Source organism: Paenibacillus sp. LBL (genome assembly GCF_029893715.1).
GTDB lineage: Bacteria > Bacillota > Bacilli > Paenibacillales > Paenibacillaceae > Paenibacillus_AQ > Paenibacillus_AQ glucanolyticus.
The window spans coordinates 57,672-750,522 of sequence record NZ_JARXYU010000002.1; the positions used below are offsets into that span (position 1 = coordinate 57,672).

The window sequence follows — 692,851 nt, forward strand, 5'->3', positions numbered from 1 at the left end:
ATACCCAAGGCTTTGTATGTATAAATTGTAGAGCACGCTGAACATGCCAGTACCGATCTGATACAGCACGTTAGCTAGAAAAAACAGCTTAATATTGCGCGGCCAAGATCGCATTTCTTTTGCCGACTGGTGTATTAACCCCATGATGATACCCCCTAAATTTTACAGCAGCAACCTCTCTATTCTAGCAGGTTCGAATCATGGGAGGAAGATTTATTATAGAGGGATTCCCTTTCTTATGAAGGGAGGATCCCTGCTGTTTATCCCCCCGTTTGGGATCGGATTTAGGAAATGGATGAATTATTTATCATTTATCTATTTACATAAAATTACAACTGAGCTATTATATACATGCTTGTTATAAAAAAAGGAAAGAGGTGTTGTGTTACAAATGAAATTTAAAAAAATCGCATGCAGTATCCTGCTGGTGTTTCTGGTCAGCTCTTTTTCCACCGTTTTTGCGAGTGAAGAAACGGATTCCCCGACGTCATCTCCGGCTTCGATTTCTTTGGTTTCGGTTTCCGAATTGGCATCAATACCTGGGCAATGGGATTATATTGGTTCCTCTACGTTTACTTCCTCGAGCGCCATTGCTTACTCCACGGGTGGAGATTTTGCGTTTTGCCTATACTCCGGTCCAACGGCAGTGTACGAATTATGGGAGGATGATCCGGGGAGCAATAATAATGATTATGTAGGAAAAGCTGAATTATCTAAAGATGAATGCGGAATTGTTCGAGGAATCGGCAGCTTTGTAGACGGGGATAACAAAAGAGCGGAATTTTACGTGAAGAAGACAGGTGCCGGTGGATCGGCAAGGATTGATTTCTGGGATTGATTTTGATAAAAGCATGGTTAGCCTGGTTTTAGTATGATCCAGCTATCATCTATCGTATTTTGTGCAGTTTATCCTACTTATAAAAGACAGGTCACATTCTGGTATTCCTATACCAGAATGTGACCTGTTTGTTTATGCTGATTGGATGAATGGTTAATTAGGTTGGCATTGACAAATAATAGACAAAACAATAATATGTCTATATAAATAATTTTAGGAAAGTGGTGTCCCTATTGGATCTCAGTGAACGTTTCTGGAATGCTTCCATAGATGAACTCAAGGAAGGCTATGTGGAGGAGGGACCGGTATGGGTATGTCTCTTGTGCGGCAAGACGTTGGAAAAAGGGATCATCTACCCGGATCATGACGTGTTGTACGAAGCCAGGCGTTACATGACTGTTCATATTCAGCGCGAGCATGGGTCGGTGTTTCAATATCTGTCGGGCCTCGATAAGAAACTGACAGGACTGACGGAGCATCAGAACCGACTGCTGCAGCTGTTCTATGAAGGAATGAATGATAAAGAAGTTCAGCAGGCGCTGGGCATAGGCAGTGCATCGACCATACGAAATCATCGGTTTGCCTTGAAGGAGAAGGAACGGCAGTCCAAGGTTCTGCTGACATTAATGGAACTGCTGAAGGAGAAGGATCGTCATGCGCCTTCCATGGTGGAAATACCCAAGCAAGCCAAGATGGTGGATGAGCGTTACAACGTTACGGAAGAGGAGCGTCAATCCATTCTGGCCAAGGTGTTTCCCGAAGGGACCGAGGCTCCGCTGAAGACGTTTAAGCTCAAAGAGAAGCAGAAGTACGTTGTATTGCGGGAAATAGCTGCCCGTTTCAAACCCGGGGTCATGTACTCCGAAAATGAAATCAACGATATGATCGGACGGGACAATCCGGATTACGTGACGATCCGCCGATATCTGATTGAATACGGTTTTTTGGATCGCAGGGATGATGGAAGCCAGTATTGGTTAACGACCTAGACGGCAGTAAAGAAGGAGGATGTAACGACAATGAGCCGCAGACAGGAATTAAATCAAATCTACAAGGAAATCAAGATTGAAGCAGGTGTGTATCAGATTCGAAATACAAAGAACGGCAAAATATGGGTTGCCGGAACGAATAATCTGAAGACCATCAACGGCAAGCGTTTTGAGCTGCAGATGGGGACGAGTTACAACAAGCAGCTTCAGCAGGAATGGAAAGAGTATGGGGATGACGCTTTTGTCTTTGAGATTCTGGAGACGATTGAACCGAAGCAGGACCCGTTCTATGATCTGAAGGATGCGGTCAGCAAACGGGAGGCCTATTGGATCGAAAGACTGGAACCTTTTGGCGAAAAGGGATATAACGTGGTAAAAAAATAAGGCTTTTCTGTGGCAGTTTTCTGAGTGGGAAAGATATCATATGCCTTCCATTTGCATATCGTAGCAAGGGTGGGATATGATTAATTCAGCGGCTTAAATCGCTTCCTTTCCTACTTTTTACTACATGAAAGCGAGACGTGAACACTATAATGAGATCCATAGCATGGGTGACCGACAGCACGAGCACAATCGATCCTGCATTCGCCAAAGACAATCATATTTATATTGTGCCTTTGAGGTTGATTCTTGGACAGGATGCATACCGTGAAGGTATAGACATTTCGGCTGATGCCTTTTATGAGAAGATGAAGGATGAACCGAAAGTCAGCAGCTCGCAACCTCCTATCGGAGAATTCATAGAATTATATGAAGCTCTGAAAGTAAAGTACGATGATATTATTGCAATTCACTGTTCATCCGAGCTCAGCGGAACGTTGAATTCATCGATGCAGGCGGCAGAGATTGCTGAGGTCCCCGTGATTGGCATTGATTCTCAAGCGGGAGCGTATCCGGTACGTGAAATGATTATATCCGGGATTCACTGGCATCGTCAGGGTGATACCGTGCAAGTCATAAAAGAGAAAATCCAGTCCATGGTGCAGAACATGTCCTTCTACCTCATTCCCGCAAGCCTGCATCGGCTTCATAGCAGTGGTCGGGTGTCCGGGACACAGCTGCTTCTGAGCAATCTGCTCCGCATTCATCTGCTGCTGCGTTTTGATGAGGGCAAAGTCATTGTGGAAGAGAAGATTCGGACCTTCAAGAAAGCCAAGCAGAGAATGCTGGACCTCATGAAATTGGATATCGAGAAAATTAAGAAGGTGTGCATCATGCACGCAAACAACGTTACGGAGGCTGAAGAGATCCAAAATGAAATCAGCGGGGCGCATCCTGCCCTGAAGACCGAAATCATGACCTTTATTCCTGTTGCGGGTATCCACGCAGGTGAAGGCACGATTGCGATGGCGTGGATTAAACATCACCCCGCCTATTCATAAGTTACGCTAAAGATCCTGCCTGCAGATTTCGGTCTGCAGGCTTTTGTATCCGATTCTAATCGATGGTTGATGGTTGTATATGTATTAGGGAATCATAACACCGGAAAGGAATGAGGAGCAATGAAGGTGATCATCACGCAAGCTGAGGCCATGCAAAAGAATATATGGGATGAAATTATGCTGATGTTCGGGCGAACGGATGAGGATGAAGTGTGGGAGTCGGAGCAATTTATATTAACGGAAGAGCAAGCCCGCAAGCTGGGACTGCTCCGATAGGCAGTACGGGCCGCAGCCGATGCGGCTCTTTTCTTCTTCATGAGGCTAAACGCCTGTCTGTGATTCAGGCTAAGAGGAAATCATGTTAAGATGGAAGGACTCTGCTTATCGGAGCACGAATATAGTTAGTGAGCATAAGGAAGGTGAAGATGTTGAAGCGTATCACAAAATGGATGTATTTCGGGATGCTGATGGTCATCTTGATGGTAGCTCTGGCAGGTTGTCAAGGCGGATCAGAGACGGGAGGCCCTGCGAACAACGGGCAAGGAGCTTCACCATCGGAGCAGGGACAGGAATCTCAGAACCTACCACCGGATGAAGGGGATCCGTCATCTTCTCCAGAAGAAGACGAGGGAGGGAAGCTCCCCGCGAACGCTCCTCAGAATGCGGTAGACAAGCTGATGTCTACGATGACAGTGAAGGAGAAGATAGGCCAGCTGGTTCTTGTCGGGATCGAGGGGACCACCCCGGACGATACTTCACGTAAATTGCTGAAGGAATATCATGTGGGCGGGTTTATTTTTTTCAAGGATAATATCGAGAGCACCGAGCAGTCGGTACAGCTGTTGAATGATTTGAAAAAAGCGAATGCAGCCAATCCAGTGCCATTATGGCTCAGCATAGATGAAGAGGGCGGACGGGTTACCCGTTTCCCGGATGAATACGTGAAGCTGCCGTCGAGCGGCGAAGTGGGAAGCCGTCAAGATCTGGAATTAACCAAGAATGTGGGCGGTCTTATCGCGCGGAAGGTATCGGGACTTGGACTTAATATGGTATTTGCTCCGGTACTGGATATTGACAGCAATCCGAACAATCCGGTGATCGGCGATCGCTCTTTTGGAACAACAGCTGAGGAAGTTAGCTCGCAAGGGATAGCTTCCATGAAGGGTATTCAGGAGAAGGAAGTTGTGCCCGTTGTGAAGCATTTCCCTGGACACGGTGATACATCGGTTGATTCTCATCTCGGTTTGCCTGTCGTTGAGCATAATCTGAAACGTCTGCATGAGCTGGAGCTGGTTCCGTTTCAACAAGCGATTGATGATGGAGCTGATGTTGTGATGGTTGCCCATCTGCTGATGAAGAGCATTGATCCTGATACGCCGTCCTCTTACTCCAAGCCGGTCATAACCGATTTGCTGAGAGAAGAGATGGGGTTTGATGGCGTGGTCATAACGGACGATATGACGATGGGGGCCGTTTCCGGTAATACGGACGTAGGAGAGGCTTCCGTACAGTCCATTCTTGCGGGAAGCAACATCGTTCTGATCGGTCATGAGTATGCGCAGGAGGAAGCCGTCATCCAAGCACTGACCGAAGCGGTTGACAGCGGTGTGATATCTGAGGAACTGCTGAACGACCGGGTAAGGACAACGCTCGAATTGAAGGATAAGTATCGGTTAAGTGACGAGCCGGTCAAGGTTCCGGATGTAAAACAGCTGAATGCAGATACGAAAGCAGTAATAGATCAGATGAAGTAAACGTAGCATATGTAAAGAATAAGGAGTTACCCTTCTTAAGGGACGGAACACCCTTGGCAGCCATCATCTGCTGCAGGAAATAAACAAACCCGATCTCGTAATGAGATCGGGTGATCTGGACTAGAATATATTAGAAGTTGATATAGTGTGAGAAATATGCTAGAATGAAGGATAAATAACTATTGGCTTAATGTCATAATGATCTAATGCTAGATTAGCATGAAAATATGGGATTGTCAACAGGGGGGCATAAAATGGAGAACCGTCAGAATGCGGATTTTGCATTGGAACGTGAGGTTACGGATACAGAGAAAACGGCAAATTCTCCGGCAGAGGATTTTTCGGTTCACGACGATCTCTCACTTCCGCCAGGCATCAAGATTAGTGATCCGGTTCGCATGTACCTGAAAGAAATCGGTCGTGTTCCCCTCCTCTCAGCCGATGAAGAAGTGGAGCTGTCCAAACGAATAGAGGAGGGAGATGAAGAAGCAAAGCGCCGTCTGGCCGAAGCGAATCTTCGTCTCGTTGTAAGTATAGCAAGACGCTATGCTGGTCGGGGAATGCAGTTCCTTGATCTGATTCAAGAAGGTAATATGGGCCTGATCAAAGCCGTGGAGAAGTTTGACTATTCGAAGGGCTTTAAGTTCAGCACGTATGCCACTTGGTGGATACGTCAGGCGATTACCCGCTCCATCGCTGACCAAGCGAGAACCATCCGGATCCCTGTTCACATGGTTGAGACCATCAATAAGCTTGTTCGTGTGTCCAGGCAGCTCCTTCAGGAGCTTGGCCGTGAGCCAACACCGGAAGAAATCGGGAAAGAGATGGATATCACACCGGAAAAGGTACGCGAGATCCAGAAGGTATCACAAGAACCTGTATCGCTGGAAACGCCGGTCGGCGAGGAAAGCGACTCCAACCTGGGTGATTTCATTGAAGATCAGGATGCCTTGGCACCGGCAGATGCCGCAGCGTTTGAACTGCTGAAGGAGCAGCTGGAGGAAGTGCTGGATACCCTCACAGAACGTGAAGAGAATGTGCTTCGGCTGCGCTTTGGACTTGAGGATGGACGGACTCGCACGCTGGAGGAAGTCGGTCAGGTCTTCGGTGTTACGCGTGAACGCATTCGGCAGATCGAAGCGAAGGCGCTGCGCAAGCTTCGTCATCCAAGCCGCAGCAAACGGCTTAAGGATTTCCTTGAATAAATCCTAGGAATTGTAAAAGCTTATAATGAATCCCTTGGTTATGGTCTATAGGCTGTAATCAAGGGATTTTTTGCTATTTATTCCATGTGTCCCTTCAGATTGACACCACCCGAGCAGTTGCATCATAATGATGTAACATCCCCACATTTAGTAAGGATTATGGTGTTGAATGTGAACGAATAGGGAGTGACATGTCTACGATGACTTTACATACATCTGCAATTGACCGATTGTGCAAACGCAATGTGGAGCTGTCTGCTTTTTCAACGTACGGGATCGGCGGCTCAGCCCATTATTTAGCTATGCCTGAAACCGCCAATGACCTGGCGGAACTGCTGCAGGAATGCAACAAACGCGGGATGCCATGGTACATTTTCGGGATGGGCTCGAATATTCTGTTTCCAGATGAACCGAAGCACGACCTGGTGTTTATATCGCTTAAAAACCTGGTGGATCTGAGGGTATCCGAAGGAAAATGGCACGTTTCATCCGGAACGCCGATGTCTTTGCTCTCTCTGATGGGATTGTTGGGCGGGACGGACCTTCTCGACTTTACCTTTTTGCTGCCAGGCTGCGTCGGGGCCGGCATCTATATGAATGCCAAATATAACGCACGCCAAATCTGTGATATTCTGGATACCGTTTATTATATCGATACAACGGATCCAAGCTTGAGCGTACAGTCCATTCCCGTATCGGAATGTTTGTTTGCCTACAAACAATCCATATTCCAGCAGCGTCCCTGGATTGTTGTAGGGGCCGATCTTAACATTCCGGTCAGCTCGGAAGAGCAGATCAACACGACTTCCGTGCTGCTCACGGATTGGAAGACTCGCGGGAGTCACCCATCCTCATTGCCATCTTTCTTCTCGTTCTTCCTGGGCGAGGTTCATGCGCTGGCAGGCAAGGGGATTCAGACGCCGCAGTCGATGCTCGACATCATCAAGTACCGGACGAGTAAACGCCATTTCGACTACCCATCCTGCGGTTCTGTGTTTAAGAATAATTATGATTACGGGGTTGCGGTAGGCTCGCTCGTAGACCAGCTGAACTTGAAGGGGACGGAGTATGGCGGTGCCATCATCTCTCCGCACCACGGAAACATGATTCTGAACCAGAAGCATGCCAAAGCTACGGACATTCTGTATTTGATGAATCTGATATCAGAGTCTATCAACAATCAATTTGGATTCGTTCCGGAACCGGAGATTGTGCTGGTATAAACCCCGCGCAAAAATAATCTCTGTAAAGGAATTGGAATAAGTAGAATTTAACGCTATAATCAGATAGGTGATCATCTGTTTATTGGTATAAACGATGAAATTTCATGTTGCGAGAGGGGCATTCTATATGGCTAAAACATTAATTTTTGGACACAAAAATCCGGATACGGACACCATCTGCTCTGCTATTGCTTATGCTGATTTGAAAAACCAGCTGGGTCTTTCCGCTGAGCCTGTACGGCTTGGAGACGTAAATGGGGAAACGCAATACGCGCTCGATTACTTCAAGGTTGAAGCACCTCGTTTCGTTGAGACTGTCGCGAATGAAGCAGACGAGGTTATTCTTGTTGACCATAATGAGCGTCAGCAAAGCGCCAGCGATATAGATCAGGTTCGCGTTGTTGAGGTCATTGACCACCACCGTATCGCGAATTTTGAGACAAGCCATCCGCTGTACTATCGTGCCGAGCCTGTAGGCTGCACAGCTACCATCCTGAACAAGATTTACAAGGAAAAGGGTGTAACGGTTCGTAAGGAGATTGCTGGCCTGATGCTCTCTGCCATCATCTCGGACTCCTTATTGTTCAAATCCCCTACTTGCACGGATGAAGATATCGCTGCTGCCCGCGAGCTTGCTGAGATCGCTGGCGTGGATGCAGACAGCTACGGTCTGGACATGCTGAAGGCAGGCGCAGATCTGAGCGACAAAACGATCGCTCAATTGATTTCACTCGACGCCAAGGAATTCCAAATGGGCGGAGCTAAAGTTGAAATCGCACAGGTTAATGCGGTTGACACCAATGATGTATTGTCCCGTCAAGCCGAGCTCGAAGATGCCATTCAGGGCATTATCGCAGATAAAAATCTGGATCTGTTTGTGTTCGTAGTGACGGATATTTTGAACAACGATTCGATCGCTCTTGCCCTTGGCAAAGAGTCCAAAGCTGTTGAGAAAGCGTACAATGTGTCTCTGTCGGAGAACAAGGCGCTTCTTAAAGGCGTGGTGTCACGCAAATCGCAGATCGTTCCTGTTCTGACTGAGGCGTTTAATCAATAATTCAGATGATGTAAGCACAAGCCTGACCATCGCTGATTCATTCAGCGGGTCAGGCTTGTTTTGTCATTTTTTAGTGTTTACCGTTCAGGGCATTGTAGATTTAATCGCTGTTGTTGTGATAAGCGCTTACGAAGATTGAAATATTGTAATGAAATTACATCGAATTGACATCCTTTTTAGAGGTCGGATTCGTATAATGAAGATACAACCGAGAAGTACATAGTAAAGAGTTTCAAGTCCCAGCATTTGGTTTAAAAATAAATTAGAATGCTGTGAACGTTGTGAATATGCCGGGATAGACCCGATGGATTCAGTCCTATTCGATAGAAGCACGAGAGGGAGCGATGAGAAGATGAAGAAGTCGGCTTGGAGTTTGGGAGCGATGATGCTGCTTGTACTCATCATGATGACAACCGTTGGCGTAGCCTCGAGCAACAATTATGAGCCGGTTCCGAAAGCTTCGAATCAGGAAACTGCCTATATAAACGGGCTTGAGCTTAGAGACGGCAAGGTTTACCTGACGGTCGATCCGATCAAATGGTACGAGGGCGAGGAAGCGAATCAGATATTCCGCGAGCGTGAGCAGGATCCCGAGATGACAGAAGCTCCGGATGGATACTATATCGTAAACGATACGGAAGAGCAGATTGAGCTTGCGGTAGCCGATGATGCAGAAGTGCTGCTTCAGCTGTACGATCATACCGGGCGATATGAGGATGCGCAGATTTCCTGGAATCAGATGGTGAGTTTGAACAAGTTCACGGACATCTACCACAAGGACGACATCGTTGACATGAAATGGTTCCCGTTTCATATTACCGTTGAAGATGGTGTCGTTGTGAAGATCATACAACAATACGTGCCTTAAAACATATGGAACATATTAAGAAACAATGATAGAAGCTAACGAATAAAAGCCGCTCCACTGGTTAGGGATAACCGATGGAGCGGCTTTTGCGTTGCCCATTTTATAGGTGCCAGGCGTGAGCTTGTGAATCTTAGCGGGTATGTTTCATCGGTTGGAGTTTCCCGTTCACCACATCACTGACAAACGGAGCAATTTTGGATTTGCGCTCCTCATATTCTTCCTTTGTCATTTTGCCTTCCGACAGCTTCTGATCCAGGCGCTTTGTGATGGCTTGGACTTGTTGATCAATGACGGACTGGACAGGCACGTCCCTTTCCTTCGCAATCTGAGCCAGCGATTTTCCGGATTGGAGCGACTGCTTGAGTTCCTCCGGTGTTGTCTTCAGAAGCTTGGCAAGCTCCTCGCTATCCGAGATCAGTCTGCCATGACGTTGATGCATCCGCTGCTTCTGCCATCCGCCCTTGGCATCCAGCAGCTTATCTGCAGCCGCAGCGTAATCGACGGATTTGCCAAGCTGTTTCGGATGGGAGGCGATTTTTTCTTTTAGCAGCTCGATTACCTTGGCTTTGATCGCCTCCCGGGAAATACCTTGATCCTTGGCTATTTCCGCGAGCGAGGAGGTCTTGAGTTTATCGCGGAGAACCTGAGGCTCCAGCTTCAGAAACTCCGAGAGTGCCTTAAACATATGACCGGGTTTATGTTGCCCGTTCTCGTCCCTGGAAGAGGGAACAGCTGGTGATTCGGTCTGCTGTCCGGCCAGTTCATCCGCAGAAACGGAGACAGGAAGATAAGCGAGGCCCATGACTACAGCGATAGTGAGAAACACCATTCGCTTCATAAACTTCAAGTGGGTTGTCATTGTTGTTTACCGCCTTTCTTGGTGTGGGGTCTTACAGCCATCATTCTTTCCCGCTAAACTGAAATCATCCTTAAAATAACCTTAAAATGGGATGAAAATACATAAATTGAATTTTCACGCATCAAATTGACCATTCTATGAAACTATCGACTCTTCTCTGCTAATATGCTATCATGGAGTCTTGATAACGTGTTAAAGTGAAAAAGCAGTTTACATATGATGTGGATTTATATACATCCTGAATATGACTGCGTTTCATGCCAACGAGGAGGATTTTTTTGATGAAAAAGATAGCATCCGTATTAGCAGGATTTATGCTTCTATTAACCGTGGTTGGCTGCTCAAGCTCGTCAGGCGGGGGTAATGAGCTGGTTGTCGGGATTGACGACAAATTCGCGCCGATGGGATTCCGCGATGAGAGCAATGAAATTGTCGGCTTTGATATTGATTATGCCCGTGCTGCCGCCGAGAAAATGGGCAAGGAAGTGAAATTCCAGCCCATTGACTGGAAAGCCAAGGAATCCGAGTTGAGCAGCGGCCGCATTGATTTGATATGGAATGGCTACACCATCACCGATGAGCGTAAGGAGAAAGTGCTGTTTACGAAGCCATATCTGGAGAACAGTCAGGTTGTAGCAGTATTGTCCGATTCGGCTATTAGCTCAATCCAAGACTTAGCTGGCAAGCAGGTTGGCTTGCAGTCGTTGTCTTCGGCAGCGGATGCATTAAGTGCCAATGAAATTCATGCCCAGGTGGAGAAAATCTCTGAATTCCCGGACAATGTGCTGGCTCTGAGCGACTTGAAGAATGGGCGCGTAGATGCCGTAGTCATTGACGAAGTGGTCATGAAATATTACATGTCCAAGGAAGAGGGAACATACAAGATCCTGGAGGAGTCCCTTGCCCCGGAACAATATGGGATCGGGGTTAAGAAAGGCAACGAAGAGCTGCTGGAAAGCCTGCAGAAAGCATTGGATGAGATGAACTCTGATGGCACGGCAGCTAAGATTTCCGAGAAATGGTTTGGCGAAGACAAGGTGCTGAAGTAAGTCAACCCATGAGGATGCGACCCATCCTTCCATAGGAATTCCATGAAACCGGACTTTGATCAAAGGCTCCGGTTTTGTGTTCCAATCAATCAGTTAACGATATCTTTGAAGAACTTCAAGGGTGAAGGAAGTTTTTCCAATAGGAGTTAGGGATATATGAGTATGGATTACATCGTTCAAATCAGCAAACCGATGCTGGAGGGTGCTCAGACTACGATAATATTGTTCTTTATTGCAATCATTGCATCCATCCCGCTGGGGTTTGTATTCACGTTAATGGTCAGAAGTGCCATCAAGCCGCTGGCTTGGCTTGCCAATACGTACATCTATGTGTTTCGGGGAACGCCGCTGCTGCTCCAGATGCTGTTTTTCTGTTTTGGGCTGCCGGTGCTGCCGGTCATTGGAGAATATCTCGTGCTGGACCGCTTTGTTGCGGCATGCCTGGCATTTGTATTAAACTATGCTGCGTATTTTGCGGAAATCTTCAGAGGGGGCCTTCTGGCGATCGACAAAGGACAGTATGAAGCGTCCAAGGTGCTGGGATTGAACAAATGGCAGACAACCACGAAGGTCATTCTGCCCCAGATGTTTCGCGTGGCACTTCCGGCAGTCTCCAACGAATCGATTACGCTGGTAAAGGATACGGCGCTGCTGTATGCGGTCGCTGTCCCGGAACTTTTACATTTTGCCTATACTGCTGTCAATCGTGATTTTACGATTATGCCGTTTTTTATTGCGGGTGTCATTTATCTGCTGATGACGCTGGTGCTGACGTTGTTCTTTAAATTTCTGGAACGACGATTTAAATACGAATAGAAGGACTGTCGTGTTATGGCCATTATTGAAGTATCCCATATGAAAAAATCCTTCGGCCATCTGGATGTGCTGAAGGACGTCAGCTTTGAAATTCAAAAGAATGAAGTGATTGCCGTCATCGGTCCGTCCGGTTCAGGAAAGAGCACCATGCTCCGCAGCCTGGTGCATCTGGAGGAGATCAACGGGGGATCCATCAAGGTACAGGATCAATACCTTGTGAAGGATGGCGTGTATTCCAATCACTCGCAGATCAAAGCCATCACTTCCCGCATGGGGATGGTATTCCAGCATTTCAACCTGTTTCCTCATCTTACCGTACAGGAGAACCTGGGACTTGCACCTAAACATGTCAAGAAGTTAACCAAGGAAGAAGTCAGGTCCAATAGCGCTGTGCTTCTGCAAAAGGTCGGTTTATCCGAAAAAGCAGAGGTATATCCCGGGAATCTGTCGGGGGGACAGAAGCAGCGTGTTGCGATTGCGAGAGCCCTGATGATGAATCCGGACATTATGCTGTTTGATGAACCGACGTCAGCACTGGACCCGGAATTGACGGGTGAGGTCCTTGCGGTCATTAAGCAATTGGCCGAGGAACATATGACGATGGTGATTGTGACCCATGAGATGAGTTTCGCCAAGGAAGTAGCCGACCGGATCATCTTTATGGACAACGGACAGGTCATGGAGTCCGGAAGCCCGGATCAACTATTTCATCAACCGAAGATGGACCGTACCCGGGAATTCTTAAACCGGGCGATGCGCTAATGATAGACTGGCTTGAAGCTGAATCGGAAGATCGGCTTACTGCCGGTCTTTTTTTTCTGCGAAAAAGTTAAATTTTTTAGTGAAAGCGTTTAATTTATTGGTTGACGGAATCGGATTTGATCGATATCATTGTTTTAGAGATTGTTAAATTGTTTCATATAAATATCTATAAAACAACAGCGAGGAGCGGGTTAATCCATGAGTCATGTCATTACCATTCATTCAGATTTGTCAAAAGGTAAGATCAATCGCAATATTTATGGTCATTTTTCCGAGCATTTGGGTCGCTGCATCTATGAAGGGATATGGGTTGGGGAAGATTCACCGATTCCAAATACGGAAGGGATCCGCAATGATGTCCTGGAGGCGCTGAAACAGTTGAATATTCCGGTGCTGCGCTGGCCGGGCGGTTGTTTTGCGGACGAATATCACTGGAAGGATGGCGTTGGTCCGAGCGAGAACCGCAAGCAAATGGTTAACACGCACTGGGGCGGCGTTGTGGAGAACAATCACTTCGGCACGCACGAATTCCTGCGTCTCTGCGAGCTTTTGGATTGCGAGCCATACATATCGGGCAATGTCGGAAGCGGTACGGTACAGGAGATGTCGGAATGGGTGGAATATATGACTTTCGACGGCGTGTCGCCCATGGCGGCATGGCGTCAGGAGAATGGCCGTGAGAAGCCTTGGAACGTGAAGTATTTTGGCGTGGGGAACGAGAATTGGGGCTGTGGCGGCAATATGCGGCCGGAATATTATGCGGATCTGTATAGACGCTATCAGACCTATGTACGGAACTATGGCGATAACAAAATCTATAAGATTGCTTGTGGTCCGAATGTAGACGATTATCGCTGGATGGAAACCGTGATGAGGGAAGCCCATCCATTCATGGATGCCATCAGCCTTCATTATTACACCGTTCCGGGCGAATTCTGGACAAGTAAAGGCGCTGCTACCGGGTTCAGCGAACAGGAATGGTTCACTACCATGAAGAAGGCGCTTCACATGGATGAGCTGATCACAAGACACTCCGCCATTATGGACCAGTATGATCCGAACAAGCGCATTGGCCTGATCGTGGATGAGTGGGGGACCTGGTTTGATGTTGAACCGGGCACCAATCCGGGGTTTCTGTATCAACAGAATACCATTCGCGATGCTTTGGTGGCCGGTCTAACGCTGAATATCTTCCATGAGCATAATGACCGGGTCGTGATGGCGAACATTGCGCAGATCGTTAATGTGCTTCAGTCCGTCATCCTGACGGAAGGTGAGAAGATGCTCCTTACTCCGACCTATCATGTGTTTGATATGTATAAAGTGCATCAGGATGCCGAACGCCTTGCCACCCACTACAGCGGAGCCGATTATGAGATGGACGGCGAGAAGATTCCGCAAGTATCGGTGACAGCCTCTAGAGATCAAGCTGGTAAAATTCATGTAAGCTTGTGCAATGTGAGCCATGTGGAGCAGAGTGATGTGAGCATTCAACTTCGGGATTTAAGCGGAGCGGTGTCCGGAATCACAGGACAGCAGCTTGCTTCCGGCTCGCTGGACGCTCATAACACCTTTGAATCACCGGATGTACTCAAGCCGACACCATTCGAAACATTTGAACTGCAAGGGGACGTGTTATATGCGAAGCTCCCGCCGATGTCCGTCACCGTTCTTGAGATTACGGCGGAATAAGCGAAGTTATGACAGATCATCGGTGTAAAGGTTGTCATGACGATTACCGGATCAGCGATAAACAAATCGCACGCGTTCTATCCTCCCCGATGTTTGCATCGGACCGGTGCGTGCCGGATGAGGAGTATGAAACCCGTCTTCGTGCGTGCTTCTCTTGTCCAAAGCTGCAAGGGGACACGACGTGCACGCTGTGCGGCTGCATCGTACAGATCGCAGCAAAGCTGAAAGACAAGAGATGCCCATATCCGGGGCAAGACCGTTGGTCGGTTGCCAGTAGCGCTTCATAGAAGATTATAGTCAAGCCTGCCTCTCATGTATGGGTCATGGGAGCAGGCTTTTTTAGTATGGGACAACTTCAATCATCTTTACATAAACTTACAACCTATGTTATGACTAATAGAGAAAAGATCAGAACCATAGGGATAGGGTGTGAACATGAAAAGAGGGGGCTTTCTATACTACTGGACCGCGCATTCGAGCATTTCGCTGGCAGGCGTTGTCTATATCATGGTACTGACCACCTTTATGTATCAGGAATCCGGCTCGGCCTTTATTGCCGCGTTGTTCCCGCTGTTTAACGCAGTGGCACGGTTTGTCGCCGGCTTTACGGCTCCACTTGTCATGGAGAAATTCGGCTTCTCCAAGCTTCTGGTAAGGTTTCAAGTCATGAAAGCTCTGTTGTTAACTGGATTGGTCATTGCATTCCCATACATATCATCTCAGGTTTCCATATTGTGTATGTTCATCTTGTTCATTGCTTTTACCGAAGGATGGGGAAACCCGCTCATCCAGTCCATGGTTCCGAGATTAGTTGCACCTGACCGATTGGTTAAGGCCAACAGCTCACTATCCGTGACCAGCCAATCCTTGCAGATTGCAGGGTATACCTTTACGGGCTTTCTAGTTGTACGGTTTGGACATATGCCGACTTTAATCATGAGCTGCGTACTCATCTGGGTATCCGTCTTGTCCCTTTGGATCGCAGCGCGCTCCATGAAGGCGAAGGAAACGGCTGCGGCTGGACGAGCAAAACCAAGCTGGGAAGTGATTCGTGAAGGCTGGTTCTACCTGTGGAGAAATCCTACATTAAGAATCGTCACGATCATGGATATGATTGAAGGGATTGCCGGAACCATATGGGTGGGAGCGATCACGCTGGTATATGTCAAGGAAGTGCTGCATCAAGGCGAAGCTTGGTGGGGATTTATTAACGCCAGTTATTATGTGGGCGCCATTGTGGGTGGGTTACTGCTGCTGCTGCTGTCTTCCTTTATCCAGAAAAATCTGATTCCATGCATGGCTGTAGGTTCAGCGGTGTTCAGTTTGCTTACCCTGTGGTATGGTCTGAACAGTATCCCGATTGTGGCTTTGATCCTGTGCATTGCGATGGGACCAGCCTATCAGCTGAGGGATGTGGCGCAGCAAACGGCTTTCCAATCCAGTGTAGATCATGAGATGCTGCCGAAAGTATACGCTTCACGTTATATCCTGCTCTCTACGATCACGAGTTTATCAATTGCTGTTATTGGTCTAATAGCCGATACACTCGGCATTCGTATGGTGTATATTGTGGGTTCGATCTGTATTGCGATATCCGCAGGGTTGTCGTTCACGCTTCTGAGGTTGCAGAGGAATTCGGCTTTAGCGACAGAATCGAGCGGAAGCAACTTTTCATAAAATGTTATAAAAAGAGCCGTATCTGGATAAGGCCACTGAAAAAGTCGTAGTTTGACGGGGCAGTTAAATTCATGAAACAAAAGGCGACCTTCATTTCCCAGTAGTAGGGAATGAAGGTCGCCTTTTTGCTTCCCTGGTATATTTCGGTTGATGCAAGCTTGGTTTCTATACTTTTTACATAAATCATAAGCAATTTTACACGGGCATAACCCTTGCAACTTGGCATCAAGTTAGGATGACAACGAACCAGTTAACTCAGGGGAGGGAACACAGGATGAAAGTAGATTTGCATTGCCATACGAATATATCGGATGGCTCCTTATCTTTCGGCGAGATCGTCGCTTTAGCCAAGCAGGAAGGTGTCGGCTATTTGGCAATTACGAATCATGATACGACCAAGGGTTTGGGGGAAATGGTAGAAGCCGGCGTTAAAAGCGGAGTGGAGATCATTCCCGGAATGGAAATTTCGGCTTACGACTTTGAGAGAAATCGTAGAGTCCATATTCTGGGATACTATATCGAAGAGGGGCATCCTGCGCTGGAGGAGATCTGCGAGCCATTGCGGGAAATGCGCCATCAAGCCTCTCTTGTGATGACCAATCGGCTGATCGAAGCAGGCTACAAGATTACATGGGAGCAAATCGAGACTTATGCGAAAGACGGAACGGGTGTTTACAAACAGCATATTATGCATGCTCTGATCGACAATGGTTACACCGACAGCATCTATGGGGATTTGTACAAGGAGCTGTTCGCCCGCGGCGAGAACGGAAAGGCTCCAGGGATTGCCTTTGTCCCGATGAAATATGTTGATGCACGGACGGCGATCCGGGCAGTATTGGAGGCGGGCGGAATTCCGGTTCTTGCTCATCCCGGACAGTACCGCAATTTTGAATTTGTGCCCGAACTGGTAGAGAGCGGACTTGCAGGCATCGAGGTGTGGCATCCACTGCACGGGCCTAAAGATGTGGCGAGAGCGAAAGACTATGCAGCTGAATACGGGCTGATTATGACTGGCGGAACGGATTTTCACGGCTACTATGGCGAGAAGGAAATTGCGCTCGGCAGCATGAATCCGGTTATCAACAGCCTCAATGCCTTAAAAGCTAAAAAAGGAGTTGGCCTGTGATGCATCATATCCATTGTCCCCATGCCGGAACGAAGCTATCGACTGGGCTTCATATTCATGAGACAAGCGATGTCGTTAACAGTCATTTTGGAGAATGGACGTCTGTCGGGCCTTCCAATAAGATTTTCGAATCCCGTTTCGGGGATTACACATACACGATGGATGATGTTACGGTGAATTACGCCGAGATTGGCAAGTTCGGCAATATCGCGTCCCATGCCTGCATCAATCCGGTCCAGCACCCGATGGATCGGGTCACACAGCATCATATGACCTATCGTCGGAAAATGTATGATTTCTCGGATACCGATGATGAGGCTTTCTTCGATTGGCGGCGTACGAACCAGGTCACGATTGGACATGACGTATGGATCGGGCACGGTGCAATCATTATGAAGGGGGTTCACATCGGAACGGGGGCGGTTGTCGGCTCCGGCTCCGTAGTTACGAAGGATGTACCTCCGTTTGCCATCGTGGTTGGCATTCCGGCCCGTATGATCCGAATGAGATTTGAGCCTGAGATTGTGGATCAATTATTACAGATTGCATGGTGGGATTGGCCGCGCAATGTTCTGGAGGAACGGTTCGCAGAATTCAACGATATTCAATCGTTTATCGTCAAGTATGGAGTGTAATACAAATTCAGAATATTAGTAATCAGGGAGGGTTCATCGATGTCGGAAGATCAGGAAATCGTCGATAAATTCATATTCGATATTCGTGCCGGTATTTATGAGCCTGATGACAAGCTTCCATCCGAGAATGAGGTGGCGGATTTGTTTAAAATCCCGCGGATGACTGTCCGCAAAGCGTATACGACCTTGCATGAGCTTGGCTACATCTATTCGAAGCAAGGCAAAGGAAGTTATGTCCGAAACAGACAGCAGCAAATTCCGCTTGTTCTCTCGAATGTCAGTTTCAGCAAGAAAATGATAGAGCTTGGCTTCAGCTACCAATCAAGCAATATTTTTTGCGAACAGATTTCGCACAACAAGAAAATTTATCAGTTCCTTCAGGTCGGCGAGGAAATTCGGGTATTCCGTATCGGAAGACTTCGGCTGATTGATGGGCGGCCTATTGCATTTCATATTTCATATGTAGCGGAAAGCGTGTTCGATGATATCGCGGCCGAAGGCAGACAGATTACGTCGATGTTCGATTATTACAACAGCAAGGGCTATACCGATTACACATCGACAACTACTGAAATAAGCATCGCCTTTCCTTCGAAAAGCGAGCGCGAGTTGCTGGAATGCTCCAGCCTGATTCCTCTGTTGGTGCTGGAATCAGGCTGCGTGGATGAGCGAACCGGCAAAGTGCTGGAGCATACGCGAGTTTTGTATAGAAGCGACTATTTTACTTATATCATAAAACCGTCCCATGAGGAGGAATGATGAATGCAGCGGAGACAACGGACCGAAATTTTGATCAATGGCTCAAGAGAGATTCCAGCCCGATTGGCGCAGCAAATTATAGACCATTATGAAGTAAATACGCTTGAACAGCCCAATAACGGGTTGGTTATGATGAAGGTAAGAGAAACATCGCAAAAAAGCTTGTTCTATCTGGGCGAAGTGTTCGTAACAGAAAGCAAGGTGCAAATTGGCCAAGCGATGGGACTGGGACTCGTTAAAGGGCATGAGTCTGAGCTTGCTTACCAGCTTGCCGTCATTGACGCGGCGTATCAGGCCGGAATTGAAGAAACAAAGCATTGGACGGAAGTATTGCTGGCCGAAGAAGAAGTCATCAACCATAAGAAAAAGGCATTCCAGCACAAAGTTCTGCAAACGAAAGTAAACTTTGAAACGATGGACGACGGAAACTAGGGGAGAGCGGCAGATGAAACTAGATCTCGTGCATGATACGCAGCTTGCGTACAGAAAACTGATGGATTCGATGTCCAGACCCGGACTGATCAGCGAGCTTGGTGAGCTTGCAGGGAAAGTTGGACTGAAATTGAACTGTTTTGATGCGACAGTGCTGCTGGCGGCAGTGCTGCTCGATACGGAAGTGACCTTCAAGATTATTTCGGAAAAGGAAGAAGAGATTGTCAGGCTGTTCAACCAGTTGACGTATGCGAAGGCAGCAGAAACGGCAGCAGCTGATTTCATTTTTGTGCTTAACGATGCGAATTCATTCCAGTTAGAAGAGGCGATACGTAAAGCCAAAGCGGGCGATTTGATCCATCCTCATGCATCGGCGACATTTATCGTAGAGGCGGAGCAGATTACGAATGACAATGGACTGGTTCTGTCCGGACCGGGTATTGAAGACACACATCACGTGCAGGTTTCCACCTGTGGAAGCGAAAGCCGGGGAAGCTGGCTGGATGAGCGTGATTTGAGAAACATCGAGTATCCATTGGGCATTGATATGATCTTTGTCGACCGTGACTCCCGGACGTTATGTTTGCCGCGGACCACTCAAATCAGTAAGAAGGTGAACAATTAATGGGTTATGTAGCAGTCAAAGGCGGAACGATGGCGATCGAGGAATCGATCCGGCGCTTGAAATACGAGCGGGTAAAAAAGGGCATGGTGCTGGAGGTCGATTCTATTGAGTCTGGCATGAGGGGGCTGATTGATCAGGTTATGTCGGAGAGCAGCCTCTACAGCGAAATACTGGCGGCGATCTCTATTAAGCAGGCGGAAGGCAATCCGGAGGAAGCTGTATTTCTGATGAGGGCTTATCGCTCCACATTGCCCCGCAAACATTATTCCAGAACGGTTCATTCCGATGACATGCAGGTGGAACGCAGGATTTCGGCAAGCTTTAAAGATATTCCCGGAGGTCAAATTTTAGGTGCTACGACGGATTTTATCCATAGATTAATCGATTTCGATCTTATGAATGAAACCGAAGAAGAAGTTATGGGCTGGCTGGCGGATTTCGAAAATCAGGATACGTCTGCAGAGGATATGGACAAAACGGATTTGCAACGTTTGCCGAAGGTGCTGGATTATTTGCGGAAAGAGGGCTTGATTGCGGATTGCGAGAATGATGATCGGGAACCGGATGACGTGACGCGCAAGAGCCTGAAGTTTCCGGCCAGCCGCAGCGAAAGGTTACAGGTACTGACGAGGGGGCAGACAGGAACCGTTACTTCTTTCGCTTACGCCTCTCTGCGGGGCTACGGTCAATTGCACCCGACGGTCGGAGAGCTCCGTGTCGGAGATTTGCCCGTCTATGTAGATAATCCGGTAGGCAGCCTTGACCCGGACGACGCTTATTTTATCGGCAATGTCAAAGTCACTGAGGTGGAAATGCTCATTCCGGTTACGGTCAAGAAAGAGCATGGCAAGAAGGAGATTGAACTGGAGATCGGATACGGCATTTGCTATGGACAGAACGAGACCAAAGCGATAGCCATGGGGATATTGGATAACACCCTTGGCAGCAAGAATCCCGACTTTCCTACCGAAAATCAAGAGTTTGTGCTCTATCATATTGATTCCGTTGAGGCAACAGGATTTGTGTCCCACCTCAAAATGCCGCATTACGTCACCTTTCAATCGAAGCTGGACAGTGCGCGGAAGACGAAAAAGGCAGACAAATCTGGTGCTGAGGAGGAGAAGAGCGAATGAATATCGCTTACAATTTTGCTTTTTTTGACGAGGGCTCCAAAAGGGAAATTAGACGGTCGACACTAAAGGCAATCGCGATTCCGGGATATCAGGTGCCGTTTGCCTCACGGGAAATGCCGATTGGCCGGGGCTGGGGTACCGGCGGCTTGCAGCTCACCCTGTCCCTGATCGGTAAGAAGGATATGCTGAAGGTCATTGACCAAGGGGCGGACGAATCGGTGAACGCAGTCAATATCAAGAAACTGGTTACCAAGACAACAGGGGTGCGAACCGTAGATGACACGGAGGACGCAACTGTCGTTCAATCCCGGCACCGTATTCCGGAAGTTCCCCTGAAGGAGCATCAGATTTTGATCCTGCAGGTTCCGCTGCCTGAGCCGCTTCGTTATTATGAGCCAAGCGAGTTCGTAACACAGCGGCTGCATGCGGAGCAGGAATACAGCGGCGCATGGCTGATGCTGTTCGAGCAAATTATGAAGTACGGCCATATGTCCACAGGCGCGGACCATCCCGTCATGGTGCAGGACCGCTACGTGATGGCCCCTAGCCCGATTCCGCGCTTTGATAATCCGAAAATGAATTATTCGAAAGCTTTGATTTTGCTTGGCGCAGGCCGGGAGAAGAAGATTTACGCCGTTCCTCCATTCACCAAGGTCGTATCTTTGGCATTTGACGATTATCCGTTCGAGGCCGAAAGCTTTGAGGGAGCCAGCTGCTGGCAGTGCGGAGCTACAGGAGTGTTTCTGGATGAACTGATCGATGAGGGAACAGGGGAGACGTATCATCAATGCAATGATACCAGCTATTGTATCTCCCGATTAAACGCTCGACCGGCGAATCATTAATTTTCCGGCAAACCTAAAAACGCAGCAAAATGTATAGGAGGTAATACAACATGGATGATTTTGACCGGCCGATATTATCTGTTAACCACTTAAGCAAGCAATTCGGACCCGGCTGTATTCATTGTAGCTCGGGACAATCGGATTCATTAATTAAAAACTACTGTCCGACATGCGGCACCGTATACGCATGCCGTGACATTTCGTTCGATCTGTATCCCGGGGAAGTATTCGGTATCGTCGGGGAAAGCGGGAGCGGGAAATCTACTCTGATGCAATGCTTGTATTTCGATCAGGAGGTTACCGAAGGTGAGGCCCTTATTGCCAGCTACAAGAACGGCGAGGCCAACATATTCGAGGAGTCCTCACAACAAAAGCGTTATATTCGCAATCATCAGATGGGGAAGGTGTATCAAAATCCGATGCTTGGCCTGCGGATGGGCTTCTCGTCAATCGGCAATATTGCGGAGAAGCTGATCGCAGCCGGTGGCAGAAATGTCGGAGCGATGGAAGCGAGAGGCCGCGATCTGCTGGAGCATGTGAATATTCCAATCCGCCGGATGAAGGAACCGCCTAAAAATTTCTCGGGAGGCATGCAGCAGCGCGTGCAAATCGCAAAGGCGCTATCGAACAACCCGCCGATTCTGCTATTGGATGAGGTTACAACCGGACTTGACCTTTCGGTGCAGGCAAACGTGCTTGACTTGATTAAAAAGCTGCAAAGAGAGCTGAACATCAGCATGATTATCGTTTCGCATGATCTTGGCGTCATCCGGATGCTGGCCGACCGGACGATGGTCATGCTGGATGGCAAGGTCATAGAGTATGGTCTGACGGATCAGATTTTGGAGGACCCGCAGCATCGGTATACGCAGCAATTGGTTCACTCGCTGTTATAATCGGCAGACAACAGATGAAAGTAGGGGGAAATATGTATCTCATCACGGGTGGAAAAATCATAACGGAGGAAGCCATACTGGAAGGGTTCGATCTGTTGATCGCCGGCAACCGCATTGAAAAAGTGGTTAAACAAGGAGAATTCAATCCGGATGAAACCATTCAGGTGATTGACGCCGAAGGCGGATATATCTCGCCGGGCTTCATTGACTTGCATTCCGACTACATTGAGCATATGGCAGCTCCCAGACCGACATCCTTAATGGACTTTCATTTAAGCGTTAGGGAGACGGAGAAGGAATTGATTACGCATGGCATCACGACCATGTATCATTCGCTTTCCCTCTTTAAAGACACGGAGTATGCTTATAAGCCGATCCGTGAAACGGAAAACGTAAAGCAGTTAATTGATATTATCGATAAAACCCATCACAGCAAGCATCTGGTTCGCCACCGCTTCCACGCACGGCTTGAAATCGACAACGTTGAAGAGATCGCGAATTTGAAAACTTTTATCGCAGAGAAGAAAGTGCATCTATTATCCTTTATGGATCATACACCGGGTCAGGGACAATACAGAAACTTGGAAATATATCGTGCTACGGTCAAGGGCTACAGCAATAAGAGCGATGAAGAGATCGCACAGATTCTGGAAAGGCATCAGCAGAAAGAGAAGCTTACAATCGACGGCATCCGGGAACTTGCGCAATTTGCCCGGGAGCATCAGATTACGATTGCCTCGCATGATGACGATTCGCTTGAGAAGCTCGAGCTTGTCCAAAGCTTTGGCGCAGTGATCAGTGAGTTCCCGATCACGCTTGAGATTGCATTGAAGGCGAAGGAGAACGGAATGTTTACCATTGCCGGCGCGCCGAACGTGCTGCTGGGCGGCTCGCATAGCGGAAATCTATCTGCGCCGGAGGCGATCCGGGCGGGTAGCATCGATATTCTGTGCAGTGATTATTACCCGGCCGCATTGCTGCACGCCGTATTTGAAATGAACCGCAAGCACGGCATGGATCTGGTCGAGATGTTTAAGCTGGTTACGCTGAATCCTGCCAAAGCGATCAAGCTGGATCATGAGCTTGGTTCGATTCGGGAAGGCAAGACAGCAGACTTGTTAATTATCGAAAAAATTGAACCGAACTTTCCGGTAATTACAGCGGTGTTCGTCGATGGAAGACTTATTCAAAAAACCAATTACCGTTAAACCGGGGGGGAATTTAGTGGAACCTATACTGAGCATTCATAATTTGTCTAAATCCTTTATGCTTCACAATCTGGATAAACATATTAAAGCCATTGATCGTGTTGATTTCGAGCTGCAGGAAGGCGAATTTGTCGGAATAACCGGGAAGAGCGGAAGCGGGAAATCGACAATTTTGAAAAGTATTTATCGCACATATGTCATCAACGAAGGCAGCATCTGGTACATCTCGAAGAGATTCGGCCGGATGAATTTAGCAGAGGCATCGGAACGGGAAATGGTTTATTTGCGGAAACATGAAATTGGATATGTGTCTCAATTTTTAAATGCAATGCCCCGCACAACCGCAAGAGAGCTGGTAGAGCAGGCCATTGTCGAGATGGGAAACGAGGAAGACTTTGCGAAGCAGGAGGCAGAACATATGCTGGCCCACTTCGAACTGGATGAATATTTGTGGGACAGCTACCCTGCAACATTCTCCGGGGGAGAGAAGCTGAGGCTTAACATAGCCAGAGCGATGGTGAAGCATCCGAGGCTGCTGCTGCTGGATGAGCCGACGGCAAGCCTCGATAATGCTTCCAAGATCAAGGTCAGAGAATTGCTGGAACAGCTGATGCGCGAAGGGACAACGATGCTGGGGATTTTCCATGATCTTGAGTTCATGAAAAATTTGTGTCATCGCGAATACAACATGCAGAACGGAATTTTTAGCGCTATTTAATAAATGGGAATTATTACTCCTCTTAATAAAAGTAAACATATAAGTTAATTCCTATATAACATGTAATCTATATTGTATTAATTGCGAGGCATTGCTAATTAGGCTAACTTAATCAGTTTAAATTAGAAGAGGTGACTATTGTGAAAAAATTGTTGTCTATTATCCTGGCTTTAGTTATAGTAACGATTTTTGCTGGTTGTTCGTCCAATTCGGCTGGCAGCGACACGCTTACCATTGCATGGCTACCGAATGAATCCGGCGCCGATCTTGGAGAAGCTCGCGATGAAATCGGTAAGGTGATCGAAGAAGCGACCGGCAAGCAAGTAAAGCATCAGACGACAACCGATTATATTATTACGATTGAAGCGATTGCAAACGGCAACGCCGATCTCGCGTTCTTTGGTCCTCAAGGTTATATCGAAGCTCACGATAAAAACGAAAAAGTTTTGCCGCTTGTCGTACCGAGCGGATCATCAGGAACATTGGACGATGCTGTTTACTACAGCTGGCTGGCTGTTAAGAAAGGCAACGAAGACGAATACAAGGATGGTGACGGATTTAAAATCGATCCGATTGCCGGCAAGAAAATGTCCTTCGTGTCCACAAGCTCCACTTCCGGCTTTAAAGTACCATCGTCCGGTATCGTAGGGTACTTCAGCAAAATGGATCCGTATAAAGAACTGAAAGCCGATGACCTGCTGGAAGGCGGCAATGGAAAATTTTTCAGTGAAGTGCTTTACGGCAACTCCCATCAAGGTTCCGCAGTTAACTTGCTGAACGGCAAAGCAGATGTAGCGGCGTTTTGCGATTCATGCGTAAATAACTATGTTGAACGGGTAGACGGCGAGGAGAACAGAGCGGGAGCCGTTTACAAAGTGAAGGACGATGCTGAAGAACCGTTCAATGCATTCAAGGGAGAAGAGTTTGAACTGATTTCGGTTACTCCGGTGTTGAACTCTCCATTCGTAGTGAATACAGACAACGTGGATCAAGCTACGGTGGACAAACTGCTCGCGGCTTTGACTTCTGACGAAGTTACAAATAATCCGAAAGTATTCGTTCCGAAGGATTCCGGGTTTTCAGGCATTTTCGCGAAATCCGGAGACGAGAAACTGCTTCCGGTTGATGACGCATGGTTTAACCCGATCAGAGAATTGTCCAACTAATCGCATCAAAGGGGAAAACAAATGAAAGCATTATTGGAAGTGCGACGGGTATCGAAGAAATATGGCAATGGGAGCACAGCTTTGTCCGACGTCAGCTTCAGCATTCAAGAAGGCGAATTTGTTTCCATCATCGGACCATCGGGAGCGGGGAAATCCACTCTCCTTCGATGCATCAATCGGATGATAGAGGTAAGCAGCGGAGAAGTTGTGTTCCAGAATGTGAACGTTACAAAGTTGGGTAAAAAGCAGTTGAAGCAAGTCAGAAGAACGATCGGCATGATCTTTCAGCATTATAATTTGGTAAACAGACTCAGCGTTATCGAGAATGTGCTGCACGGCAGGCTTGGCTATAAGTCGACACTGGCCGGTATGCTGGGTTTGTACAACGAAGAGGAAAAGAAGAAAGCTGTAGAAATATTGGCCATGCTCGGATTGCAGGACCAAATCTACAAGAGAGCCGATCAGCTAAGCGGCGGTCAGAAGCAGCGCGTAGGTATTGCCCGGGCACTGGTGCAAGAGCCTAAGCTCTTGCTTTGCGATGAACCAATTGCTTCTTTGGACCCGAACGCGTCCAAAACCATTATGGATTATCTTAAAACAATATCGACTACACTGGGGATTACCGTACTCGTGAATCTTCACCAGGTGGATGTTGCATTAAAATATTCCGATCGAATCATCGGGGTAAACAAGGGAAGAATCATCTATGACGGAGTGCCGAGAGAAATGACTTCAGATATGATCCACAATATCTACGGCTCCGAAACGGGAGATCTTCTGTTTGACCTCGGAGGTGAAAATGCTGGGTAACTTTTTTCTAAGAAAAAGGATGAATTTTCTTGCATACTTCGGACTCTTGATTATTATTGCTTTCGTGGCTGGCGTCATTACAGAATATGATCCGGTTAAGGGTTTCACCTCTATTCCGAAGGCGATTGTCTGGGGCTTTACGAATTTCTACCCGAATGTAGAATCATTCGAGAAGCTCCCTGACATTTTGCAGAAAATAAGGGAGACGCTGCTCGTATCCGTCGCCGCAACTGTGACAGGAGGAGCTTTTGCTTTCCTGTTCGCTATCTTCGGCGCTCACACGACCCGATTCAATGTGTTTCTCGGAGTGATTAGCAGAGGGATTGCAATCGTTTTCCGTAACATTGATTTTTCAGCGTGGGCAATGATTCTGCTTTTCTCTTTCGGACAGAATGTGATGACTGGATATTTCGCGTTGTTTTTCGGATCATTTGGCTTTTTGACCCGGGCCTTTATGGAAACCATTGATGAAGTAAGCGGCGGTCCAGTTGAGGCCCTTAAAGCTACTGGTGCAGGATATTTCTCAATCGTATTTAAATCGGTCGTTCCATCTACCATGCCTCAGATGATTAGTTGGGTGTTGTTTGCGATTGAAACCAACATACGTCAGGCTACGCTTGTAGGCATCCTCACCGGAACGGGCATAGGCTTCGCATTTGATTTGTACTACAAAAGTTTGAATTACCATGCGGCCAGTCTCGTCGTAGTTGTCATTGTCATCGCGATACTTTTGATAGAATGGTTATCAAATTACGTCAGGAGGGTGATCCTGTAATGATTACCCGATCCGAAACGAAAATCAAGGTGAAATCATTCAACAAGGCAACGCTGGTTATCCGAATGACGCTGCTTGTATTGGTGTTGGTGACCCTACTGGGCTTTTTTACTTTTGATTATAAAGGAATACATGTATTTGATGGCATTGTCTTGACAGGGCAGACGTTTCTAACGATGTTTTTGGAGCCGCATTTTAGTCACTTTACTTTTGTTGAATTAATTTCCAAGCTATTCATAACGATTGGGCTGGCCATCCTGACAACAATGTTAGGAGCCGCGATTTCACTTTTTCTGGCCCTGGTTGCCGCCCGGAATTTGGCGTCAAAAACAACTTCTAATATCATTAGAGGTATTATTGCCGTCATCCGAGCGGTTCCGACGGTGCTATGGGTATTGATTTTTGCCGTAGCCGCCGGACTCGGGAGCGTAGCAGCAGTTATCGGTATGAGCTTCCATTCTATCGGATATTTGGTCAAAGCTTACTCCGAATCGTTCGAGGAGATGGATGACGGAGTGATCGAAGCATTGAAGGCGAGCGGAGCCACTTGGTGGCAGATCGTATTTCAGGCAGTGCTCCCTTCATCGATGACTTACCTGCTTTCTTGGACGTTTTTAAGATTTGAAATTAATTTTACCGTAGCGGTTGCGATGGGTGCTGCAGCGGGTGCAGGCGGAATCGGATATGATATGTTTATGGCGAGCGTATTCTATTACGATCTGAGAGAAGTCGGTATTATTACTTATTTTATGCTGTTATTTGCAATATTATTGGAAGTATTCGCAACCCGTTTGAAGCGCAAGCTTCGGCTTAATGCGTAAAATTGATCAAAAGGAATCCAGAGAGACAAGCCCTAATACCGTAAGACCCTGACTGGCTTCATGCCCTTTCAGGGTTTCTTTTTTTTGAATGAGTGAAAAAAACTTCTTATTACCGAGGTCATCACAACATTGTTGTTTTATGCCATTTTGACTTAAGTGACTAAGTTTAATGTTGCGGTTTCAACTCCTGGCGCCTTCTCTTTTAACACTCCTTTTATGCTTCTAATACAAAACCTGCTTCTTTTACCGGCAATTAATAAATGTAATCACTTTAGTTAATCCCGCGGAAACAGTCAATTTCTATACTTTAAGAGGGTTAAAAACAACGTAAATATATGATAAACCCACATTAATTCACAGGGAGTGCGAAAAAACATGAAATATTGGTTGAAGAAAGAGTTAGCATTGGGTCTTGTTCTAAGCTTATTTGTTTTGATGCTGGCTGCTTGTGGAGGTTCAGACAGCAAAGAAGCAACTACAAGCGGAGATACGAGCGCTAATCCTGCTGCGGAAGAAATTTCAGTAGCCGATCTGGAAGCCAAGGCGAAGGAAGAAGGCTCTGTTGTAAGCGTCGGCATGCCGGATTCTTGGGCGAACTGGAAGGATACATGGGAGGATCTGAAGAGCAAATATTCTCTTACACACACAGATACGGACATGTCGAGTGCAGAGGAAATCGCGAAATTTGAGGCGGAGAAGGACAAGCCTACTGCCGACATCGGTGACGTAGGTATTGCCTTCGGACCGGTTGCGGTTGATAAGGGGGTTACGCAGGCCTATAAAACCTCCTATTGGGATGAAATTCCGGACTGGGCTAAGGATAATGAAGGCCACTGGATCGTTGGCTACCAGGGCTCTATCTCGATCTTTACGAACACACAGCTTGTTCAATCGGCACCGCAAAGCTGGGAGGATCTCAAGAACGGCGACTATAAAATTATTGTTGGCGATGTAACGAAGGCAGCACAAGCGCAAATGGCCGTATTGGCGGCAGCAATGGCTTATGGCGGCGATGAATCGAACATCGAGCCGGGAATAGCTTACTTCGAAGAGCTTGCGAAGAAGGGTCGTCTGTCCAATGCAGAAGCTTCACTGGCCAACATTGAGAAGGGCGAGGTTCAAGTCACGCTGTTATGGGACTTTAACGCTCTCAACTATAGGGATCAATTGGGTGCGGATAAATTCAGCGTAGCTATTCCTAAAGAGGGCAGTGTTGTCAGCGGTTATGCAACGATTATCAACAAATATGCTCCCCACCCGAATGCCGCCAAGCTTGCCCGTGAACATATTTTGAGCGACGAAGGCCAGATTAACCTGGCTAAAGGTTATGCGAGACCGATCCGTGACAGCGTACAGCTTCCTGAAGAGGTAGCCGCCAAGCTTTTGCCTGCGGAAGCTTATACCAACGTGAAGCCGGTTAACGATTACAAGGTATGGGAAGAAACCGCGAAGACTCTTCCGCAGCTTTGGCAGGAACGCGTGCTTGTTCATATGAACTAATGAGCAGGCCTAAAGGTGGAGCGTCTTCGTCTTCAGACGAACGACGCCCCTTTTTATAAGAAGGAGAGTGAGGGCATGAGTCGTAGGAATCGATGGTTTTTACTGGGGCTAGTCCCTTTTGTAGTGATGATCGTCCTGTTTCAGTTAGCTCCAATCCTGTCGATGGTGACGGGAAGCATTAGTCAAGGGAACGGTTCGGGCTTTACGCTTGATTATTATTCGAGGATTATCCATAGCGAATTTTATTTGAAAGCGATTAAGAACAGTTTGCTGATTTCCATTTTTTCTAGCGTGATTGGCATTGCAGCCGGACTGATTTGCGCTTATTCGATTACGCGATTCTCGCCAAAGATGCGGGATCGGTTGTTGATGCTGTCTAATATGACATCGAATTTTGCTGGTGTTCCGCTTGCGTTCGCTTATATTATTCTGCTTGGCAGCAATGGGGTGTTTACGTTGCTCTTTAAGCAGTGGGGCTGGAGCGTGTTCGCCGATTTCAATTTATATAGCTGGACAGGACTTGTTCTGGTTTATGTGTACTTTCAGATACCTCTTGCTTTATTGCTGCTGTACCCTTCCTTTTACGGGATCCGGGAACAGTGGAAGGAAGCGGCTTCCCTGTTAGGCGCAAGCAAATGGCAGTTTTGGAGAACGATCGGGCTGCCTATTTTGACGCCTGCTGTTTTCGGTACGTTGGGAATTTTGTTCGCTAACGGGATGGGGGCATACGCAACAGCCTATGCCTTGGTTGGAGGCAATTACAATTTACTTGCAGTTCGGATAGGATCATTGGTCGCGGGGGATGTGGTCAATGAGCCGCAGCTCGGCAATGCACTCGCGGTTATACTGGCTTTATCGACGCTGCTGGCAGTGTATCTTAATCATAAAATGACACAGCGTTCAAAGATGCTTCAATCCGGATTTACAACAAAGAACACCAGGAGCCTGCGGATATTTCCCAAGCTTAAGTCCTCGGCAGTGAAGGAGGAACTGTAATGGAAACCCATAGAAAGAAGGCAAGCTGGGGCCATCGATCACTAATGCTCCTCTTGATGGTTTATTTGCTGCTTCCCTTGCTTGCTACGTTGATTTATGCGTTCGCGAAGGAATGGCAGGCAACGATCCTGCCGGAGAGCTGGACGCTGTCCTGGTTCAAGGAGATGCTTCAGGATGTTAGGTTTATGGAAGCCCTATGGACCTCGCTATATCTCTGCATCATTAGTGTGGCGCTGAGCCTCGCCGTTATGCTGCCAGCCGTGTTTATTATTACCGTTTATCTGCCCAAGCTGGAGTCGTTCATGAAGGGAGTTGTTGTCCTACCTTATGCCGTGCCCGGCGTCGTTGCAGCGGTAGGGTTGATTCGGGCCTATTCCTCGGGGCCGATCCCTATTGCAGGCACAGCGTATATTTTGATCGGTGCGTATTTCATTATTATTTTGCCTTACATGTATCAAGGGATTCGTAACAGTCTATTAACTGTGTCTGCGGTTGAACTGGTTAACTCGGCTGAGATGCTAGGCGCCAGTCGATTGAAAGCTTTCATAACCGTAATTATGCCCAATATTTGGCCAGGGATCGTTACTTCTACATTGTTATCGTTCTCCGTATTATTTGGTGAATTCGTTCTAACGAACATGTTGGTTGGCGGGCATATTCAGACCATCCAGGTTTATCTGTATCAAAGGGTCAACGAAAACGGGCATTTGGCCAGTGCCATTGCGATTTCCTACTTTTTGTTTATTCTGGTGCTGTCTATGATCCTAATGAAGCTGGGCAAAAAAGTGAACAAGGGGATATCAGGATGAAACCATATTTGAGGCTTGAAAGCATCCGCAAACAATTCGGGGATACTCCGGTGCTTAATAATGTGAATTTGGATATTCGTGAGGGAGAACTCGTTACGCTGCTCGGTCCATCCGGCTGTGGAAAAAGTACGCTGCTGCGCTGCATTGCCGGCCTGACGGACCTCGATGGCGGACATATTTTCCTTGATAGTAAGGACATCGTGAACCTGCCGCCCCGGAGCCGTGAGATCGGCATGGTATTCCAATCCTATGCTCTGTTTCCGAATTTGTCGGTCAGCGAAAATATAGAGTACGGGATGAAAATGAGAGGAGCTTCCAAGGAAGCCAGACGAAAAAGATCTGCTGAATTGTTGGAGCTTATTGATCTTGGAGAAAAACGGGATGCTTATCCCCAGCAGCTGTCGGGAGGTCAACAGCAGCGCGTCGCGCTTGCCCGTTCACTTGCAGTTAAGCCTAAGGTTCTCCTGTTGGATGAGCCCCTTAGTGCTCTGGATGCGAAAATCCGAAAAAACCTGCGGTCGGAAATTCGTGAGATTCAGAAGAAATTCAATATAACAACGATCTTCGTGACTCATGATCAGGAGGAGGCGTTAACTTTATCCGATCGGGTATGCCTGATGAATAAGGGAAGCATCGTTCAACAGGGTACTCCGGAAGAACTGTATACAACTCCACGCACAGAGTTTGTCGCGCAGTTCATGGGAAGCTATAACGTGTTGACTCGTCCCGAGGTACTGCAATTATTCGGTAAGGCGAATGGTGATGGGGATAGCTTCGCCATTCGGCCTGAGGCGTTACTATTGGTGGGTGCGGACACATTGAGTGAAGCATCGCGTGAAGATAAGCAAATCGTTGAGGGTACTGTCCATTCGATATCCACTCTGGGCAATATTATTCGTTATACCATTGATGCCGCCGGCGTAAGGTTAATCGTAGATGCGCTTAATGATGGCCGATCCTTGAGAATTCGAGAGCAGAGCCTTGTGAATCTTGCCTTGGATCGTTCTCAACTGTTGCAGCTAGAGAAGGAAGGAGTATAAAATAATTGTCCATTTCATCTGAACAACGTAAGAGAGTGATTATCGAGCAATTGAAGCAGCAGGGTCAGGTAAAGGTTCCTGATTTGTCGGCCTATTTTACGGTTTCAGAGGAGACGGTTCGGCGTGACCTTGTGCTGCTGGAAAAGGAAGGCTTAGCCAAGCGGGTATACGGGGGAGCGGTTTTGACGAAAATGACCAGCTTCGAGCCTCCCTATTTACAACGCCAAATGGTGAATGCGGAAGAGAAGGAGCGGATTGGGCGCATGGCTGCGGAATTGATTGAATCCGGTGATACCATTGCGGTCGACGTAGGGACGACGACGCTTGAGCTGGCTAAGGCGATACATGGACGAGAGCGTCTGACGATTCTGACCAATTCGCTTGCCGTCGCTTATCATTTAATGGAATCTTTGAACAGCGGGAGATTCTCAGGGAAGATTTTTGTAGTCGGAGGTGAATTGAATCCGGAGCAGCAATCCATGTCCGGTACGCTTGGAGAGCACGTCCTCTCCCAATTCCGTGTAGATAAGGCGTTTATCTCTGTTGGAGGCATGTCCTTGGAACGGGGCATCAGCGACTATGATCCGAACGAGACCGGGATGTCGCGCAGGATGATAGATGCAGCTTCCCAGACCATCGTATTGGCCGACGGCTCCAAGCTGGATAAAGAAGGATTCATCGAAATTGTGCCGATGCACAGGGTTCATACCATTGTTAGCGATACTGCTCCGCCTAAGGAATGGTTGCAAGGGCTTAGAAGCCACCGTATCCATTGGATTGAAGCCACGAAAAGAGGGGATTAAGGATGTTGCAAGGAGAAGCCAAGCTTATCGTAGTTGTACTGGATGGATTAAGATACGATGCCGCCCGCAAGTATTTGGGATATATGGAGCATCTTGTTGAGCAGGGCGAGGCGAACTGCTACCGGGTACAATCCCAGCTGCCGAGTCTCTCGCGTCCGCTGTACGAAGTGCTGCTGACCGGCACGCACGTGGCGAGAAACGGGATCACGGCGAACCATATTGCGAGGTTGAGTCATGAACAGAGCGTGTTCCATCTCGCACGCGAGGCCGGACTAAGGACTGCTGCGGCCGCGTATCATTGGGTAAGCGAGCTTTATAACAGCGCTCCATTTAACCCTGTCGCAGACCGCCATCAGCATGATGTCAGCAGGCTGATCCAGCATGGGCTGTTCTATTTCGAGGATTACTATCCTGACAGCCATCTGTTTATAGATGCCGAGCATTTGAGATCGACGTACGATCCGCATTTTTTATATATTCATTCTATGAATATCGACGACATGGGCCATAAGCATGGGGGTGAAAGCAAGGAATATGCCGGTTCTGTACGTGTTGTAGACGGCATATTGGCGACCTTGGTTCCTGCGTGGAGATTACAGGGATATCATGTGGTGGTCACGTCCGATCACGGGATGAATGCGATGGGTCATCATGGAGGAACCGAGCCTGAAGAACGGAATGTTCCGCTCTATGTGTTTGGCGAGTTGCCTTCACCTTCCTTGATGCCGGATCAGACAGGGGCAATATCGCAGCTGCATTTGGCACCGTTGATGTGCCATTATTTAGGAATCAAACCTTCGGAAGCGATGCTGGCGTGGGATTAGATCAAGGGGGATACGACTTATGAAGGTAGATATGCATTTTCATCTGGAGGAAGGCCCTTATTCGCTGCGCTGGTTATCCCGTACTTTGCAGGCGCTTGCCTCTACAGAGCCTGAACGGGAGGCATCATTAGGCCATCATACACTGCAGTATGGGGAGGAAATGGCAAAGCTCCTGTCACGCAGAATACAGCAGGGCTGCTATAGTGAGGAATGGCTGGACCGCTATTTGAATACAGGGCGCAAAAGAGGGATCGGACAGTTTGGCGTGGTAGATCATTTATACCGTTTTCGGGAATGTCGGCCGTATTATGAGAGGCATATGCTGCTGGACGATACCCCTGTCGGGAGAATGCAGCAAGCGTGGCTGGATCAGGTATGCGTGGCTTCGCTTTCCGATTTTGTCCGCTTCGTAACAGAGGCAAAGGCCTCCAGACCGGATCTTGCCCTGGGAATCGAAGCCGATTTTTTTCCAGGTGGAGAACAGGAGCTGAGGGAAATTCTCGCAGGGTCCGAGTGGGATTACGTCATTGGGTCCGTTCATTTTTTGGACGGGTGGGGATTTGACAATCCTGAGACGAAGAGCAAATTTGAGGGGAGAGATCCGGTTCAGACTTATAAGCACTATTACGAGCTGTTAAGGCAGGCCTGCGTGTCGGGGCTGTTTCATATTATCGCCCATCCGGACAACCTCAAGGTATTCGGATTCCGGCCAGTTGACGAGAAGGAGTTGCTTCCTTATTACCGAATGCTGGCGAAGGAAATGGTACAGAGCGGGGTCATTACCGAGATCAATACGGGACTTGCTTACCGTTACCCGATCGGGGAGAGCTGCCCGAGTCCGTTATTTCTCTCCGTGCTCGCTGAATATAAGGTTCCGCTTACTTTGTCCTCGGACGCGCATTTTCCGGATGATATCGGGATGCTGTTGGATCAGGCCAAAGCGGATGTTGAACGTATGGGTTATAAGGAGCTTGTGGCATTCAGAAATGGGAAGCGGATGTTGGTGCCGATAAATGGAGTCATATACTAGCAGGGGGGCTGTAAGTTGAACTGCACCCCGTCAAGCAAACTGCATAAATAACTAGTAGGAGATAGAGGGGTTCAGTCGCGGTACCATTCGAATACGCGTTAATGACGCTGCTTTCGGAGGTACCGCCGCTGTTTTACTTCATCCCGACACCAATGTCGTAAATGTTAAAAACATTTAGAAAAGACAATAATGTCTGCGCGGTGTTTCCACTGAATATAACGGAGGCAAATACCGTTAAATTGGCGAGCATATTAATAAATATAACTTCCTCCGTCCCCAGCCGCGGTATTATTTATGATTTCAGCGCCGGCAATCGAAACGAGCGAGCCATTGGCGATGATAGCGCCGCCGTCCATGAATGCGATGTTATTAGCAATTATGCCGCCGCCATTGTTGTCCGCCGTATTGTTGCTTATTTCACTGTTTTGAATTGTAACGATGGTGTCAAACGCGTTTGTACCTCCTGCGTCACCGAAAGCCAACACGGTAGAATTAGCGATGATTTTCCCTCCGTTAATGGTAAGGGTGCAACCGAGCCTGGTACCTCCCGCTATTGTGGTAATACCGCCACCGCTGTTGTTCGCACGGATGCCTGTTATTTCCCCACCGTTCATCTCGATGTCACAGCCCGCGGCAAAGACGCCATCACCACTACCGGCTTGGCAGTTTTCTATGAGCGCGGCGTTCATGATCAGACTGCTTCTACTGATATTCCCTGAACCAGGAGGCCGCCACCGTTGCCACTGTTCCTGCAATTGGTAATTATGCAGCCGTCAAGCGTTAGGGAACAACCGGAGCCGAAAATTAAAATGCCGCCGCCTGTTCCTCCGCCATCAAGGATGATACCAACACCTATGGTCATCGACACTCCGGTTAAACTGCCGTTTGTTAACGTTGAAAAGTGACGAAAACTTCCTCCATTTGTAATCGCAAGTGTAACACTATTATTGCCGCTGCTATTTATCAGGTTAATTGTGATATTTTGTTGTATCATAACACCGCTGCTGAAATTGATGTCGTTTTATATAAAAAAAATTGAATATATCTCCGTCTTGCGCGCTCAGTAATGCCGCTATAATATCATTAAAGTTAAAACATTAACATTTACAATCATTTTTAAATGTCACCCCTTTATAGAAAATTAATGTAGAATGTGAACCGGTCAATTTTGGACTAGACATAACAAAGCATCCTTTTAAATTAACCTAAATAAAATTATATACCAGAGGGGTGCTACCTGTTCACTGGACTATCGCTTGTCGCATTGTCAGTGAAGGAGGGGCAAGCTAACGCAAGTGAAGCGATAGAGACTCATTAGAATGCACGGGGGCCGACAAGGTGAAAAATTGGAAGGCTACAGTAGATTTTCAGCAAGCGGATCTGGATCAGGGTCATGGGAGACTGATCGTCAGGTACGGCTCTTTCTTAGATATCAGAAAGTATAAACTTCGGAGGATCTGCTGCCTGATATCACAAGTAAAACTACCGCTAAATGCGGTCTGTCTTCTTTGAGAGTACGTCGATAGACGTTTTTCTTTCATGAGGTCGTCGCCTCGGATCACCGGCAAATCTTTGCGTTTACTTTAGGCTTTGTTCTTCTTGCTAAACAATGAATCAACTGAGAGCAGGCTGCTGCCGCTAAGGGCAAGATGGACAGCCATTGCGAGCAGGGCTATATCCAGTTCATAGCCACCCAGGAAGCCCATGCCCAGCTTGGCCTGAAAAATAGCGACGATTAGTACGACACCCAGAACTAGGGAGGCAATTCTCGTTCCCAAACCGATAATCAGTGCAATGCCACCAACAATTTCGATAATGGCGACAACGGTAGCCATAAATGCAGGGATACCCAAACTTGCGAAGAATCCTTCGATATTTCCGATGCCGCTCTGGAACTTATCCAAACCGTGAGCCAAAAAGATGACCCCCAGTATAACCCGAATAATGAATGTGCCCGTAGAAGAATAACTACGCATGAAATGTAACAACTCCTTATCTTTGTTTTGAAATGTTATCAACTAACTTTTATATAGTTGAAACTCAAGTTGTATCATACTCAATAATGCTATTTAATGTCAAGTAACTAACTAAAAATAATCGGATTTTACAATTTAGTGTCTGGGCCGGTATTCAGTCGGCGACTGTCCGGTCCAGCGGCGGAATTGCCTTGAAAAGTGGCTGGCGGAGCGAAACCCGAGTTTGTCGGCGATCGCGGTCATCGGCAGATGGGTCGTGATAAGCAGCTCCTTGGCCAAGCTGAGCTTTTGACGGCTGATATATTGTCTTGGCGATATTCCATAGACTTGGCGAAACAATTTGCTGCATTGGCTGCGGCTTAAATTAAGCTCTTTGGACACCGCCGCGACAGATATATCCTCGGTGAGCCCCGAGGATAGTTTCTCTTCAATGGCATGAGCCGCATCGGCTGCAAGCAAGGAAGACGGTTTGTGAGTGCCCGCTGCCGCCGGTAAGGAATGTCGTGGCTTGAGTGTTTCCTGCATCTTCAGGAGAGAGAGCACATCATGAATGATAAGCAGGGTATAGGATTGGAGCAGCAGCCTGTCTTCAAAGGTGAGATTGTATTCGGCTCTCGGGTTCTCCGGATGAAGTGAATGAGCTGGCGGCTGACTGCGCCGAACGATTCCCTCAAGCTCTTGAACATAAGCGCGCAGTTTACTGTGTTCGCTTTCTTGCTGGCGAATATGGCGGTAAGGGGCAGCGGCTAGTGAGCGCCGAATTTCCGTATCATCGAGATCAAAATGAACATTGAAGTATCCGTACTGCTTATTGGACAGATTAGAGGTTTGATGGGGTACCCCGGATTTGATCAGAAGCCATTCCCCTTGCCGAAGCGTAATGGATTCCCGGTGAATTTCCTGCAAGACCTCGCCTTCCAGACAGTACAGCAGCTCGAACAGGTGATGATGATGCCTCGGATAACTCCAGCCAGGTGGCTGGATATCAAAATGGCATCCGGTTACCTGAAGCGTGTGAATGATATTGGGAAAGCGGAATGTAATATCCATAGCAGCGGGCTCCTTTTTTAGCATCTTTCACTCTAATATGTATGCCCTCTATTTTATCATATTAAGTTCATGACATCGTGAGAATTTGACACAAAAGGTATAGAGAATGATCCATTTGGAGATTGAGCAGAAAGCGCTTTTGATAGATGATAGCAGTGTGTGGTGAAATTGAAATGATATGAATCATGGAGGGAATATAAGATGCAGCCTCAATTGAAAGCGATTAATCAACAGTTCGTGTTAGGGGATGAACCGATTCAGATTCTGTCAGGTGCTGTTCACTATTTTCGTATCGTTCCGGAATATTGGGAAGACCGGTTGATGAAGCTTAAAGCGTGTGGGTTCAACACCGTGGAGACCTATATTCCGTGGAATTTGCATGAGCCCAAGGAAGGGCAATTTACGTTTGATGGCATAGCTAACTTGGAAGGGTTTGTCCAAATAGCCGGTCATCTGGGGCTGCACGTGATCCTTCGGCCAAGTCCTTATATATGTGCAGAGTGGGAATTCGGCGGGCTTCCTGCCTGGCTGCTGCAGTATCCGGATATTCATCTGCGATGTATGGACCCCGTCTATTTGGAGAAGGTTGACCACTATTACGATGAACTGATTCCACGAATAGTTCCGCTGCTGACCTCCAAGGGAGGTCCGGTGATTGCGATTCAGATTGAGAATGAGTACGGCAGTTATGGAAATGATACGGCCTATCTGGAATATTTAAAAGACGGCTTGTCCGCGCGTGGCGTGGATGTATTGCTGTTCACTTCAGATGGTCCAACGGATGGCATGCTGCAGGGGGGAACCGTACCGGACGTGCTTGCAACCGTCAATTTCGGATCCAGACCCGGGGAAGCCTTCGCTAAACTGCGAGAGTACCGGACAGAAGATCCTCTTATGTGCATGGAATACTGGAACGGATGGTTTGATCATTGGCTGAAACCGCATCATACGCGGAGCTCCGAGGAGGTTGCCCAGGTATTCGAGGAGATGCTTCGTCTGAATGCATCCGTGAATTTTTACATGTTTCATGGCGGAACGAATTTCGGATTCTACAACGGAGCGAATGATCAAGAAAAGTATGAACCGACAGTCACCAGCTATGATTATGATGCTCCTCTCTCGGAATGCGGGGATGCAACCGCTAAATATGAGGCCGTTCGCAGTGCGATTGTTAAGCATCAGGGGCTTGAGATTGCGGATCTGCCCAATCTGCCTCAGCCTTCGGTGAAGAAAAGTTATGGCTCTGTTCGCATGACGCATTATGCCGACTTACTGGAGCAGTTGCCGGTACTGTCGGAGCAGGTGAAACGCACAACGCCTGTTCCTATGGAGTTGTTGGGTCAAAGTTATGGGTTCATTGTGTATTCAACGGTGGTTTCGGGTCCACGTCAGGGTGAATTCTTGCATCTGCAAGAGGTGCATGACCGGGCTCAGGTATTCTTGAATGGTATTTATCAGGGTACCGTTGAGCGCTGGAATCCTCAAGCCTTGCAGCTCGATATTCCGTCAGCCGGGGCGAAGCTGGAGATTGTTGTCGAGAATATGGGGCGGGTTAACTATGGTCCGAAACTGAAGGACTATAAGGGCATCACGGAGGGAGCTCGGATGAACAACCAGTTCCTGTTCGACTGGAGCATCTATCCGCTGCCGTTAGAGAATCCGAATGCGGCATCGTTCCAAGCGCTGGAAGGTGCATTGGATCAGCAGGATCGGCCTACCTTCTATACCGGCGAATTCACGGTTGATGAAATCGGTGATACATTCATTCGTCTGGATGGATGGGGAAAAGGCGTAGTATGGATCAATGGCTTCAATCTGGGACGCTATTGGAAGGAAGGGCCGCAGGCAACACTTTATGTGCCTGGACCGCTGCTGAAGCAGGGTCGCAATGCAATCACGGTATTTGAACTGCATCATTCCGGCGATGCGTGCGTCCATCTTGTTGATAAGCCCGATCTGGGCTGAGAAAAGGAAAAGGGAGCCACCCGAATCGATTTTCGGGCTGGCTCCCTTTTTTCTTCTAAAGCTGCGTAATTAGATCAATTGCTTGCGAACCCTTAAATAGCGATACAAGACGATGCCGAACAGCGAGCACAGCACCGCGCATAATCCGATGAAGCCATAGCCGGCTTGGAGTCCTCTCAGCAGACCCAGCTCCGTTTCGCTGCCATACATCTGTTTGAAGCCGTTCGTAATGGCACCGATTGCGTAATTGCCAATGACGCTGCCAATCCCCATCATGGTGACGATAAACGTGATGGCGGTATCGCTTTCTCTTGGATATCTTTTGGCAATCAAAGCCATAACTGTCGGATAAATCGGAGCGATTCCGATACCGGCTGCCGCGAACAGGAAGGCGTAGGATTCCCCGCCAAAGATCGCGATAAAGGTACATACTCCGGTCAGAGCAGACAGAATGATAATCGATAGAGTGAAACCGATCCGGTCCGTGATCGGGCCCAGCAGCAGACGAGCAGCCGAGAAACAGAGAAAGAACGCGGATAACATTCCAGCCGCTGCGGTTGGCTCCCAATTGTACGATTTTTCAAGAAAGTTGACGAGCCACCCGCCGACGGCCATCTCCGAGACAACACCGAAGGAAAGGATCATGACAACAAGCCACAGGGCAGGATCTCTGACCAATTGTTTCAGTGGAACGCGTTCCGTCTCGGACAGGTCATCCCCGGGAAATTTGCTCATCAATGCCGGGATCATCGGCAGTAGGGATAACATAAGCATAGCCAGGTACATTCCCCGCCAGTCCAGCGTGTGATTCCATACGGTTACGGTCATTAAGCCGGATGCAATCATCGGTGCCACCGTTGAACTAATCCCGTAGAAGAAATGGGACAGGTTCATCATCGTACCGGTATTTCGCACAAAAATCCGGGCTGCCAAGATCGCAAGTCCAATCTCGAGCATGCCGTTTCCTATGTACATTAAGAAGTAGGATGCGGTAAACATCGGGTAGCTGTGTGACAGAAAAATAAACACGCCGGAAATCGCCATTGATCCAAAGGCAGCCATGCTGACCCATTTGATCCCGATCTTGCGGGTTAACAGGGCAGTGAAGGAGCAAGCGATCAAATATCCGAGTGCATTCAGCGACAGCAATGTGCCGATCTGCATTTCGTCCAGACGAAAATCGAATTGAATTCTGGGTATGGCGGGTCCTTTAATATTTTCCGATATCCCGAAAATGATAAAGCCGAGAAATATGGTTGCCAAATGGAGGGTGTAATCCTTGCTGAATTTCGGTTTTGCTTTCGTTTGAAGGTCAGTATTCACGGTTATTCCCCAATCATCATCGTTGAATTTTACACTGCACGAGTATCGGATATCATCATATCCAGAGCAAGCCGCTGTAAGCCGGCTATATAGTCTTGTTCCCAGTCGCGAAGTTGCATCTCGGGCAAATGCGGTTTCGGTACGTAAGTGGAAGCCCGTTCTTTAATCGAGATCAGGGTGGAGGGGAGGAGATCATGCTCACACCACATGATGGCATCGGGATTGATTATCGCGGTAAAGGTTGCGCTCAGGCGGCCTACCACGACAGGAATGGAGTACAGGGTCTCCAGATACGACTTGAGGTCATAGTCCTGAAAGGCTCCATACGTTGGGATATGAAAAATGACGCCATCACGAACGGCGGCCGGCAAGCCAGCGGCAATCGAACGGATTTTCGGGTAGCTCCGGATCCAGTTTCCCAGCTGGGATGCAAGAGCCTCCGGTTCGCAATGGAGTACGGCGTCTTCGACTGTCCGCTCTATAAGGTCGCCGTTCCAGTTGAAAAGGGTATATACGCTCTGCTCCTTCTCGTAATAAACAGCGAGACCCAGCATGTAATCCTGATTAAAAGCATAACGATTCGCACGCCTGCCGCCACTCGATTCATCCAGTCCAAGCAGGGTGACTTCCCCTTCTTGCTTCATCTGTTCCAGCACTTTGCCAACCGTCGGGAAACTGATGCCGAGTTTGTCGCTAAGCTCTGCCTTGGTTCCACTGCTCAGTTCCAGCAGCGAGGAGCGCAGTGCGCGCCGAACAGTGTGTCTCATGGATTGCGGCGTCGACAAAGCTTTTTCTCGCGTAATGATCACGCCTCTCCTGACTTTTTAAACTGATTTAATAAATTTCTGCTGAAGATTATTGCATATCTGTAAAAGGGGCGCAAGAACAATCTTGATTCAGGGAGTCTGGACGATTAGCGAAGCAGCATGATGATCCCTCCCAGTATCGGCATGAGAATCATGGAGAATCGCAGCAGCGTTCTGGGTGCCTTGCTTGTATACTTTGCTCCGATGTACGATCCGATCATCGTACCTGCAACCACTTGCAGCAACAGCTGCCAATCGATGTACCCTGCTTGAAAATAACCGATGCCCCCGAAGAGCGCAATCGGCATAATAACCATCATGGTTGTACCTACAGCCAGCGTTATTGGCATATTGAACAGAACCATAAGCGCAAGCTGGATGAACGGAGTTGAACCGATACCGAACACACCCGACATGCCTCCAGTTATCAAACCGGAGATCAGTGCCATCATCCAAAATCTCGAGGAGCGAATGGAGGTCAGCATGGGCTTCGGCGTAAACTGCATGCGCGTTCGCAGCATAATCAGCAGGCCGGATAGAAACAGCATGATGGCTGTACATAAGACAAGCCGGTCCTCCGGAATCAGGCGAGCGGCAAAGCTGCCTGCATATGCACCCGCGGCGCCGAACAATCCGACGGCAAGTCCTGTTGATAGTATCGCATTTTTCTCTCTTAGGTGGCTGACGGAACCCGATATCATGGTGAATACCATGGCAGCAATGGAAGTGCCCAGCGCCGTATGTACAGGAATATGAAATACAGTGACCAGAAGTGCAATGAGGAATCCGGATCCACCAGCACCTACAAATCCGAGAAGACCTCCCAGGAATAACATCGTGATGAAAATACTCATATGTGTCTCTTCTTTCGTTGTAAGTTTAATATCAATTTTCCTATTATACATCAAATTGTGAATGATTCGAGGTGCTTGATGAGGCTGGTCCGAGCGGCAGAGGGATTGTCCTGAAGGAAACCGCTAGACCATGGACCAATTGTCGTGAAGCAGTTGACAACCATGCAGCTCCATGAGAAAATGTACGCGCGTACATAAATTGCGGGAGGCATGATTATTATTGCTAGTCGTAAAGAGGTAGCACAGCTTGCAGGCGTGTCGGAAGCCACGGTATCCCGGGTTCTGAACGGGGTCGGACCGATCAAGGAGGAGACCCGGCTGCGTGTGCTGGAAGCTGCGGATCGGCTCGGTTATACCCCGAGTGCGCTTGCCAGAAGTTTTGCCCGCCGCCGGAGCGGCAACCTTGGGGTTGTGATGCCCTATTTGCCGAAAGCCCGCATATTCTCCGCTTATTATTTCTCCGAAATATTAAGCGGTATTGGCAGCAAGGCGCTGGAGAGCAAATATGATCTGTTGATGCTGTTCCGTGAGCCGGGCGGTTCGATGGATTACATGAATCTGTTCCGCACCCAGAAGGTGGATGCCTGCATCATTCTTGGTGCCAGGGATGATGGGGGAGAGCGGCAAGCCATTCAACAGCTGAGCGAGGGAAATCATCCATATTGCCTGATTAATCAATACTTTGAAGGCGAGGCATTTCATGTCATGGATGCCGATCATGTGGATGGCAGCTATCAAGCCGTTCGCCACTTGACCGAGCAGGGATTTCGGAAGATTGCGTTTCTCAACGGACCGTCCCAGTATTCGAACAGTCGCGACCGGTTGAAGGGGTATGCTCAAGCGCTGAATGAAGCGGGGATCGCGCTGGATGAGTCGCTGCTGTTCGAAGGCAATTTCAGCCGCAAGAGCGGTTATGCCGCAGCTGAGCTGATTGCAAGGCAGCTGGACCGAATCGAAGCGGTTTTTGCTGCCAATGATCGAATGGCGATTGGTCTTCAGCAGGGCTTGCGCGCGCTCGGAATTTCTGAAGAACGAATGCCTGCCTTTGTCGGTTACGATGACTCGGAAGCTGCGGAACTCTGTACCCCGCCGCTTACCAGCGTCAGAGTTCCCTTCTACGAACTGGGATGTCTTGCAGCGGAACATGTTCTTCATAGGCTGGACGCCTCCGAGTCCGAGGATGAGAGCGAGATGAACACGGTACTTCATCGGCAGCTGTCCACCCGTCTTGTCATTCGTGCATCTTCGCTTCATCGAAATTAATGAACCCTTATTCAAGGAGGAATGAAAGATGAAACAATTACGTGTCGGCATGATCGGATATAAATTTATGGGCAAAGCCCACAGTAATGCATACCGGAGCCTCCCGATGTTCTTCCCGGAGGCGTTGAAGCCAGAGATGGTAGCGATCTGCGGGCGCAATGTATCGGCAGTGCAAGAAGCGGCGGATCAGCTGGGCTGGCGTGAAAGCGTTACCGATTGGAAGGAGCTTGTGAACCGGGATGATATTGATCTGATCGATATCAATGCTCCAAGCGATGCTCATAAGGAGATTGCCATTGCTGCCGCCAAGGCAGGCAAGCATATATTCTGCGAGAAGCCGCTTGCGTTGACGCTGGCGGATGCCAGAGAGATGCTGCAGGCAGCGGAAGATGCAGGCGTGACCCACATGGTCGGGTTTAACTACAGGTTCTCGCCGGCGGTAAGGCTGGCCAAGAAGCTGGTGGACAGCGGGAGATTGGGCCAGATCTATCATTTCCGCGCTTGGTTTCTTCAGGATTGGATTATGGATCCGCAGTTTCCGCTTGTATGGCGGCTGCAGAAGGAAGTCGCCGGATCGGGTTCACACGGGGATCTCGGCGCCCACCTGATTGACCTTGCACATTATCTGGTTGGCGATATGCAGGAAGTGATCGGGATGAGCGAGACCTTTATCAAGGAGCGTCCGATTGCCAGTGAAATGACAGGGCTAAGTGCAAAAGGAAGTGATGGAGGACCCAAAGGAAAGGTGACGGTGGACGATGCGACGCTGTTCATGACCCGCTTTGAGAACGGGGCGCTGGGCAGCTTTGAGGCGACGCGCTTTGCGGCAGGACATCGAAGCACCAATTCTTTTGAGATCAATGGCAGCCTTGGCAGCGTCAAATTTGATTTTGAACGGATGAATGAGCTGGAGGTTTATTTCACCTCTGACGATGAGGATGTGCAGGGCTTCCGCCGCGTGCTGGCAACCGATCCTGTACATGATTATATGGAAGCGTGGTGGCCGCCCGGACATACGATTGGTTTCGAGCACACGTTTACGCATGAAATTCTGGAGCTGTCCAGCGCCATATCGGAAGGCAGACAGCCCGTGCCGAGTTTCTACGACGGGGTGAAGTGTCAGGCCGTGCTGGAAGCCGTGGATAAATCCATTGAGGAGCGTCGCTGGGTTCAACTGTCAGAAATGTAATTAACTCATTCGACCGACCTGGTCGGACACATAAAAGGGAGTGCTACGCATGAAAAAGGCTTTAATCGTATGGGGCGGCTGGGACGGACATGAACCCGAGCAGGTGGCCGGTATTTTCGCTGAATTGCTGCGTCAGGAACAATATGAGGTTGAGGTATCGGACACGCTTGATGCATTGAATGATGCAAATAAGCTGCAGGCACTGGATCTGATCGTGCCGGTATGGACGATGGGCGAAATATCGAAGGAGCAGGTGGAGAACGTATCGCTTGCCGTGCAGCAGGGAACCGGTTTGGCGGGCTGTCATGGGGGGATGTGCGATTCATTCCGCAGCAACGTGGATTGGCAGTTCATGACCGGGGGCAATTGGGTTGCGCATCCGGGAAATGATGGTGTGAACTACCGGGTAGAGATTAAATCCAGCTCCAGTCCGCTGGTGGAAGGGATGGAGGATTTCACCGTGGCGTCCGAGCAGTATTATCTGCATGTGGACCCGGCAGTCGAGGTACTGGCAACCACCCGTTTTCCGGTTGCGGCAGGACCGCATCTCCTGAACAAAGCGGTTGACATGCCGGTGGCGTGGACCAAACGCTGGGGATACGGACGCGTATATTATAATTCGCTCGGTCATCATGCGGATATCGTCGACATGCCTCAGGTGAAGGAAATGATGCGCAGAGGTTTGCTGTGGGCTGCAGAGGGCAAATCGTTGTACTCTGGCTCGGATATGAGTTTGTTTACGGAAGGTCAAGGATACACAGGCATGGGAGACAGCCAATAAGCGGCAGGAGGAGACTTGGATCATGAAGAAAGTAAAGGTTGGCATTATTGGCTGCGGAAAAATCAGCGGCATTTATATGGAAAATTGCCATAAGTTTGACATTCTGGAGCTGACAGCTTGCGCGGATATCGATCGTGCCCGTGCCGAGGAGCAGGCAGCCAAGTACAACATCCCGAATGTGTACACCACCGAAGAATTGCTTGCCGATCCGGAGATTGAGCTGGTCATAAACCTGACGATTCCTGCACTCCATGCGAAGATTATGCTGGATGCGCTTCAAGCCGGCAAGCATGTGTACGTTGAGAAGCCGCTGGGTGTTACCCGTGAAGAGGGCAAGGCGGTTCTGGACCTTGCCGAGGCCAAGGGGCTCCGGGTAGGATGCGCACCCGAGACATTTCTTGGATCCGGCATCCAGACGGCTTTGAAGCTGATTCAGAATGGCCGGATTGGCACCCCGATTGCAGCGACCGCGTTCATGATGAGCCGCGGGCATGAGCACTGGCATCCCGATCCTGAATTTTACTACGCTGCCGGTGGCGGTCCGATGTTTGATATGGGACCCTACTACCTGACAGCGTTGGTCCAACTGCTGGGACCTATCCGCAGCATTAGCGGCATGACCGGAGCGGCGCTTACAGAGCGGACCATTACGAGCGAGAAGAAGCACGGACAGAAGATTCCGGTGGATGTTCCTACCCACGTGGCTGGACTCATGGAGTTTCATAACGGCGCCATTGGCACGCTGATTACGAGTTTCGATGCATTTGGCGGCAGCACGCTTCCGAATATTGAGATTTACGGTACGGAGGGCACGATCCTGGTGCCGGATCCGAACGGGTTTGGCGGATCCGTGAAATATCGATTGACCGGTGAAAGCGATTGGACGGAAGAACCGCTGCTTCCTGGATATCACGAGAATACGAGAGGCATCGGTCCGGCCGATATGGCTTATGCTATTCGGAGCGGAAGACCTCATCGTGCCAGCGGAGAGTTGGCCTATCATGTGCTTGAAGCCATGTGGGGATTCCATGATGCATCCGATGAAGGCAAACGGTATGAGATGGCCAGCTCCTGCGACGTCCCGGCACCGCTGCCGCTGGATTTGCAGAAGTACACACTGGATTGAGAATAGAGTGACATTCAAAAAGCGGCTTGCTCCGAAAGGTCATAAGACCTCCGGGGCAAGCCGCTTTATCGTCCGGACGGCTGCCTATTTAAAACGATGCGTGGACCGGGACATGCTTGATCCGTTGTTAAGTATAAAGAGCTCTCGCGGATTTCCCCGGCAGTCCCCATCGGAATCAAAACAAACTGTTCCTCCAAGTTAGGCACCTTGGTGCAGCATTTTCCTTCTGGTCATCCCGATCGCTGCGGGCGGGCAGCAGGGCTGACAATCTACATCCCGCCTGCGAGCATAACGCGCTGTTATTCCTTTACGACAAGACCGAATATTTTGGTTAAAGGAATGGCCTGATGCGGCGAAATGATGCATCCCTGCAGATCCTCCAGCGTAACGCCTATGTTATGGAAGTCCGTACGGCTTAAATCAATCCCTGCCAGCTTCGTGCCGGAGAATTGCGATTGATCGATCTGACAATCCAGAAACTCCACTTTGCTTAATTCAGAATGGTAAAAGTCCGATTTTACAAGGGAGGTGGATTGAAAGGAAACCTGCTTCATGTTAGCAAAGCGAAGCGTGGCGTAATCCCCTGTGCAGTGATTAAACAGCACATTACGGATGGTGGCTGCCGTTAGGTCTAGCCCTAGAATTTTGCAATGATTGAATTGCACGCGGTACATGATAGCCTCGCTGAGATCCACGTTGGATAAGTCGCAATGATTGAACACGATATCTGTAAGTTCGGCGTGGTGGAGGGAGACGTGCTGGAATGTAACGTTATTGAATATCATTTGATCAAACAGAACCTTGTTGGCTGCAACATATGATAAGGTTTCGTCCTGACAGGTGGATTGCTCAAATGAAGCTTCATCGTCGACACCTGCATCGGACAGGATCAAAGGTTCAAGCTGCTTGGGGAGTTTGGGCTTCACGATTTTGACGGGTGCTGAATGGTTGGATGGCATGATCTTTCCTCCAAAATGGGAATAAGGATGATGAACTTCCGGCTAATCGCAGGCTTTATTGTATAGAAGTATATCATGTCCTTAATCCATTGTCCGGTCCTTGATGTTGATCGCAGCATCCAAAGTTCCGCCAAGAAGCTGGGGCGACCATGCCAGCAGACTGACTCGGCCTTTACCGGTCAGATCGCCAACAAATGGGATCATCTGTTCTCCAGATATCCATGGGCCAAATAGAGCTTCGCGTGGACCGAAGGCGGCTCCCGAGCTGTAGTAAACAGACCAGCTGCCCGTTTTATGATCAACAAGCACCAAATCCTCATACCCGTCGCCATCTACATCACCAAGCCTCACCGACAGCTGCGAGTCGCTCAGGTTATGGGCCGAATACCATATACCGGCATCCAGGAGGTCTCTGCAACTGCTTAGCCAGACCCGACAGGTTCCAGTGGCGGGATTCCAAACGACGAGGTCATCCAGGCCGTCCCCATTCACATCCCCTATGCAGGGAATTTCTCCTTCACGTACAGCAACCTTGTTCTGAATAACAGGAGTAGCAAAGCCGCTCCCGAAACTGTAGGCAATGGCGGCTTTTCCGCTGCGAGGATTCCATAAACATAAGTCATGCCTGCCATCCCCGTCAAAATCACCGGTCAAACACTCCCAGTTCATGACTTCAGCTTCTGACAGCCATGCACCCGCAGGGCATAAGGTGGTGCCTGTGCCAAGGGCAACCTCGCACAATCCAGGCTCCCCATACCACACGGCCGTATCCATCCTTCCGTCCCCATCATAATCCCCTGTCATAGCCGTGCCGCCCGGATGGAGCGGCCAACCCGTCAATAACGGGCGTATGGACAACACGCCGTTATGGAGCCGAAGGGGAGCATCGAATCGAATAGTCGCTATGCACCATAGGTTGTCGGTTTCACTTCGAATAAATAACTGATCTGGCTGCCGATTTCTTTTGGCAAGCAGCAATGTCGGGTGCTTGATTGTGAGTTTATTCAGCAAACCGCTCTCCCTGAAATCCGGTATGAACGGGGTCAGCGACGTTAGGGGGACAAAGGATTTATGCTCCTGTTTGAAGTACCGAATGATTCTTCTGAGGGGCGAGTTCGGATCATAATGGACAGTACCGTTAGCACGAAGGTGAATATATGAGAATTCGAGATACGGGTGGTAGAAAAATGACGCCAGATCCTTCCCGCCCGTATAGTCCTTTATGGTTTGCCCGATACGAGCTACATCTTCTTCGATGTTGTCACCTGCAACGTAATAGAGCGGGGTAGGTACATAGAGGGTTCCGTTCGAGAATGGATCGTCAGGGTCGAGTTTGAGTACAGGCGTCCTCGCATCCGGTGCGGATGGCGGGGATTCATATAGAATGCCGTTACAGATCTCGATGATATGCCGTTGGACGGGGGAAGCAGTATAGTGGGGAGTTTCGAACCAGCCGGCGGTCAGATCGGCCGCCTGGAAGGCATTCTCGGCAAGCTGAACCCGCTGATACGCATAGGATTGCTGAAGCTGCAGGAGAGACGTGAGAGCGTCGGACCGATCATCGGGGGGACAATTGGCGCTGCAATCGGGATAGGCAAACTCGAACCCGTCTCCGCTGACCGAGTCCTCGTATTGATGCGTATATCCGTGCATGCCGAGCGAGGCGCCAAGAGTGAGCAGCGTTCTGAGCATAAGGACAAAACGAAGGGAAACATCATTTTCCGCATCGGTTATAGACCTGTCAATACTCTGTGCTGGATCGACATAATGCGGGATGACCGCAAGATGGAAGGGGATTCCTTCATTATGTAGGAACTGAGCGATGACAAGTAATTTGGCTTGTTGTTCCTCACTCTCGTAATTTCCTCCTGGCCCGATATCTTCAAGGCGTATTAGTGCTTTATTCATTCAGATGTGCTCCTTTCCCGGATACACTGGATCGTAATGCGGAGTATATCCATATATTTATGCGGGGACGGTGCACCGTGCCATTTCTGAGGAACGGTGTTGCACGAAAAAGAGGATCAAATGACTGTCAAGCGAATACAAAGAGAAGAAAAAACGAGCAGGAGGAAGAACATGCAGATCAGATACGCTAATGAACATGACGCTGAAGGTATTGCCAAGGTGCATGTGGACAGTTGGAAAACAACCTATAAGGGAATTGTGGACGATCGCTTCTTACAAGCGCTGTCTGCCGCCGATCGTGTAGAGGGCTGGCGCTGGAAGCTGGCGAACATGCCGGAGGACGAGCAGCTGCTTGTCGTGGCCGATGAAGACGGAAAGGTGTACGGGTTTATGTCTTACGGCACAGAACGTGAGCAGAAGATGCCTCATGAAGGAGAACTTTACGCCGTCTATCTGTTGGAAGAGATTCAAGGGCAAGGCTATGGAAACCAACTGTTTGCCAGGCTGAAAGAGTATATGAATATGAAGGGATACACCTCCTTATTGGTCTGGGTACTTGAAGGCAATTCGGCAGAACACTTTTATAGACATAAGGGCGGACAGGAACAGAAACGAAAAGAGATTGTCATCGGCGGGAAAACCCATACCGAGATTGCATTGCTGTGGGATTCCATTGACAAGATCACATAATTCAGGCAATCCCCTTAAAGTTTACATCCGTGCGGCAATCTACTATGATTAACATATATACCCCTGTGGGTAATTATTAATCCTTGTCATATCGTAGGAGGTTCGCATTTGAGTATTATTCCCATAGGTCCTTTGATGATCAGGGCAGATATCGTTCTCTTCCTTATCTGTGCTGCGGCCGGGCTTGCAGCACTTCGAATTCGCTTGCGCCAGGAGCCGCAGCGGGAATGGGTCCTTGACACTTTTTTGACTGCGCTGATCCTTGGTTTTATCTCGTGGAAATTCGGCATGCTGCTGTTTGATCCAATCCGAACCCTTCAGCATCCGACGTCCCTTATTTATATGACGGGCGGAACCCGAGGCATCTGGCTGGGGTGCATCCTTGCGCTTCTCTATGTTGGTCTTCGATGGAATAAGAGCAGGGTAAATTCGGGTCTGCTGCTCAAGTCGGCTATGTTGTCGGCATTCGCGAGCGGACTGGCAGGATCGATATTTCAGTGGCTGTGGGCGGATGGAGCGAGTGTAACGATTTCGTTGTTCTACATTGTATTGTTCGGTGTTCTGCTTATCCTGAGCTGGCTTCAATTCCAGAAGCCGCTAACCCATTACCTTACGCTCGGTTTAGGGAGGAACAGGGCAGTGCTGCTTCTCATGTCAGCTCTGTTCATATGGGTAATCTATGACTTTGCCTCCAATTCGGCCAGCGAGCGAGATGCCGGTGCTCCGAGTCAAGGAGAACATGCGGATCATATTATCGAGGGCTTGAAGCCAGGACTTCGCGCACCGGACGTCGCACTCCTGAACCTGGAAGGACAGAAGGTAAAGCTGTCGGATTATCGCGGACAAACGGTTCTTCTTAACTTTTGGGCATCCTGGTGCCCGCCTTGCAAGGTAGAAATGCCATATATGCAGGATTTTTACGATAAGCATCAAGACGAAGACGTTGTGATTCTGGCAGTTAATATGACGCATCTGGAAACTAACATGAGCGAGGTGCAGGCTTTTGTCGAGCAGAACGGTTTAACCTTTCCTGTTCTATATGACCGGAACGGGGAGAACACAAAAAGCTATGAGGTCGTAGCCTATCCGACTACCTATGTGATATCGCCAAACGGTATCATTTCGGAGCGGTTTCAAGGGGCGATAAACGAAGATCTGATGGAACAAGCCTACCGTAAAGCGCGTGAATAAGCAGGGTGAAAAGGCGGAATTTTGGCTTTGTGGACATTTATCTCTGCCGACTTCCCTCCAGCAGGAATATAATACACAAACGCTTGGGAGGGGGAAAAAAAGTGCAACCAATACCAATATCGGCAGACGGATGCAGAAATTACGTCGGCAAATCCATCTGCGCTGTCATGCATGATGGAACTGAAGTCGTGGGGACTATTCGCGGTGTACATGATCGAGGCCTCGAACTCGAATTTGCGAACCCATCCGCATATATATTGTCCACAAAAGGCAAAAAAGGCAAGAAGTCTTCAAAGTCAGCTAAAAATGGTGCGCAAACATCCGCATTTGCACCATATGGCTACGGCGGTGGCTATGGCTATGGCGGTGGATACGGAAGAGGATACGGCTGGGGAGGCAATGTATTTGCTTGGGAAGCCATCGCTCTGTTATTCCTCATTCCATTCTTGTTTATCTAAAATAGAGAAAGAACACGTGATCACCGGCAGATGATGTTTTATATAGAAGAGACAGGGCATGGGATATCCCAGCGCTGTCTCCTTTTTAATTCCGGATTATATATTTCGGGCATGGGAGCTGAGTAGGGCTGAAGCCGAAGCATTGGTTTGTCTCAGGAGCCATATGACAGGAGTAAATGCGATGAGAAAACAGCTTCCGGCCAGAATCGGAAGTAAAGACCATTCGGCAATGGAATAACCGAGAAGCGTTTGCCAGCCGATGGCAACCAATCCAAGGAGATAAGCGATGCCACTCATATGGATGAGTATCGGTTTGGCTGCAGGATTGAAGGATTTTCTCAAGGACAGCCAGGCTACGAATGGGATTGCTTGAAGAGCATGAAAGCCTAACCCATGGAGCCAGATGATGTTACCGCCGATTCCGGTGAAGCGTCCAGCATTGATGGATATCCATATGCCGGCTGCAAACGAAATCAGCACCGCGATCATGGCATAACGAATGCCAAGCACAAGCTCAGGGTGTGCTTTCATCGCCTGTTTCCGGAAGTACTGAAGCCCAAAAATCAGATAGAGTATCAAGAGCAGCAAAGCCACGGCGGAGAAAGAAATCGCTATGACCACATCAAAGGCGGAACCGTTCTGAACGAACCTCGGATTGACACCGCGGAAATTTTGTACCGTCTCGGCAAAATAGGAAAACAAAACGAGAAAAATATAACAGCAGCGGAAGATGGACTTGCTTCTCGGTCTTAAACCGGATACCGGCAAGATCGCTGCGGTTGAAATCGTGAATATTCCCAGCGCCGCAGTAAAGGAAATTGCTTTGGAGACATCGCCATCGGGGGCGACAGGTCCTCCATTCAGCAGGACCCATATCCCGCAAATTCCGGCTAATAAGAAGCCGATCAGCCCTGCAAGCATAAGCCAGGTCTCCTGCTTATACAATTTGACAAATTGGTTGGTTGTTCCGTGTGAAGGTTGATTCATAATGATTAACATCCTCTCCGTAATGATGAATTGCTTATAATTTACAGTAGAAAGGCTGCCTTATTAACGGGCTGGGGATGTAATCAGTTACCGTACCTGGGAATGGTTCCTATCTGGGCTTAAGGAGGGGATAGGAGATAACGGAGGGGATGGTGGTGCAGGAATTAAAGCTTAGCCAGTGCTAAATAACTAATGTGAGCAGCCTAGAAATGAACCCTTCGCTTGATTGTTCCTTTCCTGAATACCTACTAAATTGAAAAATGTGGTTATTCACTTGAAGGATCGATTAGTAGTGTAAGGATTTGAAATTTGTATTTGGACTGCCTAACGAGAACGGGCAGCATGACAGAAGGGGCGTCATTTTTTATGTCCAATCGAATTTTGGTTACACCCGAGCAACTGGAGCAGGTTTCGGCACAATTTGCTCAGTCTGGTCAACTAAGCAGTGACATGGTGGAGCGGGTAAAAGGAGGCAGAGTGCCGATGAACGATAGACAGAGGAAGTTCAAATACATAATGACGGTCATTGGCATAGTAGGCGTGCTCGGCACGGTTGTTCCCAATTTACTGAATGCGGAATATGCGGCCGCGGAAAAGGCAGTGATCTGTATATCCTACCTGGTGGGAGTCCCGCTTGTAGTTTCGTTGGTTTATTGGGCAGGCAAAAACATAATGAAGGGTTGATAATCATGGAACAGCAGCTGCTACCGATAGGCTCGGTGGTCAAATTCAAGGAATGGGATCAGACGCTGATGATATATGGGCGGATGCAGAATGACTCCAAGACGTTGAAGCGTTGGGATTATGTCGCCTGCTTCTACCCTCATGGCAATCTGACGAAGGATTCCAATATCTTTTTTAACCATGAGGATATATCGGAGGTTGTATTTAGGGGATATATTAACGACGATGAAATCGCATTTCGCGATGCGCTGATTGAAGGGATTGAAAAAGCCGATCAAATGGCGCAATCCGCAGGCGCGGATAAATCATAGCTCTATTACACAGCAGCTCGGTATGGAGGCATCTCCAGCGGAGCTGCTTTTTTTGTTTTCAGAGGAACGTGTATAAATAACAAAACAAAAAAAACAGATAAATGATCTTTGTTTATTTTTGAAAAATACACTATTCAAACATAAACGGACATGATAATATAGGAATCAAATGAAAGCAAATTCATATGGTCAATCGGAGGGGAAACTTCATGGTTCAGAGCTTATGGGAACAATCTACAGCGCAGCAGGCACAAAATACATTGGATGAGCTTGTATACCGTTCCAATTTGATTGGGGCGGATCGGCGCGTCTGCAATTGGGGCGGCGGCAACACATCCAGCAAAACCACGATTCAGGATTTCCGAGGCAAAGATGTAGAGGTCATGTATGTGAAGGGCAGCGGCTCCGACCTTGCAACCATGAAATCGGGCAATTTCACAGGCTTGCGACTGGAGGATATTCGGCCATTGTTCGAGAGGGAATCGATGTCCGATGAGGAAATGGTGGCTTATCTGGGCCACTGCATGGTGGATGCCAAGCATCCTCGCGCTTCCATTGAAACGCTACTGCATGCGTTCTTGCCGTTCCGGCATGTGGATCATACGCATCCCGATGCCATCATCAGCTTATGCTGCGCTCATAACGGCAAGGAACTGGCCCAAGAAATCTTTGGCGACCGATTCGTATGGGTTCCGTATGTACGACCCGGGTTCACACTGTCGAAGATGATTGCGGAAGGGGTGCTGGCGAATCCCAAAGCTGAGCTTGTTCTCATGGAGAAGCACGGTCTCGTAACCTGGGGAGATACCTCTGAGGCATGTTATGCGCAAACAATTCGTATCATTAGCGAAGCAGAGGCTTTCATCGAAGCCCGGGTTAACAACGACAAACTGTTTGGCGGGCGCAAATTTGCCCCGTTGACCTCTGAGGTACGCCGCAGCATTGCGGCAGAGGTGATGCCTGCCGTTCGCGGTGCTGTGAGCGACGTCAAGAAGATGATCCTGTCTTTTGACGATCAGGACGATGTGCTGGACTTTGTCGGCGGCAGCGATGCCCCCAAGCTATCCCAGGTGGGAGCGGCATGCCCAGACCATCTGGTCCATACCAAGGTTGTTCCCCTCTTCATCGATTGGACACCGGATGCTGACGATGTGGAAGGCCTTAAGGCGAAGCTGATTGAAGGCATTGCAGACTACAAAGAGCAGTATAAAGCGTACTTTGAACGAAACCGCCATGAAGGTGATGTTATGTTCGAAGCAGCTCCGCGCGTTATTCTTATCCCTGGAATCGGGATGATTAATACCGGCAAGAGCTGGGCGATGTCGCAAGTCAGCGGTGCCCTGTACCATCGGGCGATTGCGGTTATGCGGGGGGCGACGGCACTGGGTGATTTTGTGTCCCTGAGCGAGAATGAGTCTTACAATGTAGAGTACTGGCCGCTTGAGCTGTACAAATTGTCCCTCGCTCCTGCCGAGACGGAGTTCTCCCGTCAGGTTGCCTTCATCACAGGCGGGGCAGGCGGGATCGGCAGTGCAACCGCCCGTCGATTGGTGTCCGGGGGAGCGCATGTTGTGCTGGCCGATTTAAATTTAGAAGGAGCGCAGCAGGTTGCCGAGGAGATTAATGCAAAATACGGAGATCATCGGGCGTTTGCTGTTAAAATGGATGTAACCGATGAAGAGGCGGTTCAACGCGCCTATCGTGAAACGGCAATAACCTATGGCGGTGTTGATATCATTATCAATAACGCGGGCCTTGCAACATCCAGTCCGTTTGATGAGACTAGCCTGAAGGAATGGAACCTGAACATGAACGTTCTGGGGACGGGGTATTTCCTTGTAGCCCGAGAAGCCTTTAAATTAATGAAGGTACAGGGCGTCGGCGGAAGCATGGTGTTTGTTGGCTCGAAAAACTCCGTCTATGCCGGGAAAAACGTGACCGCATACAGCTCCGCGAAAGCACTGGAGGCGCATCTGGCCCGCTGCATTGCTGCTGAAGGCGGGGAATACGGAATCCGAGTCAACACGATTTTGCCTGACGCGATTCTGCAAGGGTCTGCAATATGGAACTCGAACTGGAGAAATGAGCGGGCGGCAGCCTATGGAATTGAACCGGATCAACTGGAAGAGCATTACCGTAAACGCACGACTCTTCTTGTGAATATATATCCGCAAGACATTGCCGAAGGCATTGCTTACTTCGCTTCTTCGAGATCCTCGAAGACAACCGGCTGCATGCTGACCATTGACGGCGGAGTGCCGGCTGCATTTACTCGTTAATTTGGATAGAAGCACATGCACATACGCGATCCACAAGGAATCATGATGATATCATATTTCATATAATCGGGCGCTGGGTCTCTTATGACCCGGCGATCCTCATTCAAGCGGGGGGTTATGAGATGAGGCAGGATGTTGCAAGGAATTATGAAGAAGCGAAAAAGCTCTATGAGCAGCATGGCATCCAGGTAGATGAAATCTTGACGGAGCTTGAACGTATCAAAATCTCCATCCATTGCTGGCAAGGAGACGATGTTCGCGGATTTCTGTTCCGGGATCAGGAGCTGTCTGGCGGGATTTCCGTAACCGGCGAGTATCCCGGCGCAGCAGGAACGCCGGAGCAGCTTCGGGCCGATCTGGAAAAAGCGATGTCGCTTATTCCGGGATCGCATAAGGTGAACCTCCATGCCATATATGCGGACACCGAGGAATCGGTGGATTTGGATCAGCTGGAGCCCAAGCATTTTCAGTCCTGGGTGGATTGGGCCAAAGTACAGGGAATCGGGCTTGATTTTAATCCAACCTGCTTCTCCCACGACAAGTCGAGGGACGGTTTTACGCTAAGCCATGCCGATCCGGCTATTCGCCAATTCTGGATTGACCATTGCAAGGCTTCACGCAGAATCGGGGCTTATTTTGGTGAACAGCTGGGTCAGACCTGCGTGACCAACATCTGGATCCCGGATGGTTATAAAGACATACCGGTTGATCGTTTAGCGCCCAGACAACGGCTGAAGGCATCGCTGGATGAGATTTTTGCCGAGGAGATCAATCCAGACTGGAACCTCGATGCCGTAGAGAGCAAGCTGTTCGGGTTGGGCTCCGAGGCTTACGTTGTCGGCTCCCATGAATTTTATATGGGGTACGGCATTCAGAATAATAAGCTGATTTGCCTTGACGCAGGTCATTTCCACCCAACCGAAGGCATTGCCGGAAAGCTGTCCTCACTCGCGCTCTTTACGGAAGGGCTCCTCCTTCATGTAAGCCGGCCGATGCGGTGGGACAGTGACCATGTTGTCATTATGGATGATGAGTTAATTGAAATTGGACGCGAGCTTGTGCGTAATGACTTGCTTGGTGTCACCCATATCGGGCTGGACTTTTTCGATGCAAGCATTAACCGCATTGCCGCTTGGGTTATCGGTACTCGCAATACGATTAAGGCGCTGCTTCGTGCCAAGCTCGAACCGACCGAGACGCTGAAGCAAGCCGAGCTTGAGGGTGATTACACAACCCGTCTTGCGTTAATGGAAGAGTTTAAATCCTATCCCTTTGGAGCGGTGTGGGATTACTACTGCGAACGCATGGGGGTACCCGTCAGGGAAGAATGGTTATCCGAAGTGAAGCGGTATGAGCAGGACGTATTACTGAAGCGCTTCGGGTCATAAGTAGAGCAGGATCATTTTTTATGCAATCATCGTTGTGTCGGGCAGTGGAAATTGATCTGACAAGGAGGCTAGAGAACGTTGAGCGTTCTTGCATTTGATATTGGAGCAAGCAGCGGAAGAGCTATGCTGGGGCAGTTAAGCAGCCGAACCATTGAAGTGAAGGAAATCCACCGATTTCCGAATGACCCTGTTCGAGTTGGCAACCGCTTACAATGGGACGTTCTCCGGATTTATCATGAGATGAAGCAGGGCTTGCTGCGGGCGAAAGGGCAGCACGGACTGCCGACAAGCATAGGCATCGATACCTGGGCGGTGGATTACGGTCTTGTGGATCGGAATGGCGAGCTCATGACGAATCCGTATCATTATCGCGATACGCACACGGACGGTGTGATGGAACAGGTCATGAAAAGCGTGCCGCCTTCCGAGATTTTTGAACGGACGGGGATTCAGTTCCTCCCGTTTAACACCATTTATCAGCTGGCCTCAATCCGGCAGCAGAAGCCTTATCTGCTTCAAGAAGCGGAGCGGTTCTTGATGATTCCCGATCTGCTGCGCTACTTCTTGACCGGTGAGATGGCTAATGAGTTTACGAATGCTACCACGACGCAGCTGTATAATCCGGTTTCAGGCAGCTGGGATCATTATCTGATGAATTCTTTGCATATACCTCATGGGATGTTTCATCCAGTCGTTCAACCCGGCACCCCCGTTGGATCTTTGAGATCTTCCGTAACAGAGGAGCTGGGGATCGCGTCCGTTCCGGTTTATACGGTTGCCGAGCATGATACGGCATCCGCCGTGGTGGCGGTACCGGCACTGGATCGGTCATTTGCTTACTTAAGCTGCGGTACCTGGTCGTTGATGGGAACAGAGGTGGAGCAGCCTGTCATTCATGAACGGGCCAGAGAGCTGAACTTCACAAATGAGGGAGGGGCATACGGTACTTACCGGCTGCTCAAGAACATCATGGGTCTGTGGATTCTGCAGGAGTGCCAGCGGACCTGGGAGCGGGAAGGGTTATCCTACTCGTACCCCGAATTGGTTAAGATGGCGGATGCAGCACCTGCTTTTGCATGTTTCATTGATCCGGACGATCCCTTATTCCTCCCGGCTGGAGACATGCCGAAGCGGGTAAGGGAGTATGCGGCTCGCACCAACCAGCGCATTCCGCAAGCTGAAGGTGCCATCGTGCGCTGCATCATGGAGAGTTTGGCCATGCAGTACCGTTATGTGCTGGATTTGACCGAGGAATTGTCCGGACAGAAATTTCAAGGGTTGCATATGGTAGGCGGTGGCATTCATAATGAAACATTATGCCAGTGGACGGCGAATGCCATCGGCAAGCCTGTATGGGCTGGACCTGTAGAGGGCAGCGCCATTGGCAATATGGCTGTGCAGTGGATTGCACAGGGCGAGTTGTCCGATATATGGGAGGCTCGTGCCGTTATTAGGGAATCATTCCCGGTCAAGACTTACGAGCCCGAGGATACTCCACTATGGGAGGATGCCTGTGGTGTGTTTGGTCAGCTGACCCGGAAGAGATAGAATATATCGAATAGTAAGGATGGGCGGTAATATGCTGGTTGCAGAACGATATGAGAAAATAGTACAGTTGGTCAACGAAAGAGGGAGCATCCGCGTCTCCGAGCTGAGTCAGCTATGCGGCGTAACGGAGGAAACGATTCGCCGTGACCTTGACAGGCTGGAGCAAGCAGGACGCCTGCGCCGTTCCCATGGAGGGGCGGTTAGTGTGAAGGATCAACCGGAAATTCAGCGCTCGCAGCCGGAGATACCGTATGCTGAACGGGAAATCATGAATGCGCTGGAGAAGCAGCGCATTGCGGAGGAAGCGGTCAAGCGAATCCATCCGAATGACCGTATCTTGCTTGATGCCAGCTCAACGGCCTGGTATATGGCAAAAATCATACCGGATATTCCGATTACGGTATTGACGAATTCAATCAAGGTGGCTGCCGAGCTAAGCACCAAGGAGCGCGTCCAGGTTATATCTACCGGCGGCATTCTGGCACACCGCTCGTTGTCCTTTGTCGGTCCGCTTGCGGAACGCTCTCTTGATGCTTATTACGTGGATAAAGCCTTTCTGTCCTGCAAGGGCGTGCACCTGGACAGGGGACTTAGCGAATCCAACGAGCTTCAGGCCAGAATAAAGCATAAAATGATTGGAATGACGGATGAGACCATTGTGCTTGCCGATGCCAGCAAATTCGGTGCTCAGGCTTTTGCCCAGGTGGCCGACTTGTCTCAAGTGAATCTGATTATTACGGATAGGAGATTAACGGAAGAGGAAGCCGATCCTTATCGAGCTTTAGGCATCACCATTCAATCTGTGTAGAGCAGCGAATGGACATCAACATTGGAATCCCCCCGAGGTCGGGGGGTTCTTGCCAGAGACCGATCAATCGGTCCATATCCTGATGATAGCGGGGTGAAAATCATGAAGATTTCGTTGTTTGTTACTTGCCTCAGTGATGCCTTGTTCCCGCGGGTGGCTGAATCCATGGCAAGGCTGCTGGCCAGGTACGGTGTTCATTTGGAATTCCCGGAAATTCAGACCTGCTGCGGTCAGCCGGCCTATAACAGCGGTTACTGGGAGGATGCACGAATAAGCGCGAGGACGATTCTCGACGCTTTCGAAGATAGTGACTTCGTTGTTTCCCCTTCCGGTTCCTGCACCTATATGATTCATCATTATCCGGATCTGTTCAAGGACGATCCCCTCTACCTGAAAAAAGCGAAAGCGCTTCAATTCAAATCCTATGAGTTTACCCAGTTCCTTGTCGATGTGCTCGGTGTGACCGATGTGGGAGCCGTTTATCCGCAAAAGGTAACCTACCATCCCTCCTGTCACGGCAGCCGTCTGCTGGGCGTTAAGGATGAACCGATGAAGCTGTTGAATCAGGTGAAGGGGTTGGAGCTTGTACCGCTGCCTTTTGCAGAGGATTGCTGCGGGTTCGGAGGCACGTTTGCCGTGAAGATGGCGGATATTTCGGGAGCCATGGTCACCGAGAAAAGCGATCATGTGCTGGAGACGGAAGCGACCGTGCTGGTCGGTCTTGATATGGCCTGCCTGATGAATATTGCCGGCAATTTGCGTCATCGGGGCGAGAAGGTGCAGGTCAAGCACTTGGCCGAACTTCTGTACGAGGGGGTGAGCGTGCATGAACACAGCTGAATCGAAAGCGCATTCGGTTAAGGAACGTGCAGGTTACGCTCTGAACAACGAATTTCTGCGCAATGCGGTGAAGTTTACAACAGAGCGGCTGCGGCTTGGCAAAAAGCTGGCGTCGGAGGAGCATGGCAACTGGGATGAGTGGAGGGAGCGAGGACGTCAAATCCGGCTTCATACCATCGCTCACCTGGATTACTATTTGAATGAGTTTGCTGAACAGGCCAGGGCGAACGGGGCTCATGTCCACTTTGCGGAGACGGCGGAGGAAGCGGTCGCGCTATCCCTGCAGATCGCGGAGCACAAGTCCGCCAAGTCTGTCGTAAAGTCCAAATCGATGGTGTCCGAGGAGCTGCATTTGAACAAAGCACTGGATTCCATCGGCGTGGAGGCCGTGGAAACGGACCTCGGCGAGTACATTATTCAGCTTGCGGATGAAACCCCATCCCATATCATCATCCCTGCGATCCACAAGAACCGTTATCAGATCGCAGAGCTTCTGTCTGAGGAGGCGGGCGAAACGCTGCCGCCCGACACGGCGATCATGGCAGGTTTTGTACGAATGAAGCTGCGCGAGAAGTTTCTCGAAGCGGATATTGGCATGACGGGCTGCAATTTTGCAATTGCCGAGACGGGATCAATGGTATTGTTCGAGAACGAAGGCAATGCCCGGATGGTGACCACCGTGCCCAAGACGCAAATAACGCTTATGGGAATGGAGCGGATCATCCCGTCATGGGCTGACCTGGAAGTGATGGCCACCTTGCTCCCGCGGTCAGCGACCGGCCAGAAGCTGACAGTCTATATGTCTGGAATCAGTGGTCCCAAGAGAGAGCTGGACGCCGATGGACCTGATGAAATGCATATTATCATCATCGATAATGGGCGTTCTCTCCAGCTCGGCGATCCGGAATTCCAGGAGCTGCTCAACTGCATTCGCTGCGGCGCATGCCTGAACGCCTGTCCCGTATATCGCCATATTGGCGGTCACGCATACGGAGGCACCTACAGCGGTCCGATCGGTGCCGTATTGACTCCGGCGTTAAACAAGAATGTCGCGGAATGGGATGATATCGCCAACGCATCGAGTCTGTGCGGAGCATGTTATGAGGCATGTCCTGTGAAGATTCCGCTCCACGATATGCTGGTATCCTTACGGCGAAGAAAGATTGAGGCCGGACGCGGTGACAAGTTGGAAGCCATGGGGATGAAGGGCTTCTCCGCGATAATGGGTAATGCCAAACGTTATCGCAGCGTGGTATCCCTGGGGAAATGGGGGCAGAAGTTTGTCGTTCGAAACGGGGAGATTCGGACACGGATCGGCCCGTTGAAAGGATGGAACTCGTACCGAGTGACCCCGAGTCTGCCTAAGCAGTCCTTCCGGGATCGGTGGCCGGAGATGGAGCGGGATATCCGCCGAACCTCCGGGCAGATGGAGCCTGAAATCGCAAACCGATTGAAGGAACGGCTTCAGCAGCAGAAGTCGCGAAAGGGGGAGGACTCCCATGGGTAACCATGCAGACGGCGGGTGGTTAAGCCAACTGGAAGAACGCTCGCGCAAGAAACAGGAGTTGTTCATGGATGGGATTGCCGCGAAGCTGGGAAGAGACCGCGTTCGGTCAGCTCCGGAGCATCCTTTTCGCGGTGCGCCTGATTTCTGGCATGAATTCCAGTGGCCGCTGGAAGAGAAGATTACGCAATTTACCGCGAACTTTGAAGCGGCCGGAGGCCATGCGGTCAGGGTAAGCAATCGTGAAGAGGTAAGACGGTTTATTCGAGATAAGGCACTGGAGATGAGTGCGGCCACGATTCTTCGTCAACGGGAAGAGGCTCTGGACCTTTTAGAACTTGAAAAGAGTTTGCCGGAGGCCATGATTCTCTCCTGGAACAAAGCTGCCGACACGGACTGGAGAGCTGTCGCCGCGAAGGCCGATTTTGGCGTGGTGATGGCTGATTATGCAGCGGCCTACACGGGTTCGATTACGGTGAAATCTGCCCCGCATAAAGGAAGATCGGTCAGCCTGCTGCCCACGGTACTGATTGCCGTCATTCCTGTCGATCGGATGTATACCCGTTTAGGCGAGATTCTGTTTCAGTTTGATCAAGGCGGACGTGAGCAGCTTCCTGCCGGCATCCATTTCATCTCGGGTCCCAGCCGTTCTGCCGATATCGAGAATGATCTGACGATCGGCGTTCACGGACCCGGCATCGTCTATGCCGTACTAGTAGATTCTTATGAGTAATCATTAGATAAACAATAAGCCCCTTGCCTGGAGTAGGAATGTTTATACTCCAGGCAAGGGGCTGTTTAGCATGTCGGAATTCTATCATTTTCAGGCGAAGGTAAAAATCTCGGTAGCTGCAAGAAGAACATCCCTCCAAGCGGGTTCTGTTTTTCTGCAAGCACGTCGATGGTAGTTTACTCGGTCGCTCGTTGTTTTTTTTGTGAGATTATTTTCCTTTTCGCGTCAGCTCGGCCAGTCGATCCCACTGCTCATGGGTTACTTCTGACAGGTCATTGAACTGGCCTGCACCCCTCAGCCATTCGCCGCCATCAATGGTGATGACGTCCCCATTAATATAGCCGGCATAATCCGAGATGAGAAAGGCGGCCAGGTTGGCCAATTCCTCCGCGTCGCCAACGCGTCGCAGGGGAATGCGGTCGATCATTTTCTGCTCAAGCTCCGGCGTCGGCGATAATCTTGACCATGCGCCTTCAGTTGGGAACGGTCCGGGCGCAATGGCTACTTGACGAATACCGTAAGAGGCCCATTCCACAGCTAAGGATCGGGTAAGTGCGAGCACTCCCGCTTTCGCAGCTGCGGAAGGGACCACGTACCCTGAGCCTGTTGAAGCGTAGGTAGTGACAATGTTGAGCATCGTTCCGTTCTTCCCCTGCTCGATCCAGCGCTTGCCAACCTCAAGGGTCGTGTAGAAAGTTCCATGCAGCACGATATTTAACACAGCATCCACCGCTCGTGGCGAAAGACGTTCAGTCGGGCTGATAAAATTGCCAGCCGCATTGTTCACAAGCACATCAATGCCTCCATAATGCAATTCTGCTGCATCGACTAGTGCTGTGATCTGCGCAGGATCCCGTACATCACAGGTCTGATGCCATACCTCGCATCCCAATTGCCTTAGCTCATCAGCCGTCTGCTGCAGAACCTCCTCCCGGCGTCCGCATATGGCCAGCTTGGCGCCAAGCTGTGCGAACTTCTCGCCCATGGCACGTCCCAGTCCGGTTGCGCCTCCTGTGATCAATACGACTTTGTTTTGAAGTAAATCGTCGGTGAATGGTCCCATCGATTATTCTCCTTTCAAGCAGTGATGAAAATAGCAGAACGAATAAGTGAATCTGATGTTCATATGAGCGGCTGGTATCGATATTCGATATTGGAATTGCAATCGCTTACTTCCAGCGTAACATGGTTATCTCTTCCAGTCATCATATTCTTGTTTCATAACGGGCTGGCTTGGTTAGGTTAATAAGAAACGCTGGTTTAAAACGATACATCGTCGTGAATTCTACGCCTTAATATCACAACGGACCTTGAATGGATTACATCACGAGATGAGGTACCCTACATGAACCTGAAATCACTGACGGAGCGGCTGATTCTTAAGACAATTACAGGCAGCACTGCTGTGGAAATCACGAATCTCGATACGGATTCAAGAGCCATCAGACCTGGCGGATTGTTTGTCTGCGTTCCGGGATTTAATGTAGACGGCCATGATTATATCGAGCATGCGATACAGAACGGTGCTGTTGCCATTATGGCTGAGAAGGAGCTTCCGGAGCTTCCCGGGAACATTACGCGGATTACTGTGCCGGATACAAGAAGGGTGCTTCCCATTTTAGCCAACTCCTTTTTCGGTAATCCTACCGAGCAGCTGAAATTGATCGGGATTACGGGGACGAACGGCAAAACAACAACAACACATATGGTTGATAAGGTGCTGAATGATTCCAACCGCAAAACGGGAATTATCGGTACTCTCTATATGAAAATCGGAGATCATGTAGAGAAAACGTTGAATACCACGCCGGATACGATCCAGCTGCAGCGATATTTTCATGCGATGGTTGCCCATGGCGGCACGTATGGCGTGTTGGAAGTATCCTCGCATGGACTGGATATGGGAAGAGTGCGGGGGTGTGATTTTCAGACCGTTGTTTTTACAAACCTGTCCCATGATCATCTCGATTTCCATCAGAACATGGAGAGTTATCGCAATACGAAGGAACTGCTGTTCACCCAACTAGGCAACAGTGATCGTGACATGCAGAAAAAAGTGGTGCTGAATGCTGATGATGCGGCCTCATCCTATTACGGGAAGCGTACATCCGCACAGATTGTGACATACGGTATTCATAACCCGGCGGATGTTCGTGCTCTGCATATTCAAAATACCGGGGACGGCTGCAACTTTATCGTAGAGACGCCATGGGGAAGTAGCGACTTCAGTATGAAGATTCATGGCATACACAACGTGTACAATGCGCTGGCGGCCATTACTACTTGTCTGCTCGAAGGGATTCCGATCCAAGAAATCAGGAACAGTCTTCAGGATTTTGCAGGTGTTCATGGACGTTTTCAAGAAATAAAGACAGACAGGAGTTTTCGCGTAGTTGTAGATTATGCCCATAATCCGGATGGGCTCAAGGCAACCTTGCTGTCCGCTAAAGAAATTACCTCGGGCAAAATGATATGCGTGATGGGCTGTCGGGGCGAACGGGATCGGCTCAAACGGCCGATCATGGCGGATATTGCAGCATCCTATTCGGATTATGTGTTGTTCACAACGGACAATCCGTTCTCCGAGGACCCGGAGCAGATCATAGCTGAGATGCTCGGAGGTTTGAGCTCTCATCATGTCGTCAACTGGGAGGTAGTGCCGAACCGCAAAGAGGCGATTCAACGAGCGGTCGAGATGGCCGGGGACCAGGACAGGATTATCATTACCGGGCGGGGTCATGAGACCCGTTACGTAGCGGGGAGCCAGGTTGATTCTTTCAGCGATGAGGAGGTTGTGCTGAGTTCCCTTCAGGTCATGGAGCACGGCATCCAGATGATGTCACCCGAACAATAAGCTTAAGCGATCTTGGGAGGTGTAATCTTGAAACGAACAACGATTGGCATCATGTTAGCAGCGATTTTGTTGACTGTGACAGCTTGTACCAGCCCTTCATCCCCGTCAACGGAGGGAGAGCGGCAGGAACAGGAGCAGGAGCAGGAGGTCAGCCGGGAGGAAAAGTCCCCCGATACTCCATACCAAATGCTTGCTGAACAATTGAAGACACCCTGGGCGATTGATTTTGACGGAGAAACGATTTATATCAGCGAACGGGGAGGGAATATCGTTCAGATCCAGGACGGCGCATTAAACAGACAGTCTGTACATACAGAGAAGCCGGTTGCCCAGATAGGAGAAGGCGGGTTCTTGGGCTTTGTATTAGCCCCTGATTTCAAGGAATCCAGAAGAGCCTTCGCCTATCACAGCTATGATCAGGACGGATCGGTTATGAACCGGCTGGTTCTATTGGAGCAGAAGGGGAATGAATGGACAGAAGCGGAATCGTTCATTGAGAAAATCCCGGGCTCCAATGTGCATAATGGCGGAAGAATAGCGATTGGACCCGACAATCATCTCTATGTGACTACCGGTGATTCAGGAGAGGGCGAGCTTGCGCAGAACCAGGAGAATCTTGCGGGGAAAATATTGCGGCTGACGCTGGATGGCAAAATTCCCGAGGATAACCCCACAGCAGGCTCCTATGTGTTTACGTTAGGTCACCGAAATTTGCAAGGCTTGGCTTGGAATTCCGAAGGAGAATTCTACAGCTCAGAACACGGACCATCCGGTACTCCTGGTGGACACGATGAGATTAATGAGATCACCGCAGGCAGCAATTATGGCTGGCCCGAGATTCTTGGGGATGAGCAGCAAGAGGGCATGAAGACCCCGGTGTACCATAGCGGCGATACGGCCATTGCTCCTTCGGGCATCGCTTTTGATGAAGAGGATCAGATGTATGTTGCTACCCTGCGCGGTCAGAAGCTGTACCGGTTCCAGCCGGAGAGTACCTCACTCGATGTTGTGTTGGAGGATGAAGGCAGATTAAGAGACGTGAAAGTATATAACGGCAAAATTTATGTCATTACCAACAACACCGATGGGCGGGGTGTGCCCTCCGATAACGATGACCGGCTGCTTGTACTGGAATAATTCAGAGAATTGTACATGTCTTGTCGTTTGAGAGAATAGGATAGAAGAAGCGTACCGTACCGTTCTAAAAAAGCCCCTTCCTGTATGGAAGAGGCCTTAAGTGGCAATAACAGATATTATGTTTGTCCGCTTTCGACCTGCTTTCGGATACGGTAGACGCATCTCTTGTCGCCCTTGGCGAGGCATTCGGTACGTTCCACATCGGCCTCCAGCAGCGATTGAAACAGGTCAAGCTCACAGCGGCAGGCATGCTGGAACCGGTTGGCTACCTGGGATATCGGGCAGTTCAATTCTTCGAATATATATTCATCTTCCGTTACCTTTTTGTAATCGACCATATATCCGTTGTCATTCTGAATTTGGGCAAGCGCTGCAACACGCTCTTCCAGGGCATCCGCTTTAACAGCAGGCGTATACTTGTTCAACAGTGTACCTTTTCGTTTATCAAACAGCAGCGAAATCATCTCATCACCAGCTTCGTCCTGCAGCTCGCTGAGCAGGTCAAGAGCAAGAGCGTGATAGTTCTTAGGGAAAAAATCCTCCGCAGAATCGGTAAGACTGTATAAGGAAACGGGTCTTCCCATCGGTTGCTTCACGGTTCTGTATGTGATGTAGCCCTCATTTTTCAAGCTTTCCAGATGACGCCTGACGGCCATGCCGGTAATGCCTAATGTCTCGGTAATGGATTTTGTGCTCAGTTCACCATTTATTTTTAACATTTGCATGATATACTCGCGAGTGCTGTATGCGACTTCCTGATCCACTAAAATCACCGCCTTGTTTCTCGATGAATTACTTCTATTACAACTAAAAATCGTTAAAAAGCAATATGTCTCATCTTATGACTTTACCTTCTATAAGTCAACCGGAATAGCAGTTTTATAAGCTTGATGTGACGCCGTTTATTGACAATCCACATGTTTGACCACATAATTATGATATATTTTAGTATAAAAAGTATAAAAAACAAAGTGTCTCAAGGTCACGGAACTTTATTTGGAAATGATAGGCAATGAAAAATTATAACATGGGAAGGTGGAATCACGAATGTATGTTATTGGTTCGGCTTGTATCGAAGAGAAAGCGGGAGAATGCGTAGACGTTTGCCCTGTGGATTGTATAGAAGAAGGAGATGACCAGTTCTACATAGACACGGATATCTGTATTTCATGCGGTGCTTGCGAGGCAGCATGCCCGGTGGCCGCTATTTTCTATTTCGAGGACCTGCCGGAAGAAGAGAAGCATTACTTCGATAAAGCGGTTGAATATTATAAAAACAAGTAGGGCGCTCGGGCGCTCCGGTTTGAGGCTAGCAAGCGCTCCGGTTTGAGGCTATCCGCTCTGTTGTCCGTCCGTTTCTTGGATTGGAATAGGCAGGGGTGAAACGGACTCCCAAAGGATCGGCTATCCTCAAACCTCCGCTGTGGGGGAAGATCTACAGATCAAAAGATTAAGGGATCAAGGGATTGAAAGATCGAATGCGAGAATAGCGTGACCAATCAATGATGTGTGCGAGGCATCACCCTAACGGACCTAGCAGGCGTTATTCTAGCGAAATCGAGCGATTGCAGGGATTAACGGACACCGTAGCTCTTATTCGTCACTGAAAAGCACCTTTGGGGGTGTTTTCGAGTAAATAAGAGCTCTCCAGTCCGTTAAAAAATCAAAAGCTGGTTTTTTAGGTAGATAAGAGTGTTCCAGTCCGTTAGCGTCCTCAGTTACTCAACCACCCAGGAACCACCCATTCAACCACGCTGCAGCCATCCACTCACGCGGACAGCCATCGACGTAAGGGGGTAGCCAGCAAACTCCTCGGGCAGCATCCAAACTGCATGTACATCCCTCGACGGACGTCTATCCAACCACACAGCACCCATCAAATCACGCAAAAGTCATCGTACCTTACGGCGCCACCAACCCTCACGCACAGCCACCGAGTCGTACAGCCATCTACCGAACCCCATGGCCAGCCACCAACCCTCACGCACAGCCACCGAGTCGTACAGCCATCTACCGAACCCCATGGCCAGCCACCAAACCGCACGCACAGCCACCGAGTCGTACAGCCATCTACCGAACCCCATGGCCAGCCACCAAACCTCACGGGCAGCCACCGAGCCGTATAGCCATCTACCGAATCCCATGACCAGCCACCAAACCGCACGCACAGCATCGAACGACCCGGGCAACCATTCGCCCCCGCGCCGATCACGCGCTGCGGGGCGATGGTCAACTCGCTCCATGGGGACCGGGCTGATTTCTAGCGAGCGGGAACAAAAAACAAAGAATCAATGACAACCAGTGATAATACTACAATCACAGATCATCAATTTTAAAGCCATTCGGGAAATAAAATGTACCCCATAAGACAGACACTTTAAAAAAGGTCAACTTATAGGGTGCATTTTAAAATTAGAGAGACCTCTCTAAATTATTTCTCGGGTGGTTTATTTCGCTTGGATGAAGTGTTCGACGTAGGCATGCCTCGAATCAACATCGTTATTACTTTAAACCCCTGTAAAACCACCTATTGAGGCGCTTAGAATGGGAAAATTTCCTGATGCGAGGTTCGGGGCATGCTTGGATGGATGTCGACCAAACAAGGCTGGCAAACATACAATAATTCGTTTCGCGGTTGGCTTTATTATGGAAGTCAAACCGCGGTGTTATCTACATTTCAGGAGATTTCGTGTCATATTAATGTCATGTTGTGCGCGTGAGAGGGGCAACTGTGTCTATGCAAGGGATTGTATCACTTTCGCAAAAAATTGAAATGCTTACATTTCCAAAATAAAAAAATAATAATTTAAATGTGTCATATATATTGACACTTTTACAAAAGACGTTTTATTATTAATATCACTGGAGAATAAAAATAATAAAATTGATAAAAATCACTGTTTTTTGATGATAACAGGTCGTTTTAAATGGAAAAATGATCTAATTAATCTACTGGTGAAATTAAATAGGGGATGTCTTCATGAAAAAGCATGATCAAGACTTTATGAAGCGGCAGAACAGACTCACGGTATTCCAAATCATCAAGAATGAACAGCCGATTTCAAGAGCAGCTATTGCCAAACAAACCGGAATGAGTCCGACAACCGTCAGCCGCATAGTGTCAGAGCTGACGGAAGAGGGATACGTTCATGAGACGGAAGAACAAGCTTCGGCCGGACGAGGAAGAAAGTCTTCCTTAATAAGGCTGCTGGATACTGCCGTGATCTCGATCGGCGTCGAGCTGGATCGTCACCAGGCCAACATCGGATTCATCGATGTACAGGGGAATGTGCTGTGCAGCGGCAATTTTCCCAGATCTTCGGGCGATACGCCAGAAGCAACGGTGGCTCGGATCGCAGACATTATTGAAGAGCTGATTCTTGAATGCGATATCGATCGCAGACGGATTGTGGGAATCGGCGTTGGGCTGCCAGGCATCATCGATGTTGAAGCAGGCATTGTCAATTTTTCCGTTCAGCTGGGTTGGAAGAATGTGCAGCTTGCCGAGAGACTGAAGGAATTAACGGGGCTTCAAGCTGTCGTAGACAATGAGCTGAAAGTGAAAGCATTGGCGGAACAATTAAAAGGCTCAGCGTATGGCTCCAACCGTACGGTTCTGCTGGGATTTGGTAATGGTGTAGGCTCGGCACTGATCCTGGAAGGGGAAATTTACCGGGGGGTGACCAACAGTGCGGGGGAAATCGGACATACCACGGTGGACCCTGAAGGCATGATGTGTGACTGCGGCAAGGCCGGCTGTCTTCAAACCTATATCAACATACCGTCCTTGCTATCAGAAGCCAGCAAAATAAAACCGGTTCGTACTATAGAAGAGTTATTCGCGGAGAGACGTGCAGGAACAAGATGGGCGTGTTACTTAATCGATCGAGCCCTTGCTTATATGGCCATTACAATCAACAACGTGGTTAGCATGTACAATCCTGACAGCGTCATCTTGAGCGGTGAAATTCTGGACAAGTTTCCCGAAGTGTATGAGGAGATTACCAATCTCTGTTATACGCAGTATATCTGGGAACCGCTTCAGGATTCCTTCACCATCGTCCGCTCCAAGCTGCATGAGCATGGCGTCATCATTGGCTCGGGACTTGTGGCACAGGATCGTTATTTTCAATTGAATTAATTCATCTAAAGATCGGGGGAGCATGATTATGGGTTTTGTGCCATTGGTAGAGGAATATCGCGGAAATGTACTGGAGAATGTCCATTACGGAGCGATCAGCGTTGTAGACGAGAACGGAGGGGTCATTTATGCAGCAGGTGATCCGCATCACATGACATTCCTGAGATCGGCGGCTAAACCATTTCAGGCGATACCGGTTATGAAGCGCCGAATTGCCGAAGTCTACGGACTTACGGGGGAAGAGACGGCACTGTTTGCCGCTTCCCACCGGGGCGAACGCTTTCATATCGATGCCCTGGAATCCATTCTGAAAAAAACAGAGATTCAGGAGGAGGCCCTCCACTGCTGTGCAACCTATCCATTGAATGAGGATGCAAAGGCAGAGAGGCACCGCAACCATGAGGAGAAGCGCCGGATATTCCATAACTGCTCAGGCAAGCACAGCGGTTTGATTGCCCTGAGCAAGCATATGGGCTGGGACGAGAGCACGTATTACAAGCCGGAGCATCCGGTTCAGCAGGAAATCCTTAAAACCCTGGCTTACTTTGCTGAAGTTCCGGTTTCCTCGATTCCGCAAGGCATCGACGGCTGTGGGCTTCCCATCTTCGCACTTCCTCTGGATCGCATAGGGTACTCGTTCCTTAAGCTGGCTTGTCCGGATTTGATCCACGATGCGGAGACAGCGGATGCAGCTGCAAGAATGGCACAGCTGATGAACGAGTATCCGGATGTCATCGCAGATACGAGATTTGTGTGCTCGGCTCTGCTCCGGGATCCCAATCTGGCTGCCAAGGGCGGCGCCAAAGGCGTATACGGCATCGGACTTCGGGAGGAGCGCTTGGCCATCTCGCTTAAAGTATCCGATGGCTCCGAACAAGTATGGCCTTGTATCATTGCCTCCATCCTGGAGCGTCTTGGTTATGACAATCAAGCTACGATTGATCGATTGTATGATCTTGTGCCGAATGCGATCTTTAACGATGGCGGTACGCTTGTTGGCGAGCGGCGGGCCGTGTATGACTGGAATGATTAAGCTGTGAGGAACTCAAGTCTTAAGGAAGAGATGTTATTTTCTTAAGCGGCGAGTGAATCTATAGATATTATTACATCAAAGGGGGAGTAAACAATGAGATTCAAAGGTAGAACATGGTCACTGCTTATGCTGCTGCTCGCATTCACGATTGTTGCGGCAGGCTGCGGCGGAAATAGCGGAGGCGGTGAAGGTGCAAGTGAAGGCGGCGGCGAAACCAAGCCGGTGACAAAAGATAATAAAGACGTGGTCATTGCCATCAACGCCAACTTCATCACGCTTGACCCGCACAATGCTGGAGACACGCACTCGATTTCCGGTGCACGCACGATGTATGAAGGCCTGATGGGTTTCAATGAGAAAATGGAACTCGTGCCTATGCTGGCTGAAGACCACACAGTCAGTGAAGATGGTTTGACGTATACGTTCAACCTGCGTAAGAACGTGAAGTTTCATGATGGAACAGATTTCAATGCTGAAGCGGTAAAAGTCAATCTGGAGCGCATTATGAATGAAGAGAACAACCTTCGTATGCGTAAAAGCTTCTCGAAAGTGGCAGATGTTCAAACACCGGACGAACATACCGTTGTTATTACTCTCAGCGAGCCCTACAACGCGTTCTTGAACAAGACGGCCATGGCGCTGATCATCAGTCCGAAAGCGCTTGAAGACGGTATTGATATCACGAAGAACCCCGTGGGTACCGGAGCATACAAATTCAAAGAATGGGTCCAAGGTGATCGTCTCGTTGTGCTGAAGAACGAAGACTACTGGCAGGAGGGTCTGCCCAAAGTCGACAGTATCACGTTCAAGCCTGTACCTGAGAATGGTTCCCGTATTGCCATGCTGAAGACCGGAGAAGCGGACTTCATCTACCCGATGCCGACAGAGCAGGTATCTGAGGTCGAAGGCGATCAGAACATCGTTGTTGACAAGATCGATTCCACCATCGTGCGTTACATCACACTGAACACGATGAAGAAACCTTACGACGATCTGAAAGTCCGTCAAGCGATCAACTATGCAATCGATAAAGAAGCATACATTAAGGTTGTCAAATCCGGTCTTGGCTCCAAGCTGACTTCCTCCATGTCCTCAATGACACAGTATTATTCAGAGCAATCCGGTTATGACTACGATCCGGAGAAAGCCAAAGCACTCCTTGCGGAAGCTGGCTATCCGGAAGGATTCGAAGCAGAAATCTGGGGAGAGAACGACTCCGAAACGATGAAGGGTATGCAGTTCATTCAACAGCAGCTTGCTCTAGTCGGAATCAAAGTCGAAGTGAAATCGATGGAGGGTGCTACGCTGTCCGATCAAATCAATTCGGCAACGCCGGAAGATGCGAAGATTCAAATGTGGTATGTAAGCTGGTCACCATCTTCAGGCGATGCGGATGGAGCCACTAAAGGTCTGTTCAGCAGTGAATTCTTCCCGCCAGCTGGCTCTAATACAGCATATTACAAGAATGATAACGTAGATAAGTGGATCATGGATGCCAATAAGTCTGTAGATCCAGAGGCTGCAAAAAGCATTTATGCCGACATCCAGAAGCAAATCTGGGAAGATGCGCCATGGGCGTTCCTCGGTGTAGATCAGGTCATTACGGGTAAAAGAGCTTATCTTGAAGGCGTGAAGGCATTCCCTGATGGTTCCATCAATGTGCTGAATGCCGAAATAAAGTAATCAGACAGCGAAGAGCTTACTGAACGTATACCTTGTGGTGGGCCGCTTCTTAAGATTATTAAGGATGCGGCCCATCTTATTTTAAAAAGAGCTCAAATGTTGCGGAAGGAGGCTCATCCCTTGGGAAGATATGCAATTCAGAGGCTGCTGGGGGTTATCCCGCTGCTGTTCATTGTATCGATACTCGTATTTATGTTCATTCATCTTATTCCTGGAGATCCGGCGAGACTTGTTGCAGGTAAGGATGCCACCCTTGAGGAGATCAACGGTATTCGTGAGCAGCTGGGATTGAATTTGCCGTTATGGCAGCAATATGTTAATTACATGGGTGATCTGTTGAAGGGTGACTTGGGTGAATCCGTACGTTCCGGAATACCGGTTATGGAGATGCTGGAAAGCCGTTTTCTCCCAACCATTATCCTGACTTTTACCAGTCTTGGCTGGGCACTTATTATTGGACTGCTTATCGGGATTGTAACCGCTGTTAATCGAGGCAAATGGCCGGATTATATCGGTATGCTGGCCGCGATATCCGGTATTTCGCTGCCTGGATTCTGGCTGGGGCTTGTCCTTATACAAGTTTTCTCCGTTCAGTTGGGATGGTTCCCGACAGGGGGCATTGATACATGGCAATCCTATATTCTGCCTTCCTTCACGCTTGGAGCCGGCATTATGTCCATGCTGGCGAGATACTCCCGCTCCTCCATGCTGGAGACGATGCGTGAGGATTATGTCCGAACCGGACGCGCCAAAGGCTTGCGCGAGTTTACCGTTGTCGGAAGACATGCGCTGCGCAATTCCCTGATTCAAGTAGTGACCGTTGCCGGACTGCAGTTCGGGTTCCTGCTTGGCGGCTCGGTTATGGTTGAGACGGTATTCAGCATACCGGGCATGGGTCGTTTGTTGGTAGATTCCATCGCATTTCGTGATTATACCGTGATCCAGGCCTTGCTGTTAATGTTTGCAGCTGAATTTATTTTAATCAACCTGATCGTTGATCTGCTTTATGGCGTACTGAATCCGAAAATCCGGTATGCATCGAAATAGGAGGGGGAACCAATGAGCGACAACTCGACAGCGACTGTCATTTCTGTACCAGAGGAGACGTTTGTGAACAGGCCGGCAACAGGCAAATTCAAAGCGTTTATGTCTAAGTTTATGAAGCAAAAGCTTGCCGTTATATCCAGTGCGTTTATCCTGCTGTTATTCATAGTAGCAATAATCGGTCCGCATATTGTACCTTATCCTCCAAATGAACCGAATTACGACGCTCTGATGGAAGGACCATCGGCAGCGCATTGGGCAGGTACCGACGAGTATGGCCGGGATATTCTCAGCCGCTTGATCGATGGAACAAGGCTCACGATGGCTGTCAGCTTAAGCGCGGTATTCATTTCCGCAATAGCGGGTACCATTCTCGGACTAATCAGCGGTTATTATGGCGGCTGGATCGATCGTCTGATCATGCGGGGCAGCGATGTTATGTTCTCCTTCCCCGATCTGCTGCTTGCCATCGGTATCGTGGCGATTTTGGGGCCAGGCTTATCCAACGTGGTTATAGCAGTAGCCGTATTCGGGACGCCGTCGTTCGCAAGGATCATCCGAAGCGTAACCTTGTCTGCCAAAGAATCGCTGTATGTAGAAGCAGCCCAATCGATGGGCGCCAAGAATAATCGGATTATCTGGAAGCACATTTTTCCTGAAACCGTACCAAGCATCATTGTTAACGTCTCGATGAAAATCGGTGGCGCCATTCTGGCAGCGGCATCCTTGAGCTTCCTTGGACTTGGAGCGAAGCCGACTGAACCGGACTGGGGTGCCATGCTAAGCATGGGGCGTGATTACCTCAGCATTGCTCCGCATATCGTGTATTTTCCAGGTTTCATCATCTTTTTGACGGTGCTTGCTTTTAACCTGATTGGGGATGGCCTCAATGACGCGCTGGATCCGAAGACAAAAAATTAAAAGGGGGGATAAATCGTGGCGCAAACATTGCTTGAAGTGAAAGGTCTCAAAACCGAGTTCAAACGCGAGGGCTCATCGGTGCTCGCTGTGGCGGGAGTGGATTTTCATATTAATAAAGGCGAAGTGCTCGGGCTCGTAGGTGAATCCGGTTGCGGTAAAAGCGTGACCTCCCTGTCCATCATGAGACTTCTTAAAGATACACCCGGCAGAATCTCCGGAGGCTCCGTGAGCTTTGAAGGCAAGGATCTGGTGCAGCTGTCGGAAAAAGAAATGCGTCGTTACCGCGGTAACGAGCTGGCAATGATCTTCCAGGAGCCGATGACCTCGCTCAATCCCGTGCTGCGCATCGGCAAGCAGCTGGAAGAGTCGATTATGCTTCATCTGGGCTACGGCCGCAAGAAGGCGCGTAATCATGCGATTGAGTCTCTTAAACTGGTTGGGATTCCGAGAGCTGATGAAGTCGTGGATGACTATCCGCACCAATTGTCCGGCGGCATGCGGCAGCGCGTCATGATTGCAATGGCCATGTCCTGTAATCCGAAGCTGCTCATAGCCGACGAACCAACGACAGCGCTCGATGTAACGATTCAGGCTCAAATCCTGGATCTGATGAACCGGCTGAAGAGGGAGCAGGAAATGGGAATGCTGCTCATTACACATGACCTTGGCGTCGTCGCGGAAATGTGCGATCGTGTGGTTGTCATGTATGCCGGCCGGGTGGTGGAAGAAGCAACGGTGGAGGAGCTGTTTGAGAATCCGCAGCATCCGTATACCAAAGGGCTCATTCATTCCGTGCCGAAGCTGAGACAGAAGGTTCGCCGCTTGGAATCGATACCCGGGAACGTACCGGATTTGATGAATATGCCTCAAGGCTGCAAGTTTGCACCGCGCTGCCCATTCGTGATGGAGCGTTGTTTGTCACAGGAGCCTGGGCTGCTGCCCGTTGCCAATGAACCGCATCGTCAAAGTCGCTGCTGGCTGACGCAGGAAGGGCATCCGGAAGGAGGGGAAACCGCATGAAAGAAACACCTTTGTTAGAAGTCAGGAATCTGCAGAAATCATTCACCGTGAAAAAAGGATTCTTCGGTAACGCCAAGCAGCTGCGCGCCGTGGACGGAATATCCTTCGCCATTCAGAAGGGCGAAACCTTCAGTCTTGTTGGGGAGAGCGGATGCGGCAAGTCAACGACAGGCCGGCTGGTCACACGGTTGCTGACACCAAACGCAGGCGAAGTGATTTTCAAAGGACAAGACATCAGCGGTTATAACGATAATCAGATGCGTCCGCTGCGTAAAGATATGCAGATGGTCTTCCAGGATCCTTACGCTTCCCTCAATCCCCGGATGAAGGTGAAAGAGCTGGTGGCAGAGCCGTTGCTGATCCATACCAAGATGAGCACGAAAGAGCGGGATAAATTGGCTTGCGAGCTGCTGGAAACGGTGGGTTTGAACAGCTTCCATGCCGAACGCTTTGCCCATGAGTTCAGCGGGGGCCAGCGTCAGCGGATTGGCATTGCCAGAGCACTGTCCGTTCGTCCGAATCTGATCGTAGCAGATGAGCCTGTTTCGGCACTGGATGTATCCATCCAGTCGCAGGTGCTGAACCTGCTGCAAGATCTTCAAGAGGAGTATGGGCTAACTTACCTGTTCATCTCGCATGATCTGAGTGTTGTCGAGCATATCAGCGACCGGATCGGTGTGATGTATTTAGGGACTTTGGTGGAAACGGCGGATAAAGATACGCTGTACGATCGTCCGCTGCATCCGTATACCCAGGCGCTGTTGTCCTCGGTTCCGGTTCCGGATCCGAAACAGAAGAAGGAACGGATTATTCTGAAAGGCGATTTGCCAAGTCCCGTGAATCCGCCAACAGGCTGCCGATTCCACACGCGCTGCCCTTCCTGCATGGAAGTGTGCAAGCAGGTAACGCCCGTATACCGTGAGGTTGAACCAGGGCATCAGGTGGCTTGTCATTTATATGATGAAGAGATCATGAAGCATGTGTAAGCAGCTTTGATATGGATGTTCGGTTGAGGAGGAGGACTCAGATGCAAATCACAATAGACGATATGCAATCGGTAGATACTTCGATTTATGCGGTTTATGAAGGGGAGGGGCCCCCTTTCCGGGTAACGGAATCCCAGAAGCAAAAATATACACTGACCTGGTTCTATGGCCGTTCTCATCATGAGACAGACGATCTCGTAGCCGGAATGGGTCCGCGCTCTGGCCTGACATTGGAGCAAGTGCGCAGAACGGGAGCATCCGCAGCGAGAGCACTGCTTAAGGAGAAAAAAGCAAGTGCGGTGTTGGTGCGCGCCTCATTCCGCGAGGGAGAGGCTTCTGCAGCAATATCGGTGAAGGAGGAGCTTCAAGCATGGATGGAAGGCTGGATGTACGGATTATATCAATTCAATAAACATCGAGGCGTTACAGCCAATCATCAAGACCTCTCCTTGAATCTCCGAGTGAAAGATTGGCAGGGGCTCACCCGTGAAGATATGGAATCCATCCTGAGGGAGGCTTCCATCCGCATAAACGGAACCCGGCTCACGCGAGATTTGGTTAACGAATCACCGGAAACGTTAAATCCGGAAGCGTTCGTTGCGGTCGTGGAGGAACGCTTCAAGAAGGCACCGGTTCAGCTTCACGTGTATCGCGGACAAGAGCTTCATGATCGGCAGATGAACGGGCTTATTGCCGTAGGCGCTGGCAGCCAATACGCCCCTGCCATGATTGAATTATCCTACAACGGAGCTTCTTCATCGGAGAAGAGTCCTCATATCGTGCTCATCGGCAAAGGCGTAACCTTTGATATGGGCGGTATGAACGTCAAGATTGGCCGAGATATCAGCGATGCCCGCATGGACATGGGCGGTGCTGCTGCCGTCGTTGGTGCAATGGATATTCTGGTATCTCGCCAAGCACCGGTGCGAGTCACGGCACTGATCGCCGTGGCTGATAATTTAGCTGGACCGGATGCCATGCTTCCTTCTTCCGTTATCCATTATCCGAACGGGCTGAGTGTTCAGGTAGCCAATACGGATGGGGAAGGGAGATTGATTATTGCGGATGCTCTGCTGCATGCAGCGAATCTCGGTGCCGATAAGGTCATTGATATCGCTACCCTCACAGGCAATGTCGGCGCAGCGCTTGGCCTGGAGATTGCTGGAATCTGGGGAGACCGCGATATTACAGCTGATTTGGTTGATATCGGGGAACGCAACGGGGAGCGTTTGTGGCCCATGCCGCTGATGGATGAGTATGCCTCGGAGCTGAGAAGCGATTATGCGGATTTAAAAAATGTCGGTACGTCTACGCTGGCTGGAGCCATAACGGCTGCGCTGTTCATCCGCCATTTTGTAGCCGAGTCCATGAAATGGGTGCACATCGATATGGCAGGCACCGTGCAGTATAAACGGGAGTTTCCCTATTCCGCTGCGGGAGCCACCGGCTATGGCGCCAGATTGTTGGCAGATTATGTGGAGAAGCAGTTTCTCAAGACATAGAGAACAGAACTTCAGATGAGGAGTGACGATGATGCTTCTAGAAATTATCGCAACTTGCGTGGATGATGCCATCACCGCAGAGCAGAATGGTGCGGACCGTCTGGAATTAATTACGGCCATAACCGAGGGCGGACTTACGCCTGGAATCGGTCTCGTTGAAGAGGTTGTGAAGGCTGTTCAAATTCCTGTCCATGTGATGGTAAGACCACACAGTCGGTCCTTTGTGTACAGCACACACGATATAGCAACCATGACGGCGGAGGTCAAGGCGATCCGCAAGGCCGGGGCAGCCGGCGTAGTGCTGGGCATGTTGACACCGGATGGGAAGATTGACGAGGTTTCCTTGGCCAACATGCTGGAATGGACGGGCAGCATGCAGGTCACCTTCCACCGTGCTTTTGATGAGCTGGAGGATCAGTTCGAAGGTCTGCGTACGCTGCTGAAATACCCGTCCGTTACCCGTGTACTGACATCGGGAGGGCCCCAGCCAGCGCCACAAGCAATTCCGAGAATTCGGGAGCTTGTGGAACAAACCAAAGGCAGCGAGCTTAAGATATTGGCCGGCAATGGCCTGAAATGGGAAATTATTCGTGAATTTATCGATCAGACCGGTGTGAGCGAGGTGCATTTCGGCTCGGCGGTTCGATATGGTCGGTCAGGGCTGAAGCCCATTGATCCGATTGAATTGAGATCGCTGGCAGACAGCATACATCAATAGAAGTAGTAGCAAACCTATCGGAAACAGGTGAACAAAAATTGCAAACCGAATGGAATAAACAGCAAGAATTTGTGGTTGGCGTTGACCTTGGGGGTACAAAGATCGCGGCAGCGCTCTTTGATTCCGAAGGACAGCTGCTGAACCGGGAGCAGATGGAAACCGCCGGCGCACAGACGGCGGAGGAGGTGGTCGGCAGAATTACGGCCATGATCCGCAGTGTGTCGGGCGGCCATCCGCTTCGAGGGGTAGGGATGGCCTCACCAGGCACAGTGAATAGCCGAGAGGGGATTGTCATTCATGGAACGAATTTGCCGGAATGGACCAATGTCCCCCTCAAAGCTTGGATGGAGCGTGAGCTGCATACGGAAGTTCAGGTGCTGAACGACGCCAATGCAGCCGCGTGGGGGGAATATGTAAGAGGAGCCGGCAGAGGTTCAACTAACATGGTGTATGTGACGCTGAGTACAGGCATTGGTTCAGGAATCGTGCTGGACGGCAAGCTGTTTCTGGGCAGTAATTCTTTTGCAGGCGAACTCGGGCATCATATCATCGATCCGAGCGGTCCCAGATGCAATTGCGGAAGTCATGGCTGCTGGGAGGTATTTGCCTCGGGGACAGCGATCGGCCATGCAGCGTCCCAGCGGATGCTCGATCAGCCGAGCGTGATCAGAGAGCTGGCTGCAGCGGATGGGGGAGTGAATGCAAAGCACGTATTTGAAGCTAAGCGTCTTCAGGACCCTGTAGCGGTGGAGGTCATCGACCGTGCTATTTATTACATGGCACTAGGTCTGGTTAATGTCATTCACAGCTTCAACCCGGACCGCCTCGTAATTGGCGGAGGTGTCAGCAGAGCAGGAGAGCTGCTGTTCCCGCAGCTGCGGGAAATGACAGATAAACTGGTCATGCCGTCCTATTTAGGCACGTACGAGATCGTTCCGGCCGGTCTGCGGGATGATGTGGGTCTGGTTGGTGCCGCAGCCTTGTTCCGGTGATGACAAATTTAATGCTTGGGTAGTGGATAGAGCAGTGGATGGAATAAAGCTTAGATAGAGATCATTTGGCAGGGAAATAGAATTGGAATTAGACGGGTCTTATAGCCAGTAGTTATAAAAAAGCCGCCCATAGAAGGGCGGCTTTCATTATGTATCAGGGAAGCGGGAAACGGGGCGATCATTTTTTTGCTATTGGGGAGTCCGTCACATGTAATGAGTGATAAGTGTGAACCGTAAACCGTCATCCGTTTGTGCATAGGATTCGACTTTTTGGTTTTCTTATGGTTTGTTTGTATCCGACAAACAAGCGGTTGCCCGCACTTTCCCGCCCGCCGGCGGTAACCGCCGGCTCCAAACCCGCACGTGAGGAATACCTGTAGGCTTGGAGCCGGCGGCTGCCGTTACCCCATATACTTCGATGCGTCAAACGATATTATTGCGTTATGATTGGCATGTTCTATCAGTGACGAGAGTTTGGTTACCTCGCGTTCCTTCTTGCGCGCTGCCGCCTGATAAGCTTCAGGATCATACAGAGCGACGTTGAACAGCGTCGTGGCGTTGTCTCCGCTTCCCCGGCTGCTTTGACGCTCAAGCTTCTTGCGAGAGCCGAGGTGTGCAAGCTGTCCGATATCACCGCGAATGTGTTTCGCCAGCTCGATTGCTTCCATGATCGTTATGTCGGAACCATTCCAGGAGATCGTCTGCGTTGTGTTGGAGAGGGCCATCAGCAAATCCAGTTTTCTGAAATCCGCCGCCGCCGATTCAATCTCTTCCGTAATGACATCTACACTCCGCGCGGGATACTCAGCCGTTTCTCCTTTTTCAATGATCGTACTGCTGTTATTCAGACGCTCCGACGCCAGCTGGCTCATAAGACGATGAATTGCTGCCCGTACGGCTAAAGCTTCAGCCATTGTGATTTGACTCATTCGTAATGGATCACCTCTATGATTTCTTTTCTGATATAGTTAAACGCAGGATCCTGTAAAAAGTTGCTAAACGTTTTAAGAAAATGGAGTAAGAGGAATACGCTAGAGTTACATAATTGTCATGACTATGTGAGATTGTTAACAGAAATCAGGCTGCGAAATTCGATTATTCCGACAGCGGGTAACATAAAACGATAGATTCTTAGGATATTATTGACAGCATCCTTGCTTGTATACTATATTAAGAGAAGTTACAAAATGTTAATGAATTTTTGCCGAATTTCGTTTGTGAAAACGGGGGAACCGTCTTGGGTGAATTATTCTTGTACTAAAGAGAGTATAGGGAACCTTCAACCGAACCCTTAGCTAACTCCGTAGGCATCGAAGGAGAGAACATATTTTGAAGAAATTTGTCATCACATTGCTTGGGTCTGCAATTATTTTTTCTTCAGGTGCCGTAACAGCATTTGCTGATCAACAACCGAACTTTCAGCATCAAGTGAAACAATTGGTAGGAACTCCATATAAATGGGGCGGAACGACCACCAGTGGATTTGATTGCTCCGGATTTATACTGTACATGTTTAGAAATTTTGATATAGATCTTCCACGCACATCCCAAAGCCAGGCTAAAGCCGGGGTTTATGTGGATCGCGAAGACCTGCGGGTTGGAGATCTGGTGTTCTTCAATACAAGCGGCAGCGGAATTTCGCATGCAGGAGTTTACATTGGCGAAGGTCAATTTGCGCATGCTTCCAGCAGCAAGGGTGTAAGAATCAGCAAGCTTAGCGATTCTTATTATGAGCCGCGTTATGTAACGGCGCGTCGTGTACTGAGTCAAGAAAACTATGCGAAACTGGTAGGCAGTCCAAGCTAATTGAGAAACGCAGTTTTTCGGGAAGTATAATACATATTAAGAAAGCCTGACAAAGATCCATCTTTGTCAGGCTTTCTTTTATTGAGGGATGCTAGACCTGATCACTTTATTCCTTTACAACAGAAGCATTCACAGCGCCTTCCATCTGATTATTATAAGTCCGGAATAGTCCCAGACGCCAGAAGGCGGCTCCCTTTAGATCATAGCGCTTGGCGAGACCCAGCTTATCATCTACGGAAGACGGAGTTTCACTGCTTAAGCTGATGCCGAGCAGGAGCTTTTGTTTAGGAACACCCGCTTGGAGTGCAAGCTGAATCGCCTGATCTACAAGACTGTTAGGCTCGGGTACCTGCGATTTGGTGCCGACCGGGTTATACTGATAAGCCATAATGATGAGATCATCTGCTATGGAGGCAAGAGTCTTGTAATCATAGCCTTTATAGGCACTGTTCAATGGCGGCACGGCCAATGACAGGGAGATGTCCTTCGGTAAAGAAGCCTTCAGCTGTTTGACATAATCGTTAAGCAGCTTCTGCTGCTGCCCTGCATCCAATTTAAAGCCGAGCCCTTCAAAATCGAGAACAACTCCGCCGAAGCCGTTGTCCGTAACGGCTGTCGTTATGCCCTCAATCGATTTCTGCCGAAGGGTGCTGTCACTCAGAACCTTGGTCAGTTCACCATTACCATCCAAAGCATAAACCATAAGATGCGGTTTAATGTTCTGATCCGCTGCATCCGCCACAATGGATTGTGGCGTTACATCACCGGCAGATGCAGGCAAGCGGTACTCTTTACCCTCAAGCGTAAATTGACCTTCGCGGTCGATGCGGCTCCACCCGAAAGCGACTGAGTTCATGGAAGGTATTATATCGCGTTCCTGATAGGATTCTAGAGCATAGAAGGCTCTCAAATGCATCTCCCGCTGCGGAGATGTCAGGGAAACCGTACGCGTAGCCTGGTTCCAGCCCACGTCGACACCGAATTGGCTGCTGAACGAGCTGAGCGGAATCAGCACGCGCCCTTCCCGCTGTACTGGTGGTGCCGCGAGCGTAACTTTTTTCCCGTTCACGGTTGCAGTTTTACTGCCCACCTGCAGCAATACCTCCGTTGCTTGCCCCTTCAGGCTGCCGATCGCTTTCACCGTTTGCGTCTTGCTGTTCCAGGTGATCTCAATTCCGAGCGCTTCGCCAACGGTCCGGAATGGAACATAAGTGACACCGTTGTCTATCCTCGGAGCAGCATCAAATTTCAGTGGAACATCATCCAGCATGACCGCAATAACCGGTGCTGCGGCGGCATTACTGATATTCGTGGCAGTACCCAGCAAGGATAGGGCCAGAACGGTGGCGGCCGCTGTTTTTCCTACATGTTTATGTAACATACTCCGTATTCCTCCAACTCATCATATAATAGTAGATTGGCCTTGCATGGAATGGTAATCTAGCATATGCAATTATAGCAAAATTTTCATAGAGTTCCAATTACATGATGTCATAGAATAGATAAGAGCAGGCATGTTGATTTTTTAAACTTTCAAGTATAATAAATACAGGAATTCATACATAACCTGATGATTACATGCATAGGGGGACAACGGCGTGTTTAAATTCTGGAAGAATAAAAAGGGTAATGAACGCGGAGATACATCGTTGAGTACGGAAGGAGAACCGATTGAGGCTGTACCGGATCTGATTATCGAGCTTACGGGACGAGAGATTCAGCGTAATGTGGCGCCTGTTCTTGGTATGACCGTGCTGGATCTTGCGGAGCGGAATGACGTGGATTGGAACTCCTTTTGCAAAAGAGGGACTTGCGCGCGCTGCCGCTGCATGGTGGCGGAGGGTATTCAATATTTGTCCGAGCCGAACCTTGCGGAAGAGGGGCGCCTTGATCCGGAAGAGATTGAGGAAGGCTACCGTTTGGGATGTCAGAGCCGTATCGAAGCGGTGGGTCCCATCAAAATCAGGCATGCTCCGTACTTTTGAACGATATTATCTGGCGACTATTTTTTGAGTTGCAGATTAGAATAGATTCAATACACTGAGCGAAATTTTCAAAGGCTTATTCCAACTTGAACGATAAGGAGGAACGGGCCTTCTTTGCATGCTTTTTTAATCGTGAAAAAATAAAGGGGGTATATCACGCAAGGGAAATCCATAACGTTACCAGAAAAATGCAAAGAACCTAGTCTAGTTGAGCACCGGACTAAGGTTCTTTAAAGACGGCTTCATATAAATAGTCTGCGCATGTAAATCCTTTATTCCAAGGCCAGCTTGTTCTGTTCCCGGAAGGAACTTGGCGTTTGACCGGTAATTTTCTTGAATAACATCGAGAAGTATTTATCGTTGCCATAGCCTACTTGTGAGGCCACCTCATGCACTGGCATTTCCGAATCGGCAAGCAGGCGCTTGGCTTCCTCAATCCGGCGGGATATCAAGTAATTGAAGGGAGAATCGCCAAGCTCTTTTTTGAACAGATGGGATAAATAATGCTGGCTGACGTACATCGTATCCGCGATGTCCTTCAGACTGATGCTTTGGGTATAGTTGGCGTCGATGAACTGTTTGGTCCGGAGCGCGATTTCATTCTTGCCCTTCAGGGATTGAAATTGATGCTTTACATCCACGATGCGATAGATCACGGTGATCAATGACATGAGCAGGTTCGTGCTCAGCGTTTCGTAACCCAGCACCTGCGAATCACATTCGCGGATGATTTCCGAAAGATAACTTTCGACTTTATAGGCGTATTTCTCACAGGAAATAACCGGCTCGACATACGCCGGCAGCAGCATTCCTTGCGGAACGCCTTCAATGTGGAGCGAATCCACGCCGCAATAGATTACTTTAAAAGGACCGTCCGTAATGGATCGTTCCTCATGGGGGACACCGGGGTTGTAAATCGCAACATCGCCTTTGCGGAGTTCATATACTTTTCCTGCGATGGTGAATTCCCCGCGTCCTTCAACCACATAGAGGATCTCACAGAAATCGTGAATTTGCGGTGGCCCGTAGAAAAAATCCTCGTCCACCACTTGCCCGGCAAACAGCAGCTGCGGATTTTTGATGAAGCGGAATTGATCGCTTTTGCTATGCGAGATTTCGATCTTTGGCACGGTCTCGTCCCTCCTGGAAAGCAGCATCCTGTATCCATTATAATGCATAACGCTCATCATGCGGAAATCGTTTACATGAATAGCCGGAATGGTTCACTGTCTTGCTGAAATTATGGTCCGATACAACAAAATAGTGGGTTATCCTCTGCGCTGAATCAATTTACAATGAGGTCATATTCCTGATTGGGAGGCGTGGCATACATGACAATTGAAAACGATTACAGATGGCGGGACGGATTTCCGAAAATCGGCATTCGCCCTACGATAGATGGAAGACGGAGAGGGGTAAGGGAATCCCTCGAAGAACAGACGATGAACCTCGCCAAGGCCGTTGTCGAGCTGCTGTCCAGCGAGCTTAAATACCCGAATGGCGAACCGATTGAATGCGTTATTGCAGATACTTGCATCGGTGGAGCCGCTGAGGCAGCAGCTGCCGCCAAAAAATTCAAGAATGCGGAGGTCGGTCTAACAATAACCGTTACGCCTTGCTGGTGTTACGGAACCGAAACGATGGATGCGGATCCTTCACGTCCCAAGGCAGTGTGGGGCTTTAATGGAACAGGGCGTCCAGGTGCGGTTTATCTGGCTGCCGTACTGTCTGCCCATGCACAGAAGGGACTGCCGGCATTCGGTATCTACGGGGAGGACGTTCAGGACGAAGGCGATACCCGCATCCCGGACGATGTGGAGGAGAAACTTCTGCGCTTTGCCCGAAGCGGCTTGGCCGCTGCATATATGCGTGGACAATCGTATTTGTCCATGGGCTCCGTATCAATGGGCATCGCCGGCTCGATTGTAGACGACAGCTTTTTCCAGGAATATCTGGGCATGCGGAATGAATATGTGGATATGAGCGAATTCACGCGGCGCCTAGCAGAAGGCATTTACGATCCTGAAGAATATACAAAGGCGCTAGCCTGGGTGAAGGAAAACTGTGCGGAAGGACCGGACAACAATCCGGACCATCTTCAGAACAGCCGGGAGCGGAAGGATCTGGAGTGGGAAACCGTTGTGAAAATGACGCTGATTACCCGCGACTTAATGATTGGCAATCCGCGCCTGGCTGAGCTGGGTTTCGAGGAGGAAGCGCAGGGGCACAGCGCAATCGCTTCCGGTTTTCAAGGACAACGCCAGTGGACGGATCATTCGCCGAATGGTGATTTCCTGGAGACCTTGCTGAACTCCTCCTTCGACTGGAACGGCAAACGCGCTCCTTATGTTGTCGCCACCGAGAATGACAGCTTGAATGGCGTGGGCATGCTCTTCGGGCATCTGTTAACCAACACGGCGCAGATCTTCGCGGATGTTAGAACATACTGGAGTCCGGCATCGGTTGAACGGGTCACGGGTTACAAGCTAGAAGGCAAGGCGGAGAACGGCATCTTGCATTTGATTAACTCGGGCTCGGCAGCGCTGGATGGCACGGGCGAGCAGGAGAAGGACGGCAAACCGGCCATGAAGCCGTTCTGGGAGATTACGGACGAGGAAGTGGACCGCACGCTGAGGGCAACGGAGTGGAGACCGGCTAATTTAGAGTACTTCCGGGGCGGAGGTTATTCGACCGATTATCTGACACGCGGCGGAATGCCGATGACGATGTTCCGTCTGAATTTGGTGAAGGGACTTGGCCCCGTCCTGCAAATTGCCGAGGGTTACTCGGTGGATCTTCCAGCGGAGGTGCACGATACACTCGACAAGCGTACCGACCCGACTTGGCCGACAACCTGGTTCGTGCCGAACCTCACAGGACAGGGAGCGTTCACAAGCGTGTATGAGGTTATGAATCAGTGGGGGGCTAATCACGGCGTCATCAGTTACGGTCATATCGGTGCAGATCTTATAACCCTTGCTTCCGTGCTGCGGATTCCGGTCAACATGCATAATGTGTCCGCCGAAGAGGTGTTCCGTCCGCGTGCATGGGGCATGTTCGGAACGTCTGACCCGGAAAGCTCTGATTTCCGCGCTTGTCAGAACTTCGGACCCCTATATAAATAACGGGTCATTCGAGAGGAGAAGGAATCATGCTGAACCTAGAAACGAGGAACGAGCTCTGCAAGTATGCCAAAAAAATCGTCGACAGCGGACTTGTTGTGGGTCCGGGAGGGAACATCAGCGCAAGAGCCGGGGACAAAATGTACTTGTCCCCGAGCGGCTTTGCGCTGGAGGAGATCGAGCCGGAGCAATGGATTGAGGTTGACATCCCGACGGGAGATATTACCGACATTGGCTTGAGACCCTCTTCCGAAGTATTGATGCACTTGTATGGTTATCGTAGCAACACAGATATCGGGGCCATGGTGCATACACATCCGTCACACTGCATTGCGTTCACGCTGGTTGAGCGGGAGCTCCCGGTGATGTTCCCCGATCAAGCGGCATTGGTCGGCCGAACAGCTTATATTCCGTATATTATCCCGACAACCGACCTGCTGGCAGATGCCGTTGCGGCGAAGGTTACAACGGCCAGTTCCATTCTGCTGGGCAACCACGGCTTGGTCACCACCGGCCGGAATCTTCGGGAAGCCTATTACCGGACCCAGGTTGTGGAAGAGAGTGCCAAAATCTACTTGAGCGCGAAGGCTGCCGGCACGCTGGTGCCGCTGACGGAACAGGAAGTGGACGACATCGCTGCACTCGAAAGTGAAGATTATCGAATCCAGCTGTTGCAGAAGATGAAATAAACGATTGTGGTGTTCAGATCCATGGGTTCAAATTCGGATGGGTACAGTACTGAAGGTGAGAAAGGATGCGGCTTATGAGCAAATCATCGGCGGTGCTTGCTTTTGATATGGGGGCGAGCAGCGGCCGGGCGCTGCTGGGAGAAATCACCTCTTCTGATCATGATTCGCCCGGAATGTTGAAGATTACCGAGATTCACCGTTTTGCCAATATCCCTGTACAGATGGGAGAGCATCTGCATTGGAATTTTCCGATGCTGCTGCAGGAAGTTAAGCATGGCATTCGCAAAGCTTTTCAAGCCGGTCATCAACCGGTTAGCTACGCCATTGATTCATGGGGTGTCGATTATGGGCTGATTGATTGCAACGGAGAGCTGATCGGGGTTCCTTACCATTATCGGGACCTGAGGACCGAGGGAATGGTGAAGGAGACTTGTGAGCAGGTTGGCAAGGAACGCCTGTTTCAAGAAAGCGGACTGCAGTTTATGCCGTTTAACACCATATTTCAATTAAATGCGATGTTGAAGTCACAATCGCCGATGCTGGATATTGCGGATAAACTCCTGCTCACCCCGGATTTGCTGAATTACTATTTGACAGGGGTACAGGCATGCGAGTTTACAATGGCGACAACCACGCAGCTGTATCATGTGACGGATGGCGAATGGAACGAGAAGCTCCTCGAAGAGCTCGGGCTTGCCCGCGCCCTGTTCATAGATCCCATTCAACCGGGGACGGTTATAGGGAAGCTGCAGGATTCGGTAGCACAAGAGCTGGGGGTTCCGGCGATAGAGGCCATTGCGGTTGCCTCGCATGATACGGAATCCGCCGTGGTCGCTGTACCGGCGAATTCGGTGCAGTTTGCTTATCTGGTATGCGGAACCTGGTCGCTTCTTGGAACGGAGCTTCCTGAGCCGCTTGTGCACATGGAGGTGCTGGAAGAGGATTTCTCCAATGAAGGCGGGGCTTATGAGACCTTTCAATTGCTGAAGAACATTATGGGCCTCTGGATTTTGCAGGAATGCAAACGCCAATGGGAGATTCAGGGACTGACGTATTCATACGCAGAGCTGGTTGAACTTGCGCAAGAGGCAGAACCGTTCAGGAGTTTCATCCATCCGGATGACCTGCGCTTTATGAATCCGGCGGATATGACGGTTGAGATCCGGGAGTATTGCAAGAAGACGAGTCAGCCCGTTCCGCAGAGTACTGGCGAGTTTGTGCAGTGTATTTTGCAGAGTTTGGCATTAAGATACCGGGAAGTGCTTGAACGAATGGAGATTCTTACCGGATGCCATTATGATGGGCTGCACATGGTAGGCGGCGGCATTCAAAACGAGCTGTTATGCCGGTATACGGCTAATGCCATGGGCAGAACGGTGTGGGCTGGACCGGTCGAAGCCAGCGCCATCGGCAATATGCTGGTTCAATTTGTGGCGAATGGCACACTGCGCAATCGGGAAGAGGGAGTAGAGCTGGTCAAGCGTTCGTTTCCCCTTGCCTGGTATGAACCAGCGTCTGCAGAGGATTGGAACGCAGCCTTCTCTCATTACAAGTCCATAACCGCACAGCAGCAAGTGAAATAGGCTATTGCACTCTTTTATTCATGTAAGCAACCATACGTCCCAACTGCTTGATTCGTTATTATTCTGTTGTTGCCATAGAAGGGGGTTCGTGCCATGTTAAAAGGAATATCCAATGTGATCTCCCCGGATCTGCTGAAGATCCTCATGGAAATGGGGCACGCGGATGAAATCGTGCTCGGCGACGCCAATTTCCCGGCAGCAAGTCATGCCCGGCGGTTGGTCCGGGCAGACGGACATGGTATCCCTGCGCTGCTGAGCGCCATATTGCCGCTGTTTCCTCTGGATACGTATGTTGAGTCCCCTGTTGCGCTGATGGCTGTCATGCCTGGCGATACGGTGCAGACACCGATCTGGGAGGAATACAGGGGGATCGTGAGGGAGTTTCATGCCGTGCATATGGACTTCGAGGAAATGGAGCGGTTTGCATTCTATGAACGGGCAAAAAATGCTTACGCGGTCGTCTCGACAGGCGAAAAAGCATTATATGCAAACATCATTCTGAAAAAAGGCGTTGTGATTTAATTGAGAATGCCAAACAGGTTAGGGGTTAAATTCCTCTGGGTTCTATACGAAGAAAACCCTTGATGATTCAAGGGTTTTCTTTTGAGTTTAGTCAGTTGAGCACGCGATAGCGTGCGAAATATGAAACCACTGTGCAAGCACCATATTGTGTTCACCCGACGTATAGACGGAAAGAGATCTGTAATCAAGTGAGAAAAGACTTGATCGAAATCTTCAAACGATTATGTAAATACAAGGGAGTAGAAAGGAAATATATTGAGCAGCTTTCCAGTCTTGATCACGCCGTTTTTCAATTGCAGCTCGACTTATAGCATCAATCTTGCGATATGCCGATTACTGGCTGATTTGCGCCGTTCGTCGTCTGTTACAGGACCGGCTATATCACCACTGCTGTTCCGCTGACGGCCACCATCAGCATTCCCTCGCGAATGACTTCATAGTCGATGTCCACTGCTACAATGGCGTTCGCGCCCATCCGCTCAGCTTTATCTTTCATCTCGGCAAACGCTACATCTCTTGCCTCCTGCAGCTTGTTCTCGTATGCACCCGAGCGCCCGCCAACAAAATCGGTAATGGAGGCCAGAAAGTCCCTCACTACATTAGCGCCCATAATGACTTCGCCTGTCACAACGCCGATATACCTTTTAACCGGGTAACCTTCAATGGTAGATGTTGTTGTAATAATCATACGATCTTCCTTCTTTCAAATAGTTTTTTATAGCGATTACGAATAAAAATACCTTTTCCAGCGGGTGTTTTCTTCTATTACGCTGACAGAAGGGGATTGGTTGCATGAATGGGGGCAGGAAGACAATCCTACGATCGGAAATGCTTAATTTAAATTGCAAAGCAGGTGGCCTAAGAGGCCTCTGTTTCCTAATGTTTTTTGTAGGGGTTACGCAAACCAAGTCCGCATTGAAACCTTTTGTCATGTTCTTCTCGCATGGCGAAAGCTGGAATGGAGCATGGAGTATAAACGCCGTAAAAGATATGTAATTTATTGAATAAGGGATAATATTCTATTTATTTACTATAAGATATTATCCTTGTAAGAAATGATAAATATAGTATATTAATCATATCTTGCAAGCTAGTTAGTTAAATCAAGCTCCTCTTAAACAACCTCTGGATTTATTCACTAAACTATGCGCTTTACTAGACTGAACGACTCCCTACATCAAGCGGTTTACACATCTCAACACGGCTGCCAGAGCACCTTTCACATAAATGCACATGTATTTCATGGTTTGAAAGGAGGTGAAGATTAATGTGTATTCTTCGTCACACTTCTTGTAACACAACAGAGCAATGCGGACGTGACAAATTTGGCGTTCTTCTCGAAGTATGGGATTGCGGCAATGGTTCCGAAGCAAGATATAGCTGCGGCTGCTAATTTTTGAAAACGCATGCACTCATCGTATAAACAGCGGAACTTCTTGTTCCGCTGTTTATATTTCATGCGGAATCTACTATTTCATAACACTGTTGGAGAGTGAGGTATCGATTATGATTGCTGGTCCATTGCAGTATGGAAGAGAAGCCGTGAGCAGGCATGATGAGTACAGTCCGATGTCAGCAAGAATTCAATGTCATCAAATGGGTACCTGGTCTCCCTGGCTGTCGGGAAGGAGAATGAACCGTGTCGATGACCGCGCTTGGTCTGCTGTCTCTTACCGTGATATTTGTGTTTTCGGGAGTGTCGAAACTGTTATCGTTACCGGATTTCAGGACAACGATAGAACGATTGCAGATGCCTGCAGGTCGCTCACCCATTGTACCTGTTCTCATATGCGCCGCTGAGATAGCGGCAGGGGCAGGTCTGCTGTTCTCAGGAAGCAGGATGTATGCGCAGATCGCGATTTTCATCATGCTGGCAGGGTTCGGATTCGCCGTTTATCAGGCAAAGGTTGTGCGGAAACAGGAGATTGTCTGCAGCTGCTTCGGCTCGTGGTCCAGTGAAACGCTCGGAATGAGCACGGTCGTCAAGATCGGGTTATTAGGATTGTTAAATGTGCTGCTATCGATCTTCTCTGAGTCTGTGGATTTCTGGAGCCTACCGGCACAAGAAGTGGTTCTCACCGTGCTGTCAGCCATCGGAGTTGCCGTTCTAGCCTTGGTCGTATTGAACTATTATACGCTAGCCCAATTGCACCCGAGGAGGGAGGAATAATCCATGGATTTGATTACTACCGTGCTTGTTATTCAATATGTACTCATATTCAGCTTGGCGTTCTTCGTAATTAAATTGTATCAACATGTTCGGAGTTTGAAGTCTCAGCCAGCGATAACCGATAAGGAGGAGCCGACAATCCCGAAGGAAGGGCTTGAGCTGGGGGTGGCGATTCCCCGTAAAACCTATATGAGTATGGGGGGGGAATCCGTGAATCTGTATGATGGCAAGTCCAAAATCATCTTGTTCACCATGAACAATTGCAATGCCTGCAAGGAAACCTATAGCGCCGTTAAAACATTCATTGCTTCGCATCCTGGGCTTCCCGTCACGTTATTTCTGTACGCACAGGATGCTGACGAGGCTGAAGAGATGGTCAACACCAATGAATTAGCAGATTTTCAGGTGGTATGGGCGGATCGGGCACTTATCGATTCGTATAAAGTGAACCGGTTTCCCTTTGCGTTTTACTTATCCGAGGAGCAGGTTATCCTCAACAAAAGTGTCACCAATTACTTGCATCATTTTGAGCAAATGATGACACAGCTGCCGCAGGCAAAACCTTCAGCCTTTAACAAATCAGCTTAATCGTGAAGGAGGCTCAAGGCCATACACCATGAAATATGCAAACCTGATATTTGAGGTTATGAAGCAGGTGTACCGTGTTTCTCCACGCATGTTCTCAAGGGCCACTGTTATTTATCTGGCTCAGGCCTTCTTGCCTGTAGCACAGATCTATATTACGGCTCAAGTCATTAACGCTGTTACGGGTGTGCTGACCCGTGGTGAAACGCCTCTTAGCGCACTGTATTGGTTGGTTCTTCAGTTGACGGTCATATTGCTTGGAATCGCGCTGAGCTCCTTTCAAAAGTATACGGAACGCAAGATGAACGCGTATGTATCGTTCTGGTTTAATCTTCAAGTATCCGAAAAATTGAGCAAGCTTCCATTCTTGTTCTTTGAATCACCGGAAAGCTATGACAAGCTGCAGAGAGCACTTCGCAATCTGAGCATATGCGGCATTAACATGGTGTTCTACATATTCTCCATCATTCAGAGTGTCATTACGCTTGCGGGATTGCTTGTGCTGCTGTTCAGCTTCCATTACATATTGCCCATCGTGATGCTGCTTCTGATTATTCCGCTGCTGGTCATCCAGAAGAAGGAGGGGGCTTCCCGCTTTATAGTCATTCATCAGCAGACTGCTTCGTCAAGGATGGCGGTGTATATGAACCAGCTGCTGCAAACCAAGGAAGCGGCGAAGGAAATTCGCTTGTTTGATGCCAAGGATTTTTTACTGAGCAGATGGAGGGACATCTATTTCAAGAACACGTATGAAATGCTGGGTGTTGAGCGGAAAAATATGAAAAATCGCCTTGTGGTGGAGTCCGCGGTTACGATATTTTCATTTAGCATTCTGGCTGTATTCATATGGCTGGGCTCCCGCGTCAAATTGACGATTGGCAGTTATGTTGCACTCTATCAAGCGGTGCAGGATACGCGTTATTCCATACAGAATATTAGTCAGAACATGGGACAGATCTACCATGACGGTCTGTTCATTCATGAATTGTTTGAGTTTCTGGATACGCCCGTACCACAGCAAAGCAAAGAACTGCCGATGGCCGGGCAGCTGTTTCAAGGCATTGAAGTGGATCGTGTTTCTTTTCGTTATCCGAGCCAGGAACGGAATATCCTTGACGATCTGTCCATTCGCATAAAGCCTGGTGAAAAGGTAGCCATCGTGGGTGAAAACGGTGCGGGTAAGAGCACCCTTGTCAAGGTTATGCTGGGGTTGTACGAGCCAACCAGCGGTGAGGTGCGTTACAATAACATCCCGATTCATGATTATGATCCCACGAGCTTCCGCAGTAAAGTGACGGCAGTGTTCCAGGATTTCTACCGATATGAATTGACCCTTGGAGCGAACATCACGCTGCAGGAGAGTGAGACGGATGATTGGAAAAGCGAGCGCCAATTGACTCATGCCATCGATAAGGCATCGATGACCTCGCTGGTCAATTCACTCCGTGATGGGGTGTCAACACAGCTGGGCACGCGTTTCTCGGGCGGACGTGAACTGTCGCAGGGACAATGGCAGAAGGTAGCGATTGCCCGCGCATTTTACCGGGATTTCGAGGTGATCTATCTGGACGAGCCTACGGCTGCGGTAGATCCGCTCACGGAGTCTGCTATATTTGAGAACCTGATGTCCATGACGGAAGGGAAAACCGCCATCTTCATATCTCACCGGCTGGGCAGCTGCCGACAAGCGGATCGTATTCTGGTCCTTAAGGATGGAAGGATCGTTGAAGAGGGAAGGCATGAGGAGTTAATCGAGCAGGACGCGCATTATGCCGAGATGTTTAACAAACAGGCACAGTGGTACCGGTAGCACCCGGTTTCCTAACGAAAGCGAGCTGATCAAGGGTTTATTCTTGGTCGGCTTGTTTGTTGTTTGGGAACAACATCATGGGATGTACGATACTATACAAGCATAAAGCATGGATCGAAAGGATTGAAATACTCCGATATTAGAGGGATTTTGCGTCCGAATCTCGAAATTAAAACGGATACGAGCAGTCTGGAGGCTAGAATATGAAAATGTAATCCCCGTTATCTATGGCAAGTTCAAAACGATGAATCAGGGGGAGAGTATAGGATTATGGATAAAAAAACATGGATTGTGGAAGCAACCATTTCGGATATGCAGGATGCATTGAAACAAGGCTGGATCACTTCAGCGGAGCTGGTTCAATTGTACCTGGAGCGGATCGAGCTGTACGACGGACAGCTTCACTCGATTCTGGAGGTGAACCCGGACGCGCTGCAGATCGCCCAGGACCTGGATCAGGAACGCAGCGCCAAGAAAGTCAGGGGAATGCTGCACGGAATTCCAGTTCTGCTGAAAGATAACATAGACACAGGAGACAAGCTGCATACAAGCGCCGGCTCTATCTCGCTTGCGGACTCTTATGCAGCCAAGGACTCCTTCGTTGCAGAGAAGCTGCGCCAGGCTGGTGCCGTCATTCTTGGAAAGACCAACATGACCGAATGGGCCAACTTCATGTCAGCCTCCATGTGGGCTGGGTATAGCTCGAGAAAAGGACTTACCTTAAATCCATATGGTCCGGGTGAATTGTTTATTGGAGGTTCAAGCTCCGGTTCCGGTGCAGCGGTAGCGGCGAATTTGGCCGCGGCGGCTATCGGGACGGAAACCTCGGGATCGATTATCAGCCCATCCAGCCAGAATAGTCTGGTTGGAATTAAACCGACAATGGGTCTGGTTAGCCGCTCGGGTATCATTCCGATCACCTATACGCAGGATACAGCAGGCCCTATGGCCAGAACTGTCGCGGATGCCGCTATTCTGCTTGGTGCCATCACCGGGGCTGATGATCAGGACGAAGTCACGAACATAGATCCTCAGCATCGGATCAAGGATTACACCGAATTTCTGGATGCTGGATATCTGAAGCAGGCCAGAATCGGGATTCCCCGACACTACTATAAGCATCTCGATCGGGATAGACTAGACATTGTAGAATCCGCCATTCAAGTGCTGCGGGAGCAGGGAGCTGTCATAATCGACCCGGTCGATCTGCCATGCCAGAATACGAAATGGGATGCCAATGTCCTCCGCTATGAGTTTAAGAAGTACGTGAATGATTATTTGGCAAATGTGGATTCTTCGCTGCCGGTTCACTCATTGGCCGACGTAATCGCTTATAATGAGGCACATGCCGACAGGGCCCTGAAATATGGTCAGGGCACGCTGATTTGGGCCGAGGAAACCAGCGGTACATTGACTGAGCAAGAGTACCTCGAGAGCAGACAGAAGAACAGGGAGATGGCAGGGACCCGGGGCATTGACCAGGTTTTGCAGGAGTTCCAGCTGGATGCCTTGCTGTTCCTGGGTAATGAATATGGACCGGATCTGGCAGCCAGAGCAGGCTATCCTTCGATTACCGTTCCTGGAGGTTACGCGGAGAATGGCGTCATTGCTCCGGGCGGTTACATGACGAAGGGCCCTCAGGGCATTACCTTCATCGGAACGGCTTATAGTGAGCCCGTGCTAATCAAGCTGGCCTATGGCTTTGAACAGGCGACGCGACATCGCGTAGCGCCAAAGCTTTCATCCCAGTCATCAGAGTAAAGAGAGGTGAAGCTCCATCATGCCGCGCAATTTGGTGCATGTTCCTTACGGCTACGAACCCCCGAAGCCGGCAACCAAGGGAACATTAATATTTTACGACTCCTTCGAACAGGTGCAGGAGGATCTGGAGCAGGCTGTAGCCATTCTGGAAGAACGGGCGTTTTCAAAATTGGTGCTGTATCCGCTGCATGAAGAGACGGTAAGACGGATGTTCAAGGAGCCGGTGAGTCCTTATTACAAACGGGAGAAACGGCTTCAGGAATGGGTCGGGGAGCGTGAAGACTCCTCGGTTGTAATTGAAGCTTTCGAGTCGAAACGAAAAAAGTACACGCCAATCGATACTGCGCTTCGTCATCTGGTCGAGAAATACGGAAGACCGCATTTTCTTGTTTTGACGCCTGAGGTGGCTAATGTGTTTGCGTCTTTTTCTTCATTTGAGGAATGGATTGTGAAGCTAAGGCTGATTCTGTTGTCCGAGCCTCCATACTTGCATCCGAGATTGGAGAAATTCCGCCATCGATGGGATATAGCGGGTGAGCCGCAGGAAGGATAGTTGGACATGAAGATGCCCGGCCGTAGACAATCTACAGCCGGGCATTCTTTTTTCTATGTAGTCGAATCTCGAATTCCGGTATACGGTTCAACACAAGCCAGGCTCCACGCCAGTTTAGCCTGAGTCACATGAAAAGGACTGCACCCCTGGGGAACAGTCCTATGTTAATCCGCATGCAGACCGTTAAGCCTCATCGCTTTAGGTCCCTACGCGGGTAAGTTTGCTTATGATCTTGCGCACGCTTTCTCCTGACAGGAAGTAGGTCCGTTCCAGTTCTTCAATAGACCTTCCTTTGCAGTAAGCGCGATACATTTCTTTGTTGCGACTTTCGATGCGTTGTTTGGAACCGCTTAACTCTCCCCAGCCGGCTCTTTGCTCGCTCTGTTTCGGTATGTAGAGTAATTCTCCATCTATATACTGTTGAATTTGCTGCAGCAGCTCGGGGGGAAGCACTTCTCTTCCGTTCTTGTAATGGCCCATCGATGCCCTCCTCTTTCTGTATACATATTTAAGCTATCGCTGAGTTTCAAAACAATTGCATTGATCATGCTTGCCCTCCTCCTTTCGTGAAATTAGTTTTTTAGGATTTTTTTTGGATTTTAAAATAGATATAGGGAGCCCGCAGCGGGCTCCCATTTAACGGATATTCGCTTTACGCGAATACCACCTCACGGATCTGAATCATTTCAATCAGCCTCCTTTCAGCTCATTTCGTCGGCCCGACTTCTATATTAAGCCATATGTAGGTGGAATTATGCAAGAGATAAAACAATATTAATTGTTTTTTACCAAAATTAATGGGGTGAAATATCGGGCTGGCTGAGGGATTGGATGGTATGTGACTGGATTATATAATATAGTTACTTCAGAATGCAAAAAAAGAAGGAGTTCTCGTGTATGTCCAATCAGGATCCGCATATTCAGGAATTGATTACGCTGAAGACGATCGCAGAAACCTTGAACGAATCCAATGAGCTGACCCCGATGCTGGATGTTGTCATAGGCAAGCTGTTGGAGCTGACAGGACTTACGACCGGCTGGCTGTTCCTTGTGGATGAGCGGGGAACGTATGAATTTGTAGCGAATCGAAATCTGCCGCCTGCACTGAGCCGGGAGGATAACGAGCCTATGAGATGCGGCAGCTGCTGGTGCTTGGAGCGCTACGATGATGGACGCCTGAAGAATGCAGTCAACATTCTAAATTGCAAACGTCTGGATAACGCGGTTCGATATCAGTGGGGTGACACGGAAGGCATTACCCACCATGCAACGGTTCCGCTGCGATCCGGCAGCCGCAGGTTCGGTGTGCTGAATGTGGCTGCGCCCGGGAAGCTGCATTTCTCCAAAGAGGAATTGGCGCTGCTGGAGTCGGTTGCTTATCAGATTGGCAGCGCCATTGAGCGCATGCGGCTGTACGCGGCCGAGCAGCGTCGAGCGGATTTGTTCGTCCGGCTCGGGGAATACAGCAGCGCTCTCGGTGCCTATGCTTCACAAGCCGTTAACCGGGCTGAGTTAACAGAGCAGGTGATGAGTTTAATGGGCCGATATTTTGATTGGCCGGTCGTCGCGCTGCTTGAGCCGCTTGAAAAGGAAATCACACTCCGCGCACTATACAGCGAGGGAAAAACAACGCTGCCCCATGCCAAATTTCCACTCGCCGAGATGGCACGTCCCCACCCTAACGATAGGAAGCGCTCAGGAGGAGATCCGGTCTGCGCAGAAGATGCGCAGCGGCTGGCAGACCAGCTCGTTCAGGAAGGCTGGGTCTCATCCCTGACCCGTGCTGTGGCTACCCCTGTCACTGTCGCCGGAGACTATTCACTCGGCCTGCTTCTGGTGGGTTATGATCAATACGGCGATCAGTACCGGGCGGATATCGAAGTAATCGAGGCTTTGGCTGAACATATTGGCTTGACCCTTCAGCGTGTCCGCCTCGAAGAGAACCGGCGCGAGCTTACCCGGATGGATGAACGAAACCGCCTCGCACGCGACCTGCATGACTCGGTAAGCCAAACCTTATTCTCGCTGGTGATGATGTCCAGGGGAGTGGGCGGTATGCTTGCAGCGGAATCCAATGGTCAAACAAGCTTGCTGCAGGATACGATTCACGACATACAGTCATTATCACAAAGCGCCCTCAAGGAAATGCGGGAGCTGATTATGCAGCTTCGTCCGCCAGGGCTTGAGGAAGGGCTTGTGACAGGTCTTAAGCAATACGGCGAACGGTTGAAGCTTCATGTGCGTTCACATATCAGCGGTATTCACGAGCTGCCGAGGCTAATAGAAGAAGCCTTATGGAGGATCGGCCAAGAGGCGCTCAACAATGTAAGCAAGCATGCGGATACGAAGGAAGTTACGGTAGCTTTAACCCTGCATGATGGTAAAGTGGAACTTCGGATTGAAGATCGCGGGCGAGGCATTACCAAACAACGATTGAGCGAGCTCACAAGACACTCCATTGGACTGTCCAGCATGCGGGAACGAGCCGAATCACTGGGAGGACAATTCCGTCTATATAGTGTGTACAGAGGAGGAACCATCATTGAGGTTACGCTGCCCTTGATGTTGAAATCAACAGAGAATGGAGGTGATATGCGATGATCAGATTGTTAGTTGCTGACGATCACGCCATGGTACGCCGGGGACTGCAGGTTTTTCTGGCTACGCAGCCGGATATCGAAATGGTGGGTGAAGCCGCCAATGGCGAGGAGACCTTGGAACGGGTGGTTCATCTCAAGCCGGATGTTGTTTTAATGGATCTGAACATGCCTGTGCTGAATGGAATCGACACGACCGCACGGCTGAAAAAAGAACAGCCTCACATTAAAGTGATTGTACTGACCTCTTTTGTCGATTACGACCATGTTCTGCCCGCCATTCGGGCAGGCGCACGAGGCTATCTCTTGAAGGATATTGAACCGGAGGAGCTGGTAGCTGCCATCAGACGCGTATTCCAAGGCATGGTCGAGCTGCATCCGGATGCAGCAGGACTGTTAATGACACACGTTACTTTACCCGAAGGAGCGGAGTCGTCCAGCGGGCCAGGCAGGCAGGAAGAAGCTGTGCAGGAGCTGGATAAACTCACCCGCCGGGAGCAGGAAGTGCTGCAGCTGATCGCTTCAGGCATGAACAACAGGGAAATCAGCGAAGCGCTGTATATTACCGAGAAGACGGTCAAGACCCATGTCAGCCATCTGCTTGATAAGCTGGGTGTCGCCGACCGGACACAGGCGGCCATCTATGCGCTCAAGCACGGAATCGTATAAAAGTTTACTTTACATAGTGATCGTATCTAAGACTATAGTTGTAGAGCCCTCAGCCTAAGGTTTGAGGGTTTTTGCACGTGAAATCACTCCTTGTGATGACGAATTCCATGGCTTGCCTCCTATACAATGTACTTAACAAATCACTCGACAATCTAAAAGGGAGGCAGTGCTATGAAAATCGTGATGATCACAGGCAGCAATCGCAAGGAAGCAACCAGTACCGTTTTGGCAAAAGCTTTGGAGGGGCAATTGAGGCGGTTGTTCGTGGAAGTAAACCTGTTCAATCTGTATGAAAGCCCGCTTCCGTTCTATTCGCCGGACGAAATATTCAACCGTCATGAGGGCGTGCGTGAGCTGCAGCGGCTGTTAATGGAGGCAGACGGCATTATTTTGACAACTCCCGAATATCACGGTGGAATGAGCGGGGTGCTTAAGAACGCGCTGGATCATATGGGACAGATGCATTTCTCAGGCAAGCCGGTTCTATCCGTAAGCTCGGCGGGCGGCGCAGTAGGTGTGAGTTCACTGCAGCAAATGCAGGCTACCATTCGCAATCTGCATGGAATTAACAGTCCGGAATGGATCTCCATTGGTGGCTCTCAGCGTGCCATTTATGAAAACGAATCGGCAGAAGGTACAATTGTGCTGGATTACCGTGCCAAGGAAGCCCTTTCCATCTTTATGGAGCTGGTCAAGAAAGTCAGCGGTAAAGAGGAGGCTTTTCCATCGTGATTACACATTTTGCCGGATTGAAATTGAAGACCCTATCCATTCAGGGGGTGAAGCAGTTCTATCATGGACTGCTTCACTTCCCCATCACGCGGGAAAATGAGGTCGAGATCGAATTTCAGCCTACACCTGATTTTTCGCTTGTATTCGAAGAAGTGTTCGAACCCTTATCCCCGGTTCATATCGCGTTTGAAGTCTCCTATTCCCGCTTCAACTCTACGATTCAGCAGCTCGCAGAGCAGCTGCCACTGCTGCAATGGCCCGACGGCGAGGTGGTTGAATGGTTTGATTCCGGTGTGAACGCGTATTTCAAAGACGGCGATGGCAATCTGCTTGAATTTATAGCCCATCACGACTTGAAAGAAGGGGTTCTGACTCCGAATGGTCCTTACGGTGTCCTGTATTTGCGGGAAGTGGGATTGCCTGTAGAGGATCCGGTAGCCGCTAGATTATGGATGAAACGGACGTTGGGACTAACGATTGCCAAGGACTCGGAGCAGTTTGCATTTGTTATTGGGGGAACGGCCCATGCGGTTGTCGTGTCTACCAAGCGCAAATGGATTCCAATCGCGATGTATGCGCTGGCACCGTCGTTAGATTTAACCTATGGGGTTACGGATGATCGCTTTCTGGATCGGGTTCGCTCTTCATTGGATCGCCGGATCATCGTGTCGGATAACGAAAATGGTCTGCAGTTTAGAATGTATGGCTACAATATTCGTTTGAAGAAAACGAGTTTGCCCAAGGATATTGCATCCAGGCTGAATTTGCCGGACACGAGTGAAGGGAAGGGAGACGACATGGACATCAGCGACCAATATTTGGAGGATGGACTCACGGCACTAAGCCGCGGGGGTGAGGTGGGTTGGTTTGAAGGACATGTCGGCGGGGCGTATCTGGCGGCTTATTACATGCAGAAGGAGCATAATCTTCCGCAGGACGTGCGGCAGGGGCTGGCCGCCAATTGCCGGCACTTGCGCAGTCAGCATGAGGATTGGTTTGAGCCCTATCCATCGGAGCTGGCTAAGCCTGAATTAATGGATCAATTGGTAGAAGGATTGCTGCCGAACCTGACAAATCTGAGCACCTCCGGGCATGGGGTGACCCTCGGAGTCCTCGGCCTTAAAGCGCTGCGGGACCGGCCGGATCTGCTGACTCCGTCCATCGTCAGGGGCCTGCTCAAGCTGATGGAAGATGCAGCGCATGAGCATAAGCTTGCCAGGTATTATGGGATTGAGGATTATACCCGGCAAAGTCTGCCGGAACTCTCGTTCTCTGACATACCACCTTACCAGGATGCGTCTGACTTGGCCTCCCGTGCCCTATCGGAGCTGCAGCTGGTGCTGCCGGATCAGCATTATGAGGGCAAGTATTACTTTTTTGCAGGAGAGCTTGAACACGGCATTACGCATGCCCATGCGCTTATTGAACTGGAAAGGCTCGGATACACCCAGCTGGCCAGGCTGGGTCAAGGAAACCACCAGCGGCAGACGATATTGAACCGTCTGAGACCGCGAGAACTCGCGCATCAGGAAATTAAGGTATCGGATGAAGCTTCGATCATGGATTCGTCCTATTGGAGCGGGCTCTATGAAGATCCTCACGCAATCAAAGTGCCCTACGCTGCACTGGCGCTGCTCCAGTATGTGCCGCAAGGTCGAAGAGTGGAGCTGGAACGCGATGTGTGTAAACTGCTCTCCTTGATGAAGTAGGACGAAGGTTATTTTGACAATGGTAAAATATGGTGTTAGGCTGAATAGAGTTGTCTAGAATCTGAAACATTTGTGCTTAAGGCATAAGAATTGGAGGGTATCATGAAGGTTGCAATTGTGGTAGGAAGCATCAGAAAACAGTCGTACAATATGAAGCTTGCAGAATATTTGAAGCTCCGTTATGCGGATCAGATTACATTCGAGATCGTTGGCATTCGCGATTTGCCGCATTACGATCAGGATGTGGAGCTGGATCCGCCTGCGGTGGTCAAAGATTTCAAGGAGCGGATTGCAGCAGCTGATGCTGTGTTATGGATAACGCCGGAGTACAACTACTCCATACCTGGCGTGCTTAAGAATGCACTGGATTGGTTATCCCGCGTCGATAAGGTCATGAACGGGAAGCCGTCCTGGATCATGGGGGCATCGATGGGTCAGCTTGGCACGGTTCGTGCTCAAGAGCATCTTCGGGATATCCTTTTTTCCGTCGGCATTACGTCACCGCTGCTTCCCAATAATGAGGTATATATCGGTGCGGTACATGAGAAGATGGATGAGACCGGTAAGCTGATCCATGAACCGACGATTGGTTTCATCGATATCGTGGTGAACAACTTCATAAACTGGATGAACTCCCGCAAATAATGCTAACGTATGAAGCCCTTTGGCAGTTGCCTGCCGAGGGGCTTTTCCTGTATATTCTCCTCATATCCATGAAATGTGAAAGAAAGGCGAATTTGCTTCGGACGGGGGAGGCTTCGATTGTATACAATCCTTATTGTGGACGATGAACCAATTGTGAGGGAAGGAATTCGAAACCGGATTCCGTGGGCAGAGCACGGCTTTGAATGTATTGGAGATTGCGAGAACGGCCGTGATGCATTGGAAGCTGTGAACCGGCTTCAACCGGACGTCGTGTTGACGGATATTCATATGCCGTATATGGATGGTCTGGAATTATCCCGACATATTACGCAGCAGCACCCCAAGACCAAAATTATCATTTTGACCGGGTTTGACGATTTTGAATACGCCCAGCAGGCCGTGAAGCTGCAGGTGACGGATTTTATTTTGAAACCGGTTACATCCGCGGAGTTAAGAGAACTGCTGGATAAACTGAAGCTGGAAATGGATGAAGAGCGCGGACATGCAGAGCACCTGAAAAAACTCCGGCAGCAGTTGAACGAAAGCCTGGTTCTCCTCAAGGAACGTTTCCTGGAGCGACTGGCAACATCTCCGATGAAAATCACGGAGATTGAGAACAAGCTGACGTATTTTGAAATTCCACTCCATGGCCCGTGTTATATAGCCATGCTGGCGGATATGGATGAACTCCGTTCTGATGAAGGGTGTGTGGATCATGAGCTGCACGCTTTTGCCTTATACAATATCACTCAGGAGATATTAGCGGAGGAGCCGGGAGCAGCGGTCTTTCGGTATAAGGAGAATAAAGTCATGACTATTCTGTCCGGTCTTGGCGAGGAAGAGCTGTACGCAAGGGCACAAGAGCTGGCAGAGGAAATTCGCGTGTCTACGAAACGATTTATGAAATTCACCGTTACCTTAGGAATAGGAACGATCTGCTATCAGCTTCATGCGATACGTTATTCCTGTCGTGCCTCAGAGGCTGCGCTGGAATATCGGCTCCTGATGGGCCATGATCAGGTGGTCAGCATTACGGATCTCGAAAAGCGGGAGACCAGCCCGCTGCATGACGGGAGTGAAAATGAAGCAGCGCTTATAGCCGCAATCCGTGCAGGAACTGCGAATGAAGTGGAGGCGTGCATCAAGCGTTTGATCAGCGAAATTGGAAGCGCTTCAATATCGATTGAGCTATGTTATGTGAGAATTGTACGGGTCATGCTGGCCGTGCTCCAGACCTTAACGGAAATCGGCAGCAACGAGAACGAGTGGGTTGGCATGGAGAAGAGGCTGCTATCCGATTTATACTCATTTCGTTCCCTCGATGAGATTGAACGCTGGCTGCAAGAAGTGTGCGAGCAAGCTTTACGGGACGTAGCCAAGACGAGGAAGGATATTACACGTTCGCAGATGCTGGAAGCGGTGAATTTCATTCACCAACATTATGAGGATGCCCAGCTATCGATTAAGTCGGTATCCAGCCGAATCTTCATGAGCACAAGTTATTTCAGCTCCTTGTTCAAGGCTCATACGGGGAAGACCTTCGTTGAATACGTAACGGAAGTTCGAATGGAGAAAGCCAAAGAGCTGCTGAAGCATTCGCCGATGAGAACCTATGAAATTGCGGCAAGGTCCGGCTACCTGGACCCTCAATATTTTAGCGTGCTGTTTAAGAAGCATACCGGAGTTACCCCCACGGAATACCGGAACAAAATGACGATGGATGGAACAAACTCATGAAATCCTCGCAGCGGATCAAGAGCATTCAGTCCCGCATTGCCAGCTCGTTTGTGATGCTGGTGCTGTTTACGGCACTATTGCTTATTTTTATCTCCTATCGGTTATCCGAATCAGCTGTTCGCGAAACGGCGGAGAGTTATACCTCCGAGCTTATCAATCAAGTGAATGCGAACATCCAAACCTATATTACGGGCATGAAGGACATTTCGCTTGCGACCATGAACAACCCGAACGTGAGGGAATATCTTGCCTCTTCCGAGGAATTGCAGCCGGCTGAATTAGCCCAACTGAAAGCGAAAATATCGGAATATTTCCATTCCATCCGGGTCTCGCGCAAGGATATAGCTTCGATCAACATTTTCGGCGAGGGCGGGACCTTCATTTCCGATCGGACGAATGCAGAGTTAAATCCTTATATTGAGGTTTCCGAGCAGCCCTGGTATCGGCAGGCACAGGAAAACAAGGGGCAGACGGTCATATCGTCGTCGCATGTGCAGCCGGTCATCAAGGGAGAATACCGCTGGGTTGTATCGCTCAGCCGAGAGCTCAGCGGCATTACCCCTACCCAAGGGCTTGGAATCCTGCTGATTGACCTCAATTTCAAGGTCATCAACGACATGCTCAGCAAGCTCGATCTGGGCAACCGGGGTTATGTGTTTGTGATTGACAGCCAGGGGAGGATTGTATACCACCCTCAGCAGCAACTGCTCTACAGCAATCTGAAGACGGAGCGATTGGAACAGGTGCTTCAGGACAAGCAAGGGGGATTTGTTGTGAAGGAGGATGGTGCAAGCCGGATTTATAGCATTAAGGACACGGATTTCGGCTGGAAAATCGTCGGCGTCTTTTACGAGAATGAGCTGGTGGATAATAAGAAGCAGATGCAGCTTTCTTTTGCCGTAGCAGGATTGTTATGCCTCGGGTTAGGCGTGCTGTTCTCTGTTGTCATCTCCCGCAACCTGACCCGGCCTATCAAGAAGCTTCAGGAGAAAATGATGGAGGTGGAGAAAGGGAATTTCGATATTCGCGTTCCTGTAGGGCATTCCAGAGAAATCTCCGGCCTGGCCCGCAGCTTCAACGTCATGGTATCGAAGGTCAAAGAATTGATGAGGCAGATTATGGTTGAACAGGAGTTTAAGAGGAAAAGCGAATTGAATGCCCTTCAGGCCCAAATCAATCCCCATTTTCTGTACAATACACTCGACTCCATCATATGGATGGCCGAGAGCAAGAAGCATGATGAGGTTATTCTGATGACATCGGCTTTAGCTCGTCTGTTCCGGGCGTCACTAAGCAAGGGGAAGGAATTGATACCGATTGCCACGGAAATGGAACACATTACGAATTATTTAAAAATACAGCAGATGCGATATCAGGACAAAATCCGGTATACACTCGATATGGATCCGGAGCTTTATTCTTATCTCACGCTAAAAGTACTGCTGCAGCCGCTTGTGGAAAACGCTATTTATCATGGTATCAAGAACAAGGAAGGCCCGGGAACGATCACCATCACGGGTGCGCATGAAGACCATATGATCGTATTTCAAGTCATGGATGACGGCATCGGAATGGATGAGGCCAAGGTGGAGACCCTCTTAACGTCCAGTGGTGGGAACCAATCGAGGAATAGCGTTGGGATTGCGAATGTCCATCAGCGGATTCAGTTATATTTCGGTGCGGATTATGGCCTGAGTTATACAAGCGAGCCTGGTGCGGGGACGTGCGTAAAGCTGCTCATTCCGGCTATTCATGCGGAGGAACGGCGGGAAAAGGAGGGGGAACTGCCTTGAAGTCCTACTTGAGCATGCGTTATATTGTGATGCTGCTGATTCCTGCCTTGATAGTGGGTTATGCCATTCTTCAATGGTCTAAAGATGAACCCCGGCCCAAGAAGATCATTGTCGGCGTCAAAGCCGTGGAAGAGATCGAATTCTGGAGGGTGCTGATTGAAGGGGTAAACACGGCTTCGCGTGAATTCGGCGTGGACGTTTCGGTGGTAGGACCTCCTCGTGAAATTCAGGTTGACCTGCAAATCCAAATGCTGCAGGAAGCCATTAAGCAGCAGCCGGATGCCATTGTAATGGCCGCAGGCGATTATAACCGCTTGGTCCCCACTGTGGAGTCGATTCGAAAAGCAGGTATTCCGCTAATCATGATTGATTCTGCCGTAAATGGTGATTATGCACAGAGCCTGATCGCTACGGACAATTTCAATGCGGGGCAAAAGGCTGCTGTGGAGCTTGCTGAACGGCTTCCGGTAAATGCCAAGGTCGCTATCGTCAGTTTCGTTCAGGGCACCTCAACGCAGATCGAGCGGGAACAAGGAGTTCGAAGTATACTGGAGCAGCGTGAAGGCACTGAGATTGTCGGCACCTATTACAGTGAGGGCATGGAGGAGAGGGCCTATGAAATCACGATGGAGCTCCTGCGGGAGCGGCCTGATTTGGATGGAATCGTGGGATTGAATGAGCCTTCCACGGTTGGGGCGGGCAGGGCGATTGGAGAACAGGGACTGGTCGGCAAGGTGAAACTCGTTGGTTTCGACAGCTCGATCAAGGAAGTGAAGCTGCTGGAAGAGGGAGTTCTCCAATCTACCATCGTTCAGAAGCCGTTCAGCATTGGCTATTTGGGGATAAAAACAGCCGTATCCCTTATCGAAGGGGATAAGGTGTCTCCTAATGTTTATACGGACTCCGTAATTATCAACAAGGACAATATGTATACCGAGGAAAATCAGAAGCTGCTCTTTCCCTTTGTGGAAGAGTAGCTTTTTTTTTGAGCTTTGGATGGATCGTAGAATATTCAACATGGAACAGAGAATATTCCATTCCCGTGAAACTTACCGGCTTATACAATGATGAATAAATGCATCGATGCTGGAGAGGTGAGAGATTTTGAGTGAAGTGCTGCTGCAGATGGAAGGAATCACGAAGGAATTTCCGGGTGTGCTGGCATTGAACAACTGCCAATTTGAGCTGCGGCGCGGCGAAGTTCATGCGCTGATGGGTGAGAATGGTGCGGGCAAGTCGACCATGATGAAGATTTTGACCGGCGTGTACCAGAAGGATGAAGGTACAGTTACGTACCAGGGGAAACCCGTGGAGTTAACGAATCCGAAAGCGGCTCAAGACGCCGGAATCAGCATGATTCATCAGGAACTGAACCTGGCGCCGGACTTGACGGTTGCTCAGAATATATTCATCGGTCGTGAGCCACGGCGAAGGCTCCGTCTGTTTCTGGATAATCAGGCGCTGCACCGGCAGGTGAAGGCATTGTTCCAGCGAATGGGGCTTGATATGGACCCAGCCGTTCAGGTATCGGAATTAACGGTAGCCAAGCAGCAGATGGTGGAGATCGCCAAGGCCTTGTCCTATAACGCGGATGTACTGGTTATGGATGAGCCGACGGCAGCTTTAAGCGAGACCGAGATCGAAGATTTGTTCCGCATCATTCGTCAGCTTCGCGCCGACGGAGTTGGAATCGTTTACATTTCGCATCGAATGGACGAAATCAAGCGGATTACGGATCGCATTACGGTGATGCGCGACGGGCAGTACATCGATACGGTGTTGACGGCTGAAGTCACCACCCAGGATATTATATCCAAGATGGTTGGCCGGCAGATTTACGAGACCTCGAAGCCGGAAGCCGCGGCAGGCGAGCGCGAGACGGTATTGGAGGTGAAGGGGCTGAATCAAGGCAGAGCCTTGAGAGATATTAGCTTCACCCTGAGAAAAGGAGAGATTCTAGGCATTGCGGGTCTGGTGGGTGCGGGGCGCACCGAGCTTGCGCGAGCGATATTCGGTGCGGACCGTATCCAATCCGGAGAGATATACATCCATGGCTCCAGGGTGAAGATGAGAGGCCCGCATGACGCGGTACGTCTAGGCATCGGGTATTTATCCGAAGACCGCAAGCGATACGGATGCGTTGTTGACCTGGATGTGAAGAGCAATGTGGTCATTGCTTCCTACCCTGAATTTCTCCGTCCCGGCGGATGGATGAATACGGAGAAGATTCGCAAGCAGGCGGAGGATATGGTCGAACGATTGAAGGTCAAAACGCCGCATGTTGACCAAGAGGTAAAGTTCCTCTCCGGCGGCAATCAGCAGAAAGTGGTCATTGGCAAATGGCTGACGCGCGATTGCGATATTCTGATCTTCGATGAACCTACGCGCGGGATTGACGTGGGGGCGAAGAGCGAAATTTACAGATTGCTGAACGAACTTGCGGCGCAGGGCAAATCAATCATCATGATCTCGTCGGAACTGCCTGAGATTCTGCGGATGAGTCATCGGATTCTCGTGATGTGTGAAGGCCGGATTACAGGCGAACTGGATCATGAAGAGGCTACCCAAGAAATCATTATGCATCTGGCAACAGCGAGAATGTAAGCCGTTATCCATACACGTCAGGAGGAATTAGTAGATGAACATTCAAATCAAGTCAGGTGCGCTTCAGCAAGTGCTGGCGCTTGCAAGTTTGGTCGTTCTCATTGTTTTCTTCACGATTTCATCCAGCAATTTTTTTCAGTTCTCCAATATCGTGGGGATTCTTCTCTCCACTGCCGTGATCGGCGTGCTGGCTCTGGGTTCAACCTTTGTCATTATTACGGGAGGCATTGATTTATCGGTTGGTACGGTCATGACACTCAGCGGTGTTATGACAGGGGTATGCATTACGTTCTGGGGTTTGCCGGTTCCTGTTGGTATCCTTGGAGGCATATTGACGGGCGCTTTATGCGGACTTCTGTCCGGAACGGCGGTTGCGAAAATGAAGATCCCGCCTTTTATCGCCACGCTGGCGATGATGATGATAGCCAAAGGGCTGGCGTTAATCATCTCAGGGGCGAAGCCGGTATATTTCAACGACGCCGAGAGTTTTGCAGAGGTCTCCCAAGGCAGCGTGTTGGGCTGGTTGATACCGGGACTCGATATTCCGAATGCAGTGGTCATTTTCTTTGTTGCCGCTATTGTCGGATATCTTATCCTATCGAAGACCATTATCGGCCGATATAACTTTGCGCTTGGCAGCAACGAAGAGGCGACCCGATTGTCGGGCGTTAATGTAGGCTTCTGGAAAATCGTAATCTACACCTTAACCGGCGCCTTTACCGGCCTGGCCGGCGTCATGATGGCATCGAGATTGAATTCGGCCAACCCGGCGCTGGGTGCCGGGTATGAACTGGAAGCTATCGCAGCGGTGGTGATTGGGGGAACTTCACTCAGCGGAGGGAAGGGCACCATTATCGGAACGGTCATCGGTGCTCTGATCATGAGTGTGCTGACGAATGGATTGCGCATTCTGTCTGTGCCTCAGGAGTGGCAGACCGTTGTGGTTGGGTTCGTTATCATTCTTGCGGTGTATGCGGATATTCTTCGCAGACGTAAAGCGTGAAGCGTTTCAAGCGTTTCAATGACGGAATTAAGCTCGATCAGAAGCAGATTGGTTGTGTAGAAACTTCCGGAATGGAGTTCTATAGATGTACATTACTGAAACATAAGGAGAGATTGAGATTATGAAAAAGCTTTTCGTATTGGCTCTGTTTCTCATGCTGACTGCAGGCTTGCTGGCGGCTTGCGGCGGATCAGGCAGTACAGCGACAGGTACCGATAGTCCAAGTGAAGGCGGTTCAAGCTCAGGCACCGGTGCCGAAGGTGAAATCTATATCCCGATCATTTCCAAGGGCTTTCAGCATCAATTCTGGCAGGCGGTGAAAGCTGGAGCTGAGCAGGCTGGGCAGGAGCTGGGCGTACGGATTACCTTTGAAGGACCGGAAACGGAATCCCAGGTGGATAAGCAGATCGAAATGCTGCAGGCTGCACTGGACAAGAAACCAAGCGCGATCGGGTTCGCTGCACTGGATAGTCAGGCTTCGATCCCTTATCTGAAAAAAGCCCAGGAGAACAATATTCCGGTGATCGCCTTTGATTCCGGCGTGGAGAGCGACATTCCGGTAACCACTGCTTCAACAGACAATTTGGCAGCATCTGCTCTTGCAGCGGATAAGATGGCGGAGCTCATCGGGAATGAAGGCAAAATCGCGATGGTGGTCCATGACCAGACAAGTGTCACGGGCGTAAGCCGTCGCGACGGCTTCAAGAAGCAGATCGAAGACAAGTATCCGAATATTGAGATCGTTGATATCCAATATGGGGGCGGAGATCATCTGAAATCCACGGACCTTGCCAAAGCGATGATGCAGGCACACCCGGATTTGAAAGGGATTTTCGGGGCGAATGAAGGATCTGCGGTCGGTGTCATTAATGCGGTAACGGAGATGAAGAAGGAAGGCCAGATCGTGGTGGTCGGCTTCGATTCCGGAAAAGCGCAGATCGATGCCATCAAGAACGGAACGATGGCGGGAGCCATCACGCAAAACCCGGTCGGCATCGGATATGAGACGGTGAAAGCGGCCGTTGCCTCTATCAAAGGGGAGAAGGTAGAACCGCAGATTGATACGGGCTTCTACTGGTATGATAAAAACAACATCGATAGTGACGAAATCAAAGCCGTTATTTATGAATAAAATGAATGAAGGGGAGTCCAAGATGGACTCCCCTTAACGCGACATCCGCTTACGCAGATGCCACCTCCATATTCTGAATCAATTCGTTCAGCCTCCTTTCCGATCATTTAGTCCGGCCGGACAACTATATTAAACCACAGCAGCTGGTGAGACTGAAGCGAATAAATGGCCTTAATTGTTTTTTACCAAGAACCGTATTCATGATGTTGCTATTGGATTGGTCTTCCCAACGGTGCGATCTTTCCTTCATCCCATATACGCTTCCAGATTACATCGACTGTTTCTTCAGCGGAAAGATGGGAGGTATCCAGCCATAAGCCGATTCTCGGCGTTTCTTCCGTTAACCGCCGGTCCAGTTCGTCAATACTCCATATCCCATAACCTGTTTTGTCCCGATGCTGCTCCCGGGTGCAAATGACATCCTGGGAAGGCTTGAGTACGACAACGTATACGGGATGCTCTCCCAGCGATTCGACTATTTCTTGCAGGGCCGGACCCAGAATGACATCCTGAAGAACGACATGAAACCCGGCGTCGACGTACATTCTGGCCGTGTTGGCAGTTATTTTATATCGTAACGCGAGCTGCCGCTCCGCTTCGGCGGAGGCCTCGGGCAGCATTTCTTCTCTGCCCTTGACGATCATCTTTCGAAACATATCACCACGCAGATGGACTCCACGATCGAATCTTTCGGCTAACAGCTGCGCGATGGTAGATTTACCGGCAGCCATAACACCGGTTATAACGATAACGCCGGTTTGACGTAAGCTTGTCAAAAGGAACCCCCCCTTTACATTCAGATGATAAATGAAGGGGAGTCCAAGATGGACTCCCCTTAACGCGACATCCGCTTACGCAGATGCCACCTCCATATTCTGAATCAATTCGTTCAGCCTCCTTTCCGATCATTTAGTCCGGCCGGACAACTATATTAAACCACAGCAGCTGGTGAGACTGAAGCGAATAAATGGACTTAATTGTTTTTTACCTGGGCGCTAGCATGTTATCCAAAATATTTTCGCGGAAAATGAGAGCCTGCAAACCCTTGTCCCACCACATTACTTACTTCGCCGTAAGTATCTCACTTATAAGTACGTACTTCCATAAAGTAAAGTAATGGCTCTACAATGAGCGTGTAACAGCTAACCAATACGCTCATAAGGAGAGATTAACAATATGGAACTTCAATTGGCATTAGACCTGGTGAATATTTCGGAAGCAAAGGAAGTGGTGGCCGAGGTAGCCGAGTTTATCGATATCGTGGAGATTGGAACACCGGTTGTCATTAACGAGGGCCTTCACGCCGTAAAAGCCATCAAGGAGGCATTTCCGCATCTGCGCGTGCTCGCTGACCTTAAAATTATGGATGCTGGCGGTTATGAAGTGATGAAGGCATCCGAGGCTGGTGCGGACATTATCACGGTATTGGGTGTATCCGATGACTCTACCATCAAAGGCGCCGTGGCTGAAGCCCTGAAGCAAGGCAAACAGGTGATGGTGGACATGATTAATGTGAAGGATATCGAGGGAAGAGCACGGGAGATTGATGCATTCGGTGTGGATTACATTTGCGTGCATTCCGGTTATGACCATCAGGCGGAAGGCAAAAACTCCTTCGAAGAATTGGCAGCGATCAAACGTGTAGTCAAAAATGCCAAGACAGCCGTTGCAGGAGGAATCAAGCTGGAGACTCTGCCTGAGGTGATCCAAGCGAACCCCGATCTCGTAATCGTTGGCGGTGGAATCACGGGCCAATCGGATAAGAAAGCCGCTGCTGCCCAAATGCAGCAATGGGTTAAGCAGGCTTAAGGACGATGGATAAACCGATTTTTCAACATGCAGATGTGATTGCCAGGGAGATCTCGGAATCTGTACAGAAGGTCGATGGTACCCAGATTGAGGAATTGATCAAACGAATTATGAGATCCGAGTCTATCTTTGTAGCGGGAGGCGGAAGATCCGGTCTGATGATCCGATCTTTTGCCATGCGGTTGATGCAGATGGGATACAAGGTCCATGTTGTGGGTGATACGGTAACTCCGGCTATTGGAGAGAGGGATCTGATCCTGATCGGTTCAGGCTCCGGCGAGACGCAGAGCTTGGTGGCCATGGCCCAGAAGGCCAAAAGCATCGGTTCTGCCTTAGCGGTTGTAACCATTAAGCCCGAATCCCGATTGGGTAAACTATCAGATACGGTTGTTGTGCTTCCAGGCGCAACCAAAGACCAGAATCAGGATAATCTCGTAACCGTTCAACCGATGGCTTCCTTATTTGAGCAGACCTTGCTGATCGTGCTGGATGCCGTCATACTCAGATTGATGGAACAGAAGAAACTGCAGTCGGACAATATGTTTGGGCTGCACGCCAATCTGGAATAGAAGCTTGATTATGTGAGGTTTTCCATTTTGATGATATGGCCGCGCCCGTTGTATACTATAGGGAGGAAGGGGTGTTAATTATGGCTAGTGAAGTCAAGCAGCGGATTAATCTCAAAGAAATAAACTGCCATAAGGAGTTAACCCTTGCGGTCATCGGCGGCAAATGGAAACTGATCATTCTATGGCATCTTGGCTTGGAAGGCGTCAAACGCTTCGGTGAGCTGAACAGGATGATTCCTCATATCACGCAAAAAATGCTGACCAATCAGCTTCGTGAGCTGGAAGAGGATCAGCTGGTGCATCGAGTGGTTTACCCCGAGGTTCCACCCAGAGTCGAATACTCACTCACGCCTTATGGGGAGAGCTTAATGCCGATCCTGAAACTGATGTACGATTGGGGAAAAGATTACGGCGAGCAGGTTATCTGGAAAGACGGGGATTTGCCTGCTGAGCAAGGTTCAGGACAAGCTACAGTTGAAAAGCTGTAAGCTGTAATACCTCAAAATCGCATATGAATGGCTTCAACATAAATGATAGCAGCAGAGGATTAACTCTAACGATAAGCAGATAAAAGAGCATGTTAAATCATAGAGGGCAGCTCATCATCATGACTCACGCACTCGCTGCAATATGGTATAAACCTCCGGTACATAAGGCGCCGGAGGTTTTTTACTGCTTGAGGCGTGTTTTTTTGTACAGAAGGATTGACATTTGAACGGAGGAGATATAATATCAAAACGTATTAATCGTAATGATTACGATTAATGAATGGAGGGAGTTCAATAAATGAATAATACAAGAATACCGGTTACTGTACTTAGCGGCTATCTCGGATCAGGGAAAACAACGGTTCTTAATCATGTATTGCATAACCGTGAGGGATTGAAGGTAGCTGTCATCGTTAATGACATGAGTGAAGTGAATATTGATGCAGATCTGGTTCGAGGAGAGGGAAGCTTGTCGCGCACAGATGAGAAGCTGGTCGAAATGTCCAACGGCTGTATCTGCTGCACGCTTCGGGAAGATCTGGTGCAGGAAGTACAGAAGCTGGCGGAAGAGAAGCGCTTTGATTACATTCTGATTGAATCAACGGGAATAAGCGAGCCCGTGCCTGTCGCGCAGACCTTTGTCTATCCGGATGAGGTCTCGGGTGTGCAGTTGTCTGACCTCGCCAGGCTGGATTGCATGGTAACGGTAGTGGACGCCAACCGATTCTGGAAAGACTTCTCTTCCGGCCAAAGCCTACTCGATCGGAAGGAAGCGCTGGGTGAAGAGGATACACGGGAAGTGGTCGATCTGTTGATTGATCAGATTGAGATGTGTGATGTGCTGCTGTTGAATAAATGTGATCTGGTAAGCGAAGAGGAATTGACCAAGGTCGAGGGCATACTGCGCAAGCTTCAGCCAAGTGCCAGCATCATTCGTACAGTGAACGGACAGGTTTCCCCTGCGAAAATCCTGAACACCGGGCTTTTTGATTTTGAAAAAGCGAGTCAATCGCCCGGATGGATTCAGGAGCTTCAGAAGGAAGAGCATGTGCCGGAAACGGATGAATACGGCATCAGCTCATTTGTTTACCGGAGAAGAAGACCGTTCCATCCCGAGCGGCTGGCCGAATTCATGGGGGATTGGCCCGAAGAGGTCGTACGCGCCAAAGGAATCGCATGGCTGGCTGTGCGTGAGGATGTGGCTGCAAGCTTAAGTCAGGCGGGTCCCTCCATTCAGTTCGGACCGGCAGGGTACTGGGTCGCTGCATTAACCGAGCAGGAGCAGCAGGAGCTGATTCAGAGCGAACCGGATATCCGGAGAAAATGGGATGGCGTCTGGGGAGATCGGATGACCGAGCTCGTGATGATTGGCATTCAGATGGAGCGGGAGCAAATCGAGCAGGACCTGGATGGATGTCTGTTAACGGACGAGGAAATGCAGCTTGAATGGTCAACATTTAACAATCCGCTGCCATGGATGGTATTAGAAGAGAATGAGTCCCTTATGTAGGACTATATTTTTTGACTGAAATTAATCGTAATGATTACCCATAAAAAAAACAAGCCTTGATTTGATTATCAAGGCTTGTTTTTTTTATGGGTATATTCGACGAATTAAGCATGGGTTCTCATGTTGGTAGCTCGCTGCTTAAGGTCATTCAAAGATATTTCAATTTGGCTATCGAGAGACTCCATTTCTCTTGCGATATCATTAGTATCCATAAGCCCGAATAAATTCCCTTCCAATATTAATGAATTGGAAGAAGTTATTTTTGAACTATTGGTACTAAGATAATTAATTTTAGAATCTATATTGCCCTTGTGACTCCTCATGGAACCGAGCAATCCACTAATATTGCTATCCTTCGTTTCTATGGCTTCAATATTTATGATGTGCGTATTCAGATCTGAACTTAAAGTTTCCAGAGCTGAAATGGTTGCCTTTACATCTTCATATTCTTTCATCAGTATAACAAATGTATTGGCTTGAGATGATAAATTTTCGAGTTCAGGTGCTTGAGTCTTTAGTATATAGTCAACAGAATTCAGTATGGTTAGCTTGCTGTTGAGCTCGCTAGAAGTAAGCTTAGCATGCTCGGTTAGGCTCGGGACTTCTTTTTCAATGATTGCAAGTTCTTTCAGTCCATCAGATAGTTCTGTGCTGGTATTATATGAGCTTACAAGAAACACTTCATTATTTTTAACCGTTTCAAGATAATTATTGGATTTTTCATCGCTTGCTTTTTTTAGCTTCTCATATAATTCATTAAATTCTTGGTACTTCTTGGTGGCAAAAGCATCGTTAGCCGAACTGCTTATTTCCTCAGTGTTTACTGAACAAGCATTCAATAGCATCGCCATTAAAACCACAAATAAATATGTGCAGAATCGTTTTCTTTCTTTCATGATGAACCCCCGAGTTGTTATATTTTGTCATCAGGAATCGACATGAAAATAATATCATATTTACTAGAATGAGTATATAGAATCAAGAATTATAAAAATAAGTAGGTAAAAAGACATAATATTAATGAATGCAACCTCTTGATTTGATCATCAAGGCTTGTTTTTTTGTTCTGCCTATCATCCGTTGAGATAACGGATGGACTGAGCATTCTGGATCGTTTTTGATGTATAATAGGAAGAAGATTCCCAATTCATCGTTTTGATGAAAGAAATCGTTCATTCGAAATTTAATGCTGCAGCATGAACAACATAAATCAGGAGGGCAAGGATATGGCCAAGGCAAAAGTACCAAAGAGACCTACTAGAGATGAGTTTGTACTTGAAGAGCTCGGCAATCAACTTACAGAAGCTTACCAAGAGGAATCTGTGATTGTATTAACGGTATGGGGATGGGAAGAGACGGTTCGCGGACAAATCGATCAAATGGACTCCCGAACAGGGAAGGTACATATGAAACATAATGGTGAGGTTACTAAAGTTTCATTTATGGACATCATGGAAGTGAATTATCCCCGGGAATAAATTATGATTCTATCGGAATTACGCATGTGTTTAAACTACCAGTTACCGCAAGGGGTGTCTCATAAGATCTTAGATCTTGTGAGATGCCCCTGTTCCTGCTGGAAGATGCTCCATGTATGAAACGTTTCTCCCATCGCGGTTGCACTCACATCTCTTGGGATTATTTCCACATGATTTTCACTTTATTGCACCACGCCGCTCAGTAAGTCCTCCCATTCCTGTACGATGCGCGTTTTATCCAGACGATGGCCGATGAGTGTGAGATATCCGCGCTGCAGCCGCAGGGTGCTTGGTTGGCATTCCAGCTGTGAACCCGCCCACTGAACAAGTGTGGGGCCAGTCGAGAGCTGAATATAGCCTTTGGCTCGTATCAGGCTGGACCTGCGCGCGGTCAAAAAGGCTTCGATCACACTTATGCGAAGCGGGATAGGGGTTGGCGCGGATAACGTTAAGGTATCCAGACCCGAGAAGGAGGGATTTGTCTGCTCTGACTCCACTCCATGTTGATGGCGGTGATTCGCGAATATTGGGGCTCCCTGGGGATGAGGCTCATGTTTGAGGGCCTCTTCACTCCATGGTGTGTCTTGAATTTGATCTGTGAGAACATCCGCTGGCAGTGAGAATTCACGAAACACTTCCAGCTCATCTATACGGCTGTAATCGGTCACGGACAGGCTTGCGGCCGTGTTTATTTTTCGTATGGAAGTGATGACCTTGTTGAGATGTTTCTCTTCGCATTCACCCGCTTTGTTAAGGATGATAGTATCCGCGAAGCTGATTTGTCCCCGTAGGGTACGGACCAGTTCGCGGCTGGATGCGAAGAAGCTGTTGTATTCCAGAAATTTGCTGCCGTCGGCCAAAGCGATTTTGCGCTGGATCGATATGCGATCCACAAGGGACGGATCCTGCAGATCCTCAAGAATCTGCTCAGGGTTCGCGACTCCGGTGGTCTCAATAAATATGAGATCAGGTTTCTGATCTAACAGGGTGTTCAGAGCTTGCCCAAGCTCGCTTCGTTTGGTGCAGCAGATGCAGCCGTCAAGCAGCTTCTCGATCGGAAGATCCGGCATTTCGCCGGATACGATAGCCCCATCCACGTCCTGATCGCCCATCTCGTTCATCAATACGGCTGTCTTCCACTGCTGCTTGGCGGCATAATCCAGCAGTCTGAGCAGCAGCGTTGTTTTGCCGCTTCCCAAAAAACCGCTAATCATAATTACAGGCACTTTGCTCATCGGTTCCTTACCTCCCGGTATCTTTAATATTGGAATACAGTTCATCAAACTCCGCCACGGAGTCCGCATTTGTAAAAATGTACGGGGATGCCGGCTGCTCAATCCGTTGAATTTTTTCGGCTTGCACTTGAAGAGTTTTCTCACCATTTAGGGTACTCACCTGGATCGTGCCATCGATCTGAACCCATGTGTCATTGTCAAAAGACGAAGCATTCGCGCCGCGGACAATAATGCCAAACGGGATGGCGTCAGCGGTGCAGCACATGACAAGGAATCGGCTGACGGCAAACGTGTCTATTAACATATGTTTATCCCGATGGACGAAACCTTGGACTGTAATGGATTTTCCTTGAAACTGCTGTTTATACATATCGATGGCACCGACGGTCTCCGAGAAAATGTCAGGTTCAACCGAAATGACGGAAAGCGTATATAAACGCTTGGCGAGCTCTGCGAATTCCACGCTGTAGATGTCCTTGGCAATAAACAGCTCCTGCTGCGAGGCGTCTTGGGTCGCCGATTGATCAGCAGATAGAGAGTGGTTATTTGTCTCAGAGGCTGCAGAGGCGTTCTGGTCCTCGGCCTTACGGCGGACATCCGGGTTCGGATAGGTGTAGATCATGCCTTTTTTGGAAGCCATGTCGCTTCCAAGAGCTTGATTCGGCAGAAGCTGGCCGAACAGCAGCGGTACTGCGAACAACCCGTAGACGGTCATGTTTTTGACAAAGCCGTTAGGCAGGGGATGCTCGCAATCACACACTTCTCCGGTATCACCCCCAAGAGCGTGCCACAGCATACCGAATGCAATGAATAGAAGCGGGACCGGACAGAGCAGCAGCAGGGTCTGCATGTGTGGAGCCAGGTAATAATGAAGAGAATCTGTAGCATTCAGATGCATGATATAGAAGGCAAGAGCTGCAATGAGCAGCGACCGAAGCACATAATGGCCCCGTATAGCCAAGCTGGAAATCATCGTTTACATCAGCCTCCTCCCCAATAAGCTAACCTCGAAACAGAGCATCAACGGCTATAGAGCCGATAAAGACCAGCGTGATAACCAGCAGGCTTAGACCGATTACGAATTTGGTCTTGAACGTAGCGGACAGCATAAGCAAGCTTTTGAAATCCAGCATCGGGCCGAGAACAAGAAAGGAAACCAGCGGACCGACCGAAAAGCTGTGCGTGAACGCAGACGCGACAAAGGCATCCGAAGTCGAGCAGAGCGACAATATAAACGCAAACCCCATCATGAACAGATAAGAGGCGGCAGGACCGTTTCCTAATGCCAACAATTCATCCCTTGGAATGAAGGATTGGATACAGGCGGTCAAGAACGCGCCAAGAACCAGATACTTGGTCATTTCAATTAATTCGTCTCCGGCGTGAACAAACATGCTCCTCCATGTTTTAGGGTGCTCATGCATTTTCCGTCCCCCATTGACGGAGCCCTGTTCGGTAAACTCCTGAAAGGATCGCTTGAGCGGATTATGTTTGGAGAATACATATACGATTAAACCTATCGTCACGGCAACGGCCAATGCTAGTCCCATCCGGCCGATCACCACTTCGGGATGCGAGCGGAAGGCCATGATGGTTGCGGCGAACACGACCGGATTCAGTATGGGGCCGCTGAGGATAAAGGTGACAGCGATGTAGGCAGGCATTCCTTTTAACATCAACCTTCGGACGACCGGTATCATCCCGCATTCACATATGGGAAGCACGATGCCCAGCATGGAAGCAAACAAGACGCCGATGAGCGGATTTTTGGGTATAAGACGGCGCACCCATTGCTCTTTTACAAACATTTGCAGAAGGGACGAGAGCAGCACGCCTAGCAAAACAAAAGGTAGCGCCTCAAGGAAGATGCCAGTAAAAATGGTTTTGACCTGCTGCATGTCAAGGATTTCGACGAGCCTGGAACCAGAACCATTTTGGAGCCATATCGTTAAGACCGGAATCACGAAGACAAGCGGCAGGATGAAGGGCAGCATTTTAAATACAACGGGATGTCTCATCAAGTCCTCCTGAAGCGAAATGTTCTTAGCACATTCTATGCTTGGACAATCGGCAACATACGTGTTTTTAATAATTTAATCAAAAAGATTACGATTTGGAACGGGCGCATCATCCTGGTAGCGTGAAGTCCAAAGTCATGGTATATTAAAAAAAGTTATCTATGTGTTACTGGCGTAACTTGGGTCACCAAGAGGGAGCACATAGGATCATATGCCGTACGCCTGGGCAAGAGGTAAGGAGACAGAGATGTCGCCTTGCCTCTTTATGTTTATTACAATAACAATGGCGAAGGAGCGGATGTGCAATGAGTAAGGAACCTGTGATTTTGGATGGAAAGCTGGTATCCGACGATATCAAGGCCAAGCTGGCCGTGAAGGTGCAGGAGCTTAAGGAGAAAGGGGTAACCCCTTGCCTGGCAACGATATTGGTAGGAGAAGATCCGGCTTCGGCAACCTATGTGCGAATGAAGGGAAATGCCTGTGAGCGGCTTGGAATTATATCTAAAAAAGTGGTGCTAGACGAGTCGACAACAACGGAGGAACTGATGGCAGCCATTCAAGAGCTGAATGAGGATCCCAATGTTCACGGCATTCTGCTGCAGCATCCGGTACCCCATCATATCGATGAACGAGCGGCTTTTGATACCATCCATATTGAAAAAGATGTGGACGGGGTCACCACGCTTGGGTTCTCGCAAAATGCGTTTGGTTTTGCCGAATATCCTTCCTGTACGCCTGCGGCGATACTTGCGATTATGGATTATTACAACCTGCCGATTGAAGGGAAACATGCCGTCATTGTTGGACGCAGTCCGATTCTCGGCAAGCCGGTATCGATGATGCTGCTGAATCGCAATGCTACGGTTACGATCTGTCATTCGAGAACGAAGGATCTCGCCAATATTGTCTCGCAGGCGGATATTGTTGTTGCTGCCGTAGGCAAACCCAATTTTATTCAAGGGAACTGGATCAAGCCGGGGGCCGTTGTATTGGATGCAGGCTATAACAAAGGGAATATCGGTGACTGCGATTATGAAGCTTGCGCGAAGGCTGCTTCCGCGATTACGCCGGTACCTGCCGGCGTGGGTCCTGTTACGATTGCTACGCTGCTGAAGCATACCGTAGAATCGGCTGAGCGAACCGTGCAAGTCTAAGGGGAAAGCCATAGACCATCTACATGTTAAGTTAAGGGGAACCAAGAATAATCCCCTTCGAATCGCTTTATCAACGCCAAAGTTTGGATCTTAGAGAGGTATGGTCTATAAAATGATAGGCCCTAGGCCTGCAATTTCACGGACGCCCGGAGGTCATGGTATAGTTAGAGAAATGCGAAATCGAAGGGGAGAGCTTCATGCATACACGAATCAAAGCCTGTTGTGCGGCTCCGGTGATCAGTGAATGAAGAACACGATCGCCGATATCGCTCACAAAGCCGGAGTTGCCAAAAGCACGGTCTCCCGTTTCTTAAACGGAGGATCCGTAAGCCATGCGACACGCCGAAAGATTGAGCAGGTCATTCAGGAAACCGGCTATATTCCGAATTCTTTTGCACAGAGCTTAAAAGCGAAAAAAACCAGTATGATCGGCACCATTATGCCGCGTCTGGACTCATTTTCCGCATCGCAGACCGTGGCCGGAATGGACGAAGAACTAAGGGAACACGGATATCAGCTTCTCATCATTAATGCAAGCCAGGATTTATCCCGAGAGATTGAGGCGCTGTATGACCTCGCCAGACAAAAAATATCAGGGATCATTCTATTCGCCACACAGGTGACGGAGACGCATCTTGCCGCGATTAAAGAGATCGGCATTCCCGTTCTTCTGCTCGGACAACAGCACAAGGATGTTCACAGCATGATTTATAACGACTATGCCGCAGGCTATGACATGGGGCGTTATGTACTGTCCAAGGGACATCGTAACATAGCTTATATTGGTGTTACGGAAAAAGACGTTGCAGTTGGGGTCAAACGAAAGGAAGGATTTCTGAAAGCGGTGAGCGAGCATGTTGGTGTGGAAGTGAATCTCGATCTCTATGAAAGTGGATTTAAAATGTCAGATGGCGTTCAGACCGCGTTGACGATTTTCCAATCTAATCGAACGCTGCCAACGGCGGTGGTCTGCGCCACGGACAACATCGCGCTTGGCGTGATGAAAGCTGCGCATATGAAGGGCATTCAAATTCCCAGCGAACTCTCCGTTACCGGATTTGGCGGATACGATGTAACCGAGGTGATTCACCCCGGATTGACCACGGTTAAATATGGATATTTTCAAGCGGGGCACCTCGCTGCACAGCATATTATCAAGCTGGTCAACGACGAGCCTGCGGATCTCCTGACGGTCATGAATTGCGAGATGATTCATCGGGAAAGCGTTGACAATCTGAATTAGTTATTTTATACTAAAAACGGAACCGGTTCCAACTCAGGCGTTTGCTGCTTGTAATGGAACTGAGTTCATTATTTTTAAACTTGATTGGAACCGGTTCCACTATGATTGGTTTTGTTCACGTACACCTGCAGCACGTCTGTTTGATTCTTTAGTTAGCCCATTTATAAGGAGAAGAGATATGGACAGAGAACTGAAATACCGCCGCCTGAATCAGGCTTCTCCCGAAGAGATTGCTTCATTAAGGAGGCAGGCGAGACGAAGCGAATGGAGACAGACGTTTCACATACAGCCCGTCATGGGGTTGATGAATGATCCCAACGGATTTTCTTATTATAACGGGGAATATCACTTGTTTTATCAATGGTTTCCTTTGGGGACGTTTCATGGCTTGAAATATTGGTATCATACTTCCTCGAAGGATCTGGTGCATTGGCATAACAAAGGCATCGCCATTGAACCAGGGCAGCTGTTTGATGCTTATGGCGCATATTCAGGCAGCGGGATCGTGAAAGACAACAAACTGTATCTGTTATATACCGGGAATGCCCGGGACGAGGAATGGAACAGGCAATCTTATCAATGCATGGCTGTGATGGACCGCGACGGATCGATCACGAAGCTTGATAAGCCGCTGATCGATCATGTGCCGGACGGATATACCGAACACTTCCGGGATCCGAAAGTATGGAAAGACCAAGACAAATACCGGTTCGTCATCGGCGCCCAAAGGGTTGATCAGACCGGTTCGGCAGTCATCTACGAATCTTCGGATTTGCTGTCTTGGGAATTCAAAGGGGAGATTCAAACCCGTCTTGAGCATTTCGGCTATATGTGGGAATGCCCTGACTATTTTGAACTGGAAGGCCAAGGGGTGCTGCTGTTTTCACCACAAGGGCTGCTTCCGGAGGATGACCATTTTCAAAACATATATCAATCCGGCTATATTTCAGGTAAACCGCTGAAGAGGGATACGCTGGAGTTGGATCACGGCTCCTTTTGCGAGCTGGACAGAGGTTTTGATTTCTACGCGCCGCAGACCATGCTGGATGAGAAAGACCGGCGCATCATGGTGGGCTGGATGGGTTTGCCGGATATCGGGTATCCCACCGACTCGCATGGCTGGGCCCATTGTTTGACGCTTCCTCGTATGCTTACGTTCCGTGAAGGCAGGTTGAATCAACAGCCGGTCCCCGAGCTTCAGGTGCTCCGCAACAAGGTCGCAGAGGCAGCGGATACGCTTCACAGCGAAGTGAAGAGTTACAAGGGGGTGCAAGGGACCGCATTCGAGATGATATGCGAGTTCCAAGCAATCGAAGCGGACGTTGTTGGCATTGAATTTCGGGCTGGCGAAGGGGAACGAACCGTTATTCGATATGAATCCGGCAAACGGAAGGTTACGCTGGATCGCTCTTCTTCGGGAGCATCGATTGTCAGTGATTACGGAACGGTTCGATCCTGTAAGCTGCCAACCGAAAGAAATTCGATCAAATTTCATCTGTTTGTGGACATCTCTTCGGTCGAGCTGTTCATCAACGATGGCGAAGAGGTGTTTACAAGCCGGATTTTTCCGAAGTGGGAGAGCCGAAATATTCGATTTTTTGTACAGAACGGCAGTGCCGGCTTGAAGGTCGCGAAATGGGATCTGACCGAAGCCGTAAAAGATAAAGAAGGGGATGTATGAACATGGCAGCGGATAATCGGGAAATCGCAAGGCAGGTAGTGGAAGCCATTGGCGGCAGGGAGAACATCGCTTCCTTTGCCCATTGTGCAACCAGACTGAGAATCATGGTTTATGATCAGAAGAAGATTGACCAGAAGAAGGTTGAGCAGATCGATAAGGTTAAGGGAGCTTTTTTCAACTCCGGGCAATACCAGGTCATTTTCGGAACAGGAACCGTCAATCAGATTTTTGAAGCGGTCGAATCCCTTGGAATGGAGAGCACAAGCAAGGAAGAATTGAAATCTCAGGCGAAAAAGTCGGGGAATCCGTTTCAGCGGGCGATTCGCACATTCGGTGACGTGTTTGTGCCGATTATCCCTGTACTGGTCGCCACTGGCTTGTTCATGGGATTACGGGGCTTGCTGACCCAGGATACCGTGCTTGCCTGGTTCGGTGCGACACCGGATGATATCTCGGCTAATTTCCTGCTCTTCACCCAGGTACTGACGGATACGGCTTTCGCTTTTTTGCCAGCCTTGGTGGCATGGTCCGCATTCAGAGTGTTCGGAGGAAGCCCCGTGCTCGGTATCGTCCTGGGATTGATGCTGGTTAACCCGGCTCTTCCCAATGCGTACAGCGTCGCCAACGGTTCGGCTGAGGCACTCATGATCTTTGATTTCATTCCGGTCGTCGGGTATCAGGGCTCGGTCCTGCCGGCATTCTTCATTGGACTGCTGGGCGCGAAATTCGAGAGATTTTTGCGAAAACGCATTCCTGACGCCATCGATCTGATCGTTACGCCATTTTTAACCTTGCTTGTTATGATTACGCTTGGCCTGTTCGCGATCGGTCCCGTATTCCATTCCCTGGAAGAGGTCGTGCTGAACGCAACAACCTTCTTGCTGGAGCTGCCATTCGGTATCGCGGGTCTGGTCATCGGTTTCTTCAACCAGATTATTGTGGTTACCGGCGTGCATCATATATTCAACTTCCTGGAAATTCAGCTGCTTGAGAAGACAGGAAGCAATCCGTTTAATGCGATCGTGACCAGTGCGATGGCAGCTCAAGGTGCAGCTTGTCTGGCTGTCGGACTCAAAACGAGAAATAAAAAGCTCAAGGCATTATCCCTGCCATCGGCATTCTCGGCCTTGCTGGGAATCTCCGAACCTGCAATCTTCGGGGTCAACCTCCGTTACGTCAGACCGTTTGTTATCGGCTTGATCGGTGGCGGTGTGGGCGGTTTCATGGCTTCCATCTTTCAGCTTGAGGCCACAGGCATGGCAATTACCGTTATCCCGGGCACGCTGTTATACTTGAACAGCCAGCTTCCACTTTACGTTTTGTGCAATGTAACGGCGATGGCGATTGCATTTGTACTGACCTGGATGTTCGGATTCAATGATAAAATGCTGGAAGAGGTTCGCTCGGAAGCAAATTAAAGCCATAAGGAAAGTCCGCCTTAACACGCGGGCTTTTTTTGTACGCTGCATAAGAAAATCTTGGCTGACGAATGAAACACAAATACCCGGAGGATAAGCTAAAAAAATGCTTGCTCTGAAATGCTTTTCATCATTTACAATGTAGTTACAAGCTTGAGTATACGGAAGAGAGGCGAGCGTAATTGATGAAGAGAATGATTTTTTTTGATATTGATGGAACCCTGCTGGATCATGAGAAGAAGGTACCTGCAACGACACGGGAGTCCATTCACCAACTACAGGAGGCCGGACACATCGTTGCCATTGCAACAGGGCGTGCTCCGTATCATTTTGAAGAACTGCGTGAGGAACTGGGTATCGATTCGTATGTCTGTTTGAATGGCCAGTATGTGGTGCATGAAGGCAAACCGATCTACGGCAATCCATTGGCGCAGGATTCCTTGCAGCAGCTTACGGAACAGGCTGTTCTTCTTGACCATCCGATTATCTATGCCGGCAGCGAAGCGATGAAGATGAACGTAACCGAGCATGTTCATATCGATTCCAGCTGGGGAGAACTCAAACTTACAATCCCGGAATATGATCCGGAATATTATCTGGGCAGAGATATTTATCAGGCCATTGTCTTCTGTACGGAGGAAGAGGAATCGGCTTATGCGAAAAGTTTCGAGGGACAGTTTGATTTTGTGCGTTGGGGGCCTTATGGAATCGATGTTCTTCCTGCGGGAGGTTCAAAAGCCCAAGGAATCAAACCATTGATTGATATGCTTGGTATCCAATTAGAGGATACTATCGCCTTTGGCGATTATCTGAATGATCTGGAGATGCTGTCGTACGTGGGTCACGGTGTAGCAATGGGGAATGCGCCGGAGATTGTAAAACAGGCAGCAAGATACGTGACCCGGGATGTTGCTCAGGACGGGATCAAGCACGGCCTTCAAATGCTGGGACTGTTGGATAAGGAACCGCAGGAGATTGTTTAGTCTCTTTTAGAGAAAAAAGTCCGTTACAGCGTGTCAGTTGAAGCTCTCTCTTGAGGGTTATAGACTGGCATGTTGGTTGTTGGCGGAACGATTTAACGAATGATAGGTTTGACGTCCCAAAGGGGGAGTTGTTATTATTAATAACTAATAGTGAGCCGTTGGATGGTGGCAGAGTGGATCATCTGATGGAAATATACCTAGAACAGGTGGAGACCTTATGTCAACAGAACAAACGCATACTCTTATAACCAGTTGGCTATCTTTAACGCAGGTTCAGGCGATGATTACCCATGAGCTGGAACAAACCTTGCAGCAAAAGCATGATTTAACGTTGAATGAATTTTATGTGCTGTTATTTCTATCGGAGTCGCCTGAGAAAAAACTGCGCCTTCAGCAGCTGCAAACCATGGTGGGCCTTAGTCAAAGTGCGATATCGAGACTCGTCAGCCGTTTTGAAGCCAAAAGCTGCGGTGCGATGCAGAGAGCCATCTGCGAGGATGACAGAAGAGGGATCTATACATCGCTAACTCATATCGGTGAAGAGAAGCTGCAAAAAGCGAAAGCTACTGTCCAAGGGGTATTGGAGCAGCAATTCTCTGCGCCTAAGCTGAAGCATGGACTTCAGGATGTATTAAAACAGGTGCAGGCGTGACCATTTTTCAGTCTCCTTATTGACGGTTGGTTCTTATTTTGTTATTTTAGATGCATGCGCATGCATTAATAAGTTTGCGAATCAATCTTTTTGAATAGAGGGAGCGTGTTACAATGGAACATTTATTCAGCCCATACAAACTGAAATCTTTAGAATTGAAAAATCGGGTGGTCATGCCGCCGATGTGCCAATACTCCGTAACAAACAAGGACGGAATCGCGACGGATTGGCATTACTTGCACTATACCAGCCGTGCGATTGGCGGAGCGGGACTTGTTATCGTTGAAATGACGGACGTCGAACCGGATGGACGGATTTCCGATTATGACCTCGGTTTATGGTCGGATGATCATATCCCGGCTTTGGCTCGCATCGTTGATGCTGTTCACCAGCATGGTGCGAAGGCAGCGATCCAAATTGCACATGCCGGCCGGAAAGCAGAGGATGCGGAGACACCTGTGGCTCCATCGGCTATTCCGTTTGACGAGAATTCCAAAACGCCCAGAGCTCTTTCAACTGAAGAAGTTCAGCAGATGGTGGAGAAGTTCCGTCTGGCTGTACGCCGTGCGGTGAAGGCGGGATTTGATGCAATTGAGCTGCATGGTGCGCATGGTTATCTGATTCATCAGTTCCACTCCCCGTTAACGAACCAAAGAAAAGATGAGTATGGCCAGGATTTAACGAAGTTTGGTAAAGAAGTCATTCAAGCCGCAAAAAGTGAAATGCCGGAAGATATGCCATTAATCATGCGAATCTCTGCAAGAGAATACGTGACAGGCGGTTACGGCATTCAGGAGAGCATCGCTTTCGCCAAAGAATATCAGGCTGCCGGTGTCGACATGTTCCATATCAGCGCAGGCGGCGAAGGACCGATTGCGGCTGAAGGCAGACCGGGCACACATGTGGCATACCAAGTTCCGCTAGCCAGACAAATTAAAGAAGTGCTGCAAGTACCGGTCATAGCTGTTGGCCGTCTGGATGAACCTGCACTGGCGAATGCGGTCGTTGGCAATGAAGAAGCAGATCTCGTTGCCGTTGGAAGAGGAATGCTTCGGAACCCTTACTGGGCATTGGAGGCTGCAGTTGTCCTGCAGAAGGAGACGGCAATTCCGACACAGTATCAGAACGGATTTCCCAGAAAAACGAGATAAGGTAGGCAAGATATGAACATGTAACTGCCAATGAACGATAATGTTGGTATACCAGGTTCCCTGACGTGAACATCCACAGTATCCCTGTAATGGGTTGAGCATAAATAGAGAAGGTTATCTTACGGTCCGTCACGGCTGTAGGATAACCTTTTTTTGCGTACAAGCAATTGGCCGAATTTGGTAAGTCATCAAACTTGGCAGTAGTTAACATAAGGCCATCTAAAATAATTTTAAATAATCATTAATATTTTATTTACATTAGTGTGTGACATACAGTATAATCTTTTCCAGGAGATGATGATATGCCAGAGGATCAGGACATTTTAAACAGTATGGTGCAGGAGCTTCGGCGAGGTACGATCATCCTTGGTGTTCTCAGTCAGTTGTCCGAGCCGCAGTATGGTTATTCATTAGTGACCATATTGCAGGAGAGGGGGATCAACGTGGAAGCGGGTACGCTCTACCCGTTGCTGCGACGGCTGGAGAAACAAGGCTTGCTTAACAGCGAGTGGGATACAAATGAAGCCCGGCCGAGGAAATATTACATCATAAGTCAGACAGGCAAGGATATATATCGGCAGCTCTACCATGAATGGAAAGATATGATGACAAGTCTGGAGGGACTTATAAATGACAAGGGGGACTAAAGTGATGGATCTGATTAACAGGTATATTTATGCGGTGACCCAGAAGCTGCCCGAATCGCAGCGGGCGGATATTGAGAAGGAGCTTCAAGGACTCGTCGAAGACATGCTGGAAGACCGGGGAGCCGACAGGGAGACCGCTAGTTTGGAAGAAGTGGAGCAGGTGCTGCTTGAGCTCGGCCCCCCCGTGGAAATGGCAGCCAGATACAGAGGAAGGGAAAGGTATCTCATTGGTCCTGGTTTGATTGACAGCTATTGGTCCGTCCTAAGGATTGTTCTGTATTCGATAGCCGTTGCTCTTGGGATCGTCTACATCGTTAATTTCTTTATAAGCACGGAACCCACTGCCGAGAAGCTGCTGGAATACCTTGTCTCGCTGCTTAGCGTAGGAATCCACGGATTTGCCTGGGTAACCGTTATTTTTGCCTTTATCGAATACCGCGGGGCTCGCCAAGTCTCCAATGATCCATGGAAACCCTCGGAATTGCCTGCAATTCCAGAACCAGCCACCCGGATTAAACCGAGCGAGCCGGTGCTTGGCATCCTCTTTTCCGTGCTGTTCTTCGTCCTGTTAACGTTTTCCATTAACACGTTTTCCATTAACTTGATCGGTGTTCATCGATTTGCTGAACACTCGATCGCCATTCCGGTGTTTGAACAGGCTGCCTTCGCCAAGTATTTGCCGCTGATATGGCTTCTTACCGCCTTCAGCATATTTAATGAAGCCAGGAAATTAATCACAAGAAAGTGGACGCCGCAGCTTGCCGTCATGCATGTTATATTTAACATTGCTTCCGTTATCGTTGCGGTGATCCTGTTCTCCGATATGACGATTTGGAATCCGATATTCATGGATCAGCTCGTTCAATCAGGACTTGTAACAACGGGAGATGGATCGTATGAGACCGTAAAGTTAATTTGGGATCGATCCAGGGACGGCCTCATTTACATTATTGTGGTCATCGCCCTTATTGATACCGTATCTGTCGTGATGAAACGGTTTCGGAGAAAGGAAGGAAATACGGCGTTAACCAAGTAAAGACAACAGGTTGAAACAAAGGGTATCCCAACAGATTTTGGATCTGGCGGGATGCTCTTTTTTTGTTGTTAAGAGATGCCATAGGAACCAATCGCTCATACCCACTTTTTCCGCATTCACTGGGGACAGGTTCTGATCATCACCGAGTAGTTATGCGGTTGGCTAGACCATGGACGACACTGCGCCATTCGAATAAGCATAGAATATGGAGCGAAGCAAATATTTTTTTGACAGAAATGTGAATTATATGTGTCAAAATTATGTACAATGGTGTTATAATAAGGAAAGAAGCAAATGAAAACCCTTACAGAACGAACGGAGCTGATGATTATGAAATTCGCAATTCACTATTCTACAAGAATGAAAGACATTATTTTATTTGCTCTGGTAATTAGCATCATGATGTTTCAAGTTGCGACACTGACGGAATATTCGTATCCTGTCCTATTCTATATGCAGATGGTTGTGAATGTCGTTATTGTTGCGGCATTAGGAATTGAAGCTTATGCACGTTTGGTAAAGCGTGAAGTCCAGATTGACGGGAATTCCGATACGATTACAATTAATGGTGTTGAAGTTCATGCCGGTCAGATTCGTGAGATTAAGGTTTCCGGATGTCACAAGGCCGCTTTTCAATTCATTCTCAAGGATAAGAGCGTACCCCCTATGTACTGCTGTTTTAAATTTGAAGAGAAGAATTGCGAAGGAATTCGGGAGCTGACACGCTGGGCCGAACAAAATCAGATTTCAATCCGCAAAGTCGGGCCGCAGACCCGTTCCGGCATGATTCTCTCGTCCAATGGATAATATGGCCAAGTCACATCGTGAATAGGAGCACCTGAACCGTCGAAGGATGGTTACAGGTGCTTTTTATATGGAATATGAAATCATTGATCATTGAATTTTCGCTGCAGAAGAAAGTTTAGCTAAAGTTAAGCTTCTGTTTCGATCAAGATAAATCTCATCAGGTATACTTGGGTCGTAGTGGACCCGTATACATATGGAGGAGGACTTGAATATGGTAGATGCTCCGAAACTAATGCTTGATGGGGAACATCGCGTGCTGTATGAGCTTTTTGAGGAGGAATTGCGAGCACTTGTAACGGTGGAACAATTCGAAGCGATGTCCAAGGAATATACGGCTGGGGTGAGTGCGTTCCATCTCGTTCTGGACAACACGATGAACAAACTTCGAATGATTCACTGGATGGATGACAGCGGGACAAAAGGAATCCAAGCCATGATCGATGAAGCGGGCATGATTGTCGGATTCATGTTATCGCCTCTTGAGAGATTTTCGGAATCGGATAGCCGTTATTCGGCAACAACGTTCAAATTGCCGTTTAAGGGGAAATGGTATGTGTTCTGGGGAGGCGAGCATGTGATGGACAATTATCATTACGTGGAGGCGAGCCAGCGGTATGCCATCGATGTTGTGAGAACGGAGGAAGGGATGACCTACCATGGGGATCCCGATTTGAACGAAAGTTACTTCGCGTTTGGAGAAGAAATTCTAGCAGGTGCCAGCGGTAAAGTGATTGCCATTGAGAACAACATCGCGGATAACGTGCCCGTCGGAGTGGTAAACGAAACCGAACCTGCAGGAAATTATGTCATCATCGATCATGGCAGCCATGAATACAGCCTGTATGCGCATCTTAAGCTGGGATCGGTGTGCGTGTTGGAGGGGACGGACGTGGAATCGGGTGATCGGATTGGGTTGTGTGGCAATTCCGGCAATTCCAGTGAGGCACATCTGCATTTTCAAGTGTCGGATCATCCAGATCTGTTTAGAGACGGCACGAAATCTCTTAACATCAACTGGCTGGGAGATGTAAAGGTAAGAAAAGGTGAAATTGTAGACGGCGGGAAATAACGCATCCATAACATAAACAGGGCCTGGAATTATTCCAGGCCCTGTTCTACATATAGTTGATAAACTCTCTGGCACACCTGCTGCGGCCCCGATTCACATTAGCTGCTGCAGCCGCCTCCGCAACTGCTGCCGCAGGACGAACCGCTGCTGCAGGAGGATCCGCTGCCGGAGTCCGAGCCACCGCCGGACCCGCAAGCCGAAGCAGCGGTGCAAGAGGAGCTGCTGCCGCTCTTATAAAGCTCCCGCTCATCAGGGATCATATGATCTGAGAATTGCTCGGGTGCGTTCCAGGCATAATAAACGGCCGCCGCCAGCAGCACATCGCTATTGCGGAAATTAACCAGCTTCCGATTACGCGGCTGCTCCGCCTCGGCTGCTCTAATCCGATCCTGCAAATCATGAATGACGGCATCAATCGCCGTACGTGCCGCAGGCATGCTCTCATAAGTCCAAGCGTTAAAACGCTTCTGACCATGATTCACGGCGAAATGGCCAGAACCGTAGTCCTTCAGCTCTTCGCGTGGCAGCGGGACGCGGAAGAATGCTCCCCATAGCTTGGTGCTGTATTCATGCCAGCCAAATAATTGGACATAGACCGTGTCAAACCATGCCCGTTCATTCGGGATGGGAACATGTTCGCTTCCGGTGTTGGGAGCGTGATGAAGCATACGGCCAAGAAAGCGCTCCGAGAACTGTTGATACTCGTATGTATACATCAGCATTTCATGCCACACTTCGTCCACGTCTTTGCTGAACATCGGGACTCGGTCCAGAACAGCGCACAGGATAAAAAAACGTTTCAGCTCTTGCCATCGCCATTCATATTCCGGTTCTGACATGTCCGGATGCTCACTCATTACTCTCTGCTTCAGCATGTTCTGATAGGTATAAGGCAGGGCGGCCTCCAGTCTGCCGGCAAGCTCACTTGCAGGGCTTCCCGCTTTCACGATGGGCGGCAAATCGGGTGTTTTCCCGCGTCGAGCCTTATTCTCTTTAGGGAGCCGCTGACTATTAATATTACGCAACGAGCGCTTGAAGACAAATAAAGCAATAATCCATAAATCCACCAAAATAAAACAAATGATCAGGATCCAAATGGATGTGTTCATAAGGTATTCCTCCTGTCTATTTGTGTCCGGAGCCAGCTTATCGTTCCTCTCCTTGAGTAAATTATTGCAGGAGTCACGAGTGTTTGGCAATTGAAATTGCCGATTCCGTTATAACTTGAATGTAGGGGCTTCTTTATGATACATTCCCTGTGTCTGGAAATGTACATCTGGACAATCTTAAAGCTATCGATTTAATGAATGGCAATTATGTTTATTATAGGAGCATACATATGTTAACAGGTTGGAAACTTTCAGTATTAGGTATTATTATTGTAGGGATTACCGGCATCGCTGCTTCTTTATATGGCCTGATTGAACCAGGCCGGGCGATCGGGTTATTCGTAGTTTTCGTTCTATTCATTGGAGCCCTGGAGCTGATGGAACGAATCAGGAACCGCAGGAAGAAGAGAGGGGAAGTGCAATCTTCGAAGCGAGGATGACACAGACAGCAAGGAGGGAGCTTATGAAGTGTATAGCGATGCAGCCCTATTACAAAATCAACCGAGTCGTGGATGGCATCGAACAACGAACCGAGGAGCAAGGCCGGGAGATGCTCTTGTATGAGGATCGAATCGTCACGAAATACCGCGAGTTCCCGATTAAGCAGGTGTTTGACCTCTCGTATCGGCCTCTGGGAGGCGGCGGTGGTTTTTTATATTTGCATACCCAGCAAGGCGTGTACTCTTACACGGTGAAGGATGATCCGCAGTCTTTTATTGCAGCTTTTAAAAATCTATAAGAGATCGTGATGGACTGATCCTAGTCTCAGGTCCAGTGCATATCCTCGTCTGCAGCACGTGTGCGAATGCGGCGCTTGCATATAAACTGGTTATATATTTTAAGGGACGGATTAGGGGGCCAAGGCGTGGATACGCTATTAGATTTTATTGAACAGATCGGGCATTATGCGCTATTTCTTGTATTATGCCTTGGATTGGTCGGCCTTCCTGTGCCTAATGAAGTCGTGGCCATGACCGGTGGAGCGTTAGCGGCATCCGAGATTTTATCACCGGTACCGTCTTTTTTTATGACTTTTCTCGGGGTATGCTCAGGCTCGACGGTAGGATTTATGCTCAGTCGGTTTACCGCAAGCAAACTGTTAAACCGCGTTGGGGAAAAATCGAAAATTCGCGAGTTTCTTAATGTATCCGAACGACTGACTCACCAATACGGCAACTATGCGATCTGCATCAGCGCTTTCTTACCGATATTGCGCAACGTAACTCCCTATGCGGTAGGCATGAAGGGGATGCCCTATCGAAGATTTGCGATGTTCTCCTATTCCGCGTCCTTGGTATGGACCATCGGTTATTTTTCTCTGGGGATGTTTGTTGGGGATCAGGTGGTTGATCACATTGGACTGATGATTAACCGTTACGGTTACTATGTGGCAGCTGTAGTTGCTGGTCTCGCCGTCATCATGATCATATCGTGGCTGATCCGGAGAAAAAAGCGAAGCAAAGAAAACAGTGAAATTCAGTTTCACGGATAGACAGCCACAGGACAAGGACTATGGCTGATCCGGTCCGGATTCCGGCGATTTCCGAATGATTTTTATATATTCTCTAGGCGAGAACCATCGGGATTCCTCTTGGAAATCCTGCATTTGATACCTTTGTATATAAGACGTGTTGTCCGGTTGATAGCGTGATCGTGTACGACTATCGGTTAGGATGGCTGCAGCTAAAATAACGACAAAAATGATAGCGCAAACCAATGTTTTTTTGATTATCATGGGAACCACTCCTTTATATACAGTGATTTCCTGATTGATCACATTTCATTCCAACATAACCTTTGACAAAGTTTTGCTCACAAGATATACTGATTTTCAGTGTGATTCGAAAAAATACCATAAGGTTTTACCCGGAGGAGCCTGCCATCAGCGGGCTCTTTTTGTGTTTTTTTGGACTTATTCCTAAATTAATGGGGAAATACTAATGTAAGGAAAATTCGGACTATAGGAGGAGTAGACTTTGTCTTTGCTGCACATCGCCGTTCTGGCACCTTTTATTGTAGCGCTTGTGGTTATGCTGACCTACAAGCTCATAGGCCGTGTTCATACCGGATGGGTGATTCTGCCGGTACCGGTTATCCTGTTTGCCTACTTTTTGGGTCTTATCCCAACCATTCAGGGAGGTGAACAAGTTCAGGCCGTTCTGGAATGGATTCCAAGCCTTGGAATTAACTTTACGGTCTACTTGGACGGGTTAAGTTTGATATTTGCACTCTTAATATCGGGTATTGGCTCGCTTGTGGTATTGTATTCTATCTTCTATATGGACAAAAAGAAGGAAGCCGTGCACAGATTTTATGTGTATCTGCTTCTGTTCATGGGGGCCATGCTGGGCGTGGTGCTCTCCGATAACCTGATGGTGTTGTACGGCTTCTGGGAGCTGACCAGCATTTCGTCATTCTTGCTGATTGCATTCTGGCACCATCGCGACCGTTCCCGGTACGGGGCATTGAAATCCATGCTGATCACCGTATTCGGTGGCCTAGCCATGTTTGCTGGATTCATTATGTTGTATACCATGACAGGCACCTTCAGTGTCCGCGAGATTGTGGCGAATGTGGGAAGCATCAGCGGCGAAGCGCTGTTTATTCCAGCCATGATCCTGATTCTGCTGGGCGCCTTCACCAAATCCGCGCAGTTTCCATTTCATATCTGGCTGCCGGATGCCATGGAAGCGCCGACTCCGGTCAGTGCTTATCTGCACTCGGCCACGATGGTCAAGGCGGGAATCTATCTGGTTGCCCGCTTTAGTCCGGTATTTGCCGGTCAGGCCGCTTGGTTCTGGATCATTGCGATTACAGGCTTGACCACGTTGATCTATGCTTCAATTCGCGCGATCAAGCAGACGGATCTGAAGGCATTGCTTGCATTCTCTACGATCAGCCAACTGGGGCTCATCATGAGTTTGCTCGGACTGGGTTCTGCGGCTGCTTATTATGGAGGAGGCGTGGACACGCTGCTCTATACGAAAGCGACCACAGCAGCCATCTTCCACCTGATCAACCATGCGATATTCAAGGGCGCTTTGTTTATGGTGGTCGGCATCGTGGATCATGAGACGGGCACCAGGGATCTGCGGAAGCTCGGCGGTCTCATGTCACTCATGCCGATTACGTTCACGGTGGCTGTCATTGGAGCTTTTTCCATGGCCGGACTGCCTCCGTTTAACGGATTCCTAAGTAAAGAAATGTTCTTCACCGCCGTGCTGCAGGCATCTCATATGAATTTCTGGAATGCAGATACGTGGGGTGTGCTGATCCCTGTTGTGGCATGGATAGCCAGCGTGTTTACGTTCCTGTACAGCATGATTCTGGTATTCAGAACCTTCACCGGAAAATTCCAGCCTGAGAAGCTGGAGAAGAAGCCGCATGAAGCACCGCTGGGGATGCTGATTCCTCCAGTAATTCTGGCTTCGCTGGCCATCGTCTTCGGTCTGTTTCCGAATTTGTTGTCCTACTCCCTTATTGAACCGGCTATGGCTGCCATTCATCCGGGGCTGCTGGCAGGAGGCGACCGCTTCCACGTGAAGATCGAGATGTGGCACGGCTGGACTGCGGAAATTTATATGACAATCGGCATTATTGTTCTGGGTACCGTTCTGTATAAACTTCATGGCAGCGTGAGCGTGCTGAACCGTCCGTTGAGTAAGCGAATGACATTAAACCGTCTGTATGACGGTGGATTGCGCGTCCTCGAAAGAGGCGGCAAGTCGCTGACCTCGACTTACATGACAGGTTCAATCCGTCATTACGTCATGTATATCTTTGTATTCTTTATTGCCGTTCTTGGCGGAGGGCTGCTGCTGATAGACAATATCGGGTTTGATATGTCTGCATACGCGCCAATGTCTTTTTATGAGGCAGTTGCGATTCTGGGCTTGGTCATTCCGGTCATTGCGCTTCCGTTCGTCCGTACACGACTGATGGCGATCATATTAACCGGTGCTGCCGGCTACATGGTTACCTTGTTCTTTGTCCTGTTCCGTGCGCCGGACCTTGCGCTAACGCAGATGGTTGTAGAGACGGTATCCGTCATGCTGTTCCTGCTCTGTTTCTATCATTTGCCGAAGCTGAAGCGGGAAAAGGTTCCGATGAGCCTGAAGTGGAGAAATCTGCTCATATCGGTCGGCGTCGGGGCCGTGGTTACCTTGATTGCACTCGCTGCCAGCAGCGGCAGGGCCTTTGAATCGATTGCGGACTATTTCATTAAAGAGAGCTACAACTCCGCGGGCGGTAAAAATATCGTCAATGTCATTCTGGTGGACTTCCGCGGTTTCGATACCCTGCTTGAAATTACGGTTCTGGGCATTGCTTCCCTTGGAATCTACGCCTTGATCAAAGTCGATTTGGGTGAAGGCATTCTAGGCGAGCGGGATCGCTACGAAGGTGTTTATCTGCCCAACAGCAACGACGTCATTCTGCGGACTGTTTCCAAAGTTGTCATCTTTATCGTGGTAACCTTCTCATGGTTCCTGTTCAACTCTGGACATCATGAGCCTGGCGGAGGGTTTGTTGGAGGATTGATGACTTCCGCGGCACTGGTTCTGTTGTCGATGGCTTTCGGCATGGACATGACCCGGAAAATCGTGCCCTTCGAGTTCCGGAAGGTTATGGCGACAGGACTTCTCATTGCTCTGCTTACGGGCATCGGTTCATTTGCCTTTGGCGCACCGTTCTTAAGTCATTCCTTCGGATATTTCAACCTGCCACTGCTTGGAGAAACCGAGCTGGCTACTGCCGTTATCTTCGACCTCGGCGTATATTTAGCCGTTGTTGGCGTAACGATGACCATCATCAATTCGATTGGGAGGGATAACTGACCATGGAACTCTATATGTCACTTGCTATCGGGATTATTTTTGCCGTTGGGATATACCAGATTCTGTCCAAAAGCTTGCTGCGGATTATTCTGGGTACATCGCTCCTGACCCATGGTGTCCACCTGCTTCTGCTCACCATGTCGCGGCTGAAGACCGGAGCGGCACCGCTGCTTGGCGAAAAGGCATCCGCTTACGTCGATCCGGTTCCGCAAGCTTTAATTCTAACTTCCATTGTCATCAGCTTCGGTGTCACATCGTTCTTCTTCGTATTGGCATATAAAGCGTATCAACGCCTCGGCACTGATAACATGGAAGAGTTAAGGGGGACGGAGGATGAATAATGTAATCGTTCTTCCGCTTCTCATTCCGCTGGTTACAGCCGTAATTCTCATCTTCTGCTCCAAATACGTCCGCGCGCAGCGCTTGATTAGCGCCATCAGCGTTGTGATGAACGTACTGGTCGCTCTGTTCATCGTAAATCAAGTGAACCATGAAGGCATTCAGACGCTTCATATGGGCGGATGGCTGCCACCATACGGGATTGTGTTTGTTGCGGATATGCTCGCGGCACTGCTGGTTCTTACAACGCTGATTGTGGCTGCAGGCTGTCTGTTCTACGCGTTTCGAAGTATTGGGGAAGAGAGAGAGAAGCACTACTTCTATCCCTTTTTTCAATTTTTGCTTGCTGGCGTAATCGGATCATTCCTGACGGGGGATCTGTTCAACCTGTTTGTCTGTTTCGAAGTGATGCTGATCGCTTCCTATGCACTGATTGTGCTGGGCGGAACGAAGCGTCAGCTGAGAGAAACCCTAAAGTACATGCTGATTAATATTATTTCATCCACCCTGTTTGTTGCAGCCGTTGCCTACTTGTATGGTACGGTGGGTACGTTGAATATGGCGCATCTGTCCCAACGCGTGGCCGAAGTGCACCAGGATGGCGTATTGTCGGTCATCGGCATTTTGTTCCTGATCGTATTTGCCCTGAAGGCCGGCTTGTTCCTGTTCTTCTGGCTGCCGGGCTCCTACAGTGCGCCTCCAGCGGCAGTGACCGCTTTGTTCGGCGCGCTGCTCACAAAGGTCGGGTTATATGCGATTATCCGTACTTTTACCTTGATCTTCTATCATGATATTGGCGGCATTCATGCCATCATCGGATGGATGGCCGCAGCCACGATGATTCTAGGTAGCTTGGGCGCGGTTGCCTACAAGGATCTTGGACGAATCCTGAATTATAACATCATTATCAGTGTGGGTTTCATTGCCTTTGGGGTTGCAGTCGCGTCTTCCGATTCCTTGAATGGAGCCGTATTCTACTTGATGCACGATATGATTGCGAAGGCACTGCTCTTCATTCTGGGCGGCATCATCATAGCATCGGCTGGCACGAATAAACTGAGTGAGATGGGCGGTCTGATGAAGCGTCATCCGTTGGTAGGATGGATGTTCTTCATTGCTGCACTTGCACTGGTTGGCATCCCGCCGCTCAGCGGTTTTCTTGGAAAAGTCCTTATTATCCGCGGCGGGCTGAGCGAGGGACATTATTGGCTGTCTGGACTGGCCCTGGCATCAAGTCTAGCTGTATTGTATTCCCTGATAAAGGTGTTCATGGGAGCTTTCTGGGGAGATGTCCCTGGACCGCGTGATACGCAGCAGCCGGTCAGAATCCATCGGACAGCTTATGCGGCCGTTATCGGGTTATCGGTTATGGTGATTGTCCTTGGAGTCGGCTCGGAGTGGATTTATTCCTATACCTCTCAAGCCGGCGCCGTATTATCCGATCCATCACTATATATTAATGCCGTATTAAAGGAGTAGTGGATATGGGCCATCAAATCCTGTTAAATATCATCATTGCCGTTGTCTGGATGTTTCTGAACAATAACTGGTCCCCTCAGCAGTTTATTGTCGGATATCTGATCGGAATCTTGCTGATTTACTTGTTGAGACGCTTCTGGCCGAATGATTTCTATCTGCGCAAGCTGTGGTCGGTCATCTTGCTGCTGCTCTTGTTTCTAAGCGAGCTGTTTAAATCGAGCATCACCGTCATCGGTCAGATTATTCGGCCGAAGCTGAACGTACGTCCAGGCATCTTCGCCTATACAACCGAGCTGAAATCGGACTGGGAGATCACGGTGCTGTCCTGCCTGATCTGCCTGACGCCGGGAACACTGACACTGGAGGTGTCGCGTGAAGGACAGACGCTGTACATTCATGCGATGGACATCGAGGATGTTGAAGAGCTGTCGAACCAGATCCGTGGTACCTTTGAAAGGGCGATCAAGGAGGTGACCCGCACATGATCAACAGTATGCTGATTGCTTCGCTGGTCATACTGTCTCTTGCGATACTGGGCTGCTTGTACCGTTTGATTAAGGGGCCATCGATGAACGACCGGATTATGTCGCTGGATACGATCGGTATTATTCTGTTATCCATGATTGCTGTCCTGTGCATGCTCTTTCGGACAACCGTCTATTTCGACATTATCCTGTTAATTGGAATTTTGACTTTCATCGGAACAACTGCACTAGCGAGATATATTGAGAGGGGTGATGTCATTGAACGCACAAATGATGAGTCAGATCGGTGAGTTTATCATTGCACTCATAGTGCTGCTCGGTGCATTGCTCGGTGCATTGAGTGCGTTCGGCCTGATTCGCCTGCCGGATGTTTACATGCGTTCCCATGCAGCTACGAAAAGCGCTACCTTGGGCGTCCTCTTGATCCTTGCAGGTGCATTCCTGTATTTCACGTTCTACCTGGAGCATGTCAGCGCCAAGCTGCTGCTGGGTATCGTATTCGTGTTCATTACGGGACCGGTGGCAGGTCACCTGAACGGAAGGGCCGCTTATCGATCGGGTGTATCCATGTGGGACAAAAGTGTCCACGACGACCTGAAGCCTGCACTTAAACGCGAACGGGAGCGGATGCGCGAGTCTCAGGCGGTGGATTCCTCCAAAGCAGGGGTAAATGAAGAAAGCTGAAGTTTATGAGTGGACGATTTACTGATAGAATGCGGGCCTTTTCAAATATGGCAGCCCTGCTTCTGTTGCAGGCAGACAGGTTCATTCAGGAGATCCCGAATTCAAGGAGGGAAGCAACGGAGTGTAATCAGATAACGGGATGAACGCTTGCTTCTTCACGACAAGACCCGCCTGTCCTTGTTATGGGATGGGCGGGTCCTTGTCATGAGTCCACTATGGCTTCGTATTCTTATTGCTTGACGCGCCGTCAGGCTGGTCTTCATGGTGGTAGCGGTTCTCCATCTTCTTGCCGGCCAGCCACAGCAGCCACAGTACCAAAGCGGCGATGAGAATGCGCCAGGGCTGCTCAACGAACGCTCTCCAGTCATGTCCGATGAAAGCGACCATAAAGATCATAACGGACTTTCCCGCCATTACGGCTATCGTGAACGTTGTTGCCGATACCGTGCTGATGCCAGAGGCGATGTTAATCAGCGAGGACGGGGTGAAGGGAAAGCAGTACAGCATGAAGATGGGGGTAAATCCCTTCTCCTCAATCCAGTGGAAAAAACGCTGAGATCCCGGCATTCTTTTTTGGATAAGCAGGCCCAGCTTGCCTCCCAGCTTGCGAACAATCCAAAACACCGTAATGGATCCAAGGCAGACGCCAATCCATGACAGGAAGAATCCCCACCATAAGCCATAAGCAGCGGAATTCCCCATCACCAGCACGATAAGCGGCAGGATGGGAAGAAACGCCTCTATAAATGGAAGCAATATGCCCGGGATGGGTCCCAGCTGGGAGTACTGCTGAAGCCATCCCTGCACTTGATCCATATCAATATCTTTCATATGGGTCCATACATTCTGAAGCCATTCCAACATGATGAGTGAATCCTCTCCCTGCCTAGGGTAAAATTATGTAATTTCTGGTCGATTACAGATGAATTACATTATAGCATAACCGGAAGCTATATTATAAATCGCAGTTGTCCTGCTACAAAAGAAGCTCAAACTCTTCCGATTTCGGTTGAGTTTGAGCTTATCTGCTTCATGTCTGATTAATCCGGTTCTATTCGGCTCCAGTCGACTCTGTGCCTGCCCCGCAGGGAGCAAATAATCAGTACAATGATCCCGATGATGACGGAACCTATCGTTACCATATAATTGCCCCAGATGGATACGTATTCGATCTCGACGATGGCATATTCGGAAGGCACGACAACGTATCGGACCATCTCAAGCCAAGTCAGGTGAAAGCCGATATTTATCCACAGATTGTTGGATACGATACGGAGCAGCTGCAGTACCGTGCCAAAAGCGATTAAATTAACGATATACTGTACCGTAATCAGATCCCAAGTACCCAGTCCTGCCGCCACCATGAATCCAGTTACGGCGATGGGTGCAAGAACGAATAAGAAGACCTGGAGAATTAGCGCAAGCCAGCGCGGATAACGGGTGTTTAAATTACGGAACAAATACCCCCGAAAGGTGAGTTCTTCAGGAAAGGCTTCATAGAAAAAGGCAATGGGAATGTTGATGAGCATGACGAGCAGAGTAACTGCCGGTAAATGGAGAGCGACAACCCGGAGCCATCCGAAGGCGCTTCCCAGCAGCAGGGCCACTGCCGTAACAAGTGCCAGAAAGCCAATGCCGAGAAGGAAATAACGAAGCCCCGATGGCGGTGAGCTTAGACCAAGCCCGCTCCATGGACGCCGGTCCGCATAACGCCTAAGCAGATAAATCAGCGGCACTGTAACGCTAGTCGTTACAACGGCAAGGAGGATTTGCAGACCGAGCGTGGGAATGCCGTAAGTGCCTGCGGCCGTGGCAATGACTACGGCAAGTCCGAGCCCTATTACAAATGCCAGCCAGCCGAAGGCGATACGCCAGAACAAATTCAATCGGCCTTCTTGATCACGGAATATCCGGGATATTCCATGATGAGTACTCGATTCAGTTGATGTACGAATGACCAGATCTCTCCTCTCCTGGAACACGATGCGGTGTTCGTTTCTCTTGTACCATTAATATGTATAGTATTTTTTCTATCAAGGTGTTCCACAGAGGAAACCCATTTTTAGGAGTATCTGGCTCCAGCTGAAGAGAGATTAATGCTTGATTATAGTACGCTGTATTAAAAAAAGTTGGAGGTGTATAATGGAGGTATGCCAAAAATAGTAGATCATGATAAACAAAGAGAATGGGTTGCCGAAGCGGCTCTGCGGGTTATTCAGAAGGGTGGACTGGAAAAAGCGACGGTACGTAATATTGCGGAAGAGGCCGGCTTGTCCGTAGGCTCCATGCGGCATTATTTCTCAAGTCAGGCTGAGCTGCTGGCCTTTTGCATGAACCTCATTATTGAACGGATTGAGAAACGCTTAACGTCCTTATCATTGAAGGGGCCAGTGTTCTCGGATATGAAGCTGGTGCTGATGCAATTTCTTCCGATGGATGAGGATAGAACGATGGAAATGGAGGTATGGATGTCGTTTGTTGCCAAAGCGCTCATCTATCCCGAATTACGGAAGATAAACGATGAGATGTATGATGGTTTAACGAAAGCATGTCATTTCGTCATCGATTCCCTGGTCACCCATAAGCTTGCTAAACCGGAGCTGGATCTTGAATATGAGAAGGAGCGAATATACGCATTGGTTGATGGATTGGCGATTCACCATATCATGAGACCGCAGCAGCTTACGCAGGATAAGATCGAGAAGATCATCGATCAGCATCTGCAATCCTTGTGTATCGATGAGCTGATAATGCCCTAAAGTTCCGTGTGTATTACTGTGTCAATATTGACATGCCGATCAATTTTTTAATACAATGGTTCTTCGACAGGTATTATCGTGTGAAAAAAGATACAAAAGGAGAATGGCATGGTCAAACATCACAAAAAAATGACAGTCGGCGAGATTCTAAAAAGGTTCATCTTTATTACGATCGGGGCTATCCTGATGGCCGTGGCGCTTGAGATATTCCTCGTGCCAAACGAAATTATCGACGGTGGTATTACCGGTATTTCTATCGTATTATCATCGATTACACCTATCAAACTCGGTGTGTTCCTCTTCATCATCAACTTGCCGTTTCTGTTTATCGGTTACAAGCAGATAGGCAAAACGTTTGCGTTCTCGACCTTGTACGGGATCGTAGTGCTGTCGCTCGCGACAACATTCCTTCATCATGTAGAACCGTTTACGAACGAGAAAATTCTGGCGGTACTGTTCGGTGGGCTGATTCTGGGTCTTGGAGTAGGCCTTGTTATCCGTTATGGGGGGGCTCTTGACGGGACGGAGATCGTGGCCATTCTGCTGTCCAAAAAGCTGCGAATGCCAGTCGGACAGATCATCATGATCATCAACGTCTTTATTTTCATCACGGCAGGGTTTGTGTTCGGTGCAGATTCAGCCATGTATTCAATCTTCTCTTACTATATAGCGGCAAAAGTGATGGATATTGTGGTAGAGGGCTTGGACGAGTCCAAATCCGTTACGATTATATCCAATGAATACGAAGAAATCTCAAGTGCGATCGTGCAGCGTCTGGGCCGCAGCACCACCATGATATATGCAAAGGGCGGGTACTCTCAAGAGGACACGCAAATGATATATTGCGTTGTGACAAGGCTTGAGATTGCGAAGCTGAAGACCGTAGTGCAGGAGATTGACAAGAATGCGTTTATTTCGATTCAGAATGTAGCGGACGTGCTTGGTGGAAGTATGGCGAAGGCCGATATTCACTAGAAGACGTTACAGCAGTTATGGATGGATGATCAGCGGTTTTTTGCAGATTTTTTCTGCAGAAGACCGTTTTTTTATTGGGGAGGGGGAGGAGATTTGATTGCCTGAAGCTATGGGAGAGACTTAAGATCAAGGTCTGCTCGGACAATCGCTCAGGCAATCGCTCCATTACTTCCGTACTTCGAAAAATTCGCATGCATCCCGTTTATGATAACCGAGCGAACTGACACTGGACTGCGTAATGATGGTGTCGTCGGTAAACCGAATAACGAGACTCCCGGAATCGATCAGATGATTGTCCTTGAATATGCGGATACGGATCTGCTGCTCCATTACTTCCTGAAAATCCTGATCGGTCAATAATGGTCTGACAATAGGCATGGATCATCCTGCTCCTTAAGTTTGAATGATGGATTGAATACAACGTCCTATGATAATGGGGGATTGGTATGGCATTTCCGGCAGACAGGGAAGTAGGTGTCGTTCCCGCCAATCAGAATCTGCTCGCCGTCATATACGGGCTTCCCATCAATGACCCGAAGGTTCATGATAGCTTTCCGCTCACAGAACCAGCAGATCGTTTTCATTTCCTCGATTTTATCGGCGTAAATCAGCATCCAGCGGCTGCCTTCAAACAGCTCGTTGCGGAAATCATTCTTCAGCCCGAAGCCCATCACAGGCACGTCAAGCTCATCTACAATCCGAACGAGCTGAAGGATGCTATCCTTGGTAAGGAATTGGCATTCATCCACCAGAACGCAGTATGGCTTAGGCTGATGATCCTTCACGATGCCGTAGATATCGGTGCTTTCCGTAACGGGTATCGCTTCCCGGCGCAGACCGATGCGTGAGGATACATAACCGACGGCATCCCTGTCATCAATGGCGGATGTGAAGAGAAGCACAGGTTTGTTCTGTTCTTCGTAATTGTGAGCAACTTTTAGAATCTCGATCGATTTACCACTGTTCATAGAACCGTGTTTGAAAAATAATTGAGCCATGCTTTCGTTCCTTTCCTGATAAATGCGACTTGAAGCATAAGCGTGCAGGTGTTGCGTAGAAACACTTTTTTTACATTATATATCGTATGACATGCAGAGTATATTGTCGCATTATTGGGCGCCGGTGTCCATTGGCAGGTATGAACATATTCTGACATGCAGGGGAGTGAGTCCGGAACGAAAAAAGGTTTGACAACCTTTATCAGCAGTTGTAATATAACGGCATACCAAATGAATACCAAGATAATCGACCAGATAACTGGAGATATCGCGCCTGTGAACAAGTACGAGCTATTGGAAGTACTTAGACAAGCGTAATATCTCCTTTTTTATTGAGATAAGCATATGCATGTATTTGAAGAGGCTTGTCGCCTTATTTCATAAGAAAGCTTTCGCTATTATCCGGTCTGTCTTCTGGGAAATTACGTCGCTAGACGTTTTTCTTGCACTCTTTTAACCAAGTAATCAGGTAAGAATAATTAATGTATGGGATGGTGAGCGGAATGTCTGCGGATACATTGATCATTGAGCAGGTAAACAAGATTTTCCAAGCCCCAACAGGAAATGTCATGGCATTGAAAGGGATTGATCTTCGGGTTCGAAAAGGGGAATTCATCACATTGATCGGACCGAGTGGATGCGGAAAGAGCACCTTGCTCAAAATCGTGGCGGGCCTCGATACCTCGTATGAGGGGAATGTCCTGCTGAATGATAAACCTGTATCGGGTCCAAGCATTGAGAAGGGGTTCATTTTTCAAGAGCCGCGACTGTTTCCTTGGCTGACCGTGGAGAAGAATATCGCCGGAAATTTGTCGTTGAAGCAGGCAGCTGTACGCAAAAAAGTGGATGAATTCATCGAGCTTGTTCGGCTTCAAGGCTTTGAAAAGGCATATCCCCGAGAACTGTCCGGAGGAATGGCCCAGCGGGTAGCAATTGCCCGAGCGCTGCTGCGGAATCCGGATGTGCTGCTGCTGGATGAGCCGTTCGGTGCGCTTGATGCCTTCACACGTTCCCATATGCAAGAGGTCCTGCTGGATATATGGCAAAACAACCGCACGACCATGCTCTTTGTTACCCATGATCTGGATGAGGCGGTATTCCTCGGCGAGCGCGTGGTCATTATGAACCCCAGACCTGGCCATATTCGTTCCATCCTGCCAATCGATTTGCCTTTTCCACGCAAGCGGACGGGTTCATCTTTTCAAGAGCTGCGGACCAAAGTACTGCGTGAATTCGAGAAAGTAGAAGAGCCGGAGTTCGATACAGGTGCGGGCATTTAATATCCATGACGATTCGATATTGAACGGGCAGAACGATAGATAACAGGGGAGAGAGCTAATCATGAGACCAATGAACAAGAAAGTCGTGTTTATTCTACTATTCTTCATTTCTGTACTGGCTTCCGGATGTGCAAGCACAGATAGTCAATCCAAGACTCGTGCCGTGGAGAAGGGAGCGGACGGCCAGTATGAAGATCTGACTGTCAGGCTCGGCGTACAGGGAAGCGGAGGTTTGTTTGGCAAGGCCCGGGAGGAAGGGTGGTTTGAGGAGGAGTTTGGCAAGCTGGGTGTCAAGGTGGAGTGGGCAGAGTTTCAGAGCGGACCGCCGATGACGGAAGCGATGGCGTCGAATCGTCTCGATTTTGCGGGTTTAGGGAATATGCCGATTATCGCGGCCCAGGCGGCAGATATTCCATTTAAGGTGATTTCCCAGAGCTTGCATGGTCAGAAGAATGTGGCCATTATTGTGCCGCCTGACAGTACGGCGCAGTCTCTGAGTGATCTGAAAGGCAAGAAGGTAGCCGTAACGAAGGGAAGCAACGCGTTTAACTTTCTTTACCGGGGATTGGCAGACGCGGGGGTCAAGGTGTCTGACATTGAGATTATTCAGCTCCAGCCTGATGAAGCTCAGCCTGCGTTTGAATCGGGCGGGGTAGAAGCATGGGCCACTTGGGACCCTTATATAACCTTGAATACATTGACAGGGAAAGGCAAAGTGCTGGCCGATGGTGAGCAGCTTGGCGTTCTGTCCCCATCTTTCAATATTGTCCGGAAGGATTTTGCCGAGCAATACCCGGATCTCGTCACGCTCTATCTTAAAGTGCTGAACCAGACGCTGGCTTGGGAGAAGGAGAATGAAGCAGAGGCACTTAAGCGATATGCTGACGAGCGGGGCGTTCCCCAGGAAGTGATCCAGGGGACCTTTGACCGCTCCAGATCCATCAACATACCGGTAACAGACGAAATTATAGCTGAGCAGCAGAAAACGGCTGATTTTCAATTCGAACAGAAAACCATTCGCAAGAAAATCCAGGTTAAGGAGGTTTTTGATAATCAATATATAGAGGCCGCATCCAAATAGTACAAACAAACAATACGAAGGTGAGAGGAGGCGTGTTACATGCTCCAAGAAGGGATCAGCAAAGGGGCGGTTGCCATACCCGCCGAACCGATGAGGCGCCAGAAACGAATAGATCGACGATTTCTGATCAAGTTCACAAATGCATTGATAGGCTGGATGGTCCCCCTTGTTATCGTCATGGTATGGCAGGCTGCGGGAGCATTGGGCTGGCTCAATCCGATCCTGCTACCGACTCCGCTTGCGATCTGGAATGAGCTCGTTCATTTAACGAGCACAGGCGAATTGATTCAACATCTTGGCATATCGTCCTGGCGCGCGCTGCTCGGATTTCTACTCGGCGGCAGCTTGGGTTTGGCAGCTGGCATATGGGTGGGATTCTCGTATAAGGCGGAACGGCTTGTCGATCCATCGCTGCAAATGCTGAGGACGCTTCCTCATCTAGCGATCGCGCCGCTGTTCATCCTATGGTTTGGTTTCGGCGAAACATCGAAAATACTGTTAATCGCCAAAGGCTCGTTCTTCCCGTTATACGTGAATACTTTCCTTGGCATACGATCAGTGGACAACAGGCTGTTTGATGTTGCGCGTGTGCTGCAGTTCAGTCGGTGGGATCTGATCCGCAGGTTGATCGTTCCGGCCTCGCTGCCTAACATATTTCTCGGAATCCGTCTCTCGATTGGCGTAGCATGGCTTGGACTGGTGGTGGCTGAGCTGATGGGTTCCAGCTCCGGCATCGGCTACATCATTAATGATGCGCGTTCTTTCTCATGGACGACTGTCGTATTCGTTGGAATCATAGTGTTCGCACTCGTCGGAAAGCTTTCGGATTCTCTCGTAAAATGGCTTGAGGGCAGGCTGCTGCGCTGGCAGGATAGCTACAAGGGTGGTGACAAGTCATGAAAAGTGAAATAGCCGCCCGCAAAGCTGCGGGGCAGGATTGGCTGAGGGCGGTACCGGGACCGCTTCATGCCTGGCTTGTACCGATAGCCATTGTAGCGTTATGGCAAATAGCCGGTGGACTGGGGTGGATATCGGCAACGCTGCTCCCGACACCGTTAACGATTGCCAAGCAATTCGTGAGTTTGGGTTTAAGCGGTGAGCTGTGGGAGCATTTTCAGATCAGCATCCTTCGGGCGCTCTCCGGCTTTGTGCTGGGGGGATTGACGGGGCTGGCACTTGGATTGTCAACAGGGCTTGGCAAAATGGCAGAGCGCACGCTTGATCCTTCCTTGCAGATGCTTCGTACAGTGCCGCTGCTATCGCTGATTCCACTGTTCATTCTCTGGTTTGGCATCGGGGAATTCTCGAAGATTCTCATGATTTCGCTTGGGGCGTTTTTTCCGATGTATGTGAACACCTTCCTTGGCATCCGCAGTGTGGATGTGAAGCTGTATGATGTATCAAGAATTTTTCAATATTCGAAGCTGCAGCTGGTAACCCGCCTGATCATACCGGCTGCGCTGCCAAACATTCTGCTGGGCATCCGCTTGTCGCTCGGGGTATCCTGGCTCGTCCTGGTTGTTGCGGAGATGATGGGCACCAGTGCTGGAATCGGGTACATGATTCAAGACGCGAGAGCGTATTCGCAGACTGATATCGTGTTTGTGGGCATTATTATTTTTGCCATCGTGGGCAAGCTGTCGGATTCGGTTGTGCGTCTGCTGGAATCCAAGCTTCTGAGGTGGAGAGAGACATATAAAGGCTGATCAGCGATCGTTCGCTGGGCCATATGGAAAAAAGGGGTGTTACACAGATGGGAACAACGAGCCGCAGAGATCATCAAATGCATCTGGGTGCGTTTATCTATTATGCCGGTCATCATCATGCCGGATGGCGTCATGCCGATTCCGATGTGGAGGGGATGTTTGGAATCGAGCTGTACAAGAAACTCGCCGCCACCGCGGAGCGGGGAAAGTTCGATATGATGTTTTTTGCCGATTTGCTGTATGTGACCCAGGTCGAAAATTCCGCTTCCGGCATGCTGGACCCGCTGACGTTATTATCGGCCCTCTCTACCGTTACGGACAGACTGGGGCTTACCGCAACCGTCTCCACCACGTACAACGAGCCATACAATGTAGCCCGGAAGTTTGCCTCCCTGGACTTTATAAGCGGAGGAAGAGCAGGCTGGAATATCGTCACGTCCCAGCTTGATATTGAAGCCCATAATTATGGCAAGCCGAAACATCCCGAACATGGTCTTCGTTATGAGATGGCGCGTGAGTTTGTGGAGGTGGTCACCCGTTTATGGGACAGCTGGGAAGATGATGCGCTTGTTCTTGATCGTGAGTCGGGGAGGTTTGCCGATGGAGCCAAAGTGCAGCCTGTGGATTACACCGGACAGTGGTATTCCACGAAGGGTCCTCTGAATGTGCCGAGGCCGCCGCAAGGTTATCCTGTGCTGATTCAGGCTGGCTCTTCGGGACCAGGGCAGGATTTTGCCGCCCAATATGGTGAGGTTATATTCACGGCACAGCAGTCCAAGAAGGCAGCACAGGATTTCTATGCCAGTGTCAATTCCAAGCTGTCGCAGTATGGGAGAGCAAGCGGAAGCCTGAAAATCATGCCGGGTCTTTCACCTGTTATTGGAGCTACCGAGGAGGAAGCGTGGCGCAAGTTTCATAAGCTGCAGGCGTTGATACCGCCATCTTCCGCGATTACCGTTCTATCGGGTTTCCTTAATTATGACCTGAGCGGTTATCCGCTGGATCAACCCTTGCCAAGAGACATTCCGGATCCTGTAGCGGCTTCCAACGGCATGAAGAGTAGAGTCCAGTTATATATGGATATGGCCTATCAAGACAATCTGTCGATTCTGGAACTGGGCAGAAAGATACTAACCTCCAGGGGACATATGCAGTTTGTCGGAACCCCCGAGCAATTGGCTGACATGATGCAGGATTGGTTTGAAGGTTACGCCTGTGACGGGTTTAATATTATGCCTCCGGTTCTGCCGGGCGATCTGGACGATTTCGTGAATACCGTCATCCCTGTGCTGCAAGAACGGGGATTGTTCCGTACCGAATACAGCGGACGAACATTGAGAGAGCATCTCGGTCTTCAGCGCCCGGATGTGGGGCACTTCCGCCAAGAGGTCCAGCGCGCAGCAGTGGATGTTAGATAAACCTATGGGGATTAAAAGGACGTTTCAAGTGACAGAAGTACAGGTCATCTTGGGACGTTTTTTTGTCATGAAAGGAAAATAAAAAAAAGGTATAATGTTTTTCAATCACATTGTCAGAAATGGCGAACTTCTTCGGTCATATAAGTAGTCAACGATACGAAAGAGAGGGTTTAAGCAATTGGAAATGACAGCAGACAGCAAGGTCCAATGGGATGAGATGGAAGATCGCGAGTTGGTGAAATATGCGCAGGCAGGAGAGCGGGAAGCATTCGGGGAACTCGTCCGGCGTCATCGGTCGAAGGTGTATGGCTATGCCAGAGCTATAACCCGGGAGTCCTATCTGGCAGAAGACGTTGTGCAGGATGCGCTCATCCGCGCTTTCATGCATCTTGGCAAGCTGGTTGATGTAGAGCGGTTCCTGCCATGGGTGCACCGGATCGTCCGGAACCAGGCCTATACCCGACTCAGAGGGAGCTCTGCTGTTAAAGAGCAGACATTTACCGAGCTTGAGGGCGTGGGAAGAGCAGATGGCACTGGAGGCTCGGACAATTGGGGCAATCTGGACAGCATTCTAGGACGGCTCCACCGTTCCGCAAATGAAGCAAGCGCAGGCTCCAGCGTGCCGGAGGAGCGAATCCTCCAGCAGGAAACGCTGCGTGTTTTGACAGGCATCATTCAATGCCTCAAGCCTCGCGAACGGCTTATTTTCGAATCCCATTTCTTCGATCAGCTGTCGCCGCAAGAAATTGCCAACCTGTTTCAGCTCTCTTCGGCCAATGTGTATCAGATAATATCCAGGTCACGCAAGAAAGTGATTCAGGAAAAAATCCGTATCACCGTTGACTCTTATATTAAGACGAGAAGGGATTTGGGAATCATGAAAAAGAAAATTTTGCCGTATGAAGGATCGCTGAAAGAAACAAAAACCTGGACGAGTGCTGCAGATGTCACCTATAAAATGCTGCAATTCACTGACCGGAAACTCTCGCTGCCTATGGTCATGGGGCTTACAGGGCATGCTTTCCGGATCAACATCATACCGAATAATGTTCATATTGCCGGTCCGACCGCTTATTTCTTTGGCGAAGCGTTATCCCGTGGACTTCATAACATCGGTTTCCATTCCAAATTCGTTGACGGGATGTCGGACGGAATCGGACCTAACACCAACCTGCTGGATCCTGCCCTCATGGAAAAAGGAGCGATGAGCAAACGCAGCATTCACCAAGAGCTGCCAAGAGCCCTCGATCTCATTCACAGCTCGCTGGACCGGGGATACCCTGTGCTGGCATGGGATATTTTCTTCCCGGAGTTCGGTACGCTGTATGGGTACGATGATGAGACCAGAACCCTGTACGCGGAGGAGTGCGGCAGAGTGGATACGCTGCCTTACGAAAATCTGGGCAGGAGTGTCATGGAAGATCTATTCGTTCTGGTCATCGAGGGCTCCGTTGATATAACGCTCCGTCAGCAGCTTCGACTTGCCCTTGAGACTGCCGTTGAGCAATATGAAGGAAAAGAAAGCGTCGTACCCACAGCCGTCAAAGGAATCGCGGCATATGATGCCTGGCTTGAATCGTTGCAGGGGCGGCAGATCGAGCCCAATGGTCACGCCTACAACATTGAAGTGCTGAGAGATGCCCGTTATTACGCGGCAGAGTTCTTCAAGGAATTGATTACAGCTTGGCCGCAAGAGAACGGTGAAGAGCCGGAGCTTACGGGGCTGTTCGAGGAGGCAAACATGTTGTATGCAGGGATGTGTGAACGGTTCTATGTTCTGCATCAGATGTTCCCTTTCCCGGTAGGGGGCGAGCCCAATCTCGAAGATCAATCTACCAAGGCGATAACGTTGGTAGAGGATATCAAAGCTCTGGAGATTAAGGCTGTCGCTAAATTGAAAGAGATTTATGCAAAATTGACTAAATAAGCTATGGGATAACAGAAGTCACCGATTACCCGAAGCTTGTACACCTCGACGGGTGGCTACTCTGCGGGCTGGAGAGGGGGCGTTTGTCGTTACCGCGCTTCCGTTTGTGAATGAGGGGCTGCTTGCAGCCCCTTTTTTGTGTAAGTAAACTTCGATGGATTATTCAATGATCTCAATTCCAACGTCGACCAACTGTTCTTTCCCCATAATATTCATAAGCACTTTCGCTCGCTTTTTATGTTTATCGACTTTTTTTATGTGGCTCTCCAAACCTTTCAAGGGACCCGATTGGACGATCACCTTAGAATCTTGGAAATAGACCTGGGAATACTCGATAACCTCATTCTCGTTAATCAGCTGCAGCACGACAAGCATCTCCTCGCTGGGAATTTCTTTGAAAAAATGCGATTCTGCTGCTGGTCTTTCAGAAGCAACGCTAGCCATTTGCACATCAGGGAGGGTTGATCTTTTATCCTTGTTATTGAGATAGTTCAGTGTGTTGTAAATGAAAGGATTTTCTTTTAATGTATAATAAATGGAAAAGCTCATTTTGGTTTCGATGAACACATATCCGGGAAAAAGTGTTTTTATTACGTGCTGGACGGTACGGTCCTTTTTCTCCGGCACTTTTCTTTTAGGAATCACACTATGCAGCAAGTTGTTATCGAACCTTGTATCAAGCCATCGTTTGATGGAAGATTCGTAACCGGTTTTAACAAATAAAGCGTACCATGACATATGTGATCCTCCCTTCTTATTGGATGATGAAGATCATATCAAACAATCTGAGAAAAAAATGTCGAAATAAGGAATTTAAACAAAAAATAAACTACTAATCATATAAGATTAATAGTTTACAAATAAATAATTATATAATAATATATTGGTAATGAATGACTTTAATTAACAGAAACTTAAATCAACTTAATCGACGTTTCGGCGCGTTAAGAGCATTTAAGGGCCATAACATACACGTGACTAGTGTTAATGCTTACGAATCCTCCCGCAATTTAGGGGAGGACCTCGTAGGCATTTTTATGTTCATTTTTAAAAAGAATGATGCGCATGAATCGACCTTATTCTGTATCGAGGAGGCCTCCTGAAGGGAATGACAAGTCCATCCTGGGAAATGACGGTTGAGCATTTAATGTCTGGAGAAGGAACGGGTTCGAACGTGGCAAGTCTATGTTTTTTCTCTTGTTCAGAAGAGGAACAGCTGATGAAGACGACAGAATTTCTTCATGTTGAAGAATGGCAGTATTATCGCTCACTCCATTTTGAACGAAGGATCAGAAGTTATCTGGCAGGCAGGTACGCAGCCAAAAAAGCGATTGCTCTGTACACAAACGAGGATGATTTGAGGCAAATTCTCATTGCACGGGGTATTTTTAACCAGCCCCTCGTGGTGCATTCACAGAATGCGCAAGTTAGTATAACGCATTCTGGCCATCTCGCCGCCGCCGTTGCTTTTTCGGAGAAGTTCCTTATGGGAATCGATATCGAACAAATCTGTGAGGGCAATCGGGAGGTTCTGCAAGATCAAGCAACCGCGAGAGAATTAAGCTTGATACAATCGCTGCCTTATTCTGCGGACAGCATGCTGACGTTGGTCTGGACGGCTAAAGAGGCGCTATCCAAGGTGCTGAAAACGGGATTATCCACCCCGTTCGCTATCTTTGAATTGAAGCAAATCAACCTCAAGGATGATGTTTTTGTAAGTTATTATGAAAACTTTTATCAATATGAAACGACTTCTTTCATGCTGGATTCCTTTGTCTGTTCCATCACTTATCCGAAGGGGATGCGGCTGAACATGAAGGCGATCAAAAAAGGATTAAACATACCTATACAAATCTAATTGGGAGGATGGTAGAAACTTATGCTGGCTTACGTATTTCCAGGGCAGGGTGCCCAGAAAAAAGGAATGGGCGAAGGGTTGTTTGACGAATTCAAGGATTTGACTGCGCAAGCGGATCGTATTCTGGGATATTCGATTAAGAGACTATGTCTGGAAGATCCGGATTCTGAACTTAATAAGACGCAATTCACCCAACCCGCATTATACACCGTTAGTGCATTAAGTTACTTCAAGAAGGTCATGGATTCCGGGAGCAGGGTCGATTTTGTTGCCGGACATAGTTTGGGGGAATATAACGCCCTGCTGGCAGCAGGAGCTTACGACTTTGCAACAGGACTGAAGCTTGTGCAAAAAAGGGGCGAATTGATGAGCCGGGCTGCCGGCGGGGGCATGGCAGCAGTCATCGGCCTAAGTGAAAATAAGCTTGCAGAGGTGCTGCAGGAGTATAAACTGGACCGCATTGACATTGCCAATCTGAACAGCCCCCATCAGATCGTGATTTCCGGGGCGAAAGCAGACATGGATCATGCAATGAAGGTTCTTGAGTCCCACAAGGACGTGACGATGTGCATTCCCTTGCGAACGAGCGGTGCCTTTCATTCCCGGCATATGGAGGATGCAGCGAGAGAATTTGAAGCTTTCCTGGAAAACTTTACGTTCCAGTCATTGCGGATTCCGGTCATCTCCAATGTGCATGCCAGACGTTATCGACCAACCGAAATTAAACATAATCTTGTTCAACAGATTACAAGTTCCGTTAAATGGACGGAAAGCATTCGCTATTTAATGGGGCTTGGCGTACAGGAATATGAAGAGGTTGGGCCCGGGAGGGTTCTGACGGATCTAATAGCGAGAATCAGGACAGAGGCAAGTCCGCTGATCGTGGATGAACCGGAAGTGGTTGAGGAGTCCGTTGCAGAAAGCGTGAATGAAGAACTAATCGAGAGTGCCGCACAGATACCGTCAGTATTGGAATCGACGACTATGGAAGTATCGGGGACGGAACCGCCCGCTCCGGTACCATCGGCAGAATATCATATTCTCCCTTCTTCCCTGGGAAGCATTGAATTCCGCAGAGACTATAATCTTAAATACGCTTATATGACCGGAGCCATGTACCGCGGCATTGCTTCAAAGGAAATGGTTGTAAGAATGGGTCAAGCAGGAATGATGGGTTTCTTCGGGGCTGGCGGCTTGAAATTACCGCAGATCGCGGATGCAATTCAATACATACAACGAGAGCTTTCTCAAGGCCAATCCTACGGCATGAACCTGGTTCACAATCCGACCGAGCCGGAGATCGAAGAACAAACCGTGGATCTGTTCCTGCAAAGCGGCGTGAGGGTTATGGAGGCGGCGGCTTTCATGAACATTACGCCTGCACTGGTTAAATACCGGGCCAAAGGCTTGACACGTGACGTACATGGAAGGATTGTTTCTTCTAAGAAAATTATTGCCAAGGTATCGCGGCCGGAAGTTGCGGAAGCATTCCTCAGTCCGGCGCCTGAGCGGATCATTACAAAGCTGCGGGAGGAAAACAAAATCACGCCGGAAGAGGCCCTGATGCTTAGGGAAATGCCGGTTGCCGATGATATTTGCGCCGAGGCGGATTCCGGTGGTCATACGGACGGGGCAGTGGCTTATGCATTAATGCCGGCCATGATTAAATTACGGGATGAAATGATGGATAAGTATCGATATCACAAAAAAATAAGAATAGGCGCCGCAGGTGGGATCGGTACACCGGATGCGATATCGGCAGCCCTTACACTGGGTGCCGACTTTATTGTTACCGGTTCAATCAATCAATGCACCGTGGAGGCCGGAACGAGCGACGAAGCAAAGGACCTGCTGCAGCAAATGAACGTCCAGGACACGGAATACGCGCCTGCGGGAGATATGTTTGAGATGGGGGCGAGGGTGCAGGTGCTGAAAAAGGGGCTTTTTTTCCCGGCGCGCTCCAATAAGTTATACGATTTGTACCGTCAGTACAACTCCATTGATGAAATCGACGAGAAGACCAAGGCACAGATACAGGACAAGTATTTCAAGCGCAGTTTTGAGAGCGTATATGACATGGTCAGAACGCGCTATCCACAAATCGTCGAGAAGGCGGAGCGGAACCCGAAATACAAAATGGCCATGATATTCCGGTGGTATTTCAGTTACAGCACACGGTTGGCTTTGCAGGGCGACCCTGAAAATAAAGTGGATTATCAAATTCATTGCGGACCGGCCTTAGGTGCTTTTAATCAATGGGTTAAAGGAACCGAGCTTGAGCAGTGGCGGAACAGGCGCGTTGATGAGATTGCGGAGAAACTGATGGTGGAGACGGCAGCACTGCTCAATCGAAGATATAAGAGCTTCTCCAAGCTTTCGGAGACGGATGACATCGCAATGGAGAACAGCCGAAGCACACAAGAGGTTTATTAAAAGTGAGGTGTACCGTATAAATGAAGAACGAGATCGCGATTATTGGCATAGCTTGCCGATTCCCTGGAGCGCAGAATTATGAAGAATTCTGGGATAATCTGAAGGAAGGTCGTTCAAGCATTCAGGAGATACCGAAGGAGCGCTGGGACTGGAAGGAATATTGGGGCGATCCCCAAGGGAAGAACAAGAGCAACAGCAAGTGGGGCGGTTTTATACAAGACGCAGATGCCTTTGATCCGGGCTTTTTTGGTCTCTCGGCAAGGGAAGTGGAGGCGACCGACCCTCAGCAGCGGATTATGCTGGAATTATCGTGGTCCTGCCTGGAGGATGCCGGGATTCGTCCTTCACAACTGTCTGGGGACAAGGTCGGCGTTTACATGGGGGTCTTTAATTTTGATTACAAAGGATTGCAGGAGCAGAGCAATCAGACTATTGAAACCTATCATTCCATAGGGACGGCTTCGGCCGTAATTGCGAATCGGATCTCGCATTATTTCAACCTGAAGGGCCCGAGTTTTCCTATCGACACCGCTTGCTCAAGTTCATTCAACGCAATCCATTCCGCAGCCCAGTCCATACTTCTTGGAGAGAGCAACATGGCGCTTGTAGGCGGGATCAGCCTTATACTTACCCCTTCCCGCCATATTTCCTTTTCCAAAGCGGGCATGCTGTCCCCAACCGGATCATGCAAAACATTCGACGACAGCGCTGACGGTTACGTGCGCAGTGAAGGCGCAGGCGTCGTGCTGCTTAAGCCGCTGGAGAAGGCCCTGGAAGACGGGGACTCCATTTATGGCGTCCTGAAGGGAACGGCCGTTAATCATAGCGGAAAAACGCATACGCTCACCTATCCCAATCCGGAAGCTCAGGCTGATGTTATAGCCGAAGCCCATCGGAAAGCCGGTGTACCCGTGGAAAGCATCAGTTATATCGAAGCTCATGGGACCGGTACGCCCAAGGGAGATCCCATGGAGTTTCAAGGGCTTGTGAAAGCTTTTCAATTACTCCATCCGGAAGAGCCTCAAAAGCTGAACACCAATTACTGTGGCCTGGGCTCGGTGAAAACGAATATCGGGCATCTGGAATCAGCGGCAGGCATTGCCGGGGTTATCAAAGTCCTGATGTCCATGAAATATAAGCAGCTGCCCGGATTGCAAAATTTCAAAAAGCTGAACCACCGTATTTCAATCGATGAGAGCCCGTTTTACATGGTGGACAAGCTCAGGGAATGGAAGCTGCTTGAGAGCGAAGATGGACAGACCTATCCGAGGCGTGCTGGGATCAGTTCCTTTGGGTTCGGTGGAACGAATGCGCATGTCGTGCTTGAAGAAGCCCCCGCAGCCAAGAAAAAATCGAGCAAAAAGCTTCCTCAGTACGTAATCTGTTTATCCGCCAAAACAGAAGGATCGCTTCGCCAACGGGAACAGGATCTGGCACGCTGGCTCGACCAACAAGAGCAGGACATCGCGCTTACGGAGGTTAGCGCAACCCTCCTCCTTCACCGGGAGCATTTCGGAGTAAGGTCTGCTTACGTTGTTAGGGATATACGTGAGCTTCGGGAGAAGCTGCAGCAGGTAGTTGCTAAAAATGAGCCTGAGGGGTATTTCCACGATCGAATCCCTTTAACAGGGAAGCAGGAGGAGCCGCTCTTTGAACATCTGGGCAAGGTGCTTGTCACCGAGCTTCAATCCATCAAGAAGAGCAGTGTGCAGGAATACGGCAGTAAATTGATGGCATTGGCAGAATTATACGTAAAAGGGTATGAGGTGGACTGGAAGCCCATTTTCCCGGCCGAGAAGATACAGCATGTCCATCTTCCTACCTATCCTTTTGCCAGGGAGCGGTATTGGATATCCGAACCTGAAGAAGGTACCACGGATGTCAGCTCGGTATCCGAGGGTGCAGCAGCTTCCTGTATACACCCGCTTCTGCACCACAACACGTCTGATTTCTCAGAACAGCGATACAGCTCAACCTTTTCGGGCGAAGAGTTTTTTCTGAGGGATCATATCGTGAACAATCAGCGTGTCTTGCCCGGCGTCGCTTATCTTGAAATGGCCAGGGAAGCTGCTTCGAGGGCCTCAGGACAATCAGCTGATGCATACTCGCCGATTCGGCTGGAACATGTGGTCTGGGCCAGGCCGATCACGGTTGGAGATCATCATGCTCATGTGAACATTGCGCTTTATCCAGATGAACAGGGCGATGTTTCCTACGAAATTTATAGCGAGCCGGAAGATGGCGGTGAAGAGTCTATTGTTCATAGCCAGGGCCATATCGTGTTGGATGCCGACTTGATTGGCGGGACGCCACAGGTGAACATCGATGGATTAAAAAAACAGTTTGTCAGAGCCGATACTGCAATAGCGCAGTACTATGAGGTTTTCCGGCTTATGGGAATTCATTACGGACCTGCACATCAAGGGATTGAAGAAGTATATACGGGAGCAAGCGGAGTCCTGGCTAAGCTGTCGATTCCTTCCTCCATTCGGGGCACCGAAGATCCGTTTATCCTGCATCCCAGCTTGATGGATTCGGCCCTCCAGGCGGCCATGATTCTGATGCTTGGTTCAGACATGTTGGGCGTGTTGGAGGGCAAGGCTGCATCAAGGCTGTTCCTGCCTTTTGCACTGCAGGAGCTCGATATTGTACACGAATGCTCGTCAGTCATGTGGGCGCAGGTTCAGTATAGTCTGCAGGACAGGACATCAGGAAAATCTGAGAAAGTCGATATTGAACTCTATGACGGACAAGGAATGTTATGCGTCAGGATGAAGGGGTTATCCTGGAGGATACTCAGTAAAGAGGAGGCCTTGCTCAAATCCGGGGCAGGCACGGGCACGATCATGCTGCATCCCACATGGCAGGAACAGGACGTTGCGGCTCATGAGGTGTTATCCGGTTATGATGACCACTGTGTCGTGCTGTGTGAAATGGACGAAACGGCGAAGAAGAGTCTTGAAACGCAAATGGAGGGTGTCCGCATCCTGTCCTTGCAATCGAAACGAAAAAACATGAAGGACCTTTTTCAAGCATACTCGGGCAATCTGCTTGATGAAATTCAGAGTATTCTTAAAGACGGCTCCAAAAAGAACGTGTTCATTCAAATTGTCATTCCTGCGCAGGGGGAACATCGTCTGTTATCCGGTTTATCGGGACTTCTGAAGACGGCCAGGCTGGAGAATCCCAAATTCGTAGGACAGATGATCGAGATGGAGCCGCATGTATCGGCGGAGCGGTTGGTTGGCGTATTGAGGGAGAACCATTGCAGCCCGGAGGAATTTCATATTCGATACCAGGAAGGGAAGCGCTTCGTTAAAGGCTGGGACGTCATGGAGACACCGGCATTCGAAGAGAGCCCTCCTTGGAAAGAGAACGGAACGTACTTGATTACGGGAGGGCTGGGAGGTCTCGGGTTTATTTTTGCGAATGAGATCGCCCGGCACACGAAGGATGTGACGTTAATTCTTACCGGCCGATCTGCGCCAGGTAGCGACTCAGCGCTTCAACTGGAGCAATTAAGAACTCAAGGGGCTAGGGTGGAATACAGGCAGGTCGATGTGTCGAACTTCAAAGAGGTGGAGAAACTCGTTCGTAACATTGCCACCGAGTTTGGCGGGCTGAATGGAATCCTTCACAGCGCTGGCGTGATTAAGGATCGTCTTATTCTCAATAAAACAGCGGAAGAAATGCAGGCGGTGATGGCGCCAAAAGTGGCAGGACTTGTCCATTTGGATCAAGCAACCAAGGATTTGAAGCTTGATCTTTTTGTCGTTTTTTCATCGATATATGGGGTTTTGGGCAATCCAGGACAGGCAGATTATTGTTCGGCCAATGCTTTTATGGACGCTTACGCTTCATACCGAAATGAACTTGTACGCGCGAACGAGCGAAGTGGGCATACGCTGTCCGTCAATTGGCCTTTATGGAAAGATGGCGGCATGCAGGTTGATGAAAAGTCCGCACAGATGATGAAACAGCGGCTGGGAATGGCCGCAATAGAGACACCTTCAGCTATGATTGCTTTCCATCGTGCATGGACGTCCGGTAAAGACCAGGTTCTTGTCATGGCAGGTAATCCTGAGCTGTTCTATGCCAAATTGACAGAGAAGCAAGTCGTGAAGCCTGCAGTTCGGTTACAGGCGTCGCTGCCAGCTTCGGACAATGACCATTCCCTTCAAAAGAGCGAAGAGGTGTTCGCGGAAATAGCGGTACATTTCATAAAGAGACAGATATCAGCCGTCTTGAAGCTGCCCGTTCAGCGAATAGAAACGGATGCTCCGATGGAGCAGTATGGCATCGATTCCATCATGACCACGCAATTGACCAACGAATTGGAGAAAACCTTCGGCTCATTGTCCAAAACGCTATTTTTTGAATATCAAAATATACGGGAATTAACGGGGTATTTCATTACAGCCTACCGGGATCAATTGAAGGAGGTTCTGGGAGAGAGGGAAGATGCAGAGCCCATAGAACCTGCTGCTGTTCAGCAAGCGGAGCCCCCCCTTTCAATACAGGGAGAGGCCTTTCGGAATGTTGCCAGTCTCAGGCGTTCAAGGTTCTTGTCGCCAACCAGGAGCGAGCGGAACGAACGGACAACCGAAGCGATGGATATTGCCATCATCGGTGTGTCCGGACGTTATCCCGGCGCCGAGAATATCGGTCAGTTCTGGGAGGTGTTGAAGAATGGCAAGGATTGCATTACGGAAATACCGAAAGACCGCTGGGATTCCCAGTTGTATTTTGATGAGGATCGTAACAAACCGGGAAAAGCCTACAGCAAGTGGGGCGGATTTCTTCAAGGCGTAGACCGCTTCGATCCATTGTTTTTTAATATATCGCCGCGGGAAGCGGAAATGATGGATCCGCAAGAGCGCCTCTTTTTGCAATGCGTTTATGAAACGCTTGAGGATGCGGGATATACCCGGGAGAATTTGGGCCTATACCATGATTATAGTCTGGAGGGAAATGTCGGCGTTTATGTCGGATCCATGTATCAGGAATACCAGCTGTATGGGGCTCAGGAACAAATACAGGGGAATCCTCTCGCGCTGCCCGGACTTCCGGCATCCATCGCTAATCGCGTTTCTTACTTTTGCAATTTCCATGGTCCGAGCATGACCGTAGATACGATGTGCTCATCTTCCATCACAGCGATCCATCTGGCTTGTCAAAGCTTGCAGAGAGGGGAATGCCAGGCTGCCATTGCAGGCGGGGTCAACGTCTCGATTCATCCCAATAAATATCTCTACCTGTCTCAAGGGAAGTTCATATCCAGCAGGGGCAGATGCGAGAGTTTTGGCGAGGGAGGAGAGGGATACGTACCCGGTGAAGGCGTAGGCGCGGTTCTTCTTAAACCGCTGGCCCAAGCCATTGAGGATCGGGACCAGATCTATGGAATTATAAAAGCGACCGCAATCAATCACGGGGGGAAAACGAACGGATATACGGTTCCTAATCCCAAGGCTCAAGCGAGCGTAATTGGCCGGGCTATTAAGAAGGCAGGGATTGAGCCGCGGACGATCAGTTACATGGAGGCGCACGGCACCGGAACATCGCTCGGAGATCCCATTGAGATTGCCGGCTTGAACAGCATATTCCGGGAGTACACGGGCGACAAGCAGTTCTGTGCGCTCGGTTCGGCTAAATCAAATATCGGGCATTGCGAGAGTGCTGCGGGAATTGCAGGTTTGACCAAAGTGCTGCTTCAGCTTAAGTACAAGCAGTTAGTTCCTTCGCTTCATTCCCGCGTGCTGAATCCCAACATCGATTTTGCCGATACTCCATTTGTTGTTCAGCAGGATCTTGCCGATTGGAAAAGACCCGTGTTAGAGATAGACGGAGAACGGAAGGAATACCCGAGAATAGCGGGCGTTTCGTCCTTCGGAGCGGGCGGGTCTAATGCCCATATCGTGATAGAAGAATATATCCCAAGATACGAGAAACCTTCGCCAGTGATAGCAGATAGCCATTATCCGGCCATCATTGTATTGTCCGCGAAGAATCAGGAGCAGCTGAAGTTGCAGGCTCAGCGCCTTCTGGCGGATATCGCGGTCCAGCAGTATGAAGAACACAGCCTCATTGATATGGCTTACACCCTTCAAATCGGACGGGAAGCCATGGAGGAACGATTGGCCGTGATTGCATCCACGATGAGAGAACTGGTGGATAAACTAACGGATTACATCGAAGGCCGTGAGCATGGGGACGGCGTGCATTATGGCCAGGTTAAGCGTAATAAAGATACGTTATCTGTATTTGCGAGGGATGAAGAACTGCAGGAGGCCATTGTTAAATGGATACAGCGCAGAAAGTACAACAAACTCGTCAGTCTCTGGGTGAAAGGGTTGAATGTGGAATGGAGCTTGCTATATGGCGAGAATCTCCCGCACCGGATCAGCCTGCCGGTCTATCCGTTTTCTCAAGAGCGTTACTGGTATCCCCAAGGGAGTCATGATCGCCGTGATCGGTTGGACAGAAGTTCGGGAACGAAACAGGATGCAGCTCCTCCTGTCATCCCAAATCATCCAGTCGAGCGTAACATGTGCTTTTTGAACAAGACGTGGATACCTGCAAGCATAGAAACATCCCTTGATATGAGCAGGTTCGAGAATCAAACGATTGCCATATTGACGACCCGGGAAACGATGGAATTAGCTGCGCATGTGTCGAGACATTTCACACGCAGCCGGATCATTGATGTTCAGGATATGGCACAGGAGTTTCATCAGACCGAGCGGGATTGGAAGCAATATGGCGGCTGTATCGACGTTGTTGGCTGCGGCAGGAATGGGACGGGGTTGACCGGGTGGATTCCCTGGCTTCAAAAAGTAATTGAGCATGCGGACGCAGGTGGTCTGGCACTCCTTGGTGTTACGCAAGGGCTGGAGTCATTCCTCAGTAACGAAGTGAATTTGTCGGGCGCTGATCGGGCGGGGCTGTATCGAATGCTGCAGAGTGAGTACAGCCGCTTGAGGTCGCGTCATATGGATGTGGATGCAGCATATGATGTTCTTGCCCTAGCTGAGCAAATCGTCAGCGAATTCGCAGCTGAAAGTGAGGATGCGGAAGTTGGTTACCGGAGCGGTACGCGATATCGGGCAGCGCTGGATGAGTTACAGGGCTTCGGCCCCGGTAAGGAACCGTTCGCTTTTCCAGAGGACCATGTACTATGGATCACAGGCGGGACGCGGGGAATTGGATATGTATGCGCCGCGCATTTTGTAAGGAAATACGGAGTTAGAAAGCTGGTTCTAACTGGACTGGAAGAGCTGCCTCCCCGAGAGGAATGGGGATTTTACAAGGGTCAGAATACGGCTGTGGCCCACAAAATTCAAGCGATCCAGGCTTTGGAAGCACAACAGGTAGAAGTGAGGGTCCTCTCCGTATCCCTAACGGATGAACGTAAGATGCGGCATAGCCTGGAAGCGGTTAAAAGCACGATGGGGCCAATTGGAGGCGTTTTACATTGTGCCGGCGTAATTGATTCGCATAATCCTGCCTTTGTAAGGAAGCCGGTTGAAGGAATCGAGCGGGTTTTTGACCCGAAGGTGGCGGGACTTCAAGTACTCTATGATTGCTTTAGACATGAAGCCTTATCGTTTTTTATGCTTTTCTCGTCCGTTTCGTCAACGATTCCTGTTTTAGGTTCCGGACAAAGCGATTATGCCATGGCAAATGCTTATATGGACTATTTTGCGGCGAAGGAGAAGCATGCGAATCCCGTAATCAGTATCCAGTGGCCAAGCTGGAAAGAGGCTGGTATGGGCGAGGTAAGGAGCAAGGCTTATGCGCAGACAGGCTTACTGAGCGTGACAAATGAAGAGGGGCTGCAGCTGTTGGATCAGATTCTCTCCAGCAGAACAGAATCGGTGATTCTGCCGGCTGTTGTTAATCCGGAGATATGGAATCCTGGCATGCTTATGCAAAATGCGATTCAGGAGCGCCCGGAAGGATACACCGGATCGCAGCACGGCGGGCAAAAGGCAGTGCTGGTATCTCCCAAGCCTGGCGGCGATAGCCTATTAAATAAAACGCAAGTCTGGCTCGCCGAATTGCTGGCAGAAGAATTGAAAATCCCTTTCTCCCGGCTGGAGCTTGATACAGCATTTCAGGATTACGGCGTAGATTCGATTATGATCGCTCAATTACTGCGCCGAATGAATCAATTAGCCATGCTGGATCTGGAGCCAACTCTGCTATTTGAATATCCAACCATAGAATCATTGGCCGCGTGGCTTGTCAGTGCCCATCCCGCTGCCGTATCTCAGTTGCTTGGGTCTATGAATATGGAAGGTTATGAACACGAAGGGAAAGAATCTCCACCACAGGTACCAGCGGCTTCAGAAGATAGAAGAAGACCATCCAATAAAGGCATTCATGGAGTTATTTCTTCAGATATTGCCGTGGTAGGTTTGTCATGCCGATTCCCGGGTGCCGAGTCGCTTGAAGAATATTGGAGGATTCTATCGGAGGGAAGATCAGCGATTCGTCAGGTCCCATATGAAAGATGGGGTTACTCCAGCGGCTTCTATGCGGGCACGCTGAATGACATTACAAGCTTTGATCACTCCTTCTTCCTGATTCCTAAAGCCGATGCCCAAGCCATGGATCCTCAGGCGTTAATGGTACTGGAAGAAAGTCTGAAGCTGTTATCTCATGCGGGATATACGATGCAAGAAATGAAGGGAAAGCCGACCGGGGTTTACCTCGGTGCGCGAACACAGCATCAGCCGGAAGAATCAAGCCTACATCAAGCACGTAATCCCATTGTGGCCGTGGGACAGAACTATCTGGCTGCCAATATCTCGCAATTTCTTGACCTCCGTGGTCCAAGCGTTGTGATGGATACCGCCTGTTCTTCAGCTCTGGTAGCGATGAACATGGCCATCCAAGCGCTCCTTGCAGGAGATATCGATTCAGCGATTGTCGGCGGCGCAAGTCTGCTGACAACGGATCGTGCTCACAGAATATTCGCGCAGCGGGGAATTTTAAGTCCGGTGCAGGACTTCCATATGTTTGACAAGCGAGCGGATGGCGTGGTGCTGGGAGAAGGTGCGGGTATGGTTCTGTTGAAGACCGTGGAGCAGGCGCTTGCAGATGGCGATCGAATCTACGCTGTCATCAAGGGAGTGGCCGTTAACAATGACGGACGGACAGCAGGTCCATCAACTCCGAATATCCAGGCGCAGAGAGAAGTTTTACAATCCGCGTTGCGCAAGAGTGGCAGGAAACCTGAGGAGATCAGTTATGTTGAAACCAACGGTTCCGGTACGACGGTGACCGATCTGCTGGAACTTAAGGCGATCCATACGATTTATCGGGAGTCGAGCACGATTCCGCTGGGGCTCGGGTCGATGAAACCCAATATCGGGCATCCGCTCTGTGCCGAAGGCATCGCGAGTTTTATTAAAGTGGTATTGATGCTGCAGCATGGACGATTTGTTCCTTTCTTATCTGGCCGAGAAGCTATGGCACATTATGACATAGAATCATCTCCGCTGTATTTTGGCAGAGAAAATACCGAGTGGACTCATGCTCATACATCAAGAATCGCAGCGATTAACTGTTTTGCCGATGGGGGAACCAACGCCCACGTGATTTTGGAGGAGGCTGCGGATTTGGCTCTCCAACGCAATACAAGGCAGCCTGTCCCACTTCCGGCATTAAACAAGCAGCGGCTGTGGCACACGCATGCCATGACGATACCCGGCAGCAGAGCAGCAGCCGACGTTCCGCAGAATATTTTTTGGGAGAAATTCGACTAGGGAGGAGCCAGTGAGATGTACGAACAATTTAACCTGTCTGCAAAGAATCCGATTATCAGCAATCATAAAGTGTATGGACAAGAATTATTGCCTGGACTGGCTTATATTGATCTTATATATCAAGCTTACAAAAAAAATCACTATTCTTTCGACAGGCTCGAACTTCGTAATTTGAGTATTTTCAAGCCGCTTGCAACCGTCCCAGGCTGCTCTGTCAGACTTGGCGTTCATTGCAATGAAACCTCTGCCGGCTCGTGGAAGATTCGTCTCGAAGGACGGAATCAGCGTGATGGCATACTGGAACCGGAGACAACCCTGTACGCTACTGCCGAAATGTCTCTTATAGAACCGGTGTCGTATGATGAGACGTTGGACGTGAGCTCCGTGAAGCGCTCGGCAATCAGAGAGCTGGGCATATATGATTTATATGAAGAATACCAAAGCCAGGAGCTGGTTCATACCGGATTTATGAAGGCAGAAGGTCAGGTCTATGAACTGGAGGCCGCCGTGATTCTGGATCTTTCTATCGGACCGGACGCTCAGTCCAGCTCGCAAGAGTTCTTATTCCACCCTGCGCTGATTGACGGCAGCGGTGTTGGGGCCGGGAGAATGTTTGCGCCTGCCACTGAGCAGGAACAGCGATTATTCTTGCCTCTTAGTTATGCAGCGTTTCATGCGTCAGAACCTCTTCAGCAGCGATGTATTACACGAGTGCAGAAATCCTCGGTGATCCATAAGAACGAATTGATGTTTTGGACGATGGAGTTTTTTAATCGGGATGGAAAAAAAGTCGGAGAATTAAGAAATTTCGCGGGCAAACTGGTCCGTGAAGCGGGACTGATCAATCCGGAACGGAAGTTGTCGTCTCCATCATCTCCGTGGCAGGAGCCTATAAGCGGAGCTCCGGCCACCTCCGATAAGATCACTCTCGATACGGGTGCCGCAGGTGATGCGGCACCCGTTATTTCTATCGAAAGGTTCCTGCGGCAGCTCATGGCAGATGTTTTGAATAGTTCCACGGAAGATATCCACCCGGAGTCCGGTTACTATGAGATGGGATTGGATTCCCCGGGCTTGTTGGGGATCGTGAGATCGATTGAGTCCAGAATCAAGACCTCTTTATCGCCCACCTTGTTGTTTGAATACACAACCATTGCCGAGCTTTCTGCTTACCTGGAAGAGCATTATGCATCACAATTTAAGCAAATCGAAGCAGCATCAGAGCAATCCGTATCCAGATCGCCTTCCCATCCTGGATTCGATGACTTGCCTAAACCTTTAGCCCCTACTGCTTTGGGTTCCACTCCCAAGGAAAGGACAGCCGCCGATGACGATATTGCCATCATCGGTATGTCCGGCCGATATCCGCAAGCCAGAAACCTCCAGGAATTCTGGACGAACTTGCAGGAGGGAAAAGATTGCATAAGTGAGATACCAGAATCTCGGTGGGATCGGAAGCGGCTGGCCGGAATTAAATCGCCTGGCGGTAAAGAAATGTCCAAATGGGGTGGATTTATTGAAGATCCGGATTGCTTTGACCCCAAATTCTTTCGAATCTCTCCTCGTGAAGCGGAAACGATGGATCCGCAGGAACGACTGTTTCTGGAAACGTGCTGGGAGGCCATTGAGGATGCCGGATATACACCTAAATCATTGGTGACGCCTCGCGGGAAAAACAAGAGACGGAACGTAGGTGTTTTTGCCGGGGTGATGCACAAGGATTATTCCCTGGTGGGGGCAGAGGCGTTGTCCCAAGGGGAGGCGTTTCCACTCTCATTGAATGCAGGTCCTATCGCGAACCGGGTTTCGTATTTTTGTAATTTTCATGGTCCGAGCATGACCGTAGATACACTCTGTTCTTCTTCCCTTACGGCTGTCCATCTGGCTATGGAAAGCATAAAACGCGGTGAAAGCGAAGTGGCTTTGGCGGGTGGTGTGAATTTATCCCTGCATCCGGCCAAGTATATGACCTATGGAATGTGGGGGATGCATTCAAGTGATGGTTACTGCCATACCTTCGGTGAAGGAGGCGATGGTTATGTGTCTGCAGAAGGCGTTGCTTCGGTTCTCTTGAAGCCTTTAAATAAAGCCATTGAAGACAATGACAGAATCTACGCGACTATAAAAGGCAGCGCCATTAACCATGTTGGAACTGTGAGTGGAATCATGGTGCCTGGTCCAGTGGCACAAGGGGAGGCGATTGCCGATTGCTTGAAGCAATCCGGCATTAACCCGCGGACGATTCGTTATGTGGAGGCGCATGGTACGGGAACCTCCCTCGGTGATCCCATTGAGATTGAAGGATTGATGAAAGCTTTTGGAAGTTATACCCAAGACCGGCAGTTTTGTTCGATCGGCTCTGTAAAATCAAATATAGGGCACGCGGAATCGGCAGCCGGGGTGATCGGTCTTCAGAAAGCAGCGCTCCAAATTTATCACAAAACCCTTGTTCCTTCGCTTCACGCTGAGGAATTGAACCCTTATATCGATTTTGAGCAATCGCCGTTCTATGTGCAGCGTGTCACCGAAGAATGGCAGCCATCCGTGATGATGGAAGATGGGCGGCAGGTTCGTTATCCGCGGCGGGCAGCATTAAGTTCGTTCGGAGCCACTGGTTCAAATGCGCATGTGATTCTAGAAGAATACATAGATACCCAAATTCGAGGAGTTGCACGGACGAAGCGTGAGCAAGACCGGCCCGTGCTTGTTCCTCTTTCGGCTAAAAACAATGAGAGGCTTAAATCCTATGCCGTAGAGCTGCTCAAACACCTGCAAGGGCTGCCTATCCGTGAGAAAGTGCTGGATATCGAGCATACAGAGTCGCAACTTGCGGGCTTCTTGGAAGAGCGAATCAGGGGGATCTTAGCCGCGATCATTCATGTTGACGGAGAACTTATTGAAGCCAGTGTTCCATGGAGTGAATACGGAGTCGAACCCGTTCACATCCGACAGCTGAAGGACAAAATTCTGGAAGAATTCGCCGTTGAGATGGACGATAGGGAATGGGTTCAGAGTTGCACGATCGCTTCGGTTGCGGCACATCTTCTGGACGAGCATCCAGAACGATTGCGAGCCCAGAGTGAGGTTGCGGCTCATGACGAAACGATTGCCCAGGAAGAATGGGATCGGGAGCAGGACCACAATGTAACCTCCATAGAGGATGTGGCCTTTACGCTGCAGGTAGGGCGTGAAGCTATGGAAGTACGGGTGGCTTTTGTTGTTCGGGAGATTTCGGAGTTGATTGAGGGGCTTCAGGCTTTCCTGCAAAATAAAGATGTACTTGAACACGGTTATAAAGGGACGATCAAGCCGGATAAGGACACAGTTTCATTATCCTCTGCGAGAGAAGCAAATGAAGAATCCCTCAGCCAATGGATTCATGAGGGACGTATGGAGCATTTGGCTGAGTGGTGGGTTAAGGGAATCGAGATCGATTGGAATTTGCTCTATGGTGACAACAACAGAGCTTCCCGGATCAGCCTGCCAACCTATCCATTTGCACGGGAGCGCTACTGGATTCCTGCTACCGGTAAGTCGATCGCGCCTGCAGCGGAAGTGGGCATACACCCGCTGCTTCACAAAAACACGTCCGATTTCATGGAGCAGCGATTCAGCAGCAGGTTTACCGGACATGAATTTTTCTTGTCCGATCATGTTGTGAAGAAGCAGAAGATATTGCCGGGGGTGGCCTATCTTGAGATGGCTCGGATGGCGATGTTGCAATCGCTTGGCAAACTACCGGATCATCAGACAGTAATTCGCTTGAAGAATGTAGTCTGGATTCGGCCAATCTCCGTAGAGGGGACGCCAGCAATCGTGAATATCCGGCTGCTTCCCGAGGAACACGGAGGGATAGGCTACGAAATATATAGCACGCCTCAAGGGGTTACCGGCACTGAATTTACTGTACACAGCAAAGGCTATGCGGAGCTGGTACGGCCTGGCACGCAGGTTGTCCTGAATATCGATGAGTTGAAGAAGCAGTTTGGCGAACAATCCATTCCCGCTTCTCGTTTTTATGAGGTTTTTAATGCGATGGGCATGGACTATGGACCGGCGCACAGGGGAATAGAAGAAGCTTATAAGGATGAGGGCTCAGGGCAAATACTGGCGAAGCTGTCCATCCCTTCAATTGTAACCAGTACCCTGAACGAGTATGTTCTTCATCCGAGCCTGATGGATTCAGCCTTACAGGCTACCATCGGTTTTCTCATGAGCTCAGAAGGCGAAGGCAGGATCCCGGATTTGGTTAAACCCGTGATGCCCTTTGCCCTGCAGGAGCTAGACATACTGGGCGATTGCACTCCGAATATGTGGGCATGGATACGAAGCAGTGATCAGCATGCGGCTGCGACGATAGGCAAAACTCAAAAGCTGGACATCGATTTATGCGACGAAGAGGGCCGTATCCGTGTCCGTATGAGAGGGTTCTCAACAAGGGTGCTGGAGGGGGAATCTCAAGCAAGCAGCCAGTCGAATGCCATTCGGCAAGAGTCCTATGCACAGCCTCCTGTCGGGAATATTCATCTCGTCCCGGTATGGGATGCGGTGCTGCCAGATAAAGGAGAGAGGCTGCCCCAAGCGTTGGCTCGTGTTCTGGTTGTCGGCGGGAAGGAAAACAGAAGTACGTTCCAGCAGATATACCCTCAGATGCAATTCATCGACATCACGTCCCAAGATCCAATTACAGGCATTGCAGCCCAAATGGAAGCTCGCGGTTTGATAGATCATGTGATATGGATGGCTCCTTCTGAACATTCACTTGAATCCACCGCGGGAAATGAATGGATCGCAGGACAGGAGTCAGGCGTTAAACCGTTGTTCCGAACGATTAAATCGCTTATCCGTCTGGGGTATTCAACTCGCAGCTTGGAATGGACCGTGATTACATTTAATACGCAATCCGTTCATGGATCAGATACGACTAATCCTGCTCATGCCAGTATTCACGGACTGGTAGGTTCGATGGCAAAAGAATATCCCAACTGGAACATTAGGATCGTCGATCTGGAAGCTGGTTGTGATTGGCCCGTAACCGATCTATTGGCCTTGCCTGCCGATCGGCGCGGACACCCCTGGGCTTACCGGAATCAGGAGTGGTACAGGCAGCATCTCGTACCTATGAACCCGCCTCCAATGGTGGAATCAAGCTTTAGGGTCGGGGGCGTTTATGTCGTAATTGGTGGTGCCGGAGGAATCGGTAAAGCATGGAGCGAATACATGGTCCGGACGTATAAGGCTAACGTGGTATGGATTGGCCGCAGACCTATGGATGATCAGATCCAGTCGGATTTGGATCAAATCTCACAATTTGGCCCGAAACCTGTTTATATCGCAGCAGATGCAACCCATTTAGAAGAACTCAGAGGAGCCTACACAGCAATTAAGACAAAATTCCCGGGAATTAACGGCATCGTTCACTCAGCGATGGTGCTGTCGGAATGCAGCCTTGCGGATATGGAGGAGGAGCAATTCCAGGCGGGCCTCTCGGCTAAGATTGACGTGAGCGTACGCATGGCTCAGGTGTTTCGTGAGGAACCTTTGGATTTTGTTTTGTTTTTCTCTTCTCTGATCGCTCTCATCAAAAACCCAAGGCAAAGCTCTTACGCCTCCGGGTGTACATTCAAGGATGCGTTCGCCCATCGGCTCGCGAGTGAGTGGCCGTGTAAGGTGAAGGTGATGAACTGGGGGTATTGGAGCAGCGCTGACGCTGCTGCTTCCGAGGATGTACAGCAGCTGTCCCGAATCGGATTGGGACTCATAACTCCGGAGGATGGAATGAAGGCTGTGGAACAGCTGGTATCGAACCCCATCCATCAGATGGCCATGATTACAACAAACAAACCCCTCCTGGTGGAAGGGATGAATCCTAAGGAGCGTTTCGATATCCGGCCGGACAACGTACCGCCAACCATCCACAGTTTTAACCTCAAGGGGGATAGCGCTGCGACAGGTTACCAGGCTCCGAGCTTGAACGAGGGTCAGGGCCTGAATAAGGAAATGATTGACCTCTTATCCAGAATGCTCTTGAGCGAGCTTACGGCTATGGGGCTATTGAAGTCGGGCATAAAGGCGGCGAGTGATGGTAACGCCCGCAAGGGATTGGCTCCCATGTACGAAAGATGGCTTGAGGAAAGCCACCGTGTTCTTGTACAGAATCAATTCCTTTATCAGGATGGCGAGACGTACCAAACCATGAAATCGGTAACCGTTGACAGGGATTCAATGTGGAAGGAATGGGAGCTGAGAAAGAAGGAATGGCTGGCAGATCCAAGCTTAAAAGCATGGATGACACTGACGGAGGCGGTGCTGCGCGCATTACCTGACATTCTAACGGGTCAGCGCCTCGCGACCGATATCCTGTTTCCTAATTCCTCGATGAGCATGGTGGAAGGCATTTATAAAAATAATCCGGTTGCAGACTATTTCAATGAAGCTCTTGCAGATGCCTTAATCGCGTATGTGGAGGACAGGATCAAGGCAGATCCTTCGGCAAAGCTGCGGCTTATTGAAATCGGGGCTGGTACCGGAGGGACTAGCAGCATGCTTTTCCACAAACTGAAGCCTTACCGTGACCATATTGAGGAGTATTGCTATACCGATATTTCCAAAGCATTTTTATTGTTTGCTGAAAAAGAATATGGTCCGGAGCATGCCTATTTGACTTATAGAATCTTCAATGTAGACGCACCGGCATCCGGTCCGAATGCGCCTGCGGGAGCATTCGATATTGCGATCGCAACCAATGTGCTTCATGCGACGCGCAATATCCGCCACACGTTACGAAATGCCAAAGCCGTGTTAAAAAAGAACGGCATCATTCTGATCAACGAGCTCAGCGATAATCGGCTGTTCACTCATTTAACTTTCGGACTTCTGGAAGGGTGGTGGCTGTATGAAGATGCAGCTCTACGCATTCCCGGCAGCCCCGGCCTGTATCCCGCAACCTGGAAAGCCGTGTTGGAATCCGAAGGCTATGAGGGCGTCTTCTTTCCGGCACAAGAAGCTCACGATTGGGGACAGCAGATCATTGCGGCGGGAAGCAACGGGGTTGTACGACAGAAGATAGCACTCCAGGATGCTTCCCCGAAAGCCGAGGTCAGAAGCATGTCCAAGCTAAACCGAATCGACACGACGACCACGCTGCAGCCCACGATTATAGCAGAAAAAAGACATGAGAAGAACATCGCGGCTGCGCAAACAACCAGGGCTGTGACCGAACAGATGCTGGAGGATCATGTGAAGGAGACCATCATTGAGAAGCTCTCGGAGGCATTGAAGGTAAGCAGGAACGAAATCGAGCTGGAGGATTCTTTTGCCGACTACGGTCTGGATTCTATTATCGGTGTTCATTTGGTACAAGTGCTTAATCAAGCCTTAAACATTGAACTTGATACGACAAGCCTCTTTGATTATAGTTCCGTGAAGCAGCTAACAGCGTATATTTTATCGGATCACAGAGATGCGGTCGCCAGTGAATTCGGACAAAACCTTAAAGACGAAGCTGTCGTTGTTGAGGCTAAGCCGGGTGAATCTGATATAGAGGACGCCTCCGCCCCTAGGTCTTACTTTGGCAGGTTTATGGATGCGGCTCCACTGCCTGACTCTCAAATGGCTAATCTTGAACAGCAGGGGGTCGCCCTTAAGACATCCATGCAAAAAGAGCCGATTGCCATAATTGGAATGAGCGGAAAGTATGCCCAATCGGCCAACGTGGATGAATTATGGACACATCTATCCAATGGAGCGGAGCTTATCGAAGAGTCACCGCGTTGGGATCTCACGGCATACTATCCGGAGGATGCCGAATATTGCAACCGCGGCGGCTTTGTAGAGAACATCGATCAATTTGATCCTTCTTTTTTCAATATTAACGGACTTGAAGCCAATTATATGGATCCCCAGCAGAGATTGTTTATGGAGGAGTGCTGGAAGGCACTGGAGGATTCCGGTTATGCCGGTTCCAGGATTCAGGGACGCCAATGCGGCGTTTATGTCGGTTGCCTTGGAGGAGCGGGGGATTATCACCAGCTGTCGGGTGACGATGCACCCGCGCAGGCCTTCTGGGGCATAGCCGGGTCGGTCATTCCGGCACGGATTGCCTATTACCTTGATCTCAAGGGACCGGCTATTGCTATCGATACCGCTTGCTCCAGTTCGTTGGTTGCGGTTCATATCGCTTGTCAGGGATTGTGGGCAGGAGAGACGGAAATGGCTCTGGCGGGAGGCGTGTTTATCCAGTCTACGCCTTGGTACTACTTGAGCACCAACAAAGCCGGAATGCTCTCTGCAACAGGACACAGCTATACCTTTGATGACCGTGCGGATGGATTTGTTCCCGGTGAAGGGGCCGGCGTGCTTGTATTGAAGCGTCTTAGCGAAGCGATGGATGATGGAGATCATATCTACGGCGTCATCCGCGGATCGGGAATGAATCAGGACGGAACCACCAATGGTATTACGGCGCCAAGCGCCATTTCCCAGGAGAGTTTGGAACGCAGCGTATATGATGCGTTTCATATTGATCCAAGCGGCATCCAGGTAGTTGAAGCCCACGGAACGGGCACGAAGCTGGGAGATCCGATTGAATACCAGGCACTTACCAGAGCATTCAGGAAATATACCGACAATAAGGAATACTGCGCCATCGGTTCAATCAAGACCAACATCGGGCATGCGGCCCATGCGGCTGGCGTCGCGGGAATCATCAAAATTCTGCTGTCCATGAAGCATCAACAAATCCCGCCTACGCTTAATTTCAAGTCGGGCAACTCCAATATTCAATTTAAGGACAGCCCGTTTTATGTCAATACAACGCTCAGGGACTGGGAAACCGGCTCCAATGACAGAAGACGGGCTGCTGTCAGCTCTTTCGGATTCAGTGGCACAAACGCCCATATTGTTATTGAGGAAGCACCGGAACCTGCAGGGAGCCATTCCGTGAAACCAGGGTATCTGTTAGCGTTATCCGCGCGCACTCCAGAGCAGCTGCGGCAGCAGGCTGACCAGCTAATCGAATACTGTGAACGGAATCAGCAAGCGGACTGCGGCAACTTAAGCTACACGTTATTGGCGGGGAGAAAACATTTCAACCATCGTTTAGCCTGCATTGTTCGCAGTGTGGATGAACTTATATCGTATTTAAGCAAATGGCTGGCCAGGAGCAAAGTACCGCAGGTATACGTTTCAGAACGGAATGAAAATGATCGGCGGGAGCAGCCTTCGCTGAAACGGTACGGAAATCAATGCATTGAGGAGTGCTTCGCAGCAGATCCGAATGGGTACGTGGAACGGTTATCTGCGATTGCTGAGTTATACGTTCAAGGATATGCGCTTAACTACGAAGCATTGTTCTCAGGTGAACGTTATAGAATTTTGTCCCTCCCAACATATCCTTTTGCGACAGAACGCTATTGGGTACCGGATAAGAAAAACAAACGTTTATTATCCCATGATACAGCGTCACCAGGACAGGCCATGCTGCACCCCTTGCTTCATCGGAATACCTCGGATCTGTCAGGGGTTCGCTACAGCACGACGTTTAAGGGCAGCGAACCTTATCTGGCTTATGGGAATGTCAATGGAACAAAAACCATACCTGGCATGACCTATCTCGAGATGGCACGAAAAGCGGCGGAAATGTCGGCGGGAGCTTTTATAGGACCTCATGAAGGCATCCAGATCAAGGATATGGTCTGGTCCAGTCCGGTTGAGTTAGGGATGGAAGGCTTGGAGATTCATATCGACGTCTTTCCTGATGAGGAGGGTATTTCGTTTGAAATCTACAGCAGTTCTGACCTGAGCAGCACAGAACCGGTTATACACAATCAAGGGAGCGTATCGTCTTATCCTGTACCAGGAGCTGAAACAATTGATTTGAACCTCATACGGGAACAATGCAACGTGAAATATTTCTCAAAAGAAGACTGGTATAAGGCATACGATCAGGCAGAAGCCGTCTATAGCCCTGAGCATCGAGTGGTAGACGAGCTGTTTGTCGGACAGAATGAAGTGCTTGCCAAACTTTCACTGCATGCAACCTGGACGGATTCGTCTCATCCCTTTATTCTGCACCCATGTATTACAGATGCCGCTTTGCAGGCGGCTATTGGTCTTTTGGCGGATAGGGATCCTCGAATGAGCAGTGATGTTATCCAATCCATGCTGCCGCTCTACTTGCAAGAGATGCAAATGATCGGTGAACCCACACCGCAAGTATGGATCCATGTACGAAAGAGCGAACATCGCGTGCAGGGGAATAAGGATATACAAGTAGATATGGACTTGTATGATCAACACGGTAAGGTATATGCAAGATTGAAGGGACTTACAGCCCGGTTTACGGAGAGCAAAGATAAATATACTGTAGGACACCACATGGTTGGGGGAGGGTTAAAACTATGAGAAATCAACATACTCTTTCAGGTTCTAATAGGTCCGTAGCAGCGTCCACGGTTCATTTGTTTACGCCGCATTTTAGAGAAGCAGGGATGATGGACAGACACATGCCAGCAGAGGAAACCCGGCATATGGTTATCCTGTGCGATATGGAGCACGTATACCAAGAAAGCGTTCAAGTTAGAATGTCGGGTGCAGAAGTTCATATGCTGCAATCCTCTCCATATATGGAGATTCATGAACGATTCCAAACCTATGCACAGCAAATGTTCGATTGGGTAAAAACGATATTAGAGCGTAAAGAGACAGGGAAGACCCTTATTCAACTGGTGGTGTCTGCGCAGGGTGAACAGAAGCTGCTCACCGGGCTCTTTGGATTTTTGAAAACGGCCCACTTGGAGAATCCGCAGTTAAGAGTTCAATTGATCGTAACAGAACTTGATGAGACTATAGACCAACTTGTGCAGCAACTGAACGAAAGCAAGGGACAGCCTGATGATCGCGTGCAGTATGACCAGGGTATAAGAATGGTGGCAGACTGGAATGAAATTGCAGCTTCACCGTTAGAGCCGAGGATTTCATGGAAAGACAACGGGATATATCTAATTACCGGGGGTGCGGGGGGACTCGGACTCCTATTCGCCAACGATATTGTGCGGCAAGTGAAAGACCCTGTGCTGATTCTAACGGGACGTTCTGTGCTGTCAGGGGAAACAGATGCCAGACTCCATGAACTAAGGTCAAGCGGAGCCCAAATCGTATACATGCAAACGGATGTGACCCATAGGGATCAAGTAGAAGGTCTGTTCCGATATATTGTAGAGGAATTCGGGAAGCTGAGCGGGATCATCCATAGTGCGGGCGTCATTTGCGACAATTTCATAATTAAGAAGGACAGACAAGAGGTACAGCAAGTACTGGATCCCAAAGTAGCGGGTCTCGTGAATCTGGATCTTGCCTCCAAGGAGCTTCCTTTGGATTTCTTTGTGTTCTTTTCTTCGATAGCGGGCAGTTTTGGAAATCCGGGACAAGCCGACTATGCTGCGGCGAATGCCTTTATGGATGCTTACGCGATGCATCGCAACGGTCTGGCGGCATCCGGGCTTCGCCAAGGCCGAGCCTTGTCTGTCAGCTGGCCCTTATGGAAGGATGGCGGGATGGGAATTGATCCACAAGCTGAGGACCGGATGATGCATAGCTGGGGCGTGACGGCACTGGAGACGAATGCTGGCATTCAGGCTATGTTTCAAGCACTGGCTTCCGGCCATGATCAAGTGCTTATTCTGCCAGGTGAACTCACTAAGATGAGGGATACTTTGCTCTCAAGTTCCGCCCTTAAGCAAGTGATTTCCGAAACGGCAGATCGATCCCAGGTGGATCGGGAACGTTTAAGAGATAGAACGGCTCAGCAATTCAGATCGCTATTCGGGGAGATTACGCAGCTCGATGCTTCCAAAATAAATATAAACGAACCCCTTGAGCGTTACGGAATCGACTCCATCATGATCAACCAATTGAATATGAACTTGGAAAGGATCTTCGGAGCTCTTTCCAAAACGTTATTTTATGAGTATCAGACGTTGGGAGAAGTCATTGATTATCTGGCTGCTGAATATACGGAGTTGTGCGTGAAGTGGACGGGGATGGGAGAAGAGCAGGTCGTCAGGGAAATACCTGCAAGCAATCCAACAGCTTCGCATCCGGACAATTCCTTTCCGGCACTCGTTTCACGCAGACGAGGTACGAAACGATCTAATAGCTTCCCTGCCCATAAGCCTGCCCGCAACACGCGGGAACCCATTGCCATCATTGGTATAAGCGGACGGTATCCGGGAGCCCGCAATCTGAGCGAGTACTGGGAGAATTTAAAGGCCGGCAAAGACTCGATTTCTGAAATACCTGAAGACCGCTGGACGATGGAAGGCTTCTTCCATCCGGATCCGCAGGAGGCCGCGTCACAGGGCAAGAGTTATAGTAAATGGGGCGGTTTTCTAGACGGATACGCGGATTTTGATCCCCTGTTTTTCAACATTTCTCCCCGGGAAGCCATGCTGATGGACCCTCAAGAACGCCTGTTCATCGAGTCCTGCTGGGAAGCGTTAGAGGACGCGGGATACACTCGGGAGCAGCTGGCGGTTCAGCATAACCGCCGGGTAGGTGTTTTTGCAGGTATTACGAAGACGGGCTACGATCTGTACGGCCCCGAATTATGGGAACAGGGGGAACATCTCAATCCGTACACATCCTTCAGCTCCGTCGCCAACAGGGTTTCGTATTATCTGAATTTGCAAGGTCCCAGCATGCCGATTGATACGATGTGCTCCTCCTCGCTAACCGCGATTCATGAAGCCTGCGAACATCTTCATCTTGGTGATTGCGAAATGGCAATTGCAGGCGGGGTAAATCTGTATTTGCACCCTTCCAATTACCACTGGCTGAGCGTACAGAAGATGCTTTCGAAGGACGGTAAATGCAAAAGCTTTGGTCAAGGAGCCAATGGGTTCGTTCCCGGCGAAGGTGTCGGCATCGTGCTGCTGAAACCTTTGTCACGCGCCATTGCGGATGAGGATCAGATCCATGCCGTCATTAAAAGCACCAGCACGAATCATGGTGGTAAAACCAACGGTTACACCGTGCCCAATCCCGTGGCTCAGGGCGAGCTTGTTCGTGCTGCGCTGGACAAGGCAGGCGTAAATGCGAGAACGGTCAGTTATATTGAAGCACATGGAACCGGCACAGATCTCGGTGACCCTATAGAAATAACCGGGCTTACCCAAGCGTTTTCCAAAGACACAGACGATACAGGGTATTGCGCCATCGGTTCAGCCAAATCCAACATCGGGCATCTGGAAGCTGCGGCTGGCATGGCGGGGTTAACCAAAATCGTCTTGCAAATGAAGCATAAGATGCTGGTGCCCAGCTTGCATGCCCAAGAGCTGAATCCGAATATTCATTTTGCCAAAACACCTTTTGTTGTCCAGCAATCACTGGAAGAATGGCAAAGACCGGTCATTCATTTCGACGGCGAGCTGAGGGAATTCCCCAGAATTGCCGGGGTATCCTCCTTTGGAGCGGGAGGCTCCAATGCCCATGTCATACTCGAAGAATATAGACCCGAGGAAGCATCCCGGAATGATCCAACCCTGATGCAAGTGAAGCAAGTGAAGCAAGTTAAACATGTGAAGGTCATCGTTCCTTTGTCAGCCAAAACCGAAGCGGGACTAAAGGAGAGGGCAGGGCAACTCTTGTCGGTTATCCGCGCCGGGGAATTATCGGACAGCGACCTGCCGGATGTAGCGTACACCCTTCAAATCGGACGAGAAGCCATGGAGGAGCGGATTGCGCTCGTTGTGGATTCTATTCAGGAGCTTCAAACTAAGCTGATGCGTTATTTGGAAGGTCAGGCAGACATTGATGGGCTGAGCAAGGGACAGAACAAGGCTGGCAAAGAGCTGAAGGATATAACAGAAGTGAATGCAAACATGGAGATTTGGTTGCAGCTGGGGGATTATCAGAGTATAGCAAGGTTTTGGGTCGAAGGGCCAAGTTTGGATTGGAACAGCCTGTATAACACAGGGCCTAAACCGCGCCGCAGGAGTCTGCCGACCTATCCATTTGCGAGGGAACGATATTTTATAGCTGATAAGCTGGATGGTGAGCGTATAATATCCACGCCCGCATCCTTCATCGAACCGTTGGGTTCGGATGAGCCTGTAAAATTCGATGCCAATGATAATATGGAACAGTCGGATCGTCAGGCTGATCATCGAAGAACCGAATCAGGTAAAGGCCGAAAAAGAGAAATGAGAGGTTTGAATGAACAGCAGTGCGTAGAGCTGGATTTGAAGGATCAGATAGGTGCTTTACTCCAAATCCAGCGGGATCGATTGGACAGTGAAATCAATCTCGCGGATTTTGGATTTGATTCGATAAGCTTGACCCACTTGGCAGCATCGCTTTCGAAGCTTTACGGGATCGAGCTTACCCCGGCGGTGTTTTTTGGGCATTCCAGCATAAATAAAATAGCGAAATACTTGATGACGGAGCATCAAGAGGTGGTTGCAGCGTTTTATTATGAGGCTGAAGAGAGCAAGCCCGTTGCATCCGTCTCCAGAACGAAACCACGGTCGTCTGAGAGGCCTAAGGTAATATCACGCAGCGCTTCCCCGGATGTCCCCGAGCCTATTGCCATCATTGGCATGAGCGGGCGATTTCCAGATGCGAGGAATGTAGAAGAAATGTGGACCATCCTGACCGAAGGAAGGAGTGCGGTGAAAGAAATTCCTTCGGATCGGTTTGATTGGCGTGATTATTACACAGACTCCGGTAAGGAGTCTCAAACGATAGACAGCAAATGGTGTGGCTGTATTCCGGGTGTCGGTGAATTCGATCCTTTGTTCTTCGAAATTTCACCCAGGGATGCGGAGCTGATGGATCCGAGGCAGCGTTTATTGCTTCAGGAGGCCTGGAATGCCTTGGAGGATGCAGGGTATGGGACCAAGAAAATCGAAGCCGGGAAGATAGGGATGTTTGTTGGGGCAGAGCAAGGAGATTATCAGCAGCTGGTCCGAGGGGCAGCGGGGATTACCTCCAACCACAATGCCATTTTGGCAGCAAGGCTGTCTTACTTCTTGAACCTGAACGGTCCCGTGCTGTCGGTGGATACCGCCTGCTCCTCTGGGCTGGCAGCAGCGCATCAGGCTTGTCTCAGTCTTCGGCACGAGGAGTGTGACACGGCTATTGCGGCAGGTGTCAATCTGATGCTGACCCCGGATCCGTATATCGGGATGAGTCAGGCTGGCATGCTCTCCAAGGATGGACAATGCTTTGCTTTTGATCAGCGGGCAAACGGGCTTGTTCCCGGCGAAGCGGTTGCCGTGGTGATACTCAAGCGTTTATCCAGAGCTGAAGCAGACGGGGATTCGATTCTGGGGATCATCCGCGGGAGCGGCATGAATTATGATGGCAGGACAAACGGTATCACAGCTCCGAGCGGAGTGGCGCAAAGGGATCTTGTAACAGCCGTGTATCAGCAGTCCGGGGTAACACCGGAAGACATTGAATATGTTGTTACACACGGCACCGGAACCAGATTAGGAGACCCGGTTGAAGTCAACGCTTTGCAAGATGCGTTTAAAGCGAATACCGATAAACAAGGCTATTGCGCGATTACTTCCAACAAAACCAACTTCGGCCATACCTTTGCCGCCTCCGGTTTAGTCAATATGATCAACTTGATACAGGCTTTCCGCCATGAAATGATTCCTGCAAGCCTGAATGTTGAAGAGGAGAATGATTATATTCATTGGACGGAAAGTCCTTTTTATGTCAATAAAACGAACAAACCCTGGCCCTCCAACAGCGTCAAAAATCGTCTGGGAGCAGTAAGCGCATTTGGAATGAGCGGGACCAATGTTCATATGGTGCTGGAGAGTTACGCCAGAGAGCCGATTGAAGAGTCTGCTGACCGTTCTCCATATCATTTGCTTACGTTCTCCGCCAAAACGAGCGAAGCTCTGGAGGAGAAGATTCAAGACATGCTCGCTATGTTCAGGAACACGAAGCTGTCACAAGAAGAGATGGGCCATCTGGGTTATACCTTGATGGAAGGACGACAGCATTTTAACCATCGGATTGCCATTGTTGTAAGGGACAAACAGGATGCGGAATATGCATTGTCGACAAGCGCAGACAAGGTACGGCTGCCAAGCCTGTTCAGCGGAAAAGTGCCGCGAGATTTTGAAGGGCAAAGCATGATTCAGCAGTATGTCCAAGACCTTATGAGAACCATGCCTTCTCTGATGGAAGATCCGGACAAATATCGGGAAGCTCTGCATGCATTAGCTGATTTCTACTGTCAGGGCTATGAGCTGAGCGGCGAAAATTTATATGCAGGCACCTCGGCTCGGCTAACCCATCTTCCGACGTATCCATTTGCCAGGGAACGGTATTGGACGTCCCGGAACGACGTCAAAGCGGATGCTGCCGGAACCAAATCACGAAGCATGCGGATCACAAACAGACCGAGCAAGGACAATACGGGAGCTTCAATGAAACAAACACAAACACAAGAATCCTACGAGATGATGACATTTGAAGAGGTATGGGAGGAAGAAGTCTTAACGGGTACCCATAATACAGAAACGAAGACGATGATCTGTTTCCTTTCCCAGCATGGGAGCCAACAGAAATTTTTGGAGACCGCGACAGGCTTGGGTGGGGACACCCAGGTTATTTTTGTTTCGCGAAGTACGGGATTTGCCAAGAACACAACGTATGATTACACCATTTCCGAGACGGATCGGGAGACGTACATGCAGGCATTGAGCAGCATCAAGGAAGATTTCAAAGAAATCGATGCGGTTCTGTATCTGTGGCCTATGGAAGATGCCATTTACGTTAAGGACGTTTCTTGCGTTGTGCACCTGATTCAAGCCATCGCCTCTGCAAGGCTGAAGCCGAAGCGGTTGTTATTGGCAGGTCAATATGAGAACCGGCTTGAACAGTGTTATATGGAATCTTGGACAGGCTTTGAACGTTCACTCGGTCTTGTGCTGCCTAACATTAGCGTGAGCGTCGTATCATTGGAGTCGCAAGCACAGCCGCATGAAATTTCCTGGAGAGAAGTGACTCAAAGGCTGTTGGCGGAAATAAGCAACAATCAAGCCACAAGCGTCTGGTATCAAAAAGGTAAGCGCCATGTTAGGCAGATCAAGCCCACCGTGATGGCGAATGGCTCCAACATGTTAAAGAATGGAGGCACGTACCTTGTTACAGGCGGATGTGGAGGTCTTGGGCTTCTCTTCGCCAGGCATATGGCTGAGCGATATGGCGCAAATTTAATCCTTACAGGCAGATCTCCAATGAACGACGAAATGCGGGTCAGCATGGAGGAGTTGAAGAATAGGGGCGGCCATGTCGTATACGTTCAAGCCGATATTTGCGATGCAGAAGGCATGCGGGAAGGGTTGGCCCCTGCAAAAGATCGTTTTGGGGCTATTCATGGGGTTATTCATGCCGCTGGCATGTCCAGCAGTCAGAATATTCTTGAAAAAGAGATTGAAGATTTCCATAAGATTCTCGCTCCTAAAGTGGAAGGAACACTTGCGCTGGAGGCGTTGCTTCAAGGGGAACAGCAGCTGGACTTTATCTGTTATTTTTCGTCCACTTCGGCAGTGCTCGGAGATTTCGGCTCATGCGATTATGCGGTTGGCAATCGTTTTCAGATGGCTTATGCCCGCTATCGGAACGAACAGAGACGCAGCGGTCGCACCTTCGTAATCAATTGGCCGCTGTGGAAGGACGGCGGGATGGGCTTCCAGGATAAAGCTAATACGGAGCTGTATTTAAAATCGAGCGGTCAGCGCTTTCTGGAGACCGAAGAGGGATTACAGATATTTGAGCGCATTTTATCTAACAGCCACTCGCAGCATTTGATACTGGTTGGGCAGCGAAGCCGCGTACACAGATTTTTGGGGCTCGCTGATCGTGGCGCCGTTATTGAAGCGAAAGAACAGGAGTCGAAGACCGTTCAAGCGTTATCCGCTCCAGGCAGGGGCTGGAGGAGTGAAATGAAGGGCTTGAGCCTTGAGCAGTGTCTGGAGCGGGATTTGAAGGAAATCGTCAGCCAATTGCTAAAAATCCCTCGCGATAAGCTGGACCTGGAAGAGAACCTGGCTGAATTCGGCTTCGATTCCATCAATCTTGCGCAGTTCGCAAACGCATTGACAGAGCATTACGGCTTGGATATAACACCTTCGTTGTTCTTCGGACAATCCACGATTGGGAAATTAATCGGCCATTTCCTGGATGAACATAAGGAATTGGTGGCTGATTTCTACCAGGAAGGTCAGATTGAGCATACGGATTTACAACAACCATTGAATAGGTCGGAATCGGAGCAAACAGCATTTAAGCGGGCACGAGGGTCCGTGAGAAAGGCCATACCGAACCCCTCACCGCCGGCCATGCATGAGCCTATCGCGATTATCGGCATGAGCGGGCGCTTTCCGGAAGCACGGAATATCGATGAGATGTGGACGATTCTGGCTGAAGGCAGAAGTGCAGTGTCGGAAGTTCCCGTCGAGAGGTTCGATTGGCGGAAATATTACGGGGATGGCGAGCAAGAATCAGGGCAGATCCATTGCAAATGGTGTGGCACCATTCCGGGTGTTAGCGAATTCGATCCGATGTTCTTCGAGATTTCGCCGAATGAAGCCAAAACGATGGACCCGAGGCAGCGGCTGCTGCTCCAGGAATCCTGGAAGGCCTTAGAGGATGCCGGGTACGGTGAAGACAAACTCGGTACAGGCAAGATCGGAATGTTTGTTGGGGTTGAGGATGGCGATTATCATCTGCTGGTCAAGGATAAGGGGACTATAACCTCTAATCATAACGCTATCCTGGCAGCTCGATTGTCTTACTTCCTCAATTTGAGCGGACCGAATATGGCTATAAATACGGCATGTTCATCGGGATTGGTTGCTGCTCACCAGGCCTGTATGAGCCTGCGGAATGGAGAATGCGATACCGCTATCGTGGCTGGCGTTAACTTGCTGCTTACTCCCCAAGCCTATGCAGGCATTAGTCAGGCAGGGATATTATCCGCGGACGGCAAATGTTACGCCTTCGACAATCGGGCGAACGGAACCGTTCCGGGAGAAGCCGTTGCCGTCCTGGTTTTTAAGCGTTTGTCGCAAGCGGAAGCGGATGGAGATCCTATTCAGGCGGTTATTCGCGGCAGCGGGGTGAATTACGATGGGAGAACTAATGGGATTACGGCCCCAAGCGGAGTTGCTCAGAGCAAATTGTTGAGAGAAATTTATGCACAATATCAAATAAATCCCGAAGAAATCGAGTATATCGTAACCCATGGCACCGGGACAAAGTTAGGCGATCCTGTAGAAATCAATTCCTTGGGCGAAGCTTTCAAAGCGCATACGGGGAAACAGAGTTATTGTGCACTCACTTCCTCCAAGACCAACTTCGGACATGCCTTTGCAGCTTCCGGTCTGGTCAGTCTGATCAACCTGGTGCTTTCCCTGCGCCATGAAATGATTCCGCCAAGCCTCCATTTTGAACAAGAGAACGATTATATCCATTGGGGTGCGAGCCCGTTCTATGTAAATAGGGAAGCCAAAGTTTGGAGCAGACCGGAAGGAACAGTTCGTACCGGGGCAGTAAGCGCATTTGGTATGAGCGGGACCAATGCGCATATGGTTCTGGAGAGTTATGCAAGAGATAGAAAAGGTGGTGTGTCCAAGGCGCGTCCGCCATACCATCTGCTTGCCTTGTCGGCAAAAACGAAGGAAGCACTCGACGAAAAAATCCGGGATATGATCCAAACGCTTGATCAAGAGACATGGAATGATGAAGATCTTCCGCATATAAGCTATACGCTGTTAAAGGGACGCCGCCACTTCAGTCATCGCTGTGCCGTGGTCATTCAGGATTTAGGTGATGCGAAGTATGTACTGAAGTTGTCCTCCAGCAGCGAGAAAGTGCCAAATCTGTTTACAGGCAGGGTTCCGCGGGACTTTACCGGGCAAAAAGCGATGCAGCTTTATATCCAGGAGCTCCTTACGAAGAGCCTCACCCAGCGTCATCGTAAAAGCGAATTCCAAGAGACGCTGTTCGCGCTGGCGGATTTGTATTGCCAGGGGTACGACATCGAGTGGAATCTGCTGTTTGGCGAAGATCAACCTTATAAGGTAAAGCTTCCAACCTATCCTTTTGAAAAAGGGGAATATTGGGTGGATTCTGCCGAAACAGCCGTGAACGAGCCAGCTGCTGTAGGGATGGAGAAAGAGACGGGCTTCGATTCTGCGGCGGAAGTAGAAGAGTTTCCATTAGCTAGCCAAACAGAAGATTTGGAAGATGACCTTAATGAAGAACAAACTCCTCTTCAGGGCAGCGTGGATACGGAAGCGATGGTATTGGCAGCCACAGCACGATTAAGAATGCTCCTTGGAGAGGTTACCGGGATCCCCCATGATAAATTGGAGGAGGAAGCCTCCTTTGAAGAATTGGGACTTGATTCCCTGATGATTACTGCCCTGAATCGGAAAATGGAGTTATGGATCGGGAAATTGGATACCACCCTCTTCTATACGTACAACAGCGTCAAGACATTAGCCGCTTATTTAATCCGGGAGTATAAAGACGTGGTTTCCGCACTCGCAGCCGATACGGCTGTGGCCGTTGCGGGGAAGCCCCTGAAGAGTCTAAAGCAGGTTGAAACAACAAAAAAGCCAGCTATTTCAGCCTCCATCTCATCCGTTAGTCCGTCTAACAAACAATCAATATCTCTAACGGAACGTCAGCCAAGCCAATCTGCGGATATTGCCATCATTGGAGTGGCTGGCCGTTATCCGAAAGCGGAGACGCTGGAGCAGTTCTGGAACAACTTGTACGAAGGCAAGGACTGCATTGAAGAGATTCCGGCAAATCGCTGGTCTCTGGAGGGCTTCTATGAGCCGGACCGGGCTAAAGCTGTTGCCAAGGGACTGAGTTATAGCAAATGGGGAGGCTTCTTGGACCGTATTGACTATTTCGATCCCTTGTTTTTTAATATTTCGCCAAGAGACGCCATGTACATGGATCCACAGGAACGGCTGTTTCTGGAGGTTGCCTGGGGATGCATGGAGAATGCGGGTTATACGCGCGAATCGTTGAAGCATGACGGTTATGGCAATCAAATCGGAGTTTTTGTAGGCGCTACATTTAACAACTATCAGCTGTTTATGGCCGATGCGGCCAAGCAAGCCAATCAAGATATGTATCTGGCGACGAGCCAGATGTTCTCGATAGCGAACCGGGTGTCTTACATCATGAATTTCACGGGTCCAAGCTTAACGGTGGATACGGCCTGCTCTTCATCGCTTTATGCTGTACACCTGGCTTGCGAGAGCATCCGAAACGGACAGTCCAAGATGGCGATTGCAGGCGGCGTTAATCTATCCCTTCATCCAAGCAAATACATTACGTTATGCCAGGGGCAATTCAGCGCTTCAGACGGAAGATGCCGTGCTTTTGGTGAAGGCGGCACAGGCTATGTACCATCCGAGGCGATAGGCGCCGTCTTTTTGAAACCTTTGCAAGAGGCAATCCAAGATCAGGACTACATTTATGGAGTCATAAAAGGCACGGCAGTCAGTCATGCGGGCAGAACGAACGGTTATACCGTTCCAAGTCCGGTATCCCAATCACAGGCCATTGAGAATGCGCTCATCCAAAGTGGAATTGACCCAAGAAGCATCAGCTCCATCGAAGCTCACGGTACCGGAACGGCGCTTGGTGATCCGATTGAGATTAAAGGTTTGACGGACGTATTTGGTAGATATACCGAAGAAACAGGCTATTGTTCCATCTCCTCGGTCAAATCGAACATCGGACATGCGGAGGCAGCGGCCGGCATCGCGCAGCTTACGAAAGTGCTGCTTCAAATGAAACATCAAACGCTTGTGAAAAATGTCATGCACGGACAAAGACTAAACCCTAACATCGACTTCAATCAGACGCCATTTGTCGTGCAGAGTGAAACGTCGTATTGGAAGCGTCCCATGATTAATGGGGAGGAGGTACCTCGCCGGTCCGGAATTTCGTCCTTCGGGGCAGGAGGAGCTAACGCCCATATCGTGGTTGAGGAGTATATCCCTAAGGACAGCCATAAGGCTCCTATTGCCGTTCATTCACATAGTCCTGCATTAATACTCTTATCTGCCAAAAACGAAGACAGGCTCCGGGAGCAGGCCAGAAGGCTAATGCACGCCATCGGCGAAGAACAGCTGACGGATGCAAGCCTGCGGGATATAGCGTATACACTTCAAGTGGGACGCGAGGCCATGGAGGATCGCTTGGCCATGATCGTTGGCTCCGTGGACGATCTTAAGGCAAAATTACACGAGTTCGCGAATGGCTGCGATTCGATCAAGGATACGTTCAGAGGGCAGGTCAAGCGCAATAAGGAGACGATGTCGCTTCTTGAGGCTGATGAAGAAATCCAGGATGCCATCGTTAGATGGATCCAGCGAGGAAAATACGCCAAACTTCTCAATTTATGGGTGAGGGGGCTGAGCGTTGACTGGGGCCAGATCTATGGCGAGGTTAAACCTTCTCGGATCGGCTTGCCAACTTATCCTTTTGCCGGTGAACCGTACTGGATCCCTGAAGCTGGGGTAGACGCTGAAACAAGCCGGCCTGCTGAAGCATCGGCAGCATCTGTTGTTCATCCTTTGCTTCATCGGAATACCTCTGACCTGTCGGGGCTGCGTTTCACTTCGATGTATACGGGGAACGAGTTTTTCCTGAAGGATCATGTGGTGAAGGGGGCGCCCGTCCTGCCTGGTGTGGCTTATCTTGAAATGGCGCGAGCGGCTGTTGAGCAAACGGCCGGAGAGATACTGATGGAAGAGCGCATGGGAATACGGCTCAAGAACGTGGTGTGGGCTCGGCCTATTGCGGTGCGAGATGAACCCGTTCAAGTCTATATTGATCTTGTTTATGAGGACAATGGTGAAATTGCCTATGAAGTATACAGCAGCGAACCAGAAGCAGATGGAGAAGCTGTACTGCACAGTCAAGGGAGTGCGATATTAGGCAGTATGGAGGATCATATATCGCTGGATATCCAGGCCCTTCAGTCTGAATGTAATCGAGATGTCATTTCATCAAACCAGATCTATGAAACATACAGAGCCATGGGCATTCATTACGGTCCGGCTCACCAGGGAATACAGAAGGTTTATTTGGGAAGTGGTCAGGCATTGGCCAAGCTGTCCATTCCCGCCGTGGTTTCTGAAACAACCCAAATGTATACTCTGCATCCCAGCTTGATGGATTCGGCCCTGCAGGCAACGATTTCCATGATGATGAGCTCAGATCCAGCGTCGTCCGCTGTTCTGAAGCCGGGACTTCCGTTTGCACTTCAGGAGTTTGAGGTATTTGGCCGCTGCCCGTCTGAAATGTGGGCTCTGATCCGGTACAGCGAAGGAAATAAAGCAGATAGCAAAGTGCAGAAGCTGGATATCCATTTATGCGATGCTCAAGGGACTGTATTTGTAATAATGAAAGGTTTTTCAACCAGGGTGCTAGACGGTGAGGTGAAGTCACAGGGTCTTTCAGAGACACCCGGGACTCTTATGCTGGAGCCGATCTGGAGGGAGCAGCCTGTCCCTATCATCACCAGCGCCCAGGGTTATGCCAAACATCTGGTCTTCCTGTGCGAGATCGGTCTGGACCTGCAGCAGGGCATGAACCAACAGATGACTCAAGCACGCTGTATCACGCTGGAATCATCTCAGGAAAGAATGGAAGAACGGTATACAAATTATGCCAGTCGGATTTTTGAGGAAATCCAAGCCGTCCTGCAAGAGAAACCGAAAGATAAAATTCTGATTCAGGTTGTATCCCTTCCGCAGAATGACCGGTTGTTGTTCTCGGGTCTTTCGGGATTAATGAAGGCAGCACAGTCGGAAAGTTCCAAGCTTGTGTGTCAATTTATCGAAATAGAATCAGGCTCTGCTGAAATTGCAAAATTGACAGGTGTATCCATGGAGAACAGCGGCCAGCCGTCGGATCAGCGCATCCGATATCGGGACGGCAAACGATGGGTTGCGGGATGGGGCGAGCTTCATGCTGATGTTAAGGAAGCAGTTCCTCCGTGGAAGGCCCAAGGCATCTATCTGATTACGGGCGGTGCTGGCGGTCTGGGCATTATTTTTGCCAGAGAGATTACGAATACAGCCAAAGAAACCGTGTTGATTCTTACCGGACGTTCTGCGCTGCAAGCAGGGGCGCGGGCGGAGCTGGACGAACTGCGAGCTCGCGGTGCCAAGGTGGATTATAGACAAGTGGACGTGACGGACAGGCAGCAGGTCTTCGCCTTGATCCGAAGTATCCAGGATGAATATGGACGTCTGAACGGGATCATTCATGGAGCGGGCATCATCCGGGACAATCTTATTCTTAGAAAAGATGTGGGGGAACTGCAAGAGGTGATGGCCCCCAAAGTTAACGGGCTCGTAAATTTGGACGAAGCCAGTAAAAATATTCATCTGGATTTGTTTATTGCTTTCTCTTCTGTGGCTGGGGCGACGGGAAATCCGGGTCAGACAGATTATGCTGCCGCCAATGCTTTCATGGATGCCTTCGCAGAGTATAGAAATACGCTTGCCGCATCCGAGCAGCGACATGGTCGAATGTTATCCATCAATTGGCCCTTGTGGAAAGAGGGCGGTATGCGCGTCGGCGATGACGTCGAAAAAATCATGCTGAAGAGTCTGGGCACCGTCCCGATGCAGACTTCTGCGGGAATTCAAGCCCTGTATCAGGGGCTTGCCTCGGGAAGACATCAGGTTCTGGTCATGACAGGCATGATGTCACGAATGAAACCCAGAATGCTCCCTCCAACCAATGCCGTTGCTCCACAGCCGAGCATGATGACAGCTACCGTCAAGCATGATGACGGCACGCAGAGGGTAAGAGTAGAGACCGTGTTGATACAGAACGTGTCCACACTATTAAAGGTCAAGCTGGAAGATATCGATATTCAATCGGAATTCAGTGAGTATGGATTCGACTCGATCTCCCTTACGCAATTTGCCAACATGTTGAATGAAGCCTACAGTCTTGAATTGACTCCGACCGTGTTCTTTGAATATACAACGCTGGATAGTTTTGCCGAATACCTGATCGCGGAACATCCGGCTGCATTTGCCGCTGGGACTCCATCGGACATGCAGTCGGACGCTCCAGAGGTTAACGTAATAGAGATAAACGCAGTAGAGGTAGAGGTTGAGGTTGAGAAGGAAGAGGTGAATCCCGTCAGAAAACCTCGCTCCCGATGGGCGCCGAAAGTTGTCCAGCCTGTCCAGTTAACCCAGGTTGCCCAATACACTCAAGCTGAACCTGAGCCGATGGCTATCGTAGGTATCAGCGGTCTGTTTCCGATGGCACAGGATGTGAATGAATTTTGGAGGAACATCGTGGAGGGCAAGGATTGTATCACGGAAATACCGAAGGAGCGATGGGACTGGAGGGAGTGTCTGGATGATCCTTCCGAGGCTCAAGGGCATTCCAGTCTAAAATGGGGAGGCTTCATTGAAGGCGTGGAAGAATTTGATCCGTTATTCTTCGGTATTTCCCCGAGAGAAGCCGAGATTATGGATCCCCAGCAGCGTCTCCTGCTCACCCAGGTTTGGAAGGCGGTTGAGGATGCCGGTATTGCACCGGGCAAGCTGTCGCAAGATCCTACAGGTGTATTCGTGGCTGCAGGTCCAGGCGATTATATGAACATCACTTCGATCTCGCAGGGGAATCCCCAAGCGATGACAGGGGTCGTTCCATCCTTGATTCCGAACCGTATCTCCTATGCCTTAAACCTGCAAGGGCCGAGCGAATATTACGAAACGGCTTGTTCCTCAACCTTGGTGGCCTTGCATCGTGCCATTCGCTCTATTCGCGATCAAGAATGCGAACAAGCCATCGTTGGCGCCGTAAACCTGCTGATCTCTCCAATAGGCTTCATAGGTTTTGATGCCATGGGCTATCTTAGCCCGGATGGACATGCCAAATCCTTTCAGTCCGACGCGGACGGGTTCGTGCGGAGCGAGGGGGTTGGTGCGATGATCATCAAGCCTTTGTCAAAAGCAATCAAGGACCATAATCTCATTTATGCGGTAATCAAAGGGACAGGCGTTTCGCATGGGGGCAAGGGGATGTCATTGACCTCTCCCAATGCCGGAGGCATGAAAGCCGCGATGTCTCAAGCCTTTAAAGGCTCGGGAGTTCATCCTCGGACGATATCTTATATCGAAGCTCATGGCATTGCGTCCCCGATGGCTGACGGCATTGAAGTGAATGCACTGAGGGCGGGATATCAGGAGATTGCGTCGAACAGCTCGTCTGCAATCGATTCAGTCAAGGACAATGCTTGTTATATCAGCACCTTGAAGCCCGCCATGGGTCATGGGGAAGTGGCTTCCGGCATGGCTTCGTTGATCAAGGCCATACAGGCGATAAGGCATAAACTTATCCCGGGGGTGGTCCGATTTACAAGTCCGAGTGAACATATTTCGCTTGCGGGCAGTCCGCTGCGAATCTCCGCAGAGCATCATGAATGGGAAGCCTTAACCGATGCAGACGGCAAGACGCTTCCGCGGCGCGCAGCGATAAACAGCTACGGGATCGGCGGTGTAAACGCCCATGTCATTCTTGAAGAGTATATCCCTGCAGATGAAGGGTTGCTTCGGGTAGAACCTTCAGGGAAACCTCAGATTATCGTCCTGTCGGCAAAAAAAACAGAGCGGCTTCAAGATTACGCTTCACAGATGCTTGAATATGCAGAACGTCATTCCGAGTTCTCATTAGAGGAATTTGCATATACCTTACAGGTGGGAAGGGAACAGATGGAGTCCCGGTTAGCTATGATTGCCAGCAGCAGGGAGGAACTGATTACTGGTTTCAGGATATTCCTGAATGCATCGCCGGATAACCCCGGTGGGGCCATTACGAATCCGGCCATTTTTACCGGGGATACAACCTTCTCAAGCTCCAAACTGGATTCGGCTGCGCTTCAGTCGCTTTTTGCAGAAAACAATTTGACCAACATAGCGCTGCAATGGACAAAAGGCGGGCAGTTCCCTTGGGAATGGCTTCATATGGAAGAACGAGTCCATAGAATATCTCTTCCCGCGTATCCATTCGAGAAGAGAAGGTGCTGGCCTGAGCTGGACGATGTACAAGAGACCGAACCTGATCCTTATATAAGCAGCCGCGTGATCGATATCGTATCGAGCATACTGGGCATGGCACCGGCTGAGATGAATCCGGGGCTGCCCTTGGATCGATACGGGCTTGACTCCATTCTATTGATGCAGCTGCTGCAGCAGCTGCAGCACCAGCTGGATCCCGCGGTTGATCTCGTCAAGCTGCAGGAATGCAGGACGGTGATGGATATTGCTGCCATGATTGAATTGCCGCCGACAGAAGACAGGCAGCCCAGACTTCATCCTGAGAATGCGTCTATTGCACCCGTCAGTTGGCCGCAATTTCCCGAGCTCATCCTGCTTAACAAAGGATCACAAGGTTCGCCCGTATTCTGGTTTCATGGGGGTTTGGGCGGTGTCGAAATGTACCAGAAGTTGGCGCAAAAGAGTGAGCGTCCCTTTTACGGAATTCAGGCGAGAGGGTGGTTGACTGACCGTACTCCTCTAAAAGGGGTCGGGGCGATGGCCGCTTATTATGCCCACATTATTCAATCGGTTCAGCCCGACGGTCCTTATGATCTGGGAGGGTACTCCTTAGGCGGGGTTCTGGCCTATGAAGTAACGCGTCAATTGCAGGTACTGGGGCATGCGGTGAATTCGGTTGTGATGCTGGACTCCCCATACGGCAAAGAGTTCCAGCAAGGAGCCGTCTCAAGAACAACGGCCGTATTGCAGGCCGTTAACTTGGCGCTTGCCTCGAGGAATTTTCAAGAACCGGACAAGTTTATCCAGACGCTGATTCATAGGGATGAACTGGACTTTAATGTGGAAGAGGGCAAACTGCTGGAGCAGCTTATTAAGCTGGGAAACACACGCGGACTCACCAAGACCGAGGATCAGATTGTGTCCATGATCGAGGCGAATGTCAAGATACAGCATGCTTATCAATTCGATCAATATGCGGCGATGCCGCTTCCCGACCCGGATGCCGTAACCTGCTACTATTTCCGCAATAAGGGCGGCTTGATCTTCGGAGAGCTGGAGCCGTACTTCTCGACAACCGAAGATTCGTCGGTTCTAGACCAAGCGGCATACTGGAAGGAGTGGGAACGCCAGTTCCCGGACCTGCATGTCATGGATATCGATCCTTCGAATCATATGGTGCTGTTGTCGGAAGCTAAATCGTACGAAACGATTTTTGCATTTTGCGAAGCGTTATATTCTGGAGAAGGCATAACCAAGGAGTTCCTCCAGATGTTTAAAGAGCAAACGAAAGAATTACACGGAAGCAAGGTGTGAACGAATCCCGACTAAGCTGCGGTACAAGGCGCTTAGTCGGGATTTTGTCATGCCTATGCGAAAGGGAGGACAATGGTTAATTACGAAGTGTTTGCACTACGAACGGTCTCGCTTCCTTACATTAATTATTGCTATATTGTTTTGGACAAAAGCAGTCGTTCTGCCTTGTTAATCGATCCTTCATGGGAACTCGATGCCATCCTCGGCAAGCTGAACGATTTGAATGCAGACGTGAAGGGGATTATGTTGACTCACTCCCATTATGATCACGTGAATTTGACCTTGGTGCTCACGGAGATTTTTGAATGTGACGTATTCATGTCGAATGTGGAAATTGAAGACTACGGATTCCATTGCAGAAACCTGATAAGTGTCTCGGATCAAGAAGTCATCTCGATTGGGAGAACGAAGGTCACCTGCTTGTGGACACCCGGACATACCTCGGGAAGCATGTGTTTTTTGCTGGAGGACTGCGTATTTACTGGAGACACTTTATTCATAGAGGGCTGTGGGGGATGCCATTATCCAGGCGGTTCGGCTGAGGCGATGTTTGAGAGTATCCAAAAGATCAAGGCTTTGGCTGCCCCGGACTTGCGTGTGTATCCCGGTCATTCCTACGGGGCCGAACCAGGCCAAACCATAAGAAGGTTGTACGATCAGAATATTTACTTTCAATTGGATTCGCGCAAGCATTTTGTCGATTTCAGAATGAGGCCGAATCAGAAAAGCGTATTTAATTTTCGATGATAGGGGAGTGAACAAAGGTGGGGAAATCCATCGTATTTTTATTTTCCGGGCAAGGCTCGCAATACTACCAAATGGGCAGGGAATTATATCGAGATCAACCGGTGTTCCGCCACTGGATGCGGCATCTGGATCAATATTATTACGGAATAACCGGAAATTCGGTCATCGACGAGTTGTACGATAAGGATTATCCAATAAGTCAACCATTTGACTCATTGCCGCTCACACATCCCGCCATATTCATGATCGAATATGCCTTAGCCCAGGTATTTATGGAGCAGCAGATCTACCCTGATTATGTGTTTGGTACTAGTCTGGGGGAATTTGCGTCATGCACCGTTGCCGGAGCGCTGGATTACACTTCAGCATTGGAGAGTTTGGTCGTTCAAGCGGACATCGTACAGAATCATTGCGAACCGGGAGGGATGATCGCTATTCTTGAAAAAGTATCGCTGTTCCATAGCGAACCGGAGCTTTATCGGAACTGTGAGATTGCCTCGGTTAATTTTGACAATCATTTTGTCGTTTCAGGGGGAGCAGCAGGCCTCTCTGAAGTGGAGTCCTATATAAAAGACCGCAAAGTGATGTATCAGCGATTACCTATTCATTATGGTTTTCACTCTAAGTGGATAGATCCTGCCGGAGCGCTATATAAGCGTTATGCAGCCTCATATTCTTTAAAGTCTCCTCAAGCAGGAGTCATATCAGCTCTAGCTGGCGGGGCCTGTGCTTCTTTTGAACCCGAATATTTATGGAACACGGTGCGGGAACCGATCCGCTTTCGCGATGCCTTGATAACTTTGCTGCCCATGGAGGATAAGATTTTTGTGGATTTGGGGCCAGGGGGAACACTTACAACCTTCATAAAGCACAATCATTCGTTATTTGGCCCGGACGGAGTCCAGAGTTTACATTCGGTTCTTAGTCCTTTTCACAAGGATATGAACAGGCTGGAGCAGGTACTGTCCAAAATAAAATGGGAACGGGTAACGACATGATGGCAAAGTGAGATTCGGTTGTCGAAACCAAGATTATTTTGCGATTGCCCGAGAAATAAAACCTGCGCTTCATGATAGTAATAGTAATTTTATTGCGATTGAATGATAACTATATGATTATATATCAACGGTGGATGGAATCTGGCTCAAGATGGTATTGGAGGTTCAGAGAATGGAACGTTTGGAGATCATCTCAGATAAGCTAAAGCTGCTGGGAGATAAGACAAGACTGACGATGCTGATCTTGCTAACAGAGAGGGAATGGTGTGTGTGCGAGTTCGTTCACGTGCTGCATATGTCACAACCAGGTGTCAGCCAACATTTAAGAAAACTGAAATCTCTGGGAATCGTGAATGAAGAAAGGCGCGGACAATGGGTATATTACTCGCTCAATGTTGCAGACAAGCCATACATTCAGGCCGTATTGAATGAGATGCCGTCTCCACAAGATATGCTTAAGCAGCTGAACAAAAGTGATATGAAATATTAATGTGATTAACGATGGTCACATTGTTCAATTGCCAGGCTTTTTTTATTCTAAATATAATCATATAGTTATATTATGATGTGTGTTTCGTTGTAACCTTTTGTTGAAAAGAAGTCTTGAAAGTCCGCGCGAACAGCGGCGTAAAGTAAGTCAAACAGCAGCATATCGGCATAGGATGAAGACGGGGCAACTTGAAATGGTTGCGGCGTCTTTTTTGCGTTATTGCACTAAAGTTGCAGGCACCCCTCCTTTTCAACTAATATTTAGAGAGGGAACGGAACTTCTAGTATGTAATCAGCAAGCGATATTTAATTACGATCGAGTCAAAAACGACTCTGAATCACACAATCGAAAGGAAGTATCCCATGAATTCTTTGCAAATCGAACAGCTCAAAATCATTCGGAATGAAATTACCCGTTTCATGATGAAATACAAATTCGCATTAGATGAGATTGAAACCAAAATGGAAATATTGAAAGAGGAGTTCCAGGCTCTTCATGATTATAGCCCGATTGAACATACGAAATCCCGCCTGAAGTCACCGGAAAGCATCATGAAGAAACTGCTTCGTAAAGGCGGAAACATATCCCTTAGCTCGATTGAGGATAACATTAAGGATATCGCAGGTTTAAGGATCACCTGTTCTTTTATTTCCGACATTTACAAAATCAGCGATATGCTGCAGCAGCAAAGCGACTTAACGGTTCTTAATGTGAAGGATTATATCAAGAATCCGAAGCCGAACGGATACCAAAGCCTGCATCTTCTAGTAGAAGTACCGGTGTACTTCTCCGACAGGGTTGAAAAGGTATGCGTTGAAGTTCAGATTCGAACTATTGCCATGGATTTCTGGGCAAGCCTGGAGCACAAGATCTTCTACAAATATAATAAGTCGGTTCCTCAGCAGCTGCTGGAGGAGCTGAAGAATGCAGCGGATACCGCCAATGCGCTGGACCGTCAAATGGAACAATTGCATCATGAGGTACAAGCAATCAAAGATTCAGAGAGTGAGGATTCATTGCTGGAGGAGCTGAAGAGCATTCAGATTAACAATCGCAAGTATGAGCTTCCAGCGGGCTTGCTAGAGGTATTCACGGAGGAGAAATAAGGTTAAGTCTGTTTCGAAGATATCAAGTGCAACATGTTTCATCGGCAGTGGTACGGGTATATATATCCTAAGTGGGAAGTGGAGTCACATCAACACCAGACGGATAATAAGACTATTAAAGTCGGAATTACCGAAAGGACTTGATACCCATGAAGCATATAACGAGGAATAAGGAAGGCACCGCCTGAATTATTCCGAAGACATCCTAAGTAATGTAATGATGGTTTGAGAACGGTAATAACCGCTTCCCACTTTAAAAAACTCTGCGAGGCATCTCGTGGAGTTTTTTTCGTTCCATCCCGGCTGGATATGCTGATCTTTTGCTGAAAAGACTGTTCACAATATTGAGGGAATGGCGGCATTCGATGGACTGCTTCTATGATATACTTATGAATTGGATACAATGGTAAGTAACATGGATGAGATTGTAAAGAACCTACATAATTGAGGTGTATATAGTGACAACTATAGTAGTGATCGGCGGCGGCATTACCGGACTTTCAACCTTATACTACCTGCAAAAAGAGTTAAAGCTTCGTCATCAGGAGATGAATCTGGTGCTTATTGAGGCAAGCGAAACGCTTGGAGGGAAAATTCGAACCGTTCAGAATGGCGAGTTTATTATGGAAACCGGCGCGGATTCCATCGTGTCCCGAAAAACGAATGTGGCACCGCTCTTGGAGGAGCTTCAGCTAACGGATCAGGTTGTGTATAATGCCACGGGAACCTCTTTTATTTACACAAGCGAGGGACTGAAGAAAATTCCGGACGAGAGTGTGTTTGGCATACCGCTTAGCCTGAGGTCGCTGGCCGAAAGTGAGCTCGTATCCGCGGAGGGGAAGGTAGTGGCGCTCAAAGATTATTACACGCCCAATGAGACATTCACCAGGGATGATTCGCTGGGGGAGTTTCTTGAAGCATTTCTTGGCAAGGAGATTGTGCAGAAGCAGATCGCTCCGGTCATATCAGGGGTGTATTCCGGAGATCTTCATGACTTGACCATTGCCTCCACCTTCCCCTATTTGCTTGATTACAAAAATACATATGGCAGCATCATGGGCGGCCTCGCAGAGAATAAGCAGAAGTATCTGGGTGCGGGAAACAAGAAATTCATCTCCTTCAAAGGCGGCGTCTCGGCTTTGATTGATGCCCTGGAAGATACGGTTTCTCAAGCAGGAGCAGAGATTTACAAAGGAACGGCAGCAGCGAAGCTGAAGAAATTAGCTGATGGCTATGAAATTGCACTCTCCAACGGAGAGAAGCTTGAAGCCGATTATGTTGTGCTGAGCACGCTGGCTCCATCTGCGAAGGAATTGCTGCAAGATCCACACCTTAACGAAGACTTCGATCAGCTGTATACCAAATCCCTCATCAGTGTGTATCTTGCTTTTGATATACAAGATGAAGAACTTCCTTATGATGGCACAGGATTCATTACGGGCAAAGGCACACATTTGAAGTGTGATGCCTGCACCTGGACCAGTCGGAAATGGGAGCATACCTCCGAGAACAAGCGATTATTGATGAGATTGTTCTACAAGAGCTCCAATCCGCATTATGAGGAGTTAATCCGGTTAACGGACGATGAATTGAAGCAGGTCGGGATGGAGGACATCAACCGCAGCTTGGGTATTACGGCAGAGCCGGTCTCCTGTGAAGTTACGAAGTGGCATGACGACATGCCGAATTACCATTTGAAGCACAGACAGGTTGTAGAATCATTGGAGCGCAAACTAAAAGATTCGTATCCTAACGTGATTCTTGCGGGATGTTCTTACTATGGGGTAGGCATCCCGGACTGTATTGCGAATGGTGAGAATACGGCTGGTCAGATTATGGAACGTAATCAGGAGGCAAACACATGACCATCTACATTGCACTGCTTCGAGGGATCAATGTCGGCGGCCACCATAAAATAAAAATGGCCGATTTAAGGAAGATGCTGGAGGGCATGGGGCTAACCCATGTACAAACCTACATTCAGAGCGGAAACGTACTGTTTCAATCCGCGGAATCCAAAGCAGCTCTGCGTGCAAAGATGGAGCAGGGCATACTTGAAGTGTTTGGCTTCCCAGTGCCGGTGCTGCTCAGAACCTCCTCGGAAATCGAAGGGATTATTCGGAATTGTCCTTTCTCAGAAGAACGTATTCGCCTTGCCGAGGAAGCCTCAGAGTTTGAAAGCCTGTATGTTGCCATGCTGCCAGAAGTACCTGCAGTTGAAGAGGTTGAGAAGTTGAAGAACTATGAGAACGACAAGGAAGCCTTTGAAGCGATAGGTGAAGAGGTCTATTTATTATTTAAGGAAAGCGTCCGGAATTCCAAGCTGGCAGGGCAATTATCCAAGCTCAGTCTACCCGTCACGATGCGGAATTGGAAAACGATGAACAAGCTGGCACAGCTGGCCATGGAGATGCAGAATGAGCCGCCTCAATAGTTGAATGGGGCGAACTCGCATCGATGAGTAATCAACGCTCAGACATAATGGTTTTGAAAGAGAGTTGTTTCGTTTATTGAGGATCGGGTAAATATAGAATAAGTGGGAAGTGGTATTGTCAATCGACGGACGGAAGAACTTGATGTCATTCCGAAAGGCAGTTGATTCGCCATGAACACTCGCAAAAGGAGAAGAAGAGCGAGATTTCTTCGATTCTTTTCAGGTAAGGCACCCTAGCAATTGGAAAATTGCTGCATAACGAACTTCAAATCGCTTCCCACTCATAAGGATCCTGCGATATCATTCGCGGGGTCTTTTTTTTGTGCAGTAAATGGAGCCCAAGTCCATATCTAATAGTAAAGAATGCCTGACAAATGGTTCCCTGTGACTAGAGGTGGAAGGGACTACCGGGACTAATATATCATTTATCAAATTTTACATAAAGTGGTTTAAAAACCGGGCAGAATATGCAATTATTGATTTCAGGAGGTGATGGGGTAACGCAACTCCTCGAGGGGACAACCTGAATCGAGCGTTGTGAAGGAGCTTGTGATGAAAACGCTTTAATTTTAAATTTGGAGATCCCATGGAGACCTGGAGAATTGGGAAACTGAATTGATTGCTCAACAAATCATTTCTAGGAGGTTTTCCATGTCTAAGATCGTCCTTAATCGATGTATTTCCTGCTTCTTGATTCTCTGTATCGTCTTATCAGCCTCGTTCACCGTTGGCATCGGACAAGCTTCAGCCGAGCAGCTGGCTACAGGCAATACCGTTCCGGAGCTGTTAATTACTGAACTTGTACCTGATTCTACAAATGTTGGAACTGCAGATGGATACGAATTTATTGAAGTGTATAACAATACCGATCAGGCCATCGATTTCAGCAATTACAAAATACGCTACCGTTATTTGGAGAGTGACACCCTCTGGGCGCACGTCCCTGATGAGGTGACCATTCCAGCCGGCGGTACGCTGGTGTTCTGGATTATTAACGGTCAGAACAATAAATCAACGATTGGCGATTTTAATAATAACTATGGCACCCAGCTGACTGAGAACACCGATGTGGTGAAAATATTCTCAGGCGGTATGTCCAATTCGCGCATGCGGGAGCTCATGGTAGTGACCAACACCGGGCGACCGATCGTGTCTGCATTCTATAATGACGGAGAAGTCCATAACGGTCCTGATCTGGGGATCTTCTATAAATATCCTGAGGACGGCAGCCTGAAGATGCAGCGGATCTCCCAACTGGAGCATCTGGCAACGCCGGGTTCATTACAGCATTCTGAGGTGCCGTCGGAGCCGGTACATATCGATATAACGAAGGAACCGACCGTGACGAACCGCACGACAGCCATGGACGTAGAGCCGGGAGATAATCTGGAGATAATTGCCGAGGCCCATGATGCGCGAATGGTCACTTCTGTGGCATTATCTTATCGTGTCGATGATCAAAATGATTACACGGTCGTTCAGCTCCAGGAAGAAAAGCAAGATTTCCGGCATACGATCTCTTATCTTGAACTGCTGGGACATCGTAAACTGGAGTATTTCTTCACGGTGTCCAATACGTTTAAAGAAGTGGAGAGCCCCAAGTATGAGGTCGATCTGACAGGGAATGGAGCAAGCGCCAGATTGAACCTGGATCATCAACAGACCGTAACCGGCACAACGTACATCCGGGGCGCCGCAAATGGTGCGGAATCCAACGACCTGGAGCTTTTTATAGATGGACAGAGGGTTCAAGGTGTGCCTGTCATGGAGCACTCAGCCTACTTTGTATTTGAAGCGGATGGTATCGATGATGGGATCAACACGGTAACCATCGGCAAGGACGTTCTCTACAAGACCGAGGCTAATATAGATGGCTATCGAACGATCGCTGTCCCGATTGAACCCGAGTGGCTGACAAGCGGCATTAACGAAATAACGCTTCGGGCAGGCGACAATGAGCGAACCTACTTCGAGGATAACAAGCCTGCTGGGAACATGGATGACTTCAATGCCCGAAATGTACGACTTCTGTTAGGAGACGGAACGGAGATATGGGATCCGCGATACAGCGACCCTGCGCTGATTCATGATCTGGGTGATGACGGACGGTTTCTGCCGCTGGTTGAATTTTATTTTGACATTCCGGCGGATAAGGTAAAAGCTTTGTCGTATGCGTGGGATACCTCACAAGTCACGGACGGGCAGCATACGGTCCAACTGAACATTAAGGGCCAGTCTGAAGTATCTGCCACCGTTCAGTCCGATAATCATGGGCCGGAAATCGATGTGAGTGTGGAAGAGGGAAAGTCTTATAAGGGGAACATCCCGATCGAAGTGTCCGCTGTGGATAACGTATCCGGCATGGATCGTATGGAGGTCACACTGGACGGTCGATTAATCGAGGTGCCATACGCGACTTCATCATCGGAGCTTGCACCTGGTGATCATAAGCTGGAGATTCGCGCAGTGGATAAGATCGGCAACAGTTCGGAACGCTCCGTTACGTTTAACACTGCTCAGGAGCATCCGAATGCACCGGTTTTGTTGTCACCAGCGGATAAGGAGACAGGAACAGGGCTTTCGCCAGAGCTGAAGGTTCAAGTCAGTGATCCATCGAATGACGAGCTTGAGGTTTCCTTCCATCAGGCGCATACGTATCACTCGTTAAGCGGTGATCGAGTGAAGTTGTCCAAGAACGCTTCGGATGAAGAACCGCCCAAGGTCAAGCTTCCGGCTGGCGAAACCGTATTGACAGAAGAGGAATTGAAACTCATCTCCGAGTCCAACGATCAATATGTTACCGTGGATTCTACATCCCAGTTCCCTTACATCCGCTTCGAGGTTGACCTGGAGCAAGCCGCCGAACCAGGCGACGTCGTCGAAGTGGGCTGGGAAGGACATACCGTTTCTGGTCGCAAGGTCACGATGTACGCGTGGAATTACAATACAAGCAAGTGGACGGAAATCACGAAACATATCGCCCAGTCCGAAGATGATTTTACGCTTCGTGGAGAATTGGCCGCAGCTGACTACGTGCGGAGCAACCAAGTGGATGTCATCGTACAGGATGAAATTCCCACCCGAGGTGATTATGACTATACCTTTGTCTGGGTATCGGATACCCAGTTCTTGACAGAGCTGTACCCGCACATTCAACAGAAACAATTCGACTGGATCGTCGATTCCATGGATGATATGAATATTAAATATTTGTTCCATACCGGTGACATCGTAAATGATCCGACGGCGCAATATCAGTGGGAACGAGCCGACAGATATATGAACATGCTGGAGAATGCAAACTTGCCTCATGGCGTGCTTGCCGGTAATCATGACGTGGGTAGTTATGATTGGGATTACACGACCTACAGTCAATATTTTGGAGAGGACCGCTATAAGAATCAGCCTTACTACGGTGGCTCCTACAAGGATAATCGCGGTCATTACGACCTCATCTCCGCCGAAGGCAACGACTACATCATGATGTATATGGGATGGGGAGTCGAAGACGAGGACATAAAGTGGATGAATGAGGTTCTGGCTGAGTACCCGGACCGAATCGCGTTTCTGAATTTCCATGATTACATGCTTGCCAATGGAACGCGTTCCGGTGTAGGAAACAAGTTATACAAAGAAGTGGTCGTCCCGAACCCGAATGTAGTTGCTGTTCTGAGCGGGCATTACACGGGAGCCAGTCTGCTCAAGAATGAGCTGGATGATGACGGTGACGGTACGCCGGACAGAACCGTCTATCAGATGCTTGCGGACTACCAGGGACATGCCGATGGTGGCAGCGGCTATCTGCGCTTGCTGCATTTTGATAAGGAAAGCAATCAAATTTACGTGAATACGTATTCTCCATACCTGGATAAGTACAATTATTATACAAATCCAGGAGTGGACGAGTTTACGATGAATCTGGATCTTGAGCCGAAGCTGAAAAGGGTGGCAACGGATTCGATTCAAGTGAATCATCTGAAAGGAGCGGCTTTGGGTGCACCGCAGAAAGTTGCCAGCGGTGCAGTGGTGACGCAGCCATGGACGGGGCTTCAATCGAACGGGACGACGTATTCCTGGTATGTTCTTGCACAGGATGAATTCGGCGGGAGAACCGTATCGGATGTTTGGTCATTCACAACCGAAGGCGGGGAGCTTCCTGCTCCGACGAATCTGAAGGCACTGCGAGTGACATCCTCCTCGGTTCAGTTGGGCTGGGATTCTGTGAACCATCCGGACCAGCAGGTCGCGGGCTACAATATCTATCAGAATGGTCAGCAGACAGCGACTGTAACGGAGAGTGTGTATGAAGCGACAGGGCTGATGGCAGACACGGTATACGAATTCCAGGTAACTACCCTGGATGAACAAGGGAACGAATCGGATCGAAGCGACAGGTTAACGATTACAACGAATGCTGAGGTCATTTCGGGTGCGCCTGTATGGTCATCCGGAGAGTTGAAGGTTACGGACATTACGCCAATAAGTGTAACCTTGGGCTGGCCGGAGGCGAATGCACCTGATGGCGTGGATGGCTATCGCGTCTATCAGAATGGTCGGAGTGAACCGGTGGTTACCGTGACGAACGACGTGTATTCACATACCGTCTCCAGCCTGGAGCCGGATACGTTGTATCACTTTACGGTAAAAGCCTATAATGCGGCTGGAGAGAGCCATGGACTTCATCAATCGGTTACAACTCCGGCGGCAGCTGTAGACAAAAGAGAGCTGAAAAGGTGGATTGCTTTGGCACAGCAAAGGCTCGATGAAACCCAAGAAGGCTCATCGCCGGGCCAGTACCCGGCAGCGGCACGATCCGCTTTACGGACTGCCATTGCGAGTGCCAGTGTCGTAGCGGAACAGGATCAAGCCACAGCCAAGGATGTAGAGGATGCAGTGATAGTATTGCAAGCTGCAATCCGTGCCTATAACGTTTCGGTTGTTCCTTCATCGGAGAATCCTCCATCTTCAGGTTCAGATTCTTCCGGAGGCATCGTACGGTCAGGCAACACAAACCTGAAAGGCCTTGAAGTGATCATTGGCGGCAAAACGGTAGAACTATCTCCTGCGTTCAACCAGAATACAACGGAGTATCGGCTTGAAACGGAAGCCGAATCGGTACAGCTCCGTGTTGGCGCTGCGCACAGCGGAGCCAAGGTGCTTCTGGGTGATGAAGCCGTGAAGCCGGATCAGCTGATCGCCTTAACGGAAGGGGATAACATTCTGAGGTTGGTAGTTCAAGCCGAGAATGGCGCGACAAAGGTCTATCAGTTGAACATTCATCGTAAAGCTAAGCAAGAGACAGAAGCAACGAAGCCCGATCCCATGCCGGCAGGGTTAACGGACATCGGTGAACACTGGGCCGCGTCAGCCATTGAACAAGCCGTTCAGCTTGAGATTATTGGAGGTTACCCGGACCAGACCTTCAGACCGGACCGTCAGGTAACCCGTGCTGAATTTATGGTGATGCTGGCAAAAGCCATGGAGGGCCACGGGAATTCCGCGACGCTGAACTTCAAAGATAGTTCCCTCATCGGACCTTGGGCGCTTGAAGCCGTTCAATGGGCCGTATCCGAAGGTATCGTGAAGGGATACGAAGATCGTTCATTCCGTCCGAATCAAACCGTTAACCGTGCAGAGATGGCGGTCATACTTGTGAGATACCTGGGACTGAGCTTGGGGGATGCGGAATCTTCCTTCCGAGATCATAGCAACATTCCTGCCTGGGCAGAGAAGGAGATATCCGCTGCTGTTGATGCCGGTATCGTGAATGGCCGCTCGGGTAACCGATTTGCTCCACTTGAATCCGCGACTCGCGCGGAAGCGGTTATGATGATTCTTCGCATGCTCGAGAAAGTGGAGAAATAACGAGTTATTCAATGAACAAGAGGCTTTCGCCCAAGCATATTCATGGGTGAAGGCCTCTTTTACATGAGGAGATTCATCGATATTCATTCCACTATCGAAGCCGATAAAGCGATAGGAGAATCGTAACCTGCAAGAGTGGACGCTTGAACAAACGTGCGCTCTTGCAGGTTATTTTTTTATCCAATGATTAAACGCTCTGTCCCTTTACCTTCAATAAGTAGGCCAGCCCTGGGCGTCCCAGTTCAGGTCATTGATGAGCAGCTTCGGCGTACCGTTGTCCGTTGCGTCATAAGCATGTCTAATGATGATGTTGTTATACACATCTTGGTGTCCGGGCCCCTTCCAGACGGCATTGCCGCTGTCCATGATCGTGCCGCCGCCGTTCATCATGCTGGTTCCGTTCTTGTCTACGTAAGGGCCCGTGATATTGGCAGAACGGCCATAAGCGATTTTATAAGTGCTGTTCACGCCCTGACAGCAGGAATCAAAGGAGGCAAACAGATAATAGTAACCGTTTCGGTAGATGATCGTTGGCGCTTCTACGGCACCGCCGTTGTTAGGACGTGAGGCAATGGAATAAAGCGTGCCTGTCGGTTTCATCGTGCTTGCATCCACGCGTGTCAGCTTCAGTCCGCTCCAGAACGAACCGTAGGCGAGCCAAGGGTTACCGTCCTTGTCAATCGTCAGGGTGGGATCGATTGCATTATAGTTGTTAGATGATGTCGTCCGTGTAACCAGACCGTCGTCGCGCCAATTGCCTGAGGTGATGCTGGTTGTCGAAGTCAAGCCGATGGCGGATGTGTTGGACCCGAAGGACGAGATCGAATAATAGAGCCAGTAACGACCGTTGAAATATTCAATATCGGGTGCCCAGAGATCATTCGTGCTCTGATTCGGTACATAGGTCTTCCACCAGGAAAGCGGAGAGGAAAATACCTGATTGGCCCTGGTCCAGTTCGTGCCGTTGCTGGATTTCAGCAGCTGAATGCCCTGTCCTGTTGAGAAGGTGTACCATGTATTCCCTTCCTTGATGATCGTTGGATCGTGAACGACAATATCACCGCTAAGGTTCCAGAAAGCGCCGAATGCCGACTGTGCGCCCGTGACGCACAACCCAGTGGCAAGCACAAGCGAAGTAAGCCATTTTCTCTTCTTGTTCATTCGTTATATCCTTCCTTTCAATCTGAATTAGAGAGAACGAATCCGTGAAACACTTCTAGAATAAATCACCTCCGATTTGTTTGAAATTTATTTCATGTTAGTGTAAATCGATTTATGTTATTATAAATTATAAAAGCGCTTCCAGTATAAGTAAAGTACAAATTCTATGACAAGATCGACCCGCCTGTTCAACTGAATATTGGCTGTGGAATACAGAAGATTCAGGTCTAGTCTTCTATATACAAACAAAGCCCCGCGAACCTCGCAGGGCTTTGTTTCGTGTTTGTATTCCAATCGTAATCAGACCCAGCGTCCGCCGCGGAATACTGGCTCAACCGTGCCGTCCACCAGCTCGCCATCAATGTCGAGCTCAGCAGACCCGATCATGAAATCGACATGCGTCAAGCTGACATTGGCTCCACGAGCCAGCAGTTCCTCCTTGCTCAGCTTGGTACCGCCCTCTATATTGACCGGATAGGCGCTGCCAAGTGCAAAGTGACAGGAGGCATTCTCATCAATCCCGGTGTTATAGAACACCCGATTCAGTTGAGAGATCGGCGAGTCATGCGGAACGAGCGCCATTTCCCCGAGATAGGATGCACCCTCGTCCGTGTCGAGCAGTGTTGTGAGATGCTCCCGTCCGGATTCGGCTTCATACTCGACTACCTTGCCGTCCTTGAAGGTAAGCTTGATGCCTTCAACCAATCGGCCATTCAGATTGAGTGGAAGCGTACTGGTTACGGTACCGTTCACGCCTGTACGGTGCGGCATCGTATAGATCTCTTCTGTTGGCATATTGGCAACAAAATATACGCCGGCTTCGTTCTCATCGCCGCCGCCGAGCCATAGATATCCCTCCGGCATATCAACACGCAAATCGGTTCCCGGTGCGCGGTAGTGAAAGCTCTTGTAGCGCTTTGCGTTCATGTGATTTTGTCGCAGCTTCAGTTGAGCTATATGATCGCGCCAGGCTGCTACCGGATCGTCGTTTCCGACACGGGTCATCTGGAATACGGCCTCCCACATGGCTGGAACCCGCTCTTCTTCAGGGAGGTCTGCAAACACTTTATTAGCCCATGCACGCGTAGGCGCCTTAATGAGCGACCAGCTGATTTTGTTGTTGCGCACATAATCCTGGTATTTCTCGCTGGCTACAGCGGCAGCTTTTACAGCCGTAGATACTTTGGCTGAGTCAATTCCACGGAACAGCTCTGGATCCGGTACCTTAATGCGCAGAATGGCACCTCCGCCTTCGGCAAGCTGCTGCATGGCATCTGCCTGCCACTGTGGATAATACCCGAAGGAATCGTCAGGTGCCTTCTCATAACGAATTCGGGTGATTTTCTCGTCTTCCCAATCGACTTGCACATATTTGGCGCCCGCATCATATGCCTTGGCTACGATGTGGCGGGTCAAATCTACGGTTTCAATGGGCGCATTGACGATTAGAACTTGACCTGGCTGAACGTTTACGCCCACTTTAACGACCAGCTCCGCGTATTTCTCCAGATTTTTCTCGAAATTGTCCATATGTAGATGTCCTCCATTTCAGATGTACACTTTATTCTATCACGTTAACAGTAGACACTAAACAAATGGATGATGGCGATATCGGTAATTGCCTCTTTTTCTTGTCCAGAGTAAGGGAGATTTGTCTCCGAAGCAGATGTTTCAATTCATGCAGTGAGCAATCTGACTGTCCACATTGTTTAACTTTGCCTCGTAGAAGGAGAGCATTTCCTCGCAGTATTCGTAAGCATCGGGCGAAGCCACCTCACCGCGGAGTAATACCCGTATTTGATCTGTGGTCAGACCGAGCTTCAAGTACAATGGAATCATCTTGACCCGTTCGATCGCGGATGCGCGTTAAAATCGCGGTAATCATTGTCCAGTCTGTCGGCTTCCAGCAGTCTTTTTTGCTCATAGTGCCGGATGGAGCGCACGGACATGACTGTGTTGTGATAATTCGCTGATCTTTATTCCATGTGTATCTCCCTACTTAAATTAGATAACCAGATTATCGCTACGAGCTGCCTGTGCTTTAAGGATGGGGGTTCTCTGAACTATTTATATAAATAGAATTCCCGTGCAAAAGTGTGACAATCAGCTGTCATACATTCTGGATTACACTGACTTTAGTAAATAAGGAAACGTACTGAGAAGGAGTGTTTGAGAAACGTGAAAACGAATCAAGTTAACAAACTGCCCATCGTGCTTGCCGGGCTGCTGCTCGCCATCCTGATGGCTTCCATGGACAATACGATTGTAGCGACGGACATGGGAAATATCGTGGGAGAGCTCGGCGGACTCGATCATTTCGTATGGGTGACCTCCGCTTATATGGTCGCTGAGCTGGCAGGAATGCCGATCTTCGGAAAGCTGTCCGATATGTATGGGCGCAAAAAGTTTTTTGTATTCGGGATGATTGTATTTATGCTGGGCTCCGTGCTGTGCGGAACGGCAAGCTCCATTACGGAACTGGCGCTGTATCGTGCGGTGCAAGGAATCGGCGGCGGGGCACTCATTCCGATTGCATTCGCCATTATGTTTGATACGGTTCCGCTTGAGAAGCGCGGCAAGCTTACAGGTTTGTTCGGAGCTGTGTTCGGGTTATCGAGTATATTTGGCCCGCTGGCAGGGGCATACATTACGGATCACATCACCTGGCAGTGGGTGTTCTATATCAATTTGCCCATTGGAATCGTGGCTTTCATGATGGTCACGCTGTTCTACAAGGAGTCGCATGAGCGTTCCAAACAACCAATTGATTGGATGGGAGCAACCACTCTCCTGACAGGCGTTATTTGCTTCATGTTTGCACTGGAGCTTGGCGGCAAGCAATTGGCATGGGATTCCTGGATTTTGATTTCCTTACTCGCTGCTGCTGCCGTTATGCTGGTTGTTTTTGTTCTAGCCGAGAGAAGGGCAAAGGAGCCAATCATATCATTCAGCCTGTTTAAGAATAAACTCTATACGTCCAGTGTGTTATGCGGTTTATTCAGTGGCGGATCGTTTATCGTGGCTTCCGTATATATACCGATCTTTATCCAAGGCGTACTTGGGGGAAGCGCAACCAACTCGGGTCTCGTTCTGCTGCCGATGATGCTGGGCTCCGTCATAACAGCTACGGTGAGCGGTTTTCTGATGAGCAGAATATCTTATCGAAACATCATGATTCCAACACTGGTCCTGTTCACGGGGGGCATGGTGCTCGCCTCGACGCTGACGGCGGAATCAAGCCGGCTGATCGTCACCTTATACATGGTGCTAATTGGGCTTGGCATCGGGGGCTCGTTCTCTGTGCTGGGAACCGCTGTGATGCATGGCTTGTCTTATAAACAGCGCGGCATGGCCACCTCGACCTTCAATTTCACGCGGTCGCTCGGTATGACGATTGGGATAACGGTGTTTGGGTTGATACAGAGCCGCTCTTTTGCGGGTTCCTTAACATCGGGCGGAGCGAACAACGGTCACCTTCCTGAGGGATTTAATCTGCAGGATCCCCACGCGCTGTTGGCACCGGAGACTCGTGCGCTGATTCCGGCGGAGCTGTTAAAACCGATATCGGACTCACTGGCATCCTCCATAGCTGCAACGTTCGCCTGGGCTATTGCTCCTGCCGCGTTAGCGCTTCTTGCCGCAACGTTTATGGGACGCAAGAAGCTGGATGAATCCGCGGAGGTGAAGGAGGCTGTCGTTGATTCGGCAGAGGAAGTCGAAGAATCCCAGGATCGGGAGAAGCTGGTCTTGGTTCCATAACAAGATGGCTTCGCCGTAGTCCATCATATGATAAGAGCTGCCTGCCGGTGTTCAACCGATCAGGCAGCTCTGTTGCTATTAGCTCTTAATGGCGCCTGCCGCAATATCTGAAATGAATTGCTTGCTGATAAACAGGAACATGACGATCAGCGGAATGACGGCGAGAAGGGTGCCGGCAATAACCATCGAGTAGTCGGTGGTGTAGATTCCGTTCAATGAGGAGAGTGCAACCTGTAAAGTGAATTTACTCTCATCGTTCAGAATGATGAGTGGCCAGAGATAATCATTCCACACGCCGATAAACGTGAAGGCGGCCAGGAATGAAAGAGCAGGCCGCAGAATAGGCAGCGATATATTCCAGTACAGGCGGAAGAATCCGCAGCCATCGATTTTACCGGCATCCAGCAGCTCCGATGGAACCGACTCCTGCGCATACTGTCTGATCCAGAAGATCCCGAAAGCGTTTACCATTCCCGGAATAATCAAAGCTTTGTAAGAGCCCACCCATCCAAACTCGGCCATGATAACAAACGATGGCACCAGGGATAGCTGGGCCGGGGCCATCATGGTGGCGAGCAGCAGGACGAACAGCCATTTTTTGCCCGGAAATTGGAATTTAGCAAACGTAAAACCAGCCAGGGAATCAAAGAACAACACCAGAAGTGTGCACGCAGCAGCTACGAACAGGGTGTTCCAGAAGGCCCCGAAAAAGTCGATGCTGCTGAGTACCCTGGACACGTTATCCAACAAGTGGGGACCGAACCATAATTTCGGAGGAAAGCTGTAAATATCCGAAGTGGTGCGTGTCGCCATAACAAGCAGCCAGTAGAAGGGAAAGATTGACAAGAGCAGTCCGGCGGTTAATCCGAGATGCAGCAGAATGGATTTCCATTTGAACATACGATTCACCCCCATTATCAGTCATTGGAAGGATTGCCCTGCACCATTTTCCAGTTCACGATGGAAAAGAGGGCAATGAGCACGAACATACCCCAGCCGACAGCAGCGCCATATCCGAAATAGTTATTGACGAAGGCTTCACGGTATAAATACAGAACGATTGTCAAACCGCCGCCGCTTACGCCACCGTCATTTCCGACAAGCACTTGCGGTTCGGTAAAAATCTGCATGCCGCCGATCGTTGATGTAATAACCGTAAAGAGAATGATCGGTCTTAAATTCGGAATGGTGATTTTGAAAAAGGATTGTATGCCTGAAGCTCCGTCGATCTTGGCTGCCTCGTATAGAACCGTGGGAATACTCTGCAATCCGGCGAGATAGATAATGGCGTTATACCCCGCCCATCTCCAGATGACCATCACCGAAATGGCAAGCTGGATGCCCCATGTTTTGTTCAGCCACTCCACGGAGTTCAGGCCGAACAGAGACAGTATATAGTTGAGCAGACCGTAGTTGTTGGAGAATACCGTGCCGAATACAATGGCAACAGCGACGAGAGACGTGACGTTCGGCAGGAAATACCCGATCCGGAAAAATGTGCGGAACCGCACAAACGATGCATTGAGAAGGAAAGCAACAACTAACGCAATAAATAGCATCGGTATCGTGGAGTAGATCCAGATGAGCAGCGTGTTGCCCACAGCTCTCCAGAATTCAGGATCGGTTAACATGAATTGATAGTTATTGAGGCCGTTAAAGGTCATCTCACCGATGCCATCCCACTTTTGAAAGGACAGAAACATGGAGAAGGCGATCGGGAACAATCCGAAAATGGCAAACAAGATGTAAAAAGGGGAGATCGCCAGATATTCCTTGCGATGTTTCCATATTTGAGCAGATAACCGGTCCTGTGACTTTGATTTCTTCGGAACAGGTTTGTGTTCCACGGGTGTATGATTCAGCATTGGATTATCCATCGTACTGTAACCTCCTGTAGCGGTTGGTATTTAAGTACTCATAGCAATCGAGGGTTGCAATGGGTTGAACACCGGCACGAAGATTCAGCGCAGCAATTCTTTTTTGACCCTTGCCAGCGCATCCTTCCATGCTTTATCGGGATTTTTGCCCTCAAGTGCAACGGAAGAAAGCTCTCGATTGACAATGCCGTTTAAATTTGCGTATTTCCCGCCGAAGTAAGCAGGTTTGACGTTGCGCGCAGATTCCGAGAAAACTTCACCTGTGGCCTGATTTCCGAAAAATTCTTCGGTTTCCTTCATCACAGGGGCGTCCAGTGCTTCCGTGGCGGAAGGAAAGAGATTGATTTTCTTGAAGGATTGAACCTGATTCTCCGGATTCTGAATATACTTCATGACATCAAACGCCTCTTGCGGATATTTACTGGTCTTCATGATGGCCAGGAAGGAACCGCCATTGTTGCCGTCTCCACCCGGTGCGCGTGCTACCTTCCATTTGCCGCTTGTATCCGGTGCCGCCTGCATTAGAATCTCCTTCATCCATACCGCACCGACAAAGGAAGCGATTCGTCCATTGTTCATGGCGGCATTCCATTCAGAGGAGGAGGTGGTGGTATTGGCACTCAGTTTCATCTGTGATGCTGTAACTGCTGTATCCCAAGCCGTCTTCATCGAGGACTCAGGTGACTCACCGATAAATGACCCATCCTCGGCAAAATATATATGGTCAGACTGGGCATTAATCTGAGTGTAGATGTTGGTGATGTTGTCGAGCATTTTTACTTTATTGTCAAAATGCTCTTGCAGTTTCAGCCCTGCCTCGAAATATTGATCCCAGGTGTTTAGCTGTGCATACACGTCATCAGGTTCGGACGGCAGACCGGCTTCCTCGAACAAATCCGCCCGATAATAGAGGGCAGTTGGCCCCGTATCGATCGGAAGCGCTATCATGGAACCTTCCGGGGTAACGCCAAGCTTCCATTTCCAATCGAGGAAATCGGGCTCGATTTCCTTGGCACCAAGCTCATACAGATCATAGAAGCGATCCGAGCTGGTAAACAGCTCTGCCACCCAGTCGTTAAAAGCAACGATGTCCGGTCCTCCGGAACCGGCAGCCAGCGTTGTTTTGAGCTTGGATTTGAAATCGCCTCCGATTTTTTGGGCATTGATACGGATACCCGGAAACTTTTGCTCGACGGATTTGATCAGCTCGTCGTCCAGGCTTCGGTTCCAATACCAGAGTGTAAGCGTTTTCGTTTTTTCGCTTGAAGTTGTTCCCGCGCAACCGCTGATTAACAAGATAAGAATAAGTAACCCTAAGCTAACCATCCTGCGTGTGTTCACTATCGTCAGCCTCCTAACGTGGTGAAATCAGTCATGCTTAAATCTTATTCAGTTACCAAGCTCGCGTGAGTAAAAATATATGATTAAGATAATAAACAATAGACTAAAAATTGAAACATTCCATATAAAGGAATAATTGCATAGCGCGTGGAGACAATATCAAAGATTGACCAAAAATATGGAGTAGGAAGTGAAGAACAAGATGACAACGGCAAGAGATATTATGAGCTCGAATGTAAAAGTATGCACGCCTCAGGATTCTGTATCCACAGCAGCCCAAATTATGCGAGACATCAACTGTGGTTCTGTCCCCGTCTGTGAAGGAAAGAATGTTGTGGGGATGATTACGGACCGGGATATCGTCATTAAATCGGTGGCTGATTCCAAGGATATCAACACCGTGACGTGTCAGCACTGTATGACAACGAATGTTGTGAGTGCCTCTCCGGATACGGATGTGCACGAGCTGTCCCGAACTATGGCAGAACATCAGATCCGCCGGATTCCCATCGTGGACCAAGGGGAATTGGTGGGTATGGTTGCTATTGGCGATTTGGCAAAAGTGAATATCTTTGTAAATGAAGCAGGCGATGCACTCAGCCAAATTTCAGAGCAGACGCATTAAGCCTTGTTAAATCAACGTCATCTCGGAATATAGCAGCCCACGGGCTGCTTTTTTTTGTGGCGAATACAGCGAGCTGCCCTCTAATGTATAATGGCCTCCTTTCCAATGTGCGGATTTGTAATTCTTAGAATAACAATTTACACATGCAGCGGTAACCCCGAGAAGATTGGAAGACGATGCATGGAATGGATATTCCCCCTTTCTTTGACTTTCTTGTATAATGGCTTCAAACCATTCTCATTATAAAATGATAGGGTATGGAAAAGGAGCGTTTTTGATGATCAACAGCTACGATGAGCTTCGGGTGCACGATTTGACCGGAAACCTGAGAGATGATGTGTATCGCTTTCTGCAGGAGCATCATTGTCCAAGAACGGCGGAGCATGTGCTGAAGGTGGGGGATGAAGCCCGCAGAATTGCCGTTCTTTATGACGCAGATCCGGTCGCTGCTGAATATGCCGGGTATCTGCATGATATCAGCGCCATTTTCCCGAACCATGTCCGCATTCTGGTATCCCGCGAGATCGGGCTGGATGTATTGCCTGAAGAACAGCAATTTCCCATGATCATTCATCAGAAAATTTCGTCTTACATGGCCAGGGATCTGTTTGGAATGACCGATCCTGAAATATGGAGTGCTGTCGGCTGTCATACTACCTTGAAAGCTGAGGCTTCACTGCTAGACAAGGTGCTGTTTGTCGCTGATAAGATTGAATGGGACCAGACGGGGAGTCCTCCGTACTTAAGGGATATAACCGAGCAATTACATATTTCGCTTGATCATGCAGCATTTCAATATATTCAGCACTTATGGAATCAGCGTGAATCGCTTGCGGTAGTCCATCCGTGGCTGCAAGACGCATATTATGATTTAAGGGATGCTATTCGTTTAAAGTAATCGGAAATAAATGAAGTTTGGAGGCGGGTTCATGACGCAGATTGCATTGATCTCCGACATTCATGGCAACATTCCTGCACTGGAGGCCGTTCTGGAGGATATTCAGCAGCGTAGAGTAGATGCCATCTATTGCTTGGGTGACTTGATTGGTAAAGGCCCGGACGGAGATACCGCAGTTGATATGATAAGAACCCATTGCCAGCAGGTGATCAAGGGCAACTGGGATGATTTTATTGGCAAGGAAACCGATGATCCGGCCCTGCAATGGCAGCAGCATAAACTTGGAACAGAGAGGCTGCAGTATCTTTCCAGTCTGCCTTATACTATCGAGTTCATGATGAGCGGCAAATGGATCCGATTATTTCATGCGTCTCCCCGCAGTGTGTATGAGCGGATACAGCCATGGCACGAACAGGAGAAGCGGGCCACCTTGTTTCACAGCTCCGCGTTATGTGGGAGCGCTAGAATAGCAGATGTCGCCGGTTACGGGGATATCCACAATGCGTTCCACCAGCATCTGGAAGGCAGAACGCTGTTTAATACCGGCAGCGTAGGCAATCCCCTTGAAATGCCGGAAGCCTCGTATGTTATTCTGGATGGAAGCTATGAGAGTGGTATCCCGGCACCCTTGAACATTCAATTTATACGTGTTCCCTACAATATTGAGCAGGCCGTGCAGGATGCCATTCAATCGGGAATGCCCTCTCCTGAAGATTATATTCTTGAGATTCGAACAGGTCGCTATCAAGTCAAACGGTTATGAATAAGAGGGAATTGATTACTGTTTGAAGAAGTCTACGATAGAAATCCATACGAATAGATTCCAAGGGGATGGAAAATGAAGAAGACGCAGCTGGTACTGGATGTCGCAGGGGTATTAATCACCAATTTCTCACCCGCATTCTGGCATGATACGACCCGTGAGGATGGAATTACGTTTGGCGAATTGAAGTTGTTGTTTGCAACCGAGATACGTAAACCGTTATGGACAGGTCAAATGAGTGAAGAAGCTTTCTGGAATTGGTTAGCTGGGTATTGTCCTGTGGAACCGAAGGAATTGAAGACGATATTATTTAATAATCTGCACACAATGCCGGCATTTGATCTAGTCCCTGAGTGGTCTGTGCAAACCGATATTCATCTCCTCAGCAATCACAGGTCAGAATGGCTCCAGATGCTGCTTGATCCCATTAGGCCTTATCTTGCCAGCGTGACGATTTCTAGCGATGAGGGATGCTGCAAGCCGGATCTTCCGATCTATCATATCGTTGCATCCAAACTGGATGAAGGCAAATCCACTATCTATGTTGATGACCAGGCAAAAAATTTGAGGCCTGCTGAGGAGTTGTCCTGGAGCACGGTTCTGGCAGATCCGGAAGGTCAATGGATCAAGCTTGTTCAAAAAAAGCTTCAGGAAATGGATACATACATCATTTGATCGTTAACGATGGGCGAATATAAAAAAAAGACCTCACACGACCATTGGATCGCCCGTGAGGTCTTCGACATGTATTATTGTTGGTTCTCGGAGTTGTTCTCAGCGTGTGGCTGCTGCTGTTCAAACACTTCTGCAGCTTCTTCAGCAGAAAACTCGGTGTCGAATTCACCTGGAACCGGCATTTTGTTCAATTTCGTGGTTTGCACTTCGGCTTTTGTTGGTTGGTTACCGTTATGGTTGGTTTCGCTCATCTTGGCACCTCCTTTATCGAGAATGACTTCTGTATTCTGCCAACAATGTCCTAATTTTATACAGAAAATAGCATCTTTTCCTGGCGTTTAGCTGCGTTACGTGCTTTTTTATAACCAGCTGCGATTTTATTTATTTCATGTTCAAAGGATGCTCGTTTCTCTGCTATCATAGGAGTAATCATTCGATTCATTTATCTGTATCAGGCAGTATATTCGGAACGGAGAATGTCATGATGAGCAGGTCCTATTCGTTCTTCCCTTTGGGAGATTCGGCAGTCCTTATCCAATTCGAAAGCTGGGTGAGCGAGAACATACATCGGGAGGTCACAGCTGCGGCGAGATGTATCGAAGAGAATCCGTTCCCGGGATTCGTCGAGTGCATTCCATCGTTTACCAGTGTTGCGATTTACTATGAATTCCATAGAATTAACAAACCTGACGAGTTTGATACCGTATATGCGTATATCTGCTCGATGCTGGAGCAAAGGATGGTGGCTGACGAAGCAGAGAAGGCAAGTGCGGTGCCTGACGTTGTTGAAATTCCGGTTTGCTATGGGGGTAAACACGGTCCGGATCTGGAGCTTGTGGCTGATAAGAATCGGCTCACACCCGAGGAGGTTATCCGGATTCATTCCGGCCAGGATTATCTGATCTATGCAATCGGATTTGCGCCAGGCTTCCCCTATGTCGGAGGAATTCCGGACACTATCGCAACGCCGCGCAAAAAGACACCCCGGCTGCGAATTCCGCCTGGATCTGTGGGCATTGCAGGCAATCAAACCGGGATATACCCGATCGAGACGCCCGGTGGATGGCAGCTGATCGGCAGGACACCGCTTGCGTTGTTTCGTCCGGGAGCACAGCCGCCAAGCTTGTTGAAGGCTGGACAATATATCCGGTTTAGGCCCATTGAAACAGAGGAATATGAACGGATAAGGGAAGTGAGCTTATGGGTTTGACGGTAATTAAGTCGGGATTGCTCGTTACGCTTCAGGATGCCGGAAGATACGGTTATGGAAGATACGGCATCAGCGCGGGAGGAGTCATGGATGGCTTCGCCTATCGGGTCGCCAATGTACTCGTTGGTAATGAGGATGGAGCCGCAGTTCTTGAGATTACATGGTCTGGATTTGCGGTAGAATTCCAAAGCGATATGTGGGTTGCAATTACTGGCGGAGATATGTCGCCAGCGATCCAGGATACGAGGGTGCCTATGTGGCGTCCCGTATACATCAAAGCGGGCAGTGTCCTGAGCTTTCAACAGCGATTATCCGGCTGCCGCGCCTATTTGGCCGTTTCTGGCGGGTTCGAGGTTCCAATGATAATGGACAGCTACAGTACATATTTGCGAGCCGAAATCGGCGGCTATGAGGGGAGATCGCTGCAGAAGGGGGATGTACTGAATGCCCATCCCACGCGACCTCAGGTCTCATCAGGGTTTCCTCATGATGAGGCAGGCACCTTTTTCACTGTAAAATGGTCCGTCTCTGCGGACTTGTATTCAATCAACGATCAAGAGACTGTAGTGCGTGTGCTGAGAGGTCGCCAGTATGATGATTTTGACAGCAGCAGCAAGCTGGCTTTGTTCCGGAATTCCTTCCGCATAACTCCGCAATCGGACCGCATGGGCTACCGGTTGTCCGGTCCGCTGCTGCGGTTAAGTCAAGAGAAGGAGTATGTATCCGAACCGGTATCCATAGGCTCGGTACAGGTGCCTGCGGATGGTCAGCCGATTGTCCTGATGGCGGATCGCCAAACGCTTGGAGGCTATCCAAAGATCGCCCAGGTTGCTTCTGTGGATGTTCCGTTAATTGCCCAGCTGCCGCCTGGCGGCATGATCCGCTTTAAGGAAATTACCTTAGCAGAAGCAGAACGGCTCTATACGGATTACATTCGTGAGCTTCGGATGACGGAAGCTATGATTAAGCTTAAATTAAAGGAGCGTGCTAACATTGGTTCGAGTGGATCTGAACTGCGATATGGGAGAGAGCTTCGGCGCTTACCGAATTGGCAATGATTCCGAGCTGCTTGGCAGCATTACTTCGGTTAATATCGCCTGCGGATTTCATGCAGGCGATCCATCCGTGATGCGGGCAACGGTGCGTCAGGCCATCGCGGGCGGTATCGCGATCGGAGCGCATCCAAGCTTGCCTGATCTGGTCGGCTTCGGAAGAAGGAGAATGGAGATTTCTCCTGCCGAAGCCTATGATATGGTGACCTACCAGGTTGGAGCGCTGATGGCTTTTACGATACAGGAGGGCGGTCAACTGAAGCATGTGAAGCCTCACGGCGCTCTCTATAATATGGCAGCGGCCTCAAGACCTCTTGCTGATGCGATAGCATCCGCCATCCACCGGATTGATTCGTCTCTTATCCTGTACGGATTGGCAGGCAGCGAGCTGGTCGCGGCAGGGGCTGCTGCCGGACTTCGCACGGCAAGTGAAGTATTTGCAGATCGGACCTATCAGGATGATGGCACGCTCACGCCGAGAAATTGGCCGGAAGCCATAATTACCGATGCGGAAGCTTCAGTCTCACATGTGATTCGGATGGTCAAAGATAAAGAGGTTATAAGCCAGTCGGGCAAGGTTATCCCGATCTCCGCAGATACGATCTGCATTCACGGAGACGGCGCACATGCATCCCTGTTCGCGAGGACTTTGCGATCACGGCTTGAAGCCGAGGGTATAAGCGTGCAATCCATATGATATACTTCAATCAACTTGTTGGGAAAATGATCAAGCAAGCATACATAAATCAAGCACAGGAGACATGAGATATGATAAAAATATTAATTTCTGGCTTTGAACCATTTGGCGGCAGCTCCATCAATCCGACAGAAAGACTGGTTGAGGAAATCAGGCATGATTCCTTCCAGGGCGCTGAGATCAGAACGATTCTTCTTCCGGTACATTACGATGAATGTGCAGAAATTCTGCTGCAAGAGATGAGGGCGTACGGACCTGATGCCGTAATCGCCTGCGGTGTAGCCGGTGGCCGGACCGCCATTACGCCTGAACGAATTGCCGTTAACATTAAAGACATCCCGCCCGAATCCACGATTTCGGATAATCGGGGAGCGAGGCCGCAGGACGAGCTCATCGATCCTGACGGACCAGACGGATTGTTCTCGTCGCTTCCGATTCGATTGATGGTCAACCGGCTGAAGGAAGCGGGGATCCCTGCCTCGGTGTCCAATACCGCGGGAACGTATATATGCAATAACACAATGTACGCCATTCTGAACGAGATACGGATCCAGCAGCTAACTGCGATTGGCGGGTTTGTGCATTTTCCGGCTTCAACGGAGATGGCGGTGGAGAAGCCGGGTTTGCCGACGTTGTCACATGAAACCATGCTGGATGCCCTGAGGGTTATTGTACAATCGACGATTGATGCATACGGTAATCAGTTTTCACGAACCAGCTAATCAGCTAAACTGACAAACAGCGACTCAGCTGAAAAATCCCGCAAATCCAAACCATGCAATGTTCTCATGGTCGGGTTTGCGGGATTTTTTGTCCAGTTTAATCGAGCTCATCCTCGATAACAGGGATGCATGGGGAGAGGAAGGGATCGCGCTGCTCCTGTAATCGGCCGCGTGCCAGTACCGACACCCGAAACTCGTTATCAAAGCCCTCTGTATTCTCATCATCCCGGGTATACAGAAGACCGTACGATCCGGGAGCGATCTCACCGATTAATTGGTACAGCGATACAACCTCGTCTGCTTCGACGCCCTTGCGGTTGGTAAAACCTCCGACATGAAGGTAATATGAACCGTTTGCTGCATTTAAGGACAGCAGGCCGCTGCCCCAAGCAAACTCGGTAATCTTAAGCTGTATTTTCTGAATGATTGCATCCAGCTGCCCAGCATCTATTTCGGCAGGATTCTCCTGGATGGTAGCCCAGCCGTGAAATTCATACATGAATGATCACTCCTTGTCGTTATAATGGATCGGTATCAATGTGGACCTCTATTCCATATCTTTGGCTGTATTCATGTAATTTGTCAATAACCGATTGGGCAGGCTCTCCTTCAAAATGATAATATACTTTTCTGCCAGTCTGCTCGGCAGCTTCAAAGGTGGCCTTCATTTGGTCACGCACCTTTTTGTTGACCTGCTGCAGCGCGGGCTTTGTCTGGGCAATGTATTCATCGCTGATGGCATCGAATTCGCGGCCGATCGGATCACTATCAAATTTCATTCTGGATTCGCCGCCAAGTCGCTCGGCAAGCGCATCTGCGGCTGCATCCGGCTTGTTAACCTTCTGCAGCCCACCGGAATATCGCGGCACATCTTGTGGAGTGTTGCCGGCTTCGTCCGGTTTTTCATCATCGGATTTGTTTGGTTCCGGTTTCTTCTCAGGCGGGCGCTCGTGGTCAGGGGGGTGATCACGACTTCTTCCAGATGGGGCATCCGGTTCTTGGCGCGGCTTCGACCCGACTTTCTCGGCGAGGTTATCCAGCCACTTTCTCGCACGGGGACCCAGCTTCCTGGACAACCAAGACAAACCTTTACCGAACGGTATTCGGCTGAGAACAACGGCTAATACGGCAGCTGCAGCATTTTGAGGGGATAACAGCTTCTTCGGATCGCGGATGTATCCGGCAATTTCATGTCCTCCACCTGCAATGCCTGCACCGGTTATGGCGATGCCAAGGGCCGGCCAGAAGCTGACAAACAGCATGGAAAGGGCGAAGGCGCCCAGTATAATAGCCGCTTGCTCCCAGCCGCTGAGCCCATCCCACCAATTCTGAAGCGAGTCAAACAGGCATGCAAAACACGAGGACTCACTTGCGAGAGCTGGAATGCCCATATTGGAGAAGATCCCCGCAGCAACAATAATGAGTCCGATTGCTCCCAGTACGGCAGCGTATCTCCGTACATTTTCCTGAACCTGATCCCTTTGGCCAGCTGCTTCATCGTTACCATACAGCAGTGAGAATCCGAGTTCCCGTCGATCACGATAGAATCCGATCAGATAGCCAAGACGTTTCCGGTCTGTAAAAAGAGCCGTCGTCATCTGCCAAAGCTCCGTAAAAGGATTGATGAGGGTTTCACCCTTCAGGACAGGCAGCCGCTCGCGAATTCGGTGCAAATCCAAATAGTCGATGAACAATCCCGCTGCCAGCAGGAGCAGGAAGAAGCCCTCGGTTCGGTAACCCTCCCCGGTCCAATCATGAATGGCAAGAAGCCAGTCAGGCAGCCGATTTTGACCGTTCCAGGCTGCATGATTCAGGATTGTCCAGAGCAGCAGCAGCACAGGAAAAACATAGACCCAGCGCGTCAGTTGTTTGGAGTACCGGATAGCGATTCCGATGCCAAGCGCAGTCATGGCACTTTGTACAGGATGAGTAACATTCATCATGGTAGGAAGAAAGCTTTCCTCGAAGTATCCGGGGAATAGATCGAAGAACTCCCAATGAAGTGTTTTTCCACCGAGCCAAGTGACGCCATAATTGTTCTGGACCAGGCGTCTTGATAACTCCTCCATGAATTGAAACCCAATACCCGGGGCAGCGCCCAAAAGTACGTAATCACTCAGGCTAAGGGAGGTGGCTCTTCTTGAGAAGAACAGGAACAATGCCAGCGGCAGCAGCTTGTAAACTTCTTCAATGACAGGTGTCATTATGGCGAAGGACCATGTGTCGGTTGTCCGTCCTCCAAAAATCAAATGAAGACCCTGCATGGTCCAATTGGTCAAAGGAATGACCAGAAGAACACCTGAAAGAACAAACAAGCTGACCTGTTTCCAGGCCAACGTTTTACTCCGGCATAACAGCCAAAACTGCACCAGCACATAGAATGACCACAAATATTGGACAAGCATGGTACGAGACTCTTCGATCAGAATCAGGCTTATAACGAGCACTAGCAGGGAAAGCCAGGTAAATAAGTGATATACCTTTGCTATCATAGGGTATTTTCTTATCCATTCCCGCCACGCACCCATAACACCCTCGACCATATCCCTAATTCTCGTCCGGATAGTCGCTATAGAAGCTGTAATGGAATTCACCCCCCGCAGTATAATCCTTCAACCATTGAATTCCGGTACTCACACGATAAACATTTTTCTATATATTTACACATCTGGTCTTCATAGTGAAACATTTCTTTGACCAGCATATGCACCTCGAAGCGGAGGTATTGCTGAATAAAAAGAAAACTCCCCCAGGTACCCGGAAGAAGTAATCCGAATAACCAGAGGAGAGAAGTCCCAACCCATTATTTATATTTCACGACAATGGCATTACTGATCTGACGGCCCGGGGTTGTCAAGTAAGAGCCGTTGTAGTACAAGCCGCTTGAGGCGCCACCATCCAAATTCATCGCTTGGTATGCACCTGCCTGCTTCATGATTTCAGCGAGTTGAGGAATGGTTGCTCCGCCTGTCGTAAGCAAAATCAGCTTGTGATCCTTCGTGATACCAAGTGCACTTCGCGCACCGCCGCCCGTAAGAATCTTCGGATCTTTGAATCCTTCCTTCTTCACGTCGAGGGTCACCTTGCCATCCGTCAATAGACGCGGGCCAGCTTGAAGTGCGCCGTCCATATGTCCGGTATCGTATACGGATTTGAAATCAAGCCCGGGAATCATCGAGGCCAGATTGTTGCTGTCATATGTGAAGATGGTCCGATTATCTCCCGAGGCCTTGTGAAAAATATTGCCGTTGCTGACAAGATAGCCATACGGCGCCTTGTAGGCACCTGAAGTATAGGCATCGAAGAACGTCCCGTTAATGGCCGCCACGGCATGGCTTCGTTTGGCTATACTGCGCAGATCCTCGACTTTACCTGCCTTATTGCTTGCAAGAACGACGTCCAGTTCTACCTTCGGATGGAGAAGCGAAACCGTAACAACCTGCGCGCTAAAGGATCTTGAACCAACCTTGAAGCTTTTTCTAGCCGTGGTAACGGGCTTGGACTGGCTGGATATGAGATTTCCTGATAGAACAGGCAGGGTGTTTACCATGTTTCCATCCGTAATTTTAAGAGTCGATCGGTTGTTGCTCCACGATAGATCCAGGCCCAGATGTTGGCTGACGAATTGCAGCGGCACATAGGTGGACCCGTTCTCAGAGAACGGTGCTGCCTTCATTTGAACTTTTTTGCCGTTTACATAGGCATTTCGGCTGCCCAGGTATAGTGTCAGAGCTTTATCACCACGACTGATGTTGAGTTTCTTTTCCGCAGCTGTATACGTCACCTGTATGTCTTCATAGGTCTTGAGTACCCCGACCGGAACATACGACTGGCTGTTCTTGTCCACATAGGCCAAGTTTTTTGGAGTGGATGCGGCATACAGCGGCGTCATTACTGTAAGCATAGCAAGCACTACGATTGCAATTATTCTCTTCATGTTTCCCCTCAAACTCCTTTTTCTCTTTGTCTGTAGTTGGTTCAGGTGACACAAAATTTGTGCCTATACTATATCGGACGACAGGGACTATTTATTTAGGACAAAAGTCCAATTTTTTCTTGATTTTTGTAAATGATCCCCATTCGCCCATTGACAGAATGCTTCTTCTCTTATATGGTTAATTACATGAGTAACTAACTAATGATGCAACCTAGGTCATAAACGAAAGTGGTGAGGGAATGGCATTTCAGATTGATGACAGCAGACCGATATTCATGCAAATCGCAGACAAAATAGAAGACGACATCATAGAAGCACGACTGCCTGAAGAGACACAGGTTCCATCAACGAATCAGTTTGCAGCCTTTTACCAGATCAATCCGGCTACAGCTGCCAAGGGCGTCAATCTGCTGGTGGATCAAGGAATTCTGTACAAGAAACGGGGGATTGGCATGTTTGTAGCTTCGGGAGCTCGTGAACGGCTGATGGAGAAACGCAAGACAGAGTTTTATGAGCAGTATGTTGTTGCCATGGTTAAGGAAGCGGCAAAGCTGGGCATTAGCAAAGATCAATTATCGGAGATGATCCGCAGAGGGGAGAATGACTGATGAGCCAAACGGTGATCGAAGTCAGGAATTTGACGAAGGAATATAAGGATACTACAGCTGTCGACCATGTTAGCTTCCGAATCGAAGAGAACAAGATTTACGGATTGCTGGGAAGAAACGGTGCAGGTAAAACCACTATCATGCAGATGATTACGGCACAGCTATTTTCGACCAGCGGCGAGGTTCGTGTATTTGGGGAACACCCCTATGAAAATAAAAAAGTGATCCAGCAGATTTGCTTCATTAAGGAAGGACAGAAATATCCGGATCTGTTTACGGTTAAGGACGTTATGGTTACCGCAGCAAGTGTATATCCGAATTGGGATGCGGAATATGCCAAAGCCTTGATCGAGGTATTCCGCCTGCCCATGAAACGCCTCATCAAGAGGTTATCCAGAGGGATGCTGTCTTCTGTAGGCATCATAGTCGGGCTTGCCAGCCGCGCGCCGATCACCATCTTCGACGAGCCTTATCTCGGTCTGGACGCGGTGGCAAGAGAGCTGTTCTACGATCATCTGATAGAGGATTACACTGAGAATCCTCGAACGATTATTTTGTCGACTCATCTTATTGACGAGGTCAGCCGCTTGCTTGAACATATCATTGTCATCGACAGCGGAAAAATACTGCTCGACACGGATACGGATGAACTGCGCGGACGCACGCATAACGTCATCGGACATCAATCTGCAGTGGAATCCTTCATTAAGGGCAGGGATGTTATCCATTTGGAATCCTTGGGATCGACGCTGTCAGCCACGGTTATGGGGAGAACGGAAACCGAAGTGAAACAGGCAGCAGAGCAAGCCGGATTGGAAACGGCGCCAGTCTCGCTGCAGCAATTAATTGTTCATTTAACGAAGAACGGAAAGGTGGCGAGCCGCTGATGAATGGAATGAACAGTGTCTTTAAAATGCAGCTAAGACAGAAGCTCACATGGTTTTACCTGCCTTGGGCCATTATGGGATTCAGTTTTCTGGTAAATATACTTGTCAGTGTATTGGTGGGAGGCGATGCCTTTTATACAGGGGGGCTTGCGACGATCTTTGTGTTCATGTTTGTCACCGCTTTAACCACAACGATACAGCTGTTCTCTTTCGCCATGGGCTTTAGCATACGCAGAACGGACTTTTTCTCAGGCTCCTTCTTATTTATCCTATTTATCAGTATCATTACATCTGCGTTGCTTGTTCTTCTCTCGTATCTGGAAGTATGGACGGGATCCTGGGGAAATACGGTGCATTTCTTTCATCTGCCTTACTTGAATGACGGATCCTGGCTGGCCCAGTTCGTTGTGAATTTGGTACTGGTTATTACGTTTTCGATGCTCGGTTATGGAATCGGAGCCTTCTTCCTAAGATTCAGGGGAATTAGAACTTTTGTTATGCTTGCGGCCGTTATGATATTTCTCTCGGGGATGAGTTTGGTCGCTACCCGATACGAGTGGTGGGGGCCGATCATTAAATGGTTTGCCGGGCATACTGCACTCGGTTTGTCACTGTGGTTCATTCCGGTCGTTCTGATCATTGCGCTGTGTTCCCGTCAGTGTCTGCGCAAATCTACTGTGTAATTCCGATCAAATTATAAGACGTCCGACTAATCATCGGACGTCTTTTCGTCTGTTCTTCTGTTTGTATAAAGTTTTGGCCTCCGCAAGCGTTGTTCCCTGCGGAAATGAGAGCAGCGGGTGCTTGGATGTGCCGATCTGCTGCGATGTGTATATGCCGGAGTGACCCGAGAACAGATAGCTGATGACGGAGGCCATAAACATATACACCGCGCCCTCGCCACCGAACAGTTCGATTCCCATAATGAAGCATGCAAGCGGAGTGTTTGTGGCACCGCAAAAAACAGCGATAAAACCTAATGCGGCGAGAAAAGGGGCATGCAATCCGATCCATCCCGATAACGCGTTGCCCAGTGTTGCCCCGATGGCAAACAGCGGAGTTACTTCGCCGCCTTGAAAGCCTGCGCCTAACGTCAGCGAGGTAAAAATCAGTTTGCCGAGAAAAGCGAACGGTGAAACTTCCCCGGCGAATGATTCCTCGATGAGCGGGATGCCCAGCCCCAAGTAATCCCGTGTTCCGAGTAAAAAGACCAGCCCAATGATGATCACGCCGCCGACTGCGCTTCTGACCATCGGATTGTTGAACCCATAACTGTACCACCGCTTCAGCGCATGGGTAAGTTCACTGAAGAACCGGCTTGTCAGTCCAAAGAGTATGGACACCACGATGACTTTAAGGACCACCACGAAGCTCAGAACGGGAATCTCGCCGATCGGATAGTGCAGGTGGCTCACCCCCCATAGGGATGTGACGGTTATATTCCCGATCAAGCTGGCCGCGAATGCAGGCCATAGCGCCTGATGCGAGATGAGTCCGATCGCAAGGACTTCAAGTCCGAACAGCGTCCCCGCCAGCGGCGTGCCGAAAATCGATCCAAAACCGCCGCTTATCCCGCAAATAAGCAGTATTTTTCGATCCAACCGATTCACGTGAAGCAGCTTCCCCAACCACTCGGACAAACTCCCCCCCATCTGCACGGCTGTCCCTTCCCGTCCCGCAGATCCTCCAAACAGGTGTGTGATCAGTGTCCCGATTAAGACCAATGGCGCCATTCGTAAGGGAACGGATTCCGTACCGCCACTACCATGAATTTGTTCAATGATGAGATTATTTCCCTTGGAGCAACTCTTGCCAAACTTATAATAGAGGAAACTGACAGCTGCGCCCCCCAGAGGAAGGAAGTATAACAGCCAAGGACTTTCCATACGCAGCTGGGTTACATAATCCAGACTGTAGAGGAAGAAGGCAGAAGCGCTGCCCGTCATGAATCCCACAATACTACCCAGTACGATCCATTTGATTACATACCCGAACAGCGATGCTAAGGGCCACTTTTGATTTAATTCGATCCATTTCTTAGTCATTCCCGTTCACCCGTTTCTTAATATTCGCCGCTAACCCCTCAATACACAAACAGACTCCTACCAGGGAAGCGACCACTGGTAGGAGTCATTAGCTTTTTGCAAGCGGTTATGGCGAACTCCATCGCCTCATTTAATTAGCATTTATTGTAATGGAATACAGGTTTGCCGTCAATAGCACATTCCCTGCAATAAATTTAACAATCGATTTACATAGATCGTGTAATTCCCTGTATTTTCCTATGGTAATTTGTAGAAGGTGACAGACAAGCCCATAGATGGAGGATGAAGGGGAATGAAATTCAGAGCGAAATTAATGTTGGTACTATGCATGTGCGTACTGTTCGTGGCTGGTTGCGGAACATCGGGGTCAAAGACAGGACAAGGGGATACACAGCAGCCGAAACTGGAGTCGGGGGCTAACACCGAACAGGTGGCTTCCGAGGGTGAGCAGACGGAGCTTTCATTTTATTACCCGATTGCTGTGGGCGGTCCGTTAACGTCCGTTATTGAGAAAATGACGGAGGAGTTCACAAAAGAGAACCCGGATATCAAGGTGAAGCCGATTTATACCGGGAGTTACGCGGATACCACCACCAAAGTGCAGGCTGGTGTGCAGGCTAAACAGCCGCCGGATGTGGCCGTTCTGCTGACAACGGAGCTATACAGCATGATTGACAGCAATGCCGTTATTCCGCTGGATGATTTTATTGCCAAAGAAGATCCGTCTTATATTGAAGATTTCTATCCTGCCTTCATGTCCAATGCGCAGAGCGAAGGCAAAACCTACAGCATTCCGTTCCAGCGCAGCACCATTGTGCTGTACTACAACAAGGACGCCTTCAAGAAGGCGGGGCTGGATCCGGAGAAGCCTCCTGCGAACTGGGATGAGCTGGTTAGTGCCGCGAAGCAGTTGAACCAGAACGGTCAATCCGGGATCGAGATTCCGGGCAGCGGTTTTGCTTATTGGATGTTCCAGCTGTTGTCTCTGCAGAACAGTCCGGACGGCGGAAATTTGATGTCACCGGATGGCAAGAAGGTATTCTTCGATACGCCTGAGAATGTGGAAGCCTTGCAGTACTGGGTAGACCTGACGAAAAAACACAAAGTCATGCCGGAAGGCATACTGGATTGGGCAACGGTACCCTCGGACTTTTTGGCCGAGAAGACAGCGATGATCATACATACGACCGGAAACCTGACCAATATCAAGAATTCGGCTGCATTTGATTTCGGGGTAGCTTTCCTGCCGATGAACAAGCAGTACGGAAGCCCGACAGGCGGCGGCAATTTCTATGTATTCAAAGATATTGAACCGAAGAAACAGGAAGCCGCATGGAAATTCATCAAGTTCATGACAGAGCCCGAGCGCGCTGCGCAATGGAGCATTGATACAGGGTATGTAGCGGTAAGAAAGTCTGCCTATGAAACCGATGTAATGAAGCAGTATACGCAGGATTTCCCACTCGCTGTTGTTGCCCGGGATCAGCTTGAGCATGCGCATGCCGAATTGTCTACACATAACAATGGACGCGTGTCCAAGGCTCTGTCTGATCAGGTTCAGGCTGCGTTAACGGGTACGATCGATCCGGCAGGTGCACTGAAAAAAGCGCAGGAAGAAGCAAACAAAGCATTGGAGCCATTCAATAAGTAACCTTCATGTTCATTCCATATGAAAGGGGCAGGTCGCTTATCGGGCGGTCTGCTTTTCACATGTTACGCGGGTGATAAGTGAAGCGAAAGTTAAAGTGATCGCTGACTAATAGCCTTAACGATAAGTAGGGAGAGATTAGGATGTCTTCATCTGTACGTTCTACTTTAAAGGAGAATGGCTTTGCTTGGCTGCTGCTCTTGCCGTCTCTGGTGTTTCTCGCGCTTTTTACGCTTTATCCCATGTGGAAGACGGGGAAGATCAGCTTCTATCAATCGGATCTGGCCACACCGATTCCGACGTTTACCGGATGGGATAATTATTCCCGCATGCTGGACGATTCCGTATTCCGGCAGGTGATTGGCAACAACCTGTGGTTTGCCTTGGCAACGGTGCCTGCCTCCATACTGCTTGGGATGGTCATGGCTATATTTGCGGATAAGGCTATCCACGCCAAGTCGTGGGTGCGGGTATCTTTTTTCTACCCGAACCTGATACCGATGATAGCGGCGGCGAACGTATGGTTGTTTATTTACACACCGCAATATGGGCTGCTAAGCCGGATTACGGTCTGGTTCAATGCCGAGGGCATGAATTTACTCGGAAATCCGGATACGGTGATGGGTGCGCTGGCCTTCATGATGATTTGGAAGGAAGCAGGGTACTTCATGATCTTTTATCTGGCCGGCCTGCAAAACATTCCGAAGGATCTGTATGAATCGGCGAATGTTGACGGTGTCAGTCGCTTTGTTGTTTTCCGGCGGATTACCTTTCCGCTCCTGATGCCCACGACACTGTTCGTGATGATCATAGCGCTGACGAATTCCTTCAAGCTGGTAGATCATCTGTGGATAATGACCAAGGGCGGGCCCGACAACTCTAGCAGCCTGCTGTTGTTTTATATTTTCGAGACGGCATTTTCTTTCTACGATCAAGGGATGGCCGGCGCGCTGACCGCCGTTATGATAGGCATTCTGCTGATCCTCTCCTGCGCACAGTTCTTTGGCTTGGATAAGCGGATTCATTATCGTTAAAAGAAATGGAGGAACATCGATGAAAGATCAAAGTTTGCCTATCACCGTGGGAGCGGCTGAGTCCTCCGTTTCGTCTCGACAAGGGTTCCGTTTCGCCGGAAGGCTGCGCCGGGAAAGTCCAGCGATGCTGATCGGTTATGGCGTTATGTATCTGCTGGCCGCGCTGTGGGTCATTCCATTGTTATGGATGGTTTGGGCGGCCTTTATGCCCAAAAGCGAAACTTTAAACGGCTGGAGCTGGAATTTTACGCTGGAGAATTTTGCTCATGTGTGGCAGGCCGCGCCGTTTGCCCAATATTATCTCAATACGCTGTTGATTGCTGGAGGTGTGCTGGCTGTACAGCTCGTGACGGTCACCTTGGCTTCGTTTGCTTTTGCCCGGTTGAATTTCTGGGGCAGGGACATCATCTTTGTCCTGTTTCTTGTCCAGCTTATGATTCCAGCCGATGTATTGATTTTCCCCAATTATCATGTGATCAAGGAATTGAATTTGCTCGACACCAAGCTTGGTATCATGGCTCCTTTCTTTGTCTCGGCATTTGGCGTCTTTCTGCTTCGTCAAATGTTTAAGCAGCTTCCAGCTGAACTGGAAGAGGCGGCAGTGATGGAGGGCTGCTCCAAGATTGGTCTGCTAGCGCGCATTTATGTACCCTTGTCGATTCCGGTTTACGTCTCGTTTGCCGTTGTATCCATCAGTCATCAATGGAACAATTTCTTGTGGCCGCTGATCATTACGAACTCAGTGGAGAACCGTCCGCTCACGGTTGGTCTTGCCATCTTCGCTCAATCCTTCGAGACGGGCGCCCAATGGGCTGATGTCAGCGCGGCGACCTTGCTGGTTATTGCTCCGCTGCTTGTTTTGTTCATGATTTTCCAGCGGCGGTTCATCAATAGTTTTATGCATGCGGGAATAAAGTGAGGAACAATCAGGGTTCATGTTTTGAGCGTATGCTTTTAAGCAGCAAGGGAGTTATTGAATAAAGGCGGCGTCGCTGCGCATGCAGATCGTTCTTCCGATCGCTGTTGTCCCCGGATTTCTATGAATGGATATGAATAGGGGTGAAATCCGATGGCAAAGGCGACCGCTGCGCTTCTCCAGAACGATTCTGCTGGAGTACTTACAAGATTGGATGTAAATTGCATAACTCGGCGCAAATCGCGCTGAAACTCATTTAAAAGCCCGCTTTCCGATGATCCGGAAAGCGGGCTTTTTTTGGAAGAAAATGCTTGACTTGGGCATGGACTTTTTTCAGGTGAGAAATTCAAGATGTCCATGGACGAAAGAACAGGCTCTATTTTATAGTTACAGATGATAATGATAATCAATATCAAAATATTGAGGGGTAAACGATGTCAGCAAACACTTCGAATACAAGTCTTACAGATTCCAAGACCAGCGTCAACCTCCAAAGGCGGCCATGGGCAGCAACCTTTATTCTTATTGGTGGTGTGGCAGCACTTGTTCTTGGGATCGCCGTATCCATATCGCTGGGCGCAGCCGAGATAGATTTGAGGAGCGTATGGGAAGCGGTGTTCTTCTTTAATCCGTCTGTGACTGAGCATCAGATTATACAGGAGCTGCGTCTGCCGAGGGTGCTCGGCGGGGCGATGGTTGGTGCCTGTTTCGCGGTATCTGGCGCGATCATGCAGGGGATGACCCGGAATCCGCTCGCCGATTCGGGTTTGCTCGGATTAAATGCGGGAGCGGGCTTTGTCATTGCCATCTGTTTTTCATTTTTCCCGGGCTTACCGTACATGTATCTGATTCTGTTCTCATTCCTTGGCGCTGGGCTCGGGGCAGTACTTGTGTATGGGGTTAGCTCCATGGCAAAAGGGGGTTTGACACCGGTTCGCCTCGTACTGGCAGGTGCTGCGCTAAGCGCTTTGTTAAGTGCGCTCAGTGAAGGCATAGCATTATATTTTCAGGTCGGACAGGATATGGCCTTCTGGTATGCCGGCGGTGCGGCGGGAATTAAGTGGATTCACCTGAAGATTATGCTGCCGTGGATCGGAGCTGCTATTCTGGGCGCGATTGCCTTGTCGCGTTCCATTACAATGCTCAGTCTTGGAGATGACATTGCGAAAGGACTCGGACAACGAACGGGTCTGGTGAAATTAGCGGGGACGGTCATTGTCCTTGTGCTGGCAGGGGCTGCGGTCTCGGTCGTTGGTGCGGTAGGGTTTGTCGGTCTTATTATTCCACACGTAACCCGCAAGCTGGTAGGTGTGGATTATCGTCTGATCATCCCTTGCTCGGCAGTACTGGGAAGTTTGCTTGTTGTCCTTGCGGACCTTGCAGCAAGAATGGTGAATCCTCCTTATGAGACACCTGTGGGCGCGGTTGTTGCGCTGATCGGGGTACCTTTCTTCCTCTACCTGGCGCGTAAAGAAAGGAGGGGACTGTAAATGGAGGCAATAACAAATGACATCCACGAGCGAAAAGACAGGAAGCGCAAGATGGTGGTCCTGTCTGTACTTGGGATATTCATCGTTCTCGTTTTTCTCATCAGTATGAACACGGGAGTTATCCGTCTATCCCCCCTTGAGGTAATAAAAACATTGTTTGGCAGCGGCACAGACAAGCAGAATCTGGTTCTATTCGAATTCCGCTTGCCGCGCATTGTGATTTCTCTGCTCATTGGTGCAGGGTTAGCGATTTCTGGCTGCATTATGCAGGGAATATCCCGAAATGAGCTGGCTGATCCCGGGATCTTAGGCATCAATGCGGGTGCCGGCTTGATGGTGATGCTGTTCATTTCATTCTTCCCAAGCACGACATCGGCCCCGATATATCTGCTGCCGGTTCTGGCGCTGATAGGTGCTGGCTTAACCGCTGCTATAATCTGCGTGCTGGCTTACAAAAAGAATGAGGGTTTCAAGCCAACCGGACTTCTGTTGACGGGAATTGCTGTGGCGGCAGGGATCAGTGCGGCGATGATCGTGTTGACCCTCAAGCTAAGTCCGGAAAAATATCAATTTGTTGCAACTTGGCTTGCCGGAAGCATCTGGGGGTCAAGCTGGAAGTTTGTGTTTGCCCTGCTTCCATGGATTGTTGTGCTTTTGCCTTATGTCATGTACAAAGCACAGGTGATGAATGTTCTTAATCTCGGGGAGTCGATGGCGACCGGACTCGGTGCTTCCGTAACCAGGGAGCAGCTGAAGCTGCTGGCTGCGGCAGTTGGTTTGGCGGCCTCTTGTGTCGCTGTAAGTGGAGGGATCGGATTTGTCGGACTCATAGCACCCCATTTAGCAAGGAAACTGGTGGGTGCAAAACATCAGATGCTGCTGCCGATAACGGCATTGGTGGGGGCATTGCTCGTCATAACGGCGGATACCCTGGGCCGCTGGATCATTCAACCGTCAGAGATTCCGACGGGGATCGTTGTTGCGGTGATCGGAGCTCCCTATTTCCTGTACCTGTTGTCCAGGTCGAAAGGCTAAAAACCGAGGTGTGCTGCAGGACCAAGTGAGTTTTGCTAAAAAATGGACTTGCTCCCAATGAACGGAAATATGGATTAAGGAGGTCCTTATGCTGCGCCAATTTTTTTCTTATTACAAGCCCTACAAGGGCCTGTTTATCCTTGATTTTTGCTGTGCCATTTTTGCAGCATTGTTGGAATTGATATTCCCTCTTGCCGTGAACCGGGTCATCGACGATTTGCTCCCGAGCGGTAATTGGAAGTGGATTCTATATGCTTGCCTGGGTCTTCTGGGCATTTATGTCATCAGCTCTTTCTTGCATTATGTAGTTACCTATTGGGGGCATAAGCTGGGGATCAACATTGAGACGGACATGCGCAAGAAGCTGTTTGACCGCGTTCAGAAGCAATCTTTTCGTTTTTTTGACAACAACAAAACAGGGCATCTGGTTTCGCGAATGACCAATGACCTGATGGATATCGGGGAAATCGCTCACCACGGTCCAGAGGACCTGTTTATTGCCGTTATGACGCTTGCCGGAGCGCTGGGCATCATGCTCAGTATTAACTGGCAGCTGGCGGTGATGACGTTTGTCATTGTGCCATTGATGATTTATTTATCCCTGTATTTCAGCAGCAAAATGTCGGCGGCGTTCAAGCGGATGTTCTCAGATATCGCCGATTATAATGCGCGGGTGGAGAACAATGTCAGTGGCATTCGCGTGGTTCAAGCTTTCTCGAATGAGAATCATGAAATCGCACGTTTCGCTGAAAACAACAACCGCTTCCGTGTGACCAAGCTGATTGCCTATCGCATTATGGCTTGGAACTCTTCGATCAGTTTTATCCTGATGAAATTCATTTCCTTGTTCGTTCTGGTGTGCGGTACCTGGTTCGTGATCCAAGGACGGATGACCAACGGAGAATTTATTGCGTTTGTGATGCTGTCCAACGTATTCTTAGGTCCGGTCAAACAGATCAATGCGGTCATTGAGATGTATCCAAAAGGAATTGCCGGCTTCAAGCGATATTTGGAGCTGCTTGAGACCGAGCCGGATGTTGCGGATTCGCCGGATGCGAAGCCGGTCCAGCATCTGCGGGGAGATATTGCATTCCACGAGGTTTCATTCGGGTATGAGAACAAGGATAAAGTGCTTCAGGATGTGAATCTGTCCATTCGAGCAGGAGAAACGGTTGCCCTTGTGGGTCCGTCTGGAGCAGGCAAAACGACGCTGTGTTCCTTGCTGCCTCGCTTCTATGATACAGAGGCGGGCCGGATTACGATTGACGGGATGGATATACGAAAAATGACGCTGCAATCCCTTCGTTCCCATATCGGCATTGTGCAGCAGGATGTGTTCCTGTTCGATGGCAGCATCCGTGAAAATATTGCCTATGGCAAACTGGGCGCTGCAGATAGCGAAATCATGCAAGCCGTCCGTCGTGCTCAGCTTGAGGATTTGGTCGCGTCGCTTCCGGAGGGGCTTGATACGTTGATAGGCGAGAGAGGCGTTAAACTGTCCGGTGGACAGAAGCAGCGTCTGTCGATTGCGCGGATGTTCTTGAAGAACCCGCCGATTCTGATCCTGGATGAAGCAACGTCCGCCCTGGATGCGGAGACCGAAGCTGCGATTCAGCAATCACTGGCCGAGCTCTCCGAGGGCCGCACAACGCTGGTGATCGCTCACAGGCTGGCAACCATCAAGAATGCAGACCGGATTGTAGTAGTGGCAGATCAGGGGATTGCAGAACAAGGCATGCATGAGGAACTGCTCGAGGCCCGTGGCCTATACAGCCGATTGCATCGTGCACAGTTTGGCGCTTAATAGAACTCATTAACCATTCTGGAGGATTCATATTATGTACAAGACGAAATTCCGAGTGCTTTTATATATGTTCGTACTATGTTCTTTATGGATTACAGCTTGTAGCGGGACAGAGAATACCACGAGCAGTGCCGGATTTGCCGGGGAAACTGCGGTCGGCGCGGAAAATCAGAAGAGCGAAGCTTCAGCACCAGCAACTAGAGTAATAGAGACGATTCATGGAGAAATAGAGATCCCGGCTGAACCTAAGCGAATTGTGGTCGATGCTTACTTGCCTACGTTACTGCTGCTTGGTGAGAAGCCGGTAGGTGCGACCGAAAGAGATCTCGGCAACGTGCATATTCAAGACTTGATTGAAGGAATTGAGAGCACAGGAGAGAGCGCGACGGAGAAGATTCTGGAATTAAGCCCGGATTTAATCATAAGCGCTAACTCGGAACCCGAAATATACGAGCAGTTATCCAAAATTGCGCCAACGGTTATTATTCCATATGAGACCTACCGAAGCGTACATGAGGAAGTCGAGGGCTTTGGGGCCATGCTGGGCAAGGAAGAAGAAGCAACGAAATGGCTCGCCAGCTTTGATGAGAAGATCGGGGAGCTTCGGATCCGCATGAACGCTGTTATGGCAGAGGGAGAAACGGTATCGATTTTCGGTGCCTTCGGAAAAGGGTTTTATCTGTATGGAGACGGCATCTATCGTGGAGGTTTGGCGATTTACAAGGAGCTGAAATTAACCCCGCCCGAACGCATTAAAACGGAATTAATCGACACAGGGGAAACCTTTAAGGAGGTTTCTATGGAAGTCCTTAAAGATTATGCTGGCGATTACATATTCCTGGATGAGTCGAAAGGTGGTACTTTAGACAAGGATGACAAGGTATGGAGCTCCCTTGAGGCTGTCAAGCAAGATCGCGTGTTCTATTTGGACGCCAAACGATTCTGGCCGTATGACCCCATAGCTGTCCTGGCTCAAGCACAAGAAGTGACGGATATGATCGTTGCCAAAAAAGAGAAGGAAAACGCGAAATAAAAAACGTGGCGTATGAATGATTCGCGTGACGAATGAGATGAAATTTGGGATGGGTACATCTGGAGATTAAATGGCAGTAGTGCGGACGAATTCAACATTTGGTGAATGGACAAGATAGACCGTCTTTGACCGCGGTGAACATATAGAGTAACTTAAAAAAGGGCAAAGTCAGTGATATCTGACTTCGCCCTTTTGGCATTGGATCGCGTCCATAGCATCATCTGAATCCTAATCCTGGACTACAGAAGGGAGCAGGTCCGCTTGATATAAGTCTAAAGTACATCTAATGGTGCATCGCCTGTCTTCAGTTTGTCATTCAGTATGCTATCCTCAAGCACACTGAACTTGTCTCCGTATACTTTTGTAATATGCCTTTCCCCCCATGCACAGAGCATGTCCAGAATTCCGCACAGACTCATACCGTACTCACTCAGCTCATATTCCACTTTCGGTGGTACCTGGTTATGGATAATCCGATTGATTACGCCGTCATCTTCAAGCTCCCGCAGCTGTTGAGTGAGCATTTTCTGCGTGATATGAGGCATGAGCCGCTTCAATTCGTTCGTTCGTTTGCGGCCGTGGGTCAGATGACACAGGATCACGCATTTCCACTTACCTCCGATAACCTCCAAGGTTGCCTCTACTGCTATGTTGTATTTCTTTGCTTGCATATACATCCTCCTTAATTTATAGGCACCAATAAGTACCTAGGGTACTCTGTGGTACCTACCTTACTAAAAAGTACGTTCTTCACACAAAAGATGATATCAATCATAATAGCATTTGCCAGCTGGATTACACCATACAGAATATTTTCACAAAATACAAGTTATACACTTGATAGGGGGAACTATTAACATCATGATCGTTAACAAAAAGAGAAGTTTGTTTGCACTGTTAGCCCTTGCGGTCAGTGCTTTTGCTATCGGCACTACAGAGTTTATAAGCGTGGGACTGCTTCCTCTTATTGCAGAGGATATGAATATTTCGGTGACGACCGCCGGTTTAACCGTTTCGATGTACGCGCTGGGCGTTACCTTCGGCGCACCGATTCTTACGTCACTTACATCCAGGATGCCCAGAAAAGCGCTGCTGCTCTGGATTATGATTATTTTTATCATCGGTAATAGCGTGGCTGCCAGTGCAACTTCGATTGGCATTCTACTTGCCGCCCGCGTGCTTTCGGCCTTTTCGCATGGCGTATTTATGTCCATCGGCTCGATCATTGCAGCAAGCGTCGTACCTGAGAATCGCAGAGCCTCCGCCATCTCCATTATGTTTACGGGGCTTACGGTAGCTACGGTTACGGGTGTTCCGCTTGGAACATTTATCGGTCAGCAGTTGGGCTGGAGGCTTGCTTTTGTGGCAATTATTGTAGTTGGTGTTATCGCCTTCATTGCCAACAGCATTCTAGTCCCTGCGGATTTGCCCAAGGGAGAGCGCACTACATTCCGTGATCAGGCTAAATTGTTGACAAACGGCAGACTGCTTCTTATGCTCTTGATCACTGCATTGGGTTATGGGGGTACTTTCGTTGTCTTCACTTATTTGTCTCCATTACTTCAGGATGTAACAGGGTTCAAGGAAAGCACGGTGGCGGTCATCCTGCTTGTATACGGAATTGCCATTGCAATTGGTAATGTTATCGGCGGGAAGGCAGCAAACCGAAACCCGCTTAAAGCCCTGCTCTATATGTTTATCGCTCAAGCGGTGGTGATGTTCATTCTGCTGTTTACTGCACCATTCAAAGTCGCCGGTCTAATCACGATTATTCTCATGGGCTTTCTTGCATTTATGAATGTGCCAGGGCTTCAGGTTTATGTCGTGATGTTGGCTGAGCGGTTTGCTCCCCGGGCTGTCGATATGGCTTCCGCGATGAATATTGCCGCCTTCAATGCTGGTATTGCAATCGGGGCTTTTATGGGCGGCTTGATTACGGATTCACTTGGCATGATTCATACAGCCTGGATCGGCGCATTGATGGTGCTGGGCGCTGTTGTGCTCACCGGTTGGAGTTTGAAGCTGGAACGGAAGGATCAGCAAGGGCATCGAGACCAAGCAGCTTGATCAATTAATTGTAAGTAAGAAGGGAAGCTTTCTAACATTCTCACAAATAATCGGAGGTTTTACCAACATGACAGCAAAAAACTTACAGGATACAACCACTTTATCTAATGGCGTTAATATGCCATGGTTTGGACTTGGTGTCTTTAAAGTAGAAGAAGGACCGGAATTGGTAAATGCGGTTCGCACGGCAATCCAGCACGGCTATCGCAGCGTGGATACGGCAGCCATATACGAAAATGAAGAAGGCGTTGGACAGGGAATACGTGAGGGTCTGGAAGCCGCGGGAATCCAGCGAGAAGATCTGTTTGTTACATCTAAAGTGTGGAATGCTGACCTGGGGTATGAATCGACACTAAAGGCTTGTGAAACAAGTGTCCAGAAGCTGGGACTGGAATATTTGGACCTGTATCTCATACATTGGCCGGTTGAAGGGAAATATGTAGAAGCGTGGAAAGCACTAGAAACGCTGTACAAGCAAGGGCGGGTAAAAGCCATTGGCGTGAGCAATTTCCACATCCATCATCTGGAGCAGTTAATGAAGGAAACTGAAATCAAACCGATGGTGAACCAGGTGGAATATCACCCGCGGTTGACGCAAAAGGAGCTGCAGCAGTACTGCCAAGCGAACGGAATTCAGTTCGAGGCCTGGTCCCCCTTGATGCAGGGCCAGCTGCTGGATCAGGAGGATCTTCAAGGCATTGCCGCGAAGCATCATAAATCCATTGCCCAGATTATTCTGCGTTGGGATCTGCAGAACGGCGTGATTACCATTCCAAAATCAACCAAGGAACATCGGATTATAGAGAATGCGGCTATCTTCGATTTCAAGTTGTCTGATGAGGATATGCAGCGTATCGACAGTTTGAATCAGGACCTCAGAGTTGGTCCCGACCCGGACGATTTTGACTTTTAAGAAATCCGTTTGAGGTAACAATATAAGTGTAATAAATATTACGGCTCTCCTTCATTTCCAGCTGCACTTCGGAAACAAGGAGAGTCCATTTTCTACATAGCCTAAGAAGGAGCGAGAAATGATGAATCTGGATCTACAAGGCAAAATCGCATTGGTAACAGGCTCGACGTCCGGCATTGGCAAAGCTATTGCCATGGCTCTTGCAGCTGAGGGAGCATCGGTCATTATTAATGGCAGACATGAGGATAAGGTGAAACAGACGATCCATGATATTCACTCGAAGCACCCGGATGCCGAGGTGCGTTTTGTCGTTGCGGATCTTGGCACGGAGGAGGGATGCCATCAGGTTAGGGAAGCAGGTCCGGTGCTTGATATTTTGGTTAACAATCTGGGGATCTTTGAGCCTGCTGAATTTTTTGATATTTCGGATGCGGATTGGTTCAGGTTCTTTGAGACGAATATTATGAGTGGTGTTCGGTTAACGCGGCATTATCTGAAAAACATGCTAAGTCGCAATGAAGGCCGAATCATCTTTATCGCAAGTGAAGCTGCCGTCATGCCATCGCAAGAGATGGCACATTACAGTGCAACCAAAACGATGCAGCTGTCCCTCTCCCGGAGTTTGGCCGAGCTGACAACAGGCACACGCGTAACGGTGAATACCGTCATGCCCGGATCCACCCTGACCGAAGGTGTGGAGACGATGCTGAATACTCTGTACCCTGATGAGAAGCTCACCATCGAAGAAGCCGAGCTGCGATTTATGAAGGAAAACCGGCCGACGTCCATTATTCAGCGATTGATTCGACCCGAGGAGATTGCGGATTTTGTTACCTATCTCAGCAGCCCCAAGTCCTCGGCCATCAACGGTTCAGCACTCCGAGTAGATGGGGGCTTGGTCCGTAGTGTGTTCTAGGCCAGGGCAATGGAACGATAAACTCATGGTGAACGGTATTTTTGCCTGAAGGATTTGGGTTTGAGGCCAGTATAACGGGAAAAGCATCGTATAAAATAAGGAAACGAGCCGAACCCGGCTTCTTCGGCAATATGCCCAATGGGATCATTGGTATGAATCAGCATTTGTTTGGCTTGTTCGATTCGATGCCGTGTAAGAAATTCCAGGGGAGTGCAGCCAAACGTCTTTTTCATGCATATGGAAAGGTAGTTCTGGTGAAAGTGCATGGCATCGGATAACCTCCCGTAACTCATGGGTTCGTTGTAGTGTTTCCTGAGATAGTTGGCCGTTCTCTCGGCAATGACATAATGAGGGTTCTGTCTCTTCTGAATTCCTTGTTCTTCAGCTTGAAGCAGCAGTAGAAGCTCCTGCAATACCTGCTGCTGCTTCCAACGCGCTGCGGAAGAAAGGGATTGCTCCAGCAGCTGCAATTGTTCGATGAACAGCTCGGCCTGCTCTCCCGATGATAACTGTCCGTATTTCGGTATATAGAAGGTGAAGTTCTCGATATGTACATATGGCTGCTCCGATTGCGATAAGGCAAATGGGGTTATTTCCTCTACTTCGATCCACTGGCCGAGCGTCTGGAAATGCAGCCAATAAAAATGCGTCTCCTCTTGGCATGGCAAAAAGGTGCGATGCGCGGCATCCGGTCTCAGAATCAGGTAACAGCCTGCGGAAACGCGATACGGAGCGCCAGACTCCTCCAGATATAAAACGCCTCTTGTAACCAGAATCAGATCAAAGACACCGATATTAAACCGATTCGGATGCTGGTGTCCTTCCTGATAGGTATCTTCTCCACAAATAATATAGTGAGGCAGCGGCGGTGCCGTGAATTGGAAGAGCATATGCTTGTTTGACCTCCTGTCATCCAAACTTTTTCTCCATAATAAACTCTTTTCTGATCAGAATTCAATAAGACGCATGATGTTGTAATTGGATAAAAACAGGTTGCTTCTGTGTATAGGGCACCGTCTGATGACATGATATATTTCTATCAGAGTGTACACCTACAAGACAGAAACAAGGAGCGTGGAAGTGAATGCTGCATGAGACTGCGTTTAGCAACCTCCCATTAGGAGCCATAAAGCCGGCTGGCTGGCTTAAGGATCAGCTTGAGATTCAGGCAAACGGGCTTACCGGACATTTGGAGGAACAGTGGAAGGACGTTGGGGCTGATAATGGCTGGCTGGGTGGACAGGGGGAGAGCTGGGAACGGGGACCGTATTATGTGGATGGGTTGCTTCCTTTAGCTTATTTGCTTGAAGACGAGTCGTTAATTGCCAAATCGAACCGCTGGGTCGAGTGGTCGCTTGCCAGCCAGCAGGAGAATGGCATGTTCGGTCCGGCGCGTATTACATCGGTAAATCAGGATATCGACAAGGAGCAGGACTGGTGGCATTACATGATCATGCTGAAAGTGATGATGCAGCATGAAGAAGCAACAGGGGATGAACGAATCATCCCGTTTCTCACGAAATTTTTTGCTTATGTCCATTCGGTTATTAAGGAACAGCCGCTTCGGGGCTGGGCTCAGACAAGAGGCGCGGAAATGCTGCTGTGCATTGTCTGGTTGTATAAACGCACGTCGTTATCCTTCCTGTTAGAGCTTGCCGATATCGTTGCCGGACAAACGACGGACTGGAGCGATATCTTTCATGATTTCCCATTCTGGCGAAAGGTTGAGGAGTGGGATTGGACGACCCATGTTGTCAACGTAGCCATGGGAATCAAAACGCCGGGCGTGCTGTTTGAATTAAACGGCAACGTCAAAGAGCGGGAAAGCGTGCTGCGAGGCATCGACTCGTTGATGAATTATCATGGTCAAGCGCACGGCATGTTCTCGGGAGATGAATGGTTGTCCGGTACCCATCCGAGTCAGGGCGTGGAATTGTGTGCCGTCGTGGAGTATATGTTCTCTATGGAGCAGTTGACGCGTATTTTCGGAGACGGACGCTTTGGGGACATTCTGGAGAAGGTTGCCTTTAATGCGCTGCCTGCCGCAATCTCTCCGGATTGGACATCCCATCAGTATGACCAGCAGGTCAATCAGATGGTGTGCAACGTCGCTCCGCGGCCATGGAGCAATGGTCCGGATGCCAACCTGTTCGGATTGGAGCCGAACTTCGGATGCTGCACGGCCAACATGCACCAGGGCTGGCCCAAGCTGACTTCACATCTCTGGATGAAGGATCGGGAGGAGGGGCTTGCAGCCGTGTCCTACGCGCCATGCACCGTGAGAACAACGGTAGGTCAAGGGGGTGCCGCAGTTGTAGAGGTAAGCGGAGAATATCCGTTTAAGGATCGCGTCCAGATCAAGCTGTCATTGGAACGATCGGAATCATTTCCTCTCTCCTTGCGTATCCCGGCATGGTGCGATCATCCCGTCATTACGCTGAACGGGCACAAATTGGAGTTCCAGGTTACATCCGGTTATGCAAGGCTCGTTCAGAACTGGCAGAGCGGTGACCGCCTGGACATTCACCTGCCGATGGAAGTGAGAACCTCGTCGCGGAGCATGTACGCTGCAAGCATCGAAAGGGGGCCGCTGGTTTATGTGCTGTCTGTGAAGGAGAACTGGCAGATGATCCAGCAGCGGGATATGTTTCACGATTGGGAGGTATATCCTGCATCGCCATGGAAATATGGTTTGATTGCCGATACGACATTCGAGGTGCTGGAGCAGGATATGGCTCGGCAGCCGTTCTTGGCTTCAGAGTCACCGGTCAGGGTGAAGGCGCAGGGACAGTTAATCCGGGATTGGAAAATGGAAGGCAACAACGCAGGAACTCCACCGCTGCATCCGAATACGGATGGACAGCCCATTACGGAATTAGAGTTAGTTCCGTATGGAAGCGCGAGGCTTCGAATTGGCGAATTTCCTCTGATCGGGAAGCGAAAGAAATGATCTTAAGGTAAGGATGACGGGGACTGAAAAGCTAACGCAAGCTGAGCAGGGCAGGAGTATCGTAGCCAGACGGAATTTTCGTTTGTTTCTTAGAACTGCATACCAAGCTGTTCAACGTTACTGGCATGTTTAGGAGCTTTCATATTTCTCTTGTTTTAGATGGAAATCTAAACGGTGAGGAGTGAAAGCTTCTTTTTGCGTTCTAGTATTATGGTATCATTGTTTTATTACAAAAAAACTGGACAAATACGCATGATGTTGTTTATATTATTGTAAGATAAAGAAATATGACGAGAAGGTGACTGTACATTGCTGGAACTGTCCATTAATGATTCTGACCGATTGGTAAAAGTGGCTCATGCACTCAGCACGCAGACCAGAATAGGCATTATTAAGCTGCTGCTGGCCAAAGCTAATCTTAATATCTTGGAAATCGCGGAACAGCTTGATATTCCCGTATCGACAGCGGCAAACAACGTCAAAGTATTGGAAGAAGCCGAATTAATCGTCACAGAGCTTCAGCCTGCGACAAGAGGGGCCATGAAGGTGTGCAGCCGAAATTTTGACGATGTACGCATGATTTTGAACCCCAAGGCCTATGACCAAAATACAAGCAAGGTTGAGGAAATCGAAATGCCCATTGGTCATTTCATTAATTTTGATATCGTTCCTACCTGTGGAATGGCCAATGCGACAGGGATGGTTTTTCAAGAGGACGATCCGGTTAATTTCTATCTTCCAGAGAGCAGAACCGCAGAGATCATATGGTTCCGTAAAGGCTGGATCGAATATCGGTTTCCCCGAAAGCTTCCAGCAGGAGCACAGATCCAGTCACTGGAATTCTCCCTCGAGATATGCTCCGAGGCGCCAAACTTCAATAATGATTGGCCTTCTGAAATTACGGTGTGGATTAACGACATAGAGGTGGGGTCATGGATTTCGCCAGGAGATTTCGGCGATTACCGCGGCAAGCTTAATCCTTCATGGTGGTATGACAACAGCACACAGCACGGTCTGCTGAAAACCTGGTCTACCGATCTGAACCGAAGCATGGTGGATAAAGAGAAATGCTCGGATGTTACCCTTCGGGATCTTCATCTGGAGGACAAGCCGTTTATTACGTTTCGGATCGGGATCAAGCCCGATGCGAAGCATCAGGGCGGTATCAATTTGTTCGGAAAAGGATTTGGCGATTACGCGCAGGGCATTGTGATGAAGCTGCAGTATGATTGATCCATATTAAACGTTAAGGTTTCAGATGTTTTGTAATACAAAACATTCTGAAACTTTTTTTATTGAATAAAACAATAATTTTGAAAGAAAGCGTTGACAAAACATTTAATAAGCATTTATTATTCTGTTTATAAACAAATTAATTGTAATAAAACAAACGAATGAGTATTGAAGAGTTGGAAACATGGGCAGAGAAAACTAGTTCATGGCTCCAGATGTACTCATGGAAGCGCTGTTTTGAGCAGTAGTTTGTTTATCAGCAAATCAATCGAAGGGGGAAGCATCCATTATGGTTTGGAAAGGAAAGTGGGTTCAGCTTTCATTGACAATGGTGTTAAGTTTCATGCTTGTACTATCAGGTTGTGGTTCCAGCAATAATACCGCTGCACCGGAGGACCCGAAATCGGATGGTGGGACGGGAGAAACGAGTGAAAACGCAAAATCCCAGATTGAATTCATGGGATGGGGAGGCGATACCGAGAAAGCCGTATTCCAGAAGCTGATTGACTCCTATATGAAAAAGAATCCGAACAAGAAAGTGAAATATACTGTCGTTCCGCCTGCGGAATATTATCAGAAGCTGGATACATTGATTGCGGCGAACAAGACACCGGATGTTTTTTATGCCGGAGGAGCCCACTTCAATAAGCTGGTCTCCAGTGATGTTCTGTTAAATCTGGAATCCCAGCTTAACTCCAGCAGCGACGTGAACCCCGACAACGTGTGGAAGCAGGGACTCGATCGTTATCGTTACGATGGAAGCAATGTGGGTTCCGGAGATTTGTACGGATTGCCTAAAGACGTAGGTCCGTGGGCATTTGCTTACAATAAAGCGTTGTTTGATAAAGCGGGCCTTCCATACCCTAGCGCCAAGGCTGGCGAATACACATGGGATGACATGGTCGCAGATGCAAAAGCCATCACCGTTGTGAATGAGCGCGGAAAGATCGATACGTTCGGTGTTGCGGGCTACTCCACCGAATCCGCGGTGTGGGCCAACGGAGCCGACTGGCTCGATCCCGCTACCGGCAAGATTACAATTGATACGCCTGAATTCGCAGAAGCGATGCAATTTGTAGCCGATTTGAGCCTGGTACATAAAGTCAGTCCGTCACCGGACGATGAGAAGGCCCAGAACGCCTATGCTCGCTTCGTTGCCGGTAAAGTGGCGATGTTCCCAATGGGTCCGTGGGATCAGCCTGGTTTCTGGGATCTGCCGTTTGAGTGGGACATCGCCGCATGGCCGGCAAGTCCAAATACGGGCAAAACCGCAACGTGGCTGGGTTCGCTTGGATTCGTTGTATCAAAGAAAACGGAATATCCTGAAGATTCATTTGCCCTGGCAGCGTACTTGAGCCTGGATCCGGAATCGCAAAAAGAAAATTACATGCTGGGTCAAGCGGTTCCGAATTTGATGGATATGGCAAAGGGCGAATTCCTGGACATGGAGAAGGCCCCGCAGACTCGTCAGGTATTCCTCGATATCATCGAAGATTATGGACGTCCGCCAGTTGAGGTTACCTCCAAAAACACCAAATGGCTGGATACGTTCTGGCAGGATGCCAGTCAAGTGTGGACAGGCAAGAAATCCGCAGCTGAATTTGTCAAAGAGGAGCAGCCGAAGCTGCAGAAGCTTTACGACGAAAGCAATAAGTAGGCAGGGCAGCACATGCTGCGGTGGAGAGGCGAAGACGACGGGGGAACCCGGCTTGCAGCGTCTTTGCTTTTTCCCGCTGCAGCCAGGGAGGAAAAATTGATGAAGAATACAACCCCGGGATATCGGCGCAAAGAAATCATATGGTCACTGCTGTTTGTCACACCGCCGATATTGGGTTTCTTGATATTCGGCTTGGCACCGCTTCTGACATCGTTTGGATTAAGCTTCATGTCATGGGATATGTTCACGCCCGCCGAGTTCACGGGTACGGACAATTTTCAGTACATGTTTGCGGACGAGAAATTCTACAAGTCGCTTTATAACACGTTCTATCTGCTGCTCGGTATTCCGCTCGGCATGATCATAGCTCTGATCCTGGCGATCATGATGAATCGGCCGCTAAAGGGTATTTCATTCTTTCGTACCATTTATTACATTCCGGTGATATCCCCTATTATTGCCGTTTCATTACTCTGGCAGTGGCTTCTTAATTACGATTACGGCATTATCAATGAGTTTATCTGGAATGTATTCGGGGTGCAGGGTCCGAACTGGCTCGGAGACCCGAACTGGGTAAAACCGTCATTCATCCTGATGGGTTTATGGGGCGGCGTTGGCGGCACTATGGTGCTGTATCTTGCAGGATTGCAAGGGATACCCTCAAGTTATTATGAAGCGGCTCAGGTTGATGGGGCTTCACGCTGGCACCAATTCAAGCATATTACGCTTCCGCTGTTGTCGCCGATTCACTTCTATGTCGTTGTGATGGGCATCATAGGCACCTTCCAATCCTTCAGCCAGATGTACATTCTGGCAGCAGATGGAGGGCCTGAATACAGCGGAGCGACCATCGTGTATTACATCTTCCAAGAAGCCTTTAAATATTTCAATATGGGTTACGCAAGCGCGGTGGCATGGGTGCTGGGTATTCTCATTTTTATCATCACGCTGTTCCAGTTCCGCTTCTCCAAGCGGTGGGTTTACCAAGAATAGACGCATGCCATTTATATAGGAGGAATTAGATATTATGGTTAAACAACGCCGTTTGATCCATTCGATGATCTATATCCTGCTGCTTGCGGGGTCTTTCATCATGCTTGGACCGCTAGTCTGGACGTTGTCAACGTCATTGAAGAGCCAGCAGCATGTTTTTGATATACCGCCGCAGTGGATTCCCGATCCGCTGACATGGCTGAATTACAAGGATGTCTGGGCCAAAGCCCCGCTCCTGTATGGTTTTATGAACAGTGCCATCGTGGTGGTGACGGTACTGACAATAGGTCTGTTTGTGGCAGCCATGGCGGCTTATGCCTTTTCCAAGTTTGATTTTCCCTTCAAAGAAGGGATCTTCATGGCCCTGCTTGGCACGATGATGATTCCATATTCCGTGGTCATGATCCCCCAATATATCGGTTTCTCTGAGCTTGGGTGGGTGGATACGCTGCTTCCGCTCATCGTGCCTGGTCTCTTCGGGAATATTGTGACGATCTTCTTCTTTCGTCAATTTATGCAAGGCTCTATTCCGACGGACCTCATCGATGCGGCGAAAATAGATGGCTGCGGATATTTCCGGACATTTACGACCGTCGCGCTTCCCATCGTGAAACCGGCGATTGCTGCACAGGCCGCCCTTGGATTTATGGGGATATGGAACGATTTTATGGGCCCCTTGATTTATCTGCACACACCGGAAAGGCAGACTATTCAGGTGTTAATCGCAAGTATGCAGTCCAATTACATCTCGACCTCCAATTATCCGTCGCTCATGGCTGCCTCCATCGTGGCATTGCTGCCAGTCGTTATTGTATTCTTCATGGCTCAGCGCTACTTCATTGAATCCTTGGCCATTACGGGCATTAAGGGATAACCGATGACACGATTTCGGAAACCGTGGAGGCTGTTAGGGATTTCGTTGGCATCGGTTGCGGCTGTGGCCGTTACCCTTGCAGTTATACAGGATGCGACCAAGGGTAAGCAGGCACACGGAGGGGAGATAACAATGGAACATACCTATCTGAACCCGATGAAGCTGGATCAGGAATGGGAGGATTATGGAATAGGTGACCCTTATGTACTGCGTTTCAATGGAAGATATTATCTATATTGCAGTACAAAGGACTGGCGTGTCGGCATTAAGGCATGGAGCTCCGAGGATCTTGTGAGCTGGCAATACGAAGGACTTGTTACAGAAGAGCCGCTTACCGAGGGAGCTTATGCACCGGAGGTAGTCTACTGGAACGGATCATTCTACATGTACACCTCGCCTGGTGGCAAGGGACATTATGTTCTGCGAAGCGACAATCCGACGGGTCCATTCCAAATAGAAACCGATAATTTGGGACTGAGCATCGATGGCTCGGTGTTCATAGACGATGATGCCAAGTGGTATTTCACTTATGCCGCATCAGGCGGCATCATGGCAAGCACCATGAAGGACCCGTATTCCATCGACGTTGGCTCTAAACTGAATACGTCTTTAGGCCACTGGACGGAAGGCTCCATGATCATCAAGCGTCAAGACCGGTATTACATGACGTATACAGGCAATCATGTGTTCAGCCGCGGATACCGCGTCAATTATGCGGTTGCCCATGATTCGCCTAACGGAATCTACTCAATTCCGGAGAATAACCCCATCATCATCTCGACTAACGATGAGTTTAACGGGCTGGGGCACAGCGCAACCGTATTAGGACCTGACATGGATTCCTACTACATTGTGTACCACAATCTTGCGGGGCGTTCGGCGGAAGGCCCGCCGGTACGGATGTTAAACATGGACCGATTGATTTTTAATGGAGACAAAATGTCGGTTGCAGGACCTACGCATGGGATACCGGTGCAAGCACCAGCACTTCCGGTCTTTCATGATGTGCTCGGAGGACCGGAGCCGCAAGGCGAGCACTGGGAACATCAGAAGCTTGTAAATGGATCAGCAGCATGGATCAGCAGCCTAAGCACGGACAACAGGTTTACGGCCGAGTTCAATGCTGTGCTCACGGATGAGAACGTCCCTGCCGGTTCGGAAGATGCGGATTTCGAGGCTTTGTTTTCCTATGAGGATGGAGATCATTACCGAGGCATCCGCGTGGATGGCAAGGATATGTCCATGTCAATGTTTGAAAGAGCTGGGGGACAAGAAGTTATAACTCAATCCGTCAGTCTCCCTAACGGAATGGATATGACCAAGCATCACGCGCTGCGCATCGAATCAGGGGACCATGGAACCCGAGTTTATTGGGATGGGATCCTTCTGTTGAGCGATAAGGAAATGAAAGGTACGGCAGGACGGATCGGATATAGCTGGTCACCCGCGCTGAAGCCGGAACTGCGATATACCGCCTTTTCAAACGAAGCGAACGGCAGCAGCGACCAAGATGTGCTGAAGCAGGTGCCTGGTACGATGGAGGCCATACATGGTGTCCAAGATTCAGTTGAGCGTAACGAATACGCAATCAGTGACAAGGAAACACCGGACGGAAGTTATGCGGTAACCGTGCTTCAAGATCACAAGGGACTAACGTTTCCGGTATATGTAAAAGAAGACGGCAGTTATCTGTTATCTGCGATGGTATCGAACGCTTCGGCCGGTGCAAGGCTTGTCCTGGATGCCGGGGGAGAACGAAAGGAAATCCTGCTGGATCCTTCATGGTTCTCCGAAGATTCCGAATGGACGAAGATTCCCCTGGGGTCGGTTCAACTGCGTAAGGGGCCTCAATGGCTATCGTTAACGAGGAAAAAGGGAGATGTCTCGATACGTTATATCGAGTCCAGCTTAATTTCCCCAGTAGCGCCACGTCATGACGTCGAATTCACCGACGTATACGGCAGCTGGAACCTTGCAAACGGTCAGGCCGAGCTTCTGTCGGAAGGCCAAGAGGGCAAGTTGTTCGGCGGGGACCCGCGATGGAGCAATTACGAAGTGAGCTTTCAGTTAACCGCAACTGAAGAAGCGTCAGGGGAGGCGTCCGTGCTGTTAAGAACATCCAACGAATCGGATTTTCCGGACCAGGTCAGGGACTCCTTCATGGGTTATGAGCTGTCTTTTCGTAATGGAAGGGTGATCTTAAAGCGGATCAGTTATGAAGTGAATGAGGAGATGGCTTCGGGCTTCCTTGAGCTGGAGGAACATCAGCCAGCAGAGGTTAAAGTAAGACTTGAAGGAGCCGCTATACATGTGTACGCCAACGGCGGTGAAGATCCGATTGTGAGCTGGCTGGACCCCAACGCCTTCCTGAGCGGCCGTGTCGGTCTGCGTACCTCCTCGAAGGGATGGACCTTCTCGCCGCTAACGGTTGAACCGATCGAAATGCAGTAACTGCATACCAACAACATAAACATAGCACAAGCCAACGTGCGACAAAGGAGCAGGAGACAACATGACAACAAAAATGTATAACAAAGATTATCCGCGACCTCAATTCGTGAGAGAACATTGGGTTAATCTGAACGGGGAGTGGAGTTTCGGGTTTGACGATGACAATACAGGTGAGCGTGATCGGTGGCAGGATGATTTTGGCGGTGAATTGAAGATCACGGTGCCCTTTACTTATGAGACGAAGGCCAGCGGGATCGGCAGAGAGGAGCACCATCCATTCATATGGTATAACCGAACGCTTGATATCCCTCAAGAGGATGAGGGCAAGCGAGTTGTCCTGCATTTTCAAGGAGTAGACTACTTGGCGAAAATCTGGATTAACGGTACCTACGTTGGCAGTCATCAAGGGGGATACTCGGCATTTTCATTTGATATTACCCCGTACATATCCTTTGGTGCTGCCAATCAATTAACGGTGAAAGCGGAGGACAGCATGGATGCAACCCAGCCACGAGGCAAGCAGAGGTGGGTTGAGCATAATTTCGAGTGTTTTTACGTCCAGACAACCGGGATTTGGCAGTCGGTCTGGCTGGAAGTTGTAGAACCGGTCCATGTCGATTCTGTCAAAATAACACCGAATATGGATACGCGCTCCGTGCGTTTCGAATACCAGGTGAAGGGTGATTTCACGACGAAGGAGACCAGACTGGAGACGATTATCAGCTTGAAAGGGAAGCAAGTTAAGAAAGTGAGTTTGACGATTGATCGTCCGTGGCTCCAATTGGACGTCGATCTGGTTCACGAGGCCAACGGTCCGTGGAAGCACTGCCTGTGGTCTCCGGCTCATCCGAATTTATACGATGTTGAATTTATACTGCATCACGGGGAGGAGAAGCTCGACCACGTCTATTCCTATTTCGGCATGAGGAAGATATCGATTGAGAAGGGCAGAGTCCTGCTTAATAACGTTCCGATCTATCAAAGACTCGTGCTGGACCAAGGTTATTGGTCTGACAGTCATCTCACTCCGCCATCCGAGGAAGCCATCATCGAGGATATTGATGCAATTCTGGAAATGGGGTATAACGGTGTCCGCAAACATATGAAAGTAGAGGACGCCCGGTTCTTGTACTGGTGTGATGTTAAGGGACTGCTTGTCTGGTCGGAGATGGCGGCTGCCTTTGAATTCAATGACAATGCCATCCAGAAATTCACCAACGAATGGATGGAAATCGTCCGTCAGCAATATAACCACCCCAGCATTATTACCTGGGTTCCGTTTAATGAATCGTGGGGAATCGCGCAAATTGCCAAGGACCGCAAGCAGCAGAAATTTACCGAATCCATTTATCATTTGACGAAGTCATTTGATCCGAACCGTCCGGTGATCACGAATGACGGCTGGGAGCACACCGTGTCCGATATTTTGACACTTCACGATTATATTGAGTCCGGGGAACAATTCAAGAAGCGTTATGCGGATAAAGATGTGATCGTGAATAACGAACGATCGTTCAACCAGTGGAAGTATGCTTACGCAGAGGGATACCATTACGGAGGACAGCCCATTATCGTTAGCGAATTCGGGGGCATTGCCTTTCAATCGGAATCCGGCTGGGGTTATGGCAAGCAGGAGTCATCAGAGGAGGAATTCCTCTCGAGGTTCCGCAGCATTCACCAAGCGATCAAGGATACGGAATATATTGTAGGATATTGTTACACACAGCTAACGGACGTGCAGCAAGAGATGAACGGTTTATTGACAGAGGAGCGCAAACCAAAGTTTCCGCTGGATATCATTCGCGAGATCAATCTTTCTTAAGTTTGGAAGGAGGAAAACAAATTGACTCAACAAACGTTCAGGAACCCGATACTCCCTAATGGTGCCGACCCTTGGATCATCAAACATACGGATGGATATTATTATTTGACGGTGACGTTAGGTGACCGGATCGCCCTTTGGCGGAGCCATACCATGACCGGGTTAGCTGCGGCAAACCCGACAACGATATGGACCCCCGAACAGGACGGGCCGTATTCCTATCATTTATGGGCACCGGAGCTTCACTACATTGAGGATCGATGGTACATCTATTACACGGCCAACGATGGGGGCGGCGATGATACGCGAAGAATATGCGTTCTGGAGCTCATAGGCGACGATCCGGTGAACGATGAGTGGATATTTCGAGGTGTGATAAACACGGAGCATCCGGGATTGGATGGAACCGTGCTCCAGCACGAGGGAGAGCTGTATTTTTTCTATTCCGGATACGGTTTTTTCCCGGACTACGGTTCGGCCATTTATGCGGTCCGCATGGTTAATCCCTGGACCTTAACGGGGCCGAATGTGCTTCTATCGGCGCCTACGGAAGCATGGGAGAAGCAAGGCGGGATGGCGATTAACGAAGGACCGGTGTTCTTGAAGCGGAATGGGCGCTTGTTCCTCGTATTCTCGGCAAGCGCGACCTGGTCCGATGATTATAGTCTTGGGATGATTACGATTTCGGAGACGGATGATGTGCTTGATGCTTCAGCCTGGACCAAGCATGCGGGGCCAGTGTTTGCGAAGAATCCCGCTCAGGGCGTGTACGCCCCCGGACATAACAGCTTCACCGTCTCACCGGACGGTTCGGAAGATTGGATCGTCTACCATGCGTATTCTTACTCGGAAGCCGAGCAGCAGCGTTCGGCTGGCGGTCCACGCAGTACGCGGATTCAACGCTTCGGCTGGAAAGAGGACGGCTTGCCCGATTTTGGGCTTCCAATATCTGAGCATAGCTTGCTTCCCCTGCCTTCCGGAGAGTAAAACAGCTAAACATGATCCCGGCCAGGCATTGGAGCCTGGCCGGGGTTTTAAAATCTCATGTGTTCATTTAAGTATGTTGAGGAGAGGATGATCTATCGTGAAGGAGCTTCCTTTATACCAGCAAATACAATATAAAATCAGAGAACAGATCCAGCAGGGCAATCTGCGTCCGGGCGACCGCATCCCGTCCGAGAAAGAACTGGCCATGCGGTTTCATGTCAGTGTCATCACGACCAGGAATGCGCTCGCTGGTCTGGCCGAGGAGGGCGTAGTTACCCGCATAAAGGGAAAAGGTACCTTCGTGGCAGGCGTATCTCCGCTTTGGGATTTCTCGCTTGATGGATGACCTTACCCTTAAGCCTTAAGGATTTACCTTAACATTATCAAAACGGGCATTGCTGTTCATTACACGGAGTCCGACTTTGCCGTGGGTAAATGGATTCATACTGGTATCCGTATAGTCGATAACAGGAGATACACCATGATTTACATAAATTTTAATATGGGTTCCGCTAGTGACAACCTTCAGATGATGCCAGCTATCGGCGGGCAGGCTCATGGCTGCAAAGTCGAGCGCTTGGTAACCGTAATTCATTTTGCCAAGATGCACACCCTGGGCAGTGATATGAGCATAGTAACCCTGCAGATAATCCGGGTTGTTAACAAAGGCCTTGCCGCTCGCCGGATTGTTGACACGGACAACAATTCCCGCGTCTCCCATTGATGTCAGCCGCCTGATATCCGCCTCAACCGAATAATCACTCCAGAGGCTGCTGCCGATTACCGTTTTGCCAAAGGAGCCTGCCCCTGTTCCTGCATACTCTCCGTTAACAACCGACCAGTCGCCCTCGTAGCGAGTCCATCCATTGTCGTTGCCGTCATTGAAATCATCTTTGATGGAGGTGACTGCGTCCGCGCGCGAGAAGGTGAGCGAGCTTAAATCGAATTCCCCGCTGACCGTTTCAAGCCGCAATTCATGATTGCCGGCAGTCAAATATATACGCTTGCCGCTGGTTAACCGCCAGTTCTCCCAATCCCCCGTGCTGGGGACAGGAACAGGCCCGGTAAGATCTTCGGCTCCATTCCAGAGACGGAACTGCGCATTGGGGAACGTCGTTGCTGCCCGCAGACTCAGATCATAATACCCGGTCTCCGCAACGTTGACACGATATTTGAGCCATTCGCCCGGCTGGTTCCAGCCGATGACATATTTCCCTTCAGACGCCGAAGATCGAATATCAACATGTTCATTCCGGTAAGCGCCGCCCGTGTTCCCTTGACTGAGATCATGGTATGCTGTTCCTTCGCCGCCCTGCATGTAATGAACGGCTTCGATGGTGCCGGCAACGGGCTTATAGGCATTCCATGCACTGCTGCCACCAACTTTGTTGCTAAAGGCAGCATAGCCGAAATCGGCATGGACATTCGACGTGGCATACCCGATCTTGCCTCCGGCCAGACCGGTGATGTTCCGGGTCTGCTTTTTCATGCCATCAACAAAGATGGAGAAGCTGGAATCCTTTTTCTCCACACGGATTTGATGCCATTTCGTATAATTGAAACCCGAAGGTAAGGAAGCATATTCCCATCCCTGACTCACGCCGCCAATGACAAAGTCGGTTTCGAGCCGGTTTAAGCTTCGGTTCAGGACGGCCGTTCCGTAGTTGGATTCATCCTGATATGAAAATACGACGCCGTACACAGGCGTATTGCCAGAGCCTTGCTTCATCTGTTTGGTATGGAACTCGGCCGTATAATCGGCTTCCGTAGCATTGGCCGTTACTTGACGGTACCAAGAAGCATTGCCGATGGTATCTTGCCACATGAGTTCCTGATTATAGATCCCCCAGGTACCCCCTCCAACATTGATCCATTGGTTTCCGATCGTTGTCCGGTTAAAGCGATCTGCAAACAACGGCAGCTCCGGATTGGTTTGCTCCGATGACGTCGGTCCGAGCACAAGCATTCGGTCCCCGTTCCACACGATTCGATCCAGATTCATCCTTCGTCCCGGATAAACCGAATTTCCTTCATGCGCATGGCTGTGATAAACCATATAGTCCGAATCCAGATCAGGTCCGCGCACAAGGGAGTTGTGCCCCAGGCCGACATGATGGCCTTCCGTTTCAAGGAGAACGGGATTCTGGCCGGACGCGGGCGCGAATGCGTGGGTTGCGTTGTTGCTGACAGCATAATCGACCCGGTATGCCGTACTCCATACATGATTGCCGGTATAGGTCATGAAATACTTGTTATTGCGCTTAAGGACGGTAGGACCCTCAGTCCAGCCGTTCATGCTGAGACCGGTCGACACCGCAGAACCAAAGGAAGTAGGGCTGTTCATTGGCCAGGCCATGATCTGATTGGACCCGGTTGCATAAAAGGTCCACTGTCCGTTGTCGTCAACGAAAACAGAACCGTCAATCCCCATGCCCACATTGCCAGTAACCGGAACGAACGGACCGAGGGGACTGTCGCTTTTCAGCACATAATGCCCTCCTCCTCCCGGTGATGTGTACATATAGAAATTTCCGTCCACATGATAGAATACCTCAGGAGCATAAGCGGCTTTGGTAATCGGATCTGTTGCGCATAGACCGCGGTAGGCCCAATTGACAAGATCGGGGGAAGACCACACTTTGATGCCGGACTGGTGGTCAACCGTACTGACATACAGATAATACGTTCCGTTGAATTTGAGGATGTAAGGGTCGCCCTCACCGTAGAAATCGTTATTGTTCCAACGCCAGGAATCCGTTAAATGAAATGGATTACTGTAGGCAAAAGCCTGTACCGGGAACAGGAACGCAGTTGCGAGCGCAGCCATCCCAAGCAGCAGTTTCACGAATTTCAATGTTTGATCAGCTCCAATCAGAAGAATATATGGCTGAGAACTCGGAAATCAAACGATGGACTGTATGAAGTTCACCTCCGTTCCTTTAATATGGGAAACGTTTACATTGAACGTAGTATAGCAGAACAGATGCAATGCCGTTATACCTAATCAACTATAAAATCAGGAGTCCAAGCCTCGTGCATCTGGTTGGTCAATGGCTTCATCCGTTAGAGCGGTTGGTTTACGGATCAATAACCCCATGACAACACCAACAATGGACACTGCCGTTACAACAAGGAAGGTGAACGAGAACGCATCTGCCCAGATTTCAACTTGCGGTATTGCACGAGATGAAGCTGATACACGAGCTGTCAACAAGGTTGAGAAGGCAGCCACCGCAAACGAGCCCATCACTTGCTGTGAAGCATTGTTCAAGGACGTAACGCGGTTGATCAGCGCTTGCGGTGCAGATTTCATAACAAAGGCATTCAAAGACATGCCATACAATGCATGGCCGGAGCCTGCTAAGGTCATAGCGACAATTAACATTCCCATTCCGCTCCCCGAAGAAACTCTAGAGAGCAGGAAGGCCCCTAGCCCCAGAAGTGCCGTACCGATAATAACCAGCGGCTTTACGCTCATCCGGTCAAAGAGCCTACCGCCAATCTGCATGAGAACGATGCAGGCAATGGCCTGTGGAATCATGAGGAGCCCTGTATCAAATGCATTAAATCCCTTCACCTGCTGGAGGTAAACCGGAATGAGAAAGAAGTTTCCATAAAACGTAACGGCCGTTAGCCAAAGAATCAACATGGCGCTTGTAAAAGACCACGAACGGAATACACGCAGCTCGAGGAGCGGCTCGCTTGAGCGAAGTTCAACCAGAATAAATAGCAGAAGCGCCACTACGCCAACTGCAAGGCCGATGATGGTCTGCATGGAGTCCCATCCGGCATCGCCCCCTTGGTGCACGCCGTAGATGAGGGCTGCAAAAGCAAGGGGGCCGAAAATCATGCCGAGTTTATCCAGCTTGGCTTGAGCCTGACTCTCCAACTTAGGCAGATATCGCAGCCCGAGGCATATTCCTAAGATGCCTACAGGCACATTCACCCAGAATAGATAAGGCCAGCTTACGTAATCCACCAACCACCCGGCAAACACGGGCCCGATGGCTGGCGCAATAAGTATGGGAACGCCCAGGTATGAACCCATCACCGTGCCAATCTTGTCCGGAGGACTGATCCGAAAGACGATGGCATAACCAATCGGCATGACAATGCCTCCACCTAAACCTTGAAGTATGCGAAACAGTATAAATTGCTCAGCGTTAATTGAGAGTGCGCAAAGAATAGAGCAGATCGTAAAGATGGAGATGGCCAGAATGAACATGCGCCTGCCGCCAAAGCGGTCAGCCAGCCAGCCGGCTACCGGAATAATGGCCGCCTCGGCCAGTATATAACCCGTGGTTGCCCATTGCATTAAAGATAGTGGGCTTTGAAAGGTGTTCATTAGTTTCGGAATCGCCACATTCATGGCGGTCATATTCAGTAGGACCATAAACATGCCAATGATGATGGCGAATAAGGGCGCGCGGATTTCTTTAATCGTGGTCGACATTTCATCGTCTCCTCGTACTGTATATTGTTGTGCATAACCACATTTCCGGATATATGGCTATTCGAAGAGAATCGCGCGATTCAGAGTGTCGATTCAAGAATGCACCTTGATCAACAGCTATGTGCCAAATTATAATGACTCTAAACCAACAAGAACAGTAGGCAATATTTATTGATAAGATCATTTATTATAGACCAACTTACTTTAGGTTAGGGCGGGTGATGGTTTGAGCGAGCATTCAGAACATAACGAAGAATATGAAGTATGCACGGAGGTTATTGGCGAGGTTTTGAAAATAGTTGCCGTGAAACGGGCCGTCCACGTGATTGGAGAACTGCATGACGGTCCTCAGCGGTTTAACCGCTTACGCCGGAATTTGGGCAACATCAGTACGCAATCGTTGACGGTGATTCTGAGACATTTGGAACAGAACGGAATCATTCAACGGCAAGTCATGCCAACCATGCCGGTTACCGTAGAGTATTCCTTAACGGAGCAGGGAAGAGGATTTGAAGACGTTCTCAATGTGATACATGATTGGGGAGCATCCAGGAGGGAGCATCGAACTTCATTAGGAAAGGCGAGTTCCTTATCCGAGAAATAGCAAACAGAGATCGCAGAAACCGCGTATATCGCGGTTTTTGTGTTGTACGGATACTTGGCCATAGCGAAGATAAGTATTTACGAAGTGGAGAAATACACATAATATGGAGTTATTGGAAAAGTCGGTGAGTCTTTGCAGGCGGTGAAGCACAAGGGAACTGAAGAAAGCGATCAATACCTACAAGGTCATTAAGGTGCCGGATGTGAAAGCCGAGCCCAAATTGCCATAAGAGATAACCGTTAAGTCTGGTGAGCGAATTTATCCTATATCACCCGAAGGAGCTTTCCATAATGATGAAAAATGCCATGGTCCTATTCTGTATATGTTTGATGTTAATGGTCTGTAAATCTAACGTCGATAGCGTTGATACTCCACCTTATGAGGGTCCACCCTTTGAGGGTAGGAGCCTAGTTATTGGTTTGATTGGAGAAACTCCGAACATAAGGGAAGAGAATATAGATTTTGAGGAAGTCACGTTCAAACAATTAGAGGAGGGGTTATCGTCTGACCTTGACGCTATTTTCATTACGAAAGAGTTTCTAGTGGAGGCTTCCAATCCACAATATGCAAAAGTCTATCACCATTCGGACATCCCTTTTTTCTATATCGAGTCTAAGAAATCACACGTCCCCTTTACAATTGAGGAGTTATCGTATGCCGATGTTCCTGATCTTTCAGCTTACGCTTATGCCACGGGTTACTATGGCGAGGAATCTCATTACTGGGAATATGGGTTATACAACGATGTACGCAATGAGTCCAATATCCAGGATGTCTATTCCCGAATCTTTACAACGATTGAATCGCTGCAGCTATGAAGGTGCGTGAAGAAATGGATGCCGTAAATATGATGGTATACTAACAACGAACAGAAGAGGGTAATTGATTTAGGCTGAGGATCGTGGGAAACACGGAGGATTATAAATTACGGAGGTAATAACGGCTGCATGCATCTACATGGCAAGGCATGGTGAGTAAATTGCCAGAAATAGAAGGGAATATCTGACCAAGTTAGCGATGAAGCGATTAATGATATGGGAAGCTGGTGTGTTAGTGCGTGCAACCATCCCCGCGAAAGGCAGTGAGCAGGATAGATTTCCAAGCGCGTGAAATAAACTGGGTGGAGAAAAGCGACCGAATGGTGTTATTGCTGGAAGATGATACCACACTAAGCGTAACTCCCCTGGATTCCGGGTTGGAGGCTGAGGTCATGAAAATCAGCTCACCCGAGTCTGATTTTGTCTTAAAGGTTTGGAATAAAGAGTCTCAGCCTAATGTGCAATTCCAATATGAAATCTTAAATGCCTTACACACGTATGGAAGTGCGGTTTCGAAACCTGTTGGCTGGGGTTATGGGGTGAATGGCCATCAAGTCCTGCTAACCAGTTACGATGGGACACCCATAGATAAAGTGGATCAGCCCAAACTTAAGAAGCTTGCGAAGAATTTGAATGATGTGCATAAGTTCCCGCTTGATCGTCTGACTGGTTCGGCGTTACCAAGCTACGACTTCATTGATTATTTTTATCCGCAAGTGGATCAGCACCCCGATATCCAGGATTTATTAGTGAAGCTGGTTCAGCGAGCAGACTTGAAGCCAGTGTGCATGATTCATGGGGATTACCATCTGGGCAATATTCTTGAGTCAGAAGGCAAGCTGACCGTGATCGATTGGACTAACGTCCAAATAGGTGACCCTAGATATGACATAGCCTGGTCCATTATCTTGATGTGGATTTATGTAAGTGAGAAGCGGGCCTCTTTCTACCGTGCTGCATTTTGTGCCGAGGGCCGATACGGGGAGGATGAGCTGGAACTATTCGAAGCCATCGCGTGTTTGCGAGGCATTCTGTTGTTTAGGGCGAATAATCTGCCGATTAGGCATGATACAATCTCAAGGCTCAAGTCCATTGTAACAACAAACCAATACTTGCATGGCAAGTTACTCTAAGATGGACCCCTAAATACCTGTGAACGAGAGGTCGCGTGATCGAACGTTTTTTGCACTTTAACGGACACAGGAGACGCTATTTGCTCCAAAAGGAACATTTGAACAAGATAACGGACCTCAGCCGCCTTATTCGGTACAAAATAGGGAAAATGGGCAAATACTTATGGTATAGCGTCTGCTCGGTCCGTTACATTTGCAAACGGCGCGAATTAATGTAAATAACGTCCGTGGAGTCCGTTATGCCATTGGTATGGGCTGATTGGAGTTTTTTGTTGCATGGCTTGCATGCTCGGTTGGATACCTAAAATGACTATAATACGTTAGAGTACAATTAAAGTATATTCATGTGGGGGTTCTGGAGAGTGTGTTCATGTGGGGGTTCTGGAGAGTGAGTTCATGTGGGTATTTCAGTCATATGACCTTAATTGGGTCGCTTGGTTCGTGTGTTCGTATGGGATTCTCTCTACGTGACCCCGAGATTTCAATTACAACATCCTTTCGTACTGGGGCGTGACTATAATTTTGAGAAGACAAAATGTAATGATTGGCTTGGTTTTGGTTATTGGTATTGTTGTTCTATCAGCTTATTATCTTAGTAACGACAAGAAGCTGTATGGAAACGATGAGGGGTCCATCCAAAAAGTAATTCAGTCGATTGAGGGATACGAAAACAGGCAAATCGAGATTCTGGATTTATCCGATTTCCATGACAGCAGGGTGGTAGGATTCTTGTCCGACCAAAGGCCGGGGTATATTGAGTTTGCTCGAAATTCCAAAGGGAACTATGAATGGAAACATATAGAGACAGCGCATGATCCTGTCGGGTTGTTCATGCTGAATAATCCCAAGGAAGAGGTTCAAAAATGGATGGTTGTAACCCATCACGATAATCAAGTCGCCAAAATGCAAGTACGCATTAATGGGGAGTTGTTGGAGCAAACATTCGTCCCTAACCGTGCAGATGTGACTTATATTGAATTACCTCCGTCCGAAGATCAATCGTACACCTTCAGGGACTATAAGTTTTACGATGAACGCGGCATGCTGCTGGATGAATGATACAATGAACTCATAAGACTCATGAATCGATGGAACTATTTTTCAAGGGATCTCAGAATCCATGAATCTTCCTGATCTTCGAATCTGTGAAATTGAAGTTACGAGCCTACAAGGCTCCGAGCAAACCACAGCATAACAAACGGTAATACATGCCGTCTAAGTATAACTGAAGTTCCCACCCGTCCAGTCTATAGGATGGAGGCTGGGGACTTTTTTGTATCCAGATTTGAATGTCGATACCTTGCATCAACTAAACGCACATCTTAACGCGTAATTATAATTACTTCGAAGAGTAAATTTGTATTGACTTTTAGAGTAATATAAAACACTTTATAACGTAACAGGGTATAGCCTGCCTAGGTGCGGCGCTATTCTGATCATGGGTGTGAAGGGAGAAGAACCGATGTCGAACGTTCATAGGCTAAAACCGGATATTCACTCGCTTCATGGATTTTTCAGCAAAGAGCTGGAACCGGCTCTGTATATTCAGTCAGGGGACACTGTCCTCTATCAAACGTTGGATGCTTCCTGGGGGATTGCGAAGCGCTCTGCGCCAAGTGCGCCAAGAACGAAGTTCACTGAGCGTAAGCCGGGGCGGCAGGAGAAACAGTTTGGGCATGCATTGGTGGGGCCGGTACATATTGAAGGTGCAAAAGCTGGTGACACATTGGAGATCCAGATCAACGAGATTATTCCCGGATCATGGGGTTGGACCTCCGCCGGAGGTTTTCCAAGTTATTGGAACGAGAAGCTGGGGATGCGTGATGTTCAAGAAATCATGCTGGATTTTGAATTGGACGCCAAGACTTTGATAGGCCGGAGTCAATTCGGAACCTTCAAGTACAGCGTGGGTCTGAAACCTTTTATGGGTATAATGGGCATGCCGCCCGGAGAAGAAGGCCAGCATACGACTTTTATGCCGCGCCCCTATGGAGGTAACCTGGATTGCAAAGAGTTAACCGCCGGTTCCACCCTGTATTTGCCGATTCCGGTCGATGGCGGATTATTCTCTACAGGGGATGGTCACGCCGTGCAGGGGGACGGCGAAGTCAGCGGGCCTGCCCTGGAATGTCCCATGGAGAAGGTGAGTCTGACCTTTCATATCCGGGACGATATGCCGATTACGATGCCAAGAGCGAAGACGAGCACCGGTTGGCTAACGATGGGTTTTCATGAGGATCTGGACGAAGCGATGTGGATGGCTCTAAGCGGGATGCTTGACCTCATGACGGAACTCTACTCCATTACGCGAACAGAGGCGTACGCTTACGCCACATTGGCAGTAGATCTGCGCGTAACTCAAATCGTGAATACGGCCAAGGGCGTGCACGCATTTTTGCCTTTTGGCGCATTAAGGTAAGGGGGGGGCTAATGATGGATGAAGCCCTCTGCCTTACATGCTCTGTAACAGCGAAAGTAGAACTGTGGAACGATCTGACGCTGTTGTCTTGCCCAGTCCTTATGATCCGTGGCATAAAACCAAGTCCTAGGTTTCATTAGAAGCAGTGGAAACAATACAAACAATCACTGCCTCAGGCCAAAATCGTGGAATTCGAGCAGTTTGATCACAACATTTTTGAACCGGATGAGGGGTTGTTTGTCCGCACAGCAGATTCTTTTATGGAAAAAAGCACAAAATCAATCCACTATTAAAAAGGGTGTACGCACTTGGATAATCTGAAGCTCAATGTATCACTGTTACGACAAAGGGTTCCGAACCTGACTAGCGCCGCCAAATCCGTTGGACTGCGGCCTGCTACGGTCTCCAATCTGTGCACGGGAAAAATCCCCGTGGGACGGGCGGAAGTCCGCACCATTGCCGCACTGGCATCCCTGGCGAAATGCAGTTTAGATGAACTGATCCTGCGCGGGGAAAGGGTGGATATAATCGAAACAGGCATCAAGCCGCTCGATTTATTTGCTCCGCTGGCAAAAGGCGGCACCGTCGGTTTAGTCGCCCGTCCCGGAATGGGTCAGCTTGTGCTGCTGGGGGAATTGTTCCACCACTTCAAGGCGGGAGGTTATGTGACGATTCTGCTGAAGCCGGAAGGTGAATATCCGGAGCTGCAGGACATGCTTAATGATGTGCAGCGGGTGGCCAACTCTATAGAAGAAACTTATTCAATCGTGGCGAATACAAGTAGGGAGAAGGAGATTGTATTTGCAGCAGACCGGGAGCACGTCTTAACCGGGAAGATCTATGATCTTCAGGAACGTCTTCAACAAGAAGGCATTGAGAATGTCACGACTTTTCTTGTGGATCTAAAAGGGGCAGCTGTTGATGAGGATTTGCCTTACGGTCCCCTGGAGACGCTGTGGTATTTTGATGCGGACCTGGCTGCCAGACATATGTTTCCGGCCGTAAATCCGTTATACTCCACATCTTCCGTATTGGAAGGAGTCCATCTGGATCAGCATCACCTGTCGGTTCAGCAGCGTGCCCAGAAACTGCTGAGGCGTTACCGTGAGCTGCGTTCGCTGGTTCAAGTGCGAGGCCTGCAAGCCATTCCGGCATCCGAGACGGAAGTATATGAGCGTGGAGAACGGCTGGAAGCCTATCTTACGCAGCCTTTTTACGTTGCGGAAGCATATACCAGATTACAGGGCGAGCGGGTATCGCTGCTAGAAACACTAGATGACGTTCAGGCTATCCTAAATGGCAGTATGGATCATCGATCGGTGGAGAGTTTATCCTGGATCGGTACGATCAAACGGTAGAATAAGCTCTGTTTCAGCATAAAGTCGATTTTCTGAGTTTTCACATCGGGAATATCGGCTTTTTTGCATGAATCCGCATAATATAATCCGTATGCCCCATAGCTGACAGGTTAAGTCCATTATATAATATGTGCTAGTTTGCACCGTCCGGTTGGCGGCCAGCACAAGAAAGGTAGCCAGCGGTTCATGCGGGGAGAACGAGACCATACATAGAGGAGAAATGAAGATGAAGAGAAAAGGTTGGCTTATTGCATTCGCTGCAGCGTTGTTGTTAACGCTTATCGTGGTGCCGGTTCAGCAGTCTTTCAGTGCAGAGGGAAACCCGACGGCTACTGCCATTACACAAAGTGCCCTGAACGATCAATTCCATCTGGATCATGTGGTGAAAATTTATGTCCCTTCCACCGTGAAAGGGGACATCCCGATTACAGATGCGGCACATCAGAAGTTTGTTGACCAGACCTTGACTAAACTGTCCGGTTGGTTTGGCGGTGCTACCGCGATTCCGGGTGAAGGCGCGTGGGTGGACAACCATAAAACCCTGATCAAGGAAAAAGTTACGATTGTGTACGCTTTTGCCGAAAAACTCGACAAGGATTCGCTCAATCAAGTGGTGGATTATGCAAAAAAGCTGAAGGACGATCTGGCACAATCCGCGATCTCGCTTGAGGTTGACGGCAAATTATATTTCATCGAATAGGTATTCGAGATAGAAATCATCGCTAAGAAAGGGATGTCTCCTTACAGACTGCGCCGCAGTTGTGGGAGATATCCCTTTTTCTATCTGCGATTTAATAGAGAAACCTCCAGAGGTAAAAGGTAGCGTAGGATTCCCAGTTCGCCCATGCTGCCGATAGTGCCAGAATCTCCTTCTTTGTCGGTTTCTTCTCCGAACCCAGCAGATGTTTGATGGCATTGTGCAGCCCGACATCGTCGATGGGGAATGCCGCGGGCATCCGGAGGCAGCGCATCAGCACATAGTTGGCCGTCCACGGACCGATGCCGCGAATGCTTACAAGTTGTTTTTCAGCTTCTACTAAGCTATTCGTATCAAGCAGCTGCTTTTTCGTCAATTCTCCTTCCGCCATAAGATGTGCCACCCCGATGAGGTACTCGCATTTTTTCACGGTTATACGGAGCCCCTCCAGGTCCTGCACGTTTAGATGTGCGATGTCCTCGGACCGGGGAAACAACCAGTAAATCTCTCCTTCACATTCCACGCGGCGGCCAAAAGCCTCGACGAATCGTCTTTTTAACGTATATGCATAAGTCAGGTTAATCTGCTGTCCCAGAATACCCCAACACAGCGCCTCGAACAGGTCGGGGATGCCCATGTTGCGCAGTCCATAGAAGGAATGAAGGGCTCGACTGAGCAGAGGGTCATTCTGTGCCATGGCGTAGAAGGGAACCAGATTGGTGTTCAGATCAAACCAGTCCCGGACATAAATCGCCACTTCCGCACGCTTGCTCCATTCCGTTGGGGCAGTATCACCCAGAAACCGTACAAGGATAGCCCGTTCTTGAGGCAGCTCGCTAACTTCAATGACCGCCGTCTCTGAATCGAGAGAAAGCGCTCTGTAAATCGCATCATGTTGAATATGATAGAGACATTCGTTTGGCGATCTCTGCAAATAATGGACGTTCTCGGTAAAACTGAATTCCTTCGGCACGTGCAGCTTTAACGAATGCTGAAGATCCTCCCAGCTGTCCTGGGGAAGAAAACGGCCATATGTGTCTTGTTCCTGAGCTATGTCCCCGTTATAGTGGGCGGTTTGGCCCGGCGGCAGCTTCTTCAGAAATATGGGGTCTTGCGCAGGGATTGTGCCGCTTGGCATAGGTTTTGAATCTCGCATGTTCACCGGTTCCTTTCCTTCATAAACTTATCTATACTAGTTGTAACATAAATGCGGATCGTATAATTTTGTTATCTTGCTCTTCTATTCCAAAAAGCGTACAGCGAATCCATCCTGTGGTTATAATGTTAGCGGAGGTGAGGAAACGTGGCAAACCGAATTCAGCCAACCGAAGCACAGTGGAAGGCCATCATCAGCAATGATAAAGAGAGTGACGGCAAGTTTTTCTACGCGGTGCAGACAACCGGGATTTTCTGCCGGCCATCCTGTAAATCCAGACCCCCGAAATTTGAAAATGTGCGCGTGTTTCAATCCCCGGATGAAGCGAGGGCCGAACGCTTCCGACCATGCAAACGGTGCAAGCCGACAGGGGAACGTCTACCGGACCATGAATGGATTGAGCTGGTTACGGAGTATATCGACAACCACTACACGGAGCATTTGACACTCGATGTATTGGCCGATGTGAGCCACGGCAGCCCGTATCATCTGCACCGGATATTTAAACGCGTAAAAGGGTTGACCCCGATGGAGTACATCCAGGATTACCGGATGGACAAAGCCAAGGCGCTCCTTAGGGATTCCGGATTAACCATTTCGGATATCGGCCATAAGGTGGGTTTGGACAACACGGCTTATTTTATCACCTTGTTTAAGAAGAAGACGGGGGTTACTCCACTCCGTTATCGCGGGCAATATGTGTTGAATAATACAAGCATGGAGGTGCAGGATCATAATGAAATCCGATAATACAATAATCTACTGGACTCGACTGACTCATGACAACTGGAATGTATATCTGGCGGCTACGAAGGAAGGATTATGTTATGTCGGCTCGCAGGATAAGCCGTTAGAAGAGTTAGCGGACTGGGTGAACGCCAGGTTCCCTGGCAGCGAGCTTATGCGGGATGATGCGAAAATGCAGGTATATTCGGAAGAGTTAGCCGAGTATTTTCAGGGGAACAGAGACCGGTTCGAAATGCCTATGGATTACAAAGGTACCGCCTTTCAATCGGCTGTATGGAATGCGTTATGCCATATTCCGTATGGCGAGACTTATACGTATACGGACATCGCCAACCAGATTGGAAAGCCGGCCGCGGTTCGTGCCGTTGGAGCGGCTATCGGAGCCAATCCATTGCTTATAACCGTGCCGTGCCACCGGGTAATTGGCAAGAGCGGGGCTTTGACCGGTTATCGCGGAGGGCTTGAGATGAAGACCTGGCTGCTTCAGCTGGAGCGCGGGCGTGTCCCGGTGAAGGAGACCGCGGAGTATGTCTAGATCGTTGCAGGAGCGAATCTCGGGACTACATTGGGAAGGGATACAGGGAGCTTTGGATGAGCAGGGATATGCTGTCATTCCAAAGCTTCTGCTGCCTGAGGAATGTACAGAGATCATAAACACTTATTCGGAAGAGGAGCGGTTTCGCAATACCATTGACATGGCTAGACACCGCTTTGGGGTTGGGGAGTACAAGTACTATCAGGCCCCGCTGCCAGGACTCCTGCAACAGCTTCGGGAAGGCTTCTATCCTGAGCTTGCGCTGACAGCCAACCGCTGGCTGACGCAGCTGGGAAGCGAGGAGCGGTACCCTGGGACCTTGGCTGAGTTCCTTGAGATGTGCCATTCGCAAGGGCAGGGGCGCTCTACACCGCTCATTTTGAAATATGAGAAGGGCGGCTACAACTGTCTGCATCAGGATTTGTATGGAGATGAATTCTTCCCGTTCCAAGTGGTATTCGTGCTGAATGAGAAGGAAGTCGATTACGCGGGCGGAGAGTTTCTGTTGGTTGAACAGCGGCCGCGGGCACAGAGCCGGGGGCATGTCATTACTTTGGAACAGGGCGCGGGACTGATTTTTCCGACCAACCATCGGCCCGTTCAGGGGACCCGAGGGTATTACCGAACCACGCTGCGGCACGGCGTTAGCACCATCACGGCAGGGACCAGGTACAGCCTTGGGATTATTTTTCATGATGCGAAGTAAAAGGGTTCATAAGTGGGGTGGATTCCTCGGCCAGGATGCCTGGAGAGACATGGTATAATAGAAGAAAGTGCAGAAACGGGGTGTTTGAGATTAAAAGTGAAGTGCTCTATAAGACCCCCAAGACCCTGTTGAATAAAGGAACGGGATTTCTGAACGGATACAGCCATACTTTAAATCCGTACACAGGCTGTACCTTCGCTTGTTCTTATTGTTATGTCCGGCAAATGCCGGTATCGATCTTTCGTAATGGGGAGTGGGGCAGTTGGGTTGACGTTAAGCTGGAATCAGCCGCCATTCTGCGCAAAGAACTGAAACGTGCCAAAACGAAGGGACCCGTTACGATCTTCATGTCTTCCAGCACCGATCCGTATCAGCCGGTCGAGGCCAAGGAAGAAGTAACTCGCGCGCTGCTTGAGGTCATGGTCGGCGAACCGCCGGATTTCCTGTTCGTGCAGACACGAAGTCCCTTAGTCCGGCGGGATATCGATCTGCTGCAGCAGTTAGGAGATCGGGTGCGGGTCAGCATGACGGTTGAGACCGACCGTGAGGACATCCGCAAGCATTTTACGCCATCTGCACCGCCGGTCCAAGCCAGACTGAAAACACTCGAGCTGCTGAGAGACGCTGGGATTCCCACTCAGGCAGCGATCGCTCCCGTGCTTCCGAGCACTGCGGCTTTTCCCGAGATCCTGCGGCCGCTTGTAAATCGCGTGTGCATCGACGATTATTTCATGGGCGACGGCAGCGGCGGGAAACGGACGAAGAGGCTGCCTGTTCAGGTGCTGTATGAAGAGCTTGGACTTGAGGAATGGTACGATCCAGCTGCTTATCAGATCGTTTATGATCGGTTTAGCCAGGCGTTTCCGAAGGAGCAGTTATTCGTGAGCCAACAGGGGTTTGAGCCTTAAGAGGCCGGGGTTGTCGGGTCTGCGGGTGATGGCTTCGTGGATTCGCTAGTTTGTAAGATCATAGAAATTATCTGTTTGGTCGGGATGAGAAATCCGACCTTTTTTGTCATGTTTAGCCATAGATGATTATGGTATGATAGGCGAAAATAACCAGTATTGGGCCGAGGAGCGAGTGACAATAGAGAGCGACGACCGGGATCCAGGGCAGTTCAATACTTTTTTATGAAAGAGGCGAAGTGAAATGATATATGACGAGATCAATAAAACGATGACGACGGAGAGATTATTGCTTCGCTTATTCAGGGAATCGGATGCTGAAACAGTTGTCAGGCTATGCAATAACTACAATATATATAAAAGCACACTCACGCTGCCATACCCTTATACACTTGATTGTGCTTTGTCATGGATAGAACATCATATACAAAATTTTGATGCGGATAAGTCATATGAATTTGCTGTTTGTGACAGGCACACAGGGACGGTATATGGTGCAATCGCATTAACTAATCATCAGCGCTATGATAATGGAGAAATTGCTTATTGGATTGGTGAGGAGTATTGGGGAAAGGGATATGCAACAGAAGCCTCCAAAGCCATATTGGACTTTGCCTTTCAGGTGAAACATTATCATAAGGTCTATGCGCGGCATTTTGCTTCGAATCCGGCATCCGGGCAAGTCATACAAAAAACAGGCATGAAACAAGAAGGAGTATTGATCGATCATGTGAAGAAAGAAAATCACTATGAGGATCTTGTCTACTACGGCATTGTGAAAAATGAATACCAAGAGATTTGATGGGCAGCTGATATTTGAAGCCTCGGAGACTTCGGAGAAACATAAGTGGGTTTTAAATCTACGAGCGAAATAATATCGCTGTAATCGAGGAAAGTCTATCCGCGTTATCCATCGAAGAAGCGTTGCAGGTACAGAGGAGTCTCAAACAAAATAAAAATTGGTTTGCGAGTCAACGTGCGGATGTTTATGTGACCATCCGTCGGGATATCACGGAACTCCAAGACGAGTCAGGCCAAGTTCTAAATCGATATTCGTATGATCTGTGGGGGAATATTATCTCACAGGAGGAAAGGGTGCATAATCCTTTCAAATATTCAGGTGAATATTGGGACGAAGCGAGCAAGCTACAATATCTAAGAGCTAGATGGTATGATCCAAGTGTTGGACGCTTTATGAATGAGGATACGTATGAAGGGAAGTTAGAGAATCCGTTAAGTCAGAATCTGTATACCTATGTGGAGAATAATCCACTGATTTATGTGGATCCAAGTGGAAACAGCCCGGCTACAGCCAAAACATGCGCGTTTCTTTGTTTTGCTGCCGGTACGATGATTGAAACCATAGATGGTTTGAAAGCTATTGAAGAGATCAAAGTCGGAGACTATGTATTAGCGAAGAGCGATGAGACTGGAGATTTAGCTTATAAACCAGTGGAAGAAACCTTCAATCGGATGACTGAAGAAACTTACCATCTTTATGTAGGTGGGGTCACGATAGTAACGACAGCTGAGCATCCATTCTGGGTAGTAGGAAAAGGGTGGGTAGAGTCAAGAGACTTGTATGAAGGTGATGTTTTCGTTACTGATGAAGGTACTGAATATGTTTTAGATCGCATTGAAATTAGAAAGGAAGAGATTCCGGTATATAATTTCAGTGTGGGTGACTACCATACCTACTTTGTTTCGGATTTAAGAATTTGGACACATAATTGTGTTAGAGGAAGCGGTGGAAGCTTATCTGGTTACAGTGCTAATGCTGCTATTAGAGGCGGAGGAGGTTATAAGTTACCGAGTAGTGTAACAAGTCCAAAACAGCCTCCTGTGGTCATGCCCAATCCTATAAAGCAGCAGCTTGAAAAGGCTATAGCTCAGATTCAAAAGAATATGGGTAAGGGGACGGGAAAAACTGGTGCAGATAATATTGCTACTGCGCCGAAACTAAATAATCAACTTCTAAACGAATCGGCTAGTTCTGCTTTTACAAAAAGTGGTACACTTAAACCGGAGATAATTAAAAACTCGAGTCCAATAATTCCAGGAAGTGAATTGAAAAACCCTGCGGTAGTTAAGGAACTAACGAAGAACGGTAGTTCCATAAATGATTGGGCTAAGATGACAACTCAGACAATTCAAAGTCCTAGTGGGAATTTTCAAGTTCATTTCTATAAAAACCTTAAAACGGGAGAAGTTTCAACTTTTGAAATGAAATCAAAATTTAACAAGTAGACAGGTGATAAAGGTGAGGGTACTTTGTAGGAGTGTACAGAAACCTGTTCAGCAAGGATATTTTTCTAATTTGACTATTGGGAAGGAATACCCCGTATTGTCAATCGAGTTCTATAATAGCGAAGTTTCTAGTTTTAGTAATACAATTGGTGATTTTGTAATTTATAGATTAAGAGGGGATGATGGTGTTATCCTTCCATATCCATCAAAATTATTTGAGGTTGTTTCTAACAAAATGGCTTCACGTTGGATTCCGTATAAGAGAAATGACGATAATTTTGTGTTAGTTCCAATTTCATGGGCTAGAGAATATTTTTGGGATGACTTTTACAACGATGAGAATGATGCACTACTTGATTTGATTAAAGAAGAAAAGATAATAATTCAAGAATCTTAATAAATTTGATGTACTATACAACCTTGGTTGGCTTCATGCCTTTCAAGGTTTCTTTTTTTTGGTGGGGCTACCCTGTGCCGATCGAACTCATCATTCAACCAATAACACATATAACCCAAGTAATACCCGTATAATGATTTTATCATTTTGTTTGTGCGCACAGTAAATGCTTAAATTTTATAACCTAAATAACGCCTTTCCCTTACATCAAACAGGTTGACTATGGTTAGATACCACCATGATTGACCTATTTTTTGTTATTTTTGTTTTCTCCCAGGATTTCGATAATGCTATGCAAATGTAGGATACGCCGCCCCGATAGGGAGGATGACTAGGCAATGCATCTTTTTGTATGGTTGATACGACCATTGATAGTAAGGGCGGCTAAGTCGATTAATTTGATTTTGTCCGCAACAGAACTGAACTCTGTAGCGATTGTTCCTCCGAAGAAGGAAACCTGGTGACGACCAGTTTACATAAAGAGTAGGTCATGTGATAAGGCTAGCCGCCCACTTCCACCTTTCTATAATACAAGCGGCAAATCCCGTCAAAAATTTAGCTCGTGGGGGAACTCATGAAAAACGTACAGCTTTCCATAGACAAAGTTGCTATTGAATATCATGGAGTGACAGTGAATTTCTACAATCAACTCGCACTGTCCTTTCGGGCTTGGTTTGATATAAAGACGGTCATTCGTCATAAGGGGTATGTTTACCACTGGAATTTGAGGGTGAATGAGGCTTATCTGTACTTGCGGCATCAACCTTGGTGGCAGAGGAAATCAATGAAGTACACGCTTCAAATCGAAACTCATGCTGATTATTTGATGAAGTTTTCGCGCGTTGCTTAATGCATTATACGGGCATTCTCAAGAGGTTTATTTCAACCGTTGCGAGTTGGCATATGATTTTCCGTACCCAATAAGAAACGTGTTTCTTGCTTCCAACACGGGGCGGAACATGAATGTTTATGAAAGAACTCGCTATTTCGGCAGGTAAGAAGAAAGCAAAGGTCATGCCTTCTGATGAAATTATGATAAAAAGACCGAACGGCTAAGTAAGGGAGTGGTAGAAGTGGGAGAGAGAACGAGAGTGGAACTTGTGTTCAAACCTGACGAAAAAATACCACTTGAGAGCGTCATCCAGTGTCCACCCAAGTTCAATGACTATTAAACTTGTAGCATTATTGCTGACTAAGCTGTTCGGGCGGAGAAAGAGGCTGTCCAGAAAGTAATCTTTGGCACACCCACACGAATAAAAAATGAGACGATGCACCCTACATCAGAGGAAATACGCTTGAAGCCATTGATTATGCTGATGGCTCAAGAGCTTATGTGTTATCCAATGGTCACGGGGATATCACGGAACTCCAAGACGAGTCAGGCCAAGTTCTTAATCGATATTCGTATGATCTGTGGGGGAATATTATCTCACAGGAAGAAAGGGTATATAATCCTTTCAGATATTCAGGAGAATATTGGGACGAAACGAGCAAGCTGCAATATCTAAGAGCTAGATGGTATGATCCAAGTGTTGGACGCTTTATGAATGAAGATACGTATGAAGGTAAAATTAGAGGATCCGTTAAGTCAGAATCTGTATACGTATGTGGAGAATAATCCACTAATTTACGCGGATCCGAGTGGAAACGCGTCAGCTTTAGTTAAATCATGCGCACTTCTCTGTTTTGCTGCGGGTACGATGATTGAAACTTCAGATGGATTGAAAGCTATTGAAGAGATCGAAGTCGGGGACTACGTGTTAGCAAAAAGCGATGAGACTGGAAATTTAGCTTATAAACCGGTGGAAGAAACTTTCAATCGGATAACCAAAGAGACTTACCATCTTTATGTAGGTAGTGTCACGATAGTAACGACAGCAGAGCATCCATTCTGGGTAGTAGGAAAAGGGTGGGTAGAGTCGAAAGACTTGCATGAAGGTGATGTTTTCGTCACTGATGAAGGCACTGAATATGTGTTAGAACGTATTGAAATTAAAGAGGAAAAGATTAGGGTATATAATTTCAGTGTGGGTGACTACCATACCTACTTTGTTTCAAATTTAAAAATTTGGACACACAATTGTGGTGGCAGTAGAGCAGGCGGTGGAAGCTTATCTGGCTACAGTCTTAATACTGCTATGAGAGGCGGAGGAGGTTATAAGCTACCGAGCAGTGTAACAAGTCCAAAACAGCCTCCTGTGGTCATGCCGAACCCTATAAAGCAGCAGCTTGAAAAGGCTATAGCTCAGATTCAGAAGAATAAGGTGACGGGAAAAGTTGGGAACTCACCAAATTTTGTGGTAACTCCAAAAGGTGATGCAATACCTATTCCGAAAAGTGCTACAGGACCAAATCCTGTTGTTAATCCAAAAGGAAATGTAACAGGGCAGTCATATAATGGAGGACAGGGTGGTGCCAACAAACAGGTAGACTCGGTTAGAATAATGGACCCGACTCCACCTAGAGGGAATTCTCCTGGATATCTAGGGGGGTACATTAAATACGAGAATAAAGCTCAGCAAGGTGTAGACCCTATCACTGGTAGAACGATTCCTAATTCCAAATCTCATATACCACTAACCCACTAAGGATTGATAAAAAATGAATACAATAAAAATTGAACAGGCTGTAATTACAAATGTCGAACAGGTGCATGATTACTTTCAAATAGTTTCAACAAAATTCACACTAAACATTTACAATTCTTTTTATGTAAAGTATAACAACATGACCTCAAATGACTATGAAATGCTCGTGGGTAAGGTGATAAAAACTATTGAACTAACTGAAAAGGAAGCTCTGGTATTGGAGCTGAAAGATAAAATTTACATTTGTATATCTCTAGCGAATGAAGATTATTTAGGACCGGAAGCAGTTCATATTAAATTCAATACAGGTGAAGTTATTATTATTTAATTATGTTATAAAGGAAAACCTTGGTTGGCATAGTGCTAATCAAGGTTTTCTTTTTTTTAGCCACCTAGTGCCGAATGAACCCATCGTTCAACCAATAACACATATAACCTATGTAATACCCATATGAAGATTTCGTCATTTCGGTCTTACGTACGAAGAGCTTGAATATGTTACTGTAAAAGCCTCTACTAAATCACGCTCTGGTGCATAATTAATTTAATTAATAATCCTGGAAACGGGAGAAATATAACACAATTACAGGTATCACTTGGTGGAGGTAGACACGGGGATGATCCTTATATAAAAATTAGAACAAGTGACCGAGGTATAATTAAAATTGTCAATGGAACAAAAAACTTATAAAACGGATGGGACTATTATTTTTACTGGGAGGTAATATATTTGATTGATTTACAGGCACCTATCGTCCCTTGGGAAGGAATTGCGGTATAAAGCTATATAGCCACATTAAAGAGTTTTATTCATTGATAGAACAATTTAGTAAACAACCGAAATTATTAGGAAAATATTTAATAAGATATGAAATAGATACTCATTAGATTTATGGTTTAATTTATTAAAAGGGAAGTTATTTAAAATAACTGCTATAACTATAATGGTACTTTATTTAATAAAATTCGGGTGGGTATGCACATTGATGATGTTTTAAAATTAGAACCAAGTTTTGTATATGATGATTTTGAAGAAGTGTATTGTATTCTACAGGAGTTTACCTTGAAACAGATCCTGTTGAACAAACAGTTTTATGGATATCAGTATATATCAAAGAAATAGATGATCCAGATTTTGAGAGAGGAAATTGGTAGGGACACCTTTGAAACCTTGATTGGCTAATTGCCTTTCAGGTTTTAATTTAATTCATGACGGATTGTCAAGCTAAGCGCCACAGTTCATCCGAATGGAGTCTGTAAAATAAAGTGTGTAAACTCTCAAATCTATTAAAATGAAGAGTAATAGAAAGGTGGGGGAGAACACACATGGAACTCTGGACGAAAGAACAGTTGCGAGCGTTCATCAAAGGAGATAAGTTGGTCACGGTTCAAGATGCGTAAAATGCCTTGAAAGTTCCGAAGCAGCGCAGTAATCTTTCGGCAGCCATAATGGAATTTTATGCCGGGTGCAAAGTTTGACGAATCTCCTCGGTAAGTAGATCTTCTCGTTTTGTGATAAGGGCTGCTTTCCAGCGATAATATGATGAACGAGCAATCCCTAATAGATCACATGCTAGTTTTCACTGACACCTCTCCTCGAACAGATTCCAGCCAGGCTACTACGGCCTCTAGCGACACCTCCTTTCCAACTCCTTGTACTTTTTTGGTAACTCCAGCTGTTGTTTCAGATACCGATTCTCTGCCTTTACTTCCCCATTGAGATACCACGACATCCAAACTTTAAGTTGAGCGACATTCCTGATCCCTAGCCTGTCCATGACCTCCTTGTTTGGGATACCTGCTAATCTCATTTTAATTACCTTCATTTTCACTTCTACGGGGTAGCTAACTCGTGTTGCCAACGCAAAAACACCTCCAAGTTGTCTTCCACATCTTACGACATGGTTTCTTTCACTTGAAGGTGTTTTAATTTGTCTCACATTACGTGGTCAGTCCCCATACCCTTATACACTTGATTGTGCTTTGTCATGGATAGAACATCATATACATAATTTTGATGCGGATAAGTCATATGAATTTGCTGTTTGTGACAGGCACACAGGGACGGTATATGGTGCAATCGCATTAACTAATTATCAGCGCTATGATAATGGTGAAATTGCTTATTGGATTGGTGAAGAGTACTGGGGAAAGGGAAATGCAACAGGCATGGTTTGCCATCAACATAACAAATGGGAGGTGCTCGTATGCTGATCTCACAAATGAAACCAGAGGCATTATCGAGAGAACAGATTACCAAAGTGGTGTTTGGAGTGGAATCCGAAGTTGATGACGGCACACAGTTGGCAGATATCATCTTTGTATTTGGAGGCAAAAATCTGGATCGAGTGTGGAAAGCGGTTGAACTGTACAACGATGGTCGCGCACCCTATATTTTATTTGCTGGCGGAGATCGATTCGGTGAATGGGATCAACCAGAGGCGACCATGATGCGAGATGAAGCCGTGAAGATGGGGGTTCCACCGGAGTCCATCTTCATTGAAACGATGTCTAACCATACCAAAGAGAATGTGATAGCTTCCCTGATCGTACTCGACCGGGCCCTTGGATTACAGCAAATCCAGCGGTTGTTGTTTGTCAGCGCGCCCAGTCATATGCGCCGATGCCAGCTCCTGCTCAAGACCTTCATGCCGCCTTGGTATGAGTTTGTCTGGAGCCCGGACCATCGTGCCAAAGGGAGAAGAGATAATTGGTGGACCGAGCCTGTTGAAGTGAAACGAGCGATGGGTGAACTCCATAAAGTGATCAGTGGCGTAAAGGGCCGATATTTTATGGATGCGGAAATTGATATTTGAAAAATGTCAGGATTTTCGCTGTGTGTATGCGGTTCTTCGATGAAGGTTCGAACTTGTTGGAGAGCAGCTTACCAAATAAAGTTTGTTTATATTTATATTTTACATTGAGTACCCGTAAGTGATTATGCCAAACTATGGATGTGTAAGGGCATTTCAATTCTTGTTTCTTATGAAAGGAGATGTTTTAAATGACTGCTAATATGGTAATGGTGGTTTTCCCTTAACCGAATATCAGGCATAGTAAGTTCCAATCTTGATTATAGCTTGGAATGAGAACCATCGGGAACACCACCGTGTTTTGTTGCTATGCCGTAATCAGTAACCTTTCGTGAATACTGCTGTTAAGCGGGATACGATGACGGTCGTATCCCTTTTTGATTATAAGCCGACTTTTGGCTTTTCGCCGCGAAACAGCAGCTTCTTAGGAGGCTGCGTGTTCGTGGTATTTTTATGCCCGAAAACAACTCTGATTTTGTAGGAGGGGATCGGTTCAATGACTGATTTGAAACCATACGCCTATATCGAAGCGGAACCGCTGCCGATAGGTGTAATACCCGGAAGGGTTACGGAACTTCAGCGAGTTTCGCGCATTGTCAAATTGCTGCCTCGCGTGGCAAAAGGCGATTGCCATGCGACATAAGGGTAAAAGGGAGGCTACAATTAAATGAACAACCATGATGAAAAATTCGTAAATCCCCAAATACTGGTACTTGTTTTGAGTAAAATGCTCGACAAGACGGTAGTACGCGCAGATTATCAACTCAAAGAGTTGCAAGGCGGGACATTAGGGGTTGTTAGGCTTGTTACGGGGATGGCTGAAACCTCCGACGGTGAGAGTCTGCCGTATAAGGTGGTGTGGAAAACACAGAAAAAATGGGAGCGCCACGGTGACCCTGATTCATGGCGCAGGGAATACGACCTCTATATATCGGATTTCGCAAAGTTTTTCACGGATTCTCTCCGCTGGCCAGAATGTTATTACGGGGAAATGAACGGTGATGAGATACAGTTATGGATGGAACATATTGAGGGGGTGTCAGGCTTAAATCTAACCCCCGAAATGTATGAACGTGCAGCCGAGGAATTGGGGCGGTTTCAAGGCAAGCTATATGCTAAGCAATCGGATGTATCACTGAATCTGATCAATGTAAGCGAGGTTGACTTCGTAAAAAGCTCCTATCTGCGGTATCAGTCGTGGAAATTTTTGTATGATTATATACGCTCCGACGACTGCGAAATTCCGAAGCACCTATGTAAAATGCTCATAGACATAGATAACCATGCGGACGAAATATTCAGTCGCATTGAAAAGCTGCCAATTGTGTTTTGCCATAGAGATTTTTGGGTGGCAAACATATTCTACTCGGACAGGAAAATCGCACTCATCGACTGGGATACCGCTGGATGGGGGTACATGGGTGAGGACATCGCGAGTTTAATAGCGGACGAAGCGGACGTCTGTCATATGGTTGAATACTACCAAAAATGCATTCCGGCTTATTACAGGGGCTTTTCGGAATATGTGGATGTGTCCCATATCACCGATCATTGTGTCCATGAACTAATCCTTACTATGTTCGGATACAGGCTTGTGGAATGGTATACTTCCGCGGAGTCGCCCGAGGATAAATCAATACACCTTGATACCTTGCAAAAAATTTATGAAATGAGGAATATATCGATAAAATTTGATTAAAAACCTTATCAACATAGAATATTTCCTGAAAAATACAAAGATTGATTTTAAAAAGGGAATATTAGTGAACAGCCTTGTCAGAAATTATCTATATGCGGATAAAAATCCAATGTTTCATGTGAAGATATTTGTACAAGTTAAGTAGATTTGATAAAGAAACCTCTCTGTAATGGCGGTGATTACAACCTCCATTACCATAGAGAGGTTTCTGTTTGGTTTCCTACTCCAACGAAGAAGGCGGAATCATGCTGGAGAAGCGAAAGCGGTCCCCTTTGTCCCCGGTTTTCAACCATATCATAGGATAATAAGAAATCTGGGGGCAACAGGGATCGGAAGCATGATCCGCATGCGTAGTGATGGATTACACAAAGGATGAATCGGACGAAAAAGTGGATGTGCTGCTGCGTAACATCAACTATGCCCCTATGATGTCACGATGTTCTCATCCACGATACAGAAGTGAATATGCCAAACCGCCCGAGCTTATGCCCGGGCGGTTTTTTGCATCAAGGCCCCCATATCACCGTCGGGTATGGAAGCTGATCGTAGGCGCTGGCCCAATAATAGGAGTCGGCCATGATTCGCCGCGGCAGGAAGCCGATCTGGCCTCGGGATACGGGGACCGATTCGGATTGGGATTGGAACACGCCAGCCGCATTCGCCGCGGCATTCACGTACTTGCCGGCCATATGAGTGAAGCGTCCGCTGATTTTGGCGGTTACCGGCAGTCTTGTTTCCATATCCACCATCTTCACGGTTACTTTGGCCGTACCGGAGGAATAGACGATGGTCATGTGGTCGATGACCATGGGTTTCATCGCGGAGGGAGCCGTCGTTGCGGTGGTCGCTGCGCTGGGGGCTCCTTCATTGCCGCTAATATCCACGGCCGTGATTTTATAATAATAGGTCGTATCCGGCAGGAGCCCCGTATCTGTGTAATTGAGCCCTTTCGAAGTCCCTGCGTAAGTATCCGGCCCAATGTTAAAAGCGGCATCGGTTCCCCTGTAGACACGATACTCATTCACGGCAGAGTTATCCGCTGCCATATCGTAGGATATGTTAATCCGTTGAAAATCAAAAGTAACTGCTTCTGCCCCGCTGACCGTACTCGGCGGTTCTTGATCCGAAGGAGGCTGCCATGTGTAGCCGCCCGGCCCCCACTGGCTTGGAAAATCAACGATGGACGAGTAATGATGGAGGGCGATTCCTCCAAACGCCGGGTCGTTCTGAAAAGCGTTGTACGCCTTGTTTAACTCCTGTTCCATGTAGATGCGTCCTTCTTCATGGAAGCTGATGGTCTCAGGATCTCCGCCATCCGCGATATCTTTTGTCTCAACCCCGATCACAACCGATTTCGGTTTGCCAATCGCATTGGCATAGGCCAGCTCATTCAGCGCTTGCGCAATAATGCCCGCACTGCCCTCCGCCTGATCGCGGTAATCCATAATCGAGATGTAGTCCACCGTGTCCTGAACATGCTCAGAGAGCCATTTGGTTCCTCCGTTCCATGCGATATTGCTGGCATCGGCGGAGGTGTCGTACCATCTTGGAATGGCCGCGCCGACGGACAAGGTGAGTCCAGATGCCTGCTTGCGTTCCATCAGCAGTTTCAGCATATCCAGGTACTGGATTTGGACGGAAGGTTTTGCCGTTTTGAAATCGGGCAGGATATACGGCTCCGTATCCACGTTTACGCCATCAAAGCGGGCCAATTCGGAGGAAGCCAGGTTGTAATTCAAGATTTGCTCGAATTCCTTGACGGCATGAGGGTGATAACGACTATACGCTCCGAAATAAGGTGGAGTGGTGCCGCCGGCGATTAATGCTTGAACATAGAAACCTTCGCCGTGTGCCCATTCTACGAATTGTTGAACCTCGCCTCGGTAATCCTCCAGCATGGCAGCTCCGTTATATTTACCTACAGCTAAATAAAGGGTCGTAATCGGCCGTTGATTAAACGTCGCTGTATCCTTGGCCATAGAAGAGAGCACGCTTCGCGAATTCGGATTCAGCACCAGGGGATAGGAGGCATTCTCCCAGATCCAGATTGCACGGTCCTGATCCGGCAGCGGCTCAGGACCATAGGTGGTGCTTGTTACCGTTTCAGGATACACGGCATCGGTAACAGCAGCAGAATTATCACCTTCGTTAATGGGTAATGGATTACCGGAACTTGCATAAACCGTTAAGCTATAGCCTGTATTGCCATACGTATCGGTGGCGCGGGCTTCCAGGCTGTGAACCTGCTGCGGGGATGGACACGTGTCAAATTCGTATGTGTATCCATTATGTGCGGAAGGAATTTGCATCCATGCACCGCCGTCGATGCGGAGCTCAACCAGGGCTATCGGGTTTTTACCCTCGGCTGATATGCCAACCTCAATGGTGTCGTTCTGCTGCGTAAACTCAGCAGGGCTGGTAATCTGCACGTCCGGAATATGAGCCGCAGGATTATCGATGTTAAGGTGGATCCAAGGAGACCAGATGCCATATCGTGTTACCGCGTCGTTTGCTTTAAGGACAATCTCGACCGAGCCATCCAGCTGACTTGTATCGAGTGAGTAAGACCAGGACCCGCTGTCATCCCCATTGGGATCATCCATCCGAACGTCCGTTACCCATTCACCGTTAACGATGAGCTGGAGATCATATACACCGGAGTAGGTTCCGAATAACTCAGTCACACCCGGCTGCAGCGTTTGCCCGTCCTGATGAGAATCCAACGTAATCAATGCAGCGGCCTGAGCATGGGGGATTGGAACACCAATTGTCGCCATCAGAACTGCCGCCAGAAACAAGAGCCCGCACCTGCGTAAATGTGAAAGCATCATTTTATTCACATCCTTGTCAGTATGATGTAAATCTAATTGACTCAACGGCAGCCGAAATGACGTTACTAACATAAAAATACAAATCTGTGTTATTTTGAAGCGTTTACTTTTTAATATTACAAAAATAAACGATTAGAACCGATGTTGGATTCGTGTTAAGTTATTATTTTTTAAGGCAAGCAGGTACGACTCCATATTCGATAACCCGATGAATGGTACCACGTACGTCAACTCGTTCAAATGTGCCATGATCCAGACTTATATGCATGGGCATGCCGTGAACGGGCCGCATCATCAGATTCGGAGTGATTTTTGCATTACGTACTAATGAAAAATTAAATCGTTGAAGAAGAACAGCGAGGACGATCTTAAGTTCTTGCATGGCGAAGTGCCAACCTATACACATATGAGGTCCTGCACTAAATGGTAAGAATTCAAACGCAGATGGTTTAATGGTCTGCCACCGGTGGGGTTTGAAATAATTTGGGTCCTCGTAAAGCTCAGGGAGACGATGTGTAATGAATTGGCTGAAAAATACATTGGTGCCCTCCGGAAGGGCGTAACCATCCAGCTCACAAGGGGCATTTGTAATGCGGGTACCGATGCTAGCTGGAGGAAGCAAACGTAAACTCTCTTTGACAACATAGTCCAGCAGGGAGAGTCGACTTAGTTTCTCCTGTGTCAGATGGCTTCCACCCATCACGGCGTTTAATTCTTCCATTAAGTTTGCATATATATTCGGGTGCTGTACCAGTAGAAAAAATGCCCAAGTCAAAGCATTTGCAGTGGTTTCATGACCCGCTGTATAGATTGAGAATGCATGTCCGACTAATTCTTCATCCGATAATGCTGAGCCCTCCTCATCATATCCTCTAATAAGTGCTGCTAGTACATCCGTTGCATCAGACTCCTGTCGTTTCTCATGAATCATGGACCGTATTTGAGTATTAAGCTGCTGTGCATTACGTAGTGAGCGACGATATGGAGTGAAAGGAATATTGAGTGGAGCAAGCGTGGCAAGCAGAAAAGACTTCGTAAACCGGTTAATCAGCATCCCCATCGTATCCATCATTTCACTATTTTGAACACCGAATAACGTTTTAAGGGCGATGCGCTGCGTTAACTTTTTCATTTCAGTGTTAACGTCAATCAGGGTACGACCTCTCCATTCGTCTGCCAACTGTTCCGTTATTAACGTCATGTCCTGGCCGTATCTTTCAATTTGACTGTGCAGAAAGGCGGGCTGTATCAGGCGACGATGCTCTTTGTGCTTTTCACCGCTCATCAACAGCAGATTATGGTAGAACAAATCCCCCATAACCGTGTCTTTGGGTATTTTAACAAGAGCCGTGCTCATCTCAAAGAAGTTCGGGTTGGATAGAATTTGACGGTTCAGCTCAGGACCAAACGCAAATACAGCTGAAGGTTTGACGCTTTGCCCCAGGGCCGAAAGTTTACCATACCCTTCTAACAATTTTTGTTGAAATGCGAAAGGGCTGCGAAAAAAGTGAAACATATTGATCCTCCAGCCGAAGGCGGAATGGGGTCCAGGGATTCGGTTCATGATCACACTTCCTTTTTTATATAATTTGTAATGAAATGTTTCATATAATTCATAATAAATTCACGAAGAGAATTAAGCAAGGTATTTTTGAACTATATGAATTGCATTATTACAAAACATTCAGTATAGTTTTATACGAGAGGTGAGAAGATGAACGGCTATCAACTACGCACGGAGAAGAAAAAAGAACAAATTATGAAGACAGCCTTTGATTTGATAAGCAAATATGGAGTGGATAAGACAAGTGTTACAGAAATTTCCAAACACGCTCGCGTGTCTCCCGTCTCCATTTATAATTATTTTGGCAGTAAGGAAGAGCTTATACGTATGACGTTTATCGATTATATGAGTAAAATCATGCACGAGTATGAGAAGCTCCTGGAAGAGCCTATCCCTTTTCAAGAAAAATTAAAATTGTTGTTGGGGTCAAGAATGAACAGCGTGGATCAAATCAATGTGGATCTTATTCAAATCAGCAATGAACCGTCTGTTCGGGAGCATATCGAGGCTTTTTACAAGGAAAGGACGATTCCCTTTTTTGTGAAATTGATTGAGCAAGGCAAGCAGGAAGGAGATATTGATCCCCATATTTCGATAGAAGCGGCTTTGTTCTATATTCAAGTGTTTAAGGATGCGCTAGCGCGTCCGGGATTCATTGCACAAGCAAGCCCAGCTATGCTTCGGGATATTGATCGACTATTCTACTATGGGTTGATTGGGAGAGGGGAGCATTCTGGGGGAGAGAGAACTTAGTGAGATTGTTGACATAGGGATTAGGCAGACAACCTTTGGTGAAGACCAAAGGTTGTTTTGGTTTGTGTACAGCATCAAAAGCAATATGTAATTCCAAGACAGCACGCATTGCGATTCGGGATGTTCGCATCAATCATCGATCGCAACAAGTTATGCCCGCATCTCCGCCTCGAGACCGAGTGCAGCGCTATACCTGAGACGGTATGACCCTGCCGGGATATCCGGTATGATGTGTTTAACGAATGTTGCAGGGGGATTCATGGCAAGGAATATTCAATCAAAAAAGTAAGGTGGTGTTACAGCTGCTGCACAAATTGCTTAAATCCGTCATGCAGAGCACCTGGATGATATGGGAACGCATCTTTGCATTCATATCCCGGTTTCGCAGCTCGCATATCTCACACTTTGGCATATGCACGGTGATGATTAAGAAGCATCAGGGGGAACCCATCGTCTGTGAGGATTCCACAGTCATACATAATGGAGATTTAATCGGTGAGCTTCATCTGGACAACGAAACGATCCTGAGGTTAATTCGGTCGGAAGGACCGGATCGTGCGGCTTTGAAAATCGCGAGGCTCGGAAGAAAATCCATGAAGCAGATAAGCTGTGCCTACGAAAACCAGACCGAGTTCAGCGAGGTCAGCGCCTTGGTCGGAATTACGCTGCTGCACCGCGGCCTGACGCATGGACTCGGATTCGAGCATCAAGAGATGAAACCCGACATTTTTCAGAAGATAACGACTTTGTACCTCCGCATGCTGCTGTCTGTCATGCACCCGGAGGGCAAAAGCCGCATCGAACGAAGAACCGAATTGCTTGTCCCGATGATGCTGATCCATACCCGGTCTTCGCTGAGGAAACGCTTTTCAATGCCGGATAGAAGGCAGGCACATGAAGATGGATATGGGGCAAGTCTGGTATCGGCTACGATTGAAGGTTAAAGGTTGAAGGAGGAGATCCATACATGGAGGATTGGTATAAACTGGACCACGCCGGGAAACTGTTCCCCGCGGTGGCGGGAAGGGAGAATTCTTCGACCTACAGGTTGTCGATGATGCTGACGAGTCTCGTTCACGAAGAGGTTTTACAGACGGCATTGGATGAGGTCATATCGAGATTTCCGCTATTGAATGTCGAACTGAGAAACGGCCTGTTCTGGAAATTCCTGAGGGAGAAGGAGACACGTCTGATGGTGGAGCCGGAATCCACCTATCCCTGTGCACCTGTCACGCTATCGGGAGCTAACGGAAGTCTGGTGAGGGTTCTATATCACGGCAACAAGATCAGTGTGGAGATATTCCATGCACTGACCGACGGTGGAGGGGCGCTTGAGTTTCTCAAAACCCTGGTATTCCAGTATTTATATCGGATCGGTGAGAGTGTGGAGGACAGGGATGGGCTAATTTTGCCGCCCGCCTCCTTTGCCCGTTATGCCGAAGCGCAGGACAGCTTTAAGGCTCACTATACCTCCACGGTTTCGGAAATCAGGACGCCGGAGGCCTTGCAGATTCCAGGTACGCGCTTTTCGCCTTATGGTCACAACGTGATCCACGGAATGATTCACGCCTCCCGGCTGAATGCAGCAGCCAAGCAGCACGGGGCAACCCTTACTGCTTACTTGACGGCACTTCTGATCATGGCGGTTCATGACTCCACGCTTCCCTTGAACAACGAGAACCGACCTATTGTGATCAGCATGCCAGTGAATCTGAGAAAAATCTTTCCTTCCAGCAGCCTGCGTAATTTTTTTGCGGTTATTAACATCGGCGTGCGGATCGAAGCAGGCATGACATTCGAGCAGGTGCTCGAAATTGTACAAGCCCAGATGAAAGAAAAAACAACCAAGCTGTATCTAACTCAAGCGATGGCCAGCAGCATGAAGTACGAGAAGAACCTTCTATCGAGATTTACACCCCTGAAGTTGAAGGATCTCGCGATTCGGTATGGATTCGACCATTACGGTGAGGAAGCCAAAACCCTCACGCTTACCAATCTCGGCCGAATCGATATTCCTGCCAGCATGGGAGCGCATATTGAAGCGATGGAAACAACGATGTATCCCACAGCCAAAAGCCCGATGAATTGTGCCGTATGCTCCATTAACGATCAGCTCACAATCACCTTTGCACGGAATATCGTCGAAAACGATGTGATCCAACACTTCTTCCGCCAGCTCTCCGGCTTAAGCGGTCTGGACGTGAGGATTATCAGCAATGATTGGGGGATGGGGGCATGAGATGCGAGAGCTGTGGCGTTACCGTGGATCCGGTGCATGCAGCGTGTCCCTTGTGCCGTAGGAACTTACATGGCAAGGATGCAGCATTATTAGCTGGTAATCGATGGTATCCCGCCTATACGGTTCGGGAGGAGGAGCGTGCCAGCACTCTTCTCTCCAAGTGGCTCGCCTTTATTGTTGTAGCCGTCATCAGTGTTTCCGTCATAATTAACGCGCTGGGAAATCGCGATGTTTGGTGGAGTCTGTATCTGATGCCCTGTGTGCTGTATGCCTGGCTGTTCATCAGACATACCTTGATGTCCCGATCACATCTTGGCGGCAAGGTCATCGTTCAACTGCTCGGATTGTCCGGCATGCTGCTGTGGATCAATGTGGTGGCGGATACAAATTACTGGTCGACCGGCTACGTCATCCCGTTCCTGATGATGGCGGCAACCTTTTTCATAACGCTGATCTGCAGCACGAAAAAAATGCGTTGGCGGGAGTTCGCAGGATACCTGCTAACCCTGATTCTCCTTGGATTTATCCCCTTGCTGCTGTATGCCGTCGGCATGTCGCACGTGTTATGGACAGCCGTTGCGGCTGCGCTGTACGCGCTGCTCACCTTTGGCGGGATGTGCCTGCTCGCTGACAAGGGATTCCGCCAGGACATCAAGCGCAGATTACATTTTTGACAGGAGGAATGCAGGGTGAATACAATCAGGATTCGAAGAATGGCAGATTATGACCGTGACGTTCGCAGGGAAGTGGCCGAGGTATTTGTTGACGGGTACTATAACGAGCTGTCCTATTTCACGCAGGACAGGAACACGCTGCAAACAGCCTTTCAAGACTTGTTCAGTCCTGAGGTGTTTTATGTGGCTGAGGTGCAGGGCGTGATCATCGGGATTCTGGCTTGTTCCCATAACGGACAGCGGGCGATGCCGGTGGCGTTAACCCCGCTTCAGGATGCTCTTGGAGACAAGACCGGCAAACTGGCTTATGAGGTTATGAAAAACGAATTTAATCTGGCGCTGCCATACGATGACGATACCGGCTATATCGAATGTGTGGCCACAACGGAAAAAGCACGCGGCAAAGGAGTTTCTACTGCGTTGATGAAGCATGTGATGAAGGAGCTGCCCTACAGGCGTTATGTCCTGGAAGTGGCGAACAGCAACGAAGCCGGGCTTCGGCTGTATCCGAAATTAGGATTTCGGGAGATTGAACGCAAGCCCGAAGGGCACTCGGAGGATTCAGGATTCCATGAACGCATTTATATGGAGTGGAGTAAGCCCCTCAACCTAAACCTGAATAGATAATCTTGAAAGAGAACGACCTTCTGACCTTCGGCTTCGATTCCAATTCGAAGCGGGAGGTTTCTTGTTTTTTGAGCTTCAGACATGATACTTTAGTATGTATCGCCAGCTTAACGGCATACTTCATACTGAAGTGAAGATGTTGAGTACCGAATAGATGTGGATTGCGGGGTGACGCCATGTTTGAACTGCTGATCACGATGACCGAGCGGATCGGGATCATTGTGACGATTGCCTTTATTGTTACCCGTCTGAGATTTTTTCGGACGATGATAAGTCAGGACAAGCTGGCGCCTGTGCAGCAGCTGCAAGCCATATTGGTTTTTGGCGTTCTGGGTATCGTCGGAACGTATACGGGCATAACCGTAAATACCGAATCGCTTGAAGTGAACAAATGGATGATGCAGGTTACCGGAGAAGAAGCGATTGCAAACTCCCGGGTTGTCGGCGTAGTCATGGCCGGAATGTTCGGAGGTTGGAGAATCGGGCTCGGCGCAGGCCTGATAGCAGGACTCCATCGTTTTACATTAGGCGGTTTTACGAGTCTGGCCTGTGGCTTGGCCACCATATTAGCAGGACTCTTGGCCAGCTTGTTTCATAAGAAGAATGAGAAGGTTTCTTTTTCAGCGGCACTGTTAATGGGGGCGTTGGCAGAATCTCTTCAGATGCTGATCATCCTGCTCTTGTCGAGGCCATTTGAACAGGCCGTGTCTTTGGTTGGATATATTGGAGTTCCGATGATTGTAGCAAACGGGATCGGATGTGCTTTATTTCTGCTGATTATCCGGTCCGTATTGAATGAAGAGGAGAGGATTGCTGCCCTGCAGGCCCAAACCTCACTTCGTATCGCTCGCAGGACGCTTGCCTACATGCGTCAGGGCATGAATCCACAGTCTGCGGAGGCGGTATGCCGGATCTTATACGAAGAAGTCAAAGCCAGTGCCATAGCCATGACCGATGATCGTGTTATTCTGGCTCATATCGGGACAGGGGATGACCACCACGCAGCAGGCCGACCGCTGCAGACTGAAGTAACACGCCGGGTCATTGAACAAGGGGAGCAATTGATCGCCGATCGGGATCATATTCAATGCCAGAAGACGGAATGTCCGCTTGGGGCGGTGATCATCGGGCCCTTGAAACAAGGGGAACACACCGTGGGTACCCTAAAGTTCTATTTCAGCAGTCCCAAGGATATCTCGCATGTAACGAAGGAACTGATGTCCGGTCTTACCATGTTGTTAAGTTACCAGCTGGAGGCCGCTCAGTTGGCCGAAACCAAGGAGCTTGCCAGAGAAGCTGAGATTAAGACGCTGCAAGCCCAAATCCATCCGCATTTTCTGTTTAATACATTGAATACCATACTATCTTTAACGCGGATTGATGCAGAGAAGGCAAGAAAACTATTGCGGAATCTATCGAATTATATCCGTCAGAATCTGTCGGCAGCAACCTCTGAGAAGGCGACGCTTCAGGATGAGCTGCAGCATATACGTTCATATATGAGCATTGAACAGACTCGATTCGAGGATAAACTGTTTATTCGCTATGAGGTGGAGGATGCCGCGCTCCATGCGCTGGTGCCGCCGCTGACCTTGCAGCCGTTAGTGGAGAACAGCATACGTCACGGCTTCAGGGACAAGACGGACAACTGTGTCATCGATATCCTCGTTGAGGGTGAACCTGCCTCAGGCGTATCCGTCACGATCAGGGATAATGGAGAGGGCATTACGCCGGAACGGCTTCAGTACCTGGGCCGCCAAATGCTCGATTCAACATCGGGAACCGGAATGGCCGTGTACAATGTAAATCGAAGGTTAACCTTGATGTATGGACCCGAGGCATCACTAAACATCAAGAGTGACAAATCGGCAGGAACCGAAATCAATTTCCGAATTCCGCCTGCAGTTAACGTTAAAATCCATTCATGAAGGAAGGGGACCCATCACATGACCGAACGTATTCGAACACTGATCGTGGACGATGAACGTTACAGCCGTGAAGAACTGATCTTTCTATTAAAGCAGCATCCGGCATTGGAAATTGTCGGGGAAGCAGATTCCGGGGAACAGGCGGTGTTAAGGACGATGCAGCTGCAGCCGGAAGCGGTGTTTCTGGACGTAGAAATGCCGCGGATGAACGGACTTGAGACGGCAAGAGCATTAACGAGATTGAAGAATCCCCCCCAAATCGTGTTTGCAACGGCGTATCCTCAATTTGGCGTGGAGGCTTTTCAATTCGAAGCGCTGGACTATCTGTTAAAGCCGATTGACGAGGAACGTCTGGCAGAGACCGTAAGGCGTCTGGAAAAAGCTTTTCATAAAGAAGCTTCCGCCGCACATCTTCCTCTTAAATCCTCCGGCAAGCTGTCGCTGGAAGAGAACGGCGAGATTCTCTTTATCGATCCGGACGAAATTATCTATATCTCACGTGAGGATACATATTCCAAGATCGTCACAGCCCATAAGCATTACCGTGTTAAAACCCCGTTGAAGGAGCTGGAGGCCAAACTGCAGAAGTATCCGTTCTTTCGAATCCACAAAAGCTACATGGTTCACCTGGATTATGTTAACAGGCTGGTTCCCTGGTTTAACGGTGCATTCCAGCTTGAGCTTAAGGACTGCAGCGATAAACTTGCTGTGAGCCGAAACTATGCCAAGGCGTTTCGCGAAGCCATGGAGTTATAGCAAGCGGTGTTTGGGTAGCAATGCAGTAAGGGATGATATAGAAATAGAGCTGGATGTACATGCCATGATATGCGTGTTAATCTTCATTTTGCGCATCTTGATGAGCGGGAACGACATGTTAACTCAAAACCGACCTCTCGTCTTGCTGAATTGTTTATAATCAATGTAAGCGATTCCAATAGAGGAGGGCGAAGGCATGTATACCTTCATTATATCCATCATTCTGCTTGTTGCCGGATATTTTACTTACGGTAAATACATTGAAAAAATGTTCGGGGTTAAAGAAGAGAGGGCCACTCCAGCCTATGTCAATCAGGACGGCGTTGATTACCTCCCCATGAGCTCCAATAAAAACTCTCTTATTCAGCTCCTGAATATAGCCGGTGTAGGGCCGATCTTCGGCCCGATTATGGGAGCACTGTATGGACCGGTTGCTTTTATCTGGATTGTGCTCGGATGTATATTTGCCGGAGCCGTCCATGACTATCTGACAGGCATGATCTCGATCCGTAACCGCGGCGCGCATTTGCCGGAGCTTGCAGGCAAGTTTCTGGGGAAAGTGATGAAGCATGTTGTGAACGCTTTCGCGATCCTGCTGCTGATTCTGGTGGGTACAGTCTTTGTTACTTCACCGGCCAGTTTGCTTCACAACCTGATGAACGGCAAAGTCAGCCTGTTGATCATCACACTGTTTATTTTCGGTTATTATATTTTGGCTACACTGCTGCCGATCGATAAGATCATCGGCCGGTTTTATCCCATTTTCGGTGCACTGCTGCTAGTTGCCTCATTAGGTGTCGGCGGAATGCTGATCATTCAGCAGGTGCCCATACCGGAATTGACTCTAGCCAATCTTCATCCTGATCAAATGCCGATCTTCCCGCTGTTGTTTCTAACTATAACCTGCGGAGCTCTGTCCGGATTCCATGCAACCCAAACACCGATCATTTCCCGGACTACGCAGACCGAGAAGCAGGGACGTAAAATTTTCTACGGTATGATGATTGCCGAGGGCATTATTGCGATGGTGTGGGCGGCCGCTGCCATGAGTTTGTTCCAAGGGGCCAACGGTTTGAATGAGCTGCTTGCTACAGGAGGAACAGGTCTCGTGGTAAGTGAAGTAGCGAAGGTAACGTTAGGAGCCGTAGTAGGCACACTGGCTGTGCTGGGTGTCATCGTATTGCCGATTACGTCAGGTGATACCGCTTTCCGCAGTGCGCGGATGATCATTGCCGATTATATCAAGCTACCTCAGTTCAGCATGAAAAAACGTCTGCTCATTGCGGTTCCGCTCTTTGTGATCTCCATTGCGTTAACGCAAATTGACTTCAATATTCTGTGGAGATATTTCTCTTGGGCCAACCAGGCGACAGCCGCCATTGCTCTGTTTGTCGGTGCGATGTACCTGTTCATTGCCCGTAAGAATTACTGGGTGGCTCTGATTCCGGGTGCGTTTATACTCTATACAACCACGGTGTATATTTTGAACGCCGAAATCGGCTTCAGGCAGTCCTTGAATGTATCGTATGTTGCAGGTGCGGTTATCAGTGTCGTGCTCGTGATCCTATTCTTCAAAGCGGCGCAGAAATCTCGCGCAGCCGAGCTGTCGCTGGAGGTGGATATCTCCGATTACCGCAACATCGCATCATGATCGAGAGTCCGTATCCCGCGATGCCAACAGCTAAGAAATTGTCCCCATAGTAGATAGTCTACAGGGCGTAGCCCCAATTCTCATTCATGAACGGCCAAAAAGGTCGAAGACAGGCTCTATATGAGTTCTTGTCTTCGACCTTTTTTCATGCGCGCCCAAACTCCAACTCTATTTATGACAGGTGTCATATGGATTTCTTTACAGGTGTGAATGTTGCTCCTCACGGTTCGCATTTACAATAAAGCTGCGAGATTAACCTACGAGGGAAGAAGGGAAGGCAACCATGGAACAACGAACGAACCGCATCCGCCTGCTGGATATATTGAGAGGCTTCGCCATCCTGGGAACGCTCGGGACGAATATCTGGATTTTCGCTCATGCGGGAGACCTGAACTATATCACCACCTCTAACTACGAGGGCTGGTGGGAGATGAACGATTTGCTTCGCATGATCGTGCTGTTTCTGGTGAACGGGAAACTGCTCGGCCTACTGACGATCATGTTCGGCGTCGGACTGGAGATGAAGTACCGTCAGGCAAAACGTATAGGAAAGCCATGGCCTGGCGTTTACTTATGGGCCGTCATGTTTCTGTTCGTTGAAGGTTTGGTGCATTTTATCTTGGTCATGGAGTATGACATCTTAATGAGTTATGGCGTGACGGCCGTTATTGCAGCCTTTATCGTGAAGGGCGGCGACCGTCTCATCGCCCGCACGATGAACGTGATCGGCTGCCTCTACGCAGCGATGTTCCTGGCCCTCCTTGCACTGATGCTGACAAGCGGCGGTCTATCGCCGGGCAGCTTCGAAGCCGTCATCACACTATATCAAGAAGGGACGTGGCTTGATCAAGTCAGCTACCGCCTGGCCAACTTCCTTCCCCTCCGGATAGAGGCCATCTTCGTCATCCCGCTGAACATATTCCTGTTCCTGCTGGGCGTTCGTTTCATGCGCGCAGGGGTGTTCTCACCGGATGAGAATGGCAAAAAGCTGAGGGAGAAGCTGTTGAAGATCGGTCTATATGCCGGTTTGCCTCTGAATCTGCTCATTTTTATCCCGGGTGGGGCATTCGACCTGCCGGTCCGATACTTGTTTGCCCCGCTGATGTCGATAGGGTATATAGCAATCATTGCCAAAATGATACAATATACGAAGTGGGATGGGCTGTGGCGTCTTCTGGAGAATGCCGGGAAAATGTCCTTGAGTTGTTATGTGATCCAGAACCTCATCGCATCCGCCGTTTTCTACGGCTGGGGGTTGGGACTGGCCGGCAAGCTGAATTCCGCCGCCATTATCGTTGTTTGGCTGCTGATCTCCGTATCCCTTCTCGGATTTGCATCCTTGTGGCTGCGAAGCTTCCGGCTGGGGCCTATGGAGACATTCCGCAAAACGGCAATAGGATTATTCGATAGAAATTAGCAGGGGGTTAGGGATGCTCGACAAGCTGTATCCGAAAGACCAAATTAAAAATTATTTGCTCATAGATTTCGTGCTGATCGTGTTTTTATTCTACCGCGTGCTCCGTTTGGATGGGGCGCTGGGACTATGGAGCAGTCTTATGCTGCTCCTGCTGTTTCTCGTCTCCTTTTATTTTGCGTTGTGGCGCCGGGACGGCGGGCTGCTGGCGGCCGTATTGTCCGGCCTGTTCGTTCTTGCGGTCCTCGCGGTGTATATCGGTCCGGTCATCCTATGGTTCGGGTTTATTTTTGCCGACCTGCTTGGCAGGTCCAGATCCAAAGGGCACATCGCGATCGGCAGCGCGGGCATTGCCCTTTCCTTTATGTTCGTGTTCTTCATTCGGATGGAACCGCTGCTCCAGATATCTAATGCCGTGTACTTGCCGGTGATGATCATCCAGACGGTGTACCCCATCGTCATTTATATCAAGGAGAAATCCAAAAGCCTTCAAGGAGAGCTTGATGCTGCGAACGAGCAGATTGCGAAATATATTCAGCAGGAAGAACGGCAGCGGATTGCAAGAGATCTGCACGACATCTTGGGACAGACCTTGATGATGATTAAATTGAAGAGCGAGCTGGCCACCAAGTGGGTAGATAAAGATACTGCCCAGGCGAAGCGGGAGCTAGGCGATATTCTGGCTACCTCCAGAACGGCGATCAAGCAGGTGAGGGAACTGGTATCGGAGATGAAGTTCATCTCTCTTCCCGGCGAACTGGAGCATTCGGTAGAACTGCTCCGAACGGCAGGCATCGCACTTTATATTGAATATCATGGCAAGACACCGCTGTTATCCAGCGTGGAAGAGACGATGCTGTCGCTGTGCGTCCGCGAGGCTACTACCAACATTATCAAGCACAGTGGTGCAAAGCGGTGCACGATCACGCTGGAAGTCAAGGAGCAATCCTACGTCATCCATATTACAGATGACGGCAAGGGGGTTGCGCAGCAGGAAGGCGGGAATGGCATTCCGTCAATGGTGGAGCGAATGCAGATCTTAGGAGGCTCCTTCGCGATTTGCCCATCCCCTGCGGGAGGGACGGTTCTGTCCCTGAAACTTCCGATTCACCAGCACGAGAAGGAGGACGATTCATGATTCGGATTATCATTGCCGAAGATCAGAAAATGCTTCGCGGCGCTTTCGCCTCGCTGCTCCGATTCGAAGACGATATCGAGGTGGTGGCGGAAGTGCCGGACGGGGAACAAGCATGGGAAGCAATACGGCATCATCAGCCGGATATATGCCTGCTCGACATCGAGATGCCTGGCATCAACGGCCTTGAGCTGGCCGAGAATATCCGGCATGCCGGCTTACCGTGCAAGATTATGATCGTTACAACCTTCGCGCGCCCCGGCTATTTGCAGAAAGCGATGAATGCGCAGGTGGAGGGTTATCTCTTAAAGGATGAGCCGATCGATTTCTTGATCGAGGCCATTCGGCGGGTCATGAAGGGCGAGCGAGTCGTCAGCACCGATCTGGCGGCGGCACTGTTCATGAAGGGAGAGAATCCGCTGAGCGAGCGGGAAATCGAAATGCTTCGCTTGACCAAGGAAGGGATGACGACAGGCGAAATTAGCAAGGCTCTATTTCTGACTACAGGGACCGTACGCAATTACTTGTCCTCTGCCATTCAGAAGCTGGAGGCTGATTCCAGGCAGCAGGCGGCCGCCATCGCGGAGGATAAAGGGTGGCTCTGATTCGTGTTGTGCATCATGATCCTGAGCACGTATCCAGCAATAGCATAAGCAGAAACCGTCTATGGATATTGTCCATGGACGGTTTATTTTTTTCTAAATCAGATAGCCATGTAAAGAGCATGCCCATGCCCTATGGATTATTTCCGTAATTAATCGACAAGCGTCCCTCATAAGATGAAGTGATGGAGCATTCATTCCGAAAGGAATTGTGGGAGGTGGAATGATTTGTTGTCGATATTGCTATTCATTTTTGCCATCGGTGCCGCCATTGCCAGTGTGGATACAACCTGCGGCTTGAATGTATTGGGCAGCCTGGACAGCACGAAGGTCAGCAAATTCAGATATGCGCTTGTGTATATTGCGTCCTGCACGCTGGGAGGAGCCGTGACGGGACTGGCAATAGGGCTCTTTAATTTTTTGCTCAAATTCACCCCTGTCGGTCTGTATCAGAACTACATCATTATCACGCTGTTTGCCGTATTCCTGGTGTTGGAGTTGATTCATCGAACGGGAATTCTTCCATCAGGCAATTTCATCGTTCCATCGGAGTGGATCAAGCACGCAGGTTATCGCTCTGCTGCATTATGGGGACATATTTTGGGTTTGGGATTCATCACGCTGCAAGTGGGCGTGCTGTTTCACGCCTATATTCTGGTTTCCCTGTTTGCTTCACCGTGGTGGTTGAGTTTGCTGGCTGGCATAACGTTCGGGTTCGTTCGGGGGATGGTATTCAGCCTGCCGCTGATCCGCTCTATTGTATATCGCATGCTTGAAAAAAGAGTACACAGCATCACGCTGCTCACCGCGGTGCGGCAAGCCGTTTCCAAGCTGCTGATTATCGGATCCATCATTTGGATCATCAGCTACTAAAGTTAAGGAGCCTGATAGACCTATGTATGAGCTTGTTGCCATATCGGTTACGCTTCCCATGCTCTTGTCGGTGGTGAGTTTTGTCTGGAGCCGTGTATTCGGTGATCCGGATCATTTTCCCGGAAGTGCCCGTCTGCATGTTCAACTCATCCTCTCACAAGCGGTGTCGATTACCTTGATATACTGCTTTCCATCAGCTGTCAGCTTCCTGATCCTCTCGGTACTTTATTTCACTCAGGGATTGGGTGTGGCTTACTTCATTAGGATAAAGGGGAGGGTGGACTGCGGCTGTCTGGGTCCTCAGATTAATTCCAAGCTGGGCTGGCCGTTGATATTGTTCAATTTAGTTATGGGTTCCATCGGTTTGGCGGCATACAGCAATCCCGACTGGTTTGTGTACGGTTACTCCTTCACCATAACAGGTCTGCTAATGGAGGGCATGCTGCTGCTGCTTGCACTGCTCATCATGGTGGGGGTCCCGGATGCCCTGCATGCGATCCGATTGTACCGCGATATTGCCGCACCTCATTATGCCAAACTCAAAAGATTTTAAGGAGGCTGCCGATGAACACATTCTTCTGGATCTCTTATTCCATTCTATGGCTTCTGGTTGTACCCTTGGTGATTCTGAATCTGGTCCTGTTCCGGCAGTTGGGAATTATGGTGATGGGCACCGCGAGGGGCGTGAATCAATCCGGTATTCCTGTCGGCAAAAAAATTCCCGAAGCCGTGACAACAAAGCTGCAAGGAACTGAGTGGTCCACCAGCGAGCTGATGGGCATGCCGTCTTTAATGCTTTTTGGCTCACCGACGTGTAAGGAATGCGCCGACATTTTGCCGGATTTCAAGCGGATTGCCGAGATGAACAACGTGAAACCGGTCCTGCTGTTATTCTCGTCTGTGGATTTAGCATCGGATTATATCCGAAAAATCGCATATGAGGATGAGGTGCTTATCGTAAGTTCGGAGTTTGCCAACCATCTGGATGTGCAGGTTACACCTTATGCGTATGCGGTGGATACGAACGGTGTCATTCGGCACAAGGGACTGGTTAACAGCCGGGAACAGCTCGAGGCGTATGCGAAGGCAGCAAGAGCTTCTTAAGAAGGGGTGTAGAGCATGTGGCGGAAGCCGGAGAGCAAGGATGAAGAGACACAGGTGCTGATCAGTCAGGTTACCCGGAAAATGAATCGCAAATCGCTTCTGAACCAATTTGCGCAAAAGACGGCAGAGGCGCTGGCCAAGATATTGGTTCGGCCTGACGATGATGAAATCGTCAAAATCTCGTTCGCCGCGGGCCCTTGCAGACCTCCGCACGGACAATATTGCACGGGCTGCGGGGCAGACGCCTCCTGCCCTTCAGATTATATCGTTTGTACACCCAACACGGTAATCACTGATTGCAAAGGGTTATGTCCTTATCCTGCCGGGTGGTGGTATACAAGTGATCCGGTCGGGCAGCGGGCGAAGTGTCAGGATTGCATCTCCCAACAAGCGCATCCTTACATCGGACGGGATTGGTGTTATCAGGGCGCACAGGTCTATGGACGTTATGTCATCTGTGCATGCAGGTCAACGGATATGTATTGAGCTGTTCGCAATCATCAGCGCATTCTCGCAAAAATTCAGCCGAACCTATGCTGATTTCGGACCAATGGACAAATAAACAGGTCCCCCTTTCGTTTTGTACAAGCTGTTAGCCGAACAAACATCCAGGAAATTGGAGATTATGACGGAAATCATTTCAACTTGGTCATAAATCATGCATACTTAATTTCCTAATAGGGTTGGAAGGGGCATGCGGCCATGGCTAAAGTAAAACGAGGGGATATCATTTTGTTCACTATGATCCTGATTATTGGATCTGTAACGGTTCTTCAATGGTGGAGCCATCAGCATGTGGCGTATGAGCAGGGGCAGCTCCAGGCGTTGATCACGGTCAATGGTAAGGAATATGAGACGGTCCCTTTGATCGGAGACGAGCGTGTCATTGATATTAAGACCAAATATGGCCATAACACGCTGAAAGTTTATGATTACGGCATACAGATGATATATTCGGATGCTCCGAAGAGCATTGCACTGGATATGGGGTTTATTTCAAAGCCATACCAGCAGATCATTTGCGTTCCGACAAGAGTCGTGGTTGAAGTGTTGGTTCCGGAGACTGAACAGGGAGAGTCGGATCTGGATGCCGTGGTTGGATAAGCGAATAGAATAGTGGAGGAGCCGGCTGATTAAGTCGGCTTTTTTCGGTTTTTCAAGGCCAATGTTATGGTGAAGCACTCGTAACTTTTTCGCGGAAAGATCGTTATAATTAGAGGATGAGTCGCATAACAACACATTGCCGAGAAATAAAATGGATGGGGGAGTAAAATGCTTTCCATTGTAAAAGGACCGTATCTCCAAAACCCGGCTGAGCATTGTATAACCGTCATGTGGGAAACTTCGTTACCTGCGTCCTCCAGAGTGGACGTCTTGCTGGCTGAGCGAATACACAGCGGATATCAAGGGAACTACAAGTTGCCGGATAAGCCATTCGGCACGTTCACTGTCGGGTCTGAATCCAGGATTCACCAAATTACAGTAGAGGGTCTTGAGCCGGGGACCATCTATTATTACAAGATTCACTCACGCAATGAATCAGGTGTGATTGAATCCAAGCTGTATATGTTCAAGACCGCGGTAGGACGCGGTGTGCCATTCTCCTTTACGGTGACCAGCGAAACCGGAGGATACAGCGGGTTTGATGCTACAGACGGTCTTATCAATCAGAGGATATTCAGCCAGATGAAGCAGTATAGACCCGATATTGCCTTATTTGTCGGGGATGTTGTCAATGACGGGAAGAACGATGAGGATTGGAATACATATTTCTTCGGACCCGGCCGCGATTTTTTTGTGGATACGCCATTTTACAGCTGCCTGGGGAATCATGAGGACAACGCATCCTGGTATTATAACCTTTTTGCTTTTCCTGAACCTCGGAACTATTATTCCTTCAACTATGGGGATGTTCATTTCGTCTGTTTGGACAGCACGGATTTGATAAAAAAGAAAGATTATCCTTACAGCTCCGGGGTGATGGGTCCGGGAAATCCGCAATATGATTTTTTGGTGCGTGATTTGGAATCGTCGTCTGCGCGGTGGAACATCGTGTTTTTTCACTATCCACCGTATGTTTCAGGCGGTTACCAAGTGGAGGCTCTCCGGCAGCTCTGTCCGGTATTTGAAGAGTACGGAGTGGATTTGGTTATGAGCTCGCACACGATTGTATATGAGCGAAGCCATCCGCTCCGAGACGGGATAATTGATTACGATCATGGGATTGTTTACATTGTAGCAGGTGGTGCCGGGGCCATGCCGGACTGGCTGCTTCCCAAGAGAGAGTGGCATACATCGCAGTCCTTGGCCGTACCGCATTTTCTTCAAGTGGTTGTTACAACGGACCGTTTGGAATTGCGTGCCGTCGATGACCAGGGGCGGTTATTTGACCAACTGCAGATACGAAAAAACACTGAGGGCAGAAGAGATTTCATCTAATAAAAAAGTTATTATAATAACTCGAAAGGAAAAGAAATCGAGTCTACCTTGATATGGGATGGAGATCAATTTGTTGCGCAGGGTTCAGGGGAATAGGATGAAGAAGTTCAAAATTACACTATTGATTCTGTTGGTGCTGTTGTATTGTCTCCCATTGTGTACGTACAGGTTAATGAAATGCTCTATGCCAAAAGGGTCAACGCTTACCTTCTTGAAGAAGAGCATTATCGGCAAGAAGAGATACAGTCCGTTCAAGGCATATGGGGAGTGAAGCTGCCTCCATTTTATACGGTTGTGATCTTCAAGGATGAGCCAGAAGTCGAATACATCTATTTTGCGCACAACCATATTATGCAGTTCGAGTACTGATTGACTCCCGAGGGAGAAGCTCGCGGAATTACCCGATCACAACTGAAACATTATAATCCTAGAGATTGATATGATATTATTTACGTATTGGATACGTTTACAAGGGGGAGCATCACATGTCCATTGCATGGCAAACATCACGTCTGCAGTTGAAGATTCTGGATCAGGATCGGGCAGCAGAAGTGGTGGATTTTATCGTCGGGAACGAGCCTTACTTCAAAATTTGGGAGCCTGTAAGGGAACCGGAATACTTTACGATTGGTAAACAAACAGAGCTTCTTGCGGCGGAAAGACGCAGTATAGCTGACGGCACCCTGTTCAAGGTGTGGCTGCATCAGGATGACAAGATCATCGGATCCGTAGCGGTCAGCAACATCGTTCGGGGCGTATTTCAATCGGGGCATGTCGGCTACAAGCTTGCACAGAGTCACACGGGAAAAGGGTATATGACCGAAGCGCTGAGCGCTGTCGTATCCCATTGCTTTGATACACTGGAGATGCACCGGCTGGAAGCCAATATCATGCCGAGGAATGCAGCCTCGTTGAATGTGGTGAGACGCTTAGGCTTCTATGAAGAGGGTATGGCAATCAAATACCTGAAAATTAACGGTGTGTGGGAGGACCATCTTCATATGGTTATCCGAAATGAACGCCTGGAGTAAAGTGCTTGAAGCGTTTTACCGAGACTCGAGGCCTGAGACGGGAGCTTTTGAGGCTGGGTCTTCGTTTTTTTGCGTTATATCAATATCATCAGCGCTGTGGAGGGGGTATCATGCTTCGGCCCCATTGTATTTCGAAATATAGGCTGTTGATTATCGATCGGGAGAGGGTACGTGTATGTCCAAAATGCCTAAGGTTGCCATCGGTTTGATATTGTTAATCATCGTGTCTTTAGCTTCAAATCTGGTATTATTCAACGCCTTACATAAGAATAAGCAAGAGAATGCCCAGAGCATTCAAAGAGTAGAAGAGAACATGAAGCAATTACAGGATGATATGCTGCTGGCCCAGTCCAAAATTACGCAGATGGATCGTGTTAATCCACAATCCGATGCTCATCAGCAACAGGAGGCTGTGGCGGTCAGCAGCATGAGCGACGAGGCCATTTCCGAGGTCCAAGCTGATATGAAGAAACTCAATCAGATCGTAGATCATCTGCCTCAGGTTAAGGAAAAGCTGGGTTTTATTCTAGCTGTTAAGAAGGAAGCTGCCGGCTATTCCCTTGTATTGGATGATGTAGAATGGTTCTCAGCTGAAGCAGCAGAGCAAGCTGCCGCCGAGGATGGCGTTCCTGACACTGCTTCTTTAAGCAATGGATTCTATATTCGCAATCCGGTAACAGACGATACGCATATACACCTCCCAACGGATGCATTGCTGTATGTACTGGACGGGTCAAGAACGGTTGAAGTGAAGCTTCATGAAATGGTCACGATGAATCTCGTAGATCGTTTGTTTCATGTGCGGTATGCGGGAGACTCTGCCATCCTATTAGAAGAACAATACAGACCTTAACCAATTAAACACGAGGTGAATGACATGGGGGAGTTTCATCAGGAAGCTTGGCCCGATTGGGCAACGGAGAAGATTAGTATTGCCGCACCGGATCCTGCCTGGCTTAACAAAGGACTTCATGAGGTTACCGAACTTAAGCAGTTGCTGGCACAATATGGTGTTGTGCAGATCGAACATATCGGAAGCACGTCCATACCTGGGATGCCGGCAAAACCGATTATCGATGTCATGGCGAAGATCCAATCTTTTGAAGAGATTGACTGTATAGCTGAGATGCTGGAGGTGCATCGCTGGAGCTATGTTCCACCAGAGTTGGATGGGAGAACGTACCGAAGATTTTTTGTCAGAGTCAGGAATGATCGGCGAGAGTGTCACTTGCATCTGATGCTGGACAAGGAGCCGAGATGGGAGAAGCAGCTTCAGTTTCGGGATCGGCTTAGGGAGCAGCCTAAGTGGGCTCAGCAATATGCTGAATTGAAAGTGAAGCTGGCACAAGAGAATCAGGATGATCGAGAGGCATACACGGCTGCAAAAACAGAGTTTATCCAGCGTGTACTTGGAAGCTAGAGGAGAGGCATGCGTGTAATCGGCAGCTTCCTATCAATTTGCTCAAATTATTGAATAAATTTTCGATGAAATGTATATTTATTCTCAACAGGTTATAGGGAGTGGTAAATATGCATAAGCGAATTGAAGAACTGACACTGAATGCGTGGCCGGCCATCCAGACGGTGGTCCAGCATGGCTGGTTGCTGCGATTTGCAGACGGTTTTACGAAGAGGTCCAACTCAATCAGCGCGTTATATTCAGAGCATCCGATAGATCTTCACGCGCAGATTCATCAATGTGAGAGAGGTTATGCAGATGCCGGACTTGATGTTATTTTCAAAATCACGCCATTCAACCCGCCCGATCTGGATTCAACATTAGATTCTATGAATTACTCTGTTGTTGATCCATCCAGTGTCAGAATCCTGGAGCATTTGCATGATATCGAGGCCCCTACTCATCATGAAGTGACCGTTCAGGAGCATGTAAGCGATGACTGGCTTCATAATCTGGGAGTGATAACGGGACAGTCAGAGCAGGATCTGGCAACTACGAGAAGGTTGTTATGTCAATCTGTTATTCCATACGGATTCTTTACTCTATATGATCAATCCAAGCCCGTAGCCTGCGGGATTGGAGCTTTGGAGCAGGGGGTTCTCGGGCTTTATGATATTGCCACCTCGCCAGCTGCCAGAAATCGGGGTTTCGGCAAGCAGCTGGTGCTGCACATCCTTCAATGGGCAAAAGCGAAAGGTGCAACTTGCAGTTATCTGCAAGTGATACAAAATAATGTTACAGCTAACCGTTTGTATGATCGGTTACAGTATAAAGAGATTTATACGTATTGGTATAGACGTAAACAGGTAGCGCGTTAGGTGCTTGTAGGGGGTTCGAGCTTCTATGCCTCGCGCGCCGGGGGTTACTCTGTATCAGTAACCGTTGTATAATCATGGAAGAGGCTGCGGAAGACCCGGTTTTAGAGGAAGCAGTCTAAGCCGGATTCGTTAAGGAAATGAATGTAGGAGGACTATTTTGAACAATTATACAATGACCGATCCGCAAGGCAAACCCTTTATGATTGAATGTGAGGATATTGTTCTTAGGGAATATATGCTGGAGGATCTGGATGCCATATACAAGATCACGCATGAACCGGAGATCAGGCAGTACCTGCCAGGTTGGGATGTGCCGAAGGAACAGCGCCTTGATTGGCTGACCAACTATGAGATGGTTGAGAATCGACAGTTCCTGCAAGCCGTTCAGGACGGCGGGGATGTGGGCCAACTGCGTCTGCGATTAGTTATTGTGTTGAAGGATACCGGAGAGACCATTGGCTGGTGCAACACAGGACCCAAGGACGGGCTGCCTTATCCTAACAGGGAAATCATGTATGGAATGTCCAACCGGCATCACAATCAGGGATATACAACCCAGGCTGCTCGGGGATTAATCGAGTTTTTGTTCCAGAATACAGGGGAGCTCGAATTATGTGCTGCTGCTCTGCCCGGCAATGAGGCTTCCAATAAAGTTATCCGAAAATGCGGGTTTACGTACGTCGGCGAGGTCGAGCTCGATCAGGAGCTTCATCATTACTATAGGCTCAGCAAAGAGGGTTAAGGAGGTAATATGAAAACTCTTGCCTTGGGAGCAGGGATATTCATCGTCGTTGAGCTGCTGCTCATTATGCTCTTGGCAGTGGATGAGTGGATCATGATTATGCTGGCTGCAGGTGTTATGATTACATTGTTATCTTTAATACTCCATTATCAGATGAAGCTGGTGAAGAGTGGCAGGGATTATGTGGTCCATCAAAAAAGACAAAAGATTCATGAACTGAATCAAAAGTCCAGAGAACATCTGCCATCCGAATCGGCATCGGAGTAAGCAGCGTAAACAAGAATAAAGCATGCGAGGAGGCACATCGTTGCGATATAAGGTTATATTATTCGATGCAGATGATACGTTGTATGATTATGCCAAGTCGGAGGCTTTTGCATTGTCAGGTTCATTTGGCGAGATCGATCAGGAATGCACGGCCGCTATCGTGGACAGCTACAGGCGTATTAACCAGCAGTTATGGAACGAATTCGAGCAAGGAAGCGTTACGCAGAGTGAACTGCGAACAGCCAGATTCGAAAGGCTGCTGGCCGAACACAGTATTGAATGTGACCTGGATGCCGATGCATTCAGCCATACCTACATTAAGTATCTAGGGCAGGGCTCATACCTGATCGAAGGGGCAAAAGAGCTATGCAGTCAGCTTGCGGAACGCGGGCAGCGAATGGCCATCATTACGAACGGAATCAAGGAAGTACAGTTTAACCGAATTCACGGTTCTGCGTTATGTGATGCCTTTGAATGTATTATCGTCTCGGAGGATGCCGGTTCTCAAAAGCCCCACGAAGGGATTTTTGATTATGCCTTCGATAAATTGAACCACCCCGATAAGAAGGAGGTCCTCATCGTTGGTGATTCTCTAACTTCCGATATACAGGGCGGCATTCGTTACGGGGTTGATACTTGCTGGTATAACCCGCATCGCAAGGCAAACTCCACGTCCATTCAACCCAAATATGAGATCCATACGCTGGAGGAGTTACACGATATTATATCCTTTTAGAGGATCGGTTTCGATGGGCAGGATGAATATGTAGGTATCATGATCATGATCCATTATAGACTTCTTCAGGAACAAGATTGTAAACTTGTGTTGGAGCTAATGGGGCGACATCCACTGCAATTTCCTGGCTTTGTCCAGCGATTGTATCCTGAAAGGTGGAATCTTTATTTAAAACATAAGGATGATGCGAAATACTGGGTGGCTGTTAGGGATACAGAAGATGTTGTGGGTCATGCTGGATACATATGGAATTCTGATCTGAAAAGATATGAAATTGTTGGTGTGGTGGTTTCTCCGTTATATCAACGGCAGGGAATTGGCGCCGGCATACTGGATGCCGTATGTGCAGGCATTCGGGATCGAGGCCATTTCACAGCCGTTTTATTCACCTTGGGTCACCCTGGGAATGAAGGTACTCTCAACTTTTACAAACGCCTCGGATACCAACAAACCCGTTACGAGCTTAATTATTTTGCCGAAGGGTATTCACGAGTAGGGTTTGAGAGAACGTTGTTGTCTACATGATTGGGAGGAAGGTGCTGGTGTGGTTCAATGCCCATGGTGTGCGAGCGATGTAGCTTTGATTGACCAGACGTGTCCGGTATGTAAACACGAGGTATTGCCTGAGCATCTGATATCTGGGCCGGACGAAGAGACAAGCGTCCAGAGTGATCCATTAACTGAAGCGGGCTGCCTCAGCATGGAGGAATTGATGATCAGCAAATTCAATTGCCGACGCTGTGGTCATCGGGATTGCATCTCGCAGGAAGTTAGCATGAGCGGTACCGGTGTTAGCAAAATTTTCGATATCGATTATCACCATTATTTGTTCGTATCCTGCACCCGGTGCGGATTCGTAGAGGTATTCAATCCCGATGTCCTGCGGGGCCATAAATCCGGGGCGCTGGGAACGGTGCTGGATATCATATGGGGTTAAGCAAGAAACAATACAACAAAGGGGTATGAACATGATACAAGCTTTTATTTTCGACATGGATGGCGTCATTATTGATAGCGAGCCCATGCACTTTGAAGTGGATATTCAGGTTATGAACTATTACGGGTCGGCTATAACCCATGAACAGCTGGAGCAGTACGCGGGGATGACCAATCCGGAGATGTGGGCAGCCGTGAAAGAACAGCATAATCTGACTCCATCCGTTTCAGAAATTATTGAATACCAGTTGTCCAACAAAATCGAAATGCTGACTTCAAGTGAGATGGAGCCTATCGATGGCATACGGGAACTCCTGGCAGAGCTCAAAGCACGGAATATTCCGGCGGCTATTGCGTCATCATCGCCACCTGTATTCATTAAGGCCGTTCTCCGCAAGTTTGATCTGCTAGATCATTTTGAATGCGTTGTGAGTGGAGAAGAAGTGGAGAGAGGGAAGCCAGCACCGGATGTATATCTCAAGGCTGCCGAATTGTTGGGGGTGAAGCCACAAGATTGCATGGTGCTTGAAGATGCCCGCCATGGTGTTGCCGCAGCGAAAGCGGCAGGGATGAAATGCATCGGCTTCGTGAATCCGAATTCGGGAAATCAGGATTTATCCCAAGCCGATTATGTGGTGCATGCCGTTTCGGAAGTTGCGCAGATCTGCCAATTCGAATAGAATATTACCTAGAGCTTGGCCGCGAATTGCGGCTGGGCTTTTTTTTGTTTTACACCAAATGGACATAAACCCAACTTATTGATCATAAAACTCGTTTATACTATATCTACTATATTATATCTACTATTAGTATCTAGACCTAAGTCTAGGATGAATATCGTCTGAAGACGGAAGATAACCCTCTCCGATCATGATATCCTTGCATTAACAAGACACGGGAGAGGAATGTGAACGGATGCTTACTGATTTGATTCTAAACAACGATATCGCACAATATACGGGTTGCGTAGGTGGTAACCAAGCAGAGGAGATAAGGCCTGATGGATTTTTTACGTAATTTAGGCGATATCGGATTATTTATTCATGCCATGATCGATGCGATTATTTTTCCGATTCCGGCACTGTTCTCGCAGCTGTCCCTGAGCGCTCTGAGCCCGGACCGGGCGATCTGGCTCGCGACGATCGGATTTGCAGGGTGTTTGATTGGAACGCCTATCGGTTATGGAATTGGAAAAGTTTCCGGCAGTTTAGTCTTAAACAAGATCATGAAGAAAAAATGGTATGATTCAGCAACCGCATTGTTCACCAAGCATGGCGAAGCTGCCATACTTGTTGGAGCTTTCACGCCGATTCCCTTTAAAATATTTACCATTCTATCTGGCTGCATGAACTATCCTTTATGGAAACTTCTCAGTTATGCGGCTATCGGCCGCGCAGTGAAGTTCTATACCGTGGGCGTGCTGTTCTATGTTTACGGCCGCGCAGCTGAGAATATGGTGGATAGTGTACTCACGATTATTCTGTTGTCTGTTGGGATTCTGATCGGGGGCGTTTGGTTCACAGTACGGATGATTAAGAACCGCAAGAAAAAACGCTCTGAGACCTCAGTGGTGCAGCCTCCAAAAGATTCGATTGATGTGACGGCAGGTGAAGAATGATTGATGGTTCGATGATGAAGTTTTGATTAACGAATAAGCAACACATAACGTTAGATAAGGAGTAATATCAATGAGATCCATAAATGAGCAAAAAATATTAATATTAACCGGAAGCCTGGGAGAGGGTCACAACCAGGCGTCGAAGGCCATTGTGGAGTCAGCTAAAAAAAACTACCCTCATCTGCGCGTTAAAGTAATGGATTATATGGAGCTAACCCATCCACGGCTGCATGTGGCAGGCCAGTATTTCTTTGTGCAGTGGATGAAGCATTTCCCATCCGTCTACGGTTATCTATTTCAAAAAACACGTGAGGAAAACACCCTGATTCAGATGCTGAAGCGCTTCAGTACTTTCAGCCTGCATAAACTCAGCACAATGCTGGAGACGGAGAAGCCGGCAATTGTAGTCAGTACGTTCCCCCCGGCAGCAGCAGGCATGTCCTTATTGAAAGCAATGGGCTTTACCGATGTGCCAACGGCTACCGTCATGACGGATCACACGGATCACAGCTACTGGATACATTCTCACACGGATTATTATATGGTGGGTTCTGATGTCGTACAGCTTGCACTGGAGCGCAAAGGCGTGCCAAGTAAAAAAATCTCAGTCACCGGAATTCCCGTCAATCCTCTCTACAGCCAACCGGTGGATCAGGGCCGGCTGCGAGACCATTACGGCGTACATGCATCTGAGCAGGTTGTGCTGATCATGGGCGGAGGAGAAGGCATGATCGATAAAGAGGTTATCGAATGGATGAAATCACGGGAATACCCGCAGAATGTGCGATTTATGATCGTGTGCGGCCGTAACGCGAAGTTGTATCAATCGCTGCAGGAGGATTTTTCGGATCATTCCCAAATAACGGTCATGGGTTATGTAGATCGTATGCATGAATTGATGGCGATGGCTGATTTGATGGTGACAAAACCAGGAGGACTCACCATATCCGAAGCGTTGACGATGGAGCGTCCTATGTTATTAGTTAAACCGCTGCCGGGTCAAGAGCAGGATAATGCGGATTATCTGGTGGGAATCGGCGTGGCTCAGCAAGCCATGGCTGGTGAACTGAAACAGCAATTGCTGAAGTTGATTACGACTCCGGCACTTCTGCAGGAGATGAAGCACAAAGCCGCAATCAATACCCATAAAGATTCCGCACTATCGGTTCTGACCAGATTGCTCCATATTCAACAGAGCTATCGGCTTCGCGAATGGTCAGACGACATAACAGCTGTACCGTACGGGGTGCTGAACAGAGAGGTCTTTGAGAACGAGGCCCTACACCATTACTATGACAGTTATCGGTAAGATGAAGGAGTTTATCCATGAATTTGTTGGAATTGGTTGAGCAGTTATTTGAACAATATGGTTATTTGGTGTTATTGATTGGGCTGCCCCTTGATTTTATTGCTCTTCCAATTCCTCCTGGAAACAGCACCTTAACCTACACCGGGTTCCTGACCTATAAGGGGATCGTTGAGATGGTCCCTGCATTTGGATCAGCTTTTATAGGGGCAGCCATAGGGTTAACCATTACCTATATCCTTGGATATAAGCTGGGGATGCCGCTCATAGAACGCTATGGAAAATGGCTCTTCATTAAGCCATCCCTTGTGGAGAAAACACAGGTGTATTACAACAAGTATGGAAATAAGCTGCTCATTATTTGTTTTTTCATCCCCGGGGTGAGGCAATTCATCGGGTACTTTATCGGCATGATTCGAGTACCTTACCGGACGGTATGGATCTATGGATACACGGGGGTCGCAGCGTGGGTAATATCCTTCTTCAGCATAGGTTATATCTTTGGCGAGCAGTGGCAGTATATTCTGAATGTGGTCGAACATTATCTGAAGGTAATCTTTATCTGTCTGGCTTGTTCCTTTCTTATCCTGCTTGTGTGGAATCGCGTTAAACGTGAGAAAGCCAAAAAGCTCTCCAATGCCACCAGAAATGAATGAATGGCATGATTTGCATTTTAAAATAAAAGGTCTGCAGATTTGAATGCCCTTGCAACCGCTGCTTACAGCGTAGCTGCACACATACATAATGCGTTTAAAGAGATTTAGGTAAGTGATTGAATAGAATAAACAGGACATGGGAGGGAGAGTTATGAGCGAAATCATACCTTTATTCAGAGTATTCGATGAAACGAAGGCGAAAGAATTTTATATCCAATATCTTGGATTCACCTTGGATTGGGAACATCGCTTTGATGATTCCGCACCGCTGTACATGCAGATATCCAGGGATTCGTTAAAAATCCATTTGACGGAGCATTATGGAGACTGCTCACCCGGCGCAGCCATTCGGGTGGACATGGTAGGGATTGAGCATTTTCATGAACAACTGATCCAGAAAAATTATCCATACTCCAGACCTGGCATCGAGATCGCGCCTTGGAACAGTAAAGAGCTGTGTGTCATTGACCCATTCGGTAATAAAATCATTTTTTATGAAGAGTCGTAATCGATAGAGAAGCTAGGTTTAATCCTGAATGCGTTTCGGACGCTGCGTAACTGATCGGATCGAGGACATTGAAGTGCAGCAAGTAGAAGAACATAGAAGTATTCCAATGAAACGGCTCGGCTCGCAATAAGCGGACAGGCCGTTTTGTTTGGTTGTAGAAGTATTCATTCACGAGGTATCCCTGCCTGAGAAGCATACTGATAAATTCTGCTCAGTCCTTCCTCAATCTCTTCTGTTGTGAGGTTCCCGTACCCTAATACAATACCGGTTGGAGTGGAGGGGCTCGGCTTGGCGATCCTGTATTTCGAAATCGTTTCAGCTTGGAAGCCGTATGCAGCCGTATCATTCCAAGGAAGAAGAGCGTACGCTTTCGGATGAAAAGAGATCTGAAGATGCATGCCTGCCTCATCGCCCAGAATGGAAATATCATTACCGAATAAGTGCTGAAGCCGTTCCGTCATGAAATTCCTGCGTTTCTTATATACTTTCTTCATCTTATGGATATGTCGTTCCAGTTGGCCATCCAGAATGTACTGACTTAATGCCTTTTGAATGATAAAGGGTGTGTGCAAATTCAGTTTATCTTTCACTTCGGCAATGGTATTGATTAGACTCGGCGGAACAATTATAAATCCGATCCGAAGACTGGGCGACAAGGTTTTGCTAAACGTTCCCACATAGATGACTCTGGAAGGGGAGAGGGTCTGTAGAGGGGGTACAGGAATTCCCCGAAGACGGAACTCGCTATCATAATCATCTTCAATCACGAATGAGTCCGCTTCTTCAACCATCCGGATAATCTGATGTCTGCGTTGAATGGACAGCAGGCTCCCAGTAGGAAACTGGTGTGACGGTGTTAATAAAACAAGATGACCCGGAGTGATACTCGTAAGGAAGTCGATACGCATTCCGTTGAGATCGACTTCAACAGGGACAAGACGATAGTCCATCAGCTTAAAAATCTCTTGTGTAAAATCGATTGTTGGATCTTCTATGTACAAGGAATGAAATTTTGGAGCGAATGATTTGGCCAGGAGAAAAAAACCTTCGGAAGCGCCCGAAACAATCATGATTTGTTCGGCTGTGCATTGAATGCCCTTGGAGCGGTATACATATTCGCATATTGCGGACCGAAGCGATAAATCGCCTTGGACATGGCCGTAATTATGTTCTTCAGACAACGTGCCTTCTGCTGCTTCTTTCAAGTATTTCGCCCAGATTTGCCTAGGGAACCATTTTTGGTCAGGAACCCCTGTCGCAAAATCAATGATTTGTTCACGCTCAGGTTCAGGCTGTGGCTGGACTGCCGCTCCGCTGGAAATTGTGGGAATACGCGAATCGGAAATGTGGAAGATTCCTTCGGCCACATAGGTGCCAGATCCTGCCCGACCATCCAGATATCCTTCGGCTATCAGCTGCTCATATACCTCGATGACAACATTGCGCGCAATTCCCCATTCCTTAGCCAAAACGCGAGTGGGAAGCAGTCTGGTTCCAGCCGACAGCTGCCCCGATTCGATGATCATTCGCAACTGCTGGCATATCTGACGCGTCACCGGTACCTTAGATTCACGGTCCACATAAATGCCGTACACGATTTTCCTCCTCTAATTGGTTCCTGTGTAACAGCGAATATTGGATCTAATCATAAACCATTGTCCTTATTATAATGATGTTGAAGTGATCCGAAAAGGGAGGAAATGACATGAACAGGATGTTAGGCAGATCGGAAATATCCGTAAGTCCGCTTGGGTTGGGATGTTGGGCAATCGGTGGGGAATTTACGTTAGATGGCTTGCCGGACGGATGGGGGGAGGTCGATGAGTCTGAATCGATTGCAGGGATTCATGCAGCGTTAGAAAGGGGTGTAAACTTTTTTGATACTGCGGATGTATATGGAACAGGGCATAGCGAAGCGGTGCTTGGTCGTGCGTTGAGGGGAAGACGACACGAAGCGGTCATTGCTACCAAATTCGGATATACCTATGATGAGTCAACCAAGGAAGCATTCACTCGTCACGATGTAACACCAGAATATGTTCGTCATGCGTGTGAGAGGTCCCTGAGACGTCTTCAAACGGATTATGTTGACATGTACCAAATTCATGTAGGTGGTTTAAGTTTAGAGGAAATCGATACAGTGATCGATAGTTTGAATGAACTTCGTCAAGAAGGGCTGATCCGTACATATGGCTGGAGCACATGGGATGTAGCCAATGCCCAAATCTTCGCTCAAAAATCGGAAGCAGCTGCCATACAGCACGTATTGAATGTGCTTAGTGATGATAAGGAAATGCTCTCTCTATGTGAACGTTATGGTCTAGCCAGCATTAATAATACTCCTCTGGCTATGGGCCTCTTGAGCGGAAAATTCAATCATGATTCCAGATTCAGTGATCAGGATGTAAGGGGAAGCCGTCATGAATGGGTTACCTATTTTAAGAATGGTAAGGCGGTACCTTCGTACCTCCAAAAGCTTGAGGCAGTCAGAGAGGTCTTAACGAGCGGAAATCGAACTTTAGTTCAAGGGGCGCTTGCATGGATTTGGGGGAGAAGTCATGTGACGATTCCGATCCCAGGTTTTAAAACCAGGAAGCAGGTGGAGGAATTGATCGGGGCAGCTGCTTTTGGACCTTTGTCGGAGGCGCAGATAAATGAAGTCGAAGGAATACTAGGTTCGTCATGAATGGCGTTGGGTGTTGAAGAATAGGTCCGCCGGGAAACATCCGGGGGACTTTTTTGCTTGATGATCACGCTAAATATTTTTAATCATTCAAGGGTAGGCGTTATTTCTCATATACTTATGCAACCGAGTCGAAAACGAGGAGGTGAAATTAGCTGAGAAGAAAATGGGTTCTTCGGAAATCGCTCAGAAATAAGCCTAAACAGCGTGTACTTCAACGAAAAAAAATAATGAAAAAGATCAGTCGCCAAAAATCGCTTCGGAAAAATCGCTTGGTCATTTCAAGACAATCTCGGTCACATCATAGAAAGCAACGACATCATCATCACCATAAAAGAAAACGTGGGAAATGTATACGAAAAGTAGTTCTCGCTAAAAGAGGACCCAGAGGTATAACGGGAGCTCCGGGGGTCAGGGGACCTCAAGGACCCATTGGCTATAGCGGAGCAGATGGTGGTGCAGGAGCAACAGGAGCTACAGGAGCTACAGGTGAAGGATTAAATGGAATTGTCAGTTTTGATCCAGGATCAAGTTTATTCTATATGCAAGGGCAGGTCGTTACTTATAACGGCAGCACCTACCTTGCAAATGTCACTTCGCCTCAAGGCGTTCCGGGCATGTCGCCGGATTATACATTGCTTGCTGCTGCAGGCGCAGGCTTAAACGGGGTTATACCATTTGATCCAGCTCAAGGTCAGTCTTATCCGTTGGATCAAGTCGTGACATACAATGGTAGTACGTATTTGGTCAATGTCGCCAATCCCACGGGGATCCCCGGAGCATCGGCAGATTATACCTTGCTGGCGGCAGCCGGCATGAGCGGTGAGGTAGGAATAACAGGAGCGACGGGCCCGACCGGCGAAACAGGTGCTACAGGGATGACGGGTACCAGAGGAGATACGGGAGCAACGGGTCCAGCAGGAGCAACGGGTGTAACAGGGGTTGCTGGAGCTACCGGGGCAACGGGAGCAACCGGCCCAACGGGAGGAACTGGTAATACAGGAGCAACTGGCTCGACAGGTCCAACTGGAGCTACAGGCTCGACTGGAGTAACAGGTAACACGGGAGCAATTGGTCCGGCTGGTGTAACAGGGTCAACGGGAGTCACCGGAGCAACCGGCGCAACAGGGGCAACAGGTTCAGCAGGAGCAACTGGTGCCACTGGGGTTACGGGGTTAACCGGATTAACAGGTCCGACTGGCGTTACAGGAGTCACAGGGGCAATCGGACCAACTGGCTTGACAGGAGCCACCGGGGCAACAGGTTCAGCAGGAGTCACCGGAGCTACGGGATTAACGGGTCCAACGGGAGTAACAGGTGCTACGGGAACCACTGGTGCAATCGGGGCAACAGGCGTTACAGGAGCAATCGGAGGCACGGGTTCAACGGGGGTAACCGGAGTTACGGGATTAACTGGTCCAACAGGCGTTACAGGTATAACAGGAAGCACAGGTGTCACAGGATCCACCGGTCCGACCGGAGCCATAGGAATTACGGGATTAACCGGACCAACTGGCGTCACAGGAACAACAGGTGCAACTGGATTAACAGGTCCAACAGGAGCAACCGGGCCGATCGGTGTAACTGGTAACACGGGTTCAACCGGAGTAACAGGCCCAACCGGCGCGACAGGATCCACAGGCTTGACTGGTGCAACAGGTTCAACGGGTGCAACCGGCGTTACAGGAGCAATCGGAACCACGGGTTCAACAGGATCTACTGGCGCAACCGGAGTAACCGGCTCGACTGGAGTCACCGGAGCAACCGGCGCAACAGGTCCAACAGGAAGCGCTGGTGTCACAGGAGCAACTGGGATAACCGGAGCAACAGGCCACACCGGTGTAACAGGCTCATCGGGAGTGACAGGTCCGACAGGCTCAACCGGGCCGATCGGTGTAACTGGTAACACAGGTTCAGCAGGAGTAACAGGCCCAACCGGCGCGACAGGAGCTGCCGGAGCCACCGGTCCAACAGGAGTTACAGGAACAACAGGAAGCGCTGGTATCACAGGAGCAACCGGTCCAACTGGGTTAACAGGAGTAACCGGAAGCACGGGTCCAACCGGAGCAATAGGAGCTACTGGTGTCACAGGACCAACCGGGATAACCGGTCCAACAGGAGTAACAGGGATAACTGGGGTTACAGGTTCTACAGGCCCAACCGGCGTTACAGGAGCAGCAGGCCCAACCGGCGTTACAGGAGCAGCAGGAGCCACCGGAGTAACAGGCTCGACTGGAGCCACCGGAGTAACAGGCTCGACTGGAGCTACCGGAATAACCGGGCCAACAGGAATCATGGGTTTAACGGGATCTACGGGAGCGACAGGTGCCACCGGTCCAACGGGAGCCACCGGTCCGACTGGTGCCACCGGAGTTATGGGGTTAACCGGCCCAACGGGGTTAACAGGAGGAACCGGAGCGACGGGAGCTACAGGAGCGATTGGTGCAACAGGGGCAATTGGGCCAACCGGAGCTACAGGAGCAATCGGAGCTACGGGTTCAACGGGGGTAACCGGCGTTACAGGTTTTACAGGCCCGACCGGAGCCACCGGCGTAACAGGTATAACAGGAAGTACTGGTGTCACAGGACCAACAGGAGTCACAGGTCCGACCGGAGCAACCGGTCCAACGGGGCCGATCGGTGTAACTGGTAACACGGGTTCAACCGGAGCAATCGGAGCTACTGGAGTCACCGGAGCCACAGGATTTACGGGATTAACTGGTCCAACAGGAACCACCGGTTCCACAGGGGCAACGGGAGTAACTGGCCCAACCGGTGTTACAGGAGCAATAGGAGCAACGGGTTCAACAGGATCTACTGGCGCAACGGGCGCGATAGGAGTCACCGGAGCCACAGGCTTAATTGGTGCAACAGGTTTAACGGGTGTAACAGGTGTAACAGGTGTAACAGGCTCGACTGGAGTCACCGGAGTAACCGGCGCAACAGGAGCAACAGGGGCAACAGGTTCGGCAGGAGTAACAGGCTTGACTGGTCCTACGGGAGTAACCGGTCCAACAGGAGTAACAGGGATAACTGGTGTTACAGGTTCTACAGGCCCAACCGGCGTTACAGGAGCAGCAGGAGCCACCGGAGTAACAGGCTCGACTGGAGCAACTGGAACAACTGGAGCTACCGGAATAACCGGGCCAACAGGAATCATGGGTTTAACGGGATCTACGGGAGCGGCAGGTACTACAGGTTCAACGGGCCCAACAGGAGCAACCGGCTTTACAGGTCCAACAGGAAGCACAGGTGTCATAGGATCCACCGGTCCAACGGGTCCGATCGGTGTAACTGGTAACACGGGTTCAACCGGCCTTACAGGATCTACGGGCGCCATGGGTTCGACAGGACCAACAGGAGCAACAGGAGCAACGGGAACTACGGGTCCAACTGGTGCAACCGGAGCTATTGGCGCCACGGGTTCGACAGGATCCACAGGTCCTACTGGCGTTACAGGTGTAACTGGAGTCACCGGTCCGACCGGTGTAACCGGAGCAGCAGGAGTAACAGGCTCAACGGGAGTGACAGGTTCAACAGGAGCAACCGGGCCGATTGGTGTAACTGGTAACACGGGTTCAACCGGAGTAACAGGCCCAACCGGAGCGACAGGAGCCATTGGGGTAACAGGTGTTACAGGATCCACAGGTCCAACTGGTGTTACAGGCTCGATTGGTGGAACAGGGGCAACAGGCGTTACAGGAGCAATCGGAGCCACGGGTAATACAGGAAGCACTGGAGTTACAGGTTCTACAGGCCCAACCGGAGTTACGGGAGCAACAGGATCAACGGGTGTAACGGGCGCGACAGGAGCCATTGGTGCAACCGGCGTTACAGGTTCAACTGGCCTGACAGGTGCTACTGGAGTTACAGGTCCAACAGGAGGAATCGGGGTAACAGGAGCAACCGGCCCGACTGGGGTAACCGGAGGAACGGGAGCAACTGGTGTCACCGGAGTCACGGGATTAGCAGGTCCAACTGGCGTAGCAGGAACAACAGGCCCAACTGGATTAACAGGGGTAACGGGATCTACTGGCCCAACTGGTGCAACAGGTTCAACGGGTGTAACCGGTGTTACAGGAACAACAGGCATTACAGGTCCAACAGGAAGCACAGGTGTCACAGGAGCAACTGGGATAACCGGAGTAACAGGCTCAACGGGAGTAACAGGTCCGACTGGTGCCACAGGTTCAACAGGTGTAACAGGCGTCACGGGTTCAACGGGCCCAACAGGATCGACCGGTTCAACGGGGGTAACCGGCATCACAGGCTCAACTGGTGCAACGGGCGCTACGGGAGTTACAGGTCCAACAGGAGGAAGTGGGGTAACAGGTGTAACAGGCCCGACTGGGGTAACCGGAGGAACAGGGGCAACTGGTGCAACAGGCTCAACGGGAGTAACAGGCCCGATTGGAGTAACAGGTGCAACCGGCGTTACAGGAGCAATAGGGGCCACGGGCTCAACAGGAGCCATCGGGGCAACCGGTGTTGCAGGAATAACAGGAAGCACTGGTGTCACAGGAGCCACCGGAGTAACAGGTCCAACGGGACCAATCGGTGCAACCGGAGCCACAGGTCCGACTGGAGGAACCGGAGTAACAGGCATCACGGGTTTGACGGGACCAACAGGTTCAGCAGGAGTAACGGGTGCTACAGGTGCAACCGGCGTAACAGGCCCAACTGGTGCAACAGGGTCAACGGGTGTTACAGGCCCGATTGGGGTAACCGGAGGAACGGGGGCAACTGGTGTCACTGGTGCCACCGGAGTTACGGGATTAGTAGGTCCAACTGGTATCACAGGAGTAACCGGGATAACCGGTCCAACCGGAGCAACTGGAGCTGTTGGCGCCACGGGTTCGACAGGAGTTACGGGAATAACTGGTCCAACTGGCGTAACAGGAACAACAGGCCCAGTTGGATTTACAGGGGTAACGGGATCCACTGGCCCAACTGGTGCAACTGGCTCAGCAGGAGTTACAGGTGTAACTGGAGTCACCGGTCCGACCGGTGTAACCGGAGCTACAGGAGCAGCAGGCTCAACAGGAGTGACAGGTTCAACAGGAGCAACCGGTCCGATTGGTGTAACTGGTAACACGGGTTCAACCGGAGCGACAGGAGCCATTGGGGTAACCGGTGTTACAGGATCCATAGGAGTCACCGGTCCGACAGGAGGAACAGGGGCAACTGGTGCAACAGGCTCAACGGGAGTTACAGGTCCAACAGGTCCAACTGGGTTAATAGGAGCGACCGGCCCGACTGGTGTAACTGGTAACACCGGGGCAACCGGAGTAACGGGCGCAACCGGCGCTACAGGATCCCCAGGCTTGACTGGTCCAACGGGAGTCACCGGTCCAACTGGAGTTACAGGAACAACAGGAAGCACTGGCGTCACAGGAGCAACCGGGTTAACTGGAGTAACAGGCCCGACCGGCGTTACAGGGGCAATAGGGGCAACAGGGGCAACAGGGGCAACAGGGGCAACAGGTGCCACCGGAGTTACCGGATTAACCGGTCCAACTGGCATTACAGGAGTTACGGGAGCAACAGGAGCAGCGGGAGTAACGGGCCCGACTGGAGCCATTGGTGCAACCGGCGTTACAGGTTCAACAGGTGCGACAGGAACTGCCGGAGTCACCGGTCCAACTGGTTTAACAGGAGGAACCGGAAGTACGGGTCCAACCGGAGCAATCGGAGCTACTGGTGTCACAGGAGCAACCGGAGTTACAGGATTAGCAGGGCCAACTGGTATTACAGGAGCAACCGGCATAACCGGTCCAACTGGAGTTACGGGAGCAATCGGTCTAACTGGTAACACAGGAACAACAGGCCCAACAGGCCCAACTGGTGCAACGGGAGTAACAGGAGGAACAGGAGCCACCGGCCCTACGGGTTTAATTGGTGTAACTGGTAACACGGGAGTCACCGGTCCAACAGGCCCAACCGGAGTTACGGGTTCAACAGGAGCAACGGGCCCGACAGGAGCCATTGGTGCAACCGGAGCCACGGGTTCAACGGGGGTAACAGGCGTTACAGGTTCAACTGGCCTGACAGGTGCTACGGGAGTTACCGGTCCAACAGGAGGAATCGGGGTAACCGGTGTAACCGGTCCAACTGGCGTCACAGGCCCAACAGGCCCAACTGGTGCAACAGGCCCAACTGGTGCAACTGGCTCAACGGGAGTTACAGGTCCGACTGGAGCGACAGGTTCAACAGGTGTAACAGGCGTTACAGGTTCAACTGGCCCGACCGGCCCGACCGGAGCCACCGGAGTTACGGGAGCAACCGGTCCAACTGGTTTAACAGGAGCGACAGGCCCGATTGGTGTAACTGGTAACACGGGTTCAACCGGTGTAACAGGCCCAACCGGCTCGACTGGAGCCATTGGAGTAACCGGTGCTACAGGATCCACAGGTTCGTCTGGTCCAACAGGAGCAACGGGTGTAACCGGTCCTACGGGAGGAACAGGGGGGGCAGGAGCAACTGGAAGAACTGGTTCAACCGGTCCAACCGGCTCGACTGGTCCAACGGGTGCAACAGGTTCAGCAGGAGTAACAGGCATAACAGGAAGCACTGGTGTCACAGGAGCTACTGGCCCAACAGGGGCAACAGGTGTAATTGGACCAACAGGACCAACGGGGTCTACGGGCGCAACGGGATCCACAGGCGCGATTGGTGCAACAGGCTCAACGGGATTAACTGGCCCAACCGGTGTAACCGGTCTGACTGGAGCAGCGGGTTCAACAGGAGCAACGGGTGTAACCGGTCCTACGGGAGGAACAGGGGGGGCAGGAGCAACTGGAAGAACTGGTTCAACCGGTCCAACAGGTCCGACGGGAGTAACCGGACCAACTGGCGTCACCGGACCAACAGGAGCAACAGGAGCAACTGGTCCAACGGGCCCGACGGGAACTATTGCTCTAGGTTATGGTTCCATTTATGGTTCCCCTACTACGTTAATCACGGTTGTTGACAATACATCTGTAGCTTTTACAACAGCAGGGCCTACCCTAAATACGACAACGAGCGTGGCATCAGGTACGATTACGGTTAATGCGTCCGGAGTATATATGGTGGACTTTGTAATAACCGTTCATCTAACCACAACTCCTACACTGTTGGCTTCGGCGAGTCGCCTTGTCAGCTTCTATGTGCAAATCAATGGCACTACACAAGAACCGAGAAGTGTTTCCAGTTTTTCCATTGAAAATATCTCTGGTATTGGGGCAACGTTAGTAACCAATGGGGAAGCTTCAAAATCTTATTTAACTACTTTGAATAATGGCGATGTTCTGCGTATTATCATGGATACTTCGGGGGCAAACAGCTCTGCCACATATTCGGGGCAAGTGTTTAATGTCATTCGCATTTCGTAGTCAAAAATAGAATGATGGGGGGCGGCACATTCACTAAATGCTGCCTGTCTCCCTTTTTTCTCAAAAAGACTGCAAGCCATATCCATTATAATTCGAGAATTGAATCATTAAAAATTATTGAGGATGGGCATAGCAAATGCTCTTGGAAAATTATATTATGTAAATATATTTTTCTGCTCAGTAGGCTGATTTAGCAGTTTATGAAGAAGTTCTTATCAATTCATACGATAAGGGATGATACCATGCAGATCGGAGTGAGGAACATGGATATGAGATACCCCATAGGGCAATTTGAATGGGAGGGACAGTCGTCACCGGAACATAGGAATCACTGGATTCAAGAGATTGAGGGGATGCCTGGGAAACTGCGGACAGCCGTTCAAGGTTTGTCTGAGGAACAGCTTAACTTGGCCTATCGTGAGGGTGGGTGGACCATACGTCAGGTCGTTCATCATCTTGCAGACAGTCATATGAACTCCTATATGAGGTTTAAACTCGCTCTAACAGAAGACAATCCAACCATCAAACCGTATGACGAGCGGCTGTGGGCAGCGCTTCCGGATTCCGTGACGGTGGCTGCTGAAGTATCTTTGGCCATGATTGAAGGCATACATACCAGATGGGTCGCTTTATTAAACAGTATGGACCATGAAGACTTTCTAAGAACGTTCTATCATCCCGAGAACCAGCGAACGACTCATCTTGAATACGCCACGGCCATGTATGCATGGCATGGGAATCATCACATAGCACATATTACTTCTGCAAGAGAACGGTTCAAAATATAGCGTGACAATACATATTACTCCGTCTTATGGCGGAGTTTTTGTATGCAATGATGTCGCAATATCAAAATCAACTGTCGCAATTTTACACTGTGAATCGGCTAATTCATGTGTTAGATTAATGGCATGATGTCTTAATATTAGATACTGAGGTGACCATAATGATTAGAATCGGAAAAATTAGTTATTGGCATGTGCACGCATGGGATTACACAAAACAGGCGCAGGAGCATCCGGATGCACAAATCGTAGCCGTATGGGATGAGAATCCGGAACGCGGTAAAAAAGCTGCGGAGCAGCAAGGAGTACCGTTCTTTGAATCCTTGGATGAAATGCTGCAAAGCGATATCGATGCTGTCATCGTGGATGCACCAACATCCATGCACAGAGAAGTGATGCTGAAAGCTGCGGCAGCCGGCAAGCACATTTTTACGGAGAAAGTAGTGGCCGCTACCCTTCAAGAGGTCAATGATATTATGAACGCGGTAAATGAGAATCAAGTCAAATTAACGGTATCACTCCCCCGCTTGAATGATGGTTACACCTTGGCGATCCGTGAACTGTTGCAAGAGGGACTACTGGGTACCGTAACACTCGTTCGTGTCCGCTTGTCTCATAACGGCGCAACGGCAGGCTGGCTGCCTGAGCATTTCTATGGTCTGGAGGAAACTCGTGGAGGAGCCCTCATTGATCTGGGTTGCCATCCTATGTATTTGACACGCCTGTTCCTGGGAGAAGAAGCGGTTGATGTTCATGCGAATTTTGGCTACATAACGGGTAAAGAGGTCGAAGATAACGCCGTTGCTACATTATCTACAGCTACGGGTGCTGTTGGTATTGTGGAGGCTGGTTTTGTTAATAACTTCTCGCCGTTTACGATTGAGATTCACGGTACAGACGGAACGATTCTCTATGGTACGCCAGACAGTAAACTTCTTATCCGCTCAACGAAGAAAGAAGAATACAAGGAAGCGTGGGTTGAACTGCCAGTACCAGCAAATCGTGCAAGTGCTTTTGAACAGTGGATCTCTCATATTCAGGAAAATACCGTTGCAGAGGAAAATATCGCATATGCGGTTGAATTAACGAAATTGATGGAGGCTTCCAACCGTTCGGCCAAGGAACATCGTGCGATTCGTTTGGATGAACTGCAAGCTTAAGTTACAAGGGTGATGTATCAGCATGAATAATCATTTTCCATATGAGTTTATGAAAGATCGGCAGGATGCCTTGGAGAGACTTGATCTGAGGGTCTATTGGGGGCGTTATGAGATCCGGGTTCTTCGATTTCATCTCACCACCTTCCCTCCGGGGAAGATTGTGTCCTTCCATAAACATGCTGAATATGAGTTTCATTTCATACCGCGTGGCAAAGGGACCGTTATTATGGAAGAGAATCCCTATGCCTTGAGGGAAGGAATGTTTTATTTAACGGGTCCGAATGTTCTCCATTATCAGGAAGCGGACGCAGCAGAGCCCATGGACGAATTATGTCTGCATGTGGACATTATTCCGCATGACGTAACACCCGATGATTCGGATCGTCTGTTATGGCCGGCTGCGGATCCTTGGGAGATGGCGGAGGCTGACGACTGCATGGAAAAGCTCAGGGGGCTGCCGCTGAAGCCGTCGATGGATATCCATCGGGCGATGCCTTATTTTCTGGAGGCTTACCAAGCTTCTCAGGAAAAATATCCGGGTCTGTACACAACGATCAAGCAGTGCATTATTCAGATATTGCTGCGTGCCGTACGCGCGTATGAATCCGAGCCATCCGAAGCGGAGTTGCCTTCACGAGACATGAAGGCTTACCGCTATCAATTGGCACTGGAGTATATCCATGCGAATTCCTCGGGTGAGGTCGTTCTGGATGATGTCGCGGAGAAATTGCATATCAGTTCCAGGCAGCTGCAGCGGATATTCAAGGAGCAAGCGGCTGGGCAATCCTTCAGTGAAATTCTTGAGCACGTCCGTTTAGAAGCGGTGTGCCGGAAATTAATCGATACCAATTGGTCTATTGATAAAATCGCGATTCACGAAGGCTTCTCGAGCGGCAGTTATTTGCATACCGTGTTTCGAAAGAGATACGGCTATACGCCAACAACATATCGGGCAATGAATGTGAAATTGTAGGGGGAGTATCACATATGGGCAAAAGCATTCGAATTGGAATTATTGGAAGCGGTGGCATTGCAGGAGAGCATGCAAAGTACTACAAACAAATCGAAGACGTCCAGATTGTCGCTGTAGCGGATATTTTACCAGGAAGAGCAGATCAGTTCATTGAGCGTTGGGGACTGCAGGGGGCAATCGGATTTGACGATCACCGCAGGCTCCTTGATCTGGATTTGGATGGTGTGAGTATCTGTACGCCAAATGTTGCTCATCACAGAACAACGATCGATGCGCTCTCAGCCGGCAAACATGTCATGCTCGAGAAGCCGATGTCGGTCACCTTGGATGAAGCTATCGAGATGGTTCAAATCTCGAAGAAGACCGGGAATATACTCAATGTGGGCTTTCAACCGCGCTATGACCCGAACATGGGAATCATTAAGAATCTGATCCAGAATGGTGAGCTCGGCAAGGTGTATTATGTGGAAACGGGAGGCGGCCGCCGCCGTGGGATGCCGGGTGGAACCTTTATCCGTCAGGAAATTGCCGGAGCAGGTGCCATGGCGGACATCGGTTGCTATTCCTTGGATATGGCATTGAATGCGCTTGGATATCCAAAGCCGTTAACGGTATCGGCCTATACCTCTAATCACTTCGGAACGAATCCGAAATACCACTCGGAATCCGGTGCGTTTAACGTGGAGGACTTCGGCGTTGCCATCATTCGGTTCGAAGGCGACATCGTATTGAACTTTAAGACGTCCTGGGCTATGCATATGGATACCTTGGGAGCAACCATGTTCCTTGGAACGGATGCGGGCATGAAGATTACGCCGGCTGGATCAGGACCCTGGAGTGGCGTATGGGATGGGAAAGTAGGCTCAATCTCCTTATTCCATGACATTCAAGGGCATCATACCGAAAGCGCAATTCCGTTGATCAGCCACCAGCTTAACGTATTCGAAGAGAAAATCAAAGATTTCGTAAGCGCCGTGCGCGAAGGCAAGCCAGCACCGATACCCGGAGAGCAGGTGCTTCGGAATCAAGCAATCCTGGACGGCATTCTGCGCTCTTCCCAGAGCAAAAAAGAAGTGGATATCCACATCCCGGAATTGGATTAGTGGCAGTTCAGCCGCGTATACTGCGCGGCTTTTTTGTTGTCATCATAACGGTAAATTTCCAGATCTACGCTTCCAATTTCCATATGGATATGATAGTATGGAACAGAACATTTGTTCTTTATTTGAGGATAATTACAATTTTAATTTTACAATATCCATGACATGAAGGATGGTGCAGGGCATGATGACTGAGCGATATTCAGAAATCGACGAGGTAATCGCTTATATTCACAAGAATATTTACGAACCGCTTCCCTTGTCATTACTGGCGGGTTACATTGGATACAGTCCTTATCATTTCTCTCGTATATTCAAGGATCGGATCGGACTGCCGCCCCTGTATTATGTCTCATCACTTCGTCTGGAGAAAGCCAAGGATTTACTGCTGCACACTCACCTCAGCATCCGGGATATCGCCTTGGAGATTGGGCAGCAAAGCCTGGGTACATTTACGACCCGCTTCTCCGAGAGAGTGGGTGTAACCCCCTCCCAGTTTCGGAACTCCATGGAGGAGGCGGACAAGCATTTGTTATCTTTGCAGAGTCTGAACGACTGGCGAGAATCCATGCCGATTCAGAATCCCAACTTGACGGTTGAGGGAACGATAGAAGCAACAGCCCCATTTCAGGGAGTTATTTTGATAGGCTTATTTGCCAAGCCCATTCCAGAAGGATTTCCTCTATATGGAACACTGCTTCCGTCTGTTGGCTCATTTCGATTTACCGACGTAAGCCCGGGCACATATTATCTGATGGCTACTTCTGTGCCATGGGGTATGCAGGCAGTTGACTTCTTGCTTCCGCAATCCACCACCTTGCGTACCCGTTCAAGGGAACCGATCATCGTTACATCCAACTCGAAGACCCGGCATCTCCAAGTGACTCTGCATGTTCCCCGGTTAGATGACCCACCGATTCTGATTTCCTTGCCATTATTAATGAACCATTTCCTTAAGCGGGTTGCTCCCATGTTACGATAATTATGATGATCTTCAGCTTTGACTCAGGATTCTCAGAGGGAAGCTGGAGTGATGGCAGCAGCCATCCATCATGCGTATTGCGTTGACAATTGCGTTCTGATTCATGATACTTAAGTCAGACCGAACCGCTTTAGCCATATATTAAGCAAAGCACGAAGATTTGAGGTGGCATCTGTGATTATCGTAAGCTCTTGTTTAGCCGGTTTGAAGGTTCGTTATAACGCTACGGACAGCTTGGATACCCATATTCAACTGTTAGTGGAAGCGAAGAAAGCGGTAACCGTATGCCCGGAACTTCTTGGCGGATTCTCAACTCCGCGTGAGCCAGCAGAGATCATCGGCGGTAACGGTGATGACGTCCTGTCAGGAAGTGCCAGAGTAATAGAATGGTCCGGCAGAGATGTGACGGAGATGTATATAAAGGGTGCATATCAGGCTCTTCGAACGGCACAAAAGCTCGGAGCACTGCTTATCGTTCTGAAGGAGAACAGCCCCTCCTGCGGCAGCGCAATGATCTATAATGGAGAATTTGCCAATGTGAAGCAAGCCGGTTATGGCGTAACAACAGCTCTTCTGCGCAGGGAAGGATATACCGTTATTTCTGAGTACGAGCTCAGCGTGTATGCAGCACAGCCGGAATACTCCGCTCTGTTTGCTGAAAGATAAATACAAGGTATTTCGTCATGGTCATACAATTATGTTAGAATCATCATACCGACTGTGATCATTGTCGTGATTCTTTATATTGGAGGGAACTATGGAACTCATAAATCAAGCAGAAGTCCAACAAATGATTGATAAATTGAAGGATCAGGATTTATATATTCATCTTGAGATGACAACAGGCGCCTATGCTGCCCATCACGATAGCACAAAGCACCCTGCTGCCAATTTTATTACAAATGCAAGTATTCGTTATACCGCTGGTTCGATATCCGGCAACGGTCCTTACCGGGTTGGTTTAAAAATGAATCAAGGCTGGATATATACCGAAGGACTTACCCATTTTGAACAGGCTGATACCGATAGACTTATCATGGCGGGCCATGATAGTCAGGGGAAACTGGTTGTTGCTTTGCAGCTGAGCCGGGAGCCTTTTTAATAGAGAGAGGAGATGAGGAACGATGGAGCAAAACATACTGGTCGTATTGCCGCATCCGGATGACGAAGCCTTTGGTTTATCCGGTACGTTGGCTAAATATATTATAGAAGGTGCTCATGTCACCTATGCTTGCCTGACACTCGGAGAGATGGGCCGCAACATGGGGATACCTCCGTTTGCTAACCGGATCACGCTTCCGACTATTCGTAGAGCAGAGTTGGAGGAATCGTGCAAAGCCATAGGCATACAAGACCTGCGATTGCTGGGTTTCCATGATAAAACGATTGAATTCGAGGACCAGCCTAAGCTGGATGGTGTGATTGCAGCGCTGATTCAGGAGATACAACCTTCACTTGTATTCACATTCTATCCTGGCTATAGTGTTCATCCCGATCATGATGCCACGGGTGCAGCTGTAGTTCGCACGATTCAGCGGATGCCTGCTGGGGAAAGACCTGTGGTTCAGTGTCTGGCATTCTCCAAAAATTGTGAGCAGGAGCTTGGCAAACCCGATGTTTATCAGGACGTATCTATGTTTATGGTCCAGAAGCTGAATTCCATTCAAGCTCATCGTTCCCAATTCCAGGCTGCAGAGCTGCTGGGTAAAAAGCAGCTGAAGGCAAAAGAAGTCGAGGACCGCTTCGGGACTGAACGTTTCTGGACGTATACCTTTGAATAAGAATCCTATGAATAGATGGATATCAATAGAAGAGCCACCGCGGTGGCTCTTTTTTCTATGCCAATACGAGCGAAGGTTCACTTTATTATTGGTGTGCTGTAAAGAGAGGTTATGTAGCCAAGAGTGTTGATGAATTAAGGACTGGTAATCGATAAGGGGTAGAGAGTTCCTTTCATGCAGAAGGAGGTTCTTCCTGTTTCTTCAGATACGACGAGAACCAAAGCATCGCTAATCTCGGATAAACCTATAGCCGCACGATGCCTAGTGCCAAGCTTTCGATCACCATAAGTTTTTGCAGTTAATGGAAGCACATTCGCAGCAGAGATAATCATTTCTTTGCGAACGAGAACGGCCCCGTCATGCAGCGGACTACCCGGAACGAATATGGATTCCAGCAGCGGGCTCGTGATTTCCGCAGATAAGGGGATGCCGGGTGTTATTAGAGAATCGAGAGGATCTTCCCGCTGAATCACAATCAGCGCTCCCAGATTTTTTTGACTGAGATGATATATGGATTTGGCGATTTCCTGGTACTTGCTTGTGAAGGGGAAGAGAAAACAATTGAGATAATACGTGGATGAAATTGCCTCGGATTCCAAAAATTTAGTGCGTACAAGATCCAATTCATTGAGCAGACAGGAGCTGTTCTGGTCCAGATTGGCAATGACATTCTCTATATGCTTTTTGATGTCAATAAGCTGGTTTTTCAGCTTGCGCTTAAGCGGCGTGAAATTGCAGTCATGAATTTGCATCCTCTATCTTCCTCCTTATCCTTCGTATCATTACCAATCCGACACAGCGATATTCTGCCTGCTTCGCGAAGTTCTTAAATCGCAAAAAGTCCTTTATCATCGATTTATCAGGAAAACTGATAAATGCTATAAGAACATTGTAATTGACCGGTCCCGTAAGCTGTGATAGGTTCAGAGGAGTAATAAAATTAATTGTATCGTAATAGTAGGAATTAATAATGTGCGCTTTTGAGAGGTGGATATGGTTGGAACTTCAAGTAACGAACAGTCCTTTTAATCAGGAACAGGTAGAATTACTGAACCGGCTGTTGCCGACACTGACGGATTCCCAGCGGTCCTGGCTCAGCGGATATATTGCCGCTATCCAGGGAACGGCAGCCGCTTCAGTTGCAACAGCACCACAAGCAAACACAGCAGCAATACCGGTTCCCGCAGCGCTGGCACCTAAAGAAGTAACCGTATTATACGGATCTCAGACTGGCAATGGTCATGGATTATCGAAGAAGTTATCGAAGAAGCTTGAAGAGGTTGGTCTAGTGGTTACAATGTCCTCAATGAGCGACTTCAAGCCGAACAATCTGAAGAAGCTGCAGAATCTCCTTATTATTGTGAGTACGCATGGCGAAGGTGAACCGCCGGATAACGCCATTCCTTTCTATGAGTTCCTGCACAGCAAACGGGCACCTCAAGTAGAGAGTCTTCAATATTCCGTACTCGCGCTGGGGGATACCTCGTATGAATTTTTCTGCCAAACGGGTAAAGATTTCGACAAGCGGCTCGAAGAATTGGGCGGCAAGCGGCTGACGCCTAGAGTGGATTGCGACGTGGATTTTGATGAATCGGCCGCTGAATGGATGAACCAGGTTCTTCAATCGCTGAATGAGGCTGGAGCAGGATCGTCCGTTGTTGAAAGCGTGAGTGCGGTAGCCCTGAGCGATAGCACGGAATCGGAATTTTCAAGAAGCAATCCATTTCAAGCGGAAATCCTCGAGAATTTGAATTTGAACGGAAGAGGATCCGACCGTGAAACTCGTCATATCGAAATTTCTCTTGAAGGTTCAAATTTGCAGTATGAGCCGGGCGATAGCTTAGGAATCTATCCGGAAAATCATCCGCAGCTTGTCGATGATCTTATCGCTGCTATGGGATGGAATGCTGATGAAGTGGTCGTCATTAATAAACATGGTGAAGCGCGAGCACTTCGGGATGCCTTGCTCCGTCACTACGAAATTACCGTTCTCACGAAACCTCTGATTGAGCAAGTGGTTAAGATCTCAGGGAATGAAGGGCTTCGGAAGCTTCTGGAACCAGGGCATGAGCAGGAATTGCGCACCTATATCGAGGAACGGGATTTGCTCGACCTGGTACAGGATTATGGTCTGCAGCAAGTGGCAGCAAGTGATTTTGTATCGATATTACGAAAAATCCCTGCTCGTCTGTACTCAATTGCCAGCAGCTCCAAGGCCTTCCCCGATGAAGTCCATGTAACCGTTCGTACGGTTCGGTACGAGGCACATGGCCGAGATCGTTACGGTGTATGTTCCGTACAATTGGCGGAACGGCTGGAAGCTGGAGACACACTTCCGGTGTATGTTCAACACAATCCGAACTTTAAGCTGCCCAAGAATCCGGACACCCCGATCATCATGATCGGTCCTGGTACAGGGGTTGCTCCATTCAGAGCTTTCCTCGGTGAGCGCGAAGAGACAGGTGCAGGAGGGAAATCCTGGTTGTTCTACGGTGACCAGCATTTCTCAACAGACTTTCTCTATCAGATCGAATGGCAGCGCTGGTTAAAGGATGGGGTGTTGACACAGATGGATGTTGCCTTCTCGCGAGATACGGACAAGAAAGTATATGTACAGCACCGTATGCTGGAGAGGAGCAAGGAATTGTATCAATGGCTTCAGAACGGCGCGTGTGTATACGTCTGCGGTGACGAGAAGAAGATGGCGCATGATGTGCATTCCGCACTGGGGGCAATTCTTGAGCAAGAAGGCGGGATGAGTCCAGAGGAAGCTGCGGAATACTTGGGCCTCATGCAGCAAGAGAAACGTTACCAGCGGGATGTATATTAAGACAATTCCCATGGTTGCGAGAGGAGAAAAGGAATATGTCTGATAATAACTTATTATCATCTAATAGCGCACCTCATAGTGATGTGGAGGACATCAAGCGTCGAAGCAACTATCTGCGCGGCAGTCTTGTAGAAACGCTGGAAGATCGTATAACCGGATCGATTCCGGAAGATGATAACCGGCTGATGAAATTCCATGGCAGCTACATGCAGGATGACCGGGATTTACGCAATGAGAGACATAAGCAGAAGCTGGAGCCTGCATACCAGTTCATGCTGCGTGTTCGCGCTGCCGGCGGTGTGGTGACTCCTGAGCAATGGCTTATGATGGATCGCGTTGCGCAGAAGTACGCAAACGGGTCAATTCGGTTGACAACACGCCAGTCGTTTCAGCTTCATGGTGTGCTCAAATGGAACATGAAGACTACCATTCAAGAGGTTAATGAAGCACTCCTTAGTACATTAGCAGCCTGCGGCGACGTCAACCGTAACGTTATGTGTAACCCTAACCCGTACCAATCCGAGATTCATTCGGAGGTGTACGAGTGGGCACGCAAAGTGAGTGATCATCTGGATCCGCGCTCTCGTGCCTATCATGAGATCTGGCTTGATGGTGAGAAGATCGTGGATAGTCTGCAGGATGCCGAGGAACAGGAGCCGATCTACGGCCCGGTGTATCTCCCTCGGAAATTCAAAATTGGGATGGCTGTGCCACCTTCCAATGATGTGGATGTATACTCCCAGGATCTTGGTTTCATTGCGATTGTTGAGAACGGAGAGTTGAAGGGCTTCAACATATCTGTTGGCGGTGGGATGGGGATGACACACGGTGATCCGCTGACCTACCCTCAAGTGGCAAAAGTCATTGGTTTCTGCAAACCGGAGCAAATCATTGACTTGGCGGAGAAGACCGTTATGATCCAGCGTGATTACGGGGACCGGGCGGTTCGTAAACATGCTAGATTCAAATATACGATCGATGACCGAGGGATCGATTGGTTCGTAAGCGAACTTAGCGAGCGGCTTGGCTGGAAGCTGGAAGAGGAAAGACCTTTTCATTTTGACCATAACGGTGATCGCTACGGATGGGTAAAAGGCAGTAACGGAAAATGGCATTTTACACTTTTCATCCAAAGCGGACGCGTTAAAGACGAGGCGGATTATCTGCTGATGACAGGCCTTCGTGAAATTGCCCAAATCCATAATGGCGATTTCCGTCTGACGGCCAATCAGAATCTGATCATTGCCAATGTCAGCAGCCATAAGAAGAAAAAGATCGAGGAGCTTATCAAGCGTTACGGACTCACAGACGGAAACCATTACTCCGCTCTGCGAAGAAACTCCATGGCATGCGTATCTTTGCCAACATGTGGTCTGGCTATGGCTGAATCCGAGCGCTATCTTCCAACGCTATTGGATAAGATTGATCCGATTCTGGAAGAGAATGGGCTGCGCGAAGAGGATATCGTCATTCGTATGACAGGATGCCCGAACGGATGTGCCAGACCGATGCTGGCTGAGATCGCCTTTATCGGCAAGGCACCGGGCAAATACAATATGTACTTGGGTGGAGGTTTCTCCGGGCACCGCTTAAACAAGCTCTTCAAGGAAAACATCGGTGAAACCGAGATTTTGGATTCGCTTCGCCCGATGATCACACAGTATGCACAAGAGCGAGAGAAAGGCGAGCACTTTGGTGACTTTGTCATTCGCGCAGGCTATGTGAAGGAAGTACTGGATGGACAGCAGTTTCACGCATAACATGATATGTAACGAGACATATAGGGATTCAGAGGATAACAGTGAATAAACACGACAGACCGGAGCTCTCCGAGAGGAGGGACTTCGGTTTTTTATTTTTGCTCAAGCGTGGAGATGCTGGATTAAGCCGATTCACGCCAAGAGCCACCTCAGCGTGAGGTGGCTCTGATCATCATTGTACGAGACTATTTGTGGCGTTCCTGCTTTTTTTAAACAAAGGGATCAGCAGAGCGGAGCCTATCAGAAACAGGAGGGCACTTGCTGAGAATACGGTGAATAAGGAAAACTGATTTTTCAGTAATCCGCCAAGCGACATGCCAATGACCATCATGCCCATGAAGATCGGTGTCAGAGCGCCGCCTACGCGTCCGATGTATGCATTCTCGGTATTCGTCAGAATGAGCGTGTTGATGCCGATGTGAATGGTGGGATAGAAGAAACCATTGACTACCTGCAACAGCAGAGTGAAGAGAATGCTCGTAGACCAGCCGATGCCGAGGTTGCCCAGTGCGCTGATGGTAAGGCCAAGCGCCAGCAAGGATTGCGGCGATATTCTTTTGGCTAACACCATAACGAAGCCCCCGCCAAGCAGCATCGCAGCACCGTTCGCGGTTAGCAGCCATTGCAGGAAAGATTTATCCTGCCCGAGATTCTCAATCGTGACAAACAGCATCATGGGCTGAATAAGTCCGGCAGCGAGACCGGCGGCAGCGAAGGTTGTAGCCAGCGTCCGCAAGGCGCGGTTATTCCACACATAGCGCAGACCTTCAATAGCTTCCTGCAAGAGGCTCCGTTGTTCAGACTTTGATTCTTTCTCTTGATCTCTCGGCAGCCACACCAGGATCAGAGCGGAACCCAGGAATAATACACCTGTTGCGATAAGGGATGCTTCAATTCCAAACTTCTGATACACGAATGCTCCTGCAATGGGGCCGATCACCATAAAGAAGGCCATTAAGGATTGGAATATAGCCATGACGGATTGGAGCTGATGTTCCGGCACATGCTGTTTGAACAATTTCATAGCCGAGGGTTGGGAGAACTGTGACATGATGGCTGAGAATAACGTAACGACTAGCAGCGCCTGCCATGAGTTATTGTGGACAGCAATCAGTACGAGAAAAACGGAAACGGCTGACAACACATCGGCACCGATCATGGTTCGTTTAGGTCGCCACCGGTCTGCAAATGTACCACCAATGAAAGCGAACAGGAAGATGGGGGCAAATTCGGCTACCGATATGAGGGATACAAACCAAGGATCGTTGTTGGTTATGTCGGTGACATATAACAGAATCGCAAAGTTACGAACCCAAATGCCAAGATTTAAAAGAACGCGTGACAAAATAATCGTTCGGACATACGGGTTGTTAAGAAGCATAATGAGGATTCTCCTTTCGTGACTCGTGTGAAACGGAGTCATAATTGATTATTTAATAAACGAATGCGCATTTAGTTTATTAAATACATAGACATATTAACATTCAATCTATAAATGTTCAATACAAATGTATTTTTTGTCTACAGTATGCAATTAAAAACAGGCACATTCTGCTTGTATTTATGAGCCGATTATATCCTTGAATAGACGAGATTGTTTTTTGTTTGGGATTTACTCTAAATGTGCTCTTAACCTTGTTCATGCTACTTAATAGAGATATAATGGACAAGGGTATTTATTGAATACCGGCTACAGATTCAATAATGAAAGCGAGCGGAAATATATGGGCCGTAAATGGAATAATATTAAAGAAAAAAAAGCATCCAAGGATGCGAATACGAGTCGCGTCTACGCTAAGTTTGGTGTTGAGATTTATGTGGCAGCCAAGAAGGGTGAACCGGATCCGGAGTCGAACCGTGCGCTCAAGGTCGTGCTTGAGCGCGCGAAAACATACAATGTGCCTAAAGCCATTATCGACCGTGCTCTGGAAAAAGCGAAGGGCAGCGGAGACGAGAATTATGTGGAGCTTCGTTACGAAGGATTTGGTCCGAACGGTTCGATGATCATTGTTGACGCGTTGACCAATAACGTCAATCGTACGGCACCGGAAGTGCGTTCTGCCTTTAACAAGAACGGCGGTAACATGGGCGTCAGCGGCTCTGTATCTTATATGTTCGATCCAACGGCCGTGTTCGGCGTTGAAGGTAAGACATCGGAAGAGGTCATGGATCTGCTGCTTGAAGCAGATGTGGATGTACGTGACATCCTTGAAGAGGAAGATGCTGTAATCGTGTATGCTGAGCCGGACCAGTTCCATGCGGTACAGGAGGCTTTTAAGGCTGCAGGGGTTACGGAGTTTACGGTGTCAGAGCTGACCATGCTGGCACAGAACTTTGTTACACTGCCAGGTGATGCTGAGGCGCAATTCGAGAAGCTGATTGATGCGCTGGAAGATCTGGAAGATGTGCAACAGGTCTATCATAACGTAGAGTTTGAAGAATAGAAGAACTCGATCCATGTATGTACACAAAAAACCATCGTATTCAGCACTTCTGAACACGATGGTTTTTGCGTTATAGCGCAGATTATCCTTTTATAGGTGATTCGAACGGCAGCGTAATGTCAGGTTGAACAACAATGACTTCCGCTGAAGTGATAGCAGGGATTGATTTGGTCATGATAAGGGAGTGGTAAGCTACAATCTTTGTGCCGGGCTTCAGTTTCTCATCAGGGCTGAGACCGATTATTTGGGTGTCCTTGGATATGTTGAGAATGATATCGTTATCCGTGGATTGATCTGAACCCACATTAATGTACAGGTGATCCTGGGTAGTGCGTTCAGATGCAGTTATTGTGCCTTCAACTCTTGGTGCTGAAGCATCAGATACAACGATTTTATCGGCATGCGGCAGCGCAGGGTAAATGACGGGCACGTATTGTGCTTCGATCCGCCGACCCTCGTTCAGCACATCAGATGTTAAAGGCTTACCTTGTGCATCCACGATCTGCGTGTCCCCATCGATGGCGAGCACCACGTATTCATATCCGTCAGGATTCGATGGTTGGCCGCTAATCGAAATTCTGCCATCTGTTTTCTCCGTAAGGATACCGTTAATGCCGGCCTCGGTTTCCTGCTCGTCATTGGCGGAATCCGTGTTCACCAGAATATAGTTTGTAGAGGATTGAGGAGGGAAACTTAACGCAACATACGGACCGTAGAAGGAACGAACGGTCATGCCGGCTTTCAGGTCACTTGCTTTCAGTGTCTTTCCATTTTGATCGATAATGGTCGTTTTGGGATCCGGATGAAGCCAAATGGTCTCTGCGTTGTCACCGTACACGTTGCTTCCTTCTACAAGAAAACCTCGTTCGTTTATTTCGGAGATGGTCCCGTCTATAGCGGCAAAGTCATGGTCCGAGACAATGATGGTAAGTGCAGCTCCTTGAGCCGGGAGGCTTTTGGTGATATTCGGGCTATAGAAAGCTTTAATGGCTTTGTTTTTATCTACGATGGTCTGAAGCTGGACTTTATTTCCCTGTGCATCCACGATTTTAGTATCTTTGGAGATGGAAAGCTTGATTTCACGTTGATCGGTAGCAGCCAAGCCGCGGCCGGTAACCGTAATCGATTTGCCTGTTTTGTCATTTACATAATCCGTAATGTAACCCAGGGTTCCAGGCACACGCTTCACCTGATTCACATTGCTGCCTTGTTCCGAATGGATGGAAGCAGGAGGAGCGCCCTGTGCACTTGCTGCGATCGGCAGTGCGGTCATGGCGAGTATCGTAGTGGTTGTTAGTACTTTGTAGATTTTGTTCATTGTTGGTATCCTCCAAATAAAAGATTATCCTAACGAGCCAGGATACAGCCAAGCGATATTTCAATTGGTAAATTGTACTTGCTGCACCACTATAGACGGGAGAAGGTCTCAAAGGTTGCACAGCTGCTGAAAAATCGTTCTGTAATTCCAACGGTCAAGTCCAGATAGACATAAAAAACCGCCCGAAGATAAGGCTTCGGGCGGTCTAATGGCTTATTAAGCTGCAGTCTTAGTTTCTTCTTGTTTAGGAGTGCGAATCAGCATTGCCAGCACCGTAATGATAGCTGTAAATACGAAAATCAAATTAAATCCATGCTGAATGCCAAAAGCATCCGATATTTCACCGATCAAGAGTCCGACTACCGCGCCTCCGAGACCGGATGCAACATAGATAACGCCTTGCAGTGATCCGGCTTGCTTCGTCAGCTTGGAGGCGATGCCTTGAGCCGTCGGGAACAACACGGACAGGGCAAGTCCGAACAGCATCATTAAATAACTGGCATTCACAACCAGCAGACGGCCGAGGATCAAGGCGAGAAGGGCGAATACGGAGAAGCCGATCAAGGTGCGTCTCTCACCAAGCTTGTAGATGATGAACCCGCCTACAAAACGTCCAATGGTAAAGAGAAATGCAAAGCTGGCGATGATATAGGCTGCGGTTGAAGCTTTTTGCGCTGCATCCATCCCGGCAATGTCCAGCGACGTATAGAAAATCGGGAAGAAATTCAGGAAGCCGGCTTCCGCTGCAACATAGAACAGAATGAACAGAATGACATATAAGATTTGCCGGTCTTTAAACAACCTCGCGACAGACATTAAGCTGACTTTATCTTGCCCTTCAGTTGCAGCTCTCTGTTCGGGTTTAAACATCATGAGTGCAGCCAGAATGATGGCAATCACGACGGCTACACCAATGTAGAAGGCGCGCCAGCTGATGTTATGAGAGAAAATCGCGTTCAGAACGAGCGGAGTAACAATCATACCAACTCCGAACAGTGCATTGGCGAGGTTAAACACCACGCCGGACCGTTCCTTGAAATAGGTCGGAATCAACGTCGCAACCGAAACGGTCATGGACCCGATACCGACACCCACGATCAGATAAAATCCGAGAAAGAAGGCAACGGTATAAGCGGAGCCGGTACCAATTAAACCAATGATCATCAGAATGGTTCCGAGGGTCATAACCGCCTTGATTCCCTTGCGGTCGGCAAATATGCCGGCGACCAGACTGGCTAACAAAAATCCCACCTGAAAGACGGATACCATGATACCGACTTGACTGAGATCCAGATTGATATCCGTCTGAACTTTCTCAAGGATGAGACCCTTGGTGTTCTGAATTCCGCCGAGGACAAACATGGTGGCAAAGATGAGAAAGTAAATGATCGGACGCTGTATTTTTTGCATGTTAGTTCATTCCTTTCTCTCGATAGGTCTGTAAAGCCTCAAACAACTCGTCAGCCGCCCAGCCGTAACAGTAATACAACAGCTCATCTGCTGCGCTGTTCTCACCGGCTTGTACCGCTTCAATCAGATTCTGCGGCGAAATGTTCCACATCTGGATTCCGCTATAGATACGTGTATTGGGGTCGGACAGGCTGCGAACCTTGTTATTCTGATCCGCGACGAATTGAATGGGGAACCCTTCCTGCTTGAACATCTCATACGTCAGATCATAGGGAAGCGCAAAGAATCTTTTGAAGGCCTGGAATGCTTGTTCCTGCTCATCGGCGGTATGCGCCAAGTAATGGATCAAACCCTGTACATCGGCCCCGCCGCCCAGCTTATGGTAAGGAAAATGTTTCAATGCAGGTGAGCATTTGGTGATGCTCGCATAATCCTGGCCAAGCATCCAACTGTAAGCGGGTGGCCAGAGGTCCAGCCACAGCGTAAAGTCCTCGTTTACAGTTCTTACGCGTTCGATGAGACGTTCCACAAAGCCGGTTACACTCTGTTGTCGAAATGCGATCCATTCTTGAATCAGCGCATTGTTTTCCGCAAACGTGACGGCGTCATCGAATTTCTTCTCTGCGAAGAGCGTGATCCATTGACGCAGGTTATTCTTGAGCGCGCTTACATCAATGTGCTGTTCCTTCATTTTTCTCTCACAATGCGGACAGAAGCAGGTTAACAATCCTCTTGGATTCACTTCCTCTCCGCCCCAATCGGGATACCGGATCCGGTCGATCATGTAGGTGGTATAACCGTAACGTTGGCGGAGGTCAATCAGTGCTTGTTCCCAGAAGTCGATGACATCCGGCGCATTGGGACAGAGCCAGTGCGGAATGACTTGTCCATCCAGATCCGTAACCAGATTATGAGCAAGCAGAGGGCCTTCGAAATGACCATTCAGAATATTGAGCCATGGGATGATCTCGTAATGTTCCTCCTGAAGCGATTCCTTAATGATCATCAGGGGATCCTGTTCATCGCTAAGGCCGGGTTCTCTTCGCTGATCAAGCCCTTGATAGGAGGGGAGGATAGCATGCATGGTTCCTGTACCGAACACGACTTCATGTACGGCATTCCTTGGCAGGTTGCCAACAGGGTTCGGATTTCGTTCGAAGATGGTATTCACCTCCGGGAAGATATAGCATACATCCTTCAGCTTGCGGATATACGACATGATCTGCGGCATACCTTCATCTAAAATATCATGCGGGTGCAGTTGAATTCCTGACATTGCTGATCACGCTCCTGTTAGTAGAGTTGTTTGTCTTTCATATATTGAAGTGAGGGATAAGCTTGCTTCAGCCCTAGAATGGCTATACCCTGGAGAGCCGACTGATGCTGCAAGGTCGAAATCCCGATGGCTACATTGGTTACATTCGAAGTATGAAGACCCACTTTAGCAGTCAGACTCTGGAGTGAGAGCGACTCGGTTACCCCGCCCATGAGCAGGATTTTCTCCGGATTCAGCAGGGATATAATATTCAGGATGCCCATCGCGAGATGCTCCTCAAATCGGGATACAAGATGTCGTGCCTGAATATCTCCTTGCAGAGCCATTTCGAATACTTCTTGTGCTGTGAGGTCCTTATGAAACATACCGTGTGCTGCAGCCTCCAAACCAGAACCGGAACATATGATTTCAAAATGTCCCTTGCCTGAAGGAGCATACAATTGGTGCTGCTGGAACAGCATGTAACCAATCTCGCCGGCTGCGTTCCGCGCACCGCGTATCACTTTGCCATCTATCAGAATGGCGGACCCGAGTCCGGTTCCAATTCCAATCAGTACGGCAGAGTTCAGATCCTGAAGCGCCCCGGCATACATCTCGCCAATAAGTGCGGCACGGACATCATTCTCAACTGTGACGGGAACATGAAATACGTTATGAAAGTACCGGCCAAGATCGATGTTCTTCCATTCCGGCAAGTTAGGCGAGCCTTCGAGAACCATGCCGCTGGAAGGATCAACGATTCCTGGAGTGGCTATACTGATGAAGGCAAGGCGGGTTTCCGGCTGCCCGGATTGTTTAATGAATTCTTTGATATCGGCCGCCATATGCTCCAAAAATTCTTGACTTGTCTGGTGTTGATACGTAGCTACCGTATGCTTCGCAGTGCATTCGCCTGCCAGATTGAATAGTCCAAAATGGAGTGTGGTCCCGCCGAGATCAACGGCGATGCCGAAGGCAGCATGTTTGGCAAAATGAAGTCTCGTGCCGCGTTTGCTTAAATCAGCGTCATCCTTCTCGTCGTATATCAATTTCTCTTCAATAAGTGTCTTGACGATATCCGATACGGTGGCTTTGGTAATTCCGGTCTGTTTGGCAATTTCGGTCCGGGCGATAGGCCCCATATCTTTAATGGTATTAAGCACAATCTCTTTGTTCATTCTGCGGATCGTGCTGGGCAGATGTACTTCCATTGGACGTGATCACTTCCTTTTTAGTATCAAAGTTTGTTGTTCTATTAAGTTTACTATATAAACTTAAATGGTGTGAAAAAGTACTTGTAAACAAATTATTTATAGATTCTGATATTGTTAACCTCTTTATAAGTTTATATTAAATCCTTAATGAAAACGATGTCAATGGAAATTAGTAAACAATAATTGGATGAAGATATGCTGAAGGATGCATAATCCCTAATTGATAGTTATTCTGATAACATATAATTATGGAATGAAGCAATGAATGAAGTAGATGGGAGTGGCAGCATGAAGAGAATGAAGCTGGAGCAATGGATGGATATCTGCAAGCTTATGAACGATAATTTGGGGCTGCCTATGCATTATTGTAATCCACATCGGAGAATTGAATACTCCTTAATGCCTGCCGGAATATCATCACAGGGCCAGAAGGAGCTTCAGGAGCGAATGATACAGCTGATCTCGAGTTCCCATCGTGGCGAAGTTCAGGGTCCATACATGCTGGGCACATCCCTGTTGGAAAATTTTATCGAAACACGAATCGAAGAAAATGGCGTTTATATGGGAAGTTTGATAGCCGGTCCGAGCATTTATTCACGCATCCGGAAGGATATGCTGGTTGGCTTGGCGCGTGATCATCGGATCACGGATAGAGATGCGCTTGAGCGTTATTACGATAGGCTTGTAATCATGGATAAGAAGAAGCTTCTTCATGCCGCAGCCATGCTGCACTACCTGGTCTATCACACCCGGATCGATATTACGGACGTCATGCAGCATAATCACGGGGGATCGCGATATCAGGGTCTGGGCGAAAATATAGATATTCAGGTCTCGGAGCAGCGGATCAATGTCTCCTTTCACCATGATCCGATCTATGAGAAGGAGCTGATGCAGCTTGTTACCGATGGACGTCCGGAGGAACTTGTGAACAAGTTGGAGCTCATTCAGACGACGGAGGGGATAGGAACGCTGTCCAGGACAAGCCATGTTCGGCATCAGAAGAATCTAAGCATCGTGGGGATAGCGCTGATGACACGTGCAGCGGTGGAAGGTGGCTTGCATCCAGAGATTGCGTATACGATGAGTGACCTGTATATTCAGCAAATGGAGGAGATGACGGATGCAAACGAAGTGAATACGGCACTTCAGCAGGCGACTTACGATTTTGCAAACCGGGTGAAGGAATGTAAAGAGGGTGATTTCTCGAAAGCCGTCGTGAAGTGCAAACAGTATATTTTTAACCATCTATATGAGGATGTCTCCCTACAGCAGCTGTCTCGCTCAGTGCATATGAATTCCAGTTATCTGTCCAGACGGTTCAAACAGGAAACCGGGGTGTCTATTAGTGAATATATACAAGGGCAGCGCATTGAGGAGGCAAAAAAATTGCTGGTCCTGACTGATCTGCCTATATCGGTGATTTATGCCCGGCTGAACTATCATGATCAAAGCTACTTTACGAAGGTATTCAGGAAGCTGACAGGCGTAACCCCTAAACAGTACCGTGAAGGCCGCAGGTTAAAGAGTACGCATTCAGGCGAGGATGACCCAATATAGTCTGCAATTATCATGATTGCGCTTTATAAAGAAAAGAAAATACCAAGATTCCAATGAAATTACAATAAAATTAGGAGCAACCTTCATATAATAGGGTCAGCATTGAAAACTGTTTAATGTGGAGGCTGACGATATGAGTGAACAACGTGATATAGAGAAGATCATCAATCAGATGACATTGGAAGAAAAAGCGGGAATGTGCAGCGGGCTTGACTTCTGGAACCTAAAAGGGGTGGAGCGTCTGGGCATTCCATCGATTATGGTGACGGATGGACCGCATGGACTGCGCAAACAACGGCAGGGTGCTGATCATCTCGGCATATTCGACAGCGTTCCTTCCACGTGTTTTCCTTCCGCCGCCGGACTTGCCAGCTCGTGGGACAGAGAATTGATCCGGCAAGTGGGTGTAGCGCTGGGAGAAGAATGTCAGGCAGAGGACGTTGCTGTATTGCTTGGACCTGGTGCGAACATTAAACGCTCCCCTGTGTGCGGAAGAAACTTTGAGTACTTCTCGGAAGATCCTTATCTTTCGTCGGAGCTCGCTGCGAGCCATATCCAGGGGGTTCAAAGCCAGGGCGTGGGTACGTCGCTCAAGCATTTTGCCGCTAATAACCAGGAGCATCGGCGGATGACAACGGATGCAGTCATTGATGAGCGTACGCTGCGGGAGATTTATCTGGCCAGCTTCGAAGGAGCCGTCAAGAAAGCGAAGCCATGGACGGTGATGTGTTCCTACAATCAGGTGAATGGTACTTATGCTTCGGAGAATCCAAGATTATTAACGGAAATTTTGAAGGATGAATGGGGCCATGAAGGGTTTGTGGTATCGGACTGGGGCGCTGTCAATCAGCGGGACGATGCGCTTGCAGCGGGGATGGAGCTCGAAATGCCTTCCAGCAATGGACTTGGAGAACGTAAAGTGATCGATGCCGTGCAGAGCGGGAAGCTGACAGAAGAAGCGCTGGATCGTGCCGTTGCCCGTATCTTGCGAATTATTTTCATGGCGATTGATCATAAAAAAGAAAAGGCAGTCTATGACCAAAAAGAGCATCACGCCTTAGCGAGAAAAGTTGCTGGCGAGAGTATGGTGCTCCTCCAGAACGAGGACCAGCTGCTGCCTCTTGGGCAAGACAGCAAGATTGCCGTCATTGGCGCGTTTGCTAAAACACCGCGATTCCAGGGAGGCGGCAGCTCCCATATCAATCCGACTCAGCTTGACACGCCTTATGAGGAAATCGTTGCACTGTCCGGACACGTGTCGAACGTGACCTATGCGCAGGGCTATCAGCTGGAGAATGACGCCGTGGATGAGACTCTCATCCATGAAGCGTTGCAGGCTGCACGCCAGGGGCAAGTGGCCGTGGTCATAGCCGGTCTGCCGGATCGTTATGAATCTGAGGGCTATGACCGCACACATCTTTCCCTTCCGGCGAATCAGACTCAACTGATTGATGCGATTGCGGAAGTGCAGAATAATGTCGTGGTGGTGCTGCTCAACGGCTCGCCCGTAGAAATGCCCTGGCTTCATCGAGTGAAAGCTGTAATTGAAGGCTATCTCGGTGGGCAGGCTGTCGGCGGAGCGATCGCTGATGTGCTGTTCGGGAAGAAGAACCCGTCCGGCAAGCTCGCAGAGACCTTCCCCGTTAAACTGAGTGACAACCCCTCGTTTCTGAACTTTCCTGGCGAAGGGGACCGAGTAGAATATAAAGAAGGGATTTTTGTTGGATATCGTTATTACGACAAAAAAGAAATGAAGACACTGTTCCCTTTCGGCCATGGGTTAAGTTATACCACCTTTGAGTATAGCAATTTAAAGTTCAGTCGAACGGAGCTGACGGATAACGAAACGGTGGAAGTGAGCGTAAAGGTCACCAATACCGGTCATCTCGCGGGCAAAGAAATCGTGCAGCTCTATGTTCGGGATGTCGAGAGCTTAGTGATCCGTCCTGAGAAGGAACTGAAGGGGTTCGCCAAGGTCGACCTTGAGCCAGGCGAGCATAAGACGGTTAGTATTACACTGGATAAACGATCCTTTGCCTATTACAATGTTGAACTGAAGGATTGGCATGTGGAATCGGGAGATTTCGAAGTACTCATAGGCAAATCTTCGCAGGAGATTGTGCTGAAGGATACACTGCAGGTGCAGTCTACAGTGAGATTGGAACAGCAATATACACTGAATTCGACCATCGGAGAACTGTTAAGTGATCCTGTGACCGCGGAAACCACGGGCCAATTGCTGAAGAAATTCCAAGAAGCCAGTCCCATGTCGGGCATGGCGGAAGACGATTCCCATTCCGAATTGTTTGCAGCCATGATGAAGGATATGCCGCTTCGTAATCTCCTGGCCTTTGGGGGCGGGGCAGTGAAAGAGGAAACACTGCTTCAGCTGCTGGATGGATTGAATCGACGATGAAACTTCATGTCATTTTAATGTAAAAATCTCCTTTTTGAATCAATATGAAGGAATTTGATTCTTCTTAACGAACATACACAGAGTAATCTGTACACATAAGAAAGAGGGTGACCTGGCGTTATCAAGTTATACTTGTATACACGGCGACTCGCATTTGCCACTGTATTGAAGTGCCAAGGTAAGTTATAACACTTAAATACAACTGGAAGAGGAGTATGGCAAATGCATATCGTTACAGAAAGATTGGTTATTCGCGAGTTTGATCCGGGCGACTGGCAAGATGTTCTTCTATATACATCAGACCCCGTTGTGATGAAGTATATGCCGGAAGCGGTGTTTACGCAGGAGACAGTGAAGTTATTTTTGTCCGAAAACAGGGGAGATCAAGCTAGAAAATACGCGGTTATGTTGAAGATGGAACAGCAGGTGATCGGTCACATCGTGTTCCATCCCTGGTTCGGGGAGCTTACGTATGAAATCGGCTGGATCTTCAACTCATCCTATCAGAATAAGGGCTATGCCACGGAAGCAGCCAGAGCAGTGCTCCAGTATGGCTTCGAGGTACTGAACATACACCGGATTATTGCGACGTGCCAGCCAGAGAACACCCCCTCCTACCGCGTGATGGAGAAGCTGGGTATGAGAAGAGAAGGACATTTTAAGCAGTGCATTCCCCAAGGCGATGTGTGGTGGGATGAGTATTATTATGCGATGTTAAGGTCTGAATGGGAAACCATGTCATAGTTTTTTTGCGATAATATAATATGTGCCCAATATATCTCATGATTGACAATGAGATATATTGGGCTGTTTGATTTGTATCGAAAGGTTTGCCCTGGATATGAGAATGAGTATATGACATCGTTGAAAAGCGCCATGATCATGGCAGAAGACGTGGAGATGAAGGCCAGCCCTTCGCCAGCCTCCCGGAGCGACGTATCAGAGCAGGCGCAGGATAATCCCTTTTTTTAAATTACGGGAGATCTTCTATTATATTGGCTACAATCCGTTTCGCCATTCCGATGATCGATTCTGCGAAGAGAAGGACAAAAGTTATGACAGGCTGTCCAGATCAAGGGCCAGCATGTTTCGGCTCTCTTGTTCAGTGACCTTATCCAGATAGGATCCTGCCGATTCTTTGGATGCCAGAGCGCGCTCCTTATCCCCTAAGACCAGATAAGCACGGGCTTCCGCTTCATACCCGTATCCGATGTAGAACGGTTCGAGACTTGCGGATGAGCCAACGGTGATGCAGCGCTTGGCATAACGCAGCGCTTGATCGCCTTGCCCCACTACCGCATACACTCTGGAGAGCTGCCAATATCCAATCGAAAGGTTGCGCTGTGTATGATCCTCGACCCGGGTCCAATGCCAGAAAGAACTGTGACACATATGAATCATGTCCTCTTCCTCTTGGGGTGTACGCTGTTTGTTCTCTAAGATATCCCACACCTGATTGAAGCAGTCCATTGCAAATTGTTTATGGGTATTTGGATTCTGATTATCCATACCGTATTCCTCCAATATTGGGTGATTTCATAAGGCGGGTAATTGAATCGTAAAGGTTGTCCCATGATCAGGCACGCTCTCCACGTTCATCGTTCCGCCGTGATTGTGAATAATGTTCTTGGTTATCATGAGACCGAGTCCCGTTCCTGTATCTTTGGTTGTGAAAAAAGGCTGTCCCAAGGATTGGATCTGCTCAGGAGTCATCCCAATCCCTTCGTCCTGCACTACAATTTGAACATTGTGGCCGCTGCGCAGCATGTCTACGGTGATGGTTCCCCCTTGATTCATCGCTTCCATCGCATTTTTCAGCAGATTGATAAAGACTTGCTTAAGCTGATTGACCTCACCCTGAACGGATATCGGGACATCCGGGTAATGAGGAATGATTTCGATATTTTTGAGTGCGGCTTGAACCTTCATCAGTGTAATAATCTGCTCCAGAATCGGCAGTACTTCGATTGGACCGCTGACATGAACCCCTTGCGGCTTGGAGAGCACCAGCAGTTCGTTGACAATCAGCTCAATGCGTTTAAGCTCCGATTCAATAATTTCAAAATATAGCTCGTTGCTGCTTTCCGAAGATCGCAGCAGCTTCACGAATCCGTTAATGGATGTTAACGGATTCCTGATTTCATGGGCGATTCCTGCGGCCAGCTGTCCAGCGGTCGTTAGCTTCTCAGACTGCATTACGCGGTCCTCTTCCATCCGCTGCTCGGTGATGTCTTTGAAGATGCCCAAGGCGGCTGTATCACCTTCATAATGGACCATTATCGTGCAGCCGCTGACAATCTTCTCTTGCCCGTCCAGGCAGCGGATCAGATAGTTGACGCTTCCAATAACCCCATCTTTCTCATATCGCATACGGCGCTTGATCAGGTCATTATGAGACGATACATCGACCACTACATCTGTTGAAATGCCAAGAACATCACGGGGATGCGTGGCTTTTACCATTCTGAGCGCTGCGGGATTAACGTACTGGACAATACCCTTCTTGGTGATGAGTACTGAGAGGGGGAGAATCTCCAGCAGCTGCAGGAATGTATGTTCTTTCTCGAAGAGTTTCTGTTCCTTCTGTTCGAGCCGCTCCATAAGCTGACGGTGCAGGGTTCGATCCTCAAGCTGTACCCAGTACGACTTGGGATTCTTCTCCGTATCCAGCTCAATCCCGGTATGTATGTTGAGGTAGAGCATGTGCTTCTCTGGATGATGATAGGTATGTTCAAAAGGGTTTATGGATTGCTGATGATCTTGAGACGCCTTTACGTTCTGAACGATACAATTCAATAGCATGCGTATGCTTTCCGCTTGCTGCGCCCCGGCAGTTAACGCTTGCTGCGTGTAACCCAATAGATCACTTAGTGCCGTATTGGCCTTAAGTAGAGTTCCATCAAGTGAAACAATTGCCATTCCAATTACAGCTTGTTCAAAAGCAAAATCAGGATTTTGGTTGGGATAGGGCAGCACTGCAAGTCTCCTCTCAAATATCTGCAAGGATCGAAGTTACCCATATTATATGTTGGTCCCTATCTTTCATCAATCCTATTCTATTGATCTTTGGCTTTGGCTGCCCGCCATACAGAAAAGGCAAGGCAACAAATCCTCCTTGCCTTTTTCTTAGAGCAACTTACTGCTCAACGCGTGTGAAAGAACAGATTTCGCAGGACCTTTTCAAAGGATAGCTTTAGCTCCTCCGAAATGGGTGCCATCGGCAGACGAAGAGTGTCATTAGAGATGAGCCCTTGCTTGGCGAGCAGCCATTTGAGTGGAACGGGATTAGATTCTGCGAACAGCTTCTGAATACACGGAATCAGCACTTCAAATTCCAGTTCAGACCGAAAATAGTCCCCTTGGGCAGCTAATTGATACATGCGAATGTAGGCCTCGGTATTCAAGTTGGCAGACGCCAGAATCCCGCCGGAAGCGCCATGATACAGCATTTCCTGGAAGTGAATATCATCCCCGCATAGAACAGGCTTCGTACGATTCTGTGATAATTCCTTCATTAACTCCGTACTTGAGGTGCTATCCTTCATGCCAATCACACCAGGCAGATCCATGATTCTTCTTATGGCATCGACCGGCAGCCGGATACCTGTACGCGAAGGAACTTCATACAAGATAACCGGTATACCGACCTCGGACACTTGACGGAAGTGTTCCATGATCCCTTCTATTGAAGGACGGCTGTAGTAAGGTGTGACTACCAATACGGCATTGGCACCGATAAGCGCTGCCTGTTCCGTCCGTTTCACGCTGGAGACCGTATCGTTCGTTCCTGTACCGATGACCAGCGGCAATTGCCGCTTGCCCAGAATTCTCCGGGTTTCCCCTGTAAGCCGAACAACCTCCTCCCACGTAACCGTTGGCGCCTCGCCGGTCGTACCGTTGATGACCAAACCCTGAATGTCATGGGTTAACAAGTTCTCTACATAACGTTGATACGAAATAAGGTCCAGCTCATAATCCTGTGAAAAGGGTGTAATGACAGGCACATAAATTCCATGCAGCTGCTGCTCATTCAACATGGCCCTTCCTCCATTTCATTGGTTGTGGTTATACTGTATCATGGCAATCAGGATCAGTGTTATCTATAATAATAGATAATTATTATCAATATTATTGATAAGGAGAGCGAGATGGAACTCATCTACCTGCAAACATTCAAGGAAGTGGCGGATCGTCAAAGTTTCACGAAAGCTGCGGAGGAGTTAGGATATGCTCAATCCAGCGTAACCACTCAGATTCAGAAGCTGGAGAAGGAATATGGCGTCAAGCTGTTTGAGCGATACGGCAAAGGTCTGCGGTTGACGAAGTCCGGAGAGGAGCTTCTGAAGTATGCAGTTCAGATGCTGGACCTGTTCCAGCAGTCGAAGGAAAAGCTGACCAAACAAGGCGGGGGCACCTTATCGATAGGGACCATCGACTCGTTAGCCGCTTATTTTCTTCCGCCGGTCGTACATCGGCTGAGACATCAATATGAGGATCTTTCCATTCGTTTGCAGCCAGATCGTGAAGACCGCATTGTGAGTAAAGTGAGGGAAGGCGAGTACGATATGGGTCTCATGCTGGAACATAACCCGTCTGATGCATCCTTAACATGGATTCGAATCAGGGAGGAACCTCTATTACTGGTCGCTCACCCGAATCATCCTCTGCATGTTCATCCCGTCATTAAGCTTGAACATCTGGCTGATGTAGAATGGATTATGACCGAGGATAGCTGCAATTATCGTATCATGCTGGAAAAGGTCCTTCGTGCCCGCGGCGTTCCCTTACGTATAGGATTGGAATTAGGCAATCCCGAAGCGATTAAGCGCTATGTCATGTCCGGTTCGGGGATTTCGCTGTTGCCCCGCATGGTAGCCGAAGCGGAAATCAAGCGGGGAGAGCTGGCTGTTCTTCCCTTTATCCATCCGGATATCCGACTGGACATACAGATGGTGATACATCCTAAGAAATGGATCTCGCATGCGCAGAGAGATTTCATCGATATGATGATATCCAAACCCTAGAAAAAGCTCTGTCCGATGATATTGCATTTAAGGGAAAGATTAAGTATGATTTAGCTAACAATGTATAGGTTTATGTGTGACTGGCGTAGCATGGGGGACCATGAGGGAGCACATGGATGACAACGGCCGTACGCCTGGGCAGAGGTAAGGGAAGCTTATTTCCCTTACCTCTTTTATTATTCTAATGACTTCTATCATCTCTGAAACTATGAAAGAAAGGGGATATCACAACGATGTTGAAAACGAAGAAAATACTGCTGCTAGGATCAGGAGAACTGGGAAAAGAGGTTGTCATCGAGGCACAGAGACTGGGCGTTGAAACCATCGCCGTTGATCGTTATGCCGATGCTCCCGCCATGCATGTCGCCCATCGCAGTTATGTCATTGATATGCTGGATGGGGATAAGCTGCGCGAGATCATAGAGCAGGAGAAGCCGGATTTGATCGTTCCCGAGATTGAAGCACTGGCAACGTCGGAGCTTGTGAAGCTGGAGGAAGAGGGATACCGCGTTATTCCTACCGCGAGAGCCGCGAAACTGACGATGGATCGGGAAGGCATCCGCCGACTGGCGTCGGAGAAGCTGGGGCTGCCGACTGCGGGTTATCGGTTTGCCGATACGTATGAGGAGTTTGTTCAGGCTGTGCGGGAGATGGGATTTCCGTGTGTCATTAAACCGCTTATGAGCTCATCCGGCAAAGGCCAGAGTGTCTGCCGCTCAGTAGATGAGATCGCGTCCTGCTGGAATATTGCCATGGAAGGCGGCCGGGTGCAGAACGGGAGAGTGATCATTGAGGAATTTATTACGTTTCAATCCGAGATAACACTTCTGACGGTTCGCTCTGTGAGTGGGACAAACTACTGCGCGCCAATCGGGCATATCCAGGAGAGTGGAGACTACATCGAATCCTGGCAGCCGCATAACATGTCGGAAGAGCAGATTGAGGAAGCCAAAGGTATAGCAAAGGCGATTACCGACGAGCTTGGCGGGTTCGGATTGTTTGGGGTAGAGCTGTTCTTGACCGAGAACAAAGTGTACTTCAGTGAAGTATCTCCAAGGCCGCATGATACCGGCTTGGTTACGCTTGTCACACAAAACCTGTCCGAATTTGCGCTTCATGTACGTGCCATTCTCGGGTATCCGATACCCGAGATCGAATGGATCACGCCTGGAGCCAGCCGGCCGTTGAAAGCACCGAAAGAGCTGGAACATTATACGGTTACCGGTGCTGAGCGGGCACTTGCCGTTCCGAACACTCAGCTGCGCATTTTTGGCAAGCCTGTAACCAAGGTCGGAAGACGCGTCGCGGTTGCGCTGTCCACGGCCAGCCATGTAGAAGAGGCACGTTCACGTGCAAAAAAAGCATGGGAGATGCTTGCTGTAGAAAAAGTTTAATCGCTTAAAGTGTAACCTTTCTTGCTTGTCCCTCTTGATCATGTTCTAAGGTCAACCGGCACTTCCCGGTTGGCCTATTTCTATAGGAAGCAGCCGCGAGCATCCGTTTCGCTATTGCCGTGCCGTGGTGCCGAGACGAGTATATGTAATTTAAAAATTAATAATAAATATGCAGAAATTTACGATCGTTCATGATAAGATACACAGGAATACGATGGTCCACATCCCGATAATCCCATCATTTGGGGCCTTATCACGGGATTCATTTCAACATATAAATAGAACGCTCTACAGGCATAGGAGAAATAACATGAGAGATATGACACAGGGAAGTCCGATCAAGCTGATCGTGATGTTTACGATTCCGCTCTTAATCGGTAATGTTTTTCAGCAGTTTTACAATATGGCAGATACACTCATCGTGGGACGGACAATTGGGGTGGACGCACTTGCAGCCGTAGGTTCGACAGGCAGCATTTTGTTCTTTGTCATCGGTTTTGCCCAAGGCTTGACCGCAGGATTGTCCATCATAACGGCTCAGCGCTTCGGTGCAAAAGATATCGCAGGTATCCGTAAAAGTGTCGGCACGAGCATCTGGATCAGCCTTGTCTTCACCATTTTTCTAACCGTTGTCAGTGTGATGTTTACGAGACCGGTGCTTGAGATGATGAATACGCCGGCTGAAATATTGGATGATGCCTACTCCTATTTGATTGTTATCAACTGGGGTGTTGGCGCAGCCGTTCTGTTCAACTTGTTGGCCAATCTGCTCAGAGCGCTAGGGGACAGCCGAACGCCGCTGCTCTTCTTAGTGGTTGCAAGCATTCTGAATATTGTACTGGATCTGCTGTTTATTCTTGTATTCAAGATGGGCGTAGCAGGAGCAGGACTTGCGACGGTTGTATCACAGCTGTTCTCCTGCTTGCTGTGTCTGATCTATATTCACAAAAAAGTACCGCTGCTGCAGTTCAAGAACGCGGATTGGTCCATAGACTGGACATTTATCCGCCAGCATATGTGGATCGGCTTTCCCATGGGCTTCCAAGCCTCCATCATTGCGATCGGAGCCATCATTCTTCAGATTACGCTGAATGGACTCGGTGCAACCGCCGTAGCTGCATACACCGCAGCTCAGAAAATTGATATGCTCGCGACCCAGCCTATGAGCTCCTTTGGCATTACGATGGCAACGTTTGCGGCTCAGAATTATGGGGCAAACCGAATAGATCGAATCAGGCTGGGGGTTAAACAGTGCATTTGGCTCTCGGGATCGTTCAGCATCGCCGTGGGATTGCTGGTCATATTCGCGGGTCCTGCCGCGGTCAGTCTGTTTGTCGGTCAGGGTCAGGAGGAATTGCTATCGCTCAGCAGGCTGTACTTCTTATCGAACGGAAGCACCTATTTACTCCTGTCGCTGTTGTTTATATACCGCTTCACCCTCCAAGGCTTGGGACAGAGCTTTATTCCAACGGTGGCAGGCATTATGGAGCTGATCATGCGCGTTCTGGCTGCCATCTTCCTGACCGCACAGATCGGTTTCCTCGGTGCAAGCCTGGCTAATCCGCTGGCATGGTTAGGTGCAGTCATCCCGCTCGGCATCGCCTATTATATGAGTATCAAGAGGTTGAGCAAGCCCGCTGCATCTACATCGATAGCGGTTCATGCTTAAGGAACAAGATTCAATGGATAACGGAGAACGAATGATGACTCTAAGAACAGGAATCCACCTGTTTGATCAGAGGCACATTCGTTCTTTTTTTGTAACTTTGTAACGGCTTGAAAAAAACGTAAAAGTCAGACATTCCAAATTGCAGGACGGCGATGTAAGATCTTTTTAGATCCATTAAGCTATTAACGGACGAAAACAGGAGGGGTCGCATTGTATAAAGTGCTGTTAGTGGATGATGAAGCCGATGTGCGGGAAGGGCTCGTACAGGAAATACACTGGGGAGCATGCGGATTCACCATCGAGGGTACGGCGGAGAACGGAAGAGAGGCTGTGGAACTTGCAGAGCGACTCGAGCCGGATGTTGTCATTACTGATATCAGTATGCCATTTCAGGACGGACTTCAGTTAGCCGCATGGCTTCGGGAGCATCAGCCGCTATGCAAAATTGTCATACTGACAGGCTACGATGAATTTGATTATGCCCGCCAAGCGATTACGCTCCGTGTGGATGAATATTTGCTTAAACCATTCTCTGCGGACAGCTTCATGGAGCTATTGCATAAGATCAAAGACAAAATCGATAGGGAGGTTGCCGAACGCGAGGATGTAAGACAGCTGAAGGAGCATTACCGCACAAGTCTGCCCTTGCTTCGGGAATCGTTCCTAGCATCGCTGCTCACCCGTAAATTACCCCGTACGATTATCGAGGAGAAGACTCGAAACTATGGGCTCCCATCGAATGGAGCCTGCTATTTGGCGTCGGTATTGGCCTTGTATCCGGCGGCTGAGGATAAGGAGAAGACTTCTTCAAGCTCGCTGCGCCATTCAGGCGATCTGGATTTAATGCTGCACGCCATGTTGAACATAGCCAAAGAACTCATGGATCCTCTTTCTTATGGAAGCGCATTCATCTATCAGGATAGCATTGTGTTATTGACTGCGAATGACGGGCGTGAGGATGAGGCATGGTTTAACGATCTGCAGGTCACTCTGGACCGTCTATTAAAAAGCGTCCTTCACTACTTGAAGCTGTCGGTTACGATAGGCGTTGGCTCCAAGGTTCGGCATCTGTCCGATCTCAAGCATTCCTATCAAGATGCTCTGCTGGCACTGGATTACAGACTGATTCTCGGTGCCGAGAAAGTCATCTTCATTGATGATGTGGAGAGCCCGAGGCAGGAGGGAGTTCGTCTGGATGAGCTGAAGGAGCAAGCTCTGATTCGTAATCTGAAGCTGGGTACTGCGGAAGAGTTGAGTGAAGCGATTTCGCACATATTTGATGAGCTGATTGGTGCCTCCTGCACCATTCATGAGGTTCAGGTCTACCTGCTGGAAGTAGTCACTTCCATATTGCGAACAGCCAAGGAATCGGGAATTGAAATGGAGGAGTTGTTCGGGGCAGGGTTTCAGCTGCACGCTGAAATTTTTAAATTTTCCGGACTGGAGGAAGCCAAAGCGTGGCTTCTTGACATCAGTTTGACCATCCGCAAGCATATTTCCAGCTCCAGACAGCACTCCTATAAAGACATCGTGGAGAAGGCGCTTCAATATACCCGGGAGCATTACGTGGATCCCGAGCTTTCTCTGCAGAAGCTGTGCATGCAGCTGCACATCAGTACAGGCTATTTTAGCGGCGTGTTCAAAAAAGAGATCAAAATGACGTATGTTCAGTATTTAATGCAGCTGCGCATGGAAACGGCGAAGGAGCTTCTGCGTTCTTCGGATCTGAAGGCTTTTGAGATTGCAGAGCGCGTCGGTTATGCCGATCCGAATTATTTCAGCTTCTGCTTCAAGAAGCAGGTTGGTATATCACCCAAGGAATACCGTGCGCAAGCGAGGGGGTAGGACACAGGTGAAAATCACGTATTCCAAGCGATATTCGGCAAAGACGGCCATGCAGCGCTGGGTTAGGCGATTTCGCACATACAGCATACAATCCATCATCATGTGGTCGTTCTCCGCATTTATTCTGCTCATTGTGGTTGTCGTAGCCGTGCTGCTCTTCAACAAATTCTCGCGCTCGGCAGAGCAAAGCGTATTTCTGAATGCCCAGCAGATTGTCGATCAGGTTAGCTATAATCTGGAGGATTATGTGGATGGAATGGCGCAGCTGTACCGGGCTATCGAGGATAATATGCTCGTGGACGGGCAATGGGACGATGAAGAGGTGACCCAACAGCTGGATACGATCATGCGAAGCCGGGATGATATCGTCTCCATCGCATTATTCAATGAGCAGGGCGAAATGCTGCGGAACCATCCGGCCGTGCCGGTCAAACCAAGCGCCCGGGTGACGGAGCAGAGCTGGTTTCACTCGGCCATGAGGGTGTCGAATCATTTGAGCTTCTCGCTGCCCCATGTGCAGAATCTGTACGACAATACGTTTCAATGGGTCGTCACAATGAGCAAAGGCATTACGGTCGTTCATAATGGGGAGCCCATGTACGTCATCCTGCTCGTGGATATCAATTTCAAGAAAATTGATGAGCTTAGCAGCCGTATCAGTTTAGGGAAGCGGGGGTATGCGTACATCATCGATGAAGGCGCCGGGAATATCGTGTACCATCCCCAGCAGCAGTTAATCTATATGGGGCTTCGGAATGAGAGCGTGGAGAGGGCGCTCACATCCTCCGACAGCTACATTGACGAATCGGACGGGATCAAGCGGCTGAACACCGTGAAGTCGGTGGTTAACATTGGCTGGAAAATCGTTGGTGTGTCTTATCTGGACGAGATCATGACCACCAGAGAAGAGGTCAACCGCTATCTGGTTCAGGTTGTCGCAATCGTTCTGGTGCTTGCCATCGTCGTGTCGCTGATTCTCTCCGCAATGCTTACACGCCCTATCCGCCGGATGGGCAGAACCATGAAAGCGGTGGAACGGGGAGATTTCAATGTAGAGCTTCCGATGCAGGGGCCGCTCGAAGTCATGCAGCTGTCCAGCCGATTCAATCTGATGCTGGACAAGATCAGACAGCTGATGCAACAGATTGTGAAGGAGCAGGAATCCAAGCGAAAGTATGAACTGGAAGCATTACAGGCGCAGATCAACCCGCATTTTTTATATAACACCTTGAATTCGGTTGTCCGCATGGTGGGCATGAGCAAGAAGGAGGAGGTCATTACGATGATTACCTCCTTGTCGAAGCTGTTTCGCTTGAGCCTGAGCAAAGGAAAAACATCCATCAGCGTACAGGAAGAGCTGGAGCATGCAAGGCATTATTTGACCATTCAACAGATGAGATATAAACAGAAGTTTGATTTTACAATCGAGGCCGATGAAGCGTCACAGTCTTGTTATACCCTCAAGCTGGTGCTTCAGCCTTTAATTGAGAACGCTATCGTGCATGGCATCGAGTATTTGGTGGATCAGGGACATATTTCCGTAACGGCAGCCGTACGGGGAGACGTGTTGGAACTGACGGTTGCGGATAACGGGGTGGGGATGGCTCCCGAGGTCGTTGAAGGAATTTTGGACGATGAATGGCCTGAGCAGAATCCCGCCAAATTTGTCAATACGGCCGGCTCCGGTGTAGCCGTTCGAAATGTTCACGATCGTATCCGGTTGTATTATGGGCATCGGTATGGTCTGGAGTTTCAGAGTGAGCTGGAAGCGGGCACGACCGTTCGCATTCAGATTCCTGTCATTCACGATAATATCGAGGAGGTGCGCGAGGATGATTAAGAGAATTACTTCAATTCGGTTACCGCATGTCCCGATCGTCTGTTTCATTGCGGTTTTCTTATCACTAATGTTCTTAACCTCATGTTCTTCAGAGCCACCCTTGGATGAGGAGAGCGAACTGCGGCATATTGCGCTCGTAGCACCCGTACACGCCGAAGAACAGGGCGATGCCATCCGTTTGGGTGCCGAAGCGGCTGCCAAGGAATACAGGTTTGAGCTGGATTATATCGCCCTTGAGCCAAGTGACGATGAAGCGGAGCAGCTTCAAGTCTCGCTACAGGCATTGGAGAGAGGCACTTCTGCCATATTGGTTGACCCGGCATCCGAAGCTGTGCTGAAGGACCTCGGCGTGAAGGCTTCAGCAGCGGGGATCCCGGTGATTGCATTAAATGATGCCCGCATGAATACAGGTGTGATGGCCGCCATTGCAATCAACAACGAAGCGGCAGGACGCCAGGCGGGGCAGCAGCTCGCAGACCTGCTTGGAGGAGCAGGCATAGTGGCCATCCTTCGATCGGACAGGGAAGATCCGGACTTAATTGCTCGCGAAGAAGGCGCCAAGCAAGTACTGTCGAATATCAGCGGCATTCAAATTGCGGATGGCGCCGCATGCGGCAAGCGTGAGGATGCTTGCTGGCAGGCAGCCAAGCAGCTGCTTGACCGGGATGCCATCGACGGGATTCTGGCACTGGATATTCAGGCATCCCTAGGTGCTGCCAAAGAAGTTGCTCGGCGCAAAGAGCAGGGGAGGATCAAGATTGTCACATTTGGCAGCGATCTGGAGCAGCTGCAGCTTCTTCAGGATGGCGTCATTCACAAGCTGGTGGTACAGAATGGCTTCAGCACAGGTTATTTGGGAGTAGAACAGGCGGTGAGAGTATTGGACGGCTCCAGATATGACAAGCCGATCGTGCTTGAAACCAAGGTCATTGATGCGGATAACATGTTCTGGATGGATAATCAGAAGGTGTTGTTTCCATTTGTGAAGTAATTCCACAACTGTAAAAAGTGATGAGGATTTTGATAGAAAACATGAGGATTTTGAATTCGAATGTGCCATCCGTTACGGCATAATGGCGATAGACAGTGAAATGCGGCAATGGATGGCCGTACACATCGCTGATCATCGAATGAATCAGGGAGGTCAACCCAGGTGAAGAAAAAATGGTTGTTTGTCCTTATGGCGGGCATGATGCTGACCACGGCGGCATGCAATAACGGCGGAAGCAGTTCAACCGGCGGTGAAAGCAAGGGAAGTGAAGCAGCGAGCGGAAGCACGCCCCAAGTGGGGGTGGCGATTTACAAATTTGACGATACGTTCATGACGGGTGTGCGTAATGCAATGTCCGACGCGGCTGATGGCGTGGCTAAGCTGGATATCGTGGATAGTCAAAATGCACAGCCTACCCAGAATGAGAAAATCGACCTGTTTATTTCAAAAAAATACAGCTCCATGATCATCAACCCGGTGGATCGGACAGCTGCCGGCGTCATTATTGATAAGGCCAAGACGGCTAATACACCGGTTGTTTTCTTGAACCGGGAACCGATCGCAGAGGATATGAACAAATGGGATAAGGTGTATTACGTAGGGGCGAAGGCGGAGGAATCCGGCACAATCTCCGGTCAGCTCATCGTGGATTATTGGAAGGCGAATCCGAAGGCAGACAAGAACGGGGATGGCAAACTCCAGTATGTGCTGCTGCAGGGCGAACCGGGCCATCAGGATGCGGAGCTGCGAACCAAATTCTCCGTGCAGGCGATTCAAGATGCAGGCATCGAAGTGGAAGCGCTTGCGGTAGATACCGCGATGTGGGACCGCGTAAAGGGCCAGGAAAAGATGCAGGCATTCCTCGCATCCCATGGCGACAAGATTGAAGCGGTTCTCGCGAACAATGACGATATGGCGCTGGGAGCCATTGAAGCATTGAAGGCAGCGGGATATTTCAGCGGCGACAAATACATGCCTGTTGTCGGCGTAGATGCAACGGCCCCTGCAATCCAGGCGCTTGAAGACGGCACACTTCTCGGTACGGTGCTTAACGATGCAAAGAGCCAGGGAAAAGCTTCAGTAGCGATTGCTGCGGCACTCTCCAAGGGAGAAACGCCGAACAAGGATAACACCGGCTTTGACATTACCGATGGCAAATATGTCTGGATCGCTTACAAAAAAATAACGAAGGACAATATCGCCGACGCGAAATAATGGCAGGGTTATATGAAAGGGGCAGCGGCTATTCGTAGCGTTGTCCCTTTATATTCGGCTTTTTTTGGCCCGGCAGGCGAAGGAGGTATCCAGGGATGACAGAATCGTACGTACTGGAGATGCGGAATATATCGAAGGCTTTCCCAGGAGTTCAGGCGTTGAATGATGTGACATTCAAGGTAAAGCCTGGCACCGTGCATGCTCTCATGGGTGAGAACGGGGCAGGCAAATCAACGCTGATGAAGTGTTTGTTCGGCATTTACAAGCCGGATGCCGGCGATATTTATTTGAATGGCAGCAAGGTAACCATTAACAGCTCCAAGGACGCGTTAAATTATGGAGTATCCATGATCCATCAGGAGCTCCATCCGGTGCCGCACCGCAATGTGATGGAGAATATATGGCTGGGCCGATTTCCGATGATGGGTTTCTGGCCTTTCAAATTTGTGAATGAGAAACAGATGGCTATCGATACGCTCCGGCTGTTCCGTGAGCTTGATATCGATGTTGATCCCAAGGCAAGGACGGGTGCGCTCTCTGTATCCAAGATCCAGTCGCTTGAAATCGTCAAGGCCGTGTCCTACCACTCCAAGGTGATTGTGATGGACGAACCGACCTCATCTCTGACGGGTAATGAGGTGGAGCATCTGTTCAGCATTATGAACAGGCTTCGGTCGCAGGGCGTGTCGATTGTGTATATATCGCACAAGATGGAAGAAATCCTGCGGATATCCGATGATGTGACCATCATGCGTGATGGCAAATATGTCGGTACCTGGCAGGCAGGTGAACTGACAACCGATTTGATTATTACCCGCATGGTGGGGCGGGATTTGACGGAGCGTTATCCTGAACGCACGAATGTTCCCGGAGATACCCGGATGAAGATTCACAATTTGAGTTCCCCGAATCCGAAATCGTTCCAGAATGTGTCCTTTGAGCTCCGAAAAGGCGAGATTCTGGGCATTGGCGGCCTGGTTGGTGCGCAGCGGACGGAGCTGATTGAAGCCATGTTCGGGCTTCGTCCGATCGCCTCCGGAACGATATCGATTCACGGCAAGCAGGTGAAGATCAAGTCACCTTCCGATGCCAAGAGAAACAATATGGCACTCTTGACGGAAGAGCGGAGAGCAACCGGCATTTTCCCGGTTCTCTCGGTTTACGAGAATACGGTCATTGCCAATCTTCGAAGGTATCAGAATTGGGCATTTCTGTTGAATGAACGTAAAGGAATGGAAGATGCCCGAAGGAATGTGGAGAAGCTGAGAACCAAAACGCCGTCGGTGAATACCCAGATTCGGAATCTGTCCGGCGGCAATCAGCAGAAGGTGCTGTTGGCAAGATGGCTGCTCACGGAGCCTGAGATTCTGCTTCTGGATGAGCCTACCCGTGGAATCGATGTCGGTGCGAAGTTCGAGATTTATTCCATCATTACGCAGCTGGCCAAGCAAGGGAAGAGCATCATCATGATTTCCTCTGAAATGCCCGAGCTGCTGGGGATGTCCGACCGGATCATGGTGATGAGTGAAGGGCGGATGACGGGAATTCTTGAGGGGCATGAGGCTAGCGAAGAGGAAATCATGCGGCTTGCCGCACAGCAGCGGTCAGCTGATCCAGGAGGGGAAGATCGATGAATACGCAAGTCATCGTTAAAGTTAAAGATTATTTGGCGCAGCGCGCCATATTCGTTGTATTGATATTGCTCGTGATCGGGATTGCCGTAGCAGATCCTAACTTTCTGGCCTTCTCCACATTGAGGGATATTCTGCAGCAATCCTCTACCAGGTTAATTATCGCGCTTGGCGCGGCATTCATTCTGATTACTGGCGGGGTGGATCTCTCGGCTGGACGGGTCGTAGGTTTAAGTGCCGTTGTATCGGCATCGATGCTCCAAACGGATGTCTATGCCAACCGTTTCTTTCCGGATCTCCCTCAAGTTTGGGTCTTCATGCCGATTCTTATCGGCATCTTGGCGGGGCTTATCGTTGGTTTAATTAACGGTTTCATCGTAGCCAAGCTGCATGTGCCGCCATTTATTGCGACACTCGGCACGATGGTCGGCATTTATGGCATCAATTCCATCTATTTTGATATGGAGCCGAACCAATCCCAGCCGATTGGCGGTTTAAGGCCCGATTTTACCGTGTGGGGAAGTGGATATATCGATTTCGGTGGCGGATACTCTCTTCCGTACATCGTTATTATTGCCGTGTTTGTGGCTTTTGTCTGCTGGGTTATATTCAATAAAACCCGGCTCGGCAAAAATATGTATGCCATTGGCGGCAACGTTCAGGCTGCGCATGTATCCGGCATTAACGTAGCCCGAAATCTCATAGCGATCTACGCCATCTCCGGGGCGCTGTATGGAATTGCCGGCGTGCTGGAGGCTGCCAGAACCGGGGGTGCGACCAACAACTATGGCAATATGTATGAGCTGGATGCCATTGCCGCGTGTGTGGTAGGCGGCGTATCCACTGCCGGGGGTATCGGCACGGTTCCGGGCGTGATGGCTGGCGTGCTTATCTTCGGTGTCATCAATTACGGCTTGACCTTTATCGGTGTGAGTCCTTATTGGCAATTGATTATCAAAGGACTTATTATTGTAGCAGCGGTTGCCTTTGACATTCGAAAGTATATGGCAAAAAAATAAAGGAAAATGCAGCCGCTGGAGTATATCCCGCGGCTTTTTTAATAATCATCAACTACAGGAGGTGCTGTCATGATTACGGATCAGAAGCGACTGAATATCGGTGTGCTGGGCTGCGGTCCCATATCGCAGTACGGGCATTTTGAAGCTTGCAGAAGAGCGCGCAACGCAAGGCTGTACGCCATATGTGATGTGGCTGAGGATTTGCTCAGGAGGATGGCCGAAATCCATCAGCCTGCGCAGACCTTCAACGACTATGACAAGATGCTGGCCGATCCGGATGTAGACGCGGTCATCATTGGCATCGCAGACCAGTTTCATGTTGAAGCTGCACTTAAAGCCATCGAAGCAGGCAAGCATGTTTTGGTTGAGAAGCCTCTCGGTGTCACCGTAGAGGAGTGTGAGGAATTGCTGCGTAGAGCCGAGCATTCCGGGTCTGTGGTACAAGTCGGCAACATGAAACGATTTGATCCGGGAATCGCTTACGCCAAGCAGTTCATGGATCAAGAGATGGGTGAACTGCTGGCTGTGAAAGCATGGTATTGCGATTCCACCTACCGTTACACGGTCACGGAGAACGTGCAGCCGATGGTGCAGCTGAGTCCGAACGCATTGAGACCGGAAGGCAATCCGAAGCTCGATAAACTGCGATACTTCATGCTCACCCATGGCAGCCATCTGGTTGATACGGCGCGCTTTTTAGGAGGAGAGATGGCCAGTGTTACGGCTTGGAACACGCAGAAATTCGATGCATATAACTGGTTTGTCACGGTTCAGTATGCCTCGGGTGCTATCGGACATCTGGATTTAACGGTTGCCGTGCGGATGGACTGGCATGAAGGCTTTCAAATATACGGCGAACACGGAAGCATTCTCGGCAAAACCTACAATCCGTGGCTCTTTAAGTCAAGCGATGTTGAGGTGTTCTCGGCACGTGACGGCTGTTATCACAGACCGCTTGGCGAAGACGCGCATTTTTTCAAGCTTCAGGTTGAGGGCTTTGCAGATACGATTCTGGACCAAGCACCCATGAAGGGGGCCAATCTGGAGGATGGCGTTGCCGCCATGCGGGCGATGGCGGCGATTGCAAGATCTGTGGAGAGCAAGGAGACGGTGAGGCTGGCTGATGTAACGGGAGGTGTATGAGGCATGAGGCTTGGCATCTTCTCCAAGACGTATGACCGTCCGACATTGGATGGGAATTTGGATGCAGTCATGGCAAGTGGACTCGATATCATACAGTTCAATCTGTCATGCGCTGGTCTCCCGTCTCTGCCGGATGCAGTGGATATGGAGTTGGCGGTCCATATAAGGGAAGCGTGTGAGAAGCGGCATCTTCATATGGCTGCAGTCTCCGGTACCTTTAACATGATTCACCCGGATCGGCAGAAACTGCGGAACGGTGTTCGCCGGTTTCGTCATTTGGCCGTGATGTGCCATGCCATGGGAACATCGGTCATCACCTTGTGCACAGGCACAAGGGACCCGGTCAATATGTGGAGAACGCATCCGGATAACGACACGCCGGAAGCATGGAATGATCTGCTCCTGACGATGCGGGAGGTTGTGAATATCGCGGAGGAATTCCAGCTTGACCTCGCTATTGAACCTGAGCGGGCCAATGTGGTTAGCGATGCCGTCAGATGCAGGCAGCTGCTGGATACCATCGCTTCAGCCCGATTAAAGGTCGTGCTGGATGCGGCGAATTTGTTCAGGCCGGAGGAGGAGAAGCCTTTGGCCGATGTTCTGGAACAAGCATTGTCGCTGCTCGGCGAACAGGTCATTATCGCGCACGCGAAGGATTATTCGACCGCTGACGGGCTGAAATATGTGGCTGCCGGAACCGGTGATCTGGACTACGGAGCTTACTTGAGGCTGCTGCAAGATTATCATTTCAAGGGACCGCTTATTCTTCATGGATTGTCAGAGAATGAGGTGCCGAAGAGTGCTCACTACCTGAGGACCCGAATGGCTGCAGTTCAAAGAAACGGATGAGGGGATTGTTACAGTAGCCAGGCCCATGGTATTCATGGTCTTTTTTGGCGTGTCCTCACTAGATCTTCACAAGTTTCAGTTATCATGAATTTTTATGTTAAAGTGGACGTGTACTGAGAAAGCACTCGATAAGGAGAAACAACCATGAAGACCATATTAGTCGTGGACGATGAGCCGAATATTAGAGAAGTTCTTGCTTCTTATCTGCTTAAAGAACATTATCTGACACTGGAAGCGGCAAACGGTTCCGAAGCATTGGGATACATGCGTGAGCAGGCTGTGGATCTTGTTATATTGGATCTGATGCTGCCGGATATGGAGGGTGAGCGGGTATGCCAGGAAATTCGAACGTTCAGCTCAGTGCCGATTATGATGTTGACGGCAAAAGTGGCCCAAAGCAGCAGGATTGGCGGGTTTGCGGCCGGTGCGGATGACTATATTGTAAAACCTTTTGACCCCCGCGAGGTGATGGCAAGAATCAAAGCCGTCTTAAGACGGGGGGATGACAGCAAGCTGCTTGCAGATGTAATTGTATATCACCAGGGGCGGCTTGTGATCAATTCGTTGAAGCACGAGGTAACCTGTGATGGACAGGTCATAAATTTGACGCCCAGCGAATATAAACTGCTGCTCTTGCTGGCCAAGTATCCACAGCGGAATTTCTCGCGCGAAGAGCTGGTCGATCGGGTATTAGGCTGCGATTTTATTGGGGATATCCGCATTATTGATCAGCATATCAAGAATTTGCGGCAGAAGATTGAGCCCGATTCAAGACAGCCCCAATATATCATCACCGTCTACGGATTCGGCTACCGCTTTGGAGGTGAGGTGTCTTGAAGCAGCGCCTGGATCTAAGGCTTGCCGCCATTATCATCAGCATCACCGCAGGGATTCTGATCGTGTTTACCGTCACCAATATTGTGACCAACCATTATCATATAGCCATGTACCAGCAGCAGTCGAATGGGCATCACGGAATGGACGAGCTGAACGAACATCTGGAGCAGGCGCAGATGCAATCCATTATTTTGACATGCTTGCTGTCGATAGCCGTGGCCTCCATCATAGGTATTTATGTGGCTAGAAGGATATCGGCTCCCCTAATCCAGATGAAGCAAGCAGCTGAGATGATGACGCAAGGGAAATTGGATATCAGGGTGGATACCCGAGGAGACGATGAAATCGCGGGACTCGGTTCTTCGCTGAATGAGCTGGCTGTACAGCTGCAAAAGCAGGAGCAGCTTCGGAGAAACATGACGCAGGATATTGCCCATGAGCTGCGAACGCCGTTAACTACCTTGAAGAGTCATACCCGTGCGCTGGAGGACGGCATATGGGAGCCGACAGCCGATCGCTTTCGAACCTGCCTGGAAGAGATTGACCGATTGATTGATCTGGTTACTGAGCTTGAAGATCTGCATGATATGGAATCACCCGAGTTTCAGTTATCCCGATCGGAACAGGATCTGGCCAAGATTATAGAGAGAGCTGTGACCGTGGTAAGGGCCGCGTACAATGAAAAACAAGTGGATCTGCGATACGTGCATCAACCCGGCGATTCGCCGATAATCGCTAAAGTAGATACGGACCGGATGCTCCAAACCTTAATCAACGTGCTCAGTAACGCACTGCACCACACACCGGCAAGCGGGAGGGTCCAGGCTGATCTCGTGGACGAAGGGAATACGGTTCAGATTCGTATTGAGGATTCAGGCCAAGGCATTCCAGCTTCCGATCTGCCGTATATATTCGAAAGGCTGTATCGGGGAGATAAATCAAGGAACCGGTTAAACGGTGGAAGCGGAATGGGACTTGCCATCGTCAAGCAGCTTGTTGCAGCTCACGGCGGAGATGTATGGGCTGAAAGCGGGAAAGAGCAAGCAGGTGGAAGCTGCTTCTATATTCGGATACCCAAGGAAATTCCCGTCGATTCCAGAAGACAACAACAGGAAGTACAGAGGCAGGAGTCATCTATATAAAAAAAACAGCAAGCGCTCTGCTTTAAGCAAGAGCGCTTGCCTGTTTTCTTACTTCAACCCTTTAAGATTGATTAACGGACAATACCTCTCGATATTGGGAAGCTGCTGCAACCATGTTGCGCAGGGCAGCTACGGTTTCATCGCGCCCGCGCGTTTTCAATCCGCAGTCGGGGTTGATCCAGAACAGTTCGGGATCCAGTACGGACAACGCACGCTTAATCATCTGGGTCATCTCATCGACTTCCGGAACGCGCGGGCTGTGAATATCGTAAACGCCAAGGCCGATGCCATGATCATACGTATGCTCCTCGAAGCTCCCGATCAGCTCGCCGTGACTTCGTGAAGTCTCGATGGATATCACGTCGGCATCCAGGGCGCGAATGGAATCGATAATGTCATGGAATTCGCAATAGCACATATGGGTATGAATTTGGGTTGTATCCTTCACGGATGAGGTGGACAGACGGAATGCCTTCACCGACCAATCCAGATATGCCTGCCAATCTTCACGCTTAAGCGGCAATCCTTCACGAAGAGCCGGCTCGTCAACCTGGATCATCTCGATGCCTGCTTGCTCCAGTGCGTTAACCTCAAGTCGGAGAGCCAGGGCGATCTGATAAGCGACCAATTCTCTTGATATGTCGTCGCGAACGAAGGACCAGTTCAGGATCGTGATCGGTCCGGTTAACATCCCCTTGACGGGTTTCGAGGTCAGGCTCTGTGCATATACGGTTTCCTTCACGGTCATCGGGTTCACGAACTCAACGTCTCCATAGATGACGGGAGGTTTGACGCAGCGCGATCCGTAGGACTGAACCCAGCCGTTAGCTGTAAAGGAAAACCCATCCAATTTTTCTCCGAAAAATTCCACCATATCAGTCCGTTCAAACTCCCCGTGAACGAGAACATCCAGGCCGATGTCTTCTTGAATCTCAATCCAGGCGCGAGTTTGCTCGGCGAGGAAGGTTTCATACTGCTCGGCAGACCATTCGCCACTTCTCCAGTTCTTCCGGGCCTGCCGAACTTCGGTCGACTGAGGGAAACTTCCGATGGTTGTGGTAGGGAGGAGCGGGAGATTCCATTTCTTCTGCTGGGCTTTGCGCCGCTCTTCAAACGACAGCGCTCGAGTCGGATTCAATCCGACAACCTTGGACGTTTCTTTCTGTACCTGTTCGTTATTCCGCAGCGATGATTGATTCATGGCGGCTACGGCCTGGTTATGCTCTTTCAGCTGCTCGGAAACGGATTCAATCCCATTATTATTGAGCGCGCTAGTGAGCAGCGTCAATTCGTCCAGCTTCTCATTGGCAAAAGATAACGCCTGGCGAAGTACGGGGTCCAGCTTATCCTCATAAGCTGTGGATACGGGAACATGGAGCAGGCTGCAGCTCGGCTGTATCACATATTGAGAAGGCTTCACCTTTTGGGAGAGGGTGTCCAGCAATTCCAGCTTGGCATCGAGATCTGAACGCCAGATGTTACGCCCGTCGATAAGACCAACCCCCAGTACCTTATCCTCAGGAAATCCGTGCTTGAGCAGCTGTTCGGTATTACCATCCAGGCCGTGTACGAAATCAAGCCCGATGCCTTGCACTGGCAAGGAGATGATCTCTACATAATGGCTGACCGAATCGAAGTAGGTTTGGAGCATGATCCGGATCGCCGGAGCCGCTGCATGAAGTTTTTTGTATACGGATGATACAAGCGCCAATTCATCTTTGGTTAATGAAGTAACCAGAATCGGTTCGTCGAACTGCACCCACTGAACACCTTCCTGCTCCAGCTCCTTCAGGATTACCGCATACAGATCCGTGAACTGGTCCAGCAAGGACTCGAATTGATCCGGGGTGTAGCCTTTAGACAGCTTAAGGAAGGTATAGGGACCGACAAGAACAGGTTTACCTTCGATACCTAGCGAGGATTTGGCTTCACGGTAAGCTTTTAGCGGCTTGTTGACCGTAAGATGTGGTTTGGCATCCTGAAGTTCCGGTACAATGTAGTGATAGTTCGTGTTAAACCATTTGGTCATCTCGCACGCGGCAGCACCATGACTGCCGCGAGCCATGGCAAAATAGACACTCAGCGGTACAGGACCACCATCGTACTTGAAACGCTGTGGCACCAAGCCAAACATCACCGACATGTCGAGCATATGGTCGTACATTGTAAAATCATGAACCGGAATAAGGTCGATGCCTTTCTCCTGTTGAATGCGTAAACGGTCCAACCGAATGTCGTCCAACTTGGATAGAAGTTCGTGTTCCTCAAGCTTGCCGCTCCAGAAGGATTCCAATGCTTTTTTCCATTCGCGATTTGCTCCGATTCTCGGATAGCCGAGATTGCTGCTTTGAACATTTGCCATCAATATCTTCGCCTCCACCAACATATTTAAATGACTGAATAAAAAAAGACGCCTTTACCCCGATCAAAATATCAAGGGTAAAGACGCCTCCGTTGTGTACATACGGATGCTGCGATCTTTAACACCTCCCTATCTCCCGTAGGTAAGCAGTGTTGTCAGAATAGGCAGGTCTCCTGGCTCCAGAATCAAGGTCTGCCATGGCCTTCCCGATCAAAAGCTGATCAGTGGCATCATCCGATGGCAAACTCCTCTGTTACAGTGGCGGGACCGCGTTGGTGTTGCACCAAACTTCCCTTTTAAGCTGAAATTGAAGAGGCTTCAACATCAGCACCTATTCCCATTAATTAAATTTGATTGCTGAGTATCAAGGTACAATAAATTCCATAATTATGCAACCTATTTAAATGGAGGTTGTCTTACGCAAAAAAACCGGATCAGAAGATCCGGTTTTTCCATCCCATTAACTTGGCAGCGGCCTCAACATAATAGTAATCGCCATAGATCAGGGAGACGTTGATATTTTGGTCACCAGGCCGATGGCCTGTTGCCTCTTTCAGTATGCCTTCATAATTCGGATCATCCCATTCAGCGTAACGAGTCGTCAAGGAGTCGATGATGCGCAAGGCACTTCTGCGGTACACCGCGCTTTCGGTTTGCGGTACCTGATCTGCGAGTTCAAACAAACCCGAAGCAGCGCAGGATGCTGCTGACGAATCTCGGGGTTCTGCCGCAATGAAGAGAGATTCAGCTGATTGATGGGTTGCTGCTGTTGCGGGTGTTTCCAGCTTCTCGGGTTCCGCACGAAAATCCCAGAGCGGTATGGAATCCTCCTCAAGGGACGCGACAAAGAAATGCGCCACGCGTTTCGCGGCGTCCAGATATCGGATATCACCGGTATACCGGTACGTGTTGGCCATGCCATGCAAGGCCCAGGCAGCACCCCGGCTCCAGGCGGATTCGGGTCCCAGTCCTTGTCCTCCGAGCGCTTCCATGAATTCCCCGGTGAACGGATCAAACCGACAAATGTGCCGAACGGAGCCGTCCGGTCTTATAAAATGCTCCACTACCGTATTGGCCTGCTCTCTGGCAATATGCGCATATCTCGGATCACCTGTCTCCTCGGAGGCCCAGAACAGGAGGGAGAGGTTCATGGTGGAGTCAATGATGGACCAGCCTTCATTCCCGTGATTCCAGGAGGTAGGTTTCACCTGATTCCAGGCACGTATAAACCGTCCCGCAGGATTGTATCTTCCAGCCAGCAGGGTAGCGGCCAGCACCCCTCTGCGCCTGGCATCCTGATCCCCGGTCAGCTTATATTTGATTACGGCCGTCGGCAGAAACTGAAAGCCTACATCATGATGAAAGTTGCTCTCTGCAATAATGGCCTGCTCAAGTCTCATGTCCCATTCCCAAGCCCATTCCTTATACTGCGGCTGTTTGGTCATATCATACATAATCCACAGCATCCCCGGCCAAAAACCGGAGGTCCACCAATCGATCCGGGTGGAATCATAGATCCCGTTCTTGGTTGCATGGGGAACCTTGTCTGCCAGCTGCTCCGCCATGCGTGATAGTTTGGCCTCGAGTCGTTCCCATAATAACGCATAGGATGCGATCGCTTCCTGCTGTTGTCCGTTCATCGTAACCCTCCCAGAACTTATGGTATAGATCGGCTGATTTTTCGTTTCTGCTGAGACCTATTGTTCCATAGAAAGGCGATAAATTCTATACGCGGAGCAGAAGAACTATTGAAATAACAAGCCGATGCTAAAAAAACACAAGCAGCCTTCTGCACCTAGAAAAAACACAAGGGAAGCGATCAACTTCCATTGCTGCCCGTACCTGAAAACTTATAGGATAAGGATATTCATCACATCCATTTCATAAGGAGGCGAAAGCCGTTGCCGCAAATTACGATTAAAATGTATGAGGGACGCTCGGATGAGCAGAAGAGCGAAATCATTGATGTTTTTACAAGAGAGTTATCCCGTATTATTGATCGTGAACCCGAATTCATCAGCATCCAGTTTGACGAAATTCCGATAGATGATCATGCACCGGCCAATTTGAGAAACAAGAGGTGAGCACAGATGGCCGAACCAACAAAAGCAGTAAGCAAGGCGCTGCCGGGAAAACATACCAAGCGCAAAAACATATTAGGCTTCATGTGGAAATACAGGGCACTGTATTTCATATCCCTACCAGGTCTTCTGTTCTTCGGATTGTTCAAGTATGTTCCGCTTATGGGCTCTGTCATCGCATTTCAGAATTATAATCTGTTTGCCGGCGTGACCCAAAGTCCATGGGTGGGTCTCGAGCACTTTGAACGGATGTTCCAGCATTACGATTTCTTGAAAATTTTACGCAATACACTTCTACTGGGCACGTACGACATTTTGTTTGCTTTTACAGCGCCTATTGTTCTGGCATTACTCCTTAATGAGGTTCGCCAAGTCGTTTACAAGAAGATTGTGCAGACCATTTTCTATGCGCCGCACTTTTTATCATGGGTCATTGTAAGCGGTATCTTTGTTGGCATTCTGTCTCCATCATCCGGGATCGTAAATGTGATGCTGGGCTGGTTCGGCATGGAGCCGATCTATTTTCTTGGAGAGGATTCCTATATTCGTTCTGTGCTGGTGGGCTCCGGATTATGGAGGGACGTCGGATGGGGGACCATCATCTATCTCGCGGCACTTGCAGGTATCAACCCGGATCTCTACGAAGCCTCCGATATTGACGGAGCGGGCAGATGGCGTCAGACCCTCAGCATTACGCTGCCGGCATTGCTTCCTGTTATTACGATCCTGTTCCTGCTCAAGATTGGGGATTTCATGGATTATGGATTTGAACGCGTCTTTGTGTTTCAGAACCCGCTTAACATTCAATCCAGCGAGATTCTGGATACGTACATTTATAAGGCTGGCCTGCAGCAGCTTCAGTACAGCTATGCAACAGCCATCGGGGTGTTCAAATCCGTTGTCGGCTTGTTCCTGATCTCGATAGCAAACACCATCAGCAAGAAAGCGACCGGCGAGTCGCTGTATTAGAGGGGAGTGACATCCAACGTGAAATATGACAGTGCAGGCAGAAAAATGTTTCTTGTATGCAACTATATTATCCTTACCTTTCTTGCACTCACCATGCTGTTCCCTTTTCTCAACGTGATCGCTCAGTCGTTCAGCAGCCCAGGCGCTATTGACCGGGGAGAGGTCATGTTCTGGCCGGTGGAGTTTACGTTTGCTTACTACCAGCATGTATTCAATGACGTCTCCATTTGGAGAGCTTTTGGAATCAGTGTTTATATTACAGTGTTCGGTACCTTCATTAATCTGGCAGCTACTGCCTCACTGGCGTATCCACTGTCCAGACCCGAGTATGTAGGCAGAAAAACGATCATGATCATCATCCTGATGACGATGATTTTCACGGCGCCGCTGATTCCGCAATTTATTCTGATGCGTGAGCTGAATCTGGTGAACACACTGTGGTCGTTGATGCTGCCAACAGCAATCAGTGCATTCAATCTGTTTGTGCTTCGAACCTTCTTCACCCAGATTCCGAATGAACTGATCGACTCGTCCCGTATTGACGGATGCAGCGAGGTCCGCACATTATGGAGCATCGTGCTTCCGCTGTCGAAGCCGGCATTGGCGACGGTAGGCATATTCTACTCGGTGACCAACTGGAACAAATACATGGATGCACTCTACTATATCAACGATCGAGCCAAATATCCCCTTCAGGTGAAGTTAAGAGAGCTGCTCGTGAACGAAGGATTGACCGATACAGGCAACCTTGCGTTTGAAGCAAGCTCCCAGTCCGTGCAAGGCATCCAGATGGCGGTTATTCTGGTAGCCACGGTGCCCATCATTCTCCTGTATCCGTTTCTGCAGCGGTTCTTCATTCATGGGATGATGATCGGGTCGATCAAAGAATAATTCAGTGGAGTAGTCCAAAGCGTGATCCTAAAAAAACGACAAACCGAGCCAAAGACATTCCTTGTTCCCGCCCTGACGGCTCTCTATACTGATATTAAGTTTGAAAGCGCTATTATGAGCGACTATATTAGCTTGAAAAGAGGGGTAATCATGAGAAAAAGGTGGACGCGCGCGCTCACGGCAGGTCTTGTTCTGACCATGCTTGCTGGCTGTGCGGGCAACAATGGAGGCGACGCCGGGACCCATGCCGGTGGCGGTAAAACAGAAGGCGGGGAAGCAGCGGGAGCAACAAAATTCTCCATCTCGATGCGGACGCTCAACGTATCCTACGTGGAGAAGAATGCGGATATCAACAAGGATAAATATGTGCTGGAGCTGGAGAAAAAGACGAATACGGACCTTGATATCCGTCTCATTCCACATAATGAGTACCAGGATAAAATGGTGCAGATGTTTGCAACGAACGACATTCCGGATGTGGTGCAGGGAACTGGCGGAATCAGCGGCCCTGAGCTGGCTGGCGCTGTCGAGAACGGAGTGTTTCTGCCGCTGAACGATCTTCTGCAAGAGCACGGGCAGGATCTGCTCAAGTTTATCCCGGAGGAAGCCTGGAAGCGGATGACGGACTCGAAGACAGGCAACATTTACGGGATTCCCGAAATTCTCTCCAATCCATCCAGACGGGCAACATGGATTCGTACCGACCTGCTGGAGAAGGTGGGCAAGGAAATTCCGACAACGGTTGAGGAGACGATGGACGTACTCCGCGCGTTCAAAGAAGCCGGGGTGGAGCAGCCTTATGCCGGTCGCCAGAACTTCAAATATGCCGATACCTTCTTCGGCGCTTATGACGTACTGGGCTATCTGAACCAGTTCAAAGTGTTCCCGGACGGGAAGGTGAAGCCTACCTTCTTCGACGAGGAGAATATGAAGCAAGCGATTGGAATCTATAAGACAATGCATGAAGAAGGACTGATCAGCAAGGAATTTGCCACGATCGAGAGCGCTGATTTCAAGTCCATCGTAACGAGCGGCAAAGCTGGCATGTGGTCCATGAATGCGAATGAGCTTCCGATCTGGGGAACCCAGCTCACCGAGAATGTACCGGATGCCAAAGTAGCTCTGATTCCATCTCCGGTAGGACCTGATGGCAAGGGGGGCTATGCCCATTATAATCCGGTCACCCGTTCTTTCTTCATTAACGCCAAAGCGAAGGATAAGGCGGAGGATATCGTGAAATTCTTCAACTGGATGGTCAGTGAAGATGCGGAATTGTTCTTCAGCTTCGGGATTGAAGGCGAGGATTATCAAGTGACCGATGGCAAGCCGGTCTTTGAGGTTCCGACGGATGCCGCCGGCGCGGATAAAATGCGGTATTTGAACTACTGGCTGTGGCTGGTGCAGGATACAACGTACAACAAGCGCGTATCCGAGCTGTCCGATTCCGGCAAGGAACTGATCAGTGCCTTTGATAACATGCTATCGAAGGAAGGTCGCCGCGGGATCGAGTTCGATCCGAGACTGGAAGCGATGGTTAAGTACCCCGAGCTGAATCCGAAATCGGATGAACTTCCGCCTCTGATCCTGGAACATGTCCTGCGCATGGTATACGGCAGGGAGCCGATCGAAGATTACGGCAAGGTGCTGGAAGAATACCTGTCCAAAGGCGGCAACGAGATTATTGAAGAAGCAACGAAACGATTTAACGAAAAAGAAAACGCTTTCGAATAAGCAGAGCATGTTTTAGTATAGTGTTGAAGAATGACTCCTCTGCTTGAATCAAGCAGAGGAGTATCTTGCTAAAGCTAAACTACTCTCGCTGCTTTCGAAAGGGGAACGGGTAATGTACCGCATTCTGGTCGTTGATGACGAACCTATGATAAGAATGGGCTTGGCGAAACTGATCACCCAGGCGGATCCTTCGATGATTCAAGCGGATACGGCCGAGAACGGCATTGAAGCATTGGAATCGATCCAGACGACACGACCGGATTTCATTTTCACGGATATCAAAATGCCAAAGATGGACGGCCTGGAGCTGAGCAAGCAGCTTTATGAGAAATATGGCGACATTACGGTGGTGGTTATCTCCGGTTACGGAGATTTCGAATACGCTCAGAAATGTATGTCGTATGGGGTTAAGGAGTATTTGCTTAAGCCTGTGACCAAATCGGTGGTACATCACACGATGAATAAACTGATGTCGGACCGGAAATCGATGCAGGAGAAACAACGAATGTATTTCCCTCTGTCCAAGCTGGAGAATTGGCTGGAGCAGCTGGAGCTCGCCGTATGGCATTTGCAAATGAATGACATCCAGGCCAAACTGCAGGAAATTGAGGATTATTGCAATGAGCGCAGGCTTGAAGCCATTCAGCTTCAGGAATTGCTGGATGAGCTCTACGCGAAGCTGATCAAGCAGCTAAACGGCAGGGATGTGTATTCGTTTGAGTCTTTGGCAGGAATGCCCGAATCGGAAGCTGGCGTGAAACGCAATACCTTTGAGGATTTCCGCCAGGCAGTGGATCAGACGGTGAAGCTCATTCGGGAGAAGCGAAAAGGCAATGCCAAGGAGCCTGTTGAAGAGGCAAAAGCTTACATTGAACGCAATCTGTCCCGGGATCTCTCGCTTGACGAGGTTGCCGATATGCTCGGACTCAACCCGTCTTACTTCAGTCAGCTGTTCAAACAGATGACGGATGAGACCTTTGTCCACTACCGGATCAAAAAAAGAATGGAGAAGGCGAAGAAACTTCTCGCCATCCCGCACTATAAAATAACGGATATATCGTTCGAGGTGGGATATGCGGATCATCCCCATTTCACGAAAACCTTCAAGAAGGTAACCGGGTATACCCCCTCTGAATATCGAGAGCTGCTGGGGATCGAATGATGCGGAGGAGTTTGTCCCGTCAAATTTTTCTGTATTTTTTTATCGTTGTATTGTTCTCGCTTACCACGGTCGGCGTTTTCTTCTACATGAAATCATCTGAAGCGATTGATGAGCAGGTAGAGAAGTATATGACCACCGTGATCACGAACGCCGCAAGACAAACGGACAATCATCTGCAAATGTTTGAGCGGATCAGCAATACAATTCTGCTGCAGGATTCCGTCAAGAAATTTCTGGATATGGACCCTAGCGACAGCTACGAGCATTACAGGTTCACGAATCTCATCCGCAAGGATGTCTTTCAGAAAATTTTCATTCAATATCCGACCCAAACGCACATGATGTATATTTTGGGATTTCACGGCAGGTCGATTTTTGACCAGAATCAGAATTTCTCCGCGATGTCGATTGATCCCACCGATCGCCTCCGGGAATTGATGAAGAAGACCCCGGAAAACGGGGAATTTGTCATCCTGAAGACCAGCTTGCTGGAGCAGGATCGGGATAGCGTGATTACCGTTGCGCGCAAAATCCGGGGGATGAATTCGTACGAGGTAAAGGGCGTGCTTGCGGTTGAGTTCAATGAAGATCAACTGTCCAGCTTATGGAACGGCGTTGATCTGGGAGAGCAGGGCTTCTTCTTCATCCTGGATCGCGAAGGTGAAGTCGTTTATGCGCCCGAGCATGTGGATATGGACGGAATTACGGCAACGGATCTGCCGGAGCGCATTATTGCGAAGGGCGACAATCGCTTCATTGAACCGGTGCTTGGAGACAAAACGATGATCATCTCGCGCCAGTCTGAATATTCGGGCTGGAGTCTTGTCATTATGATGCCGCTGGAAGAGCTGCGGGCTCCCATTTCAGGGATTCGTTCTACCACCATTATTGTAGGTTTGGTCACGTTGATTATTGCGCTCATCCTGGCCTACAGATTTGGCAAATCGATCGTGAATCCTATCCGCAATCTGAAGAATGGCATGAGGCAGACAGAGAAGGGGAATTGGACGCACATCTCTGACGCGAAACCGCGGGAGGATGAAATCGGCGGCTTGATTCATAGCTACAATCTCATGGTCAGCCGGTTGTCCGACATGATCGAGCAGGTGTACGATACGGAGCTTCACAATCAAAAAACGCAGCTGGAGCTGCAGGATATACAGCTTGAGCGTCAGCGGGCAGAGTTTCAGGCGCTGCAGCTGCAGATCAATCCGCATTTCCTGTACAACACACTGGAGACGATCAATTGTTACGCCATCGTCCAGGATTCGGATGAGATCTCGGACATGGTGGAGGCCATGGCCTTCATGCTCCGTTATTCCATTCAGACCAATCTGGAGGAGATCACGATTGCGAACGAGCTTAACCATGTGCGGCATTACATGATGATATTAAAGCATCGCATCGGGCGCGACTTTGAAATCGAGGTAGCCACGCCGCCAGAGCTCTTGCTGGAGAAAATGGTCAGGCTCTCCCTGCAGCCCATCGTCGAGAACATATTCCAGCATGCCTTTCCGGAAGGAATAGAAGCATGGCATTATATCCGCATTGACACGCGGATTGAGCAGGGTAATCTGCTGGTCATGGTGGAGGACAATGGGGAGGGCATTGCAGACAAGAAGCTTCATAATTTGCGCAAGAGGCTGGAGGAGAACCGTCTGGTCGATGATGATGACGGGATGCACGTCCGCCGCAGGGGCGGCATCGGCATCGTCAATGTTCATCGGCGCATCCAGATGGTCTATGGCGAAGAATACGGGATCACGGTTCACAGTTCGCCGGATCAAGGCACAAGAATTGTCATGACTATGCCGCGTATGGAAAGAGTGCGCGAACAAGACAGCAGGCTGAAACAGCTGCAAACCTAATCAGGAGGGATCGACATGCATATTAACTTATCGGGAAGTATTGCTCTGGTCACAGGTTCGAGTGGAGGGATTGGCCGCGCGGTCGCGTTGATGCTGGCAAGAAGTGGAGCCAAGGTGGCGCTGAACTATCTGAACAGCAAGGAAGCCGCAGAAGAAGCTGTTGCCGAGATCAGAGGTTTTGGCGGTGAGGCTCATGCATTTCGCGCAGATGTTACGCATGTGGAGCAGGCAGAGGCACTTGTAAGCGAAGTCGAGAAGGCTTTTGGCGGACCGGTTACGATTCTGGTTAACAATGCAGGGCATTTGGTTCAGCGCCTGTCGAATGCGGAAATGACCGAGGAGCTGTACAACAAGGTAATGGATGTGAATATGAAGAGTACGGTATTCGTCAGCAAAGCGGTCATCCAAGGGATGAAAGCGGCGGGCACCGGCCGTATTATAAACATGACATCGGTAGCCGCTCACAATGGCGGCGGGCCGGGAGCGAGTATTTATGCAGCCAGCAAGGCGGCTGTCCTCAATTACACCAAAGGGCTGGCGAAGGAGCTTGCTTCCAGCGGAATCCATGTGAATGCCGTATCGCCAGGCTTTATCGGACAAACGGCGTTTCATGCTACTTTTACCCCGGATAATGCACGAAAGGCAACGATTCAGGGCATTCCCCTCGGCCGTGAAGGAACTCCGGATGATGTCGCAGGCACCGTGCTGTTCCTTGTATCGGAACTCTCTTCTTATATAACGGGGGAGACGATCGAGATCAACGGCGGCATGTTCATGCGATGAGGGAAGGGATGAAGGTGGCGGCGAAGTTGGGCTCCTATGGGTGGGGCGAACGCACAGTAGATATTCTTAAGGCTGAGCTTGATCAAGTTATCGAACGTGCGCTTGATATTCCCGTTGATCCCGGCGGATGGTGGCACCAGTATGTGTGCCCACGCCATCATACGGAGCTGGTGTTTGATCCGCTTGAAGCCGACGGGAGAACATTCCTCTGCCCTTACGGATGTGAATGGGAAGGGGAGCCCTATCGGGGAGCGTGGCTTGTGTTCAAGCATCAGGCCATGGCCCGATATGTTCTGCAAGCTGCCGCGGTTTATGCCGCCACGGGAGAGAGGGCATATGCTGAGCTTGGAAAAAGACTGATCATACGGTATGCAGAGCAGTTTCCGCTGTATCCTGTACATCCGGAGGCGCAGCCCTGGATGCTGAAGGGGAGGGCGTTCCATCAGGCTTTAACCGAAGCCATATGGGCCACAACACTGCTTCGCGGTTACCTGCTTTTGCGTGATGAGGGTGTTCTGCTTGATGGAGCAGATCAGCAGAAGATGGACTCATTCCTCCAGATGCTGGAGAGCAGCATGACGGAATACCATCACATTTTGACCCAAGAGCGGGGGGATCCCGAGAACAATTACACAGCGTGGTTGATTGCCGCCCTGTTTTGTATTTATGCGGTGCGCGGCGAATCCGATAAACTCAAACATCTGTTGGAGAAGAAGGGCGGCCTGCGGCATCATCTCACTATAGCCGTCCGACCGGATCAGCTCGAATTCGAAGGCAGCATTTACTATCACGTATTTGTCCTCCGCGCTTATCTGATTGCTGCCGAGATGGGAGACAGGATGGGGGAAGGGCTGTATTCCCTGAGAGGGGAGCAAGGTCAATCCATGCAGGGCATGCTGACGGTATTGGTTCGGTTGGCAGACCAGAACGGAAAGCTGCCTGCTCTTCACGATGGTCCCTACCGAAGGGTTCCCTATGCGCGTGAAATTGCCGAGATTGTGGAGATCGGTTTATCGGTATATGGAGATCAGGGCTATCGTGGACTGTTAACCCATGTATATAGGGAAATGAACGGTGACAATGGCAGGATCGGCATGCTGGAAGCCCTGCTGTACGGTACGGGCAGGTGGGATGGAAGAATCGGAACGGCCGCTCCGGGCGTGAAGGATGTTCATGATGGGAGACGAGGAGAGGGAAGGGGGGTACAAGGAGTATGGGAAGCATTCGAGGCCCCGGAAGCCTCGAAAGCATCCAGGGCGCTCGAAGAGCCCGATGAGCCCGAAGCGTTTGAAGCATCAGAAGTTCCCGAAACATCTGAAGCGCCCGAAACAGAAGAAACATCTGAGGTGTCAGAAGCATCCGAAGGCCGAGGCGTGGCAACGATGGATCCGACCGCTGGTGCAGTGCCTTCTCTGGTATTCCCGGACAGCGGGTTCGCACGGTTAAGGACTAACGATACGAGTGGAATCCAAGCGCTTGTTGATTTTGGCCCTCATGGAGGCGCGCATGGTCACTTTGATAAGCTTAATCTAATGCTTCATGTGGGGCATCACCCTCTTTCCCCGGACCGTGGTACGGTCCCTTATGGATCGGTACTGAAAAAAGAGTGGTATCCCCATACCGCCAGCCACAATACCGTGACAGTGGGTGGGCGCTCCCAGCTTCCGTCGCAAGGCAAGTACATGGCGTACCAAGCGGCTTCGGACTGGTCGTATATTTGGGTCAGGGCTGATCAGGCCTACGATCAAGGCGTTCTGGACCGGCATCTCCTATTGACGGAAGACTGGCTGTTGGATTGGTTCGAAGTTGAATTGGAAGAGCCTCAGGCCATCGATTGGTGGTTTCATTATATAGGCAGCGGGAAGGTGAGTGGGGGGGCGGATGCGGTCAGAGACCCTGGAACTACCAATTTCGGAAGCCTGGATGGATATGCGTATATAAAGGAACACCGCAGGCTCCTTATGTCTAAAGACAGCCCGCAGTTGGATCTTCATATCGCCCGAGCGTCGGGTCCTTTAGCGGCAGTATCTTTTGTACCCTTCGAGGGTACGGTGTGCTCCCAGGTGGAGTCACCTGGAATTGCGGATGATCCCACCCGCAGGATGGAAGGCATACGGCTTCATCGGACGGGTTCCAGCGCCCGCTTCATTGCCGTTTACCGAAGAGGCGGCAAGCCGGTCACACTGACATGGAAGCCATCAGGGGATGGGGAATCGCTCAACTTATCCGATGGAACAACCACAAGGAATTTTGGTATGACAAAGAGCGGGTTGAAGGAGAGGATACTCGATGAAAACCTTGTTTGAACCGAAAAGCGGACTGCTGTCCGTACCGTATCAACCAGACGAAGAGACGAAACTGTTAGAGAATCCTCCCCGCTTCACCTGGATGCCAGGACAGCTTGAGAATGATCGGTACATGCTGCAAATCTCGTCTTCGCCTTCATTTGAAACGGAAGTTACAACGACGATAGCACCGATCCCCTACAATTTGTATACGCCGGATCATGCTTTGGAGCCCGGTACCTATTATTGGCGCTATGCATTGCTGATTGGCGAGCAAGCCGATTATACAGCCGAGGATGGCAATAGCTGTTCTTCATGGAGTCAATCCCGCATGTTTCATGTACCGGAGGGGCTTCCAAAAACTCCTTTGCCTGGCCGGGCGGCGCGGTATGAGGGCACGAATACCGGACATCCGAGGCTGTGGCTGGATGCGAGGGGGGTGGAGGAATTTCGCGAACGACTGCGCAACGATGATGACTACTGCGGCTGGCGGACATTCTACGAGAAATCGGTGGTGCCATGGCTTGATAAGCCGTTAATTCCAGAACCCGAGCGCTACCCGGGCAACAAACGCGTCGCGAAGCTGTGGAGAAAAATGTACATGGACTGCCAGGAAGCGCTTTATGCCATCCGGCATTTAAGCGTGGCAGGGGTTATTTTGCAGGATAAAACCATGATTTCCAAAGCGAAGGCTTGGCTGCTTCATGCCGCGAGCTGGGATACGGAAGGTACAACGTCAAGAGATTACAACGATGAAGCCGCCTTCCGCATGGTCGGTGCTATCGCGTGGGGGTATGACTGGCTCCATGATGTTCTGAGCGCTGATGAGATTGATCTAGTCAGAGGGGTCTTGCTGCGGCGTACGGAGCAGGTAGCCTTTCATATTATGGAGCGATCGAAGATTCATCATGTGCCTTATGACAGTCATGCGGTTCGATCGTTGTCTTCCGTGCTTGCGCCCGCCTGTATCGCCATGCTTCATGAAGAGGTCCGGGCACAGGCATGGCTGGATTACACATTGGAATACTATGCTTGTCTCTATTCACCTTGGGGTGGAGAAGATGGAGGGTGGGCCGAGGGGCCGCTTTATTGGACGACCGGCATGGCTTTTGTGATTGATGCGCTGAACCTCATTCGTAATTATGTGTCGATTGATTTCTATGAACGTCCGTTCTTCCGGCGAACGGGGGATTTTCCGCTTTACTGCAGCAGCCCGGATACGATTCGCGCCAGCTTCGGGGACCAGTCCTATCTCGGTGAGCCGGTCAGTCTGAAGACCGCCTTCAATATTCGCCAGTTTGCAGGTATTACCGGAAACGGGCATTACCAGTGGTATTTTGAACAAGTTGCCAGGGCGGATACGGATCCCGATACTAAATTCTACAATTACGGCTGGTGGGATTTCCGGTTTGACGATATGCTGTATCGGCATAATTATCCACAGGTAGAAGCCGTTCCTCCTTCCGTTGCGGTTCCCTCTGTCTTAGACCACACTTCGGAATCGAAGGACGGATCACTTCAAGCCGTCAAGTGGTTCCGGGATATCGACTGGGTGGCGATGCATCACCGGATGGATGATCCGGATGAGCATATCATGTTATTGGCCAAGAGCAGCCGCTATGGCTCGATGAGTCACAGCCATGGTGATCAGAATGGCTTTCTCCTGCATGCCTACGGCGAACCTCTAGCTATTGAGAGCGGTTACTATATCGCCTTTGGAAGCACGATGCATATGAACTGGCGGAGACAGACGCGCTCCACGAACAATATTCTCATTGATGGCCATGGACAGTATGCGGGAAAAGACAAGGTGCTCTGCATGGAAGCGGGCGGGAAGGTTGAACGCGTGGACGCTTCCCCGGGTTATGGTTATACCCGAATGAACGCAACGCAGGCTTATCGGGAGAATGTTCCTTACCTGGAGCGGTATGTTCGCGAAATCTACTTCTTTGATGAGGACTATTTTGTTATTGTGGATACGGTAGACCTTGTTAAACCAGCCAGCATCGAGTGGTTATTCCATACCCTGAACCGGATGAAGCTCTCAGGGCAGACCTTCCGGGTGATGGGCGACAAAGCAGAGATGGAAGGGCGCTTTGTATACAGCTCATCCGGCGATTTATCACTGCATCAGCATAATCAATTCACGGATGTCGAGCCTGAAGAGATCGAGGGGCTTGATAACCAGTGGCATCTGCACGCCAAGACGAAGTCGGCCCAAAGCCATCGGATTGCAACTCTCCTGGTTCCCATGAAGAAGGATGAGAGCAAGTACGTTTCGTATTTCCTGGATGATCAGGACCACGGCGTGCATATTTATTTTACGAATGGAGACGGGAAGACGAGGAAGGTCGAGGTTCCTAAGGCGTACTGAGCTTTAAAGCTGATGTTGTATTGAAAATTCAAAGAGACTTAAACTCCAGCCAATTTTGCTGGGGGTTGAGTCTTTTTTTGCATGCTTGATTGGTGCATATTCGCTATGTTCCGAGTTCGGAGAGAGGCTTGCGAACTTAGGACTACTATGGCTCTCAGGAGTATATTGACTTAATTCAGTCTTGCCTGGGAGGGTGTCATGCCCTTGTACTGTTTGTACAGCTTGGTAAAATAATTCGGATTGCTGCAGCCGACGATACCGGCAATTTCCGTGATGGTCCATGTCCGTTCACGAAGCAGCTTCTCCGCTTCATTCATTCGGGTCAGGTTGACGAAATCAACGAAGGTGCGTCCCGTTAAACGTTTGAACATTTTGCAAAAATGAAAGGGGTTCAAGCCGAGCTGGGCTGCGGCATCCTCCACCGATAATTTCTCGCCGATGCTGGACTCGATCCGATGGATCAGTTGTTTATACCGGTCCCGATTCACAAAATACGGCTCCACTGTCTTCTCAGCCAACTGAACTGGAGAAAAGATGCGCGAGAGCAGGACGAAGAGGGTGTACAGCTTGGACTTGACAATGAGCTGGTAGGCTGGGCGGCGTGAGTCCAGTTCATCGATAATTTCATCCAGCATTGGATAGCAATCTGCACATGCAGGCTGGCTCTCGGCTGGCTTCACCGGGAAGCGCAATCGCCCTTCCATAAAGGGGGCGACATAGCGGGCATGGATCGGGTCATGAAGGAACTCATTGAAGAGGGACGCATTCACCACCAAACAATCAAATGATACGTCGCCGTCCTCAAGGGCATATCCCACATGCAGGCTGCCGCCAGGAATGATGATCACATCACCGGCTTGTACAGGATAAGGAGTTGTATCGATATGGAAGACGGCATGTCCCTGGCGCATGTATATGATCTCAAAGTGCTCATGCCAGTGGAGATACAGGACACAGTCTTTCGCGGATGCATTCGAACAGACGTTGTGGAATACCTGGATTGGATAGGATTTATAGTCGAGTCTGGTATTCTCGTGAAGCTCTTTGGGATTGGACATAGGAATTCACCTCAGACCGCAAGATAAGAGTGGTATTGCACAAGGTTATATAGAGATATTGTTAAGTTTCACTATTATAATGAAGTAACTTCATTTACATTAAGCCAATATCGGAGTGATTTCAACCGTAAATACGATGAATTGAAAACGGTTTATAACACGATAACTTGGATCAGGGGGAGTTTTGCTAACATGACCACAGCGTTTAAAGTTGTTATTGCAGGATGCGGCAGCATGGCGAATACATGGGCCGATTATGCGAAGGGACGAGGGAATGTCGAGATTGTGGGGCTTGTCGATATCCAGGAGGATTTTGCAAAGGCATTTGCAGATCGGCATGAACTCTCTTGTCCTACGTTTACGAATATTACGGAGGCCCTTAATTCGACTGAAGCCAATGTGGTATTCGACGTCACCATTCCTGCCAGCCATTACGGGATCAGCACCGCAGCGCTTCAGCATGGGTGTCATGTCTTCAGTGAAAAACCTTTAGCGGAATCAATGACAGAATGTCTGGACATCGTCAGGCTTGCCGAGATGTCAGGCCTTACGCATGCCGTGATGCAGAACCGCCGTTTCGACCCGCGAATACGGGCCTATAAGGACTTGATTGACAGCGGAGCGATCGGGAAGCCGGGCTTTATCGGGGCGGATTTTTTCCTCGGTGCCCATTTTGGCGGATTCCGGGATCTGATGGACAGTCCGCTGCTGCTTGACATGGCGATTCATACCTTCGATCAGGCTCGAATGATCAGCGGAGCCGATCCGGTGTCTGTGTACTGTCAGGAGTTTAACCCGCCCGGCTCCTGGTATGCCGGGAATGCGATGGCCCTATGCATATATGAAATGTCGGACGGCTCCGTGTTCAATTATCGGGGGTCCTGGTGTGCCGAAGGCGCTCAGACTTCCTGGGAGTCGGCATGGCGGGTAACCGGAGAGAAGGGGACCGCCATCTGGGACGGTCATGATGAGATTTATGCGGAGATTGTGGCGAGCGGGGATCAAACGGGCCATTTTATTCGAAAATATGAGCGGGTAGAAGGGACTCAGCCCGTTATGGAAAAGACCGGTCATCACGGCTGTCTAGACAATATGTTCAACGCGCTCGAAGCGGGTATCAAGCCGGAGACCGACTGCAGCGACAACGTTTACAGCATGGCGATGGTGCTCGCTGCCTTGGAGAGTGCGAAGTTAGGGCGGAAAGTGATGATTGCCGAGTTTATGAATGGGCAGCGTTAGGGTATACCTATTTCATAACCCGAAATAAATATGATCAAAGAAGAACGTTAAAGCCATCGCGGAAGCGCGGTGGCTTTTGCTTTTTCGGTGAAACTTTAAACAAGAATTTATGCGCTCGGAGTGGAGCTAATGGTTATTGTCGGGTGGGCAACAAATCATATCCACGAGAGGATAAATGATTCACTTTCGTACATTGATATCGACTGTACTGGCTTCGGTCTAGCTTAAGTTTGAAGGAAGTTGCTGAAAAAAACGCTTTAGTGTTTGTTTCGTTCGATATATAATGTTTCTATAGGTTCATTTAATTTCATTTAGGTTCATTTAATATCATGAACAAGGAGAGAATATCATGCCAAGAATCAAGATCGAATGGCTGAATTGTGATGATGCTGTCAGGGTGGAGAAGTATACTGACTCACACAACTCGGATGGAAGCGTGATGGAGCGGGAAGAAGAAGGATTCACTTATCTGGCTTGTCAGCAGCTGGAGTACGCCGCTGGCGACAAGTATAGAATTACGTTAGAGCACCCTAATCGATACTTGGTCGTTCAGATGGATGAAGCGCTTTATCCGTCTCTGGTATATGTAAAGGGAAACGTCTGGGAATACGAGCTTCCATTATCGTATAAACAAGCGTATCCCGAGAAAGCTTTTGTCGGAGTGAAACATTATGTCACTGCCCGGTATGCAACCGATAGCGAGATTAGCCAATATCGGAATCTGGCCTTGAATGCCCATGATCAGAAGCATGATTCCAGCGCGTTTCCGCATGCTCACGCCAATGTAGAAACCAGGAATGATCCAACCTTTTTTGCGCGCAATGCAATCGACGGCATTTACGCCAACAGCAGTCATGGCTCATACCCGTATCAATCCTGGGGAATTAATCAACAAGCGGATGCGGAGCTGACGCTGGATTTTGGAAGAACGGTTGAGCTGGATCGGCTGGGCCTTGTATTGCGAGGCGATTTTCCTCATGACAGCTGGTGGAGGGAAGTGACGGTTGTTTTCTCCGACGGTTCAGAGGAGCGGCTGCATCCCGTGAAGAGCCGAAGCATCCAGTATTTTGACATTCATCCCCGCAGGGTAGAGTGGTTGGTGCTTAAACGCTTAATCAGAGGCGATGAAGCGCTTTATCCGGCATTAACCCAGATTGAAGCTCTCGGGAGAAATGCACTCTGAGCTGAAGAAAAGCGCTAAAAAAAATCTTGAAGTTCGTACATGTAAAAATGATCCGAGTTGAACAGGAAAGCATATCCGCCATGAAGGTCGCCCTATTGGCGGCTTTCTTGTTTTTTACGATACAAGTTCTTGATAAGTTCTTGCCCCCCGGCACTTGGATAGCACCGTCCTTGACAACCATTTGCAGGAGAACACTTGTCGTCTGTTGAATATATCGGAAACTGCAATAAATATTAGGCGTATTACAAGTACACCTTAGCCGCAGGAGGAGAACATCAACATGAAGTCGATCACCGTTCAGAGCCTTACGGACATGTTTCATCTGGAAGTGCTTGCAGGTGCTAATTGCATGGACCGCTTGATTACCCGTCCACAGACGCATAGACCGGGACTGGAGTTTGTCGGGTATTTTGATTTTTTCCCCATGGAGCGAGTACAAGTACTCGGCCGCAAGGAAATTAACTATTTATTAACGCTAAGCATAGAAGAACGGAAGCTGCATATCGGGAATATTGTCAAATATCACCCGCCGTGCTTTATTGTGACGTCCGGCCAGCAGGAGATTCCTTATCTGACCCTTTTCTGTGATCAGGAGGGCATTCCGCTGCTTCGGACAGCAGAGACAACAACCGAGTTTATTGCCAAGCTGGACAGCTATTTAGTGAAGACATTGGCACCGGAGATGTCGATCCATGCGGTATGCGTGAATGTATCGGGCATCGGCATTCTGCTCAGGGGAAAATCCGGGATTGGCAAAAGCGAGACCGCCCACACCCTTATCCGAAGAGGCCATCGGTTCGTGGCAGATGATATCGTGGTCCTCAAAAAGCTCAGTCCGACAACTCTTCTCGGTACGCATAATGTGACCACTCGCGAGTTCCTCGCGCTCCGAAGCATCGGTCTGATCAATGTTGTACGCCAATACGGGCGCACGGCGTTTCAGGACGAGACGCGAATTGTTCTCGATATCGAGCTGTCTCCGTGGCAGGACAATTCACTGAACAATGAGCTGGAGGCCGTGCCTCAGTTCACCGAATACCTGGGTATTCAAATTCCGCATATCGAGGTTCAGCTTCAGCCGGGACGCGACGTAGCCAGCCTGATCGAAGCGGCGGCTAACAATTGGTATCTTAAACAACTTGGTTACAGTGCCGCAGAAGACTTTATGAAACGCGTTGAAAACGAAATGCAGTCATGATGGATATGAAATAAGCAAGGATAGATCATTTAATATCAAGCCAAATGATAAGAAATCGTATATTCTAAATTTAATAGGCTCGTCTGACCTAGGCAGACGGGTCTTTAGCATGTAAATAATGGTAAGATCTAATAGATAAGAGTGTATAAGCTGAGGAGGGATAGATGATGAATTCGACAGAAAACCAAGGAAGGCCCAATGTGCTGCTCATTACGGTTGATCAGATGCGTTATGACTGCCTCAGCATTGCTGGTCACCCTGTCGTGGAAACGCCTAATCTGGACGAACTCGCAAGGACTGGTGTACGATTCAGCCGTGCGTATTCTGCTACCCCCACCTGCGTGCCTGCGAGAGCAGCCATATTCACCGGCCAATCGCAGCGGGCTCATGGGCGTGTTGGTTATCAGGACTCCGTTCCATGGAATTACAAGGAGACGCTGCCGGGGGAATTGGCCCAAGCCGGTTATCATACGCAGTGCATCGGCAAAATGCACGTTTACCCCGCACGCCACTTGATGGGGTTTCATAATGTCATGCTTCATGATGGTTACCTGCATCACAACCGCAACAACCACAGCATTCCGGTGCAGCAGCATTACGACCAAGTCGATGACTATGTACAATGGCTCCGCGAGAGGGTGCCTGGTGCGGACATGATTGACCTTGGTCTTGACTGCAATTCATCAACCGTTGCCCGCCCATGGCATTTGGCGGAAATGCAGCATCCAACGAACTGGGTGGTGACGCAATCCATTGATTTTTTACGGCGACGGGATCCCGGGAAGCCGTTCTTCCTATGGATGTCTTTTGTCAGGCCCCATCCTCCGTTCGACCCCCCGCAGGCATACTTGGATCTGTATGAGGATGCTGACTTACCGGAGCCGCCGGTTGGTGATTGGGCAAGGACGGAAGACCCGGAATTGGCAGGATACTCCCCTATAACTGGACGTGGATTGGTTCCGAAGCGCCGTCTGCGCAAAGCGATGGCTGCCTACTACGCTCTGATCACGCATCTCGATCATCAAATCGGCCGTTTTTTGCAGTCGCTGAATGAATATGGAGAGCTTCACAACACGGTGATCCTGTTTACATCCGACCACGGGGAGCTGCTGGGAGACCACCATTTGTTCCGAAAGTCTCTTCCGTATGAAGGGAGCACCCATGTTCCGTTTATTGTCAACGACCCTGGTAATCGATTAGGCTTAAAAAGGGGCGCGGTTTCGGATTCTGTTGTGGAGTTGCGGGACATCATGCCCTCCCTTCTGGAAGCAGCCGGCGTGCCTGTACCAGAAACGGTGGAAGGAAAGAGCATCTGGAGACTCGCATTAGCAGAGAATGAGGGCCAGATCGATCCCGCTTGGCGTCAGCATCTGCATGGTGAGCATGCTCAGGGGGCTCAGTCCCATCACTGGGTAACCGACGGGAAAGAGAAATACATCTGGTTTTCCCAAACCGGGGAGGAGCAGTTTTTTGACCTGGTACACGATCCAAAAGAGCTGCACAATGCCATTACCGATGAGGATTGCCAAGAACGTATCCGTCATTGGCGCGTGGTTCTCATGCAGGAGCTTGATGGACGTGAAGAGGGTTATACGGATGGCGAACGGTTAATCACGGGCAAGAAGCCGATAACCGTATTGTCCCATATCCATGGTATTGCGCAAATATAATCGAGGCTATAAAAGGAGAAAAAAATGCTAACAACACAACAGCTGAAAGATATTGAACAATTGCAAAAAGAGTGTGAAATTCATGATCATGTGCAATTAAAGCTAAACTGGGAAATGCTTGAAGCACGTGAAGCGGACCCGCTGGATTTTTTTCATTATGAGCATGACGAACTTGTAGCGTTTATAGGCTTGTATCCTTTCGGTTCTACAGTTGAAGTATGCGGCATGGTGAAGGTGAGTGAGCGTCGAAAGGGGCATTTCACGCGCTTGTTCCATCAAGCAATGGAGCAAGTCAAGCTCAACGGATACAGGAGAATCTTGTTGAACGCACCGGCAGGATCAGAAGCCGGCCGAGCATTCTTGAATAAACTGGGCGCTGAGCATGCATTCTCGGAATATCAAATGGAGTGGCAGGAAATGACTCTTCCGGAAACGGATGATATTAATCTGAGGCAGGCAACATCGGAAGATTACGAAATGAGTGTACGGTTATCCGTTGAGGCGTTCGGATTGGATGAAGAAGACGCCCGGGCGACGGAAGGCAATTACCTCACGGATAAATCGGATAACCTGATGATTGATGTGAACGAAGAAGCGGTAGGCAAAGTTCGGGTAAGCCATAAAGAGGGACAGGCGTGGATTTACGGATTTTGTATCTTGCCGAAACATCAGGGCCAAGGTATAGGCAGAAAAGTGTTGTGTAAAATCGTTAAACAACAGAGCTCGGCCGGATATTCGGTGCACTTGGAAGTCGAAACGAAAAACGGTCAAGCACTGGGGTTATACGAATCGGTTGGATTTAGAGTAGTGCACGCACAAGATTACTATCATTATCCATGTGGATAATCTAGAAGCCGCCGTGCAGGCGAGCGGTTAACCATGTTAGTAGGCCACATTAAAGGATCAAGTCGCTTGCGTAATGAAGCAAGAACTTGATCCTTTTTTTATCCACTTAATAAATTCAAAATCGCTAGCAATCATAGTGTTCCAAGCCACTATTTACGTATTTTATCTTTATAAGCTTTGGCATATTGGTCCGCTGCAAAAATGGCATCTGCAACATCATCTGCCGAAACGTTAAATGCATTATGGATGGTTTCACCCTTAGTAGTTGCAGCATGTGCCACCTTCATGATATCTTCTCTCGAAGCGTTTTTTAGATGAATATCCTCTAGTGTAACCGGCAGGCCTAAACTAATATAAAATGCGATATAACGTTCAATTTCCTCTAAGGAATGTTGTTCTAACGCTAGTTGAACCAGCGTTCCAAATGCTACTTTCTCCCCATGAGACAGGTGATGGATATCGCCTTCCAATGCAGTAAATCCATTGTGAATCGCATGCGCGGCAGCTAATCCTCCGCTTTCGAATCCTAATCCGCTAAGAAGGGTATTCGCTTCTACAACAGCTTCCAAGGCAGGAGTCACTACTTTGGCCTTCACGGATTCATAGGCAAGGTGGCCATATTTGAACAACACTTCTTCACATTTTTCTGCAATGGCTTCACCTGCAATCGTTGTTACGCCTCCCGCCATGGTGTGGCCGCCAAAAGCAATAACGCTTTTTGCTTCTACCCAAGTCGCCAATGCATCCGCAATGCCAGAAGCCAGCAGACGGGGCGGAGCTTCTGCGATTATTTTGGTGTCAACAAGAACCAGGTCGGGATTTTTGTTATAAAAGCGATAACTATCAAAGGTACCTTCATCGGAATATACCACCGAAAGAGCACTGGTTGGGGCATCTGTCGAAGCTGCAGTTGGGATGATGACCGTGTAGGCGTTCACTTCATCGGATACTCCTTTTGCCGTATCGAGAGTTTTTCCGCCTCCCACACCAATAACGACCGTAGCTTGAACATTCTTTGCAATCTCTGCAATCCTATTGATTTCTATTTTGGAAGCTTCACCATTGAAAATGACTTTCTCAGAAGAAATGTTTGCCTTCTCTAATTCTTGTACAACCTTGTCTCCGGCTATGCCCCAAACCATTTCATCAGCAATAACAATGGTTTTACTGCCCATTCCCTTCATGTATTCTCCGATTTTTTCCAACGCATTTTTACCTTGCACATACTTGGATGGACTTATATAAACTCTTAATGACATGATGCATTCATCCTTTTCAAATATATTTTGTCTAGAGCCCGGTCTCCTATACATTAACCTTTCCCCAATCAGAAATAACTTATGTAAGCACAAAAGGTTAGGAATTCAAGGATAATCGGACCCAAGGCTTAATTATTCGGTCTTGAATAAGAGTGAGCACGCAAAATGTCGGCTGAATAGGACTTTGTGCTGGTCGAAATCGTCCGCATTTATAGATAGATAGAAAGAATCATTTTTTCGGGAAGATCGGCGAATTGGGTGTACGACCGGCGCTGAATATAATACGATCAGACAAAGTCTTCTGCTGATTAACACGAATAGAACCGAAGCGGATAAACGGAGGGATACGATGAAATTACTAAAGACGATCGCGGTTACATTGGCAGGCATCTGCTTGCTTGGCATAGGTTGTACAAGTCAGAATCAGGGAGATGAGACAACTCAGGTGCAGCTCGAGCAATCCGGCAGCAATATTCGGGTTCCCCACAATGAGCGGCTCCACTTATCCACCGACCAAAAGTGGATCGAGCAAGAAGGGCATCAATCCGATCTGATTCGGCTCCAATGGACCGCAGAAAGGGCCAAACCCGCGATCGTATGGATGGACGAGAAGGGTAAGGACAAAACGGCGATCATCTCGCACGATAAGGCAAACAATCCGGAGCAGCGAGACCATAAGCATATCTCGTTCGAGACAACCATGTCGCCGACCGGCGAATATCCGAACCAGCTGTTCACTCGATTTGAGATCCCTTTTGACACCGATGTAAGTGAAATCCGTACTCATTCTTCGAACTTCAATGTCATGAGCGGCATTTTGCGAGTAGCAGGGGAAAGTGGAACAAACCGGGATATGCAGTTCAGTGTAGCGGGTGAGGACAATGAGACGACAGCCAGATGGGCCATTCGGGCCGATAGTTCGGAGGAATCGGGTGACAATTCCGGGGCCGACCTGCAATTTGTGCGTTACGCCGATGATGGCGAAGTTGTCGATTCCCCGCTTACCGTTCAACGCAGCAGCGGCCATGTCGGAATAGGGACGAATGACCCTGATACCAAGCTTGATGTAAACGGGGACAAACTTCGAATCCGCGAAAAATATACGCCGGCTTCTTCTACAGATGCCTGCAGTCAGGGTCAGATGGCATGGGACGAAGAATATGTCTATGTCTGCGTGACCGAAAACAAGTGGAAACGAACAGAAATTTCCACTTGGTAACAGGGATTTGGGAGACAAGAGCTGTCTCCTTCCGCGTATTCTTGACCTTCACTGATGGATATGCTAAGTTGTGTTCATATAAAAGGAAGCTCAAGGGGAGGGATAAAGCGATGACGGAATTAGAGGTTGTGGATGTTCTTGTGAACCTGTCATCTTCGCGATTTATTGGCATGGTTCACTTCATAAACAATCAGTTACCGGAACTTTATCCCCCCATATCGATATATGCCTAGCGCTTTTTGAATGTCTGCCGCTCAGGTTTATTAGGAATAGGGTCGGGTTTGTGTAAGCGCCGAGAAGCACTGGTTGGACCGGTGCTTCTCGGCGTTTTCCATGACTTCCGTGTAACGGGCGGGATCGAAGGTAGATATTCTCGCCAACACTCAGTTGGAGGTCGATTTAGATGTCACAGATTCAAGTTTCGAACTTGACGTTTGCCTACGAAGGCACTTACGATAACATTTTTGAGAACGTTCATTTCCAGATTGATACCGATTGGAAATTAGGATTTACCGGCAGAAACGGCAGAGGCAAGACCACGTTCCTCCGTCTCCTGTTAGGAGAGCTCGAGTATAGCGGGACGATCTCCGCAAGCGTTGAATTCGAGTATTTTCCGTTCGAGGTCGAGCATAAAGAATATCTTACGATCGACGTAATTGAAGAGGTGCATCCGGAATATTTGCACTGGAAGCTCGTTCGAGAGCTAAACTGGTTGAAGATCTCGGAGGATGTCCTGTATCGTCCGTTCGAGACGTTATCTAACGGTGAGCAGACCAAGGTGCTTCTCGCAACACTATTTATTAAGGAGAACCGTTTCTTGCTGATTGACGAGCCAACGAACCACCTCGACTTGCATGCGAGACAACTGGTTGCCGATTACCTTGGCCGAAAAAGCGGATATATCCTGGTCTCTCATGACCGGGCCTTTCTGGATCGCTGTGTGGATCATATCTTATCCATCAACAAAACAAATATTGAAATCCAGAAAGGGAGCTTCTCGACATGGTGGGAGAACAAGCAGCGACAGGATCAATTCGAGCTGGCGCAGAACGAGAAGTTGAAGCGGGATGTTCAGCGATTGTCGGAATCCTCCAGGCGGACCAGTGGCTGGTCGCATGAAGTGGAGAGCACCAAGAACGGCACGAGAAATTCTGGCTCCAAAGTAGACAAAGGCTACATCGGCCACAAGGCAGCCAAAATGATGAAACGTTCGAAAGCCATCGAACAACGGCAGCAGTCCGCCATTGAGGAGAAGAGCAAACTTCTCAAGAATATCGAGAGTGCGGAGAGCTTGCAAATTGCCCCGCTTCATTATCACAAGGAGCGTCTCGCTGAGCTGGATCATGTGTCGATCTACTACGATGGGCACCAAGTAAGCGAGGATGTGTCGTTCGAGATCGAGCGAGGGGAGCGGGTTGCGCTGTCCGGAGCGAACGGTTCCGGCAAGTCCAGTTTCATGAAGCTGATCTGTGGCGAGGATATTTCATACAGCGGAGGGTTCCAGAAGGACACCCAGCTGCAAATATCCTATGTATCCCAAGACACATCCCATCTTCAAGGCGATTTGTCCGATTACGCAAAAAGCCACGGCATTGATGAGAGCCTGTTTAAATCCATCTTGCGCAAGCTTGATTTCTCCAGACTGCAATTCGAGAAGGACATGGCCACATACAGCGGCGGTCAGAAGAAGAAGGTTATTAATCGCCAGAAGCCTTAGCGAAAGAGCACACTTGTATGTTTGGGATGAGCCGCTTAATTTCGTAGATGTGAACTCAAGGATGCAGATTGAAGAGCTGCTGCTCGAATACAAGCCGACACTTCTGTTCGTAGAACATGACAGCGAATTCGTTCATAACGTTGCGACCAAGGTCGTAGAACTATCCCACTGTGCAACGCCATAAATAGGCAGCGTGATCTCTATCAGGAAGAATGCGTCTATTGCACGTATGGTTTTTTTACAGTAAACTGACAGGTACAACCTGATAGACGGAAGGATGAATGATAACGATGACCATTCCTTCATTGCATAGAATTAATGAGCTTAGCCGCAAGCAAAAAAACGAAGGTCTGACCCCGGCAGAACAAGACGAGCAGCAGCAGCTTCGTCAGGAATATTTACAAGCGATCCGAGGACAAGTGTTATCCACCATGTCTACGCTGAAAGTGGTAGACCCGAACGGTGATGACGTAACCCCGGTGAAACTGAAAATAACGCAGCAGCAGAACCCGTCCAGGCTGCATTAAGCTCTCAAATCGGCATTGTGTAATGGATTTAAAAGACCTCCGCAACCTCTTAGGGAAAGGATATCCGCTTCCCATCGAGATTGGTTGTGGAGGTTTTTTTGTGCGAAATGAACTTTTGTTATGACTGCGATCTCTTATCTATGAAGAGGGGGGACCATATGAACGTAAGCCGTCTTGTCAGACAAGCCCAAAGAGGCAACAAAGAAGCTTTATTACAGCTCATCCTGGCCGAACAGGACGCTTATTATCGCCTGGCATATAGCTACATGGGGAATGAGTATGATGCGATGGATGCCATGGAGGACATGATTGTTACACTTTACGAGAAGCTGGAACAACTGAAAAAGGGGGAAGCCTTCTACAGTTGGAGCAAGACCATCCTGGTCAATCGCTGCAAAACATTACTCCGCAAAAAAGAACGATTTCTTCCACTCGGAGATGAGCAGGAATCCGTGCTTACTGCATTAATTGAGGATAATCCATATCGTTTGACGGAGTCTGAACTGAATATGCAGGAGCTGCTGTCTCATCTGAATCCACGGCAGCGGGAAGCGATTGAACTTCGGTACGTGCACGATCTTCCGTATCAGGCCATTGCGGACATAACCGGTACGCCGATAGGTACGATTAAATCCAGAATTTCGCAAGGAATACTTAAGCTGAAAGCTATGATCGGAGGTGATCGTTATGAGGACGATCGAGGAGAGATTAGAGGAGCACAAGCAGGACATGAGTACGATGCAGGCACCGCCGGAACTTGAAGGCAGACTTCGACATGCACTAGAGGCGACACCTGCCCGCAAGAAAAAAATGAATCGAGCAGCAACGTGGGTGTTATCGTCAACCGCGGCACTCCTGCTGCTTGTTGGAACCTATCAATATCCTGCATTTGCTTATTACGGAAGCATGCTGCTTAACAAAATCGAGCTTAGCTCGCTCAGCTTCGCGGAAGTGGCGGAGCAGGGGTACGGGCAAACGGTGAACAAAAGCAAAACGCTAAATGACGGCACGGTTATTACCATTGATGGTGTGATTGCGGATGATAATGGTCTGCTTATGTATTACACCATCGATCGTACCGATGGATCTGTGTTTACGGATAACGGTTCGTTTCGCTACGGCGTGAACCATATTCATGGTTTCTTGACGGATTCAGACCCGAAGGAAGGTAATGGAAATCATAGCCAAGATGAGACTCAGTTTGAAGGCGTATATAAATTCGAGCCGGTTAGTCCATTCTCCCGAACATTAACCGTGACCTTCAGTGAATGGCTGGAGAATGGAAAGCGAGCTACCTATCCGATCTCCTTCAAATTTGAAGCGAATAAAGCGATGAAGAGCATCGTTAAAGAAGACATAGCCCAAGCTATTCCCGTCGATCAAGGATCTGTTCACTATGATGCCATTATCGCCTCACCGACATCAACCATCGTCAAGGGGCATTACGAAATGAAGTATGAGGGAGCCCCGAGATTTCCAGCCAGGACGAGTCTCTATGTGAATGGGGTGGAGGTGAAGTCGTGGGGAATGCGGGCGGATCATTCCGGACCCAAGGGCAGCCCGGCATTTGAACTTGAATTTGACGTGCTTCCGACAGACAGGGTTAAAACCATAGAACTGGTTCTGAACAATTTCAGCGGCTATCAGAAGGTAGAGAAGCCCATCTCCCTGGCGTCACCATCGGATCAATCGATCCGCATCGGCGATGAGAAGTTATGGATTCGAAGTGTTACCCCAACCGCTTCGGGTTATGATATCGTGATCGCGAGAAAACAGTTTACCCTCTTGGAGAAGGAACATGTATCCGTGCAGGCGGGGGGCAAGACCGTTCCTGTTTCATCTATCTCCCAATCACGTCCTTGGGATCTGAAGAACGGCAATATCCTGCGGGAACAAACCTATTCGTTTAAGACAACCGAGAAGCCGGAGCTTCTGCTGCTGAACGAATTTCACTATATTAAAACCTATGATAAAAGCGTATATATACCGGTGAATTCTCCATAATCAACTTCTTCGATTTCATTACAGTGCCCTACAAGTAGAACGAACACTGCTTGGGGGCATTTTTCCTGTTCAAATGGGAGCGCATGGGATAAATTGATAACTCAACAACATACTAACTCGCAAGAGGTGGTAAAAATTGCAGCAATCGGAGGAGCAGAACCTTCAAACATATTGAACAGTAAGTCCGAGATTTGCTTCGTATTCTCGGACATCTGAAGTTCGTGCTCACGCCGACGCATATCTCATCCGAGCTTCAGGGAGAAATGGTGGGCAATCTGTAGAACGGTAAAGTCGTCATCCTGATTGACCAGTTCTCATTTTCTTTTTTTCCAGCGATCATACCGATTTGTGGTCAACAACGCTGGATGTCAACTATCCTTATCTGTTTCAGGTTTTTTTAACGGAGTATATCAGGCGTCAAAAAAACGTGTATGAAACATTTTCCTGCCATTACACGTTATATTGTCGAAGGACAAGAAACTATTACTGAATGGAGGACAGCCCATGTTGATCAACAAGAAGAAACCATGGTGCCAACATCCAAGGAATCGACGAAGCAAGCGTCTTGTATCGGGTATTGTTGCTAGCATACTTACTTTACAAGGAATCATGGCGTTAGTGCCGTCGCAAGTTTATGCGGAAACCGCCGATTTATCGCTCCGAAACTGGCATGCATCCTCACATATCTCTGTACCGACTATAAAGCCATCTTGGACGATGCAGGTAGACAATTATCTGGACATGTACGATACCTATGAAGGTCACCATGCAATCGCTGAGGAAGGGAAAGTATTTACGTTCGCCGACCAACAATTGATTGCTATCGATGCGAGGACGGGGAAACGGTTATGGAGTTATGGCAAGGATCTGCAGCCTTATGTGACGTATGGCAATGGCGTCGTATATGGGCTGTCTGCTGATCATATGCCGTTTGCTCTTCATGCCAAGACAGGAAAGCTGCAGTGGAAGTCCGGCACATCCACATTCATCGATACACGTCTGCGTACGGAGGTAATGATTCCGACATCCGACATGCTTTATGCCATCAATGGAAGCGTGACATTTGCATTTGATCGTGCGACAGGCAAACTGCGGTGGGAGGCCAACGAGCCGTTAGCAGATGGACATGGAACAGCTTATCTGGAAGAAGCGGATGGTGTCATTCTCCGTACGTTCATGGTTCAAGGAGCGCTCTCATCCGTTCAGTTGAATGCGTATGACAAGAAGACGGGCAAGAAGCTGTGGGGACATTTCGGTCAGGGAGAAGCGCTGACAATCAAAAACGGCCTCGTATATTCGATTGATTACTATTCTCCTCAGTTACTCGATTATCAGTCCGTGCCGGATCGCAAAGTAATCGTGAACGCGTATAATCTCAAGAGCGGGATTCAGAAGGGAAGCCGCGAATTCACCTGGAAGCTGGAGCATGAACCGCCGTACGAGTACGGCCGGGGTGGCGTATTTCTAAGCGGTGGCAAGCTATATATCGAACAAGGCAATCAGGTGGCAGAGTATCCTTTTGACGATTACAAGACGGGTGAAGCGCCACTGAGAACCTTGAGTAGTCCTTACGGTGAAGAGTGGATATTACTAGGCGTGGTTCAGGACAGATTGATGTACAGGGACTATAAGACAGGGGAAATGAAGGGCGTTAAGCTGGCAAATGGTCAGGCGGTAGTGTTGAGTGGTGACGCCCCGATTTCACAGATTGACGTATACGATAAAGGAATGTACCGAGCGCAGCGCAATGGCACGCTGCTTGGCATTAACATACTGACGGCCAAGCCGGTCTTTAGAGTAACAACAGGTGCAGATCTGCACGAGTCAACCTTGAAGACGGGGGATATGGTGATCATCCAGGCGGAAGGCAAACTCCTCGGAATAAAAATACCGGCTTCATTGCGTTAGGCGAATCAGAATAGAGTTTGAAATCGTTCTTCTAATTGACTATGGAGCCGCATAACTTGCGGCTCTATTTGTTGTATGTAATGAGTTTTAGTAACCATCACGTATGTAATCCTTACTTAAGCTATGGATGATGAAATAGATGAGAACACAGCGGCTATTACACTGCTTCTGATTAAGTATCGATCGTATCGATGGATCTATATTTACGCCTGAGCTTGAACCAGTCCAGGATCTTCTGATTACACTGATCAACCTGGGTTTGATTGATGACGCTGTTGCCTTGTAGTCATGGAGAAGAAGTGCATCTGCCCAAGCGGCAGATGCATTTCTTCTATACTCTATGAAGGTCAGCGTCTGCCCGCTTTATATAGTTTGGGAGGAAAAGAGGTGCGGAGGATGCTAAAAAAAGTATGGAGACAAGAAAAAAAACGTTTAATTCAATCAGGCATACTCTTTTCTCTCGGTATGTTTCTGGGTATTCTGCTAGGCAACTATGTGAACATAACCCCCGATCAATATTACCGTCCGGGACAGGGGGCAGTATGGTATAACCTAGCCCTTAATAACATGGGTGCAGCTCTCCTCATTGCAGGCACTGGTTTTCTGTTTTCCATTCCAACCATCATTATGCTGCTGTTTAACGGGCTTATGATCGGCTTTATTATCGCACTGTCTGCGGCAGTTCATTCCTTTCCGACCCTTCTGGCGGGATTGCTTCCGCACGGCATTTTGGAAATTCCAGCCCTGCTGTTAGCTGGGGCCATCGGCCTTAGACCACTGGGGCTTTTCGCACGGGCGGTCAAGCAACGAGAGAAAATTCCCTGGGGGAAGGAAGCCAGACAGAGCGCTGCTTTGTTTGCTGTGGTCATGGTGATGCTGATCGCTGCAAGTCTGATTGAAGCCCATATAACTCCGGTTATCATGGATTGGACACGATGATATTCTCTCGTGCCTAAAGAGTCTCGGTACCATTTGAGAGTGGAGCCTGACTTAGACGATATCATAGGAAGAGACGGCCTCCCGAAAATTCAGGGGCCGTCTCTTGTTTTTTAACAGCCTTATGCACGGCTGTCCACTTGTGTGGTTATGACCCGCATGTTCTGGTCTTCTGGAATCTGCTGCTCAAGACGGAACTCATGAATCGGTGACCAGGACGCGTAAGGAGGTACGGCATAGGGTTCGCGATGCCAGCCAGCAGCCGCTGACGGCGATGACCAGGGCGATCAATGTCAGGCCAATGGCAAGCGGCCACTCCATGATCAGCGGCAGTTTGACAATGCCGTATGCAGACAGCAAACCACGCAGCACGGCTGGCAGTACGTAAATGCCGCACACCATGCCAACCATTGCACCAAGCGCACCCAGTACGGCAATGCCGCTTGTCAAGGCGCGACGGATGTCTGATACCGTCAGGCCAAGCGAAGCATAAATCCCGTATGTTTTTGTTTCCTTGCGAATATGCAGTCGGCAAGTGCTATAAACAATCAGGCACGTAACTGCAAGGAACAGAAGAGCCAGCATACTCATCGGAATGAGCAGCACGGCCGCAGCTTCCTTAAATACGGAATCAAGCAGCACCTCCTGCTTCATAGCCTGAATGACAGGGCCGTAACGTTGGTTTAGCTGTTGGACAAATTCATCGCTATCCGCCGGGTTCCATAGATGAACAAACCCCGCATCCGGATTTAATGGACCGACAAGTTCCGATGTGACCCGGGCTATATTCGACAAGTTGGAAATGGACTGAAACGTGCCGGTGATCAGCAGCTGATGCTCTTTTCCTTCAATGTAGATCGTGAGAGTATCGCCAATGCCTTTGTGCAATTTGCGGGCAATATTGATTCCAATCGATATTTCATTAGACAGAACTGGATTTCGGCCAGAAAGCGAGGCTAATCCCATCTCGTCCATGCTGCCCTCCACAACGGTCAGAGGGAGGCTGAACGTCGCCTGATGATGGCTACCGGGCTCCGCGATGACGCCGTTGGCCGAACCGGACCAATTCAGGCTGAAAACCCGGGGATCGTTCTCGATATAAGACTGCATGTCGGCCCGGTCCAATCCCTCACCGTTGATCACCATAATGGCGATATCCGCGTCGTCATATCCCCATTGGGCCGAGGTTTCGCTGATACGATAGACACTGGTTACCAGGAGTGTGCCAAAAACGAGCACAGCCGCGGTAATGCTCATTAACAGAAAGATCAGCGCAGCTCCTTTTTTGTTGCCGGTCACATGCTTCCAGCCGATCACTGCGGGCACAGACCACCGGTCCAGCAGCCGGGTACGGGTTCCGTGACGATGGGCATGGGAATGCGAAGACTCTGACATGCCGTATCGGATCGCCTGTATCGGTTCGATACGGCGTGTTTTGCCTGCGTAGAGGACAACGCATAACAGGATGATGAACAGCATGCCGACGCCGGTCCAGATCGTGATTCCCACCGACTGCACGGAAACAGGTGTTGTATCGGATTTGAGGAAGGAGAGAGAATTCTGGATGATGACATTCGAGAGCAGACGGCTGCCGATCAGGGCAGGAATCAAGGCGATCCCCGTGATGAAACCGTATTGGAGCATATAAGTGCCGATAATGCGTTCAGAGGACATACCGACCGATTTGAGAATCCCGATGGTACGGTAGTTGGCAAGGATCGTGTCCGTGATCGTAAACCCGATGGTAAGCAGGGCTACAACAATCATGACCAGTCCAAGGCAACTCATAACGAAGCCAATCACTTTGTTCATGATAAAGTAAAAGGCGGACAACTCGGCAAACGAGATGCGTTCCTCCAAAAACGGCGTTCCGAGCGCCTGCTCAAAGCGCTGCCAGTATGCTTCGCTTTGTTCGGGATGTGCAAAGCGAAGCGACAACATATATTGCTCCGGGGTAGACAGGCCTCCCATGGTTGACTGATAGTCGGCTTCGTTCATCCAAATGCGGGCCGAGGTGGAAAATGGGCCGCCATGAGACAAGTCAATGACAATGGCACTAATCGTGAATTGTACCGGGGCTGCCCCGGAGGTGAACACCAATTCATCCCCGACCTCCATTCCGTATTTGTACGCGAGGGAGGTGGGTATCCATACTGTACCTTCTTCCGGTTTGGTCAGATGGGCTGGACCTGCAGCAGGGAGGGGGTTATTGACTCCATGAGGCATGGGCGGTGTATTGATCATATACAGATAAAGATTGGGCAATTCTTCCCCGTTATAAGAGAGGCCAGTCCAAGGCTTGTAAGGAACCAAGCTGGAGGCGCTCACACCGTCCTGGGCTGACCACCATTCGGCCACCATGCGTTCATCATGCAGCCCGCGGGTCATATTTATGATCTCATGAGCACCCTGAGCAGCCGAATGTCGCTCCTCAAATACACTTTCCGTATTCTGCAAAACAATGAAAGCGGTGCTGACTAACAGCGCAGACAGTGCAATCAGCAGTGCAATCAGCGCGTTTTGCATTTTTCTCTTGCGAATATTTCCCCAGCACAGCGTCAATATGGCCTGCATCTTGGGCTACCTCCTCCCGGTGACATAAGCAAAAATCATCGCTTCCCGCTCGGAGGCTTGCTCTGGTGCATAAGGCCCCATATCCAGCGTTCCGCCAATCTTGCCATCGCGAATGTAGATGAGGCGGTTGCCGCGGCATGCTGCCTTCATATCGTGAGTAACCATGACAATCGATTGACCGTCGGCATTCATGCCGCTCAGGATGTCGAGTACAGTAACGCCTTGTTCGTAGTTGAGACTGCCGGTGGGCTCATCGGCAAAAACGATATCCGGGTTGTTGATGAGCGCCCTGGCGATGGCAGCTCGTTGCTGCTGACCACCGGATACCTGGGACGGCAGTCGGCTGCCTTCTTTTTCAAGGTAGAGGCTTGTCATCAGTTCGTGCGCTCTTTGTTTCACAGCTTCTTTGTCCCGGTTTGCAATATAACCAGGCAGAGCAATGTTATCGAACAGGGTTAAATCCGGTACAAGATTGCTGTTCTGATAGATGAAGCCGATCTGATTGGCACGAAAGCGTGCAAGTTCCTTGGCAGAAAATTGATTAAGCTGCTGTCCCTGAAGCTGGACTTCTCCGGCTGTGACCGCGTCGAGCCCGCTAAGCAAATAAAGCAAGGTCGATTTCCCGGACCCGGAATCTCCCATAATGACGGTAAAGTCTCTTTCGTAAATTGACAGATCGACATTGCGAACGGCATGGTACTGCTCCTTGCCGGTGGTATAGGTTTTGCATAAGTTGGAAGCTTGCAGCATGACGGTTTTGCTTGTAGGCATGATAGAGTCTCCTTTCTTCACTAGCTTCCAAAGTATAGCGGACAATTCTTGCACATTTGTTATCAAATTATAAATAAAGTATGACAGGGGTCAGCTTAACGGCAGCGTTAAGCAGAAAGTTGTTCCCTGCTGTTGTTTGCTGTGAAATTCGATCGTGCCGCCATGAGCTTCCATGATATATTTACAAATCGACAATCCGAGTCCGACCCCGTGCCGCTGGGCCAGTTTCGTGCGGTCCGGGACACTTCCCTGGTAGTAACGCTCGAAGATAAAGGGCATATCCTGCGGAGAAATCCCGCTGCCCGTATCAGAGACGATGATCCGCAAGCAGGACCATTCGGTTTGTTCCTCCACAGCGAGCGTGATCGTATCCCCGGGCTCGGTATGCTTCAGGGCATTTGTGACGAGGTTGGCGATGACCTGCTCGATACGCACGGCATCAATAAAGACAAGGACGTTTGGAATAGTGGAGGGCTCTTCGCAGTTCACACCCATTGTACGAATGTAGTGGGCCATTGTCCGGAATATGGGCTCAAGCGCTGACGAGCTATACTGCTCCAGTGGATGTACCGCAATCTGTTCCAGATCGCGCAGGGCATGCAGCAGCAAATCGTCGACAAGCACGGCCATTTTGCTGGTATTTGCATGTACAACCTCAAGATAAGCCATCACGCTGGGCAGATCGGGGCAGATACCTTCACGAATCGCATCCACATAGGCTTTGATGGTCGCCAGCGGAGTTTTTAAGTCATGGGACAGATTGGAAATCAACTCTTTGTGCGACTGGTTATGTGCAGCTTGCAGCATATGTAAATTACGAATTTCCTCTCGCATGAGGTCAAAGACGGCATAGAGCTCTCCGACCTCGTTATCGCTCGTCCATTCGGCGCGCTGCTCGTAATCGCCTTTCAAGATAGCTTCCGCGTAAGGCTTAAGCTCGGCGACGGGTTGAACCAGATCGCGCTGCACCCGGCGTCCGATGGAGAAGAATAAATAAAGCAGCGTCACAAAGGCCAGCGTAAGCAGCGTCCATGGCACAAGGATAACCGGGCTTGAGGCGGGTAACGCTGCGGCCATTACATGCGCAGGAACAGTAAACTGGGCGTAGCCGACTAAGGCGCTGGATTCGGCGTCCAGCAGCGGAAACGCAAGATGATAATCGGGCGGTTCGCTGTCAGAAATACGCAGCGTATAGTCCAGTTCAAAACGCGGATAAATACGCTGCAAGGATGGCAAGGATGAATGATCGCTATCATAGACCATCGTGCCGTCCGGAAGCACAACCTTGAGGCTGATGGTTGTCTCCTTGCTCCAGTCGTTCAATTTCTGCCGAAGCGGTGCATCGGACAGCAGCAGTTCGGTATGCTCCTTCTCCATGGTGTGCACAATCGTATTAGTCAGCACACGAATATGGTTGACAATGGATGACGGAGTCGGTTGGTTCGAAGGCCAAACGAGCCAACCGACGGACAGCAGCATAATAAGAAGAGATAGCCAAGCAACCAAACGCACTTTTCCATACCACAATTTCCAATTCATGGGAGGTTACTCCGTTTCTTCGGGATCGAATTTATAACCGACACCCCAAACGGTTGTGATATAGGAATGTTTGATTTCGCTTCGCTCCAGTTTCTCGCGGAGCCGCCGAATGTAAACCGTAATCGTGTTATCCTCGACAAAAGCGGAATACCCCCACACCTGATCCAGCAGCTGGGATTTGGTAAACACTTGGTTAGGATGGGAGGCGAGAAAGTAAAGCAGGTCGAATTCCTTCGCGGACAAAGATATCTCGAGATGTCCGGTCATGACCTTGCGGGCTGTTTTATCAATCGATAACGAGTCGAATCGTAATAATTGCTGTGTCGTTGCCTTAAATTTCGGATCTGCCAGTCTGCGCAAATGTGCCTGAACTCGTGCGACCAGTTCACTGAGCGAGAAGGGCTTGGTCATATAATCGTCCGCGCCAAAACCCAGAGCCAGCACTTTGTCCGTATCGCTGCTTCGAGCACTTAAGATAAGAATAGGCGCAGCGGTCAGCGTACGCAGCTTGCGGCAGACTTCAATCCCGTCGGCATCGGGCAGCGTTAGATCAAGAATGATGAAATCCGGCTGACGGTTCCGAACTTCCCGCAATCCGTCACTGGCATTCTCTGCGATAAACGCGCTGAATCCCTGAACACGCAGATAGTCGTTCACAATACGAGAGATATCCTGTTCATCTTCAATGATGAGTATGGTTTTAGGAGAATTCAATAATTGTCGCCCCTGTTCCGTATGCTTTAAATTTTCTGTTCATTATAGCATGGGACTGAAAGATACATAGAGCAAAACGAGGAGAATCTGGGCAGAGTACAGTTTTGCACAAAAGGGACTCCATGAATTGAACTGTCCCTTCTTCATTGCCCATGGGTATAATCAAGTTGCAAAAGGTACCACACTAAACGGCAAAGGAGTTGATGCCGTATTTTGGACGAACGCAGTACACGGATTCTGACCCTGCTTCATGAGGCAGCCGATTATGTATCACTGGAAGAACTGATGCAGAAGCTCGGTATCTCCAGACGAACCGTTTATTATGATATGGAAAAAGTAAACGACTGGTTGAAAGCGGTTCATCTTCCACCGGTTCAATATGTCAGGACAGCAGGCTACTATTTGCCTGATGAGAGTCGGGCGGGTCTGCCGAAGCTGGCGGGGAAGCCTCATGCACAGCAGTACTATTTGTCTCCACGAGAACGACTGGCCTGGATCTCGCTTTATCTGTTATCGGCTGTGGGGCCGCTTTTTGTACAGCATTTGACACATCTACTGCAGGTTAGTCGGGGAACTGTGCTCAAGGATTTGAATAGCGTCCGTCAGGAGATAGAGGGCGCGAGACTCAAGGTAACCTATGATCGCAAGCGAGGTTATGGTGTGCAGGGGCAGGAGCGTGACAAGCGGAAGCTGCTGAGCTATTACTTCGGGCAAATCTTCGGCAATGCTAGCTGGGAACAGGCGCTTGACCCGAACCAGGAATCCGAAAGCCACGAGCTTGCCGCGGTCTTGTTTCCGACCATGAAAGCGGACGATCTGAAGCGGGTTTATCGCTTGATCTCGGATAGTGAAATAATGCTGGGCGTAGATTTGACGGATGAGATGTTGTTTAATTTGACGGCACGCTTCCTGCTATATATACGGCGGATACAGGCAGCACAATGGATCTCAATTGATGAGGATGAGCGAAGCGTACTGCATAGAACGCCTGAGTTTGAAGCTGCTGCGCGTATTGCGGAGGGACTCGGTCCCCTGTTTGGCATCTCTTTTCCGGATGAAGAAGTTTGTTATTTTGCAATGCACCTGCTAGGAGCGAGAGTGAACCGGATGGAACAGGTGACCGGATCCGAAGAGGTACTCAAGCAGCTCCGCCAAGTTACCCAGCAGATGATCGATGATTTTCAACGATATGCCTGTGTATTTCTGCCGAACCGGGAAGCCATGGAGGAACATCTTCTGGTCCATTTGAAACCGGCTTATTACCGGATCCTGTACGGACTCGATCTTGAAAATCCGCTGCTCGAAAATATCCTTACCAAGTACAGGGAAGTGTTCGAGTTAACCCGGCGTTCCGCGGCGCCGTTCGAGCGATTGGTTGGTCGCAAACTTGATGATAACGAAATCGGATACCTCGCCATGCATTTCGGCGGCTGGCTGCGCAGAGAGAACACGAAGCCGGCCGTGAGGCGGCAGGCCGCCATCGTCTGCGTCAACGGTATTTCCGCTTCACGGATGCTGAAATCGCAGCTGGAGAACTTATTCTCTGCTGTGGATATATCAGCGGTGCTCTCGCTGCGCGATTACGAGTCATTTCATGAAGAGCGTGTCGATTTTATATTCTCGACGGTACCTCTACCGGACAGCAAAGTGCCCGTTCTCTTGGTGAATCCGATTCTAAGCGACAAGGATAAGGAGCACCTGCTGAACCAGATCAGCATGGTTGCCGGCCGTAAATCAAGAACTCAGGCCAATACAGTTCAGGCATTGCTGGACATTGTCCATAAATATGCCGCGGTAAAGGATGAAGCGGGACTTGCGGAGGAGCTTAACCACTACTTGTCCGTAGGAAAAACGTGGCTGAGCGAAGCGCGCAAGCCTTCTCTGTCGGATCTGCTTACCGAACGCATGATCCAAGTAAAGAGAGAAGCTGCCGACTGGCGGAGCGCTATACGTGAAGCCGCAGAACCTCTGCTTGAAGATGGGCATATCGATGGAGCTTACATCGATGCGATGATCTCCAAAGTGGAGGCGCTCGGTCCTTACATCGTTGTTGCACCTGGCATCGCGATTGCACACGGCAAGCCGCAGGATGGAGTCCGGCGGCTGGGAATCAGCTTGCTGCGGCTGGAGCAGCCCGTCGCCTTCTCAGAGGAACCTCGCCATCAGGTTCAAATTATTCTGGTGCTGGCGGCGATTGACGGTGAGTCTCACCTGAAAGCGCTGTCGGAGCTGACACTCCTGCTCGGCGAGAAGGAGAACTTGACCAGACTGAAAGAGGCCAAGACGAAGGAGCAAATACTGCAGCAATTGCAAAGCAGTCATTAGCGCCAATTTAGCGTCAATTAGAATACCGGATTTGGGAGAGATGAGAGATGAAATTTTTAGAACCGTCACTAATTGCCCTGGATGTAGAAGCCGAGACGGCCGAAGAAGCAATCCGCTTAGCGGGAGGACTTCTTACGAATGCGGGAACGACGGAAGAACGTTACGCCGACGCCATGGTAGCATCCTACCGTGACAAAGGCCCGTACTTTGTTCTTGCGCCCCATGTCGCTCTTCCGCATGCCCGTGCGGAGGACGGGGTGAAGGAAGCGTCGGTCTCGCTGCTTAGATTGAAGAACCCCGTTGTATTTGGCCATGCAGCCAATGATCCGGTACAGCTCGTATTCGCCCTCGGCGGCTCCACGAGTTCGGAACATATAGCCATGCTGCGCAAGCTGACTACGCTGTTAAGCAACCCGGACAATCTGGAACAATTCAAGCAAGCCGCTGATGTGGAGACAATCCAACAACTTATTAGGGGGAACGAAACATGAAAATTTTATGCGTATGCGGTTTAGGACAAGGAACGAGCCTGATTCTGAGAATGAATGTGGAGAATGTACTGAGCGGCATGGGAGTCAATGCCGATGTCGAGCATACGGACGTCTCAACGGCCTCCGGAACAGCAGCCGACTTTATTATTACAAGCAACGAGCTGGCACAAAGCCTTCAAGGGCATGAAGCCAAAGTTGTTATCGTCAATAACTATTTTGACAACAACGAAATCAAACAGAAGCTGGAAGAAGTACTGTAAACCATTAGAAAGGGAGAGGGCTCATGGACGTACTTTATTGGATTGCCACCAACATTTTTGGAACGCCGGCCATTCTGCTTGGATTTATCGTTCTGGTAGGTCTTCTGCTTCAGAAGAAATCAACGAGCCAACTCGTAAGCGGCACCTTTAAAGCGATCATCGGTTTCCTTATTATCGGTGCAGGATCTGATGTCATCGTGAAAGCCTTGAACGTATTTGAGCCGATGTGGAAAGAAGTTTTCGGTTTGGAAAGCGGGTCCCTCGGTACCTTCATGGGGCAGGAAGCTTTCAATTCCAAATTCGGCAGCGCCGTCACTCTCGCCATGCTGTTGGGCTTTCTGATCAACGTTGCGCTGGCACGATTCACCCGGTTTAAGTTTATTTACCTGACCGGACATATGATGTTCTGGACCTCGACCATTTTTGCAGGTGTCATCGTTCATGCTGCCAGCGGTATTTCGATCTGGAAGCTGGTTCTGATGATTGCGGTTGTCCTGGGTGTGTACTGGACCTTTCAGCCGGCGCTGGTTCAGCCGTTCCTGCGTAAAATTACGGGCAACGATAACATCGCGCTGGGTCACACCTCGGCCTCGGTTGCCCTGCTTGCTGCCTTGTTCGGCAAATGGTTCGGGAACAAGAACAATGACTCCGAGAAAATTAAAGTGCCGAAGGGCTTCGAGTTTCTTCGCGATTCCAATGTTATCACTGCGCTCAGTATGGGAATTTTGTTTCTGATCGGAGCGGTTATTTTATCGACAAAAGGCACGCCTGCAGCGGCCGAGCTGATTAAACAATCGGGTGACCAGAACTTCATAATCTACTCCATTATCCAATCGTTCACGTTTGCAGGGGGAATCGCCATTGTTCTGATGGGGGTGCGAATGTTTATCGGCGAGCTGGTTCCGGCCTTCAACGGAATTGCTACCAAACTGGTACCGGGGGCTAAACCTGCACTGGATGCACCTGTTGTATACGCTTATGCGCCGAATGCGGTCGTTCTCGGTTTCCTGGGAGCTTTTGCGGGTGCCATCATCTGGCTGCTTGTTCTTGGCAATACCGTTTCCTACATCTTCGTGCCGACGATGATTGTGTTGTTCTTTCACGGGGCAACGGCGGGCGTATTCGGGAACTCGACAGGCGGAGTCAGAGGGGCCGTCATGGGCGGCTTCATCACGGCAACTGTTGTGGCATGGGGACAATTCCTGATGGTGCGTTTCTTCATTGGCTCGACGGTGCCGGATACGGCCATGTGGGCGGCCGATTCCGATATGTTCATCATCGGACCGATTCTGAGTTTCCTGGCGAAGCTGTTCTTTTAACCATCCTGTTGCAAAAACGATGGAGTGTCTTAGCGGCTTGACTGTCTGAAGATTACAGATACAAAGGAGCAGGAGGGATTGTAGCCTCGAGTTCAACTTCCGCTATATGCGGTCAATCCCTTCAGCTGCTTGCCTAACAATGAGTGGAGGAGATACGATATGGACTTTATTCGTACCTTACATGGAGATATCAGCAAGGAGGAGCTGGGCTTTACGTATTCCCACGAGCATATTGTCTGCCGCCCGGCCTACTGGCAGGAACGGGGAGAGGACGATTTGCTGCTGGACGACAAAGAGAAATCCAAGCGGGATGTACTTGACTTCAAACAACACGGCGGTCGATCAATCGTGGATGCTACAGCCGTCGATTACGGACGGGATGTTCAGGCAGTACAGGAAATCGCAATCGAAACCGGTATTCATATTGTGGGAACGGCGGGTTTCAACAAGAGTTTCCTATGGGATGCCCAAATCAAGGAGGAGCTTAAGCCACTGACTGGCGATTATGCCAGCTACGCGCAGTGGATTGAAGCAAAAAGCATCAACGAACTGGCGGATTTCGTCATTCGGGAAGTGGAGGAAGGGCTTGAAGGCACGCCTTTCAAAGCGGGTCAGGTTAAATTCGGGACAGGCTATAACCGCATCACACCTCTGGAGGAGAAGACGCTGCGCGCTGTAGCACGCGCTCACCATGAGACGAAAGCACCGATCCACTCCCATACTGAGGTCGGGACGATGGCGCTGGAGCAAATAGATTTGCTCAAAAGCGAAGGCGTGGAGCTGTCCTATTTAAGCTTGGGACATATGGACCGCAATCCAGACCCCTACTACCATGAGCAGATCGCCTCAACGGGAGCTTACATGAGTTTTGACGGCATCGGCAAAATCAAGTATGCACCGGAAAGCTCCCGGATCTCGCTTATTCTGGAGCTTGTCCGCAAAGGCCACGAGGATCAGATTCTCATCAGTGGAGATACCGCCCGAAAAACCTATTACAAGCATTACGATCACGGTCTTGGACTGGAATACATTATCTCCAAATGGGTGCCGCGCTTTGTGGATGAGGCGAACCGCTGCGGTTTTGACGGCCGGAAGCTGGTGGAGAAATTTTTCGTAAGCAATCCGGCCAACTGCTTCTCATTTAAAAAATAAGGAGTGCGCCTACTATGAAATTCGAACTCGAAAATTCGGCTGAGGTGAAGGATAAAATCCGTAGGTTTGGCGCTGCCATCCTGCCGATCGGCGCCGTTGAAGCGCATGGTCCCCATCTGCCGCTGGGTACGGATAATCTCCTCGCGGCCAGACTGGCGGACAAATTGGCAGAGCGGACGGACAGCTTTGTACTGCCGACCCTCCCATATGGTCAAGTGTGGAGCCTGCGTAATTTCCCGGGAAGCATCAATGTGTCAAACGAAGCGCTCATTCGGCTGCTTGCCGATATCGGGGAGAGTTTATATCAGCAGGGATTCCGGATCTTCATCATGGTAAACGGCCATCTGGGTAATGCCGCTGCGCTGAAGGAAGCCGCAAGAATTTTATACGAACGGGTCCCCGCATTGAAGGTATTCTATTTCTTTTATCCAGGCACGAAGGAAATAACAGCGGAAGTACGGGAAGCCTCGGCTGCTCACGGCACCTATATGCATGCCGATGAAATTGAGACATCCTACATGCTCTATCTCGCGGGCGAGTATGTAGACATGAGCAAGGCCATCGACGGTGCTCCGCACATCCCATTCGATGCGGATTTCACGCCTACACCGTGGGAGGAGATGACGGCCTCCGCCGTACTCGGTGATGCAACCCTGGCAACAAGGGAAAAGGGTGAGCGGATTATCCAGCGGAGCCTGGATGTCATGGCTGAAATGGTTCTCCGGGCGAAAAAGGCGTTATGAACCAACCGGTCCGGTCCGATACGATCCGATTACGAGACTGCAATAAGCACAAATGAATACACGAACAACGAGGTGAAAGCGATCATGATGAACACCTATTTTGATATAATCGGCAAGTTGTTTGACAAAGTCCGAACCGAACAGGCCAAGCCGATCCGTGAAGCTGCGGAGAAGGTGGCATATTGTATACAGCAGGGCGGTATCATTCATTTGTTCGGCTGCGGGCATTCGCATATCTTGACAGAGGAAGTCTTCTACCGGGCAGGCGGACTCGTGCCGATATCTCCGATTCTTATAGAGAAGCTGATGCTGCATGAAGGCGCGGTACGTTCGTCGGAACTCGAGAGACAAAACGACCTTGCCGCCGAATTCATGAGGAAGCAGGATATCCGCAAGGACGAGGTGGTATTCGTCCTGTCTACCTCGGGCCGCAATCCCGTTCCGGTGGACGTCGCTTTGATGGCAAAGGAGAAGGGAGCCTTCACTGTAGGCATGACCTCACTGGAATATTCCATGAGCCAGCCGTCCCGCCACCGCAGCGGCAAACATCTGGCGGATGCCGTTGATCTGGTGATCGATAATTTCTCGGTCAAAGGAGATGCCGTATTGAGCCATCCGGGCCTTCAGGTGCCGTTCACGCCGAGCTCGACCGTAGTCGGTGCCTTGATATTGAACGCCCTGTTCGCCGAATCCATCGAGATTATGATTGAAGCAGGGTTTAAACCTCCTGTATTTCTTAGCGGAAATGTTGACGGCTCCGATGAGCATAACCAAGCGTTGATCGAGGTTTATAGAGAACGGATAGCCTTATTGGCCTGATGATGGAGAACCATGCGATTTAGGCCATAATACTTGATTGCCAAACTACACAATAAAGCAGGCCGCCTGGCAAGGATGAATCAGATACGGGCAGGCCGTACAGGATGAGGAGGAACGACATGTTTGCACAAACCGTAACCATACAGAATGAGCAGGGCTTTCATGTCCGTCCGGCACAGCTTTTCTCTGAAAAAGCAGGACAATATGAGGCAGAGGTACGTCTAATGACAGGAGAAGGACGTGCCGCTGATTGCAAAAGCATGCTGGAGCTGATGACACTCGGCATTGAGCGAGGAGCTGTCGTGAGCATTGAAGCGAGCGGGGATGGAGAACAGGAAGTCGTCGAAGCTTTGGTACAGCTCGTCGTAAGCAAGTTTGGTGAAGGGTGATGAAGAGGCAGGAAATTCAAGGAATCGGCGTATCGGAAGGAATTCGGATAGCCAAGGCATACATCTACAAGCCTGCGCAGGATGGCGGAACAGTTGACTCCCCCGTAAGCCAGCTGGATACCCCGGCGGCGGTCGATGCAGAGCTTCATAAACTTCGGAAGGCTAAAGCCGACTGCGCGGAACAACTGGAGGAGCTGACGCAGAAAGCAACGAAAGCTGTTGGCGAGGAGCAAGCGGGCATTCTTGCGGGACAGCGAAAGCTTCTGGACGATCCTGCCTTCTATCCGAAGATGGAAGCCCGGGTCCGAGAGCATCTGGAGCCTGCGCCGCGGGCCGTTGCCGAAATCGTCGGTCAGGTCGCTTCGCTGTTGGAAGACATGAACAACGATTACATGAAGGAGCGCGCCGCAGACATTCGCGATATCGGCAGCCGGCTTCTTGCCTGTCTATCGCCGGGGCATACGCACGGTCTTACCGGAATCACCGGACAGGTCATTCTGGTGGCTGACGATCTGGCACCGTCGGATACGGTGCAGCTGGACCCTGCCTTGGTGGTCGGTTTTATTACCCGAACCGGAGGTGCCACCTCGCATACCGCTATCCTTGCGCGGTCGCTCGGTATTGCCGCTGTCGTCGGCGCAGGTGACGGCGTCGAGGGTATCAAGGACGGCGATACGCTCGTCCTTGACGGGGCCGCCGGGCTCTGTATTGCCCGGCCGCAAGAAGCGGAAGCGGAGCAGTACCGGCTCCGCATGTTGCGGGACCTCGAGCGCAGCCAGTCGCTCGAGGCGTACGCGGCGCGGCCGGCAGTGACTGCCGACGGCGCGCGCGTGGAGCTCGCGGCGAACATCGGCAGCGCCGCGGAAGCCGGGGCCGCCGTCCTGCAGGGCGCGGACGGCGTGGGATTGTTTCGCACGGAGTTCCTGTTCATGAACGCCCAGGCCATGCCGGGCGAGGAGGAACAGTTCCGTGCATACCAGGAAGCGGCCCGCATCATGGAGGGCCGCCCCGTGATCATCCGCACGATGGACATCGGCGGAGACAAGGAGCTGCCGTATCTGCAGCTGCCGAAGGAGGCGAACCCGTTCCTCGGCTACCGTGCGATACGTGTGGGGTTAGTCCGTGAGGACCTGCTTCGCACGCAGCTGCGTGCGGTGCTGCGGGCCAGCGCCTTCGGCAAGGTGAAGATCATGTTCCCCATGATCTCCGGCCTGCAGGAATGGAGACAGGCCAGAGGAATTCTGACGGAAGTGCAGGCTGAATTAAGGCAGGAGAGCCTTCCGTTCGACGAGAATATGGAAGTGGGCATTATGGTTGAGATTCCTTCAACGGCCGTATTGGCAGGACTTTTTGCAAGTGAAGTGGATTTCTTCAGCATCGGTACGAACGATCTCGTTCAGTACACGGTAGCAGCAGACCGTATGAATGAATATGTGGCTCACCTGTACGATTATTTCCATCCAGCTGTGCTGCAGTTAATCCGCACGGTCATTGAGGCTTCCCATGCGGCCGATAAATGGACCGGCATGTGCGGCAGCATGGCGGGTGATCCCTTGGCCGCACCACTCTTACTCGGTCTTGGGCTGGACGAATGGAGCATGGAGGCCGGCTGTCTCAGCCGGATGAAGGAGACGCTTGCAGGCCTGGATCGCCGGGAGTGCCGCGAGCTGGCAAAGCGCATTCTTCTTCTCGATACCCCCAAGGCTGTTCGTCAGGCGCTGAGAGACTTTCATAACGCCAAACTCAACAAACTGTATGAAGAAGTATGACAGACCACTGTCATACTTCTTTTTTTATATTTAATGATAGCCGGGGGTAGAATTGCTCTCGCGCATTACTTAATGACTGCATCATCGACCAAGGCATCCATATTGTATATTCCATATAAAAGGAAGGTTGTATTTAAACCATGGAAATTGAAAACTTGCTTGCAATTACTTCGAGAGCAGAATTGAGGAGTTGGCTGCTGGAGAATAGCCTTACTGAAAAAAGCTGCTGGGTCATGGTCAGTATGACGCCAAACCCGGTTGCAATCTTGTATTTGGACGCAGTCGAAGAAGCCTTGTGTTTTGGTTGGATTGATGGAGTCAAGAAGAAAATACCTGGGGCGGGAGTGGTGCAAAGACTGTCTCCTAGAAGCAGGAAAAGTTCATGGACGGAACTGAATAAAGAGCGTGTCCGCCGTCTTGAAAAATTGGGGTGGATGAGAGATGAAGGAATAAAGGTTCTTCCTGATATGGATCCGGATGCTTTCGTAATAGACAATGTGATTATGCAAAGGCTTAAAGAGGACAGGGAGGTGTACGCAAATTTTGTGGCATTTCCATCACTTTATCAAAGAGTGCGGATCGACACAATACAGAGCAACAAAGATGATCCGGAATTGTATATGAGCAGATTAGACAAATTGATAACAAACACGAAAGAGAATAAAATGTACGGTCAATGGCATGATGACGGACGTCTTCTGGATTATTAACATGCACCCGCTTGTTTAACTAATGAGGATTATCGCCGCATAATGGAATTTATGATAGAAGAAAACAACGTACTCTTTAGGAGGGAGTTCGTTGTTTTCGTTCGAGGAATCTCTCTATTTATTCATCTGACTGTCAATTCCGTTCGGCTCGTTCTAATTATGATTTCCGGAATAACGAGCAGCAGCGCTATTGAAGCGTAAATGCCGATGGTGTAGCTCGCAGCGTATTCGAGCCCGAGTCCCTGATGAAATAGGGAAGTGATCAGATGAATGAACATGTTCGTGAAACAAAAGGCGTAACTTCGGATCATCCAGTTCCGGTGCCGGATTATTCGTTTCTTTTTGATCTGGATGAGAGCAGTGATGGTGATAAACAGCCATAACATATTTAGCGCGTTGAATCCCCAACTGCTAATTTTTCCGTTGGTGGCGTAAGGAGCCATATAACCGGAAGTCAGAACAACAAGCAGCACGGACACGATGTAGATATAGCCGTTGATGCGATGAAATCTGCGGCTTTTTTCGAAAATCCGATTAGAAAAGTTGACCAGTCCCGATGCCATGGCGAGGCAGGCAAATGCAACATGAACGTACATGACATTTAACCACACCGGAAGATTCAGCTCGCGCTTCAGCCCGGTTTTGCGGCTCAAGAACCCCGTCGCTCCCGGATCAATCCAATAGTTTTTTACCAAGGCATAAAAAATAAAAATAATACTGACACAGGCCAACAAACGGTATAATGTTTTCCGTTTCTTCATGTAATCCAAAACCCCCGAGACTCTACTATGATTATGGATGGGACATCCCTGCGCTAGGACACCCGGTTCCCTGTTAATTTGGAGGAGGGGAGCACCCCTGCCTTGGCAATTCCGGTCATGCGGTCTCCGTCAACTTCAACTTCGAATTTCAAGTTCAAGCGCATGGGTTTCGTGATTCGAAGCGACCAGGACAGCTTGTTGTCGATAAACACGGGGTTCGCGAAAGGGATGGTTTCTTCGCCTTGCACTGCCGTCCCCATAATTTTATCTGAACCCACCGCTATCGAGAGTTTAACCTCCATATTCCCGAGAGGTGTTGCGATCGTAGCATCCCAATCTCCGTTGAAGGCTGAAGTTTGTGTAATGTCGTTAGGCATGATGCCGAGAGTCGAGGTCGCAGGGCTCACTTCTATGTTCGATTCTTCGCTCGTCGACACCATAGGAGTGCTAGGGGTCATTCCCGTCTGCCTCCAAACGGTTCCTCTTCGTTCATATTCAAACAGCTGCTCTACGGCGTGTGCGATTTGCGGTCCCAGTTCACGCTCCACCAAATATAGCGCGACATCAAGTCCCGAGGTCACGCCGCCGCCGGTAACGAGGTTGTCATCGTCCACGACGCGTGCCCATACGGGAATTGCCCCGGTTGCTCCCAGCAAATCCATCCCCAGGTGATTCGTTACCGCCGGTCTGCCTTCCAGCAACCCTCCCATGGCAAGTAACATGGAACCGCCGCATACCGTAGCTACTATGATGTCTTTTTGTACAAGAGCCTGACGGATCAGACCGGTTAATTCGGTCTGCATCGCCCGGTTCAGAATAGCCGGGATCGATTGGGGGCCATCTCCCGTGACGTTGCCGGATGCACCAGGCACGAGAATGATGCCCGCACGATCCGGATTCAGTCTGCCAGTCGCTTCGATTCTCAATCCATTGATACCGCTGGCCACGGACCTAGCTCCCTCAGCCGTGACTAACTCTACGTTTAATTCGTTCTCGACATGCATGGCAGCGGCGCAAAAAACTTCATATGGTGCAATGGCATCCAGAAGGTCAAAGCCATCAAACAACACAATTTGAATGGTAAGCATACATACATCCTCCTCGTCTTTTTTATCCAGTGTCTGCGCTGGCAAGCGAAATATAAAGTCACCCGTGTCCGCAAGGAGAAGCATAACAAACGAATATCTCAAACAACGTCGTAAAAAAGTCACAAAACCATAAACATATCATCACAAAATGCTAATTCACATGGGCTCTGGAAGAAAAAATGATAAACTAGAATGCAAAAGGTGGGGTATGCATGAGTGTATATCATACGGTGCTTGTGGTAGACGATGACCAAAGCATCGTTGAACTATTGAGGGATTTTCTGGAGAATGATAACTTTCACGTAATGACCGCAGGTGATACCGAGCAAGCATGGGACATGTTCAAACAACAACCCGTTCATTGCATCGTGCTGGACATCATGATGCCGGGTCAGAACGGATTTGAGTTATGCCGCCGGATTCGAGGGGAGAGCAGCGTTCCCATCCTTTTCTTGAGTGCTCGCAGCCATGATGTGGACAAGATTCGGGGTTTGACGCTCGGCGGCGATGATTATATCGTCAAAACAGCTTCGCCTGGTGAAATTGTTGCCAGAGTCAAAGCCGTTCTAAGGCGCTCTGCTTCACCGCAGCCAGTGGAGGGAAGGGTCTTGGACTACGGCCGTTTCAAGATGAATCTGTCTGCAAGAGAAGTCGTAGTGGAAGGTAAGAACGTTGTGCTTACACCCAAGGAATATGAGCTGTTGCGTTTATTTGCCGAGCACCCGAGGCATGTTTTCTCATATGAACAATTACTTGAGAAATTTTGGGGTGGAGTAGGCGACAGGCACACTATTCGAGTCCATCTGAGCCGACTTCGCGAGAAAATCGAATCCGATCCGAACCATCCGCAACTTTTGGTCAACGTATGGGGAGTCGGGTATCGCTTTGAGGGAGGATAGTATGAAGCTTCGCATTCGTACGTTTACGATACTTTGTTTATTCTTCTTGCTTACAGTGCCGTGGATATTCTTTCTCACCGCTAACTTTGTCGAGACGCAAACGCTTAGCATCTCAAAAAGCCATCGATTAAACGAGGAGCTGCAGCGGCAAATAACCGAAACGATTCATATGATTGAAGCAAACTCGGACCAATGGGAGGACCCCGATTGGCAGCATCGATTGATTACCCATCTGCAAAAAACCGAGATGGATGTAGTGATTCAATCAGCGTCAAATTCGGAGATTTATCGTTCAAATCCAGAGCGCCGGAGCGCTTTGTCATCTACTGAACAATTCTCTATCATCGAAGATGGGCAGCTCCTGGGGAGGGTGAGTGTTTATCTCCCCAGATCAACTTCAGTACAGATGATGATGGCATCAATCGGACTGCTGCTTGCTTTTGTTGTTATTGGTATGGCGATGAGAAGGTTCCTTCTGAAACCTTTGGAGAGGATGAGCAAGGCCGCGAGGCAACTTGCGGAAGGCGATTGGGATGTATTGCTGCCCACGTCCAGCATCACGGAAATCGCCGAAGTGCGGGACGGCTTTGAGGTTATGGTGAAAGGGCTTGAGTTATCTTATCGGAAACAAACGGAATTGGAGGAGGAACGACGATTCGTGATTGTTGCCGTCGCGCATGATTTACGTACGCCATTGTTCGCCTTGCGCGGTTATTTGGATGGATTGGAGCAAGGGATTGCCCAGTCACCGGAGAAAATAGCCAAATATATAGCGGTATGCAAGGAGAAATCGGCTCAATTGGATCGATTGGTTGAAGACCTGTTCACGTTTACAAAGATGGATTATTTCGAGACGCAGCTTAACAACAAAACGATGGATTTTGCACACATACTCCAGGAGTCGATCGACAGTCTGACCCCGCAGGCTCGAGAGAAACATATATCGCTGTCAACTGACTTTACGCACAATTGTTTCATTAGCGGTGATAAGCATCTATTGGAGCGTGCGATGAACAATATTCTTGAAAATGCCGTCAGACATACACCCTCTGGGGGTGAAATTGATGTCCATTGCCACAGAGACGATCAGTATGTCAGGTTTACGATACGCGATAGCGGAGCTGGCTTTTCTATGGAAGAACTAACCCGCGTGTTTGAACCGCTGTATCGTGGGGAATCCTCTCGAAGCCGTTCTACCTAACGATCTCGCACAGAATCATGAAGCAGCACGGAGGCGAGCTGGAAGCAAGCAATCATCCGCAGGGAGGGGCAGTGCTGGCAGGCTGGTTACCTGTTGCTGGCTCCAATCCGAAGGTGAAAGAGGCGAACAGCGAAATATCCGACAACTAGAGAATATATTGACGACGAAGGCCGTGTATAGCGGCTTTTTTCGTTGTGAGTCATTGGTTTGTATTTGGAGACCGAGCTTAATAAAATCGCCATGGCAAGATCCCCCAGCGAATTATGGGAGAAGCAGATGGTTGACCCAATAACAAAAGGAAACGGGCTCTTCCTGTAAACAGGAGTCCGTTTCCTTTTTTCATCATACGTCCGTTACTTGCCAGTGTTCCGTTATAAATTCGTCTCGACCGGATTTCTCGCGATCTTCCTTGTAGTGCTTCACATTCTTCTTATGATAGTCCTGATGATATTCCTCTGCTGGATAGAACCGTTCAGCCGGAAGAATCTCCGTGACGATTGGATTGTCAAATCGGCCGCTGTCCTCCACAGCCTTTTTCGAAGAGAGAGCAATCTCCTGCTGCCGCACGTTATGATAGAAAATGGCAGTTCGATACTGACTGCCCCGGTCGTGAAACTGGCCTTCAGGATCGGTCGGATCGATTTGTGGCCAGTAGAGTTCAAGCAGCTTCTCATAAGGAAATACTTCGGGATCAAACGTGATTTCTACCACTTCGTAGTGTCCGGTTATTCCCTTCTTAACCTCTTCATAGGTTGGATTCGTTACGGAACCCCCTGTATACCCTGATACAATGCCATGAATGCCGGGCAGCTCCTCAAAGGGCGTAACCATACACCAGAAGCATCCGCCTGCAAAAGTAGCCTTTTCCATATGCTCAACCTCTTTCGATATCTTGTTATTGGATCTGATAGATTCGTAGAAGTTCAGTATATCAAATCCACATGAGTTGGCACAAAGGTTCATTCGCATATTGTAGATAGCCAAAATAAGAGGCCTGAACCCAAAAAATGGTACCTGTTTATCTGATTCCGAATTCGATAGAATGAAGAGGATCTCATCTGTAAGCGTTTTCCTGAATGCGCAGAGATTGAGAATCTATCAGATTAAGGGAGGGTATTTATGAGGCGTTCTCGCACGATGGAAAGACGGTTTATGCAAAAAGCATTAAGTTTATTCTTAGCAATAGGGATGCTGGCAAGCGTTAGCCTGTGGCAGCCTGCCCAGGTTCACGGCGCGGAGGCGGCAGCCACGACGGTTACCTCTATGGATTACTTTTCAGCAGCAGACGGACCCATTATCTCCAAATCAGGGGTGGGACAGGCCAGCTACGGTTTTGTTATGCCCAAATTCAACGGGGGCTCCGCCACCTGGAATGATGTTGCCCAGGACGTTGGCGTCAAAGTAAAAGTAGGCGCAAACTGGGTCGATATTGACAGTGTCAGCAGCTTTATCTATAACCAGAACTGGGGACACTGGAGTGATGGCGGTTTTACAGGATATTGGTTCACTCTCTCGGCAACGACCGAGATTCAGCTGTACTCCAAGGCGAATGGAGTCACATTGAATTGCACGCTTGTGTTTCAGAACATTAACAAAACCACGATTACAGCCATGGCACCTACGCAAGGGCCACAGATTACAGCAAGCTTCACGGGTGGAGCCGGTTTTACTTACCCAACGTTCAATAACGATCCGGCTGTGACATATGAAGCTGTCGCAGATGATCTGAAGGTGTACGTAAAGCCAGTCAACAGCAGCACGTGGATTGATATCGACAACAACGCTGCCAGCGGCTGGATTTACGATCAGAACTTCGGACAATTCACTGATGGAGGCGGAGGGTACTGGTTTAACGTAACGGAGTCGATTAACGTCAAACTGGAATCGAAAACCTCGGGGACTAACGTCGTGTATACCATCACGTTTAATGAGCCTGTAAGGAATTCATATGTCATTACGCCTTATGAAGGAACAACGTTTACAGCAGATGCGAACGGCGCTATCGGCGTACCGCTGCCTAAGATCGATGGAGGTGCACCAATCGGCACGGAGCTTGACAATTTTGTATACCAAATCAACATCAACGGGCAATGGGTGAACATGGGGGATTCGGGTCTGAGTGGATTTACATACTCCGCCAACGGCTATAACAATATGTCGGATGCCAATCAATGGGGATACTGGGCCGACCACATCTATGGCCTGTGGTTTCAGCCTATCCAGGAAGACATGTTGATCCGAATCGGCTATCCATTGAACGGGCAAAAGGGTGGCAGCGTGGGCAGCAATTATGTTAACTATACGTTTATTGGCAATCCCAATGCGCCACGCCCGGATGTCAGCGACCAAGAAGACATTGTCATCGGAACGCCGAGCAATCCGGCCATCGACGGCATGAATCTCATCTGGCAGGACGAATTTAGCGGGACTTCGCTGGATATGAGCAAATGGAATTATGAGCAGGGCTATTATCTCAATGATGATCCGAATACATGGGGTTGGGGCAATGCGGAATTGCAGCACTATGCTGACAGTGCGCAAAATGTATTCGTGCAGGATGGAAAGCTGAACATTCGGGCTTTGAATGATCCGAAATCTTTCCCGCAGGATCCAAACCGGTATGCACAGTACTCATCCGGGAAAATCAACACGAAAAATCATTTCACCCTTACGTATGGCCGGGTTGATTTCCGTGCCAAGCTGCCAATAGGCAATGGCATATGGCCGGCATTGTGGATGCTTCCGCAAGACAGTCCCTACGGAACATGGGCTGCATCTGGCGAAATCGATGTAATGGAAGCGAGAGGAAGATTGCCTGGCTCGACGAGCGGGGCCGTTCACTTCGGTGGGACATGGCCGGCGAACCGGCATATTTCTGGCGAATATCATTTCCCTCAAGGGCAGACCATCAACAATGACTATCATGTATATTCTGTAGTCTGGGAAGAGGACAACATCAAATGGTATGTAGATGGCAAGTTCTTCTTCAAAGTGACGAACGAGCAATGGTATTCACTGGCCGCACCAAATAATCCGAACGCACCGTTCGACCAGCCTTTCTATCTCATTATGAATTTGGCGCTCGGCGGGAATTTTGACGGTGGCATCTCCCCGGGGCCGTCTGATATCCCTGCTACGATGCAGGTTGATTACGTGCGGGTCTATAAGGAGAACGGCGGATCGAATCCTGGAAATGTTCCGGTGACCGGCGTAACCTTGAATCCTGCGACTGCGCAGGTGGAAGTGGGACAAACCCTTCAGTTAAACGCCAGCACAGCACCGTCGAATGCTTCGAACAAGCAGGTCACTTGGTCCGTATCGGGCTCCGGTATTGCTTCCGTTAGTCAGAACGGGCTTGTGACCGGGCTTGCTCCGGGCACGGCAACCGTAACGGCGACAACCGTTGACGGCAATCATACAGCGGCTTCCACCATCACGGTTGTGCCGGAACCATCCACCGTCATCATCATTGGCGATGAGGTGCGGGGTCTGAAGAAAACCGGCGATGACTTGCTGTTTTATGTCAATGGCGCAACCTTTGCTGATCTGCACTATAAGGTCAATAACGGAGGGCAGTTGAACGTAGCCATGACTCCGACTGGAAACGGCAATTATACGTATCCTGTGAAGAATCTGAAACATGGGGATACTGTCGAGTACTTCTTTACGTATAACCCGGGACAAGGAGCTCTGGACACCCCTTGGTTCACCTATGTCCACGGGGTAACTCAAGGCACACCGGAGTAAACCCGACAGCTTCGGAAAGATCAGGCTGCTGCTGAAACAGCAATTCCTTCCGAGCAGCGGGAGAGCCATAACCATATGCTCTCGCGCGTATCGTTCAGAATAGCCATTCGTGTCAGGCAGACAACTTTATAAAAAGCTTCTCTAAGCAGCCTTAGTTCGGATCTTGACCGGACTAAGGCTGCTCATTTGTGCTTCAAGTTATGTACGAGTGAAATGGAGTTCTCATGCAAGGAAGCTTTTTCTGCTTGCCTGAAGTGAGGCTGAGCTTTCTATCCCATAAAACAGAAAACCGCTCCGTATGGAACGGAGCGGTATCATAGAGTTTCTTCAGCCTGCATGTTGAGGGAGAGAATGAGCGAATTCAGAGGCTGTCATGTCGTTACTGAATAGTTTCTGGTGTATGAACAGGAACGAATCGGGCATGGGTAGCTTGCTCAAAGGAATAGGCAAGATCAAGAAGCTTTTGCTCACTGTATGCCGTACCGAGGAACGAGATGCCCACGGGTACTCCTGCTTCCACTGCTCCTGCAGGGACGGTGATTTCAGGGAAGCCTGTTGCTGATGCCACATAACTTGCGGCATAGGTGTCATATGCTTCACAGATATAAGTAGGATCTTCTTTGTCAAAACGGTTCGAAGCCGGGCAGGACATGGTAGGAAAGACAATTGCATCAAGTTTGTTGTCCTTCATTATTTTCGTGATTTCCTCACGGGTCTTCGGAATTTCTTTGTTCATGATGTTCTTGTATTCTTTGGAATACAGCGTATCCGCTTGTGCCAATGCTGTCTTCAAGCCTTCCAGACGTGCGGGGTTGACAGGCGTCTCCGAGTTCAATACTTCAGGAGACTCACTAATATCAATCACGTCCTGCAGCGTTTTGGGTGCGCCAGCAGGAAGGAAACTTAAGAATTTTTCAAACTGGCTTTTGAATTCGGCATCCCCGACCGGTCCAAGCACCGGAGTCCAGAGGTATTTGGTTTGGTTGGAGAACGATACAGGCACGACAACCGTTCCCATACTTTTCATTTTCGCGATTGCTTGATTTGTTATCGTATCCACTTCGACATTGTCACCGAAGAAATCAGTTGCGACCCCAATGCGTGCATGCTTTAACGAAGAAGAATCTAATGCTTTGGTGTAGTCTTGAACATGCTGTTTCGCAAATTTTGTTGCTTTATCTTCTTTATCTGTTCCAGCCATCGCAGTGAGTACCAAGCCAGCGTCCTTCACGCTGCGTGCCATAGGGCCCGTTACGTCCAGAGAGAGTGAGCTAGGAATCACGCCGCTGCGGCTGGTCAATCCCATAGTTGGTCTGATACCAACAAGGCCGGTAACATTAGCTGGACCTCTGACCGAACCGGAAGTATCCGTTCCAAGCCCGAATACGGCAAAATTAGCCGCAACAGCTGCAGCACTGCCACTGCTGGACCCCGAAGCATCACGGTTCAGATTATAAGGATTGATTGTTAAACCGCCCATGGAGCTATAGCCCAGTCTTCCGTAGGAAGCGGCAAGCTCAGACATGTTTGTTTTGGCAATTACAATAGCCCCGGCATCGACAAGCTTCTGTACGGTGAATGCATTCTTGGTCGGATAGGCATTCTTCAGAGCAACGGATCCGCCTGTTGTCGGCATGCCCACGACGTCGTAATTATCCTTAACGACAAAAGGGATGCCATGCAGTTTGCTTCTTGGACCTTTCTTTTTAAGTTCAGTATCCAGAGCTTTTGCTGTTTCAAGCGCTTTGTTGTTAATTGTAATAATGGAATTTATAGTGGGACCTTGTTTGTCAAGGGCCTCAATACGGTTCAGATAATATTCTACGAGTTCTTCCGATGTAATTTGCTTTGTTTTCAAAGCAGTTGCGACTTCATCAATACTTTTCTCAAACGGATCAAACGCCTGTTTCTTTATTTCGGCACTTGCATGATTCCATGGAAAAATGGCTGCAATTAACAAAATAGCTAATAATACTTTGAAATTTAAAATTCTTTTACTCAAGTGTCTTACCTCCTGATGTTTGTATAGTACAAATTACTCATTATGTTTCTCTCTCTCCCTATATTAATATCGTTATTAATAGTGTGAAAATGAATAGTATCCAACCAAAGTCTTAAAAATTTGTGAACAATTCGACAAATTTTAACAAAATCCACTCCTTCTGCCGATAGAATGTAAGGACACATACATAAATGTTTAACACTGGAGGAGAAGCAACATGAGAGAAACTGGAGGAGAAACAACATGAGAAAGAAATTGCAATGGAATTTAAAGCTTCAACTATTGGTTACGATGGTCGTCATGGTATTGATATCGACATTATCACTCGGCCTCGCGATAGACCAAAAAGTTAAGAAAGACATGGAAAATAATTTCTATGAAGCCACTCGTAAGGAAATTAAGCAAGTTAGTGGTGCTATGAACCTATACTTTAATACGGTAAATGAATCGGTTGAATACTTCGCTAATCACCCTCTCACTAAGCAGATCGATAAATCCATCACCTCTTATGTGAATGAAGTAGGCCAAGACGGGACCATTCAGATGACGCCATCAAAAAAAGCAGGTTTGGAATCGGACATTTACAACTTTTTCTTGAATTATTCCAAAACACATCCGAATGTTGCTTACATCTATTTGGGAACAAAGGATGGTGGATACATTCAATGGCCGGAAGGTACTTCTAACGATAAATTCGACCCAAGACCCAGGGAGTGGTACACCCAGGCTATCGATAACCCGGATAAAGTCATGCGCACAGGTGCTTATGCTTCGTTTACCGGAAATGTTCCAATTGTCAGTTCATCCGTTACCATCAAGGACAAGGCAGGCAACATCGTTGGTGTTCAAGGTGTAGATGTAAGCTTGGAATCACTGACGGAGACCATCAATGACATAAAAATCGGTGAAACCGGCTATGTCATTCTGGCAGACCAAAATGGTACGATTCTGGCGAATCCTAAGAACCCGGAAACGAATTTCAAAACGCTGAAGGATCTGGGAGTGAAGGAATTTACTGAAATTGACAAGTTGAAAGATCAGAATTTTGATATCACCTTGGATAACAAGAACTACACAGCCAGCGTCTTTGTATCACCGGAAACCCAGTGGAGATATATCGCGATCATGGACAAGAGTGAAATCGTGGAATCCATCAATGCAATTCAGCGAATTATTTTCATTGTTATGGGTATTATCGTCCTGATTGCCATCGGTGTCTCGTTGATTGTATCCGGCGCGATTACCAAGCCGATTCATGCTGCTGTCCATTATCTGCAGCAAATTGGCAGTGGTAATCTTGCCGCTGAAATTCCACAAGCGATGTTGAAGAAGAAGAGCGAGGTAGGCACAATGGTTCGGGCCATTGATGTCATGAAGCAGGATTTACAGAGAATAATCGGTGGGATATCGGGTTCGGTGCATATTGTCTCACAATCGGCGTCCAACCTTAAAGATGGCATGGATCAGACTCAAAAGGCTTCCTCTCAAATAACCGAGTCCATCATCCAGCTTTCTACCGCATCCAGTGAAGAAGCGAACACTGTTATGAATGGCTCTGAAAAAGTAGAAGAACTCGGCGGAGCGATCGATCAGGTCACAACATCCACTCAGGAAATACTGGATATTGCTCGACATACGGGTGAGCTTAATCAACGAGGGATTGTCATTATGCAGGAGTTGGTAGGAAGATTCAACAATACGCTGAAATCGTCAGAAGAAACAGCACTGGCCATTAATCAAGTGAATGAAAGTGCAGGTGAAATCAGCAGCATACTTGTCACAATCCTTGAAATATCCAGACAGACCAACCTGCTGGCCCTAAACGCTTCGATCGAGGCCTCCAGAGCAGGCGAGCATGGGCGTGGATTCTCCGTTGTAGCTGCCGAGATCCGCAAGCTTGCTGAGCAATCAGCTTCCGCGGTGAACAGTATTAGCTACATTATTTCAAACGTAAACAGTCAGGTAGGTGCGGCAGTTCAGGCTATCGGCACATCCCGTGAGCTCTTCAGGGATCAAGAAACGGCTGTACGGGAAACGGAATCGATCTTTAACGACATTATGGTCTCCGTTGACAGCCAAGTGGATAAAACAAGCGAGGTAGATGTTCATATCCAGTTGATGGAAGAAAAGCGGTATGCACTTACGGACGTCTTTACCAATATATCAGCGATTACTGAAGAAAATGCAGCCATTACTCAAGACGTGTCTGCGGCTGCTGAGGAGCAATTGGCTACGATTGATGACTTGGCAGATTATCTGTCTCAGCTCAAGGCACTGTCCACTGAACTGGAGGATAATGTAAAAAAATTCACCATAAATAATAAGTGATTCACTTCAGGCTAGAGAGAAGCTGTACGGCTGACCCGGTTTACATCTCTCGATATGCCTGCGAAGTAGTATTTTAGAGGAAACTCATCCTACAGCAAGCCTTGCTCTTAGCAGGGCTTGTTTTTTGTACAGCGATAGAACATCGTTAACGAGCCATTCCATTAAATTCGCAAAAAAAGAATGGAGGAATGTCGATTAGATCTGCTCTTGTTCGTTGTCTATATAACGGAGAAGTTCATTCTGCGTAGGTAAAAAGGAAAATTAAGGAGGAAGAAGATCATGATGATGATAAACAAGCAAAATTTTAAGGTGATTCGTATGCTTCTGATAGGTGGAGTTATATCCACCCCGTTGTTCTATGTAGTAGCTATTATTCAATCGTTTACGCGTACGGGATTCGATATCAGGTTCCACGCTATCAGTACTCTTACTTTGGGGGATGCGGGATGGGTCCAGAGCGCTAATTTCTTCATTGCTGGATTGCTTGCTGTATGTGCGGCGATTGGCGTGCGCCGTTTACTTCGTGGATTCCAGGGAGGTACATGGGGGGCTCTGCTTATTGGAATCTATGGGATTGGCATGATGATGGCCGGTCTGTTTCGACCAGACCCTGGGCTCAGCTTTCCTCCGGGTGCGCCCGCAGAAGCGCCGACATCGATGAGCGGCCAGGCAGCCCTTCACTCGGCAGCTTTTTTTACCGCCTTTATTTGCCTGATCGTGGCCAATATGGTCTTTGCACGTCGGTTTGCTTCACAAGGCGAGCGTGGTTGGAGCTTCTATTGCATTGCATCTTGCATTATTGCGCCTGTGCTCATCATAGTAGGTTCGATGAACAGTGCTTGGATTGGCGTTATTATGGGCAGCGCCGGAATGGTTGCTTTCGGTTGGGTTTCGCTGCTTGCCGCTAAACTGCGTGCTGAAACACTCCAGGTATAAGAAGCATAAATACGAGGAGGGAATCCAAATGCAATTTAGGTTAATTGTCGATGCGATGGCGGACAAAAAAGACACAGTCAAAGGGAGTCGCTGTGCTCCAGCTGCTGACGTGCTTATGCGAAGGCTTGACGATAAAATGAAGCCTTCGCAGGAGCCCGGTATACAGATCATGGAGGATTTGCAGGATCATCTCCACATGTTGAGAAAGAAAATATAGAATATTGGCGGCTGCCGTATGGTAGACGGGAAGGTGACATGTAGATTTTGCGTGCATTCGTATGAATTGCCTATTGGAACAACGCATATATATTAGCTGGTGCATGAGGACCGCCGTGTCTGTATTACTCCGGCAGTAATTGTTGAAAGTCAGCAACGCAACGGTATTTATCATTGACAGAAATTGGCATGGTGAGCATAATAATTGTAACTATGGAAAAGGGAGGGGCGTCTAAGTCAGGTTAGATTTGAATGGCATTCTCTAAACGTAAGGATCGGTTGTACCCTCACACATTATCACTTTAAAGGAGTGTAGTCATGTACGATAAAATCGTAGACATTTTGTGCGCTATTAAGGAAGACCAACCGGAACTTCGCCAAATTCTGTCCCCTACCACGGAACTGAACAACGATATTGGCCTCGATTCACTCCAAATGATCCAGTTTATGCTTAAAGTCGAGGAACAGTTGAACGTTGTCATTGACTATGACCAATTCGATTACGAGCATCTCCAGTCGATCGACACCTTTATGGCTTTCCTGAAAAGCTGCCAGCCTCAGGAGTTATCTTTATACGAAGATGTCCAGAAGTGAGGCCGGCTTGATGCCAACCATCGTAATGGGTACATTCGATCCCGAAACGAGGTGGAGGGATCCGAATCTAACCAGGCTGCCCGCTATGCCGGATAGAGAACGGGAATCCATAGTTCTCTGTATGGACGAGCTGCTATTTCCATTTTGCGGACCGGACGATATCCTCTACAGCCGGTGTCAAATCGATCCAGAACTGTATGAGTACCTGGCCGGGTTAGGATTTTCCTTTCGAAGTCGTTATCACTTTGATTTAAGCGATGAGAAGAAGCCCCTGCCGGAAGCGGACGTTTTCAAGCGGTGCATGTTCCGTCTTGCGGCTGATCAAACCCAAAATCAGATAACGGCAGACCGCATGCTGCAGGCAGTAGGTTCCGGCTATCCGGAGGCAACGGGGGTGGCGGAAATGATATCTCTCAAGCATGCTGCCGGTGGTCTGCACCGTGAAGCGGTATGGACTCACACCGTCAAACCTCTCACTCCGTACGCCATTACGGCTGATACGGAAGTTTACCTTCAAGCCGCCGGGCCCTTTAGTCCTTTGCCTGACCTTGAGACGGTTGTCCGTGTGAACTCCAAAATCTACTCCAGCCGCCTGCTGGCTAGAATCGGCGAGAAGTGTTACGGCATGGAGGCGAACAGCGCAGCGGAAATGGAGTCGGCCGGAAATACGCTTCTGAAGCAGGGGCCGTATTTGCTGAAGGATCCCTTCGGTGTGTCGGGCAAGGGTAACCTGCTCATCGACGGCGAAGCCATGCAGCGAAGGATAGCGGGACATCTGGATAAACAGGAGCGGAGCGGCCTCCGCTCACAATTTCTGCTGGAGCCTCTGCTGAGGAGGGGGACCGACTTCAGTTCCCACTGGTTCATCCGGGAAAATGGTGAGAAGGATTTCATCTCCGTTCAGCGGATGATGAATAACCTCAAGCGAGGAAGGAATCCGCGATTATATCATATGGCAGTCAGAGACTGGCGATGCTTTCTTGTTCCGTCTTCGCAATCCAAAAGGCGAAGAGGCTTCGGATTTTGCCGGACCAGTTCTCGTCTCGTTATCTACGGTTCAAATCATTCATAATGAATGAGGTCAGGCAGCAGGATCTTGGCCAAAGGGACATCCGCTTCTTTAGGAACGGATATCCCTTTTTTTTATGTTTTACAAAGTCCAAATCTGCAGCCTAGCTCATGCCAATTTGTGTTAAAATCGAAAAATAACAACTGTTCCGTGATGATCGGAGCATCGATATTACCCTTTCATGCTCAGGAGGATTTCAGATATGCAAAAGCGAATTTTGCTCGTTGAAGACGACCATGACATTCATCAGTTGATTGAAAGCCAGCTGCAGCAGGATCATTACCATGTAGATTCGGCACGCGACGGGGAGGAAGCCGTTGCTCTTTTTCACAGCGGGAAGTTCGATCTTATATTGCTTGATTTGATGCTCCCCAAGATCAACGGGATGGATTTGCTTCGGCATTTCCGGGAGAGCAGCAAGGTTCCCGTCTTAATCATATCTGCGAAAGGCAGCGATCTCGACAAGGCCATGGGCCTTGGATTCGGAGCGGATGATTATATCAGCAAGCCTTTTTCCATGATCGAATTGACCGCAAGGGTTCAGGCTGCTATCCGCAGGGCAACGCTATACGCCGAAACGGACAGTAAATCTGCCGAACCTCCTGTTATTTCGTTTAAGGATTTGATCCTGGATTTGCATTCATTCTCTGTAAAAGTAAGGGGACACCATGTCCCGCTCACCTCGAAGGAATTTCATATTTTGAAGCTCCTTATGACGAATCACAGCAGGGTATTCACCAAGGAGCAGATCTATCAATTCATTTGGGAAGACGATTATTACGGGAATGAGAACGTGATTAATGTACATATTCGAAGGCTTCGGGAGAAAATCGAAGAGGATCCGTCCACGCCGCAATACATTCGGACGATTTGGGGAATCGGATACAAGATGGGGGACTAGGCCATGATTCTTCTTTTATCCCTCCTTATTGGAGTATTAGCTGCGATCATTGGCTGGCAATGGCATTCCACAAGAAAACGGAGCCATAGCATACTTGAAATTACAAGCACAATCTCCGATATTATGAAACATGATACCGCCGAGAAAGTGCTGGTGCCAACCGACGATGACCACATTAGGCAGCTGCTCATTCAGATCAACCGTCTTCTGGATAATAAACAGAAGATCTTTGCCGATTATGCCAGAACGAAGGACAGCCAAAGGAAAATGATCTCGAACATGTCCCATGATTTGAAGACACCCCTCACGGTCATTCTGGGTTATACGGAGAAACTGAATCAGAAGCCTACGTTGACAGAGCAAGAGGAGGAGCGAGTCATTCTAAGACTGAACGAAAAAGTAAACAGTCTGATCGCATTGCTGAATCAATTTTTCGACCTGGTCAAAATCGAATCGGAGGACTATGATATCCCGTTAAGCAAAATATCACTTAGCGAGGTTAGCCGGAACAGCGTCCTTGAATTTTACGATCTGCTTGTATCCAGAAATCTTCGTGTTGAGATCGACATTCCCGAACTCCCTTTTTATTTCCTCGGTAACAAAGATGCGCTGCAGCGAATATTAAGCAATTTAATATCAAACTCCATTCGCTATGGAAGCGACGGAGGGGTGTTCGGTTTAACGGTTCGTGAAGAAGGGGAATTCGTAGCGCTTGACGTGTGGGATCATGGCAAAGGAATTGCCGAGATTCATCAGGAGCACGTATTTGAAAGACTCTATACGCTGGACGATGCCAGAAACCCGAATTTTCAAGGAAGTGGGCTGGGACTCAGCATTTCCAAACGTTTAACGGAGGAGATGAATGGATTGATTAGTCTAAGCAGCTCACAGGCTGAGAAAAAGACGACCTTTACTTGCAAGTTTAAGAAATTAACCTATTAAAATCATTCAAGAGATGTTGCTTCGTTGTTCAACGTCTCTTTTTTTATTCCAATCGCAACCGGCTGTTTCATTCTTAAGAAACATGTAAGGAATGGGAAAGGAATATCTTAATTCTTCAGTCTAAGATAAAGGTAACAAAGGAATACACATTGTAATTAAGGTGGTGCATCTTCCATGAATTTCATTATTCAAACTTCCGAACTAACCAAAACGGTGAAAGGAAAATCGATTGTATCCGGAGTTAACCTGAACGTGGGAAAGGGCGAGATTTATGGTCTGCTGGGTCCTAACGGCGCTGGCAAAACAACCATCATGAAAATGCTCACCGGACTCATTCTTCCGACCTCTGGAGCGATTATGTTGTTCGGTAAGCCATTTTCCGAAACTTCGAAAGAAGGATTGAAACGCGTAGGGAGCATCATTGAATACCCGATATTTTTCGAGCATATGACGGCTATGGAAAATCTTGAAATTCACTGCGAATACTTGGGTTATTATGATAAAAAGGCTATTCGTCAAGCGCTGGATTTGGTCCAATTAGCAGAAATCGAAGATAAAAAAGTGAAGGATTTCTCGCTTGGCATGAAGCAGCGCCTTGGCATTGCAAGGGCCGCCATCACCAAGCCGGAACTGATCGTGCTGGATGAACCTACAAACGGACTCGATCCCATCGGTATTAAAAACATGAGGGATTTGATTCGAACGCTGAATCAGGAATACGGCATCACATTTCTGTTGTCGAGCCATATCTTAGGGGAAATCGAACAGGTTGCGGATCGGATTGGCGTCATACAAGACGGTCAAATGATCGACGAAGTGTCATTGTCGGACATTCGGATGCAGCGAACCGATTATATTGAGCTTCTAACCTCGAACGTGCAAAAATCCTCCTTTTTGTTAGAGCATGAGCTTCGAATTTCCAATATCAAAATCGTACAGGATCAGCGAATCCGAATCTATGATGACGATATAACGCCAAGTCAAATTACAAAGCTCCTGATTGCGCATGAGATTGAGATCGAGGAGATCCAGAAGCATACCAGCACGCTGGAAGACTATTTCTATCATCAAATTCAAGGGAAGGGGTGAATCCCATATGATGAAGTTAATTGAGCTGGAATGGAAGAAGCTGGAGCGTAAGAAAGTGATAGGCGAAGCCATTACGTACTGGGTCATTCTCATGTTTCTGCCGATCTTTTTTCTCAAAGTGGTCTTTGCCGATATGCCGATGGTTCGTTTTGGCGAGAGTTATACAGCCGCGATGGATCTGATGCTGCCGATGCAGATGGGACTCCTCTTGTTCGGAGCGTCGCTGATCAATCATGTATTCATAGAAGAATATAAGAACAAGACGATAGCCCTATCATTCGGATATCCGCTCAGTCGAAAAAGACTCGTGGTAGCTAAAGTTCTATTTATCGTATTGGGGGTTTTCTTCGGCACGCTGGTATCCTTTGTGCTTAGCGGCATAGCGACCTATGCGCTTAATCAGATCATGAATGTCATTCCCGGAACACCAACCGTGGCTGAACTGATGAACTATGCGGTCCGGATGGTCATTCACTCCATTGTCGTTGCGCTTGCCTCGTTGATTCCGTTATTTTGCTTTGGGATATGGAAGAGGGCGGTCATCCCTACAGTCATTTGCGCTATTTTCCTGGCGCAGTTTCCTAATTTCCTCGGAATGATGGGGATTACATTGAACCTGGACTTTCTCTATGCGGTCCTCAGCGTATTAGGTGTAGTAAGCGTTTTGTTGTCTGTTAAATTCGTGAATATACTAGGGGATATATAAAGGAGAGGATGTGGCGATATGACGATTGACGTCAAAACAGTATTGCTTCATAACGGAGAAAAGCTGACCTACAGAGAAAGAGCCGGAACTGAACCTCCTCTGTTATTGATACACGGAAATATGGCTTCTTCGGAGTTGTGGGAACCCCTATTAGAGCATGAAGGCATCACCCAGCGTATAATTGCAGCTGATATGCGCGGTTATGGCGAGTCCAGCTATTATCATCCCGTAGGTGATATGAAGGATTTTTCTGCAGACCTATATGATTTCACAGAACAACTCGGTCTGAATGATGTCATGATTATGGGTTGGTCAAATGGGGGAGGAATCGCCATGCAGTTTGCGGCCGATTATCCGGATCGTGTGCGGAAATTGATTCTGTTAGCCTCCATATCGACAAGAGGTTATGCAGCTGTAAGTGCAGATGGCGATCGCCTACAGACCAAGGAACAAATTGCTAAAGACCCTGGACTTGCGATGACCTTTCAGGCTAATCAGGAGCAAAATCAGGACTATTTTGAACAGGCGCTGAATTACTTATTGTTCAATAATCATCAGCCGGATGCTGCAATCCGTACGAATTACATCAAAGCCTGCATGAAGCAACAAAATATGATCGATGTTGCCGATGCCGCCAATCGATTCAATATCAGCTCCTCATCGAACGGTCTTACCAATGGAACAGGAGAACTGAACCGAATTCAATGTCCGGTACTCGTCATCTGGGGCGTTCAGGATTTGATCACCACGCAGCAGATGACAGGGGAAATACTCGAAGACTTTGCAAGCCATGGCAAGTCGGTCCAATATATAACTCTGGACGCGGGTCACTTTCCGCTCATCGATGATTTATATGGATTGGTTGCATCCGTGAATGCGTTTATCGCACTGCCTTAGAAATGAACCTGGGACAACAAGCTCCATTGACAGAGATCAATGAAATGATTAAGGTGATGAATAGGACACAGGTTTGATTTATTTTGGAGGATATTTATGAATCAACGTTTTCGAATAACCAGATCCATGCAACAAAACGGTGAAGCTCTAGCGATTTCACTGGAGGAATGCAAACTCTATTTTTCATCTAGAGCTGATTTCACTTATCAGACAGCGTTAACCGTGAAAGGACCAGAGAGCACCATGTCGGTAGAAGGGGATTTCTTCATGTGGAGCTTTGAAGGAACGCATATTCCATTCCGACACTATATGGGGGACTTGTATGCAGCCATTACGCGTGAAGAGATCATGCCCGTCATGATCGAGATTGCAACGGATCTGCGTGCAGATATTGTGGAAGGCTGATGGGTTGCAAAATTTCTACGGTGGCTCATTGTTCAAGGCGTCCCTGATCGAATTTCCAGCCGAACAAGCAAATTACTCGAGCCGAATATACGGTGGCTGGTCCGGGCTCTCGGATTGCATTCAATGGATCAGCCTGCCAGCTGTATGAACGTTAAGAGGGTCTGTGGTATTATGAAGCGGTCTCCATTGAGGCAAGCTATGGCTTCCAGCGCTTCCTGGAGGCGGCCAAATTGAACTAAAGGCAGCAAAAAAGCCTTCAACCACCATTCAGTTGGTTGAAGGCTCACTTTTACAAAAGCATGCGAGTCCCATGGACAACTCGCATGCTTTTTTTTGTTCTACCCTTCAAGTTTATAGGGTTGTTCAGCCGCTCGCGGCTTCCATGCGGAAGCCAGGATGACGATAGCACTCCCCAGACCGATCCAGGTAAGCGTGGATACGGCATGATTCCAGTGCAGCCCGTTGCCGAAGAAGAACAGATCTCGAAGACCATCCACCATAAAACGCATCGGCAGCCATGAGTGTACCCAGTCCCGGTAGAAAGGAGACATCATCTCCGGAGCTAAAGCAAGCAGCGGTGCACCAAAGAACAGAATTAAGGCAAAGATGGCAATCCCTTTGATGCCCACAAGGGACATCACGGCGGAAATCATAAGGAAAAAGCTGAAGAAGGTAATGGATAAGAACAGTGCTGTATCCGTAAACTGTGGGATATGCAGTCCGATCATGCTGTCAGCGAGCCAAGTTATGCCAAATCCCACGACTAATGATACAACGGCTCCCATGGCAATCTGGATGGATTTGGCTGCCAAGTTATCTTTGCGGGATGAAATCTTACTCTTGCTGACTGCTAAGAAGAGGACCGCCGCGCTTGCCATACTAGCCATCCAAAGCGGCTGGAAGAGAGAAATCGGGGAATTGCCGTTGGCGCTGTGGGTCCCGATTTCATTGACATTCGTTACCTTCTTGGTAATCGGATTTACCAGGCTGGAAGCCTGCTTCACGGATAGCGTTGCACCTTGGGCATCGAATCCTTCAAGGATCTGCGTGCGGACTTGGTTATTCATGTTATCCACGATGCCGTTCAGGATTTGTCCTGCCATGGTGGAAGCGGCCGTGTTCATGCCTTGATTGATGAAAATTTCAACTTCAGGCGATTCCGGCGCCGGACTGCTTAAGGAAACTTGCTTCGCACTGAAATCAGCAGGTATGACCAGCGCAGCGTAGTAATCCTGGTTATCCAAGCCGGCTTGTAATTCTTCCATACCGTCGACTTTGACCCACTTGACAGCCGGTTCCTCTCCAGATGCGGGCGAAGCGGTCTGCTCGATTGTGTCCAAGAACGTTTGCCAGATATTCCGCTTCGGTTGATTGGGAAGCTCAACTCCTTGATCCTCGTTGACAATGGCTACCGGCAGATTTTCGGGCTTGACTTGAACAGATGGAAATAACGTAAGCGAGAAAATAAAAATGACCACGAAAGCCAGGATGGGCGCTACCCATACAAGTTTGTTATTCAAGACTTTCATCAACTTTCACTCCTATCGATGTCGAATGCCATCCATGACGAAAGTGATTGCCTCTTCAATTTCCTCGTCAGGGATGGAATCCATATTGAACAATACAAAACGCGAAATCATAAATCCGCCAATGAAACCGAAAACCAATTTCAATATTTTGTCGACCGGGATGTCGGCGAGTTCACCCCTTTCTTGGAAGGCTTCAATCAATTTCGTCAAGCGCGGTACAATCAGATCGGATACGTAAGGCAGGAATTCGTGCTTCAATTCTTCCTTGTATATGACCTCCTTGATAAGTACCTGAAAGATCTCCTTGTTTCCCCGGATGAATTCGATGCGATTATGAAGAAAGGTCCGCAAGAATCCTTCGAATGTCGAATCCCCATTGCTTATAATCTGATCCAGCGCCTCGTTCGCCATGGAAGGAAAAAATTCCCTAATGTACGGGACGATAAGGGACAACAGCAAATGGTCCTTTGTTCCGTATTGCTTAAAGATACTTGCCTCAGATACCTCGGCGACCTTAGCGATTTCAGCCGTTGAGGTATTGGAATAGCCTTTATCAGCAAACAATGAAATGGCTGCCTCGACAATCCGTTGCTGCTTGACGGTTCGCTTGGTGGAGTGTATGGACAGGATTTCGTTAAACAGGTTGTGCTTGGGCAAAATTCGGTTCACCACTTTCAGTATGTCGATGATAACTTCAGCGAGAAGTAAGTAATCACTCACTTTGCTAATATGGTTTTAACACTGAAGTTGTCGATTTGTCAACAAAAAAAGTGAGTGCTTACTCACTTTTATCTATCATGCCGAACACCTTATCATGTATACTGTAACCAGATGATGATTAGACTCGTTTTGGCATCGAATAAGGAAAGGGCTAGATAAATATGGCAGAGCGTCTACATGGCCAAATGGTTGAAAGAACGCGCCAATTAATTAACATATAAAATCCATGATTTAAATCAATGAACAACGTGCTGATCATCGATCTGTTAACGGGTCCCGAATAACGCCATCGTGGGGTCATGCACGAAGTCTATTGTATGGCGCAGCAGCTCTGATCTTCTATATGAAATAATGTACATAACAGCAAAAGGTGTTGTTTATCCAGCACATCAGATAATTCTGATCATTGTTGAAGTTTGCTTAAGTGATTATAATGAACTCATATAGAAAAACAACACGTTGTCTATTTGAGTGATGAGCAGAAAGGTGGAGTTTATCATGCCTGTCATCGAAATTGAGCATCTGACTAAGGATTATGGTCATCATCGAGGCATATTCGATGTTTCTTTTAACGTTGAGAAAGGGGATGTATACGGATTTCTAGGTCCCAATGGAGCTGGCAAAACCACAACCATCCGCCATATCATGGGATTTTCCCGTCCGCAGCAGGGACACACCTTAGTCAATGGGCGCAGGAGCTGGGACCATGCAGCAGATATTCAGAAGGAGCTGGGTTATTTACCGGGAGAAATCGCGCTGCCTGAGTCGCTCACCGGGACGCAGTTCATAAAAATGATGGCGGAATTACGCGGGATTACCGATATGACCTACACGCAATCTTTGGTAAAAAAATTTGCGCTCGACCCCTCCGGGAGCCTGAAACGGATGTCGCTTGGCATGAAGCGAAAGCTGGCTATTGTCACGGCGTTCATGCATGACCCGGCCGTGCTTGTGCTTGACGAGCCTACAAGCGGATTGGATCCCATGATGCAGGCTTTATTCATCGAGTTCATTAAGGAACAGAAGGCAAAAGGCAAAACGATATTGATATCGAGCCATATTTTCTCCGAGATTGATGCGACCTGTGACAAGATTTCCATCATTAAGGACGGCCGGTTAATCTCTTCGTTTGTGGCGGATGATTTGCGACATCAAGAATCCAAAACCTATGAAATCGAGTTCAAATCCGAAGTTGCATTCCAGCGTTTTGAACTTGAAGTGAAGGCTGAGCCCGAACTTGAAGTGCTTTCGTTGACGCCTTCCAAGCGGCAGACGATATTACGAATCCGGGATACGGATATCAATCGCTTTATTTCGTTCATTGCTGATTATGACATGAAGTTCTTCTCGGAGATCAAGTTCACCTTGGAGGATTATTTCATGAAGTTTTACGATCGCAACACAAGCCTTAAGGAAGGGGAGTAAACGTATGCCATGCATCGAAATTAACGATCTAACAAAAGACTTTGGCGATGGGAAAGGCTTGTTTAACCTCAACCTGAAGATTGAAAAGGGCGAGGTGTTTGGATTCGTCGGAACGAATGGAGCCGGCAAAACAACGACCATCCGTCATATCATGGGATTCTTGAAACCGGACAGCGGTTCCGTGACTGTTCAGGGGCTGGACTGCTGGGCTGATTCCGCCAAGATCAAAAAGCTGATCGGTTATATTCCTGGGGAGATTGCGTTTCCTGATGCCCCGACGGGGAGCGAGTTTTTGAAGCGGCAAGCAGAGCTGTTGGGTTTGCAAGATATGTCGTACGCAGAGCGTATGATCCAAAAGCTGCAGCTTGATCCGTCAGCCCATTTGAAAAGAATGTCCAAGGGGATGAAACAGAAGACGGCGATTGTCGCCGCATTCATGGCCGACCCGGAAATATTGATTTTGGATGAGCCGACAACGGGCCTGGATCCGCTCATGCGAGCGGAATTCGTAGATATTTTGCAGGAAGAGAAGAAGAGGGGCAAAACCATATTCATGTCGAGTCACATGTTCGAGGAAGTAGAGCATACGTGTGACAAAGTCGCCTTAATCAAGGAGGGAAAGCTGATTGCCGTCAAGCCGACGGTCGAGGTCAAGCACAATGAGAACAAAGTCTATAAATTGGAGTTCCTTCAGCAGGAGGATTACAAGCGCTTCTTGTCAGAGCCCTTTCAGATCACGGAGAAACGGGAGAATCAGAATCAAGTGCTTATCGAAATCCATGATCGTGACATCCAAATGTTATTTCGTACATTGAGAGGTTATTCCGTGAAATTTATATCCGAGAAGAAGTTTACGCTTGCGGATTATTTTAATGGCTTATATGAGGAGGAAAGCGCCCATGCTTAGCAAACCGATCTTCAAACAAACGCTTAAGGCCAATTTTAAGTTATGGTTTATCTTCACACTCATCATGACCGCGCTTCATATCGTACTGATTGCCGTATTTAATCCAAGCACCTTATCGGACATGTCGAACATGGTGAAGGATACTCCACTTGCAAATCTGCTCGGAGAAGCGACATTCCTTGGCATGCTGTCCAAAACCTTCTATGGCATACAAGGGGTGCTTCTGCCGATTGTGTTCATCATTATGACCGCTAACAGTCTCATCGCTTCGCAGGTGGACCGAGGTTCCATGGCATACTTGCTGTCGACGCCGACCAAGAGAAGCACCGTTGTCTTGACTCAAGCATCTTACCTGATCCTGTCCCTGATCCTGATGATTCTCATCGTGACACTGGCAGGTCTGGTTTCCATCTCGGTATTTCAGGCTGACATTCAAGTAGATACGACAAATTATCTCATGCTAAACCTGGGCTTGTTTCTGCTGATGTTTGCAACCAGCGGGATTTCGTTCTTTTTCTCCTGCGTATTCAATCTCTCCAAGAACTCACTGGCTTGGGGGGCCGGCCTCCCGATGGCTTTTTTCCTCCTGAAATTGATGGGAGATGTCGATAGCAGCCTGGAGGGTCTGAAATACGTATCCATGAATTCGCTATTTGATACTTCCGCGATTATAGATGGCGGCAATGTTGCGGTTCCGTTCGCTGTGTTGGCGGTTATCGGGATTGCACTGTATCTGTTCGGAATGCGTGTATTCAAGGAAAAGGATTTGCCGTTGTAAGATCGTATACAGAGTTAGAAGCCGCTGCAAATGCGGCTTGCTTCTGGGTGTGTAAACATTCCACGAGAGCAGCTTTTTTACATGGTAATAACTGTAAGGAGTGGCATGCTGCCCTATCGTTAAGTTATGATTCTCTCTATATCATGGTATCATTTGAAATACGCGATTTGTGAAAGGAGGCCCATACGAGTGAAGTCTACTACTTCGGATCGTGTAAAAATCCCGCCGGGATTTTGGGAAGGATTACGTCAATTGGGGATCACTTCTCACGACGTGGTTCGCTCAGCAGGGCTGCCGTTAACCGTTATAACTGACCCTATCGTTACAAGCGCCCAGTATTTCGCAATTTGGCATGCGTATTCCGATCTCATGGGCGACACGGCCAAGGGAATCATCGAGCTTGCCACCGTATTTGAAACAGCGCAGTATCCACCGACCGTCTTAGCGCCTTATCACGCACGTGATTTCCGCGACGCCTTACAACGAATGTCACGGTACAAGCAAATGTGTCCCCCTGAAGGCTTGCGCATCATCGAGGAGGACGAGTATTGCTTAATCGAGTTGGAATGGCGGCATACCGAGCAAAGTGGTCCCCCCGTGTTAGTGGGAATCACATTGGCATGTCTTCTGGAGCTCGGCCGGAGGGGCACAGGCCAACCATTGACGGCACAGTTGGTCGAATTTTCGAACGACATGGGTGATGTAGAAGCCCTTGAAGCGTACTTCGGCTGCCCCATACGGACAGGTGCAGCATGCAACCGATTGACACTGCATCGAAGGGATTTGGATATCCCTTTTGCTTCATACAATGAAGAGCTGTTAGAGATCTTGACCCCGGTATTGGACCGAACGCTTGATGAACAGCAGCGCAGATGCTCCATCACAGAGCGGGTCAAATGGATCATGAAACGCAATCTGACCGGAGGGCGGGCAGATGTTCAAGCCGTCGCGAGAGAGCTTGGCGTGAGTGATCGAACCTTGCAGCGCAGGCTGATGGAGGCGAACACAAATTTTAAGCACCTGTTGGTACAAGCAAGACATGAGTCGGCCTTGGAGTACTTGAGAGACCCTTCGCTTGATATTAAGGAAGTAGCATTCCTGATTGGATATGAAGACCAGAACTCATTCTATCGCGCCTTTCGAAACTGGGAAGGGGAGACTCCCTCAAGTTGGCGTGTGAAGCAAGAAGATTGGCGTCATGCGCTAGTTACCGAATCATCCTGACAAGATAATATTATCAATACCCGGAGCAAAAGACTGTTTCCATTATGACTATGAAGCAGCTTGCCGTGAATGATAAATTGAAGGAGATTTGAAGCAATGGAAATGGGATTAAATCATAAAACAGCATTAGTTACGGGATCGACAAAAGGCATCGGAAAAGCCATTGCCATGGAGCTTGCAAAAGAAGGCGTGCATGTACTAATCAATGGGCGAAATGAGGATGAGGTGGAACGAACGGTACATGAAATAAAGTCTAATTATCCGGCGACCTCTCCCCAACCCGCTGCTGCCGATATGGTGGACATAGAGCAAAGAGAGGCTTTATTCCTGAAATACCCTTATGTAGATTTGCTGGTCAACAATATGGGAATGTATGAAATTATGCAGTATGAGGACGTGGTCGATGAGGTGTGGGAGAAATACTTTCGTACGAACGTTCTTGCCGCCAACGCATTATCTAAATTTTATTTGCCTCAAATGCTGAAAAATAACGATGGCCGCGTGATCTTTATTGCAAGCGAAGAAGCCTTGATGCCTTCAGGACAAATGCCGCAATATGCAATGACCAAGTCCATGCTCCTGTCCTTATCGAAAAGCTTGTCCAAATTAACGATCGGTTCGGAAGTTACAGTCAATACGATCTTACCGGGACCGACACTCTCTGAAAATGTACAGCAGATTATTGAGGGAATATATCCAAATGAAGATTTGACTTTCTCGGAAAAAGAGAAAAGATTTATGAAAACAAACCTGCCTCAATCTGAAATCCAGCGATTTATCAAGCCTTCTGAAATAGGCAGGCTGGCCGCATTTATATGTAGTCCTTATGCATCCGCATTTAAAGGATCTCCAATTCGCATGGATGGGGGAATGATACCGACTATTTTTTAACAACAGCTGGCGGGTTCATGGTAATTGAAAAAAAAGGGTGACTTCCTAGTGGAAGTCACCCTTTGCATGTTAGAGAGCGGCTGGCTGCATCACTTTATTCATGACGGATGACTGCGCGAGCGCAGCAGCTTCCAGCGCTTGTATTGATAATAGATCGTGCAGCCAACGCAGTAACCCATGACGGCTACAATGGCCGCTACAGCTACCATAGCGGATGCAGCATACGCAGCCACTTGCCATCCCAACAAATAAGCTGCGGCTGAGATGCCAAGCAAAATGACCGCGATGGATTGATTGAATCGAGCCAGTTCCTCGGCCTGCCCTTCCGATTTCTTCAGCCTTTCTCTGCCAATAACAGCCTTGGCCAGCTGAATGAACAGATTGCCCTTGGCACCTGCCAGTAAAGGAATCACCTGTATCAGGAATAGAATGTAAATAAACCAGGGTTGTTGAAACACGAATGATAAAAGAACGAACAGCACGATTCCGATTTGGTTCGCTTTTACAAGCGGAAGCGGAATTTCTTTCATCAGGAACACCTCATTTTCCGTAAATGTTAATCTTATTAATCAGACTAGTTTACTATGATTAGAATGTAGCACGGACTTTATCGGTTGTCAATGCATCGCATATTGGACATGTTTCCCCATAGAAAGAAAATTGCTACAACCGCGTAAGACAAGCTTTTTACTTCAATAGGATTATTATAGTATGCTATCCATATAAATGGGGGAGGGGAAGTATATGGTAAAAGAACTGATAGTCGGAGACGCCATCAATGAGCTGGCTGCTACCCGGCGCATCCTTGATCGGTTGCCCGAGGAGCATATGCGTTGGAGGCCTCACGCGAAGTCGATGACGCTTGGCGGGCTTGCCACGCACCTGATCAATCTGCTGAACTGGCAAATCACGATTTTTCTTTATCTGGAATTCGATCTTTCGACCACACCGCTTCGGCTGAAGCCTCTGGAGAGCCGCAAAGACGTGCTGGAGCAATTCGACGCAAACGTCATCAAGCTTGAGCAGCTGTTAGCCGAATGCGACGAGAAATCCCTTGGCGAGGAATGGATCTTGCGCAATGGTGACCATATCATCCTGCGTCAACCGCGGGCAATCGCGCTTCGCACCTTCGGATTAAGCCACATGGTCCACCACCGGGCGCAGCTCGGCGTTTATTATCGGTTACTAGATATTCCGGTACCGGGACTTTACGGCCCATCGGCCGACGAGGAAGGCATATGACCCAAACCGCACCGTACTGTCGCAGGGTACCGGCATGACATAAGGCAATCTTGTCTCAAAGATATAAATTAGCATGCAATCGGGGAGAGGAGAACAAATATATTTGCAAATCGGAGCCCAATCATATATTATGGATATTGCGGGTCTGTAATGAAGATCCGATGAAGGGAGTAGTGAAACATGCAGTTTTCCAAAAGCACAGATTATGCACTCCACGCCTTAATTCATTTGGGGCTCTCGGAGCGCAATAACAATATCGGAATCAAGGAATTATCTGCGACGCTTGGCGTTTCGGAAACCTACTTATCCAAGATCATGTCCAAGCTGAGGCAGGATGGAATTGTACGCGCTGTGCCAGGGGTAAATGGCGGTTATGAACTTGCAAAGTCGCCTGAACAGATTACTTTTCTGGATGTTATTCAAGTGATTGAAGGAAGACAGCATTTGTTCGAATGCTCGAATACCAGTTCGCGGCAGCATGAGGTGTTAGCAGAAGTCGAGGATGATCAAGGGGATTCGATACGTCCAAGAAAGAACGGATGCTTGGTTGAAAAAGTAATGCTTGGCGCCGAACAGCATATGCACCAATATTTGCGGGAGTATACGATACAGTATGTACTTGATGAGGCGTCCAAGCATTGCAACCATGCTCAAAACAAGAAGTAATACACTTCTTGTGCTTTTATTATGGATAATATAGATCCATAATAAAATACTTGTCAGTCTTCGTAGCAAAATAAATCTATCGAAATGAGGAACAAACATGAATCATTTTTTTAACGAAGCCACTTGGGAAAAAGAATGGAAAGACCGTGGAGCTGCCATCTTGGAGAAAATGAAAAGGGCCGGAATCGAGCCATCCAGAGACTTTGATCATAAGGCCAGGACGTTCAACGAGCAGTCGTTTAATGAAGAGGGAAGGAAGAGAACCAAGCGAATCATGAACTGGCTTGAGGGGCAAAGCGTCCAATTCGAGAACGCTTCTGTGCTGGATATTGGAGCTGCCTCGGGAGTGTTCTCGGTGCCGTTTGCGGAGCGGGGTGCTCATGTAACCGCGGTAGAGTCCTCCATTCCCTTGGTGGAACTGCTGACAGAAAATTTCGCCAAGTTCCCCGATGACAAAGTGAAGATCATTCCCGAACGGTTTGAAGATATTGACGTGCAGGAGAGAGGCTGGAGCCAAGCCTTCGATCTCGTATTTGTCTCCATGTGTCCTGTCATTCTGGATTGGGGGAGCGTGGAGAAGATACTCGATTGTGCCAGTCAGTATTGTTACATCAGCATGCCGGTTGGTTCCACGGAGCTCAGTTTGATTCACGAAATTTGGCCACTTGTCACCGGGCAGTCCTTCAGAACAAAACATACGGAAATGGGGTATTTGCTTCATCTGCTCTATCTCAAAGGTTACGCCTACGAATCCCTTATTACCCGGGAAACAAAAACGATGGAATACTCCAGGGATGAGGCGTTACAGGAAATGATGGTATGGCTGCGCAGACACGATCTGCCTGCAGATGATCGGAATCGGAAAATCGTAGCAGACTATTTGGATCAGGCGTATCCATCCGGTAAAGTGACTGTCCAGCAGAGCGGCCGTTATGGCAAGGTGCTGATTCGATTGCAGGATCAGAACATGTACACAAGAGATTGATCACACAAGTGTGAAAAGTCAAGTGACGCCTACCCGAGGGTAGGCGTTTTATATTAATATTGCACATAGGTGAGCACGGAAGGGGCGTGTCGCCCCCTCCACATACAGTCCTGCCAAAGCATTTGCCGTTGCGCTCAAAAAACGTTTGCTTTTTCCCTTAATCCTTCAGAATCTTCATTGTTTTCAGCGTCTCCAGCGTCAATTGTTTGGCGGTTGCACCGCTCCCGGCCACATTGGTAGCGAAAACCCACGTGTTCCTATCCGTCTCGACATAACCCACATACCAGCCAAGCCCCATATCGGAGAGCCTTGAGCCTGTTTTTCCATGAATCGTATACTCGTCTTGTTCGTTATCAATCATGATCCGTTTGACGGTCTTCATCGTTTTCTTCTGAAAAGGCAAATCCTCCTCAACCAGCCGCTCGATAAAATCCGCCTGTTCTATGGCCGAAATCTTCAAGCTGCTGTCCAGCCAGAATGTATCGATTCCTCCCGAGATGTCACGGTTTCCATAGTTGATTCGATTCAGGTAGTGCTGCATCGGAACTTGGCCGATATCGCGAGCCATGGCTTGATAATACCAAATGGCTGAATCCCTCATAGCCGAAGCGAGCGAATGATCCCGGTTCCAGACCGGAAAATCTCTTACGATACCGTCCCATCTCTTCACATCATATTCGTCGGCAACCGCCTTTACTTCCAGTCCAATGAGGGCATTTGCCACTTTGAAGCTTGATTCCGGCGTAAACCGCTGTTGGCTTCTCCCGGGATTGAATTGATAGACTTGATCGGTCTTCAAGTTCTTGAGGACAAGTGTTCCTTGAGTGTCGTGAAATATGTGCTGCAATTCAAGCGGGCGGACGCCAGGCTTGGCATCAGCACTCGGCGAATAGGCAAACAAACCAACAAGCGTAACGAGTACAACCATCAAATGGGATAAACGGCGTAACTTTTTCATCTGTAACACGTCTGCATCACTCCTGCACATCCATTTTTTCGGGAAGGGTTTCAATGGCCATCGAACAGAATCATTTCCCAGCATCAAATGCATTTTGATACTATTAGTCTATGGATACAGGTACGGCAAGTAAATCTTGTTATCTACGGTTTGTGCCTGTACAGATTGAAGAAGAGAAGAGGGGGACACTTATGATCTATGCAGAGGTCATGTTGCATATTGAAATGCTAATGGACACCGGAGAGTTAAAACCGGGCAAGAAGCTGCCATCCATTCGGTCGCTGGCCAAGCGGCTCGATTGCAGTGTCAATACCATCATCAAAGCGTATTCCGAATTAGAGAAGAAACATAAAATCTATTCCGTCTCGAAGAGCGGTTATTATGTCGTGGAGCAGGTTCCCTCCCGCCATTCAGGTGCGGCTAACACAGGAGTCATTGATTTTCTCTCGGCTGGTCCAGACAAGAAAGCCATGCCTTACCGGGATTACCAGCACTGCATCAATCAAGCCATCGAAGTGTATAAAGAGGAGATGTTCACCTACTCCGAGATCCAGGGGCTGCCTTCACTGCGAGTGGAACTGGCACGTCATCTGCGGGAACTGCAGGTGTTTACCGTACCCGAACGAGTCTGCGTTGTATCCGGATCCCAGCAAGCTATTCATCTATTGATTTCACTCCCGTTCCCCAATAACAAAAAGAACATCTGCGTCGAACAGCCTACGCATCTGAGTATGATCGAATCGATTAAATATCAGCAGGCCACGGCATACGGAATTGAGATTACGGCGAATGGACTCGACATGGACCGGCTGGAGCATCTGTTCAAATGGAATGACATTAAATTTTTCTACACCGTGACCCGATATCATAATCCGACCGGCTACAGCTACTCGAACAAGGAGCGACAGAAAATCGTGGAACTGGCACAAATATACGACGTTTATATCATCGAAGACGATTACCTGGGCGACCTGGACCCCGACATGCAGCAGGACCCAATGTTCGCTTACGATCCGTCAGGGAGGGTCATCTATATCAAGAGTTTCTCCAAAGTGATGCTGCCCGGTTTAAGATTGGGGCTTGCGGTAATTCCGGACTTCATACGAGATTCATTCTTAAGCGCGAAGTTCGCTTCGGATTTGCATACACCGGTTCTGACGCAAGGTGCACTGGAAATCTATTTGAAGAGCGGCATGTTCAAGGCTCATATTCAGCGCATGAGATCGATCTACACCAGAAAAGCAGCTTTACTGCAAAAAGCCTATCAGGAACTGCTGCCGCCAAACGCCGCCTATTCGGGTTCGCTTTCTGGATTCTATTCGACGATTCGATTGCCGAATCCGTTAAAAGCCAAGACGTTCATCGAGCATTTGAAGCAGGAAAACGTACATGTAGATGACGCCCGAAAAATGTATTTGCCCGATTTTGTACAAGATTCGGTCATTCGCTTGAGTGTATCGCAGGTGGAGGAGGCGTATATCGAGTCGGGTGTCCAAACCATAGCTCGCGTGATGAAAGAGCTTATCAACACAACGCCTCAAGTTAAATTTATTTAACAGGGCGGGTAAGCTGGATCGTCATCGTTGTGGATTCAGGACAGAGATCTCGGAATACTGCTTGGCCATCCGGACATCATCTGTACGGGTACAGAGTCGGAAAACAAACGTTTCTGCGGCATGGCAATAGAAGTATACTCTACAATACAACAGGCGTTGTGATGTCATTATATTGTTGGACAAGGAAAGCGAGGTGTCGCCAGTAGATTTTTTATGGTTCGAGCGGTGGGGTGTTTATGCACTGATTGGAGGTTATTTGGTGTGGGCTTACTGGACCCGTAAACCAACCAAAGCGAAGGTGCTCCCTTTATGGGGGCTGTTGATTGGAAGTGTGGTTATCCAGGCTGCTGCTGCTTCGCTTCTATGGTTCGTTCTTCTGTTTTACCGAGGCCGTACTATGGAGCTTGACCGCAGTTACGTTGGTTGAGGCCATCCTTGCCCTTTACCGAAAACAGCATGTTAAATGGGTGACGTTATTCATTCTCGTGCTTGTGTGTGTGTCTCTGCTCATATTGTTACTAAGGGCTATGTAGAATCTTCTCCAAGAGATTCGCGGCTCCTCCAGATGTTGCCGGGGAGCAGTAAGAAAGGATGATTGAATTGCAATATCTCTTCGATGTCCATCCAGACCATCCTCATGTGCGGCAATTGTGCATGGCTGACCCTCTGCTCGGAGAGTTGGTCCAACGGATCGGTCACATCCAGGTCCCCTATGAGCCGGATGGCTTCACCTACATAACGAGAACGTTGATTGGTCAACAGCTTTCGATTAAAGCTGCCAGAACCATCTTTCTCAGAGTAGAACAAGTTTGCGGCACAATTACAGCTGACGCTATCCTAGCTGCAGCAGAAGAGAGCTTGCGCTCAGCGGGATTATCGCGGAATAAGCTAGGCTATATTCGAAACGCTGCGGAACAAACGAAGTTGGGAGCGCTTCATTTTCCATCGTTAGCCGATCTGGATGATGATGAGGTCGTTCGTCAGTTGACCCTGGTGAAGGGAATCGGTCGGTGGACCGCGGAGATGTTCCTCATTTTTCACTTGGGAAGACAAGATGTCCTATCTTTCGGCGATCACGGCCTTAAACGTGCTTCGGAATGGTTGTATGCAGCTGAAGCAAGCGAAGGCCGCTCTCCATTGCACCGGAAACAAGCAGAGTGGAGGCCTTATTCTACGATTGCATCCTTATATCTGTGGGAAGCTATTAACGCTGGCTTAGTGCAATCCGGGCCGTTTATAACGCAATTTAAAAAAATACTCCATGACCAGACACCGACTATTAAAAAGTGATGGAGGTTTTATTGTTGAACAGTTCATTTGGCGATAACTTCAATTCCGAGATACAACCCTTTCAAATCCATGTTTCTCAGGACATCTTGGATGACTTGCAGAACCGATTGGCTAAGACGAGATGGCCCGATCAAGCAGAGAATGCGGGCTGGAGGATGGGGAGTAATCTTGATTATTTGAAAGACTTTGTAGAGTATTGGCAATATCAATACGATTGGAGAAAGAATGAAGAGGAACTGAATGCATATAACCATTTTACAACCGAAATCGAGGGCACGAAACTGCACTTTATTCATGAGGCAAGCTCAAATCCGGATGCAATCCCCATCCTGCTGATACATGGTTGGCCGGATTCATTTTACCGATACCATAAAGTGATTCCAATGTTAAAAGAAAATTTTCACGTCGTTGTTCCTTCGATTCCAGGTACGGGATTTTCCGAGCGGAATTCTCTGCCCTTTGATCAAATCGCAGATCTGTTCGCCACCTTAATGACTGCTAAACTCGGATACACCCAGTTTATCTCTGCTGGCGGCGATATGGGCTCAATCGTGAGTTTGTCTTTAGCCAATCGTCACCCAGAGGCTCTTCTAGGTATGCACTTGACGGATGTCGGTTATCCCGACCACAACACGGATTTTGCGAGTCTGACTCCTCCGGAACAGGAATTTGCGGCTTTTATTCAGGGATGGTGGATGAAGGAAGGCGCATTCAATATGATCCAATCCACGAAACCACAAAGTTTGTCCTATGGGTTTAATGACTCGCCCGTTGGTTTGGCGGCATGGATTATGGGCAGTATTACGATGTCCTCGACGAGGGAGGAGATTGAAGAACGGTTTAGCCGTGACGAGCTCCTGACTAATATTATGATCTATTGGGTAACCGAGACGGTTGGCTCTTCCATGCGGATTTATTATGCAGAATCGCAGGCAGCATATTGTAAAGAATCATACGGGAAAAGTGAAGTTCCAGCAGGTGTGGCACACTGTCCATGGGATGCTCCTCTTCCGAAGGAATGGGCGGCACGGAAAACAAACCTTATTCATTTTTCAGATTTAGAAAAGGGCGGTCATTATACAGCCTGGGAGGCTCCGGAAGTCTGGGTCAAGGATTTCCGCGATTTTGTACAGAGATTGACTTCGATGCAAGTACGGATATATTAGACAGCGAAAGCCCCTTTGGGGGCTTTTCCCTTTTATAGATTCCATAAATTTGAATAATGAAGAGCTAAGTACATCAGTTGGGAAGAAGCCTTCATTAGGATAATGTTACATATTCCCTTAAGAAGTGGCAGAACAGAATGAGCGAATTTATTTTCACTATTTACAAACCGATGGTCGGTATTTATAATGAATTCATAAATTGGATTGTTGAGAGGTTGTCATTCTTCGGATGATTCCTAATGGAGGAGGTTTACTAAACCATATGGAACCACTAATCGTTCTTATTGGTGTCACCATGGTCATTTTCGTGGCGGGTGCTGCGGGGGTGAAGCGACTGCGTCCTTGGCCAGTTGCACTTCGGGGCGGAGTCGCAGCCATGTTTATGTTAACAGGCACGGTTCATTTCGTATGGATGCGGGAAGAGCTCATCAGCATGGTGCCGACTTTTCTGCCCAATCCCGGGTTTATCGTGACACTTACCGGATTGCTGGAGTGGGCAGGAGCTATAGGTGTTCTATGGCTGCCGACTGTACCCTGGGCCGCTGGGGGACTCTCGCTTCTGCTGCTTATCATGTTCCCTGCAAATATTCACTACGCCCTCTCAGGCCTCGCAACCAAACCGGAAGATGCAATATTTCCACGCACTCTGATGCAAATCGTCTTCCTGTCCGCGAGCCTTACTATCATGCTCTACTATTCCCGCCAACGATCAGTACGGCGGCGAAGCCTCAATGAAACCAACAACACTCCAAAGTCCGTTCACAACTGAGTTCTACCATTCCCGTATTGGGTCAACAGCCCCGTAATATCAACCTTTGCAACAGGATATCATGAAGACTTCGAGTGGTGGATGGCTGTCTCGATATAAGCTTTCAAAGCCTTGATGAACGTGCGCATGGCGTATCCGACATATCTATCGCTACGGTAGATCAGACAAATGTCCTGAGAAGGCGTAGGATTCTTCAGGTGCACGACTTTTATATCTGGATGTTGAAGATTATCCAGTAGAAGCCGAGGCAGCACACAAGCGCCAACTCCGCTCTGTACCATCTGGATGAGGGAGGACAACGTTGTTGTCACCATATGCGGCTGCAGAGTAAACCCGTTGTTTATGCAAAAGCCATCGATCAGCTTGCGGCATTGATGGTCGGGTGGGAACATAACCATCTTCAAGGTATGCAGCCTGTTCAAGGCAATGAAGTTCTCTGTGGCAAGAGGATCATGCCTGCTTACCGCCAGTGAAAACTCCTCATGGAACAAGGGGATTGACGTGAGACGTTCATCCACAACGGGGCCGATGGTTACGCCGACATCGATGCTCCGATCCAGAACCTGTTCTGTTACTTTTGTCGTTTCCAGAAGAGACAGCGAGATGGTCGGGTAGGTCTGATGGAAGTTCAGCAGCAAGGCATTAAACATGAGATCCGCATCGCCGGGCAAGACGCCGATGGATAGCGATCCGCCTTGCATCTGCTTCAGGTCAGCAATGGCGTCGCTCGCTTGCTGCAGATGCGTGAACACAGCTGCACCATGCTCACGAAGAATCGCTCCGGCATCTGTAAGGACAATGGTTTTGCCCACGCGATCGAACAACAGAACCCCTAATTCTTCTTCCAATCTCCTTATTTGCTGGCTGATGTTGGGTGCGCTGACTCCCATTTTATCAGCCGCTCTCGTGAAGTGAAGCTCCTCGCATATGGCCATAAAATACTGTAGCTGCTTTAACTCCATAACTCACACCTGCTTTCCATGACATCGCTGGATACATGTTCAATGCTTATTGTTACGCCATCTTCCTGATCCTGTCAACGATTTATCGTTAACTTATACTTAACGTTCCGGTAATGTCGACTGCATTGATGAAGTGTTGCATGGGACCTATACTGGGGACATATCAAGCGGTTCCCATAACAAAGGAGGAAACGAATATGTCTGGAATGATCATCAGCACTGCAAAAATAGTACGCCAAGTGGTGCTGCAGCAGGTGCAAACGATCCCCGAGGAGTTGTTCGACATCCAAGCGGCAGGGTTTAACAATACAATTCGTTGGAATGTCGGTCATATCATTTATTGGATGGATCAGTATTCTATCCTAAGCCTCGGCTTTCCATCGGTTATACCGGACTCATATGTTACGCTGTTTAGCTCTGGAACCAAGCCCTCGGATTGGACGTCTGCTCCTCCATCGAAGGAGGAACTGGTCGAGATGTTGAAGGCACAGCTTTCCCGACTATCTGAATTGACCCCTGAATTGCTGGAGAAGGAGCTTTCAACACCATATGCCTTTGGACCGTTTGAATTCAACACCGCCGGCGAGCTGTTTAACTTCGCCCTGATTCATGAATCTATTCACCTGGGAACGATATCGAGTCAGCTAAAGGTGGTTTCGTGCTAATTAAAGTTTGAATGCCGAGAGATAAAAGACGTAAGGAAAACTTGAGACTCAATTAATCGACGAATAACCATAATGAGGAGGGTAGTCATGGAAAAATCCCTAGACGCAGTCACATCTCGAACCAGCGAATGTTTTGATGCCTTCAGGCAGGCTTTAGAAACAGGGAATACCGAGAATTTTCTGAAGAAGGTTGCAGAAGGTTTTCATTTCTTCGTCCCGCTTCCGCTGGAGGGATGGAATCACAAGCAGCAAGGCAAAGAGCGGTTCGAGGAATTGATCAGATTCGAGCGCTCGGTGTTTCAGATGTTGCTCACTCCGCTCCTCTTGCTTGAGGATCAAGATCACGGAATGGTGGTATTTCGCTCGGAAGGTCCCCTCAATGGGAGGCCTTTCTCCAACGAACTTACGGTTATCTTCGAGTTCGAGGGAGAGCGGATCCGCTCTTTCCGCGAATATGTAGGCATGCCGTTGAAGAACTACGAGAACCCGTAAAGCGATACGAGAAAAGTATGCTCGAACTTTATGAAGTAGTATGACAGACCGTTGTCATATTACTTTTTTTATTATAACAACAGATACAACAACCAAATTCATTGCACGTCAAAAGGAGACGATACGAATGACAAGTCATCCAGTAGAAATGTTCGACTATCACGCATGGGCTATTCAAACCCTCTTGGGAAGAATCAAGGAACTGCCGTCCTCGGTGCTGCAGCAAGAAGTAAACACCTCGTTTTCCACCATTGGCGAAGTGTTCGCGCATGTCTATGCGCTCGACAAGTGCTGGCTTCAGGTTCTGAGTGGAACCAGTATGCCCCAAGCGCTGGAAGCCTGCCTTCCGCTGCAACAAGAAATCCTTGGGTACGTTGTCGATGAATTCGCAATTGCCTTTCGTGAGTTAGCCGAAGAATACAGAGCATGGTTCCGAAGCCAAAACGACTTGGAGCAAAGCATTGTGCTCGACAATCCCTACGCCGGAACGCGCAGCACGCGATTATCGGAAATTGTGCTTCAAGCGGTCAACCACGGCACCTACCACCGGGGCAATATTTCAACTATGCTGCGTCAGCTGGGCCATGCGTCTATCATGAACGATTATTCTCTTTACTGGTACCGGCAGCCTGCGAGATCTCATGAAGTAGAGGAGTCCGCTAAATAAGCTAACAAATGAAAGAATAAGAGGTTATTTATCATTGGAGGAACTATATGTTTAACGTCATGCAGAATTTAAATTGGATTTTGATCGTGCTCGCTACATTGTCTCTTTCTTTGCTGGGCGGCGTTTGGTTTACTGTTCTATTTGGGAAGGCGTATGCTCTGGCATTAGGCAAGGAGGGTTCGTCAAAAGTAAAACCGGCTCCTATTTATATTCTGGGACCCTTGATATGTGGACTGGTAACTACTATCGCAATGGCGATTCTGATCTATGCTTTCGAGATCGAATCTTATGTTGACGCTATTGTTTTTGGTGGAATCGTTGGACTAGGCTTATTAGCCTCAACCACCATCAATACGGGGATAAATCCTAACATCCCACGGCCGCTTGTATACGGACTTGTCAGCGGAAGCTATTTTTTGCTCTCAGGATTGCTTGCTAGTATTATTCTTGTAGCTATGAAATAATCGATGCCAAGCAGCTATGCTTTTGTAGAAAAAATCTTCTCTTCGGACGATCATGAAATAGTATATAATCGACTTGATTCGAGAAGGGAGAGGTATCCATGAAGAGCGAGACAGTCGTGTTCAAAGGCTCCAAACATTTCGTGCTGAATGATGTTGCTGAGGGCGTATTTGCAGTGATTTCAGTTCCCGGTACGGGCTCATTAGGCAATGCAGCAATCATTGATCTGGGTGATTCTACGCTAGTTGTGGACACATTCACGACAATAGAGGCTGCCGAGGATTTGCAGGCAGCCGCAGAGTTTCTCACGGGAAGAACAGCTTCCTACGTAATCAACACGCATTGGCATAGTGACCATACGTTTGGCAATCAAGTGTTTGCCTCTACGGCTCAAATCATATCTACGTCAACCACTCGTATGATCATGGATAGTTTTGCGAGAAAGAGGTTGGAACAACAGCAGGCAAATCCCGAAGCGATTTACCAGGCAATCGATGAGCTCGAAGTGAAAATACAACAAGAATTAGACGGCAAGTTAAAAAAGGAAATGGAATGGGACAATGCGACGGATCGTGAATTTATAAAAATGCTTCCGGATCTGGTATATTCACTGCCTACCTTAACGTTTGATCATCAAATAACCATTCACGGCAGTCGTCGCAGCGTTGAAGTCCTAACCTATGGCGGCGGTCACACGCAAAGCGATGCCTTCGTTTACATTCCGGAAGACAAAATTGCCGTAACCGGCGATCTGGTGTTATCTAAACATCACCCATACATGACATATGCTAATCCTCAGGAATGGCTGAATATTTTGGAGAAACTCGAACAACTAGGCATAGAAACCATCATTCCGGGGCATGGGGAAGTAAGCTCCTTGAAGGAACTGCATGAAGTCAAAGGCTACATAACGGATATACTGAACATCGTGACAGATGCTAATCATAACAAGGAAAGCATCGATAGGATTTCCGTACCTGAAGCCTATCAGGACTGGTACTTTACTGGATATTTTAAAACCAACTTGAAAGCTGTAGAAGACAAAATAAAGTTGGGATAACGTATGCTATGCTAACGTCCTGAAGGACGGTAAGAATTAGTGATTTGTATTGTAGAAGAGGAAACCCGGAAATAACGAAATCCCTCGTTTTAAGAGACCCATGTTGTAAAAGAAAGCATCGAGCCCCCAGGTTCGATGCTTTCTTTTTTATTACCCATTACGCGATCTGTACTTACCGACAATCGGCACAGAAAATGAAACAAAGCAGAGTGTTCGATGGGGTGTCCGGCCATTCGTCCATGATGCTCACGTTGCTGCTCAGCAACTCCAGCCGAACAAGCAGCAACCAACTACCGTTGCCACTATTAGTAGCATCTTCGTTGCTTCAGCATTGTTTTCATTGTCAACCAAAAATAATAGTTTTTATGTTTACAATTAGAAACTTGCACATTATAATTCAATTCATTAGACGTCGACGCTAATCAAATATCTTGTTATTGGTTCCCGATGGAGGTTACTACTTTGAAAACAAAAGAACTCGTATATGCTGCATTATTCGCTGCATTCATTGCGGTATTGGGTTTGATTCCGCCACTTCCTCTAGCTTTCATACCTGTTCCGATCACGGCACAGACTCTGGGCGTCATGCTGGCAGGATGCTTCCTGGGCAAACGCATGGCAGCGTTCAGTCTCATCATCTTCATCATTCTGGCAGCGATTGGTCTGCCTGTATTGGCAGGTGGTCGCGGCGGTCTCGCCGTTCTGGTTGGGCCCTCTGCAGGATACATATTTAGCTGGTCGATCGCAGCCTTTTGTATTGGGTGGGCTTCGGAGAAGCTATGGCCGCAAGTCAAGACATGGAAGCTGCTCCTCATCAATATCGTGTTTGGCGTGATTCTCGTGAGCCTGATCGGTGCTCCGGTTATGGCACTGATTACGAATACGTCCATCTGGGCAGGACTGCTTGGTGCCGTATCATATCTTCCGGGAGACTTGATCAAAGCCATTATTGCAGCCATCGTTGCCATGCAGCTTAAAGCCATCAGTCCGATCGAAGAAAAGATGCACAATTCCTGACTCTATACGACGCTGCTAGAAGCGGAAATGCGAAGGAAAATCTGTCATATAGGTGTGATAACAAATGAATCTGATACAGCCCATCCTAAACCGCGCGGTAGAGACACCCGGCCGAATCGCCATCTCTAGCGGTCGGAAACAGCTTACCTATGCGAGCCTCATGGAGCGGGTCAAACGCATTGCACAAGGGCTCCGGCAGTCTGGCTATGTGCATGACAAGATGGCTATGCTGTCCGCGAACCGTATCGAGTTTGTCGAGGTATTTCTGGGTGCGGTGTATGCAGGATGCGTGCCTGTGCTGCTTGACCCGAAATGGAGTGTTGCCGAATTGCAAAGGGTGATCCAGCAGTGCAAGCCTCGGGTCATCGTTGGTGAGAGACGTTATGTGGAAAAAATAAACGAACAGCACGCTGCCATTCCGTGTTTAACTTTTGCTGAACATGAACACCCGGGAACCTACGATACATGGCTGTCGTCATTTCAGCCAGCAGGAGATGCGGATCAAACTAACGAGTTGCTGTTTATCGGCTATACTTCAGGAACAACCGGTCGTCCCAGGGGTTATATGCGCACCCATGTCTCCTGGCTTCGAAGCTTTGAAGCAACGGGCGAGGCCTTCCAATTAGACCGGATGGAGCAGGTGCTTGCTCCAGGTCCGTTTGTGCATTCCTTGTCCCTATTTGCTCTTATGCAGTCGCTCTACAGCGGGGCGACCTTTCATATTCTGGAGCAGTTTGCTGCCCGTGAGGTCCTGAACCTGTGCTCCAAAGTACCCGATATGACTTTATTTGTCGTACCAACGATGATTGATTCCTTGTTACAATACGCTGCAGTGGATTCGGGCAAAGTATCCATTCAGGCGATGATCAGTTCAGGAGGTGCATGGTCCGAGTCATCCAAACAACGGTGTCGCGAGATGTTTCCCGATACCCAATTGTATGAATATTATGGCTCTTCGGAAGCGAGTTATATCAGTTACATAGATGTAGGCAAAGAAGACAAGCCCGGTTCTCTCGGAAGACCGTTTGACGGTGTGCAGATATCGATTCGAGACGAGTTTTTTCGGGAGGTGCCTGTGGGTGAGATCGGCCAGTTGTACATTCGCAGCGAGATGATGTTCACGGGTTACTATCAGCTTCATGAAGATACAATTGATGTTTTTCGCGATGGCTGGCTTCAGACAGGCGACTACGTGTATGTCGATCTGAACAACGATCTTTATCTCGCAGGACGTTCCCAGAATATGATTAAAAGTGGCGGCTTGAAGGTATTCCCGGAAGAAGTGGAGGCTGTGCTTGGGCGTATTCCGTCCGTACAGGAGGTTATGGTATTCGGCAAACCGAATGATCGATGGGGGGAGCAGGTAACCGCTCTGATTCAGTGGCAGGCTGGGGAGCGCCAGTGGACACTGGATGAGGTCAAGCAGTTTTGTCTGAAGTTTCTGGCCAGCTATAAGATACCCAAAGAACTCATCGACATCGATCGGTTCCAGTATACGAGCAGCGGGAAAATTGCCCGCAAAGTGATGAAGGATAATGTGGAAAGGGTGATCCTGTGACAGATGCAGTCATTGTGATGGCAAAACGTACACCGATTGGCCGCATTGGCGGAGCATTAAGCTCGCTGGAGCCGGAGGCTCTGCTGGCACCCCTGATTCGCCACATCTTAGCGGAAACCAACGTTCCGCATCACATGATAGATGATGTGGTGATCGGAAATGTGGTTGGACCGGGCGGTAACATCGGCCGCGTGGCCGCCCTTGAGGCCGGTCTTCCCGTCACGGTGCCCGGCGTAACCATTGACCGTCAATGCGGTTCGGGGCTGGAGGCCATCAATATGGCTGCGAGGCTCATTCAGAGCGGTGCAGGCGAGATATATCTGGCTGGAGGTGTGGAGAGCACGAGTCGGGCGCCCTGGAGAATGTTCAAGCCGAAGACGCTGACGGGGACGCCTGAGCTGTATACGCGTGCCCGTTTTACGCCGAGCGCTTATGGTGATCCGGACATGGGGGTGGCCGCAGAAAACGTGGCCCATGCCTACGGGATATCCAGAGCAGCGCAGGATCGTTATGCGCTGGACAGTCATGAAAAGGCTGTTCGCTCCCGGCAAACCGGGCGATTCCAGCAGGAGATCATTCCACTTGAAGTACAGGGGTGCTTGGTAGATACAGATGAATGTCCGAGAGCGGATACAAGTCTCGAAAAGCTGCAGCGGCTGAAGCCTGTGTTTGCCGATAACGGCACCGTGACGGCTGGCAATGCATGCCCCATGAATGATGGGGCGGCACTTGTGCTCATGATGTCCCGAGACAAGTGCAGGGAGCTGAACCTTCGGCCCGTGCTGCGCATCGTGGATGCAAGGGTGGCCGGAGTCGATCCGCATGTGCTGGGCATAGGCCCTGTTCCGGCAATTCGCAGCCTGTTAAGCCGCCAGCAGTTGACGGCGGATGACCTGGACGTCATCGAATTCAACGAGGCCTTCGCTTCCCAGGTGCTTGCATCATTGCAGGAGCTTCAAATCCCCTTGCACAAGGTCAATCCTGGCGGAGGAGCCCTTGCTTTGGGACATCCTTACGGAGCATCCGGTGCAATTCTAATGACGCGTTTATGCGCCGAAATGCAACGGCAGCCATTTCGACGCGGATTGGCTGCGCTTGGAATTGGAGGAGGCATGGGTCTTGCCACTCTGGTGGAGGCAGCCGAATGAACAAGCTTGAATTTGCATATCACCTTACGCCAGAAGCGATTCTTGCGTATGCGCACAGCATTGAAACTCCCTTGCAGAAGATCGATGGGACATGGCTTGCTCCGCCTACGATGCCGGTTACGTTTTGGACCTTAGCCGATGTTCCGTGGCTGGACAAGGAGCGTACGTTCATCCATGGCAGCCAGTCGTTTGCTTATGAGAAACCGCTCTTAGCCGGCGCTCATCTTGACTGTGTGCTGACCCTCACTCGAATGGAACAGAAAACGGGCCACAGTGGAGCGCTCACCTTGTATACCCACTTGCTGGAATGCAGATGCAAGGGAGAGCTGGTTGTGAGTGCAGAGACGGTATTAATATCGCTGGAGGATCACGCATGGAAAAAAAGATAACAATGGAAGCGATCAGGCTGTTCGCTGCTGCTTCCGGGGATGCGGCTGCCTTTCACACCGATCCCGAAGCGGCGAAGGCCGCCGGATTCAAAGGTCCTGTTGCCCATGGCATGTACATCATGGGAATTGCCCATTCCATGTATTTGAGCCAGCACTCGGAGCAATGGATCAAGTCTTCCCGAATGAGGTTTATGAAGCCTGCATGGGCGGATACGGTGGCGCGATTTGATTATGATTGCGCAAACCATGAGATTCAGGTCACCGTGACAGGGGAGAATGGTGAAACGCTGGCGAATGGTTCGTTTTCCGTTGGCGGAAAGGTGGATGATCTTTGAATAAAACGGTTTTGATTACAGGTGCCACAAGAGGGATCGGGCGTTGTCTTGCTCTCCGATTGGCCCGTCACGGCTACCGCGTGGCTGTTAATGGAACCCGGCAGCCAGGCATCGATTGTGTAGTAGAGGACATCCGCCAGCATGGGGGAGAGGCATCGGGTTATTGTGCAGATGTTGCCAACCCTGATGAAGTAACAGCCATGGTCAACGCTATTGTGACGAAATATGGAAGCATCGATGTTTTGATTCATAATGCAGGCAATTTGCGGGACCGCAAATGTTTGGACATGACCGATGAGGAATGGGATACGGTGATTGATGTAAACCTGAATGGCGCCTTTTATTGCATTCGGCGTGTGCTGCCACACATGACTGAACACGGAGGGGACATTGTACTGATGACCTCAACAGCCGGATTGAAAGGTTCCGTGGGGCAAGTGAACTACAGCGCAGCTAAGGCAGGCATGCTCGGCATGGTATGGACGCTGTCAGAGGAACTGCGGCGATACCGTATTCGCATCAATGCGATTGCGCCAGCAGCCCTGACCGATATGACCCGTCCTGTAATCGAGTTTTTGACCGAAAAATATGCCCAGCGCAATGAGCCATTTCCCGAGCACTGGAAGGTGGGTGAAAGTGATGATGTTGCTTGTTTCGTGAAGCTTTTGCTGGAACAGCCCGATACGGATCTTACAGGGGAGACGTTTGGTGTCAATGGCCCTGACGTGACCTTGTGGCAGAAGCCCTCGATCATTCACAAAAGCGGCGATGCAGCAGCCATTTTCGACAGCTGGAGAAACAGGAGAGGAGGCGGGAGATGTTAACGTTGAATCAGGTTCAATTTTATTATCGTAAGGGACAGTCGGTTCTTGATGAGATTAGCTTTGCCGTGAAGAAGAGAGAGTTTCTTGCCATCGTCGGCGGGAATGGTTCCGGTAAATCCACCCTGGCCAAGTTAATGAAGGGCTTGCTGCTGCCGAAGAAGGGCAGCGTCCAATTCAACAAGCTGGACACCACAGAGCCCGAAGTGGCAGCAGATATTCACCGTCGTATCGGCATCGTTTTTCAAAATCCCGATGATCAGTTCATTACAACAACAGTGACGGATGAGATTGTGTTCGGCATGGAGAACCTCCGTATTCCGCGGGATGAAATGCATGCTCGCCTGAATCTGGTTCTGAAGGCTGTTGGATTGGAGAATGAAGCGGAAGCCATGCCGCATCAGTTGTCCGGTGGACAGAAGCAGCGTGCTGCCATTGCAGCCGTCCTTGCCATGCAGCCTGACATGATCATTCTGGATGAGGCGACCTCCATGCTTGATCCAGAGGGAAGACAGCAGATGCTGCTGATCATGCAGGAGCTTCATCGTCAGGGTGTGACGATTGTACACATCACGCATCACATGGATGAGGTCCTGCATGCCGAACGTGTTCTGCTGCTGCATGAAGGACATATTGCGTATGATGGAACGCCGGCAGTACTGTTTGAAACGGTGGCATTGGCCGATTACGGACTTCATGCGCCGTTTGCCGTAAGGCTGCGGCAATCGCTTAGTAAAGCTGGTCCGACAGCTCCATTAATACCGGATTGGAAGGAGTGGACCCGATCGCAATGGTCTATGCGTTGAATCAGGCAAATGTACGCTTCGCGGATCGGGTTGCACTGCGAGATGTGAGCTGCACCCTTGGGGAGGGGAAGTGGATTTCGGTTGTTGGACCGAGCGGTGCCGGAAAGTCTACCTTCGCCCATGTACTGAAGGGGCTGCTTCCGTTATGTGAAGGTGAGTATTTCATTAATCAGAGCCCTGCCCCGAAGGACGCCAAGGGACATAGCAGCGTTATAACCGATATAGGCTTTGTATTCCAGTATCCGGAGCATCAAATATTCGAAAGCACCGTATACAAGGAGCTTGCATTCGCACCTCGTATGCAGGGTTGGTCATCCGTTCGAATCGAAGAGGCTATCGAGCAGATCCTGCCACTGGTGGGTATGGGGAGGGAGCTGCTGCCTTGGGTTCCCCTTCAATTAAGTGGTGGGCAAAAACGGCGGGTGGCTCTTGCCTCGGTGCTGCTCATGAATCCGAGACTGCTCATTCTGGATGAGCCGACGGCTGGCTTGGACCCGGCGGGCAGGTTTGCACTCCTGCGCATGCTGCAGGCATGGCAGCAGGCAGAGAACCGAACGATCGTGTTCATCTCGCATCAGATGGAGGATGTTGCCGAATTTTCGGACGAGGTCATGGTGTTCCATCAGGGGCAACTTCTGGGACATGAGGATACCCATACGCTTTTTTTTGAGCGATCCGACCTTCTGGAGCAAGCAAGACTACCTCTGCCTGAAGCTGTACAGCTTATGAGATTGGTGGAGGAGCTGTCTGGTCGAAGCATCGGAGTGAGCAGCTGCAGAGAGAAGGATATTCTGGACGCGGTGCTGCCGTTCTGGGAAGTTAGAGGGCAATAAATATGCAGAAAAATATACTGTTTGGACAATTCATCGAACAAGATTCCCTGATTCATCGATTGGACCCTCGAACGAAACTGCTTGGCATGGTTCTGATGATGGTTAGTTTTTTGGCACTACGGACTTGGGTCGATTACGCTGCTGCCACAGCTTTTGTTCTGATCGTCATGGGGCTGTCTCATATATCCATATGGATGTATTTGCGGACATTAAGGCCGGTCTGGTTCATTTTAGTGTTTACCTGGACATATAACGCCATTCTTACTCCGGGTACAACGATATTGTGGTCCTGGTCGTTCATATCTTTGACAGCGGAAGGCATCGAGACGGGAACGGTTGTCGTCTGGCGTATCGGCTTGATGATCCTTCTTGCCTCAATCCTTACCCTGACCACCAAGCCGTTGGCATTGGCTCTGGGATTGGAAAAGCTGCTGTCGCCGCTGTCCAGATTACATGTACCCGTTGAACAGATTTCCTTGATGGTGGTGATTGCCATACGCTTTATTCCCACCATTATGGAAGAACTGGAACGCATTATGCTCGCCCAAAAGGCAAGGGGATATGATATCACCGCCCTCAAGCTGCCCAAGCGGCTGCTCGCCTATATTCCCATTGTAGTGCCGCTCTTCATGACGACCATTCAACGCGCGGAGCAGTTATCGCTGGCCATAGACGCCAGAGCTTATGGTAACGGGAAGGGCAGGAGCTCTTACCGAGTATTGAGATTGACGACTACGGACTTTAGGGCAGGAGGATGCACGATCGGTTTCATCTTCGTGCTGCTTCTGCTCTCAGGAGGATAATAGATATGGAATGGAGCACACGTCTTACGGATCTTCTGAACATTCAGTATCCTATCATTCAAGGGGGATTGGCTTACCTTGGCTATGCCGATCTGGCAGCAGCCGTATCCAATGCCGGCGGACTTGGGCAGATTACGGCTATGAGTCTTCCTGATGCGAATTCCCTGCGCTGCGAAATTCAGCGGATTCATGCCTTAACGGACAAGCCGTTCGGGGTCAATCTTGCTCTGGGCATGCAGCGAGCGGATCTTGCAGACCGTCTGCAGGTCATCAAGGAAGAGAACGTTTCGGTGGTATCCATTACAGGAGGCAACCCGACTGACATGCTGAATGAGCTGCGGAGAACGGATATAATCACACTGGTGCTTGTCTCATCACGCAGACAGGCGCAAAAAGCGGAGGCGCTTGGCGCATCCGCAGTCATTGTTGTGGGCAATGAAGGTGGAGGGCATCTTGGACGCGACGGAGTGGGCACCATGGTACTGGTGCCCAGCATTGCGGATGCGGTGCAAATCCCCGTCATTGCTTCAGGTGGAATTGGAGACGGCCGAGGCTGGATGGCTGCTCAGGCTCTGGGCGCGGAAGGAATCGTCATGGGTACTCGTTTTATTGCCACACAGGAATGCGTGCATGCCTCTGAATCCTATAAACGAGCGCTGGTCAGCAGCTCAGAGACGGACACAACGATCATTAAAGCGTCCATCGGTTCTCCGGGGAGGGTGCTGCGCAATGCTTTTGCCCAGCATATTGTTGAGACCGAGCAAAGGACACCCGGTTATGAGCAGATCCAACACTTGATTCGCGGTCAGGTAAACCGACGCTGGATTCACGACGGTTATGAAGAGGAGGGGTTCGGCTGGGCTGGGCAGGTGACTGGATTGATTGAAGATATCCCTACCGTTTCCGAACTGATCAACCGAATGATTGCGGAGGCAGGGCGCATCCGTCATGCGTGGGGAAGTTCTTAACACTTCGTTTGAAAGTTTGCTTTTCCTTCCAGGATAGTGTTCAAAAATTTCTTTGACTTTCTTAATCGCTTCTGGATATCTTCGATTTCTTTGATTTTTTGTTCAACGATCATTTTCTTATCCTCGTATGCCAAGTCAATTTGTTGATTAACTAGCGTACTTAATTCTTCTATAGAAAAGTCTACGGACAGGAGCACCTTGACATCATCGAGGAATTCAACGATCTCTTCTGAATAAATACGGTAATTGTTTTCATCTCTTGCAACGAACCTGTCCGGGATCAGGTTTTTGCGTTCATAGAATCTCAATGTTGATATAGGCAGACCTGTTAATTTTGAAACCTCATTTATTTTCATATTGCGGCCCCTTCTCTCTCTTGCTATAAACCTAGGTTTATAGTTCATAATACGATTATGATAACGAACGACATACACCATGTCAAAAAAATGAATGTTATCAAAAGGAGAGATTCGATGTTTAACCATATTCTGAATAACGATTTTGCCAATGTAGTTAAGGGGCGACGTTCTGTCCGCAAGTATGATGAGAGTATCAAAATATCGAGAGAAGAAATGAGCGAAATGATTACGGAAGCCAGCTTGGCTCCATCCTCCGCAAATATGCAGCCTTGGCGTGTTATCGTGGTTGATACTCCGGAAGGAAAAGAAAAACTAAGACCTCTTGTACGTTTTAATACATTACAAAACGATACTTCCTCGGCCATGTTATTAATTTTTGGCGATACTCAAAGCTATTTGAATGCCGAGGATATTTACAATACAGCTGTGGAGCAAGGGAAAATGCCAGCCGAAGTACGAGATCGTCAGCTGGAAACCATTCTGTCCATGTTTCCGGCACTTCCAAAAGAAGTGAAGGTTGAAGTTGCCAAAGTCGACAGCAGCCTTTTTGCGATGCAGTTCATGTTAATAGCTCGTGCACATGGGTATGATACGAATCCAATGGCGGGCTTCGAAGTTGATCAACTGGCAAAAGCATTTGATCTAGATGAAGAACGCTATGTTCCCGTAATGATGATCTCAATAGGAAAAGCCAAAGAAGAAGGTTATGAATCAGTTCGATTAGGTCCCGATAGAATTACTTTTTGGAAGTAACCTGGCGGTGGAGATGAGGTCACATTTGATTATGGCATAATCGGATGGAGTAAATTTACGTGTTTGGCTGGGGGACAATCAGCGAGTGTTGTATGAAACTTCTAGTATACGGCAATCTTTTGGCTGGTGGAGGACCTTAATGGGTTTCCTTGGCTGCTAGATCCTATTAAAGTTTTGGAGCTTCACCGCCAGTCATAACCCAATAACAAGAAAGGGCACTCGAGTCGAGTGCCCTTCTTGTTGTCTCTAAGCAAAATTAACTTGAAAAAATTAGCACATTTACGAATGCTGTTGGATACCCAACACACCGGGCATATCTGATCGTTGTTGAAATGTGTGAACTATTTCTATAATGGAAGTTGTTTAATAAAAACAACGCGTTGTTGGTTTTTTTCTATGCAAGGAGAACAGAGTGGGTAACATGAACAGAGAGGATAGGAACCTATACGGGTTTGCCTCTTCTGGAATTTAATTATGAAGAGAGTTTTTTTTAATGACTAATTTTTCATTATCGATTCCTACTCCTGTACCGTTTGAACTTATGTTATCGCTAGAGGGTAAGTGTGCAGTAGTTACAGGCGGTAGCCGCGGAATTGGCGAGGCGATTGTCACACGAATGGTTAAGGCTGGTGCCTTCGTTGTGCTGACAGGCAGAGGACAAGAGGCTCTGACACGTGTCGAGGCAAAAATCGCCGCAATGGGAGGAAAGGTTGTTGCCGTTCAGGCAGATTCCAGCAGCGTGGAAGATTCTAAAAAGTGGGTTTTCTCTATTCTCTAATTCTTCAATCCGGCCGCCGTGAATGGACCTTTCACCGTAATTGTTGCAAGAATACGAGCCATCTCTTCAGGAGATTCGGTTCCGTTGCCATTCAGCCACTGCTCAATGACACCGATATGGGCCGAAACCAAATAGGCAATTAAGTACTCGCTGGGAACAAGCAATTTCTCTTGCTTTACCAGAGGGAACTCTTTTCTAACAAACAATGTATTCCACAAGAACTCCTTCATTTTTGTTTGGAAGGATAGGCCACCTTTGGGACCGGATACGGCCCTCATAAACTTTCGGTTCTGATCCAAATACTCAAACATGGAAACCATGACATTAAGGGGCAGCGTTGGGGGTACATTCGAATCTGCATCTACATTAACGTCCGTAACTTTTTGTTTAACGATGTCCCTCATTTTGTCCATAAACTCTTCTTGGCATCGGGCCATTAAATCAAATTTATCCTGATAATGCGCATAGAAGGTTCCGCGATTAATTCTGGCCCTCGTTGTAATATCCTTAACTGTAATGGCTTCGAATCCTTTTTCCTCAATTAAATCAATCAAGGCTTCACGGATGAACTCTTTCGTTCGAATAATTCGCAAATCTTTGCTCGGTTCTCGCATTCTTAAGCCAACTCCTTTTTGAAAAATGTATACACAGACAAATAGTGCCGATACCTGGCACAGGAACGATTCGAACATGGTTGACTGTTACATGATATTATAATAAAAATCGTATAGTTAAACAACACGTTGTTTGATTTTGTGAGAAACGAAGGCTTGTCCTAATCATATAATCCAAAATCAAACCCGCCTTACAAGGCAGGTGCCGTTACCGGGTCAAGTGTCCCCACATAGGAATAAGCAGATAAGAACGGTTTATTACATGTACGAGGATGGTGAGATTCAATGGCACTGAAGCCAATAAAAGCAGGTACGAGATTGACCGGAAGGGTTGTGGTCCCGGGCAGCCCGTCGTACCGTGCGGCCAGAATGGAATACAACAGGCGCATTTCCAAGTTTCCACGGGTCATCGTTTTTTGCAGACGAACACAGGATGTGATCAATGCCGTCAAATGGGCTCGTGAACGGGGCGTACGTCTGCGAGTGCGCAGCGGGCGGCACAGTTATGAAGGATTTTCGACAATCAATGGCGGGATTGTTATCGATGTGAGTGCAATGAATAAGGTGAAGGTGGATCGCAAGAACAGGGTGGCCCACGTGCAGACAGGCAATCCGCTTGCCCGTGTATACAGGAAGCTGTGGGATAAGGGCGTAGCGCTCCCGGCAGGGACGGCACCTGATGTGGGTGTTGCAGGGCTTACCCTGGGAGGCGGGATTGGACTGTTGTCTCGTAAATATGGACTTACCTGCGATAACCTGAAACAGGTGAAGATGGTTGTAGCTTCGGGAAGGTATGGAGCGAAGACGATCATCGCGAATAAGAAAAAAAATTCCGATCTTTTCTGGGCATCAAGAGGTGGCGGGGGAGGCAGCTTCGGCATTGCTACCCGCTATACGTTTCGGGTACGGCCTATCCGGACAGTCTCCATCTACAGCATAACCTGGAAATGGCGCGACCTGGAGAAGGTATTTCCGGCTTGGCAGCGCTGGGCACCTTCGGTCACAAACCGCTTAACCTCAACCATCGAGGTGGCTGCCAAGCAGGTGGGGACGATCGTCTCGACGGGGCAATTGCTTGGCGGTGCAGAGGAGCTACGTCGACTGATCCGACCTTTGCTACAAGTAGGAACTCCGGTGAAAGTGATGGTGCGAACGGTACCTTTTATTGAAGCGACCCAATTTTTTGCCGCTGGAGATCTGAATTTGGAACCGAAGTTTAAAATAACCGGGGCTTTCGGATATAAGCCTCTACCTCCTGAAGGGGTACGGATGATTCGCGATTTCCTCTCGAAAGCACCTAATAAGCATGCTACCGTGTGGTGTCAAAGTTTAGGGGGTGCCGGCAGCGCGGTAAGCAGGGTATCTCCGACTGCAACAGCCTATCCTCATCGGAAGGCAGAAACGGTTTATGAACTGTCGGCGCGGTGGAGGAATGACAAAGAGCAGCAGCGGAATATTCAGTGGGTGAAAAGGTTCCGTAAAGCGTTACGTCCCTATGTAGTAGGAGACTATGTGAACTTCCCGGATCTGGGGATCAAGAATTGGCCGAAGTCGTATTACGGCGTGAACTTTGCTCGTTTGAAGCGTGTGAAACAAAAGTATGATCCGTTAAATGTATTTCGTTTTGCCCAGAGTATTCCGGTGGGGAAGCGATCCGTTCGCAGATTAGACAAAAAGAAAAGTTAGGATATATAGGTTACAAATAAAATTGAAGTAAAAAAATGTAATAACATTGGAGTTTACTCCAATGTTATTTTTTGTATGGAAAAACAATATTCTATTAAAGAGGTTTCACGGCTGCTAATATTCCGAAGGATACGCTTCGGTATTATGACCGTATCGGAGTTGTATCCATCTCGGGAACACAATTCCTACCGTATGTATTCTAAGGAGGACCTCATCGCCAGCATTTATGGGAACATTAATCGATTCATAATACTCACTTAAGATGATAGATAATATCCTTGTTTTCTTATTAATTCAGAAAAATCAGCTTTTAGAGATGAAATAATGAAATAAATATTGACATTTGGTGGGCGTTAATCAGTATAATAGTAGAAAAATATCCATAATCATATAAATATGTAATGAAACCTATCATTGAATTGGATATTTAAAGACGATTGATTTTGATTCAAGGCGGTGATGTTTAAAGAGGGACCTTGAATATACCTCATGCGTTTACACTACATGATATTCATTTATCTTAATGAGGCCAGAATTTGAATCTTAGGAGGCAGAGGATGGAGACCGTAGTCAATTGGCTAAACGGAATTATCTGGAGTAACGCTTTGATTTATCTATGTTTGGCAACAGGCTTGTTTTTTACCATTGCAACCCGATTTTTGCAAGTTAGACACATCAAGGATATGCTCAAACTGATGTTTCAAGGTAAAGGTTCCGAAGCTGGCATATCATCATTTCAGGCGCTGTCAATGGCTCTTGCCGGGAGAATTGGGGTCGGAAATATCGCCGGTGTGGCAACAGCAATCGCATATGGCGGACCAGGAGCTGTATTCTGGATGTGGTTGATTGCATTTCTGGGTGCGGGCTCTGCATTTGTTGAAGCTGCACTCGGTCAGGTCTATAAGACCAAACAAAATGGTCAGTACCGCGGGGGACCAGCATATTACATCGAAAAAGGCTTGAATATGAAGTGGTACGCAGTCCTATTTGCGATTGTAACGGTCATTGCAACGGGGATGCTGCTTCCCGGAGTGCAAGCCAATAGTATTGCAGTAAGTATGGAATCGGCCTTTAACATTAACCCTGCCATCATCGGCGCGGTGCTTGTACTGATTCTGGGTGCGATTATTTTCGGTGGCGTTAAACGCATTGCTATGGTTGCCCAGGTCGCTGTGCCCTTTATGGCCGTTGGTTATATCATTATTGCACTTATTATAGTTATTAGTAATATTAATGAGCTTCCAGCTATGATCAGCCTGATCTTCTCCAGCGCCTTCGGTGCAAATGCCTCTTTCGGTGGAATTTTGGGGGCAGCTATCAGTTGGGGAGTGAAACGGGGCATTTATTCCAATGAAGCGGGACAGGGGACAGCTCCTCATGCAGCGGCGGCCAGTGAAGTGTCACATCCCGCCAAGCAAGGGCTAGTCCAATCGTTCTCGATCTATATCGATACCTTATTCGTCTGTTCAGCTACCGCATTCATGATTCTGATCACCGGAATGTACAATGTAACGCCAGAAGGAGCCGGCGCTATTGTGAATAATCTGGGAGACGTTGGACCGGGGCCTGTGTATACGACACGGGCAGTTGAGACGCTGCTTCCTGGCTTTGGCTCTGCGTTTGTTGCTATTGCGCTATTCTTTTTCGCCTTTACGACGATCATGGCTTATTACTATATGGCGGAGACGAATCTGGCCTACATTAACCAAAAATTCAGACGGGTTTGGATGGAATATGTATTGAAAGCGGCTATTTTGATTGTTACCTTTTATGGCTGCATCAGAACAGCCGACTTGGCATGGGGACTTGGTGATATTGGCGTAGGAAGTATGGCCTGGCTGAATATTATAGCTATACTGTTATTGACTAAGCCGGCGTTGAAAATCCTTCGCGATTACGAGCGGCAGAAGAAGGAGGGCAAGGATCCGGTATTCGATCCTGTCAAGCTGGGGATTAAAAATGCAGACTTTTGGGAGAAGGAATACACTCCAATCGATTCTCCATCACAGCAGCACAAGAACAATTCGGTGCATATGTAAGTGTCTGGTTCATATGATTGGATCAGCAAAAAGATCAGCAAAAAGAAGCTGCGTCCATCGCAGTTTCTTTTTGCTTTTATGATGTGGTGGCTCTGCCAAGAAGATTAGGGTTTGGGGATGTTGAGGTTGAGCTGACATCTTCGCCATTTGCACCTGTACGATAATCGTCATTGTTTTGACATTGAAGGTTATATTTTTTCTATCAAGAGCATGGATTTGTCTTTTTATGTTTTGTGAATAAAACCGATTTGCGGATTGCATTCTACCCTTAAGCTAAATAGAGTATTATGATAATGAATGTAAGTAAAAACAGCATGGTTGGGTGGCTGAATAAATGAAAAAGATTCTCTTCACTGGCGGAGGTTCGGCAGGGCATGTAACGGTTAATCTTGCGTTGATTCCAAAGTTTATGGATGCAGGCTGGTCAATGGATTACATAGGTTCAATAAATGGCATCGAGAGACAACTTATTACCCCTATTCCTAATGTAAAATACCACTCGATTTCAACGGGCAAGCTTAGACGATATGTAGATTTGAAAAACGTAAAGGATCCCTTCCATGTAGTCAAAGGGGTTGTCCAAGCGTATCAACTGATAAAAAAACAAAAACCAGCCGTAGTCTTTTCCAAAGGCGGCTTTGTATCCGTCCCTGTTGTTATTGGAGCATGGTTGAATAAAGTACCTGTAATTGTACACGAATCAGATTTGACCCCAGGGTTAGCCAACAGGATAACTAGCAGGTTCTCAACTGTAATATGCACCACCTTTCCGGAGACTGCTGCGGCCTTCAAAAATAATAACGGCCATCATGTAGGCCCGGTTATTAGAGAAGAAATGAAACAGGGCAAGGCAGAACGAGGTCGTGAGTTTGTTGGATTTTCCAAAATGACGAAGCCTACCATTCTCGTAATGGGTGGTAGTTTAGGAGCCAGGAAAATTAACGAAGTACTTCGGGAGTCATTAAATGAGCTAACAAAGCAATTTGGAATCATTCATCTTTGTGGAAAAGGGAACCTTGACTCCTCGATATCGAATCCGGATTATAAACAATTTGAATACATTGATCAAGAGCTGCCCGATATACTAGCTTACTGTGATTTCGTTATTTCTAGGGCAGGCTCCAATTCGATTTTTGAATTCCTGTTCCTGAAGAAACCGATGCTTTTGATTCCTCTAACTAAACAACAGAGCAGAGGGGACCAGCTTTTAAATGCCGCCTCTTTCGAACGTGAGGGTTATTGCAAGGTTCTGCATGAGGAACTGCTGGATTCTAAAAGCTTGATAACGAGTGTTAGGGAATTGGCTGAAGAAAAAGAGGTCTACATAAAAAACATGAATGGTTTCAAACATCATGATGCCTTAGGCCTTCTCTATAATCTCATTATTGAAACAGCTAAATGAAGCAAAATTATCGTTATTTATCTGTTCATGAAACCACATCACGTGCTTTCAGTATAATTAATAGATTCATATCTTGATGAGGGAGTGTGAGGACGTAATGAATGAAATCATCAATATGATTATGTCTCTGTTTGAAAAGCTAACTGATGAAGAGAAGGCATCCATAAACAGTGCCCTTTCCGAGTTGTTTGAGAGACCCATTCCATGTTTCATTTCAGAGCTCTCTACGTTTAATGAAGAGGAACTAGTTGTCACTAAGAACACAATAAACGGGTTGATTCTCACTAGAGAGAATGTACCTGACCTTTTAGAAGCGTACGAACGATTAAAGAACAATGATCTACCTCAAAAAGTCTCCTTTGGGCACTTGACAGCAGATTAAGTTAACGGGAAAACACTCTATCTTGATAAAAAATGAAGGCAACCAATCATAATGATCGGCTGCCTTGCTATGGCTAACTCGAATGGGGTTAACTGCAACTCGCTAAAGAGAGACGCTAGCCACAAATTGATCTACATGGCGAAAATGAGAGAAATTAATCCCAAACCTCAGAATGATCGTGCAATCTGCGCAGGCGGTAGGCGTTCGTGGCAAACTCGCGCACTTCTTCAAGAATGGTGTAATTTGCCCATGCGCCTGCGAAAGCGCCAATCCCAGGCACCATCTGTAACATTTTCCGGAAGTCAATGGCATCGCGGTACTCGATCTGAAATGTCTCCCAGTCCATATTCCGGGAGTATTCGGCGTCGGAGAGCCACTGTTCCTTTTCCATATGCCAATGTTTAATGGAATCCAATAGTCGGGCACGGTTCTCCGGCCCCGAAAACGTCATTTGAAATACTTTGAGAATGAATACCCGCTCGGAGAAGTGTTTGGTGTCATAACCATAAACATGCGCCAGCTCGAACAAAAATTTCATTTTGATCGCAATTAAAGCCGGAAAGTCTACCATACTAAACATAATGCCACCGGCTCCCGTTCCAGCGCCTTCGGCAACCGCGATTTTTTGGTACAGGGCAAACAACTCTTTCGCTTCTTGATCGGCAGACTCCAGTTCCAAAGTGCGCTGCACCGGTCGGCCGGGTGTATATTCCGCACCGAACAGTGCAGTGCGCACGATCGATCGGATGGTGGTGGTCATGATGCTGTGCATCTTCGGGGGAATCAAATGATTGATTCGAGTGCCGATGGTTTTCGATGTTTTTTCGAGCCAACCGGGCGGTTTGAACATTTTTCGCTCCCACTCGGCAACTTCCCTCTGTACTTTATGTTCGTAATTCATGCTTAACCGCTCCTCCAAAACATTTGGTTATATTGTAGCGAATAACTCCGTACTACGGAATAGACCGTAGCAGGATGCGGACCTCGACTAAAGTCCAGCGCCAGCTTACATAAAAGGATAGGCAAGATGAAAATGCTCCAAGGCCGCTTGTGTTTTTATGGCACTGTCAATATAGAACTGCAGTTGATCTGAAATGACCTAACTTGATGGGCTGACCGACAAGAGGAAATCAACACAGGGTGAATTGAAGAGGAGGGATATTATAATTTATAACGAGGTTGTTAACATCAGTAATGCCTATTTTCCTCCAATCATATAATTTGCTGGAAGAGATCACGCATCAGAAGCACACCTTTTATATCTGCCTGTTTGAAAAGGCCATTTTGCAGAGTCTTTGATTTTTTTGTAACTATAGAAAACAGACAACCAGTCCCCTAAGAGGCTGGTCGTCTGTGCTTGCACCTTGCTTTACCTGAACCGAATTGCTTTTTGTGCGGTTTCATTCGTGATTTGTGTCATAGGTAGACGAAGTCGATCTGATCGAATAAGCCTGTTTTGAGCCAGCAGCCATTTGAGCGGAGCCGGATTAGGCTCAGAAAAGAGAAATTGAATAAGTGGTGTAAGGCTATCAAATTGTTCTCTGGCCTCTTGATTTTTTCCATTACGGAACGATTCATATACTTGTACAAATTGTTGGGTTTCTAAATTGGCGCTAGCCAGGATTCCTCCTTTGCTGCCGCAACATAACGAGGCATAAAACAAATCGTCTTCGCCGCACAAAATTGGTTTGGACTGGGTTCTGGTAAGTTGGAATAGACGTTTTATGTCGCCGGTGCTATCTTTCATTCCGATGACATGATCCATCTTCAATATGGTCTTCACTGTGTGCAAATCCAGCGTTGCGGCTGTACGATGCGGGATGTCGTAGAGAATAATGGGCAACCCTGTTTCGGCCAGGGCTAGAAAATGATACACGATTCCCTGCTGTGAAGGACGATTGTAGTAGGGGGTGGCGACCAATGCGGCATCGGCCCCAAGTTCTTTTGCCCGGGCTGTTTTTTTGATGGCAGCGGCCGTATTGTTAGATCCAGTACCTACAATCAAGGGAAGCTCTTCAAGTATAATGCGGGCCTCGTAAATCATCCTTTCAAGCTCTGAATCCCCTACTGTAGGCGATTCCCCGGTTGTTCCGTTGACGACCAGCCCGTGAATTCCGCTATTTCTCAAACGTGTAACGAGCCTCTTAAAAGATTTGATGTCAAGATATCCTTGTTCATCAAACGGGGTGACAATAGGAACCATGACTCCGCGCAATGACTCTTCATTTAGCATCATTTTGATTTCTCCTCTCTCAAGTCATCTCTGTGATGGACAATTGTTGTTATTCGCATGCAAGAATATCGGAGATGGCTCGAATGAGTACTGAGTTTTCTTCTATATTTCCAATTGAAATACGAAGGTGGCCGGGCAGGTTCCATATACCTCCGTATCTCACGATGATCCCATGGGCCATGAGGGCTTCGTATATATCTTTTGCTGCAGCCCCTAACTCAACTAACAGAAAATTACTTGTACTTTCCACATAAGGCAGTCCCATTTGTTGAAAAGCGTGATAAAGCTGCAGCTTCCCTTCATGATTTGATTTCAGTGTCAGACGGACATGCTCAACGTCTTGAAGAGCAGCAGTTGCTGCGATTTGAGCTAGTGTGTTCACATTAAACGGTTCCTTGACTTTGACTATTTGATAAACAAGCGTCTCATGGCCCACACCATAACCGACTCTAAGTCCAGCCAGGCCATACAGCTTTGAAAAAGTTTGCAATACAATCACCGGGTATCCGGATCGAACAAATTCAAGGCCATCGGTATAATCGGATTCATGTGCGAACGGACTATATGCGGCATCCAACAGAACAAGGACATGCTTGGGAAGTGCATCCAGGATATAGCGTAGATCTTCCCTCGGAAGGAACGTGCCAGTCGGATTGTTTGGCGAACAAAGGCAAAGCCAGCGGGTTCGGTTGGTCACTGCATTGACGATGGCCTCCCTGTCAAACTTGAACGAAGGACTTAAAGGAACCGGAACGACGGTTGCTCCCATCAGATGCGCGCCAAATTCGTACTCGCTGAACGAAGGCGAACATATAATCACTTCATCTTCTGGTTCCAGGAAGGTTTCGGCAATGAGTGTGATCAGTTCATCACCGCCGTTACTTATGATGAATTGTTCAGGAGCCATCTGATGGTGAGCTGCCAGTGCTTGCCGCAATTGGACGGTGCTCGCATCCGGATATCGATGTAAATCGGATAAGGAATGCGCAATCGCTTCAAGCGCTTTGGGCGATGGACCCAACGGATTTTCGTTAGAAGCTAATTTGATGATATCGGACAGCCCCAACTCTTGTTGGAGTTCCCGGATCGGTTTTCCCGGCGAATAAGGCGACAAGTTACCCAGTGCGCTCCGCAATGGAATCGTGAATGAATGGTTCATGCTGGTTCCTCCTTCCTGTGAAAATGGGCCATATGGCATGAATATAAACCGTCCCATCTGAAAAGTAACCATCCAATTGGGTCCCTTTTCATCAAGCCGATTGGGAAAACTGAGCGGTTGGTCCGGAAAAATACGAAAGTGGATGGTTACGCCATGCTGGATTGCCGTTATATTCAGATTAATTTTACGTTAAGGGGTGAAGAGACAGTATGACTGTGTTGGAACAACTGAACAAGGAAAAAATAATGGCGATGCTTCGAGGCGTACATCCGGATGCAGCGGACCGGACCGTCGAAGCGCTGGCCCAAGGCGGTATTCGTTTCATCGAAGTGACAACCAACACCGAGGGCGTATATGCTCTGATTGAACGATGGAGAAAAACGTATGACCACGATTTAATTGTTGGTGCCGGAACCGTATTGGATGTGGAAATGGCGAAACAAGCCATAGCTTCAGGTGCGCAATTTATGGTGTCACCCAATCTGGATGAAGAGGTAATAGCATACGGTGCCATGCATCACATCGATGTGTATCCCGGTGTCATGACGCCAACGGAAATCGTACGAGCGATCAAGTTTGGGGCAAAAGCCGTCAAAGTATTTCCGACTGGCTCGCTTGGAGGCGCTTCCTATTTAAAGGAAATCCGTGGGCCGCTCAATAATATTCCTATGATCGCGTCTGGCAGTGTTGGGCTGAATAATATACGGGAGATTCTCCACGCTGGCGCGTTTGCGGTAGGGATGGGAGGAAGTCTGGTAAAGCAGGATTGGATTGAATCAGGCAATTTTTCTGCTATCCAGAGATTGGCAAAAGAGTTGGTCCATGTTGTAGCCGAGGAGCGGGCGACACATTAAATCCTGGGAAGCACGCTTTAGTATTCGTGTCTGAGCGCACATCAGAGGACAACAACATGTACACCATATCTAATTTGGAAGCCGCATTCAATGCGGCTTTTTTATCTAAGTACAAACAAACCGAAGATGTTGATGGATTTCTTTGTTACTTCAACACAGCCAGCAACCTTAATCATCCGCATTGAAATGTAACAATGCTTGATTATGTAATATGGCTTCTTAAACACTGACACACCGTGGTCAGTGTTATATGTTTATCATAAAGGTTGTAATGGATGAAGGATTATCTTGGACTCGTCTTATTTCCTACACGAGGAATAACGGCGGAATTGGGAGGGGAAGAACTATGGCAACTATCTATCGTGAGATTGAAATCGACTGCAGTCTTGATAAAGCTTGGGATCAGCTTCGGGACTTCGGGAATGCGGCTAGACTATTCGCTGGCGTCCTTGCGGATTGCCAGGAGGCTTCGGGCGAACGAACGGTGACCTTCAACAACGGATATGTGGTTCAGGAGTAGCTAGTAAGTCTAGACGAGGAGAAGTGTCGTCTGGCCTACACTGTAGTGAACGGCGATTTCGCCCATCACAGCGCGTCCATGCAGATGCTCCCTTCTGCTGGAGGAGTAAAATTCGTCTGGATTAGTGATTTCTTGCCCCATGAGGCGAAACAGCGCGTTGAACCTCTTGTCGAGGCAGGCTGTCAAGCAATCAAGCGATTCCTCGAATCACTCTGAATGGGAGGCAGGCGGGAGCTGCATGGTTCTGACGAATTCTTACGAGTGGGGTATATGTTATCACATTGCACGTGAAAGATTTGTATACGGTACGGAAGGACGAACTGGGTACTACTAACAAATAATTACAATGTATGATTTGCTTATGGCTGCCCCATAATATGTCTGTCTTTAAAGGAGGTGTTTCCCGTTTATTTCTATAAAGAAGACTTAATTAATATGATTGTGCCGGATAAACCTGATCCGGCTGCAGCAAAGGTCCTGCAGGAAGCCTTGGGTGGTCGATTCGGTGAGATGCGCACGATGATGCAGTATTTTTTTCAAAGCAGCAATTTTCGGGGGAACAAGGCTCAGTACCGTGACTTAATTCGCGGAGTTTTCCTGGAGGAAATCAGCCATGTTGAGCTGGTCCAGACAACCATTAATCAGCTTCTGAACGGATCGGGAGAGGAGGTACCGGGAAATGCCGGGGTTGATGGAGCTCCGTTGGATGAAGCGGTGCGCCATGCCAATCCGCATCATTATATCGTGGGGGCGCAGGGGTCTTTGCCTGTAGATGCAGCGGGCAATCCCTGGATGGGCAATTACGTATATAACCATGGAAATCTCGTAGCCGATCTGTTGGATAACCTGGTGCTTGAATCAACAGGGGTTTTGCAAAAATCTCGAATTTATGAAATGAGCTCCAACAAAACATTTAGAGAGACACTTGCCTTTCTGATCGTTCGTGATAATGCGCATCAGAATGCATTCGCAAAAGCCCTTGAATCGCTGGGTGTGGAGTGGGGCAAGTTGTTTCCAGTTCCTAATTACGATATCAACAAATATCCGGAATGCAAAAAATACGTGGATATGGGCTTCCACAATGCTCAATTCAACTTCAGATTGGACAATACCCGAATTGCCGAGATCTTCAGCGGAAAATCTCCAAGTCGGAATGGGGGAGAGCTTGAGATAACAGATCCTCCGATGGGTTATCCCGTCCCCGTATTGCCAGAAATGCCAAATGAGCATGCGCCGGGGCTTCACGATTTAAACACATAGCAGGTTCAACGCGAGAAACGATAAAAAAACACCATTCTCAATATACATGTTCGTCTGTAAGATTCTGGCTTAGAAGCCAGAGTCTTATTTTTTGTGTGTAAATCCTGTAGACCCCAGGAGTGTGAACATGGACCATTGGGAAATATCGAATGCAAAGCTTGGGACGATCCTGTTGTTTCAGAAATAAGCCGCAACGGTTAATGGACCCGGTTTATGGGCAATATAAGCGTAATCTCTCTTGCAAACCCTCCGAGACTTCTTCGGGCACTTCCCTGACCGTGATATCTCCGCCTAGGAAAAGCAGCCAGTTTGTCATTTCAGTTAATTCTTCGGTATGCTCTACATTGACAAAGGTCTGTAGAATAGCAGTGGTTTGGTAAGGATTCGTATACGAAATAGACACGTTTAGAGGATGGTATTTTTTGAATTGGGTGATCGCCTTTGGACCAAGCTCCAGGACAAGGTTAATGACATCTTCCTGTTTGCTTAGCAGTTCTAAAATTTTTTTCTTGCTTGCTCTTTTTTTCGAAGAGTATGGTTCTACATGGGTGAGATGGTCGACAGGAATTATTCGTCTCTTCTCATCCTCTAAGTCAAAGCCTTCAATTAGCCATAGGCTCTTCTCATGGTATAGGTGCAAGAGATAAATGGGATAAGATTCTATGACTTTCCCTTGTTTGACGGTGACCCATAAGTAGCTATCCATCAGAAGGATTTGAATCAGTTTCTCCAACATGGGGTGGGGGAGGTCTGACAGATCAAGCAGGTCCGGATTATGAGGGTTGGTCCCTTCAAAGAGCAGTATTTGATTTAACAGTACAAGGTCATCCTGCTGATTATTTGAGATGAGGCCTAGTAATTTTTCAGCTAAAGAATGACGACTCTTCAGATAAGGGAGCTGCTGATTTCTGGTTGCCATGAAAGCAATAAATAGAGCTTTGATCTCATTATCGGTAAAACGAACCGTGGGCAGAACCGAGTTGTTCATGACAGAATAACCCCCATCCCTTCCAACTTCAGCGACAAGGGGCATTCCCATGGCTTCGATTTCCTTGATATCCCGGATTGCTGTCGAACGGGAAATGTTAAATTCCCGCATGATTTCAGAAATGGTAAAGTGAGCGCGGTTGTTGATATATCGCATGATGATATTAATCCGTTCAACCTTATTCATCGAGGCCTCCTAAACAGTATCATTTTCTGACATGGTTTAAGGTTATTATAAACCTATCAAGTGAAAAGACAAATCATTTGATCATCTTAAAACAAAGGAAGGTTTTGAACATGGCAGATTATATTCTTGAGGAAAAAGACAGCTTTACCGTTTTAGGCATTGGAACAGAGCTGAAGAGCAATTACACCGACTATGCCGGCATAAATAAAGAAAAGGCAGACTTCTGGTCGTCGGTCAAAGAAGATGGAAGACTAGACACATTAAGAGGTTTAGCCGCAAATGACTACATTTTTGCCGTGAACGAAGCGGTGAATAACAAGATGATGCACTATGCTGGTGTTATGACAGAGGCATCGTTACCGGAAGCTACGAGAGTTATCCAATTTCCTAAAGGGGAATATCTCGTGGTAAAAGGGGAAGCCAAGACGGCTGAAGAGCTCAGTAATACCCTTACTGGCATCGCCTTTGGTCAAGTTTTGCCAGAAGCTAAGCATATTGCCTATGTTGGCGGGCCGAATACAACGGTTGAGATGGGGGAGCGAAACGGCTTCATATACGGTGAATTGTGGATACCTGTCGTAAGGAAATAAAGATAAGCAGATGATGATGCGCACATATGCGAGTGTTGCTCAAAGCAGGTTGTAGAGAGCAACACTTGCTCACACTTTAAGGGGGGATAAAATGATGTCCTATACCGTTGATTTTAAACATGTGTCTACGGTTGGTTTAGAGTCTTCACCCGTAGCGGACACGCTTGCTGGCTTACGAGCGAACGAAGCCCGCTACTTTATGAACAAATATAAGCATGAATTTACAGTTGTACCAGCGAGCGAAAGCCAGGAGACCCTTGATTATGTGAACCGAATTTTGAAAGAAGAACGTGATCTTGCGTTTGCGGCCAAACCACTTGAAACGTCGCGTTTTCAAGTGGACAACATCCAGTTTACCTATGTCTTTTATGAGGATGGTCTTGGACTCAATGTCATGTATACGGTGGATGACCCGAAGAAACGGGCCGTTGGCTTTAAGCTTTCTGAGGGAATGGAGATACCGCAGGAATTGGAAGGGAAGTTTAAGTTTGCGAGGCAGAAGTCTACCTTAGCTGGAACCATTCGGGGCTCCTTTTTTGTAATCAAAGGCGAATATTAGAGCTTAATGAGGACCCGAGGCAAGCTGAGGATTACCTTAGCGGAAAATCAAAAAAAAGAACCTGGATAAATGAACAGGTTCTTTTTTTATTGCGTATAAACAGACCCGATGATATAATCAGATCACGACTATGTATTATAAAAAGTCAAAGTTAGTTCATCTTACAATTTTATTGTATCATGCAAAAAAAACCTTGTCAAATGTTTTTTTCGCAATTTAATGGTTAGGAGAGATGTGAATGAATTCGTTGGTCCTCGGCTTTTGGGAAATCGAGAAAACGCAGCTTTTGCTTGTTGGTGGTAAAGGGCTCCATCTAGGGGAATTATCAAAAATGGAAGGTATACAAGTACCTGAAGGATTTTGTATTACAACCCTGGGTTATCAAAAAGCTATTGAGCAAAACGAAACCTATCATGCTTTGCTCCATCAACTGACCCTGCTAAAAGCAGAAGATCGTGATCAAATTGCCGAAATCAGCAGAAGGATCAGGCAAATCATTGTGGAAGTAGAAATTCCTTCCGAAGTTGCAGAAGCCGTTACTCAGTATCTCTCCCGGTTTGGCGAAGACCACGCTTATGCTGTGCGTTCTAGCGCGACTGCTGAAGATCTACCACACGCCTCTTTTGCAGGACAACAAGACACCTATTTGAATATCATCGGCATCGATGCCATCCTGCAGCATATCAGCAAATGCTGGGCTTCCCTATTCACGGATCGCGCGGTCATCTATCGTATGCAAAACGGGTTTGACCACAGCCAGGTGTATTTGTCCGTTGTCGTTCAGAGAATGATTTTCCCGCAGGCTTCAGGGATTATATTTACCGCGGATCCCATGACTTCGAACCGAAAGCTGCTATCCATCGATGCCAGCTTTGGACTTGGAGAAGCATTGGTCTCTGGCTTGGTATCCGCCGATGGTTATCAAGTGCAGGAAGGGAAAATCGTTGACAAAAGGATAGCAACCAAAACATTGGCGATCTATGGTCGAAAAGAAGGCGGAACAGAGACCCAGCAGATTGATCTCGATCAGCAAAAGGCTCAAACACTTACGGAGCAGCAAATTTTAGAGCTGGCACGCATCGGAAGACTGATCGAAGCTTATTTTGGCTCACCCCAGGACATCGAATGGTGTTTGGACCAGGATACTTTTTACATTGTCCAGAGTCGGCCCATCACGACGTTATATCCTATCCCTGAAGCGAAGGATGAAGACAATCACGTTTACGTATCTGTCGGACATCAGCAAATGATGACAGATCCCATGAAACCGCTGGGATTGTCTTTTTACCTGTTAACAACTCCTGCCCCTATGCGTACAGCCGGTGGAAGGCTGTTTGTTGATGTTACACCTATGCTGGCTTCGCCTGTCAGCAGAGAAACGATATTGAATACTCTGGGTCAATCTGATCCGCTTATTAAAGACGCGCTTATGACCATAATTGAGCGAGATTTTATCACATTATTACCAAATGAAAACAAAGAACCGGCTCTCAGTAACAGCAAAGCTAAATCGACGCCGGGTGTTCAAGCACCGATCGAATACGATCCGTCCATCGTTTCTGATTTAATCAAACGCAGTCAAGCCTCAATAGAAGAGTTGAAACATAACATCCAAACGAAATCGGGATCCGGTTTGTTTGATTTTATCCTCGAAGATTTTCAGCAATTAAAGAAGATATTATTTGACCCGCAAAGCTCAGCTATCATTATGGCCGCTATGGATGCTTCAGCGTGGATCAATGAAAACATGGAGAAGTGGTTAGGTGAAAAAAACGCAGCAGATACACTTTCTCAATCGGTATCAGGCAATATTACTTCGGAAATGGGACTTGCGCTATTGGATGTCGCAGATGTAATACGTCCTTATCCAGAAGTGATTGATTATTTACAGCATGTAAAAGACGACAGCTTTATGGATGAACTGATCAAGCTGGACGGTGGACCGGAATCCCGGGACGCTATCTACGATTATCTGGGCAAATACGGCATGCGCTGTGCTGGAGAAATCGATGTAACCCGCACTCGTTGGAGCGAAAAACCCATTACACTTGTTCCGTTAATTCTTGGCAATATCAAAAACGTTGAGCCTCATGCAAGCCAGCGGAAATTTGAACAAGGGCGGCAGGAAGCTCTGGCAAAAGAACAAGCGATATTAGATCGATTGAAGTCATTACCGGATGGTGAACAAAAAGCAAAAGAAACCAAGCGAAGGATTGACCTTATTCGGAATTTCAGCGGCTACCGGGAATATCCCAAATACGGCATGGTGAATCGCTACTTCGTATATAAACAGGCGCTACTGAAAGAAGCCGAACGACTCGTACAAGCGGGCGTTATTCATGACCAGGAAGATATATATTATCTCACTTTTGAAGAATTTCACGAACTCGTACGCACCCATAAACTGGACGGCCAGATCATCAGCCAACGAAAAGAAGAGTACAGGTTATACGAAAAGCTAACGCCGCCTCGCGTCATCACATCGGATGGTGAAATCATTGCTGGTAAATACAAACGAGAACATCTCCCAGCCGATGCTATGGCAGGTCTGCCTGTTTCTTCCGGAGTGGTAGAGGGACGCGCACGTGTCATCTTAAACATGGAAGAAACTGATCTCGAAGAAGGAGATATATTAGTCACCTCTTTTACGGATCCAAGCTGGACACCGTTGTTCGTTTCCATAAAAGGTCTGGTCACCGAAGTTGGTGGACTGATGACCCATGGAGCCGTGATCGCACGAGAATATGGCTTACCGGCAGTTGTAGGCGTGGAGAATGCAACTACAAGGATCCTAGACGGGCAGCGCATTCGCGTGCATGGAACAGAAGGGTATATCGAAATCGTGTAAAACGTACCTTCACGGATAGTAAGAAGCCTGGCTAGAGAGCCGGAAATATGGTCTATGTGGACATAAAGCTTACCATTACATCTGCTATCAAGGAAGTAATCGTAAGATTGACTAATGGGGGATTTTAGTTAAAAAATTATCACGCAACTCTGCGGTTGCTTAAGGTTGACAAGCAACCGTATAGTTGCATATAATCGATATATGAATTGGGATAAGGATGCTGTATTCAAAGCGCTTGGCGACTCGACTCGGCGACTTATGCTTGACGAACTATCCGAACGCAACGAGCTGACGTTGTATGAACTTACGGTTCGTCTCATTATGAAGCACGAACTCTCGATTTCAAGACAAGCGATAGCTAAACATCTTGCTGTTCTGGAAGATGCAGGACTTGTTATATCAAAGCGAAAGGGTAAATTTCGAGTCGTAATATTTAACAACGAACCGCTTAAGAATTTGCTGAATGGATGGATAGACTAATTTTAGTACAACCCACATGTCGAAGGAGGCACTAACAGTATGAAAATCGTAGTTACCAGTCTTTTTGTACAAGATCAGGACAAGGCATTGGCATTTTATTCTGAGAAGCTCGGTTTTGTTAAGAAGCAGGACGTACCTGTCGGAGAATTCAGGTGGATAACGCTTGCTTCTCCCGATGATCAAGACGGCACGGAGCTGCTGCTCGAACCGAATGACCATCCTGCCGCCAAGGAATTTCAAAAGAAGATATTCGCTGATGGAATACCAGCAACCATGTTTGGTGTGGAAGATATTCAAGCAGAGTACGAAAGACTAGTAGACAAAGGTGTAAAGTTTACGATGCAACCGACTAAAATGGGCGAGCTCACCATAGCCGTCTTAGACGATACATGCGGGAACCTGATTCAGATCGTGCAGAAGTAACTTCTCAAAAAAAAGTGAAATGGTCCCTTAAATCCAAACTGGAAGCATGACAAAACACAAAACCCAACGATCAGTACTCAAGTCCTGATCGTTGGGTTTTGTTTTGCATTTGCATTGTCCCAGTTCCCGATAGTGACAATAATGTCACACGGAATCGATTATTGTTATGTCAATCGAAGGAAATAAATGGGTGTCCCATTTATACTGGAAATTGCTTGACGAATTTATTTCCGAAAGAGGGATATCCACGGATGACTGATGTTATGAAAGCGATAATACTTGGCATAATAGAGGGCTTAACTGAATTTTTACCAGTCTCGTCTACTGGACATCTTATTTTAGCAGGGCATTTGCTTAGCTTTGAGGGACAGACTGCAATAACTTTTAAAATTGTTATACAGCTGGGTGCGGTGATGGCAGTTCTGCTTCTTTATTGGAAAAGGTATTTGGCCATCGGGGCTAATCTCATTAGAATGGATTTTTCCCCAAGTAAAGGGTTAAATGTAATTCATATGATGTTGGCTATGCTGCCAGCATTAATTCTGTACCTTCTCTTCAAGGATACAATAAAAAGCCAATTATTCGGCCCAATTCCGGTCCTGATCGGTCTGGTTGCTGGTGGCTTGTTGATGATCATCGCCGCACGGAGCAGGAGAACGGAAACTGCAGAGACTATGGATAGGATTCATTATAAACAAGCGTTTGGGATTGGTCTGTTCCAGTGTCTGGCTTTGTGGCCGGGATTTTCGAGATCGGGTTCGACGATTTCAGGCGGCCTTTTGCTTGGCACCAGTCAAAAAGCCGCCGCCGATTTTACGTTCCTTATTTCCGTGCCTGTTATGTTTGGTGCAAGCGTGTTGGACTTGTACGATAGTCGAGAATTGCTGGACTCTGACGATTTATTCCTAATGGCCATTGGCTTTATGACATCCTTTCTTGTAGCTATGATTGCAGTAGTGACGTTTATTAAATTGATTAAGCGGCTTCGATTGGAATGGTTTGCTCTATATCGTTTTGTCTTAGCGGGGCTATTCTACTTAATCGTCCTTCAGTAACCGATAAATGAGTAGCATATTGATGCAGTATAACACAAGCGTGTATAATTGATTTGATTCAAATTACACAATTCTCGTTAAAGAAAGTGTGGTACTTCCATCAATGGTTAAAGTGGATAGACGAAGTCTCAGATCTCAAGAGTCGATTAAGGGCGCTTTTATTGCGCTGCTGGCAGAAAAAAGCTTTGACGAAATTACGATACAGGATATTGCCGATAAGGCAAACGTAGGCCGAAGAACCATCTATCTTCATTATTTGGATAAATACGATCTGTTAGACAGACTCATTGAAGAGTACATTAGCGAGCTGAGGAGGCTCTGCCAATCCTCGTCGGATTTGAGCTTTGTGGATGCGATGCGGATCTGGTTTGAATTTTTCGAACAGAATTACTCCTTCTTCGCGACCATTTTGGCGAGTAAGGGCGCTTCTTCATTCCGCAGCGGTTTTATTAAGCTTGTCAGTGAAGAACTCGAGGGTGAATTGGATGTAGCTGAAGGCATAAATAAGGGCTTCAGTAAAGATATCGTTCGCAAATTTATGGTAACGGCGACGGTGGGGATCATAGAATCCTACTTTACCAAGGAAATAACCGACCCGATCGATGTCGTGTCCGAACAAGTTGGGCGCTTGTTAGAGCGGAATCTATAAGGAGTTGAAGCGGAGCTCTACTGGGAGGTATGGATTTATGATCCATGCCTTTTTGTATTTTCGTAATCACGGCACAATTTCGATCGATGTGTGCATTAATGCACACGATGCGGTCATTTGATCATTGAAGATATTTCTTTCTTGTTTAAAATAATACACATGAGGTCGTTATCGCACACTTACGCATTAACGAGATTTCATAACCATGATGCATCAGAAAAAGACATGGATCCATTTGTAAGTGATCCAATCGGCGAAAATAGCAGGTCAATCACAATAAAAAACAATCGGAGGACTAAAATTATGCAAAAAAACGTTAAATTTAAAAACAACCAATTGTTGTTGGCAGGTAACTTGTATGTTCCAGCTGGATTCGATGAAACCAAGAAATATCCGGCAATCGTTGTCTCCCATCCTGGCGGCGGCGTAAAAGAACAGACGGCGGGACTTTACGCGAATAAACTTTCTGAATCAGGTTTTATAACTTTAGCATTCGATGCATCCTATCAAGGAGAGAGTGAAGGGACCCCGCGCTATCTCGAAGATCCGTATGCTCGTACAGAAGATGTTCGTGCAGCAGTGGACTATTTAACGACATTATCCTATGTAGATACCCATAAAATTGGCGCGTTAGGTGTTTGTGCCGGCGGGGGTTATACAGTAGCGGCTGCACAAACCGAACGCCGCATTAAAGCAGTAGCAACGGTTAGCATGGTCGATATCGGATCACTATTTAGTGAAGGGATTGCCCGTGCAGTACCGGTCGAAGACCAAATCAAACTGTTGGAACAAGTTTCTGGACAACGGACAGCCGAAGCCAATGGAAGTGAAACGCTCCATGGTCCGTATGTGCCGCAGGAATTGGAAGAAGGCATGACGGGTACAATGGCGGAAGGACACGAATATTATGTAACCGCACGCGGATGCCACGAAAATGCACCTAACCGTTTCGTGTTTACAAGCTTCGATAAAATTTTTACCTTCTCTGCATTTAGCCACATTGATAAGTTCTTAACGCAGCCATTTTTAGCGATTGCCGGTAGTGATGCGGATACTCGCTACTTCAGCGAAGAAGCGGTTCAAGATGCTGCTAGTCGGGATAAAGAATTATTCATCATGGATGGTGCTACACACGTTGCATTATACGACCAGCCTGAATACGTGGGTCCGGCAGTGGAAAAGTTAGAGCAGTTCTTTACAGATCATCTAAAATAATATGATTCGCTTAGATTCAATAAACAAGGGAAAGGAGTATTAATGTGACCTCTATATTAATTCTTGGAGCCGGAGGGCAAATCGCAGATGTCCGGCGACGATCTGGAGGACCAAGCGAAAGCCATCGTAGATGCAATGGAATCGACGGGCGTGAAACGCTTGATTTTTATCAGCTCGCTCGGTATTTATGATGAAGTCCCGGGAGATTTCGGCAAGTGGAATAACCGCACAATCGGTGAATATTTGGGACCATATCGCAAATCAGTCGATGTTATCGAGGCCTCGAATCTCGACTACACCGTACTCAGACCTGCATGGCTGACCGATTATGACGAGATTGAATATGAGGTTACGGAGAAGGGCGAGCCGTTCAAAGGCACGGAAGTATCGCGCAAGAGCGTCGCGGCCCTGGTTGTCAAATTAATTGAATCTTCGGATCTCCATGTTCGCGGAAATTTAGGGGTCAACAAGCCGAATACCGATGGTGAAAAGCCAGCCTTCTATTAAGCAGTTCCCGCTTAGTTTATAAAGAAGATCATAGTAAAATGAGGGTGTCTCAAAAGATATTAGATCTTGCGAGATGCCCTTTTTGCTGTCTGAAGACGTCCATGAGCGAATCGTTCCACCTGTACGGTTACCCTGACCCCAAGAGTCAGGAATGGTTCTGAGCAAGATAGCGCTACTTTTTAAACGCAAAGAAACCAATCTTTGGTAAAATAGAGATGTGATTCACCTTTTACGATAGCAGCAGCAGGGAGGACGGGGAAAATGAATAACAACAGCTTTCATACATCCAACAAGCACGCCAGTGTGATTCTGAACAGCTACCTGAGATGGACAGGAAAGTCGCTTCTTGATCATTCAGTTGAATCAGGTACAGAATCAGAAGTACTGTTCCGGGCTCCACTCGTCATACTGTCCCATGGAACAGAGCCGGACCCGATTTTGAACTATGGTAATCAGATGGCGCTTGAATTGTGGGAAGTAAACAGGGAGACCTTCACCCAAACGCCCTCGAGGCTAACGGCAGAACCGATGGAGCGCGAGGAACGCGCGGCCTTCCTGAAAGCTGTCAGTGAATATGGATATGTCGATAATTATACAGGTATTCGTATTTCCAGCACCGGCAGAAGATTCTATATCATGCAGGCGACGGTATGGAATCTTACAGACGATAACGATGTATTTCATGGACAAGCTGCTGCTTTTCGTCAATTTCGTTACATAGAATGAAAGAAGCATATGACGATATGGCCACAATAGCTGTGACTTGAAGAAGGAGGAATAAGCTTTTCCTTCATTGACTATAGAATTTTAATGTTAGTAAGTGATGATGTTCTGAGAATTCAGGGGATACCAGGGTTACCGCATCAATTTTCAATATGTTTGTCGTCCATAAATAATATTCAGAAATGAGGAACCGTTATGGAGGAGCAAGATGGTCATGTATCAAATGTTACCACGGTGGAATCTATCAAAAGTTTAACAGATAAAGATGCGAAGACTTTCTTGAACCTTATATACGCAGTTTTGAAAGATAACACGAGTCCTAAAGAACAATTGATTTCAAATGTATTGTCCATTTATGAGAAGCAAATACCGAGAGTGGTTAAAGCAAGACAGAATCGTAATGATGGATCAAGCTGATAGATATAAAAGCTGTATAAGTTACACCTAAGGAAGAGGCTGGACTCTCTCTCACAAGGCGTTCGAGACCGGTAGTCGTGAGACGCACGATCTACGGAACGGATTTTACTGTCGCAGCAACTTTTCTAAGATCTTTGTGTTACTATTGTAGTATTGAATTTTACAATAAGTGGGTGATCATTACTTGAAGATTAAGAAATGGAAAAATGCAATTGCCGTTATACTTATGATATCCGTACTTTTACCGCTGGGAGCACAAAAATCGGATGCGGCTTCGAAGTACGTTGAACTGGAGTTGCAATGGGAGGACGGCCGAATCTCTCATATTGAGACGCTGCTTAAGGACGGGGTTACTTACGCAAGTTTTTTCTCACTCGGGAGTTCGGCAGGTCTGCTGTGGAAGATGGAAGGTGACGATGTGGCCGTACTGACAAGGGATCAGAAACGCATTGTTGTACACATGGGCAGCAAAATTGCTGAAGTTGATGGTCGAAAAGTGGATATGGGCAGAGAGCCTGTGTGGTATATCAGTCACCTTTATGTGCCGATTCAATTTCTCGCATCTGCTCTGGATGGGGAAGTGGCTAATCGTGACACAAAGACTGGGAAGGTAACCGTGACTGGACTCCACAATTATACGGATACTTTCTATGGCAGCATGATGGGATACAGCTATGTGATTCGTGCAGCAAGAGGGGATCTTGAGATTACTAATGCTGTTACGGGACAAAAGAATTCGATTCCGCTAGGCATCAAGGACATTAATGTGAATACTCACGATCTCAGCTTTCAATTCAAGCGGACTCCCGAAAATTTACTTATTGTAATCATTGAGTATTCTAATCGAAAGACTGGAGAATATGATCTGTATGCATTAGTATTTAAGAATAAAGGGCTAATTCGCAAATCTGTTGCTCACGGGTTAGTGGAGCAGCATGAATGGTTGAAGTCGGACGGCACCATTCAACTCTTGGATGATCACAATATACGTATGATTGATGATGGAAGCGGCAATGTACTTGAAGTGATTGCTCGGTAACGTTGGACAACAAGAACATAAAGACTCTAAAAGTCGCTTAATATGCGACTTTTTTTGAGGCTCCATAAAAAGAAGAGGGCTATGGGAACAAGGTGTTCAAGTCCCAAATCCATAAAAAATCTTGGCGCTTCAGTCTTCTAATCTTTTTATTTACGCATGTAATGGGTAATAAGATGATGTTGGCTCTGATGGGAGGGATACGCGCATTACCACGTATGAGGGAGATGAATCAATAGCTCCTTCGAGTGCATTCTGTATTTTTCACCAAGTTGTCAGAAAGAGTTGACCCTTTCTTGAACGTTTAGGGACGAAGACGTGTCAGTGATTGATTTGCTAAGAGATAAAGATATAATAATTTTAACTATTAGGTTTCATCTAGTCATTTAAATGCATGTAGTACCAGGTTTATACAGGCTCGCAAGATCTCGCTTCAGTCGGGCAAACGGCAGTCAAACGAAGCAACCAACGTATTGCCCAACACAGTGTTGTCATTTACGTTACTTTGTGAAAAAATTCTCTTTTTATATAACAGAGATCGAGGAACGATTCATAAAACGCAGCTTGCAGCGATGTCGCTAAAGCCTATCCAAACCTGATATTGAATGCAGCCCAACGGGTGGCAGGCCTAATCCAAAGTTTAATTTATCACAATAATGGAACAGAGTTTAAAAGGAGGCAGTATAAAATGGCAATTGATACGGTAATGTGGAGCAGGCTGGTGACAGGTATGACACTCGCATTCCACGTTATTTTTGCGACACTTGGTGTCGGTATACCCTTAATGATCGCTATTGCAGAGTTCATCGGGATTCGCAAGAAAGATCCCCATTATACACTGATGGCGAAGAGGTGGGCACGAGGTTTTGTCATTTCTGTCGCGGTTGGTGTCGTGACCGGCACCGTGATCTCCCTGCAGCTGGCCCTGGTGTGGCCGAATTTTATGAAGCTGGCTGGGAATGTCATTGCACTGCCATTATTCATGGAAGTGTTTGCGTTCTTTTTTGAGGCCATCTTCCTGGGCATTTATTTGTATACGTGGGATCGATTCAAAAATCCGTATATCCACTGGCTGCTGACCATTCCGATTGTGATCGGGGCAGGCATGTCGGCTGTCTTCATAACAACGGTGAATGGATTCATGAACCAGCCTGGAGGCTTTGTGATGGAAGCAGGCCAATTCACGGCGGTTGACCCGGTGCAAGCGATGCTGAATACGGCAACGTTCTCCAAGGTGTTCCATGTATTAAGCTCGGCTTATTTGACAGGGGCAGCCCTGTTAGCCGGTATCGCAGCCTTTGCGATGCTGAGAAAAGGGGTATCCGCCTACCACAAAAAAGCCTTGAACCTCATGATGGCCGTTGTTTTACTGTTCGGGGTGCTGAACACGTTAGCCGGGGATGTGTCCGCCAAGTTTTTGGCTGAGCATCAGCCGGAGAAGCTTGCTGCGGCAGAGTGGCATTTTGAGACGGAAAGCGGTGCGGATTTGATATTAATGGGATGGCTGAATGCAGAGCATGAAATTCTAGGGGCTCTTCACCTGCCAAAACTGCTCAGCTTCCTGGCCTTTGGAGACTTTAATGCAGAGGTAACGGGGCTGGAGGAATTTCCCCAGGACGAATGGCCGCCGCTTCTCGTTCATTACCTGTTTGATTTGATGGCCGGAATCGGATTTGCTCTGCTCGCTATTGCGGTGCTGTATTTCCTGTTTGTGTTCTGGAAAAAACGCAATGAGCTTAACAAGTGGATGCTTCGCATTATCGCATTGGGCGCACCGCTTGCTTTCCTGGCTGTTGAGCTGGGCTGGTTCTATGCGGAAATTGGGCGACAGCCGTGGATTATCCGCGGGATTATGCGGGTGGAGGAAGCTGCTACGTCTTCACCGAATATAAGAATTTTATTCTTCGTCTTCTTGCTCCTGTACATCGTACTGGGCATCATGTGTGTAATCGTGTTAAGACGCTTGTTCAACAATAATCCGGCGGAAGTCGAGATGGAGAAATGGCTGAAGGAAAAGCCTGATCCATCTACGGAGAAGGGTGGTCCTGCATCATGAGTTACGAATTGATTGGCATCTCGGTGCTGTGGCTGTTCTTGTACGGCTATCTAATTATAGCCTCTATTGATTTCGGGGCGGGCTTCTTCGCTTTCTATGCACGCTTGACGAAGCAGGATCATCTGATTAATCGTTTGATCTCCCGTTATTTATCACCCGTTTGGGAGATCACGAATGTATTTTTTGTCTTTTTCTACATTGGTATCGTCGGATTTTTTCCGGACACGGCCTTTTATTATGGCTCCGCGCTGCTTGTTCCGGCCAGCATAGCCGTAATACTGCTTGCGATTCGCGGTTCGTTTTATGCTTTTGAAAATTACGGCTCCAAGAAAAACATTGTGTATCTGTTCTTATACGGAGCAACAGGTTTGCTTATTCCCGCTTCATTATCAGTGGCGCTAACGTTGTCTGAAGGCGGCTTTATCGTGAAGCAGGGGGAGACGGTTTCTCTGGATTACTGGGAGCTGTTTACCAATCCGTTATCGTGGAGCATTGTGGGACTCGCAATAGTGTCCGTGTTGTTCATTAGCGGCACATTTTTGACATTTTACGCTTCTCGGGCAGAGGATCATTCTGCGCTGAAGCTGATGCGGAATTATGCCCTGTTCTGGAGCACACCGACCATTATTCTCGCACTGACAGCATTTATTTATTTGGGTCAGCACAATGAGCGTCATTTTCAAAATATGATGGATTTATGGTGGCTGCTCGCGCTTTCCGTTGCTTTCTTCATGATTACGATGTGGCTGTTATACAACGGACGACGTTACGGTTTAGCTTTTATATGCGTCATGCTGCAATTTTTCTGTGCCTTTTTCGCTTACGGGATTGGGCAATACCCTTATATTCTTGATCCGTACATCACGATTCAGAGCAGCGCAACTTCACCGGCCATGGGCTTCGCACTGGTTGTTGTGTTTGTCGGTGGACTGCTCCTGTTGATCCCATCCCTTATTCTGGTGTTCCGACTATTCCTGTTTGATGCGGATTATGTAAAAGGGAAAAAATAAAGAGAATTGATCCATTACGGCTTGTAACAGGTTTCTATACAGGCCTATATATAAAGGAGGAGAGATCTGTGAAGAGGAGATCCAGTCTGATTTCTCAGCAAATGTCTTCACAACGGAAAAGTATGACCCTCCTCGCGGTCATTTCGCTCGCGCTTGGTGTTGCTATTGTGAGTCAGGCTGGACTGCTTGCTGAAGCAGTCCAACGGGTTTTTGTAGAGAGTGCTTCCTTTTCATCGGTTGCCGTGCTGCTCGGCCTGCTTCTGGCTGTTATGGTTATACGCACATTGTTGTCGTATGGAAACGGTAAAGTTGGCTTGCGTATGGCTGCCACTGCGAAGACGAATATGCGAGCAGCTGTGCTGCAAAACTTGACCCATGCCTCCATGCCTTCAACCCTTCTTGGACAGACGGGAGGGAAGGTCAGTATTGCTCTGGATGCTGTGGATGAGGCTGACAGTTATTTCAGTCAGTACATGCCGCGTATGATGGAAGCTGCCATGATCCCGCTACTGATTCTGGTCGTTACATTTACCCAACATGCCAACACAGGTTTCATTATGCTGTTTACGGCTCCGTTTATCCCGTTGTTCATGATTCTGGTGGGGCTGAAAACGAAGAATAAATCCGAAGAAAAATATGCGCAGCTGGCCGAGTTTTCAGGTACGTTTCTGGATTCTCTGCAAGGGCTGGTGACGTTGAAACTATTTGGACGGGCCCGCCATCAGCAGCAGGAGATTGAACGGAGCAGTCTGGGCTACCGTGATGCCACGATGGGCATTTTGAAGATTGCGTTTACGAATACCTTCATGCTGGAATCGATCGTGATGCTAAGTATCGGTATTGTCGCGCTCGAACTGGCTATCCAGCTGCTCGTTTTCAAATCGATGACGTTCCATACTGCATTTCTCGTTCTGCTGCTCGTTCCCGAGTTTTACAGTCTGTTAAAGAACACGGGAACGGCCTTTCACAGCGGACGAACCAGTATGGGAGCGGTTCGCAAGGTGGAGCAGATGCTGGAGGAAACGGCAGGGGAGAGCTGGAACGCGAATGACAATGAAGGAGCAGGTACATCCGAAGGAATCGACAAGATCATTGCTCATTTCGATCCAATTCACATGCCGCCATCGTTGGAACTGGACCATCTCCGGTTTCGATATGCTCCCGATTCTTTCGAGCTGGAGACTGGACGGATCACGCTGGGTCCGGGAGAACACATTGCCATTGTTGGCAAGAGTGGTTCCGGCAAAACGACTTTGCTCCATCTCATTGCAGGTTTGCTGAAACCAGCCTCGGGAACCGTACTGGTGAATGGAAGCCCACTCTCACAATACGATGAGAGCGCATGGTTCGAGTATGTTAGCTACATTACACAGCATCCGTATATTTTTGCAGGCACATTGGCTGAAAATATTGCAATTGGGGCTGGTGGAAACATCACCAGGGCTGAAATTGAGCGAGCGGCAGAGGAAGCCGGACTTGCCGCGCTTACCGCCCAATTGGAGCATGGATTTGATACCTTTGTGGGTGAAGGAGGCAGGGGGTTGTCCGGCGGGGAGAAGCAGCGGCTTGCTCTGGCACGCGCTTTTTTGAAGCGGCCTGCTATCATATTGTTTGATGAACCTACAGTTGGGCTGGATTTGCACACCGAGCGAGTACTGCAGCGCTCCATTGCCAAGCTGGCCAAGTCGGCTACGATGATAACGGTGGCTCACCGATTATATACAATCCAACAAGCCGACAAAATTTTGTATATGGACCGTGGAGTGCTGGTGGACGCCGGACGGCATGATGAGCTTCTGGAGCGTCTGCCCCAGTATGCCGAGATGGTTGATGTAGAGCGGAAAAGGGGGGATGACCATGAATGAGCTGGCTGTTCTGTCCAAAGCGATGATGCAGGAGCGCAAGGATATTGTCCTATCGATTTTGGGTGGTTTTATCGCTGGCATAGCCGGTGTGGCACTCTTTTCCGCGAGCGGGTATTTAATTTCGCAAACGGTATTTGCGCCACCGCTCTATACATTGATTGTGCTTACCTCGCTGGTCAAAATGCTGGGTCTGCTTCGGGCGGCGAGCCGTTATGGAGAACGCTTGTATTCTCACCGGGCGACGTTCTCCATGCTCAGCCGTTTGCGCACATCCTTTTTTGCCAAGTTAATTCCTTTAACGCCCGGTATACTGAACAAAAATCGAAGCGGGGATTTGCTTGCGCGGATCGTTGGGGATGTGGAAAGCCTGCAAAATTATTTCTTGCGTGTTGCTTATCCCCCGATCATGGTAGTCATGGTGTTTTTAGCAACGGTGTGGTTTACTTCTGCCTTTTCACTCTGGATTGCCCTTCTGTTTGTGCTGGGCATGCTGGTAACGGCATTCGTTGTACCGGGAATTGTTTTGCTCGGGCAGCGGAGAATCCATGGACGCGTTCGCGAGCAGCGGGCGCAGCTTTCCACGGAAGTTACCGAAGTGTTGTATGGATTCCGGGATTTAAAAGTGTACGGGCAATTGGCACAGCGGGAGCAGCAGCTTCAGCAGGCTTCCTCAACACTGGCGGCCGAGCAGCAGCGAGCAGCCGGGCACTTGCTGCGCGGGCAATCGATGCATGCTTTGGTTACGTTTCTCATTTCCTGGGGGGTGCTCGCGCTGGGTGCCTATTTAATAATGGACGGGGCGCTCGCCGGGGTGTTTCTGGCTATGCTGGTCATGGCCTCGTTAACCGTATTTGAAGAAGCGGCGGCAATGGCGACATTACCCGCGTATAAGGAGGATAGCGAACACGCAGCTAAACGACTGACGGAAACGGTTCAGTCCACCGCCGTGCAATCTTCGCAGCCAGGCGGCACGTTGGCTGTGGATCATGCTGTTTCGATTGAGCTATCCGGTGTTACGTTTCAATATGAAGGGGAATGGAGAGCGGCGCTCAGGGATATGTCGCTGCTCATTACACCCGGATCCAAAACGGCGATTGTCGGGCCGAGCGGTTCAGGAAAATCAACGATTATCGACTTGCTGCTCAAGCTGCGTACACCAATGGATGGTGATATACGATTAAACGGCATTTCGGTGAAAGAACTGGATGAGGCGAGCATATGGCAAGCGGCTAATGTGGTGCTGCAGCAAAGTCATTTCTTCCGGGGAACGATCCGGGACAACCTGCTGTTGAATGGAGAAGAGCACACAGACGAACAATTGTTGGAAGTGCTGGCTAAAGTGCAGCTGCCCGATACATCGTTGACCGATAGGGTGTATGAAAAAGGGGAGAATCTCTCAGACGGGGAGAAGCAGCGGCTGGCTCTGGCACGGGCGATGCTTCGCAAAGGACGGTTATGGCTGCTGGACGAACCCACTTCATCGCTGGATTATGTGACAGAGCAGCGTGTTATGAAGCATCTCTATACACAGGCAGCTCATGATACACTTCTCCTGATATGTCATCGGCTTACCGGATTGGAAGAGATGGACCAGATTGTGGTCATGGACCAAGGCAGGGTAATCGAAACAGGTTCTTATTTGGAGTTGATGGAGCAAAAAGGCTATTTTTATGAGATGAAGCAAATTGAGCGGCAAATGATCGGAGAAGTGGGAGCGTAGACAAGCCACAACTCGCCATAAGGTAAAAGCGGACGCCGTTCATCAAGATCGTCTTTACAGTCTGCCTAACGTAACGGTCCTAAAAAGACGTTCAGATAAAAGAATTTACTGGAACAGATAAGTTGAACGGTGTTTCTTATATTGCCACCATGGCGCTACCACCTTGCCAGGTGTGTTTACTGCCGGCGATTGCACAAACAGTCCGTACAAACAGATCATCATTTCTATGGGATCGGCGCAAATGCTGCTTTAGGCGCATTTGATTATCTTATTCGCAATTAATACAATATCTAATGTTTAAGCGGTCGCCTAACTACCAATCAGGTAGTTAGGCGACTTTTATTATTTTGATAGGAATCAATCCCAGCACCATGTTCACGTATAATCTTTAGTAGATAATGAAGGTATATTTAGGAAATCAGTGTAGTGTATAAAGAGTCATTATTTCCTACGAAGCAAGTGCAGTATTGATTGACCTTGAGGGAGGCAATCCCCGAGGTTTTTTATTTATATGGACGTTCGCCTTGTCAACGAGTAAGAAACTGAATACCTTATGACATATAACCATAAAAGGAGGAAAACACATGAGTGAAGTTCTAAGACACGGATACCATCATTGTCATCAGGGTCACGGTTCAGTTGGGGCAATATTGGTTCTTTTTATCTTGTTGGTGATAATTACTAGTTCTTTCTGTGCTTGGGTATAATTCTCTCGCCCAAGGCTGTTATGCCCGTTTCTTTAATGGCATAAGTGTCATGCATGATTGCCTTCATGGCTTAATTCCTATTCTGAACTGTTGCCTAAGTGTGATAAAGTCCCCAAGACTTTAACTTTCATATCCATTCAAAAGGCCATGAAGCCCATGCCTACATGGCCTTTCTTCCGAATTTACCATATGCAACACCGATATTCACCTATCACTTCGCTCATGAATCATTCCACCTACCTTATCGTATGATGGTTACATAGAAAGGTAAGGGTGTACAAAAAAAGTTGAATGTGGAAGGGGGGAGCAGCATTTAGTACTTATCAACTACAGCCCCCAATGTAATCCCTCTCACATAAGGTTTTCCACTGAGTACCTGAAACTCTTCTGCTGTCCCTGTAACAACCACGCCCAAAATACGAACATCACTCGCATCCGGTTTAGATTTATCTTTCTTTAAATAATTGTAGATTCGCTTGAAATCATAATGGTAGTTTCCTTTCAGCTGAACTCCCCGTTCCAAAGCATCAAGAAACGGCTGTTCCGTTGCTTCAATTGCAGGTTCGGTTGGGGAGATGCCAAATCCGTGAGCCCATGACTCTGAATGAGGAATTGCGTAGCTCTTGTTTCCGTTTCCATCGATATAGGGTTCATAAATTTTTTTGTTATCGTAGGTGTCCACCCAATACCAAGTCTGGGTTAGTCCTGAAGGAGTCAGCTGTTTCACCTCACTTAATGAATAGCTTTTGTCAAAAGAAATGGCCATTTCAACCAGCTTTGCTGGATCCATTTCCTGAAGCAGGGGGAGATCATTAAGGATTTTGCCGTTATAATCTACTCCGGGAATATAAAACAGCATTTCTCGTTGCCCGTTCAGACCATTGTAACTGCGTGAATACTCATAACTGTTTTTTTGCATGTGAGCATCGGGTATTGAAATGCTTTGCTTGGTACTTCCAGACAAGGAAGCGAAACTGCTTTTTGTTATACCACTTTTGTTTTTAACGAAAGCGATAAATCCCTACAATATTTTAGGAATTTTTAATATTTTCCCACTTTTTTCTTAAGCAATCTTTTCTATTCTTAATGCATTGGGAAACGTAACAAGCCAGGATGGAGGTCTGAACTTAACTGAGAAAGGATGGATCGGTCAATCATGAAAAAATGGCTCCGTAAGGATGCTTCGGCGGCCATGTTGTTTCTCGTGCCAAGTGGTATCGGATTTGCACTCTTTTATCTTATTCCATTTGTCATGGGCGTGTACTATTCCTTTATGAGCCAATCGGTGGACGGTCATTTTGTGGGGCTCGATAATTATCTGGAGCTGCTTGGAAGTGGTTCCTTCCGCAAGGCGGCATCCAACACGTTTTACTTCAGCGCGGTCAGTGTTCCGCTTATGGTCATGCTGTCCCTGGGATTAGCGATGCTATTGAATAAAAATATATATATTCAAAAATGGCTTCGGACAGCTTATGTCATGCCGCTTGTTGTGCCCGTCGCCTCCATCATCATGATCTGGCAGCTGATATTTGATTGGAACGGCTCCCTGAACGCCTGGCTGAACAGCTATGGATATGAACGGGTGGACTGGATGAAGACGGAATCGGCACGTGGGGTCGTAATCATGGTGTATCTATGGAAGAACATCGGTTACAACGTCATTTTATTCCTGGCGGGGCTGCAGCAAATTCCGAAGGATTACTACGAAACGGCCCGGATTGAAGGGGCTGGTCGTTTACGACAATTCCGAAGCGTGACGCTGGTCTATCTGACTTCCACCATGTTTTTTGTTGTAATTATGTCCATTATCAACTCATTCAAAGTGTTTCGGGAAACGTATCTGATCGCAGGTGATTATCCTCATGACAGCATTTACATGATGCAGCATTATATGAACAATATGTTTGCATCACTCGACATTCAGAAGCTGACCGCAGCGGCATCCTTGATGTTTGTCTGTATTATGCTGATCGTCCTGGTACTTTTTGCGATTGAACGACGGCATCGACAGTACATGGAATAGGAGGTGGAGCGAAGTCTGTGCGAGTAGTCTACATATTGAAAAAAAGTGCTTTAACGTTTCTCATGGGCGTTATTGCTGTGATCTTAATGTCACCTATTGTGATTACATTCACAAATTCATTGATGACAGAACTGGAAATTGAGATCAATTATGGCCTCATCGGGCAAATGAATGAAGCGACTCCAGGTAGAGACGACTCCTTTGCAAACCTGAAACTGATTCCGGACAAGGTGTCTTTTGCACAATATGGGAAGGTGTTCATCGACAATCCGAAATATTTGACCATGTTTTGGAATTCCGTGTTCATGGTGGTGCCAATCATTGCGGGCCAGACCCTCGTAGCAGCCCTAGCTGCCTATGCATTCTCCAAGCTGAAATTCCGCGGCCGGGATCCTATGTTTCTTGTATATGTCATGACGATGCTCATGCCATTCCAAGTAACGCTGGTACCAAACTATATTATGGTCGATAAGCTTGGCATGCTGAATACCACAGGCGCCATCATCTATCCTGGTATTTTCGCAGCATTTGGCGTGTTTATGCTCAGACAGTTCATGCTGGATATTCCCTATGCCTACATTGAAGCTGCCAAAATGGATGGCGCCGGGCACTTGCGGATATTTATGACGATGATCGTTCCGATGATTAAGCCAGGACTGGCCGCTCTCGTGATTTTGCTGTTCGTTGACTATTGGAACATGGTGGAACAGCCGCTTGTTTTTCTGGACGACCCATTCAAGCAGCCGCTGTCCGTTTTTTTATCCAGTATCCATGATAGCGAGCGGGGGATTGCCTTTGCTGCATCCTTCCTCTATATGGCCCCGATGGTGATGTTATTTCTGTACGCGGAGTCGTATTTTATTGAGGGCATTCAATTGTCAGGAGTTAAGGGTTAACTTTTCAGGGCGGTTTTTAGGAGGAGAAAAAAGGATATGGAGTTAGGAAAAGGGGTTGCTGACCAAAGACGAAAGCGAATTATTCAAATCGTGTTCATGGGTTTTATGGGATTGCTGCTGTTCTTCACGTTGTTCAGTAACACGCTGCAATCACTCACCTTGCCGAAGGTGACTACGGAACAGCCGAAAATGGGAGGCATCGAGTTAGCAATCGAAGGAAGCGGAATCCTTCAGTCGATTGCTGATGCTAAACTATCCAGTTCAACGGACTGGAAGGTTCAGCAGATTCTCGTGAAAGAAGGGGAACGTGTTAAGAAGGGGCAGAAGCTCATCACCTATGATAGTCAATCGGCAAGACAAGAAATAGAACTTGAAGTAACGAATCTGGAAAAGCAGAGAATCGAGCATCAGAATCTTCAGGACCAGTTTATTCAGTCGTCCATCGATGAAGATGAACTTAAGCAGCGCAGCGCAAAACGTGAAATTGAAAAAGGTAAACTTGATATAGTTGCGCAGGAACGCAAGATCAACCAGATGAGAGAACGTCTGTCAAAAGATCAAGTACTGACGGCTCCGTTCAACGGGATTGTAACCAAGCTGAATGCAGTAGAAGGACTGTCATCTGCGGGCGAGCCGGATGTCATTATCTCGAACAGCAGCCAAGGCTACCGATTTGAAGTGGGTGCGGATGCCAAGCGCTTGTCCAGCATAGGGGTATCCATCGGAGAGCGGATTGAGGTTGAGGTAGATACAGATAACAAGCAGCGAAGCAGTGTCATGGACGGTGTCATTGAAGAAATAACCAATGCGGAGCCGCTTATAGAGGGGGGATCGGATGAAGGAGCGGTGACGACAACCGTCCCTCAAAAGATCATTCGCATTAAGATCATAGATGCCAAGCTGAAGGGAGGTGAGCAGGCTCGAATCAAAATCGAGAAAAGCTCACACGAAAAAGGACTGCTTGTTTCAAGCGGCGCTGTTCATCAGGATCGGGAAGGCATGTATGTTTTTGTGGTTGAAGAGCAGCCAGGTGCACTCGGTAATGTATTTGTTGCCCGTAAAGTGAACATTGAAATCAGTGAAAAGAATGACAAAGAAACGATGATCCAATCCGATCGCATCTATAAAGAGGATAAGATCATTCTGAAAAGCAGTGAGCCTCTGCAAGATGGAAACCGTATTCGATTGGAATAGTGAGGCGTTTCAATAAGAAAAGATCAGGAGGAATTTGTAACATGAAAAAATGGCTATCGATCATTTCAATGGGTGTTATTATCGCAAGTTTAACCGCATGCGGCTCTGGAGAAAGCGGGAAGGCGGATCAGTCCACAACGAAAGAGGGAAAAACGGTGCTCACCCTGTCGCTGTTAGAGTCGAGTCCGTTCTATAAGACGCTGGAAAAAAAGTTTGAAGAGAAACATCCGGATATTGATCTGCAGATCCATGAATCTAAAGACTATGAGAAGTATCGAAACACAACGAATACAGCCATGTTATCGGGAAAAGGCATGGATATCATTGAAGCTGACGTCCTGCCTCTTAATGAATATGTGAGCAAAGGTTTTCTTCTCGATATGAATGATTTACTGGAGCAAGAACAGACGTTGAACAAAGACGATTTACAAACCACTATTTTGGACGGTTTGAAGGTGAATGAGGGGGTTTACGTGATCCCTTCGGGCTATTCCTTCAGTGTGTTTGTAGGTGACGGGGACATGCTGGGCAGCGCCAATGTGAAGTTCGATGATCAGACCTGGAACTTGAAGGAGTTCGAGCAAGTTTCGAAGGAAGTTATCCAAAAGAATCGTGGTGCCGATGAACTTTATGCGTTGGCAGACTATCCGCCGGAATACCTTTTTCAGGAGATGTTATTTACGAACTACACTGCGTTTGTTGAGGCTTCCGCCAAAAAGGCAAAGTTCGACTCGCCCGAATTTGTGGATCTGCTCCAGCAAGCTAAGAAAATGTCTGACGATAAAATCATCACATCAGAAGTGGCAAAGGCGGGCAATCAATTGTTCTACTCCAGCCGGATCGGATCACCAACTGATTTTATCGAAGGCCCTTATACGATTTTTGATAATCCCAAGCTATTGCAAATACCGCAAGCGGGAGAAGCCGGAGATCGTACAGGCGCGAGAGTTGTTCCTTTGTCTCAGTTCGTAATCAATGCCAAAACGCCGGTAAGAGATGAAGCCTGGAAGTTCATCACTTTCTTATTGTCTGAAGAAGCACAATCGATACAAGAAAGAACAGGGTTCTCGATGCTTAAATCCGTGAATGAAAAGATGATCAATGACCTTCAGGAAAAAGTGAAAAGCGGCGATTATACGCTTTCGAATGGGGAGCAGGCAAAAGTATCTGATGAACAATTTACCGTGTTTAAACAAATTGTTGAATCCGCCGATCAATACGTGGAACTGGATGCTAAAGTGTTAAACATTGCCCGTGAAGAGTCCTATGCGTTCTTCAGCGGACAGAAGACTGCGGAAGAAGTGGCTAAGCTGATCCAGAACCGGGTAACCACCTATTTAAACGAATAGGAAGATGACAGGAAGCAGCCCACATACGTGCGCTGCTTCCTATTTCACAGAAGAGGGAAAGCGAAATATAGATTTTTTTATCGGGAGGTACATTTATGCACAGGCCAAAAAAATACATGGCAGTGGTGCTATGCGCTGCGGTGTTGAGTCAATCTTTTGCCTTTGACACATACGGGGCATACGCAGCTGATTCGTCCCTTTCCAAATCTGCTGCAGCCGCGTCGATGTTCACACTGGATCAACTCGGCTCGGTCGCATTGAAGCAGAGCGTCAGTGTGAAGCTGACGGATATGAATATTTTTGCACAACCTGACGGGAATATCCTCACGTACACGCTTCGTTACAACAATAACAGTGGCAGCAGAGTAGATCTTATCGATTATTTTTCCAAGGTTTCCACGCCAAGTGGCGCCATCGTAAAAGGAAAAGTTGTGACGAGTGATGCTGGTAAAAGAACGGTGCCTGCGAACAGCAGTCACTCCGTGACGTACTATGTGAACATTGGACGATCGGCACAGGTAAACGGAATGAAGGTTTCCATATTCGGATGGGATTTTAGCAGCGCCACTTATGAGAAGAAGCTGGGAGGTTTCACGATTCCGGCCCAGTACGCATCTGTAGTTCCTGTAGGCAAGAGCAAGAAGATGAAGATGAATAATCTTTCAGTTACGGCCAAGGCAGATACGGTACAGAGGTATACAATCCATGGAAAAGTATATATAAAACTGGGGATGAAGCTCTCAAATGGAGGAACCGAGGTGCTTAGCGATCCCGGATATAAAGCATATCTCAAATCGGCCGGCGGCTCGATATTTGAACTCTTGCCCGAATCGGGTAGCACTGGCTACAAGCTCCAGCCTCAGGAGAGCAGAACCATCTACTGTTGGGCGGAGATTCCTTCCACGATGAAGACGAATGGTATGACATTGCAGCTGGCGCAGGAAGACGAAGCATTGAAAATACATCTTCCGGTGCAATCGTTTAAACTTACTGCGGCAGCTTCGGATATCGCGGTGGCTAAAGGCAACAGCGCAAAGCTTATGATGAAGCAGCAGCCTGTTACGGTCAAGGCAGAAAAAATGCAGCGTATGAAACATAATGGGAAAGTGTATTTGAGAGTCGGGGTCAATGTTGCAAACGGAGGTAAGAAGGTGCTAAGTGACCCTGGATATAAAGTACAACTAAAGTCGGCCGGCGGCTCGGTATTCGACCTTGTGCCTGAGGACGAAACAGGAGGCAGTTTCAAGATCCAGCCAGGGCAGAAGCGAACGATTTATTATCTGGCAGAGGTTCCGTCCACACTCAAAACCGATAATATGACGATGCAATTCATGCAGGAAGATGAAGCTTTAAAAATGACGCTGCCAGTAAAAACCTTCAAGCTGCCTTCCGTTACGGCTGATGTTCCTGCGGCGGATTATGCCGTCAAAACAATATCCGTTCATCACCTTATGATTGAAACGCAGTTGAAACATGCTTCCGTATATGCTGAGAACGATACCGGGAAATGGAGCCTGCAATTCCGAGTTAAAAATCTTGGTGAAAAATCATTGAAGCTGCCGGCTTATGAGCTTTCGATCCTCACCCATGAAGGCTACAGCATCCCGGTGAATGCGAAGGCACTCGCCAATGTTACGCTGAAGCCGTTAGAAGAGAAGCTGATGGATCTCCGTGCAGATGTACCATTGCACATGCAACAGAATATGCTGCAGCTGCAATTAACGGAGCCTGCGGTGGAGGGGAAGATCAGCTTCCCGGCTGCCCACTATAAAATTCCTTATGCTCAGGAAGGTAAAAGCCATCTGGGCTCAGAAAACGTCATCGAGAACGACCATGGGACATTCGGCGTAAAGCTGAGCTCATATCAGCGGCTGCCATGGGGAGATGGGGATCAGATTGCAGCCCGTATCAGCATTCGTAACACCAAAGCGTTAACCGTACAGCTGCCTGAACTCAAAGCCCAAGTTAAGGCAGATATGCGAGACCTCAGCAGTACAGCTCAAATCGTGATTCCGAATGATCAGACGACTCTGGCGCCTAATGAAACCGTAGAGATGTATGTACTTGCCAACGTACCGTATTCCTACAATTTCAATCAATTACGAATTGAGCTGCAGGAAGTTTCAGGAGAGGACCTCACGAGGTTTCTGTCGCTAAATACCCGGGCGGTCAACAATGTGGTGAACCAGGTTGCTGCTGGCGAATCCTATCGTATCGATACTCCTGGCAAGAAAGCGGAGGTCCGTGAACGAATGAGTACCGTTTACCAGGACAGCAGTTCCAATTTGATCTACACGGAACTGGAGATGACCAGTCAGGAAACACGTCAATCCAAGCAGGCGCAGCTGGTGGCTTACTACAAAACACCGGACAACGAGTATTTTGAGGCAGAGGTCAATCAATCGTCCGTCAAGACAGGCCCGAACGGAAAAAATCTGGTGACCGTTTGGAGCAAGCTTCCGCTGAATGTGAATACTTCACAGCTTGTATTGTATATCGGCGAAGGTGTAGCAGGCGAAAAGTTGACAGATCAGCGGGAAGAATCAACGGAAGTTATTGGATCGATCAATACGGTGGGATTAGCACTTAGCCCTAGAGCTATCCAACCAGCAACGAATCTAGGAAATGTGGAATTGTTTCCTTATAAACTCTCCATTACGAGAGGGGAAGCTAGACTTAGTGAAGGGAAAGACACGCTCAATACCGCTATTCATTATAACCTCTCAAGGAATGGCGATTACGAGACAGGTGAATATGAACATAAACTCATTATGGAGATGATTGACCCGACCGGACAATCCACGGAGAAGACGTTAACACTCGGCACCGATTTGACCATCGGCAGCAATAAATCATACACCATTACAGTGAATAACAACTTCAGCAAAAACGTAAGTGGTGGGGGAGTTCGCATCAATCTGTATGATGAGTTCCAAGGGCGGAGAATGCTGCTTGGAAGCCAGTCGTTTCCGATTATTTATGAAGAGAATCAGGTGAACAAGTCGGATAGCGATTAAATATGATCTATATAGATTGAACTAATGAAAAGAAGAACCTCAACGGAGAAGACGGAATTATTCTGGAGAAGCGGTAGCGGTCGCCCGAAAGCTTTCCAAAGGAAAGCTCGCATCGGAAGCATATACAGCACCCGGATTTCAACCATTTTTAAATAGATTGATAGAAATCTGGGGGCAACAGCGATCGGAAGAATAATCCGTATTCGTAGTGATGCTCGGGCTGAGAATCTTTAGTTCAACTTATATAGACATAACTCTTTAAGAATTCTAAAAGGATTCTTGAGATATTCCAACTAGACTGGTATAGTCGGGAGGTGCTTACAAGCGGTTGGATTGAATTACTGAATCCTCCTGCCTGTAGTCTCAAGTTTCAATAATGTTGCAAAGTGAACGAAGAGGATGGATACCATGAAGCGGATTACAATTCTCATTGCGGACGATGAGGCAGAAATTGCGGACCTGATTGAGCTGCACTTAAAAAAGGAAGGCTATGATGTCCTTAAAGCGGCGGACGGGCAGGAGGCGGTACAAGCAGCTCAGACGCATTCCGTCGATCTGGCGATACTGGATATTATGATGCCCAAGCTGGATGGTTATGAAGTCATCCGGCAAATTCGGGAACAACATCACATGCCGATCATTTTTTTGAGCGCCAAAACGTCCGATCTTGATAAAATTGCTGGGCTGGTGAGAGGCGCAGACGATTATATGACCAAGCCCTTCAACCCGATGGAGCTGATCGCGCGCGTGAATGCCCACCTTCGCCGTTATATGCAAATGAGTCAACCGACGACTTCCGGCAAACCCGCGCTGGAAGCGGGAGGGGTGGTCATTTACCCCGATCAGCGGATTGTGACCCTGTACGGCGAAACGATCGAGCTGACGCCCAAAGAATTTGACATATTGCACTTACTGGCCAGTTACCCAAAAAAGGTGTTTAGTACCGAAAATATATTCCAGCACGTATGGGGCGAGGCCTACTTTGAAACAAGCAATACGGTTATGGTGCATATTCGGACATTGCGGAAAAAGCTGCATGAAGATACAAACAAAAACAAGCTGATCAAAACGGTTTGGGGGGTAGGCTATACGTTCAATGGCTAACTTGATACGAAGCTTCCGCTCCAAAATGATTGTGCTCTTCGGCTTAAGCATGCTTATATCCGGCATCATCATGTTCGCATTATATAAAATTCTGCAATATTATTACCGAACTCAGGTCAAATTCGAGGATCCGCTGGCTTATGTCCGCTTGTTCATAAGAACGGTCGGGGACATTAATTTTTTTCTGATATTTTTTATCCCGTTGGCGGTCTTTTTTTTCTTACTGCTTACGAAGCCTTATGTGGCTTATTTTAATGAAATTTCTGCGGGGATTCGGCATCTCGCCAACGGCGATTTTGACAAGCGGGTTTCGATTGCGTCCCGGGACGAATTCGGGGATATCGCGGCGGATATCAATCTGACCGGTGAGATGCTCAAGCAAGCGGTGGCGAGAGGAGATTTTGCCGAGAGCAGCAAAGATCAGCTGATACTGAATTTGGCCCATGATTTGCGTACGCCCCTCACTTCCGTTATCGGTTATCTGGATTTCATTCTCAGGGACGAGTTATTGACCCCGGAACAGGTTCGGCATTATACAGGCATTGCTTTCGCGAAGTCGAAGCGCCTGGAGAAGCTGATCGATGAATTGTTCGAAATCACGAGAATGAATTACGGTATGCTGCCGGTCGAAAAAGCACCCATCGATTTAAGCGAGCTGCTTACGCAGTTAAGCGAAGAATTACTTCCGGTTTTTGAGAAGAACAAACTGAAAGCCCGATTGTTTGTTACTCCGCATCTGATCATTTCGGGTGATGGTGACTTGCTGGCACGCGTGTTTGAAAATTTGCTGACCAATGCGATTCGGTACGGCAACGACGGTCAGTTTGTCGATATTCACGCTTTCCTTGAAGCAGAAGTAGCGGTAGTTCAGGTGATTAACTTTGGCGACCGCATCCATCCGAACGAACTGCCGCATCTATTTGACATGTTTTATACTGGCGATAAATCCCGGAATCATCGGGAGGGCAGCACAGGCCTCGGCTTATTTATCTCGAAAAATATCGTGATGCAGCATCATGGAACGATTACGGCCGACAGCAGCTTGATTCGTACAGCTTTTGAAGTACGGCTGCCGCGAGGCATGCAGATACCTGAATAAAAAATGGTAGGGACTGACTATGGAAGGGGGCGCGGAGGGCGATTTGCGGAAATATGTATGGGTATGGATATGGTTCGGTTTATTAGCTGTTATCGGCTTGGCCGCTTATGGCGCAAGCTCCTCGATTGACTTCCAGTCATCCGGGAAATTTGAGATTAACGGTAAAACCGTGAGGCTTCCTGTAATTAACTACAACGGAAACGTCTACGTCCCGCTTCGCCTTGTAGGGGAAGAAATGCATTCCGAAGTTTATTATGATGAGAACAAGGAATTAATCTCGATCAAACAGCATAGCTTAGCATTCGATGAGCAAATAGAGGCACCCGTTCCATCCATTGCTTATGAGCACGAGTATAAGGATGGTAGCGTATGGATGCAGGAGATTCCGCTGCTGCAGGGAAACTCCTGCTGGAATGGATGTCTGGAAATGAACGATCCGGTAGTACAATGGGTGTCTGAAGCCGGGTATCCACCGGTTCGCATGAAGCGTGGATCAAATCTTGTCATCACTTATCCGACTGGATTGGAGCCTGACGGATTGATGATATCTAACGTCCTTGATACGGGCAACGGCACAGAACAGTATATTGAGATGATGGCGGATAATCATCGAGTACAGCTGCCAACGGAACAGGGATTTTATACGATTTTAGTTAATTCGGACTGGGAGAGAGGATTCACCTCGTATGCTTTTGTTATCCATATTACGGACTCCGATGATCTAGGCGATTCATCATGAATTAGAAGCGTTAGCGAATGCGTCGGTGTCACTTTTCAAAATTAAAAGTCTAAAAACCCCATCATGTTTTCATGATGGGGTTATATTCATTGTCAAACTGCCTGACTGGACACTTCAATGCTATTCATGATCTATCCGTTTGTACTAAGCGCCAACAACCGTTTTAGATTATCGTCGATAAATTGATTATCGGCACTGTTGATCCCGCGTCCGGCAAAGTGGCCCCAGATCGACTCGATCGGATGAAGAACAGCATTAGGCATAAGTTTGGCCTCGTATTCGTTATCGTCGGCCGAGCAGAAGAGATCCGTGCTCCCTGGCATGATGCAGGCCAGTGCTTGAATACTTCTGAGCGCCTTATCGAAATCTCCGTTATAGGAGGGGGTTGCGCTAATATCTGCATGTTGTCCTGTCCATAACATGGCCAGGACATTGTGCGGATCCATCTTCATAAAGCTATCTTCCCAGACGCCAGTCATAAAATCCGCCAAGGATTCAAACCCCATCTCACGATAAAGTCCCTCTCTGTAAAATGCCTGCGATACGCCCCATCCTGCATAGACTCGACCAACGGCACGCATGTCGGCAGAAGTCAGCTGATGGAGTTTACTTGAGTCGAAGTGGACTGCAGCCAAGAGCGCGGCTTTCATTCCGTCCAGGACTACATTCGTGTGGGGCCAGGTCTTGGCTAAGCCGGCGAAAGGTGCAATTCGTTCCACCATGTCGGGATAACTTGCCCCCCATTGGAAGGCTTGAATACCTCCCATGGACCATCCCACTACAAGCGCGATCCTTTGAATGCCGAATTTTTCGGTTACCAGCCGATGTTGTAATGTAACGTTGTCATAGATGGTTACCTGCGGAAAATGGGCCCGGTCGAACGGGGGAGGCGTGTTGCTGGGTGACGAGGATAATCCATTGCCCAGCAGATTTGGAACGATGATGAAATATTTGTGCGGATCCAGTGCCATGCCGTGTCCGATCAGCCATTCGTTCTGGACATGCTGGTCGCCAAAAGCCGTTGGATAGACGATGACATTATCTTTCTTTTCATTCAATGTTCCATAAGTCTTATAAGCAAGAAAAGCGTCCGGTAGCGTTACTCCTGATTGCAAGGTTACGTCACCCAAATCATAAATCTCATAATCCATCGTGTTGTTAACTCCCTTCAAAATAAAACCAACTTGTAGAATGTATTTCTTGTGATTAGTATAGATCTGTTATACTCTCAATAAAAGTGAATGGATTTCAAAACAGCATTCAATTTTATTGAAAGTAAAAGTAAAAGGGGGAAGGCATAATGGAATTGCGCCAACTGAATACGTTCCGCACGGTTGCTTCAACATTAAACTTCAGTCGGGCTGCGGAAGTGCTGAACTATGTTCCTTCCAACGTCACGATGCAAATAAAAGCATTGGAGGATGAGCTTGGTGTTCGCCTCTTTGACCGCTTGGGCAAGCAGCTCGTTCTCACAACGGCGGGTAAGCGTTTTTTAACTCATATTCAAGGAGTTCTAAACCAATTGGACGAAGCTCGCAGCGTTGTTCATGACAATGAACATCATCTGAGCGGCACCTTAACGATAAGTGCCAACGAGGTTATATGCGCCTATCGGCTTCCAGCGGTCTTTCAATTATATCGCTCACGTAATCCGGGAGTACGCCTTATCTTCCGTTCCGTACCCAATCAAGAGCTCAAGCAGACGCTCTTTGAGGGAACCGCGGATGTTGTCTTCATGTTGGACGAACCTATTCGATCGAGCGGACTTGCAGTGGAACCGCTGCTGGAAGAAACGTTCCGCTTATTCGCTGCACCAGATCACCCGCTCGCCAAACGAAGTGTTCTGCAGCTGGAAGATTTTCACGGGGAAGTGTTCCTGACGAATGAAAAGGGTTGTCCCTATCGAACCATGTTTGACCGGTCATTTGAGAAAGAGGGCATTGATAGTATCACGTATTTAGAGTTTCAAAGTGCCGAAGCCATTAAACAATGTGCAATCTCGGGAATCGGTATTGCCTTTCTTCCTGAAATAACGACGGAAGCCGAGGTTGAACGGGGAGAACTTGTTCCTCTTCCATGGCAAATTCCAGATCTGCACGTGTATACACAGATGTCATGGCATAAAGACAAGTGGCTATCACCGATCATATTATCTTTCATTGAAGCTGCAAGGGAGGTTATTGCAAGCGTGGAGGAGGATAAAAACCGCATACGAGATCCAAGGGATTAGAGCTGACGACCCTTGAGGAATACTTTATAGGCGCGGCGATTGCTCATATTTATTCGAGAAAGATTGGTTGTTGGACCGTTAGTTGCGGAAGTGTTGCCAAAATTCGCAGGACAAACAAGGCCCGTGAATGGATTACGGGCCTCTTCTTCATGAGTTACAGACTTATGTCTCGGCTCGAAAGGTTTTGCCTAAAGCTTGGCCTAGACCATAATAGTGCCGGAAATTGTAGATAAGCGGACTCCATTTGCCTGGGTCAATGTGTTGTTCATTCTTCATGATGTCCTGATGGGCATGCACATGCACAGCCTGCGTTTCTATAATGGCAAAAAAGGGTGAATCCTCAGGCACCCGAATGTGATTTACCCTGGCTTCAATCTGGATCGGACACTCCAGAATACGAGTCGGCCTGACAACGACGGAATCCACTGGCGTTAATCCGCTTCGTTCAAACTTATCTTTTTCATATGTAAATCCGCTCTCAAGTTTATAGTCCGGAACAGGATATTTCCCTGTCAATGGGGCTAATTGTTCGACATTCTCCCATAACGAAGGGTCCGGTATATTGATGACGCATTCAGGATGTCGTTCCAGATTCTCAATCGCTTTACCCCCAAGGCCGATGCCTAGAATGATATATTCTCCCAGCGCCCATGATGAGGAGATTGGACTAATATTAACGGTGTGATCTTCATTTAGCGTGTTGAGCAGTATAACCGGGGTTCCATAATATAGGATTCTCGGTTTAATTATTTTTGTGTTTATCTTTTGAGCGGTTTTCTTCATACCATCGTTCCTCCCATGAACTATTCTATCTCCACTCATTGTAAAATAAAAAAGGTTCGATGCTCATCGAAATATGGATTACATTAGGGGGGAAGAAGATGAATCCGAATCCAAACATATCACAGATCGCCTCACTGGTAAGCGATGCATCGAGAGCAGCCATCTTGACCGCCTTGTTGGATGGGCGATATCATCCGGCAGGAGAACTAGCGCATATGGCAAATATTAAACCGCAAACGGCCAGCTTTCATTTATCCAAAATGGTTACAGCGAATCTGGTCACCGTTGAAAAACAGGGAAGGCATCGTTATTACGGAATAGCGAATCAGGAAGTAGCCCGGATCATGGAGACCCTTTTATCCATATCGCCACCTGTTGAAATAAGATCATTAAACCAAGCCTTGGAGCATAAAGCGATACGCCATGCAAGGACATGCTACGATCATCTTGCAGGGAGTCTGGGAATCCAGTTGACGGATTCGCTTCTCAGCGCAGGAGTCTTATCCGATGTGGGCGATCAATTTACGGTTACAGAAAAGGGAGTTGCCTTCTTCCAGACATTCCAGATCGATCTGGAACGCGTGAAGAAAAAGCGCCGCTCCTTCACGCATCGATGCCTGGATTGGAGTGAGAGACGTCATCACCTTGCCGGAGCATTAGGCCATGCCCTGCTAGAAAGGCTATTAGAATTAGCTTGGATACAACGCATGCCAAAAACCAGGGCTATATCTATCACGCCGGAAGGCAAAAGGGGGCTAAAAGAAACATTCCATATTGATATCGAATAGGCACCATACACATGGGGCAAGCCTATCGCGCGCGCTGTGACGGGATACAATCGTTCTGGAAGCGATGCTTAACCAAAGGGGCTTGAGATCCCGGAGAGGTTTACAAAACTGTCTGTACCAGCATGAACATGGGCTATCTTCCCGGAGCCGCTGCTTTTGCGGTTTTTGGGCTACAAGTTCTTGTTCCGAGTTGAGGACAAGAACTTGTTTTTTTTCTGTAGAGGACAAAACTTGTACGAGTCTAAAGTGAATACAGATTCAACGATCCTGGTTCTTGACTCCCCACTCACATAAGCCTTCCAAAACAGGCAATAGGGTTTCCGCTTTCTCTGTGAGACTGTATTCCACCTTAGGGGGAACTTGAGGGTATTCTATCCGTTTCACCATGCCGTCTGCCTCCAACTCTTTAAGTTGTGAACTTAACATTTTATAAGTGATTGCTCCGATCTGCCTTTTCAGATCATTAAAGCGAACTGTCCCGTTCTCGGCGAGAAGGTAGATAATGACCATTTTCCATTTCCCGCCAATCACCGATAAGGTATAACCAAATGGCGTATCTTGAATATTTCTAACCTTACCTTTAAATTCAGCCATACTCATGTTTACACTATCCTTTCTGGAAGTACCTATCTAAAAAGCATATACTGTTTTTTTGTATGATTACATTTTAAACTAGATCTACTTTAAGTAAAGGGGATTATGAGTCCGTATGCTAATCTTTTCTTGAATGATTATTGCGAAATAAAGGCACCAGACGGACTAACCTTAGCCATTGCATAAATGTTGTACAATGAAGTCAGGTAAACCATTGCTTGCGCACACATGCGCTGCAAACGGAGAAAGGACAATATCAATATGGAAAACGTATCTATTTCAGATCAGTTGGAATCCATAAGGTCTCTGCAATCGACAGTCAGCAAACTCAAGAATGCCCTGTCCCAGATGAATCAAAGTGGTGCAAATACTACTCTCGTAAAGAAACGACTTCAAGCTGTTTCTATTGGCTTATCCATGCTGGAGCACGTTTGGAATCAAAGCCCCCATCATCACGGCCAGGAAGAATTAGCAGCTGCTCGCCATGTTATAAATGGTTTATTACCATCCATCCAGAACAGCTACGCTAAGTCTAAGGCTGGCAGTCCCCAAAGAACGCTTCTGGAAAGAAGAATGAGAGCGTTGGAACTTGCTGTTCAAGCGATTGACGATTACACCTCATAAGAAAGGGGAGGGAGTATTCGGGGGCATGAAACGATCGATTCTGTGAGGCTGGAAAAATAATTTATAAAAATAGTTGACGGCACCACTACTCGGTGTTACGATGTACGTGTAATAAGTAATACTAAATAGCGTGATTTCCATAAGCTACGGAGTAAAACTTCCCTTGGAACTATGTTGTACTGAATATATAGGTCAGACTAATTAGAGGAGGGACGAAATAAAGGAGGTTCTGAATATGGACAATTTAACTGAAATGCTGAAGGGTTCGCTGGAAGGCTGCGTATTGGAAATCATCAGCCGCCATGAAACCTATGGCTACGAGATTACCCGCCGATTGAACGATCTAGGGTTTACCGAAGTCGTGGAAGGGACAGTCTACACCATCCTCGTGCGATTAGAAAAGAAACAGCTGGTGAACATCGAAAAGAAGCCGTCAGATATGGGGCCGCCCCGCAAATTTTACTCGCTTAATGAAGCTGGCCGCCAGGAACTTGAATTGTTCTGGGAGAAGTGGGATTTTGTATCATCCAAAATCAACGATTTGAGATCAAAGGAGGATAAAAATTAATATGATGGAACTGTTCAAAAAATTGATCGGTGATAAAAAAGAATACAAGATGATGATGGCACGGGTGGATGCCCTGCCAGAGGATTATCAGTTCGTATTTAAGAAAATTCAAAACTATATGTGGAATTTCGCAACAGGCAGCGGAATGGATATGCTGTACATTCAATATGAATTAATCGAATTGTTTGAAGGTGGTGCGGCGGAAGGAAGACAAGTGCTGGATATCACCGGAGACGATGTGGCTTCCTTCGCCGATGAATTAGTCGCAAATGCGAAAACCTATGTCGCCAAATACCGCGAAGATTTGAATCAGAGCATCCAGAACCGGTTGGGAAAAAATAAATAAATAGATCATATCGACTGATTAGCTGGTTACCCAATGTGAATTGCCGCCTTCGCTATTCAGTTATATTTTTGGTCCGGTACTAAGTAATACTTATTATAAGTCAGACTAAATAGCTTATGAGGAGGAAGAAAGTATGAGTCATGCAGCAATTTCTGTAAAAGAGTTGAAAAAATCCTTTAAAGACAAGGAGGTCTTAAAGGGGGTGGATTTTGAAGTGCAACGTGGTGAGATATTCGCCCTGCTGGGCTCCAATGGAGCGGGCAAGACGACCACGGTGAACATTCTCTCAACGCTGATGAAGCCGGATGGCGGCGAAGCTCGGGTTAGTGGCTTTGATGTGCAGCGTCAACCGGATGATGTTCGCCAGAGCATCAGCTTGACAGGGCAGTTTGCAGCTATAGACGGCATGCTCACCGGGAGGGAAAACCTGATTATGATCGCCAAGTTGCGGGGCGTTTCCAATCCCGATCAAGTTGCCGACAATCTGCTTGCAAGATTCAGCCTGACCGATGCGGCCCATCGCCGGGCAGACCAATACTCCGGTGGGATGAAGCGCCGGATTGACATCGCCATGAGTTTGATTGGAACGCCAGCCGTCATTTTTCTCGACGAACCGACGACAGGACTTGATCCCGAAGGGCGAATTGAAGTCTGGGATACCGTCAAGGAGCTTGCCGGAGGCGGCACGACGATCTTGCTGACGACCCAGTACCTGGAGGAAGCCGAACAACTGGCAGACCGTATCGCCATCCTGCATGGCGGGAAAATTATCAAGACCGGTACCCTTACCGAACTCAAAGCGATGTTCCCGCCAGCGAAAGTGGAATATATCGAGAAGCAGCCGACGCTGGAGGAAATTTTCCTGGCGATGATCGGCAATAAGGAGGGAATGTAAATGAAAAGCAACACAGGGATATTACTAGGGCGTTTAATGCGCAACATCATGCGCAGCCCGGATACGATTATCACGGTGGCAATTACGCCGATTATGATGATGCTGTTGTTTGTCTACGTATTAGGGGGGGCCATAGAGACCGGCACGGACAACTACGTCAATTATTTATTGCCGGGAATCTTGCTGATGGCTATCGCATCGGGTGTAGCATACACGAGCCTTCGGCTGTTTAATGATGTAAAGAGCGGGCTGATGTCGCGTTTCATTACCATGCCTATTAAGCGCTCGTCGGTATTATGGGCGCACGTATTGACTTCACTTGTATCCAATGCACTTACGATTGTAGTGGTTTTCCTCGTAGCGCTCCTGATGGGCTTCCGTTCCAGCGCGAATATCCTGGATTGGCTCGCGGTAGCGGGTATGCTCGGACTGTTTACACTGGCGCTGACATGGCTGGCGGTCATTCCCGGATTGACGGCGGGGTCTATGGAAGGGGCGACAGCCTACTCGTATCCGTTGATTTTCCTTCCGTTTATCAGTTCGGCTTTTGTTCCAACCGAGACTATGCCTACCATTGTCCGTGTGTTCGCTGAGAACCAGCCCGTGACTTCCATCGTGAATGCCATTCGGGCCCTCTTGCAGGAAGGGACTGTCGGCAACGATATCTGGATCGCGCTTGCCTGGTGTGTCGGTATCATGATTATCGCTTATTTCTTTGCAAGTAAAGCATTTAAACGCCAGTTAGGCTAAATACACCATGATGGTTATTACATCAATTGAGCAGAACTTTTAAAATCAGATGAAAATAAGACAGAGGCAGCCGACCCGATGGAGCGGCTGCTTTTGCTCATATTACGGATGAATCTATAGCAAGTCATACTACTAAGCAATCAATCCTCTTTCCCCCATCAGGAACAGCTCATTCATCAAAAAGCATACACATACACCTTGGTGCATAGCGCATCCCGGCACGTGATGGTACGCAGCGGTACCTTGCCTGGCAAAGCAAAACAGACACTAATCACCCTGGCACCAGCCGGCAGTTCCCGGATGAATTTGTCCACGAGAAGATTCATCGCTCCGGGGAATAAATAACAGATCACACAATCCGCATGTTCATATGAACGGCTGTAGATATCGCCACGAATGAATCGCAGCCGTCCCTCCAGAGAATTCCGACTGCCTCTGGTCTGTCGAATGCGGACATTTACAAACGCAAGCAGCTGCGATGACCACAAGGGGACGAGTGAGTTTTCAATACCCGTAAGCCGTTTCCCAGGACAAGACCTGACCACGTCCAGAGCCAGCGTTCCCCACCCGGAGCCCGCTTCAATCACATTACCGTAACCGGGAATGCGGTTTACTTCCTGAATAACGACCTGTCTGACATGACTGGATGCAGGCATGGGCGAGATTCCGTTTTTCCAGCTGACCAGCACGATGGAGACCACCAATATAAGTGTCACCAGAGCAATCAACCATAGTATCAATTGAAATATGACCATAACCTCAACCCTTTGTATTTAAAATAAGAGGCTTTTACTTCTACATCATAACAAGAGAAGCTCCCCCAGGTCCAAATAGGCAGTGTTGAACTTTATGTCACGACGTGATATAGTCGTGACGTGATATATATAGTTGTGACATAGTTGAACAATACAAAGACAAGTGAGGTGGAAATTCTGGACATTGAAAAAGTGCTGAAAAAATATATACCCATGACTGAAACGGCCTTTTATATTCTTCTGTCCTTGGCTGAACCGCGTCACGGATATGGAATTGTTAAACACGTGGAGGAAATTTCCAATTCGCGAATCCGATTAGGTTCAGGTACTGTATACGGAACTTTAACAAAAATGCAAAAAGACGGGATAATAACCGTATTTGCCGACGAGGAAAGAAAAACGGTATACGGAGTGACTGAGATCGGACAAAAATTAATCATGGCTGAGATCGACAGACTTAAAGAGCTGTACCAGAATGCATTGAAATATGGGGAGGGTTTTTATGATAACAAAGATTTTTAGGCCATTCTGGAGCTATGATGTACAGAAAACCGAAGAGTGGCTCTCCTCTATGGCGGAAAAGGGTCACCAAATAGTGAAAATAAATAAAGGTACACGGCTTTTTATCTTTGAGCAAGCTGAGCCGAGAAAAAGAACGTACAGGATCGGATTCGACAAAATCCAACCCCATTTGCTTTCTAAAGTTTTAATAGATGATGGATGGGTGAAGATTCTGCAAAGTGGAAGGTGGTATGTAACGGCGAATGAACAACCTCAGAAAATAATTAAGACCTTCCCAGTACGCGAAGGCATAGTCAAGCACAATAAGTCGATAGGGTACTTCTTTGCAAGTGTTTTAATCTATTTAACGATCATTGTTATGTTTAATCTTATCATCCGCTCGACATTGTTTTTTCAAGATGGACCGGTTCATTTTGTCGAAAGTCCTCTTTGGATTTTAACATACAGTTCAATGGGCATTGGAATTGCCCTATGGGTACTTGCACTTTATTCTGTTTTGAAAATTAACAAGATCAACAAGAAATTGATCGCAGAAAACACACATCGAAAGAAACTCCAGGGAAGCGAAACCGTTGAAAGAAGGTTAAGCCAGGATGAAGAGAAGTGGTTAATGCGTTCAGGTCAACTAGTGGTTAAGAGAAGAATTGCATGGATGTATGCTCCGGATAAGCTTGAAAAGTGGCTTGAAGCAATGGAAGAACAGGGGCTTAATCTTTTTCGTGTTGGTAAAACAGGAACCGTTTTTTATTTTAAAATAGGAAGTCCTCGCAAAATAAGTTATTGCGCGGATTATCAAAATAATACAGATGAAAGCTACTTCGATATTCATAGAGATGCTGGCTGGAAGAGTGCTTATGTTTCCACCTCATCCTTTCAAAAATGGACTCTATGGAGCCGTGAATACTCAATGGGCGAGGAAGAACCACAAATCTACAGTGATAAATCACATCAATTAAAACATGCTAGACGTATAGCCGTCACCTATTCTTGTATGTTCATTCCATTAGTTATTTTATTCATAGGGGCAAATATTCATCAGATGTTCAACTACAATCTGGATAATATTGAACTTTTAAACATGATTTTGTTTGTCATATTAATCTTAATCTATGGTTCGTTCTCAATCAGGACTTGGCTGTACTACAGGCGACTAAGTAAGCGTTATAATTACAATATGTGACTATAATGGCGTTTTCTCGTACGGAGTAGAACATCGTCTTATTAACTAAAACACGAAGGAGGGACATGGATATGCAATATGGGCCTGATCCTCATGCAATCTACCCTAATGAAGCAATTAAAAGCATATGCTATATTAAAAACGTTGTAACACGTCCCAATATTATTGTTGGTGAATACACGTATTATGACGACATAAACGGTGCTGACGAGTTTGAAAAGCATGTCACACATCACTATGAATTTATTGGAGATAAACTGATTATCGGAAAATTTTGCGCAATAGCAAAGGGAATTGAATTTGTCATGAATGGTGCAAATCATAGAATGCAGAGTGTCACTACCTATCCATTCAACATTATGGGCAATGGTTGGGAGAGATCGACTCCAGCACTGGAAGATTTGCCCTTTAAAGGTGATACTGTAATTGGAAACGATGTGTGGATCGGACAAAATGTTACCGTAATGCCAGGTGTCCATATTGGTGATGGAGCAATTATTGCTACCAACTATGTTGTTGCAAAAGATGTCCCTCCTTACCATATTGCAGGCGGGAATCCCTGCAAAATAATTAAGAGAAGATTTGATGACGACCTCATCAATGATCTCCTGGCCATTAAATGGTGGAACTGGCCAGCTCGTAAAATTTTTGATAATCTTGAAGCCCTATGCAGCGGGGATCTTACAAAAATCAAGGAAATTAAATAACTCATTATAAACAGAGTGGGAAGTCGAGAATAAGGCTTCCCACTTTGCTGTTCGGTGGAGTAAAGATATACTTTCTAATACAGGAAAAATATGGTTTAATTGTATTACGCGTTTGGCACCAAGCACCGACAGCCGTAGATAACATTCCATTTGCGCTCAAGACAGTCCTCCATCTTTAGTCGGGTTAACTAAATCCATACTTCATGGCCCCATTCTGCATGTTCATAGAATCCTCGATTTCATCCACAATCACGCATCTTGGCATATTCTATAGAGTTCGAACAACGAAGATTTTACCAACTCTTCGAACCTCTCCCAGTTTGTGTGTGGAACGAACGAATATAAGCTCCCATGCGAGTTTATATATATTTTCGTGATCATGAAGGAGGCGGTAGTGTTTATAGGGATTGAGGGTTTGGAAGTTTATTTTAAATAGGAGGTGAGTTACAAGCAGCTATGGGCTCTCAGATTAACAAAATATAATAATGGAGGAATTCATGATGCCTGAAGTACGTTTATTTTGTGTTAATAAGTCCAGAATGCTGATTACTAGCGGAATTATATTCATGCTTTTATTTGCAATGTCGCTGTTGCTTACGGAACAAGCTTCCGCCCACGGAAATGTGACCAACAGTCGTGCAGGACTCTGTGAGAGCAACGTTAATAAAAACTGTGGATTGATTATTTATGAGCCCTATAGCTTGGAAGCTCATAAAGGGTTTCCGGCCGGAGGCCCTGCCGATGGGAAAATTGCAAGCGCAGGCGTACAGCATTTCTCTCCGCTTGACGAGCAGTCGGCAACGCGTTGGTCCAAAGTGAACATAGCACCGGGTTCAAACACATTTAATTGGAAGATTAAAGTACCGCATGCAACAGCGAGCTGGAAATATTACATCACGAAGCAGAACTGGAACCCTAATGCACCGTTAACTCGCGATTCCTTCGACTTAACTCCTTTCTGTACGGTGCCTTACAACGGTCAATTGCCTGGCAGTACCTATTCGGACACTTGTAACGTACCAAGTCGTACCGGATATCAAGTCATTCTAGCGGTCTGGGAAATTTCGGACACGCTAAATGCCTTCTATAATGTAATTGACGTTGATTTCGGTGGTAGCGTTGACAATATCGCACCTACTGCCCCTACAGCAGCTGCAGTATCCAATATTGGGACAACAAGCGCAATGATTACTTGGAATGCTTCTACAGACAACAAAGGTGTAATTGGATACCGCATTTTCAACGGCTCCAACCAAATTGGATCGACTAACGGTGCATTAACCTTCAACGCAACGGGTCTTACAGCCAATACTGCCTATAACTTGACGGTTAAAGCGATTGATGCAGCCGGTAACATCTCCGCCGCGAGCAATGCCGTTTCCTTTACAACGCTTCCTGTGACGGGTCCAGATACAGAGGCGCCAACAGCACCAGGCCATCTTCATGTCATGGGAACCAGAACATCCACAACGATCCCTCTCATGTGGGATGCTTCTACCGATAATGTAGGAGTGACAGGCTATCAAATATTTGCAGGCAATACGCTGGTAGCCACGGTCTCGGGTGGAGCGACCATCGAGCATCTTGTGACTGGCTTGACGCCGGATACCCTTTATCAATTTACTGTCAAAGCCGTTGATGCCGCTGGCAATGTATCCGCTGCAAGCAACGTTCTGACTGCAAGTACACCCCCAGCTCCAACCACTTATCCTGCTTGGAATTCTTCTACAGCCTATCTAGGTGGAACCAAAGTCACACATAACGGCTCCAACTATGAAGCAAAATGGTGGACGCAAGGTGAAACACCTGGAGCGCCAGGTGTTGATGTGTGGAAACTAATCCCTTAGTATAAGGGATATCATACGAGCTATCTATAAATGGCGGGAAAGCATGTTCGAGATGCTGCCCGCCATTTTGTTGTAGCTGCTTACGGGCAGGATAGTACGGCATCCATGTTGAACTATGGATAGAGTGTATGAATAAGAAGTGTGACTATGAGATTGGAGAACGGAGTGACAAGTTGATTGTAACTTTTGAGGTTATCACCCAAAAAGGCGTTGGGCTACTAAACGAGGATGCCGTTATTTCTCATCCCACAGCAAATGTGTACGGAGTTGTGGATGGAGTATCTTCATTGACAGTCTACTTAAACACCAACAAGGAAACTGGCGGTTTTATTGCAGCGAATCTGTTAAGAGACTACTTCGAATCTCTTGCTGAACTTGGAAGTCTAAGGGACCATATAGTTGAGGTCAATAATCTTCTTAGAGAACAAATGGTACTTGCAAATATTGACTTGGAGAAAAAAGAAGAGCTTTGGGGAGCGGCATTGTCCATCCTACATGTTCAGGATGATGGCGTGGAATTCATACAGACGGGGGATTGCATGAATCTGGCCGTGTATGATAATGGAGAGGTACGCCCTTTAACTTGGAGACAAGTTTCTCACTTAGAAGCACCGGCATTCGCTAAATGGCAGGAAGGAATATCGAGGGGCTTGAACACCCAGAAGGAGCTTCATGAAACCGTGATTGATACAATAACCAAGAACAGATATCAGTCTAACACGGATGGAGGCTACGGAGTCCTCAATGGGGAGAAGAATGCCGTGCGTTTCCTCGAATACGGAAAAATTAATCTGACAGGTCTGAAACATATTATTTTGATGACCGACGGGATGTTTTTGCCGAGCAGTGTCGTGCCTGAACAGAACTCGTATTGGAGCTTTGTTGCCCATGAAATATTAACAAAAGGTATCAAACTGTACACTCAAGAGTTACTGGAACTTGAAGATAGCGACCCAGAGTGTATAAACCATATCCGATTTAAGAAATCGGATGACAAGACCGCAATGGTGATTCATTTTCAAAGCGATAAACCTGACGAGTGTAGCTAAAAGAATACCGCGGCAGCTGATTTGAATGGATTAGTGCCAATACAAGGTCGATAACTTGTTGAAAACAGGTTATAAGCTGGAGAGGGAAATGTAAAAGGGAGGATTAAACAGCGTGTGGAATTATAGGAAATCAAGATTCTGGCTGCTTCTATTCTCAATTGTTATTATGTTAGCAGTTGCATCCGTACAGATTACGAACTCGAAGAATACACCATCAGGTGAGGAAGCAAATTTGGAGCTACCAGAGAAATCAGCATCAGAGATCTTAGGGGACCTGGCCAATCAACAATTTTCAATTCTAGGGAGTCAAATTCGTGATGATGATAAAGAAACCGTTGTCGCATTCGCAAAAGCTTTTGTGAATTTATATACCGGTGCTATTGCAGAACAACAAACAGTCTCATTTAACAATTACATATCGAACGGGAATCTTCTTGAGTACACAAATACCATGTTAGAGTTGGAACAAAGGCAGGAATTGAAGGGAGCCGTCAGGTTCATTTTCGGTTTGGAAAATGAATTTAAACATGCAGAACTTCAGAAACTTGATGGCAACCTGTATTTCGTGGAGTTACCTTTTTCGAACCAAGGTGCTGGAATGAGCCTCAAGCTGTTAGTTCAAGCTGAAAACAAAGCATTAAAAATCGTGGATTTATACTTTGGCAACAAAGATGGTGTGGATACGATTGTAACAGGACATCCCGCTGTCAGAAAACTTCAAGATCCCAAACGATGGGATGACCAAGTATGGGTGGATGGCGTTTTTGAAAAGCTTGAAAAAATAGGGATTTGAATGGATTTCAGAAAACCAACTCTTTTTCAGAGTTGGTTTTTTTTGATACTGCGATGAATTCGCTCTATTTTTCGTGCTCATTAATTTTAATGCTGATGAATCCGAGCGAGTCGTAAGAGGCTGCTTATATGGTTTGCAAAACTTGGTTATTCACACCATGAGTTGAATGTCTAAATGACGGACGATAAGAACTTTTCTTGACGCAAGCTGCATATCCGCTCCAGCCCATACGCCACATCACGTTCTTACATACGTTATATAGAATCTGCCTAACTTTATGATAAAGAGCATACTCATTCCAAATAAGGAGTCGGTTAAATCAAATGAGATCAGAGGTTAAGCTTACAGGACGAGTGATTTTTAGGGGAGACCCTGGTTATGAAGCAGCCCGCAAGAACTGGGATCCGCATACGGACCGATATCCGAAAGTGTTCGTATTCGCTCAGAAAACACAGGATGTGGCAAACGCTATCCGCTGGGCTCGCAAGAATAATGTCCCGTTACGTCCGAGAAGTGGCAGGCATGCCCTGGAGGGCAATCTTTCACAGGTTAATGGAGGACTTGTCATCGACGTTAGCGAGATGAAGAAGATTCAATTGAACAAAAAGAGCGGTACAGCCGTTGTGGAGACAGGGAACCAGGTAGGAAGAATCGTGGATACGCTGGCGCGGCAAGGCTATATGGCGCCATTTGGCGATAGTCCGAGCGTTGGGATCGGCGGCATTACGCCGGGCGGTGGAATCGGGCCGCTGCAGCGGACAACGGGGCTCATCAGCGATAATCTGATCGAACTCGAAATGGTGGACGCGAAGGGGAGAATCATTCGAGCGAATAAGAAACAAAATTCCGATCTCCTCTGGGCTTCCCGCGGTGGTGGCGGCGGCAACTTCGGTGTCTACACCAAATACAAATTCAAAGTGCTGCGCGCTCCGGCTAATGCTACCGTATTCAGCATCATCTGGCCATGGGAGCAGTTCGAGAAAGTCGTGAAGAAATGGCAGGTATGGGCTCCTAACGCCAGCACTAAGCTCGGCAGCGAATTAAGTGTCGGTCCCAAAAAAGGCGGGAATGTCAGCATGCTGGGGGTCTACCTTGGGTCAAAAAGCGAGGCGCTTCGTCAGTTGGAGCCTATTCTTAGCGTCGGTACACCGACTCAAAAAACGATCCGTTACCTGCCGTACAGGGAAGCAACGAAGTTTTTGCTAGCCCCTGATCCAGTGCTTACGCAAAGGTTCAGTAACCAGTTCTCCAGCGGCTTTGGCAAACGCCCATTTCCGAATAAAGCTTACAAAACCATACGTAAATTCTTAGAAAAAGCTGAAGGGGGCACGCCAGCCGGCTTCTACTTCCTGAACTGGGGCGGGGCCATAAGTCGTATCGCACCTCGAGCCACCGCATTCTATTGGCGAAAACCCAAATTTTACGTTGAATGGAACAGCTCATGGGTGAAGCCATCCCATGCTGCCAGAAATATCGCCTTAGCTCGGAACACCAGGAAGAAACTGCAGCCTTACATCGTAGGTTCCTATATTAACGTTCCGGACCAAGGCATCAAATGTTCAGGGCCAGTCTATTATGGAAAGAACTACGCCAGATTAAAAAGAGTGAAAGCGAAGTACGATCCGAATAATGTATTTAACAATCCGCAGAGCATTCCTCCAGCTAAATAAGGACAGAGCAGCTAACATCGGAGTTAAGGCAGTGAGATTCAAGCGGTTCGATTTGTATTGATGGTTTAGATGGCAAAGAACAAGCCCTAGGGATGATCTGACCCCAATTGTTAGAGACACACACTAACAGTTGGGGTTCAGTTCAGCTCACCGGCTTGTTCTATTTGTTATCTCTAGTTCATTCACCCGTTTCGGCAAACCGTTGAATTCTATGACCAATCTCATCCCGAACCTTCTGGAATACTGACCATTTTTCTTCATCTGTTCCTTGGGCTTTGGCGGGATCATCAAACCCCCAATGTTCTCTTCTTACGTTCGGTGGAGTGACAGGGCATTTATCCGCAGCATCACCACACAGCGTCACAACCAAATCTGCGTTATATAGCAGTTCTGGATCGATGATATCGGAGGTTTGGTCTGAAATGTCAATGCCAATCTCATGCATAGCTCGAACAGCATTCGGATTCAGGCCATGTGCTTCGATACCCGCGCTGTAAACATTCCAGCTAATTCCCAGATGTTTTTTTGCCCACCCTTCTGCGATCTGACTCCGGCATGAGTTACCTGTGCACAAAAAGTATATCGTTTTTTTCTCCATGATGGATCTTCTCCTTATATATGAATTACAGAACAGTTAACCACAGATAAAGCCCCAGCAAAGTAATAAATAATGTCGGGATCGTGAGGATCATCCCCGTTTTAAAGTATGTCCCCCAAGAAATCTTAACCCCTTTGTTGGAAAGCACATGAAGCCATAGCAAGGTAGCCAATGAGCCGATAGGTGTTATTTTTGGTCCCAAATCAGAACCGATTACGTTAGCATATATCAGCGCTTCTCGGATCGCTTCAGACGTCTGGGTAGCGTCAATAGCGAGCGCATCAATCATAACAGTGGGCAGATTGTTCATGATAGATGACAGAATCGCAGCAATGAACCCCATACCCATTGTAGCGGCAAACAATCCTTGATCTGCAACGGATTGTATTACTTGTGCCAGCAGGTCTGTAAGCCCTGCATTTCGAAGTCCATACACCACGACATACATGCCAATGGAGAAAAAGACAATGGACCAGGGAGCTCCTTTGAGAACCTCTTGAGTTGGGACGCTGCGGCTCCTTTGAGCACATAGCAGGAACATAAAAGCTATGATACCTGCTATGACGGACACTGGAATACCAAGAAACTCGCTAATAAAATACCCGAACAATAGAAGCGTGAGGACATACCAGGAAATACGGAACATCAAGGGATCCTTGATGGCATCAGCTGGCTTCTTCAGGCGAGTGGCTTCAAATTGCCGCGGGATGCTTTTTCGGAAGAAGAGGTACAGGACCAAGATGCTGGTGACCAAAGAAAACAAATTCGGTATGATCATACGACTGGCGTATTCCGTGAACCCGATCCCAAAGAAATCAGCGGAAACGATATTGACCAAGTTACTTACAACGAGCGGAAGTGAGGTGGTGTCCGCGATAAATCCACTCGCGATGATGAAGGGAAATACTTTTTTCTCATCGAAATTAAGCGCCCTTACCATTGCCAACACGATGGGTGTCAGAATCAACGCTGCTCCATCGTTTGCAAAAAATGCAGCTACGATAGCGCCCAAAACACTGACGTACACAAACATACGGATGCCACTTTCCCGAGCAGCTCGTGCCATATGCAGCGCAGCCCATTCAAAAAATCCAATCTTATCTAAGATTAAAGAAATGATGATAATTGCGACAAAAGCCAGGGTTGCATTCCAGACCATTTGAGTTACGTCCCAGACGTCTTGGATATTAACTACTCCTACAAGCAACGCAAGGACAGCACCGCCACAAGCTGACCATCCGATGGATAAATTTCGAGGCTGCCAAATGACCAGAGTTAAGGTAATCAAAAAAATAATACATGCTAAAATAACAGTTACCATTACGACCTCCGTTAATGATTAAGTCAGTATTTCATCGATCATTATATAACTATGTACTTATATAAAGGGCGCAAAAAACTCATTTGCAAATGAAAGTTATATCTTTCTTATTCAGGACGTTTAAAATAGTCCTCGAATCGGGTGTGTATTCGAGTACTGACTTAATATAGGGTTTATCATCTACATTCAAGGAGTAATACACCCACTGTCCGCGCTTATCTTCTTTTACAAGGCCCTGGGATTTTAACTTCCGTAAATGCTGACTCACACCAGGCTGAGAAATCTCCAGGATATCAACAAGCTCGCATACGCAAAACTCCCGGTCCTTCAGCAAAGCCAAAATGGTGAGACGTGTACCATCGCTTAACAGTTTCAACTTTTCGACCATTTCGTGGATCTGCTCCAATTCAACTCCTCCTTGCCCATTAAATATAAGTGAATGCTTATATAATATTCGGATATCCGTTAAAAATCAACTGAGACAGCAGCTGAAGCTTCCATAAATTCAACCAATAAAAGGGGGACTGGATATGAAATTTTATAGCAGAAATTGGTATTATATAGGTGGTATCTTATTTGTGATCATGTCCTTCGTCATGGGCTTTTTTGGAGACGGCGTCAGCCAAATTGAAAAAATCCTGATTTTCAGTTTTATGTCATTGCTGGTTCACCAATTCGAAGAGTATGGACTGCCTGGCGGCTTTCCTGCTTTTTTTAATGTCATCATGAACGGTGAGAAGGAAGCGCCCGACAGATATCCGCAAAATAGCCAGCTTGCCATGGTAGTAAACGTCGTGTTAGCTTATCCGTTCTACATGGCTGCGATTATATTTTCAGATGCTATCTGGTTAGGATTAGCAACCATGTACTTTGGATTCTCCCAAATACTCATGCATGGCATAGTAATGAACAGAAAATTGAAGAGCTTTTATAATCCAGGACTTGCGGCGAGTATTTTTCTGCATGGTCCGATAGGGGTGTATTATACTTGGTACGTTACGACCCATGATCTTGCGGGTACCTGGGATTATATTGCTGGCATTATTGCAATGATTGCAGCAGCGGTCATAATCGTAGCACTTCCGATCAAGCTTTTTTCAAGCAGACAGGCAAAGTATCCATTCTCGCAAGAAGAGATGGAACGATTTGGCATGTCAGAAAAAGTAAAGCGGCTTAGCGAGCCTATGAGGGTTCAAAAAAAGTAATACATTCTGTTTCTGTTTCATCATTATGTATAGATCGGAACAAGGAGGGCATCTCGCAAGATGTAAGATCCTTTGAGATACCCTCTTGCTTGTATTTCACCTTCGGGCATGGACAATAAGGGCGGGAACGGTTATTGCCCCTGTCTTGGCTGATCAGCCTCGAAATGAATCGGCGCAATGCCTGTTGCTTGCCATACTGTTCCTCTACGCTCGTACTCGAATAACTTTTCGATGGCATTCGCAATCTGTGGCCCTACTTCACGCTCAACCAAATACAAGGCCACGTCAAGTCCGGAAGTAACACCTCCGGCAGTCACCAAGCGAGGAGTATCTTCCACGATTCTTGCATCAACCGGAATTGCCCCGAGAGCTCCTAGTGCACCCATGCCTATTTGATTGGTGACAGCATATCTGTCTTTCAACAAACCACCCATAGCCAGCACCAATGAACCTCCACACACGGTAACCACTGTGACTTCCTTATTATTTAAAGCTTGTTTCATCATACTTGTTAAAGCAGTATCCTTAGCCTGCTTCAATATATTAGGAATAGAATCTTCTGATTTTCCGGCTGGCTTACCCGAAGCTCCAGGAACCACAATAATTCCAGAACGAGCGGGGTCAATTACGCCTTGCGCTTCAAGGGAGGGCCCATTCAGACCGCTCGGAACCGAACGCTTGCCTTCTGCGGATACCAATTCTACTGTGACTTTCCCTCCGGAGTACATTCCAGCGGCAGCGAATACTTCATATGGCGCTAACGCGTCCAGCAGATCGAACCCATCGAACAGTACGATTTGAACATGTACACTTTTGTCCTTGGCATCTTGATCCTTTTTTGTATTCGCACTTGCTACGGGGGCAAACAGACTTAACATAAGCGTTAACGACATGAGTAAGCTAATCATTTTTTTCATCCTATACCAATTCCTCTCGTTTTGTTTGAAAGATGATGTTTGGGATAACTAACCCCAGTGCGATAGAGCCGTAAATGTCGATGGTGTAGTCACCCGACGCGCTAGGTACGACAATGATACCCGCAATCTTCCTAGTCTCTATTAGACAGAAAATCTTTCAGCATGCGATATTCCTTCTCATCTATTTCGCCTTTGGCCATTCGCTCCTTCAGAATCATAGCAAAGTCATGCTTTTGATGATCACCTTTTTGTCGATGACGAATCGCGTATACACGAACCGCTAGGAAAGAAAACAGCGTGAGACAAAATAAAGCGCCGAACGGGAAAAATGAGAAAGCTTCATTTTCCAAACCCATATGGAAACCTCCTTCATTGAGTATTCTGTGAGAAGACGATTTTCCGAAATTCAAAGAATCCGTGCTCCCAAATAAAAGCATAACAAACAAATATCTCAAACGAAGATGTAGAAAGGTCTCAAAATTATAAACAAATCATCACAATACAAAAGCTCGTATAAGCACTGGGACAGAGCGATTCGTAATATTGGGAAATTATAAGGAGCAGCCTTTGTTCTTTAACTTCCTCGCCAACCATCATACCCCTATAAAAATGCATGAAATTAATCGATGACTTTAACCAAGTCAAAGGGGGGATACATAATGAGCTATACCATATTGCAAACTCCAACATGAATGAAGTCAACAAGGTTTGGAGAATGATCGTGTAAGATGAAAAAAACAATACAGAATGATTCTAGCTTTGTTACGCAAATACGATCCCGTACAATATCAAGCCTACGTCTAAGATCAAAACACTCGATTTGATGCAAAGGAACCAATGCAAAATTACAAACTGATGATGATCCGAAATGATATTAAAGGTGAGCTTGAATGGTGAAATAAACCTGCACTAGCCACAACATAATTAAAAAAAGCCGCACTCGCGGCTTTTTTATTATCTCGTCTTATCCAATCAAAATATGATCTTCCGCGTAGCCAATTTTGGATGAACGCTTTTTCTGAGCCAATGCGTAAGCCAGTGTCAAGGGACCCAGCCGTCCGGCAAACATCGTTATGGTTACAATGAATTTCCCCACGGGAGATAATTCGCTTGTCAATCCCATCGACAATCCAGTAGTGCTGAAAGCGGATGTCGCTTCAAACAGCACTTCCAAAAAATGTTCTTCCAGCATTCCTTCTGAAATGGTCAGCAATAGGGAAACTCCCAGCACAACCACCAGAGAACTCATGACAACGGCCAGTGCGCGCATAACGGTTTCGCCTGCTATTTTGCGCTTGAAGGCATGGATTTGACCACCCCCGCGAAAGGTTTGGATCGTAGCTAATATGAGTACAACAAGTGTATTGATCTTAATACCGCCGCCTGTCCCTCCGGAAGCAGCACCAATGAACATCAGAATAATAATGAAGAACTGAGAAGCTGCCAGCATACTGCCGATATCAATCGTATTAAACCCCGAGCTTCGTGGCGTTATGCCTTGAAAAAAAGCAGCCAGTACTTGTTCGCTCCCACTCAATTGGCCAAAGGTTGACGGATTCCAGCTCTCCATAAAGTATATAAATAGAAAACCGAGCAGGGACAGCGTTCCTGTCCCGACCAGAACAACCTTGGAGTGAAGCGAAAGTTTTTTCCATGAACGTTTTTGGAATACATCCACAATGACGATATAGCCGAGACCTCCAATGATAAATAACAGGACAATCGTAATATTGACGATCGGATCGCCAACGAAGGGTGTCAGGCTGTCAGACCACAGGGCGAAACCGGCATTGTTGAATGCGGAAACGGAATGGAAAAGGGCGTAATAGGCCGCCTGCCCCCATCCAAAATCCGATTGCCAACGAAGTGTTAGAACAATCGTTGCCAGTGCTTCAAATGCGAAAGCGATAAGTACCATGTACATTGACAATTTAACCAAACCTTGTGCCGAAGTTGAATAGGTGGTTTGCTGGATGATGAGCCGTTGTTTCAAGCCAATCCTTTTCCCCAAAACAATGGCGACCATGACACCAAAGGTCATAAAGCCAAGTCCGCCAATTTGGATCAACATCATAATGATGACTTGTCCAAAAGTTGAAAACACGCTGCCGGTATCCAAGACAACGAGTCCGTTTACGCATATTGCTGACGTGGCCGTAAATAATGCATCCAGCAGACCAACTGAACTTCCGGTGGAGGAAGAGTGGGGAAGCGCCAGCAATGCGGCTCCGATTAATATCAATGTGAAAAAAACAAGCATGATGAGTTGAGGAGGGCTCATCTTTTTCTTAAGCTTGTTGATGAACAACTCCATTTTGCCAGGAGCGGAATGTTGTGTATTTCGATCGTTTGAATTTATAGAGGGTCTTCTCACAAATTCCACTCCCATTTCTTATTAATCTTCGTCCTTGGCATACATTTCTCTGTTTTGGAATAAAGACGAGTCTATTACTTTTCCGTGACTTATTTTTAGATATTGGACTTCTTGATCTGTTTTTATTTTTAGCAAACCGGTGTCAAAATCGGTATTCAACTCTTTGAAAAATAGTCCGCTGGCTACAGGGTTGCCCCCGGATTCCTTATTACCGATTATATAATGAGGACCCTCTTTGAAAACGGCGACTCGAATCCCTCGTTCATGGGTGTCAGTAATTTGTTCATCCATCCTCTGAACTGCCACGATGTGCAGATCCGTTTCGCCAATCTGGTTTAGGAGTTCGTTGACAAACGACCCGCGCGTAATTTCTTGCCATCGTGTTTGTCCAGACTGCCCGATGATGAGTTGGGTAGTATGAAGGTTCTTGGCAGTTTCTGCTATGATTTCGGAAGCCTTGCGATCTTTGTTTGGTTTGACGATAAAGGTTGCCCCATATTCGTCGCATTTCATTTGCCACTCAGCCATATACCTTTCTTGTGTCTGATCAAGCTCATTCTCCCGTAAGGGTATAACGCTCAACACAAACAGGGGACACTGAAGCAGATTGGCTAATTCACCGCCTCGGCGGATGAGGCGTTCGCCGTTCGGACCATAATACACGCATACCAGTATTTTTTCGTTGTTCAGCAGATAAATCATTCCTTTCTTATTCCTCAGTAGACGGTAATTACCACATTAGCTTAAATTAAAAAGGCCTGGTTGCAGAGATATATCTGCTTCCAGACCTTGGCTGTACGAATTTTGGACAAGTCAAAGTAGAAGAGTGTTCTCTCCCAAGACGCTGACGAGGTTAGCTGTCGGATTCGGGATTGAGAGTTCCCGTTCCTTCTTCATCAGAAAGAATTCACCCCTAAAGCTTAAGCAGCTTTTGTTGGTTCCCCCGTTCCTCATAGAGGATTAAGCGTAATGCGTATAAAATTTATTGTAATAAATATTATGCTAAAATAAGCTAAAAGTAAACAGTCTGCCATGGGCAATGAATGTCATTCATGGGTTGAGGTAGAATTCAATCTTTGTTTTGTATATACTCGTTTCAAGTTATTATTTGATTACACGAAGGTTACTTACATATCCGTACCGTCTTTTTCCTTCACGGGGTTAGCTAATCCAAACTTCTTAACCAATGGTTTGATGGTTAACCCCTGCACGAGAAGTGAGAAAAGGACAACACTAAACGTGAGCACGAGTATATCGTCGCGGCCGGCGAAGGTTGAAGGCAAACTTAAGGCGAGTGCGATGGATAAGCTGCCCTTTAACCCTCCCCAATTCAAAACCATTTTCCATGATGAAGGGAAGGGTCTCAGGAAGTACAGGCTCGCGTAGACGGCCACAGTCCTACCGATGAGAACGATCAGAATGGCGGCACCGATTAACGCCCATTTGTCTGCGAAGTTAATATGTTTGATTTCGAGACCGATCATCAGGAATATCAATGAATTTGCAATCAACGTGATGACGTCCCAGAACGAATTAATGTTCATCTTGGTCGTCTCCGACATCCCGATGCGCGCTCCGTAACTGCCGAAAATCAAGCCGCCCACGACGACGGCAATCACACCGGATACATGGAAATGCTCGGCGATAAAGAAACTTCCGAAGAAGAGGAGCATTGAGAACGCAATCTCCAACGGATAATCGTCATAGAAGCGAATGAGCTGTGAGAATAGATACCCAAGCAAGCCTCCAACTGCGATACCGCCGACACTGAACTTGAGAAAGAGTAATAGGCCGCTGCCTGCTCCCGCCCAGCCCATTTCCATATATGTAAGTAAATAAACGGAGGAGATCTGAAACAACACAACGGCAATTCCGTCATTAAACAACGATTCCCCTTCAATAATCGTCACGATTTTCTTCGGTACGCCTAAAGACTTGAAGATGGAGATGACACTGATCGGATCTGTGGCGCTCATTAAAGCCGCAAAGGTAAATGCAACGACTAAAGGTAATCCCATAAGCCCGTACATGGCAAGAGCAATAAGAAGAAAAGAGAGCAAGGTGCCGCCAAAAGCAAGGGCAAGCACCGGCTTGCCTTGTTCACGAAGATGCGAGAATGGGAGCTTTAGCGTAGCATCCCCGAGAAGGATTGGCAGGAACAGGGAAATAATGATCGCTTGAAACACATTCGATTGGGTGATGAAAGATTCGGCTTCATCCAGCACCGGCACGTGGATCAATCCAAGCAGCAGACCTACGATAACAAGAGCAATAGAGTAGGGCTGATTCATTTTTTTGGCTAACGCGATAACCCCCATCGAAACCGCTAGTAGAATTAACAATTGAACGAATATCTCATTAAAATGATGCATAGAGCCCCCCTCCTTAAAGAAGATAATCTCCAGTTATTGTAACTTAATGACCTCCAAACAACAAATATATTGACAAATGGGAAAAAGAGGGCGTATTTTATGAATATAAAATAAAATTAATCACAGAATCATTCCTATGCTGATTAAGGATGTGAAATACGATATGCCAAAAAAATTCTCTGACGAAGAACGTAAGTGGATTCGAGAAAAACTGCTGGTGGAGGCACGTCAGCATTTCGAAAAGTCTGGTCTCCGTAAAACGAGTGTTGAAGAATTAACGAAGGCGGTCGGCATTGCCCAAGGCTCGTTTTACATGTTCTTCGGATCGAAAGAGGAATTATATTATGAACTGATTCTGGAAGAGGAGGATCGAATCCGCAGTGCGGTTCTAGACTTATTTCCTCCAGAACAGGTCAGCAGCCAGGATAGCATCAAACGGTTTCTCTTGTATTCATTAAGGATGATGGATGAGAGCCCGCTGCTTCGACAGATGATGGATCGGGGGGAGATGGAGCTGTTGTTCAGGAAATTACCGAAGGAACTGCTGGACCGTAACTTTACCGAGGATCAGGATGCGCTCCTGCCAGTGATTGCAGCTTGGCAGAAAGCCGGCATTTTGAAGGGTACGGCACCCGAATCTATCGTGGGCATGATCAGATCCTTGGCGTTTCTTACGCTGCACAGAAAAGAGATTGGAGAAGCACCATTTACAGCTACGATCGAACTATTGGTAGAGTTATTATCTGCCGGTATGCTCGCAGTGTCCAAAGGGGCCCAAGGAGGTGAGGGATTGTGATCGAAGTAAGCGGGCTTCATTTCACTTATCCCAATCGTAAAGAGCCGACCCTGCAGGGACTTGATTTTGTCATACGGTCTGGAGAAATCTTTGGATTTCTCGGCCCGTCTGGTGCAGGTAAAAGCACAACGCAGAAGCTGCTGATCGGTGTTCTGAAGGGATATCGTGGGAGCATAAAGGTAATGGGAAACGAAATTAAGGAAATCGGTCCGGAATATTACGAGCGAATCGGTGTAGCCTTTGAATTTCCTAACTTCTACAACAAATTTTCGGTTCTCGAAAATTTAAAACTTTTTCGATCTCTTTACAAGGGGAATACGGAGGATCCATTGAGATTGCTTGAACAAGTTGATTTGTCAGATGCAGCCAATATGATGGTTTCACACCTTTCCAAAGGGATGAAGATGAGGCTGAATTTCTGCAGGGCGTTAATGCATGATCCGGATATCCTCTTTCTGGATGAGCCTACCTCCGGATTGGACCCCGTGAATGCGAAACGAATAAAGGAATTGATCCTCGCGAAAAAAGCGGCAGGAAAGACGGTTCTCATAACAACGCACAATATGCAAGCAGCAGAAGAGTTGTGCGATCGGGTTGCATTTATCGTCGACGGCGAGATCAAGTTGGTTGATTCGCCAAGGGAATTGAAACTCCGGAATGGAAGAAGGCTGGTGCGAGTTGAATACCGGAAGGACAGTGAGTTAGAAGAGGCTACATTTCCTCTAGATGATATGGGTCGGAATGACCGATTTCTGAGGCTTATACAGGAGTTCCCACCTGAGACTATTCATTCGCAAGAAGCATCCCTTGAACAAATTTTTATTGAGGTGACAGGGAGGCAGCTTTCATGAGAGGGCTAACCCTTTTTCTTTTTGATCTACGTTTCCAGTGGCGCCATGGCTTTTATTACGTTTATATATTCGTATGTATCTGTTACTGGATTCTGCTTCGATTCGTTCCTGAGACATATCAGGAGATAGCCGCCATCGTGCTAACCTTCAGCGATCCGGCTGCCCTGGGACTTATCATGGCAGGTGGTATGGTCCTGCTGGAGAGAGATCAAGGCGTTCACGACCCGCTGTTTGTAGCGCCGGTACACTTACGGGATTATTTACTGGCAAAAGCATTCTCGCTGTCGCTGTTATCTCTTGCGGCAGGATGGGTCATTCATATGGCAACCGGTACCATTCCCGATTCACCGTTTGCTTTTTCTACAGGTATTGTCTTAACCTCAACCTTCATGACCTTGTTGTCGATTGGGATTGCGGCACGCCAGCGGACCATTAACGGCTTTATTCTGATGGCACAAGTCTACGCGATACCACTCGTGCTTCCCTTGTTTGGTTTCCTTCAATTGTGGCATACTGACCTGTTTATGTTCCTTCCGACTGAAGGAACACTCCGCTTACTTGTTTCCCCTGGTGACGGCTTATCTGCTGGCAGTGTTCTATTCTCCGTATGTCTTTTATCGCTCTGGAACATTGCTGCTTACTTCTGGGCATACCGTTCCTATACTCGACATGTGCTGATGCGGATAGGCGAGGGAGGGGCCGTACATGGAGAAATATAAATTCCTCATTATGAAGGATCTTCGGCATGCTTGGAAGGATCCTGTTCTGATGGCAGCGTTGATCGGACCGTTAGCGATCCTGTTTCTATCGAGATTCGGCTTTCCTGTTGCCGTTGATTGGCTTGAGGTAAACTATTCCTTTCACTTGGAGCTGTACCGTGGCTTTGCTGCATCGTTATTGGTTGTTACGATCCCAATGCTGACGGGAATGCTTACAGGATTGCTTATGCTCGACGAGCGGGACGAGAATATGATTGCTTATTATGCGGTTACACCTTTAACGAGTAAAGGCTATTTGTTTTATAGAATGGCTCTTCCTTTTCTGTTGTGCACCGTCCTATCTTTTGTGTATTTGTTTTTTTCCAATTTGTCAGAAGTCCGTTCATACAATGTATTTGTGTTGCTGTTGCTGGCGTTGGAAGCACCCATGTTTTCGCTGTTTCTTGCCGCCTTCTCAACAAACAAGGTGGAAGGGTTGGCCTTGTCTAAATTAGGGGGGCTGTTCATAGCTGGCCCAGTGGTGGCCCATTTCGTGCCTGGAGCCTGGCAGGTGGTAGGCGCCTGGCTTCCAACGTATTGGCCTGCTATGATTCCCTACCTGTTCATGCACAATGAACCTTTTCTGGCATCTGTATTTTTTGCCGGTGGTTTGCTCTTACACGGCGTGTTCTTGTACCTGATGGTAACTGTATTCATAAACAGGCGATCTTAACTGGTGCTCCGGCGTTTAATGCAGCCTGCTTGAATGATAGAATTCAAGCACTTGAAGGGAATGGAAGGTGCGTTGTTGAACGGGCCGAGTACTGCATACCCGGAAGTAAAGTTTTATCGGAAATGATGAGACAAGAACATGGACCGATTGCCGGTCAGATAAGTGTGATAGAACCGGTCCATGTTTATGTGGCAGTAGGCACGAGCATCTGCTAGAATAATTGTTTATTTAATATTAATCCATACCTAAAAGGTCTTTAACGACTATGTTAGATCCTTTAACCAGGCAGCAAGTGCTTCGCCAATTTCATGAGGCGAATCTTCCTGAGGATAATGAAGTCCACGGACGGTGATCTCCGTTTGCATTGACCAGGTACGGCAGAACTCAACATGAGATACCGGCATAGTGCCTGGATCACAGTTGATGAAGAGTTTCGGGACCGAGCTCTGTACCAACCACTCTCCGTACGTGGTTACAATCTCCGTCACATCAGCGGGATCTCCATCAAACGGAAGTTGTCGCGGCCAGGTTAACGTCGGGCGGCGGCCTTCACCAGGCAGCGAGAATGGCCGACGATATTCATTCATCTCTTCCTCGGTCAACTTACGAAGAATGCCGATTGGGAGGTTAGTCTCGATGAAAGAATTGTGTTCCAACACCATCTGTTCACCTTCCTCCGATCGTAAGGCCTGAAAAATTTTCCGTCCCCGTTCCGGAAGATCGCTCCAACTACGAGGTTGTATGATTCCCTCCATGTAGGCGATTCCTTTAACGGCCTCCGGATGGCGGTAAGCCCAATCAAATCCCAGGGCCGACCCCCAATCGTGCACCACAAAAGTAACCCGTTCGTGAACACCAATCTGATCCAACAGGGCATCGAGATAGCGACGATTCTCTACAAAGGTGTAAGAGTCGGTACCACTATGGGGAATTTTCTCTGAATCCCCCATACCTATGAGATCAGGAGCAATGCAACGACCAAAATCTTGGGCATAAGGAAGAATTTCACGCCAGAGATAAGAGGAGGTAGGGTTGCCGTGCAGGAAGACAATCGGATCTCCACTTCCTTCGTCAACGTAAGCCATTTCTAGACCCAGTACGCGTTGACGCTTTTTTTCGTAGGGAAAAGACGGTGTAATCATTCAGAATCTCACCTTTCTATTGTTAAATTTAATATATATAAATGCTTTCATATATGAAAGCAAGCGCATACTTTCATTTATGTTATAAGAAAAGCTCCTTCGGAGCTGTTCTTAGTGAAATAATAGCTAAGGGCTAAGTGCCTTAGTAAATACACTTACACTTTCTTCAATAAATTCCTCAAGCGTATCTTCCGAGACCGCTTCTTTAGCATGTAGTCTACTGATGAAAGCCCCGTAATTCATCCACATGAACGATAAAGCTTGAATTTCAGGATTTGTGGAGACCACTTTGCCTTCTGATGACATTGTAGTTAGATAATCAGCGAGCAAATTTTTTAAGTGCTTCGGATTGCGCGAAGCCTCTTGTAGAACAGAATCGGGTAGAGTACTACTCCCTTTTAGCGCGATTGATATTAGCTTTCTGTTTCGGTTCATGATGTTATGATACGTTCGACTCACTGTAAGCAGATCCTCATGCAGATTTCCTGTAAGACCCTCGTTAAAAAGCCTGGTCATCTCATTGCCATAGTGGAACCGGCTGAAGGCGGCCTCAAGCAGTTTTTCTTTCGTCCCAAAATGCCGAAATAAAGTGACCTCGTTCACTCCAGCAGCTAGCGCGATTTCTTTGGTTGTTGTGCTGTCATAGCCTTTTTCTGCCATGAGGTCCATGGTTGCCAGCAATATCTTTTCGCTTGTAGTCGGATTAGCACTCATGAGACACCCCTCCTTAATGCAAGTGCTTGCTTACATTTTTATTGTAGGTTATGTGTAAACAATTGTCAATACAGAATTTTATAGGATTTTTATCGAATCATCATGAGAGGCAACTTCTATTAAAGAGGACAGTGAATCGGAAGAGATGGCTATGTTACATCACATTGTTGAAATGGAGGATAAAAGGAGCAATTCATAAGAAAGCATAACGTTTGTTACATGCTAGGATAGACGCAGTTCTCATGAAAGGAGAAATCAAGATGGCAACAAACAATATCCGTGAACCAGAGAATGATAATGCCCTTACTTCACACAATCCGTCTAAACCCGATCCTGCAATGGAACGCTTGAATGTCTTCGTAGGGAAATGGAATACAGAGGGTGTGATTAAAGCCAGTCCATCCGGGGCAGCTGATCTGTTGAAAGCAGTAGATACCTACGAATGGCTGCCCGGGGGTTATTTTCTCATTCATCATGTCGATGGCTATATGGGAAAAGATAAGGTTAAGGCTATTGAGATCATTGGCTATGATGCTTCCAGTCAGAACTACACGACACACTCATATGACAACCAAGGTAATTTCAATGCATACCAAGCGAACCTACTCGACCGTGATTGGAAAATTTGGGGGGAGTCGGAGCGATTCACAGGAATGTTTAGCGAAGATAGTAACATCTTAACAGGTAGTTGGGAGCTATCAAGCGAAGGTACGAATTGGGTACCATGGATGGACATCAAGTTGACTAAAGTGATCTAGTAAAGAAATTCTCTACTATCCATGAAGTGCATTTGAATGAAAGCAGCCTCTATCGCAACGTTATATCTGTTAAAACCACTGATCAAAATGATTCAGTGGTTTTTTAGTTATGAAAGAGGAGGGAGGGAACCAACAGAAAGACGACAAGAACATATAGGGTTAACCGTTATTGTTATGCGTTATCACTAATCATAATTATTACGATTTTCAGAAAAGCTCTTGACAAAGACAGGTTGTCGGGATAAAGTTGTACCAGTTAATCGTAATATTTACGAATAATGAATATTTCATTTTCAGGAGGGCCAAACAAACCTATGTGCCTAAAGATCAAGCAGCGCGAAAAGAGTACCTTGCATTACGGTTATTGTCGATTCCACAATTGAAGGGTTACTTCTTAAATAAAACACTTTAGAATTATCTACTTGATAGGAAAAGGAAGGAAATCATGCATACATCACGCAAGCATTACACACTTACTCTGTTACTATCTCTTTCAATAGTGCTTCTACTATCAGCTTGTTCATCCGGCACAGAAGCAGGAAATGCGCAACAAACCGCCAAAGCTTCCAACGCGGAATTAGTCTTTGCCAGCACCAAGGATATCCGGGATATCAATCCCCATCTATACGCTGGAGAGATGCCGGCTCAGAATATGGTATTTGAATCCCTTGTGATCAATACGCCGGAAGGCATCAAGCCTGCACTCGCGGAGAAGTGGGATATCTCAGAAGATGGCACAACGTATACCTTCTATCTACATAAAGGTGTTCAGTTTTCGGATGGAGAGCCGTTTAATGCCGAAGCCGTGAAGCTGAATATCGATGCAGTTCTGGAGAATGTCGAGAAGAACTCATGGTTGAATCTGGTCGCCGAGATCAAGGAGACGAAAGTGATCGATGACGCCACGTTCCAGATTGTACTGAAACATCCGTATTACCCGACATTGGAGGAATTGGGGTTAACTCGTCCGTTTCGCTTCATCTCACCAAAAAGCTTTATTGACGGTACAACTGCGAATGGAGTCAGCAGCTATGCCGGAACAGGGCCATACATTTTAACAGAGCACAAGCAGGACCAGTACGCGACATTTACGGTCAATGAAAATTACTGGGGAGACAAACCGCAGATCCAAACGATTAAGTGGAAAGTCATGCCTGACCATCAAACGATTCTGCTTGCCCTGGAAAAGGGAGAAGTAGACCTGTTATTCGGTTCGGACGGTGACATGGTGGACAATGAATCGTTCAAAGTGTTGACGGATCAAGGGAAGTACAGCACGGTCATCAGTCATCCGGTTGGCTCACGTGCGATCGTTCTTAATACCAACCGCTCAGCAACTCAGGAGCCTCAAGTGCGTGAAGCGCTGATGTATGCCATTAATAAACAGATCATCGCGGAAGGCATATTGAACGGGACGGAACAAGTGGCAGATACGCTGCTCTCCACTTCGGTTCCGTACGCAGATGTGGGCCTTGAAGGTGTGCAGTATGACATGAACAAAGCAAGCGATCTGCTTACGGCGGCTGGCTGGGCTGCGGGCTCGGATGGCTATCGGTACAAGGATGGGAACAAGCTTGAACTGACGATCTATTACAACTCGGATAATGCACAGGAGCGAACCATTAGTGAATCCATGCAAAACGATCTGAAGCAGGTCGGCGTAGCGTTGAACATTATTGGAGAAGAAAAGCAGGCCTATCTGGATCGTCAGAAAACGGGTGAATTTGATCTGATGTATTCCCTCTCCTGGGGATTGCCATATGATCCGCAAACGTATGTCTCTTCCTGGAGGGTGCCATCCCACGCCGATTATCAAGCCCAATTGGGGCTGGAGAAAAAAGAGTGGCTGGATCACACGATTACGGACCTGATGGTCGAGCAGAATGAGGAACAGCGCCAAAACATGTACAAAGAGGTTCTAACGTATATTCATGATGAAAATGTATATATTCCACTGACCTATTCGGTTACCAAAGCCGTTCATATCAAGGCGCTTCAGGGTGTGGGCTTTAACGTTTCCCAATACGAAATTCCGTTTGAGAAGATGTACTTTGAAGAGTAATCAGGAATTTTGAAAATTCATTAGGAAAGTCAGGAAGCCTCGCTCACCATCTTCCATTCGCGGAGTTGTGCAGCGGGGTTTCCTTGTGAATCCATGAAATATAAAGGAGGATCACCTTGGGCAGGTACGTCATAAAACGAATATTAGCCATTATTCCGGTGCTGATCGGTATTTCATTTTTAGCATTTATTCTGATCCATTTGCGAACCAGTGATCCGGCTGAAGTGGCGCTGCGGGTGAATCAAGTTACGCCGACACCGGAAATGGTGGATGCCATGAGGGAAACACTAGGTTTGGATAAACCGTTTCTGACCCGTTACGTGGACTGGATTAGCAGCAGCATTCAGGGGGATTTCGGCATTAGTTATGTCAACCAACAATCGGTTGGAGAGCAGATTGCACGAGCCCTTCCAGCTACATTAAAGCTATCGGCTGTTGCCCTCGTTATCATTCTGACGATAAGTATTCTGATTGGTGTGCTATGTGCGATATATGAGAACAGTATCCTGGATCGATTCATGCGTGCATGGGTCTTTATTGGCACAGCCATGCCGAGTTTCTGGATTGGCATTCTGCTGATGTGGTTATTTGCCGTCAAGCTGAATTGGTTCCCCACGAGTGGCATGGAGCAGGCGAGTTCAGTTATCCTGCCGGCAGTAACGCTGTCCCTGGTATTCATCTCTACCTATGTCAGGCTGATTCGCAACAATATGGTGCAAAACAAAACCGAAAACTACGTGTTATACGCTCGTGTCAGAGGATTGAAGGAACGGACGATTATCTGGAAAGTGTTCCGTAACTCCCTTCAATTATCGATTACGGCGCTGGGTATGTCGATCCCGAAGTTAATCGCGGGTACGGTCATTGTGGAAAATATTTATGCATGGCCAGGCATTGGGCGTTTATGCGTCACCGCGATTTTCAATTCGGATTTTCCGATTATTCAAGCCTATATTCTGATTATGGGTGTGATGTTTGTCGTCTGTAATCTACTCGTGGATCTTCTGAATTCAGCTCTGGATCCCCGGATAAGAAGGGAGGGGTAACATGATGTTCTGGAAGCGCCTGGTGTCCGATAAAATGGCAGTGTTATGTATGATTACGATCGCACTTGTGGTCGTCGCTGGTGTTGGTGCACCCTGGTTCGCACCGCATGATCCCACGAGTCTAAACATTATGAACAAATATGCAGGGATCAGTCTGGAGTATCCATTGGGTACAGATCAACTCGGCCGCTGTAATCTGTCACGTCTTCTTTATGGAATTCGTACAACGATCCTGTTTGCTGTAATTACAACCGCGATTACAATTACGATCGGAACCCTGCTGGGCATCATATCGGGATATTTTCGCGGCAAGGTGGATGAAGTCATTATGCGAATCTGTGATATGATGCTCTCCTTTCCGGCAGAAGTGATGATTCTGGCGATTGTCGGCATTCTCGGTCCAGGCCTGCTAAATGTCGTCGTCGCCAATATTATCGCCAAATGGGCCTGGTATACCCGGATGATTCGTACAACAGTTATTCAATATACGGACAAGAACTATATTCGTTTTGCCAAAGTCTCGGGATGCGGGACGGGTCATATTATGAGAAAACATGTGCTGCCTGGCGTTTCGGGCGAAGTCGCTGTCTTTGCGACGCTGGATACGGGCTGGGTCATCCTCAATATATCGGCGTTGTCCTTCCTTGGTCTGGGTGTACAGGCACCTACGCCGGAGTGGGGCATGATGCTGAATGATGCAAAAAATGTAATGATTACACATCCAACGCAAATGCTTGCGCCTGGATTGGCGATTTTGCTGGTCGTGGCTGCTTTCAACTTTTTGGGAGACAGCCTGCACGCGGCGATGAATCCGAAAAGTTATATGCACAAGAAGGGAGGCCGGTTGAATGTCTTTGTTAGAAGTAAAAAATCTGTCCATCACTGATTCCAGAACCGGTCTGCCCATTGTGCAAAATCTAAGCTTTGCGTTGCAGTCCAATACCTGCCTTGGCATTGTGGGCGAGAGTGGCAGCGGCAAATCCTTATCCACCAAAGCCATTCTGGGATTGGCCTCTCCCTGGCTTGAAATTAGTGGAACAGCCTTTTACCAGGGGAAGGATCTATTACAGCAAACCGGGGAAGAGCTTCGAAAGATCCGCGGTCAGCGCATTTGCATGATTTTACAGGATGCAATGACGGCGTTTAACCCGCTGGAACCGATTGGGAAACAAATGATGGAGACCTTTCGAGAGAACCTTCGGATCCCCAAAAAAGAAGCCAGACAACTGGCGGCGGATGCCTTGCATCGTGTTCATATTCTTCAGCCTGAGCAGGTGCTGCAAAAGTATCCGCATCAACTATCAGGGGGCATGCTGCAAAGAGTAATGATCTCCATTGCCATGATGCTGGAGCCTGACATTATCATCGCCGATGAGCCGACAACCGCACTGGATTCGATTAACCAGCGTGCGATTGTTGAGCAATTCAAGCAACTTCGCGAAACGATGGGTATGTCCATCATTTTCATATCGCATGATTTGGGTGTCGTGCAGTATTTGGCGGATGATCTTATCGTTATGCGGGATGGGGAATGCGTCGAGCAAGGAAAGGCGAATGACGTATTTGCGAATCCTCGGCATGAGTTTACACAATATCTGATCCAGACCCGAATCAAGCTGTCTGATCCTTTTCAAGCCTCCATGGAAGCAGGTGTGCAGTAATGCTGGTCGAAGTGAATCATCTGTCCAAAAGCTATCCCAAATCGGGTGGCTTCTTTCGGAAAGAGACAACAGAAATTCTGAAAGATATTCATTTTGAGATCCGTGAAGGTGAATGTCTGGGTCTGATTGGTGAGAGTGGAAGTGGGAAAAGCACGTTAAGCCGCCTCATTCTTGGATTGGAGAAACCAACACAAGGTGAAGTTCGGATTGAGGGGATGGTTGTTTCCCAATGGATGAAGAAGAATAAAGGGAAAATAAGCGTTGTTTTTCAGGATTATACGTCTTCAGTCAATGGCAAATTCATCGTGCGGGATATCATAGCTGAACCCTTGGTTGCACTGGGTGATATTGCGGATCTGGATGATCGGGTCAATGACCTGCTCGCGAAGGTGGGGCTTCCTCATGCGGTGATGCACAAGTATGCTCATGAACTGAGTGGCGGGCAATTACAGCGGGTGTGTATCGCCCGCGCAATCTCAACCAAACCCAAATTCGTAGTTCTGGATGAAGCGCTCAGTTCGCTGGATGTCTCCGTCCAGGCGCAAATCCTGGAGTTGCTGCGCACTTTGCAGCATGAAATGAACATGACCTATCTATTTGTTGCTCATGATCTTCAGGCTGTGGCGAATCTCTGTGACCGGGTACTCTTCCTGTACCGCGGAACAATTGTGGAGGAGCTAGAACGGAATCATCTCTCGGATGCAACGAATGAATATGCGAAAGCATTGCTTGCATCGGTTATGCCCTTTCGAGCAAACGGTACCTGATTTGTATAATGGCCAGTCACTTCTGTGATTAACTGCCAAATGAAGAAGGAGGGGGACGATATTTTGGATTCTTCAGAAGCGGCCAATGGAAAATTAAACCCCATGTCCTTTTCGTTTATCCGGTTTTATATGCTGGCCTTTTTATTTTTTGCAGCCAATTCGGCCTTGACGATTATTCTTCCCTTGCGGAGTGAAGCAGCCGGCTTGAATCAGGCTGAGATCGGGCTAATAATGGGGGCATACATGTTTACGTGTATGCTTCTAAGGCCTTTTGCGGCCCAACTACTTGGTAAGTATGGACCGCTGCGTGTGATGAAGTGGCTGCTGGTTCTGCATGCGGCTACTCTGCTGCTGTTTGTTGTTTTTGATGTGAAATCGTATCTGTGGCTGCGGGCACTGCAAGGTGCGGCTACCGCATTTTTTTCTATGACGATGCAGGTTGGCATTGTCGAGAAGCTGGAGGATAAAGACCGGGGGCAGGGGTTATCCATGTATACCCTTTTTACAATGGTTCCTTCTCTGGTTATCCCTATACTCGCCATACAAATTTGGGAGAACGCAAGCGAAATCTGGTTTACCGTACTGATGATCGGTTTAGCGGTGTTCCCAATCCTGATCGGATACAACGTGGACATGCCACGAAGCACGGTGCAGAATAAATCGTATTCACTCAGAGATATAGCAGGGTCATTCAGAGGAATGTTGAACAGCACACCACTGCTGATTAGTAGTTTGGTTATGCTGTTTGTTTCATGTGTATATGGAGCAACCGCAACTTTCCTACCACTGTATATGGTATCGGCAAGGGTGGCGAGTCCAGGAATATTTTTGACGATTCAGGGGTTTGTGGTTATTTTGTGCAGATTCAGCTTGCGCAAAAAAATCCCTTCTGACGGAAGCTGGAATACTTGGCTGATAGCGGGTTTACTTATTTCTGCCTCACTGGGAACCCAATTGCTCGCTCTGTTAGAGATGATTGGGCCGCTTGTGTACCTTTCTGCAGTGTTCAGTGGTTTTGCCGTAGCACTGCTGTACCCGATGTTAACCACATATTTGTCATTTGTATTACCTGCTGATTCCAGATATGTTCTTATGGGCATTTTCATGTCAGCCTATGATCTGGGTTTCTCCCTGGGCGGACTCCTAATGGGTATAATTGTACAAACAAGTTCGTACTCTACCATGTTTACAATCTGCACGTTTCTTACTATCACAGCCATGATTATGGTTATGGTTTTCAGGAAACAGATGGAAGCAGGCAATGAGATCAGATCTGCAATGAATGCTAAATCGTAAAGCCGCGAAAGTGCGGCTTGTTTTTTTTGGAAATTTCTGTTGACTATCTCATAGTGACATGCTATATTACACTTGTCCTTAATCGTAATGATTACGATTAATAAACAAACCAACTGATCACATATTGTAACCAAGGGAGCCCGGTATGAAGCATAAGATCGATTTTGTGAAATGCAACCCTACACAGAATATGACGGTACTGATTAAGAGCAAGCTTCCTCCCGATGACTATAAAGTCATTGCTGCTAAAATCATGTCCTACGACAATGTTTATGCTGAACAGGTTGGATTTATTGAACCGTTCCGGAAGGAGAATGCGGATGCGCGGCTACATATGGCTGGAGGTGAATTCTGCGGTAATGCCTGCATGGCTCTAGCTGCTTATTTAGCAAATGAACAGGGGTTAAATCAAAATGAAACAACCGAACTCCACTTACAAGTATCCGGTGTTGAGCGATTGGTGACTTGTCGGATAACAAAAAACAGTGGGGATTATCAGTGTCAAGTGGATATGCCGCTTCCGTTAACAATTGAACAAACTGTGCTAAAGGACGGGAGTGACTCTTACGACATGTTCGTTGTCAGATACAGCGACTTTGTCCATTTCGTAATTGAAGTCGAGGACATTGATACTGAAATGAAGAGGAAAATGTTAAATCTGATTAAACTTATCGGTCCCTTGCTCGATACAAAGATGCTGGGCATTCTGTTATACAACATACGCACCAGTGAATTGGCTCCGCTGATCTATGTGTCGGATCTGGATCGCAGTATGGGAAAGAGGCTGCGGCTCCGGAACGGCTTCCATAGGGGCTTACTTAGCCTGGAAGAATCAAAAAAGTATGGAGGCTGCCATCCAGCAGCCGGGTGGAACGATTCAAGTAAGAGCCTTCTACGATCAAGAGCGGTTGACTCAACTGGAAATCGAAGGAAACGTCGGCATTGTAGCACAAGGCATAGCATTCATCGAACAGGATGCAGACCATGTGGAGGGAGTGAGGAATCGTGAAATTAGCATGGTTTGAGCAGTTCGTGGCCGATTATCTCTCAAGTTTTAAGTATTTCGCGGACCAGTTTGATTATTCGGCTGGGCATTGTACGGAATTGGAGCGGCTCATTGACGATTATTCTGCGTTTATCATTGATGAGTCCAACCTCAGTAACTGGGAATTGCTGAAGGAACAAGGAATGGGTGGAATAAACGATCTTGTGGACGAGGTGAGAAAGCACTCTGCGAGATGCGTAGCCATTCTGGAGAAATATCGTGCGATGAAATTATTACAGGGAGATGCTGAGATCACCAATTATTTCAGAAATATTGAAGAATGCATCGAGAAGGAGTTCGGCAGCTTCCAGGTAACTTCCGCATCGAGTGTATTGCTGGTTGGCTCTGGCTCGTTCCCGATGACGGCATTGTTAATCGCTCAGCGTACGGGAGCTCAAGTGGTCGGTATTGACATTGACAACGAGGCCATTGAACTCGGATTGAAGGTTACTGAGAAATTGGGCCCCGGCTTGAAGATTACTTTAAAAAATACACCGGTGGATCTCCTCGATGATATGAATGCGATTACCCATGTTATCTTCAGTTCTACGATTTCTAATAAATACGAAATACTGGATCAGCTGCACCCATTGACGAATGAACACGTCGTAGTAGCCATGAGATACGGAGACCAATTAAAGTCATTGTTCAATTATCCCATGCAAGATACGGATGTAAGCAAATGGAGACTGGTTGGTAACGTATTGCGCAGGAACGATATCTTTGACATTGCGTTGTACAAGAAAAGCTAGGTTCGCCATAAGGTAATCGATGTGAGGTGTTTTTATGGAAAATATGAAGCGAGTCTTATTATTGGGGACGGGACCTGCTGCCTTGCAACTGGCGGTTACTCTTAAAAGGGAATTTCGCTGCCGGCTCGGAATTGCCGGAAGGGAATCGGTCCGTTCCGCTGATTTCTTCGAATCACTTGCAGTAAATGATCAGAAGGTTTGCGTGAGTATTCAAAACAAAAAGCATCATGCTATGGAAGGCGAAGCTTGTATTGACGATGTATTTCGAGGCTTCGAAACCATTGAAGGGGCATGGGATAGTCTCTTTCTTGCAGTGACCACGGATGCTTATATAGATGTGATCCGGCAAATTCATCCTGACGTTCTGTGCAAGGTCAAAAGCTTAGTGCTGATTTCACCGACTCTCGGCTCCAATCAGCTGGTCTCCGGCTACATCCGGCGCTTGAATCCGGATGCGGAAATCATAAGTTTCTCTACGTATATCGGGGACACGAGGTGGATGGATAACAGGGTATCCAACCATGTCATCACAACGGCGGTTAAGAAAAAAGTCTTTATCGGATCTACGAGGGGACGTTCTCCTCTTATCGATGCGTTATGCCGTCTGCACAAGGGCCTCGATATAGATTTAGAAGTCATGCGGACGCCTCTGGAAGCAGAGGCGAGGAACATCTCGCTCTACGTTCACCCTGCTTTGTTCATGAATGATTTTTCACTAAGCGCCATTTTTGACGAATCGAATGTCATTCCCAAATATGTCTACAAGCTCTTCCCGGAAGGGCCCATTACACAGAATCTGATCCGTAATATGCGATCGCAGTGGAGCGAGATGATGAGTATTTTAGACAAGTTAGGGATACCAAGCATCAATTTGCTGAAATTCATGACCGATGATAACTATCCCGTACGGAACGAAAGCTTGTCGCGTGAGGATATTGAAGGTTTTAACCATTTACAGGCCGTTCATCAAGAGTATTTGTTGTTCATACGTTACGCTTCCTTGTTAATCGATCCCTTCTCGCAGCCAGATCAAGACGGTAAATACTTCGATTTCTCGGCGGTTCCGATTCGGAAGATATTTGTCAATAAGGAAGGCAGCCTGGATATCCCGAGGATGCCCAAGGAGGATTATTACCGGGTAAAGATCATCCAAGGCATTGCCAGAAATCTCAAGGTGAATTGCCCCACTATCGATCGCTTCATTGATACGTATGAGAACTAAATTACAAGTGTGTCGCTAGCTAATCAAGGCCGAGTATTGTCAGACGCCTTCCAGATTCAAAGTTTCGAGGAGGATCTGAAATGGATAGGCGAGGAGATGTCTAACGTATAGCCTTTTGCGTTTACATATAACAACCAGATAAATAGGAGGAAGACTGTGAGAAGAACAACTTTATGGCTATGGATGCTTATGGTTATGACCGCGCTTTTGGCTGCGTGTGGAGCTGAGAATCAGGGAAGCAAGGACACAACCAAGCTCCAAGACGAAATCATTTATGCAACAGCGAAAGATATTCATGATATGAATCCACATTTATACACAGGATCGATGCCGGCTCAAGGAATGGTTTACGAATCACTGGTAGAGAACACAAAAGAAGGAATAAAGCCGCTTCTGGCGGAATCCTGGGACCTATCCGAGGATGGGAAGACGTACACCTTCCATTTAAGGAAAGATGTAAAGTTTCATGACGGGGAACCCTTTAATGCGGAAGCCGTCAGAATGAACATCGAAGCTGTGCAGCACAACGCGGATAAACATGCCTGGATCAAACTGTCGACCAAAATCAAGAGCATCAAGGTAGTGGATGAATATACCTTTCAATTGAATTTAAGCGAACCCTACTATCCTGCACTTGTTGAATTGTCTATGACGCGGCCTTATGTGTTCCTCTCTCCCAATGACTTCATTCAGGGAGAAACCAAGGATGGGGTGCAAGGACATAACGGAACCGGTCCCTACAAATTTACAGAACATAAAATCGATGAGTATGCCACATTTACCGCCAATGAGGAGTATTGGGGAGGTCAGCCAAAAATCAAAAAAATAACGGCAAAGGTGCTTCCCGCCGGGGAAACGACCTTTCTGGCTATGCAAAAAGGAGAGGTGAACTTCGTATTCACCGATGATCGGGGCGCAGACAGCATCGACGTCCAGGCCATGAATCACCTGGTTGACGCCGGAACCTTTCAATTGGTTCGAAGCGAAGCCATGAATACAAAAATGATCGTGGCTAACAGCAGCAAAGCGGACAGTCCGGTAAGTGAAAAGGCAGTGCGCGAGGCCATTTGGCATGCGATCGATCGCGAAACGATCAGCAAGGATATCTTCGAAGGAACCGAATCGGTGGCGAATCGACTCTTCTCATCCAACGTCAACTATGCCGATGTTCAGCTGAAGGAGCGTGGTTATGACCTCCAAGCTGCAGAGCGAATTCTGGAGCAAGCCGGTTGGACAAAGGACGGTGACGGCGATGCCAGAATGAAGGACGGGAAACGCTTGACCATCAAATTATACTATGACAGTAACTCATCTTCGCAAAAAACGCAGGCGGAATATATTCAGAATACGGTGGGCGGGATTGGAATCAAGCTGGATCTCATCGGCGAGGAGTCGAGTTCCATTGCGAATCGACGCTCTACAGGGGATTACGAATTATTATTCAATCAGACCTGGGGATTGGCCTATGACCCTCAGAGCACGATTTTTGCATTCACTTCGGAAGCGTCATATCTGCATACAACCAAGGGAATCGCAGAAGCGGATCACCTCTATGACCTGATTCAGCAGGTTATGGTTTCTACCGACGAGGAAGTCAGAAAGTCGTTGTATGCTGAAATCCTGCAAATTGTTCACGATGAAGCGGTATTCATTCCGATTTCCAACGGGAGTGTCACGGTGCTGGCGCCCAAGAACCTGCAAGGTATTGCATTCAAGCAAACTCAGTTCGAACTGCCTTTTGAGCAAATGTATTTTGAATAGTTCGGTCTGACCGCTGAATCCTAATTCGACAAGGAGTCCTTATGGGAAGTTATGTTGTAAAAAGAGTACTGCTCTCTGTTCCGATCCTGTTCATCATTTCGTTTCTGACCTTTCTGCTGATTAACCTGTCGCCCATGGATCCTGCAGAAGTCGTACTCCGGGCGCAAGAAGTTCCCGAGATAACGGAAGAACTGTTGGCACAGACACGCGAAGAGTTGGGAATGAATCAGCCGTTCCTGAAACAGTATGCCGACTGGATGCTGGCCAGCCTTCGGTTAGACTTCGGGGAGTCTTATGTAACGGGACAGTCTGTGTGGTCCTTGATCAGCCCGGCCTTTGTCAATACATTCAAGCTGACGATGGTTTCATCCGTCATCATTATCTTCATGTCTATTCTTCTGGGGGTTGTGTGCGCATTAAATGAAGGGAAAATACTGGATCGATCCGTAAGAGGTGTCTCTTTTATTCTAACGTCGATGCCTTCGTACTGGCTTGCCTCGATATTGATCTGGTATCTATCGGTCCGCTTGGACTTGCTGCCTACCAGCGGTATGGACTCCTATCAGAGCTATATTCTCCCCGTCACCGTGATATCGGTAAGTTATGTGGGCATTTATTTTCGAAACGTCCGAAGTTCAATGCTTACCCAATTGGATGAAGGCTATGTGGTATATGGGAGAGCCTGCGGCTTGTCAGAGAGAAAGATTACGCAACATATTCTGAGAAATTCCCTGCAGGTAGCCGTGTCCATATTCTGCATGGCGATCCCTATTATTTTGGGGAGTACTGTCGTGATTGAGAACGTATTTGCCTGGCCGGGCCTTGGACGACTGAGCGTAAAATCCATCCTGAGCAGGGATTTTCCGGTGATACAGGCGTATGTTCTTATTTTAGCGGTAACCTTCGTGCTGTTTAACACGTTGTCGGACGTAATCAACGCTGCGCTGAATCCGAAATTAAGAAAGGAATTGTGATGAGCACACTCAAAAATTTGACTAGAGACAAACTGGCCAGCCTGTCACTAGTCGTTATCGCCACAATCGTTGTTGTCGGCCTGTTTGCTCCCTTCTTTGCGCCGCACGATCCTAACCAAGTCGATATGAAACTTCGCTTCGCTCATTCATCCTGGTCGTATTGGCTTGGCAATGATCATTTGGGAAGATGCATTTTATCCAGACTGATCTATGGGATACGTCCCAGCGTTCTATGGGTTCTGGCCACCATGTTGGCATCGGTAGGTGTTGGCGCCATCGTTGGTTTCATAGCAGGTTATTTCAGAGGAAAAACGGATGCGTTCCTGATGAGAGTATGCGATGTGATGCTCTCATTTCCAGGGTATGTGATGACATTGGCCGTAGTCGGCATTCTGGGCGCCGGACTTGAGAACATCCTGATTGCTTTCGTAGCCATGAAATGGGCATGGTTTGCTCGCGTCATCCGTACATCGGTTCTCCAGTACACGGAAAAGGATTACGTTAAGTTCTCAAAAGCAATCGGCATCAGCAATCGAAGAATTATCCTCAGACACATCGTTCCCGTGACCTTCTCCGATATTGCCGTCATTGCCAGCGGTTCGATGTGTTCCATGATTTTACAAATCTCCGGGTTGTCATTCCTGGGGCTGGGTATCAAGGCTCCCAACGCCGAATGGGGAATGATGCTTAATGAAGCAAGAGAGGTTATGTTCTCTCGGCCCGAGCTGATGTTAGCGCCCGGCCTGGCTATTGTGATTGCTGTATCAGCATTTAATTTTCTGGCGGATGGACTTCAAGTCGCGCTTGATCCCAAACGCATGAAGTCCGGCAAGCAGCCGCAAATGACAGAGGTGGAGAAACCGGCTTATGAATATGCTAGAGGTTAATCATCTGAAGGTATGGGATGCCAGCGAGGGAAGAGAAATTATTCGTAACAGTTCGTTTCAATTGAAGCAGGGAACCTGTCTTGCAATTGTAGGCGAAAGCGGGAGCGGGAAATCATTGACGTGCAGATCGATCATACGATTACATAGGCCTTGGATTCGTCAATCCGGGGAGATCCTGTACAAGGGTGAGCATCTGGATCATCTTTCAGATAAAGCAATGCGAAAAATAAGGGGCAAACACATCGGCATGATCATGCAGCACGGTATGGGAGCGTTTGATCCGTCCTCCGTGGTAGGCGTTCATGTCCAGGAGACACTGAGAACGCATTATGACTGGAGCAAGAGTATCGCTGAGGCCAATATGAAGAAGGCGATGGAAAGCGTCATGCTGGAGCAGCCTATGGAGATTTTGAACAAATACCCACACCAGTTATCAGGCGGCATGCTCCAACGATTGATGATTGCACTCACACTTGTACTGGAACCCGATATCATCATTGCCGATGAACCGACCACGGCGCTGGATACGATTTCGCAATTCGAGGTCGTTGAGCAGTTCATCCGTCTTCGGGAAAGAATGGGGGCTTCCATGATCTTTGTGTCGCATGATTTGGGGGTCGTAAAGAAGATTGCAGATGAGGTTGCGGTCATGAAAAACGGTATCATCGTGGAGACAGGGAGCGTTGAAGAGGTGTTTACCGCACCTCGGCATCCCTACACGCAATACCTGGTCTCTACCCGGCTTGAGCTCAGCCATCATTTCAATGCGCTCATGAACGGAGGGATGTAATGTGCTGACCGTGGTGAACGTCGAGAAATCCTACCGGACAGGCGGCATGTTTACTAGAAACAAACAACAGGTTCTGCATGGTGTAAGCTTTGAATGCGGCAATGGCGAAAGCCTTGGCATCATCGGTGAAAGCGGCAGCGGAAAATCAACGCTCGGACGCCTTGTTTTGGGTATTGAACAACCTGACCGCGGCAGTGTTCTGTATGAAGGAAAGCCTGTAAGACACCGGCATGTGCGATCCGGCAACATGAGTGCCGTGTTCCAGGATTATTCGTCGTCCATTAATCCATTCTTTACCGTGGAGGAAGCAATCCTGGAGGCACTGGCTATGCAAAAACCACTTCAGTCTGACAAGAGGAGCAAAATCGATCTGCTGCTGAAGCAGGTTGGATTGGACCCTTCATATAAAATGAAATACGCCCATGAGTTATCCGGAGGAGAGGCACAGCGAGTCTGCATTGCCAGAGCCGTTGCCACAGAACCAAAATGCATTGTGCTGGACGAGGCGATCAGTTCCCTGGACGTATCGGTGCAGATTCAAGTGCTTCGGTTGCTAAAGGAGCTTAAAGAAATATATCACATGAGTTACATTTTTATCACGCATGACATTCAAGCTGCCGCTTATCTGTGCGACCGAATCCTTATATTCAAAAGCGGCAAAGTTGTGGAAACGGTTCGTGTTGAGCAATTAAAAGAGGTCGAGTCCGACTACGCCAAAAAATTAATGAAGCATTTGATTACGTTCTGACGTTTATTCGCAAGCAGGAGGAGAGTCATTGTGAGTGGAGCCATGTCTTGGCCATTTTTACGTCTATATATGCTGGCACTTCTATATTTCAGCGCCAACGCCTTGCTCAATGTTATAATTCCGCTCCAGGGGGCCGCTTGGGGAGCGAGTAGTACAACCATCGGCCTTGTCATGGGAGCGTACATGCTTACAACCATGTTCTTTCGGCCCTGGGCCGGGCAATTGATCCAAAAGCATGGACCAGTCAAGGTGCTGCGACTGATTCTTTTGGTTAATGGCGCTGCCTTGATTTTATATACGTTTACAGGAATAGGCGGATATGTCCTGGCTCGAATCCTGCAAGGCGTTGCAACCGCATTTTTCTCGATGGCGCTCCAGATCGGAATCATCGATGCGCTGCCCGAGAAGGAACGATCCCAAGGAATATCATTCTATTCGTTATTCTCCTATATACCCGGGATCATCGGGCCGGTGTTCGCTTTAAGCCTCTGGCAGGCCAACGGCATGGATGCCTTTACCGTCATCCTGATCAGCATCGCCGTCTGTACCGGAGTATTCGGTTACACGGTCAAGATGGAGAAGGAGCCGAATACTGGCGAGAAATCGTCCGATAGTTTTGGAGTGATGGCCTCATTCGGGCAAATTGTAAAGAATCCGCATCTGTTCAAATGCAGCGTGCTGATGCTGTCCGCATCGATCATATTCGGAGCGGTAACGACGTTCATGCCACTATATGGTGCACAGCTGAATAGCGGCAGCGCCGGCATTTATTTGATGCTTCAGGCCGCGGTTGTTGTTGCCTCGCGGGTTCTCCTGAGAAAGCGAATCCCTTCCGATGGCAGATGGCATTCGTCATTTATTATGGGTACTATGCTGCTTATCACCCTGGCTTCGGCATGCATCAGTTTGTCTTCAGCGAAGGGGGCCATTCTACTGTATGCCGGGGCCATTCTTATGGGCGCTGCGCAAGCACTGCTGTATCCCACATTAACAACGTATTTGTCCTTTGTACTGCCTTCTGCGAATCGCAACGTGTTAATCGGGTTGTTTATTGCCACGGCTGACCTTGGTGTATCGATGGGGGGAGCCCTGATGGGGCCCATTTCAGATTATTATTCGTACTCCACGATGTATTTCATTTGCGCTATTTTAGGCATAGTGATGATTGTGTTTTCGTACGAGAGAAGAAAGAGTTCCGATGAATCAGTGATCCGTGTGGATTCTAATGATGGTCCGAGTACCAAGGGCTGATAAACGTTCAATTTATTTAAAAGCCATGAAGAGATTGCAAGAAGCTGACAGTTTAGAACTGTCAGCTTCTTGTGATTGTTCGCAAGGATTTGGTAAACAGCGGAGAAGTAAAGTAAAGAGTTGAAGGTTGTTGCAACAAGAGGGGTGTTTGATAATGAAAGCGTAGCCAATTCCCATTTATTTGCCCTTCATCCCGGTAGTCAAATAACCCTAAAACTTTCTGGACAATCACCCGCCGTTCCAGATTGACGGCAATTTCGGAGGAACCGCCGCTAGGGGAACGATTCGGTTTCAAGCAGAAACAGGGGCAGTATATCAAATCTCTTTAATATAAAAGTTAAGCAAAGAAGTGCTGGCGCACCGCTTGCAAGACCGCCGTGCTTCTTTTTTTTGTTTTAATTACGGTACTCTTTTGCTTGACAATACCAGAAACTGATGGATAGCCCAGAATTCCTTGAAGGCTGAGCAAGTCCTTTCACAATTAACCAACACTCAAAGATCTGGTTGTGACAGAGTTATTTGTGTAAACGCCGCAAATGGAGCTTGGGCAAGTTTTTACTAAAATCATCATTTGAATTATTTTTCGACAAATACTTTAACACTAAGATGTAATCATGAGTGAAGGAAAACAAACATTCATGTAGCTTATGAAGGAAATCCTACAAGAAAGAGCGGGTGCATCTATGATTAGGTTTATATGGTTGGATCTTGGTTATACCCTGGTCAAGACCCACCGGGAAGAAGTGTATTTTAAAACCCTGCAGGTCTTTGACGTCTCCAAAACGCTTGATGAAATCACAATTGCGTATCATTTAGCAGACAAGCTGTTCATGAGAGAATTCCGGGGCGTTCTGGGTAAGGACAGTCGATCGTTCATGCCTTGGTACGTGGGCGTGCTCAACTATTATCTTCAATTGAGTTTGCCTATTGAAGAGATAATTCAGGTGCAACAGCGGATATTAAAAGATTCAGTAACGGGTTGGCGTGCATTTGATTTTAGCAAGCCTACATTGAGGTATCTAAGAGAGTTAGGATACAAGGTGGGCTTAATTTCGAATTGGGACAACACGGCAAGGGAGGTACTCCGACGCAACCAGCTAGATGAAGAGATGGCTGAAATCGTAATTTCTTCCGAGGTGAAACTGGAAAAGCCAGATCCAGCTATATTTACTTATGCTTTACAGAAAGCCGGAGTAACTGCGCAGCAGTCCCTTTACGTGGGAGACAACTACTATGATGATGTACTGGGTTCGCGCCAAGTTGGCATGGAATCTCTGCTAATCAATCCTTACGGCAAACAAGGAATTGAGGAGCTTGATTATGAACGGGTTATTTCCAGTTTGGAGGAGCTGCCCGCCTATTTGGGTCACCCGCCTAAGCTCAATTTGTCAGCGTGCTCCGTCGTTGGAGGAACTTGTCATGTCGAGAATTGAAGACAAGATTGCTGAGCAGTTTGAAAATTTGAGCCTTGGGAAAAAGAAAGTCGCTCACTACATCCAGAGTAATCTGCGTGAAGCTGCATTACAATCGGCACAACGAATTGCCGAGAAGTCGGATGTTAGCGAAGCTACCGTTCATCGGCTGGCTCAAGCACTTTCTTATTCAAGCTTCTCCGAGATGCAACAAGATTTACGGCGCATTGTAATTCAGGACCAGCGGGCGGTCCACAATTTTATTCAATCCACGAACCGGCAGGAACATTCGTGGCTGGAAAAGCACTTTACGCAAGAAGCTGAAAATATTCGCCAAACGATGATGCAGGTGGATCGGGCACAAATTCATGAGGCTGCGTCCTTGTTGTTGCAGGCAGATCGCGTTTGGGTTGCAGGCTGGAGAATGGGGTTGTCCGTCACATCTTTTTTCAGTTTTGTCATGAAATACATGCTGGGTAACTGCGAGTTAATTCCTCAAGGGGGAGTTGCGGAGTATGTTTCGTATATTAAACCGGGGGACGTAGTGTTTGCTTGCGGCTACCCGAGGTATTGTTCCAGAACGCTGAAATTATCCAGGCTGGCCAAGGAGCAACAGGCTAAACTGATCGTTCTCACAGATTCGGGTCTGTCCCCTTTTGCCAAGCTTGCTGATTTGGTATTGCTGGCAGAATGCAAATCCAACGGTTTTCTTGATTCATATACAGCCCCCTTAGCTGTAGTCAATGCTATCATCAATGAAATTTCTTATTTGGAGAAAGAACGGGTTCAAGGCAATCTTGAACGGATGGAATTGATGCTTAATGAGTTCCAAGACAGCTTTGAGTGGGTGCACAAACTCAAATGACCTCTAAAGAAGAGTAGAAAGGAAGCATCATGGAGCTTACAGTAATCGGCTATTGGGGAGCCTATCCCGCCAAAAATGAAGCAACCTCTGGCTATCTGCTTAGGCATGCGGACAGTGCGGTATTACTCGATTGCGGGAGTGGCGTCTTGTCACGGTTGCAAAATGAAATCAATTTGGAACAACTGGATGCGGTATTTATTACCCACACACATGCTGACCATTTTGCAGATGTTTATGCACTGGAATTTTCCGCATTGGTGTTAACTCAGCTTGGTAAACGCACTCGCCCGTTAGATGTGTATATTTATGGGGAGAATCTAGCCAGTTTGAATTTTGCTTATCCTGATTATGTCCATGTGCATCCGATTGAACCGGCAAGAACGGTGAATGTTGGAGAACTGATGTTTTCATTTTCAGAGACCGTTCATGAAGTTCCCTGTTGTGCCATCAAAGCGACAACCCGGGAAGGAGCAAATCTAATCTATTCAGGAGATACAGGATATTGCAGCAGTTTTATTGAATTTGCGGAAAACGCTGACCTGCTTGTTCTGGAATGCAGCCTCTACGATGTACAGAAGGGAGTGCTGGATGGTCATCTTACTGCGGGGGAAGCAGGGGAGATTGCTCGCTTAGCCAACGCCGGATATTTGATCCTGACGCATTTTCCGCATTATGGCGACCAGCGGCAACTTGCCATGGAGGCAGCACGTAACTATAGCGGTCCTATCGAATTAGCTTATTCGGGATTGAAATGGAGCTTCTAGTATTCTATTAGAATAAAAATTCATATTCAGGGAGAGGAGCTTTACCATGATGAGCTTGAAGAAGACATTAGTGGCGGGTTTGTCTACACTTACTTTATTTGCGGTAATCATTTCGGGATGCGGTGGAAATGCCCAACCAGCGGCAACGGGCAATAAGCCCGAAACCTCTACAGAAACGGCGGCAGAATCGGATCAGGATAAGGTTATGGAAGGGGGTACAGTAAGAGTAGCTATCGCTACCGAACCGGATAATCTGGACCCCTATCTTTCTGCAGCAACGGATACGAACTCTATGATGGATAACGTATTTGACGGCTTATTTGAAGCGGGTGAGAAGGGTGATCTCATTCCGGCAATCGCGGAGTCGTATGAAGTATCTGAGGATGGGCTTATCTATACTTTAAATATAAAAAAGAATGTGGTGTTCCACGACGGCTCTCCTCTTACGTCGGATGATGTTTCTTATTCTTATGCGAAATTGGCTGGATTGGATGGACAAGAGCCCCTTTCCTCCAAGTTCTCCGGCATTAAGAGCATCGAGAACCCGGATGACTACACCGTTGTAGTCAAGCTTAAAGAACGTGATGCTGCTTTTATGGCAGCTAATATCGTGGGTATTGTGCCCAAAAATTATGAGCAACAAAGCGAGAAGCCTATAGGAGCGGGTCCTTTCAAATTCGTGGAATATCAGCCCGGACAGCAACTGGTACTGGAAAAAAATGCAGATTTCTACGACAACGAGCGGATGCCCAAGCTGGATCGCATTGAATTTAAAATAATGCCTGACGCCAATTCATCGATCCTGGCATTGCAATCAGGAGATATTGATATGGTGCCAGGCGTTAGCGAACAAGGGGCTATGCAGTTAGGGGATGCCTATTCCATCGTATCTGGTCCGCAGAACATGGTTCAATTGATGGCTTTAAACAATTCGGTCAAGCCGCTGGACGATGTAAGAGTACGCCAGGCAATCAATTTTGCGATTGACAAGAATGTCATCATTCAAACGGTAGCAGACGGAAACGGTACTCCATTAGGTTCGAATATGAGTCCTGCGATGAAAATGTACTATCAGGAAGGGTTAGAAAGTCGCTATGAACCGAATATCGAGCAAGCAAAATCATTGTTAAAAGAGGCAGGCTATGAGAATGGTTTTGATTTGACGATTACCGTGCCTTCCAACTATCAATTCCATGTGGATACCGCTCAGGTCATTAGCGAACAGCTCAAGCAGGTTGGCATTCGAGCGGCACTCAAGCAAATTGAATGGAGCAGTTGGCTGGAGGATGTCTATAATAACGCCAAGTATGAGGCCACCATTATAGGTTTGACCGGAAAGCTGGATCCAAACGAGGTACTGGGGCGTTATGAATCAAGCTATGCAAAAAACTTCTATAAATTCAGTAATAGCGAATTTGACGATTTGGTGGGTCAAGCTCGAACCGAGCTGGATGAGAAGGCGCGAGCTGACCTTTACAAGCAAGCGCAAGAGCTGTTGACCGATCAAGCTGTAGCGGTATTTATTATGGATCCCGGCCGGAATGTAGCGATGAAGAAAAGCCTCAAAGGCTTTAAAATGTATCCCGTGCAAAAGTATGACTTCGCTCCAATGTACTTTACGGAAGAATAATTTAGGGGACATGCATCTTGAGATTTTATATTCGAAAGCTGATTATGCTGGCTGCTACTGTGTTACTGGTTTCGGTTATCACCTTTCTTGTGTTTCAGGTGTTGCCCGGTGATCCTGCTCAGATTATTTTGGGAGTGGACGCAGATCCGCATCAGTTGGCGGCGCTACGGGATACGATGGGTCTTGATCGACCTGTGGGAGAACGGTATGTAGCTTGGATTAAAAATGCGGCTGTGGGCGATTTGGGCGAATCACTACGCTACCATCGTCCGGTAACGGAGATTTTGGCAGAGCGGGTGCCTGTAACGGTTTCACTTGCGCTATTCTCCTTGGCGCTGACGCTGCTGATTGGTATTCCCTTGGGAATTCTTATCGCCAGATACGACGGTAAATGGCCGGCCGTATGGCTGTCCGCTTTCACTCAGCTAGGAGTAGCAATGCCATCCTTTTGGCTTGCATTTATTCTCATCCTGGTCTTCTCGGTTACGTTCCGTCTATTTCCAACGTATGGATATGTTCCTTGGGGAGAGAATCCGATTGCCGCTATACGTTCCTTATTTCTGCCGTCGCTGGCTCTATCCATTCCCGGTATTGCTGTTGTGATGAGATATTTACGCAATACTTTATTGGACCAGATTCGCATGGATTATGTACGAACAGCCAGGAGTAAGGGGGTGCGAGAGAGGGCCATTATGTACCGACATATTTTGCGCAATGCCCTAATCCCGGTGGTGACGATAGTGGGTCTCATCATTACCGATACCCTCGGGGGCAGTATTGTGGTAGAGAATGTATTTGCCCTTCCGGGCCTCGGGAACCTGCTGATTACTTCCATTGGCACTCGCGATTTGCCATTGGTGCAAACCCTTGTTTTGTACATTGCTATATTGGTAGCGGGGATCAATTTTATCATTGATTTGCTGTATAAAGTGATTGATCCCCGTATTCGAATAAAAAGGTGAGGAACGATGAACGTAAAATCATGGCTCCACAGCAAGCCGCTTGTCTTCGGCGGGGTGCTGGTTATTATGCTAATGCTGTTCATGCTGACAGGATTATTCTATACCCCTTACGAGCCCAATGAAATGAATACCTCGATGAGGCTGGCTCCGCCACAGACCAGCCATATCTGGGGAACTGACAATTTTGGCCGGGATATCTTCAGCCGAATTATGGAGGGAGCACAGACTGCATTTTTAATTGGTTTCTCCTCTGTTTTTATTGGTTTGTCCTGCGGTCTGCTGTTAGGGGCAATTGCTGGATATTTCGGAGGATGGCTAGATGAGTTGATAATGCGGTTCATAGATGCCATGCAGGCCTTTCCGGGCATCCTGCTTGCTATTATGCTGGTTTCGGTGTTTGGCCCGGGTTTGAACAATACGATATTGGCTTTAGGTCTGATGAGTATTCCTTCTTTTTCTCGGATAGCCCGGAGTGGATTTATTCAATACAAGGAGTTTGACTTTGTTAAGGCTTCTATAGCCAAGGGAGCAGGACCATGGCGTATTATTATTCGGCATATCTTGCCCAATATGGTATCCCCTTTGATTGTTGCGGCGTCGTTAGGGTTCTCTGGTTCAGTGTTGGCGGAAGCCGGACTTAGTTATCTGGGACTTGGCGTACAGCCGCCGGACCCAAGTTGGGGACGGATGTTGAGTGAAGCCCAACCGTTCATTATGAATGCGCCGTGGTATGTCATCATAACCGGTGTGATCATGACGGCCATGGTATTAGGATTCAATCTGCTCGGTGATGGTATTCGGGATATTTACAACAAGAAGAGTTAGGGGGGAAAGCATGTGAAATCGGAACTTTTGGAAGTACGGGATCTGAAGGTGGCGTTTACCAGTAGGAAAGCTTCCCTTCCGGCGCTTCAGAACATATCCTTTGCATTGCGGGAGGGTGAAGTGCTCGGTATCGTTGGCGAATCAGGCTGTGGTAAGAGCCTGACTTCACTTTCGGTAATGGGATTATTACCCAAGGGGGCTGAGGTTACCGGCGGGGAAATTGTACTAGCGGGGAAAAATTTGTGTGAATTCAGTGCAGAGGAATGGTGCAAGGTTCGGGGCAAGCAAGCTGCCATGATTTTTCAAGATCCCATGACGGCCTTAAATCCCCTGGTTCCAATCGGCTGGCAGATTGCGGAAACGGCTATGGTCCATATGCCGGTTTCCCGCAAGGAAGCCCATAGGCTTGCTCTCGATATGATGGAGCGGGTGGGGCTCCCTCGTGCGGAGCAGTTATTCCGTGAATACCCACATCAATTATCGGGTGGTATGCGTCAGCGGGTGATGATTGCAATGGCGCTGATTTGCAAACCACAATTGTTGATTGCTGATGAGCCAACAACTGCACTGGATGTAACCATTCAAGCACAGATCTTAAGTTTGCTACAGGTTATGAAGGAGGAGACCGGAGCAGCCATGCTTTTTATTTCACATGACCTGGGTGTCATTCGTGAGATTAGCGACAGGGTTATGGTCATGTATGCCGGTTATGTTGTAGAAGAGGCCCCGGTGAAGGAGTTGCTGAATGATCCGAAGCATCCTTACACGGTGGGACTGATGAAATCCATCCCCGATATCGAGCATAAAGACAAACCGCTGTATACTATTCCGGGCCGTGTGCCTTCCCTTGCAGAACGTGGAGAAGGATGTCCGTTTACAAGCCGATGTCCTCATGCGGAGAGTCTCTGCTTAACTCATGTGCCTCCGCTCACAGAACAAACGGCTAACCATTTCGTTCGTTGTCACCTGTATACGAATCCGGGGAGGGATTGGGAGGGGGACGAATGAATACGGCGTTGATTGAGGTTGAGGGATTGGTCAAATATTATGCCGTTCCAAGGCAAGGTCTATGGGAAAGCCAGCAGTATGTGAAAGCGGTGGATAACGTGTCGTTTACAATCCGTGAAGGCGAAACCTTTGGGCTGGTTGGGGAGAGCGGCTGCGGCAAATCTACAACGGGTCAATTGCTGGTGCGGCTGCTGCAGCAGACCGGGGGCAGCATACGTTACCGGGGTAGAGACGTTACGGGACTGGACCGCCGAGAAATGAGGATATTGCGGCAGGAAATACAAATCGTATTTCAGGACCCCTATGCCTCCCTAAACCCCAAAAAGCAGATTGGCTGGATCCTGGAGGAGCCGCTAATTATACATCGTATTGGCGATAAGCAGGAAAGACGGAAGAGTGTCGCCTCTGTGCTGGAGCAAGTGGGGCTGGATAACAGTTTTCTGAAGAGGTATCCACATGAATTAAGTGGAGGTCAAAGGCAACGCGTCGGAATTGCTGCGGCGCTTGTCTTGAACCCTAAATTTATCGTTATTGATGAAGCGGTGTCAGCCCTGGACGTTTCCATTCAATCTCAAATACTCAATCTGCTTAAAGAATTACAACATCGGCATGGCTTGACGTATCTGTTTATTTCCCACGATTTGAATGTAATTCAGTATATGAGCGATCGAATCGGGGTAATGTATCTGGGGCGATTGGCAGAAATCATTGATGTTGCTCAAGCAGGAAGAGAACCGGTTCACCCCTATACACAGGCCTTATTTTCATCCATCCCCCAAGTGAAGGCAACACAGAGGGAGAGGATTTTGCTCCAGGGGGATTTACCAAGTCCACTTACTCCCCCAACGGGATGCACATTTCATCCTCGCTGTCCCTATGCCATGGACAGATGCCATCAGGAGATGCCGGAGCTGAAGCCCTATTCGACGGGAAATATGGTAAGTTGTCATCTATATGAAGGGGAGGAAATCAAATGAATCTGGGAATCATATCGGATCTCCATGTCGATTTGAACAAGCAGCCTCAAGATCTTCCTGTTCATGAAGCACTGCTGGAGGTTGTGAAAGAGCGGAAATTGACTCATCTAATCGTTGCTGGAGATATATCTAATGATTCGCACCTCAGTTTGAGCGTGCTTCATGAGCTGCGTGAGAGAAGTGGTATCCCGGTATTGTTTGTCCCTGGAAACCACGATTACTGGAGCAAAGAGAATGGGATTACCGATACTTGGGAAATTTATAAAGCCTATCAATCCTTCCCGGGCTGCTTAAGTGAGCAGCCATATATTCTGAACGATGAGTGGGTCGTAATCGGCAATACGGGATGGTATGATTACACATTGGGAGAGCCCACGTATGGGCCTGCCGATTTCGAGAAAATGAAGTTTGCGGATCGCACATGGCAAGACAGCATCTATGTTCATTGGGGAAGAAGCAACTCCGACATGCATCGTTATTTCTACGAGGCAATGGAACGGGAGCTTGCCGAGCATCAAGGCAAACAGATCATCCTGGTAACCCATATGCTGGGGCACCCGTTCTTCAAAGTGCCGATGCCGCATCCAAGGTGGGAATACTTCAATGCCTTCCTGGGAAGTGCAGAATATGCGGATTTGTACGTCAAATATAATGTTCATTACGCCGTGATGGGACATGTGCATTATCGAAAAAAGCATGTCCACCAAAATACGGAGATGGTTTGTGCTTGCTTGGGGTATCGCCAAGAATGGACACAAGAAGTCGCATTAGATGAAATACGCAGCTGCCTGCAAGTCATCTCTCTTTAGAATCTATCATAAACTATCGTCCATATAAAAAAGAAGCGTCGCGACTGGATTAACCGGATGTGGCGCTTTATTTTAACTAAGCTGCTGTTCGGATAAGGGAGTTTGTTCAGCAGCGGCTAATCAATTTTTGAAGGTGTTCCCTTTTGTAGACTACATGGTTTATTACAACGGTGCTTTAGCTACTTGCAAATCTAAGCAAAATGAGCGGCACATTAGTATCCCTATGGAGATTAGCCAACAGATTCATAAATTCATCGAGTTACGAGTACCTCATTCGATAATCTCATACGAGGTTCATGATTCATGGTATACGTGTAGACCAGTTCCCGATTCACAATGTGCTCAATTAGGTATCCGCTCGAATGACCCGAAACCCCAGGTTGTTGATAAAGATTATATAAGTTTGCTTTCCCCGACCAAAATATTGGTTCTAGGTTGCAGCACATGGGGGGATATATGCGAGCAATTCGGTGATCATGTGAACGTAATCGCAACCGATGGAGGAGTATTGGTCCAAATCATGCATAAATCAGCCTCAAAGGAAAAAGCCGTGCAATGGGTGTTAAGCGATATCGGAGTAAGATCAGAAAATTTAATGGTATTCGGGGATGACTTTAACGATTTAGGCCTGTTTCATATGTCGGGAGTTCCAGTTGCAATGGAAAATGCGATAATCGAACTGAAGAATTGTGCAGCCCACGTAACCGATTCAAATGATCATGATGGTGTTGCTGTTGCAATTGAGAGATTTGTAGTGTAATGCAGACCATCCATGACACTATACCGCAATAACTAGTAGGAAACAGGCAGCCGATACTATCGGCTGCCTGTTTTCTCGTTTTTTTTCGGAAAAAATGAACTGCGCTTTTCTCTACTTCTCAACACGCCAATCTACCTTTTTCAAGATCAATATGATGGACAACAGCGAGAAAAACAAGAGTATAAGCGTGTTCCAGGCGACAGAGCCGGACCAGCCCGATATCAGTACCTCCCGCATGGCTTCAGCGGCGTAAGTGGTTGGAAAGATATAAGAGAACCATTGCAGGATTCCAGGCAATTGATTCATATCCACCATGACTGGTGTCAAAAACGAGATGAACATCATCAACGCCTGGACGAGCATATTTGTCAGTTGATGGCTAGGAGACCAGAAGCCGATCAGTACACCCGCGCCAACCACGCTAAAAACGGTGAGCAGCAATACAGGGACAAGTCCCCAACTGTAGTGGAATTGAATGCCGTAAGCAAGCTGACCAATCAGGGCCAGGATAATAAAAGACGGTACGCTCATGATCAAGCCGCGCAGCAGATTGGCGAAGATGAAGTTTACCTTGGCAATCGGCAGGGACGAATAGTACGTGAAGTGGCCTTGATGCTTCTGCCAAGATATCTCCTGGGCCATGGAATTAAGTCCCATAACGATTAAGCCGAAGAGCATATTCCCTGTAATAATACGTGTCATGACGGCTGGCGTTGGGTCAACCGTGAAAAATTTGAGAAACAACAGCGTTGTTAACGGAAACATGCATGCCATGATGAATATCCAAACCCACGCCTCGCGGATAATCGTGAATTGAATACGGGCCAGGATCAGCCATTCCGTAATTCTGCGTTGGATGATACTCTGCTCCTGGTGCCCTTGGAGAAAGACCGCTTCTTGCAGCTGCAAGTCATGGCTTTGCATGGATGGTTTTGCCTTTTCCATGTTTAGACCACCTCCGCTGTGACAGGTTTATCCTGTTCGTCATCGATATGAAAATAAACATCTTCAAGATTCGGAGGGACCAGCGAATATTCTTCAATCGGCAAATGCTGGTTGGTTAGGCAGTCAATCGCGTAGCTGGCGTTTTGCTTCTCAATCAGTGCCCGGATTCGGTTTTCTCCTATTTTGGTCCACTGTCCCAGCGCGCTTAAGCTTTCGCAAACATAATCGCTTTCGCCTAAGGAAGTCGTAATTTCCAGTTTCATCCGCTGATCGACCCTTTGTTTTAAGACAGTGACATGATCGATGGCCAATAGCTTGCCGTGATTTACAACTGCTACTCTGTCCACGACCTGTTCGGCCTCCAGCACGTTATGTGTCACCAAGATTACGGTTACTCCTTGGCGATTGCGTTCCTGAATCAGATCCCATACGAGCCTTCTCTTTTTAGGGTCCAGTTCATTGGTCGGTTCATCCAGGATCATGACGGGGGAAAAGCCGATCAAACATGTACCAATCCCGATTAAACGCTTCTGTCCGCCGGAAACGTTTTTGAGCAGCTTATGACGGAGGTCCTGCATTCCAAAGCGTTCCAACAATTCCTCTGATTGCTCTATGGAGGACTGCTTTGTCAATCCCCGCAATCTTCCTGTAAAATACAAGGCTTCCCAGGTTTTTAAACTGGTCAGGGCGTGAGGCTCTTGTGAGTAGTAGGCCACCTCTTGGGCAACTCGCTTGGTTTGTGTCTGTACGCTGGTTCCTTTGTAGCGTACCGTACCTGAGGTGGGAGCAAGATGACCTACCATTTGCTTGATTAGCGTGGATTTGCCTGCTCCATTCGGACCAAGCAAACCGAGAATTTCCCCTTGCTGAACGTCGAAACTTATGTTTTGATTGGCGACAACCTTTCCTTTTTTGTATGTTTTATCCACATGCTCTAATTGATAAATCAGCTTCATCATTTTTCCCCTTTCAGTTCGAAATATGTTTTTGCTGCTGCGTGTCTAAATCAAGAGAGAGTATGTATTCTTTGACTGGTAAATGAGGATGCCTGAGTATACTTAACGGTATATCAACCGGCGCAATATAAAGATAACTTATTGCTATGACTAGGAGGGAGGGACGGCAGAACGGTTTTCGTCTCCGTCTCAGGACGGAGGCAGCATGCTGAAAATGTCTCTGGGGAGTATAGACGAATTAACGAGAAAAAGATATTCGTCCAAATCTGAAGTATGAGATAGGTAGGTAACATTCAATTACTACAGCGGCCAATATTGTACCTAGGAGAATTAATATTGTGTGTGTTCTAGTTCGTAAAACTTTGATCCTAGCATAGCAGATACACAGTCGATTTTTGCGAATTTTTTTGTAACTTACTTGCAACGGACTTCCGATAGAATGTGAGCAATCAAACAAACATCTATTTTCGGGAGGAAATAACAGCAAAAAAAACTTATCGGCGAATATCTTAAAATGCTGCTGCGTGAGCATGGACTCAGCCCGGACGCCACTTTGTTGCTGGATGACTCCGAGTTGCGATAGATTCCAATTCAACTCACAAGCGGCTCATGCATAAACCACCGTATGCTGTTTGGACTTGACGGCTTCCCCATTCCCCATTTACACTGACGATGTTTTAAGGGCATATATTTTGTAACGATGGGAGTGAAACGAATGGAGCCGTTGATAAGCATTGTGATGCCTACGTATAATCGGGCGCACATCATTTCCGGCGCGATCGAGTCCATCTTGAGCCAGTCTTACGGCAACTGGGAGCTGATCGTCGTTGATGACCGAAGCACGGATCATACGAAAGAGGCAATCCGCGAGTGGGCGAGTAGGGATGCGCGAATTCGCTATGTGTGCAACGAACGGGAAAAAGGGCCGGGCGGCGCGCGAAACACGGGGATGCTGGCGGCGCGAGGCGAATATTTGGCGTTTCTTGATTCCGATGACGAATGGTATCCTTGCCATTTGACCGACAGCGTGAGCACACTTGCGCTGACAAAAGCAGCTATCAGCTTTGCGCTGTGGGTGGAACAGCACGGCGATATGACTTCCTACAACTTCGAGAACAAGGTGGAGCGACATTTGCTGCATTCGATGCGAACAACGTTCGAAACATGGAATGACGGAGAAACGATCATATTCGAAAAAGGATTGTTCGAGGCGTTTTTGTCTCATACACGCAATTTTTTTCAACTGAATACGATGGTATTCCGGCGGGAGCTGTTGGATGAAGTCGGCTTGATCAATGAGCATTTTTATCTGGGTGAAGATACAACCTATCTGCTCCGCTTTTTCGACAAATACAGAATTGCACTGCAAACCAAACCTCATGCCGTCTACCGGGAATCTCCCGATAGCCTCTACTTATTCTGCGACCGCTGGCAGCTTGATCCAGATACGATTCATCTCAACAAGGAAATATATATAAGAATCGAGGAGCTTAGCTTCAAATCTATCCAGGTCCGCGAGCACATACGGGAATTAGTCTCTCAGTCCGATTCCGTCAGCAAAAAAGCGAAACAACTCTATTATATCGACATCGGCATCGCAAGCAAATATTATACACTCAGCTATTTAAACCGTCACGATCGCAAAAAAGCGCTCCACTATTGCCGCCAATCCATCCGCTGTAAAGTTACGATTTTTAATATGTTTTTGTATGTTAAGCTGCTGTTTTCAAGCAAGAACGGAAGTGTTTTTTTGCGCAGAGCTCTCAATCTCTGGTAGTACTGATCAAAAAAGTAAAGAAAATTTCCCCCTGTATTGTAAGTTTATCTCCCTATCGCAGGCAAAAGTTTAGCACTACTATAAGGGTAGGTTACAAGAAATTCCCTAATTTATGAGAATTATATTTTTTTACTGTAACACTTTAATTCATTACCGCTACACCTTAATACACACCAATTTCCCTCTTTGCAGCAATGAACTGCCTAGAATGATGAGCTGCTGCTATGTACAAGCCACGTTTTTAGTTTCTACTGCCAGGATTATCGATCTACTGGAACCCGCACGATAGCCTACACCTGCCTGATCAGCATGAGCTCGTTCAACAGCATGAGCTTACTGCCAGCAAGATTCCACACAAAAAAGTATGAGCTTGCCAGTCAACAAGCCCCCTCACAATCACATGAAATTGCCTATTCACCTTGATCCCACGCATAAGCATGAACTTGCTTGTTTTGCACAAACAGCCACAGTGGCAAGAGTTTGCCGCACAGTTTCTTTTTGGAACGTCTTGTTGCACCAGCCTGGTCTTTTCGTTAAGTCAGAGAAACAATGCAGGTTTGTTTCTGGATGTTCCTTAAAAAGAATATTTGCAAAATAGCGTTCGTTTTTAAGAAGTTAGCTAAGTCTTATTTTTCCAAACACCACCCCACAAGGAGAGTGTATTCATGTTTAGAGAGATGCATAAGTCCAAAATTCACCATGCTGTCGTGACGGAGGCCAATTTGAATTATGTAGGAAGCATAACCATCGATCAGGATATTTTGGATGCATCCAACATCCTGGAGAACGAAAAAGTGCAGGTTGTCAATATAAATAACGGAGCCAGGCTGGAGACCTATGTCATAACCGGCCCAAGAGGCTCGGGTATGGTGTGCTTGAACGGTGCCGCTGCGAGACAGGTGCAGCCGGGCGACCGCGTCATTATTATTTCTTACGCGATGATGGAGGAATCGGTAGCCCGAACGTATCGTCCGCATGTTGTCATTTTGGACGAGCTTAATCGCATCGTAACGGAGGATTATCAAGAACTGCATTCCACAACGTTGTGATCAAACACAGAACGGGGGCTGGCGACGATGAGAACCATCCGTAATTTATCCGGCGTATTGCTGGAGCGCAAGGAAAACGATGCGGGAATTTTATTTTGCGAAAGCGGTCAGGAACGCCACTTGTCGTACGGCCAATTACTAACATTGGCCGGAAGAGCGCTCCATCTGCTGCGCGAGCAGGGCCTTGAGCCAGGCGACTTTGCCGTCTTGCAGACGGAAGATAATGAACGGTTTATCCTCCTGTTCTGGGCTTGTGTGCTCGGCGGCATTGTCCCCGTACCTGTGACCGCGGCGCGTACGGACGAAGGACGCAAAAAGCTGATCGAGGTATGCAAGCAGTTGGAAGCGCTTAGATTTTTATGCGATGAGGAGCTTTGGCCGGGAATTCAAGGCTACGCTTTGAAGCACGGAGAAGCGGAGGCGCTGGCCGGGCTTGAGTCTGGCAGCGTGCCGATTGCGGAGGTGCTTGCGGCGGCTGTGGATACTAACAGGCCCGAGGCGGAGCCTTATGACGCAGCCGAGACGGACACCGCATTCATCCAGTTTACATCGGGCTCTACCGGAGACCCGAAGGGGGTCGTGCTGACGCACGGCAATCTTCTGTCGAACATGCGAGCCATTATCCATGGAGCACAGTCGACGGAGCGGGATTCTTCCCTAAGCTGGCTGCCGCTGACGCATGATATGGGGCTCATCGGCTTTCATCTTTCTCCGCTATTTTGCGGCATGAATCAGCTGCACTTGCCGACCTCGACGTTTGTGCTTCATCCGATGAAATGGCTGGTGCTTACGCATAAGCATCGGGTGACATGCCTCTCTTCGCCGAATTTCGGTTATGTGCATTTTCTGCAGCATTGGAAGCCGGAAGGAGCGGCCGCATGGGATTTGTCTTGCGTCAGGCTGATATTTAACGGGGCCGAACCGATATCGGCTGCCCATTGCCGCGATTTTCTGGAGGCTATGAAGCCGTACGGGTTAAAGGGGAATTGCATTTTTCCGGTATACGGGCTTGCGGAAGCGAGTTTGGCCGTGACGTTCCCTGGGACGGAAGACTACCTGAATACCGCTCTGCTTGAGCGGCAATCACTCGCTGTCGGACAGCCTGTACGAATGGCTGCACACGGGGACCATACTGCGATCGAGATCGTCGAACTGGGTTTCCCCGTACAAGAGTGCGAGGTGCGCATTTGCGACGAAGCGGGAAAACCAACGGCTGCAGGCAGTATAGGCTTGCTTCATATTAGAGGCCGCAACGTTACAAGTGGCTACTATAAGCGACCTGATGTAAACAAGCAAACGATTACCCCGGAAGGCTGGCTGAATACGGGAGATTTGGGTTTCTTGCTGGAAGGACGTTTATATGTGACCGGTCGCATGAAGGACGTCATATTCGTCAATGGGCAAAATGTGTATCCGCATGACCTGGAGGCATTGATCAGCAGCCTGAAAGGGGCCGAAATCGGGAAAACGGCGATTGCTGCCGTTCAGGATGACATGACCAAACGGGATGCGATGGCTGTTTTTATTCAACATCGCGGCAAGATCAGCGGATTTGTACCGCTGATGACCGAGGTGAAAAAACGGCTGAACGGATCGGCCGGTCTGGACGTTGCTTTTGTTGTCCCTGTTCGGCGCATTCCGAAAACGACCTCCGGCAAAATTCAACGCTACGTATTGGCGGAAGCGCTGCGCGCAGGAGAGTTTGCAGAAGCGCTTGCCGAGTTGAAAGAGCTGGAAGCGGCGACCACGCTCGAGCTCTATGATGCGGAAGGCGGCGATGTCTTCCGTGGGGATGCCAGCTTGGAGCCGCTCACGGAAGCGGAAGAACGGATCGTGTCCGTCTGGCGTGAGGTGTTGAAAAAGGATGCCATAGGCCGAAATGACAGCTTTCTCGAGCAAGGTGGCAACTCGCTCAAGGCGGCTGATGCAGCCGCCAGGCTGCAAGAGGCGTTTGGCGCCCGACTTACGCTTACCGAGCTGTTTTTGCATGATACGGTGAGCTCGCTGGCCGTTTTACTGGAGCAAAGGGCACAGGAGAGCATGGGTACTGCCACAGGCGCTCCTCCACCGGTGGTTAAAGCAGAAGAGCGGACGGTTTATCCTGCGACCTCGGCGCAAAAGCGGCTGTTCATTTTGGAGCAGCTGAATCCGGGGCTGCTCAATTACCATCTGCCGTTTGCGGTTCAGGTGAAGGGCCCGCTCGATATCGAACGATTCCGCGCAGCATGGCGGGCACTAATAGAGCGGCATCCGGCGCTGCGATCGTCCTTTTATATGGAAGAAGGGCATGTGATGCAGCGCATCGAGCAGGCGATCGAGTTGCCGCTTGCGGTCGTTGACGGAAGCAGCTGGTCGGCGCATGACCTGGCGCTGCGTCAGCGCAGCTTCCTGCAGCCGTTTCCTCTGGAGAAAGGGCCGCTGCTGCGCATGGAGCTTGTGCGCCTGGAGCACGAGTCAAGCGTACTGCTGCTGGATATGCATCATATCATGACGGACGGAACGTCGATGGGCATTTTGATGTCCGATCTTACGAGGTTTTACGAAGGGAACCTACCTGAGCCGTTGTCCATACATAGTGGGGATATCGCGCTGTGGGAGGAAGCGGACCGAAATGGGGGCTGGCTTGCGGGCCAGAAGGTTTATTGGCGCGAAATCTTTCGGGATGGTGTGCCGTCTCCGGCGCTTCCGTCCCCCCGTTCAAGACCGCAGACGCCGAGCTATCGCGGGGCAATGGAGCGCTTTGAGCTGGAGCCGGAGCTTGCCGGATCGCTGCGGGCGTTGGCAAGACGCGAGGGCGTAACGTTATACACCGTCCTGCTATCCATTTATTATGCGCTGCTTGCGAAATATACGGGCGAATCCGACATCGTTATCGGCACGGCAGCCGCGAGACGGATGCGGCCGGAGCTGCAAGGCGTAGTCGGGATGTTCGTTAACATGGTTCCGATCCGCCTGCGCGGGCAAAGCGGCTTGCGCTTCGATCAATGGCTGAAGCAGGTCCACGGGGAGGCGCTGACCGCCATAGGCAACGGGGATGTGCCTTATGAAGAAATAGCCGAGCTGGCGAATGTTGAGCGGGCATATGGGCGGAATCCGCTGTTCGATTCGGTGTTTACGCTGCAAAATATGGAGCTGCCCGAATGGAAGAGCAAAGATGTTGTTTATACGCCCCAAGCGATGGACAGCGGCTCGGCCAAGTTCGACCTGACTTGGGAGTGCGTGGATAACGGCGTTAGTATCACATTTACGCTGGAGTATGCGCTGGATTTGTACGATGAGCGGGCCGCTGCGCAATGGGCCCGGCATTATGTAGCGTTGGCCCGGGCCGTCGCCGCGCAGCCGCATGCAGCGCTTGGCGAGCTTGATCCCGTCAATGCGCAGGAACGGGATCGTCTGCTCCGGCTTGGCCGTTCATTCGCCGAGCAGCCGCAGGAGCTGTCGCTGCACAGGCTGTTTGAGCGGCAAGCGGCGGAAACACCGCAGCAGATTGCCGTTGAAATGGGCGAGCGGACGTATACCTACAGCGAGCTGAACGAACGTGCCAACCGGTTCGCGCGCGTGCTTGCACGGTGCGGCGTTGCGCCGGGGGCGAAGGTGGCGTTATTGTTGCGTCGCTCGCCCGATATGATTGCGGCGATATTGGCTGTGCTGAAATCGGGAGCCGTTTATGTCCCGATTGACCCGCAATATCCCGAAGAGCGGATTTTGTTTATGCTCCGGGATACGGAAGCGCAGGTCATCGTGGCTGCAGCCGCGACGATGGAGATGGGTGCCCGGCTTGCCGGTGACAGCATCGATGTCGTCGACATGGAAGAACTGGATACGAAATGGGCTGGCGGGTCCGGGCATGATCTGGACATCGATGGCGCTGGGGATGATCTCGCATATATCATGTATACCTCCGGCTCGACGGGCAAGCCGAAAGGGATTCTGACCACGCATCGTAATGTGTCCCGGATTGCCTACCATACCGATTATATAAGCATTTCGGAAAACGATGCGCTGTTGCAGCTTTCCAACTACGCCTTTGACGGTTCATCCTTCGATTTGTACGGTGCGCTGTTGAACGGCGCGAAGCTGACGCTGGTTGGCGAGGAAGAGGTTGCCGACGTTATGCGGCTGACGGAGCTGATCAAGGACAGCGGCATTACCGTGTTCTTTGTGACAACAGCGCTGTTCAATACGCTGGTCGATCATGGGCTGGAGTCGCTGCGCGGCCTGCGTCATATTTTATTTGGCGGAGAGCGGGCTTCCGTGCCGCATATCCGCAAAGCGCTGCGCCCGCTTGGACCGGGTGTGCTGCTGCATGTCTATGGCCCTACGGAAACAACGGTGTTTGCTACCTGTTATCCGATTACTGAAACATGGGATGGACAAGGGACGGCCACCGTGCCGATCGGTGCGCCAATCGCACGTTCAGAAACGCTGGTGCTGAATGAGCAGGGCCGATTGCAGCCGGATTGGGTGCCAGGCGAGCTGTGGATTGCGGGCGACGGTGTCGCATCCGGTTATGTGAATTTGCCGGAGCAGACCGCTTCAAAATTTCGGCCGCATCCATTCCGGGAAGGTGAAACCGTGTACGGCACCGGGGATCTGGTTCGCCGCTTGCCTGACGGAAATTTGGAGTTTCTGGACCGAATCGACAGCCAGGTCAAGCTGAGGGGTTACCGGATTGAATTGAGTGAGATCGAAAGCAGGCTGCTGGATTGTGCGGGCGTCAAGGAAGTGTTTGTGGCGCTGATCGAGAATGACGGCGCGCCTTATTTATGCGCTTATATCGTTGCGGAGCAAACAGAAGAGCAGGCAAGCGTTCGGAGCCAACTGACTGGAAAGCTGCCGGCATTTATGATTCCCGCCGCGTTTGTGCCGTTGGATAAGCTTCCGCTGAACGCGAACGGCAAGGTGGACATAAAACGTCTTCCTGTGCCGGAGCGCACGGCCCCCTATGAAGCGCCCGCCACTGACACGGAGGTCCTTGTTGCCGGATTGTGGCAAGAAGTGCTTCATGCAGGAAAGGTTGGCGCGGTTGACCACTTCTTTGAGCATGGTGGTCATTCCTTGAAAGCGGCCGCATTGACCTCGGCCATCTACAAGCATTGCCGGGTGCGCATGCCGCTTCAGGAAATTTTCAAGCTGCCGACGGTCAGAGAGCAGGCGGCCTGGATCGACGGGGCAGCCAAGGAAGCGTACGAACCTGTTACGGCCGCGCCACAAGCCGCATCCTATCCGCTGAGTCCGCCGCAGCGGCGCATGTTTTTGGCGGAAAACATAGCTGATATCGGACTGTCCTACCATATTCCGCTTGCGCTTAAATTGACGGGTACGGTTAATGAAACCGGATTTGGACAAGCGCTTCGGAAGTTGATCGAACGGCATGAGCCGCTGCGGACCTCCTATCACTGGATCGACGGTGCTGCGGCCCAGATCGTGCACGAGTCGGCCGACTTTGTTCTGCAAACGGCGGAGCTCGCAGAGACGCCGCTGCCGGAATGCTTGAGACCGTTTTTCCGGCCGCTCAATCTTGGCTCCGTGCCGCGGCTCGCTGCATGTTATTGCCGGCCCGAATCGGAAGGAGCTGAGGCTTATCTGCTGCTCAACATCCATCACATCGCGGCGGACGGCATATCCGTTAAGCTGCTGCTGGAGGAGCTGGCCGATTTGGTCGACGGGGCAGAACTTGCGCCTCTGGCTCTGCATTACAAGGATTATGCTGTTTGGCAAGAGCGACAGTCCGGCTCAGAGCGGGCGAGGGCAAGTCAGGCGTTTTGGACGGAGCAGCTTGCTGAATCTTCGGCGCCGCTCGATATGCCACTGGATCGGGCGCGCGGCGACCGTCAGACATTTGCAGGCGATACGTATACCTTCAATATTCCGTCGGCACTCGTCGCACGGATGAAAGAAACAGCAGCAAGCGCCGGAGCTAGCTTGAACAGCCTGCTTTTTGCGGCTTACGCGCTGCTGCTCAAGGGAACGACGCATCAGTCGGAATTTGCAATCGGTGCTTTGGCGGCAGGCCGGACGCATCCGGACACGGCCCGGATGATCGGCATGTTCAACCAGTTTCTGCCGATTCGGATGCAGGTGGCGGACGAGCTGCCGATCTTGGCGTTTGTGGATGAGACCCATCGGCGTCTGCTTGCCGCATACGAGCATGGCGATGTCAGCTTCGAGCACATGATGGAAGCGACCCCGTATCCGCATGACCCTTCGCGCAATCCGCTGTTCGATACGATGCTGATTCTTCACAACCAGTTTGATGACGAGAAACTGGCGGTGCGCGGCAACGGCTGGAGCATGGAGCCTCTGCCTGTCAGCCACGGAACCTCCAAGCTGGACTTCAAGCTCGATCTGTACAGCGATGGCGAAGGCGATCTGCGGGCGGTGCTGGAGTATAATACGGGATTGTTCGATAAAGGTACGATGGAGCGCTTGGCGGCGCGGCTGCTTTACATTTTAGAGCAAACGGCTGCCAGCCCCGACCTGATCTGTGGCGACGTTGAAATGACGACACCTGCCGAAGAAGCTGCCATTGCGGCATGGAATAATACGGGATCTCCGTACCCGATGGAGAAGACGATTCACGAATGGTTCGCCGAGTCCGCGCGGCGGTGGCCGGACCTCCCGGCGGTGCGATCGGCAGAAGGCTCGCTGACGTATGGGGAGCTTAATGAACGCGCTGAACGCATGGCTGCCGTGCTAAGAAGCAAGGGGGTTGCGGTCGAGACGATTGTGCCGATTGCCGCCCAGCGCTCGCTGTCCATGATGATTGCGATCATGGCGGTGCTCAAGGCGGGAGGGGCCTACTTGCCACTCGACCCGGAGCATCCGCCCGAGCGGATCCGCGGCATTCTGGAGGACAGCGGGGCCAGTCTGCTTCTGGCGGGGACCAAGTGGATTCATACGCTCCCGGCCTTTCAGGGGGAAACGCTAGATCTGGACGCGCTTGCGACTACCGCCGCATCGGAGCTGCCGCTTGGCGAAGAAGAAACGGTTTTGCCGCCTCAAGCAGGCCCCGAGCATTTGGCGTATGTCATTTATACATCAGGCTCCACCGGCCAACCCAAAGGCGTTATGGTGGAGCACCGCGCTGCGATCAACCGGCTGCACTGGATGCAGACGGCTTATCCGTTGAATGAGCGAGACGTTATTTTGCAGAAAACGCCGATCACGTTTGACGTTTCCGTATGGGAGCTGTTCTGGTGGAGCTTTGCCGGTGCTTCGCTTTATTTGCTGGAGCCCGGCGGGGAGAAAGAGCCAGCGGTCATGCTGCGCGCGATTGAGGAGCAGGCGGTTACGGTTATGCATTTTGTGCCGTCTATGCTGGGCGTCTTCCTGCCCTACGCGGCGGACAGCGGCAGAGGCGGCGAGCTAAGATCCCTGCGGTACGTATTTGCGAGCGGCGAAGCGCTCAAGCCCGCGCATGTCGCAGGTTTTTACCGCCTGATGGAGCGTGGCGGCAGCCAAGGACGGCTCATCAATCTGTACGGCCCGACGGAAGCGACCGTCGATGTCAGCTATTACGATTGCCCGGACGCTGGGGCGGGTGCGATTCCGATCGGCAAGCCCATCCAGAACATCCGGCTCCACATTGTGGACGAGCGGATGAGACCGCAGCCAATCGGTGTTTTCGGCGAGCTGTGTATCGCAGGTGCCAGTCTTGCGCGCGGATATCGCAACAGGCCGGATTTGACAGAGCAAAGCTTTGTTCCGAATCCGTTTGCCGCAGGAGAGAAGCTGTACCGTACCGGGGACCTTGCAAGGTGGCTGCCGGACGGCAATATTGAATATTTGGGACGCTTTGACCATCAGGTCAAGCTGCGTGGTCTCCGCATCGAATGCGGCGAGATTGAGCACACGCTGCTCCGCCAGGCAGAAGTTCGCGATGCCGTGGTGACGGCGGTGATGGACCATGCGGGAGAGCCGGCGCTATGCGCATATCTCGTGACAGTGGACGGGGAGAAGCCGGAGGAAGTGAGTCTTCGGGATGCACTTAAGGAACTGCTGCCGGAGTATATGATTCCTACATATTTTGTAGCTATGGAAGCGTTACCTCTGAATCCGAGCGGCAAAACAGATCGCAGCCGCCTGCCGGAGCCCCGGTTCGCTGAACCGGTGGCTCACGGCGAAGCGCCTGCTACGCCAACGGAGCAGCGGCTGTCCGAGCTGTGGCAGGAGGTGCTCGGTCTGGCTGCAAGCGGGCCGGACGACCCGTCGGTGATCGGGAGAGAAGCCCATTTCTTTCAATTAGGCGGCCATTCCTTGCGCGCCGCACGGCTAGCGGGCTTGATCGAGCAGCGTTATGGAGCTGCATATGCATTGAAGGATGTGTTCGAGACTCCGCTGCTGCGGGAAATGGCGGCCCGCATCGACACCGCAGTCTCCAAGCCGGCCGTGGTTATTGCCCAGGCGGAAAGTCGGCCTTACTACCCGTTGTCACTCGCGCAGAACAGGTTGTTTGTGCTGCAGCAGTTTTATCCGGGCAGCACGGCCTACAATCTGCCGCTCGCGCTGAGCCTGACGGGAAAACTTGATCAGAATAGGCTTCGCGAGGCGATTCAGGGCTTGATTGACCGCCATGAACCGCTGCGCACCAGCTTTGACTGGGCAGACGGCAAGCCTGTACAGCGTGTCCATGAGCGGGTTTCGTTTGAACTCGCCGTGTTTGCCTTGATGGATGCATCGGACTTGAATACATTTACGCGTGCAGTCGTCCGCCCGTTTGATTTGCGGAAGGCTCCGTTAATTCGGGCGTTTCTTGCGACAGACGGCGAAAGTCGGCATACGCTGCTGCTGGACATTCACCACATCGTCGCTGACGGCGTGTCCATGAATGTGATGGCGCGCGATTTCGAGCAGTTGTATCGCGGCGGCTCCTTGCAGCCGCTGCCCATTCACTATAAGGATGCCGCCGTTTGGCAGCAGGAGTGGATGGCTTCAGTGGCAAGAGAGGAGCAAGAGCAATATTGGGTACTCCGGCTAGCGGGTACACTTCCTGTGCTGCAGCTGCCAACCGATTATCCGCGTCCGCCCGAACAAACCTTCGAAGGCGCCAAGCTTGAACTGCGAATACCGGCAGGGCTTGTCGAGGGCATCGAAGCGGCGGCTGAGCAATGGGGCGTTACGCCATTCCATATCTGGCTCGCTGCTTACCATACGTTATTGCATCTGATGACAGGGCAAGACGATCTGATTGTCGGCACGCCGATCGCCGGCCGCTTCCATCCCGCTACCGAGTCTCTGGTCGGCATGTTTGTCAATACACTGCCGATTCGAAGCCAGCCATCTGGCGAGCTGTCGTTCAGAGCGTTTGCCGAGCAGCTGAAAGAAACAGTGCTTGCGGCACTGGATAACAGCTTGCTCCCGTTTGAGCACATGGTGACGATGCTGGATGTGCCGCGCGATCTGAGCCGCAATCCGCTGTTTGACACAATGTTTGTCATGCAGCATAGGGAGGCCGGACAGGTGGCGGTGGACGGCTTGCAATTTGAGGCGCAAGTGCCGGATCATCGCGTTTCGAAGCTGGACTTGACGTTTGAGATTGCGGATCAGGGCCCAAAAGGCGCAGCCTTGATGATCGAATATGCAACGTCGCTGTTTAAAGAAGACAGCATATGCAGAATGGCGGAATGGTATTTCCGTATTGTCGGTCTTGCACTGGCCGAGCCGGAGCAGTCGCTCGGAGGGATCGGACTGCAGGGCGCCGCTGAGGCAGAGAAGCAGAGCAAAGAGTTCAATCGTACGACAGCGCCGTATGCAGGCGGCGATACAGTGGAGGTTTACCTCGAAAGACAAGCGGTGGAAACGCCGCAGGCCGTTGCGGTTGCGGCGGAGGACGGAGTTTTGACGTATGCGGAATTGAACCGGAAGTCAAACCGGCTGGCGCAGGCACTCAGACGGCAAGGTGTCAAGCGCGAGGATCGCGTGGCCGTTGTAATGGATCGCAGCCTGGAGATGATGATTGCAATCTTTGGCGTGCTAAAGGCGGGCGGAGCTTATGTGCCTGTTGCGCCGGGCTTGCCGCCGGAACGAATACGCTACATGCTGGACAATTCCGGAGCCGAGCTTGTCCTGACGCTGGGCAAAGCCTCGGAAGAGCTGGAGACGTTCGCGTCATTGATGGACGTTCATGAGGCGCTGGCGCAGGAACGGGACGACTCCCCTGTGGAGAAGCTGCATGATTCACGTTCGCTTGCCTATGTGCTGTATACCTCGGGATCGACCGGACAGCCGAAAGGCGTCATGATCGAGCATCATTCCGTTGTTAACCGGATCGGCTGGATGCAGAAGCAATACGGACTGGACGCAAGCGGAGTCATTATGCAGAAAACGCCGATTACCTTCGACGTATCGGTCTGGGAGCTGTTCTGGTGGAGCTTTGCGGGAGCCAAGCTGGTCCTGCTGCCTCCAGGCGGCGAAAAAGACCCCGCGCTTATGATGGATACGATAGCGCGGCATGGCGTAACAACGATGCATTTTGTGCCGTCCATGCTGCACCTGTTCCTGGAGCATCCGAGCTTGCTGCGCGGCGAGGCCAGGCTGGAGAGCCTGCGTCATGTGTTCGCCAGCGGCGAAGCGCTGACTGCGGATCAGGTGCGGCGGTTCCGCGAGCGGATCGGAGTTCCATTCGATACCAGACTTGTGAACCTGTACGGCCCGACCGAGGCGACGGTGGACGTTTCCTTTTACGATTGCTCTGATGGCGATATTCCGATCAACGATATTTCGATCAATGTACCGATTGGCAAGCCGATCGACAATATTTCGCTCTATATCATGAGCGGAGCGATGAAGCTCCAGCCTGTCGGCATTGCGGGGGAACTATGCATATCCGGCGTGGGCCTGGCGCGAGGTTATATCGGCCGGCCCGATTTGACGGAAGAAAAGTTCGTCGATAATCCATTTGCGGTGGGCAGTCTGATGTATCGAACAGGAGATCTTGCCAGATGGCTGCCTGACGGAAGAATCGAATATTTGGGCCGAATCGACCATCAGGTGAAAATAAGGGGCCAGCGTATCGAATGCGGGGAAATCGAGCATGTGCTGCGCGGTCATCCAGCGGTTTCGGAAGCGGTGGTCATGAAGCGGGATGCCGCGAGCGGAAGCGAGTATTTATGCGCGTACATCGTTTGCACCGAACCTGTGGACCTTGAGGAGTTGCGGGATTTTGCAGCATTGCGCCTGCCGGATTATATGGTTCCGCTGGCCGTGATGGAACTGCCCGTTATGCCCCTGTCTCCAAACGGCAAAATCGACCGAAAGGCGCTGCCGGAGCCGGAGCTTAAGACGGGTAGCGGCACTCCGTTTGTTGAAGCGACAAGCGATAACGAATTGGCAATTGCCGCCGTATGGCGCGAAATTCTGCAAAGGGACGACTTCGGCATCCATTATCGCTTCTTCGATGCCGGGGGAGACTCGCTGCTGCTGGTACGGGCGCATCAACGGCTGGAGACGTTATATCCCGGCGCTCTCGGCGTAACGGATCTGTTCACCTATCCAACAATCTCATCGCTTGCGGCGTATTTGGAGTCGAGAAATCGGGAGCTCGCGAGCTGGAGCTGGACCGGTCTGCTGGTGGCAGACGACTGCGTCAGCAGCGGCTATGCCGCGGAGCGTATCGGCAGCGTTCAGTTCCAACTGGACCAGGTGGTTGCGAAAGGACTTGCGGAACTTGCAGCATCCCGCTCGGTGACGGTTGAAGCCGCGGCGTATGCCGCATATCTGTACTTCTGGCGAGGAGAGTCCGGCAGCAGTCGGCTTATGCTTCCAGCCATGACGGATAACGGTCTGATTGCTCCGAAGGAAATCGACTTTGCAGAGGTGCGCGATTTCGATACGCTGCTGCGGCATGCCGCCAAGCGGGCGAGCGCAGGAGAATGTTACTCCGTGCGACAAATCAGAAAGCACCCGCAAGCCGAAGCCGGATTTGTCTTGTTCCCGTTATTTGCAGGAGCAGCGCAGCACGGGTTCAAGGAACGGGAGACGTTATTGGAACGATTCGATGTTGTGCTGTATATGGATGGCGCTGCAGCGCCAAGCGGGGCGGAAGGGCCAGAGCTTGGCGGGGTGTGGACTTACAACGCCCGACGCCTCGGCAAGGAGTCGGTGCTGGATTGGGCTTCCGCTTATCTGGAGCTTCTGTCGAGCGTGGTCGAGCAATATCGCGCCACAGCAGACAGTGCCGTCTCGAGGGCGTAGCATGGGTCAAGCCTTTGGACAAGCTGGACTGCGCCCGAGACTTGAGCATACATCTGACAGAAGAAAGAAAGGAGCTTTCCTGTGAAAAAAGTGTTGTCCGTGATAGGGAATATCGCGCTTTATATTGGGGTCTTTTATGCGCTGCTCTATCTGCTTCGCTCGACTTACCATTACGAAGCGACGCTGACTTTTGCTGAGTTTCTGGATCGCAACCCGGCTATGTTTATGGTCGTTCTGTTCACGCTGATTACGCTTGTGTACATGCTGATCTTTCGCATCAAAGGATGGATCTGGCCTCATGCGGAAAAAAATCTGTTCCGCGCGTCGGGCTTCAAGCGGCTGAGCGCCTCGCGCGTCTTGCTCATGATCGGCCTGGGTCTTGCGGGAAGTTTGTTCAGCATCGGCCTGATCGTCATTGATGATATTGCACGGCAATTTCCGTCCATTCCCGCGCTGGTTGACGATCTGATCAGGGGGGATTCAATCTGGTACGTCATTCTTGGCGCCGGTTTGATTGGGCCGGCATTTGAAGAAATATTGTTCAGGGGCCTCATTTTCAGGGAGCTTCGCCGGGTTATGCCGGTATATGTGGCCTTGGTGCTGCAAGCAGCGGCTTACGCCTACTTCCAGCCGAGCGCGGCCCTTTCAATCATCAGCATCGGTTCGGGCCTGATTTACGGGGTGCTGTATTTGCGCACCGGGTCGCTGTGGGCACCGATCCTGGTACAGAATACGGCCATGGGCACCATCTTTCTATTTAAATACATCGGGTTCTACGAATGGTTTGACAAACTCGGCGATGTTTCGCTGTATATCATTACAGCGCTCTGTCTGGCGGCGTTGATTGGAGGTTCCGTCTATGTCTGGCGTTCCTCCGGCAACGGTTGCATCGGCACACGTGCCGGTCAAGCACTGACGGCTGACGTGCCGCCGACAGCACAAAAGGGGGGCTAACCGCATGAAGGCATGGGGAATGATGCTGGCCCGCGTGGCCGTTGTTATCGGGCTGTATTTTGCATGGTTTTTTACCGTGACGACATTTTTTTTCGATTATCTTTACCCCAGAAGCACGTGGTTTGAACAGAACACGGTAACCGTCATTATTTTGAACGATATGGTGGGTTTGCCACTCATGCTGCTGGCCTGGAGGTTTATATTCAAGGAAAACCTGTTTAAGGCGGCTAAGTTTCGCGTGATGAGCGGCAAATCGGTGGCCATCGCTTTATGGATCGGGCTTGGAGCCGGCCTGTTTACAGTCGCATTCTCCCGACTTCCTGCCATTGCAACGGACAAGTATCAGTTCCGCGAATTGTTTGATTACCTGAACCGCGCGGAATGGTATGTATTTCTGGTTTTCCTGATTCTCGGAAATATTTACAAGGAGACGTTGTTCAGAGGCATTCTGATGAATGAATTCAGACGCGTGCTCCCGGTCTGGATCGCCATTGTGATTCAGGGCGTGTTATACGGGGCGCTGTTCTTTTTCGGAGACATTCCGCTGTCGCTGTATGGTTTTCTAGGCGCGGTTATTTTTGCGCTCTTGTATGTCTGGTTTAAATCCATCTGGGCGCCGATCGCAGCGCAAGTTGCCTGTCAGGGCAGTCAGTATCTGCTGTGGCATTACGGGCCGGAGACGACGGATGTTACTATGATGTCCACCTGGATGGCTGTGGCGGCCGTCATGATTGCGGTTGGCATATTCCTTGCGGTCAAGCATCGCTCTTCGATCTCCGCGCCGTTGTCTTCTGAGGCGGTGACACCTCTGTGAAGGGATTACGAATAGCGGGAAATACCGTATTATATTTGGTCATTTATGCGGCGATTGTAATGCTTGTGAATCAATTGCTTTACAACGGGATCAGTAATTCCGTGCTGAAAGAATGGATCAAAGGCAATTCCGGCATTGTACTGATTGTATCCAATATCATTGTACTTGCCGTCTATCTTCCGCTGCTGCGCTGGCAAAAAATTTCACTGAAGGATCTGGGGTTTGTTCCTCCGCGCAGGGGATCGCTGCTGCTGTCCGCAGGGACGGGCATCTGGCTCGGCTTGTTTATTGCCGCGTTTGCCCGTCTTCCGTGGATAAAAGCGACGTTTCCGGCCATTTCGGATCTGGTCGCTTTTGTCGCCGGCGGCAGCCTGATTATTTTTATGCTCGGCAGCTTGCTGCTGGGATCTTTGCTGGAGGAATGGCTGTTCAGAGGCATGCTGTTTCATACACTCAGTCAATCTCTTTCGATTCTGTGGACGGTTCTGCTCCAGGCCGTATTGTTCGGCGCGGTATTTATGAATGTGACGGTTGGCGCATTTGCGGCACTGGGCGCGATGCTTTACGGTGCCGTTCGCGCGGGCTCGCATTCGCTTTGGGGGTCGCTTGCGGCCCATGTGTGCAGCACAGCCACCTTGTATATCGTGCTGCAATGGGCGGGCGATTGGCAGTCCGGTACGCTTGGATTATTAGCCATGATCAGCGGACTTGGCATTGCGGCGCATGTGTTGCTGCTGCTGCGCGGGAGCGGTGGAAGGGCAGAAAAAGAGCAGGCCGTCAGCGTTTCCATTACTAGCTAGGGGGGAATAGTGTCATGTTTCAACTGGATTTGCTGGATACCAAAAAGGACACATCCGGGCGGAAGGGGCGGAGCGGGGGCTCCGTCTCCAATGTTTCCCTCAAGGATATTGCAATTGTCGGGATATCCGCCAAGCTGCCGCGCGCGGAATCGCACGATGCCTTCTGGGAGCTTCTGCAGAGCGGCAAGGATCTGGTAGGCGAGTTTCCGGAGTCCCGCAAGGAGGAATTGAAGCCGTATTTACGCCGCATGGAGACGCAAACTGGCTCCGTTTCCTTTTTTGACGGAGCGTATATCGAAGATATTTCAGGTTTTGACTATTCTTTTTTCGGACTTTCGCCCAAGGAAGCCTCGCTGATGAGCCCGGCGCAACGCCTGTTCCTGCAGACGGCTTGGGGCGCGGTTGAGAACGCGGGGTACGGCGGAGATGCGCTGCACGGTTCGCGAACAGGCGTCTTTATCGGCTATAACGGGGACATGCTGCATGATTACAAGCGAATCATCGAAGCGCTGGACCCGGAGGCCTTGTCCATGGCGGCGCCCGGCAATCTGAGCTCCATGATACCGAGCCGGATTTCGTATTTGCTTAATTTGCGCGGACCGGCGATCAGTGTGGATACCGCCTGCTCCTCCTCGCTGGTAGCGGTCCATCTGGCATGCCAATCGATCCGCAGCGGCGAATGCGAGGCAGCGATTGCGGGCAGTGTCAAAATTAACGTGCTCCCGCTGGATACCGGCATACGCCTTGGCATCGAGTCAAGCGACAGCCGGGCCAGAACGTTCGACGACTCGGCGGACGGAACGGGTATCGGCGACGGCGTGATTGCGCTGCTGCTGAAGCCGCTCTCCCGCGCGCAGGAGGATGGCGACCACATTTATGCCGTCATCAAAGGCAGCGCGATGAATCAGGACGGCAGTTCGGTCGGCATTACTGCTCCGAACGCCCTCGCGCAGGAGGACGTCATTGCGCGTGCCTGGCAGGATGCGGACATTGATCCCGAAACGGTGACATACATGGAGGCGCACGGCACGGGCACCCCGCTTGGCGACCCGATCGAAATCGACGGGCTGACGCGCGCCTTCCGGCGATATACCGACAAACGCCAATTTTGCGCGATCAGCTCGCTGAAAACCAATATCGGCCATCTCGACCATGCCGCCGGTATTGCAGGGCTGCTCAAGGCGATCCTGTCGCTTGTCCACAAGCAGCTTCCGCCAACGCTTCATTACCGCTCGCCGAACCGCAACATTCCGTTTGTGGATTCGCCCGTTTATGTCAATGACGAATTGACGCCATGGGAGACGGACGGCGAAGCAAGAAGATGCGGAGTAAGCGCGTTTGGCATGAGCGGGACCAACTGCCATGTTGTGCTGGAGGAGGCCCCAGCCGGAATACCTTCGGGCCGCTCGGACAGAGCGGAGCTCTTCTGCTTGTCCGCGCACAGTTTGACGGCACTGGAGCGGCTCGTGCTGCTCATGCGGGACTGGGCTGCGCAGCATCGCAGCGATGAGAGCGGCAGCCTGGCCGATCTTTGCTACACCTTGGCCGTCGGCCGGGGAGCCCATCGGTATCGGCTGGCGATTGTGGCAAGCCATTGGGAAGAGCTTGCCGAGACCTTGCATGCAGCAGCCAAAAGCGGCTTGGCCGGCCTTGCGCTGCCGAACGTTCGTTTTGGGACGGTCAATACGGCAGCAGCCGGGAATATGCGGCAGCAACCCGTTCCAGACGAACGGGAAATAGAAGCGCTGGAGATGGGCCAACGTTACGTGGGCGGATACGAGATCGACTGGAAGGCGTTATACCTAGGACAGCGCCGCCATCGGCTGCCGCTTCCGACGTATCCTTTCGATTCTCCCCGTTGTTGGGTGCAGGAGGCGCGCGCCGGAGCGACGCTTCACAAACCATTTGCGCACTGGAGCGGATATTCGATCGGTGGAGATATTCCCGAGGAGCTTGGGCAAGAAATGAACGAGACGTTTGACAGATGGCAAGCCACGCTTCGGCGGAGCGGCGGGATGAAGAGTCAGCGCCGCCGCGGCGTTGCGTTAACCGGGGAGCGTTCCGGTCTGGAATGGGAGCAGCATGTCGCAGATGTCTGGGGTGCGCTGCTCGGTTATGACGAGCTGCCTGCGAATGCCGATTTTTATGAACTTGGCGGAGATTCCATTATTGCGCTCAAAATTGTAAATCAGCTCAGCGAGCTTGCGGGTATTCACATTCAGGTGGCGGATTTGTTAGGGCATGCGGATCTGCCTTCGTTAACGGTCCTGATCGAGCAGCGGCTCAGGGAGAACGGCGTTACGACAGCGCAAAGAACGAACAATCGAAACAACGTTGAGCAAACGAAAGCCGCTCAAAACAGCAGACACGAGGCGAACGGCGAGCATGGCGGACAAGCAGTGTCCATTAGCTTTGGCCTGGCAGGAGCAGACGGGCATGGCAGGCTGTTGACCGGCCAAGCCTCCGACTCCTTGTCCGGACATAGATTGGAGCCGATTCCAAAGGCGGCACCGCAAGAGCATTATCCGGTGTCATCCCCGCAGAAACGCATGTATTTGCAGCAGCAGGCGTTGCCCGAAGATCGCAGCTACAATTTGCCGGAACTATTGCACTTGGACGGGGACATTGATGCAGATCGACTGGAGGCCGCCTTGCAAGCTATCGTGGAGCGTCACGAGACGCTTCGCACCAGCTTCCACGTCATCGACGGCGAAATCAGGCAGCGTGTTCATGCCGCCATACCTTTTCACCTGGTCCGCAAGGAGGCCGATGAAGCGGAAGCAGACGGCCTGCTGCAAAGCATGTTCTTGCCATTCAGGCTCGATAAGGCTCCACTGCTTCGCGCAGCCTTGCTGACGCTGGGACCGGAGCGCCATGTGCTTTTTATTGATATGCATCATATTGCATCCGACGGCATGTCGGCGGGTATTCTTTTGTCCGACCTGATGACTCTATATCAGGGCGGTTCGTTGCCGCCACTGCCGCTGCAATACAAGGATTATGCGGTATGGCGAGAGAGCAGACCGCTCTCCGGAAGCGCCGAACGGTATTGGCGCGAGCAATGCCGGGGAGACTGGCCGACGCTTGCGCTTCCGACCGATGCCCCGCGACCGCCTGTCAAAGGCAATCGTGGCGAAACGTTTGACGTTTACGTCGAGGCCGAATTGATGGCGGCTGTGCGCAGCCTCGCGGCCGAATCGGGCACGACTCCGTTCATGGTGCTGCTATCTGCGTATTACACTTTCCTCGCCCACTATACGGGGGCCGAGGACATTGTCGTCGGCACGCCGATTGCGGGACGGACAAGGCGCGAACTGGAAGCGGTCGCGGGCATGTTCACAGGCACGCTGCCGCTGCGCGCCTATCCGCGCGCGGACAAGCCGTTCAGTGCCTTTTTGTCCGAAGTGAAAGAGATGGCAACCGGGGCTTACGCCCACGCTGATTATCCCTTCGAGGAAATTGCGCAATGGATGGACAGAAGGGACGCTAGCCGGAGTCCACTGTTTGACACGATGTTTATCATGCAAAATCTGGGTATTCCAAAGTCTTCATCAGCGGGATTGTCGTATCGCCACCAGCGCTTTGAGCATGGCACGGCCAAATATGATTTGATGATTCAGGCTGTGGAGCATGGAGCGGAATTGCGGCTTGTTGTGGAATATAATACTGATTTGTTTCACCGCGCGACAGCCGAGCGGTTCATGCGGCATTATGTGCAGCTGCTGCGCAGCTTGACGCTCCGTCCGGGCGCCGCGCTCGGCGAAGCGGAGATACTGTCGGAGTCGGAGCGTCTGCATATGCTGGCAATGGGGGCCAGACGCGAAGCTGACTTTCCGCCGCCGCGCTGTCTGCATGATTGCTTCAAGGAGCAGGCGTTGGCCGTTCCTGATTTGCCAGCCGTATCTTGCGGCGGTGAATCCATGACTTATCAGGAGCTGGATCGCCGCACCGATGCGCTGGCGCAAACATTGCGCGTCAAAGGTGTAGGACGCGGCAGCGTAGTCGGCGTCATGGCGGAGCGCTCCATCCCCATGTTGACCGCTATGCTCGCGGTTATGAAAGCCGGAGGCGCATATATGCCTGTGGATCCGCATTATCCCGGAGAACGCATCCGCTATATGCTGGAGGACAGCGGTGCGGAGCTGGTCTTCGCGGACAGCGCGCATTCCGTAGCCGCGAGCAGTGTGCCAGCCTCCTTGCAGGTGCTGGACATGGCGGATGAGGCGCTGTTCTCCGGCGGAGACGAAGCTGCCACCGCATGGCCGCGAGACGCCGCCGATCTGATGTATGTCATTTATACTTCCGGTTCTACGGGTCAGCCGAAGGGCGTCATGGTGCCGCACCGTAGCTTTTACAATTTCGGACATTCGCTCAGGAGGTTTTTCGACGGACAATACGGTGAGAGTGACAGATGTCTCAGCCTGACCAATATTTCGTTTGACGTCAGCGTGGCGGAGCTGTTTATGCCGCTGATGTTCGGGGCTTGCACGGTGCTCTACCCGGAGCCGACACTGCTTGACCCGCGGCGAATTGCCGAGGTGATTGTGGGTGAGCGCATTACATTCGCTTATTTGCCTCCGTCTTTGCTGAAGGAGGTTGCGCGGCTGCTGGAGCAATCGGCTGCCGCGATTACGCTGGACAAAATGCTCGTTGGGGTTGAGCCGATTCAAGACGAAACGCTGGAGCTGTATACGAAGCTGAATTCAAAGATTCGGATTATGAACGGCTACGGACCGACGGAGGCGACGGTTTGCTCTAATATGTACGCGTACAAGCCGGGCGCTTATCGCGGCGGCTATGTACCGATTGGCGGCCCGATGCACAATGTGGAAATTTATATATTCGGTTATGGCGGCCAGCTTGCTCCGATTAATGCAGCCGGGGAGCTGTATATTGCCGGCAGCGGTCTTTCCGACGGTTATGTGAACAAGCCGGACATGACAGCAGAGCGCTTTTTGCCCCATCCGTACCGTGAGAGCCGCTACATGTATCGCACCGGCGATATCGCGAAGTGGCTGCCGGACGGCAACGTGATGTATGTGGACCGGGCCGACCAACAGGTGAAAATCAGAGGTGTGCGGATTGAAATGAATGAGGTTCGTTCGCAATTGATTTCCTTTCCCGAGGTGGAGGATGCGGTTGTGATCGTCCGCGAGCAGGCAAGCGGCAACAAGGAGCTGTGCGCGTATGTGGTCGCTTCGGACAAACTCCCTTCGCGGGAATGGCGAAGACGGCTGAAAGACAAGCTGCCGGAGGCGATGATTCCGGCCTATATCGCGGCAATTGATGCAATACCGCTGACGCCGAATGGGAAAGTGGACCGGCGCGCCTTGCCGGAGCCGGAATTCGGGCCTTGGGAACGGAGAGAGGCAGAGCTGCCGCGAGACGGGATGGAAGAGCGCGTTGCCGCCATTTGGAAGGAAGTGCTGGGCGATACGGCTGGGCCAATCGGTATTCACGACGACTTTTTCGAGCTTGGCGGCCACTCCTTGAGGGCTGCGGTACTGGCGGGCAAGCTGGAGCAGGCGACGGGAGCCCATGTTCCACTCAGCCTGATATTCGAACTTACCTCCATTGCGGAAATGGCCACCTGGCTGAAGGAGCGGGTCGATGCCGCTGCGGTGGTCGAGCCGATCCCGAAGGCGGAGCGGCGGGAGTGGTATCCGATGTCGCGCGCTCAGCGCCGCCAATATATGATGCAGATGCTGGGCGGTGACGCCACCATGTATCATGTGCCGTTCGCGCTCCGCTTGCAGGGCAGGCTGGATGCGGCGCGGCTGGAAGACGCGTTTACGGCGCTGATAGGTCGCCACGAAAGTTTGCGGACAACCTTTCATATGACAAAGGACGAGTTCAGGCAAATGGTTCATCCGCCGTATGACTTTAAGCTGGAGACGCTTGACCCCGCAGCGATCACCAGGGACGAGTTCCTTCGGGGAGCGCCGTCAGACTTTGCTGAGGTGACGCGTCTGATGGAAGTCTTCCAGCGCCCGTTTCATCTGGACAAGCTGCCGCTGCTGCGGGCAGGGCTGCTCCGGTTGAACGAGGAAGAGCATCTGCTGCTGCTGGATATTCATCACATGATTACGGATGGTGTATCCTCCGGTTTGCTGGTGAATGAGCTGTCGCGGCTGTATGCCGGACAAGCGCTGCCAGAGCAGCGCGTACAATACAGCGATTATGCGGTGTGGCAGGAGGCCGGATTTGCCGATACCGCTTATGCGGAGCATGAGAGGTACTGGATGGAAATCTTCGAAGGCAAGCTTCCTGTGCTGGAGCTGCCAACGGATCGACCGCGGCCGTCTCTGCCGAGCTATAAAGGCCGCCGCCATTCGTTCCGGATGGACGCAGTGACAACCGCGGCGGCGCGAAAGCTCGCGCGGGAAGAAAAGACGACGCTGTATACGGTGCTGCTGGGTGCTTTTGCCGCGATGCTGGCCAAATACAGCGGTCAGACCGAAGTGATTGTGGGCACCCCCTCCGCCGGCAGGGAGCATGCCGATACGCATGGCATGATCGGCATGTTCGTCAACACGCTGGCGCTGCGGACAAGGCCGGAAAGACTCAAGACGGTAAGAGCTTATATAGCAGAGCTGCATAACCATGTCGTTGAGGCGCTTTCGCGCCAAATGTATCCTTTCGAGGAGCTGGTCGAAGGGTTGAAGATTGATGCGGACAGAAGCCGCAATCCTTTGTTTGACGCCATGTTTGTCTTGCAAAATATGAACCGGCCAGTGATGGAAGCAGGCGGGCTCGTCTTTGACGAAATACCGTTCGAGTCGGGGACAAGCAAGTTTGACCTGACGCTGGAAGCGGTGGAGCGGGAAGCGGAAATCGAGCTGCAGCTGGAATATGCAACGGATTTATTTCATGAGGAAACGGCGCGACGCATGGCGGAAAGCTATGCCGTACTCGTGCAGGAGATGTGCAGATCGCAGGGTCGCACGGTTGGCGAGCTTGAGCTGATGAGTGAGAGCGAGCGGAAGCAATTGTTGGCTATATTGGGTGGAGGAAGCATACCGGTACAGGCCGCAAATAAAGAGGGGGGCAATGGCAGGATGGAAACTCGAGCAGACAAGGACATGACAGAGCGGCAAGTAGGCCCAGGTGCGGTTTCCGCGCAAGCAACGGCGGAATGGACGGGGTTCGTGCAGGAAGTGGAGTGCCAGGCGGCGCGCACGCCGGATGCGGCGGCGATTCAATTCGGCGCGGAGATGGTGACGTACGCCGAACTGAACGAACGCGCGAATCGGCTTGCCCATTCCTTGCGGGCGAAGGGTGTGGGGCCTGAAAGCATGGTCGCTCTAATGGCGTCCCGCAGCCCGCTGCTGCTTGTCGGTATTCTGGGTGTTCTGAAAGCCGGAGGCGCCTATGTCGCCATTGATCCCGCATACCCGAAAGAAAGGATTGACTGGATGCTTGAGGATTGCGGCGAAGCGCTTCTGCTGACGGAAAAAGCATATGCGGGAGTCGCAACGAGAGCCGCTGCCGAGATGTATCTGGACGATCCGGAGCTGTATGCGGCGGACAGAGGCAATCCGGAATGTATCCATAAGCCGGACCATTTGGCGTATGTGCTGTATACGTCGGGCTCGACCGGGCGCCCCAAAGGTGTGATGATCGAGCATCGCGGGCTGGCTCATTTCATCAGTGGCTTCCGTGAGCGGATTCCGTTTGAGAAGAGCCAGCGCATTCTGGCGATGGCATCGGTCTCCTTTGATATTTTTGTCGTTGAAAATCTGCTGCCGCTTACGCTGGGTATGCGGATTGTATTGGCAAACGAAGAGGAACGGAGCGACGCCGCTTTACTGCAAGGCCTGATCGACAAGCACGGCGTCGATGTGCTGCAAATTACGCCTTCGCGCTTCAAGTGGTGGATGGATCAGCGAGGCGAAACGGACGGCTTGCACAAGCTGCGCATATTGATGATCGGGGCGGAGCCGCTGACGATTGATGTGCTCGGCAGGCTGCGCGCAGCTACCGGAGCCAGATTGTTTAATTTGTACGGTCCGACGGAGACGACGGTGTGGACCTCCATCCGTGAAGTGACTGAAGGCGAGGACATATCGATCGGGACACCGATTGAAGGTTCTCTCATGATGGTGCTTGACGAAGGAATGAAGCTGCAGCCGACCGGTGTGACGGGCGAAATTTGCATTGGCGGACCGGGCGTCGGGCGTGGGTATCTCAGCCATCCCGAATGGGATGTCGCTTTTGTGCCGAATCCGTATGTGCCGGGCGAACGCATGTATCGCACGGGTGATCTTGGACGCAGGCTTGAAAATGGGGAGTTTGTCTATGGGGGGCGCCGCGATTTCCAGGTGAAAATCAGGGGTCACCGGATTGAAGTCGGTGAAATCGAGCAGCAACTGCTTCGCCATGAGCAGGTGAAGGAAACGGTTGTCACCGCGTTTCAGGAAGAGGATGGGGAAAATGCGCTTTGTGCGTATGTTGTCCTGCAGAACGCCGCGGCAACAGATACGGAGCAAGGCGACGAGGCGCCATCCGGCAGGTTGCCCGCGCAGCTGCGTGAATATCTTCGTGACAAGCTGCCCTCCTATATGCTTCCGCCCTTCATGGTCGTTCTGGATGACATTCCGCTTACGCCAACGGGCAAAATCGACAGAAGGGCGCTCCCGAAGCCGGAACCGTCCGATGCGAACACACGAGAGCTCGTTCCGCTGTCAACGGATACCGAGCGCAAGCTGGCGGAGATTTGGAAGGATCTGCTTGGTACGGATGTCATCAGCGCCAAGGACAGCTTTTTTGAGCTTGGCGGCCATTCCCTGAAGGCGGCAGGCATGGTCAGCCGCATTGCGGAACGCTTTAGCATTCAAATGCCGCTGCGCGAGATTTTTATGAATCCTACGCTTGAAGGTTTAGCGGCCCATCTGGATACTAGTGAAACCGTGGCTACCGCGCGCATTCCGAAGCAGCCGGAGCTCGAGCACTATCCGATGTCAAGAGCGCAGCGCCGCCAATTTATGATGGGGCTGATCTCGGGCGAGGCAATGATGTACCATGTGCCGTTCGCCGTGCATATGCAGGGCAAGCTCGATGTGGAGCGGCTGGAGGAAGCTTTCCTTGCGATGATATGCCGCCATGAATCGCTCAGAACGACATTTCATCACGAGGAGGACGAGTTTCGTCAACGTGTACATGCAGAACCGGTATTTACGCTGGAGCGGGGCGCCAGGCTGAAAATGGCTGCGGTCAAGCTGCTAGGGGAAGGCGGAGAAGAAGGATTGTTCGGCGGCATCAGCGCACTGATGGAGCGCTTTATCCGTCCGTTTGATCTCGGCAATCTTCCGCTGTTCCGGGCAGGATTAATCCCGCTTGGCGAGGAACGCCATCTGCTGCTGCTGGACTTTCATCATATTATTACTGACGGCGTCTCCGTCAGCGTCCTGCTGCAGGAACTGACCACGTTGTACGGCGGCGGCGAGCTTCCGGAGCTGGATATCCAGTACCGGGATTACACGGTATGGCAAGAAGAACAGATCGGCAGCGAAGCCTATATGGGGCATGAGCGCTACTGGCTGGAGGCGTTCGAAGGGGAGCTGCCGACGCTTGAGCTCAAGTTGGCCTTGCCAAGGCCGCAACTGCAAAGCTTCGAGGGCGGTCTGATCAACTTCAGACTGGATGAAGAGCTGACACTTCAGATCAAGGCATTTGCACGTGAGCGGGGCACGACGTTGTATACCGTGCTGCTCGGAGCTTATGCGATGCTGCTTAGCAAATGGAGCGGTGCGGAGGATATCATTATCGGCACGCCGGTAGCGGGCCGCAATCATGCGGGACTGGAAGGGTTGATCGGGATGTTTGTCAATACGGTCGCGATTCGCAGCTTTCCGGAATCGTACCGGACCGTGGGCGACTATTTGTCTGAGCTGCACGAGGATGTGCTGCGGGCGCTGGAGCACCAGAATTATCCGTTCGAGGATTTGGTGCAAAAGCTGGGAATCGATCAGGATCGCAGCCGCAATCCACTGTTTGATACGATGTTTATTCTGCAAAATATCGATCGCGTCGCTTACCGTTCGGGCGGCATTGAATTCGACCCTAAGGAGTTCGATCCGGGCGTAAGTAAATTTGATCTAACGCTTGAGGCGCTGGAGCAGGACGGCAGGATCGATTTTGCGCTGGAATATGCGACAAGTCTTTTCCGGGAGGAGACCGTCCGGGCGCTGTCGCATGATTATGCGGTGATCCTACGCGCGCTGGTAGAAGACGGAGCACAGAATAGAATCAATGCCGTGCTTGCAGCAAGCAAGCTTGTATGAACCAACATTCTAAGCCTAAGGAGGCGGCGAACGATGAAGCTGTCCATGAAAAGGAAACCGTTTAACGAGTTTTGGATGAACTGCATGCTGAACCAGGCGTTCTCTATTGCGGTGTCGGTGGAGCCCAGCTATAGGGATGCGGCGTATTTGAATATTTACCGTTACTACCCTTGGGAGGCCGCAACGGACAAGGATTTCCGCTACCCCACCATTGACACACTGTATTATATGGACGATCCGGTCAGATTTCCGCTATCGCAGGTGTTCCGCTATATCGAGCCTGGTCATTTCCGCAGCAAGGAAACGGTGCTGGAAGAAATCAGGGCGATGCTTGCGGGCGGACGCAACTTGAGCGTAAACGTCGATCTGTATGACTGGCTGCCGGGCAGTATGGCCTGGAAAACATTCCATTGGTATCATTATTCGCTGTTTAACGGATACGACAAGGAGCGCGGCATCTTCTACGTCATTGACGATACGCTTGCGGGCTACGAGGAGCACGAGGTGCCGGAGGAAAGGCTGCTCAAGGCGTACGGCAACTCGGAATACAACGTGAATCCGAACTATTTGGGGCCTGCCTTCTACGTATACAACCTGCATGAAAAGGTTCAGCCCTACGAGTTGAGGCTGGCTGAAGTGGTGGAAAATGCGGAGCGGCTGGCGAGAGAGCTTGGCAAGTTCTCCATAGAGGGCATGTGGAATGTAGATTCCGAACCGGAGAAGAAGCAAGCTCATTTGACCTATGGCCTTGTCGGCGTCAACATCATTTGCAACCGGCATGTCGCCAATATGTCGCTGCTCCGCTCCATGCGGGAGAAGAACCTCATCGGCGAAGCTCTGTTTGAGTCGCTGTCCGGTCAGCTTGGCGCAGTGAGGGACGGATGGGATCTGGTGAAGGACCGTTTTGTGACAGGAGACTTTGAACGGGGCAGAGAGCTGGCGCTCGCGGATGAATTGTTCGTGAAGGAAAAAGCGTTCTGGACAGCGCTTGTCGCCGGGGCGTAGAGCCCGATTGCGTCAATATGTTACCCGGGAGGCGGGCGTTATTGCGATATCATTAATTTGTTTGCCATATGCTGGTGGCTCCGCACAAGTGTACAAGCGCTGGACGAACCAGCTGCATCCTGACGTGCGTCTGGTACCGGCCGAACTGGCGGGCAGAGGAAGCCGCATGGGCGAGCCGTTCTATGCGGACACGGCGGAGGCCGTGCAGGATTTGCTGCCGCTGGTGCAGAAGACGGCGCTTGGCTCCGATTCATATGCTCTATTCGGCCACAGCATGGGTTGCCTGCTCGGGTATGAGCTGCTGCATGCGCTGCGGGAGGAAGGATTTCCGCTGCCTGTGGCAGTCTTCCTCTCCGGCAGAGGGGCGCCGCATTGTGAGCAGGTGGAGACTCGCCGGATTCATATGCTTCCGGAAGAAGAGTTTCTTGATGAATTGAAACGACTCGGCGGCATGCCGGACGAGCTGTTCCGGCATCGGGAGCTGCTGGATCTGTTTATGCCGATCTTAAGAGCCGACTTCAGACTTGTCGGTGAATACGAGCATCGAATGCGGGCGCAGCTGCCGCTCCGGCTCACCATCTTGAGCGGCAAGGATGACGGCTGCGTCAAAGGCCCGCTCGGTGAATGGGGGCGTTATGCGACGGGAGGGTGCGAGCTGATGCTGTTTGAAGGCGGACATTTTTTCCTGCATGAGCAGGAACAAGATGTTGTAGCGGTGATAAACAAAATTCTGACCGAGGCGCTTGCCCCGATCTGACATTGAGGAGCGTGATGAAGATGCTGAACAAACATGCGATATGGTTTCCAGGTCAGGGATCGCAGCGCGTCGGAATGGGAAGAGCGCTGAGCGAGCGGTATGCGGTTGTCAAGGCAACGATACAGGAAGCGAATGAGGCGCTGGGCATGCGTCTTGATAGCCTGATGTATGAGGGACCGTTGACGGAGCTGACGCGGACGGACAATGCCCAGCCCGCCATTCTCGCGCTTGGCGTGGCGATGTACCGCGTCTACAGCCGGGAATGGGGGTACCTGCCTGCGATGGCTGCCGGCCACAGCCTGGGCGAGATTACCGCTTTAACCTGTGCGGGAGCCATAACGTTTCCGGATGCGCTCCGGCTCGTGCGCAGCCGCGGCGAGTTGATGCAAAGGGCCGCCGCGGCAGATGTCGGCGCGATGGCCGCCGTGAATGGGCCGAGTTCCGATGTTGTAGCCAATGTATGTTTGGAAACCAGCGCAGGCTGCACGGATGGAAGCCGTATGGTTGTGGTATCGAATATGAATTCAGAATCACAAACGGTGATTTCGGGACACAAAGAGGCCGTCCATAAAGCCTCCGAAAGACTCTTGACCCATGGAGCCGAAGTCATTCCGTTGCAGGTAAGCGCGCCTTTCCATAGCCCGTTAATGGCGCCGGCGGCGGCACAATTTGCCGAAGTGCTGAGCTGCGTCTCGTTTGGAAAAATGGCTTTTCCCGTCGTTTCCTCCTTGACAGGTCTGCCTTACGGGAATACAGCGGAGATTGGGGGTATGCTGGCAAGGGGATTGACGGACCCCGTCAATTGGCCGTCCGTCCTTGCATTTCAGAAGAGCATTGGCATTGCCGCTGCCGTGGAGCTGGGTCCGGGCCATGTATTGAAACGGCTGGCTCCAACAGACGGACAACGCGTATTCGCTTTTGACGACAAAGAGGATGAAGCATACCTGGCTGAAGCAAGCTTGCAAGCGGACACTTATTCCCTTGAATTGCTTAATCGTTGTCTGGCTATCGCCACTTGCGTCCGCAACCGCAACTGGAACGCAGCCGAATATGAACAAGGCGTCGCTTTTCCTTACCGCGGTGTGCAGCAGTTGGTCGATCGGCTGCGGGAGACAGGAGAGCAAGTGGCGGAGGCACATGTACGGCAAGCACTGGTGATGCTGGAATCGGTGTTTCGTACCAAAGGCGCGTCCGCCGAAGAGCAGCAGAGGCGGCTTGCAAGGCTGCAAGGTGAGTTCGGCCTGCGCAGCTTGGCAGGGATTTCTCCTGCCGACCGCCCCTACGCGGGCAGTTTATTATAGGAAGGAGTGGGGTCATGGGTGCCCGGCTGGTCAATGATGAGTTGAAACAGGATGGAGCTCGGCGTGGCTCGGAGCTGCCGTCTCCTGTAGAGATTTTGCAGGCATTGATCCGCTTCAATACAACCAATCCGCCGGGCGAGGAAGCCGCATGCATCATGTATATCCGGCAACTGCTTGAGGATGCGGGTATTGAGACGCAGATAGAGGCGCTTGATCCAGCCCGGCCCAATCTGCTGGCGAGGATGAAAGGGAGCGGGGAAGCACCGCCGCTGCTGCTGTACGGGCATGTCGATGTCGTTGGCGTCGATAAGCAGGTCTGGAGCCGCGAGCCCTTCGGGGGCGAGATCGAGGGCGGCTTCGTCTGGGGGCGGGGCGCTCTTGATATGAAAGGCGGCGTGGCGATGCTCGTATCGGCTTTCCTCCGCGCGCATGTCCACAAGCTGCCGCTGCGCGGTGATCTCATTCTGGCGATTGTCAGCGATGAGGAAGCAGGGGGCGACTACGGGGCTTCTTTTCTGGTAGAGCGGCATGCCGATTATTTTGCTGGCGTTAAGTATGCGCTTGGCGAATTTGGCGGCTTCACGTTCCATGCGCTGGGGAAAACCTTTTATCCGATTATGGTGGCGGAGAAGCAGCTATGTTGGCTCAAAGCGACGATCCGTGGAGAAGGAGGCCACGGCTCCATGGACAAGTCGGGAGCCGATTGTATGGCGCAACTGGGAAATATGCTTCAGTCGCTCAGCAGGAATAAGCTGCCGATACGTGTGACACCGGCGGCCCGGTTGATGATTGAAGGGATGGCCGCTTCGCTGCCGTTACTGCCAGCGCTGCTGTTGAGAGGAATGCTGCGTCCCCGCTTAAGTGGTCTCATCTTGAAAGTGTTGGGGGAAAAGGGCGGGATGTTCGCCCCGCTTCTGCGTAATACGGTCAGCGCAACCGTCGTTCGAGGCGGGGAGAAAATTAACGTTCATCCAAGCGAAATTACGGTTGAGCTGGATGGCCGAACGCTGCCGGGCGTCACTCCGCAGCAATTCATTGACGAGCTTCGCCGATTCACGATTCCTGATTGCATCGGGCTGGAAGTGCTCCGCCATGATCCATGCGCAGCAGCTCCCGACATGGGGATGTTCGGTTTACTGTCCGATGTGCTGATTGAAGCGGATAAGGAGGCCGTTCCGGTGCCAATGCTGCTGCCCGGAGGAACGGATGGAAGATGGTTTGGTAGGCTCGGCATCCAAACCTACGGCTTCCTGCCAATGCCGCTGCCCAAGGACATGCCGTTTACCAAACTGATTCATGCAGCGGACGAACGTATCCCCATAGAAGCGATTCGGTTCGGTACGGATGCGATTTACCGGGTTCTGGAGCGGTACGGCGTGCAGCCGTGATGCCCTCGAAAACGTATTGAATATTAGCACATTACGTTTTTATTAGCGCTTGAAATGCAAATGAGCATTTCAAGCGCTTTTTGCATATTTCAAGTGTGACGACGGGGAACAATGCAGCCCGCCTCCAAGTCGGCCCTGTACTCTGAGAAGATTAACGGAATTTCAAGATGTAAAAAAGCGGGGACCACTTCGGTGCGGAGTGCTCCCTCGGGTATGTTATACCGAGCAACTTTATTGACAAACCAACTACTACGTGATACTTTATAGAGGTAGTAAGTATGAATTAATACCAGCCATACTAAGTAGCGCTGATTGATTGTTCTGGTTAACCTGACGGTAATGCTCAATCGCCTGCTTGAGGGCCGTTGTTTTTGAAATTATAAACCGCAATAAGTCCTGCGATTTTCAAAAAACGGGAGTTCGTGCCATCAAAAATCGACGAGTCAAAGGAGAGAAATTAATGAATTTCTGGGAAAAAATCACCGGCAGCGACATGACAAAAGAGATGAAAGATTTTGAATCGCGAGTCAAAAAGCTGCCAGCAGATTATCAAGCGGCATGGGAACAAATTAATGCCAATCTTTGGCTGCACTCCGATTTCACTGGTCGCAACCTCATGCACATTCTTGATGGTGTGCTTGGCCTGCTTGAAGAAACGGCGACGGACGGGCAGCGTGTCCAGGAGGTTTTAGGTGACGATATTCCAGGCTTCTGTTCAGCACTGGCTGGCGGAGAAGGGGCAAAGTCTTTTCGCGACAAGTGGCGCGAGCAACTGAACCATAATATCGCTAAAAAACTAGGCAAATAGGAGGGATAACATGGGAATAAAAGATATGATTGAAGGCAAAAAAGAGTGGCGAGCGCATGTAGCGCGTGTCAAAGCGCTCCCGCGAGAGTATCAGATTGTTTATAAAGAGATCCAAAAATATTTCTTTAAGGTCGGTCCTGTTGAGCTAAGCGAGGGAACGGGTTTGCTCTCGGGGATACTCGATCTTTTTGAAGAGGGCGCGTCCCTGGGGAAAGGCGTGCTCGAAGTGACGGGCACTGACGTAGCGGCTTTCTGCGACGATCTGATTAAAGATTCAAAAACGTACGCAGATATCTATCAAGAAGCTACCAAGGCCACAAAAAAGGCTACGGATTAAAGAAAACTACAAGGGGACACAAGAAGTCTTCAAAACGAGGTTAGACGGAAGCAGCGGGTGTGGAAGAGAATCGAGCTAAAACTGTTCATTGAACGAGAAAGTAATACCGTCTGTAATAGTATATGACATCCTGCTTAAGAACGCCGAGCTCTGATCGACGTTCTTTTTCTATTGTACATAATCCGGTCACGGGCATGTGGCTCCGGTCCACTACTCCAGAAGATTGTTAAAATTGTCTACGTAAGGGTACACATAAGGCGTTTCCGGAGCATCAACCGTTTGAATAAGTTCCCCATCCACTTTCACGACATCAAGATCATTGTAGCTGGTTTTTCCGATGGTTCCCGTTACTCGAACCCAAGTGTCTTTCTGCAAAGTCGCAGCGGCAGCATCCTCAACGATGATCCCGTAGGGGGTGGCATCCGCAGAACAGCATTGAACAGCCAGCCTGGAGAGGATAAACTGATTGGCGGCCATATCGGGTTCTCGATAGACAAACCCTGTTAGCTCAACCTTTTTTCCTGTCAGAACATCGGCGTAGAGACTGAACGTTGTCAGATATTCCATAAAACCGGTATCACTTACGGTGACAGAAGAAAGTTCGTTGATTTTCTTGCCAAACTCCGCAAATTCCTCTAAATGCTCATGCTCCGGAAACGCTTCACGCTCCATCGGAATGTCTTGTTCAGAATCGGATGAATCCATTTCTTCCGGTGCAACTGACGGAACGTCTTTTGGCAATTCCGCATCCAGTCGAACCGGGGTTAAATTCATTCCTTTTATCGAAGCAACATTGCTGGCCATTATGGTGTTGGGTAGGAGAAAGCCCAGCAGTAACGGAAAGATGAACAATGAATAAATCCCGACATTCGATTTAATTGATTTGGGCGGGCCGCATTGGCAGTCACACATGGCGCTGCGTTTTCGGGCAGTTTGCATGGCCAGGTATGCCTGAGTGCCACTGAGAAGAAATAGCCCGACTGCAGCTAACTGGATAAAGATTTTCATTCTGGGTGCAATATAATACATTAACGTCCCCGTCTTGACGAGATAGACAATAAAACATAAAAAGCAGAGCAGGATGATCGCCCGTATCCAGTAATGGACGGCTTCATTTCGCTGGTGTTCCACTTGATGCACTCCTCCTTTAGAACATCATTTGTCCAAGCGCAATCGAGAGAATAAAGACCGTAACGCTAGTAAGAACGATCAGGAATAAGACAAAGCGCTTGTTGAAGACAGACAGCATCATCAAGGTGCTCTTGAAATCTACCATAGGCCCGAATACCAGGAAACTGATGATAGAGGATGCGGAGAATGTCTGCAGAAAAGAAGAAGCAACAAAAGCATCCGAAGTAGAGCAAATCGACAATATAAAGGCAAATGCCATCATGAACAGATGGGAGCCGAGCTCACCCTGTCCAAGTTGAACGAGAAGTTCTCTAGGGATGAATGACTGAATGGCTGCCGTTATGATGGAACCGATAATCAGATATTTTCCCATGTCAAAAAATTCGTGAGCGGCATGATCCATCATGGAAAAAAATTTGTTCCGAGACGATCCGTCTGAAGAATCATTTGCATGGGAGTGGCTGGCGGTTTGCAGATTCTTCAATGGATTGCCTGAGACAAATTTATAGACGATAAGCCCGATGATCAGACCAACCACCAGAGCCAAGCCCATTCGGGAATAAACAATCTCTGGCTGTAAACGAAAGGCTTGATATGTTGAGGCATAAACGATAGGGTTAACGATCGGTCCAACCAGTATAAAAATAACCCCGATATAAAGAGGCATCCCCATCACCATAAGTCTCCGCACAATTGGGATCATGCCGCACTCACAGACCGGAAAGATAATGCCCAGCGTACAGGCAAATATGAAACCGAGGACCGGATTTTTGGGGCAGAACCGAGCGATCCACCGTTCTGATAGAAACAGCTGCATGAATGATGAGACAAATACACCGATCAGGATATAGGGCAATGCCTCCAATACAATGCTGATGAGCATCGTTTTGAATGTTTGGATTTTGTCCATATCGGGTACAGGCATATTGAAGTTTGAGATGACGTCCGGAAAAAGGGCCACATAGATTATGGCAAGGATGATTACGAGAAATGCCAGATTGAGTCCGGACTTTGATAACCACGTGCGCAAAACAGTACCTCCTATATGTAGACAGCTGCAGGGCAGCTGAGACGGGCAAATAATAAACCGGAGTTCATGCATGCTTCTCCTAATCCGTAATAATTACTATTAAACCATGAATGGCGATCCATTGACAATATCTTTGAGAACACTTGTGAAGATTGTCAGAATGGACTAAAGGCTCTTTGTATGAATTAAGCGCAAGATGAACCGAGTACCCTGTTTCTTGGTGTGCGGTTTTTCTTTATGCTCCGAATTAATGATGAGTAATACCATAAACCGGGAAGTTGACAGATATGAAATTATATCTTAATATGCGTCTAAGGCGTTATTCGTAATAATTACGATTAATGATCACAAAGAGTCAAATGGCTCGGAAAGAAGAGGACATCACCATGCAAAAAGGGATACATCCAACCTTCCAGAAAGTCATATTTCTGGATGCGAGCGTCGGTTATTCATTTCTTAGCGCCTCCACGAAAACTTCCTCAGAAACTATGGAATGGGAAGACGGTCATACCTATCCTGTGATTCGGGTAGATTCGAGTTCTGCATCACACCCTTTCTTCACAGGCAAACAGAAAAATACTGAAATTGGTGGACGCGTCGATAAGTTCAAGAAACGATTCAGTTATAAAAAGCAGTCGTAAAGCGCTTCCCGATATAACAGTTTGAAGCGTATTTTGCACGCTGTCTTTTTATATTGAGAACGTTTCTTGGGGCATTGGACGAACAAGGGAAGCTTTGATCCAAGTATGGGACTCAAGGGAAGGCACTGTTGTGTTGAAGACTGCACTTGCTGATGGGAGGTTACTTCGTGGACAGCTTTACTCTGAAAAGAATCCGTACCCTTCTGGAAGGTTATATCGGTCTGAAGGTTCCCGCCGAATTAAGGGGAGAAGTACGTTTAACATACCAAATCAGGGAAACAACGATCACATTGTCAGAGGAAAGGCCGGATTGGACGCAGCGTGCCTGGAACGCGACGGAATTTGTTCAATTTCGGCTTGAGGATCATGAATGGCGTGTGTATGGCAAACCCGACGGTGACGAATGGGCTTCATTATCCACAATCGCACCCAGCAGAAATTTTGAAGAGGTGCTGGAGCAGGTTGAGATGGATACCCATGAAGTCATTTGGGTCACATAACCCTGTAAATTTCGATTTATGCAGTGAAGGAGCAGCAGTTGACCATGAGCAAAAGCAATGCAAGCCAGCGTATTCCTCGTGCCAAAGGAATCGATATGGCAGCCGTGTATTCACCTAAAGAGTGCGGAAGAAAGGCCAGGCATCTGATATTGCCTGAATTCAATCAGAGAATTGTGGATGAATTTATAGCCATTTTGGGAATGAGGGAGGAATTTGAGGAGCATCACGTGCCGATCCCTAACCGGGTTGTCATGTACGGTCCCCCCGGAACCGGAAAAACTTTAACGGCCTTTTATATGGCCAACATACTGGAGCTTCCTCTTGTCCTGGTTCGTCTGGATGCCATCATTCATAGTCACCTGGGCGAAACGGGCAGCAACATTCGTAAAATATTCGATTATGCCAACACATTTCCCTGTGTTCTTTTTCTTGATGAGTTTGATGCCATTGCCAGAACGAGGGACAGCAACGATGAAGTGAAGGAGATGGCTCGTGCCGTAAATACTTTGCTGCAATGTCTGGATGACTTCGGGGACAAGAGCATCATTATGGCTGCTACCAATTTGGAAAAGGATTTGGATCCGGCCATATGGCGCAGGTTCGACACAAAGATGACGTATTCGTTGCCGGACTATAACAGAAGGCAGCATTATATGGAACTCCTGCTCGGAGATTTTCAGTGCGATGAGGCAGCATGGACTGAAGCCTGTGACCAGCTTGAAGGGTGCAGCTTTGCCGATATTGAGCAAATTGTGTTGAAAGCGAAACGAAAAGCTATTATAGAACGTCAACCGCTGCAGGGAAAACATATACAAGATGCTTGCGACGAATATAAGCCTGATGTGGCGACAACTTAACTGGCATGACCCTAATAGAGAACAGAAACAAATCGAAAAAGTGATTGGAAATAAGAAATAGCGGGTTCTTAAATCGTAATCTTTAGACTGAGAAAAACGGTTTTTCTGTCACAAGGAAGGAAGAGAAGGAGATATGATATTGTCTTCCATGCGCGACGTCTTTTTTGGATACGGGGATCAGGCTGTGATTGAACACTTGTCGCTGGATATCCATAGCGGAGAATTTATCGGCATATCCGGTCCCAATGGTGCCGCAAAATCAACCCTGCTGAAATTGATGCTCGGTTTGGCAAAGCCTTGGAGCGGGTCCGTGGTATTCAAGCGAGTGCTGGAGGACGGATCCAAGATATCGGTTGGATATGTGCCGCAGCAAGTAGCCTCATTCAACGCAGGATTTCCCAGTAAAGTGATTGAGCTTGTGCGATCGGGCCGCTACGCGCGCCTCGGTTTGTTCAAACGCTTCACATCCAGAGATCATGAGGTCATTGAGCGCAGTCTGAAGGAAGTGGGAATGTGGGAATATCGCAGCCGAAAGATCGGCGAATTGTCGGGAGGTCAGAAGCAGCGGATATGCATCGCGAGAGCCCTGGCCCATGAGCCGCAGGTATTGATCCTTGATGAGCCTACAACAGGGATGGATGTTACGAGTCGTTCGGATCTGTACCGATTATTAAACAATTATGTCAAACAGAAAGGTTATACGGTCATTATGGTTACCCATTCGCTCGAAGAAATCGGTCCATATCTGGACCGTGTTGTCCAATTGGAGCGAGAGGAGAATGAGGGATGGCGATGCTCAGTTACGAATTCATGCAGCGAGCTTTTTGGGCCGGAGGTTTGATCGGCATTATCGGTCCTGTTCTGGGTGTGTTTTTAATGCTGAGGCGACAGGTGCTTATGGCGGACACACTCTCTCATGTTTCCTTGGCAGGGGTGGCGTTAGGTTCTTTCTTGAAACTGAATCCCGCGCTCAGCGGTTTTGCTATCGCTATCATGGGGGCGCTTGTGATAGAACAGCTTCGTAGAGTTTATCGCACCTACAGCGAGGTTCCGGTCGCCATTATTATGACTTCCGGTCTTGCTCTGGCAGTTGTTCTCATGAGCTTGAATCAAAATCTGAGCAAGAGTTTCAGCTCTTATTTGTTTGGATCGATTGTCGCTGTTAGCGATATGCAACTTCGTCTGATTGCCGTGGTAGCGGCAGTGGGGGTATTGTTTTTTGTCGGTCTGCGCCGGCCGCTCTACACCTTTGCTTTTGATGAGGAAACCGCTGCGGTATCCGGTACGCGAGTCTCGCTCCTTTCCTTTTTGTTTGCGGTGTTTACGGGGATGACGGTTGCGGCTGCAATGCCGGTTGTCGGTGTGCTGCTGGTTTCAGCGTTGATTGTGCTGCCTGCCTCGATCGCGCTCCGGATTGCGCCGGGCTTTATTGCAGCCATGGGGATTGCCGTCGCTGTTGGCTTGAGCGGTGTTTTTTCGGGGCTTACCGCTTCTTACTATCTGAATACGCCCCCAGGAGGAACGATTGCCCTCATTCTATTAGGCTTCTTAATGATTGCTGTAATCTTTCAGAAATTAATGCAAATACAGAACCGAAGACGGATACAAAAAATAAATAGAAATAGGAGTTATAAAAATTATGAAGAGATTTAAACGCATGTTAACCCTACTATCCCTATCTGCTGTATTGGCTATTGCAGGATGCGGTTCGGGAAATTCGACGGTGGCTAATGAGGGAAGCGCATCTCCCGAAGGCAACCAAGCGGCGGACACTTCCGCCACGGAAACGGCAAAACTTCAAGTTAAAACCAGTTTTTATCCCATGTATGAGTTCACTAGACAGGTAGCGGGCGATCTAGCGGAAGTGGAGAACCTGATTCCTCCGGGTGTGGAAGCGCATGATTGGGAACCGACACCACAGGACATGGCAGGGATTACCGAGGCCGATGTGCTGGTGTATAACGGTGCCGGCATGGAAGGCTGGGTCGATCAGGTTCTGGAAAGCGTTCAGGGCACGGAGTTAACGGTAATTGAGGCAAGCAAGGGAATCGAGATCATGGAAGGATCGGGCCATTCTCATGAGCATGAAGAGGATGCTGATCACAGCCATGACGAGCATGCTCATGAACATGAAGAGGAGGCTGATCACAGCCATGACGAACATGCCCATGAACATGAAGAAGACGGGCATCAGCATGACCATGGTGGACTTGATCCGCATGTGTGGCTCTCCCCTGCCATGGCGGTCCAGCAGGTTCGCAGCATTGAAGCGGGTTTGGCTGAAGCGGCTCCGGAACATAAAGAGGCATTCAAGGCAAACGCGGATGCTTATGTAAGCAAACTGGAGGCATTGGACCAAGAGTTTAGAGATGGGCTGAAGGACGCCAAACGAAAAGATTTCATCACACAGCATGCAGCATTCGGGTATTTGGCCAGAGAGTATGGATTGACTCAGGTGCCGATTGCAGGTTTATCCCCGGATCAGGAGCCGTCGGCAGCACAAATGGCCGAGGTTATTGAATTTGCCAAGGAGCACGATGTGAAAACCATATTCTTCGAAACCCTGGTGTCATCAAACGTTGCGGAAACTATTGCTTCCGAAATCGGAGCTTCCACGTCGGTCCTTAATCCAATCGAAGGGCTAACCGATGAGGATACCGCAGCCAACCTTGATTACATTGCCATCATGCGTCAGAATCTTGAAGCTTTGCAAAAGGCCTTGAATGAATAGTTACCAACAGAAGGGAGGTGTGTTGGCAAATGGCAAAAAAATCAAAAGTAGTGAAAGAAATGAAAAGACAACAGACGGTAGCTAAATATGCGCAGAAACGCAAGGAATTAAAAGAAAAGGGCGACTATGATGCCCTCCAAAAACTGCCCCGGGACTCTTCCGCGACTCGACTCCATAATCGCTGTGCGATTAGCGGCAGACCAAGAGGTTATATCAGTAAATTTGGTGTATCGCGGATCGTGTTTCGGGAGTTGGCCCATAAGGGGCAAATTCCGGGCATAACGAAGTCCAGCTGGTAATCGTTCCCTGTGAACCGCTATGGACAGAAGAGAAATGACTCCTTATAGATTAAGGGGTCATTTCTTATCATGTGCGAGATTACCGCCTAGCAGAGCAGGTGAAGATACGATTGTTGACAAGTGATAAAACCGGAAGTAATATTAATCGTAATGATTACGAATAAGAAATATAGGTTTGAAAGTTTACCGATCATCGGCTGTTATTGAACGACTCATGTTTCCAGCAGGGCAGGTGTTTAGTGTGGAGGATAGCAGACAGCTTGATAAATTGATCGATTATCTGGTCGATCAGAGAGTTCGGATAACCACGCAGCGGAGATTTATGCTGGATCTGGTGGTAAGCCTGAACCGCCCATTCTCTGCGATGGAGTTATATCAAGCGATGGAGCAGACCTTTCAAGGTTTGAGTTACGGCACGGTGTATCGAAATCTTGAGCTGTATAAAAACCTGCGCATCATCGAAACGTTTGCGCTGGACAATGAACTTCGTTATCGCTTGATTGATCATGTGCAGCCTCAGCTTCATTTCATTTGTATGGATTGCAAGCAAACGATTCCCATGAGTTTTGATCCTGAGCAAATGCTGCTGCCCGAGCCGCAGCGTTTCCAATCATTGAATTACAAAATCGATGTGTTTGGCTACTGCATGGATTGCCGAGCTTCATCGGAAGAAGGCTTAGAGCAGCCTTAATCAAAAAAGAAGCGGTTTCGCTCTATGGTCTGCTTGATCAAAGATTGACAACCTAAAGCATAAAGGAGTTGTGGAGAATGAGTCATCTGATATTCGAAGATAAGAAAATACCGGTAACGGTACTGAGTGGATATCTGGGGGCAGGAAAAACGACGGTTTTGAATCATGTGCTGAACAATCGAGACGGACTCAGGGTGGCCGTTATCGTGAATGACTTGAGCGAGGTTAACATTGACGCCGGTCTGATCAGGGAAGGCGGTGGACTAAGCAGGACGGAAGAAAAGTTGGTTGAGATGTCCAATGGCTGTATATGCTGCACACTCCGTGATGATCTGCTGTTGGAAGTTGAGAGATTGGCCAGAGAGGGCAGATTCGATTACATACTTATTGAATCCACCGGGATCGGGGAGCCTGTACCGGTTGCTCAAACGTTTACGTACGTTGATGAAGAACAGCAAATCGATCTGTCGAAACTGACTCGTCTGGATTGCATGGTTACCGTAGTGGATGCGTATCATTTCTGGCAGGATTACAACACAAAGGATACATTGCAGGATCGCAATCAGGAAGCGGGAGAAGGTGATACAAGAGGTGTCGTTCATCTGTTGACTGACCAGGTGGAGTTCTGCGACGTGTTGATCATCAACAAGTGCGATATGGTCAGTGAGGAAGAGCTGGCTAACTTGGAAGCTGTTCTTAAAGGATTGCAGCCGCGAGCGAAGATGATTCGCACCACGCACGGCAGAATCGATCCCAAGGAAATTTTGAACACCCGTTTATTTGATTTTGAAGCAGCAAGCCAATCCGCCGGATGGATTCAAGAGCTCCAGAACGAACACCATACGCCTGAAACCGAGGAATATGGAATCTCATCCTTTGTGTATTCACGGAAGGTACCGTTTCATCCGGAACGTCTGCTGCAGTGGATGGGAAAATGGCCCAAGGAAGTGGTTCGCTCCAAGGGGATTTTATGGTTAGCCACGCGAAACCATATGGCAATGACCTTCAGTCAGGCGGGGGTATCACGCCAATTGTCACCGGCAGGCCTATGGGTTGCCGCGTTGTCGGAAGAAGAGAGATTTGCGTATTTTGGCAGCGAATTCGTGAAAACTCCGGACTGGGATGACATCTGGGGAGATCGCGTGAACAAACTGGTGTTTATCGGGGTCAACTCTGACAAGGAAGCCATCACTCGGTCACTGGATCAGGCGCTGCTAACAGACGCAGAGAAGGAAAGCGATTGGTCTTTGTTAACAGATCCACTGCCAGCATTGTAGTGCGTGAATAAGCGAATGCATACTAATCTGCATGTCCTGAAGGTTAGTCGTTTTTTGATAAAGAGAGATGAATCATAACCATGATCCGGCAACGGATAACATGATAAAAAGGAGAGTACATCCATGTATTTAACATTCAAGCAACGCAAGAGATTCCCTCGGTTTGTGGCATTAAGCTCAGCTATCATCCTATGTGCATTCATATTGTCAGCTTGTGGGGGGCATGAATCTACAAGCACAGAAGCCGCTCCTCCAAGCAGTGAAACATCTGAAACGGGACAATCGGATTCAAACCTTACACCCATTGAAGAGGATTACATAACGTTTCAGGATTCAACGGGACGAACCATAACTCTTAAGGAACAACCTAAGCGTGTAGTGGTGTTATCGCCTGAATTCCTCGATCTTCTCTATGCCGTGGGGGGGAAGGCGGCAGGGCGAATGGAAGCCTCGGGAGTTTCCATCCCTGAAGAGGCGGAGAGCGTATCATCCGTTGGTACGGTCAGCCAGATTAACCTGGAGCAGGTTGTCGCTCTAAGCCCCGATTTGGTGATCGGACAGCCTCGTTTCCACAAGGAACTTGTCCAGTCTCTTGAGAGCAGCGGAATTCCTGTAGCCTTGATGAGCCTATCCGATTACGAGGACATGAAATCCAAAGCCGAGTGGATGTCCAGGATTGCTGGCACGGTAGAGCAACTGCCGGCGAAGCTGCAGGCATTGGATGACCGCGTAAATGACATTTTGGCTAAGCTGCCCGGTGAATCGCCTACTTTTATCAACCTGAATGTAACTCCTGGCGGGATTTCGATTCAGAAGGATGGCACATCGGGGCTTGAGATCGCCAAAATGCTGGGGCTTACCAATGCAGCCGGGGAGCTGGAAGCCTCACCTAACAGTCCGACGACCTCGCCCTACAGCATGGAGACACTTGTGAAGCAAAACCCGGATTATGTTTTTATGATTATCCATGGGCAAAAGGCGGTTGGAGACAAGAAGATCCAAGAGGAATTGGAAAGCAATCCGGCATGGTCTTCTCTGGGGGCTGTCAAGAATCAAAAGGTGATTGTAGTGCCGTCAAATCTGTTTCTTACGAATCCCGGACTGCATTATGATGAAGCATTAGTGTATTTAGCGAAGCTAATTTATCCGGAGATCTTCGGTGATGTTCAATAAAACAACCCGCCCTGTGTGGATCATATTGATCTTTCTGACAGCTGCGATCGCAGCGTGTCTGTTTAGCATTGCCACAGGAGCGGTGATGATCTCTCTGCGAGATATCGTAGACGTTGTTCTGCATCATGATCTTCCAGGCATGAACCGGGACATTATCTGGAACATTCGGCTCCCGAGAACGCTTGTTGCCATGCTGGTAGGCGCCAATCTTGCAGTTTCCGGCGCGCTGCTGCAGGGGGTCATGCGGAATCCGCTCGCAGACCCACATCTTATAGGGGTTTCCAGTGGAGCCGGTTTATTTGGCATTTTCCTGCTGGTCGTTGTTCCACAATATGATCATTTCCTGACACCTGCCGCTTTTATCGGAGCAACCCTGGCTGCCTTCATCATCTACCTGTTGTCCTGGAAAGACGGGGTTAGTCCGCTGAGGATTGTTCTTGCTGGAGTCGCAGTTTCGGCATTTTTGGGATCAGGTATATCCGCGATGCTGACCTTTTACAGTGACCGAGTGCACGGCGCTTTAATCTTCATGGTTGGCGGGCTGGCTGCCAAGAGTTGGCCTGACCTGTCAACGATACTGCCTTATTCGATCATCGGTCTTCTTCTCGCAGTTGCCGGTTCCAAGCAGATGAACATTATGATGCTGGGAGATTCCAACGCACGAAATTTGGGTACTCGAGTGGAGCTTTCTCGGCTCCTGATAACGGCTACGGCTACGCTGCTGGCGGCAAGTGCCGTAAGTATTGCAGGATTACTGGGGTTTGTGGGTCTTATTATTCCCCATATCGCCAGATTGCTTATCGGGGGAGATTATCGAATTCTGATACCGGCATCTGCCCTGTTGGGAGCAGCCGTGCTGACGATTTGCGATACGCTCGCCAGAATCATGTTCTCACCGATTGAGCTTCCGGTAGGAATCATAATGGGTGTATTAGGCGCTCCCTTTTTTCTGTATCTCCTAAGGAGGAAACAAGTTTGAACAGTATCGAGACGGAACAGCTTTCACTCAGGTATCATGACAAGTTCATTATTGAGCAGCTGAATATTTCCTTTGTTGCAGGAGCCGTTCACAGCATTATAGGCCCGAATGGCTGCGGAAAAAGCACGCTCTTGAAATCGCTGGCCCGACAACTGAAACCGGCTGCAGGTCAAGTTCTGCTGGACAGCAAAGCGCTATCCAACTTGAACAGTCGGGATGTGGCAAGGAAATTATCCTACATGGCACAATCCCAGGATCCGGTGGAGGTGACAGTAAAAGAGTTGGTCGGGTATGGCAGGACGCCTCATCAGCCTTATTGGCATCATACCAGCGAGAAAGACCGCGAAATTACGGAGTGGGCTATCAACGCCGCGGGACTCGCTTCATATCAGGATCGGATGCTCCATACGCTATCAGGGGGTGAACGACAGAGAGCCTGGATAGCCATGGCACTGGCCCAACAGCCCGGGGTGCTGCTGCTGGATGAGCCGACAACCTATTTGGATATCGCCCATCAGTTGGAAATATTGGAGATGATTAGAGATCTTAATCAAACATTAAAAATGACCATCATTATGGTCATGCATGACATCAACCACGCTGCGTCGTATTCCGACTTTATTCTGGCCATGAAGTCCGGGACGATCGAAGGATTCGGTTCCCCCACGGAGGTATTGACACCGGAACTGCTTAGCCGAGTATTCGGTGTGGTGGCTTCCGTGGAATCCGACACGGTATATAACAAGCCATTTTGCCGGATTACCGGATTAATAGAGAAATAAAGGAGTTGAAGGTCTTGGATGCATTAAATACGCTGTATCCCTTTACTGCTATCGTTGGTCAATCCCAGTTAAAGCTTGCGCTAATCCTGAACGTCGTAAATCCAAAGCTTGGCGGTGTATTGATCCGCGGAGAGAAGGGGACAGCCAAATCAACAGCCGTTCGTTCATTGTCCGGACTTGTTCCCGAACTGAACGTAGTTAATCTTCCGGTAAGTGCAACTGAAGATCGGGTAGTTGGCGCACTGGACATCGAACATGCAATCAAAACAGGCGAGAAGAAATTTGAGCCGGGATTGCTAGCGGCGGCACACGGTCACATTCTATATGTTGATGAAATCAATTTGCTGGATGACCACATTGTGGATGTGCTGCTGGATGCAGCAGCCATGGGGGTTAACACGGTGGAGAGGGAAGGCATATCTCATTCCCATCCTGCCCGGTTCCTTCTGGTGGGGACGATGAATCCCGAAGAGGGCGACCTGCGCCCTCAGCTTTTAGACCGTTTTGCATTATCGGTGGAGGTAGGCGGAGAGCGGGATGTGCGGGAGCGTGCGGCTGTCATTCGCAGACGGCTGGAATACGAACAGGACCCAGCGACCTTTGTTAAGCAGTATCAGTCGGAACAGGAGAACATGCTGAGGCAAATTCTGCAAGCTCGCAAACGGCTTGACGGTATACGAATCACGGATGACATGCTGGAACTGGCGGCAAGAATCGGCATAGGCCTTGAGGTCGACGGACACCGCTCTGACATAACTCTGATCAAAACAGCAGTAACTTTGGCGGCATGGCATGAGCATGAGGCCGTTTGCCTGGAACATATAAAACATGCGGCTCGCTTTGTATTGCCTCATCGCATGAGGCGCCAACCGTTTGAAGAAACGGGCGGCATGGAGGAGCGCTTGCAGGCCGTGCTGGAACCTGCGCTGACGGTATGACGTGATGAACATACACCAGCATGAGCTTTTGAACATATCGTATCCCTTTAGTGCAATATGGGGACAGGAGAGGGCCAAGCGAGCGCTTCTGCTGTATCTTGTTAATCCCGCCATCGGCGGAGTCCTTGTCAGCGGTCCTTCCGGATCAGGCAAGAGTCTATTATTGCATGCGGCTTCGTCTCTGGCTCGGGGACGCCGGAAGTTATCCGTACCGGCCAATCTTACTACGGATCGGCTGTTGGGTTCATTGGACATCCAATCGACCCTGGAAACCGGGAAAATAGTCCATGCGCCAGGGTTGCTTGAAGAAGCTGACGGACAATTGCTGCTTGTGGACCATATGAACCTAATGCCTCAGACCATGATGAAGGAGATCGTCAGTGTCCTGTCAACGGGCAGAATTCACGTACAGAGGGAGGGGTTATCCGCCGAACGAAACAGCAGGTTTATGCTGCTTGCCGCTATGGACCCGGAAGAAGGGATTCCTTCGCCTCCACTGCTGGACCACTTTGGATTTTATGTGGCGATGGATCATATCGGCGAACTCGAAACCAGAGGTGAGATTATTCGAAGAGCGCTTCAGTTTGAAGGAGATCGGCCAGCGTTTAGGGACCGTTATTTGTCTGCTGAGGATGCGCTACACCTTCGATTGGAAGCTGCCGCAAGATCGCTTTCCGGGGTGGCGGTGAGTGAAGAGATGATTCAGCTATCAGCCTCCATCGCACACCAATCGGGAAGCAGCAGTTCTCGGGCTGAGCTTTGTTTGATCGAAGGCGCGAAGGCAGTCGCTGCATGGGAGGGACGGGAGGAAGTGACTTCCGATGATGTTCGGGAAGCCGCGGAATATGCGCTGCCCCACAGAATGAGAAGTGCGGCGGAGAACCAAGGCACTTCCCGGAGCACCGCTGAGGAACACGAGGGGGAGAAGCACTCCGTTTCTTCGAAGGAAGAGGAGGTCATCAGATCACAAGCACCTGTACGGCCGCATGATGGTCATGAACTAAATCGGCAGCATGATTTGAGTGGGGACTCATCATTTGATTCGGATCTGAAGACAGGCAGCGACAAGGCTGACGGGCAAAGCGATGGCCGGGACGAACAAGTGCTGCCGCCGGACGAAACGTTCTCTATCAAGCCTTTAGATCTGGACATGAAGCAGCGGAAGTTCCATCACGAAGGGCCCGGCAAGCGCAATCAAACCCGTGCGCTTCAACAGCAGGGACGATCGATCGGTTTCATGAATCCAAGAAACAGGCATAAAACGGATGTCGCTTTTGATGCAACCATTCGAGCGGCAGCCCCTTTTCAGCGCTTCAGGCCCAAAAGAAAGGGATTGGCGTTTGTCATTGAACCCGACGATTTACGCCAGAAGAAAAAGGAAAGCCGGGTAGGTGCCACGCTGCTGTTTGTGGTGGACGCCAGCGGCTCCATGGCAGCTCGAAAGCGCATGAAAGCTGTAAAAGGCGCAATTCTGTCTCTTCTGCAGGATGCATACGTGAAGCGAGATCAGATCGGCATGATTGCTTTCAGAAAGGGACAGGCGGAGCTTATTCTGCCAGTTACACGCAGTGTGGATGCCGCCTCGAAACATCTCAAGGGAATCCCCACAGGCGGGAAAACCCCGTTGGCAGCTGGCCTTGTCAAAGGCTATGAGACCATTCTTTCCGAAAAACGAAAAAACAAGGGAACATGGCCTGTGATGATTGTGGTGTCGGACGGCAGAGCCAACGAAAGTTTCACTGGACTATCCGCCAATCCTGATATTTGGAACGAATGTCTGGCAATCGCAAGGCGGATAGGTGCTGAAGGAATTCCAAGTCTGGTACTTGATACGGAACAGGGGTATGTCAGATTGGGACGCGCACAACAGCTGGCGGAAGCGCTTGGAGCGGAATATAGAATGCTGGACCACACGGATGATCAGAGATTGCTGAGTACCCTTCGCTCTACTTTGAGCTGAGCCAGCCGGTTTGTAAATAAGTTGAGAGGGGGAGATTCGATGAATATCGTTGTTTTAACAACATCGCACACAGCGATGAAAGATCTGTCACAAGTCTATAAGAATTTGGGACCTGCTCTGCGCAGCCGTTTATCGTTATCCGTATTTAATATTGAAGGAACTCTATCGGAAGAGGCGTGGAAATCGCTTGAAGTCAGCGTGGCAAGGGCAGGGTTTATCATACATGATCCTCATGGGACACCGGCTCCGACAATTGCCCGTATCCATGAATGGTGTGCTGAGGTGGAGGCCGAGCAAGTGATACTGGGCGGAAGTGCCGAAGGGATTCAAGATCTGTTTCGATTGGGTGCTTTGAGATACGAGGATACTGTGGGTGTTCGAGTGCAGGGAGGCTCTCCTGTTTCCCAGGGGGAACCGGGTATATCCAACGATTTGCGGCATTATCGTACGCTGCTTGAATATTGGAGGAATGCAGGAGATCGCAATCTGCACCACATGCTGGGCTATATTGTAACGCACTATGGAAAAGAAGCCAGCTGGCCGTCGGTCGAGCCGCCATTCGTCCTGGAATCATTGAGTATTTATGACCCGTATAAGAAACAGACATATGAATCGCTGGAAACCTATCAGACAATGACCAATATCCAGCAAGAACTGCCAACGGTAGCCGTTTTGTTTATGGGACACAGTTATCCGCTCCATACGGGGGACATAATCGGCGAAATCATTCAGGAGATTCGGAAATTCGCCCATGTGCTGCCCATCGCCATGACTTCTTTGGTTCACGTGGATTCGAAAAAGTTGAGAAATTTCCTGATGTTTGGCGGAACCCGTGGAGGGAAAGTAAACCTGATTGTCAATTTTATCCCGTTTCGGTTAGGAGCCGGTCCGACCGGCGGCAGAAGCGAAGAGATTTTAGCCCTGCTGAGGGAAGTGGAGGCGCCGATGTTTCATCCGTTTTTCCTGACCAGAAGAGAAAAAGAGGAATGGGAAAACTCGCGGCAGGGATTGTCCCCTTCGGAATTTCTTGTACAAATGATGCTGCCCGAGCTTGATGGCAGTATTGAAATGCTCCCGGTCGCTGCATTATCCGCTCGGGACTATGATGAAGAGATGCAGCTTCACATCAAGGAGCTGCAGTTAATCGAAGATCGTGCGCAGCGGCTTGTGAGCCGGGTCCAGCGGTATTTGGAACTTCAAACCAAGCCGCTGGCCAAGAAGAGGATTGCCATCGTTGGGTACAATTATCCTCCAGGAGAGGGGCATCTGTTCCAGGCATCCTTCCTGGATACCTTCGAGTCGATCTCCCGAATCTTGAATGCGATGAAACAACATGGCTACCTTACGGAAACGTATTCCGGAACGGAGCTGCGAGAGCGATTTATCCACGAAGGAATTGTGAATTCCGGCATATGGACAGACGAACGCGGGTCTGCATCTTTACTGAGGTACGACAGCGATCACTACGTTCAGAACAATGAGGTGTTTGCCAAACGACGAGAGGATTATGTTCATCAGTGGGGAGAAGCCCCAGGCGATGTCATGACGACTGAGTCCGGCGCATTCCAAATTCCGGGGCTGATGAGCGGCAATCTGTTTATCGGAGTGCAGCCCAGTCGCGGGATTCATGAGAATCCTGAAGCGGTCTATCATGATAAAGGCCTGCTTCCGCATCATCAGTATTTGGCTTTTTATCAATATATTCGGGACGAGTTCAAGGCCGATGCCATCCTGCATGTAGGAACTCACGGAACCCTTGAGTTTCTGGAGGGCAAAGAGAGCGGAATGTCCGGCGACTGTCTGCCGGATGCCCTGATTCAGGATCTTCCGCATGTGTATGCCTACTATGTCGGCAATCCATCCGAAGCTATGATTGCCAAGCGAAGAACGCATGCAACCCTGATTGGATATCAATCACCGCCCTTCACGGCAAGTGGACTATACGGCGAATATGCGAAGCTTGAAGCACTGCTGCATCATTACCGGGCTGAGGAACAGCTGAATCCGGCACGCGTGGCCGAAGCGTGGAAATTGCTGCAGGAGCAAGCAGCCTCCTTGTTTCTTGAAGCCGAGGGACCGGAAGAGATTGAGAAGGAGCTGTACCGCATCGGAAGATCCTTTATCCCTGACGGTTTGCATATTTTGGGGGAAGGCTATGATCATGAACAGGCTGCCAGGCATATGAACATGATTCTCTGTCATGATCGCGGTTCGCACGCCTCACTCCAGAGATTGTATGCCGCCTCGTTGTCTTGGGATTATGACGACCTGCTGGAGAGCCAGAACATTGATAGGCTCCAGCATCTGGACAAGTGTGTAGAGGACGCTGTCCTGTTTTATACCCGCAGCGGTGAAATTCCCGAGCCTCCGCATCTGCCGGAGGAACTGCAGAGCAACTGGGAGGAAACATGGAATCATGGATTGACGGCATACCGTTCAACCCAAGCCGATGCGGAGCTTAGCCATCTGCTTAAGGCATTGGATGGAAAATATATTCCTGTTTCTTTGGCAGGCGACTGTATTCGTAATCCGGAGGTGCTGCCCTCGGGCAATAATTTGGTACAGTTCGATCCCAGAGCTATTCCCAGCCGTACTGCCGTGATAAGCGGCTTACAAATCGCGGAGAATACGCTGAAGCTGTATCACGATGCACATCAGAAATACCCGGAAACTACCGCACTCGTAATGTGGGGACTGGAGACTTCCCGAACCCAAGGAGAAACGCTGGGACAGATTCTGGCTTATCTCGGTGTCAGAGTGAAGGAACGGGAACGCTCCATGCACAGGGAATTTGAAATTATTCCGGCGCAAGAACTTGCCAGACCCCGCTTGAATGTGGTTGTACATATCTGTGGATTCTTCCGGGATATGTTTCCGGATCTGCTGGTGGAACTCCATCAACTATTTAAAGCTGTTTCGGAGCTGGATGAACCGGCAGAACAGAATATATTCAAACAGCGTTCCCAGCAGTTGTATGAACAATTGCGCAAGGCCGGAGCCGAGCATGACGAGGCTTGGGATTTGGCATGCGCGCGCATTTTTGGCCCTGCGGAAGGAGAATACGGGACGTCTGTAGCCAAACTGGTGGAGACCAAACAGTGGGAAGATGAAAGTCATCTGGGAGAAGCCTTTATCCACAGTCTGAAACATGTATACAGCTCGAATTACCGAGGCAGGGAAATGTACGAGCTGTACAAGGCCAATCTGGCCGCAGTAGATATCGTTTCGCAAATCCGGAGCAACCATGAGCATGAAATTATCGATCTGGACCATTATTACGAATTTTTTGGCGGTTTGGCCAAATCGGTTGAGATCTCCAAAGGGGAGACGGTCGACATATTCATTTCTGATACGACGCGAGAACATGTGCTGACCGAAGAACTCCAATATTCAGTCCAGCGAGGTGTTCGGACGCGTATGCTTAATCCCAAGTGGATCGAGGGGATGCTGAAGCATGATTATCATGGGGCACAGAAGGTGGCTGACCGAATGGAGAATCTGCTGGGTCTCGCCGCGACAACTAACCAGGTGGATTCTTGGATCTTTTCTGCAGTCCATCAGGAATATGTAGCAGATGAGCATCGCAGCAAGCAAATGAAGGACAATAACCGCTGGGCTTATCACGGCATGCTGGAGACCTTGCTTGAGAGCCATCAGCGGAATTATTGGAACGCTTCCGAGGAGGAGTTGGAGATGCTTCGGAATCGTTATCTGGAGATTGAGGGAGATTTGGAAGGCTAGCGATTCCCATAGGCTTCTTAAAAGAACAGCGTAAAAAAGCTCTTTCGCCGAAGGTCATTGCTAATGCTATGGCATATGCGATTGAGCAGCCGGATTATGTGGATGTAAGTGATTACAATAAGGAAGAAAACCAGCAATCTTCTGATCTGAAGGTTGCTGGTTTTTTTGTGTATCCTTCAACTGGCATATTTTAGAATACGGCAATGGGGAAACTGCCCGAATCAAGCCTCAAACAAAAGGATAACCTATCCTTACATCTATGTTAATTAAAGGAGGTACAAGTCAAACGTGAAAGATAATTCACTCGCCCCCCACGAATCGCTCGATCTCCATGAGGTGCTGAATTTCAAGACGCTCTGTGCGGCAAAGTCCAAGCTGATGCAGGGGATCGTTTTTGACCAGGAATTAAAGATGCTTATGCAAAAAGACGTTGAACAATCTACGGTGGCTATCCATGAGCTGAAAGCGATTTATCAAAGAGCGCCATTCCAGGCCCCGGTTCCCGAAAGCAAGCCTACTCCCATTCTAAATTAAAGGTGATGACCTGATGAACAGCGATTATTTAGATCCGATCAATTCGCTTAACATGCCTGAAATGGCCGACATGACATTCGCCATGGATTTTCTGCTTCGAGCCAAGGAAGGGGTACGAAACACCGCCGTTGCCCTGACCGAAACCGTATCGTCCGATGCCAGAGAACTGCTCAAAAAGCAGTTAAAACAGGGCATTGCCCTTCACCAGGAAATTACCGAGCTTATGATCCGCAAAAAATGGTTTCATCCATATGAACTGAACGAACAATATCAGCTGGACCAGCTTTCCGCCAAAAATACAGCCATGATTGCCGGAATGAACCTGTTTCCGGGAGATACGTCGCGCAAAGGGATGTTTGACAGGACGCCGGATGAGCATAAGGGGGAAAGCCAAGCATGATGAAAGCAGTGACGTACCAAGGAGTTAAGAATGTCGTTGTCAAAGACGTTCCCGATCCGAAAATCCAAAAGCCGGACGACATGATTGTCAAGCTGACCAGCACTGCCATTTGCGGCTCCGATTTACACCTGATTCACGGCATGATTCCCAACCTTCAGGAGGATTACGTCATAGGGCATGAGCCGATGGGGATCGTAGAAGAAGTGGGACCCGAAGTCACCAAGCTGAAAAAGGGCGACCGCGTTATTATCCCGTTCAATATTGCTTGTGGCGAATGCTTTTACTGTAAAAATCATCTGGAGAGCCAGTGCGACAATTCCAATGATAACGGAGATATGGGAGCGTATTTCGGTTACTCGGGAACGACCGGCGGGTATCCTGGCGGGCAGGCCGAGTACTTGCGGGTTCCGTTCGCCAATTTCACGCATTTTAAAATTCCGGAAAGCAACGAGCAGCCGGATGAAAGCCTTGCTTTGATCGCCGATGCGATGACAACCGCTTTTTGGAGCGTTGATAATGCGGGCGTGAAACAGGGCGATACGGTGATCGTGCTTGGCTGCGGTCCGGTCGGACTGCTTGCTCAAAAGTTCTGCTGGTTTAAAGGCGCGAAGCGGGTTATCGCGGTCGACTATGTGGATTACCGGCTGCAGCATGCCAAAAAGAACAATAACGTTGAAACCGTTAATTTCGAGCATCATGAAAATGTCGGCAGCTACCTGAAGGAAATCACCAAGGGCGGAGCGGACGTAGTCATCGATGCGGTGGGCATGGACGGAAAGATGAGCGACCTCGAGTACCTGGCGAGTGGTCTGAAGCTGCAAGGAGGGACCATGAGCGCTCTGATTATTGCTTCCCAAGCGGTTCGCAAGGGTGGGACCATTCAAATTACCGGCGTATACGGCGGACGCTACAACGGATTTCCGCTGGGAGATATCATGCAGCGCAATATAGCCATTCGCTCCGGACAAGCACCGGTCATTCATTATATGCCTTACATGTATGAACTGGTGACGACAGGGAAGGTCAACGTGGCCGATATCATTACGCATGTGATTCCGCTTAGCGAGGCCAAGCGCGGCTACGAATTGTTTGATACGAAGACGGATAACTGCATCAAAGTTATTTTAAAGCCGTAAAGAGCTGATTAAACGAGGGAGTGAACTTCTAGATGAATCCAACGTATGCAATGCATGAAGTCTTGGAGGTGCATGAGATTGCTGCCTTCAAGACGGTCTGCATGACGAAGTCCAAGACGATGCAGGCGCTGGTCACGGACCCCGAACTGAAGCTTATTCTTCAGCAGGATGCCGCCATGTCATCCGATCAGCTGTCCGAGCTCGCTGCGATCCTGACCAAAGGAAAGGAGACATTGCAATGAATCCTGTACTGGAGTATATGACGGGCATGAACAAAATGACGGATGATGTAATCGCCATGGACTTTTTGGCCACGGCCAAGAGCGGCGTCCGGAATTTGGCGATGGCCGTAACGGAATGCGTCACACCGGAAATCAAGGGTGTTCTGGAACGCCAATTGGAACAGGCAATCGATACGCATGAGAAGATCACCCATTATGCGATTGCCAAGGGATTGTATCATCCCTTCAACGTGCAGGAACAGTTCCGCGTCGATATACAGCAGATCGAAACGGCGCAGAGCATACCCTTACCATCACCAGCACCCTCACCAGCACAATAGTATCGAGCACACTTATAAATAACCGCACCTGATTTAGCAGAGAGCCGGCTGTAGCCATACAGCCGGTTTTGTTATGGCGATAGGCCACGAGCCTGGTTTATCATAAATAATATTATTGCAAATGCAACAATATTGAAGTAGAATGAATTCTAGCTATTTTATTGAATTTGCAACAAAAATATAGAACAAGGAGTTAATTATGAAGGAGATTCTTCGTGAGATTGGAATCATAGCCAGGGCATTAGACTCCATAAGTAATATAGAATTTAAAGAGTATGATCTTACCAAAGGGCAGTATTTGTATCTTGTGCGCATATGTGAGAACCCAGGAATCATTCAAGAAAAGTTAGCAGAGATGATAAAGGTTGATAGAACAACGGCTGCCCGTGCTATTCAGAAGCTTGAAATTAAAGGATTTGTTGAAAAAAAAGACGATACCCTTAACAAAAAAATTAAGAACCTCTATCCAACAGACAAAGGGGAACGAGTCTACCCTTTTTTAAAAAGAGAAAATGATTATTCCAATCGTGTTGCATTGGAGGGGCTTTCCGCACAGGAAGTAGAAACCATTTTTAATCTTCTTCAAAGAATAAGAAAAAATGTAGAAAGAGACTGGGAAATTGTAAAAAAGGGAAACGAACGAAGTTATTGATTCCATAAAAAGGAGCTACATGATCAAATGACAATAATTATAAAAAAGTGCACGCTTGAGGATTCGCGTCAACTTCAAGAAATTGGTTATGAAACGTTTAATGAAACATTTAAGGATCAGAACTCACCAGGAAATATAAATGCCTATCTGGAAAGAGCTTTTAACCTAGAACAAATAGAAAAAGAATTATCCAATAAGTTTTCGCAATTCTTTTTTGTATATTTTAATAATGAAGTTGCAGGATATTTAAAGGTCAACACCAATGATGAGCAGTCCGAAGAAATGGGAGATGAATCACTTGAAATTGAAAGGATTTATATAAAGAGTAAATTTCAAAAACATGGGCTTGGCAAATATTTGCTGAATCAAGCTAAGGATATTGCAGTAGAAAGTAATAAAAAGAAACTTTGGCTAGGCGTATGGGAAAAAAATAAAAATGCGATTGCTTTTTACGAGAAAATGGGTTTTGTTCAAACAGGAACTCATACTTTTTACATGGGTGATGAAAGACAAATCGATTTTATAATGAGCAAAATAATGATATAGCCTTTGTTTTGATAGCTGATATCGGGGACCTGGTTCGGATATGACATATAAAGATGAACTGTATGCTGCTGCTCCACTAGTTTAATGTCTGGCGAAGCCAGGCGCGAGCAAAGAGTGGATAAATTACTCCCTTGACAATAAAAGGTTATTGTTCAATAATTAACACATCCAATTACTGGTAATATATCTTTCAATTTTTTCTGACCGATACATCAACTTCACTTGGTTCATGACACTCCGCTAACACGATCCATTGTGACGAAACTCTTCTATTATGCCAGTCTATATAGATTCCTCCATATTTAGACATGACTCCATACCCCTCCATGCTTTTGCCAACAGGTGTGCTTGCTCGGTGTTGATCTCTCATAAATGCGTACTATGAATATCAGCATTCATCAGCAGTTTACATAGCTGATTCTATATAGCAGAGCAGAGCTGCTCACGCTTGATTTCTCCTACTCACGAAGATTGCGAACCCGCTTATTACGCTTCACACAATTGCGATGAGGTATTGTTTTCATGACTTTTTACGAGTATATAAGCTCTAAGGAGTTTATATAAATCGGCTTAAAAAGGAGCGGATGCCCACAAATAAACGGTTGTGCACAGCTTTGGCAGGATTATATTCAAGAGAGGAGGCACTCTCACACGCTTCGCGGCAAAGATAGTGTCGAAAAACGAAAGGCACATCATGACCAAACCAAATCATGGGAGGTAATGTGATGATGTTTCAAACCCGATTGGATTCCCGTTTCATCCTGCGATTCATGCTGATTGGCGGCGGATTGCTGCTCGTATTCGCTTGTATGTTCGCGTTCTCGAAGACCGTGTCAGCCCACGGATATATTAATGATCCGGCCAGCCGCGCGATTCAGTGTAAAAATGGATTGAATACCAACTGCGGCTCGATCGTCTATGAGCCGCAGAGCCTGGAGGGGCCGAAAGGTTTTCCTGCTGCCGGACCGCCTGATGGCAAAATCGCCAGCGCTGGCCTTGCCGGCTTCGCTCCGCTTGACCAGCAATCAGCTACGCGCTGGAACAAGGTAAACATGACGAGCGGCACGAAGAACTTTACTTGGATTTTTACCGCTCGCCATGCCACGACAAGCTACCGTTATTTCATCACCAAGCCGGATTGGAATCCCAATGCTCCGTTGACCCGCGCCCAGTTTGATCTGACTCCGTTCTGCACGATTAACGGGAATGGCCAGCAGCCGCCAGCCACGTTAACCCATACCTGCAACGTACCGCAAAGAGATGGTTACCATGTCATCCTCGGCGTGTGGGATATCGCGGATACCCAAAATGCCTGGTATATCGTCATCGATGCCCAATTCGGTGCTGGCGACAGCATTGCACCAACGGTGCCAACCAATTTGGCCGTCAGCAACGTTGGCACAACGACGGCCACGCTGACTTGGGGGGCCTCGACGGACAACAATGGCGTCACGGGTTATGAGGTGTACAACGGCGCTAATGTCATTGCCACTCTGCCTGGCAATCAGACAACCGCCAATCTTACCAACCTATTGGCAGGCACGAATTATAACCTCACTGTGAAGGCGTTTGATGCTTCCGGCAATCGGTCGCCTTCCAGCAATGGGGTCCAGTTTACGACCACGCAGCTCCCGGTTGACGTGACACCGCCGACCAATCCGACCGGCCTGCATGTGATGGGCACCCCGACGTCAACGTCAGTCTCGTTGATGTGGAATGCATCCACTGATGCTTCGGGCATTGCTGGTTACCGAATTTACAACGGCAGCACAGTAATAGCTACCGTCACAGGAACAGCAACCGAGAAGGTCGTTACCGGTTTGTCGCCGAACACGCAATATACGTTCACGGTCCGCGCTTACGACCCGTCGAACAACGAATCTGGCAACAGCAATGCCGTAACAGTTACAACGCCTAACGGTCCGAGTGCAACGCCATGGGCAGCAAATACAGCTTATGCGGCCAATACACTCGTATCCTATGACGGCAAGGTGTACAAATGCCTCCAGGCCCATACCTCCTTGCCGGGCTGGGAGCCGAGCAACGTGCCCGCGCTCTGGCAGCTGCAACCTTAAACTCAGGTCTTAGAAGAGAAGGAAGCCCGTCGCTTGCAAAGAGCGGCGGGCTTTTTTTTCATGGCGATTTGGCTATCTATTCTGAACGAAGTTAAGAAATAGTTTGGATACCTCGGAGAACGATCATCCCTTTTTCCAAATGGCACCCACAGAAACTGCACATTTCAGGTGCATTTTCGGGTAACCAGACCAAAGGATGTCTTTGAAGGCTAATGGTTTTTGGTTCATCCATGGATGATGTTGCCATGAGGAAAGGATTCACCCCGCATTGCAGACCCAGTGAGACAGATCTATTCAGTTTCTGATGCAAAACGGCTCCATTTACGATATTCTGAATGTAACTCCAGAATTTTGATGGACAAAACCGAAGATATGGCCCAGAGAGGCCTTTTGAAAAGAGGGAATATGGTATACGAGAACAATGAAATCCCATTTCTGCTGGCATCTAAATTAAATCGACCCCAATCCCTCTACCAATCTGTCCCGCGTCCACGGCTATTGGCGCAATTGCATGAAGGATTAAAGCACAAGGCTGCTTTCGTGACGGCTCCGGCCGGTTACGGTAAAACCACACTGCTCAGTGATTGGACCAGGCATTTAGAGGTACCAGTCGGATGGTTATCGCTTGATAGCAAGGATAATGATCTCATCCGTTTCTGGAACTACGTTACGAAGGCGATCGAGCAGGCGAGGGGGGTGACCGATTCCCTTCATACCACATCGGCAGCGCTAAGTCCGGGTCAATACGAACCATTTATCGTCGCTTTGTTAAATGAATTGAACGAGTTGAATGAGACACTTGTCCTGATACTGGATGATTGGCATGTCATTCATAATGCGGATATCTTGGAGTCCGTCTCTTATTTTCTGGAATACTTACCTTCCTCCGTTCATCTATGCTTTGCAAGCCGAAGTATCCATGGATTCCTGAAATCGAGATGGATCAGCCGGAACTGGATCCATGAAATCACAACTCAACAGTTATGTTTCGATTTGCAGGAGACGCTGAAATTGTTCCAAGACGTTGAGAAGAAAGAGCTGCAGAGGGAGCAGATCGAAGGCATACTATACCAAACCGAAGGCTGGGTAACGGGCATTAAGCTGATCTCGTTGTCTTTGCGTGCCGATGAGTGGGCCGGTTCTTCCAAACATATACAATCCAGCCATGAACGCGTCGAGTCGTTTTTATTGGAGGAAGTGTTTGAGTCGCTGGGTGAGCCGCTGCGGCAATTTCTGCTGAACGTCTCCATTTTGCAGCGGATGAATGGGCCATTATGTCAAGCTGTTGCCGGAGAGGATGGTGCAGTGAAACTGGCGGAATTGGCCAAACTCAACTTATTCCTCATACCGCTAGATGAGGAGAAGAATTGGTTCCGGCTTCACCATCTGTTCGGCGAGTTTCTCCTGAAGCACCAGCAGCGCCTTGACTCCGCAAAGACAGCTGCGCTATTCCGGGCAGCTGCCGCATGGTGCGAATCGCAGGAAATGCACGAAGAAGCGGTAGATTACTATTTAGCCGGAGCGTGTTATACGGACGTTATCCGATTATTGGAACAGATGAGAAGCTTGATGATTCGCAGAGAATTCTCTACCATGAGGGACTGGTTGTCGGCCATCCCCGAGGAGCTGCTTATGCGGCATCCGTACCTTTATTTTTCGTATATTTTTTCATTGCTGTGGGCTCAAGAACTTGAACTGGCGGAGCGGTATCTGCAGCTGGCTGAACAGCATTATGATGCTTCCTCGGCAAGCTGGACTAAGGAAGAGAATCATCGTTATTTGGGGTATCTGTATTATGTAAGGAACTTTAAAGCGACCCAATATGACATGGACATGATTAAAGGACTGGAATACATCCGACTTTCTCTTCAATATAGTCCTACGGGAACGGATCTGATCTTTGCATCCCCTCATATGCCACTGGCTCCGTCCATTTACAGGTCATATAATGGTAAACGTGGTCAGCATTTGCCTCGAGGCCTCTCCGATACTTTCTTTTTGAGTATGATCGAATTCATGAAGCCGATGGGTCTGCAGGATTCGGTTGTGGTCTGTTACGGAGAGTTGCTTTACGAACGCAATGAACTGAAGCAGGCGGAGGATTACTTTAGGTTGGGATTGCAAGGCCGAAGCCAGGCGCATTATCAACCAGAGAAGGTATACGTTCCGGCAAGTCTGTTCCTTTCCCGTATCAGCCAATCCAGGCAGGATATCTCCCAGGCTGAAAAATGGTTGGAAGAAGCTTATCGGAGAGCGCTCGAGGACGAGGCCAAGGCTGCTCTTATCCTGCTCGATTTGGAGATGGCACGTATGCGGCTGAATGCAGGGGATCTGTCAGCTGCTGATGAATGGAAGAATCGCTACAGGCTAGCGGCAGATGATCCGGTATCCGTATATCAGTTATTCGTCTATATCTTCCTCGTTAGCGTGTTGATGGAGAGTGGAAACGCAAGGGAAGCCTGGGCTTTATCTGAGAGGTTGCTGCCCATCGCGGTAAAAGGCCATCGCCCGATGGATGCCTTGGACATACAAGTACTCCAGGCAATGTTGCTGCGACTTGAGGGTAAATCGCAGCAAGCACTGCTTAAATTGGAAGAAGCACTGAAATTCGCGGAACCCGATGATTATATCCGTGTGTTCGTCGATAAAGGCAGTCGGGTTGCAGAGCTGCTTACGGATTATGTTCAGCATCGCCAGAGAGGGAGCATTAGAGATAAAAATGCACCTTCACTATCGTATGTGCGAAGGATTCTCTCTGGTTTCGGAGGAACTGCCGAATCGCCGGAACAAGGCAAAGTCACATTGGAGAACCTTCTGACACCACGAGAATATGCGGTTTTTCGTTATATGGAAGAGGGGATGGACAATCAGGCGATTGTTGCCGCGCTCGGCTTCGGCATGGGGACCTTGAAAGCGCACATCAATCGCATTTACAGCAAGCTGCAGGCGAAGAACCGAGTAGAGGCCATTAAACGAGGCAAAGAAATTCAAGGCTAGCCTAGAGGATTTAAGCAGAAGACCCGCCAACCGGCGGGTTATTTCATTGGTTCGACTATAACCAAGACTATAACCGGGGTTAGATTCGCATGATCGGGAAATCGAATATACTACGGATCGTGGCTATCGAAAATAATGAAAGGAAGAAAAGATGAAATGAGACGCATCTTCTGTATTTTAATGGTTTTTGTGCTATGGATAGGAACTTTCCCGTTTCAGGCATTTGGCTACTTGCAGGTCGGCATGTCAGGAGACGGGTCTGCGGGTAATCCATACATCATCACCACATTAGATCAATTGAACGCCGTGCGTAATGACCTAGACGCTCATTACAGATTAGGGGCAGATATCGATGCTTCGGATACGGCAAGCTGGAACAATGGGGAAGGATTTATACCTATCGGCACCGTTGGAATTATCCATAGCGAGTTTAACGGCTCTCTCGACGGAGCGGGATATGTGATTCGCAATCTAACCATACATCGTCCACATGCTGATGTTGCCGGTCTGTTCGGGGTTATGGGTTCCAGCGGGGTGTTGGAGGATGTCGCTCTCGAAGGAGGTTCAATCACAGGAAAACTCGATGTAGGCGGGCTGACGGGGCGCAACTATGGCAGGTTGGACCGGTCCTTCGTTACAGGAACGGTTAGCAGCAATGAGGGCATCGTCGGAGGTGTGGCAGGCTACAATGGCATTGACGGTGAAATCACCTTTTCTTACAGCACCGGTGATGTAAGTGGCGTCACTTATGTTGGCGGTTTGGTAGGACGCAATGACGGGAAGGTGAGTAATTCCTACGCTACCGGTACCATCTCCGGTACGTCTATCATCGGGGGATTAGTAGGAGACAATGAAGGTGGAGAGATCATCCGCTCATACGCCGCTGGGACCGTTAGCGGCAGCGCAGAACATGTGGGCGGACTAGTCGGGTTTAATATTTCCGCATCCATTCGCAACTCCTATGCCACTGGCGCCGTCAGTGGGCGGAGTGGCATAGGAGGATTGGTGGGCAGCACGAGCCACGGCTTGATAAGTCATTCTTATGCCACGGGTTATGTCAACGGGAGCAACCATATTGTCGGTGGATTGGTTGGGGACAATAGCGGAGAAATAAGCAGCAGCTTCTGGGATACCGAAACGGTCGGTTTAAACAGCGCCTGCGGAAACGATACATATAATAAATGCGCAGCTACCCCTCTCACTACAGCACAGGCGCTTATCCAAACCAGCTATCCGGACTGGGATTTCACGAATGATTGGTTTATGGTCGAAGACTCCACACGGCCGTTTCTGCGGACGGAATGGTCGACCGTCATCCAGAATTCCCATCAGCTGCAATTGATGGAACTGGATTTGTCAGCACAGTATACCTTGTCGAAGAATATTGATTTCGAAGCGACATTCGAGGACGACTCTCGCTCTGATATGTGGGCGACGGGTGCAGGTCATGGGTATGGTTTTGAACCGATTGGCAGCAGGAGCACCTCTTTCACGGGCACACTCGACGGCCAAGGTCATGCTATTACGGGTCTTTATATCCATCGAAACGGTTTATCGAATGTTGGGTTGTTCGGCCATATTTCCGGTGGTGAGGTTCGGGATCTGGATTTGAAGAGCGGATTCATCTCCGGAGACAGCTATACAGGCATGCTGGCAGGAGAGACCGATTCTGGCAGTCAAATCACGCAGGTTCATGCAACAGGGAGTGTTACCGGAACCAGCATGACTGGGGGATTGGTTGGAAATCACTATGGCAAGCTTACAGGTTCCAGTTCAAGTGCAACAATTAATGGTCAATTCAATGTTGGCGGATTGGTAGGACATCTGGATATGGGGGGAGAGATTAACCGGTCATTCGCCGCAAGTCATGTTACCGGTATGGATTTTGTTGGCGGACTGGTGGGGCGCAATGAGCGTGGTCAGGTACATAATGCGTACGCTACAGGTTCCGTTAGTGGTCGCGCCGAAGTCGGCGGACTGGTAGGACGGAATGTCGGTAAGATCGGTACGACTTACGCTGCTGGTCAGGTTAAAGGCAGTAACGAAGTCGGTGGTCTGGTGGGACGGAAATTCGACACGATTACCGCCAGCCTCTATAATCTGGAAACGTCAGGTCAGTCCGATACAGGCAAAGGGGAACCGCAAAAGACGTCGAACATGAAGCAGTACTCCGCCTATGGTAGCGAATGGGATTTCGGTGCAACTTGGTTGCTGCAAGAAGGGAAGATGTACCCCGTCCTGCAAGGGATCACAAGCAATCTCGAATGGGACGCTGCCCCACCAACGATCGTCAGCGCGAAGATCGAAAGTGATCATCCGGACCGGGTCATCGTAACCTTCGATGAAGATGTCCGACTAACGGATGCTGCGGGGATCGCGATTACGGCTAACGGCAACTCCACAACCATCACTGGTGTTGATGGAACGGGCACGAAGGAGCTTGTCTTTAGCGTGGATCAAGTGTTCGAAGAAAACGAGCGCGTGCAACTCTCCTACGATATGGCAGCCGGAAATATAACCGACGCTGCTAACCATGCGTTGCTTGGTGTTACGGATGTCGAGATCGTCTGGATGGTTCCGGCTGATCATACGCCGCCATCTATCGTCATTACGATGACCACTGCGGATGGAAGGGAGTATGTCGATGGTTCATGGAGCGACCAAGCAGTGAGCGTAAGCGCCGAAGCATCGGATGAGCGCGGCGTGACTTCGTTTACCTATTCTCTGGATGACGAAGTGACATGGAGTCCTTATGTATCGGATATCGTCTTACAAGATGACGGCGTTCATCGGATAACGTTCAAAGCCGTTGATACAGCAGATAATGAAGCGGTCGAACAACGGACGGTCAACATAAGCACGACAGGAATCACGCTAACGCCAACACTTGTAAAAGCAGATGGAAGCGAATATGTAAGCGGCGAATGGAGCACGGCAAATGTCATCGTGAGCGTATATGCCGAATCGGGAGTCAGCGGAATTAATGGTCTTACCTATTCACTGAATGGAGGCGCCTTACAACCGTATGACAATAAAGGAAATCTTGAAATATCGAACGAAGGTGAGCATACCATCCTGTTTCAGGTATCCAACGCTGCGGGGGATACGCTCTCCCTGACGATCTTGGTGAAGATCGATCGTACACCACCGACAATCACCATCCATCCGAATGGCAGTGAAATACAGACGGCAGCGGTAACACCGACCGTCACGGTGACTGACACAGGAAGCAGGCCAGATGCATCCTCATTGGAATATGTCTGGACGACCGATATGTCTGCGCCAACCGCTGGCTGGATGTCGTTTGTGGACGGGGCCGTGCTTGGTAAGAACGGGGTGGAGGGTGATTGGTACTTGCATGTCAGAGCCCGTGATCAAGCGGGCAATGCGAGTAATCTGACTTCCAGCCGGTATCGTTTGATCACCAAGAGGATTGATGAAGCAAACGAAACCAATCCAACGCACGAAACCAATGTACCATCGCTCCCGAGCAACAGCTTTCTGGTAGGCGCGGAGGGCAGAACGATTGTTTTTGATGGTGGGCAAGTCCGAATCCCTGCCAAAGCTCTGAAACGACCGTTTTATGTATCCATACATCAACTAACCCTTCAGGCTGTCCCTCCTCTAAGAGAGGGTGAACGATGGGTAAGTAAAGTTATTGAGTTGAAGAAAGATGTATCAGGGAAATTTGATGAAGACGTAACGATCAGTTTGAAATTTGACGTGGACTCCAGTCGTAAAGACAGCTATGAACTCCGACTCTATCAGTTCAACGAAGATCTGAAAGAGTGGGTAGAACTAGATAACGTCGTCGTAGATTGGCTGGAAGGAACGGTAAGCGGTACGACCGACCATTTCAGCACATTTGCAGTCATCGAGAGAAAGATCGTCCAGGAGCCTGGAATCGGGGCTGCGTTTACAGATATCCAAGGTCACTGGGCGGAGAAGAACATCGAGAAACTTGCAGGAACAGGCGTTGTGAACGGTTATATCGACGGCAGCTTCAAGCCTGATCGTACGATTAGCCGAGCTGAATTCACTGCGATGCTGGTGCGAGCGCTGGGTCTCACAAGTGATGGAAGCAACACATTTGATGATATGGCGGATCATTGGGCGAAGCAAGCCGTTTCTGCTGCGTATTCAAACGGGATTATTCAGGGATACGATCAGCGTACCTTCGCTCCCGATGACTTCATTACCCGCGAGCAAATGGCCGTGATGGTGGTTAATGCTTTGCGTATCAATCAAACGATTACGAATAGAAGCTTTGCCGATCAGGACAAGATTTCCACATGGGCACATGATGCGGTCATGATGGCGACAGCGTATGGAATCATAACCGGCTACCCTAACAACATGTTGAAACCGAAATCCCAGGCTACCCGGGCAGAGGCGATTACTGTGATCTTGAGAGCCACTGAGGAGCAGGAATGATCGGGCAAGCGACAACAGAAATAAAGACGCAGATGACATAAATGGTCTCATTAAAAGTCGCTATTCAAGCGGCTTTTTTTGTTTTACTGGGTACAAATTCTGTCTTCGACTGGACAAGAACTTGTGTGGCTCAACGAATAATGAACTTTCTTATAGAGCATATGTATCCTGCCAAGATCGATTAGACATATGGTCAACCAGTCATCCAAGCATGCCCTGAACCAAGCAGCGTGCACACAGGGAGGAGTGCGCACACTGCATCCGAGTTGTATAACTTGAATCAGCATGAAACGTTGTGAATAAAAGAAATTCGCGTATAACGAAACATAACTACCTCTTTTAACGTATATCCATTCAGTTTCATATTTTAACTGAGAACACGATAGAGAAGTCTATAGACTATCGTAGAGGTCACGTCTATGCCGGTGTTGAAAAAACGAAAGTGGATGTTATGGGTATCAACTTTAGTTCTTATCGTTGCAGTTTCAATAACCATTTTCATGCAAATCATCATTCATTCCAATGTACCCGAACTGGCAGAAGGAAGCATTGAGCAGCGATATGCACAGCAAGGAAGCCATTCTGTAAAGTTGGAAGAAGTGAAGAGTTCGAGCGGGGAGGCTTTATTTAGAGTATACTACCCCGCATTTCAAGGAGACGAAACCTATCCTATTATTTCATGGGGGAATGGAACAGATGCCACGCCAGATCGTTATGATGAGCTCTTCACTCATCTAGCAAGCTGGGGATTCATTGTAATCGATTCCTATAGCAAGACAACAGGAACAGGCAAAGAAATTGTGGGGGCTATTGATTATTTGAAACATGAAAACGAACGAGCAAACAGCTTGTTTTATCAAAAAGTACAAATAGAACATATTGGTGCGGCTGGACATTCTCAAGGGTCTACGGGGGTCATTAATGCTCATACCAACTATAAAAGCGGATCGTTGATTAAGACGGTTGTATCCATCGCTCTCCCGGATTTGAAGCATTGTGATCCGGAATATGTGTACGATACATCGCGTATTACCGTTCCCTTCTTCATTATTGGCGGTACACGAGATTTTCTAATCTCGCCGGTATCAACGAATCAATTAGCCTTGCACAGTACAAACGCAAGCACGCCAGTGATGATGGGGATGGCCAAAGGTGCAGCTCATACAGCGATTGAAGGCAATGGTGGCAATCATAGGGGGTACTTGACGGCTTGGATGAGATATCAGCTGCTTGATGATCAGGAAGCCATGAAGGCATTTCATGGGGATTCTTCCGAGATGATGCTTAATACCAATTGGGAGGACGTGATACAAGCAAATATGGTGAGTCAGACTGGTAACCATTCAAGAAACAAACTCTCGAAATGACCGTGAACCCAGTGGATATCTAATAGATCAGGGATGAATATCACGAATGATATGTTTCCTTTATAAATTGAATAAAGTGTGCAGTAGCTGGGCTGAAAATCTTATTCTTGTTCCAAGCGATGACATGGGTAGTAATTCGTTCAGGTTCAAAAGGAACAAAACAAGTGCTGCTGCTTTCCCGGATTGTATAGGCTCCACCCACACATATTGCATATCCAAGTTTCCTTTCCACCAACAGCATAGCATTCGTCAATAAATTATGTGATGCAATAATACAAAGGTTATCCTCCTCAACACCAAGCCAGCTTGTAATTTCATTCTGTACAATGGTACGTCGGGGTACAATCAAGGGTAAGGAAAGGATATCTTGGATACTAACAGACTTTTTTTCGGCTAGAGGATCATCACGTCTCATCAGAATCCCCCACTTTTCCTGATGAGGCAATCGAATATAGTCATATTTAGCGGTTTCAATCGGTTCCAATAGAATTCCGATATCTACATTTCCTCGGTCAAGTTTCTCCCGAATGTCATCTCCATCTGCACTATACAATTCATATTGCACCCTAGGGTGCTGATTCGAAAATTTCTCTAACCATTCTGGCAAAGTTCTTGATACCGTGGACTCTACACAACCAACAGAAACCACTCCACCAATCAAATCTTTTTGTTCTGCCAGATCTCTTTCTGTCTTATCTAAGAGAGAAACCATTTCTTTGACTCTTTGTTGAAACAAAAGACCGCTATTGGTTAGTGTGATCTGTCTTTTGCCGCGTATAAATAAACGAGTCCCCAATTCTTCTTCAAGGTCCATCAGCTGCCTGCTTAGGGTAGGCTGTGTAACATGAAGGATTTCTGCTGCTTTTGTTATGTTTCCAACTTTAGCCACCGTCAAAAAATACTTAAACACACGAATATCCATTTTTCATATCATCCTTTCATAATCTGATGGAGGGTTTCCTGATGATTATACGATACATATTAGGCATGATAAAACATTCATCATAGGCATTTGAAATTTTTCGCGCAGAAAATTACTATGGGTATATAACATACACAAAATTGTGGACTTGAAAAAAAACGGTTAAGAAAGGAAATGATTATGAAGAAAAGGAATCTGGGCAAAAACGGTTTGGAGACCTCGGAAGTTGGATTTGGATGTATGGGATTAAACCATCATCGGGGACCGGCAAAAGACCGTCGCGAGATGATTTCCGTTATACACTCAGCTATTGATTCGGGCATTACGATGTTGGATACAGCGGAAGTTTATGGTCCTTACACAAATGAGGAGCTTGTTGGGGAGGCGCTCGCAGGGCAACGGAGTAAGGTACAGATTGCAACGAAAGGAGGCTTTAAGATCACTGGCTTAACCAATGAGCTGGACAGCCGGCCAGAATCCATTGTCCATTCGGTGGAAGGGTCCTTAAAAAGATTACAAACGGATTATATCGATTTGTACTACATTCATCGCGTAGATCCAAAGGTTCCCATTGAAGAAGTGGCGTTGACCATGCAGCAGTTGAAAAAAGACGGGAAGATCCTCCATTGGGGGTTGTCGGAGGCGGGCGCTGAAACGATTCGTCGTGCGCATTGCGTTGAACCGCTGACAGCAGTGGAGAGTGAATACTCGATTTGGTGGCGGGAAACAGAAAGGGACATATTCCCCGTACTCGAAGAATTGGGAATCGGTTTGGTAGCCTATAGTCCTCTTGGTCGTGGATTTCTTACCGGAAAAATAGATAAGAACGCTTCTTTCACCGAGAACGACAACCGGGGGGAACTCCCGCGGTTTACTAAAGAAGCGATGGAAGCAAATCAGGTGATTGTTGATTATTTGAATAAAGTGGCTGAGATGAAAAATGTAACCACAGCGCAAGTAGCACTCGCATGGATTCTTGCCCAAAAGCCCTATATCGTACCTATTCCAGGGACAACCAACGTTAATAGAATCTCCGAAAATATTGCAGCAAGCGATATCGTCTTCACTGAACAGGAGGTGAGGGTAATCAATGATGAGATTGGCAAGATCCAAATTGTTGGCGACCGTTATCCAGAAGCCGAGAAGAGAAGGACAGGTAAGTAAATGAGGTTGTGCCTTCTTGCATCCTGAGATTTTCCTGCAAAATACTGATGCACAAGCTGTGAATCCAGGGTATGGATGTGTTCATCATTGGGATAACGGGCAAGATCAGCGGACTGCTGGCGCAGAAGCTGCCGTTTACGAGATCAGCTGCCTCTGTTCAACTAACTTAAAAGTTACCTTGTAAAAATTCGTGTTCATAAACCGCTTGAATTCTTTCCAGAACGTTTGATGCCTGGTCTTTGAATTTTAATTCCGCAACCTGGCCTTTCAGCAAATACACGCCAGTTTTATTGTGGTGTTCCCCTAAAGCTCCTTCATACAGCTTGTTCGCGCCGTGAGTAGGAGGGGAGAAAAATAGCTTCATTAGTATTTCAATCAAAAAGGGCAATCCGGATTGTTTTCCTTTTCTTAGCGTATTATTGCTACCTGGGTCAACGCTGCGAATCTTGATGTCATCCTTGGCAAGCTGCGCCGCGATGGCCTGAGTCCAGAGTGAAAGAGCCAGCTTTGATGTCGCGTAAGGACCAAGCAGCTTGCGGAAGGTTTTGGGACGTTCCAGGATATCGATAGTGAACTCTTTAGTAAATTTTAGCGCTGAAGATGAGGTGTTGATCACCGTTTTTAAGCGACCCGCTTTTAGGAGTTCCTTCAACTCCATCAGAATAATATACGGAACGACCGTCAACAGCTCATAATGCTTCTCGCGTCCTTGTTTCGAATAACTCAGCTCGGGAAAGGACCCTCCGGCGTTATTGAACAAAATATCAATTCGCTGCTCCTTGCGATTAATCTCTTCCAAAGTACCTCTCAAGCTGGCATAATCGGCAAGATCATCTGTTTTATAAAGTCGAAGTGATCCACTCTTTATTGCATGATGGATGCTCACATCCTCCGCCGGAAAGTCGGAACGGTTCAAAGCAATCACCTGCCAGTCCTCTGACAGCAACTTTCGTGTTAATTCCAACCCGATCCCGGCGCTTGCACCTGTAATTAATGCGATATGTTCACGTGGATTCTTGTTCATTGTGCATCTCCTCCTGATCTCCAGGGTATTTGCCCTGATAGCTCACACTCTACAAGTTGAAGTCGACTCCAAGTCAAGGCGCGAAACCAAGTTTTTTTCTAAAGAATTAGAAACTTGACTTGGAGCCAGCACCAAGATGTATAATGCCAGAAACACAAGCTTCAGGAGGGAACAGGATGAAGGAAGAGCGATTCTACACAATAAAGCAAACCGCCGAGTTAACCGGAATTACGGAGGATACGATCCGTTATTACGAAAAGATTTCGCTGCTGCCTCGTGCAGAGCGGAAGGACAACGGGCACCGCATCTACCGGGAGGAGGACATCCATACGATCCGGCTGATACCATGCCTGAAAAAAACGGGGATGCCGCTAGAGCAAATGCGCCCTTTTCTGGCAGTCTCCGCCGATACCGATCCCGCGGAATATCCCGAGCTGGTGGAACTTTTAAGGAGCCATCGGGATAATATGGTCAGCCAGATCAACTCGCTGCAGCAGGTCGTCGATTTTATCGACATGAAGTTGGAGGAGGGCAGGTATCGACGGGACTACTCAGGTGAAACTCAAGATGACTTATTAGAGAAAAAGGTGAGGCAAGTGAGACAAAAGCCCATCTCACCTGTTGAGATGATTTATTTCTCCGAGTCGGCCAAAACGGGCAAATTACCTTCCTCAGCAAAATAAGTCGTAATAAGCGGCTTCTGCAGTTTCCTCTTACGCATATCCGTCCTATGGCTGCTGCAGCCATCGATGTACTTCAGGAAACAGCACGCTCCACGTGGATTCGTGATGTGTTCCGCCAGGAATTATATCGAATCGAATCTGCTTCTCGGGAACCCCTGATGCTATCAAGGTCTGGTGTACCAATGCGACGTGCTCGCAGGCAAGCCGATTGAAGTCGGGATTGTCGGTTTCCAGTTCTCCAATGCTTAGATAGACGCGAAGCACAGGGGAGAGGTCCGATTCTTGAATCAATTGGATGATCCCGCCACTGTCGTGCCACATAACAAAGGAAATCCCGCCCACACGGCCAAACTGATCCGGATAGCGAATAGCCGTATACAACGAGACGTAAGCACCAAACGAACTTCCAGCAATGGTCGTAAATTCCGCTTCAGGAAGCGTCCTGTAGTGGCTGTCGATATAGGGTTTAAGTGTCTCCGCCAGGAAATCCGCATACGCCGCACCCTTGCCCCCGAAGTTGTACTCCGCATTGATCGTAAAGTTATATTCATGGTTGCGGTCGTCACCCCCATGATCGATAGCGACCACGATCACCTCCAGTGCCGGGTCCTCCAGTGCTTTTTTACGAAAAAAAATAATATCATTGTGTACAGGGACAAAAACATGCTCCTTTTGAGAGCTGATACTAGTAGTTAAACATGACGAAATTAGGTTTCAATGGCTTGTCTAGGCCAAGATTTATTTATGATATAATTATGAGAAATGGTTTGCGCGTTTCAAAGAGAACGTTAGACCGGGAGCGTGACAAAATGCTGAAGGGAAACAAGAAAACAGTGATTAGACCGTTCGCAATCTTGCCCACCCTATTAAAGCCACAAATTCATTCGAGTTTCAGGATTATAGCCCATGCGATACGATCTTAATAGTGCAAGGGAATTCGCTATTCGCGTATGTGTTGCTGCTGGAGCAAGCATGGCGGTGGCGATTTCTCTTGCTGAAGCAACTATCGATGCAGAATGTTCAGGTCGGACTTCGGTTGGATTTGCTCATCTTCCCGACTATCTGGAAGGATTTTTATGCGGACGCATTTCTGGTACACAAGAGCCGGCGCTTTTCTATCCAACACCTACTATCATTCAGGCCGACGCCAAGGGTGGTATCGCCCAACTTGCTTTTGATAACGCTTTCGAGGAACTGCAAACACGGGCAAGCACTTATGGAGTAACCGTACTCTCGTTAAAGAACAGCTATACTGCTGGAGAGCTGGGCTATTATGTCAGGCGGCTTGCCCATAAAGGATTGGTAGCTATAGCTACCAGCAATGGACCTGCTTTAATGACCGCGGGACAAAGTAAGGAGGCTGTTTATGGCACCAATCCTCTCGCATTTGCCGCGCCTGTCGATAACAGGGCTCCCTTGGTTTTGGATCAGGCATCTAGCGCTACAGCGTTTGTAAATATACGGAAAGCGGCAGAACGGGGAGAGATGATTCCCGAAGGCTGGGCCATCGATGGAAGGGGGCAAAGTACTAATGATTCACGTGAAGCTCTCAAGGGCGCGTTGCTTGCTTTTGGGGGGTCACGAGGCGCCAATATAGCGCTCATGGTTGAAATACTCGCCGCAGGTATGACGGGCGCCAATTGGTCACTTGATGCTCCATCCTTTGATGAAGGGAGAACCTCGCCTGGTGTTGGCCTATTTATAGTGGCGCTGGACCCCCAACTACTCTCTCCCGGTTTTTCCACACGATTAGCGTCTCAAGTCGAACGATTGTCCTCCAAAGGAATTTATATTCCAGGAGGAAGCTATATTAAGGATGAAATAGACGTTCCGTCTTCACTTGTTGCGACCCTGGAGGGGTATTGTTTCAAGTGAACAAGTCCACCCCTCATCGCTTTAGTGAAACGAAAGACAAAGCGGCAGCCCGAATCAGATTAAGGTTATATTATTTTATGCAGGAGGTCATCACTTCTTGAAATTTGAACTAGGACGTTGCTTACTGAATGAACGATTGATGGAATCCGGAAAGTCAGCGGAATGGCTGGCAAAAGACTTGCTTTTTAAACCGGAACGAATTTACGACTTTATTGAAAATAAAAGAGTGATGCCGCTCAAAATTGCGATATCGATTGCCGATTCCATCGGTTGTGATGTTCGTGCCTTGTATGAATTAATTCCGAACGATAATGAAGTAAAGCGAGATTAATGAAATAAGCGGTTGATTGCATTAAGACTAGTTCCAGTGAAAGTCGCTAAATTAGCGGCTTTTTTGTTTTATCGGAACAAGTTCTTGTCTCGAGCTGAGGACGAGAATGAGACAAGCACCTATTCAAACGGAAGTTTTGAATGGGGCATTGTGGAAACCAAGGTTAACTAACCAATGTTTGTAACGGACAAGAATATAATCATTGCATTTGGTAAAACATAACTTGGTAAACCGACATCGTATGAGGAGGAGAATTGAAGATGGGCATTTTGAGTGACAATCCCAAAAATGAACCACTGCATTATGGAGAGATTTTTAGTGTATGGCAATGCTCCATGGCAGCCAAAGGATTCGTTTCCTGTTATCAAGCATACTTGAATCATGCAGGTGACAAGGATCTTAAGAAAGTGCTGGATGATCTGCTGGATCAAGCCAAACTTGAGATTAAAGAATGTGATACCCTATTAACCGAAAATGGCATTGCCCCTGCACCAATGCTGCCGGAGCGGCCTCCTGTGAAGCTGGAAGATATTCCGGCTGGCGCTAGATTCACGGATCCTGAAATTGCAGCCAAAATAGCAGCCGATACTTCGTTAGGGTTAGTCGCAGCTAGCCAAGTCATGGGGCAGTCTATCAGAGAAGATGTCGGTGCATTATTTGCCAAATATCATCTAACCAAGACGGCTTTAGGAGTCAGAATCCTTCAGATGAACAAAGAGAAAGGGTGGCTAGTGCCTCCACCTCTTCAAATCAAAAGACCCGATTCTGACGAAGCCTAAGTAACCGTATGTTTTGCTAAACGATTAGACTGTATTATCAGAGACAAAGATGGAGAGACTGCCTCTCCGTTCTTTGTCTTTTTGCTATGCTCTTTTGTTTAAAATCATCCGAGCAGGTTATATACATTTTGAATTGATCAACTACCCATAATGGAGGGATTCATATGTTTCGACACCAGAAAGAGTTACAATTCGAGGTAAAAGTAGATCGCCCGGATCCCGTATTTGCACGCCAAGTCCAAGAGGTACTAGGTGGACAATTCGGGGAAATGACCGTTATGATGCAGTATCTATTTCAAGGATTTAATTGTCGGGGCGAAGAAAAATACAAAGATATGCTCATGGATATTGGTACTGAAGAGATCGGCCATGTTGAAATGCTCTGCGCATTGATTAGCCAGCTGCTGGATGGGGCAACACCTGCTGAGCAACAAAAAGCAGCTGAAGATCCGGTTACAGCCGCAATTATGGGTGGCATCAATCCCCAACACTTACTTGTAAGCGGTCTGGGAGGGTTACCTACTAACTCTAACGGAGTACCCTGGAACGGTTCATACATCGTGGCGAGTGGTAACCTTCTGGCAGACATGCGATCCAATCTGCATGCCGAAAGTCAGGGTCGACTTCAAGTGGCAAGACTCTATCATATGACTACCGACGAAGGTGTTCGTGCGACTCTCCGTAAAATGTTGGCACGTGACCGTTACCACCAATATCAATGGATGGCCGCGATCCAAGAACTGGAGGAAAAAAACGGAGTCGTTGTACCGGCTTCATTCCCACCGGAGGCAGAACAGGAATCCCAGCCAGAAGCTTATGAATTCTGGAATCTCTCGGAGGGAACTGAATCAGGTGAGGGTTTGTGGGCCAAAGGGAGTGCACCCGATGGTACCGGAAACTTCGTGTATATTTCCAATCCTGTTCCAAAAGGACAAATATACGAGCCCCTCATCCCGGCCACAGAACTACACCATGACCTGAATGGTGAAGCTACTGAAAAATAATAGTGTAATAGATGGCGCCATAGAAGCACCACAATAAGAGAAAAACCTTAGAGATATTGCACATTGCGGCATGCTCTAAGGTTTTTTTGCTAACAAAATAACTACATTTTACATGAGGTGTGTCTAAGTGCCAGTGATTTGTGAAATTTGCGTATATGACTTCGTATATAAAGGATGGGAGATCACCTCAATGTAGTGTTTTGTTTTATCTATACAAGTTTAGTCGTGAATCAAGGACAATGATTTGTACAATTTATGCATAATGAAAACCCTTATACTAGTGTACTAATGGTAATCAATTTCTTTAGTACATTGTTTAGAACTCATCAAAAGAATACGGACATTACCGTGATCCGACAGGGAAACGGGCATCTTATTCTACACATAGGACACTTGGGTTAGGCGCCTTTGCCACCTTTGGTTATAACCCAGAATATAAGAGCAAAAGCGCTGACGGAAGCCCCAAGCACGCAAACTCCATGCCAACCATACTGTCCATAAATATGGGTCGAAGCAATGGAACCAGCAGCACTTCCGATGGAATAAAAAATCATATACCCGGCAACCATGCGACTGCGCGCCTGCGGGCGCAATGCAAAAATCATACTCTGATTCGTAACATGCACGGCCTGCACCGCCAAGTCCAGCAGAACAATACCAATGACTAAGGCAAACAGGGACTGCTCCGTGTAGCTGATTGGCAGCCAAGATAGTAATAACAGAAACAATGCAATTCCTGTCGTTCTCTGTCCATAACCTCGATCGGCTAGCTTACCAGCCTTTGCTGCAGCCAATGCACCCACGACACCCACGAGACCAAACGCCCCGATGGCAGAGTGCGAAAGGGATAGTGGCGGCGAGCTAAGAGGCAGTACTAATGGCGTCCACAACATGCTGAAAGCGGTAAAAATCAACATAGCCAAAACAGCGCGGATACGTAATAGCCGTTCTTGCAGGAACAGCATCAGTACCGACTTAAGCAGTTGAGAATAGGGAACAGTCTTTACCTTACGCTCACCATCTGGCATCACCTTATATAATGCGTAAACCATGAGCAGCATCAACGCGGCAGAAACCAGATAAACCGAACGCCATCCTGCTATATCCTTCAAAATTCCTGAAATGGTTCGCGCGAGAAGGATCCCAATCACAACTCCGCTGGTTACCATACCAACGACACGCCCTCGTTCAGCAGATGCAGCTGTGGTCGCCGCGAACGCTACAATCGTCTGCGTTACAACGGCAAGCAATCCGACCAATGCCAAACCCGCAAAGAGCATCGTGCCGGAGGAAGCAGTACCAACGATAACCAGAGCCATTATGGAGATTGCCATCTGAGCGATAATCAATCGGCGCTGGTTCAGCAAATCGCCCAGAGGCACTAGCAGCAGCAATCCCAATGCATAGAAGACCTGAGTGACGGTAATAAGAATTCCGATGATGGAATAGTCCATGTTGAACTCGTTAGACAGCTCATCGAGCAGCGGCTGTGCGAGGTAGATATTGGCAACTGACATTCCGCAAGCAACCGCAAACAACAATGTCACGTATCGAGTTAGAGGCGTACGATCAACGGACCCGGATTCAGTCGAGGTTACCGTCACCTGCGGGACATGGACCGCTTTTTCTTCTGTCATATCTTCCATTTTGGTTCATTCAACCCTTTCGATTATTATGTACTGTTCGGTATGTTAAATGGTCAAATAAATATACATCACAATTACAATTCAAGTCAACACGTATATTTTGAACGATAAGAGTATACGTAATGAATTGATATTCAACCGGATTATATAAGGGAATCTGTATTTGACAACCACAGCCGTTCATCATAAAATTAATTATACTGATTGGTAATGAAATGAAGCTGTATTCATACAAATGTGATCACAGCGTATCCACAAAAATCAAACGTAACGAGGGGTAAACCATTATGGGACGAGTCCGCGAATTTGATGAAGAGAAAGTATTAGATTCCGCGATGCAGTTATTTTGGGAAAAGGGATATGAGGCTACCTCATTAAGCGATTTGACTTCCAGAATGGGCATTCAGCGGCCTAGTATATACTCAGCCTTTGGAGGCAAGAAAGAACTGTTCGAGACCGCTCTGCGCAAATACACGATGTCGCATGCTTCCGAGGCGCGAAGCAAACTTCAAAACCAGCCATCCGTCAGGGAGGCGTTTCGAGCTTTTTTTGAGAACCTGGTTGATGAGGAATATTCCGTAAGCCGCAGCCGCGGATGCTTTTGCATCAATACGATGGTCGAGCTTGCGCCACATGATGAGAAATTTGAAATTCTGACAAAGGAACATCAGATGTACCTGGCAGTCATATTTCAAGAAACTATTGAGCGAGGCATCCAATCTGGGGAGCTTGCAAGTGGCACAGACGCGAAAGCTTTATCGCAAGCTCTCATCGTTTCGTTAATTGGGCTGACCGTCATGTTAAAATCCCGTCCGGAGCGCTCATTTATAAATAATACGATTGAGGTGACTCTTACATTGCTTAAATAAGAGGGATACTCTGTGATGGAACGTTTGAAGGTACTATCTCACCAAAGTGAATCTATCAATCGAATAGAGGACCTTCAAGAAATCAAGAAAATGGTCCCATTGAAAGTCGCTAATTTAGCGGCTTTTTGTTTTGTAGGTATAGGTTCTTGTCCCGAGTCGAGGATAAGACCGAAGATAACCGAACCGAAGCGAAGAGCTATATTAAAGATGCTGCAAAAGTTAGCGAATGAATTAACGTTAGTAATGAAGACAAGGAGGCTGCCGATTAGATTAATCAATGCTCGTAACATTGCCAACTCATTTTGTTGCCCATTTTTTAGTTTGTGTTAATCTGTCTAATAGTGAACTCCATATAGAGAGAGGGATGTTACTTGAAAAGAAACGTATTATATATTGAAGATAATGAGAAAATAGGCAGCTGGGTAAAAGAAGAATTGGAACAGCGAGGATTCTCAGTTCAGTGGCTGCTTTCTGGTGAAGGAGCCGAAAAAGAAGTAAATCAGCATGAAGTCGTTATTTTGGATATCATGTTACCTGGTTTAGACGGATTTACAGTGGGAAAACGATTAAAAAAGGCAGCTCCTGCTGTTCCTATTTTGCTGTTATCTGCTCGAACATCGATAAATGATAAGGTAGATGGTTTACAATTTGCTGATGACTATGTAACGAAACCATTCCATACGGATGAATTAGTAGCAAGATTAGAAGTGTTAATTCGTCGAAGTGGTGGAACACATTCCGAACGCATTTTATTAGGAAATCAGATTGAAGTAGATCCAGAAGTCCAAATGGTATATGACAAGCGCACAGGAGAAGAAATTATACTGACAGGGAAACAACATCAAATTTTAATGTACTTCATACGCCACCCTAATCAAGTTTTACCAAAAGAACAAATTTATGAAGCCATTTGGGAAGAAACTTATATAACCGGTGATAAAACATTAATGGTGCATATCCATCGACTGCGTCAGAAGTTGGAACGTCATCCAGATTCCCCAGAGATTATTGAAACGTTGAAAGGAATAGGTTATCGGGTGAAGCTATGAAACAAAGAAGATCATTATTTCATCGTTTTTTAAAAGGACATTTTCTATTTATCTTTTTTCCTCCCCTTGTGCTTATTTTCTTCTCTGCGTTCGTTGGGTCTTCTATCAATGGAGAAGTTCTGAGTACGTTAAATCTATTTTACGTTGTACTACTATTGTTTGGTTTTATTATTGTCGCATTTGTTGTATTATCTTGGATTTTCTTCTTGAGACTTCGTAAACGTCTTAGCGGTTTACAGGAAATCATGTCATTTTCAGCTAATCATCATTCATTTCCTAAACCAATTTCTGTTCAAAGTGATCGTATGGATGAAATAGACCAGTTGGGAAGTTCTTTTAATTGGATGATTCAGCAGCTTGAAGACAGTCGCAAGCGGGAATATGAAGAGGAATTGTTAAGACATCGACTCATTGCGAATTTGTCTCACGACTTGCGAACGCCACTTACCATTTTGCGAGGACACATTACCAGATTAAATAAAGAACCCATGAGTTTAGAAGGACAAAATTCATTAACAGAGATGAACCATACGATTACAAGAGTCGGAGATCTAATGGATGATTTGCTTTCCTATACATTGCTTACATCAGGGAAACATCCTTTTGGGCCAACTTCAACAGATATTGGACGTTTAGTAAGAGCATCTGTTGCTGCGTGGTATCCTGTATTTGAAGAGAAAGAAATGCAGATCGATGTTGACTTACCGGCAGAGGAGACTTTTTATTGGGAAGCAGATCCTAAGTGGATGACACGGGTTTTGGATAATTTATTTCAGAATATTCTTCGCCATGCAGCAGAGGGGAAATATGTAAACATTGTGGTGGATGTAGAAAAAGAACGGATCATTGTTGCAGACCGAGGTCCAGGTATGGATAACTCTTCCTATGAGCGTGGAGCAGGGATTGGCTTGTCGACTTCAAATTATATGCTGCAAAAAATGAAGCTGAAAGCTGATTTTACATCCAATGAAAAGGGCACAAAAGTAGCTATTGGTAGAGCTTAAACTAAAGTTAAACCAGAAGTAAACAGCATGATAACCGAGATGTAACTTTGAATCTTTATAATGAGTACCATAACAGAAAGGAAGTGTTATGGTTGCTTACCATTCATAACTTAGTCAAACATCGCGGAAGTCAAGAAATCTTATCAGGTATCAGTTTTAAAGCTAGACCCGGTAGAGTAACTGGTTTTTTAGGTCCGAATGGGGCAGGTAAAAGTTCTACACTTCGCATCCTGCTTGGATTAGATCGTGCCACCTCAGGAAGTGCACTAATTAATGGAAAGCCATTCGCAGAATTACATAATCCTCTAGAAACCGTAGGTGCCGCACTTGATGGATTTGGAGCTCATCGTATGCGGACAGGACGGGCACATTTGCGTTGGATTGCTCGTGCCGCAGGATTGCCTCGCTCACGTGTCGAGGAAGTTCTGGAAATCGTAGGTCTTACGAATGCAGCTGGAAAAAGAGTTGGGAAGTACTCCCTTGGTATGGGGAGAAGGCTTGGCATGGCAGCTGCACTACTTGGTGATCCCAAAATATTGATTTTAGATGAACCCGTAAACGGGCTCGACCCGGAAGGAATTCGGTGGATTCGGACATTCTTACGTGAACGTGCTGAGTCTGGAAACACGGTGTTACTATCCAGTCATCTAATGGGGGAGCTTGCAGAGACAGTTGATGATGTGGTGATTATTAAGCATGGAACAATCGTTGCAGATGGAACATTGGAAGAAGTAATAGGTAACCATTCCACGCTGGAGCAAGCCTTTTTTGCCCTGACATCTGAAAATGCAGGTGATGTTGTATGAGAGCATTCAACGCGGAACTATCTAAATTGTTCTCCCTGCCGGGTATTTGGCTTGCCTTTCTTATTGGAGCAATTGCCCCAGCGGTCATTGCTGCCTTGGACAGTACAGCACAAAAAGAGGAGATTATAGCTGGAGTTAGCACACGGCTATCGGAAGTTGGCTATATTGGATTAGCTCTTGGTGTACAAGGTGTCATCATTCTTGGTGTGCTTTCTGTCAGCAGTGAGTATCTGACTGAGAGCAGTGAATCTGGCGGAGGACAACAGATTACAACCAGTTTAACGGTTGTTTCATCAAGGCTTCATTTTTTGTTGGCAAAAGCAGGCGCTGTGACAGCAATCAGCATACTGCTTTGTATTGTTGCTATGATGACAACTGTGTCAGCAACGCATCTTATTCTTGGCGAATACACCCCTGCATTTGAAGGGTCCAAACTGCTCGGTGCAATTTGTTACTGGACATTTACTGCTCTTCTGGCATTTGGGATTACTGTTCTTACGAAGAATGGAACTATTCCGCTTGCTGTGCTCATCATAAATACATCCGTTGTATCATTCAGTTTCCTGCTTTCTAAGGTTACAAAGTTAGCATTATACTTACCAGATAGGGCTGGCATTGATATGTTTATGCTTATGAGCGACAGCTTTCTCACCCCGTTCACAGGTGGTTTAGTCATGTTTGCCTGGGTGGTCGTTATTTTTATTGCTGCAGCTATTGTTTTCCATAGGAGGGATATTGCATCATGAGTGTCTCATCGAGTAGAAAGATAACACAAATCCTTGGAGCTGAACTGGATAAATTAGTTACATTACCATTGATATGGCTCACTCTTATGGGTACATTCATTGTTAATTTAGTTTTAGCCGCAGCTTTTACTTCGGTTGGTCTGCAAGGTGCAGCAGGTACGCAAAGTATACTGAATATAGGACTTGCTTCTATGGGATATCTCCAAGCAGGATTCATTATTCTTGGGATAATAGCTACTTGTTCGGAGTATACCGGTGGACAGATTCGAACTACGTTAGCTACGATACCTTGGCGTGGGATTCAATTATCCATGAAGCATTTGGCATTGGCAATCATAACCGTTCCCGCGGCCTTTATTATTGCTGCATCCGGTGTACTATATACTTTTATGATGATGAGAGACACAGCAGCATGGATTGAAACAGACACAATGATAAAAGCATTAGCGGGTGCAACAGGCTATCTAACATTAACCACACTTCTTAGTGCAGCTATAGGTGCTCTAATAAGACGAACGACTCCTGCTTTAGTGGTACTGCTTGGCTATTATTTCATTGTCAGTCCATTGACGAGAGATTTTCTACCTAGTATTAAAAAATACTTTCCGGATACGGCAGGATACTATATGTATATGCCGCTTTCCTCTGATGAAATAAATGTCCTCACACCCATGCAAGGGACAGGTATTTCAATGTTATGGACACTGATCTTTGTTACAGCAGCTATTGTATTTTACCGTAAACGAGATGCCTAACTTTAGGGTTCCTTATTTTAACAACATAATGAAGTACTCAACCGCGTTATTATGTATGCATTTGAGGGGAAGGGAGCGGTTAAACTTTTGGCTGAAACACAGACAGACAATGTTAGCTCATGTAAACTCTTAGAGCGATTTGGAATGAAAATAGAAAGGAAAGTCCAGAGATTTGGCTCCAAACAAGAGATATTTTCTATTGAAAAATATTTCCCATAATATCTCGCCCTTCTTTCTATTTCAGAAGCCACTCTTCGGCTGCTTCTTTACTTTCATACAATCTAAAATGATTGCCTTTGTTCGTTTCCATAGCCATTTCTTTAAATCTGCCTTTTTGAATGGTCTCCTGAGGAATAATAGCAGCAGCTTTAATACCATAGTTTGTAAATTTCTGAATCATATTGCCGGCTAATTTGGTCCTGAGTTTGAAGAAGTCTTCTGATAAGGCTGCATAGTATATCATAATCGCATTTGTATCATGTTCCCAGCACAAAGAAATTAGATCAAGGGCATCATTCTCTGTACTTAATGGTTCAATAGAAGAAATCAGTTCAATATATTTTTTACTCTCTATTTCTCTAATGTGATAGTTCATTTTCTCCTCTTTCTCCACAACTTCATTCCCAAACAACTTCTGGCGGGTTTCACGGACCCAATGAAGTTCATTATTATAGGTTGATATAATGTTCTTTGAAATCATCTGCCATATTAAACTTTCCCTGGTGCTTCTGTTGGGTGTATGAAGAGCCCGTCTGTATTTCTCATTCTGCATAATCAATTGCAGTCTGATTTCATTTTCATATTTTGAGAGCACCTCATTTAATTCTTGGTTACTTAACATATCGGACCATGCAAGCTGCACCAAAAATGCTTTTTTTATCTCGGGAGCTTCTGGTGATGACACAAGCCATTTTTTTAGCTCTTTAAGTCCTTCTTCTGTGATGGAATATATTTTTTTTGAAGGAGAGTTATCCTGATGGACCACTTCACTGGTGACAAGATCTTCATTTTCCATATTCATTAGAGCTTTGTAAATTTGATTATTATTACCGGACCAATACATGAAGGAGGAATCCTCAAAAATCTTTTTTAATTCATATCCTGTTGAGGACTTCCAACTCAATATGCCTAATATGGCTAATTGGATTGACATCATTGCACCTCATTATTAGTAACATAGGTTAACAGTAACATATGTTACTGTAGTTATCAATCTAATTATCTTTAATTGTCATGCTGATAGCTAATATGCTGGCCACTGGGTAGAAGCCAAGATTAAATAAACAGCACTACAAGGCATTGTCAGGGGTTATCCAGTTGGTACATTCAAACAGTAAGTTGTGCTGAATTCACGATCATGCTGACGAATGAGCTAAAGCTTAAAGGTGAAATGTACGGAGCTAAGCCATAGCGATGCAGGGAGGATCTCCATATGGGCGAAGAAAGTGGGGACTGGATGCTGGTACCATTGTTTAGTGGAATATTTTATCCATTTATGGTTGATGAATTTCATGCTAAAGTAAAGCTCCTAATGTGTACGAAAGCAGGACAGTATAACTGACATATTACAATTAAACTGGCGACTTCGGAGTTATTAGAACAAGAGTGCTAATAACTAAATTTTCAGAAAAGGAAGAACACTTTGCCCAAGCACATAAAGATCTACGCACTAATACTTATAATTATCATATTAATAAATGCTGCGATGTACAGACATTTAGAAAACCAATCATCTGAAAAATACAATGACCTCTATTCATTGTATCAGCAGAAGAACGATTCGGCATTTGTCTATTTAGTCAAACACGCTTCTGAAACGGTGCCGCTTGCTGACACTTTAATGGCAATCAGCGAGTCGAAGGAAAATGAAGATCCTGCTAAGATACGGCAATTGATCGATAAGGCGAAGATACAAGCGGAAGAAATCGATGATCAACTATCAACATTCATTGAATTTAGCGATACCTACCTTAATAATACTGTTCCTAAGCATTTTGTTAATAACACAGCAATGACAACGGATGAGCAGCTGGACATGTTTATTCTAGCGCGTGAGGCGAGAATACGGGGGTCGTTATATGACATAAGCTATGCATATTGGAAGTCTAATCCTAAAACGATAGACATCAAGACTCGAGAAACCTTGCGCTCGCTGGCGTTGGAGCTCTATGAGTTAAATAAGACGATTACGTCGTTTAAGGATAACGACGCGGCTCACATGTTTTATCTAACGGAGAAATATAAAGCGTTGATGCTAGGGAACTTGAAACCACACCTTGAAAGATTGAAAAAGATCCAGGATCATTTTCAGGACATTAATAAGTCAAAAAAAGAAATAGACACGTAATATGAAGCGTATGGTGCTGGTACATTCAGATAAATTATCATTATCTTCATCAAAGATAGAGTTTGCATTTGAAGAGGTTAACATGGATTCAAGCAATTCTTGTTTATAACTTAAGATGCTATCAATTTTTTCTTCTAATGTATTCATATTAATGAGTTTATGGACTTGTACCATGTTTTCTTGACCTCTATGCGGTGTACACGGTCGGTGGCTTGATTCTCATCTGCGGGGTTCCACCAACGATCAAAATGTATAACATGGTTAGCTACTGTTAGGTTTCAAACCTGTTCCTCCAGCTTTCAAGGGAAGAATAAAAATCGGTGTTTGTTTGCTTTGAAAATCATCCACCATCTTGGCCCGTTCCTTCTGTAAAGTACTACCGTTCAAGAACAGAACATGGACATCAAATCTTTCAGTTAAATGTTGTTGTAATAACTCTCCCATTTTTACATACTGAGTAAAAAGAAGTACACTTTCATCTGCCTCAAGAAGTGCAGTATTGCTTTTGCTCTATTTCCTCAGGTAGATCACCTTCCAATAATCAAATAATTCACATTCACTTAACTGTCCAGGCTTTTGCATACGGTTCTATAGAACATGTACAACTGTATTTTAACTCTTGATTATTCGCCTCATTTTCCACTAGTTAGGGCCCATTTTCAGCTTTGAATGGAAGAGGGATTGCACAGCTTATGCTGAGTAATTCTTCGGGAGGGGGTATATCAGGGATCAGCAAAATTGCAGAAATGGTCATGCCGCTCTATAAGCTAAAGGGCAGGATAGCTCCATACAAGCATAGAATACCTAATATTGGATTTGATGTTATGGGGGGCGGAAAATGGAATTCATATTTATTCGGCACGGTCATGGAGAACATCTCAACGATTATCCAAATCGGTTGAATACTCTGCATCCAAGTCTTACAGAGTACGGCAAATTTCAAGTAACGCAGCTGCGAAACGAAATTAAAATGGATCCTGATAATTTAGTTCTGGTAAGTCCAACTAAACGTACAATTGAGACGGCAACTATTATAAAAAGTGGTATGGACTTCATTATTTCTCCACTTGTTGGTCCGAGAATGTATCCTCAGAACCCCGAACTCCCTTTATTAGCATGTGATCTTATCCTTTCTAAAACTGAAATTACAAATCTGTATGCAGATGCTGGAATTCTTGATTTCAATTTGGATTGCTGGAAAGAAGGGATTAATAGGATCGAACAAGAAATTTTTGAAGGATATGCTAAGCAGTTATTCGATTGGATCGGGGAAAGATATAAAAAAATATTCATTATTTCACATGATGGTACGATAACGAATTATCGAATATTGCTTGGAGAAACAGGGTTGACCCGAAAAGATTTTCTCGGTGAGACGGGGGTATATCGAATGAAGTTGTACTAGAAGGGACACGTGTTGAAACTCAAGGAGCTGGATATTTATTTTGGTGTTAATCGTTTGGAAGGAGCTAGTGATTATTGGTAGAATTAATATGAAGATGATCTGGTAATAAATTTGTACACATAAGGAGATAAACTATGGAAAAAAACAAATTACTGAGAATGGACAATGTTGGCATCGTTGTAGAATCCCTTGATGACGCAGTCTCTTTCTTTGAGGAGATCGGTTTAAAGCTCGAAGGGCGAGCTACTGTCGAAGGGGAATGGGCTGGTCGCGTAACCGGGCTGGGTTCACAGTGTGTAGAGATTGCTATGATGGTTACCCCAGATGGCCACAGCCGACTTGAACTTTCGCGATTCCTTACCCCACCTACTATATCAGATCACCGAACGGCTCCCGTAAATGCCCTCGGTTATCTGCGCGTCATGTTCACCGTGGAAGACATTGACGAAATGTTACCCAGACTCACTAAGCATGGTGCTCAGCTCGTTGGCGAAGTGGTTCAGTACGAGGACTCGTATCGGCTCTGCTACATTCGTGGACATGAAGGACTTTTAATCGGTTTGGCGGAACAACTCGGTAATAAATAAGTGACGTTTTACCTGTCGAGGGACAAGAACAATGGATCCATAGAAAGTCGCTAATTTAGCGGCTTTTTTGTTTTATCGGTACAAGTTCTTGTCCCGAATCGAGGGCAAGAACTTGTTCCAATTACCGAGTAGATAAATCTTTAACTACTTTTCACTGTTCTAATTCATTATGCTAACGGGCAGTGTAGTTCCAATAACATTTACCCTAAACTGGGTATATGTTAGGCTGGATGCATGGTTGGTGGCTGGGACTTTTTTGGAGTCAAAAGGTAAAACCACTATATTCGAGTGGAAGGATAGTGATCTATTTATGAAGTCATTCCAAACAGAGCTTCATGTGTCTTACGAAACTCGACTTGCCCGTTATGCCAATGTATCTACTGCCTTAGCGTTGCTCAGTGATGAACGGCTTCGAGAGCGAGTGGAAGATGCTACGGTTCTTGCTACTGGCATCGGTGGTACAACGGCGTTATTGCAACTTGAAGACACGTCCATCTTCGTGAAAATAGTACCGCTAACGGAACTAGAAAGACGCACTCAGAATGTTATGTCCACTGGAAACCTATTCGAACTCCCTCCGTTTTGCCACTATGGCATAGGTTCGCCAGGTAGTGGCGTTTGGCGTGAGGTCGCCGCCCATACCATGACCACCAACTGGGTGCTGGCGAAACAGTGTGAGAGCTTTCCGTTAATGTATCACTGGCGGGTGTTACAAAGTCCGAAACGACGTATGCCAATCTCTGAGGAACTGAGCGATGTTTCCCGTATGGTTGAGTTTTGGGGTTCCCAGGCAGTGCGGGATCGTATCGAGGCGATTGAGCAATCCGTGGATAGTGTAGTACTGTTCTGCGAGTACGTTCCCCATAATCTGCATGACTGGCTTACCGAACAGGTTGCTATTGGAGAGGCTGCATCCACCTCAGCGTTTGCCATGGTGGATTCCAACCTGCGGTCTGCTGTCTCGTTTATGAATGCGAATGGGTTACTACATTTCGATGTTCACTTTAGGAACGTTTTAACTGATGGACACCGTGTTTATATTTCGGACTTCGGACTTGCAACATCTTCACGCTTTGAGTTGTCCGATTGCGAATTGGAGTTTCTCGAATTGAACAAAGCCCATGATGGGTGTTATGTGGTGACAGAGTTCGTTAACTGGCTTGTAACGGTCTTAGGCAGTACAATGAATCGGACAGAACGTATAGACCTCATACGCCGATATGCTGAGGGTGACGAGTCGCCAGAGATGATGGAATCGGCAGCGGGGATTATTAAGCGGTACGCTCCAATAGCCATAGAGATGAATGATTTCTACACGAATCTCGTTGTGGAGAGCAGAGCTACTCCATTTCCAGTCGAGGAGATTCAACGAATCTGTGCAACAACTGGGTTCGAGCCGTAAGCTCATAGAGCTGTAATTGTGTAGATTACGCTCACGGGAAACGATAGTTCAACCAAGACGGCAGCCGGCCAGAAGGGGAGTTTTATTGAAATTGACTTCAAATTTTTACTAAAGAGGGAATGATCTATTTGGCAAAAACAATGTTCAACTTACGGGCAGAAAAACGCAACGAACAGAGTTTTCCTGCGCCTATTAGTTGATTGGAGAAATATGAAAGGAGTTGAATGAGAAAGATGACAGCATCATTTTCACATAAGCCCGAGGGATACGAATGTCCATTTTGTCGTGTGTGGGGTATCGAGCAACCGAATCAGGGAACAAAACAATGGGATATCATCTATCAGAATGAAAAGGCAACCGCATTTATAGCGAGCAAATGGTGGCCAAACAACAAAGGACATGTTCTTATTGTTCCTAATCAACATTTCGAGAACATCTTTGAGCTCCCGGCGGATTACGCTGTTGAAATTCACCGCGCGGCTCAGCTTACAGCGTTTGCCATGAAAAGTACATATGGATGTGATGGGATTTCTACGAGGCAACACAATGAGCCTGCTGGCAATCAAGACGTGTGGCATTATCATCTCCACGTTTACCCTAGATATGTGAATGATCAACTTTATCTGACTAAGGGTTCTCAGTCGGATCCAGATGAACGCGCTTTCTATGCTAATAAGTTACGTTCTTGGATAAAGGAAAACATATAAGGTCTAGTCATTCTTTTCTTTTTTCTATTTCTTTTTTTTGAAGAAATCGAACAAATCGAATTTGATCACATAATCAAAGAGAGAGGTAATTACAACAACTCCAAGTGGAATTATTGCGTATTCCCAAGGCGGATTATTTGGAGCTTCACCAGGGGGGGCATCAATTAAAATCTCAAAAAGGACAATACAATAAATTACGGCCAATACAATACCTGTTACGTTCCTATTTTTTTTCGGCATAGCTATTTCTAACCTCCCTTAAGATAACAGAACCTGAAAAATAAATCCTCTCATGAAAATTCAAAACTCACTATATTGTTTTGAATAAAAACCATAGATGTACGAACAAAGATCGCTATATAAATTAAGGACTTGGTCTACTTTAACATATTATAATACAGATCATTCATTTAATTTTGTAGCAGCAAGACGAATCTTTCTCCACCTTAAACAATCCACTTGAAGCGGCTCTAGAATTTTATCGAGGGACAAAAAAATATTCCATTGGAAGTCGCTAAATTGACGGCTTTTTCGAATTATCAGGCTAGCTAGAATCTTCTGGTTGGCCTTTTTTGTGGTCATTTTATATTTCGCATTCCTTAACATCGTTTGACATGGGAAGAGGCTTTTCTGAAGCTCGCCGCACTGAAACTTCAAGCGAGCACATGGTGGGGTTTGAACGAAGCAGCGTGACTTCTTACCGGCGCATTTTGCAGGATCAGGAGATAAAATCCGGGATTTAATGTGATCCAAGTATGCGCAATCGTCGTCCATGAGACGATTGTATAAAGAGAGGTTATTGGATTGATGTGGGGAAATGCGAGGTGGATACACATATATCAACTGTGAAACTGCTCTACGAACATAGGATTAAGTGAATCTTGTGGCGAATTCTCCGGGAGCATCCCGCCACAATTGAACAATGGGTAGAATAGTAAAGAAATTTGCAGCTTAGCTTGCCATTTTTACGAAAATTGCGCTAATTCCTTAAGAAGTGAAAGTTCAATTCATAAATTCATAAATATATATTGACGTATATATACATATTAATATATATTAAGTTCATGAGAACAACAACTATGCAGTTAACGTTACTTACTCTTGCCGAACCCAATCGATTCAACATCGTTGAGTTGCTAAGAAATGGGCCCAAATCGGTAGGCGAAATCGTCCAAGCGCTAGGCATCAGCCAGCCGCACGTATCCCGTCATTTGCGCATCTTGAGCGAGGCTGGAATGGTACGCTCACGGAGCAAAGCACAATTGCGAATATACAGCCTCGAAGCTGGACCTTTCCAGGAGCTGGATGAATGGTTTGATTCCTTCAGCATTCTATGGGAAGAGCGTCTCGATAATTTTGAGGAGTATATGCTGGATTACAAGAAGAAGGAGGACCAATGACAGGTATCAACAGTTTCATCGCGAGCTACATGCTGAATTACCGCGAAGTCTGGAACCAAAGGCTGGATTCCCTTGAAAACTACCTGAAAAGGATGACTGCAAATGAAAAGAAAAACTACCATTCGTAAAAACCGCGAGCGTAGAGAACTCACAGTCGAACGTAACGTTGCGATGCCTGTCCATCTGGCATGGGAAGGCTGGACGGAGCCCAAACATATTACTAAATGGTGGGGGCCAAAGGGCTGGACGACAACCGTTTACGAAATGGATGTGCGGCCAGGTGGAGTGTGGCGGTATAGTCTTCAGGCGGAAGACAATAGCGGCGAGTCGGCCTATTGCAGAGCCACCTATGACGTAGTAGAGGCACCCGGCAAACTGGTGTACATAGACACTTTTGCCGACAGCGATTGGAATATGGTTCTGGATAGCGAAATGTACACGACCGTGTTGTTCGAGGAGAAAAGCGGGGGAACACGGATAAGCATCGTAACACGATTCGCTACCAACGAACAATTGGACAACGCGGAAGCGATGGGCATGATTGAAGGATTCACCGATGCTTATGATCGACTGGAAGAATACTTAGAAACGTTAATAGGAGGCAACGACACAATGGAAACCGTTATTTCAAAAGATGGGACACACATCGCTTATACCAAACAAGGGACTGGTCCTGCAATCATCCTTATATCATCGGCGGCGGCTGACCATCAGGATGCTTCACCTTTAGCTGAGCACTTGTCTGTCAGCTTCACCGTATACAATTACGATCGTCGGGGACGAGGCCGCAGTACGGATACCTCACCCTACGAAACCGCACGTGAAGTGGAAGATATCGAGGCTTTAATTGCACTCGCCGGAGGACAGGCTTATTTGTTCGGAAGCTCATCCGGAGCCGTGTTGGCGCTTGAGGCCGCGAACTTGTTAGGAGATTCGGTTGCGAAGCTCTTCTTGTATGAACCGCCATTCATTATTAACGACAGCCGTAAACCTGTACCCAGTGACTACGTCGAACATTTGAATGCACTAATCAAAGCCGAGAAAAGGTCTGAAGCAGTCGAATATTTCGCATCTGAGGCCCTAGGCATCCCCGGAGAATACATCGGCTATATGAAAGCCGATCCTTCTTGGAACAAGATGGAGTCCCTGGCACACACACTTGCTTATGATGGCATCATTATGGGAACGACGCAATCCGGGAACACACTGCCAACCGGCAGATGGAACGTTACGGTTCCTACTTTGATTATGACGGGGGAAAACAGCGAACCGCTTTTCCATGACGCGGCACGCGCGCTTGTCGAGCTTCTACCAAAGGCTGCAGCTCATTCGCTCGCCGGTCAAGATCATTCCGCGGTTATCATGGCTCCTGATGTAGTAGCAAAAGCTGTAGCGGATTCCGAACAATAAGGAGATGGGAGCATGGCGAATCTTCAGACGCTTGATCGACTAGTCGGTTCTTGGCAAATCAGCGGCGGAGCAGAAGGAACAGTAACCTACGAGTGGATGGAAGGCGGATACTTTTTGATACAACGTGTCCATCTTTCCCAGAATGGACAAGAAGTGAAAGGGATCGAGATGATTGGGCATTTAAAACCCTTCGGCGAAAGCAAGAGTCCGGATATTCGGTCCCGATATTATGATACGTTAGGCAATACCTTCGATTATGCTTATGAGTTGGAAGGGGATTCGCTCGTCATTTGGGCTGGAGACAAGGGATCACCTTACTATTATAAAGGGACATTCCGCTCTGACGGAAACTCCCATTCGGGAGCATGGCATTATTCCGGCGAGGGAGGCTATGAATCGACGATGACGAGGGTCTCGCCAGCAGGAGGGATAGGCATTGGCTAAGCAGTGGGTCATGGTAAAATCTTTAACGGTGACGGGCTCCAGGTTTGCCCTTGCGTCGATTATCGCTGGAGGATTGTTCGTGCTTCTCCTAAGCAGCCTTCATTTGCTGGAGCCCGAATTTGACCCGACATGGCGTTTTATCAGCGAATATGCTCTTGGCGACTTTGGTTGGATGATGCACCTGGCTTTTGGGCTGCTGGCTCTTGCTCAAATCAGTGTAGCAATTACGATTTTCCCGCATATTCGCACGGTTACGGGATACATAGGACTTGTTATTCTTGGGATCAGTGCAATAGGCGTTATAATCGCGGGCATCTTCGTGACCGATCCTATCACGGTTAGTCCTGATGATGCTACATTTAGCGGCAGCATGCACTCAATCGGAGCGATGCTGGACTACACGCCGGTAGCCGCATTATTGATTAGTCTTTCGTTAAGCCGACTTGATGTTTGGCGTCCTATGAAGAGAGTGCTGCTCACTAGCGCGATTATTGCAATCGTTGCGATGCTCCTATTTGTGCTTCAAATTCCGCAAGACGGGCAATTTGGACCGGGGGTTTTGGCCGGTATGTTCGGACGATTCTTAATCTTGGCGGACATTGCGTGGCTGACTATTGTAGGGATTCATGCAACCAAGCTCGGAGCTTCTAAAAAAATGTAATCGAGGTAAAGAGCGTTTCTATGCGTATACAAGTTTACCTCACCACTTTCGTAGTGAATGTACAGCAGATGGTCAAATTAACGAACAAAAGCAGTCCGCCCTCATTTGAGGATGGACTGCTTTTTTTGCAGTATACCGTAGATCTTCCAGTTCGGAATACTTGTTTAACAAAAAGCGAGACTTTTGCAGGGCACTCCTTTGGGAGTCTTTTTTTTGACTGCAAGCTACGATTTAGATTTTGTCCCATCCCCCAGAGATTTGTTTTCATAAGGTTAACTATATGTAAATGAGCGTTTCAAATTTTTTACAGGTAGATAATCATTCGATAACAATAGGCTTGTATGATGAATTTGGGTTTGCAAAAGGAGAGGCTAGACACTCGGTGAATCCGAATTATAAAAAGTGGGGGTATTTGATAGTGAAAAACAGATGGATGTTAACTGCAGTATTTGCATTAGGCGTAGGCCTTCTTGCAGGATGCGGTTCTAACGGAAACACGGCAAACAACGGAGCAGCAGCGGATAATACGACGCCTGCACCTCAGACGAATACGGCGCAAGAATCAACACCTTCTGCAACAGAGATCAAGGAGCTTAAGGTCAGCTTCGTTCCATCCAAGGACCCAGACCAAATCATTACGGCAACAGATCCATTGAAGGATCTTCTGAAAGAGCAATTGGCTACGGAAGGCTACAATGTGGAAAAGGTTACGATCGATGTAGGTACGACTTATGAGGCGGTTGGTGAGGCTTTGACGGCAGGGACGACGGACATCGGGTTCATCCCGGGCGGAACGTATGCCCTGTATGATGACGGTGCAGATGTGATTCTGACTGCTACCCGTGCGGGTCTGTCCAACGATTCCGACAATCCGAAGGATTGGAACGACAATAAACCGACGGCACCTACAGACGAGCAAGCAACCTACTACCGTTCGATTGCCATTGCTGGCCCAACGGATAAAGGTAAAGAGCTGGCAGCTAAGGTAAATGCGGGCGAATCCTTGACTTGGGAAGAGCTGGACAGTGCAAACTGGGCAGTAATGTCCACTTCGTCTTCCGCGGGTTACATTTACCCGACACTGTGGCTTCAAAATAACTACAACAAGAGCATCACCGATCTGAAACATGTGGTGACTTCGGACTCTTACGGAAGCTCGTTCGCCCGTCTGGCGGCTGGTCAAGTGGATATCATTGTAGCTTTTGCTGATGCAAGAAGAGATTATGAAGAAAAATGGACAACCGAGTTCAGCCGTTCCGCTTCGATCTGGGATGAGACGAATGTGATCGGAGTTACGCAAGGAATCTATAACGATACAATCAGCGTAAGCAAAAACTCTTCGCTGATGGATGATCAATTCAAGTCTGCATTGCAAAAGGCCTTTATCGCCATTGCTCAAACAGACAAAGGAAAAGAAGTTATCGCCGTGTACAGTCATGAAGGCTACCAAGAAGCAAAATCCTCGGATTACGACAACGAGCGCAAGGCTCAAGAGCTGATCAAGAGTCAAAAGCAGTAATCCACGATCAAGGCGAGGAAGTTAGACGGAAGCTTTGGAATGAAATGAGTGCATCATGGCAACGTGATGCCCTCATTTTTTCACGTTTTTACGCAGACTAAAGGATCGGAGCTTATATGCCATGATTGAATTCAAACAGGTGGAGAAAAAATACGCAAACGGAACTACAGCCTTGAAAAATATTAATCTGTCCATCGAGCAGGGCGAATTCGTCGCCATCATCGGTCTCTCCGGTGCGGGGAAGTCTACACTGATCCGTTGCATTAATCGAATGCATGAGATTACCGGAGGCCAGCTCAATGTGGATGGCATAGATGTAGGGAAGCTGAAGGGCAGCCAGGTTCGCCGGTTCCGCCGGAGAATCGGCATGATTTTTCAATCCTTTAATCTGGTGACAAGAACTTCTGTGATCAAGAATGTACTGGTCTCCTTTGTCCCAGATCTGCCGTTGTGGCGCAAGCTGACTGGAATCTTCACTAAGGATCATAAGATCAAGGCGCTGGAGGCATTAGATAAAGTAGGCATCCTTGATAAGGCATATATGCGTGTGGATCAGTTGTCCGGCGGTCAGCAGCAGCGGGTAGCACTGGCGCGGACGCTTGCTCAGAATCCGGATATTATTCTGGCGGATGAGCCGATTGCCTCGCTTGATCCGGTGACATCCCGGATGGTCATGGATGATTTCAAACGTATTAATCAGGAGATGAACATCTCGGTGATTATGAATATTCACCATGTCGAGGTAGCACTGGAATATGCCGACCGCATTATTGGCATTCGCCAGGGCGAGGTTGTTTTTGACGGGGAGGCTTCCGGGGTCACAACGGCAGTACTTGGCGAAATTTACGGCGGCCGTTTTGAGGAGGAAATGTCAGTCCAAGCGGAGGCCGAGATTGCTTATGTATGACAAACTATTTCCACCTAAAAAGGTTGCTCTTCCGAACGGCAAGATCGTTCTGGAGAAACGCTCCCGCACACCACTGATTCTATTGCTCCTCCTTGTGGCAGTTGCTCTGTCCGTGGAATTTACGAATTTTAATCTAAACGTGTTGTTTGTGCGAATAGGCAAGCTGTTCGGGATGATTGGCGAAATGTTTCCGCCGGATTGGGCGTACTTTCCTAAATTGTGGGGGGCGCTTGTAGACACCCTGCAGATGTCGCTTATCGGCTCCATGATCGGCGCGCTGCTTGCGCTGCCTATAGCGATTTTGGCCTCCTCCAATGTCGTTCCAAACCGGTTGGTGACAGCCTTCTTTAAGATTATTCTGAGTCTGCTGCGTACCTTGCCAACCCTGGTCACCGCCTTGATTGCTACCTTTATCTTTGGCTTGGGGCCAACCGCGGGCGTGGTAGCCATTCTGCTGTTTACGCTGTCTTATGTAGGCAAGCTGCTGTATGAGCAGATCGAAAATGTGGATATGGGTCCATTTGAAGCGATGGAATCCATCGGTATGACAAGAATTCAGGCATTTCGCTATGCCATGTTTCCACAGGTGCTGCCAAGCTATTTGTCCAATTCGCTGTTCTGCTTTGAGGGGAATGTACGTTATGCGGCGATCCTGGGATACGTGGGTGCGGGCGGAGTTGGCCTGTTGATTAAAGAAGATTTGGGCTGGCGTGATTATCAGAATGTAGGGATGATCATTTTGGCATTGGTCATCACGGTTTATCTGATCGAGACGACTAGTGAGCATTTCCGTAAAAAGCTGATTTGATGAAAGAGAGGAGGTTAGTTTAGTGACGACGATTGAGAAGCAACTTCAGGCCCAACCTCGTAATATGCGGTATGTGCTGACGCTTACGGTGATTATTATTGCACTGTTTGCTTGGTCGCTTGCTGCTGTTAATTTGAAGGATATCAATCAGAGCGGTCTCAAAATCGCTCAGAATATAATAACGGGAATTTTGAATCCTGACTTGAACTTGCTCTTGAGCGTTTCAAAACAGAGCGTATTGTATTTGCTGCTTGAGACGGTAGCCATTGCATTTTTGGGGACCATTGTAGGGGCGATCTTATCCGTTCCGCTTGCCTTTCTGGCTGCTTCGAATATCGTACCCAAGCCGGTGGCTTGGCTTACCCGCCTGCTGCTGATCTTCATCCGGACGATTCCTGCCCTCGTGTATGGCTTGATGTTCATCCGCGTCTCCGGTCCTGGACCGTTCTCAGGTGTGATGACGATAGGGATTACGTCGGTCGGAATGCTGTCCAAGCTGTATGTGGATGCTATTGAGGAGCTCGATACCAAGGTGCTTGAGTCCATGACCTCGATTGGCTGCACGACCTTTGAAAAAGTACGCTACGGCATCTTGCCGCAATTGATGTCGTTGTTCCTCTCGGTAATGATTTACCGGTTCGATATGAATATGCGCGAAGCATCTATCCTGGGCTTGGTTGGAGCAGGAGGGATCGGTGCCCCGCTGATCTTTGCCATGAACGGGTATAAGTGGAATCAGGTCGGGGCGATTCTGATCGGATTGGTTATACTGATTCTGATCATCGAGTGGATATCCAACAAGCTTCGGACTAAGCTGGTAAAAGGATAAGCGGGAGACAGGCTGCTGGTGCTGCCTAGTTGCCCTAAAAGCAACTAATTCGGCGTTTCCGATGAGGAAATTCGCCACCAACTTTAACTGAAAAAGGGCGACGTCAGAGAATGTGTCTCTGGCGCCGCCTTTTTCATTGTGGATTTAGGGGAAGAGACTGCCTAATAATCTCAGTAAACAACCTCCCAATTATGATTGCAAGTCGCCTGGATCACGCCCACCCGGGAAATGTAATCTGCAAGAATCTCTGTCATATCGGTCGGAATTTCACGAACCACAGGCGCGTCCTTCAGCATGTCGAAGTTACCGCCACCGCCAGCCCGGTAGCTGTTCATGACAACATCGAAGCTTTCATCCGGATCCACAGGCGTTCCGTGGCGTTCCAATCTGACCACCCGCTGCCCGGCGGGCCTTGAGATATCGAGCGTATAGTCGATACCTTCCCACATATCATAATTGAAATGCTGCGGCTTTGGCTCCAGATAAGACGGCGCAATGCACAGTCCATCACCGGTCTCATTCACCTCAAAGTACTCAGCAGTCTGCTCCAGCATGGCTAGGATGTCGCTTCCCCTCATGCGGATAACCTTTAACGTATTAGGATAAATGTAGTTGGACACCACATCCCGCATGGTAATGATTTCTCCGAAGCCTCTGGCTTCATTGGTAAAGATGGCAGCCAGAGAGAGGTCAGCCCCGGTCACCTCCATCTGAATCCGATTTATCATTTCCGTAAAGGCATGATCTGCCTGGCGAGCTGTGAACGGATCGGGAATCGAGAGATCTCCCTCGGTGCGGCCTATGGGTTGATCGAGCCAATGCTGCGTTTGCCGTTCATCCTCAGCAAATAGAGCCAGAAAATCCTCATCCGCCTGATCCGCTTCATCTACAAGAAGCAATGAGGAAGATTTGCCCGATAGCCGCCATCCCTTCTCTGGAACCGCCTGAAATTCAAGCTCTACCTTTGCAATCGCTTGTCCGGCACTGCCAGGCTGTGTAATGACTACCCCGTTAATCTCCCCGTTTAACAGGCGGTGCTGGTGGCCGGTAAGCAGTATGTCGACACCCTGGATTGTTTCACATATAGCATAGCCTTGATTTTCACCGGTTAAGGGTTCGGTCGCTTCACCAGTCATGGGATCGCGTTCGAAGCCCCCGTGATAGCTCAAAATCACCGCATCCGGCTGTTCCGTCGAACGAATCTTGTCTACCCAGTACTTGGCAGCACCCAGCGCATCAATAAAGGACAAGCCTTCGATGTGATTCGGCTCCTCCCAATTCGGAATAAAGTGGGTGGTAAGTCCGAGCAGGGCGATGCGAATGCCTTGCGGAAGCTCAAAGATCCGATATGGCTTGCCGAATGCAGGCTTTCCGTCAGTCTTGTTTACAATGTTAGCAGATAACCAGGGACAATCGGAATCACGGATCGCCTGTCGAAGCAGCTCCTGTCCGTAGTTGAATTCGTGATTCCCAAGGACAGCTGCATCATATCCAAGTGCATGAAGCGCTCGGGCTGCAGGATGCAGACCGTGGCGGTTTAACTTGGCATAGTGATACATCAGCGGCGTTCCTTGAAGCAAGTCTCCGTTGTCAATCAGGAGCAGATTGGTGCTCCGGCTTCTCTCTTTCTGAATCAGACGTGACAGCTTGGCAAGGCCAAGCGGCTTGTCGCCAGGGCCACGGTAATCGGTCGGATACAGGTGACCGTGAATATCGCTCGTATGCAGAATCGTCAGATTTATAGAATTCATAGATGTCATCAATGGCTGCCTCCCATGCTGATCAGATAAATGTGGAACTTAAATGGAATACAGCTATTATAAACAACTACTTACGTGTCATGGTAAACGCAGTGTTATTTTTGAAGAACACAGATGAAAAGAAAACGGTATCGGAAGCCTATGCTACTTAGCGTTCACCTTTGTGAACATATGTTTACTCGATGATGGGATTAGTGCAATCAGAGAATTCCGGGAACAACAGCGATCGTAAGAACAACACTTCATACGTTGGTTGCCCCTAGTGTACACTCATGAGTTCAACTGATATAGGCATATAAATTTCTTTTAATTTTACGTAACCTGGCTTTTAAGCTAATAATCACATGTCAAAATAAGGGGGTAAAACTACTCTAAATCTCATGGGAGGGAAATTATGAGCAGAAAGCTGGTTGGACTTGGAAAGAAGATCGGGACGAAGTGGTTGGGGATTGGACTTGCTGTATCCTTGGCATTTACGATTCAACTGGAACTAGGCGCGATTCTCGCACCAGTGCATGCCGAGGGTCCGAACGATCCCGCACCCTATATTGCTGCCAAAGTGGTAAATGAGAATGCCGGCAAGAAAATTCTTTTTGACAACGCTCATGCCCAGACCGCAGGTGCCGCAGACTGGGTTATTGACGGCGGATTTTCCGATTTTGGACAAGCACTGGCTGCTGACGGATTTGATGTCGCCGAGCTGCGCAAGTCAACACCGATTACTTACAACGATCTAAGCGGCTATTCCGTATTTGTTATTGCTGAGCCGAACGTTCCCTTCAAGCAGAGCGAGCAGGCTGCGATGGAGCTGTATGTACAAAATGGAGGAAGTATTTTCTTCATAGGCGACCACTATAATGCTGATCGCAACAAGAACCGCTGGGATGGCTCCGAGGCGATCAACGGGTATCGCAGAGGGGCTTGGGAGGATCCGACTAAGGGCATGAGTTCGGAAGAGAGAAACTCGGAGGCGATGCAAGACGTCGTCAGCTCGGATTGGCTCGCAGACCATTTCGGAGTTCGCTTCCGGTATAACGCATTGGGCGATATCACGGCTAATCATATTGTAGAACCGGATCAGGCCTTTGGAATCACCGAGGGAGTTGACGGAATTGCGATGCATGCCGGTTCTACACTAGCGATTACCGATCCGGCCAAGGCCAAGGGCATTGTGTATCTTCCGCAGACGAATGAGTCATGGGGAAATGCGGTCGATCAGGGCGTATATAACGGCGGCGGCATGGAGGAGGGACCTTATGTTGCCGTAGCCAAGGTTGGGTTGGGTAAAGCAGCCTTTATCGGTGATTCCTCTCCGGTAGAAGATGCCACACCAAAGTATTTGCGCGAAGAAACAGGAGCTAAAAAGACAACCTATGATGGCTTTAAGGAGCAGGATGATGCCGTTTTGTTAGTCAATATGATCAATTGGCTGGCTGATCAGGAGAGTTATACAAGTCTGGCACAAGTCGGTGACCTTCAATTGGATGAGGTAACTGAGCTGCATTCCTTCGAAGCGCCACAGGCTTCAACGGAGCCTCAGTCTGAACCTTGGTCTACGCCGGCCGCGGGTTATAAATGGTGGGACAGATCGACCTTCAAGCCGGGTTCTTACGGCGGTGCTACAGTGAGCGCATCGCCAGTCTACAGCTTTGTTCACCAATCCGTTTTACCGAATGCAGCAGAGTTTCAAATCCGTGTTCTTATCGAGAACCTGCCTGCCAATTCAACGGTGACCGGATTTAGCACAGGGATCTATTTGACGGGTGGAACCCAGGTAGCTATGACGCAAAGAGCAGACGGAACCTGGCCAACCGCGTATGGATATGGGGACACCTTCAGCTTGACCGCCGATAGTCAAGGGCGGGCCTATAAGGATTTGACGATACGCGTCAAGCCAGGCTCTTCCGGGGTAGCCAATCTTCGATTGCGCCAGAACGGCAATAATCTGTTGACCCAATCCGTGACTTTAGGTAACGTGCCTGCCGAGCCATTGCCGGATGCAGGCAGCTCGATTCCGGAATTGATTACGATAGCGGAAGGAAGAAGCAAGCCAGAAGGAAGTCTGATCACGGTTCAAGGTACTGTAACGACTGAACCAGGGATCTATGGAGGACAAACCTTCTATTTGCAGGATGCTACCGGCGGAGTCTATGTGTATCAGAGCAGCACGGGATTTCATCAAGGTGATGTGGTAAAGCTTACAGCCTCAACCACCCTTTATAACACAGAGCTGGAATTAGCGAGCCCGGTCTTAATCGAAAAGGTGGGTACGGAGGAACTGCCGGAGGCGGTTAAGGTCGACTCTGTAAATGCTGCCAATCAAGGCCAACTGATTGCACTTCAGCAGGTGAAAATCACGAATATCATTACGGCATCCCCATCGGGCTCCTTCGAATTTGATGCGATCAGCGCGAGTGGGGTCAGCAACCACGTCCGCGTGGATGTTAGAACTGGGCTGAGCTTGGGCGATTTTCCTTATGAAGAAGGACAAATTGTTAATCTTCAAGGTGTATCCTCGATCTTTAAAGACGTATATCAATTGAAGGTTCGGGGAATAAGCGATATTTCACTTGCTCAGGCGAACGTTCCTCCGGAAACCTCTGCCGCTCTATCGGAGCAACCGAACTCGAACGGTTGGATTAACCGGAATGTGACCCTTACTTTGACGGCTACAGGTCCGGAGCCGGCATCGACCATCTATTGGTTGAATGACGGAGCTGAGTCCGAATACTCGGGTCCTGTGGTTGTCGACAGAGAGGGAATCAACATCATTCAATACTACTCTTCTGCCGGTGGTGTGACTGAAGAGGTGAAGACGATGGAAATCAAATTGGATAAGACAGCCCCTGCCGTGACGTTGACTCAATCGGGGAGCCGAATCGGAGACGTATGGGAGCAGGATAACCTGAAGTTTGAGCTTCACAGCACGGACGAGATCTCCGGCGTCATTACCCAGAAGGTCCTACTGGACGGACAACTGATTGAAGAGGGTCAGACGATCAGCGCCAAGGAGCTGGGAGCAGGAGAGCATGTCATTGAATACCGCGTAGAGGACGCCGCAGGCAACGTGGCCTCAGACCGGGCTGTATTCCAGGTGAAGCAGCCGAATGCCGCCGCAGCGCCGGGCATACCTGTACTGTCAGACAATAATGGTTATAATACAGGCCTTCGAGACGGAAATTATAAGGTGACGATGAATTTGTGGTGGGGAAATAACGGCTCGGAGTTCAAACTTTATGAAGACGGCATCCCGATTCAAACCATCCCATTAAAAGAGGCTTCTCCCTCGATGCAGACGGCTTCTGTCGATATTAAGGGAAAGGCCAATGGCGTATATACGTATGTCGGCGAATTGGTCAATGCATGGGGCGTATCGCAGTCGGAGCCGCTTCGCGTAACGGTGACGGATGCTTCGCCGGGCAAGCCCGTATTGTCGCACGATAATTGGGACGGAGATGGCAGCTATCTGATTAGCGCCAACCTGTGGTGGGGGACGAATGCTGCCGAATACCGTCTCTATGAGAACGGCGTACTGATCGACACCCAGGCTTTGACCAACACTTCGCCTGGTATGCAGGCGGCTGTCACGGAAATCCATGATCGGGCGCCAGGTACTTACGAATATTATGCCGAATGGATCAATGCTGCAGGCGTAACGCAAAGCGACCGTATTCAGGTCCGCGTCGGAGCATCGGGCTTCAAGCCGCAGCACGCCGCTTAATTCATTTTATAGGATGACTCGTGAAAGGCCGATCGGACCGGGGGAGTTCGGAGCCGATTGGTCTTTCTTGTCCTGTGAGGGAATAGAACATAATCTCATAGAAAGTCGCTAATTTAGCGGCTTTTTGTTTTATTCGTACAAGTTCTTGTCCGATTGCCGAATAGGACAAAAACACGATCCGATTACCGCTTAGATAAGTATCTAACTGAATTATACAGCTATTTCATTAAGCGAAAGGCAGGATAGTTTAATCGCTTCTCGAATATTTTATCAGTTGGATAATTGAATGAACTGTGTGAATATAACGTTGTCTGAATGATACGTAAATCTTATATCCGAGGGTGATTTGTTTGAAGCAAGGACTCATTGTGTTTATGAACGGAACTTCAAGTTCAGGAAAGACTAGTATTTCTATGGAACTGAAAAATCAGAAAGAGATTCCTTTTCATCATTTATCCATAGACGATTTTTTTGGTAATTACGATGATTTTATTGATACTAAATTTCCAGATATTGAACCTACAAGAGAAGTGGATGATGTCGGACAAATACTTTTTGATCCCATAATGTCAGTGTACTATGCAACAATTAAATTGTTTTCAGAAATGGGTTTGAATGTCATCGTCGATACCGTAATCGACAATGACAAGCGGTTTAATGACTATCTTGATGTACTTTTTGATCATCCTACATTATTCGTAGGTGTCCTATGCTCGAAAGAAGAACTCACAAGAAGAGAGCAAATACGAGGAGATCGACAGATTGGACTAGCAAATTCCCAGTTCGACAAAGTATATTGTTTTAATGAATATGACCTTGAGGTAAATACGGAAGAGCTGAATCCAACAGAATGTGCCGAAATGATATTAAGTTTTATTAAGTCCGATAAGGATTACTCGGCATTTAAGAAATTAAGTAAAAGATATTAGGGTTTCATAGAAGGCGAATTCATCAGATAACAACGTATTCAAGCATCGAGGATATCGCCATCCCTCGGTCTGCCCGTGGGATTTGCTTCTTGGAGTGAGAATTGTTTATGTCACCAGGTATCCATCTTATTAAATTGAGGTAACCGAATGACATCAGGAAAAAGGCTCTTTCGCGAGAGAATAGTTCAATCACGACTCAATTACCCAAGGAGAACTCATGGACCACAAATTAAACCACTGTTTCTGGATGAACACACCATAGAAGGTGCCGCGCGATTTGGTTTGAGCTTGAAGGAGCTGTCCTTCATTGGAGGATTTCAAAATTTCATCTATTCCTACACTTGCGAAGGATGCAAATACATTCCCCGTTTCACACCTAGCACTCTGCGTACTCAGAAAGGACTTGAAGCCGAATTAGAGTGGATCCGTTATCTCGCAGAGAATGGAATGTCAGTCTCAGAACCGATACCTTCGGATCAAGGAATAGACGTCGAATGTGTCTCTGGGAAGATAGTCGATTTCTACGCGACCTCCTTCAAACACGCTCCCGGCCGTAAAATCGGATACCCGGAATGTCTAAATAATCCCATGCTCTATGAGCAATGCGGATGCATGACCGGCCATCTACATGATCTGGCCAAACGTTATGAACCTTTGGCCAGAAGACACTCGTGGGAGCGCAACGATTACCTTTTACACGCTCGGGAGTATTTACCACCCGAGCATGCACCAATCCTTCGTGTCCTTGATGAACTTAAAGAGCGTTTGGCTAGTCAGCCTGTTACTCCAGATAATTTCGGTCTGATTCACGGGGATATCAATGCAGGGAATTTTATGGTCGACGAAACAGGTGAAATCACACTCTTCGATTTTGACGAATGCCAATACAGTTGGTATGCCGAGGACATTGCCATTCAACTTTATTATTTGCTTTATGTATTCGGGGAAGATTCGAAGTCTGAACGGAAAATGCAATACGAACTCTTCATCGAACATTTTGCACTAGGCTATACTGAAAATGGCCGACGGCTGCCAGAAGGCTGGAAGGAACAGTTGTCACTCTTCCTTAAACTTCGCGAAATAATTGTATTCGTTGTATATACCGGAGCTGGGATTTACGTCAGCCGGACAATTGGACTCGCGATTTTCTGAAAGATAGTCGGATGAGGATCATCAATGGATTTTCGTTGATCGACGAATTCCTATAGTGTTCAAATGATGAATAGCGCTGAACTACAGGAAACGATAACACCATGAACAAAAGGCTGCCGAGATCATCGGCAGCCTTTTCAGCTAACAGGATAATCCAACTGGTCACCGAATAATTAACTCTGGTTTTAGAACTTAAAATAAAGAATAAGGGTGAATTATGTGCCAAATGATTACGTTTGGGGGATTTTCGTTGTTGATGTTTCAACTTGCTTTCCAAATTTCTTTCCAATAGGTATTTACACCACCCGTGATTTAGCACTTAAGGACGTCAAATCTTTGCCAAGAGATCACAATTATCAATTACTTCGAATGCCGCTAAATAATAACTTCGCATATTACCATAATAAGAGTAGTAAGTTGGTTGGGATGGATGCGATCCATCATGAACATTTTAATTTCAAAGATGAAAGCAAAACTGATTAGTTGCTACACGAGCAAAAGACAGTTAAATGTTAGTATCGAGGGGCAAAAACATAATCCCATAGAAAGTCGCCTTACATAATGAGTTAATTACCAATCATCGTTAAGTTAACAGACACGATAGGTTAATAAGAATAAGTAAGCTATGAAGGACAAGATTCAAATTAAGTTGGTATGCAATAAGAAAAAGTTTTAACAACTATCGGAGGACGATTGACAAAGGACGAATCAATTATTGATGGTCTCAACAGAGAGGTTATGGAAGAAGCAGGATTAGTTTTGTCAGAGGAAAAATCACTCTTTGCAAGTTGGTATTGGAAGGAGCTCGATGCATATAGGCTTTATTATTTAGTTAAGGTAAAAGAATTTGTAGAAATTCCTAATGGTTTTGAGACAACGGGATATGTAATTACGAATTTTAAAACTGCTATCGACATGATAAAAAACAGAAGGAAGAGAGGAAAGAATAGAGGTCATCAGAAGAGCAGGAATATTGTCGGGGCAACTTATAGAAAAGGAACAGTAAAAAAACAAAGTACTATTTTCTCTCTTGGTACGTACAGCTTCAGCCAACCTAATTAATATTCGTCACTAACTCTGTTCCAACATCACACACTTCGCATAAAAAGAACGTCTTCTGTTCATAACTCGTGGAGATGACCGACATGAGTAGCTACCGCAGTGGCAAACTACCAGCTTTAAATATATCCCGATAAGAAACCAAACTTTATTTGATACAATGTGTTTTATATATGTGTAGATACTTAAAAAAGTCTTAGTAGGAGGAGAAGCAATGCAGGAAAAAATCAATACAAAGATTTTGATTGGAATCTTAATTTGTCTTATACTTATTGCTCTTAAGCCATTCCCCCAAAATAATGAACCTGTTTTTCCACCGTCCGTTAGCGAGTCAGTTGTACAGCTAGCTGAGAACAGAATAGCCATAGTTGAAACAGAAACTAATTCTGGACTGAGTGGAGATATCATTGTTTTAGAGTTCAATGAGGATAGGAAGACCTTTGAACCTATTGGAAGGTATAATTATCTTGATTTTTTTAGAAATCCTGAAAAATACAATTTCTAGATTAAAAAATTAAATTTTTAAAAACTCATTGATGATTTAGATCCAACGGTTTTTTTATTTTTGGTTTTATTTTGCTAAACGAAGATGGATAAAAATTCATAAGGTGAAAAGAACGCAAGTTACAGCAAAGGGTACAAGTTCTTGTCCTAACTCAACGACAAGAACTAATACAATCCCGTTGGATCAAGAAGCCCACGTCAGGGCTCAGAATCAAATCATCGAGTTAGCGAACCTTTTAATTGAGAATTGTTATCACTTGTTGTATATTAAAAACAATACATATAATGGAGTAGGGAGGATATATCATGCAAATATATTGGATTAAAATAAATAAGATTATTGAAGAAACACCGGAGGTTAAAACGTACCTCCTCGATTGTCCGAAAGACTTTACATGGGAAGAAGGTTCCCACACCCACTTCGCACTGGAAGGGTTTAATGCCGGAGATAAACCAAACCGCAGCCTGATTCGCCACATGTCAATCTCTACTTTACCGCACGAAAAATCAATCGGTATCACAACACGAATCAGAGAGCAGTGTTCTGAGTTTAAAACGATTTTAAGAAATCTTAAAGTCGGCGATGAAGTTGCCATATTTAAAACTCATTCGAATGTACCGCTTAAAAGAGAAGACAAAAATGTTTACCTGCTGTCATCAGGTGTCGGACTGGCAACTTTCAGACCGCTTGTTCTTGATTATTTCGAACGCGCTGACCATGTCAATCAAATTCATTCCCTGAACATAGATTCATCAAAAGATTTCTTATTTACTAATATTTTCGAATCCGTTCCTGACAAGAAGTTCACATCACAGTTCGTCGATAATCGTACAGACTACTATGAAGAAGTGAAAAATCTTGCTACAGACAAGGATGGACTGTTCTATGTTGTCGGCAGCGACGAATTCCTCCTTCAGAACATTGAAGTACTGCGTGAGCAGGGCATTAAGCCGGAACAGATTATGCTCGACAAGCGTGAACAACAACTACCTGAGTTTTTATCATTTTGATATGTCAATTTAAGTTATTGTTTCGATCAGATGACTATGAATATAGCAGTAGAGTGGATTTATTGATATATAACCGTTTGATATAAAACTGTTGAGGGATATGGCTTTGGGGTGTATACATACGCCATAGTCCCATTAAAAGTCGCTATTATGAAGTGACCCCCAAAAGTTAGACACGGTTATTTCATTAGGCAGCTTTCTCAAAATGAGTTCGGTACTGTACCGGACTCATTTTTAATTTTGCCTTTAACCGTTTGGTATTGTAGTATTCAACATACTTTTTTAGTTCTTCCTTAAAATGTTCCACACTTTCAAACTCTTTGTAGTACAGAAACTCCGACTTAAGAATGCCGAAGAAATTCTCTATGACGGCATTGTCGTAACAATTCCCTTTTCGTGACATGCTTTGGAGAATGCCACTCGACTTAAGCGCATGGCGATACGGCTTCATTTGGTAATGCCATCCTTGATCTGAATGAAGGAGAAGTTGGTGTTCTTCTGGCAGACGCTTCAGTCCTGCATCCAGCATCTCGGATACCAGAGAATAGGTTGGTCGTGAACCCATGGTATAGGTGATAATTTCCCCGTTGAATAAGTCCAAAATGGGCGATAGATACAGCTTTTCTCCAAATAACTTAAACTCCGTAATGTCCGTCACCCATTTCTCATTTGGCGCCCCAGCCGTGAACTGGCGGTCCAGATGATTCGGTGCAATCTTGCCGACGGTCCCTTTATATGACTTATACTTTTTCATGCGAACCAGGCATTGAAGGCCCATCTTCTTCATGAGTCTCTGAACCTTTTTGTGGTTAACTTTCCACCCACGGACTGCCAGTTCATCACGAATACGGCGATATCCGTAACGTCCATCATGTTCCACGTAAATGGACTGGATTTCAGCCCCCAACTCGGCATTCGGATCTGGTTGGTTCATACGCTTTATAAGGTTGTAATAGGTGCTGCGCGGGATACCAGCCAGCTGTACGAGTGCCTTCACCGGATATTTATGCCTTAGTTGCCAGACGGCTTGTGCTTTGTCTTGTTTGGTGATTTTTCCTTGTTTCGAACTAAGGCATTCAACTTTTTTAGATACTCATTTTCCATTTCAAGCTGTTTGATACGTTCTTCGAGTGCTTCGACAGACCCTTGAACTACGGATCGTTTGGTAGACGAATTGGAATTTTTCTTCATGGATGGACGCCCTTTCTTTTTTGGCTCAAGGGCTTCTAAACCGCCTGTCTCCATCTTTCTCTGCCAGGAATACAACATGGAGAAGTCCGGAAGCTTAAACAAAACAGCGGTATCCATGAGAGAAGCGTCTGATTGAGCCATATGACTGAGTACGTCCAGTTTAAAGCTTGCCGGATAATTTGTATAGCCGTTAGTAAAGACAGTCTCACCATGCATCTCATAGAGCTTCAACCAATATTGGAATTGAGACTTGGTAACGCCCACTTGATTTGCGTATTCGGTCTGAGATAGAAGATCAGAGTCATACCCTTGAATTAATGCCAATTTGCTATCCTTAGTAAATTTAGTCATAAAAAAACTGCACCTCCAACTATTAGATGTGTCTAACAATTGGGGTGCAGTTCAGTCCATCAAACCGACAAGCTTTTTTTATGGCTAACACGTTAAATCTGATGGGATTCTTTGAGCAGGATGAGGCGGAGTTTTGAAAGGGGAATAAATACAGCGGCTAACTGAGATGTCAAAACCCAAGTTTGCCGCTGTTTTAATTTAATGTTACTATCCTTTATTGTACCTAGCATACATGGCATCTGCTTTTGTTTCATGAACCGTGCCATATGGATGCTCAGGAGGAGCATAGATCACGTATACTTTTAGTGGTACATTACCCATATTGGTTACATTGTGCCATTTTCCAGCCGGTATCATGATCGCATAATCATCATAGGCCATTTTTTGAAAATCCAGATTATCTTTACTATCACCCATTTGAACAAGTCCCTGACCTTGTTCAATTCGTATGAATTGATCAGTTGTTGGATGAACTTCTAAACCAATGTCATCTCCAACATTAATGCTCATTAGTGTCACTTGTAAGTGCTTCCCTGTCCATAAAGCGGTTCGGTAAGTATTGTTTTGTTTAGTTGCTTGATCAATATTCAACACAAGCGGTCTTTGCCCATAATCTGTTAATTTCAAATTTTCATTATAACGACTCCAGTTGGTATTGTTCCAACTTGAATAATGAGGATTCAAATAATTGCTCCAGTTTTGGTTATTACAGTAGTTATGCGTAGGATTATGCCCTTGATAAGGGTGGCATGGATGATAGCGATACATATTCATTCTCCTCTTTATGGTTTCGTAATTTTCTTTTCATCCTATGCAGTTGCCTATTTAAACGATTCGAAAATGGGCTGGAGCCTATGACTTAAGAATGAAGGTGGTTAATCGTAAGGCGAAAACTTTGAAGTTAATGAGGTTTTTGAAGAAGCGTTATCAGTTTGATTAAGTACTTAAAGATTAAAAAAACATGCCCTATGCTTTTGACATAGGTCATGTTTAATTATTTGTTCTACTTTACCACCATAACAGGGCACTGAGCTCTCTTGACTACTTTATGGCTGACACTTCCTAAAACAAATTCTTGAAATGAATTAAGGCCTCGACTACCTATAATGATAAGATCAACACTTTCCTTTTTCGAGTAATCAACAATTGTGGGGCCCGGATCACCAATGACTATTGTGATTTGATGATTCACGCTTTTGTTTCCCAGTTCTTCTGTAACTGGTAATAGTTTTTGCTTCCGTTTTAATTCAATTTCTTCATGGTTTTGTGAATGGAGCACCTCTTCTTTTATTTTTGTTGGATCTACAGCGTACAGAACTTCTACTGTTGCACCTTCAGCAAGAGATGCTAACCGAGCTGCTTCAGCTGCAGCGCGAACGGAGTTCTTTGAACCGTCCGCAGCAAGTAAAATATGTTGATACATGGATATCACTCCTGTTCTAATGAGATTTTAATTGCGCGTTAGAATCGTGGTATACAGCTAATCTATTTACAATTTTTTCACTTGATGCATTGAGTCCTTTAATGGTGACACGATTATGATTAGCACGGTACTTAATTACAACTTTATCTACGGCGCCGACCCCTGAGTCATCCCAAATGTGCGCATTCGAAAAGTCGAGAACAATGTCTTTGTCTGTGACGTTGTAATCAAATGCGTTGACGAATCCTTCTACAGATGCAAAAAAGAGTTGGCCAGAGATCTTGAACGTTGTTTTATTCCCCCTGATTTCGCTTGTAACACTTACCTTTGATATTTTAGAAGCAAAGAATATGGCACTTAAGATGATTCCTAAGAGAACCCCAATTGCAAGGTTGTCCGTAACAACGACAACAATGACAGTAGCCAGCATGACAAAAGCATCACTTTTAGGGGCTTTTCTTACATAGGAGAATGATGACCAGTCAAAAGTACCTATTGATACCATGATCATGATCCCAGCCAAGACAGGCATTGGAATTTGTACCACAACTCCACCTAGAACAATAATCAGAAACATCAGAAACACACCAGCTACAAATGTCGACAACCTAGTACGACCGCCCGATTTTACATTGATGACAGACTGTCCGATCATCGCGCAGCCAGCCATGCCACCGAAGAAACCCGTAATGATGTTTGCGATGCCTTGTCCACGAGCTTCCTTATTTTTGTTACTCTCTGTTTCGGTCATATCATCTACAATCGAAGAGGTTAGAAGAGATTCAACCAAACCCACAACGGCTAGGGAAATCGAGTAAGGGAAGATGATTTGTAACGTTTCAAGATTAAATGGGATGTTAGGGATTAGAAAAGAGGGTAAGGATTGAGTGATGACTCCCAATTCACCGACAGTTCCCAAATCTAGATTGCCCCATATTGCTGCGGCAGTGAGCACAACAATAGCGATAAGAGGCGCAGGAATAGCTTTGAAGAAGCGGGGTAATACATATACAATAATGAGAGTAACAGCCACGAATATATAGGTCAGAGTTGAAATTCCTACAAAATGCGGTACCTGAGCCATAAATATTAGAATAGCAAGAGCATTAACAAAACCAATCATGACAGCTCTCGGTATGAATTTCATGAGTTTGCCGATTTTGAATATTCCAAACAGCAATTGGATGATGCCCGTGAGGACAGTTGCCGCCAATAAATACTGAATGCCATGTTCCTTTACGAGCGGAACCATAAGTAAGGCCATTGCTCCGGTAGCAGCGGAAATCATCCCTGGCCGACCACCTATAAAAGATATAATTACAGCGATACAAAATGAAGCATATAGTCCTACCATTGGATCAACACCAGCGATAATTGAAAATGCAATCGCTTCTGGAATAAGAGCCAAAGCTACCACGATACCAGCCAAGATATCGCTTTTGGTGTTAGAAAACCATTCTTGTTTAATCCGTTCAATCACTTGTACTTCCACTCCTTATCATTTGCTATGACTTTTACTTTTAAAGTCATGACCGGTTCTAGTACATTGATATTATCACGGATTGCACCAAAATGGAACCTTTTTGGTCCCTTATATGTGTTATAATTTTATAAAGTCATACGTGATTAGGAGTTTTAATATGATATTTGGTTACATGAGACCCTCTCAGGATGATCCACATTGTCAAAATCAACTAGAAATTTTAAAAAGAAAGTCCTGCGATCACTTATTTAAAGAAGAACACTCATCTGCGAAAAAGAGAACTCAATTAGAATTGATGTTGGATCGACTCATGCCTGGAGATACAATAGTTGTGACCAGACTATTTTCGCTCGCTGACTCGACGAGGCATCTTAGTGAATTATTGGATCAATTTCAAATCCGACAAGTCCATTTGTATTCATTGAATGAAAACCTAAACACCCGAGAAGATTCCGGTCGTTTATTCCATAAACATGTGGAAACTATCCTAGAATTTCAAGGGGATTTAATTAGTGAAAGTACCAAAAAAGGGCTGGATGAGGCTAAGGAAAAAGGTACGAAGTTAGGACGTCCACGCAAGCTTGATGAGAACGTGATGAAGGCGATCCAGATGTATGAAAGCAATAAATATACACTTGCACAAATACGTGAAGAAACAGGGATTAGTAAAACAACCTTGTATCGATACCTCGAAAATTAAACGTAATTTAATCAACGGGGCGATAGTTATTTATTCGTTGCTGTTACTTGGAAACCACTACTTATTGTTTGCTTTAGGATTTGTGAATAAGGTGGAGATTGTGAGACGCGGTTAGGTTTGACAGTAAAATGAACACGAACTGACCGTAAGTTGACTCTATGTTGAACACCACATGACGGTTTGCCCGTGACAGTATGTAACCATAGAAAAGGCGAGAATGACACGCACGGCTGCATGAATGCGGCAAATGACCGGGGCGTAACTCTTCTCGCTTTTTCTGTTGTTGAGAAACCAATAAACAACACGCGTTTTAATACGCCCTTAGATTGAGTTTTAACGAATTTTATGTAGATAATCGTATACGGGGATGTATTCGGGGGTTTAATGGTCTTTTAAACCTATTTAAATAGCTCTCATGCCTATATTGACCTAGGATTTTGAGTAGATTATATTTATCCAGAACGCGTTCGAATACGAGTTAAAGACAGAGGGAGAAGATAGGATGGAATTTGTTTGGTATTTAGTTCTTATTTTGCTTTTCACTAAACTAGCTGGAGACTTATCAGTACGTTTAGGTCAACCAGCTGTACTTGGAAAACTAATTGTCGGGATACTTCTAGGTCCTGCCGTACTTGGTTGGATAGATAGTAATGAATTTATCCATTACGTATCAGAGATAGGAGTATTGCTGCTTATGTTTATTGCTGGTTTGGAAACAGATGTAGAACAACTGAAGAAGAATTGGAAATCAGCAGTCGCTGTTGCTGTTGGTGGAATTATACTACCTTTCATCGGAGGGTATGGAGTTGCAGAGTTATTTGGTTTTTCAGTTAATTACGCCCTTTTCATGGGAGTGTTGTTTAGCGCAACTTCCGTAAGCATTTCTGTTCAAGTATTAAAAGATCTGGATCGTCTTGGTTCGAAAGAAGGAACGACTATCCTTGGGGCAGCTGTAGTAGATGATATTTTGGTCGTCATTCTACTCGCTTTCATGATGAGTTTCCTGGGCACGGGTCAGGAAATATCCATGGGCCTTCTTATAGGTAAGAAGGTGTTATTTTTCGTCGGTGTTATTATTGCAGGATGGCTTATTGTTCCTCATGTCTTGAAGTGGCTCTCCAGTTTAAAGGTTACAGAGCCTGTGATTTCAATTGCACTTGTCGTGTGTTTTGGATTTTCTTATTTCGCAGATTTGATGGGGATGGCCGGTATAATTGGTGCATTTGCTGCGGGAATAGCTATCTCACAAACGGCCTTAAAGCACACCGTTGAACAAAAAATCGAGCCCATCGCGTATTCGATTTTTGTCCCTGTCTTTTTTGTAAGCATTGGGCTCAATGTATCCTTTCAAGGAGTTAGTCAACAAGTAGGCTTCATTGTAGTATTGACCATAGCCGCAGTTCTGACCAAATTGCTGGGAGGTGCTCTTGGAGCGAGAATTACAGGTTTTAATAACTTATCATCATTTGCTGTCGGAGCTGGCATGGTATCAAGAGGGGAAGTTGCATTAATCATTGCTTCCACAGGCCTACAAGCAGGACTTCTACTACCAGAATATTTCACATCTGTTGTCATTGTGGTTATTCTGACGACATTAATTGCTCCACCGTTGTTGAAGATCCTTTTTCAACCACAAAGTAAATTGAATAGCTCCAAAGAAATCGGGCTATAGTGGACTATAAGGGGTTGATTTAAATATCGAAGCTCTATCTGTTTTCATATAAGCCAAAGAACGAAGGTTGGACCGAAGATTGCGTTAATTTTCATCTGGATAGTTTGTATGACATCAAACATCTTCATGATCGTGTATACCTTATCAAGACGGATGATGATGTTGATTTATTAGATAAGTATCTCCTTGAATGTTTTAGGAACAACGATAGTTACTTTCTGTTGCAAATTAGCGAAATGCCTATTAGGCACCGTCATCAAGGTCTCATTTCTGAGGATATTTCCACGTGGTTGCAGCTATAAAGGAGGAAAGAAAAGCGAACTATCCTCTGATAGTTCGCTTTTCTATTGCAATAATGAGGAAATCAGAGAATGCTTGCGAAACACTATAATTGATATTGTTATATCGAATTCGTTCAATGTAGAATATAGCCGAAATAATACAAAAAAATATACTTTCATTTATAATTGTAGGTATACTAAGGTCATCATATTCGAAAGTACTGTTAAGCACTAATCCGAAATAATAGTAAATTAACACTGGAGGAACGCTTTAGGTTTTTTTATATTTATTAATTTCTCCATGATCTTAACATCCACATATCTCCCATCCAAGACCCCTTGCTTTTCAAATACCCCCACATCACGGTAACCAAGTTTATGATATAAGCCTTGACCATTTTGATTAAATGGAAAGGTGAACAACACGATTTTATAAAAGTCTTTTTCTTTAGCAATCTCCTCAAGACGCTGGAGAAGTATACTTCCAATTCCTTTACCTCTGAAGGCTCGATCGATGTATATGGATAGGTCGGCAACACCGTCATAAGCACATCGTTGAGAAAAAGGGTTAAGGGAAGCCCAGCCGATTACGACATCTTCGTACTCAGCTACAATGACTGCATAACGATTTTGGTGTTGTTGAAACCAGTTATTCATGTATGCAATATCTTTTTGATCAACTTCTAGCGTAGCTATACGATCCTCGATTCCTTGATTATAAATGTTCAATATTCGTTCCACATCATCAGTGACTGCTGCTCTAATCGAAGTGGTTTTCATAATCAGTTCCTCCTATGTAGGAAATTTAAGCTTAGCAGCAGGAAACACAGCAGGCATTCCTGCGCGGTTGCCTTGAAAATGAGAATGAAATACGAGATTTTTTTCTATTGAGTTCTTTATTGGTTATCTCTCGGCTTTTTTGAATGTGAAGGTCACTTTTCATTAAATACTCTGCAACGTAAGAATGGAGCAGCATCGTAATTCATCTCCTATATAATAAATTTATTATTCAGATAATGGGCCGCAGCATTTATTGGATTTCGCCATCGCGTCGTTAAAAATTTTAACGGAATGAAGAACTGTTTCTTTTTCGAAATCGGTCATATAAGAGAATACTTCGTTAAGATAGTCATTCATCTGCATATCAATTGTTGTTGCTACAAATTTACCCTCCGTCGTAAGGGCAAGTGTGTGAACTCTTCGGTCCTGCGGATCTGGTGTTTTTTTAACTAAATTCATTTTGATTAGGGATTGGACCTGCCGGCTAAATGTCGTAATATCGGTTCCTAGTGTTTCAGCAATCTGTTGCATCGAAGGATTGTGCTGCCGGTCCACTTCGTATAAGATGTGGCTTTGAACTAAAGAAACGTCGTTTCCTCCGATACTGCAGCAGTTTTTATTAAGTAGACCAAACCTTCGGGTCATGATTTGAAACAACTCACGAGCATTTTCCATTTTCGAATCACCTCTTGTCATAGTTATACAACATATATTTGCAACATGCAAGTAATACAATTCTATGGCTTGTGATCAGTTCTTTTGTATATTGGAGTTTGATTTTGAATATACTCCAATATAAATCAAAAAAAATTGATGCTTGACGTGTTTAATGCGACTTGCTACAATGGCCACATCAAAATAATTTGATGGAAAGATGAGGTGACAACATGAAGGTCTCCCTTATACAAGAAGACGTTTTGAGCCTATACGAACAAAAGTTTAAAGCCCTATCTGATAAAAATCGGCTGAGAATCATTTATGAACTAAATCAACGAGGTAAAGTATGTGTTTGTGACCTAACTGACATGCTGGAACTGCCTCAATCAAAACTGTCTTACCATCTAAAAATGTTGCTAGATGCAAATATTATATTGATGGAACGCATCGGAAAATGGAACTATTATCAATTAAACGATGAAGAAATCAAAGGATTATTATCCGAAAAGCTATGCTGTGTTTTCTATCCTAATACAAAAACATAATTTTTTTATCTCATACATCAAAAAAAGTTGATGAATCAAAAACATAAGGAGGGTTTCTGTATGAAGAACATTGAATTTAAGGTAGCCTCATCTTCTTGTTGTACTCCCCAAGTACCGTCAAACACTAAGGAAGCTGTAAAGGAGGAGCATGCGTCCTACAACTCTAACCTGCCGGTCGCGATTATCGGTGCCGGCCCTATTGGTTTGGCAGCAGCAGCTCACTTGGTGGAGAGAGGGCAAAAATTTATCCTTTTTGAAGCCGGATCCAGCATTGGTCAGAACATTCTACAATGGGGACATGTACGTCTTTTTTCACCATGGCAATATAACATCGATAAAGCCGCTGAGCGTCTTTTACGTAAGCATGGATGGCAGCCACCCGTCCTAACGGAATTACCTTTCGGTCAAGAGATCGTTCATCAATATTTGAGACCTTTGGCGAAGGTGCCTGAACTGGAGCCCTATATCCTGTTGAATTCCAGAGTGGTTTCCATCTCGAAAAAAAACACAGATAAAATGAAATCGGCTAAGCGTGAAGCTGCGCCATTCGTACTTTATGTTGAAACGAATAACTCCACGGAACGCTTTGAAGCCAGGGCAGTCATTGATGCGTCCGGAACCTGGGGACAGTCGAATCCGCTGCATGCAGACGGGATTTGGACACGTGAAGAGCGTGATTTGAAAGAACACATTTATTATGGAATTCCGGATTTATCGGCAGAACAAAAGCAGAAGTACACAGGGAAACGCATTGCAGTCGTAGGAGGCGGGCACTCTGCGATCAACACATTACTAGATCTAGCCAAGCTGAAAGAAACAGATCCGAGCACGGAAATTATTTGGGTGATGAGAAAGAAATCGGTTGAAGAAGCTTACGGTGGTGAAGAGAATGACCAGTTAGAGGCTCGAGGAGCACTTGGAAGCCACATTCACCAGTTGATTGATGCCGGCCAAGTCCAGGTGGTTACTCCATTTATGATCGAGAAGGTTTCCCAAAACGATGGAAGGATTCATATCCAAGGGACTGCAAATGGTGAAAGCAAGGCGATACAAGAAATCGATGAGATTATCGTAAATACAGGAAGCCGGCCGGATTTCTCATTCTTGAGTGAGATTAGACTTAGCATTGATCCTGCAACGGAGAGTGTTGAAGCACTTGCGCCCCTTATCGATCCCAATGTACACAGCTGCGGAACCGTAAGACCTCATGGTGAAAAAGAGCTGCGCCATGTAGACAAGAACTTTTATCTCGTTGGAATGAAGAGTTATGGCCGAGCGCCAACCTTTCTTATGGCAACGGGCTACGAACAGGTCAGATCTATTGCAGCATACCTGGATGGCGATCTGGAAGCTGCATCGAAGGTTGAATTAGAGCTGCCAGAGACTGGCGTATGTGGTATTAGCAGTGCGCCGAATGCCAACGATTGTTGCATGCCAGTTTCATCTGCTAAAACGAGCTGCAATTAATAATTAGAGAAGGGGGAGAATCGAAAGACAGGATTCTCCCTGTACAAACAAACGAAGGAGTGAAGAGTTATGTACAAATCCATCATTATAGGAACGGGTCCAGCAGGTTTAACAGCAGCTATTTATTTAGCTAGAGCTAATTTGAATCCGCTTGTTATTGAAGGACCACAACCGGGTGGCCAATTGACATTAACTACAGAAGTTGAGAATTTCCCTGGATTTGTTGATGGAATCATGGGACCTGAGCTCATGGATAATATGAGAAAACAAGCGATTCGATTCGGTGCTGAGTTTAGGAATGGTTGGGTGCATGAAGTGGATTTCTCTTCACGTCCGTTTCGATTGTCCGTTGAGGGGCTGGGTCAATTGGAAGCTGAAACGATCATTCTCTCCACGGGAGCATCAGCGAATTTACTTGGCGGTATACCAGGCGAGAAGGAGAATATCGGCCGTGGCGTAAGCACATGCGCGACATGTGATGGTTTCTTTTTTCGAAATAAAGAAGTGCTGGTCGTGGGCGGGGGAGATTCTGCCATGGAAGAAGCCAATTTCCTTACGAAGTTCGCTTCTAAGGTAACGATTGTCCATCGTCGTGATGAACTGCGTGCTTCGAAGATTATGCAGGAACGTGCAAGACAAAATCCTAAAATAAGCTGGGCTCTTAGCAAAGAATCCACTGAAATTATCGCAGATGATCGCGGAGTTACCGGACTGCGAGTCAAGGATATAAAAACAGGAAATGAAGAAATCATCGAGACCAACGGAATTTTTATTGCGACGGGTCATACGCCCAATACAGCATTTTTAAAAGGACAGATCGATACCGATCCAGTTGGGTATATTCGTGTGAAACCTGGTACGACCGAAACGAACATTCCCGGGGTTTTTGCTTGCGGAGACGTACAAGATCCGAAGTACCGTCAGGCGATTACAGCTGCAGGTACAGGATGTATGGCTGCTCTTGACAGCGAAAGATTTTTAGAAGTAGAATCCGCGTTTATAAAATCAGTCACAGATTCGGCTGAAATATAAGCGTATGCTTATGTATGAATTAGATTTCACTTAAAAAGACAACAAAGCAAATTCGAAAAGAAAACGATACGGCACAACTTAATTCAGTAACAGGCTTTCGCCCCGACCCTTGCGGTCGGGTTTTACCTTAACATGAGAGCAAGAAGGAGCAACTAGATCATGAAGGGCACGAATGATTTAACCCAAGGTCCTATTATGTCTACTTTAATGAAATTGACGATTCCCATCATTGCAACCAATTTTATATCTACAACCTACGGTCTTGTGGATATGATTTGGGTTGGAGGACTAGGAAGTGGACCGGTTGCTGCAATTGGCACAGCAAGCTTCTTCATTAATTTAGCGATTGCGTTATCGACCATGATAACGATTGGTACTGGCATCAAGGTCTCACATTGTATGGGGGCCGGTCAGGGAGAACAAGCTAAGTCTTATGTAAAAAACGGATTTATCATGTCTATTGTATTAGGGCTGCTCTACATGGTTTTTATCATATTGACCCAGGACCAGCTGATCGGTTTCTTCGATCTGGGAAGTGAAAAAGTTGAGCAGATGGCGAAGCAATTTCTATTGATTTCGATAGTAGGTACCCTATTTTCAATTCTGAACACCTTATATGCAACCATTTTGAATGCGATGGGAAACAGTAAACAACCATTTTATATTTTTTCAATGGGTCTCATTTTAAATATTATTCTTGATCCATTTCTAATCTATGGAGTTGGCAGTTTTGAAGGTTGGGGAGTTGCAGGGGCCGCTATTGCTACATTAACGGCCAATGTATTAGTAACTTTGCTGTTTATCATGAAAACGAAAAACTTAGAAATGATCTCTAAGCAATCGGTCTGGAACAATCGTCTCATGAAAGAAGTTATCCGATTGGGAGTTCCGATTACGATTCAACGGGTCACCTTTACGATCATTTCGATCATTATTGCTAAAATTATTGTAAGGTGGGGGGCTGATGCCATTGCGGTTCAAAAAGTTGGCATTCAAATTGAATCGATCTCCTATATGACGATCGGTGGTCTACAAGGGGCTATCGCGGCCTTTTTTGGACAAAATTACGGAGCACGTCGATTGGATCGAATTCAGCAGGGTTATCGAAAAGCGTTGCTGTTGACCTCCATATTTGGCACTTTCATTTCGCTCATATTCATTTTGTTCCCTCAGCAACTCTTTTCGCTGTTTCTATCTGATGATACGAGTATGAAGCTCGGAGAAGATTATATGCGAATTATCGGCTTCTCCCAATTATTTATGTGCATGGAACTGATGACCGTAGGTGCGTTTAACGGTATTGGTAAAACACATATTCCGCCGATCTTCAGCATTTTATTTACGGCGCTAAGAATACCCTTGGCTTTGCTCTTATCTGAACCGTTTGGTTTAAATGGGGTGTGGATGTCGATTGCGCTAAGTAGTGTTTTTAAGGGTATCATTTTGGTCATCTGGTTTAGAAAGTCTTTGCGCAGTATTCATAAATCGTTTGCCACTTCTTAATGAACAAGGATAAAGGACGGTCATAAACATGAAATTGTTGAATCGTGAACTTATAGAGGTTGTAATAGACCATGCACTTCAAAATGATCTGCTTCGAGGTCATTTCGGTTTAGAAAAAGAAAATGTACGGGTCGATCAAGATGGAAAGCTTGCACTGACACCTCACCCAAAGGCTTTTGGAAGCAAGACGGAAAACCCTTATATTCAAACTGATTTCTCAGAAAGTCAAATTGAGATGATCACTCCAGCCTTCAAGTCGATTGAAGAGACTTATCATTTCATGGAAGCCTTGCAAGACATTGTTTCTGTGGAATTGGGGTACCGCCAACATTTTAACGATAATATACGCTAAGCCTTCGGATGTACCTGGCTTAGCGTTTTTTCTTACTCTAAGCCCAATAGTCCGGGCTACACCGCCCGGACTACCGATCACTCACCTTCCTGTTGTTTCAGCGGTCGTAATGAGTTGAGAGACGTATTCTGCTTGAAGTTGAATTTGTATTCACCTAGAAAATTGATGTGCTCCCATCCAAGGGGGGAAATGTGATTTAGCAGTTCTTCCTGAAGCTTACCTTGCTTTTTGCGGTGTTCAGTTGCCTGCTGGAGATAGACGGTATTCCAAACGCTAATTGCATTGATGATAATGTTCAACGCACTTGCCCGTTGGAGCTGATCTTGTAGCGCACGTTCCCGCAGTTCGCCATGTTTGCCGAAGAAGATCGCTCTGGCCAATGCGTTCATGGCTTCTCCTTTGTTCAACCCCCGATGGATTTTTCTCCGCAGCGCCTCGCTCGAAAGGTAATCCAGAATGAAGATCGTTTTCTCGATACGCCCCATTTCTCTCAGCGCGGTAGCCAAGCTGTTTTGTCTTGCATAGGAACCGATTTTCCCCATAATGAGTGATGCTGAAACGGTTCCTTCCCGGATGGAGTGAGCCAGCCGGAGTACATCGTCGTAGTTCTCTTGAATGATCTTTGTATTAATCTGTCCGCGAAGCAGCTTCTCCAATTTAGGGAAAATGGACGGTTTTCCGATAGCGTAGAGCTTGGAATCAGCCAAGTCGCGTAAGCGCGGCGCAAAGCGAAATCCAAGCAAATGCGTTAAACCAAAGACTTGATCGGTGTAACCGGCTGTATCCGTATAATGCTCCTCAATGGACAAGTCCGTTTCGTGGTGGAGCAAACCGTCGATGACGTGTACGGCATCCCGAGCGTTCGTATTGATGACTTTCGTATAGAACGTGGAAAACTGGTCGCTCACGAAGCGATATATCGTTGCTCCTTTTCCGGTCCCGTAGTGAGGATTCGCATCTGCGTGAAGAGACGATACACCGATCTGGACGCGCATTCCATCAGATGAGGAGGTAGTGCCATTCCCCCAATATGAAGGCAGCGCCAGCTTATGATGAAAATTGACAAGAACAGCTTGCGCTTTATTCATCGCGTCTTCGTACAGCCGCCATTGAGCTGTATTGGCCATTTGCCGATATGAAATGCTCGGCGTGGCTTCAGCCATCTTCGTAAGCCCGATGTTCGTTCCCATTGCCATAAGGGTAGCCATAAGGATTGTTGTTTCTTCCTCGTTCGGAGCGCGGTTACTGGAAGCGTGAATAAACTGCTCATGAAAATTCGTCCAGTTGGCTACTTCCATGAGCAGATCCGTAAGCTTAATTCGTGGTAGCAGCTCATAGAGGGAAAGACTGAAATTTCGGGATTCATCGGGAACATCTTTCTCCAATCGCTCAATGTGCAATTTCCCGTTCTCCAAATTTACTCCGTCCAGCTCATCGATGTGATCCGAAACCCAATTTAATCTTTGAAGAAGTGCTTCAATCCGTTCTTCAAGATATTCCTTTGCGGACAAACTGACGGCAAGCTTTGTAGCGTTAGGATCAATGCCATTCCAATCGGCTTTCGGAACAAGGTATTCCTCGAAATCCTTATGCTGACGGCTTCCGACTATGGACACGTCCCCGGAACGAACGTAATTCCGCAACTCTGTCAGGACAGCCATTTCGTAGTAATGCCGGTTGATCGTTCCGTCATCGTCGTAAACGTGCTTTTGCCAGCGGTTCGAAACGAAGTTCAGCGGCGCGCCTTCCGGAACCTTCCGCTTCCCGGTTTCATTCATATCCCGGATGATATCGACCGCCTTCATTAGCGGCTCTGCGGACTTAGTTGACCGAAATTCCAACGATTTTAGCAGCGTTGGCGTGTATTTTCGGAGCGCATAGAATTTCTTTTCTAACAAGTCCAAGTAGTCGTAATCAACTGGTCGCGCCAGCCGTTTAGCTTCCTCCACGGATGCGACGACCTGATCCCACGGCATGACGGCATCAAGAGCAACAAACGGATCAATGCCTTCGCTTCGGGCCTTAATAAGAGCGGCTCCAAGATCGGCAAAGTGAACAACCTTTTCGTTGATCGATTTACCGTTTTGCTTTTGAAGTTCCTCTTGGGCCTTTCTCCCTTTGGAAAGCAGTATCATAATCTGCCGGTCATGAATCTCGAAAGCCAGGTCTGTCAAATCCTGAATTAGTTCCAATAGGTACGCTACTAAAATCGCGTACTTTTTCGGATCATTAAAACGTCTGAAAGAATGAGGTTCGTAACGCGAACCGATTTTAGAAAGTTGACGTAGACGGTTCGGATGGATGCCTTTCGTATCGACTTGCAGCTGCAAGTCGCGTAAGTATTCGAGTTTTTCAATCACCTTCAAAAAAGAATCCGGAGAGCTAGTACCTGGAATTTCCCTTAACCATGCTAAGTAGGTTTTGCTACTTTCCGGCATGGTGGTTAAGACGCGATCCAGCTTAGCAATTTGTAATTCTGTCAGTGAACTGCTGAGCAGCTTGAATATTTTTTCTTCTGTTCGTTTGCGCGTTTCCCAAACGGCTCTTTCAATTGTAGCCATTGAAGGGAGAATGATTTTACGCTTACGTAAATCTTCGAGTGCGAGTTGAATCAGGTGTAAGGGATTGCCGTTTGCCATTGCATGGCTAAATAGATGCTTGCACAAAGAACGATATTCGCTCAAGGTGAATGTCTGGTAGCCATATTCTTTCCGGATCTCATCCAGATGCTCGTACTTCGTTGCTTCTCGGTCGCCGTAAGATGCAAAAGACTCCACATCGGCATTGATTTGCTTTGCAATATGACGAAGAATTTGAACCGGCACTTCTTTTGTATCAGAAAGTGTCCAGCCGAGATAACGAAGTACGCACAGCTGCACGGCAAAGCCGAGTCGATTATAATCTCTTCGCCGCTGCTGTATGATTTCAAGGTCATGCTGTGTAAATGTGAAATAAGTGCCCAATTCCCATTCGCCAAGATCAGGCGGTATCTGCAAATAATGCAGCCGTTCCTCCGGAGTTAGCAGTTCCCTTACTCTCGCGTACATCGTACTTCATCCCCCTATTGCCAAGCTATTTTTTCGACTTCCGCTTGCAGATCCGCACGGGTTGCCTTGACGTAAATCATCGTTGTGTCCAGACTATCGTGTCCCATAATTTGCGCCAAGCGGTGCAACGGCGTGTTTTCTGCCATCACATAGCCGAACCGGTGCCGTAGATCGTGGGCGCTCAATCCTTCGAGCCGGGCTGCTTTCATATATTTTTGAATTAAATGACGTAAAGCACGTTCGGTTAATCGATCGCCGGTCTTTTCAGATGGAAACAGAAAAGGACTGTGCGGAGGGAGTTCTGCCAGATATTTTTCTAAAGCAACTCTACACGTGGCGTTCAAAGGAACTTCCCTCTGTTTATTTCGTTTTCCGGATCGGACCGTAAGCTGACCACTACGTTTACCGATTTGAATATCTCCGGGAGCCAAGTCACACACTTCCATGCTTCGTAAGCCCGTGTGAAACATCACGATTAGAATCGTCTGATCCCGAAGAGAACCGCCATGCTCGGCCGCAGCAACCAAAGCAGCTTCTTCTTTGTCTGTCATCTGTCTGGGGCTTACCTTTTCTTCCGGAACCAATTTAACCGGCTTCGAAGGGTCGCGGCGAATCCTGGATTCTGACACGGCCCATTCAAAAAAACGTTTCAGGGTAATAAGCCGCCGGTTAATGGTCGCCGGTTTCAATTCCATTATTTTTTGTGCTGCTTCCCTATATCGCGTTAATGTTGGAGTAGCCACATCTTCAATTCGAAATATAATCTCTTCCTCTTGGTGGTAGGCGGTCTCAAACCAGCCGATGAAATGTTTTAGGTCGCTTGCATACTCTTTTAGTGTTTTGGGATTCAAATCTTCGTGGGTGGTGAGAGCGTGAATGAAGTCCTGAATCGTCTGATCGCCCTGTTCCGAAATCCCCGGTGTTTCTCTCATTAGCAAAGCCTCCAAATCTTGTCTTACATTAGCGGACATGATATTCTTATTTTAACCGAAACATTAGCGGACATCAAGTGTATGCTTTGAAAACACCAAATGACCGCTAATCTTAATTAGCGGTCATTTAATATTAGGAGATCATTCCTTCATGATGGTTCGTAGAGACGATTTGCGCAACCGAGGAAACACTCGTGCAGCAAATGAATCGGCAACGAATCGCGCTATAGGAATCGTTTCTGCGCGATACTTCACGAAGCATATTTTTTATTTTAATATCAATTCGATGATGTTGCTTGTTTTGCCACCGGATGACGAACTTTTTTGACGCATTGTCATCCTCCCTGCACCTGCCATTTCCACGAGAATTTGCCCGATGGCGTTTGTGGTATCAATCACCATGTTTTTGATTGCTTTAGGTTCCAGCGTCACCCCGTTGTCGATGGCTGTGCCATCGATCACACTTGGCAATACATTGCCGTTTGCACTGTCTTTGACGACCATGTTAATATTTTTTTCTTCGTCGCTGCCATTGTTGATCGCCACCGAAAGTGTGGTTTCTCCGTTTTTGCGAGACATCGTGAACGTGGTTTTTGAACTGTTTTCAAGCATGGGTAAACGCCTCCTTAAGCGATTGAATTATTTTGGTTTAACATATCAAAAATGCGCTGTTGTTTATTTTTTTCATCATCGAGCAGTTTGGAAATAATCCCTTCCAAATTCGTCGTCCCCGACGTGCCGCAGGTACAGCCGCTTGTTGATCCGCTAGAAGGCTGACAGTTACAGCAGGTACGGCATTTGCAAAACAAAAGCAATAAGGCTAAAAGCACGGAATTGTCGCTAATTTGAATTTGATTGCCAACGGTGAAGTTGTTGCCATTGGAGACGGTGTTTGCCGAGTTGTTTGCCGAGCTCGCTAACCCGTTTGCCGTGCTCACTAAGGCGCTGTTGTAGTCAAAGGTGTTGTTGGATTCACTGGTATTCGTGGATTCGTTGGTGGCGCAGCTGGTGGAGTTTAACGTGCTGTTGGCGGTGCTTGCGTTGTCGTTCGTTGAAGAGTTGTCAGCATTGGAGGTATTGGTGGTAGTATTATCGCCTGTCGACGCTGTTGCTGTAGGCGTAGAGGTGTTATCACCTGTGGTGGCAGTGGCACTGGTTGTGGATGAATTATCGCCAGTGGTTGAGGAACTGTCACCTGCACTCGATGTAGCATCTGTATCCGATGAGTTTGTTGCAGGACCACTTGTTGTGGTTGACGTATTATCACCATTCGTTGATGTGCTATCACCTGAGCTGCTGGTGGCGTCCGTATCCGATGAGTTGGCCGCAGGACCACTACTTGTGGTGGAGGTATTATCTCCATTGGTGGAGGTACTATCACCCGATGACGAAGTGCTGGTGGCGTCTGATGCGTTGTTCGAGCCGCTAGTTGAGGTTAATGTATCGGTCACGGTAGCCGAACTATCATTATCACTGTTGTTGGTTGCACCACTGGTGGAATTAACCGTTTCGTTAATGGTAGAGTCACTATCGGTATTAGAGGTATTGTTCGAGCCGCTTGTGCTTGTTAAT

584 protein-coding genes, 15 pseudogenes and 6 riboswitches (1 of these 605 running past the window's edge) are annotated in these 692,851 nt (G+C 48.4%); of the genes and pseudogenes, 482 read left to right on the forward strand and 117 right to left on the reverse strand.

What is annotated here, in order from left to right; translation table 11 throughout:
• Positions 1-144, reverse strand: partial view of an MFS transporter gene (locus M2277_RS05475; RefSeq protein WP_280754325.1) — the 5' end (the start) only. It extends 1,152 nt beyond the left edge of the window; only the first 144 of its 1,296 coding nucleotides appear in the window; the start codon lies at positions 142-144; the stop codon falls past the left edge of the window.
• A 247-nt stretch (positions 145-391) separates the two neighbouring features.
• On the opposite strand from M2277_RS05475, the gene M2277_RS05480 reads away from it, so the two are divergent.
• The 10 genes and pseudogenes from M2277_RS05480 (at position 392) to M2277_RS05525 (ending at position 9,316) form a co-directional block, all read left to right on the forward strand.
• Complete coding sequence (locus M2277_RS05480; RefSeq protein WP_280754326.1) at positions 392-838, forward strand: hypothetical protein; 447 nt, start codon at positions 392-394, stop codon at positions 836-838.
• Positions 839-1,071: 233 nt separating this feature from the next.
• Positions 1,072-1,827 (forward strand): DUF2087 domain-containing protein, encoded by a 756-nt coding sequence (locus M2277_RS05485; RefSeq protein ID WP_006211112.1) that lies wholly within the window; start codon positions 1,072-1,074, stop codon positions 1,825-1,827.
• Between the two features lie 30 nt (positions 1,828-1,857).
• Positions 1,858-2,211 (forward strand): GIY-YIG nuclease family protein, encoded by a 354-nt coding sequence (locus tag M2277_RS05490; RefSeq protein WP_036642299.1) that lies wholly within the window; start codon positions 1,858-1,860, stop codon positions 2,209-2,211.
• Positions 2,212-2,360: 149 nt separating this feature from the next.
• Complete coding sequence (locus M2277_RS05495; protein ID WP_280754327.1) at positions 2,361-3,209, forward strand: DegV family protein; 849 nt, start codon at positions 2,361-2,363, stop codon at positions 3,207-3,209.
• 126 nt (positions 3,210-3,335) lie between these two features.
• On the forward strand, positions 3,336-3,485 hold the full coding sequence (locus M2277_RS05500) for a hypothetical protein (RefSeq protein ID WP_162158346.1): 150 nt from the start codon (positions 3,336-3,338) through the stop codon (positions 3,483-3,485).
• 149 nt (positions 3,486-3,634) lie between these two features.
• Positions 3,635-4,963 (forward strand): beta-N-acetylhexosaminidase, encoded by a 1,329-nt coding sequence (gene nagZ, locus M2277_RS05505; RefSeq protein WP_280754328.1) that lies wholly within the window; start codon positions 3,635-3,637, stop codon positions 4,961-4,963.
• Positions 4,964-5,190: 227 nt separating this feature from the next.
• Positions 5,191-6,168 (forward strand): annotated as a pseudogene (rpoD, locus tag M2277_RS05510) (RNA polymerase sigma factor RpoD); the annotation flags it as partial.
• 200 nt (positions 6,169-6,368) lie between these two features.
• Positions 6,369-7,391 (forward strand): UDP-N-acetylmuramate dehydrogenase, encoded by a 1,023-nt coding sequence (locus M2277_RS05515; RefSeq protein ID WP_006211106.1) that lies wholly within the window; start codon positions 6,369-6,371, stop codon positions 7,389-7,391.
• Positions 7,392-7,518: 127 nt separating this feature from the next.
• On the forward strand, positions 7,519-8,448 hold the full coding sequence (locus M2277_RS05520) for a manganese-dependent inorganic pyrophosphatase (protein WP_036642302.1): 930 nt from the start codon (positions 7,519-7,521) through the stop codon (positions 8,446-8,448).
• Positions 8,449-8,800: 352 nt separating this feature from the next.
• Complete coding sequence (locus tag M2277_RS05525; protein ID WP_006211104.1) at positions 8,801-9,316, forward strand: hypothetical protein; 516 nt, start codon at positions 8,801-8,803, stop codon at positions 9,314-9,316.
• Positions 9,317-9,446: 130 nt separating this feature from the next.
• On the opposite strand, the gene M2277_RS05530 is transcribed toward M2277_RS05525, so the two are convergent.
• Positions 9,447-10,175: a hypothetical protein gene (locus M2277_RS05530; protein ID WP_280754329.1), complete on the reverse strand. Its 729-nt coding sequence runs from the start codon at positions 10,173-10,175 to the stop codon at positions 9,447-9,449.
• A 281-nt stretch (positions 10,176-10,456) separates the two neighbouring features.
• Here M2277_RS05530 and M2277_RS05535 point away from each other — a divergent pair, with 281 nt between their 5' ends.
• The 27 genes from M2277_RS05535 to M2277_RS05665 all read left to right on the forward strand — a co-directional run bounded on the left by M2277_RS05535 (position 10,457) and on the right by M2277_RS05665 (position 35,125).
• On the forward strand, positions 10,457-11,224 hold the full coding sequence (locus M2277_RS05535) for an amino acid ABC transporter substrate-binding protein (RefSeq protein ID WP_280754330.1): 768 nt from the start codon (positions 10,457-10,459) through the stop codon (positions 11,222-11,224).
• A 156-nt stretch (positions 11,225-11,380) separates the two neighbouring features.
• Positions 11,381-12,040, forward strand: coding sequence for an amino acid ABC transporter permease (locus M2277_RS05540; protein ID WP_280754331.1), 660 nt, complete (start codon positions 11,381-11,383; stop codon positions 12,038-12,040).
• Between the two features lie 15 nt (positions 12,041-12,055).
• Complete coding sequence (locus tag M2277_RS05545) at positions 12,056-12,802, forward strand: amino acid ABC transporter ATP-binding protein (protein ID WP_006211100.1); 747 nt, start codon at positions 12,056-12,058, stop codon at positions 12,800-12,802.
• Between the two features lie 198 nt (positions 12,803-13,000).
• Positions 13,001-14,494 carry an alpha-N-arabinofuranosidase gene (locus M2277_RS05550; RefSeq protein ID WP_280754332.1) on the forward strand — a complete coding sequence of 498 codons (1,494 nt, stop codon included), beginning with the start codon at positions 13,001-13,003 and terminating at the stop codon, positions 14,492-14,494.
• An 8-nt stretch (positions 14,495-14,502) separates the two neighbouring features.
• Positions 14,503-14,781 (forward strand): DUF6171 family protein, encoded by a 279-nt coding sequence (locus M2277_RS05555; RefSeq protein WP_148246996.1) that lies wholly within the window; start codon positions 14,503-14,505, stop codon positions 14,779-14,781.
• Positions 14,782-14,929: 148 nt separating this feature from the next.
• Complete coding sequence (locus tag M2277_RS05560; protein WP_280754333.1) at positions 14,930-16,171, forward strand: MFS transporter; 1,242 nt, start codon at positions 14,930-14,932, stop codon at positions 16,169-16,171.
• A gap of 274 nt (positions 16,172-16,445) precedes the next feature.
• Positions 16,446-17,300 carry a PHP domain-containing protein gene (locus M2277_RS05565; protein WP_006211097.1) on the forward strand — a complete coding sequence of 285 codons (855 nt, stop codon included), beginning with the start codon at positions 16,446-16,448 and terminating at the stop codon, positions 17,298-17,300.
• Positions 17,300-17,935 carry a DapH/DapD/GlmU-related protein gene (locus M2277_RS05570; protein ID WP_280754582.1) on the forward strand — a complete coding sequence of 212 codons (636 nt, stop codon included), beginning with the start codon at positions 17,300-17,302 and terminating at the stop codon, positions 17,933-17,935. The genes M2277_RS05565 and M2277_RS05570 overlap by 1 nt, the downstream gene beginning before the upstream one ends.
• 39 nt (positions 17,936-17,974) lie before the next feature.
• On the forward strand, positions 17,975-18,694 hold the full coding sequence (locus M2277_RS05575) for a GntR family transcriptional regulator (RefSeq protein ID WP_280754334.1): 720 nt from the start codon (positions 17,975-17,977) through the stop codon (positions 18,692-18,694).
• Between the two features lie 3 nt (positions 18,695-18,697).
• Positions 18,698-19,126 carry a phosphonate C-P lyase system protein PhnG gene (gene phnG / locus M2277_RS05580; protein ID WP_280754335.1) on the forward strand — a complete coding sequence of 143 codons (429 nt, stop codon included), beginning with the start codon at positions 18,698-18,700 and terminating at the stop codon, positions 19,124-19,126.
• Between the two features lie 13 nt (positions 19,127-19,139).
• Positions 19,140-19,751 carry a phosphonate C-P lyase system protein PhnH gene (phnH, locus tag M2277_RS05585; RefSeq protein ID WP_280754336.1) on the forward strand — a complete coding sequence of 204 codons (612 nt, stop codon included), beginning with the start codon at positions 19,140-19,142 and terminating at the stop codon, positions 19,749-19,751.
• On the forward strand, positions 19,751-20,884 hold the full coding sequence (locus M2277_RS05590; protein WP_280754337.1) for a carbon-phosphorus lyase complex subunit PhnI: 1,134 nt from the start codon (positions 19,751-19,753) through the stop codon (positions 20,882-20,884). Before phnH ends, M2277_RS05590 begins: the two co-directional genes overlap by 1 nt.
• Entirely contained in the window at positions 20,881-21,729 is an 849-nt protein-coding gene (locus M2277_RS05595) for an alpha-D-ribose 1-methylphosphonate 5-phosphate C-P-lyase PhnJ (protein WP_036642322.1), read from the forward strand. Before M2277_RS05590 ends, M2277_RS05595 begins: the two co-directional genes overlap by 4 nt.
• 50 nt (positions 21,730-21,779) lie before the next feature.
• A complete protein-coding gene (locus tag M2277_RS05600; protein WP_280754338.1) occupies positions 21,780-22,625 on the forward strand; it encodes an ATP-binding cassette domain-containing protein in 846 nt (281 codons plus the stop codon).
• Positions 22,626-22,657: 32 nt separating this feature from the next.
• On the forward strand, positions 22,658-23,833 hold the full coding sequence (gene phnM, locus M2277_RS05605; protein WP_036642326.1) for a phosphonate metabolism protein PhnM: 1,176 nt from the start codon (positions 22,658-22,660) through the stop codon (positions 23,831-23,833).
• Positions 23,834-23,849: 16 nt separating this feature from the next.
• Positions 23,850-24,551, forward strand: a complete 702-nt coding sequence (gene phnL / locus M2277_RS05610; protein WP_148247002.1) for a phosphonate C-P lyase system protein PhnL — start codon at positions 23,850-23,852, stop codon at positions 24,549-24,551.
• Positions 24,552-24,691: 140 nt separating this feature from the next.
• Entirely contained in the window at positions 24,692-25,717 is a 1,026-nt protein-coding gene (locus M2277_RS05615; protein ID WP_006211086.1) for a phosphate/phosphite/phosphonate ABC transporter substrate-binding protein, read from the forward strand.
• A 21-nt stretch (positions 25,718-25,738) separates the two neighbouring features.
• Positions 25,739-26,527, forward strand: coding sequence for a phosphonate ABC transporter ATP-binding protein (phnC, locus tag M2277_RS05620; protein ID WP_006211085.1), 789 nt, complete (start codon positions 25,739-25,741; stop codon positions 26,525-26,527).
• Positions 26,517-27,302, forward strand: coding sequence for a PhnE/PtxC family ABC transporter permease (locus M2277_RS05625; RefSeq protein ID WP_036642330.1), 786 nt, complete (start codon positions 26,517-26,519; stop codon positions 27,300-27,302). Before phnC (M2277_RS05620) ends, M2277_RS05625 begins: the two co-directional genes overlap by 11 nt.
• Entirely contained in the window at positions 27,302-28,123 is an 822-nt protein-coding gene (locus M2277_RS05630; RefSeq protein WP_228030028.1) for a PhnE/PtxC family ABC transporter permease, read from the forward strand. Before M2277_RS05625 ends, M2277_RS05630 begins: the two co-directional genes overlap by 1 nt.
• 375 nt (positions 28,124-28,498) lie before the next feature.
• The gene (locus tag M2277_RS05635) at positions 28,499-29,623 is read left to right on the forward strand and encodes an ABC transporter substrate-binding protein (RefSeq protein ID WP_148247004.1); all 1,125 of its coding nucleotides are present in this window, start codon (positions 28,499-28,501) and stop codon (positions 29,621-29,623) included.
• Between the two features lie 75 nt (positions 29,624-29,698).
• Positions 29,699-30,619: an ABC transporter permease gene (locus M2277_RS05640; RefSeq protein ID WP_148247005.1), complete on the forward strand. Its 921-nt coding sequence runs from the start codon at positions 29,699-29,701 to the stop codon at positions 30,617-30,619.
• Positions 30,619-31,428, forward strand: coding sequence for an ABC transporter permease (locus tag M2277_RS05645; RefSeq protein WP_036642335.1), 810 nt, complete (start codon positions 30,619-30,621; stop codon positions 31,426-31,428). The genes M2277_RS05640 and M2277_RS05645 overlap by 1 nt, the downstream gene beginning before the upstream one ends.
• Positions 31,425-32,468, forward strand: a complete 1,044-nt coding sequence (locus tag M2277_RS05650; RefSeq protein ID WP_280754339.1) for an ABC transporter ATP-binding protein — start codon at positions 31,425-31,427, stop codon at positions 32,466-32,468. Before M2277_RS05645 ends, M2277_RS05650 begins: the two co-directional genes overlap by 4 nt.
• A gap of 5 nt (positions 32,469-32,473) precedes the next feature.
• Entirely contained in the window at positions 32,474-33,271 is a 798-nt protein-coding gene (locus M2277_RS05655) for a DeoR/GlpR family DNA-binding transcription regulator (RefSeq protein ID WP_006211078.1), read from the forward strand.
• Between the two features lie 2 nt (positions 33,272-33,273).
• Positions 33,274-34,095, forward strand: coding sequence for an alkaline phosphatase family protein (locus tag M2277_RS05660; RefSeq protein ID WP_280754340.1), 822 nt, complete (start codon positions 33,274-33,276; stop codon positions 34,093-34,095).
• A gap of 19 nt (positions 34,096-34,114) precedes the next feature.
• Positions 34,115-35,125 carry a PHP domain-containing protein gene (locus M2277_RS05665; protein ID WP_006211076.1) on the forward strand — a complete coding sequence of 337 codons (1,011 nt, stop codon included), beginning with the start codon at positions 34,115-34,117 and terminating at the stop codon, positions 35,123-35,125.
• Between the two features lie 251 nt (positions 35,126-35,376).
• Here M2277_RS05665 and M2277_RS05670 read toward each other — a convergent pair whose 3' ends face one another.
• The 4 genes from M2277_RS05670 to M2277_RS05685 all read right to left on the reverse strand — a co-directional run bounded on the left by M2277_RS05670 (position 35,377) and on the right by M2277_RS05685 (position 38,151).
• Complete coding sequence (locus M2277_RS05670; protein WP_280754341.1) at positions 35,377-35,814, reverse strand: hypothetical protein; 438 nt, start codon at positions 35,812-35,814, stop codon at positions 35,377-35,379.
• Positions 35,815-35,816: 2 nt separating this feature from the next.
• Complete coding sequence (locus M2277_RS05675) at positions 35,817-36,119, reverse strand: hypothetical protein (RefSeq protein ID WP_280754342.1); 303 nt, start codon at positions 36,117-36,119, stop codon at positions 35,817-35,819.
• Positions 36,120-36,708: 589 nt separating this feature from the next.
• Positions 36,709-37,101, reverse strand: coding sequence for a DoxX family protein (locus tag M2277_RS05680; protein WP_036642350.1), 393 nt, complete (start codon positions 37,099-37,101; stop codon positions 36,709-36,711).
• 135 nt (positions 37,102-37,236) lie between these two features.
• Entirely contained in the window at positions 37,237-38,151 is a 915-nt protein-coding gene (locus M2277_RS05685) for an AraC family transcriptional regulator (protein ID WP_063479941.1), read from the reverse strand.
• Between the two features lie 201 nt (positions 38,152-38,352).
• Between M2277_RS05685 and M2277_RS05690 the strand changes: the two genes are divergently transcribed.
• Complete coding sequence (locus M2277_RS05690; protein ID WP_280754343.1) at positions 38,353-40,116, forward strand: glycoside hydrolase family 35 protein; 1,764 nt, start codon at positions 38,353-38,355, stop codon at positions 40,114-40,116.
• A 69-nt stretch (positions 40,117-40,185) separates the two neighbouring features.
• On the opposite strand, the gene M2277_RS05695 is transcribed toward M2277_RS05690, so the two are convergent.
• From M2277_RS05695 to M2277_RS05705, 3 genes are all read right to left on the reverse strand, one after another.
• Positions 40,186-41,439, reverse strand: a complete 1,254-nt coding sequence (locus M2277_RS05695) for an MFS transporter (protein ID WP_280754344.1) — start codon at positions 41,437-41,439, stop codon at positions 40,186-40,188.
• 29 nt (positions 41,440-41,468) lie between these two features.
• Positions 41,469-42,248, reverse strand: a complete 780-nt coding sequence (locus M2277_RS05700; RefSeq protein ID WP_280754345.1) for a hypothetical protein — start codon at positions 42,246-42,248, stop codon at positions 41,469-41,471.
• Between the two features lie 104 nt (positions 42,249-42,352).
• Complete coding sequence (locus tag M2277_RS05705; RefSeq protein WP_280754346.1) at positions 42,353-43,099, reverse strand: sulfite exporter TauE/SafE family protein; 747 nt, start codon at positions 43,097-43,099, stop codon at positions 42,353-42,355.
• Between the two features lie 210 nt (positions 43,100-43,309).
• On the opposite strand from M2277_RS05705, the gene M2277_RS05710 reads away from it, so the two are divergent.
• The 4 genes from M2277_RS05710 to M2277_RS05725 are packed head-to-tail and all read left to right on the forward strand — an operon-like array spanning position 43,310 to position 47,458.
• Positions 43,310-44,362 carry a LacI family DNA-binding transcriptional regulator gene (locus M2277_RS05710; protein ID WP_006211069.1) on the forward strand — a complete coding sequence of 351 codons (1,053 nt, stop codon included), beginning with the start codon at positions 43,310-43,312 and terminating at the stop codon, positions 44,360-44,362.
• A gap of 28 nt (positions 44,363-44,390) precedes the next feature.
• Positions 44,391-45,551 (forward strand): Gfo/Idh/MocA family protein, encoded by a 1,161-nt coding sequence (locus M2277_RS05715; protein WP_006211068.1) that lies wholly within the window; start codon positions 44,391-44,393, stop codon positions 45,549-45,551.
• 49 nt (positions 45,552-45,600) lie between these two features.
• Positions 45,601-46,332 carry a ThuA domain-containing protein gene (locus M2277_RS05720; protein ID WP_148247011.1) on the forward strand — a complete coding sequence of 244 codons (732 nt, stop codon included), beginning with the start codon at positions 45,601-45,603 and terminating at the stop codon, positions 46,330-46,332.
• 22 nt (positions 46,333-46,354) lie between these two features.
• Positions 46,355-47,458 carry a Gfo/Idh/MocA family protein gene (locus M2277_RS05725; RefSeq protein WP_280754347.1) on the forward strand — a complete coding sequence of 368 codons (1,104 nt, stop codon included), beginning with the start codon at positions 46,355-46,357 and terminating at the stop codon, positions 47,456-47,458.
• A 299-nt stretch (positions 47,459-47,757) separates the two neighbouring features.
• Here M2277_RS05725 and M2277_RS05730 read toward each other — a convergent pair whose 3' ends face one another.
• Together M2277_RS05730 and M2277_RS05735 are read right to left on the reverse strand one after the other, a co-directional pair.
• Positions 47,758-48,417 carry a pentapeptide repeat-containing protein gene (locus M2277_RS05730; protein WP_006211064.1) on the reverse strand — a complete coding sequence of 220 codons (660 nt, stop codon included), beginning with the start codon at positions 48,415-48,417 and terminating at the stop codon, positions 47,758-47,760.
• 81 nt (positions 48,418-48,498) lie between these two features.
• The gene (locus M2277_RS05735; protein WP_280754348.1) at positions 48,499-50,325 is read right to left on the reverse strand and encodes a DUF2334 domain-containing protein; all 1,827 of its coding nucleotides are present in this window, start codon (positions 50,323-50,325) and stop codon (positions 48,499-48,501) included.
• Positions 50,326-50,496: 171 nt separating this feature from the next.
• Here M2277_RS05735 and M2277_RS05740 point away from each other — a divergent pair, with 171 nt between their 5' ends.
• The 3 genes from M2277_RS05740 to M2277_RS05750 all read left to right on the forward strand — a co-directional run bounded on the left by M2277_RS05740 (position 50,497) and on the right by M2277_RS05750 (position 52,664).
• Positions 50,497-51,015: a GNAT family N-acetyltransferase gene (locus M2277_RS05740; protein WP_036642364.1), complete on the forward strand. Its 519-nt coding sequence runs from the start codon at positions 50,497-50,499 to the stop codon at positions 51,013-51,015.
• A 108-nt stretch (positions 51,016-51,123) separates the two neighbouring features.
• The gene (locus tag M2277_RS05745) at positions 51,124-52,206 is read left to right on the forward strand and encodes a redoxin domain-containing protein (RefSeq protein ID WP_280754349.1); all 1,083 of its coding nucleotides are present in this window, start codon (positions 51,124-51,126) and stop codon (positions 52,204-52,206) included.
• 101 nt (positions 52,207-52,307) lie between these two features.
• A complete protein-coding gene (locus M2277_RS05750) occupies positions 52,308-52,664 on the forward strand; it encodes a hypothetical protein (protein WP_006211060.1) in 357 nt (118 codons plus the stop codon).
• A 96-nt stretch (positions 52,665-52,760) separates the two neighbouring features.
• Here the strand turns inward: M2277_RS05750 and M2277_RS05755 are convergent, their stop codons facing one another.
• Positions 52,761-53,651: a hypothetical protein gene (locus tag M2277_RS05755; RefSeq protein WP_076150526.1), complete on the reverse strand. Its 891-nt coding sequence runs from the start codon at positions 53,649-53,651 to the stop codon at positions 52,761-52,763.
• Positions 53,652-54,017: 366 nt separating this feature from the next.
• Between M2277_RS05755 and M2277_RS05760 the strand changes: the two genes are divergently transcribed.
• The 9 genes from M2277_RS05760 to M2277_RS05800 all read left to right on the forward strand — a co-directional run bounded on the left by M2277_RS05760 (position 54,018) and on the right by M2277_RS05800 (position 63,746).
• Positions 54,018-54,335: a hypothetical protein gene (locus tag M2277_RS05760; RefSeq protein ID WP_231888185.1), complete on the forward strand. Its 318-nt coding sequence runs from the start codon at positions 54,018-54,020 to the stop codon at positions 54,333-54,335.
• Positions 54,336-54,340: 5 nt separating this feature from the next.
• A complete protein-coding gene (locus tag M2277_RS05765) occupies positions 54,341-54,646 on the forward strand; it encodes a DUF4176 domain-containing protein (RefSeq protein WP_063479932.1) in 306 nt (101 codons plus the stop codon).
• Positions 54,647-54,855: 209 nt separating this feature from the next.
• The gene (locus tag M2277_RS05770; protein ID WP_076150527.1) at positions 54,856-56,925 is read left to right on the forward strand and encodes a bifunctional aldolase/short-chain dehydrogenase; all 2,070 of its coding nucleotides are present in this window, start codon (positions 54,856-54,858) and stop codon (positions 56,923-56,925) included.
• 122 nt (positions 56,926-57,047) lie between these two features.
• The gene (gene rhaA, locus M2277_RS05775; protein WP_036642373.1) at positions 57,048-58,313 is read left to right on the forward strand and encodes an L-rhamnose isomerase; all 1,266 of its coding nucleotides are present in this window, start codon (positions 57,048-57,050) and stop codon (positions 58,311-58,313) included.
• 78 nt (positions 58,314-58,391) lie between these two features.
• Positions 58,392-59,861, forward strand: coding sequence for a rhamnulokinase (locus M2277_RS05780; protein WP_280754350.1), 1,470 nt, complete (start codon positions 58,392-58,394; stop codon positions 59,859-59,861).
• A 31-nt stretch (positions 59,862-59,892) separates the two neighbouring features.
• The gene (locus M2277_RS05785) at positions 59,893-60,669 is read left to right on the forward strand and encodes a DeoR/GlpR family DNA-binding transcription regulator (RefSeq protein ID WP_006211051.1); all 777 of its coding nucleotides are present in this window, start codon (positions 59,893-59,895) and stop codon (positions 60,667-60,669) included.
• Between the two features lie 102 nt (positions 60,670-60,771).
• Positions 60,772-61,509, forward strand: coding sequence for a (Fe-S)-binding protein (locus tag M2277_RS05790; protein ID WP_006211050.1), 738 nt, complete (start codon positions 60,772-60,774; stop codon positions 61,507-61,509).
• The gene (locus M2277_RS05795) at positions 61,496-63,016 is read left to right on the forward strand and encodes a LutB/LldF family L-lactate oxidation iron-sulfur protein (protein ID WP_006211049.1); all 1,521 of its coding nucleotides are present in this window, start codon (positions 61,496-61,498) and stop codon (positions 63,014-63,016) included. Before M2277_RS05790 ends, M2277_RS05795 begins: the two co-directional genes overlap by 14 nt.
• On the forward strand, positions 63,009-63,746 hold the full coding sequence (locus M2277_RS05800; RefSeq protein ID WP_280754351.1) for a LutC/YkgG family protein: 738 nt from the start codon (positions 63,009-63,011) through the stop codon (positions 63,744-63,746). The genes M2277_RS05795 and M2277_RS05800 overlap by 8 nt, the downstream gene beginning before the upstream one ends.
• A 208-nt stretch (positions 63,747-63,954) precedes the next feature.
• Here M2277_RS05800 and M2277_RS05805 read toward each other — a convergent pair whose 3' ends face one another.
• Entirely contained in the window at positions 63,955-64,809 is an 855-nt protein-coding gene (locus M2277_RS05805) for an SDR family oxidoreductase (protein WP_063479928.1), read from the reverse strand.
• Between the two features lie 282 nt (positions 64,810-65,091).
• Here M2277_RS05805 and M2277_RS05810 point away from each other — a divergent pair, with 282 nt between their 5' ends.
• Both M2277_RS05810 and M2277_RS05815 read left to right on the forward strand, forming a co-directional pair.
• Entirely contained in the window at positions 65,092-66,600 is a 1,509-nt protein-coding gene (locus tag M2277_RS05810; RefSeq protein WP_280754352.1) for a UDP-N-acetylmuramoyl-L-alanyl-D-glutamate--2,6-diaminopimelate ligase, read from the forward strand.
• A 27-nt stretch (positions 66,601-66,627) separates the two neighbouring features.
• On the forward strand, positions 66,628-67,737 hold the full coding sequence (locus M2277_RS05815; protein WP_280754353.1) for a PQQ-dependent sugar dehydrogenase: 1,110 nt from the start codon (positions 66,628-66,630) through the stop codon (positions 67,735-67,737).
• Positions 67,738-67,853: 116 nt separating this feature from the next.
• Here the strand turns inward: M2277_RS05815 and M2277_RS05820 are convergent, their stop codons facing one another.
• Entirely contained in the window at positions 67,854-68,501 is a 648-nt protein-coding gene (locus M2277_RS05820) for a helix-turn-helix transcriptional regulator (RefSeq protein ID WP_280754354.1), read from the reverse strand.
• Positions 68,502-68,784: 283 nt separating this feature from the next.
• Between M2277_RS05820 and M2277_RS05825 the strand changes: the two genes are divergently transcribed.
• From M2277_RS05825 to M2277_RS05875, 11 genes are all read left to right on the forward strand, one after another.
• Complete coding sequence (locus tag M2277_RS05825) at positions 68,785-69,021, forward strand: indolepyruvate ferredoxin oxidoreductase subunit alpha (protein WP_006211042.1); 237 nt, start codon at positions 68,785-68,787, stop codon at positions 69,019-69,021.
• A 1,696-nt stretch (positions 69,022-70,717) separates the two neighbouring features.
• Positions 70,718-71,878, forward strand: a complete 1,161-nt coding sequence (locus M2277_RS05830) for an ROK family transcriptional regulator (protein ID WP_006211040.1) — start codon at positions 70,718-70,720, stop codon at positions 71,876-71,878.
• Between the two features lie 28 nt (positions 71,879-71,906).
• The gene (locus M2277_RS05835; protein WP_006211039.1) at positions 71,907-72,911 is read left to right on the forward strand and encodes an asparaginase; all 1,005 of its coding nucleotides are present in this window, start codon (positions 71,907-71,909) and stop codon (positions 72,909-72,911) included.
• A gap of 93 nt (positions 72,912-73,004) precedes the next feature.
• Entirely contained in the window at positions 73,005-74,594 is a 1,590-nt protein-coding gene (locus M2277_RS05840; protein ID WP_036642390.1) for a glutathione ABC transporter substrate-binding protein, read from the forward strand.
• Positions 74,595-74,714: 120 nt separating this feature from the next.
• Positions 74,715-75,641 carry an ABC transporter permease subunit gene (locus M2277_RS05845; protein ID WP_006211036.1) on the forward strand — a complete coding sequence of 309 codons (927 nt, stop codon included), beginning with the start codon at positions 74,715-74,717 and terminating at the stop codon, positions 75,639-75,641.
• A gap of 12 nt (positions 75,642-75,653) precedes the next feature.
• On the forward strand, positions 75,654-76,559 hold the full coding sequence (locus tag M2277_RS05850) for an ABC transporter permease (protein ID WP_280754355.1): 906 nt from the start codon (positions 75,654-75,656) through the stop codon (positions 76,557-76,559).
• A gap of 15 nt (positions 76,560-76,574) precedes the next feature.
• Positions 76,575-77,579, forward strand: a complete 1,005-nt coding sequence (locus tag M2277_RS05855; RefSeq protein WP_006211034.1) for an ABC transporter ATP-binding protein — start codon at positions 76,575-76,577, stop codon at positions 77,577-77,579.
• Complete coding sequence (locus tag M2277_RS05860) at positions 77,576-78,565, forward strand: ABC transporter ATP-binding protein (protein ID WP_280754356.1); 990 nt, start codon at positions 77,576-77,578, stop codon at positions 78,563-78,565. The genes M2277_RS05855 and M2277_RS05860 overlap by 4 nt, the downstream gene beginning before the upstream one ends.
• Before the next feature lie 41 nt (positions 78,566-78,606).
• Positions 78,607-80,067, forward strand: a complete 1,461-nt coding sequence (locus tag M2277_RS05865) for a leucyl aminopeptidase family protein (protein ID WP_280754357.1) — start codon at positions 78,607-78,609, stop codon at positions 80,065-80,067.
• A 31-nt stretch (positions 80,068-80,098) separates the two neighbouring features.
• Complete coding sequence (locus tag M2277_RS05870; RefSeq protein WP_036642394.1) at positions 80,099-80,785, forward strand: copper homeostasis protein CutC; 687 nt, start codon at positions 80,099-80,101, stop codon at positions 80,783-80,785.
• A gap of 38 nt (positions 80,786-80,823) precedes the next feature.
• Positions 80,824-81,777, forward strand: a complete 954-nt coding sequence (locus M2277_RS05875) for an ROK family protein (RefSeq protein WP_148247024.1) — start codon at positions 80,824-80,826, stop codon at positions 81,775-81,777.
• Positions 81,778-82,178: 401 nt separating this feature from the next.
• Here M2277_RS05875 and M2277_RS05880 read toward each other — a convergent pair whose 3' ends face one another.
• A complete protein-coding gene (locus M2277_RS05880) occupies positions 82,179-82,706 on the reverse strand; it encodes a hypothetical protein (protein ID WP_063479920.1) in 528 nt (175 codons plus the stop codon).
• 263 nt (positions 82,707-82,969) lie between these two features.
• A riboswitch (cyclic di-AMP (ydaO/yuaA leader) is annotated at positions 82,970-83,103 on the forward strand.
• A 3-nt stretch (positions 83,104-83,106) separates the two neighbouring features.
• Here M2277_RS05880 and M2277_RS05885 point away from each other — a divergent pair.
• Entirely contained in the window at positions 83,107-83,583 is a 477-nt protein-coding gene (locus M2277_RS05885) for a C40 family peptidase (protein WP_006211028.1), read from the forward strand.
• Between the two features lie 106 nt (positions 83,584-83,689).
• Here the strand turns inward: M2277_RS05885 and M2277_RS05890 are convergent, their stop codons facing one another.
• Positions 83,690-84,964 (reverse strand): stalk domain-containing protein, encoded by a 1,275-nt coding sequence (locus M2277_RS05890; protein WP_063479919.1) that lies wholly within the window; start codon positions 84,962-84,964, stop codon positions 83,690-83,692.
• 217 nt (positions 84,965-85,181) lie between these two features.
• Here M2277_RS05890 and M2277_RS05895 point away from each other — a divergent pair, with 217 nt between their 5' ends.
• Positions 85,182-85,568 (forward strand): 2Fe-2S iron-sulfur cluster-binding protein, encoded by a 387-nt coding sequence (locus tag M2277_RS05895; RefSeq protein WP_082834415.1) that lies wholly within the window; start codon positions 85,182-85,184, stop codon positions 85,566-85,568.
• Between the two features lie 272 nt (positions 85,569-85,840).
• Here the strand turns inward: M2277_RS05895 and M2277_RS05900 are convergent, their stop codons facing one another.
• Positions 85,841-86,698, reverse strand: coding sequence for an AraC family transcriptional regulator (locus tag M2277_RS05900; RefSeq protein ID WP_006211025.1), 858 nt, complete (start codon positions 86,696-86,698; stop codon positions 85,841-85,843).
• A gap of 201 nt (positions 86,699-86,899) precedes the next feature.
• Here M2277_RS05900 and M2277_RS05905 point away from each other — a divergent pair, with 201 nt between their 5' ends.
• From M2277_RS05905 to M2277_RS05925, 5 genes and pseudogenes are all read left to right on the forward strand, one after another.
• Positions 86,900-88,693, forward strand: a complete 1,794-nt coding sequence (locus M2277_RS05905; protein ID WP_280754358.1) for an L-fucose isomerase — start codon at positions 86,900-86,902, stop codon at positions 88,691-88,693.
• A gap of 26 nt (positions 88,694-88,719) precedes the next feature.
• Positions 88,720-89,379 (forward strand): class II aldolase/adducin family protein, encoded by a 660-nt coding sequence (locus M2277_RS05910; protein ID WP_280754359.1) that lies wholly within the window; start codon positions 88,720-88,722, stop codon positions 89,377-89,379.
• A gap of 74 nt (positions 89,380-89,453) precedes the next feature.
• Entirely contained in the window at positions 89,454-90,962 is a 1,509-nt protein-coding gene (locus tag M2277_RS05915; protein ID WP_148247027.1) for a rhamnulokinase, read from the forward strand.
• A gap of 93 nt (positions 90,963-91,055) precedes the next feature.
• Positions 91,056-91,484 (forward strand): L-fucose mutarotase, encoded by a 429-nt coding sequence (gene fucU, locus M2277_RS05920; protein WP_063479916.1) that lies wholly within the window; start codon positions 91,056-91,058, stop codon positions 91,482-91,484.
• Between the two features lie 120 nt (positions 91,485-91,604).
• Positions 91,605-91,729 (forward strand): annotated as a pseudogene (locus M2277_RS05925) (transposase); the annotation flags it as partial.
• A gap of 131 nt (positions 91,730-91,860) precedes the next feature.
• Here M2277_RS05925 and M2277_RS05930 read toward each other — a convergent pair.
• Positions 91,861-92,172 carry a YbjQ family protein gene (locus M2277_RS05930; RefSeq protein ID WP_036637073.1) on the reverse strand — a complete coding sequence of 104 codons (312 nt, stop codon included), beginning with the start codon at positions 92,170-92,172 and terminating at the stop codon, positions 91,861-91,863.
• Between the two features lie 957 nt (positions 92,173-93,129).
• Here M2277_RS05930 and M2277_RS05935 point away from each other — a divergent pair.
• The 5 genes from M2277_RS05935 to M2277_RS05955 all read left to right on the forward strand — a co-directional run bounded on the left by M2277_RS05935 (position 93,130) and on the right by M2277_RS05955 (position 98,363).
• Positions 93,130-93,654, forward strand: coding sequence for a MauE/DoxX family redox-associated membrane protein (locus M2277_RS05935; RefSeq protein ID WP_006211018.1), 525 nt, complete (start codon positions 93,130-93,132; stop codon positions 93,652-93,654).
• 3 nt (positions 93,655-93,657) lie between these two features.
• A complete protein-coding gene (locus M2277_RS05940; protein WP_280754360.1) occupies positions 93,658-94,242 on the forward strand; it encodes a thioredoxin domain-containing protein in 585 nt (194 codons plus the stop codon).
• 28 nt (positions 94,243-94,270) lie between these two features.
• A complete protein-coding gene (locus M2277_RS05945) occupies positions 94,271-96,049 on the forward strand; it encodes an ABC transporter ATP-binding protein (RefSeq protein WP_280754361.1) in 1,779 nt (592 codons plus the stop codon).
• Positions 96,050-96,319: 270 nt separating this feature from the next.
• The gene (locus tag M2277_RS05950; protein ID WP_036637085.1) at positions 96,320-97,810 is read left to right on the forward strand and encodes an amidase family protein; all 1,491 of its coding nucleotides are present in this window, start codon (positions 96,320-96,322) and stop codon (positions 97,808-97,810) included.
• A 19-nt stretch (positions 97,811-97,829) separates the two neighbouring features.
• Complete coding sequence (locus M2277_RS05955; protein ID WP_280754362.1) at positions 97,830-98,363, forward strand: hypothetical protein; 534 nt, start codon at positions 97,830-97,832, stop codon at positions 98,361-98,363.
• A 198-nt stretch (positions 98,364-98,561) separates the two neighbouring features.
• Here the strand turns inward: M2277_RS05955 and M2277_RS05960 are convergent, their stop codons facing one another.
• On the reverse strand, positions 98,562-98,843 hold the full coding sequence (locus M2277_RS05960) for a CD3324 family protein (protein ID WP_006211013.1): 282 nt from the start codon (positions 98,841-98,843) through the stop codon (positions 98,562-98,564).
• A gap of 417 nt (positions 98,844-99,260) precedes the next feature.
• Here M2277_RS05960 and M2277_RS05965 point away from each other — a divergent pair, with 417 nt between their 5' ends.
• The 11 genes from M2277_RS05965 to M2277_RS06015 all read left to right on the forward strand — a co-directional run bounded on the left by M2277_RS05965 (position 99,261) and on the right by M2277_RS06015 (position 112,984).
• A complete protein-coding gene (locus M2277_RS05965; protein ID WP_280754363.1) occupies positions 99,261-100,964 on the forward strand; it encodes a GAF domain-containing sensor histidine kinase in 1,704 nt (567 codons plus the stop codon).
• On the forward strand, positions 100,961-101,629 hold the full coding sequence (locus M2277_RS05970) for a response regulator (RefSeq protein WP_280754364.1): 669 nt from the start codon (positions 100,961-100,963) through the stop codon (positions 101,627-101,629). Before M2277_RS05965 ends, M2277_RS05970 begins: the two co-directional genes overlap by 4 nt.
• A gap of 171 nt (positions 101,630-101,800) precedes the next feature.
• Positions 101,801-102,361 carry an NADPH-dependent FMN reductase gene (locus tag M2277_RS05975; RefSeq protein ID WP_063479910.1) on the forward strand — a complete coding sequence of 187 codons (561 nt, stop codon included), beginning with the start codon at positions 101,801-101,803 and terminating at the stop codon, positions 102,359-102,361.
• Positions 102,358-104,070 carry a VOC family protein gene (locus M2277_RS05980; protein ID WP_280754365.1) on the forward strand — a complete coding sequence of 571 codons (1,713 nt, stop codon included), beginning with the start codon at positions 102,358-102,360 and terminating at the stop codon, positions 104,068-104,070. The genes M2277_RS05975 and M2277_RS05980 overlap by 4 nt, the downstream gene beginning before the upstream one ends.
• Positions 104,071-104,172: 102 nt before the next feature.
• On the forward strand, positions 104,173-104,715 hold the full coding sequence (locus tag M2277_RS05985) for an NADPH-dependent FMN reductase (RefSeq protein ID WP_006211008.1): 543 nt from the start codon (positions 104,173-104,175) through the stop codon (positions 104,713-104,715).
• 117 nt (positions 104,716-104,832) lie between these two features.
• On the forward strand, positions 104,833-106,452 hold the full coding sequence (locus tag M2277_RS05990) for a response regulator (RefSeq protein ID WP_148247034.1): 1,620 nt from the start codon (positions 104,833-104,835) through the stop codon (positions 106,450-106,452).
• Positions 106,449-108,245: a cache domain-containing sensor histidine kinase gene (locus tag M2277_RS05995; RefSeq protein WP_280754366.1), complete on the forward strand. Its 1,797-nt coding sequence runs from the start codon at positions 106,449-106,451 to the stop codon at positions 108,243-108,245. Before M2277_RS05990 ends, M2277_RS05995 begins: the two co-directional genes overlap by 4 nt.
• Positions 108,242-109,222 carry a substrate-binding domain-containing protein gene (locus M2277_RS06000; protein ID WP_036637103.1) on the forward strand — a complete coding sequence of 327 codons (981 nt, stop codon included), beginning with the start codon at positions 108,242-108,244 and terminating at the stop codon, positions 109,220-109,222. The genes M2277_RS05995 and M2277_RS06000 overlap by 4 nt, the downstream gene beginning before the upstream one ends.
• A gap of 127 nt (positions 109,223-109,349) precedes the next feature.
• Positions 109,350-110,849 (forward strand): sugar ABC transporter ATP-binding protein, encoded by a 1,500-nt coding sequence (locus M2277_RS06005; RefSeq protein ID WP_280754367.1) that lies wholly within the window; start codon positions 109,350-109,352, stop codon positions 110,847-110,849.
• Between the two features lie 34 nt (positions 110,850-110,883).
• Positions 110,884-111,852: an ABC transporter permease gene (locus tag M2277_RS06010; RefSeq protein WP_006211005.1), complete on the forward strand. Its 969-nt coding sequence runs from the start codon at positions 110,884-110,886 to the stop codon at positions 111,850-111,852.
• Between the two features lie 112 nt (positions 111,853-111,964).
• A complete protein-coding gene (locus M2277_RS06015) occupies positions 111,965-112,984 on the forward strand; it encodes an ABC transporter substrate-binding protein (RefSeq protein ID WP_422740264.1) in 1,020 nt (339 codons plus the stop codon).
• Positions 112,985-113,193: 209 nt separating this feature from the next.
• On the opposite strand, the gene M2277_RS06020 is transcribed toward M2277_RS06015, so the two are convergent.
• A complete protein-coding gene (locus tag M2277_RS06020; protein ID WP_063479902.1) occupies positions 113,194-113,760 on the reverse strand; it encodes an AAA family ATPase in 567 nt (188 codons plus the stop codon).
• A 400-nt stretch (positions 113,761-114,160) separates the two neighbouring features.
• On the opposite strand from M2277_RS06020, the gene hxlA reads away from it, so the two are divergent.
• The 4 genes from hxlA to M2277_RS06040 all read left to right on the forward strand — a co-directional run bounded on the left by hxlA (position 114,161) and on the right by M2277_RS06040 (position 117,360).
• Positions 114,161-114,793 (forward strand): 3-hexulose-6-phosphate synthase, encoded by a 633-nt coding sequence (gene hxlA, locus M2277_RS06025; protein WP_006211004.1) that lies wholly within the window; start codon positions 114,161-114,163, stop codon positions 114,791-114,793.
• Positions 114,794-114,798: 5 nt separating this feature from the next.
• Positions 114,799-115,362: a 6-phospho-3-hexuloisomerase gene (hxlB, locus tag M2277_RS06030; RefSeq protein WP_148247039.1), complete on the forward strand. Its 564-nt coding sequence runs from the start codon at positions 114,799-114,801 to the stop codon at positions 115,360-115,362.
• Between the two features lie 80 nt (positions 115,363-115,442).
• Entirely contained in the window at positions 115,443-115,850 is a 408-nt protein-coding gene (locus M2277_RS06035) for a winged helix-turn-helix transcriptional regulator (RefSeq protein ID WP_006211002.1), read from the forward strand.
• A gap of 298 nt (positions 115,851-116,148) precedes the next feature.
• Complete coding sequence (locus M2277_RS06040) at positions 116,149-117,360, forward strand: GTP-binding protein (protein WP_036637117.1); 1,212 nt, start codon at positions 116,149-116,151, stop codon at positions 117,358-117,360.
• 104 nt (positions 117,361-117,464) lie between these two features.
• Here the strand turns inward: M2277_RS06040 and M2277_RS06045 are convergent, their stop codons facing one another.
• Positions 117,465-118,256: a hypothetical protein gene (locus tag M2277_RS06045; protein WP_280754369.1), complete on the reverse strand. Its 792-nt coding sequence runs from the start codon at positions 118,254-118,256 to the stop codon at positions 117,465-117,467.
• Between the two features lie 330 nt (positions 118,257-118,586).
• Between M2277_RS06045 and M2277_RS06050 the strand changes: the two genes are divergently transcribed.
• Positions 118,587-118,838, forward strand: coding sequence for a YolD-like family protein (locus M2277_RS06050; protein ID WP_006211000.1), 252 nt, complete (start codon positions 118,587-118,589; stop codon positions 118,836-118,838).
• Between the two features lie 182 nt (positions 118,839-119,020).
• On the opposite strand, the gene M2277_RS06055 is transcribed toward M2277_RS06050, so the two are convergent.
• The 3 genes from M2277_RS06055 to M2277_RS06065 are packed head-to-tail and all read right to left on the reverse strand — an operon-like array spanning position 119,021 to position 122,091.
• On the reverse strand, positions 119,021-120,073 hold the full coding sequence (locus M2277_RS06055; protein WP_280754370.1) for a CobW family GTP-binding protein: 1,053 nt from the start codon (positions 120,071-120,073) through the stop codon (positions 119,021-119,023).
• Between the two features lie 7 nt (positions 120,074-120,080).
• Positions 120,081-121,046 (reverse strand): TIGR03943 family putative permease subunit, encoded by a 966-nt coding sequence (locus M2277_RS06060; protein ID WP_280754371.1) that lies wholly within the window; start codon positions 121,044-121,046, stop codon positions 120,081-120,083.
• Between the two features lie 28 nt (positions 121,047-121,074).
• On the reverse strand, positions 121,075-122,091 hold the full coding sequence (locus tag M2277_RS06065; protein WP_280754372.1) for a permease: 1,017 nt from the start codon (positions 122,089-122,091) through the stop codon (positions 121,075-121,077).
• Between the two features lie 155 nt (positions 122,092-122,246).
• Positions 122,247-122,326, forward strand: a riboswitch (ZMP/ZTP riboswitch).
• Between the two features lie 70 nt (positions 122,327-122,396).
• Between M2277_RS06065 and M2277_RS06070 the strand changes: the two genes are divergently transcribed.
• From M2277_RS06070 to M2277_RS06120, 11 genes are all read left to right on the forward strand, one after another.
• Entirely contained in the window at positions 122,397-123,245 is an 849-nt protein-coding gene (locus tag M2277_RS06070; protein ID WP_280754373.1) for a bifunctional 5,10-methylenetetrahydrofolate dehydrogenase/5,10-methenyltetrahydrofolate cyclohydrolase, read from the forward strand.
• A 244-nt stretch (positions 123,246-123,489) separates the two neighbouring features.
• Entirely contained in the window at positions 123,490-124,488 is a 999-nt protein-coding gene (locus M2277_RS06075) for a LacI family DNA-binding transcriptional regulator (RefSeq protein ID WP_063479896.1), read from the forward strand.
• Positions 124,489-124,666: 178 nt separating this feature from the next.
• Positions 124,667-126,169, forward strand: a complete 1,503-nt coding sequence (locus M2277_RS06080) for a glycoside hydrolase family 32 protein (protein ID WP_280754374.1) — start codon at positions 124,667-124,669, stop codon at positions 126,167-126,169.
• Positions 126,166-127,587: a sucrose-specific PTS transporter subunit IIBC gene (locus M2277_RS06085; protein WP_280754375.1), complete on the forward strand. Its 1,422-nt coding sequence runs from the start codon at positions 126,166-126,168 to the stop codon at positions 127,585-127,587. The genes M2277_RS06080 and M2277_RS06085 overlap by 4 nt, the downstream gene beginning before the upstream one ends.
• Positions 127,588-127,769: 182 nt before the next feature.
• Entirely contained in the window at positions 127,770-128,570 is an 801-nt protein-coding gene (locus tag M2277_RS06090; RefSeq protein ID WP_280754376.1) for a Cof-type HAD-IIB family hydrolase, read from the forward strand.
• 217 nt (positions 128,571-128,787) lie between these two features.
• Entirely contained in the window at positions 128,788-129,222 is a 435-nt protein-coding gene (locus M2277_RS06095) for a MarR family winged helix-turn-helix transcriptional regulator (RefSeq protein WP_006210994.1), read from the forward strand.
• 113 nt (positions 129,223-129,335) lie between these two features.
• Positions 129,336-130,373: an NADH:flavin oxidoreductase/NADH oxidase gene (locus tag M2277_RS06100; protein WP_280754377.1), complete on the forward strand. Its 1,038-nt coding sequence runs from the start codon at positions 129,336-129,338 to the stop codon at positions 130,371-130,373.
• A 302-nt stretch (positions 130,374-130,675) separates the two neighbouring features.
• A complete protein-coding gene (locus M2277_RS06105) occupies positions 130,676-131,020 on the forward strand; it encodes a PadR family transcriptional regulator (protein ID WP_006210992.1) in 345 nt (114 codons plus the stop codon).
• A gap of 4 nt (positions 131,021-131,024) precedes the next feature.
• Positions 131,025-132,056 (forward strand): hypothetical protein, encoded by a 1,032-nt coding sequence (locus M2277_RS06110; RefSeq protein WP_280754378.1) that lies wholly within the window; start codon positions 131,025-131,027, stop codon positions 132,054-132,056.
• Positions 132,057-132,350: 294 nt separating this feature from the next.
• Complete coding sequence (locus tag M2277_RS06115) at positions 132,351-132,863, forward strand: hypothetical protein (protein ID WP_006210990.1); 513 nt, start codon at positions 132,351-132,353, stop codon at positions 132,861-132,863.
• 211 nt (positions 132,864-133,074) lie between these two features.
• Positions 133,075-133,932, forward strand: coding sequence for a M23 family metallopeptidase (locus M2277_RS06120; protein ID WP_036637145.1), 858 nt, complete (start codon positions 133,075-133,077; stop codon positions 133,930-133,932).
• 98 nt (positions 133,933-134,030) lie between these two features.
• On the opposite strand, the gene M2277_RS06125 is transcribed toward M2277_RS06120, so the two are convergent.
• Positions 134,031-135,041, reverse strand: coding sequence for a glycine-rich domain-containing protein (locus M2277_RS06125; RefSeq protein WP_280754379.1), 1,011 nt, complete (start codon positions 135,039-135,041; stop codon positions 134,031-134,033).
• 230 nt (positions 135,042-135,271) lie between these two features.
• On the opposite strand from M2277_RS06125, the gene M2277_RS06130 reads away from it, so the two are divergent.
• The 9 genes from M2277_RS06130 (at position 135,272) to mnhG (ending at position 142,863) form a co-directional block, all read left to right on the forward strand.
• Positions 135,272-135,481 carry a hypothetical protein gene (locus tag M2277_RS06130; RefSeq protein ID WP_006210987.1) on the forward strand — a complete coding sequence of 70 codons (210 nt, stop codon included), beginning with the start codon at positions 135,272-135,274 and terminating at the stop codon, positions 135,479-135,481.
• Between the two features lie 23 nt (positions 135,482-135,504).
• Positions 135,505-135,780 carry a hypothetical protein gene (locus M2277_RS06135; protein ID WP_040680739.1) on the forward strand — a complete coding sequence of 92 codons (276 nt, stop codon included), beginning with the start codon at positions 135,505-135,507 and terminating at the stop codon, positions 135,778-135,780.
• A gap of 126 nt (positions 135,781-135,906) precedes the next feature.
• The gene (locus M2277_RS06140) at positions 135,907-136,533 is read left to right on the forward strand and encodes a DedA family protein (RefSeq protein WP_006210985.1); all 627 of its coding nucleotides are present in this window, start codon (positions 135,907-135,909) and stop codon (positions 136,531-136,533) included.
• A gap of 484 nt (positions 136,534-137,017) precedes the next feature.
• The gene (locus M2277_RS06145; RefSeq protein WP_006210983.1) at positions 137,018-139,876 is read left to right on the forward strand and encodes a Na+/H+ antiporter subunit A; all 2,859 of its coding nucleotides are present in this window, start codon (positions 137,018-137,020) and stop codon (positions 139,874-139,876) included.
• A 2-nt stretch (positions 139,877-139,878) separates the two neighbouring features.
• A complete protein-coding gene (locus M2277_RS06150) occupies positions 139,879-140,217 on the forward strand; it encodes a Na(+)/H(+) antiporter subunit C (protein ID WP_006210982.1) in 339 nt (112 codons plus the stop codon).
• Complete coding sequence (locus M2277_RS06155; protein ID WP_076150566.1) at positions 140,210-141,694, forward strand: Na+/H+ antiporter subunit D; 1,485 nt, start codon at positions 140,210-140,212, stop codon at positions 141,692-141,694. Before M2277_RS06150 ends, M2277_RS06155 begins: the two co-directional genes overlap by 8 nt.
• Positions 141,695-141,699: 5 nt before the next feature.
• Positions 141,700-142,179, forward strand: coding sequence for a Na+/H+ antiporter subunit E (locus M2277_RS06160; protein ID WP_006210980.1), 480 nt, complete (start codon positions 141,700-141,702; stop codon positions 142,177-142,179).
• A complete protein-coding gene (locus tag M2277_RS06165; protein ID WP_006210979.1) occupies positions 142,176-142,469 on the forward strand; it encodes a Na(+)/H(+) antiporter subunit F1 in 294 nt (97 codons plus the stop codon). Before M2277_RS06160 ends, M2277_RS06165 begins: the two co-directional genes overlap by 4 nt.
• Positions 142,453-142,863: a monovalent cation/H(+) antiporter subunit G gene (mnhG, locus tag M2277_RS06170; protein ID WP_036637160.1), complete on the forward strand. Its 411-nt coding sequence runs from the start codon at positions 142,453-142,455 to the stop codon at positions 142,861-142,863. Before M2277_RS06165 ends, mnhG begins: the two co-directional genes overlap by 17 nt.
• A 213-nt stretch (positions 142,864-143,076) precedes the next feature.
• Here the strand turns inward: mnhG and M2277_RS06175 are convergent, their stop codons facing one another.
• Both M2277_RS06175 and M2277_RS06180 read right to left on the reverse strand, forming a co-directional pair.
• Complete coding sequence (locus tag M2277_RS06175; RefSeq protein ID WP_006210974.1) at positions 143,077-143,727, reverse strand: TVP38/TMEM64 family protein; 651 nt, start codon at positions 143,725-143,727, stop codon at positions 143,077-143,079.
• A gap of 176 nt (positions 143,728-143,903) precedes the next feature.
• A complete protein-coding gene (locus M2277_RS06180) occupies positions 143,904-144,749 on the reverse strand; it encodes a CPBP family intramembrane glutamic endopeptidase (protein WP_253806136.1) in 846 nt (281 codons plus the stop codon).
• Positions 144,750-145,013: 264 nt separating this feature from the next.
• On the opposite strand from M2277_RS06180, the gene M2277_RS06185 reads away from it, so the two are divergent.
• Positions 145,014-145,622: a TetR/AcrR family transcriptional regulator gene (locus M2277_RS06185; RefSeq protein WP_006210972.1), complete on the forward strand. Its 609-nt coding sequence runs from the start codon at positions 145,014-145,016 to the stop codon at positions 145,620-145,622.
• A gap of 108 nt (positions 145,623-145,730) precedes the next feature.
• A complete protein-coding gene (locus tag M2277_RS06190) occupies positions 145,731-146,597 on the forward strand; it encodes a YitT family protein (RefSeq protein WP_006210971.1) in 867 nt (288 codons plus the stop codon).
• A 165-nt stretch (positions 146,598-146,762) separates the two neighbouring features.
• Here the strand turns inward: M2277_RS06190 and M2277_RS06195 are convergent, their stop codons facing one another.
• Together M2277_RS06195 and M2277_RS06200 are read right to left on the reverse strand one after the other, a co-directional pair.
• Positions 146,763-146,975, reverse strand: coding sequence for a hypothetical protein (locus M2277_RS06195; protein WP_006210970.1), 213 nt, complete (start codon positions 146,973-146,975; stop codon positions 146,763-146,765).
• Positions 146,976-147,022: 47 nt separating this feature from the next.
• Positions 147,023-147,595, reverse strand: a complete 573-nt coding sequence (locus M2277_RS06200; RefSeq protein WP_006210969.1) for a thymidine kinase — start codon at positions 147,593-147,595, stop codon at positions 147,023-147,025.
• A gap of 503 nt (positions 147,596-148,098) precedes the next feature.
• Here M2277_RS06200 and M2277_RS06205 point away from each other — a divergent pair.
• From M2277_RS06205 to M2277_RS06230, 6 genes are all read left to right on the forward strand, one after another.
• Complete coding sequence (locus tag M2277_RS06205) at positions 148,099-148,875, forward strand: ABC transporter ATP-binding protein (protein ID WP_006210968.1); 777 nt, start codon at positions 148,099-148,101, stop codon at positions 148,873-148,875.
• 61 nt (positions 148,876-148,936) lie between these two features.
• A complete protein-coding gene (locus M2277_RS06210) occupies positions 148,937-149,956 on the forward strand; it encodes an aliphatic sulfonate ABC transporter substrate-binding protein (RefSeq protein ID WP_280754381.1) in 1,020 nt (339 codons plus the stop codon).
• Between the two features lie 90 nt (positions 149,957-150,046).
• A complete protein-coding gene (locus tag M2277_RS06215; RefSeq protein ID WP_040680777.1) occupies positions 150,047-150,856 on the forward strand; it encodes an ABC transporter permease in 810 nt (269 codons plus the stop codon).
• The gene (locus M2277_RS06220; RefSeq protein WP_280754382.1) at positions 150,853-151,662 is read left to right on the forward strand and encodes an ABC transporter permease; all 810 of its coding nucleotides are present in this window, start codon (positions 150,853-150,855) and stop codon (positions 151,660-151,662) included. The genes M2277_RS06215 and M2277_RS06220 overlap by 4 nt, the downstream gene beginning before the upstream one ends.
• A 47-nt stretch (positions 151,663-151,709) precedes the next feature.
• Positions 151,710-153,080, forward strand: coding sequence for an LLM class flavin-dependent oxidoreductase (locus tag M2277_RS06225; protein ID WP_280754383.1), 1,371 nt, complete (start codon positions 151,710-151,712; stop codon positions 153,078-153,080).
• Positions 153,081-153,264: 184 nt separating this feature from the next.
• The gene (locus tag M2277_RS06230; RefSeq protein ID WP_280754583.1) at positions 153,265-155,007 is read left to right on the forward strand and encodes an RNA polymerase sigma factor; all 1,743 of its coding nucleotides are present in this window, start codon (positions 153,265-153,267) and stop codon (positions 155,005-155,007) included.
• A 159-nt stretch (positions 155,008-155,166) separates the two neighbouring features.
• On the opposite strand, the gene loaP is transcribed toward M2277_RS06230, so the two are convergent.
• Positions 155,167-155,745, reverse strand: coding sequence for an antiterminator LoaP (gene loaP / locus M2277_RS06235; protein WP_006210961.1), 579 nt, complete (start codon positions 155,743-155,745; stop codon positions 155,167-155,169).
• 370 nt (positions 155,746-156,115) lie between these two features.
• Here loaP and M2277_RS06240 point away from each other — a divergent pair, with 370 nt between their 5' ends.
• From M2277_RS06240 to M2277_RS06295, 15 genes and pseudogenes are all read left to right on the forward strand, one after another.
• A complete protein-coding gene (locus M2277_RS06240; RefSeq protein WP_280754384.1) occupies positions 156,116-156,865 on the forward strand; it encodes a 4'-phosphopantetheinyl transferase family protein in 750 nt (249 codons plus the stop codon).
• 21 nt (positions 156,866-156,886) lie between these two features.
• Positions 156,887-159,298, forward strand: coding sequence for an ACP S-malonyltransferase (gene fabD, locus M2277_RS06245; protein ID WP_280754385.1), 2,412 nt, complete (start codon positions 156,887-156,889; stop codon positions 159,296-159,298).
• Positions 159,299-159,318: 20 nt separating this feature from the next.
• Positions 159,319-162,096 (forward strand): annotated as a pseudogene (locus M2277_RS31705) (type I polyketide synthase); the annotation flags it as partial.
• 534 nt (positions 162,097-162,630) lie between these two features.
• Positions 162,631-165,642 (forward strand): annotated as a pseudogene (locus M2277_RS31710) (SDR family NAD(P)-dependent oxidoreductase); the annotation flags it as partial.
• 843 nt (positions 165,643-166,485) lie between these two features.
• A pseudogene (locus tag M2277_RS31715) lies at positions 166,486-167,046 on the forward strand (KR domain-containing protein); the annotation flags it as partial.
• 177 nt (positions 167,047-167,223) lie between these two features.
• Positions 167,224-169,068: a beta-ketoacyl synthase N-terminal-like domain-containing protein gene (locus tag M2277_RS31720; protein WP_481857765.1), complete on the forward strand. Its 1,845-nt coding sequence runs from the start codon at positions 167,224-167,226 to the stop codon at positions 169,066-169,068.
• 15 nt (positions 169,069-169,083) lie between these two features.
• On the forward strand, positions 169,084-179,472 hold the full coding sequence (locus M2277_RS06255; protein ID WP_280754387.1) for an SDR family NAD(P)-dependent oxidoreductase: 10,389 nt from the start codon (positions 169,084-169,086) through the stop codon (positions 179,470-179,472).
• On the forward strand, positions 179,469-197,471 hold the full coding sequence (locus tag M2277_RS06260; RefSeq protein ID WP_280754388.1) for an SDR family NAD(P)-dependent oxidoreductase: 18,003 nt from the start codon (positions 179,469-179,471) through the stop codon (positions 197,469-197,471). The genes M2277_RS06255 and M2277_RS06260 overlap by 4 nt, the downstream gene beginning before the upstream one ends.
• Positions 197,472-197,543: 72 nt before the next feature.
• Positions 197,544-198,218 (forward strand): MBL fold metallo-hydrolase, encoded by a 675-nt coding sequence (locus M2277_RS06265; RefSeq protein WP_006210954.1) that lies wholly within the window; start codon positions 197,544-197,546, stop codon positions 198,216-198,218.
• Positions 198,219-198,235: 17 nt separating this feature from the next.
• Entirely contained in the window at positions 198,236-199,216 is a 981-nt protein-coding gene (locus tag M2277_RS06270; RefSeq protein WP_280754389.1) for an acyltransferase domain-containing protein, read from the forward strand.
• A 172-nt stretch (positions 199,217-199,388) separates the two neighbouring features.
• Positions 199,389-199,706: an ArsR/SmtB family transcription factor gene (locus M2277_RS06275; protein ID WP_076150576.1), complete on the forward strand. Its 318-nt coding sequence runs from the start codon at positions 199,389-199,391 to the stop codon at positions 199,704-199,706.
• Between the two features lie 362 nt (positions 199,707-200,068).
• A complete protein-coding gene (locus M2277_RS06280; protein WP_006210951.1) occupies positions 200,069-200,812 on the forward strand; it encodes a GTP pyrophosphokinase in 744 nt (247 codons plus the stop codon).
• Positions 200,813-201,270: 458 nt separating this feature from the next.
• Entirely contained in the window at positions 201,271-202,677 is a 1,407-nt protein-coding gene (locus M2277_RS06285) for a protoporphyrinogen oxidase (protein ID WP_280754390.1), read from the forward strand.
• The gene (locus M2277_RS06290) at positions 202,674-203,246 is read left to right on the forward strand and encodes a DUF1697 domain-containing protein (RefSeq protein ID WP_036637179.1); all 573 of its coding nucleotides are present in this window, start codon (positions 202,674-202,676) and stop codon (positions 203,244-203,246) included. Before M2277_RS06285 ends, M2277_RS06290 begins: the two co-directional genes overlap by 4 nt.
• 651 nt (positions 203,247-203,897) lie before the next feature.
• Positions 203,898-209,111, forward strand: coding sequence for an S-layer homology domain-containing protein (locus M2277_RS06295; RefSeq protein WP_280754391.1), 5,214 nt, complete (start codon positions 203,898-203,900; stop codon positions 209,109-209,111).
• A 210-nt stretch (positions 209,112-209,321) separates the two neighbouring features.
• On the opposite strand, the gene abnA is transcribed toward M2277_RS06295, so the two are convergent.
• The 3 genes and pseudogenes from abnA to M2277_RS06310 all read right to left on the reverse strand — a co-directional run bounded on the left by abnA (position 209,322) and on the right by M2277_RS06310 (position 212,252).
• The gene (gene abnA, locus M2277_RS06300) at positions 209,322-210,272 is read right to left on the reverse strand and encodes an arabinan endo-1,5-alpha-L-arabinosidase AbnA (RefSeq protein ID WP_148247065.1); all 951 of its coding nucleotides are present in this window, start codon (positions 210,270-210,272) and stop codon (positions 209,322-209,324) included.
• 300 nt (positions 210,273-210,572) lie between these two features.
• Entirely contained in the window at positions 210,573-211,802 is a 1,230-nt protein-coding gene (locus M2277_RS06305) for an aminopeptidase (protein ID WP_280754392.1), read from the reverse strand.
• Positions 211,803-211,833: 31 nt separating this feature from the next.
• Positions 211,834-212,252, reverse strand: a pseudogene (locus tag M2277_RS06310) (MerR family transcriptional regulator).
• A gap of 198 nt (positions 212,253-212,450) precedes the next feature.
• On the opposite strand from M2277_RS06310, the gene M2277_RS06315 reads away from it, so the two are divergent.
• Positions 212,451-214,031 (forward strand): MDR family MFS transporter, encoded by a 1,581-nt coding sequence (locus M2277_RS06315; protein ID WP_280754393.1) that lies wholly within the window; start codon positions 212,451-212,453, stop codon positions 214,029-214,031.
• A gap of 78 nt (positions 214,032-214,109) precedes the next feature.
• On the opposite strand, the gene M2277_RS06320 is transcribed toward M2277_RS06315, so the two are convergent.
• The 3 genes from M2277_RS06320 to M2277_RS06330 form a co-directional block, all read right to left on the reverse strand.
• Entirely contained in the window at positions 214,110-214,931 is an 822-nt protein-coding gene (locus M2277_RS06320; protein ID WP_280754394.1) for a carbohydrate ABC transporter permease, read from the reverse strand.
• A 17-nt stretch (positions 214,932-214,948) separates the two neighbouring features.
• On the reverse strand, positions 214,949-215,908 hold the full coding sequence (locus M2277_RS06325; protein WP_280754395.1) for a carbohydrate ABC transporter permease: 960 nt from the start codon (positions 215,906-215,908) through the stop codon (positions 214,949-214,951).
• Positions 215,909-215,992: 84 nt separating this feature from the next.
• The gene (locus M2277_RS06330; RefSeq protein ID WP_280754396.1) at positions 215,993-217,249 is read right to left on the reverse strand and encodes an extracellular solute-binding protein; all 1,257 of its coding nucleotides are present in this window, start codon (positions 217,247-217,249) and stop codon (positions 215,993-215,995) included.
• A 202-nt stretch (positions 217,250-217,451) separates the two neighbouring features.
• On the opposite strand from M2277_RS06330, the gene M2277_RS06335 reads away from it, so the two are divergent.
• The 4 genes from M2277_RS06335 (at position 217,452) to M2277_RS06350 (ending at position 220,210) form a co-directional block, all read left to right on the forward strand.
• A complete protein-coding gene (locus tag M2277_RS06335) occupies positions 217,452-217,874 on the forward strand; it encodes a CBS domain-containing protein (RefSeq protein WP_006210941.1) in 423 nt (140 codons plus the stop codon).
• A gap of 277 nt (positions 217,875-218,151) precedes the next feature.
• A complete protein-coding gene (gene yqeK, locus M2277_RS06340) occupies positions 218,152-218,772 on the forward strand; it encodes a bis(5'-nucleosyl)-tetraphosphatase (symmetrical) YqeK (protein ID WP_280754397.1) in 621 nt (206 codons plus the stop codon).
• A gap of 31 nt (positions 218,773-218,803) precedes the next feature.
• Positions 218,804-219,535, forward strand: a complete 732-nt coding sequence (locus tag M2277_RS06345) for a metallophosphoesterase family protein (protein ID WP_006210939.1) — start codon at positions 218,804-218,806, stop codon at positions 219,533-219,535.
• 75 nt (positions 219,536-219,610) lie between these two features.
• Entirely contained in the window at positions 219,611-220,210 is a 600-nt protein-coding gene (locus M2277_RS06350; protein WP_063479868.1) for an HAD family hydrolase, read from the forward strand.
• A gap of 74 nt (positions 220,211-220,284) precedes the next feature.
• Here the strand turns inward: M2277_RS06350 and M2277_RS06355 are convergent, their stop codons facing one another.
• Entirely contained in the window at positions 220,285-220,461 is a 177-nt protein-coding gene (locus M2277_RS06355) for a hypothetical protein (RefSeq protein WP_006210936.1), read from the reverse strand.
• Positions 220,462-220,694: 233 nt separating this feature from the next.
• Here M2277_RS06355 and pxpB point away from each other — a divergent pair, with 233 nt between their 5' ends.
• From pxpB to M2277_RS06375, 4 genes are all read left to right on the forward strand, one after another.
• A complete protein-coding gene (gene pxpB, locus M2277_RS06360; protein ID WP_006210935.1) occupies positions 220,695-221,420 on the forward strand; it encodes a 5-oxoprolinase subunit PxpB in 726 nt (241 codons plus the stop codon).
• Complete coding sequence (locus M2277_RS06365) at positions 221,411-222,478, forward strand: 5-oxoprolinase subunit C family protein (RefSeq protein WP_280754398.1); 1,068 nt, start codon at positions 221,411-221,413, stop codon at positions 222,476-222,478. The genes pxpB and M2277_RS06365 overlap by 10 nt, the downstream gene beginning before the upstream one ends.
• A complete protein-coding gene (locus M2277_RS06370; RefSeq protein WP_280754399.1) occupies positions 222,414-223,169 on the forward strand; it encodes a LamB/YcsF family protein in 756 nt (251 codons plus the stop codon). The genes M2277_RS06365 and M2277_RS06370 overlap by 65 nt, the downstream gene beginning before the upstream one ends.
• 71 nt (positions 223,170-223,240) lie before the next feature.
• Positions 223,241-223,891, forward strand: a complete 651-nt coding sequence (locus tag M2277_RS06375) for a pyroglutamyl-peptidase I (RefSeq protein ID WP_148247075.1) — start codon at positions 223,241-223,243, stop codon at positions 223,889-223,891.
• A gap of 97 nt (positions 223,892-223,988) precedes the next feature.
• Here the strand turns inward: M2277_RS06375 and M2277_RS06380 are convergent, their stop codons facing one another.
• From M2277_RS06380 to M2277_RS06390, 3 genes are all read right to left on the reverse strand, one after another.
• Complete coding sequence (locus M2277_RS06380; RefSeq protein WP_076150587.1) at positions 223,989-224,390, reverse strand: immunity 7 family protein; 402 nt, start codon at positions 224,388-224,390, stop codon at positions 223,989-223,991.
• A gap of 19 nt (positions 224,391-224,409) precedes the next feature.
• Positions 224,410-226,383 carry a restriction endonuclease fold toxin gene (locus M2277_RS06385; RefSeq protein WP_280754400.1) on the reverse strand — a complete coding sequence of 658 codons (1,974 nt, stop codon included), beginning with the start codon at positions 226,381-226,383 and terminating at the stop codon, positions 224,410-224,412.
• A 311-nt stretch (positions 226,384-226,694) separates the two neighbouring features.
• The gene (locus M2277_RS06390) at positions 226,695-227,828 is read right to left on the reverse strand and encodes a phosphodiester glycosidase family protein (RefSeq protein WP_280754401.1); all 1,134 of its coding nucleotides are present in this window, start codon (positions 227,826-227,828) and stop codon (positions 226,695-226,697) included.
• Between the two features lie 239 nt (positions 227,829-228,067).
• Between M2277_RS06390 and M2277_RS06395 the strand changes: the two genes are divergently transcribed.
• Genes M2277_RS06395 through M2277_RS06405 form a run of 3 tightly spaced genes read left to right on the forward strand, consistent with a single transcriptional unit; the run spans position 228,068 to position 230,006 of the window.
• Positions 228,068-228,436: a GntR family transcriptional regulator gene (locus M2277_RS06395; RefSeq protein WP_063479861.1), complete on the forward strand. Its 369-nt coding sequence runs from the start codon at positions 228,068-228,070 to the stop codon at positions 228,434-228,436.
• A complete protein-coding gene (locus tag M2277_RS06400; protein ID WP_063479860.1) occupies positions 228,436-229,323 on the forward strand; it encodes an ABC transporter ATP-binding protein in 888 nt (295 codons plus the stop codon). Before M2277_RS06395 ends, M2277_RS06400 begins: the two co-directional genes overlap by 1 nt.
• Positions 229,323-230,006, forward strand: coding sequence for a hypothetical protein (locus M2277_RS06405; protein WP_148247078.1), 684 nt, complete (start codon positions 229,323-229,325; stop codon positions 230,004-230,006). Before M2277_RS06400 ends, M2277_RS06405 begins: the two co-directional genes overlap by 1 nt.
• Positions 230,007-230,036: 30 nt before the next feature.
• Here M2277_RS06405 and M2277_RS06410 read toward each other — a convergent pair whose 3' ends face one another.
• Complete coding sequence (locus tag M2277_RS06410) at positions 230,037-231,368, reverse strand: voltage-gated chloride channel family protein (RefSeq protein ID WP_280754402.1); 1,332 nt, start codon at positions 231,366-231,368, stop codon at positions 230,037-230,039.
• Between the two features lie 72 nt (positions 231,369-231,440).
• Positions 231,441-231,503, reverse strand: a riboswitch (Fluoride riboswitch).
• A 157-nt stretch (positions 231,504-231,660) separates the two neighbouring features.
• Here M2277_RS06410 and M2277_RS06415 point away from each other — a divergent pair.
• The 7 genes from M2277_RS06415 to M2277_RS06445 all read left to right on the forward strand — a co-directional run bounded on the left by M2277_RS06415 (position 231,661) and on the right by M2277_RS06445 (position 240,328).
• Positions 231,661-233,019 (forward strand): ABC transporter substrate-binding protein, encoded by a 1,359-nt coding sequence (locus M2277_RS06415; protein ID WP_006210924.1) that lies wholly within the window; start codon positions 231,661-231,663, stop codon positions 233,017-233,019.
• 140 nt (positions 233,020-233,159) lie between these two features.
• Positions 233,160-234,050 (forward strand): carbohydrate ABC transporter permease, encoded by an 891-nt coding sequence (locus M2277_RS06420; RefSeq protein ID WP_280754403.1) that lies wholly within the window; start codon positions 233,160-233,162, stop codon positions 234,048-234,050.
• A gap of 124 nt (positions 234,051-234,174) precedes the next feature.
• The gene (locus tag M2277_RS06425) at positions 234,175-234,969 is read left to right on the forward strand and encodes a carbohydrate ABC transporter permease (protein WP_063480502.1); all 795 of its coding nucleotides are present in this window, start codon (positions 234,175-234,177) and stop codon (positions 234,967-234,969) included.
• 431 nt (positions 234,970-235,400) lie between these two features.
• A complete protein-coding gene (locus tag M2277_RS06430; RefSeq protein ID WP_006210921.1) occupies positions 235,401-236,456 on the forward strand; it encodes a FecCD family ABC transporter permease in 1,056 nt (351 codons plus the stop codon).
• Complete coding sequence (locus M2277_RS06435; RefSeq protein WP_006210920.1) at positions 236,457-237,491, forward strand: FecCD family ABC transporter permease; 1,035 nt, start codon at positions 236,457-236,459, stop codon at positions 237,489-237,491. It abuts the gene before it with no gap.
• An 88-nt stretch (positions 237,492-237,579) separates the two neighbouring features.
• A complete protein-coding gene (locus M2277_RS06440) occupies positions 237,580-239,295 on the forward strand; it encodes an ABC transporter ATP-binding protein (RefSeq protein WP_280754404.1) in 1,716 nt (571 codons plus the stop codon).
• Between the two features lie 34 nt (positions 239,296-239,329).
• Positions 239,330-240,328, forward strand: coding sequence for an ABC transporter substrate-binding protein (locus M2277_RS06445; RefSeq protein WP_063479856.1), 999 nt, complete (start codon positions 239,330-239,332; stop codon positions 240,326-240,328).
• A 272-nt stretch (positions 240,329-240,600) separates the two neighbouring features.
• Here M2277_RS06445 and M2277_RS06450 read toward each other — a convergent pair whose 3' ends face one another.
• On the reverse strand, positions 240,601-240,999 hold the full coding sequence (locus tag M2277_RS06450; protein WP_006210917.1) for a winged helix-turn-helix transcriptional regulator: 399 nt from the start codon (positions 240,997-240,999) through the stop codon (positions 240,601-240,603).
• Between the two features lie 190 nt (positions 241,000-241,189).
• Here M2277_RS06450 and M2277_RS06455 point away from each other — a divergent pair, with 190 nt between their 5' ends.
• The 3 genes from M2277_RS06455 (at position 241,190) to M2277_RS06465 (ending at position 244,224) form a co-directional block, all read left to right on the forward strand.
• A complete protein-coding gene (locus tag M2277_RS06455; protein ID WP_280754405.1) occupies positions 241,190-242,395 on the forward strand; it encodes an MFS transporter in 1,206 nt (401 codons plus the stop codon).
• Between the two features lie 67 nt (positions 242,396-242,462).
• Positions 242,463-243,308, forward strand: a complete 846-nt coding sequence (locus M2277_RS06460; protein WP_280754406.1) for an aldo/keto reductase — start codon at positions 242,463-242,465, stop codon at positions 243,306-243,308.
• A gap of 121 nt (positions 243,309-243,429) precedes the next feature.
• On the forward strand, positions 243,430-244,224 hold the full coding sequence (locus M2277_RS06465; RefSeq protein ID WP_280754584.1) for an SDR family NAD(P)-dependent oxidoreductase: 795 nt from the start codon (positions 243,430-243,432) through the stop codon (positions 244,222-244,224).
• A 23-nt stretch (positions 244,225-244,247) separates the two neighbouring features.
• On the opposite strand, the gene M2277_RS06470 is transcribed toward M2277_RS06465, so the two are convergent.
• A complete protein-coding gene (locus tag M2277_RS06470; protein WP_280754407.1) occupies positions 244,248-245,114 on the reverse strand; it encodes a helix-turn-helix transcriptional regulator in 867 nt (288 codons plus the stop codon).
• Positions 245,115-245,308: 194 nt separating this feature from the next.
• Between M2277_RS06470 and M2277_RS06475 the strand changes: the two genes are divergently transcribed.
• From M2277_RS06475 to M2277_RS06515, 9 genes are all read left to right on the forward strand, one after another.
• Entirely contained in the window at positions 245,309-247,174 is a 1,866-nt protein-coding gene (locus tag M2277_RS06475) for a beta-L-arabinofuranosidase domain-containing protein (protein WP_280754408.1), read from the forward strand.
• A gap of 309 nt (positions 247,175-247,483) precedes the next feature.
• Positions 247,484-248,407 carry an ArsR/SmtB family transcription factor gene (locus M2277_RS06480; RefSeq protein ID WP_036637229.1) on the forward strand — a complete coding sequence of 308 codons (924 nt, stop codon included), beginning with the start codon at positions 247,484-247,486 and terminating at the stop codon, positions 248,405-248,407.
• Positions 248,408-248,696: 289 nt separating this feature from the next.
• Entirely contained in the window at positions 248,697-250,064 is a 1,368-nt protein-coding gene (locus M2277_RS06485) for an ABC transporter substrate-binding protein (RefSeq protein WP_280754409.1), read from the forward strand.
• Positions 250,065-250,163: 99 nt separating this feature from the next.
• Complete coding sequence (locus M2277_RS06490) at positions 250,164-251,057, forward strand: carbohydrate ABC transporter permease (RefSeq protein WP_040680772.1); 894 nt, start codon at positions 250,164-250,166, stop codon at positions 251,055-251,057.
• A gap of 34 nt (positions 251,058-251,091) precedes the next feature.
• Entirely contained in the window at positions 251,092-251,931 is an 840-nt protein-coding gene (locus tag M2277_RS06495) for a carbohydrate ABC transporter permease (protein ID WP_006210908.1), read from the forward strand.
• A gap of 3 nt (positions 251,932-251,934) precedes the next feature.
• On the forward strand, positions 251,935-254,382 hold the full coding sequence (locus M2277_RS06500) for a family 43 glycosylhydrolase (protein ID WP_280754410.1): 2,448 nt from the start codon (positions 251,935-251,937) through the stop codon (positions 254,380-254,382).
• 61 nt (positions 254,383-254,443) lie between these two features.
• Positions 254,444-256,204 carry a glycoside hydrolase family 2 protein gene (locus tag M2277_RS06505; RefSeq protein WP_280754411.1) on the forward strand — a complete coding sequence of 587 codons (1,761 nt, stop codon included), beginning with the start codon at positions 254,444-254,446 and terminating at the stop codon, positions 256,202-256,204.
• A 21-nt stretch (positions 256,205-256,225) separates the two neighbouring features.
• A complete protein-coding gene (locus M2277_RS06510; RefSeq protein WP_063480552.1) occupies positions 256,226-257,191 on the forward strand; it encodes a glycoside hydrolase family 43 protein in 966 nt (321 codons plus the stop codon).
• Positions 257,192-257,288: 97 nt separating this feature from the next.
• Positions 257,289-257,537 (forward strand): GntR family transcriptional regulator, encoded by a 249-nt coding sequence (locus M2277_RS06515; protein ID WP_036637233.1) that lies wholly within the window; start codon positions 257,289-257,291, stop codon positions 257,535-257,537.
• Positions 257,538-257,552: 15 nt separating this feature from the next.
• On the opposite strand, the gene M2277_RS06520 is transcribed toward M2277_RS06515, so the two are convergent.
• The gene (locus M2277_RS06520) at positions 257,553-260,036 is read right to left on the reverse strand and encodes a family 43 glycosylhydrolase (RefSeq protein WP_280754585.1); all 2,484 of its coding nucleotides are present in this window, start codon (positions 260,034-260,036) and stop codon (positions 257,553-257,555) included.
• A 171-nt stretch (positions 260,037-260,207) separates the two neighbouring features.
• Positions 260,208-261,644 (reverse strand): MDR family MFS transporter, encoded by a 1,437-nt coding sequence (locus M2277_RS06525; protein ID WP_148247089.1) that lies wholly within the window; start codon positions 261,642-261,644, stop codon positions 260,208-260,210.
• Between the two features lie 226 nt (positions 261,645-261,870).
• Between M2277_RS06525 and M2277_RS06530 the strand changes: the two genes are divergently transcribed.
• From M2277_RS06530 to M2277_RS06560, 7 genes are all read left to right on the forward strand, one after another.
• Complete coding sequence (locus tag M2277_RS06530) at positions 261,871-262,248, forward strand: winged helix-turn-helix transcriptional regulator (RefSeq protein WP_280754412.1); 378 nt, start codon at positions 261,871-261,873, stop codon at positions 262,246-262,248.
• Between the two features lie 419 nt (positions 262,249-262,667).
• Positions 262,668-263,066 carry a hypothetical protein gene (locus M2277_RS06535; RefSeq protein WP_231888301.1) on the forward strand — a complete coding sequence of 133 codons (399 nt, stop codon included), beginning with the start codon at positions 262,668-262,670 and terminating at the stop codon, positions 263,064-263,066.
• A 320-nt stretch (positions 263,067-263,386) separates the two neighbouring features.
• On the forward strand, positions 263,387-264,199 hold the full coding sequence (locus tag M2277_RS06540; protein ID WP_280754414.1) for an aminoglycoside phosphotransferase family protein: 813 nt from the start codon (positions 263,387-263,389) through the stop codon (positions 264,197-264,199).
• Positions 264,200-264,739: 540 nt separating this feature from the next.
• On the forward strand, positions 264,740-265,258 hold the full coding sequence (locus M2277_RS06545) for a hypothetical protein (RefSeq protein WP_148247092.1): 519 nt from the start codon (positions 264,740-264,742) through the stop codon (positions 265,256-265,258).
• Between the two features lie 403 nt (positions 265,259-265,661).
• On the forward strand, positions 265,662-266,618 hold the full coding sequence (locus tag M2277_RS06550; protein WP_280754415.1) for an acetamidase/formamidase family protein: 957 nt from the start codon (positions 265,662-265,664) through the stop codon (positions 266,616-266,618).
• 308 nt (positions 266,619-266,926) lie between these two features.
• On the forward strand, positions 266,927-267,976 hold the full coding sequence (locus tag M2277_RS06555; RefSeq protein WP_280754416.1) for an ATP synthase beta subunit C-terminal domain-containing protein: 1,050 nt from the start codon (positions 266,927-266,929) through the stop codon (positions 267,974-267,976).
• Between the two features lie 226 nt (positions 267,977-268,202).
• Complete coding sequence (locus tag M2277_RS06560) at positions 268,203-268,676, forward strand: hypothetical protein (RefSeq protein WP_036637241.1); 474 nt, start codon at positions 268,203-268,205, stop codon at positions 268,674-268,676.
• A gap of 91 nt (positions 268,677-268,767) precedes the next feature.
• Here the strand turns inward: M2277_RS06560 and M2277_RS06565 are convergent, their stop codons facing one another.
• Positions 268,768-269,829 (reverse strand): DNA-3-methyladenine glycosylase family protein, encoded by a 1,062-nt coding sequence (locus M2277_RS06565; RefSeq protein WP_280754417.1) that lies wholly within the window; start codon positions 269,827-269,829, stop codon positions 268,768-268,770.
• 147 nt (positions 269,830-269,976) lie between these two features.
• Between M2277_RS06565 and M2277_RS06570 the strand changes: the two genes are divergently transcribed.
• The 14 genes and pseudogenes from M2277_RS06570 to M2277_RS06635 all read left to right on the forward strand — a co-directional run bounded on the left by M2277_RS06570 (position 269,977) and on the right by M2277_RS06635 (position 282,466).
• Positions 269,977-270,579: a bifunctional transcriptional activator/DNA repair enzyme AdaA gene (locus M2277_RS06570; RefSeq protein WP_006210893.1), complete on the forward strand. Its 603-nt coding sequence runs from the start codon at positions 269,977-269,979 to the stop codon at positions 270,577-270,579.
• Positions 270,566-271,111 (forward strand): methylated-DNA--[protein]-cysteine S-methyltransferase, encoded by a 546-nt coding sequence (locus tag M2277_RS06575; RefSeq protein ID WP_148247095.1) that lies wholly within the window; start codon positions 270,566-270,568, stop codon positions 271,109-271,111. The genes M2277_RS06570 and M2277_RS06575 overlap by 14 nt, the downstream gene beginning before the upstream one ends.
• Positions 271,104-271,817 carry a 2OG-Fe(II) oxygenase gene (locus M2277_RS06580; protein WP_006210891.1) on the forward strand — a complete coding sequence of 238 codons (714 nt, stop codon included), beginning with the start codon at positions 271,104-271,106 and terminating at the stop codon, positions 271,815-271,817. Before M2277_RS06575 ends, M2277_RS06580 begins: the two co-directional genes overlap by 8 nt.
• A gap of 89 nt (positions 271,818-271,906) precedes the next feature.
• Positions 271,907-272,725 (forward strand): SPL family radical SAM protein, encoded by an 819-nt coding sequence (locus M2277_RS06585; RefSeq protein WP_280754586.1) that lies wholly within the window; start codon positions 271,907-271,909, stop codon positions 272,723-272,725.
• Positions 272,726-272,966: 241 nt separating this feature from the next.
• On the forward strand, positions 272,967-273,524 hold the full coding sequence (locus M2277_RS06590; protein WP_148247096.1) for a GNAT family N-acetyltransferase: 558 nt from the start codon (positions 272,967-272,969) through the stop codon (positions 273,522-273,524).
• A gap of 188 nt (positions 273,525-273,712) precedes the next feature.
• Complete coding sequence (locus tag M2277_RS31625; RefSeq protein WP_348537770.1) at positions 273,713-274,969, forward strand: polymorphic toxin-type HINT domain-containing protein; 1,257 nt, start codon at positions 273,713-273,715, stop codon at positions 274,967-274,969.
• A 70-nt stretch (positions 274,970-275,039) separates the two neighbouring features.
• Entirely contained in the window at positions 275,040-275,366 is a 327-nt protein-coding gene (locus tag M2277_RS06600) for a hypothetical protein (protein WP_280754418.1), read from the forward strand.
• A 574-nt stretch (positions 275,367-275,940) separates the two neighbouring features.
• A complete protein-coding gene (locus M2277_RS06605; RefSeq protein ID WP_280754419.1) occupies positions 275,941-276,216 on the forward strand; it encodes a hypothetical protein in 276 nt (91 codons plus the stop codon).
• 420 nt (positions 276,217-276,636) lie between these two features.
• Positions 276,637-277,447, forward strand: a pseudogene (locus tag M2277_RS31725) (polymorphic toxin-type HINT domain-containing protein); the annotation flags it as partial.
• Between the two features lie 520 nt (positions 277,448-277,967).
• Entirely contained in the window at positions 277,968-278,282 is a 315-nt protein-coding gene (locus tag M2277_RS06615) for a hypothetical protein (protein WP_280754420.1), read from the forward strand.
• 1,628 nt (positions 278,283-279,910) lie between these two features.
• Positions 279,911-280,120, forward strand: a pseudogene (locus M2277_RS06620) (GNAT family N-acetyltransferase); the annotation flags it as partial.
• A 41-nt stretch (positions 280,121-280,161) separates the two neighbouring features.
• On the forward strand, positions 280,162-280,770 hold the full coding sequence (locus M2277_RS06625; RefSeq protein WP_006210886.1) for a YdcF family protein: 609 nt from the start codon (positions 280,162-280,164) through the stop codon (positions 280,768-280,770).
• A 493-nt stretch (positions 280,771-281,263) separates the two neighbouring features.
• Positions 281,264-281,410, forward strand: a complete 147-nt coding sequence (locus M2277_RS06630) for a hypothetical protein (RefSeq protein WP_006210885.1) — start codon at positions 281,264-281,266, stop codon at positions 281,408-281,410.
• A 24-nt stretch (positions 281,411-281,434) separates the two neighbouring features.
• Positions 281,435-282,466 carry an aminoglycoside phosphotransferase family protein gene (locus M2277_RS06635; RefSeq protein ID WP_280754421.1) on the forward strand — a complete coding sequence of 344 codons (1,032 nt, stop codon included), beginning with the start codon at positions 281,435-281,437 and terminating at the stop codon, positions 282,464-282,466.
• 506 nt (positions 282,467-282,972) lie between these two features.
• Here the strand turns inward: M2277_RS06635 and M2277_RS06640 are convergent.
• Together M2277_RS06640 and M2277_RS06645 are read right to left on the reverse strand one after the other, a co-directional pair.
• Positions 282,973-285,297, reverse strand: coding sequence for an Ig-like domain-containing protein (locus M2277_RS06640; protein WP_280754422.1), 2,325 nt, complete (start codon positions 285,295-285,297; stop codon positions 282,973-282,975).
• A 163-nt stretch (positions 285,298-285,460) separates the two neighbouring features.
• Positions 285,461-286,861 carry a cytochrome P450 gene (locus M2277_RS06645; protein WP_280754423.1) on the reverse strand — a complete coding sequence of 467 codons (1,401 nt, stop codon included), beginning with the start codon at positions 286,859-286,861 and terminating at the stop codon, positions 285,461-285,463.
• Positions 286,862-287,011: 150 nt separating this feature from the next.
• On the opposite strand from M2277_RS06645, the gene M2277_RS06650 reads away from it, so the two are divergent.
• The 32 genes from M2277_RS06650 to M2277_RS06805 all read left to right on the forward strand — a co-directional run bounded on the left by M2277_RS06650 (position 287,012) and on the right by M2277_RS06805 (position 313,133).
• Complete coding sequence (locus M2277_RS06650; RefSeq protein WP_280754424.1) at positions 287,012-287,614, forward strand: TetR/AcrR family transcriptional regulator; 603 nt, start codon at positions 287,012-287,014, stop codon at positions 287,612-287,614.
• Positions 287,615-287,856: 242 nt separating this feature from the next.
• The gene (locus tag M2277_RS06655; protein WP_063480565.1) at positions 287,857-288,558 is read left to right on the forward strand and encodes a YkoP family protein; all 702 of its coding nucleotides are present in this window, start codon (positions 287,857-287,859) and stop codon (positions 288,556-288,558) included.
• A gap of 23 nt (positions 288,559-288,581) precedes the next feature.
• The gene (locus tag M2277_RS06660) at positions 288,582-289,853 is read left to right on the forward strand and encodes an alcohol acetyltransferase (RefSeq protein WP_280754425.1); all 1,272 of its coding nucleotides are present in this window, start codon (positions 288,582-288,584) and stop codon (positions 289,851-289,853) included.
• Complete coding sequence (locus M2277_RS06665) at positions 289,850-290,527, forward strand: DUF6320 domain-containing protein (RefSeq protein WP_152826160.1); 678 nt, start codon at positions 289,850-289,852, stop codon at positions 290,525-290,527. Before M2277_RS06660 ends, M2277_RS06665 begins: the two co-directional genes overlap by 4 nt.
• 15 nt (positions 290,528-290,542) lie before the next feature.
• The gene (locus M2277_RS06670; protein ID WP_036637264.1) at positions 290,543-291,154 is read left to right on the forward strand and encodes a GNAT family N-acetyltransferase; all 612 of its coding nucleotides are present in this window, start codon (positions 290,543-290,545) and stop codon (positions 291,152-291,154) included.
• A gap of 176 nt (positions 291,155-291,330) precedes the next feature.
• Positions 291,331-293,082, forward strand: coding sequence for a LytS/YhcK type 5TM receptor domain-containing protein (locus tag M2277_RS06675; protein WP_280754426.1), 1,752 nt, complete (start codon positions 291,331-291,333; stop codon positions 293,080-293,082).
• An 18-nt stretch (positions 293,083-293,100) separates the two neighbouring features.
• Positions 293,101-293,838 carry a LytR/AlgR family response regulator transcription factor gene (locus M2277_RS06680; protein WP_280754427.1) on the forward strand — a complete coding sequence of 246 codons (738 nt, stop codon included), beginning with the start codon at positions 293,101-293,103 and terminating at the stop codon, positions 293,836-293,838.
• Between the two features lie 196 nt (positions 293,839-294,034).
• Positions 294,035-295,489, forward strand: coding sequence for a carbon starvation CstA family protein (locus tag M2277_RS06685; protein WP_036637270.1), 1,455 nt, complete (start codon positions 294,035-294,037; stop codon positions 295,487-295,489).
• Positions 295,490-295,772: 283 nt separating this feature from the next.
• Positions 295,773-296,906 (forward strand): DUF418 domain-containing protein, encoded by a 1,134-nt coding sequence (locus M2277_RS06690; protein ID WP_280754428.1) that lies wholly within the window; start codon positions 295,773-295,775, stop codon positions 296,904-296,906.
• Between the two features lie 13 nt (positions 296,907-296,919).
• Positions 296,920-298,041, forward strand: a complete 1,122-nt coding sequence (locus M2277_RS06695; protein ID WP_148247104.1) for a sensor histidine kinase — start codon at positions 296,920-296,922, stop codon at positions 298,039-298,041.
• Positions 298,038-298,643, forward strand: a complete 606-nt coding sequence (locus M2277_RS06700; RefSeq protein ID WP_063480573.1) for a response regulator transcription factor — start codon at positions 298,038-298,040, stop codon at positions 298,641-298,643. The genes M2277_RS06695 and M2277_RS06700 overlap by 4 nt, the downstream gene beginning before the upstream one ends.
• 225 nt (positions 298,644-298,868) lie before the next feature.
• On the forward strand, positions 298,869-299,513 hold the full coding sequence (locus M2277_RS06705; RefSeq protein WP_076151379.1) for a hypothetical protein: 645 nt from the start codon (positions 298,869-298,871) through the stop codon (positions 299,511-299,513).
• Between the two features lie 22 nt (positions 299,514-299,535).
• Entirely contained in the window at positions 299,536-300,066 is a 531-nt protein-coding gene (locus M2277_RS06710) for a MauE/DoxX family redox-associated membrane protein (RefSeq protein ID WP_063480575.1), read from the forward strand.
• Positions 300,067-300,077: 11 nt separating this feature from the next.
• Positions 300,078-300,617, forward strand: coding sequence for a redoxin family protein (locus M2277_RS06715; RefSeq protein ID WP_036637282.1), 540 nt, complete (start codon positions 300,078-300,080; stop codon positions 300,615-300,617).
• Between the two features lie 15 nt (positions 300,618-300,632).
• A complete protein-coding gene (locus M2277_RS06720; RefSeq protein WP_148247107.1) occupies positions 300,633-301,103 on the forward strand; it encodes a hypothetical protein in 471 nt (156 codons plus the stop codon).
• A 216-nt stretch (positions 301,104-301,319) separates the two neighbouring features.
• Positions 301,320-301,721 (forward strand): NusG domain II-containing protein, encoded by a 402-nt coding sequence (locus M2277_RS06725; protein WP_006210864.1) that lies wholly within the window; start codon positions 301,320-301,322, stop codon positions 301,719-301,721.
• A gap of 168 nt (positions 301,722-301,889) precedes the next feature.
• Entirely contained in the window at positions 301,890-303,056 is a 1,167-nt protein-coding gene (locus M2277_RS06730; protein WP_280754429.1) for a purple acid phosphatase family protein, read from the forward strand.
• A 144-nt stretch (positions 303,057-303,200) separates the two neighbouring features.
• Entirely contained in the window at positions 303,201-303,425 is a 225-nt protein-coding gene (locus tag M2277_RS06735; RefSeq protein WP_253806143.1) for a DUF3139 domain-containing protein, read from the forward strand.
• Between the two features lie 116 nt (positions 303,426-303,541).
• Complete coding sequence (locus M2277_RS06740; RefSeq protein WP_148247109.1) at positions 303,542-304,087, forward strand: GNAT family N-acetyltransferase; 546 nt, start codon at positions 303,542-303,544, stop codon at positions 304,085-304,087.
• Between the two features lie 175 nt (positions 304,088-304,262).
• A complete protein-coding gene (locus M2277_RS06745; RefSeq protein ID WP_148247110.1) occupies positions 304,263-304,940 on the forward strand; it encodes a hypothetical protein in 678 nt (225 codons plus the stop codon).
• A 24-nt stretch (positions 304,941-304,964) separates the two neighbouring features.
• Complete coding sequence (locus M2277_RS06750; RefSeq protein ID WP_148247111.1) at positions 304,965-305,507, forward strand: GrpB family protein; 543 nt, start codon at positions 304,965-304,967, stop codon at positions 305,505-305,507.
• A gap of 110 nt (positions 305,508-305,617) precedes the next feature.
• Positions 305,618-306,364, forward strand: coding sequence for a GNAT family N-acetyltransferase (locus M2277_RS06755; RefSeq protein WP_280754430.1), 747 nt, complete (start codon positions 305,618-305,620; stop codon positions 306,362-306,364).
• A gap of 157 nt (positions 306,365-306,521) precedes the next feature.
• Positions 306,522-307,106 carry a GNAT family N-acetyltransferase gene (locus M2277_RS06760; protein WP_006210857.1) on the forward strand — a complete coding sequence of 195 codons (585 nt, stop codon included), beginning with the start codon at positions 306,522-306,524 and terminating at the stop codon, positions 307,104-307,106.
• Positions 307,107-307,115: 9 nt separating this feature from the next.
• The gene (locus M2277_RS06765; protein WP_036637290.1) at positions 307,116-307,373 is read left to right on the forward strand and encodes a hypothetical protein; all 258 of its coding nucleotides are present in this window, start codon (positions 307,116-307,118) and stop codon (positions 307,371-307,373) included.
• 40 nt (positions 307,374-307,413) lie between these two features.
• A complete protein-coding gene (locus tag M2277_RS06770) occupies positions 307,414-308,109 on the forward strand; it encodes a YjjG family noncanonical pyrimidine nucleotidase (protein ID WP_280754431.1) in 696 nt (231 codons plus the stop codon).
• A 39-nt stretch (positions 308,110-308,148) separates the two neighbouring features.
• Positions 308,149-308,634: a GNAT family N-acetyltransferase gene (locus M2277_RS06775; RefSeq protein ID WP_082834461.1), complete on the forward strand. Its 486-nt coding sequence runs from the start codon at positions 308,149-308,151 to the stop codon at positions 308,632-308,634.
• Positions 308,635-308,653: 19 nt separating this feature from the next.
• On the forward strand, positions 308,654-309,046 hold the full coding sequence (locus M2277_RS06780; RefSeq protein WP_006210853.1) for a zinc ribbon domain-containing protein: 393 nt from the start codon (positions 308,654-308,656) through the stop codon (positions 309,044-309,046).
• A gap of 31 nt (positions 309,047-309,077) precedes the next feature.
• On the forward strand, positions 309,078-309,725 hold the full coding sequence (locus M2277_RS06785; protein WP_280754432.1) for an HAD family hydrolase: 648 nt from the start codon (positions 309,078-309,080) through the stop codon (positions 309,723-309,725).
• A gap of 320 nt (positions 309,726-310,045) precedes the next feature.
• A complete protein-coding gene (locus tag M2277_RS06790; protein ID WP_036637293.1) occupies positions 310,046-310,663 on the forward strand; it encodes a YqaA family protein in 618 nt (205 codons plus the stop codon).
• Positions 310,664-310,733: 70 nt separating this feature from the next.
• Positions 310,734-311,972 (forward strand): MGDG synthase family glycosyltransferase, encoded by a 1,239-nt coding sequence (locus tag M2277_RS06795; protein ID WP_280754433.1) that lies wholly within the window; start codon positions 310,734-310,736, stop codon positions 311,970-311,972.
• A gap of 17 nt (positions 311,973-311,989) precedes the next feature.
• Complete coding sequence (locus tag M2277_RS06800) at positions 311,990-312,625, forward strand: DedA family protein (protein WP_036637295.1); 636 nt, start codon at positions 311,990-311,992, stop codon at positions 312,623-312,625.
• 136 nt (positions 312,626-312,761) lie between these two features.
• The gene (locus M2277_RS06805) at positions 312,762-313,133 is read left to right on the forward strand and encodes a glyoxalase superfamily protein (protein WP_280754434.1); all 372 of its coding nucleotides are present in this window, start codon (positions 312,762-312,764) and stop codon (positions 313,131-313,133) included.
• Between the two features lie 164 nt (positions 313,134-313,297).
• Here M2277_RS06805 and pdxR read toward each other — a convergent pair whose 3' ends face one another.
• A complete protein-coding gene (gene pdxR / locus M2277_RS06810; protein WP_280754435.1) occupies positions 313,298-314,728 on the reverse strand; it encodes a MocR-like pyridoxine biosynthesis transcription factor PdxR in 1,431 nt (476 codons plus the stop codon).
• A 110-nt stretch (positions 314,729-314,838) separates the two neighbouring features.
• Here pdxR and M2277_RS06815 point away from each other — a divergent pair, with 110 nt between their 5' ends.
• The 10 genes from M2277_RS06815 to bshB2 all read left to right on the forward strand — a co-directional run bounded on the left by M2277_RS06815 (position 314,839) and on the right by bshB2 (position 329,970).
• On the forward strand, positions 314,839-315,819 hold the full coding sequence (locus M2277_RS06815; protein WP_063480585.1) for an aldo/keto reductase: 981 nt from the start codon (positions 314,839-314,841) through the stop codon (positions 315,817-315,819).
• 539 nt (positions 315,820-316,358) lie between these two features.
• Complete coding sequence (locus M2277_RS06820; protein WP_280754436.1) at positions 316,359-323,189, forward strand: hypothetical protein; 6,831 nt, start codon at positions 316,359-316,361, stop codon at positions 323,187-323,189.
• 263 nt (positions 323,190-323,452) lie between these two features.
• Positions 323,453-323,977 carry a YfiT family bacillithiol transferase gene (locus tag M2277_RS06825; RefSeq protein WP_100086505.1) on the forward strand — a complete coding sequence of 175 codons (525 nt, stop codon included), beginning with the start codon at positions 323,453-323,455 and terminating at the stop codon, positions 323,975-323,977.
• A 158-nt stretch (positions 323,978-324,135) separates the two neighbouring features.
• Positions 324,136-325,134 (forward strand): Gfo/Idh/MocA family protein, encoded by a 999-nt coding sequence (locus tag M2277_RS06830; RefSeq protein ID WP_006210593.1) that lies wholly within the window; start codon positions 324,136-324,138, stop codon positions 325,132-325,134.
• A gap of 22 nt (positions 325,135-325,156) precedes the next feature.
• The gene (locus M2277_RS06835; protein ID WP_280754437.1) at positions 325,157-326,107 is read left to right on the forward strand and encodes an AraC family transcriptional regulator; all 951 of its coding nucleotides are present in this window, start codon (positions 325,157-325,159) and stop codon (positions 326,105-326,107) included.
• 14 nt (positions 326,108-326,121) lie between these two features.
• Complete coding sequence (locus M2277_RS06840) at positions 326,122-327,210, forward strand: Gfo/Idh/MocA family protein (RefSeq protein WP_006210591.1); 1,089 nt, start codon at positions 326,122-326,124, stop codon at positions 327,208-327,210.
• A gap of 181 nt (positions 327,211-327,391) precedes the next feature.
• The gene (locus tag M2277_RS06845) at positions 327,392-328,189 is read left to right on the forward strand and encodes a helix-turn-helix transcriptional regulator (RefSeq protein ID WP_051449095.1); all 798 of its coding nucleotides are present in this window, start codon (positions 327,392-327,394) and stop codon (positions 328,187-328,189) included.
• 174 nt (positions 328,190-328,363) lie between these two features.
• The gene (locus tag M2277_RS06850) at positions 328,364-328,855 is read left to right on the forward strand and encodes a 2-thiouracil desulfurase family protein (RefSeq protein ID WP_006210589.1); all 492 of its coding nucleotides are present in this window, start codon (positions 328,364-328,366) and stop codon (positions 328,853-328,855) included.
• A gap of 91 nt (positions 328,856-328,946) precedes the next feature.
• On the forward strand, positions 328,947-329,291 hold the full coding sequence (locus M2277_RS06855; protein WP_006210588.1) for a YojF family protein: 345 nt from the start codon (positions 328,947-328,949) through the stop codon (positions 329,289-329,291).
• 22 nt (positions 329,292-329,313) lie between these two features.
• Positions 329,314-329,970, forward strand: a complete 657-nt coding sequence (gene bshB2, locus M2277_RS06860; RefSeq protein ID WP_006210587.1) for a bacillithiol biosynthesis deacetylase BshB2 — start codon at positions 329,314-329,316, stop codon at positions 329,968-329,970.
• A gap of 134 nt (positions 329,971-330,104) precedes the next feature.
• Here the strand turns inward: bshB2 and cdaS are convergent, their stop codons facing one another.
• The gene (gene cdaS, locus M2277_RS06865; protein ID WP_280754438.1) at positions 330,105-330,722 is read right to left on the reverse strand and encodes a sporulation-specific diadenylate cyclase CdaS; all 618 of its coding nucleotides are present in this window, start codon (positions 330,720-330,722) and stop codon (positions 330,105-330,107) included.
• Between the two features lie 245 nt (positions 330,723-330,967).
• Between cdaS and M2277_RS06870 the strand changes: the two genes are divergently transcribed.
• Together M2277_RS06870 and cysI are read left to right on the forward strand one after the other, a co-directional pair.
• On the forward strand, positions 330,968-332,800 hold the full coding sequence (locus M2277_RS06870; RefSeq protein WP_280754439.1) for an assimilatory sulfite reductase (NADPH) flavoprotein subunit: 1,833 nt from the start codon (positions 330,968-330,970) through the stop codon (positions 332,798-332,800).
• Between the two features lie 35 nt (positions 332,801-332,835).
• Entirely contained in the window at positions 332,836-334,560 is a 1,725-nt protein-coding gene (gene cysI / locus M2277_RS06875; protein ID WP_063480593.1) for an assimilatory sulfite reductase (NADPH) hemoprotein subunit, read from the forward strand.
• Positions 334,561-334,732: 172 nt separating this feature from the next.
• On the opposite strand, the gene M2277_RS06880 is transcribed toward cysI, so the two are convergent.
• The gene (locus M2277_RS06880; RefSeq protein WP_280754440.1) at positions 334,733-335,941 is read right to left on the reverse strand and encodes an MFS transporter; all 1,209 of its coding nucleotides are present in this window, start codon (positions 335,939-335,941) and stop codon (positions 334,733-334,735) included.
• 343 nt (positions 335,942-336,284) lie between these two features.
• On the opposite strand from M2277_RS06880, the gene M2277_RS06885 reads away from it, so the two are divergent.
• On the forward strand, positions 336,285-337,004 hold the full coding sequence (locus tag M2277_RS06885) for a YebC/PmpR family DNA-binding transcriptional regulator (protein ID WP_076151498.1): 720 nt from the start codon (positions 336,285-336,287) through the stop codon (positions 337,002-337,004).
• 82 nt (positions 337,005-337,086) lie between these two features.
• On the opposite strand, the gene M2277_RS06890 is transcribed toward M2277_RS06885, so the two are convergent.
• From M2277_RS06890 to M2277_RS06905, 4 genes are all read right to left on the reverse strand, one after another.
• The gene (locus M2277_RS06890; protein ID WP_280754441.1) at positions 337,087-338,322 is read right to left on the reverse strand and encodes a peptidase; all 1,236 of its coding nucleotides are present in this window, start codon (positions 338,320-338,322) and stop codon (positions 337,087-337,089) included.
• Positions 338,323-338,538: 216 nt separating this feature from the next.
• A complete protein-coding gene (locus M2277_RS06895) occupies positions 338,539-339,732 on the reverse strand; it encodes an MFS transporter (protein ID WP_036637317.1) in 1,194 nt (397 codons plus the stop codon).
• A 1-nt stretch (position 339,733) separates the two neighbouring features.
• Positions 339,734-341,008, reverse strand: coding sequence for a hypothetical protein (locus M2277_RS06900; RefSeq protein ID WP_280754442.1), 1,275 nt, complete (start codon positions 341,006-341,008; stop codon positions 339,734-339,736).
• Positions 341,009-341,025: 17 nt separating this feature from the next.
• Positions 341,026-342,198: an ROK family transcriptional regulator gene (locus M2277_RS06905; protein WP_280754443.1), complete on the reverse strand. Its 1,173-nt coding sequence runs from the start codon at positions 342,196-342,198 to the stop codon at positions 341,026-341,028.
• A 291-nt stretch (positions 342,199-342,489) separates the two neighbouring features.
• Here M2277_RS06905 and M2277_RS06910 point away from each other — a divergent pair, with 291 nt between their 5' ends.
• The 3 genes from M2277_RS06910 (at position 342,490) to M2277_RS06920 (ending at position 346,921) form a co-directional block, all read left to right on the forward strand.
• Positions 342,490-343,761, forward strand: a complete 1,272-nt coding sequence (locus M2277_RS06910) for a helix-turn-helix domain-containing protein (RefSeq protein ID WP_063480598.1) — start codon at positions 342,490-342,492, stop codon at positions 343,759-343,761.
• A gap of 133 nt (positions 343,762-343,894) precedes the next feature.
• Positions 343,895-346,177, forward strand: coding sequence for a glycoside hydrolase family 3 C-terminal domain-containing protein (locus M2277_RS06915; RefSeq protein ID WP_280754444.1), 2,283 nt, complete (start codon positions 343,895-343,897; stop codon positions 346,175-346,177).
• Positions 346,178-346,399: 222 nt separating this feature from the next.
• A complete protein-coding gene (locus M2277_RS06920; protein ID WP_280754445.1) occupies positions 346,400-346,921 on the forward strand; it encodes a GNAT family N-acetyltransferase in 522 nt (173 codons plus the stop codon).
• A 309-nt stretch (positions 346,922-347,230) separates the two neighbouring features.
• Here the strand turns inward: M2277_RS06920 and M2277_RS06925 are convergent, their stop codons facing one another.
• The 3 genes from M2277_RS06925 to dapA (M2277_RS06935) all read right to left on the reverse strand — a co-directional run bounded on the left by M2277_RS06925 (position 347,231) and on the right by dapA (M2277_RS06935) (position 350,214).
• The gene (locus M2277_RS06925; RefSeq protein WP_006210562.1) at positions 347,231-347,686 is read right to left on the reverse strand and encodes a hypothetical protein; all 456 of its coding nucleotides are present in this window, start codon (positions 347,684-347,686) and stop codon (positions 347,231-347,233) included.
• Between the two features lie 27 nt (positions 347,687-347,713).
• Complete coding sequence (locus M2277_RS06930; protein ID WP_280754446.1) at positions 347,714-349,153, reverse strand: PAS domain-containing sensor histidine kinase; 1,440 nt, start codon at positions 349,151-349,153, stop codon at positions 347,714-347,716.
• Between the two features lie 167 nt (positions 349,154-349,320).
• Entirely contained in the window at positions 349,321-350,214 is an 894-nt protein-coding gene (gene dapA, locus M2277_RS06935) for a 4-hydroxy-tetrahydrodipicolinate synthase (RefSeq protein ID WP_280754447.1), read from the reverse strand.
• A 111-nt stretch (positions 350,215-350,325) separates the two neighbouring features.
• On the opposite strand from dapA (M2277_RS06935), the gene M2277_RS06940 reads away from it, so the two are divergent.
• The 13 genes from M2277_RS06940 (at position 350,326) to M2277_RS07000 (ending at position 366,776) form a co-directional block, all read left to right on the forward strand.
• Positions 350,326-351,201 carry a LysR family transcriptional regulator gene (locus M2277_RS06940; protein WP_280754448.1) on the forward strand — a complete coding sequence of 292 codons (876 nt, stop codon included), beginning with the start codon at positions 350,326-350,328 and terminating at the stop codon, positions 351,199-351,201.
• Positions 351,202-351,267: 66 nt separating this feature from the next.
• A riboswitch (ZMP/ZTP riboswitch) is annotated at positions 351,268-351,348 on the forward strand.
• 86 nt (positions 351,349-351,434) lie between these two features.
• On the forward strand, positions 351,435-352,595 hold the full coding sequence (purT, locus tag M2277_RS06945; protein ID WP_280754449.1) for a phosphoribosylglycinamide formyltransferase 2: 1,161 nt from the start codon (positions 351,435-351,437) through the stop codon (positions 352,593-352,595).
• A gap of 310 nt (positions 352,596-352,905) precedes the next feature.
• Complete coding sequence (locus tag M2277_RS06950) at positions 352,906-354,264, forward strand: MATE family efflux transporter (protein WP_280754450.1); 1,359 nt, start codon at positions 352,906-352,908, stop codon at positions 354,262-354,264.
• A 210-nt stretch (positions 354,265-354,474) separates the two neighbouring features.
• Positions 354,475-356,109 (forward strand): response regulator, encoded by a 1,635-nt coding sequence (locus tag M2277_RS06955; protein WP_280754451.1) that lies wholly within the window; start codon positions 354,475-354,477, stop codon positions 356,107-356,109.
• Positions 356,110-356,158: 49 nt separating this feature from the next.
• Positions 356,159-357,949, forward strand: a complete 1,791-nt coding sequence (locus M2277_RS06960; RefSeq protein ID WP_280754587.1) for a cache domain-containing sensor histidine kinase — start codon at positions 356,159-356,161, stop codon at positions 357,947-357,949.
• Complete coding sequence (locus M2277_RS06965) at positions 357,942-358,940, forward strand: substrate-binding domain-containing protein (protein ID WP_006210555.1); 999 nt, start codon at positions 357,942-357,944, stop codon at positions 358,938-358,940. Before M2277_RS06960 ends, M2277_RS06965 begins: the two co-directional genes overlap by 8 nt.
• A gap of 162 nt (positions 358,941-359,102) precedes the next feature.
• On the forward strand, positions 359,103-360,155 hold the full coding sequence (locus tag M2277_RS06970; RefSeq protein ID WP_063480609.1) for a galactose ABC transporter substrate-binding protein: 1,053 nt from the start codon (positions 359,103-359,105) through the stop codon (positions 360,153-360,155).
• Between the two features lie 95 nt (positions 360,156-360,250).
• Entirely contained in the window at positions 360,251-361,789 is a 1,539-nt protein-coding gene (locus tag M2277_RS06975) for a sugar ABC transporter ATP-binding protein (protein ID WP_280754452.1), read from the forward strand.
• On the forward strand, positions 361,786-362,805 hold the full coding sequence (gene mglC, locus M2277_RS06980) for a galactose/methyl galactoside ABC transporter permease MglC (RefSeq protein ID WP_006210554.1): 1,020 nt from the start codon (positions 361,786-361,788) through the stop codon (positions 362,803-362,805). The genes M2277_RS06975 and mglC overlap by 4 nt, the downstream gene beginning before the upstream one ends.
• Before the next feature lie 69 nt (positions 362,806-362,874).
• Positions 362,875-363,948 carry a Gfo/Idh/MocA family protein gene (locus M2277_RS06985; RefSeq protein ID WP_280754453.1) on the forward strand — a complete coding sequence of 358 codons (1,074 nt, stop codon included), beginning with the start codon at positions 362,875-362,877 and terminating at the stop codon, positions 363,946-363,948.
• Positions 363,949-363,951: 3 nt separating this feature from the next.
• Entirely contained in the window at positions 363,952-364,797 is an 846-nt protein-coding gene (locus M2277_RS06990) for a sugar phosphate isomerase/epimerase family protein (protein ID WP_280754454.1), read from the forward strand.
• 144 nt (positions 364,798-364,941) lie between these two features.
• Entirely contained in the window at positions 364,942-365,634 is a 693-nt protein-coding gene (locus M2277_RS06995) for a response regulator transcription factor (RefSeq protein WP_280754455.1), read from the forward strand.
• A complete protein-coding gene (locus M2277_RS07000) occupies positions 365,631-366,776 on the forward strand; it encodes a sensor histidine kinase (RefSeq protein WP_280754456.1) in 1,146 nt (381 codons plus the stop codon). The genes M2277_RS06995 and M2277_RS07000 overlap by 4 nt, the downstream gene beginning before the upstream one ends.
• Positions 366,777-366,837: 61 nt before the next feature.
• Here M2277_RS07000 and metE read toward each other — a convergent pair whose 3' ends face one another.
• Positions 366,838-369,138 (reverse strand): 5-methyltetrahydropteroyltriglutamate--homocysteine S-methyltransferase, encoded by a 2,301-nt coding sequence (gene metE / locus M2277_RS07005; protein ID WP_280754457.1) that lies wholly within the window; start codon positions 369,136-369,138, stop codon positions 366,838-366,840.
• Between the two features lie 146 nt (positions 369,139-369,284).
• Positions 369,285-369,488: riboswitch (cobalamin riboswitch) on the reverse strand.
• Positions 369,489-369,572: 84 nt separating this feature from the next.
• Positions 369,573-370,778 (reverse strand): glycoside hydrolase family 88 protein, encoded by a 1,206-nt coding sequence (locus M2277_RS07010; protein WP_280754458.1) that lies wholly within the window; start codon positions 370,776-370,778, stop codon positions 369,573-369,575.
• 261 nt (positions 370,779-371,039) lie between these two features.
• Between M2277_RS07010 and M2277_RS07015 the strand changes: the two genes are divergently transcribed.
• From M2277_RS07015 to M2277_RS07055, 9 genes are all read left to right on the forward strand, one after another.
• Entirely contained in the window at positions 371,040-371,222 is a 183-nt protein-coding gene (locus M2277_RS07015; RefSeq protein ID WP_006210547.1) for a tautomerase family protein, read from the forward strand.
• Between the two features lie 6 nt (positions 371,223-371,228).
• Positions 371,229-372,188 (forward strand): ABC transporter permease, encoded by a 960-nt coding sequence (locus M2277_RS07020; RefSeq protein ID WP_051449098.1) that lies wholly within the window; start codon positions 371,229-371,231, stop codon positions 372,186-372,188.
• 18 nt (positions 372,189-372,206) lie between these two features.
• Positions 372,207-373,079: a carbohydrate ABC transporter permease gene (locus M2277_RS07025; protein ID WP_006210545.1), complete on the forward strand. Its 873-nt coding sequence runs from the start codon at positions 372,207-372,209 to the stop codon at positions 373,077-373,079.
• Between the two features lie 150 nt (positions 373,080-373,229).
• Entirely contained in the window at positions 373,230-374,810 is a 1,581-nt protein-coding gene (locus tag M2277_RS07030) for an extracellular solute-binding protein (RefSeq protein WP_006210544.1), read from the forward strand.
• A gap of 112 nt (positions 374,811-374,922) precedes the next feature.
• Entirely contained in the window at positions 374,923-375,972 is a 1,050-nt protein-coding gene (locus M2277_RS07035) for a response regulator transcription factor (RefSeq protein WP_148247138.1), read from the forward strand.
• Entirely contained in the window at positions 375,969-377,840 is a 1,872-nt protein-coding gene (locus M2277_RS07040) for a cache domain-containing sensor histidine kinase (RefSeq protein WP_280754459.1), read from the forward strand. Before M2277_RS07035 ends, M2277_RS07040 begins: the two co-directional genes overlap by 4 nt.
• A 15-nt stretch (positions 377,841-377,855) precedes the next feature.
• A complete protein-coding gene (locus M2277_RS07045) occupies positions 377,856-378,623 on the forward strand; it encodes an SDR family NAD(P)-dependent oxidoreductase (protein WP_148247140.1) in 768 nt (255 codons plus the stop codon).
• Between the two features lie 8 nt (positions 378,624-378,631).
• On the forward strand, positions 378,632-380,929 hold the full coding sequence (locus M2277_RS07050) for a heparinase II/III domain-containing protein (RefSeq protein WP_280754460.1): 2,298 nt from the start codon (positions 378,632-378,634) through the stop codon (positions 380,927-380,929).
• A complete protein-coding gene (locus M2277_RS07055) occupies positions 380,913-383,282 on the forward strand; it encodes a DUF4962 domain-containing protein (protein ID WP_280754461.1) in 2,370 nt (789 codons plus the stop codon). The genes M2277_RS07050 and M2277_RS07055 overlap by 17 nt, the downstream gene beginning before the upstream one ends.
• 170 nt (positions 383,283-383,452) lie before the next feature.
• On the opposite strand, the gene M2277_RS07060 is transcribed toward M2277_RS07055, so the two are convergent.
• Complete coding sequence (locus M2277_RS07060) at positions 383,453-384,340, reverse strand: helix-turn-helix transcriptional regulator (protein WP_036637374.1); 888 nt, start codon at positions 384,338-384,340, stop codon at positions 383,453-383,455.
• Between the two features lie 192 nt (positions 384,341-384,532).
• Between M2277_RS07060 and M2277_RS07065 the strand changes: the two genes are divergently transcribed.
• The 5 genes from M2277_RS07065 to M2277_RS07085 all read left to right on the forward strand — a co-directional run bounded on the left by M2277_RS07065 (position 384,533) and on the right by M2277_RS07085 (position 390,476).
• Entirely contained in the window at positions 384,533-385,579 is a 1,047-nt protein-coding gene (locus M2277_RS07065; RefSeq protein ID WP_036637376.1) for a Gfo/Idh/MocA family protein, read from the forward strand.
• A gap of 349 nt (positions 385,580-385,928) precedes the next feature.
• Positions 385,929-386,762: a hypothetical protein gene (locus M2277_RS07070; protein WP_148247143.1), complete on the forward strand. Its 834-nt coding sequence runs from the start codon at positions 385,929-385,931 to the stop codon at positions 386,760-386,762.
• 280 nt (positions 386,763-387,042) lie between these two features.
• On the forward strand, positions 387,043-387,960 hold the full coding sequence (hprK, locus tag M2277_RS07075) for an HPr(Ser) kinase/phosphatase (protein WP_006210535.1): 918 nt from the start codon (positions 387,043-387,045) through the stop codon (positions 387,958-387,960).
• A 164-nt stretch (positions 387,961-388,124) separates the two neighbouring features.
• Positions 388,125-389,630 carry an arylsulfatase gene (locus tag M2277_RS07080; RefSeq protein ID WP_481857764.1) on the forward strand — a complete coding sequence of 502 codons (1,506 nt, stop codon included), beginning with the start codon at positions 388,125-388,127 and terminating at the stop codon, positions 389,628-389,630.
• A 24-nt stretch (positions 389,631-389,654) separates the two neighbouring features.
• Positions 389,655-390,476: a GNAT family N-acetyltransferase gene (locus M2277_RS07085; RefSeq protein WP_006210533.1), complete on the forward strand. Its 822-nt coding sequence runs from the start codon at positions 389,655-389,657 to the stop codon at positions 390,474-390,476.
• A 149-nt stretch (positions 390,477-390,625) separates the two neighbouring features.
• On the opposite strand, the gene M2277_RS07090 is transcribed toward M2277_RS07085, so the two are convergent.
• Entirely contained in the window at positions 390,626-391,735 is a 1,110-nt protein-coding gene (locus M2277_RS07090; protein ID WP_348537771.1) for a glycerol dehydrogenase, read from the reverse strand.
• Between the two features lie 349 nt (positions 391,736-392,084).
• On the opposite strand from M2277_RS07090, the gene M2277_RS07095 reads away from it, so the two are divergent.
• From M2277_RS07095 to M2277_RS07125, 7 genes and pseudogenes are all read left to right on the forward strand, one after another.
• Positions 392,085-392,954: a hypothetical protein gene (locus tag M2277_RS07095; RefSeq protein ID WP_148247145.1), complete on the forward strand. Its 870-nt coding sequence runs from the start codon at positions 392,085-392,087 to the stop codon at positions 392,952-392,954.
• A gap of 403 nt (positions 392,955-393,357) precedes the next feature.
• Positions 393,358-394,855: pseudogene (locus M2277_RS07100) on the forward strand (Lsa family ABC-F type ribosomal protection protein).
• Positions 394,856-394,961: 106 nt separating this feature from the next.
• On the forward strand, positions 394,962-395,198 hold the full coding sequence (locus tag M2277_RS07105; RefSeq protein ID WP_036637391.1) for a DUF896 domain-containing protein: 237 nt from the start codon (positions 394,962-394,964) through the stop codon (positions 395,196-395,198).
• 158 nt (positions 395,199-395,356) lie between these two features.
• Entirely contained in the window at positions 395,357-395,959 is a 603-nt protein-coding gene (locus M2277_RS07110; protein ID WP_006210527.1) for an RNA polymerase sigma factor, read from the forward strand.
• Entirely contained in the window at positions 395,886-397,202 is a 1,317-nt protein-coding gene (locus M2277_RS07115) for a DUF4179 domain-containing protein (protein ID WP_063480629.1), read from the forward strand. The genes M2277_RS07110 and M2277_RS07115 overlap by 74 nt, the downstream gene beginning before the upstream one ends.
• A 504-nt stretch (positions 397,203-397,706) precedes the next feature.
• Entirely contained in the window at positions 397,707-399,110 is a 1,404-nt protein-coding gene (locus M2277_RS07120) for an outer membrane protein assembly factor BamB family protein (protein ID WP_063480630.1), read from the forward strand.
• A gap of 396 nt (positions 399,111-399,506) precedes the next feature.
• Positions 399,507-400,049, forward strand: a complete 543-nt coding sequence (locus tag M2277_RS07125) for a stage II sporulation protein M (protein WP_063480631.1) — start codon at positions 399,507-399,509, stop codon at positions 400,047-400,049.
• Positions 400,050-400,244: 195 nt separating this feature from the next.
• Here M2277_RS07125 and M2277_RS07130 read toward each other — a convergent pair whose 3' ends face one another.
• From M2277_RS07130 to M2277_RS07145, 4 genes are all read right to left on the reverse strand, one after another.
• Positions 400,245-402,620 carry an FtsX-like permease family protein gene (locus M2277_RS07130; RefSeq protein ID WP_280754462.1) on the reverse strand — a complete coding sequence of 792 codons (2,376 nt, stop codon included), beginning with the start codon at positions 402,618-402,620 and terminating at the stop codon, positions 400,245-400,247.
• Positions 402,621-402,626: 6 nt separating this feature from the next.
• On the reverse strand, positions 402,627-403,391 hold the full coding sequence (locus tag M2277_RS07135) for an ABC transporter ATP-binding protein (RefSeq protein ID WP_280754463.1): 765 nt from the start codon (positions 403,389-403,391) through the stop codon (positions 402,627-402,629).
• A gap of 90 nt (positions 403,392-403,481) precedes the next feature.
• Positions 403,482-404,930: a HAMP domain-containing sensor histidine kinase gene (locus M2277_RS07140; protein WP_280754464.1), complete on the reverse strand. Its 1,449-nt coding sequence runs from the start codon at positions 404,928-404,930 to the stop codon at positions 403,482-403,484.
• Between the two features lie 6 nt (positions 404,931-404,936).
• Positions 404,937-405,644 (reverse strand): response regulator transcription factor, encoded by a 708-nt coding sequence (locus M2277_RS07145; protein WP_280754465.1) that lies wholly within the window; start codon positions 405,642-405,644, stop codon positions 404,937-404,939.
• A 213-nt stretch (positions 405,645-405,857) separates the two neighbouring features.
• Between M2277_RS07145 and M2277_RS07150 the strand changes: the two genes are divergently transcribed.
• The 10 genes from M2277_RS07150 to M2277_RS07195 all read left to right on the forward strand — a co-directional run bounded on the left by M2277_RS07150 (position 405,858) and on the right by M2277_RS07195 (position 415,621).
• Positions 405,858-407,969: a BglG family transcription antiterminator gene (locus M2277_RS07150; protein WP_280754466.1), complete on the forward strand. Its 2,112-nt coding sequence runs from the start codon at positions 405,858-405,860 to the stop codon at positions 407,967-407,969.
• A gap of 47 nt (positions 407,970-408,016) precedes the next feature.
• The gene (locus tag M2277_RS07155; protein WP_006210519.1) at positions 408,017-408,460 is read left to right on the forward strand and encodes a PTS sugar transporter subunit IIA; all 444 of its coding nucleotides are present in this window, start codon (positions 408,017-408,019) and stop codon (positions 408,458-408,460) included.
• Positions 408,457-408,720, forward strand: a complete 264-nt coding sequence (locus M2277_RS07160; protein WP_006210518.1) for a PTS sugar transporter subunit IIB — start codon at positions 408,457-408,459, stop codon at positions 408,718-408,720. The genes M2277_RS07155 and M2277_RS07160 overlap by 4 nt, the downstream gene beginning before the upstream one ends.
• Before the next feature lie 23 nt (positions 408,721-408,743).
• A complete protein-coding gene (locus M2277_RS07165) occupies positions 408,744-410,039 on the forward strand; it encodes a PTS ascorbate transporter subunit IIC (RefSeq protein ID WP_006210517.1) in 1,296 nt (431 codons plus the stop codon).
• Positions 410,040-410,198: 159 nt separating this feature from the next.
• A complete protein-coding gene (locus M2277_RS07170) occupies positions 410,199-411,191 on the forward strand; it encodes a phosphotriesterase family protein (protein WP_063480635.1) in 993 nt (330 codons plus the stop codon).
• Positions 411,192-411,205: 14 nt separating this feature from the next.
• Positions 411,206-411,934: a creatininase family protein gene (locus tag M2277_RS07175; protein ID WP_036637407.1), complete on the forward strand. Its 729-nt coding sequence runs from the start codon at positions 411,206-411,208 to the stop codon at positions 411,932-411,934.
• A gap of 84 nt (positions 411,935-412,018) precedes the next feature.
• On the forward strand, positions 412,019-412,753 hold the full coding sequence (locus M2277_RS07180) for an SIS domain-containing protein (RefSeq protein WP_006210513.1): 735 nt from the start codon (positions 412,019-412,021) through the stop codon (positions 412,751-412,753).
• A 119-nt stretch (positions 412,754-412,872) separates the two neighbouring features.
• Positions 412,873-413,142 carry an HPr family phosphocarrier protein gene (locus tag M2277_RS07185; protein ID WP_006210512.1) on the forward strand — a complete coding sequence of 90 codons (270 nt, stop codon included), beginning with the start codon at positions 412,873-412,875 and terminating at the stop codon, positions 413,140-413,142.
• Positions 413,142-414,911 (forward strand): phosphoenolpyruvate--protein phosphotransferase, encoded by a 1,770-nt coding sequence (gene ptsP, locus M2277_RS07190; RefSeq protein WP_148247150.1) that lies wholly within the window; start codon positions 413,142-413,144, stop codon positions 414,909-414,911. The genes M2277_RS07185 and ptsP overlap by 1 nt, the downstream gene beginning before the upstream one ends.
• Before the next feature lie 140 nt (positions 414,912-415,051).
• Complete coding sequence (locus M2277_RS07195; protein WP_063480638.1) at positions 415,052-415,621, forward strand: YdeI/OmpD-associated family protein; 570 nt, start codon at positions 415,052-415,054, stop codon at positions 415,619-415,621.
• A gap of 122 nt (positions 415,622-415,743) precedes the next feature.
• Here M2277_RS07195 and M2277_RS07200 read toward each other — a convergent pair whose 3' ends face one another.
• Both M2277_RS07200 and M2277_RS07205 read right to left on the reverse strand, forming a co-directional pair.
• Positions 415,744-416,382 (reverse strand): DUF2306 domain-containing protein, encoded by a 639-nt coding sequence (locus M2277_RS07200; protein ID WP_148247151.1) that lies wholly within the window; start codon positions 416,380-416,382, stop codon positions 415,744-415,746.
• Between the two features lie 53 nt (positions 416,383-416,435).
• On the reverse strand, positions 416,436-417,470 hold the full coding sequence (locus M2277_RS07205; RefSeq protein ID WP_148247152.1) for a DJ-1/PfpI family protein: 1,035 nt from the start codon (positions 417,468-417,470) through the stop codon (positions 416,436-416,438).
• Positions 417,471-417,682: 212 nt separating this feature from the next.
• On the opposite strand from M2277_RS07205, the gene M2277_RS07210 reads away from it, so the two are divergent.
• Positions 417,683-418,369 carry a response regulator transcription factor gene (locus tag M2277_RS07210; protein WP_063480641.1) on the forward strand — a complete coding sequence of 229 codons (687 nt, stop codon included), beginning with the start codon at positions 417,683-417,685 and terminating at the stop codon, positions 418,367-418,369.
• A 1-nt stretch (position 418,370) separates the two neighbouring features.
• Positions 418,371-419,719: pseudogene (locus M2277_RS07215) on the forward strand (sensor histidine kinase).
• 193 nt (positions 419,720-419,912) lie between these two features.
• Here the strand turns inward: M2277_RS07215 and msrA are convergent.
• Positions 419,913-420,440, reverse strand: a complete 528-nt coding sequence (gene msrA / locus M2277_RS07220; RefSeq protein WP_280754467.1) for a peptide-methionine (S)-S-oxide reductase MsrA — start codon at positions 420,438-420,440, stop codon at positions 419,913-419,915.
• 249 nt (positions 420,441-420,689) lie between these two features.
• Here msrA and M2277_RS07225 point away from each other — a divergent pair, with 249 nt between their 5' ends.
• Positions 420,690-423,317, forward strand: a complete 2,628-nt coding sequence (locus tag M2277_RS07225; protein ID WP_280754468.1) for a family 16 glycosylhydrolase — start codon at positions 420,690-420,692, stop codon at positions 423,315-423,317.
• A gap of 379 nt (positions 423,318-423,696) precedes the next feature.
• Here M2277_RS07225 and M2277_RS07230 read toward each other — a convergent pair whose 3' ends face one another.
• Complete coding sequence (locus M2277_RS07230) at positions 423,697-425,319, reverse strand: amidase family protein (protein WP_063480645.1); 1,623 nt, start codon at positions 425,317-425,319, stop codon at positions 423,697-423,699.
• Between the two features lie 243 nt (positions 425,320-425,562).
• Between M2277_RS07230 and M2277_RS07235 the strand changes: the two genes are divergently transcribed.
• The 11 genes from M2277_RS07235 to M2277_RS07285 all read left to right on the forward strand — a co-directional run bounded on the left by M2277_RS07235 (position 425,563) and on the right by M2277_RS07285 (position 435,402).
• Positions 425,563-427,647, forward strand: coding sequence for a methyl-accepting chemotaxis protein (locus tag M2277_RS07235; RefSeq protein WP_063480646.1), 2,085 nt, complete (start codon positions 425,563-425,565; stop codon positions 427,645-427,647).
• Between the two features lie 279 nt (positions 427,648-427,926).
• Positions 427,927-428,583 carry a DUF998 domain-containing protein gene (locus tag M2277_RS07240; protein ID WP_280754469.1) on the forward strand — a complete coding sequence of 219 codons (657 nt, stop codon included), beginning with the start codon at positions 427,927-427,929 and terminating at the stop codon, positions 428,581-428,583.
• Positions 428,584-428,611: 28 nt separating this feature from the next.
• Entirely contained in the window at positions 428,612-428,800 is a 189-nt protein-coding gene (locus M2277_RS07245) for a hypothetical protein (RefSeq protein WP_280754470.1), read from the forward strand.
• Between the two features lie 317 nt (positions 428,801-429,117).
• Positions 429,118-429,393 carry a phosphopantetheine-binding protein gene (locus M2277_RS07250; RefSeq protein WP_036637615.1) on the forward strand — a complete coding sequence of 92 codons (276 nt, stop codon included), beginning with the start codon at positions 429,118-429,120 and terminating at the stop codon, positions 429,391-429,393.
• A gap of 10 nt (positions 429,394-429,403) precedes the next feature.
• Positions 429,404-430,465 carry a hypothetical protein gene (locus M2277_RS07255; RefSeq protein WP_280754471.1) on the forward strand — a complete coding sequence of 354 codons (1,062 nt, stop codon included), beginning with the start codon at positions 429,404-429,406 and terminating at the stop codon, positions 430,463-430,465.
• Between the two features lie 199 nt (positions 430,466-430,664).
• Entirely contained in the window at positions 430,665-431,363 is a 699-nt protein-coding gene (locus M2277_RS07260) for a response regulator transcription factor (protein ID WP_036637685.1), read from the forward strand.
• A 3-nt stretch (positions 431,364-431,366) separates the two neighbouring features.
• Positions 431,367-432,305 (forward strand): sensor histidine kinase, encoded by a 939-nt coding sequence (locus M2277_RS07265; RefSeq protein ID WP_006210420.1) that lies wholly within the window; start codon positions 431,367-431,369, stop codon positions 432,303-432,305.
• Positions 432,306-432,479: 174 nt separating this feature from the next.
• Complete coding sequence (locus tag M2277_RS07270; RefSeq protein WP_280754472.1) at positions 432,480-433,394, forward strand: ABC transporter ATP-binding protein; 915 nt, start codon at positions 432,480-432,482, stop codon at positions 433,392-433,394.
• A gap of 7 nt (positions 433,395-433,401) precedes the next feature.
• Positions 433,402-434,100, forward strand: a complete 699-nt coding sequence (locus M2277_RS07275) for an ABC transporter permease (protein ID WP_063480680.1) — start codon at positions 433,402-433,404, stop codon at positions 434,098-434,100.
• A gap of 18 nt (positions 434,101-434,118) precedes the next feature.
• The gene (gene phaZ, locus M2277_RS07280) at positions 434,119-434,997 is read left to right on the forward strand and encodes an intracellular short-chain-length polyhydroxyalkanoate depolymerase (protein ID WP_280754473.1); all 879 of its coding nucleotides are present in this window, start codon (positions 434,119-434,121) and stop codon (positions 434,995-434,997) included.
• Between the two features lie 96 nt (positions 434,998-435,093).
• The gene (locus M2277_RS07285) at positions 435,094-435,402 is read left to right on the forward strand and encodes a hypothetical protein (protein ID WP_280754474.1); all 309 of its coding nucleotides are present in this window, start codon (positions 435,094-435,096) and stop codon (positions 435,400-435,402) included.
• 338 nt (positions 435,403-435,740) lie between these two features.
• On the opposite strand, the gene M2277_RS07290 is transcribed toward M2277_RS07285, so the two are convergent.
• Together M2277_RS07290 and M2277_RS07295 are read right to left on the reverse strand one after the other, a co-directional pair.
• A complete protein-coding gene (locus M2277_RS07290; RefSeq protein ID WP_280754475.1) occupies positions 435,741-436,931 on the reverse strand; it encodes a YhgE/Pip domain-containing protein in 1,191 nt (396 codons plus the stop codon).
• A 12-nt stretch (positions 436,932-436,943) separates the two neighbouring features.
• Positions 436,944-437,588 (reverse strand): TetR/AcrR family transcriptional regulator, encoded by a 645-nt coding sequence (locus M2277_RS07295; protein ID WP_006210413.1) that lies wholly within the window; start codon positions 437,586-437,588, stop codon positions 436,944-436,946.
• A gap of 561 nt (positions 437,589-438,149) precedes the next feature.
• Between M2277_RS07295 and M2277_RS07300 the strand changes: the two genes are divergently transcribed.
• The 5 genes from M2277_RS07300 (at position 438,150) to M2277_RS07320 (ending at position 442,876) form a co-directional block, all read left to right on the forward strand.
• Complete coding sequence (locus tag M2277_RS07300) at positions 438,150-439,076, forward strand: ABC transporter ATP-binding protein (protein ID WP_063480684.1); 927 nt, start codon at positions 438,150-438,152, stop codon at positions 439,074-439,076.
• A 4-nt stretch (positions 439,077-439,080) separates the two neighbouring features.
• Positions 439,081-439,983, forward strand: a complete 903-nt coding sequence (locus M2277_RS07305) for an ABC transporter ATP-binding protein (RefSeq protein ID WP_063480685.1) — start codon at positions 439,081-439,083, stop codon at positions 439,981-439,983.
• The gene (locus tag M2277_RS07310) at positions 439,976-440,761 is read left to right on the forward strand and encodes an ABC transporter permease subunit (RefSeq protein ID WP_280754476.1); all 786 of its coding nucleotides are present in this window, start codon (positions 439,976-439,978) and stop codon (positions 440,759-440,761) included. Before M2277_RS07305 ends, M2277_RS07310 begins: the two co-directional genes overlap by 8 nt.
• A gap of 189 nt (positions 440,762-440,950) precedes the next feature.
• Positions 440,951-441,985: a helix-turn-helix transcriptional regulator gene (locus M2277_RS07315; protein WP_280754477.1), complete on the forward strand. Its 1,035-nt coding sequence runs from the start codon at positions 440,951-440,953 to the stop codon at positions 441,983-441,985.
• A 96-nt stretch (positions 441,986-442,081) separates the two neighbouring features.
• Positions 442,082-442,876, forward strand: coding sequence for an SDR family NAD(P)-dependent oxidoreductase (locus tag M2277_RS07320; protein WP_280754478.1), 795 nt, complete (start codon positions 442,082-442,084; stop codon positions 442,874-442,876).
• A gap of 98 nt (positions 442,877-442,974) precedes the next feature.
• Here the strand turns inward: M2277_RS07320 and M2277_RS07325 are convergent, their stop codons facing one another.
• Positions 442,975-443,406 (reverse strand): DUF4395 domain-containing protein, encoded by a 432-nt coding sequence (locus tag M2277_RS07325; protein ID WP_006210405.1) that lies wholly within the window; start codon positions 443,404-443,406, stop codon positions 442,975-442,977.
• Between the two features lie 214 nt (positions 443,407-443,620).
• On the opposite strand from M2277_RS07325, the gene M2277_RS07330 reads away from it, so the two are divergent.
• From M2277_RS07330 to M2277_RS07340, 3 genes are all read left to right on the forward strand, one after another.
• Positions 443,621-444,118, forward strand: a complete 498-nt coding sequence (locus M2277_RS07330; protein ID WP_036637698.1) for a DinB family protein — start codon at positions 443,621-443,623, stop codon at positions 444,116-444,118.
• Between the two features lie 180 nt (positions 444,119-444,298).
• Positions 444,299-444,784, forward strand: coding sequence for an RrF2 family transcriptional regulator (locus M2277_RS07335; RefSeq protein ID WP_006210403.1), 486 nt, complete (start codon positions 444,299-444,301; stop codon positions 444,782-444,784).
• A 97-nt stretch (positions 444,785-444,881) separates the two neighbouring features.
• Entirely contained in the window at positions 444,882-445,769 is an 888-nt protein-coding gene (locus tag M2277_RS07340) for a class I SAM-dependent methyltransferase (protein ID WP_280754479.1), read from the forward strand.
• A gap of 157 nt (positions 445,770-445,926) precedes the next feature.
• Here M2277_RS07340 and blaOXA read toward each other — a convergent pair whose 3' ends face one another.
• Entirely contained in the window at positions 445,927-446,727 is an 801-nt protein-coding gene (blaOXA, locus tag M2277_RS07345; RefSeq protein WP_481857766.1) for a class D beta-lactamase, read from the reverse strand.
• Between the two features lie 191 nt (positions 446,728-446,918).
• On the opposite strand from blaOXA, the gene M2277_RS07350 reads away from it, so the two are divergent.
• The 5 genes from M2277_RS07350 (at position 446,919) to M2277_RS07370 (ending at position 451,508) form a co-directional block, all read left to right on the forward strand.
• Positions 446,919-448,283: an aminotransferase-like domain-containing protein gene (locus tag M2277_RS07350; RefSeq protein WP_280754481.1), complete on the forward strand. Its 1,365-nt coding sequence runs from the start codon at positions 446,919-446,921 to the stop codon at positions 448,281-448,283.
• A gap of 172 nt (positions 448,284-448,455) precedes the next feature.
• A complete protein-coding gene (locus M2277_RS07355; RefSeq protein ID WP_280754482.1) occupies positions 448,456-448,710 on the forward strand; it encodes a hypothetical protein in 255 nt (84 codons plus the stop codon).
• Positions 448,711-448,874: 164 nt separating this feature from the next.
• On the forward strand, positions 448,875-449,573 hold the full coding sequence (locus tag M2277_RS07360) for a DNA-3-methyladenine glycosylase family protein (RefSeq protein ID WP_280754483.1): 699 nt from the start codon (positions 448,875-448,877) through the stop codon (positions 449,571-449,573).
• A gap of 14 nt (positions 449,574-449,587) precedes the next feature.
• Entirely contained in the window at positions 449,588-450,739 is a 1,152-nt protein-coding gene (locus M2277_RS07365) for an epoxide hydrolase family protein (RefSeq protein ID WP_280754484.1), read from the forward strand.
• 262 nt (positions 450,740-451,001) lie between these two features.
• Positions 451,002-451,508 carry a DoxX family protein gene (locus tag M2277_RS07370; protein WP_006210394.1) on the forward strand — a complete coding sequence of 169 codons (507 nt, stop codon included), beginning with the start codon at positions 451,002-451,004 and terminating at the stop codon, positions 451,506-451,508.
• Positions 451,509-451,567: 59 nt separating this feature from the next.
• On the opposite strand, the gene M2277_RS07375 is transcribed toward M2277_RS07370, so the two are convergent.
• Positions 451,568-452,470: a LysR family transcriptional regulator gene (locus M2277_RS07375; protein ID WP_036637708.1), complete on the reverse strand. Its 903-nt coding sequence runs from the start codon at positions 452,468-452,470 to the stop codon at positions 451,568-451,570.
• A 197-nt stretch (positions 452,471-452,667) separates the two neighbouring features.
• On the opposite strand from M2277_RS07375, the gene M2277_RS07380 reads away from it, so the two are divergent.
• The 15 genes from M2277_RS07380 (at position 452,668) to M2277_RS07450 (ending at position 464,494) form a co-directional block, all read left to right on the forward strand.
• A complete protein-coding gene (locus M2277_RS07380; RefSeq protein WP_006210391.1) occupies positions 452,668-453,135 on the forward strand; it encodes a DinB family protein in 468 nt (155 codons plus the stop codon).
• Between the two features lie 87 nt (positions 453,136-453,222).
• Positions 453,223-453,627, forward strand: coding sequence for a nuclear transport factor 2 family protein (locus M2277_RS07385; RefSeq protein ID WP_280754485.1), 405 nt, complete (start codon positions 453,223-453,225; stop codon positions 453,625-453,627).
• Between the two features lie 127 nt (positions 453,628-453,754).
• The gene (locus M2277_RS07390; RefSeq protein WP_280754486.1) at positions 453,755-454,294 is read left to right on the forward strand and encodes a DinB family protein; all 540 of its coding nucleotides are present in this window, start codon (positions 453,755-453,757) and stop codon (positions 454,292-454,294) included.
• Positions 454,295-454,341: 47 nt separating this feature from the next.
• Positions 454,342-454,758 carry a DUF1761 domain-containing protein gene (locus M2277_RS07395; RefSeq protein ID WP_280754487.1) on the forward strand — a complete coding sequence of 139 codons (417 nt, stop codon included), beginning with the start codon at positions 454,342-454,344 and terminating at the stop codon, positions 454,756-454,758.
• 98 nt (positions 454,759-454,856) lie between these two features.
• A complete protein-coding gene (locus tag M2277_RS07400; protein ID WP_280754488.1) occupies positions 454,857-455,816 on the forward strand; it encodes an MBL fold metallo-hydrolase in 960 nt (319 codons plus the stop codon).
• Positions 455,817-456,278: 462 nt separating this feature from the next.
• Complete coding sequence (locus M2277_RS07405) at positions 456,279-456,833, forward strand: biotin transporter BioY (protein ID WP_280754489.1); 555 nt, start codon at positions 456,279-456,281, stop codon at positions 456,831-456,833.
• Between the two features lie 64 nt (positions 456,834-456,897).
• Positions 456,898-458,391, forward strand: coding sequence for an AMP-binding protein (locus M2277_RS07410; protein ID WP_280754490.1), 1,494 nt, complete (start codon positions 456,898-456,900; stop codon positions 458,389-458,391).
• Positions 458,388-459,539, forward strand: coding sequence for a thiolase family protein (locus tag M2277_RS07415; RefSeq protein WP_280754491.1), 1,152 nt, complete (start codon positions 458,388-458,390; stop codon positions 459,537-459,539). Before M2277_RS07410 ends, M2277_RS07415 begins: the two co-directional genes overlap by 4 nt.
• On the forward strand, positions 459,536-459,928 hold the full coding sequence (locus M2277_RS07420) for an FAS1-like dehydratase domain-containing protein (RefSeq protein WP_006210381.1): 393 nt from the start codon (positions 459,536-459,538) through the stop codon (positions 459,926-459,928). The genes M2277_RS07415 and M2277_RS07420 overlap by 4 nt, the downstream gene beginning before the upstream one ends.
• Positions 459,913-460,263 carry a MaoC family dehydratase gene (locus M2277_RS07425; protein ID WP_006210380.1) on the forward strand — a complete coding sequence of 117 codons (351 nt, stop codon included), beginning with the start codon at positions 459,913-459,915 and terminating at the stop codon, positions 460,261-460,263. Before M2277_RS07420 ends, M2277_RS07425 begins: the two co-directional genes overlap by 16 nt.
• A complete protein-coding gene (locus M2277_RS07430) occupies positions 460,260-461,087 on the forward strand; it encodes an SDR family NAD(P)-dependent oxidoreductase (RefSeq protein WP_280754492.1) in 828 nt (275 codons plus the stop codon). Before M2277_RS07425 ends, M2277_RS07430 begins: the two co-directional genes overlap by 4 nt.
• Positions 461,081-461,890 carry an energy-coupling factor transporter ATPase gene (locus tag M2277_RS07435; protein WP_006210378.1) on the forward strand — a complete coding sequence of 270 codons (810 nt, stop codon included), beginning with the start codon at positions 461,081-461,083 and terminating at the stop codon, positions 461,888-461,890. The genes M2277_RS07430 and M2277_RS07435 overlap by 7 nt, the downstream gene beginning before the upstream one ends.
• Positions 461,875-462,723, forward strand: coding sequence for an ATP-binding cassette domain-containing protein (locus M2277_RS07440; RefSeq protein WP_280754493.1), 849 nt, complete (start codon positions 461,875-461,877; stop codon positions 462,721-462,723). Before M2277_RS07435 ends, M2277_RS07440 begins: the two co-directional genes overlap by 16 nt.
• 2 nt (positions 462,724-462,725) lie before the next feature.
• Complete coding sequence (locus M2277_RS07445) at positions 462,726-463,526, forward strand: energy-coupling factor transporter transmembrane component T family protein (RefSeq protein ID WP_280754494.1); 801 nt, start codon at positions 462,726-462,728, stop codon at positions 463,524-463,526.
• Positions 463,527-463,531: 5 nt separating this feature from the next.
• Positions 463,532-464,494: an NAD(P)H-dependent flavin oxidoreductase gene (locus M2277_RS07450; RefSeq protein WP_076152830.1), complete on the forward strand. Its 963-nt coding sequence runs from the start codon at positions 463,532-463,534 to the stop codon at positions 464,492-464,494.
• On the opposite strand, the gene M2277_RS07455 is transcribed toward M2277_RS07450, so the two are convergent.
• Positions 464,491-464,850 (reverse strand): MerR family transcriptional regulator, encoded by a 360-nt coding sequence (locus tag M2277_RS07455; RefSeq protein WP_148248776.1) that lies wholly within the window; start codon positions 464,848-464,850, stop codon positions 464,491-464,493. The two genes, M2277_RS07450 and M2277_RS07455, sit on opposite strands and share 4 nt — an antisense overlap.
• 117 nt (positions 464,851-464,967) lie before the next feature.
• Here M2277_RS07455 and M2277_RS07460 point away from each other — a divergent pair, with 117 nt between their 5' ends.
• Both M2277_RS07460 and M2277_RS07465 read left to right on the forward strand, forming a co-directional pair.
• Positions 464,968-465,606 carry a nitroreductase family protein gene (locus tag M2277_RS07460; protein WP_280754495.1) on the forward strand — a complete coding sequence of 213 codons (639 nt, stop codon included), beginning with the start codon at positions 464,968-464,970 and terminating at the stop codon, positions 465,604-465,606.
• Between the two features lie 493 nt (positions 465,607-466,099).
• Positions 466,100-466,384: an SDR family NAD(P)-dependent oxidoreductase gene (locus M2277_RS07465; RefSeq protein WP_280754496.1), complete on the forward strand. Its 285-nt coding sequence runs from the start codon at positions 466,100-466,102 to the stop codon at positions 466,382-466,384.
• Here M2277_RS07465 and M2277_RS07470 read toward each other — a convergent pair.
• Entirely contained in the window at positions 466,381-466,998 is a 618-nt protein-coding gene (locus M2277_RS07470; RefSeq protein WP_006210368.1) for a TetR/AcrR family transcriptional regulator, read from the reverse strand. The genes M2277_RS07465 and M2277_RS07470 overlap by 4 nt on opposite strands.
• 285 nt (positions 466,999-467,283) lie before the next feature.
• On the opposite strand from M2277_RS07470, the gene M2277_RS07475 reads away from it, so the two are divergent.
• The 4 genes from M2277_RS07475 (at position 467,284) to M2277_RS07490 (ending at position 472,507) form a co-directional block, all read left to right on the forward strand.
• On the forward strand, positions 467,284-468,684 hold the full coding sequence (locus tag M2277_RS07475; protein WP_280754497.1) for an FAD-binding oxidoreductase: 1,401 nt from the start codon (positions 467,284-467,286) through the stop codon (positions 468,682-468,684).
• Between the two features lie 557 nt (positions 468,685-469,241).
• Positions 469,242-470,723 (forward strand): alanine/glycine:cation symporter family protein, encoded by a 1,482-nt coding sequence (locus M2277_RS07480; RefSeq protein ID WP_036637737.1) that lies wholly within the window; start codon positions 469,242-469,244, stop codon positions 470,721-470,723.
• Between the two features lie 334 nt (positions 470,724-471,057).
• Positions 471,058-472,125: an undecaprenyldiphospho-muramoylpentapeptide beta-N-acetylglucosaminyltransferase gene (locus M2277_RS07485; protein ID WP_280754498.1), complete on the forward strand. Its 1,068-nt coding sequence runs from the start codon at positions 471,058-471,060 to the stop codon at positions 472,123-472,125.
• 97 nt (positions 472,126-472,222) lie between these two features.
• Entirely contained in the window at positions 472,223-472,507 is a 285-nt protein-coding gene (locus M2277_RS07490) for a hypothetical protein (protein WP_280754499.1), read from the forward strand.
• Positions 472,508-472,661: 154 nt separating this feature from the next.
• Here M2277_RS07490 and M2277_RS07495 read toward each other — a convergent pair whose 3' ends face one another.
• From M2277_RS07495 to hisC, 3 genes are all read right to left on the reverse strand, one after another.
• Positions 472,662-473,408 (reverse strand): EcsC family protein, encoded by a 747-nt coding sequence (locus tag M2277_RS07495; RefSeq protein ID WP_280754500.1) that lies wholly within the window; start codon positions 473,406-473,408, stop codon positions 472,662-472,664.
• Positions 473,409-473,876: 468 nt separating this feature from the next.
• Positions 473,877-474,743 (reverse strand): 4-hydroxy-tetrahydrodipicolinate synthase, encoded by an 867-nt coding sequence (gene dapA / locus M2277_RS07500; RefSeq protein ID WP_348537772.1) that lies wholly within the window; start codon positions 474,741-474,743, stop codon positions 473,877-473,879.
• A gap of 46 nt (positions 474,744-474,789) precedes the next feature.
• On the reverse strand, positions 474,790-475,899 hold the full coding sequence (gene hisC, locus M2277_RS07505; protein WP_280754501.1) for a histidinol-phosphate transaminase: 1,110 nt from the start codon (positions 475,897-475,899) through the stop codon (positions 474,790-474,792).
• 209 nt (positions 475,900-476,108) lie between these two features.
• On the opposite strand from hisC, the gene M2277_RS07510 reads away from it, so the two are divergent.
• The 3 genes from M2277_RS07510 to M2277_RS07520 all read left to right on the forward strand — a co-directional run bounded on the left by M2277_RS07510 (position 476,109) and on the right by M2277_RS07520 (position 478,533).
• Complete coding sequence (locus M2277_RS07510) at positions 476,109-476,753, forward strand: bifunctional 4-hydroxy-2-oxoglutarate aldolase/2-dehydro-3-deoxy-phosphogluconate aldolase (RefSeq protein WP_280754502.1); 645 nt, start codon at positions 476,109-476,111, stop codon at positions 476,751-476,753.
• 346 nt (positions 476,754-477,099) lie between these two features.
• Positions 477,100-477,273, forward strand: a complete 174-nt coding sequence (locus M2277_RS07515) for an SRPBCC family protein (protein WP_280754503.1) — start codon at positions 477,100-477,102, stop codon at positions 477,271-477,273.
• Positions 477,274-477,669: 396 nt separating this feature from the next.
• Entirely contained in the window at positions 477,670-478,533 is an 864-nt protein-coding gene (locus tag M2277_RS07520) for a manganese catalase family protein (protein WP_348537773.1), read from the forward strand.
• Between the two features lie 211 nt (positions 478,534-478,744).
• Here M2277_RS07520 and M2277_RS07525 read toward each other — a convergent pair whose 3' ends face one another.
• Positions 478,745-479,707 carry a helix-turn-helix transcriptional regulator gene (locus M2277_RS07525; protein WP_063480716.1) on the reverse strand — a complete coding sequence of 321 codons (963 nt, stop codon included), beginning with the start codon at positions 479,705-479,707 and terminating at the stop codon, positions 478,745-478,747.
• A gap of 110 nt (positions 479,708-479,817) precedes the next feature.
• Here M2277_RS07525 and M2277_RS07530 point away from each other — a divergent pair, with 110 nt between their 5' ends.
• The 17 genes and pseudogenes from M2277_RS07530 to M2277_RS07610 form a co-directional block, all read left to right on the forward strand.
• Positions 479,818-480,297, forward strand: a complete 480-nt coding sequence (locus M2277_RS07530) for a GyrI-like domain-containing protein (protein WP_006210348.1) — start codon at positions 479,818-479,820, stop codon at positions 480,295-480,297.
• A gap of 94 nt (positions 480,298-480,391) precedes the next feature.
• Entirely contained in the window at positions 480,392-480,856 is a 465-nt protein-coding gene (locus M2277_RS07535; protein WP_036637757.1) for a hypothetical protein, read from the forward strand.
• A gap of 238 nt (positions 480,857-481,094) precedes the next feature.
• Positions 481,095-483,704: a phosphoenolpyruvate synthase gene (gene ppsA, locus M2277_RS07540; protein ID WP_280754504.1), complete on the forward strand. Its 2,610-nt coding sequence runs from the start codon at positions 481,095-481,097 to the stop codon at positions 483,702-483,704.
• A 201-nt stretch (positions 483,705-483,905) separates the two neighbouring features.
• On the forward strand, positions 483,906-484,184 hold the full coding sequence (locus M2277_RS07545; protein WP_006210345.1) for an ArsR/SmtB family transcription factor: 279 nt from the start codon (positions 483,906-483,908) through the stop codon (positions 484,182-484,184).
• A 39-nt stretch (positions 484,185-484,223) separates the two neighbouring features.
• A complete protein-coding gene (locus M2277_RS07550; RefSeq protein WP_006210344.1) occupies positions 484,224-484,607 on the forward strand; it encodes a VOC family protein in 384 nt (127 codons plus the stop codon).
• Between the two features lie 251 nt (positions 484,608-484,858).
• Positions 484,859-485,662 carry an undecaprenyl-diphosphate phosphatase gene (locus M2277_RS07555; protein ID WP_006210343.1) on the forward strand — a complete coding sequence of 268 codons (804 nt, stop codon included), beginning with the start codon at positions 484,859-484,861 and terminating at the stop codon, positions 485,660-485,662.
• Positions 485,663-485,765: 103 nt separating this feature from the next.
• The gene (locus tag M2277_RS07560) at positions 485,766-486,311 is read left to right on the forward strand and encodes a TetR/AcrR family transcriptional regulator (RefSeq protein WP_036637761.1); all 546 of its coding nucleotides are present in this window, start codon (positions 485,766-485,768) and stop codon (positions 486,309-486,311) included.
• 303 nt (positions 486,312-486,614) lie between these two features.
• Positions 486,615-487,526: an alpha/beta hydrolase gene (locus tag M2277_RS07565; RefSeq protein WP_280754505.1), complete on the forward strand. Its 912-nt coding sequence runs from the start codon at positions 486,615-486,617 to the stop codon at positions 487,524-487,526.
• An 87-nt stretch (positions 487,527-487,613) separates the two neighbouring features.
• A complete protein-coding gene (locus M2277_RS07570) occupies positions 487,614-488,033 on the forward strand; it encodes an NAD(P)H-binding protein (RefSeq protein WP_280754506.1) in 420 nt (139 codons plus the stop codon).
• Between the two features lie 261 nt (positions 488,034-488,294).
• Positions 488,295-488,759, forward strand: coding sequence for an MEKHLA domain-containing protein (locus tag M2277_RS07575; RefSeq protein ID WP_006210339.1), 465 nt, complete (start codon positions 488,295-488,297; stop codon positions 488,757-488,759).
• Positions 488,760-488,951: 192 nt separating this feature from the next.
• The gene (locus M2277_RS07580) at positions 488,952-489,173 is read left to right on the forward strand and encodes a hypothetical protein (RefSeq protein ID WP_036637763.1); all 222 of its coding nucleotides are present in this window, start codon (positions 488,952-488,954) and stop codon (positions 489,171-489,173) included.
• Positions 489,174-489,357: 184 nt separating this feature from the next.
• Entirely contained in the window at positions 489,358-490,212 is an 855-nt protein-coding gene (locus M2277_RS07585; RefSeq protein ID WP_280754507.1) for a stalk domain-containing protein, read from the forward strand.
• 685 nt (positions 490,213-490,897) lie between these two features.
• On the forward strand, positions 490,898-492,265 hold the full coding sequence (locus M2277_RS07590; RefSeq protein WP_006210334.1) for a cytochrome ubiquinol oxidase subunit I: 1,368 nt from the start codon (positions 490,898-490,900) through the stop codon (positions 492,263-492,265).
• Positions 492,262-493,275: a cytochrome d ubiquinol oxidase subunit II gene (locus M2277_RS07595; protein ID WP_006210333.1), complete on the forward strand. Its 1,014-nt coding sequence runs from the start codon at positions 492,262-492,264 to the stop codon at positions 493,273-493,275. Before M2277_RS07590 ends, M2277_RS07595 begins: the two co-directional genes overlap by 4 nt.
• A gap of 68 nt (positions 493,276-493,343) precedes the next feature.
• Complete coding sequence (cydD, locus tag M2277_RS07600) at positions 493,344-495,140, forward strand: thiol reductant ABC exporter subunit CydD (protein WP_148247217.1); 1,797 nt, start codon at positions 493,344-493,346, stop codon at positions 495,138-495,140.
• The gene (gene cydC / locus M2277_RS07605; protein ID WP_280754508.1) at positions 495,133-496,860 is read left to right on the forward strand and encodes a thiol reductant ABC exporter subunit CydC; all 1,728 of its coding nucleotides are present in this window, start codon (positions 495,133-495,135) and stop codon (positions 496,858-496,860) included. The genes cydD and cydC overlap by 8 nt, the downstream gene beginning before the upstream one ends.
• Before the next feature lie 19 nt (positions 496,861-496,879).
• Positions 496,880-497,142 (forward strand): annotated as a pseudogene (locus tag M2277_RS07610) (alkyl hydroperoxide reductase subunit F); the annotation flags it as partial.
• A 738-nt stretch (positions 497,143-497,880) separates the two neighbouring features.
• Here M2277_RS07610 and M2277_RS07620 read toward each other — a convergent pair.
• Positions 497,881-498,531 (reverse strand): anti-sigma factor C-terminal domain-containing protein, encoded by a 651-nt coding sequence (locus M2277_RS07620; RefSeq protein ID WP_148247218.1) that lies wholly within the window; start codon positions 498,529-498,531, stop codon positions 497,881-497,883.
• Between the two features lie 192 nt (positions 498,532-498,723).
• On the opposite strand from M2277_RS07620, the gene M2277_RS07625 reads away from it, so the two are divergent.
• From M2277_RS07625 to M2277_RS07660, 8 genes are all read left to right on the forward strand, one after another.
• On the forward strand, positions 498,724-499,590 hold the full coding sequence (locus tag M2277_RS07625; protein ID WP_280754509.1) for a carbohydrate ABC transporter permease: 867 nt from the start codon (positions 498,724-498,726) through the stop codon (positions 499,588-499,590).
• 17 nt (positions 499,591-499,607) lie between these two features.
• Positions 499,608-500,486, forward strand: coding sequence for a carbohydrate ABC transporter permease (locus M2277_RS07630; RefSeq protein WP_280754510.1), 879 nt, complete (start codon positions 499,608-499,610; stop codon positions 500,484-500,486).
• 36 nt (positions 500,487-500,522) lie between these two features.
• Entirely contained in the window at positions 500,523-501,680 is a 1,158-nt protein-coding gene (locus tag M2277_RS07635; RefSeq protein WP_280754511.1) for an efflux RND transporter periplasmic adaptor subunit, read from the forward strand.
• A 41-nt stretch (positions 501,681-501,721) separates the two neighbouring features.
• A complete protein-coding gene (locus M2277_RS07640; protein WP_280754512.1) occupies positions 501,722-503,029 on the forward strand; it encodes an ABC transporter substrate-binding protein in 1,308 nt (435 codons plus the stop codon).
• A 95-nt stretch (positions 503,030-503,124) separates the two neighbouring features.
• Complete coding sequence (locus tag M2277_RS07645) at positions 503,125-506,046, forward strand: hypothetical protein (RefSeq protein WP_280754513.1); 2,922 nt, start codon at positions 503,125-503,127, stop codon at positions 506,044-506,046.
• A 408-nt stretch (positions 506,047-506,454) separates the two neighbouring features.
• Complete coding sequence (locus tag M2277_RS07650; RefSeq protein ID WP_280754514.1) at positions 506,455-507,150, forward strand: response regulator transcription factor; 696 nt, start codon at positions 506,455-506,457, stop codon at positions 507,148-507,150.
• Positions 507,143-508,249, forward strand: a complete 1,107-nt coding sequence (locus tag M2277_RS07655) for a sensor histidine kinase (protein WP_063480731.1) — start codon at positions 507,143-507,145, stop codon at positions 508,247-508,249. Before M2277_RS07650 ends, M2277_RS07655 begins: the two co-directional genes overlap by 8 nt.
• 43 nt (positions 508,250-508,292) lie before the next feature.
• Positions 508,293-508,988 (forward strand): stalk domain-containing protein, encoded by a 696-nt coding sequence (locus M2277_RS07660; RefSeq protein ID WP_280754515.1) that lies wholly within the window; start codon positions 508,293-508,295, stop codon positions 508,986-508,988.
• A 131-nt stretch (positions 508,989-509,119) separates the two neighbouring features.
• Here the strand turns inward: M2277_RS07660 and M2277_RS07665 are convergent, their stop codons facing one another.
• The gene (locus M2277_RS07665) at positions 509,120-510,139 is read right to left on the reverse strand and encodes an alpha/beta fold hydrolase (protein ID WP_006210318.1); all 1,020 of its coding nucleotides are present in this window, start codon (positions 510,137-510,139) and stop codon (positions 509,120-509,122) included.
• 149 nt (positions 510,140-510,288) lie between these two features.
• Between M2277_RS07665 and M2277_RS07670 the strand changes: the two genes are divergently transcribed.
• The gene (locus M2277_RS07670; protein WP_280754516.1) at positions 510,289-511,218 is read left to right on the forward strand and encodes a LysR family transcriptional regulator; all 930 of its coding nucleotides are present in this window, start codon (positions 510,289-510,291) and stop codon (positions 511,216-511,218) included.
• Between the two features lie 162 nt (positions 511,219-511,380).
• Here the strand turns inward: M2277_RS07670 and M2277_RS07675 are convergent, their stop codons facing one another.
• Positions 511,381-512,001 (reverse strand): flavin reductase family protein, encoded by a 621-nt coding sequence (locus M2277_RS07675; protein ID WP_063480734.1) that lies wholly within the window; start codon positions 511,999-512,001, stop codon positions 511,381-511,383.
• 98 nt (positions 512,002-512,099) lie between these two features.
• Here M2277_RS07675 and M2277_RS07680 point away from each other — a divergent pair, with 98 nt between their 5' ends.
• Entirely contained in the window at positions 512,100-512,789 is a 690-nt protein-coding gene (locus tag M2277_RS07680; protein ID WP_006210311.1) for an ArsR/SmtB family transcription factor, read from the forward strand.
• Positions 512,790-513,047: 258 nt separating this feature from the next.
• Here M2277_RS07680 and M2277_RS07685 read toward each other — a convergent pair whose 3' ends face one another.
• Positions 513,048-513,389 carry a winged helix-turn-helix transcriptional regulator gene (locus tag M2277_RS07685; protein ID WP_006210310.1) on the reverse strand — a complete coding sequence of 114 codons (342 nt, stop codon included), beginning with the start codon at positions 513,387-513,389 and terminating at the stop codon, positions 513,048-513,050.
• 255 nt (positions 513,390-513,644) lie between these two features.
• On the opposite strand from M2277_RS07685, the gene M2277_RS07690 reads away from it, so the two are divergent.
• From M2277_RS07690 to M2277_RS07710, 5 genes are all read left to right on the forward strand, one after another.
• On the forward strand, positions 513,645-514,007 hold the full coding sequence (locus tag M2277_RS07690) for a hypothetical protein (protein ID WP_006210309.1): 363 nt from the start codon (positions 513,645-513,647) through the stop codon (positions 514,005-514,007).
• Positions 514,008-514,242: 235 nt separating this feature from the next.
• Positions 514,243-514,575, forward strand: coding sequence for a PadR family transcriptional regulator (locus tag M2277_RS07695; protein ID WP_006210308.1), 333 nt, complete (start codon positions 514,243-514,245; stop codon positions 514,573-514,575).
• Position 514,576: 1 nt separating this feature from the next.
• Positions 514,577-514,921: a DUF1048 domain-containing protein gene (locus tag M2277_RS07700; RefSeq protein ID WP_280754517.1), complete on the forward strand. Its 345-nt coding sequence runs from the start codon at positions 514,577-514,579 to the stop codon at positions 514,919-514,921.
• Between the two features lie 133 nt (positions 514,922-515,054).
• Positions 515,055-515,816: an ABC transporter ATP-binding protein gene (locus tag M2277_RS07705; protein ID WP_280754518.1), complete on the forward strand. Its 762-nt coding sequence runs from the start codon at positions 515,055-515,057 to the stop codon at positions 515,814-515,816.
• Positions 515,817-516,566: an ABC transporter permease gene (locus M2277_RS07710; RefSeq protein WP_006210304.1), complete on the forward strand. Its 750-nt coding sequence runs from the start codon at positions 515,817-515,819 to the stop codon at positions 516,564-516,566.
• Between the two features lie 176 nt (positions 516,567-516,742).
• On the opposite strand, the gene M2277_RS07715 is transcribed toward M2277_RS07710, so the two are convergent.
• Positions 516,743-517,321 (reverse strand): class I SAM-dependent methyltransferase, encoded by a 579-nt coding sequence (locus M2277_RS07715; protein WP_148247232.1) that lies wholly within the window; start codon positions 517,319-517,321, stop codon positions 516,743-516,745.
• 168 nt (positions 517,322-517,489) lie between these two features.
• On the opposite strand from M2277_RS07715, the gene M2277_RS07720 reads away from it, so the two are divergent.
• The 7 genes from M2277_RS07720 (at position 517,490) to M2277_RS07750 (ending at position 525,089) form a co-directional block, all read left to right on the forward strand.
• Positions 517,490-517,843, forward strand: a complete 354-nt coding sequence (locus tag M2277_RS07720) for a PadR family transcriptional regulator (RefSeq protein WP_006210302.1) — start codon at positions 517,490-517,492, stop codon at positions 517,841-517,843.
• Complete coding sequence (locus M2277_RS07725) at positions 517,824-519,023, forward strand: DUF2812 domain-containing protein (protein WP_280754519.1); 1,200 nt, start codon at positions 517,824-517,826, stop codon at positions 519,021-519,023. Before M2277_RS07720 ends, M2277_RS07725 begins: the two co-directional genes overlap by 20 nt.
• A 71-nt stretch (positions 519,024-519,094) precedes the next feature.
• The gene (locus M2277_RS07730) at positions 519,095-519,730 is read left to right on the forward strand and encodes a Vat family streptogramin A O-acetyltransferase (RefSeq protein WP_280754520.1); all 636 of its coding nucleotides are present in this window, start codon (positions 519,095-519,097) and stop codon (positions 519,728-519,730) included.
• Positions 519,731-520,230: 500 nt separating this feature from the next.
• On the forward strand, positions 520,231-521,577 hold the full coding sequence (locus tag M2277_RS07735) for a lytic polysaccharide monooxygenase (protein WP_280754591.1): 1,347 nt from the start codon (positions 520,231-520,233) through the stop codon (positions 521,575-521,577).
• A 128-nt stretch (positions 521,578-521,705) separates the two neighbouring features.
• Positions 521,706-522,626, forward strand: a complete 921-nt coding sequence (locus tag M2277_RS07740; protein WP_280754521.1) for a protein phosphatase 2C domain-containing protein — start codon at positions 521,706-521,708, stop codon at positions 522,624-522,626.
• Positions 522,627-522,738: 112 nt separating this feature from the next.
• On the forward strand, positions 522,739-523,419 hold the full coding sequence (locus M2277_RS07745) for a hypothetical protein (protein WP_280754522.1): 681 nt from the start codon (positions 522,739-522,741) through the stop codon (positions 523,417-523,419).
• Positions 523,420-523,742: 323 nt separating this feature from the next.
• Positions 523,743-525,089 carry an FAD-binding oxidoreductase gene (locus M2277_RS07750; RefSeq protein ID WP_063480742.1) on the forward strand — a complete coding sequence of 449 codons (1,347 nt, stop codon included), beginning with the start codon at positions 523,743-523,745 and terminating at the stop codon, positions 525,087-525,089.
• Positions 525,090-525,267: 178 nt separating this feature from the next.
• Here M2277_RS07750 and arsC read toward each other — a convergent pair whose 3' ends face one another.
• The 3 genes from arsC to M2277_RS07765 all read right to left on the reverse strand — a co-directional run bounded on the left by arsC (position 525,268) and on the right by M2277_RS07765 (position 527,414).
• Positions 525,268-525,687: an arsenate reductase (thioredoxin) gene (gene arsC / locus M2277_RS07755; RefSeq protein ID WP_036637801.1), complete on the reverse strand. Its 420-nt coding sequence runs from the start codon at positions 525,685-525,687 to the stop codon at positions 525,268-525,270.
• Between the two features lie 25 nt (positions 525,688-525,712).
• The gene (locus tag M2277_RS07760; RefSeq protein ID WP_148247238.1) at positions 525,713-527,008 is read right to left on the reverse strand and encodes an arsenic transporter; all 1,296 of its coding nucleotides are present in this window, start codon (positions 527,006-527,008) and stop codon (positions 525,713-525,715) included.
• A 79-nt stretch (positions 527,009-527,087) separates the two neighbouring features.
• The gene (locus M2277_RS07765) at positions 527,088-527,414 is read right to left on the reverse strand and encodes a metalloregulator ArsR/SmtB family transcription factor (RefSeq protein ID WP_006210287.1); all 327 of its coding nucleotides are present in this window, start codon (positions 527,412-527,414) and stop codon (positions 527,088-527,090) included.
• A gap of 124 nt (positions 527,415-527,538) precedes the next feature.
• Here M2277_RS07765 and M2277_RS07770 point away from each other — a divergent pair, with 124 nt between their 5' ends.
• The gene (locus M2277_RS07770; RefSeq protein ID WP_280754523.1) at positions 527,539-528,213 is read left to right on the forward strand and encodes an HXXEE domain-containing protein; all 675 of its coding nucleotides are present in this window, start codon (positions 527,539-527,541) and stop codon (positions 528,211-528,213) included.
• Between the two features lie 131 nt (positions 528,214-528,344).
• On the opposite strand, the gene M2277_RS07775 is transcribed toward M2277_RS07770, so the two are convergent.
• The 5 genes from M2277_RS07775 to M2277_RS07795 form a co-directional block, all read right to left on the reverse strand.
• Positions 528,345-529,130 (reverse strand): DJ-1/PfpI family protein, encoded by a 786-nt coding sequence (locus M2277_RS07775; RefSeq protein WP_063480746.1) that lies wholly within the window; start codon positions 529,128-529,130, stop codon positions 528,345-528,347.
• A gap of 131 nt (positions 529,131-529,261) precedes the next feature.
• A complete protein-coding gene (locus M2277_RS07780; RefSeq protein WP_006210284.1) occupies positions 529,262-529,486 on the reverse strand; it encodes an SHOCT domain-containing protein in 225 nt (74 codons plus the stop codon).
• A 608-nt stretch (positions 529,487-530,094) separates the two neighbouring features.
• Entirely contained in the window at positions 530,095-531,444 is a 1,350-nt protein-coding gene (locus M2277_RS07785; RefSeq protein ID WP_040680688.1) for a TrkH family potassium uptake protein, read from the reverse strand.
• Between the two features lie 81 nt (positions 531,445-531,525).
• On the reverse strand, positions 531,526-532,206 hold the full coding sequence (locus tag M2277_RS07790) for a universal stress protein (protein ID WP_280754524.1): 681 nt from the start codon (positions 532,204-532,206) through the stop codon (positions 531,526-531,528).
• A gap of 124 nt (positions 532,207-532,330) precedes the next feature.
• Positions 532,331-532,481, reverse strand: a riboswitch (cyclic di-AMP (ydaO/yuaA leader).
• A gap of 150 nt (positions 532,482-532,631) precedes the next feature.
• The gene (locus tag M2277_RS07795) at positions 532,632-533,876 is read right to left on the reverse strand and encodes a cation:proton antiporter (protein WP_006210281.1); all 1,245 of its coding nucleotides are present in this window, start codon (positions 533,874-533,876) and stop codon (positions 532,632-532,634) included.
• A gap of 163 nt (positions 533,877-534,039) precedes the next feature.
• Between M2277_RS07795 and M2277_RS07800 the strand changes: the two genes are divergently transcribed.
• The 4 genes from M2277_RS07800 to M2277_RS07815 are packed head-to-tail and all read left to right on the forward strand — an operon-like array spanning position 534,040 to position 536,954.
• A complete protein-coding gene (locus M2277_RS07800; RefSeq protein ID WP_280754525.1) occupies positions 534,040-534,672 on the forward strand; it encodes a TetR/AcrR family transcriptional regulator in 633 nt (210 codons plus the stop codon).
• Positions 534,669-535,523, forward strand: coding sequence for an ABC transporter ATP-binding protein (locus M2277_RS07805; RefSeq protein WP_006210279.1), 855 nt, complete (start codon positions 534,669-534,671; stop codon positions 535,521-535,523). The genes M2277_RS07800 and M2277_RS07805 overlap by 4 nt, the downstream gene beginning before the upstream one ends.
• Positions 535,520-536,242: a fluoroquinolone export ABC transporter permease subunit gene (locus tag M2277_RS07810; RefSeq protein ID WP_280754526.1), complete on the forward strand. Its 723-nt coding sequence runs from the start codon at positions 535,520-535,522 to the stop codon at positions 536,240-536,242. The genes M2277_RS07805 and M2277_RS07810 overlap by 4 nt, the downstream gene beginning before the upstream one ends.
• Complete coding sequence (locus M2277_RS07815) at positions 536,229-536,954, forward strand: hypothetical protein (RefSeq protein WP_280754527.1); 726 nt, start codon at positions 536,229-536,231, stop codon at positions 536,952-536,954. The genes M2277_RS07810 and M2277_RS07815 overlap by 14 nt, the downstream gene beginning before the upstream one ends.
• A 263-nt stretch (positions 536,955-537,217) precedes the next feature.
• On the opposite strand, the gene M2277_RS07820 is transcribed toward M2277_RS07815, so the two are convergent.
• Together M2277_RS07820 and M2277_RS07825 are read right to left on the reverse strand one after the other, a co-directional pair.
• On the reverse strand, positions 537,218-538,096 hold the full coding sequence (locus tag M2277_RS07820; RefSeq protein ID WP_280754528.1) for a haloalkane dehalogenase: 879 nt from the start codon (positions 538,094-538,096) through the stop codon (positions 537,218-537,220).
• 126 nt (positions 538,097-538,222) lie between these two features.
• Positions 538,223-538,810 (reverse strand): TetR/AcrR family transcriptional regulator, encoded by a 588-nt coding sequence (locus M2277_RS07825; RefSeq protein ID WP_148247242.1) that lies wholly within the window; start codon positions 538,808-538,810, stop codon positions 538,223-538,225.
• Positions 538,811-539,070: 260 nt separating this feature from the next.
• On the opposite strand from M2277_RS07825, the gene M2277_RS07830 reads away from it, so the two are divergent.
• The 26 genes and pseudogenes from M2277_RS07830 to M2277_RS07955 all read left to right on the forward strand — a co-directional run bounded on the left by M2277_RS07830 (position 539,071) and on the right by M2277_RS07955 (position 565,842).
• Positions 539,071-539,568, forward strand: coding sequence for a DUF1579 family protein (locus M2277_RS07830; protein WP_280754529.1), 498 nt, complete (start codon positions 539,071-539,073; stop codon positions 539,566-539,568).
• Positions 539,569-540,013: 445 nt separating this feature from the next.
• A complete protein-coding gene (gene nikA / locus M2277_RS07835) occupies positions 540,014-541,630 on the forward strand; it encodes a nickel ABC transporter substrate-binding protein (protein ID WP_148247244.1) in 1,617 nt (538 codons plus the stop codon).
• 116 nt (positions 541,631-541,746) lie between these two features.
• Complete coding sequence (gene opp1B, locus M2277_RS07840) at positions 541,747-542,676, forward strand: nickel/cobalt ABC transporter permease (protein WP_006210272.1); 930 nt, start codon at positions 541,747-541,749, stop codon at positions 542,674-542,676.
• Between the two features lies 1 nt (position 542,677).
• On the forward strand, positions 542,678-543,562 hold the full coding sequence (gene opp1C / locus M2277_RS07845) for a nickel/cobalt ABC transporter permease (RefSeq protein ID WP_036638912.1): 885 nt from the start codon (positions 542,678-542,680) through the stop codon (positions 543,560-543,562).
• Positions 543,525-544,337, forward strand: coding sequence for an ABC transporter ATP-binding protein (locus M2277_RS07850; protein WP_280754530.1), 813 nt, complete (start codon positions 543,525-543,527; stop codon positions 544,335-544,337). Before opp1C ends, M2277_RS07850 begins: the two co-directional genes overlap by 38 nt.
• Complete coding sequence (locus M2277_RS07855; protein ID WP_280754531.1) at positions 544,337-545,104, forward strand: ABC transporter ATP-binding protein; 768 nt, start codon at positions 544,337-544,339, stop codon at positions 545,102-545,104. Before M2277_RS07850 ends, M2277_RS07855 begins: the two co-directional genes overlap by 1 nt.
• A gap of 63 nt (positions 545,105-545,167) precedes the next feature.
• Entirely contained in the window at positions 545,168-546,400 is a 1,233-nt protein-coding gene (cntE, locus tag M2277_RS07860) for a staphylopine family metallophore export MFS transporter CntE (RefSeq protein WP_280754532.1), read from the forward strand.
• Between the two features lie 145 nt (positions 546,401-546,545).
• Positions 546,546-547,425: pseudogene (locus tag M2277_RS07865) on the forward strand (histidine racemase CntK family protein).
• On the forward strand, positions 547,406-548,197 hold the full coding sequence (locus M2277_RS07870; RefSeq protein ID WP_280754533.1) for an SAM-dependent methyltransferase: 792 nt from the start codon (positions 547,406-547,408) through the stop codon (positions 548,195-548,197). Before M2277_RS07865 ends, M2277_RS07870 begins: the two are co-directional and overlap by 20 nt.
• 34 nt (positions 548,198-548,231) lie before the next feature.
• Positions 548,232-549,530: pseudogene (locus tag M2277_RS07875) on the forward strand (opine metallophore biosynthesis dehydrogenase).
• A 45-nt stretch (positions 549,531-549,575) separates the two neighbouring features.
• Complete coding sequence (gene cntA, locus M2277_RS07880) at positions 549,576-551,180, forward strand: staphylopine-dependent metal ABC transporter substrate-binding lipoprotein (protein ID WP_466046698.1); 1,605 nt, start codon at positions 549,576-549,578, stop codon at positions 551,178-551,180.
• Between the two features lie 41 nt (positions 551,181-551,221).
• Positions 551,222-552,154: a nickel/cobalt ABC transporter permease gene (gene opp1B, locus M2277_RS07885; protein ID WP_280754534.1), complete on the forward strand. Its 933-nt coding sequence runs from the start codon at positions 551,222-551,224 to the stop codon at positions 552,152-552,154.
• Complete coding sequence (gene cntC, locus M2277_RS07890) at positions 552,154-553,041, forward strand: staphylopine uptake ABC transporter permease subunit CntC (protein WP_006210263.1); 888 nt, start codon at positions 552,154-552,156, stop codon at positions 553,039-553,041. Before opp1B (M2277_RS07885) ends, cntC begins: the two co-directional genes overlap by 1 nt.
• On the forward strand, positions 553,022-553,831 hold the full coding sequence (cntD, locus tag M2277_RS07895; RefSeq protein WP_280754535.1) for a staphylopine uptake ABC transporter ATP-binding protein CntD: 810 nt from the start codon (positions 553,022-553,024) through the stop codon (positions 553,829-553,831). Before cntC ends, cntD begins: the two co-directional genes overlap by 20 nt.
• A gap of 1 nt (position 553,832) precedes the next feature.
• Positions 553,833-554,579 carry an ABC transporter ATP-binding protein gene (locus M2277_RS07900; protein ID WP_006210261.1) on the forward strand — a complete coding sequence of 249 codons (747 nt, stop codon included), beginning with the start codon at positions 553,833-553,835 and terminating at the stop codon, positions 554,577-554,579.
• Between the two features lie 30 nt (positions 554,580-554,609).
• Complete coding sequence (cntE, locus tag M2277_RS07905) at positions 554,610-555,830, forward strand: staphylopine family metallophore export MFS transporter CntE (RefSeq protein ID WP_006210260.1); 1,221 nt, start codon at positions 554,610-554,612, stop codon at positions 555,828-555,830.
• Between the two features lie 683 nt (positions 555,831-556,513).
• Positions 556,514-557,263, forward strand: a complete 750-nt coding sequence (locus tag M2277_RS07910) for an HAD family hydrolase (protein ID WP_006210259.1) — start codon at positions 556,514-556,516, stop codon at positions 557,261-557,263.
• Positions 557,250-558,107, forward strand: a complete 858-nt coding sequence (locus M2277_RS07915; protein WP_006210258.1) for a MurR/RpiR family transcriptional regulator — start codon at positions 557,250-557,252, stop codon at positions 558,105-558,107. The genes M2277_RS07910 and M2277_RS07915 overlap by 14 nt, the downstream gene beginning before the upstream one ends.
• Before the next feature lie 29 nt (positions 558,108-558,136).
• Positions 558,137-558,871: an MBL fold metallo-hydrolase gene (locus M2277_RS07920; protein ID WP_006210257.1), complete on the forward strand. Its 735-nt coding sequence runs from the start codon at positions 558,137-558,139 to the stop codon at positions 558,869-558,871.
• Positions 558,872-558,917: 46 nt separating this feature from the next.
• On the forward strand, positions 558,918-560,501 hold the full coding sequence (locus M2277_RS07925; RefSeq protein ID WP_280754536.1) for an ABC transporter substrate-binding protein: 1,584 nt from the start codon (positions 558,918-558,920) through the stop codon (positions 560,499-560,501).
• A gap of 17 nt (positions 560,502-560,518) precedes the next feature.
• Entirely contained in the window at positions 560,519-561,463 is a 945-nt protein-coding gene (locus tag M2277_RS07930) for an ABC transporter permease (RefSeq protein ID WP_280754537.1), read from the forward strand.
• A 6-nt stretch (positions 561,464-561,469) separates the two neighbouring features.
• Entirely contained in the window at positions 561,470-562,288 is an 819-nt protein-coding gene (locus M2277_RS07935; RefSeq protein ID WP_036638941.1) for an ABC transporter permease, read from the forward strand.
• A gap of 12 nt (positions 562,289-562,300) precedes the next feature.
• Positions 562,301-563,296: an ABC transporter ATP-binding protein gene (locus M2277_RS07940; RefSeq protein WP_280754538.1), complete on the forward strand. Its 996-nt coding sequence runs from the start codon at positions 562,301-562,303 to the stop codon at positions 563,294-563,296.
• Positions 563,293-564,273 (forward strand): ABC transporter ATP-binding protein, encoded by a 981-nt coding sequence (locus M2277_RS07945; protein ID WP_280754539.1) that lies wholly within the window; start codon positions 563,293-563,295, stop codon positions 564,271-564,273. The genes M2277_RS07940 and M2277_RS07945 overlap by 4 nt, the downstream gene beginning before the upstream one ends.
• Positions 564,270-565,082: a metallophosphoesterase gene (locus M2277_RS07950; RefSeq protein ID WP_280754540.1), complete on the forward strand. Its 813-nt coding sequence runs from the start codon at positions 564,270-564,272 to the stop codon at positions 565,080-565,082. Before M2277_RS07945 ends, M2277_RS07950 begins: the two co-directional genes overlap by 4 nt.
• A 127-nt stretch (positions 565,083-565,209) precedes the next feature.
• Positions 565,210-565,842 carry an HAD hydrolase family protein gene (locus tag M2277_RS07955; RefSeq protein WP_280754541.1) on the forward strand — a complete coding sequence of 211 codons (633 nt, stop codon included), beginning with the start codon at positions 565,210-565,212 and terminating at the stop codon, positions 565,840-565,842.
• A 111-nt stretch (positions 565,843-565,953) separates the two neighbouring features.
• Here M2277_RS07955 and M2277_RS07960 read toward each other — a convergent pair whose 3' ends face one another.
• Together M2277_RS07960 and M2277_RS07965 are read right to left on the reverse strand one after the other, a co-directional pair.
• Positions 565,954-566,787, reverse strand: a complete 834-nt coding sequence (locus M2277_RS07960) for an ABC transporter permease (protein WP_036638948.1) — start codon at positions 566,785-566,787, stop codon at positions 565,954-565,956.
• A gap of 2 nt (positions 566,788-566,789) precedes the next feature.
• Positions 566,790-567,746, reverse strand: coding sequence for an ABC transporter ATP-binding protein (locus tag M2277_RS07965; RefSeq protein WP_179087322.1), 957 nt, complete (start codon positions 567,744-567,746; stop codon positions 566,790-566,792).
• A gap of 712 nt (positions 567,747-568,458) precedes the next feature.
• Between M2277_RS07965 and M2277_RS07970 the strand changes: the two genes are divergently transcribed.
• From M2277_RS07970 to M2277_RS08030, 13 genes are all read left to right on the forward strand, one after another.
• Complete coding sequence (locus tag M2277_RS07970; RefSeq protein WP_280754542.1) at positions 568,459-569,520, forward strand: glycosyltransferase family 2 protein; 1,062 nt, start codon at positions 568,459-568,461, stop codon at positions 569,518-569,520.
• 665 nt (positions 569,521-570,185) lie between these two features.
• The gene (gene panD, locus M2277_RS07975; RefSeq protein ID WP_063479655.1) at positions 570,186-570,569 is read left to right on the forward strand and encodes an aspartate 1-decarboxylase; all 384 of its coding nucleotides are present in this window, start codon (positions 570,186-570,188) and stop codon (positions 570,567-570,569) included.
• A 27-nt stretch (positions 570,570-570,596) separates the two neighbouring features.
• The gene (locus M2277_RS07980; RefSeq protein ID WP_280754543.1) at positions 570,597-582,764 is read left to right on the forward strand and encodes a non-ribosomal peptide synthetase; all 12,168 of its coding nucleotides are present in this window, start codon (positions 570,597-570,599) and stop codon (positions 582,762-582,764) included.
• A gap of 81 nt (positions 582,765-582,845) precedes the next feature.
• A complete protein-coding gene (locus M2277_RS07985; protein WP_280754544.1) occupies positions 582,846-583,718 on the forward strand; it encodes a CPBP family intramembrane glutamic endopeptidase in 873 nt (290 codons plus the stop codon).
• A gap of 4 nt (positions 583,719-583,722) precedes the next feature.
• Positions 583,723-584,532, forward strand: coding sequence for a CPBP family intramembrane glutamic endopeptidase (locus M2277_RS07990; RefSeq protein ID WP_280754545.1), 810 nt, complete (start codon positions 583,723-583,725; stop codon positions 584,530-584,532).
• Complete coding sequence (locus M2277_RS07995) at positions 584,529-585,332, forward strand: CPBP family intramembrane glutamic endopeptidase (RefSeq protein WP_063479651.1); 804 nt, start codon at positions 584,529-584,531, stop codon at positions 585,330-585,332. Before M2277_RS07990 ends, M2277_RS07995 begins: the two co-directional genes overlap by 4 nt.
• Before the next feature lie 14 nt (positions 585,333-585,346).
• Positions 585,347-595,615 (forward strand): non-ribosomal peptide synthetase, encoded by a 10,269-nt coding sequence (locus tag M2277_RS08000; protein ID WP_280754546.1) that lies wholly within the window; start codon positions 585,347-585,349, stop codon positions 595,613-595,615.
• Between the two features lie 33 nt (positions 595,616-595,648).
• Complete coding sequence (locus M2277_RS08005; protein WP_280754547.1) at positions 595,649-596,620, forward strand: hypothetical protein; 972 nt, start codon at positions 595,649-595,651, stop codon at positions 596,618-596,620.
• Between the two features lie 7 nt (positions 596,621-596,627).
• Positions 596,628-597,377, forward strand: coding sequence for a thioesterase II family protein (locus tag M2277_RS08010; RefSeq protein ID WP_228030145.1), 750 nt, complete (start codon positions 596,628-596,630; stop codon positions 597,375-597,377).
• Positions 597,378-597,397: 20 nt separating this feature from the next.
• On the forward strand, positions 597,398-598,678 hold the full coding sequence (gene fabD / locus M2277_RS08015) for an ACP S-malonyltransferase (RefSeq protein WP_280754548.1): 1,281 nt from the start codon (positions 597,398-597,400) through the stop codon (positions 598,676-598,678).
• A gap of 14 nt (positions 598,679-598,692) precedes the next feature.
• Positions 598,693-600,066, forward strand: coding sequence for a M20/M25/M40 family metallo-hydrolase (locus M2277_RS08020; protein ID WP_280754549.1), 1,374 nt, complete (start codon positions 598,693-598,695; stop codon positions 600,064-600,066).
• Between the two features lie 460 nt (positions 600,067-600,526).
• The gene (locus M2277_RS08025; protein WP_280754550.1) at positions 600,527-600,874 is read left to right on the forward strand and encodes a DUF1048 domain-containing protein; all 348 of its coding nucleotides are present in this window, start codon (positions 600,527-600,529) and stop codon (positions 600,872-600,874) included.
• A gap of 10 nt (positions 600,875-600,884) precedes the next feature.
• Entirely contained in the window at positions 600,885-601,211 is a 327-nt protein-coding gene (locus tag M2277_RS08030; protein WP_006210227.1) for a DUF1048 domain-containing protein, read from the forward strand.
• Between the two features lie 210 nt (positions 601,212-601,421).
• Here M2277_RS08030 and M2277_RS08035 read toward each other — a convergent pair whose 3' ends face one another.
• Together M2277_RS08035 and M2277_RS08040 are read right to left on the reverse strand one after the other, a co-directional pair.
• On the reverse strand, positions 601,422-602,342 hold the full coding sequence (locus tag M2277_RS08035) for a TIGR03943 family putative permease subunit (protein ID WP_006210226.1): 921 nt from the start codon (positions 602,340-602,342) through the stop codon (positions 601,422-601,424).
• Between the two features lie 16 nt (positions 602,343-602,358).
• Complete coding sequence (locus tag M2277_RS08040) at positions 602,359-603,372, reverse strand: permease (RefSeq protein WP_280754551.1); 1,014 nt, start codon at positions 603,370-603,372, stop codon at positions 602,359-602,361.
• Between the two features lie 386 nt (positions 603,373-603,758).
• On the opposite strand from M2277_RS08040, the gene M2277_RS08045 reads away from it, so the two are divergent.
• The 26 genes from M2277_RS08045 to M2277_RS08170 all read left to right on the forward strand — a co-directional run bounded on the left by M2277_RS08045 (position 603,759) and on the right by M2277_RS08170 (position 634,644).
• On the forward strand, positions 603,759-604,013 hold the full coding sequence (locus tag M2277_RS08045; RefSeq protein WP_006210223.1) for a type B 50S ribosomal protein L31: 255 nt from the start codon (positions 603,759-603,761) through the stop codon (positions 604,011-604,013).
• A 167-nt stretch (positions 604,014-604,180) separates the two neighbouring features.
• A complete protein-coding gene (locus tag M2277_RS08050) occupies positions 604,181-604,513 on the forward strand; it encodes a DUF3024 domain-containing protein (RefSeq protein ID WP_051449157.1) in 333 nt (110 codons plus the stop codon).
• Positions 604,514-604,557: 44 nt separating this feature from the next.
• Positions 604,558-605,370: an AAA family ATPase gene (locus tag M2277_RS08055; protein WP_006210219.1), complete on the forward strand. Its 813-nt coding sequence runs from the start codon at positions 604,558-604,560 to the stop codon at positions 605,368-605,370.
• 133 nt (positions 605,371-605,503) lie between these two features.
• Entirely contained in the window at positions 605,504-606,211 is a 708-nt protein-coding gene (locus M2277_RS08060; RefSeq protein ID WP_006210218.1) for a metal ABC transporter ATP-binding protein, read from the forward strand.
• Positions 606,157-607,023 (forward strand): metal ABC transporter permease, encoded by an 867-nt coding sequence (locus M2277_RS08065; protein WP_006210217.1) that lies wholly within the window; start codon positions 606,157-606,159, stop codon positions 607,021-607,023. The genes M2277_RS08060 and M2277_RS08065 overlap by 55 nt, the downstream gene beginning before the upstream one ends.
• Positions 607,010-608,101 carry a metal ABC transporter substrate-binding protein gene (locus tag M2277_RS08070; protein WP_006210216.1) on the forward strand — a complete coding sequence of 364 codons (1,092 nt, stop codon included), beginning with the start codon at positions 607,010-607,012 and terminating at the stop codon, positions 608,099-608,101. The genes M2277_RS08065 and M2277_RS08070 overlap by 14 nt, the downstream gene beginning before the upstream one ends.
• 29 nt (positions 608,102-608,130) lie before the next feature.
• Complete coding sequence (rpsN, locus tag M2277_RS08075; RefSeq protein WP_006210215.1) at positions 608,131-608,400, forward strand: 30S ribosomal protein S14; 270 nt, start codon at positions 608,131-608,133, stop codon at positions 608,398-608,400.
• Between the two features lie 175 nt (positions 608,401-608,575).
• The gene (locus tag M2277_RS08080; RefSeq protein ID WP_280754552.1) at positions 608,576-609,091 is read left to right on the forward strand and encodes a Fur family transcriptional regulator; all 516 of its coding nucleotides are present in this window, start codon (positions 608,576-608,578) and stop codon (positions 609,089-609,091) included.
• Between the two features lie 77 nt (positions 609,092-609,168).
• Positions 609,169-610,368 carry a GTP-binding protein gene (locus M2277_RS08085; protein WP_280754553.1) on the forward strand — a complete coding sequence of 400 codons (1,200 nt, stop codon included), beginning with the start codon at positions 609,169-609,171 and terminating at the stop codon, positions 610,366-610,368.
• Between the two features lie 123 nt (positions 610,369-610,491).
• Positions 610,492-611,541, forward strand: a complete 1,050-nt coding sequence (locus M2277_RS08090) for an ABC transporter substrate-binding protein (RefSeq protein WP_280754554.1) — start codon at positions 610,492-610,494, stop codon at positions 611,539-611,541.
• On the forward strand, positions 611,531-612,520 hold the full coding sequence (locus tag M2277_RS08095) for a FecCD family ABC transporter permease (RefSeq protein ID WP_036639019.1): 990 nt from the start codon (positions 611,531-611,533) through the stop codon (positions 612,518-612,520). Before M2277_RS08090 ends, M2277_RS08095 begins: the two co-directional genes overlap by 11 nt.
• On the forward strand, positions 612,517-613,302 hold the full coding sequence (locus M2277_RS08100) for an ABC transporter ATP-binding protein (RefSeq protein WP_152827805.1): 786 nt from the start codon (positions 612,517-612,519) through the stop codon (positions 613,300-613,302). The genes M2277_RS08095 and M2277_RS08100 overlap by 4 nt, the downstream gene beginning before the upstream one ends.
• 14 nt (positions 613,303-613,316) lie before the next feature.
• Positions 613,317-614,240 carry a magnesium chelatase ATPase subunit I gene (locus M2277_RS08105; RefSeq protein WP_036639024.1) on the forward strand — a complete coding sequence of 308 codons (924 nt, stop codon included), beginning with the start codon at positions 613,317-613,319 and terminating at the stop codon, positions 614,238-614,240.
• 4 nt (positions 614,241-614,244) lie between these two features.
• Positions 614,245-616,200, forward strand: a complete 1,956-nt coding sequence (locus M2277_RS08110; protein ID WP_280754555.1) for a VWA domain-containing protein — start codon at positions 614,245-614,247, stop codon at positions 616,198-616,200.
• Positions 616,201-616,239: 39 nt separating this feature from the next.
• Positions 616,240-619,941 carry a cobaltochelatase subunit CobN gene (locus M2277_RS08115; RefSeq protein WP_280754556.1) on the forward strand — a complete coding sequence of 1,234 codons (3,702 nt, stop codon included), beginning with the start codon at positions 616,240-616,242 and terminating at the stop codon, positions 619,939-619,941.
• 288 nt (positions 619,942-620,229) lie between these two features.
• On the forward strand, positions 620,230-620,475 hold the full coding sequence (locus M2277_RS08120) for a hypothetical protein (protein WP_006210207.1): 246 nt from the start codon (positions 620,230-620,232) through the stop codon (positions 620,473-620,475).
• A 13-nt stretch (positions 620,476-620,488) separates the two neighbouring features.
• Positions 620,489-620,875 carry a spore coat protein gene (locus tag M2277_RS08125; protein WP_006210206.1) on the forward strand — a complete coding sequence of 129 codons (387 nt, stop codon included), beginning with the start codon at positions 620,489-620,491 and terminating at the stop codon, positions 620,873-620,875.
• Entirely contained in the window at positions 620,875-622,011 is a 1,137-nt protein-coding gene (locus tag M2277_RS08130; protein ID WP_036639195.1) for a zinc-dependent alcohol dehydrogenase, read from the forward strand. The genes M2277_RS08125 and M2277_RS08130 overlap by 1 nt, the downstream gene beginning before the upstream one ends.
• 32 nt (positions 622,012-622,043) lie before the next feature.
• Positions 622,044-622,253, forward strand: a complete 210-nt coding sequence (locus tag M2277_RS08135; protein WP_036639034.1) for a hypothetical protein — start codon at positions 622,044-622,046, stop codon at positions 622,251-622,253.
• Positions 622,250-622,573, forward strand: coding sequence for a spore coat protein (locus M2277_RS08140; protein ID WP_006210203.1), 324 nt, complete (start codon positions 622,250-622,252; stop codon positions 622,571-622,573). Before M2277_RS08135 ends, M2277_RS08140 begins: the two co-directional genes overlap by 4 nt.
• A gap of 199 nt (positions 622,574-622,772) precedes the next feature.
• Positions 622,773-623,225: a MarR family winged helix-turn-helix transcriptional regulator gene (locus tag M2277_RS08145; protein WP_280754557.1), complete on the forward strand. Its 453-nt coding sequence runs from the start codon at positions 622,773-622,775 to the stop codon at positions 623,223-623,225.
• A gap of 27 nt (positions 623,226-623,252) precedes the next feature.
• Positions 623,253-623,771: a spermidine/spermine N(1)-acetyltransferase gene (gene paiA / locus M2277_RS08150; RefSeq protein WP_280754558.1), complete on the forward strand. Its 519-nt coding sequence runs from the start codon at positions 623,253-623,255 to the stop codon at positions 623,769-623,771.
• A 728-nt stretch (positions 623,772-624,499) separates the two neighbouring features.
• Positions 624,500-625,846, forward strand: coding sequence for a lytic polysaccharide monooxygenase (locus M2277_RS08155; RefSeq protein WP_280754593.1), 1,347 nt, complete (start codon positions 624,500-624,502; stop codon positions 625,844-625,846).
• Positions 625,847-626,236: 390 nt separating this feature from the next.
• Positions 626,237-628,843: a winged helix-turn-helix domain-containing protein gene (locus M2277_RS08160; protein ID WP_280754559.1), complete on the forward strand. Its 2,607-nt coding sequence runs from the start codon at positions 626,237-626,239 to the stop codon at positions 628,841-628,843.
• A 156-nt stretch (positions 628,844-628,999) separates the two neighbouring features.
• Positions 629,000-633,277, forward strand: coding sequence for an S-layer homology domain-containing protein (locus M2277_RS08165; protein WP_280754560.1), 4,278 nt, complete (start codon positions 629,000-629,002; stop codon positions 633,275-633,277).
• A gap of 419 nt (positions 633,278-633,696) precedes the next feature.
• Positions 633,697-634,644, forward strand: a complete 948-nt coding sequence (locus M2277_RS08170; RefSeq protein WP_280754561.1) for a poly(ethylene terephthalate) hydrolase family protein — start codon at positions 633,697-633,699, stop codon at positions 634,642-634,644.
• 40 nt (positions 634,645-634,684) lie between these two features.
• Here the strand turns inward: M2277_RS08170 and M2277_RS08175 are convergent, their stop codons facing one another.
• Positions 634,685-635,566 (reverse strand): LysR family transcriptional regulator, encoded by an 882-nt coding sequence (locus M2277_RS08175; RefSeq protein WP_036639054.1) that lies wholly within the window; start codon positions 635,564-635,566, stop codon positions 634,685-634,687.
• A 180-nt stretch (positions 635,567-635,746) separates the two neighbouring features.
• Between M2277_RS08175 and M2277_RS08180 the strand changes: the two genes are divergently transcribed.
• The gene (locus M2277_RS08180) at positions 635,747-636,730 is read left to right on the forward strand and encodes an aldo/keto reductase (protein ID WP_063479632.1); all 984 of its coding nucleotides are present in this window, start codon (positions 635,747-635,749) and stop codon (positions 636,728-636,730) included.
• Between the two features lie 166 nt (positions 636,731-636,896).
• Here M2277_RS08180 and M2277_RS08185 read toward each other — a convergent pair whose 3' ends face one another.
• On the reverse strand, positions 636,897-637,754 hold the full coding sequence (locus M2277_RS08185) for an SDR family NAD(P)-dependent oxidoreductase (RefSeq protein ID WP_280754562.1): 858 nt from the start codon (positions 637,752-637,754) through the stop codon (positions 636,897-636,899).
• 176 nt (positions 637,755-637,930) lie between these two features.
• Between M2277_RS08185 and M2277_RS08190 the strand changes: the two genes are divergently transcribed.
• The gene (locus M2277_RS08190; RefSeq protein WP_006210185.1) at positions 637,931-638,437 is read left to right on the forward strand and encodes a MerR family transcriptional regulator; all 507 of its coding nucleotides are present in this window, start codon (positions 637,931-637,933) and stop codon (positions 638,435-638,437) included.
• Between the two features lie 45 nt (positions 638,438-638,482).
• On the opposite strand, the gene M2277_RS08195 is transcribed toward M2277_RS08190, so the two are convergent.
• On the reverse strand, positions 638,483-639,145 hold the full coding sequence (locus M2277_RS08195) for an alpha/beta hydrolase (protein WP_148247272.1): 663 nt from the start codon (positions 639,143-639,145) through the stop codon (positions 638,483-638,485).
• A 198-nt stretch (positions 639,146-639,343) separates the two neighbouring features.
• Here M2277_RS08195 and M2277_RS08200 point away from each other — a divergent pair, with 198 nt between their 5' ends.
• From M2277_RS08200 to M2277_RS08215, 4 genes are all read left to right on the forward strand, one after another.
• Complete coding sequence (locus M2277_RS08200) at positions 639,344-640,312, forward strand: Ldh family oxidoreductase (protein WP_280754563.1); 969 nt, start codon at positions 639,344-639,346, stop codon at positions 640,310-640,312.
• A 97-nt stretch (positions 640,313-640,409) separates the two neighbouring features.
• Positions 640,410-640,643: a hypothetical protein gene (locus M2277_RS08205; protein WP_006210180.1), complete on the forward strand. Its 234-nt coding sequence runs from the start codon at positions 640,410-640,412 to the stop codon at positions 640,641-640,643.
• Between the two features lie 260 nt (positions 640,644-640,903).
• Positions 640,904-641,422, forward strand: coding sequence for a DUF3231 family protein (locus M2277_RS08210; protein WP_036639072.1), 519 nt, complete (start codon positions 640,904-640,906; stop codon positions 641,420-641,422).
• 164 nt (positions 641,423-641,586) lie between these two features.
• Positions 641,587-642,426 carry a manganese catalase gene (locus M2277_RS08215; RefSeq protein WP_280754564.1) on the forward strand — a complete coding sequence of 280 codons (840 nt, stop codon included), beginning with the start codon at positions 641,587-641,589 and terminating at the stop codon, positions 642,424-642,426.
• 398 nt (positions 642,427-642,824) lie between these two features.
• Here the strand turns inward: M2277_RS08215 and M2277_RS08220 are convergent, their stop codons facing one another.
• On the reverse strand, positions 642,825-644,072 hold the full coding sequence (locus tag M2277_RS08220; protein ID WP_466046639.1) for an MFS transporter: 1,248 nt from the start codon (positions 644,070-644,072) through the stop codon (positions 642,825-642,827).
• Between the two features lie 287 nt (positions 644,073-644,359).
• Here M2277_RS08220 and M2277_RS08225 point away from each other — a divergent pair, with 287 nt between their 5' ends.
• The 6 genes from M2277_RS08225 (at position 644,360) to M2277_RS08250 (ending at position 649,301) form a co-directional block, all read left to right on the forward strand.
• A complete protein-coding gene (locus tag M2277_RS08225) occupies positions 644,360-644,941 on the forward strand; it encodes a TetR/AcrR family transcriptional regulator (RefSeq protein ID WP_280754565.1) in 582 nt (193 codons plus the stop codon).
• Positions 644,942-645,312: 371 nt separating this feature from the next.
• Positions 645,313-645,990: a response regulator transcription factor gene (locus M2277_RS08230; RefSeq protein ID WP_006210175.1), complete on the forward strand. Its 678-nt coding sequence runs from the start codon at positions 645,313-645,315 to the stop codon at positions 645,988-645,990.
• Positions 645,987-646,994, forward strand: a complete 1,008-nt coding sequence (locus tag M2277_RS08235; RefSeq protein WP_280754566.1) for a histidine kinase dimerization/phospho-acceptor domain-containing protein — start codon at positions 645,987-645,989, stop codon at positions 646,992-646,994. Before M2277_RS08230 ends, M2277_RS08235 begins: the two co-directional genes overlap by 4 nt.
• An 83-nt stretch (positions 646,995-647,077) precedes the next feature.
• Positions 647,078-647,800, forward strand: a complete 723-nt coding sequence (locus tag M2277_RS08240) for an ABC transporter ATP-binding protein (RefSeq protein ID WP_481857767.1) — start codon at positions 647,078-647,080, stop codon at positions 647,798-647,800.
• Entirely contained in the window at positions 647,797-648,546 is a 750-nt protein-coding gene (locus tag M2277_RS08245; RefSeq protein ID WP_280754567.1) for an ABC transporter permease, read from the forward strand. Before M2277_RS08240 ends, M2277_RS08245 begins: the two co-directional genes overlap by 4 nt.
• Positions 648,543-649,301, forward strand: coding sequence for an ABC transporter permease (locus M2277_RS08250; RefSeq protein ID WP_280754568.1), 759 nt, complete (start codon positions 648,543-648,545; stop codon positions 649,299-649,301). The genes M2277_RS08245 and M2277_RS08250 overlap by 4 nt, the downstream gene beginning before the upstream one ends.
• 235 nt (positions 649,302-649,536) lie before the next feature.
• On the opposite strand, the gene M2277_RS08255 is transcribed toward M2277_RS08250, so the two are convergent.
• Positions 649,537-650,457: a PadR family transcriptional regulator gene (locus tag M2277_RS08255; protein WP_340463884.1), complete on the reverse strand. Its 921-nt coding sequence runs from the start codon at positions 650,455-650,457 to the stop codon at positions 649,537-649,539.
• Between the two features lie 276 nt (positions 650,458-650,733).
• On the opposite strand from M2277_RS08255, the gene M2277_RS08260 reads away from it, so the two are divergent.
• Complete coding sequence (locus M2277_RS08260; protein WP_280754569.1) at positions 650,734-650,862, forward strand: hypothetical protein; 129 nt, start codon at positions 650,734-650,736, stop codon at positions 650,860-650,862.
• A gap of 81 nt (positions 650,863-650,943) precedes the next feature.
• A complete protein-coding gene (locus M2277_RS08265) occupies positions 650,944-651,648 on the forward strand; it encodes a hypothetical protein (RefSeq protein WP_280754570.1) in 705 nt (234 codons plus the stop codon).
• Here M2277_RS08265 and M2277_RS08270 read toward each other — a convergent pair.
• Positions 651,625-652,134, reverse strand: a pseudogene (locus M2277_RS08270) (DEAD/DEAH box helicase); the annotation flags it as partial. The gene M2277_RS08265 and the pseudogene M2277_RS08270 overlap by 24 nt on opposite strands.
• A 352-nt stretch (positions 652,135-652,486) precedes the next feature.
• Between M2277_RS08270 and M2277_RS08275 the strand changes: the two are divergent.
• From M2277_RS08275 to M2277_RS08290, 4 genes are all read left to right on the forward strand, one after another.
• Positions 652,487-653,053 carry a phosphoglycerate mutase family protein gene (locus M2277_RS08275; protein WP_280754571.1) on the forward strand — a complete coding sequence of 189 codons (567 nt, stop codon included), beginning with the start codon at positions 652,487-652,489 and terminating at the stop codon, positions 653,051-653,053.
• Positions 653,054-653,187: 134 nt separating this feature from the next.
• Positions 653,188-653,640, forward strand: coding sequence for a VOC family protein (locus M2277_RS08280; RefSeq protein WP_006210168.1), 453 nt, complete (start codon positions 653,188-653,190; stop codon positions 653,638-653,640).
• 643 nt (positions 653,641-654,283) lie between these two features.
• Entirely contained in the window at positions 654,284-655,042 is a 759-nt protein-coding gene (locus M2277_RS08285; RefSeq protein WP_280754572.1) for a protein kinase domain-containing protein, read from the forward strand.
• Positions 655,043-655,275: 233 nt separating this feature from the next.
• Positions 655,276-655,749 carry an HIT family protein gene (locus tag M2277_RS08290; protein ID WP_006210166.1) on the forward strand — a complete coding sequence of 158 codons (474 nt, stop codon included), beginning with the start codon at positions 655,276-655,278 and terminating at the stop codon, positions 655,747-655,749.
• Between the two features lie 24 nt (positions 655,750-655,773).
• On the opposite strand, the gene M2277_RS08295 is transcribed toward M2277_RS08290, so the two are convergent.
• Positions 655,774-655,989: a hypothetical protein gene (locus M2277_RS08295; protein WP_280754573.1), complete on the reverse strand. Its 216-nt coding sequence runs from the start codon at positions 655,987-655,989 to the stop codon at positions 655,774-655,776.
• 839 nt (positions 655,990-656,828) lie between these two features.
• Here M2277_RS08295 and M2277_RS08300 point away from each other — a divergent pair.
• From M2277_RS08300 to phnE (M2277_RS08335), 8 genes are all read left to right on the forward strand, one after another.
• Complete coding sequence (locus M2277_RS08300; protein ID WP_006210164.1) at positions 656,829-657,149, forward strand: ArsR/SmtB family transcription factor; 321 nt, start codon at positions 656,829-656,831, stop codon at positions 657,147-657,149.
• A 102-nt stretch (positions 657,150-657,251) separates the two neighbouring features.
• Entirely contained in the window at positions 657,252-658,559 is a 1,308-nt protein-coding gene (locus tag M2277_RS08305; RefSeq protein WP_280754574.1) for an alpha/beta fold hydrolase, read from the forward strand.
• A 12-nt stretch (positions 658,560-658,571) separates the two neighbouring features.
• Positions 658,572-659,003: a hypothetical protein gene (locus M2277_RS08310; RefSeq protein ID WP_006210161.1), complete on the forward strand. Its 432-nt coding sequence runs from the start codon at positions 658,572-658,574 to the stop codon at positions 659,001-659,003.
• On the forward strand, positions 658,996-659,664 hold the full coding sequence (locus M2277_RS08315) for a DUF998 domain-containing protein (protein ID WP_280754575.1): 669 nt from the start codon (positions 658,996-658,998) through the stop codon (positions 659,662-659,664). The genes M2277_RS08310 and M2277_RS08315 overlap by 8 nt, the downstream gene beginning before the upstream one ends.
• A 418-nt stretch (positions 659,665-660,082) precedes the next feature.
• Entirely contained in the window at positions 660,083-661,183 is a 1,101-nt protein-coding gene (locus tag M2277_RS08320; protein ID WP_419144513.1) for a phosphate/phosphite/phosphonate ABC transporter substrate-binding protein, read from the forward strand.
• Between the two features lie 121 nt (positions 661,184-661,304).
• Complete coding sequence (gene phnC / locus M2277_RS08325) at positions 661,305-662,090, forward strand: phosphonate ABC transporter ATP-binding protein (RefSeq protein WP_036639109.1); 786 nt, start codon at positions 661,305-661,307, stop codon at positions 662,088-662,090.
• Positions 662,083-662,898 carry a phosphonate ABC transporter, permease protein PhnE gene (phnE, locus tag M2277_RS08330; RefSeq protein ID WP_006210157.1) on the forward strand — a complete coding sequence of 272 codons (816 nt, stop codon included), beginning with the start codon at positions 662,083-662,085 and terminating at the stop codon, positions 662,896-662,898. The genes phnC (M2277_RS08325) and phnE (M2277_RS08330) overlap by 8 nt, the downstream gene beginning before the upstream one ends.
• Before the next feature lie 22 nt (positions 662,899-662,920).
• Complete coding sequence (gene phnE, locus M2277_RS08335; protein ID WP_006210156.1) at positions 662,921-663,727, forward strand: phosphonate ABC transporter, permease protein PhnE; 807 nt, start codon at positions 662,921-662,923, stop codon at positions 663,725-663,727.
• A 170-nt stretch (positions 663,728-663,897) separates the two neighbouring features.
• Here phnE (M2277_RS08335) and M2277_RS08340 read toward each other — a convergent pair whose 3' ends face one another.
• Positions 663,898-665,487, reverse strand: a complete 1,590-nt coding sequence (locus M2277_RS08340; RefSeq protein ID WP_280754576.1) for a bifunctional metallophosphatase/5'-nucleotidase — start codon at positions 665,485-665,487, stop codon at positions 663,898-663,900.
• Positions 665,488-665,881: 394 nt separating this feature from the next.
• On the opposite strand from M2277_RS08340, the gene M2277_RS08345 reads away from it, so the two are divergent.
• From M2277_RS08345 to M2277_RS08370, 6 genes are all read left to right on the forward strand, one after another.
• Positions 665,882-669,208 (forward strand): chitinase N-terminal domain-containing protein, encoded by a 3,327-nt coding sequence (locus M2277_RS08345; protein ID WP_280754577.1) that lies wholly within the window; start codon positions 665,882-665,884, stop codon positions 669,206-669,208.
• 350 nt (positions 669,209-669,558) lie between these two features.
• Positions 669,559-670,137, forward strand: coding sequence for a chloramphenicol phosphotransferase CPT family protein (locus M2277_RS08350; protein ID WP_006210152.1), 579 nt, complete (start codon positions 669,559-669,561; stop codon positions 670,135-670,137).
• Positions 670,138-670,284: 147 nt separating this feature from the next.
• Positions 670,285-671,289: a phosphotransferase enzyme family protein gene (locus M2277_RS08355; protein WP_280754578.1), complete on the forward strand. Its 1,005-nt coding sequence runs from the start codon at positions 670,285-670,287 to the stop codon at positions 671,287-671,289.
• A 693-nt stretch (positions 671,290-671,982) separates the two neighbouring features.
• On the forward strand, positions 671,983-672,351 hold the full coding sequence (locus tag M2277_RS08360) for an NUDIX hydrolase (protein ID WP_280754579.1): 369 nt from the start codon (positions 671,983-671,985) through the stop codon (positions 672,349-672,351).
• 211 nt (positions 672,352-672,562) lie between these two features.
• The gene (locus tag M2277_RS08365; protein ID WP_036639117.1) at positions 672,563-672,853 is read left to right on the forward strand and encodes a hypothetical protein; all 291 of its coding nucleotides are present in this window, start codon (positions 672,563-672,565) and stop codon (positions 672,851-672,853) included.
• Positions 672,854-673,158: 305 nt separating this feature from the next.
• Positions 673,159-673,863, forward strand: coding sequence for a dihydropteridine reductase (locus tag M2277_RS08370; protein ID WP_280754580.1), 705 nt, complete (start codon positions 673,159-673,161; stop codon positions 673,861-673,863).
• Positions 673,864-674,050: 187 nt separating this feature from the next.
• Here the strand turns inward: M2277_RS08370 and M2277_RS08375 are convergent.
• The 4 genes from M2277_RS08375 to M2277_RS08390 all read right to left on the reverse strand — a co-directional run bounded on the left by M2277_RS08375 (position 674,051) and on the right by M2277_RS08390 (position 678,308).
• Positions 674,051-675,405, reverse strand: a protein-coding gene (locus tag M2277_RS08375) for an IS3 family transposase (RefSeq protein ID WP_156515017.1) whose coding sequence is annotated in 2 segments (ribosomal slippage) — positions 674,051-674,952 and positions 674,952-675,405 — 1,356 coding nt in all. Because the reading frame shifts where the segments join, the coding sequence is not laid out codon by codon here.
• Positions 675,406-675,612: 207 nt separating this feature from the next.
• Positions 675,613-676,173 carry a cupin domain-containing protein gene (locus M2277_RS08380; RefSeq protein WP_036643448.1) on the reverse strand — a complete coding sequence of 187 codons (561 nt, stop codon included), beginning with the start codon at positions 676,171-676,173 and terminating at the stop codon, positions 675,613-675,615.
• 235 nt (positions 676,174-676,408) lie between these two features.
• Entirely contained in the window at positions 676,409-676,828 is a 420-nt protein-coding gene (locus tag M2277_RS08385; RefSeq protein WP_036643449.1) for a universal stress protein, read from the reverse strand.
• Positions 676,829-676,844: 16 nt separating this feature from the next.
• Positions 676,845-678,308, reverse strand: a complete 1,464-nt coding sequence (locus M2277_RS08390) for a SulP family inorganic anion transporter (protein WP_076152815.1) — start codon at positions 678,306-678,308, stop codon at positions 676,845-676,847.
• Positions 678,309-678,468: 160 nt separating this feature from the next.
• On the opposite strand from M2277_RS08390, the gene M2277_RS08395 reads away from it, so the two are divergent.
• Positions 678,469-679,011 (forward strand): recombinase family protein, encoded by a 543-nt coding sequence (locus M2277_RS08395; protein ID WP_036643451.1) that lies wholly within the window; start codon positions 678,469-678,471, stop codon positions 679,009-679,011.
• Between the two features lie 502 nt (positions 679,012-679,513).
• The gene (locus M2277_RS08400) at positions 679,514-680,683 is read left to right on the forward strand and encodes a cation:proton antiporter (protein WP_036643452.1); all 1,170 of its coding nucleotides are present in this window, start codon (positions 679,514-679,516) and stop codon (positions 680,681-680,683) included.
• A gap of 533 nt (positions 680,684-681,216) precedes the next feature.
• Here M2277_RS08400 and M2277_RS08405 read toward each other — a convergent pair.
• The gene (locus tag M2277_RS08405; protein WP_036638462.1) at positions 681,217-681,744 is read right to left on the reverse strand and encodes an arsinothricin resistance N-acetyltransferase ArsN1 family A; all 528 of its coding nucleotides are present in this window, start codon (positions 681,742-681,744) and stop codon (positions 681,217-681,219) included.
• 225 nt (positions 681,745-681,969) lie between these two features.
• Positions 681,970-682,419 carry a MarR family winged helix-turn-helix transcriptional regulator gene (locus M2277_RS08410; protein ID WP_036638464.1) on the reverse strand — a complete coding sequence of 150 codons (450 nt, stop codon included), beginning with the start codon at positions 682,417-682,419 and terminating at the stop codon, positions 681,970-681,972.
• A gap of 212 nt (positions 682,420-682,631) precedes the next feature.
• Here M2277_RS08410 and M2277_RS08415 point away from each other — a divergent pair, with 212 nt between their 5' ends.
• From M2277_RS08415 to M2277_RS08435, 5 genes and pseudogenes are all read left to right on the forward strand, one after another.
• Positions 682,632-682,946: an ArsR/SmtB family transcription factor gene (locus tag M2277_RS08415; protein ID WP_036638466.1), complete on the forward strand. Its 315-nt coding sequence runs from the start codon at positions 682,632-682,634 to the stop codon at positions 682,944-682,946.
• A 60-nt stretch (positions 682,947-683,006) separates the two neighbouring features.
• Positions 683,007-684,413, forward strand: coding sequence for an NAD(P)-binding domain-containing protein (locus M2277_RS08420; protein WP_036638468.1), 1,407 nt, complete (start codon positions 683,007-683,009; stop codon positions 684,411-684,413).
• Between the two features lie 69 nt (positions 684,414-684,482).
• Positions 684,483-685,445: a thioredoxin-disulfide reductase gene (trxB, locus tag M2277_RS08425; protein ID WP_036638472.1), complete on the forward strand. Its 963-nt coding sequence runs from the start codon at positions 684,483-684,485 to the stop codon at positions 685,443-685,445.
• Between the two features lie 159 nt (positions 685,446-685,604).
• Positions 685,605-686,948, forward strand: coding sequence for an MATE family efflux transporter (locus tag M2277_RS08430; RefSeq protein WP_036638475.1), 1,344 nt, complete (start codon positions 685,605-685,607; stop codon positions 686,946-686,948).
• A gap of 28 nt (positions 686,949-686,976) precedes the next feature.
• Positions 686,977-687,258 (forward strand): annotated as a pseudogene (locus tag M2277_RS08435) (bifunctional glutamate--cysteine ligase GshA/glutathione synthetase GshB); the annotation flags it as partial.
• Between the two features lie 119 nt (positions 687,259-687,377).
• Here the strand turns inward: M2277_RS08435 and M2277_RS08440 are convergent.
• The 3 genes from M2277_RS08440 to M2277_RS08450 form a co-directional block, all read right to left on the reverse strand.
• Entirely contained in the window at positions 687,378-690,347 is a 2,970-nt protein-coding gene (locus tag M2277_RS08440) for a Tn3 family transposase (RefSeq protein ID WP_028598545.1), read from the reverse strand.
• 14 nt (positions 690,348-690,361) lie between these two features.
• Positions 690,362-691,279 carry a tyrosine-type recombinase/integrase gene (locus tag M2277_RS08445; protein ID WP_006211804.1) on the reverse strand — a complete coding sequence of 306 codons (918 nt, stop codon included), beginning with the start codon at positions 691,277-691,279 and terminating at the stop codon, positions 690,362-690,364.
• A 267-nt stretch (positions 691,280-691,546) separates the two neighbouring features.
• Positions 691,547-691,891: a hypothetical protein gene (locus tag M2277_RS08450; RefSeq protein WP_006211803.1), complete on the reverse strand. Its 345-nt coding sequence runs from the start codon at positions 691,889-691,891 to the stop codon at positions 691,547-691,549.
• A 354-nt stretch (positions 691,892-692,245) separates the two neighbouring features.
• On the opposite strand from M2277_RS08450, the gene M2277_RS08455 reads away from it, so the two are divergent.
• A partial coding sequence (locus M2277_RS08455) for a hypothetical protein (protein WP_280754581.1) occupies positions 692,246-692,851 on the forward strand: 606 nt, incomplete at its 3' end.

Bases quoted from the DNA above. Each gene is read 5' to 3' on its own strand.
- M2277_RS08450 (WP_006211803.1), bottom strand. From the start codon at position 691,891: ATGCTTGAAAACAGTTCAAAAACCACGTTCACGATGTCTCGCAAAAAC.
- M2277_RS06890 (WP_280754441.1), bottom strand. From the start codon at position 338,322: ATGAACAAAATCTACAAAGTACTAACAACCACTACGATACTCGCCATG.
- M2277_RS07350 (WP_280754481.1), top strand. From the start codon at position 446,919: ATGATCTATGCAGAGGTCATGTTGCATATTGAAATGCTAATGGACACC.
- M2277_RS08210 (WP_036639072.1), top strand. From the start codon at position 640,904: ATGGGCATTTTGAGTGACAATCCCAAAAATGAACCACTGCATTATGGA.
- M2277_RS07370 (WP_006210394.1), top strand. From the start codon at position 451,002: ATGGAACCACTAATCGTTCTTATTGGTGTCACCATGGTCATTTTCGTG.
- M2277_RS05890 (WP_063479919.1), bottom strand. From the start codon at position 84,964: ATGTTACATAAACATGTAGGAAAAACAGCGGCCGCCACCGTTCTGGCC.
- M2277_RS07675 (WP_063480734.1), bottom strand. From the start codon at position 512,001: ATGAAGAAAACCGCTCAAAAGATAAACACAAAAATAATTAAACCGAGA.
- M2277_RS07240 (WP_280754469.1), top strand. From the start codon at position 427,927: ATGATGATGATAAACAAGCAAAATTTTAAGGTGATTCGTATGCTTCTG.
- M2277_RS06045 (WP_280754369.1), bottom strand. From the start codon at position 118,256: ATGAAAGAAAGAAAACGATTCTGCACATATTTATTTGTGGTTTTAATG.
- M2277_RS06400 (WP_063479860.1), top strand. From the start codon at position 228,436: ATGAGCCAAACGGTGATCGAAGTCAGGAATTTGACGAAGGAATATAAG.
- M2277_RS07960 (WP_036638948.1), bottom strand. From the start codon at position 566,787: ATGGAAAAGGCAAAACCATCCATGCAAAGCCATGACTTGCAGCTGCAA.
- M2277_RS07665 (WP_006210318.1), bottom strand. From the start codon at position 510,139: ATGGATTATGAGATTTATGATTTGGGTGACGTAACCTTGCAATCAGGA.
- M2277_RS07715 (WP_148247232.1), bottom strand. From the start codon at position 517,321: ATGGTCATATTTCAATTGATACTATGGTTGATTGCTCTGGTGACACTT.
- opp1C (WP_036638912.1), top strand. From the start codon at position 542,678: ATGATGTTCTGGAAGCGCCTGGTGTCCGATAAAATGGCAGTGTTATGT.
- M2277_RS06490 (WP_040680772.1), top strand. From the start codon at position 250,164: ATGAAGAATACAACCCCGGGATATCGGCGCAAAGAAATCATATGGTCA.
- M2277_RS07555 (WP_006210343.1), top strand. From the start codon at position 484,859: ATGACTGATGTTATGAAAGCGATAATACTTGGCATAATAGAGGGCTTA.
- M2277_RS06150 (WP_006210982.1), top strand. From the start codon at position 139,879: ATGGAACTCTATATGTCACTTGCTATCGGGATTATTTTTGCCGTTGGG.
- M2277_RS07210 (WP_063480641.1), top strand. From the start codon at position 417,683: ATGAGTGTATATCATACGGTGCTTGTGGTAGACGATGACCAAAGCATC.
- M2277_RS05490 (WP_036642299.1), top strand. From the start codon at position 1,858: ATGAGCCGCAGACAGGAATTAAATCAAATCTACAAGGAAATCAAGATT.
- yqeK (WP_280754397.1), top strand. From the start codon at position 218,152: ATGATCAACAGCTACGATGAGCTTCGGGTGCACGATTTGACCGGAAAC.
- M2277_RS06405 (WP_148247078.1), top strand. From the start codon at position 229,323: ATGAATGGAATGAACAGTGTCTTTAAAATGCAGCTAAGACAGAAGCTC.
- M2277_RS07155 (WP_006210519.1), top strand. From the start codon at position 408,017: ATGAAATTTTTAGAACCGTCACTAATTGCCCTGGATGTAGAAGCCGAG.
- M2277_RS07580 (WP_036637763.1), top strand. From the start codon at position 488,952: ATGGAGGAGCAAGATGGTCATGTATCAAATGTTACCACGGTGGAATCT.
- M2277_RS06650 (WP_280754424.1), top strand. From the start codon at position 287,012: ATGAACGGCTATCAACTACGCACGGAGAAGAAAAAAGAACAAATTATG.
- M2277_RS07590 (WP_006210334.1), top strand. From the start codon at position 490,898: ATGGCAATTGATACGGTAATGTGGAGCAGGCTGGTGACAGGTATGACA.
- M2277_RS06280 (WP_006210951.1), top strand. From the start codon at position 200,069: ATGAATTCTTTGCAAATCGAACAGCTCAAAATCATTCGGAATGAAATT.
- phnM (WP_036642326.1), top strand. From the start codon at position 22,658: ATGTATCTCATCACGGGTGGAAAAATCATAACGGAGGAAGCCATACTG.
- M2277_RS05660 (WP_280754340.1), top strand. From the start codon at position 33,274: ATGTTGCAAGGAGAAGCCAAGCTTATCGTAGTTGTACTGGATGGATTA.
- M2277_RS06855 (WP_006210588.1), top strand. From the start codon at position 328,947: ATGGAACTCATAAATCAAGCAGAAGTCCAACAAATGATTGATAAATTG.
- M2277_RS07760 (WP_148247238.1), bottom strand. From the start codon at position 527,008: ATGGTAACTGTTATTTTAGCATGTATTATTTTTTTGATTACCTTAACT.
- M2277_RS06135 (WP_040680739.1), top strand. From the start codon at position 135,505: ATGAAGTGTATAGCGATGCAGCCCTATTACAAAATCAACCGAGTCGTG.
- M2277_RS05955 (WP_280754362.1), top strand. From the start codon at position 97,830: ATGCCGCGCAATTTGGTGCATGTTCCTTACGGCTACGAACCCCCGAAG.
- M2277_RS05590 (WP_280754337.1), top strand. From the start codon at position 19,751: ATGGGTTATGTAGCAGTCAAAGGCGGAACGATGGCGATCGAGGAATCG.
- M2277_RS08275 (WP_280754571.1), top strand. From the start codon at position 652,487: ATGGAATTCATATTTATTCGGCACGGTCATGGAGAACATCTCAACGAT.
- M2277_RS08260 (WP_280754569.1), top strand. From the start codon at position 650,734: ATGGGCGAAGAAAGTGGGGACTGGATGCTGGTACCATTGTTTAGTGGA.
- M2277_RS08165 (WP_280754560.1), top strand. From the start codon at position 629,000: ATGAGACGCATCTTCTGTATTTTAATGGTTTTTGTGCTATGGATAGGA.
- M2277_RS06010 (WP_006211005.1), top strand. From the start codon at position 110,884: ATGAACATTCAAATCAAGTCAGGTGCGCTTCAGCAAGTGCTGGCGCTT.
- M2277_RS07325 (WP_006210405.1), bottom strand. From the start codon at position 443,406: ATGAAAGAAATTCCGCTTCCGCTTGTAAAAGCGAACCAAATCGGAATC.
- M2277_RS05640 (WP_148247005.1), top strand. From the start codon at position 29,699: ATGAGTCGTAGGAATCGATGGTTTTTACTGGGGCTAGTCCCTTTTGTA.
- M2277_RS07825 (WP_148247242.1), bottom strand. From the start codon at position 538,810: ATGAGTGCTAATCCGACTACAAGCGAAAAGATATTGCTGGCAACCATG.
- M2277_RS07235 (WP_063480646.1), top strand. From the start codon at position 425,563: ATGAGAAAGAAATTGCAATGGAATTTAAAGCTTCAACTATTGGTTACG.
- M2277_RS08310 (WP_006210161.1), top strand. From the start codon at position 658,572: ATGGCGAATCTTCAGACGCTTGATCGACTAGTCGGTTCTTGGCAAATC.
- M2277_RS08405 (WP_036638462.1), bottom strand. From the start codon at position 681,744: ATGAAAACCACTTCGATTAGAGCAGCAGTCACTGATGATGTGGAACGA.
- M2277_RS08305 (WP_280754574.1), top strand. From the start codon at position 657,252: ATGAAAAGAAAAACTACCATTCGTAAAAACCGCGAGCGTAGAGAACTC.
- M2277_RS05785 (WP_006211051.1), top strand. From the start codon at position 59,893: ATGCTGGTTGCAGAACGATATGAGAAAATAGTACAGTTGGTCAACGAA.
- M2277_RS06655 (WP_063480565.1), top strand. From the start codon at position 287,857: ATGTTGCAGGGGGATTCATGGCAAGGAATATTCAATCAAAAAAGTAAG.
- M2277_RS06830 (WP_006210593.1), top strand. From the start codon at position 324,136: ATGATTAGAATCGGAAAAATTAGTTATTGGCATGTGCACGCATGGGAT.
- rhaA (WP_036642373.1), top strand. From the start codon at position 57,048: ATGAGGCAGGATGTTGCAAGGAATTATGAAGAAGCGAAAAAGCTCTAT.
- M2277_RS07290 (WP_280754475.1), bottom strand. From the start codon at position 436,931: ATGAAAGTCTTGAATAACAAACTTGTATGGGTAGCGCCCATCCTGGCT.
- M2277_RS07645 (WP_280754513.1), top strand. From the start codon at position 503,125: ATGCACAGGCCAAAAAAATACATGGCAGTGGTGCTATGCGCTGCGGTG.
- M2277_RS07130 (WP_280754462.1), bottom strand. From the start codon at position 402,620: ATGCAGGCCATATTGACGCTGTGCTGGGGAAATATTCGCAAGAGAAAA.
- M2277_RS06785 (WP_280754432.1), top strand. From the start codon at position 309,078: ATGATACAAGCTTTTATTTTCGACATGGATGGCGTCATTATTGATAGC.
- dapA (WP_348537772.1), bottom strand. From the start codon at position 474,743: ATGATGCTAAATGAAGAGTCATTGCGCGGAGTCATGGTTCCTATTGTC.
- M2277_RS06805 (WP_280754434.1), top strand. From the start codon at position 312,762: ATGGGAGGGAGAGTTATGAGCGAAATCATACCTTTATTCAGAGTATTC.
- M2277_RS06430 (WP_006210921.1), top strand. From the start codon at position 235,401: ATGTCAGCAAACACTTCGAATACAAGTCTTACAGATTCCAAGACCAGC.
- M2277_RS07390 (WP_280754486.1), top strand. From the start codon at position 453,755: ATGACAAGTCATCCAGTAGAAATGTTCGACTATCACGCATGGGCTATT.
- M2277_RS08090 (WP_280754554.1), top strand. From the start codon at position 610,492: ATGTATTTAACATTCAAGCAACGCAAGAGATTCCCTCGGTTTGTGGCA.
- M2277_RS06080 (WP_280754374.1), top strand. From the start codon at position 124,667: ATGGACAGAGAACTGAAATACCGCCGCCTGAATCAGGCTTCTCCCGAA.
- M2277_RS06050 (WP_006211000.1), top strand. From the start codon at position 118,587: ATGGCCAAGGCAAAAGTACCAAAGAGACCTACTAGAGATGAGTTTGTA.
- M2277_RS05765 (WP_063479932.1), top strand. From the start codon at position 54,341: ATGGAACAGCAGCTGCTACCGATAGGCTCGGTGGTCAAATTCAAGGAA.
- M2277_RS08415 (WP_036638466.1), top strand. From the start codon at position 682,632: ATGAAGGTCTCCCTTATACAAGAAGACGTTTTGAGCCTATACGAACAA.
- M2277_RS07160 (WP_006210518.1), top strand. From the start codon at position 408,457: ATGAAAATTTTATGCGTATGCGGTTTAGGACAAGGAACGAGCCTGATT.
- M2277_RS07105 (WP_036637391.1), top strand. From the start codon at position 394,962: ATGACCATTCCTTCATTGCATAGAATTAATGAGCTTAGCCGCAAGCAA.
- M2277_RS08095 (WP_036639019.1), top strand. From the start codon at position 611,531: ATGTTCAATAAAACAACCCGCCCTGTGTGGATCATATTGATCTTTCTG.
- M2277_RS08300 (WP_006210164.1), top strand. From the start codon at position 656,829: ATGCAGTTAACGTTACTTACTCTTGCCGAACCCAATCGATTCAACATC.
- M2277_RS06675 (WP_280754426.1), top strand. From the start codon at position 291,331: ATGTTTGAACTGCTGATCACGATGACCGAGCGGATCGGGATCATTGTG.
- M2277_RS06115 (WP_006210990.1), top strand. From the start codon at position 132,351: ATGAAAACCCTTACAGAACGAACGGAGCTGATGATTATGAAATTCGCA.
- M2277_RS06635 (WP_280754421.1), top strand. From the start codon at position 281,435: ATGAACAACCATGATGAAAAATTCGTAAATCCCCAAATACTGGTACTT.
- M2277_RS08385 (WP_036643449.1), bottom strand. From the start codon at position 676,828: ATGTATCAACATATTTTACTTGCTGCGGACGGTTCAAAGAACTCCGTT.
- M2277_RS06205 (WP_006210968.1), top strand. From the start codon at position 148,099: ATGTCTGCGGATACATTGATCATTGAGCAGGTAAACAAGATTTTCCAA.
- M2277_RS07780 (WP_006210284.1), bottom strand. From the start codon at position 529,486: ATGGGTTTGGAAAATGAAGCTTTCTCATTTTTCCCGTTCGGCGCTTTA.
- M2277_RS06720 (WP_148247107.1), top strand. From the start codon at position 300,633: ATGTGGCGGAAGCCGGAGAGCAAGGATGAAGAGACACAGGTGCTGATC.
- M2277_RS07040 (WP_280754459.1), top strand. From the start codon at position 375,969: ATGATGCGGAGGAGTTTGTCCCGTCAAATTTTTCTGTATTTTTTTATC.
- M2277_RS07380 (WP_006210391.1), top strand. From the start codon at position 452,668: ATGTCTGGAATGATCATCAGCACTGCAAAAATAGTACGCCAAGTGGTG.
- M2277_RS07740 (WP_280754521.1), top strand. From the start codon at position 521,706: ATGAATAAGAAGTGTGACTATGAGATTGGAGAACGGAGTGACAAGTTG.
- M2277_RS06085 (WP_280754375.1), top strand. From the start codon at position 126,166: ATGAACATGGCAGCGGATAATCGGGAAATCGCAAGGCAGGTAGTGGAA.
- M2277_RS06495 (WP_006210908.1), top strand. From the start codon at position 251,092: ATGGTTAAACAACGCCGTTTGATCCATTCGATGATCTATATCCTGCTG.
- M2277_RS07570 (WP_280754506.1), top strand. From the start codon at position 487,614: ATGTCCGGCGACGATCTGGAGGACCAAGCGAAAGCCATCGTAGATGCA.
- cntC (WP_006210263.1), top strand. From the start codon at position 552,154: ATGAGCACACTCAAAAATTTGACTAGAGACAAACTGGCCAGCCTGTCA.
- M2277_RS05715 (WP_006211068.1), top strand. From the start codon at position 44,391: ATGAAACAATTACGTGTCGGCATGATCGGATATAAATTTATGGGCAAA.
- M2277_RS07255 (WP_280754471.1), top strand. From the start codon at position 429,404: ATGCCAACCATCGTAATGGGTACATTCGATCCCGAAACGAGGTGGAGG.
- M2277_RS07490 (WP_280754499.1), top strand. From the start codon at position 472,223: ATGAATGAAATCATCAATATGATTATGTCTCTGTTTGAAAAGCTAACT.
- M2277_RS05950 (WP_036637085.1), top strand. From the start codon at position 96,320: ATGGATAAAAAAACATGGATTGTGGAAGCAACCATTTCGGATATGCAG.
- M2277_RS06240 (WP_280754384.1), top strand. From the start codon at position 156,116: ATGACAAGTCCATCCTGGGAAATGACGGTTGAGCATTTAATGTCTGGA.
- M2277_RS07070 (WP_148247143.1), top strand. From the start codon at position 385,929: ATGCCAAGAATCAAGATCGAATGGCTGAATTGTGATGATGCTGTCAGG.
- M2277_RS08125 (WP_006210206.1), top strand. From the start codon at position 620,489: ATGAACAGCGATTATTTAGATCCGATCAATTCGCTTAACATGCCTGAA.
- metE (WP_280754457.1), bottom strand. From the start codon at position 369,138: ATGGCAAATGTTCAAAGCAGCAATCTCGGCTATCCGAGAATCGGAGCA.
- M2277_RS06835 (WP_280754437.1), top strand. From the start codon at position 325,157: ATGAATAATCATTTTCCATATGAGTTTATGAAAGATCGGCAGGATGCC.
- M2277_RS06455 (WP_280754405.1), top strand. From the start codon at position 241,190: ATGATCGTTAACAAAAAGAGAAGTTTGTTTGCACTGTTAGCCCTTGCG.
- M2277_RS06880 (WP_280754440.1), bottom strand. From the start codon at position 335,941: ATGCTTCTTAACAACCCGTATGTCCGAACGATTATTTTGTCACGCGTT.
- hprK (WP_006210535.1), top strand. From the start codon at position 387,043: ATGAAGTCGATCACCGTTCAGAGCCTTACGGACATGTTTCATCTGGAA.
- M2277_RS07530 (WP_006210348.1), top strand. From the start codon at position 479,818: ATGGCAGATTATATTCTTGAGGAAAAAGACAGCTTTACCGTTTTAGGC.
- M2277_RS08440 (WP_028598545.1), bottom strand. From the start codon at position 690,347: ATGTACGCGAGAGTAAGGGAACTGCTAACTCCGGAGGAACGGCTGCAT.
- M2277_RS06580 (WP_006210891.1), top strand. From the start codon at position 271,104: ATGTCTAGATCGTTGCAGGAGCGAATCTCGGGACTACATTGGGAAGGG.
- M2277_RS05805 (WP_063479928.1), bottom strand. From the start codon at position 64,809: ATGGGACCATTCACCGACGATTTACTTCAAAACAAAGTCGTATTGATC.
- M2277_RS06365 (WP_280754398.1), top strand. From the start codon at position 221,411: ATGGGTTTGACGGTAATTAAGTCGGGATTGCTCGTTACGCTTCAGGAT.
- M2277_RS06130 (WP_006210987.1), top strand. From the start codon at position 135,272: ATGTTAACAGGTTGGAAACTTTCAGTATTAGGTATTATTATTGTAGGG.
- M2277_RS05570 (WP_280754582.1), top strand. From the start codon at position 17,300: ATGCATCATATCCATTGTCCCCATGCCGGAACGAAGCTATCGACTGGG.
- M2277_RS06095 (WP_006210994.1), top strand. From the start codon at position 128,788: ATGTCAACAGAACAAACGCATACTCTTATAACCAGTTGGCTATCTTTA.
- M2277_RS06505 (WP_280754411.1), top strand. From the start codon at position 254,444: ATGACAACAAAAATGTATAACAAAGATTATCCGCGACCTCAATTCGTG.
- M2277_RS08345 (WP_280754577.1), top strand. From the start codon at position 665,882: ATGAGCAGAAAGCTGGTTGGACTTGGAAAGAAGATCGGGACGAAGTGG.
- M2277_RS08020 (WP_280754549.1), top strand. From the start codon at position 598,693: ATGGGTGCCCGGCTGGTCAATGATGAGTTGAAACAGGATGGAGCTCGG.
- M2277_RS07135 (WP_280754463.1), bottom strand. From the start codon at position 403,391: ATGCCTACAAGCAAAACCGTCATGCTGCAAGCTTCCAACTTATGCAAA.
- M2277_RS06920 (WP_280754445.1), top strand. From the start codon at position 346,400: ATGCATATCGTTACAGAAAGATTGGTTATTCGCGAGTTTGATCCGGGC.
- M2277_RS08430 (WP_036638475.1), top strand. From the start codon at position 685,605: ATGAAGGGCACGAATGATTTAACCCAAGGTCCTATTATGTCTACTTTA.
- M2277_RS06215 (WP_040680777.1), top strand. From the start codon at position 150,047: ATGAGGCGCCAGAAACGAATAGATCGACGATTTCTGATCAAGTTCACA.
- M2277_RS08000 (WP_280754546.1), top strand. From the start codon at position 585,347: ATGTTTCAACTGGATTTGCTGGATACCAAAAAGGACACATCCGGGCGG.
- M2277_RS07680 (WP_006210311.1), top strand. From the start codon at position 512,100: ATGAATCCGAATCCAAACATATCACAGATCGCCTCACTGGTAAGCGAT.
- M2277_RS08255 (WP_340463884.1), bottom strand. From the start codon at position 650,457: ATGATGTCAATCCAATTAGCCATATTAGGCATATTGAGTTGGAAGTCC.
- M2277_RS05565 (WP_006211097.1), top strand. From the start codon at position 16,446: ATGAAAGTAGATTTGCATTGCCATACGAATATATCGGATGGCTCCTTA.
- M2277_RS08045 (WP_006210223.1), top strand. From the start codon at position 603,759: ATGCAAAAAGGGATACATCCAACCTTCCAGAAAGTCATATTTCTGGAT.
- opp1B (WP_280754534.1), top strand. From the start codon at position 551,222: ATGGGAAGTTATGTTGTAAAAAGAGTACTGCTCTCTGTTCCGATCCTG.
- phaZ (WP_280754473.1), top strand. From the start codon at position 434,119: ATGACGATTGACGTCAAAACAGTATTGCTTCATAACGGAGAAAAGCTG.
- M2277_RS08070 (WP_006210216.1), top strand. From the start codon at position 607,010: ATGAAGAGATTTAAACGCATGTTAACCCTACTATCCCTATCTGCTGTA.
- M2277_RS05865 (WP_280754357.1), top strand. From the start codon at position 78,607: ATGCAAATCACAATAGACGATATGCAATCGGTAGATACTTCGATTTAT.
- M2277_RS06590 (WP_148247096.1), top strand. From the start codon at position 272,967: ATGATATATGACGAGATCAATAAAACGATGACGACGGAGAGATTATTG.
- M2277_RS06320 (WP_280754394.1), bottom strand. From the start codon at position 214,931: ATGTTCAAATGGAAATCCATTCTGCTGCATCTCGGATTAACCGCCGGA.
- M2277_RS07395 (WP_280754487.1), top strand. From the start codon at position 454,342: ATGTTTAACGTCATGCAGAATTTAAATTGGATTTTGATCGTGCTCGCT.
- M2277_RS05515 (WP_006211106.1), top strand. From the start codon at position 6,369: ATGACTTTACATACATCTGCAATTGACCGATTGTGCAAACGCAATGTG.
- mglC (WP_006210554.1), top strand. From the start codon at position 361,786: ATGAATACGCAAGTCATCGTTAAAGTTAAAGATTATTTGGCGCAGCGC.
- M2277_RS05730 (WP_006211064.1), bottom strand. From the start codon at position 48,417: ATGCCATCCAACCATTCAGCACCCGTCAAAATCGTGAAGCCCAAACTC.
- M2277_RS06840 (WP_006210591.1), top strand. From the start codon at position 326,122: ATGGGCAAAAGCATTCGAATTGGAATTATTGGAAGCGGTGGCATTGCA.
- M2277_RS05555 (WP_148246996.1), top strand. From the start codon at position 14,503: ATGACAGATCATCGGTGTAAAGGTTGTCATGACGATTACCGGATCAGC.
- M2277_RS07795 (WP_006210281.1), bottom strand. From the start codon at position 533,876: ATGCATCATTTTAATGAGATATTCGTTCAATTGTTAATTCTACTAGCG.
- M2277_RS05880 (WP_063479920.1), bottom strand. From the start codon at position 82,706: ATGAGTCAAATCACAATGGCTGAAGCTTTAGCCGTACGGGCAGCAATT.
- M2277_RS07055 (WP_280754461.1), top strand. From the start codon at position 380,913: ATGAAAACCTTGTTTGAACCGAAAAGCGGACTGCTGTCCGTACCGTAT.
- M2277_RS06500 (WP_280754410.1), top strand. From the start codon at position 251,935: ATGACACGATTTCGGAAACCGTGGAGGCTGTTAGGGATTTCGTTGGCA.
- M2277_RS07855 (WP_280754531.1), top strand. From the start codon at position 544,337: ATGCTGGTCGAAGTGAATCATCTGTCCAAAAGCTATCCCAAATCGGGT.
- M2277_RS06470 (WP_280754407.1), bottom strand. From the start codon at position 245,114: ATGCTCTTCCAATTCACGGCACCGCCGCTGCCTCACTATATTATTTGT.
- M2277_RS08420 (WP_036638468.1), top strand. From the start codon at position 683,007: ATGAAGAACATTGAATTTAAGGTAGCCTCATCTTCTTGTTGTACTCCC.
- M2277_RS05755 (WP_076150526.1), bottom strand. From the start codon at position 53,651: ATGAATCAACCTTCACACGGAACAACCAACCAATTTGTCAAATTGTAT.
- M2277_RS05645 (WP_036642335.1), top strand. From the start codon at position 30,619: ATGGAAACCCATAGAAAGAAGGCAAGCTGGGGCCATCGATCACTAATG.
- M2277_RS06815 (WP_063480585.1), top strand. From the start codon at position 314,839: ATGAACAGGATGTTAGGCAGATCGGAAATATCCGTAAGTCCGCTTGGG.
- M2277_RS06775 (WP_082834461.1), top strand. From the start codon at position 308,149: ATGATCATGATCCATTATAGACTTCTTCAGGAACAAGATTGTAAACTT.
- M2277_RS07980 (WP_280754543.1), top strand. From the start codon at position 570,597: ATGAGAACCATCCGTAATTTATCCGGCGTATTGCTGGAGCGCAAGGAA.
- M2277_RS05760 (WP_231888185.1), top strand. From the start codon at position 54,018: ATGTCCAATCGAATTTTGGTTACACCCGAGCAACTGGAGCAGGTTTCG.
- M2277_RS05970 (WP_280754364.1), top strand. From the start codon at position 100,961: ATGATCAGATTGTTAGTTGCTGACGATCACGCCATGGTACGCCGGGGA.
- M2277_RS07545 (WP_006210345.1), top strand. From the start codon at position 483,906: ATGAATTGGGATAAGGATGCTGTATTCAAAGCGCTTGGCGACTCGACT.
- M2277_RS06390 (WP_280754401.1), bottom strand. From the start codon at position 227,828: ATGAAGAGAATAATTGCAATCGTAGTGCTTGCTATGCTTACAGTAATG.
- M2277_RS08180 (WP_063479632.1), top strand. From the start codon at position 635,747: ATGAAGAAAAGGAATCTGGGCAAAAACGGTTTGGAGACCTCGGAAGTT.
- nikA (WP_148247244.1), top strand. From the start codon at position 540,014: ATGCATACATCACGCAAGCATTACACACTTACTCTGTTACTATCTCTT.
- M2277_RS08130 (WP_036639195.1), top strand. From the start codon at position 620,875: ATGAAAGCAGTGACGTACCAAGGAGTTAAGAATGTCGTTGTCAAAGAC.
- M2277_RS08030 (WP_006210227.1), top strand. From the start codon at position 600,885: ATGGGAATAAAAGATATGATTGAAGGCAAAAAAGAGTGGCGAGCGCAT.
- M2277_RS07300 (WP_063480684.1), top strand. From the start codon at position 438,150: ATGCCTGTCATCGAAATTGAGCATCTGACTAAGGATTATGGTCATCAT.
- M2277_RS07990 (WP_280754545.1), top strand. From the start codon at position 583,723: ATGAAGGCATGGGGAATGATGCTGGCCCGCGTGGCCGTTGTTATCGGG.
- phnG (WP_280754335.1), top strand. From the start codon at position 18,698: ATGCAGCGGAGACAACGGACCGAAATTTTGATCAATGGCTCAAGAGAG.
- M2277_RS06225 (WP_280754383.1), top strand. From the start codon at position 151,710: ATGGGAACAACGAGCCGCAGAGATCATCAAATGCATCTGGGTGCGTTT.
- M2277_RS06560 (WP_036637241.1), top strand. From the start codon at position 268,203: ATGAAGAGAAAAGGTTGGCTTATTGCATTCGCTGCAGCGTTGTTGTTA.
- M2277_RS07565 (WP_280754505.1), top strand. From the start codon at position 486,615: ATGCAAAAAAACGTTAAATTTAAAAACAACCAATTGTTGTTGGCAGGT.
- M2277_RS07245 (WP_280754470.1), top strand. From the start codon at position 428,612: ATGCAATTTAGGTTAATTGTCGATGCGATGGCGGACAAAAAAGACACA.
- M2277_RS07965 (WP_179087322.1), bottom strand. From the start codon at position 567,746: ATGATGAAGCTGATTTATCAATTAGAGCATGTGGATAAAACATACAAA.
- M2277_RS05975 (WP_063479910.1), top strand. From the start codon at position 101,801: ATGAAAATCGTGATGATCACAGGCAGCAATCGCAAGGAAGCAACCAGT.
- M2277_RS08250 (WP_280754568.1), top strand. From the start codon at position 648,543: ATGAGTGTCTCATCGAGTAGAAAGATAACACAAATCCTTGGAGCTGAA.
- M2277_RS07065 (WP_036637376.1), top strand. From the start codon at position 384,533: ATGACCACAGCGTTTAAAGTTGTTATTGCAGGATGCGGCAGCATGGCG.
- M2277_RS06965 (WP_006210555.1), top strand. From the start codon at position 357,942: ATGATTAAGAGAATTACTTCAATTCGGTTACCGCATGTCCCGATCGTC.
- loaP (WP_006210961.1), bottom strand. From the start codon at position 155,745: ATGTCATGGTACGCTTTATTTGTTAAAACCGGTTACGAATCTTCCATC.
- mnhG (WP_036637160.1), top strand. From the start codon at position 142,453: ATGAGTCAGATCGGTGAGTTTATCATTGCACTCATAGTGCTGCTCGGT.
- M2277_RS05575 (WP_280754334.1), top strand. From the start codon at position 17,975: ATGTCGGAAGATCAGGAAATCGTCGATAAATTCATATTCGATATTCGT.
- M2277_RS07510 (WP_280754502.1), top strand. From the start codon at position 476,109: ATGACTGTGTTGGAACAACTGAACAAGGAAAAAATAATGGCGATGCTT.
- M2277_RS05665 (WP_006211076.1), top strand. From the start codon at position 34,115: ATGAAGGTAGATATGCATTTTCATCTGGAGGAAGGCCCTTATTCGCTG.
- M2277_RS08175 (WP_036639054.1), bottom strand. From the start codon at position 635,566: ATGGATATTCGTGTGTTTAAGTATTTTTTGACGGTGGCTAAAGTTGGA.
- M2277_RS05945 (WP_280754361.1), top strand. From the start codon at position 94,271: ATGAAATATGCAAACCTGATATTTGAGGTTATGAAGCAGGTGTACCGT.
- M2277_RS08340 (WP_280754576.1), bottom strand. From the start codon at position 665,487: ATGACATCTATGAATTCTATAAATCTGACGATTCTGCATACGAGCGAT.
- M2277_RS05830 (WP_006211040.1), top strand. From the start codon at position 70,718: ATGAAAAAGCATGATCAAGACTTTATGAAGCGGCAGAACAGACTCACG.
- M2277_RS06105 (WP_006210992.1), top strand. From the start codon at position 130,676: ATGCCAGAGGATCAGGACATTTTAAACAGTATGGTGCAGGAGCTTCGG.
- M2277_RS06550 (WP_280754415.1), top strand. From the start codon at position 265,662: ATGTCGAACGTTCATAGGCTAAAACCGGATATTCACTCGCTTCATGGA.
- M2277_RS07950 (WP_280754540.1), top strand. From the start codon at position 564,270: ATGAATCTGGGAATCATATCGGATCTCCATGTCGATTTGAACAAGCAG.
- M2277_RS07475 (WP_280754497.1), top strand. From the start codon at position 467,284: ATGGCACTGAAGCCAATAAAAGCAGGTACGAGATTGACCGGAAGGGTT.
- M2277_RS08355 (WP_280754578.1), top strand. From the start codon at position 670,285: ATGACATCAGGAAAAAGGCTCTTTCGCGAGAGAATAGTTCAATCACGA.
- M2277_RS06825 (WP_100086505.1), top strand. From the start codon at position 323,453: ATGGATATGAGATACCCCATAGGGCAATTTGAATGGGAGGGACAGTCG.
- M2277_RS06325 (WP_280754395.1), bottom strand. From the start codon at position 215,908: ATGGATAATCCAATGCTGAATCATACACCCGTGGAACACAAACCTGTT.
- M2277_RS07265 (WP_006210420.1), top strand. From the start codon at position 431,367: ATGATTCTTCTTTTATCCCTCCTTATTGGAGTATTAGCTGCGATCATT.
- M2277_RS07850 (WP_280754530.1), top strand. From the start codon at position 543,525: ATGTCTTTGTTAGAAGTAAAAAATCTGTCCATCACTGATTCCAGAACC.
- M2277_RS07515 (WP_280754503.1), top strand. From the start codon at position 477,100: ATGGCAACTATCTATCGTGAGATTGAAATCGACTGCAGTCTTGATAAA.
- M2277_RS06685 (WP_036637270.1), top strand. From the start codon at position 294,035: ATGTATACCTTCATTATATCCATCATTCTGCTTGTTGCCGGATATTTT.
- hxlA (WP_006211004.1), top strand. From the start codon at position 114,161: ATGGAACTTCAATTGGCATTAGACCTGGTGAATATTTCGGAAGCAAAG.
- M2277_RS06625 (WP_006210886.1), top strand. From the start codon at position 280,162: ATGCTGATCTCACAAATGAAACCAGAGGCATTATCGAGAGAACAGATT.
- M2277_RS07050 (WP_280754460.1), top strand. From the start codon at position 378,632: ATGAAGGTGGCGGCGAAGTTGGGCTCCTATGGGTGGGGCGAACGCACA.
- phnC (WP_036639109.1), top strand. From the start codon at position 661,305: ATGATTGAATTCAAACAGGTGGAGAAAAAATACGCAAACGGAACTACA.
- M2277_RS06820 (WP_280754436.1), top strand. From the start codon at position 316,359: ATGCAAGGGCAGGTCGTTACTTATAACGGCAGCACCTACCTTGCAAAT.
- M2277_RS06165 (WP_006210979.1), top strand. From the start codon at position 142,176: ATGATCAACAGTATGCTGATTGCTTCGCTGGTCATACTGTCTCTTGCG.
- M2277_RS05675 (WP_280754342.1), bottom strand. From the start codon at position 36,119: ATGATACAACAAAATATCACAATTAACCTGATAAATAGCAGCGGCAAT.
- M2277_RS06160 (WP_006210980.1), top strand. From the start codon at position 141,700: ATGGGCCATCAAATCCTGTTAAATATCATCATTGCCGTTGTCTGGATG.
- hisC (WP_280754501.1), bottom strand. From the start codon at position 475,899: ATGAACCATTCATTCACGATTCCATTGCGGAGCGCACTGGGTAACTTG.
- M2277_RS06485 (WP_280754409.1), top strand. From the start codon at position 248,697: ATGGTTTGGAAAGGAAAGTGGGTTCAGCTTTCATTGACAATGGTGTTA.
- M2277_RS07330 (WP_036637698.1), top strand. From the start codon at position 443,621: ATGGTAAAAGAACTGATAGTCGGAGACGCCATCAATGAGCTGGCTGCT.
- M2277_RS07260 (WP_036637685.1), top strand. From the start codon at position 430,665: ATGCAAAAGCGAATTTTGCTCGTTGAAGACGACCATGACATTCATCAG.
- M2277_RS06640 (WP_280754422.1), bottom strand. From the start codon at position 285,297: ATGATGCTTTCACATTTACGCAGGTGCGGGCTCTTGTTTCTGGCGGCA.
- M2277_RS06440 (WP_280754404.1), top strand. From the start codon at position 237,580: ATGCTGCGCCAATTTTTTTCTTATTACAAGCCCTACAAGGGCCTGTTT.
- M2277_RS07275 (WP_063480680.1), top strand. From the start codon at position 433,402: ATGATGAAGTTAATTGAGCTGGAATGGAAGAAGCTGGAGCGTAAGAAA.
- M2277_RS07465 (WP_280754496.1), top strand. From the start codon at position 466,100: ATGACTAATTTTTCATTATCGATTCCTACTCCTGTACCGTTTGAACTT.
- M2277_RS07225 (WP_280754468.1), top strand. From the start codon at position 420,690: ATGAGGCGTTCTCGCACGATGGAAAGACGGTTTATGCAAAAAGCATTA.
- M2277_RS08220 (WP_466046639.1), bottom strand. From the start codon at position 644,072: ATGGAAGATATGACAGAAGAAAAAGCGGTCCATGTCCCGCAGGTGACG.
- M2277_RS07080 (WP_481857764.1), top strand. From the start codon at position 388,125: ATGATGAATTCGACAGAAAACCAAGGAAGGCCCAATGTGCTGCTCATT.
- M2277_RS07770 (WP_280754523.1), top strand. From the start codon at position 527,539: ATGAAATTTTATAGCAGAAATTGGTATTATATAGGTGGTATCTTATTT.
- M2277_RS06355 (WP_006210936.1), bottom strand. From the start codon at position 220,461: ATGAGCGAAACCAACCATAACGGTAACCAACCAACAAAAGCCGAAGTG.
- M2277_RS06190 (WP_006210971.1), top strand. From the start codon at position 145,731: ATGGTCAAACATCACAAAAAAATGACAGTCGGCGAGATTCTAAAAAGG.
- M2277_RS07425 (WP_006210380.1), top strand. From the start codon at position 459,913: ATGGAAAAAAAGATAACAATGGAAGCGATCAGGCTGTTCGCTGCTGCT.
- M2277_RS06435 (WP_006210920.1), top strand. From the start codon at position 236,457: ATGGAGGCAATAACAAATGACATCCACGAGCGAAAAGACAGGAAGCGC.
- M2277_RS05670 (WP_280754341.1), bottom strand. From the start codon at position 35,814: ATGAACGCCGCGCTCATAGAAAACTGCCAAGCCGGTAGTGGTGATGGC.
- M2277_RS08060 (WP_006210218.1), top strand. From the start codon at position 605,504: ATGATATTGTCTTCCATGCGCGACGTCTTTTTTGGATACGGGGATCAG.
- M2277_RS07140 (WP_280754464.1), bottom strand. From the start codon at position 404,930: ATGAATTGGAAATTGTGGTATGGAAAAGTGCGTTTGGTTGCTTGGCTA.
- M2277_RS05535 (WP_280754330.1), top strand. From the start codon at position 10,457: ATGAAAAAGATAGCATCCGTATTAGCAGGATTTATGCTTCTATTAACC.
- M2277_RS06465 (WP_280754584.1), top strand. From the start codon at position 243,430: ATGAATCTGGATCTACAAGGCAAAATCGCATTGGTAACAGGCTCGACG.
- M2277_RS05825 (WP_006211042.1), top strand. From the start codon at position 68,785: ATGTATGTTATTGGTTCGGCTTGTATCGAAGAGAAAGCGGGAGAATGC.
- M2277_RS05595 (WP_036642322.1), top strand. From the start codon at position 20,881: ATGAATATCGCTTACAATTTTGCTTTTTTTGACGAGGGCTCCAAAAGG.
- M2277_RS06940 (WP_280754448.1), top strand. From the start codon at position 350,326: ATGGAACTCATCTACCTGCAAACATTCAAGGAAGTGGCGGATCGTCAA.
- M2277_RS08445 (WP_006211804.1), bottom strand. From the start codon at position 691,279: ATGAGAGAAACACCGGGGATTTCGGAACAGGGCGATCAGACGATTCAG.
- M2277_RS06220 (WP_280754382.1), top strand. From the start codon at position 150,853: ATGAAAAGTGAAATAGCCGCCCGCAAAGCTGCGGGGCAGGATTGGCTG.
- M2277_RS07525 (WP_063480716.1), bottom strand. From the start codon at position 479,707: ATGAATAAGGTTGAACGGATTAATATCATCATGCGATATATCAACAAC.
- M2277_RS07970 (WP_280754542.1), top strand. From the start codon at position 568,459: ATGGAGCCGTTGATAAGCATTGTGATGCCTACGTATAATCGGGCGCAC.
- M2277_RS07945 (WP_280754539.1), top strand. From the start codon at position 563,293: ATGAATACGGCGTTGATTGAGGTTGAGGGATTGGTCAAATATTATGCC.
- M2277_RS07285 (WP_280754474.1), top strand. From the start codon at position 435,094: ATGAATCAACGTTTTCGAATAACCAGATCCATGCAACAAAACGGTGAA.
- M2277_RS06460 (WP_280754406.1), top strand. From the start codon at position 242,463: ATGACAGCAAAAAACTTACAGGATACAACCACTTTATCTAATGGCGTT.
- M2277_RS08290 (WP_006210166.1), top strand. From the start codon at position 655,276: ATGACAGCATCATTTTCACATAAGCCCGAGGGATACGAATGTCCATTT.
- M2277_RS06305 (WP_280754392.1), bottom strand. From the start codon at position 211,802: ATGGACAATTTCGAGAAAAATCTGGAGAAATACGCGGAGCTGGTCGTT.
- M2277_RS06730 (WP_280754429.1), top strand. From the start codon at position 301,890: ATGCTTTCCATTGTAAAAGGACCGTATCTCCAAAACCCGGCTGAGCAT.
- M2277_RS07420 (WP_006210381.1), top strand. From the start codon at position 459,536: ATGAACAAGCTTGAATTTGCATATCACCTTACGCCAGAAGCGATTCTT.
- M2277_RS05790 (WP_006211050.1), top strand. From the start codon at position 60,772: ATGAAGATTTCGTTGTTTGTTACTTGCCTCAGTGATGCCTTGTTCCCG.
- M2277_RS08145 (WP_280754557.1), top strand. From the start codon at position 622,773: ATGAAGGAGATTCTTCGTGAGATTGGAATCATAGCCAGGGCATTAGAC.
- M2277_RS06055 (WP_280754370.1), bottom strand. From the start codon at position 120,073: ATGAGCAAAGTGCCTGTAATTATGATTAGCGGTTTTTTGGGAAGCGGC.
- M2277_RS06155 (WP_076150566.1), top strand. From the start codon at position 140,210: ATGAATAATGTAATCGTTCTTCCGCTTCTCATTCCGCTGGTTACAGCC.
- M2277_RS05480 (WP_280754326.1), top strand. From the start codon at position 392: ATGAAATTTAAAAAAATCGCATGCAGTATCCTGCTGGTGTTTCTGGTC.
- M2277_RS06255 (WP_280754387.1), top strand. From the start codon at position 169,084: ATGTACGAACAATTTAACCTGTCTGCAAAGAATCCGATTATCAGCAAT.
- M2277_RS06335 (WP_006210941.1), top strand. From the start codon at position 217,452: ATGACAACGGCAAGAGATATTATGAGCTCGAATGTAAAAGTATGCACG.
- M2277_RS08065 (WP_006210217.1), top strand. From the start codon at position 606,157: ATGGCGATGCTCAGTTACGAATTCATGCAGCGAGCTTTTTGGGCCGGA.
- M2277_RS06200 (WP_006210969.1), bottom strand. From the start codon at position 147,595: ATGGCTCAATTATTTTTCAAACACGGTTCTATGAACAGTGGTAAATCG.
- M2277_RS06345 (WP_006210939.1), top strand. From the start codon at position 218,804: ATGACGCAGATTGCATTGATCTCCGACATTCATGGCAACATTCCTGCA.
- M2277_RS08025 (WP_280754550.1), top strand. From the start codon at position 600,527: ATGAATTTCTGGGAAAAAATCACCGGCAGCGACATGACAAAAGAGATG.
- M2277_RS05850 (WP_280754355.1), top strand. From the start codon at position 75,654: ATGAGCGACAACTCGACAGCGACTGTCATTTCTGTACCAGAGGAGACG.
- M2277_RS07180 (WP_006210513.1), top strand. From the start codon at position 412,019: ATGATGAACACCTATTTTGATATAATCGGCAAGTTGTTTGACAAAGTC.
- dapA (WP_280754447.1), bottom strand. From the start codon at position 350,214: ATGTTGAATGAGCAGCAGCTGCATGGAATTTATGTGCCTGTCATTACA.
- M2277_RS07705 (WP_280754518.1), top strand. From the start codon at position 515,055: ATGAGTCATGCAGCAATTTCTGTAAAAGAGTTGAAAAAATCCTTTAAA.
- panD (WP_063479655.1), top strand. From the start codon at position 570,186: ATGTTTAGAGAGATGCATAAGTCCAAAATTCACCATGCTGTCGTGACG.
- M2277_RS07575 (WP_006210339.1), top strand. From the start codon at position 488,295: ATGAATAACAACAGCTTTCATACATCCAACAAGCACGCCAGTGTGATT.
- M2277_RS06885 (WP_076151498.1), top strand. From the start codon at position 336,285: ATGGGCCGTAAATGGAATAATATTAAAGAAAAAAAAGCATCCAAGGAT.
- M2277_RS07305 (WP_063480685.1), top strand. From the start codon at position 439,081: ATGCCATGCATCGAAATTAACGATCTAACAAAAGACTTTGGCGATGGG.
- M2277_RS07495 (WP_280754500.1), bottom strand. From the start codon at position 473,408: ATGAATTACGAACATAAAGTACAGAGGGAAGTTGCCGAGTGGGAGCGA.
- M2277_RS07340 (WP_280754479.1), top strand. From the start codon at position 444,882: ATGAATCATTTTTTTAACGAAGCCACTTGGGAAAAAGAATGGAAAGAC.
- M2277_RS08225 (WP_280754565.1), top strand. From the start codon at position 644,360: ATGGGACGAGTCCGCGAATTTGATGAAGAGAAAGTATTAGATTCCGCG.
- cydC (WP_280754508.1), top strand. From the start codon at position 495,133: ATGAATGAGCTGGCTGTTCTGTCCAAAGCGATGATGCAGGAGCGCAAG.
- M2277_RS06120 (WP_036637145.1), top strand. From the start codon at position 133,075: ATGGTAGATGCTCCGAAACTAATGCTTGATGGGGAACATCGCGTGCTG.
- M2277_RS06230 (WP_280754583.1), top strand. From the start codon at position 153,265: ATGACAGCAGACAGCAAGGTCCAATGGGATGAGATGGAAGATCGCGAG.
- M2277_RS05810 (WP_280754352.1), top strand. From the start codon at position 65,092: ATGAACCTGAAATCACTGACGGAGCGGCTGATTCTTAAGACAATTACA.
- arsC (WP_036637801.1), bottom strand. From the start codon at position 525,687: ATGGAGAAAAAAACGATATACTTTTTGTGCACAGGTAACTCATGCCGG.
- M2277_RS07010 (WP_280754458.1), bottom strand. From the start codon at position 370,778: ATGAACGGACAACAGCAGGAAGCGATCGCATCCTATGCGTTATTATGG.
- M2277_RS08280 (WP_006210168.1), top strand. From the start codon at position 653,188: ATGGAAAAAAACAAATTACTGAGAATGGACAATGTTGGCATCGTTGTA.
- M2277_RS07185 (WP_006210512.1), top strand. From the start codon at position 412,873: ATGTTTGCACAAACCGTAACCATACAGAATGAGCAGGGCTTTCATGTC.
- M2277_RS05995 (WP_280754366.1), top strand. From the start codon at position 106,449: ATGAAATCCTCGCAGCGGATCAAGAGCATTCAGTCCCGCATTGCCAGC.
- M2277_RS08380 (WP_036643448.1), bottom strand. From the start codon at position 676,173: ATGTATCGCTATCATCCATGCCACCCTTATCAAGGGCATAATCCTACG.
- M2277_RS07045 (WP_148247140.1), top strand. From the start codon at position 377,856: ATGCATATTAACTTATCGGGAAGTATTGCTCTGGTCACAGGTTCGAGT.
- M2277_RS05740 (WP_036642364.1), top strand. From the start codon at position 50,497: ATGCAGATCAGATACGCTAATGAACATGACGCTGAAGGTATTGCCAAG.
- M2277_RS07360 (WP_280754483.1), top strand. From the start codon at position 448,875: ATGATTGAATTGCAATATCTCTTCGATGTCCATCCAGACCATCCTCAT.
- M2277_RS08005 (WP_280754547.1), top strand. From the start codon at position 595,649: ATGAAGCTGTCCATGAAAAGGAAACCGTTTAACGAGTTTTGGATGAAC.
- M2277_RS07775 (WP_063480746.1), bottom strand. From the start codon at position 529,130: ATGAAAAAAATGATTAGCTTACTCATGTCGTTAACGCTTATGTTAAGT.
- M2277_RS07710 (WP_006210304.1), top strand. From the start codon at position 515,817: ATGAAAAGCAACACAGGGATATTACTAGGGCGTTTAATGCGCAACATC.
- M2277_RS08085 (WP_280754553.1), top strand. From the start codon at position 609,169: ATGAGTCATCTGATATTCGAAGATAAGAAAATACCGGTAACGGTACTG.
- M2277_RS07270 (WP_280754472.1), top strand. From the start codon at position 432,480: ATGAATTTCATTATTCAAACTTCCGAACTAACCAAAACGGTGAAAGGA.
- ptsP (WP_148247150.1), top strand. From the start codon at position 413,142: ATGAAGAGGCAGGAAATTCAAGGAATCGGCGTATCGGAAGGAATTCGG.
- M2277_RS07115 (WP_063480629.1), top strand. From the start codon at position 395,886: ATGAGGACGATCGAGGAGAGATTAGAGGAGCACAAGCAGGACATGAGT.
- cntD (WP_280754535.1), top strand. From the start codon at position 553,022: ATGAATATGCTAGAGGTTAATCATCTGAAGGTATGGGATGCCAGCGAG.
- M2277_RS07670 (WP_280754516.1), top strand. From the start codon at position 510,289: ATGGAATTGCGCCAACTGAATACGTTCCGCACGGTTGCTTCAACATTA.
- M2277_RS07480 (WP_036637737.1), top strand. From the start codon at position 469,242: ATGGAGACCGTAGTCAATTGGCTAAACGGAATTATCTGGAGTAACGCT.
- M2277_RS06410 (WP_280754402.1), bottom strand. From the start codon at position 231,368: ATGACTAAGAAATGGATCGAATTAAATCAAAAGTGGCCCTTAGCATCG.
- purT (WP_280754449.1), top strand. From the start codon at position 351,435: ATGTTGAAAACGAAGAAAATACTGCTGCTAGGATCAGGAGAACTGGGA.
- M2277_RS07125 (WP_063480631.1), top strand. From the start codon at position 399,507: ATGCTAAAAAAAGTATGGAGACAAGAAAAAAAACGTTTAATTCAATCA.
- M2277_RS05550 (WP_280754332.1), top strand. From the start codon at position 13,001: ATGAGTCATGTCATTACCATTCATTCAGATTTGTCAAAAGGTAAGATC.
- blaOXA (WP_481857766.1), bottom strand. From the start codon at position 446,727: ATGAAAAAGTTACGCCGTTTATCCCATTTGATGGTTGTACTCGTTACG.
- M2277_RS07925 (WP_280754536.1), top strand. From the start codon at position 558,918: ATGATGAGCTTGAAGAAGACATTAGTGGCGGGTTTGTCTACACTTACT.
- M2277_RS06645 (WP_280754423.1), bottom strand. From the start codon at position 286,861: ATGAACCGAATCCCTGGACCCCATTCCGCCTTCGGCTGGAGGATCAAT.
- hxlB (WP_148247039.1), top strand. From the start codon at position 114,799: ATGGATAAACCGATTTTTCAACATGCAGATGTGATTGCCAGGGAGATC.
- M2277_RS07935 (WP_036638941.1), top strand. From the start codon at position 561,470: ATGAACGTAAAATCATGGCTCCACAGCAAGCCGCTTGTCTTCGGCGGG.
- M2277_RS07085 (WP_006210533.1), top strand. From the start codon at position 389,655: ATGCTAACAACACAACAGCTGAAAGATATTGAACAATTGCAAAAAGAG.
- M2277_RS06175 (WP_006210974.1), bottom strand. From the start codon at position 143,727: ATGTTGGAATGGCTTCAGAATGTATGGACCCATATGAAAGATATTGAT.
- M2277_RS06040 (WP_036637117.1), top strand. From the start codon at position 116,149: ATGAATAATACAAGAATACCGGTTACTGTACTTAGCGGCTATCTCGGA.
- M2277_RS07750 (WP_063480742.1), top strand. From the start codon at position 523,743: ATGAGATCAGAGGTTAAGCTTACAGGACGAGTGATTTTTAGGGGAGAC.
- M2277_RS06660 (WP_280754425.1), top strand. From the start codon at position 288,582: ATGGAGGATTGGTATAAACTGGACCACGCCGGGAAACTGTTCCCCGCG.
- M2277_RS06995 (WP_280754455.1), top strand. From the start codon at position 364,942: ATGAAGACCATATTAGTCGTGGACGATGAGCCGAATATTAGAGAAGTT.
- M2277_RS05690 (WP_280754343.1), top strand. From the start codon at position 38,353: ATGCAGCCTCAATTGAAAGCGATTAATCAACAGTTCGTGTTAGGGGAT.
- M2277_RS07450 (WP_076152830.1), top strand. From the start codon at position 463,532: ATGGAATGGAGCACACGTCTTACGGATCTTCTGAACATTCAGTATCCT.
- M2277_RS05705 (WP_280754346.1), bottom strand. From the start codon at position 43,099: ATGAGTATTTTCATCACGATGTTATTCCTGGGAGGTCTTCTCGGATTT.
- M2277_RS06575 (WP_148247095.1), top strand. From the start codon at position 270,566: ATGAAATCCGATAATACAATAATCTACTGGACTCGACTGACTCATGAC.
- M2277_RS07635 (WP_280754511.1), top strand. From the start codon at position 500,523: ATGGAGTTAGGAAAAGGGGTTGCTGACCAAAGACGAAAGCGAATTATT.
- M2277_RS07030 (WP_006210544.1), top strand. From the start codon at position 373,230: ATGAGAAAAAGGTGGACGCGCGCGCTCACGGCAGGTCTTGTTCTGACC.
- M2277_RS06710 (WP_063480575.1), top strand. From the start codon at position 299,536: ATGTATGAGCTTGTTGCCATATCGGTTACGCTTCCCATGCTCTTGTCG.
- fabD (WP_280754385.1), top strand. From the start codon at position 156,887: ATGCTGGCTTACGTATTTCCAGGGCAGGGTGCCCAGAAAAAAGGAATG.
- M2277_RS05915 (WP_148247027.1), top strand. From the start codon at position 89,454: ATGAGCAAATCATCGGCGGTGCTTGCTTTTGATATGGGGGCGAGCAGC.
- M2277_RS06545 (WP_148247092.1), top strand. From the start codon at position 264,740: ATGATTGGCTTGGTTTTGGTTATTGGTATTGTTGTTCTATCAGCTTAT.
- M2277_RS06800 (WP_036637295.1), top strand. From the start codon at position 311,990: ATGAATTTGTTGGAATTGGTTGAGCAGTTATTTGAACAATATGGTTAT.
- trxB (WP_036638472.1), top strand. From the start codon at position 684,483: ATGTACAAATCCATCATTATAGGAACGGGTCCAGCAGGTTTAACAGCA.
- M2277_RS07695 (WP_006210308.1), top strand. From the start codon at position 514,243: ATGGACAATTTAACTGAAATGCTGAAGGGTTCGCTGGAAGGCTGCGTA.
- M2277_RS06690 (WP_280754428.1), top strand. From the start codon at position 295,773: ATGGAACAACGAACGAACCGCATCCGCCTGCTGGATATATTGAGAGGC.
- M2277_RS07435 (WP_006210378.1), top strand. From the start codon at position 461,081: ATGTTAACGTTGAATCAGGTTCAATTTTATTATCGTAAGGGACAGTCG.
- M2277_RS06750 (WP_148247111.1), top strand. From the start codon at position 304,965: ATGGGGGAGTTTCATCAGGAAGCTTGGCCCGATTGGGCAACGGAGAAG.
- M2277_RS07455 (WP_148248776.1), bottom strand. From the start codon at position 464,850: ATGAAAATAAATGAGGTTTCAAAATTAACAGGTCTGCCTATATCAACA.
- M2277_RS05870 (WP_036642394.1), top strand. From the start codon at position 80,099: ATGCTTCTAGAAATTATCGCAACTTGCGTGGATGATGCCATCACCGCA.
- M2277_RS07205 (WP_148247152.1), bottom strand. From the start codon at position 417,470: ATGCTTACCATTCAAATTGTGTTGTTTGATGGCTTTGACCTTCTGGAT.
- M2277_RS07655 (WP_063480731.1), top strand. From the start codon at position 507,143: ATGGCTAACTTGATACGAAGCTTCCGCTCCAAAATGATTGTGCTCTTC.
- M2277_RS07410 (WP_280754490.1), top strand. From the start codon at position 456,898: ATGAATCTGATACAGCCCATCCTAAACCGCGCGGTAGAGACACCCGGC.
- M2277_RS07195 (WP_063480638.1), top strand. From the start codon at position 415,052: ATGGAAATTGAAAACTTGCTTGCAATTACTTCGAGAGCAGAATTGAGG.
- phnE (WP_006210157.1), top strand. From the start codon at position 662,083: ATGTATGACAAACTATTTCCACCTAAAAAGGTTGCTCTTCCGAACGGC.
- M2277_RS05625 (WP_036642330.1), top strand. From the start codon at position 26,517: ATGCTGGGTAACTTTTTTCTAAGAAAAAGGATGAATTTTCTTGCATAC.
- M2277_RS07170 (WP_063480635.1), top strand. From the start codon at position 410,199: ATGGACTTTATTCGTACCTTACATGGAGATATCAGCAAGGAGGAGCTG.
- M2277_RS06725 (WP_006210864.1), top strand. From the start codon at position 301,320: ATGGCTAAAGTAAAACGAGGGGATATCATTTTGTTCACTATGATCCTG.
- M2277_RS07385 (WP_280754485.1), top strand. From the start codon at position 453,223: ATGGAAAAATCCCTAGACGCAGTCACATCTCGAACCAGCGAATGTTTT.
- M2277_RS06210 (WP_280754381.1), top strand. From the start codon at position 148,937: ATGAGACCAATGAACAAGAAAGTCGTGTTTATTCTACTATTCTTCATT.
- M2277_RS08245 (WP_280754567.1), top strand. From the start codon at position 647,797: ATGAGAGCATTCAACGCGGAACTATCTAAATTGTTCTCCCTGCCGGGT.
- M2277_RS07830 (WP_280754529.1), top strand. From the start codon at position 539,071: ATGGCAACAAACAATATCCGTGAACCAGAGAATGATAATGCCCTTACT.
- M2277_RS06445 (WP_063479856.1), top strand. From the start codon at position 239,330: ATGTACAAGACGAAATTCCGAGTGCTTTTATATATGTTCGTACTATGT.
- M2277_RS08395 (WP_036643451.1), top strand. From the start codon at position 678,469: ATGATATTTGGTTACATGAGACCCTCTCAGGATGATCCACATTGTCAA.
- M2277_RS05905 (WP_280754358.1), top strand. From the start codon at position 86,900: ATGACAATTGAAAACGATTACAGATGGCGGGACGGATTTCCGAAAATC.
- nagZ (WP_280754328.1), top strand. From the start codon at position 3,635: ATGTTGAAGCGTATCACAAAATGGATGTATTTCGGGATGCTGATGGTC.
- M2277_RS07175 (WP_036637407.1), top strand. From the start codon at position 411,206: ATGAAATTCGAACTCGAAAATTCGGCTGAGGTGAAGGATAAAATCCGT.
- M2277_RS07375 (WP_036637708.1), bottom strand. From the start codon at position 452,470: ATGGAGTTAAAGCAGCTACAGTATTTTATGGCCATATGCGAGGAGCTT.
- M2277_RS06950 (WP_280754450.1), top strand. From the start codon at position 352,906: ATGAGAGATATGACACAGGGAAGTCCGATCAAGCTGATCGTGATGTTT.
- M2277_RS05770 (WP_076150527.1), top strand. From the start codon at position 54,856: ATGGTTCAGAGCTTATGGGAACAATCTACAGCGCAGCAGGCACAAAAT.
- M2277_RS07810 (WP_280754526.1), top strand. From the start codon at position 535,520: ATGAGAGGGCTAACCCTTTTTCTTTTTGATCTACGTTTCCAGTGGCGC.
- paiA (WP_280754558.1), top strand. From the start codon at position 623,253: ATGACAATAATTATAAAAAAGTGCACGCTTGAGGATTCGCGTCAACTT.
- M2277_RS07095 (WP_148247145.1), top strand. From the start codon at position 392,085: ATGAAATTACTAAAGACGATCGCGGTTACATTGGCAGGCATCTGCTTG.
- M2277_RS05935 (WP_006211018.1), top strand. From the start codon at position 93,130: ATGACCGCGCTTGGTCTGCTGTCTCTTACCGTGATATTTGTGTTTTCG.
- M2277_RS05735 (WP_280754348.1), bottom strand. From the start codon at position 50,325: ATGAATAAAGCACTAATACGCCTTGAAGATATCGGGCCAGGAGGAAAT.
- M2277_RS06195 (WP_006210970.1), bottom strand. From the start codon at position 146,975: ATGCCTATTGTCAGACCATTATTGACCGATCAGGATTTTCAGGAAGTA.
- M2277_RS05795 (WP_006211049.1), top strand. From the start codon at position 61,496: ATGAACACAGCTGAATCGAAAGCGCATTCGGTTAAGGAACGTGCAGGT.
- M2277_RS06450 (WP_006210917.1), bottom strand. From the start codon at position 240,999: ATGCAAGCAAAGAAATACAACATAGCAGTAGAGGCAACCTTGGAGGTT.
- M2277_RS06900 (WP_280754442.1), bottom strand. From the start codon at position 341,008: ATGTCAGGAATTCAACTGCACCCGCATGATATTTTAGATGAAGGTATG.
- M2277_RS07470 (WP_006210368.1), bottom strand. From the start codon at position 466,998: ATGCGAGAACCGAGCAAAGATTTGCGAATTATTCGAACGAAAGAGTTC.
- M2277_RS07550 (WP_006210344.1), top strand. From the start codon at position 484,224: ATGAAAATCGTAGTTACCAGTCTTTTTGTACAAGATCAGGACAAGGCA.
- M2277_RS05630 (WP_228030028.1), top strand. From the start codon at position 27,302: ATGATTACCCGATCCGAAACGAAAATCAAGGTGAAATCATTCAACAAG.
- phnH (WP_280754336.1), top strand. From the start codon at position 19,140: ATGAAACTAGATCTCGTGCATGATACGCAGCTTGCGTACAGAAAACTG.
- M2277_RS06060 (WP_280754371.1), bottom strand. From the start codon at position 121,046: ATGATTTCCAGCTTGGCTATACGGGGCCATTATGTGCTTCGGTCGCTG.
- M2277_RS05540 (WP_280754331.1), top strand. From the start codon at position 11,381: ATGAGTATGGATTACATCGTTCAAATCAGCAAACCGATGCTGGAGGGT.
- M2277_RS05725 (WP_280754347.1), top strand. From the start codon at position 46,355: ATGAAGAAAGTAAAGGTTGGCATTATTGGCTGCGGAAAAATCAGCGGC.
- M2277_RS05520 (WP_036642302.1), top strand. From the start codon at position 7,519: ATGGCTAAAACATTAATTTTTGGACACAAAAATCCGGATACGGACACC.
- M2277_RS06745 (WP_148247110.1), top strand. From the start codon at position 304,263: ATGTCCAAAATGCCTAAGGTTGCCATCGGTTTGATATTGTTAATCATC.
- rpsN (WP_006210215.1), top strand. From the start codon at position 608,131: ATGGCAAAAAAATCAAAAGTAGTGAAAGAAATGAAAAGACAACAGACG.
- M2277_RS07485 (WP_280754498.1), top strand. From the start codon at position 471,058: ATGAAAAAGATTCTCTTCACTGGCGGAGGTTCGGCAGGGCATGTAACG.
- M2277_RS07910 (WP_006210259.1), top strand. From the start codon at position 556,514: ATGATTAGGTTTATATGGTTGGATCTTGGTTATACCCTGGTCAAGACC.
- M2277_RS06985 (WP_280754453.1), top strand. From the start codon at position 362,875: ATGATTACGGATCAGAAGCGACTGAATATCGGTGTGCTGGGCTGCGGT.
- M2277_RS07915 (WP_006210258.1), top strand. From the start codon at position 557,250: ATGTCGAGAATTGAAGACAAGATTGCTGAGCAGTTTGAAAATTTGAGC.
- M2277_RS06260 (WP_280754388.1), top strand. From the start codon at position 179,469: ATGAGAAATCAACATACTCTTTCAGGTTCTAATAGGTCCGTAGCAGCG.
- M2277_RS07625 (WP_280754509.1), top strand. From the start codon at position 498,724: ATGAAAAAATGGCTCCGTAAGGATGCTTCGGCGGCCATGTTGTTTCTC.
- M2277_RS05965 (WP_280754363.1), top strand. From the start codon at position 99,261: ATGTCCAATCAGGATCCGCATATTCAGGAATTGATTACGCTGAAGACG.
- M2277_RS07200 (WP_148247151.1), bottom strand. From the start codon at position 416,382: ATGAAGAAACGGAAAACATTATACCGTTTGTTGGCCTGTGTCAGTATT.
- M2277_RS07735 (WP_280754591.1), top strand. From the start codon at position 520,231: ATGCCTGAAGTACGTTTATTTTGTGTTAATAAGTCCAGAATGCTGATT.
- M2277_RS06960 (WP_280754587.1), top strand. From the start codon at position 356,159: ATGCAGCGCTGGGTTAGGCGATTTCGCACATACAGCATACAATCCATC.
- M2277_RS06740 (WP_148247109.1), top strand. From the start codon at position 303,542: ATGTCCATTGCATGGCAAACATCACGTCTGCAGTTGAAGATTCTGGAT.
- M2277_RS07020 (WP_051449098.1), top strand. From the start codon at position 371,229: ATGGCCGAACCAACAAAAGCAGTAAGCAAGGCGCTGCCGGGAAAACAT.
- M2277_RS05685 (WP_063479941.1), bottom strand. From the start codon at position 38,151: ATGGATATTACATTCCGCTTTCCCAATATCATTCACACGCTTCAGGTA.
- M2277_RS05560 (WP_280754333.1), top strand. From the start codon at position 14,930: ATGAAAAGAGGGGGCTTTCTATACTACTGGACCGCGCATTCGAGCATT.
- cdaS (WP_280754438.1), bottom strand. From the start codon at position 330,722: ATGCAAATTCATGACTGCAATTTCACGCCGCTTAAGCGCAAGCTGAAA.
- M2277_RS06605 (WP_280754419.1), top strand. From the start codon at position 275,941: ATGAAAAACGTACAGCTTTCCATAGACAAAGTTGCTATTGAATATCAT.
- M2277_RS08055 (WP_006210219.1), top strand. From the start codon at position 604,558: ATGAGCAAAAGCAATGCAAGCCAGCGTATTCCTCGTGCCAAAGGAATC.
- M2277_RS06125 (WP_280754379.1), bottom strand. From the start codon at position 135,041: ATGAACACATCCATTTGGATCCTGATCATTTGTTTTATTTTGGTGGAT.
- M2277_RS08200 (WP_280754563.1), top strand. From the start codon at position 639,344: ATGCGATACGATCTTAATAGTGCAAGGGAATTCGCTATTCGCGTATGT.
- M2277_RS07920 (WP_006210257.1), top strand. From the start codon at position 558,137: ATGGAGCTTACAGTAATCGGCTATTGGGGAGCCTATCCCGCCAAAAAT.
- M2277_RS05710 (WP_006211069.1), top strand. From the start codon at position 43,310: ATGATTATTATTGCTAGTCGTAAAGAGGTAGCACAGCTTGCAGGCGTG.
- M2277_RS07120 (WP_063480630.1), top strand. From the start codon at position 397,707: ATGTTGATCAACAAGAAGAAACCATGGTGCCAACATCCAAGGAATCGA.
- M2277_RS08155 (WP_280754593.1), top strand. From the start codon at position 624,500: ATGTTTCAAACCCGATTGGATTCCCGTTTCATCCTGCGATTCATGCTG.
- M2277_RS06525 (WP_148247089.1), bottom strand. From the start codon at position 261,644: ATGTCGACCACGATTAAAGAAATCCGCGCGCCCTTATTCGCCATCATC.
- M2277_RS07815 (WP_280754527.1), top strand. From the start codon at position 536,229: ATGGAGAAATATAAATTCCTCATTATGAAGGATCTTCGGCATGCTTGG.
- M2277_RS05545 (WP_006211100.1), top strand. From the start codon at position 12,056: ATGGCCATTATTGAAGTATCCCATATGAAAAAATCCTTCGGCCATCTG.
- M2277_RS07785 (WP_040680688.1), bottom strand. From the start codon at position 531,444: ATGGAGTTGTTCATCAACAAGCTTAAGAAAAAGATGAGCCCTCCTCAA.
- M2277_RS07820 (WP_280754528.1), bottom strand. From the start codon at position 538,096: ATGATTACACCGTCTTTTCCCTACGAAAAAAAGCGTCAACGCGTACTG.
- ppsA (WP_280754504.1), top strand. From the start codon at position 481,095: ATGAATTCGTTGGTCCTCGGCTTTTGGGAAATCGAGAAAACGCAGCTT.
- M2277_RS05720 (WP_148247011.1), top strand. From the start codon at position 45,601: ATGAAAAAGGCTTTAATCGTATGGGGCGGCTGGGACGGACATGAACCC.
- fabD (WP_280754548.1), top strand. From the start codon at position 597,398: ATGCTGAACAAACATGCGATATGGTTTCCAGGTCAGGGATCGCAGCGC.
- M2277_RS07685 (WP_006210310.1), bottom strand. From the start codon at position 513,389: ATGAGTATGGCTGAATTTAAAGGTAAGGTTAGAAATATTCAAGATACG.
- M2277_RS07700 (WP_280754517.1), top strand. From the start codon at position 514,577: ATGATGGAACTGTTCAAAAAATTGATCGGTGATAAAAAAGAATACAAG.
- M2277_RS06100 (WP_280754377.1), top strand. From the start codon at position 129,336: ATGGAACATTTATTCAGCCCATACAAACTGAAATCTTTAGAATTGAAA.
- M2277_RS06110 (WP_280754378.1), top strand. From the start codon at position 131,025: ATGGATCTGATTAACAGGTATATTTATGCGGTGACCCAGAAGCTGCCC.
- M2277_RS06265 (WP_006210954.1), top strand. From the start codon at position 197,544: ATGGTTAATTACGAAGTGTTTGCACTACGAACGGTCTCGCTTCCTTAC.
- M2277_RS06295 (WP_280754391.1), top strand. From the start codon at position 203,898: ATGTCTAAGATCGTCCTTAATCGATGTATTTCCTGCTTCTTGATTCTC.
- M2277_RS08285 (WP_280754572.1), top strand. From the start codon at position 654,284: ATGACCACCAACTGGGTGCTGGCGAAACAGTGTGAGAGCTTTCCGTTA.
- M2277_RS08135 (WP_036639034.1), top strand. From the start codon at position 622,044: ATGAATCCAACGTATGCAATGCATGAAGTCTTGGAGGTGCATGAGATT.
- M2277_RS07730 (WP_280754520.1), top strand. From the start codon at position 519,095: ATGCAATATGGGCCTGATCCTCATGCAATCTACCCTAATGAAGCAATT.
- pxpB (WP_006210935.1), top strand. From the start codon at position 220,695: ATGAGCAGGTCCTATTCGTTCTTCCCTTTGGGAGATTCGGCAGTCCTT.
- msrA (WP_280754467.1), bottom strand. From the start codon at position 420,440: ATGGAAAAGGCTACTTTTGCAGGCGGATGCTTCTGGTGTATGGTTACG.
- M2277_RS07640 (WP_280754512.1), top strand. From the start codon at position 501,722: ATGAAAAAATGGCTATCGATCATTTCAATGGGTGTTATTATCGCAAGT.
- M2277_RS05650 (WP_280754339.1), top strand. From the start codon at position 31,425: ATGAAACCATATTTGAGGCTTGAAAGCATCCGCAAACAATTCGGGGAT.
- M2277_RS08365 (WP_036639117.1), top strand. From the start codon at position 672,563: ATGCAGGAAAAAATCAATACAAAGATTTTGATTGGAATCTTAATTTGT.
- M2277_RS31720 (WP_481857765.1), top strand. From the start codon at position 167,224: ATGCAAAATGCGATTCAGGAGCGCCCGGAAGGATACACCGGATCGCAG.
- M2277_RS07790 (WP_280754524.1), bottom strand. From the start codon at position 532,206: ATGATTTATCTGCTGAACAACGAAAAAATACTGGTATGCGTGTATTAT.
- abnA (WP_148247065.1), bottom strand. From the start codon at position 210,272: ATGAACAAGAAGAGAAAATGGCTTACTTCGCTTGTGCTTGCCACTGGG.
- M2277_RS06185 (WP_006210972.1), top strand. From the start codon at position 145,014: ATGCCAAAAATAGTAGATCATGATAAACAAAGAGAATGGGTTGCCGAA.
- M2277_RS08190 (WP_006210185.1), top strand. From the start codon at position 637,931: ATGAAGGAAGAGCGATTCTACACAATAAAGCAAACCGCCGAGTTAACC.
- M2277_RS06075 (WP_063479896.1), top strand. From the start codon at position 123,490: ATGAAGAACACGATCGCCGATATCGCTCACAAAGCCGGAGTTGCCAAA.
- M2277_RS08110 (WP_280754555.1), top strand. From the start codon at position 614,245: ATGAACATACACCAGCATGAGCTTTTGAACATATCGTATCCCTTTAGT.
- M2277_RS06910 (WP_063480598.1), top strand. From the start codon at position 342,490: ATGAAGAGAATGAAGCTGGAGCAATGGATGGATATCTGCAAGCTTATG.
- M2277_RS06540 (WP_280754414.1), top strand. From the start codon at position 263,387: ATGGTGTTATTGCTGGAAGATGATACCACACTAAGCGTAACTCCCCTG.
- M2277_RS05985 (WP_006211008.1), top strand. From the start codon at position 104,173: ATGAAGGTTGCAATTGTGGTAGGAAGCATCAGAAAACAGTCGTACAAT.
- M2277_RS06275 (WP_076150576.1), top strand. From the start codon at position 199,389: ATGGAACGTTTGGAGATCATCTCAGATAAGCTAAAGCTGCTGGGAGAT.
- M2277_RS08410 (WP_036638464.1), bottom strand. From the start codon at position 682,419: ATGGAAAATGCTCGTGAGTTGTTTCAAATCATGACCCGAAGGTTTGGT.
- M2277_RS06415 (WP_006210924.1), top strand. From the start codon at position 231,661: ATGAAATTCAGAGCGAAATTAATGTTGGTACTATGCATGTGCGTACTG.
- M2277_RS06905 (WP_280754443.1), bottom strand. From the start codon at position 342,198: ATGGAAGTACATCTGCCCAGCACGATCCGCAGAATGAACAAAGAGATT.
- M2277_RS06035 (WP_006211002.1), top strand. From the start codon at position 115,443: ATGGCTAGTGAAGTCAAGCAGCGGATTAATCTCAAAGAAATAAACTGC.
- M2277_RS07035 (WP_148247138.1), top strand. From the start codon at position 374,923: ATGTACCGCATTCTGGTCGTTGATGACGAACCTATGATAAGAATGGGC.
- M2277_RS06475 (WP_280754408.1), top strand. From the start codon at position 245,309: ATGCTGCATGAGACTGCGTTTAGCAACCTCCCATTAGGAGCCATAAAG.
- M2277_RS06755 (WP_280754430.1), top strand. From the start codon at position 305,618: ATGCATAAGCGAATTGAAGAACTGACACTGAATGCGTGGCCGGCCATC.
- M2277_RS07400 (WP_280754488.1), top strand. From the start codon at position 454,857: ATGAAGAGCGAGACAGTCGTGTTCAAAGGCTCCAAACATTTCGTGCTG.
- M2277_RS06990 (WP_280754454.1), top strand. From the start codon at position 363,952: ATGAGGCTTGGCATCTTCTCCAAGACGTATGACCGTCCGACATTGGAT.
- bshB2 (WP_006210587.1), top strand. From the start codon at position 329,314: ATGGAGCAAAACATACTGGTCGTATTGCCGCATCCGGATGACGAAGCC.
- M2277_RS06425 (WP_063480502.1), top strand. From the start codon at position 234,175: ATGCTGATCGGTTATGGCGTTATGTATCTGCTGGCCGCGCTGTGGGTC.
- M2277_RS06385 (WP_280754400.1), bottom strand. From the start codon at position 226,383: ATGATAGCAAAGGTATATCACTTATTTACCTGGCTTTCCCTGCTAGTG.
- M2277_RS05840 (WP_036642390.1), top strand. From the start codon at position 73,005: ATGAGATTCAAAGGTAGAACATGGTCACTGCTTATGCTGCTGCTCGCA.
- M2277_RS07310 (WP_280754476.1), top strand. From the start codon at position 439,976: ATGCTTAGCAAACCGATCTTCAAACAAACGCTTAAGGCCAATTTTAAG.
- M2277_RS05960 (WP_006211013.1), bottom strand. From the start codon at position 98,843: ATGGGCCATTACAAGAACGGAAGAGAAGTGCTTCCCCCCGAGCTGCTG.
- M2277_RS07690 (WP_006210309.1), top strand. From the start codon at position 513,645: ATGGAAAACGTATCTATTTCAGATCAGTTGGAATCCATAAGGTCTCTG.
- M2277_RS07335 (WP_006210403.1), top strand. From the start codon at position 444,299: ATGCAGTTTTCCAAAAGCACAGATTATGCACTCCACGCCTTAATTCAT.
- M2277_RS06375 (WP_148247075.1), top strand. From the start codon at position 223,241: ATGATAAAAATATTAATTTCTGGCTTTGAACCATTTGGCGGCAGCTCC.
- M2277_RS07800 (WP_280754525.1), top strand. From the start codon at position 534,040: ATGCCAAAAAAATTCTCTGACGAAGAACGTAAGTGGATTCGAGAAAAA.
- M2277_RS06895 (WP_036637317.1), bottom strand. From the start codon at position 339,732: ATGCAAAAAATACAGCGTCCGATCATTTACTTTCTCATCTTTGCCACC.
- M2277_RS08295 (WP_280754573.1), bottom strand. From the start codon at position 655,989: ATGCCGAAAAAAAATAGGAACGTAACAGGTATTGTATTGGCCGTAATT.
- M2277_RS07090 (WP_348537771.1), bottom strand. From the start codon at position 391,735: ATGTCATTAAGAGTTTATATAAGTCCATCCAAGTATGTGCAAGGTAAA.
- M2277_RS08370 (WP_280754580.1), top strand. From the start codon at position 673,159: ATGCAAATATATTGGATTAAAATAAATAAGATTATTGAAGAAACACCG.
- M2277_RS08235 (WP_280754566.1), top strand. From the start codon at position 645,987: ATGAAACAAAGAAGATCATTATTTCATCGTTTTTTAAAAGGACATTTT.
- M2277_RS06070 (WP_280754373.1), top strand. From the start codon at position 122,397: ATGAGTAAGGAACCTGTGATTTTGGATGGAAAGCTGGTATCCGACGAT.
- M2277_RS05495 (WP_280754327.1), top strand. From the start codon at position 2,361: ATGAGATCCATAGCATGGGTGACCGACAGCACGAGCACAATCGATCCT.
- M2277_RS07320 (WP_280754478.1), top strand. From the start codon at position 442,082: ATGGAAATGGGATTAAATCATAAAACAGCATTAGTTACGGGATCGACA.
- M2277_RS07535 (WP_036637757.1), top strand. From the start codon at position 480,392: ATGTCCTATACCGTTGATTTTAAACATGTGTCTACGGTTGGTTTAGAG.
- M2277_RS05835 (WP_006211039.1), top strand. From the start codon at position 71,907: ATGGGTTTTGTGCCATTGGTAGAGGAATATCGCGGAAATGTACTGGAG.
- M2277_RS06765 (WP_036637290.1), top strand. From the start codon at position 307,116: ATGAAAACTCTTGCCTTGGGAGCAGGGATATTCATCGTCGTTGAGCTG.
- M2277_RS05635 (WP_148247004.1), top strand. From the start codon at position 28,499: ATGAAATATTGGTTGAAGAAAGAGTTAGCATTGGGTCTTGTTCTAAGC.
- cysI (WP_063480593.1), top strand. From the start codon at position 332,836: ATGTCTGATAATAACTTATTATCATCTAATAGCGCACCTCATAGTGAT.
- M2277_RS05800 (WP_280754351.1), top strand. From the start codon at position 63,009: ATGGGTAACCATGCAGACGGCGGGTGGTTAAGCCAACTGGAAGAACGC.
- M2277_RS06975 (WP_280754452.1), top strand. From the start codon at position 360,251: ATGACAGAATCGTACGTACTGGAGATGCGGAATATATCGAAGGCTTTC.
- M2277_RS07165 (WP_006210517.1), top strand. From the start codon at position 408,744: ATGGACGTACTTTATTGGATTGCCACCAACATTTTTGGAACGCCGGCC.
- M2277_RS06065 (WP_280754372.1), bottom strand. From the start codon at position 122,091: ATGAGACATCCCGTTGTATTTAAAATGCTGCCCTTCATCCTGCCGCTT.
- M2277_RS06715 (WP_036637282.1), top strand. From the start codon at position 300,078: ATGAACACATTCTTCTGGATCTCTTATTCCATTCTATGGCTTCTGGTT.
- M2277_RS05930 (WP_036637073.1), bottom strand. From the start codon at position 92,172: ATGATTATTACAACAACATCTACCATTGAAGGTTACCCGGTTAAAAGG.
- M2277_RS06790 (WP_036637293.1), top strand. From the start codon at position 310,046: ATGGATTTTTTACGTAATTTAGGCGATATCGGATTATTTATTCATGCC.
- M2277_RS07110 (WP_006210527.1), top strand. From the start codon at position 395,357: ATGAACGTAAGCCGTCTTGTCAGACAAGCCCAAAGAGGCAACAAAGAA.
- M2277_RS06395 (WP_063479861.1), top strand. From the start codon at position 228,068: ATGGCATTTCAGATTGATGACAGCAGACCGATATTCATGCAAATCGCA.
- M2277_RS06420 (WP_280754403.1), top strand. From the start codon at position 233,160: ATGTCTTCATCTGTACGTTCTACTTTAAAGGAGAATGGCTTTGCTTGG.
- M2277_RS08185 (WP_280754562.1), bottom strand. From the start codon at position 637,754: ATGAACAAGAATCCACGTGAACATATCGCATTAATTACAGGTGCAAGC.
- M2277_RS05530 (WP_280754329.1), bottom strand. From the start codon at position 10,175: ATGACAACCCACTTGAAGTTTATGAAGCGAATGGTGTTTCTCACTATC.
- M2277_RS05680 (WP_036642350.1), bottom strand. From the start codon at position 37,101: ATGCGTAGTTATTCTTCTACGGGCACATTCATTATTCGGGTTATACTG.
- M2277_RS07445 (WP_280754494.1), top strand. From the start codon at position 462,726: ATGCAGAAAAATATACTGTTTGGACAATTCATCGAACAAGATTCCCTG.
- M2277_RS06925 (WP_006210562.1), bottom strand. From the start codon at position 347,686: ATGGATAATCAGAATCCAAATACCCATAAACAATTTGCAATGGACTGC.
- M2277_RS06795 (WP_280754433.1), top strand. From the start codon at position 310,734: ATGAGATCCATAAATGAGCAAAAAATATTAATATTAACCGGAAGCCTG.
- M2277_RS06380 (WP_076150587.1), bottom strand. From the start codon at position 224,390: ATGTATGAATTTCACGGCTGGGCTACCATCCAGGAGAATCCTGCCGAA.
- M2277_RS06915 (WP_280754444.1), top strand. From the start codon at position 343,895: ATGAGTGAACAACGTGATATAGAGAAGATCATCAATCAGATGACATTG.
- M2277_RS07595 (WP_006210333.1), top strand. From the start codon at position 492,262: ATGAGTTACGAATTGATTGGCATCTCGGTGCTGTGGCTGTTCTTGTAC.
- M2277_RS08215 (WP_280754564.1), top strand. From the start codon at position 641,587: ATGTTTCGACACCAGAAAGAGTTACAATTCGAGGTAAAAGTAGATCGC.
- phnC (WP_006211085.1), top strand. From the start codon at position 25,739: ATGAAAGCATTATTGGAAGTGCGACGGGTATCGAAGAAATATGGCAAT.
- M2277_RS05525 (WP_006211104.1), top strand. From the start codon at position 8,801: ATGAAGAAGTCGGCTTGGAGTTTGGGAGCGATGATGCTGCTTGTACTC.
- M2277_RS08170 (WP_280754561.1), top strand. From the start codon at position 633,697: ATGCCGGTGTTGAAAAAACGAAAGTGGATGTTATGGGTATCAACTTTA.
- M2277_RS06615 (WP_280754420.1), top strand. From the start codon at position 277,968: ATGAATACAATAAAAATTGAACAGGCTGTAATTACAAATGTCGAACAG.
- M2277_RS07560 (WP_036637761.1), top strand. From the start codon at position 485,766: ATGGTTAAAGTGGATAGACGAAGTCTCAGATCTCAAGAGTCGATTAAG.
- M2277_RS08400 (WP_036643452.1), top strand. From the start codon at position 679,514: ATGGAATTTGTTTGGTATTTAGTTCTTATTTTGCTTTTCACTAAACTA.
- M2277_RS06350 (WP_063479868.1), top strand. From the start codon at position 219,611: ATGAAGAAGACGCAGCTGGTACTGGATGTCGCAGGGGTATTAATCACC.
- M2277_RS05600 (WP_280754338.1), top strand. From the start codon at position 21,780: ATGGATGATTTTGACCGGCCGATATTATCTGTTAACCACTTAAGCAAG.
- M2277_RS06565 (WP_280754417.1), bottom strand. From the start codon at position 269,829: ATGCGAGATTCAAAACCTATGCCAAGCGGCACAATCCCTGCGCAAGAC.
- M2277_RS07440 (WP_280754493.1), top strand. From the start codon at position 461,875: ATGGTCTATGCGTTGAATCAGGCAAATGTACGCTTCGCGGATCGGGTT.
- M2277_RS08115 (WP_280754556.1), top strand. From the start codon at position 616,240: ATGAATATCGTTGTTTTAACAACATCGCACACAGCGATGAAAGATCTG.
- M2277_RS07250 (WP_036637615.1), top strand. From the start codon at position 429,118: ATGTACGATAAAATCGTAGACATTTTGTGCGCTATTAAGGAAGACCAA.
- M2277_RS07650 (WP_280754514.1), top strand. From the start codon at position 506,455: ATGAAGCGGATTACAATTCTCATTGCGGACGATGAGGCAGAAATTGCG.
- M2277_RS05910 (WP_280754359.1), top strand. From the start codon at position 88,720: ATGCTGAACCTAGAAACGAGGAACGAGCTCTGCAAGTATGCCAAAAAA.
- M2277_RS07460 (WP_280754495.1), top strand. From the start codon at position 464,968: ATGTTTAACCATATTCTGAATAACGATTTTGCCAATGTAGTTAAGGGG.
- M2277_RS06290 (WP_036637179.1), top strand. From the start codon at position 202,674: ATGACCATCTACATTGCACTGCTTCGAGGGATCAATGTCGGCGGCCAC.
- M2277_RS06680 (WP_280754427.1), top strand. From the start codon at position 293,101: ATGACCGAACGTATTCGAACACTGATCGTGGACGATGAACGTTACAGC.
- M2277_RS06630 (WP_006210885.1), top strand. From the start codon at position 281,264: ATGACTGATTTGAAACCATACGCCTATATCGAAGCGGAACCGCTGCCG.
- M2277_RS06695 (WP_148247104.1), top strand. From the start codon at position 296,920: ATGCTCGACAAGCTGTATCCGAAAGACCAAATTAAAAATTATTTGCTC.
- M2277_RS05940 (WP_280754360.1), top strand. From the start codon at position 93,658: ATGGATTTGATTACTACCGTGCTTGTTATTCAATATGTACTCATATTC.
- M2277_RS07725 (WP_280754519.1), top strand. From the start codon at position 517,824: ATGATAACAAAGATTTTTAGGCCATTCTGGAGCTATGATGTACAGAAA.
- M2277_RS06845 (WP_051449095.1), top strand. From the start codon at position 327,392: ATGATGACTGAGCGATATTCAGAAATCGACGAGGTAATCGCTTATATT.
- M2277_RS05860 (WP_280754356.1), top strand. From the start codon at position 77,576: ATGAAAGAAACACCTTTGTTAGAAGTCAGGAATCTGCAGAAATCATTC.
- fucU (WP_063479916.1), top strand. From the start codon at position 91,056: ATGTTAAAAGGAATATCCAATGTGATCTCCCCGGATCTGCTGAAGATC.
- M2277_RS08140 (WP_006210203.1), top strand. From the start codon at position 622,250: ATGAATCCTGTACTGGAGTATATGACGGGCATGAACAAAATGACGGAT.
- M2277_RS06665 (WP_152826160.1), top strand. From the start codon at position 289,850: ATGAGATGCGAGAGCTGTGGCGTTACCGTGGATCCGGTGCATGCAGCG.
- M2277_RS06700 (WP_063480573.1), top strand. From the start codon at position 298,038: ATGATTCGGATTATCATTGCCGAAGATCAGAAAATGCTTCGCGGCGCT.
- M2277_RS07060 (WP_036637374.1), bottom strand. From the start codon at position 384,340: ATGTCCAATCCCAAAGAGCTTCACGAGAATACCAGACTCGACTATAAA.